This is a genomic window from Streptomyces sp. NBC_00536 (assembly GCF_036346295.1).
Classification (GTDB): Bacteria; Actinomycetota; Actinomycetes; order Streptomycetales; family Streptomycetaceae; genus Streptomyces.
This window is the reverse complement of sequence record NZ_CP107819.1, coordinates 2,403,302-3,326,047: the sequence shown is the minus strand read 5'-3', so window position 1 is coordinate 3,326,047 and position 922,746 is coordinate 2,403,302. Positions and strand designations below refer to the sequence as shown.

Here is a 922,746-nt window from a genome sequence, read left to right as displayed (position 1 = left end):
ATCAACGTGATGCGCGCGTACGGCGCCGAGGTCGTGGTCTGCCCGACCGCCGTCGACCCCGAGCACCCGGACTCGTACTACAACGTGTCCGACCGCCTCGCGCGCGAGCCCGGCGCGTGGAAGCCCGACCAGTACAGCAACCCGAACAACCCGCGCTCGCACTACGAGACCACCGGTCCCGAGCTGTGGGAGCAGACGGACGGGAAGATCACCCACTTCGTGGCCGGCGTCGGCACGGGCGGCACGATCTCCGGCACCGGCGGGTACCTGAAGGAGGTGTCCGGCGGCAAGGTCAAGGTCATCGGCGCCGACCCCGAGGGCTCGGTCTACTCCGGCGGCTCGGGCCGTCCGTACCTCGTCGAGGGCGTCGGCGAGGACTTCTGGCCGAGCGCCTACGACCGCAACGTGACGGACGAGATCATCGCGGTGTCCGACAAGGACTCCTTCCAGATGACCCGCCGCCTCGCCAAGGAAGAGGGCCTGCTGGTCGGCGGTTCCTGCGGCATGGCCGTCGTCGCCGCGCTCAAGGCCGCCGAGGGCCTCGGGCCGGACGACGTGGTCGTCGTCCTGCTGCCCGACAGCGGCCGCGGCTACCTCAGCAAGATCTTCAGCGACGAGTGGATGGCCGGGCACGGCTTCCTGGAGGAAGCGGGCCCCGCCGCCCGCATCGGCGCGGTCCTCGCCGACAAGGAGGGCGGCATCCCCTCCCTCGTCCACATGCACCCCGAGGAGACCGTCGGGGAGGCCATCGAGGTGCTGCGCGAGTACGGCGTCTCGCAGATGCCGATCGTCAAGCCGGGGGCCGGTCACCCGGACGTGATGGCCGCGGAGGTCATCGGGTCGGTGGTGGAGAAGGAACTCCTGTCGGCGCTGTTCGCGCAGCGGGCCTCGCTGAGCGACCCGCTGGAGAAGCACATGAGCGCGCCGCTGCCGCAGGTCGGCTCCGGCGAGTCCGTGGCCGAACTGATGAGGGTCCTCGGCACGGCCGACGCGGCGATCGTCCTCGTCGAGGGCAAGCCGACCGGTGTGGTGAGCCGTCAGGACCTGCTGGCGTTCCTGGCGCGCGGCGCGAAGTAGTCGCTTCGCGCAATCGGTACGGGCCCGACACGTGACGGCAGCACCGGCTTAACACGGCTCCGGCACAGTGGTGGTCGTCGGAAGGAACCGAGGCTCCGGGAACGGAACCCTCCCGGTTCCTCCGGCGCCACGAGCGGTGTCTTACGCATCCGGAGCGGCTCCCGGACCGTCTGACGCCTTGGACGCGGACGGCCCTGACCCGGACCGTGTCCTTCGCGGGGACCGCCGTCGTCCCGCCCCCCGGTCGCCCGGGGGTGCGGCGGTCCCCGCCATACGCTCCCCTGTTCCCCCCGGGCTCCGCCCGGACCCGCCGACGAACGGTCTACGCCCGCCCCCTCCCGGCCTCCGGCGGCGCCTCAATCGCCGGCGGGGCTGGGTGTGCCTCCGGCGGCGCCTCAAACGCCGGCGAGGCTGGATTTGCCCCCGGGCGGCGGCCCGAACGCCCGCGAGGCTGGGTGTGCCTCCGGCGGCGCCTCAAACGCCGGCGAGGCTGAGGGTGCCCCCCCCGGGCTGCGGCCCGAAGCTCCACGGCCGCAACCGGAAGTCCCTCCCTGGCGAGCGCAATTCCGGCCCAGGCACATTCAGCCCCGCCGGCGTTTGAGGCGCCGCCGGAGGCAGGGGCGGGCCGGATCCTGCCCGAGTTCGGATCGCTGGCGCGGGGCACATTCAGCCTCGCCGGCGTTTGAGGCGCGGGGGTGCGTCCGACTCCGCTCGGGTTCGGGGCTCCGCTCCGGGGCACGTCCAGGCGCCGCCGGAGGCACGGGCCGGGCCCGGAAGGCTATTCCGCTCGGCGCCACGGTTTGGCGTGGGCCAGGTTCACGCCCAGGATGCCCGCCCAGGAGACCAGGAGCCCGCTCAGGCCCGCGTTGGCGGCGCCGATCGCGGACAGGGGGATCGCCAGGACAAGGGTGACCATCGCGAAGCCGAAGCGTTCGCCGAAGTTGGGGAGGGACGAGGCGGGCGCGTGGCCTCGGGCCTCGTGCAGGCGCTGTTCGGCCAGGCGCCGCCGGACCTGGGTGTCCACCTTCTCGACGAACGAGTCGACGAGCGCCGCCTCGTACTCGGGCCCCAGCTCCCCGCGGGCCCGCAAGGTGGCGTCGAAGTCCTTCTTCAGCTCTTGGGTGTGGGCGTGGGTGTGGGGTTCCATGCCTTCAGGCTAGGGAGGGGGCAGGGGCGCGGCACTGGGGGTAGCCCCCGTATCCCGACCCGTTCCCGATCCGCGGAGCGGGACGGGCTTGCCGTCCTGCATAACCGCATGCAGAGTGCTGTTTGACTGAATATCCGAGGGGAACACGGGACGGAGGGGGCGGGATGAGCGACAGCCCGGCGGCACGGCTGCAGAAGCTGTTCGAGGGGCACCGGCTGACGCCGACCCAGCGGCGGATCGCCCACTGCATGGTGCGCGGGGCGGCCGAGGTGCCGTTCCTCTCCAGTGTCGAGCTGGCCGAACTGGCCGGGGTCAGCCAGCCGTCGGTGACCCGCTTCGCGGTGGCCCTCGGCTTCGACGGGTACCCGGCGCTGCGCCGGCACCTGCGCGAGGTGGCCCCCGCCAGCCGCCCCGGCGCGTCCGGCAGCGACTCGTACAACTCCTACCAGCAGGCCGTCCAGGCCGAGATCGACAACCTGCGGCACCTCTCGGCGATGCTCGCCGACCCGGGGCCCGTCGAGGAGGCGGGGCGCCTGCTGGCCGGTTCGGTGCCGCTGCCGGTGCTGGGGCTGCGGGCCGCGTCCTCGCAGGCGCGCGGGTTCGCGTACTTCGCGGGGAAGGTGCACCCGGACGTACGGCTGCTGGACGAGGGCGGTTCGATGCTGGCCGACCGGATCGACGCGGCGGCCGGATCCGGGGCCTCGGCGCTGCTGTGCTTCGCGCTGCCCCGGCACCCGCGCGAGGTGGTGGCGGCCCTGGAGTACGCCCGTACGGCGGGCCTGAAGGTGGTCACGGTCGCCGATTCGGCCTTCGCGCCGGTCGCCCGGCACTCGGACCTGCTGATCCCGGCCCCGGTCGGCACCGGGCTGGCCTTCGACACGGCGTGCGCGCCGATGCTCCTGGGGCGGGTGCTGCTGGAGTCGATGGCGGACGCGCTGCCGGACGCGCAGGCCCGGCTGGAGGCCTTCGACGCCAAGGCCGCCGCCCGGTCCTTGTTCGTGGAGTAGCCGAGTAGACGAAGTCACAGGAGGGCGTCGCGCTCCCGGCCTCCCGCTTCCGTCACGATCGCGCTGAGCGGCTGCCCCGGGCGGGCCAGCGCGAAGCGGACCCCGCCGCCGTCCTCGACCGTGAAGCCGTGCACCGCCGGGCGCGGCAGGCTGTTGTAGCCGTAGTGGGCCGTGAAGAAGTAGGCGCCCGTGTCCGGTACGGCGATCAGGTCGCCGGGAGCGAGCGGCGGGAGGCGGCGGGCCTCGGCCAGCAGGTCGCCCGCGAAGCAGGCGGGTCCCGCGATGTCCTGGGCGCGCGGTTCGCCGTCCTTCGGGAGGCCCCGGCCGTCGTAGGCGAGGACGCGCACCGGCCAGACGGCGGGCGCGTAGACCGTACGGGTGGCCAGCTGGACTCCCGCGTGGGTGAGCGCGATGGGGCGGGCCCCGGTGGTCTTCGTGTACTCGACGCGGGCGATCACCAGGCCGTGCTTCGCGGTGAGGGACCGGCCGAACTCGGTGACCAGGCCGTACGAGCCGTCGAAGAGGCCGGGGGCGGCGGCGCGCAGGGCGGCCACGTAGGCGGCGTAGGTGGGGTCCGTCTCGTCCGAGGCGAAGTTCACCGGCAGGCCGCCGCCGATGTCGACCGTGTCGATCCGCCGCCGCCCGGCCGCCGCGTTGATCTCCTCGGCGAGCGCGTGCACCGTACGCACCCCCTCCGCGATCAGCGGCAGCGGTACGCCCTGGGATCCGGAGTGGGTGTGCAGCCGGGTCAGCCAGGGGCGCTCGACGCAGGCGCGCACCAGCCACTCGCGCGCCCCCTCGTCGCGCAGCGCGAACCCGAACTTCGAGGTCGTGGTGGCGGTGGAGAGCGCGCCGATGGAGCCCGCGCCGGTCTGCGGGTTGATCCGCAGGCCCACGGGGGAGCGGACGGGTCCGGGGGCGGCCGCGATCAGGGCGTCGACGCGTGCCAGCTCCTGGCGGTTGTCGATGTTGACGGCGATGCCCAGGGCCAGTGCCTCGCGCAGTTCGGCGGTGGTCTTGGCGGGGGAGTCCAGGACGGTGCGGCCGGGGCTCACCCCGGCGGCCCGGGCCAGGGCCAGCTCCCCGGCGCTCGCCACCTCGCAGCCCAGCCCCGCGCCGTCGAGCAGCCGCAGCACCGGGACCAGCGGGCAGGCCTTGACGGCGAAGGCGTGCAGGACGGGGGTGCCGGGCGGCAGCGCGGCGGCGAAGGCGGCCGTCAGGGCGGCGGCCGAGGCCCGGATCCCGGCCGTGTCCAGCAGGCACACCAGGGGCTCGTCGGCCTCGCCCGGCCCCACCAGCCCCTGCCGTACGGCGGCCCGTACGGCCAGGTCCCGGCGCGCGGCGGGATCCGGTGCGTGCGGGCCGGTTCGGGCCCCTGCTGCGGTGTCCGCGGTCATGTACGCCAGCCAACCATCACGGCGACATGCCCGCAGCTGTTGACTGAACCTATTCAGAGGGCGAGTATGTGAATGGATTGACCAACAACGGAGGAGGCACCGCCATGTCAGGACCCCGCCCCGTACGTGCCGCGCGAGGTACCGAGCTGAGCACCCTGGGATGGCAGCAGGAGGCCGCCCTGCGGATGCTCCAGAACAACCTCGACCCCGAGGTCGCCGAGCACCCCGACAAGCTCGTCGTCTACGGCGGCACCGGCAAGGCCGCGCGCGACTGGCGCTCGTACGACGCGATGGTCCGCACGCTTCAGACGCTGAAGCAGGACGAGACCATGCTGGTCCAGTCCGGCCGTCCGGTCGGCGTCATGCAGACCCACGAATGGGCCCCGCGCGTCCTGCTCGCCAACTCCAACCTGGTCGGCGACTGGGCCAACTGGGAGGAGTTCCGGCGCCTGGAGAACCTGGGCCTGACCATGTACGGGCAGATGACCGCCGGTTCGTGGATCTACATCGGCACCCAGGGCATCCTCCAGGGGACCTACGAGACCTTCGCGGCCGTCGCCGCGAAGAAGTTCAACGGGACCCTCGCCGGCACCATCACCCTGACCGCCGGACTCGGCGGCATGGGCGGCGCCCAGCCGCTCGCCGTCACGATGAACGACGGCGTCGCCATCTGCATCGACGTCGACCCGCGCGCCATCGACCGCCGCATCGAGCACCGCTACCTCGACGTCAAGGCCGACAACCTGCGCCACGCCCTCCAGCTGGCCACCGAGGCCCGCGACGCCCGCAAGCCGCTCTCCATCGGCCTGCTCGGCAACGCCGCCGAACTGCTCCCGCAGATGCTCGCCGAAGGCGCGCCGATCGACATCGTGACGGACCAGACCTCCGCCCACGACCCGCTCGCCTACCTGCCCGTCGGCGTCGACTTCGACGACATGGCGGACTACGCGGCCAAGGACCCGGCCGGTTTCACCACCCGCGCCCGCGAGTCCATGGCCAAGCACGTCGAGGCCATGGTCGGCTTCATGGACGCGGGCTCCGAGGTCTTCGACTACGGCAACTCGATCCGCGGCGAGGCCCAGCTGGCCGGTTACGACCGCGCCTTCGCCTTCCCCGGCTTCGTCCCCGCCTACATCCGCCCCCTCTTCTGCGAGGGCAAGGGCCCCTTCCGCTGGGCGGCCCTCTCCGGCGAGGCCTCGGACATCCACAAGACCGACAAGGCGATGCTCGACCTCTTCCCGGAGAACGAGTCCCTGCACCGCTGGATCAAGATGGCGGGCGAGCGCGTCCACTTCCAGGGCCTGCCCGCGCGCATCTGCTGGCTCGGCTACGGCGAGCGCGACAAGGCCGGTGAGCGCTTCAACGAGATGGTCGCCGACGGCACGCTCGCCGCGCCGCTGGTCATCGGCCGCGACCACCTCGACTGCGGCTCGGTGGCCTCCCCGTACCGCGAGACCGAGGCCATGCTCGACGGCTCCGACGCGATCGCCGACTGGCCGCTGCTCAACGCCATGGTCAACGTCGCCTCCGGCGCGTCCTGGGTCTCCATCCACCACGGCGGCGGCGTCGGCATGGGCCGCTCCATCCACGCCGGGCAGGTCACCGTCGCCGACGGTACGAAGCTCGCGGGCGAGAAGATCCGCCGGGTGCTGACGAACGACCCGGGCATGGGCGTCATCCGCCACGTCGACGCGGGCTACGACATCGCCGAGGCCGTCGCCGACGAGCGTGACGTCCGCATCCCGATGCGCGAGGGCGATTCCGAGTGAGCAAGGGTGCGGCGCCGTTCCCGGGGGCCCTGCCCCCGGACCCCCGCGCCTCAAACGCCGGCGGGGCTGGGTTTGCCTCCGGCGGGACCCCCTCCGGGGTCCGGGGCGGAGCCCCGGGGAACGGTGGAAGGGCGGGGCGGGGAGAAACCAGCTTCCACAGCATGTGGGCCGAGCTCGCCCCCATCGGCCGCGACAGCGGTAGCCGCGGCTACCGCCGCTACGCCTGGACCGGCGCCGACGCCGACTGCCGGGCCTGGTTCCAGGCCCAGGCCGAGGCCCGCGGGCTCGCGTACGAGACTGACCGCAACGGCAACCAGTGGGCCTGGCTCGGCGACCCCCTCGCCGGGGACGCCGTCGTCACCGGGTCCCACCTGGACTCCGTCCCCGACGGCGGCGCCTTCGACGGCCCCCTCGGCGTCGTGTCCTCCTTCGCGGCCCTGGACGAACTCCGCAGGCGCGGCGCGGAGTTCGCGAGGCCGCTGGCCATCACCAACTTCGGTGACGAGGAGGGCGCCCGCTTCGGGCTCGCCTGCGTCGGCTCCCGGCTCGCCGCCGGACAGCTGACCAAGGAGAAGGCGTACGAACTCCGCGACGCGGACGGCATCCGGCTGCCCGAAGCCATGGAGGCCGCCGGATACGACCCGGAGGCCATCGGCGCCGACCCCGAACGCCTGGCCCGGATCGGGGCCTTCGTCGAACTCCACGTGGAGCAGGGCCGCGCCCTGGACCTGTCCGGGGACCGGGTCGGCCTCGCCTCCGCGATCTGGCCGCACGGCCGCTGGCGGTTCGACTTCCGCGGCGAGGCCAACCACGCGGGCACCACCCGGCTGGTCGACCGCCGCGACCCGATGCTCACCTACGCGCAGACCGTGCTCGCGGCCCGCGCAGAGGCGGCCCTCGCCGGGGCCGTCGCCACCTTCGGGAAGATCTCGGTCGAGCCCAACGGGGTCAACGCGATCCCCTCGCTGGTCCGCGGCTGGCTCGACTCCCGCGCCCCCGACCAGGCCGCCCTCGACACCGTCGTCACGGCGATCGAGAAGGCCGCCCGGGAACGCGCCGAGAGCGAGGGCATCGACCTGAGCGTGGTCCGGGAGTCCTTCACCCCGGTCATCGAGTTCGAACACGCCCTGCGCGACGAGCTGAACCGGATCCTGGGCGGGGCCGTCCCCGTCCTCGGCACGGGCGCGGGACACGACGCCGGAATCCTCTCCGGATCGATCCCGACCGCGATGCTGTTCGTGCGCAACCCCACCGGCGTCTCCCACTCCCCGGCCGAGTACGCCGCCGAGGACGACTGCGTCGCCGGAGTCCTCGCCCTCGCCGACGTACTGGAAGGTCTAGCGTGCCGCTGACCGCGCAGCACAACACGTACTGGCTGGAACACGCCTGGCTCGGCACCCACGTCGAGCCGGGCGTCGTCCTGGAGGTCAAGGACGGCCGGATCGCCGCCCTGCGCACCGGGACCGCCACCCCGCCGCCGGGCGCCGAGATCCTGCGCGGCCTCACCCTCCCCGGCCTGGCCAACGCGCACAGCCACGCCTTCCACCGGGCCCTGCGCGGCACCGTCCAGGTCGGCAGCGGCACCTTCTGGACCTGGCGCGACTTCATGTACAAGGCCGCCCAGAACCTCACCCCCGAGCGGTACTTCGCCCTCGCCCGCGCCGTGTACGCGGAGATGGCACTGGCCGGGATCACGGCGGTGGGCGAGTTCCACTACGTGCACCACGCGCCCGGCGGCACGCCCTACGCCGACCCCAACGCCATGGGCGAAGCGCTGATCGAAGCCGCCGCCGAGGCCGGGATCCGCATCACCCTCCTCGACACCGCCTACCTCTCCTCCGGCTTCGGACAGGCCCCGGAACCGCACCAGCTGCGCTTCTCCGACGGCACCGCCGAAGCCTGGGCCGAGCGGGCCGCCGCCCTCAAGCCCCGCGAGCACGCCCTGATCGGCGCGGCCGTCCACTCCGTGCGCGCCGTGCCCGCCGACCAGCTCGCCACGGTCGCCGCCTGGGCCGCCGAGCGCGGGGCCCCGCTGCACGTCCACCTCTCCGAGCAGACCGCCGAGAACGACGCCTGCCAGGCCGCGCACGGGCGCACCCCCACCCAGCTGCTCGCCGACCACGGGGTGCTGGGCCCGCGCACCACCGGCGTGCACAACACGCACCTCACCGACGGGGACATCGCCCTCCTCGGCGGCACCTCCACCGGCACCTGCATGTGCCCCACCACCGAACGCGACCTCGCCGACGGCATCGGCCCGGCCACCCGGCTGCAGCACGCGGGCAGCCCGCTGTCCCTGGGCAGCGACAGCCACGCCGTCATCGACCTCCTCGAAGAGGCCCGCGCGATGGAGCTGAACGAGCGCCTGCGCAGCCGCACCCGGGGCCACTGGACGGCGAACGCGCTGCTGTCCGCCGCCACCGCGGACGGCCACGCGGCGCTCGGCTGGGCCGACGCGGGCCGCCTGGAGGCGGGCGCGCTCGCCGACTTCACCACGGTCGCGCTGGACTCCGTACGGACGGCGGGACCGTTGCCCCGGCTGGCTGCCGAGACCGCCGTCTTCGCGGCCTCCGCCGCGGACATCCGCCACACGGTCGTCGCGGGCCGCCACATCGTCCGCGACGGCGCGCACGCCCTGGTCGGGGACGTGCCCGCAGCGCTGGCCGATGCGATCGCCGCCCTCCGCGGCTGACCCCCCTGGGGCTCCGCCCCAGACCCCGCGCCTCAAACGCCGGCGGGGCTGTAAGCGCGCTCAATCGCCGCGCGGGCTGCGGTGCGCTCAATCGCCGCGCGGGCTGGGATTGCTGCGCAACCCCACGCCGCGCGGGCAGGGTTGTGCCGCAATCCCACGCCGTGCGGGCGGGAACGTGCCGCGCAGTCCAGGCCGTGCGGGCGGGAACGTGCCGCGCAGTCCAGGCCGTGCGGGCGGGAACGTGCTGCGCAACCCAGGCCGACGGGCCGGGAATGTGCTGCGCACATCCCGCGCCACGCGGGCCGGATGTGCGCAGCACATTCCCGGCCCGTCGGCGAGGCTGGGAATGCCGCGCAGCGGCATCTTCCAGCCCGCGCGGCGTTTGAGCGCAAACTCAGCCCGCGCGGCGTTTGAGCGCACATTTCAGCCCCGCCGGCGATTGAGGCGCGGGGTCCGGGGCGGAGCCCCGGTTATCGAGAGGACAACCCCGTGACCACCACCGTCATCAGCAACATCGGCAGCCTCGTCACCAACGACCCCGCCCAGGGCAACGGCACCGCCCTCGGGCTGATCGAGAACGCCGCCGTCGTCATCGAGGACGACAAGGTCGCCTGGGTCGGCCCCACCGCACAGGCCCCGGCCGCCGACCGGTCGTTCGACGCGCACGGCCGCGCCGTGATCCCCGGCTTCGTCGACTCCCACTCGCACCTCGTCTTCGCGGGCGACCGCACCCAGGAGTTCAACGCCCGGATGTCCGGCCGCGCCTACTCCGCCGGAGGCATCCGCACCACCGTCGCCGCCACCCGCGCCGCCACCGACGCGGAGCTGGAGGCCAATCTGGTGCGCCACCTCGACGAGGCCCGCCGGCAGGGGACGACCACCTTCGAGACCAAGTCGGGCTACGGCCTGACCGTCGAGGACGAGGCCCGCGCCCTGCGCATCGCCGCCGCGCACACCGAGGAGGTCACCTACCTCGGCGCGCACATCGTCTCCCCCGACTTCGCCGCGGACCCGGCCGCGTACGTCGACCTCGTCACCGGCGAGATGCTGGCGGCCTGCGCCCCGTACGCCCGCTGGGTGGACGTCTTCTGCGAGAAGGGAGCCTTCGACGGGGACCAGGCCCGTGCCATCCTCACCGCGGGCGCGGCCGCGGGCCTGATCCCGCGGATCCACGCCAACCAGCTCTCCCACGGCCCCGGCGTGCAGCTCGCCGTGGAGCTGGAGGCGGCCTCCGCCGACCACTGCACGCACCTCACCGACGCCGATGTCGACGCGCTCGGCCAGGCCGCCGGGACCACGGTGGCCACCCTGCTGCCCGGCGCCGAGTTCTCCACCCGCGCGCAGTGGCCGGACGCCCGGCGGCTGCTGGCCGCGGGTGCGACCGTGGCGCTGTCGACCGACTGCAACCCCGGCTCTTCGTACACGAGTTCCATGCCCTTCTGCATCGCCCTCGCCGTCCGGGACATGGGCATGACCCCGGACGAGGCCCTCTGGTCCGCCACCGCGGGCGGCGCCCGGGCCCTGCGGCGCGGCGACATCGGCACGCTCACGCCCGGTGCGCGCGCGGATCTGGCCGTTCTGGAGGCCCCGAGCCACGTCCACCTGGCCTACCGCCCGGGCGTCCCGCTCGTTTCGGCCGTGTGGCAGCGAGGTGTCAGGGCCTCCTGATACCGGGGTGTCCTTGTCTCTTCCCTCCGTAGGCCCCTCGGCGTACTTTGAGCCACCAAATCTGATGTGCCGTCAGTAACTTGCCATCAGTGACACGTGGTTCCGAGGCCCGAGGGGAAGACGAAGGTGTCCAACCGGAAACGCTCCACCGCGCTCGCGCTCGCCACCGCGCTGGCCGGATCGGCGGTCCTGCTGGCCGCCCCGGCCGCGCAGGCCGATGTGGTCGACGTCAAGTACGACTGCGAGACCCCGATCGGCCCGAAGTCGGCGGTCTCGCCCATCGACATCAAGGCCGTCAAGGAGGGCGACGCCTACAAGCTCACGATGTCCTTCCAGAAGGGCGTCTCCTCCAGCCCCATCGAACTCGGCCCCGGCGCCATGTCACCCAGCGCCGTCGTCACGGTCACCGGGTCCGAGACGGCCAGTGTCCCGGTCGTGGGCCCGCCCAACGCGGCCGCCGCGCCCGCCAACGCGCCCATCAAGATCTCCGACCTCTCGGGCACCTACAAGCCGAAGAAGAGCGGCAAGGTCACCTTCACCGCGGGCGTGCTCACCATCAAGGCGATGGGCACCACGACCACCTGCAAGGCCGGCAACAGCCCCAAGCCGTCCCTGGAGATGGACGTGACGGCCGCCGCGTCCGGCGGCTCCGACACCCTCCCGCAGACCGGCCCCGCCGACTCCGCCCTCGCGCTGGGCACCCTGGGCGGCACCGTGGTGCTCTCCGGCGCCGCTGGCGTGCTCTGGCTGACCCGGCGCGGCCAGCGGGCCCGGTCCTGAACGGAGCGGACCCGGCCATGCCCGAGCTGCGCCGTCATACCCGCCGTGCGCCGCTCGGACTGTCCGGGGTGCTCGGGCTGTCCGGGGCGCTCGCGGCGGTCCTCCTCCTGGTCCTGCCGTCCGCCGCTCCGGCGTGGGCGGCGCCGGACCCCGGGTGGAGCGCCGGGCCCGCCGCCGGGCCGGCCACCCGGCCCGGCGGCGCCCGCCCGTACTTCTACCTGGAGGGAACCCCCGGCGCCGTGCTGGAGGACCGGCTGGCCCTGGCCAACCCCACCGACCGGGAACACACCGTGACCCTGCGCGGAGCCGACGCCTACAACACCGGGGCCGGGGCCCTCGCGGTGCGCCCGGCCACCGAATCCACCGCGGCCGCCGCCTGGATCAGCTTCGGCGCGACCCGCACCGTCACCATCCCGCCGCACACCCGCGCCGTGGTCCCCTTCACCGTCACCGTGCCGCCCTCGGCCGTGCCCGGCGACCACCCCGTCGCCGTCGTCGCCGCCGAATCCGGCCACGAGGCGGCCGTACGGGTCCACCTGCGCGTCAGCGGCCCGGTACTGGCCGCCCTCACCGTCGAGCACGCCTCGGTCAGCGGCAAGGGCGCGGCCGCCGTCATCCGCTACACCCTGGTCAACCGCGGGAACGTGGCGCTCGCGCCCGAACTGACCGTGCGCGCCGAGGGCCTCTTCGGCGAGGTGCCGGGCCGTACGGCGCGCACCCTGCCCGTGGAACTGCTGCCCGGCCAGCGGGTCGAGCTGAGCGAACCCTGGCCCGGGGCCCCGGTGTTCGACGACGTCGACCTCACCCTCACCGTCACCGCCCCCGGTGGCGCGCGGGCCACGGCCACCGCCTCCGCGTGGTGCGTGCCCTGGGGCCTGGTGGGGTGGACCGGCGCGGGCCTGCTCGGCCTCGCCGCCACCGCCCTGGCCGCGCACCTGCTCGCCCGCACCCGGCGGCGGACGTCCCGCGCGGCGCCCTCCGACGGGGGCGCGCCCACGTCCGTGGACGACGCCGGGGCCGATGGCGGTCCCGACGTCGAACCCCACCTGCCAGAACACGAGTTGACGGGAGCGCCCAGGTGAGCACGCGCTGCGTTGTCCCGCTCCCGCGCCGCTGGGCGGCGGCCCTGGTGGCCACCGTGACGGGCGCCCTCCTCGCGCTGGCGGCCGTACCGGCCTGGTCCGCGCCGGGGGCCGACGGCAAACCCACCGCGACGCTCTCCCTCCAGGAGGTCGCCAAGGGCACCGAGGTCACCGTCACCGGCGCCGGCTGGCGGCCCAAGACCATGGTGATGCTGCTGGTCTGCGGGCAGAACATGATCGGCGGCACCAACAGCTGCGCCAACGCGGACGGCACCGCGGTCGCCGTCGACGACGCGGGGCACTTCGCGGCCCAACTGCCCGTGGTGGGCCCGCCCAAGCCCTGTCCCTGCGTGGTCAACGTGGCCTCCGTCAACGGGGACCAGTCCACCGTCGCGGTCCCCGTCAAGATCACCGACCACCCGGTGGCGGAACTGCCCGCGGAGTCCGGGACGGCCCGCCTCGCGATCCTGACCGGGGTCCAGCTGGAGGGCGACGACGGCGTGCTGACCTGGTTCGGCGCCCCGCCGAGCCGGAAGTTCGTGGTCACCGTCGGCAACCTCGGCTCGGCCCCGGTCACCGACCCCGTCTTCCAGATCGGCACCGCCCACGGGGTGTTCGCGCCGACCTGGGAGGAACACCAGTGGAAGGGCACGATCCCGCCGGGCCAGAAGGCCCGGGTCGCGATCGACGTCCCGCTCGACGCGGGCGCGTACGGCGACTACACGCTCTCGCTCAAATACGGCGAGAAGGTCCTGGCCACCCAGCCCTGGGGGGTGGACCGGCCGTACGGCGTCCTCCTCTTCTGGCTCCTGCTCTGCCTGGTGATCCCCGCGGCGCTCTTCCGGATCGGCATGGCCGTCGTCGACAAGGTCCGCCCGCGCGCCCCCGGTTCCGGCCGCCACCGCGGCAGCGGCGCCGCCGACGGGTCCCGCGACCCGGCGACCGCCGTCACCGCCCGGCTCCCGCGGGTCCCCGGCGGGCGGCCCGCCGTACGCCGCCCGGCGGGCCGCCCCGTGGCCGAGACCCCCCAGACCACCACGGCCGTACTGCCGTGGTTCACCCCGGAGAGCACCGACGCGCCGGGAGCACCACCCGCACGGAACACCGCACCACTGACATCCGCACCGTCAGAAGACCATCCGACAACGAAGGGAACGTCGTGAAGACCCAACGGAGGATGAGCGCGGCCGGGGTCGCGCTGATGCTCGGCGGGGCGGGGATCCTGCTGGCGGCGACCCCCGCCCAGGCCGCCGAGATCACCTTCAAGACCGAGTGCATCCCGCCCGCCATCGCCAATCTCCCCCCGATCGAGGGCGAGACGACGGTGGAGATCACGGCGCCGGCGACCGCCAAGGTCGGTGACACCGTGGACATCACCTGGAAGACGGTCAAGGCGGCCTCGAAGAACCCGGACGTGCTGGACCTGAACAAGGACGTCGTCCAGCCGAGCGGCAACGTCACCGTCGGCGGGGCCCAGAGCGGCACCGTGGCGGTCCAGGGCCCGCGGCAGAACCCGCCGATCCCCAAGGGCGCCCAGATGGTGCTGCCGGACATGAAGGGCAAGCTCAAGATCGAGAAGGCGGGCGACATCACGCTCACGCCCGACAAGTACACGATCAACGTCAACCAGATCATGACCACCGAGACCAAGTGCTCGCCCAAGGAGACGGTGAAGACCGGGGCGACCATCAAGGTCGAGGGCGGCTCCAGCACGGGCGGTGCGACCACGGGCGGTGCCACGACCGGCGGTGCCACGACCGGCGGCGCCACGACCGGTGGGGCCACCACAGGAGGGGCCACCACGGGCGGCGCGACGACCACCGGAGGGGCGACCACGACCGGCGGGGCGACCACCGGCGGCGCGACCACCGGCGGCAGCGGGGGCCAGACCGACTTCCCGGGCAAGCCCGTGGAGGTCGCCTACGACTGCGGAACGGTCGTCCCCGGCGGCATCAAGACCCCGGTGACGATCAGCGCCAAGAAGAACGGCGGTGCCTACGCGCTGACCGTCAAGACCGCCAAGGGCGCCATGGCCAGCCCGATGGACCTGCCCGCGGGGGCCCTCAAGCCCTCGATGAACATCAAGCTCGGCGGCGCCGACAGCGGTACGGTCAAGGTCACCGGCCCCGCCAACGCCGAGCCGATCCCGAGCAAGGCCCCGGTCAGCCTGAGCGACATGACCGGCACCTACACGCCCGGCAAGACCGGCAAGGTGACGCTCAGCCCCGACCAGCTGACCATCGACGTCACGATGGGCGCGGGCGCCCCGCCCATCACCGTGCCCTGCAAGGCGTCCAGCACCGGCGTCTCCCTGGAGCTGGACACGGCGGCCCAGCCGGGCGGCTCCGGCACCCCGGGCACGTCCGGGACCTCCGGCGGCGGCGCCGCGGCCGCGGCGGGCGGCCTGGCCGAGACCGGCGCCTCCGGCGACGGCGGCATCAAGGCCCTGGCGCTGGTCGCCGGGACCGTGGTCCTGCTCGGCGGCGCGGTCTTCACCTTCACCCCGTGGCGCCGGCTGCGCGGCACGAGGTAACCGCCACACAGCAACGGGAAACGCGGAACGGCCCGGCACACCTTCCGGTGTGCCGGGCCGTTCCGTACGTGCTCAGTGCGCGTGAGGCAGTGCGCTGAGGGGGGCGTGCGTCAGTGCACGGAGCCCATCAGCCCCTGGACCTTCTTGCGGTACATCCAGACCGCGAAGCCCGCGACCACCGCGGCCAGGGCCTCGAAGCCGATGACCCAGGTGCCGTTCAGGTCCACGTTGCCGATGGACAGGAGGCTGGTGATGCAGTCACCGGCGGTGACCGCGAGGAACCAGACACCCATCATCTGGGAGGCGTACTTCTGCGGGGCCATCTTCGTGGTGACGGAGAGGCCGACCGGGGAGACGCACAGCTCACCGATGGTCTGGATCATGTAGATCGAGACGAGCCACATCGGGGAGACCTTGACGTCGCCGCCCGCCATGTTCATCGGGACGATGAAGACGAAGAACGAGGCGCCGATCAGGACCAGACCCATCGCGAACTTCACGATGGTGTTCGGCTCCTGGTTCTTGCGCGCCAGCCACAGCCACAGCCAGGCGAAGACCGGGGCCAGGGCCATCACGAACAGCGGGTTCAGCGACTGGTACCAGGTGGCCGAGAAGCCGAGGCCGAAGACGGTGTCGGCGGTCTTGTCGTCCGCGAACAGGGACAGCGTGGAGCCACCCTGGTCGTAGATCATCCAGAAGACGGCGGCGGCGATGAAGAAGAAGATGTAGGCGGTCATCTTCGACTGCTCGGCGCCCGACAGGTCCTTGTCGCGCTTGATGCGCGTCAGCACCGCGATCGGGATGAACAGGCCGGCCAGCGTCAGCGGGACCAGGGCCCAGTTCAGCGTGTAGGCACCGAGGGCGACCACGGCGCCGTAGAAGACGGCGATGCCCAGAACGGCGAGGGCGACCTTGGTGAGGACGGCCTTGCGCTCTTCCGGCGACAGCGGGTTCGGGACCAGGCTGCTCTTCGGGCTCAGGTGCTTGGTGCCGAGCAGGAACTGGGTCAGACCCAGGCCCATGCCGACGGCGGCGAGGGCGAAGCCCAGGTGCCAGTTGTGCTCCTTGCCGACCGTGCCGACGACGAGCGGGGCGACGAAGGCGCCGAGGTTGATGCCGATGTAGAAGAGGGTGAAGCCACCGTCACGGCGCGGGTCCTCGGGACCGTCGTACAGGTGGCCGACCATCGTGGAGATGTTGGCCTTCAGCAGACCCGAACCGGCCGCGACCAGGATCAGACCGACGAAGAACATCGCCTGGCCGGGAACGGCCAGCGACAGGTGACCAGCCATGATCACGAAACCGGCGATGGCGACCGTCTTGCGGGCGCCCCAGACACGGTCACCGAACCATCCGCCGGGCATCGCCATGAGGTAGACCATGGAGACGTACACGGAGTAGATGGCCGTGGTCGTGGCCGCGGTCATGGCCAGACCGCCGCCCTGGCTGCCCGTGGCGGCGTCGGCGCCGCCCGAGACCAAGTAGTAGACCAGCAGTGCGCGCATGCCGTAGTAGGAGAAACGCTCCCACATCTCGGTCATGAACAGAGTGGCCAGGCCACGGGGGTGGCCGAAGAAGGTCTTTTCGGTGGACGGGTCCGCCGAACCCTTCGTCAGGCTGGAAGCCATGGTCGATCCTTGCTTGATCGGGACGCTTCGCTTCGTGAGCGGTACAGCGCCCGGTGGGGGGTGGCCGGCACCGGCGGCGTGTGCCCCACCCCACGCCCGGGGGTCTCACCGTCGATACGGCGGTGAAGGGACATACGACACCGGGATCCACGCCCTGTCGCGCATCTTCGCGCGCAGGGCCCGGCCCACAGGTCATTCACTGTCATCAAGCCCGGAGAGGGCAGTCACAAGAGACTGCCTCACCGGTCAGGACAGAAGTAGAGACCTTTGGCTCGCTTTTCGGCACAAAGGTCCCGAGGTAGTGCATCAGGCGTCTCGACACCATACGACACGACACTGCGGCATATGAATGGACTTGAGACATGGATCACAGGCTCCCAGGGAACCGAATGATCACATTCAAAGGTCGCGAGGCACCGACAAGAGTAGATCGGCAGGGGTGTCCGGGTGCAGCCCTGCGGCCGCCCGCCGCGGACTACCATCACCCACATGACGCGTGTACTGCTCGCCGAGGACGACGCATCCATCTCGGAACCCCTGGCCCGCGCCCTGCGCCGGGAGGGCTACGAGGTCGAGGTCCGTGAGGACGGACCGACCGCACTGGACGCGGGACTGCAGGGCGGCGTCGATCTTGTCGTCCTGGACCTGGGCCTGCCCGGGATGGACGGCCTGGAGGTCGCCCGCCGGCTGCGTGCCGAGGGCCACGGCTTCCCGATCCTCGTGCTGACCGCACGGGCCGACGAGGTCGACACCGTGGTCGGACTGGATGCCGGGGCCGACGACTACGTGACCAAGCCCTTCCGGCTCGCCGAGCTGCTGGCCCGGGTCCGGGCCCTGCTGCGGCGCGGCGCCACCGAGCCCGCCCAGCCGCCCGCCACCCACGGGGTGCGGATCGACGTCGAGTCGCACCGCGCCTGGATGGGGGAGGAGGAGCTGCAGCTCACGGCCAAGGAATTCGACCTGCTGCGGGTCCTGGTGCGCGACGCGGGCCGGGTCGTCACCCGCGACCAGCTCATGCGCGAGGTCTGGGACACCACCTGGTGGTCCTCCACGAAGACCCTGGACATGCACATCTCCTGGCTGCGCAAGAAGCTGGGCGACGACGCCGCGAACCCCCGCTACATCGCGACCGTGCGGGGCGTCGGCTTCCGCTTCGAGAAGAGCTGACCCAAGAGCTGACCCAAGAGCCGAGCGCCCCGGTGGTGGCCGTTAGGGCATCCTCTAAGGCATGCGCCGCCGCCTGATCAACTCCACGCTCGCCGTGGTGCTCGTCGTGATCGCCGTGTTCGGGATCTCCCTGGTGATCGTGGAGACCCGGACGATCACCAGCAGTGCCCAGGACAGTGTCGAATCCGAGGCCCTGCGCCTCGTCGGCATCGTCGAGTCGAACGTGCTGGAGAAGAAGGGCATCGACGCCCGCTCCCTCGGCGAGCAGCTGGACGCCGGGCGCTACGCCCGCATCCAGGTCCCGGGCCAGCCCCCGGTCGGCATCGGCGTGCCCATCGACGGCAGCGCCCTGCGCGGCTCCGCCAAGGGCGAGAACGGCGAGAGCGTGGTGGTCGAGGAGTCCCGCTCCACGGTCACCAAGGAGGTCGGGCGCACCCTCGCGGTCGTCGGCGCCGTCGCCCTGCTGGCCGTCGTGGCGGCCGTACTGCTCGCCGTGCGCCAGGCCAACCGGCTGGCCTCCCCGCTCACCGACCTCGCCGAGACGGCCGAGCGGCTCGGCTCGGGCGACCCCCGGCCGCGCCACAAGCGGTACGGGGTTCCCGAGCTGGACCGGGTCGCGGACGTACTGGACGCCAGCGCGGAGCGGATCGGGCGGATGCTGACCGCCGAGCGGCGCCTGGCCGCCGATGCCTCGCACCAGCTGCGGACCCCGCTGACCGCGCTGTCGATGCGGCTGGAGGAGATCACGGTCACGGACGACCTGGAGACCGTACGGGAGGAGGCGAGCATCGCCCTCACCCAGGTGGAGCGGCTCACGGACGTGGTGGAACGGCTGCTGACGAACTCCCGCGACCCGCGCACGGGCTCGGCGGTCCCCTTCGACCTGGACGAGATCGTCAAGCAGCAGGTGGAGGAGTGGCGGCCGGCCTACCGCAGCGCCGGGCGGGCCATCGTGCGCTCGGGGAAGCAGGGGATGCGGGCCGTGGGCACGCCGGGCGCGGTGTCCCAGGTGCTGGCGACGCTGGTCGAGAACGCGCTCATGCACGGCGGCGGCACGGTCGCCCTGCGCACCCGCGTGACCGGGAACCAGGCGGTCATCGAGGTGACGGACGACGGGCCGGGAGTGCCCCCGGACCTCGGCAACCGGATCTTCGAACGGGCGATCAGTGGCCGGAATTCCACGGGCATCGGCCTCGCGGTGGCCCGGGACCTCGCCGAGGCGGACGGCGGGCGCCTCGAACTGCTCCAGGCACAGCCGCCGGTGTTCGCCCTGTTCCTGAGCCGGACGGCGCCGGAACGGATCGAACTGGAACAGCCGGTCCGCTAGACCGGCCGGCGGGCGGATCGCCTAGCGGGTGGCGGGCTCCGGGGAGACCGGCTCCGGCTCGGCGGCGATCACGTCGTCGGCGTCGCGCTGCGTGGCGACCACCGTGGTCGCGGTCGCGCCGGTGGTCTCGGGCAGGGCGCGGAAGACCCAGGTCCGGTAGGACCAGAAGCGGAAGACGGTCGCGATGCCCATGCCGAGGAACTTGAATATGTTGCTCTGCAGGTTGCTGTCCCAGCCGAAGCCGTAGGTGGCCGCGTAGAGCACACCGCTCTCGATGACCATGCCGATCAGGCTGAACACGACGAACAGCGTCATCTCGCGGCGGCGGCTGCCCCGGTCGCGGTCGCGGTAGGTGAAGTACCGGAACCCGATGTAATTGCTGATGATCGCCACGACGATGGCTATGACGCTCGCGCGCACGACGGCCAGGTCGGTGGTGTGCCGGAGCAGGTTGAAGACGCCGAAGTTGACCAGTACGCCCATACCGCCCACCGCACCGAACTTCAGGACCTCCCGGCCGATGCCGCGGAAGCGTTCGGACAGCGTGACGTGTTTCGGGGTACTCGGCGTGCTCATGTGATGGTTCAGTCCCTGCCGGTCGGCGGTCGGTCGATGGATTCAACCTGTCCATGTTAAGTCTCGGCCCTCTGAAACGTGTGTGCCTTCCGACACCCGCCCGGCGCAGCGGGCGGGACGCGCGTAGACCTCCCCCGGCGGACCCCGCCCGGCCCGGGCGGCGTCCGAATGGCGGAATCCGGCCGATACCCTGGAGGAGTGACGTTCCCGGTAGTCGGCATGGTCGGCGGCGGACAGCTCGCCCGCATGACCCACGAGGCGGGTATCCCCCTCGGCATCAGATTCAAGCTCCTCAGTGACAGCCCACAGGACTCGGCGGCCCAGGTCGTGAGCGACGTCGTCATCGGCGACTATCGCGATCTGGAGACGCTGCGCGCCTTCGCGCGCGGCTGCGACGTGATCACCTTCGATCACGAGCACGTACCCACCGAACACCTGCGGGCCCTGGAAGCGGACGGCATCCCCGTCCGCCCCGGGCCCGACGCGCTCGTCCACGCCCAGGACAAGGGGGTGATGCGCGCCCGGCTCGACGCGATCGGCGCGCCCAGCCCCCGCCACCGGATCGTGAGCGATCCGGCGGACGCGGTGGCCTTCGCGGCCGAGGTCGGCGGCTTCCCCGTCATCCTCAAGACCACGCGCGGGGGCTACGACGGCAAGGGCGTGTGGTTCGTCCGCTCCGAGGAGGACGCGGAAGCGCCCTTCAAGGCGGGCGTCCCGGTCCTGGCCGAGGAGAAGGTGGAGTACGTACGCGAACTCGCGGCCAACATCGTCCGCTCCCCGCACGGCCAGGCCGTGGCGTACCCCGTCGTCGAATCCGTGCAGGTGGACGGGGTCTGCGACACGGTGATCGCCCCCGCCCCGAACCTCTCCGAAGCCCTCGCGGGCGAGGCCCAGGCCCTCGCCCTGCGGATCGCCAAGGAACTCGACGTGACCGGCCACCTGGCCGTCGAGCTGTTCGAGACCGCCGACGGGCGGATCCTCGTCAACGAACTGGCCATGCGCCCGCACAACTCCGGGCACTGGACCCAGGACGGCGCGATGACCTCCCAGTTCGCCAACCACGTCCGGGCGGTCCTGGACCTCCCGCTCGGCGACCCGCGCCCGCGGGCCCGCTGGACGGTCATGGCGAACGTCCTGGGCGGCGACTACCCCGACATGTACGCGGCGTACCTGCACTGCATGGCGCACGACCCCCAGCTGAAGATCCACATGTACGGCAAGGACGTGAAACACGGCCGCAAGGTCGGCCACGTCAACACCTACGGCGACGACCTGGACGATGTGCTGGAGCGCGCACGTCACGCAGCCGGCTATCTCAGAGGGACGATCACAGAATGAGCTTCTCCGGTACCCCTTCCACGGCTTCCCCCACCTCCACGGGGCCGGTCATCGGCATCGTCATGGGCTCGGACTCCGACTGGCCCGTCATGGAGGCCGCCGCCCAGGCCCTCGACGAGTTCGAGATCCGCTACGAGGTCGACGTCGTCTCCGCGCACCGCATGCCGCGCGAGATGATCGCCTACGGCGAGCAGGCCGCCGGCCGCGGACTCAAGGCGATCATCGCGGGCGCGGGCGGCGCCGCCCACCTGCCCGGGATGCTCGCCTCGGTGACCCCGCTGCCCGTGATCGGCGTACCGGTACCGCTCAAGTACCTCGACGGCATGGACTCGCTGCTCTCGATCGTCCAGATGCCCGCCGGAGTTCCCGTCGCCACCGTCTCCGTCGGCGGCGCGCGCAACGCCGGACTCCTGGCCGCGCGGATCCTCGCCACCCAGGACCCGGAGCTGACCGCCCGGATGCGCGAGTTCCAGCAGGAACTGAACGACCAGGCCACCGAGAAGGGCAAGCGACTGCGCGCCAAGGTCGCGGGCGCCGACTCCTTCGGATTCGGCAAGTGAGCGCGGCGCAGCGCCTGGACGAGGCGCTGGAACTGCTCGCCGAGCACCCGGTGGTCGACGGCCACAACGACCTCCCCTGGGCGCTGCGCCACCAGGTGCGCTACGACCTGGACCGGCGGGACATCGCCGCCGACCAGTCCGCGCACCTGCACACCGACATCCCCCGGCTGCGCGCCGGCGGCGTCGGGGCGCAGTTCTGGTCCGTCTACGTCCGCTCCGACTTCGCGGGCGACGAGGCGGTCAGCGCCACCCTGGAACAGATGGACGCGGTCGGCCAGCTGATCGCCCGCTACCCGCACGACCTGGTGCGGGCGCTCACCGCGGACGACATGGAAGCGGCGCGCGCCGAGGGCCGGATCGCCTCGCTGATGGGCGCCGAGGGCGGCCACTCCATCAACAACTCGCTGGCCACCCTGCGCTCCCTGCACCAGCTCGGCGTGCGCTACATGACGCTCACGCACAACGACACCATCGACTGGGCGGACTCGGCGACCGACGAGCCGCGCCACGGCGGGCTCACGGACTTCGGCCGCGAGGTCGTGCGCGAGATGAACCGCATCGGCATGCTGGTGGACCTCTCGCACGTGGCCGCCACCACCATGCGCGACGCGCTCGCCGTCTCGGTGGCGCCGGTGATCTTCTCGCACTCCTCCGCGCTGGCGGTCTGCGACCACCCGCGCAACATCCCGGACGACGTGCTCGCCCTGCTCCCGGCCAACGGGGGCGTGGCCATGGCCACCTTCGTGCCCAAGTTCATCCTCCCGGCGGCGGTCGCCTGGACGGCCTCCGCCGACGAGAACCTGCGCGCGCACGGGCTGCACCACCTGGACACCGGTGCCGAGGCGATGGCCCTGCACCGCGCCTTCGAGGCGGCCAGCCCGCGCCCGGTCGCCACGGCGGCCACCGTCGCCGACCACTTGGACCACATGCGCGAGGTCGCGGGCGTGGACCACATCGGCATCGGCGGGGACTACGACGGCACGGCCTTCACCCCGTCCGGGCTGGACGACGTGTCCGGCTACCCGAACCTGATCGCCGAGCTGCTGACCCGCGGCTGGTCGCGCGCCGACCTGGCGAAGCTGACCTGGTCGAACGCGGTACGGGCGCTGCGCGACGCGGAGTCGGTGGCGGCCGGGCTGTCGGCGAGCCGGGGGCCCTCGAACGCGGTGCTGTAGCCCCCGGCGGGGGAGCGGACGACGGACGGCGCGGGGCCCCTGGGGTTCCGCGCCGTCGGCGTGTGGGGTGCGGGTGGGTCCGTACGTCGCCCGTACGCCACCCGAACGCCACATCCGCCGCGAACCCACGGGCCCCACATGTCACGGTGGCAACACTTCTCCCTCCCCGCTGCCGCCGAGACCGGAGCGAACGCCATGGCCGACCTGCAGGACGATCCCGCGCACGTGGGCTCCGCCCCCGCTGCCCCCGGCTCCGCCGGAGCCGACCCCGCGCCCGTACCCGCGCCCGCCGCGGGGCTGCCCGGAGCGCTCGACCGGGCCGCCGCACTCCTGGCCGTCCATCCCGTCGCCGACGGGTGCAACACCCTGCTGTGGACCCTGCGCCAGAGCCCGTACCACGACAACATCGACACCCCCGAGGGCGGTGTGGACACCGACATCCCCCGGCTACGGGCCGGCGCGGTCGGCGCCCAGTTCTGGTCGCTGCTCACCCCCGGGCCGGACGGCCGGGACGGGGTGGTGGCGGAGACCCTCGAACAGATCGACGCCGCGCAGAGCCTGATCCGGCGCTACCCCGACAGCCTGAGCCTCGCGCTGTGCGCGGACGACATGGCCGACGCGCGCAACCGGGGGCGGATCGCCTCGTTCCTCGGCCCGGCGCCCGGCCGCACCCTGACCGACTCCCTCGGCACCCTGCGGGCCCTGCACGCCCTGGGCGTGCGCAGCGTGGCCCCGGCCGGCGCCGCCTGGGCGGAACAGGGGCTGACGGCCTTCGGGCACGAAGTGGTGCGCGAACTGAACCGGCTCGCGGTGCTCATCGACCTGACCGGGTGCGACGACGCCGTGTCCGTCCAGATCGCGGGCGCCTCGAAGGCCCCGGTCCTCATCTCCCACACGGCCGCCGCCGCCCTCACCCCGCACCCCGGCAACGTCTCCGACGAGGTCCTGCTGGCCCTGCGCGCGGCGGGCGGCCTGTGCATGGTCACCTTCGCCTCCGCCCAGACCGGCGACTCGCTGCACGCGGTGGCGGACCACCTGGACCACGTACGCGCGGTGGCGGGCCCGCACTGCGTCGGCCTCGGCGCCGCCTTCGGCACCGACCCGCCCACCCCCCGCCCAGCGGGCCTGACCGACGCCTCCGGCTACCCCCGCCTGATCGCGGAACTCCTCGACCGAGGCTGGACGGAACCGGACCTGTCCCTCCTGACCTGGGACAACGCCCAACGCGTCCTCCGCGACGCGGAATTCACCGCCCGCGCGGCCCAACACCGGCGGGGGGCGTAGCGCAGAGGCAGGCGGGGCATTTCAGCCTCGCCGGCGTTCGAGGCGCCCCCGGAGGGAAAACGGCCCGCGCAGCGCCCTCCCCGGCTTCGCCCGGCTGCGCCGGACTCCGTCCGTCGGGGCCTGGGGGCCGCTGGTGCCCAGGGGTGCCGGGTTCCCCGCTGGGGCGGCCGGTGCGCGGGGGCGGGGGCGGCCCGGCCCTTACGGGACCTACGCCCGCGGGCGCCCCATCGCGCGGTAGGTCCAGCCCGCCGCCCGCCAGCGCGCAGCGTCCGGCGCATTGCGGCCGGACCTCTTCTCGACGCCGCGCTCGCACGGCTCGGCCCCCGGGGGGCCTCCCCGGCTTCGCCCGGCTGCGCCGGACTCCGTCCGTCGGGGCCTGGGGGCCGCTGGCGCCCAGGGGTGCCGGGTTCCCCGCTGGGGCGGCCGGTGCGCGGGGGCGGGGGCGGGGGCGGCCCGGCCCCTACGGGACCTACGCCCGCGGGCGCCCCATCGCGCGGTAGGTCCAGCCCGCCGCCCGCCAGCGCGCAGCGTCCAGCGCATTGCGGCCGTCCAGGATCAGGGGGTCCGAGACGAGGGGGGTCAGGGCCGCCGGGTCCAGGTCGCGGAACTCGGTCCATTCGGTGAGGTGCAGGACGACGTCCGCACCCGTCACCGCCGCCACCGCGGAGTCGGCGTAGGCGAGGGTCGGGAAGACGCGGCGGGCGTTGTCCATGCCCTTCGGGTCGTAGACCGTCACCTGGCCGCCCTGGAGGTGGATCTGCCCGGCGACGTTCAGCGCGGGCGAATCCCGTACGTCGTCCGAGTCCGGCTTGAAGGTGGCCCCGAGGACGGCGACCCGCTTGCCGAGGAACGAGCCGCCCACCGCGTCGCGGGCCAGCTCGACCATGTGCCCGCGGCGGCGCATGTTGATCGAGTCGACCTCCCGCAGGAAGGTCAGCGCCTGGTCGGCGCCCAGCTCGCCCGCGCGGGCCATGAAGGCCCGGATGTCCTTCGGCAGGCAGCCGCCGCCGAAGCCGATCCCGGCGCGCAGGAACTTCTTCCCGATCCGGTCGTCGTGCCCGATCGCCTCGGCCAGCTTCACCACGTCGCCGCCCGCGGCCTCGCAGACCTCGGCCATCGCGTTGATGAAGGAGATCTTCGTGGCGAGGAAGGAGTTCGCGGCGGTCTTGACCAGCTCGGCCGTCGGGAAGTCGGTCACCACGAGCGGCGAGCCCTCGCCGAGCGGGGTCGCGTACACCTCGCGCAGCACCTTCTCCGCGGTCTCGCCCTGGACGCCGATCACGATCCGGTCCGGGTGCAGGGTGTCCTGGACGGCGAAGCCCTCCCGCAGGAATTCCGGGTTCCAGGCCAGCTCCACGTCCTCGCCCGCCGGGGCCAGCTCGGTGAGCCGGGCGGCCAGCCGCGCGGCCGAGCCCACCGGCACGGTGGACTTGCCGACGACCAGGGCGGGCCTGGTCAGGTGCGGGGCCAGGGATTCGATCGCGGAGTCGACGTAGGACATGTCGCAGGCGTACTCGCCGTGCTTCTGCGGAGTGTTCACACAGACGAAGTGGACGTCGCCGAAGGCGCCGACCTCCTCCCAGGAGGTGGTGAAGCGCAGCCGCCCGCTCGCGCCCGGCAGCCCGGCGACGTGCGCGCCGAGCAGCTCCTCCAGCCCCGGTTCGTACATCGGTACCCGGCCCGCGGCCAGCATCTCGATCTTCTCCGGGACGATGTCCAGCCCGAGCACGTCGAAGCCCAGTTCGGCCATGGCGGCGGCGTGCGTGGCGCCGAGATAGCCGGTACCGATCACAGTGATCTTGGGGGCCATGCGTGCTCCAAAGGTGCGGGGCCGATTGCGGCCACCGAGCATAGTCGGGCCGTGACGTGGGGACGTTCCCCCGTATCGATCCCCGTACCGGCCCCCGTACCGGTCCCCGTATCGGTCCCCGTACCCGGCAGCGGGGCCGCGGCCGCGCACCGGCTGTCACGCAACTCACGTGCGGCTCACGTATCCGTGATCGGGCCGGGACACTAAGCTCTGGGTTACTTAACGGTAGTTAGCATCACGCATCACCTTGGGGAGTGAGAGTCTTGGCGGGTTCTGCCGACTTCGACCTGTACCGCCCGGCCGAGGAGCACGACATGCTCCGCGAGTCGGTCCGCTCGCTCGCCGAGGCCAAGATCCTCCCGTTCGCGGCGGCCGTCGACGAAGAGTCCCGCTTCCCGCAGGAGGCCCTGGACGCGCTCGTCGCCAGCGACCTGCACGCCGTCCACGTGCCCGAGAGCTACGGCGGCGCGGGCGCCGACGCCCTCGCCACCGTGATCGTGATCGAGGAAGTGGCCCGCGTCTGCGCGTCCTCCTCCCTGATCCCGGCCGTCAACAAGCTCGGCTCGCTCCCGGTGATCCTCTCCGGCTCCGAGGAGCTGAAGGCGAAGTACCTGGGCCCGCTGGCCAAGGGCGACGCGATGTTCTCGTACGCGCTCTCCGAGCCCGACGCGGGCTCGGACGCGGCCGGCATGAAGACCCGCGCGGTGCGCGACGGCGACTTCTGGGTCCTCAACGGCGTCAAGCGCTGGATCACCAACGCGGGCGTCTCCGAGTACTACACGGTGATGGCCGTCACCGACCCGGAGAAGCGCTCGAAGGGCATCAGCGCCTTCGTAGTCGAAAAGAGCGACGAAGGCGTCTCCTTCGGCGCCCCGGAGAAGAAGCTCGGCATCAAGGGCTCGCCGACCCGCGAGGTCTACCTCGACAACGTGCGCATCCCGGCCGACCGCATGATCGGCGCCGAGGGCACCGGCTTCGCCACCGCGATGAAGACCCTGGACCACACCCGCATCACCATCGCGGCCCAGGCGCTCGGCATCGCCCAGGGCGCCCTGGACTACGCCAAGGGCTACGTCCAGGAGCGCAAGCAGTTCGGCAAGCCGATCGGCGACTTCCAAGGCGTGCAGTTCATGCTCGCGGACATGGCCATGAAGCTGGAGGCCGCCCGCCAGCTGACGTACGCGGCCGCCGCCAAGTCGGAGCGCGTCGATGCCGACCTCACCTTCTTCGGCGCCGCGGCCAAGTGCTTCGCCTCCGACGTGGCCATGGAGGTCACCACGGACGCCGTCCAGCTCCTCGGCGGCTACGGCTACACCCGCGACTACCCGGTGGAGCGCATGATGCGCGACGCGAAAATCACACAAATTTACGAAGGCACGAACCAGGTCCAGCGCATCGTCATGGCGCGCAACCTCCCGTAGCAAGGTTTTCGCAGGTCAAGGAAGCCCCGGCCCACCGGCCGGGGCTTCCTTCGTCAGGTACACCCGCTGACCGTTCCTGTCCACCGACAGCCCGAAGCGGGAGCGTTCCGGCTTCCCGAGGTCGTGCCACCTCAGGAAGGCGTCGCGCACCTCGTCCCACAGCGCCCGGTGGCCGTACTGCTCCACCTCGTACGTCGCCGCGTCCGGCACGTACTCCACCGTGGCCCACGACGTGCCGTCGTCGGCGAAGAACCACAAGGTGGCCTCCCCGCTGCCGTCGTCCGCGCCGCACCACCGGAACCACGCATCGGTGACGCTCAGGCCGATGAAGAACGCCGGATCGTCCTGGATGACGTTCTGGGGCGGGACATCCGTCGTCCCCTTCTTCCCCTCCTCCCGCTCGTGGTAAAGGTCGGAGACGCGCCCGGCCCCGCCCCGATGGGTGCGGTCCCACATGAAGGCGGGCGAGCCGGAGAACGAGCCCTGCGCCTCCCCGTCCACCACGTCCAGCGTGGCGAACGAACCGCTGAAGAAGCTGCTGCCCCACGGGGTGACGATCCGCCCGTCCGGGCACTGCTCCAGCCACGCCTGCGGCACGTCCCGCATGGTGCAGGTGCAGATGATCCGCTCGTACGGCGCGCCCCGGCGGTGGCCGTCACGGCCGTCGCCGAGCACCGTCGTCGGATGGAATCCCGCCCGCCTCAGGTTCCGGTCGGCCAGGGCCAGCACCGCCTCGTCCAGCTCCACGCTTGTCACGCGGGCCTCGCCCAGGCGGTGGGAAAGCCATGCCGCGTTGTACCCGGTTCCGGTGCCGACCTCCAGCACCCGATCCCCGTCGCGCACATCCAGCAGCCCGAGCATGTCGAGCATGATCGAGGGCATGGACGACGACGAGGTGTGCAGCCGGAAGGCGTCGCTCGCCGTGGGCTTCCCGTCATTGACCTGGGTCACGACCGGACCGTCCGCGTAGACGATCCGCAACCACTCTTCCGGGTCGTCGGCGAAGTCACCGCCCACGATCACCTCGGGAATGAACAGCGCCCGATCCACCGACGCCACCGCGTCCCGCCACTCAGGCGGCACCACACCCTTCCCCAGCAGGCTGTGCAGAAGCCGCCGCTGTGTCGTCATCCGACCTCACTTCTTCTTCGGCGGGGGCTCGTACGGCCGGGTCGGACCCGGCGGCTTGTCCCGGTGGCCGTCGCTGCTGGAGGTGTCCGGCGTACCGGAGTGATCTCCACCCTTCTTGCCCATCTCGGACTCGCTTCCTGTCGATCGCGGGATACGAGGTGACGGATCAGAAGCCGTGGCGCATTTTTGCCTTCTCCCGCGCCCGCTGTTCGAGCCCGGGGAACGAGCGCTCATCGAGCGCCCGGGAGAGTTGCGCTTGCAGGACCGAAGCGTCATCCACGCTCATGAACACCTCTTCCGTGGTGAGCTGCACAGAGCCACGGAAGACCCTGGCAGCGACCGCCACGCGGTCACCCACCAGACGCGCACCACCGGTCAGTTGCAACCTTCTCGGGGCTTCGTCATCCGTCATGACAACGACGCTACGAACCAACCAAGTTTCCGGTCCAGGTTGTTGCAGATTGTTGCGCGGCAATCACTCGATGGCGTCAATTGCCTTGCTGATCAAGGACCGGGCGCGGGGTCCGTACACCGCCATCTCGGCCAGCCGGGCGAAGGCCTTCCGGTACACCTCCACCTCCGTCGGAGTCGTCACAGTGACCTTCGCGGCCAGCAACTCAACGTGGACCCGCTTGTCATCGAACACCGTGAACGTCTCCGGGCCCCACATCACGCGGGGCGCGGACCGGGGGATGATGCCGAGCGAGACGGCCGGATAGGCCATCGCGGTCAGCAGGTGCCCCAGCTGGCCGGCCATCACGGCTTCGTCGCCGATGCGGTGGGTGAGTACGTCCTCCTCGATGAGCATGACCACGCGGTGAATGCCGTCACGGATGATGTGCGACCGGTCCACGCGGGCCGCAGCGGCTTCGCCGACATCGTTCGGGAGGCTGCGGAAATCCGCGATGAGCGACAGAAGCGCGTGGGCGTACCCCTGCGTCTGGAGGAGACCGGGCATGACCCGGGAGCAGTACACGCGGAAGAGCTGGGTGCGCTCGTAGAGCGGGACATTCACCTGTTGGAGCCTGCGCAGCCCGGTCCGCTGCATCCGCCGCCACTCGACGTACATCGAGTCCGCAGATCGCGAGGAAGCGATGAGGTCAGCGGCTTGTCCGTCGGCGCCGCAGGCCGCGCACCAGGTCCGGATGTCGGCATCCGAAGGGGTCGTCCTCGCGGCCTCGATGCGTGACGTTTTCGCCTTGTTCCAGGCGCACCGATCAGCCAGCCCTTGCATCGTCAGGCCGGCGTCCAGGCGCAGTTCTTTGAGCCGCACGGCCACGGACTCGCGGGCCGCCTGGGCACTGGAGAAGGGAGACGAAGGCATGAGCTGACTGATGGGTGATGGGGACGATCAGGCCTGGTACTCCTCGTGCGGGATGCCACGCTCCCAAGCAGTTTCGAACGATGCGGCGAACAATTTCAGGAGATCTGACTCCGAGGTGAATTCGTCGGCGACCAGCGAACCGTTTCCGGCGAAGTGGTGCACCCTCGCGAGCCCCTCGTCGAAGAGCCAGTAGTCGTTGCAGGGGAGCACGAGGTCCGATGCGAGACGCCGGGGCACCCATCGGACCTGCTCGCCAGCGGCGAGGTTGGCCCGGGTCATGTAGTGCTCCCAGCGGATGTACTCGGCCACCGGCTCGCTCACGACCCTGACCCGGCGGATGGACACACCGCGGGCGACCGCTTCGGCGATCTGGTCGTGGAACCCTCGCCACCACGACGACCGGTCGTCCCAGTCGATCCGGTCGCCGCGGCGCCATGCCGCGAACCGGTCGTTGTCGCCGTAGTCGTCGCGCATCTCCAGGTGGACCGCCGAGTGGCGTGTGTCCCGGATGCACTCAGCGAAGCTCGGCTGCTGAGCGTTCTGCGGCATCGCACGCCTTCCTGATCTGAGCCACCATCCGGGCCGGAATCCGGATCACGGCTTCGGTGTCGGGGATCGGGCCGAACTCCAGACACCTCTTCTCCGTCGCGTCGTCCGCCTTCCACCCCTGAAGGACGAGGTCGGCGTTCTGATCGTCCACCCACGCGGTGGGGCAGTGGTCCTCGTCCGTGTCGGGGTCCTTGCCGAAGAACAGTAGAGACATGGCTACCTCTCCCGCGTCGAGCATCTTTCGACTTGTTGCACGACCCTGGTGCTCAGCAGCCGGGGCCGTCAAGAGGGCCTGCGCGGCCTGGGAACCGAGCAGTTGGCCAGTAGCGACCAGGGGGAGACGCGGACCCGTTTGTCATCGAACATCGTGAACGCCTCAGGGCCTCACATCACGCGGGGTGTGGACCGGGGGATGATGCCGAGGGAGACGGCCGGATAGGACATCGCGGTCAGCAGATACCCGAGCTGCCCGGCCATCACGGCATCGTCTCCGCAGAGTGGGAGGGCGGCAGCCGAAGGGCCTCGGCCACCTGCTCGATCACGTCCGCCCGGATCAGGCCCAGGTGCACGTAGGGGGTCCCGGTGTGGGTCACCTCGGGCCGCACGGCGCTCCATGCCGACTCCGGGATGCCGAGGGCGGCCAGGGCGGCCACCAAGGCTTCCCGGGCGTCATCGGCGCGTGCGTGGGAGTCTCGCCAGGTCTGCATGTCCATCACGCGACCACCGTCTCGCCGGGGCACTCGGCGCTGTTGGCGTGGCGATAGAACACGACGGGCGGCCCGGACGTTCGGTCCTCGCATCCCCGGCGGACGGGCTCAAGGGGTTCGATCGCCTTGCCGCATCCGGAACAGCGCTCACCCTTCGGCGCGTACGTCAGGTACTCCCAGACCCCTGCGTCCGTGGCTTTGTCCGTCACCGTGTCACTCATCGCGCACCCCTTCGCCGCCCTGCCGTGGTCTTGATCGTGCCGCTGGTCGCCGGGACGGAGGAACCTCGTACGTTCACCACTTTGGGACGTCCCATGGCATGTAGAACGTCCCCATGGGCAACGAGCGGTTAAGGGCCGTGATGGCGGCGGGTGGTTGGACGCATGCGGCGTTGGCGACTGTGACGGGCGTGGACCCGAAAAGCGTTGAGCGGTGGGTGAACCTCGGGCGTATCCCCCGGCGGGCTACGGCGCTCAGGGCCGCCGAGGCGCTGGGGGAGGACGTCCACGCCCTCTGGCCGGCCCTCAGGCAGGCACGCGCCGCGCGAGCGGTCAGCCCGGAACTCGTCGCGCTATACGACCAGCGCGCAGACCTACCCGTATCCGTCTTCGTGGATCTCCTCGCCACGGCGCGACAGCGCATCGACGTGTTGGTCTACGCGGCCGTCTTCCTCCACGAGGCGTACCCCCGGCTCAACGATCTCCTGCGGGAGCGGGCGGCGGATGGATGTGTGGTCCGGATCGCAGTGGGTGACGCGGACAGCGAGAACGTCCGGCAGCGCGGACAGGAGGAGAGGTTCGGGCACGGCATCGAATCCCGTTGCCGTCTCGCGCTCATGCACTACCGCCCGTTGCTGGGTGTGCCCGGGATCGAACTGCGCACGCATGGGACGACCCTCTACAACAGCTTGTACCGGGCTGATGATCAGGCGTTGGTCAATGCCCACGTCTGGGGCGTGAACGCGTACGGCGCGCCCGTGTGGCACCTTCGTCGCAACGGCGACGGGGGCATGTTCGACACCTACGCGGACAGCTTCGGTGCCGTGTGGGAGACCGCCCGACCCGTGGAGGGGTGACGCATGGCACGGACCGAGTACTACGACGATCCGCACGCGCCCGAGCCGAACAGCCTGGTCGTCGCCGCCTCGGCGGTGGTCACCGATGACAGGGGTCGCATCCTGCTGCAACGGCGTCGGGACAACGATCTGTGGGCGCTTCCCGGCGGGGGCATGGACATGGGCGACTCGTTGCCCGGTACCGCCGTCCGGGAGGTGAAGGAAGAAACCGGGCTCGACGTCGAGATCACCGGACTCGTCGGCACGTACACCGACCCGCGCCACATCATCGAGTACAGCGACGGGGAGGTGCGGCGACAGTTCAACGTCTGCTTCACGGCGCGCGTCGTCGGCGGCACGCTGACCATCTCCGACGAGAGCACGGAACTTCGGTTCGTTGAAGCGGCTGCCCTTGACTCCCTGGCCATGCACCACACACAGCGGTTGCGTCTGGGGCACTTCCTTGAGCACCGGTCCGCGCCCTACCTGGGGTAGCTCAGCAGCCGGTCATATGATCGCGCTGATCATCGATTCCAGGGGGAAACGTGGACGCACTTGTGAGTGCCAACAAGCAGACCGTGCAGGGCTTTTTCGAGGCCGTCAGTGAGCGCCGGGTGGACGACCTGCCGAGGTTCATGGCCGAGGGCGTTGTCGACCACAACAAGATCATTCATGGTGAGGCCGACGAACCGGGTGCGGCCTTTGACGGCCTGCGACAGCAGCTGGCCGCCTTCGACCCGCTGATCGTCCAGGTCGACGAACTCGTCGGCGAGGGTGACCGCATCGTGGCCCGTGTCACCCAGCGAGGCACCCACGGCGGTACTCACCCGCGCATGCCCGAGCCGACCGGCCGCGACTTCGAGGTCGAGGCGATCTGGATCTTCACGTTGAAGGAGGGAAGGATCTCCGAGATCCGCGCGGTCAGCGACAGGCTCGGCTTCTTCCTCCAGCTGGGCTGGGACTGGCCCCAAGCCGACTGACGAGGGGGCCCGACTTCGCCGGGTGCGGCTTCGCCGCAGGGGCGGTGGCTTCGGGTGTCCGGGGTCGGGGCGCGGCTGCGCCGCGTGAGCCATCGCGTTGTGCGTCCGGGGTCGGGGAGGTTCCGGGGGCTGCCCGCCAGTTCAACTGTCTCTTCGTGCCGGGTCACGCTGTCAAGGGCGCTCCCTTCGGTCGCGTCGCTTCGCGATGGCCTTCGGCCACCCTTGACAGCGTGCCCCGTCACGAAAAGCCAAGAACTGTCGGGCGGCCCCCGGGGGAAGGCATGGGGGAGCGACAGCACTTCCCGGGGGTGGTGACGGGCCAGCCATGGCCCCGGGTGCGGCCAAGCCGCGCCCTCCGGGCGGACAAGCGACAAGCCGCACACAGATCGCTACACAGTCCCGGCCACAGCGGCGTCTGCGGGCTGTTTGTGGCCCGGACCTCCGCCAGGCCGAAGTGGAGACGGGTCAGGCGGCCGTCCGCCTCAAAGTGGGGGGTTCAAAGCGTCACAAAAGGGGTGTTTTGGAGGGGTGTTGAGTGACGAGAGTCGCTTGACCCGACTCCATGCTCGTCCAGCCGAGCTTTCGGCCTCCCCGCACCGCCCACCAGCCCCAGACAGCTCGCAGACGCCGCCCCCAGAGGAGCGCGTAGCGATAGAGGTGCGCGTTTGTCGTCTGTCCGCCCGGAGGGCGCGGCTGGGCCGCACCCGGGACCGGGCCCGCCCGCTTCCACCCCTGGGCCATGGGTCAGGTCCCCCCTGCCTTCCCCCGGGGGCCGCCCGACAGTTCTTGGCTTTTCGTGGGGACGGGATCTGTCAAGGGTGGCCGAAGGCCATCGCGTAGCGACGCGACCGCAGGGAGCGCCCTTGACAGGTCACGGCACCACGAAGAGACAGTTGAACTGGCGGGCAGCCCCCGGAACCTCACCGACCCCGCCCGCACAACGCCACCGCCTCCGCGGCGCAGCCGCGCCCCACCCCCGGGCGCCCGAAGCCACCGCCCCCGCGGCGCAGCCGCGCCCCACCCCCGGGCGCCCGAAGCCACCGCCCCCGCGGCGCAGCCGCACCCCCGGTGCCGCTTCGCCGTCCGGTACCGGCTCGCTAACGATCCCGTACGAGGGAACCAAGCGGTCCGGTTGATCGTCATGCCTCGTAACCTTCCATGACCCGTGCTGGGAATCGCGCGTCCCCGGGTGGGCTAAATTTGAACCTTCGTGCGCCCGAACCTGTTGGGGAGAAGAAATGACGGAAGCGATCCTGCTGGTCGGTGGGCAGGGGACGCGACTGCGCCCCGTCACGGTGAACACCCCCAAGCCGATGGTTCCGGCTGCCGGTGTGCCGTTCCTCGCCCACCAGATAGCCAGGGCCGCCGACGCCGGTGTGACGCACATCGTGATGGCCACCTGCTACCTGGCCGAGGTCTTCGAGCCCTACTTCGGTGACGGCTCCGACTTCGGCGTCCACCTGGAGTACGTCGTCGAGGACGAGCCCCTCGGCACCGGTGGCGCCATCCGCAATGCCGCCGAACTGCTGACCGGCGGCGCCGACGAGCCCGTCCTGGTCTTCAACGGCGACATCCTGACCGGCCTGGACATCCGCGGCCTGGTCGATTCCCACCGGGCCGCCGACGCGGACGTCTCCCTGCACCTGGTGCGGGTCGAGGACCCGCGCGCCTTCGGTCTGGTCCCCACCGACGACGAGGGGCGGGTGCTGGCCTTCACCGAGAAGCCGCAGACGCCCGAGGAGATCGTCACCGACCAGATCAACGCCGGCTGCTACGTCTTCCGCCGCTCGGTGATCGATTCCATCCCGGCCGGTCGACCGGTATCCGTCGAGCGCGAGACCTTCCCCGGGCTGCTCGCGGCCGGTGCCAAGCTGCACGGCAAGACCGAGGACACCTACTGGCTGGACCTCGGCAAGCCCGAGTCCTTCGTGCAGGCCTCCGCCGACCTGGTCCGCGGAGTGGTCGATTCCCCGGCCGTTCCCGGCCCGCGCGGTGAGGTCCTGGTCCTCCCCGGCGCACAGGTCGCGGACGGAGCGAAGGTTTCGGGAGGTACCGTTGTGGGTGCCGGTGCCCGGATCGAGTCGGGCGCCGTCGTACTGGGCTCCATCGTGCTGGACGGCGCCACCATCGGTCCGGACACGCACGTGACCGCCAGTCTGATCGGTGCCGGTGCCGCCGTGGGCGCGCGCACGGTGCTGGACGGCGCGGTCATCGGGGACGGCGCGCTGGTGGGCGCCGACAACGAACTTCGCGCCGGGGTGCGGGTGTGGTGTGAGGCAGAGCTGCCTCCCGCCGCCGTGCGCTTCTCCTCGGACCGGTGAACCAGATTGGTGATCCCGGGCCGGGTGCACGCGCGTACCGACCGACTTCAGTGAGGCATAACCCTGTGATAGGCGAGCAGAAGACCCCCCGCGAGACCGCGACCGCATCCGCTTCCGGGACCGCGTCCGCGACCGCATCCACCAAGCTTCCCGACGCGTGGGCGCACACCCCGCTGACCGTCGTCATGCCCACCTACAACGAGGCGGGCAACCTGCCGGGCATGGTGGAGCTGCTGATGGGCCTGGACCTGCCCGGCCTGCGCCTCCTGATCGTCGACGACTCCTCGCCCGACGGCACCGGCCAGATCGCCGAGGACCTCGCCGAGGGCCACCTCGCCGAGGACGGCACCCCCCGCATGTCGGTCCTGCACCGCACCACGAAGGACGGCCTCGGCCGCGCCTACGCCGCGGGCATGGCCAAGGCCGTCGAGGACGGCGCCCGCTACGTCCTCCAGATGGACGCCGACGGCTCGCACCCCTCGGGCAAGATCGCCGAGATGCTGGGCGTGGCCATGTCCACCGGCGCGGGTCTCGTCGTCGGCAGCCGTTACGTTCCCGGCGGCACCCTCTCCGACGCCTGGGGCGCCCACCGCAAGCTGCTCTCGCGCTGGGCCAACGCCTACGCCAGCACCATCCTGGGCACCCGCGTCCGTGACATCACGGGCGGCTTCAACATGTGGAGCGCCGAGGCGCTGCGCGCCATCGACCTGGCGTCGGTCGGCAGTGCGGGCTACAGCTTCCAGGTGGAGATGAAGTTCAAGGCGCTGCGCCGCGACTTCCAGGTCATGGAGGTCCCGATCCACTTCGAGGACCGCACCATCGGCGAGTCCAAGATGAACCTCGCGGTCCAGCTGGAGTCCATCGCCATGCCGTGGAAGCTGCGCGCCCGCGCCGGCAAGCGCTGAGTGCTGGGACGCACCTTTATGAGGGAAGGGCCCGCCGGACGAAGTCCGGCGGGCCCTTCCCTTGTCCGGCCGCCTAGTTGGCCGTCACCGTCACCTTCTGGTCGCTCTGGATCTGCTTGACCAGCTGCTGCACCTTCGTCTTGTCCCAGATGAGGTTTCCGTTGCGCTCACCGGAGATCGGCATGTTCAGCGAGACGCCGTCACCGCTGCTGATGCCCTTCATCGCGAAGAACATCTCGCCCAGGTCCCACAGGCCCATGTCCTTGTCCACGATCAGCGTGTCCAGGCCCGCGCCCAGCGTCGGGTACAGCCGGAACGGGTTCATGATCGTGCCCGGGGTCGCCGCCTGGTGGGCGAGCGTCGACAGGAACTTCTGCTGGTTCTTGGTCCGCGCCAGGTCCGACTCGGCGAAGGCGTAGCGGGTCCGGACGAAGGCCAGCGCCTGCTGGCCGTTGAGGGTCTGCTCGCCCGCCTTGAAGTCGGCGCCGGACTTCTCGTCCTTGAAGCCCTTCTCGATGTTCATGTCCACACCGCCGAGCGCGTCCACGATGTTCGCGAAGCCCGCGAAGCCGATCTCGGCGTAGTGGTCGATGCGCAGGCCCGTGTTGAACTCGACGGTGCGCACCAGCAGCTCCGCGCCGTCGTCGGCGTAGGCGGCGTTGAGCTTCTCGCGCTTGCCCTTGCCCGGGAACTTCTTGCCGGACTGCGAGCCGATGAAGGAGGGGATCTCCACGTCCGAGTCGCGCGGCAGCGAGACCATGGTGTTCCCGCTCGAGCAGGCCGCCAGGATCATCATCGAGTCGGTCCGCTTGCCCTCGGCCGAGCCGGTGTGGAGCTTCTTCTTCTCCTCGTCGGACATGCCCTCGCGGCTGTCGGAGCCGACGATGAGGTACGTCGTGCAGTCGCCCTCCTTGGGGCGCTCGATGACCTTGGAGAGGTCGACCTCGCGGCGCACCTTGGAGTCGGCCCAGAAGTAGGTGCCGACGGTGGTCACGACCAGCGCCGAGACCAGCACGATCGAACCGATCTTGATCCGCTTGCGCCAGTCCGGGGCGGCTCCCGGGGCGCCGCCCGGCCGTCCCTGTCCGCCGGGGCCGCCGGGGCCGCCGGGGCCACCCGGGCCGCCGGGGCCCGCGGGGCCGCCCGGTCCGCCCGGGCGGCCGGGGGACCCGTAGACCTGCCCGGTGTTGTAACCGCTGTCGTAGCCGCTGTCGCGCGACTGCTGCTGGGGCGGTACGCCGTAACCGGGCGGGGCCTGCGCGGGGCGGCCCTGCGGCGGGACGGGAGGCCGCCCGGACGGCCGTACGGGCGGCTGGTCCGGGCGGGGCGGCTGCCGGCGCTGGACGTGGGGCATCCGCTGGGCGTCCTCGGGACGCGCCTGGGCGCCGCCGCGTCCGTACCGGTCGTCGCGGTTCTCGTTCCGCCGCCCATCAGGCCAGTCATTCATGGGACAAGGATGCCTGGCGCGCGGGGGTGCGGGACAGCGCGGGCGGAGCTTCGTACCGGTGCTGTTGCACAGCTGATGCATCCGCGACAATCCGTGACGGCGTTCGCGACGGCCTGCGCGGCCGCCTCCGCGACCGCCTTAAGGTGGCGGTATGACAGACACACCGGACGTGCAGGGCGTGCAGGGCGAACAGGGCGCGCAGACGCCCGGCAAGCCGGTCTCGGCCTCACGGACCACCCTCAGCCACATCATGACGGCCAATGACACCAATCTCCTCGGCACGGTGCACGGCGGTGTGATCATGAAGCTGGTGGACGACGCGGCCGGCGCCGTCGCCGGGCGCCACTGCGGCGGTCCCGCCGTCACCGCCTCCATGGACGAGATGGCCTTCCTCGCGCCGGTCCGCGTCGGCGACCTCGTGCACGTGAAGGCCCAGTGCAACTGGACCGGCCGCTCCTCCATGGAGATCGGCGTACGGGTCCTGGCCGAGCGGTGGAACGAGTCCACCCCCGCCACCCAGGTCGGCAGCGCCTACCTCGTCTTCACCGCCGTGGACGCCGACGGCAAGCCGCGCACCGTGCCGCCCGTGACCCCGGAGACCGACCAGGACCGGCGCCGCTACCAGGAGGCCGAGATCCGCCGCACCCACCGCCTCGCCCGCCGCCGGGCGATCATGGCGCTGCGCGAGGAGCGCGCGGCCCAGGGCTTCGACGACGCGTGACGTGACGCGGCCCGGCGTGTGAGGTGTCGATCACTCGGGGCCCCTGGCCGTCCCGTCCCGCCGGTGGCCGCACGTAGACTGATGAGCTGACGTTCGGCCCGCCCCGGTTCACCGGGGCGCGCCCGGGCGTCGGCCCGTGCCCGGCTCAGCTGCGGAGAAGCTCCTCTATGTCGACGGTCGTACCGCCCTCCCCGGCTCCCGGGGCCCACGTGTCCGCCGCTCCGCAGCCCCACCCGGAACCAGCCCCGGCGGCCCCCGCCCGGCGGCCCCGGCTGCGCGCGCTCGACGGGCTGCGCCTCATCGCCGCGCTCATGGTGGTCGCGTTCCACTGGACCGGCGTCAACCGCTACCCGGAGATCTGGGGCGGCACCCCGCAGAAGCTGATGCCGGACCTGCACCGCTTCACGGCGTACGGGTTCCTCGGCGTCGAGCTGTTCTTCATGATCAGCGGCTTCGTCATCTGCATGTCCTGCTGGGGCCGCACCCCGCGCCAGTACTTCACCTCCCGGGTGGTGCGCCTCTTCCCGGCCTACTGGGTCGCGATCATCCTCTCGGCCCTCGTGGTGAACTACGCGGCCACCGCCCGCCCCAGCCGCCACCACCTCAGCAAGTCCGACATCTTCACCAACTTCACGATGCTCCAGCAGCCGCTCGGGGTCTCCGAAGTGGACCCGGTCTACTGGACGCTCTGGGTGGAACTCCGCTTCTACCTGGTCTTCGCGGTCGTCGTGGCCCTCGGCCTGACCTACCGCCGGGTGCTCGCCTTCTGCGGGATCTGGATGGTCCTCGCCGTGGTCGCGGGCCAGTCGGACATGGCCCTGCTGAAGATGTTCGCGATGCCGGAGTACGCCCCGTACTTCATCGCGGGTGTGGCCATGTTCCTGATCTACCGCTTCGGCGTGAACTGGCTGCTGCTGGGCGTGGTCGGGTTCTCCTGGCTGGTGGCCCAGCACATGCTGCTGGGGACGAAGGGCAGCTACGAGTACGGCGTCATGCACAAGCTGAGCTGGAACGTCATGGCGGGCTTCTCCCTGCTGGCGTTCGGGATCGTGCTCGCCATCGCGCTGGGCGCCTTCGACCGGATCCAGTGGAAGTGGCTCACCGTCGCGGGAGCCCTCACCTACCCCGTCTACCTGCTGCACCAGGAGATCGGCTTCGCCCTGATCACCTGGGGCCGGCAGAACGGCATCGGCGTCTACCCGATGCTCGCCGCCGCGCTCGCCGCGATCCTGCTGCTGGCCTGGACCGTCCACCGCTACGCGGAGCGGCCGCTGTCGGCCCTGGTCAAGCGGATGCTGGACAGCCCGCGCCTCTCGCTGCCCAAGTCGGACCCGCCCGTACGCCGCCACACCACGGAACGGGCCCCGGCACAGGCCGTCCCGGCCGGCAGTGCCCCCGCAGAACGTGCCCACGCCCACGCGGAAGGCCCCGGCCGATGAGCCGTACGAGCAGCACCGCGCCGCCCCTGGCCCCCGCCCCCGCGTCCCGCGCCTCCGGCGCCGCCCCGCGCGCCGGGCGCCGCTCCGCCCCCGACTGGCTCTGGGCGGCCCTGCTCACCCTCGCCGTCGGGCTCGTCGGCAGCGGCACCCCGCAGATGTGGCGCGACGAGATCGCGAGCTGGACCGCCGCCACCCGCGGCACCGGCGACCTCATCGACATGCTGGGCAACGTGGACGCCGTATCCGGCGCCTACTACCTGGTCCTGCACGGCTGGACCTCGCTCTTCGGGGACTCCCTGGTCTCCCTGCGCTTCCCGTCGGCGCTCGCCATGGCCGGGGCCGCGGCCTTCGTCGTGCTCACGGCCCGCCGGCTCTTCGACCGCCGCACCGCGGTGTTCGCCGGGCTGCTCTTCGCCCTGATCCCGGTCGTCAGCCGCTACGCCCAGGAAGCCCGCTCGTACGCCTTCGTCGTCCTCGCGGTCGCCGCGGCGACCTGGCTGCTGCTGCGGGCGCTGGAGCGGCCGGGCGTGCGGCGCTGGCTGCCGTACTCCGTCGCGGTCTGCGCGGCCGGGCTGTTCCACATCGTCTCGCTGCTCATCCTGCTGCCGCACGCCGTGATCGTGCTGCTGCGCGCCCGCCGCGCGCGCCGGTGGCGGCTCGCCGCCGGGTACGCGCTGGCCGTGGTCGTGGCCCTGCTGCCCGTCGTGCCGCTGGTGCTGCTCGGGCAGCGCCAGGTCGGCCGCCAGATCAGCTGGCTGACCACCCCGCACCTGCGCACCATCGCCGAGGTGTGGGACAGCCTCTTCGGCTCCCCGCTGGTCGCGGCGGGCGTGCTGGCCGCCGCCGCGCTGCCGCTCGCCTGGAGCCGCGGGCGGCGCCCGGTCATGGAGATCGCCCTGGTCGGCGCCCTGCCCATCGCCGGCTGCTGGATCGTCTCCCAGGGCAGCACCGCCTACTTCTTCGACCGCTACCTCGCCTTCACCGTGCCCGCCTGGGTGGTGCTCGCCGCGGCCGGTCTGGCCGCGCTGAAGCCGCGGGTGGCGGGCGTGGCCGGGCTGGTGCTGATCATCGGTCTCGGGGCCACCGACCAGCTCCAGCTGCGCGCGAAGCTGTCCAAGGAGAAGGGCGTCGTCGGCGCCTCCGTCGCCGAGGTCATCACCAAGGGCTACCGGCCCGGCGACGGCTTCGTACCGGTCCGCGGCCACGACAGCGTCTACATGGTCGACTATCAGGTCGAGTACAACCTGCCCGACCGGGTCAAGCTGCGCGACGTGTTCGCCGCGAAGTCGGCCGTCGCCAACGACGACCTGTTCCCGGTGGCGTGCAAGCAGCCCGCCGCGTGCCTCGGCGACACCCGCCGGATCTGGGTGGTCACCTGGAGCGGCACCCAGGACCCGTACCACAAGCTCCCCGCGGCGGAGGCCGCCGCGCTGCGCGCGCACTACAAGGTCGTGCAGAGCACCAAGGTGCGCGGGCTCCAGGTGACGCTGGTCGAGCGCGCCCGCTGAGCCGCGCCCGTCCCCGGTCAGGTGGTGTGCGGGGCTCAGCTCCCGCACACCACCTGGTCGCCGGTGACCACGCCGAATTCGCCCTGGTAGGGGTCCTCGGCGCGGACCGGGACGACCTTCTTGTAGTCCGCGCCCGCCGTGACGATCAGGGTCCGGCCCTGGCCGGGCACCGCCCGCAGTTCGATGCCGGGCAGCGCCGTGGCCACCGTCCGCGCCGAGCGGTCCCAGCGCGGGTCGTACGTCACCAGCGTGCGCTTGATCTCCCGGCTGGCCGCGAGCCCGGGGGTGCGGGTGGTGTCGAAGCCGGTGGCCCGCAGCGCCTCGTCGACGCGGCCGCCCATGCCGTCGATCCGGGTGCCGTTCTCCACCTGGATCCGGATCTGCTGGGGTGCCACGTCCACCGGCACGGCGGGCTGCGGCGCCGCCCGCCCCGGCTTGGGCGCCGGGCGGGCCGGGGCCAGCGGCCGGTCGTCGCGCAGCGCCGCGAACACCTTGGCGGCCTTCGCCTCGTCCCACTTCACGGTGTCGCCGAGGCCCTTCACCGGGAACGAGGCGTCACCGACCGGTACGGACGCGAACTCCGAGGACGACGGGGTGAAGCCCCGCATCGCCTGCCCCAGCGCCAGCATCTGCTCGGACCCGAAGCCCCGGTCGGCCCGCACCGAGCCCAGCAGCGTCGAGCTGACCTGCTTGAACTTCACCGGGTTCAGCAGCATCCCACCGCTGGTGGACTGCTTGATCAGGGCCGCGATGAACCGCTGCTGGCGCTGCATCCGGCCCAGGTCCGAGGCCCCGTCCACATGGCGCGAGCGTACGTACTGCAGGGCCTGGCCGCCGGTGAGGCGGTGGGTGCCGGGCTGCAGGTCGAGGCCCGTGTAGGAGTCCTGCATGGGCTTGGCGGTGCAGATCTCCACCCCGCCCATCGCGTCGACCGTCTTCATGAAGCTGGTGAAGTCGACCTCCAGGTAGTGGTCGATCTTCACCCGGGTCATGTTCTCCACGGTGCGCACGGTCAGGTTCGGGCCGCCCTCCGCGTAGGCGGCGTTCAGCTTCACCGGGTGCGCGCGGTGGGTCTTGCCGGTCGCGGGGTCGGTGTGCTCGGGGATCTCGGCGTAGCTGTCGCGGGGCAGGCTGACCACGCTGGCCCGTTCCCGGTCGGCCGAGATGTGCACCAGCATGATCGTGTCGGTGCAGTGGCAGGGCGCCCCGCCGAGCCGGAAGTCGCGCTTCTGGTCCGGGGTGATCTTGTCCCGGCCGTCGGTGCCGACGAGCAGGAAGTTCACGCCGTGGCCCGCCTGGGGCCGGTTCTTCATGTCCTTGAAGGGGTCGACCCGCTCGATCCCGGTGTCCAGCCCGGTCATCACCGCGTGGCCGATCGCCCCGGAGCCCAGCACCACCACCGACACGGTCGCCGCCAGCCGTACGCCCCAGCGCGGCCGGTGCGCGCGCTTGGCCGGGCCGCCGGCCGCCGGCCGGGGCCGCTGCGGTGGCGTGGGACGGGGGGAGCGCTGCGGGTGGGGCACGGGGGACACGGGGGACACCTCCGCGGCGGTAACAGGGGCAGATTCGTCAGAACAGTAGGCCCATACGATCAGCGACTGACCGTACCGATCGTCCGGCGCGCACCCGGTTCCCCCGTACGCGGTAACGTGACACCGATACCCGACCTTGAAGGACCACATGCCCACCCAGCAGCCCGCAGTCTCGGTGATCATGCCGGTGCTCAACGAGGAGCGCCACCTGCGCGACTCCGTCCGGCACATCCTGGGGCAGGACTACGCCGGCGAGATGGAGGTGGTGATCGCGCTCGGCCCGTCCACGGACCGGACCGACGAGATCGCCGCCCAGCTCGTCAGCGAAGACCCGCGCGTCCACACCGTCCCGAACCCCACCGGCCGCACCCCGGCCGCCCTCAATGCCGCCATCAAGGCCTCACGTCACCCGATCGTGGTACGGGTCGACGGGCACGGCATGCTTTCCCCGAACTACATCGCCACCGCCGTCCGGCTCCTGGAGGAGACCGGCGCGATGAACGTCGGCGGCATCATGCACGCCGAGGGCGAGAACGCCTGGGAAGACGCCGTCGCCGCCGCGATGACCTCGAAGATCGGCGTCGGCAACGCCGCCTTCCACACCGGCGGCGAGGCGGGCCCCGCCGACACCGTCTACCTCGGTGTCTTCCGCCGCGAGGCGCTGGAGCGCGCGGGCGGCTACAACGTGGAGTTCATCCGCGCCCAGGACTGGGAGCTGAACTTCCGCATCCGCGAGGCCGGCGGGCTCATCTGGTTCTCGCCCGAGCTGAAGGTCCAGTACCGCCCGCGTCCCTCCGTACGGGCGCTGGCCAAGCAGTACAAGGACTACGGGCGCTGGCGCCACGTCGTGGCCCGCTACCACGCGGGTTCGATCAACCTGCGCTACCTCGCCCCGCCGACCGCGCTCGTCGCGATCGCGGCGGGCGCGGTGGCGGGCGTGACCCTCACCCCCTGGGCCTTCGCGGTCCCGGCGGGCTACCTGGCCGCGATCACCGCGGGCTCGGTCCCGGCGGGCAAGGGCCTGTCGCTCAAGGCCCGCGCGCAGATCCCCGTCGCCCTGGCCACGATGCACATGTCCTGGGGCTTCGGCTTCCTGACGAGCCCGCGCTCGCTGGCGAACAGGGTCATCGCGAGCCGCCGCCCGTCGATGCGCGAGGACGCCCCGGCGGCCCCGTAGGACGAACGACGCACACGGAAGGGGCCCGGCGGATGCGATCCGCCGGGCCCCTTCCGTGTGCGTGGCTACCAGGTGAAGCCGGGCTGGATGGCCATGCACTCCTTGTCGTCGTCGCCGTTGAACGGGCGCGCCGAGTCCGGGGCCTTGTTCAGGGCCGGGGGAGCGGCCGTCGGGGTGTCGCCCGTGCGCCAGTCCTTGCCCACGAACAGGGTGATCCCGTTGACGTCCGTCGAGCGCTGCACGGAGCCCGCGGGCAGCCCGAGCGCGGTGGCCACGGCCTGCGCGTCGGCGGCCTGGTCCTGGCCCGCGTAGCGGATCACCGTGGTGTCCTCGCCCGCGACCTGGTTGTCGGCCTTCGCCTGCGTGAAGCCCTTCGCCGTGAGCAGCGCGGTGACCTCGGTCGAACGGCCCTTGACCTTGTTCTCCTCGGCATCCTTGCCGCCGCTCGCGTTGCGGACCAGGACCGGAATCTTGCCGGGCGGGTCGGCCGGGGCGGCGGCGGGCTGCGAGGGAGCGGGCGCCGCGGCGGACTTGGCGGGCTCCGGCTTGCCCTTGCCGTCGAGCGGTACGTCGTCGCGGACCATCTTGAAGAGTTCCTCGGCCTCGACCGGCTTCGGCTCGACCCGGCCCTCCTCGCGGGTGCTGTACACCCACGGCATGGTGGTCATGGTGATCCGGCCCGTGGGGACCTTCTTCAGTTCCATGCTGAGGTCGAACAGCCTGTCGATCTTGTTCAGGCTGGGGTCCACGACCATGGCGTGAATGGCCGCCTGCGCCAGGCTGTTGAGCTTCACCGGGTTGGTGAGCTTGGCGTTCTTGCGGAACTCGCGGGCCATGGAGTTCATGTACATGTGCTGGGCGTGCGTACGGCCGATGTCGGTGCCGTCCTCGAAGCCGTAGCGGGTGCGCAGCCACTGCAGGGCCTGTTCGCCCTGGATGACGTTCTGGCCCTTGGGCAGCTTCAGGCCCGAGCCGTGGCCCTCACTGTTGCGCGAGTACACGTTCTGCTGGACGCAGACCGGGACGCCGCCGATGGCGTCCGCCATCTTCACGACGCCCTTGAAGTCGATCAGCATGAAGTGGTCGATCGGGATGCCGGTCAGCTCCTGCCAGGCCGCGACCGTACAGCCCGGGCCGCCGCGGCTGAGCGACTCGTTGGTCTGCACGAGCCGCGTGCTGGCCTGGTAGACCTTGCCGTCCGTGTCGGTGCACTTCGGCATCTTGATCAGGGTGTCGCGCGGCATCGAGACGACCGACATGTTGGTGCGGTCCGCGGACAGGTGCAGCAGCATCTGCACGTCGGCCAGCGGCGGGCCGTCGAAGGTTTCCTTGGCCCCGCCGAGGGCCTGGTTCTCTTTGTCGTTGCGCGCGTCGGAGCCGATGAGCAGGATGTTCAGCGGGGTCTGCCCGAAGGCGTTGGGCTTGGACTTGCCGAGTCTGCTGTCGCCGAGGTTCAGCGCGTCCGTCTTGATGCTGCCGTTCATGTAGCGGTAGTACAGATATCCGGCGCCGGCCGTCCCGAGTATGAGGAAGGCGAGCACCGAGGACACCCAGCGCAGCACGCGTCTGCGTCCCCGCCGCGGCGGACCCGACGGGCCGCCCGCCCCCGGGCCACCGCTGCCGGATATGCCGCTGGTGGCCCCGGAAGGCGCAGCCTCCCCGCGCACGTTGCTGTGCGTCACACGTACCCCCCTCAAGATCCTGATTCGTCAGGCATTGTGCCGGTCGTTCCTGTGGCGGTCCCTCACCGGGACCGGTTACTGCGCTTACTTCGCTTACTTCGCGCAGACCGACTTGTCGGCCTCGACCCGCTGGACTCCCTCGGGCGCCTGCTGCGGCGCCGTGAGCGAGATCCCCGCGCCCTTGAAGTCCGCGCCGAGCGTGAGCTTCATCGGGGTCTTCGGCGGTGCGTCCGCCGTACCGGGCTTCAGGGCCGCGGCGGACAGGCCCATCATGTCGGCGAGCGCCCGGGCCTGGTCGGCCTGGTTGGGCGCGTACTCCAGCGTGGTGTGGTCGAGCTTCGCGGGCGCGTTGCCCAGGTTGCTCGACCTCTCCACCCCCTTGGAATTCTGCAGCCACGCCAGGGTGGTGGAGGCGGAGCCCTGCGGCCCGCCGCCGTTGGTCACACTCACCCGGACGTCGGCGGCCGGTGCGCGGTTGCCCTGGAGCAGCGCGTCCTGCTTGCTCTTGGCCGCCGCGGCGGCGGCCTTCTCCTTCTGCTCCACGGCGGTCAGCGAGACGTCCCCGCGGATCATCTGGAGCAGCGGATCGGCCTGCGCGGGATTGACCACCACGGTCGCCTTGACCCGCTCGGCCGGATTGTCGAGCACCGGCAGCGTGGTGAAGGTGATGTTCTTGGGGTTGATCCCCTTCAACTCCCCGGCGAGCCCGGTGAGCTGGGAGATCGAGCCCATGCCCTTGTCGACGCTCAGTGCCTTGGTGGCCGCCTCCGCGAGCGCGAACAGCTTCTTGGGGCTGCTCAGCGTCTCCTTCGACTTCATCTCGCGGATCATCGAACTCAGGAACTGCTGCTGGGTCTTGATCCGGTCCAGGTCGCTCTCGTTGCCGAAGGAGTGCCGGGTACGGACGAAGGCGAGCGCCTGCTCCCCGTCGAGCCGGTGCTCACCGGCCGTCAGGTCCAGCTTCGAGTCACGGTCCTTGACGGCCTTGTCCAGGCAGACGGGCACCCCGCCGACGGCCGTGCTCAGCGTCTTGACGGCATTGAAGTCCGCCATCAGGAAGTGGTCGACGGGGATCCCGGTCAGCTCCTGCACCGTGCGCATGGTGCAGCCCGGGTCGCGGCCCTCCTGGCCGAGGCTCGTGTTGAAGCGGACCCCGCGCTCGGCGGGGACGTTCTTCGTCGAACCGTCGGGCTGTTTGGTGGGGCAGACCGGGATGTTGGTGATCAGGTCGCGCGGGATGGACAGCGCCGTCGCGTTCGTCCGGTCCTTGGAGACGTGGAAGAGGAAGGTGGTGTCCGCGTGACCGGGGCTGTCCGAGTCGCCGTAGCCCTGGTTGCCGTCGCCGGTCCGCTTGTCCGTGCCGATGATCAGGATGTTGATCGGCTGGTCCTTCTGGAAGCCGTTGCGGCCCGCACCGAGGGTGTCGGTGGTCTTGATGTTGCCGTTCAGGTGGTCGTAGTAGAGCCAGCCCGCCAGCGAGCCGCCCACCAGGACGAAGGCCAGCGAGCCGCCCACGATGACCAGCCCCTTGCGGCGGCCGCCACCGCCGCCGCCCGCGGTCTTGCGCCCGCCGCGGCGTCCGCCGCCCGCCCCTTCGCCGCGCCGCGGTTTCGGGACCGCCGGGGAGGGGGCCGTGGTGGGCGCGGGGACCGTGGCGGACCGGCCGGACCGGGCGGACCGGGCGGAGCGGGCGGTCCGGGAGGCGGTGCGCGGGGAGGCGAAGGGGACGCGGGCTCTGCGGGGGGAGGTCACGGACGGCTGCTGCGCAGCGGAGCGGTCCAGTCGCAGCTCGTAGTTGCCCGTACGGGGGTCGATGACCCACTGGTCTGCGGGGTCGACTTCTTCTGCTCGCCCACGGCTGTGCGCATCCACGGTTGCTGTAGTCCTCCGTCGGGTGCCTCGCGACGCGCCTCCCCCCAGGCGCCCGGTCAACGATCCGGCTGCTGGTGCGCGGTCTTGGTCTCCGGCCCGCGCACCGGATCGCTCACCTTATCCGGCCAGTTCGCTGTCAAACCATGCTGGTGACAAATTCCACTCCCCCTATAACGGGGCAAGCGCCCCATCCCGCTCGGTTCGGGCACCGGCTTTTGGGATTGCTTTACCGGCAGGTGGCGGTGCCCGCCGTGGTGCCCGTGAAGGCGGGGACCGGTGAGGCGGACGCGGTGGTTCCCGTGCCCTCCGTCGGAGATCCACTGCCCGCCCCCGTGCCCTCGGGGGTGCCCGTGCCCGCGACCTGTTCCCGCTGATCAACGGGCGCCGGGGGCACCACCGTCACGGGCTCGTCCATCCGCAATTGCCGGAAGAGCCGCTCCGCGTCCGGCTCCGCCAGTTCGTCCCGGTTCGGGTCGGCGGCGTACGGCCTGCGCGGTACGGTCAGGAAGTTGATCCGGTCGGTCGGTATGTCCCGGATTCCGCGCACCAGTTCGTACAGCCCGCGCAGCGAGGCCAGCCCCGCGTCGGTGGTCACCGAGGACGTCGCCGCGTCCAGCAGCGGGTAGAGCCGGGCCGGGTTCAGCAACACCCCGTTGCTCTGCACCTTCTTCACCAGCGAGCCCAGGAACTCCTGCTGGCGGTCCATCCGTTCCGTGTCGCTGCCGTCGCCCAGGCTGTGCCGCGCCCGGACGAAGCCGAGCGCCTGCTCGCCCTGGAGGGTCTGCCGCCCGGCGGGCAGCTTCAGCCTGGCCTCGGTGTCGTCGACCGGCGCCTTCAGGCAGACCTCGACCCCGCCGACCGCGTCGACCACCTTCTTGAACCCGCCGAAGTCCACCACCACGTAGTGATCGACCCGGATGCCGGTCAGCGTCTCGACGGTACGGACGGTGCAGCCCGCCCCGCCCCACTCGAAGGCCCAGTTGAACTGGGCGAGCTGCTCGGTGGTGCGGCTCCCGTCCGGCTTCAGACAGCTCGGTACGGTCGTCATCAGGTCCCGCGGCAACGACACCGCGGTCGCGCTCAGCCGGTCCGCGGGCAGGTGCAGCAGGATCGCCGTGTCCGAGCGCTGGGTACCGGCGTCCTGCCCGTACCCCGCGTTCTCCTTGCCGGAGCGCGAGTCCGAGCCGATCAGCAGGACGTTCTGCGCCCCGTCCACGACGTGCACCGGCCGCTCGCGGTCGTAGCGGCGCAGCTCCGCGGCCGCGGAGGTGTCCTCCTTGATGTTGCCTTCGAGCTTGCGGTAGACCCACCAGCCGGTGGCGGCCCCCGCGAGGACCAGGAGGACCAGCCCGAGGCCGATCCAGCGCAGCAGCCGGCGCCGCCGGCGCGGGGGCGGCGTACCGCCCGTGCCCGCACCGGTGTGCCCGGGTATGCCTGCGCCGTCGGTCACGTGCGTGTCCGTCCTCACCGCTGGGCGACAGGCCCCGTACGGGTGAGTACGCGGCCTGGGAGGTGTCTACGCCGATCCTGCCCCCGGGTCGCCGGAGCGGCCCGGGGGCAGGGGGCCGTACTAGGCCGTGTGGGTGACAAATCGCGCGTTCCCGCAGTTGGGCGGTGTGGGTGACACCGCGCTCAAACCACGATTACGCGGTGTGGGTGACGCGCTCGCTCTCGGTCCGCTGCGCCAGCGCGCCCTCGGACAGCTGGTCCAGATGGCGGCAGAGCACCACCGACCCGCCCGCGGCCAGCGGCGCGAACAGCCCCGCCGACAGCCCCTCCCAGGTGTCGAAGCCCTGCGCCGACAGCAGCCGGGACCCCTCGGCCAGCCCGCGCTCCGCCGCGTCCGCGCGGGCCAGGTCCACCAGCTCCGCGTACGACAGCGCGCGGCCCCCGACGCTCAGCGCGGGCCCCGCCGGATCGACGGGCACGAACGGGGCGAACCGGTCGCCCTGCCCCGGCACCTCCACGGCGTAGTCCGCGAACCCGGCCGGGGCCTGCGGGAAGCGGCCGCCCAGCGGCCGCAGCGCCAGCGCCACCCGCTCGCCGGAACAGGCCCGCGCCTCCTCCAGCGTGTCCGGCCCGCTCACCACCAGGTCCGCGTCCGCCGGATCCCCGCCCACCTCGACGCTCACGCCGACCGAGGCGCAGGCGAGCAGCCACACGGCGCTCTGCCAGTGCGCGGGCAGCAGCAGCGCGAGCCGGTCACCGGGCTCGGCGCCGAGGTCGCCCTGGAGCAGATTGGCGGTCTTGGCCACCCAATTGGCGAAGGTCGCGACGGACAATTCGACGCGCTCGCCCGTCGCGTCGTCGTAGAAGGTGACGAGGGGGCGGCCCGGGTCGGCGGCGAGCGCGGATCGCAGCAGGTCGGCAGGGGTGCGGTCAGTGGTGTTCACCCGGCTCAGGCTACGCGGGGCGCTCCCCCGTACGGCGGCCATACCCCTCCCCCGTACGGAGGAGACGGCGGGCCGATCACCCGACGATCCGTCAGTTCTCGGATGGCGGCCCACCGGAAGCACGTTCAGCATCCATTGCATGCGTGGATTCCTTGCTTCCTCGATCGGCGTCGCGACCGCGGCCGCACTGTCCCTCCCGCTCGCCCTCGCCCTCCCAGCGGCGGCCGCGGCCCAGGCCGTGACGGCTGCGGCCCCCGTGGCCCCGGCCGCCCCGGCCGGGTCCACCCAGTCGCTGCCCCTCGTCCCGCTCAAGGCCGCGGCCGACCGGGACACCGGCGTACCCGGCATGAGCGCCTCCCCCCGCCTCCCCGAGACCAAGGGCCTGCCCGCGCGTGACGTGGGGACCTTCTCCCTGGTCGGCGTCGTCTGGGACGACGCCGCCAGCCGGCTGTCCGGCCGCGTCCAGGTCCGTACCCGCTCCGCCACCACCGGCACCTGGTCCGACTGGCAGGACATCGAGACCCACAACAGCGAACACGCCGCCGACCCCGGCACCGCCGAACGCGCCGCGGGCCGGGTCCGGGGCAGCAGCGCGCCCCTCTGGGTCGGCGCGTCCGACGGGGTCGAGGTCCGCGCCGCTTCGGCGGCGGAGAAGCTCCCGTCCGGGATGCGGATCGAACTGGTCGACCCCGGTGGCGCACCGCCCCACACGCTCCCGGCGACGGACGCCAAGAACGGCACGGAGCGCGCGGAGCCGTCCGGCGACGACAAGGGGGAGGGGACGGTCGGCGCCCCGGGCCTCCCCGGCCTCCCCGACATGACCATGGAGATGGCCGAGTCCTCGGCGGCCAACGTCCCGCTCGCACCGCTCGGCGCCACCGAGATCACGGCGCTCAACAAGGCCGACTCCACCGCCGACGCGATCCTCGCGAGCGAGGGCACGCTCAGCCCGGCGGCCCGGCCCTACATCGGGCCGCGCCCCGCCATCGTCACCCGGCGCGGCTGGGGCGCCGACGAGAACCTGCGCGAACCGGGGTTCGTGTACACGAACACGGTCAAGGCGGCCTTCGTCCACCACACCGCTTCCGGCAACAACTACTCCTGCAAGGAGGCCCCGGCGGTGCTGCGCAGCCTCTACCGCTACCACGTGGTGAGCAGCGGCTGGCGCGACATCGGCTACAACTTCGCCGTCGACAAGTGCGGCACGGTGTACGAGGGCCGGGCGGGCGGGGTCGCCAAGCCGGTGATGGGCGCGCACACGATGGGCTTCAACACGGACAGCATGGGCATCGCCGTGATCGGCACCTTCACGGACGCGCAGCCGCCCGCTGCCGCGGTGAAGGCGGTGGCGCGGCTGACGGCCTGGAAGCTGGGCCTGTTCGGAGCGAACCCGCTGTCGAAGACGACGCTGACGTCGGGCGGCGGCAACCTCTACCCGAAGGGGCGCAACGTCCGGATGAACGTGATCTCCGGTCACCGGGACGGCTTCGCGACGGAATGCCCCGGCCGCCTCCTCTACGGCAAACTCCCCACCACCCGCACCACCTCAGCCCACCTCCAGGGCCGCTGACCCCCGTCCCGGAGGGCCCTCAATCGCCGGGCGGGCTGGATGTGCACCCGTCGGTCCCGAGCGCGCGGCGCCCGGTCGCCTCCGGCGGGCCCTCAAACGCCGGGTGGCTGGATGTGGCCATCTCAGCCTCGCCGGCGTTTGAGGCGCGGGTCCGGGCGGAGCCCGGTTTCGGGAAGGGGCGGGGAGGGGACGGCCCCGCAGGGCTACGCTCAAGGGCATGGCCGGCCGCTTCGATCCCCTCACCCGCACCACGATCCGCGGCGGCCGCACGGACATCCCGAACGTCGCCGCCGCACCCCCGGGCGCCCCCGGGGTCGGCCGGGAGCGGGCGTGGACCCCCGAAGCCCCCGTAGCGCTCGGCCTCACCCTCGGCCCCCTCCGCCGCGGCCCCGGCGACCCGACCTTCCGGACGACCCCCGACGGCGCGGTCTGGCTCGGGGTGCGGACCCCCGCCGGCCCCGCCACCCTCCGGGTCACCCTGGCCGACCGCACGGTCACCGGCACCGCCTGGGGACCCGGCACGGAGTGGGCCCTGGAAAACCTCCCGGCGCTGCTGGGCGCCGACGACGACCCCACCGCCTTCACCCCCCGGCACCGCCTCGTGCACGCGAGCCACCGCCGCCGCCCCGGCCTGCGGCTGACCCGGACCGGGCTGGTCCTGCAGTCGCTGATCCCCACGGTCCTGGAGCAGAAGGTCACCACCGACGAGGCGTACCGCGCCTGGCGCCGCCTGGTGCGCCAGTACGGCGAGCGGGCCCCGGGCCCACACCCGGACCTGTACGTGATGCCCGATCCCCGCACCTGGGCGATGATCCCGTCCTGGGACTGGCACAAGGCGGGCGTGGACGCGAAGCGCTCGGCGACGATCGTCCGGGCGGCCCGGGTCGCGCCCCGCATGGAGGAGGCCGCCGCGATGGACCTCCCGGCGGCCGTGGCGCGGCTGGAGGCGGTCCCCGGCATCGGCCCGTGGACCTCCGCCGAGACCCTCCAGCGCAGCAACGGCGCGGCCGACGCCGTCACCACCGGTGACCTGCACCTGCCGGGCACCATCGGTTACGCCCTCACCGGCGACCGTGACGCCGACGACGCCGTGATGCTGGACCTGCTGGCCCCGTACGCCGACCAGGGCACGGGCCAGCGCCACCGCGCGGCCCGGCTGATCCTGCTCGCGGGCCGCACCCCGCCCCGCCGCGCCCCGCGCATGCCCCGCGGCGACATCGGCAGGCTTTGAAATGAAAGTCAGCGCACCTCGATGAAGTCCGCCGCGTCCCGCCCGGCCCGCTCGCGCGGCGCCCCCGCGGCGTGACCGACCGCCACCGCCCCCATCGGGTCCCAGTCGTCGGGCAGCGCCAGCACCTTGCGCACGACGTCCCGGCAGAACATCGTCGAGGACACCCACGCCGACCCGAGCCGTTCCCCGGCCAGCGCGACCAGGAAGTTCTGGACGCCCGCGCCCATCGCGACCACGAACATCTCCCGCTCGGCCGCGTCCCGCCGCGCGTGCCCGTAGTCGTGCGCCCCGTCCGTCACCAGACAGGGCACGACCAGGTACGGGGCCGCGCGCAGCACGTCCCCGCGCCGGACCCGCTTCGCGATCGACTCCGCGGACTTCCCGTCCCGCCGCAGGTCCGCGATCCACGCGTCCCGCATCGCGTCCAGCAGCTCCAGCCGCGCCGCGGCCGATTCCAGCAGCACGAACCGCCACGGCGTCGTGTGGTGCGGCGCGGGCGCGGTGACGGCCGCCGCGACGGCCCGGCGTACGGCGCCGGGGTCGACGGGGTCGGCGGTGAACTCCCGTACCGTCCGGCGGCCGTGCACGGCTTCCCGTACCGCCTCGGAGGTGCCCAGCCGGAACATGTCGTCGGCGGGGGAGCGGACCAGTTCGCGCGCCGAGCCGCCCTCGGCGACCAGGTGGCCGAGCCCGCGCACGACGGCCACCGGCAGCCCGGCCGCCTTGCCCTTGACCAGGTCTCCGGCCGCGGCCAGTTCGTCGGCGGTGGCCACGATCGTCGCGCCGAGCGGGTTGCCGTGGGCGTCGGTGCCGCCGCGCAGGTCGTCCAGGACGCGTACCCCGGCGGCGCCGATCGCGACGTCCGTCAGCCCGGTGCGCCAGGGTCGCCCGAAGGTGTCGGTGACGATGACGCCGACGTCCACGGACAGGGCCGTCCGCAGCCCCTCGCGGATCGCGCGCGCCGAGGCGTCCGGGTCGACCGGCAGCAGCAGGACCGTGCCCGGGGCCGTGTTGGAGGCGTCGACCCCGGCGGCGGCCATGACCAGGCCCTGCCGGTTCTCGACGATGCGCAGCGGACCTCGGCGCGCGACCACCCGTACCGTCTCGGCGTCTATGGCCTCCTCGCGGGAGTCCGCGGCGAGGATCCGGCCCTCCGCCTTGGAGACGATCTTCGAGGTGACGAGCAGGACGTCCCCGTCGCGCAGGTCCGGCGCGGCGCCCGCGATCAGCCCCGCCAGGTCGTCACCGGGCCGGACCTCCGGGAGTCCGGCCACCGCCCGTACCTCGTACGAGGGGAGGTCCGCAGGGACGTACGACGGGAGGTCAGCAGGGACGTACGAGCTCACCGGGAGGCCTCGGCCAGGTCCAGCGCGGCCCGGGCCATCGCGGTGGTGGCGGCGAGGTCGGTCATCATCAGCGGCACCGCGCGGCAGGTGATCCCGGCGGCCTCGACCTCGGCGGTCGCGTCCGCGTCCGAGGTGTCGACGAGCCAGCCGTCCAGCAGTCCGGTGCCGTAGTGCAGGGCGACCGCGGCGGCCGTGGACTCGACGCCGACGGCGGCCAGCACCTTGTCCGCCATGCCGCGCACGGGAGCGCCCCCGACGATGGGGGAGAGGCCGACCACGGGCGCCCCGGCGGCGGCCACGGCCTCGCGGATCCCGGGGACGGCGAGGATGGTGCCGATGGAGACGACGGGGTTGGACGGCGGGAAGACGATCACGTCGGCGGCCGCGATGGCCTCCAGGACGCCGGGCGCGGGCTTGGCCTGTTCGGCCCCCACGGGTACGACGGCCTCCGCGTCCACCGAGGCCCGCAGCCGGACCCAGTACTCCTGGAAGTGGATGACCTTCCGCTCGCCGGTGGCCGCGTCGGTGACCGCGACGTGGGTCTCGACCCGGTCGTCGGACATCGGCAGCAGCCGCACCCCGGGCTGCCAGCGGTCGCACAGCGCCTCGGTGACGGCGCTCAGCGGGTAGCCCGCGGCGAGCATCTGGGTCCGCACGATGTGGGTCGCGAAGTCGCGGTCGCCGAGGCCGAACCAGTCCGGTCCGACCCCATAGGCCGCGAGTTCCTCCTTGACCTTGAAGGATTCGTCGGTGCGGCCCCAGCCCTGGTCCTCGTTGATGCCACCGCCGAGGGTGTACATCACCGTGTCCAAGTCGGGGCACACCTTGAGCCCGAACAGGTGAATGTCGTCACCGGTGTTGCCGATGACCGTGATGTCCGCGTCGGGCTCGGCCGACTTGAGTCCCCGGAGGAAACGGGCGCCGCCGATGCCGCCGGCCAGTACAACAATGCGCATGCAGACAGTCTGTCAGCCGCAGGCTGGCCCTTGAGGGGCGGTGGTCGGGTGACGGGTGGGACTGTCAGGCGGATACGGGGGTCTGGCGGGCCGGGGAGCAGGAAGGCGCGTCGTGCATCGGCATCTCGGTCAGGCCGGGGAAGTACACGTGCAGGCTGACCGCGCCGTCGAGGGAGTCGTTGACCACCTCGTGGGCGTAGCCGGGGGCGAAGACCCGCTGGCTGCCCGCGGCGAGGGTGCGCGGTCCGCGGGCGGTGTGCTCGGTGAGCGCGCCCTCCAGGACGGTGAGCACGCCGGAGGACGGGCCGTGGTCGTGGGTGCCGCTGCCCTGGCCGGGGACCCAGCTGAGCAGCCACACCTCGTAGCCGGGGCCGGTGCGCAGCCGGTGGTACCAGCGCGAGGTGGCGTCGTACTCGACGAGGTGCTCCCACTGCGAGCGGTCCCCGGCGATGGAGCGGGCGAGCCCGGCGAACTCGGCGACGGTGGCCGGGTGCTCGCGCGGGGGCTGGAGGAGGTGCTGGACGGAGAGGATGTCGCCCGCGATCTGGAGGTCGCTCTCGATGACCTGCGGGGCGTTCGGGGCTGCCTGGGGGTGCGTCGCGTTCATTGCGGAGGTACCTCGACGGATGTCAGTGGCGCGGTGGCGCGGTCGGTTGCTGGGGGTGCGAAGCCGGTGCTCGGGGGAGCCGGAGCTCCGTGGGCATCAACAGCTGCAACAGCAACAGCGAACCTGGGCAGCGCACAGGAACCCACGAATGGGGGTCCGGGTGGCGGCTGCGGGCGCTGACATGGCAACAAGGAGACCGGTTCGTGGGGGCGACTGTCAACCCAATGTCTGGTTTGGTCGAAAAGTTCACCTCATCCGGTTAAGTTGCATGGAGAAAGGTTTGTGCAGTCCCGGGCAGGGGATGTGGCGGTGCAACCACACCCGCGCACGTGATCTGCGCCGCTTCCGTGACCGGAATGCAACCCCGGCCGGAAGAGGCGCGTCGATCTTGGACGTAGGCCGCTGGGGGCGTCATCTGGTCACCACTGGTCACCATCCGTCCGTACGTGTGGCATGTGTCACGATTTTTGGCGATATGAACACTTTCTGCATACGCTTGGTTCCGCAGAGTGAATAAGGGGCCCAATAGCAGATCTCGGCTTGACTGCGCAGTAGCCCCTCCTTGTAATTTCACTCGTGTCGTTCCGTAGCGATCGGTGACGGCAACACCACGGGGACGCGAAGACAGAGCGAGGGGCGCACATGACCGAGCTGTTTCAGGAACTGCTGGTCGAGGAGGCGGACGAGGAGCTCGGCTGGCAGGAGCGCGCACTGTGCGCCCAGACCGACCCCGAATCCTTCTTTCCCGAGAAGGGCGGCTCCACCCGCGAGGCCAAGAAGGTCTGCCTCGCCTGTGAGGTCCGCTCCGAATGCCTTGAGTACGCCCTCGCCAACGACGAGCGATTCGGAATCTGGGGCGGACTGTCCGAGCGTGAACGCCGCCGGCTGAAAAAGGCCGCAGTCTGAAAGGCCGCAGTCTGAAAGGCCGCAGTCCGAAGGGCCGCAGTCCGATTGCGGCGATACGTCCCGGCATACCCGATCCGGCACACCGCACCGGGGTGATGCGCACCCGCACCACATCGGCGACAGAGCAAACGGTCCGCCTCCCGCACCTTCCCCGCAGGAGGCGGACCGTCGTGTTCCCAGCCGTTAGTGTGGGCCGCTGTCCAGCAGCCTCCGAGGGCACACCACCCCCGGACCCCCGGCCGGAGGGCCCGTACCGCGATGTCCCTGCACAGCCACTCGACGGCCTCCCACCAGGGCCCCGCCGTCCCCGAGTTCCCCCGGCACGTCGTCACCGCGGTCGTCGTCGCCCACGACGGTGCCCGCTGGCTGCCCCAGACCCTCTCCGGACTGCTCGGCCAGGAACGCCCCGCCCAGAACCACGTCGCCGCCGACAACGGCAGCTCCGACGACTCCGCGCGGCTGCTCGCCGAAGCCTTCGGTGACGAGCGGGTCCTGCACCTCGCCCGCCGCACCGGATTCGGCGCGGCCGTCGACGAGGCCGCCCGCTCCGCGGGCGTCCTCACCCCCGAGGACCTGCCCTACCTCAAGCGCCCCAGCGGCTGGGACCCCGTCGGCCGCACCTGGCAGGACGAGAACTACGACCTCCCCGACCTGCCGCACGGCGAACCCGTCCAGTGGCTCTGGCTGCTCCACGACGACTGCGCCCCCGCCCCCGACGCCCTCGCCGAACTCCTGCGGGTCGCCGAGGAGAACCCCGAAGCCGCCGTCATCGGCCCCAAGCTGCGCGGCTGGTACGACGCCAAGCAGCTGCTCGAAGCCGGTGTCACCATCGCCCGCAGCGGCCGCCGCTGGACCGGCCTGGACCGCCGCGAGCAGGACCAGGGCCAGCACGACCAGGTCCGCCCGGTGCTCTCCGTGTCCACCGCGGGCATGCTGGTGCGCCGCGACGTCTACGACGCCCTCGGCGGCTTCGACCGCCGACTGCCCCTGATGCGCGACGACGTCGACCTGTGCTGGCGGGTCCAGAGCGCCGGGCACACCGTCCTCGTCGCCCCCGACGCCGTACTGCGCCACGCCGAGGCCTCCGCCCGCGAACGCCGCACCGTCGACTGCGCCGGCCGCTCCAGCGTCAGCCCCCACCGCGTCGACAAGGCGGGCGCCACCTACACCGTCCTCGTCAACTCCTCCGGCCGGTCCCTGCCGTACGTCCTGCTCCGCATCCTCCTCGGCACCGCCCTGCGCACCCTCGCCTACCTGATCGGCAAGGCCCCCGGCCAGGCCGTCGACGAGGTCGCCGGACTGCTCGGCACCCTGCTGCGCCCCGGCCGGATCCTCGGCGCCCGCAGACGCCGCGGCCGCCCCGCCGTCCCGGCCAGGGAACTGCGCCCGCTCTTCCCGCCGCCCGGCGCCACCGTGCGCGCCAACGTCGAACAGCTCGCCGGGTACTTCGGCGCCGACCGCGACAGCGAACCCGGCGGCGCCAGCAGGCACGGCGGAGCCGTCGAATCCGGCCCCGGCGGCGACGACGCCGACTTCCTGGAGATCGAACAGTTCGCGCGCCTCAAGCGGATCGCCCGCAAGCCCGCGCCCGTCCTCTTCGCCCTCCTGCTCCTCGCCTCCCTCGTCGCCTGCCGCGGCCTCCTCGGCGGCGGCTCCCTGATGGGCGGCGCCCTGCTCCCCGCCCCCGACGGCGCCCTCGCCCTCTGGCACGGCTACGCCGACGACTGGCACCCCGTCGGCACCGGCTCCACCGCGGGCGCACCCCCCTACCTCGCCGTCCTCGGCGCGCTCGCCACCCTGCTGTTCGGCTCCACCCAGGCCGCGCTGACCCTGCTCCTCGTCTGCTCCGTCCCGCTCGCCGGACTCACCGCCTACTTCGCCTCCCGGCCGCTGGTCGGCTCCCGGCTGCTGCGCGCCTGGGCCGCCATCGCCTACGCCTTCCTGCCCGCCGTCACCGGCGCGCTGGCCACCGGCCGCCTCGGCACCGCCGTCCTCGCCGTGCTGCTGCCGCTCATCGCCCGCTCCGCCGTCACCGCCTCCGGGTTCGCGGGCCCGGGCGCCGCCGACGGGGGCAAGGGCAGCTGGCGCGCGGTGTGGACGTACACCCTGCTGCTGACCGTGGCGATCGCCTTCACCCCGGTGCTCTGGCCGCTCGCCGCCCTCCTCGGGCTGGCCGCGCTGGCCGTGCGCCGGGCCGCGTGGAAGACGTACGCCCCCCGGCTCGCCGCCACCCTCGCCGTCCCGCCGCTGGTCCTCGCCCCCTGGTCGCTGGGCCTGTTCACGCACCCCGCCGCCCTCCTGCGCGAGGCGGGCCTGGCCCACGGCTCCGGCGCGGCCTCCGCCCTCGACCTCCTCGGCATCAGCCCCGGCGGCCCCCGAGCCACCGCCGGACTGCTCCTCCTCGGCATCGTCGTCGCCGCGCTGGCCGCCCTGCTGCGCGAGGAGCGCCGCTCCGCCGTCGTCACCGCCTGGGCCGTCGCGCTCGCCGCGCTGCTCCTCGCGGTCCTGGTCAACCGCACCGGCTGGGCCGGTCCCGCCACCCTCGTCTACGGCCTGGCCCTGCTCGCCGCCGCCGCCGTCGGCGCCGACGGAGCCAAGGAACGCGTCGCCGCCCGCAGCTTCGGCTGGCGCCAGCCGCTCGCCGCGCTCATCGCCCTCGCCGCCGCCGCGGGCCCGCTGCTCCTCGCCGCGGGCTGGATGCTCGGCGGAGCCGACGGCCCGCTGGAACGCCGCGACCCCGTCCAGGTGCCCGCCTTCGTCGCCGAGGAGAGCGGCACCCGCGACCAGGCCCGCACCCTCGTCCTCGGCGGCGGCTCGGCCGCCCAGGTCCACTACACCCTGGTCCGCGGCTCCGGCGGCCGCCTCGGCGACGCCGAACTCGCCGCCACGGCGGGCAGCGACACCCGCCTCGACAAGGTGGTCTCCAGCCTGGTCGCGGGCTCCGGCGCCGACCAGAGCGCCCAGCTCGGCGGCTTCGCCATCCGCTACGTCCTGGTGCGCGACGGCGCCCCGCAGCAGATCCGCCGGGTCCTCGACGCCACCCCGGGCCTCAGCCGCCTCAGCCAGCTCGACGGCGACGCCCTGTGGCGGGTCGACCGCCAGGTCGCCCGTGTGGTGATCGTCCCCGGCAAGGCGGGCGAGGCCCCCATCCCGGTCGCCTCCGGTCCCGTCGAAGCCCACACCAAGATCGGGGCGGGCGAGGCGGGCCGCGTCCTGCGCATCGCCGACCGGACCGCCCCCGGCTGGCGGGCCACCCTCGACGGCAAGCCGCTGAAGAGCAAGACGGTCGACGGCTGGGCCCAGGGCTTCGAACTCCCCGCCGCGGGCGGCCGCCTGGACCTGGTCCACGCCGACTCGCTCGCCCGCACCGCCTGGCACTGGACCCAGGGCGCGCTCGCCCTCCTGCTCCTCGTGATGGCCCTGCCGGGCCGCCGCCGCAGCCTGGACGACGACCTGCCGGACGAGGAGGGCGCCGTACCGGCCCAGCCCGGACCGGCCGAAGCGGGCGAGGGCCGCCGCGCCCGCCGCCTGCGCGCGGAGGCCGCCCCCGCGGCCGGTCCCACCGCCGCCGAGGCGGCCGTCGCCGACCCGTACGCGCAGATCCCCGCCCAGCAGGAGTACCCGCACACCGAGTACGCCGCATACGCCCAGCCGGACCCGGCGTACGCAGACCAGGACCCGGTGTACGCCGACCAGGGCCACGCCCCCGGCTACGAGCAGCAGCCCGACCCGCAGTACGGCTACCCCCAGCAGCCGTCGCAGCAGCCGTACGACCCGTACGCGCAGCAATACCCCCAGCAGCAGCCGCAGCAGCCCCAGCAGCCGTACCCGTACGACCCGTACGCCCAGTACGACGCCTACGGACAGCCCATCCAGCGCCCGGACGGGAGCCCCCAGCAGTGAAGCGCGCCCCCCTGACCCTCGCGGCCGTCACCGCCGCCCTCGCCGCCGTCACCGGCGTCGCCGTCCTCACCGCGCCCGCGGCCCCGGCCGCCGCCGACGCCAAGGCCCGCCAGCAGTCCGCGGCCCGGCTCCCCGTCGAGCGCTCCACCCTGGTCTGCCCCGCGCCCAGCACCTCCGACATCGCCGAGACCACCTACACGACGATCACCCCGGGCAAGCCGGGAACGAGCAAGGGCGGCGCCCGGCTCACCGGCGCCACCAAGGACGCCAAGCCGCTCCTGGAACCCAAGACCCCCGGCACCCCGGTCGGCGCCTCCTCCACCGGCGCCGAGGCCCCCGCGCTCACCGGCACCGCCGACGGCGCCCTCGCCCCCGGCTGGACCGCCCAGCAGACCACCCAGGTCGCCGTGGGCCAGGCGCGCGGCCTCCTCGGGGTCGCCTGCACCGCCCCCGGCACCGAGTTCTGGTTCCCCGGCGCGAGTACCGCCAAGGGCCGCCAGGACTACGTCCACCTCACCAACGCGGACGACACCCCCGCCGTCGTCGACATCCAGCTCTTCGGCCCCGACGGCGCCCTGAAGACCGAAGCGGGCAGCGGCGAGAACATCAAGATCGGCCCCAAGTCCAGCGTCCCCGTGCTGCTGTCCACCATCGCGCCCGGCGCCCAGCTCGCCGACCTCACCGCCCACGTGACGACCCGCTCGGGCCGGGTCGGCGCCTCGGTCCAGGTCGCGGAGGAGGGCGTGGGTGCCGACTGGCTGCCCGCCTCGACCGACCCGGCGGGCTCCCTCGTACTGCCCGGGATCCCGGCCGACGCCACCTCCGTACGGCTGATCGCCTACGCGCCCGGCGAGGAGGACGCGGACCTCAAGCTGCGCCTCGCCGGACCCGGCGCCTCGATCACCCCCGCGGGCAACGAACAGCTGCACGTCAAGGGCGGCATGTCGGCGAGCGTCGACCTCAAGGACGTCACCCGCGGCGAAGCCGGTTCACTCGTCCTGACCCCGTCCGACGGCCGCAAGGCCACCCCCGTGGTGGCCGCGCTCCGGGTGGTCCGGGGCACCGGCACCAAGCAGGAACTCGGCTTCATCGCCGCCTCCGGCCCGGTCGGCGCCCGCGCCACCGTCGCCGACAACCGCACCGATACGGGCGCGACCACCGTGTCGCTGACCGTGCCCGCCGGCGCGGCCGACGCGAAGGTCCGGATCACCGCCTCCCCGGGCACCCAGGGCGGCGAGGCCGCCGCCAAGGAGTTCACCGTCAAGGCGGGCACCACCCTGCTGGTCCCGCAGCCCCCGGCCCCGGCGGGCGGCAAGGGTTCGTACGCGCTGACCGTCGAAACCCTCTCGGGCGGACCGGTCCACGCGGCCCGCACGCTGTCCCTGCCGCACGAGGGCATCCCGATGTTCACGGTCCAGACCTTCACGGACGACCACGGCACGGTCCCGGTGCCCAAGGCCGTCCAGGACCTCTCGATCCTGACCGACTGAGCGGGAGAACAACCCCGCCCCACCCCTGTCCGGACTACTCCTGTCCGTACCGCGGATCCACCGTCTCGGGCGTGAGCCCGAGCAACTCCGCGACCTGCTCCACCACGATCTCGTGCACGAGCATCGCCCGCTCGTCCCGCGACTTCGTCCGGATCTCCACGGGCCGCCGGTACACCACGATCCGCGCGGCCCGCCCGCCCTCCGGGGAGACCATCCCGCCCAGCGGGACCGCCTCGTCGTTCCAGCCGCCGTCCGGACCGCCGGGCGGCGCGGGCACCTCGCCCACCATGAACTCCACGTCCGCCAGCTGCGGCCAGCGCCGCTCCAGCCGCTCGACCGAGTCCCGTACGAGGTCCCCGAACAGCTCCGCGCGACTCGCGGACAGCGGCACCTGCGGGGGAGCGAGCGGTCCGCGCATCCCCCGTCCGTGCCGGTCGCGCCGTCGCGGCCGGGGTTCCCGGGGAGTTCCATCGGCAGGGGGAGCGGGCGGAGTCAGGGGGATGTCCATCACCCTGGCAGGGTAGCCCGCACCGCCGCGCCGGGGGCCCGCTCGCAACGGCCCCCCGCCCGGGTTCGGATGACGACACGGCACCCGGCCGAGGTGGAGTCGTCGCGGCCCGGTCAAGAGTGCGGTACCGTCCAACGTCGTGAGCCTTGTACGTCGCTGTTCTCGCACCGCGTGCGGCCGCCCTGCCGTCGCGACACTGACGTACGTCTACGCCGATTCGACCGCAGTCCTCGGCCCGCTCGCCACCTACGCGGAACCCCACTGCTACGACCTGTGCGCCGAGCACTCGGAGCGCCTCACCGCGCCCCGCGGCTGGGACGTCGTACGCCTGTCGGACGGCGGCCCGCCCTCCCGGCCCAGCGGGGACGACCTCGAAGCCCTCGCCAACGCCGTCCGCGAGGCGGCCCGGCCGTACGAGCGCACGGAGCGCTCCGGCGGCGCCCAGAGCGGCGGCCCCGGCAGCGGAGCGAACCCTTCCGCGGCCCCCGGGCAGGCCAACGGCCCCACCCGGCGCGGCCACCTGCGGGTCCTGCGCTCGCCCGAGTCCTGAGCCCTCCCTCCCGGCCCGCCGCTCCCCTCCCGACCACTGGCCGTAACCCGATCGTCGGAAGAGATGCCCGGCGTGCAGGGTAGGTTTGGTGCCCCGCACAGAACCCTCAGGAGGGCAGGCAGTGGCTGCTGATCTTTCGAACATCGTCAAGGCGTACGACGTCCGGGGCGTCGTCCCGGACGAGTGGGACGAGCGTTTGGCGGAGCTGTTCGGCGCGGCCTTCGTCGAGGTCACGAACGCCACGGCGATCGTCATCGGCCACGACATGCGCCCCTCCTCGCCCGGCCTGTCCGGCGCCTTCGCCCGCGGCGCCGCGGCCCGCGGGGTCGACGTCACCCTCATCGGCCTGTGCTCCACGGACCAGCTCTACTACGCCTCCGGCCTGCTCGACCTGCCCGGCGCCATGTTCACCGCCTCGCACAACCCCGCCCAGTACAACGGCATCAAGCTGTGCCGGGCGGGCGCCGCCCCCGTGGGCCAGGACACCGGCCTCGCGCAGATCCGCGAACTCGTCGAGCGGTGGTCCGAAGAAGGCGCCCCCGAGACCGCCCCCGTCGCCGCCGGCACCATCACCGAGCGCGACACCCTCACCGGATACGCCGAGCACCTCAAGGGCCTGGTCGACCTCACCTCGATCCGCCCCCTGAAGGTCGTCGTTGACGCGGGCAACGGCATGGGCGGCCACACCGTCCCGACCGTCTTCGACGGGCTGCCGCTGGACGTCGTACCGATGTACTTCGAACTGGACGGCACCTTCCCGAACCACGAGGCCAACCCCCTCGACCCGAAGAACATCGTCGACCTGCAGGCCCGCGTCCTCGCCGAGGGCGCCGACCTCGGCCTCGCCTTCGACGGCGACGCCGACCGCTGCTTCGTCGTCGACGAGCGCGGCGAGGGCGTCTCCCCGTCCGCGATCACCGCCCTCGTCGCGGCCCGCGAGCTGGCCCGCAACGGCGGCACCGGCGTCGTGATCCACAACCTGATCACCTCCTGGTCCGTCCCCGAGGTCGTCCGCGAGCACGGCGGCACCCCCGTCCGCACCCGCGTCGGCCACTCCTTCATCAAGGAGGAGATGGCCAAGTCCGGCGCCATCTTCGGCGGCGAGCACTCGGCGCACTACTACTTCAAGGACTTCTGGAACGCGGACACCGGCATGCTCGCCGCGCTCCACGTCCTCGCCGCCCTCGGCGGCCAGGACGGCCCGCTCTCCGAGCTGGTCGCCTCCTACGACCGCTACCGGGGCTCCGGCGAGATCAACTCCACCGTCGCCGACCAGGCCGGCCGGATGGCGGCCGTCAAGGCGGCGTACGCCGGCCAGGACGGCGTGGCCACCGACGAACTGGACGGGCTCACCGTCACCGGCGCCGACTGGTGGTTCAACCTGCGGCCCTCCAACACCGAGCCGCTGCTGCGCCTGAACGTGGAGGCCCGCGACACCGCGACCCTGCACAAGGTGCGCGACGAGGTGCTCGCGCTCGTCCGCGCCTGACGCCATCGCCGGCGGGGCTGAATCTTTGCCGCTGCGCGGCAGATTCAGCCCCGCTGGCGATTGAGGCGCGGGGGTCCGGAGGCAGAGCCCCCGGCAACGGCGCTGCACCGGGCACCTCCGCCCCGCACCGCATGGGACTCGGCGGTACGCTGACCAGGCCCATCCGCATCCCCGAAGGGAACCGCCCCATGCCGCTCGAAGCCGGCCTGCTGGAGATCCTCGCCTGCCCCGCCTGCCACGCACCGCTGCGTGACCAGTCGGCCGACGCGGACGCTCCCGAGCTGATCTGCACCGGCCAGGACTGCGGCCTCGCGTACCCCGTGCGCGACGGCATCCCCGTCCTCCTCGTCGACGAGGCCCGCCGCCCCGGCTAGCACCGGGCCGCGGCCCGACCGTCCGAAGTGATCGGCAATACGGGCCCCACGTTCCCTCCGGGCGCTACGTTGGCCCCGAGACGCCCCTCAGACGACCGGAGGCCGCCATGCTCGACGACTCGCTGCTCGACGCACCCGAGGAGCTGGCCCGCGCAGACCGCAGCGGCCTGCTCCGCGGTGCCGCCGACGCCGGAGCCAGGGTCCGCACCGCGGTCCGGCACGCGGCCGAGGCCGGGCTGGACGACCTGCGCCCCGACGGGCGGCCGCGGGCCGTCATGATCGCGGGCCCCGGCACCGCCGCCACCGGCGTCGCCGACCTGATCGCCGCCCTCGCGGGCGCGGTCGCCCCGGTCAGCAGGCTGCACCCCTCGGGCGTGGCCCCCGCCGCCGGAGCCATGCGCTGGACCCTGCCCGGCTGGGCCGGCCCCGTGGACCTGCTGCTCCTCACCACCACCGACGGCACCGAGCCCGGCCTCGAAGCCCTCGTCGAACAGGCCTACCGGCGCGGCTGCACCATCGTCGCCGTGGCCCCCGAGCGGTCCCCGCTCAGCGAGGCCGTCCTCGGCGCGCACGGGCTCTTCGTACCGATGGCCAAGGCCCCGTACCAGGAGTACGACGAGAGCGCCGCCGCCGGACCCGGCGCTCTGTGGGCCCTGCTGACCCCGCTGCTCGTCCTCCTCGACAAGCTCGGCCTGGTCACCGCCGCCCCCGCCACCCTCCAGCTGGTCGCCGACCGCCTCGACCGCACCGCCGAACGCTGCGGACCCGCGATCGCGACCTACGGCAACCCGGCCAAGACCCTCGCCTCCGAACTCGCCGACTCCCTCGCCCTGATCTGGAGCGAGGGCGCCGCCGCGGGCCCGGCCGGCCGCCGCTTCGCCGCCACCCTCGCCGAACTGGCGGGCCGCCCCGCGCTCGCCGCCGAACTGCCCGAGGCGCTGCCCGCCCACGGCACCCTGCTCGCGGGCGCCCTCGCCGCGGGCGCCGATCCCGACGATTTCTTCCGTGACCGGGTCGAGGAGCCACAGGCTCTGCACGCCCGGGTCGTCCTGCTGCGTGACCGGCCCACCGGCGGACTCACCGCCGCGCCCGCCGCACGCGAACTCGCCCACAGCCACGACACGGCCATCAGCGAGATCGAACCAGAGGAGGGCGGCGACCTCGAACAGCTCGCCGAACTCCTCGCCGTCACGGACTTCGCCACCGCCTACCTCGCGCTGGCCACCAGGGGACGTACCTGAGGGCACGCACCTGTGCCCGCCCTCCTCTCAGGAAGACGAAGACCGATGGACCGCCTCACCAACACGATCCGCCCCTACGCCTGGGGCTCGGCCACCGCCATTCCGGCGCTGCTCGGCGTCCCGCCCACCGGCGAGCCGCAGGCCGAGATGTGGATGGGCGCCCACCCCGGCGCCCCCTCCCGGCTCGACCGCGGGGCGGGCGGGACGACCCTGTCCGAGGTCATCGACGCCGACCCCGAGGGCGAACTCGGCGCGGCCGCCGTCGCCAGGTTCGGCCCGCGGCTGCCCTTCCTGCTCAAGCTCCTCGCGGCCGGCGCCCCGCTCTCCCTCCAGGTCCACCCCGACCTGGCGCAGGCGCAGGAGGGCTTCGCCGACGAGGAGCGCCGGGGCGTCCCGATCGACGCGGGCCACCGCAACTACAAGGACGCCAACCACAAGCCCGAGATGCTCTGCGCGCTGACCCCCTTCGACGGGCTGTGCGGGTTCCGCCCGCCGCGCGAGGCCGCCGACCTGCTCGCGGGCCTCGAAGTGGACAGCCTCAAGCCGTACGTCGACCTGCTGCGCGCCCACCCGGAGGAGGCGGCGCTGCGCGAGGTGCTCACCGCCGTCCTGACCGCGGACCGCGCCGAGATGGCCCGTACGGTGACCGAGGCCGCGGCCGCCGCCGAGCGGCTCGGGGGACCGTACGCACCGTACGCGGCGCTCGTCCACGAGTTCCCCGGCGACCCCGGCGTGATCGCGGCCATGCTGCTCAACCACTTCCGGCTGCAGCCCGGCGAGGCCGTGTTCCTCGGCGCCGGAGTCCCGCACGCCTACCTCGACGGCCTCGGCGTGGAACTCCTCGCCAACTCCGACAACGTGCTGCGCGCCGGACTCACCCCCAAGCACGTGGACGTCCCCGAACTGCTGAAGATCGTCCGCTTCGAGCCGGGCGACCCGGGCGTGCTGCGCCCCGAGGACGACGGGGACGGCGAAGAGGTCTACGCGACCCCCATCGACGAATTCCGGCTCTCCCGCTTCGTCCTCGCCCCCGGCGGCGCCCCCCGCACCCTCCCCGGCACCGCCCCGCAGATCCTGCTCTGCACCGCGGGCGCCCCGCGCGCGGGTGAACTGACCCTGGCCCCGGGCGAATCGGTCTTCGTCCCGGCGGGCGAAAAGACCACCTTGTCCGGAACCGGTACGGTCTTCCGTGCCACGGTGGTGCTCTGACGTACCGTCCGTGGCGGTGGCTGCAACAATGTGCGGCCGTAGCACGGCGCCCCGGCCAGGGCCGCCGTACCGAGGAAGGGATGTCCCCACACCATGAGTGCGTCGGGCGGTACCAAGGCGATCGTGGCGGCACTCGCCGCCAACCTCGCCATCGCTGTAGCCAAGTTCGTGGCCTGGTTCTTCAGCGGATCGTCGTCGATGCTCGCGGAAGGCGTCCACTCGCTGGCGGACTCCGGCAACCAGGGGCTGCTGCTCCTCGGCGGCAAGAAGGCCCAGCGCGAGGCGACCCCGCAACACCCCTTCGGCTACGGCCGCGAGCGGTACATCTACGCCTTCCTCGTCTCCATCGTGCTCTTCACCGTCGGTGGCATGTTCGCCATCTACGAGGGCGTCGAGAAGATCAAGGAACCGCACCCCATCGAGCAGTGGTACTGGCCGGTCGGCGTCCTGGTCTTCGCGATCATCGCCGAGTCGTTCTCCTTCCGCACCGCGATCAAGGAGTCGAACGAGATCCGCGGCTCGCTGTCGTGGAGCCAGTTCATCAAGCGGGCCAAGGCCCCCGAACTGCCCGTCGTCCTCCTGGAGGACTTCGGCGCACTGATCGGCCTCGTCCTCGCCCTAGGCGGCGTAGGCATCGCCCTGATCACCGACAACGGGATCTGGGACGGCATCGGCACCCTGTGCATCGGCGTCCTGCTCATCGCCATCGCGATCATCCTGGCCGCCGAGACCAAGTCCCTGCTCCTGGGCGAGTCCGCCGGCCCCGACGAGGTCGAGGCGATCAAGGCCGCGCTCGTCGACGGGGACACCGTCACCCGCGTCATCCACATGCGCACGCTCCACCTCGGCCCGGAGGAACTCCTGGTCGCGGCCAAGATCGCCGTCCAGCACGACGACACCGCCACGGAGGTCGCGAACGCGATCAACGCGGCCGAGGCCCGCATCCGCGAGGCGGTCCCGATCGCCCGCGTGATCTACCTGGAGCCGGACATCTACCACCCCGAAGCCGCGGCCCAAGGCACCCCCTCGGCCTGACGCACCCCGAGCCCTCCCGGGCCGGGGGCCGCACATCCACCCGCCCGGGCCGGGGCCGCACATCCACCCTCCCGGGCCGGGGCGCACACCCAGCCCGCCCGGGCCGGGCCAGCACTTCTAGTCTTTCCGGGCGGGGCCCGCACCTTCAGCCTGCCCGGCGTTTGAGGGCCCGCCGGAGGCATAGAGGCCCGCGTGGCTGCGCTCCGGCCCCTGCCCTCCGTCGTCGGGTGGCTGGTGTTGCCTCCGGCGGGCCCTCAATCGCCGGGCGGGCTGGGTTTGCCCTGCAGGGGCTGCGCTTGCGCGCGTATGGCTTCACCCGGGGCTGGGCCGGGGCCCGCACCTCCAGCCCGCCCGGCGTTTGAGGGCGAGGCGCGGCTACCGGATCTCGCGCAGGACGTTCAGGATGGCCGCCTCGTCGGGCGCCGACTGGAGCCGGTCCCGGAAGCCGGAGTCCATCAGCTTGCGCGACAGCAGCGCCAGGATCCGCAGGTGCTCGTCGCCCGCCGCAGCCTCCGGCACGGAGATCATGAAGACCAGCCGGGCCTTCGTACCGTCGAGGGCGCCCCACTCGATGCCCTCGGCGGACCGGGCGAAGCCGACGGTGGGCCGGCTCACCGCATCCGTCTTGGCGTGCGGAATGGCGATCGACTCGCCGAGCCCGGTGGTGCCCTGCGCCTCGCGGGCCAGCGCGACCCGCACCAGCTCCTCCGTGTCCCGGACATTGCCGGTGGTCGCGAGCATCGCCGCCATCTCGCGGATCGCGGCCTCCTTGCCGTCCGCGGCCAGCTCGGTCTTCACGGTCTGCTCGGTCAGGTAGCCGGAGAGCACCTCGGGCTCCGCGCCCGCCGCGACGACGGCCGACCCGGCCGCCGGGGCCGCCTGGGAGGCCCGTACAGCCGTCCCGGCACCCGCACCCGCACCCGCACCCACCAGCACCGGCACCGCCTCCGGCACGACCGCACCCCCGCCGGAACCGGCCACCACCGCCCCGCCGCCCCGCTTGCGCTCCTTCAGCTCGATCAGCGCGTTCGTGGTGAGCGCCGTGACCACCGTGCCCGCCGCGATGGCGATCAGGAACCAGGCCCAGCCACTGATCGCGCCGAGCGCGGCGACGACGGGCCCGCCGTGCGGCACGTGGTCGCCGACCCCCGCGACACCCGCGATCGCACCGGCGACCGCGCCGCCGAGCATGTTCGCGGGGATGACGACGGCCGGGCGCGCCGCCGCGAAGGGGATCGCGCCCTCCGAAATGCCGAACATGCCCATGAACAGGGCCGCCATACCGGTGTCGCGCTCCTGGTCGGAGTACAGCTTGCGGCGCAGCACCGTGGCCAGGCCCTGGCCGAGCGGCATGACCGGGATGGCCGCCGCGCACATGCCCATGACCGCGTAGTTGCCGGACGCGATGAGGCCCGTACCGAAGAGGAAGGCCGTCTTGTTGACGGGACCGCCCATGTCGAAGGCGATCATCAGGCCGAGCAGCGCGCCGAGCAGGATCGCGCTGGTGCCGGTCATCCCGGACAGCCAGCTGGTCAGGTTCTCGAACACCCAGGAGATGGGCTTGCCGATGACGTAGATGAAGAACAGGCCGAGCGCCGTCGTCGCGATGATCGGGATCACGATGATCGGCATGATCGGCTGGACGACCTTGGGAACCTTGACCTTCTTGATCCACAGGACCAGGAAACCGGCGAGGAAGCCCGTCACGATGGCGCCGATGAAGCCCGCGCCCGCCTTGGAGTCGTAGAGCGACCCGGTGTTCGCGATGAAGCCGCCGATCATGCCCGGCACCAGCGCGGGCCGGTCACCGATCGCATAGGCGATGTACCCGGACAGGATCGGGATCATCAGGGTGAAGCCGAGGACGCCGATCTGGAAGATGTGGTCCCAGAAGGTGCCCGGGGTGACCGCGTAGCCGGTCTCGGTGGCGTGACCGCCCAGGGCCAGCGCGATGGCGATCAGCAGACCGCCGACCACCACGAAGGGGATCATGTACGAGACGCCGTTCATCAGCGCCTTGTACGCGAGGCTGCGCTCCTTGCCGCCGCTCCCGCCCGAACCGGCCGCGGCCGCCGTGCCCTGCTGCACCGGCGCGCTCTGGGCGCGCTCGATCAGTTCCTCCGGCTTGTGGATGCCGTCCGCGACACCGGTGGACAGCACCCGCTTGCCCGCGAAGCGCTCGCGGTCCACTTCCTTGTCGGCGGCGATGATGATCCCGTCCGCCTCCCTGACATCGTTGTCAGTGAGCACGTTCTCGGCGCCGATGGAGCCCTGCGTCTCCACCTTCATGTCGATGCCGAGGCGCTCGGCCGCCTGCTGGAGCTTCTCCGCCGCCATGTAGGTGTGCGCGATCCCCGTGGGGCACGCGGTCACGGCGAGCAGCTTCAGGCGCTTGTTCCCGCTCGCGCCCCCGCCGTCTGAAGGGCCTGTGTCCGAAGGGCCTGCCGGACTGGTCACTGATATCTCCTCACGCCATGGACCGCGCGTATGTTCCGATCCACCGGCATCCTCCCCCAGGTAAGGGGCGCATCAAAAGTCCAAAAGGCCCCAAAACTCCCCTTCGGAAGGCCTGAACTCGGACACGACAGGATCCGCGGCCCACTGGGGCGCGCTCGGCCGATCGGTGTAGATTCGTCATCAGTGTCAGGCGTCGCCGCTGATGGCGGTCGGGCGGTCTTCGCGACCGGCCGTGGGGAGAGAGGGCCTCCGACGGACTGTGCTCGGTGCGCCGTTCCGCCGGTGCACGGCTCAGCCGTACCCACCTCTCGAAACCACGAGGAGCAGCACGCATGACTGCCGACTTGACCGACTTCAAGGTCGCCGACCTCTCCCTCGCCGCCTTCGGCCGCAAGGAGATCACCCTCGCCGAGCACGAGATGCCCGGTCTGATGTCGATCCGCGCCGAGTACGCGGCGGCCCAGCCGCTCGCGGGCGCCCGCGTCACCGGCTCCCTGCACATGACGGTCCAGACCGCCGTGCTCATCGAGACCCTCGTCGCGCTCGGCGCCGACGTCCGCTGGGCCTCCTGCAACATCTTCTCCACCCAGGACCACGCGGCCGCCGCCATCGCCGTCGGCCCGACCGGTACCCCCGAGGCCCCGGCCGGCGTCCCCGTCTTCGCCTGGAAGGGCGAGACCCTGGAGGAGTACTGGTGGTGCACGGAGCAGGCGCTGACCTGGCCGAACACCCCCACCGGCGGCCCGAACATGATCCTCGACGACGGTGGTGACGCCACCCTCCTCGTCCACAAGGGCGTCGAGTTCGAGAAGGCCGGCGCGGCCCCGGACCCGTCGACGGCGGACTCCGAGGAGTACGCCCACATCCTCACGCTGCTGAACCGCACCCTCGGCGAGGCCCCGCAGAAGTGGACGCAGCTCGCGTCCGAGATCCGCGGCGTCACCGAGGAGACCACCACCGGTGTCCACCGCCTGTACGAAATGATGCAGGAAGGCACCCTGCTCTTCCCGGCGATCAATGTGAACGACGCCGTCACCAAGTCGAAGTTCGACAACAAGTACGGCTGCCGCCACTCCCTCATCGACGGCATCAACCGCGCCACCGACGTCCTCATCGGCGGCAAGGTCGCGGTCGTCTTCGGCTACGGCGACGTCGGCAAGGGCTGCGCCGAGTCCCTCCGCGGCCAGGGCGCGCGCGTCATCGTCACCGAGATCGACCCGATCTGCGCCCTCCAGGCGGCCATGGACGGCTACCAGGTGGCCCGCCTCGAAGACGTCGTCGAGACCGCAGACATCTTCATCACCACGACCGGCAACAAGGACATCATCATGGCCGCCGACATGGCCAAGATGAAGCACCAGGCCATCGTGGGCAACATCGGCCACTTCGACAACGAGATCGACATGGCCGGTCTCGCGAAGATCGACGGCATCGTCAAGGACGAGGTCAAGCCGCAGGTCCACACCTGGAAGTTCCCCGACGGCAAGGTCCTGATCGTCCTCTCCGAGGGCCGTCTGCTGAACCTCGGCAACGCGACCGGTCACCCGTCCTTCGTCATGTCCAACTCCTTCGCGGACCAGACCCTGGCCCAGATCGAGCTGTTCACGAAGCAGTCCGAGTACCCGACCGACGTCTACGTCCTTCCGAAGCACCTGGACGAGAAGGTCGCGCGCCTGCACCTCGACGCCCTCGGCGTCCGGCTGACCACCCTGCGCCCGGAGCAGGCCTCGTACATCGGCGTCCCGGTCGAGGGCCCGTTCAAGCCGGACCACTACCGCTACTGATCCGACCGGATCAGCGGCAGCACCAGCACCGCACGTCAGCAGGCCCCCGGCAGCCATGCCGGGGGCCTGCCCCGTATCCGACGACGCCGTACTCCTCCTCCCGAAAGGCGAGCCATGCCGCGCGGCCGCTACTCGCTCCACGACACGCACGACCACACCCCGCTCGGCGAGGAGCACTTCCACTGCGCGCCGGGCCCCTCCGGCTGGCGGTACGTCGCCCAGCTCACCACCCCCGACGGCGCCCACCGGGGCTCCGTCGACCTGGCCGTCGACGAGCTGGGCCGCCCGATCCGGATGGAGCTGAACGCGTCGAGCTGGCAGGTCCGCGGCGCCGCGATCGACGGGGTCACGTGGGTCCGTACCGACCCCACCGGCAGCGAGGCCACCGAGGGCAACGTCCGCGCGTCGGGCTTCACCGGCACCTCGCCGGCCTTCCTCGTCTCCACGGCCCGCCTGCTGCGCCTCGCGCCGGGCGGCCCCGCGACCCGGATCCGCCTGGTGGCGCTCACCGACCCGGTGCTCGCGCCCCGCACCGTCGACCAGGCCTGGCAGCTCACCGAGCGCGCGGAACACGCCACCGACAGCGGCCCGCTGCTGGTGGACACCTACCGGATCAGCGCCCTCGACACGGGCGAGGTGCACACGGTCCACCTCGCGGGCGACGTGGTCCTCTCGGCCCCCGGCATCGAACTGGAACACCTGGAGACCCCGCCCTCCACCTTCCCGGACTTCCCGGACTTCCCGGACTTCCCGGACGGGAACTGACCCCCAGGGGGTGTCCGGTGCCTCGCTACCCGGGCGGCGCGAACCCGCCGCCCCGCGGCTTCTCCACAGCCACAGGAGCCACAGGAGCCACAGGAGCCACCGGAGCCGCAGGCGGCACGGCTGCCGCTGGCAGCGGGGGTACGTAACCGCCGTACTGCTGCGGCGCGGCCGCCGGAGCGGCGTACGGCGCGGGCGCGGCGTACGGCGCCGGCCCGGCCCCGAAGGCCCGCGCCGCATCGCGCGACTGCCGCTCGTGCACCACGGCCGCCAGGTACGCCGCCGCGGGCACCCCCGGCGGCGGGGGCGTCCCCGTACGCGCCACCAGATCGTCGGCCAGCCGCACCGCCATCCCCGCGCCCACCTGCGGGTCCAGCTGCCCCATCCGGGTCAGGTACTGGCGGATCGCCAGCCACAGCCCGTCCGGTACGCCCGACAGGTCCAGCCCGGTGAACCGCCCGGCCAGCCCCGGCGGCGGGGGCGGCACCGGCTGCAACCGCGCCCCCGGCACCCGCTCGCGCACCACCAGCGTCCCCGCGAAGACGTCCCCGAGCCGCCGCCCCCGCTCCGACACCAGCGAGGCGATGCACGCCACGATCCCGGAGGTGCCCAGCAGTTCCACCGCGCCCATCGCGCCGCGCACCAGCGCGTGCCGGAAGCGGATCGGACCGCCGTCGTCGCGCACCACGCGCAGACCGCACGCGAGCTTCCCGAGCGAACGCCCGTGGCTCAGCGTCTCCACCGCGATCGGCACACCGATCATGAACAGCAGGAAGGCCCCCACCAGGACCGCGGCCGTGGCCGCCGTGTCCAGGGAGGCGACGGCGAAGATCAGACCGATGTTGATCAATTGATAGCCGGTGAAGTACACGACCAGGTCGAGGACGAACGCCAGCCCCCGGCTCGGCACCCTCGCAGGTCTCAGCCCCAGGACGACCGCGTCCCCCGTCACAAGATCGCTCACCGACGCACACCCTTCACGTGACCTGCCCCGCCCCTTGTTCATCAAGTCTGCCAAGCTGACCACAGTAGGAGCAGGGAACCTGGGGCAGGGGAGCGGTAACCGGATGGATCTCGATGTGTTCGTGGCCGCGCACCGCGCGGAATGGGACCGCCTGGACGTGCTCCTGCGCCGCGGCCGCCGCCTCACCGGAGCCGAGGCCGACGAACTCGTCGCGCTCTACCAGCGCACCTCGACCCACCTCTCCCTGGTCCAGTCGAGCGCGCCCGACCCGGCGCTGATCGGCCGGCTGACCCAGCTGGTCGCCCGCGCCCGCGCGACGGTGACCGGCGCCCGCCGGGCCGGCTGGCGCGACGCCGCCCGCTTCTTCACCGCCGGATTCCCCGCCGCGGTCTACCGCAGCCGCCACTGGTGGATACCCACCGCGGTGCTGTCGACGGCCCTGGCCGCGCTCATCGGCTGGTGGATAGCCGTCCACCCCGAGGTCCAGGCCTCGATCGGGGCGCCGGAGCACCTGCGCGAGATGACCCGCCCCGGCGGGCAGTACGAGACGTACTACTCCAGCCACCCGGCGGCCTCGTTCGCCGCCCAGGTCTGGACGAACAACGCGCAGGCCGTCGCGATCTGCCTGGTCTTCGGCGCCTTCCTCGGCATCCCGGTGCTGTGGATCCTCTTCCAGAACATGCTGAACCTCGGGGTCGGCATCGGCCTGATGTCCTCGGCCGGCCGTCTCGACGTCTTCATCGGCCTGATCCTCCCGCACGGCCTGCTCGAACTGACGGCGGTGTTCGTCGCCGCCGGTACGGGCCTGCGCCTCGGCTGGACGGTCATCGACCCGGGCCCCCGCACCCGCCGCGAAGCCCTCGCCGAACAGGGCCGCGCGGCCCTCGGCATGGCGATCGGCCTGGCGGCGGTCCTGTTCGTCGCGGGCACGCTGGAAGGCTTCGTCACCCCCTCCGGCCTGCCCACCTGGGCCCGCATCGGCATCGGCGTCGTGGTGGAGGCCCTGTTCCTGACGTACGTGTACGTCCTCGGCGGCCGCGCCGCCCGCGCGGGCGAGGTCGGCGACGTCGAAGCGGCCGACCAGAGCGCGACGCTCCCGACCGCGGCCTGATGTGCGGAGGGGGCCGCCGAGCTGCTAGTCTCCTCGTCTGTCCCGCAAACACCGTTGACACGGTGGCTGTGGGGAGGTAGATTCGAACGGTTGCCTCGAACTGGACAAGTTCGGCAGCGATGGTTTAAAGTCTTTCTCGCCCCCCTCAAGGAATTCAATTCCTCATCGCGGGGCACAGCCAACTCCTTTTCAGGATGTGAACGCCGGAAAAACCGGTGGGAAACTTCTGATAGAGTCGGAATCGCCGGAAAGGGAAACGCGAAAGCGAATACCTGGAAAGTGAAACCCGCTTCGACCGGGAATCGGACACGAAAGAGTCTGATAGAGTCGGAAACGAAGAACGAAGCCCGGAGGAAAGCCCGAGAGGGTGAGTACAAAGGAAGCGTCCGTTCCTTGAGAACTCAACAGCGTGCCAAAAATCAACGCCAGAAGTTGATACCCCGTCCACTTCGGTGGATGAGGTTCCTTTGAAAAAGACCTGTGAGGCCTTCGGGTGCTTGCAGGCAACCACAACAGCGAGGACGCAGTGGACGGTCGGCCATATTCCGGCATGACTGTCCCGCTCAACGCGAGTGGGCACCCGATTACGGGTAAACATTCACGGAGAGTTTGATCCTGGCTCAGGACGAACGCTGGCGGCGTGCTTAACACATGCAAGTCGAACGATGAAGCCCTTCGGGGTGGATTAGTGGCGAACGGGTGAGTAACACGTGGGCAATCTGCCCTTCACTCTGGGACAAGCCCTGGAAACGGGGTCTAATACCGGATAACACTCCTGCCTGCATGGGCGGGGGTTAAAAGCTCCGGCGGTGAAGGATGAGCCCGCGGCCTATCAGCTTGTTGGTGGGGTAATGGCCTACCAAGGCGACGACGGGTAGCCGGCCTGAGAGGGCGACCGGCCACACTGGGACTGAGACACGGCCCAGACTCCTACGGGAGGCAGCAGTGGGGAATATTGCACAATGGGCGAAAGCCTGATGCAGCGACGCCGCGTGAGGGATGACGGCCTTCGGGTTGTAAACCTCTTTCAGCAGGGAAGAAGCGAAAGTGACGGTACCTGCAGAAGAAGCGCCGGCTAACTACGTGCCAGCAGCCGCGGTAATACGTAGGGCGCAAGCGTTGTCCGGAATTATTGGGCGTAAAGAGCTCGTAGGCGGCTTGTCGCGTCGGATGTGAAAGCCCGGGGCTTAACCCCGGGTCTGCATTCGATACGGGCAGGCTAGAGTGTGGTAGGGGAGATCGGAATTCCTGGTGTAGCGGTGAAATGCGCAGATATCAGGAGGAACACCGGTGGCGAAGGCGGATCTCTGGGCCATTACTGACGCTGAGGAGCGAAAGCGTGGGGAGCGAACAGGATTAGATACCCTGGTAGTCCACGCCGTAAACGTTGGGAACTAGGTGTTGGCGACATTCCACGTCGTCGGTGCCGCAGCTAACGCATTAAGTTCCCCGCCTGGGGAGTACGGCCGCAAGGCTAAAACTCAAAGGAATTGACGGGGGCCCGCACAAGCAGCGGAGCATGTGGCTTAATTCGACGCAACGCGAAGAACCTTACCAAGGCTTGACATATACCGGAAACGGCCAGAGATGGTCGCCCCCTTGTGGTCGGTATACAGGTGGTGCATGGCTGTCGTCAGCTCGTGTCGTGAGATGTTGGGTTAAGTCCCGCAACGAGCGCAACCCTTGTTCTGTGTTGCCAGCATGCCCTTCGGGGTGATGGGGACTCACAGGAGACTGCCGGGGTCAACTCGGAGGAAGGTGGGGACGACGTCAAGTCATCATGCCCCTTATGTCTTGGGCTGCACACGTGCTACAATGGCCGGTACAATGAGCTGCGATGCCGCGAGGCGGAGCGAATCTCAAAAAGCCGGTCTCAGTTCGGATTGGGGTCTGCAACTCGACCCCATGAAGTCGGAGTTGCTAGTAATCGCAGATCAGCATTGCTGCGGTGAATACGTTCCCGGGCCTTGTACACACCGCCCGTCACGTCACGAAAGTCGGTAACACCCGAAGCCGGTGGCCCAACCCGTAAGGGAGGGAGCTGTCGAAGGTGGGACTGGCGATTGGGACGAAGTCGTAACAAGGTAGCCGTACCGGAAGGTGCGGCTGGATCACCTCCTTTCTAAGGAGCATATAGCCGACTGCGAGCGAATGACTCGCACGGTTGCTCATGGGTGGAACGTTGATTATTTGGCACGGTTTTCAAAGCATCCTGCAAGTACTGCTTCGGCGTGGAAAGCATGGATAGCTGAGGGAATCGTGCCTGGCACGTTGTTGAGTATCTGAGGGTACGGCCGATTGGTTGTATCTTCGCGATGCCGGCCCCAGTGAACTCGCCAGCTTGTCTGGTGGGGTGATGGGTGGCTGGTCGTTGCTTGAGAACTACACAGTGGACGCGAGCATCTGTAGGCCAAGTTTTTAAGGGCGCACGGTGGATGCCTTGGCACCAGGAACCGATGAAGGACGTGAGAGGCCGCGATAGGCCCCGGGGAGCTGCCAACTGAGCTTTGATCCGGGGGTGTCCGAATGGGGAAACCCGGCAGTCGTCATGGGCTGTCACCCACTGCTGAACACATAGGCAGTGTGGAGGGAACGCGGGGAAGTGAAACATCTCAGTACCCGCAGGAAGAGAAAACAACCGTGATTCCGGGAGTAGTGGCGAGCGAAACCGGATCAGGCCAAACCGTATGCGTGTGATACCCGGCAGGGGTTGCGCATGCGGGGTTGTGGGAATTCTTTTGATCGGTCTGCCGGCCGGTCGGCGAGTCAGAAACCGTTGATGTAGTCGAAGGACATGCGAAAGGTCCGGCGTAGAGGGTAAGACCCCCGTAGACGAAACATCAGCGGCTTGCTTAAGAATCTCCCAAGTAGCACGGGGCCCGAGAAATCCCGTGTGAATCTGGCGGGACCACCCGCTAAGCCTAAATATTCCCTGGTGACCGATAGCGGATAGTACCGTGAGGGAATGGTGAAAAGTACCGCGGGAGCGGAGTGAAATAGTACCTGAAACCGTGTGCCTACAAGCCGTGGGAGCGTCGCTCATTGAGTTTACTCAATGGGTCGTGACTGCGTGCCTTTTGAAGAATGAGCCTGCGAGTTAGCGGTGTGTAGCGAGGTTAACCCGTGTGGGGAAGCCGTAGCGAAAGCGAGTCCGAATAGGGCGATTGAGTTGCACGCTCTAGACCCGAAGCGGAGTGATCTAGCCATGGGCAGGTTGAAGCGGAGGTAAGACTTCGTGGAGGACCGAACCCACCAGGGTTGAAAACCTGGGGGATGACCTGTGGTTAGGGGTGAAAGGCCAATCAAACTCCGTGATAGCTGGTTCTCCCCGAAATGCATTTAGGTGCAGCGTCACGTGTTTCTTGCCGGAGGTAGAGCACTGGATAGGCGATGGGCCCTACCGGGTTACTGACCTTAGCCAAACTCCGAATGCCGGTAAGTGAGAGCGTGGCAGTGAGACTGTGGGGGATAAGCTCCATGGTCGAGAGGGAAACAGCCCAGAGCATCGACTAAGGCCCCTAAGCGTACGCTAAGTGGGAAAGGATGTGGAGTCGCAGAGACAACCAGGAGGTTGGCTTAGAAGCAGCCACCCTTGAAAGAGTGCGTAATAGCTCACTGGTCAAGTGATTCCGCGCCGACAATGTAGCGGGGCTCAAGCGTACCGCCGAAGTCGTGTCATTGCAGCAATAGGGCCAACGCCCGCTGTGATGGGTAGGGGAGCGTCGTGTGCCGGGTGAAGCAGCAGCGGAAGCTAGTTGTGGACGGTTCACGAGTGAGAATGCAGGCATGAGTAGCGATACACACGTGAGAAACGTGTGCGCCGATTGACTAAGGGTTCCTGGGTCAAGCTGATCTGCCCAGGGTAAGTCGGGACCTAAGGCGAGGCCGACAGGCGTAGTCGATGGACAACCGGTTGATATTCCGGTACCCGCTTTGAAACGCCCAATATCGAATCCATTAATGCTAAGGCCGTGAAGCCGTTCCGGACCCTTCGGGGAAAGGAAAGTGGTGGAGCCGCTGATCCAAGGTGGTAGTAGGTAAGCGATGGGGTGACGCAGGAAGGTAGTCCAGCCCGGGCGGTGGTAGTCCCGGGGTAAGGGTGTAGGCCGTGTGATAGGCAAATCCGTCACACATTAAGGCTGAGACCTGATGCCGAGCCGATTGTGGTGAAGTGGATGATCCTATGCTGTCGAGAAAAGCCTCTAGCGAGTTTCATGGCGGCCCGTACCCTAAACCGACTCAGGTAGTCAGGTAGAGAATACCGAGGCGTTCGGGTGAACTATGGTTAAGGAACTCGGCAAAATGCCCCCGTAACTTCGGGAGAAGGGGGGCCATCACTGGTGATCGGATTTACTCCGTGAGCTGGGGGTGGCCGCAGAGACCAGCGAGAAGCGACTGTTTACTAAAAACACAGGTCCGTGCGAAGCCGTAAGGCGATGTATACGGACTGACGCCTGCCCGGTGCTGGAACGTTAAGGGGACCGGTTAGTCACATTTCGGTGTGGCGAAGCTGAGAACTTAAGCGCCAGTAAACGGCGGTGGTAACTATAACCATCCTAAGGTAGCGAAATTCCTTGTCGGGTAAGTTCCGACCTGCACGAATGGCGTAACGACTTCTCGACTGTCTCAACCATAGGCCCGGTGAAATTGCACTACGAGTAAAGATGCTCGTTTCGCGCAGCAGGACGGAAAGACCCCGGGACCTTTACTATAGTTTGATATTGGTGTTCGGTTCGGCTTGTGTAGGATAGGTGGGAGACTTTGAAGCAGCCACGCCAGTGGTTGTGGAGTCGCCGTTGAAATACCACTCTGGTCGTGCTGGATGTCTAACCTCGGTCCGTGATCCGGATCAGGGACAGTGTCTGATGGGTAGTTTAACTGGGGCGGTTGCCTCCTAAAGAGTAACGGAGGCGCCCAAAGGTTCCCTCAGCCTGGTTGGCAATCAGGTGTTGAGTGTAAGTGCACAAGGGAGCTTGACTGTGAGACCGACGGGTCGAGCAGGGACGAAAGTCGGGACTAGTGATCCGGCAGTGGCTTGTGGAAGCGCTGTCGCTCAACGGATAAAAGGTACCCCGGGGATAACAGGCTGATCTTCCCCAAGAGTCCATATCGACGGGATGGTTTGGCACCTCGATGTCGGCTCGTCGCATCCTGGGGCTGGAGTCGGTCCCAAGGGTTGGGCTGTTCGCCCATTAAAGCGGTACGCGAGCTGGGTTTAGAACGTCGTGAGACAGTTCGGTCCCTATCCGCTGTGCGCGTAGGAATATTGAGAAGGGCTGTCCCTAGTACGAGAGGACCGGGACGGACGAACCTCTGGTGTGCCAGTTGTCCTGCCAAGGGCATGGCTGGTTGGCTACGTTCGGGAGGGATAACCGCTGAAAGCATCTAAGCGGGAAGCCTGCTTCAAGATGAGTATTCCCACCTCCTTGAGAGGGTAAGGCTCCCAGTAGACGACTGGGTTGATAGGCCAGATGTGGAAGCCCGGTAACGGGTGGAGCTGACTGGTACTAATAGGCCGAGGGCTTGTCCTCAGTTGCTCGCGTCCACTGTGTAGTTCTGAAGTAACGAACCGTGCCCATATCCGGTTTGGTTAACTTCATAGTGTTTCGGTGGTCATAGCGTTAGGGAAACGCCCGGTTACATTTCGAACCCGGAAGCTAAGCCTTTCAGCGCCGATGGTACTGCAGGGGGGACCCTGTGGGAGAGTAGGACGCCGCCGAACAATTTTTCCGGGAAAGCCCCGCACCTTATGGTGCGGGGCTTTTCTGTTTTCAAGGGCCTTCGTAGATCACTTCACATCATTACCGGGAGACACCATGACCGTGAGCAAGAACATCAACAACCCCATCGGCCAGGGCGGCGGCCAGCGCAAGAGGCTGTCCCGTGCCGAACGGCAGAACAACGGTCCGCACCGCAACCTCGACCGCCAGGGTGCGGCCGACCAGAAGGCGGAGCTGGTGCGCAAGATGCGCGAGAAGGCGGCCGCCGCTGAGGGTGACGAGCAGGCGGGTGCCGGGCAGGCGGGTGCCGGGCAGGCGGGCGATGACGCCGCACAGAGCTGACCATAGCCTGGGGCGATGGTGACCCAGGTGATCGTTCTCAATGGTGGTTCCAGTTCCGGCAAGTCCGGGATCGCGCGGAGTCTGCAAGTCGTCCTGCCGGATCCGTGGCTGACCCTCGGGGTCGACACGCTGATCGAGGCGATGCCCGTGGCCATGACGGAGTCCGATGCCGGGATCGAGTTCGCCCCGGACGGCGACATCGTCGTCGGGCCGGAGTTCAGGACGTTGGAAGAGGCCTGGATCACGGGGGTCGTCGCGATGGCGCGGGCGGGGGCCCGGGTCATCGTCGACGAGGTCTTCCTCGGCGGGCCGGACTCGCAGGAGCGCTGGCGCCGGGCCCTCGGCGAGCTGCCGGTGCTGTGGGTCGGCGTGCGGTGTGACGCCGGGGTCGCCGCGGGCCGGGAGGCGGCGCGCGGCGACCGGGTCGGCGGGATGGCCGCCGCTCAGGCCGAGGCGGTCCACCGGGGCGTGGTCTACGACCTGGAGGTGGACACCTCGTCCACCGGGTCGGTGGAGTGCGCGCGGATCATCGCCGCGCGGATCTCTTGAGGGCGAAGGACGTGTGGCTCAGAGGCGGCCGGCGGCCTTGAGGGCGAGGTAGGCGTCGGCGAGGGCCGGGGCCAGGGTGTCGGGGGTGGCGTCGACGACGTGGACGCCGTGCCGGGAGAGCTGGTCGGCGGTGCGGCGGCGCTGGGCACGGGTCTGGGTGCCCGCGGCGGCCTCGTAGACCGCGTCGACCGTGCCGCGGGCCGTGGTCATCTCCGCGATGTGCGGATCGGCGACCGAGGCCAGCAGGACCGTGTGGCGCTGGGTGAGGCTGGGCAGCAGCGGGAGCAGGCCCTCCTCGATGGGGGCGGCGTCCAGGCTGGTCAGCAGGACCACCAGGGAGCGGCGCGGGGCGCCGCGCAGGATGGTGGAGACCAGGCTGCGGGAGTCCGTCTCGACGAGCTCGGGCTCCAGCGGGGCCATCGCGTTCACGAAGGCGGGCAGGACGTCGCCGGCCGGGCGGCCCTGGACCTGGGCGCGGGTGCGGCGGTCGTGGGCCAGCAGGTCCACGCGGTCGCCCGCGCGGGTGGCGAGGGCGGCCAGCAGCAGGGCCGCGTCCATCGCGGAGTCCAGGCGCGGGGCGTCGCCGACGCGGCCCGCGGAGGTGCGGCCGGTGTCCAGGCAGATCAGGATGTGCCGGTCGCGCTCCGGGCGCCAGGTGCGGACGGCGACCTTGTTCTGGCGGGCGGTGGCGCGCCAGTCGATGGAGCGGGTGTCGTCGCCGGGTACGTAGTCCCGCAGGCTGTCGAACTCGGTTCCCTCACCGCGCGTCAGCACGCTGGTGCGGCCGTCGAGTTCGCGCAGCCGGGCGAGCCGGGACGGCAGGTGCTTGCGGCTGGTGAAGGGCGGCAGGACGCGGACCGTCCAGGGGACGACGTGGCTGCCCTGGCGGGCCATCAGGCCGAGCGGGCCGTACGAGCGGATGGTGACGCGGTCGGCGTGGCGGTCGCCGCGCCGGGAGGGGCGCAGCCGGGTGGTGACCCGGCGGCGTTCGCCCGCGGGGACGGTCAGGGCGTGCCGGGACGCGGCGGCCTCGGTTCCGGGGAGCCAGCTGCTCGGGGGCCACGCGTCGCGGATCCGGGCGCGCAGGGTCCGTCCGCCGGGGTTGGTGACGCTGAGGTGGACCTCGGCGCTCTCGCCCAGGCGCACCGAGGTGTCGCCGGAGCGGGCGAGCCGCAGGGTGCGCACCGGAGCGGCGAGGGCGTAGTCGACGGCGCAGGCCAGTGCCAGGGGTCCGTTGACGGCGAGGATCCCCGTCCAGCCCGGTTCGAGCAGGCCGACGGGGAGCGCGCCGAGGGCCGCCACCAGGGCGGCGCGTCCGGTGAGGGCCATCAGCGCGGGACGGGGACGTGGGAGAGGATCGCGGTGATGACCGAGTCCGCGGTGACGCCTTCCATTTCGGCCTCGGGGCGCAGCTGGACGCGGTGGCGCAGCGTGGGCAGGGCGAGGGCCTTGACGTCGTCGGGGGTGACGTAGTCGCGGCCGGTCAGCCAGGCCCAGGCGCGGGCGGTGGAGAGCAGGGCGGTGGCGCCGCGCGGGGAGACGCCGAGGGTGAGCGAGGGCGATTCGCGGGTGGCGCGGCAGATGTCGACGACGTAGCCGGTGATCTCGGGGGAGACGGTGGTGGCGGCGACGGCGCGGCGGGCGGCTTCGAGGTCGGCGGGGCCCGCGACGGGGCGTACGCCGGCGGCCGCGAGATCGCGCGGGTCGAAGCCGGCGGCGTGCCGGGCCAGCACGTTGATCTCGTCCGCGCGGGAGGGCAGCGGGACGGTGAGCTTGAGGAGGAAGCGGTCGAGCTGGGCCTCGGGCAGCGGGTAGGTGCCCTCGTACTCGACGGGGTTCTGCGTGGCGGCGACGAGGAAGGGCTCGGGGAGCGGGCGCGGGGTGCCGTCGACGGTGACCTGGCGCTCCTCCATCGCTTCGAGCAGCGAGGCCTGGGTCTTGGGGGGCGTCCGGTTGATCTCGTCCGCGAGGAGGAGATTGGTGAAGACCGGGCCGTCCTGGAAGGAGAACTCGGCGGTGCGGGCGTCGTAGACGAGGGAGCCGGTGATGTCGCTCGGCATCAGGTCGGGGGTGAACTGGACGCGCTTGGTGCCGATGTCGAGGGAGGCGGCCAGGGCGCGTACCAGCAGGGTCTTGGCGACGCCGGGGACGCCTTCGAGGAGCACGTGGCCGCGGCACAGCAGGGCGACGACGAGGCCGGTGACGGCGGCGTCCTGGCCGACGACGGCCTTGCCGATCTCGGTGCGGAGCGCTTCGAGGGAGGCGCGTGCGCTGTCCGCGTCCGGGTGGGCGGGGGCCGCCTGGTAGGCGTCGGCGGGCGTGGCCGTCATGAGGTACGGACCTCTCTTTCGAGGGCGTCGAGGTGATCGGCGAGCGCGACGAGTGCCGCGTCGTCGGAGGGGGCGGGGCCGAAGAGCAGCCCCGGCAGGTCCCGGTCGGGGCCGGTCAGCCGGTCGGAGACCGCGGGCAGCAGGGCCGCGGGGTCCTGGGCGTGGACGGGCGGTACGCCGACCAGCGCGGCCAGGCGCTCGCGGGCCGCTTCCCGCAGCACGGTGGCGGCCCGGTCGCGGGCCCCGGCCTTGCGGTAGAGGCGGGCGCGGCCCTCGGTGGCCTCGGAGGCGCGGATGGCGACCGGGAGGCGTTCGGTGACGAGCGGGCCGAGGCGGCGGGCCCGCCACAGGGCGGCGAGGGCCGCGGCGACGGTGAGCTGGAGCAGGGCCCAGCCCCAGCCCGCCGGAATGAGGTCGAAGAAGCTCTTGTCCTGCTCGGCCCGGCCGTCGGCGCTGTCGGCGGGCGAGGGGATGAACCAGACGAGTCCGGGCCGGGAGCCGAGGAGTTGCAGGGCGAGGGCGGCGTTGCCCTCGTCGGCCAGGGAGTCGTTCTGCAGGAACAGTCCGGAGCCGAGGACGACGGTGTCCGCGCCGTGGGCGCCGGGGAGCCGGAGCAGGGTGGGGAGGCCGCCGCTGGGGTAGCAGGCGACGGCGTCCGGGAGGTCGGTGGTGTAGCGCGGGCCGTCGCCGGTGGTGGCGCGTCCGGCGGCGGTGGCCGCGGGCAGGGCGCAGCCGGGGGAGAGGACCTTGGCGTGGGCGGTGCCCTTGGTGCGGACGCCGGGGGTGAGTCCGGTGAGGGCGGGGCCGGTGGGCGCGAGCAGGACCGTACGGCCGCCGGCCAGGTCCATCGCGGTGCGCAGGGTGGAGCGGCGCTGTTCGCCGAGCAGGTCGGGGGCGGTGACCAGGAGGGTGGTGCCGGGGCCCGCGGCTTCGGCGGCCTCGGCGGTGGTGGTCACGACGCGGGTGGTGACGCCGCGGGCCTTGAGGAGTTCGGCGACGGCCCGGCTGCCGGTGGGGTCGGCGGAGCGCGGGTCGAGCTGTCCGTGCTGCTGCCCGGTGTGCAGGGCGGCCAGGGTGATGCCGGCGACGAGCAGGGCGGTGAGGGCGATGAGGAAGCCGCGGGCCCGGCGCCAGAGCCGGGCGGGGCCTATCGCGGTGGAGGTGGCGGCAGGGATGGTGGCGGGGGGCGGCGCCGGAGTGCGGGCGGTGCTCATGCGGCCGGTCCTCCTGTGGTGGTCAGGACGGGCTTGGCGCGCTCCAGGGTGACGTCGAGGTCGCGCAGGCGGGCGTACGTACCGGTGTCGGCGGTGCGGCCGCCGTAGGTGACGTCATCGAACGTCCGGGCCGCGGCGCGCAGTTCCGCGCTGTGGCCGGGGAGGGAGAGCGCGGCTTCGGCGGCGGCCTCGTCGGCGGTGCGGCCGGGGCGCGGGTCGAGCAGGGTGCGTTCCTCCAGGGAGCGCACGACGGCGCGCATGCGTTCCTGGACGGCCTCGGTCCAGCGTCCGGCGGCGGCGTGCGCCTCGGCGCTCGCGCGGTGGTCGGCGGCGCTGCGGACGCCCTCGTCGAAGAGGAGACCGGCGCCGGTGGCGGCGCGGCGGGGGGAGCCGAGCCGCCACCACAGGGCGGCGATGAGCAGGACGACCACGACGACGATCACGAGGATGCCGACGGGTCCGCCGGGTGTGGCGTCGGCGGCGGAGCCGGTGAGGTCGCCGAGCCATTCCCAGAAGCGGTCGATGGCCCGCTGGAGGGGGCTCGGGTCGTTCTGGTGGTACAGCGGCTTGGACAGCTCGCGCTGGGCGGCCTCGCGGGCCGCGTCGCGCGGTGTCGTCAGCGGTGGTGTTTCGGACCCCGGCAGCAGGGCCGCCGTGGCGCGTGTGACCAATCCCCCCGTGGTGATCAACGCATCAGCCCCCGGCGCCGGGGTGCGGGGCGGCGCCGCCGTGGGTGCCGTAGTTCTCGACGCCGGCCGCGCGGGCGAGTTCCAGGTCGAGGGCTTCGCGCCGGATGCGCTGGTCGATGTAGAGCAGGACGGTGACGCCGGACTGCATCGGCATGGTGATGGCCAGGGCGATCACCCCGCCGATCGCCATGATGATCAGGTACGACCAGCTGTCGGGGGTGCTCCCGGCGACGATCGAGTCGAATCCGCCGCCGAAGATCATGGCCGCGACCGAGAACGGCACGGCGATGATCATCGAGACGATGGCGACGATCACGGCGGTCAGGATCGAGATGCCGAAGATCCGCCACCAGGCGCCCTGGACCAGCTTCCCGGAGCGCTTGAGCGAGGTGAGGACGGTCGCCTTCTCCAGCATCAGCGCGGGCGAGGCCAGGCTGAAGCGGACCCACAGCCAGGTCAGCAGGAGCAGGCCGATGAACCCGCCGAGGATGGCCAGGGCGGGGCTGTCCATGAGGAGGCCCGGGAGCATCAGGACCAGGAGCAGCACGAGGGAGGCGACGGTCATCAGGAAGGACAGCCCGATGAGGCGGAGCAGCTGGGGGCGCGCGTCGCGCCAGGCCCCGGCGACCGTGGAGGGCTGACCGAGCACGGCCCGGCTGAAGATCATGGTGAGCAGGGCGGTGGCGAGGATCCCGCCGATGACCTGGATGAAGATGGTGACGGCCGTGACGGCGAGGTTGCCGCCCATCGAGTCGAGCACCTCGCCGGGGCCCGTGATGCTGCCCGGTTCGGTCGTGATCCGGTCCATCGCGTACCGCTGGAAGATCACGGTGGCGAGCTGCACGATCACGGCGACGACGGCGGTGACGGACAGCACGGAGCGCCAGTGGGTGCGCATGGTGGTGACCGCGCCGTCGAGGATCTCGCCGAGGCCGAGGGGGCGCAGCGGGATCACGCCGGGCTTGGCCGCCGGGGGCTTGCCCCAGCCGCCGGGGGCGCCGGGGTAGGCCCCGTAGGGGGCGCCGTACTGGCCGGGCTGGCCGGGCTGGCCGTACTGCCCCGGCTGGCCGTGCTGGCCGGGCTGGGCGCCGTACGAGCCCCAGCCCGCGCCGGGCTGCGGCTGCTGGGCGGAGCCGTCAGCGGGCGCGCCGGGGGCCGGGGTCGTGCCGGGGCTGGACCACTGGCCGGGCGGCGGCTGCTGCGCGGACCACTTCGGGTCCGCCGGGGCCTGCGCGGGCTGGGCCGGAGCGGGGTGCTGAGCGGGGTTCTGGGGGGAAGGCGGTGAGGATGGCGGCTGCGCCCCCGTACCGTTCGTACCGGGAGCGCCCTCGCGCTCACCTTCGGACGGAGAGGGTCCGGGCGTAGCCCAGCCCGGAGAGTCGTTCATCGTCGCTCCTTCACGTGTACTGCGCTGACGGGGGCGCTGGACGCTGCCATCGTGCCACGTGGGAACTCCGGACGGACCGGCTCCTCCCCCGGATATCGGGCCGGCCCGCACCTTCAATTGTCGCCCGGATCCGAGGCAGACTGGACGACTGGATCACGACGCAGGTCAGAGGGGCGATTTCCAGCCCTTTTGGCTGTGGGACAGCTCACCGCCAGGTAACGATTAGCTAATGGGATGATGTCAACCATGAAGGGACGCGTCCTTGTCGTCGACGACGACACCGCGCTGGCCGAGATGCTCGGCATTGTGCTGCGTGGAGAAGGTTTTGAGCCGTCGTTCGTAGCGGACGGCGACAAGGCACTTGCTGCTTTCAGGGAGGCAAAGCCGGACCTGGTACTGCTGGACCTCATGCTGCCCGGACGGGACGGCATAGAGGTCTGCCGGCTGATCCGCGCCGAATCGGGCGTGCCGATCGTGATGCTCACAGCGAAGAGCGACACGGTCGACGTGGTCGTCGGGCTGGAGTCCGGCGCCGACGACTACATGGTCAAGCCGTTCAAGCCGAAGGAGCTGGTGGCCCGCATCCGGGCCCGCCTGCGCCGCTCGGAGGAGCCCGCGCCCGAGCAGCTCACCATCGGTGACCTGGTCATCGACGTGGCCGGCCACTCCGTGAAGCGGGACGGCGCCTCCATCGCGCTGACCCCGCTCGAATTCGACCTGCTGGTCGCCCTCGCCCGCAAGCCCTGGCAGGTGTTCACCCGTGAGGTGCTGCTGGAGCAGGTCTGGGGCTACCGGCACGCGGCGGACACCCGCCTGGTCAACGTGCATGTTCAGCGACTGCGCTCCAAGGTCGAGAAGGACCCGGAGCGCCCGGAGATCGTGGTGACCGTACGTGGCGTCGGCTACAAGGCCGGACCGAGCTGACATGAAGCCCGGCAGGCCCCTCCTCGGTTCCCGTCGGGGGGCCTCGCGGGGCGGCCGGCAGTTCCGTCAGATGACTGACGGAGCCGCCGGCGGTCCCGTGCTGCGGCTGTTCGTACGGCTCGTACGCAGGCCGCTGCTTCCGGCTGTCCGCCTCTGGCGGCGCAACCTCCAGCTCAGGGTGGTCGCCGGCACCCTGCTCATGTCGCTCGCCGTGGTCCTCAGCCTCGGGTTCGTCGTCATCGCCCAGGTCAGCAAGGGGCTCCTCGACGCCAAGGAGGAGGCCGCGCAGAGCCAGGCGGCGGGCGGCTTCGCGGTCGCACAGGAGAAGGCCAACGCGCCCTCCACCGCCGACGGGCCGGATCCCACCGCTGTGGACACCAAGGCGGGCCGGGACGCCAGTACCTGGATGAGTTCGCTGGTCAAGCAGCTGGCCAGTGGCGGCCAGACCGCCTTCGAGGTGGTCGCGCTCGGGGCCGGAACCGGGGAGATGGGGCCCGGCGTACGCGGAGCGCGCGCCTCCGGCGACGTGGACCCGGCCGCCAGCGTCCCCATGGCGCTGCGCAAGTCCGTCAATCACGCGACCGGCACCTTCCTGACCTTCTCCAGCATCCGCTACAGCACGCCGGGCACCGAGTCCGAGGCCGCGCTGGTGATCGGCAAGCGGCTCACCGACATCAACGGAGAGCCCTACGACCTGTACTACCTCTTCCCGCTGACCCAGGAGCAGGAGTCCCTGAACCTGGTCAAGATCACCATCACCACGGCCGGGCTGTTCGTGGTCGTGCTGCTCGGCGCCATCGCCTGGTTCGTCGTGCGGCAGGTGGTGACGCCCGTGCGGATGGTCGCCGGGATCGCCGAGCGGCTCTCGGCCGGGCGGCTCCAGGAGCGGATGAAGGTCACCGGCGAGGACGACATCGCCCGATTGGGCGAAGCCTTCAACAAAATGGCCCAGAACCTCTCGCACAAGATCCAGCAGCTGGAAGAGCTGTCCCGGATGCAGCGCCGGTTCGTCTCGGACGTCTCGCACGAGCTGCGCACCCCGCTGACCACCGTCCGGATGGCCGCCGACGTCATCCACGACGCCCGCGTCGACTTCGACCCGGTCACCGCGCGCGCCGCCGAACTGCTCGCGGGCCAGCTCGACCGCTTCGAGTCGCTCCTCGCCGACCTGCTGGAGATCAGCCGGTTCGACGCGGGCGCCGCCGCGCTGGAGGCGGAACCGATCGACCTGCGCGACGTCGTCCACCGGGTCATCGACGCCGCCGAACCGCTGGCCGAGCGCAAGGGCAGCCGGGTCCGGGTGCTCGGCGCCGCCCAGCCCGTCATCGCCGAGGCCGACGCCCGGCGGGTCGAGCGGGTGCTGCGCAACCTCGTCGTCAACGCCGTCGAGCACGGGGAGGGCCGCGACGTGGTGGTCCGGCTCGCCTCGGCGGGCGGGGCGGTCGCCGTGGCCGTACGGGACTACGGCGTGGGCCTCAAGCCCGGCGAGGCCACCCGGGTCTTCAACCGCTTCTGGCGCGCCGACCCCGCGCGCGCCCGCACCACCGGCGGAACGGGCCTCGGCCTGTCCATCGCCGTCGAGGACGCCCGGCTGCACGGCGGCTGGCTCCAGGCCTGGGGCGAACCGGGCGGCGGTTCGCAGTTCCGCCTCACCCTGCCCCGCACCGCCGACGAACCGCTGCGCGGCTCCCCGATCCCGCTGGAGCCGGAGGACTCGCGCGCGAACCGGGCGCGGGCCGAGGCCGAGGGGCGGCTCGGCGCCGCGGACACGGCGCCGCCCGGTCCGCCGGTGAACCGGTCGCCGATACCGCCGCGCTCGGCGGTCGCCGGGGCGACGCCCGTACCGGCGGATCCGACGGCGCTGCCGGGATCCGGGGCGCGGGTGGTGTCCCGGACCGCGGACGCCGGGGGCAAATCCGCTGGGACCAGTGGGACCAGTGGGACCAGTGGGACCAGTGGGACCAGTGGGACCACGGGCAAGGACGGGGGAGCGGTGGATCACGCACAGGAGGACGCAACCGGTGGACGCTGAGCCCGATCCCACGACGAGTACGGATTCCACGGCGCCCGCGATGCGTACGCGGTCCGGGCGCGGTGAGCGGGGCGCGCGGCGGCTGACGGTCGTGATCGGCGTCGCGCTGTGCGGCGCGCTGCTCGCGTCGGGCTGCGCCTCCATGCCCGACCACGGCGAGATCACCGAGGTGCAGGCCTCCCAGGGCGTCGACTCCCAGGTCCGGGTGTTCGGCGTACCGCCCTCCGAGAAGGCCACCCCGCCCGAGATCGTCGACGGCTTCCTCGAAGCGATGACCAGCGACGACCCGCAGCTGGAGACCGCCCGCAAGTACCTCACCGAGGACGCGGCGAAGAACTGGAAGCCCGGCTCGGCCATCACCGTGCTCTCCGGCGGCATCACCCGCGTCTCGGTCCAGGGCGAGAAGGACCCCGAAGGGCCCCGGTTCAAGGTCACCGGCAAGCGGCTCGCGACGGTGGACGAGCGCAGCGCGTACCAGCCGGACACCGGCGGCGGGCGCTACGAGGAGTTCATCCAGCTCGTCCAGGACAAGAACAAGCAGTGGCGGATCGCCGCGCCGCCCGGCGGGCTGGTGCTCAGCGAGTCCGACTTCCAGCGCATCTTCCGGCCCGTCAACAAGTACTACTTCGCGGACGGGACGCTCGTCGCCGACCCCGTGTACGTGCGCCAGCGCACCGATCCGGACACCCGCATGGACCCGATGACCCAGACCGTACGGTCGCTGCTGGCCGGCCCCTCCAAGTGGCTCGGCCCGGTCGTCGCCTCCAACTTCCCCACCGGCACGGAACTGCGCGAGGGCACCAAGTCCCTCTCGTACGACGGCCAGAACACCCTGCGGGTGCCGCTCAACGAGAAGGCCGACAACGTCGCGCACCCGCAGTGCCAGAAGATGGCGACCCAACTCTTCTACACCGTGCGGGACATGACGACCTCCCGGCTCGACCGGGTCGAACTGCTGCGCTCCGACGGCTCGTCGCTGTGCGCGGTGACCGAGGCCACGGCGGCCACGATCGCCACCCGGGTGCCGTCGCCGCGGTTCCAGTACTACGTGGACAAGGACCACCGGCTGGTCCGGATGAGCCTCGCGGTCGAGAAGGAGGACCAGCAGGACCCGGCCGAACCGGTGCCCGGACCGCTGTCCACGCCGGGGCCCGGCAGCGCCTTCAAGGTGGGCTCGGCGGCCGTGACCTACGACGAGCACCGCGCCGCCGTCGTCTCCGAGGACGGGCACGCCCTGCACGTGGTCTCGCTGACCCAGGCCGGAGCGCTGCCCGGGCCGGTGCTGACCAGCAAGGCGAACAAGCTGACCGCGCCCAGCTGGGACGCGCGCGGCGACCTGTGGATCGCGGACCAGGACCCGCAGAACCTGTCGCTGTGGCGGGTGCCGGGCGGGACCGGGGTGGCCGAACGGGTGGACGTCGCGGGGCTCGACGGGCAGATCAGCCAGCTGCGGGTGTCCTCCGACGGGGTGCGGATCGCGTTGCTCGTCACCAAGGACGGCCGCCGGAACCTGTACATCGGGCGGATCGAACGGCCCGAGGACCGGGCGGACGCGGCGACCGTGTCCGTACGCGAGCTGCGCCCGGCCGCGCCGCAGATGGCGACCGTGACGGCGATGAGCTGGGCCCCGCGGGGGCGGCTGCTGGTCGTCGGGCGGGAGAGCGGCGGGGTGGTGCAGGCGCGGTACGTGCTGGCCGACGGGTCGATGGTCGCGGCGAGTCTGCCGGGGGCGACGGGGCTGAGCGCGGTGGCGGCGTCGGAGGACGAGAAGAAGCCGGTGGTCGGGGTCTCGGAGGAGGACGGCATTGTCTGGCTCCCGCCGGGGGCCGCGTGGCGGACCGCTGCGGCGGGGGGTCGGGCGCCGGTGTATCCGGGCTGACCCTTGATCCGGGTTACGGGCCTGGGGTGGCTCGGGGTGCCCTGGCCCTCGGCCCCGGGCCCGTTGTGGCGCGGGTGCGGGGGCGGCCTCGCCTTGTGGACCCTCCGGGGGCGCCTCAATCGCCGGCGGGGCTTGATTCGCTCCCGCCCGGGGGCGCCTCAAACGCCGGCGGGGCTTGATTTTGGCGCACCTTGATCGTCGGCGGGGCTGGTTTTCGGTGCGCCTTGGGTGTTGGCGGCGCTGGAGGTTGAGCGCCTCAATCGCTGGCGGGGCTTGATTTTGGCGCGCCTTGGCGATTTTGGGGACCCACCCAGCTCCGCTGGCGTTTGAGGCGCCCGGGGGTGGGGGCGAATCCAGCGCGTCGGCGAATTGAGGTGCCCCCGGGCGGGAGCGAATCCAGCCTCGCCGGCGTTTGAGGCGCCCCCGGAGGGGCCACGGGCCGAGGCCGGCTCCTCGCCTGGGCCGCGCACACGACCTCCGTCCGAGGGTGAATCCAGCCTCGCCGGCGTTTGAGGCGCCCCCGGAGGGGTTACGGGCCGGGGCCGATCTCCTTGGCTGCGCCGCACGCGCCGGGCTTGGGTGGGTTGTCCACAGGGGGTGTGGGGGTGGTGGGGGTGCGGGAAAGTGGGGGGATGGGGTTTTGGGGGGAGGTCGGGGGGTTGGTGTTGCCCGGGGAGTGTGCCGGGTGCGGGGTGGGGCGGGGGGTGTTGTGCGCGGGGTGCGGCGAGGGGCTGAGTGGGGTCGGGGCGGGGGTTGTGCGGCCGCGTCCGGGGCCGCCGGGGCTGCCCGTGGTGCACGCTGCCGCCGGGTACGCGGAGGGCGTACGGGCGGTGCTGCTGGCCCACAAGGAGCGCGGGGCGCTGCCGCTGGCCCGGGCACTGGGAGGGGCGCTGGCCGCGGCCGTCCTGGCGGGCGGGGACGAGGGGGACCGCGGCGGGCTGGTCCTGGTGCCGGTGCCCTCGGCCCGGCGGCAGGTGCGGGCGCGCGGGCACGATCCGGCCCGCAGGATCGCCCTGGCCGCCTCGGCCCGGCTGCGCCGCGCAGGGATCCCGGCGCGCGTGGCGCCCGTACTGCGCCAGCGGCGGTACGTGGCGGACCAGGCGGGCCTGGGCGCCCGGCAGCGGCGGGAGAACCTGGCCGGGGCCCTGGAGGTGCGGCCCGGCGGCGTACGGCTGCTGGGGGCGGGGCGGACCGTGCTCGTGGACGACCTGATCACCACCGGAGCCACCCTCGCGGAGGCGGCCCGGGCCCTGGCGGCGGCGGACGGGTGCCCGGCCGGGCTGCGCGCGGCGGTGGTCGCGGCCCCGGTGGACTCCTTCGAGCGGGGTTCCGCGACTCGAACAGAGCAAAAATCTCGTGAATAGATTTGGAACTGGAGGGGAAGACGCATCGTTGCAGGTAGTACGAGGGAATGGCCACCTCAACGGAGGTACGTTCCGGTAGCGGGTGCCGACAACCGGCCAAGAGGGATATGTTCGGTTGAAGAGGAACTCGCGCTTCGGAGCTTCTCCGCATCGGGCAGGCGTGCCCCTCGACTCCAACGTCGGTGGGGTGGTGATCTTGCCGATGGGGGAGGAGGAGGTGAAAGTCGCCAAGTCCGAGGCTCCGGTGAACGCCGGGGCCTGGTGCAAAAGGGAGACGCTTCGCCGCTGAGGCGGAGCTATCCGGGAACGGAGTTCTGCGTGGACATCGTCGTCAAGGGCCGCAAGACCGAAGTGCCCGAGCGGTTCCGCAAGCACGTGGCCGAGAAGCTGAATCCGGAGCGGATCCAGAGGCTCGACGCCAAGGTGATCAGCTTGGACGTCGAGGTGTCCAAGGAACACAACCCGCGTCAGGCCGACCGTTCCGACCGCGTGGAAATCACCCTTCGCTCGCGGGGACCCGTGATCCGTGCCGAGGCGGCCGCCGCAGACCCTTACGCGGCGCTGGACCTGGCCCAGGACAAGCTCGAGGCCCGGCTGCGCAAGCAGCACGACAAGCGCCACACGCGTCGCGGCAACGGCCGGATCCCGGCGTCCGAGGTCGCCGACACGGTGGTGGGCGCCGCGGAGCTGAACGGCAACGGCGAGCTGGTTTCCGATGAGAAGGCGGACGCGATCCCGACGACCCGGATCGGTTCGCTGGAGGTGCAGGGCGACGGCCCGCTCGTCGTCCGCGAGAAGACCCACTCGGCCGGACCCATGTCGCTCGACCAGGCTCTGTACGAAATGGAGCTGGTCGGCCACGACTTCTATCTGTTCGTCGACTCCGAAACCAAGTTGCCCAGTGTTGTCTACCGGCGCCACGCATACGACTACGGCGTCATTCACGTGAACCCCGACGGTGCCTCCAGCACGGAGGAATCGCCTGGTGGCGCGGGTGGCGCGCTCGGCGGCTGACGGTCCTTCACGATGCCCCCGGTGACGCTCCGGCGTCACCGGGGGCACCCGTATGCACCTGGGGAACCCCCGCCCGGAGGCCCGGGCATGGAATCATGGCGGACAGTCAGCCGGCGTCCGACTGCGTCGGGTTGACGTCGCAGGCCGCGGATCCGCGCGGACGGCGCTCATTCGGCGCCGATCGGCGCGGCAGCGGCACATGGATTCGGGCCACGGCCTTGCAGGGGGAGGAACGATGGCGGACAGCTTCGGACCGGCACGCGGTGACGACGGTGCGGACTGCCGGACCGGCCCGGGCGGTGAACCGATCCGTGTGCTCGTGGTCGACGACCACGCCCTCTTCCGGCGCGGACTGGAGATCGTCCTCGCGCAGGAGGAGGACATCCAGGTCGTCGGTGAGGCCGGGGACGGCGCGGAGGCGGTGGACAAGGCCGCGGACCTGCTGCCGGACATCGTGCTGATGGACGTACGGATGCCCCGGCGCGGGGGCATCGAGGCGTGCACCTCGATCAAGGAGGTGGCCCCCTCCGCGAAGATCATCATGCTGACGATCAGCGACGAGGAGGCCGACCTCTACGACGCGATCAAGGCCGGGGCGACCGGGTACCTGCTCAAGGAGATCTCCACGGACGAGGTCGCCACCGCGATCCGTGCCGTGGCCGACGGGCAGTCGCAGATCAGCCCGTCCATGGCCTCGAAGCTGCTCACCGAGTTCAAGTCGATGATCCAGCGCACCGACGAGCGGCGGCTGGTGCCCGCGCCGCGGCTGACGGACCGCGAGCTGGAGGTGCTCAAGCTGGTGGCGACCGGGATGAACAACCGGGACATCGCCAAGGAGCTGTTCATCTCCGAGAACACGGTGAAGAACCACGTCCGCAACATCCTGGAGAAGCTCCAGCTGCACTCCCGGATGGAAGCCGTGGTCTACGCGATGCGGGAGAAGATCCTCGAAATCCGCTGAGCCGACACCCGCCGACGCCCCCCCGACGCCCCTTAGAGCGCGGCCAGTTCCGCCGTGACGGCGGCGGCCTCCGCGGGGCTCTGCGCGCGCTCCACCCGGACCGCGTCGCAGCCCACCCAGGACGCCGCCTCGCGCAGGGCCTCGGCCATCGGGCGGGCCGCGGCCGGGGTGGTCAGGGAGAGCTGGCGGGCCACCAGGGTGGTGCCCTCGCGGCCCGGGTCCACGCGGCCCTGGAGCAGGCCGCCCGCCAGCAGGGGCATGGCGAAGTACCCGTGGATCCGCTTGGGCTTGGGCACGTACGCCTCCAGCCGGTGGGTGAAGCCGAAGATCCGCTCGGTCCGGGGGCGCTCCCAGACCAGCGAGTCGAAGGGCGAGAGCAGCGTCGTACGGTGGCGGCCGCGCGGGACGGTGGCCAGGGCGGCCGGGTCGGCCCAGGCGGGCCTGGACCAGCCCTCGACCTCGACCGGGACCAGCCCGGAGTCCGCGACCACCGCGTCGAACTGGTCGTTCTTCAGGCGGTGGTAGTCGGCGATGTCGCTGCGGGTGCCGACGCCGAGGGACTGCCCGGCGAGCGCGACGAGGCGGCGCACGCACTCGGTGTCGCTCAGGTCGTCGTGCAGCAGCGCTTCGGGGACGGCCCGCTCGGGCAGGTCGTAGACCCGCTTCCAGCCGCGCCGCTCGGTGCACACCACCTCACCGATGTCGAGCAGCCACTCCACCGCGATCTTGGTTTCGGACCACTCGAACCACTCGCCGCCGTTCTTCGCGCCGCCCAGCTCGCTGGAAGTGAGCGGGCCCTCCGCGCGCAGCCGGTCCAGGACCGTCTTCGTCGAGCGCTCCTTGTCCGCCAGGACGTGCCAGCGGTGTCCCTTGGCGCGGCGGGCCCGGCGGCGGAAGGCGAAGTGCGGCCACTCCTCGATGGGCAGGATGCAGGCCGCGTGGGACCAGTATTCGAAGGCGTGGTTGCCCGACCAGTACGAGGCCTCCACCGCCGGGCGGCCGACCGCGCCCAGGCGCGCGTACGGGATCAGCTCGTGCGAGCGGGCCAGCACCGAGATGGTGTCCAGCTGTACGGCGCCCAGGTGGCGCAGGACGCCCCGCACCCCGCCCTTGCGGTCGGGGGCGCCGAGGAACCCCTGCGCGCGCAGGGAGATCCGGCGGGCCTCGGCGGCGGACAGGGACACGGTGGCGGAGGTCATGCTCCGCAGCGTAGGGGGCACCACTGACAACGCCGAGAGGGTACGGGGATCACGCGTCCCGCGGGGGCGTGGGCAGGTACGGCAGGCGCGAGGGCAGGCCCAGGTCGGAGGGGAGCAGCGCGCCGATCCAGCAGTCCCGCAGGGTCTCGCGGTGTTCCATGCCCGAGCGGTGGACGCCCTCGACCACGAAGCCGCACTTCTCGGCGACGGCCCGGGAGGCGGTGTTGCCGGTGCCCGCGCGCCAGATCAGCCGGTCGCAGCCCGCCTCGGTGAAGGCCCAGCGGGCGACGGCGGTGACGGCTTCGGTCATGTAGCCGTTGCCGCGGTGCTCCGCCACCGACCAGTAGCCGATCTCGTGCGCGTACGAGCTGCGGGGGTGGACGCCGAGGGTGGCGACGAGCGGGCCGTCCGTTCCGAGCAGGACCGCGAAGTTGTAGGCGGTGTCCTCGCGCCAGCCGCCCGGCACCGTCTCGCACACGTAGGCCTCGGCGTCCGAGACCTCGTAGGGGACGGGCACCGGGATCCACTGCTGGATGGCGGGGTCCTGGCAGGCGGCGTGCACCGCCGTGATGTCGGTGGGCAGGTGCGGGCGCAGTATCAGGCGCTCGGTGGTCAGCGTGCTCGGTTCCATCCGGAGATTCTGTGTGGCCGCAGGGCCCGCGGGCGAACAGTTTTCACCCCACACCGGCACCTTCCGTGCTCCCCGTCCGTTCTTCTTCTGGGTGCCAGCCGCCCTGCGGATACGGCGGACCTCCCGGCGTGACCACGTCCTCGCTTACGATGGCCGTTGCGGTGGGGTCCACCTGCCGTGCCCGTGTACGAACAGTGCCCAGGCCCGACCGGCAAGGAGACAAACCTCGGTGTCCGTCTTCAACAAGCTCATGCGTGCAGGCGAAGGCAAGATCCTGCGCAAACTGCACCGCATCGCGGACCAGGTCAACTCCATCGAAGAGGACTTCGTCAACCTCTCCGACGCCGAGTTGCGGGCGCTCACGGATGAGTACAAGCAGCGCTTCCAGGACGGCGAGAGCCTGGACGACCTGCTGCCCGAGGCCTTCGCCACGGTGCGCGAGGCCGCCAAGCGCGTCCTCGGCCAGCGGCACTACGACGTCCAGATCATGGGCGGTGCCGCACTCCACCTCGGCTATGTGGCCGAGATGAAGACCGGTGAGGGCAAGACCCTCGTCGGCACCCTGCCCGCGTACCTGAACGCGATGTCCGGCAAGGGCGTCCACCTGATCACGGTGAACGACTACCTGGCCGAGCGCGACTCCGAGATGATGGGGCGCGTCCACAAGTTCCTCGGGCTGGACGTCGGCTGCATCCTGGCCAACATGTCGCCCGCGCAGCGCCGCGAGCAGTACAACGCGGACATCACCTACGGCACGAACAACGAGTTCGGCTTCGACTACCTGCGCGACAACATGGCGTGGTCGAAGGACGAGCTGGTGCAGCGCGGCCACAACTTCGCCGTGGTCGACGAGGTCGACTCGATCCTGGTCGACGAGGCCCGTACCCCGCTGATCATCTCCGGCCCGGCCGACCAGGCCACCAAGTGGTACGGCGACTTCGCGAAGCTGGTGACCCGCCTGAAGAAGGGCGAGCCCGGCCAGCCCCTCAAGGGCATCGAGGAGACCGGCGACTACGAGGTCGACGAGAAGAAGCGCACCGTCGCCATCCACGAGGCCGGTGTCGCCAAGGTCGAGGACTGGCTCGGCATCGACAACCTCTACGAGTCGGTGAACACCCCGCTCGTCGGGTACCTGAACAACGCCCTGAAGGCCAAGGAGCTGTTCAAGAACGACAAGGACTACGTCGTCATCGACGGCGAAGTCATGATCGTCGACGAGCACACCGGCCGCATCCTCGCGGGCCGCCGCTACAACGAGGGCATGCACCAGGCGATCGAGGCGAAGGAAGGGGTGGACATCAAGGACGAGAACCAGACCCTCGCCACGATCACCCTCCAGAACTTCTTCCGCCTGTACTCGAAGCTGTCGGGCATGACCGGTACGGCCATGACCGAGGCCGCCGAGTTCCACCAGATCTACAAGCTGGGCGTCGTCCCGATCCCGACCAACCGGGACATGGTCCGCAAGGACCAGGCCGACCTGATCTACCGCACCGAGGTCGCGAAGTTCGCCGCCGTCGTCGACGACATCGCGGAGAAGCACGAGAAGGGCCAGCCGATCCTGGTCGGCACCACCTCGGTCGAGAAGTCCGAGTACCTCTCGCAGCAGCTCTCCAAGCGCGGCATCCCGCACGAGGTGCTGAACGCGAAGCAGCACGAGCGCGAGGCCTCGATCGTCGCCCAGGCCGGCCGCCGCGGCGCCGTCACCGTCGCCACGAACATGGCCGGCCGCGGTACCGACATCAAGCTCGGCGGCAACCCGGACGACCTCGCCGAGGCCGAGCTGCGCCAGCAGGGCCTGGACCCGGAGGAGCACATCGAGGAGTGGGCGCACGCCCTGCCCTCGGCGCTCACCAAGGCCGAGGCGGCCGTCAAGGCCGAGTTCGAAGAGGTCAAGGAGCTGGGCGGGCTCTACGTGCTGGGCACCGAGCGGCACGAGTCGCGCCGCATCGACAACCAGCTGCGCGGCCGTTCCGGCCGTCAGGGCGACCCGGGCGAGTCCCGCTTCTACCTGTCGCTGGGCGACGACCTGATGCGCCTGTTCAAGGCGCAGATGGTCGAGCGCGTCATGGCGATGGCGAACGTGCCGGACGACGTGCCGATCGAGAACAAGATGGTGACCCGGGCGATCGCGTCCGCGCAGTCGCAGGTCGAGACCCAGAACTTCGAGACGCGCAAGAACGTCCTGAAGTACGACGAGGTCCTCAACAACCAGCGCGAGGTCATCTACCGCGAGCGCCGCCGGGTCCTGGAGGGCGAGGACCTCCAGGAGCAGATCCGGCACATGATGGACGACACCATCGACGCCTACATCACGGCCGAGACGGTCGAGGGCTTCGCCGAGGAGTGGGACCTGGAGCGCCTGTGGGGCGCCTTCAAGCAGCTCTACCCGGTGAAGGTCACCACCGAGGAGCTGGAAGAGGCCGCGGGCGACCGCGCCGGGATCACCGCCGAGTTCATCGCGGAGTCCGTCAAGGACGACATCCACGAGCAGTACGAGGCGCGCGAGGCGCAGCTCGGCTCCGACGTCATGCGCGAGCTGGAGCGCCGCGTGGTGCTGTCGGTGCTGGACCGCAAGTGGCGCGAGCACCTGTACGAGATGGACTACCTGCAGGAGGGCATCGGCCTGCGGGCGATGGCCCAGAAGGACCCGCTGGTCGAGTACCAGCGCGAGGGCTTCGACATGTTCAACGCCATGCAGGACGGCATCAAGGAAGAGTCCGTCGGCTACCTGTTCAACCTGGAGGTCCAGGTCGAGCAGCAGGTCGAGGAGCTTCCGGTGCAGGACGCGGGCCCGTCGCCGGCGAAGCCGGAGATCCGGGCCAAGGGTCTGGACGCGCCGCAGCGGCCGGACCGGCTGCACTTCTCCGCTCCCACGGTGGACGGGGAGGGCGGTGTGGTCGAGGGCGACTTCGACGCCGACGGGGCCGAGGCCTCGGGCGACGGGATGACCCGGGCGGAGCGCCGCAAGGCGCAGAAGGCGTCCGGCGGGCGTCGCCGCAAGAAGTGACCTGACAAGCCCCTTGGGGGCCCGGCAGGGGCCGGACGGCCGCGCTACGGCGCGCTCGTCCGGCCCCTGCCGCGTTTCCGGGGGCGCCCGGGCGGTCAGGGGTGCGGCCGGTGGTCGCGGGGCCTCCGGCGGGCCCTCAAACGCCGGGCGGGCTGGATTGCCCGGGCGGGTGGCCGGTCAGGTGCGGGGGCCCGCGACCTCCACGGCCGCGCAGCGCCAGCGCAGGTCGGGGCCCTGTTCCAGGCGGAACGCCATCGCGGTGACCCGGTCGCCCGTCGCGATGCGGGCGAAGGCCTCGATCACGCCCGGCCCGGGGTGGAAACGGCCGCAGTGGCGCAGGACCGGGCGCAGGTGATCCCGGAAGGGGCCCGCCGGGGCGGTCAGGGTGACCAGCTGCTCGTACGCGGGGCCGACGGTGTGCCCGAGCAGGGAGTGCACCGGCCGCTGGCCGCTGAGGACCGCCAGCAGCCGCTGGGCGAACCAGTGGTGCGGGCCCGGCCGCGCCCCGCGGTGCGGGCTCGGCGGGCGGCGCTGGTCGTGGCGTCCCGCAGGGCGGGTGGTGCTCCGCGTGCTGGTCATGGCGCGTCCCCGAAGTAGCCGGGCCCGGCTATACCGGGCGGTAACGTGTCGGTGACCTTCTACGGGCGTCCCGCGGGGCCGCGCTACGGGCCCGCGGGGCGGGCTCCGGCGCGGCCCGGGTTCGCCTATCAGGGGCGCCGCGGCGCCGCCGGGTCCCGTGCCGGGGCCGTGCGCCCCCGTGGCCCGTGGACGCGCCGCGGGCCGCGGGCGGCACCCCGAAAGGGGACCGGGCCCTGCGCCGGACGGAGTCCGCGGGGAGTCCGGCCGGAGTCCGCCGGGAGGGGCCGCCGGGAACGGGCCGGGCGGTCGTATCCTGAGGGCGTTCCCGACTACCGAAAGCAGCCGGCCATGCGTGTGTACGTCCCCCTGACCCTCCCCGGGCTCGCCGAGGCGCACAAGGCGGGCGAGCTGGGCCCCGCCCCGCTGCGTGCGTACGCCGTCACGCCGGGCCTGCGCGAGTGGTACGTCTCGGACGACATCGAGGAGCTGGAGTACGCCGCCCTGAACCGGGCCGCGATCGCCTCCCTGCGCCTGATCGCCGAGGACGCCGCCGCCCCCCGCAAGCGGGTCGTGGTGGCGCTCGACGTCGACGACAAGGCCGCCGCCGCGATCCCCGGCGTGGACGAGGCGACCCTCGGCCAGGTGTCCCTGGCCGCCGCCGTGCGCCTGACCGTGGCCGCCGCCGTGCACGTGGACGCGCTGGACGCGGAGGCCGACGTGAGCGCCGCCGCGGCCGCCGTGGCCGCCGCCGACGCGGGCGACGGCGACGCGCAGTTCACCGTGGACGGCGCCGAGGACCACGACCTGCTGTGGTTCGGGGTGCAGGAGATCCCGGGGCTGCTGACGTGACCGGGACGCCTGGCGCCCACATCGTGTGGGACTGGAACGGCACACTGCTCCACGACATCGACGCCGTCATGGCCGCGACGAACGCCTCGTTCGCCGAGCTGGGCTTCGAGCCGATCACGCTGGAGCGCTACCGCGAGCTGTACGTCGTCCCCGTACCGAAGTTCTACGAGCGGCTGATGGGCCGGCTGCCCACGGACGACGAGTGGCTGGTCATGGACGACACCTTCCACCGGCACTACTGGGCCGAGGCCGAGGACGCCGGGCTGGCCGAGGGTGCGCGGGAGCTGCTGGACGGCTGGCGGACGGCCGGGCTCACCCAGTCCCTGCTGTCGCTGGCGCCCCACGAGAAGCTGGTGCCCCTGGTCCGGCGGCACGGGATCCACGGCCACTTCCTGCGCGTCGACGGGCGCGTCGGGCCCTCGCACACCTCGAAGGCCGGTCACCTCGTACGCCATATGGCGGCCATGGAGGGGACGGGTGTGACGGCCACCCGTACGGTCCTCATCGGAGACGCCGTGGACGACGCCCTGGCCGCCGCCCACGTGGGCGCGCTGGCCGTGCTCTACACGGGTGGTTCGCACAGCCGCCGCAGTCTGGAATCGGCCGGTGTCCCGGTCGTGGACACCCTGGCGGAGGCGGTCCGGACAGCTCGGGAATTGGCCGGATAACGGCGTTTAAGGCGCCGAGGAGGGCCCCCGCACGTACCAGGGGCCCGCGTCGCTGTCCTTAGTGTCAAAGTTCCACCCCCGGATTTGTACACAAGCGGCTCGTGACGAGCCGGGGGTGGGGCGGGATAGCCTTGTCCCGTGATCAGCCCGATAGTCCTCGGAGGCACTGGAGCCTCCGGCACTCGCCCGGCGCACTTCCGTGCCCGGGCCATCGCTGATCCCCGCCGCCGGGGCCCGTGGCCGAGAACGGCCCGTTCCGCCCCGCCCGGCTCATACGACGGCATAGCGTCGATTTTCCGAACGGACATACCGCCTCACGGCGCTGTGTCATTCCTTCCTTCACCTACGTCACGCAATGGCGCGCGACAGGAGCAGAGGACATGCAGACCAAGCTGGACGAAGCAAAGGCCGAGCTGCTGGCACGGGCGGCCCGGGTAGCTGAGAACAGCCCGGCCGGGGGGCTACTTCCGACTGGGTCCGAGCAAGGAGGGCGTCCCGACCAGGACACGACGCTCTCTTACCTCCAGCGCTACTACCTGCACACCGCACCCGAGGACCTCACCGACCGTGACCCGGTCGACGTCTTCGGCGCCGCGCTCTCCCACTACCGGCTCGCCGAGAACCGGCCACAGGGCACGGCCAGCGTGCGCGTCCACACCCCCACGGTCGAGGAGAACGGCTGGACCTCCAGCCACTCGGTCGTCGAGGTGGTCACCGATGACATGCCCTTCCTCGTCGACAGCGTCACCAACGAGCTGTCCCGCCAGGGCCGCGGCATCCATGTCGTGATCCACCCGCAGGTCGTCGTCCGCCGTGACGTCACCGGCAAGCTGATCGAGATCCTCGGTCCCGACTGTGACGCGCACGGCCCCGCCACCGCGCGCCCCCACGACTCCCTCGTCGAGTCCTGGATCCACGTCGAGATCGACCGCGAGACCGACCGCGAAGACCTCAAGCAGATCACCGCCGATCTGCTCCGCGTCCTGTCCGACGTCCGCGAGGCCGTCGAGGACTGGGAGAAGATGCGGGACGCGGCCCGCCGCATCGCCGAGGAACTGCCCTCCGAGCACACCGCCTCCGACCTGCGCGAGCACGAGCTGGACGAGGCCCGGGAGCTGCTGCGCTGGCTCGCCGGGGACAACTTCACCTTCCTCGGCTACCGCGAGTACAACCTGGTCGACGGGGACGCGCTGGCCGCCGTACCCGGCACCGGCCTCGGCATCCTGCGCTCCGACCCGCACCACAGCGGCAAGGACGACGGCCACCCGGTCTCGCCGTCCTTCAACCGGCTGCCCGCCGACGCCCGCGCCAAGGCGCGCGAGCACAAGCTGCTCGTGCTGACCAAGGCCAACAGCCGCTCCACCGTGCACCGCCCGTCCTACCTGGACTACGTCGGCGTCAAGAAGTTCGACGCCGAGGGCAATGTCATCGGTGAGCGCCGCTTCCTCGGCCTGTTCTCCTCGGCCGCCTACACCGAGTCCGTGCGCCGCGTCCCGGTGATCCGCCGCAAGGTCGTCGAGGTCCTCGAAGGCGCCGGCTTCGCGCCGAGCAGCCACGACGGCCGCGACCTGCTCCAGATCCTGGAGACCTACCCGCGCGACGAGCTGTTCCAGACCCCGGTCGACCAGCTGCGCGCCATCGCCACCTCCGTCCTGTACCTCCAGGAACGCCGCCGGCTGCGGCTGTACCTGCGCCAGGACGAGTACGGGCGCTACTACTCGGCCCTGGTCTACCTGCCCCGCGACCGCTACACCACCGGCGTCCGGCTCCGGCTGATCGCCATCCTCCAGGAGGAGCTGGGCGGCACCAGCGTCGACTTCACCGCCTGGAACACGGAGTCGATCCTCTCCCGCATCCACTTCGTCGTCCGCGTCCCGCAGGGCACCGAGCTGCCCGCGCTCACCGACGCCGACGCCGACCGCATCGAGGCCCGCCTGGTCGAGGCCGCCCGCTCCTGGGCGGACGGCTTCGGCGAGGCACTGACCGCCGAATGCGGTGAGGAGCGCGCCGCCGAGCTGCTGCGCCGCTACGGCGGCTCCTTCCCCGAGGGCTACAAGGCCGACCACTCGCCGCGCGCCGCCGTCGCCGACCTGGTCCGCCTGGAGCGGCTGACCGCCAGCGCCAGCGACTTCGACCTGTCGCTGTACGAGCCGGTCGGCGCGGGCCCCGGCGAGCGCCGCTTCAAGATCTACCGCCAGGGCGAGCAGGTCTCCCTGTCCGCCGTGCTGCCCGTGCTGCAGCGCCTCGGCGTCGAGGTCACCGACGAGCGCCCGTACGAGCTGCGCTGCTCCGACCGCACGCACGCCTGGATCTACGACTTCGGTCTGCGGCTGCCCGGCTCCACGGGCCACGCCGACCAGATCGGCGGCGACGCCCGCGAGCGCTTCCAGGACGCCTTCGCGGCGGTCTGGCAGGGCGACGCGGAGAACGACAACTTCAACACCCTGGTGCTGAGCGCCGGGCTCACCTGGCGGCAGGCCGTCGTGCTGCGCGCGTACGCGAAGTACCTGCGCCAGGCCGGCTCCACCTTCAGCCAGGACTACATGGAGGACACCCTCCGCAACAACGTCCACACCACCCGGCTGCTCGTCTCGCTCTTCGAGGCGCGTCTGGCGCCCAGCCGCCAGGCCGCGGGCACCGAGCTGATCGACGCGATGCTGGAGGAGCTGGAAGGCGCCCTGGACCAGGTCGCCTCGCTGGACGAGGACCGCATCCTGCGGGCGTTCCTGACGCTCATCAAGGCCACGCTGCGGACCAATTTCTTCCAGACGGCGAAGAGCGGCGAGCCGCACGCCTACGTGTCGATGAAGTTCGACCCGCAGGCGATGCTGGACCTCCTCCCCGCGCCCCGCCCGGCGTACGAGATCTGGGTCTACTCGCCCCGCGTCGAGGGCGTCCACCTGCGCTTCGGCAAGGTCGCCCGAGGCGGCCTGCGCTGGTCCGACCGGCGCGAGGACTTCCGTACGGAGATCCTCGGCCTGGTCAAGGCGCAGATGGTGAAGAACACCGTCATCGTGCCGGTCGGCGCCAAGGGCGGCTTCGTCGCCAAGAACCTGCCCGACCCGTCGGTGGACCGCGACGCGTGGCTCGCCGAGGGCATCGCCTCGTACAAGATCTTCATCTCGGCGCTGCTCGACATCACCGACAACCTCGTCGCCGGCGAGGTCGTGCCCCCCAAGGACGTGGTCCGCCACGACGAGGACGACACCTACCTCGTCGTCGCCGCCGACAAGGGCACCGCGACCTTCTCCGACATCGCCAACGCGGTCGCCGAGTCCTACGGCTTCTGGCTCGGCGACGCCTTCGCCTCCGGCGGCTCCGCCGGTTACGACCACAAGGGCATGGGCATCACCGCCCGCGGCGCGTGGGAGTCCGTCAAGCGGCACTTCCGCGAGCTGGGCCACGACAGCCAGACCGAGGACTTCACCGCGGTCGGCGTCGGCGACATGTCCGGTGACGTCTTCGGCAACGGCATGCTGCTCTCCGAGCACATCCGCCTGGTCGCCGCCTTCGACCACCGGCACATCTTCATCGACCCGAACCCGGACGCGGCCGCCTCGTACGCCGAGCGCCGCCGCCTGTTCGACCTGCCGCGCTCCTCGTGGGCCGACTACGACCCCTCGCTGATCTCCGCGGGCGGCGGCATCCACCCCCGCACCGCGAAGGCGATCCCGGTCACCCCGCAGATCCGCCAGGCCCTCGGCATCGACGCCAAGACCGCCAAGATGACCCCGGCCGAGCTGATGCAGGCGATCCTCAAGGCCCCGGTCGACCTGCTGTGGAACGGCGGCATCGGTACGTACGTCAAGGCGACGGCCGAGACCCACGCCGACGTCGGCGACAAGGCGAACGACTCCATCCGCGTCGACGGCCAGGACGTACGCGCCCGGGTCATCGGCGAGGGCGGCAACCTCGGCCTGACCCAGCTGGGCCGGATCGAGTTCGCCCGCCTCGGCGCGGGCGGCGAGGGCGGCAAGGTCAACACCGACGCCATCGACAACAGTGCGGGCGTGGACACCTCCGACCACGAGGTGAACATCAAGATCCTGCTGAACGCGGTGGTCTCCGACGGGGACATGACCGTCAAGCAGCGCAACACGTTCCTCGCCGCGATGACCGACGAGGTCGGCCACCTGGTGCTGCGCAACAACTACGCGCAGAACGTGGCGCTCGCCAACGGCGCCGCCCAGGCGCCCAGCCTGCTCCACGCCCAGCAGCGCTTCATGCGCCGCCTGGAGCGCGAGGGCCTGCTCAACCGCGCGCTGGAGTTCCTGCCCACCGACCGGCAGATCCGCGAGCTGCTGAACAACGGCAAGGGCCTGACCCAGCCGGAGCTGGCCGTCCTGTTCGCCTACACCAAGATCACGGTGGCGGACGAGCTGATCGGCACCGGACTGCCGGACGACGCCTACCTCAACCGCCTGCTGCACGAGTACTTCCCGGGCGCCCTGCGCGAGAAGTTCCCCGAGCAGATCGAGGCGCACGCGCTGCGCCGCGAGATCATCACGACGATCCTGGTCAACGACACCGTCAACAGCGGTGGCTCGACCTTCCTGCACCGGCTCCGCGAGGAGACCGGGGCCTCCCTGGAGGAGATCGTCCGGGCGCAGCTCTCGGCCCGCGAGATCTTCGGCCTGGCCGAGGTGTGGGACGCGGTCGAGGCGCTGGACAACAAGGTCGCGGCCGACGTCCAGACCCGGATCCGGCTGCACTCGCGCCGCCTCGTCGAGCGCGGCACCCGCTGGCTGCTCAACAACCGGCCGCAGCCGCTCCAGATCACCGAGACCATCGCGTTCTTCGCCGAGCGGGTCACGCAGGTCTGGTCCGAGCTGCCGAAGCTGGTGCGCGGCGCCGACCTGGAGTGGTACACCTCGATCGTGGACGAGCTGACCGAGGCGGGCGTCCCGGCGGAACTGGCCGCCAAGGTGGCCGGGTTCTCCTCGGCCTTCCCGACGCTCGACATCGTCGCGATCGCGGACCGCACCGGCATCGACCCGCTGAGCGTGGCCGAGGTCTACTACGACCTCGCCGACCGCCTGGACATCACCCAGCTGATGGACCGGATCATCGAACTGCCGCGGTCCGACCGCTGGCAGTCCATGGCCCGCGCCTCCATCCGCGAGGACCTGTTCGCCGCGCACGCGGCGATGACCGCCGACGTACTGGCGGTCGGCAACGGTGCCTCCACTCCCGAGGAGCGCTTCACGGCGTGGGAGGAGAAGAACGCGGCGATCATCGGGCGGGCCCGGACGACCCTGGACGAGATCAAGGGCTCGGACGACTTCGACCTGGCGAACCTGTCGGTGGCGATGCGGACGATGCGCTCGCTGCTGCGCACGCACAGCTGAGCCAGTCTCGGGTGTAGGACGACGGGGAGGGCCCCGGGACCGGAATCCGGTCCCGGGGCCCTCCCCGTTCTTCACGTCCCGCCGTTACTTCCGGCCGAACTCCTCGTACGCGTCGCAGACCTCCTGCGTCGGCCCGTCCATCCGCAGCACGCCGTGCTCCAGCCACAGGACCCGGTCGCAGGTCTCGCGGATGGTGCCGATGCCGTGGCTGACCAGGAAGACGGTGCCCGCCGTCTTGCGCAGCTCCTCGATCCGCTTCTGGCTGCGCCGCTGGAAGGCGGCGTCACCGGTGGCGAGGGCCTCGTCGATCATCAGGACGTCGTGGTCCTTGGCGGCGGCGATGGAGAAGCGCAGGCGCGCGCCCATGCCGGAGGAGTAGGTGCGCATCGGGAGCGAGATGAAGTCGCCCTTCTCGTTGATCCCGGAGAAGTCGACGATGCCCTGGTAGCGCTCCTGGACCTGCTGCTTGGACATGCCCATGGCCAGGCCGCCGAGGATGACGTTGCGCTCGCCGGTCAGGTCGTTCATCAGAGCCGCGTTCACGCCCAGCAGCGACGGCTGGCCGTGCGAGAAGATCCGGCCGCTCTCCACCGGCTGGAGGCCCGCGATGGCCGAGAGCAGGGTGGACTTGCCGGAGCCGTTGGTGCCGATCAGGCCGATGGCCTCGCCCTTGTAGGCGATGAAGGACACCCCGCGGACGGCGTGCACCTCGCGGATGCCGGGCCTCGGCTTCTTGCGGTTGAAGATCCGGCTGAGCGCGGCGGTGGCGCTGCCGCGGCCGCCGCCGGTGCCGACGATCTTGTAGGTGATGTGGACGTTGTCCGCGATCACGGTGGGTACGCGGGTGTCGGCGGGGACGCCGGCGCGGGTCGTCGTCGTGTCAGCCACGGCCGTACTCCTCCTCGGCCTTCCAGAAGTAGATGAAGCCGCCGATGCCGACGACGAGGGACCAGCCGACGGCGATCAGCCAGACGTGCGGCGGGAGGGACGAGGTCTTGGTGGTGTCGATCAGCGCGTACCGCATCAGGTCGATGTAGACCGCGGCCGGGTTCGTCTGGAGCATCGTGGTCACCCAGTGCGGCAGGTGATCGTGCTTCAGCATGTCGCTGATGCTCCACATGACGCCCGACGAGTACATCCAGGTGCGCAGGATGAACGGCATCAGCTGGCTGACGTCCGGGTTCTTGCTGCCGAGCCGGGCCATGATCATGGCGCAGCCCGCGCAGAAGACGGCCATCAGGAACAGCGTGGGGAAGACCAGGAACCAGTTCAGGGTCGGCAGCTGACCGAAACAGACCAGCAGGACGACCAGGGCGCCCATGGTGACGAGCAGCTGCTGGAAGAGCTGGATCACGCTGGAGAGGGGCAGGCTCGCGCGGGGGAAGTGCAGGGCCCGGACCAGGCCGAGGTTGCTGTGGACCGCGCGGGTGCCGGCGTTGATGGAGCTGCCGATGAAGTCCCAGACGAAGACGCCCGTGATCAGGAACGGGAGGTAGTTCGCGACGCCGTGGCTGGCGTTCATGATGATGCCGAAGATGAAGTAGTACACGGCCGCGTTCAGCAGCGGCGTGACCAGGTGCCAGACCTGGCCGAGCTTCGCGGTGCTGTACGTCGCCGCCATGCGCGCCGTCGCGTACGACATCACGAAGTGCCGGCGGTGCCAGAGCTGCGCGATGTACGCGGGCAGGGAGGGGCGGGCGCCGCTGAGGGTCAGGCCGTGGGCGGCCGCCAGTTCCTCGATGTCCGGCGGGAGCGCCGGGGTTTTGTCCAGGGTCGTGGTCACGGGGGTCGCTTTCGACGGGGTGCAGGGCGTCGTTTGCGATGAGACGGGTCCGTATCGTCGCTACGGCGAGGGTAGGGGCCGACGCGTCGGAACGCAACCGTATCGTCGTGACGGGTGCGGGACGGCGTGCGCGGTTATGCTCCCTGTATGACCACCCTGGACCCTGCCGCTCCCGCCGCCCCTGCCGCTGCCGCTGCCTCCGCGCCCGCGGCTGCGCCTGCCGCGCCCGCCGCGGGGCGTCGCCGTGCGCCCGCCGGGGCCGCGGTCCTGCGCGAGGACGTGACCGAGGCGATCCGGGAGGCCGTGGTCGAGGAACTGGCCGCGGTCGGGTTCGCGCGGATGTCGATCGAGGGCATCGCGCGCCGGGCGGGGGTCGGCAAGACGGCCGTCTACCGGCGGTGGAAGTCCAAGCTGCACCTCGTGCTGGACCTGGTGGCCGCCTTCGCCGTGGACGGGCTGCCGGTGCCGGCCACGGGGTCGCTGTACGGGGACGTACGGGCCCTGCTGGAGGTCATGTCCCACGTGCTGCGGCACCCGGTCGCCTCGGCGGTCATCCCCGACCTGCTGGTCGAGGCCGCGCGGAACCCGGAGATCGCGGCGGCGGTGCGGGGGGCGCTGCTGGACGGGCAGCGGAGGCTTGCCGAGGGGATCGTGTCGGAGGCCGTGTCCCGGGGGGAGCTGGCGGAGGGGACCGATCCGGAGCGGGCGCTCGATCTGGCGATCGGGCCGTTGTACTGGCGGGTGGTGGTCGTGAGTGATTCCGCTCCGCGGGGGTATCTGGATGCGTTGGCGGCGTCCGTGGTGGCGGGGCTGAAGGCCTGAGGGTCCCTGCGGGTGCGTTTGCCCTCCGGGGGCGCCTCAAACGCCGGCGGGGCTGGAATTGGTTGCGGTTGGGGGCCCGCCCGGGCCGGGTGGGGCGCCTCAAACGCCGGCGGGGCTGGAATTCTGGTTCAGGAAGACGTGGCGGACGACTCGTTCTGCCGCGTGGCCGTCGTCGTACGTGCAGAAGCGGGTGCGGAACGAGGCGCGGAGCTGGGCTGAGCGGGAGCCTTGCCAGTGGCCCGTGGCGAAGATGTCCACCAGCTCGTCCTCGGTCCGGGCGATCGCGCCCGGGGGGAAGGCGCGCAGGTCGAAGTACGTGCCGCGGGAGGCCTCGTAGGCCTCCCAGTCGTCCGCGTGGATCACGATCGGCCGGTCCAGCGCCGCGTAGTCGAACATCAGGGACGAGTAGTCCGTCACCAACGCGTCCGACGCCAGGCAGAGTTCCTCCACCGAGGGGTGGGTGGAGACGTCCAGCAGGCGCGGGTGGCGCTCCCACGTCGGCGGCGCGTCCGCGTACGTCAGGTGCGTGCGGACCAGGATCGTGAACCGTGGCCCGAGGTCGCGCAGCACCCGCTCGAAGTCCAGGTGGTCCGGGCGGCTGCGCCGGTAGTCGCGGTGCGTGGGCGCGTACAGGATCACCGTCGAGCCCGCCGGGATGCCGAGGCGTTCGCGCAGCTCCAGTGCCTCGCCGGGGCCGGACCGGTGGAAGACGTCGTTGCGCGGGTAGCCGTACTCAAGGGTGGTGTAGGAGGACGGCAGGGCCTTTTCCCACACCAGGGTGGAGTGGCGGTTTCCGGACAGCAGGTAGTCCCACTGGTCGGCGCCCCGCAGCAGGCCCGCGAAATCGGTGGTCGGGGTGGCCGCCGGGCGGTCCTGGAGGTCGAGGCCGACCCGCTTGAGCGGGGTGCCGTGCTGGGTCTGGAGGAGGATCTGGCCCGGCCGCTTGACCAGCGCGCGGTCGAAGTTGACGTTCGTGGTCAGGTACGTCGCCCTTGCCAGCGCCGTCCAGTAGGCGAGCGAGCCGGGGCGCAGTGCGGCGGTCTCCTTCGGCAGGGTCGCCGCGTGCGCCGGGTCGCAGATCCACGCGGTGCGCGCGGCGGGCTCCAGCTCCCGCAGCTTCGCCTCGATCGCGGCCGGGTTGCAGGCGTAGCCGCCGTGCCAGTACGCGCTGAAGACCGCCAGCTCCGGCCGCAGCGGCAGCAGCCGCTGGATCCGGTAGTGGCAGCGCAGGGCCGCTTCGCGCAGGCCCCGCCAGCCGCCGAGCGCGCCCCGGCCGAGGCGGGTGGCGGCGGCCCGCAGCGCGGAGAGCAGCCCGTAGGTGCGCCGGACCCCGAACCGCATCAGGGTGTGCCGCACCCGGTCGGTCCGGGAGAGGGACACCGGCTGCGCGCCGGAGCGCACCGGGACCCGGTGGCGGCGCAGCAGGACGGCCGCCCGCTTGAAGAACTCCGGCCGGGCGGCGCGCGGGAGGCGGCGCGGGTCGGCGTACAGGGCGCAGAAGTGCTCGGCCATCCGCCGGTGCACGGCGGGCCGCCAGCGGTCGAGTTCGGGGCGGGTGCCGAGGTAGGCGAACACCCGGTCGTACTGGTCGAAGATGTCGAGGTGGCGTCGGCTGGAGGTGGTCAGGATCGAGCCGGTGCGGCGCTGGCGGTAGTGCACGCAGACCCGGTCCAGGACGGCGACGGACTCGGCGGCCAGCAGCGCCGGATAGGTCCAGGGGGTGTCCTCGTAGAACCCGGGCGGGAAGGAGAGGCCCTCGCGCTCCACGAACTCGCGGCGGTACGTCTTGTTCCACACCACCATCAGCATGCCGAGCAGCGCCGGGCGGTCGGCGAGCCGGAAGCTGGCCGGGCCCTCCTCGGAGAGGCGGTGCGCGAGCCGGTTGCGGGTGGTCTCGCCGGTCCAGAAGGTGCGCGCGTAGTCGTAGACCAGGACGTCGGGGGAGCCGGTGGCCTTCAGCCGGTCCGCGATGGCCTGCAGGGCGCCCGGGGCGAGGGTGTCGTCGCCGTCGAGGAAGACCAGGTAGTCGCCGGTGGCCCGGGCCACGCCCGCGTTGCGGGCCGGGCCCAGGCCCCCGTTGCGCGCCAGGTGCACGGGGGTGACCCGGGGGTCCCGGGCCGCGTACTCGTCGATGAGCTGGCCGCAGGCGTCCGGCGAGGCGTCGTCCACCGCGATCAGTTCCAGATCCGGGTACGACTGGGAGAGGACCGAGTCCAGCCCCTCCTGGAGGTACGCCTGGACCTTGTACGCGGGCACGATGACGCTGAACCGGGGCACGGCACATCCATGGGTCGGCGCGGGCATATTGCCCAGCAACCCCTGGGGTGGTGATCGGGTTACGCGACCCGTGGCATTCGGGTTACCCAGCGTCAACGCGGCACGTCAACGCGGCGATTCGTGAGAGGGGCCGCTGTGTCGCGCTACTTGATCGCGCCCGCCATCACCCCCGACACGAACTGCCGCTGGAACGCGAAGAACACGGCCAGCGGGATCACCATCGACAGGAACGCGCCCGGCGCCAGTACGTCGATGTTGTTGCCGAACTGCCGTACCTGCTGCTGGAGCGCCACCGTGATCGGCGGGTGCGCCGAGTCGGCGAAGACCAGCGCCACCAGCATGTCGTTCCACACCCACAGGAACTGGAAGATGCCCAGCGAGGCGATCGCCGGACCGCCCAGCGGCAGCACCACCCGGGCGAACAGCCGAAGTTCGCCCGCCCCGTCCAGGCGCGCCGCCTCCAGCAGCTCGCGCGGGATCTCCGCGAAGAAGTTGCGCAGCAGGAACACCGCGAACGGCAGCCCGAAAGCGGTGTGGAACAGCACGACCCCGGCCGTGGTCTCGAACAGGCCGATGGAGCCGAAGAGTTCGGAGACCGGGATCAGCGCCACCTGTACGGGTACCACCAGCAGCGCGACCACCAGCAGGAACAGTGCGTCGCGGCCCGGGAACTCCAGCCAGGCGAAGGCGTATCCGGCGAACGCGCCCAGCACCAGGACCAGCAGGGTGGCCGGCACGGTGATCGCGACCGTGCTCAGCAGCGAGCCGGTGATGGTGTCGTTGGACAGCAGCCGTTCGTAGTTGCCGGTGGTCAGCCGGGACGGCGCGGTCAGCACCTGCCACCAGCCGTGCTTGTTCAGGTCGGCCGGGGCGAGCAGCGAGGAGACCAGCAGCCCCAGCGTCGGCAGCAGCCAGAACATGGCCGCCAGCACCAGGAACACGCGCACGGCGCCGCCCGCGGCGCGCGCCGCCAGCCTGCCCGTGAGGCTCGGCGTACTCGGCGTCGTCATGCGCGGGCCTCCCTTCGCATCCGGTGGATGTTGTAGAGCATGACCGGGAGGACCAGCACCAGCAGCAGCACCGCGATGGCACTGCCGAGGCCCGGGTTCGCGTCCGTACCGAAGGAGGTGCGGTAGAGCTGGAGGGCGAGGACGTTCGCGTCGTCCTGCACCGAACCGGGCGCGATCACGAAGACCAGGTCGAAGATCTTCATCACGTTGATGACGAGGGTCACCAGCACCACGCCCAGCACCGGTGCCAGCAGCGGCACCGTGATCCGGCGGAACACCTGCCACTCGTTGGCCCCGTCCACCCGCGCCGCCTCCAGCAGCTCGCGCGGTACGGACGCCAGCCCGGCCCCGATCAGGACCATCGCGAACCCGGCCCACATCCACACGTACGCGCCGATCACGGCCGGGGTGACCAGCGTCGGCCCCAGCCACTGCACGCCCGCGTACGGCGCCGCGAAGTTCGAGGCGGGCAGCCGCAGCAGCGCCCCGTCGGCCTTCGCGGACAGCGAGAAGGTGCCGTCGCCCGCGGCCGTCGCCGAGTCCACCACCTTGCCGTCCTTGACGGCCTCGATCCGCATGCCCGCGTACCCCGACTCGGCCGGGTCGACCGTGTTGGTACGGCCGCCCCCGCCAGGGCGGAAGTCCTGCCAGGCCGTCCCGGTCACCCGGCCCGGCTCGGCGGGCGCCGCCTTCGCCGGACGGGCGGCCTTGGGCAGGTCGGCCGGAGCCACCCCGACCAGCGGGATCAGCACCGGCGAGCCCGCCCGTACCGGATCGCGCGTCACGAACGCGCCGCCGCCCGCGTCCACCAGCGGCGAATCCCGGCCCGGCCGGGCCTTGGGGAAGGCCGAGGACGGCGCGAAGGTGTCGTGGACCCCGACCCACACCGCGTTCGCCACCCCGCGGTCCGGGTCCGCCTCGTAGACCAGGCGGAAGATGATGCCCGCCGCCAGCATCGAGATGGCCATCGGCATGAACACCAGGAGCTTGAACGCCGTGCCCCAGCGCACCCGTTCGGTCAGCACCGCGAAGATCAGACCGAGCGCGGTCGCCGTCGTCGGCGCCAGCACCACCCACAGCGCGGTGTTGCCCAGCGCGGTGCGGATCGTGTCGTCGTGCAGGATCTCCCGGTAGTTCGCGGCGCCCACGAAGGAGCCGCCGGAGCGGTCGAAGAGGCTGCGGTAGAGGGAGTAGCCGATCGGGTGCACGACGAGCGCGCCGAGCAGCACCAGCGCGGGCAGCAGGAACGCCCCCGCCACCAGCCGGTGCCGCCGGGCCGCACGGGTGCGGGCCCCCGCCACAGCGGCGGGGGCGTGCGTCTTGGAGGCCACCGGGATCAGTTCCCGAAGGCCTTGGCCGCGTCGGCCTCCAGCTTGGCCTGGGCACCCGCGACGTCCGCCGGGTTCGCCAGGAAGTCCTGGAGGTCCTTCCACTCGCCCGCCCCCGGCGTACCGCCGAAGGACGCCGGAGCCTGGTCGGACATGTCGAAGCGGAAGTCGTCGCCCGCCGCGAGCAGGTTCTTGGCGATGTCCCGCTGGATGTCGTTGGGGTACGCGCCCGGGTTCACCCCGCGGTTCGGCGAGACGAAACCGCCCAGCTTCGCCTGGATCTCCGCCGCGTCCGCCGAGGCCAGGAACGTCAGCAGCGCCTGCGCGCCCTTCGACGGCTTCAGCGCCACCGCCACGTCACCGCCCGAGACCACCGGGGCCTTCGCGCCGACCGCCGGGAAGGGGAACACCAGGGCGTCCGTGCCGATCTTCGCCTCCGTCTGCGCGATGTTCACCGCCACGAAGTCACCCTCGAAGACCATCGCCGCACCCGGCCGGTCCCCGCCCGTGAAGGTCTGGGTGACGGACTTCGGGAACTCGGTGGCCAGCGCGCCGGTCTGGCCGCCCGCCAGGAAGTCCTTGCGCCCGAACAGCTGGCCCAGGGTGGTCAGCGCCTGCTTGACGCTGTCGTCCGTCCACTTGATCTGGTGCTTGGCCAGCTGGTCGTACTTCTGCGGACCGGCCTGCGAGAGGTAGATGTTCTCGAACCAGTCGGTGAGGGTCCAGCCGTCCGCGCCGCCCACCGAGACCGCCGGGACGCCCGACGCCGACAGGGTGTCCGCCGTCTCCAGGAACTGCGCCCAGGTCGTGGGGACCTGCGCGCCCGCCGCCTTGAACGCCTTCGCGTTGTACCAGACCAGCGACTTGTTGGCCGCCTTGTAGTACACGCCGTACTGGGTCCCGCCGACCGCGCCCAGGGCCTTCCAGCCCGCCGAGTAGTTCTGGTCCAGCTGCTTCTGCGCCTCCGGACCCACCGGCTGCGCCCACTTGTTCGTCACGGCCGAGACCAGCGCCCCGACCTGCGGCAGCAGCGCCACGTCCGGCGGCTGGCCGCCCGCGACCTTCGTACCGAGGAAGGTGACGATCGGGTCCTGCGCCGGCACGAAGGTGACGGTGGCGCCCGTCCGCTTCTCGAACTCCTTCAGGACCTTGGTGAAGTTCTCCTGCTCCGGACCCGTCCAGACCGCCGCGACCTCCAGCTTCTCCCCGGCCAGGGAAGGTAACTGGACCCGCGGGCCGCTCTGCGTGCTCCCGCCGTCCGGACTCGCGGCCGCGTCCTTCTTCCCGTCGCCCCCGCCGCCGCAGGCGGTGAGCGCGAGCGCGCCCACGGCGGCGAGCGCCGCCCAGGTGCGCGTGCGGGTGGTGCGGCCCGTTCCGTGCGTACGCATGGCTCTGCCCCCGATGTCCACTGTGTGTCCCGGACCACAAGGTCTACGCCGAGCCGTGCGCCCCCGCAATACCGCGTCGGGCACCGGTCCGGGCGCCGCGCACGGGCGGGGCGGGGGCGCGGGCGGGGCTCAGGGGGCGGGCGGGAACAGCACGGGCACGGCCGAGACCAGGTGGGAGGCCCGGTCCAGGGCACTGGCCAGCAGCGCGAGGTCGGTCGGGCCGTTGCCCAGCTCGCGCACCGGGCGGCGGGCCGGTGGATCACCCATCCGCTCCCACTCGACCGGAACCACAGTGGGTCTCTGGGTCGCGGTCCGCGGGATCCGGCCGGTCACCCGGCCCGCCTGGAACGCCGCCGTACGCCCGTCGACGTGCCGCAGCAGCCCCCGGCCGGGACCCGGCTGGTCGGGCGCGTCCAGCTCCACCCGCAGGGTCGAGAGCCGGGCCAGCTCCGTGCCGTCCGTACGGTCCGGGCGCGCGCTGGTCGCCACGAGGTGGACGCCGAGCCGGGCACCCTCCCGGGCCACCGCCTCCAGCGCCCGCACCACCGAACCGGCGGACGGGCGGCCCGTACTGCCCAGGGCGGGCGCGACGAGCGCGTCGAAATCGTCGACCAGCACCACCAGCCGGGGCAGCGGACCCGGCCCCGCGGCCTCGCCGCGCGGCGCGGCCGCCCGTAGCCGCAGGGTGCCCGAACGCTGCGGGTCCAGATCGCCGCGCAGCTCACTGGCGCTGGGGCGGCGCGGCGCGACCAGCCGGTCCGCGACCTCGCGGTGGGCGTGCCACTCGGCGAACGGCACCCCGTCCAGCAGCTCGTGGCGGCGCTTGAGCTCGGCCCCGAGGGCCTGCGCGAACTCGCGCATGCGCAGCGGATCGGAGGCCACCAGGTGCGCGGAGACGTGCGGCAGCTCGGTACAGGGCAGCAGCCCCTCCCCGCGCTCGCCGCCCGCACCGTCCAGCAGCACCAGGCCGAGCCGGTCCGGGCGGGCCGCGGCCGACAGGGACGCGGCGACGGAGCGCAGCAGCTCCGTACGTCCACTGCCCGCCGGGCCCTCGATCAGCAGGTGCGGGCCGTCGGTGACCAGCTCGGCCCCGACCGGACCGCGCCGCCCGCTGCCCAGGACCACCTCCACGTGCCCGCCGACGCCCTGCCCCTGGTCGGTGGCGGCCGCCCAACGGGCCATCAGCGAAGCCGGGGTGGCCCGGGCCAGACCCAGCTCGTCCAGCAGCCGCGCGGTCGCGGGCAGGCTCGCGGTGGTGGGCCGCTGCGGCTCGGTGACCGCGCCGTCGGCGCGCAGCGGGGCCAGGGCGCGGGCGAACCGCTCGGCCCACGCGGCGGACACGGCGTCGGCGACGGCCGTCTCCCCGGGCGGCACCGGACGGCCCCCGGACACGCGGAAGTTCCGTACGGCCGTGGCCACGTCACCGCTGAGCAGGCCGACCGCCCCGCAGTCCCGGAAGGCCGGGGCGCCCGCGCAGGCCGCCCGGTAGGTGTCCTCGACCGGGGAGGCCGGGGTCGCGGCCGGTGCGTCGGCGAGGGCCAGCACGTGGATCCCGGCGGCCGGGCCGTGCGAGGCGAGGCGGCCGGTGACATCGCGGAGCTGGCCGGGGCCCGGATCGCCGTCGACGACCACCAGGGTGAACGGACCGTCGTACGCGCGGGCCGCCTCGGCCACGCCCTGGCGGTCCGCGGCGGCCCAGCCGGTCCCGAGCGGGGAGTCGTCGAGCCGCCGGGTCAGCTCACCGGCCCGGGCGGTGGCCTGGTCGCGGTCGTAGGCCAGCAGCAGCCGGCAGTCCTGGCCGTGCGCGGGCCGGGTGTGCGGGAGCCAGCCGAGCCAGCCCCAGTCGGCGCGCCGCTCGGCCAGCGGGCGGGCCCGGTCGGCGGCGATCAGCACGATCTCCAGCGTGGTGGGGGAGTGCAGGGCGGCGAGCTGGGCGACCACGGACCGGGCCAGCCCGGTCAGCCGGGCGCGCGGCCCGGCCAGGCCCAGGGCCCCCGCGGTGCGCAGCGGTACGTGCGCACCCGCGCCGAGGCCCACGACGAGCAGCTCCGGGTGGCCGGGGCCGCGGCCCCAGAGCCGGCCTGTGGGTCCGAGCGCGGCCAGCAGCAGCGAGGCGGGGTCGTCGGGCCCCGGCTCCGCGCCGGTCACGACGGTGGCGGCGGGGACCCCGGCGGCCGCTTCGGCCTCCTCGTCCCGGCCGACCCACTTGCGCGCCCAGGCCCCTATCCCGCGCCGCCGGGCGGCCGCCGGGGCCCCGGATTCCGCGTAGGTGGCGTCGGAGGCGTCGGAGGCGTCGGAGCCGTCGCTGCCGGGGGCGCCCGTGGCGGGCCAGGCGGCGGCCGGGTACGGGTCCGGCGCACCGGAGGAGCCGGCGGAGTACGGGTACGGATCCGCGCCGCCGGGGCCGGTGGCCGGGCCGCCGCCCGCGACGGGCCAGACCGGGGCGGGGTCGTACGCGGGGGCATGGGGGCCCCGGCCGTCTGACCCGCCCGCGGCGGGCCGGGCCGGGTCAGGGGCGGCGGGGGCTTCGGGGGCCGGGGTGCCCGGGTGCGCCGGGAGGGACAGGTGGCCCTGGAGGTCCGGGGTCAGCGGGAGGGGGAGCGTCGCCGGGCCCGCGAGGCGCAGGGTGGATTCGCCGACCCGCAGCAGCGCGCCCGGCGCCAGCCGGACCGGGGTGCCCGTCACCGGGACACCGTCCAGCGCGGTGCCGTTCGTCGAGTTCAGGTCGGCGACGCTGACCCGGCCGTCCTCGGTCACCGTGACCGCGCAGTGCAATCGGGACACGTCCGGGTCGTCCAGGGGCACGTCCGCGTCCGCCGAGCGGCCGATCCGGACCGCGCCGGGGTGCAGCAGGTGCACGCCGCCCGCGTCCGGTCCCGCCACCACGTGCAGCTGGGGGGCGCCGAGGCCCTCCTCCAGTCCGGGCAGCACGTCCGGGACCGGCGTGTGCAGGGCCAGTACGGCCCCGTCGACCAGGGGTGGCTCGCCCAGCACCCGGCGCTGCGGATCGAGCCGCTCCGCACCGGCGTAGAGCACCACCGTGCCCCCCGTGTCCGGGCCCGCGACGGTCGCCGCCAGCCCCGAGGCCACCGCGGCCAGGGGGGTGCCGACGGGCGCGGTGACGAGCACGTCACACGTCGCGGGCGCGATCTGGTGGCCGCTGCGCGGCCCGAGGACGGTCAGCCGGATCTGCATCGCCGTCAGCGGTCCCTTCTGCGCGGTGCGCGCTGCGTGCGCCCGGCAGGAAAACGGCGGGACATGACTGCCCGTTCGCCCCCCACCCGGCACGGACGCGTCGTCCGGTCAGGTCATGCGGAAGGCAGGGCTCCCGACCCCGCCCACTCCGTACGGGTGCATCCTCGCACCTGTCACCGACAACACGCCCGGCACCCGGCAACAAGTGATCTTGATCGATCGCGGCTCCGTCCACACCCCGTACAGATACGGACAGCAACCCGCGGAAAATCGCCACGGGCATACCCCGCAAATGTCACTCTTCGTATATATGTACGGCAACCATCGCCGGACGCCCAGCGTCTTCCTCCGGGACACCGCCTAGAGTGGGTCGGAAAAACTCTGGGAAAAGCACAGTCGGAACACGACAGCAGGACGACAGCAGGGGAGCGCGAGACGTGCGGCCAGTAGGCAGCAAATACCTGCTTGAGGAGCCGCTCGGACGCGGCGCCACGGGCACCGTCTGGCGCGCCCGCCAGCGCGAGGCCGCGGGCGCCGAGGCGGCGGTCGCCGGCCAGCCCGGCGAGACCGTGGCCATCAAGGTCCTCAAGGAGGAGCTGGCCCACGACCCGGACGTCGTCATGCGCTTCCTGCGCGAACGCTCCGTGCTGCTGCGCCTGACCCACCCCAACATCGTCCGCACCCGGGACCTCGTCGTCGAGGGCGATCTGCTCGCCCTCGTCATGGACCTCATCGACGGCCCCGACCTGCACAAGTACCTGCGGGAGAACGGGCCGTTCACCCCGGTCGCCGCGAGCCTGCTCACCGCCCAGATCGCCGACGCGCTCGCCGCCAGCCACGCCGACGGCGTGGTCCACCGCGACCTCAAGCCCGCGAACGTCCTGGTCGACGAGCGCGACGGCCAGATGCGCCCGATGCTCACCGACTTCGGCATCGCGCGCCTGGCCGACTCCCCGGGCCTCACCCGCACCCACGAGTTCGTCGGCACGCCCGCCTACGTCGCCCCCGAATCCGCCGAGGGCCGCCCGCAGACCTCCGCCGTCGACATCTACGGCGCGGGCATCCTGATGTACGAGCTGGTCACCGGCCGTCCGCCGTTCGCGGGCGGCACCGCGCTGGAGGTGCTGCACCGCCACCTCAGCGAGGACCCGCAGCGCCCCTCGACCCTGCCCGAACCGCTCTGGACGGTCATCGAGCGCTGCCTGAGCAAGGAGCCGGACCACCGGCCCAGCGCCGTCAGCCTGGCCCGCGCCCTGCGCGTGGTCGCCGCGGGCATCGGCGTGCACTCCTCCGCCGCCGAGGTCGAGGCCGCGCTCGGCGTCGGCGCGCTGCTCGCGCCCGACCCGGCGCCCGCGCCGGTCCCGCAGACCCCCGGCGCCGCGGACCCGACCCAGGTGCTGCCGCCGGTCAACGGGCCCATGGGTGCCTACGATCCGAACGCCGCCACCAGCGTCATGCAGTCGGTGCCCCCGGCCCCCCAGCACGCCCCCGGGGCCGACCCGACCGCGGTCATGCCCCCCGTACAGCAGCCGGACCAGCCGCACCCGTGGCAGTCGCAGATGCGGGCCGCCCGGGACCGCAACGAGCAGACCCAGATGCAGTACCTCGACCCGGCCGACGACCCGCTGCGCCGCAGGCCGCAGCGCCAGGCGCCGCCCCAGCAGCCCCCGCAGCAGCAGTACGGTCAGCAGCCCCAGCAGTACCAGCAGGGTCCGCCGCAGCAGTACCAGCAGCAGCCGCAGCGTCAGCCCCAGCCCCAGCCGTACCGGCAGCAGCCCCCGCAGCAGCAGTACCAGCAGCCGCAGTACCAGCAGCGGCCGCCGCAGCCCCAGCAGCCCCAGCGTCAGCAGCCGCAGCCGCAGCCGCAGCAGTACGCCGGGCCGCCCCCGCAGCAACAGCAGCCGCGCCAGCCGCAGCAGCCCGCCCAGCGGGAGCCGCGCGAGCCGCGCCGCCGCAGCGCCAACCCGATGCGGATCCCGGGGCTCGGCTGCCTCAAGGGCTGCCTGTTCACCATCGTCCTGCTCTTCGTGGCGGGCTGGCTGGTCTGGGAGCTGACCCCGCTCCAGGAGTGGGTGGGCACCGGCAAGGGCTGGTGGGACCAGGTCTGGTCCTGGGGCACCGAGGTCAAGAACTGGATCGGCGACCTCGGTGGCAGCGGCGGGAGCGGCACCGGCTGACGGGGGGCCAGGAGGCGCCCGTAGCGGTGAGTTCGTGGATTTGTCGACTTCTGGGGCACGATTTCGCCCACAGAAGTGAAGGTCGTCGCGAATCGGGCCCCCTGCTGGCCTCCAACACCCATCCGGCCGCGTAGCTTTGGTGTGTACGCCAGCCGCTGAGGGAGCAGTCGTGGCACGGAAGATCGGCAGCCGGTACACCGCGCACCAGATCCTTGGGCGCGGCAGCGCGGGCACGGTATGGCTCGGTGAGGGGCCCGAGGGCCCCGTCGCCGTCAAGCTGCTCCGTGAGGACCTCGCGTCCGACCAGGAGCTGGTGGGACGGTTCGTCCAGGAGCGCAGCGCGCTGCTCGGCCTGGAACATCCGCACGTCGTCTCGGTCCGCGACCTCGTCGTGGACGGCAACGACCTCGCACTCGTCATGGACCTGGTCCGCGGCACGGACCTGCGGACCCGGCTCGACCGCGAACGGCGGCTCGCCCCCGAGGCGGCCGTCGCGATCGTCGCCGACGTCGCCGACGCGCTCGCCGCCGCGCACGCGGCCGGGGTGGTGCACCGCGACGTCAAGCCCGAGAACGTCCTGCTCGACATGCAGGGCCCCATCGGCCCCGGCGGCGCGCACCCGGCGCTGCTCACCGACTTCGGCGTCGCCAAGCTGATCGACTCGCCGCGCAGGGCCGGACCGCCGCCGGGCGGCAGCCGGGCCACCGCGCCGACCACCCGGATCATCGGCACGCCCGACTACCTCGCCCCCGAGATCGTCGAGGGCCTGCCGCCGCGCGCCGCCGTCGACATATACGCGCTCGCGACCGTCCTCTACGAGCTGCTCGCCGGGTTCACGCCCTTCGGGGGCGGACACCCCGGGGCGGTGCTGCGGCGGCACGTCACCGAGACGGTGGTGCCGCTGCCCGGGATCCCCGACGAGCTGTGGCAGCTCATGGTCCAGTGCCTCGCCAAGGCCCCCGCCTCGCGGCTGCGGGCCTCCGAGCTGTCCGCCCGGCTGCGGGACCTGCTGCCGCTGCTGAGCGGGATGCCGCCGCTGGACGTCGACGAACCGGACGACCTCGAAGCGGAGGCCGAGGAGGCGGAGGAGGCTCCGGCCGCCGCCGATCCCGTACGGCGGCGGGGCGTGGTCCCGCTCGTCCCCGGCTCGGCGACCGACTCGAACCGGGACACGCACACCTCGATGCGGGTGCCGGGGCCGGACGAGCTGGCCGGGGGTGCGCTGGGGACGGCCCGCGTGCCCCGTCCCGCCGGGGGGCACCGGCCCGGGGCCGCGCGGCACCGGGCGGACACGGTGCGCAAGCGGCGGCTGATGCTTTCCGCCGCGGGCGCCGTGCTGGTCGTGGCCGTCTCCGTCGGTGGCTGGCTGGCCGCCTCCGACGACCCGCCCCCCGCCCCCGACAGCAAACAGTCCGTCCCGGCCCGCCCTTAGCCGCCCGGCGGGGCTGGGTTCAACCATGCGAGGCCGTGGGGTCCGTGCGGCCCGTCTCCCCTCCGTGGGCGCCTCAAACGCCGGCGAGGCTGGTTGTGGCCGGGCCTCGTGCGCCCCTGCGGCCTGCCCTGCCCTCCGGGGGCGCCTCAAACGCCGGCGAGGCTGGTTGTGGATGGGGCTGGGTTTGGCGGGCCTTGTGGGCCCCTGAGCGAGGTGGCTGCCCCCGCGCGGGGGCAATTCCAGCCTCGCCGGCGTTTGAGGCGCCCCCGGAGGGCCGTGCGGGCCGCACCCGGTCGATGGCCTTGGGCCCGTACCCAGCCGGATGGCCGGCCCGCACCCGGGCGGACGGGCGGCCCGCGCCCGGGGCTACGGGGTCAGGAGGGTCGGGTGCCAGCGGCGGGCCACGGCCGGGTGGGCGCGGACCCAGCCCTTCAGCTCGTTGCGCCCGTACTCCGCGTGCAGCGGGTTCGCAGCGTCCTCGGACAGGCCCGGGGCCGAGCGGAGGTAGTCGCCGGGAACCGTCCCGACGACGGAGTCCAGCCGCGGGTTGTAGAAGAACGGCACCGAGTACCGCTCCACCGCCCCCGGCGGGCTGACCACCCGGTGGTCGGTGGCCCGCAGGTACCCCTGGGTCGCGATCTCCAGCAGCTCGCCGAGGTTGACCACGAAGGCCCCCGGCAGCGGCGGGACGTCCAGGAAGCCGTCCCCGCGGCGGACCTGGAGGCCGCCCACCGAGTCCTGCAGGAGCAGCGTGAGGAAGCCGTAGTCCTTGTGCGCCCCCACACCCTGGTCCGTGCCGGAGGGGGCCGACCCCGGGTAGCGGATCAGCTTCGTGTGCAGGTGGGGGCGGTCCGCGAAGGCCGCGTCGAAGAAGTCGGCCGGGGCGCCGATCGAGGCGAGGAGTTCCTGGAGGAGGCGGTGGGCGACCGCCGCCAGCCGGGACTGCCAGTCCAGGACCACGGTCCGCAGCTCGGGCAGGGCCGCGGGCCACTGGTTGGGCCCCTCCAGCCACAGGTACGCCGGGTCCCCGGGCCCCACCGGCAGCGCGTCGCGTTCCGCGCCCACGTCCAGCTGGTCGCGCCAGTCGGAGGCGCCACCGGTCAGCTCGTGCCCGATCCGGGTGTATCCGCGGAAGTGCGGGGAGTTCAGGTTGCTGACGGCCAGCCGGTCGGCCTCGGGGAGCGCGAAGAAGGCGCGGGTCACGTCCAGAACGCGGGCGGTTTCGGCGGCGGTGATCCCGTGCCCGGTCAGGTGCAGGAATCCGGTGTCCCGGGCGGCGGCGTGCAGCTCGTCGCGGAAGGCGTCCCGCTCGGCCGGGTCGTCGGCCCGGGAGAGGTCCAGGACGGGGAGGGAGGTGAGGGAAGCGTGCAGGGAAGGGTGCGCGGACGGCATGACGGCTCCGTTTCGGATGTCACGGGGTCCTGTTCCCCAGAGGTGGCGGGGACAGCGGGTGGGGAGGGACCGCCGGCAGGGATGGCGCCGGGGCCGCGTGAGCCGCGTACAGGACCGGGGGCGAATCGAGCAGCTGGGGAATTCAGGCTGTGGTTCGGTCCGGCGGCGGACAGCTCGTCGTCGTGACACGCATGTAGTCCACATGGCGACGGGTGACGAGGAAGACGGTCATACGGGGAGCGTACGCCCGTTCGGGCGCCCGTTCGTAGAGGGCTATTCGGCCTGGCCGGACGGGGCCGTCCGGGGACCGGCTACGCTGGACCCGTGGCAGTCGTCGATGTTTCCGAAGAGCTGAAGTCCCTCTCCTCGACCATGGGGTCGATCGAGGCCGTCCTGGACCTCGACAAGTTGAGGGCCGACATTGCCGTGCTTGAAGAGCAGGCCGCGGCGCCGTCCCTGTGGGACGACCCGGAGGCCGCCCAGAAGATCACGAGCAAGCTTTCCCACCTCCAGGCCGAGGTCCGCAAGACCGAGAACCTGCGCGGCCGGATCGACGACCTCGAAGTCCTCTTCGATCTCGCGCAGGAGATGGACGACGCGGACACCCTCGCGGAGGCCGAGACCGAGCTGGTCTCCGTCCGCAAGGCGCTGGCCGAGATGGAAGTCCGTACCCTCCTGTCCGGCGAGTACGCCGAGCGCGAGGCCCTGGTCAACATCCGGGCCGAGGCCGGCGGCGTGGACGCCTCCGACTTCGCCGAGCGCCTCCAGCGGATGTACCTGCGCTGGGCCGAGAGGCACGGCTACCCGACCGAGGTCTACGAAACCTCGTACGCCGAAGAGGCCGGCATCAAGTCGACCACCTTCGTCGTCAAGGCCCCGTACGCCTACGGCACCCTCTCGGTCGAGCAGGGCACGCACCGCCTCGTCCGGATCTCGCCCTTCGACAACCAGGGCCGCCGCCAGACCTCCTTCGCGGGCGTCGAGGTGCTGCCGGTCGTCGAGACCAGCGACCACGTCGAGATCGACGAGGCCGAGCTGCGCGTGGACGTCTACCGCGCCTCGGGCCCCGGCGGCCAGGGCGTCAACACGACCGACTCGGCCGTGCGCATCACGCACCTCCCGACCGGCATCGTCGTCTCCTGCCAGAACGAGCGCTCGCAGATCCAGAACAAGGCCAGCGCGATGAACGTGCTCCAGGCCAAGCTGCTGGAGCGCCGCCGCCAGGAGGAGAAGGACAAGATGGACGCCCTCAAGGACGGCGGAAGCTCCTGGGGCAACCAGATGCGCTCCTACGTCCTGCACCCGTACCAGATGGTCAAGGACCTGCGGACGGAGTTCGAGGTCGGCAACCCGCAGGCGGTCCTCGACGGCGAGATCGACGGCTTCCTGGAGGCCGGGATCCGCTGGCGCAAGCAGCAGGAGCAGGCTTCCTAAAGCCGAGCCGAGCCGATAGCGACAGTCGAGAAGCCCGGACCCCTGGCAAGGGGTCCGGGCTTCTTCGATCGGTACGTACGGCGCCCTGCGGGCCTACGCGGCCTGGTGCGCCACCAGCGCGAGCGCTGCCACGAGCACCACCATGAGCGCGATCAGCGTCATGGGGTTGAGGTTGGCGAAGGGGCGGTCCTCCTGCTGGAGGCGCTCCCTGTTCGCCCGGCACACCGGGCAGCGGCCCTGACTGACGGGCGCGGCGCAGTTCGCGCACACGAGCCGGTCATATGTCATGCGCTCTCCTCCTCTCGTCCCCATGTACAACGGCGGTGGGAACCGGTCCGTTCCCCCTACCACTGTGCCAGCTCGCGCGACATTCGGCGCGGCCCCTCCGGTCACACGTGGTCCCGCCTCTTTCGCAGCGGGGGATATAACGGACAACTCCGGATGCCGGGTCCCTAGCCTGCGCCCATTCGCGTATGGTCACGCTCACCTACTCCCGGCGACCGTGGTGCACCCGTGATCCGATTCGACAGTGTGTCCAAGTACTACCCGAAGCAGAGCCAGCCCGCACTCAGAGACGTGTCCCTGGAGATCGTCAAGGGCGAGTTCGTCTTCCTGGTCGGCTCCTCCGGCTCCGGCAAGTCCACCTTCCTGCGGTTGATACTGCGCGAGGAGCGGGCGAGCCAGGGTCAGGTGCACGTGCTGGGCAAGGACCTCGCCAGACTCTCCAACTGGAAGGTCCCGCACATGCGGCGCCAGCTGGGGACCGTCTTCCAGGACTTCCGGCTGCTCCCCAACAAGACGGTCGCGGAGAACGTGGCCTTCGCCCAGGAAGTCATCGGCAAACCGCGCGGCGAGATCCGCAAGGCCGTCCCCCAGGTCCTGGAGCTGGTCGGACTGGGCGGCAAGGAGAGCCGGATGCCCGGCGAGCTGTCCGGTGGTGAGCAGCAGCGCGTGGCCATCGCCCGGGCCTTCGTCAACCGCCCGGCGCTGCTGATCGCGGACGAGCCGACCGGCAACCTCGACCCGTCGACCTCGGTCGGCATCATGAAGCTGCTGGACCGGATCAACCGGACCGGCACCACCGTGATCATGGCGACGCACGACCAGCAGATCGTCGACCAGATGCGCAAGCGCGTCATCGAACTAGAGCAGGGCCGTCTCGTCCGCGACCAGTCGCGCGGCGTCTACGGCTACCAGCACTGAAAGGCCCCTGAGACGCGATGCGCGCCCAGTTCGTCATGTCGGAGATCGGGGTCGGTCTCCGCCGCAATCTGACCATGACCTTCGCGGTCATCATTTCCGTGGCCCTGTCACTGGCCCTCTTCGGCGGCTCCCTGCTCATGCGCGACCAGGTGAGCCAGATGAAGGGGTACTGGTACGACAAGGTCAACGTCTCGATCTACCTCTGCAACAAGAACGACGCCGAGGCCAGCCAGGGCGCCTCCTGCGCCAAGGGCGCGGTGACGGCCGAGCAGAAGAAGCAGATCGAGACCGACCTCAAGAAGATGGACCTCGTCGAGACGGTCTCGTACGAGTCCTCCGACGAGGCCTACAAGCACTACAAGGAGCAGTTCGGGCACACCGCCCTGGCCGCCTCCATCACCCCGGACCAGATGCCCGAGTCCTTCCGCGTGAAGCTGAAGAACCCGGAGAAGTACAAGGTCATCACCACCGCCTTCGCCGGGCGGGACGGGGTCCAGTCGGTGGAGGACCAGCGGACCGTGCTGGACAACCTCTTCCGGCTGCTCGGCTACCTCAACGTGGCCGCGCTCGGCATCATGCTGATCATGCTGGTGGTGGCGCTGCTGCTGATCGTCAACACGGTGCGCGTCTCGGCGTTCAGCCGTCGGCGGGAGACCGGGATCATGCGGCTGGTGGGCGCCTCCAGCTTCTACATCCAGGTGCCGTTCATCATGGAGGCCGCCTTCGCCGGCCTGATCGGCGCGGTCCTCGCCTGCGGCATGCTCGCCTCCGGCCAGTACTTCGTGATCGACCACGGCGCGGGGCTGCGCCAGAAGATGGAACTGATCAACTTCATCGGCTGGGACGCGGTCCTCACCAAGCTCCCGCTGGTCCTGGTCATCGGTCTGCTGATGCCCTCGCTCGCGGCCTTCGTGGCGCTGCGCAAGTACCTGAAGGTGTGACGAGCGCCCCGTAGCCGGTCCGGCCAACCCGCCGTACCGGCGCGGGCCTTGTCCTAGACTCGGCGCCATGCCGGGCCGCCCCGTCCCTTCCTGTCTCCGGCCCCGCGACCTGCGTCGCGGGGCCGCCGTGACGTTGGCGCTGCTCAGCGCCCTGGGCGGGCTCGGAGCCGCCGTGAGCGCCGGGTGCCGGACCGACCCGCGCGAGGGGGGACATACCGCCGCCCTCGCCCGTACGAAGACCCCCGCTCCCCCCGCGCCCTCCGGCGCCGGGAAGCCCGCGACCGCCGACCGGGACGCCGTCGCCCGGGCCGCCGCCGAGGCCGTCGCCGAGGGCAAGTCCGGCAAGAACGCCGCCCAGGACGTGGTCAGCCGCAGCGGGGACCGCTGGGGCGTGGTCTACGACCAGGGCGAATACGCCTCCTTCGAGGACGACCTCGACGGCCGCTACACCGGGGTCGGGCTCTGGGCCGAGCGCGGCCAGGACGGCCGGATCGCCGTGACCCGGGTCCAGTCCGACGGGCCCGCCGCCCGCGCCGGGGTCCGCGCCGGGGACCGGCTGACCCGCGTGGACGGGGCGCCGGTCACCGGATCCACCGTCGCCCAGGTGGTGGCCCTGCTGCGCGGGGACGCCGGGACCGACGTGACCCTGGAGGTCGAGCGCGACGGCGCGGACCTGACCGAGACGGTGCGCCGCGCCCGGGTGAGCACCGAGGCCGTGACGGTACGGGAGCTGGGCAAGGGCGTGGTGGTCATCAAGGTGACCTCCTTCACCCGGGGTTCGGGGGAGCGGGTCCGGGAGGCCGTGCGTGCGGCCCCGGCGGGCGCCGGGGTGCTGCTGGACCTGCGCGGGAACCCGGGCGGCCTGGTGACCGAGGCGGTGACGGCGGCCTCCGCCTTCCTGGACGGCGGGCTGGTGGCGACCTACGACGTACGGGGCGCCCAGCGCGCCCTGTACGCGGACCGGGGCGGGGACACCGGCCGGCCGCTGGTCGCGCTGGTCGACGGCGGCACGATGAGCGCGGCCGAGCTGGTCACGGGCGCGCTGCAGGACCGGGGGCGGGCCGTGACGGTCGGCAGCCACACCTTCGGCAAGGGTTCGGTGCAGATGCCGACCGAGCTGGCGGACGGTTCGGTGGCCGAGCTGACGGTGGGCACCTACCGTACTCCGGCGGGCCGCAGCCTGGACGGACGGGGCATCAGCCCGGACCTGACGGCCGACGAGGGCGTCGAGGAGCGGGCCCGCACGGTATTGGGTGGCCTCGGGGTGGGTCCGTAGTGCGAAAATGGCCGCACTATGGCTAAGGAAAAAGGGCGCAAGCTGATCGCCCAGAACAAGAAGGCGCGGCACGACTACACGATCATCGACACCTACGAGTGCGGTCTCGTGCTCACGGGTACCGAGGTCAAGTCCCTGCGCCAGGGCCGCGCCTCGCTGGTGGACGGCTTCGTGTCGGTGGAGAGCGGCGAGGCCTGGCTCTACAACGTGCACGTGCCGGAGTACAGCCAGGGCACCTGGACCAACCACAGCGCCCGCCGCAAGCGCAAGCTCCTCATGCACCGCGAGGAGATCGACAAGCTGGACTCGAAGACCGGCGAGACGGGCAACACGATCGTGCCGCTCTCGCTGTACTTCAAGGACGGCCGGGCGAAGGTCGAGATCGCGCTCGCGAAGGGCAAGAAGGAGTACGACAAGCGCCAGTCCCTGCGGGAGCAGCAGGACACGCGCGAGACGAACCGGGTGATTTCGGCCGTGAAGCGCAAGGAGCGCGGTCAGCTGTAATCTCCTGGCATCCCGTGGTCCACTTCGCGTACCATGGGGCCAGCACCTCCCCAGTGGGGTCGTGCGCCTTGAGCGGTACCCAACTGAATAGCGTGAAACATGGGGATGATCGGTTTCGACAGCGGATGTCGATGCAGGGGAAGCGAGCCGAGGAAGCGGCAATGATCTCGTAAACCACCTGTCGCAAAAAATAATCGCCAATTCCAACAGCGATAACTCCCGCTTCTCCCTCGCTGCCTAATAACAGCGAACTGAAGCCTTCGTGAGGAGCGTCAGCCCGGGGGTGGTCCCGACCCGGATCCTGGCGTCAACTAGGGATCTAAACCTCTAACCCCGGTCACGGGGGATAGAGGGAAACCAAACAGTGACTGAGCCCGTCGGAGACTTGTCCGTGTGATCTCCGGGGCCGAGAAAAGCGCAGCGGAATGCGCTCGGAGAAGCCCTGCTTCTGCACCGCTGGACGCGGGTTCGATTCCCGCCATCTCCACCACCCCATGTGGGCAAAGGCCCCGCGGCCTCTCGGCTGCGGGGCCTCTGTCATGCCGTGTCAGTAGTGATAGCGGGCCTTGAGGATCTTCACTTCCTTCTCGTCCGCGCGGTAGACGAGCCGGTGTTCGTCATCGATCCGGCGGGACCAGTAGCCCGAGAGTTCACCCTTGAGGGGCTCTGGCTTGCCGATCCCGCCGAACGGGTCGCGCTGGATCTCGCCGATCAGGCGGGTGATCCGGCGGGCCATCTTTCGGTCCGAGGCGAGCCAGAAGAGGAAGTCGTCCCAGGCCGCAGGGTCGAAGTGGACGCTCCTCACTCCTCGCCCCCGGCCATCTCCCTCAAGTCGTCCAGTGTCCTGGCGACCGTGGTCGCACCCGCGCGGTCGCGGGCGACCGCTTCCATCAGACGCTTCGCGTTCTCCGGGGAGCGGAGCAGGTAGACGGTTTCCTGCCAGGAGTCGTAGTCGTCGGCGGCCATGAGGACGGCGTCGCCGCTCTTGGAGGTGATGCGCACCGGTGTGTGGTCGGTGTTGACGCGCTCGATGAGTGGGAACAGGGTCGCTCTGGCTTCACTGGCGCTTATGGACATGGCGGCACTCCAGTCTCGACGGTACCGGTCTAGCGTACCGAACTTGTACCGGAAAGTCGTACCGACCTCGCGGTGGCGAGGAGGAGGGCCAGGAGGGCCAGGAGGGCCGCCGCGGCCGGGAGGGCGTAGGTCGGGGTGGGGCCCAGGTGGTCGATGGTGGTGCCCGCGGTGGCCGAGCCGGCGGCTATGCCCGTCAGGATGGCGGTGACGGCCAGGGTCATGCCCTCGTTGAGGCGGGCCGCCGGGGTGGCGTGCTGGACCAGGGACATCGCGGTGACCATCGTCGGGGCCGTGGCCATGCCCGCCAGCAGCAGGGCCGCCGCCAGGGCGGGCACCGAGCCGGTGGCCGCCGCGGCCCACGGCAGGGTCATCAGGGCGGCCAGGGCGGCCACGCAGCCCCTCAGGGCGCGCGGGCGCAGCGTGCCGTAGAGCAGGCCTGCCGCGCAGGATCCCGCCGCCTGGAGGGCCAGTACCGGACCGGCGGCAGCGGTGAGGCCGTGGCCGGTGAGCCAGGCGATCGAGGTGACCTCCATCGAGCCGAAGACCGCCCCCAGGGCCAGGAACAGGGCCAGCAGCCCCGGCAGGCCCGGCGAGCGCAGCGGCGAACGGTGCCGGGTGCGCCCGGCGGGCGGCGGTTCGGTGGCCCGCCGGGAGGTGAAGAGGACCATCCCGGCGAGCAGCAGGGCCGCGCCGGTGAGGGTGCCCGCCTCCGGGAAGGCGAGCGAGCACAGGGTGGCCGCGAGGACCGGGCCCAGCAGGTAGCACAGCTCGTCGGCCGCCTGCTCGAAGGACATCGCGGTGTGCCGGGCGGCGGGGGAGTCGCGCAGCAGGTGGGTCCAGCGGGCGCGGGAGAGGCCGCCGATGTTGGGGGTGGTCGCGGTGGCGGCGTAGGAGGCGAAGAGGGTCCACGCGGGGGCGTGCGTACGGACGCACCACACCAGGCAGAGCGAGCCGAGGACCGCGATCACGGTGGCGGGCAGGGCGATCCGGGCCTGGCCGTGGCGGTCGGTGAGGCGGGCCGTGAAGGGCGCGACGACCGCGGTGGCGGCGAGGCCGGTCGCGGTGACCGCGCCCGCGAGGGCGTACGAACCGCGCTGGCCCGCGATCATCAGGACCGCGCTGACCCCGAACATGCCCATGGGGAGCCGGGCGAGGAGGTTCCCCGCGGTGAAGGCCCGGGCGCCGGGGACGGCGAACAGCCGCCGGTACGGGCCCGGCGGGCGGCGGCGCGTGGCCGGGCGCGCGGGCGCGGCGGCGAGGACGAGGGTGGCGCCGGTGACGGTCATGAGGGGAAGGGGGGTGGCGGGCGCGGTGGTGGGCATGGGGCAAGCTTCGGGGCGGGCCCCGGGGGCGGTCCAACACCTGTTCCGGGGGGATTCACGCATCCCTGTTGTCAATCGGGGCGCGCGGGTTACGCTGCCGCGATGACCGCACGAGACGTGGACCCCCGGCTGCTGCGAGCCTTCGTCACCGCCGCCGAGGAACTGCACTTCACCCGGGCCGCCGCCCGGCTCTACGTCGCCCAGCAGGCCCTCAGCCGGGACGTCCGCCGCCTCGAACAGATCCTGGACGCGCGCCTCTTCGTACGGACCACCCGGCAGGTCGAGCTGACGGCCGACGGGGAACGGCTGCTGCCGCACGCCCGCCGGGTGCTGCGCGCCCACGAGGAACTCGCCGCCGCCTTCGGCGCCGCCGCGCGGCCGCTGCTCGTCGACCTCAACTCCGAAGGCCCCGGCACCGCCCGCCAGGTCCTGGACCGGGCCCGCGAACTCGCCCCGGACCAGGAGCTGATGGCCCGTTTCGAGAGCGGACTCACGCACAGCGCGGGCGAGATCGCCGCCGGACGCCTGGACGTGTCCTTCGGCCGCTTCGGCGGACTCCCCCCGGCCCTGCGCTCCCGCCTCGACCACCAGCCCGTGCGCTACGAGCCGCTGGCCGTCGTCCTGCCCGAGGACCACCCGCTGGCCGCCCGGGCCACGGTGCCCGTCGCCGCGCTGGCCGGGGAGACCGTCTACGCGGGGGCGGGCAACCCGCGCACCCTGGAGTGGACCGACCTGGCCCGGCGCCTCTTCGAAGGCCGCGGCACGGCCCTCGCCCCGCCCGCGCCGGTCGCCGTCGGCAAGGAGGAGTTCCGGCGGGTGATGGCCAAGACGGGCCACCCGGTCCTGGCCACCGTCGATTTCCCCGACATGCCGGGCTGCGTGCGCCGGCCGCTGACCGACCCCGTGCCGCTGTCCCCGCTGTCCATGGTGTGGCGCGGCGGTTTCGGCCACCCCGGGCTGACCGCGCTGCGCACCGCCGCGGCCGCGCTGGGCGCCGTACGCGGCTGGCTCGACCTGCCGGACGGCGGCTGGCTCCCCGACGGCGACGCGGAGCTGATGCGCTCACACTGAGCCGCCGCGCCGGGTGAGTGCACGGTATCCCCGCGGTCATCCGGCGGGGACCGGGGCTGAAACGAGCCGTCCCTACGGTCGTCATCACGGACACGACAGCAGTGCACGACAGCTGTGCAACAGCAGTGGAGGCGTGATGACCGCACCGCGCACGGGCGGCCGCTGGATCGAGCGGTGGGACCCCGAGGACGACACCTTCTGGAAGGAGACGGGACGCCGGACCGCCCGGCGCAACCTGCTCTACTCCGTGCTCTCCGAGCACGTCGGCTTCTCGATCTGGTCGCTGTGGTCGGTGATGGTCCTGTTCATGGGGCCGGGCTACGGCATCGACCCGGCCGGGAAGTTCACCCTGATCGCCACCGCGACCTTCGTCGGCGCGCTGGTGCGGGTCCCGTACACCTTCGCGGTCGCCCGCTTCGGCGGCCGGAACTGGACCGTCTTCAGCGCGCTGATGCTGCTCGCGCCGACCGTGGCCGCGCTGGTGGTGATGGAGCCGGGGACCTCGTACGGCACCTTCCTGCTCGTCGCCGCCCTGACCGGGGTCGGCGGCGGGAACTTCGCCTCCTCGATGACCAACATCAACGCCTTCTTCCCGCTGCGCGAGAAGGGCTGGGCGCTCGGCCTGAACGCGGGCGGCGGCAACATGGGCGTCCCCGTCGTCCAGCTCGCCGGACTGCTCGTCATCGGGACGGCCGGGGCCGGGCACCCGCGGCTCCTGCTCGCCGCCTACCTCCCGCTCATCGTGATCGCGGCCGCCTCGGCGGCGGCGCGGATGGACAACCTGGCGCCCGTGCGCAACGACACCGGGGCGGTCCGCGAGGCCGTGCGCGACGCGCACACCTGGATCATGTCGTTCCTGTACGTCGGCACCTTCGGGTCTTTCATCGGCTACAGCTTCGCCTTCGGGCTGGTCCTGCAGACCCAGTTCGGCCGGACCCCCCTCCAGGCCGCCTCGCTGACCTTCATCGGGCCGCTGCTGGGCTCCCTGATCCGGCCCGTGGGCGGGCGGCTCGCCGACCGGTACGGCGGCGCGCGGATCACCCTCGGTACGTTCGTCGCGATGGCGGCGGCCACCGGCCTGGTGGTCCTGGCCTCGGTCCGGTCCTCGCTGCCGGTGTTCCTCACCGGGTTCGTGGCCCTCTTCGTGCTCAGCGGCCTCGGCAACGGATCGACGTACAAGATGATCCCCGGCATCTTCCAGGCCAAGGCGCTCGCCCGCGGCATGGACGGCGAGGCTGCGGCCGCCTACGGACGACGGCTCTCCGGAGCCGCCATGGGCCTCATCGGCGCCGTCGGCGCACTCGGCGGACTCGGCATCAACCTCGTCTTCCGGGAGGCCTTCCTCAGCTCCGGGACGGGCACCACCGCCTTCGTCACCTTCCTCGGCTTCTACGCCGTCTGCTGCGCGGTGACCTGGGCGGTATACCTTCGCCGGCCCGCCGCCCAGGCCGGACCCGCCCCGGACGCGGCAGCGAAGCCGCAGCTCACGACGGTGTAACGGCGGCTAAACGGCGGTTAACGACGCCGAAATACGGGTGAACCGAGCCTGACACGACGCCTTGACAGGCTCGGGCCACCCTCACCCCCCTTGCGCAAGGCAGGTCACCATGGACGACACACAGGCCGGGCCGCCGCCGCTGCCCGCCGCCGGGCCGCTCTCCGGTTTCACGGTGGGGGTCACCGCCGCGCGCCGCGCCGACGAGCTGATCGCCCTGCTCAAGCGGCGCGGCGCGGTGGTCCTGCACGCGCCCGCCCTGCGGATCGTGCCGCTCGCCGACGACAGCGAACTCCTGGCCGCCACCAAGGAACTCATCGGCTGCGCGCCCGACGCGGTCGTCGCCACCACCGCGATCGGCTTCCGCGGCTGGATCGAGGCCGCCGACGGCTGGGGGATCGGCGAGGAACTCCTGGCCCGGCTGCGGGCCACCGAACTGCTGGCCCGCGGACCGAAGGTCAAGGGCGCGATCCGGGCCGCCGGGCTGGTCGAAACCTGGTCGCCGAAGTCGGAGTCGCTGGCGGAGGTACTGGACCGGCTGCTCGCGGGCGGGGTCGCCGGGCGGCGGATCGCGCTCCAGCTGCACGGGGAGCCGCTGCCCGGGTTCGTGGAGGCGCTGCGGGCGGGCGGGGCCGAGGTGATCGTCGTACCGGTGTACCGGTGGATGCCGCCGGAGGACATCGGGCCGCTGGACCGGCTGCTCGACGCGGTCGCCGCCGGGGCCGTGGACGCCGTCAGCTTCACCTCCGCGCCCGCCGCGGCCTCGCTCTTGGCCCGGGCCGCCGAGCGGGGCATCACCGAGCCCGTGCTGGACGGGCTGCGTACGGGCGTACTCGCGGCCTGCGTCGGGCCGGTGACCGCGCTGCCGCTGGAGGTGCACGGGGTGGCGACCGTCCAGCCCGAACGGTTCCGGCTCGGCCCGCTCGTGCAAGTCCTGTGCCAGGAGCTGCCGGGGCGGGCCCGGGTGCTGCCGGTGGGCGGCCACCGGCTGGAGATCCGCGGGCACGCGGTCCTGCTGGACGAGCACCTGCGGCCGGTGCCGCCGGCCGGGATGTCCCTGCTGCGGGTGCTGGCGCGGCGGCCGGGGTGGGTCGTCGGGCGCGCCGAACTCCTGCGGGCGCTGCCGGGTGCCGGGCGCGACGAACACGCCGTCGAGACGGCGATGGCCCGGCTGCGGGTGGCGCTCGGGGTGCCGAAGCTGATCCAGACGGTGGTCAAGCGGGGGTACCGGCTGGCGCTGGACGCGGGTGACTGCTCCGGTCCCGGAAATCCAGCCTCGCCGGCGTTTGAGGCGCCCCCGGAGGGCCGTCCCAGCCGCGCCGGCGATTGAGGCGCTGCCGGACGGAGGGTGGGTGCGACGCCGCCGCCGGGGCTCCGCCCCGGGCCCCGCGCCTCAAACGCCGGCGGGGCTGGAGGTGGCGCCTCAAACGCCGGCGGGGCTGGGATGGCCGGTGGCTCCGCCCCGGGCCCCGCGCCTCAAACGCCGGCGGGGCTGGAGGTCGCGGGGCTGGGTTTAGGGCGGTCGGTACCTTGGGGTGATGATCGCTGACGGAGTGGACATGCGGGAGATCGTGCTCGGGGATGCTGCCGGGATGGCGGAGGTGATGGTGCGGAACCGGGGGTACATGGCGGTTTCCGAGCCTCCGCGGGCCGAGGGGTTCTATACCGAGCACGGGCAGCGGGAGCGGATCGAGGGGCTGCTCGCGGAGCGGGACGGGGGGCGCGTCGTGCCGTACGTACTCGTTGAGACGGGCGGTAGCGGTGCGATTCTCGGGAACATCACGCTCAACAACGTCGTGCGCGGTCCGCTGTGCAGCGCCAGCGTGGGGTACTGGATCGACCAGGCGAGGACGGGGCGGGGGCTGGCCTCCGCGGCGCTCGCCGCGGTGATCCGGGTGGCCCGGGACGAGATCGGGCTGCACCGGCTCGCCGCCGGGACGCTGCTGGACAACCTCGCTTCGCAACGCGTCCTCGCCAAGGCCGGGTTCGAGGAGTACGGCCTCGCGCGCCGCTATCTCTACGTCAACGGCGCCTGGCGCGACCACCGGCTCTTCCAGCTGCTGCTGCACGACGATCCGCCCGCTGCTGCATGAGGCTTCCGCCCAGGCCCGCACCGGGGGCACTCTGGTGGGGCGTCGACCGAGGCGGGTGACGGGCATGTGGTTCGAATCGGGACGGGTCTGTCTGGACCTGGTGGCGACCCTCGGGCCGCCCGAGGGGATCGCGGACAGCGCAGGGCTGAGCCGGTGGCTCACCGGGGCCGGGCTGGTGCCCGGACGGACCCCGCCCGCCCGCGTGGACACGGACTGGCTGGCGCCGTTCCATTCGCTGCGCGCGGACGTGGCCGCCCTGGTGGCGGCGGAGCTGGGCGGCCGGGTCCCCGGCGGGGAACCGCTCGCCCGGGTCAACGCGCGGGCCGCGGGTCCACCCCCGGGACTGTGTGCCGTACACGATCCCGGCGGGCACCTGGTGCGCGAACTGTGCGGCGGGGCCGCCGGAGTGGGCTGCGCGGCGCTGCTGGCGGCCGTCGCGCGCGACGCGGTGGAGCTGCTCACGGACCCCGGCGACCGCGACCGCCTGCGGGCCTGCGAAGGTGAGGGCTGTACCCGGGTCTACCTGGACACCTCGCGCGGCCACCGGCGGCGGTGGTGTTCCAGTGAACTGTGCGGAAACCGGGAGCGGGTCGCCCGGCACCGCGCGCGGGTGCTCGCCGCGCGTCCCGCGTAGCGCATACATGCTCATAACGGCCTCATGGCGCTTTTCGCGCCCGCGTTCCGCGCGCCCGCGCGCGGAACGGGCGTGCGGACACCCGCTCTGTTCGCGTACGGTTGACGGTCGCCCAATGCACGTCAGAAGGGGGCCTTGGTGGCCGCGCAGGATGCCGCTGTCGACAGCACGGCGGATTCCGTCCGCGATCGCGAGATCGCGGTCGAGCAGACTCATCTGGACCAGGTGTACCGCCGCCTTGAGGAGAAGATCCACGAGGCCGAGTTCCTGATGAACGACGCGGCCAAGCGGGGTCAGGTCGGTACCCCCGGCGCCCTCGCGGAACGCGACGCCCAGGTCTTCCGCGCCGGGATTCATCTCAACCGGCTCAACAACGAATTCGAGGACTTCCTCTTCGGGCGGATCGACCTCGTCCTCGGCAAGGACGGGGAACGCGGCGCGGACGGCGCCTTCACCTCCGTCGAACCCGCCGAGGACGCGATCCGCCCCGACCTCACCGCCGACATCGCCGAAACCCTCCACATCGGCCGGATCGGGGTGCTCGACAACGACTACTCGCCGCTGGTCATCGACTGGCGCGCGCCCGCCGCCGCGCCGTTCTACCGCTCCACGCCCAAGGAGCCCGGCCGGGTGGTGCGCCGCCGGGTCATCCGCTCCAAGGGCCGCAAGGTGCTCGGCGTCGAGGACGACCTGATGCGCCCCGAGGTGACCGCCTACCTCGACGGCCGGGAGCTGCCCGCGCTCGGCGACGGCGCGCTGATGGCCGCCCTCGGCCGGGCCCGTACGCACTCCATGCGCGACATCGTCTCCTCCATCCAGGCGGAGCAGGACATGGTCATCCGGGCCCCCGCCGCCTCCGTCGCGGAGGTCTCGGGCGGCCCCGGCACCGGCAAGACCGCCGTCGCCCTGCACCGCGCCGCCTACCTGCTCTACCAGGACCGGCGGCGCTACTCCGGCGGCATCCTCATCGTCTCGCCGACCCCGCTGCTCGTCGCCTACACCGAGGGCGTGCTGCCCTCGCTCGGCGAGGAGGGCCAGGTCGCGATCCGGGCGCTCGGCTCGCTGGTCGACGGCGCCGAGGCGAGCACCTACGACGAGCCGGCGGTCGCCCGGGTCAAGGGCTCCTCCCGGATGCTGCCGATCCTGCGCAAGGCCGTACGGGGCGCCCTGGAGCTGGGCGGCGCCCCCGAGCGGCTGCGCGTGGTCGCCTTCGGCCGCCGTCAGGAGCTGGAGTCCGACGAACTGAACCGGATCCGCCAGGTCGTCCTCGGCGGCACCGCGCCCGTCAACCTGCTGCGCCCGCGCGCCCGCAAGCTGCTGCTGGACGCCCTGTGGGCCAAGTCCGGCGGCGCCGGGCGGCACACCGACCGGGAACTCGCCGCCGAGCTGCGCTCCGGGTTCGACGAGGACATCTCCACCGAGGACGTCTTCATCGAGTTCCTGAACGCCTGGTGGCCCGAGCTGACCCCGCGCGGGGTCCTCGCCACGATGGCCGACGAGCGGCGCCTGGGCCGCTGGGCCCGCCGGGTGCTGAACCCGCGCGAGACCCGGCTGCTGGCCCGCTCGCTGCGCCGCGTCGGCGCGGACGGCGCGGGTCCCCTCTCGGTGCACGACGTGGCGCTGCTGGACGAACTCCAGCTGCTGCTCGGCGCCCCCGCGCGCCCCAAGCGCAAGCGCGACCTGGACCCGCTGGCGCACCTCACGGGCCTGGAGGAGCTGATGCCGGGCCGCGAGGAGACCCAGTGGGAGCGGGCCGAGCGGCTGGCGGCGGAACGCACCGAGTACGCGCACGTGATCGTGGACGAGGCCCAGGACCTGACGCCGATGCAGTGGCGGATGGTGGGCCGCCGCGGCCGCACCGGCACCTGGACGGTGGTGGGCGACGCGGCCCAGTCCTCCTGGAGCGACCCCGACGAGGCGGCCGCGGCCCGGGACGAGGCGCTGGGGCGCCGTCCGCGCCGCAAGTTCACCCTGACCGTCAACTACCGCAACCCCGCCGAGATCGCGGAACTGGCGGCCCGGGTGCTGCGCCTGGCCATGCCGGGGATGGAACCGCCCACCGCGGTCCGCTCCACCGGCCTGGAGCCGCGCTTCACCGCGGCGGGCGCCGACCTGGGCGCCTCGGTGCGGGAGGAGACCGCGCGGCTGCTGGCCCAGGTCGACGGCACGGTCGGCGTGGTGGTGGCGATGGACCGGCGCGCGGAGGCGGCCGGCTGGCTCGCGGAGCTGGGGGAGCGCGCGGTGGCGCTCGGCAGCCTGGAGGCCAAGGGCCTGGAGTACGACGCCACGGTGGTCGTCTCCCCGGCGGAGATCGCGGAGGAGTCCCCGGCGGGCCTGCGGGTGCTCTACGTCGCCCTGACGCGCGCCACGCAGCAGCTCACGGTGGTGTCGGGGGAGCGGGACCGGCCCGACGGGGCCGGGGTGCCGGAGCTGCTGCGGGACTGAGGACGTAAGGACCTGAAGCGGGCGCGTGGGCCCGTACGGCCATCCGGTCGGCGGCCACACGCGTGGCCGGTCAGGTCAACTCCCTGGAGGGGGGTCGCTTCCGGCGAACCTTTGTTAGCCTGGGGTACGACACCGGCTCGATCCAAGCCCCCGGGCCCAACCTTCGTCGCCTAGAGCGACCACTTGCCGCGAGGCGAGCATGGCGGGTCGGTGTCGTATACGTAGAGAAGAAGCAGGTCCGCGTCCTCCGCTCCGGCGGCGGGCGCGGACCTGTTTTGCGTTCCCGGCATGGGCACGTGTGTGCGGCCGGGACTTCCCCGCTACCCGGAAATCTCGTATGGTGGAAGTGTCTTTCCGAAATTTGTAGCTGGTTACCTTGTACCGGCCGGTAGGTGGGACGATCGGACAACAGGTCCTGCCACGCCTGCCGTGTGCGGGGCCCGTGTACAGCAAACCTTGGACAGCAGAGGAACACGGACATGGCAACGGCGCCCAGCGTCTCGTACTCGATGACGGTCCGACTGGAAGTGCCCGCGAGCGGTACCGCGGTCTCCCAGCTCACCACCGTCGTGGAGTCCTCCGGAGGGTCGGTCACCGGCCTCGACGTGACGGCCTCCGGCCACGAGAAGCTCCGGATCGACGTCACGATCGCCGCGACGTCCACGGCGCACGCCGACGAGATCGTCGAGAAGCTGCGCGGGATCGAGGGCGTGAGCCTCGGCAAGGTCTCCGACCGTACGTTCCTGATGCACCTCGGCGGCAAGATCGAGATGCAGTCGAAGCACCCCATCCGCAACCGTGACGACCTCTCCATGATCTACACCCCGGGCGTCGCCCGCGTGTGCATGGCGATCGCCGAGAACCCCGAGGACGCGCGCCGCCTGACCATCAAGCGCAATTCCGTCGCAGTCGTGACGGACGGGTCGGCCGTGCTCGGTCTGGGCAACATCGGCCCGATGGCCGCGCTGCCCGTCATGGAGGGCAAGGCGGCCCTCTTCAAGCGGTTCGCGGGCATCGACGCGTGGCCGATCTGCCTCGACACGCAGGACAGCGACGAGATCGTCGCCATCGTCAAGGCGATCGCCCCCGGCTTCGCCGGCATCAACCTGGAGGACATCTCCGCGCCGCGCTGCTTCGAGATCGAAGCCCGGCTGCGCGAGGCCCTCGACATCCCCGTCTTCCACGACGACCAGCACGGCACCGCCATCGTCGTCCTCGCCGCCCTCACCAACGCACTGCGCGTGGTGAACAAGGCCGTTGGCGATGTGAAGGTCGTCATGTCCGGCGCGGGCGCGGCCGGTACGGCCATCCTCAAGCTGCTCCTCGCGGCGGGCGTCAAGAACGTCGTCAGCGCCGACATCCACGGCGTCGTGCACGCCGGCCGCGCCGACCTGGTCGACGCCCACAGCGAGTCGCCGCTGCGCTGGATCGCCGACAACACCAACCCCGAGGGCTACACCGGCACGCTCAAGGAGGCCGTCGTCGGCGCCGACGTCTTCATCGGCGTCTCGGCCCCGAACGTCCTCAACGGTGACGACGTCGCCGCCATGGCGGATGGCGCCATCGTGTTCGCGCTCGCGAACCCGGACCCCGAGGTGGACCCGGCCGTCGCCCGCCAGACGGCCGCCGTCGTGGCCACCGGCCGCTCGGACTTCCCCAACCAGATCAACAACGTGCTGGTCTTCCCGGGCGTCTTCCGGGGCCTCCTGGACGCCCAGTCCCGCACGGTGAACACCGGCATGATGCTGGCCGCCGCGAGCGCCCTGGCCGACGTCGTCACCGAGGACGAGCTGAACGCGAACTACATCATCCCGTCGGTCTTCAACGACAAGGTCGCGGGCGCCGTCGCCGGCGCGGTCCGCAAGGCCGCCTCCGCCGCCGCCCCCGCCGCTGTGACGGGACCCACGTCCGCCTGACCCACCGGGGCCCCTTCCCCGGCGCGTCGCGGGATGCGGGCCCGCCGGGGCGCCTCTAGGGTTGCGGGGATGCCCGCGTGGTACGCGGTCCGCGTCCCACCGGTGCGGACAGAGCGTCACGGCGGCGTGACTGTGGCGCTTTTCGTGTGACCCTGGCGGGTGCCGGATTGGCTTTCCCGCCGCTGGTGGGGGCAGGATGCGTAACCGGGCGAGAGGGTCTGACGTTCAGACCCGGGTCCGGGGACTGTCCTAGGGCCCTGGCAGCATCGGCTTCGATCTCACGCCTCATAGGCAAGTTGAACACGGGAGTACAACATGAACCGCAGTGAGCTGGTGGCCGCTCTGTCCGAGCGCGCCGAGGTGACCCGCAAGGACGCCGACGCCGTTCTGGCCGCGCTCGCCGAGACCGTCGGCGAGATCGTCGCCAAGGGCGACGAGAAGGTCACCATCCCCGGCTTCCTGACCTTCGAGCGCACCCACCGTGCCGCTCGCACCGCGCGCAACCCGCAGACCGGCGACCCCATCCAGATCCCGGCCGGCTACAGCGTGAAGGTCTCCGCGGGCTCCAAGCTCAAGGAAGCCGCCAAGGGTAAGTAAGTCCCCCTTGCAGGCCTCTGGGCCAGTAGTGAACGCGTAGGGCCGCGTCCAGCGCGGCACCGACGCAGGAAGGGCGGCCACCCCCGTGGGGTGGCCGCCCTTCCGCATGCCCGCCCGGGTGCGCGACCCGGGACCGGTCCTAGACCAGGTCGCCGTTCGGCAGTTCGACCTTCGCACCCAGTTCCACGAGCTTCTCCATGAAGTTCTCGTAGCCGCGGTTGATCAGATCGATGCCGTGCACTCGCGAAGTGCCCTCGGCCGCCAGGGCCGCGATCAGGTACGAGAACCCGCCCCGGAGGTCCGGGATGACCAGGTCGGCGCCCTGCAGCTTGGTGGGGCCGGAGACGACCGCCGAGTGCAGGAAGTTGCGCTGGCCGAAACGGCACGCCGAGCCGCCCAGGCACTCCCGGTACAGCTGGATGTGCGCGCCCATCTGGTTCAGCGCGGAGGTGAAGCCCAGGCGGGACTCGTAGACCGTCTCGTGGACGATGGAGAGCCCGGTCGCCTGCGTCAGCGCCACCACCAGGGGCTGCTGCCAGTCGGTCTGGAAACCGGGGTGGACGTCCGTCTCCAGGTGGATCGCCTTGAGCGGGCCGCCCGGGTGCCAGAAGCGGATGCCCTCGTCGTCGATCTCGAAGGCGCCGCCGACCCGGCGGAAGGTGTTCAGGAACGTCATCATCGAGCGCTGCTGCGCTCCGCGGACGTAGATGTTGCCGCCGGTCGCCAGGGCCGCGGAAGCCCAGGAGGCGGCCTCCAGGCGGTCCGGGATCGCCTTGTGGTTGTAGCCGCCCAGCTCGTCCACACCGGTGATGCGGATGGTCCGGTCGGTGTCGACGGAGATGATCGCGCCCATCTTCTGCAGGACGCAGATGAGGTCTTCGATCTCCGGCTCGACGGCCGCGTTGCTCAGCTCGGTGACGCCCTCGGCCAGGACGGCCGTCAGCAGCACCTGTTCGGTCGAACCGACCGACGGGTAGGGCAGGCGGATCTTGCAGCCGCGCAGCCGCTGCGGGGCCTCCAGGTACTGACCGCCCTCGCGCTTCTCGATGGTCGCGCCGAACTGGCGGAGCACGTCGAAGTGGAAGTCGATCGGCCGGCCGCCGATGTCGCAGCCGCCGAGGCCCGGGATGAAGGCGTGGCCGAGGCGGTGCAGCAGGGGGCCGCAGAAGAGGATCGGGATGCGCGACGAACCCGCGTGCGCGTCGATGTCCGCCACGTTGGCGCTCTCGACGTAGGTGGGGTCGAGCACCAGCTCGCCCGGCTCCTCGCCGGGGCGGACGGTGACGCCGTGCAGCTGGAGGAGGCCGCGCACGACCCGCACGTCACGGATGTCCGGAACGTTGCGGAGCCGGCTGGGTGCGCTGCCGAGCAGAGCGGCCACCATGGCCTTCGGCACGAGGTTCTTCGCACCGCGGACACGGATCTCGCCCTCGAGCGGGGTACCGCCGTGGACAAGCAGTACATCGTCACTGACTGTGCCGGTCATGAATCTCGCGTTCCGGAGAGGTGTGGGCAGGGGGCCAGGGAAAAGGGTAAGCGGCAAGACCCCCTGGTATGTAAGGCCGACGGGGCCATATGACTGTCATGAATTCGCCACAGCACCCTGTACGGCACCCTGTGTGTCCGCCATATAGCGGAGTGTCGACTTCCGGTCCCTCCCGGGGCCCGCCGCGACGGCCCTCCGCACCGCGCGCTCCCGGCTGCCGCCGTGCGCCCTGAGCTGCGCACGATCACTTCGCGCCGTCCGCTCCCCCCGGAGGGCGAATGTGCGAGACCATGGCCGCATGACCGAGGTGTCCTCCCTCACAGGGCGGTTGCTCGTGGCCACCCCCGCCCTCGCGGACCCGAATTTCGACCGCGCGGTGGTGCTGCTGCTCGACCACGACGAGCAGGGCTCCCTCGGCGTGGTCCTCAACCGGCCCACCCCGGTGGGCGTGGGAGACGTCCTGCTGCCCTGGGCCGCGCTGGCCGGCGCCCCCGGAGTGGTCTTCCAGGGCGGCCCGGTCGGCCTCGACTCCGCGCTCGGCGTCGCGGTCATCCCCGGCGAGGAGGGCCCGCTGGGCTGGCGCCGGGTGCACGGCGCGATCGGCCTGGTCGACCTGGAGGCCCCGCCGGAGCTGCTGGCCAGTGCCCTCGGCTCGCTGCGGATCTTCGCCGGATACTCCGGTTGGGGCCCCGGCCAGCTGGAGGACGAACTGGGCGAGGGGGCCTGGTACGTCGTCGAATCCGAGCCGGGGGACGTGGCCTACCCCGTCCCCGAACGGCTCTGGCGGGCCGTCCTGCGCCGCCAGCGCAGCGACCTCGCGATGGTCGCCACCTATCCGGACGACCCGTCGCTCAACTGACCCCGGCGGGGGTCGGTACTCTGGCTTGTATGAGCACTCTTGAGCCCGAGCGCGGGTCTGGCACGGGAACCCTCGTCGAGCCGACGCCGAAGCTTTCCCACGGTGACGGCGACCACGAGCGCTTCGCCCACTACGTCCAGAAGGACAAGATCATGGCGAGCGCCCTCGACGGGACTCCCGTCGTCGCGCTCTGCGGCAAGGTCTGGGTACCGGGCCGCGACCCGAAGAAGTACCCCGTGTGCCCCATGTGCAAGGAGATCTACGAATCCATGGGATCCGGCGGGGACAAAGACAAGGGCAAGGACAAGTAGTCACGTCCTGATGGGTCACGTCCGGCCGGTCACGTCCTGACCTCCACCTGAGTTCCGTCGCAGGTCCGGAAGGGCCCCCGAGTGCGCCGAGGCGCGCCCGGGGGCCCTTCTGCGTTCGGGCCGGGCACCGGTAGGGTCGGCCCCAACGAGCGCCCTGCGGAACGGCTGTTGCGCAGAGTGCAACGCACCGCGCCGTCGCGCCCGCCGCGGCGGCCGTCGTGGAGGGCCGACCCATGGACCACGATCTGATCCCCGCACCCCGCGAAGCCACCTTTCAGGCGGGCGCGGTCCGCTACGCGTTCGGGCCCGAGCCCGACCTCGCCGCCGGACCCGGTACGCAGGCCACCGCGCGCTGGCTGCGGGGGGTGCTGGGGGCCGCCGCCGGGTGGAGCCTGCCGCCCGCCGAGCCCGCCGACCCCGATGGACGTGCCGACGTACGGCTCCTCGTCGACGAGGGCGTCGGGCGCGAGCTGGGCCCCGAGGGGTACGAGCTGACGGTGAGCGCCGATGGCGCCCTGATCCGCGGCGGCGGGCCCGCGGGGGTGTTCTGGGGCGCGCAGACGCTGCGTCAGCTGCTCGGGCCGCACGCCTTCCGGCGGGCACCGCTGCCCGGGGCGCGCTGGAGCCTGCCGTACGGGACGGTCCGTGACGCGCCCCGGTTCGGCTGGCGCGGGCTGCTGCTCGACGTCTGCCGCCACTTCCTGCCCAAGGACGGCGTCCTGCGCTACATCGACCTGCTGGCCGCCCACAAGCTCAACGTGCTGCACCTGCACCTGACGGACGACCAGGGCTGGCGGATCGAGATCAAGCGCCACCCCCGGCTCACCGGGGTCGGCGCCTGGCGCCCGCGCTCGCGCTGGGGCCACCGGGACTCCCCGCTGTGGAACGACACCCCGCACGGCGGCTTCTACACCCAGGACGACATCCGCGAGATCGTCGCCTACGCGGCCGCCCGGCACGTGCGGGTGGTGCCCGAGATCGACCTGCCGGGGCACGCGCAGGCCGCCATCGCCGCCTACCCGGAGCTGGGCAACACCGACGTCGTCGACACGGCGGCGCTCGGGGTGTGGGACGACTGGGGCATCAACGAGAACGTGCTCGCGCCCACCGAGGCCGTGCTGCGCTTCTACGAAGGCGTCTTCGAGGAGGTGCTGGAGCTCTTCCCGGCGGAGGTCTCGCCCTTCGTGCACGTGGGCGGGGACGAATGCCCCAAGACGCAGTGGGCGGCCTCCCGGGCCGCCCAGGAGCGGATCCGGGAGCTGGGGGTCAAGGACGAGGACGGCCTGCAGTCCTGGTTCATCCGGCACTTCGACGGCTGGCTCGCCGAGCGCGGGCGGCGGCTGATCGGGTGGGACGAGATCCTGGAGGGCGGCCTGGCCGACGGGGCCGCCGTCTCCTCCTGGCGCGGCTACGCGGGCGGGATCGCGGCCGCCGAGGCCGGGCACGACGTGGTGATGTGCCCCGAGCAGCAGGTGTACCTGGACCACCGTCAGGCGCCGGGCCCGGACGAGCCGATGCCGATCGGGTACGTGCGCACGCTGGAGGACGTCTACCGCTTTGAACCGGTGCCGCCGCAGTTGTCCGCACGGGCCGCGGAACGCGTGCTGGGCGCGCAGGCCAACGTGTGGACCGAGGTGATGGAGCACCAGGGGCGGGTGGACTACCAGGTGTTCCCGCGGCTGGCCGCCTTCGCCGAGGTGGTGTGGTCGCGGCTGCCCGAACCGGGCGCGCGGGACTACGCGGACTTCGAGGGGCGGATGGGCGGGCTGGAGGGCGGTCGGCCGGGTGTTCCTGCGGGTGTTCCGGCGGGCGGGCACTACGCGCGTCTCGACGCCCTCGGGGTCGACTACCGGCCGCCGGGCGGCCCGTTGCCCTGGCAGCGCAGGCCCGGGGTGCTCGGGCGGCCCAAGGACGGGGTCCCGCCGACCGTGTGAGGCGGGGTCCCGCCGACTGTGTGAAGCAGCAGTGTGCGGCTGGTGAAGCGGTGGGGGAGATTAAGGGAACTCTTCCTCGAATACGGGTGATAGGTGGGTAAACGGGCGTTCCGGGCGGAGGTCGGTGCGGGCCGGGCGGGGCCGGGCGACGGCGCGGGTCCGGCGGGGGCGCCCGGCCGACCCTCGCGCCGGGCGTCCCCGAAGATGTGCCAGAGTTGCCACGTCCCGGTCGTGAGCACGTACCGTACGGCGGAACAGGCGTGAGCGCCGGGACATCGGGAAGGGGCAGCTGGGTTGACCACGCACGCACCGCACGCACTGCACGCACCGGATTCACCTCAGGGGCCGCAGCCGACGCAGTCCGTGACGCTGCCGGCCTCGCTCGACGAGGCCGTGGCGGCGCTGGCCGCCATGCCCGCCGCCGTGCCCGTGGCCGGCGGCACCGACCTCATGGCCGCCGTCAACGCCGGGCTGCTGCGCCCGGCCGCACTGGTGGGCCTCGGCCGGATCAACGAGATCCGCGGCTGGCAGTACCAGGACGGCCACGCCCTGCTCGGCGCCGGACTCACCCACGCGCGGATGGGCCGCCCCGACTTCGCGGCACTGATCCCGGCCCTGGCCGCGGCCGCCCGCGCCGCCGGGCCGCCGCAGATCCGCAACGCGGGCACGCTCGGCGGCAACATCGCCACGGCCGCCCCGACCGGCGACGCGCTGCCGGTGCTGGCGGCGCTGGAGGCGGTCCTCGTCATCGTGGGCCCGGGCGGCTCGCGCCGGGAGATCCCGGTCTCGCACCTGCTGGCCGGGCGGGAAATGTTGCGACCCGGTGAACTCATCGGCTTCGTCCGGGTACCCCTGCTGCACGCCCCGCAGGTGTTCCTGAAGGCCACGGGCCGGACCGGCCCGGGGCGCGCGGTGGCGTCCGTGGGGCTCGTACTCGACCCCGCGCGCCGGGGCGTGCGCATCGCGGTGGGCGCGGTCGCGCCGATGCCGCTGCGCCCCCTGGAAGCCGAGCAGTGGGTGGCCTCGCTGATCGACTGGGACGGGGAGCGCACGCTGGCCCCGGACGCGCTGGAGGCCTTCGGCGAATACGTCGCGGCCGCCTGCGTACCGGACCAGGGCGAAGCGGTGGCCCCCGCGGTGCTGCACTTGCGGCGCACGGTGGCGGTACTGGCACGGAGGGCCCTGGGGAGGGCGCTGACCTCATGAGCGAGAACGAGAACGCGAGCGACGGCGTGAGCGACGGTACGGGCAATGGCGGCGCGGGCACCACATGGGGCTGGGAGCCGGTGCCGCACGGCGGGGAGTACGACTCGGACGCGACGGCGTTCGTGCAGCTGCCCCCCGACATGCTGGGCGAGGCGGGCATCGGGGAGCCGCTGGCGGCCCCCGGGCACGGGTTCGTGCCGCCGCCGATGATCGTGCCGCTCGGCTCGGCCGGTACGGACCCGGCCGCGACCGGGACCTGGACGCTCCCGGTGCGCTGGCCGGAGGCGGGCGGTTCGGCCCCGGCGGAACCCGTCGCCCGCGTGCAGGCCGCGCCCGCGCCGGTGCTGGGCCCGATCCCGGCGGTCATCCCGATGCCCGCGTCCGCGATGGCCGGGCTGCACGGCGACGCGGACCAGGGCCCGGAGGGGGGCCCCGACGCGGGTGCCGGATCTGGTGCCGGTGTGGCTCCCGGGTACGAGCACGCGTACGAGTACGGGTACGCGCACGGGCAGGACCACGGGCACGACTCCGGGCACGATGCGGGGCTCGATTCCGGGCACGACTCTGGGCTCGATTCCGGGACCACGACCGCCGAGTGGCGCTTCCCGGAGGCCGGCGATACCGGCCAGTTCGACCTGGGGGCGCATACGGGGCAGGCCGGGCAGACCGGACAGTGGGCGATCCCCGTCGTCGACGGGGAACTGCCCGAGGAGTCCGGCGAGTTCCGCCACGGCGGCCTGGAGGCCGACTGGAGCCAGGCCCCGGCCACCCTGCCGGGCGGCGCCGCGGCTCCCTGGGCCACCCAGCCCGACCTCGGGTTCTCCGGTGCGGAGACGTTCGCGGAGACGTACGCGGAGACCTTCGCGGACCCGGTGGGCGAGCCGGTGGCCGAGCGTGCGGTGGAACCGTTCGCGGAGCCCGACGCGCTCGCGCAGGCCGTGCCCGGCCCCGGCGCCGACCCGCGGGACTCCCTCGGCGGCGGCTTCGACGCCTTCGGCGCCCTCGACCCCGAGCAGACCATGAACACGGGCGCGCTGCCCGCCTCCGCCCCTGCCCCCGCTCCCCCCTCCGCCTCCGGCTTCGGCGCGGGGCGCCGGGTGATGGGCGGACCCGGCGTGGGCACGGCGACGCCGCTGCCGCGCGGGCCGCGGGTGCTCGGCGGCCCCGGCGTGGGCACGCCGCTCCCGGACCACCTCCAGCACGTCCAGCACGTCCAGCACGTGGAGGACTTCGACCACCTGGCGCACGGGGAGGGGCCGGTGCACCCGGCCGCCCCCGACATCGACGCCGCGCACGGCGCCGCCGCGGCCCCGGTGACCGCGGAGCGCCCGCACCCGGCCGCCGAGGTCCACGGCGCGGAGCAGGTCCACGGCCCGGAGCAGGGGCACGCCTCCGAGCACGGGCAGGGCCCTGAGCACGGGCACGGGCCTGTCTCCGGCTTCGCCGGAGCCGGCGGTGCGCCGGGCGGGGCCGAGGGGGAGCGCCGGGAAACCGGTACGGCCCCCGGGGGCGGGGATCCCGCGGAGGTCCCGGACGCGCAGGCGACGTACGAGGAAGAGGCCGCGGGACCGGCGGAGGCACCGGTCGCCGACCAGGCCCCGGACCCGGTAGCCGTGGAGGCCGCGGCGCAGCTTCCGGACCAGGTCCTGGCAGAGGTCCCGGCCCAGGTACCGGTAGAGGTCTCGGACCAGGTCCCGGCCCAGGTACCGGCGCACGAGGAGCATCCCCTCGCCTCCTACGTGCTGCGCGTCAACGGCGCCGACCGGCCCGTCACCGGCGCCTGGATCGGCGAGTCGCTGCTCTACGTGCTGCGCGAGCGGCTCGGCCTGGCCGGCGCCAAGGACGGGTGCTCGCAGGGCGAGTGCGGCGCCTGCGCCGTGCAGGTCGACGGCCGGCTGGTCGCCTCCTGCCTGGTGCCCGCCGCGACCGCCGCGAGCAGTGAGGTCCGTACGGTCGAGGGCCTGGCCACCGACGGTGAACTCTCCGACGTGCAGCAGGCGCTGTGCCGGTCGGGAGCCGTCCAGTGCGGGTTCTGCGTGCCCGGCATGGCCATGACCATCCACGACCTGCTGGAGGGCAACCACGCCCCCAGCGAGCTGGAAACCCGCCAGGCCCTCTGCGGCAACCTCTGCCGGTGCTCCGGCTACCGGGGCGTCATCGAGGCCGTCGGCGAGGTCGTCGCCGAGCGCGAGGCGGCCGCCGAGGCGGCGGCGGGCGGCTCTCCGGGCGCTCCGATCGGCTCTCCGGGGGGCGCGGAACCGCGCATCCCGCACCAGGCGGCGCCCGGCGAGGGCGGCATCCACCCGGACCACCAGCACGGAGGCATGGCGTGAGCGGGCACGACGCGGCGACGGCGACGGGACCGGCCGCGGGGGCCGGACCGGGGGCCGGGCCTGGGGCCGTGGGACCGGGCGCCGTGGGAACGGGGACCTTGGGAGCGGGAACCCTGGGAGCAGGAACCCTGGGAACGGGGACCTTGGGAGCGGGGACCCTGGGAACGGGGCCCGCCACCGGATCGTTCTCCGTCACGGCGATGGCCGAGGCCGCCGAGCCCGAGGTGCTGCGCGGAATCGGCGCGTCCGTCCCCGCCGCGGACTCGCGCGCCAAGTCCGAGGGCACCTTCCCCTACGCCGCCGACCTGTGGGCCGAAGGCCTGCTCTGGGCCGCCGTACTGCGCTCCCCGCACGCCCACGCCCGGATCCGCTCCATCGACACCTCGGCCGCCGCGGAGATGCCGGGCGTCCGGGCCGTGGTCACCCACGCCGACGTCCCCGGCGCCACCACCCACGGCCGCCGCATCGCCGACCGCCCGGTCTTCGCCCACGACCTCGTCCGCCACCACGGCGAAGCCATCGCCGCCGTGGCCGCCGACCACCCGGACACGGCCCGGCTGGCCGCCGCCGCGATCGCGGTCGAGTACGAGCTGCTGGACGCGGTCACCGACCCCGAACACTCCTTCGGCGCGCCGCCGCTGCACCCCGACGGCAACCTGATCCGGCACATCCCGCTCCGCTACGGCGACCCGGAGGCCGTCGGCGACGTCGTCGTCGAAGGCCTGTACCGGATCGGCCGCCAGGACCCCGCCCCCATCGGCGCCGAGGCCGGGCTCGCCGTGCCGCGCCCCGACGGCGGCGTCGAGATCTACACCGCCTCCACCGACCCGCACACCGACCGCGACCTCGCGGCCGCCTGCTTCGGCCTCGAACCCGACCGGGTCAAGGTCGTCGTCACCGGCGTCCCGGGCGCGACCGCCGACCGAGAGGACCCCGCCTTCCAGCTGCCGCTGGGCCTGCTCGCGCTGCGCACCGGCTGCCCCGTCAAACTGGCCGCCACCCGCGAGGAGTCCTTCCTCGGGCACGCCCACCGCCACCCGACCCTGCTGCGCTACCGCCACCACGCGGACGCGGAGGGCCGGCTGGTCAAGGTGGAGGCCCAGATCCTGATGGACGCGGGGGCCTACGCCGACTCCTCGGCGGAGTCGCTGGCCGCGGCCGTCGCCTTCGCGTGCGGTCCGTACGTCGTCCCGCACGCCTTCGTCGAGGGCTGGGCCGTGCGCACCAACAACCCGCCGTCGGGCCACGTCCGCGGCGAGGGCGCCATGCAGGTGTGCGCGGCGTACGAGGGCCAGATGGACAAGCTGGCGGCGGCCCTGGGCATCGACGGCGCCGAGCTGCGCATGCGCAACGTCCTGGCGACCGGCGACCTGCTCCCCACCGGACAGACCGTCACCTGCCCGGCGCCGGTGGCCGAACTGCTGCGCGCGGTGCGCGACTTCGAACTCCCCTCGCTGCCCAAGGACACGCCGGAGGAGGAGTGGCTGCTGCCCGGCGGCCCCGAGGGCGCGGGCGAACCGGGCGCGGTGCGGCGCGGCGTCGGGTACGGCGTGGGCATGGTGCACATGCTCGGCGCGGAGGGCACCGACGAGGTGTCCACGGCCACCGTGAAGGTGCAGGACGGCGTCGCGACGGTGATCTGCGCGGCCGTCGACACCGGACAGGGCTTCGCCACGCTCGCCCGGCAGATCGTCCAGGAAGTGCTGGGCGTGGACGAGGTGGTGACGGCCCCGGTCGACACGGACCAGCCGCCCGCGGGCGCGTCGGCGCACGGCCGCCACACGTGGGTGTCGGGCGGGGCGGTGGAGCGGGCGGCCAAGATGGTCCGTACGCAGCTGCTCCAGCCGATGGCCCACAAGCTCGGCATGTCCACCGAGCTGCTCCAGATCACGGATGGCCGGATCACGTCGTACGACGGCGCGTTCTCCACCACCGTCGCGGAGGCCATGGCGGGCAAGGAACTCTGGGCGACGGCCCAGTGCCGACCCCACCCGACCGAACCGCTGGACGCGGACGGGCAGGGCGACGCCTTCGTGGGGCTCGCGTTCTGCGCGATCCGCGCGGTGGTCGACGTGGACATCGAACTCGGCTCGGTGCGCGTGGTCGAGCTGGCCGTGGCCCAGGACGTCGGCCGGATCCTCAACCCCCGCCAGCTGGAAGCCCGTATCGAAGCGGGCGTCACCCAGGGCGTCGGCGCGGCCCTGACGGAGAACCTCCGCTCGGCGGCGGGCCTCATCCGCCACCCCGACCTGACGGGCTACGCGCTGCCGACGGCGCTGGACGCGCCGACCGTGCGGATCGTGAAACTGGTCGAGGAACGGGACGTCGTGGCGCCCTTCGGCGCGAAGGCTGCGAGTGCGGTCCCGGTGGTGACGGCCCCGGCGGCGGTGGCCTCGGCGGTGCGCGCGGCGACGGGCCGCCCGGTCAACAGGCTCCCGATCCGGCCATCGGCGGCGGTCGCGGCGCCCAACTCGTGACCGTGTGACCCACATTGCACCTGCAACATCGGACTTGGGGCTTGTCGGTGGCGGTCGCTAGAGTGATCTGTACGTCTGCGTACGCGCGCGAAGTTCGGGGACGGGGTGCGGTGGAAACGCCGTACTGACGGGGAATCACGGGGACAACGGGGATACGGGGAGTCGGGGAGGCCATCGTGGCAGAGGACGTGGACAAGAGTGTGATCGCGGCGATCCCGTTCCTGGGACCGGCGGCGGTCGTGGCGAACCAGGTGATGATCGCCGCCCAGATGCCGGCGCTGTTCGTCGAACACGAGCCGATGACCAAGTACAAGCAGCGGGTGGACGCGCTCCTTGAGCAGCTGAAGGGCTCCCAGGCAGACCACGGCAAGATCGCGGACGGCACCCTGGGCAAGACCGACCTCGGCCACGGCTTCCCCGAGGCGGACGGCCTCTACACGGCGTACGACAAGGTCCGTACCGAGCTGGAGAAGCTTTCCAAGGCGCTGGGAGTACAGATCGAGGCACTCGGCATCGCGGTACAGGCCTCGAGCGTCAGCTACCAGAACATGGACGAAGAGATCAAGCAGCGCATGCGGAGGCTGAACACCGAAGCCCAGGGCTGGTACGACCCGAAGCTGGACACGCAGAAGGCGGCGGCCGACCAGGCCGCGGCGGCGGCGAAGAGCCACCCGGGCAACGGGGGTGAAATGTAATGGCGACCAATTTCGAGGGCCACTCGCACCAGGAACTCCTGGCGATGCTCGCACCGGTCAACGCGGACACGGTGAAGTCGCGCGGCCAGCTGCTGCAGGAGGCCGCGACCACGATCACGAAGATCGGCAACGACCTCAAGAACTACCGCGTGGAGGGCTGGGAGGGCCAAGCCGCCCGAGACTTCGAGGAGTGGGTCAACACCGCGGGCAACGCGACGCTGAAGCTGGGGGAGTACAGCACGGTCGGCGGCAAGTGGATGATCGAGGCGGCCACGACGATCGTCCAGGTCAAGGCGAGCATGCCGAAGTACGACACGGCGGCGGCGGACAACCTCCAGGCGGCGAGGGAGTTCCACAACGACCCGGACTCGCGGGAGGTCGGCCAGAAGGCCTTCTCCAAGCTCAACGGGGACCACCACGAGGCGGTCCAGCAGATGACGAGGCTGGCGCAGTCGTACGAGATGTCGACGACGCAGATGAACGCGGCGGTGCCGCCTACGTTTCCGCCGCCGCCGGGGAGGTTCGTGCCGAAGAGTGACGTCGGGCAGCGTTCTGGGATCGAACGCCCTGGTGCTGATGGTGGTGCGCGTCAGAGTGTGGGCGATAAGACCGCTGGCCCGGCATCGCGTGACGCCAGCTCCTCCGACACTGTGTCCCACACCCCGTCACAGCAGACGTCACACGACACCGGGCAGCCCACGACGACAGGGCCTGCTCCGGGGCAGACGCACGTACCGAGCGTCCCTGACCGCAACGTGAACGTGGACCTGAACACGGTCGGGACCCTGCCGGACAAGCCGGTCACCCAGCTTCCGGGGACGCCCACCGGCGTCGGGCCGGGCGGACCCAATGGTGTTGGTCCGACCGGTTCCATCCCGCCCCTTCCGCTTCCGCCGATCGGCGGGATGAAGACGCCCGGTGGCGGCATCGGCGGTCGTTCGCCCATCGGCGGCGTTCCTGGCGGCTTCCCGAACACCTCTGCTCCCGGCGGCAAGGTCGGCGGTGTCGCGGGACTGCCTCCGCGCGACACCGGCATCACGGGTGGCCGTCCGGTCTCCGCCAACGGCCCCAAGTCCTCGATCCCGCGCGGCACGGTCATCGGCAATGAGGGTGGCCAGGCCGGACGCGGTATGGCCGGTGGCATGGGCGGTGCCGGTGGGATGGGCGGCGCGGGCGGCCAGGGTGGCTCGGCCACCGGGCGCCGGCTGGCCAGTGAGCCGGGTGGTGTGGTCGGTGGCCGCCAGCCTGGTGCGGGTGGCCGTTCGACCACGGGCGGAAAGCCGTTCACGCAGGGCGGTTCGGGGCTCGTGCGCAACCAGGGCGGTGGCGCCGCCGGCGGTGCCATGGGCCACGGTGGCGCGGGTGCTCGTACGGGTGGAAAGAAGCGCGGCGACCAGTCGGGCGAGCGCCCGGATTACCTGGCCGAGGACGAAGAGACCTGGCAGGGCAACCGTCGTGTTGTCCCGCCGGTGATCGACTGAGCGAACGGGACACTGCACGAGATGCGCATGCGAAAAGCTACGTCGGTCCTGATGGGCCTCCTGTTGGCCGGAGTCGCCGCGACTCCGGCCCACGCGGAGACCATCAGGTCCATGCAATGGCATCTCGATTCCATGAAGGCCGACGAGATGTGGAAGAGCAGCACGGGTAAGGGCATCACCGTTGCCGTGATCGACAGTGGTGTCGGTGATGTTCCTGAGTTGGCTGGGCAGGTGCTGCCCGGAGTCAACTACGCCCGTCTCTCCAAGGGCGATGAACGTGATGACTACAACGGTCATGGCACCACGATGGCTGCCATGATCGCTGGCACGGGAAAGGGCCCCGGTGGTGATGGGTCCTACGGCCTCGCACCCGGCGCCAAGATTCTCCCGATTCGTATCTCGGAGGGCGGTGGCGGGGAAGCTCAGGACGAAGGCTTCGTCAAGGGCATTCGATTCGCCGCGGATTCGGAAGCCAAGATCGTGAACATTTCCATGGTTGGCGTCGGCGGGTCACCCGAACTGACCGAGGCAGTCAAGTATGCCTTGGGCAGAGGAAAGCTGATCTTCGCCGGTGTCGGAAACGAAGGCGACCAGGCCAATGAGGTTCTGTACCCAGCGGCAACACCTGGAGTCGTGGGTGTGGCTGCAATCGACAGGAATGCTGAAGCCACGAAGGAATCGCAGCACGGTCAACAGGTCGACTTGTCGGCTCCCGGCGTAGACATCGTCTCGGCGTGCACCGACAAGACCGGTCTCTGCAAGTCCCACGGCACCAGTGACGCCACAGCCCTGACCTCCGCCTCCGCCGCCCTCATCTGGTCCGCTCACCCCGACTGGACCAACAACCAGGTCCTCAGGGTCATGCTCAACACCTCCGGCAAGCCCCGCGACGGCGCCGAGCGCAACGACTTCATCGGCTACGGCGTGGTCCGCCCGCGGATCGCCCTCGCCACGCCCGGTGACCCCGGTGCGGCCAACGTGTACCCGTTGCCCGACCTGGCCGCCGCCGAGGCGAAGGGCAAGGGCGGCTCGGCCTCCGCCGCCCCCTCGGCTTCCGCGGACGGCAAGACGCCCGGCGGGAAGGCCACCCCGGCCCCCCAGGCCAAGGAAGCGGACAGCGGTTTCGGGGCGGTGACGTGGATCGCCATCGGGCTGGGTGCGTGCCTGCTGATAGGTGGCGCCGTCACCGCAGTCGTCGTACGCCGCACCAACCGACCGTAGGAGCACCCGACCGGATGTCCTTCGAACAAGAATGGTCCTCCGCACGCGCCTCCGTGCGCCTCAACCACGTCCCCGCCGCCGGGGCGGACCTGAGCATCGCCAATGACGATCTCGGCGCGGTCGGCAGTGACGCGTACGTCCTGCACGAACGGCTCTCGCGCGACGGCGACCACGCCCGCGCGGCGACCTTCGAGGCGTCCATCGCGCTCACCAACCGGAACTTCACCAGCGGCGCGGCCCTGCTCAAGGTGCACGACCGCTGGAGTTGCCAGCTGAAGGTGCTCGTCGCGGCCTGCGCGAACATCTCCAACCACCTCGACCACACCGTGGCCTCCCATGCCAACGAGGAGGCGGACCTCGTGGCCACGCTCTCCGCCTCGAAGGTCAGCGAATACCTCAAGTAGGGCCCGTAGACCCGTAGACCCGTAGGAAGGCGACGTGGGCACGTGCTGACGTTCGAGAACGTGATGAACGCCCCGCTGGAGCAGCTCCAGACCGCGGTCCAGGACTGGGGTGCGATGGCCAAGAAGCTGACGGAGCTGGCCGAGTCGGCCCGTACCGGGATGCGGGCCAAGGCGGACAAGGCCGACTGGAAGGGCGTCAACGCGGACGTGACGAAACCCTTCGTGGCCAAGACCGCGAAGGAGTTCGACGACGCGGCCAAGGAGGCCGAAGGCGTCCACCTCGCCTTATCCGACGGCCACGCCACCTTCACGGCGGCCCGGGACCAGCTCAAGAAGATCGTCGACGTGGAGGCCCCGGCGGCCGGGTTCCAGGTCGACGCCACGGGGCGCGTGACGCCCGTACCGATCGCGGACGCCAAGGAGCGGTACGCCGCCCAGCACGACCCGGATTACCAGCAGCTGGTGCGTGAGCACCACGACGCGTGGCAGGCGCGCGTCGACCGCGCGGTCGAGGACTGCGCGGACGCCGACGACTCGCTGGCCCGGGTGCTCCAGGCCAACATCACGGACGACCACAACTTCACGACACCGAAGTACACGACCCTGGACGCCGAACAGGTGGACCGGGCAGCCGAGTTGATGAAGAAGGTGACCGGCGAGGGCGGTACCGCCCGCAACGTCGCCGCGCTGCGCGAGCTGGAGGACCTGCTCGACGACAACCGCGACGACCCCGAGTTCGCCACGGGCTTCTACCGCAAGGTGGGCCCCGAGGCCACGCTCCAGATGTACGCGGAGATGTCCCTGGACTCCAGCAGGCTCGGCCCGGCGGGCGCGGACCGCACCGCCATGGTCGGCAACATCCAGAGCGACCTGGGCGCGATGCTCGGCCTGGCCACGCACAAGGACGTACCGAACCACCTCGACGCGGCGTGGACGACCCAGCTGATGAAGGCGGGCCGCAAGCAGCTGGACGTGGGGCTGTTGCAGAAGGTGTACGGGTACCAGGCGCTCGGCTCGCTGCTGCGCGAGGGCACGTACGACAAGGACTTCCTCACCTCGGTCGGCCGCGACATGGTCGCGATGGACAACCAGAACCCGAAGATCTGGGAGCACACCTCCCTGATGGACCCGAACGTCATCCTCAACCACGGAGCCGACGGCAGCCGGGGCTTCTACCCGCTGACGGGCCTGATGGAGGCCCTCGGCAACAACCCGGACGCGGCGACGGCCTTCTTCAATGAACCGGTCCGCCAGGACACCAACGGCGACGGCATCGTGACGACGGCCGACAAGGTGGTCAGTGGGCAGCACGGCAAGGCGCAGGGCATGGTCGACTACATGCTCGACAAGCAGCCGTATGTGGATGACTTCGACACGACGCGGATCGGCGAGCTCCACCCAGCGCAGGAGGCCGTGGGCGGCGCCCTGGAAGCGGCCGTCTCCGGCCGGGTGGCCGGTGACGAGGACGCGAAGCCGGTCCCGCACACCAAGGGCATGGCCGACATCATGGAGCGGGTCGTCGAGAAGATCGGCGACAAGCCGCAGCTGGTCTACGAGGACGGCCCCCTGAACGGCCTGTCGGGTCACTTCGGCCAGATGACCGCCGAGTACATGCCGGACATCCAGGCGGCGGCGGAGAACGGTGGCAAGCAGATCAAGGTCACCGGCGTGATGGCCGATTTCAACAAATCGGATGTGGCGCGTTTCCTGGGAGCGGTGGCGCAGGACCCGGAAGCGTACGGTGCGATCACCAACGCCAATCAGGCCTTCACCGGGGTCCTCGTCAACGACGTCATCGTCCATCGAGCCGACTACGGCCAAAACCTCGACGGGGCCATCGAGAATGCCGTCCACCCGGGTGGCCAGATCGCGGGCATGATGACCGAGGCCCGAGCCGAGAACCTGCATGCGACGACCGCCCACAGCAACGAGGAGTACGCCAAGGGCGTCGAGGACCAGGCCAAATGGATCAACCGGGGCATCAGCGCGGCCGGAGGAAAATACCTGGAACTCGTACCGCTCGCTGGTGATGTCGTCGGATGGGTCCAGGAGGACGTCACCGAGCACTACACCGAGGCGGCGGAGAAGACTGGCGAGGACAAGACCGCCGCGACCCAGCACAAGGTGTCCCAGCTCTACGCGGACGCCGAGCGGCGGACCAGCGATGCCGTGGCGGGTGCGGTGACCCACGCGGCGCAGGGCTCCGGTCTATCGGAGGCATACATCGGGGTGCTGGCCGGATCGGCCTCGAAGGAGAGCAAGGTTGCCCACTCGGTCGGAAGGGACCTGGTGGCGACGGCCGCCGGTTCGTCCTAGACGTCCTGCCGGGTGACGGCGGCCTCGCCGCCGCAGCAGGGAAAGAGGGCAGAGGGATGGTGCGGGGACGAACGCGTGCAGGGAGCGTCGCGGGGCTCGCGGTGGTGGCGGGGTTGACCGCGGGATGCGGGGCGGCGGATCCTGCGCCGGACGAGTCCGCTTCACCGCGGGCTTCCGCCTCCGCGAAGTATCCGACCGTGGCGGTGGGGGAAGCCTGTCCCGGCCTGCTCGACGCAGCGGGCGGCGAGGCGCTCGAACGTGTGGTGCAGTCGTCGAACCTGATCCGGGACGCCCAGCAGGCCGTCGGTGTCGCGGCCATGGGCAAGGCCCTGGAAGGTGCCTACCGAGCGGGCCCCAAGGTCCGGGAGACGCCCGTGGCACCGTGCACAGTGACGGGGAGGGTGGGCACGAACAGGTCGGCGGAGATCTGGCTGTCCGCCGACAGCCGCCACGCGGACCAGCCGGGCGGCATGCAGACGGGCGTCCGAGAGTCTCGTGGCGAGAAGGAACGGGGAGTGGCCTTCGACTGCGTCAGCTCGCGCGTCGGCTCCACCCGCGATGTTCCCTTGCGGATCACCGCCGTTTTCAAGGACCAGTGGAGCGGCAGCGCCGGGGACGCCGCGCTCGCGAAGGACTACCTCGCCGTCGCGTACTCCGCCGCGCGCGCCGTGGCGAAGGAGTTGGGCTGTGAGGGCGGCGGCAGCCTGCCCGGCTGACGTGGCAGGGCCAGGCCGGTTCCGAACGGGACTGGTTCGGACGGGGTGAGGGCGGCGCCCCCACCCGGGGCGCCGCCCTTCCGTCGTCCTGCACCTGCTCAGAAGCCGTGACCGGAATCGAACCGGCGTAACTCGCTTTGCAGGCGAGTCCCTCAACCACTCGGGCACACGGCTGTGGTGGTGAGACGACCGTACGAGGGCGGGCGGAGCGGGGGGAAGGGGATCGGGGCGGGTGCAATGCGACTGCCATGCCCCGTTCACAACCGGGCCGCGGGACGGGCGGCCTAGGGCTTGGGGCGGAGGCGAATATCGGTCGTAATGACAGGGACGAAGGCCGGATATGCCCCTTACTCTGGGGCGATGAGCGCCCTCGAACCCCGTGCCCCCGAGATACCCGAGATACCCGAGATGCCTGAGACTGCTGCCGCCGACGCGGCTGCCGCCGGTCGGGCGCAGGCCTCCGGCGGCGGGATCATGGGCGCGGCGCACCGGACGCTCAGCATCGGGATCATCTCGGTCATCTTCATCATCGCCTTCGAGGCCACCGCCGTCGGTACGGCCATGCCCGTCGCCGCCCGTGAACTCGACGGGATCGCGCTCTACGCCTTCGCCTTCTCCTCCTACTTCACCACCAGCCTCTTCGGCATGGTCCTGGCCGGCCAGTGGTCCGACCGCAGCGGCCCGCTCGGCGCGCTCACCAGCGGGATCGGGGCGTTCGCGGCCGGGCTGGTGTTCTCGGGGACGGCCGCCTCGATGTGGCTGTTCGTCCTCGGCCGGGCGGTGCAGGGATTCGGCGGCGGGCTGGTGATCGTCGCGCTCTACGTGGTGGTCGGCCGGGCCTACGACGAACGGCTGCGCCCCGCGATCATGGCGGCCTTCGCCGCCGGCTGGGTCGTGCCCTCCATCGTCGGGCCGCTGATCTCCGGAACGGTCACCGAGCACCTCGGCTGGCGCTGGGTCTTCCTCGGGATCCCGGCCATGGTGGTCGTCCCGCTGCTCGTCGCGCTGCCGGAGATCCGGCGGACCGCGGGCGGCCCCGTCGACAAGGGGGACGAGGGGGACGAGGGCGCCGCCCCGCGGCCCTTCGACCGGCGCCGGATCCGGTTCGCCTTCGGGATCTCGCTGGGCGCCGGGCTGCTCCAGTACGCCGCGCAGGACCTGCGGTGGTTGTCGGTCGTGCCCGCGCTGGCGGGCGCCCTGCTGCTCGTGCCGGCCGTGCGGGGGCTGATGCCGCGCGGGACGTACCTGGCCCGGCGCGGGCTGCCCGCCGTGGTGCTGCTGCGCGGGCTGGCGGGCGGCGCGTTCATCGGTGCGGAAAGCTTCCTGCCGCTGATGCTGGTGACCCAGCGCGGGCTGAGCCCGACGCTGGCCGGGTTCTCGCTGGCCCTCGGCGGGGCCACCTGGGCGCTGGGTTCCTGGGTGCAGTCCAAGGCGCGGGTCGTGCCGTACCGGGAGCGGCTGATGGTGGCCGGGATGCTGATGGTGGCGTTCTCCATCGCGGCCGCGCCCGCCGTGCTGATCGACTGGGTGCCCGTCTGGACGCTGGCCCTCGTCTGGGGCCTGGGCTGCCTCGGCATGGGCCTGGTGATCGGTCCGACCAGTGTGCTGCTGCTCCGGCTGTCGCCGCCGGAGGAGGCGGGCGCCAACTCGGCCGCGCTGCAGATCTCCGACGCCCTCGCCAACGTGGTGCTCCTCGCCCTCGGCGGGGCCGCCTTCGCCGCGCTGGGCGGGGGAGCGGTGGGGGCCGCGCACGCGGTGACCGGGGCCGCCGGGTCCGGTGCCTCCCACCCGGGGGCCTTCGTGGCCGTCTTCCTGCCGATGGCCTGCGTCGCGCTGGTGGGCGCCTGGGTCTCCACCCGCCTCGACCCGCCCCCGTCAGCCCCGTCGGCCGCGGCCGCGAAAACCGGCTGAGGCCCGGCGGCGATCCCCGCTACGCTCCGCGCATGAACGAGCTGATCATCGGCCTCTCCGACGCGGAGCGCGGCGAGCTGGCCGACCTGGCCGACGCGTGCGGCCGTACGCCCGAGGAGTGCGCGCTGGAGGCGGTACGGGACCACCTGCGCCGGGAGCGAGACCGGGTGGGCGAAGCCGCCGGGCGCCTGGCCGCGCGCCACGCCCCGCTGTTGAAGCGGCTCGGCGCATGAGTGCGAACCCCATGAGGACGACCGTCCGCCACCTCACGCTCGCCGAGGTCACCGACCTGGCCCGGCACGCCTGCCTGGCCCGGGACCAGCCCGTGGAACTGCGCGCCCCCGGGCTGCTGGAGTCCGCCGTGCACCGGCCGCGGGCCCCGGGGGCACCTCCCAGCGGTAGCTGGGGGCGTTCGGGATTCCGGCCTACGGGGACCCGTACGAGCAGGCCGCCGCGCTGCTCCACGGGATCGCCGCGAACCACCCCCTGGTCGACGGGAACAAGCGGACCGCCTGGCTCGCCGCGGCCACCTTCCTCGCCGTGAACGGGGTCGATCTCGCCGACGCCGACCAGGAGAGCGCGTACCGCCTGGTCATCGACGTGGCGTCCGGCGCGGAGGGGGACATCGGGCGGATCGCGGGCCGGCTCCGCTCGCTCGCCGAGCCGGTGTGACGCTCGCCGCACCCGCCGAGGTCACGGGCCTGTCCCTCCCGCGGGCTCCGGCGGGGGCCGGTAAGGTGGCACGGTTGTCCTACGTACGACCGCCTGCCGACCGTACCGCTGCCCGTAGTGGATACGCCGCCGAGAGCCCGAACCGGAGACCGTGACTACTACCGCCTCCCACCACCTCTCACCCGCCTTCCCCGGCCGCGCGCCGTGGGGCACCGCCAGCAAGCTGCGTGCCTGGCAGGAGGGTGCGCTCACCCGATACCTCGAAACCCAGCCGCGCGACTTCATGGCCGTCGCGACCCCCGGCGCGGGAAAGACCACCTTCGCGCTGACCCTGGCCTCCTGGCTGCTCCACCACCACGTGGTGCAGCAGGTGACCGTCGTCGCGCCCACCGAGCACCTGAAGAAGCAGTGGGCGGAGGCCGCGGCCCGGATAGGGATCCGGCTCGACCCCGACTACTCGGCGGGCCCGCTCAGCAAGGACTACCACGGGGTCGCCGTCACCTACGCGGGTGTCGGCGTACGGCCGATGCTGCACCGCAACCGGTGCGAGCAGCGCAAGACCCTCGTGATCCTCGACGAGATCCACCACGCCGGTGACTCGAAGTCCTGGGGCGAGGCGTGCCTGGAGGCCTTCGACCCGGCGACCCGGCGGCTCGCGCTGACCGGTACGCCGTTCCGCTCCGACACGAACCCGATCCCCTTCGTGACGTACGAGGAGGGGAACGACGGGATCCGGCGTTCCTCCGCCGACTACACCTACGGCTACGGCAACGCGCTCGCCGACGGCGTCGTCCGGCCCGTGATCTTCATGTCCTACAGCGGCAACATGCGCTGGCGCACCAAGGCGGGCGACGAGATCGCCGCCCGGCTCGGCGAGCCGATGACCAAGGACGCCATCTCGCAGGCCTGGCGCACCGCGCTGGACCCGCGCGGCGACTGGATGCCGAACGTGCTGCGGGCCGCCGACCAGCGGCTCACCGAGGTCAGGAAGGGCATCCCGGACGCGGGCGGGCTGGTGATCGCCGCCGACCAGGACTCGGCGCGGGCGTACGCGAAGCTGATCCGGGAGATCACCGGGACCAAGGCGACCGTGGTCCTCTCCGACGACACGGGCGCCTCGAAGCGGATCGACACCTTCAGCGAGGACAACAGCCGCTGGATGGTCGCGGTCCGGATGGTGTCCGAGGGCGTCGACGTACCGCGGCTCGCGGTCGGCGTGTACGCGACGACGATCTCCACACCGCTGTTCTTCGCACAGGCCGTCGGACGTTTCGTGCGTTCGCGCAGGCGCGGCGAGACCGCCTCCGTGTTCCTTCCCACGATTCCCTATCTCCTCGGCTTCGCCAACGAGATGGAGGTCGAGCGCGACCACGTCCTCGACAAGCCGAAGAAGCAGGGGGAGGAAGACCCCTACGCCGAGTCCGAGAAGGAGATGGACGAGGCGAACCGGCAGGAGGACGAGGACACCGGCGACGAGGAGCAGATGTCCTTCGAGGCGCTGGAGTCCGACGCCGTCTTCGACCGGGTGCTCTTCGACGGCGCCGAGTTCGGGATGCAGGCGCACCCGGGCAGCGAGGAGGAGCAGGACTACCTGGGCATTCCGGGGCTGCTGGAGCCGGACCAGGTCCAACTGCTGCTGCACAAGCGCCAGGCCCGGCAGATCGCGCACAGCCGGCGCAAGCCGGACGCCGAGGCGGACCTGCTGGAGCTGCCGGCCGACCGGCGGCCCGTCGTTTCGCACAAGGAGCTGCTGGAGCTGCGCAAGTCGCTCAACACGATGGTGGGCGCGTACGTCCACCAGAGCGGCAAGCCGCACGGGGTCATCCACACCGAGCTGCGGCGGGTGTGCGGGGGGCCGCCGAGCGCGGAGGCGACGGCGGGGCAGCTGCGCGAGCGGATCAAGAAGGTGCAGGAGTGGGCCACCCGGATGCGGTGATCCGGCGCCCGAGCCCGCAGGGGCTGTGAGCCCTTCAGGGGCCACGGAGAAGGGGTCCGTGCGCGTGACGCGCACGGACCCCTTCCTGTTGCCCTGGGGCGAGGTGTTACGCGGTGGGGCGACGGCGGCGGCCGGTGCCCGCGACCAGGGCGGCGCCCATGGCGAGGGCCACGCCCGCGCCACCGACGGCCCAGGAGGTGGCGGCGTCGGCGCCGGTCTCGGCGAGCTGGCCACCGGCGTTGGTGCTGCCGGTGTTCCCAGTGCCCGTGTTGCCAGTGCCCGTGTTGCCGGTGTTGTGGTCGACGACCGGGGTGGTGGTGCCACCGTCGGGCTTCGGGTTGTTGGTGTTGCCACCGGTGTTCCCGTTGCCGTTGCCGTGGTCGCCGCCGGTGTTGCCACCGCCGGAGGTGCCGCGGGTGATCTTCGAGTACTCGATGACCGTGTCCGACCACATGTCGGGCTCGGTGTTGCTGCCACCGGAGGCGGCGAACAGGATCTCGCCGACCGGGGCGTTCGCGCCGAAGCGGACGCGGACGGGCAGGTTCGTGGCGCCCTTCGGGAGGCTGATGTCGTCCGTCAGCAGGGCGACGGGGGTGCCCTCCTCGGAGACGATCTCGGCGTTCACCCAGTGGCCGTTGGCCAGGACCTGCACCTGGACGTCCTTGGCCGTCAGCTTGCTGTGCTCGTCGGCGACGGCCAGGACGAGGACGTAGCTCTTCTGGGCCTTGCCGTCGTTGTTGACGGCGACGTGGAAGCCGGTCCACGGGTCGCCCGCCTTGAAGGAGGACGGGACGCCCACCAGGCCCAGCTTCGGGCCGGGGGCGGCCACCTCGTCCTCGTCACCCGGGGCCGGGGCCGGGGCGGGCTTGGCGACCGGCGGAACGACCGGGGCCGACGGGGTGACCGGGACGACCGGGGCCGGCGGGGTGACCGGGACGACCGGGGCCGGGGCGGGCTTGGCGTCGGCGGCCGGCGCCGGGGCCGCCGCGTCGTCCTTCGTGATGTCGGTGTCCGGGGTCGTGACCGCGGTGTTCTTGACCTCGTCGGCCATCGCCGGCGTGGCCATGAGGACCGTCGGACCGACCACGGCAGCGGCGGCCACGACGGCCATGCGCTTCAGGTTCATTGGTGTGTTTTCCCTCCCGTGTGGCTCCGGGCGTCTGGCCCGGCCCCACCCCCAACATGTTTTGAACGCGCTCAGACTAATAGCTGCTTAAACCACTTTTACGCCGGGGTAGGTCACGAATTGGCCTAGGGGCCTGGATCGAATCGGCATATACGGGTAGCAGGCGCCCGGATTCTGGACGAGCCCTTCCGCTGAGCGGACCCGGTCGCTACTGTCCCCGCAATGAACGCCCCGTGGCAGTGCCGCCGCGGGAGCGCAGCCGGTGCCATGGCCTGTACCGGCGGCCTCTCCGTGCGTCGCCGAAGGGATACGGCAGCGCTCCACCCCGCGAGAGTCACCGCCGCTCACCGAAAGAGGGAGAGGCGTCGTGACCGCGGAAACCTCCCAGACTCTCGACAGAGGGCTCAGAGTCCTCAAACTGCTCGCCGACACCGACCACGGTCTGACCGTCACCGAGCTGTCCAACCGCCTCGGTGTCAACCGCACCGTGGTCTACCGCCTCCTCGCCACGCTGGAGCAGCACGCCCTGGTCCGCCGTGACCTCGGCGGCCGCGCCCGCGTCGGCCTCGGCGTACTGCGGCTGGGACGTCAGGTCCACCCGCTCGTGCGCGAGGCGGCCCTGCCCGCCCTGCGTTCCCTCGCCGAGGACATCGGGGCCACCGCGCACCTGACCCTCGTCGACGGGACCGAGGCGCTCGCCGTCGCCGTCGTGGAGCCCACCTGGACCGACTACCACGTGGCCTACCGGGCGGGCTTCCGCCACCCGCTGGACCGCGGGGCCGCCGGCCGGGCGATCCTGGCCGCCCGTCAGGGCTCCTTGATCGAGCCCGGGTACACCCTCACCCACGGGGAGCTGGAAGCGGGCGCCAGCGGCGCCGCAGCGCCCCTGGTGGGCATCACGGGCCTGGAGGGCAGCGTCGGCGTCGTGATGCTCGCCGACGCCGTGCCCGAACGGGTCGGCCCGCGGGTCGTGGACGCGGCCCGGGAGGTCGCCGACGCGCTGCGCTGATCCGGAGCGGGCGCCCGGCGGCTAGTGCCGCGTCAGGCAATGTTCGCCCGTCGCGGCGCCCGGCACGCGTTGCCTGCCGTGGCACTAGATTGGCCGGGTGCTCTCTCGCCTCACACGCATGTCGCGTCCCGCCGCCCTGGCCGTCTGCGCCGCGCCCGTCCTCGGGCTGTTCGCCGTGGCCGCGCTCGCGCCCCTGCCGTACATCCTCGCGAGCCCGGGACTCACCACCGACGTGCTCGGGGCGAAGGACGGCAAGCCCGTCATCACCGTCACCGGCGCGCCGACCCGGGAGACGAGCGGCCACCTGCGGATGACCACGATCCTCGCCACCGGCCCCTCCAGCACCGTCAGCCTGCCCGAACTGGTCGACAACTGGTTCCGGACGGACCGCGCGGTCATGCCCAAGGAGGCGGTCTACCCGACCGGCGGGAGCGACAAGGAGATCACCGCGCACAACATGGAGGAAATGACCAAGTCGCAGTCGGCCGCCGCCCAGGCCGCGCTCGGCTTCCTCCACAAGAGCCCCGACACCGTGAAGGTCGAACTCAGCCTCGCGGACGTCGGCGGCCCGAGCGCCGGACTGCTCTTCTCCCTCGGCATCGTCGACAAGCTCGACGGTGACGGGAAGGGCGGCGACCTCACCGGCGGCCGGAACATCGCCGGTACGGGCACCATCACCGCGGACGGCGAGGTCGGCGCGGTCGGTGGCGTGGCACTGAAGACCCAGGCCGCCGCGCGGGACGGCGCGACCGTCTTCCTGGTCCCCAAGGCGGAGTGCTCGGACGCGAAGTCCGAACTCCCCGAGGGGCTCCGGCTGATCCCGGTCACGACCCTGACGGAAGCGGTGAACGGTCTTCGGTCGCTGAACCGAGGGGAACCGGTTCCGTCCTGCTGAGCGGCGGCTTCTCCATCGCCCGCCAGGCGGGGAAGACCAGCGGGGCGAGGGTCGTCAGCAGATAGGCGCCGCCGAACAGCAGCAGCGTGGTCCCCACGCCCCAGCCCTCCACCAGCAGACCGGCGGCAAGACCGCCCAGCGGCATGGTCAGTTCGCAGCCCGCCGTGGTCACGCCCGCCACCCGGCTGCGCAGCTCCTCCGGCACGTGCTCGTAGATCACCGTGGTGAGGACCGGATTGAGCACGCCCGCCCCGAGCCCGGACAGCGCCATCGTCACGGCCAGCGGCAGGGTGGTGTCGGTGAGGCCCGCCATCACATAGCGCGGAGCCCCGCAGAGTATGAAGGCGACCGCGAACACCAGCCGCCGGGGCAGCCGGTCGCCCCAGGCGCCGTAGAGCAGCGCGCCCAGCAGCGCGGAGCCGCCGAAGAGGGAGATCAGCAAGCCGATCGAGGTGGCCCCGCCGAGCGCCTCGCGGCCGTGCACCGGCAGCAGTACGGCGCCCCACGCCTGGTCCATGCCGTTCGTCAGCATCACCATGAAGGTGATCCCCAGCAGCAGCCGGGACTTGAGGAGGAACGCCCACCCCTCGCCCAGCTCGGCGCGGTACCCCGCCAGGGACACCGTCGCGGCCCGGCCCTGCGGTTCGGCCGCCGGTATCCCGCGCAGGAACGCGCCGACCAGCAGCGCGGAGACCCCGAAGGTGGCCGCGTCCAGCAGCAGGACCGACTCGGCCCCGAAGAACGCGATGAGCACGCCCGCCAGCGCGGCCCCGATCATCCGCGCCCCGCGCGACACCGCGTCGTACAGCCCGGCGGCCCGCGTGACGGTGGTGCCCGCGTGCTCGGCGAGATTGGGCAGCAGCACGCCACGGGCGGTCAGCCCCGGGGTGTGCACCAGACCGCCGACGGCCATCAGCGCGCACAGCATCCAGAACTCCAGCACCCCCGCGTAGTGCAGCAGCGGGATGGCGCCGACGGAGAGGGCGCAGATCAGGTCGGAGGCGACCGAGACCCGGCGGCGGCCGATCCGGTCGATGACCGGCCCTCCGGCGAGGGCGGCCACGATGACGGGCAGGGTGGCGCAGAAGGCCACCACCCCGGCCCGGCCGGCGCTGCCCGTGGTCTGGAGCACGAACCACGGGACACCGATGAGGGTGAGCGAACTACCGGCTATCGAGATGGTGTTGGCGGCCAGGACGGCCGCGAACGGGCGCCGGCTCATGCGGCGTGCGGGTGCGCGGGGCCGCGGCCGTAGCCGTGACCGTGACGGTGACCGTGGTCGAGCAGCCGGGTCCCGGCGGCGACGAGCGCCTTGCCGAGCAGCGTGCGCACGGCCGGGGCGGGTGCGGCGTCGTACTCCGGGGCGGCCGCGGCTGCCGCGGCTGCCGCGGTCAGTTCGCCGGTGCGGGCGGCGTGCAGGACGGCGTGGGTCTCGGCGGGCGTGAAAGCGTACATGGCAGGACTCTTTCCGGTAGGAGGATGCAGATCAACCGGTTTCCGGGGGTGGTGCGTTGAGGTCGTGGTGCGGTGGTGCGGGGTCGTGCGGGGAGCCGGGATCAGCCGGAGGCGCGGGGGAAGACATGGGTGTGGAAGCGGACCGTCTCGGTCCCTTCCTCGGGCCCCAGGTCCCGGTAACTGTTGATCAGGTCGTGCATCTTGTGGATCAGCTCGTGCGCCTGACCGGAGGTCAGTTGCAGCGTGAAGTCGCTGAGGTCGGCGCCCTGGCGCCACTCCGTCGACCAGGTGTGGGAGCTGCCGAGATAGGTGTTCATCTCCTGCGCGTGGATGGTCGCGATCTCGTGCAGGAACACCTCCGCCGCGCTGCGGGTGGCCGGGTCGGCGTCGCGCGTCAGGGTCTCGTCGAAGGCCGTGCCCTCATGGGCGGCCTGCCACCAGCGCTCGCGCCCCTTGCCGTGCTCGGGCGCGTCCTCGACGAACCCGTGGGCGGCGAGCTGGCGCAGGTGGTAGCTGGTGGCGCCGCTGGACTCGCCGAGCCGCTCGGCCAGTTGGGAGGCGGTGGCCGGGCCGTTGTGGCGCAGGGCGGCCAGCAGTCGCATGCGCAGCGGGTGGGCCAGTCCGCGCAGGGTGTGGGCGTCGAGGTGGCGGACCTTGGGCTGTGAGGGTCCGTCGGGTCGTGTGGGTCCGGTGGGCTGCTGGGGCTCGGCGTTCTCGGGCATGCCCCAACTGTAGAGTTGCAAAGAACCCTTTGCAAGGACTTCTTTGCATAGACTTCTTTGGAACTCTGGCCACGACGGCTTGGCAGCCTCAGCCCTTCTTGATGAACCCCTGCCCGATCAGCCAGTCCTTCGCCACGTCGTGCGGGTCCTGCCCCTCCACGTCCACCTTCGCGTTCAGGTCCCGCGCCACCTCGGTGGTGAGCCGGCGCGTCAGCGGGTCCAGCAGCTCCGCGATCACCGGGTACTTGGCCAGCGTCTTCGCATGGATCTCCGGAGCCGCGTTGTAGTTGGGGAAGAACTTCCGGTCGTCCGCCAGCGTGTCCAGGTCCATCGCCTTGATCCGGCCGTCCGTCGTGAACGCCTCGCCCAGCAGGCAGGAGTCCGACTTCGAGACCTGCGTGTAGATGATCCCGGCGTCCATCTTCCGCACGTTGCCCGCCGGGATCTTCATGCCGTAGGCCCGCTCCATCCCGTTCAGGCCGTCCTCCCGCGAGGCGAACTCGTTCTCCACGCACACCGTCACCGCGCCCGGATCCTCCCGGGTCAGCTTCGCCATGTCCGACATCGTCTTCAGGTGGTACTTCGCGTTGTTCTTCTTGCTGATCGCCAGCGTGTAGGTGTTGTCGAGGGCCGACTGCGGCAGCCAGGCCACGCCGTTGCGCACGTCCGCCTTCCGCACCGCCTCCCACTGCGCGTGCGGGTCGTCGATCGGCTTCGCGTTGCCCAGGTAGGTGATCCAGGCCGTGCCCGTGTACTCGTACATCGCGTCCGCGTCGCCCTTGACGATCGCCTCGCGCGAGCTGATCGAGCCGGGCAGGTTGGTCCGGTCGAGGACCTCCGCCCCGGCCGCCTTGAAGATCAGCCCGATCATCTGGCCGAGCACGATGTTCTCGCTGAAGTTCTTCGAGGTGACCGTCAGGGAGGCGCCCTTGAGGGGGAGTCCCTGCCCGACCGAGCCGGGGACCACGTCGTCCACCAGCGGCGATCCGCTCTTGAGCCCGCACCCCGACACCGACACGGCCGCCACCAGCAGCACCGCCCCGAGCCCCGCCCGTACCCCGTGTCCCGTACGCATCTACGCCTCCAGCCCGCGCGGCGTGATGACCGTCTCGGCCAGCGAGGCCAGCCAGTCCACGAACAGGGCCAGCGCCACGGTCAGCACCGACCCCAGCACCAGCACCGGCATCCGCTGCGTCTGGATCCCCGAGGTGATCAGGTCGCCGAGGCCGCCGCCCCCGCCGAAGGTGGCCAGGGCCGCCGTGCCGACATTGAGCACCAGGGCCGTCCGTACGCCCGCCAGGATCAGCGGGACGGCGAGCGGCAGTTCCACCTTGCCCAGCGTCCCCAGCGAGGACATCCCGATCCCGCGCGCCGCCTCCACCAGCTGGGGGTCGATCGCGCGCAGCCCCGCCACCGTGTTGGACAGCACCGGCAGCACGGCGTAGGCGACCATCCCGATGATCGCGGTCGAGGGGCCGATGCCCAGCCAGATCACCAGCAGCGCCAGCAGGCCGATGGCGGGGGTGGCCTGGCCGATGTTGGCGATCGCGGTGACCAGCGGGGCGGCCCTGCGCAGCCCGCCCCGGGTGAGCGCGATGCCCAGCGGGATCGCGATGACCAGCACCCAGAAGGTGGAGATCGCGGTCAGTTCGACGTGCTGGCGGAGCCTGAGCTGGACGTTCCCGCCGCTGAGCGAGTTCTCGGCGATCGTGTCCAGGTGGATGCTGGTGATCCACAGGTACGTCGCCAGCAGCACCAGCGCCAGTACGGCGGGCAGCACGACCAGCTGCGGCCAGGTGATCCGCCGCCGGGGTCCGGCCGCGACGGCGGACGGACCCGCTGCCTCGCCCTCCGGGTCATCGGTCAGCTCGTCACCGGTGTTCATGACGGACCCGCACCGCCCTCCAGCTCTTGTTCGGTGCGGTGGTGGCGCAGTTCCTCCAGGTCGTGCTGGTGCTCGGCGGCCGTGAGCCGGTCCGCCTCCAGCATCTCGTGCACCGAGTTCATCAGGGTCTCCATGTCGACGACCCCGATGTACTCGCCGCGCCGCCCGGTCACAGCCACCCGGCCGCCGCTGTCGGTCAGCACCGCCTCCAGCGCGTCGTGCAGCGTGGCGTCCCGGGTCACCGTGTCGTGCACCAGCTGGCCCGCCCGGGCGAGGGAGCCCTTGGCGCGCATCAGGTCGCCGCGCCGCAGCCACTTGTAGGGGCGGCCGCGCCGGTCCAGCATCAGCAGCTCGTTGTGCGGGCCGGTGCGCAGCTTGTTGAAGATCTGCTGGAGCGGGTCGTCGACGGTCACGGTCGGGAAGTCGGCGATCTCGACCTCCCGCACGCGGGTGAGGTTGAGCCGCTTGAGGGCCGCGCCCGCCCCGACGAACCCGGAGACGAAGTCGTCGGCCGGGTTGGTGAGGATCGCCTCGGGGGTGTCGAACTGGGCGATGTGCGAGCGTTCGCGCAGTACCGCGATCCGGTCGCCCAGCTTGATGGCCTCGTCGAAGTCGTGGGTGACGAAGACGATCGTCTTGTGCAGCTCGTGCTGGAGCCGGATCAGCTCGTCCTGGAGGTGGTCGCGGGTGATCGGGTCCACCGCGCCGAACGGCTCGTCCATCAGCAGGACCGGCGGATCGGCGGCCAGCGCCCGGGCCACGCCCACGCGCTGCTGCTGGCCGCCCGAGAGACTGCGCGGGTAGCGGCCGTGGAACTCCCGCGGGTCCAGGCCCACCAGGTCGAGCATCTCCTCGACCCGGTCCTTCACCCGGGACTTGGACCAGCCGGCCATTTTGGGGACCAGGGCGATGTTCTCGGCGACCGTCATGTGCGGGAAGAGCCCGGACGACTGGATCGCGTACCCGATCTTGCGCCGCAGCTTGACCGGGTCCATGTCGGTGACGTCCTCGTCGCCGATGCGGATCCGGCCCGAGGTGGGTTCGATCAGCCGGTTGATCATTTTGAGGGTGGTGGACTTCCCGCAGCCCGAGGGGCCGACGAAGACGACGGTCTCGCCCGCCTTGATGTCCATGGAGACGCCGTCGACCGACGGGGTGGGGTTGCCGGGATAGCGCTTGGTGAGGTTCTCCAGCCGGATGGCCGCGCCCGAGGTGGAGGAGGACGCTCCGGCGGCCGCGGACGACGGCGCGGCGCTGGTCTCGGTCGGCTCAGACACGGATTCCCCTCGGGATGGTGAGACGGCCGAGCAGGACGTACGCGGCGTCGAAGAGCAGGGCGAGGATGACGATGCCGAGCGTCCCGGCCAGCACCTGGTTGATGGCGTTGGCGCTGCCGAGCGAGGCGATCCCGCGGAAGATCTCGTTGCCGAGCCCCGGGCCCGAGGCGTACGCGGCGATCGCGGCGATGCCCATGAGCATCTGCGTGGAGACCCGGATGCCGGTCAGGATCGGCGGCCAGGCGAGCGGCAGCTCGACCTTCAGGAGGCGGGCGGTGCGCGACATCCCGATGCCGGTGGCGGCGTCCGTCAGGGCGGGGTCCACGCCCCGCAGGCCCACGATCGAGTTCCGGACGATCGGCAGCAGCCCGTACAGGGTCAGCGCGATCACGGTCGGTGCGACGCCGAGCCCGACGAGCGGGATCAGCAGGCCGAGCAGGGCGAGGGAGGGGACGGTCAGCACCGTCGAGGTGGAGGCGATGGCGAGGTTGCCCGCCCAGCCGCTGCGGTAGGTGAGGACGCCGATCGCGATGCCGAGGACGGTCGCGATCACCATGCACTGGAAGACGGCGCTGGCGTGCTGGAAGGCGTCGGTGAGCAACTGCTGGTGGCGGTGCGCCAGATACGCCCAGAAGCTCACGCCGCGTCACCCTGCCCTTCGTGTCTTCAGCCTTCGTGTCGGGCCCACCGCGCCGGCTCAGCCGCCCTCAGTCGTCCTCGGCCGCCTGTTCGACCAGGGGGATGATCCGCAAGGGCACGGGATTCTCCATGACGATTGCCGTCGAAGCCCGCACGATGCCATCAAACCCGACAACCCGGTCGATCACCCGCTGGAGATCCGCGTTGGAGCGGGCCACCAGCCGGCACAGCATGTCCCCGTGACCCGTGGTGGTGTGCAGCTCCAGCACCTCCGGCACCCCGGCCAAGTGGGCCCGTACGTCCACGCCTTGCCCCTGCTTGATCTCCAGCGTCGCGAAGGCCGTGACCGGGTAGCCGAGCGCCGTCGGGTCCACCTGCGGACCGAAGCCGCGAATGACGCCATTCGACTGAAGCCGGTCCAAACGGGCCTGTACCGTGCCGCGCGCGACACCGAGCCGGCGCGAGGCCTCCAGCACCCCGATCCGGGGTTCCCGGGCGAGCAGCACGATGAGTCTGCCGTCCAGGTGATCGATTCCCATGGGTGTCCCTCCACCTGTCGTTCGCTGGTCATCCTGTACGGATGCTGCACCCATCCTGCGGTCTGACTGGGCAATCTGTGCAGTGAAAATACGAACTATTGCGCAGCTTGTGGTTCGGCGGGACTCTGCGCTCATGACTGAGACCCTCGATCACGCCACGGACGCCGCCCGCACGGCAGACCCCTTCCCCGTCAAGGGAATGGACGCGGTGGTCTTCGCCGTCGGCAATGCCAAGCAGGCCGCGCACTTCTACTCCACGGCCTTCGGCATGAAGCTGGTCGCCTACTCCGGACCGGAGAACGGCACCCGCGAGACCGCGAGCTACGTCCTGACCAACGGCTCCGCGCGCTTCGTCCTGACCTCGGTCATCAAGCCGTCCACCGACCGCGGCCGGTTCATCGCCGAGCACGTCGCCGAGCACGGCGACGGCGTGATCGACCTCGCCATCGAGGTCCCCGACGCCCGCGCCGCCTACGCCTTCGCCGTCGAGCAGGGCGCGCGCGGTCTGGACGAGCCTTACGAGCTCAAGGACGAGCACGGCACCGTCGTCCTGGCCGCGATCGCCACCTACGGCCAGACCCGCCACACCCTGGTCGACCGCTCGAACTACACCGGCCCGTACCTGCCCGGCTTCGTCGCCGCCGAGCCGATGGTGACCCCGCCCGCGAAGCGGACCTTCCAGGCGATCGACCACTGCGTCGGCAACGTCGAGCTCGGCCGCATGAACGAGTGGGTCGCCTTCTACAACAAGGTCATGGGCTTCACGAACATGAAGGAGTTCGTGGGCGACGACATCGCGACCGAGTACTCGGCGCTAATGTCGAAGGTCGTCGCGGACGGCACCCTGAAGGTGAAGTTCCCGATCAACGAACCGGCGATCGCGAAGAAGAAGTCGCAGATCGACGAGTACCTGGAGTTCTACGGCGGCGCGGGCGTCCAGCACATCGCGCTCGCCACCAACGACATCGTGGCGACGGTCCGCACGATGCGCGCGGCCGGCGTGGCCTTCCTCGACACCCCGGACTCCTACTACGACACCCTCGGCGAGTGGGCCGGCGAGACCCGGGTGCCGGTGGAGACCCTGCGCGAGCTGAAGATCCTCGTCGACCGCGACGAGGACGGGTACCTGCTGCAGATCTTCACCAAGCCGGTCCAGGACAAGCCGACCGTCTTCTTCGAGATGATCGAGCGCCACGGCTCCATGGGCTTCGGCAAGGGCAACTTCAAGGCCCTCTTCGAGGCGATCGAGCGCGAGCAGGAGAAGCGCGGCAACCTGTAGTCCGTACGTACCCGGCGGGGCCGGAGCCGCTTCGAGCGGCTCCGGCCCCGCCGGGCTGTCACCGGGCTGTCAGCCGGCTCAGTGGGCCGAAGGCGACGGCGAGGGGGACGCCTTCGCCGACGGCTTCGGCATCACCGGCGCCACCCACGGCTCCTTCGGCTGCATGTTCTCCGGCCCGCCCGCCCCGGGCTGGCCCACCGCCGCCAGGGCCTCCTTCGCCTGCTGCGACCGCACCGGCGAGAACCGCGGATTCGTCCGCAGCGCGTCCTGGAAGTGGCGGCGGGCCGCCGCCACATCGCCCAGGCCCCGCTCGATCTGCCCCCGGTGATAGGCGAACTCCGCGCTCCGCAAACCCAGCTCGGTCGCCTTCTTCGCGTACTCCAGCGCCGCCGCGTCGTCCCCGGTCCGGTGCAGCGCCCACCCCAGGGCGTCCGCCACCTGCAGGTTCTTGTGCCGGCCCCACTCCGCCGTGAGCCGGCGCACCGCCGCCGCCGGATCCCCGTGGTCCGCCTCGTACAGGCCGAGGGTCACCTCGTCGGCGACCCCGTTCGCCACGCCCTTCGCGGCCAGCGTGCCCAACAGCTCGTACGGCACGCGCGCCTCCTCCGTCCGGCCCAGCGACTCCAGCAGCTCGCCCAGCTCCAGCGCCAGGCCCGGCACCGGCGCCCGGCCCAGCGCCATCCGGTAGTCCCGGACCGCCTCCCCCGAACGGCCCAGCGAGGCCAGCGCCCGCGCCCGCCCGCCCAGGGCCTCCGCCTGCCCCGGATCGGTGCGCAGCGCGCCCTCGAACGAGCGCAGCGCCTCCCCGGAGTCGCCGCGCTCCCAGGACAGCTCGCCCATCCGGTACAGCACGTACGCCTTCTCCACCGGGGCCTTCGCCGCGCCCGACGCGTTCGCCATCGCGGCCACCGCGTCCTCGCGCCAGCCGTGGTCCCGGTAGACCTGCGCGGCCCGGGTGAAGGCCGCCAGGCCCGGCCGCAGCTCCAGTAGCTCGTTCATCGCCTTCTCGGCGGCCTTGTAGTCGCCCAGCCCGCTGTAGGCGTCCACCAGTACCGGGTACGCCGTCCACCGCTTCGGTGACTGCGCCCGGACCAGCTCGCCCCACTTCTTGCCGGTGCCGTAGTCCCGCCGGGCGACGGCGAGGGCGCCCATGCCCGTCATCGCGTCGAAGTTGCCCTTCTCCGCGGGCCGCAGCTCCAGCGAGCGCTTCAGCGCCTTCTCCGCCTTCGGGCACCAGAGCGAGTCACCGGTGCGGCGCGCCTGTTCCAGGTACGCCGCCCCCAGCACCGCCCACGAGCCGTGGTCGTCGGCGTGCGCGGCCACCCATTTCTCCCGGTCGGCGATCAGCGCGCTCAGGTCCACGGCCGCCGCGGGCGCGCCCATGCCGACCGCCGAGGCGGCCCGCTCCTTGGGCCCGGGCGGGCGGGCGTCGTCAGCGTTCTCGACCGGCCGGATCACCAGGGCCCCGACGATCAGGACCACGGCGACGACGGCCGGCACGAGCGTCTTGCGGCCGGTGAAGGTCACGTGTGGTGCGGGTCGCGATTCCTCGTCCATGGGGTCACTGTGCGTCAATATGAAGAGCGCGCGGAGGTGTCCGAAGAGGGTCGCGCCCGGGTTCACACCGATGGCGGCGGGTGCCAGGCTGGCCCCATGGACGATCTCTTGGCACGCCTCCACGAAGGGCTGCCGGCCGCGGCCGTGATCACCGACCCCCAGGTGACCCCCACGTACGCGGCCGACATGGCCGGCTTCTGCGCGGCCGGGACCCCGGCCGTCGTGGTCCTGCCCCGCACGGTCGAACAGGTCCAGCACGTCATGCGCACCGCCACGGCGCTACGGGTCCCCGTCGTCCCGCAGGGCGCCCGCACGGGCCTGTCGGGCGCGGCCAACGCCTCCGACGGCTGCATCGTGCTCTCCCTGACCGCCATGGACCGGATCCTGGAGATCAGCACGGTCGACCGGCTCGCGGTCGTCGAACCGGGCGTGGTCAACGCCGTGCTGTCGCGGGCCGTCGCCGAACGCGGCCTGTACTACCCGCCGGACCCCTCCAGCTGGGAACAGTGCACGATCGGCGGCAACATCGGCACCGCCTCCGGCGGCCTGTGCTGCGTCAAATACGGGGTCACCGCCGAGTACGTCCTCGGGCTGGACGTGGTCCTGGCCGACGGCCGGCTGCTGCGCACGGGACGGCGTACCGCCAAGGGCGTCGCCGGATACGACCTCACCCGGCTCTTCGTCGGCTCCGAGGGCACCCTGGGCGTCGTCGTCCAGGCCGTCCTCGCGCTGCGCCCCGCCCCGCCGCGCCAGCTCGCGCTCGCCGCCGAGTTCCCCTCGGCCGCCGCGGCCTGCGCCGCCGTCTGCGCCGTCATGGAAGCCGGACTGACGCCCTCGCTGCTGGAACTGATGGACCGTACGACGGTCCGCGCCGTCAACGCGCTCGGCAAGATGGGGCTGCCCGAGAGCACCGAGGCCCTGCTCCTCGCCGCCTTCGACACCCCCGACGCGCCCGCCGACCTCGCGGCCGTCGGCGCGCTGTGCACGGCCGCCGGGGCGAGCGCCGTCGTGCCCGCCGACGACGAGGCCGAATCCGAACTGCTCCTCCAGGCCCGCAGGATGGCCCTGACCGCGCTCGACACCCTGCGCCCGGCCACGATGATCGACGACGTGTGCGTGCCGAGGTCGCGGCTCGCCGAAATGCTGGACGGGACGAGCGCGATCGCCCGCGCCTACGACCTCACCATCGGGGTCTGCGCGCACGCGGGCGACGGCAACACCCACCCGGTGGTCTGCTTCGACCCCGCGGACGCCGACGAGACGGCCCGCGCCCGGGAGTCCTTCGACGAGATCATGGCGCTCGGCCTGAAGCTGGGCGGCACCATCACGGGCGAACACGGGGTCGGCGTACTGAAGAAGGAGTGGCTCGCCCGCGAACTGGGGCCGGTCGGCATGGAGGCGCAGCGCGCGGTCAAGCACGCCTTCGACCCGCTGGGCCTGCTCAACCCCGGCAAGCTCTTCTGAGCCGGAGGCCGCCGCGTTCACAGCTCGCCGTCCGAGGACTCGTCGGAGGGCCACGGGTCGCGCAGCCACAGGTCATCGGCCGGGGTCGGGGCGAGCAGCGCCGCCAGCGCGTCGTCCAGGCCCAGGCGTTCGGCCTCGGTACCGGGCGGGACCATGCGCAGGGTGCGCTCCAGCCAGGCCGACACCGACCCGGCCGGGGCCTCCAGCAGGGCGTCGCCGTCGGGGGAGCTGAGCGCCATGCACAGCACGCTGCGGCCTTCGATCTTGGTGGGCCAGATCCGGACGTCGCCGTGGCCGCACGGGCGGAAGACGCCCTCCACGAGCAGTTCGCGGGCGAAGGTCCAGTTGACCGGGGCACTGGTGCCGGTGTGGAAGGTGATGTGGACGGCGTACGGGTCGCCCGCGCGGTAGGACAGCTTGGCGGGGACGCAGATGCTGCGCTCGGGGGACAGGACCAGTCGCAGTTCCAGCTCGCGTTCGATGACGGGGTGGTGCATGGGGTGCCTCGCTTCGGTTCTCTTCGCCTCGCGCGGGCCGGTGGCTGGCCCCGCACCCGGAGAGAGCGCGCCCGCACGCGGCTATGACGCGAGTTTCCCGAACGGACCGCAGGATGGCCGAAAATCGACCTCTGACCGAAAACGGGCGCATGGGGCGAGGTTCGCCCGAAGGGCTGCACCTTCCCGTTACCGGACCTGTGGGACACCGGTTCTTGGCTATGGTCCTCCCCTGCACAAGCCTCACGCCACGAACGGAGTTGGGGACATTGACGGCCTCCCCTGGAGTCGGCGGGCACGCGGCCCGCGAGGGGTACTACCCCGACCCGTCCATCCCCGGGTACGTCCGGTACTGGAACGGCGCGTCCTGGGTTCCCGGTACGAGCCGCCCCGCGCCCGCGGAGGAGACCGGCCCGGTCTTCCTCGACGAGACCTCCCTGACCGCCGCCTGCCGCGAACCGGAACCCCGACCGGAGCCATCGGCGGTACGGGCGCCCGAGCCGGAGCCGGTGGTGTGGCAGGCCGACCCGCTGCACCAGGCGGGCTTCGGCGGCTCCCGCGACCAGCTCGTCTCCTGGGGCCAGCACGAGCCCGAGCGCGGTCAGCCCGAGCACGGGCACGGGCACGCGGTGGCCCGCCCGGCCGGCGTCTCCCTCGGGCGGAGCCGCCCGGAACCGCTCCCCGAGGTGGAAGCGGAATGGCATCCGGAATCCCGCCCCGAGCCCCGGTGGGAGCCAGTACGCGAACCGGTACGGGAACCCGCGGCCGTCCGCGGGTCCGCCTCCGGGGTCCGGATCGGCCGCACGCCCGCGCAGGCCGCCGCGCCCGCTCCGGCCCCCGCCCCGCCCGCCCCCGCGCCCGCCGCTCCGGTCGGCATCCTCTCGGCCAGGTCCCCGGTGGCGCCCGCCGCCCCGGCCCCCGCCTGGCCGGAACCCGAGGGGAGCCGCGGCGCCCCCGAACGGCCCGCCCCGGCGGCGCAGGCCCCGGCCGCCCGTGTTCCCGCCCCGGCCCGCACCGCTCCGGCCCGGCCCGCTCCGGCGGCGGCCGTCGCTCCGGTCACCACCGCGGCCGAAGCCCCGGCGCAGACCCCGGCGGAGTCCCCGGCCGAGGCCAGGTCCGAAACCCCGAGCCGGGAGGCGAACCGCACCGACCACGCCGTCTTCGAGCGGATGGCCGAGCGGGCCGTGCGGCCCGCCGGTCCGGTCCGCCGCCTGCTCGCGCGCGCCGTGGACTCGGTGGTGCTGGGCGCGGTCGCGGTGGCCGTGGCGCAACCCCTCGTACCGGCCGTCACCGCGCACGTGGAGGCCAAGGTGGAGGCGGCCCGGGGGAGCGGGCGCACCGTCACGGTGTGGCTGCTCGACGGGACCACCACCGGCTACCTGGGCGTCGTACTCGGTGCCGTCCTGCTCTTCGGGGTGTTCTGCGAGGTGCTGCCGACCGCGCGCTGGGGCCGCACGCTGGGCAAGAAGCTGCTCGGGATCCGGGTGCTCGCGGTCGCGACCCGGCGGCCGCCGTCCTTCGGCGCGGCGCTGCGGCGCTGGCTCGTCTGCGCGCTGCTGGGCCTGCCCGGCTCCCTCCCCTGCCTGACCGGCCGTCCGCGCCGGCGGACCTGGCACGACAAGGCGGCCGGGACGTACGTGTCCCGCTGACGGTCCGTCCGGTCCGTCCGGTCCGTCCGGTCCGTCCGGGCCATCGGTCCATCGGGCCGTCCGTCCGGCCGTTCCCGCCGGGCGGCTCCCCCGAACGGACGCCGTCCCGTTGCGGGGGGCGCGCAGCCGGGTTCGACTCGGGCCATGAGTACCGACCAGCCGCCGCCGGGCCCGTCGCCCGAGGACGACCCGTTCCTCAAGAAGCCCCAGCAACCGACGCCCCCGTCGGGCGGTTCGCCGTACGGCTCACCGCCGCCCGGCGGACCCACCCCGCCTCCGGGCGGCGGGCCCGGCGGCGGAGTGCCGCCCGGGGGCGGCGGATATCCGCCGCCACCGCCGCCCTATGGCGGCGGGGACCCGTACGGCGGGGGAGGCGGAGGCGGGTACGGCATGCCCGATCCGCTCGCCGGAATGCCCCCGCTCGCCGACTTCGGCAAGCGGCTCGCGGCCCGCATCATCGACCTGCTGATCATCAGCGTCCCGCTGTACGTGCTGCAGTGGGTCTTCAGCAGCAAGCGGTACGTCGTCGACACCAGCAAGGGCGACGACATCAGCGACGTGGTCGTCCGCTCCTACAGCGGCAGCGGTCTGATCTGGACGCTGATCGGGATCCTCGCCTACGTCGGCTACGACTGGTTCATGACCAAGAAGAACGGTCAGACCATCGGCAAGAAGGCGATGAACGTGCGCGTCGCGATGCTCAACGACGGCAGCGTGCCGACGTCGAACGCCTCGCTGACCCGCGCCGCCGTGCTGTGGCTGCCGACCCTGCTCTGCTGCTTCTGCCTGTGGCCGATCGCGCTCGTCATCTCGATGCTCATCGACAAGCCGTACAAGCAGGCGTGGCACGACAAGGCGGCCAAGACCGTGGTGGTCAGCGCGACGCCGTAGACATGACCCAGTGGTGCACCCAGTGGTGCGCCTAGTGGTGCACGGAGTGTTCGGCGGCGGCCGTCCGGGGTGCGGGAACCCGGGCGGCCGTCGGCATGGCCACGTCCGCCGCGGCGGTGTCGGGACCCCGGCGCCGCCGCTTCGGCATGGGCACGGTGAGGGCGACGAGGAGGCCGAGGGCGAGGGCCGCCGCCGAGATGACCGCGACGCCGAGGCCCGTACTGGTCTGCGAGAGCAGCAGCATGGCGATCGTGGACACGACGACGGTGACGGAACCGGAGGTGAGCTGAACGGCGGTCGGTCGCGGCATGGCGGTATCCGTCCTCAAGCAGGGAGGGAACTCTACGACGGGGGATGCCCGAGCCTGACCAACGGTAAGCGTGTCCTAACCCGTTGGCACCGGTCTCCCGGAGCACGGGGGGCGCACGGAGTCATGCGTTGGCCCAGGATGAGGGGGCGCGGGCGCGGGCGGGAAGCGCCGTTCGCCCCGAATGACTGGAGAACGTCCGAATAGCGGAACTCCTTGACCGCATAGTGCAGTTGTAAGGAACAAGTCAAGGTCTGTCTTTTCTTCCGTTACTCCGATCAAATGTCGTCACTTGAGACGCGCGCCGCGCGGAACCCCCGCTCCGATGGAGACGTTCCGACCGTCCTGGCGGCCGCGGGAGGGGAACGACATCAAGTGACCAGCAACTCAGACTTCACCGGAAGGCGAGCGCTGCGCGCCACGGCAGTCGCCGTGACCATCGCCGCGTGCGCCGCCACCGGTGCGGCCTTCACCACCGCGACCGCATCGGGCCCCGCGGCCCCCGCGCCCGTGGCGGCCGCGGTCCAGCAGGACCCGACGGCCCCGGCCAACCAGGTCCAGCACAACCTCGACGGCCCGTTCACCAAGAAGCAGGAGGCGGGCCGCAAGGCCGCCCTGGAGAAGGTGCTTTCGGGCAAGGCCACCGTCGAGCAGAAGGGCGCCTCCAAGGTCGTCAAGCTCGACGACAAGAAGTACGTCGAGCTGGGCCGTGAGAAGACCGACAAGATCTTCACGATCCTCGTCGACTTCGGTGACACGGTGGACAGCACCACCATGTTCGACCCGGACGGCCCCGACGGCCCGAAGCCCCCGGTCCAGAAGTACGGCGGCAACCCCGGCCCGGCGCACAACCAGATCGAACAGCCGGACCGCACCAAGAACAACAGCACCGCCTGGCGCAAGGACTTCAGCCGCGACTACTTCCAGGACCTGTACTTCGGTACCGGCCAGGGCAAGAACTCGCTGAAGACCTACTACGAGAAGACCTCCTCGGGTCGTTACTCGGTCGAGGGCCAGGTCCAGGACTGGGTCAAGATCCCGTACAACGAGGCCCGTTACGGCTCGAACTACTGTGGTCAGACCAACTGCAACAACGTGTGGGACACCGTCAAGGACGGCGTCAACGCGTGGGTCGACGCCCAGAAGAAGGCCGGCAAGTCCGACGCCGACATCAAGGCGACGCTGTCCCAGTACGACCAGTGGGACCGCAACGACTACAACGGCAACGGCAACTTCAACGAGCCCGACGGCTACATCGACCACTTCCAGATCGTCCACGCGGGCGAGGACGAGTCGGCCGGCGGCGGCAAGCAGGGCACCAACGCCCTGTGGGCGCACCGCTGGTACGCCTACGGCACGGACGCGGGCAAGACCGGCCCGGCGAACAACAAGGCCGGCGGCACCCAGATCGGTGACACCGGCATCTGGGTCGGCGACTACACCATGCAGCCCGAGAACGGCGGCCTCGGCGTCTTCGCGCACGAGTACGGCCACGACCTCGGCCTCCCGGACCTGTACGACACCACCGGTGGTGGCGAGAACAGCGTCGGCTTCTGGTCCCTGATGTCGGCCGGCTCCTGGCTCGGCCAGGGCAAGGACTCCATAGGCGACCTCCCGGGCGACATGACGGCCTGGGACAAGTACCAGCTCGGCTGGCTGAACTACGACCGGGCCAAGGCGGCGACTCCCTCCACCCACAAGCTGGGCGTGTCGGAGTACAACACCAAGGACAAGCAGGCCCTGATCGTCGACCTGCCCGCGAAGCAGTTCAGGACGGAGATCGTCGCTCCCGCCGAAGGCGCAAGCCAGTGGTGGAGCAACATGGGTGACGACCTCAAGAACACCCTCACGCGTCCGGTCGACCTGACCGGCAAGTCCGCCGCGGCCCTGTCCCTCAAGGGCTGGTGGGACATCGAGAAGGACTTCGACTTCCTCTACGCGGAGGTCTCCACCGACGGCGGCGCCAACTGGACCGCCCTCGCCGGCACCGCCAACGGCAAGGCCATCCCGGCCGACGCCGCCGGCAACCCGGCCCTGACGGACGTCTCCGGCGCCTACCAGGACCTGAAGTACCCGCTCGACGCCTACGCGGGCAAGAAGTTCGACCTCCGCTTCCGCTACCAGACGGACGGCGGCGCGGGCGGCAAGGGCTTCACCGCCGACGCCATCACGCTGACCGCGGACGGCCAGCCCCTCTTCACCGACGGCGCCGAGAACGGCGACAACGGCTGGACGGGCAAGGGCTTCTCCCGCGTCGGCTCCGGCTTCACCAAGGACTACCCGCAGTACTACCTGGCCGAGAACCGCCGCTACGTCTCGTACGACTCCACCCTCAAGGTGGGCCCGTACAACTTCGGCTTCACCAACTCCGACCGTCCGCAGTGGGTCGAGCACTACGCCTACCAGGACGGCCTGTTGATCTGGCTCTGGGACACCTCCCAGAAGGACAACAACACCAGCGTGCACCCGGGTGCGGGTCTGATCCTGCCGATCGACTCGAAGGCCAAGCCGCTGAAGTGGGCGGACGGCACCCTGATGCGCAACAAGATCCAGCCGTTCGACGCCCCGTTCAGCTGGTACTCCACGGACGACATCACCCTCCACAACAAGGGTGTCGCGACGCGGATCAAGCCGTCGGCCGGTAACGGCGTCTTCGACGACCACAAGGGCAAGTACTACTACGACGAGAACCCGACCGGCAGCGTGAAGGTCACTGACACCAACACCAAGATCAAGATCGCCAAGGAGTCCTACGACGGTCTCCAGATGACGGTCGAGGTCGGCCCCGCCGTTAAGTAACACGCATCACCGCAGGTCAGAGCATGATCGGCCGTCGCCCCCTAGCGGGCGGCGGCCGTTCGCGTTTAGATGCCCGTGCGAGTTTCTTATTGACGGGGGAGATGACAAGCATGCCCGGTGGAGGTTTCGTCAGGTTGCCAGGCGGCAGCGTGGTGGTCGCGCTCACCCTGCCCAGGCCGTCCGGTGAGGGCGGAAATGTCCGCGTGCTCGTGCACGCCGTGAACCGGGCCCGCGCCCTGACCAGGCTGCGGAACCTCGGGATGCGGGCCGTGTACCTGCGGGGCAACGCGCAGCCGCCGACACCCGACGAGGTGACGGCGGTCCTGCACCACCCGGACGGCCTGCTGTGGCGCTGCGCCCCCGACCGGGCCGCCGAGCTGTGGCACCCGATCCGGGCCCTGCTGCCGGGCGCCTGAGCGGCGGGCTGCGCGCGGGCCGTGCTCGCGCTCTACGCGCCGGCCACGTGGGGGGCGCCGGAGAGCTTCACTCCGGCCGTCCTGAGCTGCTCCAGGGCCCGCTCCGTGCTCTGGGGGGCCACCCCCGCCGTGAGGTCGAGCAGCACCCGGGTGTCGAAGCCCGCGCGAACGGCGTCCAGGGCGGTCGCCCGTACGCAGTGGTCCGTGGCGATGCCGACGACGTCCACCTCGGTCACCTCGCGGCCCCGCAGCCAGTCGGCGAGCGTGACGCCGTTCTCGTCGGCGCCCTCGAAACCGCTGTACGCCGCGTCGTAGGCGCCCTTGTCGAAGACGGCCGCGACGGCGCCCGAGGCGACGGCGGGCGCGAAGTTCGGGTGGAAGCCGACGCCCTCGGTCCCGGCCACGCAGTGCACGGGCCAGGAGGTCTCGAAGTCCGGCTCCGCCGGGGGCCGGGCGAAGTGGGCACCCGGGTCGACGTGGTGATCGCGGGTGGCGACCACGTGCCGGTACCCGGGCGTGGCCTGGCCGATCAGCTCGGTGATGGCGGCGGCGACGTCGGCGCCACCGGCGACCGCGAGGCTGCCGCCTTCGCAGAAGTCGTTCTGTACGTCGACGACGATCAGTGCGCGGTGCATGTTCGCGTGCCCTTCGGTCGGTGTGACGGCGCGTGCGCCGCCGGTGTCTCCGGCGTCCTCGGACCCTTCGGTGGCCCTTTCCCCGCCCCCTCGCCCCCGAACCCGCCATTGCCGGGCCCCGGTCCCCCGCCTGCGGCCGCCCTCGCCCTCCGGGGGCGCCTCAAATGCCGGCGAGGCTGGTTGTGCTGGCCCTGGTTCTCCGCCTGCGGCCGCCCTCGCCCTCCGGGGGCGCCTCAATCGCCGGCGGGGCTGTTTTGGCGGGCCTGGTCCGCGCCTGCGGCTGAAACCGCCGAGCACTCCAACCCTGGGCAACCTCGTCCATCCCGGCCCCGCTGGCGGGGAGCCAGCCCCGGCCATCCCAGCCTCGCCGGCGTTTGAGGCGCCCCCGGAGGGCGGGAGGCCCGCAGGCGGGGAACCGGGGCCCGGGCAAACCCAGCCCCGCCGGCGTTTGAGGCGCCCCCGGAGGGGACGGGGACCGGGAGCCGGAGTCCGGCGTCATCCGGGGCCGGGGCCGGGGCCGGGGCCCCGGGGCCCCGGGGTCAGGCGTATTCGGTGGGGATCACGGCTTCGCCGCGCGAGAGCTGGGTCGCCGACAACGGCAGGGCCGCCAGCGCCGAGCGATGCCGGTCCCGCGCCGCCTCCAACGGCTCCCGCGCGACCACCTCCCCGCCCTTCACCAGCTGCACCAGCAGCTGATCCCCGGCCAGCGCGGACGGCACCGCCCCCGTGCCCACGACCTCCGCCTCGGCCACCCCGTCACCGTCGCGGCGCCTCGCGGCCCACTTGCGGCCGCCCACCGAGGTCTTTCCGCCGGAGGACTTCTTCGCCACCGGGTGCAGGGCCGCCTTGGGGTCGGCGGAGGTGGCGCGGGCGACCAGCTTGTAGACCATCGAGCAGGTCGGGTGCCCGCTGCCGGTGACCAGCTGGGTGCCCACCCCGTACGAGTCCACCGGCGCCGCCGCCAGCGAGGCGATCGCGTATTCGTCGAGGTCGGAGGTGACCACGATCCGCGTACCGGTGGCGCCCAGCTCGTCGAGCTGCTGCCGCACCCGGTGCGCGACGAGCAGCAGGTCCCCGGAGTCGATGCGCACCGCGCCGAGCCCGGTGCCCGCCACCTCGACGGCGGTCCGTACCGCCTCGGCGACGTCGTACGTGTCCACGAGCAGCGTGGTCGAGCCGCCCAGGGAGGCCACCTGGGCCTCGAAGGCGTCGCGCTCGCTGTCGTGCACCAGGGTGAAGGCGTGCGCGCTGGTGCCCACGGTGGGGATCCCGTACCGGAAACCGGCCGCCAGGTCCGAGGTGGAGGCGAAACCGCCGACGTAAGCGGCCCGCGCCGCGGCCACCGCGGCCAGTTCGTGGGTCCGGCGCGCGCCCATCTCGACCAGCGGCCGGTCACCGGCGGCCGTGGCCATCCGGGACGCGGCGGCGGCGATCGCCGAGTCGTGGTTGAGGATCGAGAGGATCACGGTCTCCAGCAGCACGCACTCGGCGAAGCTGCCCTCGACGCGCAGCACCGGGGAGCCGGGGAAGTAGACCTCGCCTTCCGGGTAGCCCCAGATGTCGCCCGAGAAGCGGTACGAGGCCAGCCAGTCCAGGGTCCGCATGTCGACGACGGCCCGGTCGCGCAGGAACTCCAGCACGGCCGCGTCGAAGCGGAAGTTCTCCACCGCGTCCAGTACCCGGCCCGTGCCGGCCACCACTCCGTAGCGCCGCCCCTCGGGCAGCCGCCGGGTGAAGACCTCGAAGACCGAACGCCGTTCGGCGGTGCCGTTGGCCAGGGCGGCCTGCAGCATCGTCAGCTCGTAATGGTCCGTGAAGAGCGCTGTCGACGGCACGTCCACCGGCAGGCCCAGGTCCGCAGGGTTCATGACACGGATGCTAGCGCACATCTCGTCAAAGTGACGAGATGTAGGGCCCGTTTGTGCGACGGGCCCGTCACAGTGGCAGCATGGGACAAGTGAGTGTCGCCCCCATTGAGATCGAACGCACCGAATCCGCCGAGGAGACCTTCGCGGTCCCCGAGCCCGACGTCCCCTGGGTGACGCTGGTGCACAACGACCCCGTCAATCTCATGAGCTACGTGGCGTACGTGTTCCAGGCGTACTTCGGCTACTCCAAGGACAAGGCGAACAAACTGATGCTCGACGTCCACCACAAGGGGCGGGCGGTCGTCTCCAGCGGCAGCCGCGAGGAGATGGAACGCGACGTGCAGGCCATGCACGGCTACGGCCTGTGGGCGACCCTCTCCCAGGACCGCAACTGATGGAGCGCGAGACGGGCACCTTCGTGCCGCTCGAAGGCGGCGGCGCGGCCATCGCCCTCGACGAGATCGAGATCCAGATCCTGCGCTCGCTGGTCGTCCAGCTGCTGGAGCTGATCGGCCCCGGCGCGGCCGAACCGGCCGAGGATGCCGACCCGCTGGCCGTGCTGTTCGCCGCCGACGGCCCCACCGAGCCGCCCTCCGACCCGGCGCTGGCCCGGCTCTTCCCGGACGCCTACGGCGGTCCCGGCGGCGACGGCAAGGCCGACCCGGAGGAGCTGCGGGCCCACTCGGCCGAATTCCGCCGGTTCACCGAGAACGACCTGCGCACCCGCAAGCGCGAGGACGCGCTGGCCGTCGTACGCAGCCTCGACGCGCTGGTCCTTGACGAGGACGGCGACAACGGCGACAACGGCGACAACGGCGAGGGCGGCGATGACGACCGCGGCGCGCTGCTGGAGCTGACCGGGGAGCTGCCGCTGCGCTGGCTCGGCTCGCTCAACGACCTGCGGCTCACCATCGCGGCGCGTCTGGAGATCACCGAGGACGACGAGAGCGCGACCCTCTTCAAGCTGCCGGACGACGATCCGCGCAAGCCGATGGTGATGGCGTACCTGTGGCTCGGCGGTCTCCAGGAGACGCTGATCGAGACCCTCTGAGCCGAGTCCCGGGCGGGCGCGCTCCGTTCGCTCAGCGGACGCTCAAATCCGGATAACGATCAGATCACCGCCATGCGGTGGTCTGATCTTGTTTGTGGGCTTCGTCCGTATTTCTTTGTGTCATGGGCCACTTTTTCGCGCCTCAATCACCCGTAAGGCCGTGATAAATCTTCACGACTGCCGACGGGACGCCACCCCTGTTCCCCGGCTTGCTCGAACCGGCTGACCGCCGGGTGCAACTCCATCCGTATCCGGGGGGATCGAGGATCCGGCCCGCAGCCCTCACAGGCGCGGACCGGCGTGGAGAAAGGCGCACCAAGACATGACCTCTGTGCAGGTCGAGCACGACGACACCAAGCCGGCCGGCGGCGAAGCCGAGGCGGGCGAGGGTTACCACCGCACGCTCGGCGCGCGGCAGATCCAGATGATCGCCATCGGCGGAGCCATCGGCACCGGCCTCTTCCTGGGCGCCGGCAAGGCGATCTCCAAGGCGGGCCCCAGCCTCATCCTGGCCTACGCCATCGCCGGCCTGGTCATCTTCTTCATCATGCGGGCCCTGGGCGAGCTGCTCATGTACCGCCCCGTCTCGGGCTCCTTCTCGGACTACGCCCGGGAGTTCCTGGGCCCCTTCTGGGGGTACGTGACGGGCTGGACGTACTGGCTCTTCTGGGTGGTCACCGGCATCGTCGAGGTCACCGCCGCCGCGAAGTACATGTCCTTCTGGACCGACGGCAGCTTCCCCCAGTGGGGCTTCGCGCTGATCTTCACGCTCATCCTCTACGCCGCCAACCTGATCTCCGTGAAGCTCTTCGGCGAGCTGGAGTTCTGGTTCTCGATGGTCAAGGTCACCGCCATCGTCGGCATGATCCTGATCTGCGCTGGCATTCTGACCATCGGTTTCTCCGACGCCGCCGACACCGCGAGCGTCTCGAACCTGTGGAACGACCGGGGCTTCTTCCCCAACGGCATCGGCGAGACGCTGATGACCCTGCAGATCGTGATGTTCGCCTTCCTCGCGGTCGAACTCGTCGGCGTCACCGCCGGTGAGTCCAAGGACCCCGAGAAGACCCTCCCCAAGGCCATCAACACCGTGCCGTGGCGGATCGCCGTCTTCTACGTCGGCGCCCTGATCATGATCCTTTCGGTCATCCCGTGGAACCAGTTCAAGGCGGGCGAGAGCCCCTTCGTGCTGGCCTTCGAGAAGATGGGCCTCGGCATCGGCGCGGCCATCGTCAACTTCGTGGTGCTGACCGCCGCCCTGTCCTCCTGCAACTCGGGCATGTACTCCACCGGCCGCATGCTGCGCGACCTCGCGCTCAACGGCCAGGGCCCGAAGGTCTTCACCAAGCTGACCAAGAGCGGCACCCCGCTCGTGGGCACCACCTTCTCCGCCGCGCTGATGCTGGTGGGCGTCTGGATCAACTACGTCGCCCCGGGCAAGGCCTTCGACTACGTCGTCTCCTTCGCCACCATCTCCGGCATGTGGGCCTGGATCATGATCCTGGTCTGCCAGATCCGCTACCGGGCCAAGTCCGACCGCGGCGAGCTGCCCGCGTCCCCCTTCCGGGCGCCCGGAGCCCCGTACACGAGCTGGTTCGCGCTGGCCTTCATCGCCATGGTCATCGTGATGATGGGCATCGACAAGGACGCCCGCGTCTCGCTGTACTGCGCCCCCCTGTGGGGCCTGATCCTCGGCGTGTCCTGGCTGGTCATGAAGAACCGCAACCCGAGCGGGGTCGCGTTCACCAAGGCCTCGTAGGGGCCTGCCCCACAGCCGCCTGGCAGGGGCACCCTGTCCAGCATCCGGGCCCTTCCGTACCACTCCTCGGTACGGAAGGGCCCGTCTGTTTATCCTTTCGCTCATGCTGACCCTCACCCAGGACCTGTACGACCGGATCGTCGAGCACGCCCGCCAGGACCACCCGGACGAGGCCTGCGGGATCGTCGCCGGTCCGGCGGGCACCGGCCGCCCCGAGCGGTTCGTCCCCATGCTGAACGCCGCGCGGTCGCCCACGTTCTACGAGTTCGACTCCAAGGACCTGCTGAAGCTCTACCGCGAGCTGGACGACCGGGACGAGGAGCCCGTGATCGTCTACCACTCGCACACCGCGACCGAGGCCTACCCCTCGCGCACCGACGTGACCTACGCGAACGAGCCCGGCGCGCACTACGTCCTGGTCTCCACGGCGGACAAGGACGGCCTGGGGGAGTTCCAGTTCCGGTCGTACCGGATCGTCGACGGCGTGATCACGGAGGAAGAAGTGCAGGTCGTGGCCGGTTACTGAGGGGCTACTGCCCAGTATGTGAGCCATTGGCGTCCACGATGCGGAATCACACTCCAAACGCGGGACCGGGAATCGTTAACATGACCGCATGGTTCCCCACGACGTGAGCATCGAGACGCCCGGCAGGCTGCTGCTCGTGGCGCGGCTGCACGTCGACCTGTGCCGCCTCGCCAGTGCCATCTGTCCTGCCGCTGCCTGAACAGAGGCAGCCCCCGCAGCACCGCCGCGCCGCACCGCCCCGCACGCTTGCCTTTCCCTCCTCCTTCCTCTTCTTCGTCTTCACGTCTGGAGCCAGCCATGGCCATCGAGGTCCGCATCCCGACCATCCTCCGCACCTACACCGACGGCGAGAAGGCCGTCTCCGGTGAAGGCGCCACCCTCGCCGACCTCTTCGCCGACCTGGAGACCCGCCACAAGGGCATCCAGGAGCGCATCATCGACGAGGCCAAGGGCGGCGAACTGCGCCGCTTCGTGAACGTGTACCTCAACGACGAGGACGTCCGCTTCCTCGCCGGCATCACCACCGAGCTGAAGGACGGCGACAGCGTCACCATCCTCCCGGCCGTGGCCGGCGGATCGAAGTAATGCGCTACGACTCCCCGCTGGCGGCGGTCGGCAACACCCCGCTGGTCCGGCTGCCCCGGCTGTCCCCGTCCGAGGACGTCCGGATCTGGGCCAAGCTGGAGGACCGCAACCCGACCGGCTCGATCAAGGACCGCCCCGCGCTCCACATGGTCGAGCAGGCCGAGAAGTCCGGCCGCCTCTACCCCGGCTGCACCATCCTGGAGCCCACCTCCGGCAACACGGGCATCTCGCTCGCCATGGCGGCGAAGCTCAAGGGCTACCGGATCGTGTGCGTCATGCCGGAGAACACCAGCCAGGAGCGCCGTGACCTCCTGGCCATGTGGGGAGCCGAGATCATCCCGTCGCCCGCCGCGGGCGGCTCGAACACGGCGGTGCGCGTCGCGAAGGAACTCGCGGCGGAGCACCCGGACTGGGTGATGCTCTACCAGTACGGGAACCCGGACAACGCGGGCGCCCACTACGCCACGACCGGCCCGGAGATCCTCGCCGACCTCCCGTCCATCACCCACTTCGTGGCGGGCCTCGGTACGACCGGCACCCTCATGGGCGTCGGCCGCTACCTGCGCGAACACGTGCCGGGCGTCAAGATCGTGGCCGCGGAACCCCGCTACGACGACCTCGTCTACGGCCTCCGCAACCTCGACGAGGGCTTCGTCCCCGAGCTGTACGACGCCTCGGTCCTGACGACCCGCTTCTCGGTGGGCTCCGCGGACGCGGTGACCCGCACCCGGGAACTCCTCCAGCAGGAGGGCATCTTCGCGGGCGTCTCCACGGGGGCGGCCCTGCACGCGGCGATCGGCGTGGGCCGCAAGGCGGTCGCCGCGGGCGAGTCCGCGGACATCGTCTTCGTCGTGGCCGACGGCGGCTGGAAGTACCTGTCGACGGGCGTCTACACGGCGGCCACGACGGAAGAGGCCATCGAGGTCCTCCAGGGCCAACTCTGGGCGTAGCCCTTCCCCGAGGGCGGCCCGGGGTTGCCCTGGGCAGGGCCTGACGGGGTGCCGCCAGCCCCGGGTGGGGCGGGGCCCTGACGGGGGTGCCGCCGCTCGGGCGGTGCCTGACGGGGTGCCGTCCCGGGCCGGATGAAGCCTCTGCCGGCGGGTGCGGCCTCCGGCGGCGCCTCAAACGCCGGCGAGGCTGAATCGGGCCCGCCCCAGCCCCGCCGGCGTTCAGCCGCGAGCCCGTTGGGCGGATGCCCACGCCCCCGGCCACCTCCAGCCCCGCCCGCGTTCGAGGCGCGAGTCCGGGGGGACGGATGGCCACGATCCCAGCCACCCCTAGCCCCGCCGGCGTTCGAGGCGCGATGTCGGGGGCGGGTGCCCACGAGGGCGGCCATCTCCAGCCTCGCCGGAGGCGCGAGTCGGGGGGGGGATGGCTACGACTCCGGCCAAATCCAGCCCCGCCGGCGTTTGAGGCGCGAGGCTCGGGGACGGGTGGCCATGACCCTGGCCAAATCCAGCCTCGCCGGCGTTTGAGGCGCCGCCGGAGGCTCAGGCGGCGGCCGCCGGAGGCTCAGGCGGCGGCCGCCGGAGGCTCAGGCGGCGGCCGCCGGAGGCTCAGGCGGCGGGGGCCGGTCGGGCCGGGGCCGGGGCGGAGCCATGGGTCAGGGGGACAGCAGGGCCGCCAGGATCGCCGCATGGCTGGACGCCGGGTCCTTGACCGCGGTCAGCAGCGTCACCGGCCCGGCCCCCACGAGGCCCCGCAACCGCTCCAGCCCGGCCACCGCATCCGGCCCCGCCAACTCCGCCTCGTACCGCTCCCGGAACTCCTCGAACCCCCCACCCCCACCGTGGAACCACTTCCGCAGCTCCGCCGACGGAGTCACCTCCTTCGGCCACAGATCCACCGCCGCCACCGCCTTCGCCAGCCCCCGCGGCCACAGCCGGTCCACCAGCACCCGGACGCCGTCCGCCGCCGGGTCCGGGGGATCGTAGACCCGCCGCACCCGCACCACCCCGGCCCCCGCCCGCTCCGGCTTCGTCACCGGCCCTCACCTCCCAGCCCTCCCAGCCCGAGCCCCTTCACCTGGTCCCACACCGCGGGATCCACCGCCCCGACCCGCCGCCGCAGCTCCCACACCGAGACCTCCCGCGGCCGGTCCGCCTCCAGGAACGCCGCCCGGCCGTGCGCCGCCCCGAGCACCCCCGGCGGCAGGGCGATCACCCCGGGCCGGGCGTCCCGGTACTTCCCGGTGACCGGCGCGACCCGCGCCCGTGGGCCCCGTACCGCCAGGATCAGGCAGGCACTGCCGTCGGCCAGGCACCACAGCTCGCGCACCACCGGCCGCGGCGGCGGCCCCGGGCCGTGCCCGGCGGAACCCGGACCCGCGGAGCGCCACGGCCGCACCGCCGCCGTCCCGCGCCCCACCACCAGCAGTACGACGGCCACGGCCACCACCGCCGCCACCCCCGGCCACCAGGACGTGTCCATGCATCGACCGTAACCGCGCCCCCACCCGCCCGCACGGCCCGCCCGCACGGCAACCCCCGTACGGCCCGTCGCTCCACCGGGTGACACCGCAGGTGAGTTGCCCCACAACGGCCCGCCGCGGAGGAGCGACGGGACGATTCGCGCTTTACGCTCGACTCCACGCACGCCCCCGTCGCCCTCCCCGTATCCGTGTAACGTCCACGGACCGTCCACGGAGGTTCCCGCTCCATGAAGCTCACCGTCGTCGGTTGCTCCGGCTCGTTCCCCTCCGCGGAATCGGCCTGCTCGAGCTACCTCGTCGAGGCCGACGGCTTCCGGCTGCTCCTCGACATGGGCAACGGCTCCCTCGGTGAGCTGCAACGGCACATCGGCCTGTACGACCTCGACGCCGTCTTCCTCAGCCACCTGCACGCGGACCACTGCATCGACATGTGCGGCTACTTCGTCGCCCGCTACTACCGCCACGAAGGCGGCCGCTGCGGAACCATCCCCGTCTACGGCCCCGAAGGCACCGAGAAGCGCCTGACCACGGCCTACGAGGACGTCCCCGACGAGCGTTCGATGAGCGAGGTCTTCGACTTCCGCACCCTCAAGTCCGGCACCTTCGAGATCGGCCCCTTCCAGGTGCGCACCGAGCGGGTCTCCCACCCCATCGAGTCCTACGCCATCCGCCTCGAACACGGCGGCCGGTCCCTCACGTACTCCGGCGACACCGGGGTCTGCGCCGAACTGGGCCTGCTCGCCGAGGGCGCCGACCTGTTCCTCTGCGAGGCCTCCTTCACGCACGGCAAGGAGGACATCCCCGACCTCCACCTCAACGGCCGCGAGGCGGGGGAGTTCGCCCGCGCGGGCCGGGTCGGGCGGCTCGTACTGACCCACATCCCGCCGTGGACCGACGCCGAGCGCAACCTCGCCGACGCCCGCGCGGTGTACGAGGGCCGGGTGGACCTCGCCCACGCGGGCGCCGTCTACGAGGTCTGAGCCCCCCGGCCCCGGACCCGGCCCCGTACCCGTACCTGGACCTACCCCCGCGCCCGCCGGCCGGAGAGCGCCATCCGGTTCCAGGTGTGACGGCGGCCGCGGATGGCCACCGAGTACGCGTACATGACCTCCGGATCGCACATCCCCGGCAGGTAGGAGTCCCCGAAGTGGTGGGCGTCGAAGCCCGCCTCCTTCGCGTTCAGGGCGAGCTGCGGCACCACGTTCGCGTGACTGCCCTCCTGGCTCGTCCCGATCGCCCCCATCACGATCGCGCCCGCGTCCTGCACCGCCGCCACCGCCTCGGCCGCCAGCTCCCGCGTCACCCCGGGCAGGGTCCCCGGCAGCGGCATGACCACCCCGTCCGCGCCCGCGTCCACCAGCGCCGTCAGCCGCGCCGTGGTCACCCGCTCCGGGTGCCCGGCGTGGTGCATCTTCCCCGACCACAGGGCCGCGTCGTCGCCCAGCCCCCGGCGCAGCTCCCCGGTGACCCGGGCCATCGCGTCGTACGAGCCGCCCGTACCCGGATTCGCGGTGATGCACAGCATCGCCGCACCCATGTCCACCAGCCGCTTGGCGTACTCGGGCTTCGCCCGCCGGATCTCCGGTACGTCACCGGGCTCCAGGTTCACCCCGACCGGCCGGCCGATCACCTGGGCCAGCTCCGTGAACGTGGCGAACTCGCCCAGCCCCGGCAGCCGCAGCCGCTCCCCGTCCCAGGCCCGCTCGATGAGGTTCAGTACGACGATGTCCGCGCCGAAGGCGGCGACCAACTCGGCGTTGTGCACCCCGCGGCCGTCCGGGTGCGGGGACAGCGCGGCGCGCTCGGCGAACACCTCCGCCACCATCGTCCGCCCCTCGGCGGCCGCCACGGCCCGGGTCAGATCCCGCCCCCGCAGGGCGGCGAGCTGTTCACGGTCAAGGTCGAGAATGCGCTGTTCTGTCATGGTTACCAGGCTATTCACCGCACAACGGCCGAAGCCCCTGTCTTCCGGAGGGAAAGACAGGGGCTTCGGACCTTGATGTGCGAGCCGGACGCCCTGGGGGCGGCGGGGCCGAGGCTTACTTCGCCTCGGCCTTCTCCATCTCGGCGATCTCCTCGTCGGACTCGCGGCCCGGCGTCGGAAGGTTGAACTTGGTGATCGCGAAGCGGAAGACCACGTAGTAGACCGCGCCGAAGCACAGGCCGATCGGGATGATCATCCACGGGTTGGTGGCGAGCTTCCAGTTCAGCAGGTAGTCGATCAGACCGGCCGAGAAGCCGAATCCGTCGTGCACACCCAGCCCCCAGGTGACGGCCATGGAGATACCGGTCAGCACCGCGTGGACGGCGTACAGGGCCGGGGCGAGGAAGAGGAAGGTGAACTCGATCGGCTCGGTGACACCCGTGATGAAGGAGGTCAGCGCGAGGGAGATCATCATGCCCATGACGGCCTTGCGGCGGGTGGGCTTGGCGCAGTGGGCGATGGCGAGCGCGGCGGCCGGGAGGCCGAACATCATGATCGGGAAGAAGCCCGACATGAACTGACCGGCGGTCGGGTCACCCGCGAAGAAGCGCGGGATCTCGCCGGTGACGATCGAACCGTCGGGCTTGGTGAAGGAACCGACCTGCTGCTGGAAGAACGTGTTCAGGAACTGGTGCATGCCGACCGGGATCAGACCGCGGTTGAACACACCGTAGATACCGGCACCGACCGAACCGAGACCGATCAGCCAGTCACCGAAGCTGGCCAGCGCGTCGCCGACCGGGCCCCAGGCGAGACCGAAGAAGACACCGAAGAGGGTGCCGATGAAGGCCATGAGGATCGGGACGAGACGGCGGCCGTTGAAGAAGCCGAGCCAGTCCACCAGCTTGGTGCGGTGGAACTTCTGCCAGATGATCGCGCTCACGAGGCCGACGATGATGCCGCCGAGCACACCCGGGTCCTGCGGCTTGCCCTCCGGAGCGAGCGCGGTGATGGAGCCGTCGACCGGGAACGCGCTCAGCACGTTCTTGTAGACCAGGAAGCCGACGAGCGCCGCGAGGGCAGTCGAGCCGTCCGCCTTCTTCGCGTAACCGATGGCGACACCGACACAGAAGAGCAGGGCGAGGTTGTGGAAGACACCGTCACCGGCCTTGGCGAAGACCGTGGCGACCTTGCCCCACTGGAGGCCGTCCTTGCCGAAGACGTCGTCCTGGCCGAGGCGCAGCAGGATCGCGGCGGCGGGCAGAACGGCGACGGGCAGCTGGAGGCTGCGACCGACCTTCTGCATGCCCTGCATCAGGCCGGAGCCCCACTTCTTGGTGGGAGCGGCGGTTGCCGTACTCATCAACTTCCTCCATTGGGCAAGGCGCCGCCCGGGGACATGGAAGGGGGAGGCGGCGTCTCAGAAAGGTGGACCGGGGGCCCGATGGGCCCGCGTGGTCTACACCACTAAGTGGTGTAGACCAGTTGTAGCACGGTGAGGTCCGCGTAAGGAACCCCTCGTTCCGTGGCGGCGGACACACCCGGACATGAACGACAAAGGCCCCCGGACCCGGAGGGTCCGAAGGCCTTGATGCCCGGGACGGAAGGCTACTCGTCCCGTTTGTGCGCTATGCGCCGCCGCCGCTCCACCGGCGGGCTACTGCTTCATGTTCTCCCGCTCCATCTCGGCGATCTCCTCGTCCGACTCCCGCCCCGGCGTCGCCAGGTTGAACTTGGTGATCGCGAAGCGGAAGACCGCGTAGTAGACCACCGCGAAACACAGCCCGATCGGGATGATCATCCACGGCTTCGTCGCCAGGCTCCAGTTGATGACGTAGTCGATCAGACCCGCCGAGAAGCTGAACCCGTCGTGCACCCCCAGCGCCCAGGTCACCGCCATCGACACACCCGTCAGCACCGCGTGGATCACGTACAGCGCCGGCGCGATGAACAGGAACGAGTACTCCAGCGGCTCCGTGATGCCCGTGACGAAGGACGTCAGGCCCACCGACAGCATCAGACCGCCCACCTGCTTGCGCCGCGACGGCTTCGCGCAGTGCGTGATCGCCAGCGCCGCCGCGGGCAGCGCGAACATCATGATGGGGAAGAAGCCGGACAGGAACTGCCCCGCCTTCGGGTCGCCCGCCAGGAACATCGCGATGTCACCGTGCACCACCGAACCGTCCGGCTTGGTGAAGCTGCCGAACTGGAACCACACGGGCACGTTCAGGAACTGGTGCAGGCCGATCACCAGCAGCGCGCGGTTCGCGACACCGAAGATCCCGGCGCCCCACGCACCCAGCCCCACCAGCCAGTCGGAGAAGCTCTGCAGCGCGTCACCGATCGCCGGCCAGATCCCCAGGCAGATCACGGCGAAGACGATCGCGACGAAGGCCATGATGATCGGGACGAGCCTGCGGCCGTTGAAGAAGCCGAGCCAGTCGACCAGCTTCACCCGGTGGTAGCGCTGCCAGAACCAGGCGGCCAGCAGCCCCATGATGATGCCGCCGAACACCCCCGGGTTCTGGAAGGTGTACTCCGCGAACGCGTCGCCCTGCCCCAGGCAGCCGCCCTTGATGTCCTTCGTCCCCTCCGGGCACGACTTGGGGAAGGCGTGCAGGACGTTGCGGTAGACGAGGAAGCCGACGACCGCCGCGAGAGCGGTCGATCCGTCGGCCTTCTTCGCCATGCCGATGGCGACGCCGATGCAGAAGAGGAGGGGCAGGCCCAGGTCGGCGTTGAGCAGCGCGCCGCCCGCGTTGCCCATCACCTTGGCGACGTTCGTCCAGCCCAGGCCGTCCTTGCCGAAGACGTCGTCCTGGCCGAGCCGGTTGAGGATGCCGGCCGCGGGGAGGACGGCGATCGGCAGTTGGAGGCTCCGGCCCATCTTCTGGAGCCCCTGGAAAATGCCGTTCCACCACTTCGGCTGTGGCACTGCTGCGGCGCTGCTCGCGCTCATCGGCGTCCTCCCTGGGGGGCCGTCGGGCGGCCGTCGGGGCGGCCCGTTTTTGGCAGTTGCGACACTTGCGGCACACTGGTGTAGACCACTTCTGGTGCGGTCGCGCTGATCGTTATGATTCGGCAGATCCCGGACATGTGCCCGTGTAGATGGGCCAACCGTGGGTTACCGTGACAGAGCGGACGCTCACGCGGAGTATGCGCCGCCGAGACTCGTTCTTCGTACTTCGTAGAACTCAGGGAGAAACAGATGGCCACCAAGGCTGAGAAGATCGTCGCCGGGCTCGGCGGTATCGAGAACATCGAAGAGGTCGAAGGCTGCATCACGCGCCTGCGCACCGAGGTCATCGACCCGAGCAAGGTCGACGAAGCCGCCCTCAAGGCCGCCGGCGCCCACGGCGTCGTCAAGATGGGCACCGCCATCCAGGTCGTCATCGGCACCGACGCCGACCCCATCGCCGCCGACATCGAAGACATGATGTGAGCTGAGCCCACCCGGCTCGCCCACCCCCGGCCGCCCACCCGGCCGCACGAGAAGACCCCGTCCAGGGCCGCACCCGGACGGGGTCTTCCCGCAGGGACATGGAGTCGGGCCGCCACCGGCTAGGCTCGGAGCCATGTCTCGCATCGACGGCCGCACGCCCGAACAGCTCCGCCCGGTCACCATCGAACGCGGATGGAGCAAGCACGCCGAGGGCTCCGTCCTCATCTCCTACGGCGACACCAAGGTCTTCTGCACCGCCTCCTTCAGCGAAGGCGTCCCGCGCTGGCGCAAGGGCAGCGGCGAAGGCTGGGTCACCTCCGAGTACTCGATGCTGCCCCGCTCCACCAACACCCGCGGCGACCGCGAATCCGTACGCGGCAAGATCGGCGGCCGCACCCACGAGATCTCCCGCCTCATCGGCCGCTCGCTGCGCGCCGTCATCGACTACAAGGCCCTCGGCGAGAACACCATCGTCCTGGACTGCGACGTCCTCCAGGCCGACGGCGGCACCCGCACCGCCGCCATCACCGGCGCCTACGTCGCCCTCGCCGACGCCATCACCTGGGGCCAGCAGAAGAAGCTGATCAAGGCCGGCCGCAAGCCGCTCACCGGCACCGTCGCCGCCGTCAGCGTCGGCATCGTCGACGGCGAACCCCTCCTCGACCTCTGCTACGAGGAAGACGTCCGCGCCGAAACCGACATGAACGTCGTCTGCACCGGCGACGGCCGCTTCGTCGAGGTCCAGGGCACCGCCGAAGGCCAGCCCTTCGACCGCAAGGAACTCAACGCCCTCCTCGACCTCGCCGCCGGCGGCTGCGCCGACCTCGAAGCCATCCAGCGCGGAGCCCTGGAGCTCTAGAGGATCACCGCACGGCAACCGCGGGGCGAGATCCCGCGTCTTGACGAGTACGGGCGCACAGGGTCGAAACTGTGCGCCCGTCCACGTAACCGGCCACCGGGGGAGCCCACATGTCCCAGCAGCAGGACCAGCGCCAGGACCAGCGCCAGGACCAGCGCCAGCGCGCGCACCGCCGCTACCGCCTGCCCGCCGTGCTCCTCGCGGCCGCCCTCACCGTGCCCGCCCTGACCTCCTGCGACGCGATCTCCACCGCGATGGACTGCGCGAACACGGCCGTCGCCATCACGAACGGCGTCAGCGACCTCCAACAGGCCGTCTCCCAGGCGGGCAACAGCCCCCAGGACGCCCAGAACGCGCTCAACCAGATCGAGCAGAACCTCAAGAAGGTCGGCGACAAGACCGGCAACGCCGACCTCGGCAAGGCGGTGGACTCCATGACCACGGCCGTCAAGAACGTCCGCACCTCGATCGAGAGCGGCAACAAGACCCCCGACATCACCCCGGTCGCCGACGCGGCCAAGGAGATCTCCAAGGTCTGCACCCCGGGCTGACCCCGGGCCGTGGCGATGGTGGCCGACGGGATAATAAGGACATGACCTCGACGCCCTCCACTCTCCCCACTCCCTCCACGCCCCCGGCGCGCCCCCGTCTGATCCTTGCCACCCGCAACGCGGGCAAGGTCACCGAACTCCGCGCGATCCTGTCCGACGCCGGCCTGCCGCACGAGCTGGTCGGCGCGGACGCGTACCCGGAGATCCCCGACGTCAAGGAAACCGGCGTCACCTTCGCCGAGAACGCCCTGCTCAAGGCCCACGCCCTGGCCCAGGCCACCGGCCTCCCGGCCGTGGCCGACGACTCGGGGCTCTGCGTGGACGTACTGAACGGCGCCCCCGGCATCTTCTCGGCCCGCTGGGCCGGCGCCCACGGCGACGACCAGGCCAACCTGGACCTCCTGCTCGCCCAGCTCGGCGACATCGACGACGAACACCGCGCGGCCCACTTCGCCTGCGCCGCCGCCCTCGCCCTCCCGGACGGCACCGAACGCGTCGTCGAGGGCCGCCTCCTGGGCACCCTCCGCCACACCCCGTCCGGCACCGGCGGCTTCGGCTACGACCCGATCCTCCAGCCCCTGGGCGAAACCCGCACCTGCGCGGAACTCACAGCCGCGGAAAAGAACGCCATCTCCCACCGCGGCCAAGCCTTCCGCGCCCTGGCCCCGGTGGTCCGCGAACTCCTGGGCTGAGCCGGGTACACCGAAGGCCCGGCTCTGAGAGCCGGGCCTTCGGGCCTGTGCGGCCGGGGGGATTCGAACCCCCACGGGATTTCTCCCACGGCGTTCTAAGCGCCGATCGGCTACCTGATTACGACACGGCCGCTTGGTGCTGCCATCGTAGCGGCCGAGCGCGAGCAGTGGGTGGGAGCCTCACGTCCGACTTCGGCGGGCCCCTCCCCGGCACCAGGTGTCGGTGACCGCGTGGCAGTTGGGGCACAGCAGCCGCAGGTTCTCGCGGCGGTCGTCGCTCCAGTCGCCGTCGATGTGGTCAACCTCCAGGGTCATCGGCCGCCCGCGCCACTCCGGAGGCGTGCCGCACCCATCGCACACGTCGGGTACGCCGACCTCACGCAGCGCGCGGCGTAGGAGTCTGCTCGTAGTGCGCCGCGTCCCATCGTGGCGTACGAGGATCTCTGAGGCGGGCCGAGCGGCAACCGGCCCTGGCTTCCCGCGCTGGTGCGCCTGTCCCAGGAAGTGCGAAGTGTCGAGTCCAGATGCGCGGACCCATGTTTGGAGAGTCGCCGTCCGACGACCATGGAGGGGAAGGCCGAGATGCCGAAGGGTCCCCGACCATGACTCGGACGAGGCGACCGCGTCCCGCAGCGAAGCCTCATCCGGTTTCCCGTGTCGCTGGTACGCGCGCCGCTTGAAGTGGGAGACGTCGATCCCGTACGCGTCGAACCGGCGTATGAGGTACTGCTTGAGCCGCTGGGGGTGTGGCTCGATGCCGTAGCGGGCTATCACCTCGTCGATGTCCTGGCACTGCCTCGCAGCTTCTGCCAGGAGTTCCCGGGTGTATCCGGTGCCAGAAGTCATCGGCGCCCCTTGGCGCGGCCGCGGTACGTGTCCGTGGTCGAGTGACAGTTGGGGCAGAGCAGCCGTAGGTTCTCGCGGCGATTGTCGCTCCAGTCGCCGTTGATGTGGTCGACCTCCAGCGGTAGCGGCTCACCCTGCCACGTGCCGTCGATCCCGCACTCCTGACACTGGTTGGGTATGCCCAGCGCCGCGAGTGCGCTCTTGAGTTGTTCGCTCTGGGCTCGGCGCGGGTGGGGCCTGTCCTGCTTCACCAGGGTCGATTCCGGAGTCCGCCGGACCTTGGGCCGACCCGCTGGCGATGGCAGTTGGAAGTGCGAGGTGTCTATGCCGAAGGCCTTCACCCTGCGGCTGATGTGGGTGTGGTGGCCGCCGACCACTTCGAGGCCGAGGCGTCGCAGCACGTCACACATCGTGGTCGATGCGGCAACGGCCTCGGACAGGATGTCCCGGGTCCACTTCACCCCCTCCCGCTCGAAGTGGGTCACCTCCACGCCCAGCTTCCGCATCCGGTCGAGCAGGTAGCGCCTCGACGCACCCTTCGGGTCCACCCCCGGTTTCTCCAGCGCCTCCGTCAGCGTGCGCGATGCGCTCGCCGCCTCCGCCAGGCGTTCCTTCGTGTACGGGCTGATCGGCATCCCTGTGTCCCTCCGGTTCCGGCCGCGCGTGCGGGCCTCGTACGGAGTAACGGACCGATAGTCGGACGGTTACGGGGGATTTCGTCCGATGAGCACAGTGGCCCGCGCCCCGGGCGGGGTGCGGGCCACTGTGGTGGGGCGAGGGGGCCGGGGTCAGATGCCCAGGTCCTTGATGATCTTGGCTACGTGGCCGGTGGCCTTGACGTTGTAGAAGGCGCGCTCGATCTTGCCCTCCTCGTCCACGACCACCGTGGAGCGGATGACGCCGGTGACCGTCTTGCCGTACAGCTTCTTCTCGCCGTAGGCGCCGTACGCCGTCAGGACCTCCTTCTCGGGGTCGCCGACCAGGGTGACCTTGAGGTCTTCCTTCTCGCGGAACTTCGCCAGCTTCTCCGGCTTGTCGGGGGAGACGCCGATGACGTCGTAGCCCGCCGTGGCCAGGAGGGAGAGGTTGTCGGTGAAGTCGCAGGCCTGCTTCGTGCAGCCCGGGGTCAGGGCCGCGGGGTAGAAGTAGACGATGACCTTGCGGCCCTTGTGGTCGGCGAGCGAGACCTCGTTGCCGTCCGCGTCGGGCAGGGTGAAGGCGGGGGCGGTGTCGCCCGGCTGCAGTCGCTCGCTCATGTCTCAGCAGTCTCCTCGGGAGGGGATCGGTACGGGACGAGACTAAGCTGACAGACTGTTCACGGCGGACTACGCCCCTTACGACCCGTACGACCAGGACCACGACGACGGAGGCAGCGCGGTGCCGGAAGCCAGGACCCCCGAACAGATCGAGGCGGACATCGTCCGCAGGCGCGAGCAGCTCGCCGAGACGCTCGACGAGATCGGCGTGCGCATGCACCCGAAGACGATTGTCGGGGACGCCAAGGCCAAGGTCGCCGGGGCCGTGGATCACACCGCGGGCCGTGCCTTCGTCGCGGTCAACCGGCTCGTCACCGATGTGAAGGGCGGGCTGCGCGGTGAGGACGGCGCGCCGCGCATCGAGCGGATCGTGCCGGTCGCGCTGGTCGCCGTGGCGCTCGTGGGGCTGCTGGCCCTGGGCGCCCGCCGCAAGCGCGCGTGACGCGGGCGGGTAGGTTCGGGGCGTGAGCGAGAACAGCACCCACGACGACAAGCTGCCCATCCGCATGCTGCACGACCGCGTGCTCGTACGGTCCGACTCGCCCGAGGGCGAGCGCCGCTCGGGCGGCGGGATCCTGATCCCGGCGACGGCCGCGGTGGGCAAGCGCCTCGCCTGGGCCGCGGTGGTCGCGGTCGGGCAGAACGTGCGGAGCGTGGAGCCCGGTGACCGGGTGCTGTACGACCCCGAGGACCGGGCCGAGGTCGAGGTGCGCGGGGCGACGTACATCCTGATGCGCGAGCGGGACCTGCACGCCGTGGCCGCGGAGCGGCTTGAGGGGGCCGAGGACTCCACCGGTCTCTATCTCTGAGATCCGAGAGTGCTGACAAGGGCCGGTGACCGAGGTCACCGGTCCTTTCGGCTGTCCGGGTGGGGTTTTTGCTACGGTGGTGGGGATTCCCGACGAGACGCGCCGTACCGGGTCCGACAAGACGACGCACCTGCTGTCCGCTCTCGTCCGGAGGTGCCTGTCATGGCCTGGATCCTGTTGCTGCTCGCCGGTCTGCTCGAAGTCGGCTGGTCGATCGGTATGAAGTTCACCGAGGGTTTCACCCGGCTGTGGCCCAGTGTGTTCACCGGTGCGGGGATCGTCGCGAGCATGGTGTTGCTGTCCTATGCCGCGAAGACCCTGCCGATCGGTACGGCGTACGGCGTGTGGGTCGGTATCGGTGCGGCGGGGGCGGCGGTGCTGGGGATGGCCGTTCTGGGTGAGCCCGTGACCGCCGCCCGGATCTTCTTCATCTGTTTGTTGTTGGTCGCCGTGGTGGGGCTCAAGGCGACCTCCGGTCACTGACCGGAGGTCATCGCCCGAATACGTCAGGTCCCAGTGTGGTCGTGCCGCCCCGGGTGCCCTGGGCGGCGCCCTGGGTCGTGGTGCCGCCCTGGTTGCCCGCCGTGGTGGTGCCCTGGTCGCCCGCGGTCGTGCCGCCCTGGTTTCCGGCGGTGGTTCCTCCGTTGCTCGGGGTTCCGGTGGTGCCCCCGTTGGTCGGGGTGCCCGTGGTGCCGCCGTTGCTGGGGGTACTCGTGGTGCCGCCGTTGGTGGGCCTGCCCGTGGTGTCGCCGCCGCCGGTGGCCGGGGTTCCGGTGGTGCCGCCGTTGTCGGCGGCCGGGGGGCGGCTGAACGGGGGTTCCTGGGAGGCGGGCGGCGGTGCGGGCGGCAGGGCCGCGCCGGGCTGGAGGTCCAGTTCGAAGTCCTGCGGGTCGCTGCCCTGGAGCGCGGCCTTCGTGTACGCCGCCCAGACCCGGGCCGGGTAGCCGCCACCGCCGATGCGCGGCTCGCCGAGTGCGCCGTAGAGGGATTCGGGGGTGCCCTTGTCGGGGTCCTGGCCCATCATCGAGACGACCGTGACCAGGTCCGGGGTGTACGCCGCGAACCAGGCGGCGCGGTCGAGTTCGGCGGTGCCGGTCTTGCCGGCCGCCGGGTGTCCGGCGGCGAGTGCGGCCGTACCGGTTCCGTTGTCGACGACGCTGACCAGCATCGAGGTGGTGGTGTCGGCGGCTTCGCGGGTGACGGCCTGGCGTCCGGCGCGGTCGGGGAGGGGGACGGTCTCGTCGCCCTTGCTGATCTTCTCGACGAAGGTGTACGGGGTGTAGCGGCCGTGGTCGGCGAGGGTCGCGTAGGCCTGGGTCATGTCGAGGACGCTGGCCTGGACCGTGCCGAGCGCGATGGCCGGGCCCGCGTTGAAGTTGGCGGTGTTCTCGGGGATCCCGAGGGCGATCGCGGTCTGCTTGACCTTGTCGCCGCCGACGTCGACCGCCATCTGCGCGTAGACCGCGTTGACGGAGAGGTCGGTGGCGGTGCGGACGGTGATGTTGCCGTACGAGGCGTCGTCCTCGTTGGAGGGGAAGAAGGGGATCCGGCTGCCGACCACGGGGCGTTTGTTGGCGCCGTTGTAGATCGTGTTCGGGGTGATGGTGCGGCCGTCCTGGGTGCGCGAGCCGTTCTCGACGGCGGAGGTGAACACGAACGGTTTGAAGGTGGAGGCCACTTGGTAGTCGTGCCGGGTGGCGTTGTTGACGTACTGCTTGGTGTAGTCGATGCCGCCGTACAGCGCGACGACCTTGCCGGTGACGGGGTCGATGGAGGCGCCGCCCGCGCGTACGACGCGGTCCACCGGGCGGGCGTTCGGGTCGAGTTTGGCGAGCACCTGCTTCTGGACGGAGTCGACGAAGGCGTTCTGGCGGCGCTTGTCGATGGTGGTGGTGATGCGGTAGCCGCCTTCGGAGAAGGTCTTGTCGTCGAGGATCTTGCGGTCGACGATGTACTCCTTGATCGCCTCGACCAGGTAGCCGCGCTGCCCGGAGAGGCCGGCGGCCGGGCGGACCTTGCCGGGTTCGGGGAACTTCGTGCCGGCCCGTTCGGCCGCGGGCATCCAGTCCTTCTTCACCATGCCGTCGAGTACGTAGTTCCAGCGGGCGAGGGCGCGGGGGCGGCCCTGGGGGTGGGCGACGACGTCGAAGGCGCTGGGGGAGTTGAGCAGGGTGGCGAGGTAGGCGCCTTCGGCGGTGGTGAGTTTGCCGACGTCCTTGCCGTAGTAGGCCTGGGAGGCGGCCTGGATGCCGTAGGCGTTGCGGCCGAAGTAACTGGTGTTCAGGTAGCCCTCAAGGATGTAGTCCTTGGACTTCTCGCGACCGAGTTTGATCGCGATGAAGAACTCCTTGGCCTTCCGGTTCAGCGTCTGTTCCTGGCCCAGGTAGTAGTTCTTGACGTACTGCTGGGTGATGGTGGAGCCGGACTGGGTGCCCTTGCCGGTCGCCGTGTTCCAGGCGGCGCGCAGCATCGCCTTGGGGTCGACCGCCCGTTCGGAGTAGAAGTCCCGGTCCTCGGCGGCCAGTACGGTCTCCTGGACGGTCCGGGGGATCTCGGAGAGGGAGACGTTGACGCGGTTGACCTCGCCGTCGCGGGCGAGCGGGGAGCCGTCGGCGTACAGGTAGACGTTGGACTGCGCGGTGGCGGCGGCGTTGGCGGGCGGGATCTTCACCAGGAGGTAGCCCGCGATCAGGGCGCCGCAGATCAGGAGCGCGAACAGCAGGAACGCTCCGAGCAGCATGCGCCAGGTGGGGACGGCGCGGCGCCAGCCGGTGCGCTTGGGCTTCGGGGGCTTGGGGGCTTTGGGGGGCTTGGCTGCCTTGGGGGTTTCCCCGGGCTTGGTGGCCTTGGCGGCCTCGGGGGTCTCCGGGGCTTGGGGGGTCTCGGCGGGCTTGGGCGGCTCCGGTTCCTTGGCGGCCGGTGGGGCCGGTGGTGTCGGAGGGGTCGGTTCGGCGGGGGTGTCCGGGTCCCGAGGGGTCCAGCCCGGTGGTGGTGACTGGTCGCTCATGTCTCCAGGGCTCCTCGGCGCCGAATGAAACGGATGAAATATCCGTGTCTGTACCCAATGGTGTCTACCCGATGGCCGGTGATTCCGCTGATTGCGCGCCGGACGGGGGTAATTCCCTCGCGTGGACCGCCCCACCGCACTAAGCTCGCGCGCTTTGGCCGTCGTAGGAACAACGTGCAAACGGAGGAATCGGTGCACAGGACCGCGCACCTCTATGCGGCGATCGCGGCGGGCGGCTTCCGCCGCTACGCCACCTACGGAACGGCGACCGCCGCGGGCGTGTTCACGAACACCGTCTTCGGCTTCATCGTGGCGTACACCTACATCGCGCTGTGGGACCAGCGGCCGGGGCTCGGCGGCTACGACCAGGCGCAGGCGCTGACCTTCGTGTGGGCCAGCCAGTCGCTGCTCGCCGCGGGGGCGCTCATCGGCGGCGGGTTCCAGGAGGAGATGCAGGAGCGCATCCGAACGGGTGACATCGCCGTCGACCTCTACCGGCCGGCCGACCTCCAGATGTGGTGGCTGGCCGCGGATCTGGGCCGGGCGGCCTTCCAGTTGCTGGGGCGCGGGGTGGTGCCGCTCGTCGCGGGGGCGCTCGCCTTCCGGCTCGCGCTGCCGAGTGCGCCGGGGCGCTGGCTGCTCTTCCTGCTGTCCGTGCTGCTCGGGCTGGTGGTGAGCTTCGCGCTGCGCTTTCTGCTCGGGCTGTGCGCGTTCTGGCTGCTGGACGGGTCCGGGATCAACATGGTGGCCACCCTCGTCTCGATCCTCTTCTCCGGGATGCTGCTGCCGCTGACCGTCTTCCCGGGCGGGTTCGGCGAGGTGGTCCGGATGCTGCCCTGGTCGGCGATGCTCCAGGTGCCGCTGGACGTGCTGATGGGCAAGCACGCGGGGGCCGGGGGCACGGCGCGGGCGCTGGCGTTCCAGGCCGGGTGGGCGGGCGTGCTGCTGGGCGTGGGGCGGCTGCTGCAGTCGGCGGCGACGCGGAGGGTGGTGGTCCAGGGTGGTTGACACCTCGGAGGAGTCGGCCTGGACGGTCGCGCGCGAGGTGACTCCGGTCGCGTCCGGACCCGGACCCGGACCCGGACCCGAACCCGTGCCCGTGCTGGGCGGGGGCGGGCGGTTCGGGCTCTGGCGGCAGGCGCGTGCCGGGCTGCGCGGCTACGGCCTGATCGTGGCGATGTGGATCCGGGCGACCATGACCTACCGGACCTCCTTCCTCATCTCCCTCTTCGGGAACGGGGCGGGCAGCCTGCTGGACTTCGTCGCGATCTACATCATGTTCCGGCACGTGAACGTCCTCGGCGGGTTCACGCTGCCCGAGATCGCCCTGCTGTACGGGTCCTGCTCGGCGTCCCTCGGCCTCGCGGACCTGCTGCTCGGCAACACGGACCGGATCGGCGTCCGGATCCGGGACGGGTCCCTCGACACGATGCTGGTCCGCCCGGTGCCGGTGCTGGCGCAGGTCGCTGCCGACCGGTTCGCGCTGCGGCGCCTGGGCCGGGTGGTGCAGGGGCTGGGCGTGCTGGTCTGGGCGGTGTCGGTGCTGGACGTGCAGTGGACGGTGGGCCGGGTGCTGCTGATGCCGGTGATGGTGGTGGCGGGGGCCGCGATCTTCGGGGCGGTGATGGTGGCGGGGGCGGCGTTCCAGTTCGTCGCCGGGGACGCCGCCGAGGTGCAGAACTCCTTCACGTACGGCGGCAACACGATGCTCCAGTACCCGCCGACGGTCTTCGGCAAGGAGCTGCTGCGCGGGGTGACCTTCGTGGTGCCGCTGGCCTTCGTGAACTGGCTGCCCGCGCTGCACGTGCTGGGGCGGCCCGATCCGCTGGGGCTGCCGGGCTGGCTGGCGTACGTGAGCCCGCTGGTGGCGGCGCTGGTTCTGGTCCCGGCGTCGTGGGCGTGGCGGGCGGGGCTGCGCTCGTACCGGAGCACCGGGAGCTGAGCGGACATGGACCTGGACTTGGACATGGGCATGGGCATGGGCATGGGCATTGAGAGGGAGACGGGGAGCCGATGGAACCGCTGATCGAGCTGGACGACGTACGGAAGGTCTTCGACGTACGGCGCCGGACCGGGCTGCTGCGCCGGGAGAAACGGCAGGTCAAGGCCGTGGACGGGATCAGTTTCGGGGTCGCGCGGGGTGAGATGGTCGGCTACATCGGGCCCAACGGCGCGGGGAAGTCGACCACGATCAAGATGCTGACGGGGATCCTGACGCCCACCGGTGGGCGTCTGCGGGTCGCGGGCATCGACCCGGCGCGCGAGCGGACCCGGCTGGCGCACCGGATCGGGGTGGTGTTCGGGCAGCGCACCACCTTGTGGTGGGACCTGCCGCTGAAGGACTCGTACGGGCTGATGCGGCGGATGTACCGGATCCCGCCCGACCGCTTCCGCCGCAATCTGGAGCGGTGCGTGGAGCAGCTGGACCTGGGCGAGCTGCTCGACGTACCGGTGCGTCAGCTGTCGCTGGGGCAGCGGATGCGCGGGGACATCGCGGCGGCGCTGCTGCACGATCCGGACGTGCTGTACCTGGACGAGCCGACGATCGGGCTCGATGTGGTGAGCAAGGCCAAGGTGCGCGGGTTCCTGCGGGAGCTGAACGGGCAGCTGGGCACGACGGTGCTGCTGACCACGCACGACCTCCAGGACATCGAGCAGTTGTGCGAGCGGGTGATGGTGATCGACCACGGGCGGCTGATGTACGACGGCGCGCTCGCGGGACTGCACACGGCGGGGCCGTCGGGGCAGAGCGAGCGGACGCTGGTGGTGGACCTGGAGCGGGACCTTCCGCCGATCACGGTGGCGGGCGCGCGGGTGGTGAAGGTGGAGGGGCCGCGGCAGTGGCTGGCGTTCCCGGCGGAGGCCTCGGCGGCGCCGCTGGTGGCGGCGGTGGCGGCGGAGTACCCGCTGTTGGACCTGTCGGTGCGGGAGCCGGACATCGAGGACGTGATCGCGCGGATGTACGCGGGGCGGGAGTAGCGGGAGTAGTGGGGGGAGGCGAGTTCGGGGTCAACGCGCCTTGTGACCCCTACGGTTCGGGCGGCCGGCTGCATAGGCTGTGCCACATGAGTGACGAGCGGCCGCAGAAGCCGTTGCCGGAACTGAGGGCCTCCGACGCCGACCGCGAGCGGGTGGTGGAGCGGCTGCGCGACGCGGTCGCCGAGGGGCGGCTCGACATGGACGAGTTCGAGGAGCGGCTGGAGGCGGCCTACCGGTCGCGTACGTACGCCGAGCTGGAGCCGCTGACCGCCGACCTTCCGGCGGCGGGGCAGGTTCCGGGTGTTCCGGGCGGCCCGGTGTCGTTCAGCAAGGCGCCCGCTCCGGTGGCGGACGCCCCGGGCACGGGCGAGTCGTGGCCCGCGCGGATCGGCGGGCGGGGCACCTCGTCCTGGGGCGTGGCGATCATGTCCGGGTTCCAGCGCAAGGGGGCGTGGACGGTTCCCGCGAGCTTCACCGCGGTGACGTTCTGGGGCGGCGGTGAGATCGACCTGCGCGAGGCCCGTTTCGAGGAGCGCGAGGTGGTGATCAACTGCTTCGCCATCATGGGCGGGATCGAGATCATCGTGCCGCCGGGCGTGGACGTCGACGTACGGGGCATCGGGGTGATGGGCGCGTTCGATCACCGGGAGATGGAGGTCCCCGCGGAACCCGGTGCTCCGCGGGTGATCGTGAACGGCCTGGCCTTCTGGGGCGGGGTGGAAGTGAAGCAGAAGCCGCGCAAGAACCGGGGCCGGGGCGGCCGCTCGTCGCGCAAGGAGCTGTAGCGGCAGCCTGTAACGGCAGGTGGTGGCGGGGACACGCCGGGTGGCGGCGGGAACTCCGCGGCCGCCCCGGGAGTCGGATGCTATGCAGACGAACCGGCGCCCCGGGGGAAGGCAGGAACCCGTGAACGACACAGGGACGAGCACAAGACAGCCACCACCTCCTTCGGGGACACCTCCCGCGGGGGCACCTCCGGCAGGGTCCGCCGGGCCGACCGGAGCGGCCGGCCAGTTCGTGTTCAACGCCGCGGACGAGGAGCGGCAGCGCGGTGTGCGCCGGATGAAGAGGACGGCGACCGGGCTGCTGATCCTGGTCGCGCTGGTCTACGTACTGGCCAAGTGGGCGCAGCACGCGGGCGCCGGGGGCGGGGACGGCGGCTGGGCGGGCTATGTGGCCGCCGCGGCCGAGGCGGGCATGGTCGGCGCGCTCGCGGACTGGTTCGCGGTCACCGCGCTCTTCCGGCGCCCGCTCGGCCTGCCGATTCCGCACACCGCGATCATCCCGACCAAGAAGGACCAGCTCGGCGTCTCCCTCGGGGAGTTCGTCGGCGAGAACTTCCTGTCCTCGGACGTCGTGCGCACGCGGCTGCACGCGCTCGGCATCGGCGGCCGCCTCGGCGCGTGGCTGGCCGAGCCCGCGCACGCCGACCGGGTCACCGAGGAGCTGGCGACCGCGCTGCGCGGCGCGCTGACCGTGCTGCGCGACTCCGATGTGCAGGCGGTCGTCGGGGAGGCCATCACGCGGCGCGCGGAGAACGCCGAGATCGCGCCGGGCGTCGGCAAGACCCTGGAGCGGATCGTCGCGGACGGCGGGCACCGGCGGGCCGTGGACCTGGTGTGCGTGAAGGCGCACGACTGGCTGGTCACGCACGGGGAATCGGTGATGGACGCGGTCCAGGGCGGGGCGCCCGGCTGGACTCCGCGGTTCGTGGACCGGAAGATCGGCGACCGCGTGTACAAGGAGCTGCTGCGGTTCGTCACCGAGATGCGCGACATGCCGGAGCACCCGGCGCGCGGGGCGGTGGACCGGTTCCTGAGCGACTTCGCGGCGGACCTGCAGTCGGATACGGAGACCCGCGCCCGGGTCGAGCGGCTCAAGTCCGAGATCCTGGCGCGCGGGGAGGTCCAGGACATCATCGCGTCGGCGTGGTCGGCCATCCGTACGATGATCCTCTCGGCGGCGGAGGACGAGCAGAGCGAACTGCGCCTGCGCGTACGGGCGTCCCTGATCTCGCTCGGCTCCCGGCTGGCCACGGACGGCCGCCTGCAGGGGAAGGTGGAGGGCTGGATCGAGGGCGCGGTGGTGTACGTCGTGACCACCTACCGGACCGAGATCACCTCGCTGATCACGGACACGGTGGCGGGCTGGGACGCGGAGCACACCTCGCGCAAGATCGAGGCCCACATCGGGCGTGACCTGCAGTTCATCCGGATCAACGGCACGGTGGTGGGGGCGTTGGCGGGGCTGCTGATCTATACGGTCAGCCGGGCGCTGGGGGCGTAGGCGCGTAGGCGCGTGGGCGCGTGGGCAAGGGCCCCGGCCCCTTGCGGGCGGGCCGGGGTTTTGGTTGGCGGTGGGGCTTCGTGGGCGGTGAGGTGGCTCAGCCGCGGTCGGCCACGGCCCAGGAGGCGGCGGCCACGACCCCGGCCACGCCGAGGACGGCGGGCCAGGCGCCGACCTTCTTCGCCAGGGGGTGCGATCCGGCGAAGCCGGCGACGTACAGCGCGCCGAGTCCGGCCGCCGCGGGGGTGCCCGCCCGGCGCTGCCATTCGCGCCCGGCCACGAGTCCGGCCGTACCGAGGACGACGCCGCCCAGCGGCCGCTTGCGCGTCCACCGCGCGACGGCGTAGCCGCCGACCAGTCCTGCCGCGGCGACCACCGAGCTGGGTACCCGTGCCATGTCCATTCCCTCCGCCGTACGGACGTCCTACGCTGCTGCTCTCGTACGAGGCTAACGCGGGCGCCGTGCGATCCGGCGGGCGGCCACCGCGCCGAGCAGCATGACGGCCCCGCCCACGACGGTGTGCGGGACGCCGGGCGGCAGCATGGCGACCACGCCCAGCACCAGGAAGAACGCCACGGCGCACGCGCCGAGCCCACGCAGGAATCCGTCCACGAACGTACAACGCCTCAACCCCCCGCCCTGACACGGCGGATCAGCGCACCTCGTGGCGGATCTGCCGGGATCCGCCGGGAACCTCCCGATCGAGGGATGCGCCACACCAGGCAACCGCGGGGGCGTAGATTCGCTCTCCGCAGGAGAGAACCCACCCAACCCACCCCAGGAGCGGACAACCGTGATCTGCTACGGACCGGCCGTCCTCGACCTGACGGACGAACTGGTCGACACCTACGCCGACGTCTTCTCGGGCCCGCCGTGGAACGAAGGCGAAGAAACCATTCGTCAGTTCGCTGCCCGACTGCAGTCCGACACCCGCCGCCGTGGCTTCCGTACCGCCTTCGCCCAGACCGCGAACGGCATCGACGGCTTCGCCACCGCCTGGCTGACCCGCGCCCCCTTCCCCGCGGACCGCGGCTACGCCCAGGTCACCGCCCAGCTCGGACGCGCCCGCGTACGGCGGCTCCTGGTCGACGCCCTCGAAGTGGACGAACTGGCCGTACGCCGCCACGCCCGCGGCCAGGGCACCGGCCGGGCCCTCCTCGCCGAGATCACCGCGGACGCCCCGGAACACCGCGCCTGGCTGCTCACCGCCCGCGCCGCCACCGACACGGTCGCCACCTACCGCCGCCTCGGCTGGCACGAGGTGACCCCCCTCCCCGGCACCGAGAACGCGGTGATCGTCTTCCTCTCCCCCGACCACCCGGAAGCCGCAACGGCCTCGGCGGCGGCCTGAGGCCGTGAGGCCGGGGCCGGGGCCCCGTGCCCCGTGCCCCGTGCCCCGTGCCAGGGGGTCCGGCTTGAGCCCCGGCCCGGGGCCTGAGCCCAGGCCGCGGCGTGAGCCTTGCCGGCAGCCTGGGGCCCTGCCCCCCGGCCGGGGTCCGGGTGACGGACAAGGCCGGACGCTTGGCCACGGGGCCGTCGGGCATACCGGGGGCATGATCACGAACCCCGCCACGGCGACCCCGGCCCAGCAGGCCACCCAAGCGCAGACGGAGCGCACCCCCACGGAGCGCACCCCCACGGAGCGCACCCACACCGCCACCCCGACGGAGTCGCTCGCATCGCTCGCACGCCGTCAGCTGAACCTGGCGACCTACCACCAGCTCAAGGCCGCCCGGGTGCCGCCGGCCACGATCACCGGACGCACCCGCCCCGGCGGGCCCTGGCAGCGGCTGCTGCCCCGCGTCTACCTCCTCCAGACCGGGCCGCCGGACAGCCGCCAACGCGCCCTCTCCGCCGTCCTGTACGCCGCCCGGCCCGCCGGGGACGACCCCCTCGGCGGCGCCACGGCGGCCGTCACGGGCGGAGCCGCCCTCGCCCTGATCGGCGTACGGGACGCCCCGTCGGCCCCTCTCGACGTCCTGGTCCGGGCCCCGCGTACGGTCACCCCCGCCCCCGGGGTCCGGCCCCTCACCACCGCGCGCTGGCCGGCCACGATCACCGTCTCCGGCATCCCGAGCACCCGCCCGCTGCGCGCGGCCGCCGACTTCGCGGCCCGGGCCGAGGACCCCGACCTGGTCCGCGCGGTCCTGGCGAACGTGGTCCAGGCCGGCTGGTGCCACCCGCACGACCTGCACGGCGAACTCCGCGCGTCCCGCACCCTGGGCCGCCCCGCCGTCCGCGGCGCGGCCGCCGAGCTGGTGGCCGGGGTCCGCTCGATCGCCGAGGCCCGGGCCCGCGACACCCTGACGGCCACGGACCTGCCGCCCCCGCTGTGGAACGCCCGCCTGTACACCCCGGACGGCACCTTCCTGGCGAGCCCGGACGCGTACTGGCCGGACGAGGGTGTGGCCCTGGAGATCGACTCGGCGGAGTACCACTACACGCGGGACTCCTGGCACGCCACCCTCCGCCGCCGCCTGCGCCTGGAGGCCCACGGCGTCCTGGTGGTCAGCGCGACCCCGTCGATGATCCGCGACACCCCGGCCGAAGTCACCGAGGCCCTGCGCACCCTCCTCACCCTCACCACCCCCCGCCCCACCCCACCCAAAGCCACGGCCCGCGGCCACCGGCAGCTGCTTCTGCCGTTCGGTTGATCCGAGTGGGTGGGCGCGGGGCCCAGACTGTGCGTGTGAGGAAGCTGAAGACGACCCCGGATGTGAGCAGGCGGATGAGCGGTCAGCCGAGCCGCGACACGGGGGTGGAAAAGGCGCTGCGCAGCGCCTTGTTCGCCGCGGGCTTGCGTTATCGGGTGCACCGCAGACCTTTGAAGGGAGTGCGCCGGGAAGCGGACATCGTATTCGGTCCGGCGCGCGTCGCCGTATTCGTGGACGGCTGTTTTTGGCACGGCTGTCCCGAGCACGTGACCTGGCCGAAGAACAACGCGGAATTCTGGCGTACGAAGATCGAGGGAAACCGTGCCAGGGATCTGGACACCGACGCGCGGTTGGCCGAGGCGGGCTGGCTGTCCGTGCGGGTCTGGGAGCACGAGCGGGCGGACGAGGCCGCGGTCCGGGTCGCCGCGGTGGTGCGCGAGCGACGGGCGCGGTGAGGCCTCGACCGATCAGATGGTCACATGTGCGGTGACAGGAACCCGTGGATGGCCTTGGCCAGGGTCGTGGCGAGGCCGACCGGGACCGCGTTGCCGATCTGGCGGGCGATTTCGATCTTCGTGCCGTACCACTTGAAGTCGTCCGGGAAACCCTGGATGAGCGCGGCCTCGTAGTGGGTGATGGGGCGATCCTTCTCCGGGTGGAGGTAACGTCCCTTCTCGGGCTTGTAGAACTCGGTGCGGATGGTGACGGAGGGCTTGTTCTCCCGCAGGCGCCCCATTACGTCACCGCTGCCGGAATTGTGGTTGTCCCAGCTCTCGGTGGAGAGGTAGACCCGCTGTCCCCGGAGGCGCTTGTATTCCGCGTCCGTGGAGATGAAGACATTTCCGGTCCGGTCCGTGCGGTAGTACTTTCCGCGCAGGTCGTTCCGGTTCCCACCCTTGTCGATTGCCTTGTACCGAGCGCGGGACAGGGGTTCGGGGTGGCGGCCGAAGTGCAGATCCGAGGTGCGGTAGTAGCCGGGTACGCCTGCGACGAGCGGCGCTTCGCCGTCCTCGCGTGGGTCGGGCATGTATTCCTGCACGGGGAGGCGTGTGGACACGTCGAACACCGTGGATACCGGGATCCAGCGGGGCTTGGGCTTGCCCGGATCGTCGGGTTGGTCGTCGAACAGGGATTCCTGGGCGTCGGGCTCGTCCGCGCCGTCGGTCTCGTACCCGTTCTTGTCGTGCGTGGGAGCGGGGTGGGTGAGGGGCGCGGCGAAGTCCTTGTGCGTGCAGATGACGATGACGCGGCGCCTGGCCTGCGGAACCCCGTAGTCGGCGGCGTTCATCACCAGGGTTTTCACGGTGTAGTTGTGGAGCGGATGCCCCTTCGTCCTGGCCGCCGACAGGAGGTCGGCGTATTGCGCCGACTTCAGGAAGCGGTCGACGTTCTCGATGACGAACAGTTTCGGGTTGACCTCGGCCACCACACGGACGTACTCCTGCCAGAGTTCGTTGCGCGGATCGGTCGGGTCTTCCTTGCCCAGTCCGGAAAACCCCTGGCAGGGCGGTCCGCCCATGATCACGTCGACGTCGCCCTTGAAGGGGATCGCGTCGAAATCGGCGATGTCCCCGGGGTGGACATGGGCGCCGCCGAAGTTCGCCGCGTAGGTCGAGGCGGCGGCCCGGTCGAACTCCACGGCGGCGACGGAGACGAACGGGTTGGCGCCGCTACCCGGTACGTATCGGGCGAAACCGGAGGAGAAGCCGCCGGCCCCGGCGAACAGGTCCAAAACACGGATCTGTCCAGGTTGGGACGTCTGGGGCGGCGTTCTGGTCATGAGGGCCAAGTGTAATCACCGGCGAGGGCGACGATCGCCGGTCCTCGGGCCCGGTTCATGATCGGAGGGCGGTCGCGATCGCCGCTCCCAGCACGCGGCCGACGGGCGGGGGACAGGCGTGTCCCACCTGGCGGTAACGAGCCGTTTTCAGGCCCGCCAAGTGCCAGTCGGGCGGAAACCCCTGCAAGGTCGCGGCCTGCTCGACGGTCAGCGGGATCAGGCCGGGTCGGCCGAGCGTCGGGTCCCAGTGGAAGTTCGCGTCCGGCACGTGATCGGCGACCGTGCCACCGTCGACCCCCATGCGAGCCCAAGCGGCTTTCGACCCGCGCGGACCGAGATCGGCGCCTCCCCGTTCCCATGAGCCACCGACGAGGGTCGGCGCGGGTTCGTCGGCTTGTCGGGCCCACCGCAGGGCGTCGGGCCAGTCGCGTGCGCCCATGGACTCCCGGAGCGTCTCACCGACGGTTCGATGTCGGTGGACGGTCGGTGGCGGCACCTCGAAGTGGTCGAGGGCGTCCCCCTTGAAGGCGACCAGAATGCCGTGGCGGCGGTTCTGCGGTACGCCGTGGTCGAGCGCGTTCATCACGAACCACCGGTGGCGGTATCCGAGATGCGCGAGCTCCTTGGCGACGTACGCGCGGATCTCCTCGTAGCCGGGCTTCGTCACGAGGTCCGGCACGTTCTCCACGAGCAGTGCCCGGGGCTGCACCCCGTACATGAGCTGCATGGTCGCGCGCAGCAGTGCGATCTCCGCCCCGCTGTCGTGGCGCGTGACGGTCGCGGTCGCCTTGACCCGGGGCAGGCCCGCCGACAGCAGGTCCACGTCGTAGGCGTGCTGGTGCTCGTACGGATCGAAGTCCATCAGGTCGGTCTCGTGGACCTCCCAGTCGGGACGGTTGGCGCGCAGCGTCTTGCAGGCCTGGTCCCGGTTGTCCAGGACGAGCACAGGGTCGAAGCCGGCCTGTTCCAGCCCCAGTGCCAGGCCGCCGGCCCCCGAGCAGACGTCCAGGGACGTCAGGCGTTCACCGGTTGGTGCGTGCATGTTCCGCCCCCAATGCCGCGAGGGCAGGTCGGCCGTTGTCGATCTCCGTGCTGTCGATGATCGCATTCGGTCGCACGCGAAACCATCGAGAGCCGGACAATGTGCCGGCTCGCTCGCGGTCGTCCGGGGGCGGGACGCGCTCAGGCGAGCGGGGCGCCGTGGCAGGTGGCGTAGGGCTTGGTTGAGGTGCACCAGCAGGGGGTGGTGGGGGAGGGGGGCCAGGGGGTGGCTTTGCCGCGGGCGGCGAGGGTGGTGGCGTATTCGGCCAGGAGGCTCGGGGAGGCCGGGGAGGTTTTCTCGGAGGCGGCGAAGGCCTCGTACGAGGGAACGCTCGCGGTGACGATGCCGAGGTTCGTGGTGCCCGAGGCGGCCAGGGTGCGCAGGGAGGTCTCGATGTCCGTCAGGTGCGTGGCGTGGGAGGGGTACTCCGAGGCCAGGGTCGGGTAGGACGCGAGGAGTTCGGTCAGTTCCTGGAGGGGCCAGTGCAGGAGGGCCACCGGGAAGGGGCGGGAGAGCGCGGCGCGGCGGTCGCCGAGTTCGGCGCGCAGGCGGGCGATCTCGGCGCGGAGTTCGGCCGGGTCGTCGGAGCCCAGGGCCCAGATGCGCTTGGGGTCGTGGAGTTCGTCGAGCGGGATCGGGCCGGTGTGGCGGGTGTCGGCGACCATGTCCCAGTCGTCGTGGGCGAGTCCCAGGAGCCGGCGGACCCGGTGGCGGCCGGTGAGGAGGGCCGTGGTGGAGGTGGTGAGGGGTTCCTCGTCGGTGATGAGGAGCTGGGCGGCCTGGGTGAAGCAGTCGTGGGAGGCGTCGAGTTCGTCGTGGGCTTCGAGGGTCTCCGCGATGACCTCCCAGGGCGCCGGGTCGTCGGGGGCGGCCGCGCGGATGCCGGAGATCAGGGCGCGGGCCTCGGCTTCGTGCCCGTACTCCCACAGGTTCGCGGCCTGGAGGGCCTTGATCAGGTGGGTGTTGGCCGGTGTGCCGGCGAGGAGTTGGTCGTAGAGCGCGCTCGCCCGTTCGCGTACGTCGGCCAGTTCGAGGTGGGCCGCGGCTTGCAGGAGCAGCGGCTCCTGGTCCTCGGGGTAGCGGTTCGCCGTGCGGATGAGGCGCTCGGCTTCGGCGATGTGCTCGGCAGGCGTGTCGGGGCGCATGGTTCACACCGTACTGCCGCTGGTCAGTTGGCGGGGCAGGACTTAGGGTGCGGCCCGTGCGGGATCACATACCTGTAGTGGTGCAGGGGAGCGGTCGGCGGGCGCGGCGCGTGGGGATCGCGCGGGTGCTGTGGACCTGTGCCGAACTGACCGTCACGGTGGGTGTGGTGGTGTTGTTGCTGGTGGTGCACCAGGTGTGGTGGACGAACCGGGAGGCCGTGGCGGCCGCGCGGGATCAGGTGCGTGCGTTGGAGTCGGCCTGGGATGCTGCCAAGCCGTCCGGTCCCGGTCCCGGTCCTGATCCCGGTGTGGGTGAGGGGGAACAGGCTGGTGCCGGTGGGGATCCGGTCGTCGGGGCGGAGTCCGTGGCTCCGGGGACGGGTACGGGTACGGGTACGGCACCGTCCCGCTCCGTCCCGGGAGCCGTCCGCGCGGCTCCGCCTCCGCCCGCGTCCCAGGCGTATGCCGTGCTGCGGATCCCGGCGCTGGGGCTGGTCGTGCCCGTCGCGCAGGGGGTGTCCAAGGCGGCGGTCCTCGACAAGGGGTACGCCGGGCACTACCCCGGGACCGCGCAGCCCGGGGCGCAGGGGAACTTCGCGCTCGCGGGCCACCGCAACACGCACGGGGAACCTTTCCGCTACGTCAACCGGTTGCGGGCCGGGGACGAGATCCAGGTCGAGACGCAGGGCAGGCGGTACACGTACGTCGTGGACAAGGTGCTCGCGGAGACGACCGAACGGGACGCCGGGGTGATCGCGCCGGTGCCGCGGAGCGTGGTGAAGCCCGAATACGGGTACGACGAACCCGGGGCGTACATCACCCTGACGACCTGCACGCCCGAGTACACCTCCAAGTACCGGCTCGTGGTGTGGGGGAAGTTGAAGGGGTGAGTGTGTCTACCGTGGGGCGATGCGTTCGAAACGGGTGAAACGTCCTCAGCTGGTGTGGCTCGCCGCGCCCTTCGTCCTCTTCCTCGGGGTGCTGCCCCTGGTCAACCGGGTGGAGCCGCTCGTCTTCGGTCGGGTGCCGTTCCTGCTCGTGTGGTGCGTGGGGGCGACCCTGCTCACTCCGCTCGCCGTCTGGCTGGCCTGGCGCGGTGATCACCGGTGAGCGCGGCGGCCGTGGCCACCTCCGTCTTCGCCGTGTTCATGGTGGCGACCGTCGCGCTGGGCCTGTTCGCGGTGCGCGGGCGCGGCGGCGGGGGCGGCGGGCTCGCGGAGTGGTCGGTGGGCGGGCGTTCGCTGGGGACCGTCTTCATCTGGGTGCTGATGGCGGGCGAGGGCTATACGAGTTTCAGCTACCTGGGCGCGGCGGGCTGGGGCTACAACTACGGGGCGCCCGTGATGTACGTCGTCGCCTACATGTCCTGCGGGTACGCGGTCGGGTACGTCGTCGGGCCCCTGCTCTGGGACTACGCGCGCCGGCACGCCCTGGTCGGGATCTCGGACATGGTCGCGCACCGGTACGGGCGGCCCTGGCTGGGCGCGGCGGTCGCGGTGCTGGCGACGGTGTTCCTGCTGCCCTACATCCAGCTCCAGATCACCGGGATGGGGGTGGTGGTCTCCACGGTGACCTACGGCGCGGTGCCGCTGGAATGGGCCTACTTCGTGGCGTTCGCCGTCACCACCGGGTTCGTGGTGGTCAGCGGGCTGCGCGGGAGCGCGTGGGTGTCCGTGCTCAAGGACGTGCTGGTGATCGGGACGCTGGGGTTCCTCGCGGTGTACGTGCCGCTGCACTACTTCGGCGGGTACGGGGAGCTGTTCTCCCGGCTGACCGCGGAGCGGCCCGAGTGGCTGACCCTGCCCGGGCACGGGGGCGCGGAGAGCGGGCTCGGGACGGGGTGGTTCGTGTCCACCTCCGTGCTCAACGCGCTGACCGTGGTCATCTTCCCCACGACGGTGGCCGGCTATCTCGGGGCGCGCGACGCCGACGCGCTGCGGCGCAACGCGATCCTGCTGCCCGCCTACAACGTGCTGCTCTTCGTCCCCATGCTGCTGGGGATGGCCGCGCTGTTCGTGGTGCCGGGGCTGGCGGGCGCGGACTCCAACCTGGCGCTCTTCAAGCTGATCGTCGACTCGCTGCCCGCGTGGGCGGTCGGGCTGATCGGGGTCGCGGCGGCGCTGTCGTCGATCGTGCCGATGGCGGTGTTCATGCTGGTGATCGGGACGATGTGGGGGCGCAGCGTGCTGTCGCTGGTGCCGCGGTGGAGTGCGGGGGAGCGGCAGAAGCCCGCCTCGCAGGTGGTCGTGGTGGCGGCCGGGGCGCTGGCGCTGGTGATGACGTACACGGCGCCGAACACGCTGGTGCGGCTCTCGCTCATCTCCTACGAGGGGATGGCGCAGTTGGTGCCGATGCTGCTGCTGGGGCTGGTGTGGCGGCGGCTGACCCTGGCCGCGGCGGTGAGCGGGCTGGTGACCGGGGTCGTGGCCGTCTGCGCGCTCGTTTTCACGGGCCACGATCCGGTGTGGGGGGTGAACGCGGGGATGGTAGCGCTCGCCCTGAACCTGGTGGTCACGCTGGCGGTGGCGTGGGGCGGGCCGCGGGAGACGGACGGGCGGCCGGACGCGGAGGTGCTGGCCGCCGACCCCGCGGTCAGTGGATGAGGTGTCAGTGGACGAGGTGCCAGCGGACGAGGTGTCAGTGGGTGAGGTTAGGCTGGTCGGGTAGCAAGCAGGTCATCGGGGCGAGGTGAAGGGGGTGGGTCGAATGGCGCGGGTCCGTGGGCTGTTGAGCGTCGTCCTGCTCGCCGGGCTCTTCACGCTGCTCCTGGGATCCTCCCTCGGGGAGAGCGGGCTGAGCGCCGCCGTGGCCTTCGCCGCCACGGCCGCCGTCGGCGCCGCGGTGCTGGGCTGTGCGGCGCTGCTCGCGCGGGCCGCCTCGCCCGTACCCCCCACCCGAATACGCACCGCGATCCGCGATCGCGAGCAGCGCACGGCCTTCCTGCCGCAGCGCGATCCCGACGCCTCCGGCCGCTCGCGGCCCAGGGCGCCCGGGCGGTCCGTCCTGACGGCCGCGTAGGGGCGCACCCCGGGGCATCGAGACCTTCCGCCGAGACTTCGCGTTCTTCTCGTTCTTCTCGTGCGGAGAGCCTTGCTCCCGCATTGCCACGCATTCCCGCGTTCTCCACGTCCACGCGCCCCCGCGCGGCTCGTCACGCCGACATGCACCTCACGCATCTCTCGACGTCCGACGAGACCTCCCGGAGGGACCCCGTGTCCGTTCTCACCCCGCTCACCCATGCGCTCACCGAGGGCGTGGCGCAGCCCGTCGCCGCGCTCGCCCACCTGCTGGAGCCGGTGGCGGCCCAGACCGCGACCGCTGCCGCGATCGTGCTGTTCACCGTGCTCGTGCGGCTCGCCCTGCACCCGCTGAGCCGGGCGGCCTTCCGGGGGACGACCCCGTCGGCCGGGTGCCTGCCCGTACTGGTGCAGCTGCCGGTGTTCTTCTTCATGTACCGGGCGTTCACGTCCGTGGACAGCGGGCTGCTGGGCGAGCGGCTCTTCGCGGCGCCGCTGGGGGCCCACTGGACCGACGCGCTGGGGGACGGCGGCCCGTTCGGGGCGCCGGGCCTGGTGTTCCTGGGACTGTTCGCCGCCATCGCGGCCATCGCCGCGTGGAGTGCCGTACGGGGGCGGCGGGCCGCGCGCTCGGCCGGTGGCCCCGAGTTGCCCGCCTCGGTGCCCGCCGAGCAGCGGGAAGCGATGCGCAAGCTGTCCGGCGTGCTGCCCCTGCTCTCCTTCGGCACGCTGGTCACCGCCGCCGTGGTGCCGCTGGCCGCGGGTCTGTACCTGGTGGCGACGACCGGGTGGACGGTGGCGGAGCGGGCTTGGCTCCAGCACCGCAAGGACCGCGCCGGACGGGGCGCGCTCGGAGGCGAGCGTTCCAGTCTGTGAACAGGGTCTTGCGGATTGGGTGGACATCTTGGAGGATCGACCAATCCTCCGATGGCCGCAACCCATCGTCCGGCCCGGGGCATGCCCGCGGGCCGACCACCCACGACCACGGGAGAATGCCCATGAAGCTGCTGCGTGTCGGACCGGTGGGTGCTGAGCGCCCCGCGCTGCTCGACCAGGACGGGACCCTGCGGGACCTGTCCGGCCTGATCACGGATGTGGACGGCGCACTGCTCGCCGACGACTCCGAGCTGTCCCGGGTACGGGACGCGGCGGTATCCGGCGGGCTTCCGGTCCTGGGCGCCGAAGGCCTGCGGATCGGTGCGCCGGTCGGCAGGATCGGCAAGATCGTGGGCATCGGCCTGAACTACCACGGCCACGCGGCGGAGGTCGGCGCCGAGACCCCCGCGGAGCCGATCGTGTTCCTCAAGGCCCCGGACACGGTCGTCGGCCCCGACGACACCGTGCTGATCCCGCGCGGCAGCGTGAAGACCGACTGGGAAGCGGAGCTGGGCGTCGTCATCGGCAGCACGGCCCGCTACCTGGGCTCGGCGGAGGAGGGCCTCGCGCACGTCGGCGGCTACCTGCTCGTGAACGACGTGTCGGAGCGCGAGTTCCAGATCGAGCGCGGCGGCACCTGGGACAAGGGCAAGAACTGCGAGACCTTCACCCCGCTCGGCCCCTGGCTGGTCACGGCCGACGAGATCCCGGACCCGCAGGTCCTCGACGTGAAGCTGTGGGTCAACGGCGAACTCAAGCAGGACGGCGAGACCTCCGACCAGATCTTCCCGGTCGGCGAGGTCGTGCGGTACCTCAGCCAGTTCATGACCCTGTACCCGGGCGACGTCATCGTCACCGGCACCCCGGCCGGTGTGGCCATGGGGCAGCCGGAGCCGAAGCCGTTCCTGCGGGCCGGTGACGTCGTGGAGCTGGAGATCGAGAAGCTCGGCCGCCAGCGCCAGGAGTTCAAGAGCGCCTAGGCGCGGCGTGCGTACGGAGAGGGGGGTGGGGCCGCCGTGGTCGGCGGGCCCACCCCCCTCTCGCTGCTCGTGCCCGGAGCGTCAGCCGCGGGCCGAGGCGCCGCGGCGGCGCGCCGTCAGCACCAGGCCCGCGCCCGCCGCCAGGGCGAGGGCGCCGCCGCCGACGATCCACGGGGTCTCAGAGCCGCTGCCGGTGGAGGCGAGCGGGCCCTTGCCGCCGGCCGGGGCCGCGGTGTTGCCGCCGGAGCCGTTGTTCACCGGGGTGACGGTGCCCTTGCCGGCCTCGTCCTTCGGCTTGTCCTTGCCGCTGCCGTCGCCCTTGTCCGTGGCCGGGTCCTTCGGCTTGTCCTTGCCGTCGGCCGGCTTGCCGGTCTCGGCCTGCTTGTCCTTCTCGCGGGCCGTGAACTGCCCGGTCTTCAGGAACTCGGCGCGGTCCTGCGGGCTGCCCTTGAGGGCGGCCTGCGCGGCCTTCTTCAGCTCGGGACCGGGGTTCTTGTTCAGCATCTGCGAGATCAGGACCGCGTTGTCGTCGTCGCGCAGCGTGTGCTGCGTGGTCTTCACGAACTCGCGGATCTGCGCCGGGGTGCCGTTCGAGAGGATCTTCTGGATGCCCTCGGTCAGGCCCGGACCGGCGCCCTTGAGCATCGTGAGCAGCTCGACGCGGTCGTCTTCGAGGCGCGCGGTGTGCTGGCCGGTCTCCAGGAACGCGGTCAGCGCCGCCTGGGTGCCGGCGTCGATGGCCTTGCCGCCCTCGCGCTTGACGGCCTTGCCGCCCGCGTTGATGAGCTGGGAAACGCGCACCCGGTCGTCGTCGAGCTGCTGCTTCGCCAGTTCGACCGTCAGGAAGTGCCGCATGTCCGCGGCCGTCCCCTTGAGGGCCTTCTCGGCGGCCTCGCGCACGCCGCGGCCGCTCTTCGGGTCGGCAAGGATCTTCTCGATCGCGGCGCGGTCGGCCGCGGCCTGGTCCGTACCGTCGGCGGGCTTGGTGTCGGCGGGCTTCGTGTCGGCCGGCGTCGACACGGTGGACGCGGTCCCCGCCGCCGTCCCGCCGTCGGCGGCGAAGGCCGGTGCGGAGAACAGGACGGCCGGGGCGATGGCGGCCGCGGTGACGGCCGATGCGATCCGGGACAACTTCACTGTGGGTACCCACTCTTCGCAAGTGTGATGATCATAGGTTTCTCACAGCTTATGGCGAATGGATCACCGGCCCGATCGATTTTCAGACGGATCCGTCGGCGGACGGTGAGATGTTGACCGCACACCCCTCCCGCGACGAGCGCCGGGCCGCCTCCAGGACCGCCAGGCAGTCCGCCGCCTCGTGCGCGGTCACCGGAGCCGGGCCGCCGCCGCGCAGGGCGGCCGCCACCGCCGCGTAGTAGGCCGGGTAGTCGCCCGGCTCCGTCGGAACGGGCCGCCCGCCACCCGTCAGCGGGGACTCGCCGGAGCCGATCCGGCCCCGGCAGTGCTCGGGCTCCTCACCCCACGGCAGGTCCACGCCGGGCCGCTTGCCCTCGCGCAGGGCGGCCTCCTGCGGGTCCAGGCCGTACTTCACATAGCCCGCGGAGGAGCCGAGCACGCGCATGCGCGGGCCCAGCTGGGCCGTGGTCGCGCTGACGTAGAGGTGGGAACGTACGCCGCCCGCGTGGGTGATCGCGATGAAGGTGTCGTCGTCCGCCCGGGCGCCGGGCCTGCGTACGTCCGTCTCCGCGTAGACCCGGACGGCCGGGCCGAACAGCACCAGGGCCTGGTCCACCACGTGGCTGCCCAGGTCGTAGAGCAGCCCGCCGATCTCCTCCGGGGCGCCGGATTCGCGCCAGCCGCCCTTGAGCTGCGGGCGCCAGCGCTCGAAGCGGGACTCGTAGCGCTGGATCTCGCCCAGCTCGCCGTCCTCGATCAGGCGGCGCACGGTGAGGAAGTCGTTGTCCCAGCGGCGGTTCTGGAAGACGGACAGGAAGGTTCCGGTCCGGTCGGCCAGCGCGGCGAGTTCACGGGCCTCCGCGGCGGTGGCGGCGAGGGGCTTGTCGACGACCACGGCGAGGCCCCTGGTCAGGGCGGTGGTGGCGAGCGGGACGTGGGTCTTGTTGGGGGAGGCGATGACCACCAGGTCCAGTTCCGCGGACCGCTCCCACAGCTCGTCCGGGGTCGGTACGACGTGTGCGTCCGGGAACTCGGCGTGCACCTGGGCCTGGCGGGCGGGGTCGGAGGTGACGACCGTGTCGAGGACGAGCCCGTCGGTCGCGGCCACGAGCGGGGCGTGGAAGACGGAACCGGCGAGTCCGTAGCCGATCAGTCCGACGCGGAGGGGGCGGGTGGGGCTGGTGGGGGTGCTGGGAGAGGCGGGGGTGCTGGGGGAGGTGGTAGCCATGAGTCTACTTTGGCAACACTGTTGCCGAAGTGCAAGGAGGGTGGACAATGGGCGGGTGATCAGGGGTAGCGGTGGCGGTGGCGGCGAGGGTGTCGGCGGCGGGGACGACGCGGGTGGTGCGGGCGGCGGAGCGAATCTGGCCGGACTGCGCGGGCACAACGCCGCGCTCGTACTGAGCCTGCTGCGCGCGGCGGGCCTGCGCGGCGAGGCCGGGCCGGGCCGTGGCGAACTGGCGGCGCGTACGGGACTGACTCCCCAGGCCGTCAGCAAGATCACGGCCCGGCTGGCGGCGGAGGGCCTGGTCGCGGAGGCGGGCCGCGGTGCGTCCACCGGGGGCAAGCCGCGCACCCTGCTGCGGCTGGTCCCCGAGGCCCGGTACGCCGTCGGTGCGCACCTGGACCGGGATGAGCTGCGCGTGGTGCGGGTGGATCTGCTGGGGCGGGTGGTGGCCGAGTGGCGCCGGCCGCTGGACTTCGGTGCCGAGCCCGATGTGGTCGTGGGGGTCGTGGCCGAGGCGGTGGTTCGGGCCTGTGGGGGTGGCCCGGGCGGGGGTGGTCTGGGTGGAGTGGGTGGCCTGGCTGGCCTGGCTGGCGTGGGTGCTGTGGGTGCTGTGGGTGGTGCGGGGGGATCCGGTGGGGTGGTCGGGGTGCCGCTGGGTGTGGGGGTTGCCGCGCCCGGGCCGCTGGACCACCGGACCGGGGTGCTGGGCCGGGTGACCGGGTTCCCCGGGTGGGAGGGCTACCCGCTGCGGGCGGCGCTGGCCGGGCGGCTCGGGCTGCCGGTGGTGGTGGACAAGGACACCAACGCGGGCGCGGCCGGAGCCGGTCCGGGGCCCGGCGGCTCCGTGTACCTGCACGTGGGCACCGGGCTGGGCGCGGGGCTGCGCCTCGGGGGCGAGGTGTACCGGGGGAGCAGGTCGGGTGCGGGGGAGTTCGGGCACCAGGTGCTGCTGCTGGACGGGCCTCCGTGCCGGTGCGGGGCGCGCGGGTGTGCGGAGGTGCTGTGCCTGGAGGCGGTGGCGCGGGGTGACCTCGCGCGGGCCGCGCGGGTGCTGGGGGAGGCCGCGGCGAACCTGGTCGCGCTGCTGGACGTGGAACGGGTGCTGCTGGGTGGGCGCGTGGTGGCGGGCGCGCCGGAGGTGTTCGTCGAGGGGGTCCGTACGGTGCTGGCGGCGCGGGCGCTCGGTGGCGAACCGGCGCGGGTGGAGCGGGCTCCCGGTGGGGTGGCCGAGGGGGCGGCGGAGCTGGTCCTGGCTCCCCTCTTCGGCTCCGGCCGAGTCTGAACCGGGGGACGGTTCTGGCCCTGGCCCGGTGGTGTGCCCGGTCTTGGCGTGCGTCGGCCCTCAATCGCCGGGCGGGCTGGATGTGGCTGGGCTGTGTGGGCGGGCTGCGGGTCGCGGGGCCTCCGGCGGGCCCTCAAACGCCGGGCGGGCTGGATTGGGCCGGTTTTGCAGGGGCGGGCTGGGTTTGCCGGGGCGGGCTGGGTTTGGCGTGGGCTGGTTTTGGGTGGGCTGTGTGGGCGGCTATGGGTTGTGGGGCCTCCGGCGGGCCCTCAAACGCCGGGCGGGCTGGATTGGGCCGGTGTTGCCGGGGCGGGCTGGTTTGGCGGGCGGCTGGGTTGGGCTTGGTGGGTTGGTTTGGCGAGCGGGCGGGCTGGGTTGGGCTGGGTTGGTGGGTGGGCTGGGTTGGGGGGCGTGCGCCGATTGGGGGGAAAGGTGGGTGGGTGGGGCGTGGTGGGTGGGGAGGGTGGTGAGGGCGTGGGAGGGTGCGGGCACGGCGGGGTGATTGTCGCTTCGTCAGATCATCGTCCGGCGAGCCAGCGAAGGCCTCCTATGCGACTGCGCAAAGCCCTTGCCCTCTCCGCGGTCCTGATCGCCGTGGCAGGACCGGCCGTCGTCCCCGCGGCCGCCGCGCCCGCGCCCCCCGGCGGTGGCGGCGCCCGCCCCGCGCCCGCGCTGCCCTCGCGCGCCAAGGCCAGCTGTGGCGACGGCAAGAACACGGCCTTCCCCATCGGGGCCCGGATCCGCGGGGGCCCGTCCGTCTACCGCATCGGAGCCGGACCGCAGACCTGGTACCTGGACCTGACCAACACCACCGGCTCCGCCTGCACCGCCATCCACCCCGTGGTCGTCTTCACGGACAAGGCGCGCACCCTGCGACCCGCCCACCTGCGGATGGAGTTCGAGGCGCAGGGCACCACCTTCCCCGTCAGCCTGGAGAGCACCGACCGGGACGAGGTCATCGCCGTGTTCGACGGCGGGGAGGCCTTTCCCGGCTTCTCCGTCGGGCCCGGCGGGTCGGCCACCGTCAAGGTGCAGCTCGCCTTCGCGGCGACTGCGCCCGAGGGGGAGGTGGTCGCGGATGCGGCGCTGGTCCAGCGCAACGGGGATGACGGGGACTGGGTCGGGGAGAGCGGGGGGTACCGGTTCTCTGTCGAGGGGCCGCGGGATCCTGCGGAGGAGGCGGGGCCCGAGGCGGAGGACGGGGCCGGGGCGGAGGACGACGCCCTTGCCGAGACCGGTGCGGGTGGGGGGCGGGAGTGGGCGTGTGGGTTCGGGGCGCTTGGGGCGGTGGCCGTGGGGGGTGGGTTGCTGTTTGGCGCCCGGCGCCTGCGGAGGGTGGCGGGCGGTACGTCGTCGTAGGCCGCGGGCCCGTCTTGCCCTCCGGGGGCGCCTCAAACGCCGGCGGGGCTGGATTTGGCCGGGGTCCGGCTGCCCGTGCCGGGTGGGGCTGGATGTGGCTACCCGGGCTGGGTTCGGCTCGGGTCCGGCTGCCCTCCGGGGGCGCCTCAAACGCCGGCGGGGCTGGATATGGCGCGGGCCCGTCTTGCCCACCGGGGGCGCCTCAGCCGTCGGCCGGGCTGGATGCGTACAGTCCCAGCGTGGAACCGACCAAGCACCGACCCGGCTCGCCGGTCCGATCCGGCATTCCTGAGCACGGGCGCATCCCCAAGTACTACGCCGTCAAGGCCCGCATCTCCGAGCTCGTCGAGGAGCTCGGCGAGGGCGGCTCGCTGCCGACCGAGCGTGATCTCGCCGAGCGCTACGAGGTGTCCCGCGAGACCGTTCGTCAGGCCCTGCGCGAGCTGCTCCTCGAAGGCCGGCTGCGCCGGGCCGGGCGCGGCACCGTCGTCGCCGGGCCGAAGCTGGAGCAGCCGCTCTCGCTCGCCAGTTACACCGAGGGGGTCCGCCGTCAGGGGCGCCGCCCCGGCCGCAACCTGATCGGGCTGGAGCAGTTCCCCTGCCCGCCCGACCTCGCGCACGGCATCGGTGCCGAGGCCGGCGAGCCCGTCTGGCACCTGGAGCGGGTGCTGCTGGCCGACGACGAGCGGGTGGGGCTGGAGAGCACGTACATCCGGGTGGCCCGTGCCCCCCGCCTGGACGGCGAATTCCAGCCGGATTCCTCTTTCTACGGATATCTCCGCGAGCGGCTCGGCATCGGCTTCGGCGACGCCGACGAGAAGCTGGAGACGGTCCTGGCCACCCCGCGCGAGGCGCTGCTCATCGGTACTCCGCCCGCGCTCCCGATGCTGCTGATCCACCGGTTCTCGCGGGATCAGGACGGGCGCCCGCTGGAGCGGGTGCGTTCGCTCTACCGTGGCGACCGGTTCAGCTTCACGACGCACCTGCGCCCCGAGTAGCCGTACGAGCCGACCTCCAAATACCCGGTAAGCGGACTAATGGGGCGCGCTTTCGTCACGGAACGATAACGGGTCTGGTCCAAAGGTCGAGGGCTGTTCACCGTGGTGTTGCCTGATGGCTCCTCCCGGGCCATGGGCCGCGACCACCGTGGGCCGGGTGAGAGTCATAGTCATCGGAGGCGGCGTGGTCGGCACCATGCACGCCTGGCAAGCAGTCGAACGCGGCCACGAGGTCGTCCAGATCGAGCGCGAAGCCGAGGCACGCGGCGCCTCGCTGCGCAATTTCGGCCAGATCTGGGTCAGCGGACGGGCCGGCGGTGCGGAGCTGGACACGGCGCTGCGGGCCCGAGAGCTCTGGGAGCGGATCGGGGAACGGGTCCCCGGCCTGGGCTTCCGCGCCATCGGATCGCTCACCCCCGTCCGCAACGCCCGCGAGTACGCGGTCGCCGAGGCGGCCGTCGCCCGCCCCGACGCCGCCGCCCGCGGCTACAAACTGGTCACCGCCGCCGAAGCGCGCGAGATCAACCCGGCCCTGCGCGGCGCCTTCGAGGCGGCCCTGTGGTGCGAGCGGGACGCGGCCGTCGAACCCCGCACCGCGCAGCTCCACCTGCGCGAGGCGCTCCGCGCCTCCGGCCGCTACACCTTCCTCCCCGGACGCGAGGTCCGCGAGGTCACCGGCCCCGGCGCCGTCCGCGACGACCACGGTGACGTGCACCGCGGCGACGTCGTCGTGCTGGCCACCGGTGCCTGGCTCTCCGGCCTGGTCCGCGAGCTGGCCCCCGAACTGCCCGTGCGCCGCGTCCGGCTGCAGATGATGCAGACCGAGCCGCTCGGCGAGCCGCTGACCACCTCGGTCGCCGACGCCGACAGCTTCCGCTACTACCCGGCGTACCAGTCGGCGGCCCTCGACGCGCTCAACGCCGAGCAGGCGCAGGCCCCGGTCGCCGCCGCGCACAAGATGCAGCTGCTGATGGTCCAGCGCCGCGACGGCGGCCTGACCATCGGCGACACCCACGAGTACGAGCACCCCTTCGCGTTCGACACCCTCGAAGAGCCCTACGACCACCTCACCGAGGTCGTCGAGTCCTTCCTGGGCCGCCCGCTGCCGAAGATCCGGCACCGCTGGGCGGGCGTGTACGCGCAGTGCACCGACACCACCCGGGTCGTCCACCGCGAGCAGGTGCGGGACGGCGTGTGGCTGGTGACGGGACCCGGCGGCCGGGGCATGACCTGCTCGCCCGCCATAGCCGAAACCACCGCGAACGAACTGGGCTGGTAACAGACATGGCCACCATCACCACCGCCAACGGCAATACCCTCCACCGCAAGCTCGTCGTCCTCGACATGGCCGGCACCACCGTCGCCGACGGCGGCCTCGTCGAGCGGGCCTTCGAGCGCGCCGCCGAGCGCCTCGGCGTCGAGCCCGGCTCGGCCGACCACGCGGCCAAGCTCCAGTACGTCCGCGACACCATGGGCGAGTCGAAGATCTCCGTCTTCCGGCACCTCTTCGGCACGGAGGACCTCGCCCGGCGCGCCAACACCGCCTTCGAGCAGGCCTACGGCGAACTGGTCGACGGCGGTCTCGTCGCCCCGCTCCCCGGCGCCCGCGAGACCATCGAGTCGCTCCGCGCCGAGGGCCGCACCGTCGTCCTGACCACCGGCTTCGCCCGCGTCACCCAGGACGCCATCCTCGACGCCCTCGGCTGGCGGGACCTCGCCGACCTGACGCTGTGCCCCGCCGACGCGGGCGGCCGCGGGCGCCCGTACCCGGACATGGTGCTGGCCGCGTTCCTGCGCACCGGCGCGGTGGACGACGTACGCGCGGCGGTCGTCGTCGGCGACACCGCCTACGACATGCTCAGCGGGCAGCGCGCGGGCGCCGGGACCGTGGCCGGGGTGCTGACCGGGGCGCACGACCGGGCGGCCCTCACCGCCCACGGGGCGACCCACGTCCTCGGCTCGATCGCCGAACTCCCGGCGCTCCTGGGCCCGATGGCCCAGCTGGTCCCGCCGGCCGCAGAGTCCGCGGAGTCCGCGGCGTGAGCGGGATCCGTTTCGACGCGGTCTCGGTCGCCTACGGCGCCGCGACCGTCCTGGACTCCCTCGACCTGACCGTGGAGCCGGGCGAGGTCATGGCCCTGCTCGGCCCCTCCGGTTCGGGCAAGACCACGGCGCTGCGGGCGGTCGCCGGATTCGTACGTCCCTCCTCGGGCCGGGTGTTCATCGGTGACCGGGACGTCACGGCGCTCCCGCCGCACAAGCGCGGCATCGGCATGGTCGTCCAGCAGTACGCGCTCTTCCCCCACATGCGGGTCGAGGACAACGTCGCCTTCGGCCTCAAGGCGCAGAAGGCACCCAAGGCCGGGATCCCCGGGCGGGTCGCCGAGGCCCTGGAGATGACGGGCATGGCGGCCTACGCCAAGCGCTACCCGCGCGAACTGTCCGGCGGCCAGCAGCAGCGCGTGGCCATCGCCCGCGCGCTCGCGATCCGCCCCGGGGTGCTGCTGCTCGACGAGCCGCTCTCCGCGCTCGACGCGCAGCTGCGCTCCGGGATGCTCGCCGAACTGGCCCGGCTGCACCGCGAACTGCCCGACGTGTCGATCCTGTACGTCACCCACGACCAGGTCGAGGCGCTCACGCTCGCCGACCGGATCGCGGTCATGGACAAGGCGCGGCTGCAGGACTGCGGCACCCCGCAGGAGCTGTACCGCACCCCGCGCACCGAGTTCACCGCCTCGTTCGTCGGCAACGCCAACCTCCTCCCGGTCACCGTCGCCGAGGGAGGCGCGCTGTTCGCCGGGCGGACCCTGGACCTCGATCCGGGCCGCGCGGCCCCCGGCGCGAGCGCCACCCTGTGCGTGCGCCCGCACCTGCTCGCCCTGGGGGAGGGCCCGAACGCCCTGAGCGGCAAGATCACCGAGGTGCAGTGGCGCGGCTCCACGCACCGGCTGTACGTCGATGTGGACGGCCACCGGATCAAGGCGGACCTGCCGGAGCTGCGCGAGACCCCGGCGCTCGGCGACCACGTCACCCTGCACTTCGAACCCCGGGACGCGGTCCTGCTGTCGGCGGGAGTCTCCGATGGCTGACGCCACCGGGTCCGCGTCCGCGCCGGACCGGGTGCGGGCGGCCGGGACCGCCGAGGCCGCCGGGACCGCCGGGGCCGCCGGGACCGTTCCGCACCAGAGCGTACGGGCGCCGGGCGGCGCGGAGCCGGACGGCGCCGCTGCGGACCCCGGCCGCGCAGGCCCCGTACAGCCCGCCCCCGTACAGCCCGCCCCCGTACAGCCCGCCCCCGTACCGCCCGCCGCCGTACCGCCCGCCCCCGTACCGCCCGCCGCCGAGGCGTCCCGCACCCTGCCCCGTTGGCTGTGGTCGCTGCCGCCGGTGATCGTGCTCGCCCTGGTCTTCCTATACCCCCTCGCGCTGGTCGTCCAGCAGTCCTTCACCCCCGACAACGGCGGCGGCGCCCTCGACGCCTACGGCAAGGTCTTCGCCTCCACCGTCTTCCGCGAGGCCCTCGGCACCACCGTCTGGCTGGCCGTCGGCGCCACCGTCGGATGCCTGCTCCTCGGGTTCGCGCTGGCGCTGGTCATCGCCTTCGTCCCCTTCCCCGGATCGAAGGCCGTCGCCCGCTTCATCGACGTCTTCCTCTCCTTCCCCTCCTTCCTCATCACCCTCGCGCTGCTCTTCGTCTACGGCACCGTCGGCATGGCCAACGGGGTGTGGACGGACGTCACCGGCGCGGCGGAGGGCCCCTTCCACTTCCTCACCACCCCCTGGGGCGTGCTCCTCGCGGAGATCACCTACTTCACGCCCTTCGTGATGCGCCCGCTGCTCGCCGCCTTCTCCCAACTGGACACCGCACAGCTGGAGGTGGCCTCCTCGCTCGGCGCGAAGCCGGGCCGGATCATCCGGCGGGTGATCCTCCCGGAGGCGCTGCCGGCGCTCGGCGCGGGCGGCAGCCTGGTCCTGGTCATGTGCCTCAACGAGTTCGGGATCGTCCTGTTCACCGGGGCCAAGGACGTCACCACCCTGCCGATGCTCATCTACGGCAAGGCCATCCTCGAATCCGACTACCCGGCCGCCTGCGTGGTCGCCGTCGTCAACATCGCGATCTCCGTCGGCCTCTTCGGCCTCTACCGGGTGGTGAGCAAGCGTGCTGGTGCATAGCAAGTCCGGCCGCTGGGCCGCCTGGGCCGGCTTCGGCCTCCTCTTCCTGCCGCTGTTCGCGCTGCCCCTGCTCGTGGTGGTGGCGGCCTCCTTCGCCACGCACTGGTCCGGCGCCTTCCCCTCCGGCCCGACCACCCAGAACTACGCCGCCGCGGTCCGGGGCGAATCCCTCCAGGCCCTCACCACCAGCCTGGTCACCGCGCTGGCCGCCAGCCTGCTCGCGCTGACCGTCGGCACCTGGGCGGCGCTGGCCGCCGCCGGGCTGAAGAAGCGCGGGAAGCGGTCCCTGGACGCCCTGTTCGTGCTGCCGGTCGCCGTGCCGTCGGTGGTCGTGGGCCTCGCCGTACTCGTGGCCTTCAGCCGTCCGCCGGTGCTGCTCAACGGCACGAGCGGCATCGTCATCCTGGCGCACGCGATTCTTGTCACGGCGTTCGCCTACCAGTCGGTTTCGGCCGCGATGGTACGTCTGGATCCGGCCTACGAGCAGGCGGCGGCCAGCCTCGGCGCCCGCCCCTCGTACGTGCTGTGGCGGGTCAGGCTGCCCCTGCTGCTGCCCTCCCTCACCGCGGCCGCCGGGCTCTGCTTCGCCCTGTCCATGGGCGAGCTGAGCGCCACGATGATGCTCTACCCGCCGGACTGGATGCCCCTGCCCGTCCGGATCTTCACCGCCACCGACCGCGGTTCGCTCTTCAGCGGCTCCGCCGTCGCCGTGGTCCTGATGGCCGCCACCCTGCTGGTGCTCCTGGCCGTCGGCCGCATCCGCACCAGGGCCTCGTACCGCTGAGCGGCACTTCCACCGCACACCGAAGACCACATCGCGCACCACATCGCGCACACCACACACCGAATCCCGAAGGAAACCCCATGTCCCGCGTGTCCCGCATGCCCCACAGCCTGCTGCGCCCGCTCGTCGCCGTCACCGGCTGCCTCGCGGTCGGCGCCACCCTCACCGCCTGCGGCGGTTCCTCCTCCGCCGCCGACTCCCAGGGCGGCGGCGAGAAGGTCGTCACCGTCTACAGCGCCGACGGCCTCAAGGGCGAGAAGGGCGACGGCTGGTACGACAAGGTCTTCGCCGACTTCACCAAGAAGACCGGCATCACCGTGAAGTACGTCGAGGGCGGCTCCGGCGAGATGGTGCAGCGCGCCGTCCGCGAGCAGTCCAACACGCAGGCCGACGTCCTGGTCACCCTGCCGCCGTTCATCCAGCAGGCCGACGGCAAGGGGCTGCTCCAGTCGTACAAGCCGCAGGGCTCCGAGCAGGTCAACGGCGCGAACAAGGCCGCCGACGGCAAGTGGACCTCGGTCGTCAACAACTACTTCGGCTTCGTCTACAACAAGAAGGAGCTGACCGAGGCCCCCAAGACCTGGGAGCAGCTGCTGGATGGCAAGTTCAAGGGCAAGCTCCAGTACTCCACCCCGGGCGTCGCGGGCGACGGCACCGCCGTGCTCATCAAGGCGATGCACGACTTCGGCGGCAAGGAGCCGGCGATGGAGTACCTGAAGAAGCTCCAGGCCAACAACGTCGGCCCGTCCTCCTCCACCAGCAAGCTCGCGCCGAAGACCGACAAGGGCGAGATCCTCGTCGCCAACGGCGACGTCCAGATGAACTTCGCCCAGTCCAAGTCCATGCCGAACCTGGGCATCTGGTTCCCGGCCAAGGACGGCGGCAAGCCCACCACCTTCGCGCTGCCCTACGCGGCCGGGCTGATGGCCAAGGGCCCGCACAGCGAGAACGGCAAGAAGCTCCTCGACTACCTCCTCACCGAGGACGCCCAGAAGCTGGTCAGCGAGGTCGGCGGCGGCTTCCCGGCCCGCGCCGACGTCAAGCCGACCGATGCCAACGCGGTCGAACTGACCAAGGTCATGACCGGTGTCGAGGTCTTCGAGCCGGACTGGGCCGACATCGACAAGAACCTGTCCGCGTACGTGGACGCGTGGAAGTCGGCCACTGGCAGCTGACCGGAAGCCGGTCGGTCATGTCCCCGTCACCCTCCCCCGGAAGAGTGACGTTTGCATAACGGGTCTGGTCCATAACTCTGGATCAGACCCGCAGAGGAACACGCGCCAACCCCCGTTCCCTCCCCTTCGCTTACTCCCTGGAGGAGTACGTGTCCCCTGTCCTGCCCGGACGCGCCCTCGCCGTGGCGGCCACCGCCGCGGCCCTGCTCGCCGCCGCCGCCCAGACCGCACCGGCGGCCCCGGCTGCCGCCGCAGCCCCGGCGGCCACCGTCAACAAGGTCCTGGTCATCGGGATCGACGGCACCGTCCTCGACCGCGTCAAGGTCGCCGACGCCCCCAACCTCAACGGCCTGATGGCCCAGGGTCTGACCGCACGCAGCACCCTGTACGCGAACCCGATGGCCGCCACCTCCTCCGGCCCCGGCTGGTCCACCATCGCCACCGGCGTCTGGCCCGACAAGCACGGCGTGAAGGACAACTCCTTCACCGGCAAGAACTACACGGCCTACCCGGACTTCCTCACCCGCGCCGAGAACGCCAACCCGGCGCTCAACACCTACGCGGCCGCCGACTGGGAGCCCATCACCTCCACCGACCAGAACGGCCCGATCTTCTCGGCCAAGGTGGACAAGCGCCTCTCCCTCAAGGGCGACCGCGACGGCTACGGCAGCGAGGACCCGAAGATCGCCGCCGCGGCCTCCGCCGAACTGCGCGACCAGAACCCGGACGCCGCCTTCGTCTACTTCGGCGAGATCGACCACGCGGGCCACGCCGCCGGCGCCGCCAGCCAGGAGTACCTGGACACCATCGGCCGCGTCGACAAGCTCATCGGCCAGCTCCTCACCGCCGTCCAGGCCCGCCCGACGTACGGCCAGGAGAACTGGAAGATCCTGGTCACCACCGACCACGGGCACACCGACGCGGGCGGCCACGGCGGCTCCACCATCCAGGAGCGCGGCACCTTCGTCATCGCCAAGGGCGCGGGCATTCCCGCCGGTTCGGTCCGCAGCGACGTACGCCTCGTCGACGTCGCGGCCACCGCGCTCCAGCAGGTCGGCGTCTCCACCGCCGGACTGGACGGCGTACCGCTGAACGCCCCCGACAGCGACCCCTTCGACACCCTGCGCCCCGCCCTGCAGGCCCGCGTGGACGAGACGGGCATCCCGGCCGGAGTGAAGGGCTTCACGCACACCCCGCCCGCGGGCTGGTCCGTGGACAACTCCAAGATGGGCACGGGCGGTGTCACCGAATGGGCCGGATGGGCCTTCACCACCGACGAGTTCTGGAGCCAGTCCCAGCGCGACCAGTGGCGCGAGCTGAACGTCCGCTCGCGTGACGTCTTCGCCGTCGCCGACTCCGACGAGTGGGACGACAAGAGCCACACCGGCACCTTCGACTCCACCCTCATCACCCCCAAGTGGGCGGTGACCGGCGGCACCACGAAGACCCTCGCCTTCCAGACGCACTACCGCCACGAGGCCGGGCAGAGCGCCCAAGTCCTCGTCTCCTACAACGGCGGCGCCCCGGCCGTGGTCAAGAACTACACCGCGGACGCCGTCGCCAAGAGCGAGGCCATCTCCCTCCAGGTCCCGGCGGGCGCCACCGACGTCCAGGTCCGCTTCCGCTACAGCGGCACCAACAACTGGTACTGGACCGTCGACAACGTGACCCTCGGCTGAGCCCTCGGCTGAGCCATCGGTTGGCCTCTGGCCGGGTCGTGGACGCCTCACGCGTCCGCGGCCCGGCCCGCGTAGGGTGGTAGAGACCAGAGGTCAGAGGTCAGCGGCCCGGCGCGAGCGGGGGCCGGCGAGAGCGGAGAACAGTCCAGTGGCAGAGCGCAAGCCGATCGAATCCTGGCTCACCGACATGGACGGGGTCCTCATCCACGAGGGCATTCCGATCCCCGGCGCCGATGCCTTCATCAAGCGGCTGCGCGAGTCGGGCAAGCCCTTCCTGGTCCTGACCAACAACTCCATCTACACCCCGCGCGACCTCCAGGCCCGCCTCCAGCGAATGGGCCTCGACGTCCCCGTCGAGAACATCTGGACCTCGGCCCTGGCCACCGCGAAGTTCCTCGACGACCAGCGCCCCGGCGGCACGGCGTACGTCATCGGCGAGGCCGGGCTCACCACCGCCCTGCACGACATCGGTTACATCCTGACCGACCACGAGCCGGACTACGTGGTGCTGGGCGAGACCCGGACGTACAGCTTCGAGGCCATGACCAAGGCCGTCCGCCTGATCAACGCGGGCGCCCGCTTCATCTGCACCAACCCGGACGAGACCGGCCCCTCCGCCGAGGGCCCGCTGCCCGCCACCGGCGCCGTCGCCGCGCTGATCACCAAGGCCACGGGCAAGAAGCCGTACTTCGCGGGCAAGCCGAACCCGCTGATGATGCGCACCGGCCTGAACGCCATCGGCGCGCACTCCGAGACCAGCGCGATGATCGGCGACCGGATGGACACCGACGTACTGGCGGGGCTGGAGGCGGGGATGCAGACGTTCCTCGTGCTGACCGGCCTGACCTCCGAGGCGGACACCGAGAAGTTCCCGTACCGCCCCACCAAGACGGTCCCCTCGATCGCGGACCTGGTCGACCTCGTCTGAGTCCGCTGGTCCACTGGTCCGCAGGGCTGTCGGACGTAGGTCTGACACGTACGGGCCAAGAGCGCGCCGCTCCGGATGCGGAGCGGCGCGCCGCGCGTGAACCTCCTTGATGAGGAGGTTCACCATGCGCAGTGATCTGATCGCTCTCCGTGTCGCCGGGGTGGCCGTCGCCCTGACGGCACTCTCCGCCGTGACCACCGTGACCGCCCCCGTCGCCCTCGCCAACGGGGACGACCGCGGCGGCGTCTCGGCCGATCCCGACCCCGCCCACCCGGGAGCGCAGGTCAAACTGCGCGTCCGCGGCTGCGACGGCGACCGGGCGTCCGCCACGTCCTCGGCCTTCGTCTCCGAGATCCGGCTCGGCCGGGGTCACGGCGGCGGCAGCCGCGAACTCTGGGGCGATGCCCACATCCGCTCGGACGCCTGGTCCGGCCGCCACGAGATCCGCGTCCGCTGCGACGACCGGGACGACCGGGAGGTGCGCGGCTCCCTCGAAGTCGAGCACCACCCCTCGCACCACGCCACCCCGATCTGGCCGGTCCACGCGGGCGGCGGCGCGATGGCGGCCGAACTGGCCGCCGCGCCCCCCGCGAACGCCACCACCGCCAAGAAGGACCACGACACGGGTGGCCCCGGCCTGCCGCACACCGTGATCGGCGCGGTGCTGGCCGCCGCGGCGACCCTCGCGGTCGCGGGCCGCGCGCTGGCCCTGCGCCGCCGCCGCAGCGGCGAGTGAGGGCGCCGCGGTGACGGCGGAGCCGAAGGCCTCCGGCGGCGGGCGGCTGCTGACCGCCGCCGCCTGGACGGTCCTGGTGCTGGGCCTGTGGCTGTGGGGCCGCGAGATCACCGGGGTCCCCGGGGGTCCGTACGCCCAGCCGGGACTGATGGCCGCCCCCGGCCTGCCCGCCGCGCACGCCCCGCTCCCGGCGCCCGCCACGCCCGGTCCGCCGCAGCGCGTCGACGTGCCCTCCATAGGCATCCAGGCCCCGGTGATCACCCGGAGCCTGGACGCCGAGGGGGCGATCACACCGCCGCCCTACGACCAGCCGGGCACGGTGGGCTGGTGGTCGGGCGGCGTCCAGCCGGGCGCCGCGGGCGCCGCGCTGCTGGTCGGCCACGTGGACACCGAGTCCAAGCCGGCCGTGTTCTACGGGCTCAGCTCGGCCCAGCCGGGCGGCAAGGTGCGGGTGCTGCGCGCGGACGGGATGGCCGCCGAGTTCACCATCGACGACATCCAGGTCCACGAGCGGGCCTCCTTCGACCCGCACAAGGCCTACGGGCCGAAGGTGCCGGGCCGGGCGGAACTGCGGCTGGTGACCTGCGGGGGTTCGTACGACAAGGCGGCGAAGCGGTACTCGGCGAACGTGGTGGTGTCGGCGTACCTGACGGCCATCGTGAAACCGGAGCCGGCCGGCGCGACCTCGCCGTCACCGTCGTCGCATCCGTCCACCACGGCGAGCGGATGACACGGGCAGGACACAGCGAAGAAGCCCCCCGCGTGAGCGAGGGGCTTCTTCGTGTCTGTGCGCCGCCAGGGACTCGAACCCCGGACCCGCTGATTAAGAGTCAGCTGCTCTAACCAACTGAGCTAGCGGCGCTTGTTTCGACAAAGAGAACTTTACCCCACACGTGACGGTGCTCGTGACAACACACGCCCGCCTTGTCCGATTAGCCCATGTTTGGGGTGTTTATCGTGCACGATGTGTTCTGGCCGCGCCGTACCTGATGCCCCGCCAGATACGTCCCCGGCCGCCCAGTGGACGAACAGGGGAGTGGACGGAACCGCATGACGACGCAGTCTCCGACGCAGATGCCGACGCAACCGCCGACGCCGATGACGATGCCGCTCTTCGAGGAGTACGACCCCGGGTACGACTGCGCGTGCCCGGGCTGCGCCCAGCACCGCCGCGCCCTGGCCCGCGCCCGGGCCATACCGCTGCGGGACGGCGGACACCCGGCCGCGCGCGGAGCCCGGCGCGCGCTGGTACTGGCCACCGCCGCGGGCGTGGTGCTCGGCGGGGGCGGTGGCACCGCGGTGGCGGTCGCCAACCCCGAGCCCGTACCGGGGCCGCTCACGCCCGGCAGCCCCCAGGGCGGCCGGGCCCCGCTGCACGGCCCCTCGCGCACGCCCCCGGCCGGGCCGCCGGCCGTACGGCGCCAGATCGACCGCGCGACGATCATCAACCGGGCCAAGCTGTGGCTGGACGCGAAGGTCCCGTACAGCATGGAGCTGTACTGGACCGACGGCTACCGCCAGGACTGCTCCGGCTACGTCTCCATGGTCTGGAACCTGGGGACGAACGAATGGACCGGGAGCCTCGACAAGTTCGCCACCCTGATCACCAAGGACGAACTGCTGCCGGGGGACATGCTGCTCTTCCACAACCCGGCCGACCCGAACCAGGGCTCGCACGTCACCCTCTTCGGCGGCTGGGTGGACGAGACCCGCACGCACTACATCGCCTACGAGCAGACGCGCCCGTACACGCGCAAGCAGGCCACGCCCTACGGCTACTGGAACAACGCGACGAAGTACCTGCCGTACCGCTTCAACGGGCTCCCCGGAGGAACCCTCCCCGCCGTCCCTCCGGCGACACCGGTGACCGTGCCCGCCCCCGAGCCGGACGCCGACGTGGTCTACCCGGGGGCGGCGAAGTTCGGTCCGGGCGCGAACAACGAGTACGTCGCCCGGCTCGGCCGGATGCTCAGCGCGCGCGGCGGCGCGCGGTTCTACCCCCAGGGGACCGGCTCCCTGTGGACGGACTCCGACCGGCTGGCCACCGAGGCCTTCCAGCGGGCCCAGGGGTGGACCGGCGAGGACGCGGACGGCCTGCCGGGGCCCGCCACCTGGCAGCTCCTGGTCCAGAAGCAGGGCAAGGACATCCCGCCGGCCCCGACCGGCGCGGCGGGGCCGCCGTCGGCGGGGGCGTCGGGGTACCCGGGGCTCGCGGCGTTCCGCCCCGGCGCGTCCGGCCCGGCGGTCACGGCCCTCGGGCGGCAGCTGACGAAGAAGGGCTTCGGCAAGTACTACACGACCGGCCCGGGCCCCCGGTGGGGCGAGGCCGACCGCCGCGCCGTCGAGGCGTTCCAGCGCGCGCAGGGCTGGCGCGGAGCCTCGGCCGACGGCTATCCGGGCCCGGAAACCTGGCGCCGGCTGTTCGCATGACGTTGACGGAGGAAACGATGTACCCCACGCGTACGACGTCCACGACGGGCACGATGCGGATCCCCCCGACCCCGCCCCCCGCCCCGCCCCGCGCCGAGGGCCGCTGGACGATGCCCCCCGCAGCCCCCCACGCCGCACACCCCCCGGCGGAGCCGTCCCCCCAGGCCGACCCGCTCGCGCCGGATCCCCGGTCCCCGGCGGCGTACGCGGTCGGTTCGGTGACGCCCGCGCCGGAGGCCCCCCGCCCGGTACGGGTCCCGGAGCCGTCCACCCCGGAGGCGGACGGGATCGCCGACCGTCCGGCGTGGGCGGAGGCGGCCGTTCGTTCCGCCGCCGCCGCCGCGCCGCAGGCGGATGCCCACCGTCCGGCGTGGGCCGCGAAGCCGTACCGGCACGACTTCGCGAGCGAGCCCGAGGTCCTCACCGGAGCCTCCGCGCCGGAGGCGCACGGGCACGCCCACGCGGCCATGGCCGACCCCGGGCGCGCCCGCCCCGCGACGACCACCGCCCCCTGGCCGCACCCGGAACCCGGCGACCCGACCAGAGGCGAAGTCCCCGCCGCCCGCGGCGTAACCGACATCGAGACGGAGCCAACCCCCGAAGCCGAAGCCGACCCGGGCACCGACCCAGGTCCGATCCCATCCCCGCCCAATCCAGCCCCGCCGGCGTTTGAGGCGCCGCCGGAGGCCGTGCCCGCAGGGCTCGGTCCGGCACCCACGGGCGGGTATCCGCGCCCCGCGATGGCCGTTCTCGGTGGCCCGGTATCCGGGCTCGGTCCCGGCACCGGCCCAGGGCCCGATCCAGCCCCGCCGGCGTTTGAGGCGCCGCCGGAGGCCGGACCGGGGTCAGGGTTCGATCCGGTCCCCGTGGGCGGCAGCCCGCGCCCCGTGCCGGCCGCTTTCGGTGGCTCCGGTGCAGGGGCGAATTCAGCCCCGCCGGCGTTTGAGGCGCCGCCGGAGGCCGGACCCGGGCCAGGGCTCGACCCGGCCCCCGCGACGCCCGCCCCCGCCCCCGGCGTATGGCCGCCCGCCCCCGGGAGCCGCCGCGAGGCGCCCCGCCCCGGGGTCGCGCTCGTGGTCGCGCAGGCCGTCGCCCGGGGCATGGAGGAAGACACCCAGGACCTGCCCCGGGTGAACCTCCCCGCCCCGGGAGCGGGGGAGTCGGCCACCGCGGTGCCGACGGGCCTGCCCTTCCAGGGCGAGGGGATGGGCGAGGGGCCCGGGGTCACGCGCCCCGCACCCCGCCCGCGCCCCAAGACGGCGCCCCCCACCCCCGGCCGCCGCGTCCCCCGCGGGGACGACCGGCTGCGCGAGCGCCACGGCCCCGTCCTGCCCGGCTCGGTCGGCCTGCTCGTCGGCGGCCTCGCCCTCGCGGGGTGCGCCGCGGTGCTCTGGCGGGCCGGGGCGCTGCCCGCCGCGCTGGTGGAGGGTTTCGGCGTCACGCCCCGCGCGTACCAGGGGCTGCGCGCCTACCAGTGGCCCCCGCTCGCCTTCCTCGGCATCGTCGCCTTGTTCGCCCTCGGCGGCCTCGGCCGGGGCCGTACCGGGCACGCCTGGGTGCTGACCCTCTTCGGCCGCTACCGCGGCACGGTCCGCCGGACCGGTCTGCTGTGGGTCAGCCCACTGCTGCTGCGCCGCCGTGTCGACGTACGCCTGCGGCACTGGCGCAGTGAACCGCTGCCCGCCGTGGACTCGGGCGGTCTGGCCCTCCAGGTCGTCGTGCAGGTGGTCTGGCAGATCAAGGACACGGCCCGCGCCGCGCTGGCCGTCGAGGACCACATCGACTACCTCGCCGAGCAGGTGGAGTCCGCCATGGCGCGGGTGCTCTCGCAGCTCCCGGCCGACGCGTTCCACGAGGACGCCCCGACCCTGCGCGACGCGGAGGCGGTCGGGGACGCGCTGACCCGGATGCTGGCGGCCGAGACCGAGGCGGTGGGCATCGAGGTGTACTCGGCGCAGCCGACCCGGATCGAGTACGCCCCGGAGGTCGCGGCGGCGATGCGCCGCCGCCGGGTCGCGGCGATCGACGCGAAGCACCGGGACAGCGTGCTGACCTCTGTGGTGGACGCGGTGGACGACACCGTCAACCGGCTGACCTCCCGCGGACTGGTCGAGCTGGACGACTACGAGCGCAAGGCGCTGGTGAAGGACCTGACGGTGGCCTTCTACACGGGCCGCCCGGAGTAACGCCTCCTCCTCACCCACGAAAGGGCGGCCGGTGGATCCGGCCGCCCTTTCCTGTGCCCGCCTCCTGTGCCCGCCTCCTGTGCCCGCCTCCTGTGCCCGCCCACAGTGCGGGACGCCCGTTCGCCGATTGGTCTGGACATGGCCAACTCCCGTCAATAATCTGGAACTTGGTCTAGACCTGAATTACCCGAATCACCGGTACCGCAGTCCGCGGTCCCCGCGTGCGCACGCTCACCGAACTCCCCGAACTCCCCCCACGTTCAAGGAGCATCATGCGTAAGACCCGCATGCCCATCCGCATGCCCAGACGGGCCGGCGCCGCCGCGCTCGGTCTCGGCATGATCGTCGGCATCTCCGTGCTCAGCGCCCCCACCGCGAGCAGCCACGGGTACACCGACACCCCCATCAGCCGCCAGAAGCTCTGCGCCAACAAGACCGTCGCCGACTGCGGCCCCATCCAGTGGGAGCCGCAGAGCGTCGAGGGCCTCAAGGGCTTCCCGGCGGCCGGTCCCGCCGACGGCCGGATATGTTCCGGCAACCACACCGAGTTCGCGCAGCTCGACGACCCGCGCGGCGGTACCTGGCCGACGACCAAGGTCACCAGTGGCGCGCCCTACGACTTCCGGTGGCAGTTCACGGCGAACCACTCGACCACGGACTTCCGCTACTACGTCACGAAGACCGGGTGGGACCCGGCCAAGCCGCTGACCCGGGCCTCGCTCGACCCGCAGCCCTTCCTCACGGTCGCCTACAACGGCGCCCGGCCCGACATGACCACCGTCCACCACGGCACGCTGCCGAGCGGCAAGTCGGGCCGGCACATGATCCTGGCGGTGTGGACCGTCAACGACACCGCCAACGCCTTCTACTCGTGCTCTGACGTTCAGTTCTGACGGAACGTCAGTTATTCTCCGGCGGCATGCGGACGACGACGACACCGGCGACGACGCCGACAGCGACACCCGGCACCGTCGCGGAACTCGTGGCGCGCCCCTGGGGCGACCACCGGCCCGGGCTGAGGTACGGCGACACCGTCCTCAGCCACCACCGGACGGTCCAGGAGAGCGCCGCGCGCGCCGCGCTGCTCGTCGACCTGCTGCCCCCGGGCGCGCCGCCGCACGTGGGGGTGCTGCTCGACAACACGCCCGAGTTCCCGTTCTGGCTCGGCGCGGCGGCCCTGGCCGGGGCCGCCGTCGCCGGGATCAACCCCACCCGGCGCGGCCCCGAGCTGGCCCGCGACATCCTGCACACCGACTGCCGGATCCTGGTCACCGAGCGCGCCCACCTGCCGCTCCTCGCCGGGCTGGACCTGCCCGGCGTACGGATCCTGGTGACCGACGACGACGGCGCGTACGCCGCCCTGCTCGCCCCCTACGCGGGCGCGAAGCCGGGTGACGCCACGCTGCGCCCCGCCGGTCCCGGCCCCGGCGACCGGCTGCTCCTCTACTTCACCTCCGGCTCCACCGGCGCCCCCAAGGCCGCGATCTGCACCCAGGGACGGCTCGCCGCCGCCGGGGCGGCCCTGGTGCGCCAGTTCTCGGTCACCCCGGAGGACGTCCACTACATCTGCATGCCGATGTTCCACGGCAACGCCGTCATCGCCGACTGGCTCCCGGCCCTGGCGGGCGGCGCCTCGGTGGCGCTGAGCCGCCGCTTCTCGGCCTCCGCGTTCCTGGACGACGTACGGGCGTACGGGGCGACGTACTTCACCTATGTCGGGAGGGCCGTCCAGTACCTCCTGGCCACCGAGCCGCGCCCCGACGACCGGGACCATCCGCTGCGGCTCGGCTTCGGCACCGAGGCCGGGGCGGTGGACGCGGCCCGCTTCGCCGAGCGGTTCGGGGTCCGCCTCGTCGAGGGCTACGGCGCCACCGAGGGCGGCGCCTCCGTGCAGCGCACCCCGGACACCCCGGCGGGCGCCCTGGGCCGGGCCGGTTCCGGGGACGACCTGGCCGTCATCGACCCGGAGACGGGCACCGAGTGCCCGCCCGCGGTCTTCGGCGCCGGCGGGCGGCTGACGAACGGCGCCGAGGCCATCGGGGAACTGGTCAACCGGGGGCGCAGCCTCTTCGAGGGGTACTGGCGCAACCCGGACGCGGAAGCCGCCCGTACCCGGGACGGCTGGTACTGGACGGGGGACCTCTTCTTCCGCGACGCGGCGGGCTTCCTCTACTTCGCGGGGCGCACGGACGACCGGCTGCGGGTCGACAGCGAGAACCTGGCCGCCGCGATGATCGAGAACATCCTGGCCCGGTGGGAGGCCGCGGCGGCGGTCGCGGTCTACGCGGTGCCGGACGAGGTGGCCGGGGACCAGGTGATGGCGGCCCTCGCGCTGCGGCCGGGGGCGGTCTTCGATCCGGCGGCGTTCGCGGCGTTCCTCGCCGCGCAGCCGGACCTGGGCACGAAGATGGCGCCGCGCTACATACGGGTGGTTTCGGCCATGCCCGTGACGGCGACGAACAAGGTGCATCGGGTGGGCCTGCGACGGGCGGGATTCCTCACCCCGGACCCGGTCTGGTGGCGCCCGGCTACCGCCGCGGGCTACCGCCCGCTGACTCCGGCGGACGTGTCCGCCCTCCTGGAGTCGTATACGGCCCAGTCCCGGGCGGACCTGCTGGACCGCTGAGGGAGGGTGGACGGAGGGCGGACGGCGGTCAGGAAGAAGGTGGTCGCGAGCACCCCCGGGGACCGGGTAATATTTTCTCTCGTGAGGCGCCGCTAGCTCAGTTGGTTAGAGCAGCTGACTCTTAATCAGCGGGTCCGGGGTTCGAGTCCCTGGCGGCGCACCTCTGCTTCGGGCGGTTTCCGGTTCACCGGGAACCGCCCGAAGTGCTTTCCGACTTTCCTGCGCACATCCCCCTCGCTACAGCGTGAGCGACAGCAGCAGCGGCGCGGCCTTGCGGTTCAGGGCGTCCGCCGCGGCCCGCAGCCGGTGCGCGTGTTCCACCGGCATCGACAGGGCCAGGCAGCCCACGGCCGATCCCGCGGTGATCGGAACCGCCGCGCACACCGTGCCCACCGCGTATTCCTGCAAGTCCAGCACCGGCACCGTGGCCGGCTGGCTGTCCAGCTTGGAGAACAGGATCTGCTCGTTCGTGATCGTCTTCGACGTCAGCCGGGCGATCTTGTGGCGCGACAGGTGGTCGCGGCGGCCGTTCTGGTCCAGCTGCGTCAGCAGGCACTTGCCGACCGCGCTGGCGTGGGCGGCGGAGCGGAAGTCGACCCACTCGTGCACCTTGGGGGTGCGGGGACTGTCCGCGAACTGCGTGATCCTGACTTCCCCGTCCACGTACCGGCTGATGTAGACCGCCGCCCCCACCGAGTCGCGCAGGCGGTCCAGGGTCTCCTGGAGCTTGTCCTGCAACGCCTGCTGCCGGTCGACGCCGGAGCCCAGGAGGACGAGCGAGTCACCTATCGCGTAGGCGCCGTCGGACACCTGCAGGACATACCCCTCTCGCCGCAGCATGAGGAGCATGGGAGTGAGGTGGGCCGCGGGCAGCCCCGTCTCACGGGCGATCTGGACGTCCGTCACACCACCGGTGTGCCGTGCGATCGTTTCGAGTACGCGCAGGGCGTACTGCACCGAGTGGAACGGCGCGGTCGGCTCGGGCTTCAGCGCCACGGTTTCCCCCTAGCAGGTTGTTACCGCTTGCTCTCACACGATAGCCACCAAGAGGCCCACGCGGAGCGCCTGTTGAAGAGATTGATGGCTCAATCATGCCCTTCGGCCAGTGGCTACTCCGTTGGCATATGCCAAGGTCATGCACCGTGTCCGCGCCGTGCCCCGGTGTGCCGGGAATGCCCTGGGCGCGGGCGCTGTTCGATCCCTTCGTACGTCCACATCACAGGTGGATCACGACGGACGACAGAGGAGCGAAGATGGCAGACACGGGGGACGTGGTGGACGCGGCGGACGCGATCCACGGAACCGTCCGCGGCTCGGCGCCGGTACCGCTGTCCGTACTGGACCTGGTCACCGTCGGCGCGGGCAGTACGGCCCACGCCTCCCTGCGGACCAGCGTGGACATCGCGAGACTCGCCGAAGCGCGCGGCTACCACCGCCACTGGGTGGCCGAACACCACTCCATGCCCGGGGTCGCCAGCTCCTCCCCGGCCGTGATCCTGGCGCACCTGGCCGCCCACACCTCCCGGATCCGGCTCGGCTCCGGCGGGGTCATGCTCCCCAACCACGCGCCGCTCGCGATCGCCGAGCAGTTCGGCACCCTGGAGGCGCTCGCGCCGGGGCGGATCGACCTGGGCCTCGGCCGCGCGCCCGGCACCGACGGGCGCACCGCCACGGCACTGCGCGGCGGCGGCCGGCTCGACGAAGGCGCCGAGGACTTCCCGCGCCAGCTCGCGGAGCTGACCCGCTTCCTCGACGACGACTTCCCCGACGGGCACCCCTACGCCCGGGTGCACGCCGTACCCGGTCCGGTGCAGGGCCCGGCCGCGCGGCCGCCGCTGTGGCTGCTGGGCTCCTCCGGTTTCAGCGCGGCCCTCGCCGGACAGCTCGGTCTGCCCTTCGCCTACGCCCACCACTTCTCGGCGGCGGGCACGATCCCCGCGCTGGAGCTGTACCGGCAGAGCTTCCGTCCCTCGGCGGTGCTCGCCGAGCCGTACGCGCTGATCGGGGTGTCGGCGCTCGCCGCCGACACCGAGGAGGCCGCCCGGGCGCAGGTGCTCACCGGGGCGCTGTCGATGCTGCGGCTGCGCAGCGGCCGGCCGGGGCTGGTGCCGACGCCGCAGGAGGCGGCGGCGTACTCCTTCAGCTCCCTGGAGCGGGAGTTCGTCGACAGCTGGCTCGCGAACGTCGTGTACGGGACCCCCGGCGCGGTGCGCGACGGGCTGGACGCCCTGGTGAAGCGGACGGGCGCGGACGAGCTGATGCTGACCGCGACCGGGCACAGCGGCGCCGCCCGGCTGCGCTCGTACGGGCTCGTCGCAGATGCGTACGGGATGCCCGTGGAGGGCGCCGGACCTGCCTGAGTGGGCAGAAACGGGGTTCGGCTGGTTTGTTGCCAAAACCTTGCACAGAGATGGCTCAAGGGGGCCTTAAACCGCTCGTCACCGGGGTGACGGGCGGTTTCTGTTGTGCGGTCAGGTCTCTGACGAGGGTGTTTGTCGTCCGAGTGGTCTAGTCCTTGTTTGGTCCAAACCATTGACTCGGAGTCGAGGTGATCGCTATCACTTCTCTCACCCGCAGCGTTCTGCCCTCCCCCCGCCTCCGGAGGCCCCCCATGCACATCCGTAAACCCCTCGTAGCGGCGGCCACCACGGCCGCCCTCGCCGCCGGGGTGCTCGCCACCTTCGCGGGCCTCGCCGCCGCGCAGGCCGCGGACTCCACGACCACCGCCGCGACGGCCGGTGGCGGTGTCAAGATCGCCTACTACGACCAGTGGAGCGTGTACGGGAACGCCTTCTACCCGAAGCAGCTGGACACCCGGGGGATCGCGAGCAAGCTGGACGTCCTCAATTACTCGTTCGGCAACATCCACCCCACGAACCTCACCTGTTTCGAGGCCAACAAGGCGGCGGGCGACGACAACAACGCCGGCGCCGGTGACGGCGCGGGGGACTCCTACGCCGACTACCAGAAGTCCTTCAGCGCCGCCGACAGCGTCAGCGGCGTCGCGGACAAGTGGGACCAGCCCATCGTGGGCGTGATGAACCAGTTCAAGCAGCTGAAGGCGAAGTACCCGCACCTCAAGATCAACATATCGATCGGCGGCTGGACCTACTCCAAGTACTTCCACGACGCGGCGCTCACCGACGCCAGCCGGAAGAAGTTCGTCTCCTCCTGCATCGACCAGTACATCAAGGGCAACCTGCCGGTCGACGGCGGCTTCGGCGGCGCGGGCAGCGCGGCCGGGATCTTCGACGGCATCGACATCGACTGGGAGTACCCCGGCTCCACCGGCGGCCACCTGGGCAACCACACGGGCCCCGAGGACAAGGCCAACTACACGCTGCTGCTCAAGGAGTTCCGCGAGCAGCTCGACGCCTACGGCGCGGCCAACGGCGGCAAGAAGTACCTGCTGACCTCGGCCCTCCCGGCGGGCCAGGACAAGATCAAGTACATCGAGACGGACAAGATCGGCGCGTACCTCGACTACGCGAACATCATGACCTACGACATGCACGGCGCCTGGGACGGCGACGGGCCCACCTACCACCAGTCCCCGCTGCTGAACTCGGCCGCCGACCCGACCGACCCGATCGCGCCCGGCACCCAGAAGTACGGCATCAAGAACGCCATCGACTCCTGGCTCGACGGCAACGCGGCCTACGGCATCGCGGGCGGCTTCCCCGCCAACAAGCTGACCCTGGGCTACGAGTTCTACTACCGCGGCTGGAAGGGCGTTCCGGCCGGCACCACCAACGGCCTCGCCCAGACCGCGACCGGCCCCTCGGCCGCCCGGCCCACCAGCCAGCAGGCGGGCATCGCCAACTACAAGGAACTCGGCGGGATCGTCGACAACCCCGCCACCACCTTCTGGGACGACCAGGCCAAGGCCTCGTACTTCTACAAGGACGGCGAGTTCTTCACCGGCCTGAACCAGAAGTCCATCCAGGCCCGGGTCGACTACGGCAAGCAGCGCGGCCTGGCCGGCGCGATGATGTACTCCCTGCTCGGCCTGGACGACAAGACCACGCTGCTGAACCAGATCTCGGACGCCCTCGGCGGCACCACCCAGCCGCCGACCACCCCGCCGACGACGCCTCCCACGACCCCGCCGACCACGCCCCCGACCACCCCGCCGACCACGCCTCCCACCACCCCGCCCGCGGGCTGCGGCGGCGTCGCGGCCTACGTCGCGGGCAGCATCTACACCGGCGGCAGCCAGGTCTCCTACGGCGGCCACAAGTGGCAGGCCCAGTGGTGGACGCAGAACGAGGTGCCCGGCACCACCGGCGAGTGGGGTGTCTGGAAGGACCTCGGCGCCTGCTGATCCCCCCACCCCGCGCCGAGCGAGCGCCGCCCCCGCCCTCTCCAGGGGCGGGGGCGGCGGTGGTTCCGCGACGCACGCTACCGGGCCAGGTTCTCCGGGCGGGCGCTGATCATTTCGGCGATCCGCTCCGGGGCCACCGCACGCGAGTACAGCCAGCCCTGGCCGGTGTCACAGCCCACCCGGCGCAGCCGGGCCGCCTGGCCCGCGGTCTCCACGCACTCGGCGGTCACCGTCAGGCCCAGCCGGTGCGCGAGCTGCACCAGCGCCTCCACGATGGTCTCGTCGGCCGGGTTCGGGTGGGAGCCCTCCTCGTAGCGGAAGCCGCGCACGAAGGAGCCGTCCAGCTTCAGCACCGAGACGGGCAGCCGGGACAGGTAGGCCAGGTTCGAATAGCCGGTGCCGAAGTCGTCGATGGCGATCCGCACCCCCATGTCACTGAGCGCCTGGAGGGCCTGGAGCGGCCGTCCCGCCGAGCCCATCACGGCCGACTCCGTCAGCTCCAGCTGGAGCAGCTGCGGCGCGAGCCCGGTCTCCGCCAGGATCTCCGCCACGTCGCCCACCAGGTCCGAGTCCCACACCTGGCGCACCGCGACGTTCACGGAGACGAAGACCGGTGCGTCACTGGGGTGTTCGATCTGCCAGCGGCGCGCCTGGCGGCAGGCGGTCCGCAGCACCCACTGCCCCAACTGGACGATGGAGCCGTCCTCTTCGGCGATCCCGATGAACCGATTCGGCGTGAGCGTCCCGAACTGCGGGTGGTTCCACCGCACCAGGGCCTCCACGCCCCGCACCACCCCGCTCTCCAGGTCCACCAACGGCTGGTACTCCAGCACGAACTCGTCCCGCTCCACGGCCGGCCGCAGCGTCGAGGACAGCGCCTGGCGGGTCATCCGGTGGGCGTTGCGCTCCGGGTCGAAGAGGGTCCAGCGGGCCTTGCCGTCCTCCTTCGCCCAGTACAGCGTGGTGTCGGCGGCCTGCATGAGCGCCGTCGCCGAGGTCCCGGCCGTCACGCGCTCCACCACGCCGATGGACGCCGACACCGACAGCCGCTGCCCGGCCAGGTCGAAGGGCTCCTGTACGGCGGCCAGCGCGGACCGGGCCAGATCCGCGAGCTGCTCGGTGCCGGTGGAGTCCTCCACGAGCAGGGCGAACTCGTCGCCGCCGAGCCGCGCGACCAGGTGGCCGCCCGTACGCCCGTACCCGGACTGGTCCGCGCACTGGGTGAGCCGGGCCGCGACGGCGGTCAGCAGCCGGTCGCCCACCCGGTGGCCCAGGGTGTCGTTGACCGCCTTGAACCCGTCGAGGTCGAGGTAGCACAGGCCGATCCGGCCGGTCCCGCCCCGCTCGTAGGACGGGGTCTCCAGGGCGGCCGACAACCGCTCGAAGAACAGTGCCCGGTTGGGCAGCCGGGTGACCGGGTCGTGCATCTGCAGGTGCCGCAGCCGGGCCTGCAGATCGCGCCGGTCGCTGATGTCCGCGACCGACAGCAGGACGTCACCGGTTCCGGGCACCGGCCCCAGCGTGATCTCCGTCCACAGCGAGTGCCCGTCGGGGTGCTTGAGCCGCCGGGTGCAGCGCAGCCTGGCCTGGCGCCCGCGCAGCACCTCGCGGTAGGCCTGCCAGGTGCGGGCCTCGGCGGCCAGGTCCACCAGATCGGCCGCGCTCTGCCCGTCGAGGGCGTGCGGCTCGGCGCCCAGCAGCCCGGCGAGGGCCGCGTTGGCGGCGACGACGAAGCCGTCCCGGTCGACGACGGCCATGGCGAGGTGGGCCGCGTTGAACGCGGCCCGGTAGTCGCGCAGTTCGGACAGCCCGGACAGTTCGGACCCGTCCCGGCCGGACGGGGGCCGGACCGTCGCCGTCCGGACCGCCGTGGACCGGCCGGAGCCGCCCGAGGGCGCGGCCGACGCGGCCGGAACGGCCGGGTGACGTTCCGTAGTGGCCGGGTGGATGCTGTCGGCCGCCGAACCGGTTCCTTCTGAGGTTCCGCTCACCGTTCGCTCCCGCAGTGCTCGTGGTGTCCGTGCAGGAAAGTGTGCCGATCATAGAGGCTGCCGGGAGGCCCTATCCAGCGGCGGCGCCGTGCGGAGGCCGCCGGTTCGCTGTGCTGACGGTTCGTCGGCCCCGCTCCGCCCGATCGTTTCTGCGCGGCTGTGAGCATGCGGAGTCCGCCCCTGACCTCGGCTGATCGGTCGTGACGTTCTGTAGGCGCAGGTGGATATGCGCGTAAAGCAGTGGAGTCACCGGGATGCCGGATCGCTCACTCGTGTGGGGCACCGGAACAGGACATTAGTAAGACAATCGCCGCAAGGTGGGTGGGATGTTACGAAATCCACCACCGGAGGTCGATGTGCCGCGACAGCAGACACCCGGGGGAGTGGAGCGCTACCGCGTGCGCAGTGCCGCGGCCGCCCTCACCTCCCTCGCGGCCATCGCCGCGATCTCGCTGGTCGCGGGTCCGGCGGTGGCCGATTCCGGGGCCGGGCCGTGCGCGCTGACCCGGACGCAGGCGCACCACTCGCTGGGCCTGGACACCTGGAACGGCGCCTACCCCAAGCCGGAACGTTCCCTCAACGCCCTGATGGTCTTCCTGTCCTTCCCGGACTCCCAGCCCCAGACCACCCCCGAGCAGCTGACCGGGGATTACTTCCCGGCCACCAGCGACTTCTTCGAGCGGGCCTCGTACGGCCGCTTCCGGCTGGTCCCGCACCCCCAGCGGCAGTGGATGCGGATGCCCAAGCCGTCCACGGCCTACGGGATACAGCGCGACTGGGCCCCCGAGGCGCGGGCGGCTTACCTGCGCGACGCGGTCGCCACCGCCGATCCCGCGGTCGACTTCAGCAAGTACGACATCGTGTACTTCGTCGCCGACCCGGACGCACCCGGGGTGGACTCCGACGCCACCAAGGTCGTCAACTTCGACCGGCCCATCCGCGCCGACGGCACCGATCTGCGGCGGATCGTCACCGTCTTCGAGAAGCACCCCCCGGACCGCAACGTGCTGGCGCACGAGACCGGGCACGTCTTCGACCTGCCCGACCTCTACCACCGGCCCACCGACGGCAAGGGGGACTGGGACACCTACGTCGGCGACTGGGACGTGATGGGCAGCCAGTTCGGGATGTCCCCGGACCTGTTCGCCTGGCACAAGTGGAAGCTCGGCTGGCTCGGCCCCGGCCAGGTGGACTGCGTGCGCGGCGGCACCTCGCTGCACACCCTCCAGCCGCTGGGCCAGGCCCCGGAGCGCGGCGGATCGGTCGGGACCCGGCTCGCGGTCGTCCGTACGGGCCCCGGCACCGCGATCGCCATCGAGGCCCGGGGCTCGGCGGGCAACGACCGGGACACCTGCACCGAGGGCGTGCTCGTCTACCGGGTGCGCAACGAGCCCGCGTCCGGCGGTGGTCCGATCGAGGTGCTGGACGGGCACCCCGACACCGACGCCTGCTGGGGGCGCTCGGTCTACCCGCCGCTCGCGGACGCGCCGCTGGAGGTCGGGGAGACCTTCACCGTGCCGGGGGAGCGGATCACCATCGAGGTGGCCGACCGCACCCAGTCCGGCGCGTACACGGTGAAGATCACCAGCTAGGGGCCGCGCCGTACCGGGAACGCACGAAAAAGGCCCCCCACTCGCGTGAGGGGCCTTTCTCCGTCTGTGCGCCGCCAGGGACTCGAACCCCGGACCCGCTGATTAAGAGTCAGCTGCTCTAACCAACTGAGCTAGCGGCGCTTGCTGACGTCGTAGACATTAGCATCCGGATCGGCCGAAGGAAAAATCGATATCCGCAGGTCCGGTGCGCCGGCGCGGACGGCGGGGCCGGCGCCGCCGCGGGCGGCCCGGACGCAGGCCCACAGCAGGGCCTCCGGCCCCGGCAGCCACGGCAGCCGGGAGTCCGGGGCCACCAGCCAGCGCGAATGGCCCGGCGCGTCCCCGGGGGCGGGGGTCAGCGCCGGTACGGTCACGGCGTCGCCGCGGCCGTGGCACAGCGGGGCGGGCAGCGGCCCCGCGGTCGCGCCCTGGGACTCTGTGGCCGCGCCGTGGGGCTCCGCGCCGTGGGCCTCCCCCCACTCCTCCCAGTCGAGCAGGGCGGGCAGCCGCTGGGCGGTGCCGGGGGCCGCGAACAGCAGCATCCGGCCGCGGTGGACGGCCACCGGGCCGCAGCCCGGCCCCTCGGCCCACAGCAGGTCCAGCATCCGGCGCCCGAAGACCACGGGGACGTTGACGACGTCGAAGGCGGTACCGCACGGCAGCACCGCGGGGGCGGTGGGCCGGTCCCGCCACAGCGTGAGGGTGCTCTGCGGGTAGGGCGAGGCGGAGGCGAGCCACGCGGCGCCCTGCGGGGTGACGTGGGTGGCGGGTCCGTGGAGGGCGGGGCAGCCGGTAGCCGTCGTCATCGTGGTCATGGGGAAGGTCTACCGGCCGTAGCGCGCCGGTTCCCCGGAGTTACGGGAAACCCGGACAGCGTGGGGCGTGCTGGGGTATCTTGCGCTGCGCATATGCCAGAACGGGTGTGCGGGTGGCCGTGTCAGTGGTCCTCCGCGCCGCCCCTGAGCAGGCCCTCGCCGAAGTCGATCATCTTCTCGGCGTAGTCCTCGGACCACTGCGCGGACTCGCCGATGGACGCCGCCGACAGCCGGTCGAAGCGGCGCGGGTCCGCCAGCTGGGCGGCCGCCATGGCCTGGTACTCGACCGCCCGGTCCTGCGCGGCCCGGAAGGCGAGCGCCAGTTCGGTGGCGCGGGCCAGCAGCTCGCGCGGGTCCTCGATGGATTCGAGATCGAAGAAGTGCTCCGGATCCGTGGCCGCTTCCGAGGGCTCGAAGAGCAGCGGCGCGGGCCGCAGCCTCCGCTCGGTGCGCTCGGGCTCTGCCATGCGTGTCCTCCTGCTTCGCGGACGAAATCCTTCCGGGCCACCGTCCATTGTCCAGCGCCGCGCAAGCCCGCCCCAAGGGGCCCCGCACGGGCTGGCACGCGCGTACGAACCCCCGCGCGCGGGGGCCCGTAGGCGAAGGGCTACGGCTTCCAGGGCACCCGGTGTTCCGCGAGGTGGGCCAGGACCGAGTGGTTCGCCTCCCACCCGTCGGGGAACTTCATCGTCACGCCCAGCTGGACCGGTTCCGTCGAGGGATGGTCGTCCAGGAGGCGCGCTATGCCCGCGCGGGCCACCACCACGCAGGCGTGGCGGTGGCGGGAGGCCAGGACGCACAGGCGGCCCGTCTCCAGGTGGAAGGCGGTCGCGTCGGGGCGGCCGGACAGGGGGTGCAGGACCACCGTGAGGTCGTACTCGCGGCCCTGGAGCCGGTTCGCGGTGTCGACGGTCACCCCCGTGACCCCCAGCCCCGCCAGGGCGGCGCGGACCGCCGCGGCCTGGTCGCGGTGGGCGGTGCCGACCGCGATCCGGTCCGCGGTCAGCGGCGCCGGGCCCGGGCCGCGCTCGTCGGAGGTCACCGCGCCCCGGTCCAGCGCCCGCCGGACCACCAGGGCCACCGCTCCCACCGCCTCCGGGTCAGTGCGCGGGGTGTGCCGGGCGGGCAGCTCCAGCAGGCCCCACCCGGATTCGGCGGCCTCGTCGAGGACGCGGTCCGGCCCCGAACCGTCGGAGGGCACGCCGTACGCGAGCCGCCGGTCGCCGTGGTCCGTACCGCTGCGGAACCGGGCGTACGGATAGAACGCGCGCGAGACCAGCGGCGCGGCCGACGCCGGGAGCCGCCAGGACACCGGCAGCCGGTGCTGCGGCAGCTGCGGATTGTGCGCCAGCAGGGTGGAGACCGCCGAGGCGGACGGGTCGTAGGACAGCCCCGCCCACTGCTCGGCGCCGACCACGCTGAACGGGTCCAGCTGGCCCGGATCGCCCACGAACAGCGCCCGTTCGAACAGCCCGGCCACGGCCAGCAGCGCGTCGGAGCGCATCTGGTACGCCTCGTCCACGATCGCGTGCTCCCACACCTCCACACCCTGGGTGTGCGCCCACTTCGCCGCCGTCGAGATGACGACCGGCAGCTCGGCGAGGTCGCCCGCCTTCGCGGAGAGGGTCACCGACTCCAGCTCCAGCAGCGCCTTGTCGTAGGCGTCGCCGTCACTGCTGTGCAGCCGCCCCACCCGCAGCCCGGGGTCCTTCTCGGCGAGCCGCAGCACCAGGTCGTCGACCTGCGCGTTCGTCTGCGCCACGATCATCATCCGGCGGCCCGCGGCGGCCAGCTCCCGGGCCGCCCGCACCACCAGCGTGGACTTCCCGGCGCCGGGCGGGGAGTCGACGACCACGCCCCGCTCGGTGCCGTGCAGCGTGTCGTGCAGGATCGCCTCGGTGGCCCGCGCGGCGGCGGCGCCCGGGTCGGAACCGGATTCGGGCGCGGACGGGGTCGTGGTCACAGGAGGTCCTCGTCGGTCACGGCGTCGGGCTGGATCACCAGGGCGGCCGCGGCTCCGGGGGTGCCGGAGCCGGGCGGGCCGCCGTGCGTCCACGGCGTGTTCTCCGGGTCGGGCAGCTTCGGCCCGCCCCGCGCGTCGTGCTCGAAGAGCGTCCAGCACACCCGGTCGCCCTTGCCGGGCACCGAACCCGCGTCGGGCTCCTTGCCGCGGCCCATCTTGTCCAGCAGCCGCAGCACCAGCAGCCCGTCCTCCTTGGGTCCGGCGTACCCGACGAACTCGGCGGACTGCGGCCGTCCGTCCAGCGCGCGGTACACCTTCGCCCGGCCGCCGTCCTCGGGCAGCTGCGGCCGGTCCTCCGTCGCCACCGTCACCAGGGGGCGGGGGGAGGGCCGCTTGGACTCCGTCCACTCCATGACCACCTCGGTGACCTCGCCCGCGAAGGCCTCGCCCGCGAGCCGCCGCCCCGCCATCACCAGCGGGTCGTCCAGGGCCTCCTGGGCGTCCACCCGGACCTGCTCGGTCTCGCGGGTGGCCAGCTTCTGCGCCGCCGTCACCGCGTCGTCACGGCGCGGCTGCGGCGGTTCACCCGCCCGGACCCGGTCCCGGTGACCGGTGTACGACCAGCGGTCGCGGGTCCAGCGCTGCTGGGCATACGCCCCCTCGGGCAGCGCGCGCAGCAGGTCCAGGGCCTGCCACACCGCGTCCCAGGTCGGCCGCAGCTGCGCCTCGACCAGCCGGCGCACCTCGTCCGCCGCCCGCGCCAGCGCCTCCTCGTTCCGGGGGTCGGCGCCGCGAGCCGCGTCGAAGCGGGCCATCGCCGGGGCCAGCAGCCGGTTGTCGAAGGCCGGGTCGGTCGCGGGCCCCGCCGGGGGCACGAACAGCTGCCCGTCCCGGTCCCGGCCCAGCTCCGCACGCAGCGCCGCCTCCGCGCCCGACCGGCCCTGCGGCGGATCGATCCAGGCCAGGAGCGCGCCCAGGTGCTGGTCCTCCAGATTGCTCTGGCCGCTCGCCCAGTGCCGGGCCAGCAGCTCCGTCGCGGACAGCAGCATCGAGGAACCGGGCACCCGGGAGCGCTCCGCGAGGTGCGTGAACCAGCGGCCCAGCAACGGCACCCGCGGCGGCGCGGGATGCGGGGCGTCCGGATCCTCCTCGGCCGTCCGCCGGAACCGCATCGACCGCCCGAGCAGCCGGACGTACTCGACGCCCGCCCGGCTCGGCACGACCAGCTGCGGCGCGTCCGCGCACAGCTCGGTGGCCACCTTGACCTTCTTGCCGCTCTCCGGATCCGTCTCGGTCCGCTCGGCGGCCTCCACCACGTCCGCGTACGCGTCGATGTACGGCAGCACCTCGTCCGCCAGCGCCGCCAGGAACGCCCAGCGCAGGTCCCGGTCGCGCGGCTGCGTGACGACGAACAGCCGCGGCTCCGCCCGGTCGGTGCCCACCAGCGCGCCGAGCGGGGCGCCCGCCTCACCGGCCGTGGTCAGCGGGACGAACACCAGCGGACGCGCGGCCAGGTGCCGGTGCCGGACGGTGGCCACCGGCTGCGCCCGCCCCGCGCGGACGGCCTGCAGCCGGGCCAGAGTGCTCAGCAGGGGCATGCGAGGGCCTCCGGAAGCGGGTCCGTGCGGACGGCGGCGCAATCCAGGGCCGCGGATTCCAGGGCCGCGGATTCCAGGGCCTCGGCGCGCAGCCGGGCCGCCCGGTGCAGGGCCGCGGCGGTCGGGTCGTCCGCGGGGCCCGCCCCGGCGGCGGCCGCCAGCGCCTCGCCGACCGTGGTCAGCGCGCCCAGTTCGCCCCGGACGGAGCGGCCGAGCGTGGTCACCGCGTCGGCCGCGCGGGAGCGCTCCCGGCAGTGGAAGGCCAGCTCGCAGGAGGCCAGGCATTCGGGGGCGTAGGCGGCGTCGACCGCTTCGACCGCCGCGGTCAGTTCCCCGGCGGGCCGCGACGGGTCGAAGCTCAGCCCCTCGGGCAGCGCCGCGGCCAGCTCCTCGACCCGGGTGAGCCGGGCCAGCTGGCGCGCCGTCACCGCGCGCTGCTTGCGGATGTCGAGGACGGCCGCGGTGGGCAGGTTGGAGAAGTCCTTGGGGCAGACCAGCAGGGCCGATTCCCCGACGCTCGCGCCCGCGAGGACGGCGGCGATCCGCTCCAGGGCCAGGACGTAGACGGCGGACTGGCGGGCGGCGGCGCCCGCCTTCGCCGCGTCCGCGGTCCCGTCGATCATCGGGAAGGACTTGATCTCGACGACGGTCCAGCGGCCGTCGGGATGCACCACGACGGCGTCGGGTTCCAAGTAGGCGGGGGACCCGGCGACCTCCAGCGCGAGCATCGGATGGTCGAGCAGGGTCCAGGCGGCGGCCGCCGTCGCCTCGCGCAGGGCGAGCGCGGTCCGGGCGGCGCGGCCCTCGGGACCGGCGGCGGTCAGGTCGGGGACGCGGGCGCCCCGGGCCGGGGGCTCGGCTCCGGCGCCGAGGTGCTCGTACACCAGGCGCAGCAGCTCGGCGCCGCCGTCGCCCTTGACCTTGGCCTCGAAGGAGTTGCCGCGGATCATCGCGAACTGCGACTGCCCGAAGGCGGCCGGGGAGCCGAGCGCCGAGGCCAGGGCGGTCTTGTCCACCCCGGCGCCGTCCAGCAGGGCCCGTCTGCCGCAGCCCGGGTTGGCGGCGAGGGCCGCCAGCGCCCGGGCGTCGAGCGGGCGGGGCGGCACGGCGGGGCCGCGCAGATCAGCGAGCCGCTGCCGGAGCGTCGTCGTCTGCGGAGGGCCGCTGGGCGGGAAGGAGCTCACCCGCGGAAGTGTCCCATCCGCCACTGACAATCGTGGACTTACGGCGGAAACCGGCAGGAGCGGAGGAAGCGGGAGCCGCGGCGTACCGGCGGGCGGCGAGCCGTTCCAGGCCCAGCGCGATCAGGAGACCCACGCCCATGACGCCCGCACCGGCGACGGCGTCGAGGAAGTAGTGGTTGGCGGTGCCCATCACGACGAGGGTGGTGACGAGGGGGTACGCCGCGCCCAGCGCCCGCAGCAGCGGGTGGCGCCCGTAGCGCCACAGCAGCACGCCGCACCACAGCGCCCAGCCGACGTGCAGGCTCGGCATCGCCGCGTACTGGTTGGTGAAGGAACCGAGTCCGCGCGGCGCGCTGGCCTCGGCGCCCCACCAGCCGTACGAGCTGTACTGGGCCATGGTGTCGGTGAACCCGTGCGCCAGGTGGAGCAGCCGCGGCGGGCAGGTGGGCATCAGGGCGAAGCCGACGAGTCCGAGCAGGGTGGAGGAGACCAGCCAGGTCCGGGCGGTGCGGTAGTGCGCGGGGCGCCGGTGGTAGAGCCAGACCAGCACGGCGGGGGTGATCAGGTAGTGCAGCGAGGCGTAGACGAAGTCGGCGGGTATGCCGATCCAGGCGTGCGAGGTGAAGAGCCGGTTGAGCGGGCTCTCGAAGTCGATGGCCAGGCCCCGCTCGAAGCGGAGGATCGCGAGGCCGTGGTCGACGGCGAGCTGCACGTCGCCCCGGGCCAGGAGTCGGCCGCCCGAATAGGCGCCGTAGACGAGGCCCAGGAGCAGCAGTTCGGCCCACCATCGGGTGGGCCGTCGCCAATTAGTCATACGGTGTAAGACGCGGATGAGCGCCTGGAGGTTGCCTGGTGTTCGTGTGATGGATGATGGCCTGACGACAGAACCATATGATCCGCACCACAAGCGTCACGAGCACCACAAGCGGCACGAGCACCACAAGCATCACAAGAAGCGCAATGCTGGTGAACCCTTACGGACCGGGAGAAAAAGACATGGCCCCCCGCATCCTGCTGGCCCGTCACGGACAGACCGCGTGGTCGCTGTCCGGCAAGCACACGGGACGTACGGACGTCCCGCTGCTGGAAGAGGGGAAGCGGGGCGCGAAGCTGCTCGGCGAGCGCCTGGTCCGCGACCCCTGGGCGGGGCTGCCGGGTGTCGAGGTCCGCACCAGCCCGCTGATCCGCGCGAGCGAGAGCTGTGACATCGCGGGCTTCGGTCTCCAGGCGACGCCCTGGGACACCCTCATGGAGTGGGACTACGGCGACTACGAGGGCATGACCCCCGCCGAGATCCACGCGGTCCAGCCCGGCTGGCTCATCTGGCGCGACGGGGCGCGCGGCGGCGAATCGATCGCCGACGTCTCCGCGCGGGCGGACGAGGTGGTCACCTGGGCCCGCTCGTCCGAACGCGACGTACTGATCTTCGCCCACGGCCACATCCTGCGCTCCGTCGCCGCCCGCTGGCTCGGCCTGGACCTCTCCTTCGGCGCCCGGATCAAACTCGACCCGACCTCGCTGTCGGTCCTCGGCTGGGCGTACGGGGCGCCGGCGGTGGAGCGCTGGAACGACACCGGTCACCTCGACGGGTAGGGACAGCCGCCCCTGACCGTGCCCGCGTCCCGCCCGTCAGGCGGACGCGTGCCGGGTCAGGAACGCGCCGACGCGCGGCGAGCGCTGGTGCGGGACCAGGGCGCGGGCCGTGCCCGACAGGATCGACTGGACCCGGGTCGACTGCACCTCGGTCAGCAGGTCCAGCACCCGGTGGCCCGCCCAGGCCGCCTCGTCCGGTGCGCCCGCGCGGGCCAGGTCGTCGGCCAGCTCCGAGGTGTAGAGGGCGACGTTCCGGGCGAAGTGCGGGTCCTGGAGGTCGGCGGCCCGCCGGGCGTGCCGGGCGGCGCGGGAGTACTCGCCCAGCGCCGCCCAGCAGCGGGCCTCCAGGAACTCCAGCTCCGCCTCGCCGAAGAACGACATCCACTCGGGGTCGGCCGGGGCCGGGCCGCGGGAGAAGTGGGTGTGGGCGCGGGTCAAAGCGTCCTCGCAGGACTTGCGGTCCGCCATCCCGGCCCAGCCGCCCGCCTCGCGCAGGGCGAGCAGGGACAGCAGCCGGGCGGAGCCGAGGCCGCGGGCCGCCCGGGCGCCGGCCTGGGCGGCCCGGACGGACTCGCGGGGCCGCCCGCGGTCCCCGGCGAGGAAGGCCGCATTGCTGAAGGCGTGCGCCTCCAGGGCGGCGTCCCCCGAGACCCGGGCGGTGGCGAGGGCTTCCGCGTAGTGCGAGCGGGCGTCCTCGAACCGGCCCGAGTCGTGGGCCAGCCAGCCGACCGAGATGGCCAGTTCGCCCGCGCCCGCGTGCAGCCGGTCCTCGGTGGACTGCCGGGTGGCCCCGGCGTCCAGCAGCGCGTAGGCGGTGCGCAGCGGTTCGGCGGCCTTGCGGTAGAGGGCGTCCGCGCCGTGCCGGTCGTCCAGCAGGCGGATCTGGCGTACGGCGTCCTCGACGGCCTCGGCCTCGGACTCGCCGGCCCGGGCGGGGATCCGGCGGTTGTCGCCGAGCAGGGTGAGGTTCAGCGTTGCGGCCGCCGCCACGGTCGCGGAGCCGCCCGCCATGAATGCGCGACGCAGCACGTCGCTCTCCTTGGAGAAATGCGTGAAGCCTGAGAACAGGGACAGGGGTGGGGAGGGGATCCGGGGGGAGGGGATCCGGTGCGCGGACCGGCCGCGTACCGCCTCGCGGGGGGAGAAGCCGAGATCGGTGAGGGTGTGCCCGGGGAACATGTGCAGGAACACGCGCTCGTAGGCATAGTTGGGACAGCGGATCTCCCCCGACTCGACCCGGCCGATGTAGCGGGCGTCGCAGGAAACCGTTTCTCCGATCTCTTTCGCCGCCCGGCGCACCATGCCCGCGAACTCGGCGGGGGAACGCTGCCCGCGGAGCCGTCGGAACGATGAGTTGGGTGAGTGGGGGGACGCCGCCATGGACGTGGCCTCTCTGGCGAGGAACGCTGCCGGTGATCTGGGGCCCGGCGCGCATGAACGTACCGCCAGGGCGGGTGGTCCCACACGGTGTTTGCCTACAAAACGGATATCTCACCCGCGATCCGCCATGAACTGCCATCCTTTGCGGCGTCCTGCCGCCGCACCCGTTGACGACCCGGCGCGTTGAACCATGCGGACCGGGAGGCGACTCCCTCGGCCACGCGCATCGAGGAGGGGTTCCCTTGTTGGAGGGCGGCATGGAGAGCAGTGGAACGAACACCGCACCCGAGCCGGGCGCGGCCCCGGCCGGCCCCCCGGCGGGAGTCGCGGTCGGAGTCTCGGCCCCGGACCTGGTGACCGTGCCCACGCGGCAGGGACTGGAGGCGGTGGACATCATCCGCCGCGCCGCCGCCCGGGACAGCGGAGTGGGCCCGGTGCTGCACGACGGGTCCGGCGACACCCTCGGATTCCTGGTGCCGCCCGGCACCGCCGACGCCTGGGACATGCCGGGCAGCGCCTGTACGCAGACCAACGGGCGCGGGATCCGGCTGTTCGGCGATTCCCCCACGGCGGGCGGCACCGGCTGGCTGCTGCCCCCGGACTCCACGGGTCCGGTCACCGACCCGGAGGTGCTGCGCGCCGCCCTCGGCGAGGCGGCCCGGCTGATCGAGGCCGCCGACAACTGCCGCTGAGCTGGGACGACGTCATGGACGACGGCATACTGAGGGCATGGCAAAGGGCAGGCAGCGCGGCGAACGGGGCGGCAGCGGAAGTGGCGGCGGGGGCGGCCGGGCGGCGGCCACCGGCCCCGTCACCGGACAGGTAGACGGCGGCACGGCGGAGCTGGCGCCGGACCGCGAGCGCGGCAACGCCTGGACCCTGCTGATCGACGGCGCCCCGCAGTCCCATGTGGACCTGGACGATCCGCAGTACCTGGACTTCTCCTACCAGCGCCGGATCGGCCACCTCATCGATCTGGCCGCGCCCGCCCGCCAGCCCCTCAACGTGCTGCACCTGGGCGGCGGGGCCTTCACCCTGGCCCGCTACACCGCGGCCACCCGCCCCCGCTCCACCCAGCAGGTCGTGGAGATCGACGCGGGCCTGGTCGCCTTCGTACGGGCCCACCTCCCGCTGGATCCGCAGGCGCGGGTCCGGGTCCGGGCCACCGACGCGCGGGCCGGGCTCGGCAAGATCCCGGACGGCTGGGCGGACCTCGTGATCGCCGACGTGTTCAGCGGTGCGCGCACCCCCGCGCACCTGACCAGCGCCGAGTTCCTGGACGACGTACGCCGTGTGCTGAACCCCGCCGGGTGGTACGTCGCCAACCTCGCGGACGGTCCGCCGCTCGCGCACCTGCGCGGGCAGATCGCCACCGCCGCCTCCCGGTTCGGGCAGCTGGCGATGGCCGCGGACCCGGTGGTGTGGCGGGGGAAACGGTTCGGCAACGCGGTGCTCGTGGCCGCCGACCGGGAGCTCCCGCTGGCCGAGTTCACCCGGCGGGTCGCGAGCGACCCGCACCCGGGGCGGGTCGAGCACGGCCGCGAACTGGCCGCCTTCGCGGGCGGCGCGCCGCCGGTGGCCGACGCCTCGGCAGTGGCCTCGCCCGCCCCGCCGCCCTCCGTGTTCCGCTGAGCGGCCCTCACGTGTTCGGCTGAGCGGTCCTCACCCATCGGAGGGAAGGCCGGTCATACCGGTGGGCGATGTCCGGGAGGGGCGGGCGGATCAGGATCGGGGGCGACACCACTTCCTGACTTCCCGAGGGGGAGCACCACCATGATCAAGCCGACGTTGCGGATGGCCGCCCTGCTCGTCCTCGCCGCCGTGATGGCGACCGGGGCCCCCGTGCCGGCGAGCGCCGCGCCGGGGCCGGCCGACGGCCGTCCCGCGGCGGCGACGGCTCCCGGCGTGGCCGGTATCGCGGGGTGGTCCCGCATGGACTACGCCGACCCGCGGGACGAGATCCGGATCTTCGTCGACGCCCACGGCCTCTTCACCCCGCAGGGCGGCCCGGCCGGGCCGGCGCGCTCCTGGGGCACCTTCCGCATCCAGCACTTCATGGGCGCGAAGGACGGCGAGCCGGCGTCTTTCAACTGGGGCGACTTCGCGGTCGACTGCGTACGCGTCGACGGCCCCGACGTGGCCGTGACCGGCAGGATCGTCGACGCCGGTCCGGGCTGGCAGATCTTCCTGAACCGCGAGCGGCCCGCCCGCATGGGGCTGAGCTTCCACGTCCCCGCGCCGGGCGCCGGTGCGACCCGCATCGGGATCACCCCGCCGACCCCGGCCGGGCAGCCCGATCTGCCGAAGTGCTCGACCCGCGCCCCCGACGCGGACGCGCTCGGGGGCGCCTACACGGTCACGGACACGCGCCGCCGCTGACCCGGATCGGGGGCGGGGGCGGTGGCGGATCGGCCACACGACTCAGCCGTCGACGACCTCGACCAGGGGCGGATGGCCGTTCCAGGTGCAGAAGACGGACACCGTGCGGTTGCCGCGGGTGAAGTTCACCCGGATCCACTCCGTCTGCTTCCACACCTGCATCCGCCAGTCCGCGTCCGGGGTCGCGGAGACCAGCTGGCCCGCGGAGCCGCCGAGGTCGAAGACGACCCGGCCGCCCGTGACCGGGTAGCTCTTGACATTCCCGGTGTCCTCGTCGGCGGCCGTCCGGCGGGAGCGCTCCGATGGGGACGGTGAGGTCGCCGGGGACGAGGCCGGGGCCGAAGGGGCCGCGGACGTGCCGGGCGACGGGGTGGGGGAGGGCGTCGGGGACGGCGCGGGGGCGGCCGGAGCGGCGTCCCCGGTCGAGGAGGACCGCGGCAGCGCGGTCAGCGGCACGGCGCGCGGAGGATCGTAGACCGTACCGGACATGACGGTGTGCACGCCCCACCAGGAGAGCGTCACCGCGGCCCCGGTCGCCAGCGTCCAGGCCAGTGCGTGGACAAGTCCTCGTTGCATCGGGGACATACTGCACCACCCGATCGAGTGGCGGACCGAGGGCTCCCGGGGTCCCCCGAATGGGCTACGGTGCCGCTCATGGCAAGTGTGCTCGTGGTCGAGGACGACCAGTTCGTACGTTCCGCCCTCATCCGGCACCTGACCGAGGCGTCCCACACCGTGCGGAGCGTCGGCACCGCCCTGGAGGCCCTGCGCGAGGTCGCGCACCACCCCTTCGACGTGGTCATCCTGGACCTCGGGCTGCCCGACCTGGACGGGTCGGAGGCGCTCAAGATGCTGCGCGGGATCACCGACGTACCGGTCATCATCGCGACCGCGCGCGACGACGAGGCGGAGATCGTCCGGCTGCTCAACGACGGGGCCGACGACTACCTCATCAAGCCGTTCTCCGTGGAGCACCTGTCCGCCCGGATGGCCGCCGTCCTGCGCCGCTCGCGCGCCGCCACCGGGGGCGAACCGCCCTCGCGCGTGCTGCGAGTGGGCGGGCTGGCCATCGACCCGCTGCGGCGCCAGGCCGCACTGGACGGGGCCGCACTGGACCTGACCCGGCGCGAGTTCGACCTGCTGACCTTCCTGGCCGGGCGGCCCGGGGTGGTCGTGGCGCGTCGGGAGCTGCTCGCCGAGGTGTGGCAGCAGTCGTACGGCGACGACCAGACGATCGACGTCCACCTGTCCTGGCTGCGCCGCAAGCTCGGCGAGACGGCCGCCAGCCCGCGCTACCTGCACACGCTGCGGGGTGTGGGCGTCAAGCTGGAGCCGCCCCTGTGAGCGGCGCGCGCACCGGTGGTCGGCGATGAGGTGGGCGCTCGTCAAGGTGTGCCTCGCGGTCACCACCATGGTCGTCGCCGCCTTCGCGATCCCGCTCGGGCTGGTCGTCCGGGAGATGGCCAGCGACCGGGCGTTCTCCAACGCGGAACGGCAGGCCGCCACCATCGGCCCCACCCTCTCCATCACCACCGATCCGCTCCAGCTGCGCAAGGCCGTCGAGTCCACGCAGATGGGCGCGGCCCGCCGGATGGCCGTGCACGTCCCGGCCGTCGGCGGCGCCGCGGCCGTGGACATCGGCGGGCCGGGGGAGAGCGGTGCGGGCTGGGCCGGGGCGCGGGCGGTCGCCGAGACCCGCGGCTACGGGCGCGCGATGACGACCTCGGTGGCGGGCGGCGGATCGGCGCTGCTCCAGCCCACCGCCCTCGGCTCCGGCGACATCGCGGTGATCGAGATCCTCGTGCCCGAGAGCGAGGTCAGCAACGGCGTCACCACTGCCTGGCTGGTCCTCGCGGGCGTCGGCCTCGCGCTGATCGTGGGCTCGGTGGCGGTCGCGGACCGGCTCGGCGCGCGCCTGGTGCGCCCGGCCGAACGGCTCGCCGAGGCCGCCCACCGCCTCGGCGAGGGGAAGCTGGGCGCGCGGGTGCCCGAGGACGGGCCGAAGGAACTCCGCTCGGCCGCCGTCGCGTTCAACTCGATGGCGGACCAGGTCGTCGAACTCCTCGCCAGTGAGCGGGAGCTGGCCGCCGACCTCTCGCACCGGCTGCGGACGCCGCTGACGGTGCTGCGGCTCAACGCGGCCTCGCTCGGGGACGGTCCGGCGGCCGAGCAGACCCGGGCCGCCGTCGAGCAGCTGGAGCGCGAGGTGGACACCATCATCCGGACCGCGCGCGAGCAGCGGCCGGCCGCCGCGCAGGGGTTCTCGGGCGGCGGGTGCGACGCCTCGGAGGTGATCCGGGAGCGGATGGACTTCTGGTCGGCCCTCGCGGAGGACGAGGGCCGCGAGGTGCGGCTGGCGGGCGTGGACCGGGTCGTACGGATCCCCGTGGCCCGGCCGGAACTGGCGGCCGCGCTGGACGCGATGCTCGGCAACGTCTTCCGGCACACCCCCGAGGGCACCCCCTTCGCGGTGGACGTGCACGACGCGGGGGACGCGGTGATCGTGCTGGTCTCGGACGCGGGCGGGGGGATCGCCGACCCGGACGCGGCGCTGCGGCGCGGGAACGACGGGGGCCGGGACGGGTCCACGGGACTCGGCCTGGACATCGTGCGCCGGGTCGCCGAATCGACCGGCGGGGACGTACGGCTGGGGCGCTCGGTGCTCGGGGGGACCGAGGTGCGGGTGTGGATCGCCCTGGACGGGCGGACCCGGGGCGCGTCGGACGGGGCGCGCGGGCGCCGGGGGCGGCGCAAGCGGGGCAGGTGACGCCGGAAGCGTCCGGCCAGGGGCCCCGCGGGCGGGGCAACCGACGTAACCGCAGGCGGGCGGGGGCGCGCCTCGTGAAGTGCGCGCCGCGCGGTCGGTACGGTCCGGCGCATGGACACCCTTATCTTCGGCGGGCTCCTCGCCACCATGATCGCGATGTACCGGGACGCGTCCCGGACGATCGTGCTCGCGGCCTGGTGGGTCATGCTGCTCGCCGTGATCCTGCTGATGGCGCACCACATCACCAGCGGCCTCGCCCTGACCCTGAGCTACTGACCATGGCCGCGATGCGCAGCTTCATGCCCGAGGTCCCGCTGGCCGGCGGCCTGCTGGGACGGCTTCAGTACTGGTTCGCCTGCGTCTTCGCCATCGGCTGGACGGGGGTCGTCTGCGGGGGCCTGTTCTTCCAGTTCGTGCTCTGGGAGTACCCGTGCCCGCTCTGCATCGTGCAGCGGATGTTCATGCTGCTGGCCGCGATCGGGGCGGGCTACATCATCCGTACGGGGCTCACCACGGGCGCGGTGACGGGGCGCGACTACATGACGGGCTGGGGGCTGGCCCTGGTCGCGCTGATCGCCGGGTCCTTCGCCTCCTGGCGGCAGACCATGCTGCACATCCTGCCGGGGGACAAGGGGTTCGGGAGCGAGGTCTTCGGCCTGCACCTCTACGTGTGGGCGTGGGTGCTCTTCCAGGCCTCGGTCGTCGCGATCGGGATCGTCCTGGCCTTCGCGCACAACACGGCGGACCGGGCGGTGCCGGAGGACGGGCCGTACCGCGCGGTGGGGATGTTCGCGCTGTGGTTCCTCGGCGTGGTGATCGCGGTGAACGTGGTGGCCGTCTTCTTCGAGGAGGGGTTCCACTGGTTCCTCCCGGACGACCCGACGAAGTATCGGCTGCTGTACGACATCGGCATCCTCGGCTGACGGACGGGGGCCATCCTCGCCGGGTACCACTGCGCCGTTCACGCGTTCATGAAGCTGTATGAAGGGAATTCCGCCATGCGCTACGCAGTCCTCGGCACCGGCATCGTCGGCCGCACGCTCGCGGGGAAGCTCGTCTCGCTCGGCCACGACGTGCTGATCGGCACCAGGGACCCGGGCGCCACGCTCGCCGTCCGCGGGCCGAACGAGTACGGGATCCCGGCCTACGCCGACTGGCAGGCGGGCCACCCCGAGGTGCGGCTGGCCGCCTTCGCGGACGCCGCCGAGGGGGCCGACGTACTCGTCAACGCCACCGGCGGCCGGGTCAGCCTCCAGGCGCTGGCCTCGGTGGACCGCGCCCACGTGGACGGGAAGGTGCTGATCGACGTCGCCAACCCGCTCGACTTCTCCCGGGGGTTCCCGCCCGGCCTCGACCCGGTCGACAGCGACAGCCTCGGGGAGCAGCTCCAGCGCGCCCATCCGGCGCTGCGCGTGGTCAAGACCCTCAACACCATGCAGTGCGCGGTGATGGTCGACCCGGGCCGGGTCGCCGGTGAGCACCACGTCTTCCTCTCCGGGGACGACGGGGACGCGAAGAAGGAGGTGCGGGAGCTGCTGCACTCCTTCGGGTGGCCGGAGGCGAGCGTGCTCGACCTCGGCGGGATCGAGACCGCGCGCGGTACCGAGATGCTGCTGCCGATCTGGCTGCGGCTGATGGGCTCGCTCGGGCACACCGACTTCAACTTCCACATCCAGGGTGCGGGCGGCGGTCGGGTGACCCCCTGACGGGTGCGGATGTGTTGCCGGGGGTGGTGGGCGCGCCGAGTGTGGGCGTGACGGAAGGAGTCACGCATGAGAGTCATGCTCCGCGCCCACTACAACATCGCCGCCGCCAACGAAGGCATCAAGAGCGGCGCTCTGCTCAAGGCGATCGACACGCTGCTGGAGACCGTGCAGCCGGAGGCCTCCTACTTCGGCCTGGCCGAAGGGGTGCGGTCCGTGTGGATCGTCTTCGACCTGCAGGAAAGCTCGCAGGTGCCGGCGCTGGTGGAAGACCTGATCATGCAGTTCGAAGCGGAGGTCGAGATCGCTCCCGTGATGAACCGCGAGGACCTGGCCAAGGGGACGGCGGCGCTGAAGGCGATGAAGGGCTGAACGGACGGCGCGCCGGGCGGGCCGGGCGCGCCGAACCGGCCATGCGGACGGCGGTCAGCCGACGGGTTCGTCGGCCGCGCCCGAGGCCAGTCGCTGGGCCTGGGCGCGGCCGACTTCGGCTGCGCGGTGCAGGTAGTCGGCGATGACGGTGAGTTCCGCGTCCGAATAGCCGGCCAGTACCTCGCCGAAGGCGCGGCCCGGGGCATCCCAGGCCGCGCCGATGCGTGCGCGGGCCTCGGGGGCGAGGGCGACGAGGGAGCGGCGGCGGTCATGGGGGTCGGCGTGCCGCTCGACGATGCCCGCCTTGACCATCCGGTCCACGAGGCGGGTGGCCGAGCCCGAGGTCAGGCCGGTGAGCCGGGCGATGTCGCCGGTGCTGACGGGGGCGGGCTCGATGTCGAGGAGCGCGATGCACTGCAGGTCGGTGGGGTGCAGGCCGACGTGGTCGGCCATGGCCTGGCTGAAGAGGGAGTAGTCGGCGTAGTGCCGCTGGCTCTCGGTGACGACGCGCGCGAGCAGTTCGGCGCGGCTCCAGGGCTGGGCGCCGTCGGCCGGGGCGCTGGCGGGCTGGGAATCACCCGAAGGAAGTGAATCGGTTGACATCGGCTTCTCCATGCTCCAAATTTAACTGTGTGACGCAGAGAATGTGTCGCACAGAATCTGCGCCACGTATTCATCTTAACCGGGCGCACCATCGATTACGAAGGGACCCACCGCCATGACGATCCTCGTCACCGGAGGCCGCGGAGCCGTCGCCCGAGGCCTCGCCGCGCTCCTCGCCGAGCGCGGCATCCCGTTCCGGCTCGCCTCCCGCGAGCCCGCGGCCCCGGGCGCGGCTCCGGGCGCGGCTCCGGGTGAGGCCGCGGAGACCGTGCACTGCGATCTGACCGCCCCCGAGACCTTCCCGGCCGCCCTCGAAGGCGTTCGCTCGGTGTTCCTGTACGCCGCCGCCGAAGGCATCGACGCCTTCGTCGAGGAAGCCGTCAGGGCCGGGGTGGAGCACATCGTGCTCCTGTCCTCCGCCAGCGTGCTGGAGCCCGGCGCCCGCGAGAGCGCCCTGGCCGCGTCCCATCTCGCGGTGGAGGAGGCCCTGCTGGCCGCCCCGCTGCGGACCACGCTGCTGCGCCCCGGATCCTTCGCGAGCAATGCCCGCAGCTGGGCCTGGCCCATCCGCTCCGGCGCGCCGGTGCGGCTGCCCTACCCCGGTTCGCACAGCGACCCCGTCCATGAGGCGGACCTCGCCGAGGCGGCCTTCGCCGTCCTCACCGACCCGGGGCTCGGTGGCCGCGCCTACACCCTGACCGGGCCGCGCTCGCTGACCTTCGCGGAGCAACTGGACATCCTCTCCGCGGTGCTGGAGCGGCCCGTCGCGCACGAGACGGTCACCCCGCAGGCGTGGAAGGACTCCGTCGCGGAGTATGTGCCCGGGCCCTACGCCGACGCCCTGCTGGCCTACTGGTCCGCGGGGGTCGGGGTTCCCGCCGAGATATCCGGCTCCGTCGAACTGCTCACCGGACACCCGGCCCGCTCCTTCGCGGACTGGGCCGCCGACCACGCGGCCGACTTCTCCGCCTAGCGCCGTGACCCGGGAAACGCGAAGGGCCCCGGTCCGCTCGCGCGAACCGGGGCCCTTCAACAGGGTGAGTGACGGGACTTGAACCCGCGGCCACCTGGACCACAACCAGGTGCTCTACCAACTGAGCTACACCCACCATGTCCGGCGGGGAAACCCGACCGGCCGATTAAAAGGGTACAGGGTCCGAGAGGGTGCTCGCTCCCACCTTTTCCCCGGCCCGCCGGCCCCCGGCCGGCAGGCGGCTATTCGGCGGGGATGACGTGCTTCGCGGCGATGGTCCGGGCGGTGTCCGAGTCCGGCCCGGGCTGCGGGACGAAGACCGCTTCCCGGTAGTACCGCAGCTCGGCGATGGACTCCTTGATGTCCGCCAGCGCCCGGTGGTTCCCGCTCTTGGGGGGACTGTTGAAGTAGGCCCGCGGGTACCAGCGGCGCGCCAGCTCCTTGACCGAGGACACGTCCACGATCCGGTAGTGCATGTAGGCCTCAAGCGTGGCCATGTCACGCAGCAGGAATCCGCGGTCGGTGCCGACCGAGTTCCCGCACAGCGGGGCCTTGCCCGGTTCCTTGACGTGTTCCCGTACGTAGGCCAGGACCTGGGCCTCGGCATCCGCGAGGGTGGTCCCGCCGGCCAGCTCGTCGAGCAGGCCGGACGAGGTGTGCATCTCGCGCACCACGTCGGGCATGGTCTCCAGGGCGGCGTCCGGCGGGCGGATCACGATGTCCACGCCTTCGCCGAGCACGTTGAGCTCCGAGTCGGTGACCAGTGCGGCCACCTCGATAAGTGCGTCGTCCGCCAACGAGAGCCCGGTCATCTCGCAGTCGATCCACACCATGCGATCGTTCATGCGTCCCACCTTATGCGGAGCTTCCGTTTCTACGGACCTCCCCTGCGGGCCCGGGTGTGCGGCTCGCGGGCACGCGTCCCGGACATGCAGGTGCCCCCGGCCCTGATGAAGGGTCGGGGGCACCTGCCGTTCTGTGGTGTCCGCCGGTGCGGGGACTACGCGTGTTCGCGCAGGACCCGGCCGGGGGAGTACAGCTCGGTCACCGACGGTCCGGTGGCCGCCAGTGCGGCCGCGGCCCGGTTGGGCTGCGGCGTGCGCTGGTGCGGAACCGGCCCGTCCGAGAGCTGTGCCACCTGCGGTACGTCGGCCTGCGGCCGGCGCGCCCGGTAGGCGGAGCGGTAGGCGGCGGGGGAGGACCCCAGCTGCCGCCGGAAGTGCCCGCGCAGGGCGACCGGCGAGCGGAACCCGCAGCGCCCGGCGACCTCGTCGACCGAGTAGTCGGAGGTCTCCAGCAGCCGCTGTGCCTGGAGCACCCGCTGGGTGATCAGCCACTGCAGCGGCGCGCTGCCGGTCAGCGAGCGGAACCGCCGGTCGAACGTGCGCCTGCTCATGTAGGCGCGCGCCGCCAGCGTCTCCACGTCGAACTGCTCGTGGAGGTGTTCCAGCGCCCAGGCGACGACCTCGGCGAGCGGGTCGGCGCCGATCTCCTCCGGCAGCGACCGGTCGAGATAGCGCTCCTGGCCCCCGGTGCGGCGCGGCGGCACGACGAGCCGACGGGCCAGGGCCCCGGCCGCCTCGCTGCCGTGGTCCGTGCGCACGATGTGGAGGCACAGGTCGATTCCGGCCGCGGTGCCCGCGGACGTCAGCACGTCGCCGTCGTCCACGAAGAGTTCGCGCGGATCGACATGGACGGACGGGTACCGCTTGGCCAGCGTCGGCGCGTACATCCAGTGCGTCGTCGCGGGCCGGCCGTCCAGCAGGCCTGCGGCGGCGAGCACGAAGGCTCCCGTGCACAGCCCGACGATCCGCGCCCCCTCCTCGTGCGCCTGACGCAGTGCGTCGAGCGCCTCCGGTGGCGGCGGCGAAGTGATGGAGCGCCAGGCGGGCACGACGACCGTGCCTGCCCGGGCGATCGCCTCCAACCCGTATGGCGCGGTCAGTTCGAGTCCGCCGGTGGTCCGCAGCGGACCGTCCTCCCCGGCGCACACGAGCAGTCGATAGCGTGGAACTCCCGCGTCCTGCCGGTCAATGCCGAACACGGAGAGTGGAATGGAACTCTCGAAGATCGGACCGCCGCTGAAGAGCAGCACCGCAACAATTTCCCTGCGGCGGCGCCCTGCGAGCTTCCGGCCGGCGTCTGCGACGACGGCGGTGGAATCCTGGCTCATGGCGCTAAGCCCCCCTTGGGTGTCGCGACTCCTTGGTCTGGTCGCACCTGCACGTTTCCCCTCGGCCTTGCACGTGGATCCCCCGCCGTAAATACATGATCGAATCTACTGCGTCCCGTGGTGTCGGCGTGACAAGTTCAGCACGCAGCGCTATGTCGACTTGGCAACTTGGCGAAAAGCATTCGATCAGGAACCCTTCCACTCCGCCAGGCGGGTGGGAAGTGCGCCGCCCGCTGCTGGCCAGTACACGTAGGGTCAGAGCCATCCTGCAGCTCTGTCGTCCCTGGTGGTAGGGGGGTTGGGCGAGCGTTCCGGCAAGGGTGGAGTCCGGAAGTGAAGTTGGCTGAAAACATGCGGGCGCGCGTGTGCGAATCAGTCATTCGTGGGGGGAGATCCCGCCGGAGCCGTGGCAGCCGCGGTGTGTTCCGGCCCCGGGACGGGAGTGCCGGCCACGGGGCACGGCCCCCGGAGGGAGCGCCACCGGAACCCGGGCCGCGGCCCGCTGGGTCTTCTCCGAGTGGCGCAGCATCACCCGGCACACGGCCGTGACCGTCACCAGGCCCAGGGTCGCGACCGCGGCCCCGTCGAAGGAGGTCCCGTAGACGACGAGGACCACGGGGACGAGCAGGCAGCTGAAGGCGGCCCAGCGCACCACGTCACCCGCGGGATCGTCGCCCGGCTGCCGGGCCGGGTGCACGGACGAGTGAATGGCCGGGTGGCGGGAAGGCGGGAGGGATGAAGCGGACTGTGTCGGCGGAGCTGGCTGGACGGGGTGGACCGGATGACCGGGCACGGCGTACTCCCTGCGGGCTCTTCCTGGACGGTCGGACCCTTGTCCAACGCCGCGCGGCGGGCCTCGGTCACTGCGCGCAGGGGTGGCTCGTCACTGCCTGTAGGGGACAGCGGCCATTGCCAAGGAGCCCGCGGCTCCGGCATGCTCCCTTCGGCGCTCTCCAAGGGCGGCAAGGGGCGTCAAGCCCTGTGCATGGCAGGAGTGTCGCCGTACCCTGGGGGTAAGGGCTTGGGAAGATGGTTTCCCGGACAGACCCCCGTCACCCTGAGTCGCCGATTTCGCGCGACCCTGATCCCGAGGACCTTTCGCCGAGACGCCCATGGCCGGTCACGAATTCTCCGAACCCGCGGACCGCAAGCGCAAACCCCTCGCCGACTCCGTGTCGGCCGACCTGCGCGCGGTGGAACAGACACGTCTTGCCTGCGACCCGGCCTTCCGGCACGGGGTCGTGGTGGGATTCGACGGCTCGACGTCCAGCGAGCGCGCGCTCGCCTACGCGATCGGGATGGCCCGGCGCTCCGGCTCCGGTCTGATCATCGTCCATGTGGCCAACCGGCTGCCCACCACCGTGTGGGCGGGCTGTGAGCCCCCGGTCTTCGTGGACGTCCCGGACCACCGCACCGAGGTGCTCGGGCTGGAACTCGCCTGCGCCGATTATCTGACCGAGGTCCCCTGGATCCTGGTCGAGCGGGGCGGGGACATCTGCCACGAGCTGGAGGAGGTCGGCCGCGAGTATTCGGCCGACGCGATCGTGGTCGGCTCCACCCAGGGCTTCGTCGGGCGGATCTTCGGCTCGGTGGCCGGCCGTCTCGCGAAGCGGGCCCAGCGGCCCGTCGTCGTCATCCCCTGACCGGACGGTCTCCGTGACCGGACGGCCAACTCGTGACCAGATCCGCGTGACCGGATGTAGTCGGCCCGTTACCCGTCCCGTGACCCAGCCGTGACCCGCGGATTGGTGGATTGAGCGGTTGTGAAGGGTACATAAAAGTCGCTGGGACACAGCATAAAACTGCAGATCGAAGGGAGCCCGCCGTGGACAATGACGTCTCTGCGGGAAGCACGGCCACGACTTCGACCCTGGGGCACCTGGCTCTGGGGCTGACCCTTCTCGCGTTCGGAATCGGCCACACCGGCGTCATCAGCGGAGTGTCGGCCGCCGATTCCGTCTCGCTCGCCACCTACATCGGCGGCATCGCCCTGTTCCTCCTCGGGATCCTGGAGTTCCGCGGCGGCAACGGCTTCAACGGCACGGCGTTCGCCGGACTCGGCGCCTTCTGGTTCACCTGGGCCAGCGGGGCGGGTGACAAGGTCACCGCACACGCAGGCGGAACGTTTCTGGTGCTCTTCGCCCTGCTCGCGCTGACCCTCACCGTCGGCGCCGCGAGCGGGCTGTTCAGCCAGGGCATGTACGGCCTGCTGTTCCTCTCGCTGGTGCTGCTCGCGATATCGGCCTTCGCGGACAGCGGCTCGCTCGCCAAGGCGGCGGGCTGGGTCGCGGCGGTCGCCGGACTGCTCGGCTGGTACGGAGCCACGGCGGCGCTCGCCAAGTGGCCGATGGCGGTCGGCGGGCGCTCCCGCGGGGCCGTCGCCGCGGGCTGAGCCGCACGGAAGAACGCGACCGCCCCCCGTGCGCCGTGCGCACGGGGGGCGGTTCGCTGCCTGCTTCCGTCGGTGGCCGGGCCGATTACTCGACGGTGACCGACTTGGCCAGGTTGCGCGGCTTGTCGATGTCCCGGCCCAGCGACAGGGCCGTGTGGTAGGCGAGCAGCTGGAGCGGGATCCCCATCAGGATCGGGTCCAGCTCGTCCTCGTTCTTCGGCACCACAATGGTGTGGTCGGCCTTTTCCTGCTCCCGGTGGGCCACCGCGAGGATCCGGCCGCTGCGGGCCTTGATCTCCTCCAGCGCCGCGCGGTTCTTCTCCAGCAGGTCGTCGTCCGGCACGATCGCGACCGTGGGCATCGCGGGCTCGATCAGGGCGAGCGGGCCGTGCTTCAGCTCGGAGGCCGGGTAGGCCTCGGCGTGGATGTAGGAGATCTCCTTGAGCTTGAGCGAGGCCTCCAGCGCGACCGGGTAACCGCGCACCCGGCCGATGAACATCATCGACTTGGCCTCGGCGTACTCGGCGGCCAGCTTCTTGATGTCCTCCTCGCCTTCGAGGATCTCCTGGATCTGCGCGGGCAGCTTGCGCAGGCCCTCGATGATCCGCTTGCCGTCGGTGACGGACAGGTCGCGGATGCGGCCGAGGTGGACGGCGAGCAGCGCGAAGGCGACCACCGTGTTGGTGAAGCACTTGGTGGACACGACGCAGACCTCGGGGCCCGCGTGCACGTACACGCCGCCGTCGGCCTCGCGGGCGATGGCCGAGCCGACCACGTTGACCACGCCGAGGACACGGGCGCCCTTGCGCTTGAGCTCCTGCACCGCCGCGAGCACGTCGTAGGTCTCACCGGACTGCGACACCGCGATGTAGAGGGTGTCGGGGTCCACCACCGGGTTGCGGTAACGGAATTCGGACGCCGGCTCGGCGTCGGCCGGGATCCGGGCCAGGCTCTCGATGAGGCCCGCGCCGATCAGACCGGCGTGGTACGAGGTGCCGCAGCCCAGGATCTTGACCCGGCGGATGCCGCGCGCCTCGCGCGGGTCCAGGTTCAGGCCGCCCAGGTGCACGGTGGAGAAGCGGTCGTCGATCCGGCCGCGCAGCGCGCGGTCGACCGCGTCGGGCTGCTCGGAGATCTCCTTGTGCATGTAGGTGTCGTGGCCGCCCATGTCGTAGGAGGCGGCCTCCCACTCCACGGTCTCGGGCGTGGCGGTGGTCGTCGTACCGCTGGTGGTGTAGGTGCGGAAGTCGTCGGCCTTGAGGGTGGCCATCTCGCCGTCGTTGAGGGTCACGACCTGGCGGGTGTGGGCGATCAGCGCGGCGACGTCGGAGGCGACGAGCATCTCCTTCTCGCCGATGCCCAGGATGACGGGGGAGCCGTTGCGGGCGACGACGATGCGGTCGGCGAAGTCGGAGTGCATCACGGCGATGCCGTAGGTGCCCTCGATGACCTTGAGCGCCTCGCGGACCTTCTCCTCCAGGGTGTTCGCCTGGGCGCGGGCGATCAGGTGGACGATCACCTCGGTGTCGGTCTCGGAAGCGAAGACGACCCCGTCGGCCTCCAGCTTGGCGCGCAGCTCGGAGGCGTTGTCGACGATGCCGTTGTGGACGACGGCGACCTTGTTCTCCGGGTCCAGGTGCGGGTGGGAGTTGTGGTCGCTCGGGGCGCCGTGGGTGGCCCAGCGGGTGTGGGCGATGCCGGTGGTGCCGGTGAAGCGCTTCGGGACCTTCGCTTCGAGGTCGCGGACGCGGCCCTTGGCCTTGACCATCTTCAGCGCGGGGGACTTCGGGGTGTTGACGACCATGCCGGCCGAGTCGTAACCGCGGTACTCCAGTCGCGCCAGCCCCTCCAGCAGCAGCGGTGCCACGTCACGCTTGCCGATGTAACCCACAATTCCGCACATACGGTTCTTGCCCCTCCTGAAGTTCGGTGTTCGTGCCCGGCGGCGGCCCGGTGGCCGCCCGGCCGGTTCAGCCGTAGACGATGCGGCGCAGCTGCCGCAGCGACAGCTCCGGCGGCGCCACGGCGCGGTGCGGCAGTTCGGCCGCGATGCGTTCGAAGATCTCCGCGTTCACCGCGCCGCCGGACTGCAGCTCGCGGTGGCGGCGCCGGACGAATTCCTCGGTCGTCTCGTCGAAGTACGCGAGGACGTCGAGCACCACCCGGGCGGCTTCGCCGCGCTGGAGCGCGGTGCTGCGCACCAGGTGGTCGACGAGGTCGTCATGCGACGGGCGGCGATCGGACACCCGTAGATACTGGCGGGTGATCTCCGGGAATGCAAAGATCCTGCCCGAAATCGGGCAGGATCGCACTGGTACGGACCAACGGAAGCGAATAATCCGGTCCGGGTCGGTCAGAAACGACGCAAAACGGCCTGCTTCGCCGCCGTGAACTCCTCCGCCGTGAGCACCCCCGCCCCGTGCAGCTCGGCCAGCTCGCGCAGCCGCCGCAACAGCACGTCGTGATCCTCGGCCGCGGCCACCCCCGCGCCCGGGCCCGCCCCGAGTTCCTTCTCGCCCCATCCGGCGGGCACGGCGTCCCGCGGCGCCGCCGGATGCGGCATCCGCACCAGCACGGCCGCCGCGACCAGCGCCATCAGGGGGTCCTTCTTGAAGCCGAACAGCTCCACCGCGTACGGGTCGTACTTCGGCTCGGGAGCCGGCGGCGCCCCCGCCAGGCGGAAGCGGAGCCAGCCGTTGTCCAGCCCCTTCGCCGGAGCCCACTCCACCGACCGCAGCGCGCCCACCCGGAACTCGTGCGGCCCGGAGGACGCCTTGCCCTCCTCCGTCTTCCAGTTCCACTCCAGCGACACCCGGTCCCCGTCGAAGGACACCGTCCCGTCCCCGGCGCCGACCGTGACCGGCACCGCGGGCCCCGGCAGCAGGTACGCGTCCACCGGGCCCGGATCCACCTGTTCCAGCAGCAGGGCGGTCCGCACCTCCTCCACGAAGTACTCCGCGACCCCGGCCCGGTCCGCCCCCACCGTCAGCACGTACGGATCGGAAGCCTCCGGCAGCCGCCCGCCGGTCACCTGGAGCAGCGGGTCGGCCCCGTCGCGCAGGCGCAGCCGCAACCGGCCCGCCTTGCGCCCCGGTTCGTGGGATATCCCCGCCAGCGCGCGCAGCGGCACGGTCACCTCACCGAGGGTCTGCCGGAGCAGCCCCACCCCCTTGTCGCGGCCCGGCACGATGCGCACCACGTCCCCGTCGAAGGTCCAATTGCCGTCCTTCTGGATGATTTCCGCCATCCGTGGATTCTCGCACCGCCCACCGCGCCTATACCTGGGCTCATGAGAGTCCCGCGTACCTTCGCCGCCCTGCTGGTCCTCATGGCGGCGGTCTCGTGCACCGCCGCCCACGGGGACGACGGAAAACCGGGGGCCACGGCGCCCGCGCTCCCCGCCTTCCAACGGCTGCTCCCGGCGCCCGCGCAGGCCAGGGCCACGGCCCCGGGCACCGGTTATGTCCTCGGACCGGGCACGGTGATCCGCGCCGACCCGTCCTCCCCGGACACCCGGGAGAGCGCCGACCGGCTCGCCGAGCAGCTGCGCGCCACCAGCGGGCTGTCGCTGATGGTGGTGGACGGCGACCAGCGCGACGGGATCCTGCTGCGGATCGACGAGCAGGCCACGGCGCTGGGGGCGGAGGGGTACGAGCTGACCTCCGACGCAAACGCCGTGACCCTGACCGCGCACACCCCGGCCGGGCTCTTCTACGCGGTACAGACCCTGCGCCAGCTGGTCCCCGCGGCGGGCGGCGGCCTCGTCCAGGGCGGCACGATCACCGACCGGCCGCGCTTCGCCTACCGGGGCGCGATGCTGGACGTCGCCCGCCACTTCTTCCCGGTCGGCCAGGCGAAGCGGTACGTCGACCAGCTCGCCCAGTACAAGGTCAACACGCTGCACGTGCACCTGAGCGACGACCAGGGCTGGCGCCTCGCCATCGACTCCTGGCCGCGGCTGGCGGAGTACGGGGGCGGCACCGAGGTCGGCACCGGGCCCGGCGGGTCCTGGAGCAAGGAGGAGTACCGCTCGCTGGTGGAGTTCGCGAAGGAGCGGCACGTCGAGGTGGTGCCCGAGATCGACATGCCGGGGCACACGAACGCGGCGCTGGCCTCCTACGCGGAACTGAACTGCGACGGCAAGGCCCCCGCCCGCTACCGCGGGATCAAGGTCGGCTTCAGCTCGCTGTGCGTGCGCAAGGAAGTGACGTACACGTTCATCGACGAGGTGCTCGGCGAGCTGGCGGAGCTGACCCCGGGCCGCTACCTGCACATCGGCGGGGACGAGGCGCACAGCACCAGCGCCGAGGACTACGCGGCGTTCATGGACCGGGCGCAGGAGGCGGTGGCGCGGCACGGGAAGACGGCCGTGGCCTGGCACCAGCTGGCGGGAGCCCGCCCGGCGGACGGGACGGTGCTCCAGTACTGGGGGACCGCGACCACCGCGCCCGGGGAGAAGGGGAAGGTGGCGGACGCCGCCGCGCACGGGCACCCGCTGATCCTGTCGCCCGCGGACCGGCTCTACCTCGACATGAAGTACGACCTGACGACGAAGCCGGGGCTGACCTGGGCCGGTTTCGTACCGGTGAAGCAGGCGTACGACTGGGACCCGGGGACGTACCTGAGCGGGTCCGGAGTGCCGGAGTCCGCGGTACTGGGGGTGGAGGCCCCGCTGTGGACCGAGACCATCGCCACCCGCGCCGACCTGGAGTTCATGGCCTTCCCGCGGGTACTGGGCCTCGCCGAACTGGGCTGGGCGCCGAAGACCGCGCACAACTGGACGGCGTACGCGAAGCGGCTGGCGGCCCAGGGGCCGCGCCTCGACGAGCAGGGCGTGACCTTCTACCGGGCCCCGGACGTCCCCTGGTCCTGACCCGTGGGACCGGGCGCGCTGTGCGAGGGACCGTATCGACGGCGCGCCCGGCCCGCGGTCACCGCCGCGCGAAGGGCGCGACGGGGTTCTTGAGGGTGCCGACCAGCTGCAGCGCGGCGGCCGGGTCGGCGAGGTCGACCATCTGCTTGTTGTTGCGCAGCTGGAGCCGGTTCAGGCAGGACAGCTGGAACTCCTCGGCGAAGAGGTCGTAGCGCTCGAAACGCTCCGCGAGCTGCGGCACCGACTCCTGGTAGGTGTGGGCGCAGTCGGCGACCGCCCGCCAGAAGGTGTCCTCCTCACAGATGCCCTCCGCGTCCAGGATCGGGCCCAGGAAGCGGAAGAAGCAGTCGAAGACGTCGGTGAAGACCGACAGGAGCTTCATGTCCTCCGGGATGTCCGCCCGGACCCGCTCGACCGCGGGCGGCAGCACCGCGTCCGGGTCCATGACGACGATCTCCTCGGCGATGTCCTTGAAGATCGCCCGCTTCACCACCCCGCCCTCGATGACGAGGATCGTGTTCTCGCCGTGCGGCATGTACGCGAGGTCGTACTGGTAGAAGCAGTGCAGCAGCGGCACCAGGTAGGCGCGCAGGTACGAGCGCAGCCACTCGGCGGGAGCCAGTCCCGACTCCTCGATGAGCGCGCCCACGAAGGACCTGCCCTCGGCGTCGACGTGCAGCAGCGAGGCCATCGTGGCCAGGCGCTCGCCGTCGCGCAGGGACTCCACCGGGGATTCGCGCCACAGCGCGGCCAGCATCTTGCGGTACGGGGAGTACCGGTCGGTGGCCCGCTCGTACTGGCGGTGGTGGTAGCCGATGGCCGCCCGCTCGCGGATGATCGAGAAGTCGACCGAGCGCAGCGTCTCGTCGCCCTGGATCAGCTGGTGCAGCCAGTCGTTGATGGCCGGGGTGGCCTCCATGTAGGCGGCGGAGAGGCCGCGCATGAAGCCCATGTTGAGGACGGAGATCGCCGTCTTGACGTAGTGCTTGTGCGGCGCACTCTGATTGAAGAAGGTGCGGATCGACTGCTGCGCGAGGTAGGCGTCTTCGCCCTCGCCCAGCAGCACCAGCCGCTGGTTCGCGATCTCGGCCGCGAAGGTCACCGAGGTCTTGTTCCACCACTGCCAGGGGTGCACCGGCAGCAGGTGGTAGTCCGCGAGTTCGAGCCCCAGCTCGCGCAGCCGGGCGGCGAAGCCCTCGACGGCCTTCTCGCCCAGCTCGGCGCGGACGAAGGAGTCGTGGTCCAGGCCCGCGCCCGCCGTGAAGGTGGAGACGTCCTTGCGCGCCGCGACCCACACGAGGTGGACGGGGCTCGCGGCCTCGGGGGCGTACGAGAGGAACTCGTGGACGCCGAAGCCGAGGCGGCCGTTGTTCGCCACGAAGCAGGGGTGGCCCTCGGTCATGCCGGTCTCGATGTCCTGGAAGGAGGACGTGGCGAGGACCGCGGCGGGGGTCTGCTCCTTCGTGTACTTGAAGGCGGAGCCGGCGAGGGTGGAGGAGATCTCCTCCAGGTACACGGGCAGCACCTCGGGGCTCAGCCCGAGCGCCCCGCGCAGCTCGATGTGGAAGTCGAGCGCGTCGAGGGGGAGTTCCCGGCCGTCCTGGTGGCGGCTGACCGAGGACTCCTCGACCGCCCAGTGGTCCAGGGCGTGGCGCCGGGCGGTGAAGCGGTACTCCACGCTCCCGTCGTCGCTGCGGACGGCGTAGCGGTCCCCGCCGAGCGGCTCGGGGGTCAGCAGGCGCTCGTGCGAGAACTCGGCGAGGCCCTTGCGGACGAGGGCGCGGTTGGCGCGCTCCCAAAGCTCGGGGGAGAGGTGGGAGACGGCGTCGGCGAGGGTCATATCGAGGCTCCCTGCGCGGCCGTGGCCGCCTGGAACTGGGCGCGGGTGCAGAAGCTCAGCAGGGCTTCCTTCTCGGGCTTGGTGACGGGGCGCTCGGGCACGAAGCCGACCGCCGCGTTGAGGGCGTGCACGGCGGTGTTGCGGACGTCCGGCTCGACGACGACGCGCGCGGTCGCCGGGTCCGCGAACAGGGCCGCCATGACGGTGGTGATGACGGCGCGGGTGAACCCGTGCACCGGCCGGTCGCTGGGGGCGACCAGGAAGTGCATGCCGACGTCCCCGGGCAGGGCGTCGTACAGGCCGACCAGCTCCAGCTCGCTCGGGTCGTAGCGCTCCATCAGGAAGGCGGGCCGCCCGTCGTGCAGTCCGATGAACGCGTCGTGGTGTTCGGCCGCGGCGATCCTCATGTACTCGCGCTCGACGTCCGGCAGCGAGGCGTCCTGCATCATCCAGAACGCGGCCTTCGGGTGGGTGACCCAGCCGTGCAGCAGCTCCGCGTCGGCGAAGGGGTCCAGCGGCCGGACGGCGAAGGTGCCGAGGTCCGGGTCGGTGCGGGTGAAGAGGACGTCGGTGGTGCTCATGCGAGGGTGCCTTCCGGGGCGGCGAACTGCTGGAACGCGATGGACTTCTCGACCTTGTAGTACTCGCGGCCGAGCAGTTCCCCGACGATGTAGGCGTTGCGGTACGCGGCCATGCCCAGGTCGGGCGAGGTGATCGAGTGGTTGTGGACGGTCCCGTTCTGCAGGAACACGCCACGGCCGGTGGTGTCGATGCTGTAGTTGCGGGCCGCGTCGGGCCGCCCGTGGCCGTCGAAGTTGAGGCGCTCGCGGACCGGGGCGAGGAACTCCGGGAGGCGGTACCGGTAGCCCGTGGCCAGCACCAGGCCCTCGGTGGCGAGGGTGAAGTCGCGCTCCTGCTCCTCCTGGCGCAGCCCCAGGGTGTAGGTGCCCGTGGTGGTGTCGTACGCCGCCGAGTTCAGCGCGGTGTTGGTCAGCAGGGTGGTCGGGACCGGGCCCGGCGAGGAGACCTTCTTCTGGTAGAGCAGGTCGAAGATGGCGTTGATCAGCTCGCCGTCGATGCCCTTGAAGAGGTTCTTCTGCGTGCTCTCCAGGCGGTAGCGGGTCTCCTCGGGGAGCGCGTGGAAGTAGTCCACGTATTCGGGGGAGGTCATCTCCAGCGTCAGCTTGGTGTACTCCAGCGGGAAGAACCGCGGGGAGCGGGTGACCCAGTTGAGCCGGTAGCCGTGGACGTCGATCTCCGACAGGAGGTCGTAATAGATCTCGGCGGCGCTCTGGCCCGAGCCGACCAGGGTGATCGACTTCTTCCGCTGCAGCTCCGCCTTGTTCTGCATGTAGGCGGAGTTGTGGGTGACGTCGCCGCCCAGGCCCTCGCAGGCCGGGGGGACGAAGGGCGGGGTGCCGGTGCCGAGGACCAGGCGGCGGGCGCGGTGCACGGAACCCCGGTCGGTGTGGACCTCGTACAGCCCGGTCCGCTCGTCGTGGGTGACCTCGGTGACGGAGGTGGAGTACAAGACGTTGTCGAGGCGGTCGGCGGCCCAGCGGCAGTAGTCGTTGTACTCGGCCCGCAGCGGGTAGAAGTTCTCCCGGATGTAGAAGGAGTACAGCCGGTCCTTGTCCTTCAGGTAGTTCAGGAAGGAGAAGGGCGAGGTCGGATCGGCCAGCGTGACCAGGTCCGACATGAACGGCGTCTGCAGGTGCGCGCCGTCCAGGAACATCCCGGCGTGCCACTCGAAGTGCGGCTTCGATTCGATGAACAGGCCGTCGAGCTCGTCGATGGGCGCCGTCAGGCAGGCGAGTCCCAGGTTGAAGGGACCGAGCCCGATGCCGATGAAGTCGTGGGGCTCAGTGGTGGACGGCAAGGGATTCTCCCAGGAACTGCTCGGCGTGTGCGGCGAGAAGGTCGAGGACGGCCGCGATGTCGGCCGTCGTGGTCTGCGGGTTGAGGAGGGTGAACTTGAGGTACTGGTCGCCGTCCACCTTGGTGCCGGCGACGACCGCCTCGCCCGAGGCGAACAGGGCCTTGCGGGCGTGCAGCTGGGCCTCGTCGAGGAGGTCCTCGCGGTACTCGCCCCCGGCGGGGAGGTAGCGGAAGACCAGCGTGGAGAGCTGCGGCTCGACGACGACCTCGAAGCGGGGGTCGGCGTCGATCAGCTTCCAGCCCTCGGCGGCCAGGTCGATGACCTCGTCGAAGAGCGAGCCGATGCCGTCCGCGCCCATCACGCGCAGGGTCATCCAGAGCTTGAGGGCGTCGAAGCGGCGCGTCGTCTGGATCGACTTGTCGACCTGGTTGGGGATCCGCTCCTCCGCCATCCGGCGCGGGTTGAGGTAGTCCGCGTGGTACGTGGCGTGCTTGAGGGTGTCGCGGTCGCGGACCAGGACGGCGCTGGAGGAGACGGGCTGGAAGAACGACTTGTGGTAGTCGACCGTGACCGAATCGGCCCGCTCGATGCCGTCGAGGAGGTGCCGGCGGGTGGGGGAGGCCAGCAGGCCGCAGCCGTAGGCGGCGTCCACGTGCATCCACGCGGAGTGCTCGGCGGCCAGGTCGGCGATCTCCTGGAGCGGGTCGATGGACCCGAAGTCGGTGGTGCCCGCGGTGGCGACGACGGCCATCGGGAAGAGGCCTTCGCGGGCGCAGTTCTCCAGCTCCAGGGCGAGGACCGAGGTGTCCATCCGGCGCTTGGCGTCGCAGGGGACGGAGATGACCGCTTCGTAGCCGAGGCCGAGCATGGCGGCCGACTTCTGGACGCTGAAGTGGCTGCACTCGGAGGTGAAGATGCGGAGCTTCGGCAGCACCTGCGACTTGGTCAGGTCGAGGCTGCTCTGCATGACGGTCCGGCAGGCCTCGTCCCGGGCGAGGAGCAGCGCGTGGAAGTTCGACTGGCTGCCGCCGGAGGTGAAGACGCCGTCCGCGCCGGGGCCGAAGCCGATGCGCCCGGAGGTCCAGTCGATGAGGCGGCGCTCGATGAGCGTGCCGCCGATCGACTGGTCCCAGGTGTCGAGCGAGGAGTTGACGGCCGAGAGGACCGCCTCGCCGAGCACGGCGGGGATGACGACCGGGCAGTTGAGGTGACCGAGGTAGCGCGGGTGGTGGAAGTACACCGCGTCGCGCAGGTAGACCTCTTCCAGCTCGTCCAGGACGAGGGCCGGGTCCTCCAGCGGCTTGTCCAGGTCGATCCCGTTGATGACCGGGGCGAGTTCGTCGACGGATATGCCGGTGTGGGGGCGTTCCGTGGTGGCGATTTTGGCGGCCACGCGTGCGACGCCCTCGGTGACGGAACGCCGGTAGAGGTCCGCGGTCGTCTCGTTGAGCAGATGCTGACGCATCAACTGGTTCCTCCGGGCAGGGAAGAGAGGGTGGGGTGCGTTGATTAGGTTAGCCTAACCTAAGTTCTGCACCAAATGGGGAAGGGCCCCGGCGGGAAGCCGGGGCCCTTCACGTTGTCTGTCAGAGCGCGGAGTCGGGGTCCTCGCTGGGAGCCTCGCCCGCGTACGCCTCGGCGAGCAGCTGCTCCTCGCTCCTGCCGAGCCGCCAGTAACCGGTGAAACGCACCGCGCGCCGGTCGATGGAACGTTCCTGCACGACATGGCGGCGGACCGCACGCACCGTGCCGGCCTCGCCCGCGATCCATGCGTACGGAGCCCGCGCGTCCGGGACTTCGGCCGCCCGCAGCGCCTCCAGCACCCGCTCGGTGCGCCCGGGCCCCTGGTCCGCGCGGACGATCCAGGTGATGTCCGCGCCCGCCGGGGCCGCCGGCGCGAGCCGGTCGTCCTCGTGCGGCACCTCGAACCAGGCCCGCACGCGGGCGTCGTCCGGGAGCCGCTCCAGGATCGCCGCGGCCGCGGGCAGCGCGGTCTCGTCGGCGTACATCAGGACCAGGTCCGTGTCCGCGGGCGGCTGGAACCGTACGGACTTGTTCTCCGCGACGGCCGGGCCGATCGCCAGGATCCGGCGGCCGGACACCGCCCGGCCCGCCCAGGAGGAGGCGGGGCTGCCCTCGCCGTGCAGGACGAAGTCGATGTCGACCTCGTCCACGCCCGCCTCCGTACGCCGCTGCTCGCGCACGGTGTACGAACGCATCACCGGACGCTCCTCCTCCGGCATCCCGCGCCAGGCGCCGAACCAGGTCTCCTCGTCCGTGGACGGGAGCGTGGTGTGCTCCTGGTGGGGCGGCGGGAGGAAGAGCGAGAGGCTCTGGTCGTACCCGCCGGAACGGAAGTCCGCGAGGGACTCGCCGCCGAAGGTGACGCGCAGGAACGAGTGCCCGAGGCGCCGGGTGCGCAGCACTTCGAGTGCGAAGAACCGGAAGTGGGCGACGGCGGCCGGGGCCGGTTCGGTGACGGTGGCCGGTTCGGTGACGGTCATGCGGAGAGTCCCCCCTGGGAATCGGTGTGGTCGCGGGCGCGGTGGGCCGGGGTCAGCCGAGCTTCTTGGCCTTCTCGATGGAGACGGCGAGGTCCTCGACGAGCTGGGCGGCCTTGTCGTAGGAGTAGATCGGCTCGGTGACGCGCGGGATGACCTGGCCGGCCTTGACGGCGGGCAGTTCGTTCCAGGTCGGCTTGGCCTTGAGGGCCTCCGGCTGGAGGGTGGCGCTGCGGTTGTCCAGCATGATCACGTCGGCCTTGTACTTGCCGGCGTTCTCCCAGCTGAGGCTCTCGAAGAAGCCGCCCGCGTCCAGCTTCTCGGGGGTGACGAACTCGACGCCCAGCTCCTCGAAGTACTTGAGGTCGGCCGAGGTCTTCGCGGTGGAGACGTAGAACATCTGGTCGGCGCCCGAGCCGACGAGCACCTTGACGCCCGGGTTGGCCTTGGTGGCCGCGCGCAGCTTGGCGGAGGCCGCCTCGAAGCGGGCCTTGGCGTCGACGACGTTCTTGGCGTTCATGTCGGCGCCCAGGGACTTCGCCAGCTCCGCCATCCGCTCCAGCGGCTTGGTCAGGGTGACGTCGCCGCCCACGGCGATGGCGGCGGGCGGGGCCAGCTTCGTGATCTTGTCCTTGGAGGCCTCCGGCACGTACCAGAGCGCGCCGTCCCAGGTGTTGGTGATGAGGAGGTCGGGCTGCAGCGCCGCGTACTTCTCCACATTGAACTGGTCGTAGGCGTTGCCGAGGATCTCGACCTTCTTGACGTCCATCGAACCGGCCTGCACGTCCGGCTTGCCGTCCGGCAGGGTCGTCGGGCCGAACACGCCCTTGACCGGGATGCCGTAGTCGTACAGCGCGGCGGCCGTGCCGGTGAAGGCGACGATGTTCTTCGGCTTGGCCTTGAGGGAGATCTCCTTGCCGAGGTCGTCCTTGAAGGTCCAAGCGCCCTGGGCGGCCCCCGCCTTGTCCGTCCCGCCCTTCTCCGACTTCGCGTCGGAACCGCCGCACGCGGTGAGCGCGGCGACGAGCCCGAGGGCGCCGGTCGCGGCGATCAGGCCGCGACGGGTGAGGAGGGAGGATCGGGACTTGGGCATGTGGGTGTCCGCTTTCGTGCGTTGCAGGGGCCGGTCCAGGCCGGTCTCGACCGGTCTCGGGCGTTCGCAACGAAGGTTAGCCTAACCTCATGCCTGATTGGTAAGGGGGGCCTAACTTTTCACGTTCCCTGATCCCTTGCCGGAACGCGCGACGGCGCCCGCCGCGGTGTGCGACGGGCGCCGGGTGCGCAAGGGTGGGTGGAGGTCAGCCGGAGAAGCCCAGCTCGCGCGCGATGAGCATGCGCTGCACCTCGCTGGTGCCCTCGCCGATCTCCAGGATCTTGGAATCCCGCCACATGCGGGCCACGGGGTACTCGTTCATGAACCCGTACCCGCCGTGGATCTGGGTGGCCTCGCGGGCGTTGTCCACGGCGACCGTCGAGGAGTACAGCTTCGCGAGCGCCGCCTCCTTCTTGAACGGCTCCCCGTGCACCAGCCGCGACGCCGCGTCCCGCCAGCCGAGCCGCGCCATGTGCGCGCGCATCTCCATGTCCGCCAGCTTGAACTGGATGGCCTGGTTGTCGCCGATCGGGCGGCCGAAGGCGTGGCGCTCCTTGGCGTACTTCACCGACTCGTCCACACAGCCCTGGGCCAGGCCCGTCGCGAGCGCGGAGATGGCGATCCGGCCCTCGTCGAGGATCCGCAGGAACTGGGCGTAGCCGCGGCCCTCCGCGCCCACCAGGTTCGCCAGCGGCACCCGGACGTCGGAGAAGGCCAGTTCACGGGTGTCGGAGGAGTTCCAGCCGACCTTGGAGTACGGCGCCGCCACCGTGAACCCGGGGGTGCCCGCGGGGACGATGATCGAGGAGATCTCGGGGCGGCCGTCGGCCTTGCGGCCGGTGACGGCGGTGACCGTCACCAGACCGGTGATGTCGGTGCCGGAGTTGGTGATGAAGCACTTCGACCCGTTGATCACCCACTCGTCGCCGTCGCGGACGGCCGTGGTGCGGGTGCCGCCCGCGTCCGAACCGCCGTCGGGCTCGGTCAGGCCGAAGGCGCCGAGGATCTCGCCGGAGCACATCCGCGGCAGCCACTCCCGCTTCTGCTCCTCGGTGCCGAACAGGTGGATCGGCATGGCGCCCAGCGAGACGCCCGCCTCCAGGGTGATGGCGACGGACGAGTCGACGCGGGCCAGCTCCTCCAGGGCGATGCCGAGGGCGAGGTAGTCGCCGCCCATGCCGCCGTACTCCTCCGGGAAGGGCAGCCCGAACAGGCCCATCCGGCCCATCTCGCGGACGATCTCGTACGGGAACTCGTGGCGCTCGTAGAGGTCGCCGATCTTCGGGGCGACCACGTCGTGCGCGAACGCCTCGACGGTGCGGCGGAGTTCCTCGTGCTCGGGGGTGAGCCGGTGGTCGAGGGCCATGGTTCTACTGCTCCTTGTGGGAGAGGGCTTTGACGGTGCGGGAAGGGCTGGGACGGCCCAGCTGTTCGGCCATCCACACGCTCGTGGCGGTGAGGGCGGCCAGATCGACCCCGGTCTCGATGCCGAGGCCGTCGAGCATCCACACGAGGTCCTCGGTGGCGAGGTTTCCGGTGGCGCTCTTCGCGTACGGGCAGCCGCCGAGGCCGCCCGCGGAGGCGTCGACGGTGCTGACGCCGTGCTGGAGCGCGGCGAGGGTGTTGGACAGGGCCTGTCCGTAGGTGTCGTGGAAGTGGACCCCGATCAGGTCCGTCCCCACGCCCTCCTCGTTCAGTTCGGACAGGAGGGTCTGGACGTGGCCGGGGGTCGCGACGCCGATGGTGTCGCCCAGGCTCAGTTCGTCGCAGCCGAGGTCGACCAGCGCCTTGGCCACCCTGACGACCTGGTGGACCGGGACCGGGCCCTCCCACGGGTCGCCGAAGCACATCGACAGGTAGCCGCGGACGTGCGCCTTGGCCGCCTTCGCCCGGGCCACGACCGGCTCGAACATGGCGAGGGACTCGTCGACCGTCCGGTTGAGGTTGCGGGCGGCGAAGGTCTCGGTCGCGGAGCCGAAGACGGCGATCCGGGTCGCGCCGAGGGCCAGGGCCCGGTCCAGACCGCGCTCGTTGGGCACGAGGACGGGCAGGGCGGCGGGGACGTCGGACAGCAGCGGGAAGAGTTCCTCCGCGTCGGCCAGCTGGGGCACCCACTTGGGGTGCACGAAGCTGGTCGCCTCGACGGTGGTGAGACCGGCCGCGGCGAGGCGGTGGATGAACTCCGCCTTCACCGCGGTGGGCACGGCGGTCTTCTCGTTCTGCAGGCCGTCGCGGGCGCCCACCTCGTGGATGCGGACCCTGGCCGGGAGGTCGGGGGTGGGGAAGGCCATGGGGAGCCCGTTCGGCGCGTTCACTTGGTCTCTTCCTCGGCGGCGGGGGTGACCACGGCCAGGATCTGGTCCATGGCGACGGTGGTGCCGGGGGTGACGTCGAGTTCGGTGACGGTCCCGGCGTGCGGCGCGGAGATGACGTGCTCCATCTTCATCGCCTCGACGACCAGCAGGCTCTGGCCCGCGGCCACCTCGTCCCCGACGGCCACCTTCACGACGGTGACGGTGCCGGGCATGGGGGCGGCGAGGGTGTCGGCGCCGGAGCGGCCGCGGCCGGTGAGGGAGGCGGTGACGGGGTCGTGGTCCTGCACGTGCCAGGTGTCGCTGTCGCGGCCGATCCACCGGCCCTCGGGGGAGGTCGCGTGGGTGAAGCGGTGGGTGATGCCGTCGAGTTCGACCGTGACGGTGTTCTGGGTACGGGTGATGATCCGGCCGCGGGCCGGTGCGCTGGGGCTCCGCCCCAGACCCCGCGCCTCAAACGCCGGCGGGGCTGGATTTGCCCCGGGGTCGGCAGCCGTCGGCGAGGCTGGGTTTGCCCCGGGAGTGGCCTTTGGCGGGGCTGGATTGGGCTCGGCGTTGGCGAGGAGCAGTTCCGTGGTCGCGCCCGTGCCCGTGCCCGTGCCGGTGCCCGAGGGGCGGGTGCGGACCTCTACGGGGTCCGCGCCCGGGAGGCGGAAGTGGTGGACCGTCCAGGCCGGAGTCCCGCCCAGGCGCCACCCGTTCGGGACGCCGAACGGATCGACCCACACCCCCAGCCCCTCCGGCGTTTGAGGAGCGGGGTCCGGGGCGGAGCCCCGGTTTCGGGAAGGGGCGGGGTGGGGGAGAGCCAGCAGCGCAGCTGCCGCGTACACCTCGTCCGGGACTCCCTCCGGGAGGAGGGACGGGAGGTCGCGTTCGACCAGGCCCGTGTCCAGGTCGCCGGAGACCACGTCGGGGTGGGCCAGCAGCCTCCGCAGGAACCCGGCATTCGTCTGGACGCCCAGGATCACCGTGTCCGCCAGGGCACCCCGCAGGATCCGCAGGGCACTGGCCCGGTCGGGCCCGTAGGCGATGACCTTCGAGAGCATCGGGTCGTAGGTGCTGCCGACCGGCACGCCCTCGGTCAGTCCGGAGTCCGTACGCACGGCGCCGCCGTCGGGCTCGGAGAGGGCGAGCACGGTGCCGCCGGAGGGCAGGAACCCGCGCGCCGGGTCCTCGGCGCAGACGCGGGCCTCGATCGCGTGGCCGGTGAGGGTGATGTCGTCCTGACCGAAGGCCAGGGCCTCGCCGGAGGCGACCCGCAGCTGCCACTCCACCAGGTCCAGGCCCGTCACCAGCTCGGTGACCGGGTGCTCGACCTGGAGGCGGGTGTTCATCTCCATGAAGTAGTACGAGGAGGGGTCCCCGCCCGGCACGATGAACTCGACGGTGCCCGCGCCGACGTACCCGCAGGAGCGGGCCGCGGAGGTGGCGGCGGCGCCCATCGCCTCGCGCAGTTCGGGGGTCAGCAGGACGCTCGGGGCCTCCTCGATGACCTTCTGGTGGCGCCGCTGGAGCGAGCATTCGCGCTCGCCGAGGTGGACGACGTTCCCGTGGGCGTCGGCCAGGACCTGGATCTCGATGTGCCGCGGGCGGTCGACCCAGCGCTCCACGAGCAGGGTGTCGTCGCCGAAGGAGGACCGGGCCTCGCGCCGCGCGGCCGCGATCTCCTCGCCCAGCAGGGCCTCGTCGCGCACCAGCCGCATGCCCTTGCCGCCGCCGCCCGCGGAGGGCTTGAGCAGGACGGGCATGCCGATCTCGCGGGACGCGGCGGTCAGTTCGGCGTCGGTGAGCCCGCTGCCGGAGGAGCCGGGGACGACCGGGACGCCCGCCGCCCGTACCGTCTCCTTCGCGCGGATCTTGTCGCCCATCAGCGCGATGGCGGTGGCGGGCGGCCCGATGAAGGCGAGGCCCGCTTCGGCGCAGGCGGCGGCGAAGGCGGCGTTCTCGGCGAGGAAGCCGTAGCCGGGGTGGACGGCCTCGGCGCCGGTGCGGCGGGCGGCGTCGAGCAGCCGCTCCACCGACAGGTAGCTCTCGGCGGCGGCCGCCGGGCCGATCCGGACGGCCGTGTCGGCCTCCCGTACGTGCCGCGCGTCGGCGTCCGCGTCGCTGAACACGGCGACCGAGCGCACGCCCAGCTGCCGGAGCGTACGGATGACCCGGACCGCGATCTCGCCCCGGTTGGCCACCAGAACAGTGCTGAACATCGAAGAGGTCCTCACGTCACACATCACATCCGGAAGATGCCGAAAGCAGAGTCGGCGAGGGGCGCGTTGGCGCAGGCGGTCAGGGCCAGTCCCAGCACCTGCCGGGTCTCCATCGGGTCGATGACCCCGTCGTCCCACAGCCGCGCGGTGGCGTAGTAGGCGTTGCCCTGTTCCTCGTACTGCGCGCGGATCGGGGCCTTGAAGGCGTCCTCGTCGTCGGCGGGCCACTCCTGGCCCGCGCCCTCGATCTGGTCGCGCTTGACCGTGGCGAGCACCGAGGCGGCCTGTTCGCCGCCCATGACCGAGATCTTGGCGTTGGGCCACATCCACAGGAAGCGGGGGCTGTAGGCCCGGCCGCACATGGAGTAGTTGCCCGCGCCGTACGAGCCGCCGACGACCACGGTCAGCTTGGGGACCCGGGTGCAGGCCACGGCCGTGACCATCTTCGCGCCGTGCTTGGCGATGCCGCCCGCCTCGTAGTCCCGGCCGACCATGAAGCCCGAGATGTTCTGGAGGAAGAGCAGGGGGATGCCGCGCTGGTCGCACAGCTCGATGAAGTGGGCGCCCTTCTGGGCGGATTCGGAGAACAGGATGCCGTTGTTGGCGACGATGCCGACCGGGTGGCCGTGGATCCGGGCGAAGCCGGTGACCAGGGTCTGCCCGAACTCGGCCTTGAACTCCTGGAAGCGGGAGCCGTCCGCGATGCGCGCGATGATCTCGCGGGCGTCGTACGGGGTGCGGGAGTCGACGGGCACCGCGCCGTAGAGGCCGAACGGATCCGCCTTCGGCTCCTCGGGAGCCTCCACCGACCACGGCGGCGCGCTCTTCTGCGGGAGCGTGGCCACGATGTTGCGGACGATCCGCAGCGCGTGCGCGTCGTCCTCGGCCAGGTGGTCGGTGACCCCGGAGATACGGGAGTGGACCTCGCCGCCGCCCAGCTCCTCGGCCGTGACCACCTCACCGGTGGCCGCCTTCACCAGCGGCGGGCCGCCGAGGAAGATGGTGCCCTGGCCGCGCACGATGACGGCCTCGTCGCTCATCGCCGGTACGTAGGCCCCGCCCGCGGTGCAGGAACCGAGCACGGCGGCGATCTGCGGGATGCCCGCGCCCGACATGCGGGCCTGGTTGTAGAAGATCCGGCCGAAGTGCTCGCGGTCGGGGAAGACCTCGTCCTGCATGGGCAGGAAGGCGCCGCCGGAGTCGACCAGGTACAGGCAGGGGAGCCGGTTCTCCAGCGCGACCTCCTGGGCGCGCAGGTGCTTCTTGACGGTCATCGGGTAGTACGTGCCGCCCTTGACGGTGGCGTCGTTCGCCACGATCACGCATTCGCGGCCGCTGACCCGGCCGATGCCCGCGATCACCCCGGCGGCGGGGGCGGCGCCCCCGTACATGCCCTCGGCGGCCAGCGGGGCCAGCTCCAGGAACGGCGAACCGGGGTCCAGGAGGGCGTCCACGCGGTCGCGCGGCAGGAGCTTCCCGCGGGCGGTGTGGCGGGCGCGGGCCTTCTCGCCGCCGCCGAGCCGGGCGGCGTCGAGCCGGGCCCGCAGCCCCTCGGTCAGCTCGCGGTGGGCGGCCTCGTTGGTCCGCCAGGCCTCGGACGCCGGATCGGCGGCGGTCGTCAGCACTGGTGCCTGCTGCATCCGTCGAGCTCCCTTGCTCGGTTAATGAGCGTTAACGCCTTACGCGCCATAGGTTAACGACCGCTAACGGCCCTGTCTAGAATGGATTCCCATGAGCACCAGAGCGGCCGCCCCCACCCGTCGCGAGCAGATCCTCAACGAGGCCGCTCGTCTCTTCGCCGAACGTGGATTCCACGGGGTCGGCGTGGACGAGATAGGGGCCGCGGTGGGCATCAGCGGCCCCGGCCTGTACCGCCATTTCGCGGGCAAGGACGCGATGCTCGCCGAGCTGCTCGTCGGGATCAGCGAACGGCTGCTGACCGGCGGCCGCCACCGGGTGGCGGAGGCCGCCGGGGACCCAGGATCGGTCCTCGCCTCGCTGATCGACGGCCACATCGACTTCGCCCTCGACGACCGGGCGCTGATCACCGTCCACGACCGCGAGCTGGACCGGCTGCGGGACGCCGACCGCAAGCTCGTGCGCCAGCTCCAGCGGCAGTACGTGGAGCTGTGGGTGGAGGTCGTCCGCGAACTGCACCCCGACGTGCCGCAGGCGGAGGTACGGATCTGCGTGCACGCCGTCTTCGGCCTGCTGAACTCCACCCCGCACCTGGGACCGCTGGGCCGCGAGGCCACCGAGTCGCTGCTGCGCCGGGTGGCGCACGGGGCGTTCGGGGCGCTGTCGGGGTGAGCGGGTGGGCCGCCGTCTTCCGGTGGGCGGGACGGAACGGACGCGTCCGGCCCTCCGGCGGCAGAATGGGGCCCATGCCGATAGAGACGCCCGTACCCAGCCGCGCCGAACTCATCGATCACCTGGTCCGCACCCGGATCGCCGGACAGGTCGCCACACCGCGCGAGAACAACCTCTCCCACTACCGCAAGCTCGCCAACGGCGACCGCCATTTCTGGCTGGGCCTGGAGCTGGGCGACCGCTGGACCGACGAACAGGACGTCCTCGCGGTCATGGCCGAGCGCTGCGGGGTCGTCGACGACCCGGCGCAGCTGCACGGCCAGGACACCATCGACCCCGAGCTGACCCTCGACGGCCTCGACCGGATGGCGGCGCGGCTGCACAAGGCCGCCCTGGACCAGCAGCGGGTGCTGTTCGCGACCGGACACCCGGGCGGGCTGCTCGACGTCCACCGCGCCACGGCGGCGGCCCTGCGGGCGGCTGGCTGCGAGATCGTGGTCATCCCGGCCGGGCTCGTGGCCGACGAGGGCTCGGTGTGGCAGTTCGCGGACGTGGCGGTGCTGGAGCGCGGGGCGACCCTGTGGCACACGCACTCGCCGAACCCGATGGCCGCGATCCTGGACGGGCTGGCGGCCGAGGGGCGGCCCCTGCCGGACTTGGTCGTCGCCGACCACGGGTGGGCCGGGTGCGCGGCCCAGCGGGGCCTGGACGCGGTGGGCTACGCCGACTGCAACGACCCGGCGCTCTTCCTCGGCGAGGCCGAGGGGACCCTCCAGGTCGCGGTCCCGCTGGACGACCACGTGCGCGACCCGCGGCACTACGACCCGATGGTGGCGTACCTGCTGAACGCGGCGGGGCTGCTGACGTAACCGGGGGTGACCCCGGTCAGCGCAGCCAGCCGCCCGTCACGGCCTGGACGGCCGAGCCGTCGAGGTCGGCCAGCTTCGGGGCGACGAAGTCCCGGGCCCAGTCCGAGGTCTGGACCCGGAACGGGGGGTGCTCGGCGGTCAGCGCCAGGGTGATCGGGGCGGCGGCCTCCGCGGGGGTCTGGGCGGCGGCGAAGGACTGCGTGGTGCGCTCGACGTAGGCCTTCAGCGCCGGGGCGTACGGGCCGGCCTCGGCGAGCATGGCCGGGATGTCGAGCTCCAGGCTGGCGACGAACTCGCTGGCCACGGCCCCCGGCTCGACGACGGTGACGTGGACGCCGACGCTCGCGGCGACCGGTGCGAGCGACTCCATGAACCCCTCGACGGCGAACTTGGCCGCGCAGTAGGCCTCGTTGAAGGGCTGGCCGACCACTCCGCCGACGCTGGTGACCGTGATGACCCGGCCGCCGGTGGCGCGCAGGTGGGGGAGGGCCGCGCGGGTGAGTTCGACGACGCCGAAGTAGTTGACCTCCATGGCGGAGCGGACCTGCTCCATGCCGTTCTGCTCGATGGTGCCCACCGAGCCCGCGCCGGCGTTGTTCACCACCGCGTCGAGCCGGCCGTGCTCCGCGATGACCTCGGCCACGCAGGCGGCGACGGAGTCGGCGTCGGTGACGTCGAGGCGCTTGACCTGTACGAGGCCGGACACGCCGGCCTCCTCGGCGGCCTTGAGCAGGGCGTCGGCGCGGCCGGTGTCGCGCATGGTGGCGACGGTGTGCCAGCCGGCCCCGGCGGCCGCGACGGCGGCGGCGAGGCCGATGCCGGTGGAGGTGCCGGTGATGAGGACGGTCTTGCGGGTCATGGGGGTCTCCTGAGCACAGGGGGGCGGGGGTCCATGCGAAGGGACAATATTCGCGTGTACACACACAGATTATCGTTGTGTGTGCGTGCACGCAAGCGGGTACCCTGGCCGGATGGCGCACAACGACTTCACCCTGGGCGAGCTCACCCCCCGCGACCACGCCTTCTACGGCCTCGTCTGGGCGGGCACCACCCTCACCGCCCGGGTGGACCAGGCCCTCAGCCGCCGCCACGACCTGCCGCTGTCCTGGTTCGAGGTCATGCTGTGGCTGCGGGCCCAGCGCGAGCCGGTCGCCCCCTCCGAGCTGGGGGCCAGGACCCTGCTCAGCCGCAGTCAGGTCTCGCGCGTCACCGACGCGCTCCAGGCCCGGGGCCTCGTCGAGCGCATACCCTCCCCGACGGACGCACGCTCGGTCCGCGTCGCCCTCACCGACGCCGGGCACCGCGCCTTCGAGGAGGCCGACGCCACCCGGCGCGAGGCGCTGGCCGAGGTGTTCGACGACCGGCTCGACGACGCGGACATCGCCGCGCTGGAAGCGGTCTGGGCCAAACTCAAGGCCAACCCGAAGCGCTAAGCCGAGCGGCGGGGCGTCGGGTCCAGGTAGACGCGGCGGATCGCGGGGTAGCGCTCGCGCAGCTGCGCCTCGGCCTCCTCGCAGGCCCGCTCCACCTGCCACGCCGCCGCCAGGTCGTGGAAGTCGATCTTCGCGGCGATCAGCACCTCGTCCGGCCCCTGCACCAGCGTGGTGAGTTCGAGGACCGCCTCGATGTGCGGCACGGACAGCAGCTCCTCGCGGACCCCGGCCCGCATCCGCTCCGGCAGCGGGCGGCCGATCAGGTACTGGGCGTTCGAGCGGCCCAGCTCCCACGCCACCCCCACCAGCAGCAGCCCGATCAGCAGCGACGCGATCCCGTCGTACGCCCCGGAGCCGGTCAGCTGCGCGCCCAGCAGGCCGCCCGCGGCCAGGGCGAGCCCGATCAGCGCGGCCACGTTCTCCAGCAGGACCGCCTTCACCGCCGTGTCGGGGGTGTGCTTCACGTACAGGCCGAGCGGGGCCCGCATCCGGGCCGCCTCGCCCTTCACCTGGCGCCAGGCGACCAGCAGCGAGTAGCCCTCCAGCAGGAACGCGACGCCGAGGATCAGGTACGAGAGCGTCGGGCTGCCCGGGTCCTCGCCGTGGACCAGCGTGTGGATCCCGTCGTACACGGCGAACACCGCGCCGCCGACGAAGGTGGCGATCGAGGCCAGCAGCGCCCAGATGTAGCGCTCCGGGCCGTAGCCCAGCGGATGCGCCTCGTCCGCGGGCTTCGCGCTGCGCTTGAGCGAGGCCAGCAGCAGCACCTCGGTCACGGTGTCGGCCACCGAATGGGCCGCCTCGGACAGCATCGCGCTGGATCCGCTGACGATCCCGCCGACCGCCTTCGCCGCCGCGATCCCCAGATTGGTGACCACCGCGACGAGGACCGTGCCGACGCTCTCGTCACCGACGCTCTCGGCGCCGGTACCGCGCGCGCCGTTTTCACCGCCCGGGCTGCCTTCGGTGCTGGACATGAGGCGACGGTACGTCGGCCGCCCCGGCTACGCGCGCGGGACGCGCACCACGCCCTCCTGGATGACGGTGACGGCGAGCCGCCCGTCCTGGGTCCAGATCCTGGCCTGCCCCAGCCCCCGCCCGGCGGCCGCCGAAGGGGACTCCTGGTCGTACAGCAGCCACTCGTCCGCGCGGAACGGCCGGTGGAACCACATCGCGTGGTCCAGCGAGGCGCCCACGACATCGCCGACCGCCCAGCCGCCCCGCCCGTGGGCGAGCAGCACCGAGTCGAGCAGGGTCATGTCCGAGACGTAGGTGGCCAGGCAGGTGTGCAGCAGGGGGTCGTCGTTCTCCAGCTTGCCCGCGGTACGGAACCACACCTGCGAGCGCGGCTCGACCGGCTCGCCGACGCTGCCCCACGGCGGGGTCGTCGCATAGCGCAGGTCCACCGCGCCCCGCGCCTCGATCAGCCGCTCCACCGTGCCCGGGTCGCGGAAGATCTCCCGGTACGCGGGCAGCGACTCGGCCGCGGTGGGCAGGGTCTCCGGATCGGGCGCGTCCGGCATCGCGACCTGGTGGTCGAGGCCGTCCTCGTACGTCTGGAACGACGCCGAGAGGTGGAAGATCGGCTGGCCGTGCTGGACGGCGACGACGCGGCGCGTGGTGAAGGAGCGCCCGTCACGGATCCGGTCCACCGAATACACGATGGGCGCGCCCGTGTCGCCGGTGCGCAGGAAGTACGAGTGCAGCGAATGTGCGGTGCGGTCCGCGGGGACGGTCCGCCCGGCCGCGACCAGGGCCTGCGCCGCGACCTGACCGCCGAAGACGCGCGGTACCAGCGAAGGGCGGCTGGTACCGCGGAAGATGTTCTCCTCGATCTGCTCCAGGTCGAGCAGATCGAGGAGCGACGTCAGTGCCTCGTTCATGGGGGAAGGGTAAGTGCCCGGATTCCCTACAGGCCCATGGACTTGGCGATGATGGACTTCATGACCTCGCTGGTGCCGCCGTAGATGCGGTTCACGCGGTTGTCGGCGTACAGGCGGGCGATCGGGTACTCGTTCATGTAGCCGTAACCGCCGTGCAGCTGGAGGCACTTGTCGATCACGCGGTGCGCGACCTCGGTGCAGAACAGCTTCGCGGACGCGGCCTCGGCGGCGGTCAGCTCACCGGCGTCCAGGGCCTCCAGCGCGCGGTCGGCGACGGCCTCGGCGGCGTCCACCTCGGCCTGGCAGGCGGCCAGTTCGAACTTGGTGTTCTGGAAGTGGGCGACCGGCTTGCCGAAGACGGTGCGGTCCGTCACGTACTGCTGGGCGAACCGGACGGCGGCCTTGGCCTGCGCGTAGGCGCCGAAGGCGATGCCCCAGCGCTCGGACGGCAGGTTGGCGCCGAGGTAGTAGAAGCCCTTGTTCTCCTCGCCCATCAGGTCCTCGACGGGCACCTTCACGTCGACGAACGCCAGCTCGGCGGTGTCGGAGGTGCGCAGGCCCAGCTTGTCGAGCTTGCGGCCGATCGAGTAGCCCTCGGACTTGGTGTCCACGGCGAAGAGGGAGATGCCGAAGCGGCGGTCGTCCTCGCGCGGGGCGGAGGTGCGGGCGCAGACGATCACGCGGTCGGCGTGGACGCCACCGGTGATGAAGGTCTTGGAGCCGTTGAGGACGTAGTGCGTGCCGTCCTCGGAGAGCTTGGCGGTGGTCTTCATGCCCGCGACGTCGGAGCCGGTGCCCGGCTCGGTCATCGCGAGGGCCCACATCTCCTCGCCGGTGACGAACTTCGGCAGGTAGCGCTTCTTCTGCTCGTCCGTGGAGAGCATCTTGATGTAGGGGAGCGCGAGCAGCACGTGCACGCCGGAGCCGCCGAAGTTCACGCCCGCGCGGGAGGTCTCTTCGTAGAGGACGGCCTCGAACTTGTGCGTGTCCAGGCCGGCGCCGCCGAACTCCTCGGGCACGTTGATGCCGAAGACGCCCAGGTCGCCGAGCTTGTAGTAGAAGTCGCGCGGAGCCTGGCCGGCCTGGAACCACTCGTCGTAGACGGGGACGACCTCGGCCTCGATGAAGGCGCGGATGGTCTCGCGGAACGCCTCGTGGTCCTCGTTGAATACAGTACGGCGCACGGCCGGCTCCCTTCGGTCGCGGCGGTCCGCCGCCATGGCTAAGCGCTTGCTCAGATTAAGTTACCGGTGAGTTGTCCGCGCTGTCCAGAGTGACGCCGGGCACGCCCCGGACCGGAGACGGCCTAGAAGCCGTTGCAGACCGCCGAGGCGAAGGGGCCCATCGCGCTCGCCGTGATCGGCGGGGCGTCGTCCACCGTCACCGAACAGGTGGCCGCGCCGCCGTCCGCGCCCAGCGTGACGATGAGCGAGCCGCCCTTGACGAAGCCCTTCGTGGTGATCACCTTCGTCCACGGCAGGTTCTGGCCGCCGACCTGGCTCGTGGACACGTTCCCGTCGCGCCAGCTGGAGTAGGAGATGGTCACGCCCGTGGCCTTGCCGGTCGCCGCGTACGTGATCTTCGCGGGCCGCCCGGCCTCCTCGGACACCTGGTGCGCGAAGACCGCGAAGAGGGCGGTGCAGCCGCCGAGCAGCAGGATCAGGAGCCCGAGCAGCACCCAGGGCCAGCGACGGCGCCCGCGCGACGGCGTGCCCGGGGGCGGGGGCGGGGGCGTGGGGTACTGCGGGCGCGGGGCCCAGCCCCGGGGTTCCGGGGAGCTGTCATCGGGTCGGCTCATGTCATCAGCGTCGCCCCGAACGCGGTCAGCCGCCCGGTGTGCCGCCGCGGAGCGCGAACCACAGCTCCATCCGGGTGTCCGGGTCGTCCAGGTCGAGCGCCAGCAGGGCCGCGCAGCGGGCGATGCGCTGGCGGACGGTGTTGCGGTGGACGCCGAGGGCGGCCGCGCTGCGGTCCCAGCTGCCGTGATGGGCCAGCCAGGCGCGCAGCGTGTCCGCCTGCGCCGGGTTCAGAGGCGCGAGCAGGGTCTCGGCGTATGCGCGGGCCTCCGCCGGGTCCAGCAGGGCGGCGATGCCGCCGGGAGTGTGCCGGGCCAGCGGGACCCGGGCCGCCTCGGCGCGCTCCAGGGCCCGCCGCGCCTGGGCCCCGGCGGTCCGCAGCGCCGCGGGACCGGCGGGCGCCCCGACCCCGAGCCGCCAGCCGGGCTGCGGGGCCGGGTCCCGGTCGGTGAGCAGGCGTACTCCGTCCTCGCGCGGGTCCAGCAGTACGGTCCCCAGCGCGGCCGCCAGGGCCGCCGGGTCGCCGCCGCCGCGCGCGTGGACGGCGTACCAGGGCCCCGGCCCCAGCGCCCCGGCCGGATCCCCGTCGAGCAGCAGCCGGGTCAGGGCGGCGGCCTCGTCCCCGCCGGGCCGGTGCGCGGTGAGCAGCGTCAGCAGGACGGCGGCGACCGAGGCCACGGTGTGGTCCCCGGGGGCGCGGACCGGGGTGGCGGTCCCGAGCGCCCGCGCGGGCCCGTGCCCGCCGGGGCGCGCGGGCCCGCCGTCCGGCGGGGGGGACGGCGCGGGGGGCGGTGCTTGCGGGGGCTCGGCGGGCGCCGGGGCGGGGCCCGGGTCCGGGGGGCGGTTCAGGGCGTGGGCCGTGAGGTGCCAGCCCGCGGCTTCGGCGGTGGCCGTGGCCGGGCCCCCGGCGCGGCCGACCCGGGCCAGCAGCGCGGCCAGTGCCTCGGCGGCGGGTGCGGGCGGGGCCGCGCCCGCCGAGCGGCCGTCGGGCGCCAGCTCGACCCGGCCGCCCAGGCTCGCCGCGAGGCGCCGCAGCACCGCCGTGACCGGGTCGGGGCGGGCCGCCGCGGCGGCCAGCGACTGCTGGGCCTCGGTGACCCGGCGCAGCTCCCGGGTACGGGCCTCCGCCATCAGCCGCCAGACCGCCCGGGCGACCGCGCTGAAGGGGGTGCCGGGCGGCACCTCCAGCAGCGGGAGGCCGGCCCGGTCGCAGGCTCCGGCCAGCCCCGGCGGGACCCGCTCGTGCACCGGGGCCACGCCGAAGCCGAGCGCGGCGACACCGGCGCGGGCGAGCCGGGCGACGTAGGCATCGGGGTCGTCCAGTGCGGCGCCGGCGGTCAGCAGCAGCTCGCCGCCCAGCAGGTACGGCGACGGGTCGGCCATCTCGGAGGCGTGCACGCCGTGCACGTCCGCCCCGTCGGGCCCCGCCAGGTGCCGCAGCCCCAGCTCCCGGTCACGCAGCAGTGCGGAGAGTGCGACCGGGGGAGTGGGGGGCGGGGCCGCCTCCATGGATGCTCCGTACACATCGGGGACGCTTGATGGAGGAAACGTACACTGCGCGCGCCCGGGGTGTCCGTTTACGCTCGAAGCACCGCACCCGCACCGCACCGCAGGACCTTCAGGAAGGGCACCCCCCATGAGCACGCAGCCCCGCGGCCCCGTCGACTCCTCCCGCATCCCGCGCTACGCGGGCCCCGCGACCTTCGCCCGGCTGCCCCGCCTCGACGAGGTCGGCGGCAAGGCGGACGTGGCCGTCGTCGGCGTGCCCTTCGACTCCGGTGTCTCCTACCGCCCCGGCGCCCGCTTCGGCGGCAACGCCATCCGCGAGGCCTCCCGCCTGCTGCGCCCGTACAACCCGGCGCAGGACGCCTCCCCCTTCGCCCTCGCGCAGGTCGCCGACGCCGGTGACATCGCGGCGAACCCCTTCAACATCAACGAGGCCGTCGACACGATCGAGGCCGCGGCCGACGAGCTGATCGGCAACGGCTCCCGCCTGATGACCCTCGGCGGCGACCACACCATCGCGCTGCCGCTGCTGCGCTCGGTGGCGAAGAAGCACGGCCCGGTGGCGCTGCTGCACTTCGACGCGCACCTCGACACCTGGGACACGTACTTCGGCGCCGAGTACACGCACGGCACGCCGTTCCGCCGGGCGGTCGAGGAGGGCATCCTCGACACCGAGGCGCTCTCGCACGTCGGCACCCGCGGCCCGCTCTACGGCAAGCAGGACCTGGACGACGACGCCAAGATGGGCTTCGGCATCGTCACCTCGGCGGACGTCTACCGGCGCGGCGCCGACGAGGTCGCCGACCAGCTGCGCCAGCGCATCGGCGACCGCCCGCTGTACATCTCGATCGACATCGACGTGCTGGACCCGGCGCACGCCCCCGGCACCGGCACGCCCGAGGCGGGCGGCATGACCTCCCGCGAGCTGCTGGAGATCATCCGCGGCCTGTCGTCCTGCAACCTGGTTTCCGCAGACGTGGTCGAGGTCGCCCCGGCGTACGATCACGCGGAGATCACTTCGGTCGCGGCCTCGCACACCGCGTACGAGCTGACCACGATCATGAGCCGTCAGATCGCTGCCGCCAGGCAGGGTCGATAAGCACAGCGCCGCGGCGAAGGCGAACCCGAAGGGCAAGTAAGACACGTGACGCACGACCACGACCTGGTACTCCGTCCCACCCCCGCCCAGACGGCGGCCGCCCTGGCCCCGCCGCCGGGCCGGACGGGCGGGGACCTGGTCGTGGAAACGCTGCGTTCGCTCGGCGCCAACACCGTCTTCGGCCTGCCCGGCCAGCACGCCCTCGCCCTCTTCGACGCGCTGGGCCGCTGCGACCTGCGGCTGATCAGCATGCGGGTGGAGAACAACGCCGGGTTCGCCGCCGACGCGTACGGCCGCCTCACGGGCGAGGCCGTCCCGCTGCTGCTCTCCACCGGGCCGGGCGCGCTGACGGCGCTGCCCGCCCTGGCGGAGGCGGCCGCCGCCTCCGCCCCGGTCGTCGCCATCTCCTCGCAGGTGCCGACCGCGGGCCTGGGCGGCGGGCGGCGCGGCCACCTGCACGAACTGCGGGACCAGGCGGCCTCGTTCCGGGACGTGGTGAAGTCCGTCCACATCGCGCGGACGCCGTCCCAGATCCCCTCGGTCGTGGCCGAGGCGTGGGAGTCGGCGCTGACCGCCCCGCACGGCCCGGTCTGGGTCGAGATCCCGGAAGACGTCCTGCGCGCGGAAACCTTCATCCCGCAGGTCACGGGCGTGGACGCGACCCCGCACGACCTCGCCCCGCGGCCCGAGCTGACGGCGCTGGCCGCGCACTGGCTGGAGCGGGCCGCCCGGCCGGTGATCATCGCGGGCGGCGGGGTCATCCGCTCGGACGCGGCGGGCAAGCTGAAGCAGCTGGCCGAACGCCTGAACGCCCCGGTCGTCACCACTTTCGGCGGCAAGGGCGCCTTCCCCTGGACACACCCGCTGTCCCTCCAGTCCTGGCTGGAGGACCGCCACATGACGGACTTCCTGGAGGACGCCGACGTACTTCTCGTCGTCGGGTCGGGCCTGGGGGAACTCTCCTCGAACTATCACACGTTCTTCCCGGAGGGCCGGGTCGTCCAGATCGAGGCCGACCTCGGGAAGCTGGAGTCCAACCACGCCGGGCTCGGCATCCACGCCGACGCGCGGCTCGCCCTCCAGGCGCTGCTGGAGACGGTCGCCGAGCGCCCGGACCCCGGCGCGCCCGAGCGCGTCCGCGCGGTGTTGGCCGCGATCGCCGAGCGCCTGTCCACCCAGGACGTGACCCTGGAGCAGTCCCTCCTGACCTCCATCAGGGCCGCCCTGCCCCCGCGCTCGCCGTCCTTCTGGGACATGACGATGCTGTCGTACTGGGCCTGGTCCGCCTTCGACCCGAAGCACCCCAACACCATGCACTCGGCCCAGGGCGCGGGCGGCCTCGGCTACGCCTTCCCGGCCGCCCTCGGCGCCTGCGCCGCCGAACCGGGCACCCCGGTCCTGGCCGTCTCCGGCGACGGCGGCGCCATGTACTCCCTGGCGGAACTGGCCACCGCGCGCCAGTACGACCTGGACGTGGCCTGGCTGATCGTGGACGACGGCGGCTACGGCATCCTGCGCGAGTACATGGCCGAGTCCTTCGACGGCCGCACCACGGGCACGGAACTCACCCGCCCCGACTTCGTCGCCCTGGCCGAGTCCTTCGGCATCCCCGCGGCCACCACCACCCCGGAATCCCTGCGCGCGGACCTGAAGAAGTCCCTCGCCACCCCGGGCCCCTCGGTCCTGGTCCTCCCGGCCACCCTGAAGATGTTCACCCCGACCCACGTCTGAGCAGTGCTCAGGCCGCTTCGTGGTCGTGGGCGGTGAAGACCACGTGCGAGGTCTCCCCGACGAGCCGGAGATTCAGCTCGGACTCCATGGCCCGCGCCAGCCGTGCCAGCAGCGGCACGGTCGGCACGGTGCCGCCGAGCTCCAGCTTGGACACCTGCGGCTGCGACATCCCGGCCCGCCGCGCCAGCTCGCTCTGCGAGATCCCGAGCGCGGTCCGCCGGTCGTAAACGGCCTGCCCGAGATCCCAGGCCAGCCGGATCTCCTCCCGGTGCTTGGTCACCTCGGGGCTCTCGGAGAACCCTTGTGCGACCTGCTTGTCCCGGGCCAACTTCCAATGTGCGTGGCTCACCATCAGGAGCTCCTTCCTACGGCTCACGGCTGAACACGTCGTGGGCGGGTTCGTGCTGCGCTTCACAGACCGCCTTCGCCAGCTTGGCGCGCGCGACTTCCGCGTCGTCGCGCTGCCTCGTTTTACGGAAGACCGTCAGTAGAACCACTCGGCGCCCCGGGGCCAGCCAGTACGAGATTCTGACAGCGTCTCGACTGGGGCCGATGTCGAATCGCAATTCCCGGACGCCGTTACCCAGGTAGCGCGAGTGGGGTTCGCCGAGCGTGGTCGCGTCGGTGGAAAGCCGGACAGCCGCGTGCTCGGCCGCCCTGTAGTCCGCGTCGGAGAGGTTCATCAGCCAAAGACGGACCTCCGGCTCGATCTCGATGTCGAAGTCATCCATACGCCGGAACGTATAGACGCTTCAGTGTATGGCGGACCGTAACGGGACGGAATCCCTCGTGTGGGTGACCGCCCGGCAGGCGCGCGGGGTGCTCCAAGCCGAAGGCCTGGAGGAGGTATGCAAGGGCGCCGGGGTGCCCGTGGTGCTGGTGTGCCGAACGGCCGCGCCGTAATGCTGCGCTCCTCCTGGCTCCGGCGATATGCTTCATATGCACTCAGCCTAGGAGGTATATGTGATGTCCAACCTCTACGTGGAAGTCGATGACGACGCGTTGGCCGACGCCGCCGCGATACTGGGCACGAAGTCGAAGAAGGACACGGTCAACGCCGCCCTGCATGAGGTCGCGCGCCGCCGCCGGAGGCTGGAGGCGCTCGAAGAGCTCATGGAGATGGGCCAGCGCGGTGACTTCGACATCCTCCTGGACAAGGCCAACTACCGCCGATGAGTTCGCTGACCCATTTGATCGACACCTCTGCCGTGGCCCGCATCATGACGAACGTGGACGTCGGCAAGGTGTGGGCCGACCATCTGGCCGAGGGTGTCATCGGCTTCTGCGAGGTGACGGAGCTGGAGATCCTCTTCTCCGCCCGCTCCCTCGCTGACCGGCTGAGGAAGGAAGAGCTCATGGAGCGGCTCTTCAACTGGACCCCCATGCCGGACAGCGTGTACAGCCGGGCCCGCGCCGTGCAGCGGCTGCTCACCGACCGGGGCGAGCACCGCAGCGCCGGACCCGTCGATCTCCTTGTCGCGGCGACCGCCGAGCTGTCGGGGCTGACCCTGCTCCACTACGACGCCGACTTCGAGACCGTCGCCCGCGTGACCGGCCAGCCGACGAAGTGGGTGGTACCGCCAGGGACCGCATAACCCTGTTCGATTGTTGCCGCGGGATGAAATCCGCCGGTCGGAGCGTTGGGGCTTCCGGCAGGACAGGTGGCAGGACGGACGGGGAGGCTTCACGTGGCGGCGGCGGAGAAACAGGGCTGGGGCAGGCGGCTGACCGGGTACACCTGGCGCTACAAGGCCAATGTGCTGCTGGCGCTCGGGTCCTCGCTCGGCGGGATGGCCGTGATGGCGCTGGTGCCGCTGGTCACCAAGGTGATCATCGACGACGTCATCGGGGACAAGAGCAAGCCGATGGCCCCCTGGGCCGGGATGCTCATAGGCGCCGCGCTCCTCGTGTACGTGCTGACCTACATACGCAGGTACTACGGCGGGCGGCTCGCCCTCGACGTGCAGCACGACCTGCGCACCGACATGTTCGCCACCATCGGCCGCCTCGACGGCCGGCGCCAGGACGAGCTGTCCACCGGCCAGGTCGTCGGCCGGGCCACCAGTGACCTGCAGCTGATTCAAGGGCTGCTGTTCATGCTTCCCATGACCATCGGGAACTTCCTGCTCTTCGGGATATCCCTCGCGATCATGCTGTGGCTGTCGCCGTTGCTGACCCTGGTCGCCGTGCTGATGGCCCCGGCCCTCTGGTTCATCGCCAAGCTCAGCCGCAAGAAGCTCTTCCCCGCCACCTGGTACGCCCAGGGCCAGGCCGCCGCCGTCGCGACCGTGGTCGACGGGGCCGTGACCGGCGTACGCGTCGTGAAGGGCTTCGGCCAGGAGGAGCAGGAGACCGGCAAGCTCCGCGAGGCCGGGCGGCGGCTGTTCGCCGGGCGGATGCGCACCATCCGGCTGAACTCCCGCTACACCCCCGCCCTGCAGGCCGTACCCGCCCTCGGGCAGGTCGCGATCCTGGCCCTCGGCGGCTGGATGGCCACCAAGGGCGAGGTCACCCTCGGCACCTTCGTGGCCTTCTCCACCTACCTCGCCCAGCTCGTCGGCCCCGTCCGGATGCTCGCCATGGTGCTGACCGTCGGCCAGCAGGCCCGGGCCGGCGTCGAGCGCGTGCTGGAGCTGATCGACACCGAGCCGGTCATCCGGGAGGGCGCCCACGCGCTGCCCGCCGACGCGCCCGCGACCGTGGAGTTCGACGCGGTGGGCTTCGGGTACGACCCGGAGCGGCCCGTCCTCGACGGGTTCTCCCTCTCCATCGAGGCGGGGGAGACCGTCGCCGTCGTCGGTGCCTCGGGCAGCGGCAAGTCCACCGTCTCGCTGCTCCTGCCCCGCTTCTACGACGCCGACCGCGGCGCCGTCCGCGTCGGCGGGCACGACGTGCGCGAGCTGACCTACGCCTCGCTGCGCGCCGCGATCGGGCTCGTGCCGGAAGATTCGTTCCTCTTCTCCGACACCATCCGCTCCAACATCGCCTACGGGCACCCCGGCGCCACCGACGAACAGGTCGAGGCCGCCGCCCGCGCCGCCCAGGCCGACGGGTTCATCGCGGACCTGCCCGCCGGGTACGACACCAAGGTCGGCGAGCAGGGCCTCACCCTCTCCGGCGGCCAGCGCCAGCGCATCGCGCTCGCCCGCGCCATCCTCACTGACCCCCGGCTGCTGCTCCTCGACGACGCGACCTCGGCGGTCGACGCCCGCGTCGAGCACGAGATCCACGAGGCGCTGCGCTCCGTCATGGCGGGCCGCACCACCCTGCTGATCGCCCACCGCCGCTCCACGCTCGCCCTGGCCGACCGGATCGCCGTACTCGACCGGGGACGGCTCTCGGACGTCGGCACGCACGAGGAGCTGGAGCGCCGCTCCGCGCTCTACCGGCGGCTGCTGACCGACCCCGACGCGCTCGGCGCCGGATCGCCCCGCACCGAGGAGCCCGCCGCCGTCATCGCGGGCCTCGAACGGGACCTGGAACGCGATCTCGAACGGGACCTGGAACTCGAAGCGGAGATCGACTCCGAGCAGGTCGGCGCCAAGCGCCGGGTCGCCGACGGGGTCACCCCCGAACTGTGGCGCCGCCAAGAAGAGACGGACGGGGTCACGGCCCCCACCGCGAGCGGCGCCCCCGCCCACTCCCTGGCCGCGAGCGTCGGAGGGATGCCCGCCACCCCCGAACTCCTCGCCCAGGTGGCCGCGCTGCCGCCCGCCGACGACACCCCCGAGGTGGACGAGGCCCGCGCCGCGGGCGCCGAGAGCAGCTACGGCGTCCGCCACCTGCTGCGCGGCTTCTGGGCGCCGCTCGCCATCAGCCTCGCCCTGGTCGCCCTGGACGCGGGCGCCGGTCTGCTGCTGCCGATCCTGATCCGGCACGGCATCGACCAGGGTGTCGAGCGGCTCGCGCTCGGCGCGGTCTGGGTGGCCGCGGGCCTGGCGCTGGCCGTGGTCCTCACCCAGTGGGCCGCGCAGTTCGCCGAGACCCGGATGACCGGGCGGACCGGCGAGCGCGTGCTGTACGCCCTGCGCGTCAAGATCTTCGCGCAGCTCCAGCGGCTCGGCCTCGACTACTACGAGCGCGAGCTGACCGGCAAGATCATGACCCGGATGACCACGGACGTGGACGCCCTGTCCAGCTTCCTGCAGACCGGTCTGGTCACCGCCGTCGTCTCCGTCTTCACCTTCCTCGGCATCCTCGTCGCGCTGCTCGTCCTCGACGCCGAGCTGGCCCTCATCGTGTTCGCGACCCTGCCCCTGCTGGTCATCGCCACCGTGGTCTTCCGCCGCAAGTCGGTGGCGGCGTACGAGCTGGCCCGCGACCGGGTCGGCCTGGTCAACGCCGACCTCCAGGAGTCGGTGTCGGGCCTGCGCATCGTCCAGGCCTTCCGCCGCGAGGGCGCCGGCGCCATGAGGTTCGCCGAGCGCAGCCACTCCTACCGCGAGGCCCGGGTCCGCGGCCAGTGGCTGATATCGGTCTACTTCCCCTTCGTCCAGCTCCTGTCCTCGGTCGCCGCGGCCGCCGTGCTGATCGTCGGCGCGGGCCGGGTCGAGGCGGGCACGCTGACCACCGGCGCGCTGGTCGCGTACCTGCTCTACATCGACCTGTTCTTCGCTCCCGTGCAGCAGCTCTCCCAGGTCTTCGACGGCTACCAGCAGGCCACCGTCTCGCTCGGCCGGATCCAGGGGCTGCTGCGCGAGCCCACCACCACCCCGCTGTCCGCCGAGCCGCGCGAGGTGCCCGTGCTGCGCGGCGAGATCGCCTTCGAGGACGTCCGGTTCCAGTACGGGACCGCCGAGGAGCGCGGTGCCAAGGGCGACGCCCTGGGCGGCATCAGCCTGCGGATACCCGCGGGGCAGACCGTCGCGTTCGTCGGCGAGACCGGAGCGGGCAAGTCCACCCTGGTCAAGCTGGTCGCCCGGTTCTACGACCCCACCTCGGGCCGGGTCACCGCCGACGGCGCGGACCTGCGCGACCTGGACCTCACGGCGTACCGCCACCGGCTCGGCGTTGTCCCCCAGGAGTCGTACCTCTTCGCGGGGACCGTGCGCGACGCCATCGCCTACGGGCGGCCCGGCGCGAGCGACGCCGAGGTGGAGGGGGCCGCGCGCGCCGTCGGGGCGCACGAGATGATCGCGACCCTGGACGGCGGCTACCTGCACACCGTCGCCGAGCGCGGCCGCAACCTCTCCGCCGGCCAGCGCCAGCTGATCGCGCTGGCCCGCGCGGAACTCGTCGACCCGGACATCCTGCTCCTCGACGAGGCCACCGCCGCCCTCGACCTGGCCACCGAGGGCCTGGTCAACCAGGCCACCGACCGGCTCGCGGGCAAGCGCACCACCCTGGTGGTGGCCCACCGGCTGACCACCGCCGCCCGCGCCGACCGGGTCGTGGTGATGGACCGCGGCCGGGTCGTGGAGGACGGCACCCACGTCGAACTGCTGGCCCGCGGCGGCCGGTACGCCGACCTGTGGCGGACCTTCGTCGGCGAGGACGAGCGCGCCGCCGCCTGACCCCAGCGCCTGACCCCGCCCGTCGAAACCGGACCCCCCGGATGCGGTTGCTCCCTGCAACCTTCCGGGGGGTCCGTGCGTCGTACGGGTGCGTACGTTGTACGTACGACCGACGGGGGTAGACGTGTTCGGGTGGTGGGGCGGGGCGGGGCGGGCGGCCAGGGCCCTGGGGGTGTTTCCGGCGGGGCTGCTCCTCGCGTGCGGCGCGCTGCTCGCGGCGCCGCCCGCCGGGGCGGCGACCGGGGGCTGTCCGGGTCAGCTGGCCGCGGCCGTGCCCTTCCCGACGGGCGAGGTCCGCGTGTACAAGTCCCGCGCGCGGGTGTGCGCGGTGACCGTGCCGACGCGTCCGGGGGTGCGGCAGCGGATGTCGGTGAGCGTGCAGCCGCGCGGCGGGGTGCCGGTCCGGGATGCGGGCGATTTCACCCGGTTCGCCGGGCCCGTCACCGTGCCCACCGTGAGCCGCTGCGTGTATGTAAGGGGGCAGGTGGAGTCGGGATCGGCCGGCTCCGGCTGGATCCTGTGCTGACAGGGAGGCCCAACGCCCCCTGTTCCATTGTGCGTTGATCCCGCTAGGTTCACCGGTACCGCAGTGAACTCAAGGGGAGGGTGAGAATGCACAAGGCGCTCAGATGGCTGTTGTCGTTCGTGGTGCTCATCGGCACCATGGGCGCGGCGGGCGTGACGGCTCAAGCGGCCACCGCCGCCGGGCCGACCGCCGCCACGGACATCACGGATATCAAGGACCGGATCCTGGCGATACCGGGGATGACCCTCATCGAGGAGAAGCCGTACCCCGGCTACCGGTTCTTCGTATTGAACTACGAGCAGCCGGTCGACCACCGGCAGCCGTGGAAGGGCACCTTCAAGCAGCGGCTGACCCTGCTGCACAAGGACACCTCCCGGCCCACGGTCTTCTACACCTCCGGGTACAACGTCAACACCAGCCCGCGCCGCAGCGAGCCGACGACCATCGTCGACGGCAACCAGGTGTCGCTGGAGTACCGCTTCTTCACCCCGTCCCGCCCCGACCCGGCCAACTGGTCGAACCTGGACATCTGGCAGGCCGCCAGTGACCAGCACCGCGTCTTCACCGCCCTCAAGCAGATCTACACCAAGAACTGGCTGGCCACGGGCGGCAGCAAGGGCGGCATGACGGCCACGTACTACGAGCGCTTCTACTCCCGGGACATGGACGGCGTCGTCGCCTACGTCGCCCCGAACGACGTGAACAACAAGGAGGACTCGGCCTACGACCGGTTCTTCACCAAGGTCGGCACCAAGGAGTGCCGCGACAAGCTGAACGCGGTGCAGCGCGAGGCCCTGGTGCGCCGCGTGCCGCTGGAGACCAAGTACGCGGCCGCCGCCGCCGCGAACGGCTGGACCTTCCACACGGTCGGCGACCTCGACAAGGCCTACGAGGCCGTCGTCCTCGACTACGTCTGGTCCTTCTGGCAGTACAGCCTGCTCTCCGACTGCGCGGGCATCCCGGCCGCTGCGACCGCCTCCGACCAGGAGATCTGGGACACGGTGGACACGATCTCCGGCTTCTCCGCCTACGCGGACCAGGGCCTGGAGACGTACACCCCGTACTACTACCAGGCGGGCACCCAGCTCGGATCGCCCACCATCAAGCAGCCGCACCTGGGCAACCTGAGCCGCTACGGCTACCAGCCGCCGCGCAACTTCGTGCCCCGCGACATCCCCATGACCTTCCAGCCCGGAGTCATGACCGACATCGACAACTGGGTGCGCGACAACGCCCACCAGATGCTGTTCGTGTACGGCCAGAACGACCCGTGGGGCGCCGAGCCCTTCCACCTCGGGTACGGGGTCACCGACAGCTACGTGATGATCGCCCCCGGCGCCAACCACGGCGCCAACGTGGCCAAGCTCCAGGAGGGCGAGAAGAACCTCGCCACCGCGAAGATCCTCCAGTGGGCCGGGGTCGCCCCCGCCGCCGTGCAGGCCGACCCGAACAAGGCGGCCCCGCTCGCCCGGGCCGACGCCCAGCTCGACAAGCGCGACCTGGAGCGCGAGCCGCAGCTGCGGCCGTGACCCGCTGAAGCAGTGAGCTGCCGGGCCGCGGGTGGACGTGCGTCAGTACGTCAGCCCGTGGCCCAGCGGCCAGCGCCCCGGCACCGGCACCGGGAGCCGCCCCGTGGGCCGGTGCGCGCCCGCGATGACCCGGGCGGCGGCCCGCAGTTCCCCGTCCGTCCAGGAGTACGCCGCCAGCGCGGCCGCGACCGGCGGCAGCCGGGCCGGGTCGTACGGATTGCGCAGCGCCAGGGTCACCACCCGGGCCCCCGCCGCCACCAGGTCCCGGACCAGGTTGTAAGCGGTGCTCGCACCCTCCGGGACGTTGTAGGTGCACACCAGCACCACGTCGTGGTCCGGGGCCGCGGCCACCGCCCGGCCGCCCGGCAGCGCGGTCGCCGTGAAGCCCAGCGCCCCCAGCTCGCCCGCCAGCACCGTCGTCGGCGGTCCGCTGGTCCCGGTGGGCGAGGCCGGATCGGCGCCGGTCACCAGCAGCTTCGGGAAGCGCACCGGATCCAGCGGCAGCAGGCCCTGGGTGTTGGCCAGCAGCGTGGTCGTCCCGGCCGCGACGGCATCGGCCGCGGCCAGGTGCTCCGGGGTGCCGACGCTCTCCGCCAGCCGCGCGGGCACGACGTAGGGGTCCTCGAACAGGCCGCGGCGGGCCTTGAGTTCCAGGATCCGCAGGACCGATTCCTCGATCCGTGCCTCGGTCAGCTCGCCCGCACGCACCGCCGCCAGCACGCTGCGGTACGCGAGCCCCACGTCCGGCGGGTCGAGCAGCTGGTCGCAGCCCGCCTTCAGGGCGAGGACCGGCACCCGGTCGTCACCGTACTTCTGCCGCACCCCGGCCATCCGCAGCGAATCGGTCACCACCACCCCCGTGAAGCCGAGGCGTTCGCGCAGGATGCCCGTGACGATGGGGTGCGAGAGGGTCGCCGGGTCCCCGGCGGGATCGAGCGCCGCGAAGACGATGTGCGCGGTCATCACCGCGTCCACGCCCGCCTCCACGGCCGCCCGGAACGGCGGTTCGTCCAGCTCCTCCCACTCGGCGCGGGTGTGCCGCATCACCGGCAGCCCGATGTGGCTGTCGGTGTCGGTGTCCCCGTGCCCGGGGAAGTGCTTGACCGTGGCCGCCACCCCCGCGCCCTGGTAGCCCCGCACCTGGGCCGCGACCAGCGCCGCCACCGCCCGCGGATCCGCGCCGAAGGACCGTACGCCGATCACCGGATTGGCCGGGTTCACGTTCACGTCGGCGACCGGGGCGTAGTCCTGGCGCACGCCCATCGCGGCCAGTTCGGTGCCCGCGATCAGCGCGGCCCGCCGGGCACCGTCGGCCGCGGCTTCCGTGCCCGCGCCCGTGGCCGCGCCCAGGGCCATCGCCCCCGGCAGCAGGGTCGCGGGCTTCCCGATCCGGTTGACGGCCCCGTGCTCCTGGTCGGTGGTGAGCAGCAGCGGCACCCCGGCGCCGTCCGCCCGGGCGGCGCGCTGGAGCCCGTTCGACAGCTCGGCGACCTGGAGCGGGGAGCGGATGTTGTCCGCCCAGCCGAAGTAGATGATCCCGCCCAGGTGGTAACGGGCGATCAGCTCGGCGGCGCTGCGGACGCCCAGCTCGGCCTCGAAGGTGTCCGCGTCGGCCGGATCGGGCGCGGTCGCCGTGTGCCCGTACATCCGGCTGACGAGCAGCTGGCCGACCTTCTCCTCCAGGCTCATCCGGGCCATCACCTGCCGCGGCGTCTCCCGGGGCACGGGCAGCGGACCGGCGCGGCGCCCACCGGGCCTCACCGTGCGGGGGAGCGCGGCGGCGGAGGCGCCGGTGGCGGCGACGGCGGCCACGGCGGCGGCGGACAGCAGGGAGCGGCGAGACGCGTGGTTCGGCACCCGGGCACGCTAGCGCCGCGCGCCCCCGCGGCCCTCAAGGACACTCGCCGGGTCCCCCGGACGAGGCGGCCCAGTGGTCCTGGAGGGTCCGGACGGCCGCCGTGATCGCGGGCCGCCGGGCCGCCCCGGCCCGCCACACGGCGTGCACCCGGCGCATGGGAGCGGGCCGCAGCGGGACGGCCACCGCCCCCGGCGGCAGTGCCCCGGTGCCCAGCCGGGGCACCACGGCGATGCCCAGGCCCGCCGCGACCAGGGCCACCAGGGTGTGGTTCTCCTCGGCGACGTGCGCGATGACCGGCTCGCTGCCCACCGCGCGCAGGGTGCGCACCAGCCAGTCGTGGCAGACCCGGCCGGGCGGCTGGCAGACCCAGCGCTCCCCGACCAGGTCCGTGCGGCGCAACGAGGTCCGGGCGGTGAAGGGATGGCCCTCGGGCACCAGCAGATCGCAGGGGTCGTCGCCGATCACCGCCTGCTCGACCCCGTCGGGCACGGGCAGCGGGGCGATGTCCCAGTCGTGGGCCACCGCCAGGTCGGTGACCCCGCGGGTCACCAGGTCCACCGAGAGGTGCGGGTCGACCTCGGTCAGCCGGACCTCCAGGGCCGGGTGGCGGTGGGCGAGTTCGGCCAGCACCCCGGGCAGCAGGCCGCGCGCCGCGGAGGCGAAGGCCGCCACCCGCAGCAGCCCGCTGGGCTGGCCGCGGCGCTCCTCCAGGGTGGTCTCGGCGCGCTCCACGATCCCCAGCAACTCCTGGGCGGTGGAGGCCAGATGGCGGGCGTCCTCGGTGAGCGCGACACCGCGGCCGCGGCGCTCCAGGAGGGTGGTGCGGGTCTCCCGTTCGAGCTTGGCGATCTGCTGGGAGACGGCGGAGGGGGTGTAGCCGAGGGCGGCGGCCGCGCCCGCGACGGACCCGTGGACGGAGACGGCGTGCAGGGCGCGGAGCCGGGACAGGTCGAGCATGCGCGAATCGTAAGCGCGAATCGTAAGTGCTGCTTCATCCAATGGGGAAGAGATCATCGCTGGTGCTACATGGTCGTGGCGCGGATGCTCTTCTCATGCGTCCCGTACACACCGCACTCGCCGTCCTCGTCGCCGCCGTCTGGGGTGTCAACTTCGTCGTCATCGAGATCGGGCTCGGCCACTTCCCGCCACTGCTCCTGTCCGCCCTGCGCTTCCTCGTCGCGGCCCTGCCCGCGGTGTTCTTCGTCGGGCGGCCCAAGGTCGCCTGGAAGTGGATCATCGGGGTCGGAGTGGCCCTGGGCATCGCGAAGTTCGGCCTCCTGTTCACCGGCATGGCCGCCGGGATGCCGGCCGGGCTGTCCTCCCTGGTGCTCCAGGTGCAGGCCGTCTTCACCGCCGTCTTCGCCGCCGTCGTACTGCGCGAGCGGCCCGGGCGGGTCCGGCTGGCCGGGATGGCGGTCGCGCTCGCGGGGATCGCCGTCGCGGCCGTGGACCGGGGGACCTCGGCGCCCGTCACCGGCTTCGTGCTGGTGGTCGCGGCCGCCGCCTGCTGGGGCGTGTCCAACGTGCTGACCCGCAGGGCCGCCCCGCCCGACGCGCTGAACTTCATGGTGTGGGTGTGCGTGGTGCCGGTGCTGCCGCTGTTCGGGCTCTCGCTGCTGTTCGAGGGGCCCGGGCGGGACCTCGCCGCGCTGCGCTCCCTGGACTGGTCCGGGGCCGCCGTCATCGGCTACGTCGCCTGGGTGTCCACCGTCTTCGGCTTCGGGGCCTGGGGCTACCTGCTGCGCCGCTACCCGGCCTCGTCGGTGGCGCCGTTCTCGCTGCTCGTGCCGGTCTTCGGGATGTCCTCGGCGGCGCTGGTGCTCGGCGAGCAGATCTCGCCGCTGCGCTGGCTGGCCGCGGCGCTGCTGGTCGGCGGGGTCGCGGCCACCTCACTGACCCCGGCGCGCGGGACCCGTACGCCGCTCGCGCCGCCGGTACCGGCTATCGCGGTGAGTGCTCCTGGAGCGGCAGCCGCCAGTCCTGTCCGGTCAGGGTGACCCCGTACGAACGGTGCTCCCGCTCGGCGACCAGGGTGAACCCGGCGCGCTGGTAGAGGGAGCGGGCGGAGGTCAGTACGTCGTTGGTCCACAGCACCAGCTCGCGGTAGCCGACCGACCGGGCGAAGGCGACCACCGTGTCCACCAGCAGGGCGCCGGTCCCGTGACCGCGGCCCGCCGGGTCCACCAGCAGCAGCCGCAGCCGGGCGGTACCGGGGGCGGGATCGCGCACGCACATCACGGATCCCACCGGGCGGCCGTCCAGCTCGGCGATCCAGACGCGTTCGAGGTAGGGGTCGTGGTCCTGGGCGAAGTCCGCGACGATCCGCGCGACCAGTCCCTCGAACTCGCTGTTCCAGCCGTACTCGGCGGCGTAGAGGGCGCCGTGCCGCTGCACGATCCAGCCCAGATCGCCGGGTTCGGGGGAGCGGAGTACTGCCTGCGTACCGGACGTGTCCATGGCGTCCGAGGATACGGCGCGGGATTCCAGCCTGCCCGGCGTTTGAGGGCCCGCCGGAGGCAACCGGTCCGGCCGGAGGCCCTCCGGGGGCGCCTCAAACTCCCCCAGCTACCGCTGGGAGGTGCCCCCGGGCGGGGCTGGAATGGCTGCGCCCCGCACTGCGTCGTACGGGTGAGGGCGCGGCCCTTACTTCTTTCCGCCGCCGAGGATCTGGCCCAGCAGATCGCCGAGGCCACCGCCACCCGAAGCCTGCGGGGCACCCGCGCCCGCACCCGCGCCCTTGCCCGCCGCGCGCTTGGCGAAGACGGCCAGCAGCACCGGGATCAGCAGCTCGATGACCCGGGCGATCGTGGGGGCGGGGATGCCGGTCTTCTTGGAGACGGCCTCGGAGACGGGGCGGCTCACCTTGGCCAGCACCCCGGCCATCATGCCGCCGCTCAGCAGGCCGCCGCCCAGGGTCGCCACGCCCTGCAGGGGCGGTTCGGCCACCTCGGCGAAGGCCTGGCGGACCTCGACGCCGTCGTCGTCGTCCGCATCGGCCTTCTCTTGGAGGCCACCGGTCATCGCGCCGACGGTGGCGGCGACCGTGTCGCGCGCGCCCGTGGCGTCGGTGCCGAGCAGACCCGCGATCTCGGTCAGCCTGTCGTCGCCCAGCTCGCTCAGCACATCGTCCTGGAAGGAAGGTTCGCTCATGTCTGAAACGCTACGTCTGTCGTGTTTTGCTGGCACCTCGGGTAACGGAACGATAAAGCCTCGGATCTCTGTGCAACCGTCCGCCGGGGTGGCGGGTCGTACGGTGCGTCGGAAACTTCCGGGAGGGGATCTGGGGGGATCGGGAAGTCCGACGAGGGAGGGGTAACCGTGAGGGGGTCCGGCCGTGAGGCCGGACCCCCTTCCGTTTCCACCACCACTTTCCGGGGCCGGTTGTCCACAGGGTGAACGGGCTGTCGGCGCCGGGCGCTAGCGTTGCGCCATGGGGACGGACAGCGCGGTGAACACGGCAGTGCTCGAAGGGGTCCTGGAGCGCATCACCTATGCCAATGAGGAGAGCGGCTACACGGTCGCCCGCGTCGACACCGGGCGCGGTGGCGGCGACCTCCTCACGGTGGTCGGTTCGCTGCTGGGCGCGCAGCCGGGTGAATCCCTGCGCATGGAGGGCCGTTGGGGTTCGCACCCGCAGTACGGGAAGCAGTTCACCGTCGAGAACTACTCCACGGTGCTCCCCGCGACCATCCAGGGCATCCGCCGCTACCTCGGCTCCGGCCTGATCAAGGGCATCGGCCCGAAGATCGCCGACCGGATCGTCGAGCACTTCGGCGTCGGCACCCTGGAGGTGATCGAGGGCGAGCCGAAGCGGCTGATCGAGGTGCCCGGGCTCGGGCCCAAGCGGACGAAGATGATCGGCGCCGCCTGGGAGGAGCAGAAGGCCATCAAGGAGGTCATGATCTTCCTCCAGGGGGTCGGGGTCTCCACCTCCATCGCGGTCCGCATCTACAAGAAGTACGCCGACGCCTCCATCTCGGTGGTGAAGAACCAGCCCTACCGGCTCGCCGCCGACGTCTGGGGCATCGGCTTCCTCACCGCCGACAAGATCGCCCAGTCCGTCGGCATCCCGCACGACAGCCCCGAGCGGGTCAAGGCCGGACTCCAGTACGCCCTCTCCCAGTCCACCGACCAGGGCCACTGCTTCCTGCCCGAGGAGCGGCTGATCGCCGACGGGGTCAAACTGCTGCAGGTGGACACCGGACTGGTCATCGAGTGCCTGGCGGAACTCGCCGCGGATCCTGAGGGCGTCGTGCGCGAGCAGGTGCCCGATCCGCAGGGCGGCCCGCCGATCACCGCGGTCTATCTGGTCCCCTTCCACCGGGCCGAACTCTCCCTCGTCGGGCAGGTGCGGCGGCTGCTGCGGGCCGAGGAGGACCGGATGCCGGGCTTCGCGGACGTCGACTGGGAGAAGGCCCTGGGCTGGCTGGCAGGGAAGACCGGGGCCACCCTCGCGCCCGAACAGCGGGACGCGGTCAAGCTCGCCCTCACCCGCCGGGTCGCGGTCCTCACCGGCGGACCCGGCTGCGGCAAGTCCTTCACCGTCCGCTCGATCGTGGAGCTGGCCCGGGCCCGGAAGGCCAAGGTGGTGCTGGCCGCGCCCACCGGCCGCGCGGCCAAGCGGCTCTCGGAGCTGACCGGCGCCGAGGCCTCCACCGTGCACCGGCTGCTGGAGCTGAAACCGGGCGGGGACGCGGCGTACGACCGGGACCGGCCGCTGGACGCGGACCTGGTGGTGGTCGACGAGGCCTCGATGCTCGACCTCCTGCTCGCCAACAAACTGGTCAAGGCGGTGGCGCCCGGGGCGCACCTGCTGCTGGTGGGGGACGTGGACCAGCTGCCGTCGGTCGGGGCCGGCGAGGTGCTGCGGGACCTGCTGGCCGAGGGCGGGCCGGTGCCCGCGGTCCGGCTGACCCGGATCTTCCGGCAGGCCCAGCAGTCGGGTGTGGTCACCAACGCGCACCGCATCAACACCGGGGTCCCGCCCATCACCGACGGCCTCCCGGACTTCTTCCTCTTCGCCGAGGAGGACACCGAGGCGGCCGGGGTGCTCGCCGTGGACGTGGCGGCCCGTCGCATTCCGGCCAGATTCGGTCTCGACCCGCGCCGTGACATCCAGGTCCTCGCGCCCATGCACCGGGGTCCGGCGGGCGCCGGGAACCTCAACGGCCTGCTCCAGCAGGCGATCACCCCGGCCCGGCCCGGCCTGCCCGAGAAGCGGTTCGGCGGCCGGGTCTTCCGGGTGGGAGACAAGGTGACCCAGATCCGGAACAACTACGAGAAGGGGGCCAACGGTGTCTTCAACGGCACCGTCGGCGTGGTGACCGCACTCGACCTGGACGAACAGCGCCTGACCGTCCGGACCGAGGAGGACGAGGAGGTCGGATACGAGTTCTCCGAACTCGACGAGCTGGCCCACGCCTATGCCGTCACCATCCACCGTTCCCAGGGGAGTGAATATCCGGCGGTCGTGATCCCGGTCACCACCGGGGCTTGGATGATGCTCCAGCGAAATCTGCTCTACACGGCGGTGACGCGGGCGAAGAAACTGGTCGTCCTGGTCGGGTCCCGCAAAGCGCTCGGTCAGGCGGTGCGTACGGTTTCCGCTGGCAGACGGTTCACAGCCGTCGCCCCGCGGCTGTCCGGCCTCATACCGGTGGGAAACATCACCTAGATGATCGATCATTTGGGCTACCCCCACCGGTTCGGAGGGGGCAGGATGGGCAGCTTGAAGGCACTCAGTGCCGTCGAAAACACCAAACCCCGACCCCGAGTGCACTCACCTGTGCCAAATGGGGGAAGGTAGAGGCAGTCAGGGCACCTCGAAGAAGAGGCACTACGTCGGTGAGGGATGACGTGAGCGACAACTCTGTAGTACTGCGGTACGCGGACGGCGAATACACCTACCCGGTGGTCGAAAGCACCGTTGGCGACCAGGGCTTCGACATCTCGAAGCTCCGGTCCCAGACCGGTCTGGTCACCCTGGACAGCGGCTACGGGAACACCGCCGCCTATAAGTCCGCCATTACTTACCTCGATGGCGAGCAGGGCATCCTGCGCTACCGCGGCTACCCGATCGAGCAGCTGGCCGAGCGCTCGACCTTCATCGAGGTCGCGTACCTGCTGATCAACGGTGAGCTGCCGACCGTCGACGAGCTCGCGTCGTTCCGCAACGAGATCACCCAGCACACGCTGCTGCACGAGGACGTGAAGCGCTTCTACGACGGCTTCCCGCGCGACGCGCACCCGATGGCGATGCTGTCCTCCGTGGTCAGCGCGCTGTCGACGTTCTACCAGGACAGCCACAACCCGTTCGACGAGAAGCAGCGAAACCTCTCGACGATCCGGCTGCTCGCCAAGCTTCCGACGATCGCGGCCTACGCGTACAAGAAGTCGGTCGGCCACCCGGTGGTCTACCCGCGCAACGACCTCGGCTACGTCGAGAACTTCCTGCGCATGACCTTCTCCGTGCCGGCCCAGGAGTACGACCTGGACCCGGTCGTGGTCGCGGCGCTCGACAAGCTGCTCATCCTGCACGCGGACCACGAGCAGAACTGCTCGACCTCCACCGTGCGCCTGGTCGGCTCCTCGCAGGCGAACATGTTCGCCTCGATCTCGGCCGGCATCAGCGCCCTGTGGGGCCCGCTGCACGGCGGCGCCAACCAGTCGGTGCTGGAGATGCTGGAAGGCATCAAGAACGACGGCGGCGACGTCGACGCCTTCATCCGCAAGGTGAAGAACAAGGAAGACGGCGTCCGCCTGATGGGCTTCGGGCACCGCGTCTACAAGAGCTTCGACCCGCGGGCGAAGATCATCAAGGCGGCGGCGCACGACGTCCTCTCCTCGCTCGGCAAGAGCGACGAGCTGCTCGACATCGCGCTCAAGCTGGAAGAGCACGCGCTGGCCGACGAGTACTTCGTCTCGCGCAACCTCTACCCGAACGTGGACTTCTACACCGGTCTGATCTACCGGGCCATGGGCTTCCCGACCGAGATGTTCACCGTGCTCTTCGCGCTCGGCCGCCTTCCGGGCTGGATCGCCCAGTGGCACGAGATGATCAAGGAGCCGGGATCCCGCATCGGCCGCCCGCGCCAGATCTACACCGGCGAGGTCCTGCGCGACTTCGTCCCGGTCGAGGCCCGCTGACCCGAGGTCTCACCAGCACGCGCATACGAAAAGCGCCCCGCCGTCGATCCCCCCACGGGTCGACGGTCGGGGCGCTTTCCTTTCCCCGGTACGGATTCCCCCCACGGGACCCGGACCAGGGCGTCGGCGAGGAGCGCGCCCGGCGCTCCAACAGGGGTGTCTGCCGGGACCCGTTCGGATCGGGAAGGCCGCGTCGTACGGCTCCCGCGGGTACGTGTCCCGGCCGGCGGTGCCTGCGGACGTCCCCCAAGACCTCCGTGAACGTCCCCCAAGACATTCCTGGCACCGCACCATTAGACCCGCGTAGGCACCTGATGGTTACGTTCGAATCACTGTGATCTGCGTCTCCCGTGAAGGAAGTGTGTGCGCGGTGAGGAGGCGGTCCTTTAGCGGAACGTGCGCAACCGCAGGCTGTTGCTCACCACGAAGACCGAGGAGAAGGCCATCGCGGCCCCCGCGATCATCGGGTTGAGCAGTCCGGCCGCCGCGAGCGGCAGGGCCGCCACGTTGTAGCCGAAGGCCCAGAACAGGTTGCCCTTGATGGTGGCCAGGGTGCGCCGGGAGAGCCGGATCGCGTCCGCCGCGACCCGCAAGTCCCCCCGGACCAGGGTCAGATCGCCCGCCTCGATGGCCGCGTCCGTGCCCGTGCCCATGGCCAGCCCGAGGTCCGCCTGGGCCAGCGCCGCCGCGTCGTTGACCCCGTCGCCGACCATGGCGACCGTACGGCCCTCGGCCTGCAGGCGGCGTACGACGTCGACCTTGTCCTGCGGCAGCACCTCGGCGATCACCTCGTCGATGCCCACCGCGCGGGCCACCGTCTCGGCCACCGCCCGGTTGTCACCCGTCAGCAGCACCGGGGTCAGGCCCAGTTCCCGCAGCCGGGACACCGCCTCGGCGCTGGTCTCCTTGATGGCGTCGGCGACGGTCAGCACCCCGCGCGCCGCCCCGTCCCAGGCCACCAGCACGGCCGTGCTGCCCTCGGCCTCGGCATCCGCCTTGGCCCGCGCCAGCTCCCCCGGCAGGGTGATCTCCCAGTCGGCCAGCAGCTGTTCGCGGCCCACCAGCACGGCGTGGCCGTCCACCACGCCCTGCACACCGAGCCCGGCCAGCGCCCGGAAGTCCTCCGGGACCGGCAGCGAACCCGCGCGCTCCGCGGCTCCGGCGGCGATGGCCCGGGCGATCGGGTGCTCCGAGGCGTGCTCCAGCGAGCCCGCCAGGCGCAGGAGTTCGCGCTCGTCGGTGCCCTCGGCGGGGTGCACCCCGGCCAGGGTCATCCGGCCGGTGGTGACCGTACCGGTCTTGTCCAGGACGACGGTGTCCACGCGCCGGGTGGACTCCAGCACCTCGGGGCCCTTGATCAGGATGCCGAGCTGCGCGCCGCGGCCGGTGCCGACCAGCAGGGCGGTCGGGGTCGCCAGCCCGAGGGCGCAGGGGCAGGCGATGATCAGGACGGCCACGGCGGCGGTGAACGCGGCGGTCGGGTCGTCGGTGATCAGCAGCCAGGTCACCCAGGTGCCGAGCGCGAGCAGCAGCACGACGGGCACGAAGACGGCGGCGATCCGGTCGGCCAGCCGCTGGACCTGCGCCTTTCCGTTCTGGGCCTGTTCGACGAGCGTGGCCATCCGGGCGAGCTGGGTGTCCGCGCCGACCCGGGTGGCCCGGACGACCAGGCGTCCGGAGGTGTTGACGGTGGCGCCGGTGACCGGGTCGCCGACGGTGACCTCGACCGGGACGGACTCGCCGGTCAGCATCGAGGCGTCCACGGCGGAGCTGCCCTCGACGACCGTGCCGTCGGTGGCGATCTTCTCGCCGGGGCGTACGACGAACCGGTCGCCGACGGTCAGGGCGCTCACGGGGATCCGTACCTCGGCGCCGTCGCGCAGCACCGCGACGTCCTTGGCACCCAGGTGCAGCAGGGCCTTCAGGGCGGCTCCGGCCTTCCGCTTGGAGCGGGCCTCCAGATAGCGGCCGAGCAGGATGAAGGCGACGACACCGGCCGCGACTTCGAGGTAGATGGCCGAGGCGCCGTCCGTGCGCTGGACCGTGCCCGTCTGGACTGTGAAGAGCGTGAAGCCGTGCCGCATCCCGGGCATGCCCGCGTGACCGAAGAACAGGGCCCACAGCGACCAGGCGAAGGCGGCCCCGGTGCCGACCGAGACCAGCGTGTCCATGGTGGCGGCGCCGTGCCGGGCGTTGGTCCAGGCGGCCCGGTGGAAGGGCAGCGCGCCCCAGACGACGACGGGCGCGGCGAGGGTGAGCGAGAGCCACTGCCAGTTGTCGAACTGGAGGGCCGGGACCATCGCGAGCAGGACGACGGGCAGGGCGAGGACGGCGGAGACCAGCAGGCGCTGGCGCAGCGCGGCGAGTTCCGGATCGGGCGCCGCCGCGTCACCGGCCTCCGTGGCCGCGGTTCCGGTTTCCGCCTGGGGCTCGGGGGCCGGCGGCGGGGGCTCCTCGGCGGTGTACCCGGTCTTGACGACGGTGGCGATCAGGTCGGCGACGGCGACCTCGGGCGGATAGGAGACCCGGGCCTTCTCGGTGGCGTAGTTCACCGTGGCGCTGACGCCGTCCATCCGGTTCAGCTTCTTCTCGATGCGGGCCGCGCAGGAAGCGCAGGTCATCCCGCCGATCGTCAGCTCGACCTCGGTCACTATCGGTCCGTCGTGCACGGTGCTGGTCTCTGTGCTGGTCATGTCCGGCTCCAGGGGGAGGGCCGGGTCCGTACGGAACCAGTATGAGCTGGACGGTACGGCCCGGCGGGGTACTGCGTGGAGGAGAAGGGGAGTGGTGGTGGCCCCGGAGGGTCAGGCCCGGCCCGCGTACACGTATCCGGCCTCGTCGACGGCCGCGCGCACCTCGTCCTCGGAGAGCGGGGCGGCGGAGACCACGGTGACCTCGCCGGCCGCGGCGACGGCCTTGACCGAGCTGACGCCGGGCAGGGCGGTCAGTTCCGCGGTCACGGCGCCTTCGCAGTGGCCGCAGGTCATGCCCGTCACCCGGTAGACGGTGGTGGTCTGGGTGTCCGTCTCGGCGCTCATGTCGTTCTCCTCTTCGGGGGCGTGTCCGGTCACCGGAAGGCGGGGGATCGCTCCACCCTCCTGCCGATGGCTCCAGACTATACCCCTAGGGGGTATAGATGCGAGCTTCCGCGCCCACGGTGACCGGTGGACAGGGCCTGCTCACCGTATGTAAATGGCAGGTATGTCCGCTTCGGGAAGTCTCACGCTGATCCTGATCATGTCGATCGCGGTGCTGGCGCCCCTGCTCGCCCACGGCGTGTCCCGGTGGCTGTCGGTGCCCCTGGTGATCTTCGAGATCCTGCTCGGCGTGCTGGTCGGGCCCGATGTGCTGGGCTGGGCCGTGCCGGGCCAGGTGATCGACGTACTCGGCCAGCTCGGCCTCGCGATGCTGATGTTCCTGGCCGGGTACGAGATCCGGTTCGACCGGATCGGCGGCGACACCCTGCGGCGCTCGGCCGGGGCCTGGCTGATCGCCCTGGCCCTGGGGCTGACGGCCGGGACCCTGCTCGCCCACGGCGGTGGGTTCGGCAAGGGGGTCTACGTCGGCACGGCGCTGACCAGCACCGCGCTCGGCACGGTACTGCCGGTGCTGCGCGACGCGGGCGACCTGCGGGGCCGCTTCGGGTCCGTGGTGATGGCGATGGGGTCGGTCGGCGAGTTCGGGCCGGTCATCGCCATGGCCCTGCTGCTCAGCGGCCGCGCCCCGGGCCGCTCGGCGGCCCTGCTGGCGGCCTTCGCGGTGCTCACGGCCGCCGCCGTGTTCTGGGCGCTGCGGCCGAAGGCGACCTGGCTCTCGCACGTCATCGCCAGGACTCTGGACAGCAGCGGGCAGTTCGCGGTGCGGCTGGTGATGCTGCTGATGGTGGCGATGCTGGGGCTGGCGCAGGCGCTCGGACTGGACGTGCTGCTCGGGGCCTTCGCCGCGGGCGTGATCACCCGGCTGGTCCTGCACGGGGCCGCGCCCGAGAGCAGCGGGGTGGTGCTCTCCAAGGTCGAGGCGATGGGCTTCGGCTTCCTGGTGCCGCTGTTCTTCGTGCTCACCGGGATCCAGTTCGACCTGAAGGCCCTGCTCGGCGGGGGTCGGGTGCTGCTCCTGCTGCCCGTGTTCCTGCTGCTGTTCCTGGTGGTGCGCGGGCTGCCGATCTGGTGGCTGGCGCCGCGCGACCTCGGGCGTCGGGACCGGGTGGCGCTGGTGCTGCTCGGGTCGACGGCGCTGCCGCTGGTGGTCGCGATCACCACGCTGGGCGTCCAGGACGGGATGGTGCAGCCGGGGGAGGCGGCGGCGCTGGTGGGGGCCGGGATGGTCTCCGTACTGGTCTTCCCGCTGCTGGCGCTGCGGCTGAGATCGGGGGGAGGGGAGGGCCGGGAGGGTCGGGCTTCCCGGGCGCGGATCAGCGAAGGGGAGTCGTGGTGACCACCGGGCCGGGGTGGTGTCACCCCGGCCCGGTACAGGAGGTCAGTCCTCGCGGCGGCCCCGGTTGCCGGGGCGTCGGGCGACCCAGGCGCGGATCGTGTCGGCGTACCAGTAGGGCTTGCCGACCTCGACGTGGTCGGGCGGGGGGAGCAGCCCGTGCTTGCGGTAGGAGCGCACGGTGTCCGGCTGGACCTGGATGTGGGCGGCGATCTCTTTGTACGACCACAGCTTCCGGTCGGTCATCTGGGGCACCTCCTCGTCCACACCGCGGGGGCGGCCGGGAGGCCGTCGGGGGAGCCTGAGCGTGGACAGTGACGATCACTCAAGGTTGTGCCCGGAGAACGACGTCGGGTGAAGGCAGGGGAGGGGCTGTCGACTGTCTGTGACGCAAGACCCGCGTAATGCGGACATGTGTGACCAGACCCCGACCCCCGTGACAGAAGTGGCACAGGGGTCGGAAGGGTTCGGACTGCGCAGAGGTGTGTCGCGGCGCGCCCCGGCGCCGGTCAGCGGTAAAGAGGGGGGCGCTCGGCCAGTTCGACGAGGGTCCGCGCCCCGGTGCGGGAGGCGGCGAGGCCCGCTTCCGAGACCGCCGCCGCCGCGTAGCCGTCCCACGCGCCGGGACCCTCGGCCCCGCCCCGCGCGGCCGCGGCCACCCACCGGCGCAGCTGGCGGTCGTAGGCGTCGGCGAAGCGCACGGTGAAGTCCTGGTCGATCGCACCGCCCCAGCGGCCCGCGGACTGCACCACCATCGCGTGGCCGTCGCCGATCCGGGCGCTGCCCGCCTCGCCCACCGCCTCGCACTGCACCTGGTAGCCGACACCGCAGTTGACGAAGATCTCCACGTCCACGATCGCGCCGCCCGAGGTCTCCAGCAGGACGAGACGGGGGTCGCGCAGCCCCTCGGGGGCCGCGGCCGAGGGCGCCGGGGAGAGCACGGTGACGGCCGTGACCTCCTGCCGCAGCAGCCAGCGGGCCGCGTCCACCTCGTGCACCACCGAGTCGGTGATCAGCATGTCGCTGGTGAAGAAGGACGGCGAGGAGGCGTTGCGGTGACGGCAGTGCAGGAACAGCGGCCGTCCGATGCCCCCGGCGTCCAGCAGCTCCTTGAGGCGCTCGTACTCGGCGTCGTAGCGGCGCATGAAACCGACCTGCACCAGCCGCCGCCCCAGCCGCTGTTCGGCCTCGACGATGCGCAGCGCCCCCGCCGCGTCCGGGGTCAGCGGCTTCTCGCACAGCACCGGCAGGCCCCGGGCCAGGGCCGCCAGGACGGCCTCCTCATGGGCGGGGCCGGGCGAGGCGATGAGCACCGCGTCCACCCCCGGCGCGGCTATCGCGGCCGCCGGGTCGGTGTGCGCGCTCGCGCCCTCCAGCGCGCCCGCGACCTCCTTGACCCGGTCGCCGTCGGGGTCGGCCACGGCCACCACCCGGGCCCCGCCCACGGTCCGCCCGATCCGGCGGACGTGGTCGCTGCCCATCTTCCCGGTGCCGATGACGGCGATGCCGAGCGTGCTCATGCGTACCTCTTCCGAACTCGGGGGTGGGTCAACGGGCGCCGCAGGAGCGCAGGAAGGCGCGGGTGCGGCGGGCGATCGGCAGCGGTCGTTCCGGCGGGCAGGGGTACATGTCCTGCTCCACGATGGCGAAGAGGTCCACCCCGAGCCGCTGGGCCGCCGCCAGTACGGGCTCCAGCGCGGGCACCCCGGCGGGCGGCTCGCACATCACCCCGCGGGCCACCGCCGGACCGAAGGGCAGCCGCTCCGCGACGACTTCGGCGAGGATCCGGGGATCCACCTGCTTGAGGTGGAGGTAGCCGATGCGCTCGCCGAAGGTCTCGATCGCCTCGACGCTGTCGCCGCCGCAGTACGCGTAGTGCCCCGTGTCCAGGCAGAGCGAGACCGCTTCCGGATCGGTCGCGTCCAGGAAGCGGGCCACGTTCTCCGGAGTGTCGATGTGCGTGTCGGCATGCGGATGGACCACGATCCGCAGCCCGTACCGCTCGCGCACCTCACGGCCCAGCCGCTCGGTCTGCCCGGCGAGTTCGCGCCATTGCCCGGCGCTGAGGTTGCGGTCCTCCAGGACCGCCCCCGTCTTGTCGTCCCGCCAGAAGGAGGGGATGACGACCAGGTGCTCCGCGCCCATCGCCTGAGTGAGGGCGGCGATCCGCGACACGTGCTCCCAGGTCTGCTCCCACACGGCGGGCCCGTGATGGAGTCCGGTGAAGACCGTGCCGGCCGAGACCTTCAGCCCGCGCTTGCCCGTCTCCTCGGCGAGCCGCGCGGGATCGGTGGGCAGATATCCGTAGGGGCCCAGTTCGATCCACTCGTAACCGGCGTCCGCGACCTCGTCGAGGAAGCGTGACCAGCCGGTCTGCCGGGGATCCTCGGGGAACCACACGCCCCAGGAGTCCGGAGCCGAACCGATGCGGATACGGGTCAACGCGGGCGGGGAGGACGTCATGACGACACCTTAGGGTGCGAGGCTCAACGGGACAGGCAAGAGCGCCTGGATGAGACAGGCCGGAACAGGGAGGACGACCGCTTGTGACCACCGACCCGTTCGACGTGACCACCGAGCCGTTCGATGTGATCACGATGGGCCGGATCGGGGTGGATCTCTACCCCCTGAGAACCGGTGTACCGCTGGCCGAGGCCGACACCTTCGGCAAGTTCCTCGGCGGCTCGCCGACCAATGTCGCGGTCGCCGCCGCCCGGCTCGGGCGGCGCACCGCCGTGATCACCCGGACCGGGGCGGATCCCTTCGGCGCGTACCTGCGGCGCGAGCTGCGCGGATTCGGCGTGGACGACCGCTGGGTCACCGAGGTCGCCGCCTACCCGACCCCCGTGACCTTCTGCGAGATCTTCCCGCCCGACCACTTCCCCCTCTACTTCTACCGGCAGCCCAAGGCACCCGACCTGGAGATCCACCCGGAGGAACTCGACCTCGAAGCGGTGCGCGCCGCCCGGGTGTTCTGGATGACCGGCACCGGCCTGAGCGAGGAACCGAGCCGGACCGCGACCCTGGCCGCGCTGGAGGCCCGGGCGAAGTCCGGGATCACCGTCTTCGACCTGGACTGGCGGCCGATGCTGTGGTCCGCGAAGCCGGAGGAGCGGGACGAGCCGCGGGACTGGTACGCGCGGGCCCTCGCCCACGCGACCGTCGCCGTCGGCAACGCCGAGGAGTGCGCGATCGCCACCGGCGAGAGCGAGCCGTGGGCGGCGGCCCGGGCGCTGCTGGCCGCCGGAGTGGAACTGGCGGTGGTCAAACGGGGCCCCGAGGGGGTACTGGCCGTCCACCGCGACGGCCGCGCGGTGCAGGCGCCACCGGTGAAGGTGGAGGTGGTCAACGGGCTGGGCGCCGGGGACGCGTTCGGGGGAGCGCTGTGCCACGGGCTGCTCGGCGGCTGGGAGCTGGAGCGGGTGGTGCGGTTCGCGAACGCGGCGGGGGCCATCGTGGCGTCCCGGCTGGCGTGTTCCACGGCGATGCCGGAGGCCGACGAGGTGGAGGAGGTGCTGGCGTCGTGGCGGTGACCGGGACGTGGGGGATGGCGCGTACGGAGCTGCGCGTGCTGGAGCTCGCGCCGGGGGAGACCCACCGGCTGGAGTGCGGGGAGTACGAGTGGATCGTGCTGCCGCTGGCGGGGGCGTGCGCGGTGCACAGCCGGGGCGCCGCCCCGGAGGCCCAGGACGACCGGGTAGCCCCGGAGGCCCCGGACGACCGGGAAGCCCCGGAGGCCCCGGACGACCGGGAAGCCCCGGACGAGCCGGGAGCTTTGGCCGACCCGCCGCAGGTCTTCGAACTGCGCGGCCGCGCCGATGTGTTCGCGGCCGTCACCGACTTCGCCTACCTGCCGCGCGGCGGCGGCGCCGCGATCACCTCGCCCGGCGGCGGCCGCTTCGCGCTCGCGGGGGCCCGTACCGCTCCCGGCCGTCGGCTGACCGCGCGCTACGGCCCCGCCGAGCGGGTGCCCGTCGAGCTGCGCGGCGCGGGCAGCTGCTCCCGGCAGGTCAACAACTTCGCCGCCGCCGGGGTCTTCGACTGCGACCGGCTGATCGCCGTCGAGGTGCTCACCCCCGGCGGGAACTGGTCCTCCTACCCGCCGCACAAGCACGACGAGCACCACCCCGGCGCGGAGTCCGAGCTGGAGGAGATCTACTACTACGAGATCGCCCCGCACGGGGACACCCCCGGCCTCGGCTACCAGCGTGTCAGCCCGTCCCCGGCCGGGAAGACCGACATCCTCACCGAGGTGCGGACCGGTGACGCGGTGCTGATCCCGGACGGCTGGCACGGGCCGTCCATCGCCGCGCCCGGCCATGACATGTACTACCTCAATGTGATGGCGGGACCGGGGGAGACCCGGGAATGGCTCATCCGGGACCACCCCGACCACGGGTGGATCCGGGACACCTGGCCCGGCCAGGCCGTCGACCCCCGGCTGCCCTTCACCACGGACTCACCGCACCGATCGGACTCACCACACCGGACGGACTCACCGCACCGATCGGAGGACGCCCGGTGAGCGACACCCCTCACCTCACCACCCGTCACCTCACCGTCGCGCAGGCCCTCGTGGCCTTCCTCGCCCGCCAGTACACCGAGCGCGACGGCCGCCGAGCCCGCCTGATCGCCGCGACCTGGGGGATCTTCGGGCACGGCAATGTCGCCGGGATCGGGCAGGCGCTGCTGGAGAGCGGACCGGAGGCGATGCCCTTCCTCCAGGGCCGCAACGAACAGGCGATGGTGCACGCCGCCGTCGGCTACGCCCGGCGCAGCGGCCGGCTCTCCGCGCACGCCGTCACCACCTCGATCGGCCCCGGCGCGACCAACCTCGTCACCGGGGCGGCCCTCGCCACCATCAACCGGATCCCGGTCCTCCTGCTCCCCGGCGACACGTTCGCCACCCGGCCCGCCGATCCGGTGCTCCAGCAGCTCGAAGTGCCCTGGGCGGGGGACGTGTCCGTCAACGACACCCTGCGTCCCGTGTCCCGCTACTTCGACCGGATCACCCGCCCCGAGGCACTGGTCCCGGCCGCGCTCCAGGCGATGCGGGTGCTCACCGACCCGGTGGCCACCGGCGCCGTCACCCTCGCGCTGCCGCAGGACGTGCAGGCGCAGGCGTGGGACTGGCCCGAGGAGTTCTTCGCCGAGCGCGTGTGGTCCGTACGCCGTCCACGGCCCGGCCGGGCCGAGCTGGCCGCGGCCGCCGAAGCGGTACGGTCTTCCGCGCGCCCCCTGCTCATCGCGGGCGGCGGCATCCGCCACAGCGGCGCCGAAACCGCCCTGGCCGCCTTCGCGGAAGCCACCGGCATCCCGGTCGCCGCCACCCAGGCGGGCAAGGGCGCCCTCCCCCACGGCCACCCCGCCGAGGTCGGCGGGATCGGGCACACCGGCACCGACACCGCCGCCGCGCTGGCCCGGGAGGCCGATCTGGTGATCGCGGCCGGGACCCGGCTGACCGACTTCACCACCGCTTCGGCGACCCTCTTCCGGCATCCCGCCGTGCGTTTCGTCGGGCTCAACCTCGACCCGTACGACGCGCACAAGCTCGCCGCCCTCCCCCTGGTCGGCGATGCCCGCGAGAGCCTGGACGAGCTGCGCGAGGCGCTCGCGGGCCACCGGGTCGCGCCGGAGCACGCGGCGCGCTACACCCGCGCGAAGGCGGACTGGGAGGCGCGTGTGGACCGTGCGTACGCCGCCCCCGACGCGAGCGCCGTACCCACCCAGGCGCAGGTGCTCGGCGTCCTCGACACCCTGCTCACCGGGGACGACGTCATCGTCAACGCGGCCGGATCGCTCCCCGGTGACCTGCACAAGCTGTGGCGGGCCCGCTCCCCGCACCAGTACCACGTGGAGTACGGCTACTCCTGCATGGGATACGAGATCCCCGCCGCGCTCGGGGTGGCCCTCGCCGCGCCCGGGGACCGGGTGTGGGCGCTGGTCGGCGACGGGACGTACCTGATGAACCCGACCGAGATCGTCACCGCCGTTCAGGAGCGCGTCCCGCTGCGCCTGGTCATCCTCGACAACCACGGCTACGCCTCCATCGGCGGGCTCTCGGCGGCCGTCGGCGGCGAGGGGTTCGCCACCGCCTACCGCTTCCGGGAGCCGGACGGCGGGTACGGCGGCGCGCCGCTCCCGGTGGACCTCGCGGCCAACGCGGCCTCCCTCGGGATGGCCGTGTTCCGCGCCCGCACCATCGGTGACCTGCGGGAAGCCCTGACTGCGGCCCGGGATGCGGACCGTCCCACATGTGTCTACGTGGAGACCCGAACGCCCGACACTGTGTCGGGCCCACCCCCGGCGGCCGCGTGGTGGGATGTTCCTGTGGCCGAGACCGCGACCCGTGCGTCGGCGGCCCAGGCCCGTGAAGCGTACGACCGGCAAGCCGCGCAGCGACGTCGCCATCTGTGAAGGAGCAACGCATGAAGACCGTCAACCACTGGATCGGTGGCAAGACCGTCGAGGGCGCGTCGGGCAACTACGGCCCGGTCACCGACCCCGCCACCGGCGAAGTCACCACGCAGGTCGCCCTCGCCTCGGCCGAAGAGGTCGACGCGGCGGTACAGGTCGCCAAGGAGGCGTTCCTGTCCTGGGGCCAGTCCTCGCTGGCCGCCCGCACCAAGGTGCTGTTCGCCTACCGCGCCCTCCTCGACGCCAACCGCGACGCGATCGCCGAGCTGATCACCGCCGAGCACGGCAAGGTGCACTCGGACGCGCTGGGCGAGGTCGCCCGCGGCCTGGAGATCGTCGAGCTGGCCTGCGGGATCACCGTGCAGCTCAAGGGCGAGCTGTCCACGTCCGTCTCCAGCCGCGTGGACGTCGCCTCGATCCGCCAGCCGATCGGCGTCGTCGCGGGCATCACCCCCTTCAACTTCCCGGCGATGGTGCCGATGTGGATGTTCCCGCTGGCCGTGGCCTGCGGCAACACCTTCATCCTCAAGCCGAGCGAGAAGGACCCCTCGGCCGCCAACAAGCTGGCCGAGCTGGCCACCGAGGCGGGTCTCCCGGCGGGCGTGCTGAACGTCGTCCACGGTGACAAGGTGGCGGTGGACGCCCTCCTGGCCCACCCCGACATCGCCGCGGTCTCCTTCGTCGGCTCCACCCCGATCGCCCGCCACATCCACACCACCGCCTCCGCCAACGGCAAGCGCGTCCAGGCCCTCGGCGGCGCCAAGAACCACATGCTCGTCCTCCCGGACGCCGACCTCGACGCGGCCGCCGACGCGGCGGTCTCGGCGGCGTACGGCTCGGCCGGCGAGCGCTGCATGGCGATCTCCGCGGTCGTCGCGGTCGGCGCCATCGCCGACGAACTGGTCGAGAAGATCCGCGAGCGCGCCGAGAAGATCAAGATCGGCCCCGGCAACGACCCCACCTCCGAGATGGGCCCGCTGATCACCGCGGCCCACCGCGACAAGGTCGCCTCGTACGTCACCGGCGCGGCCGCCCAGGGCGCGGACGTGATCCTCGACGGCACCGGTTACACGGTCGAGGGCAACGAGAACGGCCACTGGATCGGCCTGTCCCTCCTGGACAACGTCAAGACCGACTCCGACGCCTACCGCGACGAGATCTTCGGGCCGGTCCTGTGCGTGCTGCGCACGGAGACCTACGAGGAGGGCGTCGCCCTCATCAACGACTCGCCCTTCGGCAACGGCACCGCGATCTTCACCCGCGACGGCGGCGCCGCCCGCCGCTTCCAGCTGGAGGTCCAGGCCGGCATGGTCGGCGTCAACGTGCCGATCCCGGTCCCGGTCGGCTACCACTCCTTCGGTGGCTGGAAGGACTCGCTCTTCGGCGACCACCACATCTACGGCAACGACGGCATCCACTTCTACACCCGCGGCAAGGTCGTCACCACCCGCTGGCCGGACCCCTCCGAAGCCCCCTCGGGCGTAGACCTGGGCTTCCCCCGCAACCACTGACCCACCCCGGGCCCCCGGGCCCGCCCCGGACCCGCAGCCCAACCCCCGGCCAACCCTCACCGGCCGGGGGTTCCTGCTGCCCGGGGCGGTTTCCAGAAACGGAAACTCGAACCCCTTGTTCCTCCTGGGTGGAGCCCGGGAACATCAGACACGACACCCGACGACGAGGGGGACCAGTGGCTACGGAACTGACGCGGTAGGTGGGCTCGTGCGACCAGTGCGAGTGCCCGACACGCTGGGGGATTGGCTCAAAGGCTTCAGCCGCGAAGCCTTCCGGCTGGAGACCCTGGACGACTACAGCAAGGCGGGTGGTGTCGACGCCTATCGAGCTTTCCTTGCCGGTGAGCCGCAGCCCGAGAAATTCCAGACGGCTGAATGGATGACGACGGTCGGGAACGCCGTCCAGTCAGGAAAGCGAATCTACCGTGTCCACGTCCTCGCCCGTCCGCTCACCGATTACCTTCGGTTTGAACTCTCCTGGGGGTATCGCCGGAACATAGAGGCGGGGGAAGAGTTCTTCATCCTGGACATCACGAGCCAGGAGAACCCGATTCCGGATGCCCTGGACTTCTGGCTCTTCGATGAGCAGACCGTCGGAGCCATGAATTACGACGGGGAAGGTAAATACCTGGGTTTGGATTTCCCCGGGGAGGAGCAGCTGTCCCGGTTCTTGACGTACAGGGATGTGGCAATGGCTCATGCCGTGCCGTTCTCTGAATGGTGGGCGAAGTACGGCGAGTGAATAAATCGAGCCTTGGGTCGGCGCTGCGGAAACTGCGGGAGACCTCCGGACTGGAGGCCAAAGCGGTTGCCCGTGGCGCTGCCATGTCTCGATCCAAGCTGTCCAAGATTGAAACCGGCAACACAGCGGCAAGCGTGATGGACGTCGACTGCATCCTCACAGCCATAGGTGTATCGGACGAGGTCAAGGCCGAGTTCATGGCTGTCGCCAGAGAGGCGGCCACAGGAGTAACTGCCTGGCGGCTGATCCGACGACTTGGGTACAGTCGCAAACAGCAGCAGGTTCAGTCCCTGGAATCGCAGACAACGCTGCTGCGCCTGTTTCAGCCCTCGCTCATTCCCGGACTACTCCAGACTCCCGAATATGTTAGGGCTGTTTTCGCGCGAAGAAACCTGACGGAGGCGCAGCTGGAGCGCACCATCGGTGCAAGGTTGGCGCGGCAAAGCGTCCTGTACTCGGAAGGGAAGGATTTCCGCTTCATCATCACGGAACCCGTCCTCCGGTGGCGCATCGTTCCACCCCTGGTAATGGTGGGACAGTTGGACCGGCTGATTTCCGTCTCGCGCTTGCCCGGCGTCGATATCCTTGTCGTTGCGCTGTCCGCCGCACAGGCGGATTTTCCAGGACACTCATTCTCGATCAAGGACGAGCGTACGGTAACCGTTGAAACGGTGCATGCGGAAACTGTGGTGACAGACCCCAGGGACGTTGCCCTGTACGTATCCAAGTTCGAAGGATTCAGCCGGACTGCGGTTTCCGGTGACGATATGCGGGCCCTGATCGAAGCCATCCGAGACGGGTTTTTGCGCGAACAGGAAACCGGCTAGAACCTCGTCTCCCGCCCCGACACCATTGGCCGTCGATGCACCGAAACGATGGCGAAGGGGTGTGGCATGGCGAGGGTGAAGGAAGTGGAAGTCCCGGAGGGCGATTGGGGTGCGTGGGAGTACGTGACCTATGCGCCCGGGCGTGAGTGTTCCGCCTGCCGCCGGGTCATTGGGGACCTGGAGGCCGTTCGCCGGGGCGTTGTCGATCGGACGTCGGGTGCGCCCTTCGTCGTGTACCGGCATGCCGAGCGGTGTCCTGGTGGGCGGGGGGTGGGCGCGTGAGGGATTTGCGGGCCTGGCGGGAGGGGCATGTGCGGGCCGACGGCGCCGTGGCGGCTCTGCGGGACGCCTTGGGGGTGCTCGGGGTTCCCGAGGGGGCGTGGAGCGGGGTGCGGTCCATGGTCGACTCCGAGGGCCTCGCGTACGTGGAGGTGGGGGTGCTCCCGGCCGAGGTGGTGGAGCGGCTGGCCGAGGTCGTGAGGGGCGCCGACCGCCGTCCCGCCCGAGAGGAACGGCAGCGATGACGACGATGCTCGACATCCCGGCCGTCCCGAGGCATGGGCGGGACCTCGTCAGTCCCGAGCTGTTCGAGAAGGTGGCCGAGTTCTGCGCGGAGGAGTACGGACATGAACTGTCCACTGCGCGCCGGATCGTGGACCAGGCCCTTGCCTTCCTCAAGGTCATGGGAGATGCCCGCGCGTTCGACATGACCCCGTCCGACGCCGTCGACCCCGGCTGGCACTCGTTCGTGCTGCACACGCAGGCGTACGCCACGTGGTGCCAGGAGCAGTTCGGGTTCTTCCTCGGGCACGAGCCCAAGGCCACCGTCCGAACCCGCCCACTGATCGGCTCGGTGGTGGACCGCGTCAGGGCCGCGGGGTTCCACGTGGACGACAGGTTGTGGGGCGCGGCGAAGAACTGCAATCCGCCCGCCTGCTGCGGAGACGGCGACGGCTGCTGATCCAGCTCGCGGAATGAGCCCCGGAGGCGGCCAATGCGTCCGGGACTCACCCCTAGCAGAGGTATGGCGCATGCCAGTTGATGAGAGTCAGTCCGGGCGCGGCAGGGTCACGGTCTTCCGTATGTTCGGTGCGGTCTTCGGTTACGCCACACACTCCCTTGATGAGCGGAACCTGGGGGAAGTCGCCGTGGTCGGGCCGCTGACTCCTGGTGTCGAGTGGGGACGGTTGTGGGAGATGGCCAGGGCGATGTGCCGGGCCTCGGAAGGCGAGAGCGAACACGCCCGATGGATCATGGCGCAGGCGAACCGCTCGTTCACCTGCGGTGGCGACGTGGTGGTGAAGTTCCCCCGGGGTGACTGGAAGCTCGCGCGGGGCAAGCGGGCCGACCTCGGCGGGTACTGCCACCGTGACCACCTCTGGACGGGCGCCATGACCGTTGAGGAGGCGACCCCGGAGCAGGTGGCCGCGTACGCCTCGACCTACCAGGCCGTCACCAGCCCAACCAGGCTGTCCGACAAGGGGGTTTCACCATGACGTGCCCCCACGCACACCTTTCCCCGACCGGCTCGTCGAGATCCCCGAGGCAGTGCTGCGGGAGGCGTTCCGTGCTCTTGGATGGTGAGGCCTGGCGGTCCAGGTTCCAGCGCTTCACGGTCGAAGCGTGGCGGCTGGAGACGCTGTCCCAGTACCTCATGCCGCAGGAGGAAGAGGAGTTCCGGGCGTTCAAGGCCGGGGTGCGCATCGACCCACAGACGGTCTCGAACGCCTACACGGAGCGGCTCCGGCTCCAGGCTGGGGAGGGCCGGCCGCAGGGCCGGGTGCACGTCCTCACCCGGCCGCTGTCCGACTACTTGCGGTTCGAGTTCTCCCAGTACTACGCGCCGCACGTGCTGGCCGGTGAGCAGATCCGCATCCTCGACGTGACCGACCGGCCGAACCCACTTGAGGGAGTCCAGGACTTCTGGATGTTCGACCGTTCCGAGGTGGTGCTGATGAACTACCAGCCGGACGGGCGTCAGATCAACCGAGAGGTCTACGAAGGCGACCCCGCTCCGTTCCTCGCATACCAACGCATCGCCATCGCCGAGTCGGTGTCCTTCGAGGAGTACGTGAAGTGACGTGGTTACAGGAGGGGCACGAGGGCGTTTGCCGCGGATTCGCTCCAGGTGATGTCCGCGTGGCCGTGGTTCGGGAGGATGCGGTAGGTGACTCGGGGGTTGCCGGAGGCGCGGATGAGGGTTGCGCCTTCGGGGTGGTCGCCGCGGCCGTGTTCGGTGTTGAGCCAGAGGACTTCGGCGCGGATGTGGTGCCAGGGGATGGAGTAGGTCGCGTCGCCGGCTGCCCAGATCGCGCTCAGGTCGCGCATCAGGGCCAGGGGGATCAGGCCGCTGCCCAGGGCCGCCGTGGCTTCGTGCCATACGGAGAGCGGGGTGTGGGTCAGGGTGTACCGGTCCTCGGCCGGGGTGGGGCCGAAGGTGTAGGTGCCCGCGGCGTGGCCGCGGGCGTAGATCCAGTTCGCCGGGCCGGGGAGTGCGGCGGTGTGGATCAGGGCGTAGTGGGCCAGGCCCGCGTGGGTGAAGCGGAGCGCCGGGTCCGGGGGCCAGGGGACGGGGGAGGCGCCGTCCGGGTCCGTCACGGCCCGGGAGACGAGCCCCGTGAGCCCGGGGTCGGCCGCGTGGGTGCCCGCCGCGAGCTGGGCGGCGTACGCGTCCCGGGTGGCGGCGGCCCGGGCGGTGTCCTCGCCGGTCAGCGGCCCGGTCGTGTCCAGGACCAGGACGCGCCGCAGCCGCGGCGAGGGGTCGTGGGCGGCGGCGTCCAGGGCGAGGGCGGCTCCGGCCGAGTGCCCGGCGTACTGGTACGGCAGGCCCAGTACGGAGTCCAGCGCGGCCACCACCCGGGCCAGGTCCCGGCGGTGCGCGGCGAGCCCCCACTCGGCGCTGACCTCGTCCGGCCGGGCCGCGTCCTCGCGCGGGGTGACCCCGACGACCACGTGGCCCTGGCGGCGCAGCCGGTGGGCGAGGCCCTGATCGTCCGGGGTGAGGAAGGAGGCGGCGAAGTTCAGCCCGCCGCCCGGGAGCAGGTACACGATCCCGCGCGGGGGGAGAGAGGGATCGGCGATCACGTCCACGGTGATGGGGATGCTGTCCCCGTCACCCGGGCCGCCGTCGAAGAGCGGGAGGGTGAGGCGGAGGAAGCCGGGGCCGGGGAGGTGGGCGGCCGTGCCCGTGCTCAGGGTGCGTTCGATCAGGGTCAGCAGGGCCGGGCCGGAGAGGGCCGGAGGAGCGAGGGCCGGAGGAGCGAGGGCCGGGGGAGCGTCGTCGGGCTGCTGTCGGTCCATGGAAAATGCCTCCCCGTAGCGGTGGCGGGCGAGCGCCGCCACCTGGGGACACCCTTCATGATCAGCGCGTTTCAGCCAAGTCCCCGGCTCGTTCCGGAACTTCTGAGTCCGGGCGGCGCCCGCGGCGGCGCAGTACCCAGGCCGCGATCCCGGCCCCCAGCAGGACGAACAGCGTGCCCGCGGCGGGCCACGGCACGGCGATGAACTCCGCCCCGCCGGTGGGATTCAGGTCCGGGTACGCCGTCGCCACGGCCTTGACCTGGACGGTGACCCAGTCCAACTGCGGGGAATCCGCCCACTGTTCGGTCATCGTGACGCGCTGGCCCGGCAGCAGGGTCAGCTTCTGGTCACGCGCCGGGCGGCTGAGCACGTCCCGCCCGAAGAGGCCCTCGGCGCTCACCGCGACCTTCGGCTCGATCACCACGTTCCCCCGGTTGACCAGCGTGTACGTGATCGTGGCGGGGGCCTGGTGCACCCACGGCAGCAGCGGGGCGTCCCGGTGGACGCGTACGTCCTCGACGCTGAGACCGGGCGTGAGCGGCCCCGGCACCCGGAAGTAGAGCCGGGCGCCGACCGAACGCTTCACCCCGACCTGGACCTTGCCCTCCTGCTGGATGCCCTCCACCTCGGTGTTGAGCGCGACGATCCCGCCGACGTGGTCGCCCGGCGTCGCGTCCTCGGGGACCTTCACGGTGAAGGGGATGTCCTTGCGGCCCTTGGCGGGGACGGTGACGGTGGCCGTGTCCGGGGGGAGTTTCAGCCAGGTGCCGACGTCCTTGGGCTTTGTCTCTGCGGGCAGCAGCGCGAAGGCGCCGCCGGACGGGGTGTTCATGGCGTCGGTGGCGAAGACCTGGAAGGTGAGGTCCTTGGCGGAGGAGTTGAGGATCGTCACGCTGTCGCTGACGCTGGACCCGGCCGCGCCCTGGTGGAAGAAGTACGCCCGGTCGGTCATCGCCGCGCCCGCCGGGGGCGTCGGGAAGACGCCCCAGGTGCCGTTCTCGGCGGCGTACGCCGTCCCGGCCGGAGTGAACAGCCCAGCGAGTGGCAGGAGGAGACCGACGAGCAGGCCGTACAAGGAGGTGCGGGTGCGGCGCATGGGCTGGTCTCCAGACAGGACGGAAACGGGGGACGGAAACGGGGAAGGGTGGTGCGGCGCCGGAGCGCCGCACCACCCGGTGCCGGGCTGGGTCAGGCGATCGAGAAGGTCACGACCGACTGGTAGGTGTCGGCGAACATGAACGGCGGGAGCTGGATCATCCCGGCGCCGCCGACGGCGAACTCACCACCGGTCAGCGCGTCCCCGCCGGCCGCCTGGGAGGCCACCTTCATCGGGGTGTCCGTGATCGCGCCGGGGGTTCCGGCGGAGCACGTGCTCGGGCTGTCCGCGTTGGTCACGGTGCAGGTCGGCTGGATGCCGATCTGGGCCTTGGCCATCGAGTGGCCGGTGGTCTGGTTCAGGAACGGCGTACGGGTCGCCGTCACGTCCCAGCCGAGGGTGCCGCCGCGGAAGTCCTGGACGGTCGCGGCGTTGAACATGCCGACCACCGACTGGGCCTTGCCGTTGATGGTGACGGAGCCGAAGCTGACGGCGGGCTGGCCGTCCTTCGGACCCAGGGCCAGCGGGCCGGGGAGCACCTCGACGTCGACCGGGTTCTTCACGCCCGGCTGGTCCTCCAGGTACACGAAGGACTTGTACGGGGCGACCGAACCGTCGATCTTGATCGCGTCGGCCTTCTTGGTGACCGTGATGTTGCAGCTGGCGACGCCCGACGCGTCGGCCGTGCCGGTACCCGTGTCACCGGTCGCCGCGCCGCCGAGGAGGGCGGAGCAGGTCACCGCGCCCGCGGGGAAGTTGGCGCCGGTGGCGACGACGGCGGTGCCCGCCTTGCCGCTGTTGGGCGTCACCTTCGTGGTGACGGGGTCCTTGGGCAGGGCTTCCACGGCGACCGAGCCGACCGATCCGCTGGGGCGCGGGGCGGGCGTACAGGTCGTGGTGTAGACCGTGCCGCTGAGGTCGGCGTCCGTGATCACCTGGTCGATGGCGATCTGGACGGTGGTCCCCTCGGTGCCGTCCGGGATGGTGATGTTCCCGCTGAACGCCGGCGGGTCGGCCTTCTTGTTGGCCTCCTGGTGGCTGGGTACGGCCGGGCTGGTGACGGTCTGGGCGACCCCGCCCACGAACAGCTTGGCCTTGATGGTGTTGACCGTGTCGATCGTGAACATCGGGATCACCGGGGTCGCGCCCGGGTCGATGGTGATCGGCACGGACTGCCCGGCCTTGGCGCCGTCCGGGAGCGTGATCGTGAAGTCCTGGTTGCCGTTGGCGCCGGGCTGCGGCGCGGGGGCGACGCAGTTCATGGCGACCGGGGTGGTCTTGGCCGCTGCCTGAGCCGTACCCGCCAGGCCCACCACGCCACCCGCCAGGGCCAGGGAAAGGGCGCCCGCCCCGGCCAGAACTCTTCGTCGGAACGTTGTCGTACTCACTGGGTCGCGACTCCTTCGTCAAACGAACCCTCCCCCCACCCGCTGTGGGGGAGAGGCCGAGCCGGTGCGGTGGCCGATATTGACGCGTCGCGGTGATGAGAAGTCAATGGCTTGCTTTCGCCCGAAGCACTCAGACATTGATGTCCCATCAGGGCAGGGCGGAGAGCGGGTGGTTCGGGGTGGGGCGGGTGGGGTGGAGGGGTGCGCCGTACGGTCCTACGGGGCAGGCTGGACGGGCTGGACGGGCGGGGTCACCGGCGCCGCCACGGGCGGGGTCACCGGCGGGACCACCGGCGCGACCACCGGCGGGGTCACCGGCGCGGCGGGCGCGGCCGGGGTCTGGAGGAGGAGGTTCGGGGTTCCCGCGGGCAGGTTCGTGATCTTGTTGACGGCGGCGCCCGCGAGGAGCACCCGCGCCACCTCGGCCGGGGTCTTCGCCGTCCCGGCGGCCAGGACGAGGGCCGCCGCCCCGGCGACGTGCGGGGCGGACATGGAGGTGCCCGAGAGGGTCCGGACGGCGTCCGGGGAACCCTTCCAGGCCGAGGTGACGCCCAGTCCGGGGGCGAAGAGGTCCACGCAGCGGCCGTAATTGGAGAAGAAGGCCCGCCGGTCATTGGCGTCGGTCGCGCCGACCGTCAGGGCGGTGGGGGTGCTGCCGGGGGAGGAGCGGCAGGCGCTGGTGTCGTCGTTGCCCGCCGCGGCGGTGAAGGTGATGCCGGACGCGACGGCCCGGGCGACGGCCCGGTTCATGCCGAAGCTGTAGCCGCCGCCCATGCTCATGTTGGCGACGGCGGGCGGCCCGCCCGCCTTCCGGGCCTTGAGGGCGTGGCCGACCATCCAGTCGATGCCCGCGATGATGTCGGAGACGCTCCCGTTGCCCTGCCGGTCGGCCACCTTGACCGCGATCAGGCCGACCCCCTTGGCGACCCCGTAGGTGGCGCCGCCCAGGCTCGCCGCCACGTGACTGCCGTGACCGTTGAGGTCCTGGGCGGCCTCGGTGGTCTCGTTGACCCCGAAGACGGCGCGGCCGCCGAACTCCGTGTGGGCGGTGTTGATCCCGGTGTCGAGGACGTACGCCGTCACGCCCGCGCCGGTCCCTGGGTACGCGTACACCCCGTCGAGGGGGAGCGCGCGCTGGTCGAGGCGGTCCAGCTGCCAGGGGGCCGGGGTCTGCGTGCCGGGTGCTCCGGGCGTGCCGGGCGTGCCGGGCGTGCCGTTCTCGCCGGGCCCGGCGGTGGTGTGCACGAGGGCGTCGGGCTCGACGGACACCACCCGTGGATCGGCGGCGAGTTCGGCGGCGCGGGCCGCGGTGGTGCGTACGGCGAAACCGCTCAGGGCGGTGTCGTACACCCGGCCCACGGTGTCGCCCGCCCGCGCGGCCTCGGCGGCCAGGGCCCGGGCGGGGGCGCGCGCGGAGGTGTCCTTGAGGATGACGACGTAGGGGGCGGTGGCGGTGTCGTGGCCGCTGCTCGCGCCGGTGTGCAGGGGCAGGGCGGTCGCCGTCAGGAGGGCGGCGGCGGGGAGCAGCGCGGTGATTGCGGTCATGCGGCGATGCTCGGTGAGGCGGGGCGGGTGCGCGCGGAGGGTGCGCCGAGTGGGCGCACGACACGCCGCCGAAGGGGGGTGCGGACGGGTGGTGCGTGAACGGGGCGCCTGTACGGGGCCGGGCCGGGCCGTCCGGGGACGGGCCGTCCGGGGACGGGGTCCCGCCGCGGGCCCGCCGCCTGGGCCGGGCGGGGCCGTCGAAGAGGCGCTCGGCGGGGCCGGGTTCGGCGTCATCGCGGCCGCGGCGGCTGCCCGGGCTGGTGTGCCTCCGGCGGCGCCTCAAACGCCGGCGGGGCTGGTTCAGCCCGCCGGGCCTTCCCGTACCGTCGGCGAGGCTGGTTTCGGCCCGCGGCACCAGTCCGGGCTGGTGTGCCTCCGGCGGCGCCTCAAACGCCGGCGAGGCTGGTTCAGCCTGCCGGGCTCTCCCGTACCGTCGGCGAGGCTGGTTTCAGCCCGTGGCACCAGCGTGGGCTGGTGTGCCTCCGGCGGCGCCTCAATCGTCGGCGAGGCTGGTTTCGGCCTGCCGGGTCCTCCCGTACCGCCGGTGAGGCTGGTTTCAGGCCTCCTGTACCGCCAGTGCGGCCGCGTAGCCGCGGGGGGCCGGGAGGTCGGTCAGGGTCCAGCCCGGGACCGGGGCGGGGCCGGGCAAGGTGCCGACGTACGGTTCGGCCAGGCCGAGGGCCAGGCCCGTGCCGGTGGCCTTCAGGAAGGCCTCCTTGCGGCACCACACCCGGGACAGCGCCAGGGGCCGTCCCGTCACGGGCAGGGCGTTCAGCTCGGCGGTCTCGTCGGGGTGCAGGGTGTTCAGCACGTCGACCACCGCCTCGGGGCTCGGTATCGCCTCCACGTCGACCCCGACCGGAACCCGGGCGACGGCGAAGTACGCCAGGTCGCCGCTGTGCGAGAGCGAGAAGTGGAGCGGGCCTCCGGCGACGGCGGGACGGCCGTGCGGGCCGCCGCAGCAGGGGCAGGTCTCACGGACCAGCGAGACCCGTTCGGGGGCCAGGCCCAGGTAGCCGCCGAGCAGCACCCGCAGCCCGACGTGCGACGCCAGATAGCGGTGCCGGTCGGCCTGCTGGCGGCGGCGGCCCGCCTGGTCGCGCTCGGCCGCGTCCAGCAGCGACAGCGCCTCGGCGACGCGGTGGCCGCCGACCACGTCCAGCGTGGTGTCCAGGGCCCACAGGGACACGGCGTTGCCCTGGGGCAGCGCGCCGATCCGCGGGGCGGCTCCGCCGAGTTGGTTCACGTACTCGATCACCTGACCGAGGGTAGTCGAGTCCGGGGACGGTCAGACAGGCGGCCGGGGTTCCGGGCAGGGGGTCCCCGGGCCCGGTCGGAGCGTCAGCGCGTCGGGGTCGCGTCCGCCATCGTCGTGCCGGCCGGGACCGCGGTGGGAGCGACCGCGCCGTTGGTCCAGGCGTAGACCTTCTCCCCGCGCACCACGACCTGGTACCCGCCCCGGCACTCCGGGCGCACTCCGTGCTCCGTGCCCTTCGGCCACCACTTCGCGCCCAGCTTCGGGGTACCGGGCTGCGCCGGGGCGCCCGCGCACTGGGGTCCGGCCAGCGGGGTCCGGCCGAGGGTGAAGCGGATCAGCTTCGCGTCGCCCGTCGTGTGGGCCTTGACCTTGACCTTCTTGGCGTCCTGCGGGATCCAGTCGGGCAGGACGAAGGCGGGGTCGCCCTGCTTCGGCGCGTCCGCCGCGGTGGCGAACGTCTTCTCCTCGTTGTTGAAGAGCCGGGCGTTGACGGTGTCGGTCAGCGGGTTCGGAGGCAGGTTCGGCAGGGCGACGGCGGCGGTGGCGATGACTCCCACGGTGGCGAGGGCGATGACGAAGGGACGCTTCATGTCTCCAGTGTTACCGCCGGAACCCCCGTACGGGTCCGCCCTGCGGACGAACCCGTATTCTCCGCAAGTCTGATGCCGGAACCGGCCCAGGACCCTGCTCCCCCTTTGGACAGAGGGCCCGCTCCCCCGTGAGGTGTACGCGGCGGACCCCCGCGGCCTCGGATAATCGGGGATATGTCTTTTATGGGGCGCACCATGGCCCGCGCCGCGGCCGAGGCGGTGGGCGGCGGGATCCTCATTCTTGCGGCGTACGCGGCCCTCGTCCGGATCGGCGGCTCGCTCCCGCTGAACGCGAAGGTCCTGCTGACCCTGGCCGCGCTCGCGGTCTTCGTCGTGCGCCGCCGCTTCCCCGAGGCCGCCCTCGTCCTCATGGGCGCCCTGCTCGGCACGATGTCCGCCTTCGCGCCGCTGGCGGCGGTGACCGCGTACACGGTGACACGGCAGTTGGCGGGGAGCGGACGGCGGGCCGCCGCGCTGCGGGAGCGGACCGCCGCCGCCGAGGAGGCCCGGCGGCTCGCGGACAGCGAGGCGCGCACCCACGAACGGTCCCGGATCGCCGCCGAGATGCACGACCTGGTCGGACACCGGCTCAGCCTGATCTCCCTGCACACCGGCGGGCTGGAGATGGCGCTGCGCGGCCAGCCGCAGGACCTGCGGGACAGCGCCGCGCAGATCCGGCAGACCACCCGGGACGCCATGCGGGAACTGCGCGAGGTGCTCGGGGTGCTCGGGCCGCTGGCCCGGGACACCGGCACGGACGCGCTGACCGATGCCACCGGCACCCGGGCCGACATCGAGGCACTGGTCGCCGAGTCGCGGGCGGGCGGGGTCGCCGTGGAGGTGGCCGTCGCGCACACCGCGGACGTGGTCGAGGTGAGCGTGGTCAACGGCGCCGGAGCCGTGGCCCCCACCCCCCTGGTACGGGTGCCCGCGCCAGGGGCCGACGCGCCGGAGGCCGGGGCAGCGCGGCCCGCGCGGACCGGCCCGGGCGCGGGGGCCCGTACCGGGGCCCCGGGCATGGGCAGGGACGGGGCGGGAGCGCGTACGGGAGGGACGCCGGGAGCGGGCGCCGCCGCCGACGGCTTCGCCGCGCGGATCGCGGGCGTCGCTGCCGACCGGGCCACCCTCAGCCTCGCCGGCGTTTGAGGCGCGGGTCCGGGCAGAGCCCGGTTGCGCCTCCGGCGGGCCCTCAAACGCCGGGCAGGCTGAACTTGCTGCGCCACCTCGGCCCCGGCGGGGGCTAGGGCGTGTTTTAAAAGTAGCGCCGGGCGCCCGGAGGGCGCGGCCCGCGGCGTCTGGTGCCGTGCATCGCAAGGCGGAGGATCGCCCGCCTACTGGACGTAATCGGGCGTTCCGACAACGCAGCGAGGCGCGGTGCCAGGCGTCGCGGGCCAGGCGGGACTTTTAAAACACGCCCTAGGCGCGGCACGCGGGGGGCATCGAGGTGGTCGCCGAGGCCGCCGACGGCGCCGCGGCCGTCGAACTCGCCGCCCTGCACCACCCGGACGTGGTCCTCATCGACATCCGGATGCCCGTCCTGGACGGGCTCGCCGCGATCGCCCCGCTGACCGCCCTGGAACCCCGGCCGCAGGTGGTCGTGCTCACCGCCTTCGGCGACGACGACAACGTGCTGCGCGCGCCGGCCGAGGGAGCCACCGGTTTCCTGCTCAAGGACGAGGGCCCCGACGAACTGATCAGCGCCGTACGGTCGGCCGCGGCCGGTGACGCCGTGCTCTCGCCCGGGGTCACCGGCACGGTCATCCGGCGGATGCTGGAGGGCGGTGGCGCGCGGCCCGCCCGCCGTCCCCTGCCCGCCGCCCCCGACGCCCGGATCGCCGCGCTGACCGAGCGCGAGCGCGAGGTGCTGACCCTGCTCGGGGCGGGCCTGGCCAACCTGGCCGTCGCGCGGCGGCTCGGGATCGGCATCGGCACGGTCAAGACGCACGTCGGCTCGATCCTGGAGAAGACCGGCAGCACGAGCCGGGTCCAAGCGGCCCTGCCGGCGCATCAGCTGGGCCTGGTGCCGTGACCTGGCAGACCCGGGTCCGGCAACTCCGACAACAAGGTCCGCTGCCACGCGAGGCGGTCGGTGAGTTCCCGCAGCAGCGCCTGGTAGCCGAGGGCCAGGGCGTCGAGCAGGCCCTCCGGGAACAGCGCGTCGATCCCGTCGAGCTGGACGACGAGCGCGCCGTGCTGCTCCATCGCGAAGGCGGTCAGCCAGGTCTGCGGGCTCTGGCTGACCGTGTGGACCTCCGGTCCGAAGAGTTCCAGGGCCGAACCGTCCGCGCCGCCGTCCTGTTCGACCGCGCTGCAGAAGGCGTACGGCATCAGGGCCGCCGGGGCTCCGGCCCGGCGGGCCAGTTCCCGCAGGACCAGGACGCCGGAGTGGTCCCGGTGCGCCAGGTCCTCGCGCAGCCGCGCGTGCAGCAGCCGGGCCCGTTCGGCGAAGGTCAGGCTCCGGTCCACCTCGGCCTCGACCAGGAGCAGGTCCGAGTACTGGCCGATGGCATGGCGGATCCGGGGGTGGACCGGCGGCCGGTGGGGGACGGTGGCGCCCAGCGTGAACCGGGCCCCGGCGCCCCACCGGGCCAGGGTCTGCGCGTACGCCGCGAGCAGCACCACGGTCACGGTCAGCCCCGCGTCGGCGGCCCGTTCCTTCAGCGCGGCCCACGCCTCCCGGTCGAGGCGGGCCCGGCGCTGCGAGAACCGCGGCGGACCGGCCGGCAGCGGACCGGCGCGCAGCGGCAGCCGGGGGGCGGGGGCGAGCCCGTCGATCCTGGCCAGCCAGTACTCCCGGGCCCGGCGCGCCGGAGCCCGCTCGCACGCCTCCTCCAGGGCGGCCACGTACTCCTCGTACAGCAGTTCCTCGGGCGGGGCGGTCCGGGTGCGCCCGTGCTGCGCGTACTCCTGCCACCAGGCCCGGAAGAACAGGAACATGCTGGCCCCGTCCATCACCAGGCCGTCGTGGCTGACGTGCAGCACCATCCGGTCGTCGGCGAGGACGGTCACCTCGACGGCGAGCAGCGGCGCCCGGTCCACGGGCAGCGTGCGGTGCACCCGCTCCTCGCGCAGCTCGCCCCGGATCCTGGTCTGTTCCCGGGTGCCGTGCGCGCGCAGGTCGAGGCGGGAGATCCGCGTCCGGCAGCCGCGGATCTCGGTGATCTGGCGGCCGGTGGCGGAGAACCGCGACCGCAGGCCGCTGTGCGCGTCGACGACGGCGGCCAGCGCTTCCTGGAGCCGGTCGACGTCCCAGCAGCCCTCGATCTCGTGGTAGACGTGTCCGCCCGCGGCGCCGGGGTCACCGGTGCGCAGCCGGGCGTGCTGGAGGGGGGTCAGCGGGAAACCCGGACCGTGCAGTTCCACTTGTCGCAGATGGTGGATCAGGTCGGGTTTGGCGGCCCTGAGCCGCGCCACGAACTCCGGGTCCATGCACGTCCGGTCGCCCTGTACCCACAGGTCCGGTCCGAACAGCTCCACCGACAGGCCGCGGTGCTCGATCTCGCGCAGGACCTCCCGGTAACTCATCGCGGCCCGGGGCCGGCCGCGGCCTCCTGGGCGCTGCGGGGGGCCGCGTCGGGAAGGACGTCGGTGAAGGTGCTGCGCAGCCCGTTGAAGTCCAGGAAGGTCAGCCAGCGCGCGGCCTCCTCGACGGTCTCCGCCGCCCGGTTGACCCCGGGGAGCAGCGATCCGGTCAGCAGCCGGGTGACCCCGTAGGCGATCGGCAGGGACACCGCCCGCGCCATCGCGCTCTCGGTCTCCTCGCCGGTCAGGTCCATCCGGTAGGAGCCGTACCAGCGCCTGCCGTCCGCGGTCCGCGCGTCCAGCGTGACCGAGAGCAGCACGCGGTCGCGGTCGGCCTCGGTCGCGGGGTGGCGCACCGCCAGTTCCCGGGCCAGCTCCAGCATCTGGCGCTTGTCGCCCGTGCGCACCACGCGGAAGACCGGCTCCCACGCCTCGCGCCAGCCCGCGCGGCGCAGGGTGCCGCGGATGAAGGTGCGCATCCGCCAGTCGGCGGGGACGCCGTAGCGCGCCACGAAGGGCACGCTGTCGTGGTTGGGGTAGACCTCGAAGTCCTCACCGGCCAGCCGGTGCGGGCGGGTGACCTCCCACGGGCGCATGGCGGTGAACTCGCCTCCCTCGCTGATGTGCCGGGTGGGGGAGCCGAGGGCCGCGAGCACGTCGTACGGGGCCCAGCTGAAGCGGTGCCGGAAGGCGTTCGGGACGGCCGGGATGCCACCGCAGTACGAGGTGAAGTCGACGGACTCGGCGCTGTCCCCGACGGCCAGGCGCGCCCGCGCCACCAGCAGACGGGCCATCATGTGGTCGATGCCGGGCTCCAGCCCCGCCTCCGTCAGCACCACGAGGCCCGCCGCGGCGGCCCGCCCGAGCAGGGTGTCCAGCTGCGCCGATGCGCCCACCAGCGGGGTCGGGCAGGCGAAGTGGGCCCCGCTCTCCAGGGCCAGGCGCAGCAGCCAGGGGTGCTCGGCGGGCGGGAGCATCGAGACGACGATGTCCCCGCGGCCGACCTCGGCCTCCAGAGCGCCGTCCGTCAGGGCCCTGACCTCGATCTCGTCGTACGAGTCCAGGCCGAGGGCGGCCAGCCGGTCCTCGCCGCGCAGCGCCGTACGGTCCCACACCACGACGCGTTCCGCGTGCGCGCACAGCAGCTCCAGGCCGCTGCGGCCGGTGGACAGACCCGTGCCGATCCAGTGGACGGTGCCGCTGGTCGGCGCGGCCACCGGGGCGCGCCGGGGCCGGGGCAGCGTGAGCGAGGGTGGGACGGGCGCGTGCGTGCGGGTATGGGCGTGGGTGTGGGTGCGGGCGGCGGGTGCCGTCATCAGGTCAATGGACACGGGCGTACTCCCTGTTCTGGCGAGCCGGTGGAGGTGGATGGGGATGCGGGGCGGCGCGGGCGGGTCAGCGGCAGCGCGAGATCAGGCCCGCCGCCTGACCGGTGTCCGGTTCCGGGGCGGGGCCGGGGGCGGAGCGCAGGTGCGGGAACCGCTCGACGTTGGCGAGGCGGCGCGCCCACACCAACGCCGCCGCGTCACCCGTTGAGTTCGGGTGGAAGGCGAGCGTGGCCGGGCCGCCGGCCACGACGGACTCGCCCCACCGGGCGAAGAGCGCCGCCTCGTCCTCGTCGAGGAGCCCGAACAGCGGCCCGCCGAAGTCCGTCACGGCCTCGGGAGCGGGCCGGGTGCTCAGGGAGCGGCGGAACGCCTCGGTGAAGTCGGCCAGTTCGCGGTTCTCGTCGTCGAGCCACTCGGGCAGCCGCGTCACGTCCAGCCGGCCGGGGCGCGGGGTGCGTTCCGGACCCGCGGGACCCGGTTCCGTCGGGTACGGCGTGTGCCGGAGCAGGATCCGGGCGACCCGGGCGTCCGGATCCAGGGCCTCGTGCCAGTCGGCCAGTTCGCCGAGCAGCTCGGCGTGCTCCCGCTCCAGCCGCAGCACCAGCGCGACGGCCGCGCCCAGCCGCTGCCGGTCCCGCGCGCCGGTCGGCGCGTGCTCGGTGAGCGCGAGGTAGTCGGCCAGGACCGTACGGGCCCGAGCCTCGGCCCCGGGGTCGTCCGCGCCCAGCAGCAGCGCGTCGGCGCCGAGGGCGGTCATCGCGTAGTGCGCGCCCACCACCTCGGGCAGGAACGGCCCGGGCAGCCGGGTGAGCGCGAGGCGGAAGGCGGCGTGCAGCAGGGTCAGCGGGCGTGCCTGGGAGCGCCGGGCGAACTCCGGTGCGCCGGGCACGGGCAGGTGCACGCCGTGCCCGATGAGGGCCCGGTGGCGCCGTCGCGCGCCGCCGGGCAGCAGAAGGGGGGACCGCTGGCGCAGGACGAGGCGCCGGGTCCCGGGGCTCCGCTCGCACAGGGCGGCGAGGAGCGGTGCCAGGGCGCCGCGGGCGGCCCGGACGCGGTCGGCGATCGCCCCGGGGTCGGCGGCGGGGCCGGACGGGGCGTCGTCGGCGGAGCCCGCGCCCGAGCCGTGTCCCGCGTCCCGGCCCGCGTCGTACGCCTCGGTGGGCGCGGACAGGAAGGCGTCCAGGACCCGGCGCGCCACGAGCGCCGTCGTCGCGCGCCGCGTCCCGTGCGGGCCGGCGGGGCCGGCGTCGTCGCGGGTCTCCGCGGCGCCGAGGTCCTCGTCGTCGAGCAGCCGCCGGAACACGGCGGCGGGTCCGGCGGCGAGGACCGCCGAGGCCCCGTCCCCGGCGGCCGTGTGCGTGTCCATCAGTCCTCGGTCCTCCCGGCGGCCGGTGCGGCCGCCGCCATCAGTGCGTTGACTTCGGGATAGGGCAGCGCCTCGGCGCCGAAGCCGAAGGTGCCGTGCGTACGGATCTCCTCGGCGGCCCGGACCACCGCGCCGAGCGCGGCCCGCGACAGCGCGGAGCCGACGCTGATCCGGCGGACGCCGAGGTCCCCGAGGTCCGCCACGGACAGCGCCAGGGCGGGCGATCCCATCAGGACGTTCACCGGGCGGTCCACGGCGGCGCACACCGCGCGCACGGACTCGGCGTCCGGGAGCCCGGGCGCGTACAGCACGTCGGCGCCGGCGGCCTCGTACGCCCGCAGGCGCCGGATGGTGTCCGCGAGGTCGGGCCGGCCCTGGAAGAAGTTCTCGGCGCGGGCGGTCACGGTGAAGGGGAAGCCGAGCGCGCGGGCGGCGGCGACGGCCGCGGCCACCCGCTCCACCGCCTCGTCCAGCGGGCGCACGGGATCCTCGGCGCGGCCCGTCGAGTCCTCGATCGAGCCGCCGACCAGGCCTGCCGCGGCGGCGAGCCGGATGGTCTCGGCGACCTCGCCGGGCGTCTCGCCGAAGCCGCTCTCCAGGTCGGCGGAGACCGGCAGGTGCGTCGCGGAGACGATCACCGCGGCGTTCGCCAGGACGTCCTGCCGGGCGACCCGGTTGGTGCCGTCGGGCAGCCCGAGGCCGTAGGCCAGTCCCGCGCCGGTGGTGGCGAGCGCGGCGAAGCCGAGTCCGCTCAGCAGGCGGGCGGTGCCCGCGTCCCACGGGTTGGGGACGACGAAGGGGCGCGGCTCCTCGTGGAGCCGGCGGAAGGCGAGGGCGCGGGCGAGCTGGTCGGCGGGGGCGAGCTGGTTCACGGCGGGTGTCCTTCAGGGCGCGGAGGTCTGCGGGGCGGGGACGGTCCCGTGGCCGACGCTCAGAGAGCTGACGGAGTTGACTGAGTTGACTGAGGGGTCATCGAATTCCAGCCAACGTCGGCCAGGATGTGCGGGTCGTCCGTGGAGCGCGGCGCGGCCGTCGCGCTCGCCGAGCACACGGCGAGGAGACCGGCGGCCAGGGTGGACGCTATCGCCAAAGAGACGGCGCCGGCCGTGCGGGACAGGCGAAACGCCGTGTGGGAGCGGGCCTGGCGGGAAACAAGAGCCGACATCGGGATGAGCCTTTCGAAAGGACGGGGCGTGCTTATGCGGGGATGCCCCCGGCGGTTTAGTGAGGGGAAAGCGGAGAAGCGCCATCTCCCTCCATCACTGTGCGGGGCCGCCGCCCCTAGACTGAAGTCGCAAGACGGCTCAGACTTTCGCAGCGCTAAAACATGAGGGACCGCAAACCCTGCGGACGGGTAAATATCGGACATCTTGAACGATCGGGGGATCGCTGATGGAACGGAAGACTCCGGACGGGCCGGAGCGTGCTCAGCAGCTCATGGCCGAGCACCTGCAAGCACTGTCCAGACTCATCGCCGACAGCCCGGCCGGGGTCGTCCCGGCCCCGGTCGCGCAGGCTCCCGCCGACCCGAGGATCAGCTACCACCACGGGCTGGAGGCCATCGGGGAGGCGATCCGGGCGTCGCTCGCCGAGGCGCGCACCGAGATCCTGACCGCCCAGCCGGACGGTCCCAGGCCGGGGCCCGTACTGGACGAAGCGCTCGAATCCGTACGCCGTCAGATCGAGGGGGGCGTCGCGATGCGTACGCTCTATCAGCACACGACCCGCTTCGACGAGGCCACGAAGAACTATGTGCGGGCGGTTTCGGACCTGGGGGTCCAGGTCCGTACGCTGGCGGAATTCCACGACCGGCTGATCATCGTCGACGAGACCGTCGCGTTCATTTCCGCGAACGACAGCAGGACCGATGCCATCGGTATCCGGGAGCCCGCGATCGTACGCTTCCTCAGGGACGTATTCGACCGTTCCTGGGACCGGGCCAAGCCGTTCCCGTTCATTTCCACGCATGCCGCCAAAGCGGCCGACGAGGTCATTCCCTCACTTCGTCAGTCGATCGGAAAACTGCTCGTCGCGGGCTATCCCGACAAGCAGATAGCGCGACGGCTCGGCATCAGCGACCGGTCGCTCCAGGGGCACATCGCGTCGATGAAGCAGGAACTGGGCGCGCTCACCCGCATCCAGTTCGGCTACGCGCTCGCCAGGAACGAGACGACGCTCATCGTGTGAGGCGCACCGGCCCCGCGGCGGCGCGGGGCGCGGCGCCGGGCCCGGTGGTCGGCCCGGCGCGTTCGGACGTGGACGAGGCGGTCATGCCCGCAATCTAGGGACTCCGCGGATCCGTGAACAAGGCCGGCACCCGCGGCATGTCACAACGGCCGCGGACCGGTGCCCGCGCGGGCCGCTTTCAGCTCTCGATCAGGCGCCGGAAGGCGGCCGTGTCGAAGATGTCCTCCATCCGGGTGGCCCTGCCGTCCCGCAGGGTCCAGGAGTGGATGAAGCCCAGCCGCTCGGTGCGGCCGCGGGCGGAGGTGACGTACCGGACGCCGAACACGACGACCCGGTCGCCCGACTCCACGAACTCCTGCGGCTCCAGCCGCATCCCGCTCACGACGGTGGGCGCCTGCGCCAGGAACGCCAGGACGCCCGCGTGCCCGTGCTTGGTGCCGCCCAGGTCGTAGTCGGCCATGCTGTCGGGGTGGACCCATTCCACGTCCGGCGCGAGGGCGTCGAGGAGCGCCCCCACGTCATGGGTGCGGAACGCCTCGTAGGCGGAGTGGATCACCGCGAGATTCGCCGAGCGCGCGGGGGCGGTGGTGCGGGCTCGGGCCAGGGTGGGGGCGCTCATGCTGCTCTGACTCCTGCGAGGTCGGTGGTCCGGCCGAGGAGCCGGGGGTGGAGGGCTTCGAGGGTGCCGCGGATGCCGTCGCGCCAGGAGACCGCGCAGGGGCCGGTCAGCTCGCGGCGCCGCGTGGGGTCGAACTGGTAGGTCTCGCGGGTGACCTCACTGGGTACCAGGCGCGCTTCGATCCCGGTGAGTTCCTCCATGTACCGGACGCAGTCGGTGATCCCGACCGCTTCGTCACCGCCCCAGTTGACCAGCGTCGCGGGGGCCGAGGCCGCCCGCCACAGGTGCGGGACCTGACGCACGAGGTCGTCGGTGTGCAGCAGCGAACACCAGTTCTGGCCGCTGAGGGGTACGGGGATGGGCTCGTCGGCGAGCATGCGCTTGAAGTACAGCATCGGGACCCCGCCGTAACCCCCGGGCCCGTAGGCGATGTTGAGCCGCGCGATGGTGGTGGGCAGCCCCAGTACCTGGGCGAAGGCCCGCACCGCGCCTTCGGTCGCGAGCTTGCCGACGGGGTAGGCGGGCAGCCAGTCGGCGACCCCGTCGACCGGGTCGTCCTCGGTGTACCGGTGGTCCAGGGTCCGCCGTGCGTACACGGCGCCCGTCGAGACGTAGAGGAACGCCTCCGCCGTGCGGCAGTGCGTCATCAGGCGGCCCGCGGCCACCGCGTTGACCTCGGCCGCCGCGTTGAAGTCGCCGTCCTCGCCGCGCCGGACCGCGGAGTGGATGACGTGGGTGAAGTCCTCGGGGAGGCCGCCCAGGGAGTCGCCACGGGGGTCGTCCATGTCCCAGCGCCAGGTGGTGACGGACTTCTCGTTCAGCGCGCGCTCGACGCCCGGGGTGCCGAACCGGCCCAGGCACCAGACCTCGTTGTGCTCGGCCAGGGCCTCGGCCACCGGCCGGGCGACCTGGCCGGTGCCGCCGGTGACGAGGATCTTCTTGCCCTTCATCGTGCCCGTCATCATGGCGTTCATCGGTTCTCTCCCTGCGGGTTCGGGGCGTACGGGGCGTCCTGGGCGTACGGGGCGGCGGCGCGGGCGGTGGCGATCCGGTCGGCGTCGCCGAGGGCCAGATCCAGCTCGCGGCGCAGGATGCTCTGGAAGGTGGACACGTGCCGGGGGCTCATGAGCGTGTAGTGCTCGCCGGGGACCTCGACGTAGCGGTTCGGTCCGGTGGTGTGCTCGTCCCAGCGCCGCAGTTCGTGGTCGAGCCAGTCCTGCTTGGTGCCGCGCAGCGGGGTCGCGTAGAAGACGTGCATCGAGGGGACCGTGCCGCTCGGTTCGAAGGTGCGGCCCAGCTCGGTGAGCCGGGCGGCGACCTCCGCCCAGGCGGCGAACCTGTCGGCGTCCAGGTCGAGTTCCGCGATCCGCTCGGGGGCGGCCAGCTCCAGCAGGCGGCCGACCTGCTCCTCGCAGGGCAGGCCGCGCAGCACGCCCGGCAGCTCCCGCGCCTCCTTCTTGCCGACCAGGTCGAGGAACAGGGCGAGGTTGGCGGCCGTCTCCGCGAAGTCCAGTTCGTCCATGCGGTACTTGATGTGGGGCGGCAGGTTGAAGCTGCCGACGAAGTCGACGCGCTCGCCCTCGGCGCGCAGCGCCTTGGCGATCTCGAAGGCGACGGCGGCGCCGTAGGAGTAGCCGGCGACGGCATAGGGGCCCTGCGGCTGGCGGGCCCTGATGGCGGACACGTAGCAGTCCACCATCTGCTCGAAGGTCGCGAACGGCTTCTCGCCCTCGTTGAAACCGCGGGCGCGCAGGGCGTGGAAGGGCCGGTCACCCGCGAAGTACTTGGCGAGGTTGACGAAGACCAGGACCTCGCCGACGCCCGGGTGGACGCAGAAGAGCGGGGTCTTGGTGCCCGCGCTCTGCATCGGTACGACGGGGTCGTACTCCCGCGGGGCGGCCGGTGCGCCCGCCGTGGTGAGGCGGGCGGCGAGGGCCCGGACGGTGGGGGCCGTCAGGACGGTGATGACCGACAGGCCGACGGCGCCGAGCCGCCGGGCCACCTTGCTGCGCAGGCGCAGGATGTCCAGGGACGTGCCGCCCAGGTCGAAGAAGTTGGCGGTGGCGCTGACCGAGGCGGGGTCGACGCCGAACATCTCCGCGTAGATCTCCGCGAGGACCCGCTCCGTCGCGCCCTCGGGGGCGGTGTACCCGCCGAGCATGCGCAGGGTGAGGTCCGCGAGCCGGTCGCGGACGGCGTCGTAGGCGCCGGTCTCCAGGCGCCGCCGCATCAGCGCGCGCTGGATCTTGCCGAGGCTGGTCTTGGGGAACGCCTCGCGCGGGAGGGCCAGGACGAGGGAGGGGCGGAAGCCCCACTGCATCACCACGCTGTTGCGGACCGCGGTGATCACCCGGTGCAGCCCGGCCTCGTCCCGCCCGTCCGCCTCGCAGTGGAAGGCGACGACCAGTTCCTCGGTGTCGCTCCCGGCCCCGCGGGTGGGGAAGGCGGCGACGTAGGACCCGGCGACGCCGTCGAGCTGCTCCAGGGAGGTCTCCAGCTCGTGGCTGAAGTAGTTGACCCCGTTGACGATGACGCTGTCCTTGCTGCGGCCGACGAGGGTCAGCCGGCTGTCGTCGAGGCGGCCCAGGTCGCCGCTGCGGAACCAGCCGTCGGCGGTGAAGGCCTCACGGGTGGCCTCCTCGTTGTTGTGGTAGCCGCTGGTGATCATCGGGCCGCTGAGCTGCAGCTCGCCCACCTCGCCCGGCGGCAGCGGCCGGTCGTCGGGGCCGGCGATCCGCAGCCGCAGGCCCTGTACGGGCGTACCCAGGGAGGCGAACTCCGCGCCGGGGTCGGCCGCCGGGAACTCCCGGGAGTAGACGGACCCGGCGCAGGTCTCGGTCATGCCGAAGGCCGGCCACAGCGCGCCGGGGGCCAGCCCGTACGGCGCGAACCGCTCCAGGAACGTTTCACCGGTGGTGCGGACCACGGCCTCGCCGCCGCTGATGATCTGCCGGAGGGCGGAGAGGTCCAGCCGCTCTCCAGTGGTCCTCAAGCGGTCCGTGCTTGAATTGAGCTGTCCCAGGAGGAAGTTGGGCGTGAAGGTCATCGTCACGCCGTGCCGGGAGGCGAGCCGGAGGAATTCCAGGGGTTCGCCGAGGACGACCGGGGCCTCGACGTGGACCTGGCGGCAGCCCACGGAGAGCGGCAGGAGATGGCACTCCAGCAGGGCGGCCACGTGGTCGAAGGAGACCCAGTTCATCGTGGTGTCGGCCGCGGTCAGCCGGTGGTGGCCGTTCTTGGCGGCCATCGAGGCCAGCAGGTTGGCGTGGGTGAGCATCACCGCCTTGGAGTTGCCCGTCGAACCCGAGGTGAGGACGAGGACGGCGGTGTCGTCGGCGGAGCCGCCGGTGTACGGCTCGGCCGGACCGGTGCCGTACGGACCGGCGCCGTGCTGCCCGTCGTCGTACAGCCCGTCGTCGTACAGCCCGTCCAGTACGGCGACCTCCAGCCCGGCGACCGGCGGCAGCTCTGCGGCCAGTGACCCGTTCGAGACGACCAGGGGGCCGTCCAGCAGGGTGTTCACGTGGGCGAGCTGGGCGGCCCACCGGTCCTGGTCGCCGCGCAGCGGCGCCATGGGGCACGGGACGAAGCCGCCCAGGACGGCGGCCCAGAACGCGGTGATGAACTCCTGCGGGCGCTCCAGGATCAGGACGACCTTGTCGCGCGGCCGCAGACCCCGGGCGCGCAGACCGGTCAGGACGCGCAGGGCCTCGTGCAGCAGTTCCGCGTGGCTCTGGTCCCGGGACCCGGTGTCGGCCGGGCCGGGGCAGTAGCGCATCCCGGCGTCGGGGTGGAGCCGTGCGGCGCGCAGGAGCAGGTCGGCGGTGCGCTGGGAAGGTGCGGTGTTCACAGGTACTCCGTTGCCTGATGGCGCGGCGGGGCGGCGTGGCCCGCGCGGCGTCGAAGGTGGGGAAGTCGGGTCGGACGCGGAGCGCGTCAGAGGGGCCGTACGACGACGTTGTGGGGGACGTCCGACGGCAGCGCCACCGCTGCCGTCCAGCCCGCGGGGACCTCGGCGTCGGCCACCCACCAGGTGGCGGGCGCGCCGTGGACGTGCGTGGTCACTTCGGCCGGTCCCGGTGTGCCGGCGTGGGTCTCCAGCCGGGTCAGCTCGTCGGTGATGCCGACCCCGGCGGCCTTCAGCACCGCTTCCTTGCGGGTCCAGCAGCGCAGGAAGGCGAGGCTGCGCGCGGGTCCGGCCGGCTCGGCCAGTACGGCGCCCCGCTCGCGCGGGGTCAGGGCGACGCCGGCCATGTCCGTGACCGGGACCTCGCGGACGGGCTCGGCGTCGATTCCGACGGGGTGCGGGGAGACGGCCAGCATTCCCAGCCCGGCCGTGTGGGAAAGGCTGAGCCGCAGGGAATTGCCGGGCCGCACAATGGCGGGCGGGCCGTGTTCCGTATCGCCGCAGCCTCCACAGGGGGCGCGGCCGATGGAAAGGTCGTGGGCGGGAACCTGGAGAATTCCGGACATGATCCGGCGAATTGCGGCGCGAGAACTGATGAACTCGGCGGCCCGTGCGGGCGATTTGAACGCGTGTGCGCGGGCCGTTTCCGAGGTGTCCAGAAGAGACAGATCGGCCGGACTGTAATGGCCGTCCGGTATAAGCCACCACCACACCAGGGCATCGGCAGAATCGAGACTGAAACTTGTGCTAATGGCTGTCCGGACATTGTCTGCGTGGCGTGTGGTCACGGTGGAACCGTAGGCAGCAACCCCTCTGGCCCGGCGCCCTGTTGACAAATTGCGGACAGTGGTGAAACACGCTGTGAGGGTTACGCTGCCAAGCGTGGCCGAAACAGCAATGGGAGGTACCGCTTCCGGGGTCCGGGTGCAGCTTCCTGACACGGGTCCGGGGGAGTGTCGACGGCCTGTGGCCGGCGGGATATCCGCGCTGGCCAGGCCGCCGCGTCTCATCACAGCGACGTTTGCCGGGACGGGTCTCGGCATCCGGACCGGAGCGGGGCGGGATCCGGCCACTCCTGACAGTCTTTCAAATAACGCGCCTCGTGCACCTTTCAACCAGGTGATCGCGCGCGGCTGAATTTTTGGCCGGACACGCGCGGTTCGATGGTTAGAATGTGGGCGACCAGCGGATGCCTTGTGTGTGAGGGCGACGCTAAACATACGGGGGCGAAATGATGGGAATTGGAATTGAACCACCAGCGGCAGCGGGAGTCGGGGGGGCGGAGGAGCTCCGGACGGATCACGCCGCGCATTTGGAGGAGGCGTTACTCCAGGCCCACGCGCTGATCGAGTCGACCGTCTCCCTGCACCGGACGCGGCCGGTGGCACCGTCCGCGGTGGCGCGCACCGACGCCGCGCTGCTCGGGGACACCCTGGAACAGCTGGTCAAGCGCGCGCGGCACTCGGTCTGCGTCGCCCTGACCGGGACCGGCGAGTTCGCGGACGCCGTCCTGGCGCTGCTGGCGACGATCCCGGCCCGCGCGGTCGTGCGCGTGCTGTGCACCGCCGAGGCCGCCGATTCGCCGGCCGTCACCGTCACGGACATCCCGGACCGGCGCGTGGAGGTCAGGGTCTCCGAGAGCGACCTGCGGGAGATCCTCGTCGTCGACGGTTCGGTGGCCCTCGTACGGGCGGCCGGCAGCGCCGGTGACCAGGTGGCCGTCGTGAACGACGCCGCCGCGGTGCGCGCCCTGGAACTCCTCTTCGCGGGAGCCTGGTCACGCGGCCGCAAGCTCGCCGACCACCTCCAGCTGAGTCCCCGCCTGCGCACCGAACTCGCCCGGAACATCCTGGAACGGCTGCGGGCCGGCAACACCGACGAGATCGCCGCGCGGGAGCTGAACGTCTCCCTGCGGACCTACCGGCGGCACGTCGCGGACATCATGCGGGAACTCGATGCCAACTCCCGTTTCCAAGCCGGCGTCCGGGCCGTGGAGTTCGGCCTCCTGACGGAATAGGGGAATACACGTGTCTCAGAGGGCAGAGGACGTGATGGAGCGTGCCCTGCTCCAAGTTCGGGAACTGCTGGAGTCGACCGTCGCGATCCACCGCGACCGCAGCCTCCAGGAACAGCTCATCCGGGTCGTCGACAACGACTACGAGGTCGTCCTCGACACCGCTCACCGGCTGATCGAGAGCGCGACCGAGAGCATCGACATCGTCCACGCCAGGCTGCTGGGTTCGGACGAGAACCCGGTACGGACGGAGCGCGGGCTGATCTACGCCGCGGCCGAGGGAGTGTCCGTACGCCTGCTCGCCTCGCCCGCCCTGCTCGACGAGGAGTTCGCGCGCGAACAGCTGGGCAGGGAACGCCCGGTGGCGGTCCGGGTGGCCAAGGTGCCCCCGCTGCAGGCGCTGATCGTCGACGGCCGGGCCGCCCTGGTGGTGGCGGAATCGGCCGTCGGGCGACGGGCCTCGGTGATCCGGGTGCCGGAGGTCCTGCACACCCTGCACACCCTGTTCGAGAGTGTGTGGGCCAACGCCGTGCCCGCCGGTGAGCGCATCGTCTTCGGCGACCGCGACCGGGCCGCGCTCGCGCGGCGGATCCTGGGCGCGCTGCAGGACGGTGCCACCGACGACGTCGCCGCCAGGGAACTGGCCGTCTCGGTGCGCACCTACCGCCGGTACGTGGCGGAGATCATGGCGCTGCTGGGCGCCAACTCCCGTTTCCAGGCGGGTGTCCGGGCCGCGGAACTGGGGCTCCTGCCCCCGCCGGTCGAAGGCGGCGGGCGCGGCGGCGCGCTGGCAACTTCCTGAAAGGGACGTTGCCCGCCACCCGGCGGTCCCGTTGTATGAGCCGCCAGGAAGGGAATTCCGCCGCCGCGCGGAATTCCCTTTCCCTGGCGGCCGGTTGACCACCCTCCGAGCGCCGTCGCCTTGCGGGTGCCCTTTCCGGTCGTTCGGACCGGCCTCCCGCGCCCCCAGGTGAATGCCCTACGGAAGGCAGGTCCATGAAAGTCATGACCCAGCAGCCGCGGATCAGTGGCGTCGGTGTGCTGGACAAGGCCTCCGTCCTGCTGAGCATCGTGGAGAGCGGCCCGGCGACCCTGGCGGAACTGGTCGCCGTCAGCGGCCTCACCCGGCCGACGGCCCACCGCATCGCCCAGGCGCTGGAGCGGCTCGACCTGCTCACCCGGGACGACCGGGGGCGGTTCGTCCTCGGCGTCCGGCTCGGCAACATCGCCGTGGAGGCCCAGCGGGACCGGCTCGTCCGGGCGGCCGTACCGGTGCTCGCGGACCTCACCTCCCTCACCGGGCTCGACGCGAGGATCCTGCGGCGCCGGGGCGAGAAGCAGATCTGCATCGCCACCTCGGTGGACCCGGACAGCCTCACGGACTGGCTGCCCATCGGCACGGCCCGCCCGGCCAAGGCGGGCGCCGCCTCCCAGGTGCTGCTCGCCTGGGAGGAGCCCGAGGAACTGTACGACGGCCTGCGCGGGGCCCGGTTCACCGCCGCGCAGCTCGCCCTGGTCCGCCGCAGGGGCTGGGCGCACGGCCCCGACGGGGCGGTGCCCGACGCCTACTCGATCGCCGTGCCGGTACGGGCCGGCGGAGACCGGGTCGTGTGCGCCCTCGTGGTGACCGGCCGGACCCCCCGCATGCCCGCCACGGAACCCGGCCGGGCCCTGCTGGGAGCCGTGATCGACGGCGCCTCCCGCCTCTGCGACGCCTCGGCGCGCGCCGGATCCGCGGGGCCGCGGCCGGTCAGGTAGGCGGGCGCCCGCGGCCGGTGGCAGCAAGCTGCCGCGGCCGCCCGGGCACCCTCCGTTCCACCCCCCCAGTCAAGCCGTGCCGTCCGCCGCGAAAGCGGCCGGCCATTCTCCGAAGGAGTCACGAGGCGTGGTCACCGCAGTGCGCAGCGAGCCGGTCAGCCGCCCCATCGTGGGCATGGGCGCCGTGGCAGCTGTCGGATCCGGCGTCGACGAGCTCTTCGAGAGCGTGTGCGCGGGCCGCAGCGGCCGGGCCCGGCTGCGCGGCTTCGACCGGAGCAGGTTCAGGGCGCAGCACGCCTACGAGGTCGACGACCGGCCGGTCGGCGGCGGGGACGTGCCGGGGCGGGCCACCCGGCTGCTGCTGGACGCGGTCGGCCAGGCCGCCGAGGACGCGGGCCTCGGCGACGACCTGCGCGGCGTCCCGGTGCTCGTGGGGACCGGGATGCGGGAGATGCGCTCGCTGGAACTGTGGTGGCGGGACGGCTCCCCCTTCGCCGACTCGGGGATGAACTTCGGGGCGGCGCTGCGCGAGCGCTTCAACGCGGACGTCACGCACACCTTCTCCAACGGCTGCTCCGCCTCGCTGTACGCCCTGGCCCTCGCCTCCGACCTGCTGGGACAGGCGGGCGACGACGCCCCGGAGAGCGTGATCGTCGCCGGGGTCGACGTCCTGACCGAGTCCATGTACGGGCTGGTGGAGCGGGTGCGTCCGGACGAGGGCGACGGCCGGAACGTCTCCCTGGGCGACGGAGCCGCCGCGATCGTGCTGCGCCGGACGAGCGCGGGCGCGGCCCGGGTGCACGGGCGGCTGCGCGGCGTGTCCCTCAGCTGCGACGCGCACCACGTCACCGCCCCCTCCCGGGACGGCATCGCCCGGGCCATGCGGTCCGCGTACCGGCTGGCCGGAGTCCGGCCCGGCGACGTCGACCTGGTGATGCTCCACGGCGGCGGCACCCTGAGCGGGGACGACGCGGAAGCCGCGGCCCTCGCCGAGGTGTTCGGCGCCGATGCGGCCGGGCCACTGATGACGGCGGTGAAGTCCATGACCGGGCAGACCCTGGGCGCGGCCGGGCTGATCGACTTGATCGTGGGCATCCGCGCCCTCGGCGAAGGGCGGGTGCCCCCGGTCGTCGGGCCGCGCGAACCGGCCGCCGACGCGCCGTTCCGCTTCGTGACCGGCGCCGCGGCCGAGGGGCAGCGGCTGAACGTGGCGCAGCTCAACGCCTTCGGACTCGGCGGCATCAACGCCGTCGCCATTGTGGAAGGAGGTCCATGAGCATGAACACCGCCGCCGGACCGGACACCGGACCGGCCTCCAGGGGGGACGGGGAGGACTGGGCGGACCGCGCCGCGGGCGCGCCGCGGTTGCTGTTCGTGGAGAACAGCGCAGAGGAGGGCGGCGAGGGCCGGGCCGACGGTTTCCGCAGTGAGGCCGTCACACAGGTGCTCATGGGCAACTCCGTCATGCTCTTCCTGGTCCAGGGGGGAGTGGTGCTCGCGGTGCCCGGGCGGGACACCGACATCGACCGGTTCCAGCGGGAGGGCGGGCTGCTGGCCGCCGACCGGTTCTCGCTGGCGGAGCGCGGCCTCGACGCGGAGGCGCTCCGCGGGGGGACGCGGATCACCGGCATGGACGAGGTGGCCGGCTGGATCCTCGACCCCTCCGTGCGCGTGATGTGGCACTGACGCGTCCGGGGTGGCGCCGGCCGGTGCTCCGGCGGGCGCCACCCCGGTCCGCGGACGGCTCACGCGCAGCCGCGCTGCCAGTTCCAGCCGATGAAGGTGCTCTTCAGCTCCACGTCGAAGGTGCAGGTGGAGGTTCCGTCGCCGTTCAGCTTCACGTACGTGTGGTGGGAGTTCGCGTACCGGTCGCCGGAGAGGTCGAAGATGCCCTTGTACGTGAAGTCCGCGTGGGCCGCGTAGTTCGCGTCGCCCGTGGCGCTCGACGACTTCAGCGACCAGCCCGCGTTCCACGGCTCGCGGTTCCACTCCTGGCGGGCCGTGCTCGCGGCGTTGGTGACCTGGCCGCCCACCGTGTCCCAGGTGGAGTTCGTGTACAGGCCGGTCATCCGGATGTTGCAGCAGTCGTACATCTCGTTCCAGCTGCGGACCGTCCGGCTGCCGGCGGCCTCGGCGGTGGCGGCGGGCGCGGCGGCCACCGCGTTCTTCGCGCTCTGCCCGGTGGCGGGCACGTAGCGGACCTCGCCCAGCACGGGCTTGCAGTCCTCGCCGATCGTGACCTGCTGCTGTACGGCCATGCCCGCGGGCGGCAGGGGCAGCGACCCGGACAGCTTGACGCCCTCGCACTTCCGGTCGGCCGGGGCCGGGGCCGAGGTGTCGGCCGGGGCCGCGACGGCGGTGCCACCCATGAGGGCCAGCAGGCCGGCCGAGGCGGTGACGACGGTTGCGATGCGCATTTTTCAATTCCCCTTGATATTGCCTTAGTTCCTCGATCCGAGAGCTTAACCACGGTTATCGGGAGCCGAGTCGGCCGCGACGATGTTGGCAGGAAGATGGCACTGAGCTGGCCCGTCTCCGGATCCGGCGCCCGTGGCACCTTCATGCCAATTCCCTTGGGCCGTGCTCGGAGGCGGTGGCAGAGTTCCGCGGAGTCGCCGTTCGGACGGCGAATGGCGTTCCGTCGTGAGGTGGGGGATTCCTCGTGGGTCGTATTCCTGTGCAATCGGCCGTCATGGCCGAGCGGGCGGCGGCGGACAGCGGTGTGCTCGGCCGACTCCGCCTGGACGACCCGGAGTTCGAGAGCCGGCTGGGCGAGGCGCTGGCCGGTGCGGAGAAGCTGCTCCAGGACAGCGCCCGTGGCGCCGACGACCCCCGGATAGCCGACCTCACCGGGCACCTCGCCGCCGCCGGGGGCAAGCGGATGCGTCCGGTACTGGTCCTGCTCGGCGCCGAGTTCGGCGACCCGTGGCGCCACGGAGTGCTCCAGGCGGCCGTCATCGCCGAACTGGTCCACCTCTCCTCGCTCTACCACGACGACGTCATGGACGAGGCCGCGACCCGGCACGGCGTCCCCAGCGCCAACGTGCGCTGGGGACACCGCACGGCGGTGTTCGGCGGCGACTGGCTGCTCGCCAGGTCCGCCCAGCTCGCCGCCGACCTCGGACCGCACGCCCTGCGGCTGAACGCGGAGACCGCCGGGCGGCTCGTGGCCGGACAGCTGCGCGAGCTGACCGGACCCGCCCCCGACGAGGACCCGGTCAGCCACTACTTCCAGGTGACCGCGGGCAAGACGGCCGCCCTGCTGTCGATGTCGCTGGGCATCGGCGCGCTCCAGGCCGAGGCGCCCGAACCGTACGTCCGCGCCCTGACGGAGTACGGGGAGCACCTCGGCGCCGCCTTCCAGATCGCCGACGACCTCCTCGACCTGGCCGCACCGGCCGAGGCCACCGGCAAGGAGCGGGGCAAGGACCTGCTGGCAGGCGTGCCGAGCCTGCCGGTCCTGCTCGCCCTGGCCGACCGGGATCCCGGCAACGCGGAGCTGCGGGCCCTGCTCGCCGACGGCCCGGTGACCGACCCGGCCGCGCACCGCCGGGCCCTGGAGCTGTTCACCGACGCACCCGCCACGGCCCGCGCCGAGGCGATCATGCACCAGCGGCTGGCGGTCGCCCGGGACGCGCTCGGGCTCCTTCCGCGCTGCACGGCACGCCGGGCGCTGGACGCCCTCTGCGACTTCGTCGCGTTCAGAACCAGCTGACACACCAGCCCAGATCGCACCACAGCTGACACAGGAGAGGAGTTGGCCATGACGATGCAGGAAAGGGTCGGCGAGCTCACGCTGATCCGCGAAGAGGTCCTGACGGGAGGGGAGCAGGGCACCGAGGCGCAGCACCGCCGGGGCAAGCTCACCGCCCGCGAGCGCCTCGCCCTCCTCTTCGACGAGGGGTCCTTCACCGAGGTCGAACAGCTGCGCAGGCACCGGGCCACCGGGTTCGGCCTGGAGGCGAAGAAGCCCTACACGGACGGTGTGATCACGGGCTGGGGCACGGTGGAGGGCCGTACGGTCTTCGCCTTCGCCCACGACTTCCGGATCTTCGGCGGGGCGCTGGGCGAGGCCCACGCCGCCAAGATCCACAAGGTCATGGACCTCGCCCTCGCCGCCGGTGCTCCCCTGGTGTCGCTGAACGACGGCGCGGGGGCCCGTATCCAGGAGGGCGTCAGCGCCCTGGCCGGGTACGGCGGCATCTTCCAGCGCAACACCCGGGCCTCGGGGGTCATCCCGCAGATCAGCGTGATGCTCGGACCGTGCGCGGGCGGCGCCGCCTACAGCCCCGCCCTGACCGACTTCGTCTTCATGGTGCGCGACACCTCGCAGATGTTCATCACCGGACCCGACGTGGTGAAGGCGGTCACGGGGGAGGAGATCACCCAGAACGGCCTCGGCGGCGCCGACGTGCACGCGGAGGTCTCGGGCGTCGCGCACTTCGCCTACGACGACGAGGAGAGCTGCATCGCGGAGGTGCGCTACCTGCTCTCGATGCTGCCGGCCAACAACAAGGAGCTGCCGCCCGGCGCGCCCGCCGACGACCCCGCCGACCGCCGCTGCGAGCGGCTGCTCGACCTGGTCCCGGTCGACGGCAGCCGCCCGTACGACATGCGGGGCGTGATCGGTGAACTCGTCGACCACGGCGAGTACATGGAGGTCCACGAACGCTGGGCCACCAGCGTCCTCACGGTGCTCGCGCGGCTCGGCGGCCAGGTCGTCGGCATCGTCGCCAACCAGCCGCAGTCCTTCGCCGGGGTGCTCGACATCCGGGCGTCGGAGAAGGCCGCGCGCTTCGTCCAGATGTGCGACTCCTTCAACATCCCGCTGGTCACCCTCGTCGACGTACCGGGGTTCCTGCCCGGTGTCGACCAGGAGCACGGCGGGATCATCCGGCACGGCGCCAAACTGCTGTACGCCTACTGCAACGCCACGGTGCCCCGGGTCCAGGTGATCCTGCGCAAGGCCTACGGCGGCGCCTACATCGTGATGGACTCCCGCTCCATCGGCACGGACCTGTCCCTCGCCTGGCCCTCCAACGAGATCGCCGTCATGGGCGCCGAAGGCGCGGCCAACGTGGTCTTCCGGCGGCAGATCCAGGCCGCCGACGACCCCGATGCGATGCGCGCCCAGCTGGTCAAGGAGTACCAGGCCGAGCTGATGCACCCCTACTACGCGGCCGAACGCGGCCTCGTCGACGACGTCATCGACCCCGCCGACACCCGCTCCGCACTCATCGGCGCGCTGGCCATGCTCCGCGCCAAACACGCCCCCCTGCCCTCCCGCAAGCACGGCAACCCCCCGATGTGAGGAGACGCACCATGCCGGTACCGGCACTCGACGGGCCGCTCGGCCCCACCCTGATCGAGATCATCCGAGGCGCCCCCACCGCCGAGGAGATCGCCGCCGTCACGGCGCTGCTCACCCGCCTGGCGGCCCCCGCCGCCCCGGAACCCGAAGCCGGTCCCACCGCCGCGGGCTGGGACCGGGCCGAACCGTTCCCGCCCGTCTCCTGGCGGGCCAGGCCGTGACCAGGCGCCGAGTGCGCCACTGGCAGCTTGCTGCCACCCGCGTTGCCGCCCCCCACGCGCACTGCTAATCAAGACAAAAGCGGCATGAACCGGGCCGCGTGACACCGGCCGCGGCCGCAGGACGGGGAGGCAGCTCGTGCATCAGGTGGTGTTCCGGATCCTGGGTCCCCTGGACATCAGTGCCGACGGGATACCGGTGAACCTCACGGGTGCCCGTCAGCGCACCATCATGTCCATGCTGCTCCTCGCCCCCAACCGGATCGTGTCCGTCGACACCCTCGCGGACGCCGTCTGGTACGGGAACCCGCCCGCGACCGCGCGCAACCAGATCGCCATCTGCGTCTCCGCCCTGCGCAAGACCCTCAAGGCGGCCGTCGGCGCAGGGGACCTCCTCGTCACCAGCCACCCCGGCTACATGCTGTTCGCCGGAGAACACCGCATCGACGCGGTCGAGTTCGAGGAACTCGCCGAGCTGGGACGGGAGGCCGCCCGCGGCGGCCGCCCCGAGGAGGCCTGCGCCCACTTCGGTGACGCCCTCGCCATGTGGCGCGGCCCCGCGCTGGAGGGCATCACCACGGAACGCGTCGAGGCCGAGGCCGCCCGGCTCACGGAACTGCGCCTCGACGTGTACGAGGAGCACATGGGGCTGCGCCTGGAGCTGGGCCACCACCGCGAGGTCACCGGCGAACTCACCGCCTTCGTACGCGAACACCCGCTCCGCGAGCAGGCCAAGGGCCACCTGATGCTCGCCCACTACCGGTCCGGGCGGCGGGCCGAGGCCCTGGAGACCTACCGCGAGGGCCGGCGGCTGCTCAACGAAGAACTCGGCATCGAGCCCGGCCCCGCCCTCCAGGAACTCCACGAGCGGATCCTCGCGGACGCGCCCGAGCTGAACCCGCCGCCCGCCCCCGCGCCGCCCGCCACCGCCGCCCCGCGCAGCGTGCCCGCCCAACTGCCCTCCAACGTCGCCTCCTACACCGGACGCGGACCAGAACTCGCCGTCCTGGACCGGCTGCTGGACCACCTCGACGGCGCCGCCCTGCCCGTCGGGTCCGTCACCGGCATCGGCGGCGTCGGCAAGACCGCCCTCGCCGTGCACTGGGCCCACCAGGTCGGCGGCCGGTTCCCCGACGGCCAGCTCTACGCCGACCTGCGCGGCTACGACGAGGAGGCGCCGCTGCGCCCGGGCGCCGTACTCGACCGGTTCCTGCGCGCGCTCGGCGTGCCCGGACCGGAGATCCCCGCCGACCAGAACGAGCGCTCCGCGCTCTTCCGCAGCGTCCTGGACGGCCGCCGGGTGCTGATCCTCCTCGACAACGCCCGCTCCTTCCAGCAGATCCGCCCCCTGCTGCCCGGCACGGGACGCTGCTGCGTCCTGGTCACCAGCCGGGACCCCATGGGCGGCGCGCTCGCCGGTGACTACGCCTTCGTACCGCTGCACCTCGGCGCCCTGGCCCAGGACGAGGCGATCGCCCTGCTCTCCCGCGTGGCCGGTGACGACCGCCTCGCCGCCGACCCGGCCGGGGCGGCCCGGCTCAGCGCGCTCTGCGACCGGCTGCCGCTGGCCCTGCGGATCGCGGCGGCCCGGCTCGCCGCCAAACCCCACTGGCCGGTGCGGACCCTGGTCTCCCGGCTGGAGGACCAGCACCGCAGGCTCGACGAACTCAGCCCCGACGAACGGGGGGTCCGCGCCGGACTGCGGCTCAGCTACCGCGACCTGCCGTCCGCCACCGCCCGGATGTTCCGGCTGCTCGGCGCGGCCAACGTGCCCGACTTCTCCGCCTGGGCCGGCGCCGCCCTGCTGGACATCGACCTGCTGGACGCCGAGGACCTCATCGAGGAACTCGTCGACGCGCAGCTGCTCGTACCGCAGAGCGCCACCACCGGCCACGTCCGCTACCGCTTCCAGGCCCTGCCCCGGCTCTTCGCCCGCGAAGTGGCCCTGGAGGAGGAAGCCGCGCAGGAACTGCGCGCCGCGACCCGGCGGGTGGCCGGGGCATGGCTGGGGCTCGCCGCGGAGGCCCACCGCAGGATCTACGGCGGGGACTACACCGTCATCCACGGCCCGGCGCAACTCCACCCGCTGCCCGCCGACCTCGTGGACAGCCTGCTGGAAGACCCGATGGACTGGTTCGAGACCGAACGCGTCGCCATCACCGGCCTGGTCGACCAGACCTCCCGGGACGACGAGGCCGCGTACGCCTGGGACCTGACGATGACCACCGTCACCCTCTTCCAGAACCGCAACTACCTCGACGACTGGCGCTACTGCGCCGAGCGGTCCCTGGAGGTCGCCCGCCGCACCGGCGACCGGCTCGGCGAGGCCGTGATGCTGCACTCCCTCGGCACGCTGGGGATCCTCTCCTGGGAGCACGAGGGCGCCGTCGGGCACCTCAAGCTCGCGCTGCGCCTGTTCGAGGAGGAGGGCCAGGACCAGGGCCGCGCCCTGGTCCTGCGCAACCTCGCGCTGTGCGGGCGCTACCGGGGGGACCTGGACCGGGCCCGGGAGATGGGCCACCAGTCGCTGGAACTCTTCCGGGCGGGCGGCGACCAGTACGCGGAAGCCCATGTGCTGGGCCTGCTGGCGCAGATCGAGCTGGAACTGGGGAACGCGCAGGCCAGCCTGGTGCTGTCCTCGGAAGCGGTGGTCAGGAGCCGGGGCCTGGGCACCGTACGGGGCGAGGCGCAGAGCGTCGTCCGGCTCGCCGAGGCCCTGATCAGCCAGCGCGACGGGGAACGCGCGGAAGAGGCGTGCCGGCGGGCGTTGGGACTGGTGCGCACGAGCGGGGACCGCCGGGGCGAGGCGCACACGCTGCGCGTGCTGGGCGAGGCCCTGTGGTGCCTGGAGCGGATGGACGAGGCCGAAGCGGTCCTCGACGACGCGCTGGCGACGGCGGCCAAGGTTCCGGACCGCTATCTGGAGGGGCGGGCCGGTGTCGCACTCGGCGGGGTCCGTGCGGTGCGCGGTGACCGGTCCGGCGCGGCGGGCTGCTTCAAGGCCGCGTCCGACCTCTTCGCCGAGGTCGGTGCGCCGTCCTGGCAGGGCCGGGCCCGGCGGCTGCTGGAACTGCTCGGGGAAGGCGGCGGCGGGCTGGATCCGGCGGAGTTCTTCACGCTCGTCCAGCCCTGAGGGCGGCGGGCGTTCAGCTCCACGGGTCGTCCTTCATCGTGACCGGGGCGGCGGACCACGGGTCGTCCTTCGTGGTGACCGGGGCGCTGGACCACGGGTCGTCCTTCAGGGCGACGGGGGCGCTGGACCACGGGTCGTCCTTCAGGGCGGCGGCGGAGGTGGACCACGGGTCGTCCGCCACCGTCACCGCGCCGGCCGTGACGAGCGTGAGGGCGAGCAGCGCCTGGGCGGCCAGCTTTCCCAGGGGGGCGGTCACGAGGGCGGCGGCGCCGGACTTGGTGGAACGGACGAGCTTCTTCACGGGACGCTCCTGAAGGTTCGGGGGTGGTCCGGGACCGCGGTGGCCGTCGTCCCGGTTCATGTCCCGAACGCTACGGAGCCCCCTTTTTGGAGCGCTTTCGCTTCGATTTCGTGGCCGGCGAAATCGAGGCGATGCCGTGGGACAACCGCTGCTCACTAGCTTTCGCGGCACGAGGCCGGCCGACCGGGGCGGGCCCGCGCAACGCGGAGGCGTCATGGACTTCACGATCCTCGGACCCGTGTCGGCCGCGCACGACGGCCGCGCGGTGGCACTGGACGGCAGCAAGCAGCGCACCGTGCTCGCCGCCCTGCTGCTGGCCCGTGGCAAGGTCATGACGGACGAGCGGCTCACCACGCTGCTGTGGGGCTGGGAACCGCCGGCCAGCAGCACCAACCAGCTCTACACCTACGTGTCCCGGCTGCGGACCCGGCTCGGGGACCGCCACGGACTGGAGCGCGTCGGCTCCGGGTACCGGATGGACATCGGGGACGCCGGGTTCGACTGGGACGCCTTCCGGCGGCTCGCCGACGCGGGGAGCGCCGACCTGACGGCGGGCCGGTACGAGGACGCCGAACGCCGCCTGGCCGCCGCCCTCGCGCTGTGGCGCGGACCGGCCCTGACGGACGTCACCGCGCGGCTCGCGGAGGCCGAGGGCCCCCGGATGGAGGAGGCCCGGCTCTCCGCGCTGGAACACCACACCGAGGCCGCCCTCGCGCTGGGCCGGCACGCGGACACCGTCCCCGGTCTGACCCGGCAGGTGACCCTGCACCCCGTACGGGAGCGGCTGCGCGGCCAGTTGATGACCGCGCTCTTCCGCTGCGGCCGCCAGGCCGACGCGCTCGCCGTGTACGAGGAGGGGCGGCGCGTCCTCGCCGAGGACCTCGGCATCGACCCGGGCCCCGAACTGCGCGCCCTGCACCAGAGCGTCCTCACGGGCACGCTCCCCGGACCGCAGGCCCCGGAGCGCCGGTCCGCGGCCCCCGCCCGCCCCGCCGGGGAGGCGGCCCCCGGCCCGGCCGCGTCCGTAGTGCTCCCGCCCGCCGTCCCGTCCGCCGTCCCGTCCGCCCTCGCGTCCGCCCTCCCGTCGTCCCTCCCGCTTCCGCTCCCGCTCCCGTCCGTACACCCCGCCGCCCCGGTCTCCGGGTACGGCGGCTGGCCGGGCCTGGTCCCCGCGCTGCTGCCCGCCGCCCCCGGCGATTTCACCGGCCGCGAGGAGGAGACCGCCGAGATCCTCACCGCCCTGCGGGCCGGTCAGGACGCCGTGGTCACCGGGGCACCCGGCACCGGCAAGTCGGCGCTGGCGCTGCGGGCGGCGCAGCTCTGCCGCGGCGCGTTCCCGGACGGCCAGCTCTACGCCGACCTGCGCACCCCGGAGGGCGGCGCCCGCACGCCGGGCGAGGTGCTCGGCTGGTTCCTGCGCGCGCTGGGCACCGAACCGGCCCGGCTGCCCGACGGCCTCGACGAGCGCGTCCAGCTCTACCGGACGCTGCTGGCCGGGCGCCGCATGCTCGTCGTCCTCGACAACGCGGACGACGACGCCCAGGTGCGCCCGCTGCTGCCGGGCGGTGACAGCCGCACGGTCGTCACCGGCACCCGCTCCCCGCTGGCCTCCCTCGAAGGCACCCGGCTGGTGCGGACCGGCCCGATGACACCCCGGGAATCGCTCCAGCTGATGATGACGGTCGCGGGCCCCGGACGGATCACCGACGACCCCGAATCGGCCGCGCGCATCGCCGAGTTCTGCGACCGGCTGCCGCTGGCCCTGCGGATCGCGGGCGCCCGGCTCGCCGCCCGCCCCCAGTGGTCGGCCGCCCGGCTCGCGGACCGCCTCGCGCCCGAGGAGCGCAGGCTGGGCGAACTGCGCCTCGGCGGTCTCGACGTACGGGCGGCGCTGGCCAGGGCCGCCGACGGGCTGCCGTCCGAGGTCCGGAGCGCCTTCCGGGCCCTCGCCGGGGCGGGCCCGGCCGATCTGACCGCGGCCGACGCGGCGGCGCTCCTCGGCACGGGGGTCGACGACGCCGAGGAGACGCTGGAGCAGCTGACCGACGCGCGCCTGCTGGACGCGTGGGGCGCCGACGGCGAGGCCCGGCTGCGCTACCGCTTCCCGCGGCTGGTCCGGCTGTTCGCCCAGGAGCGGAGCGCAGCCGTCCTCCTCGCCGCGTGACGCGCACCCTTCGCCTTTCCCTGTCCCTGTCCCGTCCCCGTCCCCGTCCCCGTCACCTTCACCTTCACCTTCTCCGGCCTTCGCGGACCGGCCGCCGTCCCTGGCGCCCGGTCCGCGAAGGCCTTTTCCGGTTCGGGCCTCAGCCGCAGCCACCCGCGTGGCCTTCGTCGAGGCTGTAGATCACGGCCGGGGCGTGGAATTCGTGGCTCTGCGCCACCAGGGAGGTGAGCGCGTCCACGTATTCCGCGAGCAGGGCGGCCCACGGTGCGGAACTGTCACGCAGTTCGAATTCCTGCGCACGCGCTCCCTGCTGCTCGATCTCCGCCAGGATCTCCAGCACGTCCTGCGCCTCGCCCGGGGTGTTCTCGTTCATGTTCATCGCTGCTCCTGTGAAAGCTGTGGGACCCCGTTCAGGTCCTGCATTCACAGATTCGGAGAAGGCGATATACGGAATCCCGCGCCGGTCTGCACCGCCCGGCAGAGGTTCTTGCAAGGCCGCGTACAGGTTCCGTACAGACCTCCGGCGCAGGGTTCCGGACATGGACAGCAGCATCAGGAGAGTCGTCGTCGTGGGAGGGTCCGCGGCCGGTTGGACGGTCGCGGCCCGGCTCGCGCGGGCAGGGCGCGGGACGGTCGCCGTCACCGTGCTCCAGACACCGTCAGCTGTCCCGGACCTCGCGGAAACGGGGCAGGTCACAGCCGTTCCGCCGCAGTTCCAGCCGGCGTTCACCGAGCCGCTGGGGGTGTCCGTGGACGAGTGGACGCGGGCGTGCGGGGCCTCCCGCAGGACGGCCGTGAGGTATGTGAACTGGCGCACCGAAGGGGCGGTCACCGCCACCGCCAGGACCCTCACGGGCGGCGGTGCGGACCACTTCTACCGCCCCTGCGCGACCGCATTTCCGGAGGGATTCCCGGAAGGAATTCCCGCCGGAATTCCGTACGGATGGCACGTCGACACCAAGCTCTTCCGCGCATTCCTGCGGGACATCGCCGTACGCCGGCTCGGAGTGCGCGCCGTCCACGATTGCGTACGGTCCGCCGAGCGGGACGGAAACGGGATGGTGACCGCGCTGCACACGGAGAAAGGGGACAGGGTCGAAGGGGATCTCTTCATCGACTGCACGGGCCAGGAAGGTCTGTTGCTCACGAAAGTCCTGGGGGAGCCGTTCATCGGCGCACACGGCCGGCTGCTCTGCGACAGCGCCGCCACCGTCACGGCCCCCTGCGACGACGGAGCCCGGGGAACCGAGCCGTTCGCCACCGCCACCGCCCTGCCCGCGGGCTGGTCCTGGAAGCTGCCGCTGCCCGGCCGGTTCGGCGCGGGCCTGGTCCACGCGCGGGCGAGGACCGGCCCGGCCGAGGCGGCGGAGCGGCTGTGCGAGCTGTACGGGCTGGACCCGGAGCGCGCCGACGTGCGCCACGTCCGCTACCGCTTCGGACACAGCCGCCGCGCCTGGGTGAAGAACTGCGTCGCGCTGGGCACGGCCGCCTGGCAGGTGGAACCCCTCGCGGGCGAACCGCTCGCCGAAGTCCTGGGCGCGGTCGGCCGGCTGATCCGGGACTTCCCCTCCCTGGACGCGCGCGAGGCCCCGGCCGCCCGCTTCAACCGGGCCTCCCGGGACCGCTACGAGCGCGCCGCGGGCGCCGTACAACTGCACTACGCGGCGGCGGCGCGCGCCGATTCGGGGTTCTGGCGGGCCCAGCGCGCACGGCCGCTGCGCGCCCGGCGCACGGCGCCGTGACGGGCGGACCGGCCGGGTCGCGGAGCCGGTTGCATGAAGCTGCCAGATCCCTCCGGCTCCCGGACGGATCGGCCTAGGGTGGCCCGCGACCTACCCAGGGAGCAGCTTCATGACCGATCCGGCCGGCGGCGCGTTCGACGACACGTCCCTCACGCTCGTCATCGTCCTGATGGCCGCGGGGGCCCTCGGAGTCATCGTCTTCGGGGTCTCGACGGCCTCCCGCAGGCTGCTCGGCATCCGCGTCGGTCCGCTGCGCGCGCTGTCCGCCGGGCTGATGGGACTGGGCGCCCTCCTCGTCTTCAACGAAGTGGTGCGCGACGAGCAGGACCGGGGGGCGCTGTCGACGATCCAGATCCCCCTGGCCCTGTTCGCGGCGATGGCCACCCTGGTGCTCGTCGAGGTGTTCCTCCCCTACGGCAGCTGGACGCGGCCGCTCCAGGTCCTGCGCGGGCTGGGCGACCGGATGCGACGGGCCCGCCGCTACTCCCAGATCAGCCGGATCTTCATGCGGCACGGCCTGAGCCGGATGCTGCGGGGCCGGTCGGGATGGGAAAGGGCCCTGAAGCCGGGCGAGTTCGGCGAGCGCTCGGCCCGGTCGGCGCGGCTGGCGCTGGAGGAGTGCGGCGGGGCGCTGATCAAGTTCGGCCAGGTGATGTCCACGCGGCGCGACCTGCTGCCGCCCCACTTCATCGAGGAACTGAGCCGGCTCCAGAGCGACGTGCCCCCGGCACCGTGGCCCGAGGTCGAGGCCGTCCTCCACAAGGAGCTGGGCAAGCCGGTCTCCGAGGTCTTCGAGTGGATCGAACACGTGCCGCTGGCCGCGGCCTCCATCGCCCAGGTGCACCGCGCCCGGCTGCGCGGCGGCCCGACGGTCGTGGTGAAGGTCCAGCGGCCGGGGATCCGCGAAGCCGTCGAGCGGGACCTCGACATCGTGCTCACCATCAGCCGGAGCCTGCAGACCCGGGTCCGCTCCGCGCAGGCCCTCGGCCTGCGCGAGCTGGGCGACGGATTCTCCGAATCGGTGCGCGAGGAACTGGACTTCCGCATCGAGGGCCGCAACGCGGTCGCGGTCGCGCGGGCCACCGGGGCGCACGAAGAGGACGCGCCCGTCCGCATCCCGCGGGTGTACTTCGAGTACACCTCGGCGCGGGTCCTGGTGCAGGAATGGATGGAGGGGGTCACCCTCGACCGGGCCGGACCGGTCGCCGACGCGGCGGGCCTGGACCGCAAGGCGCTGGCCAGCACCGCCTTCGCCGCCGTCCTCCAGCAGATCCTGCGGGTGGGCGTCTTCCACGCGGATCCCCACCCGGGCAACATGCTGCTGCTCGACGACGGCCGGATCGGGCTGATCGACTTCGGCTCCGTGGGGCGCACCGACCCCTCGGTCCGGCTGGCCATCCAGGAACTGCTCGTGGCCGTGGACCGGGGGGATCCGGCGGGGCTGCACGACGCGCTGCTCACCCTGCTCGGCACCCGCGCCACCACCAACGAGGAGCTGATGCCCGACACCGCGCTGCTGGAGCGGGAACTGGGCCGGTTCATGGCCCGGCACCTGGGGGCGGGAGCCCAGCCGGACACCGAGATGTTCACCGCGCTGTTCCGGATGCTCTCCCGGTTCGGGCTGGCCGTCCCGCCGGAGGTGGCCGCCGTCTTCCGGGCCCTGGCCACCATCGAGGGGACCCTCACGCACCTCGCCCCGGGCTTCAACCTGCTGGACGAGGCACGGGCGTTCGCCATCGGGATGCTCACGGAGCGCTTCACCCTGGGCGCGGCGAAGCCCCGTACCGGCGGCGCGGACGGGGACGGGTCACGCGGTTTCGCGCCGCCCGGGCTCTCCTCGCTGGCGCACGGCGCGGCCCAGGAACTGCTCTCCGTGCTGCCGATGCTGCGCCGACTGCCGCGCAGGGCCGAGCGCATCAGCGCCTCGCTGGAGGAGGGCCGGCTCGGCGTACGGGTACGGGTGCTCGCGGACGAGCGGGAGCGGCGCTTCGTCTCCGGACTGATCCACCAGGTGACGGTGACCCTGCTGGCCGCGTGCACGGGGCTGATGGGGGTCATGCTGGTGGTCTTCGGCACCGGCAAGGGACCGCGGGTGACCCGGCAGCTGGAACTGTTCCCGCTGATCGGCTACCACGTGCTCGTCGTCAGCGCGATCCTCATGCTCAGGGCCCTGTACGCCGCGATGCGCCGGCCCGCCTAGTGCTGTGGCCGGGAAGGTGTGCCGGGTCGCGGTGTCCGGTGCGGTGCATCGCAAGGCGGAGGGCCGCGACTCGTACTGGACGTACCGTCGTGGTCCGACAACGCGGCGAGGTGCCGTGCCGGGCGCCGTGACCCGGTGGACCTTTCCGGTCACAGCACTAGGACGGGGGGCGGGCCGGCGGCGGTTCAGAGCCGGACGGGCAGGGCCTCCAGCGGGCGGACGACCACGTTCTGCTGGTAGCGCAGTTCGGCGGGGTCCACGGCGAGGCGGACCTGCGGGAACCGCTCGAAGAGGCGCCGGGCCGCGATCTCCGTGATCACCTTCGCGAGGTGGGCGCCCGAGCAGTAGTGGATGCCGAAGCCGAAGCTGAGGTGGGCGGGCTTGGGGCGGTCCAGGTCCAGCACGTCCGGGTGGTCGGGGAACTGGTGCGGGTCCCGGTTCGTCGACATCACGCTGATGACGACGACCTCGCCGGCCGGGATGGTCACCCCGCCCAGCTCCACCGGCTCGGTGGTGACGCGCTGGAGGGCGTTGCCGATCGGGCTGACGTAGCGGATCAGTTCGTCCATCGACCGGCCCCAGCGGCCCGGCTCGGCCAGCAGCGCGGTCCGCTCCGCCGGATGGGTCAGCAGCGCGGCGATGACCCCGCCCACCAGGCTGGCGGTCGTGTCGTTGCCGCCGGTCATCAGCGCGAAACCGGTCGAGAGGATCTCGGTGCTGGTCAGCCGGCGTTCCGGGTCGGCGTGGATCAGCGCGGAGAGCAGGTCCTCGCCCGGCTCGCGCTCCTTCTCGGCGATGAGCCCGGACATGTAGCGGGACAGCTCCTGGATGTTGCGGTCCAGCGCCCCGGAGCCCTCGGTGGGGGAGTGCGTGCGCAGCGCCGTCGACCAGCGCAGGAAGTCCGGCCAGGCCTCGGCGGGTACGCCCATCAGCTCGGCGATGACGATGACGGGCAGCGGGTCGGCGTACCCGGCGATCAGATCGGGGCCGGGCGCGCCCGCCAGCCGGTCGAGCAGCTCGTCGGCGATCTGCTCCACCTTCGGCCGCAGGGCCTCGGCCCGGCGCGGGGTGAACGCGAAACTGATCGCCCGCCGCAGCGGTGTGTGGCGCGGCGGCTCCAGGTTGGCCAGGTGGTTGGCCTCCTCCGGCGGCGGCGTCATCGTACGGCCGGTCCGCTGCGACATCAGCTGGTAGTGGACGTGGATGTCCCGGCTCAGCCGGGGGTCGGCGAGCGCCGCCTTGGCGTCCTCGTACCGGGTCACCACCCAGGCGCGGCCGCCGTCGGGGAAGGACAGCTCGCGCACGGGGCTCTCGCGCCGCACGTACTCCAGGACCGGATAGGGGTTCTGGGTGAAGTCGTTGGTGAGCATCCAGTACTTGGAGAGTGCCCGCGTGCCTGTCATGTCCGTCCTCCGTGCCGTCACCGGGAGCTGCCCATGTCCGTCGGCACGGTAGGCGGGCCCGGCCCGCGGACGCAGGTCTGGTCTCAAGAGTTCTATCTGCGCTCGGAATTGGGGCGTCCGGACAGCAGGATCTATGCCGATCGGTAGATGTGGCGGGTCACGGCCCGCTCCTAGGCTCGATTGCGCCCGCCGGACACCGAGGAAAGTGCTCCGGTCATGGACCGTCCGAAGAATCAACCCGTATGGGGAGTGTGAGTCGTGTGACCGCGACCATTTCGACTTCGACCAAGCGGCAGACCGCCGCCCGAGCTGTTGGCGTGACGAAACTGTACGGCGAGGGCGAGGCCCAGGTCGCGGCCCTGCGCGGGGTCAGCGTGGAATTCACGGCCGGGGAATTCACCGCGATCATGGGTCCGTCCGGTTCCGGGAAGTCGACCCTCATGCACGCCCTGGCCGGCCTGGACAGCATCACCGACGGCGAGGTGTACATCGGCGACGCCGAGGTGAGCGGGATGTCCGACAAGAAGCTCACCGAGCTGCGCCGGACCAAGATCGGTTTCATCTTCCAGCAGTTCAACCTGCTGCCGATGCTCACGGCCGAGGAGAACATCCTGCTGCCCCTGGCCATCGCCGGGCGCAAGCCGTCGAAGGACTGGTTCGACCGGGTCGTCGACACCGTGGGACTGGGCCAGCGCCTCGGCCACCGGCCGACGGAACTGTCCGGCGGACAGCAGCAGCGCGTGGCCTGCGCCCGCGCCCTGGTCTCGCAGCCGGAGGTCATCTTCGCCGACGAGCCGACCGGGAACCTGGACTCCACCTCGGGCACCGAGGTGCTCAAGTTCCTCCAGCACTCGGTCCGCACGCTGGGCCAGACGATCGTCATGGTCACGCACGACCCGCACGCCGCCTCGTACGCGGACCGGGTGATCTTCCTGGCCGACGGCCGGATCGTGGACGAGCTGCGCGAGCCGACCGCGGACGCCGTGCTCGACACGATGCGCTCGCTCGACGGCAAGGTGCGGGTGGCCTGATGCTGAACGCCACGCTCAAGAGCCTGCTGTCACGCAAGCTCCGGCTGGTCCTCTCCGGCCTGGCCGTGGTCCTCGCGGTGATGTTCGTGTCCGGCTCGATGGTCATCAAGGACACGCTGAACCGGTCCATCGACGCCCAGTTCAACGGTGCCTACGACGACATAGCGCTGCACGTCGCGCTCAAGCCCAAGGTCGCGGCCGACACGGGCGAGACGGCGGTCGTGTCCCCGCTCGACGCGGCGGCCGTCGCCCGCGTGGCCAAGACGGCCAACGTGGCCGCGGCCAAGGGCCTGGTCCTCGCCGAGGGCGCCCGCGTCCTCGGCAAGGACGGCAAGCTGGTCAAGGACACCGGCGGCCCCCGCTACGGCGAGAGCTGGCGCGGCGAGAGCAAGCTGATCACGCTGCGCTCCGGCCACGAGCCGCGCACCGACACCGAGGTCGCCCTCAACGCGGCCCTGGCCGAGAAGGCGGGCCTCGCGGTCGGCGACCCGGTCAGCGTGCTCACCACGGAGCCGAAGCGGACCTTCACCGTCGCCGGGATCTTCGGCTACTCCGGTGACCGCGGCTCCGTCGGCGGCGAGCAGACGGTGGCCTTCAGCGAGCCGGTCGCCCAGCGGCTGATGCTCGGCCGGGCCGACGCCTACTCCGGGATCAAGGTCGACGTCGCCCCCGGGGCGTCCGTCGCCGCCGTACAGTCCGCGCTGTCCGCGGACCTCGGCGACGGCTTCGAGGTCCTGACCGGCGAGCAGCTCGCCAAGAAGGCCTCGGACAAGTCCCGCGGCATCCTCGACATGATGAACCAGCTGCTGCTCGGGTTCGCGGCGGTCGCCGTGCTCGTCGGCGTCTTCCTGATCGTCAACACCTTCTCGATCATCATCGCCCAGCGGATGCGCGAACTCGCCCTGCTGCGCGCCCTCGGCGCCGGCCGCGGCCAGATGATCACCTCCGTACTGGTCGAGTCCTTCGTGGTCGGCCTGGTCTCCTCCGCCCTCGGCCTCGCCGCCGGCATCGGCATCGGCGCCCTCGGCGCCGACCTGCTGGCCGGTGCGACGGACGGCCTCAAGGTCGGATCCCTCGCCGTGCCCGCGAGCGCGGTCGTCACCTCCTTCGCCGTCGGCATCCTCGTGACGATGCTGGCCGCGCTCTTCCCCGCCGTACGGGCCTCCAAGGTCCCGCCCATCGCGGTGATCCGGGCCGCGGGCACCGCGGAGGGCAAGCACCGCAAGCAGACCTGGACCGGGGCCGTCCTGCTCGGTCTCGGCGTCGTCCTGCTGGCGCTCGGCCTCTTCGGTTCCAGCGGGGTCGCGACGATCCTCTCCGGCGTCCTGCTCGCCTTCGTCGGGGTCGCGCTGCTGACCCCGCTGTTCAGCGGGCCGTCGGTGCGGGTGCTCGGCGCGCTGTTCTCCCGTTCGCTGCCCGGCCGGCTGGGGCGCAGCAACTCCGCCCGCAATCCCCGCCGTACCGCCATCACCGCCTCGGCGATGATGATCGGCGTCGCGCTCGTCACCGCGATCAGCACGGTGGCCGCCTCCTCCGAGGACAGCGTCACCAAGGACATCCGGCGGGACCTGAAGGCCGACTACGTGGCCATGGGCGAGGCGGGCTCGGCGGGCTCGGCGACCATCGACCCGGCCGCGCTGACCCGGATCGCCGCGGTGCCGGGGGTCAAGGCCGTCGCGGCCGCGATGCTCGACACGGCCACCGTCGGCAAGGAGACCCAGCCGGTCAGCTCGTGGCAGGACTGGGCCAAGGCCCGCGAGGTCCTCGGACTCCAGGAGTCGAAGGGATCCATCGAACCCCCCGCGGCCGGCACCGTCGTCATGAACGAGGCCACCGCGAAGACCCGTGGAGTGGGCGTCGGCGACAGCCTCACCCTCCAGCTCCAGCGCGGCGACGCGCACACCTACAAGGTCGCCGGCATCTTCAAGGACTCCTCCCTGACGAACAGCGTGGTCGTGCCCTGGGCCGACGCCGGGACCGGATTCCGCGGCACCCAGCCCTCGCAGGCCTACTTCCAGCTGGACGACGGCGCCGAGGCGGGCTCCGTACGGCCGCAGATCGAGAAGCTGCTCGCGGACAGCCCCGAGGTCACGGTCAAGACCAAGGCCGAGATCATCGCGATGTTCAGCGGCGGCATGGCCATGATCCTCACCGTGGTCCAGGGGCTGCTCGGCGTCGCGATGCTCATCGCGGTGCTCGGCATCATCAACACCCTCGCCCTGTCGATCCTCGAACGGACCAAGGAGATGGGCACGCTGCGGGCGATCGGTCTCAGCCGCGGCCAGACCGTCCGCATGGTGATGACCGAGTCGGTGGTGATCTCCCTCTTCGGCGCGGTCCTCGGCATCGTGGTCGGCGCGGTCCTCGGACTCGCCGTGGCCCACGCGATGAAGGACCAGGGTGTCAGCGAACTGTCACTGCCCTGGGGCCAGATGCTCGCCTACCTCATCGGTGCGGCCGTCGTCGGTGTCATCGCCTCCATCGCCCCGGCCCGCCGCGGCGCCCGGCTGAACGTACTCACCGCCATCAGCCACGGCTGACCGGGCGGCTCCGGCCGGCGGGCCGGAGCCGCAGGCGCCCCCGGGGGATGTCCCCCGGGGGCGCCGCGGTGTGCCCGCGCCCCCGCGGGGAGCGGCGCATCGGCAGCTTCCTGCACGTTCCATTGCCGCTCCGGCGCCGGTCGGCTGACATGGTCGATGTGGTCCGCAGAGAGACAGGGGGCGAGATGCACGAGCGTGAGTTCCGCGCGTTTGTGTCCGTAGCGGAAATCGGACGTATGGATCAGGCCGCGAAAGCACTGGGATATTCGCAGCCGGCCATCAGCTATCAGATCAAGTGCCTGGAACAAATGCTGGGTACGAAGCTTTTCACGCGGGATTCGACGGGCGCGAGGCTGACCAGGGAGGGCCGGATGATCCTTCCCTCGGCCCGGGCCGTGCTGGCCCTCATCGACAGCATGAAGGGCGTCTGCGCCGTGTGACCCGGCGCCGCGTGAACCGGCGCCGCCGGGCCCGGCGGCGCCGGCCCGGAGCCGGGTCGCCGACGGGCCCCGTGGGTCCCGCGGCTGCCGGGGCCTCAGGCCGCCAGGCCGCTGTCCCACACCCAGGCCGCGATCCCGACCCGGTTGCGCACATCGAGCTTGCGCTGGATGTGGGCGACGTGGGTCTTGGCGGTGCCCGCCGAGATGAACAGCTCGGTGCCGATCTCCGCGTTCGTCAGCCCCTTGGCCACCAGGCGCGCTATCTCCGTCTCGCGGTCCGTCAACGACTCGATCAGAGCGGCCGACTTGGGCTTCACCGGGCTCTGCAGGTGCTTCAGCAGGCGGACCGTGACGGAAGGGCTGATCATGGTGTCGCCCGCCACGGCGGCGCGTACCGCCTCCACCAGCAGCGCGGGTCCCGACCGTTTCAGCAGGAAGCCGCACGCCCCGTTGTGGAGCGCGGTGTGGACGTACTCGTCGAGGTCGAAGGTGGTCACCACGACCACCCGCACCGGGTCGGCGACCTCGGGGCCGGCGAGTCTGCGGGTGACCTCCAGACCGTCCAGGCGCGGCATGCGGATGTCGGCGAGCACCACGTCCGGCCGCAGGATTCCGGCGAGTTCGACGGCCTGCAGGCCGTCCACGGCTTCGCCGACGACTTCCATGTCCGGCTGGGAATCCAGGATCAGGCGGAATCCCATGCGAACGGATTCCTGGTCGTCGGCGAGAAGTATGCGGATGGTCACGGTCGGTACCGTATCCGGTGATCACTTCGGGCAGCCACCGGAATCGTATTCAAAGATTCTCTGCGGCCTTCGGACGGGAACCGGCCCCTGCCAGCATCTGGGTTGATGGACGTCGAGCGCCGAGCGCGGTGCGTTTCCCCGTTTTGGAGTGGTGACTGGGCATGGCTCACGCCGGAAAACTCAGAGTGCTGGCCGCCACCGCGGTGTCGGCGGCGCTGTCGTTGACACTGCTCGGTGGTGAGGCACCCGCAGTGAGCGGGGACGGCCTGCGGGCCGACCCCACGCGGGTGGCCCTGCCGGCCGCCGAGGCCGGGGACCCCGGCCGGCCGTCCTGGCCGGACGGCACCTTCGGCGAGGCACCCGCGCAGGGTGCGGCCGCCGGGCCGGGCGCCGAGCCCGGCGCGCGGCCCGCCGGTCCCGCGGACGGGGCCGCCCTGGCGGACGCCCGTCCCGAACTGTCCGCCACCGGCGGCGCGGACACCGCCGCCTACGAGTTCCTGATCGCGACCGGCGCCGACCCGCGCACCGGTCAGGTGACCTCGTCCGGCTGGCAGGCGTCCCCGCGCTGGAAGGTTCCCGCGGGCCTGCTGAAGGACGGCGGCCGGTACACCTGGACGGTCCGGGCGAAGAGCCGCACCGGCCGGGTCGCGGCGGACGCCCCCGCCCGCTCCTTCGCCGTCAACCAGCGCCTCGGCGCACCGGCCGCGGGCGCCGCGGTGCCGGCCGACTCGCTCGGCCCGGTCACCGTCAGCCTGGCCACCGGCAACGTCACGGCCTCGGTCGCCACCCCGCAGGTCGGCACCGGCTTCGGCCCCCTGGGCGCCACCTTCACCTACAACTCCCAGGCCGTGCAGACCTCCGCGGGACTGACCGGATCGTACTTCGCCGGGGATTCCGGCTCCGGCATCGCCGCCGGTGAGAAGCCCGCGGCCGTACGCACCGACGCCCGGGTCGACTTCGCCTGGGGAGCCGGGGCGCCGTACCCGGACGCCGACCCCGCCGCGGTCTTCCGCGCCCGGTGGACCGGCACGATCAAGGTGCCCGAGGACGGGCGCTACCGGCTCGGCGGCACCTACGACGGCGGCCTGCGCGTCCTGGTCGACGGCGCGGTGGTCCTCGACGACTGGAACCGCGCCGCCGCCACCGGTGACCGCGCGGTCTACGGCCGCGAGATCGCCCTCAAGGCCGGCCAGAGCCACCGGATCACCGTCGAGTACCGCCGCCGGGCGGCGGGCGGCGGAGCCGCGCTCTGGGTGAGCGGCGCCGGACGCACCGCCCCGGTGCCCGCCTCCTGGCTGCGCCCGGCGGGCGAGGTCCTGCCGCCCGGCTGGACGGTGACCCCGGCCGCCGCACCCGCACCCGCACCCGCCCCCGCCGCCGGGGCCGCGGCGAACGGCACGCCGAACGGGGCGGCGAACACCGCGCCGAACACCGCGCCGAACGGCGCGGCCCGGCAGCCGGACCCGCTCACGGCCGCCGCCGGATCCCTGACGGCCGCCACCACCGGCCGGCCCGACCTGGCCCCCGTCGCCCCCCGCACCCCCGCAGGCGACCGGGCGCACCCCGGCGCCACCCACCGCAAGACCGCCGTGCGCGCGGCGGCGGGCGCCGCGGCGGCCGACGCGCAGCGGCCCCGTACCGAGGGCACGGCGGCCGCCATCGCGGCCGCCGAGGAGGACGGCCTCGCCTTCCTCTACGCGGGCAGCCAGGAGTGCGAGGGCAGCGGCGCCCCCACGGGGTACGTGTGCGCCGTCCGGGTCCCCGGCGCCGGTGTGACCCGGCTCGTCTACCGCTCCGGCAAGCTGACCCGCTTCGTCAACCCCGGCGGCGAGACCACCGACCTCGGCTTCACCGCCGACCACCTGCTCACCACGGTGCGCCCGCCGCTCGTCACCGACTGGGTCGCCGTCGACCCCGCGCGCCGGGACCAGGAGGCGTCCCGCTACCGGATCGACTACCGGCCCGGCACCGCCGAGGCCCAGCGCCTGACCGGCCCGGATCCCGCGGGCACCCCCGGCCGCCCCGACGCGCGCCCGCAGCGCACGTACGCCTTCACGCCCGGCACCACCCGTCTCCAGATCGCCGGGGTGAGCACCCCGCAGGGCTGGACGCGCGAGGTCACCCTCGACCCCGCGGGCCGGGTCCTCTCCGACACGGACGGGACCGGGCGCACCCGGCGCTTCACCTGGACCTCCGCCGACCAGCAGGCCTCGGTGACCGACCCCGCCGGACGGCTGACGACCACCGTCAGCGACGAGTACGGCAGGCCGGCCGGCAGCTACGGACCGGGCCCGCAGCAGTGCTTCGGCCCGGACCTGCGCCCGGTGAGCCCCGCCCCCACGGGCTGCGCGGGCGTCCCGGCGCAGACCACCTCCTACGGTCCGGCGGACATCACCACGGAACGCCAGGACTCGCAAGGGGTGCCGAACCAGACGGTGCAGACCCAGCTGAACGAGTTCGGGCTGCCCGTCGCCACCGTCGCGGATCCCGCGGGCCTGGCCCTGAAGACCGGCTTCCGGTTCGACGAGTTCTTCCGCCCCGTGGCCAAGGTCCAGCCCAACGGCGTCACCCAGGGGTTCGGCTACTACGGAGCGACGGAGAGCGCCGACAACCCCTGCACCCAGGAGAACGACCCGGCCCCGCAGCGCGGCCTGCCGAAGTCGGTCGAACTGCCGAAGTCGGCGACCGGTACGGCGCGGACCGAGAAGTACGTCTACAACTCCCGCGGTCTGCCCGCCGCCGTGACCTTCGGCGGACCCGACTGGACCTGCATCCAGTACGACGACCGCGGCCGGATCACCCGGATGTCCATGCCGGGGAACTCCAGCCTCGACGCCTGGACGGTCGACTACCACAGCGCCTACGGCGGTGACCCGCTCACCCTCAAGGCCGTCCAGCACGACCACTTCCTGCTCAACACCGTCGACCTGCTCGGTCGCGCGGTGCACTTCACCGATGCCCAGGGCGTGGGCACCGACACGGTCTACGACCGCGCGGGCCGCGCCGAGCAGGAGCGGGTCACCCCGCCCTCGAAGGCCGACGCCGTGCAGGTCAAGCGCACCGCCCACGACGCCGCGGGCCGCATCCTGTCGGTCGCCCTGGACGGGCGGCAGCTGGCCGCCGCCGAGTACGACACGGCCGGCCAGGTGCAGCGGGTCCGGTACGCCAACGGCACCCGGCTGTCCGTGGACCGCGACGAGGCGGGCCGGATCACGGCCAAGAACTGGACCCTGGCGGACGGCACGTCCGTCCCCACCGCGGTGACGCGCTCGCGGTCGGGCACGGTCGTCGACGAGTCCGTCGACGGCCGGGACGGCCTGCCCGGAGCGCCCGACTTCCGCTACGACGCCACGGGCCGGCTGGTCACGGCCTTCATCGGCGGCCACGAGTACGGCCGCGACTTCACCGCCAAGGCCCCGGCCGACTGCCCGGCGGGCAGCAGCCCGGACGCCGGCCGCAACGGGAACGTGACCGGGACCACCGACCGCACGGCCGCGGCCACCAAGGTCACCGGCTACTGCTACGACGAAGCCGACCGGCTGCTCGCCACCACCGGCCAGGACACCTTCCGGGACGGGACCTACGCCCTGAACGGCCACCTCACCGGATACACCGGGGATGGCAGGAAGATGACACAGCGGCAGGACGCGGTGGAGCGCTACCTCGGCTCCGCCGTGACCGGCCCCGGCGCGGCGGACGTCACCTACACCAAGGACATCGCCGACCACCTGATGGCCCGCAGGGCGACCTCCGCGAGCGGCGCCCAGCAGTACCTCTACGGGCACACCGACATGGCGAACCCCGACGCCGACCTGGTGCTGGGCACCGACAAGCGGGTGCAGGCACGGGTGATCGGCCTGCCCGGCGGAGTGATCCTGTCCGCCAAGGGCGCGGCGAACCCCACGGGCCGCACCACCTGGAGCCTCCCCACCGTCCGCGGCGACATCTTCCTCGTCGCCTCCGACGAGGGCCGCCAGGCCGGGAGCCGCTACCAGTACGGCCTCACGGGCGAGCCGCTGGCTCCCGACGGCACCGTCGACCCGCAGCGGGTGCCCGACAACCTGCCCGGCGACTACGACTACGGCTGGCTGGGCCGGTACCAGGTGGCCACCGAACACCAGGGCGCGCTGTACAGCGTCGTCCTGGACACCCGGGTGTTCAACCCCGCCATCGGCCGGTTCTCCGCCCCCGTCGCGGCCGGTCCCTTCCTCAACCCCTACGAGTACGCGGCCGGAGACCCGGTCAACCACACGAGCACAGACGGCTACAGCCTGGACGTGGAGAAGGAATGATGACGACGCCCTTTACCGACGCCGACACCGAGATCCTGGAGACCAACGGCTCGCGCCTGGTCCGGGTGCGCCCCTGGGCGGGCAGCGACCACCGGTCCTGGTTCACGGCCAACGCGCGGGCCCTGCGCTCCGCCATGTACGAGCACGCCGCCGTCATGGTGAAGGAGAGCGGCCTCGTCCAGCAGTCGGAACTCGCCGAGATCGCCGAGGAGATCGGCGGCCGGACGCTCGACTACAACGAGCGCTCCACGCCGCGCAGCCGGGTCACCGGCAAGGTGTACACCTCCACGGAGTACCCGGCCGACCAGAGCATCCCGCAGCACAACGAGAGCGCCTACTCGGAGAACTGGCCGCACAACCTCTTCTTCTTCTGCGCGCTCGCCGCGCGGAGCGGGGGCGAGACGCCCGTCGCCGACAGCGCCGCAGTCCTCGGCAAGCTCCCGGCGGACCTGGTGCGCCGCTTCGAGGAGAAGGGCGTCCTCTACACCCGCACCTACCGCAAGGGCATGGGCTTGTCGTGGCAGGAGGGCTTCCAGAGCGACGACAAGGGGTACGTCGAGAGCTACTGCGCCGACCACGACATCCAGACGGACTGGGACGGCGACCTGCTGCGCACCCGCCAGCGGCGCGCGGCGGTCATGGTGCACCCCGTCACCGGGGCGAAGGTCTGGTTCAACCAGGCCCACCTGTTCCACGTGAACGCCCTGCCGGAGCCCGTCCGCGAGGGCCTGCTGGAGATCTGCGGCGAGGACGGTCTGCCGCGCAACGCCTACTACGGCGACGGCACCCGGATCACCGCGGACGAGATCGACACCATCCTCGGGGTCTACGGCGAGACGGTGCTGGCCGAGACCTGGGGGACCGGCGACCTCCTGATGATCGACAACATCCTCACCTCGCACGGCCGCCGCCCCTTCACCGGGGACCGCAAGGTGCTGGTGGCCATGACCCAGCGCGAGGCGGCGTAGGCATGGCGACGGCCACCGAGCCGGAGGCGCTGACCGGCATCGACCTCACGGATCCGCGGACCTTCCTCGACCGGAAGGACGAACTGGTGCCGATGTGGCGCCGGTTCCGCTCCGAGAGCCCCGTCCACTGGCACCCCGTGGAGGACCGCCAGGTCCCCGGCTTCTGGGTGCTCTCCCGGTACCACGACGTCATGGACGTCTACCGCGACAACAAGCGGTTCACCTCCGAGCGGGGCAACGTCCTGGCCACCCTCCTCGAAGGCGGGGACTCGGCGGCGGGCCGGATGCTGGCCGTCACCGACGGCCGGCGCCACCGCGAGCTGCGCAACCTGCTGCTCAAGGCGTTCGCGCCGCGCACGCTGGAACCCGTCGTCGACGGAGTGCGGCGGCGGGCCGACCGGCTGGTGCGGGAGGCGGTGGCGCGGGGCGACTGCGACTTCGCGCAGGACGTCGCCGAGCACATCCCGATGGCGACCATCGCGGACCTGCTCGGCGTCCCCGCCGAGGACCGGGACTACCTGCTGTCGCTGACCAAGCAGGCCCTGAGCGCCGAGGACGCGGAGCAGTCGGACGAGGACGCGCTCGTCGCGCGCAACGAACTGCTCCTGTACTTCTCCGAGCTGGCCGAGGACCGGCGCGACGACCCCCGCGACGACGTGGTGAGCGTCCTGGCCACCGCCACCATCGACGGTGAACCGCTGACCGAGCAGGAGATCGTCTTCAACTGCTACAGCGTCATCATCGGCGGCGACGAGACCAGCCGGCTCTCGATGATCTGCGCGATGCGGGAGCTGATCGAGCACCCGGAGCAGTGGCGGCGCCTCACCTCGGGCGAGGTCGCCGTCGAGACCGCGGTCGAGGAGGTGCTGCGCTGGGTGACCCCCGCCATGCACTTCGGCCGCCGCGCCCTGACGGACGTGGAGATCGGCGGGAGGACGATCCGGTCCGGGGACGTCGTGACCCTCTGGAACAGCTCGGCCAACTACGACGAGGAGGTCTTCCACGACCCCGGGGTGTTCGACCTCGGCAGGACCCCGAACAAGCACGTGTCGTTCGGCTACGGCCCTCACTTCTGCCTCGGCGCCTACCTGGGCCGGGCCGAGATCGCCGCCCTGCTGACCGCCCTGCGCACCCATGTCGCCGAGGCGGTGCCCACCGGCCCCGCCCGGCCGATCCACTCCAATTTCCTGCACGGGTACAGCAGTCTGCCCGTTTCCCTGCGTCCGGCCCGGTAAACCCCCGACCGGCCGTGCGAGCCGAGTGCCCCGCTCCCCGCGAGCGGGGCACTCGTCGTCTCTCCGAGGGGTGTGCGCGCCGCCGCTGTACAGCGCGATGAGCATTCTTCGATATGCGGCTCACGGCGGATCGAAGTTTTTCATGAGCCGGAGGCGGGCCCGCGGTTGATTCGTAGTGTGAGCCGCATCGCCCCGCCGATACGGCCGGCGAGCGGTTCTCTACGGGTATCGAAGCGTCTACTCAATCGGAGTGAATGGCAATGGCCGACCGGAATGGACTCCAATTGCCGCTGACGGCCGCGCAGTACGGAATGTGGCTGGCCCAGCAGGTGAATCCGGACAACCCGATGTACAGCATCGCCGAATGCGTCGAGATATCGGGCGAGGTCGATTCCATCGTCTTCGAAGCCGCGTTGCGCCGCGTGGTGGCGGAGGCCGAAACCCTGCGCGTCCGCTTCGTACCCGGTCCCGAGGGCCCGGTGCAGACCGTCGACGCGGAACCGGACTGGCAGGTGCACCACCTGGACGTGTCCGGTGCCCCGGACCCGGAGGCCGCCGCCGAGGAGTGGATGCTCGCCCGGGTGAAGGCCCCGGTGGACCTCGACGCCGGACCGCTGTTCACCTTCGGTCTCATCCGGCGCGCCGAGGACCGGTACACCTGGTTCAGCCGGGTGCACCACACCGTCGTCGACGGATACAGCTGGTCGCTGATCGTCTCCCGGGTCGCCGCGCTGTACTCGGCGCTGGCCGTCGGCGCCGAGCCGGCGCCGACCGCCTTCGCGCCCCTGGGCGAGCTCGTCGCACTGGACTGCGCCTACCGGGAGTCCGAACAGTTCGCCGAGGACCGCGCGTTCTGGACCCAGCGGCTCTCCGGAACCACCGAGCCGGTCAGCCTCGCGCCCCGCCCCACCCGGGTTCCCGCCGACCACGTCCGCCAGGCCGGCCGGGTCCCCGCGGGCAGCGCCGACGCGCTGCGCGACCTCGCGCGGGAGCTGCGGGTCAGCTGGCCCGCCGTCGTCGTCGCGGGCATCGCCGGGTACCTGCACCGGCTCACCGGCGCCGAGGACATCGTCCTGGGTCTCGCCGCCGCCGCCCGGCCCGCCGCGGCCGCCAAACGCACCCCGGGCATGGTCTCCAACGCGCTGCCCATCCGGGTGAGCGCCCGGCCGGAGACGACCGTGGCGGACTTCCTCCGCTCGGTGAGCGGCGAACTGCACCAGGCCCTGCGCCACCAGCGCTACCGCTACGAGGACATCCACCGCGACCTCGGCCTGGTCGGTGACCGCAAGCGGCTGTGGGGCCCCGAGATCAACCTGATCATGTACGGCGAGCGCCTCGACTTCGCCGGTCACGGCGCGACCGTCCGCGGCTTCTCGATCGGCCCCGAGGAAGACCTCTCGCTGGTCATCGACAACCGCACCCCGGACGACGGCTTCCTGATCGACTTCCACGCCAACGCCGACCTCTACACCGACGAGGCGGTCCGCGGCCACCGCGAGGCGCTCACCGGCTTCCTCACCGCCCTCGCCGCCGCCGACCCCGCCGATCTGCTGGAGGCCGTGGACCTCTCGGTCCCCGCGGGCTGGACGCCGCCGGTGCCCACCGGGCCGCAGACCGGCGCGGCCCCGGCCGCCGCCTACCGCGCGCCCGGCAGCCCGCGCGAGGAGACGCTCTGCGCGCTGGTGGCGGACGTGCTCAAGGCCGACCGGGTCGGCGTCGACGACAACTTCTTCGAGTGCGGCGGGCATTCGCTCTCCGCGATCCGGCTGCTCGGCCGGATCCGTGAGACCTTCGGCGCCGAACTCTCCATCCGCACCGTCTTCGAGACGCCGACGGTCGCCGGACTCGCCGCGCACCTCGACGGGGCCGCGGGCCGCCGCCGGCCGCTGGAGCCCGTCGCCCGCCCCGCCGAACTCCCGCTGTCCCTCACCCAGCAGCGGCTCTGGCTGGTCAACCAGCTCCAGGGCCCGAGCGGCGCCTACAACATGGGCCTCGCGCTCAAGCTCGGCGGCCGGCTGGACCGGGCCGCGCTGGCCCAGGCGTTCCAGGACGTGCTGGCCCGGCACGAGAGCCTGCGCACCACCTTCCCCGAGACCGACGGCAGGCCGCGCCAGGAGATCCTCCCCCCGGCCGACGCCGCCGCGCGGGTGGAACTCACCGAGCTGGCCGCCGACGCCGCGACGCTCGACGCCACGGTCGCCGCGGTGGTGGCCGAGGGCTTCGACCTGACCGCGGGCCTCGCCGTCCGGCCCCGGCTGCTGGTGCTGGGCCCGGAGGAACACGTCCTGCTGGTCGTCCTCCACCACATCGTCGGCGACGGCCTGTCGCTGGAGCCGCTCGCCCGCGACCTGGGCCTCGCCTACGCGGCCCGCGCCGCCGGTGAACGGCCCGCCTTCGCGCCGATGCCGGTCCAGTACGCCGACTACACGCTGTGGCAGCAGTCCGTCCTGGGCAGCGAGAGCGACCCGGACAGCCCGCTGGCCGGACAGCTGGAGTACTGGAAGGGGGCCCTGGCCGGGCTGCCCGAGCAGCTCCACCTGCCGACGGACCGGCCGCGGCCCGGCGAGCTGTCCCAGCGGGGGGACATCGTCCGCTTCGACATCGCCCCCGCGCTGCACCAGCGTCTGACCGACCTCGGCCGCACCCACAAGGCCAGCCTCTTCATGGTGCTCCAGAGCGCCGTCGCGGTCCTGCTGGGCAAGCTCGGCGCGGGCCAGGACATCCCGCTGGGCAGCGCGGTCGCCGGACGCGGCGACTCCCGGCTGGACGACCTCGTCGGCTGCTTCGTGAACACCGTCGTGTTCCGCAACGACGTCTCCGGCAACCCGACCGTCGGACAGCTCCTCGACCGGTCCCGCGAGATGTCCCTGTCCGCCCACGCCCATCAGGACGTGCCCTTCGAGCGGCTGGTCGAGGCGCTCAACCCGGAGCGCTCGCTCGCCCGGAACCCGCTGTTCCAGGTGATGATGGACGTCCAGACGCCCGCCGGGTCCACCCTGGAACTGCCGGGCCTGACCACCACCCCGCAGCAGGTGGACCCGGGCGTCACCAAGATCGACCTGCTGTTCGGCCTGGACGAGCGCTCGGCCGGCCACGAGGCCGCGACCGGGATCTCCGGACGGCTGGAGTACAGCACCGACCTGTTCGACCGCGCGACCATCGAGGCGATGGCCGGGCGCCTGGTCCGGGTGCTGGAGGCCTTCACCGCCGACCCCGGGCAGCGGATCGGGCGGATCGACGTCCTGACCGCGGCCGAACGCCGCCAGGTGCTCGGCGAGTTCGCGCAGGCGCCGGTGGTGGAGCCCGTACTGCTCCTGCCCGCCCTCTTCGAGCGGCAGGCCGCCCGCACCCCGTCGGCGCCCGCCCTGACCGAGGGGGAGCGGACCTGGTCGTACGCCGAACTCAACGCCCGGGCCAACCGGCTGGCGCACACCCTGATCGCCGCCGGAGCCGGTCCCGAGCAGCGGGTCGCCGTCCTCCTGCCGCGCTCCGCCGAGCTGGTCACGGCCCTGCTCGCGACCCTCAAGTCCGGTGCGGCGTACGTCCCCGTCGACCCCGAGTACCCCGCCGAACGGATCGCGTACATGCTCCGGGACGCGGATGCGGCCCTCGTCCTGGCCCGCCCGGACACCCTGCACGCGGTACCGGACGGGGTGCCCGTGCTCGACGTCACCGAGGAGCGGCACGCCTCCTCCCTCGACCCGCGGGACGACGAGCGCACCGCGCCCCTGGACCCGGCGCACCCCGCCTACGTCATCTACACCTCGGGTTCCACCGGCCGCCCCAAGGGCGTCGTCGTAGGCCACCGGTCCGTCGCCGTCTACCTGGAGTACGCCCGCGAGCGCTACCCGGCGGTCCGCGACAGCACCCTGCTGCACTCGCCGGTCTCCTTCGACCTGACCGTCACCTCGCTGTACGCCCCGCTGATCTCCGGCGGCAGCGTCCGCGTCACGGACCTGGAGGGCCCCGGCACGGGCGCCCCGCGCCCCGCCTTCCTCAAGGCGACCCCCGCGCACCTCGCCCTCCTGGGCGTCCTGCCCGAGGAGTTCTCCCCGACCCGGGAACTGGTCGTCGGCGGCGAGATGCTGATCGGCGAGGTCGTCGACGAACTGCGCCGGCAGCGGCCCGGCATCACCGTCATCAACGAGTACGGGCCCACCGAGGCGACCGTCGGCTGCGCCGAGTTCCGGATCGGCCCCGACGAGAGCGCCCCGAGCGGCCCCGTGCCGATCGGCCGGCCGATGTGGAACTCCGTCATCCATGTGCTCGACCCGGAGCTGAACCCCGTACCGCCCGGCGTCGCCGGTGAGATCCACATCGGTGGCGGCCAGCTGGCCCGCGGCTACCTGGGCCGTCCCGCGCTGACCGCGGAGCGCTTCGTCGCCGATCCGCACGGCCCGGCGGGCGCCCGGATGTACCGCACCGGAGACGTGGGCCGCTGGCGCGCCGACGGCGAGCTGGAGTACCTCGGCCGCGCCGACGACCAGGTGAAGCTGAACGGGTTCCGCATCGAACTCGGCGAGGTCGAGGCGGCCCTGGCCCGGCACCCCCGGGTGTCCGCGGCCGCCGCCACCGTCCGCGAGGACGGCCCCGGCCGCAAGCAGCTCGTCGGGTACGTCGTCCCGCGCGCGGGGGAGGAGGAGGCGCCGGTCGATCCGGACGAGGTGCTCTCGTCCACGCGCGGACCGCTGCCCGCCTACATGGTGCCCGCCGCGGTCGTCGTCCTGGACGAGCTGCCGCTGACCCCGAACGGCAAGCTCGACCGCAAGGCGCTGCCCGCTCCCGCGCTCACCGGTGCGGCCGCGGACGACGACGCCCCGCGCACCGACGTGGAGCGCACCCTCGCCGGGCTCTTCGCCGACGTGCTCGGCCGCGAGAGCGTCGGACTGCACGACAGCTTCTTCGCGCTGGGCGGCGACAGCATCGTCTCCATCCAGCTGGTGGCCCGGGCCCGCAGGCTGGGCCTGGGGCTCTCCCCGAAGGCCGTCTTCGAACTGAAGACCGTGGCGGCGCTCGCCGCCCAGGTCACCGAGGAGGGCGCGGCCCCCGCGGCCGACGAGAACGCCGGGACTGGCCCGTTCCCCGCGACCCCGATCATGCGCTGGCTGGAGGAGCGCGGCGGCCCCGTCGACGCCTTCCACCAGAGCGCCCTGGTCCAGGTCCCGCCCGGCCTCGGCGAAGCCGAACTGGCCGAGGCCCTCCAGGCCCTGCTCGACCGGCACGACGCCCTGCGCACCCGGCTGGAGCGCGGCGGCCCCGGCGGCCGGTGGACGTACGAGATCACCGGGCGCGGCAGTGTGCGCGCGGCCGGACTGGTCCGCCGCGTCGACACCGCCGGGCTCACCGGCCCGCAGCTGCGCGACGCCATCGCGCGCGGCGCCCGCGCCGCATGGGACCGGCTGGCCCCCGAGGCCGGGACGATGGCCCAGCTCGTCTGGTTCGACTCCGGCCCCGGCACCTCCGGCAGGCTGCTCTTCGCGGCCCACCACCTGGTCGTCGACGGGGTCTCCTGGACCGTCCTGCTGCCCGACCTGCGGGCCGCCTGGGAGGCCGTCAGGGACGGCAAGCGGCCGGAACCGGCCCCGGTGGGCACACCGCTGCGGCGCTGGGCCGAACTGCTGGGGGAGCACACCCCCGGCCGCTCCGGTGAGCTGGAGCTGTGGACACGGGCCCTGCGACGGCCCGCCCCCGACCTCACCGACCGGCCGCTCGACCCCGCCGCCGACACCGCGGCGAGCGCCCGCCGGCTCAGCCAGTCGCTGCCCGCCGAGGTCACCGAAGCCCTGCTGGACCGGGCGCCCGGCGCGCTGAACGCGGGCGTGCACGAGGTGCTGATCACCGCCCTGGCCCTGGCCGTCGACCACTGGCGCGCCCGGCGCGGGCTCCCCGGCGATGCGGGCGTGCTCCTGGACCTGGAGGGCCACGGCCGCCAGGAGATCGCCGACGGAGTGGACCTCTCCCGCACGGTCGGCTGGTTCACCACCATCCGCCCCGCCCGCCTCGACCCCGGGGTCGAGGACTGGGCCGGACTGTGGGCGGGCGGAGCCGAGGCGGGCCGGGCGGTGCGCACGGTCAAGGAGCAGCTGCGGGCCGTACCCGACGAAGGCATCGGATACGGGCTGCTGCGCCACCTCGACCCGGTGGCCGGGCCCCGGCTGGCCGCACTCGCCACCGCGCCCCTGCTCTTCAACTACCTGGGGCGGGCACAGGGGCCGGCCGACGGACCCGGCGGCGACTGGACCCCGGCCGCCGAGACCGACGTGGTCCTGGCCGAGGGCGCCGACCTGCCGCTCTCCCACCTGCTGGAGATCAACTGCGTGGCCCGGGCACACCCGGACGGCCCGCGCCTGGAAGCCGCCTGGACCTGGCCGGGGCGGCTGCTCTCCGAGGCCGACGTCCGTGAACTCGCGGACACCTGGTTCCGCGCCCTGCGCGCACTGACCGAACACGCCGAGCGCCCTGACGCTGGCGGCTACAGCCCATCGGACCTGGCGCTGGTGGAGCTTTCCCAAGACGAGATCGACGGGCTTGAAGCCGAGTGGAGGACGCTGTAAATGTCGAAGTCGGGTCCTGAGGACATCCTTCCGCTGTCACCGCTCCAGGAGGGGCTGCTCTTCCACGCGCTGTACGACGAGAGCGGCGACGACGTCTACACCGTGCAGGTCGTGCTCGACCTCGGCGGCGAGCTCGACGCCGCCACGCTGCGCACCACCGCCCAGGCGCTCCTGGACCGGCACGCCGTGCTGCGCGTCGGCTTCCTGCACCCCAAGCAGAGCAAGCCCGTACAGGTCGTCGCCCGGCAGGTGGAACTGCCGTGGGCCGAGAGCGACCTGAGCGGGCTCGGCGAGGAGGCGCGCGGCGAGGAACTCGCCCGCCTGCAAGCCGCCGAGACGGCCCTGCCGTTCGACCTGACCCGCCCGCCCCTGATCCGCTACCGGCTGGTGCGGCTCACGGACGACGCGTACCGCCTCCTCATCACCTTCCACCACCTGCTGCTCGACGGCTGGTCGACCTCGGTGCTGCTCGGCGAGCTGTTCCAGGTGTACGCCAACGGGGGCGACGCCTCCGTACTGGCGCCCGTCACCCCCTTCCGCAGCCACCTCGCCCACCTGGCCCGCCAGGACCACGCGGCGTCCGAGGACGCCTGGCGCCGGGCGCTGGCCGGCCTCGACGCGCCCACCCGGCTGGTGCCCTCCGACCCGGCCCGCGAGGTGGTCCACCCCGAGCAGCTCGTCATGGAGCTGTCCATCGAGGCCACCGAGGCGCTCTCCGCCCGGCTGCGGTCCAACGACCTCACCTTCTCCAGCGCCGTGCACGGCGCCTGGGCGCTGCTGCTGTCGGTGCTGACCGGCCGCGACGACGTGGTCTTCGGCACCGTCGTGTCCGGCCGCGCCCCGGAGGTCCCCGGCATCGAGCGCATGGTCGGCATGCTCATCAACACGCTGCCCGTCCGCGTCCGGACGGGCAGCGCCGACTCCCTGCGGACCGTGCTGGCCGGGCTCCAGCGCGAGCACCTGGAGATGGCCCCCCACCAGAACACCGGGATGCGCGACATCCTGCGGCTGTCGGGACACCCCGAACTCTTCGACACCTACGTGGCGTTCGAGAACTTCCCCTTCGACCTCCAGGGCCTGCGCGACCTCGCCGGGAACCTGACCATCGACGGCTTCGACGTCCTGGACGCCAACCACTACCCGCTCTGCCTCATCGCGCACGTCCACGAGGGCAGGCTCCGGCTGCTGCTCAACTACCGCCCCGACCTCTTCGGGACCGAGGAGGTCGAGGTCATCGGCGGCCGCCTGGTGCGGATCCTGGAGACGCTGACCGAGGACCTGGACAGCACCGTCGCCGGGCTCGACCTGATCTCGGACGGCGAGCGCGCACAGCTGGCCGCGGCCCCCGCCGCCGCGGCGGTGGCGCCCGCCACCTTCCCCGAACTGTTCGCCGCCCAGGCCGCCCGCACCCCGGGCGCCGTCGCGGTCGAGTCCGCGGGCCTGTCCCTCACCTACGCCGAACTCGACGCGCGCACCGACGAGCTGGCGGCGCGGCTGACCGCCCGTGGCGTCGGCCACGAGCAGGTCGTGGCGCTGGTCCTCGGCCGCTCCGTGGAGTCCGTCGTCGGCTCGCTCGCCGTGATGAAGGCGGGCGCCGCCTACCTGCCGGTCGACCCCGACTACCCGGCCGAGCGCATCGCGTTCATGTTCGACGACGCCCGTCCCGTCGCGGTGCTCACCGCGTCCGCGTACGCGTCCGTGCTGCCCCCGGCGCGGGACCTCCAGGTCGTGCTGCTGGACGGTGCGCCGGAGCGGGCCGCCGCGCCCGCCCGCGCCGCCGGCCCGGTGTCGCCCGCCTCGCCCGCCTACCTGATCTACACCTCCGGTTCGACCGGTGTCCCCAAGGGCGTCCTGGTCACGCACGCGGGTCTGGCGGCCTTCGCCGCGACCGAGCGCGACCGGTTCGCGGTCGACGGGACCAGCCGGGTCCTGCAGTTCTCCTCGCCGAGCTTCGACGCCTCCGTGCTGGAACTGTGCATGGCCCTCACTTCGGGCGCCGCGCTCGTGGTGCCCGAGCCCGGACCGCTCGCGGGCGAGCCGCTCGCCGAGCTGATCGCGGCGCGCGGGGTGACGCACGCCCTCATCCCGCCGGCCGCGCTGGCCAGCGTCCCCGCCGTGGACCTGCCCGGCTTCACCTGCCTGATCGTGGGCGGCGACGCCACCTCGGCCGACCTCGTCGCGCGCTGGGCCCCCGGCCGCCGGATGGTCAACGCGTACGGCCCCACCGAGTCGACCGTCGCCGTCTCCATGAGCACCCCGCTGGAGCCCGGCGCCACCGCGCCGCCGATCGGCGCCCCGGTGCTCGACACCCGCGCCTACGTCCTCGACCGGGCCCTGAGGCTGGTCCCGCAGGGCGCCGCGGGCGAGCTGTACGTGGCCGGGCCCGGCCTGGCCCGCGGCTACCTCCGGCGCGCCGCGCTGACCTCGGAGCGGTTCGTCGCCAACCCGTACGGCGTCCCCGGCGAGCGGATGTACCGCACCGGTGACCTCGTACGACTGCGCGAGGACGGCCAGTTCGAGTTCGTCGGCCGCGCCGACGACCAGGTCAAGGTCCGCGGATTCCGCATCGAACTGGGCGAGATCGAGGCCGCGCTGGTCCGCCACGACAGCGTGGACCGGGCCGCCGTGATCGTGCACGAGGCACAGCCCGGCGTGAAGCAGCTCGTCGCCTACGCCGTCCCCGCCGCCGGCGGGAGCGTCGACGCCGGGGTCCTGCGCGCCCATGTCGCCGAACTGCTCCCCGAGTACATGGTCCCGGCCGTCGTCATCGCGCTGGACGCGCTGCCGCTGATGGTCAACGGCAAGCTGGACCGCAAGGCCCTGCCCGCCCCCGAACCCACCGTGTCCGCGGGGCGCGCCCCCGCGGGCGCCCGTGAGGAGCTGCTGTGCACGCTCTTCGCCGAGGTCCTGGGCGTCCCGGAGGTCGGCGCCGACCAGAGCTTCTTCGAGCTCGGCGGTGACAGCATCGCCTCCATCCAGCTGATCAGCCGCGCCCGCAAGGCCGGGCTGCGGTTCACCCCGCGCGACGTGTTCACCCACAAGACCGTCGAGGCGGTCGCCGCCGTCGCGACCGAGTCCACCGGGCCCGCGCGCCGCCGCGCCGCACCCTCGGACGGGGTCGGCGGAGTCCCGCTCACCCCGATCATCCACTGGTTCAGCGAACACAGCGGCCCCGTCGACCCGTTCAACCAGGCCATGCCGCTGCCCGTGCCCGCGGACCTCGACACCGCCCGGATCGCGGCCGTGCTCCAGACCTTCATCGACCACCACGACGCGCTGCGGCTGCGGCTCGCCCGCATCGAGGACATCGGCGAGTGGACGCTGGAGATCACCCCGGTCGGCACCGTCGTGGCCGCCGAATCCCTCCACCGGGTCGACGTCGCCGGCCTGGACGCGGACGCCCTGCGGGCCGTCACCGAGCGGGAGTTCGCCGCCGCCCAGGCCCGGCTCGCGCCCGAGCGGGGCCGGATGGTGCAGGCCGTCTGGTTCGACGCGGGCGCCGACCTGCCCGGCCGGCTGCTGCTCGTCATCCACCACCTGTGCGTCGACGGAGTGTCCTGGCGCATCCTGCTGCCCGAGGTCTCGGCCGCGCTGGAAGCCGCCGCCCGGGGCGCCGCCTTCACCCCCGAGCCGGTCGGCACCTCCTTCCGCCGCTGGGCCCAGCACCTGACGGCCGCCGCCGGAGAGCCGGACCGCATCCGCGAACTCCCGCTGTGGCGCGGCCTGCTCTCCGGACCCGACCCGCTGCTCACCGACCGCCCGCTGGACGCCTCCGACACCCTGGCCACCGCCGGGCACCTGACCCTGAGGCTGCCCGCCGAGGTGACCGAGCCGCTGCTCGGCCGGGTCCCGGCCGCCTTCAACGCGCAGATCAACGACGTCCTGCTCACCGCGCTCGCCGTCGCCGTCGCCGACTGGCGCCGCGGCCGGGGCCGGGGCGAGACCTCCTCGGTCCTCGTCGGACTCGAAGGCCACGGCCGCGAGGACATCGTGGCGGACACCGACCTCTCCCGTACGGTCGGCTGGTTCACCAGCCTGTACCCGGTGCGGCTCGACCCGGGCCGGGTCCCCGCCGCCGAACTCCCCGCGGGCGGCCCCGCCCTCGTCACCGCCCTCAAGGCGGTCAAGGAACAGCTGCGCGCCATCCCCGACAACGGCATCGGCTTCGGCCTGCTGCGCTACCTCAACCCGCGCACCGCCGTCGCCCTGGCGAAGTTCCCCGAGCCGCAGATCGGCTTCAACTACCTCGGCCGCATCGGCGGATCCGGGGACGACGAGCAGGACGGGGGCCTCGGCGGCGGCGCCGACGACGCCACCCCCCTGCCCTACACCCTCACCGCCAACGCCGTCACCGAGACCCACGCCGACGGCCCGCGCCTCACCGCCACCTGGACCTGGCCGGGCGCCCTGCTGACCGAGGACGAGGTGCGCCGCCTCGCCGACGCCTGGTTCGACGCCCTGCGCGCCCTGGTGGCCTGCGCGGAGCGCCCCGAGGGCGTCGGCGGGCTCGTCCCCTCCGACGTACCGCTCGTCCCCCTGACCCAGGCGGAGATCGACGGGCTGGAGCGGGCGCGGCCGCACCTGAGCGACATCCTGCCGCTGTCCCCGCTCCAGGAAGGGCTGCTCTTCCACACCGAGTACGACCAGCGGGCCGAGGACGTCTACATCACCCGGCTGGCCCTGGACGTGCGCGGCGCACTGGACACCGGGGCGCTGCGCGCCGCCGTCGCCGGACTGCTGTCCCGCCACGCCAGCCTGCGCGCCTGCTTCCACCGCACCGCCGAGGGCGTCCCCGTCCAGCTCGTCCCGGCCGAGGTGGCCCTCCCCTGGAACGAGAACGACCTGAGCCACCTCGGGGACGAGGAGCAGCGCGCCGAGCTGGACCGGCTGCTGGTCCAGGAGCGCTCCCGCCGCTTCGACCCCGAGCACCCGCCGCTGCTCCGCTTCACCCTGATCACGCTCGGCCCCGACCGCCACCGGCTGCTCTTCGCCGCCCACCACCTGCTGCTCGACGGCTGGTCCGCCCCCGTGCTGGCCGGTGAGCTGTTCGAGCTGTACGGGAGCCACGGCGACGCCTCGGCACTGCCGGAGGTCGTCCCGTACAAGGACTACCTGACCTGGCTGGCCGGCCAGGACCGCACCGCGGCCGAGGACGCCTGGCGCGGCGCGCTGGCCGGTGTGCAGGAGCCGACGCTGGTCGCCCCCGGAGCCGCCGGGCACGCCGCGGCCCTGCCCGGCCGGATCGTGGACGAACTGCCGGACGGGCTGACCGCGGCCCTCACCGCGACGGCCCGCGCCCACGGCCTCACCCTGAACGCCGTGGTGCAGGGCGCCTGGGGCATCGTGCTCGGCGCCCTCACCGGCCGCGACGACGTGCTGTTCGGCGAGACGGTCTCCGGCCGCCCGCCGGAGCTGCCCGGCGTCGAGTCGATGGTCGGGCTCTTCAGCAACACCGTGCCCGTGCGGGTCCGCCTGGACCCCGCGGCCTCGCTGGCCGAGACCCTGTCCCGGGTCCAGGCGCAGCGGGTCGAGCTGCTCGCCTACCACCACCTCGGCCTCGCCGACCTGCAGAAGCTCGCGGGCCTCGGCACCCTCTTCGACACCGCCGTGGTCTTCGAGAACTTCCCGGCGGAGCCCGGCGCGATGGAGACCGTGCACGGCCTGGCCCTGTCCGAGGTCGACACCAAGGGCGACAACCACTACCCCCTGGGCATGGTGGTGATGCAGGACGAGCAGCGCCTCGTCCTCAACTGGTACCACCGCCCCGACCTGCTCGACGAGCAGGTCGTGAGCTGCGCCACCCGGCAGCTGCGCCGCGTCCTGGAGGCCGTGGCCGACGCCCCGGACACCCCGCTGGGCCGGCTGGCCCTGCTGGACGGCGCCGAGACCCGCGCGCTGACCTCCGGCTCCGCCGGACCGGCCGTGCCCGCCTCCGACGCCCTGGTCCACGAGCTGATCGCGGACCAGGCGGCCCGCACCCCGCACGCCGTCGCGCTCGTCGACGGCGCCCTGGAGGTCGGCTACGCCGAGCTCGACGAGCGGGCCAACCGGCTCGCGCACACCCTGATCGCCCGGGGCGCCGGTCCCGAGACGCTGGTCGCGGTCGCCATGGAGCGCTCCGCCGAACTGGTCGTGACCCTGCTCGCGGTCCTCAAGTCCGGCGCCGCGTACGTCCCGGTCGACCCGGCGTACCCGCGGGAGCGCATCGCGTACCTGCTCCAGGACGCCGCGCCCCGGCTGCTGGTGACCACCCGGGCCGCCGCCGCCGCGCTGCCGGACGCGGACGCCGAGCGGATCGTCGTCGACGACGCGCGGACCGCCGCGGACATCGCGGCCGCCCCGGCCACCGCCCCGGCCGGTCCCGGCCGCCCGGGCGCCGGGCACCCCGCCTACGTCATCTACACCTCCGGCTCCACCGGCCGCCCCAAGGGCGTCGTCGTCGAGCACCGTTCGGTGGTCGACTACCTCCGCTGGGCGGGCGCCGCCTACCCCGGCGCGGCCGGGCGCGCGCTGCTGCACTCACCGGTCTCCTTCGACCTCACCGTCACCGCTCTGTTCACCCCGCTCACCGTCGGCGGCAGCGTGCTCATCACGGCGCTGGAGGAGAGCCCCGGCCTCGCGGCGCGGCTCGCCGGCACCCCGGTGACCTTCATGAAGGCCACCCCGAGCCACCTGCCGCTGCTCGGCGCGCTGCCCGCCGCCTACTCGCCCGTCACCGAACTCCTCCTCGGCGGCGAGGCCCTGCTCGGCGAGGCCCTCGCCGGATGGCGCGAGCGGCACCCGGACGCCACCGTCTGGAACGTGTACGGCCCCACCGAAGCCACCGTCAACGCCACCGAGTTCCGCATCGCGCCCGGCGCCGCGCTCGCCCCGGGACCGGTCCCGATGGGCCGCCCCCAGGGCAACGTACGGGCGTACGTCCTCGACGCGGCGCTGCGCCCGGTCCCGGCCGGGGTCGCGGGCGAGCTGTACCTCGCCGGTCCCTGCCTGGCCCGCGGCTACCTCGGCCGCCCCGCGCTGACCGCCGAGCGGTTCACCGCCGACCCGTACGGCCCGGCCGGAGAGCGGATGTACCGCACCGGCGACGTGGCCCGCCGCCTCGCCGACGGCGACCTGGTGTTCGTCGGCCGCGCCGACGACCAGGTCAAGATCCGCGGTCACCGCATCGAACTCGGCGAGGTCTCCGCCGCGGTCGCCGCGCTGCCCGGCATCGACGCCCAGGCCGTCATCGTCCGCGACGGCGGCGAGAACGGCGCCCGCCTCATCGCCTACGCCGTCCCCGCGGCCGGGAACACCCCGGCGGGCGCCGAACTGCGCGAGCGGCTCGCCGCCACCCTGCCCGAGTACCTGGTCCCCGAGGCCGTCGTGGTCCTGGACGCGCTGCCCCTGACCGTCAACGGGAAGCTGGACCGCGCCGCCCTGCCCGAGCCCGAGTTCGCGGCGGCCACCACCCGCCTCCCGCGCTCCCCGCAGGAGGAGATCCTCTGCGCGCTCTTCGCCCAGGTCCTGGACCTGCCGGCGGTGGGCGTGGACGACGACTTCTTCCAGCTCGGCGGCAACTCGCTGAGCGCGGTGCGGCTCCTCAGCCGGGTCCGGTCCGCCTTCGGGTCCGAGGTCGACGTCAGGGCGGTCTTCGAGGCGCCCACCCCGGCCCTCTTCGCCACCCGGATCGTCCACGGCGACGCGGTCCGGCCCGCGCCCACCGCCCGGCCCCGGCCGCAGGAGGTCCCGCTGTCGTCCGCGCAGCGCCGCCTGTGGTTCCTCGGCAGGCTGGAAGGCCCCTCCGGCTCGTACAACATCCCCCTCGCGATCCGGCTCACCGGCGCCCTCGACCCCGGAGCGCTGGGCGCGGCCGTCACGGACGTGGTCACGCGGCACGAGAGCCTGCGGACCGTCTTCCCCGACACCGGTGGCAGGCCCCGCCAGGAGGTCCGCAGCGGCGCCGACGCCCGGATCCCGCTGGAGAGCGTCCGGCCCGCGCCCGGCGAACTCGACGCGGAACTGCGCCGCGCCGCCGCCCGCGGCTTCGACCTCGCCACGGAACTCCCGCTGCGGGCCACCCTGTTCACCGTCTCCGACACCGAACACGTACTGCTGCTCACCGTGCACCACATCGCCTCCGACGGATGGTCCAACGCCCCCCTGGCCCGCGACCTGTCCGTCGCCTACGCCGCCCGGCACGCCGGACGGGAGCCCGCCTTCGCGCCCCTGCCGGTGCAGTACGCCGACTACACGCTCTGGCAGCGGGACCTGCTGGGCGAGGCCGACGACCCGGACAGCCTCGCCGCACGGCAGCTCGCCTTCTGGACGCAGACGCTGGCCGGCGCGCCCGTGGAACTGGACCTGCCCACCGACCGGCCCCGCCCGGCGGACATGGCCACCGACGGTGCCACGGTGGACTTCACCCTCGGCGCCGCACTCCACGAGCGGCTCGCCGCCCTGGCCCGCACCCACCAGGTCAGCCTGTTCATGGTGGCCCAGGCGGCCCTCGCGGCGCTGCTCACCCGGCTCGGCTCCGGCACCGACATCCCCCTCGGCACCGCCGTCGCCGGACGTCCGGACGAGGCCCTCGAAGACCTCGTCGGGTTCTTCGTCAACACCCTGGTCCTGCGCACCGACACCTCGGGGGACCCGACCTTCACGGAACTCCTGCGCCGGGTCAGGGCCACGGACCTCGCGGCCTACGCCCACCAGGACCTGCCCTTCGAGCGGCTGGTCGACACCCTGGGCCCCGACGTGCGCTCTCTGGCGCACACCCCGCTGTTCCAGGTGTTCCTCGCCTTCCAGAACAACACGGCGCCCAGCCTCGACCTGCCCGGCCTGACGGCCACCCCGGCGGACATCGAACTGACCTCGGCCAAGACCGACCTCGGCTTCGAGCTGACCGAGGCCTTCGACGCCGGCGGCGGGCACGCCGGCCTGCGCGGCATGATCAGCTACCGCACCGACCTGTTCGACCGCTCCACGGTCGAGTCGGTCGCGGCCCGCTACGCCGCCCTGCTCGACGCGGTCGCCACCGACCCGGAACTCCGCGTCAGCCGGACCGACCTGCTCGGCGGCCCGGAGCTGCACGAGGTGCTCACCACCCGCAACGACACGGCCCGCGCCGTGCGCGCGGCGACGTTCCCCGAGCTGTTCGAGGAGCGCGCCGCCGCCACCCCCGACGCGGTCGCCCTCGTCGCGGGCGCCACCGAGCTGACCTACGGGGAGCTCAACGCCCGGGCCAACCAGTGGGCGCACTGGTTCACCGGCCTCGGCGTCGGCCCCGAGCAGCGCGTGGCCGTCGCCCTGCCGCGCTCGGCGGACTGGCTGGCGGTCACCCTCGGCGTGCTCAAGGCGGGCGCCGCCCACCTGCCCGTCGACCCGGGCTACCCGGCCGAGCGCATCGCGTACATCGTCGAGGACGCGCGGCCCGCCCTGGTCCTCACCACCGGGGACGCGGCCGTACGCCTGGCCCTGCCCGGCGGCGCCCCCGTGACCGCCATCGACGCGCCGGAGGTCCGGGCGGCGGTCGACGCCGCCCCGGTGACCGACCCGGGGGCGGCGGACCGTACCCGTCCGCTCGGTCTCGACCACCCCGCCTACGTCATCTACACCTCGGGTTCCACGGGCCGCCCCAAGGGCGTGGTCGTCACCCACCGGGGCATCGCGGGGATGGCCGGATCGCACGCCGAGAACTTCGGCATCGGCCCGGACAGCCGGATCCTGCAGGCCGTCTCGCCCAGCTTCGACGTCTCCATGGCGGACCTGGCGATGACCCTCCTGTCCGGCGCCGCGCTGGTGATCCCGCAGGGCAACGCCTCGCCCGCCGGCGCGGAACTCGCCGCGCTGATCGACGACCACCGCGTGAGCCACCTCCAGATCACCGCCGGGGTGCTGGCCACCCTGCCGCGCACCGAACTGCCCACCCTCGCCACCCTCGCGGTCGGCGGCGAGCCCTGCGCGCCCGACCAGGTCGCGCACTGGTCCCGGGGCCGCAGGCTGCTCAATGTGTACGGGCCCAGCGAGGCGACCGTCTGCTCCACCATGAGCCGCCCGCAGAGCGGCGCGGTCCACCCGCCCATCGGCACCCCGCTGTGGAACACCCGGGTGTACGTGCTCGACGGCTTCCTGCGCCCGGTACCGGACGGGGCGACCGGCGAACTGCACATCGCCGGTGACGGGCTGGCCCGGGGCTACCTGGGCCGGGCCGCGCTGACCTCGGAGCGGTTCGTCGCCAACCCCTTCGGGGCGCCCGGCGAGCGGTTCTACCGCACCGGCGACCTGGTGCGCTGGAACGCGGAGGGCCAGCTGGAGTTCGCGGGCCGCGCCGACGACCAGGTCAAGGTCCGCGGCTTCCGCATCGAGCTGGGCGAGATCGAGGCGGCCCTCGCCCTGCACCCGGACGTCGACCGCGCGGCGGTCTCCGTCCACCAGGACGCGGCGGGCCGCAAGCAGCTGGCGGCCTACGTGGTCCCCGCGGCCGGCGCCGACGCCACGGCGCGGGCCCTGCGCGGCCACCTGACGGAGCTGCTCCCCGAGTACATGGTGCCCGCCTCCTACACCACGCTCACGGCCCTGCCGCTGAGCTCCAACGGAAAGGTCGACCGCACCGCCCTGCCGGAGCCGGACTTCGGCTCCCGCGAGGAGGGCCGGGCGCCCGGCGACGCGAAGGAGACCCTGCTCTGCGAGCTGATCCGCGACCTCCTCGGGGTCGAACGGGTCGGCGTGGAGGACGGGTTCTTCGAACTGGGCGGCGACAGCATCGTCTCCATCCAGCTGGTGAGCCGGGCCCTGGAAGCGGGCCTGGAGTTCACCGCGGCGGACGTACTGCGCCACCGCACCGTCGCCGAACTGGCCGCCGCCGCCACCCTGACCGGCGCGGCCGACGCCGACGGCGGGGAGACGGCCGCCGGTGACGACTCCGGCACCGGAGAGATCCCGCTGAGCCCGGCCGCGCACGCACTGCGCGAACGGGGCGGCCCGGTCGGCCACAGCGCCGCCACGCTCACCCTCACGCTCCCCGCCGACACCGACGAGCCGCGGCTGGTCCGGGCGCTCCAGGCGCTCCTCGACCACCACGACGCGCTGCGGCTGCGGCTGACCCGGCGCGCCGGAAACCTGGTCTGGAACCTGGAGGCCCGCCCGCGCGCCGAGGCCGACGCCGCCGCGCTGCTCACCCGGGTCGACGTCCGGGGCGCCGACGCCGACGCGCTGGCCGCCCTTCTCACCGCGCACACGGAATCGGTCCGCTCCACCGTCGCACCCGAGGACGGCGCCGTGTTCCGGGCCGTCTGGTTCGACGGCGGCCCCGGTGGCGCACACCGGCTGCTGCTCGCGGCGCACACCCTGGCCGCCGACCCGGCCTCCTGGCGGGTCCTCACCGACGACCTGCGCACGGCGTGGGCCGCGGTGACGGCCGGCGGCTCCCCGCAGCTGCCGCCCGTGGGCACCACGTACAAGGCGTGGGCCGAGGAGACGGCCGCCGCGGCGGCCGCCCCGGAGCTGATCGACGAACTCCCCGTCTGGCACGAGATCCTCGGCGCGGGCACGGCTCCGCTCACCCCGCACACCCCCGACGCCCGCCGTGACACCGAGGGCACCGTCCGCCGACTGGAGGTCTCCTTCTCGGCGCTGGAGTCCCGGGCCCTGCTCGCCGCGGTTCCCGAGGCCTTCGCCACCGGAATCACGGAGGTCCTGCTCGGCGCGTTCACGGCCGCCGTCGAGGAATGGCGGGCCTGCCGCGGCCGCGAAGGCGGCAACGGGGTACTGGTCGGCCTGGAGGACGACGGCCGCGGACACGGGCCCGCCGCCGCCCTCGCCCGCACCGTGGGCCGCCTCACCTCCTCCCGGCCCGTACGGCTGGGCGGAAGCGAGCACGGAGCCGACGTGGGCGCCCTGGTCAAGCAGGTCAAGGAGCAGCTCGCCGCCCTGCCCGGCGGCGGAGCGGGCCACGGCCTGCTGCGCCACCTCAACCCGCAGACGGTGCCCCTGCTCGCGGCCCTCGCCGCGCCGCAGGTCCGCTTCGCCTACCACGGCCGCTTCGACGCACCCCTCGCGGACGGCACCGCGCCGTTCGGCGCGGCGGGTGCCGTCCTGGCGGCGGCGGGCGAGGACCCGGACATGCCGGTGACGCACCCGCTCGACGTGGACGTCTGGGTGTACGAGGACGGGGACGAGCCCCGGCTCACGGCCCGCTGGGCCTGGCCCGACGCCCTGTTCGACGCGGTGGACGTGCCCGAACTGGCCGCGGCCTGGCAGCGCGCGCTGCGCGTGCTCCTCGCCGACGCCGGCCGCTCCGGGGGCCGCTCGCCCTCCGACTTCCCGCTGGTCCGCCTGGAGCAGCGCGACATCGACCTCCTGGAGCGGGACGGCCGTTCGCTGGCCGACGTGCTCCCCCTGGCACCGCTCCAGGAAGGGCTCCTCTTCCACTCGCTGTACGACCAGCGCGACCCGGACGTCTACACGGTCCAGTTCGGGCTGGACCTGGAGGGCGACCCCCGCACCGACGTGCTGCGCACGGCCGTCCGGGCGCTGCTGGCCCGCCACGCCAACCTCCGCGCGGGATTCGCGTACGAGGGCCTCTCCCAGCCCGTCCAGTTCATCCCGGCCGGGGTGGAGGTCCCCTGGACCGAGCGCGACCTCGGCGGCCTGGCCGACGGGGAGCGGACCGCCGAGATCGCCCGTGTGATGCGGGAGGCGCGGTCGGAGCGCTTCGACGCCACCCGGCCCCCGCTGCTGCGCTGCACCCTGCTCCGCCTCGGCGGCGGCCGGGCCCGCCTCGTGCTGACGTTCCACCACATCCTGCTGGACGGCTGGTCCACGCCGGTCCTGCTGGACGAGCTGATGCGGCTGTACGCCTCCGGGGGCGACCCGGCGGGGCTGCCCGAGGCCCGTCCGTACGCGGGCTACCTGGGCTGGGTCGGCCGGCAGGACCGGGCGGCCTCCGAGCGGGCCTGGCGGACGGTCCTCGACGAGTCGGTCGAGCCCACGCTGCTGGTGCACGCGGACCCGGACCGGGCCGCGGTCGCCACCGAGAAGCTCTCCGTCACCTTCGGCGGCGAGCTGGTGGCCGGGCTCACCGCACTTGCGGGCCGCCACGGGACCACCATGAACACGGTCGTCCAGGCCGCCTGGGGGCTGCTGCTCTCCCGGCTCACCGGCCACGACGACGTGGTGTTCGGCGCCACCGTCTCCGGCAGGCCGCCGGAGGTCCCCGGCATCGAGCGGATGGTGGGCCTGTTCATCAACACCGTCCCCGTACGCGTCGCCCACCGGCCCGGCGAGCGGGCCGACGTCCTGCTCTCCCGCCTGTGGAACCAGCAGGTCGACCTGACGGCGCACCAGCACATCCGGCTCGTCGACCTCCAGCGGATCGTGGGCAAGGGCGAACTCTTCGACACCCTGCTCGTGTTCCAGAACATCCCGGCCGACGGGGCCGGGTTCGGCGGCGCCTGCGACCAGGTCCGCGCCGTCGACCTGGAGATGAACGACGCGACCCACTACCCGCTCACCCTGGACGCGGGACTCTCCGGCGACCAGCTGCACTGCGGACTGGGCTACCGCCCCGACCTGATCACCAAGGCCGAGGCCGAGACCGTCGCACAGGGTCTGCGTGAGGTGCTGGAAGCCCTCGCGGGCGGCCTGCGCGCACCGGCCCCGGCGGACGGGGATCCGCTGACCGCGTGGTGGGCGGGGATCCGCGCCCGCCTGGCGCCGACGGCGGGCGGGGACGCTCCCGCGGCCCCGGCCGGAGAACCGGCCGCCGACGGCGGGGCGGCGGACACCGCCTCCCGCGAGGCCGTGCTGGCCGGGCTCTTCGCCGAACTCCTCGGCGCTCCCGGGGTCGGTCCCGACGACGACTTCTTCGAACTGGGCGGCGACAGCATCGTCTCCATCCAGCTCGCGGGCCGGGCCCGCAAGGCGGGGCTGCTGATCAGCCTGCGGGACGTCTTCAAGCACAAGACGGTCCGGGCACTCGCCCGGATCGCCAGGACGGACGAGCAGCGGACCGCCGAGGCCCCCGAGGACGCCATCGGCGAACTCGCCCTCACCCCGGTCATGCTCGACCTGTACGAGCGGGGCGGCCCGACGGACGCCGTCCACCAGGCGGCCCTCCTCCAACTGCCCGCGGACTGCACGCGGGAGCGGCTCGCGGCCACCCTCCAGGCCGTCGTCGACCACCACGACACCCTGCGCTCGCGGATCGTCTCCGGCCCCGACGGCCGGCGCCTGGTCGTCGCCCCCCGGGGCGCCGTCGACGCGGCCGCGCTGCTGAGCCGCAGCGACATCGCGGACGTGGCGCAGCGGGACCTGATCGGTGTGGTCGCCGGGACGCAGACCCGCGTGCAGGACGAACTCTCGCCCGCCGACGGCGCCATGATCCGCGCGGTCTGGTTCGACGCGGGCCCCGACCGGCCGGGGCGGCTGCTCGTACTGGTCCACCACCTCGCCGTGGACGGCGTGTCCTGGCGCGTGCTCCAGGAAGACCTGAAGCACGCGTGGGAGGCGCTGGCGGAGGGCCGAGAACCCCGGCTCGAACCCGTCGGGACCTCCTTCCGGCGCTGGTCCTCCGTCCTGGCGGAGCAGGCGCTCACCCCGGCGCGGACCGGGGAGCTGGAGCTGTGGAGGACGGTCCTCGCCACCGGGGACCCGCTCCTGTCGCACCGGCCCCTCGACCCCGCCCGCGACGTCGTCGCCACGGCCCGCCAGCTGACCGTGACCCTGCCCGACGCGGTGGCCGGACCCCTCCTCGGACGGGTGCCCGCGGTGTTCAACGCGGCCGTCGACGAGGTGCTGCTGACCGGGCTGGCCCTGGCGGTCGCCCGCTGGCGCACGGACCGCGCCGCCGCAGACGCAGGCTCCGCGGTGCTGGTGGGCCTGGAGGGCCACGGCCGGGAGGAGATAGCCGACGGGGTGGACCTGTCCCGCACGGTGGGCTGGTTCACCAGCATCTACCCGGTGGCCGTCGACCCGGGCACGGCAACCACTGCGGCGTCCCCCGATTTGGGCACCGCGCTGAAGCGGGTCAAGGAGCAGCTGCGCGCCGTCCCGGACAAGGGGATCGGCTACGGCCTGCTGCGCCACCTCAACGCGGAGACCGGCCGGGAACTCGCCGGGTACGCCGAGCCGCAGATCGGCTTCAACTACCTCGGCCGGTTCGGTGCCGTGGACGAGGCCGCCACCCGCTCCGCGGACTGGGCGGCGCCGCCCGAGGCGACCGAGACCCTCGGCAGCGGCGGCGGCGACGCCCGGCCGCTGGCCCACGCCGTCGGCCTCAGCGCCGTGGCGCAGGACCGGCCCGACGGCGTACGGCTGGTGGCCATCTGGTCCTGGCCCGGCGAACTCTTCGACGAGCCGGAGATCCGCGGGCTCGCCGACCTGTGGTTCCGGGCGCTGGCGGACCTGACCGAGTTCGCGGAACGCCCCGAGGCCGGTGGCCTCACCCCGTCCGACCTGTCCCTGCTCGACCTGTCGCAGGACGAGATCGATGAATTCGAAAGTGATCTGAGCTGATGAAAGGAAACAGCAAAGTGACGAAGGCTGGATTCGTCGACATCTGGCCGCTGTCCCCCCTCCAGAAGGGCATGCTCTTCCATGCCCTCTACGAGGACCGGGGCGCGGACGTGTACGTCATCCAGATGGCGCTCGACCTGCGGCGCGATCTCGACGTGAGCGCGCTGCGGGGCGCCGTGACGGGCGTACTGCGCCGGCACGAGAACCTCCGGGCCTCGTTCCGCAACCGCGCCTCGGGCGAGCCGGTCCAGGTCATCCTCCGTGACGCGGAGCCCGACTGGTCCGAGACCGACATCAGCGCCCTGGAACCGGGCGAGCGCGCGGGCGAACTCCAGCGGCTGCTCGACGCCGACCGGACCCGCGCCTTCGACCTGTCCCGCCCGCCGCTGCGGTTCACGCTGGTCAAGGTCGGTGCGCAGGAGTACCGCTTCGTCTTCACCGCCCACCACATCCTGCTCGACGGCTGGTCCATGCCGCTGGTCCTCGGCGAGCTGATGGCGCTCTACAACAACGGCGGCGACACCGCGCAGCTGCCCCCGGTCATCCCGTACAAGGACTACCTCGGCTGGCTGGGCCGGCAGGACCGCGCCGAGGCCGAGCTGGCCTGGAAGCGGGCCCTGGCGGACACGGAGCCGACCCTCGTGGCCGGCGGCGGCGCCACGGCCGGGCTGCCCGAGACGCTGATCGAAGAGGTCCCCGCGCAGCTGTCGGCCGCGCTGATCGAGCGGGCCCGGTCCCTCGGACTGACCCTCAACAGCGTGGTCCAGACGGCCTGGGGCATCGTGCTCGGCGCGCTGACCGGCCGCGACGACGTGGTCTTCGGCGAGACGGTCTCCGGCCGTCCCCCGGAGCTGTCCGGCGTCGAGAAGATGGTCGGCCTCTTCATCAACACCCTGCCCGTGCGGCTGCGGATCGACGCCGCGCTGACGCTCGGCGACCAGGTCCGGGGCCTCCAGGACCAGCAGGCCGACCTGCTCGCCCACAAGCACCTCGGGCTCGCCGAGATCCAGCAGCTGATCGGCAGCGGACCGCTGTTCGACGCCATCACGATCTTCGCGAACTACCCGATCGACACGGACACCCTCCAGGACTCCGCCGAAGGGATCGGCGCCGTCGCGGCCTCCACCGTGGACGCCACGCATTACGCCCTCAACCTGGAAGGCACCGTGCGCGGCGAGCGGATGACGGTCCGCCTCGACCACCGCACCGACCTCTTCGCCGCGGGCGCCGGGCGCGAGATCCTCGACCGGCTCCTGGGCGTCCTCGCGGCCTTCGCGGCCGATCCCGGGCAGCGCGTCGGCTCCGTCACGCTCTTCACCGCCGCCGACCGCCGCCGCCTGGTCCTGTCCGGGCCCGCCGCACCCGCCCCGGCGGCCGCGGACGCGTCGCCCGCCCCGGACGCCGCCGGATCCGGCGCGCCCGAGGGCGAGCGCGAGGCCCTGCTGGTCCGGCTGTTCGCCGAGGTGCTCGGCGTCAGTGACGTCTCCGTCCACGACAGCTTCTTCGAGCGCGGCGGCGACTCCATCAGCTCCATCCAGCTCGCGCACCGCGCCCGCAAGGCGGGCATCGCGCTGAGCCTGCGGGAGATCTTCGAGCACAAGACCGTGGCCCGGCTCGCCGCGCTCGCCGACGCCGGACGCCCGGCGCCCGCCGTCGCCGACGACGGCACCGGACCGGTGCCACTCACCCCGATCATGCACTGGCAGCAGGCCCAGGGCGGTCCCGTCGACCGCTTCAACCAGACCATGACCGTCCCCGTACCGGCCGGCCTCGACGAGGACCGGGTCCGCGCCGCCGTACAGGCCCTCCTCGACCGGCACGACGCGCTGCGGCTGCGGCTGACCGACGGCCCCCGGGGCTGGGAGCTGGACATCGCCGCCCCCGGCGCGGTCCTGGCGCAGGACTGCGTCCGGCGCGCCGAACCCGGCGACGACGACGCGTCGGCCGCGCAGGTCCGGGCGGCCATGGAGCGGCTCGCACCCGCCGAGGGCCGGATGCTCCAGGCCGTCTGGTCCGACGCCGGAGCGGACACCGAGGGCCGCCTCGCCCTGGTCGTCCACCACCTGGCCGTCGACGGCGTCTCCTGGCGCATCCTGCTGCCCGACCTGGAAGCCGCCTTCGCCGCGCTCCTGGCCGGTGAGGAGATACGGCTCGACCCGGTCGGCACCTCCTTCCGCCGCTGGTCGCGGCAGCTGGCCGAGGAGGCCCGCTCCGAGACCCGCGCCGGTGAACTGGAGCTGTGGCGTGCGGTGCTGGCCACCGACGACCCGCTGCTCGCCGACCGCCGCACCGACCCCGCCCGTGACGTGGTGGGCGTGGGACGGCAGCTGTCCGTGACCCTGCCCGCCCCGGCGACCGCGGCACTGCTGGGCCGGGTCCCGGCCCTGTTCAAGGCCGGTCCCGACGAGGCGATGCTGACGGCGCTCGCCCTGGCGGTGGCCCGGTGGCGGCGCGCGCGCGGACGCGGCGAGGGCTCCGCGGTCCTCGTCGGCCTGGAAGGCCACGGCCGCGAGGAGATCGCCGAGGGACTCGACCTGTCCCGCACCGTCGGCTGGTTCACCAGCCTGTACCCCGTCGCGGTCGACCCCGGCACGGCGCCGCAGGACGAACTGTGGTCCGGCGGCCCGGCCCTCGGCGCCGCGTTCAAGGCGGTCAAGGAGCAGCTGCGGGCCGTCCCCGACAAGGGCATCGGCTACGGCCTGCTGCGCCACCTCAACCCGCAGACCGGCCCGGAACTGGCCCGGTACGCCGAACCGCAGATCGGCTTCAACTACCTGGGCCGGCTGGGCCGGGCCGACGCCGAGGACGCCGCCCGCGCCGACACCGTACGGGTCCGCGACCTGACGGGCGCCGCCGACGGGGCGATGCCGCTGGCGTACACCCTGGAACTGAACGCGGCGGCCGTGGAGCACCCCGAGGGGCAGCGCCTCGTCGCCTCCTGGACCTGGTCCGGCGAACTCCTCGCCGAGGACGAGGTCCGGGAGATCGCCGCCCTGTGGTTCACCGCCCTGGAGGCCCTGGCGGCGCACGCCGAGCGGCCCGGCGCCGGTGGCCTCACCCCCTCGGACCTGCCCCTGGTGGAGGTCTCCCAGGAGGAGATCCTCCGCCTGGAGCGGCACCCGGCGGGCGCGGCGGACGTCCTGTCGCTCTCCCCGCTCCAGCAGGGCCTGCACTTCCACGGCCTGTACGACGAGGGCGTCGCGGACGTCTACACCATCCAGTCGGCCCTCGCCCTGGACGGCCCCCTGGACCCGGAGGTCCTGCACCGCTCGGCGCGCACCCTGCTGCGCCGCCACGACAACCTGCGCGCCTACTTCGTCACGGGCGCCGCGGGCCCGCCCCTCCAGGTCGTGCCCCGGGACGCCGAACTGCCCTGGACCGAAACCGACCTCGGCCACCTGGCCGGGGACGCCCAGGACGAGGCGCTCGCCCGGCTGCTCGCCGAGGACCGGAGCACCCGCTTCGACCTGGAGTCGCCCCCGCTGGTGCGCTGCACCCTGGTGCGGCTCGCGGAGCGGCGCCACCGGTTCGTCCTCACCGTGCACCACATCGCGCTGGACGGCTGGTCCATGCCGCTGCTGGCCGGTGAACTCTTCGAGCTGTACGGCAAGGGCGGCGACGACGCGTCCCTGCCCCCGGTCGTCCCGTACAAGGACTACCTGGTGTGGCTGGCCGCCCAGGACCGCGAGGCGTCGCTGGAGGCCTGGCGGTCCGCGCTCGCCGGGGTCGACGAGCCGACGCTGATCGCCCCCGCGGGCCAGGGCCGCGACCCGCTCGCCCCGGAGAAGCTCTCCGTGGAACTGCCCGAGGCGCTGACCGGGACGCTCGTCTCCCGGGCCCGGGAGCACGGGCTCACCGTCAACACCGTGGTGCAGTCCGCGTGGGGCGTGGTGCTCGGCGCCCTGACCGCGCGCGAGGACGCCGTCTTCGGCGCGACGGTCTCCGGCCGCCCGCCGGAGCTGCCGGGCGTCGAGAAGATGCTGGGCCTGTTCATCAACACCCTCCCGGTCCGCGTCCGCACCCTGCGCGACGACTCCCTGCTGTCCCTGATGACCCGGGTACAGACCCAGCAGGCGGGCCTCCTCGCCCACCAGCACCTGGGACTGGCCGACGTACAGCGCCTCACCGGGACGGGCGAACTCTTCGACACGGTCCTCGTGTTCGAGAACTACCCCGTCGACATCGAGAGCCTGGAGGACTCCGCGCAGGAACTGGGCGTGGTCGACGCCCAGGTGCACGACTCCATGCACTATCCGCTGGCCCTGGGCGTGATGCAGCGCGGCAGCGAGATGGCCCTGCACTGGCAGTACCGCCCCGACCTGTTCGGGCGGGCGGACGTGGCGGCCATCGCCGACCGCGTGCTGCGCCTGCTCGAAGACTTCGCCGAGGACCCCGCACGGCCCCTCGCCGGCGCCGCGCTGGTCTCCGTCGCGGAACGCGCGCTGATGGTCGCGAGCGGCTCCGCCCCCGGCGGCCCGGCCGTGCCCGCCACCTTCCCCGACCTCCTCGCGGCGCGGGTCGCGGCGCACCCCGGGGCGCCGGCCGTGGACGCCGGCCCCCATGGCACGCTCGACTACGCCGGGCTCGACGCGCGGGCGAACCGGCTGGCCCACCTGCTGATCGGCCAGGGGGCCGGACCGGAGCGGACCGTGGCCCTCGTCCTGGGCCGGTCCGTGGACTCCGTGTGCGCGCAGCTCGCCGTGCTCAAGACGGGCGCCGCCTACCTGCCCGTCGACCCCGAGTACCCGGCGGACCGGATCGCCTTCATGCTGGCGGACGCCGCGCCGAGCGCGGTCCTCACGACGGCCGCCCACCGCGGCGCGGTGCCGCGGGGGCTGGACGCCCCGGTGACCGTCCTCGACGACGAGGCGGTCACGGCGCGCCTCGCCGGGCTGGCGGACACCGCGCCCACCGACGCGGACCGCACCTCCCCGCTGTCCGTCGACAGCCCCGCCTACGTCATCTACACCTCCGGATCCACCGGTGTGCCCAAGGGCGTCGTGGTCACGCACCGCGGCCTCGCCGCCTTCGCCGCGGCGGAGCGCGAGCGCTTCGACGTGACGCCGGACAGCCGGGTGCTCCAGTACGCGTCCCCGAGCTTCGACGCGTCGGTGATGGAGCTGTGCATGACGCTCCTGGCGGGCGCCACCCTCGTGGTGCCCGAGCCGGGCCCGCTGGCCGGCGACCCGCTGGCCGAGGTGCTCGCCGGACGCGCCGTGACGCACCTGCAGATCCAGCCCGCCGCGCTGGCCACTGTGTCCCCCGACGCGGTGCCCGGAGTGCGCAGCCTGGTCGTCGGCGGCGACGCGGTCTCCGCCGCGCTCGTCGAGCGCTGGAGCCCGGGCCGCCGGATGGTCGTCGCCTACGGCCCCACCGAGGCCACGGTCGCCACCACGCTGAGCGCGCCGCTCTCGGCCGCCGACGGACTCCCGCCCATCGGCGCGCCGATCCAGGGGACCCGGGCGTACGTGCTCGACGCCTCCCTGCGGCTCGTCCCGCCGGGCGTCTCCGGCGAGCTGTACCTGGCGGGCGTCTCCCTGGCCCGCGGGTACCTGGGCCGCGCCCCGCTCACCTCGGAGCGTTTCGTCGCCGACCCCTTCGGGGCCCCCGGCGAGCGGATGTACCGCACCGGGGACGTCGTGCGCAGGCGGGCCGACGGCGTGCTCGACTTCGTCGGACGCGACGACCAGCAGGTCAAGATCCGCGGCGTGCGCATCGAACTCGGCGAGATCCAGACGGCCCTGACCCGCCACCCCGACGTCGACCGGGCCGTGGTGGTGGCGCACGAGGCGCAGGGGACCAAGCGCCTGGTGGCCTACGTGGTCCCGGTGTCCGGCGCCGCGCCGGACGCGGAATCGCTCACCGCCCATGTCGCGCGGACCCTCCCGCAGCACATGGTCCCGGCGCTGTTCGTCCCGCTGGAATCGCTGCCCCTGACCGTCAACGGCAAACTGGACCGCAAGGCGCTGCCCGAGCCGGAGTTCACCGGCGGCGGCGAGCCGTCCAGGGAGCCCCGCGACGCCACCGAGGCGACGCTCTGCGCGCTGTTCGCGGAGGTCCTCGGACTGGAGCGGGCCGATGTCGGTACGGGCTTCTTCGCCGCGGGCGGCGACAGCATCAGCTCCATCCAGCTCGTCGGCAAGGCGCGCGCGGCGGGGCTGCGGTTCACCCCGCGCGACGTGTTCCTCCACCGCACCCCGGAGGCCCTCGCGGCCGCCGTCGGCGCGGCGGCCGAGGCCCCCGCCGACCTCCCCGCCCCCGTGGCGGGCGACGGGGTCGGCGACGTCCCGCTGACGCCGATCATCCACTGGATCCGCGAACGCGGCGGAGCCGTCGACCAGTTCAACCAGACCATGTCCCTCCCGGTCCCCGCGGGCGCCGACAGCGCCCTGGTGCACGCGGCGCTCCAGGCGGTCCTCGACCACCACGACGCCCTGCGGATGACCCTGTCCCGGATCGGGGACGACTTCGGCTGGTCGCTGGAGACCGCCCCGGCCGGCACGGTGCGCGCCGCGGACCACGTGCACCGCGTGGACGCGGCCGCCCTGATCGCCTCCGGGCTGACGGAGGCGGAACTCGACGCCCGCGCGGCCCGGGAGATCACCGACGCCCAGGGCCGGCTGGATCCCGCGGCCGGGGCGATGGTCGAGTGCGTCTGGTTCGACGCGGGCGGCGACGCCCCGGGCCGGCTCACCGTCGTGGCGCACCACCTGGTCGTCGACGGAGTGTCCTGGCGGATCCTGCTGCCCGACCTGGAAGCCGCCTTCGAGGCACTGACGGCGGGCCGCCCGGTGCTGCTGGAACCGGTCGGCACCTCCTTCCGCCGCTGGTCGCAGCAGCTGACCGAGCTGGCCGGCGCACCGGAACGGATGCGGGAACTCGCCCTGTGGCGGGGGATCCTCGACGGCCCGGACCCGCTGCTGACCAACCTGCCGCTGGACCCCACCCGGGACACCTTCGGCTCGGCCGCCTCGCTCAGCCTGAACCTGCCCGCCCACCTGACCCAGCCCCTGCTGGGCCGGATCCCCGCACTGTTCAACGCCGGGATCAACGACGTCCTGCTCACCGCGCTCGCCCTGGCCGTCATCGACTGGCGGGAGCGGACCGGACGCGGCGAGGGCACCGACGTCCTGATCGACCTGGAGGGACACGGCCGCGAGGAGATCGCCGACGGCGTGGACCTCTCCCGTACCGTCGGCTGGTTCACCAGCCTCTACCCGCTGCGGCTGACCCCCGGCGAAACCCCCTCCGACGAGCTGTGGGCGGGCGGCGCGGGCGTCGGCCGGGCGGTCAAGCGGATCAAGGAGCAGCTGCGGGTCCTGCCCGACAACGGCATCGGCTTCGGCCTGCTGCGCCACCTCAACCCGCAGACCGCGCAGGTCCTGGGGCGCTACCCGCAGCCCCAGATCGGCTTCAACTACCTGGGCCGGCTCGGCACCGCCGAAGGGGCCGCCCCCACCGGGCGGCCGGAGGTCAACCACGACCTCTCGGGCGTGGCCGAGGCGGCGATGGCGCTGCCGCACGCGATGGACCTCACCGCGACGGCCGTCACCCACCCCGACGGTCCGCACCTCGTCGCGAACTGGATCTGGGCCCAGGAACTGTTCTCCGACGAGGACGTCCGCGCACTCGCCGAGACCTGGTTCCGGGCCCTGGAGGCGATCGTCCTGCACGCCGAGGGCACGCGGTCGGCAGGCGGGCTCAGCCCCTCCGACCTCACCCTCGTCACGCTCGGACAGGACGAGATCGACCGGCTGGAATCCGGGCAGAGCGGGATCTCCGACGTGCTGCCGCTCTCCCCGCTCCAGGAGGGCCTGCTCTTCCACGCCCTCTACGACGAGCGCGGCGCCGACATCTACACCACGCTCCTCGCCTTCGACCTGCGCGGAGAGCTGGACGCCGGGACGCTGCGCGAGGCGGCCGCGGCCCTGCTCCGCCGCCACGACAACCTGCGGGCCGCCTTCCGGCCCGGTGCCTCCGGCCAGTCGCTCCAGGTGATCCCCCGCGAGGTGGAACTGCCCTGGCACGAGGTGGACGCGAGCGCGCTGGACGGGGCCGAACTCGACCGGGAGCTGGACCGGCTGACGGCCGCGGCCCTGGCCGAGCGCTTCGACCCGCGCCGGGCGCCGCTGCTGCGCTTCACGCTGGTCAAGACGGGCGAGGCGGCACACCGCCTGATGCTGGCCAACCACCACATCCTGTTCGACGGCTGGTCGGGACCCGTCCTGTCGGCGGAGCTCTTCGAGCTCTACCGCACCGGCGGCGACGACTCCGGCCTGCCGCGCGTCACCCCGTACAAGGAGTACCTGGCCTGGCTCGCGGGCCAGGACCGCGCCGCCGCCGAGGAGGCCTGGCGCACGGTGCTCGACGGGGTCGACGAGCCCACCCTCGTCGCTCCGGCCGACCCGGCCCGCGCACCGATGCGCCCCCGGGTACTGGAGGTGGAGGTGCCCGCCGCGACGACGGCCGCCCTCACCGCGCAGGCGCGCCGCCACGGACTCACCAAGAACACCGTGATCCAGGGCGCCTGGGGGCTGCTGCTCTGCGGGCTCACCGGGCGCGACGACGTGCTCTTCGGGGAGACGGTGAACGGCCGCCCGGCCGAACTCCCCGGCGTGGAGTCCATGGTGGGCCTCTTCATCAACACGCTGCCCGTGCGGGTGCGCGTCGAGCGCGGGGACTCGCTGCTGGCGCTCTTCACCCGGCTCCAGGAGCAGCAGTACGACCTGCTGCCCCACAAGTACCTCGGCCTGACCGACATCCAGCGGATCGCGGGCACCGGGGCGCTCTTCGACACGTCCACCGAATTCAGCAACTACCCCGTCGACGCGGAGAACCTGGAGGACACCGCGCAGGGCCTCGGCATCGTCGACGCCCAGATCCAGGACGGCACCCACTACCCGCTGGCGCTCGGCGCCACGGACAACGGACGGCTGATCACCCTCAAGATCGACTACCGCGCCGACCTGTTCGACGACGAGACGGCCGCGGCCCTGGCCGAGCGGCTGCGCACGGTCCTGGAACGGTTCGCCGCCGACCCCGGGCAGCTCGTCGACTCCCTCGACCCGCTGTCCGCCGCCGAGCGCCACACCCTGCTCGTCGAGTGGAACGACACGGCCCGCGCCGTGCCGTCGGCGGGCATCCCCGAGCTGTTCCGGGCCCAGGCCGCCCGGACGCCCGACGCCCCGGCCGTCGTCTCCGGCGGCGAACGCGTCGACTACCGCGGCCTCGACGAGCGCTCCGACCGCCTCGCCGGCCGGCTCGCCGCGCTCGGAGTGGGCGCGGAGACCCCCGTCGCCGTGCTGATGGAACGCTCCGCCGACGTCCCCGTCGCGCTGCTGGCCGTCCTCAAGGCGGGCGGCGCGTACGTGCCGCTGCGCGACACCGACCCGGTGACCCGGCTGCGGCACGTCATGGACGACACGGGCGCGCCCGTCGTCGTCACCGACCGGGCCCTGGCCGCGCGCGCCGCGGAACTCGGCGTCCACGTCCTGCACGCGGACGAGGACGCCCCGGCCGAGGAGGCTCCGGCCGCCGCGCCGCGGGCGGCCGTCCACCCGGACCAGCTCGCCTACATCATGTACACGTCCGGCTCCACCGGACTGCCCAAGGGCGTGGAGATCACCCAGCGGGACGTGGCCGAGCTGGCCTTCGACCGCCGCTGGGAGGGCGAGGCCCACCAACGGGTCCTCATGCACTCCCCGATGGCCTTCGACGCCTCCACCTACGAGGTGTGGGTCCCGCTGCTCACCGGCGGATGCGTGGTCGTCGCCCCGCCCCGCGAACTCGACGTCGCGGGCCTGGAGCGGGTGCTCGCCGAGCACGAGGTGACCGGCCTGTGGCTCACCGCCGGACTGTTCCGGCTGGTCGCCGACGAGGCGCCGGGCAGCCTGGCCGGCGTCCGCGAGGTGTGGACCGGCGGTGACGTGGTGCCCGCCGCCGCGGTCCGCCGGATCCGCGAGGCCTGCCCCGCCACCGTCGTGGCCGACGGCTACGGGCCGACCGAGACCACCACCTTCGCCCTCGGCCACGTCATCGCCGCCGACGAGCCCGTACCGGCCCACATCCCCGTCGGACGGCCGCTCGACAACATGCGGGTGTACGTCCTGGACGGCGCGCTGCGCCCCGCCCCGGTCTCGGTCGCGGGCGAGCTGTACATCGGCGGCGCCGGACTCGCCCGCGGCTACACGGGCCGCCCCGCGCTCACCGCCGAACGGTTCGTGGCCGACCCGTTCGGCCCCGCGGGAGCCCGGATGTACCGCACCGGTGACCTGGCCCGCTGGACCGCCGAGGGCGTCGTGGAGTTCGTCGGAAGGGCCGACGAACAGATCAAGCTGCGCGGCTTCCGCATCGAACCGGGCGAGATCGAGGAACGCCTCGCGCGCCACCCGGAGGTCGCCCAGGCCGCGGTGGTCGTGCGCGAGGACCGGCCCGGCGACAAGCGCCTCGTCGGATACGTGGTCGGCACCGGAACCGGAGCCGACGGTGTGGACACCGGCGCGCTCAAGGAGTACCTGAGCGGCGAACTGCCGGACTACATGGTGCCCTCGGCCCTGGTCGCCGTCGACAGCCTGCCGCTCACCGCCAACGGGAAGACCGACCGCAAGGCCCTGCCCGCCCCCGAGTACGGGAGCACCGCGGCACGGCGCGCCCCGCGCGACGAACGGGAGACCGCGCTGTGCGCCCTGTACGCCGATGTCCTCGGCGTGGCCGAGATCGGCATCGACGACAGCTTCTTCGACCTCGGCGGCCACTCGCTGCTCGCGACCCGGCTCGTCAACCGGATCCGCAGTGCCTTCGGGGCCGAAGTGCCCGTGCGCGCCGTCTTCGAGGCGCCCTCGGTGGCGGCCCTCGCGGCCCGGCTCACCGGCGCCGACGCGGCCCGCCTGCGCCTGGCACCGGTCGAACGGCCGGAGGTGATCCCGCTGTCCCACGCCCAGCGCAGGCTGTGGTTCATCGACTCGGTGGAGGACACCACCGGTTCGTACAACATCCAGCTCGCCGTGCGGCTGCTCGGTGAACTGGACGCGGAGGCGATGCGGGAGGCCCTCGCCGACGTCGTGGCCCGCCACGAGAGCCTGCGCACGGTCTTCCCCGCCGAGGCGGGCGTGCCGCGCCAGCGGATCCTCGCCACCGACGCCAGCGCCTTCACCCTCGACATCCAAGAGGTGACGGAGGCCGCACTGGACGGCGAGCTGCGCGCGCTGGCGGCGACGGACTTCGACCTGACGGCGGACCTCCCGCTGCGCGCCCGCCTGCTGCGGCTGGCGCCCCGCGAGCACGTGCTGGCGCTCGTCCTGCACCACATCGCCGGTGACGGCTCCTCGCTGGCCCCGCTGGCCCGCGACCTGGGGGCCGCCTACGCCGCCCGCAGGGCGGGCCGGGCACCCGAGTTCACCCCGCTGCCGGTCCAGTACGCCGACTACGCGCTGTGGCAGCAGCGCAGCCTCGGCGACGAGCACGACCCGGACAGCCCCTTCGGGCGCCAGCTCGGCCACTGGCGCACGGCCCTCGCCGGGCTCCCGGAGGAGCTGGAGCTGCCGTTCGACCGGCCGCGCGCCGCGGAGGCGGGCACCGCGGGCGGACACGTGCCGCTCACGGTCCCGGCGGAGCTCGCGCGGGGGGTGCACCGGCTGGCCGCCGAGAGCGGCGCCAGCCTGTTCATGGTGCTGCACGCCGCCGTCGCGGCCCTGCTGCACCGCCTCGGCGCCGGCACCGACATCCCGCTCGGCACCGTGGTCGCGGGCCGCGGCGACGAAGCCCTCGAAGAACTCGTCGGCTTCTTCGTCAACACGCTGGTCCTGCGCACCGACCTGTCCGGCGACCCGGCCTTCCGGGAGCTGGTGGAACGCGTCAAGGCGGCCGACCTGGCGGCCTTCTCCCACCAGGACGTGCCCTTCGAACGGCTGGTGGAGGAGCTGAACCCGGTACGGACCCTGTCCCGCAACCCGCTCTTCCAGGTCGCGATCAGCCTGGAGAACAACGAGGAGGCGGACCTGGAACTGCCGGGCCTCACCCTGGCGCCGCAGCCGACGGAGGCGGAGGTCGCCAAATTCGACCTCTCCTTCGCCTTCGGCGAGGACCAACTGCCCGACGGGACGCCCGTCCTGGGCGGCCGGCTGGAGTACAGCACCGCCCTGTTCGACCGCGCCACCGCCGAGGCCTTCGCCGACCGGCTGGTGCGGCTGCTGGCAGGGGCGGTCGCCGAACCCGGCACCCCCATCGGCGCGATCGGCCTGCTCGGCCCGCGGGAGGAAGCCTTCCTGCGCGAGGTCAACGACACCGCGCGGGACCTCCCGCAGCACACCGTCCCCGCCCTGCTCGCGGCCCGCGCCGCCCGCACCCCGCACGCCGTCGCCCTCACCGGCGGCGGAGAACGGCTCGACCACGCCGAACTCGACGCCCGCGCCAACGCGCTGGCCCGTCGGCTGATCGAGGCGGGCGTCACCCCGGGCGACCGGGTGGCGGTCCTCCAGGAGCGCTCCGTCGCCCTGGTGGTCTCCACCCTCGCGGTCCTGAAGGCGGGAGCGGCGTACGTACCGCTCGACGCCCGCCACCCGGTGCCGCGCCTGGAGGGCATCGTGGAAGAGACCCGCTGCGGCGTGCTCCTCGTCGACCGGGCGCACGCCGGGGTGGAGTTCCGCCACGACGCCGAGGTGCTGACCGTCGACCCCGCCGACGGATCCGGCCCGGCGGACGGGTACGACACCACCGCGCCCGACGTGCGGGCGCACCCCGACCAGCTGGCGTACATCATGTACACCTCCGGGTCGACCGGTAAGCCCAAGGGCATCGGCATCACCCACCGCAACATCGTCGCCCTCGCGGCCGACGAGCGCTTCGCCGCCGGTCACGAGCGGGTCCTGCTGCACTCGCCGTACGCCTTCGACGCCTCGACGTACGAGATGTGGACGCCCCTGCTGGGCGGCGGACGGCTCGTGGTGGCGCCCCCCGGCCAGCTCGACGCGGACGGGCTCCGCACCCTGATCGCGGACGACGGCCTCACCACCGTGTTCATGACCACGGCCCTGTTCAACCTGCTGGCCGAGGAGGACCCGGGCGTCTTCGGCGGGCTCGCCGAGGTCTGGACCGGCGGCGAACAGGTCTCCCCGGCCGCCTTCCAGCGGGTGCTGGACGCCTGCCCGGACACCGCCGTGGTGCACGTCTACGGGCCCACCGAGACCACCGTCTACGCCACCTGCCACCCGCTGCGCGCCCCGTACCGGACCGGCCGGAACGTGCCGATCGGGCGCCCGATGGACAACCAGCGCGCCTACGTGCTGGACGACCTGCTGCGCCCCGTACCGTCCGGCGTGCCCGGCGAGCTGTACCTCGCCGGCGCCGGCACGGCCCGCGGCTACGTCGAACTGCCGGGCATGACCGCCGAGCGCTTCGTGCCCGACCCGTTCGGGACGGCGGGCGACCGCATGTACCGGACCGGCGACGTCGTGCGCTGGAACGCGGCGGGCGAGATCGAGTTCGTCGGCCGGGCCGACCACCAGGTCAAGATCCGCGGCCTGCGCATCGAACTCGGCGAGATCGAGTCCGTCCTGGAGGACCTGCCGGAGGTCTCCCGGGTCCTGCTGACCGTGTGGGAGGAACAGCCCGGCAACAAGAAGCTGGTGGCGTACGTCGTCCCGGTCGCCGGGGAACGGACCATCGGGGAGCGGACCTCCGCGCTGCGGGACGCGGTCGCACGGCGCCTGCCGGACTACATGGTCCCGTCGGCGTTCGTGCTCCTCGACGGCCTCCCCGTGACCGCGAACGGGAAGATCGACCGCAAGGCCCTGCCCGCCCCGGACTTCGGCCCCGCGACCGGCGGCCGGGGACCGCGCACCCCGCGCGAGGAGCTGCTCTGCCGGCTCTGGGCCGAACTGCTCAAGCTGGACCGGGTGGGCATCGACGACAACTTCTTCGAACTCGGCGGCGACAGCATCGTCTCCATCCAGCTGACCAGCCGGATCCGCTCGGTGTTCGGCGTCGAACTGTCCAACCGGGCCGTCTTCCAGGCCCCCACCGTGGCCACCCTCATGGAGGTGATGGACGCGGGCTCACAGCAGGAGGACTCCTTCGACGTGGTGCTGGCACTGCGCACCGGGGGAACGGAGCCCCCGCTGTTCTGCCTGCACCCGGTGGGCGGCGTCAGCTGGATGTACTCCGGTCTGATGCGGCACATCGACGGGGACCGCCCGATCTACGGCATCCAGGCCCGCGGCCTGGCCCGCAAGGAGGAACTGCCCACGTCCGTACCGCAGATGGCCGAGCACTACGTGGAACGGATCCGCGAGGTCCAGCCCGAGGGCCCCTACCACCTGCTCGGCTGGTCGATGGGCGCCCTGCTCGCCCACGAGGTGGCCGTCCAGCTCCAGCGGCAGGGCCAGCGGGTCGCCCTGCTGGCCAACCTCGACCAGGTGCCCGTCAGCTCGGCGGAACTGGGCGGCGAGTACGTCGCCGCCGACGAACAGAAGGTCCTCCTGGCCCTGCTGGACTTCGTCGGGCGCGACCCGGGGATGTTCGGGGAGGGACCGCTGGAACACGACGAGGTGATGGCGGTCCTGCGCGACGAGGGCAGCGCGCTCGCGACCTTCGACGACGAGCACATCCTGCGCATCGGCGAGGTCAACAACAACAACTGGGGCCTGACCGTCGACTACCGGCCCGACGTCTTCGAGGGCGACGTGCTGCTCTTCGTCTCCACACAGGACGACGAGCACCCCGACGACAAGGCGGAGCACTCCCTGGCCCGGCTCCGCCCGTACGTCAGCGGCGCCGTCGAGGTCGTGGAAGTCGACTGCGAACACCGCCAGCTGCTCCAGACCGGACCGGTCGCCGAGATCGGCCGCGCCCTCCAGGACAGGCTCCGCGGCGCGCGCGGCTGATCCGTACGCCGCCACGGAACGACCGGGCCCGGCGCCCTCCGCCACCGCGCGGACGGGCGCCGGGCCCTCCCGCTGCCGCCTCCCGGGCGGCGCCCCGGATCTGCGCCCCGGATCTGCCGTTCGGCAGATGTGCGCCGGACCCCCGCAAGGAATGCTGGACATCAGAACACCAAGGAGGCAGCACCATGACACAGGTGACCGACAGCGCGGCGTTACCGCGACAGGCCCGCACCCCGGGCGCCGTGCGCCGCCGGCTGGCAGGCTGGCCGCGATGGATCGGGTACGCGGCCTTCCTGGTGCTGCTCGCCTACGGACTGGCCCAGACGTACTGGGCCCTGGGCGGATCCGGCTTCCCCTTCGGAGCCGATGACGCCAACCCCGAGTACTCGGCCTTCGAACACGTGGGCCGGGCCCGGCTCGCCCCCTGGCTCGCCGCCGGGTTCCTGCTCAGCGCGGGCGTGGCCCTGCTGCTGGCGCTCCCCGGGCGCCGCCGGATCCCCACCCCGGTCCTGCTCGGCGCCACCGCCCTCTCCGGGGCCGCCGTCTTCTTCACGCTGGCCGACTTCCGCATCCTCGGGAACCTCGCCTACGTCTTCATGCTGAAGTTCAGCGCCATCAACTGGACCGTCATCAACCAGCTGTTCGCCGTGACCTCGGTGGCGCTGATGGCCGTGTCCGCGATCGCCTACCAGCGCCGGACCACCGACGCCTGCGGCAACTGCGGCCGCACCGCGGCCGGCGCCGAATGGACCTCACCGGCCGCCGCCGCGCGCTGGGGCCGCAAGGCCGCGTACACCGCGGTCGTCGTGCCGCTGCTGTACGCCTCCACCCGCTGGGCCTGGGCCCTGGGCTACCCGCTCGGGATCTCCGACAAGCTGTGGCAGGAGGGCAAGGCGGACCACCTCTGGATCTTCGGCGCGGCCCTCGCCACCATGGGCGCCCTCGGCTCCCTGCTGACCCTGGGCCTGGTGCAGCGCTGGGGCGAGGTCTTCCCGCGCTGGATGGTGGGCCTGCGGGGCAAGCGGGTGCCGATCAGCCTGGCGGTCGTGCCGGCCTGGCTGATCTCCCTCATGGTGACGATCGCCGGAGTCATGTACATCCGCCTGCACTTCCAGGGGGCCTTCGACAACCAGAAGGACGACTGGGGCGCCACGGTCCCCGAGACGGTCTGGCCCGTCTGGGGCATCGCGCTGGCGGCCGCGGCCCTCGCCTACTACTTCCGGCGCCGCGGCACCTGCGGGCACTGCGGACGCGGCTGAACGCCGGTCCGGCGGCTTCGAAGTTTCTGATCCAGCGTTGAGCGGTGCCTCCGCCTCGGTGAGAGTGAAAGCGAGGCAATTGCCCCTAAACAGATGGGATGAGAGCGTGCGTAAATTCGCTTCAGGCATCGCGGCGGCGGCCCTGGCCGGTACGGCCCTCCTCGGCGTCGGCCAGGCCCACGCGGCCACCGCGCCGGCCGCCCCCGCGGCGGTGGCCACCACCACCGCGCCGAGCTGTGTCACGGCACAGAGCGCGGTCATCTTCTTCCGGTTCGTGACCGTGTGGATGACCAACAACTGCACGACCACGCAGCGGGTCACGCCGACCTGGACCAGCGTCATGACCCCGGCCCCCGAGTGTTACGAGATCCAGCCGGGCCAGGAGGCGAAGTTCCAGCGGGACTTCCCGATCATGGGCACCAGCTGGAAGTTCAAGGAACTCGTCACCTGCTGACCCCTTTCCCTTTCCCTTTCCGTTCCTGACGACCACCCCCCAGTGCCGGCGGTTCCCGGTCCGCGCCCCCGCGGACCGGGAGCCGCCTTCCCGTTTGCGCCCGCCCGGGCGGCCGCGCCGTATCTGCCGATCGGCAGATGTGCCGCGGCGCCCCGCACGGCAGCCTTGTTCCCACGACGAAAACAGATTCCGCTCCGAGCGGTGAATTCAGAGGAAGTCCGTCATGCCGCATACAGCCACCGGCACAGCCACCGAAACGCGTACCGGGGAAACCTCCCCGGATTCCGTGCCCCGCCGCCGCTGGTGGTCCAGGTGGCCGGACTGGGCCGGGTACCTGGCGGTCGTGTGGTCGGCGCTCTACGGGGCGGCGGCGCTGTACTGGTCCCTCGGCGGGGACGCGTACCCCTTCGAGAAGGTCCGCAACGACCGCTCGTCGGGATCGCTCCTGGAGCCGAGCCGGGCCGCGGTGGTCGCCCCCGCGCTGGCCGTGTTCTGCGCCCTCGGCGTGGCCGCCGGAATCCTGATGCTGAAGAACCGCGGGACCGGCCGGTTCCGTACGGCCCTGCTCGCCTACGGGTGGACGGCCGGCATCGCCCTGACCTTCCTGATCCCCGACTACTCGCTGCTCGGCCTGCTGGTGTTCTCGCCGGTCCTGCTCGTCTTCGCCTTCACCGGGGTGCCGGGCCCGCAGGACATGGGCGACATCCTGTACTGGCACCGCGGCAACCTGATGATCGTCTTCCTCGGCGGGCTGCTGTGGATCGCCGCGACGCTCGCCCACCAGCGGCGCACCAACGGGAGCTGCGCGCACTGCGGCCGGGCCCCGCACGGCGGCGGCGCCGGGAACGACCCGGCCCGGCTGCGCACCTGGGGAACCCGGGCGGTGTACCTGGCCGTCCTCTCGACCCTCCCGTACGACATCACCCGCATCGCCTGGTACTTCGGCTGGCCGCTCGGCATCACCGACGCCTTCCTCAAGGAGATGCAGGACACGCCCAACATGCTGGAGATGGGCCTCGGGCTGGGCGTGCTGTCGACCCTGGGCAGCCTGCTGATGCACGGGCTGGTCGCCCGGTGGGGCGAGGTCTGGCCGCGCTGGGTGTGGTTCAAGAAGGGCCGCACGATCCACCCGGCGACCGCCGTCATCCCGGCCACGGTCATCGCGGTCGTGCTCGTCCCCGCCGGCGTGATGGCCGTACGCGCCTTCGAGGCCGCCTCGTGGGGGATCACCGGCCCCGCGATCCTCTGGGTGGTCTGGGGCGCCGCCCTCGGCGCCGCCACCTACCTGTACCACCTGCGCCGCCGCGGCCAGTGCCGCAGCTGCGCCCGGCAGTGACGTCCCGTGAGCGTCCGCCGTTCAGCGCGCAGCGCCGGTCGCTCACGAGACCTTGCGGAAGCTGCGGATCGCCAGGGGCGCGGTGAGGGCCACGACCACCAGGCAGATGCCCAGCGGAGCCAGGACGGTGCTGAGGTGCGGCTCGCCGAAGGCCAGGTCGCGCGCCGCGGTGATGGCGTGGGACATGGGGTTGACCTCGGCGAAGCCCTTGAGCCAGCCCGGCAGCCCGTCGGCGGGCACGAAGGCGTTCGAGGCGAAGAGCAGCACCATGTTGATGATGCCGCCGATGGGCTGGAGCGCCTCCGGCCGGCGCAGCCACGCGGACAGGGCCATGAACACCCAGCCCAGCGACCAGCCGAGCACCACGGCGACCAGGACCGCGCCCAGCGCGCCGGGGATGCCGCCCGCCGGGTCGAACCCGAAGACCAGCGCCGCGGCCACCAGCATGACCAGCATGTTGACCGTGTTGAGCACGGTGTCGGCGATGCTCCGGCCGATCAGGATGGACGCGGTGTGGACGGGCATCGCCTTGAAGCGGGCGATGATGCGGTTGTTCAGCTCCGTGGTCAGGGCCACGCCCGACTTGAGCCCCGCGCTGATCGAGCCCGTGACGAGGAAGGCGGGCAGCAGGTAGTCGATGTAGCTGACCCCGGCGGGGAACGCGGTGGTCTGGGAGACGCTCTTGAACACCTGGCTGAACACCGTCAGCATCAGGATGGGTTCCAGGGCGCCCGGCAGGACCAGCGCGGGCTCGCGCAGGGCGCGCAGCGACCGGCCCGACAGGACGTAGATCTGTTTGAGCACGCCGGTCCCGCCGAAGCGCGGGGGCGGTGCGGCGGCGGCCGCGCGGGCCGCCCGGCCGGCCGGCCGGCTGGTGGTGATGGTCATCGGGGTATCCCTGCCTAGCGTCCGGTGGAATGGTTCAGGGCCATGTACACGTCGTCGAGGGACGGTTCGGCGAAGGCCAGTCCGGCGAGGTCCACACCCGCCTCGTCCGTCGCCCGGACGACGCGGGCCAGATCGGTGGAGTCCATGACGGGCATCGTCAGGACGAGCCCGTCGTCCTCGTGGGCGGGGGAGAAACCGGCCCCCGTCAGGGCCTCGGCGGCCCGCGGGCGGTCCGTCTCGCCGCGCACCGTGACGGAGACGCTGCGCCGTCCGATCCGGGCCTTCAGCTCGTCGGCGGTGCCGGACGCGATGACCCGGCCCGCCGCCAGCACGGTGATCGAATCCGCCAGGTAATCGGCCTCGTCGAGGTACTGCGTGGTCAGCAGGACCGTGGTGCCGTCCTTGACGAGGACCTTGACGATCTCCCAGAGGGCGCGCCGCGCCGCGGGGTCGAGGCCGGTGGTGGGCTCGTCCAGGAAGATGACGTCGGGGTGCCCGACCAGGCCGGCCGCGAGGTCCAGGCGGCGGCGCATGCCACCCGAATAGGTCTTCGCCTTGCGGCTCGCGGCGCCCGTGAGGTCGAAGACCTCCAGCAGTTCGTCGGCGCGGACCGCGGCCTGGGCGCGGGACGCGCCGAGCAGCCGTGCGATGAGGATGAGGTTGTCGCGCCCCGAGAGGGTCTCGTCCACCGCCGCGTACTGGCCGGTGAGCCCGATGCGCCGGCGGACCTCCTCCGCGTCCCGGGTGACGTCGAGTCCGGCGACCAGGGCCCGGCCCGCGGTCGGGAGCGCCAGCGTGCTCAGGATGTTGACGAGCGTGGTCTTCCCGGCGCCGTTGTGGCCCAGGAGGCCCAGCACCGTCCCCCGCTCGGCGCCGAGGCTGACGCCGTCGAGCGCCCTGGTCGCGCCGAATGCCTTCGATACGTCCTGGACTTCGATCATCATGTCGTCCATGAATTCTTTTCCTCGCTCGATACCGGGAGCCCACCAACGGTCGTCGGGCGTAATTCAGGAATGACCGAAATGGCTACCATGGGCCGTTACCTATAAGGGGTACGGTAGTGGCGGCATGCGGAAATCCGGAGCGAGGATCAGAAGTCTCGAAGTGATATTGCGGGGCGGCCGGGGAAAGTGCTATTCCGGGATGGGCAGCGCGGCGGACGTACGCCACCCGCCGTCGGGCCGTACGCCGAAGTCGAGGGTGCCGCCGAGCGCCGCGGCGCGTTCGGCGAGGCCCGCGAGGCCCGAACCGCCGCCGCGGCGGACCCGCTCTCCCTGCCCCCCGTCCTGGAGCGACGGGGGACCGTTGGTCACGGACACGGCCAGTACGGGGACGGGTCCGGAGAGGTCGGGCAGCACCCGGACGCGGACCAGCGGAGTGGTCGGCGCGTGCCGGCGGATGTTGGTCAGCGCCTCCACGACCGCCCGGTGGGCGGTGCTCGCCGCCTCCCGGGGGACCCGGGCGACATGAGCGGGCGACAGGTCGATGTCGAGGTCGACCTCGGCCCGCCCCGCGGCCCGGAAGCGGTCGATGACGTCCACGATGTCCGCCAGCCCGTACGCCTGCGGCTGGCCTTCACCGGCGCGGCCGCCCGCCGATCCGGCGTCGGCGCCGTCGAGCATGTGCACCGTACGGTCCATGGAACCCAGCGCCTGGAGCCCCGCGGCCTCGATCTGCGCCAGCAGCGGCAGGATCCGCTCCGGCTGGGTGGCGCCCACCACCTGCGCGGCCTGGGCGAGCACCACGATGCCCGAGACGTCGTGGGCCACGAAGTCGTGCAGGTCCCGGGCCAGTTGCAGGCGCTGGGTGCGGCGGGCGTCGCGCACCGCGCGCAGCCTGCGGGACTCCAGCGTGCGCAGGTAGCCGCCCACCGCGGCGGCCCCGATGGCGCCGAGCCCGAAGAAGGCGCTCTGCGCGGCGGCTTCCAGGAAGGTCGGCGGCAGTTGGAGGCGCAGGACGACCGTCGACTCCAGCAGCCCGGTCACCGAGCCGAGCACGACGGCCTGCCGGGCGGGAGCGCGCCGCGCCAGGAGGAGGACGAGCACCAGCAGGGCGGCCGCCTCGACCAGGGCGAGGAGGCCCGCCGGACCGGGCTGCGTCCCGGCGGGCGGCGGGACCTGCGCGGCCGTCCCCAGCGCCGAGGTCACGGCCACGGCCGTGGCCGTCGCCGCGAGCGGGACCCGGGCGGGGAAACAGGTCAGGGCGAGCGCCGCGACGACCGCCACGGCCATGGGCAGGACGGCCCGCCAGCCCGCCGCGGGGGCGGCGAGGAGGGCGGCCGTCAGGGCGCCCGCTCCCAGGACCGCGCAGAGGACGCTGGGACCGAGGCCGCGTAACCGGTGTCGTGTGTCGGAGGACATAGGCCGAGTCTATGAGGTCCCCGCGAGGGCCCACCCGTTGGCGTCCAGGACCGCGCGCACGTGCCCGGCCGAGGACTGTTCCACCAGCAGCTCGACCAGACCGCTGGGCCGGTCGACGGAGTGGTCGATGCGGACGTCCTCGATGTTGACCCCGGCGTCGCTGACCGTGGAGAACAGCCGGGCCAGCGCCCCGGGCTGATCGGGGATCGCCACCGGCACCGCGATGTGGACGGCGGGCCCGCCGCCCTGCTTGTGCGGGACCCGGGAGCGCCCCTCGTTGCCGCACCGCAGGACCTCCGCCAACGCGGCCGCCCCCGCGGCGCGTTCGGGGGCTCCCGCGCCGCGCAGGGCGCGCAGCGCGGTGATGGTCCGGCCCAGATCGGCGGCGTAGGCCTCCAGGACCTCCGCCACCTCCTCGGCGTTCGCCTCCAGGATGTCGCCCCACAGCCCGGGTTCGCCCGCCGCGATGCGGGTGACGTCCCGCAGCCCCTGACCGGAGACCCGGACGTGCTCGCCCTCCGCGTCCCGCAGCCGTGCGGCCAGCAGCGCCGAGATCAGGTGCGGGGCGTGCGAGGTCAGCGCGACGGCGCGGTCGTGCGAGGCGGTGTCCATGAGGACCGGCACCCCGCCGCACAGCGAGACCAGCTCCAGGCCCCGGTTGAGCGCCGAGCGGTCGGTGAGGGACGAGGGGGTCAGGACCCAGAGCCGGCCCTCGAAGAGGTCGGCCCGTGCGGCCAGCGGCCCGGAGCGCTCGCCGCCCGCCAGAGGATGCCCGCCGATGTAGGCGGCCGGATCGCCCCCCGCGGCCCGCAGGTCCGCGTGCGGCCGGACCTTGACGCTCGCGGCGTCGGTGTAGCTGTGGGCCAGGCCCTCGCGCTGGCAGCGGGCGAGCACGGCGCCGATGCGGGCGGGCGGCACCGCGATGACGGCCAGGTCCACCGGCGCGCGGGGCGCCTCCAGGGAACCGGCCCCCAGCGCCTCCGCCGCCCGGGCCGCCGTCGTGTCCGCGTCGTCGAGGTGGACGGCCACGCCGCGCCGGGTCAGCGCGAGGGCGATGGAGGTGCCGATCAGCCCCGTCCCGATGACGGCGGCGGTCCTCATGCCCCACGCTCCGGCGGCGCCGGGACGGCCGTGGCGGGGGCGGTCCCGGCCCGGGCGGTCCCGGTCCGTTCGGTCTCCGCCCGCAGGAAGCCGGCCAGCCGGGCCACGCCCTCCTCGATCTCCGCGTGGCTCAGGTAGCTGAAGGACAGCCGCAGGGCCCGCTCGCCCCCCGGCCCGGGGTGGAAGTAGGACATGGGGGTCCAGATGACGCCGTGCTCCCGGGCCGAGCGCAGCAGCGCGTCGCCGTCCGCGGCGAACGGCACCCGGACGGTGAGGAAGAAGCCGCCGGACGGCTCGCTCCAGCTCACTCCCAGCTCCCGGCGCAGTGCCTCGGGGAGCTGCCGGGCGAGCTGTTCGAGCGTCACCCGCAGGGCGTCGCCGTAGTGCTTGGCGGGTACGGCGTTGTGCTCCTTGAGCCGGCCGCCGGAGGCCAGCAGCGCGCCCGCGACGAGGGCCTGGGCCAGCGGCGGGGTGTTCACCGTGACCATGCTCTTGATCTTGGACAGTTCATCCGCGAGCAGGCCGGTCGCCCCCGAGGCGTCGCGCACCCGCTGGTCCGCCACGGCGAAGCCGATCCGGGCGCCGGGGAAGACCGACTTGGAGTACGACCCGATGTGCACGACCCTGCGGTCGCGGTCCAGCGACTTCAGGGTCGGCCGCTGCTCCCCGTCGCTGACCAGCCGGTACGGGCTGTCCTCGATGATCAGCAGGTCGTACCGGGCCGCGAGGTCCAGCAGCTCCTCGCGCGCCCGCAGGGAGAGGGTGCTGCCCGTCGGATTGGAGTGGTCGGGCACCAGGTAGAAGGCGCGCGGACGGCGCCCCCGGGCGAGTTCGGCGCGTACGGCGGCCTCGACGTCGGCGCAGTGGATCCCGTCCTCGCGCTCCTCGACGGGGACGACGGGTACGTCCAGCAGCCGGGCGGCGCCGGTGATGCCGACGTAGCAGGGGCTGGCGACCAGCAGCACCTCCTCGGGGCGGGCGAACAGGGCGCGCAGGGTGAGCAGCATCGCCTCCTGGGCGCCGACGGTCACCACGACCGACTCGGCCGGGACCTCGATGCCCTCGTCGGCGCGCAGCGACGCGGTGATCAGCTCGCGGATCAGGCCCGCCGTCGGGCCGTACTGGTAGAGGGAGGTCCGGATGCCGTCGGCGTCGGTTCCGTCCGCGCTCAGGTGGGCGAGGTAGCGGCGGATGTGCTGGAACAGCTCCTCGGTGTCGTAGAAGCCCTCGTAGGGACGGCCCGGCGCGAAGGAGACGGCCTCGGGGAAGCGGCCCGTGATCTCGTTGAGGAAGTTCATCGTGTCCAGCAGCGGGTCGGACACGCTGGCGTGCAGATCGCCCCGGAACAGCACGGCCTCGCGCGTCGGCGCGGCCTGCGGGGGGTCGGGGGCGGGGCTCCGCAGGGATACGGGCGCGGAGACGGGCTCGGCGACGGGCGCGGCGATCAGGCCGGGGCCGGCCTCGGCCACCGAGGCCGTGCCGGTCAGCACCATGGCCTCCGCCAGCTCGTCGGTGATCAGGTCGAGGACGGCGGCCACCCCCTCCTGCCCGCCCACCGCCAGGCCGTGCAGCACCGGACGGCCGAGCAGGACCGCGTCCGCGCCCAGGGCGAGGGCGGCCAGCACGTCGGCGCCGCGCCGGACGCCGCCGTCGAGGAGCAGCGCGGTGCGCCCCCGCACGGCGGCCGAGATCCCGGCGAGCACGTCGAGGGTGGCGGGGACGCCGTCCAGCTGGCGCCCGCCGTGGTTGGAGACGACGATGCCGTCCACGCCCCGGGCCACGGCGCGTTCGGCGTCGTCCGGGGTCATGATCCCCTTCACCAGGACGGGAAGGCGGCTGACGGAGCGCAGCCAGTCCACCACCGACCAGTCGAGGGAGGGGTCGAGCTCCGTCAGGCCGTGCTGCGAGGGCGAGGAGTAATCGGCCGCCCCCGGAGGGAGGTTGGCGGGGGAGACGTGCGGCGGCAGCCGGAAGTCTCCCCGCAGGTCGCGCAGTCGGCGGCCGAGGCGCGGAGTGTCGACCGTCAGGACGATGGCCTCGAAGCCCGCCCGCTCCGCGCGGGCGACGAGCCGCCGCGTCGTCTCGCGGTCGCGGAAGCAGTACACCTGGAGCCACAGCGGAGCGCCGGCGGCCGCGGCCAGGTCCTCGAAGGTCCGGCCCGCGAAGGTCGACACGACGACCGGCAGACCGGCGGCTCCGGCGGCGCGCACTGTGGCCGCCTCGCCCTCCGGGTCGACCAGCGTGTGGTAGGCGAGGGGGGCCACGCCGACGGGCGCGGCCCAGCGGCGGCCGAGGACGGTGGCGGCGAGGGCGGGTTCGGCCACGCCCGTCAGCACCCGGGTGTTCAGCCGGACCCGGTCGAAGGCCGCCGTGTTGGCGGCGAGGGTGCGCTCGGCTCCGGCGCCGCCCGCGATGAAGTCCCAGATGCCCCGGCCGGTCACCGCGCGGGCCTCGGCGGCGAAGTCCTCCATGGTCAGCAGCCGTGGGCGCGCGGCGGTGCGGGTGGCGCCGGTCATGCCGTGACCGTCCGGGTGCGCTCCACGGCCTCGTACAGGGCCCGGATGTTGGAGCTGCCGAAGCCCTGCGCGCCGTGCCGCTGGATCAGTTCGAAGAAGAGGGTGCGCTGGGCGAAGGGGGAGCGGGTGAACAGCTGGAGCAGATGGCCCCATTCGTCCTGGTCGGCGAGCACGTTCGCCTTGCGCAGGTCGGCGATCGCCGTGTCGAGGTGGGGGATCCGGTCGGCGAGGGCGTCGTAGTAGGTGCCGGGCGTCTGGAGGAAGGTGACGCCGCGGGCCTCGAACTCCAGGACGGCGGGGACGATCTCGTCCACCAGGAAGGCCAGGTGCTGGACGCCGCCGCCGCCGTTGCGGGTCAGGAACTCGTCGATCTGGCCCGGCTGCTTCGAGATGTCGGGCTCGATCATGGTGAAGGTGATCCCGGCCGAGGGGCTGCGCACCACGATGGAGTCCATGGCCTGCTCGCCCACGGCGACGTACTCGCTGTAGTACCGCTCGAAGCCGAAACCGTCCGTGTAGTAGCGGACGGCGTCGTGCAGGGTGCCCGCCGGGAGGCAGACGGCGATGTGGTCGAGCAGGTTCAGCGCGGGCGCCCCGTGCGAGGGGCCGGCGCAGTCCCGGGACGGCACCCAGGTCCGGCCCGGGGGGAGGGCGGCGGGGCCGCCGGCGGCGGCGCGGGGGAGGAGCGTGTGGCGCACCGCGCCGAAGCCCCCCGAGACCGCGGGGGTGGCGGGATCGCCGGCCGTGACCTCGCGGCCGCCCGCGGCCAGCGCGTCGGCCCGGGCCGCGGCGACGTCGTCGCAGGCGAAGGCGATGTCGACGACGCCGTCGCCGTGCACGGCCAGGAAGGCGTCGGCGGCCGGTCCGGAGCCGATGACGAGCCGGATGCCGCCCTGCCGCAGCAGCGCCGAATCCAGGCCGCCGCCGCGGCTGCGCGCCTGCTCGCGGAACCCGAAGGCGGAGACGAAGTAGTCGGTGGTTCTCTCCAGGTCGCCCGTGTGGATCTCGATGTATGCGACGTCGTGTGCGGTCACGGCTTTCCCCATTCGGTGAAATGGCAGCAAACTGCCATCCGGTACGGCGTGGGTGAGGTGTGCTGGCGTTCGTCTCTAGGATGTGCAGCGAATTGATCCACAAAGGCATGAAGGAGATCGAAATGACCGGTGAAGACCAGTCGGAACTGGACCGCCTGGTGCCGGAATGGCATTTCAGGGAAATCCATCGGATCCCCGTTTCCGGCACGGTGGACGAGGTGATGCGCGCTGTTTACGCGACCACCTGGGCCGAGGCACCGCTGGCGCGGGCCCTCGTCGCGATCACCCGCGCCGATGTGTCGGCGGAGCGTCGCATCGTCTCCGACTACCTCCGGGAAAGCGGAGAAGTGATTCCGAGCGGCAGCGAAGAGTTCCTCTTCGCCGGTGTGCAGTCGACGGAGGACATACCCCGGCCGCCGGGCACGATTTCCGAGATCGTCCGCGAGTGCGCCGAACCGGGAATCCTGAAGATCGGGATGAACGTCCGCTACGCCGCCGGGATCCTCTCCACGGAGACCCGGATCTTCGCGACGGACGACCGGACCCGGCGCCGGTTCGCTCCTTACTGGCTGTTCATCAGGTGCGGCAGCGGAGCGACGCGCAAGTCCATGCTGCGCGCGATCCGGGGCCGGGTGGTGAGGGAGGCCGCGGGGGCCTGAACGCCAACGGCCCGGGGGTCGCCCGTCGGCCGTAGGGGGGATGGCACGGTGGACCGTACTCGCTGGGGCCGGACGGCGCCGATCGCGCCAAGAATTCTTCGATGGCCGGAACCAGCCCCGGCCCGCGGCGCGCACGGCGAACGGGGCCGGCGCCGACAGGAAGCGGCCGCCGGGGCGCGGTAATCGCACCTTTTGGTCCCCGGCGCGGCCGCCCCGGAGGCGCGCGGCACGCCTGCGCAACACATTATTCAATTCTTCTCATTGCAATCTCTCACATGCGGCGGGGCCCGCCGGACGGGCAGCCCTTGTCGAGATGATTCGCGGGTGCTTATGGTCGAGCCGAATTGGGCGACAGCGCCAGGAAGGGAAGAGTCGATGGCCAATCCATTCGAGGACGACAGCGCCGAGTACTACGTGCTCGTGAACGAAGAGGGGCAGCATTCCCTCTGGCCCGGCTTCGCCGAGATCCCGGCGGGCTGGAACGCGGTGCACGGCAAGGCGGCCCGGCAGGAATGCCTGGACTACGTGAACGAGCACTGGACCGACATGCGTCCGCTCAGCCTCGCGGCGGCCATGTCCGCCGATGCTTCCTGATCAGCCGAATCAATACCTAGGAGAAACCGATATGTCGACCCTCACCGTCGAGCGCCGCACCGCCATCAAGGAAATCGTCTGCGACATCCTCGAACTCGAAGAGGGCGAGGTCACCGAGACCAGCCTCTTCATCGACGACCACGGCGCCGACTCGCTGCGTGCCATCGAGATCCTCGCCTCCCTGGAGAAGGAATTCGGTATCACCATCGACCAGTCCGAGCTCGCCCAGATGGTCAACCTGGAGCGCGTGTACCAGGTCGTCTCGGCGGCTCCCGCCCGCTGATCCCGCCCGCAGCAGCGCCGCACCGCAGGTCCGTAGGTCTGAAGGGGGAACAGCATGTCCTCAGTACGCCCCGGCGATGGAACCGGGAAACGCCGGGTGGTCCTCACCGGCTTCGGAGTCATCTCCAGCATCGGTATCGGGGCCGAGGAGTTCACCGCCAGTTTGCGGGCCGGCCGTAGCGGCGTCAGCCCCATCTCGGTGTTCGACGTCGAAGGCTTCGCCCACGTCAACGGCTGCGAGGTCAAGGGGTTCGAGCCCGAGCAGTGGATCTCCCGCACACCCGTGCGGGAGTTGGGGCGCGCCAGCCGCTTCGCGGTCGCGGCGGCGCGCATGGCCGTACAGGACGCCGGTCTCGATCCCGCGGAACTCGCCGGCCGACGGGGGCTCATCTCCGTCGGCACCACGGACGGCGAGTCCTACGAACTGGATCAGCTGGTGGCCGCCGAACTCGCCGACGGGCCCGAGCACATGGACCCGGAGGTGGTGCGCCGCGTGTCACCGGCCCGGCTGTCCACGGCCATCGCACAGGAACTCGAACTCACCGACATCGAAGCCCCCACCATCGCCACCGCCTGCTCCGCGGGCAACTACGCGATCGGCTACGGCTTCGATGCGGTGAGCTCGGGCGAAGTCGAATTCGCCCTGTGCGGGGGAGCGGACGCCATGTGCCGCAAGACCTTCACCGGGTTCTACCGGCTGGGCACCATCGCACCGGAGTTCTGCCAGCCCTTCGACGCCGACCGCAAGGGCATCCTCACCGGCGAGGGCGCCGGCGTGCTCGTCCTGGAGAGCCTGGACTCGGCCCTGGCCCGCGGCGCCACCATCTACGCCGAGGTCCTGGGCTACGGCCTCAACTGCGACGCGTACCACCAGGTCGCACCCAACGGCGACAGCGTCGCCGAGGTCATGCGGATCGCCCTGGAGAACGCCGGGGTCAAGCCCGACGAGGTCGACCTGATCTCGGCCCACGGCACCGGCACCAAGGCCAACGACATCACCGAGGCCGACGCCATCAACAAGGTCTTCGGCGAGGGCCCGCCGCGGACCATCTCCCTGAAGTCGATGCTCGGCCACACCATGGGCGCGGCCAGCGCGCTGGGAGCCATCGCCTGCGGACTGGCGATCACCCACGGCTTCATCCCGCCGACCATCAACCACCACACCACCGACCCGGAGTGCCGGATCGACTGCGTCCCCAACCACGCCGTCGAGGCCGACCTGCGGATCGTGCAGAACAACGGGCTCGCCTTCGGCGGCAACAACGCCATCGTGATCCTCGGCAAGTACGAGGGAGCCGGCACATACGAGGGAGCCGGGCAGCACGAGGGGGCCGGGCAGTGACCTACCCCATCATCGGGACCGGCGCCGTCGCCAGCATCGGCCGGGACCCCGACGAGATCTTCACCAGTCTGTGCACGGGACGCAGCGGGCTCGCCCCCCTGCGGGCCTTCGACCCCTCCCGCTTCAACGCCCAGCTGCTCTTCGAGATCGACGACCGCGCGGTCGAAGGCGTCGACGAGCCGGGCCGGGCCACCCGCCTGCTGATCGAGGCGGTCCGCCAGGCCGCCGAGGACGCCGGGCTGCCCGAGGACCTCAGCGGCATCCCCGTCCTGGTCGGCACCGGACTGCGCGAACTGCGCTCCCTGGAGCTCTGGTGGCGCGACGGAGTCCCCTTCGACGCCGACGGACTGCACTTCGAGGACGCGCTGCGCCGCCGGTTCGGCGCCGTCGACACCCACACCTTCGCCGGGGCCTGCTCCGCCTCGCTCTACGCCCTCGCCCTCGCCTGGGACCTGCTGGAACTCGGCGAGGCGGAGACCGTCATCGTGGCGGGCTGCGACGTGGTCACCGAGAGCATGTTCGGCCAGGCGGACCGGGTCCAGTTCGATCCGCCGCGCTCCGTACGCCCCTTCGACAAGGAGCGTCAGGGCACCATCCTGGGCGAGGGCGCCGCCGCCGTCGTCCTGACCCGCGCCGCCGCCCCCGACCGCCCGGTGCACGCCTGGCTGCGGTCGGTGGCCGTCAACTGCGACGCCCACCACCAGACCGCGCCGGACGCGGCGGGCGTGGAAGCCGCCGTCCGCGAGGCCCAGGAACTGGCGCGCGTCACCCCCGGCGAGATCGACCTCGTCGTCCTGCACGCCACCGGCACCCCGCTCAACGACCTTACGGAAGCCACCGTGACCGCCCAGGTATTCGACGGCGCCAGGCCCGCCCTCACCGGCATCAAATCGCTCACCGGACACACCTCGGGCTCGGCCGGGCTGCTCAGCCTGATCGTCGCCCTGCGCTCCCTCGACACCGGCCTGGTCCCGCCCATCGCGGGCCTCGCCGAACCCCTCCCCGAGGGCGCGGGACTGCACCTGGTGACCGGCAGCCCGCTCGCGGCGCCCCTGCGCACCGCCCAGATCAACAGCTTCGGCTTCGGCGGCGTCAACGCCGTCGCCATCGTGGGAGGCGCGGCATGAGCGCCGTCACCATCGCCGTCTCCGGAGCCGCCGCGGCCCTGCCCGGCGTGAGCGACCCGCGCGACCTGCTCCACCCGGCCGTCCCCGGCGCCGACCCGGTGGACCCCGCGGCCCTCATCGGCAAGAAGGGCCTGCGCTTCAACGACCGGGCCACCCGGCTCGGACTGCACCTGGCGTACGTGGCGCTCACCGACGCCGGACTCCTCGCGGAGCGGGAACTCACCGTCCCCGGCGACCGGATCGGCACCGTCGTCAGCTCCAACCTCGGCAACGCGGACACCGTCTGCCGGGCCGTGGGGACCATCGCCAAGGAGTCCACGAGCGCGCTGAGCCCGATGGACACCCCCAACGCCTCCAGCAACATCATCGCCTCCGAGACCGCGATCCGGTTCGGCCTGCGCGGCCCCAACCTCACCGTGTGCAACGGCCGGACCTCGGGCATCGACGCGATCCGCTGGGCCGCCCTGATGCTCCGGGCCGGCCGCGCCGACCACATGGTGGTCACCGGGGTCGAACCGGACAACGAGGTGACCCGCCGCCTCATCGACGGGCCGGTGGCCGACGGCGGCGCCGCCCTGGTGCTCAGCCGCACCGCCACGGCATCCGCCAAGGCCCTGCTCGGCCCCGTCGTCCACACCCGCGGCGGCGCACGCACGGCCGATGCCCTGACCGAGCGGGCGCCCGGAGCGCGGCTCTGGCTCGCGCCCGACGAGGTGCCCGTCCCCGACGGCGCCCGGCGCCTCGCGCTCGGCGGCTGGGGCGAACTGTCCGGCGCCCTGGGCGTCGTCCAGTGCGCGGCCGCCGCCGGCTGGTTCGCCGAGGGCGGCGCCGGCCCGGTGTACGCCGTCGTCGGCGGCGCCGGGGCCGCCCTCTTCCCCGCCGGGGGCGCGGCATGAGCAACGTGGTGCTGCTCCACGGGCTCGGCAACAACGAGGCCATCTGGGAGCCGCTGGCGGCCCACTGGGACCCGGGAGTACGGATCCACGCGCCCCGGCTGCCCTGGCACAGCGGCGGGATCGCCGGATGGCGCCACCACAGCGATTCGGCCGCACTGCTCCAGGACGTCCTGGACGCGGTCCCCGGCGGCGCCGACGTCGTGGTGGCCCACTCCTTCAGCGCCGTACTGCTCCTCGAACTGCTCTGCCGCCGGGCGGCCGCCGCCGATCCGCTCGACGTCGGGGCGGTCGTCCTCGCCAATCCCTTCTACCGGGCCGACGCGGACGACTTCCACTGGAACCTGCTCGGGACGAGCATGGCCGACTTCCCGCGCACCATGGCCGAGTCCATCCGGCTGCGCACCCTGGACCGGCCCATCGAGGAGGACCTGCGGGCCGACATGGCGCGCAGGATGACGGAATGGGTCGGCCCCTACGGCTGGCTCCGCTTCTTCGACGCCTATCTGCGCACCCCCCTGCTGCGCGTGGACCTGGTCACCACCCCGGTGCTCTGCATCGGCGGCGAGGTCGACCTCTCGGCGCCCGCGGACGAGGCCCGCCGGCTCGCCGCCCGGCTGCCCGCGGGCAGCTCGGTGACGGTGCCCGGCTGCGGCCACTTCCCGATGCTGGAGCGGCCCGACTGGTTCGCCCGCACCGTGCGGTCGGTCCTCGACGAGGTCCCCGGCCGGGCGGCCCTGACCTCCGGCGCGTGAGCCCGTAACGCCCGATCCCCCACGCCGGATGCCCCACGCCGGATCCCCCACGCCGGATCCCCCACGCCGGATCCCCACCCCCCCCACATTCCTGTTCCCCCCGTTCCGCCCCAGACGAAGGAGTCCGTGATGGGCCCGACGCCCCATCCCGCTGTGTCGGCGCTGCTGGAGACCCCTTGGACAGGACGGCTGCGCCCCCTGTTCGAAGGCAACAACATCAGCTTCGCCATCGGCTTCAAGCACATCAACTACGTTGCCGAGGCAGCGGTCCTGAGCCACTTCAGGGCGGTCGGCCTCGCCGCCGGCGACCTCTACCGGCGCTTCGGGCTCGGCTTCGACATCGTGGACATCCACTCCCGCCTCGCCGCGCTGCTCGCCGTCGACGACGAGGTGGAGGCGGTCGTCACCCCGGCCACCAAGCCCGGCGACGAGCGGCTCCGCTTCAAGGTCGAGCTGTACGTCGAGCGCGACGGCAAGCGGATCAAGTGCGCGGGCTCCACGGTGCGCGTCGTGCTGCGCGTCGACGACCACATCAAGGCCGAGGAGGCCTGGCCCGAGGGCATCGAGCGGTTCACCGCCGCCCGCCTCGGCACCGGCGAACGCCGCGACATCGCGGCGGCCCCGGCGCCGTACGGGGAGTTCACCGCCGGGCGCGGCACCAACGCCGACCCGGTCCTCACCGAACTCGTCGGCGACACCAACGCGTTCGGCTGGCGCTGGCGGATGCCGTACTTCTACTGCCACTTCAACGAGCGCGTCCAGATGTCCGGGTTCCTGCGCGTGATGGAGGAGATCGAAGACCTCTTCCTCGCCGACCGGGGCCTCGCCATCAAGGAGGTCCTCGACACCCGCGGCTGGATCCCCGTCGTCACCCAGTCCCGGATCGAGATCCTCGACGAGACCCTCATGGAAGAGGAGCTCTACACCGTCTACACGGTCGAGGACGTCTTCAAGACCCTCCTCTACTCGACCCGCATGGACTGCTACGTCCTGCGCGACGGGCAGCTCGTGAAGACCGCCACCGGCACCATCACCCACGGCTACCTCCACGAGTCGGCGCCCAACGAGTGGGCGATGGCGGAGTTCGACGCCGCCACCGTCGCCGCCCTCTCCACCCCCCGCGCGGTGGCGTCATGACCACCGCCGTGGCTCCCCGGGCGGTCATCACCGGCTGGTCGGCCGTCTCCCCGTACGGCATCGGCGCCGAGGCGCTGGCCGAGGGGCTGCGCACCAGCCGCTCCACGGTCGCCCCCGTCGACACCGCGCGCTGGAAGGTGCCCGGTTCCCGGGCGCACCTGGTGCCCTTCGAGACCCGCGAGGTGCTCGGCAAGAAGGGCACCCGCTCCATGGACCGGGTCACCGGCCTCGCCGTGGCCGCCGTCGGCTCCCTGCTGGAGCGGCCCGGCGCCGTCCGGGAGGCGGAGACCGGTGAGCGGGCCGCGCTGGTGCTGGCCACCACCACCGGCAGCGCCGCCAGCATGATGGACTTCACCCGCAGCTCGCTGGTCGGCGACCGGCCCTACGACGTCGACCCGGCCGTGATGCCCAACGCCGTCATGAACTGCGCGGCCGGACAGTGCGCCATCTGGTACGGCATCAAGGGCCCCAACACCACCCTGGCCGGCGGCCGCGCCGCGAGCCTGCTGTCCCTCAACTACGCGACGCGGCTGCTCGGTTCGGGGCGCGCCGACTCGGTGCTCCTGGCCGCGGCCGAGGAGTATTCGGCCGCCCGCTACTGGCTGGAACGGCACAGCCGGGGCGCCGAGGCGCCCGGCGTCGCGCTCGGCGAGGGCGCGGCCGTCCTGCTGGTCCAGCCCGCCGACGGGGTCGCCCCGGAGCACCCGGTGCTCGCCGAGATCCTGGCCGTGCGGACCCGCGTGGCCACGGGCGCCCAGGTGCGCCCGGCCCTGGAGGCCTGCGTGCGCTCCGCCCTCGAAGCCGCCGGGGTCCGGCCGCGGGAGGTGTGGGCGGCGGGCGCGGGTGACGCGCCGGGCCGCCTCGGCCACCTGGAGCGCGAGGTCCTCACCGAGGTGTGTGGCCCGGAGGCCCTGGACCGGGTGCCCGCCGTCAGCCGGATCGGGGACGTCTCCGCGGCCTCCGGCGCCTTCCAGATCGCGATGCTGCTGGCCACCGCCGAGGCCGACGCCGAGTCGGCCGGACAGGTCGCGGTCGTCACCTCCGCCGACCGCGACGGTTCGCTGGCCTGCGCGGTGCTGCGGCTGGGGGGTTCCTCGTGACCACGGCCCCGCCCGCCCGGGTGAGTCCCGTCGCCGCCGAGGTCCGGGTGGAATCCCGCACCGAGGACGGTCTGGCGGCCACCGCCCGGGTCGAGATCAGCGAGAACGAGCCGGTGTTCGCCGGCCACTACCCGGACTTCCCGATCTTCCCCGGGGTGTGCGTGCTGGAGTGCGTGCAGCGCGCGGCCACCGACGGCGACACCGCTCCGGACCCCACCGAACTCGCCGCCGTGGAATCGGCGCGGTTCGCCGGAGCCGTCTACCCCGGGGACACCCTCACCATCAGCCTCAAGTGGCGCCGTACAGAGGCCGGGCTGCGCTGCGACGCGGTCGCGGCGACCGAGCGCGGCAAGGCCGCGTCCGTACGGCTCAGCTACGAGAGCGCCGGAGGTGCCCGATGACCACCGCGCCCGAACGGGCCCTGCCCGCCGCGCCGCCCGCCGCCCTGCCCCGGGTCACGGACCTGCTCCCGCACCGCTACCCGATGCTCCTGGTGGACCGCGTCCTGGAACTCGTACCCGGTGAATACATCCGCGCCGTCAAGGCCGTCACCCACAACGAGCCCTGGTACCGCGGGATTTCCCCCGGGTCGAGCCTGGACTACCCGCCGGCCCTGCTCATCGAGTCCTGGGGCCAGAGCGCCGGTCTGCTGGCCTCGGCGATCGCCGAGGCGCCCGAGGGGCAGGTCATGCTCTTCGGCTCGGTGGCCGACGCCCGGTTCCACCTGCCGGTCCGGCCCGGCGAGCTGATCGAACACCGGGTCCGCGTCAGCAGGGCCCTCACCGACTCGGTGATCTTCGAGGGCTCCAGCCACCGCGGCGACGAGACGGTGATGACCGTGACCCGCATGGTCATGGCGTTCCGCCGCGCCGACCTGCTCCGTCCCACCGAACCGTCCACCGGACCTTCCGCCGGACCCGATCGAGAGGCCATCCGATGACCGTCAACAGGCCCGTGGCGCTGATCAGCGGGGGCTCCCGGGGCATCGGCCGGGCCGCGGTGCTCCGGCTCGCCGCCGACGGCCACGACGTCAGCTTCTGCTACCACTCCCAGGAGGAGGCGGCGCAGACCCTGGCCAAGGAGGCCGACCTGCTCGGCGCCCGCGTGCTCTACCGGCGCGTCGACGTCAGCGACCCGGCCGCGGTGCGCGCGTGGGTGGCCGCCACCGAGGACGAGCTGGGCCCGGTGGCGGTCGCGGTCACCTCGGCCGGCATCACCCGGGACAAGGGCCTGGTGATGATGTCCGACGACGACTGGAGGTCGGTCGTCTCCACCAACCTCGACGGCGTCTTCCACGTGTGCCGCGCGGTGGCCTTCCCCATGATGAAGCGCCGCGGGGGCAGCATCGTCAACATCTCCTCGGTGGCCGGGATCTACGGCAACGCCGGGCAGACCAACTACGCCGCCTCCAAGGCCGGGATCATCGGCTTCTCCCGGTCCCTGGCCAAGGAGGCCGGACGCTACGGCATCCGCGTCAATGTGGTCGCCCCCGGGTTCGTCGACACCGACATGACCTCGGCCGTCTCCGCGAGCGCCGTCGACGGAGTCCTCGCGAACGTGGCCCTGGGCCGGATGGGCACGCCCGAGGAAGTCGCCGAACTCGTCGCCTTCCTGGCGGACGACCGCGCGAGCTACATCACCGGTTCCGTGTTCCAGATCGACGGGGGGATATCCCTGTGAGCACCCGCAGGAAAAAGAACCCCAGGTGGTACTTCTCGCTGCGCAGCCCGTACTCGTGGTTCGCCTACCGCGACCTCACCGAGAAGTACCCCGACGTGCTCGACCAGATCGAGTGGATCCCCTACTGGGAGCCGGACGAGGAGTCCACGCGGCTGCTCTCCGACGCCGGGGTCACCCTGCCGGTGATGCCGATGCACCGCTCCAAGAACTTCTACATCCTGCGCGACGCCCGCCGCTGGGCCCACGCCCGCGGCTGGCACGTGACCTGGCCGGTCGACCGCGCCCCGCACTGGGAGGTCTCCCACCTCGCCTACCTCGCCGCCGAGGAGCGGGGCCTGGGACGGGAGTTCGTCGATCTCGCCTACCGCGCCCGCTGGAACGAGGGCCGGGACCTGGCCGAGCGGGAGACCATCGCGGCGATCGCCGGTGAACTCGGCCTCGACCCGGCGCTCGCCGACGCGGTCGACGATCCGGATCTGCGCATCAAGGGCGTGGAATGCCTGATCGCCGCCTACCACGACGACGCCTTCGGGGTTCCGTTCTTCATGCACGGCCGCGAGGCGTTCTGGGGCGCCGAGCGGGTGGGGGCCTTCGTCGCCGCCGTACGGGGCTACGACTGGGACGGCATCAGCGACGCGCCCTTCACCGCCCCGCCGTTCATCGCGACCCCGTCGGCCGTGACCCGGTCCGCCGCGACCCCGTCCGCCGTCGCCCCGCACGGCAGCCCGCAGGCCTGACAGGAGAGCAGGAGAGAGCGATGACGACCACCGGAACCCCCCAGCGGCTGATCCCCCGCTGGGTGCCACCGATACGCGTCCCGGACGGGGCGCCCGCGGCGACCGCATGGGCGCAGCTGTCCGCCCCGGTCCCCGTCCGGCTCGCCGCCCGCGTCCGGCTGCTGGCCCGGCGCGCGCACACCGGCTGGGACGCCGCGCTGCTCGCCGCGCACACCGCCGTGCTGAGCGCGCTCAGCGGCGAACGCACCGTCGTGAGCGGCTACGTACCCCCGGCCGCCGGGGGCTCCGCGGCGGGCGCCCCGCGGGCGCTGACCCTCGCCCTGGGCGACGGGACCTGGCGCGAGCTGGTCACCGCCGCCGCGGCGGCGGCAGCCGGACCCGCCGGGGGCGCGTTCGAGACCGTACTGGACCTCGGGCACCCCGAAGGGGAACCGGCAGGGGAATCGGCAGGGGAAACGGCCGCGCCGGACCGGCACACCGTGCTGATCGCCGCCCTGCGGTACGGCCCGCAGGGCCCCTCCCTGCTGCTGCGCTTCCGTACGGACGTCCTGGACGCCGAGGCGGCGCAGCGGATCGCCGGGTACCACGTCACCGCGCTGGAACGGCTGGTGAGCGAGCCCGACGCGGCCGCCCGCGCCGCCGTACTGCTCTCCCCGGCCGAGTACCACCAGCAGATCCACGGCCTCTCCGGCCGGGAACGCGAGCTGCCCGGGCGCCGGTTCCACGAGCTGTTCGAGGAGCAGGCCGCCGCCCGGCCCACCGACATCGCCGCCGTGCACGCGGGCCGGAGCTGGACCTACGCGGAACTCAACGCGCGGGCCAACCGGATCGCCCACGCGGTGCTCGCCCGGCAGCCGGAGCCCGAAGCGGTGGTGGCCGTGGTCACCGAACGCAACCTGGACTGGCTCGCCGCGGTGATCGGCATCTTCAAGGCCGGGGCCGCCTACCTGCCCATCGAGCCGCACGCCCCGGCCGACCGCATGGCCAGGACCCTGGCGCGCAGCGGCTGCGCCCTCGTCCTCACCGAGGCCGGCGGGCCCGGGCACCTGGAGCAGGCCGCGCCCGCGGGGCCGGAACTCCTGGAGATCGCCGCCGCGTACGCCGAGGACCGGCCCGAGCACGACCCGGGCGTCCCCGTCGCGCCGGACCAGCTCGCCTACCTGTACTTCACCTCGGGGTCCACCGGCGAGCCCAAGGGCGCGATGTGCGAGCACGCCGGGTTCGTCAACCACCTGTACGCGAAGATCGACGACCAGGGGATCGGCGCCGGGCAGGTGGTGGCCCAGACCGCGCCGCAGTCCTTCGACATCTCCCTGTGGCAGCTGGTCGCGGCCCTCGTCGTGGGCGGCCGGACGCTGATCGTCGAGCAGGACGCGATCCTCGACGTCGACCGCTACCTCGACACCCTCGAACAGGGGGAGGTCGCCGTGCTCCAGGCCGTGCCCTCCTACCTGGAGGTGGTGCTGACCCGGCTGGAGGAGAGCCCCCGGCGGCTGCCCGCCCTGCGCTGCGTCTCCGTCACCGGGGAGGCGCTGAAGAAGGAACTCGTCGTCCGCTGGTTCGCCCGGTTCCCGGACACCGCCCTGATGAACGCCTACGGGCTGACCGAGACCTCGGACGACACCAACCACGAGGTGATGACCTCGGTCCCGGTGTGGGACTCCGTACCGCTGGGCCGTCCCGTCGGCAACGTCACCGTGTACGTCGTCGACGAGGAGCTGCGGCCCGTGCCCCTCGGCGCACCCGGCGAGATCGTCTTCTCCGGTGTCTGCGTCGGCCGCGGCTACGTCAACGACCCCGACCGCACGGCCCAGGCCTTCGGCGCGGACCCGCACCGGCCCGGCCACCGCCTGTACCGCTCGGGCGACTTCGGGCGCTGGCTGCCCGGCGGCACGCTGGAGTTCCTCGGCCGGCGCGACGCCCAGATCAAGATCCGCGGGTTCCGCATCGAGATCGGCGAGATCGAGAACCAGCTGCTGCGGCTGCCGGGGGTGCGCGACGGCGCCGTCGTGGTCGTCGAGACCCCCGACGAGGGCCGCCACCTGGTCGGCTTCCAGACCGGCTCGGACGAGCCCGCGGACGCGCTGCGCGAGCGGCTGAAGCGGGTCCTGCCCCTCTACATGGTGCCCGGACGGCTGGAACGGCTGGACGCGCTGCCGCTCACGCCCAACGGCAAGACCGACAAGCGGGCCCTGACCGTGCTCGCCGCCGAACGCGCGGCCGAAGAGGGCGGCCGGGCCCACGAGGCGCCCCGCACCGACACCGAACGGCGGCTCGCCGAGGCCTGGTCGGCGGTGCTGAAGGTCCCCGTCGGACAGATCGGCCGCGGCGACAGCTTCTTCGACCGGGGCGGCACCTCCCTCTCGGCCGTGCAGCTGATCGTCCGGATGGAACGCGCCTTCGCCCTGCGCGACGTGCTCGGCCACCCGACGCTGGCGGCGCTCGCGGACCTCATGGACGCGAGCGTGGCGGGCGCCGTGGCCACCGCCCCGGTGACGGCCGCCCCCTTGGTGACCAGGGCCCCGGAAGCCACCCGGTCCCCGGCCGCGGCACCCGCCACTGACACGGCGGCCGTCCCCTTCGAGGTGACCCGGACCGACGGCCGCCCCGCCGTACTGGTCCTCGACGGCCCGGTCGGGGATCCGGCCGCCTGGGCCGCCGGACACCGCGCCCGGCTGCGCGCCACGGTCGCCGAGCACGGCGCCGTGCTGGTCCGCGGACTCGGGCTGCGCGACGCGGAGACCGTGGGCCGGGTGAGCCGCGAGGTGCTGCACCAGGTGATCACCGAGCGCGAGGGCTTCGCCGTCCGGCGGCGGCTCGCGGACGGGGTCTCCTCCTCCTCGGAGTGGCCCGCCGACCAGCCCATGTGCATGCACCACGAGCTGAGTTACGCGCGGGAGGTCCCCGGCACGCTGCTCTTCGCCTGCCTCACGGCACCCGCCTCCGGCGGCGTCACCGGCGTCGCGGACTCCGCCGACGTACTGGAAGCACTGCCGGACGCGCTGGTCAGCCGCTTCGAGGCGCACGGCTGGCGGCTCGACCGCAACTACACCGAGACCGTCGGCGTGGGCCTCGCGGACTCCTTCGGCACCGCCGACCGGGCGGGCGTCGAGGCGTACTGCGCGGACCGCGGCATCGAAGCCTCCTGGCAGCCGGGGGGCGATCTGCGCACCAGTCAGCGGGCCGCCGCCGTGCTGACCCATCCGCTCACCGGGCGCCGCGGCTGGTTCAACCAGATCGCGTTCCTCAACGAGTGGACGCTGGACCCGATGATCAGGGAGTACCTGACCTTCGAGTTCGGCGCCGACGGACTGCCCTTCAACAGCAAGTACGGCACCGGCGAACACCTCGGCGAGGACACCGTGCTCGCCATCAACGCCGTGTACGAGAAGCACACGCTGCGGGAGCCGTGGCGCGCGGGCGACCTGCTGATCGTGGACAACCTCCGGATGGCGCACAGCCGGGAGCCCTACGAGGGGGACCGGGAGATCGCGGTCGTCCTCGGTGACCCGGTCACCGTCCCGGGTCACCCGTAGGCCCGTAGGCCCCGCGTCGCCCGTAGGCCCCGCGGCCACCTGTCACTTGCCACTTGTCACCTGCCACCTGCCACCTGCCACCCATGGATGGAGCACCCATGTCCCGCCAGCCGATCGTGCCGCCCTTCGCCGTCATCCCCGGCGCCCAGGTGGCCGAGGTCCTCACCGGAAACGAGAAGCAGGTGGTGGACATCGTCGAGGAGGTCTACCGTCTGCACGGCCGCGGCGAGTCGGTCAACCCGCCCTCGTACTTCCTGCGCTTCCCCGACCGCCCCAGCTCCCGGATCATCGCGCTGCCCGCGTCGGTCGGCGGTGAGCGGCCGACCGACGGCCTCAAGTGGATCTCCAGCTTCCCGGAGAACGTCGCGGCCGGGATCCCGCGTGCCTCCGCCGTCCTGATCCTCAACGACCACGCCACCGGCTACCCGTTCGCCTGCCTGGAGAGCTCCATCATCAGCGCCTCCAGGACCGCCGCCTCGGCGGCCCTCGCCGCGGACCGGCTCAGCCGGGGCGAACGCCCCCGCCGGATCGGCTTCATCGGCACCGGTCTGATCGCCCGCTACGTCCACCACTACCTGGAGGCCACCGGCTGGACCTTCGACGAGCTGGGCGTCCACGACCTCTCCGACCAGCACGCCGAAGCCTTCGCCGGATACCTCGGCAAGACCGCCGGGGACGCCCCCGTGGTCGTGCACAGCGGCGCCGAGGAACTCATCAAGGAGAGCGACCTGGTGGTCTTCGCCACCGTCGCCGGCAGCCCGCACGTCCACGACCCGGCCTGGTTCGCGCACAACCCGCTGGTGCTCAACGTGTCCCTGCGGGACCTGGCCCCGGAGATCCTGCTGGCGGCCACGAACATCGTCGACGACGTCGAGCACTGCCTGAAGGCGGACACCTCCCCGCACCTGACCGAACAGCTCACCGGCAGCCGCGAGTTCCTCGACGGCACCCTCTTCGACGTCCTGGAGGGCCGGGTCGACCTGCCGGCCGACCGCCCGGTCGTCTTCTCCCCCTTCGGCCTCGGCGTGCTCGACATCGCCCTCGGCCGCCACGTGCACGACCAGTTGCGCGACGCGGGCCGGCTCGGCGTCGTCGACGGCTTCTTCCACGAGCTCGACCGCTACGGCCGCGATGAGGCGCCGTCGCCCGAAAAGGAACCCGGTGATCTGTCGTGACCGTCATCACAGCCCCGTACGAGATCAACACGGACGATGTCTTCGTGGACCTGAAGTCCGTCTTCGACGTCCCGCTCTTCCTCAAGTACGAGGGCCTCAACCTGGCCGGTTCGGTCAAGCTGAAGGCGGCCCTGGAGATGGTGCTCGCCGCCGAGCGCGACGGCACCCTGACCCCGGGGGACGTGCTCGTCGAATCCTCGTCCGGCAACCTCGGCGTCGCCCTGAGCATGATCGCCGCCAACCGGGGATACGGCTTCGTCTGCGTCACCGATTCCCGCTGCAACCCGGCGAGCCGACGGCTGATGGAGGCCTTCGGCGCCCGCGTCCTGGTGATCTCCCGCCCCGACAAGGAGCGCGGTCTGCTGGGCGCCCGGATCGACTACGTGCAGCGGCTCGTCGACTTCGACCCCAACTACGTCTGGCTCAACCAGTACGTGAACCCGCACAACTGGCTCGCGCACTACCGGTCCACCGCCCCCGCCGTCGCCGCCCAGTTCCCCCGGCTCGACGTGCTGTTCGTCGGAGCGGGCACCACCGGCACGCTGATGGGCTGCGCCCGCTACTTCCGCGAGCGGCAGCACCCCGTACGGATCGTGGCCGTCGACAGCGTCGGCTCGGTGACCTTCGGCGGGCCCGCGCTCACCCGGCACATCCCCGGCCTCGGGGCGGGCGTACGGCCCGCGCTGCTCGACGACGGGCTCGTCGACGAGGTCGTCATGGTGCCCGAGCGGGACACGCTGGAGAGCTGCCACGCCATGGCCCGGCAGGGCTTCCTGTTCGGCGGCTCCACCGGGACCGTCGTGAGCGGCGCGCTGCGCTGGCTCGCCGGACGGCCCCGCGGTGAGCGGCTCACCGCGGTCGCGCTCTCCCCGGACCAGGGCGACCGCTACCTCGACTCGCTGTACGACCCCGCGTGGGTGGAGCAGCACTTCGGCGCCCCCCACACCTGGGACGCGGCCCTGCCGACGGCGGCCGGGGCCGCGGCCGGAGCCGGGGCCGGAACCGGAACCGGGGCCGCCGAGCGGCCGCAGCTGGTCACCAGCGCCGGCTGAATCCGGCATCCGAAGCACGCCCCCCGCGAGACAAGGAATCGCGTCATGGATAGGCCAGTCGTACTGATCGCCGAGGAACTCTCTCCCGCCACCGTCGACGCCCTGGGCCCGGACTTCGAGATCCGGCACTGCGCGGGCGCCGACCGGGCGGCGCTGCTGGCGGCGCTGCCCGAGGCCGACGCGGTACTCGTACGCAGTGCCACCCGCATGGACGCGGAGGCCATCGCGGCGGGCACCCGGCTCAAGGTGATCGGCCGGGCCGGAGTCGGCCTGGACAACGTGGACGTGAGCGCCGCCTCCCGGGCCGGCGTCATGGTGGTCAACGCCCCCACCTCCAATGTGGTCAGCGCCGCCGAGCTGACCGTCGGCCTGCTGCTCGCCGTCGCCCGGAACATCCCGCAGGCCGACGCGGCGCTCAAGGAAGGCCACTGGAAGCGCAGCCGGTTCACCGGTGTCGAGCTCTCCGGCAAGACCCTCGGCATCGTCGGCCTCGGCCGGATCGGCACGCTGGTGGCCCGCCGGATGGCCGCCTTCGACATGCGGCTGCTCGCGTACGACCCGTACGTACAGCCCGGGCACGCCGAGCGGACCGGTGTGCGCGTGGTCGGACTCGACGAACTCCTCGCGGAGAGCGACTTCCTGACCGTCCACCTGCCCAAGACGCCCGAGACGGCCGGGCTCATCGGATTCGACGCGCTGCACCGGGTCAAGCCGGGTGTCCGGATCGTCAACGCGGCCCGCGGCGGGATCGTCGACGAGGCCGAGCTGTACGCGGCGCTCAAGGAGGGCCGTGTCGCGGGCGCCGCCGTCGACGTCTTCTCGACCGAGCCCTGCACCGACTCCCCGCTGTTCGAACTGGACAACGTGGTCGTCACCCCGCACCTCGGCGCCGGCACCGCCGAAGCCCAGGAACGCGCGGGCGTCTGTGTCGCCGAGTCCGTACGCCAAGCCCTGTCGGGGCGCTTCGTGCCCGAGGCGGTCAACGTGCGGATGGGCACGGTCGACGACGACCTCGACCCGTGGCTCACCCTCACCGAACGGCTCAGCCGCCTGTTCACGGCGACCGCGGGCGGACTGCCCCGGACGCTCCAGGTGACGGTCTCCGGCGAGATCTGCCGCCACGACACCGGTGTGCTGGAACTCGCCGCGCTCAAGGGCGCGCTCGGCGCGGTGGTCGAAGGAGGCGTCTCCTACGTCAACGCCCCGCTGATCGCGGAGGAGCGGGGCCTCGGCGCCGGGCTGAGCACCGGCCCCGACCACCCCGTGCACCGGAGCCTGGTCACCGTCGCCGGAACGCTGCCCTCCGGTGAACGGGTCTCCGTGTCGGGCACCCTGACCGGGCTGCGCGGCGGCGAACGGCTCGTGGAGGTCCGCGGGTTCGAGGTCGACCTCGCGCTCACCGGAGACCTCGCGTTCTTCCGCGCCCCCGACCGGCCCGGAGTGATCGCCGCGGTCGGCGAGGTGCTCGGCCGCGCCGGGATCCCGGTGGAGACCCTCCAGATCGCCCGCCACCCCTCCGGCGGCGCGGAGGTCCTGGTGGCGGTGGGCCAGGGCCCCCTCGCCCCGGGCGGTACCGGACCCGGCGCGGCGGGCCTGGGCGGCCCGGCCGCGCGCCCCTTCCTCGACGACGCGGCAGCCGCGGTCGACGCCACCCTCAACTGGGCGATGGAGTATCCGAGATGACCACGCACGACTGGCTCATGGGGCAGCTGGAGCGGAGCCAGGCGCGCTTCCGGGTCATCGACCACGCCCCGGAAGGCCGCACCGAACCCGCCAGCCTGCTCCGCCGCCACGCCCTGGCACAGGCCGCCAAATGCCTGGTGGTCCGGGTCGCGCTGACCCGGCGCACCCGCCGGTACGTCCTGGCCGTCGTGCCCGGGGACCGCAAGGTCGACCTGGACGGGCTCCGCGACATGTACCGCGGCACGGAGGCGTCGTTCGCGACCCGCGAGGTGGCCGAGCGGCTGGCGGGCAGCGTCAGCGGCTCCGTCGTGCCCTTCGCCCGCGATCCCGAGCTGGACCTCGTGGTCGATCCCGAACTGCTCGTGCACGACGAGATCTTCTTCAACGCGGCCCGGCTCGACCGGTCGGTGGCCCTGGCCACGGCCGATTACGTCGCGCTGGCCCGACCCCGGGTAGAGGCGATCGCCCAACACCCCATGGCCCAGAGGATGACAGGATGACCCTCCGCACCGACACCCTTGTCGAGGCCGACAGCGACCGGTGGTTCCGGCGGTACGCCGTGAGCGCCGCCCCCCGCCGACGGCTGCTGGTCCTGCCCCACGCGGGCGGCTCGGCGGGCTACTTCCACAGCTGGGGCACCGCCTTCGACCGCGACACGGAGGTCCTCGTCGCCCGCTACCCGGGCCGCCACGAGCGGCTCACCGACCCGTGCATCGAGAGCATGGAGGAACTCGCCGACCACGTCACCGCCGCGCTGCTGCCCTTCCTGGACGTACCGGTGTCGGTCTTCGGCCACAGCATGGGCGCCTCCGTGGCCTACGAGGTGGCGCTGCGCCTGGAGAGCAGGCACGCGGTGCGCCCCGCGGCGCTCCACGTGTCGAGCCGCAAGGCCCCGCACCGGCTGACCCCGCGCACCCTGCACACGGAGAGCGACGACGCGCTGATCGCCGAGGTCCGACGCCTCGGCGGCACCAACGACGCCCTGCTGGACGACCCGGACCTGCGGGAGATCGTGCTGCCGGCGATCCGGGCGGACTTCACGGTCGTCGGCACCTACGGCCCGCGCCCCGAAACCCCGGTCGGCTGCCCCGTCCACGCCTACATCGGCGACCGGGACCCGTCCACCACCCCCGAGGACATGGCCGCATGGGCCGACGTGGCCCCCGAGGGCTTCGACCTGACCGTCCTGCCCGGCGGCCACTTCTACCTGACGGAGCAGCACGCCCCCCTGCTGGGCACCATCGCCCGACAACTGGCCACCACCGGCTGAACCGACCACCCGAACCGCCCACCCGAACCGGCCACCCGCACGAAAGCCCTCCCGTGGGGGAGGGCTTCGGGTGGTGGCGGAAGAGTGCCCCCGGCAGGACTCGAACCTGCGGCCAAGTGCTTAGAAGGCACCTGCTCTATCCACTGAGCTACGGGGGCCGGAAGGTGGCCTTGTGGGGCCTGGAGCCCCGGGGTGGGGGTGGGGCTGCGGTCCGTGCCGGGTCAAGGATAGGGCTCCGGCCGCCTTGTCCCGGTTGCTTCCCCCGCGTGCCACGATGTGGAGGTTCGGTGAAGCGGTCCCGATAATCGCAGGCAGGTGCGATTCTCGCATCGGTTTTGCGCCGCGGCGCCCCGGGTGTTGTGCACTCGTTATGCCCCTGCCCCACTCGTCCCGTCTGTCCGGGATCTCCCGGCGGCCACCCGCCGGGAGTCGCCGGCCGTGCCCGCTGGGTGGCCCACTGGAGTCGCGTTCGCCGCGCTGGAGACGTATAAGCTTCAAAAAAGGTCACAAATTGGGCATTCTTCACATGTGGTGACCTTGGATGTTCGGCCTCAGCTGCTCGATGCCCTCTCCGCCGTGCGCGACCGGGTAGCCTCCGTGCGTCTGCCGCTGCCCCTGCCCGGCGCCCCGCGCGCCCGTCAGACCAGATCGGAGCTGCTCGCACAGCTCGACGACTACCTCGTGCCCCGGCTCAAAGCCCCCGAAGCCCCGTTGCTCGCCGTCGTCGGCGGATCCACCGGGGCCGGCAAGTCCACCCTCGTCAACTCCCTCGTGGGACGCCAGGTGAGTGAAGCCGGAGTGCTCCGGCCCACGACCCGGACGCCCGTCCTCGTCTGCCACCCGGATGACCACCACTGGTTCGCCGGGATGCGGGTGCTCCCCGATCTGATGCGCGTCTGGCTCCCGCAGGGGGAGGAAGAAGCCGTTCCGGCCACCCGCAAGGGGCTCGGCCGCCGCCCGGCCGCCACCCGCGGCGGGCAGCCGCGCGAACTGCGCATCGAGACCGTCAGCACCCTGCCGCGCGGCCTCGCCGTCCTCGACGCCCCCGACATCGACTCCCTCGTCGTCGACAACCGGACCCTGGCCGCCGAACTGATCTGCGCCGCCGACGTCTGGGTCATGGTGACCACCGCCTCCCGCTACGCCGACGCCGTCCCCTGGCACCTGCTGCGCACCGCCAAGGAGTACAAGGCGACCCTGGTCACCGTCCTGGACCGGGTGCCGCACCAGGTCCTGGGCGAGGTCTCGCGGCAGTACGCCGCGCTGCTCACGCGGGCCGGGCTGGGCGACGTACCGCGGTTCACCGTTCCGGAGCTGCCCGAGTCGGCCGGGGACGGCGGGCTGCTGCCCGCCAGTGCGGTGGCCCCGCTGTTCGCCTGGCTCAGCCACCACGCGCAGGACCCCGCCGCGCGGCAGCAGGCCGTCGGCCGGACCGCGCTCGGGGTGCTGGACTCGCTCTCCCGCCGGATGCCCGAACTGGCCTCCGCCGTCGCGGCCCAGCACGCCGCCGCCGTACGGCTGACCTCCGCCGTCGAAGACGCGTACAAGCGGGAGGGCAAGCGGGTCCGCACCCGGCTCGACAACGGCGCCGTGCTTGCCGGGGACGCCCTCACCCGCTGGCGCGGCTACCCCCTCGACACCACCGCCGACGAACTCCTCGACTCGCTCGCCGAGTCGCTCGCCGCCCTGCTGCAATGCGCCGTGGCCGCCGCCGACGAGCGGATCGCGCAGGCCTGGCGCCGCGAACCGGCCGCCGCCGCCGTCCCGCCGGCCGCGCCCGACCGGGAGGCGGGCGAGCGCATCGGGATGGCCGTACGGCGCTGGCGGCGCGTCCTGGAGGAGCTGGCCGAGGAGGAAGTGAGCCGGCTGGAGAAGCAGCCCGGGCCCGACCCGGACGTCGTGGCCGCCCTGCTCGTCGCCGTGCTGCTCGGCGGCAAGCGGGCCCGGGCGGCGGGCGAGAAGCTGGCCGAGCGGGTCGGCGTACAGGTGGCCCTGCGGCTGCGCGACCGAGGCGGCGAACTCGTCGCCACCCACCTCGACCAGGTGCTGCGGGCCGAACGCGACCGCCGCCTCGCCCCCCTCGAAGCGCTCGAAGTGACCCCGGAACCCCAGGCAGAACTGATCGCCGCGCTGTCCGTACTGCAGAAGGAGAGGTGACGCGGTGACCGCCCTGACCGACCGAACCGACGACCGCGACCATGATCACGATCACGATCACGACGGTGATCGTGCGCACGAGCAGGACGGCGAGGGCCGGCCGCGCTGGGACGACGGGTTCATCGCACGGTCGCGCCGCACCGGTACGGGCCCGGGCGACGGCCCCGACGACGACCCGGACGGCAACGGCGGCGCCGACGAGGCGCTCGTACGGGCCGTCTCCGGAGCCGGGAACGACGGCGGCAAGGCTCCCTCCGCACCGCCGCTCAGCCCCGAGGGCCAGGCGCTGCGGACCCGGCTCGAAGCCCTGCGCCAGCTGGTCGGACTGTCCCGCACCCGGCTCGACGGCAAAACGCTGGCCGAGGCGGGGCGGGTGCTCGACGAATACGCCGCCCGGCGCGGGCTGTCGGCGCAGCACACGGTCGTCGCGATCGCCGGAGCCACCGGAAGCGGCAAGTCCACGCTCTTCAATTCACTCGCCGGGGTACAGATTTCGGAAACCGGTCTGCGCCGCCCGACCACCGCCGCGCCCATCGCGTGCAGCTGGTCCGACGGCGCCGCCGGACTCCTGGACCGGCTGGAGATCCCCGGCCGGCTGCGGCGGCGCCCGCGCGAGACCTCCGAGGCGGGGGCGCTGCGCGGGATGGTCCTGGTGGACCTCCCCGACCTGGACTCGGCGGTCGGCGCGCACCGCGACCACGTGGACCGGGTGCTGGCGCTCGTGGACGCGGTGGTGTGGGTGGTCGACCCCGAGAAGTACGCCGACGCCGTGCTGCACGAGCGCTACCTGCGGCCGCTCGCCGGGCACGCCGAGGTGACCTTCGTCGTGCTCAACCAGCTGGACCGGCTGCCCGGCGAGGCCGCCGACCTGGTCCTCGACGACCTGCGCCGGCTCCTCGACGAGGACGGGATCGCGCTCGGCGAGCACGGCGAACCCGGCGCGACCGTGCTCGGGCTCTCCGCGCTCACCGGCGAAGGGCTGGGTGAACTGCGCGAACTGCTCGCCCAGTTCACCCAGGAGCGGGGCGCCGCGACCCGGCGGATCGCCGCCGACGTCGACCGGGCGGCGGTGCGGCTGCGCCCGCTGTACATCGCCGACGGGCACTCCGGACCGGAGATCGGCGAGGCCGCCCGGGCCGGGTTCGAGGACCGGCTCGCCGAGGCGGTCGGGGCGTACGCCGCCGGGCTGGCCGCCGAGCGCGCCTGGCGGCGCAACGCCGGAAAGGCGTGCGGGACGCCGTGGCTGCGGCTGTGGCGGTGGTACGAGGGCCGCCGCGCCCCGCGCACGCTGGCCGGGCTGGCCGCCCTGGCCGTGATCGGCGGCCGCGGTCCCGGGTCCGGGACCGCGCAGGCCCCGGCCGAGGCGGAGGTGACCGCGCGCCAGCGGGTGGAACAGGCCGTGCGCACCGTCTCCGACGAGGCGGTGAACGGGCTGCCCGACCCCTGGGCCCAGGCCGTACGGGAGACCGCGGTCCGGGGCGGCGAGGGGCTGCCGGAGGCGCTGGACGAGCTGACGGCGACGGTGGGCGTGCCCAGCGGGAAGCCGCCGCGCCCCGCGTGGTGGCCCGCCGCGGTCCTGACCCAGGCGGCCATGACGCTGCTCCAGATCTTCGGAGGGCTGTGGCTGGCGGGCCAGATCGTCGGGGTGCTGGACCCGCTGCTGCTGCCGCCGGTGCTGCTCATGGTGGCGGGCATCGTGGGCGGTCCGCTGGTGGAGTGGGCCTGCTCGATCGCGGCCCGCGGCCCCGCCCGGCGGTACGGGCAGGACGCCGAACAGCGGCTGCGGCAGGCGGCGGCCGGATGCGGGCGGGCGCGGGTGCTGGAGCCGGTCGCGGCGGAGCTGCTGCGCTACCGGGAGGTGCGCGAGCAGTACGCGACGGTGGCGAGGTTGTCCACAACCCGTCAGTAGTCCACAGGCCGGGGCGGGGAGCCGTCGGCCGGGCCAGCATGGGGGGACGTACTGAGCGAGTCGACTCACGTCGAGGGGGAGGGGGCGGCCGGGATGAACGACACCCTGGTGACGCTGGTGGGGAATGTGGCGACGGGGATGGACTACCGGGAATCGCCGAACGGGGCGGTGGTCAGATTCCGGTTCGCCGTGACCCCGCGGTACTGGGACCGGCAGCGGGAGAACTGGAAGGACGGTTCGACCAGCTTCTACACCGTGTGGGCGCGCCGGGCGCTCGCCGTCAACCTCGCGGGGTCGGTCGCCTCGGGCGAACCCCTGGTGGTGCACGGGCGGCTGCGGGTGCGCGACGAGGAGAACGACGGCAAACGGTGGGTCTCGGCGGAGATCGACGCGGTGGCCATCGGGCACGACCTCAACCGCGGGACCGCGGCCTTCCGCCGCATCGTCCGCGTGGACGCTCCGCTGACGGAAGCTCAGAAGGCGGCGGTGGGCTGAATGTTCGGGGCCGCTAGGATTCCACGGAACTCACGGGCACCTGGGTCTTTGGCCCGGAGGGGAAGACTGTGTCGATCGCCGCCGCATCCGCCGGATCCGCCGCATCCAATGAACCCGCCGCGTCCGCCGCGCCGGGGGGCGGGCTGCGGGCCGCCGCGCGGCGGCCGCTCGCCATGGCGCTGCTGGCCGCCGCCCTCGCCACCGCGCCCGGAACCGCGGCGGCCGCCGCCGAGGCCGACGGAGTGGGCTCCCGGCCGCCGGAGGGCGCGAGCGCCGTGCTCGACGGACTGAAGACCTACGGGCAGGCGGTCCTGCGCACCCAGGACGGCGCGGTGCAGCAGATCCCGGCCGGGCTGTACGAGATGCGGGTCGACGGTGGCGGCATGCTCCAGACGTACGGGGTCGGCCTGGCCGGCTTCGCGCAGCCCGAGGCGCACTACACGGAGACCGCGTGGAGCCGCAGCCCCCTCGGGGGTCACGGAGACGCGGGCCGGATCCGCTGGGTACTGGAGCACTCCTACCCGCAGTTGAACGACCTGGCGGGACTGGCCAAGGCCGCCGGGGCCGGGCCGCTCACCGCCGAGAGCGCGGCGGCCGGGACCCAGGTGGCGATCTGGCGGCTGGCCGACGGCGCGCAGGTGGAGGCGGCCGACCCGGAGGCGGAGAAGCTGGCCGACTACCTCCAGCGGGTCGCCGGGCAGCTGCCCGAGCCCCCGGCCTCGCTGGGGCTGGACCCCGGCGAGGTGTCCGGTCCGGTGGGCAGCAGGATCGGGCCGGTCACCGTCCGGACGGGGGCGCAGAGCGTGACGGTCACCCCGGACACGGCGGCCCTGGCGATGGGCGTGCGCGTGGTCGACGCGGACGGGCAGCCGGTCACCACCGCGGGGAACGGCAGCAAGCTGTTCTTCGAGGTCCCGGCGGGCACGCCCGACGGGGTGGCCTCGGTGATGGTGCAGGGTGCGATGAGGGTTCCGGTGGGCCGGGTCTTCACCAGCGGAGAACAGGCCCGGGCCCTGATCGTCGCCGGGTCCAGCGAGTCCTCGGCCTCCGCGGTGGCCACGGCGGTGTGGCCGACCCGGGTGGTCCGGGCCCAGGGCTCGCCCGGGACGACCGTCGGCCCGCCGACCGGCGCCACCCGGTCCACCACGGGTACGACGAGCCTCACCGACGAGCAACGCCTGGCCGCCAGCGGCAGCTCCGCCGCCACCCCGGTCATCGCCGGCCTGGCCGTGGGCCTGGTGGTCCTGGGCGGCATGGTCGTCCTCCTCCTCCGCAAGCGCCCCCTGGAGGAAGACGCACCCCCCTCCACCCCGTCCGACGACTGACCCCCGACCCCGGCGCCCCCAGCGGGCCCTCAATCGCCGGGCGGGCTGAATTCCGGCCCCGCCCCCGGGGCACCTCCCCGCCCCGCCTGGGCATCCCCAGCCCCGCCGGCGTTTGAGGCGCGGGTCCCGGCGCCTCCGGCGGGCCCTCAATCGCCGGGCGGGCTGAGAGGCCCTCCCTGCCCGGGTATCTCCAGCCTCGCCGGCGTTTGAGGCGCGGGTCCGGGCGGAGCCCGGTTTCGGGAAGGGGCGGGTAGGGGACAGGCTCCGCGCAGCGGTCCGACGGCCGACCCCGCCAGCCCGAGCCGCCGGGCCGGGCCGGTTCGGACGGGCCCCGCCGGGTAGGGGCGGGAAATGGCTGATCAGGAACTGACCTGGCACGGCAGGCTCGCCCAGAGCGACCGCGCACTGTTCGACGCGGTCGCCCGCAGGCACTGGCCCGGCGCGGACCGCACCCTGCCCGCACTGGGCCGAGCCGCCAACCACGGCCTGCTGTGGGCGGGCGCCGCCTCCGCCCTGGCGGCCTTCGGCTCGCCCGGCGCCCGCCGCGGAGCGATGCGCGCGATGGCCTCGCTGGCCCTCGCCTCCGCCTCCATCAACACCGTCGGCAAGTGGTCGGTCCGCAGGCCCCGCCCGCTGCTGGAGGGCGTGCCCGTCACCCGACAGCCCACCCATCCGCCCCGGACCACCTCCTTCCCGTCCGGCCACTCGGCCTCCGCCTTCGCCTTCGCCGCCGGGCTGGCTCTGGAGTCCCCGGGCTGGGGCGCCCTCGCGCTCCCGGTGGCGGCCTCCGTGGCCTTCTCCCGGGTGTACACGGGCGTGCACTACCCGACCGACGTCCTGGCGGGGGCCGCGCTCGGCGTGGCCGCGGGCTGCACCGTCCGGTGGCTGGCCCGGGACGCCGAGCGCCGCCGGGTCTCCCCGGGCAACGAGCGCCCGGCCGCCGACGCCCCCGCGCTCCCGGACGGGGACGGGCTCACGGTGATCGTCAACAAGGGGTCCGGGACCGCCGCCGAGGCCGGGCTCGACCTGCTGCGGGCCGCCCTGCCGCGGGCCGAGCTGATCGCATGCGAGGGGCCGGACCTGCCCGCCGAGCTGGCCGCGGCGGCCGCGCGCAGCGTCGTGCTCGGGGTGTGCGGGGGCGACGGCACGGTGAACGCGGCCGCCACCGCCGCGCTGGTGGCCGGGGTGCCCCTCGCCGTGTTCCCGGGCGGGACCCTGAACCACTTCGCGCTCGACCTCGGGCTCGCGGGCGCCGAGGACACCTGCCGGGCGGTGGCCGCGGGCCACGCCGTGAAGGTGGGCGTGGGCCGCTTCGCCCCGGGCCCCGCCCGCGCCGAACCGGCCCTCGACGCGAGCGCCGTCCCGGTCCCGGAGCCCGGGCCGGGGGGCCGGGAGGAGTTCGGGTACTTCCTGAACAACTTCAGCATTGGCGCGTACCCGGAGCTGCTCGGGCACCGGCTGCGCTGGGGGCCCCGGATCGGCGGCGGGCCCGCCGCGCTGCTGGCGTCCTGGAAGGTGCTGCGCGCCGAGCGCCCCGTACGCCTGCGGCTGGCCGGGCGGAGCCGGGCCGTCTGGCTGCTCTTCGCGGGCAACGGGACCTACCGGGGCAGCGGCCCGACCCCCCGGCACCGGATGAGCCTGGGCGAAGGGCTGCTCGACGTACGGCTCGTCTACGGCGGCGGGCGCCCGGGCCCGCGGCTGCTGGCCGCCGCCCTCGCGGGCCCGCTCACGCGCTCGCCCGTCCACACGGCGACCCGGCTGCGCAGCCTGCGCGTCACGCGGGTCCCGGCGGGCACCCCGCTGGCCTACGACGGGGAGTACGCGCTGGCCCCCGGGGCCTTCGTACTGGACGACCTGCCCGACGCCCTCACGGTCTACCGCCCCCGCCCCGCCCCCACCCCCGGACCTGACACCCACAGGATCACTCGGACAGACGACGGCTGATCGTTTCCTCTTGCGACGTCCGTGTCCGGCCGGCGAGCCGGCCGTCAGCGGCGGCGTCTTCTCGGGCGGCGGCCCCGGCACGTTCACGATGACCGCCAGCACGCCGTGGTGGGACCACGGCCCCAAGGGGTGGCTCGCCGGCGGGCGGAACAACGGCGCGGAGCCGATCAACCTGTACGTGTACGGCTTCTGCACGGCCGCCACCATGCCGGACGCGCTCGCCGCGGACCAGGGCGGCCCCCTGCCCTCCATCCCCGCCGGTCCTGAGGCCCCGGTGACGCCCGGCGACCAGGCCCAGGTCAGGGCCCCGGGGGCCATACGGGTTTCCCCCGGGGGATGGACGTCAGGCAAGATGGGGTGTATCTGCCCACCCATCGATCTGCCGGACGGTTTCTCTTGGCTGAGTTCATCTACACCATGCGCAAGACGCGCAAGGCGCACGGCGACAAGGTGATTCTTGATGACGTCACCCTGAACTTCCTGCCCGGCGCGAAGATCGGTGTGGTCGGCCCGAACGGCGCCGGTAAGTCCACCGTCCTGAAGATCATGGCGGGCCTGGAGCAGCCGTCCAACGGTGAGGCGTACCTGTCTCCCGGCTTCAGCGTCGGCATCCTCATGCAGGAGCCGAAGCTCGACGAGTCCAAGACGGTCCTGGAGAACGTGCAGGACGGCGCCGCCGAGATCATGGGCAAGCTGAAGCGCTTCAACGAGGTCGCCGAGGAAATGGCGACCGACTACACCGAAGCGCTCATGGACGAGATGGGCAAGCTCCAGGAGATCCTGGACCACGCCAACGCGTGGGACCTCGACGCCCAGCTGGAGCAGGCCATGGACGCCCTGGGCTGCCCGCCCGGCGACTGGCCCGTCACCAACCTCTCCGGTGGCGAGAAGCGCCGCGTCGCGCTCTGCAAGCTGCTGATCGAGGCCCCGGACCTGCTCCTCCTCGACGAGCCCACCAACCACCTCGACGCCGAGTCGGTGAACTGGCTGGAGCAGCACCTCTCGCAGTACAAGGGCGCCGTCGTGGCCGTCACCCACGACCGGTACTTCCTGAACAACGTCGCCGAGTGGATCCTCGAACTCGACCGCGGCCGCGCGCTGCCCTACGAGGGCAACTACTCCACGTACCTGGAGAAGAAGGCCACCCGCCTCAAGGTCGAGGGCCGCAAGGACGAGAAGCGCCAGAAGCGCCTCAAGGAAGAGCTGGAGTGGGTCCGCTCCAACGCCAAGGGCCGCCAGACCAAGTCCAAGGCCCGCCTCGCCCGCTACGAGGAGATGGCGGCCGAAGCGGACAAGATGCGGAAGCTGGACTTCGAGGAGATCCAGATCCCGCCGGGCCCGCGTCTGGGCTCGATCGTGGTCGAGGTCAACAACCTCAACAAGGCGTTCGGTGACAAGGTCCTGGTCGACGACCTGTCCTTCACGCTGCCGCGCAACGGCATCGTGGGCATCATCGGCCCGAACGGCGCCGGCAAGACCACGCTCTTCAAGATGCTCCTGGGCCTGGAGGAGCCGGACTCCGGCTCCGTCAAGGTCGGCGAGACCGTCAAGATCTCGTACGTCGACCAGAGCCGCGCCAACATCGACCCCAAGAAGTCCCTCTGGGCCGTCGTGTCGGACGAGCTGGACTACATCAATGTCGGCCAGGTCGAGATGCCGTCGCGCGCGTACGTCAGCGCCTTCGGCTTCAAGGGTCCGGACCAGCAGAAGGCCGCCGGCATCCTCTCCGGTGGTGAGCGCAACCGCCTCAACCTGGCGCTGACGCTCAAGGAGGGCGGCAACCTGCTGCTCCTCGACGAGCCCACCAACGACCTCGACGTGGAGACCCTGTCCTCGCTCGAGAACGCGCTCCTGGAGTTCCCGGGTGCGGCCGTGGTCATCTCCCACGACCGCTGGTTCCTGGACCGGGTCGCGACGCACATCCTCGCCTACGAGGGCGAGTCCAAGTGGTACTGGTTCGAGGGCAACTTCGAGTCGTACGAGAAGAACAAGGTCGAGCGGCTCGGCGCGGACGCGACCCGTCCGCACCGCGCCACGTACAAGAAGCTCACCCGCGGCTGAGACTGAGGCTGAGAACAGCATGGCCAGACACCTCTACCGGTGCCCCTTGCGCTGGTCGGACATGGACTCCTTCGGGCACGTGAACAACGTGGTCTTCCTCCGCTACCTGGAGGAAGCCCGGATCGACTTCATGTTCCGGCTGGCGCCGGGGGAGGGCAGCGAGTCGTTCACGGGCGGGTCCGTCGTGGCCCGTCACGAGATCGACTACAAGCTGCCCCTCGTGCACCGTCACGAGCCGGTCCTCATCGAGTCCTGGGTGACCCGCATAGGCGCCGCGTCCCTGACCATCGGTTACGAGGTCAAGGACGTGGCGGAGGGCGACCAGCCCGAGAAGGTCTACGTACGGGCCTCGACGGTGGTCGTGCCGTACAACCTCGCCGAGGGGCGGCCCCGCCGCATCACGGCCGAGGAGAAGCACTTCCTGCAGAAGTACCTCGACGAGCCCACGGGCCCGGAAGGGGCCGTCGCGGCATGAGCGAACGGCTGTGCCTCGCCGATTCCGGGGAGGCGGCGGACCTCGCCGCCTTCCTGGGCCGGCTCGTGCACTACGACCGGGCCGCCGCGGTCCGCCTCCAGGCGGGCGGGAGCGCGCTGGCCGTGTTCGGCCGCCCGCCGTCCTTCGACGTACTGGCGATCCGCACGGCCCGGCTGGCGGAGCCGCTGGCCCTGCCGCTCGACCTGACCGTCTCCGCCGGGGAACTCCTGGAGGGGATCGACGAGGCCTCGGGCACCGCGGCCGTGCCCGCCGCCGTCACCGGGCCGCCCTGGGCGGGCGTACTGCCGCCCCGCGGCGGCTGGCAGCAGGTGCCGGGGCTGCCCGGCGCCGACGCGATGCGCGCGGCGGTGGCCCTGGCCGTCGCCGAATTCCGTGCCCGTGACGAAGCGCTGCCCGCGGCCCACCGGACGCGCGCCGAGCGCGACCGGATCGGCCGCGAGATCTGGTCCCGGACGCTGGGCGAGACCGCCCTCCCGCTGCGCGCCGTGCACGCCGCGCAGTCCCTGGGCTTCCTGCGGCCGGTACGGTCCACCGTGCCGCCGCAGACCGCCGCGCCGGACGCCCCCGTCCCCGAGCCCGTGGCGCTGCTGGCCTCCGGGAGCTGGCTGCGGCTGCGCACCCCGTACGGCTCCGTCGTCACCCGCCGCCCGGGCGGCGGCCTGGGCGCGCTCCAGGTCCGCCCGGTCTAGCCCCCGTACGTACCGCCGCTCAGCCTTCGGTGTTGATCATCGAGGCGGCGGCGTATGTCACATAGCGCCACAGCTGGGCCTCGTGCTCCGGCGCCAGGCCCAGCTCGTCGACCGCGTCCCGCATGTGCCGCAGCCAGGCGTCGTGCGCCGCCTTGTCCACCTGGAACGGGGCGTGCCGCATCCGCAGCCGCGGGTGGCCGCGGTTGTCGCTGTAGGTGGTCGGACCGCCCCAATACTGCATGAGGAACAGCGCGAAGCGCTCCTCGGCCGGGCCCAGGTCGGCCTCCGGGTACATCGGACGCAGCACCGGGTCCTCGGCGACCCCCTGGTAGAAGCGCCGGACCAGGCGCCGGAAGGTCTCCTCGCCGCCGACCTGCTCGTAGAAGGTCTGCTCCTGGACCGTGCCCCGCGGAATCTCGTTCACCCGACCATCGTCTCAGACGCCCGGACGGAGGACCGGGGTCCTAGGACCTCCGCCCGCCCGCCCGCCCGGCCGACGGGCGGCGCCGCTGCGTCGGCAGCACAGTGGAAGCATGGGCGGTACGGAGACCAGTGCGACGCGGGATCTGCGGGAGACGGCCCACTCGGCCCAGGTGCGGGAGCTGACCGCCGCCGGGGCGCTGACCGACCCCGCCTGGCGGGCGGCCTTCGCCGCCGTGCCCCGGCACGTCTTCGTCCCCTTCTTCTGGACCGGCCGCGGCGCGGGCCACGAGCGGCTGTGGGCCGAGGACCCCGACCCCGAGCGGCGGGCCCGCTGGCTGCGCGGGGTCTACGCCGACGCCCCGCTCGCGACCCGGCTGCGCGACGGCGAGCTGGTCTCCTCCAGCAGCCAGCCCTCCCTGATGGCGCGGATGCTGGAGGCGCTGGAGGTCCGGGACGGGGACAACGTGCTGGAGATCGGCGCGGGCACCGGCTACAACGCCGCCCTGCTGTGCCACCGGCTCGGCGAGGACCTGGTCACCACGGTGGACCTGGACGAGGAGATCACCGAATCCGCCCGGGCCCACCTGGCCCAGCTCGGCTACCACCCGGCCGTGGTCACCGGGGACGGGGCGCGCGGATGCCCCTCCCGCGGGCCCTTCGACCGGATCATCGTCACCTGCACCCTGCCGCTGATCCCGCCCGCCTGGCTGCCCCAGTGCCGCCCGGGCGCGCGCGTGCTGGCGCCGCTGTCGACCGGGCTGATCGCGCTGCGGGTGCGGGACGCCGCGTTCGCGGAGGGGCGCTTCCTGCACACCTCGGCGTACTTCGTCCCGCTGCGCGGAGCCGGGGCCGCGCCCGCGTGGGTGGCGGGCGGGCTCCCGTACGAGCTGCTGGAGAACGAGCGCTTCCAGTTCATGCTGATCCTCACGGCGGGCGCGCTGCACCCGCGCGAGGCCCTGGACCTGTGGCGCCGCGAGGACCGGCCGCCGCGCGAACGCTTCGGCGTGACGGTCACCGAGGAGGGCCAGTGGTCCTGGCTGGACGACCCCCAGGGACCGTACGTCTGGCCCCTGGGAGAAGGTCCCCGTGCCGCCTAGGGCAAAACGCCCTGGCGCCCTAGCCGCGGCGGACGGTGACCGTCGTCCAGGCGCCCACGTGGACGCGGTCGCCGTCGCGCAGCGGGACCGGCACGTAGGGCTGGATCGGGTCCTCGCCCATGTTGATGTAGGTGCCGTTGGTGGAGTTCTGGTCCACCACGGCCCAGCTGCCGTCGGGCTGCTGGACCAGGACGGCGTGCGCGTGCGAGACGCCCGGGTCCTCCGGGGGCACCGACAGGTCGACGTCCGGGGACTCGCCCGTGGAGGCGCGGCGGCGGCCGATGGTGATCTGGCCGCCGGACAGCGGAAGGTGCTGCTCCGGTGAGTAGGCGGGCAGGTTGAGGCCCGCCGCCTCGGGGCCGCTGCGTTGCATCATCGCCATGAAGTACGACCGGTCGGGGCCGATCGTCGCGGTCCAGGGACCGCCCTGGGGCGGGACCGTGTGCTGCTCGGGCGGCCGCTGCAGCTGGTACTGCGGCGGTTCCTGCTCCTGCACCGGCGGCGGCAGCAGCCAGTCGTCCTCGCTCCGCAGGGCCTCGGCGGGCCGGTTGACCTGCGAGGGCCGCGAGACGTGGTGGTCATACGGGTCCTGCGCGTACGAGGCCTCGGCGGTCGGCAGCGGCTGCGCGCCCGTGGTCGCGAGCGGGGGCGGGGGCGGACCCGGGAGGGTCCCCGGGTTCGGGGCGACCGGCGTGTACGAGGTCGCCGTCCGGGTCAGGAAGTTGAAGCGGCACTCCTCGCAGTACGGGGCCATCGCCTCGCGCGGGGTCCGGCACTGCGGGCACAGCTCCGCCTGCGCGGTGGGCTCGCCACCGGCCATCGGGAAGCCCGGGTCGTAGGGCGCGGCCGCGGGGGCCATGCGGTGACCGCATACTTCGCACCAGTCGTCGGAGACCGATTGGTGCCCGTTCGGGCAGGTCGGCATGTCGGCCGTTCCCCCTTCTCCCTGCGTCGGGACGTCAGTGTCGCTTCACGCGGACGGTCTGCGTCGACCGCGTTTCGAGGGTCATCTCGTCGGCGTCGGCGACCTTCGCTTTCAGCCGCACAGTACCCGCAGCGACATCCACGACATCCACCACCTTTGCCAGCAGTTTCGCAGTGTCCTCGTTCCCGGACGCACTGGCCAGCTGCACGGCACGGCCGAGTTTGGCGGTGGCGCCGTCTATATCTCCCAGTTTGCGTGCTTCCAGGCCCTGCTGGATGACCTCGGCCAGCTCGGCCTGGCCGGTGTAGTGGGCCACCTGGGCATTGATCGCGGTGGACGCGGACAGGTCGTCCGTCCACACCGCGCGGACCAGGCCCTGGGACTCGGAGAGCATCGTGGCGGCCTCGCCCTCCCGGCCCGGCAGGACCAGGGAGACCCGGGAGGCGAGCATTTCCTGGCCCACGGAGGCGCCGGGCACCCGGACGCAGACGTGGTACTCGCGGGACTCGTCGCCCCACGACCCGGTCGGATAGTCACCGGCGCGCGGACCGGCCCCGGTGCGGCGGTCGGTCAGGTCCTGCACGGCGGGCGCGACCTGCTTGACGTACTGGATCTCCGCGCCGACCGGGCTCCACAGCCGCAGCGCGACGTCCGCGACCTCCTTGCCCATGACGTTCTCCATCATGAGCGTGAAGTCCTCGGCCAGGTGGGCCGGATCGGCCACGATGTCGGCGGTGCCGAGCAGCGCGCTCGCGATGCCGGTCACCTCCTTGACCTCCCAGTCGGTGCCCACCCCGCGGGCGTCACAGGTGAACCGGCCGGCGCAGGCGTCGAGGGTGGTGCGGAGCACCTCCGGGCTCTCGTGCTCGTTGCGGCCGTCGGTCAGCAGGATGCCGTGCCGGATGGTGGCGGGGGACTGGCGCAGCAGGCCGTCGGCCAGCCGGAGCCAGGTGCCGATGGCGGTGCCGCCGCCGGGGGTCAGGGCGCCCAGCGCGGTCTTGGCCTGGGCGCGGGTGACCGGGTCCGCGACCGCGAGGCGGCCCTGGCCGGGATAGACCTCCCGGGCCACGTGCGTACCGGCGATCACGGCGAACGAGGTCCCGTCGTGCAGGGTGTCGATCGCGGCGGCCGTGGCCTCCTGGGCCCCGGTCATCTTGGCCGGCGGGTACGCCATGGACCCCGAACAGTCGACCATGATCACGACGGCGGCCCCGCTGCCCGGGGTCGCGGCGCGGGTCGCCGCCGCGCCCCCGGTGGACGTGACCGTCACGATGGCGTGCACGTCCTGCCCGCCCACCGGGAGGAACTCGTTCTGGTACACCTCCACGGTGAAGCGCGGGGCGCTCGGCTTGGCGAAGTTCGCCATCAGGACGGTCTCCTCGGGGTGTGTGCGGGGCGGGCGGGGGCGGGGTGCGGGGGGTGTGACGGGCGGTCAGGCGGCGGGTACGGCGGCCGCCTCGGGCACGGCGAACGGCACGACGGCCACGGTCACGTTGTCGTGGCCACCGCCGTCCAGGGCGTGCCCGACGAGGACCTGCGCGCTGTGCAGCGGCCGCACGGCGGCGTCGGCGGGCAGCACCCGGGCCATGTCCTGCGCGGACTCCGCGTAGTTCCACAGTCCGTCGGTGCAGACGACCACGACGCCGGGCCGGTCGGGCTTGAAGGCGACGGTGTGCGGCTCCAGTTCGTACGCGTCGGCGCCGAGCCAGCCGGTGATGGCGTGCGCGCGGACGTCGGCGTACGCCTCGGCCTCGTTCATCAGGCCCGCCGCGACCATCTGGGCGGCCCAGGAGTCGTCCTCGGTGAGGCGGGCGGGCGGGGCGTTGCGGTCGTCGGGCACCCAGTACGCGCGGCTGTCGCCGACCCAGCCGATGATCAGCAGACCACCCGCCGTGACCGCGCCGACGAGGGTGCAGGCGGGGGCGTTCTGCGCGCCGGGGATCTCCGGGGCCAGGGCGTTGACGGCCGTGGCGGCGGCCAGGATGGCCTCGTGCATGGCCTGCTGGGGCAGGGCGCCGCGGGGCAGCGCGTCCAGCAGCGCCTCGTTGGCGGCGACGGCCGCGGCGGCGGAGGCCTCGTCGGGGCGGCTGGCCGAGGACACGCCGTCGCAGACGATGGCGACGGTGGCGGCGCTGCCGTCGGGCAGCGCGGTGGCCGCGACGGCGAAGGAGTCCTCGTTGCGGTGGTGGCGCAGGCCGCGGTCGCTGACGGCGGCGACGCTGCCGAGCTCCTCTTCGAGGTGGTCGCGCTCGCGGGGCTGGGCGTGGCCGCAGTGCTCGCAGTAGCCGTCGGTGTCGACCCGGCCGGCCCGGCAGGCGACACAGGTCTTCCCGCCGGTCGCCTCGCCGGTCGGCTCGCCGCCGGTGCCGGTCCCCGCGTCCGCTCCGGTGCCGGTGCCGCTGCCCGGGCTCGTGCCCAGGTGGCCGGAGGTCGCCCCGTCGGGGGCGGCGAGGTCCCAGCCGTCGGGCCCGTCGACGAGCGTGGCGCCCGGGCCCGGCACGGTGCCCGTCGCCACGGCGGGCTGGTCCGGGCCGGTCGGGCCGGTCGGACCGGACCAGGCCGATGCGCCGGTGGGGCCGTCGGCGGTGCCGTCCAGGTCCGCGCCGGACCAGGGCGCCGCGCCGGAGGCCCCGGCGGGAGCCGTGCCGTATCCGCCGGTCGCTCCGACGGGTTCGCCACCGGAACCGGAACCGGAACCGGAACCGGAACGGGCACCGCCCGCCGGGCCGGGCCAGCCCGCCGGGCCGGAGGCCCCGGCGCCGGGCGCGGACTCGGCGGCGTACCCCTCGGCGGCATGCCCCGCGGGTACGGGGGACGGGCCCGGGGTCAGGGCGACCGTCGGGTGGTCGTCCGGGGGCGGGGGATCCGCGGAGAGGGCGTATCCGCAGACTCCGCAGAAACGGTCACCCTCTTCCAGGGGTTCCGCACAGCTGGGGCAGCCCGACGGCCGATGCATCGACATCACTCACACCCACGTCCGTGGACGGAAACGGTTTGCCCGTTCCACCAGTTCGATCCTCTCCTCGCCCCGCTGCGCCAGGCGGGCCAGGACCCGGTAAGAGCGTTCCAGGCCGAAGCGCAGCCCCCGCTCGTCCAGTTGGCTGCCGAGCAGCGAGGTCCGGCCGGGGTCCGCGCCCCGGCTACCCGACAGTACCCAGTCGAGCGCCGAGCCCAGAACCTCCGCCGTCAGCACCTCGTACCGCACGGCGTCCAGGCCGAACCGCCGTAGCGCCTCCACCTGCCCCGAGGCCGCCCGCAGATCCTCCAGGAGCGGCTCGTCGGGGGAGCGGTCGCGCAAGCGTGCCCGTACGGCCGCCACCCGCGCGGCCGTGTAGTGGATGGACGCCTCCGGTACGGATTCCAGCGTCCGCACCGCCGCCGTCCGGTCCCCGGCGGCCAGCTGGACCCGGGCCAGCCCGAAGGCCGCGCTCACGAAGCCCGGGTCGGTGACCCAGACCAGGCTGTAGTACTCGGCCGCGTTGTCCAGCTGGCCGAGGACCTCCGCGCACAGGCCCAGCGCCAGCTTCGGCGCGGGCTCGCCCGGGAAGGCGTCGTAGATCGCGTCGAAGGACAGCGCCGCGACCTCGTCGTCCCCGGCGGCCAGGGAGGCGATCCCGCGCGCCCAGACCACGCGCCAGTCGTCGGAGTGGTCGTCCTCCAGCTCGGTCAGGGTCCGGGCCGCCACCGTGAGTTCGCCCAGTTCCAGCCGGGCCCGCAGGGCGCGCAGCCGCAGCTCGGCGGAGTCGGCGGGCGCCGCCCCGAGCGCGCCCAGCAGATCGGCGGGCGCCGAGGCCAGCAGCGCGGCCAGGAATCCGGCGTTGGGGTCGGCCGGGTCCACCAGCGGCACCGGCAGGGCCAGCGCGGTGCCCCGCGCGTCCAGCCCGGCCAGCGCGGCCGATCCGGGGACCCCGCCGGGGTACGCCCGTAGGGCGGGCGGTGCCTCGGCCGGTGCCTGTCGCGGCGCCGGCAGGGACACCCCGGCCGGGGCCGGTCTCGCGGCGCTCGCGAGGGCGCCCGGGCCACCCGCCAGGTGCGTCGCCGTCGTCGCCAGCGCGCCCACGCCGGACACCGGGGCAGCCGCGCCCACGACGGACACCGCGGCGGCCGGGGCCCCCGGGGCGACCGCCGTCACCGCGGAGACCGAGCCCCCGCCACCACCGGCGAGCGCGGCCGGGGCGGGCGCCACGCGGCGGCGGCCCAGCAGCTTGCCGCGCCGCGCCGTCACGTCCCGCGCGCCGAGCCGGGACACCTCGGCCCCCGTCTCCTCGGCGAACAGCAGGGTGTCGGTGACCCGCAGCTCGGGACCGAACAGCGTGGACAGCTGCGGCCGCGGCCGCCCGGTCTGCAGCGCCACCACCTCGCGCAGCACGCCCGTCAGCTGGTCGGCCATCTCCTGCGCGGAGGCGAACCGCCGCCCCGGGTCCGGATCGGTGGCCCGCACCAGCAGCCGGTAGAAGGACTCGTAGCGCCGGAAGACCTCGATGTGGTCGGGGTCCGGCAGGCTGTCCACGAAGACGTTCGTGTAGCCCTGGAAGTCGAAGGTCAGCACGGCCAGCGTGCGCGCGACGGTGTAGAGGTCGGAGGCCACCGAGGGCCCCAGCTCGGCGACTTCGGGCGCCTGGTAGCCGACCGTGCCGTAGATCGCGGATTCGTCGTCGTCCATCCGCCGGACCGCGCCCATGTCGATCAGCTTGAGCTGGTCGGCCTGCTGGATGGCGTTGTCGACCTTGAAGTCGCAGTAGAGGAGATTGCGGCTGTGCAGGTGGCCGAGGGCCTCCAGGGCCTCGATGCCGTACGCGCAGGCCTGCTCCACCGGCAGCGGATCGCGCCGCCCGTCGGCCTGGCGCCGCTCGTTGGCGATCTCCTTGAGCGATTTGCCGCCGACGTACTCCATCACGATGTACCCGTCCAGCGAACCGGTCCGCTGGTCCAGGTGCTCCACGAAGTTGTAGATCCGCACGATGTTGGAGTGCTCGATCTCCGCGAGGAAGCGCCGCTCCGAGATGGCCGCGGCCATCGCGTCCTGGTCCCCGGTGTCCAGCAGGCCCTTGAGGACCACCCAGCGGTCCGAGACCGCCCGGTCCACGGCCAGGTACACCCAGCCGAGGCCGCCGTGCGCCAGGCAGCCCGCCACCTCGTACTGCCCGTGCACCACATCGCCCGAGGCGAGCTTGGGCACGAAGGAGTAGGGGTGCCCGCACTTGGTGCAGAAGCCCTCGGTGCGGCCCGGCCGGTCCCCGCGCGAACGCCCCACCGGGGCCCCGCAGTCCGCCTTCGAGCAGAACCGCTTGCGCTCCGGGACCTCGGGGTTCTCCAGCACCGATGCCGAAGGATCCGGACGCGGAACCTCCGGTACGTTCACCAGCCCGGCCCCCAGCCGGCTGCGGCCCGAGTGCCCGGCCGCCGCGCCCGAACTGCGCACCGACACCGAACGGCTGGACCCGGCGCTCCCCGACAGGGCCCGCGAGAGCCTTCCTGAGACCGAACGCCGCGAGGAGGACGACCGCGAGGACCGCGCGGAGCGCGCCGAACCGGAACTGCGACCCGAAGGCTGCGACCCCTGGGAGCCGCGCGCCGCGCCGCCCCGGGCCGCGCTGGTCATCCCGGTGGGCGGCGACACCAGCTCGGCGGCCCCCGTCACCGGCGCGGGCGCCGCGCCCGCCAGCGGCGCCAGGCCGCAGGTGTCGCAGTACGGCTCCGCGCCGCCCATGTCCTCGTACGTGCCCGGGCAGCCGGGCCGGCCGCACGGAGTCCCGATCAGGCTCATGCGTCTTCCTTCCCCGGCCCGAGGGGCCGGTCCTGCTGCGGCACCAGTGACTCGGCGGCGGCCTGCTGGTAGCGCAGGACGGCCTGTTCGGCGGCCCGCAGATCACAGGGCGCGCTCCACAGCATCCGCCGGGCCGTGTCGTACCGCTCAACGAGCAAGGGGTCTCCCGCCGTTCCGTGCCGGGTCATCTTCGCCCGGTAAGCATCCAGCCTGCCCCGCAGTTCGGCCCGCACCGCCAGCGGCGCGGTCACCGCGGTCAACGACTCGCGGGCCCGGAGCAGTTCGTCCTCGGCCCGCTCCTCCAGGGATTCCAGCAGCGGGGACAGCCGGTGCCACTGGGACTGGCGCCGGTAGTCGGCGGCCGCCGCCAGCTGCTCCTGGAGCACGGTCGGCGGCCCGCTCACCGCGGGCACCTCGGAGGCCGCGATCTTCGCCAGCACCTCGCCGCGCGCGGTCCGCGCCTCCGCCAGGGTCCGGTCGGCCCGCGACAGCACGTCGCGCAGGCTGATCAGCCGCTGCTCGGCGTCCTGGCGCACCGCCAGGACCGCCTCCACCTCACGGCGTACGTCCTCCAGCGCGCGCGCCGCCCGGTCGTACCGCACGGTGTCCGGCCGCCCGCCACCCGGCGCCGAACTCCCCGGCGCCGGGGTCCAGAAGGCCAGCGGGTCCTCGATGACCCGGGCGCGCAGGTCCGCCAGCTCGGCGGTGATCGCCTCCAGGTCGTCGCCCGAGGGGTGCTCACCGGGGCGCACGCCCACGGAGTGCGCCAGCGCGCGGGTGCGGTGCAGTTCGGCGGCGAGCAGGTCTATCCGGGCGGGCAGCGCCGACCACACCGCGTCGGCGGCCACCACCATGTCCAGCGAGGCGGCGTACAGCTCGTTCATCCGCGCGACCAGCTCGGCCAGCGAGAACCGCTCGGCCAGCTGGGCGCCCTCCACCGCGCCGCCCGCGATCATCACCCCGGCGCCGCGCAGCCGTTCGGTCAGCTCGGCCAGGTCCTCGCGGCTGGGCCAGCGGCGCCGCTCGCGCAGCTCCCGGGCGGCGGCGAGCGCCCCGCTGTAGGCGTCGAAGTACGTCCACAGGCGGTTGATGGCGGCGTCGGCCGCGGCCCACCGCTCGCGGGTGACCCCGGCCAGCGCGGCGCCCTCCAGCAGCCGGCGCCCGGCATGGTCCTGGAGTGCGAGCAGCGAGGTCTCGACGGCCTCGTGCTCCGCGTCCAGCCGGGTCAGCGCGCGGTCGACGTCGTCCCGGTCCATCACCGCGGGTCCGGCCTCCTCTGTTCCCGCCACGGCGCTCAGCCGTCCCGGTACTTGGGTGCCGGGGGGCCCGGGATGCCGGGCAGCACGGACTCCAGGTGGGTGCGGTAGGCCTTCTCCCACTGGCTGCCGTCGCCGCCCGCGCGGTAGTTCTCCAGCACCTTGTTGATCCGGCGCACCAGATCGGTCGCGTCCTTGTTCATCGCCACCCCGTAGAACTCGCGGGTGAAGGGCGAGCCGACGAGGCGCACCGTCGGGTCCTGCGCCGCCTGGCCGGCGGCGAGCGCGTTGTCCGTGATGATCCCGTCGACCTCGCCGAGCTGGAGCCGGACCAGACAGTCCAGCTGGTTGGGAACGGTGACCGACACCGAGCCGAAACCGTTCTCCTTGAGCTTGCTCTCGGCGATGGAACCGGCCGCCGTGCAGATCTTGCGGCCCTTGAGCGAGGCGTCGTAGCCGGTGATGGGCGAGCCCTTGGGGGCCAGCACCTGCTGGCCCGCCTCGAAGTACGCGGTGGAGAAGGCGACGTCCTTGAGCCGGGCGCAGTTGATGGTCATGGTCCGCACGACGATGTCGACCCGGCCCTCCACCAGCGCGGGTATGCGCTGGCTGGTGGGGATCGCCCGGTATATCACCGCGTTCTCGTCGCCCAGGATGTCCTTCGCTATGGCCTTCACCAGGGCGATGTCGAAGCCGTCGAGCTTGCCGTCGACCGGATTGCGGTAACCCCAGCGGAAGCTGTTCTGGTCGACGCCCGCGACGAGCTTGCCCGCCGCCTTGATCCGGGCGATGGACGCCCCGTCCACCCCCGGCGGGCGCAGGCTGGCCTCCGGGTCCTGGCAGGTCTCGTCCACGGACGGGGCGGCCGGGGACAGCGCGGGCGCGGCGGCGCCCTCGTGGACGGTGCCGGTGCGACCCGGCTCCGGGGCGGCCTGGGCGAGCGGCAGCAGGACGGCGGCGGCCGTCACCGCGCAGGCCGCGGCCATCGCGCTCACCCCGCCCCAGCCGCGCAGCCGCCGCGGGACCGGTCCCGGTCCCGCGCCCTCGTTCCGCTCCACCCGGCGCCCTCGCATCCGCATCACCTGTACTCCGAAAGCCTGCGCCCGATACCGAGCAGCGCGGCCGCGGCCCCGAGGACCGCCAGGGCCGCCCCGCCCGTGACCAGACCGCCCAGTGCGCCGAGCCCGGACCGGGCCGCGCTCGTGAACTGCCGCTGTTCGTGCGCGATCGCCTGTTCCAGGGAGGCGTCCACGGTGTCGAAGGACGCCCCGCTGCTGTCCTTGCCCCCGATGACCTGGGGCAGCGCGAGGTCGTAGTCGCCCTTGTTGTCGGTCTCCCGGGCGGCCGCGTGCCGCTGCTTCCACTGCTTGACGCCGTCCACGGCGTGCGCGACGGGGGTCCGGCCGCTCTCGTCGTCGGCGAGCCGCGCGGCCTGGGCGAGGCCCGCGTCGAGGTCCTTCATGTCCTTGGCGAAGTCGACGTCGTACTTGTCGGACTTCTTGTCGTCGGCGAGGACGGCGCCCCGCGCGATCAGGGTCAGGTTCTCATTGGCCCGCGCCTGCAGCGAGGAGATCCGGGCGTCGTTGAGCACCTTCAGCGACTCCTGCCCGCCCGAGCGGGCCGTGCTCAGCTCGGTGCGCGCCACGGTGTGCCCCACGGCCAGCCACAGCAGCACCACCGTGGAGGCGGCCGTCGCGGCGAGCAGCCCGTGGTTGAAGACCCGGTGCGTGCGGCGGTAGTTGCGCCGCTGGGCCCACACCAGGAACCCGATGGCCAGCAGGCCCGTGGCGATCGAGCCCACGGGGAAGGCGCGGGCGTCGTCGTAGTCCTGGTAGAGCCGGGCGGTCTCCGCCTGGTAGAGCCGCTGCGCGGCGGGCAGCAGCTGGGTGCTCATCTGCTCGTTGGCGTACCGCAGATAGGCCCCGCCGAGCGGCAGCCCCTGCCGGTTGGTGGACCGGGCCTGCTCTATCAGGCCGGTGTAGCGCGGCAACTGCTCGCCGAGCAGGGTGATCTCCTTGCGGGACTCCTCGTCACCGCCGGTGTTGGCGGCCGCGTTGACCAGCAGCCGGGAGGCGTTGGCGATGTCCTTCTCGTACCGCTCGCGGACCTCGCGCGGCTCCTGGCCGCCCGCGAGGAACCCGCTGGAGCTGGCCGTGTCCGCATCCGCCAGCGAGCGGTAGATGCTCGCCGCGTCCGCGCTGAGCGGCTGGCTGCGGCCGACGACGTCGTCCGCAGCGCCGGACCGGTCCGAGATCTCCCAGACGGTCACCACCCCGAACAGCAGCACCAGGGCGGCCAGGGCCGCCCCGATGATCCGCAGCCGCCCGGGCTCGGTGGTCGCCGCCTCCCGCAGCCGCTCCACGCCCTCCGCCCACGCACTGCGCCGCCCCGGCAGCGCCGGGCCGCCGCCCCCGGGCCCCGCGGCGCCGGGCGTGGCTGCGGGCGCGGACGCGGGTGCGCGCGATGTGATGGCCACCGTGACCTCCCCCTCGGTCGTGGACTGCTCGGGAGCAGTATGGCCGCAACGACGGCCCAGCACAGCACCAGGTGCTGGATCTTGACGGCGCGCTCCCCTCACCCCGCCACCGGCACCCCTTCACCCTCAATACGTTCCTACGGGCGCCACGGTTCCAGAGTTGCCCCGGCCCGGGGCGGGTTCACCCGAAATGGGCACGGAGTTTTCCGTACGCGTCGGGCGCCGCGCCGATCGCGTCCAGGCCCAGCAGCGCCGCGCCGAGCACCGGGGGCTCCGTGACCACCGAGACCCGGGCCAGTGGGGCGCGTACGGCGAGGCCCTCCTCGACGCGGTCGCCGAGGCGGGTGTGACCGGACGCCAGGACGCTGCCGCCCAGCAGTACGGGGGCCTCCCGGTCCAGCAGGTCGAGGCGGGCCAGTGCCACCGCGGCCAGCGCCACCACCTCGTCCGCCTGCCGGTCCACCAGCGCGCGGGCGACCGGGTCGCCCGCCGCGGCCACCGCGAAGAGCACCGGGACCAGTTCGTGGGTGCGCTCCGGGGCGATCGCGCCCAGGTGCACCGCTTCGATCAGCTCGGTCATCGAACCCAGCCCGAAGTGGCCCGGCAGGGCCTCCTCCAGCCCGGTCGGACCGCCGCGCCCGTCCTCGGCCCGCGCCGCCCACCACAGTGCCTCGGCGGCGAGGCCGCCCCCGCCGCCCCAGTCGCCGGAGAGCTGCCCGAGCGCCGGGAACCGGGCGGTGCGCCCGTCGGGCAGCATCCCCACGCAGTTGATCCCGGCGCCGCACACCACCGCGACGCCCAGCGGCGGTTCGCTGCCCACCAGGCCGGCCCGCAGGATGGCGAAGGTGTCGTTGCGGACCTCGACGGTCCGCCCCCAGCCCCGCGCCCGCAGGCCCTCGGTCAGCGCCCGCTCCTCGACCGGGAGGTCCGCGCCCGCCAGACAGGCCGACACGTGGGCCACCGGGCCGGCCGAGCCCACCGGCAGACCGAGCTGCCGGGCCTTCGCCCGGGCCTCGTCGAGGGCCGGGGCGATCGCGTCGAAGGCCGCTTCGACGCCGACCGCCTGCGGCCGGAAACCGGGACCGCGCGCGGTGACGAGCACCGAGCCGCTCCCGTCGACGAAGGCGAGGTCCGTCTTGCTGTTGCCCGCGTCGACGGCCAGCAGCACGGTGTCCCTCGGCACGGTGTCCCTCACGCCCATGCCAGGTGCTCCTTGTTGTGCGCGAGGAGCCGGTCGGTCAGCCCCTCGGCGAGGTCGAACTGCCCGACGAGCGGGTGCGCGAGCAGCGCCTTGGCGACGCGGTCGCGGCCGCCGCGCAGGGCGGCGTCCAGCGCGAGGTCCTCGTACGCCGTGACGTGCGCGGTCAGTCCGGCGTACAGCGGGTCCAGCCGGGGTACGGCCAGCGGCACCGGACCGGAGCGGTCCACCCGGGCCTGCACCTCGATGACCGCGTCGTCCGGGAGGAACGGCAGGGTCCCGTTGTTCCGCGTGTTGACCACCTGTACGGGGCTGCCGCCGTGGCCCAGCAATGCGGCCGCCAGGTCCACCGCGGCCTCCGAGTAGAAGGCCCCGCCCCGCTTGGCCAGCAGCTCGGGCTTCTCGTCGAGCGCGGGATCGCCGTACAGCGCCAGCAGTTCCCGTTCCATCGCGGCGACCTCGGCGGCCCGCGAGGGCTTCTCGCCCAGCTCCCGCACCACCTCGTCGTGGGTGTAGAAGTACTTCAGATAGTACGAGGGGACGACGCCGAGCCGGTCCAGGACCGCGCGCGGCAGCCGCAGGTCGGCGGCGACCGCGTCGCCGTGCTCGGCGAGCAACCGGGGCATCAGGTCCTCCCCGCCGGGGCCGCCGCGACGCACCCCCAGCTCCCAGGTGAGGTGGTTCAGACCGACGTGGTCCAGGTGCAGCTCACCGGGAGCCACGTCGAGCAGCGAGGCGAACTGCCGCTGGAGGGTGATCGCGACGTTGCACAGCCCGACGGCCTTGTGCCCGGCCTGGAGCAGGGCGCGGGTGACGATCCCGACCGGGTTGGTGAAGTCGATGATCCAGGCGTCCGGGTTGGCGCGCCGGACCCGCTCGGCGATGTCGAGGACGACCGGGACCGTGCGCAGGGCCTTGGCGAGGCCGCCCGCGCCGGTGGTCTCCTGGCCGACGCAGCCGCACTCCAGCGGCCAGGTCTCGTCCTGCTGCCGGGCCGCCTGCCCGCCCACCCGCAGCTGGAGCAGGACGGCGTCCGCGTCCGCGACGCCCGCGTCCAGGTCGGAGGTGGTGGTGATGGTGCCGGGGTGGCCCTGCCGGGCGAAGATCCGCCGGGCGAGCCCGCCGACCAGCTCCAGCCGGTCGGCGGCGGGGTCGATCAGCACCAGCTCACCGATCGGGAGGGTGTCGCGCAGCCGCGCGAAGCCGTCGATCAGTTCGGGGGTGTAAGTGGAACCGCCGCCCACCACTGCGAGTTTCATTTCTAGCCTTTCACTCCGGTCAGGGTGACGCCCTCGACGAACGCCTTCTGGGCGAAGAAGAAGAGGACGATCACAGGGGCCATGACCAGCACGGTCGCGGCCATGGTCAGGTTCCAGTTGGTGTGGTGCGCGCCCTTGAAGGACTCCAGGCCGTAACTGAGGGTCCAGGCGGCCGGGTTGTCGGAGGCGTAGATCTGCGGGCCGAAGTAGTCGTTCCAGGCACAGAAGAACTGGAACAGCGCGACCGCGGCGATCCCCGGCTTGGCCATGGGCAGCACGACCCGCAGCAGCGTACGGACCTCCCCGCAGCCGTCGACGCGCGCCGCGTCGAGGTACTCGTCCGGGATGGTCAGCAGGAACTGCCGGAGCAGGAAGATGGAGAAGGCGTCCCCGAAGGCCATCGGGATGATCAGCGGCCACAGGGTGCCGGACAGGTCGAGCTGCTTGGCCCAGAAGAGGTACATGGGGATGACCACCACCTGCGGCGGCAGCATCATCATCGAGATCACCAGCAGCAGCGAGAGCCGCCGGCCGCGGAAGCGGAATTTGGCGAGGGCGTAGGCGACGGGCACGGAGGACACCACGGTCAGCAGTGTCCCGAGCCCCGCGTACAGCAGGGTGTTGCGCCACCACAGGAGGAACCCGGGGGTGTGCCACACCTTCGCGTAGTTGCCCCATTCCCAGGTGCGCGGCCACAGGTCACGGGTGAGCGCCTGCTGGTCGCTCATCAGCGAGGTGAGGAAGAGGAAGACGAAGGGGAGGACGAAGAAGAGCGCGGCGGCCACCCCGAGGGAGTGCACGGCGACCCAGTGCAGCGCTTCCTTGCGGCGGTGGCGGGCCGCCGCCGGTCCGGACGCCCGGGGGGCCGGGGCGGCCTTCGCGCGCGGCGCGGTCGTGTCGGTGGTCACGGCCATCTCAGTCACCGGTTCCGATCAGTCCGCCACGGCGCCGCAGCAGGAGCGCGGTGAAGGCCATGGAGAGGGCGAAGAGGACGAGCGCGAGCACACAGGCGGTGCCGTAGTCGCCCCGCTGGAAGCCGAGGTTGTAGACGAGCTGGGGCAGGGTCAGCGTGGACTTGTCCGGGTAGCCCGGCTCGACCTGCTGGCCCGAGCCGCCGATCTGCCCGGCCGCGACCTTCCCCGCCACCAGCGGCTGCGTGTAGTACTGCATGGCCTGGATGACCCCGGTGACCACCGCGAACAGGATGATCGGCGAGATGTTCGGCAGGGTGATGTGCCGGAACCGCGCCCAGGACCCGGCCCCGTCCAGCTCCGCGGCCTCGTACTGCTCCTTCGGTACGTCGAGCAGCGCGGCCATGAAGATCACCATCAGGTCGCCCACCCCCCACAGCGCCAGCGCGGTCAGCGCGGGCTTGGACCAGTCGGGGTCGGTGAACCAGCCGGGCGCGGGCAGCCCGAGCGCCTCCAGCCCGGTGTTGACCGGCCCGGTGCCGGGGTTGAGCAGGAAGACGAAGCCGAGGGTCGCGGCGACCGGCGGAGCCAGGTAGGGCAGGTAGAACAGGGTGCGGAAGATCCCGGCACCGGTCTTGATCTTCGTGATGAGCAGGCCGATGCCGAGGCCGAAGACCACCCGGCAGCTCACCATGACCACGACCAGCCACAGCGTGTTGCGCATCGCGGGCCAGAACATCGGGGAGTCGGTGAAGACGTACGACCAGTTGTCCAGGCCGTTGAGGACCGGCGGACGGAAGCCGTCGTACTTCGTGAAGGAGAAGTACACCGTGGACATCAGCGGGTAGGCGAAGAAGACCGCGAACCCGATCAGCCACGGGGACATGAAGGCCGCGGTCCGCAGCGCGGACCGGCGCCGCTTGGCGCGCAGGGGTGAGGACGGGGAGGTCATCGTGGGCTACTTCGCCTTCGCGATGTCCGTGTCGATCTGCTGGTCGGTCTTGGCGAGCCCGGCCTGGAGGTCGGGCACGGCCCCCTTCTCGACGCCGTACGCGAAGTCCGCGAAGGTCAGCTGGTAGGTGCCGCCGTCGGGCTGGGCCGGGGTGGTGTTCGACTTCGGGTGCCTGGCGATGTCGAGGAAGGTCTTGAACTCCGGGGTGACCTGGAGCTTCGGCGAGTCCAGCGCGGCCAGCGTGGAGGGGACGTTGTGGATGTCGTTGGCGAAGGCGACCACCGCGTCGGTGTCGGTGGTCATGTACTTCACCAGCTCCCAGGCCGCGTTCTGCTTGGCGCTGCCGGAGGCGATGCCCATGATGGTGCCGGACAGGTAGCCCTTGCCGTAGTCGCCCCGCTGGTCGTCCGGTACGGGCATCGGCGCGGTGCCGATCTCGAAGGTGGCCCCGGCGGCCTTGGCCATGGCGGCCCGCCATTCGCCGTCGATCTGCATGGCGACCAGCCCCTTGTGGAAGGGGTGTTCGGGGCTCCACTCGTCACCGAAGGTGGAGCGGAACTTCTCCAGCTTGTCGTAGCCGCCCAGCTTGCCCACCAGGTCCTGCTGCGCGGTCAGCATCTTGGTGAAGGCGGGGTCCTTGGCCAGGTTCGACTTCCCGTCGGCGCCGAAGTACGCCGGGCTCCATTGCGCGGCGAGGCGCATCGGGGTGGTCTCGTACCCGTGGAAGGTGGGCATCACGCCGAGCTGCTGGTAGGTGTCCCCGCTCTGCTTGGTGAGCGTCTGCGCGTCCGCGACGAACTCGCTCCAGGTCACAGGCGGCGTCGTGATCCCGGCGGCCGCGAAGGCGGTCTTGTTGTAGACGAGGCCGTAGGCGTCGTTCAGCAGCGGCAGGGTGCACTGGTTCCCGTTGAACTGGGTGTACTCCAGCAGGGTCTTGGGGATGACCTTGGTCTTGTCGATGCCCGACTTGGCGAGGAAGGGGTTCAGGTCGGCGAAGGCGCCCGAGGCGCAGAACTTGCCGACGCTGTCGGTGCTGAAGGAGGACACCACGTCCGGGGCCTTGGCGCCGCCCGCCCGCAGCGCCTGGTTGATCTTCTCGTCGGTCATGTTGCCGGTGACCTTGACCTTGATGTTCGGGTGCGCCTTCTCGAACCGCGCGATGTTGTCCTGGATGGCCTTGACCTCGCGGGGCTCGTTCCAGCCGTGCCAGAAGTTGAGCGTGACCTCCTTGCCGGGGTCGTCGGAGGCGGCGGCGCCGCTCTGGCCCGTACAGCCGGTGGCCAGGGCGGATATCGCGGCGAGTGCGGCCGCCAGGGTGGTCAGGCGGCGGGAGCGTCCGGGCATGGCGGTGTCTCTCTCTGCGCGGGGAACGACCGGTCGGGGTTCAGCGGGGAGGGCGGGGAACGGCAGGGAACGGCAGGGAAGGGCAGGGAAGGGCAGGGAACGGCAGGGAACGGCAGGGACGAACGGCAGGGCAGAGCGGGGCGGTGGTTCAGCGGGAGGTGTCGAACACTTCGTCGCGGGTGGCGGCGAGCGCGCTCTCCAGCGCGCCCCGCAGGACGGGCCGCTCGCGCACCTCGCCGGTCACCAGCCGCGGCCGGGAGGGGGCGAGATCGGCGAGTTCGGCCTCGATCAGCTCGCGCAGCCGGTCCCCGCCCGCGGCGGTCACGGCCCCGGAGAGCACCACGATCTCCGGGTCCAGTACGGCGACCAGCGAGGCCAGACCGGTGGCGAGCGCGGTGGCGTACGCCTCCAGCAGCCGCAGGTGCGGTCCCACGGGCTCGGCGGCGGCCCGCTCCAGCAGCGCCACCGCGCTGGCCACCTCGGCGGCGTGCCCCGGGGTGCCCGGCGGGAGCGGCTGCGTCCGCGGCATCTCCAGGCCCAGCCCGGCGGCCAGGCCGGGCAGCACCTCCACACCGGCCAGTTCCTGGTAGCCGCCGGAGTTCTCCCGGGTCACGTGGCGCAGCAGCGGCCGCCCGGGCACCGGCAGGTAGCCGACCTCGCCCGCGCCGCCGGTCCAGCCGCGGTGCAGCCGCCCGCCGATGACGAGGGCGGCGCCGAGGCCCTCCTCGTTCCACAGCAGGACGAAGTCCTCGTGACCGCGGGCCGCGCCCAGGCGCTGCTCGGCGATCGCGGCGAGGTTCACGTCGTTCTCGTACTCGACGGGCATCGGCAGCGCCGCCGCCAGCTCCTCCAGGAGGGTGGGGGAGTGCCAGCCGGGGAGGTGGTCGGCGTAGCGCAGGACCCCGGTGCGCGGGTCGAAGGAGCCGGGGGTGGCGATCACCAGGCGGTGCACGTCGGAGCGCTGGAGCCCGGCCTCCTTGACGGCTTCGCCGAGCGCCTGGGTGACCTGGTCCACGACGGGGGTGCCGGGGCCGGGGTTGGGCAGCTCGCAGCTGCCCACGACCGCGCCGGCGAGATCGGCGACGGAGGCGATGATGCGGCCCGGGGTGACGTCGAGCCCGGCGGCGTGGGCGGCCCGCGCGTTGAGCGCGTACAACTGGGCGTTGGGGCCGGGGCGCCCGGTGGCGGTGCCGGTGGCCACGACCAGCCCACGGGCTTCGAGCCGGGCCAGCAGCTGGGAGGCGGTGGGCTTGGAGAGCCCGGTGAGACGGCCGATGCGGGTCCGGGACAGGGGGCCGTGGGCCAGCAGCAGATCCAGTGCGGCGCGGTCGTTCATCGCGCGGAGCAGGCTGGGGGTTCCGGGGATGATGCCGGCCATGGGGTGTTCTCTCCCTGACGCAGGTGTGAACTGTTAGGTAAGTTTCCTATCAGCCTTCCGCCCATGTCAATGGCGTTGCCCCCGCGGAAAACGGCCCGCGGGGGCAAGGTGGTCGCGCTCCTCGGCGGCTTGCGCCGCTGCGTTCTTCGCGGCCTGCGCCGCTGCGTCTTTCGCGGCTTGCGCCTACTTGGTGATGCGGGGCATCCCCGGACCGGTGGCGGGCGGCGGTATCGGGGTGGTCGCCATCGACTGCGGCGAGGCCGGGTTCGCCAGCGCGGACGGCGCGGCGACCGCGGCCGACGGGTCCGCGGCGGCCGTCTCCTCCTCCGCGGCGGGCACCCCGCCGATGATCCGGATGTCCGCGTCGTCGAAGGCCTCCTTGATCCGCCAGCGCAGCTCGCGCTCCACCGAGAACTGCTGGCCGGGCATCGTCTTCGCGGAGACCTTCACGGTCATCGACGCGAGGAGCACCTCGTCCAGCCCGAGCACCTCCACCGGGCCCCAGAGCCGCTCGTCCCACGGCGTCTCCTTCGCCATGGTCTCCGAGACGCCCTTGATCACCTCGCGGATCCGGTCCAGGCTCTCGGACGGCTTGACCTGGACGTCCACGCCCGCCGTCGACCAGCCCTGGCTGAGGTTGCCGATCCGCTTGATCTCGCCGTTGCGGACGTACCAGATCTCGCCGTTGTCCCCGCGGAGCTTGGTGACCCGCAGGCCCACCTCGACGACCTCGCCGGAGGCCACCCCCGCGTCGATCTTGTCGCCGACGCCGTACTGGTCCTCAAGGATCATGAACACGCCGGACAGGAAGTCCGTCACCAGGTTCCGGGCACCGAAACCGATCGCCACACCGGCCACACCGGCACTCGCCAGCAGCGGGCCGAGGTTGATGTCGAGGGCGCCGAGCACCATCAGCCCGGCCGTGCCCAGGATCAGGAAGGACGCCACCGAGCGCAGCACCGAACCGATCGCCTCGGAGCGCTGGCGCCGCCGCTCGGCATTGACCAGCAGCCCGCCCAGGGCCGTGCCCTCGACGGCCTCCGCGCCGCGGTTCATCCGGCCGATCAGCTTGGTCAGCGACTTGCGGACCACCGAGCGCAGGGCCAGCGCGATCACGATGATCAGCAGGATCTTCAGACCGAGGAACAGCCAGTCGGCCCAGTTCTCCTGGATGAAACCGGCGGCGTTGTTCACGCTCTGGGTGGCTTCCTCGGCGTTGCGGGGGACGGCGGGGACGTCGTCGGCCAGCGGGTACGGGGTGGCGGGCCAAGGCACGGCAGGAACCTCCAGGCATAGCGGTCTGCCCGCCGGGGGGATGGGATGCGCGGGCAGACCAACCACACTAACGGGGCAATCCCGCGACCCCGTTGCCGTGTTCCGGCGGAGAGACCGGACTCACCCCGGACCCGCTCCCGGGGCGGCCCCGATGTGGTCGAAAACACCTCCGACCCGTTACGGGCGCGTGGTGGCGCTTCGACCAGCGGTAAGGAGAGACTGGAAAGCAGATCGTCCCGGCGCGAGCCACGCGCCGCCGGCGTACAAGGAGGCAGTCCGTGCCGCACGTCCTGGTCCTCAACGCGTCGTACGAGCCCCTCGGCGTCGTACCGCTCCGCCGCGCGCTCGTCCTCGTCCTGGAGAACAAAGCGGTCTCCCTGGAGGAATCCGGCGCCTTCCTGCACAGCTCGACGAGAGTCGTCCCCGCGCCCAGCGTGGTCAGGCTCAAGCGATTTGTGCGGGTCCCCTACCGGGGGCCCGTTCCTCTCACCCGGCGCGCCCTGTTCGCCCGCGACGGTGGCCGCTGCATGTACTGCGGGGCCGTCGCCACCAGCGTCGACCACGTCATCCCGCGCAGCCGGGGCGGGCAGCACGCCTGGGACAACGTCGTCGCCGCGTGCCGCCGCTGCAACCACGTCAAGGCCGACCGGCACCTGCTGGAACTGGGCTGGCGGCTGCGGCACCAGCCCGCGCCGCCGTCCGGGCTGGCCTGGCGGATCATCGGCACCGGGCACCGGGACCCGTGCTGGATGCCGTACCTCCAGCCGTACGGGGCCGAGGACGCGCTCGATCGCATCGGCGTGGCGGTGTCCTGACTTCGGTGACGTGCGCCCTCAATCGCCGGGCGGGCTCGATGTGCCGCCCCCCGGCGACCGAGGTGCGCCTCGTGGCGCCTCCGGCGGGCCCTCAAACGCCGGGCGGGCTGGAGATGGCCGCGCCATCTCGCCCCCGGGGCGCCACTCTCAGCCTCGCCGGCGTTTGAGGCGCGGGTCCGGGCGGAGCCCGGGGGTGCGCGTCGGCGCCGCCGGTGACCGGGGCGCGGCTCGTGGGGCCTCCGGCGGGCCCTCAATCGCCGGGCGGGCTGGGTTTGGCTGCGCCATCTGTCAGCCCGCCGGCGATTGAGGCACGGCTTCGCGGAGGGCCGTCAGGACGCGGGCCACCGCGGGGGCGGCTTCGGCGCCGCGGCGCAGCGCCGCGATGACGTGCCGGGCGGGGCGGTCGGCCGCCAGGACCCGCACCGCGACGTCGTAGGCCCGGCGGGTGACCGCCATCCGCGGGACCAGGGCCACGCCCATGCCCGCCTCGACCATGGCCAGGATCGCCGTCCACCCGGCGGCCGAGTGGGCCTGTTCGGGGACGAAGCCCGCCGCCTCGCACGCGGTACGGGTGATCTCGGACCAGGGCCCGCTGCCGCCGAAGATCCACCGCTCGCCGGAGAGGTCCGCGAGCCGCAGCCCGGGCGCGTCGGCCAGCGGGTGGTCGGCCGGGAGCGCCACGTCCAGGGGGTCCGCGAAGAGCGGGATCCGGGTGAACCGGGGGTCGCGGGCGGTCGGGGCGTGGGCCGCGAGGGACAGGGCCAGGTCCACCGACCCGGCGGAGAGCAGCTCGTACGCCTCGGCGGCCTCCGCCTCCCGGACCCGGACCTCGATCCCGGGATGGCTGGTGCGCAGCGCGGCGACGGCGGGGACCACGAGCGCGGGGACGGCGGTGGAGAAGGCGCCCACCCGGACCTCGCCCGCTTCCCCGGCGAGGTATCCGGCGAGTTCGGCGTCGGCCCGTTCCAGCTGGGCGAAGACGGCTTCGGTGTGCCGCAGGACCAGGTGCGCGGCGTCGGTGAGCCGGACCCGGCGCCCTTGCGCTTCCAGCAGGGTCACGCCGAGCTGCTTGGCGAGGTTGGTCAGCTGCTGCGAAACGGCCGAGGGCGTCATGGTCAGCGCCTCGGCCGTCGCGGTCACGGTCCCCCGTTCGGCGAGGGTCCGCAGGATCCGCAGCTTCTTGATGTCCCAGTCGTGCATGGGACCGAACCTACCGGCGGGCACCCAGCGTCACACCGCCCAGGATCAGGCCCATGCACAGCAGCTTGGTCAGGCTGGTCTGTTCGCCGATGAGGAGGAAGCCGAGGATCGCGACGCAGACCGGCTGGAGGTAGTAGACGACGCCCGCGCGGGCCGCGCCGATCATCGAGACGGCCTTGTTCCAGGCGAAGAAGGCGACGGCGGAGGAGAAGATCCCGACGTAGAGCAGCGGGCCGACGGTGCCGGCGCGGACGTCGAAGCCGCCCTGGACGGAGAGGGACACGGCGTAGACCGGGGCGAGCATCAGGGCGCCGAGGACGAAGGTGGTCAGCAGGAAGGCGGGGCCGCTGATCTCGGCGGGCTTGCGGCGCAGCAGGGCGCTGTACGAGGCGAAGGACAGGGCGGCGGCGAACATCCACAGGTCGCCGGGGGCGAAGTCGAAGCCGAGCGAGCCGTCGCCGACGAGGAGCAGCACGCCGAAGGCGGCGAGCAGCATGCCGCCGGTGCGGCGCGGGCCCAGCTTCTCGCCGCCGATGCGGGAGTAGACGGCCATGATGACCGGCGAGGCCGCCATGATCATGCCCATGGTGCCGGCGGGGGTGGTCAGTCCGGCCTGGTGGACCAGGGTGTTGTACATCGCTATGCCGAGCAGCGAGGCGAGCGCGAGGAAGCCGAAGTGGCGGCGGATCAGGGCCCGCTGCCGCCAGGCCTGGCGGGCGGCGAAGGGGGCGACGGCGAGGATCGCGATGATCCAGCGCCAGAAGACGGCCTGGACGGGCGGGACGGATCCCGCCATGTCCCGGGTGGCGACGAAGCTGCCGGACCAGACGACCGTGGCGGTCAGGGCGAGGAGCACGCCGAGCCCGGCGGCGCCCTTCTTGCCGCCGCCCTGCTGTGCCTCCGTACGAGCGGTACGAGCAGTGCGAGCGGTACGGACGCGGTCCATGACGGCCACTGTGTGTCTCCCCCTGGGGTGTAGGTGTCGTGGGGTTACCGTCGCACCTGCCCATTGCCCAGGTCCATCGAAATGTTTCGATCATTCTGTTCACTAATACTGAACGGTTCCTGGGGCTTGCGCGGAGTGCGGCCCGGCAGCTGGCCCACGATCGTCGCGGCGAAGGCGATCGTCATCCCGGTCACCTGGACCGGCGAGAGCGACTGTCCCAGGGCGGCCCAGCCGATGACGGCGGCGGTGAGCGGCGACAGCGGGCCGAGCAGGGTCACGGAGGTGGCGGTGAGGCGGCCGATCCCGCGGAACCAGAGCCAGTACGCGATCCCCGTGTTGATCAGCATCATGTAGCCGTAGCCGAGGAAGGCCTTGCCGTCGAGGGCCGGCGGGGCGCCTTCGACCAGGGCGGCGACGGGCAGGAGCAGCAGCCCGCCCGCGGTCAGCTGCCAGCCCGTCAGGGCCAGCGGGCCGACGCCTTCCGGGCGCCCCCAGCGCTTGGTCATGACCGTTCCGGCCGCCATCGAGACGGAGGAGGCGATGCCGGCGAGTACGCCGACCAGGTCGAGCGCGGCTCCGGCCTTGAGCACCACCATGCTGACCCCGAAGGCGCCCACGATCGCAGCGAGCAGTGCCTTCGTACTGGCCTTCTCCCCCAGCAGTAGGGCGGCGAGGCCGATGACGACGAGCGGGCCGAGCGAGCCGAGGACGGCGGCGACCCCGCCGGGCAGCCGGTAGGCGGCGAGGAACAGCAGCGGGAAGAAGGCGCCGATGTTCAGTGCGCCCAGGACGGCGGACTTCCACCACCAGGCGCCCTTGGGCAGGATCCGGGCGACGGCTATGAGCATCAGCCCGGCGGGCAGGGCCCGCATCACCCCGGTGAACAGGGGCCGGTCGGGGGGCAGCAGTTCGGTGGCGACGGCGTAGGTGGAGCCCCAGGAGATCGGGGCGAGGGCGGTCAGGGCGACGGTGGCGAGGCGCTTCATGGCGGACTCCTCGGGTGAGGTACGGGCGTACGGGCGAGGTGCGGGCGTACGGGCGACGGGCGGGCGGAGTGCGGGGTTCAGGCGGCGACGGCCGCCGGGGCCGCGGCGGTGGCCGGGACCGGGGGCTCGGCGTGGACGGCCTCGGCGGGCAGGTGCCGCTCCAGGCGGACCAGGGCCGCGGCGGCGCCGAGCGCGGCGACGGCGAGCACGGCCCAGGGCAGCCGGCCGTCGACGTCCAGCAGGGCGGTGAAGAGGGAGGGCGCCAGCGCGCCGGCGAGCGAGTAGGAGAGCTGGTAGGTGGCGAGGTAGCGGCCGCGCACCGCTTCGGGGGCGGCGGAGACCGAGAGCGCGCCGCCGGAGGGGCTGTGGACCAGCTCGCCCACGGTGTAGACGACCACGATCGCCATGAGGGCGATCAGCAGACCGGTCGAGCCGGGGCGGACGGTGCCGAGGGCGATCTGGCCGGTGAAGGCGGCGGCGAAGAGCAGGGCCCCGAGGGCGGCCGAGCGGGTCCGGCGGGCGCCGGAGCGGCGGACCCGGCTCGCGATCAGGACGCCCGCTCCGGCGCACAGCACGGTGTTGAGGGTGAAGGCGGCGCCGGTGAGCGAGTCGGGGCCGCGCAGCCAGGTGGCGATGTACAGCGGGAAGAGGACCGAGAGGGCCGAGTAGCCGAGGGCGGTCAGGAAGTTGGCGGCGGTCAGGCCGAGGAAGGGGCGGTCGCGCAGCACCATCCGGTACCCGGCGGCCGGGCGCCCCGCGGCCCGCTCGGGCGCCGCGGCGAGGCCGCGGACCGGGCGGACCCGGCTGACGAGCAGTCCGGCCGCCGCGAAGGCGAGGGCGTTGGCCCAGGCGGTCCAGGAGAAGCCGTCCGCGCCCCACAGGGCCAGTACGCCGGAGACGATCATCGCCCCGGCGCCCATCCCGGCGTTCTGCAGGGCGCGCAGGGAGGCCTGGAGCCGGTCCCGGGCCCCGCCGCGCGCCACTTCGCCTATCAGCGACTGCTGGACGAGGGAGAAGGAGCGGTCGGCGAGGGCGGTGAACAGGGTGACGGCGGCGAAGGCGGGCAGCGAGGTCGCGAGGGGGTAGAGCAGGAAGCCGAGCGTCCGGATCGCGTAGAGGACGAGGACGACCGGCTTGGCGCCGAACCGGTCGACGGCCACGCCCGCCAGCGGCATCAGGGCCAGCCCGGCGAGGCCGGTGACGGTGAGCACCATGCCGACGGAGGCGAAGGAGAGGCCGGTGACGTGGTGGAAGAAGACCAGCGTGAACGGTATGAACATGCCGATCCCGACCGCGTTGATCCCCGCCGCCACGAGCAGTTCGCGCTCGCCCGCGACCCGCTCCACCGCCACCCGCCGCCGCTTCGCCGACATCTCTGCTCCCCCAAGTAGGTTGTTAGGAAGTAGCTTACCTCTAAGCTACTTTTCGTCAAGCAAGTTTCTTGCGATCAATCGAGGGGACTCGGGATACTTCACACATGAGCGAAAAGGACGCGGTCGACGCGATAGCCGACCAGTGGAACGCGGTCCGCCCGGACCTGGACGTGACCCCCATGGCCGTCTTCGGCCGGATCTACCGGATCAGCAGGGCCATGGGCGATGCCATGGACCGGACGTACGCCCGCTACGGAATCTCCCGCGGGGAGTTCGACGTCGTCGCCACCCTGCGCCGCTCGGGCGAGCCCTACACCCTCTCGCCGCGCCAGCTCTCGGCCACGCTCATGCTCACCACGGGCGGCATGACCGGGCGGCTGGACAAGCTGGAGAAGGCCGGGCTGCTCGTCCGCAGCCCCGATCCGCACGACCGGCGGGGGCTCCAGGTGACGATCACCGAGCGCGGCCTCGCCCTCATCGACGAGGCGGTCACCGCCGGGCTGGAGGTCCAGCGCGCGGGCCTGAACGGCCTGGACGAGGAGGAGGTCGCCGTCCTCACCGCGCTGCTCCGCAAGCTGCTCGGCGGCCTCTGAGGGAACGCCGAAAGGGCGCCGGAGGTCCACAGTTCACCGGTACGTCACGCATCACGCATCGCGCGTCATGCGTCACGTACCGGGCTACTGCGGACCTCCGGCGCCCCGGAAGCCTTGAGGGGTCCGACCCCGCGGGGTCAGCCCTGCTGGTCCTGCGGCTTGCGCGACTTGTCGCCGACCATCACGAGACCCGCGATGACCAGGAACAGCACGATCGGCGCGGCCACGAACAGGCCGAGCGTCTCGGCAATGCTCAGGCCCTTGCCCGGGTCGTCACCGTCGTCGCGGGCCGCCGCGAGCGCGGGAGACGTCATCAGCAGCATCATCAGCGTCGTTCCGGCCGTGACGGCGCCGGCGCGCAGAGCGTTCTTCTTGTCCACGGTGCAAACGTAGCGAACACCTAAACGGCGCGCGCGCCCGGGGGTGCCGTACGGGGGTGCGCGCCCTCCCGCACCGCGCTCAGCAGGGCGTTCGCGCGCGGCGAGGCGGTCAGCCGCTCCAGCGTCAGTGGCCGTCCGGCCGCGTCGGCCACCGGGAGCCGCCAATTGGGGTACTGGTCCCAGGTCCCCGGCAGGTTCTGCGGCCGCCGGTCGCCCACCGCGTCCGGCAGCCACACCCCGACCAGCCGGGCCGGGGTGCGCAGCAGGAACCCGTAGAGGGCCCGTACGGCGGCCTCCTCGCCCTTGGTGTCCAGGCCGAGCCGGTCCAGTACGGCCAGCCACTCCTCCGTGTCGGCCGCGTCCTCGGCCCGCTCCCGCTCCGCCGCTTGGGTCAGCAGGCCCAGCCGGTCGCGCAGTTCGACGTGACCGCCCGCCAGTTTGGCGGCGGTGGGCGGCAGATCGTGGGTGGTGGCGGTGGCCAGGCAGTCCGCGCGCCACCGCGCCGGAGCCAGCGGCGCGCCGTCGCCCGCCCAGTCCCGCTCGAACCACAGCACCGAGGTGCCGAGCACCCCGCGCCGGGCGAGCGCCTCGCGGACCCCCGGCTCCACCGTCCCGAGGTCCTCGCCGATGACCAGCGCCCCGGCCCGGTGGGCCTCCAGCACCAGGACCGCGAGCATGGCCTCGCCGTCGTACGAGACGTACGTGCCCTCCGCGGGCGGGGTGTCCCGGGGGATCCACCAGAGCCGGAACAGACCCATGACGTGGTCGATCCGCAGCGCCCCCGCATAGCGGAACACCCCGCGCAGCAGATCGCGCAGGGGCGCGTAGCCGCAGGCGGCGAGCCGGTCCGGGCGCCACGGCGGCAGGCCCCAGTCCTGGCCGCGCGCGTTGAACGCGTCGGGCGGGGCGCCGACGCAGGCGCCGGTGGCGTACGCGGCGGGCTCGGCCCAGACGTCGGCGCCCTCGGGGTGCGCCCCCACCGCGAGGTCGTGGACGATGCCCACCGTCATGCCCGCCTCCCGGGCGCCGCGCTGGGCGTCGGCGAGCTGGGCGTCCGTCAGCCAGGCGAGCCAGCGGTGGAAGGCCTGGGCTTCCTGGACCCCGGGCTCCGCTACGGCGTCCTCGGGCCAGCCGGCGGGATCGGCCCCGTACCGCTCCGCCAGCGCGCACCAGGCCGTGTGCCGGGCCAGCGCGGAACCGCCCTCGGCGCGGAACGCCTCCAGGGCGGCTTCGCGGTCCCGGTCGCGCGGAACGGCGTACAGCAGCTCCAGGGCGGCCCGTTTGACGGCCCACACCGCGTCCCGGTCGATCAGCGCGTCCTTCTCCAGCACCTGGCGGCGCAGCTCCGCGCCCCGTGCGGACAGCGCGTCCAGCGCCTCGCGGTCGGGGCAGGCGGCGTACTCGGGGAGGTCCTCGATCCGCAGGTGGACCGGGTCCGGGAAGCGGCGCGAGGAAGGCCGGTAGGGCGAGGGGTCGGTCGGGGTGCCGGGGACGGCCGCGTGCAGCGGGTTGACCTGGATGAACCCGGCGCCGTGGGTGCGCCCGGCCCAGCGCGCGAGATGCCCGAGGTCGCCGAGGTCGCCCATGCCCCAGGAGTCCTCGGACAGCAGCGAATAGAGCTGCACCAGCAGGCCGTGGGCGCGCTCCGGCGCGGCCGGGGCCCGGTCCGGGGCCACGATCAAGGTGGCCTCGCCGGTCCGGCCGTCGGGCCGGGTGACCGTGATCCGGTGCACCCCGAGCGGCAGCCCGGCCGCCGGGAGCGGGCCCCGCGGCCCGGTCTCCCACGCGGATGTCGCGCCGTCCTCCGCAACCAGCCGGACCGCGGTGCCCGACGGCAGTGCGGCCAGCGCCGGGGGCGGCGGCGCGCCCGTCCAGTGGACCAGGGTGACCGGCAGCAGCCGCCGCGCCGCCTCCGCTTCGGCGCGGGCGAGCTGTGCGCGTACGTCCTCGGGGGCGCGGGCGTCGACACCGAGCAGGCCGAGCACGGCCACGACGGTCCGCTCCGGCACCTGGACGGTCACGCCCTCGGAGGGGTGGTAGGAGGTGGCGACTCCGTGGTGGGCGGCGAGCCGGGCGAGGGCCTGGTCCATGCGTATCCCTTCGCTGGGTGCTCCTCGCATGCTGACGACGCGCGGGCTCGGCTCGTTACGGGGAACACCGCAGCCCTACCCATCCGGCCGTGCCGCATTCCTGGCCGCCACCGCCCAGAACCGGGCTCCGCCCGGACCCGCGCCTCAAACTCTGGGAGGTGCCCCCGGGCGGGGCTGAATTCAGCCCCGCCGGCGTTTGAGGGCCCGCCGGAGGCCCCACGAGCCGCGCCTCGGTCACCCGCGCCTCAAACTCCCCCAGCCAACGCTGGGAGGTGCCCCCGGGCGGGGCTGACAACCCGTTGGTCAGTGAGCGATGCCGTCGATCAGCTCCCGGGCACCTTGGCGCAGGAGGGCGACGGCTACGGAGGTGCCGAGGGTGGCGGGGTCGAGCGGGCCGGCCCACTCGTGGGCGCGCAACACGGTCTTGCCGTCCGGCGTGAACACCTTCGCGTACAGGGCGAGTTCACCTGTGCGTTCGGTGGTCGCGTATCCGGCGATCGGGGAGTTGCAGTGCCCTTGGAGGACATGGAGGAGCATGCGCTCGGCGGTGACCTCGCGGTGTGTGGCGGGGTCGCCGAGGGCGCTCACGGTTTCGATCAGGGCGGTGTCGTCTTCGCGGCACTGGAGGGCGAGGATGCCGGCGCCGATCGGCGGGCACATCGTCTCGACGGACAGGATCTCGGTGATTGCGTCCCGGCGGCCGATCCGCTCCAGCCCGGACACGGCGAGGAGGAGGGCGTCCGCATCGCCGACGGCGAGCTTGTCGAGCCGCCGGTTCGCGTTGCCCCGGATGGGCACACATTCCAAGTGGGGGTGTGAGGCGGCGAGCTGTGCGATCCGGCGGACCGATGATGTTCCGATCCGAGTACCGGCGGGCAATTCGTCCAGGGTGAGCCCTGCGGGGTGGATGAGGGCGTCGCGGATGTCGTCGCGCGCCAGGAACGCGGCGAAGGTGGTGCCGGCCGGGAGGGGCCTGTCCGCGGGGATGTCCTTCACGCAGTGCACGGCCAGGTCCGCGGTTCCGTCCAGGAGCGCGGCGTCGACCTCCTTCGTGAACGCCCCCTTCCCCTCGACGGCTGCCAGGTCACCCATCCACTTGTCCCCGGTCGTCTTCACGGGGATCACTTCGGTGGCGGTGCCGGGGTAGAGCGCGGCCAGTGCCTGGCGCACGCGCTCTACCTGAGCGAGGGCCATGGGGGAGTCCCGGGAGACGATGCGCACGAGTTCAGGGGTGGACATGCCTCCCACGATAGACCGTCAGATACGGGCGCCGACCACAAGCCATGAGGCCCATCTCGTGGGTATGGCATGGAAGTTGGGAGCGTCGGGCAGGCGTTCGAGGAAGTCGAGATCGAGGGGCGGCCCGCCGCCCGCCGGAGGCGGAACCGGGCTCCGGCCGGACCCGCGCCTCAAACGCCGGCGGGGCTGCATCCAGCCCGCCCGGCGATTGAGGGCCCGCCGGAGGCGCAAGGGGGCCCGCCCGGGGCCCGGCCGCACCGCAGGGCGGTGGGGGCCGGGCCGGGCGGGCCCGCCGGGTTACGCGGAGGCCGCGTCGGCGGCCTGGGCGCGCAGGGCGCGCTCGACGCCGGAGCGGGACTCCGACACCAGGCGGCGCAGCGCCGCGTTCGGCTCGGCCGTCGTCAGCCACGCGTCCGTCGCGTCCAGCGTCTGCTGCGAGACGAGGAGCGCCGGGTACAGACCCACCGCGATCTGCTGCGCGATCTCGTGGCTGCGCGAGTCCCACACGCCCTTGACCGCCGCGAAGTACTTCTCGGCGTACGGCGCCAGCAGCTCGCGCTGGTCGGTCTGCACGAAGCCGCCGATCACGGCCTCCTGCACGGCGTTCGGCAGGTCACCGGACTCGACGACCGAGGCCCAGGCCTCGGCCTTCGCCTCGGCGGTCGGCCGCGCCGCACGCGCGGTCGCCGCGTGGCGCTCGCCCGCCGCGGTCTTGTCCCGCTCCAGCTCGGCCACGATGGCCGCCTCGCCGAGCACGCCGGTCGCGACGAGCCGCTCCAGGAACGCCCAGCGCAGCTCGGTGTCGACGGCCAGGCCCTCGATCTCCGCGTTGCCGTCCAGCAGCGCCGACAGGAACGTCAGCTGGCCCTCGGTGCGGGCCGTCGCCGCGAAGGCGCGGGCCCAGGCGAGCTGGTGGTCGCTGCCGGGGGCAGCCGCGCGCAGGTGCTCCAGGGTGGCCTCGGTCCAGACCGCGAGGCCCTCCTCGCGCCAGGCCGGGTCGGCGTACAGGTCGATGGCCAGCTTCACCTGGCGGTGCAGGGACTGCACCACACCGATGTCCGACTCCTTGCCGATGCCCGACAGGACGAGGGCGAGGTAGTCGCGGGTGGCCAGCTCGCCGTCACGCGTCATGTCCCAGGCCGAGGCCCAGCACAGCGCGCGCGGCAGCGAGGCCTCGAAGTCGCCCAGGTGCGCGGTGACCGTGGCCAGGGACTGCTCGTCGAGGCGGACCTTGGCGTAGGACAGGTCGTCGTCGTTGAGGAGGACGACGTCGGGGCGCTTGTGCCCGACCAGCTCCGGTACGTCCGTCAGCTCGGCGGCGGCCACGTCCATCTCGACGCGCCGCTCGCGCAGCAGCCGGCCGCTGGCCTCGTCGATCGAGTAGAAGCCGACCGCGATCCGGTGCGGCCGCAGGACCGGCTCGCCCTTGGCGCCCGCGGGCAGCGCGGGGGCTTCCTGGCGGACCGCGAAGGAGGTGATGACACCGTCCGCGTCGGTCTCGATGGCCGGGCGCAGGATGTTGATGCCCGCGGTCTCCAGCCATGCCTTCGACCAGGTGGTCAGGTCGCGGCCGGAGGTCTCCTCCAGGGCGCCCAGCAGGTCGGACAGGCGCGTGTTGCCGAAGGCGTGCGCCTTGAAATAAGCCTGCACGCCCTTGAAGAACTCGTCCGTGCCGACGTAGGCGACGAGCTGCTTGAGGACCGAGGCGCCCTTGGCGTAGGTGATCCCGTCGAAGTTGACGAGTACGTCGTCCAGGTCACGGATGTCGGCCATGATCGGGTGCGTCGAGGGCAGCTGGTCCTGCCGGTACGCCCAGGTCTTCATGGAGTTGGCGAAGGTGGTCCAGGCGTGCGGCCACTTCGAGCCCTCCGCGTAGGCCTGGCAGGCGATGGAGGTGTAGGTGGCGAACGACTCGTTCAGCCACAGGTCGTTCCACCACTCCATGGTGACGAGGTCGCCGAACCACATGTGCGCCAGCTCGTGGAGGATCGTCTCCGCGCGGACCTCGTACGCCGCGTCCGTCACCTTCGAGCGGAAGACGTACTGGTCGCGGATGGTGACCGCGCCCGCGTTCTCCATCGCGCCCGCGTTGAACTCCGGCACGAAGAGCTGGTCGTACTTCGCGAAGGGGTAGTCGTAGGCGAACTTCTCCTGGAACCAGGTGAAGCCCTGCCGGGTCACGTCGAAGATCGCGTCCGCGTCGAGGAACTCGGCGAGCGAGGGGCGGCAGTAGATGCCGAGCGGGACGGACTGGCCGTCGGCGCCCTCGTAGGAGCTGTGGACGGCGTGGTACGGGCCGACGATCAGCGCGGTGATGTAGGTCGAGATCCGCGGGGTCGGCTCGAAGCGCCAGACGTTGTCCTTGACGTCGGCGGCCTCGGGCGTCGGCGAGTTCGAGATCACGGTCCAGCCCTCGGGGGCCGTCACGGTGAACCGGAAGGTCGCCTTCAGGTCGGGCTGCTCGAAGCTCGCGAAGACGCGGCGGGCGTCCGGCACCTCGAACTGGGTGTACAGGTACGCCTGCTCGTCGACCGGGTCGACGAAGCGGTGCAGGCCCTCACCGGTGTTGGTGTAGGCGCAGTCGGCGACGACGCGCAGCTCGTTCTGCCCGGCCAGCAGGCCCGGCAGCGCGATCCTGGAATCCTCGAACACGGAGGCGGCGTCGAGCGCGGTGCCGTTCAGCACGACCTCGCGGACGGACGGTGCGACCAGGTCGATGAAGGTCTCCGCGCCGGCCTCGGCCGCCTCGAAGCGCACGGTGGTCGCGGACCGGAAGGTGCCGCCCTCCTGCGCGCCGCTCAGATCGAGATCGATCTCGTACGAGTCGACGGTCAGCAGCTTCGCGCGCTGCTGGGCTTCTTCACGGGTCAGATTCGTGCCAGGCACGCGGCATCTCCTTCGATGGTGACGTTGCCCGGCCATCTTTCCATGTGGACACCTTCACCGCGTCGGAGTAATCCACGGGCGAAATCGGCGGTGCCTGGAGATACGCCCGAGGGGCGGCGCCCGGCGGCGCCGCCCCTCGGTGTGCGGTGGGGTCAGCCGCGGAGTTCCTCGGCGACCAGTTCCGCGATCTGGACCGCGTTCAGCGCGGCGCCCTTGCGGAGGTTGTCGTTCGAGAGGAACAGCGCGAGGCCGTTGTCGACGGTCTCGTCGGCCCGGATGCGGCCGACGTACGAGGCGTCCTTGCCCGCCGCCTGGAGCGGGGTCGGGATCTCGGACAGCTCGACGCCCGGGGCGTCCTTCAGCAGCTCGTAGGCGCGCTCGACGCTGATCGGACGCTCGAAGCGGACGTTGACCTGGAGGGAGTGGCCCGAGAAGACCGGGACGCGCACGCAGGTGCCGGAGACCTTGAGGCCGGGGATCTCCAGGATCTTGCGGGACTCGTGGCGGAGCTTCTGCTCCTCGTCGGTCTCGAAGGAGCCGTCGTCGACGATCGAGCCCGCGAGCGGGACCACGTTGAAGGCGATCGGGCGCTGGTAGACCGCCGGGGCGGGGAACTCGACCGCGTCACCGTCGAAGGCGAGCTGGTCGGCGGTCTCGGCGACCGCGCACGCCTGGGTGCGCAGCTCGGCGACACCGGCCAGGCCGGAACCGGACACGGCCTGGTAGGTGGTGGCGATCAGCGCGGTCAGACCGGCCTCGTCGTGCAGCGGGCGCAGCACCGGCATGGCGGCCATCGTGGTGCAGTTCGGGTTCGCGATGATGCCCTTGGGGCGGTTCTTGATCGCGTGCGGGTTGACCTCGGACACCACGAGCGGGACGTCGGGGTCACGGCGCCAGGCGGAGGAGTTGTCGATCACTACGGCGCCCTGTGCGGCGACCTTCTCGGCCAGCGCCCTGGAGGTCGAGCCGCCCGCAGAGAACAGCACGATGTCCAGGCCGGAGTAGTCGGCCGTGGAGGCGTCCTCGATGGTGATCTCCCGGCCCTCCCACTCCAGGACGGTGCCCGCGGAGCGGGCCGAGGCGAACAGCCGCAGCTCGTCCACCGGGAACTTCCGCTCGGCGAGGATGCCGCGCATGACTCCGCCGACCTGTCCGGTGGCTCCGACGATTCCGACCCTCACGGTGACTCCTCTTGTACGTACGACGCGGGCGCGCGTGAGGCCATCATGCGTTCGACCCCACGAGCCTTGTCCAATCCATTGTCCGAGGAACGGACGGTGTCCGGAATGTGTACCCCCGTGACGAGTGTGTGGCGGCCGTGTTGCACGGGTGCCCCACGTCCGTTTTGCCGGTTCCCGGGTGGCTACGGTCCGGTCTGTCGTGACCGATATGCGGACACGTCCGTCCGTACCGCGAACCATCACCCCACCTCAGGGAGGAACCCCCGTGCGCGCCCACCGCCACCGCCGCCGGTCCATACCGGCGCTCGCCGCCCTCGCGGCCGCCGCCGTCGCCGCTCCGCTGCTGCTCGCCGCCACCCCGGCCACCGCGGCCCCCGCGCGCGACGGGAAGCTCGCCAGGGAACTGGTCGAGGAGGTCACCGCCCGCGGTGCCTACCGCCACCTGGCGAAGTTCCAGCAGATCGCCGACGCCAACGGCGGCAACCGGGCCGCGGGCTCCCCGGGCCACGCGGCCTCCGCCGCCTACGTCCACGACACCCTGAAGAAGGCCGGGTACCAGGTCTCCTACCAGGACTTCGACATCTTCGAGGCGCACACCAAGACCGAGAAGACCACCGTCCTCGGCCCGGACACCCGGGAGCTGGCCACCGCCGCCTTCACCTTCACCAAGTCCACCCCGGCGGGCGGCCTGGTCGCCCCGCTGGCCCTCGCCCGGGTCGACGAGACCCCCGGCTGCGACGCGGCCGACTACCCCGCCGGGGCCTTCACCGGGAAGATCGCCCTGGTCAAGCGGGGCAGCTGCACCTTCGTCGAGAAGCAGAAGGCGGCCGCCGCGGCCGGTGCGATCGGCGTCATCGTCTACAACCACAGCGGGACCACCCCGGTCCGCGGCGGGTTCTCCTCGCCCGCCGAAGGCATCATCCCGAGCGCGGGCATCACCCTCGCCGACGGCGAGGCGCTGACCGCGGCCGCCGCCAAGGGCGAGGTCTCCGTGCGCCTGGACCTCGACCAGGAGCACCTGAAGAAGACCACCCGCAACGTCATCGCCGAGACCCGCGGCGGCCGCGCCGACCGGGTGGTCACGGTCGGCTCCCACCTGGACTCGGTCCCCGAGGGCCCGGGCATCAACGACAACGGCTCCGGCTCGGCCGGTCTGCTGGAGGTCGCGCTCAAGCTGGCGGACGAGGGCGCCAACAAGAAGGGCAAGGGGACCGCGAACAAGGTCCGCTTCGCCTGGTGGTCGGCGGAGGAGCTGGGCCTGCTGGGCTCCGAGCACTACGTCGCGCAGCTGTCCGAGCGGCAGAAGAAGGACATCGCGCTCTACCTGAACTTCGACATGATCGCCTCGCCGAACCCGGTCCAGTTCGTCTACGACGGCGACGACTCGGACAAGACCGGCGAGGGCGCGGGACCGGCCGGATCCGCGCAGATCGAAGCCCTCATCAACGGCTTCCTCGACAAGAAGAAGAAGCCGCACGAGGGCAGTGACTTCGACGGCCGCTCCGACTACGGCCCCTTCATCGCGAACGGCATCCCGGCGGGCGGCACCTTCACCGGCGCCGAGGGCATCAAGACGCCCGAGCAGGCCAAGCGGTACGGCGGCACGGCGGGGGCTCCGTACGACCCCAACTACCACGGGGCCGGCGACACCCTGAAGAACCTGGACCTGAAGGCCTTCGACACCAACCTGGACGTCATCGCGCACGCGGTGGGCACCTACGCCCAGGACCTCAGCTCGATCGGCAAGTAATCACACACCAAAAAAATACGGGGGAACGGGGGAGGGGCGGTGCTCGATGAGCACCGCCCCTCCGTCATGCCGTGATCGGGTCGACCGTTACGGGAGGACCTTCTCGATCTGCACGCTGCCGGTGCCCGCGGCGGTGCCGCGCGCGTTCAGCAGCTGGACCTGGCCGAAGAACTGACGGCCCTCGGGGGCCGCACCGGAGACCAGGACGTTCGCCGTGACGTTCGCCGAGGCGCCGGTGGCGAGGTTCACCTTGGCGGCCTCGTCGACCTGGACCGAGCCCAGGGCGGACGAGAAGTACACGTCGCGGTAGTCGTACGTGGTGGTGCCCGTCGGAACGGCGTAGCCGGTGACGATGATCGTGTAGGTGCCGGCGGCCGGGTTGGCCAGGCTCACCGACTCCTCGGAGTCACCGTCGGCGGAAGAGCCGACCTTGACACCGTTGAGCTGGACTTCGAGGTCCAGGTCGGCGGCCGCGTCGGAGACGTTGCCGATGGCGATGTCCAGACGCGAGACGCCCTCACCGATGGTGACGGTCGAGGTCTGGGTCTCGCCGGCCTTGATGGTCGGCTTGTCGACCTTCGCGGAACCGAGCGGGCCGCCCTTGAGGTTGCCGCCGGTGATGGCCGCGGCCTCGTTCTTGATGGTCCACTGGACCGGCGCCGGGGTGCCCTGCTTGACCTCGGGGAGCACCTTGACCGCCGGGTCGAAGCCCGCGCCCAGGACGCTGACGTCCAGCTTGTACGGGTTGTCGAGCAGCGGCGACGTACGGCGCGCCTCGACCTCGATCTCCCAGATGCCGGGCGTCGGGGCAGCGTACGAACGCACGTCGGGACGGCACTTGTTGGCCGGGTTGTCGTAGTTCGGGTAGCACTGGGTGGTCGCGCTGTCCTCGACGCCCACACCGTACGGGTGGATCGAGATGAAGCGCGTCTGGCTGCCCGCCGCGAGACCGCCGAGGGCGACCTCAAGGGTCTTGGCGCCCTGCGGCACGGTGACGAAGTACGACTTGGTGCTGTTGCGCTGCACCGAAGAGGTGTCCGAGAGACCGAAGGACGGCTTCGCCAGCGGGGTCGCCGCGACGACGGTCGTCATGATCTGCTTGTCGATGCCCTCGGTGGTCTCGTCGTCCAGCTGCAGGATGCCGCTGTGCGCGCCGGCCGTCTTCGCGTTGGCCTCGACCTTGATGGTGACGGGCTTGTTCAGCGGCAGGGTGACGTAGTCGTAGCCGCCGACCACCTTGAAGGTGCCGTCGTTGTTGCGCCAGCTCAGGTTGTGGCGGGTGCCGTACTTGACGCCGGTGGTGCGGGTGACGACGACGTCGTAGACCTTCTTCTGGCCGACCTTGAGGCCGCCTTCGCGGTCGTAGAGGCCGGTGCCGAAGCCCGGGGTCTTCAGGAGCTGGTCGATCGCGGTGTCGACCGGGGCCTTGACAGTGAAGTCGTTGGCCTTCGGGCCGCGCTGGAGGGACTCCCACGCGCCGCCGATGTTGATCAGACCGGCACCCTGGTCGATCGCGGAGGCTCCGTCGATCTTCTTGGCGGTGCTGGTGAGCGCGATGCGCAGGCTCGCCGGGGTCAGCGCGACGTGCTGCTGCTTGGCGGCCGAGATCAGCAGGGCGGTGGCGCCCGTCGCCTGCGGCGAGGACATCGAGGTGCCCTGGAGCATCGAGTAACCGGCCGGCAGGTTGTAGCCGGCCTCCTTGACCGGGGAGCCGGGCAGCCAGGTCTGGGTGGTGTTGATCGCGGCGCCGGGGGCGGTGATGGTCGGCGTCAGGCCGCCGTCCTCACGCGGACCGCGCGAGGAGAACGGGAAGAGCTGGTACTTCTTGGTCACGCCGGAGCCGTAGTTGGCGGCCCAGGTCTCCTTGGAGACCGCGGCGCCCACGCTGACGACCTTGTCGGCGAGGCCGGGGTCACCGATGGTGTTGACGCCCGGGCCCTCGTTGCCCGCCGAGATGACGAGCTGGACGCCGTAGGTGTCGATCAGGCGGCCGTACAGCTCGGAGCGCGCGTTGTTGCCGTCGTTCAGCGCGGGCAGGCCGCCGATGGACATGTTGACGATGTCCACGTGGCGGTTGACGACGAGGTCGATCATGCCCTCGGTCAGCGCGATGTTGGTGCAGCCGCCGGACCAGGAGCAGGCGCGCGAGGAGACGAGCTTCGCGCCGGGGGCCTCACCGTTCATCTTGCCGCCGAACAGGCTGTTCGCCGCGGTGATGCCCGCGACGTGGGTGCCGTGCTCGGACTCGATGATGCCGATGTTGACGAAGTCGGCCTTCTTGCCGACCCAGTCCCCGCCGTACGGGTCCATCGGGACGTCCTTGCGGATCTCGATGGTGAACGGGATCCGCTCGGCGACGTCGGTCGCCGGGTTGTCGGTGCCGAAGTAGCCGACCTGGTAGCCGTCCTTGTACGGCTTCATCGGCTCGTTGTTGGTGAAGTCGCCGTCCTGGTCGGTGTCGACGCGGACGGTGCCGGCCACCGGGTCGTACAGCATGCCGAACTTGTCGGTGGTGTCGCCGTCGCGGTTGACGTCACCCTTCATGTCACCGGTAGCGGTGATCGACTCGCTGAAACGGCTCCACTGGTACGAGCCCTCGGGGGCCTTCCAGCTCTGGCCGCCCGCGGTGAAGGAGCCGCCGGTGGCGGTCACCGGGGTGATCTGCGGACGCCAGGTCGCGTCGTTGTCCGCGATCGGGTCGGTCGCCGTCACCCAGTCGACGATCTTGCGCTCGCCGGTGGTGGTCTTCTGGAGCGCCGGGTGGCCGAGGTCGACGCCGGAGTCCAGGATGCCGATGGTCACGCCGCGGCCGTCGGCCTGCGGGTGCTGCTTCACGAAGTCGACCGCGCCCGTCTCGAAGGACGGGTTGTACGGGTTCTTCGCGGGGGTGTTCTTGTCGGGCCCCGGGTAGGTCTCGGCGGCCGTCTTCTTGGCGGCCGCGTTCTCCTGCTTGGCGTCGGGACGCGGGTCCGGCAGCTCGATCTCGTGCCGCAGGTCGATGCCGTGCACGGCCGACAGCTTGGCGGCGGCCTTGAGGGCCGCGTCCGCCTTGTCGGTCGGCAGGGTGGCGCGCACGTAGCCGAGCTTGTCGTACGTCTGGCCCACCGAGGCGCCCTGTACGCCGTTCAGCTGCTGGGCCACCTGCTTGGTCTCGCCGGGGGCGGTCGCCACCATCACGGTGACGTTCTTCTCGCCCTTGGCCTGGGCCTGCTGCAGCAGTTCGGCGTCGGCGGAACCGAGCTTCTGGTCAGCGGACTTGACCGCGGCGGTAGCGGCCGGGTCGACGGTGCCACCCGCAGCGAACACGGGCACTGCACCGGTGGCCGCGAGGGCGGCCACCAGGCCCGCAGCGGCAGCGACGCGTGCGACGCGTCGCGTGCCGGATATGGAGCCGGGGGATTCGAGGGTCATCAGCATCCCTGGATAAGTGAAAGAAACGGTCCGGATTTCGGTGCCGGATGACCGGTCAGCTTGGCGCAAGTGACAGCTGTTTGGGGAGGGTTGTCATTGACCGTGACCTGTCATGGCGGAAACTCGCCACCGTGGGGTATGCGCCATCGGGCTCATAGGCGGGCAGACCCGTACCAACCGAGGGTGCTGAAGAGGAGATTTGTAGACTCGCTGACCGGATGTCAGCGCACGGCCCGGCTTCGGCCGGGGTGCGGGTGTGACAGATTCCGGGCCTTTAGCGCTCGCGCGTGCGCGCGTAATGACGGGAAGCCTTCGCCCGGTTTCCGCAGACGGTCATCGAGCACCAGCGCCGGGTGCCGTTGCGCGAGACGTCGAAGAACCGCAGTACGCAGGTCTCCGAGGCGCACGCGCGGATCCGGTCGGGCGTGGAGAGCAGGTCGAGGTAGCCGCGGGCGGCCGTCCAGGCCGGACCCCAGGCCGGGTCGTCGAATTCGGCCCGCTCGCCGGGTCCGTCGGCGGTCAGCGTGGCACGGATCCGGCCATGTTCGAGCACGGCGTCGACCAGCGCGCGGGCTCCCTCGTCGGCCGGGTCCGCGATCGCGCGGGTGAGGGCCTCGCGCGCGGTCAGCAGATGGATCAGGGTCGGCGGATCCGCCCGGAAGCGGTCGTCGAGCCCGGTGGAGCGCAGCCAGAGGGCGACCCCCTCCAGTCGGGTCAGCCCGGCGGCTCCGGCCCCGGCGAAGAGGTCGGTGAGCACCCCGTCCTGCATCCAGCGGGTGTTCAGCAGGTCCAGGGCGATCGGTTCCCCGGTCAGCGGCCGCGGGTCCGTCGTCGTCATGCCTGCTCCACTCGCCTCTCGGGTGCCGTACTAACCCCTCAAGAGTACGTGACCGGTTGACGTCCCGGCTCCTAACCTTTAACTTGGAGATAGAAGGTTAGTCAGCGGGACGATCCAGGGGAGAGACCAGTCATGACGACTGCCATCAGCACACTGCGCACCGGCCACATCGGCCTGAACGTCACCGATCTCGACCGCTCGCTCGGGTTCTACCGGGACGCGCTCGGCTTCGCACAGCTCGGCGAGGGCAAGGAGGCGGACCGCCGGTTCGCCTTCCTCGGCCAGGACGGCGTCCTCGTCCTCACGCTCTGGGAGCAGGCCACCGGTCCCTTCGCCCCGGCCGCCGCCGGACTGCACCACCTGGCCCTGCAGGCGGAGACGGTCGAGGAGGTGCGGGCGTACGAGGAGCGGCTGCGCGCCCTGGGCGTCGAGTTCGCCTACGAGGGGCTCGTCGCCCACGGGGAGGGTGCGGCCTCCGGCGGGATCTTCTTCCACGACCCCGACGGCACCCGGCTGGAGATCTCCGTCCCGGCCGGTGCCGAGGACGCTCCGGCGCCCGTCACGGGCGCTCCGACCTGCGGTTTCTTCTAACCCGCAGTTTCCACTGGTCTCAGGGAGAGGTGTCGTCGTGACGTACCGCAGGGGTTCACTGGCCGTGCAGCGGCAGGTCGGCGTCCGGGAGGCCGCCGAACACGTCGGGCGCTCCGTCGGCAGCGGGATCCGCGAGGTCGCGGCCGCCTTCCTCGCGCAGCAGCCCTTCCTGGTGGTCGGCGCGGCGGACGAGGGGGGCCGGCTGTGGGCCTCGCAGCTCACCGGCCCGCCCGGCTTCGTACGGGCCACCGGCTCCCACCGGATCACGGTGACCGGGGCGCCGGGCGAGGGGGATCCGCTCGCCGGGGTGCTCGCGACCCCGGGGACCGCCGTGGGCACCATCGCCCTCGACCCGCGCACCCGGCGCCGGATGCGGCTCAACGGCGTCGTGGACAGGGGGGCCGAGGGGGCGGCCGGATTCAGCATCGAGGCGGAACAGGTGTTCTCCAACTGCCCCAAGTACCTCCAGAAGAGGCATCCGCTGGCTCTGGAGCCCGAGGGGGGCGGGGTCGAGCGGCGCGGGGGTGTGCTCGACCCCGACCAGGAGGGGTTCGTCCGGTCCGCCGACACCTTCTTCGTCGCGACCACCGCCGAGGGCGGCGTCGAGGCCAGCCACCGGGGCGGCTTCCCGGGTTTCGTCGAGGTGCACTCGCCGTACGAACTGTCCTGGCCCGACTATCCCGGCAACGCCATGTTCCTGACCCTGGGCAACCTCGTCAGCGATCCGCGCGCCGGGCTGCTCTTCCCGCACTGGGAGAGCGGCGCGCTCCTCCAGCTCAGCGGCCGGGCCCGGACCGAGTACGGGGCCGACGGCGGGCGGACCGTCCGGTTCACCGTCGACGCGGTGGTCGAGAGCCGCCACCCGGGCCGGCTGCGCTGGAGCGGGCCGGAGTACTCCCCGGCCAATCCGCCGCTCGCCCCCGCGCCGGGCGGGGATCACCGGGGGAGCACGACGAGGTAGGCGGCGGGCTCGCGGTCGCCGGACGCCGTCAGGGCGGTCCGGACGACCGCCGCCTGCTGCTCGGCGTGGTCGCGCAGCTTGCGCGGGGTGATGTGCAGGACGGTCACCCCGAGCCGCTCCAGGGCGTCCCGCTTGCGCGCGCACTCCGACCACTGCTCGTCCTCGCCCTGGCGCGGGGCCCGGGTGTCCAGCTCGACCGCGACCGCCTGGTCGGGCCAGTAGGCGTCCACCCCGCCCAGGTGCGGGCCGCCGGGGAGGCGCAGGTCGACGTTCCAGACCGGCTCGGGCAGGCCGAACAGGCGCACCAGGTCGTACAGCCGGTCCTCGGCGATGGCCCGGCCCTCCGCCAGCAGCGACTCGACGGCGTCCACCACGTGGGGCTGGTTCAGCAGCCGGGCCACCGTCAGCTCCCGCACCAGCGCGGCCGGTTCGCAGTGCCCGCCGCGGACCGCCTCGCTCAGCAGGCGCCGTACGGTCTGCGCGTCCGTGAGCTGCGCGACGGCGTCGGCCACCGCGCGGGCCACCGGGGCCACCGGGAGCCCGGTGACCTCCTCGGGGCGGGGCGGGACGTGCGAACGGACCACCCGGACGCAGCCGGTGGACCGCAGCCGCCGGGTGCCGGGGACCAGGACGTCGATCTGCGGCAGGGCGAGCAGGGTGGGCGCCGAGGTGAAGCGGTACAGCGCGAGCGCGGCCAGGCCCGTGATCATCACCTCGCCGCCGCGGCGGCCCGCGTACAGCAGCGCCGCGTGCAGCCGCTCCTCACTGGTCGCGGCCCCCGAGTGGAGCAGGAACACCCCCGGCAGGATCTGCTGCCAGGGCCGCCCGGCGGCGTCCGAGGCGGTGACACCGTGCTCGCGGAGCTGGGCGAGGGTCAGGACGCGGGGGCGGGTGCCGGTGAGGTGCCGGAGGGGGAGGGGCGTGTTGTGGTTCATGAGCCGGGGATTCCGCATCCGGCCGCCCAGCTAACCGCTGTTACACGCTCGTCGACAAACCGGGACAAGCCCGGGCTAAAGTACGGGCGTTCGACTGTCGATAGGGCGCCGGTGCAAACTCCAGCCCGCCCGGCGTTTGAGGGCATCTTTGAGCCGGCCCGGGGCCGGGCATTGCCTCCGGCGGCGCCTCAAACGCCGGCGAGGCTGGAATTGCCGCTACGCGGCAACCCAGCCCCGCCAGCAGGCACATTCAGCCCGCCCGGCGTTTGAGGGCATCTTTCAGCCCCGCCGGCGTTTGAGGCGCGGGGTCCGGGGCGGAGCCCCGGCTACGGATCAGACGGCCGCCGAGGCCCCCGCATCGCACCGCTGCCCGCGCAACGCCCGCGCCAGGTCGTCCCGCGCCTCCAGCACCAGCCGCCGCAGCGCCGGCGCCCCGTCCCCGTGCGAGCCCACCCACGCATCGGCCGCCGCCAGCGTCGCGTCCGGATCCTGGAGCGAGGGGAACAGCCCGCGCACCACGTCCATGCCGATCTGGATCGACCGCTCGCTCCACACCCGCTCGATCGCGTCGAAGTATCGCTGCGCGTACGGCGCCAGCAGCTCCCGCTGCGAGGACTGCTGCATCCCCGAGATCGTCGCCTCGACCAGCGCGTTCGACAGCGCGTCCGACTCGACGACCACGGCCCACGCCTGCGCCTTGACGGCCTCCGACGGCCGCGCCGCCAGGCACCGCACCTGGTGCCGCTTGCCCGACGCCGTGTCGTCCCGGGTCAGTTCGGCGGCGAGGACGCCCTCGTCCACCGCGCCGTGCGCGCTCAGCGGCAGCAGGAAGTCCCAGCGCAGCTCCTGGTCCACCTCCAGGCCGTCGATCCGGGCGCTGCCGTCCAGCAGGCCCAGCAGCAGCTGGAAGTCGCCCTCGGTCGCGGCGCCCGCGGCGAAGAAGCGGGCCCAGGTGAGCTGGTGCTCCGAGCCCGGCTCGGCGAGGCGCAGTTCCGACAGCGCGCCCGCGGCCAGCTCCCGGCCGCCCTGCTCGCGCCACTCGGGCGCCCCGTAGTGGGTGACCGCGCTCTGCGCCTGCGCGTGCAGCATCTGGAGCACGCCGACGTCGCTCTCCCGGCCCGCGTGGGCCAGGACCAGCGCGAGGAAGTCCCGCGCGGGCATGAGCGCGTCCCGCGTCAGGTTCCACAGCGCCGACCAGCACAGCGCCCGCGCCAGCGGGTCGGTCAGGTCGCCCAGGTGCGCGCGCAGCGTGGCCAGCGAGCCCTCGTCGAAGCGGATCTTGCAGTAGGTGAGGTCGTCGTCGTTGACCAGGATCAGGTCGGGCCGCTCGGCGCCCGCCAGTTCGGCGACCACGGTGCGCGCGCCCGCGACATCGGCCTCGGTGCGCGCGTAGCGGACCAGCGCGCCGTCCTGGAGCCGGTAGAGGCCGACGGCCACCCGGTGCGGGCGCAGCTCGTCGCCCTCCTGGAGCACGGCGAGTTCGGTGATCCGCCCGGCCGCGTCGTAGGTCACCAGCGGGGTCAGCGCGTTCACGCCGGCCGTCTGGAGCCAGGCCCGCGACCATGCGGCCATGTCCCGGCCGGAGACCTCGGCCAGGACCGACAGCAGGTCGTCGAGGGTGGTGTTCCCGTACGCGTTGGCCTTGAAGTAGCGGCGCGCGCCTTCGAGGAAGGCGTCCCGGCCGACGTAGGCGACGAGCTGCTTGAGCACCGCCGCGCCCTTGGCGTAGGTGATGCCGTCGAAGTTGAGCTTCGCGTCCTCCAGGTCACGGATGTCGGCCGTGATGGGGTGCGTGGAGGGCAGCTGGTCGGCCCGGTAGGCCCAGGCCTTGCGGTTGTTGGCGAAGGTGACCCAGCCGTTGTCGAAGCGGGTCGCCTCGACCATCGAGAAGGTGCCCATGAAGTCCGCGAAGGACTCCTTCAGCCACAGGTCGTCCCACCACTTCATGGTGACCAGGTCGCCGAACCACATGTGCGCCATCTCGTGCAGGATGACGTTCGCGCGCCGCTCGTAGGAGGCCTGGGTGACCTTGCCGCGGAAGATGTACTCCTCGCGGAAGGTCACCATCCCCGGGTTCTCCATGGCGCCCAGGTTGTACTCCGGCACGAAGGCCTGGTCGTACTTGCCGAAGGGGTACGGGTAGTCGAAGTGCTCGTGGAAGAAGTCGAACCCCTGCTTGGTGACGAGGAAGACGTCGTCCGCGTCGAAGTGCTTGGCCAGCGTCTTGCGGCACATCGCGCCGAGCGGGATCGTCAGGTCGCCGCGCGTGTAGGTGTCCGTGACGTAGTGGTAGGGGCCCGCGACCACGCAGGTGATGTACGTCGAGATGGGCGCGGTCTCGGCGAAGCGGCGGGTGTCTCCCTCGCGGGACTCCTCCACGCCGTTGCTCCACACCTGCCAGCCCTCGGGCGCCGTCACCTCGAAGCGGTACGGGGCCTTCAGGTCGGGCTGTTCGAAGTTCGCGTACACCCGCCGGGCGTCGGCCGGCTCGTACTGGGTGTAGAGGTAGACCTCGCCGTCCTCCGGGTCGACGAAGCGGTGCATGCCCTCGCCGGTCCGGCTGTACGCGCAGTTCGCGTCCACGACCAGGACGTTCTCGGCCGCCAGGTCCGCCAGCGCGATCCGCGAGCCGTCGAACACGGCGGCCACGTCGAGGGCGGCGCCGTTGAGGGTGACCGCGTTCACCGAAGGGGCGATCAGGTCCGCGAAGGTGGCGGCGCCGGGCACCGCGGAGCGGAAGCGGAGCGTCGTCACCGAACGGAAGGTCCGTGGCCCCTCGGCCGGTTCGCTCTCGTCCACGGCGGACCGGAGGTCGAGGACCACCTCGTACCCCTGGACGGACAGCAGCTCGGCCCGCTCACGGGCCTCGTCGCGGGACAGGTTTTCACCGGACACGGGCACTCCTTCGTGCGTGTTCACGTGTTCACGTTTTCGGTTCGAATCCTCCCACGGGGAATGCGCCGGACTCGCGGGCGGTTGGCGACGGGGAGCGCGCCCCCTCGGTGCGCCCCCCATGCGCCCCCGAATCCCGTCGCCACGAGGAGAGTCATGCCCGACACCCAGGTGCCCGAGAAGACCCCGGTCGATTTCTGGTTCGACCCGCTCTGCCCCTGGGCCTGGATGACCTCCCGCTGGATGCTGGAGGTCGAGAAGGTCCGTGACATCGAGGTGCGCTGGCACGTCATGAGCCTCGCCGTGCTGAACGAGAACAAGCTCGACGAACTGCCCGAGCGCTACCGCGACCTGCTCGGCCCCAAGGGCCTGGAGCCGGTCCGCGTGGTCGTGGCCGCCCAGCAGAAGCACGGCAGCGAGATCACCGGCAAGCTCTACACGGCGCTCGGCACCCGCTTCCACAACGAGGACCAGGGCGCGGGCCGCGACACCATAGCCGCCGCCCTCGCCGACGTCGGTCTCCCGGCCGAGCTGATCGAGTACGCCGACTCGGACGAGTACGACGAGATCCTGCGCGCCTCGCACAACAACGGCATAGACCGGGTCGGCCAGGAGGTCGGCACCCCGGTGATCTCGGTGCCCGGCGCCGACGGCGCGGACGTGGCCTTCTTCGGCCCGGTCGTCACCCCGGCCCCGCGCGGCGAGGCCGCGGCCCGGCTGTGGGACGGCACCCTGCTGGTGGCGTCCACGCCCGGCTTCTTCGAGATCAAGCGGACCCGTACGGTCGGCCCGAACTTCGCGTAGCGGCGGGCAGTCGAGTAGCAGCCGCCCGGATCCTCCCTTACCGTCCCGTTATGGGGACGGATCCGGGTACGGACGCGGGCGCGGGCGCGGTGCCGCTCGGGCGTGAGGGCGGCCGGTCCACGCCGGGGCAGCCGGGTGACAACGCGCCCCACGGCAGCCTCCCCGCCCGCCCCCGCGACCGCGTGCTGCGCGCCGCCGCGCTCGCCGTGCCCCCGCTGTGGACCGCGCTCGGGGTCCGGCACGCCGCGGGCACCCTGCGCCACTACCTGCGGGGCGCGGGGCGCCCGTACCGGGTCGACGCGCGGGCGCTGCTGGCGGTGCCCGCCGTACGGGCCGAGGTCGACCGGCGGCTCGCGCAGTGGCGGGAGGGCGCACGGGCGCTGGGCGAGCCGGGGGCGTACGCGGCGGACAGCGGCTGGCGCGGGGTGCTGATCACCCGGCGGGGCAGCGCGGACTGGTGGCTGGCGCTGCGCGGGGCCCAGTACCGGATCAGCGGCACGGTCCGGGTGCACGCGGACGGATCGGTGGTGACCGACTACCGCTTCCAGGTCCACAAGAGCTGGAACTTCGACCACGGCGAGTCGGAGTTCGGCATCCCCTTCACGCCCTTCGCGCGGCTGCACGAGACGGGTCTGGCGCAGGAGTTCACGGCGGTCGGCGAGGTCGACGGCCTGGTGGACGCGGCGGGTCCGGTGAGCCCGGGGGACGCGGAAGGCCCCCGCGAGTCATGTCCTCGCGAGGGCCCTCCGGTGGAAACGCCCGTACGTGAAGGGTGAGAAGACGATCACGAGGCGGGCGGCTCAGGAGCTGATCAGCCCTGGGCGGGGATCAGCAGCGGGGTGTTCGCCTTGGCGTCGGCGTAGCGCTTGGCCACGTCCTGCCAGTTGACGACCTTCCACATCGCCTCGATGAAGTCCACCTTCTGGTTCTTGTACTGCAGGTAGAAGGCGTGCTCCCAGGCGTCGAAGACCAGGACCGGCACCGAGGCCTGGCCCACATTGCCCTGGTGGTCGTAGATCTGCTCGACGATCAGACGGCCGCTGACCGGCTCGTACGCGAGCACGCCCCAGCCGGAGCCCTGCGTCGCGGAGGCCGCGAAGGTGAGCTGCTTGCGGAACTTCTCGAACGATCCGAAGGACGCGGTGATGGCGTCCGCGAGGTCGCCGAGACCGTCCTTCTCGTCCGGGACGCCGCCGCCCTCGTCCGTCTTCGGGTTCGCCATGTTGTGCCAGTAGATGCTGTGCAGGATGTGGCCGGAGAGGTGGAACGCGAGGTTCTTCTCCAGGCCGTTCAGCGCGCCCCAGTTCTCCTTGTCGCGCGCCTCCTCCAGCTGCTCCAGCGTGGTGTTGGCACCCGCGACGTAGGCGGCGTGGTGCTTGTCGTGGTGCAGCTCGATGATCTGCGGGTTGATCACCGGCTCCAGCGCCGCGTAGTCGTACGGCAGCTCAGGAAGCGTGTAGATGGCCATGCGGATATCCGGTCCCCTCAGTGTTCTTATTGCAACACTTGCGCAACTGCACGCTAGCAGCATCTATTTCCGGCGTGCGGTCGAGGGTGAGGGAGTGTCACGGGTGGGGGAGCGTCACGCCGCCGCGCGCGCCGCCGCCGCGCGCTGGCGGACGTACCCGGTCACCGCGAGGGCGACCGCGAGCCCGCCGGTGAACAGGACCTGGACCCGGGTGTCCTCGCCCACCGCCATCAGGACCAGGACGCCGACGACCCCCGCCAGGGCCACCCAGGTCAGGTACGGGAAGCCCCACATCCGGACGACCAGCTTGCGCGGGTCCTCGCGCTCCAGCCGGCGCCGCAGCACGAACTGGGAGACGGCGATGAAGCCCCAGACCACCAGGATCACGCCGCCGACCATGTTCAGCAGCCAGGCGAACAGGGTCTCGGGATACCAGTAGGACAGCAGCACGGTGACGAAGCCGAAGCCGGAGGAGGCGAGGACCGCGCGGCGCGGCACCCGGTTGCTGAGCTTGCCCAGCGCCTTGGGGCCCTGGCCGCGGGAGACCAGCGAGTAGGCCATGCGCGAGGAGCCGTAGATGTTGGCGTTCATCGCCGACAGCAGCGCGATCAGGATGACCACGTTCATGACCTGGCCCGCGGCGGGGATGCCCAGGTGGTTCAGCGTGGCGGCGTACGGGCCCTGGTCGGTGACCGCCGGGTCGTTCCACGGCAGCAGCGTCACGATCACCAGCATCGAGCCGACGTAAACGATCGCGATCCGCCACATGGTGGTCTTCACGGCCTTGGCGACGCCCCGCACCGGGTCCTCGGACTCGGCGGCGGCGATGGTCACCGTCTCCAGGCCGCCGTAGGCGACGACCGAGGCCAGCAGGCCGACGAGCAGCCCGTCCATGCCATTGGGCAGGAAGCCGCCGTCGTGCAGCAGGTTCGCCGAGCCGGGGGAGGAGGTGCCGGGCAGCACGCCGAGGACGGCGAGCACGCCCAGGCCCAGGAAGAGCGCGATGGCGCCGATCTTGAGCGCGGAGAACCAGAACTCGAACTCGCCGAAGTTCGCGACGGCGCCCAGGTTGGAGCCGCAGAACACGGCCATGAAGATCAGCACCCACATCCACGAGGGGGTGCCCGGCAGCCAGCCCGTCACGATGTGCGCCGCGCCGATGGCCTCGATGGCCACGCCGACGCACAGCAGGATCCAGAACATCCAGCCCGCCGTGAAACCGGCCCACGGGCCGATCGCGCGCTCGGCATGCACCGAGAAGGAGCCGGAGGCGGGGTTCGCGGCGGACATCTCGCCGAGCATCCGCATCACGAACATCACGAGCAGCCCGGACACCGCGTAGGCGAGCACGATCGAGGGCCCGGCGGCGGCGATGCCCGCGCCGGAGCCCACGAAGAGACCGGCCCCGATGACTCCGCCGAGGGCGATCATCGAGAGGTGGCGCTGCTTGAGGCCGTTGCCGAGGGGGGATCCGGTGTCGCCCCCCGGCGTCTGGTCCTGTTGCTGGTCCTGCGTCTGCTCTTGCTGCTCTGTGGATGGGGCGGTGCGCTGGCTCATGGAGAGGTGCCTGTCCGGTGTGCGGGGGGACGGGGTGAGGTGCACCAGTTTGCCTACCGTCCGTTTATCGGACGTTCCCTGTCCAGCATCCGGACGGCCCGTTCACATCAAGTGATCATGCGCCCGCGGTGACGGCATCAGGAACGGGCGACGGCATCAGGAGCGGCCGGCCCGGATCTCCCGCGCCCACGCCACCAGCAGCACCACCACCGCCGCGCCGCCCGACCACAGGAGCTGCGGCCTGGCCGAGTCGTCGAACAGCATCAGCACCAGCACCGCCGCCATGCCGGCCAGCGCCACCCAGGTCAGGTACGGGAAGCACCACATCCGCAGGGTCAGCCGCTCCGGCATCTCCCGCTCGATCCGGCGCCGCAGCTTCAGCTGCGAGACCGCGATCAGCGCCCACACGAACAGCAGCACCGCGCCGACCGCGTTGAGCATGTAGAGGAAGACCGTGTCGGGCCACAGCAGGTTCAGCACCACCGACACGAACCCGAAGGCCACCGACGCGAACACCGCGCGCCGCGGCACCCCGCCCGGCGACACCGTCAGCAGCGCCCGGGGCGCCTCGCCGCGCTCGGCCAGCGAGAACACCATCCGCGAGGACCCGTAGAGATTGGCGTTCAGCGCCGACAGCAGTGCCACGAACACCACGATGTTCATGATCTGCCCGGCGCCCGGGATGCCGATCGAGTCCAGGACGGCGACGTACGGGCTCGCTCCCGCCTTCATCGCATCCCACGGCAGCAGGGTCACGATGACCAGCATCGACCCGATGTAGAAGAAGAGGATGCGCCACACCGCGCTGCGCACCGCGCGGGCCACCGAGCGGGCCGGGTCGTCGGACTCGGCCGCCGCGATGGTGACGACCTCCAGGCCGCCGAAGGCGAAGACGACGGCGAGCATGCCCGCGATCACCCCGCTGAACCCGTTGGGCGCGAAACCGCCGTGACCGGTCAGGTTGGTCATGCCGACCGGATCGGTGTCCGGCAGCAGGCCGAAGACCGCCAGCGTGGAGAGCACCAGGAACAGCACGATCGCGCCGACCTTCAGGGTCGCGAACCAGAACTCGAACTCGCCGAAATTGCGCACGGCGGCCAGGTTGCTCGCGGTGAAGACCACCATGAAGATCAGCACCCAGGCCCACTGGGCGATCCCCGGCACCCAGCCGTTCGCGATCTTCGCGGCGCCAGTCGCCTCCACGGCCAGCACCACGACGAGCAGGAACCAGTACAGCCAGCCCGCCGAGAACCCGGCCCAGCGGCCCAGCGCCCGCTCCGCGTGCACGGAGAAGGAGCCCGACGCGGGCAGGGCGGCCGACATCTCGCCGAGCATCCGCATCACCAGCATCGCGAGGACGCCCGCGAGCAGATACGAGACGACGATCGCGGGACCGGCGATGGTGATGCCCGCGCCCGAGCCGACGAAGAGCCCGGCGCCGATCACACCGCCCAGGCCGAGCATGGTCAGGTGGCGCTGCTTGAGCCCGTGGCCGAGGGGTTCCGGCTCCTGGGCGAGTTCCGGCAGGGGTGCTTGTGACATTTCCACAGTGTCCCCGAGCGGGGTGTGGCGACGCAAAACGGCTGACTTATGGCCAAAGTCGTTGGTGACCCAGGTCACTTCACCCCTTAGGGGGTTCCTGGGAGGCCCTCTCTTTGTGGAATCTCCACCAAGCGGGGGATCACCGCTTTGTCTCCGCGCGACGCCGGGCGGGCCGGGGGCGCGGGACTAACGTCACGTTGACCGGCCCGTTCGGCCGGTCCGCCCAGCCCTGTCACATCCCGTCCCGCCCCGTCCTGTCCCGTTCCGCAGTACCCGACCTCCGGAGTCCCGATGAGCACCGCTTCCGTTCCGACGACCGCCGCCTTCCGGCCCGGTGCCGTCCTCGCCGACCTGCTCCCCGCGAGCCGGGTCCGTGACATCGCGCTCGTCGTCGGCGGAGCCGCGCTGACCGGCCTCGCCGCGCAGATCGCCGTACCGGTCCCCGGCTCGCCGGTCCCGGTCACCGGGCAGACCTTCGCGGCCCTGCTCGTCGGCACCGCCTTCGGCGCCCGCCGCGGCTTCCTCTCGCTCGCGCTCTACGCCCTGGTCGGCATGGCCGGGATGCCCTGGTTCGCCAACGGCACCTCGGGCGCGGGCGGCGCCTCCTTCGGCTACGTGCTGGGCATGCTGCTCGCCGCGACCGTCGTCGGCGCCCTCGCGCGCCGCGGCGCCGACCGCTCGGTGCTCCGCACCGCCCTGACCATGGCGGCGGGCTCCGCGGTCATCTACGCGGTGGGCGTCCCGTACCTGGCCCTGTCCACCGGGATGTCCTTCGGCGCGGCCGTCGCCGCGGGCCTGACCCCGTTCCTGATCGGCGACGCGCTCAAGGCCGTCCTCGCCATGGGGCTGCTCCCGGCCTCCTGGAAGCTGGCCGGCCGCGGCTGACCCGGCCGCGGTTGACCCGTACGTGGCGTACGAACACGGCGGCCCCGGACCACTCAGTGGTCCGGGGCCGCCGTGTTCATCCGTACGGTCAGACGCTCGCGGCGTCCTGGAGCTCGTCCTGCTTCGCGTCCTTGCGGCGCTTGAAGTCGAGCGCCGTGCCGATGGCCAGGACCACGGCGGCGACCAGCAGCGAGAGCAGGACCACCTCGCGGTTGTCGTCGTCGAAGAGCATGTAGACGAGGACGAAGCTGATCATCGCGGCGGTCAGCCAGGTCAGGTACGGGAAGAACCACATCTTCACCGTCAGCTTCTCCGGCGCCTCGCGGAGCAGGATCGCGCGCATCCGCAGCTGGGTGAAGCAGATCGCCAGCCAGACGAAGAGCGCGATGGCGCCGGAGGAGTTGAGGAGGAAGTTGAAGACGGTGTCCTTGAAGGCGTAGTTGAAGTAGACGGCGATGAAGCCGAAGACCACCGAGCCCAGGATCGCGGCGACCGGGACGCCGTTCTTGGAGACCTTCGCGAAGATCTTGGGGGCGTCACCGCGCTCGCCCAGCGAGAACGCCATGCGGGACGCGGTGTAGAGGCCCGAGTTCAGGCAGGACAGCACGGCCGTCAGGACGATCACGTTCATGATCTGGCCCGCGTGCGCGATGCCGATCGAGTCGAGGGCGGCGACGTACGAGCCCTTCTCGGTGATCGACTTGTCGTTCCACGGCAGCAGGGTCAGCACGATGAAGATCGAGCCGAGGTAGAAGATGCCGATCCGCCAGATCACCGAGTTGGTGGCCTTGGTGACCGCGCGGCGCGGGTCCTCGGACTCACCGGCGGCGAGGGTGACGATCTCGCTGCCCATGAAGGAGAAGACGACCATCAGGACACCGGTCAGGACCGATCCGATGCCGTTGGGCATGAACCCGCCGGTGTCGGTCAGGTGCGCGAAGCCCGCGCCCGGGTTGTCCGAGCCCGGCAGCACGCCGAAGACGGCCAGCATGCCGACGATCACGAAGCCGCCGATGGCGACAACCTTGATGCCCGCGAACCAGAACTCGAACTCGCCGTACGAGGCGACCGAGCCGAGGTTGGTGACGGTCAGGACGACCATCACGATCAGCGCCCAGGCCCACTGCGGGACGGCCGGGACCCAGCTCTCCAGGATGCTCGCGCCGGCCGTGGCCTCCACGGCCAGGACGACGACCCAGAAGAACCAGTACAGCCAGCCGATGGAGAAACCGGCCCAGCGGCCGAGCGCCCGGTCGGCGTACGCGGAGAAGGAGCCGGAGTTCGGGCTGGCCGCGGCCATCTCACCGAGCATCCGCATCACGAAGACGACCATCGCGCCGACCAGCGCGTAGGAGATCAGGATGGCGGGACCGGCCTTGGCGATGCCGCCGCCGGAGCCGACGAAGAGGCCGGCGCCGATGACGCCGCCAATGGCGATCATGGACAGGTGGCGGTTCTTGAGACCGGCCTTCAGACCGTCGGAGGGCTGGGTGTCACCGGGTTCACCGGTGGAGCCGCCTGACTTCTGAAGGGTCGTCGTGGAGCTCATGGACGAATCCTTAGGTTCTCGGGTTACGAGCCCCGGCATTCAAACCCGGGATGAACGCAGGACGGAAGACCTGAATCCGGATCGTGTCCGTAGGACGAACGTCCGGGACCAAAGACCCGGACCCCTTCACCCCGCCCCAACTGCGTCCTTTGGGTTTACTTGAGCTTTAGAAGTGACTTACGCGACATCGCCCCGGCACCCCTTGCGTGCCGTCCCGGGCCCTCGTGTCACACTCGTGCCCATGCGCGTCTACCTCGGCTCCGACCATGCCGGCTACGAACTGAAGAACCACCTCGTCGAGTGGCTCAAGGCCCAGGGCCACGAGGCCGTCGACTGCGGTCCCCACATCTACGACGCCCTGGACGACTACCCGCCGTTCTGCCTGCGCGCCGCGGAGCAGACCGCCGCGGACCCGGACAGCCTCGGCATCGTCATCGGCGGCTCCGGCAACGGCGAGGCCATCGCCGCGAACAAGGTCAAGGGCGTCCGCGCCGCGCTGGCCTGGAGCGAGCAGACCGCCGCCCTCGGCCGCGAGCACAACAACGCCAACGTCATCTCCATCGGCGGGCGCATGCACACCGCCGAGGAGTCGACGAAGTTCGTCGAGATCTTCCTGGCGACCCCGTACTCCGACGAGGAGCGCCACACCCGCCGGATCGAGATGCTCTCCGCCTACGAGACCACCGGCGAGCTGCCCCCGATCCCGGCCCACCACCCGCAGGGCTGATTCCGCCCCGCACGCCCGTAACGCCGTACGGCCGTGGCGTCGTACGCCCGTAACGCCGTACGCCCGTAACGCAGCAAGAAGACGGTGCCGCCGGGATCCCCGGCGGCACCGTCGCGTCCGCCGCACGCACACAGGAGCAGCGCCGTGCCCGAGGGGCATACGATCCACCGCCTCGCCCAGGACCACGCCGAGCGCTTCGCGGGCCGGGCGCTGCGCGTCAGCAGCCCCCAGGGCCGCTTCGCCGAGAGCGCGGCCCTGCTCGACGGCCGGGAACTCGACACCGCCGAGGCGCACGGCAAGCACCTCTTCCTCGGCTTCGACGGCCCCGCCGGGGACTGGGTCCACATCCACCTCGGCCTCTTCGGCAAGTACGGCTTCGGACCCGTCCCCGCCCCGCCCGCCACGGACACCGTGCGGCTGCGCCTCGTCGGCCGCGAGCAGTACGCCGACCTGCGCGGCCCCACCACCTGCGCGCTGATCACCGGCGCCGAGAAGCAGGCGATACACGAGCGCCTCGGCCCGGACCCGCTGCGCCCCGCCGACGACCCCGACCGGGCCTGGGCGCGGATCTCCCGCTCCCGCACCACCATCGCCGCGCTCCTCATGGACCAGAAGATCGTGGCGGGCGTCGGCAACGTCTACCGCGCCGAGGTCCTCTTCCGGCACGGCATCGACCCCTACCGGCCCGGCCGGGACATCACGCGCGCCGAATGGGACGCGATGTGGCGCGACCTCGCCGCGCTGATGCGCGAGGGCGTCCGGCTGAACCGCATCGACACCGTCCGCCCGGAGCACACCCCCGAGGCCATGGGCCGCCCGCCGCGCGTGGACGACCACGGCGGCGAGGTCTACGTCTACCGCCGCGCGCACCTGCCCTGCCTGCTGTGCGGCGGCGAGATCCGCACCGCCGACCTCGCCGCCCGCAACCTCTTCTGGTGCCCGGGCTGCCAGCCCAGGTAGCCCGGGTGCTAGAACCCGTGCGGGAGCCAGGGCGCCAGGTCGCTCACGAAGGCCCGGGAGGCCTCCGCCAGCGCGCCCGGCCGCAGCTCGGTGACCAGACCCGCGCCCGCCAGTGACGTCAGGGTGACCCCGCCCAGATAGGCCGCGCCCAGCTCCGCCACCGACAGGGCCAGCTCCGCCGGATCCCCGGTCCGCGCGCAGGACGCCCCCTTGGCATCGCCGGTCAGCCGCCAGCGCCCCGCGTTCCACGGGCAGAAGGCGTCCGCCACCTCGAAGACCACGTCCACCGGAGCCCCGTACGTCCGGGCCTCCAGCGCCGCCCCGAGGTCCACCAGACGCACGTGCATCGAGTCCCGGGTGCGCGGCCGCGCCCGGCGCACGTCACTGACCAGGTGCAGCAGCGGATCGTCCACCGGCCGCTTGTGCGCCCGTACCGTCCAGGTCAGGTCGATCCCGAAGACGTACGACCACAGCGCCCCGTACGCCGCCGGGTCCAGCGCGTCGAGGTCCTGGACGTCCACCACCCCGGCCGAACCGGCCGGGTCCCAGTCCGGCCGCACCCGGTAGCGGGCGTAACCCACCACCCGCCCGTCCGTCTCCCGCTCCGCCAGCACGCACTTCAGCGGGGAGCGCCCCGCGCGGTTCGACTCAGGATCGAGCAGCGCCTGCCGCTCCCAGCCCGGCTGCCGCGCCGTCATCCCGGGCCGCCGCGGCACCAGCTCCGCGTACACCTCCTCGCACGCGGCCAGGCCCTTCTCCGGATCCACCAGGCGCAGCCGCACGCCGTCCGTCCCCGGCGGCAGCCGGAGCCCGACCCGGGTCGTGTCGATGTCGACGGCCAGCGCGTACGTCGCCGTGCCGTAGCCGAACCGTCCGTAGATCGCCGGATCCGACGCCGTCAGCACGGCGAGCGGCTCGCCACCCGCACGGATGTCGTCCAGTTGCCGGCGCATCAGCGCGCCGAGCAGCCCCCGCCGCCGGTGCGTCGGCGTCACGCCGACCATGGTCACGCCCGCCGCCGGGACCAGCGCCCCGCCGGGCACCGAGACCCGGAAGGTGAAGGCACCCGCCGAGGCCACGCAGGTCTCCCCGTCCCAGACCCCCAGCGAACGCCCGGTCTCCGTCAGTGACCTGTACAGTTCACGCTCTTCCGCCGCCTCCGGCACACCGCCGAAGGCCAGCTCCAGATGGTCGTACCAGACATCCCATTCTTCGGGCCGCAATACCCGCGTCTCATGAGCCATGGGGCCATGCCTACCAGGGCGATCCATCCCGGTCGACCCGTTTTGGTCCTGAAATCACCGGGCGGTCGGGGGGTACCCCTGCGCGCTCACAGTCAGGATGGATAGGGTCCCGAACAATGGGCGGAGCACGGATGGAGACCCTCACGGCACGGCTGCGGAAGACCTCGCACCGGGTCCGCACAGCCCTGCGCAAATCCGCCGTCGACTACTTCCGCGGTGACGCCTCCGACTGGCTCGCCTTCGGCGGCCTGATCCTCACCGTCCCCGCGATCACCTGGGGCACGCTCCTGCTGCCCGTCTGGTTCTCGCCGTCCGCGCTCGTCCTGCCCATCGTCGCGGGCGGCCTGCTGCTGCGCCCCGCCAGCCTGCTCGCCCTCTACGCCGCCTCCGCGAGCGCGCTGATCGTCGAGGCCCTGGTCCTCGGCCCGTACACCGAAGGGCCCGCCCGGGTCACCCCCGGCACCATCCTGGTCGTCGCCGCCTGCGGCTTCTTCGGGCTGGTCATCGCCCAGTTCCGCAGCCGCGTCGGCGTGCCCTGGAGACGCGGCGGCACCATGCTCTTCGACCTGCGCGAACGCATCCGGGTCCAGAGCAAACTGCCCGACCTGCCGCGCGGCTGGCACCGCGAGATGGCCCTGCGCCCGGCGGGCGGCCAGTCGTTCTCCGGCGACTTCGTGGTCGCCGCCCGGACCAACGCCGGCCGCACCCTCGAAGTCGTCCTCACCGACGTCTCCGGCAAGGGCATGGACGCGGGCTCCCGCGCCCTGCTCCTCTCCGGCGCCTTCGGCGGCCTGCTCGGCTCGCTGCCCCCGCGGGACTTCCTGCCCGCCGCCAACGGCTACCTGCTGCGCCAGGACTGGGACGAGGGCTTCGCCACCTCCATCCACCTCGTCCTCGACCTGGAGACCGGCGACTACGACCTGCTCTCGGCCGGCCACCTGCCCGCCCTCCAGCTCTCCGCGGGCACCGGCCGCTGGCAGGAAAAGAGCGGCGAGGGCCCGCTCCTCGGCGTCTACGACGGGGCCACCTTCGAGGCCGCGCACGGCAACCTCCGCCGCGGCGACGTCCTGATGCTCTTCACCGACGGGCTCGTCGAAACCGCCGACCGCGACATCAGCGAGGGCATCGACCGGCTCACCGGCGAAGCCGACCGCTACGTCGCCTCCGGCTGGGAGGGCGCGACCTGGCACCTGATCGAGAAGGTCGCCAAGGACGTCAACGACGACCGCGCGCTGCTGCTGATCCGCCGCTCGATCTGAGTCCTCGCCCTGAGTCCTCGCTCTGAGTTCTCTGAACTCGTCGGGTGGGGTTTCCCCCACCCCTGACCGGCCCGTTTCCACCATGGCCCGGCCCCCGCCCGCTGCGTAGCGTCAAGGTCACGAGCGGGAACGGCAGACGCGGAAGGCGGCACACCATGGGGTTCGGGCGCGGCAGCGATGGCGAGTGGGACGTGACGGGGGCCGGACACGTCCCGGGGGTCGCCCCCGCCGTGGAACTGAGCGACGTACGCCGCTCCTACGGGCGGGGCGCGGGCACCGTCCACGCCCTGCGCGGCATCGACCTCAGCCTGCCGAGCGGCAGCTTCACCGCCGTGATGGGCCCCTCCGGCTCCGGCAAGTCCACCTTCCTGCAGTGCGCCGCCGGACTGGACCACCCCACCTCCGGCTCCGTCCGCCTCGGCGGCACCGAGATCACCGGCATGAACGAGAACCAGCTCACCGCCCTGCGCCGCAGCCGCCTCGGCTTCATCTTCCAGGCCTTCAACCTGCTGCCCTCGCTCACCGTCGAGCAGAACGTCCTGCTCCCGCTGCGCCTCGCGGGCGGCCGGGCCACGGCGGGCGGCCCCGCCCGCGCCGCCGCCCTGCTCGCCCAGGTCGGCCTCGAAGGCAAGGGACACCGCCGCCCCGGCGAACTCTCTGGCGGCCAGCAGCAGCGCGTGGCCATCGCCCGGGCCCTGGTCACCCGCCCCGACGTCGTCTTCGCGGACGAGCCCACCGGAGCCCTGGACACCACCACCGCGGCCGAGGTCCTCGCCCTGCTCCGGGGCGCGGTGGACAGCCTCGGCGCGACCGTGGTCATGGTCACCCACGACCCGGCCGCCGCCGCCCACGCCGACCAGGTCCTCTTCCTCGCCGACGGCCTGATCGCGGACCGCCTGCCGCGCAGCCCCGCCCACGCGGTCGCGTCCCGCATGACCACCCTCACCCACCCGGCCGCCGCCGCCTGATGTTGCGTACGCCGACCAGCGCACGCCGCAGCCGTCCGCGCAGCGGGCCGTCCGTGTCCGGGTTCAGCGACAGGCCCGCGCTTGCGGCGACCCGGTCCGCGCCCCCGGACACGGACAGCCGGTCCGTCCACAGGTGCTCCGCGAACTCCGGTGCGCGCAGGGCGGCTGGGTCCTGTCGTCACATTCCCGTCTGCCCCGCGGCGTCTGGCACGCACTCTCGCCGCCAGACGCCGCGGGGCCGCCCTTCGGGCGACGACGGCAATGTGACGACAGGACCCAGGGCCCCGTCGAGGCGCGCGACGGCGAAGCTCTCGCGCTTGAGGCCGCGGCCCAGACCGCGCTCGCGGACCCGCCGCAGTACGGTCGCACGCTCGGCCAGCAGGGCGAAGTGCCGTACGTCGTGGCTCCGTTCGCGCAGCCGCCCGACCGTCTCGGCGAAGTAGCGCGGCTCGGTGACAGTCATCGGGACCAGCACCACCCCCGGGCCCGGGTGTCGCGCGGCGGCCAGGTCCAGCACCTCGAACACGCCCTGGCGCCAGGCCGGGAGGTCCTGGAAGTCCCCGCGCAGCGCGGGCGGCCGCGCGCGGTGCAGCCCGAAGCCGATGTGCTCGGGATCGCACACCACACTGCCGGGCAGCCGCCGCAGCAGCTCGTGCGCGGTCTGCGTCTTGCCGCCGCCGAAGGGGCCGTTGAGCCAGACGATCACGGTGCCGTCCTCGCGGGCTGCCACGGGCCGATGCCGAGCTTCCCGGTCGTCCCGAGGTCAAGGGAGTGGACGAGCTCCAACCGCACCGCCGCGTCCCCCGGGCGCGGCACCACCTCGACGTAACGGCCGTCGACCGCGGCCCCGTCCGTGACCGTGTTCCGCCACAGCAGCGGGAAACTCGCGCTCTCACCCGGCATCAGGACCACCGGCTCCGGGGGTCGGTCCATGCCGGGCACGCCCGTGCTGATCCCGCCCGAGCCGTGCACCACCGCCACCCGCGCCACCGGCCGCGCATCCGCGTCGAGCACCCGTACCTCGGGGTAGCCGTCCAGCCGGTAGGCCTGCGTCCCGCAGTTGACCAGCCGCAGCCCCCCGGCCCGCAGCCCCATCGCCGCGTCCTCCTGCTCCTCACTGAGCCGCACCCCACCCCCGGAACACACCTCACCCGACGCACCCCGCCCACCGGGCCAACCCCCCTCAGGCGCAGCCCGTCCACTGGGCCCGCCCGCACCCGCCCGCCCACTCGGCCCGCCCCCCTCCGCGGCGGCCCGACCACCCGGCCCACCCTCCGCCTCCCGGCTCGGCCGACCATCCGGCCCGCCCACCGCCTCCCGGCTCGGCCGAACGGTCGCCCCGCCCACCGGCTCCGGCGCCGGCGGCGTGTCACACCCCACCAACACCGCCGCCAACACCCCCACCCCGACCACGCCCGTGCACATCCCCCACGCCCGCTTCCCCGTCATACACCGACCCTACGACGCCCCCACTCCACCCCCAGCCGCACCACAACCCCCACTCCCCACCGGGCCCCGACCCCGACCCCGACCCCGGGTCCCCGCTCCTGGCCCGGCCCGGCCCGGCCCAGCCCCGGCCCCGGCCCGCGCCGGTACGGCGCTCCGCTCCCCGATGCCGGGCCCCTGGCCCGACCCCCCGGCCCCTGGCCCGCCACCGGCACGGCACACGGCACCCCGGCCCCCGACGCCCCACCCCGCCCGCTCCGGCGGCCCTCGCGGCCCCGCCCCACCCGGCCACTTCGCGGTGATTGGACCGGGTCCCGCGCACGTGACCGGCCTAGCGTGCCCCCATGGATCCCACGCTCGCCGCCGATCTCGCCGACCTCCCCGCACTGCTCGACGCCACCCGCCGCGCAGCCGCCGACACGCTGGCCACCCTGGCCGAGCGTCCCGTCGTACCACCGCCCGCCCCAAGGCCGGACGTTCACCCCAGCCCACCGCCAGGTGCACGACCCGGCCCACCGCAAGCCGCGAACCCCGGCCCACCGCAAGCCGCGAACCCCGGCCCACCGCCAGGTGCACGGCTCCCGGACAAGGGCACCGGCCTCGCCGACACCCTCGCCGCCTTCCAGGAACGCTGGGCCCCCCGCTTCTCCGCCTCCGCCGGCCCCCGCTACCTCGGCTTCGTCACCGGCGGCGTCACCCCCGCCGCCCTCGCCGGGGACTGGCTGACCGCCGCCCACGACCAGAACTCCAACTCCGCCCTCGATCCGGCCGGCCAGGACCTGGAGCGCGAGACCACCCACTGGCTGCGCGAACTCTTCGGGCTCGGCGACGCCCACACCGGCACCTTCGTCAGCGGCGCCACCATGTCCAACACCACCGGCCTCGCCGTCGCCCGCGAGTGGCTGGGGGAGCGCGCCGGGGTCTCCCCGGCCGAGGACGGCGCGGCCGCCCTCGGCCCGGTCCGGGTGCTGTCCGGCGCCCCGCACTCCTCCATCGCCAAGGCCCTCGCCGTCCTCGGCCTCGGCCGCGCGGCCCTGGTCCCCGTGCCGACCCTGCCCGGCCGCGAGGCCGTCGACCCGGCCGCCCTGGACCGGGCCCTCGCCGACGCCCCCGGCCCCTGCGTGGTCGTCGCCAACGCGGGCACCGTCAACACCGTCGACTTCGACGACCTCCGCGCCGTGGCCGCGCTCCGCGAACGCCACGGCTTCTGGCTCCACACCGACGCCGCCTTCGGCGCCTTCGCGGCCCTCTCGCCCGAGCACGCCCACCTCACCGACGGCCTCGGTGCGGCCGATTCCGTCACCGTCGACCTCCACAAGTGGCTCAACGTCCCTTACGACAGCGCCGTCCTGTTCACCCGCCGCCGCGACCTCCAGGCCCGCGTGTTCCAGAACTCCGCCGCCTACCTCGGCCCGCTCGGCGACCACCCCGACCTGGTCCACCTCACCCCCGAGAACTCCCACCGGCTGCGCGCTCTGGCGGCCTGGTTCACGCTGCGGGCGTACGGGCGCCAGGGCCACCGGGAGATCGTCGAACGGGACATCTCCTGCGCCCGGGCCCTCGGCGCGGAACTGGCCGGCGACCCGGCCTTCACGCTGCTCGCACCGGTCCGGCTGAACGTCGTCTGCTTCACCCTCGCCACCGACCCCACCCCGGCCCGCCTGACCGCCCTGCGCGAGGCGGCGAACGGCGAGGTCTTCGTCACCCCCACCGTCTTCGCGGGAACCCCGGCCCTGCGCGCCGCGTTCTCCAACTGGCGCACCACGCCCGCCGATGTGCACCGGGCCGCCCGGGCCCTGCGCGCCGCCGCCGAGGGGATCGCATGACCGACAGCACACCACTTCCACCGCCCCCGCCCGCGCCCCCGCTCACCCTCACCGAGGTCGAGGCCCTGGCCCGCGCGGCGCACGCGGGCCAGACCGACAAGGCCGGGCGTCCGTACGCCGAGCACCTCGCCGCCGTCGCCGAGGGCGTCCGTATCCGCGGCGGCAGCACCGGGCAGCAGGCGGCGGCCTGGCTGCACGACGCGGTCGAGGACGACGCCCTGAGCCGGGAGTGGCTGGAAACCGCCGCCCTCCCGCGGTCCGTGAAGGACATGGTCCTGGCGGTCACCAAGCGCCCGGGCGAACCGGTCGAGGAGTACACCGCGCGCATCCTGGCCACCCCGGGAGCCCTGCTGGTCAAGGAGGCCGACCTCGCCCACAACGCGGACCCGGCCCGGCTGTCCGTCCTGGACGAGCCGACCCGGCTGCGCTTGACCCGCAAATATGCCCGCGTGCGGTCCCTGCTCGGCCTCTGAATCCGGCCCAGTTGGCAGAAAGGGTCGTCACCGGGCGGATAGCCGGGGCCCGTTGGTGGCACGATGTTCCTGGGGGACGCGCGTGGCCGCGCGCCCTCGGGCCGACCAGGGGACGACCGAAGGTGTGATCAGTAGTGGCCATTTCGCTGTCAGTGGTGGTTCTGTTGGCGGTCATCCTGGTGGTGCTGATCCGCGGCAACCACATCAAGACGGGCCCCGCGCTCGTCGCCGCCCTCTTCGGGTTCTTCCTGGCCTCCAGCTCCATCGCGCCGGACGTGAACCGCTTCCTCAACTCCCTCGCGGACACGATCGCAGGCATCAAGCTCTAGCCCGACTCCCTATTCCGCTTGATCGAATTCACCCGCGGTCAACACCGCGGGTCAACAGATAACCAAGAGGCCGGGAGCGCGCCCCGGGGCCCCCGCACATCCGCTACGCTCGCCACTCGCACGGGATATGCCCCGTCACCGCACGGGAGTGGTCGGTCTGGTGTGCGTGGGACGGGGTGTGCGCGATGGCTGACCTGATATCCAGGGGAACGGCCGCCCGCAGGTTCGCCGCCCGTTATGCCTTCGGCCTGGGAATCGTCGTATGCCTCGCCAGCGGCGCGTATCTGACCATGACCAACACCGCGGACACCGTGCCGCAGAAATTGTCCGACCTGGGTGTCAGTCTGGTCGGCTCGGCCGTATTCGCGGTGGTCTTCGCCCTGCTCAGCGACCGGGAGAACAGGTCCCTCATCCGGTCGGAGATCTCCTTGAACTTCCTGGAGCATTCGCGGTCCATGCTCCGCGAATGGCAGAGCGACAACGGCCTCTACCTCCCCGACGCGACCTATCCGGCGACCGACGGATTCGACCGCGCGTTCAACACCGCGCTGATGGAGGCCTTCGAGCGGAGCTCCTCCTTCTACTTCCGCGGTACGAGCGCCAAGTACCTGCCCGCGCGGATCAAGGCGTCCCGCCGGTGCCCGAGTTCGGTGAAGGTCTTCATCCCGGGCCCCACGGCCGCCGCGGCGGTGCGGACCCGGGTCGCGGACCGGCTCAAGAACCCGAAGTACGCGGCGAGCAACGCGGGTGAGCTGTTCGACGCCCTGCTGGAGGAGATGATCTCCTCCTTCGTCGGCCTCTACGACTGCCGGGCGTACTGCTCGGTCGACGTCGCCTTCAGCCCCGACACGTCGGTCACCCGCGTCGAACTCACGGACAGCCGTGTCTTCGTGAGCTGGTTCCACGCCCCCGACGCCGACCGGCGTCCCTTTCCCCTGACGGTGGCCTTCCGCCCGGGCTCCTTCGCCTACCAGGTGCACCGGCTGGACCTGGTCCGCAGGCACGACATCGCGGACGACGTCATCCACATCAGGAGGGACCTGACCGAGCGGGAGATGTGCGATCTCCTCTCGTCCCGCTTCGCACGGCCGTTTTCCCCGGCCGACCTGGCCCGGTACAGCGAGGCGTACTGGAGGGGCATGGAGGGATTCCTCGATTTCCTCAGAACCACCAACGCATGACACGGACAACCCACACGAACGAACAAACCCAGGGAGCTCCAGAAGTGAAGTTCATCGTTCTCGTCGGCGCCATCCCGGTCATCGACGGCCATGTCCTCGTGCTGCAGCGCAGCATGTCGGAGAAGTTCATGCCGGGCGCGTGGGGGCTGCCCTGCGGAAAGATCGAATTCGGCGAAGACCTCGAAACAGCCGTCCTGCGCGAACTGCGCGAGGAATCCGGAATCACCGGCACGGTCCGGCGGATCGTGGGCTATTCCACCTTCATGAGCCAGAAGGACGGCGAGGAAGTCCACAACGTCCAGGTCAACTTCGAGGTCGAGGCCCCGGACAAGGAAGTCGTACTGGACCGCTCCAACCAGGACTTCCGCTGGGTACGGCTCGATGAACTGAGCGAATCCAAGCTCGACGACTTCACGGTCAACACCATCAAGCAGGTCTTTCGGACGGAGATTCCGCATGGGGCGTTCAGCCACGATGGGAGCACTGTTTAGCTCCTGGGAGGCCGCGGCCTCACGGTTCGGCGAAGAAGACCTGCTCAAAAGCGTGCGGGCCGACATCTGCGACACGGACGACGTGCTGAACGCCGTACGCGAGGAGATGTCGGCCCTCTCACCGGCAGGCCGCGACCTGCTCATGGTCCGCTCGGTCGAGACGCCCACCCACTTCAAGTGGTGCCTGGCCGGCGGCGAACACCGCGGCCTGCGCGTCTGGCTGCACACCTACAAACCCTGGATCCCCGGCGAGGACCGCCACGCCGCCTCGATCCACGACCACCGCTACTCCTTCGTGAGCGCGGTCCTGGCCGGAGAACTGCGCGAACGCCGCTGGCGCATCCACGAGGGCCGCATCACGGCGGCCGGCGACCACCGCCGCCCGAGCGGCGAGACGTACGCGATCGCCCACTCCGAGATCCACTCCCTCGGCGCGGTCGCCCCGGGCACGGCCACCCTCCTGGTCCAGGCCCCGGCCGCGAAGCCGTTCAGCACGGTCTACGACCCCGCTTCCCGCCAGGAGAAGGCGAAGCACTTCGACCTGGCCCACACCTTCACCCACCTCCCCCTCCTCACCCCCTGACCTCCCCGTCCCCGCCCGCCTGCCGACCTTCCCCGAGTCTCCCCCCCCCAAGAGGCCCTCCCCTCCGGGCACGCGGGGGAGACACGGCCCGCAGCGCTCTGGGAGACAGCGGTGATGAGGGGTATAGGTGGTTGCGGCACGTCGCTGCCGCATCGCAGGATGCCCACAGGGGGCGGCGATGGAACGGCATCAGTTGGAACGGCTACTGGCCGGCGATGATGCGGCATCCGTTGCTGCCCTGGCCGCCCTCCGGTCCGGCGGTGCCCACGATGTACCGGATCGGGCTTCTTCCTCGAAGCGGCACGCAGGCGTCTTCGGAGGACGGCAGCGCGCTGGTGGCGTGTGCGGGTGTACGCCGGGCCGTCGGGTGCCCACCGCGGTAAGGAACTCGACCGGCGCGCTCAGGCGTCGCCCTGAGATGACTCAAGGCCTTGCATGACCTCATCATGGAAGGCGAGTTCGGCGGCTCGGCAAGACGCAGTGAGGAACATCCTCTGCGCCTCGCCAAGGTCGCACCCGGCGACCCGCATGGTCACCATGACCGCGTCCACGCCGGCACAGCCGGCCTTCTTCAGGAACTCCTGTAGGGCGTCGCCGTCATGGTTCCCCGCCCAGACAGGCCGCGCCGTCGAGGCCAGGTCGGCGATGCGGGCCTTGCGCTCCGCGTCCACAGTGGTGCCCCTTCTTATCGCGAGGAGCGATGCCTCCTCGGCGCTCGCTGGCATGTCCGCCCGGAACGGCGACCCGCTCGGCTGCTCGCGTGCCGAGGAACCGCACCTTGATGGAGCAGGGAAACTCTTGCCGCGCTACGGTCCTGTGGCGGCAAGAGTGGTCCTGTCGGCCTCAATGCGTGCGAGCAGCTCGGGCAGTGAGCACTCGGTGCGGGCATTGGTGATCGGGTCGAAGTCCGTTACCTCGGAAGCTGTGGCCAGGTAGTCGGAGGGTGCGATTCCCACGCTTCCCGCAGGCTCCACCCGGCCTGGACTTCGGCACTCTGCCCGTCTGCGGACGACACTCGCAGCCATGCTCTGCACTGATCGGAGAAGTCGTACGGAAGGTAGGCCGTGCCGCCCCCATCCGTGAGCCGGGCTACTTGGGTGATCCACTGGTCCAGCAGGCGCGCGAGCCTTGGGCCCAGGCCGCCGGGGGCCTGGGGGGAGTCATCGATCGCGAAGTAGTACGAATCGCATTTCTGCCGGTGAGGGCCGATGCGCAGTCGGAGATCGTTGTGAGCCCCTCGCGTACGGACACGCTCGAAATGCAGGGCGACGTCTGCGTCTGTCATGGGCGTCTCTTCAGCGCGGGCACTCGACGCCGGGATCGGCGGTCGGCGGCGGGACCTCTCGCCAGTCGGTGACGGGCTTGGTGCGGAACATGCCGCGGTAGACCTCGCGGGTCAGGACGACGGCTCCCTCGCCGTACTCGTGTAGTTCCCCGAAGGCTTCCGCCGCGGACTCGTAGACGAACTTCCGCCCCTTGGCGTTGCGGATGATCCATTCCCTGGTGTGGCTGACGGCGAGTGCCATACCTGCGCTCATGCGAACCACCTGGACGACGTGCGGTGATCGTACGGGGGAGGTACCTCGTCGTCACCGCATCGGGCACGTGGGGAGCACGGTACTGCGATGTGTCCACCACGGTAACTCTCGCCACCGCAAGCCTCTGGGAAGAGCACGCGGTATACCGGCGGGCCCACTTGGCTGTCTCCCGGTGGTCAAGCTCCGTTCCGTGCTGGATGGTCGGTAGTGACGACGGAGAACGGGAGAGGGACATGCCTCGGTCTGTCCGGCGAACGTGGCGGATTGCAACGCCTTCGTCTGGTACGGAACGGATGTCTGCATGGGCGGCAGTAGCCGGTGCCACCGTTGCGGTGATAGCTACTACGATATCTCTCTTCTCGACGCTTGTCGCCGTCCATACATCCCAGGGAATCGCCGATGCGCAGCAGCAGAATGCGGCGCGCACCGAGATATCTGACTATGTAGTGCAGATGAGCGAGATGGACCGAACGGGTGGATCCGGCCGTAGAAATGAGATCGTCACACTCGCCAGGCAGGTGGACGCCCTGGTCTCTCAGTACGGGCAGAAAAGGCTGAACATCAGCGCATCGACATACAGAGTCATCGGACTTTTCCTGGCACTTTCGACCACGGACCTTGAACTCGCGGCTCGCATGGCTGGCCGGGCAGTGGAACTCGCTGCCCACACGACGCCTGACGGTGCCGGGGTTCCACGGATGGACGATCCGCTCGAAGCGCTCCAAGCCCATCGCGTGCTCGGCGACATCGCCGCCCAAAATCTCAATTTTGACGCGATGATGAAAGAGTACAAGGTGGCGCTGGAAATATCCGAGCAAGAGGGGAAGCGTAACCGGTACATAGCCGTCGAAGCCCGCCAGTACACCCGGGCATACTGGGCCCTGAGCGCGATGATGCTGGTAGATGACCTGCCAAATCCCACAGATGTGCAATGTTTTGAGGTGCGGCATCGCGTGGATATGGCGCATGCGGACTTTGCTGCGCTAAATAAAAACCCTGAGATCGTACGCCGGGCAAAACGGATAGAAGAAAACGTATGCGTTGCGAGGGTTGACCTTTTCGAGCTCAAGAAGGATTGACCTACAAGGACCTCGTACGCGATCTCGCACAGGGCGCCGTCTGCGCAGGCACCTTCACCTCGGTCCGGCTCTCCCGGTGGAACGGACCACCCCGACCTGATCATGGCCCCGGGAACGACTCAGGGCCAGGTTGAGGAAACATCCTCTGACCTGGCCCTGAGCCATACAAGAGCGGGCGACGGGAATCGAACCCGCGTAGCTAGTTTGGAAGATTGCGTACGCACTATCCCCCTCACCGGCCAAGGCCCTGACCTGCACGTCCCCGCCCGCCTCCCCGGCTTTCCCCGAGGCTCCCCGCCGAAGCCCTCCCGTTCGGGCACGCGGGGGACACGGCCCGCTGAGCCCCAGGGGGCAGCGGTGGCGACCGGTATACGCGGTTGCGGCACGTCGCTGCCGCATCGCAGGATGCCAGTCAGGGAGGGGCCATGGAACGACATGAGTTGATGCGGCTGCTGGTCGGTGACGACGCAGCATCCAAAGCTGCTCTGGCGGCCCTCGCCGACGGTGCCGATTACGTCGTCTGGGAGGCCGGGACGAGGCTCTCGGACGGCCATGCAGGAATCTTTGCGATGCGACTTCGGCGCATGCGGCGGAAGGGGGCCGAGAACCTGGGATGGGAACGAGCGGTGGAACTCCTCCGTGAGCGCCCTCAGCCCATCCGCATCGGGCAGATCACCGCCTCCGACAGGTCATGGATCTACACGATCTTCCTCACGGAGGACGGTGGCGCACTGGTGGCCTGCGCCGGCGTACGGCATCAGGTCGAGCAGCCACCACCTTCGGGGGCCGTGTGAGCACGTGAGTGCGCGCCTAGAGCGAGTCGTCACGCTCCAGAACGAGGCCGGACGAGCCGTCCTCAAGGTCAACGCCCGCATCAAGGTGAAGGTGGTACCCGTTCCGCAGGTCAGGGTTGGCAAGTTCCAACAGTCGCTCCGCGAGGAGGCGAAGTCCCTCCGCGTTGGCCGTTATGAGGGCCTCGCCAACTGAGCTCTGCACCTTGATCACCGGTTCATCCATACGGCCAAGCTAACCTGCGGTCGACCAAGCGGCCGCCTCGGTCTCTCGCGTTAGCGACCGACAGGGATCTCGTAGACGATCTCGCACAGTGCGGCGGGGATGACGATGTCCGCCGTCTCCACGGGCCGCCCCTGGTCGCTGTAGTACGTCCGCCGGATGTGCGTGACGAGAGCCGCCTTCTGGATCCCCAGGAGCGAGGCATCCTCGGCGCTCGCCTGCCGCGGCTCCGGCTGTTCCACGGCATGGGTGACCGTGATTCCGATCGCGGCCATCCGGTTCACGACGCCAACACCGGCGTGCGGCCCACCCTCCGGCAGGACGACGAGCGTGCCCGAGGTCAGCTCGTACGGCTCCCAACTCGTCGACAGCTGCACCGGCCGCCCATCGGCGAGGAACTCATAAACCGTACGCACGCACAGGTCGCCCTCGGCGATCCCGAGCCGAGCCGCGATCTCGGCCGGGGCTGGCACCTTCGCTTCGGTCCGGCTTTCCCAGTCGCCCTGCTTGCCCAAGGCCTGCATGTCCGCCCGGAACGGCGAACCGCCCAGCTGCTCGCGCGCCGAGGAGCGGACCACCCGCACGCGTCGCCGAGCCTCGGCGACGTACGTCCCCGAGCCTGCGCGCCCCTCCAGCAGCCCTTGGGAGATCAGCAGCTCCTGCGCCCGCCGAACCACGTTCTCGCCGACGCCGCACTCCTCGGCGAGCTGGGCGCGGGAGGGGAGCCGATCTCCGGCCGTCCACACATGCTCCGCGATCCGCTGCCGCAGGACGTCGGCGACGCGGAGATAAGGCGGCTGCTCAGGCATGTAGAAAATCTAGTCCACTAGCTCTAATCTAGTTAACTAGCTTCACTCAACGTGATCACCCGGCGACGGAGGCCTCCCTGTGCCCGCATCGGAAACACGGGCCGAGGGCATCGCCGCCCGGCTGTCCGCCTTGGGGCTGGTCACGCGTGTGGAGGAGCACGCCCGATACACGTCGATCGAAGCGGAGGTACCGGAAGCGCTCCCCGCCGAAGCATGGCAGGAGGTCTTGGAAGTGGTGGCGGAAGCCGACCGATTCGGGCTCCTCGCCAGCAGTTTGACCGGCCGCACCCTCTGGGCCGCCGTACAGAGAACGGTCCCCGCGACGGGCGACGTCCGGGGACCTGGCCATCAGCGATAGGAGCTGATCAGCGTGCACAACCGTATGGGCCCCACCACCGCTCGCACCAGTGGGCTGCAACTCCCTGCACTCTCCTATGCCACGCACGCGAGGGTCATCGCGTACCGGTCGACCTCGTGCGCGATCGGCACACACTACGACTGCACCCAGTCGTCCCCTGCCACAGCGCCGGTAGGTGTGCCCGTGATCTACGAGGCGTGCGACTGCTCGTGCCACACAACGGCCGACCGGCCGGACCCGGATCGGGTGACCCCGTGAGCGGATGGAAGCCGAGCGGCCCCATCGCGACGAGAGTAGAGATCACGTCGACCAGCGTGCAGCGCGGCGACGTCATCCAGGTCGGCGGCCAGCCGTGCCGGGTCATTGACCTAATTCAACTTCCCGCCAGCGCAAAGAAACTGTGCTTCGAGACGGGCGAGCAACTGACCATGCACTCCCGAACGCGCCTCGTCGCTCTCCGGATGCGGAGCCAGTGGTGACCCACCCCGCCCCTTCTCGCCGGCACGCCATTGCCGAAGACCTCCGCAACCAGATCTCGACGGGGCGCCTGAGAGTTGGCGAACGCCTCCCCTCCGAGGCTCAACTGGCGGCCCGCTACAAGGTCAGCACGCCGACACTGCGGAACGCCCTCGCGCTCCTCCAGGGCGAAGGCCTCATCGAGAAGATCCACGGCAGCGGCAACTTCATCCGCCACCCCCTCCACAAAATCACGTACCTCGGCGGTGGACACACCCGAGCCGTACAGCTCGCACCCGACGGGGTCCTAAGCGTCAGCGTCAGCACCACCAATCTTCGAGCTCAAGGCCCCCTGGCAACCCTGCTCAAGGTCGCACCCCGCAGCCCCCTGACGGAATTCCTCCACCTCTGCCACGACGGAACGACGCCGCATAGCCTGACCCGCGTCTACGTTCCTCGCGACCTGGCGCCGGCCGTCATCCCCGACCCGCCATCATGCTCCGTGGTAACGGCGACGCTGGCCTCGTTGCGCCCACCCCTGGCTGAGGTGCAGGAGAGGATCAACGCCCGCCTCCCGACCCCGGAAGAAGCAGCGGTCCTTCGGATTAGCCAATCCTTGGCAATCCTCGTGATCACACGCGTGGCAACCGACGTCATCGGCCGCGTGGTCGAAGCAGCCATCCTGGTCCTCCCAGGAGACCGATCCGACGCCCTCTTCGCTACCCGCCACGCGCCAGAAGAGGGGAACTCGAACAAATGACGTCTCGCGACGAACTGAGACTCCTCCCATGGTCGGGCCCCGACGACAAACCCTGCTTCCTGAGCGCTGGCGCCAACGACAGCTATCTGTCCCGCCTGGCTGACAACACCGAAGCATTACAACTGGACCGAGGGCTCGACCTCCTGGACCAGGCGCTCGATCTACTCGCAGACGAGAAGGCGGACCCGGACGAACTGCGCTTCCTGGCAACAGACCTGACCGAAGCCTTGCGAGATGCGGTCCGAGTGGCAGCCAGCCGCGGCCACCGCCTACCAACGCAAGCCCACTCGCCGCACGAGGGGCGCGGCGACTCCAATAGCCCGTCGCCATCTGTCTAGGACACCGCGCCCCACTCATCAGCGACGGCGAAGCCCCAGATTCGTCTGGGGCTTCGCCTTGCCGCCACTACCAGGACTGGCACACGGCTCCGGAGGCCCCGTGCGTCTCACGCGTTTCAGCAGGTCAAGGCCCTATGGATGCCCTCTGTCGTTCCGCCGGTCCACGAATAGACCGCAGCTGCCGCAGCACTGTGCGCCGGCGCACAGTCCAGCCTTCCAGCACATGCGTGCATCGCAACAGAGGCCAGGCTCCGCGCCCATCCGTGCCCCGGCGGTCACTGCCGAGTGCCCCGGCCCAACCCTGTCCGTGGAGGGCGCATATGGGTGGGTCCCTGCTCGGGCGATCAATCGTGCAGAACTGGGTTCGAGGGCCGTCACCTGACGCGAGGTGAAGCGTTGCACTGTCTGAGGCTGTGTATGCGACTGATTGGGCGTCAGTTCGCTGACCCGGAAGTCCTGTTCAAGCAATTTACGGCGGATCAGCTTGCTGCTGAGCCGACCTCCATTAGTAAGGTGGCTAGTGAAGTGGCGACGCGACATTTCTCCGCCAATGCATTGATTCCCCACGGGCATCATCAGGACTGGGAACTAATTGAAGAGATTATTCGCGAGGCGGAACGGCTGACTGATCAGTGGCCTGGCGTAGAGACCGAAATCGCGGTTAAGGGTGCACGTAATCTTCGCGGAAGTTACGGCTCGCTTATTGATGCCCAAATTGACCTCGGTGATGATCGTCGCGATGTGACTGAGGTGGACATTTCGCGGATTGAACGTGGCAGTGGTGAGTCGGAAATGATTGTGTCGATCATCCTGTCTAAGAATCAAAAAGACACATCGTGGGTATTCGCTTCCGGCCCCGTTAAGCGTGTCTGTGAAGAACTCGTGCGTAATCTTCAGGCGTTCATTCTTCAGGTCGTTAAGTATCCAGAGGCGGCCAAAGTGAATTCTGTGACCGTTGGCAATGCCGTCGAGTCACGCGTGCAACACCTACACTCCGCTGTCCGGTCCAGGGCGCTGGCCAGGCTTACGAGTGGTCATGGTGACGAGGCGGTTGAAGAAGCGTGCAAGAGTGTCGGGGCAAGGCTTCGTCATCTAAGCGGACTAGACGACGACGGCACGTCCCTGGTGACTAACACCCTGGGAAGTCGTCGACTGATCGCTATTAATGACGGCGCCACAAAGTCGGAGATAAGCGAGCAGGATGGTTACATGCATTTGGGTATGGCGTTGTTTCGAGCAGCGCGGAATCCTCGTGCGCACAGACCTTCTGACCCAAACTTCAATGCCGACGAAGTAGTCGAATGGCTGTCGGTCGCAAGTGCCCTGCATAGGGCCCTCGATCGGGCGAGGGTCGAGTCTAAGGCGCCTTAGATAGTGTGATCCAAGCCGATTTGGGTTTAACGAAGCGCCGCTCGTGCTTGTGATCGCGCGCAACGCGGCATCGCTCGTTGAGCCTCCCCGGCCGTAGTCGCGGGAGCTGAGTCTTTGATCCTTGGCCGAGACGCTCGACTTCCTCGCCGCAGTCCGGACCGACCTGCTCTACGCGGCCTTCGTGCTCGCCGTCACCATGGGGCTCCGGCGCGGCGAGCTGGTCGGCTTCCGCTGGGCGGACCTCGACCTCGATAAGCGCGTGCACTACGTCCGCCGGCAGACCCAGCGCCGCCACGGTGTCCTCTACGAAGATGACCCCAAGCGGTCACGATCCCCGCGATGTGCATCGCATCGCTGCGCTGGCACCGGATGCAGCAGAGCAGCCAGCGAGCCCGCGCGGGGGAGAAGCGGACGGACAGCGGCCATGTCCTCACCACCCGCACTGGCCGTCCGGTCGAGCCGCGCAACGTCTACCGCTCCTTCATCCGCGTTGCCCAGACCGCTGGCCTCCGAATGATCCGGCTGCACGACCGGACTCCTGGACTATGCCCTTGGGGTCCTCCAGGACGAGGCGGCGGACGGTGACGAACTCCGCCTCCTGGCAACGGACCTGGCTGGAGCCCTGAGGGACGCAGTCCGCGTAGCAACCAGCCGAGGCCGCCGCCTAGCGATATCAGCTCCCTACGCCCGCGAAGAAGAACCCTCTGACTAGTCACACGAGACCCGGCGACTGTGAAGCCCCCAGCCCAGCCCAGGGGCTTCACTGTTCGTGTGTGTGTCACTGGCAAACGGTTCCGGAGGTCACTCGGCTTGGTGTGAGGTCCGGCTTGCCTTCCAAAGCGAGCTGTTGGCACGAGGGCTGGTGCAAAAGACTCTCGCTCGCATTTTTTAATTCGCTGGCTAACCCTTCCACACCCGCACCCCGAGAGATGCCGCCGCTCGTTCCACATTGGAGTGTGTATCCAGCCTCTTGAGTAGTTCAAGGCTCATGGCAGCACGTGACGAGCGCTCTACGATGTCGGCTCCGACGTTGCTGGATGCTCCCCAATGGCTCTTGAGGAGGTAGGCAAACGCCTTTGCCAGATCGTGCCCCGAACAGTAGCGCCTCGGGTGTCGAACTTTTTCAACCTCGGCAAAGTAGATCTGCAGAATTTCATCTTCGGTGAGTGGACACGAGCCATCCGATTTACTCAAGGCGATCTTTATTATCTTCGATACGTCGATCTTTAGAGTGGCTCGATCGATGGCCGCCGAGATCGGAAAATCGCGCAAAGCGAGCGCGAGTGAATCCCTTGCCGAAATAAACCTCAAGAGCCCGATGGGAAATGCGAGAGACTGGCACCTGTCGTGGATATCCACCTCCCGGCAGCCGTTCTTGCCGACTTCATAAACCGAAAGATCAGCGAACGCGCTCGCTACACCTTCGCAGACGGATTCAGAATAAAATACGCAAGCGTCAAGGTCGTAGTCATCTGTGTACGAGATGCGGTCGAGGGCTTCTTCGAGTGGGAGGAGGCCGAGCCAATCTCGGTCAAGGATTGCCAGCGCCCCAGGGAAAGAATTGTCGTTTGCTGCCTTAATAGCATTCAATGCGCGACTTTTCCCATGAGCGGTAAGGATGAGGCATCGACTTTTGTCGACAAATCGATCGAAAACCGCCAGATCTGCTGGCCCTTCAACGACGAGGAAGGATCGATCGTCATTGGTTCTGCGCATGACCATTTCGGCATAGAGCTCATCGCCTGTCAGCAGGTCGAACAATTTTCTGTTCCTACCCTTCCCTCTCCGGGGTGAGGGCTACGGCGCGCCCGATCCAATTCCCCACGATTTGCGGTGAGTGAGTGGCGACGATGAACCTAAATCCGACCACCTCTGCGATTCTTTGAATATCTTCAAGGAAGCGCTGCTGCCATGTGACATGTAGAGAGATTTCTGGTTCGTCGATTAGGACGAGGCCACCTGCTGGTGCGGAGAAAAGCAGGTCATAGAGCAGGACGAGCTCGTGCTGCTCACCAGATGAGAGGCGGGATGGATCGAGCTCCCTTCCGTCGTCAGTGACTACCTGGATCCCCTTATTTCTGTCAATCTTGAGATTCTTCGACAGGAACCTGGCATTGATGATCTCTAGTAGTAGACTGAGTCGGTCAAGAAGCTCTTTGAACGTGGACAGCTTCTTCTCGCTGTCTTCGAGATATAGCCATAGGACTTTCTTCTCCCAGTCGGCCAAGGTCTTAGGAAGAAGGATGCTTCCAGCCTTTTCGTCGAGCAGTGAGACGTCAGCCAATCGGCGACGTAGATCGTTCTGCTCGCGATAGCGGCTCCTGATCTCATCCTCTGGCGGAAGTTCTGTGTTTGCCTGAATGAGTCTGCTTGGGTACGTCCTGTCGAGCTCTTGTGAGGTGCGGGAATTCTCCGCCAAGGCTTCTGCCAGTCTCCGACGCAGGTCGTTGGAGAAATCGGTTACCTTATCGCTTTTTCCTAGGCTTTCTCTTGGGGTTCGGGCTGGGCGCCGTGGTTCGAATGTGAGAAGTCTCTGAGTTTCAATGAGGTGAATATTTAGCTGGTCCACGAATTCGGCAAGCTCGGTCGGCATGGACTTTTTTCGGAGCGATACTGATTGAGGAAGGAGGTCGCCGTATCGATCCAAAACCTCGAACCAGCTAATAGACTCATCTGCTGAATGATCGTGCCAGAGGTCGGGCCCGAGGCGCTCCACGGGTAGGTAGCGTGAGAGCTGTCGAGCCTCCCTCTCGATTCCTCCGGCCAGCCCTGCACTCCACTCCACCCAGGTATTTCGCTCGGGTGTCTGCAGCCTGAAGCGAATGTTGATGCTCTGATCTTCTGGCTCGGGTTCGAACAGGGCGGGTGTCGCGGGATCATTCTTTATTACTTCGAGGACGCAGCCGTCCGAGTAAGTGAAAGTGACGGAATCGAACGGAAGGGTGGCAATCCTTCCGACTCTCAGCGGTGACCCTGTCGCCCTGATCAGTTCAAGTAGCATGGTCTTCCCGACGCCGTTCGGGCCGTGAAGAATGATGAAATCGTCTTCGCTCGGGAAGTTGATTTCATGGTCATATCGACCTAGAAGTCGTGCCACGGAGATTCGAGTGAGAACGCGCAATGTTCAAGGCCTACTCTCTAGTGGCGCATGCGTTAGGTGATCGGATGATAGCGCTTAGTGGTGTCTGTGTAGTAGGCCTTGACTGGTCTGAGGCGGGGGATGCGCTGCGGGCCGACACCCGGGGCCGCCTACACCGCCGTGCCGAGCATCATCAGTGAGATAGGACGGACCAGCAGCGGAGTCAGGGACTGCCGCCACGGTATCCAGGCCTGCGAGTTCTGACTCCTTGACCGCATTACCCTCACTGGCAACGACCCCCCAGGGCGACGCAGCCAGGCTCGCGGTCGAAATGGCCCAGCGCCTGATGTTGATGTGGGCCGTGCCCGGGATCCTCGCGGAGGGTGGCAGTCAGCTTCGCCTGCAACCCACCAGCTGTCATCCCGTCTGCCGTCGACCCACACGGAGTGATAGCAGACCAGGCTTCTGGGGCCCAGGTGGAGCGCCCTGCTGGACGAACGACCTGGGCCCCAGAAGCCTGGTCTGCTATGGCTTGCCTGGGTCGACGGCAGACGGGATGACAGCCCCACCCCGAACCACAACGGAGCCGCGGGCGCACGACTGGCCCCCGCATCCCAGAGTCAGAGCGCCCCCGCCGGAGGCATCGTCTTGACGGGCGGCTCACCGATCAGGCGGGGCTCATTCAGCCCATCAAGTCCTGAGCCGTTGGCGCGCGGTCGGCGTCCCGGGCTGGAGCGGGGCGTAGACAGGAGCGCAGGCCCGGGGCGACGGGCGCGCGACGCCGCCTTGGCGGCGGAAGCGCCCTTGATGAAGTAGGGAAACTCTTACCGCGCTGCCCGGTTCAGAGTGCGAAGGGCTCGTATGCCAGGGCTCGGCTCACGACGTTTTCGGCGTTCAGGTCGGGGTCGAAGTCCCAGAAGATGTAGTTGCTGATGTGAGGACAGCCGAGTCCAAAGTGGCGGTCACTTCGGCTTCGTCGGTGATGCTGCCGTCCAGGATGCGTTGAACGAGCTGCACCGCTTCGTCCCGTGTCACGCCGTGAGCAGCTGGCGGCCGTCGTGGGTGCGGACGTGGGGGCCTGCGTGGTCCAGGGCGTCCAGGAGGCGGATTGCGTAGACCTCGGACATTTGGGCGGCCACCTCCTCCGGGGTGAGCCAGGCGACCGCGGTCGATTCCGCCGAGGTGCGCTCCGTGCCGCCTGACGGCTTGCAGCGGAAGACCAGGGCGACGATGCCTCGGGTGGTGTTCTTGTAGACCCCGGTCAGCTCGTCCACCTCGACGTGGATGCCCGTCTCCTCCAGGACCTCGCGGCGGACGCCGGTCTCCGGGGACTCGGTGAGTTCGAGGACTCCGCCCGGGAGCTCCCAAGTGCCGTTGTCCGCTCGGCGGATCGCCAGGAGTCGGCCGTCCTCGCGCAGCACTGCCCCGGCTACGGACACGGAGTGCAGTGGCGTTGACTTGTGCTGCGGGGAACCCGTACTCATGTACAGGAGCATAGGAGGAAGAGAAGGACTATGGGAACCGCAGTGGGAGGTGGCCGAGGGGCTGTGCCGCGCTACGTGCAGATCGCCGACGACATCGTGCAGCAGATCCGGGCCGGGGTGCTGAAGGCCGGCGACATGGTGCCGAGTGAGTCCGAGCTGGTGGATCGGTATGGGGTCGCTGGCGGGACGATTCGGAAGGCCATGGTGGAGGTGCGGGCCAGCGGGCTCGTGGAGACCCGGCATGGCAAGGGTTCGCTCGTGAAGGCCCGGCCGCCCGTACGGCACCGGTCCTCGGACCGTTTCCGGCGTACGCACCGCCAGGAGGGCAAGGCGGCGTACCTGGCTGAGTCCGCGCAGTCCGGGGCTGAGGCGTCGGTCAGCATGCTCTTCCGCGGGCCTATGGAGGCCCCGGAGGAGATCGCGGAGCGGCTCGGCGTCGCTGTGGGGACTCAGGTGCTTGCTCGTCGGCGGCTGTACTTCCGGGACGGGACGCCGGTCGAGACGGCTACCTCGTACTTGCCGTGGGACGTCGCGAAGGACATCCCGGAGCTGTTCGCGGACAACCCAGGCCCGGGTGGCATCTATGCCCGGCTGGAGGATCATGGCCACGTCTTCGCCGAGTTCGTGGAGACGCTCCAGGCCCGGCCGGCCGCCAAGGCTGAGGCGACCGAGCTGTCGTTGAGTCCCGGTGCTCCGGTGGTGCACCTCCTGCGTAACGCCGTCACCGAAGAGGGCCGCGTGGTGGAGGTCTGCGACACGCTCATGGCCGCTGACCAGTTCGTCTTCGAGTACCGGATTCCCGCGCGCGACTGACGGCCGCTCAACTCCGCACAGCCCGTTGCGAGTTTCTCTTCGCGACGGGTTGACTCATGTATAGGAGTCGGGCACTCTTCTTCATGTAACTCATGTACATGAGTGCAGGAGTTGAACCTCTATAGGGGAGTGATCTGCTGTGCGTCAGATTCCTGTCGACACCACCGGCGCGACCGTGATGGTCGCCCAGCCCCCGCAGCTCAAGCTGCGCGACAAGAAGACCGGACAGGTCGCCGTCGACAACGAGACTGGCAACAACCTCATGACCGTGGACGTGCTGTTCGTGATGAACGGAAGCGCCGAGGTCGTATCCATCACCGTGGCGGAGCCCGGCGTCTCGGGAGAGCTGACCCTGGGTACCCCGATCGCGCTGACCGGCCTGGTCGCCCGGCCGTGGGAGAACGAGTTCAACGGCCAGAAGCGCAACGGGATCAGCTTCCGCGCCGTCGCCGTCACCTCGCTGGCCAAGGCTGGCTGAGCATGAACGCTTTATGGATCACGTTGCTGGTGGTCCTGGCCGCCGTGCTCGTCCTGCGCTGGCTGCGGCCCACCTGGTACTGGATGACCTTCGGGGTCACCTTCGCGACGATCCGCGTCCTGATCCGCTACCGCTCGGTGATGGACGCCTGCGGGCTCACCGTCCCGCCCGCCCGCTGGCGACTGGCGCTCGCCCGGGTCAGCAACCGTCCCCCGCCCGAAGCGCGCTCGCCGCGCATCCTGCGGCTTCGCCCCACCTCGACCGGCTTGGTGCTGCGGCTCAAACTCCGGCCCGGGCAGGACGCGTTCGACTTCACCGCCTCCTCCGATCGGCTACGACACTCCTTCGCCCTCCACAACGTCGTCTCCCGCGAGATCCGCTCCGGCGTGGTCGAGCTACGGATGACCGGATACGACGTGCTCAAGCGGGTGCGCATGCCCGCGGCCGCCGTGCCCGGTGGGGAACTCCGAGTGCCGGTTGCCCTGCGGGAAGACGGGGCGGTGCACTACCGGGACTACCGGCAGGTCCCGCACGCTCTGAACGTCGGCGCGACGCAGTCGGGGAAATCCGTCTACCAGCGCACCCTCGTCGCGGGGCTCGCGCCGCAGAACGTCGCCCTCGTCGGCATCGACTGCAAGAACGGGGTGGAACTCGCTCCGCTGGCCGCGCGGTTGACTGCCTTGGCGGACAACCCGGATGCAGCGGTCGAGCTTCTGGCCGCGCTCGTCGAGTACATGGGCCGCGTCTACCAACTCGTCCGGAGCGAGCAGCGCATCAGTGTCGGTCTCCCGGATGCGGAGATCACCGCCGATATTTGGGATCTGCCCGCGCACCTGCGCCCCGTACCCGTCGTGCTTTTCGTGGATGAGGTTGCGGAGCTGGCCCTCGCCGCGAGCAGGGCGGATGAGGATCGGCGGGATCAGATCGTCACCCACCTGGTCCGTCTCTCCCAGCTGGGCAGGGCCGCCGGTATCTACCTGGAGATCTGCGGTCAGCGCTTCGGCTCCGAGCTCGGCAAGGGCATCACCATGCTCCGCGCCCAGCTCACCGGCCGTACCGCTCACCGCGTGAACGACGAGACCTCGGCGAACATGGCCTTCGGGGACATCTCCCCGGACGCCGTCCTCGCCGCCGTCCAGATCGACAAGGACCGCCCCGGCACTGCTGTGGCCGGCGACTCCTCTGGCGGCTGGTACCGCATCCGGGCCCCGCACACCACGCTCCGCCAGGCCGTGGACACCTGCAACGCCCACGCGCACCGCACCCCGGCCATCCCGGAGCTGGAGCCCTTCCGGCCCGCGCTCCCGGTACGTGTCCTCGTCGGCAAGGTCCAGCCCAGGGCCGCCGCAGCGGGTGCCTTCTAAGCACTTGGCCCACCCGGTCGGCGCGGCCTCATCGCGCCAGGTCCCTACCCCATCCATGCCTGAAAGGAGGTGAACACCGTGACCCACATGGTCCGTCCGGACGCCGTCCTCGTCCAGGCCGTCATTGCCGGAGCGCTCTCCTTCGCCCACCTCCACGATCTGGCCGAAGCCGCCGGACAGCGCGGTTGGAAGGCCTGGGCCTATCCGGTCAGCGTGGACCTGCTCCTCGTCGCAGCCTGGCACCGCCTGCGCACCCTGCGGGACGCGGGGGAGCCCTCGCGTTCGGCCTGGGCCTGGTTCGCCGTCGCCCTGGTGGCCTCGCTCGGCGCGAACGTCGCCACCGCCGGCCTTCTCGACCTCGGCGACGTCCCGGACTGGCTCCGGATCCTCGTCGCAGGATGGCCCGCGCTCGCCTTCCTCGGCGGGACGCTCCTGGTCCACCGGCCTACGTCGCCCAGCGACCCGGAAGCCGATCCCGCTCCGGCGGCCGTGCCCGCGCCCGTGGTCGAGCGGGAGACAGAACCCGGCGTACAGGTCGTGTCGGCCCCGGCCCCTACCCCCGTCGCGCCGGGCTCCGTACCCGCACCTGCGGTGACCGCTCCGCCCGCCCTCGTCGCCCACGCCCAGAAGATCGCTGCCGACCACCGCGCCCGAACCGGCTCGGTCATCGACACCGAGACCCTGCGCGCCCGGCTCGGTGTCCCGCACACCCTCGCCGAAGCCATCGCCGCACAGCTCGCCTGACGACAGGAGACCGCCATGCCCGCCCGGATCAACTTCCGCTCGCTCATGAAGATCGGGCCCGTCCAGATCGGCAACTACCGCGACCGCCACGGCCGCACGAAGGACGCCGCCGTCTGCACCGCCGACTCCTGCGGCTGGTCCTCGGATTACAGCTCCTCGACCGCCGCACAGCTCGCCGCCCGCTCCCACCGCTGCCGCATCAGCTGACCCGAAAGGCCAAAGCCATGGACGTTCCGCTCTGGTTCGCCCTCCTCGCCGTCGGCGTCCTCGGCGTGAAGCTCATCCGCCCGCCCTGGTGGCTCGTCGCCGTGATCCTCCTCGGCGGCTTCCTCCTCGCGGACAGCTTCCTCGCCCCGGCCATCGACACCGCGATCAACAAGTAACCACCCCGGAAGGAGAACCTCATGATCCGGCCCAAGATCCCGGTCAACCCGCTCCCGACCGGCCTCGTCATCCCGCTCGACCAGCCGACCACCGCCGTTGAGCCCCACGAGCCCCACACGAGTGCTGCTCCCGCCTGCGGCTGCCACCACGCCCCGGTTCAGCCGACGTCCCGTGTGCAGCTGCCCGCCGTCCGTCTCACTCCGGTTGGCCTCGTCGCCGCCGTCGCCGGTGGCGCGGGCCTGGTCCTCGTCGTCGGCGCGGTCCTGGTCTCGATGTTCCTGGCCGTCGCCATCACCGGCGCCTCGGTCGCCGTCTGCGCCGTCGTCCTGCGCTCGCTCCTCAACGGCCAGAACCACCGCTGACCGGCACCGGGACGGCCTCAACCGCCAAGTCTCCGCCGTCCCGGTGCCGTGCTCCTGCCCGAACCAAAAGACCCGGAAGGAAGCACCATCATGTCCCGGCACCACCCCGCCCCGGGCCTCCTCGGCGAAATGCTGAAGGTGGCCGCGGCCCCCGACTACGCCCGTTGGGAGGACCAGATCCGCCGCACGGGCGGCTGCTCCGACCCGATCCACATCACCGGCTGGACCGTGGCCAAGGAGAAGGCCTCGGGGGAGGTCCTGCACCGCTACTCCACCGGCGACGAACCTGGCGCCCGTCTCCGGATCGCCTGCGGCAACCGCCGCGCCTCCCGCTGCCCCGCCTGTGCCTGGACCTACTCCGGTGACACGTACCACCTCATCCGCGCAGGGCTGGCCGGGGATGAGCACCGGGCAATCCCCGCCACCGTCCGCGAACACCCCCGCGTCTTCGCCACCCTCACGGCCCCGTCCTTCGGGGCGGTCCACAACCGCCCCACCGGCCGTGCCTGCCGCTGCGGTCAGCACCACCAGGAGGGCACCTCCGAACTGGGCACCGCCCTTGATCCGGCCACGTACGACTACGCCGCGGCCGTCCTCTTCAACAACCACGCCGGACAGCTCTGGCAACGCTTCACGACCCGGCTGCGCCGCGAGATCGCCGCCTCCGCCGGACTGACACAGCGCGAGCTGAAGGAGTCTGCCCGCATCTCGTACGGCAAGGTCGCTGAGTTCCAGAAGCGCGGCGCCATCCACTTCCACGCCGTGATCCGCATCGACGGACCGAAGGGGCCGGGCACTCCGCCGCCCCACTGGGCCAGCACCGAACTCCTCGACCGCTCCATACGGGCCGCCGCTGCCCACGCGTACACCTCGGTGTCAGTCCCGGCCGTCGCCAACCAGCCCGCCCACACCTTCCGGTGGGGCACGCAGCTTGACGTACGCCCCATCAAGGCCTTCGGGGACGGTTCCGACATCACGGAGCAGGCCGTCGCCTCGTACGTCGCCAAGTACGCGACCAAGGCGGCCGAGAACACCGGCACCCTCGATCGCCGGATCGGCAACCGCGAAGCCCTCGTCCTCCTCGACGTTCCTGACCACACCGCCCGCCTCATCGAGGCTTGCCTCGACCTGGACCCGCTATACCCGGACCGTCGCCTCGCCGCCTGGTCGCACATGCTCGGCTTCCGCGGCCACTTCTCCACCAAGTCCCGCCGTTACTCCACCACCCTCGGGGCCCTGCGCCAGACCCGCGCCGACTACCGCGCCGCCCAGGAGCGCGAGGCCCGCGGGCTTGCCGAAGCCGAGCCGGGCACCGTGCTTGTCCTCTCCTCCTGGCAGTACGCCGGGCACGGGCACAGCCCGGGGGAGTCGGTCCTCGCCGCGACCATCGCCCAAGGGATCCAGCTCAACCGCCAGACCGCCCGCGAAGCCCTGCAAGGAGAGCAGCATGAATGAGCGTTTCCTCAACGTCGTCCAGGTCGCCGAACTGCTCGGCACCACCGTGCGGTTCCCCCGTCGCCTCGTGGAAGAGCGGCGGATCACCTACGTGAAGGTCGGCCGTCACGTCCGCATCCCGGAAAGCGCGGTGCGCGAGTACCTCGCCGCGAACACCGTCGAGCCGCGTCGCCGCCGGATGGGGGTGGCTGCCTGATGGCCGGGAAGCGTCGACCGTTCGGCCGGGTTCGCAAGCTGCCCTCCGGCCGGTACCAGGCCCGGTACCTCGGCCCGGACGGACAGCTCCGTCCCGCGCCCGAGACGTTCCGTACGAAGAGGGACGCCGACGACTGGCTCGCCGACAAGCAGACCGAGATGCGCCGGGGCGACTGGCAGGATCCGGACGCCGGGAAGGTCGCCTTCGGGCCGTACGCCGTCGCCTGGATCAAGGAGCGCGAGCTGACCAGCACCACGCGGCAGCTCTACGGCTCGCTCCTCAAGCACCACCTGGAGCCGGTCCTCGGCGCCGTCCACCTGGCGGAGATCTCGCCGCCCCTGGTACGCAGCTGGCGTGCCGACAAGCTGGCCGGCGGGACCGGGACCATCACTGTGGCCAAGGCCTACGCCCTGCTCCGGGCCATCCTGGGGACGGCCGTGTCCGACGAGCTGATCCGGCGCAATCCCTGCCAGGTCAAGGGAGCCAGCAGCGTCCACACGCCGGAGCGGCCGACCGCCACGGTCAAGGAGGTCTACGCGCTGGCCGACGCGATACAGCCGCGCTATCGAGCCCTCGTGCTCATGGCCGGGTTTCTCGGACTGCGCTGGGGCGAGCTGATCGGCCTGCACCGACGGGATGTCGACACGGAGCACGGGGCCGTGCGCGTCCGGCGGGCCGTCGCCGAGCTGAGCAACGGGCAGCGGGAGATCAAGGCGCCGAAGAGCGCCGCGGGTAAGAGGACGGTCTCCATCCCTGGGGTGATCCTTCCGGACCTCGACGAACATCTGAAGAGGTACGCCGAGGCAGGCGCCGACGGGCGTGTCTTCGTGGGGGCCAAGGGGGCGACCCCGCGCCGGAACCACTTCAACCGGCTGTGGCAGAAGGCGTGCCGTGAGGCGGGGGTCAAGGGACTGCACTTCCATGACCTTCGGCACACGGGCAACACGCTCGCCGCGTCGACGGGGGCCAGCACGCGGGAGTTGATGACGCGGATGGGCCACAGCACCGCCCGCGCCGCGCTGATCTACCAGCACGCGAGCGCCGACCGGGACCGGCTGATCGCCGACGCGCTGAGCGGCCTCGTGAAGAAGGGCCGCAAGAGAGCCAAGGGCACGAAGGAAGATCCACAGCGGAAGGGGCACGCAGGGGGCACGCGGAGCTGATCGCCGCCCCGGGAACGACGAAGGGCCAGGCGGAGGAAACATCCTCTGACCTGGCCCTTAGTGCTTCAGAGCGGGCGACGGGAATCGAACCCGCGTAGCTAGTTTGGAAGACTAGGGCTCTACCATTGAGCTACGCCCGCACAGCGCGTGCCGGAGGTCGGGGACCGTGGCACACGCAGCATCCTAGCGGGTTCCGGCGGGCGGGTGCACACCGCATTCCGGGTCGTGTGTCCCAGCCGTGTGTGTCGGCCATGTATCTCCCGTTCCCCACGCGCGCGCGTCGGAACGTCTCCGGGCATGTACCCTACGTGTCGCACCGACGGGGTGTGGCGCAGCTTGGTAGCGCGTCCGCTTTGGGAGCGGAAGGTCGTCGGTTCGAATCCGGCCACCCCGACCAGCATCATCTCCAGCGCCGTCTTCAGCGGCGCCTCCGGCGTGGTCATGACGAAGATCGCGTTGTGGGCTGCTTACCGCTTGCGGTTACTATGCAAGCTGCGTGCCCGTGTGTCTGATGTACCGGGCCCGATCCGCTGAACCGCTGAATCGCAGCGACAGCAGACCCCAGCAGTCAGCCACAAGGAGACCTAACCGTGAAGAGCGCCGTGGAGACCCTGAACCCGACTCGGGTTCGGTTCACTGTTGAGGTGCCCTTCGAGGAGCTCAAGGACAGCCTCGACGCGGCGTACAAGAAGATCAACCAGCAGGTCACGGTGAAGGGCTTCCGTAAGGGCAAGATCCCGGCCCGAGTCATCGACCAGCGCTTCGGCCGCGGTGCTGTGCTGGAGGAGGCCGTCAACGACGCCCTCCCGAAGTTCTACACCGAGGCGGTCAACGAAGCCGAGGTCAACCCGCTGGGCCAGCCCGAGGTCGACATCACGGAGCTGAAGGACGGCGAACTGCTGGCCTTCACCGCCGAGGTCGACATCCGCCCGACCGTCGAGATCCCGGACTACTCCGGCATCGAGGTCGAGGTCGACGCGGTCGAGGTCACCGACGAGGACGTCGAGAAGTCGATCGAGCAGCTGCGCGGCCGCTTCGCGACCACCAGCGTCGTCGAGCGCGCGGCCGTCGAGGGCGACGTCGTCACCATCGACCTGGAAGCCAAGGTCGACGGCGAGGTGCTCGAGGACGGTGTCGCTTCCGACGTCTCGTACACCATCGGCTCGGGCGAGCTGCTCGAAGGCATCGACGAGGCCGTGACCGGCCTGGAGGCCGGTGGCGAGGCCACCTTCACCTCCCAGCTCAAGGGCGGCTCCGCCGAGGGCAAGGACGCCGAGGTCACCGTGAAGGTCACCAAGGTTTCCGCCCGTGAGCTGCCGGAGCTGGACGACGAGTTCGCCCAGACCGCGAGCGAGTTCGACACGCTGGCGGACATGAAGGCCGACAGCCGCAAGCGCCTCGAGAACATGAAGCAGTACGACCAGGCCACCCAGGCCCAGGAGCGCGTGCTGGAGAAGTTCCTGGAGCTGGCCGAGGTCCCGATCCCCGAGAAGCTCCTCGAGGACGAGGTCAACACCCGCAAGCACAGCCTGGAACACCACCAGCTGGGCCAGATGGGCCTGACCCTCGAGAAGTACCTGGAGATCCAGGGCAAGACGGTCGAGGAGTTCGACGCCGAGACCCGTGAGCAGGCCGTCAAGGGCATCAAGACCCAGTTCCTCCTCGACGAGCTGGTCAACAAGGAGAAGCTGAACGTGAACCAGGAGGAGCTCACCGAGCACCTCATGCGTCGCGCGCAGTCCTCCGGCATGTCCCCGGACCAGTTCGCCCAGGCCGTCGTCGAGGGCAACCAGGTCCCGATGCTGGTCGGCGAGGTCGCCCGCGGCAAGGCCCTCGCGGTCGTCGTGGAGGCCGCCAAGGTCGTCGACACCAACGGTGTCGAGGTCGACCTGTCGGACGAGGACGAGGAGCAGGCCGCCGAGACGGTCGAAGCTGTCGTCGACGCCGGCGCCGACGAGACCGACGCCGATGAGGCGAAGGCCGAAGAGGCCAAGTAAGCCCGGACAGGGGGTCGGTCACGGCCCCCTCGCAAGGCTTCTGAGCAGCACCTGAGCAGGACCCGAGCAGTGCCCGAAGGGCCCGGACGCGTGTGCGTCCGGGCCCTTCGGCATGGCCCCGCGGGGGGCTTCGTACCTTGCGCTCCGAGCGAACAGTTCGGGAAGCGGGATGGCGTTGTCCGACCTGCGCGTTAGGGTCCATGAATACGAGGGTTGCGGGAGTACCCGGACACGGCGGACAGGTCCTCGCCGGCCGAGCCGCGGCCCCTGAAAGAGACGCTGAGACGGCACGTTAGCCGTCGGAGACGAGCAGGTGGATACGTGACGAATCTGAAGCCTTACGCCGCGGGTGAGCCGTCCATCGGTGGCGGCCTCGGCGACCATGTCTACAACCGGCTGCTCGGCGAGCGCATCATCTTCCTCGGTCAGCAGGTCGACGACGACATCGCGAACAAGATCACGGCGCAGCTCCTCCTCCTGGCCGCCGAGCCGGAGAAGGACATCTTCCTGTACATCAACAGCCCCGGTGGCTCGGTGACGGCCGGCATGGCCGTCTACGACACCATGCAGTACATCCCCAACGACGTCGTCACCATCGGCATGGGCATGGCGGCCTCGATGGGCCAGTTCCTGCTCACCGGTGGCGCCAAGGGCAAGCGTTTCGCCCTGCCGAACACCGACATCCTGATGCACCAGGGTTCCGCGGGCATCGGCGGCACCGCCTCCGACATCAAGATCCAGGCCCAGTACCTGCTGCGCACCAAGCAGCGCATGGCCGAGATCACCGCGTTCCACTCGGGCCAGACCGTCGAGGCGATCATCCGCGACGGTGACCGCGACCGCTGGTTCACCTCCGAGGAGGCCAAGGAGTACGGCCTCATCGACGAGATCATCTCGGCCGCGTCCAACGTGCCGGGCGGCGGTGGCACCGGGGCCTGATCCCCGGCGGCACCGGGGGACCCGCTCCGGGACCCCCGGGCACGCACCGCACGTACCAGCCCAGCCGACAGCCCGCAGAACGCCACCAGGATGGTGAAAACCCCGATGTACATGAACAACCTCTCTCCCGCGAGCGGCCTCCACACCGGTCCGCAGGTGGACAACCGCTACGTCATCCCGCGCTTCGTCGAGCGCACCTCGCAGGGCGTGCGCGAGTACGACCCGTACGCGAAGCTCTTCGAGGAGCGCGTGATCTTCCTCGGCGTGCAGATCGACGACGCGTCCGCCAACGACGTCATGGCGCAGCTGCTGTGCCTGGAGTCGATGGACCCGGACCGCGACATCTCCATCTACATCAACAGCCCCGGTGGCTCCTTCACCGCGCTGACGGCGATCTACGACACGATGCAGTTCGTGAAGCCGGACATCCAGACGGTCTGCATGGGCCAGGCGGCCTCCGCCGCCGCCGTCCTGCTGGCCGCCGGTACTCCGGGCAAGCGCATGGCGCTGCCGAACGCCCGCGTGCTGATCCACCAGCCGTCCGGCGGCACCGGCCGCGAGCAGCTCTCCGACCTGGAGATCGCGGCCAACGAGATCCTGCGCATGCGCGACCAGCTGGAGACCATGCTGGCCAAGCACTCGACGACGCCGCTGGAGAAGATCCGCGACGACATCGAGCGCGACAAGATCCTGACGGCCGAGGACGCGCTCGCGTACGGCCTGATCGACCAGATCGTCTCCACCCGCAAGAGCAACGCGGTCTGATCCTTGCCACCCCTTGGCGTGGCCGCACATCGCAGAAGGCGATGTGAACCACGTCAAGGGGGCCCCGCGGGGGGCACTTGGCAAGGTACCGTCGGATAGAGGCACCAGGAGCGCTGAACCAGGCGTCTCCCAGGCGAAGGGGAAGCACCTCGTGGCACGCATCGGTGATGGTGGCGACCTGCTCAAGTGCTCGTTCTGCGGAAAGAGCCAGAAGCAGGTGAAGAAGCTCATCGCAGGTCCCGGTGTGTACATCTGCGACGAGTGCATCGACCTCTGCAACGAGATCATCGAAGAGGAGCTCGCCGAGACCTCCGAGGTCAGGTGGGAGGAACTCCCCAAGCCTCGTGAGATCTACGAGTTCCTGGAGGGCTACGTCGTCGGCCAGGAGCCGGCGAAGAAGGCGCTCTCCGTCGCGGTGTACAACCACTACAAGCGCGTCCAGGCCGGCGAGAACGGCGGCGCGCAGGGCCGGGACGACGCGATCGAACTCGCGAAGTCCAACATCCTCCTGCTGGGACCCACGGGTTCCGGCAAGACGCTGCTGGCCCAGACGCTCGCGCGCATGCTCAACGTCCCGTTCGCCATCGCCGACGCGACGGCGCTGACCGAAGCCGGGTATGTCGGCGAGGACGTCGAGAACATCCTGCTCAAGCTGATCCAGGCCGCGGACTACGACGTCAAGAAGGCCGAGACCGGGATCATCTACATCGACGAGATCGACAAGGTGGCCCGCAAGAGCGAGAACCCGTCGATCACGCGCGATGTGTCGGGCGAGGGCGTCCAGCAGGCCCTGCTGAAGATCCTGGAAGGCACGACCGCCTCCGTCCCGCCGCAGGGCGGCCGGAAGCACCCGCACCAGGAATTCATCCAGATCGACACGACGAACGTGCTCTTCATCGTGGGCGGAGCCTTCTCCGGCCTGGAGAAGATCATCGAGTCGCGCGCCGGGGCCAAGGGCATCGGCTTCGGGGCGACGATCCGCTCGAAGCGCGAGATCGAGGCCAGCGACCAGTTCCACGAGGTCATGCCGGAGGACCTGGTGAAGTTCGGGATGATCCCCGAGTTCATCGGCCGCCTCCCCGTCATCACCTCGGTGCACAACCTCGACCGCGAGGCCCTGCTGCAGATCCTGATCGAGCCGCGCAACGCCCTGGTGAAGCAGTACCAAAGGCTGTTCGAACTCGACGGGGTCGAGCTGGACTTCGAGCGCGAGGCCCTCGAAGCCATCGCGGACCAGGCGATCCTCCGCCAGACGGGCGCGCGTGGTCTGCGCGCCATCATGGAAGAGGTCCTGATGTCGGTGATGTACGAGGTCCCGTCCCGCAAGGACGTGGCCCGCGTCGTCGTCACCTCGGAGGTCGTCCGCTCCAACGTGAACCCCACGCTGGTCCCGCGGATCGTCCCGAAGGACCAGGGCCCGCAGGAGAAGTCGGCGTAACGGCCGCAGGTACGGACGTACGAGGAGGGGCGCCCCGGATGACCGGGGCGCCCCTCCTCGTGTGTTCAGGACTTCAGTCCCTGAGAATCGGCCATATGTTCTATGTGACCTGTCGCCGGGAAGGGCTTCTTGATCAACTGGCTCTCGCCAACCATTCCCTGAAGGGGCGAGAGTATGAAGAAGAAGCGTACGTTCGGCGTTTTGGCGGCCACGTTTGCCGCGGCTGTGGTGCCCATGGTGGCGGCGTCCCCGGCATCGGCCGATACGTATGACTGCCGTCAATTCCTGAGCAACGTTGGCTACAACGTGGGTCCGCTTGTGAAGGCGGCATGTGATGCCGGCGAGGGAGTATTGATCACGGACTGGGACAGCTGCTATTTCGGCCTGAAGAACATCGGAGTGAAGGACAGCGACGTTTACACGGCTTGCGCTGAAGCCCAGCGATAAGAACGCGGGACTGGTCGGCGCCGGGGCGTCGCCCCGCGCCGACCGTCGTTGCGATCAGGCCTTGACGCGGGCCGTGTTGTACAGCTTCGCCGCGAGGTCGGCGGTCTGCTCCAGGGTGAAGCCCGGCTTGCCGGCCAGCAGGGAGGCGACGTCCGAGGCGCTGACCACGCTCAGGGTGCTGTAGTCACCCCAGATGCAGATCGGGAGCGTGCCTCCCTTGGGCCCCTTGGAGGCGGCCGCGTCCTTCGAGGTGAACTTGGCCTCCTGGCACTTCAGTACGGCGCCCTTGAAGCCGGCCGGACTCATCGTCTTGGGGCTTCCGACGAGCTCGACCTCACTGCTCTTCGGGTCTTTGGTGGTGTTCATCTTGACCATGGCGAAGTAACCGTCCACCGTCTTCTCGGGGTCGGCGATGTCGCCGTAGACGCCCTTGAAGCTGAGCCCCTTGGTCAGCAGCGGGTTCTTCGGATCGCCGGACTGATAGGCCATGCCCACCTGGGTGGCGTTCTTGATGCCCGCCGCCTCGGCCTCCTGCTTGTCCTTGTCGCTGAAGGGCTTCTCCGTGTAAGTCGGGTCCTTCTTGAAGTCGTTGACCGTCTCCGGCGGCACCAGCTTGTAGCCCTTGGTGTCGGCCGAGATGGAGCCGCCCGAGCCGCCGCCCTGGGTGAAGTAGTAGCCCGCGCCGCCGATGACCGCGATCGCTACGACCACCGAGAGGATGATCACACCCGTCTTGGACTTCTTCGGGGGCTGCGTGTACCCGGGCTGGGGGTAGCCCGGCTGCTGGTAACCCGGCTGCTGCTGGGGGTAGCCCTGCGGGGGGACGCCCGGCTGCTGGGGGTAGCCGTAGCCCGGGGCCTGCGGGGGCGGGGGCTGCTGGGGGTAGCCCGGCTGCTGGTAGCCGGGCTGCTGCTGCGGGTAGCCGTACCCGGGCTGCTGCGGCGGGGGCTGCTGTCCGTACGGCCCCGGCTGGGCCCCGTACGGTCCCGGCTGCTGCGGCTGCTGGCCGCCGTACGGACCTGGCTGGTTGTAACTCATACCCGCGTCCCCCTTAGGAACTACTTATGTTGCTCACATCCTGACGGACGGGCAGGTGACACCGTGCCCCGGGGCCCCGGCAGTTACCGAACTACTACGACCCGACTACGAGCCGACTACGACGCGGGGACCTCCATCGCCTCGCGCAGGGCCTTCGCCCGCGCCGCGAGCGCGTCGAGTGTCACCGGCTTGTTTTCGATGGGGACGGTGACCGTCACGAGCGAGCTGTGGTCGGCCCACATGCACATCGGGAGCGTGCCGCCCTGGATCGGGAGGGTGCCGCAGCGCAGCGCGCCGCCCGCGGGAGTGCCGGCCTCGTGCGTCGTGACCACTCCGTCCTTGATGCCCATGGCCCGCATGCCCGCGGTCACCGCCGCGCCCGGGTCGTCGTCGGTGAAGCGGCCCGCGGTCCCGCTGACGACGAGCTGCGCGGTGCCCGCCTGGTCGGCGTACACGACGGCGACGGGCGTCGTGCCGGGCTTCGGGGCTCCCTGGCCCTCCTTGATGGCGTCGACCCGCGGGCCGGAGTCCTGGAGGGTCAGGCCCTCGAAGGAGGCGGGCGGTACCAGCTTGTAGCGTCCCGCGTCCACCGGGCCGTCTTCGGCCAGGAGCGCGTTCATGGCCAGTCGACCGCCCACCAGGCCCGCCGCGGTCGCGAGGACGCCCACGACCACCCACAGGGCGCGCTTCGTCTTCGACGGCGGAGGGGGCGGCGAAGACACGTAGGCCGCGTAGGGGTTCGGAGGTGCCGGTACGGAAGGCTGCGCCACCTGCTGATCGTTCTCGTTCATCCGCTCAGTGACGCCGACCTGCCATGCGCAGGTCAACGGATGCCGGGATGCGGTATCGATTCGTAACGGGGCCCAGGCCGCCCGTATCCTGTGCCCGTGACCGAGAACACGCAGACACCCAGCAGCCCCGACTCCGAACTGCCGACCGCGTACGTGCCGGCCGACGTAGAGGGGAAGCTCTACGAGCGCTGGGTAGAGCGTGGGTACTTCGAGGCGGACGAGAAGAGCGAGAAGCCTCCGTACGCCATCGTCATCCCCCCGCCGAACGTCACCGGAAGCCTCCACCTGGGGCACGCCTTCGAGCACACGCTGATCGACGCCCTCACCCGCCGCAAGCGCATGCAGGGCTACGAGACCCTGTGGCAGCCCGGCATGGACCACGCGGGCATCGCGACCCAGAACGTCGTCGAGCGCGAGCTGGCCAAGGAGGGCAAGTCCCGCCACGACCTGGGCCGTGAGGCGTTCGTCGAGCGCGTCTGGCAGTGGAAGGGCGAGTCCGGCGGTCAGATCTCCGGTCAGATGCGCCGGCTGGGTGATGGTGTGGACTGGTCGCGCGAGCGGTTCACGATGGACGAGGGCCTGTCCGAGGCCGTCCAGACCATCTTCAAGAAGCTCTACGACGACGAACTGATCTACCGCGCCGAGCGCATCATCAACTGGTGCCCGCGCTGCCTCACCGCGATCTCCGACATCGAGGTCGAGTACCAGGACGACGACGGCGAACTCGTCTCCATCCGGTACGGGGAAGGTGACGCCTCCATCGTCGTCGCCACGACCCGCGCCGAGACGATGCTGGGTGACACGGCCGTCGCCGTCCACCCGGAGGACGAGCGCTACAAGCACCTCGTCGGCACCGAGATCGAGCTGCCGCTCACCGGCCGCCGCATCCCGGTCGTCGCGGACGAGCACGTCGACCCCGAGTTCGGCACCGGCGCCGTCAAGGTGACCCCGGCGCACGACCCGAACGACTTCGAGATCGGGCAGCGCCACGGCCTGCCCAACCTCGCCGTCATGGACGAGCACGCCGTCATCACCGTCCACGGCCCCTTCCAGGGCCTGGACCGGCTGGAGGCCCGTTCCGCCATCGTCGGCGCCCTGCGCGCCGAGGGCCGGATCGTCGCGGAGAAGCGCCCGTACACCCACTCGGTCGGCCACTGCTCGCGCTGCAAGACCACCATCGAGCCCCGTCTGTCGCTCCAGTGGTGGGTCAAGGTCGCCCCGCTCGCCAAGGCCGCCGGTGACGCGGTCCGCGACGGCAAGGTCAAGATCCACCCGCAGGAGATGGAGAAGCGCTACTTCGACTGGGTCGACAACCTGCACGACTGGTGCATCTCGCGCCAGCTGTGGTGGGGCCACCGCATCCCGGTCTGGTACGGCCCGAACGGCGAGATCGTCTGCGTCGGCCCCGACGAGCAGCCGCCGTCCGGCGAGGGCTGGACCCAGGACACGGACGTCCTGGACACCTGGTTCTCCTCCGGCCTGTGGCCGTTCTCCACGCTCGGCTGGCCGCAGCAGACCGAAAGCCTGGCGAAGTTCTACCCGAACGCCGTGCTGGTCACCGGCTACGACATCCTCTTCTTCTGGGTCGCCCGGATGATGATGTTCGGCCTGTACGCGATGGACGGCACCCCGCCGTTCGGCACCATCGCCCTGCACGGCATGGTCCGCGACGAGCGCGGCAAGAAGATGTCGAAGTCCTTCGGCAACGCGGTCAACCCGCTGGACTGGATGGACAAGTACGGTTCCGACGCCGTCCGCTTCACGCTGGCGCGCGGTGCCAACCCCGGTGTCGACGTCCCGATCGGCGAGGACTGGGTCCAGGCCTCCAGCAAGTTCGCCAACAAGATCTGGAACGCCACCCGCTTCGCGATGATGAACGGCGCCACGATCGAGGGCGATCTGCCGCCGGTCGAGGAACTGTCCGCCACCGACCGCTGGGTGCTGTCCCGGCTGAACGAGACGGTCGCGCAGGCCGACGCCTACTACGAGGACTACCAGTTCTCGAAGCTGTCGGACGCCCTCTACCACTTCGCGTGGGACGAGGTCTTCGACTGGTACGTGGAGCTGTCGAAGACGACCTTCTTCGCGGGTGGCGAGCCGGCGAAGGCCTCCGCCCGGGTCCTGGGCGAGGTCCTCGACGTCATGCTGCGGCTGCTGCACCCGGTGGTCCCGTTCGTCACCGAGACCCTGTGGACCACGCTGACCGGCGGCGAGTCCCTCGTGATCGCCGACTGGCCGAAGGACAGTGGCTTCCGCGACGCGGCCGCCACGGCCGAGATCGAGGGCGTCCAGAGCCTGGTCCGTGAGGTCCGCCGGTTCCGCAAGGAGCAGGGCCTCGACGACAAGCAGAAGGTTCCGGCCCGCCTGGACCTGTCCGCCACGGCGCTGGCCGCCCACGAGGCCGCCATCCGCCAGGTGCTGCGCCTCCAGCCGGAGGGCGACGAGTTCAGCGCCACCGCGACCCTCCCGGTCGCCGGTGCCACGGTCGCGCTCGACCTGTCGGGCACCATCGACATCCCGGCGGAGCGCAAGCGGCTGTCCAAGGACCTGGCCGCCGCCGAGAAGGAGAAGCAGCAGGCCGAGGCGAAGCTGGGGAACGAGGCGTTCATCGCCAAGGCCCCCGACAACGTCGTGGACAAGATCAAGGGCCGCCTGGCCAAGGCCGAGGCGGACATCGCCCGGCTCCAGGCCCAGCTGGACTCCCTTCCGGCGGCCTAGCAGCCCCAAGGACACGGCGAAGGCCCCGCACCGTCATCGGTGTGGGGCCTTTCCCGTGTTCACGTCCGGTCCGGCCCGGTCAGCGCCTGCGCAGCCGCAGCCGGGTGAAGACGCCGACGCCTACGAGCGCCAGCGCGCCCGCGCCGGTGCCGGCGAGCCCGGCCGTCAGGCCCGGCGGCCGGTACGCGCACGCGATCCGCGAGGCGCCGTCCTTCCCCAGCGGTACGCCGAGCAGCCCCTGGTAGGAGACCGGCGGCCGGGCGGGGCCGCCGTCGACCGAGCAGGTCCAGCCCGGGGGAGCGGTGGTGGCGACCACGGCGGTGCCGGTGGAGCCGTGGGGGAGGCGGGCGGTCAGCGTGTGGCCGCCGGTCGTCACCGTGGCGCCGCCGGTCTCCCGCAGGGTCCGCACGGCCTGCTCGAAGGCGGGGACGTCCAGGCAGCCGAGGGCGTCGGCCGGGAGCGACTGGCCGTCCTCGCCGGTGTGGACGGTGAAGGTGAAGCGGCCGTCGGCGGGGACCGTGCCCAGTTCCTTGAGCGGGGCCAGGCGTTGCGGCGGATCGCCGTAGAAGCCTTCGGAGGGGCTGCCGGGGGCCGCGACGTCGGCGCGCAGCGCGGGCGCGTAGAGGAAGGCGCGCGCCCCGGGCGTGCACCGGGCGGTGAAGGTGTTGCCCGGCGTCCCCGCGGCGCCCGCGTCCGCCGGGTCCGGGCTCAGCCGCAGGCCGCGCCGCGGGTCCTGGGCGCCGAGGACGGGGACCTCGTACACCCGGGCGCCCAGCGCCGCCTGGCGCCGGGCCCACACCGAGTCCGCGGGGGCCCCGTACGCCCGGTCGCTGCCCGGCGGCCGTACGGCGACGAGCGGCACGGCGGGCGTCTCGCGCACCCGGACCCCGTCGGTGCCGATGACGTCGAGGGTGGTGCCGATGCCGAGCAGGGCCTGCAGGACGGGGTCCCGTACGGGCCACAGGTGGCGGCCGCCCATGGCCTCGCCGAGGCCGAGCCCGGCGAGCGCTCCGGCGGTCTCCCGGGTGATGTAGCTGCTGTAGTACGAGCCGCCCTGGGTGCCGAGCAGCATCGCGTCGTTGTTGGTGACGAAGACCCCCGGCCCGGGGTCGGTGCGCGCGTCGGGCCACCGGTCGCGCGGGCCCAGGGCCTGGCGGGTGTTGAGGCCGAGCTGGGTCATGGTCTGGGCGCGGGCGGGGCCCCGCTTGGCCGGGTCGAGGAGGTCGGTGAGTCCGTAGACGCAGTACGTGGCCCCCGCGAGGACGGTGACGGCGAGCAGCCCGGCCACGGCGGCGCGGGCCGGGCGGCGCAGCCCGCGCGCGTAGAGCAGCAGGAGCGCGGTGACGGCGGCCCCGCCCGCGAGGCTGCCGGTCAGCGCGTGGCCGCCGACGGGCTGGGCGTCGTACGTGAACGCGAGGAGCAGGGCGAGCAGCGCGGCTCCGCCGAGCAGGGCCCGGGGGCGGGGCATCCGGGCCAGGCAGAGCCAGGCGGCCATGGCCAGGAATCCGCTGAGGACGAAGGATTCGCGGAAGGGGGCGCCGTGCGGGAGGGCGAGGCCCTGCCAGAGCTTGGCGGTGGGGGTGAACACGAAGGAGAGCGCGGTGAGGGTGATCAGCACGCTCCAGGCGACCCGCTCGCGGACCGGGACGCGGGACTGGAAGGGCAGCGCGAGGACCAGCAGGAGGACGAGGGAGCCGGTGAACACGTTGGGCGCCGAGGGGCTCGCGATGCTGCCGGGCAGGAACATCGCCAGGTAGGTGCGGGCGGGGGTGGCCACGCTGACGACGTATTTGTCGGTGGGCTGGGCCTGGGCGTTGGCGAGGGCGCACACCAGGATGGCGGGGGCGGCGAGCAGCATGCCGGTGGCGGTCATGGTGGCGGCCCGGCCCAGCACCCGCAGCCGGGTGCGCCCGTCGGCGGTGGAGGTCAGCAGCCGCAGCAGCAGGACGAGCGCGGCCGCCAGGGTGGCCATGGCGGCGGTGTAGAAGTTCGCGTACCAGCAGAGTGCGACGAGGAGGCTGCCGAGGAGCGGGCGGCGGCCGGTCAGGGCCCAGTCGGCGGCTATGCAGAGCAGCGGGAGGGCGACCAGGCCCCACATCCACATGGGGACGATGGCGCCCTCGGCCGTGGTCCAGCCGCAGAGGGCGTAGCCGACGGACATCAGGGCGCGCAGCCACGGCGAGCCGGGGCGGAGCCTGCCGAGGAAGACGGTCATGACGGCGGCGGCCAGGCCGATGCTGAACAGGCTGACCAGGAAGACGGGGAATTCGCTCTGGTCGCGGGGGAAGAGGCCGACGAGCCAGGAGAACGGGTTGGCGAGGTAGGTGAAGAAGTCGCCGAGGAAGCCGACGCCGTAGCCGCTCTGCCAGTTGTAGAGGAGGTCGCCGGGCACGGCGGCGTGCTGGAGGTCCCACAGGTGGGTGTGGAAGGGCACGTACTGGTGGCGCAGGTCGTTGTCGGCGCGCGGCGACGGGCCGAAGGGGTAGCTGCCGAAGGCGGCGAGGCCCGCGCCGTAGGCGGTCATGGCGATGAGGGCCGAGACGAGGGCGGCGAGGGCGCCGAGGAGCGGGCGGCGGCCCGGAGGTGCTTCGCCGCGGCCGGATCCGCCGCGTCGGTCCGCGGGCCGGGGCAGGACGGCGGCAGGGGTGGTCGGGGCGTGACTCATCGGAATGCGGGGCCTCGGGTGGTCGGGCTCGCTGCCTGGCCGGAGGGCCGCAGAGACCCGATCCTAAGTAACCCGTCAGTAAATCGTCAGAGGATTCGAATACCGAATACGGAAGAGCCGAATACGGAAGGCCCGAATACGGAAAAGATGAGCGCCACGACGAGGAGGTAGAGGAACGCGGGGACCAGCCAGTGGGGCACGGCCCGCAGCGCGGACCCCGGCCGGGACAGGTGCCGTGTGACGTACCAGAAGAGCGGGATCATGACCGCCCACACGACCATGCACCACGGACACAGCGCGCCGATCACGAACAGGCACTGGCCGATCAGCCACACCGTGAAGGCGAAGCCCGCCGCGACCCCGGCCCACACACCGCGCCACAGCCAGCGCGGGAAGACCGCCCCGGCGACCAGCGCCAGGCCCAGGCCCGCCAGCGCCGCGAAGCCCGCGACGCCCAGGAGCATGTTGGGGAAGCCCAGCAGATTGCCCTGCCAGGTGGTCATCACGTCGCCGCAGCTCAGGACCGTGTTGATGTTGCAGCCGGGACTGAAGAGCGGGTCCTCCAGGCCGCGGATGCGGTCGTAGGTCAGCACGCACGAGGAGAGCGTGCCGAGCACGCCGCCGATCAGCAGCAGGAGGGGCAGGCCGCGGAGCCGGGCGCCGGCGGGGGAGTACTCGGTGGTCATCTTTTCGAGGTTACGAAGACCGGGGCGGGCCGGGGCAGGGCCGTCCGGCCCGTCTCCGGTTCCCTTCAGGCCCGTTCCGGACCATGACGGAGTGCCGCATATCACCTTTTCCGGGCGTCCGGCTGATCCGATCGCCTCCGCCGACCACGGATGATGGAGGGCATGCACGTCAAGCCCGTCGCCCCGGCGCTCCACCGGGTCCAGGCCGCCGGCCGCCGGCTCTCCGAGAGCTGGGCCGGGTCGCGGCGCGCGCTCGACGTCCTCACCGCGCTGGGCTGCCTCGGGCTGATGGCGCTGGACCTGCCGGGACTGGCCTCCGAGGACAACTCGCTGAACGCCCCGCAGGCCGCCGTGGTCCTCACCGTCGGCGCCGCCACCCTGCTGCTGCGGCGCCGGGCGCCGTGGCTCTCGTACGTCACCGCGCTGCTCTTCATCGGCTGGCTGCACGAACTCACCCTCATCCAGTTCGCGCTGTACTCCGTCGGCCGCTACCGCGGGCGGCGGGCCGGGATCCTCGCCACGACCGGGTACGTCCTCTTCGCCTTCGCCCTCTTCAACCTGCCGGGCTGGCCCGAGGAACGGGCCGACACCCTGAGCGGCTTCCTCAGCCTGGTCATCCCCATCGGGGTGCTGGCCGCCGCCGTCGGCATCGCCGCCTACCGGCACGACCTGGTGCGCGAGCTGGCCGTGCGGCGCGGCGAATCGGCCGTCTACGAGGCCGTGGAGCAGGAGCGCCGCTCGGTCGCGCGGGACGTGCACGACTTCGTCGGGCGGGAGCTGACCCTGCTGACGGTGCGCTCCGAGGTGCTCTCGATGAGGGCGCGCGACACGGCCCACGCGAAGGACTTCGAGGAACTGGCCGACACCGCGCGCCGGGCCCACCTCGTGCTCAACGAGATCATCGTGCAGCGCGGCGAGCGGGCCGCCACCCCGGGCGTGGACGGGCTGCCCGCGCTCGCCGACGAGAGCGGCCGGGCGGGCTCGCCCGTTCGGCTCGTCATGGACCCGGACGTGCGCGCGCTCTCGCCGCTGCGCCAGGCCGCCGTGTACCGGGTGGTCCAGGAGTGCCTGACGAACGCCGCCAAGCACGCGCGCGGCGAGACCATCGAGGTGTCCATCGCGGCCGACGGCCCGCAGCTGCGGATCGCGGTCAGCAACGGCCTGCCCGTGCGCGGCCCGGTGCGCGCCCCCGTCTCGGCGGGCTCGGGCACGGCGAGCATGGCCGAGCGCGTCCGCAGCCTGGGCGGCACCCTGACCGCGACGCGCACGCACGACACCTACACGGTCGTCGCCACCCTCCCGCGCGGCTGAGCGAGCACCGGGGGCCTCCCGAGGCCCACCGCCGGGTCGCTCACTTCGCCGCCGGGGCCAGCAGCGAGTTCAGCGTGTCCATGTCCTCGACGCACTTGCCCGAGCCCAGGGCCACGCAGTCCAGCGGGTTGTCCGCGACGAACACCGGGATGCCGGTCGCCGAGGCGACGCGCAGGTCCAGCCCCGGCAGCAGCGCGCCGCCGCCGGTCAGCACGATCCCGTACTCCATCACGTCACCGGACAGTTCCGGCGGGCACTCCTCCAGGGTGGTGCGGACCGCCGCGATGATCGCCTCGACCGGCTCGTCGAGGGCCGAGCGCACGTCCTGGGAGGTCAGTTGCAGGGTCTTGGGCATCCCCGCCACCTTCTCGCGGCCGCGCACGGTGAAGGTGCGCTCCTCCAGCTCCGGCTGCCCGGGGTCCGGCCAGGCCGAGCCGATCGCGCACTTGATGTCCTCGGCGGTGCGCTCGCCGATGAGCAGCGAGTGCTCCTTGCGGACGTAGTCGATGATCGCCGCGTCGAGCCGGTCCCCGCCGACCCGCAGCGACTGCGAGGTGACGATCCCGCCCAGCGAGATCACGGCGACCTCGGTGGTGCCGCCGCCGATGTCCACCACCATCGAGCCGCGCGGTTCCGCGACCGGCAGCCCGGCGCCGATCGCCGCCGCCATCGGCTCCTCGATCAGGTGCACGGCCTTGGCCCCCGCCCGGGTCGAGGCGTGGATGATGGCCCGCCGCTCGACCGGGGTGACCCCGGACGGTACGCAGACCACCATGCGGGTGCGCGGCCTGCGGCCCGGCACGGCCTTGCGCACGAAGTGCCGGATCATCTCCTCCGCGGCCTCGTAGTCGCAGATCACCCCGCCCTTGAGCGGGCGGATCGCGGTGATGGAGCCGGGGGTGCGGCCGATGGTCTCCTTGGCGTCGGTGCCCACGGCGACGGCCGTCGTGGTGCCCGCCCGGACCGCCACCACGGACGGCTCATTGAGCACGATGCCGTGGCCCCGTGCGTAGACGAGGGTGTTCGCGGTCCCCAGATCTATCCCTATGTCGCGGCTGGACCCCGTCTTATTGCTGCTGGCCTGCGGCATTTGTTCCCCAATCTCCTGCCGCAAGACTCGCATAACGATCTGGACGCTTTTTGCGCCCAAGGTCCCGAAACGCCCGGGCCGAAAGTCCTCGTGCTCCCCGTCCGTAGACTGGGGCCCGTGAGTGAGCAGCAGCCTGAGAGGCCTGAGAGCGACGACCGGTCCGACGAGTTCGACGAGATCGTGGCCGAAGAGACCGACCGCGACCCCGACCTGGCGGTGATCGAGGCCGGCAGCCGCACCCTGCGCGCCCATGGCGGGGCGCCCCAGGGCGACCAGGCCCCCTCCCGCCCCGAAGACCCGGAGGTGGAGCGGGCCCTGCGCGAGGTGGAGCAGGAGCTGGCCGGCCGCTGGGGCGAGACCAAGCTGGAGCCGTCCGTCACGCGCATCGCCGCGCTGATGGACGTCCTCGGCGCACCGCAGCGCGCGTACCCCTCCATCCATGTCACCGGCACCAACGGCAAGACCAGCACCGCCCGCATGATCGAGGCCCTGCTGGTCGCCTTCGAGCTGCGCACCGGGCGCTACACCAGCCCGCACGTGCAGTCGATCACCGAGCGGATCAGCCTCGACGGGCTGCCGATCAGCCACGAGCGGTTCGTGGAGACCTACCACGACATCAAGCCGTACGTGGAGATGGTCGACGCGGCCGAGGAGTACCGGCTGTCCTTCTTCGAGGTGCTCACCGGGATGGCCTACGCGGCCTTCGCGGACGCCCCGGTCGACGCGGCCGTGGTCGAGGTCGGCATGGGCGGCAGCTGGGACGCCACCAACGTGATCGACGGCTCGGTCGCGGTGATCACCCCGATCAGCCTGGACCACACGGACCGGCTCGGCTCCACCCCCGGCGAGATCGCGCAGGAGAAGGGCGGGGTCATCAAGCAGGGCGCCGCCGTGATCCTGGCGCAGCAGCCGGTGGACGCGGCGCAGGTGCTGCTGAAGAAGGCCGTCGAGGTGGACGCGACCGTGGCCCGCGAGGGCATGGAGTTCGGCGTCGTCTCCCGCGAGGTGGCGGTCGGCGGCCAGCACCTGACCCTGCGCGGTCTGGGCGGCGAGTACGAGGACATCTTCCTGCCCCTGTACGGCGCCCACATGGCCCACAACGCGGCCGTCGCCCTGGCGGCCGTCGAGGCCTTCTTCGGGATCGGCGCCGAGCACGCGCGCCCGCTGGACGTGGACACCGTCCGCAAGGCCTTCGCGTCCGTGTCCTCCCCGGGCCGGATGGAGGTCGTCCGGCGCAGCCCCACGGTGGTGCTGGACGCCGCGCACAACCCGGCGGGCGCCCTGGCCACCGCCGAGGCGGTCACCGAGTCCTTCGGCTTCAGCAGGCTGATCGGCGTGGTCGCCGCGAGCGAGGGCAAGGACGTCAAGGGCGTCATGGAGGCCTTCGAGCCGATCTTCGCCGAGGTCGTGGTGACCGAGAACACCAGCCACCGGGCGATGGGCGCGGACGAGCTGGCCGCGATCGCGGTGGAGGTCTTCGGCGCCGAGCGGGTGCAGGTCGAGCCCCGGCTGGACGACGCGCTGGAGGCGGCCATCACCCTGGCGGAGGAAGAGGCCGAATTCGGAGGGGCCGGGGTCCTGGTGACCGGTTCCGTGATCACGGTGGGCGAGGCCCGCCTGCTGCTCAAGAGGGGCTGAGGAGATGCGCACGCTCTGTGCCAGCACGCTGATCGGCGAGTTCTTCGTGATCGGCTTCGCCGGTCTGGTCGCGATGAAGAACCCGGACCTGACCCAGGCCACGGTCTGGACGGTCTGCGGGGTCACCATGCTGCTGTCGGTGCTGCTGTGCGGGATGCTCTCGCGCCCCGGCGCCGTCCAGATCGGCTGGGCGCTGCAGATCGGGCTGATCCTGAGCGGGTTCGTCGTTCCGACGATGTTCATCCTGGGTGCGGTGTTCGCCGGGCTGTGGTGGTGTTCGGTGCATTACGGGCGCAAGATCGACGTCATCAAGGCCCGCTGGGCCGCGCAGGCGGAGGCCTCCGCACCTGACGCTGCGTGACGGGGGCCCGTACGGCCCCTGTAGCCTCGACGCACCGCACCCGTTTGCCGCAAGGAGTTGGAACATGACCCAGCGCACTCTCGTCCTGCTCAAGCCCGACGCCGTCCGTCGTGGCCTGATCGGCGAGGTCATCGGCCGGATCGAGCGGAAGGCCGGCTGGACCATCCCGGCGCTGGAGCTGCGCACGCTGGACCAGGAGACCCTGGAGGCGCACTACGGCGAGCACAAGGGCAAGCCGTTCTACGAGCCCCTCATGGGCTTCATGTCCTCCGGCCCCGTCGTCGCCCTGGTGGTCGAAGGGGAACGCGTGATCGAGGGTGTCCGCCAGCTGGCCGGACCCACTGACCCGATCGCCGCGGCGCCCGGGTCCATCCGGGGTGACTTCGGCACCATCACCCGGGAGAACCTGATCCACGCGTCGGATTCCGAGGAGTCCGCCGAGCGGGAGCTGAAGCTGTTCTTCCCCGCGCTCTGATGACTCTTTCCTGACGCAACATCAGCCAAATAGCGCTCATGACCTGGGGCGACCGAATTAATTTCGGTCGCCCTTCGGTATGACGGGGCGATCCCGGGAACGTATGCGCAGGACGTGACGTCACCACTAGGGGGCGGGTTTCCGTTCCGGCGGGATTGCCGGAGTCCCGTCGCGCGGTGTCCGTACTCACGGCACTACGATGGGGCCTCCACCCACACACCCACCTCGCCGACCCTGACAGCAGCCGCTATCAACTGGAAGGCCAGACGCTCCTCATGGGGAACAAGGGGAACAACATGTCGTTCATCGGCCGTGACATGGCGATCGACCTCGGGACCGCCAACACGCTGGTGTACGTGAGGGGCCGGGGAATCGTCCTGAACGAGCCGTCCGTGGTCGCCATCAACACGAACACCGGTGGCATCCTGGCGGTCGGCTCCGAAGCGAAGAAGATGATCGGGCGCACGCCCGGCAACATCGTCGCCGTACGACCCCTCAAGGACGGCGTGATCGCCGACTTCGAGATCACCGAGCGCATGCTCCGGTACTTCATCCTCAAGATCCACAAGCGCCGTTACCTGGCCCGTCCGCGCGTCGTGGTCTGCGTACCCTCCGGCATCACGGGAGTGGAGCGGCGCGCCGTCATCGAGGCGTCCACGCAGGCCGGCGCCCGCCAGGTGCACATCATCGAAGAGCCCATGGCCGCCGCCATCGGCTCGGGCCTGCCCGTCCACGAGGCCACCGGCAACATGGTCGTGGACATCGGCGGCGGCACCACCGAGGTGGCCGTCATCTCCCTCGGCGGAATCGTCACGGCACAGTCCATCCGGGTCGCCGGTGACGAGCTGGACAACGCGATCATCCAGCACATCAAGAAGGAGTACTCGCTCCTCCTCGGCGAGCGCACCGCCGAGCAGATCAAGATCACCATCGGGTCGGCCTACGACCTCGACAAGGACGAGCACACCGAGATCCGCGGCCGCGACCTCGTCTCGGGCCTGCCCAAGACCGTGGTCATCTCCGCCGCCGAGGTGCGCAAGGCCATCGAGGAGCCCGTCAACGCCATCGTCGACGCGGTCAAGACCACCCTCGACAAGTGCCCGCCGGAGCTGTCCGGCGACATCATGGACCGCGGCATCGTCCTCACCGGCGGCGGCGCCCTGCTGCGCGGCCTCGACGAGCGGCTGCGCCGCGAGACCGGGATGCCGATCCACATCGCCGAGGACCCCCTCGACTCGGTCGCCCTCGGCTCCGGCAAGTGCGTCGAGGAGTTCGAGGCGCTCCAGCAGGTCCTGGACGCGCAGCCCCGGCGCTGACCGGCCCCCCGCCCCCGCCCCCCTGCCAGGGGCACCGGGGCGGGTGACCTTGCGGAACACAAGGATCCGCCGTACGGGTGCTGTCGCTCCCGTACGGCGGATCGTTGATATACAGGCAGGGAATTATTCCGACGAGGAAGGCACGGCCGCCGCACGTGAGGGACACACGAGAGAGCCGGCTGCTCCTGGTGCTTCTGATCGCCATCGCGTTCGCATTGATCACGGTGGACATCAGGGCGGGCGAGGAGTCGCCGGTCGACGGTGCCCGGCAGGCCGCCGCAGCGGTCTTCGGCCCGGTCGAGAAGGGCGTGGCGACCGCGGTCGACCCGGTCGCCCACGCCATAGGGGCGGTGCGCGACTCCGGGGAGCGCCACAACCGCATCACCGCGCTCGAAGGCGAGAACGCCGCGCTCAAGGCCAAACTGGGCAGCGACGACCGCAACAAGAGCCGCATCCACGAACTGGACGAGATGCTCAAGCGGGCCGGCTCCGGCCAGTACGGCATCAAGGGCGCCGAGGTCATCGCCATAGGAGCGGCCCAGGGCTTCTCCTGGACCGTGACCATCGACGCCGGCAGCAAGGACGGCATCGAACGCGACATGACCGTCCTCAACGGCGACGGACTCGTCGGCCGGGTCACCACCGTCGGCCCCGACACCGCCACCGTCGTCCTCGCCAACGACCCCGACTTCACGGTGGGCACCCGCCTGGAGAAGACCGGCGAACTCGGCTTCGCCACCGGCCAGGGCGACCGCGCCCTGTCCGTCCAGATGCTCAACGGCAAGGCCAAGGTCAGCCCCGGCGACCGCCTCGTCACCTTCGGCTCGCGCGGCAACAAGCCCTTCGTGCCGGGCGTCCCGATCGGTGAGGTCGTCAAGGTCGACCCCTCCCGCGGCGACCTCACCCGCACCCTCTGGGTCCGGCCGTACGTCGGCTTCTCCCGCCTCGACATCGTCGGCGTCGTCGTCATGCCGCCGCGCGCCGACCCGCGCGACGCCGTCCTGCCGCCCAAGCCCGAAGGGCCCAAGCCGACCCCGACCGTCACGGTCACCGTCGCGCCGTCCCCCAGCGGGTCCGCCAAACCGGCCGCCGAGTAGGAGCTGACCGTCATGCGCTTCAACCGGATCCTGCTCTCCGCCACCCTGGTCGTGGTCGCCCTCGTCGTCCAGGTCACCGTGCTCGGGCGGCTCCAGCTGCCCGGCGCCGTCCCCGACCTGGTGCTGCTCACCGTCGTCGCCCTCGCCCTGGTCTACGGGCCGGTCAGCGGCGCCCTGATCGGCTTCACCGCCGGACTGCTGACCGACCTGGCCCCGCCCGCCGACCACGCCGCCGGACGCTACGCCCTGGTGCTCTGCCTCATCGGCTACGCGTGCGGGCTGATGCGGCCCGACACCGGGCGCTTCCGTTCCGCCTGGGGGCCGATGCTCACCGTCGTGGCCGCCGCGGTCTGCTCCACCCTGCTCTACGCGGGCGTGGGCGCCCTCGTCGGCGACACCGCCGCCCGCCACGTCGGGCTGACCGGGCTGCTGTTCACCGCGGTCCTCTACGACCTGCTGCTCGCCCCGTTCACCGTGCCGTTCCTGATGGCGCTGGCCCGGCGCGCCGAGAACGACCCGATGGCCGTCGAGGCCAACGGTGGCCCGGCACAGGGCGCCGACGTGGCCTCCGGCTGGCTCTCGGGCGGTACGGGCCTGCGCATCGGCAGCCAGCGCGGCGGGCTGCGGATGAAGAGCGCGCGGAGCCGCGCGAACAAAGCCGTGCGCATAAAGGGCGTCAAGGGGGTCAAGGGCGTGAAGAGCGTCAAGGGCGTCAAGAAGCTGTGACGGGGGAGCACGCGTGACCAACATTCCCGAGACCGGCCGCACCCCACGGGTGCAGATCCGGCTCGTCATCCTGCAGGTGCTCGTCTTCTCGCTGCTGCTCACGCTCGGCGGCCGGCTGTGGTACCTGCAGATCCGCAACGGCGCGGAGTACGCGGACAAGGCCAAGAACAACCACGTCCAGCAGGTCGTCCAGCCCGCCGTGCGCGGCTCGGTCCTCGACGCCCGCGGGGTGCCCCTGGCCGACAATGAGACCCGCCTGGTCGTCTCCGCCAGCCGCACCGACCTGATGAAAATAAAGGACAAGGGCAAGGACGTCCTCACCCGGCTGGCCGGGATCCTGGACATGAAGCCGCAGGAGGTCATGGACAAGGTCCGGCTCTGCGACGCCAAGACCCCCCAGCCCTGCTGGAACGGTTCCCCGTACCAGCCGATCCCGGTCACCCTGCAGGCCACCACCCAGCAGGCCCTGCAGATCCGCGAGCGCCCCGAGGACTTCCCCGGCATCACCGCCGAACCCACCGCCGTACGCCGCTACCCGGCCCCCGGCGGCGCCAACACCGGCCAGGTCCTCGGCTACCTCTCGCCCGTCACCGACAACGAGATCCAGGCCGCCAAGACCACCAACTCGCCGTTCCTGCGCTCCGACCAGGTCGGCCGCTTCGGCCTGGAGCGCACCTACGACAAGGAACTGCGCGGCAAGTCCGGCGTCACCCGCTACGAGGTCGACAACCTCGGCCGCGTCATCGGCGAGGCCAAGAACGACCCCGCGGTCCCCGGCGCCAACGTGGTCACCAGCATCGACTCCCGGGTCCAGGCGGTCGCCGAGTACGAGCTGAACGCGGCCATGGTCGAGGCCCGCAAGCAGAACGACCGCAACACCGGCGTCAACTACAAGGCCGACGCGGGCGCCGTCGTCGTCCTGGAGTCCAAGACCGGCCGCGTCGTGGCCATGGCCTCCAACCCGACCTACGACCCGAACGTCTGGGTCGGCGGGATCTCCGGCAAGGACTACGCCAAGCTCACCGCCAAGGAGTCCAACGTCCCGCTGATGAACCGGGCGATCCAGGGCCAGGCCGCCCCCGGCTCCATCTTCAAGGTGATCCCGACCGCCGCCGCGGTGAACGCCGGGTACGCCTTCGACGGCAGCTACCCCTGCCCCAGCTCGTACTCCATCGGCGGGCAGGTCTTCAAGAACTTCGAGTCCCAGGGCCACGGATCCATCACCCTCGGCCAAGCCCTGGAGGTGTCCTGCGACACCGTCTTCTACGCCCTCGGCCACCAGCAGTGGCTGAAGGACGGTGGTCTCAAGCCGGGGAAGAACCCGGCGCAGATCTTCTACAAGACCGCCCACCAGTTCGGCCTCGGCGCGGAGACCGGCGTCGACCTGCCGGGCGAGGAGAAGGGCCGGGTCCCCGACCGCGAGTGGAAGCAGCGGTTCTGGGAGGCCAACAAGGACCAGTGGTGCAAGGTCGGCAAGAAGGGCGGCACCTACGTCGAGCTGCTGTCCTACGAGAACTGCCTCGAAGGCAACCTCATGCGCGCCGGTGACGCCGTCAACTACTCCATCGGGCAGGGCGACACCCTCGTCACCCCGATCCAGATGGCCACCATCTACGCGGCCATCGCCAACGGCGGCACCCTGTACAACCCGACCATCGGCAAGGCCGTCATCAGCGCCGACGGCAAGCAGACGCAGGAGATCCAGCCGAAGGCGCACGGCAAACTGCCCATGACCGAGGAGACCCGGGACAAGATAAACGGTGCGCTGGAGGGTGTCGCCACGCGCGGCACCGCCGCCTGGCGCTTCGGCGGCTGGCCGCAGAAGCAGATCCCAATGCACGCCAAGACCGGCACCGCCGAGGTCTACGGCAAGCAGACGACGTCCTGGTTCGCCACGTACACCGAGGACTACACGGTCGTGATGACGATCTCCCAGGGTGGTACCGGTTCCGGCGCCTCCGGTCCCGCCGTGCGCAACATCTACAACGCCATCTACGGCCTCGACATGGCGGGCAAGCAGGACCTGAGCAAGGCCCTGCTGCCGCACCCCGAGTCGGCCCTGCCCAAGATCCAGCCCGACGGCTCGATCGACGCGCCCGAGGTCAAGCCGTACGTGCCCCCCTCCCCGGAGGACGCACCGCCGCCCGCCCTCGCCGGGCCGCCGCCCGCCCCGGGAACCGGGAGGCAGGACTGATGCCCGGACCGAACACCTTCTCCGTCTCCCGCTACGCCCCCGACCGCGGCGCGCTCGGCAAGCTCACCGCGCGCGACTCGGTGCTGCGCCGGCTGGACTGGCCGATACTGCTCAGCGCGCTGGCGCTGTCCTTCATCGGCTCGCTGCTGGTGTGGTCGGCCACCCGCAACCGCACCACGCTGAACCAGGGCGACCCGTACTACTTCCTCCTCCGGCACGCCATGAACACCGGCATCGGCCTGGTGCTGATGATCGGCACGGTCTGGCTCGGCCACCGCACCCTGCGCGGCGCGGTGCCGGTCCTCTACGGGCTCTCGCTGGTCCTGGTCCTCGCCGTGCTCACCCCGCTCGGCGCGACCATCAACGGCGCGCACGCCTGGATCGTGATCGGCGGCGGCTTCTCGCTCCAGCCCTCCGAGTTCTGCAAGATCACCATCATCCTGATCATGGCGATGCTGCTCTCGCACCGGGTGGACGCGGGGGACCTCGACCACCCCGACCACCGCACCGTGGCCAAGGCGCTCTGCCTGGCCGCCGCGCCCATGGGCATCGTCATGCTGATGCCCGACCTCGGGTCCGTCATGGTCATGCTGGTCATCGTGCTCGGGGTGCTGCTGGCCTCCGGGGCCTCCAACCGGTGGGTGCTCGGGCTGCTCGGATCCGGCGCGATGGGCGCCGTACTCATCTGGCAGCTCGGCATCCTCGACGAGTACCAGATCAACCGCTTCGCGGCCTTCGCGAACCCGGCCCTGGACCCGGCGGGCGTCGGCTACAACACCAACCAGGCCCGGATCGCGATCGGCTCCGGCGGGCTGTTCGGCGAGGGGCTCTTCCACGGCTCCCAGACCACCGGCCAGTTCGTGCCGGAACAGCAGACCGACTTCGTCTTCACCGTGGCGGGGGAGGAGCTGGGCTTCGTCGGGGCCGGGCTGATCCTCGTCCTGCTCGGGGTGGTGCTCTGGCGGGCCTGCATGATCGCCCGTGAGACCACCGAGCTGTACGGGACGATCGTGGCCGCCGGGATCATCGCCTGGTTCGCCTTCCAGGCCTTCGAGAACATCGGCATGACGCTCGGCATCATGCCGGTGGCCGGGCTGCCGCTGCCCTTCGTCTCCTACGGAGGATCGTCGATGTTCGCCGTGTGGGTGGCCATCGGGCTGTTGCAGTCGATCCGGGTGCAACGGCCGATGTCGGCCTGAGGGGCGGGCGCGCCGGGCCTGGCGTGCGCGCGGGGACGTCAGGGACCGATGTCGGCCTGATCCGTGGCCGATCCCTGACGGGACCCGGTGTTCGCCTTCACTTCGCCTTCCGTTCAGGACTACGTTCGGGTCATGGCGGAGACCAAGCGCGAAATCGAGCGGAAATTCGAGTTCACGAGCGTCAAAGCGGGGCGGCGCGGGGTACCGGACCTCACGGGCACGGCCGGTATCGCCGCCGTCCTCGACCAGGGCACCGTCGACCTCGACGCCGTCTACTACGACACCCCCGACCAGCGGCTCGCCGCCGACGGGCTGACCCTGCGGCGCAGAACCGGCGGCGAGGACGCGGGCTGGCACCTCAAACTGCCCGTCTCGCCCGGGGTGCGCGACGAGGTCCGGGCCGGCCTGACCGACACCGTGCCGCGCGCGCTGACCGCCCTGCTGCGCTCCCGGGTGCGCGGCGGCGCGCTGGAACCGCAGATGCGGCTGCTGTCCTCGCGCAAGGTGCTCCACCTCGTGGACGGGACCGGAGCACTGCTCGCGGAACTGAGCACCGACGCCGTGCGCGCCGAGGGCCACGACACCACCGCCGCCTGGACCGAGGTCGAGGTCGAACTCGCCGACGGCGCCGACCCCGCCCTGCTCGACGCCGTCGAGAAGCGCTTCCGCAAAGCCGGGCTCGCGGTGTCCGGCGCCCCCTCCAAACTCGTCCGCGCCCTCGCCGAAACCGGATCCGCGCCCGCCCCCCGGCCCGGCGCCGCCCCGGCCGACGACACCGCGGGCGCCCACGTCCTCGCGTACCTGCGCGAACAGCGCGACGCCCTCGTCGCCCAGGACCCCGCCGTCCGGCGCGGCCTGCCCGACTCCGTGCACCAGATGCGCGTCGCCACCCGCCGCCTGCGCAGCGCGCTGCGCACCTACCGCCGGGTCCTCGACCGCGACCGCACCGAACCCCTCGGCGAGGAACTGCGCTGGCTCGCCGCCGAACTCGGCGTCGACCGCGACCAGGAAGTCCTCCTGGACCGGCTCCGCACCCGGCTCGGCGAACTCCCGCAGAGCCTGGTCCTCGGCCCCGTCCGCGCCCGCCTGCGGATCTGGAACACCTCCCGCCGCTCCGGCTCGCGGCGCCGCGCCCTCGCCGCCCTCGACGGCAAGCGGTACCTCGCCCTGCTCGACGCCCTGGACGCGCTGCTCCAGGACCCGCCGCTGCTCCCGGCCGCCGCCAAGCCCGCCCTGCGGATCCTGCCGAAGGCGGTCCTCGCCGACTACGAGCGCCTCTCCGGCCGGATCGGCACCGCGCTCGCCCTCACCCCGGGCGAGGACCGCGACCTGGCCCTGCACGACGCCCGCAAGGCCGCCAAACGCGCCCGCTACGCGGCGGAAGCCGTCGTACCGGCCCTCGGCGGCCCGGCGAAACGGCTGGCCAAGGCCATGAAATCGGTCCAGACCCTGCTCGGCGACCACCAGGACAGCGTCGTCGCCCGCGAAGCCCTGCGCGGCCTCGCCGTCCAGGCGAACGGCGCCGGGGAGCCCTCCTTCACCTGGGGCCTGCTCCACGGCCGCGAGGAAGCCCTGGCCGAGCGCCGCGAACGCGAACTCCCGGCCGTCTGGACCGAGGCCTCGGACCCCGTGCTGCGGGCCACCCTGGGCGGATAGCGGGCGACCGACGCGGCAGGGGGCGGCCGTGCCCCGGGGTACGCTTGTGAGTCGCCCCCTGCCCGCTTCACGAAAGTCGCGTGATGACCGAGTCGGTCTTCCCTCAGCTAGAGGCCCTGCTTCCGCACGTTCAGAAGCCGATCCAGTACGTCGGCGGGGAGCTGAACTCCACCGTCAAGAACTGGGACGAATGTGACGTCCGCTGGGCGCTCATGTACCCGGATGCCTACGAGGTCGGACTGCCCAACCAGGGCGTCATGATCCTGTACGAGGTGCTCAACGAGCGCGAGGGCGTCCTGGCCGAGCGCACCTACAGCGTGTGGCCGGACCTCGAAGAGCTGATGCGCGAGCACAAGGTGCCGCAGTTCACCGTCGACTCCCACCGTCCCGTGGGCGCCTTCGACGTGTTCGGCCTGTCCTTCTCCACGGAGCTGGGCTACACCAACATGCTCACGGCCCTGGACCTGGCGGGCATCCCGCTGGAGTCCAAGGACCGTACGGTCGACCACCCCATCGTCCTCGCGGGCGGCCACGCGGCCTTCAACCCCGAGCCGATCGCGGCCTTCATCGACTGCGCGGTCATCGGCGACGGCGAGCAGGCCGTCCTCGACATGACGGAGATCATCCGCACCTGGAAGGCCGAAGGCCGTCCGGGCGGACGCGAGGGCGTCCTGCTGCGCCTCGCGAAGCACGGCGGTTTCTACGTCCCGGGCTTCTACGACGTCGACTACCTCCCGGACGGCCGCATCGCGCGTGTCTTCCCGAACCGTTCCGGCGTTCCCAACCGGGTGTTCAAGCACACGGTCATGGACCTCGACGAATGGCCCTACCCGAAGCAGCCCCTGGTCCCGCTCGCCGAAACCGTCCACGAGCGCATGTCCGTGGAGATCTTCCGCGGCTGCACCCGCGGCTGCCGTTTCTGCCAGGCCGGCATGATCACGCGCCCCGTGCGGGAGCGAAGCATCACCGGCATCGGCGAAATGGTCGAGCGGGGCCTGAAGGCGACCGGCTTCGAGGAGGTCGGCCTCCTCTCGCTGTCCTCCGCGGACCACACCGAGATCGCCGACATCGCCAAGGGCCTCGCGGACCGCTACGCGGACGAGAAGGTGGGCCTGTCCCTCCCCTCCACCCGCGTCGACGCCTTCAACGTCGACCTGGCCAACGAGCTGACCCGCAACGGCCGCCGGTCGGGCCTCACCTTCGCCCCCGAGGGCGGCTCCGAGCGCATGCGCAAGGTCATCAACAAGATGGTCTCGGAAGAGGACCTGATCCGTACGGTCGCCACCGCGTACGGCAACGGCTGGCGCCAGGTGAAGCTGTACTTCATGGTCGGCCTGCCGACCGAGACCGACGCGGACGTGCTCCAGATCGGCGACATGGCGGTCAACGTCATCGCCAAGGGCCGCGAGGTCTCGGGCCAGAACGACATCCGCTGCACGGTGTCCATCGGCGGGTTCGTGCCGAAGCCGCACACCCCCTTCCAGTGGGCCCCGCAGCTGTCGGCCGAGGACACGGACGCGCGGCTGACGAAGCTGCGGGACAAGCTCCGCGGCGACAAGAAGTACGGGCGCTCCATCGGCTTCCGCTACCACGACGGCAAGCCTGGCATCGTCGAGGGCCTGCTGTCCCGCGGCGACCGCCGCATCGGCGACGTCATCCGCGCGGTGTACGAATCGGGCGGCCGCTTCGACGGCTGGCGCGAGCACTTCTCGTACGACCGCTGGATGCAGGCGGCCGAGAAGGCGCTGCCGGCCTACGGCGTGGACGTGGCCTGGTACACGACCCGCGAGCGCACCTACGAGGAAGTCCTGCCCTGGGACCACCTGGACTCCGGTCTCGACAAGGACTGGCTCTGGGAGGACTGGCAGGACGCCCTCGACGAGACCGAGGTCGACGACTGCCGCTGGACGCCGTGCTTCGACTGCGGCGTCTGCCCGCAGATGGGCACGGAGATCCAGATCGGCCCCACGGGGCAGAAGCTGCTGCCGCTGTCGGTCGTGAAGTAGCGGTCACCGTCGTTCCACGTATGCCCCCGCCGGGATCCGGCGGGGGCATATTTATTCGAGTGGCGCTTTAAGGTTTCCGCACGCCCCGCTCGTGGTCTGCACTACGACCGGGACTTCGAGACCCTCGCGAAGCACATCGGGCTCAGCACCCGCTGGCTCGCGGAGCCCGGTTCCATCGACTGAGGCGGCTCCTCCCGTGCAACCGGGGAGGTCACAGGCGCGTACTGTGGGTGGTACGACAGCTGTCGGCAACGCGCCCGCACCCGAGATCTCCCTGCACGAGCAGGGGTGAGCCGGAGCAGCGGGCACGGCCGGACGGCTCCACAGACCTCCGGGCGGCGCGCGAGAGCGCCCGCCCCGCACAAGGAGAAGAACCACTGGGCAAGCGACAGCCCGAAGGCCCCCCTCCCGCACCGGTGGTACAGCGCATCCGACTGCGCTACACCAAGCGCGGCCGCCTCCGGTTCACCAGCCACCGAGACTTCCAGCGAGCCTTCGAGCGGGCCCTGCGCCGCGCCGAGGTCCCCATGGCGTACTCGGCGGGCTTCACCCCGCACCCCCGGGTCTCGTACGCGAACGCCGCACCCACCGGGACCGGCAGCGAGGCCGAGTACCTGGAGATCGGCCTCGCCGAGGCCCGCGACCCGGAGAAGCTCCGGGAACTGCTCGACGAGTCGATGCCGGTCGGCCTCGACATCATCGACGCCGTCGAGGCCCGCACCTCGGGCCTGGCGGACCGGCTGACCGCCTCGGTCTGGGAACTGCGCCTGGACGGCACGGACCCCGCCGAGGCCGAGCGGGCCGTGGCGGCCTTCCTCGCCGCCGAGACCGTCGAGGTCCAGCGCCGGACGAAGAACGGCATGCGCACCTTCGACACGCGCGGCGCCGTCGTCAGTCTCGAACTGGCCCCGGCTTCGGCCGTTCCGGCTGATAGGCCGCTCGACGGTGCCTGTGCGATACTGCGGCTGGTTGTTCGGCATCTGACACCTGCCGTGCGACCCGACGACGTCCTGTCCGGTCTCCGAGCTGTGGCCGACCTGGCGCCGCCGGTCCCCGCAGCGGTGACCAGGCTGGCGCAGGGGCTCTTCGACGAGGAGTCCGGCACGGTGACCGACCCGCTCGCGCCCGACCGCGAGGCCGTCACGGCCGCCACACCCACGGCTGCCGTAGTGGCCGACGCGAAGGCGCCGGAAGGTCCCGCCGCGTAGGGACCGTCGTTGCCGTGCCGCCCTGGCACCCGGGATCCACCTGGGTCGGGCAGCGCAAAGACCTGAAGACTTCCGCCAGGCCGTACGGACAAACACGTACGGAACCGGCGGCCATGGACTACAGCTCCCGTGTGGCGCACGCGCCCCGGAGGCCGGTTCCGCGTTCATCGCGCGGGGCCGTGCCGGACCGGATGTCAGCCGCGGCGCCCGGGAGCGCGACGGGAGAACCCCGCACATGCTCAACATCGAGAACAACACCAACGACAACACCGCCGAGGGCAGCAGCCCCAGCGACAACCTGCCGCCGCGCAGGCGGCGCCGCGCCGCATCGCGGCCGGCCGGTCCCCCCGGCGCCGTGGTGGCCGCCGAGACGGTGGAAGCCGCCGCACCCGCCGCCGAGCCGGTCGCGGCCCCCGTCGAGGACGCCGCCCCCGCGCCGCGTGCCCGTCGTCGTGCCACCCGCGCCGTGGCCGCTCCGGTCGCCGAGGCCGCCGCTGCCGTGGTCGTCGAGGCTCCGGCCGCCGAGCCGGTCGCCGCTCCTGCCGAGGACGCGGCCCCCGCGCCCCGTGCCCGTCGTCGCGCCACCCGCTCCGTCGCCGCCCCGGTCGCCGAGGCCGTGGAAGCCGCCGCGGCCCCCGCCGCCGAGCCGGTCGCGGCCCCCGTCGAGGACGCCGCTCCGGCGCCGCGTGCCCGTCGTCGTGCCACCCGCGCCGTCGCGGCTCCGGCCGCTGAGGCCGCCGCTGCCGTGGTCGTGGAGGCTCCGGTCGCCGAGCCGGTCGCCGCTCCGGTCGAGGACGCCGCTCCGGCGCCGCGTGCCCGTCGTCGTGCCACCCGCGCTGTCGCGGCTCCGGTCGCCGAGGCCGCTGCTGCCGTGGTCGTGGAGGCCCCGGCCTCCGAGCCGGTCGCCGAGCCGGTTGCCGCTCCGGTCGAGGACGCGGCCCCCGCGCCGCGTGCCCGTCGTCGTGCCACCCGCTCCGTCGCCGCCCCGGCCGCCGAGGCCGCCGCCCCGCAGGCCGAGGAGCCCAAGGAGCCCGCGACGAAGGCCGCCGTGACGGTCGCCGACGCCGTGGACTCCCCGAAGGGCCGCGCCACGCGCCGCCGCGCCACCCGCGCCGCCGCTCCGGCCGCCGCCCCGCAGCCCACGGCCGCCCCGGCCGCCGAGCCGCGCGGAGGACGCCGTGCCGCCCGCCCGGCCGTCGCCATGTTCCAGGCGCCGGTCTTCGCCGAGCCGATGTTCCAGACCCCCGAGACCGCCGCCATGGCCGCCGCCGCCGCGCGCGTCGTCGCCGAGGAGGTCGAAGAGGACGAGGAAGAGCTCGACTTCGAGACCGAGGTGGCCGCCCCGGCGCCCGCCCCCGTCGCCCCCGCCGCGGGCCGTCGCCGTCGCCGCCGTGGTGGCGCCGCGCCCGAGCAGGCCGCCGAGCCCGTCTCCGCGCCCGCCGCCCAGGCCACCGGGCCGATCTCCGTCGAGTCCGTCCTGGACGAGGAGCCGGAGGCCGAGGCCGCCGAGCTGGAGGACGAAGAGAACGACGAGTCGGGCGACCGCCCGTCGCGCCGCCGCCGCCGGGGTGGCCGTCGCCGCCGCCGTGGCGAGGCCGCCGACCTCGACGAGTCCGCCGAGGAGGAGTCCGAGGAGAGCGACGAGGCCGCCGCCGAGCAGGAGTCCGACGAGGACGACGAGTCCGCCGAGGACGACGAGAACGGCCCGGCCGGTTCCAGCTCCAGCCGTCGCCGCCGTCGCCGTCGCCGCCGCAGCGGTGACTCCGGCGTGGACGGCGACGCGGGCGACGAGGACGGCGTACGCACCGTCGTCAAGGTCCGCGAGCCGCGCCCGGCCCGTGAGCGCAGCGAGTCCCTCTCCACCTCCTCCGACGAGGTCCAGTCCATCAAGGGCTCGACCCGCCTGGAGGCCAAGAAGCAGCGCCGCCGCGAAGGCCGCGAGCAGGGCCGCCGCCGCGTCCCGATCATCACCGAGGCCGAGTTCCTGGCCCGCCGCGAGGCGGTCGAGCGCGTGATGGTCGTCCGCCAGAGCGGCGAGCGCACGCAGATCGGCGTCCTTGAGGACAACGTGCTCGTCGAGCACTACGTCAACAAGGAAGAAGCCACCTCGTACGTCGGCAACGTCTACCTGGGCAAGGTCCAGAACGTGCTGCCGTCGATGGAGGCCGCCTTCATCGACATCGGCAAGGGCCGCAACGCGGTCCTGTACGCCGGTGAGGTCAACTTCGAGGCCCTCGGCATGGCCAACGGCCCGCGCCGCATCGAGGCCGCCCTCAAGTCCGGCCAGTCGGTCCTGGTGCAGGTCACCAAGGACCCGATCGGTCACAAGGGCGCCCGCCTGACCAGCCAGGTGTCCCTGCCCGGCCGCTACCTCGTCTACGTGCCCGAGGGCTCGATGACCGGGATCAGCCGCAAGCTGCCCGACACCGAGCGCGCGCGCCTGAAGACCATCCTCAAGAAGATCGTCCCCGAGGACGCGGGCGTCATCGTGCGCACCGCCGCCGAGGGCGCGAGCGAGGACGAGCTGCGCCGTGACGTGGAGCGCCTGCAGGCCCAGTGGGAGGACATCCAGAAGAAGTCGAAGATGATCTCGACCTCTTCGCCGAGCCTCCTCTACGGCGAGCCGGACATGACCGTCCGCGTGGTCCGCGACATCTTCAACGAGGACTTCTCGAAGGTCATCGTCAGCGGTGACAGCGCCTGGGAGACCATCCACGGTTACGTGAACCACGTGGCCCCCGACCTGGCGGGCCGGCTCTCGCGCTGGACCTCCGAGGTCGACGTCTTCGCGACGTACCGGATCGACGAGCAGCTCGCCAAGGCGCTCGACCGCAAGGTGTGGCTGCCCTCGGGCGGTTCCCTGGTGATCGACAAGACCGAAGCGATGATCGTCATCGACGTCAACACCGGCAAGTTCACCGGTCAGGGCGGCAACCTCGAAGAGACCGTCACCAGGAACAACCTGGAGGCGGCCGAGGAGATCGTGCGCCAGCTGCGGCTGCGCGACCTGGGCGGCATCGTCGTCATCGACTTCATCGACATGGTCCTGGAGTCCAACCGCGACCTGGTCCTGCGGCGCATGCTGGAGTGCCTGGGCCGCGACCGTACGAAGCACCAGGTCGCCGAGGTCACCTCGCTCGGCCTGGTGCAGATGACCCGCAAGCGGGTGGGCCAGGGTCTGCTGGAGTCCTTCTCCGAGACCTGCGTCCACTGCAACGGGCGCGGTGTGATCGTGCACATGGAGCAGCCGACGGCCATCGGTGGCGGCGGCAACGGCAAGCGCGCCAAGAAGCGCGCGGGCCGCACCTCGGAGCACGACCACGAGCACGACCAGTACACCGAGGCCGAGGCCGAGGGCGAGGCCGACCTGGAGCTGGTGGAGACCGAGGCGGAGGTGGCGGCCGAGGCCGCCGCGCCGCGCGCCCTGCCGGAGCCGCCCTTCGTCCCGGACGAGGAGCTGTACAGCAGCCCGGGCGAGGCCGAGGCCGCGGCGGGCATCAGCGGCCGCCGCAACCGCCGCCGCGCCACCCGCAAGGCGACCGCTCCGGCGGGCGCCCCGCGCGGCGCAGACCGGTCCGACCGGGCTCCGGTCCAGGCCGCCCCGGTCCAGGCCGCTCCGGCACCGGCCCCGGCCCCCGTGGCCGAGGTCGTCGCCGAGCCGGTCGTCGAGCCGGTCATGGTCGAGCCCGTCGCCGTCGAGGCGGAGCCGGTGATCGAGGCCGCTCCGGCCGCCCCGGTCGCCGAGGCCGTCGCCGAGCCGGTCGAAGAGGCCGCTCCGCAGGGCCGTACCCGCCGTCGCGCCACCCGCAAGGCCACCGCCCCGGCGGGTGCCCCCAAGACGGCCGAGGCCGTCGTGGAGGCCCCCGCGCCGGAGCCGGTCGTCGAAGCCGCCCCGGAGCCGGTCGTCGAGGCCGCCCCGGAGCCCGCGGCCGAGCCGGTCGTCGAGGCCGCCCCCGTCGAGGAGGCGGCGGACGCCGCCCCGGCCCGTCCGCGCCGCCGCGCGACCCGCAAGGCCACCGCGCCCGCCGGTTCCCCGGCCGGTTCGGCGGACGCCGCGATCGTCGTGGTCGCCACCGCGACCGAGGAGGCCCCGGCCGCCCCCGCCGCGGAGGCGGAGGCCGAGGCCGAGACCGAGGCGCCCGCGCCGGCCAAGAAGGCGGTCCGCAAGACGGCCGCCAAGAAGGCCCCGGCCAAGAAGGCGACCGCCGCCAAGAAGACGACGGCGACGGCTGCCAAGAAGACGGTCGCGAAGAAGGCGACCGCGAAGAAGACCGTGAAGAAGGCGGCGACGAAGAAGACCGCGGCGGCGGAGCAGCAGACGCTCCCGTCCGTCTCGGCTCCGGCGACCGAAGCCTGATCCACACCGGTCCGTGGGCCCCGCTTTCCGGCGGGGCCCACGGCCGTGCGGGGCCCGGTTTGACCCCCGAACGGGGGCCCCGTAACCTAGACCGTCGGCGTGTCTCAGGACACGCCGCGCTCCTGAGCACCTTCCTCCCGCCGCGTACGCGTATGCGTCGCCTGGGAGAGGCCGCTCGTCCAATCCGGATCCGTACGGGCTTTGGCCCGTCTGAACGGCTGGCTTCAGGAGCATCCGCCCCGAGTGAGAGAGAGATCCGCGTGTACGCCATCGTGCGCAGCGGTGGTCGCCAGCACAAGGTTGCTGTCGGCGACATCGTTGAAGTTGACAAGATTCCCACTGCCAAGGTTGGCGACACGGTCGAGCTCTCGACCCTGCTCGTCGTCGACGGCGAAGCCGTGACCAGCGACCCGTGGGTCCTGGCCGGCATCAAGGTCACGGCCGAGATTGTGGATCACCACAAGGGCGCCAAGATCGACATCCTGCGGTACAAGAACAAGACCGGCTACCGCCGTCGCCAGGGTCACCGCCAGCAGTACACGGCGATCAAGGTCACCGGTATCCCCGCGGCTGCGAAGTAAGAGGGACTGAGACATGGCACACAAGAAGGGCGCATCTTCCACCCGGAACGGGCGCGACTCCAATGCCCAGCGGCTCGGCGTGAAGCGCTTCGGCGGTCAGGTCGTTTCCGCTGGTGAGATCCTCGTCCGCCAGCGCGGCACCCACTTCCACCCGGGTTCGGGTGTGGGCCGTGGCGGCGACGACACGCTGTTCGCGCTGCAGGCCGGTGCCGTCGAGTTCGGCACCCACCGCGGCCGCAAGGTCGTCAACATCGTTCCGGCCGCCTGATCCAGCTCCTGCTGAATCCGAAGCGTTCGTAACACCCCGAGGGCGGATCTCAGCTCTTCCCGGCGCGAGCCGGGAAGAGAGGTCCGCCCTCGGCGCGTTGTCACATAGACACGTTTAATGGGCAGCAAGGCCTGCCCGGGACATTCCCGTATGTATCTGGAGGAACACCCATGACCACCTTCGTGGACCGCGTCGAGCTGCATGTCGCCGCGGGTAACGGGGGCCACGGCTGCGCCTCCGTTCACCGGGAGAAGTTCAAGCCGCTCGGCGGCCCCGACGGCGGAAACGGCGGCCGTGGCGGCGACGTGATCCTGGTGGTCGAGCAGGCGGTCACCACCCTGCTGGACTACCACCACAGCCCCCACCGCAAGGCCACCAACGGCCAGCCCGGCGCGGGCGACAACCGCTCCGGCAAGGACGGTACGGACCTGATCCTGCCCGTCCCGGACGGCACCGTCGTCCTCGACAAGGAGGGCAACGTCCTCGCCGACCTCGTCGGCCAGGGCACCACCTACGTCGCGGCCGAAGGCGGCCGTGGCGGCCTCGGCAACGCCGCGCTGTCCTCCGCCCGGCGCAAGGCCCCCGGCTTCGCGCTGCTCGGCGTGCCCGGCACCGGCGGCGACGTCATCCTGGAGCTGAAGACCGTCGCCGACGTGGCGCTCGTCGGCTTCCCGAGCGCGGGCAAGTCCTCGCTCATCTCGGTGCTCTCCGCGGCCAAGCCGAAGATCGCCGACTACCCCTTCACCACCCTGGTCCCCAACCTCGGCGTGGTCACCGCGGGCTCGACGGTCTACACGATCGCCGACGTCCCGGGCCTCATCCCGGGCGCCAGCCAGGGCCGCGGCCTCGGCCTGGAGTTCCTGCGCCACGTCGAGCGCTGCTCGATCCTCGTGCACGTGCTGGACACCGCCACCCTGGAGTCCGACCGCGACCCGCTCGCCGACCTCGACGCCATCGAGAACGAGCTCAAGCTCTACGGCGGCGGCCTGGAGAAGCGTCCGCGCCTCGTCGTCCTGAACAAGGTCGACATCCCGGACGGCCAGGACCTCGCCGAGATGGTCCGCCCGGACCTGGAGGCCCGCGGCTACAAGGTCTTCGAGGTCTCCGCGGTCGCCCGCACGGGCCTGAAGGAGCTGTCCTACTTCCTCGCCGAGGTCATCGCGAAGGCCCGCGCCCGCAAGCCGAAGGAGGAGGCGACCCGTGTCGTCATCCGCCCGAAGGCCGTGGACGACTCCGGCTTCACCATCACCTACGACGAGGTCGAGGACGTCTACAAGGTCCGCGGCGAGAAGCCCGAGCGCTGGGTCCGCCAGACCGACTTCAACAACGACGAGGCCGTCGGCTACCTCGCCGACCGCCTCAACCGCCTCGGCGTCGAGGACGGGCTGCGCAAGGCCGGTGCCCGCGCCGGTGACGGCGTGGCGATCGGCTCCGACGAGAACGCGGTCGTCTTCGACTGGGAGCCGACCATGATGGCCGGCGCCGAGATGCTGGGCCGCCGCGGCGAGGACCACCGTCTGGAGGCCCCGCGTCCGGCGGCGACCCGCCGCCGCGACAAGGAAGCCGAGCGCGGCGACACGGCGCAGCAGGAGTACGACGAGTTCCGCCAGAACCAGACCGGCGCCTGACCGCAGGCAGCAGGCAGCAGGCCCGCGTGCAGTGAGAGCCCCCGCAGGGGTCCCGTCAGGGACCTTTGCGGGGGCTTTCGCCTGGAGTGGGACGGTACCGGTCACCCCTCCCCGGACGTCCCATAGGATCCTGGGGTGAGCAGCAGCAACACTCCCCGCGTCTCCGTCGTGGTCATCGCGTACAACGACGCCGCGCTCGTGGGCGAAGCCGTCGCCTCGGCGCTCGCCCAGGGCCCCGTGGTGGGCGAGGTCATCGCGGTCGACGACGCGTCCGCCGACGGCACCGGCAAGGTGCTGGACGAGCTGGCCGCCGTACACCCGCGCCTGAAGGTCGTGCACCGCACCGGGAACAGCGGGGGCTGCGGCACGCCGCGCAACGACGGGATCGCGGCCGCCACCCTGCCCTACGTGCTCTTCCTCGACAGCGACGACGTGCTGCCCCCGGGGGCGGCCGCGGCCCTGGTCCGGGGCGCCGAGGAGCACCGCGCGCCCGTGACCGTCGGCGCGTGCGTACGGCGCGAGCTGCCGCAGGGCCACGACGTGCCGTGGATGCCCGGACTGCACACCCCCGGCGAGGTCATCGAGCGCCCCGCGGACCGGCCCGGTCTGGTCCGCGACACCCTGTGCGTCAACAAGCTGTACGAGCGGTCCTTCCTGGACGAGCACGCGATCCGATTCCCCGACGGCCGCTTCGTCTACGAGGACTTCGTCTTCACCGCCCGCGTCCTGGCCGCCGCCCCCCGCATCGCGGTCGTCCCCGAGCTGGTCTACGTCTGGCACGTGCGCCGCGCCGCCGCCCGGGTGTCCATCTCCCTGGACCGCAAGGACGTCGGGAACTGGGCGTCCCGGGTCGAGGCCCACCGCGCCGCCGCCGCGGTCCTCGCCGCCGCCGACCCCGCCCTCGGCCTCGCCTGCCAGGTGAAGTTCCTGGAGTACGACCTGCGCATGTACCTGCGGGAGCTGGGCACCGACCCCGGCTACCAGGCCGCCTGGTGGACCCTGACCCGGGACTACGTCGCCGGGTTCGACGAGGCCGCCACCCGGGCGGCCGGGGCCCGGGCCCGCTGGATCGTCCGCGTCCTCGCCGCCACCCCGGCGCCGCCCGCCGACGTCCGGCGCCTGACCCGCTTCGCCGCCGAACCGCCGCGGCTGCTGCCCCCGTACGCCCGTGACGCCGACGGCGCCCCGGTGTGGAGCGAGGAGACCCCCGCGGTCCTCGACGGGCTGGCCGAGCTGCCCGTCGCCGAGCTGCCCGTGACCGTCGACGCGGAACCGGCCGGCGGCGGCGCACGTCTTTCCCTGCGTGTCCACGACCTGTACGGGCGCCTCGCCGAGGCCGCGCCCCGCACCGCGCAGCTGCGGTTCGTGCCGCGCGCGGGCGGCGAACCGGTCGTGGTCCCGGCGGTCGACCTGCGCCCCGACGGCGCGGACGGCTGGAGCGCCGAACTGCCCTTCCGGCTCGCCGCGCTGGCCGCGACGGGCCGCCGCAGGGGCCTGCGCGGGATCCAGGCCTGGGACGTCAGGGTGAGCGTGGAGTGCGCCGACGGCAGCTCCCTGCTCACCTCCCTGCGCCCCCTCGGCGACCTGCTGCGGCGCCGCGCGCTGCTCAGCGGCCGGTACGGTGTTCTGCTGACGCAGCCCTACCGCACGGCCGCCGGATCGCTCGCGCTGCGGCTCGCGCCCGGCGCGGAGGGCGCCGCCACCTTCGTACGCAACCGCCTCGACCGCGCCCGTCCGGGGCGCCGGTCACGCTAGAGCTCGGGAGATACGCATGACGTTTCTGATCACCGGAGGCGCCGGTTACATCGGCGCACACGTCGTCCGCGCGATGCTGCGCGCCGGTGAGGAGGTCGTCGTCCTGGACGACCTGTCCACGGGCGACGCCGACCGCGTCCCGGAGGGCGTTCCACTGGTGATCGGTTCCGTTCTGGACCGCCTCGTCCTCGACGAGACCTTCCAGCAGTACGACATCACCGGCGTGGTGCACCTGGCGGGCAAGAAGCAGGTCGGCGAGTCCGTCGAGAAGCCGATGCACTACTACCACGAGAACGTCCAGGGCCTCACGGTCCTCCTGGAGGCGGTCGCCGCCGCCGGGGTCCGCAGCTTCCTCTTCTCCTCCTCCGCCTCCGTCTACGGCATGCCCGACGTGGACCTGGTCACCGAGGAGACCCCCTGCGCCCCGCTGAGCCCCTACGGCGAGACCAAGCTGGCCGGGGAGTGGCTGGTCCGCGCCGCGGGCCGGGCGCACGGCATCTCCACCGCCTGCCTGCGCTACTTCAACGTGGCGGGCGCGGCCACCCCCGAACTCGCCGACACCGGCGTCTACAACCTGGTCCCGATGGTCTTCGAGCGCTACGACGCCGGTCAGGGCGCCCGGATCTTCGGCGACGACTACCCGACCCCGGACGGCACCTGCATCCGCGACTACATCCACGTCGAGGACCTGGCCGACGCCCACCTCGCGGCCGCGCGCAAGCTCGCCGAGTGGGCGGCCCGGGGCGAGTACCGGGACCTCACCGTCAACATCGGGCGCGGCGAGGGCGTCTCCGTACGGGAGATGGTCGAGCTGCTGAACGAGAACACCGGGCACGACATCGCGCCCGTCGTCACCCCGCGCCGCCCCGGCGACCCGGCGAAGGTCGTGGCCTCGGCCGACCGGATCGCGGCGGAGCTGGGCTGGAAGGCCCGCCACGACGTCCGCGAGATGATCACCTCGGCGTGGGCGGGCTGGGAAGCGCACCGCAAGAGCTGAGCGGCAGGCTACGTACGAAGCCGCCCGCCCCGGTGTTCCTGTCCCGGGGCGGGCGGCTTCGTACGTACGGCGGGCGGGCCGGTCAGCGCTCCAGGAACGCGAACAGCTTCTCCCACCGGTCGGTGATCTCGGCGCTGGAGTAGCGGCGCACGCTCTGGAAGGCGGCGTCGCCCATCCGGTCGCGCAGCTCCTTGTCCGCCATCAGCAGGCGCAGGTGCCCGGCCAGTTCCATGGTGTTGCCGAGGCGCGCGAGCAGCCCGTCCTCGCCGTGCGTGACGATCGCCCGTACGCCCGGCGCGCAGTCGAAGGCGGCGCAGGGCACGCCCGCCGCCATCGCCTCCAGCAGGGTGATCGGGAACCCCTCGGCCCGCGAGGCCTGGGCGAAGACCGAGGCCCCGCGCAGGGCGCCCAGCACGTCGTTCGTGCTGCCCATCCACTCGACCGAGTCGTCCAGCCCGAGCGAGGTGCAGCGCTCGCGCAGCATCTGCGCGTCCACGCCCGCGCCGTAGATCCGCAGGGTCCAGTCGGGGTGCTGCGGGACGGCGTCCGCCCAGGCGTCGAGGAGCAGGTCGACGCCCTTCTCGTCGGCGAGGCGGCCCACGCAGGCGACGACCTTCTCGGTGCGCGGGGCCGGGGTGTCCGGCATGAAGGGCAGCGGGTTGGGCATGCTGCCCACGTTCTGCATCCCGGACCGGATCCAGAGGTCCGCGTCCTCGGGGGTCAGCACCAGCATCCGGTCCACATCGCGGTAGTGGCGCCGGACCCGGGCCGCGCGGGTGGACTTGTGGCTGGCCTCGAAGGACTCGTGGCTCATCCCGATGAGGGTGAGCCCCTTGGTGTCGCTGAGCCCCACCCACTCCATCGCCCACACCTGGGTGACGATCACGACCGCGCCCGGCCGGGCGGCCCGGAACAGGGCGCTGAGCTGCTCGGCCTTCGCCCGCATCCCGGCCCGGCGGGCGGCCTGGCGCCGCCGCTCGGGTGCGTTGAGGCGGCCCTTGATGCCGTGCAGCCGGCGGGCCGCGGGCGGGTGGCTCTCGTACAGCGTGGTCGTGGCGTACGGCAGGTCCGCCGGGAGCTGCTGGCGGATCTCCTCGGCGACCGGGGCGATGCCGACGACGTGCACCCGGTGGCCGCGGCCGGTGAGGAGCCCGGCCATCTGGTGCGACCAGGTGGTCACCCCGCCCAGCTCGTCCACGCTGTTGGAGACGATGAAGACGTCCCGTCCGCCGTCCGTCACCGGCCCGGCCCCGACGCTCTGCTGGCTCACTTGCCACCCCTGGTGAAGAACTTCTCGACGATCTGGCGGGCCGCGTCCCCGCGGTCGTACTCACCGAACTCGGTGAGGAACCGGGCGCGGGCCTCCGCGTACTTGGCGTCCGCCTCCTCGAAGGCGCCCAGCGCCTGCAGGAGTTCGTCCGCGGTGGCCACGACCGGGCCCGGTGCCTTCTCCTTCAGGTCGAAGTACGTGCCGCGGATGTCCGTCGCGTACTTCTCGTAGTCGTAGGCGAAGAACAGCATCGGCCGGTCGAGGACGGCGTAGTCGAACATCACGGACGAGTAGTCGGTGATCAGGGCGTCGGCCAGCTCCAGCAGCGGGGTGATGTCGTGCCTGCGGGACACGTCGATCACCCGGCCCGCCACCGACGGGGGCAGCGAGACGCTGTTGAGGTAGTGCGTGCGCACCAGCAGCGTGAAGCGGTCGCCGAGCCGGTCCGCGAACTCCTCCACGTCGAAGGGGAACGCGAAGCCCTCCACCGCGCCGTCCGCGTTCGCCCGGAAGGTCGGCGCGTACAGGAGCACCTTCTTGTCCGGGTCGATGCCCAGCTCCGCGGCGATCGGACCGCGCACCCGCTCCCCGCTGCCGGCCTCGGCGCGGTGCGCCGCGACCAGGGCGTCGTTGCGCGGATATCCGGTGCGCAGCAGGACCTCGTCGCGCAGCCGGAAGCCCTTGGCGAGGGTGCGGGTGTCGTGCTCCGAGCGGATCAGGAAGTGGTCGAAACGGTCCACCGCCTTCTGGAACTTGGCCTGCCCGGCGCGCCCCTGCGCCTTGGTGCGCGGTTCGTGGAAGCCCATCCGCTTGAGCGCGGAGCCGTGCCAGGTCTGGATGTACGTCGTCCCCGGCCGCTTGGTGAGCGCGAGCGGGAAGCCCTGGTTGTCGATCCAGTACTCAGCCTGGGCCAGCGCCCGCAGGTAGGGCCAGCTCCAGCGCTTGACCAGGGTGGCCTCCTTGGGGAAGCCGGTGGGGCGGGCGCCCGCGTAGGACCACACCGCCTCGAAGGCGACGCCCTGGCGGACCATCTCCTCGTAGATCGCCTTGGGGCTGTCGCTGTACTGCTTGCCCATGTGGCTCTCGAAGACGACCGTGCCCTTCTTGATGGGCAGCTTCGAGAAGACCTCGTGGTAGATCTTCACCTTCTGCTCGCCGGAACCGATGTTCCGGCGGGCCCGCAGTGCCTTGCGCAGTCCCCGCTTGACCACGCCGGCGGCCTTGCCGTGTATGGCGTTGTTGATCAGGTTCTGGGTGCGGACGGCGGCGGCGCCCTCCGCGGTCAGGACGTAGGAGAGGTTGCCCTTCTTGGTGATCTCCGGCTCGAAGCGGTCGGAGACCAGCCGGGTCAGCCGGGGGCGCACGCGCAGGGCGGTCGCCGACTCCAGGTCGACGTCGCCGACCGAGACCCGGGTGGAGATGCGGTCCCCGCCGGCCTTCATCTTGAGCCGGACGTCCCAGACGGCGTCGATGATGCCGAGCGGGCGCACGGTCGAGCCGATGTCGGCCGTCGCGGTCCACTCGATCGTGTCACCGGCGTGGCGCACGGTTGCCACCGGGAAGCGGAAGGACCGCACCCCGATCTGCCGCCGGGCCCGGAACTCCAGCTCGGCGCTCAGCTCCGCGTCGGCCGGGATCCGGCCGAGCGGGTTCACGACGGCGCCGGACACGGTGACCGTGCCGCGGCCGTCGTCCTCGTACGAGGTGAGCCGGTTGCCCAGGGTGAGGGAGGTCAGGGGAGTGGTGTGGAAGCCCTGGTCGGTGACGTCCAGTATCCGGCGGCCCTCGGCGTCGTCGAGGTGCTCGGCGCACCAGTAGACCCGCCCGTCGCGCTCCGCCAGCGGGGAGGACAGCCGCCCCTTGTTCGTCATGGCGTCCGCGGCCGAGAGCAGGTTGTCCCAGTCCTCCTGGCCCAGCAGGTACGCGCAGATCGCCTGGAGGGCGGTGACGTGCTCGTAGGCGACCGGGTCGATGCCCGCGAGGTAGCCGTTGGCCAGCCGGGCGAACTCCTGGCGGTAGTCGTCGTCGAGCAGCCGCAGGTCGCGCAGGTGCAGCACCAGGTCGTGCTTGAGGAACTTGGCGTCCTTGGCGGACTTGATCTGGTCGTGGCCCTTGCTCGCGAGCAGTTCGTCGACCCGGCGGTGGATCTCCATCCGGTGGACGAAGTTCGCGATCTCGTGGCGCCGGTTGCTGATCGACTTGGCGGCGGCCTTCTCGACCACGTTCCAGAAGTAGACCTGGTTGGGGATCAGCGTGATCCGGCGGGCCGCGACGTACGCCTGCGCCGAGAACAGCAGGTCCTCGTAGTGGATCCCGACCGGGAACTCCAGCCCCTGCTCCAGCAGGAACGCGCGGCGGTAGCACTTGTTCGTCGAGAGGGTGTCGTAGACCAGCAGGTCCGGGTACTCGGTGATCGACTCCAGGGTGCGGGTGCGGGAGTAGATCCAGGGGTACCACTCGGTCGTCTTGCCGAACCGGTTGTCCAGGTGGACCCGGACGCACATGCCGGAGACCAGGTCGGAACCGGTCCGCTCGGCGGCGTCGAGCATGTTGCGGCAGGCGTTGCGCTCCAGGACGTCGTCGCTGTCCAGGAACATGACGTAGGTACCGGTCGCCTGCTGGATGCCGTGATTGCGCGGGGCTCCGCAGCCACCGCTGTTCTCGGGCAGCCGGAACGCCCGGACCCGGCCCGGATGGGCCGCTTCCAGTTCCTGGGCGATCGCGAAGGACCGGTCCTTGCTGCAGTCGTCCACGATCACGACTTCGACTCCGGCCAGAGTCTGGTCCAGAACCGACCGCACCGCTGTCGGCAGACGCTCTGCGTCGTTGTAGACGATGACGACCACGGAGACGTCAGGCACGTGCACCTCGATCTTGTTGTTCCATTCCGCCCCCGGACTCCGTCCGGAGGGACCCCCACCAGTTCAAAGCTACCGTGTACCGCACTCACCTCAGGCAGGCCTCCCGGCGGCGTGCATACTTCTAAGGAAGAGGTGGGCGTCGGGTCCGGGAGCCGACAATCACCCGTTCGGACCCAGCAGGAAGTGTTCATGACGAAGCTGTCCGTAGTGGTTCCCTGCTACAACGAAGAAGCGGTCATCGACAGCTTCGACACCGAGATCCGCAGGGTCCTGGATGCCCTCCCCGTCGAGTACGAGGTCTGCTACGTCGACGACGGCAGCCGTGACGGCACGCTGGAGAAGCTCCGCAAGATCGCCGCCGCGCACGGTGAACAGACCCGGTACGTCTCCTTCAGCCGCAACTTCGGCAAGGAGGCCGGCATGCTCGCCGGCCTGCGCGAGACCACCGGCGACGCCGTCGTGATCATGGACGCGGACCTCCAGCACCCGCCGGACCTCATCGCGACCATGCTCGACTACTACCGGCAGGGCCACGACCAGATCATCGCCCGGCGCACCCGCGAGGGCGACAAGAAGCTGCGCAGCGCCCTGAGCCGGATCTACTACCGCGGCATCAACCGCTGGGTCGACGTGGAGCTGGCCGACGGGGTCGGCGACTTCCGGCTGCTGTCCCGCCCCGCCGTGGACGCCCTGCTCTCGCTGCCCGAGTACAACCGCTTCTCCAAGGGCCTCTTCTCCTGGATCGGCTTCGACACCGTCCACTTCGACTACCGCAACGCGCAGCGCGAGGCGGGCGAGACGAAGTGGAAGCTCGGGTCCCTGCTGAACTACGGCATGGACGGCCTGATCTCCTTCAACAACCGGCCGCTGCGGATCGGGATCTGGGCGGGCGTGTCACTGGTCGCGCTGACCGCCCTCTACGCCCTGTGGATCACCGTCATGGCGATCACGAACGGCATCGACTCACCCGGTTACGTCACGCTCGTCGCCATCATCGTCGGCATCGGCGGCGTCCAGATGATCATGCTGGGCCTGATCGGCGAGTACATCGGGCGCATCTACTACGAGACCAAGCGCCGCCCGCACTTCCTCGTCAAGGAATCGCACGGCGTCGCCGTCGAACCGCCCCGCACGCCCGCCACGCCCCGTACGCCCCTGGAGCAGGACGCCCGATGAAGAGCCAGCTCGGCCAGATACTCCGCTTCGGCCTCGTCGGCGGGGTGAACACCGGCACCTTCTTCGTGCTGTACCTGCTGCTGCACCCGCACATGCCGTACTTCGCCGCCTACTCGCTGGCCTTCGTGCTGGCGATGGTCGGCTCGTTCTTCATGAACACCTACTTCACCTACCGCACCAAGCCCACCTGGAAGAAGTTCCTGCTCTTCCCGCTCACGAACATCACCAACTACGTGATCCAGTCCGTGGGCCTGCTCCTCCTGGTGGACTGGGCCGGCATGAACGAGAAGATCGCGCCGCTGGTCGCCGCCGTCATCGCGATCCCCTTCACCTACGTGATCTCGCGGCGCATCCTGATCCCCGGCGCGGACCCCGCTCCCGCCGCGGACCCCTCGGCCGGGAACCCCTCGGCCGGGGCGGAGAGGCCCGCCGCCTCGCCCGCGTCCACGCTCTGAAACCCGCGGGCACGGCCGGGAGGCCACCCCGTAGATTGAGGCCCGTACATCGGGCAAGGGGCAAGGGGACAGACGTGTCAGCGGCAAGGCAGGGCGTGGCCGACGCCCGCAGGATCGTGGTCAAGGTCGGCTCCTCCTCGCTCACCACCGCGGCGGGCGGGCTGGACGCCGACCGGGTGGACGCCCTGGTCGACGTACTCGCCAAGGCCCGCAGCGGCGGCGAGAAGGAGATCGTGCTGGTCTCCAGCGGTGCGATCGCCGCCGGCCTCTCCCCGCTCGGACTGCGCCGCCGCCCCAAGGACCTGGCCCGCCAGCAGGCCGCCGCCAGCGTCGGCCAGGGCCTGCTCGTCGCCCGCTACACCGCCTCCTTCGCGCGCTACGGCGTCCGCGTCGGCCAGGTGCTGCTGACCACCGACGACACCAGCAGGCGCGCCCACTACCGCAACGCCTACCGCACCCTGGACCAGCTCCTCGCGATGGGCGCCCTGCCCGTCGTCAACGAGAACGACACTGTCGCCACCGACGAGATCCGCTTCGGCGACAACGACCGGCTGGCGGCCCTCGTCGCCCACCTGGTCCGCGCCGACCTCCTGGTCCTCCTCTCCGACGTCGACGGGCTCTACGACGGCGACCCCGCCCTCCCCGGCACCACCCGCATCGACGAGGTGCGCGGCCCCGAGGACATCGCGCACGTCACCATCGGCAGCGCGGGCAAGGCGGGCGTCGGCACCGGCGGCATGGTCACCAAGGTCGAAGCCGCGCGGATCGCCGCGGCCGCGGGCATCCCCGTGGTCCTGACCTCCGCCAGCCAGGCCGCCGACGCCCTCGCGGGCGGCGGGACCGGCACCCACTTCCACGCCACGGGCCGCCGCTCCACCGACCGCCTCCTGTGGCTCCAGCACGCCTCCGCCCCCCAGGGCCACCTGGTCCTGGACGACGGCGCGGTCCGCGCGGTCCGCGAACGCGGCAGCTCCCTGCTGCCCGCGGGCATCGCCTCGGTCGAGGGCGACTTCATCGCGGGGGATCCGGTCGAACTCAGGGACGCGCGCGGCCGCGCCGTCGCCCGGGGACTCGTCAACTTCGACGCGAAGGAACTGCCCCTGCTGCTGGGCCGCTCCACCAAGGAACTGGCGCGCGAGCTGGGGCCGGAGTACGAGCGCGAGGTCGTCCACCGGGACGATCTGGTGCTGCTCCAGGACTGAGCCCGCGGGACCGATGTTGGGCAAAACCACCGCGCGGCCGGTCGGGGACTGGTCAACTGTGAGGGGCGGACACGCGGAGCGCGCAGACAGGAGGCGGCTGGTGAGACGAGCGCTGACCAGCGTCGGCTCGGGCGACCGCGACGGAGCGGAGTCCGGGTACGGCGACGAGCGGGACGACTCCCGGCTGTGGCACATCACCCTCAGCGTCTCCGGCAAGCCGGTCCCGCTGTCCGAGGTCCGGCGCGGCCTGGAACAGCTGGCCCACGACCACCCCTTCCTGCTGACCAGCCGGTACGCCGACGACCACGCGGAGATCCGGTACTGGGAGGAAGCCCGCGACCTCCACGACGCGGCCGCCGTCGCCCTGCGGCTGTGGGGCGAACACCGCTCCTCGGCGAAGCTCCCCGCCTGGGAGATCGTCGGCCTGGAGGTCATCGACCGCGCCACCTACCACCAACGCGTCGCAGAAGGCTACGGCCCACCCCCGGCCCACCCGGTCGGCGTCCACCCGTACTGACGCCCGCACCCCGCCCGGGGCGCCTCCGGCGGGCCCTCAAACGCCGGGCGGGCTGAAGGGCAGCGGACCCGTCTCGCGGGATGGAACCCCGGCCGTCAGCCGCCCCCCGGGGGCTACCCTGCACGCATGACCTCGCTCAACGACGCCACGACCGGCCCCGCCGAAGGCACAGGCACTGTCACCGCCACCGCCACCCGCGCCAAGACGGCCGCCGCCACCCTCGCCCCCCTCCCGCGGTCCGCCAAGGACACCGCGCTGCTGGCGATCGCGGACGCGCTGGAGGCCCGTACGGCCGAGATCATCGAGGCCAACGCCGTCGACACCGCCAAGGCCGCCGCCTCCGGCACCAGCGAGACCGTCATCGACCGCCTCACCCTCACCGAGGACCGCATCCGCGCGATCGCCGCCGACGTCCGGGACGTCGCCGCGCTGCCCGACCCGGTCGGCGAGGTCGTCCGCGGTTCGACCCTCCCCAACGGCATCGACCTGCGCCAGGTCCGCGTCCCGCTCGGCGTCGTCGGCATCATCTACGAGGCCCGCCCCAACGTCACCGTCGACGCCGCCGCCCTCTGCCTGAAGTCCGGCAACGCGGTCCTGCTCCGCGGCAGCTCCTCCGCCTACGCATCGAACACCGCCCTCGTCGCGATCCTGCGGGACGCGGTCGAGAGCGCGGGCCTGCCCGCCGACGCGGTCCAGCTGGTCCCCGGCGAGAGCCGCGACTCCGTCCGCGAGCTGATGCGCGCCCGCGGTCTCGTCGACGTCCTCATCCCGCGCGGCGGTGCCTCCCTCATCAAGACGGTCGTCGAGGAGTCCATCGTCCCGGTCATCGAGACCGGCACCGGCAACTGCCACGTCTACGTCGACGCGCAGGCCGACCTGGCCATGGCGGTGAACATCCTCGTCAACTCCAAGGCGCAGCGCCCCTCCGTCTGCAACTCCGCCGAGACGCTGCTGGTCCACCGCGACATCGCGCACGCCTTCCTCCCGCTGGCGCTGGACGCCCTCGCGGACGCCGGGGTGACCGTGCACGGCGACGGCGAGGTGCTCTCGTACGCCGAGGAGTCCAAGGTGACCGCGGTGCCCGCCACCGACGAGGACTGGGCCGCCGAGTACCTGTCCTACGACATCGCCGCGGGCGTCGTGGACTCCCTGGACGACGCCGTGGCCCACATCCGCCGCTGGACCTCCGGTCACACCGAGGCCATCGTCACCACCTCGCAGGCCGCCGCGCGCCGCTTCACCCAGCTGGTCGACTCGACCACGGTCGCCGTGAACGCGTCCACCCGGTTCACCGACGGTGGTCAGTTCGGGTTCGGTGCGGAGATCGGGATCTCCACCCAGAAGCTGCACGCCCGGGGCCCGATGGGGCTTCCGGAGCTGACCTCGACCAAGTACATCGTCACCGGTGACGGTCACGTACGGTAGTCGCCCCCCGCACCCCGCGTGGCCGGATTTCGGCGCAGGACCTGCCCAAAGCGGCCCCCCAGGTCTAGGCTGGCCCTGTGCCGGACGACGTGGGGGGCAAACCTTTCCCGGACGACGGGGAGCCCGACGACGACCGCGGAGGCGCGGATCAGGACTTCGCCTCCGTGGTGTTCGACGAGGACTTCGTCCGGAACGCCGAGATCCATGAACCGAGCGCCCTGGAGCGCCAGCGGGCGGCCGACCGGGCGCGCGCCGAGGCGGAGGCCCGCGCGGCCGCCGTCGCGGGCGGCTGGGCCACCGACGACGACGCCTTCGAGGGCCACGAGGGTTACCCGTACGGGTACGGGCCCGACGGCTACGGCCTCGACGAATCCGGGCGCGACTACGGCTACAGCTTTGGATACGGCCCGTACGGAGCCTACGGAGGCTCCCTGCGCCCGTACCGCGGCCGCTCCCGGTGGCTGCGTCCCGTCGCGTGGGTGCTCGCCGTCGTGATGGGCGTCGGCATGGTCACGCTCGCCTTCAGCGCCGTCTACCGCGGCGCCGCGGGCGACCCCGACCCGGCCCCGCACCCCGCTCCGGCGCCCGCCAGCACCCCACTGACGGAAGTCACCGGGTCCGGCGAGTTTACGCACCCCGTCGTTCGCCAACCCTGAAGGTACGACCCCTCTCACGCGCGTCCGGAATCCGGCGCGCATCCGGGTAGGGGGCTTCTCTGAAGCGGGGACAGCGGGGAGAAGCAATGGCCGTGCCAGGAGATCCACCCGACGGCACCCCCGAGGGCATCGGCGGGGGCGAGGACGAATTCCGGCCGGACGAGTACCGGTCGGTGGTGTTCGACGAGGACTTCGTCCGGGCTGCCCGGCTCCAGGAGTTCTCCGCCGAGGAACGCATGGGCGAGCACGCCCGGGCCGTGCGCAGCCGCTCCATGTGGTCCTCGGGCGCGCCCCGGGCAGTGGGCGGCGCCCCGGGCCGGGCCGCCCGCCAGGGGATGCTGCTCGTGCTGCTGATCGCCACGGCCTTCGGCGTCGCCGTCTACCTGGGCCTGAGCAATCCGTACGTGCCCCCGCCCCCGGGACGCGCCCAGCCGCTCACCGCCACGGTCGTCCCGCTGGCCCCCACCGCCACCGTGACCGGCGGCAAGCCCGCCGACCTGTACGCGAAGAGCCCGGCCGCCGACTACCGGGTGGGCGCGGCCGGGATCACCCTGCCCGCGGTGCGCCGCACCGAGCACTTCAGCGAGACGCAGGTGCTGACCGCCCTCGCCACCGCCAAGGACTACCTGGTGCAGTCCTCGCTCGACCCGGACGTGCTGAGCGGCACCGCCTCCCGGCCCGTGCGGGTGCTGCTGGACCCCGATCTGCTGGCCCAGTTCGACCGCAGCATGACCAACCCCACGGGGGACGGGCAGCACGCGGCCACCGGCTGGCTGGTCCGCTTCGACCCGGCCACCGCGGTGCTGGCCGACTCCCGGGTGCGGGTGAGCGGCACGCTGGGCTTCGAGGAGGTGGCGCCGGACGTGCTGGAGGTCACCACCGACCACACCTTCGTCTACACCGTCCGCGCGGCCGTCGCCGGGCCCGGGCTCGACAGCGCCTCGCTCTTCACGGTCCGGCGCGAGCTGCGCATGCGCTTCGACCGCGAGGACCTGCTGGCCCACCGGGCGGAGCTGCTGTCGGCCTATGTGATGGCCGGGCCGCAGGACTGCTCGGCGGACCCGGCCACCGGCTTCCGGCCGCTGCTCGCGGGGGCGGCCGCGACGACGGTGGGCCCGGCCGCGAGCGACCCGTACGCCAGCGGCAGGCCGCGCCGGACCTCCGGCCTGTGCGGGGTGCTGGCCCCGCCGACGGCGGCCCCGGCCGATCCGGCGTCCGATCCGGCGTCCGATCCGGCGTTCGCCCCGGCCGACCCGCCGCCTTCCGCGGCCGCGGTCAGCCCTGGTCCGTAGCCCCGCCCTTGCCGGTGTCGCGGCCCTCGCCGCCCGCGCCGCTCTCGCCGCCGTCGGCGTCCGGAGCATCCGTGGCGCCCGTGGTGTCCGCCGGGCCCTTGGCGCCCGGGGCCGCCGAGCCGCCGGTGAACTTGTCGCGCAGCATGCCGCCGAGGTCGCCCGCACCGCCCGCGATGTCGCCGACCAGCTTCATCAGCGGGTCCTTGCTGGTGCGCACCGCATCGGCGTAGTGCGCGGCGGACTGGCGGAAGGAGTCGGTCACCGAGGTGTCCTTGTCCTCCTCGCGGCGCGGGTAGTGACCGGCCATGATCCGCTGGAAGTCGCGGGTCTCGGACCACTTCTTCAGCTCCGCGGCCCGCACGGTGGTGAAGGGGTGCGTCCGCGGCAGCACATTGAGGATCTTCAGGACCGAGTCGCGCAGGTCACCGCTCGCGTCGTACTCCTCGGCCTGGGCGAGGAACGCGTCCACATTCATCTCGTGCAGGTGATTGCCGCCCGCGATCTTCATCAGGCCGCGCATCGAGGCCCGGACGTCCTGCCCGACCAGCAGCCCGGCCCGGTCCGCCGACAGCTCGGACTTGCGGAACCACTCCCGCAGCGCCGTGACGATCGCCATGATCGCCACATTGCCCAGCGGGATCCACGCCACCTTCAGCGCCAGGTTCGTCAGGAACAGCAGGATCGTGCGGTACACGGAGTGTCCCGACAGCGCGTGGCCCACCTCGTGGCCCACGACCGCCCGCATCTCCTCCTCGTCCAGCAGCTCCACGAGCCCCGTGGTGACCACGATGATCGGCTCGTCCAGCCCGATGCACATGGCATTGGGCTTGGGGTCCATCTGGACGTACATCTGCGGGACCTTCTCCAGGTCCAGGATGTAACAGGCGTCCAGCAGCATCGCGTGCAGGTGCGGGAACTGGGTCTCGCCCACCCGCACCGAGTCCGACAGGAACAGCAGCCGCAGGCTCCGCTCCGGAAGCAGCCCGCTGAGGGCCTTGAAGACGGTGTCGAACCCGCTCAGCTTGCGCAGGGCCACCAGGGCCGAGCGGTCCGCCGGATGCTCGTACGCCCGCGACGAGATACCGGGGAACCTCCTGCGGTCCCGGGCCGGTGCCTTCTCGAATGACGTGCCCTCTGTCATCGCGCTTCCCCCTCGATCCGCCTGCCGTGCGTGCCTCTATCCTCTCCAACGCCTGAGTCGGCGTGAGCGTGCCCCGGGCCCCCGCATACGATGTGAGCGAAGTCTCCGCCCGCTCCCCGACTCGATAGGTAACCAGCCTGATGAGCCTCCACTCCACCGCCCACAACCTGGTCCTCCTCGCCTCGGAGGGTGCCGGTGAGCACGCAAGCAACCACGACAGCCTCAACCCGTACCTGACGGGCGGCGGCGCCTTCTGCCTGCTGCTGCTCATGCTCTGGGTGACCACCCGCCTCAACCGCGACCGCTGAGCCGCACGCCCGGCCCGTCGCGCAGGTGCTCGAACCCGAGTCCTGGCCGCGCCACCGGGCCAGTAGGCTCTGCGCTCATGGGAGAGCAGGAAATGCCTACCGGCCCGGTCAAGCGCCGGCTCGGTGTGATGGGCGGGACATTCGACCCGATCCACCACGGACACCTGGTGGCCGCCAGCGAAGTGGCCGCCCTTTTCCACCTCGACGAGGTGATCTTCGTACCGACGGGCGAACCGTGGCAGAAGTCTCACGGGGCCGTCTCGGCCGCCGAGGACCGCTACCTGATGACGGTCATCGCCACGGCGTCGAACCCGCAGTTCTCGGTGAGCCGCATCGACATCGACCGCGGCGGACCGACGTACACCATCGACACCCTGAGGGACCTGCGCTCGCGCAATGACGACGCGGACCTGTTCTTCATCACGGGTGCCGACGCCCTCGCGCAGATCCTCACCTGGCGCGACGCCGAGGAGCTGTTCGCCCTCGCGCACTTCATCGGAGTGACCCGTCCGGGTCACGTGCTCACCGACGACGGCCTGCCCAAGGGCGGGGTCTCGCTGGTAGAGGTGCCCGCGCTGGCGATCTCGTCCACGGACTGCCGTGCGAGGGTGGTCCAGGGCGACCCCGTCTGGTACTTGGTGCCGGACGGTGTGGTGCGCTATATCGACAAGCGTGAGCTGTACCGGGGAGCCTGAGCTTCCGCTTCCGCAGAGAGGGGCCCCGCGGTGAACGACCGACAGGATCCGTACGACCGGGCCGATGCGTACGCAGCCCAGGAGCAGCAGCTCCTCGGCTACGACGCGTACGGGCAGCCGGTGTACGGCCCGGTGCCCGCTCAGCAGCCCGCGTACGACCAGCAGGCGCAGTACCAGCAGCCGGTCCAGCCGTACGGCCACCAGGGCTACGACCAGCAGCAACAGCAGCAGTACTACTACCCGCAGCAGCAAGAGCAACAACAGCAGCCGCAGCAGGTCCAGCAGACCCAGCAGACCCAGCAGACCCAGCAGTGGATCCCGCAGCAGAGCGCCCCCGAGCAGGCGCCGGCGCCCGAGCAGGCCCCCGAGCCCGCTCCGGGGCCGGTGTCCGCGCAGGTCCCCGAGCCGCGGCGGGCCGACGCGGACGGCTACCAGACCTCGCAGTTCGCCTTCATCGACCAGCCGGACGAGGACTCCGAGGACGTCATCGACTGGCTCAAGTTCACCGAGAGCCGGACCGAACGCCGCGAGGAGGCCCGCCGCCGGGGCAAGAACCGGGTGGTCGCGCTGATCGTCGTCCTCGCGCTCTTCGTCGTCGGGGGGCTCGGATACCTCTGGTACGCGGGCAAGCTGCCCTTCCTCGACGGGCCGGCGAAGGCGAAGGGCGCCGCGGCCGCCGCCGGGCCGCAGAAGCGCGACATGATCGTCGTCCACCTGCACAACACCAAGCGGGGCGGCACCTCCACCGCGCTGCTCGTCGACAACGTCACCACCCAGCGGGGCGCCACCGTCCTGCTCCCCAACACCCTCACCGTGCCCAAGGACGACGGCACCTCCACCCCCCTCGCCAAGTCGGTGGAAGAGGACGGTCTCGGCGGCACCCGCGAGGCCCTCGACACCATGCTCGGCACCCGCATCGGCGGCACCTGGCGCCTCGACACCCCCTTCCTGGAGCGGCTCGTCGAGCTGGAGAGCGGGATCGAGGTGGACACGGACGCAGCCGTCCCCGCCGACGACAAGGCCAAGACCCCCGCCGTCGCCCAGGGCCAGAAGCAGACCCTGAGCGGCCCCATGGCCGTCGCCTACGCCACCTACCGGGCGCAGGGCGAACCGGAGGCCAAGCAGCTGGAGCGCTTCGGCAAGGTCCTCTACGCCGTGCTGCGCAAGATGCCCAGCGACCCGGCGTCGGCCACGGTCACCGTGGAGACGCTCGCCCAGATCCTGGACCCCTCGCTGAACGAGAAGGCCCTCGGCAGCTCCCTGGCCAAGCTGGCCGAGCACGCCAAGACCGGCGCCTACCGCACCGACGTGCTCCCGGTGAAGGCCGACGGCGCCCTGACCGAGGAGGCGAACAAGACGGTGATCAAGGAGGTCCTGGGCGGCACCCTGACCGCCCCGAAGCCCGGCACGGCCCTGCGGGTCGGCCTGCGGGACGCCACCGGCAGCGAGAAGACCCAGCTCGCGGCCAAGGCGGCCCTGCTCAACGGCGGCTACGGCTACGTGGACGGCGGCAAGACCGCGGCGCCCCAGAGCACCTCGCAGATCACCTACCAGGACGACGCGCAGCGGGCGAAGGCGGTCGATGTGGCCAAGACGCTGGGGCTGCCCGAAACGGTGGTCAAGAAGGCCGAGAACGCGGTGAACGCGGACGTCGTGGTCACCCTGGGCAGGGACTACAAGGCCCCCTGAGCCCCCTCGATCACCCTTCATCACCCCGGGGGCACCGCCCCTGACCTGCGTTTCCGCCCGCGCCACGGCTTTGGCGCGGGCGGTGTCGGCGGTACATGAGACCCTTGTAAGGATCTGCCCGCCGACCCGAAAGCATGGCCAGTGACCGCCACGGACCGCTCCATCGAGCTCATCACCGCCGCCGCCCAGGCCGCGGCCGACCGGCTCGCGCACGACATCATCGCGTACGACGTCAGCGATGTGCTGTCGATCACCGACGCCTTCCTCCTCGCTTCGGCGCCCAACGACCGCCAGGTCAAGTCGATCGTCGACGAGATCGAGGAGAAGCTCCAGAAGGAGCTGGGCGCCAAGCCGGTGCGCCGCGAGGGCGACCGCGACGCCCGCTGGATCCTGCTCGACTACATCGACATCGTCGTCCACGTCCAGCACAGCGAGGAGCGGGTCTTCTACGCGCTGGAGCGCCTGTGGAAGGACTGCCCCGAGATCGACCTGCCCGAGGACGCCAAGCTCACCAAGGGCAAGGCCGAGGAGTACGCCGCGCTGCGTGCCGCGCAGGGCGACGACGAACTGGACGGTGATCTGTTCTGAGCACGATCGACACCGGCACGGGCGCCGGCACCGGTGGCGGTGGCAACGGCGGGAAGAACGCGGGCCGCAAGGTCGTCCTGTGGCGCCACGGCCAGACCGCCTGGAACCTGGAGCGCCGCTTCCAGGGCTCCACGGACATCGACCTGACCGAGGACGGTGTGGCGCAGGCGCGCCGCGCCGCCCGGCTGCTCGCCTCGCTGAAGCCGGAGGCCATCGTCGCCTCCGACCTCAATCGGGCCGCGGCGACGGCCGCGGAGCTGGCCGCCGTCACGGGCCTGTCCGTCGAGCACGACGCGGCGCTGCGCGAGACGTATGCGGGCGCCTGGCAGGGCCTGACGCACGAGGAGATCCTCGGGAAGTACGGCGAGCAGTACGCGGCGTGGAAGCGCGGCGAGCCCGTACGGCGCGGTGGCGGCGAACTGGAGACGGAGGTCGCCGACCGGGCGGCCCCGGTGGTCCTCAAGCACGTGGACCGGCTCTCCGACGGCGGCACCCTGGTCGTCGTCAGCCACGGCGGCACCATCCGCACCACCATCGGCCGTCTGCTCGGCCTGGAGCCGTACCACTGGGAGGGCCTCGGCGGGCTCTCCAACTGCTGCTGGTCCGTGCTCGGTGAGGGCGCGCGGGGCTGGCGGCTGCTGGAGCACAACGCCGGCACGCTCCCGGAACCGGTGCTCGGCGACGACGTCTGAGTCCTCGGCGACGACGTCTGAGGGTGCCCCCGAGGGCGTCACTGAAGGCGTCCCGGCGGCCCACCGGCCCGGATTTCACTTTCCGGCGGATCGCAGGCTAGAGTTCTTCTTGTTCGCAGCGCAGAACACCGGAGACGGGGGGAGCGCAGCGGAGAGCGGGGCTATAGCTCAGTTGGTAGAGCGCCTGCATGGCATGCAGGAGGTCTGGAGTTCAATTCTCCATAGCTCCACAATCAGGATCCCGTCCCCAACAGGGGGCGGGATCCTTGCTTTTGTCCCTGCTGCCCCGCCGCCACCGGCATGGCAGAATCGGACGGCCGGAGGGGAGAGGGCGGCCCCTGGCGGGAGGGAGTCGCTGACGGATGGGTGCACACCGGCGCCGGTGCGACTGGTGCAACAACGGCACGCCGATCGTGCGGGACATGGACCCGGTCAACCCCGACTACCAGTACTGGTGCGAGGAATGCGCGCGGGCGCTGATCATAAAAGGCGACCCGATCGAGACGTACCGGGAACTCGAAGGCGAGCCGATCTACGGCCGGCTCCTCGACGAACACTGCACGCTCAAGCGCTTCTACCAGTTCGCGAGGGCGTGACCCCGGGGCGCGAAGCGCGGCCCTGGGGCGGGTGGACCGGGCGGCTCCGGGACCCGGCCGGAACCGATTTTTGGACCAGGGCCATCACCGTGTAATGTTTGGGACGTCGCCAAGGGGAACCGCGAGGAACACCGAGGCGGCGGGCAGTACAGAAGCAGTGCAGAGCAGTACAGAAGCAGTACCGCAAGGGGCTATAGCTCAGTTGGTAGAGCGCCTGCATGGCATGCAGGAGGTCTGGAGTTCAATTCTCCATAGCTCCACAGTGAAGAGAAGCGGGTCACCCGGATCGGGTGGCCCGCTTCTCGTTGTGCCCACCCCGCGGCACGGCCGAGCGGGCGTCGGGGCCCCTGCGGTACCCTGACGCCATGCGTGCCGTACGCCTTCTGCTTACCGAGCCGCGCTGAACAGGGCCGACCTTCGAAACGGTCGGCATCGGCGCGGCGCCCCCTCCTGTGCGAGGGGTTTTTTCGTTTGGGCAGGCAGAGACGGCAGAGACGATCGATGGAGCTTCAGAAAACATGAGCGAGACGAACACCACGGCCCCCGAGGCGGCCGAGGCGCACCGCTACACGGCTGCCATGGCCGCCGACATCGAGGCACGCTGGCAGGACGTATGGGACGCGGAGGGGACCTACGAGGCCCCCAACCCGACCGGTGACCTGGCCGGGGACGCGGCCGTGGTCGCGCGCCCCAAGAAGTTCATCATGGACATGTTCCCGTACCCCTCCGGCGCGGGCCTGCACGTCGGCCACCCGCTGGGGTACATCGCCACCGACGTCTACGCCCGGCACCAGCGGATGACCGGCCACAACGTCCTGCACACCCTGGGCTTCGACGCCTTCGGCCTGCCGGCCGAGCAGTACGCCGTGCAGACCGGAACGCACCCGCGCGTGTCGACCGAGGCGAACATCGAGAACATGAAGGTCCAGCTGCGCCGCCTGGGCCTGGGCCACGACAAGCGCCGGTCCTTCGAGACGATCGACCCGGACTACTACAAGTGGACCCAGTGGATCTTCCTGCAGATCTACAACTCCTGGTACGACGCCGAGGCGAAGACGGCCCGCCCGATCGCCGAGCTGGTCGCCGCCTTCGAGGACGGCTCCCGTGAGGTTCCCGGAGGCCGCCCCTGGGCCGCGCTGACCGCCGGCGAGCGTGCCGACGTACTGAACGAGTACCGGCTGGCGTACGCCTCGGACGCGCCGGTGAACTGGTGCCCCGGGCTGGGCACCGTACTGGCCAACGAGGAGGTCACCGCCGACGGCCGGTCCGAGCGCGGCAACTTCCCCGTCTTCAAGGCCAAGCTGAGCCAGTGGAACATGCGGATCACCGCCTACGCGGACCGCCTGCTGGACGACCTGGACGCGCTGGACTGGCCCGAGGCCATCAAGCTGCAGCAGCGCAACTGGATCGGCCGCAGCGAGGGCGCGCGCGTCGACTTCGCGGTCGGCGACGGCGAGGCCATCACCGTCTTCACCACCCGCCCCGACACGCTGTTCGGCGCCACCTACATGGTGCTGGCGCCCGAGCACGAGCTGGTCGGGAAGATCGTCCCGGCCGAGTGGCCCGAGGGCACCCACCAGCTGTGGACCGGCGGCAACGCGACCCCCGGCGAGGCCGTGGACGCGTACCGCAGGCAGGCCGCCTCGAAGTCGGACGTCGAACGGCAGGCGGAGGCCAAGGACAAGACCGGTGTCTTCACCGGCGCGTACGCGACCAACCCGGTCAGCGGCGACCAGGTCCCCGTCTTCATCGCGGACTACGTGCTGATGGGCTACGGCACCGGCGCGATCATGGCCGTCCCGGCGCACGACAGCCGCGACTTCGCCTTCGCGCGCGCCTTCGAGCTGCCGATGCGCTGCGTCGTCGCGCCCACGGACGACCGCGACGCGGACCCGCTGGAGTGGGAGGACGCCTTCTCCTCGTACGACGGCACCATCGTCAACTCGACCGGCGAGGGCGTCTCCCTGGACGGCCTGGGCGTGGTCGAGGCGAAGGCCGCGATCACCGACTGGCTGGCCGGACGCGGCATCGGCGAGGGGACCATCAACTTCCGGCTGCGCGACTGGCTGTTCAGCCGCCAGCGCTACTGGGGCGAGCCCTTCCCGATCGTCTACGACGAGGACGGCGTCGCGCACCCGCTGCCCGAGTCGATGCTGCCGCTGGAACTGCCCGAGGTCGAGGACTACTCGCCGCGGACCTTCGAGGCCGACGACGCGACCTCCAAGCCGGAGACCCCGCTGTCGCGCAACGAAGCGTGGGTCAACGTGGAGCTGGACCTGGGCGACGGGCGCGGAGTGCGCTCGTACCGCCGCGAGACCAACACCATGCCGAACTGGGCCGGTTCCTGCTGGTACGAGCTGCGCTACCTGGACCCGAACAACTCCGAGGCGCTGGTCGACCCGGCGATCGAGCAGTACTGGATGGGCCCGCGCGAGGGCGCGCCGCACGGCGGCGTCGACCTGTACGTCGGCGGCGCCGAGCACGCGGTGCTGCACCTGCTGTACGCGCGCTTCTGGTCGAAGGTGCTGTTCGACCTGGGGCACGTCTCCTCGGCGGAGCCGTTCCACAAGCTGTTCAACCAGGGCATGATCCAGGCGTACGCCTACACCGACTCGCGCGGTGTGTACGTACCGGCGGCCGAGGTCGAGGAGCGCGACGGCGGCTACTTCTACCAGGGCGAGCGCGTCAAGCGCGAGCACGGCAAGATGGGCAAGTCCCTGAAGAACGCCGTCACCCCGGACGAGATCTGCGAGGAGTACGGCGCGGACACGCTGCGCCTGTACGAGATGGCGATGGGTCCGCTGGACGTCTCGCGTCCGTGGGACACGCGGGCCGTGGTCGGCCAGTACCGGCTGCTGCAGCGTCTGTGGCGCAACATCGTCGACGAGGAGACGGGCACGGTCACCGTGGTCGACGCCGAGCCGGCCGAGGACACCCTGCGTCCGCTGCACAAGGCGATCGACGGGGTGGGCGGCGACCTGGCCGGACTGCGGTTCAACACGGCCATCGCGAAGATCACCGAGCTGAACAACGCCCTGACCAAGGCCGGCCGCCCGCTGGAGCGCACGGTCGCCGAGCAGCTGGTGCTGCTGGTGGCGCCGCTGGCTCCGCACGTCGCGGAGGAGCTGTGGCACCGGCTGGGCCACGCGGAGTCGGTCGTCCACCAGGACTTCCCGGTCGCCGACCCGGCGTACGTCGTGGACGAGAGCGTGACCTGCGTCGTGCAGGTCAAGGGCAAGGTCAAGGCCCGCCTGGAGGTGCCGCCGACGATCTCGGACGCGGACCTGGAGCAGCTGGCGGTGACCGACGCGGGCGTGGTCGAGGCGCTGGGCGGGGCCGAGATCCGCAAGGTGATCGTGCGTGCGCCGAAGCTGGTGAACATCGTCATCTGAGGCCGCGGGAGCGCGTTCTGAGAGTGTTCTGAGCGCGGTCTAGGGGTCATCCCGTACGGGCAGGTTGGGGGTTCGATTGGAACCCCTGGCCTGCCCGTGGCGTTTACGGTGGGAGGACGAAGACGTCGTGGTCGAAGTCGCCTTCGTGGTCGTAGTCGTAGTCGTAGTCGTAGTCGTAGGGGAAAGGGAACCTCATGGAGGCCGCGTTGATCATCATGGCCCTGATGGTGCTGTTCACCTTCCTGGGGTTGGGTGCGTGGGTCACCGTGAAGGTGGTCGGGGCGGCCAAGCGCGGCGTCGACCGGACGATCACGCAGGCCCGCCGGACCGTCGAGGACACCAGCCTGAAGGCGCGCAGCTTCGGCCAGGTCGGGGTGGCCGGTGCGCTCGCCCAGATGCGGCTGGACCTGCGGATGTCGATGAGGTCCACGCAGCAGGCCCTCTACCAGGGCGTGCAGACGGACGCCTCGCTCAAGGAGTCGATCGGCCTGTTCGAGCGGCTCAGCGCCCACGGGCACGAGCTGGACGACGAACTCAAGCTGCTGGAGCAGGAACCGGACAAGAAGCGGATCGCGGAGCGGCTGCCGGAGCTGCGGGAGCGCGCCGAGCGGGTCACGCAGGCGGCGGACTCCCTGCGCTGGGCCGCGCGCGACCGGGCCCGCCGGTTCGCGCAGGACGACCTGAGCGTGCTGTCGGCGCAGATCGAGGTCGAGTCGGGGGCGCTGCGGGACTGGTCCCGCGAGTCGGTGGACGACCTGGTGGGGGACCCGTCGGGGGACCGGTCCGGGGACCTGCCCGGGTGGGCGGCCGCGCCGCCCGCAGCCGCCCCTGCTCCCGCCCCGGGCCCGGCGGCTGCGCTGCCGAAGGCCGCGGCGCGGACCGCGTACCCGTGGAACAAGGCCGCGCGGCCGGAGACGACCACCTGAGCGGAGCTTGAGCCCCGCTCGGCCCCGGCTCGGGGTGGGGGCGTGTCCTGGGCGGGCTCGGCTTCCGTGTCCCGGGCGGTGCCGATCCGTTCCGGGCGGTGCCGGTCCGGGGTCTCGCTCGGTGGTTCCCTTACGCCCGTGTTTCGGCCCGGGGAGGGCTGGGCAGGCCCCGCGAGGTGCCGGCCGGCGGACCCTCGGTCGGCCGCCGGGCGACATGGCAGGACGAGCCGGTGGTGGACCGGGCTGCCGGACTCCGCCCGCTGCCGGTACCCTCCGGCTCATGTCCCGCCATGTCGCGATCATCACCGATTCCACGGCCTACCTGCCCCAACAGGCGATGGCGCGGCACGGAATCACCGCCGTGCCGCTGACCGTGGTCCTCGGCGACGAGGCCCTCGAAGAGGGCACGGAAATCTCGGCCCGCAGCCTCGCCCTGGCCCTGCAGAAGCGCCGCTCGGTCACCACCTCCCGGCCCAGCCCGGAGGAGTTCGTCCGGGCCTACCAGGCCGCCGCGGACGCCGGTGCGCGCGCGATCGTGAGCCTGCACCTCTCCGCCGAGTTCTCCGGGACCTACGACGCCGCCGTGGTGGCGGCCCGGACGGCCCCCGTGCCGGTCCGGGTGGTCGACACCGGGATGGTGGCCATGGCCCTCGGTTTCTGCGCCCTCGCCGCCGCCGAGGTCGCCGACGCGGAGGGCTCCCTCGACGAGGCGGTGGCCGCCGCCGAGAAGCGGGCGGCGGGCATGTCGGCGTACTTCTACGTCGACACCCTCGACTATCTGCGCCGCGGCGGCCGCATCGGCGCGGCCCAGGCCCTGCTGGGCTCGGCGCTCGCCGTCAAACCGCTGCTCACGCTGGAGGGCGGGCGCATCGAGATGCTGGAGAAGGTGCGTACGGCGTCCAAGGCCATCGCCCGCCTGGAAGAGCTGGCGGTGGAGCGTGCCGGATCGGGCGCCGTGGACGTGGCCGTGCACCACCTCGCGGCCCCGGAGCGCGCCCAGAAGCTGGCGGACCGGCTCCGCGAGCGGATTCCGGGCCTGGTGGAGCTGCACGTCAGCGAGGTCGGTGCGGTGATCGGCGCACACACCGGGCCGGGGCTGCTGGCGGCGGTCATTTCGCCGCGCTGACTCCTCGCGGGCCCTCGTAGGGGTGACGGAGTTTTCCACAACGGAGGGTCTGTCCACCGGAATCGAGGGCTCCGAACGGGGCGGGGAATTCGTCCCTACCGTCGCTGGCATGACTCTTCGTACGCGTACCTCACCGTCCTCCGGAGCCACCAGTGGCCCGGGCCGTTCCCGCGCCTCCGACGGCCGAACCCGCCACCGGACCGGCCGCCGCACGCCCGCCCCGACCTCCCCGGCCTTGCGCCGCCGCGCGGAGGCCCTGCTGAACGCCGACGGGGTCAGGGAGGCCCCGCCGGACCCACCGGGGGTGGCGGAGGCGCTGGAGGTGTCCGTGGCCGCGCCTGGGCCTGCGCCCGGCCCTGCGCCCGGCCCTGCGCCCGGTGGGGGCGTCGGCGGGCCCGGGGAGGGGGAGTCGCGGGCGTCCCGCGGCGGGTGGGCGCTCGTGGTGCGGGAGCGGATGCCGGTGTGGGTGCAGACGCGGTGCGGGCTGGAGCCGCGGACGCTGGGGGCCGTCGCGGTGGTGCTGGTCGCGGCCGTGGGGTTCGCCGGACAGCAGTACTGGTCGGCGGGGCCGGAGGCGGTGACCGCGCCCGCCGCCATGGCTCCGCCGCTGGCCCCGGCGGGGGCGGTGGCGACCCCGTTACCCACCGGGGCGGCTGCTCCATCGGCTGCTCCGGCCGCGGCGCCGTCCAGTGGTGCGCCGATCGTCGTCGATGTCGGCGGCAAGGTCCGGGAGCCGGGGATCCGGCGGCTGCCCGCCGGGGCCCGGGTCGAGGACGCGCTGGCGGCCGCCGGGGGCGTCCGGCCGGGCACGGACACCTCCGGGCTGAACCGGGCGCGGATCCTGGTGGACGGCGAGCAGGTGCTGGTCGGCGTCCCCGCGCAGCCCGCCGCGGGCGGGAGCGGTGCGGGCGGGGCCGGTCCGGGGCCGGGCGGGGTTTCCGCCGCGGCCCCCGGCCCGGTGAGCCTCGCCACCGCCACGGTCGAGCAACTGGACGGCCTGCCCGGCGTCGGCCCGGTGCTGGCCCGGCACATCGTCGACTACCGCACCGCGCGCGGCGGTTTCCGCTCCGTGGAGGAGCTCCGCCAGGTCAGCGGCATCGGTGAGCGGCGGTTCGCCGACCTGCGCGCCCTGGTCCGGCCGTGAACCGGCCGCCGGGGCCGCCTGGGACGCCTGTTCAGGGGCCGGTGGACCTGCGGCTCGCGGTGCCCGCGCTCGCCGCCTGGGCGGCGGCCGCGCTCGCCCTCGACGCGCCGGCCGGTCGGACCGCCGCCGGGGTGGTGCTCGCGACGGCGGGGGCGGGGGTGCTCGTCCTGGTGGCGTGCCGCCGCCGTGAACCCCGGTGGGCGGTCGGGACCGCCGTGGCGGCCGTCCTGCTCTGCGCGGCCGCCGGAGCCGCGGTGGCCGGGCTGGACCGGGCCGCGGCCCGCGCCGGTCCGGTGGCCGGGCTCGCCCGGCAGCACGCCCTGGTCACCGCGGAGCTGACGGTCGGCTCGGATCCACGGCCGGCCAGGGCCGGAGCCGGGCCGCCCGTGCTGCTCCTGGACGCCGAGGTGACCGGGGTGACGGGCCCGGACGGGACCCGGACCCGGGTGGCCACGCCCGTGCTGGTGATGGCGGGGCGCCCCGGGTGGGACGGGCTGCTGCCCTCGACCCGGCTGCGGGTCGCGGCCCGGCTGGCTCCGGCGCGCGATGGGGAGCGGGCGGTGGCCCTGCTGCGGCCCGTGGGGAACGCCCCGCCCGCGGTGACCGGCGGCCCGGACCTCGCCCAGCGCTTCGCGGGACGGCTGCGGGCCGGGCTGCGCACGGCCACCGACGGGCTCGCGCCCGACGCGCGGGCCCTGCTGCCGGGGCTGGTGGTCGGGGACACCTCCCGGGTGCCGTCCGATCTGCACGACGCCTTCCGCGCCACCGACCTGCTGCACCTGCTGGCGGTGTCCGGGTCCAACCTCACCGTCGTCCTGTTCCTGCTGATCGGCCCCGCGAGCACCGCGCAGCACGCCGAGCGGCGCGGGCTGGCACCCCGGCTCGGACTCTCGCTGCGGGGGACGGCCCTGGGCGGGGCGGTCCTGACCCTGGCCTTCGTGGTGGTCTGCCGGCCCGAGCCGAGCGTGCTGCGGGCCGCCGCCTGCGGTGCGGTCACCCTGCTCGCCCTCGCCACCGGGCGGCGCAGGTCCCTGATCCCGGCCCTGGCCGCGGCCGTGGTGCTGCTCGTGCTCCTCGACCCGTGGCTGGCGCGGAGCTACGGCTTCCTGCTCTCCGTCCTGGCCACCGGGGCCCTGCTGACCCTGGCCCCGCGGTGGAGCGGGGCCCTGCGGCGGCGCGGGGTGCCGGATCGGCTCGCCGGGGCGCTGGGCGCCGCCGCGGCCGCGCAGGCGGTGTGCTCACCGGTGGTGGCGGTGCTCGCGGCCCGGGTGAGTCTGGTGGCGGTGCCCTGCAATCTGCTGGCCGAGCTGGCGGCCGGTCCGGCGACCGTGCTGGGGTTCGCCGCGCTCGCCGTTGCCCCGGTGTGGATGGCCGCGGCGCGGGCGCTGGCCTGGTGCGCGGGGGTGCCCGCCGGGTGGATCGCCGCCGTGGCCCGGGCGGGTGCGCAACTGCCCGGGGCGGAGCTGTCCTGGCCGGGCGGGATCGGCGGGGGCCTGCTGCTGGCGGCGGTGACCCTGGGCGTCGTGGGACTGGCGGCGCGGCTGGGCCGGTACCGCTGGGCCTGCGCGGCGACGGCCCTGCTCCTGCTCCTCGCCCTGCTGCGGCCCCCGCAGCTCATCCGGACCCTCACCGGCTGGCCGCCGCCCGGGTGGCGCTACGTGCAGTGCGCGGTGGGCCAGGGGGACGCGGGCGTGCTGTCCGCGGGGCCGGGGACGGCGGTGGTCGTGGACACCGGCCCGGATCCCGGACCGGTGGACGCGTGTCTGCGGGCCCTGGGGGTGCGGCGGGTGCCGCTGTTGCTTCTGACACATTTTCACGCCGACCACGTGGGCGGGCTGGCCGGCGTGCTGCGCGGACGGACCGTCGGGGTGATCCAGACCACCACGCTGGCCGAACCACCGGGCCAGGCCGCGTTCGTGCGGCGGACCGCGGCCGCCGCGGGCATCGCGGTGGAGGTGGCCCGGACGGGGGAGCGGCGCCGGATCGGCCCGCTGTCCTGGGAGGTGCTCTGGCCGCCGCCCGCCGGGCCGGGGGCGGGGCCGCCGCCCGACAGCCCCAACGACGCGAGCGTGGCCCTGCTGGTCGACAGCGCCGGGCTGCGGCTGCTCCTGCTCGGTGACCTCGAACCGGCCGCTCAGCGGCAGCTGCTGAGGGACCGTCCGCGCTGGGGGCCCGTGGACGTCCTGAAGGTCGCCCACCACGGTTCCGCGCACCAGGACCCCGCCCTGCAAGCGGTGATCGGCCCCCGTGTCGCGATCGTTCCGGTCGGGGCCCGCAACCGCTACGGTCACCCGGCGGCGCAGACGCTCGCGCGGTTGCGGGCGGCGGGGGCGGCCGTACTGCGCACCGATACCGACGGTTCGGTGGCGGTCACCGGAGCGGGTCCGGGGCTACGGGTGTTTCCAGCCGGTCGGCGGCGGAGGCGACGCGGCCATACCGGGTGCGAGTGTTCTGTTTGCCCCCAACCCACCGGCATGATCGAATGCGTTTTCGCCAGACCGATTCAAGACTCAAGTCCACACAGCGCACGGGGGTGCATCAACCATGTTCAGTCGCCGACGGGGTATGGAGACGGGCGCGGGCTCCAGCCCACCCGGATCCGCGACGCTGACGCTGCCGCCGATGGCGGGCCTGCTCAGCTGCCGGGTGCTCGACACGGTTCACCAGCCGGTCCGTCAGGCCCGGTTCGAGGTAACGGATCCGATCGGCCGACGGATCGTCAGCGGGGAGACCGACCCCTACGGCGGATTCATCGCCGCGGTTCCGGAGGGGGAGTACCGGATCGCGGTCTCGGCCGAGGGGTACGCGCCGTACCACGGGGCGACGATCGTCGGGGACCGCGCGCAGCCGGGCCTGGGGGAGATCGTGCTCGACGCGATCGAGCCGCCGCTGCTGCCGAAGCCCGGGCACTGGGAGCTCGACCCCGCCCACTCCTCCATCGGCTTCACGGCCCGGCACATCGGCCTGGCCCGGATCCACGGCCGGTTCAACACCTTCGCCGGGGCGGTGCGGATAGCCGACCGCATGGAGGACTCCTCCATGCACGTGATCATGGACGCGGCGAGCATCGACACCGGGGTCCGGCTGCGCGACGACCACCTGCGCTCGGCCGACTTCCTGGACGCGCAGCGCCACCCGACGGTGGAGTTCTACAGCGAGCGGTTCATCCACCGCAGCGGCACGCGCTGGGCCGTGGCGGGAGCCCTGACCCTGCACGGCGTCAGCCGCTCGGTCACCCTGGACGCCCAGTACCTGGGGGTGGGCACGGGCCTGGAGGGCGAGACCCGGGCGGCCTGCCGGGCCACGGTCGAACTGCACCGCGAGGACTTCACCCTGAACTGGCAGTCGATGCTGGCGCACGGCATCGCGGCGATCGGGATGAGCGTGCAGGTCAAGCTCGACGTCCAGATCGTCCACAAGGCGTAGCGGGCCGGACGGGCCGGACAGGCCGGACGGGCCGCCGGAGCCGGGGGCGAGTGGTCCTACGGGGCTTCGAGCCAGCCGTCGTGGTCCGCGGCGAGGTCGTCCAGGGCCGTGGGATCGAGGAGTTCCTTCGGGTCCTCCACGACCACGAGCCACTGGGCGTCCTCGGCGTCGTCCTCGCCGGCCAGGGCGTCGCGGAACAGCTGTGGTTCCTCGGGCAGGCCGAAGCGGTCGACCAGCTCCCGGGCCACCTCGTCGGCGGCGTCGCGGTCGGGCAGGACCAGTACATGGCGCACGTTCACCGGATCATTCTCCGGTATCCGGGGCGGGGCGCTGTCGGTGCGGCGTGGGATGCTGGAGGCGATGGCCACCAGGAAGAACTCAACCGACGATCCGCTCGCCCCGCTCACCCTCGCGGTGGGCCAGGAGGACCTGCTCCTCGACCGCGTGGTGCGGGAGGTGGTGGCGGCCGCCCGGGCCGCCGACGCCGACACCGACGTGCGCGACCTCGCGTCCGAGCAGCTCCAGCCCGGCACGCTGGCCGAGCTGACGAGCCCCTCGCTCTTCTCCGAGCGCAAGGTCCTGGTCGTGCGCAACGCGCAGGACCTGTCTGCGGACACGATCAAGGAAGTCAAGGCGTACCTCGACGCGCCCTACGAGGAGATCGTCCTCGTCCTCCTCCACGCGGGCGGTGCCAAGGGCAAGGGCCTGCTGGACGCGGCCCGCAAGGCGGGGGCCCGGGAGATCGCCTGCCCGAAGATGACGAAGGCGGCGGACCGGCTCTCGTTCGTACGGGGCGAGTTCCGGACCCTCGGCCGGTCGGCGACGCCCGAGGCGTGCCAGACCCTGGTCGATGCCATCGGCAGCGACCTGCGGGAGCTGGCGAGCGCGGCGGCCCAGCTGTGCGCGGACGTCGAGGGCACCATCGACGAGGCCGTGGTCGGCCGCTACTACACCGGCCGGGCGGAGGCCTCCAGCTTCACGGTCGCGGACCGCGCGGTCGAGGGCCGTGCGGCCGAGGCGCTCGAAGCCCTCCGCTGGTCCCTGTCCACCGGGGTCGCGCCGGTGCTGATCACCAGCGCGCTGGCCCAGGCGGTGCGGGCCATCGGCAAACTGGCCTCGGCCCCCCGGGGCGCCCGCCCCGGCGACCTCGCCCGCGACCTCGGCATGCCGCCGTGGAAGATCGACCGGGTCCGGCAGCAGATGCGGGGCTGGTCGGCGGACGGCGTCTCCGAGGCCCTGCGCGCCGTCGCGCAGGCCGACGCGGGCGTCAAGGGCGGCGGCGACGACGCGGCGTACGCCCTGGAGAAGGCGGTCGTCGCGGTGGCCCGCGCCGCCCGCCCCCGCCAGCCCGCCCGCTGAGCCCCCACCGGCCGACCCTCACCCGCCGAGGGCTCGGGAGGCACATGAAGGCCGCAGACACACGAAGGCCCCGGCCGCTCCCCTGGGGAAGGGGGGCGGCCGGGGCCTTCGGCTACTGCTGGTACCGCTCGTACTGCTTGGTGTGCGCCGCACCCGCGTGGCGAACGCAGGCCGTGTGCGCTGGATGTCCCTTGATCGCCTGCCTAAATGACTGAACGGGGCCCTGACCTGCAGGTTTTGCCTCTGCTGCTATCCCGTTCTATCCCCGAGTGTCCTGCCCTCATGTGTACTGGATGTGTACGGGAGAGGGGTCGGCCCTCCCTGGGCAAGTGTTGACTTTACCTATAGGCGTGTGCAAACTAAACACGTCGCCTCGGAAACGAGGACGGCCCCGGTAGGCGCGTCAACGCCTGTCCGGGGCCTGTGATCCGAACCCCTCACTACAGGGAGTCGAACCATGTCCAACACCGTAGCGTCCGTCGTCAAGGCCGTAGCGCCGACGCGGATGCAGATGGTCGCCGAGCGGGTCCCCGCCGGCCACAAGACCTTCGACTACATCTTCGACACCGACCTCGCGGCCCTGCTTGCCGAGTACGAGGTCCGGATCCTGACCTCCGAAATCACCGACCCGGCGTTCTTCGGCGCGGTCGTGGTCCGTGGTGGTCGCATCACGCTCCTGCTCTCGCCGAACCTGGGCGCCTTCGAGGCGGACTTCTTCCCGCGGTACCTGATCTGCCAGGCCCTCGGCATGGACCTGGACCCGCTGCCCACTCCGTTCGAGGTCGAGATCAACCCGCTTCTCCCGGGGGTGCCCGCGTGAGCACCTTCACCTTCTCCCGCTGGGACTTCCTGACGGAGCCCCTCCCAGCCGTCCTGGCCGATTGCGGCGCCACCATCGAGCACGTGGCGGACGACGGGGACTTCATGGGCGGGATCCTCGCCGACGACGAGACGCTGACCGTGCGCGTCGTCGAGGGCCTGGGTCAGCTGGAACACGACCTGGTGGTCCGGGGCCTCCTGGCAGCCTGGCACTACGTGGACATCAGCGACTGGCCCGTGGCGATGCGCGTGAAGGGCGGCCAGTCATGAGTGCTTCCCGCACGGTCACGGTCGAGACCCTCGACCACGGGCCGGTCACCCTGGATGAGCCGTCGTGGTGCGTCGTCGGGCACCCGGCGGGCAACCACCGGTCCGGGATCCGCCACGACGGAATGCGGCACGTCGCTGCCGTGGACATCCCCGGGCACGGCCGGGTCGAGTTCCTGGCCGCGAACCTGACGCAGTTCCCGTTCGCCGAGTCGGGGAGCCGGGACGTGAAGGTCGTGGTGGAGATCGACGGGGAGCACCCGGAGTTCGATCCGGCCAGCCTCGGCGACCTGGCCGCCGCGATCACCGCGCACGCCCTGTACGGGCTGCTGCCGCTGCGGGCTCGCTTGCAGGCGCTCCAGGACGGTGCCGAGTGATGGGGACCGCGGTCGTTCGCAGGCCCACGGAGGCCGCTGCGCTGGGCCGCATGGAGCCCCGCCACTACGTGCCGCGGGTGCTGTGGAAGACGTGGCGGCAGCGGAACCTGGTGCTCGCCTGCGGGCCGTGCAACGTGGCGAAGGGGGCTGTCCTTCCGTGGACGGTCGTGGCGCTGCTGCTGCGGAACGTGCGGCAGAACCAGCTGTGGCGGGACGCGTGCGCGGCGGCGAGTTCGCCCAGCGTGTGACCCAAGTCCTCCCCCTCTCCTCAAGGGGAGAACCGCAGGTCGTTACCGATCTATCCAGCCCTTCCCGGAGGCGGGAACGGTGCAGCGTGCGATCCAAATGAAGGCGCCCGCGGAAGGGTCGCGCGACCCGCTTCCCGGCTAGGGGGTAAAGGGCTCCGGCCCAATCCTCCGTAGGGCTCCGCGCCCAATACTCACAAGGCCTCGGAGCCCTTTACGCCCAAGCCTCCCAAGGCCTTGAGCCCAATATTCACTGGGCCTCTGAGCCCTTGGGGGCACCCGCAACGTGATCTTCGCGGTACCGCGCAAGTGATCACCGCAAGACGAGAACGGCCGGCCCGGGGTGCCTCCCGGGCCGGCCCACGGTCCAACGCCACAGGAGGCGGAACCATGACCATTCTCTACACCCGGCCCGACGGAACGCAGGCTCCGCGCCCGACGTACCCGCAGCCGACCAAGCCTTCCGACGTGTACGGCGCCACGGAGCCGGGAGACGAAGCCCGCGCCGTCGTAGGCCTGCACCTGGCGGTCACCCGCGACATGCTGGCTGTGGCCCTCGATGACTCCTGCACCACCGCGTCCGACGAGAACCCCGACAGCTGGTCGGTGGAGTACATCCGGGAGTCCGTCGAGCTGTACCTGAGCATGTACGGCGCCTTCCGCCTCAGGGAGAACCAGAACCTGCTGATCGACTTCCTGGAGTACGAGCCGGCGGGGCCGTGCCGTGACCGGGTGCAGGCCGAGTACCGGGCCATCGACCGCGCGTACCCGCAGATGCGGCTCGACCGTCTCCAGCGCCTCAACGAGCAGCAGGAGCGGTTCACGAACGACCCGGCGTTCCGGAACGCTCTGGTCAAGCACGTCAGGGCGACGTGCACCGGCTCGTGCTTCGACGACACGATCGGACGGTAAGCGGCATGCCGACCCTTGCACCGCAGGTGGCATCGCAAATGCCCCTGCCGCCCGCCCTGGTCCGCACGACCGCCCCGGGCCGCCCCCTCCAGTGGATCGACCCGACGCCGAAGGCGGCCGACAAGAACGGCCACGCGTGGATGTTCAGCGTGGACGAGCCGCTGACCGGACCCGCCTACTGCGTCCTCTGCTGCGAGGACCACGGCAGCATCGACAGCTTCGCCCCCTGCTACGAAGCCGCCCGCCTCGCCGCCTACAACGCGGAGCGGACCGCCTGGATCGCCGCCAACCGCGTGAACCCGGAGGACATCCGATGAAGACGTACACCGGCCCGACCCTCGGCGGCGCCACCGCCACGATCACTTGCCCCGACTGGTGCACGGTCGATCACGCCTACTGGGACGACCGGGCCGACGACTGCTTCCACAAGAGCAGCCTCCTTGAGGTGATGCCGCCTCGTGACCGCGCCGGCCACCCGACGCCTGTCTTCCATCCGCAGTTGGGTGCCGAGCTGCAGCTGCACTCGACCGCCACCGCCCCGTCCGCCGCGGCTGTGTGGCTGCAGCTGTCGGAGTTCAAGGAGGACGGGGTCGAGCTGGACCTGGCCGGGCTGGACAGCCACCTGGCGGAGGTCGACCGGTACCGCGACGGCCTGGCCCGGTACCGTCGGCTCCTGGCTGCCATCGACGCCGAGCGTCGCCACCGGTACTGAGTACCGGCACTGGTACCGGTACTGACGGCGCCCTGCCGTCCGCCCCTGATGCAACCGGGGGCGGACGGCAGGGCGCTTCGGCGTGTCCCGGGGCGATGTCGTCATTTGGGATTCGACCTGCGGTTCTGACGGTGGCGGTGACGTCAGCTGACGCGCCAAGTACCGCCACTTCGCACCCGGTCATAACCGGGTGTCTGCCGGGTACTTGCCGGGCGGGTCAAGCTGTTCACTCCGGGCCCTTGACGCCGACGAGGGTTCTCGCGCACGCGCACGTGCGCGCATAGGAGCCAGCAGGAGTTCACGCGGCCCGGCGGGTGAACGAGTGAATGAACGAGTGAACGGCCCCGCGGAATACCGTCGCGATCTCCGACGGTAAGCGGCGCCGCCAGCCTGGGTGGGCCAGGACCCCCACGCAGCTCTAGGCCAGGGTGTCGCTACTGTCGACGCCCCTGACTCGACGTGAGCAGCACTCGCTTCGCTGTCAGCCTTCCGGCCGTGAGGATTCCGTCCGGCCGGCGGATGGATTTCCTGCGATCCCAGGATGAGGTGAGGAGTACTCACCCCGTGACCACCCTCCGCAGTGCGGAGAATGGTCGGGACGCGTCCACCGCAGACCCCGGCAACGACCGGGCGCCCGCGGTCCATAGCCAGGTTCTTGCCGGGCAGCTGCCGAGCCCTGACCTGCGTGTCCCTGGCCGCCCCGGGCGTGACCAAGCGGCGGCGTACCGCCCTGGCCTGCGTGACCACCGTGACCACGACCACAACCGCACATTTAGGGTGGAACCGGGCTGGACACTCCCCGGACAGCACCCGATACATCCCGATATGCACCCCGGACGGAAGGCGGACAATCCCTGGACGCTGTCCAGGCTGGGCGCCCTGTGTCCGGGTGCTGTCCGGGGGGATGTCCGGGACATATTGGGGCAGTGTCCGGGGTGATTCCGGCCCTTTTGTTCCCTGCTCGGACTCTGCTCGGCTTGCTCCGTCGCAGGTCGGATCCTGCTCGGCGTCGGCTCGGGGCTGCTCGCTGAAGATCCACGAGCAGGCGCGAGCAGCCCGCGAGCAGACGCTGACCTGCAGTCGAGCAGGCCGAGCAGGACCCGAGCAAGGTCCGCTTACATCCACTGACACCCGCTATGCCCGATTGACACCTCAAAGGGTGTCAGCGGGGGTGTCAGCCAGGTGTCAGCTCGCGCGCGCACGCGCATTGGCCTAAGGAAACGGGCCGCCAGCAGGCCCTGACACCCCCGCTGACACCCGGATTGAGTGTCAGCCGGTGTCAGTGCAGGTCGCGCCGATGTCAGGGATTTGAGCCCCGCTGGGCGGCGACGGCGCCCGTGTAGGTCTCCCGGGTCAGGTCCCCGTCGGCGAGGCCCAGCTCGCCGAGTACGGCCCGGACGTCGTTGAGAGCCGCGGCCAGGTCATCCTCGTCGGCGAGCGTCTCCAGCTCAAGGAACGTGCCGTCGATCTCCGGGACCCGGACCAGCGTGGCCAGCATCCGCCGGCCGCGCTCCTCCAGGTCGTAGTTCCGGCACCGCTTCTCGAACGCGATGAACGGCGTGTACCCGAGTCCGCGCAGCATCGCGTGGACCGCCTCGGCGTCCTCGACGCGGGTCTCGTGCTCCGGCTTCGACCCGGACTCCTCATCGACCGCGGTGCCCTTGTAAGTGAGCACCGTGCGCGTCTCCTCCGCGCCGTGGACCGTCCGCACCCGCAGTTCCTGGCCCGCCTTCTCAAGGCTGCCGCCCGGCCGGTCGTAGTACGTGTCCTGGTAGACCTCGGTCCGGGCGGTGGCCCGGTCGTCGAGCGCCCGCATGACCGTCTCCGGCGAGTGGACGCGCGCCTTCAGTTCCGCCTCGATCACGTGACGTTCTCCCTTCCGTCAGACCGTTCGCTCAGCCTCATCGATGACCGCCTCGAACATGCGCCGGAACCCCCGGTACAGGGGCCCGTGCGGGGTCTCCATCACCTTGTACGTGGCGCTCTCATGCCCTTCCCAGCCCGCATCAAAGGCTCCGACGAACATCGTGCTGTCCGTGCGGATGATGCGCCACGTCGGCAGCATGCCGTACCGGTACGCCTCGACGTCGCACACATCGGCCAACTCCCGCAGGCGGGCCTCGGAAAGCCGCACGCCGCCAGCCAGGGACTCGGCCGACTCCCCGATCTCCGCGGCGCGCTGGGCCAGGGCAGGCCCCTCGGGGTCGAGCAGCAGAACCCGGACCCGCAGGCGCCCGTCAGGGCGGCCGAGGTGGGCGCGCAGCATGGAGTCGTTGAGACCGATCAGACCGAGCCCTCGGACGGCAAGGATGTCCAGCTCTTTCGCGGCCCGGGTCTGCTGCTGGATCTCGGCGCGGGCCGCGGCCTGGGCGGAGTACACGCGGACCACCTCGGGGAACGCGGCCAGGTCGAACGCCGCGCCGCCGGAACGCTTCTCGCGGCTGGCGGCCAGGCCGAGAAGGTGCCGGGCGTCGTCCGGCATGTTCAGGCCGTCGGCGATCCGCTCGTACACGTCCAGTCGGGACACTTCACGGCGCCGGTTGATGATCTCGTTGACGCGGGCCTGCGTCATGCCGACCGCGGCCGCGATGCGCGCCTGGCTGGCGCCGCTGTACTGCTGGACGTGACGAAACACAGCTCCGATGTCACGGGCGCGGAGCGCTTCGCGGACGTCGGCCCGCTCCCAGGCCCAGTCGGGCAGCGACGTCGGTACAAGCGGTGTGGTCACGGCCGGCCCCCGGGGTTCCGCAGCTGGGACGGGAAGCTATCCCACAGTGAGATTACCGTCCGGGTATCGAGCGCGTACCCCGCGTCACAAGATCCTGACTGCATGATGGAGCAGCAGGCGAACCCGGTGGAGTTCCCCGTCCTCCCCGGCGGCTGGTGCAACTGGCACGACGGGCCTTCCGAGACGGCGCTGGCGGTCCAGTGGGGCGAGTCGACCTCCGGCCCTCCCAAGCCCCTGTACGCGTGCGCGCCATGCCGGGAGCAGCGCAACCTGCCCGCTGCGGCTGTCCACTGCCAGGACGCACCCGTGCCGCAGGTGGACGCCCTGACCTGGGAGCAGATCCAGGGGCGGAACTGCGTCGCCTGCGGTGCGCCGCTGACCGACGCTCGCGTATGGCGGGACACCGTGATCGTCCATCAGGACGGGTACGGCTTGCCGTTCGAGGTCTACGCCTGCCCGGTGCGGTCCTGATGCGGATCTGCTCCCGCTGCGACCGGGCGATCCGTGGCACGGACTACGAGACGATTCCCGTCGACTCGGCCTCGGCTGTCCGCCCCGACCAGCACGCCCACAGGCACAGCGACCCCAAGTGTCGTCCCATCACCGCCAACGACCCGGCCGACCTCCACTAGCTCCCGGCCATGTCCGTGATCGCGGCGGAGTACGGGCGGGCCGAGTCTCAAGTCACGATTGGGGCGCCTGCAAGCAGCGGGTGGCTACAGCAGCCCCGGGTGGGGTTCCTGCGGGCGCCGGCGGCCCGGCTTGGGGGCGGCAGCGCGGGCCGCGGCGGCCTCGGCGGATGTCTTCACCCGGTGGCACGGCGCACAGACGCCCTGAAGCGCTTCCAGCCGGTGATCATCGGTCATCGCCTCAATGTGGTCCGCGATCGTGCTCGGCCGTACAGCACAGATGCGGCAGATCCGATCTCGGTCGAGCACCTGGGCCCGGATCTTCTGCCAGTTCCCCGGCAGTCGGCTGGACCTCTTGGACGTGCCCCAGTTGTGGGCCATGGCAGCCCTCCTTCCATCCGGTCGGTCAGCGCAGGACGATGACGCGCCCCTTGCCGGGTAGGCCCATTCCCGCCTTCTCCTTGCCGAGGCCCTTGGCCAGGGCGTCGACCCGGCACTGCCAGGCGAGAACCGCGGCCACGGCAGCGTCGATCTTCCGGGGCGAGTCGGGATGTTCCTTGGCGATCTGCGCACCGACGCGGGACTGCCGGCGGCGCGAGTTCAGCACATGCCGCGTGAGCACGCTGGACCCGTCGTGAGTCAGCTCGTCCTCGACGACCGACGAGCGGAACTTCTCCAGCGCCCGCACGATCAGGTGCGCGCGGCCACCCGTCATCCACCACTCGATGGGATGCTGCAGGGTCGACTTCACCTTCAGCCGGCGCCCGTGCTTCGCCTCCCAGGTCGCCACGTGCGACTCCCACTTCGCGGGGTCGGCGTACATGCCCACCACCCGGTAGCGCTTGAAGGCGTCCTCGACGGCCGCAAGCACCTCGACGACTGGGACCTGCCAGTTCTCGCCTTCAGGACCGTCAGGCTGTTCCCAGCAGCCCAGCAAGAACAGATGCCCATCGGCGACTCGGCAGCCCACCAGGGCCGTCGCGTCCGTGACGCCCCGGGAACGCCGACGGGAACCGTCGAAGCCCAGCACGACCGCCTCCCGCTCGCCGACCACCTTCTCGACGTCAGCCACCCCGGCCCATTCCGGCTGCGTGATCCAACTGTCGGACGCGTGGGTGACCTGGCCGAGGTAGAAGCGACGGGCGTCCTGCGGGTCCGTGTCCGGGTCCCACACCTCGGCGGCGATCCGGTCCAGGTTCACCCAGCCGCCGGCCTGCGCCGCGGAATCGCCGTAGGCGTGGAGCAGACCGGCCATCAGCGAGTCCCTGTCAGCCATGTCAGTTTCCGGGGGCGCTTCCCGGTGGTCGTACAGCAGGCCCTCGTCCCGGGCGCGGCCCTCACGGATCCGCTTGAAGTACTCGGCCGAGGACTCCGCGACGCTCCCGCCGCCCGGGATGTAGGCATTGGGGGACTCCACCGACGTGCCGGCCGTCTTGCCCAGGTTCCGGCGCAACGTCGCCGCCAACTTCACCCCGCCGTTCGATGCGCGCCACTCCTCCGTCTGGTCCAGGACACACCACACCGGCCGGTTGCCCTCCCGAGACGTGGCCGCGCTCGTCACGAACTCGATGCGGCCCTGCGGCAGGTTCACGAAGGTGTCCAGCGGCTCGATGCCCGGGTACTCGTCCAGTGCCGGGCCCTCCCGCAGCATCTCCAGCAGCGGCGCCCACGCGTTCTTCGTCTGGTCCTCGGACACGGCAGCCAGCTGCAGCCACGGCGTGCGCAGGGAGGCCCACGGGCGGCCCACCGGCTCACCGTTGGCGTCCCAACCGTCAGGGACGACGTCCGCCAGGGCCTCGGCACACGTGAGGGCGGCCAGCAGCGGCGACTTGCCCCAGCCCTTAGGCCGCGACAGGACCGCCCTGCGGTACCGGCGCTCGCCCGTCCGCGGGTCGACCGCGTACAGGTTCAGCACGAACTGTGCCTGCTCCCGCGTCAGTCGGAACGGCACGTAGTCGGAACGGTCAGGGGCCGCCAGGTAGGTGTGCAACCAGTTGATGACCTGGTAGCCCAGCGTCGGAAGCTCCCCCTCGTACCTAGGCCCCCGCCACGGCATCCGCCCCACCCCCCGGCAGAACCTTCAGGTCGGCGAACTGCTCCTCGGCGGAGGAGCCGGGCGGGCGCTTCGAGTCGGCCTCGTCGGCCTGGGCGAACTGCATCCGCAGCCGGGCCCGGTCTTCCGGAGTGGCGCCGAACTTGGCGACCCTCAGGCGCAGCTCGGCGCCGGCCGTCGACTCTCCGTTCCAGTGCCGGGCGTGCACCAGGGCCGTGTCCCGCAGGAACGACCAGTCGGTCGAGGTGAAGTGCTCGGCCTGCGGGGACGCCTTCCACATCTCCCACCACTCCAGGGTCGCCGCGGGCCACGGCACCTCGACCATCTCGTCGCCCTGGCGAGCCCGCAGCGGCGGCAGTTCGGGCGCCTCGGCCAGCTCGAAGCGGAGCACCGTCTGTTGGTGGCCGTCCTTGCGGTGGCCGGCGCGGCGCCGGGGGTCCTTCGGGGCAGGTCCACGACCAGCCATGGCGTTCCTCCTAGCTCAAGATCCAAAAGCCCCAGACGTGGGGCCACAGACGGCATGTACACGGCTCCGATCCGGGAAGATCGCCCAGGGGGATATCCCCCCACCCCTCCGGCCGTCGGCTCCGGTCGGTCGCGTGGTCGGCGGTGCCGCCTCCCGGCGCAGCCTGTTGATCTTTAGGTTCTTCCGGCTTCGTTGATCGATTTCGTTTCGCTCTTCGAACGGTTTTCGATGTTGTTTCGTCTTGCTTGCTCGAACCGAAGTCGCTGTGTGACCTCGGTCCGCCTCTCCCCCTGCCCGGTGGCCCTGGGTGGGTGCGGGGGTGCCCCGACCGGGCCCGCTGGGGTGTCGGTCGGGGCGTCGGCGCTGGTGCGGCTTGCAGTAGTCGGTTCCGCACCATCGGTTCGACTGCTCGTTCATCGATCGTCTGATGATCGAAGTCGATGACGTTGACGCCGAAGTTCGGGGCTCACGCAGCTGTCGGTGCGTCGCCGTCGAGGGGCAGCGCGGCAAGCCCCTCGGGCAGCTGCTCGCCCAGTTCGGAGGGCTTGGGAGCGCTGTACTCGATGGCCTTGGTGATCTGCCACACGCCGTCGTCGGTGTCGGGCAGGTCCTGCATGGCCTGCAGGATGGCCGCTTCGTCGGGCTTGTCGGCCACGTACTGGTGCACGACCTGTGCCCATACCGGGTCGCCGGAGTAGTCGGCTGCCTTGGCGGCGATGGCCTTGGCCATGATGTGGTCGCCTTCACGCTCGGCTCGTCGCAGGGCGTGCGCGGCTTCGGCCGGCGTCTCGAGCTTGGCAGCGCGGTCGTTGGCGTCGCGGCGGGCGATGACAGCGTTCGGGTCGGGGCTGAACCCGTTGGTGCCGAACAGCTTCCGGTCGAGCCTGGTGCGCTCGCGGCCGATCTGCTCGATCTCCTGCTCCCGCAGCTGGCTGAGCGCCTCGCGGGCCTCGATGTAGGCGCGGGCGATCATCGTCTGCTTGGCGCGGGCGCCGGGATTCTTCAGCGCGTTGATGCGCCGGACGTTGCTGTCGAGGCGGGAGCGGATCTCTTCAGGGGTCATGGCGGGGTCTCCTTCGGTGGCTTGTGGGTGGGGCTGGTGGTTGGGGCAGACGGGGGCGTGGGCGTCGCTGCAGGGCCCGGTGGCGAGCGTGTGGAGCCGGGCCCCGCAGCCGTTGGGGCACTGTCGGTACCGGCCGCGGCGGGCGGATGTACCGCACGCGTCGCAGAGCTGCGTCATCTTCCGCCGCGACCGGGTCATGCGGCACCGTCGAGGGAGTCGTATCGCTGGCCGGGGATCCGGCCCTCAGGCCAGGGGGCGTTGCCGACGTCGCGCCGGTAGTGCCGTCGGCCGATGTCGTGGCGGGCCGCGTGCATCTCCTCGTTGCGGGTGTCGCAGGGGGCGAGGCCGAGTTCGCACCGCAGGCCGTTCCTCCTTGCTGCTGCCGCCTGCTTCCTGGGTGCCGTACAGGGAGTGCCGATGGGTGCCCGGCAGGCGGGGCATCGGTGGGCCAGCGCGTACTCATACAGAGATGGCCAGGGGGTGGCCGCCCGCTCTTCAGGGCGCTTGAGCTTGGCGGCGTGCCGGGCCTGCAGGCCGCGCTCCCGCGCCGCTGCGAGTTCGGCACGCCGCCACCGATCGGCTGCCATTCTTCGGCGTGCCTGCTCTATCCGCTCGGCCACGATGTCGTCAACGTTCACGGGGCCTCCTTGGCCGTCGCGATGTAGGGGTGTACGTCGAATCGAGGGGAGGGCTTGCGCCCGCGCCGTGCGGTATCGGGTGGGGGAATCAGCGCCAGCCAGCCGTACTCCTCCAACTGCAGAAGGACGTCGTTCATGACGTCCATCTCCGTGGCCCACTCCCGGCCTTTAAGGGCCTGCCAGGCATCGCGGGCGGAGAAGGAGTCCCCGGGGTTGCTGCGGCTCCGGAGCCAGCCGACGACGTCTCGGAGGGGTTTGACGGCTCCTTCGCGGTTCTTGCCCATGAGGTCGAACACGGCGCGGGCGTGGGCGATGAAGTACGGGGTCATCGCCAGGACGTCCGTGATGCGCTGATGGCTGATCTCGCGGGCGCCGGGGTCCTCGTAAAGGCTGAGGCAGGCCGCTACGCGGATGAGCTGGCCGCGCAGCTTGCCCGCCCAGTCAGCGAGGTCGTGCAGGTCCCCGCCGGGCTTCCGCCGCTTGGCGAACGCGTTGTAGAACTCCCCGAACGCCTTCCGGGCCGGTTCCGACAGCTCGATCGTCAGGACGTCGGGGCTGGCCCACACCTGCTTGATGAGGTCCCGGATCCGGTGGTCGTAGGCGTTGGCGATCTGGACGGGGATAGGCGGGGAGTCGAAGGTGTCCGTCTCCGTGGGTGCCGGCTTCGCGTACAGGAAGCGGCCCAGGAGACCGGACTGCCTGAACTCGGGGTTCTGCTTCTCCAGCCCGGAGATGATGCCGGGCTGCACGATCAAGCCGAGGGCCAGGAACGTGTGTGACATCCGAGAAGACGCCCGGCCGGTGCGGTCGATGGTGTACGGACCTCCCGTGTACGCCTCAAGCAGCAGATCGGTATTGGCCTTGCCGTTGTTGCCGTACAGGCCCGCCGCGACCTTGAACAGGCCGCCCTCGGAAGCCAGGGAACCGATCCGGCCTCCCTGCTCGTACATGCGCTTGGCGAGCGCTTCGAGGGTGATGTCGCGGACCAGGAGCCGGGGCAGCTCCGGGGCGTCGCCCAGCTCAAGGAGCTTCACGCGGGCCGCTTCGGCATCCGCCTCAGCCGACAGCCGCTTGTCACTGTCGGAGTTGGCGGCGTTCTGCTCGGCCTTCGTCATACGGGCCGTGGTGATGCGGATTTCCTGGGCGGTCGCCTCGACGTCGGGGCGAGCCGCCTCCATCAGCTCCTCCTCGACCTCCCGGAGCGGGTTCGCGGCGGCGTTCAGGGCGGGCGTCTTCTTCTCGGAGGAATCCGCCAGGGCCGCGAGGTACAGGGCCGTCGACTCCTGCCAATCGGACTTCACCTGCACCCGCCGCCGGCCGCCCGTCGCCGTGGAGATGGTCGCCAGAGCGGCGAACGCGACCAGGTCGACGGGCACCTGCAGGGACTCGGCCGCCGCGGTGACGAACTCGCCGAGGCTCCCCAGGGAGGCGACGGGGAACGGCGGGACCGGGGCCGCTGCCAGAGAGATCGGCTCGTCCCACCCGCCATCAAGGATCTGCGTCCCAGAAATCCCAGAACTCGGGTCCGGTCCCGCTCCCTGGGACGGCACCGGCATTTTGGGATTTGTGGGATGCGAATCCGGGGTGAGCAGATCCGGGTAGCCGAGCCCCGCCGCAAGGTGGTCTGAGACGTCCTTACCGCGCGCCGGCTCCAGCACCCGGACCGGGATCCCGGCCGCCTGGACCGACGCCACGACAGCCGCGGCGTGCTTGGCGCCCGGTTCGTCGCGGTCACGGATGACGATGACCTCGGAGGCGCCGACCAGGGAGCGGGTGTAGTCGTCGCTCCACTTCCCCGCCCCTCCCACGTTGCACGTGGCAGTGGCACCGGTGGCCCGCAGGTTGTCGACGTCCTTCTCGCCCTCGACAACGAACACGGGGCCGCCGGCCTTCACCGCCTTGAGGACTTCGGGGAGCCGGTAGAGCACTCGGCGGATGCCGGACACCCCCGGCTGCCCATCGGGCCGGTACTGCCGGAACGTCTTGCGCTCCCCGTCGTAGCCCGGTTCGATGCGCCGCACGAGGAGAAGGACCTGGCCGTGCTCGTCGACGTAGGGGTACTCGGCGACGACCTGGGGACGTTCCCGCTTCTGCAGGGGCTCGTCGAACAGGTCCGCCATGGTCAGGCCGAGGGCGCTGACGACGTCCTCGGTCGCGCATCCGGCGTGGCAGTTGATGACCACGCCCTTGGCGCCGTTGGTGACCGACAGGGACGGCGAACGGTCCTCGTGGGCGACGCACTGCCAGGCGTTGCCGCGGCCCTTGCTGCCGTGCGCGTCGAGAGCATCGGTGACGCGAGCGAATGCGCTCACCCGGTCACCGCCTCGACGCGCAGCTGCACGACGTAAGTGAGCCCGCACGGGCCGGTCTTGAGGACGGAGCGAACGAGCGGGAGAGGTGCGCGGTGCAGATGCGGGTGTCCGCATCCGGGGCACCGCTCGACCTTGACCTGCCGGTGCCACTTCCGGGACCGGGACCTGTACGTGTCGAGCCGACCCGCTACACGCGGGGCCTGCTCCTGTGAGAGGCTGGACGTAGTCGAACCGCCAGCCGCGGAGACTTCCGGACCCCTGGCAGTTAGGCCCTGCCGGGGGTCCTTCGCGTTCCGGTTCATGCTGCGGCGCCTCCGCTCACGGTGCGCTCGTCGAGCCACCGTTCGATCGCGGAGCGCTTGTATCGGATCCGTCCGCCGCGGCCGGGACTGGTCTTGATGTAGTCCGGCCCTTGCTCCGTCCACCGCCAGTTGGCGAGGGTCTGCACGCTGAACCCGTACTCCGATTCGACCTGCCGCGGGCTGAGTAGCTCGTCGCGGATGGCCTTCTTGATCGCTGCGGCCACCGTTTTGGTGGTCATGAATACCTCCTCACTGGTGTTCACTCTCGACACTGAAATGTGTAGAGTCGACACGTGACAGAGATGAAGGTAACACCTCACAGCGTGAAATGGACACCCCCGCCGCCTAGTCTGTGGACCATGAGCGAGACGCGCCGGCCCCGGGCCGCCACCCAGTACGGATCTACTGCCGCGAACGTCGCCGCGAACGTTCGCCGCGTGCGCGAGCTGAGAGGTCTATCCATCTACAGCCTGTCCGCCGCTCTGGAGAAGGTTGGCAGGCCTATCGCTCCGTCGGCTGTGGCGAAGATCGAGCGCCAAGAGCGGCAGGTGACCGTTGATGATCTGTCCGCGTTGGCTGTCGTCTTCGGCGTTTCTCCCTCGGCGCTGCTGCTGCCGCTGACGCCTTCTCCCAAGGACACAGTGGAGGTCACCGGAGGGGGCTCGATGCCTGCCTCGGATGCCTGGGCCTGGGCTCAGGGGCGTAGGCCCCTCTTGCTCAAGGAGGGATTTGAGCAGACGCAGCAGATGGAGCACCAGCTGTACGGACTGCCCCAGTGGCTGAGGGAACCGAACTACCTCATCCTGCGTGGTGAGCGGACGCCGGACCAGCTGGCACAGGTGCGGCAGAAGTACGAATTCCTGGCCTCCATCGGCGGCGCCAGCCTGGACCGCTTGAAGCAGCTGGATCCCGAAGCCTTCGAGGAGGGCTGATGGCGCGAGTCTGGATCGAGGACCGCGAGACCCATGCGGACTACCAGCTGGCCATGGAGAACTGGCAGGCCGCGAAACGCAAGGGCAGCAAGCGCCAGCCCCCCGGCCGGTGGCGGGTCCGCTGGTATGGGCCGGACAACAAGGGGAAGGCGCTCACCTTCCAGAAGCTCCCTCAGGCGGAGGCCGAGGTGGGCGCGCTGACGGCCAGGCTCGCTAAGGGCTCGTACCGGGATCCGAAGCAGGGGAAGACGCTGTTCTCGGAGGTGGCCGAGGAGTGGCATGGCGCGTTGCGGAAGCCGGTGGAGCGGACCCGGAACGACTACCGGGAGCTGCTCGACCTGTACGTGATCCCGAAGTGGGGTACGTGGCAGGTCGCCGCCATTCGCTGGGAAGACGTGTCGGCCTGGCTGACCGAGCTGGGCAAGCAGCCGGGTAAGCGCGGCAAGGTGCTCAGCGCGGCCCGGGTGGAGAAGGTGCACCTGGTCGCCAGCATGGTGATGAAGAGGGCCTTGCAGGCTGGCAGGGTGCACGCGAATCCGTTCGCCGGTCACGAGCTGGCCAAGTCCGAGGACGATGACGAGCACGTCTATCTCACCCACGAGCAGCTGGCGGCCTTGGCGGACGCGGCGGGAGAGTACCGGACGCTGATCCTCGTGCTGGGCTATTGCGGCATCCGCTGGAGCGAGGCCACCGCCCTCAAGGTCGGACGCCTGCAGCTTGAGCAGCGTCGGCTTCGGATCGTGCAGGCCCACACCCGCGTCACGGGCGGGATGAAGCTCGGGCCGGTGAAGAACCACGAGAAGCGGTCCGTTCCCCTGCTGCGGTCGCTGGTTGAGCTGGTGAAGCCGCTTGTGGAGGGCCGGGCTGCGAGCGCTCTCGTCTTCGCGGGGGCAGATGGCACGCACCTGAGGTACGGGACGTGGCGGCCGGAGTTCGATGCCGCGGTGGAGGAGGCGGGCCTGTCCGGCCTGGGGATCACGCCGCACAAGCTGAGGCACACTGCGGCGTCACTGGCCATCGCGGCCGGGGCCGACGTGAAGGTGGTCCAGCTGATGCTCGGCCACAAGTCGGCAGCCATGACGCTCGACGTCTACGGGCATCTGTTCCCGGACCGTCTGGACGAGGTTGCCGACGCTCTGGAGGTCGGCCGCCGGTCCGCAGTGCTCGCCCGTACTGCGGAGGTCTGATCCAATCCACGTGTACAAAATGCGTACTGCCCGCACCGGGGGGATCCGGGCGGGCAGTACGTTTTAGGCCTATGACCTGGTGTTTCTTTGTGCGCCGCACCCGCGTGGCGAACGCAGGCCGTGTGCGGCGCGGGGTGCCGGTCAGGAGCGGGAGAGAGGGCCCGCTGGGTCCGTCCCGGCGTTCACATCAGAAAGCTCAGCCCTGCAGGGTGGCGACCTTGAGCGCCAGCGCCGACTTCTTGTTGGCGGCGGCGTTCTTGTGGATGACACCCTTCGAGACAGCCTTGTCGAGCGCACGCGAAGCGGCGCGAGAAGCCACGGTGGCCTTCTCGACGTCACCGGCGGCGGCGGCCTCGCGGGCCTTGCGGATCGCGGTCTTGAGCGACGACTTGACGGCCTTGTTACGCAGGCGCGCCTTCTCGTTGGTCTTGTTCCGCTTGATCTGGGACTTGATGTTCGCCACGAAAGAGCCTTTTCAGGTTCAGAGTTTGATCTTCGGATTGCGCGCCGTCCGCTGAGAGGGCAGACGACACACAGCTGCCCAGGGTACCAGCCGCGCTCCGACCGGCCCAAACCGGCCGCACTGCCCCGGCCATGGGACCATGGGAGTCTGCGTATAGATCCGACTTCGCTCCGACGAGATCCGACTTTCGCTCTGACCTTCGTTTCGACTGCGACCCGAGAATCAGGACACTGCGTGCCCGCGATCCCTAGCCACGTGCCCGAGCCGAGCCGTACCGACCCGGCGCTGATCCGCAATTTCTGCATCATCGCGCACATCGACCATGGCAAGTCGACCCTCGCCGACCGGATGCTGCAGCTGACCGGCGTCGTCGACTCTCGGCAGATGCGTGCCCAGTACCTCGACCGCATGGACATCGAGCGTGAGCGCGGCATCACGATCAAATCGCAGGCGGTCCGCCTGCCCTGGGCGCCCACCACGGGTGACAGCCAGGGCAGCACGCACATCCTGAACATGATCGACACCCCCGGGCACGTCGACTTCACCTACGAGGTGTCCCGCTCCCTCGCCGCGTGCGAGGGCACGGTCCTGCTCGTGGACGCCGCCCAGGGCATCGAGGCGCAGACCCTCGCCAACCTGTACCTGGCGATGGAGAAGGACCTGGCGATCGTGCCGGTCCTGAACAAGATCGACCTGCCGGCCGCCCAGCCGGAGAAGTTCGCCGAGGAACTCGCGAACCTGGTCGGCTGCCAGCCCGAGGACGTCCTGCGCGTCTCGGCGAAGACCGGTCTCGGCGTGGACGTGCTGCTCGACAAGATCGTCGCCACGGTCCCGGCCCCGGTCGGCCCCAAGGATGCCCCCGCCCGCGCGATGATCTTCGACTCCGTCTACGACTCGTACCGCGGTGTCGTCACCTACGTCCGTGTCGTCGACGGCCAGCTCAACAAGCGCGAGCGCATCCGGATGATGTCGACCGGCGCCACGCACGAGCTGCTGGAGATCGGCGTCTCCTCCCCGGAGATGACCCCGGCCGACGGCATCGGCGTCGGCGAGGTGGGCTACATCATCACCGGCGTGAAGGACGTCCGTCAGTCCAAGGTCGGTGACACCATCACCAGCCTGCACGACGGCGCGACCGAGGCCCTCGGCGGCTACAAGGACCCGCGCCCGATGGTCTTCTCCGGTCTGTACCCGCTCGACGGCTCGGACTACCCGGACCTGCGCGAGGCGCTGGACAAGCTCCAGCTCAACGACGCCGCGCTGGTCTACGAGCCGGAGACCTCCGCCGCGCTCGGCTTCGGCTTCCGCGTCGGCTTCCTCGGCCTGCTCCACCTGGACGTGGTGCGCGAGCGCCTGGAGCGCGAGTTCGGCCTCGACCTGATCGCCACCGCGCCGAACGTGGTCTACCGCGTCGTCCTGGAGGACGGCAAGGAGGTCACCGTCACCAACCCGAGCGAGTTCCCCGAAGGCAAGATCAAGGACGTCTTCGAGCCGGTCGTCCGGGCCACCCTGCTCGCGCCCTCCGAGTTCATCGGCGCGATCATGGAGCTGTGCCAGCAGCGCCGCGGCACCCTCCTCGGGATGGACTACCTCTCCGAGGACCGGGTCGAGATCCGCTACACGCTCCCGCTCGCGGAGATCGTCTTCGACTTCTTCGACCAGCTGAAGTCCAAGACGCGCGGTTACGCCTCCCTCGACTACGAACCCACGGGCGAGCAGGCCTCCGGGCTGGTCAAGGTCGACATCCTGCTGCACGGCGACAAGGTCGACGCCTTCTCGGCCGTCACCCACAAGGACGCCGCCTACGCCTACGGCGTGCGCCTCGTCGCCAAGCTGCGCGAGCTGATCCCGCGGCAGGCCTTCGAGATCCCGATCCAGGCCGCCATCGGATCCAGGGTCATCGCCCGCGAGACCATCCGCGCCATCCGCAAGGACGTCCTCGCCAAGTGCTACGGCGGTGACATCTCCCGTAAGCGGAAGCTGCTGGAGAAGCAGAAGGAAGGCAAGAAGCGGATGAAGATGGTCGGCTCCGTGGAGGTCCCCCAGGAGGCCTTCATCGCGGTGCTGTCCAGCGACGACTCCGGCGGCAAGAAGAAGTAGAAGCGGCTCCGCCCCACGCTTCGCCCCATGGCACCGGAACGGGCCCCCGCGCACACGCGCGGGGGCCCGTTTCGTTATGAACCGGCCGCCCGTCGGCCCTTACGCACAGGTGGGGCGGCCATCTACTCTGATCACTGCTCGTTGGTTACTCGCCAGTCACAAGAAACCCGCCAGTCCCCACGTCTTCACGCCCTGCCGCGTGGACCGGTCCGGAGGATGTCGTGAGCGACACACAGACCATGATCGAGAACCGCCCGCCCACCGTGGCGGCCCTCTTCCTTGAGCGCGTCGCCGCGACTCCGAACGGCGAGGCCTACCGCTATCCGGTCATCGCGGCCCCAGGCCAGGGACCGGACGAGTGGAAGTCGCTCAGCTGGGGCCAGGCGGCCGAACGGGTCTTCGCCATCGCCGCGGGCCTGATCGCCCTCGGGGTGCGGTCCGAGGAGCGCGTCGCCCTCGCCTCCAGCACCCGCGTCGAGTGGATCCTCGCCGACCTCGGCGTGATGTGCGCCGGAGCCGCGACCACCACCATCTACCCGAGCACCAACGGCGAGGAGTCGGCGTTCATCCTCGCCGACTCCGACAGCCGGGTGCTGATCGCCGAGAACGCCGCCCAGCTCGCCAAGGCCCGCGCGCACCGCGCCGACCTCCCGGGCCTGGCGCACGTCATCGTGCTGGAGACGGCCGACGCGCTCGCGGCCGACGGGGACCCCGACGGCTGGGTGCTCTCCCTCGCCGACCTCGAAGCGCGCGGCGCCGAACACCTCGCCAAGCACCCCGAGGCGGTCCGGGAGGCGGTCGCGGCGATCACCGCCGACCAGCTCGCCACCCTCATCTACACCTCGGGCACCACGGGCCGCCCCAAGGGCGTGCGGCTGCCGCACGACAACTGGTCGTACATGGCCAAGGCCACCGTGGCCACCGGCATGATCTCCGCCTCCGACGTCCAGTACCTGTGGCTGCCGCTCGCGCACGTCTTCGGCAAGGTGCTGACCTCCGGCCAGATCGAGGTCGGCCACGTCACCGCCGTCGACGGCCGGATCGACAAGATCATCGAGAACCTGCCGATCGTCCAGCCGACCTACATGGCGGCCGTCCCGCGCATCTTCGAGAAGGTCTACAACGGAGTCGCGGCCAAGGCCCGGGCCGGCGGCGGCGCCAAGTACAAGATCTTCAAGTGGTCGGTCGCCGTCGCCCGCGAATACGCCCAGGTCACCCAGGACAACTTCCGCCGCACCGGCCAGGCCAAGGCCCCCCTCGCCCTCGCCGCCAAGCACCGCGTGGCCGACGCGCTCGTCTACTCCAAGCTCCGCGACGCCTTCGGCGGCCACCTGCGCGCCGCCGTCTCCGGCTCCGCCGCCCTCGCCCCCGAGATCGGCTACTTCTTCTCCGGCGCGGGCATCAACATCCTGGAGGGCTACGGCCTGACGGAGTCCAGCGCGGCCAGCTTCGTCAACCCCGGCGAGGCCTACCGCACCGGCACCGTCGGCAAGCCGCTCCCCGGCACCGAGGTCCGCATCGCCGACGACGGCGAGATCCTGCTGCGCGGCCCCGGGATCATGGAGGGCTACCACAACCAGCCCGACAAGACCGCCGAGGTGCTCGAAGCGGACGGCTGGCTGCACACCGGCGACATCGGCGAACTGTCCCCCGACGGCTACCTGCGCATCACCGACCGCAAGAAGGACCTGATCAAGACCTCGGGCGGGAAGTACGTCGCCCCCGCCGAGGTCGAAGGCCGCTTCAAGGCGATCTGCCCCTACGTCTCCAACATCGTCGTCCACGGCGCCGACCGGAACTTCTGCTCCGCGCTCATCGCCCTCGACGGCCCCGCCATCCTCGGCTGGGCCGCCGAGAACGGGCTGGAGGGCAAGACGTACGCCGAGGTCGTGGCCGCGCCCGAGACCAACCGCCTGGTCGAGACGTACGTACAGACCCTGAACGAGGGCCTCCAGCGCTGGCAGACGGTCAAGACCTTCCGCCTGCTGCCCCGCGACCTCGACGTCGAGCACGGCGACCTCACGCCCAGCCTCAAGCTGAAGCGGCCCGTCGTCGAGCGCGAGTTCAAGGCGCTCATCGACGAGATGTACGCGGGCTCGAACGAGGCCTGACCCCCGCGGCGGCCGTGCTCCCGCACGCCGAACCCGGACGGGGTCGGCGTGCGGGACAATGGGGTCATGCCTTCCGCCCTCCCCGACGGGGAACCCATGCCCGAAGACGGCTCGCTGCCGTCGCACGCCCTGGCGGGTGCGGCGGACCGGCCGCTCGGGTTCTACCTGCACGTCCCCTACTGCGCCACGCGCTGCGGCTACTGCGACTTCAACACCTACACCGCCACCGAGCTGCGCGGCACCGGCGGAGTGCTGGCCTCCCGCGAGAACTACGCCGACACCCTCATCGACGAGGTCCGCCTCGCCCGCAAGGTGCTCGGCGACGACCCGCGGGCCGTCCGCACGGTCTTCGTCGGCGGCGGTACGCCCACGCTCCTGCCCGCCGCGGACCTGGTCCGGATGCTCGCGGCGATCCGGGACGAATTCGGCCTCGCCGAGGACGCCGAGATCACCACCGAGGCCAACCCGGACTCCGTCGACCCGGCGTACCTGGCCGAACTGCGGGCCGGCGGCTTCAACCGCGTCTCCTTCGGCATGCAGAGCGCCAAACAGCACGTCCTGAAGGTCCTGGACCGCACCCACACCCCCGGCCGCCCCGAAGCGTGCGTCGCGGAAGCCCGGGCGGCCGGCTTCGAACACGTCAACCTCGACCTCATCTACGGCACCCCCGGGGAATCCGACGACGACTGGCGGGCCACGCTCGCCGCCGCGCTCGGCGCCGGACCGGACCACATCAGCGCCTACGCCCTGATCGTCGAGGAAGGCACCCAGCTGGCGCGCCGGATCCGCCGGGGCGAGGTCCCGATGACGGACGACGACGTGCACGCCGACCGCTACCTGATCGCGGACTCGGTCATGGCGGAGGCCGGGTACCACTGGTACGAGGTGTCCAACTGGGCCACCACCAAGGCCGGGCGCTGCCTGCACAACGAGCTGTACTGGCGCGGGGCGGACTGGTGGGGCGCCGGGCCCGGCGCGCACTCGCACGTCGGCGGGGTGCGGTGGTGGAACGTGAAGCACCCCGGGGCCTATGCCGCCGCGCTGGCCGAGGGGCGTTCACCGGGCGCGGGGCGCGAGCTGCTCTCGGACGAGGACCGGAGGGTCGAGCGGATCCTGCTGGAGCTGCGGCTGGTGGACGGCGTGCCGTTGGCGCTGCTCGCGGCGGCTGGGCTGGCGGCGTCCCGTCGAGCCCTGGCGGACGGGCTGCTGGAAGCGGGCCCCTACGCGGCCGGCCGGGCCGTCCTGACCCTCCGCGGCCGCCTCCTGGCCGACGCGGTGGTCCGCGACCTGGTCGACTGACCCGACCCGGCGCTGCCGACGCTGGGTGCCGCAAATCCAGCCTCGCCGGCGTTTGAGGCGCCCCCGGAGGGCCGGCCGAGCGGCACCAGCCCGCCGACCCCAGGCCCCCCGGTTACCGCTGAGGTCCGACGTCAGGTGCGGCCGCACCTGCCCTCCGGGGGCGCCTCAAACGCCGGCGGGGCTGGCAATGTGGGCGCGTCCCGGGCGTCGGCGGGCCTGGGTGGGGGCGCCTCAAACGCCGGCGAGGCTGGAGGTGGCGCGCCAGGGACGTCGGCACGCCGGGGTGGGGGTGCCCCGGCGTCGGCAGGGCTGGATTGGGCGGGATCAGGGGGCTGTGACGAAGTCGATCAGTTCTTCCACGCGGCCCAGGAGGGCGGGTTCCAGGTCCTGGTAGGTGTGGACGCGGGAGAGGATGTGCTGCCAGGCGGCGCCCGTGTTGTCCGGCCAGCCGAGGGCTCGGCAGATGCCCGTCTTCCAGTCCTGGCCCCGGGGGATCACCGGCCAGGCCGGGATGGCGAGGGCGGACGGTTTCACGGCCTGCCAGACGTCGATGTACGGGTGGCCCGCGATCAGGACGTCCGGTGAGGTCACCGCGGCCGCGATGCGGGATTCCTTCGAGCCGGGGACCAGGTGGTCGACCAGGACGCCCAGGCGGGCGTCGGGGCCCGGGGCGAAGTCCGCCACGATCGCCGGGAGGTCGTCGATGCCCTCCAGGTACTCCACCACCACGCCCTCGATGCGCAGGTCGTCGCCCCAGACCCGCTCGACGAGTTCGGCGTCGTGGCGCCCCTCGACGTAGATCCGGCCCGCCCGCGCCACGCGGGCCCGCGCGCCCGGGACCGCGATCGAGCCCGAGGCCGTGCGCGCGGGGCCCGCGGGGGCCCGGGAAGGCCGCACCAGGGTCACCACGGCCCCGTCCAGCAGGAAGCCGCGCGGTTCCATCGGGAAGACCCGCCGCTTGCCGAAGCGGTCCTCCAGGGTCACCGTGCCCGCCTCGCAGCCGACGACGGCCCCGCAGAAGCCCGTACCGGCCTCCTCGACCACCAGGTCCGGGTCCGCGGGGACCTCGGGGACGGGGCGGGGGCGCTTCCACGCGGGGGTCAGGTCGGGCGAGTACTCACGCATCCGGCCGACGCTAGGAGGCCCCGCGGCCGCGCGCACGCGACACGCCGTACCGCTGGGCCAGTGTGTCGCGTTGCGCACGCACGAAGGCCGCGTCGACCACCGCTCCGTGACCGGGCACGTACAGCGCGTCGTCCCCGCCCAGGGACAGCAGCCGGTCCACGGCCTCGGGCCACCGCTCGGGCATCGCGTCCGGGCCCGCCTGCGGCTCCCCGGACTCCTCGACCAGGTCCCCGCAGAAGACCACCTCCCGCTCGCCCGGCACGCACACCGCCAGGTCGTGCCCGCTGTGCCCGGGGCCGACGTTGGCCAGCAGCACCTGGACCCCGCCCAGTTCCAGGGTCCACTCGCCCGACACCAGGTGCCGCGGGACCACCATCCGCTCCGCCGCCTCGGCCGCCTCGGCCCGCGCCAGCCCCTGCCGCACGGCGTCCTCGCGCAGCTCGTCGCGGTCCGCGGTCAGCAGTGCGTCCAGGCCCACGGCGCCGTACACCTCGGCCTCCGGGAAGGCCGAGGAGCCCAGGACGTGATCGAAATGGCCGTGCGTGAATGCGAGATGCGTCACCCGCCGGCCCGTCATGTGCTCCGCCGCCACCCGCAGCCGGGACCCCTCCGGCAGGGACGAACCCGGGTCGATCAGGAGGACCGCGTCATCACCCACCACCAGCCCCGCGGTGCAGTCCCACACCGGCAGCCGCAGCCGTCCGGTCCGCCCGGTCAGCCGTTCCCAGCCCGCGTCTTCCCAACTCACGTCCATGAGGCGACGCTAGTCGAGCGGCCGCTCGCCGCGCGGTACCTTGACGGGCCGCGACGGGCCGCCCTTGCTAACGCCGTACGTACCCGCCGTACACTGACCGGGGGATCTCTGGCACTCACCGACCGCGAGTGCCAGCGGCACTCGCCACGACGGCCAGGCAGCACCAGGAACAGGCATCACAGATGGAGGTGTGCGCGATGCTCAGCGAACGCAGACTCGAAGTGCTCCGCGCCATCGTCCAGGACTACGTCGGGACGGAGGAGCCGGTCGGCTCCAAGGCGCTCACCGAGCGGCACCGGCTCGGCGTCTCGCCCGCCACCGTGCGCAACGACATGGCCGTGCTGGAGGAAGAGGGCTACATCGCCCAGCCCCACACCAGCGCGGGGCGCATCCCCACGGACAAGGGCTACCGCCTCTTCGTCGACAAGCTCGCGGGGGTCAAACCGCTGTCGTCGCCCGAGCGGCGGGCCATCCAGAACTTCCTCGACGGCGCCGTCGACCTCGACGACGTGGTCGGCCGTACGGTGCGGCTGCTCGCGCAGCTCACCCGGCAGGTCGCCGTCGTCCAGTACCCGAGCCTGACCCGTTCCACCGTCCGCCACGTCGAGCTGCTGTCGCTGGCCCCGGCCCGCCTGATGCTCGTACTGATCACGGACACCGGACGGGTCGAGCAGCGGCTCATCGACTGCCAGACGCCCTTCGGGGAGACCTCGCTGGCCGACCTGCGGGCACGGCTCAACAGCCGGGTCGTCGGCCGCCGGTTCACCGATGTGCCGCCGCTGGTGCAGGACCTCCCCGAGTCCTTCGAGACCGATGACCGGGCGACGGTCTCCACCGTCCTCGCGACCCTCCTCGAAACCCTCGTGGAGGACGCCGAAGAACGGCTGATGATCGGCGGAACCGCCAATCTCACCCGCTTCGGACACGATTTCCCCCTGACGATCAGGCCGGTGCTCGAAGCGCTGGAGGAGCAGGTCGTGCTCCTCAAGCTGCTGGGCGAGGCGAACGAGTCGGGAATGGCCGTACGGATCGGGCACGAGAACGCCTACGAGGGACTGAACTCCACGTCGGTCGTCTCGGTCGGTTACGGTTCGGGCGGCGAAGCAGTCGCCAAACTCGGCGTGGTCGGACCGACCCGCATGGACTACCCCGGAACGATGGGAGCGGTACGCGCAGTGGCACGTTACGTCGGACAGATCCTGGCGGAGTCGTAAGTGGCCACGGACTACTACGCCGTACTCGGCGTGCGCCGCGACGCATCCCAGGACGAGATCAAGAAGGCCTTCCGGCGCCTCGCGCGTGAACTCCACCCGGATGTGAATCCGGACCCGAAGACGCAAGAGCGCTTCAAGGAGATCAACGCGGCCTACGAGGTGCTCTCGGACCCGCAGAAGAAGCAGGTCTACGACCTCGGCGGCGACCCGCTGTCCTCCTCGGGCGGCGGTGGCGCGGGCGGGTTCGGAGCCGGTGGCTTCGGCAACTTCTCGGACATCATGGACGCCTTCTTCGGGCAGGCCTCGCAGCGCGGACCGCGCTCGCGGACCCGCCGGGGCCAGGACGCCATGATCCGCCTCGACCTGGAACTCGACGAGGCGGCCTTCGGGACGACCAAGGACCTCCAGGTCGACACGGCCATCGTCTGCACCACCTGCTCCGGCGAGGGTGCCGCCCCCGGCACCTCGGCGCAGACGTGTGACATGTGCCGCGGCCGCGGCGAGGTCTCGCAGGTCACCCGGTCCTTCCTGGGCCAGGTCATGACCTCGCGCCCCTGCCCGCAGTGCCAGGGCTTCGGCACCGTGGTCCCCACCCCGTGCCCCGAGTGCGCGGGCGACGGCCGGGTCCGCTCCCGCCGCACCCTCACGGTCAAGATCCCGGCGGGTGTCGAGAACGGCACCCGCATCCAGCTCGCGGGCGAAGGCGAGGTCGGCCCCGGCGGCGGCCCCGCCGGCGACCTGTACGTCGAGATCCACGAGCTGCCGCACTCGACCTTCCAGCGGCGCGGCGACGACCTGCACTGCACGGTCACCATCCCGATGACGGCGGCCTCCCTCGGCACGAAGTGCCCGCTGGAGACCCTCGACGGCATGGAAGAGGTGGACATCCGCCCCGGCACCCAGTCGGGCCAGTCCATCCCGCTGCACGGCCGCGGCGTCACGCACCTGCGCGGCGGCGGCCGGGGCGACCTGATCGTCCACGTCGAGGTCATGACCCCGAACAAGCTGGACGCGCAGCAGGAGGACCTGCTGCGCCAGCTGGCGAAACTGCGTGGCGAGGAGCGGCCCACCGGCCAGTTCCAGCCCGGGCAGCAGGGCCTGTTCAGCCGGCTGAAGGACGCCTTCAACGGGCGCTGACGGCCCCGCCGGAAGACGCCCCCAGCGGGCGTCGGGCGTACCGGGGAACCGGACTATGCCAGGCGAATTGCACGATTCGGTCTGGTGCGGGGGACATGGCACGATGCTGGGCATGTCCTCCGCACCGAACGGTCTTCACCAGTACCCGATCGTGCAGGCCCCCATGGCGGGCGGCGGATCCTGTCCGCCCCTGGCCGCCGCCGTGTGCGAGGCGGGCGGACTGGGCTTCCTGGCCGGCGGATACAAAACCGCCGACGGCATGTACCAGGAGATCAAACGGCTGCGCGGGCTGACCCGCCGCCCCTTCGGCGTCAACCTCTTCGTACCGCAGACCACTTCGGCCGACCCCGCCGCCGTCGAGGCCTACCGGGGACAGCTCGCGGGCGAGGCGAGCTGGTACGCGGTCTCGATCGCCCCCGAGGACACCGTCGGCACCTGCGACGACGGCTACGACGCCAAACTCGCCATCCTCCTCGAAGACCCGGTCCCCGTGGTCTCCTTCACCTTCGGCTGCCCCCCGGCCGAGGTGCTCACCGCCCTGCGCCGGGGCGGCACCCGCACCGTCGTCACCGTGACCTCCGTCGAGGAGGCCCGTACCGCGCAGAGCGCCGGCGCCGACTCCGTCTGCGTCCAGGGCATCGAAGCGGGCGGCCACCAGGGCACCCACCGCGACGACCCGCACACCGACGGCACGGCGGGCGTCGGCCTGCTGGCACTGGTCGCGCAGGTACGGGAAGCGGTCGCGCTCCCGATCGTCGCGGCGGGCGGCCTCATGCGGGGCTCGCAGATCGCCGCCGTGCTCGCGGCGGGCGCCGAGGCCGCGCAGCTCGGCACGGCCTTCCTGGCCTGCCCCGAGTCCGGCGCCGACCCGCTGCACAAGAAGGCCCTGACCGACCCGCTGTTCGCGCACACGGAACTCACCCGGGCCTTCTCCGGGCGCCCGGCCCGCGGGCTGGTCAACCGGTTCATGCGGGAGCACGGGCCGTACGCGCCCGCCGCCTACCCCCAGGTCCACCACATCACCTCCGGCCTGCGCAAGGCCGCGGCGGCCGCCGGGGACCCGCAGGGCATGGCCCTGTGGGCCGGACAGGGCCACCGGCTGGCCCGGCCGCTGCCCGCCGCGCAGCTGGTGGAAGTACTGGCGGCCGAACTGGCCGAAGCGCAGAGCGCGTTGCAGATGCTGAAAATGAGGAGTGCGTCATGACCGCCCCCGTGTTCGTGGTCGAAGAGGTCCCCGCGGGGCCGGAGTTCGTCCTGGACGGCCCCGAGGGCCGCCACGCCGTGTCCGTGAAGCGACTGGGCCCCGGCGAGGCGTTGGTCCTCGCGGACGGCCGCGGGCGCTGGGCCGAAGCCGTGGTCAAGGCGGCAGAGGGCAAGGACCGGCTGGTGGTCGCGGTCGACTCGGTGCACGAGGAGCCGCCCGCGGACGTACGGATCACCGTGGTCCAGGCGCTGCCGAAGGGGGACCGGGGCGAGCTGGCCGTCGAGACGATGACCGAGACCGGGGTCGACGCGGTCGTGCCGTGGCAGGCCTCGCGGTGCATCACGCAGTGGCGCGGGGAGCGGGGGGCGAAGGCGCTCGGGAAATGGCGGACGACCGCGCGCGAGGCCGGGAAGCAGTCCCGCCGGGTCCGGTTCCCGGAGGTCGCCGAGGCCATGTCCACCAAGCAGGTCGCCGCGCTGCTCGCGGGGGCGGACCTGGGGGTGGTCCTGCACGAGGACCGCGACACGGCGTCGCTGGCGCTGGCGAGCGCCGAACTGCCCTCGACGGGGTCGATCGTGGTCGTGGTCGGGCCCGAGGGCGGGGTCTCACCTGACGAACTCGCCGTGTTCGCGGAGGCGGGGGCCCGGCCGTACCGCCTGGGGCGGTCCGTCCTGCGCACCTCCACCGCAGGCACCGCCGCCGTGGCCGTCCTCCTCTCCCGCACCGGCCGCTGGTCCTGACCCCACGCCCTTGCCGCCGGGCGGGCCGGGTTTGGCCTTGGCTGCGCCGACTCCGGGCCGGGGCGCATCCAGCCTCGCCGGCGTTTGAGGCGCCGCCGGAGGCATGGCCGGGCACCGGCGGCTCAGGTTTCGTTCGGCGGTCCCTGGGTTCGGCCTCCGGCGGGCCCTCAATCGCCGGGCAGGCTGGGATTGGCTGCGGTGCCTCCGGCAGGCCCTCAAACGCCGGGCAGGCTGGATTTGGCTGCGCCGAGTTCGCCCCCCAGGGAGGGTTTGGCTGCGCCGAGTTCGCCGCGGGCAGGGTTTGACTGCGCAGGCTTCGCCCTCCCGGGCTGGGGTCGGCTGCGCCGGCTTCGCCCCCCCGGGCTGGGGTTGGCTGCGCCGGTCTCCGGGGCCGGGGCCGTTACGATGCGGGGAGTCGATCACTGCTATGGAGGCGCCGCAATGGCCGGGGAATCTCAGGCTGACTGCCTGTTCTGCAAGATCGTCAAGGGTGAGATCCCCTCGACCGTCGTCCACGAGACCGAGACGACCCTCGCCTTCCGGGACATAAGCCCCAAGGCGCCGACGCACGTCCTCGTCGTCCCCAAGGTCCACTACCCGGACGCCGCCTCCCTCGCCGCCGCCGAGCCGGCCATCGCCGGTGATGTGCTGCGCGCCGCCGGAGAGGTCGCCGCGCAGGAGAAGGTCGACGGTTCCGGCTACCGGGTCGTGTTCAACACGGGCGCGGGGGCCGGCCAGACCGTCTTCCACGCGCACGCCCACGTCCTCGGCGGCCGCGGCCTCGAATGGCCCCCGGGATAGCCGTGTCCGTACGGGAGTTCGTGGTGCTGGGCACCGCCAGTCAGGTGCCCACCCGCCACCGCAATCACAACGGCTACCTGCTGCGCTGGGACGGCGAGGGCATCCTCTTCGACCCGGGCGAGGGCACACAGCGCCAGATGCTCCGGGCCGGGGTCGCCGCGCACGACATCAACCGGATCTGCGTCACGCACTTCCACGGTGACCACAGCCTCGGCCTCGCCGGGGTGATCCAGCGGATCAACCTCGACCAGGTCCCGCACCCCGTCACCGCGCACTACCCCGCCTCCGGGCAGAAGTTCTTCGACCGGCTGCGCCACGCCACCGCGTACCGCGAGACGGTCCCCCTGGCCGAGGCCCCGGTGGCCGCGGACGGGGTGCTGGCGCACGGGGCGACGTACACGCTGGAGGCCCGGCTGCTCTCGCACCCGGTGGAGTCCTTCGGGTACCGGATCACCGAGCCCGACGGGCGCCGCATGGTGCCCGCGCTCCTGGCCCGCCGCGGGATCAAGGGGCCCGACGTCGGGCGGCTCATGCGCGAAGGCGAGCTGAACGGCGTCACCCTCGACGAGGTCAGCGAGCACAAGCCGGGCCAGCGCTTCGCCTTCGTCATGGACACCCGGCTCTGCCCCGGCGTCGACGCCCTCGCCGAGGGCTGCGACATGCTGGTCATCGAGTCCACGTTCCTGGACGCCGACGAACGCCTCGCCACCGACCACGGACACCTGACGGCCGCCCAGGCCGCCCGGGTCGCCCGCGCGGCCGGGGTCCGCCACCTCGTGCTGACCCACTTCTCGCAGCGCTACACGGACCCGGCCGACTTCGAGCGCGAGGCCCGCGCCGCCGGGTTCGAGGGCGAGCTGACCATCGCGGCCGACCTGATCCGGGTCCCGCTGCCCAAGCGCGGATAGCGGGCCGCCGGGGACCGCGGCAACCGCCCCGGCGCCGCGGGATGAGCGGGGGCCGATATCCATCAAGCGAGCGGAGTTGAGGAACGGGGCGTTCTGGTCGTGATCTGGGACACACTGGGGTTTGCGCCGGCCCGCCCAGGGCAGGGCTGGCAGCTTTCCGGACCCTCCACGCCGCGTACGAAACGGGGAACACGCCGTGACCAGTCGCACCAGCCGTCAGATCGGGAACAGAGCCAGCGGCGAGCAGGTGGACCCGCTCGGTCCGCTCCGCTCCCCCCGTGACCCGGACTGCGACGTCTTCCTGACCGGCACGGTCTTCCTCGACATCATCTTCACCGGCCTCGACTCGGCCCCCGTGCGCGGCACCGAATCCTGGGCCCGCGGCATGGGCTCCAGCCCCGGCGGAGTCGCCAACATGGCGACCGCGCTGGCCCGGCTCGGGCTGCACACCTCGCTCGCCGCCGCCTTCGGCGACGACCACTACGGCGAGTACTGCTGGGACGCGCTGGAGCAGGGCGAGGGCATCGACTTGGCGATGTCGCGCCGGATTCCCGGCTGGCATTCGCCCGTCACCGTCTCGATGGCCTACGAGGGCGAGCGCACGATGGTCTCCCACGGCCACGAGGCACCCCCCGGGGCCGGTTCCGACCCCATCCCGGACTGCCCGCCCCGGGCCAGGGCCGCGGTCGCCTCACTGGCCCCCGGACGCCGCGAGGAGTGGATCGCGGCGGCCGCCCGCCGCGGGGCCCGGGTCTTCGCGGACGTCGGCTGGGACGAGAGCGGGCGCTGGGACCTGGCCGCCCTGCGCGACCTGGACCACTGCGAGGCCTTCCTCCCCAACGCCGCCGAGGCGATGCGGTACACGGGCACGGACTGCCCCCGGGTGGCGGCCCGGGCGCTGGCCGAGCGGGTGCCGATCGCGGTGGTCACCATGGGCGCGCAGGGCTCGTACGCGGTGGACGGCCGGACCGGGGAGAGCGCCGAGGTCCCGGCGATCGAGGTGGAGGCCCTGGACCCCACGGGCGCGGGCGACGTGTACGTGGCGGGCTTCGTCACCGGCACCCTCGCGGGCTGGCCGCTCGCGGACCGGCTCGCCTTCGCGGGGCTGACCGCGGCCCTGTCGGTGCAGGAGTTCGGCGGCTCGCTGTCCGCCCCCGGCTGGCCGGAGGTGGCCCACTGGTGGCACGCCCTGCGGGCGCGGCCCGGCGGGGTCCCCGAGGGGCTGCGGCACTACGGGTTCCTGGACGGGCTGCTCCCCGAGGACGCCGCCGAGGCCGCCGAGGAGGCGCGCAGGGCCGGGGCCAGGCGCCGTGCGGTGCCCACGATCGGGTTCCGCCACTCCGCGTAGCGGGGGCGCCCGGAAATCCCTTCGGGCAACCGGGGGCGGAGTCGTACGCTTGGTAATCCAGAGGGTCGTCGATCGGCGAGACCCCTCGACGGGAGGTATGTGCAGGCCTCAGAGCCGGCCCATGACCCAGACACCGACAGCCCGCACCCCCGCCTTGCCGGGGCAGGCACGAGCCCACTTCACCGTTCCGGCCAAGCACCCGATGGTGACGGTGCTCGGATCGGGTGACGCCCTGCTGCGCGTGATCGAGCGGGCGTTCCCCGCCACCGACATCCACGTGCGGGGCAACCAGGTACGCGCGGTCGGGGAAGCGGCGGAAGTCGCCCTCGTCCAGCGCCTGTTCGACGAGATGATGCTGGTGCTCCGCACCGGACAGCCGATGACGGAGGACGCAGTGGAACGGTCGATCGCGATGCTCCGCGCCAACGGCGCGGGCCCCGAGGGCCAGGGCGGCGACGAGACCCCGGCCGAGGTGCTCACCCAGAACATCCTCTCCAGCCGCGGCCGCACCATCCGTCCCAAGACCCTCAACCAGAAGCGGTACGTCGACGCGATCGACAAGAACACGATCGTCTTCGGCATCGGCCCGGCCGGTACCGGCAAGACCTACCTGGCGATGGCCAAGGCCGTCCAGGCCCTCCAGTCCAAGCAGGTCAGCCGGATCATCCTGACCCGCCCCGCCGTCGAGGCGGGCGAACGCCTCGGCTTCCTGCCCGGCACCCTCTTCGACAAGATCGACCCCTACCTGCGCCCGCTCTACGACGCGCTGCACGACATGATCGACCCCGACTCGATCCCGCGGCTCATGGCGGCGGGCACGATCGAGGTCGCGCCCCTGGCCTATATGCGAGGTCGCACCCTCAATGAGGCATTTGTCGTGCTCGACGAGGCGCAGAACACCACCCCCGAGCAGATGAAGATGTTCCTGACCCGGCTCGGGTTCGACTCGAAGATCGTCGTCACCGGTGACGTGACCCAGGTCGACCTCCCCGGCGGGACCAAGAGCGGTCTGCGGCAGGTCCAGGAGATCCTGGAGGGGGTGCCGGACATCCATTTCGCGCGGCTCACCTCCGAGGATGTCGTCCGGCACAGGCTCGTCGGCCGTATCGTCGACGCGTACGAGCAGTACGACAGCCACAACGGGAAGTAGTCCAGAAGCACCATGTCGATCGACGTCAACAACGAGTCCGGAACCGATGTCGACGAGCAGGCGATCCTCGACATCGCCCGCTACGCGCTCACCCGGATGAGGATCCACCCGCTGGCCGAGCTGTCCGTCATCGTCGTCGACGAGGCGGCGATGGAGCAGCTGCACATCCAGTGGATGGACCTGCCCGGACCCACCGACGTCATGTCCTTCCCGATGGACGAACTGCGTCCGCCGTCGAAGGACGACGAGGAGCCCCCGCAGGGGCTCCTCGGCGACATCGTGCTCTGCCCCGAGGTCGCCAAGAAGCAGGGCGAGGACGCCCCGACGCAGCACTCCATGGACGAGGAGCTCCAGCTCCTCACCGTCCACGGGGTGCTGCACCTGCTCGGCTACGACCACGAGGAGCCCGACGAGAAGGCCGAGATGTTCGGCCTGCAGGCGGCCATCGTGGACGGCTGGCGGGGTGAGCGCGGCATGACCGGCGCCTCTCCCGCCCCCACCGTCTCGTGACCGCCCCCCAGCTGATCACCGGGGCGGTCCTGCTGGTCGTGGTGGCCTGGTTCGCGGCGTGCGCCGAGTCCGGGATCGCCCGCATGTCCAGCTTCCGCGCCGAACAGGCCGTGCGCGAGGGGCGGCGCGGCAGCGCCAAGCTCGCGCAGGTCGCCGCCGACCCGACCCGCTACCTCAATGTGGCCCTGCTGGTGCGGGTCACCTGCGAGATGGCGGCGGGCGTCCTCGTCACCTACGTGTGCCTCGACGCCCTCGGCGACAGCTGGCGGGCGCTGCTCACCGCGATCGCCGTGATGGTGCTGGTCTCCTTCGTCGCGGTGGGCGTCTCGCCCCGGACGATCGGCCGCCAGCACCCGCTGAACACCGCGACCGCGGCGGCGTACGTCCTGGTGCCGCTCGCCCGGGTGATGGGCCCGGTCCCGCAGCTCCTGATCCTCCTCGGCAACGCGCTGACCCCCGGGAAGGGCTTCCGCAAGGGGCCGTTCGCCTCCGAGGCCGAGCTGCGCGCGATGGTGGACCTGGCGGAGAAGGAATCGCTGATCGAGGACGAGGAGCGCCGCATGGTGCACCAGGTCTTCGAACTCGGCGACACCCTGGTGCGCGAGGTGATGGTGCCGCGCACCGACCTGATCTGCATCGAGCGGTACAAGACGATCCGTCAGGCGACCACGCTCGCGCTGCGGTCCGGCTTCTCGCGCATCCCGGTCACCGGGGAGAACGAGGACGACATCGTCGGGGTCGTCTACCTCAAGGACCTGGTCCGCAAGACCCACATCAGCCGCGAGGCCGAGTCCGAGCTGGTCACCACCGCCATGCGCCCGGCGGTCTTCGTGCCCGACACGAAGAACGCGGGCGACCTGCTGCGCGAGATGCAGCAGGTCCGCAACCACGTCGCCGTCGTCATCGACGAGTACGGCGGCACGGCCGGGATCGTCACCATCGAGGACATCCTGGAGGAGATCGTCGGCGAGATCACCGACGAGTACGACCGCGAGCTGCCGCCCGTCGAGGAACTCGGCGACGACCGCTACCGGGTGACGGCCCGTCTGGACATCACCGACCTCGGCGAGCTGTTCGGGGTCGAGGACTTCGACGACGAGGACGTGGAGACGGTCGGCGGACTGCTGGCCAAGGCGCTCGGCCGGGTGCCGATCGCGGGGGCGTCCGCGCTCCAGGAACTGCCCGACGGGCGCTCGTTGCGGCTGACCGCCGAGTCCCCGGCGGGCCGCCGGAACAAGATCGTCACCGTGCTGGTCGAGCCGGTCCGGCCGGAGCCGGCCGCCGGGGAGGAGACCGTATGACCCCCGCCGAGCTGCGTGCCTTCTGCCTCGGATTCAACGCCGCGACCGAGGAGTTCCCCTTCAACCCGGAGACCTCGGTCTTCAAGGTGCTGGGCAAGGTGTTCGCGCTCGCGGCGCTCGACGGGAGCCCGCTCACGGTGAATCTCAAGTGCGAACCGGAGGCCGCGGTGCGGCTGCGCGCCGAGCACGAGGCGATCGTGCCGGGCTGGCACATGAACAAGCGGCACTGGAACACGGTGACCGTGGGCGGCCTTCCGGACGCGATGGTCAGGGAGCTGATCGAGGACTCGTACGACCTGGTGGTGGCGGGGCTGCCGCGGGCGGAGCGGCTGCGGCTCGACCGGCCCTGAGGGCGAGGTCCGGGCCCGCGGGGGCGGGGGCGGACCGGTGGGCGGGACGGCCTGGGAGCAAGGTCACATTTTTTCAGGACCTTCGGATCACCGGAAGTGCTTAATTTACGCTTAGGTTTGCTTCCGCCAAGCAAGATCCGTTCCTGGAGTCCCCGTGCACCGCCGTACCCGATTCGCCGTGGCCGCCGTCGCGGCCGCCTCCTCCCTGCTGTTCACCGCCGCGTGCCAGAACGGGGAGAAGGGTGCGTCGGCCGGATCGTCCACCACGCCCAAGAAGGGCCCCGCGACGCTGACGGCAGACCAGGCCGAGAGCGTGCTGCTGAAGGCGGCGGACCTGTCCGCCGGGTGGAAGGCCGACGAGAACACCGTCATCGACAGCGGTGACCCCAAGACCTACGAGTTCGGCGCCGCCAAGCCGCAGAGCTGCAAGGCGGTCATCGACCTGGTCAACACCGGGCGGCTGCTCACCGACTACAAGATGTCCCGGCAGGTCGTGTTCAGCGATGCCACCGGTCAGAGCCTGATGCTCCAGGACGTCAGCGGCTACGAGCGCGCGGCCGACGCCGAGCGCGCCGTGACCGCGCTGGCCGCGACGGTCAAGGACTGCGGCTCCTTCGAGACCACCTACGAGGGCAAGTCCGCGCTCGCCAAGGCCGAGGTCTTCGAGATCCCGGCCCTCGGCGACCAGTCCACGGGCCTGCGCGTGCAGTTCAAGAACGACGACCACGTCGTGGACCAGGACATCGCGGTGATCCGGGTCGGCGCCGTGATCAGCACCGTCCACAACAACTGGGGCGAGGGAGCGCGCGGGGAGAAGGACTTCGACCGCGCCATCCACAAGGTGGAGACCTCGCTGAAGGCCACCAAGCCGACTGCATAGTCGGCAGCCCCGTGCCGGGGGCCGGGGAGTGGGTATGGAGGGGAGAGCGCCTCGGCGGGGCCGTTGTACGGCCGCGCCGAGGCGCTCCTATGCTTTCCGGCATGACGGACAGCGATCACGACAACGGCGGCGCCGCGCTCGGCCCCGAGGACAGCAAGATCATCACGCTGGCGCGCAGCGCCCGGGCCCGCAACGCGGTGCCCGAGGGGGCGGCGGTGCGGGACGAGACGGGCCGTACGTACGTCGCCGGGACCGTCGAGCTGGAGTCGCTCAAGCTCAGCGCGCTGCGGACCGCCGTCGCGATGGCCGTGGCCAGCGGCGCCCAGTCGCTGGAGGCCGCGGCCGTGGTCAGCGCGGCCGACGGCGTGAGCGAGGCCGACCGGGCGGCCGTCCGCGACCTGGGCGGCGCGGCCACCCCGGTGCTCCTCGCCGCCCCGGACGGCACCCTGAAGTCCACCGTCACGGCGGGCTGAACGGGCTGAACTGGCTGCGCAGAGGCTGAACCCGCGCGGTCCCGGCCCGGCCCCCGGCGGCCCCGTCAGGCCGCGGCCGGGACCGCCGCCGGGCCGGCCGGGTCGCGGCGGCGCCGGATCACCATCGCCATCAGCGCGGCCACCGCGCACAGCGCCCCCGAGGCGTACCAGACCAGGTCGTACGAGCCGAAGACGTCCCGCGCCAGACCGCCGAGGAACGCCACCAGCGCCGCGCCCACCTGGTGCGAGGCCAGTACCCAGCCGAAGACGATCGCGCTGTCCTCGCCGTACTGCTCCCGGCACAGCGCGATCGTGGGCGGCACGGTCGCGACCCAGTCCAGGCCGTAGAAGACGATGAAGAACACCATCGGCGGGTGCACCGAAGGCGCCAGCAGCATGGGCAGGAAGAGCAGCGAGATCCCGCGCAGCGCGTAGTACACCGCCAGCAGGCGGCGCGGCTCGAAGCGGTCGGTGAACCAGCCGGAGGCCACCGTGCCGATCACGTCGAACACGCCGATCACCGCGAGCAGCCCGGCCGCGGCCGTCACCGGCATCCCGTGATCGTGCGCCGCGGGCACGAAGTGCGTCTTGACCAGGCCGTTGGTGGAGGCGCCGCAGATCGCGAAGGTCCCGGAGAGCAGCCAGAAGGGCCCGGTGCGGGCCGCCTTGACGAGCACGGTGAGGGCCCGCCGGGCGGCGCCCGGCACGGGGGCGGGTTTGGGCGCGTACTCCCCGCCGTAAGGGGCGAGCCCCACGTCCGCCGGGTGGTCCCGCAGCAGCAGCCAGACGAACGGTACGACGGCCAGCGCGGCGAGGGCGACGGTGACCGCCGCCGGGCGCCAGCCGTGGTGTTCCACCAGCCAGGCCAGCAGCGGCAGGAAGATCAGCTGGCCGGAGGCGCCCGCCGCGGTCAGGATGCCGGTGACCAGGCCGCGCCGGGCGGTGAACCAGCGGTTGGTCACGGTCGCGGCGAAGGCCAGCGCCATCGAGCCGCTGCCCAGGCCCACCAGGACGCCCCAGAACAGCACCAGTTGCCAGGACGCCGTCATCCACACGGTGGCCGCGGTGCCGCCGGATATCACCGTCAGCGCGACCACCACGACCCGGCGGATGCCGTAGCGGTCCATGAGCGCGGCGGCGAAGGGCGCGGTCAGCCCGTACAGGGCGAGGTTGACCGAGACGGCGAAGCCGATCGTGCCGCGCGACCAGTCGAACTCCTTGTGCAGCGGGTCGAGGAGCAGACCGGGCAGGGAGGCGAAGGCCGCGGCGCCGATGATCGTCACGAAGGTGACGGCGGCGACGGACCAGGCGCGGTGGATCCGCCCGGCGGGGCGCGGGGCCGGTGCGTCGGCGCTGGAGGCGGGGAGGGGTGCTGTCTGGGTCACAGGGACAGCTTCCGGTCCCCGGGGACCGCGATCCAGTGGCCTGAACGACATGCTTCGCTACGATCGGGCCATGAATGATCGGGCCATGACCTCCTCTGCCGCTCTCCCGCCGCAGGACCGGCCCCACCGGGTGGTCGTCCTCGCGCTCACCGGGCTGCTGCCCTTCGAGCTGGGCATCCCGCACCGGATCTTCGGCCGCGCCCACGATCCGGCGGGCCGGCCGCTGTACGAGATCCTCACCTGCGGGCTCGCGCCCGGCCCGGTCCCCACCGACGCCGACTTCGCGATCGACGTCGCGCACGGGCCGCAGCTGCTGGCCACCGCCGACACGGTGGTCGTGCCCGCCTCCTACGAGCTGGGCCCGGTCTACGACGAGGGGCGGCTCACCCCCGAACTCGCCGCCGCCCTCGCGCACGTCCGCCCCGGCACCCGGCTGGTCTCCATCTGCACCGGCGGGTACGTCCTGGCCGCGGCCGGGTACCTCGACGGCCGCCGCGCCACCACCCACTGGGCCTCGGCCGGGCACTTCCAGCGGCTCTTCCCGGCCGTGCTGGTCGATCCGGACGTGCTGTACACGGACGACGGGGACGTGCTGACCTCGGCCGGGGTGGCCGCCGGGATCGACCTCTGCCTGCACATCGTGCGCCGCGACCACGGCGCCGCCGTGGCCAACGACGTGGCCCGGCGCACGGTCGTCCCGCCCCACCGGGAGGGCGGCCAGGCCCAGTTCATCGAGCGGCCGGTGCCGCGGCCGCAGGTCGCCAGCACCACGGCGGCCCGCGCCTGGGTGCTGGACCGGCTGCACGAACCGGTGCGGCTGACCGACCTGGCCCGCCAGGAGGCCATGTCGGTACGGACGTTCACCCGCCGCTTCCGGGAGGAATCCGGGGTCAGCCCCGGCCAGTGGATCGTCATGCAGCGGGTGGAGCGGGCCCGGCAGCTGCTGGAGCGCACGGAGCTGCCGATGGAACAGGTGGCGCGGGAGACGGGGTTCGGCAACGCGCAGTCGCTGCGCAAGCACGTGCGGGCCGCGCTGGGGGTGAGCCCGACGGCGTACCGGCGGACCTTCCGGTCCGGCGGGGCGGGCGGGGCGGGCGGAGCGAAGGGGCGGGAGACTGCCGCTATCTGATGGCCCATCAGTTGCCGTCGGATCGCTCCCTTGACATCTGCCGCCGCCCGCTCGTGAATGGCCCCCTGCCGAGGTGGACAGCGGGGGTGCCGTGGTGCGCAGAGGGACGCGGAGCAGGGGCTGGTCGGCGGCCTTCGGCATGGCCGCCCTCGCCGCCGCGGCGGGCGGCGCGCTCAGCCCGCCGGCCGCCGCCGAGGGCGCGGAACCGGCCCCGGCGGGCCAGGTCGACTTCCCCACGCACTGCGTCCCGCCGCAGCAGGCCGGGCTGCCGCCTGCCGACGGCCCCACCACCGCGGTGCTCACCGTGGACAACCCCGCGCCCCGGGTCGGTGACACCGTCACCGTCACCTACCGGGTGGCCGCCACCCCGGCCGTGAACCCGCTGCCCGCCGACCTGCCCGCCGACGTACTGACCCCCACCGCCGTGATCGTGCTGGCCGGGGCGCAGCAGGGCGAGGTGACCGTGGTCGGCGCCAAACGCAGCGATCCCGTCCCCTCGGGCGCGCTCCTGCCCGCCGTCACCATGACCGGCACCTTCACCGTCACCGCCCCCGGCGAGACCACCTTCGCCCCCGGCGCCTACACCCTGCACACCAGCCACCTGCTCGACCTCGACACCACCTGTACCCCCGCCGAGGGGGGCCGGTCGCCGGTCGCCGGTCGGCTCACGGCGAGCCCGCTCCCGGTGGCCAACCTGCGCGCCGTGGTCCTCGGCGCCGCGTCCGGCGGACCCGGCGCGACGGTCAAGGTCACCGGCACCGGTTTCACCCCGGGCGCGGCCGTCACCGTCAGCGGCCGCGCGGGCGCGGCCCCCACCGCCGACCGGGTCACCGCCACCGCCGACGCGCTGGGCGTGGTCCTGGCCGGCCTGCCGGTCACGGACCGGACGACCACGGCCGTCGTGGCGTACGAGGGCCCGGCCTGGACGGCGGAACGCGGCTCGGGCCCGGGCGCGTACACGGTCATCGCCGACGCCCGGCCGCCCCGGACCGGATCACAGCAGGTGACGGCGACCGTGGAGCCGGGGGCGCTGACGATGACCCAGGCGGGGGAGTCCGTCGTGCTCGGCGCGATCGCCTACGGGGGCGGGGGCGCGGCCCCCGGCCGGATCGGGACGGTCACCGTCAAGGACGCCCGGGGCGGCCCCGCGGGCTGGTCCCTGACCGGCAAGGTCACGGACTTCACGGGCCCGGGCGGGGTCCGGATCCCCGGCGGGAAGCTGCGCTGGACCCCCGTGTGCGTGACGGCGGCCGGAAGCCCGAGCCACTGCGCGGCGGGCAGCGCCGGGGTGGTGGGACCGGAGGGCGCGGTGCTCGCTTCGGCTCCGGACGCCCCGGTGGTGGGCGGGACCTTCACCGTGGACGCGACCGTCACGCTGGAGGTGCCGCCGTACACCCCGCCGGGGGCCTACACGGCCGTCCTGACGCTCACCCTGTCGTGACCGGGGCCCCGCTGCCCCGGGCCCCGGTGCTCTCGCTCCTCGCGGCGGTGCTGGCCGCGATCACCGTCGCGTTCGGGTCCGCCGGGGCGGCCCGGGCCGCCGACGACGGGCAGTGGTCCGTCCTGCCCGTCGCCAACGCGATCGCCCAGCGCCCGTACTTCTACCTCGCCGCCGCGCCCGGCACCACCGTCTCCGACGCCGTCACCGTCACCAACCGCACCCCCGGCCCCCTCACCTTCCGGCTCTACGCCGCCGACGCCCACAACACCGCCCGCGACGGCGGCTTCGCCCCGCGCGGCCCCGAGGAACCCCGGGAGGGCACCGGCGCCTGGACCCGGCTCGCGCAGGACCGCGTCACCGTCCCGGCCGGGGGCGCGGTCAGCGTGCCGTTCACCCTGACCGTCCCCGAACGGGCCGAACCCGGCGATCACCCCGGGGCCGTCGTCGCCCTGGAGGAGCGCCCCGGCGCCGTCGCCCCGGCCGGGGGCATCGGCGTCCAGCGGGCCGTCGCCGCCCGGGTCTACCTCCGGGTCGCCGGGCCGACCGCGCCCGCCCTGGCCGTGGAGGGGCTCGCCGTCACCCGCCAGGGCTCCGGCGCGCAGGTCTCGTACACGCTCCGCAACCTCGGCAACGTCACCCTGCACCCCCGCACCACCCTCACCGCGACCGGAGCCCTCGGCCGCGCCCTGCTCCACCAGGAGGCGAGCGCCCCCGGCGAGCTGCTGCCGGGCCAGCGGGTCCGGCTCACCGCGCACTGGGCGGACCCGCCCGCCCTCGACCGGACCACCGTGACCGTCCGCGCCACGGCCTCCGGGGCCGCCGCCCGGGCCACCGCCTACTACGCCGCGCACCCCTGGCTGGGGACCCCGCTGGCGGGTGCGCTCGCCCTCCTCGCCGTGGCCTGGTCGGCGCTGGGAGCCGCATCGGGGAGAATGGCCCGTATGAGCGATCGTTCCCCCGAGCCCACCGCCCCGCACCGCGCGGGCTTCGCATGCTTCGTCGGCCGCCCCAACGCGGGCAAGTCGACCCTGACCAACGCACTCGTGGGTACCAAGGTCGCGATCACCTCCAACCGGCCGCAGACCACCCGGCACACGGTCCGGGGCATCGTGCACCGCCCCGACGCGCAGCTCGTCCTGGTCGACACCCCCGGCCTGCACAAGCCCCGCACCCTGCTGGGCGAGCGGCTGAACGACGTCGTACGGGCCACCTGGTCCGAGGTCGACGTCATCGGCTTCTGCCTGCCGGCCGACCAGAAGCTCGGCCCCGGCGACAAGTTCATCGCCAAGGAACTCGCGGGGATCAAGAAGACCCCCAAGATCGCCATCGTGACGAAGACCGACCTGGTCGAGTCCAAGGCGCTGGCCGAGCAGCTGCTCGCCATCCACCAGCTCGGCGCCGAGCTGGGCTTCGAGTGGGCCGAGATCGTCCCCGTCTCCGCGGTCGGCGACAGCCAGGTCCAGCTGCTGGCGGACCTGATCGCCCCGCTGCTCCCGGAGAGCCCGCCGCTCTACCCGGAGGGCGACCTCACCGACGAGCCCGAGATGGTGATGGTGGCCGAGCTGATCCGCGAGGCCGCGCTGGAGGGCGTGCGCGACGAGCTGCCGCACTCCATCGCCGTGGTCGTCGAGGAGATGATCCCGCGCGAGAACCGCCCGGCCGACCGCCCGCTGCTGGACATCCACGCGAACGTCTACATCGAGCGGCCGAGCCAGAAGGGCATCATCATCGGCCCGAAGGGCTCGCGCCTGAAGGAGGTCGGGATGAAGTCGCGCAAGCACATCGAGGCGCTGCTCGGCACCCCGGTCTTCCTCGACCTGCACGTGAAGGTCGCGAAGGACTGGCAGCGCGACCCGAAGCAGCTGCGCAAGCTCGGTTTCTGACCCCTCCTGGACGGACTCCGTCCGGCGGGGCCGCCCGCGCCTGCCGCCGGGGCCTACCGCAGCCGCCGTACCTTCACCGCATTGTCCGTCCGGGTCCCGGGCCGGCCGTCAGGCTGGTCCTGGGCCCGTTCGTGTTCCTCGGCCAGGAGCACCTCCCAGGCGCCGTCGGGCAGCTCCAGTTCCGCCACGACCTGCTCCGGCGTCGGGAAGCGGACCTCGGGGCGGTCCTGCTGCCAGTCGGCCCAGCCCGCGTGGCCCACGATCAGCAGGATGCCGCCGGGGGCGACCGAGCCGGCCGCGGTGCGCAGGATCCGCTCGCGCGGGAAGTCGCCGTAGGAGTGCAGGAAGCTCGCCGTGACCAGGTCGAACTCCCCGGCCGGGAACGACTCGGCCAGGTCGTGGCGCTGCCACTCGATCCGGTCGGCCACTCCCGCCTCGGCGGCGTGCGCGGCGCCCCGCTCCAGGGCGACGGCGGAGATGTCCGTGGCGGTGACCCGCCAGCCGTGGTGGGCCAGCCAGACCGCGTCGCCGCCCTCGCCGCTGCCGAGGTCCAGGGCGCGGCCCGGGGTGACGCCCTCGGTCTCGCGGACCAGGATCGCGTTCGCCTTCCCCGACCAGATCCGCTCGCTCTCCTGGTAGCGGGCGTCCCAGTACTCCGCTCCCGTGGCCGTGGCCGTGGCCGTCTCGGGCCGGTGGTCGTGCGTCTGCTCGGGCATGGGGGCCTCTTCCTGCGGTACGGGCGCCGGGCGCCGGGGTGGCTGCCTGCACTCCCGATGCTGCGCCCGCCCCCGCACCGGGGACAAAGTTTGTTGCCGTTCCGGCAAACGCCCCGATGTGTCCCCGGGAGCCGGTGGCTACGCGGTCCCCTCCTCCGGCGGTTCCGCGATCAGGGCCGTGCCCACCCGGCGGAATCCGATCCGCCCGTACATCCGGGCCACGTCCTCGTCGCCCGCCGAGAGGAACACCGTGCGCGCGCCGGCGGCCAGGGCGTCCGCGACCAGGGCCGCCGTCACGCCCTCGGCCAGCCCCTGGCGGCGGGCCGCCGGGAGGGTGCCGACGCCCGCGACCTCGACGGTGGTGCCCACCGGGTTGTACTGGCCCGAGCACAGGACGACGCCGTCGCGCACCGCCGCCGCGAGCCCGGTCTGACCGGAGCCGATCCGCCGCGCCACGTGCGCCCGCCGGGTCCCGCTCGCCGGATCGGCGGCCGCGGCCGCCAGTTCCGCCGGGCCCGCCGCGCCCCGGGCGGTGCCGGGGGCGGCGAAGGCCAGCATCGGGACGGTCACCGCCGCCCGCAGCAGGGGGTCGTCGGCGCCGAGCATCCGGACCTCCGGATGCGGGGGAGTCCGTACCGCGTCCGGGTCCAGAACCATCAGCGGGTGCGCATGGACATGCAGTCCGGCGCCTTCCGCGGCGGCCCGCAGCGAGGGGGTGTTTTCGGCCACCCATTCGAAGGCCTCGGGGACGCCCAGCTCGCGCTGGCGGGCGCGGACCCGTATGACGTCGGCGACGCTGACCTCGGGCGCCGGACCCGGCGCGGTCCCGTCGCCGAGGGCGGGGCGCGCGTAGTAGGGCCAGCCGGTGCCCTCCTGCACGAACAGGGTGAGCGGGCCGAAGCCCTCGGCCCGCGCACCCCCGGTCCGCGGCACGGTGTCGTAGTAACGCTCAAGGTCATCGAGAAGGGTCATCCGGGCATCCAAACAGAAGAGGCCTGGTCAGGCACCCTCTTTGAGGACCCGGATGATCAGTTGGCGCTGGGCGTCGGTGAGGTTCGGGTCCTGGCACAGCACCGTCCGCCCGTCGACCGTGATCCGGTACGAGAACCCGTCCCGGATCCGGTCGGTCGGATGCGGCGGACCCGGACGCAGCGCGAGCTGCGCCAGGGCCTGCCATTCCGCCTCGTCGGGCAGGCCCGAGGTATCGATCTCGACCCGGCGTTCGATGCCCGCGAAGCCGCCCGTCCGCACCACAAGAATCAGCATGGGACCTGTCTACCGGCTCTACGCGGTCGGCACACCCACCTGGGACCAGGCCTTCAGTAGTGCCTCGTGTTCGGCGCCGCCGGACCCGAAGCGGGTGGCCGCGGCGGCCACCGAGAGCCGCGCGAAGGCGGCGAAGTCGGCGTCCTGGGCCAGTTGCCCGCCGGTCAGGGCGTCGTACCAGATCTGCCCGGCCCGCTCCCAAGCCTTGCCGCCGAGTTCGGTGGCGGCCAGGTAGAAGGCGTGGTTGGGGATGCCGGAGTTGATGTGCACCCCGCCGTTGTCCCCGCTGGTCTTGACGTAGCCGTCCATCGTCGCGGGCTGCGGGTCCTTGCCCAGCTCGTCGTCGTCGTACGCCGTGCCGGGCGCCTTCATGGAGCGCAGCGCGACCCCGCTGACGTTCGGCCCGAGCAGCCCGGCGCCGATCAGCCAGTCCGCGTCCTGAGCCGTCTGGTCCAGGGAGTACTGCTTGATGAGCGAGCCGAAGACGTCCGACATCGACTCGTTGAGGGCGCCGGACTGGCCGTAGTACTCCAGGTTGGCCGTGTACTGGGTGACCCCGTGGGTCAGCTCGTGCCCGATCACGTCCACCGAGACGGTGAAGTCGAGGAACAGGTCGCCGTCGCCGTCGCCGAAGACCATCTGGGTGCCGTCCCAGAAGGCGTTGTTGTACTGCTCGCCGTAATGGACGCTGGCGTTCAGGGGCAGGCCCGAACCGTCGATCGAGTGGCGTCCGTACGCCTTCAGGTACAGCTCGAAGGTGGAGCCGAGCCCGGCGTAGGCGCGGTTGACGGAGGCGTCCTTGTGTAGCGGCCCGCCTTCGGCGCGGACCTTCTTCCCGGGCAGCCGGGTGTGGTGCTGGGCGTCGTAGATGGTCCGGTCCGGGGTCTCGGACGCCGGGGTGCCGAGGGCGGCGGTGATGCCGCGGACGGTGTTGAGACGGCGCCGGGTGCGCTGGAGGGCGTCGTGTTCCAGGGTGCGCTGCGCGATGTCGGCGCGGCGGGTGTCCTCGGAGCGGGCGATCCGGTCGAGGACGTGCGGCGGCACGATCGTGCAGAAGACGGGGTGGTGTGTGGAGTGGTGTGCGGGGTGGTGAGGCGTGGCATCCATGGCGGCAATGTGGCACTGGGTCATGCCAGTGTCACTAGCTGCAACCATGATTCATTCGACTGTCTGAAACCTGCCGACCCGGGTTGACGGATCACCCGGACCCCGCGGGGAGGAGGGAGTCATAGCTCACAAGTGGCACAAAACGGACTGCATGGTCTTGCATACTGAACAGGTCCCCGCACAGCCGCACGGCTGGGCTAGGGTTTGGCCATCATGCGTTTTGGGCTGCTTCTCCTTAGCTGCCGCGGCGAGGGCCTGTAGTCGTAGGCCGACCCCCTCCCCGCGGAGTCCGGTGTTGCAGTTTTACTGCCTGTCGGCCGTCCCAGCGAACATCACGTGGACACGCGAGGAGCCCTACGCCATGACTCAGCACACCTTTGCGGGACGACCCACCCCCATCACCAACGCCACGCACACGCAGCGCCCCTCCGGCATGCCGATCCACAAGTACGCCGGCTACGAGCAGGTGGACATCGCCGACCGCACGTGGCCGGACGCCCGCATCACCAAGGCGCCCCGCTGGCTGTCCACGGACCTGCGCGACGGCAACCAGGCCCTGATCGACCCGATGAGCCCCGCCCGCAAGCGTGAGATGTTCGACCTGCTGGTGCGCATGGGCTTCAAGGAGATCGAGGTCGGCTTCCCCTCCTCCGGCGAGACCGACTTCAACTTCGTGCGCTCCATCATCGAAGAGGGCGCCATCCCGGACGACGTCACCATCTCCGTACTGACCCAGGCCCGCGAGGACCTGATCGAGCGGACCGTCGAATCGCTGGTCGGCGCCAAGCGCGCCACCGTGCACCTGTACAACGCCACCGCGCCGACCTTCCGCCGGGTCGTCTTCCGCGGCTCCAAGGAACAGATCAAGCAGATCGCCGTCGACGGCACCCGCCTGGTCATGGACTACGCCGACAAGATCCTGGGCGACGAGACCGTCTTCGGCTACCAGTACAGCCCGGAGATCTTCACCGACACCGAGCTGGACTTCGCCCTGGAGGTCTGCGAGGCCGTCTGTGACGTCTGGCAGCCGGGCGAGGGCCGCGAGATCATCCTGAACCTGCCCGCGACGATCGAGCGCTCCACGCCCTCGACCCACGCGGACCGCTTCGAGTGGATGGCCCGCAACCTGACCCGCCGCCCCTTCGTCTGCATCTCCGTCCATCCCCACAACGACCGCGGCACCGCCGTCGCCGCCGCCGAACTGGCCGTGATGGCCGGCGCCGACCGCGTCGAGGGCTGCCTGTTCGGGCAGGGCGAGCGCACCGGCAACGTCGACCTGGTCACGCTGGGCATGAACCTGTTCTCCCAGGGCGTGGACCCCGAACTGGACTTCTCCCAGATCGACGAGATCCGCCGCACCTCCGAGTACTGCAACCAGATGGAGGTCCACCCGCGCCACCCCTACGCGGGCGACCTGGTCTACACGTCCTTCTCCGGCTCCCACCAGGACGCCATCAAGAAGGGCTTCGACGCCATGGAGGCCGACGCGGCCGCCCAGGGCAAGACCGTCGACGAGATCGAGTGGGCGGTGCCCTACCTGCCGATCGACCCGAAGGACGTCGGCCGCTCCTACGAGGCGGTCATCCGGGTCAACTCGCAGTCCGGCAAGGGCGGGATCGCGTACGTCCTGAAGAACGAGCACAAGCTGGACCTGCCGCGCCGCATGCAGATCGAGTTCTCGCGGATCATCCAGGCCAAGACCGACGCCGAGGGCGGCGAGGTCACGCCGAAGGCGATCTGGTCCATCTTCGAGGACGAGTACCTGCCCAACCATGCGGACGCCGAGGCCCGTTGGGGCCGCATCCAGCTGCGCTCCGGCCAGACGACCACCGACAAGGACGGCACCGACACGCTGACCGTCGAAGCGGTCGTCGACGGCGCCGAGACCGTACTGGAAGGCACCGGCAACGGTCCGATCTCGGCCTTCTTCGCCGCACTGGCCGCCATCGGCATCGACGCCCGCCTGCTGGACTACACCGAGCACACGATGAGCGAGGGCGCCTCCGCGCAGGCCGCCTCGTACATCGAGTGCGCCATCGACGGCCGCGTCCTGTGGGGCATCGGCATCGACGCGAACACCACCCGCGCTTCTCTGAAGGCCGTCATCTCGGCGGTCAACCGCGCGGGACGCTGAAGCTGAGCCACGGCCCCGCCCCTCGCATGCGAGGGGCGGGGCCGTGGTGTATCCGGGGGTGTGTGGGCGGGGTCCCTCGAACGAGGGAGATTCGGGCGGAAATCGAGGGGTATTCCCGGGGTACCGCCGGGGGCGCACTTCGGCCAACTCGCGGACTCGACCGATGTTGTCTTGTCACACGACTGACGCATGCTCACCGATGTGGCTAACATCACGCCAACCCGGCGATGTTGCCGGACCGTTACGGAGGTGCGAACGTGCTGCCAGTTCGGGGCGGGACCGGCCGGAAGCTGTCGGCGTGGGGCATCCGTACCACCTGGAACACCGTGGGCGACGGGGACTTCTTCTGCCCCGGATGCGGCGGTGACCGCAACTACAAGCGGCGGACGGGCCGTCGACGGCTCACCGTCCTCGGCGTGCCGCTGCTGCCGCGCGGCACCGTCGGCCCCGTGGTCGAATGCGCGGCCTGCCGCGACCGCTACGACACCGACGTGCTCGACCACCCGACCACCACCCGGTTCTCCGCGATGCTGCGGGACGCCGTCCACACGGTCACCCTCGCCGTCCTGGCGGCGGGCGGTACGTCCTCGCGCAGCGCCCTGGAGGCCGCTGTGGGCGCCGTACGGGCGGCGGGGTTCCAGGACTGCACGGAGGAGCAGCTGGAGTCCCTGGTCGAGGCGCTGGCCACCGACGAGGGACGGCTGGGCCTCTACGACGGCCCGGAGTGCTGCGGGGCGGCCCTCTCCATCGAGCTCCACGAGGCACTGGAACCCCTGGCCCCGCACCTGGCCGGCCCGGGCCGCGAGTCGCTGCTCCTCCAGGCGGCGCGCATCGCCCTCGCGGACGGCCCGTACATCCCGGCCGAGCGAGAGGTCCTGACCACGGTCGGCGCCGCGCTCCGCCTGGACACGGACGAGGTCGCGAGGCTACTGGCGGGGGTCAGGGCGACGGGGTCCTGGTAGGAAGGGCCCGGCTGGCGCCGGGTGCGGCTTCGCCGCAGAGGGTGCGTTGTGCGCGTCCGGGGTCGGTGGGGTTCCGGGGGCTGCCCGTCAGTTCAACTGTCTCTTCGTGCCGGGTCACGCTGTCAAGGGCGCTCCTTCGTCGCGTCGCTTCGCGATGGCCTTCGGCCACCCTTGACAGCGCGCCCCGTCACGAAAAGCCAAGAACTGTCGGGCGGCCCCCGGGGGAAGGCATGGGGACAGGGGCCCACTTACCGGGGTTCCGGGCGGGTGGGCCAGCGGCCGGGTGCGGCCCAGCCGCGCCCTCCGGGCGAACAGGCAACAGACGACAAGCGCGCGGGCAGATCGCTACACAGTTGCGCTCGGGGAGGCGTCTGCGGGCTGTTTGGGGCTGGGACTTCCGTCAGGCCGAAGTGGAGACAGGTCAGGCGGCCGTCCGCCCCAAAGTGAGGGGTTCAAAGCGCAACAAAAGGGGTGTTTTGGAGGGGTGTTAAGTGTCGGGGGTGGCTTGACCCTGCTCCATGCTCATCTGGCCGAGCTTTCGGCCTTCCCGCACCGCCCACCAGCCTAAAGCGGGCTGCAGACGCCGCTCCCAGAGGAGCGCGTAGCGATATAGGTGCGGCTTGTCGCTTGTCCGCCCGGAGGGCGCGGCTTGGCCGCACCCCGGACCGGGCCCGCCCGTCACCACCCCCGGGTCACGGGTCAGGTCCCCCATGCCTTCCCCCGGGGGCCGCCCGACAGTTCTTGGCTTTTCGTGGGGACGGGATCTGTCAAGGGTGGCCGCAGGCCATCGCGTAGCGACGCGACCGCAGGGAGCGCCCTTGACAGGTCACGGCACCACGAAGAGACAGTTGAACTGGCGGGCAGCCCCCGGAACCTCCCCGACCCCGGACACCCGAAGCCACCGCCCCCCGCGGCGCAGCCGCGCCCCCCTGGGGTAGGTAACAATCCGGCCTCGCGGGTGGCTGAGAGGTGTCGTCAGATGGGTGGAAGTGAACGTTCAGGGGTTGGCGTATCCACCAAGTGGACAGGTGTGCGATCAGGTCTCGATTTGCCGCGCGGAAGCGACGTAGGACGTTTCCGCGCAGGTCGTTGGCCCCCCAGTCGGGTCGCTTAGCTGTCGCGCACCGCAAACCGGCCCCCTGGGCGATCTCCCCGCATACCCTGCCCCGCGCGTGCCCGCCACTGTGGAAACCTCTACAGATGAGTTCTCGAAACCTCAACAATTTGTAGAAGTTGACGATATCTGTGAAGCCCCCCACAGGCGTTCAATTCCGGTCACACGGCGAGGCGCTGCCCGTAACACGGCAAGGCTTCGATTCACGTGAACGCACTGACAACCCTGGCGGATCAACGGGCTCACGACCCACTCCGACCAGGGATAACCAGATCTCCTCTCGCTTACCTACCTCTTGAAGGGCAAGGCAGAGATGGCACGTGTCGCCGCCCGGCTTTCCGCCAACGGAGAGCAGAACACGCACCCGGTCGACGAGGTGCTCCCCCTCCCCAAGCTCGCGCTGTACGGCTTCCAGCACGTACTCGCGTTCTACGCCGGTGCGGTGATCGTTCCGATCATCGTCGGTGGCGCCCTCGGGCTCACCACCGAGCAGCTGGTCTACCTGATCAACGCCGACCTCTTCACCTGCGGCATCGCCTCGATCATCCAGGCGTGGGGCATCGGCCGGATCGGCGCGCGACTGCCGCTGATCCAGGGCGTCACCTTCACCGCGGTGTCCCCGATGATCGCCATCGGTCTCGGGGCGGGCGGCAAGGAGGCGGGCCTGCTCGTCATCTACGGCGCGGTCATCACCGCCGGCCTTGCCACCTTCGCCTTCGCCTGGCTGCCGCCCAAGGCCTTCGGCATGGTCATGCGGCTCTTCCCGCCGGTCGTCACCGGTACGGTCATCACCGTCCTCGGCATCGTGCTGATACCCGTCGGCCTGAACGACGCCGCAGGCGGCCTCGGCAGCCCCGACTTCGGTGACCCGAAGAACTTCGCCTACGCCGGCGGCACGATGCTCTTCATCCTCGTCCTGATGAAGCTCGGCAAGCCGTTCCTCTCCAGCATCGCCATCCTGCTCGGCCTGGTCGGCGGCACCGCGGTCGCGTTCCTGCTCGGTGACGCCAAGTTCGGCGACGTGGGCAAGTCGGACTGGATCGGCATCAGCACCCCGTTCCACTACGGCGCCCCGAAGTTCGAGTGGTTCCCGATCGTCCTGATGCTCATCGTCATGCTGATCACCATGGTCGAGACCACCGGTGACACCTACGCCGTCGGCGACATCGTCGGCAAGAAGGTCGACAGCGAGACGGTGGCCCGCGCCCTGCGTGCCGACGGCGCCGCGACCGCCCTCGGCGGCATCCTCAACTCCTTCCCGTACGTGGCCTTCGCCGAGAACGTCGGCCTGGTCCGGATGACCAAGGTCAAGAGCCGGTTCGTCGTGGTCTCCGCGGGCGTCATCATGATCGTCCTCGGTCTGCTCCCGAAGGCCGCCGCGATCGTCGCCGCCGTCCCGCACGGAGTCCTCGGCGGCGCCGCGACCGTGATGTTCGCGATGGTGGCCCTGGCCGGTATCCAGACCCTGGCCAAGGTGGACCTCAAGGAGGAGAAGAACGCGCTGGTCGTGGGCGTCTCCCTGGCCTTCGCGCTGCTCCCGGCCACGGTTCCGGTGTTCTTCAAGGACCACATGAACTCGGACCTCTCCTCGCTGCTCAACAGCGGTGTGACGCTCGGTGCCACCGCCGCGATCGTCCTGAACCTGATCTTCAATGGTCTGGGCAAGGACGACCCGCACAACGTCTCGGAGGACGACGTTTCGGAGGATGACGCTCCGGCGGCGGACGACGAGGCCACCACGACAGCCATCCCGGCACAGTCGGCCGAGGGCGAGCCCGCCCCGGCGCCGACCGCCTGATCCTCCCAAGGGGTGTCCCCGCCGGGCCTCGTGCCCGGCGGGGGCGCTGCCGTTCCCGCTCCCGTGGCCGTCCTGTCAGTGGGGTACGGGACAATGGAAACCATGAGTCTGTTCCGCGACGACGGCATCGTGCTGCGCACCCAGAAGCTGGGTGAGGCGGACCGCATCATCACGCTCCTGACCCGTGGCCACGGGCGGGTCCGGGCCGTGGCCCGTGGTGTGCGGCGGACCAAGTCGAAGTTCGGCGCCGGGCTGGAACCTTTCTCCCACGCCGACGTGCAGTTCTTCGCCCGCGGCAGCGATCTCGTCAGCCGCAGCCTGCCGCTGTGCACCCAGACCGAGATCATCGCCCCCTACGGCAACGGCATCGTCGTGGACTACGCCCGCTACACCGCGGGCACCGCGATGCTGGAGACCGCCGAGCGGTTCACCGACCAGGAGGGCGAGCCCGCCGTACAGCAGTACCTGCTGCTCGTCGGCGCCCTGCGCACCCTCTCGCGCGGCGAGCACGCGCCGAACCTGATCCTCGACGCCTTCCTGCTGCGCTCGCTGGCCGTCAACGGCTACGCCCCCAGCTTCACGGACTGCGCGAAGTGCGGCATCCACGGCCCCAACCGGCACTTCTCCGTCGCCGCGGGCGGGGTCGTCTGCGGCGACTGCCGGGTGCCCGGCAGCGTCGTACCCTCGTCGGAGGCCATCGGGCTGCTCAGCGCGCTGCTCACCGGTGACTGGGTGCACGCGGACGCCTGCGAGGCGCGCCACGTCCGGGAGGGGAGCGGGCTGGTTTCCGCCTACTTGCACTGGCATCTGGAGCGCGGGCTACGCTCCCTGCGATACGTCGAGAAATAGGAGCTGGACACATGGCACGACGCGGGATCCTGGGACGCAGCCGTCGGGACTACAAGCTTCCGGAGCCGCACCCGTCCGGTGCGCGCCCGCCGAAGATCCCCGGTGAACTGGTCCCGAACCACGTCGCGGTCGTCATGGACGGCAACGGCCGCTGGGCCAAGGAGCGCGGGCTGCCGCGCACCGAGGGCCACAAGGTCGGCGAGGGCGTGGTGCTCGACGTGCTCAAGGGCTGCCTGGAGATGGGCGTCAAGAACCTTTCCCTCTACGCCTTCTCGACGGAGAACTGGAAGCGCTCGCCCGACGAGGTGCGCTTCCTGATGAACTTCAACCGGGACGTCATCCGCCGCCGCCGCGACGAGATGAACGAGCTGGGGATCCGGATCCGCTGGGTCGGCCGCATGCCGAAGATGTGGAAGTCGGTCGTCCAGGAGCTCCAGGTCGCGCAGGAGCAGACCGTCGACAACGACGCGATGACGCTGTACTTCTGCGTGAACTACGGCGGCCGCGCGGAGATCGCGGACGCGGCGCAGGCGATCGCCCGCGACGTGGCGGCGGGCCGCCTCGACCCGTCGAAGGTCAACGAGAAGACCTTCGCGAAGTACATGTACTACCCGGACATGCCGGACGTGGATCTGTTCCTGCGGCCCAGCGGCGAGCAGCGCACGTCCAACTACCTGCTCTGGCAGAGCGCTTACGCCGAGATGGTCTTCCAGGACGTGCTGTGGCCGGACTTCGACCGGCGCAACCTCTGGGCGGCCTGCCTGGAGTACGCACAGCGCGACCGCCGCTTCGGCGGGGCGCTCCCGAACCAGGCGGAGATCCCGGGACAGCCGGGCTGACGGCCGACGGCCGACGCGGCGCCCGCGCGGGCGCCGGGCCGCGGCGGGTCAGCCCGCCGCGGCGCAGTCCGCGCAGGTGCCGAAGATCTCCACGGTGTGGGCGACGTTGACGTAGCCGTGCTCGGCCGCGATCGCATCGGCCCACTTCTCCACCGCCGGGCCCTCCACCTCGACGGCCTTGCCGCACTTGCGGCAGACCAGGTGGTGGTGGTGCTCGCCGGTGGAGCAGCGCCGGTAGACGGATTCGCCGTCGCTGGTGCGCAGGACGTCGACCTCGCCCGCGTCGGCGAGGGACTGCAGGGTGCGGTAGACGGTGGTCAGGCCCACGGAGTCGCCGCGGTGCTTGAGCATGTCGTGCAGTTCCTGGGCGCTGCGGAACTCGTCCACCTCGTCCAGCGCCGCCGCGACGGCTGCGCGCTGCCGGGTCGAGCGCCCTCGTACTGGCGCGGTATTCATCTCGCCAGGGGCAGTCGCCACCGGGTCCTCCTCATATCGGGCCGTCCCGCCATTGTGCCAGCCCGGACGTCCCCGGTGCCCCGTCCGGGGCCTTGGTGGGTGTCCTACTGGACCTTCACGTCGTCCTGGGTGCAGACCTGTTCGGGGATGCGCGCGGCCCGGGCCCGCCGTTTGGCGAGCGGGGTGGCGACCAGCGACAGCACCAGGAAGAGGGCGATGGCGAGGAGCACGATCATCGCGCCCGAGGGGACGTCGATGTAGTACGTCGCCGCCGTGCCGGACAGCGAGATGGTGAGGCTGAAGGCCATGGCCAGGCCCAGGGTGGCGGCGAAGCCGCGGGTGATCCGCTGGGCGGCCGCGACCGGGATCACCATCATGGCGCTGACCAGCAGCAGGCCGACGATGCGCATGGCGACGGTGACGGTGACCGCGGCGGTGACCGCGATCGTCAGGTTCAGGAGGCGCACCGGCAGGCCGGAGACCCGCGCGAACTCCTCGTCCTGGCAGACGGCGAAGAGCTGGCGGCGCAGGCCGATGGTGACGGCGAGGACGAGGACGGACAGGATCGCCATGGCGGTGACGTCCTCGGGCGCGATCGCGGCGATCGAGCCGAACATCGGGGCCAGCAGCTTGGCGGTGGAGCCGCCCGGCGCCATGTTGATGATCATCACACCGCCGGCCAGGCCGCCGTAGAAGAGCATCGCGAGCGCGACGTCGCCGCTGGTCCTGCCGCGCGAGCGGATCAGCTCCATCACGACGGCGCCGACGACGGCGACCAGCGTGGCCATCCAGACGGGGCTGGTCTGGAGCAGGAAGCCGAGCGCGACACCGGTCATGGCGACGTGCCCGAGGCCGTCTCCCATGACCGCCTGGCGGCGCTGGACGAGGTAGGTGCCGATGGCGGGGGCGGTGATGCCGACGAGCGCGGCCGCGATCAGCGCCCGCTGCATGAAGGCGTAGTCGAGGATGTCCATCAGCTCAGCAGTCCCGTCCGGATCGGTTCGGCGTCGTGGGCCGCGTGGGGGTGTACGTGGTCGTGGCCGGGCAGGGCGTGCTGGCCCAGGGCCTCGGGGGGCGGTCCGTCGTGCGTGACGCATCCGTCGCGCAGGACGACCGCCCGGTCTATGAGGGGCTCCAGCGGGCCCAGCTCGTGCAGGACGAGCAGCACGGTGGTGCCGGCCTCCACCTGGAGGCGCAGCGCGTTGGCGAGGACTTCCTGGTTGGCGAGGTCGACGCCCGCCATCGGCTCGTCCATGATCAGCAGCTCGGGTTCCCCGGCGAGCGCGCGGGCTATGAGTACGCGCTGGTGCTGGCCGCCGGAGAGGGCGTTCACCGAGGCGTCGGCGTAGCCGTCCATGTCGACGAGGGCGAGGGCGCGCGTCACGGCCGCCTTGTCGGCCGCGCGCAGCAGCCCGAAGCGGGTGCGGGCCAGGCGTCCGGCGGAGACGACCTCGCGGACGGTGGCGGGGACGCCGCTGGCGGCGGTGGTGCGCTGGGGGACGTAGCCGATGCGCGCCCACTCCCGGAAGCGCTTGAAGTCCGTACCGAAGAGGGAGAGGGCGCCGGAGGTCAGCGGGACCTGGCCGACGACGGCGCGGACGGCCGTGGACTTGCCGGAGCCGTTGGCGCCGAGCAGGGCGACGACCTCACCGCGCCGGACGGTGAGGTCGATCCCGCGCAGCACGGGGCGCGAGCCGAGCGTGGCCGTGGCCCCGCGCAGGGATATGACGGGCTGCTCCACCGCTGTCGCGGCTGCCGTGGACTCCATGGCTCGCGCCTCCGTTGCTGCTACTGCTGCCATTACTTGTTGCCGAGCGCCTTCTGCAGGTTCTTGAGGTTGGACCGCATGATCGCGAAGTAGTCAGCGCCCTGGGACGTGTCGGTGATTCCCTCGAGCGGGTCGAGGACGTCGGTCTTCAGTCCCGTGTCGCGGGCGAGGGTCTTGGCCGTCTTGTCGCTGGCCAGGGCTTCGAAGAACACGGTCGTCACATTGTCCTTCTTCGCGAGGGCCTGGAGTTCCTTCATCCGGGCGGGGGTCGGCTCGGACTCGGGGTCGACGCCGGCGATGCCCTCCTGGTCGAGGCCGTAGCGCTCGGAGAGGTAGCCGAAGGCGGAGTGGGTGGTGATGAAGGTCTTGGAGGCCGTGTTCTTCAGGCCGTCCTTGAACTCGGTGTCCAGCGCGCCCAGCTTGGCCACGAGGTCGTCGGTGTTCTTCTTGTAGTCCGCCGCGTGGCCGGGGTCGGCCTTCTCCAGGGCGGCGCCGACTCCCTTGGCGATCTCGGCGTACTTGACCGGGTCGAGCCAGACGTGCGGGTCCAGGCCGGACTCGTCGTGGCTGTGGTCGTGGCCCGCGTCGCCCTCGGCGTGGTCGTGGCCGGAACTGCCGTGGACCTCCAGCTTGGTGAGCGTGGCGGCGTCGACGACGTTCTTGGCGGGCGTCTGGGCGACGGCCTTGTCGACGGCGGGCTGCAGGCTCTTGAGGTAGAGGACCAGGTCGGATTCGCCCAGCTTGGCGGTCTGCTGGGGGGTTATCTCCAGGTCGTGGGGTTCGACGCCCGGCTTGGTCAGCGAGGTGACCTTCACGTGGTCCTGGCCGATCTGCTCGGCGAGGAACTGCATCGGGTAGAACGACGCCGTCACGTCGAGCTTGCCGTCCTTGCCGCCGCCCGCCGCGGAGGCGCCGGAGCAGGCGGTCAGGGCCGTGGCGGCGAGGGCGACGGCGGCGGCGAGGGCGGCGGTGGGTATGAGGCGTCGTACGTTCATGACATCCATTTTCATCAAAGATGGAAACGATTGTCAAAAAGCCAGGTGGGAGGCGCCTCCGTGGCTGCTCAAGGGGGATCCGATTTGAAGGAGGGGGTACGGGCGCCGGTAACCTGAGGCATTCGCCGTTCGTCCTCGTAATGAAGAGAGCACCGTGGCCGCCGACAAGATCGAAACCATCGTCAGCCTGAGCAAGCGCCGTGGCTTCGTTTACCCGTGCAGTGAGATCTACGGCGGCTCCAGGGCTGCCTGGGACTACGGCCCGCTCGGTGTCGAGCTGAAGGAGAACATCAAGCGTCAGTGGTGGCGCGCGATGGTCACCGGCCGTGAGGACATCGTCGGCCTCGACTCCTCCGTGATCCTGGCCCGTGAGGTCTGGGAGGCCTCGGGCCACGTGGCGACCTTCTCGGACCCGCTGACCGAGTGCACGTCCTGCCACAAGCGTTACCGCGCCGACCACCTGGAAGAGGCGTACGAGGCCAAGCACAACCGCCTCCCCGCCAACGGCCTGGCCGACATCAACTGCCCGAACTGCGGCAACAAGGGCCAGTTCACCGAGCCCAAGCAGTTCTCGGGCATGCTCCAGACGCACCTCGGCCCGACCCAGGACGCCGGTTCCGTCGCGTACCTGCGCCCGGAGACCGCCCAGGGCATCTTCACCAACTTCGCCCAGGTGCAGACGACTTCCCGCAAGAAGCCCCCGTTCGGCATCGCCCAGATGGGCAAGTCCTTCCGCAACGAGATCACGCCGGGCAACTTCATCTTCCGCACGCGCGAGTTCGAGCAGATGGAGATGGAGTTCTTCGTCAAGCCGGGCGAGGACGAGCAGTGGCAGGAGTACTGGATGCAGGAGCGGTGGAACTGGTACCGCGACCTGGGTCTCCGCGAGGAGAACATCCGCTGGTACGACCACCCGAAGGACAAGCTGTCCCACTACTCGAAGCGCACCGCCGACATCGAGTACCGCTTCAACTTCGGTGGCAACGAGTTCTCCGAGCTGGAGGGTGTGGCCAACCGCACCGACTTCGACCTCAAGGCGCACTCCGCGGCCTCCGGTCAGGACCTCACCTACTTCGACCAGGAGTCCGGTGAGCGCTACACCCCGTACGTGATCGAGCCGGCGGCCGGTGTCAACCGCGCCATGCTCGCCTTCATGCTCGACGCGTACAACGAGGACGAGGCCCCGAACGCCAAGGGCGTCATGGAGAAGCGCACCGTGATGCGCCTCGACCCGCGCCTGGCCCCGGTCAAGGTCGCCGTCCTGCCGCTGTCCCGCAACGCGCAGCTGTCGCCGAAGGCCAAGGGCCTCGCCGCCGACCTGCGCAAGAACTGGAACATCGAGTTCGACGACGCGGGCGCCATCGGCCGCCGCTACCGCCGCCAGGACGAGATCGGTACGCCGTTCTGCGTGACCGTCGACTTCGACACCCTGGACGACAACGCGGTGACCGTGCGCGAGCGCGACACCATGAAGCAGGAGCGCGTCTCCCTGGACCAGATCCAGAGCTACCTCGGCAGCCGTCTGCTCGGCTGCTAGGTCCGAGTCGGTCCGACTCGGTCCGACAATGGGGGTGGCCCGGTGCGCAGTGCGCACCGGGCCACCCCTTTCTGTCATCCGGGCCGCGGTCAGGCGGTGACCGGACCGGTTCCCGCTCCGGCCGCCGCCTCGGCCGCCGCGGCCGCCCGCGCCGCGGCCTTGGCCTGGCCCTCGGCCTGGCTCCGCTTCGAGTAGCGGATGGTCCAGAAGATCAGCGACACGAGGAAGGCGTAGATCAGGACCGGACTGAGGACCACCATGGTGCCGGTGCTCAGCGCGTACGCCAGCACCAGCCGCAGCACGGCCTCGACCAGGTACGCGATGCCCCAGACGGCCGTCATCCGCCTCATCGCCTTGCGGAAGTCGGGGAACTGCCAGAGGCCGTTGAAGTACGCCACGCCCTCGGGGGTGCCGTCGGTGCCGAACTTGCGGCCGAAGTAGAACATCAGCGGCCGCGGCGCCAGCAGCGTGGCGATGCACAGCGCGCCGAACAGCCCGGTGACGCCCGAGTCCTTGATGAGCAGGGCGCGGGCGGAGTGGGTGCCGACCAGGGTGACCAGGGCGGTGATCGCCAGGAACACCAGGGTGACGACGGCGAACTCGTCGATGTGGCGGCGCCAGGCGAGCGAGACGAGGGACTCGGCCACCGGCCAGACGCCACTGAGCAGCAGCGCGGAGAACTCGGTCCAGCCCCGCCCGGTGAGGACGTTGTAGGTGACGATCGGTAGGACCAGGTTGAAGACGATGGTCACGATCCAGCCGATCGCGGCCGCCCGGCCCGAGCGGGCGGGTGGTGCGGCCGGTACTGCCGGTGCTGTCGGTGTTTCCTGAACGGACAACGTTCCCCCTGAGGCGTGCCTGATGAAGTGCGGTAGGGGGAACGTAAGGAGAATGCCGCGCCGGTACAAGGCGTAGCACCTGAAATGATCACCTAGCTGTCCGGACCACCGAGTTTCCGGCCAGGGTGGGCGGCCGGAGGCCTACGCGCGCAGCCCCCGGACGATGAGCGCGGTGACGGCTTCGAACTCCGTGGTGATGGTCGGCGAGAGCCACTCCGCCGCGTACTGCGGGTCGTGGAAGCGGCCGGTGGCGTCGAAGACGGCGCGGGCGGCCGCCGGCGCGTCCGGCGCGACCAGCGATCCGGCGGCCACGCCCTCCGCGATGATCCGGGTCAGCTGGGCGATCAGCTGGGTCAGATGGTGGTCCACCACCCCGCTGTTCTCGGCGAGCAGCACCGTGTAGGTCGCGAACAGCTCCGGGTCGTCCCCCGCCTTGCGCCGCTTGGTCGCGAAGAGCGCATCGAGCCATGCCTCCAGCTTGGAGGGCCCGGTCCCGGTGGGCGCCGAGGCGATCTCCTCCAGCATCACCACGTTCCGCGCGAGCCAGCGGTCGGTGACCGCCTCGCGCAGCGCGGACTTCGACGGGAAGTGCCGGTAGACACTGCCGTGGCTGACGCCCAGGGCGCGTGCCACGTCCACCACGGTCGCTTTCGTGGGGCCGAAGCGGCGCAGCACCTCCTCGGTGGCTTCGAGGATGCGCTCGGGGGTCAGGGGTTCAGCAGCTGCGGGGGGCATGTCTACGACCGTACCGGCAGCTCAGTGTTCACTGTCGAGGTGGGCCATCTGCGCCGCCGGATAGCGCTCGCCCGCCGCCGCTCCGGCGGGGACGGCCGCCTCGATGGCGGCCAGGTCGGCCGGGGTGAGGACGGTGTCCAGCGCGCCCAGGGCCTCCACCAGCCGGTCCCGGCGGCGCGCGCCCACCAGCGGGACGATGTCCTCGCCGCGCGAGAGCACCCAGGCGATGGCGGTCTGCGCCACGCTCACGCCCTTGTCGTCGGCCACCTTGCGCAGCGCGTCGACCAGGTCGAGATTGCGGTCCAGGTTGTCCCCCTGGAAGCGGGGGCTCATCCCGCGGAAGTCACCGGGGGCGAGCGCCCGGTCGCGGGTGAAGTGGCCGCTGATCAGACCTCGGGAGAGCACCCCGTACGCCGTGATGCCGATGCCCAGCTCGCGGGCGGTGGGCAGGATCTCCTCCTCGATGCCGCGCGAGATCAGGGAGTACTCGATCTGGAGGTCGGAGATCGGCGCGACCGCGGCGGCCCGGCGCAGGGTGTCCGCGCCGACCTCGGAGAGCCCGATGTGCCGGACGTGCCCGGCCTGGACGGCTTCGGCTATGGCCCCGACGGTCTCCTCGATCGGGACGTCGGGGTCCACGCGGGCGATGCGGTAGATGTCGATGTGGTCCCGGCCCAGCCGCTGGAGGGAGTAGGCCAGGAAGTTCTTCACGGCCGCCGGACGCCCGTCGTAACCGGTGAAGCCGCCCTCGACCGTGCGCAGGGCGCCGAACTTGACGCTGGTGAGGGCCTGCTCGCGGGCGGCGGCCGGGGCGGTCCGCAGGGCTTCGTTGATCAGGAGTTCGTTGTGCCCCATGCCGTAGAAGTCGCCGGTGTCCAGCAGGGTGACGCCCGCGTCGAGGGCGGCGTGGATCGTGGCGATGGACTCGGCCCGGTCGGCCTCGCCGTACAGGGCGGACATCCCCATGCAGCCGAGACCCAGCGGGTGCACGGACGGGCCGGTGGTGCCGAGGGTGCGCCGGCGAATGGGGTGGGTGGAGTGGGAGGGGTGTGTGTTCTCGTTCGTCGTCATGACAGAAGAATGGCATGACGAGTAACAGATTTCAATATCTGTCATCCGTCATCACCCGTTCGGGTTCACGCCGACGCGATGCGCAGCAACAGCGAGGCGACCGAGAGCATCAGGAGCACGGCGGCCGGGGCGAACGCGTAGTGCTTGACCCGCACGTGGGTGGCGACGGCGCCGACGAAGTAGAGGGCCAGGCCGACTGCGGCTGCCATGCCCAGGGGTGCGATCCAGAATCCGATGACGAGGCCGGCCGCGCCGGCGGCCTTCGCCGCGGCGAGCCCGGGCAGCCAGGAATCGGGGACCGCGACGGCCCGCATGTTCGAGATCACCGGTTCGGCGCGGCGGGCGGTGAACACCGCGGAGAAGGTGAGGGCGAGGGTGAGGAGGGTGGCGATGGCGAGGTACGCGATGAACATGAAGTGCTCCAACGATTGGGGATTGGAGACCATTGAACAGCATCAACGATCTACCCGAGCCAATCATTCCGCAACTGTTACGGTAAGGAGATGACCGCACAGGACGCACAGCCGGGCCGGGACGTCCAGAACGGCCGCGACCCGGCGCAGCGCCTGGGGATGCTGCTCGCCTGGCACGGTTCGGCCACGGAGGCCCGCATGCGGCGCGCGCTCAGTGCCGCCGGACTCACCCCGCGGCACGCCATGACCCTCATGCACCTGGAAGCGGGCCCCGTCAGCCAGCGGGCCCTCGCCGAGCGGCTGGAGGTGGACCCGAGCGTCCTGGTCGGCCTCCTCAACGACCTGGAGGGCGGGGCCCTGGTGGAGCGCCGCCGGGACCCGGCCGACCGGCGCCGCCACAACGTGGCCATCACACCGGCCGGTTCCGCCGCGCTCCGCACCACGGACGCCGCGCTCGACGCCGTGGAGCAGGTGCTCTTCGCGGGGCTCTCGGAGCCGGAGCGCGACGTCCTGCGCGACCTGCTCGGCCGGATCGACACGAACGCCGAAGACTTCACCTGCGGCGAGTAGCCCGGCGCGGCGACAAGGGGCCCGGGCTCAGGAGGCGGGGACCTTCTCCAGCGTGCGCGAGGTCCGTACGGCCGTGGCGCGGGCCCAGCGGCCGCTCGTCATCAGGCCCACCACCAGGACCGCCAGCCCGCAGGCCGTGATGATCCACCAGGCGGGCCGGGCCGCGTCCGCGAAGGCCTTCGCCGTGTACGCGTGCCCGCCCAGCCCGGCCGCGAGGACCGCGCCGATGACCGCGACGCCCAGGGTGCCGCCCGTCTGCCTGCTGGTGGAGGCGACCGCGGCCGCCACCCCGGCCTGGGCGCGGGGCATCCCGGAGACGGCGGTGTTGGTGATGGGCGCGTTGACCATGCCGAAGCCGAGCCCGAAGAGGACGTAGCCGGTGAACAGCAGCGCCGTCGAGGAGGCGGCGTCGAAGGCGGCGAACAGCAGCCCGCTCGCGGCCATGGTGACCCCCGCGACCAGCAGCGGCAGCCGGGGCCCGCGCGCGCCCACCAGCCGTCCCGACAGCGGGGCGAAGAGGAAGGTCAGCGCGGCCATGGGGAGCATGTAGAGCCCGGCGTGCAGGGCGCTCAGCCCGCGCACCTCCTGGAGGTAGAGGGTGTTGAGGAAGAGGAACCCGGACAGTGCGGCGAAGGCGCTGACCGCGATCACGGTGGCTCCGCTGAAGGGCGCGCTCCGGAAGAACCGGGGGTCGATCAGCGGTTCGGGCCGCCGGGGCTCGTAGACGAGCAGCCCGGCCAGCGCGGCGGCGGCCAGCACCGCGCAGCCGAGGATCAGCGGGGAGGTCCAGCCCGCATCGGGGGCCTCGATGATCCCGTAAGTGAGGGAGCCGAGCAGGGCCATGACGAGCAGCTGGCCGACCGGGTCCGGGCGGCGGGGCCGGTCGGCGCGCGACTCGGGGACGTAGCGCAGGGTCAGTACCAGGGCGAGGAGTCCGACCGGGAGGTTGACCCAGAAGATCGACCGCCAGCCGACGGAGTCGACGAGCAGTCCGCCGATCAGTGGGCCCGCGGCCATGGAGATGCCGACGACGGCGCCCCAGACGCCGATGGCGCGGGCGCGTTCCTTCGGGTCGGTGAAGGTGTTGGTGATGATCGACATCGCGACCGGGTTGAGCATCGAGCCGCCGACGGCCTGGATCATGCGGAAGACGATCAGCCACTGGAGGCTGGGGGCCAGTGAGCACAGCAGCGAACCGGCGGTGAAGAGGACGAGCCCGGCCGTGAAGACCTTGCGGCGGCCGATCCGGTCGCCGGTGGAGCCCGCGAGCATCAGCAGCGAGGCCAGGACCAGCGTGTACGCGTCGATCGTCCACTGCATCCCGGCGACCGTGGCGTCCAGCTCGCGGCGCATGGCGGGCAGGGCGACGTTCAGGACGGTGTTGTCGAGGCTCACGATCAGCAGGCTCATGCAGCAGATGGCCAGGATCAGGAGGCGGCGCCTGGGGCTCACGTCGTGCATGGTGCCGATGGTACGCCTCACTAGTACGCCTAACTAAACAAATGCGGGGTGCGGCGCGGCTGCGCGACAATGGGGGGATGACCACGCTCCCCCCGCCCCTCGCGATCGGCCCGCACACCGTGCAGCCCCCGGTGGTGCTCGCGCCGATGGCCGGCATCACCAACGCCCCGTTCCGCACCCTCTGCCGCGAGTTCTCGGGCGGCAAGGGGCTCTTCGTGAGCGAGATGATCACGACGCGCGCGCTGGTCGAGCGCAACGAGAAGACCATGCAGCTGATCCACTTCGACGAGAGCGAGAAGCCCCGCTCGATACAGCTGTACGGAGTCGACCCCGGCACGGTCGGCAAGGCGGTCCGCATGATCGTCGAGGAGGACCGCGCCGACCACATCGACCTGAACTTCGGCTGCCCGGTCCCCAAGGTGACCCGCAAGGGCGGCGGCTCGGCCCTCCCGTACAAGCGGAACCTGCTGCGCGCGATCCTGCGCGAGGCGGTCGCGGGCGCCGGTGACCTGCCGGTGACGATGAAGATGCGCAAGGGCATCAACGACGACCACCTCACCTACCTCGACGCCGGCCGGATCGCCGTCGAGGAGGGCATCACCGCGATCGCGCTGCACGGACGCACCACCGCCCAGCACTACGGCGGCACCGCCGACTGGGAGGCCATCGCGCGCCTCAAGGAGCACGTGCCGGAGATCCCCGTGCTGGGCAACGGCGACATCTGGTGCGCCGAGGACGCGCTGCGCATGGTCCGCGAGACGGGCTGCGACGGCGTGGTCGTCGGGCGCGGCTGCCTGGGGCGGCCGTGGCTGTTCAACGACCTGGTGGCGGCCTTCGAGGGACGTCCCGAGGACTTCCACAAGCCGACGCTGCGCGAGGTCGCGGCCACCATGCACCGGCACGCGCAGCTGCTGGGGGAGTGGATCGGCGACGAGGCGCGCGGGGTGATCGACTTCCGTAAGCACGTGGCCTGGTACACCAAGGGCTTCTCGGTGGGTTCGGAGATGCGGCAGAAGCTGGCCGTGACCTCCTCCCTGGCCGAGCTGGATGCTCATCTGAGCGAGCTGGACCTGGACCAGCCGTGGCCGGAGAGCGCGGACGGCCCGCGCGGCCGGACGTCCGGAAACAACCGGGTTGTCCTCCCTGAAGGCTGGCTCAAGGATCCCTACGACTGCGCAGGGGTGAGCGAGGAAGCCGAGCTGGACACCTCCGGCGGCTGAGAAACCGGCTTCCGGGGCCCCTCGGGCGGCGTGAGATACGCCACGCATGGGTGGGGTTGCGCTCAGATGAGCGGCAATATCACGGCTAAGATTCTCAAAGGGTGGCACTGGGTGCCACCCTTTGTGCGTTCAAGACTTGAACGCAAATGTATCGATGATCGCTCATCCGAGCGGGGACAGGCCTCAATGAGCCCTTCTCGCTTCGGGATGTGAAGGCTCTTCGTATGTTCCAGCTACCCGCGAGTTACTTTCGATGTCCTGGCGCATGGGTGGTTACAGCCATGTGACCGCCAAGTGGACGTACCCATAAGCCTTCGATCTGGGTATGTTCCTGGCCGTCAGGGCAGCCACCGAGTCCTCGAGGAGTCGAGACCCGTGTCGGAAAACAAAGATCAGAAGTTCGTTTACGACTTCACCGAGGGCAACCGGGACCTCAAGGACCTTCTCGGCGGCAAGGGGGCCAACCTCGCCGAGATGACGAACCTGGGCCTCCCCGTCCCGCCCGGCTTCACCATCACCACCGAGGCCTGCAAGGTCTACCTGGAGAGCGGCGACGCCCCCGTCGCGCTGCGCGACGAGGTGAGCGCCCACCTCGCGGCCCTCGAAGCCGCGATGGGCAAGAAGCTCGGTCAGTCGGACGACCCGCTGCTGGTCTCCGTCCGCTCCGGCGCGAAGTTCTCCATGCCCGGCATGATGGACACGGTCCTCAACATCGGCCTGTCCGACGCGTCGGTCCAGGGCCTCGCCGCGCAGGCGGGCAACGACCGCTTCGCCTGGGACTCGTACCGCCGTCTCATCCAGATGTTCGGCAAGACCGTCCTCGGCGTCGAGGGCGAGCTGTTCGAGGACGCGTTGGACGAGGCCAAGGCCGCCAAGAAGGTCACCGTCGACACCGACCTCGACGCCGCCGACCTGCAGAAGCTGGTCGCCCGCTTCAAGGAGATCGTCGCCACGGAGGCGGGCCGGGAGTTCCCGCAGGACGCCCGCGAGCAGATGGACCTCGCCGTCGAGGCCGTCTTCAACTCCTGGAACACCGACCGCGCCAAGCTCTACCGCCGCCAGGAGCGCATCCCGAGCGACCTGGGCACCGCGGTCAACATCTGCTCCATGGTCTTCGGCAACCTCGGCCCTGACTCGGGCACCGGCGTCGCCTTCACCCGCGACCCCGCCAGCGGCCACGCGGGCGTCTACGGCGACTACCTCCAGAACGCCCAGGGCGAGGACGTGGTCGCGGGCATCCGCAACACCGTGCCGCTCGCGGACCTGGAGGCCATCGACAAGGCCTCGTACGACCAGCTCATGACGATCATGACCACGCTGGAGACCCACTACAAGGATCTCTGCGACATCGAGTTCACGATCGAGCGCGGCCAGCTGTGGATGCTGCAGACCCGCGTCGGCAAGCGCACCGCGGGCGCGGCCTTCCGCATCGCCACCCAGCTCGTCGACCAGGGCTTGATCGACGAGGCCGAGGCCCTCCAGCGTGTCAACGGCGCCCAGCTCGCGCAGCTGATGTTCCCGCGCTTCGACGAGGACGCCAAGACCACGCTGCTCGGCCGCGGCATCGCCGCCTCCCCGGGCGCGGCCGTCGGCAAGGCCGTCTTCGACTCGTACACGGCCGTCAAGTGGTCCCGCTCCGGCGAGAAGGTCATCCTGATCCGCCGCGAGACCAACCCGGACGACCTGGACGGCATGATCGCCTCCGAGGGCATCCTGACCTCGCGCGGCGGCAAGACCTCGCACGCCGCCGTCGTCGCCCGCGGCATGGGCAAGACCTGCGTCTGCGGCGCTGAGGACCTTGAGGTCGACACCAAGCGCCGCCGGATGACGGTCGGCGGGACGGTCGTCGAAGAGGGCGACGTCGTCTCCATCGACGGCTCCACCGGCAAGGTGTACCTGGGCGAGGTGCCCGTCGTACCGTCCCCGGTCGTCGAGTACTTCGAGGGCCGGATGCACGCGGGCGCCGACGACGCCGACGAGCTGGTCGCCGCCGTGCACCGGATCATGGCCTACGCGGACCGGGTCCGTCGGCTGCGGGTGCGTGCGAACGCCGACAACGCGGAGGACGCGCTGCGCGCCCGCCGCTTCGGCGCCCAGGGCATCGGCCTGTGCCGCACGGAGCACATGTTCCTCGGTGAGCGCCGGGAACTGGTCGAGCACCTGATCCTCGCGGACACCGACAAGGAGCGCGAGGAGGCACTGAGTGCCCTCCTGCCGCTCCAGAAGAAGGACTTCGTCGAACTCTTCGAGGCGATGGACGGGCTCCCCGTGACCGTCCGCCTGCTCGACCCGCCGCTGCACGAGTTCCTGCCCGACATCACCGAGCTGTCGGTGCGCGTCGCCCTCGCCGAGTCCCGCAAGGACTCCAACGAGAACGACCTGCGCCTGCTCCAGGCCGTGCACAAGCTGCACGAGCAGAACCCGATGCTGGGTCTGCGCGGTGTCCGGCTCGGCCTGGTCATCCCCGGTCTGTTCGCCATGCAGGTCCGGGCGATCGCCGAGGCCGCGGCCGAGCGCAAGAACGCCAAGGGCGACCCGCGCGCGGAGATCATGGTCCCGCTGGTGGGCACGGTCCAGGAGCTGGAGATCGTCCGCGAGGAGGCCGACCAGGTCATCGCCGAGGTCGAGGCCGCCACCGGCACCAGCCTCAAGCTGACCATCGGCACGATGATCGAGCTGCCGCGCGCCGCGCTGACCGCCGGTCAGATCGCCGAGGCCGCCCAGTTCTTCTCCTTCGGCACGAACGACCTGACCCAGACGGTGTGGGGCTTCTCCCGCGACGACGTCGAGGCCAGCTTCTTCACCGCGTACCTGGAGAAGGGCATCTTCGGGGTCTCCCCGTTCGAGACCATCGACAAGGAGGGCGTCGGCGCCCTGGTCCGCAGCGCGGTCCAGGCGGGCCGGGAGACCCGCCCCGACCTCAAGCTCGGCGTCTGCGGCGAGCACGGCGGCGACCCCGAGTCGGTGCACTTCTTCCACGAGGTCGGCCTCGACTACGTCTCCTGCTCGCCCTTCCGGATCCCGGTGGCGCGCCTGGAGGCGGGCCGTGCCGCCGCCGACTCGAAGGGCAGCGACAGCCGCTGACCCCCCTGCGGCGCGGCCGCCGTACCGCGCGCGCTCCGTGCGTGCGGTACGCGCCGCCCGCCCCCCCTCAGACCGCGCCTGCCCCGGGTTCCCTGACGCCCTGGGGTGGGCGCGCTGTTGTGTGGAGAACCGCGGTGCGGGAAGCGCGGTGCGAGAAGCGCGGTGTGAAGAAGCACATTGTTCAACCACTCTTTACGTCAGCAGGCGGTGGACGGATCCCCACCCGTCCACCGCCTGCTGACAATCTGCCGGGCACGTCGGCGCTTCCCGGTGCGACCGACCGCCAGGCCCCGCAAAGCCCCCCACGGCCTTCGCGGAGCGTTTCGGTCGCGCCGGAGTGTGCCCGGCGGAGTACAGGATTTCGGTTGTCACACCCCCGCCGAAAGGGGTTTCAACTGTGGCCGAAAGGGCGTGGTGACGTCGTGTGACGGCATGCATACTCGTGGGGCGGGGGGATTGCGGTTGCACAGGTGGGGGTTCGGTGCTTCGTATCCATTTCACTGGAGTGGACCTGGCACGCGTACGGATGGCAGGGCGTCCCGATGCGTTGTGGGAAACGATTCTCAGTTTTCACCGTTTAAGGGACCGGCGTGATGTCCGGTTGTTCGGTGAATGGCGTACAACAACGCGGAGCAGGTTGAATAGTGAAACACGTTTGCTCGGTGCGCTCATACCGAGTCGCGGCTATTTCCCGGATTTCCTGACCCCGGTCGAGGGTCAGTACGGATGGGACATGGGGCTCGACGCGCTGCGCGGGATCAGGCCCGAGCGGATGCGCCGGGAGCTCGTCGTGCTGGGGCAGGGGGCACAGCCCTCGCCGCGGCTGCGGGACTTCGCCGACGACGGCCCGCGGCACCTGCCGCGGCTCATGGACGAGCTGCGCGGGTACCACCGGGCGGCCGTGGAGCCGTACTGGACGCACATCCAGGCGCAGATCGAGGCCGAGCGGGCCGCCAGGGGCCGCGCGTTGCTCGACGGCGGGGCGGACGAACTGCTCGCCTCGCTGCCGCCGATGCTGCGGTGGCGGGCACCGGTGCTGGAGTGCGACTACCCGGTGGACCGGGACGTCCGGCTGCGCGGGCGCGGCCTGCTGCTCCAGCCGTCCTTCTTCTGCCGGCGCACGGCGGTGACCCTGCACGACCCGGAACTGCCGCCGGTCCTGGTCTACCCGGCCGCGGCGCAGCTCGCCTCGGCCCAGACCGGCGGCGAGGCGGCCCGGCCCGTGGAGGAGCAGCGCCAGCGGACCCTGGGCAAACTCGTCGGGCACACCCGCTCGGTGGTCCTGCGGGCCATCGGGGACGGGGCGACGACCAGTGAACTGGCCCGCCGGGCCGGGGTCTCGCTGGCCTCGGCCAGCCAGCACGCCTGCGTGATGCGGGAGGCGGGCCTGGTCACGACCCTGCGCCGGGGCAGCGCGGTGCTGCACACGGTGACCCCGCTGGGCGCGGCCCTGCTGAAGGGCGGCGCGGTGGCCTCGTAACGGCCCTCCGGGGCCCTGTGAGCGTCCCCGGGGCCCCTTCGCGGGGCCCCGGGGGCTTCATTTCTCCGGCCGCGGCGGTAACCGCGTGCCGGAACGAAAAGTTTTTCCGTGGAGCGATGAGTTTCCGGCGGGGCCGCGGTCTACCCCTCGCAAGCACCGGACACCGCTCCACGGGGGGCGGTGCGTGCGGGCTCTAGAGGAGCGATCCCGAGATGTCAACGATGATTTTCGTCAATCTGTCGGTCAAGGACCTGGACGCCAGCAAGGCGTTCTGGGCGAAGCTCGGCTACACCTTCAACGCCCAGTTCAGCGACGAGAACGCCGCCTCCATGGTCATCAGCGACACCATCGTCGCGATGCTCATGACCGAGGCCCGCTTCAAGGACTTCACCCACAAGGCCATCACCGACACGTCCACCTCCACCGAGGTGCTGCTGTGTCTGAGCGCCGAGAGCCGCACCGCCGTCGACGAACTGGTCGACGGGGCGGTCGGGGCGGGCGCCACCGAGCCCCGCGCCCCCCAGGACCACGGCTTCATGTACGGCCGCGCCTTCGAGGACCTCGACGGCCACACCTGGGAGATCATGTGGATGGACCCGGCGGCCGTCCAGGGCTAAGCCGTCCAAGCCGTCCAAGCCGTCCAAGCCGGCACCGAGGAGGTCGCGGCGGTCCGTACGGGGTACGTCCGGACCGCCACCGCCTCGTCGTCCAGGCACCGCCCCGTCGCCAGGTCGAAGCGCTGCTTGAGCAGCGGCGATGCCACGAACGGCCGCCCCTCCACGCATCCCACCAGCCCGCGCGAGAGCACCTGCGCCCCGGTGAAGGGGTCCTGGTTGCCGATGGCGTACGTGCGCCCCGCGCGGTCGACGAACACCGCGGCCTGGGTCCCGTCCGGCAGCAGGGCCGCCACCCCGCGCCCCGGGGTGAGCGCGGTGTACTCGCACACCGTCAGCCAGCCTTCCGCGCAACGCAGTTCCACGGTCATCGGGTCCCTCCCAGGGGCTCAAGGGTCAAGAAGGTCAGGTCGGGCTTGACCTGGTCGCGTTCCGCGACGAACTGCACGGTCGGGTCGGGGGCGCCGGGCGCGTTGACGAAGGACACGAACCGCCGCAGCCGCTCGGGGTCCTCCAGGGTCTCGGCCCACTCGTCCCGGTAGTGCGCCACGTGGTCGGCCATCAGGGACTCCAGCTCCCCGCACAGCCCGAGAGAGTCGTGGACGACCACGTCCCGCAGGTGCTCCAGACCGCCCTCCAGCCGCTCCAGCCAGGCGGAGGTGCGCTCCAGCCGGTCGGCGGTGCGGATGTAGAACATGAGGAACCGGTCGATCAGCCGGACCAGTTCGGCGTCCGAGAGGTCCTGGGCCAGCAGGTCCGCGTGGCGCGGGGTGGCCCCGCCGTTGCCGCCGACGTACAGGTTCCATCCGCTCGCGGTGGCGATCACCCCGAAGTCCTTGCTCTGCGCCTCCGCGCACTCGCGGGCGCAGCCGGACACCGCCGACTTCAGCTTGTGCGGGGCGCGCAGGCCCCGGTAGCGCAGCTCCAGGTCGATGGCCATGCGGACGCTGTCCTGGACGCCGTAGCGGCACCAGGTCTGCCCCACGCAGGACTTCACGGTGCGCAGCGCCTTGCCGTAGGCGTGCCCCGACTCGAACCCGGCCTCGACGAGGCGGGCCCAGATGCGCGGGAGCTGGTCGACGCGGGCGCCGAAGAGGTCGATGCGCTGGCCGCCGGTGATCTTCGTGTAGAGGCCGAAGTCCCGGGCCACCTCACCGATCACGATCAGCTTGTCGGGGGTGATCTCGCCGCCGGGGATCCGGGGGACGACCGAGTACGAACCGTTGCGCTGGAGGTTCGCGAGGAAGTGGTCGTTGGTGTCCTGGAGCGCGGCCTGTTCCCCGGCCAGTACGTAGCCGGGCGCGCCGACGGTCGGGGCGAGCGAGGCGATGATCGATCCGACGGTCGGCTTGCAGACCTCGCAGCCGTCACCGCCGCGCGCCGCCTCCCGGCCGTGGCTGTCGAGGAGGCCGGCGTACGAGGTCACGCGCAGGGTGCGGACGATCTCGTACAGCTCGGCCCGGGTGTAGGGGAAGCAGGCGCAGAGCCCCTTCTCAGCGGGGGCCGGGAGCAGCTGGCCGATCACCTTGACGCAACTTCCGCAGCCGGTGCCCGCCTTGGTGCACTTCTTGACCTCGGGCAGGGTGGCGCAGGCGGTGATGGCCTTCTTCGTGACGTTGTGGCAGGAGCAGATGACCGCGTGGTCGGGCAGCGAGGCGGGCCCGAGCTGGACGGCGGAACCGATTCCGGCGGGCAGTACGAGCTGCTCGGGCGCGGCGGGCGGCACGCTGCCGGTGAGCGGCCGCAGCAGCCCGTAGGAGTCGGCGTCACCGACCAGGACCCCGCCGAGCAGGACGCCGTCGGGGGAGACGACGAGCTTCTTGTAGATGCCGGAGCGGGAGTCGGAGTACACGACGTCGAGGCAGCCGGGGGTGGCGCCGTGGGCGTCACCGAAGGAGGCCACGTCCACGCCGAGCAGCTTGAGCTTGGTGGAGAGGTCGGCGCCGGTGAACCGCTTGTCGCGGCCCAGCAGGTCCTCCGCGGCCGTCTCCGCCATCTCGTAGCCGGGCGCGACCAGGCCGTAGACCCGGCCGTCGGTGGCCAGGGCGCATTCGCCGATCGCGTAGACCCGCGGGTCCGAGGTGCGGCAGTGGGCGTCGACCCCGATCCCGCCGCGCTCGCCCACCTCCAGCCCGGCGGCGCGGGCGAGCTGGTCGCGGGGGCGGACCCCGGCGGAGAAGACGACGAGTTCCGTCTCGACCGAGGACCCGTCGGAGAGCGCCATCCCGCTGACGGAGCCGTCCGCTCCGGTGAGCACCTCCTGGGTGCCGACACCGGTGTGCACGGTCAGGCCCATCGACTCGATGGTGCGCAGCAGGGCCGCGCCGCCGCCGTCGTCGATCTGCGCGGGCATCAGCCGGGGCGCGAACTCCACGACCCGGGTGGCCAGTCCGAGCCCCTGGAGCGCGCCGGCCGCCTCCAGGCCCAGCAGGCCGCCGCCGATGACCGCGCCGCTGGTGCGGCCCTTCGCGTACGCCTCGATGGCGAGGAGGTCCTCGATGGTGCGGTAGACGAAGCAGCCGGGTGCGTCCTTGCCCGGTACGGGCGGCACGAAGGGGTAGCTGCCGGTCGCCAGGACCAGCACGTCGTACGGGAAGACCCGGCCCGAGCGGGAGGTGACCGTGCGGGCCTCCCGGTCGATGTGCTCGGCGGGGTCGTCGAGGTGCAGCTCGATCCCGTTCGAGGCCATGAACCCCTCGGGGGTCAGCGACAGGTCCTCGGCGGAGCTGCCGGAGAAGTACGAGGTGAGGTGGACGCGGTCGTAGGCCGGGCGCGGCTCCTCGCAGAGCACGGTGATCCGGTGGGTGGCGGTCGCGCCGCGCTCGGCGAGCGCCTCCAGGTAGCGCTGGCCGACCATCCCGTGCCCGATGAGCACGATCGCGGGGGTGGGCGTCGTGGATGCGGCCATGTTCAGGAGCCTCCGTCGTCGGTGAGCAGGTGGGAGAGGTCGTCGTGCGCGCGCAGGGGCTCGTCGCCCTCCCAGCTGCGGGCGAGGGCGCCCACGGTGGAGAGTTCGCCGAGCAGGACCCCGCCGACCAGGCGGTCGCCGCGGACCACGACCTTGCGGTAGGTGCGCCGGGTGGCGTCGGAGAGCCGCAGTACGTCGTCCCCGGGCAGCGGGGTGGTCTCGCCGAAGGCGGCGAGGTCCAGGGGGCGCGGTCCGGCGGACAGGGTGAGCCGGGTGAGGGCGCGGGTGCCGGTGTAGTCCGGCCGCCCGGATCCGCCGTGGGCGCCGCCGGTGAGGAGGGACGCGAGGGCGTCGGCCTGCTCCAGTGCGGGCCCGGCGAGGCCGTACACGCGGCCCGCGTGTTCGGCGCAGTCGCCGATGGCATGGATCCGCGGGTCGCTGGTCCGCAGCCCGTCGTCGACCACGACGCCGTTGCGTACGTCGAGGCCCGCGGCCCGGGCCAGCCCGGTGCGCGGGCGCACCCCGCAGGCCAGGACGACGAGATCGGCGTCGAGGCGCAGGCCCACGGCGAGGTCGACGCCCGTGACCCGGCGCCCGGCGCCGTCCGCCCGGGTGGCCAGGCCGCGCACCCGGCACTCGGTGTGGATCTCGACGCCGAGTTCGCCGAGGTGGGCGTGGAGCAGGGCCGAGGCGTCCTCGTCGAGCTGGCGCTCCATCAGCCGGGTGCCCTGCTGGGCCAGTACGACCCGTACGCCGCGTTCGGCGAGGGCGCGGGCGGCGGACACGCCGAGCAGCCCGCCTCCGATGACCGCCGCGTTCAGCCCGGGGCGGGCGGTGACGGCGCGGTCCAGGGCGAGGCAGTCGTCCATGGTGCGGAAGGCGTGCACCCCGTCCGGCAGGTCCCGGCCGTCGGGCTCGAACAGGCCGCGCAGGGGCGGCAGCACCGGGTTGGAGCCGGTGGCCAGGACCAGGGCGTCGTAGCGGTGCGCGCCGCCGTCGTCACAGTGGACCGTCCGGTCGGCCCGGTCGATGCGGACCGCCCGCACGCCCCGGCGCAGCGCCGGGCCGGGGGCGGGCAGGGCGGTCACCTCGGGGGCGTACCGGCCCGCGAGGACCTCGGCCAGCAGCACCCGGTTGTAGGGGACGTGCGGTTCCTCGCCGAGGACGGTCACCGCCGCGTCCCCGCCGAGCCGGGCCGCGAGCCGCAGGCCCGCGAGGCCGCCGCCGATCACCACCACACGCTGTTGCGAGGTCATGGCGTCAGCCTGCGCGCCCGCTGTTTCCCTGCCGCATCGCCGCTGTTTCCCGGACGGAACACGCATCTCAGCGCCCGGGGCGCGGGGCCGTGAGGCCTGGGGGGAGGGGGCGGAGGCCCGGGGCAAGGGGCCGTGAGGCGTTGCGGGGCGGCGGCGGGGGCCCGGATTAAGGGGCTGTGAGGCGTTCCTCAAGGCCGCCTTAAGGATCATCCGGAGGGGGGTGCGGGCACCTAGCGTGGCCCGCATGCGAGATGCGGTGGGGCAGGGCGTGGGGCAGGGCACGGCGGTGGACCCGCGGGTGCGCGGCGCCCTGGGGGCGGCCCCGGGCGCGGACGGGACGGCGGCGGGCAGGGTGACGGGGCGGGTGACGGGCCCGGCGGGGCGGGTCCGGGGTGCGGTGGGTGCCGACGGGACGGTGGCGGGGCGGGTGCGGGGTGTGGCGGGTGTGGACGGGACGGTGGTGGGGCGGGTCCGGGGTGCGGTGGGGGCCGGGGCCGCGCTGGTGGTCCTCCTGTGGGCCGTGCAGGTGCACCCCTCCGCCCGCCCCGACGCCCTCTTCGCGACCGCCGCGCACCTCACCGGCCTGCTCGCCGGGTACGGGGTCCTCGTCATGCTCTTCCTGATGGCCCGGGTGCCCGCCGTCGAACACGGGGTGGGCGCCGACCGGCTGGCCCGCTGGCACGCCTCCGGCGGCCGGCACGTCCTGCTGCTCTGCTTCGGCCACGCCCTCTTCGCCCTGCTCGGGTACGCCGTCCACGGCGGGCTCGACGTGCTGTCCGCGGCCCGGGACCTCATGGGCTACCCGGCGCTCGCCGCTGCGGCCGCCGGGACCGGGCTGCTGGTCTGCGTCGGGGTGACCTCTGCCCGGGCGGTACGCCGCCGGGTCTCCCACGAAACCTGGCGCGGGGTGCACCTGCTGGCCCACCTCGCCGCCGCGCTCGCCTTCGTGCACCAGCTCGCGGGCCCCGACCTGCGCCCCGTCGGCTGGTTCTGGGCCCTCGCGCACACCGTGGTCGCGGTCCTGCTGCTCTGGTACCGGGGCGTGGTGCCCGTGCGCCAGGCCCTGCGGCACGCGCTGCGGGTCCTGGAGGTGCGCGACGAAGGGCCCGGAGTGGTGTCCGTGGTCATCCACGGCGCCCACCTCGCCGAACTGCACGCCGAGCCGGGCCAGTTCCTGCGCTGGCGGTTCCTCCGGCGGCGGCTGTGGCACACCGCCCTGCCGTTCTCCCTGTCCGCCCCCGTCCGGGGCGACACGCTCCGGATCACCGTGAAGGCGCTGGGCGGCCACACCCGCCGGATCCGCAGGCTGCGCCCCGGCACCCGGGTGCTCGCCACCGGCCCCTTCGGCGCGCTCACCGCGGCCCGCCGGACCCGGCCGCGGGTGCTGCTCATCGCGGGCGGGGTCGGGATCACCCCGATGCGGGCGCTGTTCGAGACCCTGCCCGGGGGCCCCGGGGAGATCACCCTGCTCTACCGGGCGCGGGCCGAGGAACACCTCGTCCTGCGGTCCGAACTGGAGGCCATCGCCGCCGGGCGCGGGGCCCGGCTGCACTACCTGCTCGGGCCCTCGGACGCTCCGTACGATCCGCTGGCGGCGCGGGCGCTGGCCGACCTGGTGCCCGGGCTGGCCGAGCACGACGTCTACCTGTGCGGGCCGCCGGGGATGACCCGGACGACGAGGGCCGCGCTGCTGCGGGCCGGGGTGCCCGGCGGACGTATCCATTCCGAATGCTTCAGTTCCTGATGTCCGAGGAGTTTCCGATGTCCCGGACCCCGAGAGGCCTCCGCGTCATGCGTCACCCGCTGCACATCGCCCTGCCCGTCGCCGGGCCCGTCACCGGTCCCGTCGCCGGGCCGGAGGCAGGCGCTCCGACCGCCCGGGCGGCCCGGGCGGCCCGTGCCCGGCACCGCAAGCCACCGGCGCACCTGGCGCTGTGGGCCGCGCTGAGCGCCGTACCGCCCGCGCGCCGGGTCGCCGCCGGGCTCGGCCTGGCCAGCGTCCTCGCCGCGACGGTGCTGACGGCCGCGGTGGAGCCGTCCGCTCCGGTCGCGCCTGACCGGAATCCCGCTGCTCCAAGCTCAAACCTTGCGCAAGTTTCCAGGGATTGATGGCCCTTGCACCCACCGGATCCATAAGGTCAGGCCGTGCCTGACATATCAACAACCATGATCATCGTGCTGTGCGCGGCCGCGGCCGCCGCGGGCTGGATCGACGCGGTGGTCGGTGGCGGCGGACTGCTGCTCCTGCCCGCCCTGATGCTCGGCCTCCCGGCGAACGTACCGCTGACGCACGCCCTCGGCACCAACAAGGCGGTGGCCATCGTCGGCACCACGGGTGCGGCGGTGACGTACGCCCGCAAGGCCCCGGTCGACGTGGGCATCGCGGCCCGGATCGGCCTGGCCGCGATGGCCGGGGCCGCGGGCGGGGCACTGCTCGCGGGCGCGTTCAGCAAGGACACCATGCGCCCGGTGATCATGGTGGTCCTGCTGCTGGTCGCCGCGTTCGTGATCTTCCGCCCCGGCTTCGGATCCGCCCCGGCCACCGGCCCCGTCAGCCGACGGCGCGTCGTCGCCGCGATCGGGCTGGCCGGTCTGGGCATCGGCTTCTACGACGGCCTGATCGGGCCCGGCACCGGCACCTTCCTCGTCCTCGCGCTCACCGCACTGCTCCACCTCGACCTGGTCACCGCCTCCGCCACCGCCAAGATCGTGAACGTCGGCACCAACGCCGGGGCGCTCGCCGTCTTCGCCTCCAAGGGCCAGGTGATGTGGCAGCTGGCCGCCCTGATGGCCGCGTTCAACCTGATCGGCGGGATGGCGGGCGCCCGGATGGCACTGAAGAAGGGCAGCGGCTTCGTGCGGGTCGTGCTGCTGACGGTGGTCTCCGCGCTGGTCGTCAAGCTCGGTCTGGAGCAGTGGGGCTGAGGGCTTCCCGGCGGGTGCCGGTGAGGTGGGCGAAGACCACCACGTTGCCCTGGTAGCCGGTGCGCGGCGAGAAGCCGCCGCCGCAGGTGATCACGCGCAGTTCGGCGCGCGGCGCGGGCCCGTAGACCAGCCGGTCCGGGAAGGCCCTGGCGTCGTACACCTCCACCGCGTGCACGGTGAACACGGCCGTACGTCCGTCCGCGCGGGTCACCTCGATCACGGCCCCGCGGCGCAGCGCGCCCAGCCGGTAGAAGACCGCCGGGCCCTTGGCCGTGTCCACGTGCCCGGCGAGGACCGCGGTGCCGACGGCGCCCGGGGTGGTGCCGTCGCGGTACCAGCCGGCCAGGTCGCGGCGGGCGGGCGGCGGTGCCGCCAGGCTGCCGTCCGGCTCCAGGCCGAGCCCGGTCAGCGCGGCGTCCACCCGGATGGCGGGAATCCGGATCCGCCGGGGCGGGGAACCGGGGAGCGGGTCGAAGTCCCGCGGGGTGAGGGGCCTCGCGGTGAGGGCGTCCGCGGCGGACGGCCGGGGCGGATGGACCGGCTCGGCGGAGCCGCTGGTGACCAGCCAGATGCCGACGCAGGCGGCGAGTACTACTAGCCCGCCGCGACCGGTACGGGACCCGGTGCGGGGGGCCGCGAGGCGGCGGTGGTGCGGGTCGGGGTTGGGGTCCCGGTCCGGGTCGGGGCCCGGGTGGCGGTGGTGGCGGCGGTGGCCGGAGGTGCGCATGCGTGCCCCCTTGGTGCCTGTGGTGCGGGTGCTTCAGGCCTTGCGGGTCTTTCCTGTGGAAGGTGGCCGTCGCCCGGTCCCGCGAACGGGGGGGACCTCGCGGGAGCGGGCGACGGCGGGGCGGTACCGGTCGGACCGCGGCGGGCAGCCGCGGTGGGCGTCCGTCAGCTCCGCGTGCCGCTCGCCCGGCGACGCGTGAGCCAGGTACCGCCGACGGCGGCCACGGCCAGCACTGCCGCTCCCGCCGCGATCTTGGTGGGGTCGGCGGTGGTCGTCGTACCGCCGCCCACCCCCGTCCGGACGTGACCCTGCGGGCCGCGTTCGGTGACGACCAGGTCGCCGGTGGCGAACTTGCCGTCCGCGCAGGTCGCGCCGATCCCGTAGCTGCCGGGCCGGGTGTCGCGGGAGACCTGGAACTGCCCCACGACCACCTCCTCGTGGGTGCCCGGGGTCAGCTTGAACCGGCCGCCGCCCACCGTGGTCGCGTCGCCCTCGGCGTGGCTGCCGGGCCCGCAGGCGGAGGTGTTCACGGTGACGGTGGTGCCGGGGACGGCCGACTTGGGCCAGATCTCCAGCGGCGCGAAGTCCCCGGGGGCGAAGCTCCCCACGCCGAAGTCCGCGGCGGCCACCGCTCCCGCGACCGGACCGGCGAAGGCGACGGCGGTCAGTGCGGTGGCGGTGAGCACGTGGGCGGTGCGTCGGCGCATGGGGGCTCCTGGGAAACGGGGTCGTGTTCCGAGGTAAGCCCGGGTGTGCGCGCGGCGCCTCCTGATGAAATGTCAGATTCTGCTCCGGTTCGGGCGTGTCCCCGCATCACGGCACGTCAGACGCGCTCCACGGCCATCCGGGTACCCCCGCCCCGTCCGGGTGACGGCGCTCAGCCCGGCGCCGGACCCGGCGGGAGCGTGACCAGGGCGTGCGCGCCCCCGTCGGCCGGATTGGACAGTTCCACCCGGGCCCCGATGACCTGGGCCTGCCCCAGGGCGATGGTCAGGCCGAGGCCCGTGCCCTGTCCGCGCTCGACCGTGCCGGTCAGGAACCGCTGGGGCCCCTCGTGCAGCAGCTGCGCCGGGTAGCCCGCCCCGTGGTCCCGCACCGCGACCGTGGTCCCGCGGACGGTGACCTCGACCGCGCCGCCGCCGTGCTTGCGGGCGTTGACGAGGAGGTTGCCGAGGATGCGCTCCAGCCGCCGCACGTCCGTCCGTACGTACGCCCCCGCACCGTCCGCGAACGTGATCCCGGCGGCCACCCCCGACCGCTCCGTGATCGAGGTGACCAGCGGACCCAGCCGGTGCACGTCCAGCGCCGCCTCCTCCCGGTTCGAGTCCAGCCGCGCGACCTCCAGCAGGTCCTCGGTGAGGCTGCGCAGCGCGGCCACCCGGTTCCGTACCAGCTCCGTCGGCCGGCCCTCGGGCAGCAGCTCCGCCGCCGTGTGCAGCCCGGTCAGCGGGGTGCGCAGCTCGTGCGCGACGTCCGCGGTGAACCGCTGCTCCGCCTCCAGCCGGCCCTGGAGGCTGGCCGCCATCGTGTCCACGGCCGAGGACAGTTCGGCCACCTCGTCGCGGCCCCCCGGCACGCCCGACGGCCCGATCCGCGCGTCGAGGTCGCCCTCGCTGATCCGGCGGGCCGTCTCGGCCGCCGTCCGCAGCTCCCTGCTGAGCCGGCTGGCCAGCAGCGACCCGCCGACGGCCGCGAGCGTGACGACCACGATGCCGTAGGCCACGAGCTGCCGGTCCAGATCGGCCAGTTCCTCCTGCTCCGCCTCCAGCGACTGGCAGACGGACAGCACGTGCCGGCCGCCGACCGGGCGGGCGGCCCAGACCGAGGGGTGGTCGCCGCTCAGGTCGAGGTAGGTGCTGCGCCGCCCGGCGAGCGCCGTGTCGCGCAGCGGGCCCGGGAGCCGCTCCGAGTCGATCTCGGCATAGGTCTCGCCCGTCTTGTCGGGGTCGAGCCGGCCCGTCAGCTCGTACACCTGGCGGACCCGGATCAGCTGGTTCGTCGCGCTCGACCGGGCGGCGTCGGCCACCTGGTGGGTGCGGGCCCGGTGGATGAAGACGCCGATGGTGACCGCGACCAGCGAGCACCCGACGGCGAGCAGGACGGCGATCTTCCAGCGCAGGCCGAGCGCCTGGAGGCGGCGTCGGCAGTGCGTCACCCAGCGCCTCACTTGCGGGTTTCCCAGCCGGAGCCGAGGGCGGGCGCCGAAGTGCTGTACCGCTTCTCCTCGCTGACGACCGTCATCCGGGCGCCGTCCCAGCGGAACCGGGCCGCCTGTTCGATGCCCTCGTCGGTGTTCGTCCGTACGAGCAGGTCCGTGCCCATCGCTTCGACCTCCATGCGCAGGCCGGTCGTGAACATGATGGGCACGACCCGGTCCTTGACCACCGTGTAGACGGTGAGGACCGAGCGGCCGCTCTCGGTGTCGGCGGCGGCGATCAGCTCCTGGCGGCCGTCCCCGGTCAGGTCCTGGTAGACGGGCGGGCGGATGCCGGCCCGGCCCGGGGCGCTGATCGGGCCGCGGTAGGCGTACGCGCGCATCAGCGGGTCGGCGCGCAGGATCTCCAGGTGGTTCATTGCCTTGAGCCCGCCCTCCTCCGGTACCTCGGGGCCGTTCTCGAGCGGCTGGGGCGGGGGCACCTTGGTGCTGACCTCCACGCCCGGGGCCCGGTCCGAGTGCTCGGTCCAGGCGGGCCAGAGCGGCTCGGGCCGGGGCTGCGGCGAGACGGGCGGCGCCGGTTCACCGGAGGCCAGTCCGCCGGGCGTGGCGCAGCCGCCGACGGCGAGCGCGCAGGCGCACAGCAGGGCGGCGGACAAACGGCGGGGCGGTCGGGTCATGGGGGAGGGGAGCCGTCGGGTGAAGGGGCGTGAGTACGGTGGTTCCGTTCTATTCGAAGGGGGTCACCCATGGCATCGGCCGATCGGCCAGAGCAACCGCAACCGCAACCGCAACCGCGACCGGACACGGAACCGGAGGAGCTGCCCTTCTTCGTCTACGGCACCCTGCGCCCCGGCGAGGTCAACCACGACGCCTTCCTGCGCGGCCGCACCCGAGCCGAGGAGCCCGCGCGGCTCCCGGACGCGCTGCTCTACGACGGCCCGGGGTATCCGTACGCCGTCCAGTGCCCGGGGGCCCAGACGGCCGGGGAACTGATCTCGGCGGCGCCGGGGCAGTACGCGCGGCTGCTGGCGGAGCTGGACCGGCTGGAGGAGTACCACGGGCCCGCCAGCCCGCTGAACCTCTACGAGCGGGTCCGCCGCACCGCCCTGCGCCCCGACGGGACCGGGGCCGCGGCGTGGGTCTATTTGGCGGCCCCGGCGCTGGCGGCGGCCCTGGCCGCGTCCGGCACACCGATCCCGGACGGAGACTGGCTCGCCCGGTCACGGCATTAGGTCATCGGGAGCGGGTCACAGGCCCTCGGCGCCGCGGTTGCGCAGCCGCTGCCCGTACTGCTGGAGCACCCACAGCTCTTCCTGGACGGCCGCGAGCTGCTCGGCCGGGGCGTTCGGGCCCAGCCGGGACAGAGTGCCCTGGATGTCGTGGACCCGGCGGTCGACCGCGCGCAGCCGGACCTGGACCAGCTGGACCCCGGCGTAGATCTCGTCCACCGTCTTGGCGTGGATGGCCTCCACCGCCAGCTCGGTGACCAGGGAGCGGACGGTGTCGTTGGGGGCCGCGTCACGGACCCGGGCGAGGTAGTCGTCGGTGCCCAGGGAGGCGCCGCCCGCGTCCTGGATGGCCTGGCGGACCGTCGCGTAGGGCGGGGCGGTGAACTCGTCGGGCCCGTAGGCGTCGAAGGCGGGGGAGACCAGGGCCGGGCGCTGGAGGGCGAGCTTGAGCAGCTCGCGCTCGGTGCGGTGGGCCGGGCTGCGCAGGTTCAGCGCGGGGCCCGGGGTGTGCGCGGCCGGTTCCGGGGCGCCCTGGGCGTGGGCGGGCCGGTTCCGGCCGCCCTGCTGGTGTCCCGGTCCCTGCTGGTGTCCCTGACCCTGGCCCTGACCCGGTCCCTGTCCGGGGCGGCCGCCGCGCTCGCGGGCCCAGCGGGCGACCTGGGCGACCCGCTTGACCACGAACTGCTCGTCGCGGATGCCCAGCATGCCGGCGAGCTGGACCGCCGACTCGTGCTGGATCGCGATGTTCTTGATCGCCGCGACCACCGGGGCCGCCTCGTCGAGCGCGGCCGCGCGGCCCGCCGGGTTCTCCAGGTTGTGCCGGGCCACCATCTGCCGCAGCGCGAATTCGAACAGGGGGGTGCGCGAGGACACCAGCGCGGCCACGGCGGCATCGCCCTCGGCGAGCCGCAGGTCGCAGGGGTCCATACCGCCGGGCGTGATAGCGATGGAGGTCTCGGCGGCGAACTTCTGGTCGTCCTCGAAGGCCCGCAGCGCCGCCTTCTGCCCGGCCGCGTCACCGTCGAAGGTGAAGATCACCTCGGCCGTGGCGTTGTCCATCAGCAGACGCCGGAGGATCTTGATGTGGTCCCCGCCGAAGGCCGTGCCGCAGGTCGCGAGGGCTGTGGTGACCCCGGCCAGGTGGCAGGCCATCACATCGGTGTAGCCCTCGACGACGACCGCGCTGGAGGTCTTCGCGATCTCCTTCTTGGCCAGGTCGATGCCGTAGAGGACCTGGGACTTCTTGTAGATGGGGGTCTCGGGTGTGTTGAGGTACTTGGGCCCGTTGTCGTCGTCGCGCAGCTTGCGCGCGCCGAAGCCGACGACCTCGCCGGTGATGTCGCGGATGGGCCACATGAGGCGGCCGCGGAAGCGGTCGATGGGCTTGCCGCTGCGGCTGTCCTGGGACAGGCCGGAGAGGATCAGTTCCTTGTCGGTGAATCCCTTGCCGCGCAGGAACCGGGTGAGGTGGTCCCAGCCGGCCGGGCTGTAGCCGACGCCGAAGTGCGCGGCCGCGGCCTGGTCGAAGCCGCGCTCGGCCAGGAACTTCCGGCCGATCTCGGCTTCGGGGCCGTCCAGCTGGTCGACGTAGAACACGGCGGCCGCCTTGTTCGCCTCGACCAGCCGGATGCGCTCGCCGCGCCCGCTCTGGCCGGGGGTGTAGCCGCCCTCTTCGTACCGCAGGGTGATGCCGGCGGTGCCCGCCAGCCGCTCGACCGCCTCCGAGAAGGAGAGGTGGTCGATCTTCATGATGAAGTCGAGGGTGTCCCCGCCCGCCTGGCAGCCGAAGCAGTGGTAGAGCCCCTTGCTCGGGCTGACCTGGAAGGAGGGGGACTTCTCGTCGTGGAAGGGGCAGAGGCCCTTGAGGTTGCCGCCGCCCGCATTGCGGAGCTGGAGGTACTCGGAGACGACGGCGTCGATCGGGACCGCGTCCCGGACCGCCTTCACATCGTCGTCGTTGATCCTGCCTGCCACGCGTGAAGTCTACGGCCGGGCTCGGACAATCCCGCCCGCCGCCCTCCCCTTCCTCCCGGCCCTGCCTCTCGGGGGCCTCGGCGGCCTACCCGGCCCGCTCCGCGGACGTGACCAGCGAGGACAGCGGAACGGTCGGGTCCGCCAGCGCGTCACGGTCCACTTCCACCCCGGCGCGGATCAGCGCCTGGATGGGCTCGGTGACATCCCACACGTTCACGTTCATGCCGGCCAGCACCCGGCCCTCGGACAGCCAGAAGGCGATGAACTCGCGCTTGGCCACGTCCCCCCGGATCACCACCTGGTCGTAGGCGCCGGGCGGGGCGTACCCCGAGAACTCCAGACCCACGTCGTACTGGTCGGAGAAGAAGTACGGAACCCGGTCGTACGAGACCTCCTGGCCCAGCATGGACCGCGCCGCGGCCGGTCCGCCGTTGAGCGCGTTCGCCCAGTGCTCCACCCGCAGCCGGGTCCCCAGCAGCGGATGGTGGGCGGCGGCCACGTCACCGGCGGCGAAGATGTCCGGGTCGGAGGTGCGCAGCGAGGCGTCCACCGCGATGCCGCCCCCGTGCTCCCGGTCGACCAGGGCCAGCCCGGAGGTCTCGGCGAGCGCGGTGCGCGGCGCGGCGCCGATCGCGGCGAGCACCGCGTGGGCCGGGTGCTCCTCGCCGTCGTCGGTGTGGGCGGCCAGGACCATGCCGTCCCGCCCGCTGATCTCGGTGAGGCGGCCGCCGAAGTGGAAGCGGACGCCGTGGTCGGCGTGCAGGTCGGCGAAGACCCGGCCCAGCTCCGGGCCGACCACCGCGTGCAGCGGGGTCGCCTCCGGTTCCACGATGGTGACCTCGGCGCCGTACCCGCGGGCGGCGGCCGCGACCTCCAGGCCGATCCAGCCCGCTCCGGCGATCAGCAGGTGGCCGTTCTCCCGGCCCAGGGTGGCGAGCACCCCGCGCAGCCGCTCCGCGTGGGCGAGGCGGCGCAGGTGGTAGACCCCGGCCAGATCGGTGCCCGGGATGTCGAGGCGGCGCGGCTCGGAGCCGGTGGCCAGCAGCAGCCGGTCGTAGTGCACGACGGTGCCGTCGCCGAGGACCACTTTCTTGGCGTCCCGGTCCAGCTGGACCGCGGGCTGACCGAGGTGGAGTTCGATGTCCGCACGGGCGTACCAGGTCGGTTCGTGCACGAAGACGCTCTCGCGCTCCTCCTTGCCCGCGAGGTACCCCTTCGAGAGGGGCGGCCGTTCATAGGGGTGGTCGCGCTCGTCGCCGATCAGGATGACCCGGCCGGTGAACCCCTCCGACCTCAGTGTTTCGGCCGCTTTCGCTCCGGCCAGCCCTCCGCCGACGATGACAAACGTCCGGTGTGCGTCGACCACCTGATGCCTCCTCATAACCTCTCCGCCACATGCGACCACATGCGAGCGTCCCGCACTGAGCCTGCCGCGTGAAGGGGGAATGGCCCGATCGGCTCACCTCCCGGCGCGTCGCGGGCGCAGCGCGACACGGGAGTGCAGGGAGCGGGCGGCGGCGTCCGTGAGGCAGGCGATCTGGTCGATGACCGCGCGTTTACGGGCCTTGTCGTCCGGTGCGGCGTCGAAGATCGCGCGGAACTGGGGGTCCAGGCCCTCCGGGGCGCGGGCGCTGAGGCCCTCGGCGAGTTCGGCCAGGACGATGCGCTGGTCGGCTCGCAGGCGTTCCTGTTCGTCGCGCTGCATGACGTACAGGTCGGCGACGGCCTTGAGGACGGCGCACTCGTTGCGCGCCTCGCGGGGGACCACCAGCTCGGCGGCGTACCGGGTGAGGCGGCCGGTGCCGTACGCCGCGCGGGTGGCGCCTTCCGCGGCCAGGCAGAAGCGGCCGATCAGCTGGCTCGTGGCGTCCTTGAGGCGGGCCTGGGCGACCGCGGAGCCGTCATAGCCGTGCGGCCACCACTCCTGTTCCATCAAACGGTCGAGGGCCGCGCTCAGTTCCCCGGGATCGGTGTCCGACGGTACGTAGCGCCCGATGGCGACCCGCCAGATCTCGTCCCGCTCGGGCTCGGCGAAGAGCATGTTGGGGTCGAGGTGCCCCGCGTGCAGTCCGTCCTCGAAGTCGTGGACGGAATACGCCACGTCATCGGCCCAGTCCATCACCTGGGCCTCGAAGCACTTGCGGTCGGCGGGCGCGCCGCGCCGCAGCCACTCGAAGACCGGCAGGTCGTCCTCGTAGGCGCCGAACTTCACCGAGCCGGGATCGGTGGGGTGCCCGCCGCGGGCCCACGGGTATTTGGTGGCCGCGTCCAGGCAGGCCCGCGTGAGGTTCAGGCCCACGCTGACCAGCTCGCCGGTGTCCGGGTGCGGGGCGAACCGCTTGGGCTCCAGCCGGGTCAGCAGGCGCAGCGACTGGGCGTTGCCCTCGAAGCCGCCGCAGTCCTTGGCGAACTCGTTGAGCGCTTCCTCGCCGTTGTGCCCGAAGGGCGGGTGGCCCATGTCGTGCGAGAGGCAGGCGGCCTCGACGAGGTCCGGGTCGCAGCCCAGCGCCCAGCCCAGCTCCCGGCCGACCTGCGCGCATTCCAGGGAGTGCGTGAGCCGGGTACGGGGGCTGGCGTCCCAGTCGTAGGAACGGGTGCCGGGGGTGACCACCTGGGTCTTCCCGGCGAGGCGGCGCAGCGCGGCGGAGTGCAGCACGCGGGCGCGGTCGCGCTGGAAGGCGGTCCGGCCAGGACGTTTGTCGGGCTCGGTGGCCCAGCGCTCGGTCGCGGCCGGATCGTACGCGGTGGGTGACGGGACGGGTGTGGTGCCTTCCATGCCTTCCATGCTCAGACGTTAACCGGAGACACCGACAATCGGAGCAATCCGAATGAACTCCGGCCAAGCGCCGGACGGGCGTCTCCCGGGCGTCAGCCGGGCGCCGGACGGGCGCCGCCCTACGCCGGGGCCAGTTCCCGCTGGTCCGGGGCGGGGTGGGGGAGGCCCGCGGGCCATCCGGCGAGGGCCGCGTCGTAACGCCGCAGGACGAGCCGGGCGAGCGCCGGGTGGGCGCCGAGCGGGGCGGCGGCCGGGCCGCGGGCGGCCGACGCGCACTGCGCGGAGAAGCGGCCCGGAGCGGTGAAGTACGAGGCCACGGCGGCCCGGTGGTGGCCGCGGGCGGTGAGCGCGCGCAGCGCCTCGGGCACTCCCGGCGCGGCGGCCGAGGCGTGGGCGGCGACGACCGGGACCCCGCCGAGGCGCTCGGAGAGCAGGGCGGCGGTGCGGCGGGTGTCGGCGGCCGCGTCCGGGTCGCGGGATCCGGCGGCGGCCAGGACGACGGCCGTGCCCGGTGTCCAGCCGGCTTCGAGCAGCCGGTCGCGCAGCACCTCGACCAGCAGGGGGTGCGGGCCGAGCGGGGCGGCGACGCGCACGCGCAGGTGGGGCGCGCGGGCGGCGGCCGCGGGCAGGTCGTGCTTGACGTGGTGGCCGCGGCCGAGGAGCAGCGGTACGAGCACGGCCGCGCCGGGGTCGAGGGCGCCGAGGGCGGTGTCCAGCAGGGGTTCGTTCAGCTCGATGTGGCCGAGCCGGACCCGGAGGCGGGGGCGGAGGTCACGGACGCGGTCGAGCAGGGCCGTGACGGTGTGCAGGGCGCGGGGGTCGCGGCTGCCGTGGGCCACGGCGACGAGGGTGGGCTGCTGCATGCGTGGGCTCCGTGGGGCCGGGCCCCCGGCGGTCGCAGGCCGCGGAGCTGGGTGCCGAGCTGGGCCGTGATCCGGGTCAGCAGGTCCGCGGTGGTGGCGGGGGGAAGCGGGAGGGGGAAGGGCAAGGAGGAGCGGAGGGGAAACGATTCGGGAGGGTGCGCGGGCTCCGTCATGGACCGATCCTGGCGGGTGCAGGTTGCCGGGTCGTTGCGCGGGCGTGACGGGTCTTTACCAGCTACTCACCCGCTCATTCGTACGGGTGAAAGGCGGGGTGGGTGGAACTGGGGGGCGGCTCCGGTTCGTCAGTCTGTGCGAATGGCGTGGAGGGTACGGAGAGGGCACGGGGGGATCGGTCATGGGGTTCAAGCTCAAGGTGCGGTGGGGCAAGGCGCGGTGGGGCACGGTGCGGACGCGGCGCCGGGTGGTCCAGGGGGTGATGCTCGGGTGCGTGCTCGCGCTGCTGCCCTCGGCGTGGACGCACGCGGCGGCCGCGGACCGGCTGCGCACGGTGGCGGACGCACCGGCCGCCGAGGTGGCCGTGGTCTTCGGGGCGGGCCTGTGGGACGGGCAGCCGACCCCGTATCTGGCGAACCGGCTGGACGCGGCCGCCGCCCTGTACCGGGCGGGCCGGGTCAAGGTCGTGCTGGTGACGGGGGACAACAGCCGCGCGGAGTATGACGAGCCGGACGCGATGCGTGGGTATCTGACGCGGCACGGGGTGCCGGACGCGCGGATCGTCAGCGATTTCGCCGGCTTCGACACGTGGGACTCCTGCGTGCGGGCCCGGGAGATCTTCGGGGTGCACCGGGCGGTGCTGATCAGCCAGGGCTTCCACATACGCAGGGCGGTGGCGCTGTGCGAGTCGGCGGGTGTCGAGTCGTATGGGGTGGGGGTCGACCAGGCGCACGACGCGACCTGGTACTACGGCGGCATCCGCGAGGTGTTCGCCTCGGGCAAGGCCGTGGTGGACGCGGTGTTCGAGCCGCGGCCGCACTTCCTGGGACCCAAGGAGCAGGGGGTGTCGCGGGCCCTGGCCGCTCTGGCAGACTGACGCCGCTTGGCGTGTATATGCCGATTAGTCATATCCCTGTCTGTAAGAGGTGTGGAACCGTGGCTGTGGTTGATCTGAGCGGCAAGGTCGTCGTCATCACCGGTGGGGCCCGAGGACTGGGCGCCGCGGCCGCGCGGGCCGTGGTGGACGGCGGGGGCAAGGTGGTGATCACCGACGTGCTGGAGGCCGAGGGCGCCGCCACCGCCGAGAAGCTCGGCGCCGCCGCGCGCTTCATCCGGCACGACGTGACCAGCGAGAGCGACTGGCAGGCCGCCCTCGACCACGCGCTCACCGAGTTCGGCCGGATCGACGGGCTCGTCAACAACGCGGGCATATCCACCGGCCAGTTCCTGGAACACGAGAGCGTCGAGCACTTCCGCCAGGTCGTCGAGATCAATCTGGTCGGTGTCTTCATCGGCATCAAGACGGCGATACCGGTGCTCCGGGCGCAGGGCGGCGGCTCCATCGTCAACATCTCCTCGGCCGCGGGCCTCACCGGCCTCGCGCTCACCGCCGGGTACGGCGCCTCCAAGTGGGGGGTGCGCGGCCTGTCGAAGATCGGAGCGGTCGAGCTGGCCGAGGCGAAGATCCGGGTCAATTCCGTCCACCCGGGCATGACGCTCACCCCGATGACGGCGCCCGTCGGCATCGAGGCCGGAGAGGGCAAGTACCCCGGCACCCCGATGGGCCGGGTCGGCGCCCCCGAGGAGATAGCCGCGGCCATCGCCTTCCTGCTCTCCGACGCCGCGGGCTACATGACCGGTGCCGAGCTGGCCGTGGACGGCGGCTGGACGGCCGGGCTCACCGTCCGCCACCTCACCGGGCAGTGAACCGGGCGCTGAGGCCGCCGAACCGGAGGCGTAACGGGGCGCGGCGGCCCGCGTAACAGCCCGGCCGCAGGGTGGCCGTATGCACCCTCGGGACGTCGACCCCTCCGGCACCGCCGACAGCACTGGCAGCACCTCGCGGCTGCGCCCTGCCGGGGCTCCGGCCGCGGGCGGAGCCGTCGCCACGCACTGCCCGTACTGCGCCCTGCAGTGCGGTATGAACCTCCGACCCGAGCCGGGCCCGGAGGGCGTGGGCGCGAGCGTGGTGGTGGAGGAGCGCACGGACTTCCCCGTCAACCGGGGCGCGCTGTGCGGCAAGGGGCGCGCCGCCCCCGCCGTGCTCTCCTCCCGGGTGCGCCTGACCCAGCCGCTGATGCGCACCCACGCCGGGCAGCTGGCACCGGCCACCTGGGAGGAGGCCCTCGACGCCGTCGCCGAGGGCCTGGCCCGCACGGCCCGCACCCACGGGCCGGACGCCGTCGGGGTGTTCGGCGGCGGCGGGCTCACCAACGAAAAGGCCTACGCGCTCGGCAAGTTCGCCCGGGTCGCCCTGCGGACCTCGCAGATCGACTACAACGGCCGCTTCTGCATGTCCTCGGCCGCCGCCGCCCACCAGCGCGCCTTCGGCCTCGACCGGGGTCTGCCCTTCCCCCTGGAGGACATACCGCGCACCGGCTGCGTGATCCTGGTCGGCTCCAACCTTGCCGAGACCATGCCACCCGCCCTGCGCTACCTCACCGAGCTGAAGGAGAACGGCGGCACGCTGATCGTCATCGACCCGCGCCGCACCCGCACCGCCGACCAGGCCGACCTGCACCTCGCCCCGCGTCCCGGCACCGACCTCGCGCTCGCGCTCGGCCTGCTGCACCTCGTGGTCGCCGAGGGGCACACCGACGAGGAGTTCATCGCCTCCCGCACCACCGGCTGGCCCGAAGCCCGGGCCGCCGCCATGGCCCACTGGCCGGAACTGGTGGAACGCCTCACGGGCGTTCCGGTGCCCCGGCTCCGCGAGGCGGTCCGGATGTTCTGCGCCCCGGACACCGCCATGGTGCTCACCGCCCGCGGGCCCGAGCAGCAGTCCAAGGGCACCGACACCGTCGGCGCGTGGATCAACCTGTGCCTGGCGACGGGCCGCGCGGGCCGCCCGTACTCCGGCTACGGCTGTCTCACCGGCCAGGGCAACGGCCAGGGCGGCCGCGAACACGGCCAGAAGGCCGACCAGCTCCCCGGCTACCGCAAGCTGACCGACCCGGCCGCCCGCGCACACGTCGCCGGGGTGTGGGGGGTGGACCCGGACAGCCTGCCCGGACCCGGGCGCAGCGCGTACGAACTCCTCGACGCGCTCGGCACCGACGTCCGGGCCCTGCTCCTCATGGGCTCGAACCCGGTGGTGTCCGCCCCGCGCGCCGCCCACATCGAGGACCGGATCCGCTCGCTGGACTTCCTGGCCGTCGCCGACGTGGTGCTGTCGGAGACGGCGGCCCTGGCGGACGTGGTCCTGCCCGTCACCCAGTGGGCCGAGGAGAGCGGCACCACCACGAACCTGGAGGGCCGCGTGCTGCTGCGCCGCCGGGCCCTCACCCCGCCGCCGGGGGTCCGCAGCGATCTGGACGTCCTGCACGGGCTGGCGGGCCGCCTCGGGGTCGAGAAGGGGTTCCCCACCGACCCCGAGGAGGTCTTCGAGGAACTCCGCCGCGCCTCGTCCGGCGGCCCCGCCGACTACGCGGGCATCTCCTACGCCCGCATCGAGGCCGAACAGGGCGTCTTCTGGCCCTGCCCGGCGGCCCCAGAGGCGCCGGCCACCCCCGACGCCCCGGCCACCCCCGACGCCCCGGCGGGTTCCCCCGGCCCGGAGCATCCCGGGACGCCGCGCCTCTTCCTCGACCGGTTCGCCACCGAGGACGGGCGGGCCCGGTTCGTGGCGGTCACGCACCGGGACGCCGCCGAGATGCCGGACGCGCAGTACCCGGTGCTGCTCACCACCGGGCGGGTGGTGGCCCAGTACCAGTCCGGGGCCCAGACCCGGCGGGTGGACGAGCTGAACGCGGCCGCCCCCGGCCCCTTCGTCGAACTCCACCCCCGGCTCGCGGCCCGCGTCGGCGCGCAGGAGGGCCGCCCCCTGGCCGTGGTCTCCCGCCGCGGCCGGGTGGTCGTCCCGGCCCGCATCACGGACACCATCCGCGCGGACACGGTCTTCATGCCCTTCCACTGGCCGGGCGAGGGCCGCGCCAACACCCTCACCAATGCGGCCCTGGACCCGGTCTCCCGGATGCCGGAATTCAAGGTCTGCGCGGTCCGCCTGGAGGCCCCGTCACCGCAGCCATCGCCGTCATCGCCCGGCCTCCTCGAAGACCGGCCCCAGCCGGGCCAGTAGCCGCCGCGCGCACCCCTCCGCGGTGTCGTCGGGTCCGGCCGGGCCGAGCCCGGGGTACTCCTTCCGGAACTCGTCCCAGTCGGCGTTCGCGAATCCCGCGAACGCCTCCGGGGTGATCGGCAGCAGGCCGCCCTCGGCCTCCCACTCCCCGGACCGCCGGAACACGTCCTCCAGCAACGCGTAGGGCAGGGCGCAGTGTTCGGCCAGCAGCGCCGCGTCGTAGAGGTCCTTGCCCTGCGGGTACATGTCGCAGGCCAGCCACATCAGCTTCCAGGCCAGCGAGAGTTCCTTCGTGGCGCCGAGCAGCCGGACCCCGGCGACCCGGACCGGTTCGGGCACGACGGGGAGCGGCTCGTTGAAGACGAAGTCCAGCTGGACCTGACCCCCGGGCATCCCCGGCGCCGACCAGGGGAGCACGAGGCGGCGGCCCGGGACGCGTTCGTACGTCCAGATGTACTCCGAGACGGCCGCCGCCGCCGGCATGACCGGCCCCGCGCCCTGCCCCGCGTCCCCCTCGCCGCCGTGCGGCCCTCCCGCCAGCTCCTCGGCCGCCGCCGCGATCTCGGCCAGCATCCGGCCCGTCCGCTCCTCCTCGATCCGCCAGTCGGCGGGGACGACGACGAAGTCCAGGTCGTGCGGCTCCCGCGCCGCCGGGCCGAACCACCGCTTCATCAGCATGCTGCCGCGCAGCACGAGCGAGTCCGCCCAGCCCGAGGCGGCGACGGCCCGCAGCGCGATCTCCATGGCGGTGCGCCGGGTCCGGAGCCAGGCCTCGCGCTCCGCGGGGTCGGAGATCGCCGGGTCCAGCGGGCGGTAGGCACCGGCGAAGTGCTTGAGGGCCGGGTCGAACCCCACGCCGCCCCGGTCCCTGTCCCTGCCCCCGGGGCCCCCGTCACCCGTCACCAGGGTCCGGGGGTATTCGTCCGCCCGCCGCCGCTGTTCCGACTCCGGCTCCGCCGGGTCGTCCGGCCCGCCGGGGATCGACGGCTTCCATTCCGTACCGCTCATCGCGCGCCCTCCCGTGTCCATTCGTCCTCGATCCACCCGTCGTCCACCGACGGGTCGCTGTCGTACAGCACGAACTCCCGCTCCTCCGAGCTGACTTCGTAGCCCGCCTCCCGTAGCTCCGCGACCAGCGCCGCGCAGGCCGACGCGGCCGCCCCCCGCGTTCCGCGGCACCGCTGGGTCACGAACCGCTCGTGGTGGTCCCCGTCGCCCAGGACCCGGCGGGCGTTCCACGACAGGTGGGCCCCGTGCGGGGTGACCAGGTCCTCCAGGGCCGTCCGGTCGAAGGCGGCCGGCAGGCGCAGCCTGAGGTGGTGCTCGAAGTAGCCGCCTCCCGGGCCCGGGAGGTGCGTCGTCCAGGGCACCGTCTCCACCTTGACCCGCACCGGATCGAATCCGGCCATCCGCAGCTCGGGGAGCAGGGCCCGGTACCCCGTGCGGTCCGGCAGGGTCAGCATGGGCTGCGAGACCATCCGGCCCCGGGTCAGGACGATGTGCGTCAGCTTCAACCGCCGCTCGCCGGACCAGCTTTCGAGGCGCGCCAGGGCCGCCGGATCCGGGCAGCGCACGGTCACGTGGGTTTCGTACGAGGACATGGTGCCGATCATCTCGGACATGCGTCCGACCCGCATCGGGGTTCTCGTCGGGGGGTAACCATCCGGTCACGCACCGGACTCAGAAAGTGTCCGCACGCCCCTCGTGGCAGAGATGTGTCGTACCCCACACTGAGTTGCGGTGCCTGAGTCCTCGGAGCCCTGGAGGTCGCCCCCGTGCAGACCCAGACCCTGTCCGTGACCGAACCCGCAGTGGCGCCGGATGCCGCAGACGCCGCGGAAGAGCCCGAGCCCGAGGTCGAGGCCGTGGACGAAGAGCCCGAGGCGCCGGAGTCGATCGAGCTGGTGCCGACGCAGCGCAGGCGCAGCGACAGCAGTGCCGGAGGCGGGCCCTCCGCCGATCTGTTCCGGCAGTACCTGCGCGAGATAGGCAGGATCCAGCTGCTCACGGCGGAGGAAGAGGTCGAACTCGCGCGGGCCGTCGAGGCGGGGCTGTTCGCCGAGGAGAAGCTGGGCACCGGGAGCGGCCTCGACACCCGTCTCGTCCTGGACCTCGACAAGCTGGTCGTCATGGGCCGGATGGCCAAGCGCCGCCTGATCGAGGCGAACCTGCGGCTCGTCGTCTCGGTCGCGAAGCGGTACGTCGGCCGCGGGCTCACCATGCTCGACCTCGTGCAGGAGGGGAACCTCGGGCTCATCCGGGCCGTTGAGAAGTTCGACTACGCCCGCGGGTACAAGTTCTCCACCTACGCCACCTGGTGGATCCGGCAGGCCATGTCCCGCGCACTGGCCGACCAGGCCCGCACCATCCGCGTGCCCGTCCACGTGGTGGAGCTGATCAACCGGGTCGTCCGCGTGCAGCGCCGCATGCTGCAGGAGCGCGGGTACGAGCCCACGGCCGAAGAGGTCGCCGCCCACCTGGAGCTGACGCCCGAGCGGGTCCTGGAGGTGCTGCGGCTCGCCCAGGAGCCGGTCTCGCTGCACGCCCCCGTGGGCGAGGAGGACGACGTCGCCCTCGGCGACCTGATCGAGGACGGGGACGCCGCCTCGCCCGTGGAGTCCGCCGCGTTCTTCCTGCTGCGCGAACACCTGGAGGCCGTGCTCTCCACCCTCGGCGAACGCGAGCGCAAGGTGGTCCAGCTGCGCTACGGGCTCGCCGACGGCCGCCCCCGGACCCTGGAGGAGATCGGCCGGATCTTCGGCGTGACCCGCGAGCGGATCCGCCAGATCGAGTCCAAGACCCTCAACAAGCTGCGCGACCACGCCTTCGCCGACCAGCTCCGCGGCTACCTGGACTGAGAGGGGACGAACGGGCGAAGGGGGCGCCCCGAAGGACGCCCCCTGACCCGCGACACCGCGACCCGACCCGCCGGGCCGGCCGACCCGACCCGCCGGGTCAGTCGACCTCGGCCACCGCCTGCGCGAACTGCGCCGCGTACAGGCGCGCGTACGCGCCCTCCGCCGTCAGCAGCGCCTCGTGCGTGCCCTGTTCCACGATCGAGCCGTCCTCCATCACCAGGATGACGTCCGCGTCGCGGATCGTGGACAGCCGGTGCGCGATCACGAAGGACGTACGGCCGGCCGCCAGCCGGGCCATCGCCTTCTGGATCAGCACCTCCGTACGCGTGTCGACCGAGCTGGTCGCCTCGTCCAGCACCAGGATCACCGGATCGGACAGGAACGCCCGGGCGATCGTGATCAACTGCTTCTCGCCCGCGCTGACGCCCGCGCCCTCGTCGTCCAGCACGGTGTCGTACCCGTCCGGCAGGGTGCGGATGAAGCGGTCCGCGTGCGCGGCGCGCGCGGCCTCCTCGATCTCGGCGCGCGTCACCTCGCGCGCGGAGGAGGCGCCGTAGGCGATGTTCTCCGCGATGGTGCCGCCGAACAGCCAGGTGTCCTGGAGCACCATGCCGATGCCGGAGCGCAGCTGCTCGCGGCTCATCTTCGCGATGTCCACCCCGTCGATGGCGATCCGGCCGCCCGTGACCTCGTAGAACCGCATCAGCAGGTTGACCAGCGTGGTCTTGCCCGCACCCGTCGGACCGACGATCGCGACCGTCTGGCCGGGCTCGACGGACAGCGACAGGTTTTCGATCAGCGGCTTGTCCGGCTCGTAGCGGAACGACACCTTCTCCAGCGAGACCGCGCCGCGGACCTCCTCCGGGAAGTCCTGGACCGCCGCGTCCGGTTCCTGCTCCTCGGCGTCGAGCAGCTCGTAGACCCGCTCCGCCGAGGCCACGCCCGACTGCACCAGGTTCGCCATCGACGCGAGCTGCGTCAGCGGCATCGAGAACTGGCGCGAGTACTGGATGAAGGCCTGCACGTCACCGATCGACAGGGTGCCCGAGGCGACCCGGAGCCCGCCGACGACCGCGACCAGCACGTAGTTGATGTTCGAGACGAAGAACATCACCGGCTGCATGATCCCGCTGACGAACTGCGCCTTGAAGGAGGCCCGGTACAGCGCCTCGTTCTGCTCGGCGAAGACCGCCGCGGACTCCTGCTGGCGTCCGAAGACCTTCACCAGCGTGTGCCCCGAGTACATCTCCTCGATGTGCGCGTTGAGCGTGCCGGTGACCTTCCACTGCGCCACGAACTGCGGCTGCGACTTCTTGCCGATCTTCGCGGCGATGAAGACCGCCATCGGCACCGTCACCAGCGCGACCAGCGCCAGCAGCGGCGAGATCCAGAACATCATCGCCAGCACACCGACGATCGTCAGCAGCGAGTTCAGCAGCTGCCCCATCGTCTGCTGGAGCGTCTGCCCGATGTTGTCGATGTCGTTCGTGGCCCGGCTGAGCACCTCGCCGCGCTTCTGCCGGTCGAAGTACGACAGCGGCAGCCGCGAGAGCTTGTCCTGCAGCTCCTCGCGCATCCGGTACAGGGTGCCGTTCATCACACGGTTCGCCAGCCGGGTCGCCACCAGCATCAGCAGACCGGCCGACACGAAGGCGGCCAGCGCCCAGAGCGCGACCACGCCGATGGCGCCGAAGTCGATGCCCTGACCCGGCGTGAAGTCCGTCCCGGACAGCATGTCGGCCATGCCGCCCTCACCCTTGGCGCGCAGGCCCTCCAGGGCCTGCTCCTTGGTGATGCCGCGCGGCATGTTCCGGCCCACGATCCCCGCGAAGACCAGGTCGGTCGCCCGGCCGAGGATCTTCGGACCGACCACCGAGCAGGCGACGCTGCCGACGACCGCGACGATCATGCCCCAGAGCGGGGCACGGTCCTTCGTCAGCTGCGCCAGCAGCCGCTTGCCGGAATTCTTGAAGTCCAGGGACCGCGTCGTCGGCGGTCCCATCATCATCCGTCCACCGGGCCCGCTCATGCGGCCTCCGCCTCCGTCAGCTGGGAGAGCACGATCTCCCGGTAGGTCTCATTGCCGGCCATCAGTTCGTGGTGGCGTCCCTCGCCCACCACCCGCCCCTCGTCCAGCACGATGATCCGGTCCGCGTCGCGGATCGTGGACACCCGCTGGGCGACGATGACCACGGTCGCGTCCTCGGTCTCGCGGGCGAGCGCCGCGCGCAGCGCTGCGTCCGTCGCGTAGTCCAGGGCCGAGAACGAGTCGTCGAAGAGGTAGATCTCGGGGCGCTGCACCAGCGTGCGGGCGATCGCGAGGCGCTGGCGCTGGCCGCCGGAGACGTTCGTTCCGCCCTGGGCGATGGGGGCCTCCAGGCCGCCCTCCAGCTCGGACACGAACTCCTTGGCCTGGGCCACTTCCAGGGCCTGCCACAGTTCCTCGTCGGTCGCGTCGGGGCGTCCGTAGCGCAGGTTGGAGGCGACGGTTCCGGAGAACAGGTACGGCTTCTGCGGCACCATGCCGACCGTCTTGGCCAGCAGCGCCGGATCGAGGCGCCGTACGTCCTCGCCGTCGACCAGCACCTCGCCGCCCGTCGCGTCGAACAGTCGCGGTACGAGCCCCAGCAGCGTGGACTTGCCGCTGCCCGTCGACCCGATCACGGCGGTCGTCTCGCCCGGCCGCGCCACCAGGTCCACCCCGCGCAGCACGGACGCCTCGGCGCCCGGGTAGCGGAAGTCGGCCCCGCGCAGCTCCAGCTGCCCGTGCCGGGCCAGCTCGCGCACCGGATCGGTGGGCGGCGTCACGCTGGTCTCGGTGTCCAGGACCTCCTGGACGCGCTCCGCGCACACCTCGGCGCGCGGCACCATCATGAACATGAAGGTGGCCATCATCACGGACATGACGATCTGCATCAGGTAGGCGAGGAAGGCGGTCAGCTGGCCGATCTCCATCCCGTTGCCGTCGATGCGCATCGCGCCGAACCAGATCACGGCGACGCTGGAGATGTTCACGACGAGGATGACCGTCGGGAACATCAGCGCCAGCAGCTTGCCGGAGGCGAGGGAGACCGCGGTCAGGTCGGCGTTGGCCTGCCGGAAGCGGTCCTTCTCGTAGTCGTCGCGGACGAAGGCGCGGATCACGCGGTTGCCGGTGATCTGCTCGCGCAGCACCCGGTTCACGGTGTCCAGGCGCGTCTGCATCAGGCGGAACAGCGGACGCGTCTTCCAGACGATCGCCCCGACCGCGACGCCGAGCACCGGCACCACCGCCGCCAGCACGCCCGACAGCTTCACGTCGAGGGACAGGGCCATCGCGATGCCGCCGACGCACATGATCGGCGCCGAGACCATCAGGGTGAAGGACATCAGGACCAGCATCTGGATCTGCTGGACGTCATTGGTCGTACGGGTGATCAGCGAGGGCGCGCCGAAGTGGCCCAGCTCCCGGGCGGAGAAGCTCTGGACCCGGTCGAACACCGCGCCGCGGATGTCACGGCCGACCGCGGCCGCCGTCCGGGCGCCGAAGTAGACGGCGCCGACGTTGCACACCAGCTGCACGAGGGACACGCCGAGCATCAGGGCGCCGAAGGACAGGATGTAGCCGGTGTCGCCGTTGACGACACCGTTGTCGATGATGTCCGCGTTGAGCGTGGGCAGGTACAGGCTCGCGCTGGTCTGCAGCAGCTGCAGCAGCACCAACAGGGCGATGGGTTTCCGGTACGGACCCAGATGGGTCCGCAGAAGTCGTATGAGCACGCGCAGGCTCCGGTCGGCAAGATCGAGGGGGTTCACCCCATCTTCGGCCAATCGGAGGCGTGATCCCCACTGCTTTTCGCAAAGCCAGGTCAAAAGGAGTAGACCCGGCCCACAAGTCCTAGGCCGGGTCCCTGGTGTCCCGCTCGCGCCCTGCTCGCGTCCCGCCCGCGTCCCGGCCCGGGGATCAGCCCTGGAACGCGCCCGGGTGGATCTGCTCGCGCGTGGTCACGTACTGCTGGCGCACCGCCTGCCACACCGCGAGGTCCTCGCCCGGTTCGAAGACCTGCCCCGCGGGGGCCGGCCACACCGGCGGGGTGTGCGGGGTCAGTGTGCCCTGCGCCACACCCAGCGCCCACGCCGCCTGACGCGCCGCGCCCAGCGCCGCGTAGTCCGCGGGCTGCGGTACGACGATCTGCGTACCGAACAGTCCCGGCGCGGCCGCCTGCACCGCGGGCAGCCCGGCCGCCGCGCCCAGCAGGAAGACCCGGCGGATCTCCACGCCCCGCGTGCGCAGCACGTCCAGCGCGTCCACCAGCCCGCAGAGCATGCCCTCGAAGGCCGCCCGCGCCAGGTGTTCCGGCTTCATCGAGTCGCGCCGCAGCCCCGACAGGGTTCCGGCGGCGTGCGGCAGGTTCGGGGTCCGCTCACCCTCCAGGTACGGCAGCAGGACGAGCCCGTGCGCGCCCGGCGTCGACTTCAGGGCCAGGTCGGACAACCCCTCCAGGTCGGTGCCCAGCATGTCGGCGGTGCCGCGCAGGGCCCGTACCGCGTTGGAGGTGTTCACCACCGGCAGGTGCATCCCGGCGGCGTCGGCCAGCGAGGTGATCAGGCCGTTCGCCTCGGACAGCGCCTCGTGGTGCACGGCCATCACGGAACCGGAGGCGCCCAGGGAGACCACCGCGTCGCCGGGGCCGAGCCCGAGGCCCAGGGCCGCGGCCATCGTCTCGCCGGTCCCGGCGGAGATCAGCAGGCCCTCCGGGGTGGTGCCCGCGGCATCGGCCGGACCGAGCACCTCGGGCAGCATCGCCCGGTGGCCGAGCGCCAGCTCGACGAGGTCGGGGCGGTAGGACGCCGTGGCCGCCGACCACCAGCCGGTGCCGGAGGCGCCGCCGCGGTCGGTGGTGCGCCGGGCCGGGCGGCCCAGCAACTGCCAGACGAGCCAGTCGTGCGGGGACATCAGCACCGCCACGCGCCGCGCCGCCTCGGGCTCGGTGCGCGCCAGCCAGGCCAGCTTGGCGACCGGCTGGGCGGACTGCGGGACGGACCCGACGGCTTCCGCCCAGGCCCCGCGCCCGCCGTGGCCGTCGGTGGCGAGCGCCTCGATGAGGTCGGCGGCGGCGACCTGGCCGCGCTTGTCGTTGCCGATCAGGGCCGGCCGTACGAGCGCCCCCTGGTTGTCCAGCGCGAGCAGCCCGTGCTGCTGCGCGGAGACCCCGATGGCCTGCACCCCTTCGAGCAGCCCGCCGCCCGCGGCTTCACCGAGGGAGAGCAGCCAGGCCTGCGGGTCGGTCTCGTGGGGGTTCGCGCCGTCGGGTTCGCCGGCTCCCTGCTGTGGATGGGGTGCGTACCCCTGGCGCAGCACGGCGCCCGTGTCGGTGTCGCATACGACGATGCGAGTGAAGGTGGAAGAGCTGTCCAGCCCGGCGACTATCCCCATGGGGTGAATTCTGCCGCACCGCCGGGCCGTCGCGTCCGGCGCGGTCCCGTCGGCCCTGCCCGTCCCGCCCGCCCCACCGGCATCAGGTGTTGCTGGTGCCCCACTCGTCGTCGGCGCCGGAGCCCCGGCCCCGCAGCCCCCGCACCCGGTCGGCCAGCGCGCCCGGGACCACGCCCCCGACCCTGTCGCCCACCGCGGCGAACGCCTTGCCCGCGAACTGCCGTCCGCTCTGCCCGGCGGTCTCGGCCGCGTTGCGCACGGCGGGGTTCTGGGCGAGCTCCCGCGCCGACTTCTTGAGCTGTTCGTAGCGCTCGCGCCCGGCGCGGGTGCCGAGCACGTAACCGAGGGCCAGCCCCACCACGAACGTGACCTTGTACCGCATGCCTGCCGCCCTTCGAAGTGTCGGTGCCCGGCCCACCCGGCCCGCCCGGCCAACTGCTGCCGATACCGATTGGCGGAGCACCCCCCTGCTTGCGCTAATCTATGTCTCGCAACGAACGAGCGCCCCTCGGCACCACCGATGGTCGACTGTTTGGCGCACGCAGCAATCCCCTGTAGCTCAATTGGCAGAGCAGCCGACTGTTAATCGGCAGGTTACTGGTTCGAGTCCAGTCGGGGGAGCGCGATCCCCTGTAGCTCAATTGGCAGAGCAGCCGACTGTTAATCGGCAGGTTACTGGTTCGAGTCCAGTCGGGGGAGCGATGAAGAAGAGGACCCGGTGGGTCCTCTTCTTTTTTGTCCCGCTCGGGAACCGGGCAGCCCGCCGCGCGGTCTCTCTGAGCAGGCCAAGCCGATCATGCGAGGCATCCGAGGCAGGAGATCGTATGAGCGGCTATGCTGCGGCAGACGGCGCGTACAAATGTGCGCGACGCGCCGTGAGGGGCGGTAGCTCAGCCGGTTAGAGCAGCGGACTCATAATCCGTCGGCCGTGGGTTCGAGTCCCACCCGCCCCACTCCTTCGCAGGCATGCAGGAACGTTCTGACCTGCATGCTTGTGGTCCTGGACCGTCCTGAATCTGGACCTCCCGTCTCACGCGTACCTCCTCTGGTGCTCCAGGGGACGAGCCAGGGGACGGGATTCTGTCCGATGTGGGGGGGGTTCACCCGTATTGCGAAGTCGGGTCCAGTGAGTCCGCCCAGGCCGTTACAGCCCGAACAGGAAACGGCCCGTAACTGACCGGTCTCCCACGACGTGGGCGCCCCGGTCGCCTCTCACGGAGCTGAGGAACGAAGGCGCTTGTGGCCGACGTCACGGTGGCGCCGGGTGCCGGGTCGCCGCTGTACGGACCAAGGCCTCGCTGGCTAGGGCGGTAGGGCGCGGGCTTAGTCGAAAGGGGGTCGGCTCCTGGTGTGAAGCTTCCTGGCGTCAGATCGCCGCCGACCTCCCGATCGCCAGCGTCGAGCTGATCTGGGTGATCCAGCGTCCCCTGCGATACCTCACCGACGGCGTCGACGGCCGGGCGCTCTTCGTCCACGTGACCCTCACCGACGCGCCCTTTACGGAGGCGGAAGCGACACCGGAGGCGTCGTAGCCTCCCTCGGCGATGTCGTAGCCGTTCCGCCCGTACGCGCCGCCCGCGACGCCGGACTCCTCACCCCCAGGCCGATGTTCACCTGCCCCACGGTGAATGGGATCGATTGGGCGGACGCGGTCAGCTGTGCACCGACTTCCTCCTCGCCCTCGCCCCCTTTGCGGCACTGCGACTGCGCGGCGCCCGCGGCCGTATCGCAACTGTCGGCACCCGTGCGGTGGGCGAGCCGTGTCTGTAGTTGTTCGGCTACGGCTACGGCGACTGGACCGGGCCAACCTCCCCCGCGCCGATCGGCGTCGGCCGCTCCGCCCGCGAAGCAGCCCGCTAGATCACCGATCCAATCCGCTGACGAACTGAGGGAATATTAGGATAGGTTGGCTGAATTTCACGTCTAATGTCCAGTGTGACGAGACCTCCTTCATCCGGCCTGTGGCTTCCCGTCCAAGACGATGGAGCGAGCGCCACGACGGGATCCCCGACCATCGGACTCGCCGGCGCCAGGCTCCCGATCGACCGGAACACGGGCCAGCCCCTGCCTGTGAAGGTCCGGGCGGGCACGGTGTGGCAGCTCAACGACGGCGGTCGCATGGATGTCCTCGACACCTCCGCCCAGCTCGCCGAACTCCGCTCCAGGGTCGATCACCTCCTCGACCGCATCGCCGCCAACAGCCGCATCACCGCCGCGGGCCTTGGCACGCTCGACCCCACCGCCCTGTCTTCCGGGTACGCACTCGCCCTCGCTCTCGGGCCGCTTGACTCCCTCGTCGGCGGCATGCGCCTGGCCCGGGCCCACAAGTACGCGATCATGCTGCGCATGGTGCAGCGCCTCCACCAAGCCGGTCAGGCACAGGGCTGGCCCGCAGGGGAGTCGGCGCCAGCCCAACTGGCCTGGGGTCCCCACACCCCGACCGACCGAGCCGCCATCTTCGAGGAAGTTGTCAACGGCGTGGGCGCCGGTGTGATCTCCGCCGAGACCGGCGTGCGCATGCTCCAAGACGCTGGATACCCGATCGACGACGCCCACGAGATCGAACGCATCCAGGCCCGGGCCTTCGACGCCGCAGCCCGCCTCGCCGACGCAACCGGCGACAACGCGGCAGTGCGCGCTTACCTCGGAATGCCCGAGGCTGACTCTGAGACCCCGCAGGTGCCGCTCCCCGAGACGGCGTGATTCGGAGATGGACGGTCAGGAGGCCCCGTCGACGGTCACCGAGATCACAAGAGGCACGTTCCACATGTCGCCTCCCGTGCGCGCGGTTACCAGCACACGCACAGGCGCACCTTGGAAATCCTGCTGCCAGCGATCCGCCCCTGTCGTGACCCACGTGGGTCGCAGCGTAGGGGTGAGGGCGTACTGGGTCCACTCGCCAATGTGCAGGTTCTGCGGGGCGACCGCCCGGCCCCGGGGGTCGCAGCCATCCGCGCTGAAGCGCCAAGGCCCCCACACCGTGGCTCGGACATCCTCCTGTGAAGGGCCCCCGGCGAGCTGAGGACCAGTGCCCCTCCACGGGTTGTCGTTACGGATCGAGACGGTCACCTCGATGGGTCCTCGCGGTTCCAGGCCCGGAGGCCCGTCGAGGTGGAGGCGGAGCATTCCGTCCGAGCGGCCTTCGTTGCCACTACCTGGTATCGGAAGACGGGTGTGAGGTCGGAGTGCAGCCGTTCCTCCTCGATGCGGGACAAGATCACTGCCGCCTGGTGGGCGTGGTGTGCAGCCCGCCAGGCGCCGATGGTTCCGACCGCTGCGACGACCGACACCGCGAGCGCGAGGCTAGCGATCACGTCCGTTGTGCTCATGGTCGGCACGCTATCCGTACTAGCTTTACGACGTGGGAGTTTGGGAAGTTTCCGGTGCGGCCCCGTGAGGTAAGTCGCTGCCGATCCTGTCGAAGGACTTCGGGAGCGGCTCCAGCTCATAGGCGGGCCCGCATGACCGGCAAAGGCGGATACCCGGCCGGTAGGCCTGCCCTTCGCGTGGGGGGCGCATTGATCAACAGCATGTACCAAGAGATGTGCGGCCGAGCGCCCGGCCGGGGATGCGCGGCCGGGCGCTCTCATCGGGCGTGGTGCGTGCGTGCGGTTATCCGATGGCGGGGAAGGTGTTCCAGCCGTCTTCGCCGACGTTGCCGCCGGTGCCTACGGCGGCGCCGCCGATGGCGGTGGTGCCTCCCTTGAAGAGGTAGAGCATGCCGTTGGTGTTGGTGAGGTAGAGGTCGGGGATGCCGTCGCCGGTGAGGTCGGGGACTCCGCGGAGGAGGGGCCAGGTGGCGCGGTTCCAGCCGGTGGTGCCGTAGGTGATGTCCTTGGCGCCGTTGGAGGCGGCTTCCGAGGCGAGGGAGGCGAGGTCGACGCCGCCGGTGGCGCTGGGCTTGCCCTTGCGCAGGGCGAGGCCGCGGTTGGCCATGGATTCGTCGCGGAAGATCAGGTCGGGGACGCCGTCGCCGGAGACGTCGCGTACGCCGACGATGTCGCGCTGCTTCCAGCCGGCGCCGCCGATCTGCTTGACGGTGGAGAAGCTGGCGCCCGTATAGCCGGTGAAGGCCCAGAAGGTGTCGCCGTTGTCGCCGAGGGCGAAGAAGTCGGGCATGCCGTCACCGGTGACGTCCTCGCCCGCGATGAGCTGGGTGAGGGTGTTGATGTCCGGGGATCCGGCGGGGAGCAGGATCTCCATGCGGCGGCTGATGTCGACGTGGCCGAGGCCGTCGCCGGGGTAGACGTAGAGCTTGCCGTCGGGCATCCGGGCGATGAGGTCGGTGAGGCCGTCGCCGGGGAACCAGTCGGTGGAGTGGGTGATGAGGGCGCTCTTGCCGGTGGCCGGGTCCTTCCAGTACCCGTTGGGGACGGGTTTTCCGGCGTCGGTGGCGCCGGGCAGCCAGCCGTCGATGTCGCCCGTCTTGTCGCCCGCGTACGTGCGCAGGTTGCCGGCGGGGTCGATGGCGAAGGTGTCGGTGTAGCCGTCGCCGGTGACGTCCCCGGGCTTGTCCTGGCCGGCGCCCGGGCGGACGTAGAAGAGGTAGAGGGTGGTGGTGGAGATGTTTCCGGCCTTGTTGACGGTGCGGACGTAGAGGGTGTTCGGTCCGGTGTTGTCAGGGGTGATGTCGAGGGTGACCGTGTCCTGGCCTGCGGCGGGGACCGTCTTCATGTTGTAGGTGGAGCGGTTCAGGCTCCACTGGTACTCGCGGATGTCGGCCGCGGGCGTGCCTGCGCCGGTGACGGTGATCTTGCCGGGGCCGAGGGGGTTCTTGCTCCATTCGGCGCCGTCGGGGCCGGGGGCGGGGAAGTCGTCGGAGCTGACGGCCGGGGGGTTGGGTGCGGTGTGGTCGACGGTGAAGGTGCACCATCCGCCGCCGCCGGAGTCGTTGGGGCCGCTGCCGGACCACCAGCCGTCGGCGTCGATGGCCTGGGCGAGCCAGTAGTAGGTCTTGCCGGGGGTGAACTTGTCCCAGGCGAGCTCGACGGTCGCGACGCCGTCGCTGTTGGTGTTCCTGGTTTCGCCGGGGATGGACTGGGTGCCGTCGGCGGACCAGAACCGGAACTGGATCTGCTTGAGGTTGCCGTCGCCGTCGGTGGCCTTGGTCTGGAAGGTCACGTTGGTCTTGCCGACCTTGGGGATCGGCTCACGAGTGGCACAAGGACCGCCGGGGAAGGTGCTCATGTTCGACTGCACCGGGGTGTCCGGGGGCTTGTTGTACTCGACCTCGATGTACGGGGCGCTCTCACCGTTGGCCTGGAACTTCTTCCAGAGGTAGGAATCCGACTCGTTCGGCGCCCGCAGGCCCAGGGATACGGCCTGCCATTTGTTGGCGGCAGCCTCGGTGATGGTGTTCTTGATGTCGACGCCGACCCAGTTGTCCGGGCAGGAGCTATTGTATCCGTATCCGGCGCTGCCACCGCCGACACGCTTGGCCCAGAAGGCAGTTGTGTTGGTGTTGTCCCAGGTGCTGGAACTGTTGATGAAGGGCGTGCTGTAGACATCGAATGGCTTAGATTCGCATGACCATGAATATGTTTGCAGGGCGCGCAGGTGTGCGGAATTGATCACCGCCCCGAACAGGGTGCTGTCGAAATAGAAATTGAATACGGAGCGGGACGTGCCGCCGGAAGTCGATTCGTATCCGATGCGGGCCTCGGATGTACCGGCCGCGTTATAGTTCTGCCCATTGTAGAAGCTGGAGGAGCCCTCGGTTTTGTATAGGAGAGTCCAGCTGTGCTTGTGGCCCTTAAAGGAAGGGTCGACGAAGACGGGGTAGATGGTGTCGGCGTCGTTCAGCAGGCCGGTGTCGGGCTTGATGCTGAGCGTGTTGGTGTTGTCGGCCGTGGTGAGGGAGGTCTTGGCCACGGCGGCGTGTCCGCCTTCGGCGCCGCGAATGCCGGGCAGGCCGAGCGAGGGATGGTCCTTCGCGACCGGACCGGGGGCGAGCTGGGCCTCGCCCTGGGTGGTGGCGATCTTTCCTGCGGAGTCCCACATGTAGGGGGTGGGGGCGCCGGCGATCTCCTCGTTCTTGGCGTCACGCGCGCTGACCGCGCCGGACGGAGCGTCGAGGAGGAAGCTCAGGTCGGGGGAGGAGAGGCGGTAGTTCAGCTCGCCGAGCAGCGGGTCGGCGGCGGCCTGCTTGTCCTTGACGATGACCAGGTGGGAGTAGCCGCCGTCCTGGGCCGTCATCAGCAGGTCTATGCCGGGGCGGATGTTCTCGTACAGCGCGCGCGGCCCGTCGATGACGGGCTCGGGCAGGGCTCCGGGCCAGCTCACGACCATGTTGTGGCCGTCGACGGTGAGATGGACCAAGTCGGTCCAGGTCGTGCCGGGGGCAGCTGGTGTGTCGGTCTTCAGGCCCGTTCTCAGGTTGGCCCGTGACACGGAACGCGAGGCCCGCTGGCCATCGGTGCCGGTACCCGTCGGCGTGGCGGGCCTGCTGCCCGCGCTGAACACCACCCGCTCATTGACCGCCTTTGGCGTGTAACCGCCTTCCACCCGCTGCAGGTTCGTATCGATCGGCTTCCAGTCGTTGCCGACCTTGGCTCGGATCGGGCTGTTGTACACCCGCGCCTTGAACTGCCCGCTCGGCTGCGCCCAGCTCGTGGTGTTCGCGGTCCGGTCGGCGGTGACCTCGACCTCCTTGCCAGACTCCTTCGCTCGCTGCCGGGCCTGCGCCGCGGTGACCGGCTTGCCCGTATCTACTTGCGGCTCCGCACCGGCCTCCGGCGCGCTCTTCGTCAGCTGGAAACCGACGGGCACCGCCACGGCCACGGCCAACAGTGTGGCCAGGACGCCGGTGGCCCTGCGGCGCTTACACGATCCGGAAGCAGTCGGTCCAACTCTTCCTTGGAATGGTGGAGTTGGCGGATTTTCGCTTGATTTATTTCTGGCAATCATGATGCTCTTCTCCCCCTCGGGCGCATGGATCGGCGGCCCTCGGCGCTGGCGGTAATGAAGTCGTGGCGACTGAATGCGAAAGGGATGCTCCCCGCCGGCCCTCGCGCATAAATGTGCGAGGTGAGCATGAACCATCACGCCCCGTTCCGTCACCCCTGCCAGCGATAGAAGAGAGCCAGGGATGGCGCGGTATGCGATATTTGTGCGTATATTTGTGGAGAATAAGGTGACCATGCCCACATCCCGCATGCGGCTATGGATTTATTGCTATCCGTGCACGCAGAATCAACTTCAAATTTGTCGGTTTCCTGCCACCCGTCTGCCATAGGCGCGGCTGGCAGAGCGTGGGGGGTCCACATGTCGCCGTTCTCGGCGAACAACTTCCGCCTGCCCAGAAATGGGCAGGCGCGTGCCGTGCGCAGTCGCATGGCAAGACGCACCGGGGTCACGCTCTCGGTGCTCCTCGTCGCCGGGCTCTTGCCCAGCGCCGCTTGGGCGGCACCACCGGGGGACCGCGGCGGGATCGAACTGCCTGGTCTCCAGAAGGAGATGAAGGCTAAGCTCGACAAGGTCGCCGCCGCCAAGCTGGAGGGCTGGGACGGCGCGCCGGTGCAGCCGCCTGCGGGCTACGAGCCGTCCAAGGTGGCTCCGCCTGCTGCCGGATCGGTTGATGTAGCTCTGAACCCGGGCAGTGGAACTCAGTTGGTGCAGGCCGGCTCGCTGCCGGTGAGCATCGGGAAGGCTTCGCCGACCGAGTCGAACCCCACCCCAGCAGACCCATCGGGTACTTGGGGTGTCTCGGTCGAGGCTCGCACGGCCACCGAGGCCGCTGCCGTTGACGGCGCGATCATCAAGGTCACGCCCCCGACGACCGGCTCGACGCCCGTCGACGTCCAGCTGGACTACAAGAAGTTCGAAGACCTCTTCGGTACAGAGTGGTCCACTCGCCTGGAGCTGAAGCAGCTCCCGGAGTGCTTCCTGACCACGCCGGACTCTCCGGAGTGCACCACGGCGAAGGACGTTCCCAGCACAAACGACCCGAGCACCGGCACCGTCCGCGCTACCGTCGACCCGGCCACCGCGCCGGGCCAGGGCCTGCGCACCATGGCGGTCGGCGGTGGCGGCCCGATGGTCCTTGCAGCATCCGACTCGGCCTCCGGCGCGGGCGGCACGTACAAGGCCACCTCACTGGCCGCGTCCGGCAGCTGGACCGCAGGCGGCAGCGGCGGAGGGTTCTCCTGGAGCTACCCCCTGGCCGTGCCCGCACCCCCGGCGGGCCCGGCCCCGAAGGTCAGCTTCTCGTACTCGTCTCAGGCGGTCGACGGCAAGACCTCCGTCGCCAACAGCCAAGCTTCCTGGATCGGTGACGGCTGGGACTACGAGCCCGGGTTCATCGAGCGGCGCTACCGTTCCTGCAGCGATGATCTGAAGGCGGCCCCGGGCAAGCCGAACAACGACAACGCCACGGACAAGAAGAAGGGCGACCTGTGCTGGTCCGGCGACAGTGTGGTGATGTCTTTCGGCGGCAGCACCACTGAGCTAGTCCATGACGCCAGCACCGGCCAGTGGATCCCGGCCTCCGACGACGGCTCGAAAATCGAGCGCAAGACGGACGCATCGGTTCCCAACGGTGCAAAGGACGGTGAGTACTGGGTCATGACCACGCGGGATGGGACCCGCTACTTCTTCGGCCGCCACGACGTGGACGGCGCGGGCAGCCGACCGGTCACGAACTCCGTCCTGACCACCCCTGTCTTCGGCAACCACGCGGGTGAGCCTTGCTACCAGGCGGCTTTTGCCGACTCTGCCTGCACTCAGGCCTGGAGGTGGAACCTCGACTACGTTGAGGACGTCCATGGCAACGCGATGATCATCGACTGGGCCAAGGAGACCAACAGCTACGCAAAGAATGGGAAGACAAAGACCAAGGTCTCCTACGACCGTGCCGGCTACCCCACCCAGATCACCTACGGTCTTCGTTCCGACAACCTCTCGGGCGCCCCTGCGGGCAAGGTGGAGTTCACGGTTGCAGAGCGATGCATCAAGGAAGGCAAGACGACCTGCTCGGACACCGAGTTCGAGTCGAAGAACTACGGAGACAAGCAGCCCTGGTGGGACACGCCTTCCACGCTCTCCTGCAAGGCAGACGACAAGGACTGCTACACGGGCTCGCCAACCTTCTGGACCCGTAAGCGCCTGACCGCGGTCACCACCTACGCCCAGCGCACCGAAGGCTCCACCGCCCTCTCGCTCGTCGACCGGTGGAACCTCACCCAGTCCTTCCCCAAGCAGCGCACGGACACCCACCCCCCACTGTGGCTGGAGTCCATCACCCACACGGGATACGGCACCACGAAGGATGACAACGGCAACCAGCAGAGCACCACGCTGCCGCCGGTGTCCTTCCTCGCCAACGTCAAGGACATGCCCAACCGGGTCGCGACCAGCGCGAGTGACGCCACCCCTGACTTCGACCGCCTGCGTGTGGAGACCATCCGTACGGAGACCGGCGGAGAAATCTACGCCGACTACTCCGACCCCTGCCCGGTCGGTGGCACGCACCCGAAGCCCGAGGAGAACACCACCCGCTGCTACCCGGTCCACTGGTCACCCGACCCGGACCTGGAGACGCCGCCACTGCAGTGGTTCAACAAGTACGTCGTCGACCGCGTGGTAGAGAAGGACCGGGTGGCCCGCCAGGACGAGGTGGTCACCAGTTACACCTACGAAGGTGACGCGGCCTGGGCCAAGGAAACCGACGAGTTCACCAAGCCCGAACTTCGTACCTACAGCCAGTGGCGCGGATACGCGAGCGTCGTGGTCAAGCAAGGTGCAACCGCCAACACCGGCAGCTCGGACGCCACAGAGGAGTCACAGACCCGCACCCGCTACTTCCGCGGAATCTCCGCTGACGCGGGGCGCCCGAAGGTCACAGTCAAGGACTCCACCGGTACGGAGGACCTGGGTGAGGACCTCCTCGCATTTCAGGGACAGACTGCCGAAGAGATCACCTACAGCAAGGCGGGCGGAAGCGTCGCCGCACGGTCGCTGAGCTGGAAGTCCAGCCAGAAGACCGCTTCCCGCCCACGCGATGGCACCACGCCACTCGAAGCCTTCCGGGTTACCACACCGCGCACGGACAGCATCAAGACGATCAGCGGTGGGTCAACACGCGTCATCCGCACTAAGAGCACCTTCGATACCACCTACGGGCTGCTGCTAACGGCACAGACCGAGGCGCTCACGCCCAACGGCACCGGCGGCTGGGCCACCACCGCCCAGAAGTGCGAGACAACCACGTATGTGCACAACACGGCCAAGTACCTGATCGGACTGGTTCAGCGGGCCCGGACAACAGAGGGTGACTGCTCTCAGTCCGCGACTGGCACGGTGCTTTCTGATGCGCGCACGTCATACGACGCGGTCAACGCCTTTGGCACTGCCCCGGTCAAGGGTCTGGCCTACCAGGTCGACACCCTCGACGCCGTCGGCACTGGTTGGGTGACGACCGCGCGAATGGAATACGACGCTCTCGGCCGTACTGTCAAGGTGTACGACGCGTCAGGCAAGGCTGCCACCACGGCTTTCAACCCTGCATCGGGACCGGCGTTCAGCACGACGGCCACGAACGTCGCAGGCCACGTGAGCTTGACCAAGGTCGATCCGGGCCGCGGCAGTGTCCTCGAAACCACCGATGCCAACGGCCGTAAGGTCACCTCGTCCTACGACAGTCTCGGCCGCAGCACCGCGGTCTGGACGCCGTCTCAGAAGCCGGGGACGGACAGGGCTGCGTATACCTTCGCCTACCAGATCGCCGAGCACGAGCCGCCCGTCGTCACCAGTAGCACGCTGCAGGACAACGGCACCTACACCAGCTCGGTCGTGATCTACGACGGCCTGCTGCGCCCGCGCCAGTCCCAGGCCGAAGCCCTCGGCGGCGGCCGCCTGATCACGGACACCTTCTACAGCGCCGACGGCACCGTCCGCCAGACCAACAACGGGTACTACGCGGAAGGCGACCCGGACAGGCACATCTTCGTCCCGGAGTCCGTCTTCCAGGTTCCCAATTCAACCAAGACCGCCTACGACGGCCTCGGCCGCGCGGTCCGTACGACGACCCTCTTCGCCGACGTCCCCCAGTACTCCAGCACCACCCGCTACGAGGGCGACTGGACCCTCGCCCGCACGGCCATGTCCCCTGACGGCCTGACCCCGCTCAGCGGCAGCCGCGCCACCAAGACCACGACCGACGCGCTCGGCCGTACCGCGCTTGTCCAGTACGCCACGTCCACGGACCTGACCACCTGGAACACCACCAGCTACGCCTACGACGTCCGCAACAAGCTCTCCAAGGTCACCGACCCGGCGGGTAACAACTGGACGTACGCCTACGACGCCCGCGGCCGCATGACCTCGTCCAACGACCCGGACATGGGCCAGGCCGAGTTCGGCTACAACAACCTGGACCAGCAGATCTGGACCAAGGACTCCACCGGCCGCGCCCAGTACACGACGTACGACGTCCTCGGCCGCAAGACCGAGACCCGCGACGACGCCGCCAACGGACCCCTCGTCGCATCCTGGACCTTCGACTCCCTCCCCGGTGCCAAGGGCCAGCCCGTCGCCTCGACCCGCTACTACGACGGCCAGCCATTCACCAGCGAGGTCACCGGCTACGACACCGAATACCGCCCCACCGGATCCAAGATCACGATCCCGGACGTCCCGGCCGCCAAGGGCCTGGCAGGCAGCTACGCCTACAGCACGACCTACACACCCACCGGCAAGATCCAGTCCACCACCCTCCCGGCCACCCCCGGCGGCCTTGCAGCAGAAAAACTCGTCACCCGCTACAACGGCGACGGCCAGCCCATCACCATGTCCGGCCTGTCCTGGTACACCGCTGACACCGTCTACAGCCCCTTCGGCGAAGTCCTGCGCACCGCCACCGGCGCAGCCCCGCAGCGTGTGTGGACCACCAACAACTACAACCCGAACACCGGGCGCATCACCAACTCCATCACCGACCGGGAGACCGCCAACCCCAACCGCATCAGCGACGTCTCCTACCAGTACGACCCCGCCGGCAACATCACTTCCATCACCGACAGCCAGCCCGGCAGCCGCACCGACCGCCAGTGCTACGCCTACGACCCCATGGGCCAGCTCACCCAGGCCTGGACCGGCAAAACCGAGAACTGCACCGGCCCCTCCCTGAACGACGTCACGCCGGGTCCGGACGGTGACGGCTACTGGCAGTCGTACTCCTTCGATGCCATCGGCAACCGCACAAAGCTCGTCGACCACGACCTGACCAACACGGCCCTGGACGACGAGTACACATACTCCTACGGCGTCACGGTCACCGGCAACGGCACCCAGCCGACCACCACGACCCACCCTCACGCCCTCTCCAAGGTCGACGCGGTCACCCGCAAGCCCGGCTCGACGATCAACTCCCAGTCGACCTACGGCTACGACCCCTCCGGCAACACCACTCGCCGCACCATCGGCGGAGACATCCAGATCGTGGACTGGGACCGCCGCAACAAGGTCACCTCGGCCACCAGTCCGGGCATTGGAGCTGTCGCCGTCGTCGGCCTGTCGGGCAAGTGCCTCGACGTCGACAACGCCAACGCCGCCGACAACACCCCCATCCAGATCTGGTACTGCAACGAGACCAAGGCCCAGCAGTGGCGCCTGTCCGGCGACACCGTCCGGGCGCTCGGCAAGTGCCTGACCAGCAACGCGGGCACCCTGGTCCTGTCTACCTGTGACGGCAGCGACAAGCAGAAGTTCGTCTACCGCACCGCGGACAAGAGCCTGCAGAACCCAGCGACGGGCCAGTGCGTCGACGTACCCGGTGCCAACGAAACCGCGGGCACCGACCTCAAACTGTGGGCGTGCAACGGCGGCGCCAACCAGCAGTGGAGCTTCAACAACACCACCACCTACCTCTACGACGCCTCCGGAAACCGCCTGATCGAGGACAACGGCAGCAGCCGCACCCTCTACCTCGGCGAATCCGAGATCACCGTCAACAAGAACGGCGACGCCGTCGACGCCGTCCGCTACTACGCCGGCCCCGGCGCCACCACCATCCGCCGCACCAAGGGCCAGGCCACCGGCCACGTCCTAACCGCGCAGCTCGCCGACCACCACGGCACCGCCACCACCTCCGTCGACCAGTCCACAGGCCAGACGGTCACCCGCCGCAAGTCCGACCCCTACGGAAACCCGCGCGGCACCCAGCCCGGCGGCTGGCCCGGCAGCCGCACCTTCCTCGGCACCGGCAACGACGACAACACCACCGGTCTCACCCACATCGGCGCGCGCGAATACGACCCGACCACCGGCCGCTTCATCTCTATCGACCCGGTCATCGACATCGCCGACCCGCTCCAGATGAACGGATACACGTACTCCAACGGAAACCCGATCGGAAACTCCGATCCTTCCGGCCTCCACCTCATCGAAGGCATGAACGACGGAGGCGGCTGGTTCGACAGCGGCGGCAACAACGGCAACGGCGGCCAAAAGACGCTGCAAAACCGCGACGACGCCCGAAAGAGGAACGGCGGAGGGCTCAGAACCGAAGACGAAATATGGGCAGCCCAAGGAAACTCGAAAAAGGCATTGCAGCGCCCTGTCAGCGGGCGATCCAGTAATGGAGTGTGCGTCTACGGATCCGGAGTCAGCTGCGATCACGACACCCCGAGCCATTATGTAGCTCAGACGACGGTGACGAACGCACCGCCGGTGAGCCGTGGCTGCCAGAGTAGATTCAGCTGCGCTGTCGTATACGGTGCGGCATTCGTAGCCCTCGGTGTGGCTGCCGCTCCGGTTGTCGTCGCTGGGGCAGTCGATCTGTCCGCCACCTGTCTCGCCAATGTAATCAGCTGCACAGATGCCGTGTTCGACATTCTGGATGGAGGAGCCTCGGGCGGTAGCGCCGTTGTCGGTGGCGGTGCTGGGGCTGGTGTCCTGCTTTCCAAAGAAGAGCGAGTGGGAAGCAAATTCGTAAATTGCAGTTTCTCCCCTGACACTCTAGTTCTAATGGGGGACGGCGAGCTGAAGCCCATAGGTGAAATCAAAGTCGGCGACAGGGTAGAGGCGGCCGATCCCGCGACGGGAGAGCGTCAAGGTCCGCGTGATGTGGATGCCAAGCTGATCAACTACGACGACGATCTAGTCGACCTGAGGATCCAGAGTGGCGAGGAGGGGACTCAAACTCTACACACCACCTCTAGGCATCCATTCTGGGATGACACCATCCGCACTTGGGTGCCGGCGGGACAGCTCACTCCGGGGCATACGCTCGTCACTGACACTGGTCGCGACGTAAACATCGTGGCAGTAGTCGCAATTGCCGGCGCTGCTGATATGTACAACCTGACCGTCAACGACCTGCACACGTATTATGTGCTGGCGGGCGAGACGCCGGTTCTGGTTCATAATTCCAGTACATGTCCTTCCGGATCTGCTGCTGGCGATGCGCTTGCGCGTCAGTTGATGGGCGAGCAAACATATTCGCAAGTATTCACCGAGTCGGGCGAATTGAAGGCGAGTGTCGTTCAGGGATCTAAGCGGGCGATCGATGGAGATAAGCTTAGTAATCCGAAGGTGCTGGCAGAGCTAGCGTCGGACGGCGGCAACATCTCCGACTGGGGTAAGTATTCCTCCAAGACATTCGACAGCCCATCTGGCCCGTTCCAGATGCATTATTACTATAACCCGGTATTGGGAAGGGTTAACTACAACATTGACTACAAGGCGGTCTTCAACGCGCGAGGGAGAAAACAGTGAAAGTTCGATGCGTAAAGATCATCAATGATGTGGCAGGCGAGGTGGAGGGCTCGAGTTCGTGGATCCAGCTCCAAAAAGAGTATGTGGTTCTAGAGATCTCGACGTGGCCCGGGCGCGGGATCTCGGTCAGGATTTCGAGCGAAGATAACGGAACTCCAGTCCTTTTTGACTCAAGGATGTTCGAAACTACCTCGGAAGCTATTCCCCCACACTGGATTTCCAGAATTGGAAAGGAGGGGTCGCTCGAAATCGGGCCTCCATCATGGCTAGTTCCGGGATTTTGGGAGAGGTTCTTCGATCAAGTCTCTGAGGCGGTCGAAGATTACGAAGGTGAGATGGCCAAGACGATCGGCTTTGAAGCGTAAAGTCGGCGCGGGTTAGACCCCTGCCAAGGTGCGGCTCGCCAGAATTTCCGATGTGGATCTGGATGGGGGCCCGCTCGATCGGCCTGTAAGTGCCCCGCATTTCATCTTCGAGCTGAGCGGATTCGACGCTGTGGACTTTGTGAACAAAGTCGAGAACCTCGACCTGGCTTTGGTAGAGGACGGGTAATTCATCACGGTCACCTGGAACTCGGAGGTCTGGTTCGCCTAAGCGCCCTGAGGTGTACCGGGTATCGTCCAGCAGCCCCGCCAGATCATTCCTGGTGGGGCTGCTGTGGTGTTTGACGGCAGCAGTGGCGGCGGTATCAGTAGATGGCGGACGGGGCAGGTGAGCTATCGGGGCCGTCACCAACCGGGGGAGGTCGTTAAGGGCGGAGCCTCCTTGCGGTGGAATGGGAATCCGCTGCGCACAGGTCTGAACGGGCTGTGTGCTCGACCTCGGCCGCCCAAGCCTCGACCAGTAGTACGCCGCCGGACTGCGAGTCCCCCCGCGGCCATTGCCCTCGACTCGGGTGCGGGTGCGGCCCGCTACTCCTGCGCACCTGGAAAGTACCTCCGGCCGGTGTGGGAACGGGGCCTAGGCAATCCTCAATCTCGCTGGTCAGAGGTCCTAACTGTCCTTCTGCCCATCGGTCGGAAAGCTGGCCTCATGAAAGCCAGAGATTAAGGCCCACGCGCCCACCACTGAGAGACCGGCCGATCAGAACTCGCGGTCGAGCCAGATCAGTGCCACTGCCGAGATGACCCGGCTGAGGCTGGAGATCGCCAACCTCGCGAGCAGCGCCATCGCGACGCTGGTCCGGTTCGCAGCCGAGCTGCCGTGCCGACGAGAGAACCGCATCGAAATCCCCCAAGGTGATGAGCGGGACCACCCTCCTGGCGGTCCAGCGCCTGGTGAGAGGATTCCGCCTCCACTAGCCCGCCATGCAGGCGTTCCAGTTGTGCCACACGGCGTATCGGCGAGTTGGCTTCCAGGGGACCGCCGTTCCACTGCGCTAGTGCGACGCGTTGCAATTCTGGAACGCCGATGGTGGCCGTGGGCACCTTCCCCGTACCGTCGCAGTATGAGTGAGCGTCAGAAGACCCAGCAGAAAGCGCGCTTCATCGACGAGGCGTGGTGCCGGGCGCTGCGCAGGGCGGCCGAGCCGATCACCCGCAAGGAGTTGGCCACCCGAGTGGGTTTCAGCGTTGCCAAACTCCAGGAGTACCTGGCAGGGCACCGGAAGCCCAGCATGGACGACCTGGTCCGACTCGCGGACGCGCTCAACTACCCCAAGCTCAGGCTCCTGACCATGGCCGGCTACCTCGAAGGAATCGCCAACCTCCTCTCCTACATGGACCAACTGGAGGACCAGGCCGAGCGCATGGAGTACGCCGCGAAGCGGATGCCGGGTGAGCCGCTGTACGGGGCCGCCCGAATCGCCAACTCCGCCCTGAGCGAGGCCGACTTCGAGGTCGGGATCCGACCGGTCTGGTTGGGGACGGGTGCCCGGCGGAGGCACTACAGCGACCGCGTCGTCCTGAGGTCGCTGAATGGTGCGGCCGTCAGTCTTCTCGACCGGCAGCGGGTCGAGGCGGCACTTCACGACGAGCTCGCTTGGTTCGGCGCCGGATTCGTCGAGGGATGGGCTCCCGGACAACGGGAGTTTGTGATCAACGTTCCGAGGTTTGTGGCGGCGCGAAAGGGCAGCGGCGCGCCGATGGCGGGTGTACCCAGGTCGATCGCCGTCATCGGCGGACACTGGGCCGGATCGGCGGATGTCGCCAGCTTCCTGGGGCATGCCTTCGACTACGACTACAGCCATGTCGGCCTGGTGGCGTCGCGTGCGTTCTCCCGGCTGACGCACCGCTGGGGTGACGCCGACCAGGAGCGCGACCGGCTGGAGGTCGTGCGGACGTACGTGGAAGGCAGCGATCTGGGACGGACGCGGGTCTGGGCGGCGGACGTCGGTGACTCCGAGGCCGCCGCGAAGGTCATCGCGGCGTCCCGCTCGGCCAGGACGCCGCTCGTCATCCACCTCAGGCCCACAGACGACCTACTCGACTGGACCGCGCACACCAGGAGCGAGCGGCGGCATACCACGGCTACCCCGGCCGAGGAGATGCGGCGGCTACGTGCCGTCCGACAGAGGGTGGATACCACCCTCGGTGGTATCGCGCACAGGACGCTCGTCCTTCCGGCGCCCCTGCCATCCTCGGTTCGTGCGGGGGGCTCCGACGGCGACCGCTCGTCCGACGGCTTCTTCGACATGTGGGCCGGCCTTGCGGAAGCGTCTGTCGGAGCCATGCACCAGCTCTTCCCGCTGGCGTTCGCCCGCGATGAAGCCCTGACCCGACTCAAGGCGGTGAAGTGACGTGTCCCATTTCCCCCAGCTGGAACAGCTGATCCTCTACGTGGCTCTACTCGGCATATTCATGATCGTCTCCTGGCTCTGCGGCTTCTTCCGCAGAACCAAAGTGGTGGTGCCGAAGCGCCACAGGGACACCTGGGTGAGCGCCGGCCCGCTGATCGGGATCTGCGGCGTGGGCGTGGTGGCCGTGTCCATCGCGCTCCTCGCGATCTTCTACTGACCGCAGGCGACTGCCGACACTCCAGGCCAGGGCGCGGCTGGCAGCTCCGGAGCCCCGCACCGGCAACAGGCAGCCGCCCGTTGCCGGTGCGGGGGCCTCCTTGAGGGTGGCGAGCTCGACGATCCCCTGGCCAGTGATGTCATCTCCGAGTGACTGCGGGTTCGAGTGGACGACGAGCGATTATCGCCGGGCTTCAAGCGGTGGTACGCGCTGGAGGAGGAGATCAAGAGCCAGTGCGACGAGTTCGAGACCACTGTTGGCCGACGCCGAAGCTGTCGGGCTACCCTGGCGGCGCTCGACTCCAGGCACCTCGCCACCGTCGACAAGGTCCGTGAGGAGTGGATCTCGGACGGCGTCGCGGTCCCTGGCGCCCTGATCGAACCGCCTGCGGCTACACCACTCTGCGGACGCGACCTGCGAGAGCTTCACGTCGATGATGCCTCTCGTCATGGCGGGGTCATCGGACCATCCAACTCACCGTCCGTTGCAGCCTCGGCATGGCCAGAGTGCGCCCAGTCGAGGTGAACCATCATGGTTGTGAGACTCTGCCCCGATTGAGGGCTGAGCCTTCTTGCGGTGGAATGGGAATCCGCTGCGCACAGGTCCGAACGTGCTGTTGGCATACACCTCTCCCGCCTGCGGACGAACTGGCGCCCGCTGGAGCGGACCGTCAGGGGACGCCCAGGGGACACAAGGACAGGTAAGGACGCACACAAGAGGGCAGGTCTCGACACAAGTAATGCGCTCTGAACTGGGAAAACGTCACAGATCCGCGTCAAAGGGCAAAGGCCGCCAAGATCCCAAGAGGACTCATAATCCGTCGGCCGTGGGTTCGAGTCCCACCCGCCCCACTGCGAGCCGCAGGTGAAGAAACGATCTCACCTGCGGCTTTGGCGTTTCCGGGGGCTTCGGGCCGGGGTGTTGGGCCGGGTGTCAGGCCGGGGTGGCCGGGCCCTCCATCGTCCAGGCGGAGCCGTGGGGCGTGAACCCGATGTGCGGGTAGTAGTCCACGGCCGCCGGGGCCGCCAGCAGGATCAGGGAGGCCTCCGGGGCGGCCTGGCGGGTGGCCTCGATCAGGCCCCGGCCCACGCCCTTGCCCTGGTACGCCGCGTCGACGGCGAGGTCGCTGAGGTAGGTGGCGTACGCGCCGTCGGTGAGCGAGCGGGAGATGCCGATGAGGCGGCCGTCCGCGTCGCGGGCGACGATGACGAGGTTGGCGCCCGCCAGCATCCGGGTGAAGCGCTGGACGTCCTCCACCGGACGGCGTTCGGCGAGGGTGGACGTCCGGTAGAGGGCGGCCACTTCCGCGACGTCCAGTGCGCTGCCGGTGACCTGTTCACACGTCCACATGCTGTTGCGGCTCCTTGCGGGTGGTTCTTCGGGGCTGTTGCCCTTCTGCTGGAGGAAGCCTCTCAGAGCTGCTCCGCCGCGCCGTGCCATGTGCCCGGTTCCGCCGCCGAGATGGAGGACAGCGGCGATCCCGGATCGCGCTCGACCTCCAGGTCGCCCAGGGCGACGATGCCGACGAGTTCGCCGTCCCCGGTCCGCACGGGCAGGCGCCGCAGCGCGTGGCGGCGCATCAGGTCGAGGGCCCGGTCCACGCCGTCGTCGGGCCCGACGGTGACCGGGCCGGTCGTGCACACCGCCCGCACGTCCGTGGCCGCGGGGTCCCTGCCGTCCGCGAGCACCCGGACGACGATGTCGCGGTCCGTCAGGATCCCGAGCAGCCGTCCGTCCGCGACCACCAGTACGTCCCCGATGCCCGCGTCGCGCATCACGCGCGCGGCCTCCGCCACGGAGGTCCGCTGCTCGACGGTCACCGGGTTCCCGGTCATCACCTCGTGCACTCGCCGGATCATCGGTCCTCCCGGTGGCCGCAAGCCGCCTCTGCACGCGGCGCCTACCCGCTCCCGGGCAGGTTAAGCGGCCGGGTCGGGTGAAGCGGCGGGCCGGGCGGGCGGGCGGGCGGTCGGTCGGTCGGGCGGTCGGGCGGTCGGGCGGGCGCTCAGAAATCCTCCGTCTCGTCGGCGAGGTGACGGAGTACGTCGTCCAGATTCCCGCGCCGGGCGAAGGCCGCGCGCTGGCGCTGGGCGCCCGAGCCGTCCCGCAGGAGCCCGGCCAGGGCCTTGGCCGCGTGGTCGAGGTCGCCCGCGGCCGCCAGTTCCGGGGCGATCAGGTCGAGCATCGCCTCCGCCAGGTCCGCCGCCGGCACCTCGGCCCCGGTGTAGGGGTCCAGGCCGAAACCCTCCAGCCCGTCGTGGGCCGCCCGCCAGCGCGCGAGGCGCAGTACGTCCTCCCGTACGACCGGGTCGGGACGGTGCTCGGCCAGCTCGCGCAGGGCGGTGGCGACCAGGGCGCGGGCCAGTTCGGCCTGGAGCACGGCGCCGTCGACGTCCGGGGACATGTCGGGGGCCCGGACCTCGAGCGTCGGCCAGTTCCCGGACGGGCGGAGGTCCCAGTAGACCATCTTGGTGTCGAGGGCCGCCCCGGAGCCGAGCAGGGCCTGGACCGAGCGCCGGTAGTGCGCGGTGGAGCCGAAGGGCGGAGGCAGCCCGGCCGATGGCCAGGTCGACCAGGCCATCGCCCGCCAGCTGGCGTGCCCGGTGTCACGGCCGTCCCAGAACGGCGAGTTGGCGGCCAGCGCGATCAGCGTGGGCAGCCAGGGCCGGACCCGGTTGGCCACCGCCACCGCCGTGTCCACGTCCAGGGTGCCGACGTGGATGTGGCGGCCGCAGCTCACCAGGGTCTGTGTGAGCGAGCCGTAGCGGCGGGCCATCTCGCGTTGGCGCGGCTCGTCGTCGCTCAGGTGCAGCGGCCCCGGCGCGGCCACCACGGGCGAGGGGCTGGCCAGCAGCCGGCAGCCGTGCGCGCGGGCCGCCTTGGCGAGGCTGCGCCGCAGGGCGGTGAGGTCCTCGCGCAGCGTGGCGGCCGAGTCGGCGACCGGCGTGGAGATCTCCACCTGGTAGCGGGTGCCCTCGGCGTGGAGCTGGGTCGGGTCACCGGCGGCCGTCGCGAGGACCAGAGGGGCGGCCGGGACGAGCCGGAAGGTGCGGGCGTCGACGAGGAGGAACTCCTCCTCGACCCCGACCGTGAGGGCCTTCGCGGTGGTCGCGTTCGCGGTGCTCATTGCGTGCTTGGTGCTCTTGCCAGGTTCGATCACTGTGCCTCCCTGGACATTCGAGTCGTTTCATCATGAGCTGAACGGCAGGGGGTGAGCGCACGTCGATTCGGTCAAATGTCCGGTGATAGTGGCGAGTTAGCGGCCGGGAAGGCCGCGCCGCGGGGGCCCGGAGCCGGGTGGTGGCGGTGGGGCGGGCGAGGCGCGCGGCGCCGCCCCGCGGCAGCCGACCGCCCCGCGGGCATGAATTCGATCGAGTGTGGCAGCGGCTGACGGTTAGCATCCGATGTGACCCGTACGAGCAGACGGACCCAGTCCGAAGACGCGGCCCCCGACAGCCCGGACGGCGCCGAGGGCCTGACCGGTGCCCCGGCCGACTCCCCGTCCGGGGCCCCGACCAGCGCCCCGAAACGGCGGATATTCGCCGATCTCACCCCTTTGCGGACCTCCGCTGACTATCGCCGCCTGTGGGTCGGCAGCACCATCTCCTGGATGGGTCAGGCGATGACCGCCCTGGCGATCTCGCTCCAGGTCTACGACATCACCCGCTCCAGCTTCCACGTCGGGCTCGTCGGGCTCTTCTCCCTGGTCCCGCTCGTCGTCTTCGGCCTGTACGGCGGCGCCATCGCGGACACCGTCGACCGCCGCAAGCTGGGCCTGTACAGCTCCTCGGGCGCCGCCGTCCTGTCGGCCGCCCTGGCCGCCGCCGCGCTGCTCGGCTACCACCGGGTCTGGTTCCTCTACCTCGTGGTCGCGCTCCAGGCGGTCTGCGGGGCGCTCAGCTCGCCCGCCCGCTCCGCGATGATCCCCAGGCTGCTGCCCCCGGAGCAGCTGCCCGCCGCCAACGCGCTGACCTCGCTGACCACCACCTTCGGGTTCACCGCGGGCCCGATGCTCGGCGGCCTGATCGTCGGCTGGTGGGGCTACCAGTCGGCGTACCTGATCGACGCCGTCGCCTTCTCCGCCGCGCTCTACGCGATGTGGCGGCTGCCCGCCATGCGCCCCGAGCGGACGGACGACGGCGGCGGGCGGGCCTCCGTGCTCGACGGGCTGCGCTTCCTCGGCACCCGCCCCAACATCCGGATGACCTTCTTCTCCGACCTGGCCGCGATGGTCCTCGCCCAGCCCAAGGCGCTCTTCCCGGCCATCGCCCTGCTCTGGTACGGAGGCGACGCCAAGACCGTCGGCCTGCTGGTCGCCGCGCCCGCCATCGGCTCGCTGCTCGGCGGGCTCTTCTCCGGCTGGCAGGGCCGGATCCGGCGGCACGGACTGGCCATCTTGATCTCGGTGGCCGCCTGGGGCCTGGCCATCGCCGTCTTCGGGCTGACCCGGAACCTCTGGCTGGGCCTGCTCTTCCTCGGCCTCGCGGGCTGGGCCGACACCATCTCGATGGTGTTCCGTACGACGATGCTCCAGGCCGCCACCCCCGACGACATGCGGGGCCGCCTCCAGGGCGTCTTCATCGTGGTCGTCGCGGGCGGCCCCCGGCTCGGCGACTTCCTGGCCGGCTCCGTCGCCCAGCTCACCTCACCGGGGGTCGCGATCACGGGCGGCGGGCTCGCGTGCGTGCTCGTACTCGTCCTGCTCGGCCTGCGCTGGCGCGGCTTCGCCCGCTACGACGCCCGCTCGCCGCAGGCCTGAGACCCGAAGGAGTCACCCCCTAGGCCTCCAGCGGCCGGCGGGTGCGGTCGCCGCCCGTGCTGCCCGTGTTGACCGTGACGGTGGGCTCGAAGAGCACGGCCGAGACCTCCTCCTCGGCCACCGGGCAGTGCTCCACCCCGCGCGGTACGACGTACAGCTCGCCGGGACCGAGCACCACCGCGCTCTCCCCGGTGCCCGCCCCCGCCACGTCCCGCAGGCGGATCGTCAGGGTGCCGCTCACCACGAGGAACAGCTCGTCCGTGTCCTCGTGGCTGTGCCACACGAACGAGCCGAGCAGCTTGACGGCCCGGATGTCGTAGTCGTTGACGCGGGCGATCCGCCGGGGCGCCCAGTGGTCGTCGAACGCGGCGAGCTTTGCCGCGATGTCGACCTTCGCCGCGATGTCGGCCTTCCGTGCCGTGCCGTTCTCCGTTGACTTCGCTGAACTGTCACTGCCCTGTGTCGTCATGGGGGAAGACTGCCCGGGCGGCGGGGGAGCGGTCTTGTACGTTCCTGACGTGAGCGTCCACGCCTGGCATCCGCCGGTCCCCGGCATTTCCGAGGTCTTCCACGCCCGGTTCACGGCGCACGCCTACCCCGCCCACGTCCACGACACCTGGACGCTGATGGTCCTCGACGGCGGCCGCGTCGACTTCGCCCTGGAACGCGAGCGGCACGGGGTCGGGGTGTCGCGGACCGGCGTGCCGGACACGGTGATCCTGCTGCCGCCCGGGGTCGCGCACGACGGGCGGACCGTCACCGAGGCGGGCTTCCGCAAACGCGTGCTCTACCTCGGCACCAGCGTCCTGCCCACCGCCCTGACCGGAGCCGCCGTCGGGGCCCCGCTGCTGCGCGACGGGGTGCTGCGGGAGCGGGTGCACGGGCTGCACCTGGTGCTGGGGGAGGTGGCGGCGGCGCGCGAGGGGCCCACGGCCGAGCGGCTGGAGGCGGAATCCCGGCTCGCCTTCATCGCCGAGCGGCTGCGGGAGCGGCTGACCGGGCGGGAGCGGGCGGCGTACGTGCCCCCGGGCGCGGGGGTCGCCGTACGGCTGCGCGAACTCCTCGACGCGCGGCTCGTGGAGGGGATCACCCTGGCGGAGGCGACCGCGGCGCTGGGGCACGTACACCCCACGCACCTGATCCGCGTCTTCCGGCAGGCGTACGGGCTGCCCCCGCACGCCTATCTGACCGGGCGCCGGATCGAGGCGGCGCGGCGGCTGCTGCTCGCGGGGACGCCTCCGGCGGAGGTGGCGCGGGCGGCCGGGTTCTACGACCAGGCGCACCTGACCCGGCACTTCGGGCGCCATGTGGGAACCACCCCGGCCCGCTTCGCCCGCTCCGGCCGGGCGTGACGGACCGACGGGGGCCACCCTCCCGCGTTACGCGAGCCAGAGCGCGGCGCGGCGGTGGCGGGCCGGGCGGACGTCCGGGTCGAGCCCGCCGTCGCCGGTCCCGGCCGTGCGGACCGCGGCGCGCACGGCCGTACGCAGCCGGGCGCGGGCGCGCCGTTCCTCCTGGGCGGCCCAGCGGGCCACCGAGGGGTCGCCCAGCACCCGCGGCAGGCGCCGGACCACGGCCCGGCGGCGGACGGCCTGTGGCCGGACGCGGCGGCCCGCCCGGTCGGCCTCGGCGCGCAGCCGGGCGCTGAAGCGCAGGTCGTGGATGGTGAGGGTGAGCGGAGGGGAGTTCCGGCGGGCCGTGCTGCGGCGGCGGGTGTGGTGGGCGGTGCGTGACATGGGGGCTCCCGGTGCAGCGCCGCCAGGCGGGTCCTGGCGGTACCTACCGGAAGTCGTGCGGGCCGCGGGTGCGGGTGCGGGTCATGGGGTCGGGGGTTTCGCGGGGACGATGCCGCGGGCCACGCCCAGGTCGACCAGGTCCTGGGGGCGCAGGCGCAGTTGGTCCGCGGTGGCCGCGGCCTGGTCGGCGGGCCGCTTGAGGATGGCCGCGGCCAGCTCCGGCGCGATCACCGAGAAGTAGCTGTCCGGGGTGACCCAGGTGTTGCCGGGCGCGGCCAGCGCCAGGGCGCCTCCCGAACCGCCCTCGCCGATCAGCAGGGTGGTCACCGGGACCGTGGCCGAGGCCAGCGCGGCGAACGTGTCCGCGATGGCCGCGCCCGCCCCCGCGTGCTCGGCCGCCGCGTCGTTCGCGGCGCCCGGGGTGTCGATCAGGGTCAGCACCGGCACCCCGAGCCGGTCCGCGAGGCGGATGACGCGGGCGGCTGTACGGTACCCGGCCGGGCGGGTGGCGGTGCCGCACTGGGCGGCGTACGCGACGGCCCGGCCCGCGCGCAGCCCGAAGCCGCACAGCATCCCCGGATCCGTGCCGCCCGCCCGGTCCCCGGAGAGGGGCAGGCGCAGGTCGAAGTACGCGTCCAGGTACGCGAGGGCGCGCGGCCGCTCCGGGTGACGGGCCTGGCGCACCGCCTCCCACCCGGTCGCCGGAGGCGGTACGTCCGCCAGCGCGGCCGGGGCATCGGCGGGCCCGGCGTGCGGCGAACCCAGCAGGCGCAGCCAGTCGCCGACGGTCCGGGCGAGATCCCCGGCGGGGACGACGGCGTCCACGTGCCCGGCGGCGTACTGGCCCTCGGCGGTGTAGGCCGCCGGATCCGCGTCCGCCGGACGCACCCGGGACCCCGCGAAACCGACCTGCGCGCCGGGCAGCGCCAGTACGATGTCCGCGCCCGCGCCGAGCGTGGCCCAGCCGCCCCCGGTGGTCGGGTCGCGCAGCACGGCGATCTGCGGGAGCCCGGCGGCCCGGGTGAGCGCGGACTGGCGGGCCACGCGCTGGAGTTGGGTCAGGGCCGGCATGCCCTCCTGCATCCGGGAACCGCCGGTGGCGATCAGGGAGAGGAGGGGGAGGCGGTGGGCCCGGGCGTGGGCGTAGGCGGCTTCGAGGCGGTCGCCGGTGCGTTCGCCCAGGGAGCCGCCGAGGAAGCCGAACTCGAAGGAGATCAGGGCGGTTTCGCGGCCGCCGACGCGGGCCGTGCCGGTGACGACGGACTCCCGCTCGCCGGTCCGGGCGGCCGCGCGGGCGCGGGAGTCGTCGTAACCGTCCCAGCCGAGCGGGCCGTCAGGGCGGGACTCCCGCTCGGGGGCGGCGAGTTCGGCGAAACTGCCGGGGTCGGCGACGGAGGCGATGGCGGCGCGGGCCGAGAGGCGGGTCGTCACGGCGCCAGCGTACTTCAGGGGTGCCTCAGGGGAGGGGCAGGGCGATCTTGACGGCGTAGACCGCGATCAGGCCGTAGCCGAGGCGGAAGGTCCAGGCGCGGGCGGAATCGGAGATCCGGCTCCCGGCGAAGGAGCCGACGGCGGCGAGCAGTTGCTGCCAGAGGAGGCTGGCGAGGAGCACGCCTCCGGCGAAGGCGACTCCTGCGGGGCCGGTGCCGAGGTGGGTGCTGCCCTGGGCGGTGGTGAGGGCGGCGAAGTAGAGGGCGGTGGTGGGGTTCACGGCGGTGAGCCCGATGAAGCGGACGAAGGCCGTTCGGGCCGTCCGGTGGGCCATGGCGGCGTCGCCGTTCCCGGTCCCGTTCCCGTTCCCGTTCCCGTTCCCGTTCCCGTTCCCGGTCCCGTTCCCGGTCCCGTTCCCGGTCCCGTTCCCGGTCCCGTTCCCGGTCCCGTTCCCGGTCCCGTTCCCGGTCCCGGTCCCGGTCCCGGTCCCTGCGGGGCCTTCCCCACCCCGCCCCTTCCCGAACCCGGGCGCTGCGCCCCGGGACCCCGCCCACCCGGCTCCGCCGGGCCCGGGGGCGGCCGGGGACGAGCCCAATGCCGCCCCGGCCCCGGCGGCTTCGCCGCGCGCACCAGCCTCGGCTGCGCCGGAACCGGGGGCCGGGGGCGGGCCCGGGGCTGGCCTCGGGGATGCGCCCCGGCCCGGGGGATGGGCGTGGTGCCACAGGCCGTGGGCGGCGAGGGTGAGGAGGATCGTGGCGGACAGGAGGCGGACCCAGGCTTCGATGGGGGAGAGGGACGAGGCGATCCAGGGGGCGATCGCCGTGGCCAGGGCGGCGTAGGCGAAGTCGACCGCGGCGATGCCCGCGGCCCCCGCGACGGCCGCGCGGCGCGAGCGCATCGCTTCCTGGAGCAGCAGCACGCTCATCGCGCCCATCGGCATCGCGACGCCCAGGCCGGCCGCCGCGCCGGAGAGGGCGGGGGGCAGTACGTCGGAGAGGAGGGGTGGTAGGGGCATGGGGGGAGGATCTGGGGGTGGGGGGCGGGGGTGGCGGTGGATACCGGGGCCGGCTGCGAGAATCGCGGGATGGACCGCCTCGACAGGGAGATCCTCGCCGTCCTGCAGCAGGATGCGCGGATCTCGTACCGCGACCTCGGCGTCCGCGTCGGGCTCAGTGCCAACGCCACCGCCGACCGGGTGCGCCGGATGCGCCGCGACGGGGTGATCCTCGGGTTCACCACCGTCGTGGACCCGGCCGCCGACACCCGTGGCGGGCTCGTCGTCTTCATCGACGTCACGCTGCGCCCCGACACCACCAATGAGGAGTTCGAGCGGCAGGTCACCCGGCTGCCCGGGATCACCGAGGTGGTGCACGTGACCGGCGCGCACGACTACATCGTCCGGGCGCGGGCGGCCGATCCGGCCGCTCTGGACGCCTTGCTGCGCAGGCTCAAGGGGGAAGCGGGGGTCGCTCAGTCCAGTACGCGGATCGCACTCCGGGCCGCCACCCGGCCGAACTAGTGCTGTGACCGGGGAGGTTCACCGTGTCACGGCGCCCGGCACGGCACCTCGCCGCGTTGTCGGACCACGACGGTACGTCCAGTACGAGTCGCGGCCCTCCGCCTTGCGATGTACCGCACCGGACACCGCGACCCGGCAAACCTTTCCGGCCACAGCACTAGACCACAGGCCGAGCTACAGCGCCGACTGCCAGTCCACCTTCGTGCCCCGGGTGCCCGACTCCGCGAGGCCGTCGTCCGTCACCGTCAGGCGCACCCGCCCCGGCGGGGGCTCGGCCTCCGCTGTGATCTCGACCTCGATCGACGTGACCTCGCTGCGCCGGTGCGCCGCCGCCAGCGCTCCGCGCAGGGCGGCCAGCAGGGCGCCCGCCACCGGCTCCGAGAGCAGCGCGTCCACCGCCCCCGTGAAGTGCACCGACGGCTGGAAGCCGAGGAGGACCGCCGCGCCGCCTGTCTCGCGCAGCACCCGGCCCCGGAAGGTGGTCGGCGCGTCGGTGGGCGGCTGCTGGAGGGCGAAGATGGCGGTCCGCACCTCCTGGATGGTGGAGTCCAGCTCGTCCACGGCCCGGCTCAGTTCCTCGCCGACGGTGTCCCCGGCCGGTGCGGTGGAGGAGCGGCGCCGGGTGCTCTCCAGCATCATCTCGGTCGCGAACAGCCGCTGGACCACCAGGTCGTGCAGGTCCCGGGCGATCCGGTCGCGGTCCTCGTAGACGGCCAGCTGCTCGCGGTCGTACTGCGCGTCCGCGAGGACGAGCGCCAGCGCGGCCTGTGACGCGAACTGGGAGGCCAGCAGCCGGTCCACGGCGTCGTACGGCTTCCCGCCCCGGTCCCGGGGCAGCGCCAGCGTGCCGATCAGCTGCCCGCCGCTCTGCAACGGGAGCATCATGCTCGGCCCGAACCGGACCCGGACGTGCGTGGTCATCCGGGGGTCGGTCGCCGAATCGTCTATGAAGACGGGCTCGCCGCCCAGCAGCTGTTCCAGGACGGCCGAGCCGGGCGCGATCGCCGTGCCGACCAGGTCCCCGGGATCTCCCTCGGTGGAGGCGGCCACGATCTCCATGCCGCCCTCGGGGGTGGGCTGGAGCACCACTCCGGCCGCCGCGTCCGCGAGGATCCGCGCCCGTTCGGCCACGCACATGAGCGCGTCGGCGGCCGGGCGCCCGGCCAGCAGGGTGGTGGTGACGGCGGCGGCGCCCTCGATCCAGCGCTCCCGGCGGCGGGCGGTCTCGTACAGCCGGGCGTTGCCGATCGCTATGCCCGCCTGCGCGGCCAGGACCCGTACGAGCGCGAGGTCCTCCTCGGTGAAGGGGCCGCCGCCGTGCTTCTCGGTGAGGTAGAGGTTGCCGAACACCTCGGTGTGCACCCGGATGGGGACGCCGAGGAAGGTGTGCATCGGCGGGTGCCCGGGCGGGAAACCGGCGGCGCGCGGGTCCTTGGTCAACTCGGTGACCAGCAGCGGGCGCGGATCGCTGATGAGCGTGCCGAGCAGGCCGGAGCGCCCGTCCGGCAGGCGGGGGATGGCGCTCCGCTCCGCCTCGGTCATCCCGGCGGTGAACAGCTCGGTGAGCCGGACGTGCTCGGGGTCGATGACCCCGAGCGCTCCGTAGCGCGCCGCGCACAGTTCGGCCGCCGAGTCGACGATGTGCTGGAGGGTGGCGTGCAGCTCCAGGTCGGAGCCGACGCTGAGCACCGCCTCCAGCAGCACCGGGAGGCCCGCTTCCGGTTCCGGCCCGCCCGCCCGGGCCGGTTGGCCCGTCGGGTTCGCCAGCCCGCCCGTCGGGTTCGTACGCCGGCTCGTCGGGTTCATTCGGCCAAGGGGTTCAGAACCATGGGGGCGATCTTCCCTTCGAGCATCGCGCCGAGGCCGAGCACGGCGCACACGTCCGGCCGTTCCGCGATCTGCACGGGCATTCCGGTGGCGTCGCGCAGCATCTGGTCCAGGCCGGGCAGCAGGGCGCTGCCACCCACCATCATGATCCCCCGGTCCGTCAGGTCGGCGACCAGGTCGGGCGGGCAGTCGCGCAGCACCTTGCCGATCCCGTCCATGACGGCGGTCAGCGGGGTGTGGATGGCATCGCGCACCGCCGCCGTGTCCACCTGCACGGAGCGCGCCAGGCCGGTCGCGACGTCACGGCCGTGGATCAGGGTGGAGGCCGGGCCGTCCGGGGTGATGCCGTTGCCGTGCAGGGCCAGCTGGAGCGGCCGGACGGCCTGGCTCGGCAGCATCAGCTCGTGCGCGTGGCGCAGGTGCTGGACCACGGCGTGGTCGATGGCGTCGCCGCCCACCGGGATGCGCTGGGCGGTGACGATCGAGCCGAGCGAGAGCACCGCGACCTGCGTCGCCGCGGCCCCGCACACCATGATCATCGTCGCGGTCGGCTGCTCCACGGGCAGGCCGCAGCCGACGGCCGCCGCGATCAGGGTGTCCACCAGCTCGACCCGCCGGGCGCCGAGCCCGACCAGGGTCTCCACGGTCGCCCGCTGGGCCAGCGGGTCCGCGTCGTGCGGGGTGCAGGCGGCGGCGCGCAGCCGGGGCTTGCGGCGCAGGGCGCGCCGCAGCTTTTCGCCGAGGAGGTGGCGCAGCATCCGCTGGGCCATCTCGATGTCGACGACGGTGCCGCCGGAGACGGGCCGGACCACCCGGATGTAGTCCGGGGTGCGGCCGGTCATCCGTTCGGCGAAGGTGCCGACGGCGATGAGGGCTCCGGTCCGCGTGTTCACCGCTGCGACGCTGGGCTCGTCGACGACCAGGCCGGCGCCCTTGACGTAGACGCGGGTCCTGGCGGCCCCGAGGTCGACGGCGACGTGGCAGCGGCGCAACTGCTCAAGACTGACGGTCACGGCAGGTCCTCCCGAGAGCGCTGATGCAAGGAGACCGGCGGATTACCGGTCGCAATCAGTATCTTCTGGGGTAATTCGGACATATCGCTTGTTGTGCTGCTCCGGTCGGGGTGCGGCCGAGGGGGGTCAGGGGTGCTGCACGGGGGTGGTTTTCTGTACCGACAGGCGACACGATGCCCCCACATTCCGCGCTACCCGTGCGTAACAAGGTAAGGGGGACCCGATGCTGACGGCCCGCCAGAGATTCCTGACCCTTCTGACGCTCTGCCTGACCTGCTGCCTCGCGCTCTGGGCGCCGCTCCCGGCCCAGGCCGCGCATCAGGCCGTGGGTCGGAGCGCCGGCCAGGCGCAGCAGCACGATCCGGTGGTCTTCGTCCACGGGTACAACGCGGATCCCGGGGTGTGGGGCGCCCTGCGCGAGGACCTGCGCGCCGCCGGGTACGCCGACTCGGAGCTGTTCTCGTGGGGTTACGACACCCACCAGTCGGTCAACGAGGTCCTCTCGGACCGTTTCGCCGCCTACGTCGACCAGGTCCGCCGCCAGACCGGCGCCGCCCGGGTCGACGTGGTCGCGCACTCCTTCGGCTCGCTCGTCACCCGCTGGTACGTGAAGTACGGCGGCGGCGCCGCGGCCGTGGACCACTGGGTCTCGCTCGCCGGGCCCAACCACGGCACCTACATCAGCTGGGGCTGCGTCATCTGGGACCAGGCCTGCCGCGACATGAGCCCCGGCTCCTACGTGCAGAAGAAGCTGGCGGAGGGCGACGAGACGCCCGGCGCGGTGAAGTACGCCACCTTCTGGTCCTCCTGCGACGAGGTCATCAACCCCGACAGCAGCGTGGCCCTGAACGGCGCCCTCAACACCTACGCCGGGTGCCTCAAGCACAACGACTTCCTCGGCGACGACGGGGTCTCGGCCGGGGTCCGCGCCTTCCTCACCACGTGACCCGCCGCGCCTTCCTCACCACGTGACCTCCTGGAGCAGCCCGTAGGTGAACTCCGCCACGCAGGGCCGCGCCGCCCCGCCCGCGTCCCGCCCGGTGAAGGCGAGGCGCCACCGGGTGGGCGCGGTCCCCTCCATCGGGCGGGCGGGCGCGAAGGCCCGCGCCACCTCGTCCACCGTCGCCGACCAGGGCCGCAGGTCCTCCAGGGTCGCCAGTACGGGCCCCCGCGCGCCCGGCGCCCGCACCAGCCACTCGTTCCACACCGCCCCGTCCGGCGCGGCCAGCACCTCGAACCGCAGATCGGGCCAGAGCGGTACGGGCCACAGCAGCGCCTCGCACTCCAGGTCCCCGATGGTGCGCCGGGCCACCGACTCGGCCGGGCCCAGCACCGAGCGGTAGCGGGCCAGCGCGCCGCGCGCCCGGGGCGAGCGGACCATCGCCTGCCACCGCTTGTTCGCCTCGCGCTGCTCGGCGAGCGAGGCCCCGAGCCGGATCCGGGCCTGGTCGGCGAGGTCGGGCTGAAAGTCGGACATCCTGCGCAGCAGCACCAACTGGAAGGCCTCCGGGCCGAAGCGGGAGGTCGGGCGGGAGGCGGGGGCGGCGGCCATGCGCCTCAGAATTGCACACAGGATCCTTACACCCCCGCGATACGGATGTTGCGGGAGACCACGTAGCCTGCGGGCGCTATGGACTACTGCCACGCCTGCCGGAGGCATGTCAACGGCGCACTGGCGTGCGCCGGGTGCGGAACCCCGGCCGAGTACCTGACCAGTGCGCCCCCGCCCGGCGCCGTGCCCGGGGTGCCCGGCGTGCCCGGGGTGCCCGCCGCGCCGGTGAACGGAGCCGCGCCCGCGTACCCAGCCGGGACCGCGTACCCCGAGGGGGCCGCGTACCCCGAGGGGACCGCCTACACCTATGCCGAGGCTCCCGCCGAGCCGTCCGACGCGCCGGACGACGGATCGCAGGGGAGCCGCCGCTCCGGGGCCCGCCGCCGGGTGCACCGGCGGCGCCGCCGCACCGCGCTGACCATGGGCATCGGCCTGGTGCTCGCGGTCGGGGTGACCTTCGCGCTGGCCCGGATCACGACCGAGGGGCAGGGCTCGTCGAACGTGATGCTCAAGGACGGCGCGGGCGCGCAGCAGCCGCTCTCGACCCGGGATCCGTCCGCCGTGGACACGCTCGCGCCGTCCGGGAGCGCCTCGGCGAAGCCCAGCGCCTCCGCCTCGGCGAGCCCGTCGGCCAGTGCCTCCCGGTCCGCGAGCCCGTCCGCCTCGGCGAGCGCCTCGGCTTCGGCCCGGCCGTCCGCCAGCGCCTCCGCGCCGGGGCACTCGGTGCCGACGGACTCGGAGGAGCCCCCGCAGAGCCAGCCGGCCTCGTCGAAGCCGTCCAAGAAGCCGAAGCCCTCGCCGAGCCCGTCGCCGACGCCGTCGGACGACTGCTGGCCCTGGTGGTGGTGCTGAGCCGTGTTGTAAAAAGCAGCGCTGGGGCCGGTCCGGCCCCGGCGGCCGGGGCCGTCAGCCCAGTCAGCCCAGCATTCGCTTGAGCAGGTCCCGCAGGACCGCCCGCTCGGCCGTGGAGAGTCCGGCCAGCGGTTCCCGCGCGAAGTCCAGCGACTCGCGCAGCCGGTCGGCGGTCTGCAGGCCGTCCTCGGTGGCGGCGGCCAGCTTGACCCGCCGGTCGGCCGGGTCGGGGCGGCGCTCGACCAGGCCCCGGCTCTCCAGCCGGTCGATGATGCCGGTCACGTTCGAGGGCTCGCACTTGAGCTTCTGGGCTATCCGGCGCATCGGCAGGGGCTCCAGGGAGAGCAGTCCCAGGACGCGCGCCTGGGCGCCGGTGAGCTGGTGGCTGGCGGCCGCGTGCTCGTACTCCTCGTGGTAGCGGGCCACGACGGTGCCGATGAGCTCGACGACTTCTAGGGTCAGTGGGTCCGTGCGACGACTGGGCATGGAACCAGCGTACCCATTTACTTGACAACATGAAATATCCAGGAGCATGGTTGTTTCAGGTCGTTAAGTAATTTCTCCCCGGGAGCGCTTCATGTCTGAGATTCCTGCCGTCAGCCGCGAGTGGCACCTGGTCGCCCGTCCGCAGGGCTGGCCCGTCGCCACCGACTTCGCCCTGCGCGAGGTGCCGCTCTCGGCGGAGCCCGCGCCCGGCCGGATCCTGGTCCGCAACCTCCACATGTCGGTGGACCCGTACATGCGCGGCCGGATGAACGACGTGAAGTCGTACATCCCGCCGTTCCAGCTGGACGCCCCGATGGACGGCGGCGCGGTCGGCGAGGTCGTCGCCTCCGCCGCCGAGGGCTTCGAGGTCGGGGACCACGTCCTGCACGGGCTGGGCTGGCGCGAGTACGCGGAGTTCGACGCGAAGCACGCCGTCAAGGTGGACGCCTCGCTCGCCCCGCTCTCCGCCTACCTGGGCGTGCTCGGCATGCCGGGCATGACCGCCTACGCGGGCCTCTTCGAGGTCGCCTCCTTCAAGGAGGGCGACTCGGTCTTCGTCTCCGGCGCGGCGGGCGCGGTCGGCAGCCTCGTCGGCCAGTTCGCGAAGATCAAGGGTGCGTCCCGGGTGATCGGCTCGGCCGGCTCGGACGAGAAGGTGACCACGCTCACCGAGAAGTACGGCTTCGACGCCGCCTTCAACTACAAGAACGGCCCCGTCGCCGAGCAGCTGAAGGAGGCGGCCCCCGAGGGCATCGACGTCTACTTCGACAATGTCGGCGGTGACCACCTGGAAGCGGCCATCAGCTCGCTCAAGGTGCACGGCCGGGCCACCCTGTGCGGCGCGATCGCGCAGTACAACGCCACCGAGCCGACCCCCGGCCCGCGCAACCTCGCGCTGGTCATCGGCAAGCGGCTGCGCCTGCAGGGCATCCTCGTCGGCGACCACGCCGGCCTCCAGCAGCAGTTCGTCCAGGACGTGGCCGGATGGCTGCGTTCCGGTGAGCTGACGTACGACGAAACCGTCGTCGAGGGCGTGGAGAACGCGGCGGAGGCCTTCCTCGGTCTGCTGCGCGGTGACAACACCGGAAAGATGATCGTTTCTTTCACCGGTTAGGCTCACCCCAGACCGTCGCGATCGTGGGCGCGAGTCGCGGCGACTTACCAGGAGGATTTCCTTACATGTCGATCCAGCAGTCCGACGTCGTCTACACCGCTGTCGCCACCGCGGAGAACGGCCGTGACGGCCGCGTCTCCACCAGCGACGGTCAGCTCGACGTCGTCGTGAACCCGCCGAAGGCGATGGGCGGCAGCGGCGCCGGCACCAACCCCGAGGCGCTCTTCGCCGCCGGTTACAGCGCCTGCTTCCAGGGTGCGCTCGGCGTCGTCGCCCGCAACGAGAACGCCGACATCTCCGGCTCCACCGTGACCGCCGAGGTCGGCATCGGCAAGAACGACGAGGGCTTCGGCATCATCGTCAAGATCTCGGCCTCCATCCCGAACGTGGACGCCGCCACCGCCAAGGACCTCATCGAGAAGGCCCACCAGGTCTGCCCGTACTCCAAGGCGACCCGCGGCAACATCACCGTCGAGCTGGCGGTCTGATCTCCGCACGCGTAAAGCGCAGGCCGCACCCCCGACGAGGGGGTGCGGCCTGCGCCGTAAGCTGGCCCGATGAGTGATCTTGCGGGGGGATTCCGCTATCTGCTGGCAGGACAGCGCTGGGTGACGGCGAACAGACGCCGGTTCGGCATGGGCCTGCTTCCGGGACTGGTGTCGCTGGTCCTGTTCACCGCCGCGCTGATCGGGCTCGGCTTCGGCGCCGACGACCTCGTCGCCTGGCTGACCCCCTTCGCCGACGACTGGTCCTCGCCCTTGCTCGCGGTCTTCCGCGGCTTCCTGACCGCTCTGCTCTTCGGCCTCGGCCTGTTCCTCGCGGTGATCACCTTCACTGCCGTGACCCTGCTGATCGGTCAGCCGTTCTACGAGTCCCTCTCCGAGCAGGTCGACCGCAGCGAGGGCGGCGAGGTGCCCGAATCCGGCCTCGGCCTCTGGCAGGAGCTGTGGATCTCGGCCCGCGACAGCGTGCGGCTGCTCGGCCGGGTGCTGCTGTACGGGGTCCTGCTCTTCGCCCTCGGATTCATCCCGGTGATCGGCCAGACCGTCGTCCCCGCCATCGGGTTCTGCGTCTCCGGCTACTTCCTCACCCAGGAGCTGACCAGCGTCGCCCTGATGCGCCGCCGGGTGGAGCTCCCCGGGCAGCTGGCCCTGCTGCGCTCGCGGCGGATGCTGGCCCTCGGCTTCGGCGTTCCGCTGGTGCTGGCCTTCCTCGTGCCGTTCGTGGCGGTGTTCCTGATGCCCGGCGCGGTCGCGGGCGCGACCCTGATGGTCCGCGACCTCACGGCCGAGCCCGAGCTCGAGCCCGAGCACGCCCCTGCCCACGACCACGCCCCCGGAGCGCCGCAGCAGCCGCCCGCGGGCGGCTTCGGCCCCCCGCCCCCCGGCTACCCCGCCTAAGCGGGGTCCTGGCCCGGGCCCCGCAGGAGGGTCAGGAAGGAGCGGAAGGCGGCGGGCATGTCCACCGCTTCCGGGGCCAGCAGCCACTGGTACTGGAGGCCGTCCATCACCGCGGTGAGCAGCGGGGCCGCCTCCTCGGGGGTGAGCCCCGACGGCAGGCGTGCGCCGAATTCGGCGCGCAGCGCCGCCGCCATCTCGGTCCGCACCTGCGCGTAGCGCTCGGTGAAGAACTCCCGGGCCGGGTGCCCGTCCGTGACGCTCTCGCCCAGCAGCGCCGAGAAGGTCTGCACGATCCCGGGGCGCATCGCGTTGTACTCCACCAGCGAGGCCAGCAGGTCCAGGCGCCAGTGCTCGGCCGAGGCGCGCGAGCCGCCGCCCGTGTCCCAGCGGTCGCGCTCCTCCAGGACCGCGACCAGCAGCGACTCCTTGGTGGGGAAGTAGTGCAGCAGGCCCTGCTGGGTCAGTCCCACGCGCTCGGCGACGGATCCCAGGGACGCGCCCCGGTAGCCGCGTTCCGCGATGACCTCGACCGCGGCGCGCAGGATGTCCCCGCGCCGCTCCTCGCTCCTGGCCCTGACCATCCGGCCGCCTTCCTCCGTGTCCGTTCCCGCAGGACCGTACGCCATTCCAGCCGTCGCCATCCCATAAAAATAACGAAGACATCACGAACCCTACCGTTCTACAGGGAACGGGTCCACGATGGGGGCACCCGCACCCAGCAGCACCCGACGAGGAGGCAGGCCGTGGCAGGCGACGCCCTCAACCCCCGCAACCCCCAGGACGACCGGACCCGCGACGACGTGGTGGAAGCCGCGCTCGGCAAGCTCGGTCTCGACACCAAGACCCGGCTGCTGGCCGGGCAGGACATGTGGACGCTGCCCGCCCTCCCCGAGATCGGGCTGGGCTCCCTGGTCATGTCCGACGGGCCGGTCGGCGTCCGCGGGGTCCGCTGGACCGCCGACGACCCGTCCATCGCCCTGCCCTCGCCGACCGCGCTCGCCGCCTCCTGGGACCCGGCCCTCGCCCGCCGGGCCGGCCGGCTGCTCGCCCAGGAGGCCCGCCGCAAGGGCGTGCACGTCCTGCTCGCGCCCACCGTCAACCTGCACCGCTCCCCGCTGGGCGGCCGCCACTTCGAGTGCTACTCGGAGGACCCGCACCTCACCGGAGCCATCGGCACCGGATACGTCCAGGGCGTCCAGGACGGCGGGGTCGGCACCACCGTCAAGCACTTCGTCGGCAACGACGCCGAGACGGAGCGCTTCACCGTCGACAGCGTCATCGCCCCGCGCCCGCTGCGCGAGCTGTACCTGGCGCCCTTCGAGGCCATCGTCACCAACGCCCACCCGTGGGGCATCATGACGGCGTACAACCAGGTCAACGGCACGACGATGACCGAGCACCGCTACCTCGTCAATGAGGTGCTGCGCGGCGAGTGGGGCTTCGACGGCTACAACGTCTCCGACTGGATGGCCGCCCGCTCCACCACCGGCGACATCCTCGGCGGCCTCGACGTGGCCATGCCCGGACCGCAGACCGTCTACGGGCCCGCGCTCGCCGAAGCCGTACGGGCCGGCGAGGTCCCCGAATCCGCCGTCGACGACGCCGTGCGCAACGTGCTGCGCCTCGCCGCCCGGGTCGGGCTGCTCGAAGGCGCCCCGCCGGCCGTCACCGAACTCCCGGCCGCCACCGACGGCCAGGCACTGGCCCGCGAACTGGCCGCCCGCGGCTTCGTCCTCGTCCGCAACGAGAACGCCGCGCTGCCGCTGCGGACCGGACCGGGCACCACGCTCGCCCTCTCCGGCGCGGCCGCCCGCGACGCCCGGGTCCTCGGCGGCGGCAGCGCCACCGTCTTCCCCGAGCGGATCGTCTCCCCGCTCGACGGCCTCACCGCCGCCCTCCCGCAGGGCGCGCTGAGCTTCTGCGTCGGCGCGGACCCCAGCGAGGAACTCGCTCCCGCCGACACCGGCTTCACGCTGCGCGCCGTCTGCCGGGACGCCTCCGGCACGGTCCTCGGCGAGGGCAGCCTGCCGACCGGCCAGGTCCAGTGGATCGGCGACGACCTGCCCGCCGGGGCGACGTACGAGACGATGGCCTCCATCGAGGTCACCGGCACCTTCGTCCCCCGTGAGAGCGGCGAACACGCCTTCGGCACCCGGGGCCTGGGCGCCTTCGCGCTCGCGATGGGCGGCGAGCCGGTCTGGGGCGGCGTCCAGCTGATGGGCAATGAGGCCGACCCGTTCGAGGCCTTCTTCGGCGCCCCCAACGAGCGGGCCCGGACCGTCCTCGCGGCGGGCGAGCCGGTCGAGGTCTCGCTGACCTACCAGGTCCCGGACATGACCGCGCTGCCGCTCAAGGCGGTCATGTTCTCGCTGCTCCACCTCGGGCCGCGGCGCCCGGCCGACGAGCTGATCGCCGAGGCCGTGGCCGCGGCGCGGGACGCGGACACCGCCGTCGTGGTCGTCGCGACCACCGAGCGCGTCGAGTCCGAGGGCTTCGACCGCAAGGACCTGGAACTGCCCGGGCGGCAGAACGACCTCGTCCGCGCCGTCGCCGCCGTCAACCCGAACACCGTGGTCGTCGTCAACGCCGGGTCACCGGTCGAACTGCCCTGGCGCGACGAGGTGGCGGCGGTCCTGCTGACCTGGTTCCCCGGGCAGGAGGGCGGGGCCGCGCTGGCGGACGTACTCCTCGGCGCGCGCGAGCCGGGCGGGCGGCTGCCCACCACCTGGCCCGCCGCCTTCGCCGACGCGCCGGTCACCGACGTGACCCCGCGGGACGGGCGGCTGGAGTACCGCGAGGGGCTCCACATCGGCTACCGGGCCTACGAGAAGGCCGCCGTGACCCCGGCGTTCTGCTTCGGGCACGGCCTCGGCTACACCGACTGGACCTACGAATCCCTGGAGGTCACCGCCGACGTGGCCCGCGTCCGGATCCGCAACACCGGCGGGCGCTCCGGCCGCGAGGTCGTCCAGGTCTACCTGGCCCCCGTGGCGGACCCGGTGGAACGCCCCGCGAGCTGGCTCGCGGGCTTCGCGAGCCTGGAGGCGGGTCCCGGCGAGAGCGTGGAGGCCGAGATCGCGCTGCCCGCGCGGGCCTTCGAGATCTGGGACGAGGAGGCCGGCGGCTGGCGGCGCGTGGGCGGGGCCTACGAGGTCCGCGCGAGCCACTCGCACGCCGACACCCGGCTGACCGCGACGCTGGAGATCCGCTGAGGTCCGCTGAGAGCCATTGGACCGGCGCTTGAGATCCGCTAGTCGCCGACTGGCCGGAAATCATCCATGAACCGGACCGGGGGCGGGCCCTGACACCCGCCCCCGGTCCGTCTGTACGACCATCAGCTCGCGCACGATCAGACCGGCGGCCGGGGCGAGGTCACCTGGCGGTGCGCCAGCTCCGCCAGCCGGGCCTGCCCGTCCTTGCCCGGATGGAACCAGTCCCAGTGGCTCAACTGCTCCGTCGTGAAGGGGTACTGGAACACGGCGCCGCCGTCGTAGCGGCACAGCTCGTCCTTCGCGCAGACCTGCCGCAGCGCCTCGTTGTACTCCACCACGCGCGCCCGCACCTTCTCGCGCCGCGCCGTCGCCCCGGCCGTGACCGACTCGGCGTCCGCCAGCATCGACTGGCAGATCCCGAGCTTCCAGATCTGCCGCCCCATGGCACTGCCCTTGCCCTGCTCCCACAGCCGCTGCAGGTCCGGCACGCTCGACACGTACACCTGGGTCTTGGGCGCCGCCGCGCGCAGCCCCGCCAGGGCCTTCTCGAAGTCCGCCCGGAAATCGGCGACCGAGGTCATCGACGAAGCCGTGGGGCGGCAGGCGTCGTTCGACCCCACCATCACCGTGACCAGGTCAGGGTGCTGCGCCGCGGCCTCCGTCAGCTGCCCGCCCAGATCCGCCATCCGGGCCCCGGTCACCGCGTAGTTCCAGCTGCGCTCGGGGGTCAGGGCCTCGCCGAGCAGCCGGGTCGCCAGCGAGTGCACCTCGGGATCGTTCCCGGTGGCCCAGGAGACCTCGGGGCAGTCCGCCAGGACCGAACAGGCGTCGAAGCCACGGGTGATGGAGTCCCCGACGGCCGCGATCGAGGCCGGAGCGGTGTTCCAGCGCGGCGCCGCCTGCGCACCGCGCTCGCCGCCCGACGCGTCGTCGTCGCCCTGACAGCCCGTGGCGGCCAGGGCCAGCACGGCCGCCGCCGCGCCCGCGCGCAGAGCGGACTTCCGCCTGCGGCGGCGCGCGGGGGTGGTGGTCCGCATGGGTGAGGTCCCTCCCTCGTCGTCCGTGGTCCCCAGGGGGCGTCCTGCTGAGTGAAAGCTGTGTGTTTACGGGGCTTGGAGCGACCGTACGTCACACCATGACCCCCGGCGCACGGTAGCTTTTTCCCGTGGCGTTTCGGCCGCACGTCCCTTGCCGCAATGTCAGATCATTTCCGGTAAATTACATCACGTCACATACTGTCCGTTTTCAGGAGTTTATTCCCGACCTCGTCCCACACTGGAGGTCCCGGTGACGACACGTGGAGTTCTGTACGTGCATTCCGCACCGCGCGCGCTCTGCCCGCACGTGGAATGGGCGGTCGCGGGCGTACTCGGGGTGCGGGTGAACCTCGACTGGATCAGGCAGCCCGCCTCCCCGGGCACCTGGAGAGCCGAGTTCTCCTGGCAGGCCGAACCGGGCACCGCCTCGAAACTCGCGTCCGCGCTGCGCGGCTGGCACCTGCTGCGCTTCGAGGTGACGGCCGAACCCTGTCCCACCGCCGAAGGGGAGCGCTACAGCTCCACCCCCGAACTCGGCATCTTCCACGCCGTCACCGGCATGCACGGCGACATCCTCGTCCCGGAGGACCGGCTGCGGGCCGCCCTCGCCCGGTCCGTCCTCGGCGAGACCGACCTGGAGGCGGAGATCGCCAAGCTGCTCGGAAAGCCCTGGGACGACGAACTGGAACCTTTCCGCTACGCGGGAGAAGGCGCCCCGGTGCGCTGGCTCCACCAAGTGGTCTGAGCGCGGCCCACGCAGAAGGCCCACCCGGAATCCGGGTGGGCCTTCTGAGGTGTTCAGGCGTATTAGACGGAACGGAACGCCAGCGAGACGTTGTGGCCGCCGAAGCCGAACGAGTTGTTGATCGCGGAGATCGGGCCGTCGACGGGCAGCTTGCGCGGCTCGCCGCGGACGATGTCCGCCGTGATGTCGTCGTCCAGCTCGTCGATGTTGATCGTCGGCGGGGCGATGCGGTGGTACAGCGCCAGGACCGTCGCGACGGTCTCGATACCGCCCGCGCCGCCCAGCAGGTGACCCGTCATCGACTTGGTCGCCGAGATCGCGATGTGGTCGAGGTCGTCGCCCAGCACCTTGCGCAGGGCCTTCAGCTCGGCCGTGTCACCCTGCGGGGTGGACGTGGCGTGCGCGTTCAGGTGGACCAGCTCGGCCGGGTCCAGGCCGGTGTTGTCCAGCAGGTTGCGCAGCGCGGCCGCGACACCGCGGCCGGTGGGCTCGGGCTGCGCGATGTGGTGGCTGTCCGCGGACAGACCCTGGCCCAGCACCTCGCAGTAGACCCGGGCGCCGCGCGCCGCGGCGTGCTCGGCGGACTCCAGGACCACCACGCCCGCGCCCTCGCCGAGGACGAAGCCGTCGCGGGCCTTGTCGTACGGGCGGGAGGCCGTCGTGGGGTTCTCGTTGTTCTTGGACATCGCCATCATGTTGGCGAACGCGGCGATCGGCAGCGGGTGGATCGCCGCCTCGGTGCCGCCCGCGATGACGACGTCGGCGCGGCCGGTGCGGATCATCTCGACCGCGTAGCCGATGGCCTCGGCGCCGGAGGCGCACGCGCTGACCGGGGTGTGCACACCGGCCTGGGCGTTGACCTCAAGACCGACGTTGGCCGCCGGGCCGTTCGGCATGAGCATGGGGACGGTGTGCGGCGAAACCCGGCGCACACCCTTTTCCTTCAGTACGTCGTACTGGTCGAGCAGGGTGGTGACACCGCCGATACCGGAGGCGATCACCGTGCCGAGGCGCTCGGGAGCGACCGCGGGGTCCTCGCCGGCGGGGCCGGTGTAGCCCGCGTCGGCCCAGGCCTCACGGCCCGCGATCAGCGCGAACTGCGCCGAGCGGTCCAGCTTGCGGGCGAGCGGGCGGGGCAGGACCTCGCTCGGGTCCACGGCGGCCGTGGCGGCGATGCGGACCGGGAGTTCGGCGAAGCGCTCGCCTTCGAGGGGCTTGACCCCGGAACGACCGGCAAGCAGACCTTCCCAGGTCGAAGCGCTGTCGCCACCCAGCGGAGTGGTTGCGCCGATACCGGTGACGACCACGGTGCGATTGGTCGGGCTCACAGGAATTCTTTCTCCACGTGTAAGAGGGTGCTGAATTGTCACGGCGCCACCGCCGGGTGGCGACAAACGCTCGTCAGGCTCAGGCCTGGTGCTTCAGGATGTAGTCGGCGGCGTCGCCGACCGTCTTGAGGTTCTTGACGTCCTCGTCCGGGATCTTGACCTCGAAGCGCTCTTCGGCGGCGACGACGACCTCGACCATGGACAGGGAGTCGACGTCCAGGTCGTCGGTGAAGGACTTGTCGAGCTGGACGTCCTCCTGCGGGATCCCGGCGATCTCGTTGACGATCTCCGCGAGACCTTCGAGGATCTGCTCCTGCGTGGCGGCCATGTGGCGCTCCTTCTTGATAGCTAACTCTGGTGGTGCGGGCCGGGAAAGGATCCCGGACCCTAGGGGAGGGTAACGACCGTGGCTGCGTAGACGAGTCCCGCCCCGAAGCCGATGACGAGTGCGGTGTCGCCGCTCTTCGCCGCCCCGGTCGCCAGGAGCCGCTCCATCGCGAGCGGGATCGAGGCGGCCGAGGTGTTGCCGGTGGTCTCGACGTCACGGGCGACCGTGACGTGCTCCGGCAGCTTCAGAGTCTTCACCATCGAGTCGATGATCCGCATGTTGGCCTGGTGCGGAATGAAGACGTCCAGGTCGTCCACGGTGATCCCGGCCGCGTCGAGCGCCTGCTGGGCCACCTTGGCCATCTCGAAGACGGCCCAGCGGAAGACCGCCTGACCCTCCTGCGTGATGGCCGGAAACTTCTCTCCGCCGTCCTTGCCGAGCCACTCGTCCCACGGCACGGTCTGCTTGATGGTGTCGGACTTGTCGCCCTCCGAACCCCACACGGTGGGGCCGATGGCCGGTTCGTCCGAGGGGCCGATGACCACGGCGCCCGCTCCGTCACCGAACAGGAAGGCCGTCGCGCGGTCCTCCAGGTCGGTCAGATCGGAGAGCCGCTCGACACCGATGACCAGGACGTACTCCGCCGAGCCCTCGACGACCAGGCTCTTGGCCAGGGTCAGGCCGTAGCCGAAACCGGCGCAGCCCGCGGAGATGTCGAACGCGGCGGGCTTGCCCGCACCGATCCGGTGGGCGATCTCGGTCGCGACGGCCGGGGTCTGCTTGAAGTGCGAGACCGTGGAGACGATCACGGCGCCGATCTGCTCCGGCGAGACCCCGGCGTCGGCCAGCGCCTTGCCGGAGGCCTCGACCGACATCGCGGCGACGGTCTCCTGCGGCGAGGCCCAGTGCCGGGTCGCGATGCCGGAACGGGAACGGATCCACTCGTCGGACGAGTCGATCGTCTCCAGGATGACCTCGTTGGGGACGACCCGCGTCGGGCGGTAGCCGCCGACACCGAGGATGCGCGCGTACGGGGAACCCTTTGCAGGCTTGATCTTCGACATGCTGTGTGGGCTCCTTCTCTCAGGCCGCGTGCTCAGCGATGAGCGCGGCGGCCTTCTCGAGATCGTCGGGCGTCTTCAGTGCCACGGTCGGTACGCCCTTGAGGGCGCGCTTGGCCAGCCCCGTCAGGGTGCCGCCCGGGCACAGCTCGATGATCCCGGTGACGCCGAGGTCGGCGAACGTCTCCATGCACAGGTCCCAGCGGACCGGGTTGGCCACCTGGCCGACCAGGCGGGCGACGACGTCGGCGCCCGAGGTGACGATCTGACCGTCCTTGTTGGACACGTACTTCAGCACCGGGTCGGCCGGGGCGAGGGCCTGGGCGGCCTTCTCCAGGGTGACGACCGCGGGAGCCATGTGGTGCGTGTGGAAGGCGCCCGCGACCTTGAGGGCGACGACCTTCATGGTGCCTTCGGGCTTGTCGGCCACCAGAGCGTCGATCTGCTCCATGGTGCCCGCGGCCACGATCTGGCCGGCGCCGTTGATGTTCGCCGGGGTCAGGCCCAGCGCGGTCAGGTGGGCGACGACCACGTCCGGGTCGCCGCCGAGCACGGCGGCCATGCCGGTCTCGGTGACCGCGGCGGCCTCCGCCATGCCCAGCCCGCGGGTGCGGACGAAGGACAGCGCGTCCGCCTCGCCCAGCACACCGGCGAACGCGGCGGCGGTGATCTCACCGACGCTGTGACCGGCGACCGCGCCGAACGCGGCGGGGGAGCCCAGCGCGGTGGCGGACAGCAGACCCGCCGCCACCAGCAGCGGCTGGGCCACGGCGGTGTCGCGGATCTCGTCCGCGTCGGCCTTGGTGCCGTAGTGGGCAAGGTCGAGCTCGATGGCGTCCGACCATGCGGCGACGCGGTCAGCGGCACCGGGGAGGTCGAGCCAGGAAGTCAGGAAGCCGGGCGTCTGAGCGCCTTGGCCGGGAGCGACGAGTACGAGCACCCTCACACTCTCTCTTGAGTTCGGCCCGTGCCGCCCGTGGGGACAGGGACGAAGAACCGTCGGGGTAATTGTTGATGTCCGACAAAAGTCTAGGACGGCGCTTCGCCGTCGGCCAGGCGCCCCAGGATCAGGGCGATCCGCAGGGTGAACGCAGAACGGACATCGGAGGGCGACCAGCCGGTGACGTCGGTCACACGTCGGAGGCGGTACCGCACCGTATTCGGGTGCACGAACAGCATCCGGGCCGCCCCTTCGAGGCTGCTCGCCTGCTCCAGGTACACGCTCAGCGTCTCCAGCAGAGCGGACCCGGCCTCTTCGAGCGGTCTGTAGATCTCCTCCACCAACTGCTCGCGGGCGGAAGGGTCGGAAGCGATCGCGCGCTCCGGAAGAAGATCATCGGCGAGGACCGGCCGGGGGGCGTCCTGCCACGCCGTGCACGCCTTCAGCCCGGCCGCCGCGGCCTGCGCCGACTTCGTCGCGTTCAACAGGTCCGAGACCACCGGACCGGCCACGACCGGGCCCGCCGCGAACGGCCCGATCAGGGATTTCGCGACCTGCATCGGGTTGTCGCTGCCGCCCGCGATCACGACGAGCCGGTCGCCGAGCACCCCGGTCAGCACCTGCAGCTTGTGGTGCCGGGCGGCCCGCCGGATCGCCTCCACCGTCAGCTCGCTGTCCCCCTCAGGGGCGGTCCCCAGCACCACGCACACGTGATCGGGGGAACTCCAGCCGAGCGCCGCGGCCCGGGACAGCGCGCCCTCGTCCGCCTCGCCGGACAGCACCGCGTTGACCACGAGGGACTCCAGCCGGGCGTCCCACGCGCCGCGCGCCTCGGCGGCCTGCGCGTACACCTGGGCGGTCGCGAACGCGATCTCCCGCGCGTAGACGAGCAGCGCCTCGCGCAGGATCTGTTCGTCTCCCGGAGCGGCCACCTCTTCGATGGCGGACTCCATCACCTCGATCGTCGTACGGACCATCTCGACGGTCTGGCGCAGGGTGATCGCCCGGGTCAGCTCGCGCGGAGCCGTCCCGAAGACGTCCGTGGAGATCGCCTGCGGGGTCTCCGGGTGCCGGAACCACTCGGTGAACGCGGCGATGCCCGCCTGAGCGACCAGGCCGATCCAGGAGCGGTTCTCCGGTGGCATCGCGCGGTACCACGACAGCGTCTCGTCCATGCGGGCGATCGCGTTCGCGGCGAGCCGGCCCGAGGACTTCTCCAGCCGGCGGAGCGTCGCGGTGTGCGGATGGGCCGGTAGAACCTGGTGGGCGGGATGCGTGGGATGCGCGGGGGGCTGCTCACGTTCGGGTTGGGGCACGTGACAAGACTGCCCTATCCGGACCCCGCCGCGGAGTCCCGGGTCGGCGGCCCGGCCCCGGGGCGGCGCTCCGCCGTGCGGCTACGGTGGCCCCCATGATGGAAGTACGTCGTGCCGCGGACCGCTACCCGGGCGGGGACGAAGCGGCCGGGATCATGACCCGGCACGCCTTCTCCTTCGGCAGTGCCTACGATCCGGACAACCTCGGATTCGGCCCGGTCCGGGCCTGCAACGAGGAATCCCTGGCCCCGGGAGCGGGCTTCGAGGAGCACGCGCACCGGCACACCGAGATCGTCACCTGGGTCATCGAGGGCGAGCTGACCCACCGGGACAGCACCGGGCACGCCACCGTCGTGCGCGCCGGTGACGTCCAGCGGCTCAGCGCGGGCCACGGGGTGCGTCACGTCGAGCGCAACGACGCGCCCGTGCCGCTCCGCTTCGTCCAGATGTGGCTGGCCCCGCTGGGCGGACCCGAGGGGACGGACCCGCCGGGGGAGCCCTCGTACGAGATCGTGCGCGGGGTCGCGGACGGCGCGCCCTACGAGGTCACCGCGGCCGGTGCGGTGCTGCGGGTGCGCAGGCCCGGCGCGGGCGAGCGGGTCCCCGTACCGGCCGCGCCCCGGGTCTACCTGCACGTCGTGCGCGGGGACCTGCGGCTCGACGGCGTGGAGCTGGGCCCCGGGGACTCGGTGCGGATCAGCGACGCCGCGGACGGCCTGGAGATCGTCGCCGGGTCCCCGGCGGAGCTGCTCCTGTGGGAGCTGCCGTAGGGCGTGCCGTGGGGCGCCGCGGTTCAGCCGTGGTGGCCGGTGAGGGAGCCGACCAGTCCGTCGAGCGAGCCGCCCAGCGGATCGCCGGCCGGGTCGGCGGCCCGGTCGCGGATCGCGGGGAGCCTGCGGTAGAGGGCGGTGCCCGGGCACTCGGTGGAGAACGCGTCGCGGTGGCCGGAGATCCGCTCGAAGCGCGCCTGCTGCCCGGTGCGGAACTTGCCGTTGTCGAGGCCGGAGGTCAGCGTGACGCTGCCCCGCGGGTCGTACCCGTACCGGCCCAGCTTCCAGGCGGCGAGCCGGGCCACGGCGGTCATCGCGGCGTCGGAGGGCTCCTGGGAGGAGTACTCGCCGATGACCGCGACGCCCATGGTGTCGGTGTTGAAGCCGAGGGTGTGGGCCCCGGTCACCGGCCGGTCGACCCCGCCGCGGCGGCCCTCGAAGACCGTGCCGCACTTGTCGACGACGAAGTTGTAGCCGAGGTCCTTCCACCCGTTCGTGCGCACGTGCAGCGTCTGCAGGCCGCGCATCAGGGCCGCCGAATCGGTGCAGTCGTAGGCGTTGGTCTGCGCGGTGTGGTGCACGAAGACGGCCTTGACCTCCTTGCCGTACACCGGCTCGTTGCCCGGCTGCTCCTGCGCGCCCCACGCGGAGCGGGAGACCACGTCGGGCCGCTCGGACGGGGACGCGGCGTAGGCGGCCGGAACGGAGTCCCCCGCGCCCGGCTCCGGCCCCACCGGGTCGGCCCCGGGGTCGACCAGATCCAGCCGCAGCCCGGCGGGCAGCGGCCCGCCGTGCCCGGCGACCTTGACCTCAACCCCGTCGGACGGACCCGCCCACAGCGGCTCGGAGACCCCGCGCACGCCTTCGCCCCGCTCCGTGCCCAGCACGGTCCAGGGCGACCAGGCGCCGGTCTCCGCGGATTTCGTCCGGACCCGGATCTCCCCGTCGAGGGCCCGGTCCGGCTCGTCCCAGGAGACGGCCAGCATGCTGAACCCGGCGGTGTCCGCGTCCTCGAACGAGGCGCCGGACCCGTTCGCCCGCAGGGGTTCGGTGCGCAGCGCGGCGCCCGGCACCCCTCGTACGGCGAGCAGTCCGACGATGCCGGTGGTGAGGGCGGCGGTGGCGGCCGACACCACGATGCTGCGGGTGCGCACCCGGTTCTCCCCGATGATCAACGGTGGCTGGGAACCGGAATCTATCGATGCGAGGGGGCCGGAACCGGGACGTGCGCCACGGCAATCGGGTCGGATGGGTGCATAGCCCCGGCGGTGTCACCCGTACGGCACCGCCGTCGAACGTGTCAGCGGCCTCCGGCCGCGCCGAGTGCCGCGAGGACCCCGTCGGTGAACGGCGGCCACGCCTGCACCGCCCACGGTCCGAAGGGCCGGTCGGTCAGCGCCACGCAGGCCGCGCGGGCGTCCGGGTCCACCCACAGGAAGGTGCCGGCCTGCCCGAAGTGCCCGAAGGTGCGCGGGGAGGAGCCGGCGCCCGTCCAGTGCGGGGACTTCCCGTCGCGGATCTCCAGGCCGAGGCCCCAGTCGTTGGGGGACTGGTGACCGTAACCGGGCAGGACGCCCTTGAGGCCCGGGTGCACCACCGAGGTGGCCTCGGCGACCGTACGCACGTCCAGCAGCCGGGGGGCCATCAGCTCGGCGGCGAAGCGGGCCAGGTCGGAGACGGTGGAGACGCCGTCCTTGGCGGGGGACCCGTCCAGGGTGGTCGCGTCCATGCCGAGCGGCTCCAGCACCGCCTGGTGCAGGTACTCGGCGAAGGGGATGCCGGTGGCCTTGGTGATGTGGTCGCCGAGCACCTCGAAACCGGCGTTGGAGTACAGCCGCCGTTCCCCGGCGGGGGCCATCGCGCGGTGCTCGTCGAAGGCGAGGCCGCTGGTGTGCGCGAGCAGGTGGCGCACCGTGGAACCCTCGGGTCCGGCGGGCTCGTCCAGCTCGATCGCCCCCTCCTCGTACGCGACGAGCGCGGCGTAGGCGGCCAGCGGCTTGGTGACGGAGGCCAGCGGGAAGCGGTGGCCGACCGGGCCGTGGGCGCCCGCGAGGCTCCCGTCGGCGCGTACGACGGCCGCCGCGGCGGTCGGTACCGGCCAGGTGTCGATGATCCGCAGGCTGTCCGTGATCTCCGTGCTCTCCATGCGGCCGAGCCTACTTGCTTGGAGTGCACTCAAGGGTTTTAGCGTGGAGGTCATGAGCCTGACGCAGACGCGGTACACGATCAGCGAGGTCGAGGCCCGGACCGGTCTGACCCAGCACACCTTGCGCTGGTACGAACGGATCGGCCTGATGCCGCACGTGGACCGCTCGCACTCGGGTCAGCGCCGGTTCAGCGACAAGGACCTCGACTGGCTCGCCTTCGTCGGCAAGCTGCGCGCCACCGGGATGTCGGTGGCGGACATGGTCCGCTACGCGGAACTGGTGCGCGAGGGCCAGCACACCTTCGACGAGCGGCGGGAGCTGCTGGAACGGACGCGGCGCGATGTGCGGGCGCGCATCGACGAGCTGACGGACGCGCTCGCGGTACTGGACTTCAAGATCGGCTTTTACGCGGAACCGTCTGACATCACGCACACGGACACGGACACGGACATGAAGCAGGGGAAGGCGCAGTCATGACGAACACCTCGAACACCTCGAACACCTCGAACGCCTCGGCGGACAAGATCGCACAGGTCGAACTGGGCAAGGGCGGCCCGCTGGTCGGCATACAGGGTCTCGGCTGCATGGGCATCAGCGAGTTCTACGGCGACACGGACGAGGCGGCGGCCCGCGACACCCTGGACGCGGCCCTGGAGGCCGGGGTCACCCTCTTCGACACGGCCGACGTGTACGGGCGCGGGCGGAACGAGGAGTTCCTCGCGCCCTTCGTCGCCGCGCACCGGGACGAGATCACCCTGGCCACGAAGTTCGCCATCGAGCGCTCCGACGACCCGCAGTTCCGGGCCGTGCGCAACGACGCGGCGTACGTCCGCGAGTCCGTCGAGGGCAGCCTGCGGCGGCTCGGCGTGGACGTCATCGACCTGTACTACATGCACCGGCGCGACCCGCAGGTGCCGTTCGCGGAGTCCGTGGGCGCGATGGCGGAGCTGGTGGCCGAGGGCAAGGTCCGCCACCTGGGCCTGAGCGAGGTCACCGGCGCCGAGCTGCGCGAGGCGCACGCGGTGCATCCGATCGCCGCGCTCCAGTCGGAGTGGTCCCTCTTCAGCCGGGACGTGGAGCGCAGCGCGGTCGGCGCGGCGGCGGAGCTGGGCGTCGCCTTCGTGCCCTACTCGCCGCTCGGGCGCGGCTTCCTGACCGGGGCGTTCGCGGACGCGGGCGCGGAGCTGGCGGAGGGCGACTTCCGGCGCTACCAGCCGCGGTTCACCGGGGACAACGCCAAGGCCAACGCCGCGCTGCTGGAGCCGGTCCGCCGGATCGCGGCGGCGCACGGGGCCACCCCGGCGCAGATCGCGCTGGCCTGGGTGCAGCAGCGGGCGGCGGTCCACGGGCTGACGGTCGTCCCGATCCCGGGCACCCGCAAGCGGAGCCGCCTCGCGGAGAACACGGCGGCGACCCGCATCACCCTGACGGACGCCGACCTCGCCCTGCTGGAGCCGATCGCCGCCCAGGTCGAGGGCGACCGCTACCCCGACATGAGCTCCACCTCAACGGCCCGCGAATCCTGACCAATTCAAGCCGCGGGCCCGGGGGCCAACCCAAGCCCGTCCGGCGTTTGAGGACACCACCCACCGGGGGAGCACTCGCCCCCGGGCCGGGGGCCCAACTCAAGCCCGTCCGGCGATTGAGGACGCCCGCGCCGCAGGCGCAAGGGCCCCGCGCAGCGGCCCGGCACCGGCCCGGCCCCCCGGCCAGGGGTCACGCCCCCGGCGCGAACCGGTCCCGCAGCGCCGCGTACTCGGCATCGGTCAGCAGCCCCGCCCCGTGCAGCTCGCCGAGGTGCCGCATCCGGTCCGGCTCCCGCGGGGACGGGGCCGCCAGCGGCCCGGCCGCCACCGGCGTCCGCCCCCGTACCGCCGCCAGCACCGCCGCCGCGAAGGGCAGGGATTCGTGCACCCCGCCGTACCCGAGGGCGAACAGCACCACCGCCGGGTCGTGCTCCGGAGCCGGGGCCTCGTCGCCGTCCTCGCGGGAGCGCAGCCGCAGGTACCCGCCGGGCTGCTCCGGCGAGCGCCATTCGACGCCGGTCAGCGAGGCCAGCGGGTAATGCCGGTCGCCCGCCTTCCACTTGGTGCTGGAGGCGCCGGTCCGCGACCAGCGGAAATTGACCCCGCTCTCGTCGAGCGTCGCCCGGGCGTCGTACGCCTTGAGGTGGAGCGGCGGCTTCGGCGCCTCGACGAGGAAGCGCGGGGCCGGTTCGGCGGGGTCCGGCCCGAGCCGGGCCCGCAGTCCGTCGGCCAGCGCGGCGGCCAGCGGCGCCCGGTCGGCGGGCAGCACCAGCCGGTACGGGTCGCAGATGTCCTTCAGCTGTCCCGCGGCGGCCTCCATCAGCGGATCCGCTCCGGGCCGCGGGACGGCACGCAGGACCACCGTGTCCCGCTTTCCCGCGGTCACGGTCACATTCACCTCGGACAACGCCTCGTGGGGGATGCGTCGTTGCCCCAGCGCATGCCAGAGCCGCGGCATCCGCAGTGCGGACATCCCCCGTTCGAAGCGGATGAGCACCGAGTCCGAGTCGAACTCCCAGACGGCATGGTTTCCGGCCAGTACGTCACCCATGCGGCTCATCGTAAAGGGCGGCAGGCCTGCGCGTCCCCTGACTGCGAGGGTCGTTTTCCGGCCCTCTACGCGCGTCAGGGAGCTTCTGTACCGGAAATTCCGCGTCGGCAGGAGTCGTCCCCGGTCGCACATACCGCGGAACCGTACGAACCGGTTCCGATTCGCGCGAAGTTCGCCAACGAGCCGGTTCCTGGCTCGAAATAGCCGGTGTGGCTCTTCGCCCCGGCGGCCGAGAGCCGCCGCGCGCCGAAGGCGGGCGACACCGGATCCGCCCCGTGCCCGACCCCGCCGAGTTCCAGGTGCGGTACGTCCGCGATCCAGTCCCCGGAGTCCCGCATCGCCCAGACCCGGGCCGAGGTGTCCAGCTCGGCGGCGTTCTGCACGCGCATGCCGGGGCTGCCCGAGACCACCACGTCCGTCACCCGGCGCGGCAGGTCGCGGGCGGCGACCCCGCACACCACCGATCCGTAGCTGTGGCAGAACAGCGCCACCGACGCGTCCCCGGGCAGGGCCGCCGCCAGCGATTCCAGCCGTACGGCGCCCTGCGCGGCCAGCCGGCCGGTCGCCGCGTCCACACCGAGCCCGGTGGGGCTGACGTACCCGGCCCAGGCGATGACCGCGGTCCGGGTGCCCGGAGCCGCCGCGCGCTCGGCCTCGTAGAGGGATTCGGCCATGCCGACCGGAGCGCTGTAACGGCGCTGCGAACGTTCGAAGGTGAGCAGGTCGGTGTCGACGCCGGGCACGATCACCGAGACGCGCTGCGCCCGGTCCAGGTCGCCGAAGACCTCGGCGACCAGGCCGTCGCCGGTCGGGTCGAAGACGAGGACCTGCCGCGCGGGGTCGGCCAGGGATTCCAGGCGGTGCTCCCGCCGGCTCGCCTCGTCCCGGTCGGCCGGGGTCAGCGACACGTCCTGGGCGCGCTTCTCCTCGGTCCGGCTCGCCTGGGCGAGGGAGCGCCGGTTGGCCCGGAAGCGGGTCTGCGCGGGTACCCCGTCGAGGTTGCCGACGACCAGCGGGTAGGTGTCGGCGAGCCGGTCCCGCTCGGGCCCGTCGAGTTCGGAGAAGAACCGCGCGACGGTGCGTATGGGGGCGTCGGCGGACGGTACGGGGCGGCCGCCGATCCGGGCCCCGGACCAGGAGGCGAGGGCCACTCTGCGGGCCGAGACGTTCTCCTCGGGCCGGTGCACGGCCGTCCAGCCGGTCGTCGCCAGCATGACGAAGACCACCGCGAGCGCGAGCCACGCGTGGAGCGCGCCGGGGCTGGAGGAGGTGGCGGGGGAGGCAGGGCCGTGCAGGCCGGACAGGTTCACTGGAGGACAGCCTAGGAGACCTTTTCCGGCTGCGGCACGCCGGGTGACAGGGGTCACGGGCCTCCGGGCGGCGCCGTCACTGACGGGCGCGGGACCGTTCCGTTCAGGTACGAATCGGGCACCGGAGGGCACCCGGCAGGTACCCGCGGGCCCCCGGCGGCCCCCCGGCGGGCGCCCCGGCGGCCTTCCGTGCCCGCCCCGGGGCTCAGCGCCAGTCGGCGGCCAGGGCCGGGCCGATCTGGTCGAGGTAGTCCTCGGTCATCCGGCGGATCGCGGCCACGCTTGTGTCCTCGCCCTTCCCCCACAGCCGCCCGGTCACCCGCATCACCCCGGAGAACGCGGCCACCGCCACCCGGGGCCGTGGATCGGTGTCCACGTCGAGCCCCTCGCGCACCGCGATGAGCCGGGCGATCCGCTCCTCCAGCTCGGTGGAGCGGCGCAGGTGGATGGCGAGCAGCGCGGGCGTGCACTCGATGAGCTGGTAGGCCCGCATGTGCAGGTCGACCGGGACCACCTCGCCGATGGCCTCCTCGATGGTGTCCCAGGCGGTGAGCACCGCGTTCCGCATGGCCGCCAGCGGGCCCTCGTCGGCCGGGCGCGCGCCGAGCGCGGCCACGAAGTGGGACTCCACCAGGTCCTGGACGGCGAAGGCGACCTCTTCCTTGTTGGCGAAGTAGCGGAAGAAGGTGCGCTGGGAGACCTCGACGGCGTCGGTGATCTCGTCGACGGTCGTCTCCTCGTAGCCCTGCGTGGTGAAGAGGACGAGGGAGGAGCGCAGCAGGGCGTCCCGGGTGCGGCGCTTCTTGCGTTCGCGCAGGCCGGGGGGCGCGATCGGCGCGGGTACGGGGAGCGCCGCCGGTGCGCCGGGCCGCTGGTCGGTCATCACCGCGGGGTCCTCTTTCGGGCTGCGGGGCGGGGTGGGCGGTCAGGGTATCTGTGACCGACCTGACAGTTGCTGTCTTGTTGAGCCGTTTGTGAAGTGTCAGTCGGTGTCTGCGTCGCTGTCTCTGGCGCTGTCTCTGTCACTGTCACCGGCCTCGCGAAGGCGCTCGCCCCGGTCGCCCATGACACCTTCGTGTCAGGCGGGAACACCGCCTTCGTCGGCGCGGGCGCTCCGGAGGGGTCAACTCCGTGGCGCCGACAGCCCCGCCGGACCCGTCCGGCGGGGCTGTCGCCTATCCGGGTGGACCGGCCCGGAGGGTCTTCCGCCCGACCGTCTTCGCAGGTCAGCGTGGTGTCAGCGGCACTCGCGACGGACCGCCGGCCCACCGGGCCACCCGTCCGAGTGCCTTGTGACCACAAGGAGTTGACCCGTCATGCGTACGAGTTCCACCGTGCTCGCCGCCGTGTTCCTGGCCGCCACCACCCTGCTCCCCGGCGCGGCCTCGGCCGCCCACGCCGCCGGGCCGCCGCCGCTCGGGGCATGCGCCACCGGACAGCTGTGCTTCTGGGCGAACCCGGACTTCAAGGGCGCGAAGCAGATCTTCGAACTGACCGAGATCACCACCAACGACTGCGTCTCGCTGCCGCCGGGCAAGAACGCGCAGGGCCTCGCCAACCGCACCGGACGGCAGGTGACCACCTACCAGTCGGCCGAGTGCGCCGAGACCGGGGAGTTCCAGACCTACTCCGGTGACGGCACCTGGCTGCCCCAGTCCCCCTACCAGGTGAGGGCGTTCAAGGTGTGGGAGCGATAGCCGAAGCGGCGGCCGGAGCCGCCGCCCCGGGCTCCGGGTGCGGAGCCGGTACGTCGGTCCCCGCGCCCGGGGCCACCCGGCCGAGCCGGGCGACCTCGGCGCGCAGGGCCCGTACCTCCTCGGCCAGTTCGGTGAGCGCGGCCGCCTGCAGCCGCTCCGCGTGGTCGTCGCGCTCGAACCGGGAGATGAACCAGGCCGCGATGTTCGCGGTCACCACACCGAGCAGCGCGATCCCGGACAGCATCAGACCCACCGCGAGCACCCGGCCCAGGCCCGTGGTGGGGGAGTGGTCGCCGTAGCCGACGGTGGTCATCGTGGTGAAGGACCACCACACCGCGTCCCCGAGGTTCTTGATGTTCCCGTTCGGCGCGTCGCGCTCCACGCTCAGCACGGCCAGCGAGCCGAACATCAGCAGCCCCACCACCGCCCCCGCGACGTACGTCGTCAGCCGGACCTGCGGGGCCATCCGGGCCCGCCGCCCCACCAGCAGCAGTGTGGACACCAGCCGCAGCAGCCGCAGCGGCTGGATCATCGGCAGCAGCACCGCCGCCAGGTCCAGCCAGTGCGTCCGCACGAACAGCCGCCGGTCCGCGGCCAGTCCCAGCCGCACCGCGTAGTCCCCCGCGAACACGCTCCACACCACCCACTCCGTCAGCAGGCACGCCTCGTGCACCGACGGGTCCGCGTCCGGGACGATGATCGGAACGGCGTACGCGACGCCGAAGGCCACCGCGCACACGAGCAGGGGGAGCTGGGTGTGACGCTCCCAGCGGAGCTGCGCGGGCTGATCCTTCATGCGGGGCATCGTAAGGAACGACGCGGGGGCGCCGGGGACCGAGTCCCCGGCGCCCCCGTCGAAAACGGTGGCGTGACGGCTACGCGTCGCCGCCCGCCGCGCCCGGATCGGCCGCGGTGACGTCGAGCAGCTGGTAGCGGTCGATGGCCTGCTTGAGCACCGAGCGGTCGACCTGCCCGGCCTTCGCCAGCTCGGTCAGCGTCGCCAGCACCACCGACTGGGCGTCGATGTGGAAGAAGCGCCGCGCCGCGCCGCGCGTGTCCGCGAAGCCGAAGCCGTCCGCGCCCAGCGAGGTGTACGCGCCGGGCACCCAGCGCGCGATCTGGTCCGGGACCGCCCGCATCCAGTCCGAGACGGCCACGAACGGCCCCTCGGCGCCGGACAGCTTGCGCGTCACGTACGGGACGCGCTGGTCCTCCTCGGGGTGGAGCAGGTTGTGCGTCTCCACCTCGACGGCGTCGCGCCGCAGCTCGTTCCAGGAGGTCGCCGACCAGACGTCCGCCCGGACGTTCCACTCGGCGGCCAGGATCCGCTGCGCCTCCAGCGCCCACGGCACCGCCACGCCCGAGGCCATGAGCTGCGCCGGGACGGTGCCCGCGGTGCCCCGCGAGATCCGGTGGATGCCCTTGAGGATGCCGTCCACATCGACGTCGGAGGGCTCGGCCGGGTGCTGGATCGGCTCGTTGTAGACGGTCATGTAGTAGAAGACGTCCTCGGCGGCCGGGCCGTACATCCGGCGCAGACCGTCCTTGACGATGTGCGCGATCTCGTACCCGTAGGCCGGGTCGTAGGCGACACAGCCCGGGTTGGTCGAGGCCAGCAGCTGGGAGTGACCGTCGGCGTGCTGGAGGCCCTCACCCGTGAGGGTGGTCCGGCCCGCGGTCGCGCCGAGCACGAAACCGCGCGCGAGCTGGTCGGCCATCTGCCAGAACTGGTCACCGGTGCGCTGGAAACCGAACATCGAGTAGAAGACGTAGACCGGGATCAGCGGCTCGCCGTGCGTCGCGTACGCCGAACCCGCGGCGATCAGCGAGGCCGTGCAGCCCGCCTCCGAGATGCCGTCGTGCAGCATCTGGCCGGTCGGGGACTCCTTGTACGCGAGCAGCAGGTCACGGTCGACCGCCTCGTACTGCTGGCCCAGCGGGTTGTAGATCTTGGCGCTCGGGAAGAACGCGTCCATGCCGAAGGTGCGGTACTCGTCGGGCGCGATCAGCACGAACCGGCGGCCGATCTCCTTGTCCCGCATCAGGTCCTTCAGGATGCGGACGAAGGCCATGGTGGTGGCGATCGACTGCTGTCCCGAACCCTTCTTGGCGGCCGCGTACGTCGCGTCGCCCGGCAGCTGGAGCGGCTTGGCGCGCACCACACGGGTCGGCACGTAGCCGCCCAGGGCGCTGCGCCGGTCGTGCATGTACTGGATCTCGGGCGAATTGCGGCCCGGGTGGTAGTACGGCGGGGCGCCGCCTTCGAGCTGCTGGTCCGTGATCGGGATGTGCAGCCGGTCGCGGAAGCGCTTGAGGTCGTCGACCGTCAGCTTCTTCATCTGGTGGGTCGCGTTGCGGCCCTCGAAGTTCGGGCCCAGCGTCCAGCCCTTGACCGTCTGGGCCAGGATCACGGTCGGCTGGCCCTTGTGGGCCTTGGCCGCCGCGTAGGCCGCGTAGACCTTCTTGTGGTCGTGCCCGCCGCGGCCCAGGTGCTGGATCTGCTGGTCGGACATGTTCTCGACCATCGCGCGCAGCCGGTGGTCGCCGCCGAAGAAGTGCTCCCGGATGTACGCGCCGGACTCGGTGGCGTACGTCTGGAACTGCCCGTCGGGGGTGGTGTTCATCTTGTTGACCAGGATGCCGTCGCGGTCCTGGGCCAGCAGCGGGTCCCAGGAGCGGTCCCAGATCAGCTTGATGACGTTCCAGCCGGCGCCGCGGAACTGCGACTCCAGCTCCTGCATGATCTTGCCGTTGCCGCGCACCGGGCCGTCGAGGCGCTGCAGGTTGCAGTTGACGACGAAGGTCAGGTTGTCGAGGTTCTCGCGGGCGGCGATGGAGAGCTGGCCGAGCGACTCCGGCTCGTCCATCTCGCCGTCACCGAGGTACGCCCAGACGTGTGACTTGGAGGTGTCCGCGATCCCGCGCGCCTCCATGTACCGGTTCATCCGCGCCTGGTAGATCGCGCCGAGCGGGCCGAGGCCCATCGAGACGGTCGGGAACTCCCAGAAGTCCGGCATCAGCCGCGGGTGCGGGTAGCTGGAGAGGCCGTAGGGGGCCTTCGACTTCTCCTGGCGGAACGCGTCGAGCTGCTGCTCGGAGAGCCGGTCCAGGAGGTAGGCGCGGGCGTAGATGCCGGGGGAGGCGTGGCCCTGGAAGAAGATCTGGTCGCCGCCGTCACCCTCGTCCTTGCCCCGGAAGAAGTGGTTGAAGCCCACGTCGTAGAGCGAGGCGGAGGAGGCGAAGGTGGCGATGTGGCCGCCGACCCCGATGCCGGGGCGCTGGGCGCGCGAGACCATGACGGCCGCGTTCCAGCGGGTGGCGTTGAGGACCTTGCGCTCGATCTCCTCGTTGCCGGGGAAGAAGGGCTCGTCCTTGGTGGCGATGGTGTTGACGTAGTCCGTGCTGCGCATCTCGGGCACGGCCACGCGCTTCTCACGGGCCCGCTCGATCAGCCGCAGCATCAGGTAGCGGGCACGCTCGCGGCCCCGCTCGTCGACGGCTGAGTCGAGGGAGTCGAGCCACTCCTGAGTCTCCTCCGGATCGAAGTCCGGGACCTGACTCGGCAGGCCGCCAATGATGATCGGGTTGCGATCGGATGCGGAAGCCACGCTGTTCCTTCGCTGTCGGGGGAGTCGTGCCTGGGTTCGCCGGCTCCCATCGTCTACCGCTCGGCCGAAATCGTCATCTGTACCGCTGGGTAACCGCTGGAATATCAGGCCACACTCAAGGGGCGGGAAGCGGGTCCGGCCAAATCGCAACCTTACGCCCAAGTCGATCAGCGGCTTCGTAAGGCCGTTCGTCCCTCAAACAAGTGCCAAAGTCCCCATCAGGTGCCGAAAGCGGCGCAATGGTGTGGGATGAATCACGAGGGGTTCGCGCGGGCAGGCTTAAAGTTGCGGCGAGACGGCCGTAATCGTCACCGTTTCGACGGTCTCGGCCGCCGGGTACTTGCGCGATCCGCCGCGTCCGTGTGGACTACGCCCAATGCTGCGCGTACGCGCGCCGCCGAAGACATTCACCGATACATGAGCAGGAGGCACCCCGTGAGCGCGACCGCGGACCACGCGGAGACCAGTCTGGTTTCCAGGCTGGGTTTCGAGTCCGAACAGGTGGTCCAGGAGATCGGCTACGACGATGACGTCGATCAGGAATTCCGTGAGGCCATCGAGGATCACATCGGCAGCGACCTCGTCGACGAGGAGTACGACGACGTCGCCGATGCGGTGCTGCTCTGGTTCCGGGACGAAGACGGCGATCTGACGGACACGCTGGTCGACTCCATCAACTTGGTGGAGGACGGCGCACTGATCCTGCTGCTGACCCCCAAGACCGGTCGTCCCGGTTACGTCGAGGCCAGCGACATCAGCGAGGCCGCCCAGACGGCGGGCCTGGCGCAGACCAAGAGCGTCAGCGTCGGCAAGGAGTGGGCCGCCAGCAAGCTGGTGACCCCCAAGGCCGCCAAGTCCAAGCGCTAGCCACGCGCCCAGAGCAAGCGCAGGAACCCCGTCGGCCCCGGTCGGCGGGGTTTCTGCTGTTCCTACCCCCGGGCGCATACGGTCCTGCCAAGGCCTCGCCTAGGCTGGGCCTCACCCGAACGGCTCAATGAAGGGATACGAGAGATGGCGATCGAGGTCGGCACCAAGGCCCCGGACTTCGTACTGAAGGACAATCACGGCGCCACCGTGCGGCTCGCCGATTTCCGCGGCGAGAAGGCCGTGGTCCTGCTCTTCTACCCCTTCGCCTTCACCGGCGTCTGCACGGGCGAGCTGTGCGAGCTGCGCGACCAGCTGCCGCGGTTCCAGAACGACGACGTACAGCTGCTGGCGGTCTCCAACGACTCCGTGCCGACCCTGCGCGTCTTCGGCGAGCAGGAGGGGCTGGAGTACCCGCTGCTGTCGGACTTCTGGCCGCACGGCGAGACCTCCCGCGCCTACGGCGTCTTCGACGAGGAGAAGGGCTGCGCGGTCCGCGGCACCTTCATCATCGACAAGGACGGCATCGTGCGCTGGACCGTCGTCAACGGGCTGCCCGACGCGCGTGACCTGAACGAGTACATCAAGGCGCTCGACAGCATCTGAGTCGCTATCGCACGTTTCCGTACGAAAACCCCGTCCGGGCGGGAACCCGTCACTAGGATCGAAGCGTTGATCCGGTAGCAACCGCACGACGGGGCCCCGCCCCACACGAAACCAATGGAGGACCCGTGGGAGTCAGCCTCAGCAAGGGCGGCAACGTCTCGCTGACCAAGGCCGCGCCGAACCTGACGGCGGTCATCGTCGGACTGGGCTGGGACGCTCGGACCACCACCGGTGTCGACTTCGACCTCGACGCCAGCGCGATCCTGACCAACGACCAGGGCAAGGTCGCCAGCGACGCCAACTTCGTGTTCTTCAACAACCTGAAGAGCCCCGACGGCTCGGTCGAGCACACCGGTGACAACACCACCGGTGAGGGCGAGGGCGACGACGAGGCCATCAAGGTCAACCTCGCCGGTGTCCCGGCCGACGTCAACAAGATCGTCTTCCCGGTCTCGATCTACGAGGCCGAAGCCCGTCAGCAGAGCTTCGGCCAGGTCCGCAACGCGTACATCCGCGTCGTGAACCAGGCCGACAACACCGAGCTGGCCCGCTACGACCTCTCCGAGGACGCCTCGACCGAGACCGCCATGGTCTTCGGCGAGCTGTACCGCAACGGCGCGGAGTGGAAGTTCCGTGCCATCGGCCAGGGCTACGCCTCGGGTCTGCGCGGCATCGCGCAGGACTTCGGCGTCAACGTCTGACCGAGGGACCAGCAGTTCACCGTCCGGCGCCGTGCACAGTCGTGTACGGCGCCGGATGTTCTTCATCGGCGTACCGTCGCCGGCACATCTCCGGGGAGGACCACAACAATGGGCGTCACACTCGCCAAAGGGGGCAATGTCTCCCTCTCCAAGGCCGCACCGAACCTGACCCGGCTGCTGGTCGGCCTCGGCTGGGACGCGCGCTCGACCACGGGTGCGGACTTCGACCTCGACGCCAGCGCACTGCTGTGCGCGGGCGGCCGGGTGCTCGGAGACGAGTACTTCGTCTTCTACAACAACCTGAAGAGCCCCGAGGGGTCCGTCGAACACACGGGGGACAACCTCACCGGTGAGGGTGAAGGCGACGACGAGTCGGTCCTGATCGACCTGACGAAGGTCCCGGCGGCCTGCGACAAGATCGTCTTCCCGGTCTCCATCCACGACGCCGATGCCCGCGGGCAGTCCTTCGGCCAGGTCAGCAATGCCTACATTCGCGTGGTGAACCAGGCGGACGGCGTGGAGTTGGCGCGTTACGACCTCTCCGAGGACGCCTCCAGCGAGACCGCGATGATCTTCGGCGAGGTCTACCGGTACGGCGCCGAATGGAAGTTCAGGGCCGTGGGGCAGGGGTACGCGTCGGGCCTGCGGGGCATCGCTCTAGACTTCGGGGTCAACGTTTCGTAAAGCCGTACAAGACGATGGGGTGCCCGTGGTTCTGAAAACCTTCGGCTGGTCGTTCGCGATTACCGCGCTCGGCCTGGCCGCGGCGGTTCTCTACGGGGGGTGGACCGCGTTCGGGATCGTCGCGATCCTGTCCGTCCTGGAGATCTCGCTGTCCTTCGACAACGCGGTGGTCAACGCCGGAATCCTGAAGAAGATGAATGCCTTCTGGCAGAAGATCTTCCTCACCGTGGGCGTCCTCATCGCCGTGTTCGGCATGCGCCTGGTCTTCCCCGTCGTGATCGTGGCGGTCACCGCCAAGATCGGGCCCATCGAGGCCGTCGATCTCGCGATGACCAACAAGAACCACTATCAGGAACTGGTCACCGACGCCCACCCGGCCATCGCGGCCTTCGGTGGCATGTTCCTGCTGATGATCTTCCTCGACTTCATCTTCGAGGACCGGGACATCAAGTGGCTCGCCTGGCTTGAGCGTCCCCTCGCCAAGCTCGGCAAGATCGACATGCTGTCCGCCTGCATCGCGCTGATCGCCCTGCTGATCACCTCGTTCACCTTCGCCGCCCACGCCCACCAGCACGGCGGCCTGGAAGTGGACAAGGCGCAGACCGTGCTGATCTCCGGCATCGCCGGTCTGATCACCTACATGATCGTCGGCGGTCTCTCCGGCTACTTCGAGAACAAGCTCGAAGAGGAGGAAGAGGCCGAGCACGAGGCGGAGGAAGCCGCGAAGAAGAGCGGCAACCCCGTCTCCGCGGTCGTCATGGCGGGCAAGGCCGCGTTCTTCATGTTCCTCTACCTGGAGGTCCTGGACGCGTCCTTCTCCTTCGACGGGGTCATCGGCGCCTTCGCGATCACCAACGACATCGTGCTGATGGCCCTCGGCCTCGGCATCGGTGCCATGTACGTCCGGTCGCTGACGGTCTACCTGGTCCGCCAGGGCACCCTCGACGACTACGTCTACCTGGAGCACGGCGCGCACTACGCGATCGGCGCGCTCGCCGTCATCCTGCTCGTCACCATCCAGTACGAGATCCACGAGGTCATCACCGGCCTCGTCGGCGTGCTGCTGATCGCCTGGTCCTTCTGGTCCTCGGTCCGCCGCAACAAGCGCCTGGCTCTTGAGGATTCCGCACCGCAGGAGGTCGCCGCCGAGGCATGATCACGGCGGTAATGCGGAACGCTCAACTGCGGGGCGGCGCGGGGTACTCCCGGGCCGCCCCGTCCCGCGTGTGCGAACCCAGGGGGGATGACATGGGCTTCATCGACTTCTTCGACGGCCTCAGGGGCGCCCGCGCCTCGCAGTTCCAGTCGGGAAGCGCGTCGTCGAACGCGATCGAACTGACGAAACGGCATCCCACGGTGTCGCTCACCAAACAGGGGGCGGTCCACGGCAATCTGCGCGTCAACCTGTCCTGGCGGATGCGGACCTCCGACTTCGGCGGCCCCACCGGCGCGAGCGGACAGCTCTTCCGCCATCCGTTCAAGCTGTTCAAGCCGGACATGGTGCAGGCGCACACGCAGGGCGTGGTCAATGTCGACCTCGACCTCGGCTGCCTGTACGAGCTGACCGACGGCACGCGCGGGGTCGTACAGCCCCTGGGCAAGCTGCTCGGGGACATCAACGACCCGCCGTACGTCAAGCTCAGCGGCGACGACCGGTTCGGTTCGGCGTCCGGTGAGACCCTCTACGTCAACCTCGACCACGCCGACGAGATCAAGCGGCTGCTGGTCTTCGTCTACATCTACGACCAGACCCCGGCCTTCGACCGTACGCACGCCATGGTGACCCTCTTCCCGGTCACCGGCCCGCGGATAGAGATCCCCCTGGAGGAACGCCACCCGCAGGCGCGTTCCTGCGCGGTGGTCTCGCTGGAGAAGGTCAAGGGCGAACTCGTCGTGCGGCGCGAGGTCAAATTCGTCTACGGGTTCCAGGCCGAGCTGGACCGGCTGTACGGCTGGGGGCTCCAGTGGGGGCGGGGTTACAAGACCAAGGCCTGAGCCGTCCGCGGCCCCGGGCGTGCTCGTGAAGCCCCGCCCGCCCCGCCCGGCCCGCCCGGCCCGCCCGGCCCGCCCGGCCCGCCCGGCTCAGCGGCGCAGGAACTGCGGGCCCTGCACCGGCAGCCGGAAGGACGGGTCGCCGACCGGCACCGGGGACACGTGCTGCGGGTACCCGTAGGCGGGCTGCGCGGCCGGCGGGGCCTGGGTGGGCGCCACCGCGGGCACCGGCGGCGCGGTGGCCGGTGCCGGGGTCGGATCCGGGGTCGGCGGGCGCATCGCGGCCGTCCGGTCCGCCTGCCCCGTGGCCCCCGCCGCCGCGGCGTCCGGTTCCTCCGCGCCGTCGTCCACCGAGATCCCGTGGTCCGTGGCCAGCCCGACGAGCCCGTTGGAGTAGCCCTCGCCCAGCGCGCGGAACTTCCACCCCTCGCCCCGGCGGTAGACCTCCCCGCACATCAGGGCCGTCTCCGCGCCCGTCTCGGGCCGTACGTCGAAGTAGGCGAGGGGTTCGGCGCCCCCGCTGACCGTGGCGTCGTAGAGCAGGATCCGCAGGTCCCCGACCCGCTCGAAGGGCACGTCCTCGGCCGAGACGACCACGAGCACCCGGTCCACCCAGCCGGGCACCGAGACCAGGTCCATCTGGACGGCGTCGGTGATCCCGTCGCCGACCCGCTTCTTGCCCAGGCGCCAGACCGCCCCGGAGGGGTGCCGGGGCTGGTTGTAGAAGACGAAGTCCTCATCGGAACGCACACGCCCGTCCGCCCCCACGAGCAGCGCCGAGGCGTCCACGTCCGGCACCTCGGGGCCGCCGGTCCAGCGCAGCACCGCCCGGACCGCGGCGGCGGTCACCGGGATGTTGGAGCCCTTCTGCATCGCGTGCGTCATGCCGGTCATCCTGCCCTCCCGGGGCGGGCCGGGACAATGCGGGCCCCCTGGAGTGTCGCCCGCGGGCCGTCCGCAACCCTTGTCGGACGTCCTGGGGCTGTGCATGGTGCAAGAGGGTTACCCGAACTTCATGTGCTTGAGGAACTCTTGGAACTCATTCGTACGTACTATTACCGGCCATGCCAATGGGGCCGCCGAGGCAGTACGGGGGAAGCACATGCGTCACTTCGGGCACATATCGCCCACCGTCCGCGAGGACCTCTTCCACCAGGAGCCGGTCGAGTTCACCGCCGCTTCGCCCGCCCGTACGCTCGCCGCCGCGCTCGGCGCCACCCTCTACAGCCCCGCCACCCGCCCCCACCTGGCGGCCGACGTGGCCAAGCAGGCGCGCCGCGGAGTCGTCTCCATGGTCCTCTGCCTGGAGGATTCCATCAGCGACGCCGAGGTCGCGGGCGCCGAGGAGAACCTCGTCCGGCAATTCGCCGAGATCGACGCGGCCGGGACCGAGGCCCCGCTGCTCTTCATTCGGGTCCGCGAACCCGAACAGATAGTCGATCTCGCACGCCGCCTGGGCGGCGCGGCACACAGATTGGCCGGATTCGTACTGCCGAAATTCACGGAGAGTCGCGGAACCGCCTTCCTCGACGCCGTCGGCCAGGCCGCGGAGCAGGCCGGACAGCACTTCTACGCGATGCCCGTCCTGGAAACCCCCGAACTGCTCCACCTCGAAACCCGCGTGGAGGCCCTCGCGGGCATCTCGCGCACGGTCAACGCCTACCGCGACCGCGTCCTGGCGCTGCGCCTGGGCGTGACCGACTTCTGCTCGGCCTACGGACTGCGCCGCACGCCCGACATGACGGCGTACGACGTCCAGATCGTCGCCGGCGTGATCGCGGACGTGGTCAACGTCCTGAGCCGGGCCGACGGCACCGGATTCACCGTCACCGGCCCGGTCTGGGAGTACTTCCGCAGCCAGCAGCGCCTCTTCAAGCCCCAGCTGCGCCGCAGCCCCTTCCTGGAGGAAGGCGTCGAGGAACTGCGCACCGCGCTCATCGAGCACGACCTGGACGGGCTGCTCCGCGAGATCGAACTCGACCGGGCCAACGGTCTGCTCGGCAAGACCTGCATCCACCCGGCGCACGTCACCCCCGTGCACGCGCTGTCGGTGGTCTCCCACGAGGAGTTCAGCGACGCCCAGGACATCCTGCGCCCGGAGCGCGGCGGTGGTGGAGTGATGCGGTCGGCCTATACGAACAAAATGAACGAGGTGAAGCCCCACCGGGCCTGGGCCGAGCGCACCATGCTGCGCGCGGAGGTCTTCGGTGTGGCCAAGGAGGAGGTCGGCTTCGTCGATCTCCTCACCGCCGGACTCCAGGTCTGAAGCCGGGATCCGGACCGGATGCCGACGACGAGGAAGGGCAAGAAGATCGAAGCGGTGTGGTCAGGAACGTGGGTCGCCGACCGGCTGGGCGTTGCCTTGGAAGAGGCGCAGGCCCCGGAAGAGGCGCAGGCCCCGGGTTCGGACACGGAGTCCGGGGGACCCCGGCTCAGCGGGCTGCTCGGGCTGGCGCTGCGCCGCAACCCCAAGCGGGCGCACCTGCTGGTGTCCCAGGTGCTCGGCAAGCACGTCCCGCAGTCCCCGGCCGTGGTCCACGGCGCCGGGTACGGGCTGGGCCTGCGGGTGCGCGAGCTGCTCGGTGACGCGGCCGCCTCCGCCGTGGTGCTCGGGTACGCCGAGACCGCGACCGGGCTCGGGCACAGCGTCGCCGACGGCCTCGGGGTGGCCCCGTACCTGCACTCCACCCGCCGCCCGGTGCCAGGCGTCCGGCCCGCCGGGGGCTTCGAGGAGGCCCACTCGCACGCCACCTCGCACCTGCTGCTGCCGGAGGACCCCGCGCTGCTGGCGGGGACCGGTCCGCTGGTGCTGGTCGACGACGAGTTCTCCACCGGCAACACCGTCCTGAACACCATCCGTGACCTGCACGAACGCCATCCGCGCGGGCACTATGTCGTGGTCGCCCTGGTGGACATGCGCTCGGCGGCCGACCGCGACCGGCTGACCGCCTTCGCGGACGGCCTCGGCGCCCGGGTGGACCTGATCGCCCTGGCGAGCGGCACCGTACGCCTGCCGGAAGGGGTCCTGGAACGGGGCACGCGCCTGGTCGAGGAGTACGAGGCCGCGCAGGAGGCACCCCTCGCCGGGACCCCCGCCCCCGCCGCCCGGATCCGCCTCGACTGGCCCGCCGGGGTCCCCGACGGGGGACGGCACGGGTTCACGCCCGCCCACCGCACCCGGCTGGAGGCGGCCCTGCCCGCGCTCGGGGCGCAGCTCGCCCGCGCCCTCGGCGAGCGCCCCGGACGGGTCCTCGTCCTCGGCAACGAAGAGCTGATGTACGCCCCGCTGCGGCTCGCCCTGGCGCTGGAGGAGACCGGCGCCGCCGACGCGGTGCGCTTCTCCACCACCACCCGCTCGCCCGTCCTGGCCGTCGACGACCCCGGCTACGCGATCCGCACCCGGCTGGTCTTCCCCGCCCACGACGACCCCGCCGACGGACCCGGCGAGCGCTACGCCTACAACGTCGCGGCCGCCCGCGACGTCCCCGGCGGCGAGGGCGCCGCCTTCGACACCGTGGTCGTGGTCGTGGACTCGGCCGGGGACACCCCGGCCCTGCACGCCCCGGACGGCCTCCTCGCCCGGCTCGCCCCGCACACCGGCCGGGTCGCGCTGGCGGTCGTACCGTCCCACGTGCCCGCGACCGCGCCGGTGACCGGGCCCGCGCCCGCCCCGTCCTCCGTACCCGACGACCGGCGGGAGCCGATCATGCCCGAGCCGATCACGCACGGGCCGACGCACGAGCGGGCCCTGCCCGAGCCCCTGCGCGGACCCGCCTTCTCCTCCTACCCGGCCGAGGACGTCGGCTGGCTCCTCCAGGACCTCTCCGACCTGGAGCTGGAGGCCCCCACCGAGGAGCGCGAGGAGGCCATCCAGGCGGGCGGCGCGCACTACGCCGAGTCCCTGCCCGTCGAATACCAGCCCAGCGCGCACTACCAGGAGCTGTACCGCGGCGCCCTGACCACCTCCGCCGCCCGCATCGCGCGCGCCGTCGGCACGGTCACCGAAACCGTCCTCGCCGAGCGGTCCCCGCGCCCCGTGCTGGTCTCGCTCGCCCGCGCGGGCACCCCCGTCGGGGTCCTGATGCGCCGCTGGGCGCAGCTGCGGCACGGTCTGGACCTGCCGCACTACGCCGTCTCCATCGTCCGGGGCCGGGGCATCGACGCCAACGCGCTGCGCTGGCTCGCCGCCCACCACGACCCGGCCGACGTCGTCTTCGTCGACGGCTGGACCGGCAAGGGCGCCATCACCCGCGAACTCAAGGCGGCCCTCGACGCCCACCGGGAGGAAACGGGCGGCCCGGGCTTCGACCCGGAGATCGTGGTCCTCGCCGACCCCGGTGGCTGCGTGTCGACGTACGGCACCCGCGAGGACTTCCTGATCCCCTCCGCCTGCCTCAACTCGACCGTCTCCGGGCTCATATCGCGGACCGTGCTGCGCTCCGACCTGGTGGGCCCGGACGACTTCCACGGCGCCAAGTTCTACCGCGAGCTGGCCGGCGCCGACGTGTCCGTCGACTTCGTCGACACCGTCGCCGCCCACTTCGACGAGGTGGCCGACGCGGTCGACGCCGAGGTCAAGGAGCTGCTGGCGGCCGACCGTTCGCCGACCTGGGAGGGCTGGGCGGCGGTGGAGCGGATCAGCGAGGAGTACGGCATCCACGACGTCAACCTGGTCAAGCCGGGCGTCGGCGAGACCACCCGGGTGCTGCTGCGCCGCGTGCCGTGGAAGATCCTGGCCCGGCGCGGCGCCGGGGCCGACCTGGACCACGTACGCCTGCTGGCCGAGCAGCGCGGGGTGCCGGTCGAAGAGGCCGACGGGCTGCCGTACACCTGCGTAGGACTCATCCATCCCCGCTTCACACGCGGCGCCACGGGCGCCGACGGAAAGGCTGTGGCCTCCAAGTGACCGTCCTGGTAGCCAGTGATCTCGACCGAACGCTCATCTACTCGGCGGCGGCCCTCGGGCTGACCATGCCGGACCCGGTGGCCCCCCGGCTGCTGTGCGTCGAGGTGCACGAGAGCCGCCCGCTCTCCTTCATGACGGAGACGGCGGCCGCGCTGCTCGCGGAACTCACCGCCGACTCCCGCGTGGTCTTCGTCCCGACCACCACGCGCACCCGCAAGCAGTACCAGCGGATCCGCTTCCCCGGGCGGCCCGCCCCGTACGCGATCTGCGCCAACGGCGGGCAGTTGCTGGTCGACGGCGCGCCCGACCGGGACTGGCGGCGCCAGGTGGCCAAGCGGCTCGCGCAGGAGTGCGCGCCGCTGGAGGAGGTGCACGGGCACCTGCTGGACTCCGCCGATCCGCTGTGGCTGCGCAAGGCGCGGGTCGCGGAGGACCTCTTCGCCTACCTGGTGGTGGAGCGGGACCTGGTGCCGGACGAATGGCTGAAGTCGCTGGAGGAATGGGCCGGGTCGCGCGGCTGGACCGTCTCGCTCCAGGGCCGCAAGATCTACGCCGTCCCGCGCCCGCTGACCAAGAGCGCGGCCATGCGCGAGGTGGCCCGGCGCACCGGCGCCGAGCACACGCTGGCCGCCGGGGACTCGCTGCTGGACGCGGACCTGCTGGAGGCGGCGGACGAGGGGTGGCGGCCGGGGCACGGCGAGCTGGCCGATGCCGAATGGCACGCCCCGAACGTGCGTGCGCTGACCACCAGGGGAGTCGTGGCGGGTGAGGAAATCGTCCGCCAGTTCAGCCGTGCGGTGGGCAGACTGAGCGCATGAGCAAAGGCAACAGCACGAAGATCACGGACGAGTTGTACGCGTACATGCTCGCCCACAACCCGCCGCTCGACGAGGTCCAGCGGGGACTGGTCGAGACGACCGAAGAGAAGTTCCCGGACGACGCCGGAATGCAGTCGGCCGAGGAGCAGGGGCCGCTGCTGGCCTTCCTCGTCCGGCTGACCGGCGCCCGGCACGTGGTGGAGGTCGGCACCTTCACCGGCTTCTCGTCGCTGTCGATGGCCCAGGCGCTGCCCGCCGACGGGCGGCTGATCGCCTGCGACATCTCCGAGGAGTGGACGGCGTACGGGCGCGAGGCGTGGGCCGCCGCCGGGGTCGCGGACCGCGTCGAACTGCGGATCGGGGCCGCCCTGGACACGCTGCGGGCGATGCCGTCCGAGGAGCACATCGACCTGGTGTACCTCGACGCGGACAAGCAGAGCCAGATCGCCTACTGGGAGGAGCTGGTCCCGCGGCTGCGCCCGGGCGGCCTGATCGTCACGGACAACACCCTCTTCCACGGCACGGTGCTCGACCCGTCGGCGACCGGCTCGGCGGCCGGGGTCCACGCCTTCAACGAGCACGTGGTGGCGGACAAGCGGATGGAGTCCGTGATGCTCGCGATCTCGGACGGCCTGACGCTGTCGCGCAAGCGGTAGCGGTAGCGGTAGCGGAAGCGGTGGCGGAAGCGGCTAGCCGCAGCCGCCGCCTCCGCAGCACCCGCCTCCGCCGCCGCCTCCACCGGAGCGGGCGGGGGCGGGGCCCGCGCTGGTCCCGCCGACGGCGACGGCCGACAGCAGCTTGACGGTGTCGCCGTGCCCGGCGGGGCAGCTCGCGGGCGCGGCGGACTCGGCCATGGGCCGGCTGACCTCGAAGACGTCCTCGCAGGTCCGGCAGCGGTACTCGTAACGGGGCATGCGCACAGGCTACCGGCCCAGGTCTACAAGCCCAGGTCTACAAGCCCAGGTCTACCGGCCCAGGTCTACCGGCCGGTGGACACCAGGCGCCGTTGTTCCCTGGCCGCCTCCTCCGGGTGCCTGGCGCGCCAGTACGGATTGTCGTGCGGCAGGGCACTGCCCACCCGCCCGTACATCCCGAACCACATCAGCATCACGCCGACCACGAAGCTGAACAGGACGTTCTGGATCCGGAAGGCCAGGAAGTTCAGGCCGGTGTCCAGCAGGGCGAGATTGACGAAGCCGCTCGCGATGAACAGCAGGCCCAAGGTGATGTTGAGGGTCGAGGCGAAGGTCCCGCCGATCACCATCCCGAGGAACAGCAGCGCCCCGATACAGATCGACAGGACGCTCAGGGTGCCGTTGGTGTTCAGGGCGAGCACGGTGGCTCCGCCGGTGTCGAAGAACCCGATCCGGTCGATGAGCCCCAGGATCCCGAAGGCCACCAGCAGCAGACCGGTCAGGCCCGCGCCGACCCGGTAGACCGTGTTGAGCTTGTGGTCGGCGGGCAGGTGCTCGTCGAGCTGGGCGTTGACGGGATGCAGCAGGCGGCTCAGCACGCCCGCGGATGCCGGTGGCTCATGGGACGACGGGTACGGCTCGTGGGCCATGTACGGCGCGTAGTGCTCATGGGCCTCGTGGCACCCGTAGAGCGCATGGGCCGCGTACGGCTCGTGCGCCTCATGCGGTTCGTGCTCATGCGGCGCGGGGGACGCCTGGGGCCTGTGGAAAGTGTGGGCAGCCATGGCGCCCTCCTCTGTTCCGGTGCGGCTCCTCCAGCATCCATCGATGCCCACCCCCCGACAACCCAGCCCGCAGCGATTCCGGGCTCACCCGGTGCCGCGCCGCCCCCGCATGTCATTGACGACCCCGGCCACGGACGCCCGTACGCCCTCCATCTCCTGGAGGAAGTGCCAGTAATCGGGGTGCCGCCCCTCCAGCCCGGCCAGCGCCCGCTCCACCCGCGCCACCGCCTCGTCCAGCGGCCGCGCGTGCCGCGGATCGGGGACGCTGCGCCCGTCCATCGCGAGGCGCTGCGCGTCCCGGATCGCGAACCGGGTCCGCTGGACCTCGGCCTGCGGATCCTTGGCCACCGCCTCCAGCCGGGTCAGCCGGTCCTGGGCGGTCGACACGGCCTCGTCCACCGTGTCGAACAGCTCGCGGACGGTGGCGATCAGCTCGGAAGCGTCCCCCCAGCGCTGCTCGTGGCGCGCCTGCCCCGCCTCCTTCAGCCGCTCCTCCGCCTGCCGTACGGACGCCAGCGCCTGCTCGGGTACGTGCTGGAGGTCCTGCCAGCAGTCGGCGCTGAACCGCCGCCGCAGCTCGCTCAGCACCGGATCCACCCGGTCGGCGCGGTTGCGCAGCGCCTGCGCCCGGGTCCGCAGGCTCGCCAGCCGCCGGTCCATCTCGGCCGCCAGCTCCGGCAGCCGGGCCGCCTCCACCCGGACCGCCTCCGCGTCCCGCAGGATCCGGTCGGCCCGCTGCACCGTCGCGGGCACCCCGTGCTGCGCGGCGCCCTGGTTGAGCATGGTCAGCTCCGGGCCGAGCGCCGCGAGCCGCGCGGCCAGATCGTCGGCGCGCATGCCGGAGGCCCGTACGGCGTCCAGCGCGTTGGCCGCCGCGAGCAGCGAGGCCTTGGCCCGCTCCCGGGCGGGCGCGACCCGCGCCAGCTGCGACTCGGCGTTGTCGAGCAGCGGCCGCAGCCCCTGGTCGAACCGCTCCAGCTCACCCTTGACCCGCACCAGCTCGTCCCGGGCCCGCTCCAGCTCCCGCTTGGCCCGCGCGGCCACCGCACCGTCGAGATCGTCCCGGTCGAGGTCGTGCGCGTCGACGGCCTCGATGTAGACCTGGCTGACTTCGTCGATCCGCCGCCCCAGCTCCGCGAACCCCTCGACCGCCCGCCGCCCGGCGGGAGACCCGTCGGCCGCCGTGATCGTCTCTATCGAGATCCGCAGATCCCGCTGCGCGGTGTCGAGCGCGTAGAACGCGGCGGCGGCCGCATCCTTCGCGGCCTGCGCCTCCGCCCGCCGGCTCTCGTCCCGCCCACCGAACCACCGCCGGGAAGCCGTTGTCACAATCCCTCTCCCGTACCGCGTCCAACCGCGTCCACCATGCCCGCCCCCATTCTCCCCCACACGATCGTGTTTTCGTCCGGGGTCCGCCCTGCATGTAGGCTGTCCACTCATTCACGGGTGCGTAGCTCAGGGGTAGAGCGCTGCTCTTACAAAGCAGATGTCGGCGGTTCGAAACCGTCCGCGCCCACAGTGAAGAGAAGACCCCCCGCCGATCACGGCGGGGGGTCTTCTGCGTTCCCGTGCTTGCCAGTCCTTGCTTGGGCTATCGAGATTCGATAGATTTCCATCGTTGCTCGATGGGAGGAGGGGTTGTGGGAAAGCTGACTGTGGGTGCGCTGCGCGCCGTGCTCGTGGTGGTGTTCGCCGGGACCGTGTTCGTACAGGCGTTGATGGTGTGGGCGTTGGTCAGCGGGGGCGATCCGGAGGACGGGGCGCTGCCGCTGACGCCGCTGCGCGTGATCACGATCCTGGGCATGGTGTCCGTCCAGGTCGCCCTGGTCTGCGTGGGGCGGCTGGTGACGATGGTGCGGCGCGGAACCGTGTTCTCCCCTGCGGCCTTCCGGTACGTGGACGGCGTCATCGGCTCGATCGTGGCGGCCTCCCTCGTGTGGTTCGCGGTCACGGCCGTCAATGCGCCGGGGCAGCGGGAGGACCCGGGCGTCACCGTCATCATGGCCGGGGTCGGCGTCGCGATCCTGGGGGTCGCGCTCATCGTGCTCGTGCTGCGGATGCTGCTCGCGCAGGCCGTCGCGCGCGACGTCGAAGCGACCCACATGCAGGCCGAGTTGGACGAGGTCATCTGATGCCGATCGCCGTCGACATCGACGTGATGCTGGCCAAGCGGAAGATGTCCGTGGGCGAGCTCGCGGACCGTGTCGGGATCACGCCCGCCAACCTGGCGGTCCTCAAGAACGGCCGGGCCAAGGCGGTGCGCTTCGCGACGCTCGCCGCGCTCTGCGAGGTGCTCGGGTGCCAGCCGGGCGACCTGCTGCGCTGGGAGGCCGAGGATGGGGATGAGGGATCCGTGAGTGGATGACGTGCCTCAGAGCGCGTCCCGGATCCGTAAGGAGGATCGTGGAAGGTGACCCTGTACGCACCTGCCCCCGCCCTCCCGCCCGGGCGCCGCTCGGACGGCGACGTCGGCAGTCGCACCACCAACCGGGAGGCACACCATGCGCAAGGTCATCGACTGCAGGGACTACCCAAGCGAAGCCAAGTGCAGCCTGGCCATCTCCGGCGAGGAAGAGGAAGTGATCGTCGCGGCCGCCCAGCACGGCGCGTCCGTGCACAGCGAGGCCGACACCCCGGAATTCCGTGCCACGCTGCGGAGCCTGCTGAAGGACGAGGTGCCTCAGCACGCCTGACGTCCCCGCCCCGTACAAAGGCCCCCCGCTGCCATGATCGGCGGGGGGTTTTGCGTGCGGCGGGGCCATTTCGTGCGGGGCGTGGGCGTGGGATGGTCGGGGGATGGTGGGGAGCCTTGAGTGGGTCGGCGGCGTGGGGGTGGGTGCCGTCGCGCTGGCGGTGGGGACGGTCGGGGCCGTGCTCTCGTGGCGCGACGACGCGCGGTTCGAGCGGAAGCGGGACGAGGAGCGGGAGCGGCTGCTCGCGCAGGTCGGCCCGGGGAGTGACGTGCCGGACGGGCGCCCGCCGGGGGAGGTGGTGGGGGAGGGCGCGGATCCCAAGTACGTGGATGTCGGCGGGAGTCGGCCCGTGCCGCCGGTGGTGGCGCGGCTCGGGGACCGGCGGGACGACTTCACTCCGCTGCTCGTCGAGTACTACGCGTACGGGCTCACCCAGGCGCGCAGCAGCTTCGCCACCAGCCAGCGGTTCGCCGGGTTCGGGGCGACGATCCTGCTGCTCGGGGTGGGGCTCGCGGTGTGGAAGGCCGAGAGCACCGGGGACCTGTACCTCGGGATCGTGACCAGTTCGGTCGGGGTGGTGGTCACGCTGATCGGGCAGCTCTTCCACCGGCGGGCCGACCTCGCGCTGCGGCACATGTCCGAGCAGACCGCCTCGCTGCGGGACGACCGGCGGGCCGCCGAGACCACGCAGCAGGCCATCGGGCTGTTGGCGCAGGTGACGGATCCGGCACTGAAGGCGCGCCTGCAAGCCGGTCTGATCATGAAGCTGTCCGGCGCCGAGCTGCCGCCCGCAGAGGGATAGCGGCGGGGGATAGTGGGGGTATGTGCCGGAGTATCAAGACGTTGCGACCGCCAGCCATCCCCGAGAAGGCCACCGAGGAGGAGATCCGGGCCGCCGCGCTGCAGTACGTGCGCAAGGTGTCCGGGTTCCGGGCGCCCGCCGCGCACAACCGGGAGGTCTTCGACGCGGCCGTCGCCGCCATCGCCGAGGCGACCCGGGTGCTGCTCGACGGGGTGCACGTACGCGGGCAGCCGCAGCCGCAGCCGCAGCCGGAGGCGGCTCCGGTCACCGCGTGACTCACGCGGCTCCGGTCACGGCGTGACTCACGCGGTGACCGGCACCGCGTTCTCCTCCAGCGGGACCACCGCCGCCGGGCAGGCCGTGTGCAGCAGCACCGCGTTGGTCACCGAACCCAGGTGCGGTGAGAACGGCCGCTTGCGGTGGCGGCCGATGACGATCAGGTCGGCCGCCTGCGAGGCCGCGACCAGGTGACCCGCGGCGTCGCCCGGCGCAGCGACCACCTCCACGTCCACGCCGGGGAACCGCTCCCGGTGCGGACGCAGGTGCGCCGACGCCAGCGCGGTGACCTGGTACCCGGCTGCCGCCTCGTCGTGCGCGGCGGTGGTGAGGGTGCCCGCTGGCGTGAACATCGGGCCCGGCCACGCGTGGGCCGCCACCACCTGCAGGCGGGCCCCGCGCCGGGACGCCTCGCGGAAGGCGAAGTGGCTGGTGCCGTCGTCGGGGGCGGCGCTGTTCAGGCCGAGGACGACCTGGCCGTACGGGTCGTGCGACGGCGGTTCGGCGCGCGGCACCACCACGACCGGGCAGGCGGCGCGGCTCGCGCACGCCAGACCGTTCGAGCCGAGCAGCAGGCTGGCGAAGCCGCCGCGCCCGCGGGAACCCAGCACCATCATCCGGGCGCCGCCGCCGAGTTCCGGCAGCACGTTGTCAGGGGTGCCGGGGTGGGACGCGTACTCGATCACCGGCAGCCCGGTGCGGCCCGCGAGGGCGGCGCGGACCCGGATCAGCACCGGGTCGTCGTCCTGTCCCGGCTGCTCGAAGGCGCTCGCCATGACGGAGCCGATCGAGGACGCGTAGAGCCGGGCGTGCACGATCCGCAGGGGCGCCCCGGCCATCAGGGCCTGCGACATCGCCCATTCCAGTGCCCGGTTGGCGTTCTCCGAACCGTCTACGGCGGCGATCACTGGGCGCTGGTCCATGGCGGGCTCCTTGCAGAAGTGCGTGGCCTCAGCCTTGCGGAGCACGCCGCGGAGCGGGAGGGGGGAAGGTCCCGGGTCGACGGGACCATCGGCCACCCGCCCCACCCCGATCGGCCCCGCCCCGACCCGCCCGCTTCCCCTCAGGCGGCCGCTTCGGCGCGGCGCCGCATCACCCAGACCCCCGCGCCGAGCGCGCTCGCGACCAGGGCGCCGCCAACCGCGATCTGGCCGGTGCTCGTCGATCCGACGCTGCCGCCGGTGCCGCCGCGCGCTCCGCCCGCGATGACGGTCAGCGGGACGGTGACGCGGGTGCCGCCGGGGCCCCCGCACTCGAAGGTCACCGGGTGGGAGCCGACGGCCGCGGTACGCAGTACGTCGGCGCCGCCGAAGAGGTTGGCTGCCTCCAGGTTCCCCGGGGTGAGCTGTACCTCCCCGAAGGCCCGGGACGAGGCCCGGCCGGTCTTGGTGCCGCAGCCGGTGACGTTGAGCGCGATCCGCTGGCCCGGCGCGACGGAGACGGGGGACACGGTGGCGGAGGGATTGGCGTGCGCGAGGGTCGGCGTGACGGCGGACAGGGCGAGCGCGCAGAGTGCGGCGCCGGGGAGGACGGTCGCGAGGGGCGGCAGACGGCGGTGCGTGGCGGGCATGGACGGAACTCCTCGGCTCCTGGAACGGCGCAGCCGGTCGCGCACCGTGCTGTGGACGCTAGGAGCCGGGCCCCGGGGCGGCGATCGGAGCCGGGTGAACGGGTGAGGCCACTGCTCCGCCCGAGGGAGCCCCCTGGGGAGGCCTGTACGGATCCCCGGGGGAGGCCTGTACGGATCCCCGGGGGAGTGGACCTCCGCGGCGGTCAGGAGGCCGGGACGGGAACCGGGGCCGGGCGGCGGACCATGTAGGCGGCCAGGCCGCCCGCGCCGAAGAGGGCGATCACCGACACCGCGGTGCCGAGCCAGGTCGCGCCGAGCCACTGCGTGCCGTAGTAGCCGAGCGAGACGCTGTACCCCGCCCACGCCATGCCGGCCAGCAGGGACCAGGGCAGGAACTCCCGCACCTCACGGTGGCGCTTGCCCGCGCCCAGCGAGACCACCGAGCGGCCGGCCGGGGCGAAGCGGGCGATCACCACGAGGGCGCCACCACCCCGGGCCAGCGCCACACCGAGGCGCTCCTGGGCGCGGCTGAGCCGACGCGAACGGCCGATGGCCCGGTCGAGCCAGTCCCCGCCACGGCGGCCCGCCCGGTACGCGGCCAGGTCGCCCAGTACGGACGCGCTGGTGGCCACGGCCAGCAGCGGCAGGATGTCGGGCACCTGACCCGGCATCGCCACGGGTGAGCCGCCTCCGGTGGCCGCGGCGGCGGCCGCGGCGATCACCAGGACACCGCTCGGCAGTACGGGCAGGAAGACGTCGAGCAGCACGGACAGTGCCACCACGGCGTAGATCCACGGGCTCGTGGTCAGCGACCCCACAGTCTCAAACAAAACGGACTCCCCAGTCCAAGTGACGTGCTTCAGCGTTGAAGCGCCGCGACGTCGCGGGGGAGCGGCAGGGGCGGCTGACAGCCATACAGCGTACGCCGCACACTGGCACCGCGTGCCCCCGGGGCACCTCCTGTGTCAGGTTGCTGTCACACCCCGGTCACACCCCGGTCAGCTCGCGGTCCATGACGGTCACCAGTCGGGCCCCGCCGCGCCGCGGCCAGCGCCCCTTGTGGGCCTGGTCCAGCCGCAGCCGCGCCGTACGTCCCGCCAGGGCCAGGGTCATCAGCTGGTTGCCGAACCAGGGCCCGCCCGTACGCCGCCAGCTCAGCGGCGGCCGGCCCGTACGCCCGTGCCGCGACAGCCCGCGGCCCAGCCACCGCCCGGTCCGCGACCAGCCGAGCCGGAACCCCAGCTTCACCGCGGTGTGGATCGAGTTGTGCACGGGGGAGCACGTCAGCTGGTAGACGCGGGACGTGCTGGGTATGCGGGGCTCGGCCACATACGCGTGATGAACGTCTCCCGACAGGACGCAGACCGTCGCGGGAGCCCGCGGTCCCGTCCCCACCTGCTCGATCAGGTCGCTCAGCGCCTCGAAGGAGGCCGGGAAGGCCGCCCAGTGCTCCAGGTCGGCGCGCCGGCGCAGATCCTCCGCGATCCGCGCCCAGCGCGGCCCGCGCTCGCCGCGGCACAGCGCCGCGTTCCACACCTCGGCGTCGTGGATCAGCGGAGGCATCAACCAGGGCAGCGAGGAGCCGATCAGCAGGTGGTCATAGCTTCCGTGCCCCTCCAGCGCATTGTCCCGGACCCACTGCTGCTCCGCCGGGTCGAGCATCGCCCGCCCGTCCTCCGCCAGCACCCGCGCGGCCCGGGTGTCCACCATCAGCAGCCGGGTCCGGCCGAAGTCCCGGCGGTAGCTCCAGCGGACGGTGGCGGGGTCGGCATCCGCGGCGGCGGCGAAGGCGCGCAGGGTCTCCGTCCCGTCGGGGGTCTCCCGGACCGCCGCATAGAGCGCGTCGGCCGCCAGCTCGGCGGGGGAGAGGTTCCCCAGGTGCTGGTGGACCCAGTACGACATCAGCGCGCTGAGGATCCGCTCCCGCCACCAGGGCGTGGCCCGCATCCCCGCCAGCCAGGCGGCGCTGGTGTTCCAGTCGTCGCACACGTCGTGATCGTCGAATATCTGCAGGCTGGGCACGGTCGACAGGAGCCAGCGGATCTCCGGGTCCAGCCAGGATTCGTAGTAGAGCCGGGTGTACTCCTCGTAGTCGGCGACCTGGGCGCCGGGTGCCTCGCGCAGGTCCCGGCGGGCGGCGAGCCACTGCCCGGTCTCCCGGGACAGCTGGTCGGCATAGACCTGGTCGCCGAGCAGGAGCAGCAGGTCGGGCCGCTCCGCCCCGGGGTCGGCGGCGAGCCGGGCGGCGAGGGTGTCGAGCGCGTCCGCGCCGTGCGGACCGCGCCGGCCGGCGGGCGGGGCGGCCTGGCGGCAGGACCCGAAGGTGACCTTGAGCCCGGGTCCCGGGCCCGGCCGCTCACGACCCGGAGCGGCGGGGGTGCTGATGGTGCTCGGAGGAAAGTCGCTGTCGGGCAGCGGCCACACCTGGACGCCGTCGAGCAGCACGTCATACGCCGTGGTGCTGCCCGGGGTCAGGCCGGTCACCGGCACCAGCGCGTAGTGGTGACCGGCTATCTGGAACGTGCGCGCGCTACCGCCGGCGCCGTCGGCGCAGCGGACCTCGGCGGTGGCCGGGCGGTCGGACTCGACCCATATGGTCGCCGAGGCGCCCGTATCCCAGTCGACGTACCGCAGCAGTGGTCCCAGCAGCAGTCCGGTCATCCAACTCCCCCTCCTCCACGTCTCCTTGTCCCCTTGAATCACAAGGTACGACGTGGAGGGGGGTGAGTGGCTCCCCCTGGCGGGGGAGATCGATTCCCCGCGCGGGGGAGACCGGCGGGGGGTCAGCAGCCGGGGTCGGCGGCCGGGGTCAGCAGCCGTTGAGGACGTTCGTCAGGGCGGTCTTCTCGGCGGAGTCGATGGTCAGGCCCCAGTACTGCTTCACGTTCACCCACATGCGGACGTAGGTGCAGCGGTAGGCGGTGCGCGGCGGCAGCCACGCGGCCGGGTCCTTGTCGCCCTTGGCCTGGTTGACGTTGTCGGTCACGGCTATGAGCTGGGGGCGGGTCAGGTCGTTGGCGAACTGCTGGCGCTTGGCGGTGGTCCAGGAACTGGCCCCGGAACGCCAGGCTTCGGCGAGCGGCACCATGTGGTCGATGTCCAGGTCGGAAGCGGCGGTCCAGGTGGCGCCGTCGTACTCGGAGTACCAACTTCCGCTGACGGCGGCACAGGAGGAGTCCTGGGTCACGTTCACGCCGTCGCGCTTGAGGACGACCTCGCGGGTGTTGCACGTGCCGGACTGGGTGATCCAGTGGGGGAAGAGGGAGCGGCTGTAGCCGCTGGAGGAACCTTCCGGCTGGGGGGTCACCGTGGCCAGGTACGCACGGGCGTCGGCGGCGCTGATCGGCGCGGGCGGGGCGGCCTGGGCGGCCGGTGCGTTGACCAGCGCGGCGACGGCGGCGAGGGCTACTGCTGAGGCGAACATGCCAATGCGACGCGCGTAGACGGCGGGCATGAAGGGCTCCCTTGAGGTGGGGGGACGGGCCGTGCGGCCCCGGCGGGGCCCGGCCATGGTTGCGGCGCCGGGTTTCGCGGGGATGGGCGCCAGGTGACAGCCTGGCGACATGAGCACGTCACATCAAGGTGTGCAACTGCCTTGGTGGAAATGGAAGTTGAGGTTCCGGGTGGTGTTCGGGCAGTCGCGTCGCGGTCGCGGGCCCGGGGCGGCGGTGCGCGCGGGGCCGGGGCGCGGGTCCGGATTGGGGGACCAAAGGCCTATTTGGGGCGGTGCCGGGGGTCGCGTACGCTGTATCGAGCAGAAGGGGAGTAGCTCTTCGCCGGACCGTCGACATACTGCTGGGTCACTCCAGCCGGCGCCCGGAGGCAGGCCGCGTCAGCGGTCGGCCAGCGAGACCTTCGGCCGCAGTGTCCTGTTTGCACACAGGGCGCCGCCGTGCCGAAGCGACCCCTGAAACACCCTGGTCTCTCGGTCCCGATGGCGTCCTGCCCGACCGATTGAGGTTTCACCCCGTGATCAGCTTCAGCATCCTGGCGATCGCGTTCGGCGTCGTCTTCCTCGCCGAACTCCCCGACAAGACGGCCCTCGCCGGGCTGATGCTCGGCACCCGTTACCGCGCGTCCTACGTCTTCGTGGGCGTGGCCGCGGCCTTCGCGGTGCACGTGGCGCTGGCCATCGCCGCCGCCAGCGTCCTGACCCTGCTGCCGCACCGCCTCGTGCAGGCGGTCGTCGGCCTCCTGTTCCTGGCGGGCGCGGCGATGCTGCTCCTGAAGAAGAACGAGGAGGACGAGGAGGTCAAGGAACCGGCCGACCAGTCCTTCTGGAAGGTCTCCGGGGCGGGCTTCATGCTGATCCTGGTCGCCGAGTTCGGTGACCTGACGCAGATCATGACCGCCAACCTCGCGGCCCGCTACGACGACCCCCTTTCGGTCGGCATCGGAGCGGTCCTGGCCCTGTGGGCGGTCGCGGGGATCGGCATCCTGGGCGGGCGCACGCTGATGAAGTACATCCCGCTGCGGCTGATCACGAAGGTCGCGGCGTGCGTGATGGCGGCGCTGGCCGTGTTCTCGCTGTACGAGGCGATCGCGGGCTGAACCGGCTGGACCGGCTGATCCGGCTGGTTCCGGCGGCGGGCGGGCGGGGTGCGGCTGGGGCCGCGCCCCGGCCCGGTGCCGCCGGGCGGTCAGCGGGTCGGGGAGAGGGTGAGGTGGAGGGTGCCCGTGGGGGTGGTGGTGATGTCGAGGGCGGTGAGGTCCGGGACATGGGCCGTGGGGGCGTGGGCGGCGGCGCGGGGGCCCACGCCGATGACGCGCATGCCCGCCGCGAGGCCCGCCGCGATGCCTGCCGCGGAGTCCTCGAAGACGATGCAGTCGGCCGGGTCCACGCCCAGTGCGGCGGCGCCCTTGAGGAAGCCCTCCGGGTCGGGCTTGCTGGCCGACACCGACTCGGCCGTCACCCGGACCCGCGGCATCGGGAGGCCGGCCGCGGTCATCCGGGCCGTGGCCAGTGCCAGGTCCGCGGAGGTGACCAGGGCGTGCGGGAGGGCCGCGATGGCGGCCATGAAGGCCTCGGCGCCACCGACCGGGACCACACCGTCGGTGTCGGCGGTCTCCCGGGCCAGCATCACGGCGTTCTCGGCGTGGTTCTCCGCCATCGGACGCTCCGGGAGCAGGATCGCCATCGTGGCGTAGCCCTGGCGGCCGTGGACCACCTTGATGACCTCGTGCGGATCCAGCCCGTGCGTCACCGCCCACTCGCGCCAGCAGCGCTCGACCACCGCGTCGGAATTGACGATGGTGCCGTCCATGTCCAGGAGCAGCGCCTTGGCGCTGAGGACGACGGGGGTGGCGGCGGCTGCGGTGGCGGCGGTGGTGCTGGCCGGCATCAGGGGTCTCCAGACAAGGGCGCGGCGGGGGGAAATGAAACAAGTGGCTCCGCCCACCGGTCAGGGTATGCAGGCGGAGCCACTTTGTTTCGCCAGGATACAAAATGTTTCGGGGGTTGGGCCAGTTCAGTGACCAAGGTCTCCCGACAGGCCGTAACGGGACACACCGCTCAGGATGGAGATGTCCTACCGCCCGGTCCCCGAGGAGGAGCCGATGGCCCAGGAAGTGACCGCATCGGCTGTGGATCCCGCGCGCGGCCCGGGCGACGAACACGCCTCCCGCGAAGTCCTCGTCTCCATCGGCGCGCTGCTGCTCGGCCTGCTGATCGCCTCGCTCGACCAGACCATCGTCTCCACCGCCCTGCCGACGATCGTCAGCGACCTCGGCGGGATGGAGCACCTGTCCTGGGTCGTCACCGCCTACATGCTCGCCTCCACCGCCGCCACGCCCCTGTGGGGCAAGCTCGGCGACCAGTACGGGCGCAAGAAGCTCTTCCAGGCGGCCATCGTCCTGTTCCTGATCGGATCCGCGCTCTGCGGGCTGGCCCAGAACATGCCGCAGCTCATCGGCTTCCGCGCACTCCAGGGACTCGGCGGCGGCGGCCTGATGGTGCTGTCGATGGCGATCGTCGGCGACATCGTCCCGCCCCGCGAACGCGGCAAGTACCAGGGACTCTTCGGGGCCGTCTTCGGCGCGACCAGCGTGCTCGGCCCGCTGCTGGGCGGACTGTTCGTGGACCACCTGTCCTGGCGGTGGGTCTTCTACATCAACCTCCCCATCGGCCTCGTCGCCCTGGCCGTGATCGCGGCGGTCCTGCACATCCCCAAGCGCTCCTCCCGGCACACGATCGACTACCTCGGCACCTTCCTGATCGCCTCCGTCGCCACCTGCCTGGTGCTGGTCGCCTCCTTCGGCGGCACCTGGGGCTGGAGCTCGGCGCGGATCATCGGCCTCGCCGTGGTCGGCGTGGTGCTGCTCGCCGCGTTCCTGCTCGTCGAGCGCCGCGCCGCCGAACCCGTGCTGCCGCTGGGGCTCTTCCGGATCCGGACCTTCACGCTCTGCTCGCTGATCAGCTTCATCGTCGGCTTCGCGATGTTCGGCGCGATGGTCTACCTGCCGACCTTCCTCCAGGTCGTCCAGGGCGTCTCGCCCACCATGTCCGGCGTCCACATGCTGCCCATGGTGCTCGGCCTGCTGATCTCCTCCACCGTCTCGGGCCAGATCGTCAGCCGGACCGGACGGTGGAAGGTCTTCCCCATCGCCGGCACCGCGATCACCGCCATCGGCCTGCTCCTCCTGCACCAGCTGCACCGCACCAGCTCCACCTGGGAGATGAGCGCGTACTTCTTCGTCTTCGGCGTCGGGCTCGGCCTGGTCATGCAGGTACTGGTGCTGGCAGTGCAGAACTCGGTCAGTTACGCCGACCTCGGCGTCGCCACCTCCGGCGCGACCTTCTTCCGCTCCATCGGAGCCTCCTTCGGCGTGGCCATCTTCGGCACGGTCTTCACCAACCGGCTCGACGAGAAGCTCGTCTCCGCCCTCACCGGCGTCCGGCTGCCGCCCGGGACGGCGGCCGCGCTCAAGGCCGACCCCCGGGCGATCGGGGCCCTGCCCCCGGCACTGCGCCCCCGGGTCCTGGACGCCTACGCGACCTCCATCACCGACGTCTTCCTCTACGCCGTCCCCGTAGTCCTGCTGGCCTTCCTCGTCGCCTGGTTCCTGAAGGAGGACAAGCTGCGCGGCTCGGTGACCGCCCCCGATGTGACGGAGACCCTCGCCTCCAACCCGGTCGAGCGCTCCTCACACGACGAGGTCGCCCGGGCGCTGTCGGTCCTCGGCACCCGGGAGGGCCGCCGGCACGTCTACGAGAACATCACCGAGAAGGCGGGCTTCGACCTGCTCCCCGCCGCCAGCTGGCTGCTGCTGCGGATGAAGAAGTACGGCTCGGTCGAACCCGCGATGCTCGCGGAACGCACCAGCGTGCCGATCAAGGCGATCACCGAAGCCGCCCGCCAGGTCGAAGAGCGCGGACTCGCCGTCCGGGACGGGATCCCGCTGGTCCTGACCGAGCCGGGGCGCGCGGCGGCCGTAAAGCTGGCGGACGCGCGGCAGGAATCGCTCGCCGAACTGCTCGGTGACTGGTGGGGCCCCGACCGGCCCACCGACCTGATCAAACTCGTCGGCGAGATCAACGCCGAGCTGTGCGGATCCGACGCGGAGGAGCCCTACGACACCCTCCCGCGCCGCGACCACGAGGCCCGCTGACCCGCCGAGCCCGCCTGACCGCGAGCCCCCCGCCCCGCCCTTTCCCGCCGCCCCTTGCCCCCACCGCGCCGCTTCGTCAGGGGCGGCGCTTGGCGAACCAGTGCTCGGCGTACTCGCTGTCGTTGTACGCGGGTATCTCGTCGTACCCGTGCTTCGCATACAGCGCTCGGGCCTCCACCAGGTCGGAGCGGGTGTCCAGGAGCACCCGTCGCGCGCCCAGGGACCAGGCCACCGCCTCCAGCGCCGCGAGGACCGCCGCGCCGCCGCCCGTGCCGCGGGTGCGGGGGTCGACGTACACCCGGGTCAGCTCGGCGGTCTCCGGGTCCAGCAGGCGTATGCCGCCGCAGGCCAGCGGCTCGCCGTCCAGTCGGCCGACCAGGAACTCTCCCGTGGGCAGGACGAGGTCGTCGTCCGGGAAGTCCGCGATCAGGGCCTCGTCGATCTCGGCTTCCGTCATCGTGCGGTGGTAGTACCGCCCGGCGAGTTCCGCGTAGTACGCGCGGCGCAGGACGACCGAGTCGGGGTCCGTGTACCGCTCCGGACCCACCGACCAACCGTCCACGCCCGCGCTCTTCGTGCCGTTCATGGCGCCATTCTGGAGGCTGGGCCCGCCCCTTCGCCTGGAATATCCACAGCCTCGGGCCGATGATATGAAAAAGGGCATTTCCCCCTCCTCTCCCACCAACGAAGGGTGTGAACGCCATGTCGGAGCACCCCGACGTCGCCGTGATCCGCCGCGGCTACCAGGCCTTCAGCGCGGGTGACCTGGAGACGATGGCCACCTTGATGACGGCCGACGTCATCCACCACGTCCCCGGCAAGAGCCCGCTGTCCGGACACCACAAGGGCCGGGAAGCCGTCCTCGACTACTACCGGACCCTCGGCACCGAGACGAAGGGCACCCTGCGGGTGGACCTGGAGACGGTGCTCGCCGACGGCCGGGGGCACGTGATTTCGGTCCACCAGGTGCGCGCCGACCGCGGCGACCGCGGGATCGAGATGCACGGAGGGCTCTTCTTCACCCTCATCGGCAACAAGATCACCGACATCGACGAGTGCGTGGCGGACATCGACGAGTCCGACGCCTTCTGGAGCTGAGCGCCCCACCGAGTAAGCGTCAGCCCTGCTTCGGCGCCGCCTGCTGCACGACCTCGAAGGACCACACCTGGGACGCCGTAGCCGCCGGCTTCGGCCGCTCCCCGCCGCCCTCGCCGCCGCCCCCAGCGCCCTGCCCGCCGCCCTGGGGGCCTTGGTGTGCCGCCTTCATGGGCCCGTCCATCCACGCCTGGAAATCGGCCTCCGAACGCCACCTGGTGTACACCAAGTACTGATCGGTCCCCTCGACGGGACGCAGCAGTTCGAACCACTCGAACCCGTCCGAGTTCTCCACGGAGCCCGCCCGCGAGGCGAACCGCCGCTCCAAGACCTCCCGCTGCTCAGCGGGCACGGACAGTGCGTTGATCTTCACGATGCTCATGCCCGCCATCCTAGGTATCCCATGCGGGATATCGTCGTCCCGGGTAATTCATCGCGGCAGCCAGGCGAAGTCACGGTTGCAGTCAACAAAGGCGGGAGGCCGGCGAGGCGTGGCCAACGCGGCGGAGCACAGCGGTGTCAACGGACATGCCGGAGTCATAGGCGGTGGTGGCAGCGGCAGCAGGCTTGGCGCCGCACGCCTCCTCCTGTGGGCTCTGGCGGGCCTCCTGGCCATCAGACAGGCGTCCGCCGTGCTGCGCGTGCCGCCCGGCGAGTGGCTCACCGGCCTCTACCTGCCCGGACTGCCCGGCTCGCTCTACGACGCCGGCCAGTTCACCGGGACCCCCTTCGCGGGCCTCGTCCTCAAGCCGCTGGTCGGGCTCGCCGACCAGTCGCTGGAGGTCGCCTGGACCTGCGTGACCCTGCTGTTCGTCGCCGCCATCGGACTGGTGGCCGCGCGGGGCCTGCCGGATCCGGTGCCCCGGCGCACCGCGCTGCTGGCCGCGCCCGTGCTGGTCGCCCTGATGATGGTCTCGCTGCCCGTCCGCGAGGCCGCCTCCCCGGGGCAGACCGCCGTGCTGCCGGTGCTGCTGGTGCTGCTGGCCTTCTTCCGGGTGCCCGGCGAGCGCCCGGCGGGCTTCCTGATGGGCCTCGCCGCCGCGCTCCAGCCCGCCCTGCTGCTCTTCGCGCCGCTGCTGTGGCTCACCGGCCGCCGCCCCACCGCGCGCACCGCCGTGACCACCTTCGCCGCCTGCACGGTGCTGACCTGGGCCGCGCTGCCGCACGACTCCTGGACGTACTGGATCCACCACCTGGCCGGTACGGGCCTCGGCGGCAGCCCCAGCGGCCTCGCCAACCAGTCCGTCCACGGCGCGCTGCTGCGCCTCGGCCTCTCGGGCCCCGCCGAGGTCCTGCTGTACATCGCCCTCGCGGCCGGGATCGCCTGGCTCGGCATGCGCCGCGCCGCCCGCTACGCCCGCGACGGCCAGCTGCTGCTCGCGGTCGCCATCACCGGGTGCGTGGCCGTCGCCGTGTCGCCGACCGGCTGGCGCCACCAGCTGCTGTGGGTGCTGCTCGCGGTGGCGGGCAAGGTCGGCAAGCGGGCCGCGGACCGGCCGGTGTGGCCGGTCGCTGTGATCCTCGCCATGACCCTGCCCAGCACGATGCTGCTGCCGAACATGGCCGTACTGGCGCCCGTACGGGACAACGTGCTGCTGCTGGCGGCCCTCGCCGCCGCCTGCGCGGTGCCGTTCCTGCCGCGCACCTCGCCGTACTGGCGCGAGCCCGTCCCGACCGCCTACGCCCGCCCGGCCGCCGCCCGCTGGTCGCGGATCCCGCTGCTGCCGTTCTGGCGGCGCGTACTGGCCCGCCCCAACCTGCTGCTGGAACTCCTGCTGATACGGGTCGGCTATTCGCTGTACTCGTACATCCGCGCCGCCGCGCCCACCAGCCGCTCGCTCGCCGAGGGCAACGGCGCGCAGATCCTCTCCATCGAGCGGGCCCTGGGCATCGACATCGAGCACGCGGTGAACCACGGCGTGGTCGGCGTCCCCTGGCTGGAGGCGTTCTTCAACTTCTACTACACCTCCTTCCACTTCGTGGTCCCGCTGACCATCCTGGCCGTCCTGTACTGGCGCCGTCCCGCCGACTACCGCTGGGCCCGCGCCTCGCTGGGCCTGGCGACCGTCCTCGCGCTCGCCGGATTCTGGCTCTACCCGCTGGCGCCGCCGCGGCTCATGCCCGACCTCGGGTTCATCGACACCGTGCACGGCGTACAGGACCTGGCGCACCCGCAGTACGGCGCCATGACCGCGATCTCCAACCAGTACGCGGCGATGCCCTCGCTGCACTTCGGCTGGTCGCTGTGGTGCGGCATCGTGATCGTCGTCCTGGCGCCCAAGGGGTGGCAGAAGCTGCTCGGGGCGCTGCACCCGGTGATCACGGTGTGCGCGATCGTCTCGACGGCCAACCACTGGGTGCTCGACGCGGTGGGGGGTGCGGTCGTCGTCAGTGCCGGGTTCGGGCTCGTGTACGCGCTCTCCGGGCCGCGTGGCGGGGCCGCCCTGCCCGTTTCCGGGCTGGCGGTTCCCCGGCCGCGGATTCCGGAGCGGGCCGGTGGGCGCAAGGCCGACGAGCGCAGCCGGGCCTGACCATTCCGCTGCGCTTCGCGTGGCGTGGCGAGGGGGTGCCGGGGCGGGGGCTTCACCCGCTCCGGCACCCCCTTCTTGGATCGCCGCGTCCTGTCAGGATCCGCCCGGTGGGCCCGTGCCGCCACCTGGGCGCCTTCGGTGGGCGGCCCTCAATCGCCGGGCGGGCTGGATTTGGGCCCCCGGGGCCGGTGGGGGCGGGCAGCGGGAGCAGGCCGTCGTTCGTCGGTCGGCCGTTTGTGCCTCCGGCGGGCCCTCAAACGCCGGGCGGGCTGGATTTGGCGTGCCTGGGCTCGCCGGGCGGGCTGGGTTTGGCGTGCTGCCCGTGGCGCGGGCGCGACGCCGGGCGGGCTGGGTTTGGCGCGGCCCCCGGCGTGGGCGCGCGAGTGCAGACGTGCGTACGCCGACCCGGGCGCGCGGGGTGGCGTACGCGCGGCGTGGGCAGGGCAGTGGCGGCAGGGGCCCGGGGCGTGGGTGGTGGGGCCCCTGCCGGCCGGCCGGGTCAGCCGTGGCTCACCCGGAGTTCCTTGATGCCGTTGAGCCAGGCGGCGCGCAGGCGGCGGGGCTGCGGGCCGGTCAGGCGGAGGTCCGGCAGGGCGTCGGCGAGCGCGTTGAAGATCAGGTCGATCTCCATGACGGCCAGGGACTTGCCGAGGCAGAAGTGCGGTCCGCCGCCGCCGAAGCCGAGGTGCGGGTTCGGGTCGCGGGTGATGTCGAAGCGGTCGGGGTCGGTGAAGACCTCGGGGTCGTGGTTGGCGGAGGAGTAGAACATGCCGACGCGGTCGCCGGCCTTGATCTTCTGCCCGCCCAGTTCGGTGTCCTGGGTGGCGGTGCGCTGGAAGGACACCACGGGGGTGGCCCAGCGCACGATCTCCTCGGCCGTCGTCGAGGGCCGGGTCGCCTTGTACAGCTCCCACTGCTCGGGGTGGGTGAGGAAGGCGTGCATGCCGTGGCTGATCGCGTTGCGCGTGGTCTCGTTGCCCGCCACCGCGAGCAGCAGCACGAAGAAGCCGAACTCGTCCGAGCCCAGGTTGCCCTGGCCCTCGGCGGCGACGAGCTGGGTGACGATGTCCTTGGCCGGGCACTCCTTGCGCTCGGCGGAGAGGTTCATGGCGTAGCCGATGAGTTCCATGGCCGCCGTGGAGCCGACCTCTTCGGTGATCGCGTACTCCGGGTCGTCGTAGGCGATCATCTTGTTCGACCAGTCGAAGATCCGCGCGCGGTCCTCCTGCGGTACGCCGATCAGCTCGGCGATGGCCTGGAGCGGCAGTTCGCAGGCGACCTGGGTGACGAAGTCGAAGCTCCCGTCCGCCGAGGCCCCGGCCGCCGCGGCCGCCTCCTCTGCGATCTTCGAGGCGCGGGCGCGCAGGGCGGCCTCCAGGCCGCGGATCGCGCGGGGGGTGAAGCCGCGCTGGACGATCTGGCGGACGCGGGTGTGTTCCGGCGGGTCCATGTTCAGCATGATCAGGCGCTGGGCATCGATCTGTTCGCGCTGGATGTGCTCGTTGAAGCGGATGATCGCGGTGTTGGTGGTGGACGAGAAGAGCTCCGGGTGCGTGGACACGTACTTGACGTCCGCGTGCCGGGTGACGACCCAATAGCCCTCGTCGTCGAAGCCGGTGATGCCCCGGGTCTGCGGGCACCACCACACCGGTGCGGTCTGCCGAAGCTGCGCGAACTCCGGGAAGGGGACGCGGACTTGGAGCAGATCGGGGTCGGTGGCGTCGAAGCCGTCGGGCAGCGCGGGGCAGGACATTCGGCAACTCCAAAGTCTGACGGCCCATCAGAAGTTTGGCTTGAAGGTAGTAACGAGTTCTAGAAGTGACAAGGGTGGGCGCGGCAACTGTTGCGTGAGGAATCCGTGCAAGCCGTGTGCAAGACCCTTGCGTGCGGGGCCCGCAGGTCATAAAACTGCCAGAGAACTAGAACGCGTACTAGTTCAGGCGCGCCGCCGGGACGGCCCGCCGCTGTGAAGGAGAGGACGAGCTCATGGCCGCGGAACCCGTCATCGTCGAAGCCGTACGCACGCCCATCGGCAAGCGGGGTGGCGCGCTCGCCAACCTCCATCCCGCCTACCTGCTCGGTGAGACCTACCGCGAGCTGCTCGCCCGTACGGGAATCCAGCCCGACTGCGTCGAACAGATCGTCGGCGGCACCGTCACCCACGCCGGCGAACAGTCCATGAACCCCGCCCGCAACGCCTGGCTCGCGATGGGCCTGCCGTACGAGACCGCCGCCACCACCGTGGACTGCCAGTGCGGCAGCTCCCAGCAGGCCAACCACATGGTCGCCAACATGATCTCCGGCGGGGTCATGGACATCGGCATCGCCTGCGGGGTCGAGGCCATGAGCCGGGTGCCGCTCGGCTCCGGCTCCAAGCACGGACCGGGCAAGCCCTTCCCGGACGAGTGGAACGTCGACCTCCCCAACCAGTTCGAGGCCGCCGAGCGGATCGCCCGCCACCGCGGACTCACCCGCGAGGACGTCGACCGGCTCGGCGTCCTCTCCCAGGAGCGGGCCGCCACCGCGTGGGCCGAGGAACGCTTCAAGCGGGAGACCTTCGCCGTCCAGGTGCCCACCACCGAGGCCGAACAGGCCGCCGGACAGGGCATGTGGCGGCTCGTGGACCGGGACGAGGGCCTGCGCGACACCAGCATGGAGGCCCTGGCCCGGCTCAAGCCCGTCATGCCGACCGCCGTGCACACCGCCGGGAACTCCTCGCAGATATCCGACGGCGCCTGCGCGGTGATGTGGGCCTCGCGCAAGATGGCCCGCGCGCTCAAGCTCAAGCCGCGCGCCCGGATCGTCGCCCAGACCCTGGTCGGCGCCGACCCGCACTACCACCTGGACGGACCGATCGACGCGACCCGCGCGGTCCTCGGCAAGGCCGGGATGTCCCTCAAGGACATCGACCTCGTCGAGATCAACGAGGCCTTCGCCTCCGTGGTCCTCAGCTGGGGGCGGGTCTTCGGGCAGGACATGGAGAAGGTCAATGTCAACGGCGGGGCGATCGCGCTCGGCCACCCCGTCGGGGCCACCGGCGCCCGCCTGATCACCACCGCGCTGCACGAGCTGGAGCGCCGCGACAAGGAATTCGCGCTGATCACGATGTGTGCGGGCGGCGCGCTCGCCACCGGCACGATCATCCAGCGCCTCTGAGCCCCGTGGGCCTCCGTGCCCCGTGGGATGGGAAACAGAAGGCCCCGGCGGCCGGACCTGGGGAGGTCGGCCGTCGGGGCCTTCGCACGCGGTCGCTCCGCGCGGCGTCTGGTGCCGGTGTCGGCTTAGTACCAGTGGTGGGCGGACCAGAAGTTCCACGCGCCGACCGGGCTGCCGTAGCGGGAGTTCATGTAGTCCAGGCCCCACTTGATCTGGGTGGCCGGGTTGGTCTTCCAGTCCGAGCCCGCCGAGGCCATCTTCGAGGCCGGCAGGGCCTGGACCAGGCCGTACGCACCGGAAGAAGCGTTCGTCGCCGTGTGGTCCCAGCCGCTCTCGCGGGAGACGATCTTGGCGAACGCCGCGTACTGGGCCGGGTCCTTGATCATCTGCTGCGCGATGGACTTCGCGTCCATCGGGGCCGCCTGAGCGGGAACCGCGGCGAGCATGGAACCGGCCACACCCAGGGCGAGCACGGTACCGGCGAAGGTCTTCTTGGAAGCGGCGATGCGGCGGATGACAGCGTTGGACACGGAAAACCTTCCGTAGGGAACAGGGACGGTCGCTCGCATGCCGAAGCATGCGTGAGCCACTCACGCGGAGGTGGGGGGTTCGTCGGCGGGGGGTGAAGCACCCCTGCCGCCTTGGCGACAACACCAGTTAGCCAGGCCGCCGAGGGCCTGGCAATGACCCCCTCTTACTAGTGGAGGTCGCAGCCGGGGCTGAACGGCCCCCCTCCGGGGCGGAGGGGATCGGCGCAGGTGGGGGCCGGTTTGAGCGGGTGGATATGGAACGTTTAAGGACTACTATTCCGGGCCGTATGTGACCAAGGTCCTGTGGGGCGGGTCACCGCTCAGAGGCCCGGATCTCACGCTCCGTGGGCGCCCGTATCCCTTTGGGGGGTGTGCCCGGGGCCACTTTCAGCCCCGGAATCGAAGGAAACAGGGGCGTCGAAGGCAGCTTTCCTCGTCGCCCGGCGCAGCGCCTTCAGCAGCGTGGCGCCCAGCGTCATCGTCAGTACGACGGTCAGCACGGCCCGGCCCAGGTCCCAGCCCAGCGAGGTCGCCAGGCAGTACGCCAGGAACCGCGCGAGGTTCGCCCCCACCGGATCCCCCGGATGGAACGAGATCCCCTGGCCCATGCCCTGCAGGATCACCCAGCCCTGCAGGTTCATGACCGTGCCGTACGCGAAGGACCCGGCGAAGCCGTACGCCGACAGCATCACCAGCTCCGCCCGCCCCCGGATCCGCTCCGGGCCCGGCAGCAGCCCGGCGCCCAGCGAGAACCAGCCCAGCGCCAGCATCTGGAACGGCATCCACGGCCCCACACCCCCCGTGAGCAGCGCCGACGCGAACATCGTCACCGACCCCAGGACGAAACCGAAGCCCGGCCCGAGCACCCGGCCGCTCAGCACCATCAGGAAGAACATCGGCTCCAGGCCCGCCGTACCCGCCCCCAGCGGCCGCAGCGCGGCCCCCACCGCCGCCAGCACGCCGAGCATCGCCACCGCCTTCGCGTCCATGCCGTCGTCGGCGATCGTCGCGACCACGACGGCGACGAGCAGCGGCAGCAGGGCGGCGAACAGCCACGGGGCGTCCTGGGAGTGCGCCAGGCCCGACTGGCGGTCCGCGAGCAGCGGCCAGCCGAAGGCGGCGATCCCGACGAGGGTGACCAGGACCAGGGCGACGGCGGCGCGCGGGCCGATCCGGACGGGGCGGCCGCTCACGCTCCCTCCCCCTCTGGTGCCTGCCCGGCCAGGGCCGCGGCCACCTGGGAGACCGTGAGCCAGTGGCCCGGGGCCAGCACCTTCGCGACCTGCGGGGCGAAGGCGGGGGAGGAGACGACCACCTCGGCCGTCGGCCCGTCCGCGACGATCTCGCCGCCCGCCAGGATCACCACCCGGTGCGCCAGCTCGGCCGCCAGCTCCACGTCGTGCGTGGCCAGGAGGATCGCGTGGCCGCGGGCGGCGAGGTCCCGCAGGATGCCGATCAGGCGGGCCTTCGCGGCGTAGTCCAGGCCGCGGGTCGGCTCGTCCAGGAGCAGCAGTGCGGGGCCGCCGGTGAGGACGAGCGACAGGGCGAGGGCCAGGCGCTGGCCCTCCGAGAGGTCACGGGGGTGCGTGTCGTCGGGGACGTCCGGCAGCAGGGCCGACACCAGCGCCCGGCAGGTGCCCGGCGCGGCCCCGGCGTCCGCGTCCGCCGCCGCGCACTCGGCGCCCACCGTGTCGGCGTACAGCAGGTCCCGGGGCTCCTGCGGTACGAGGCCCACGCGGCGGACCATCTCCGCGGGCGGGGTGCGGTGCGGGGCCTTGCCGCCGACGCGGAGGTGGCCGGAGGCGGGCTCGACCGTGCCGACGAGGGTGGACAGGAGGGTGGACTTGCCGGCGCCGTTGCGGCCCATGAGGGCGACGGTTTCGCCGGGGGCGAGGGTGAGGGTGATGTCGTGGAGGACCTCGGTCCGGGCGCGCCGGACGGCGAGGTGGGCGGCGGTCACGGGGGCCTCGGCGGCCCGCGTCCCGACGCCGGTCCCGGTCCCGGTGGCTTCCTCGGCCCCCGCGGCCCGCCGGAACACCCGCCGCAGCCGCTGGCCCCGGGCGCGGTCCTTCGCCTCAATCGCCGGCGGGGCAAATCCAGCCTGCCCGGCGTTTGAGGGCCCGCCGGAGGCCGTACCAGCCGCGGACGGCGAATCCGGCAGCGTGGCCGCTGTTGCCTCCGGCAGCGCCTCAAACGCCGGCGGGGCTGGGTTTGGCTGCGCTGAGTGGGTCGGAGAGGCGGGATTTGGCTGCGCTGAGTGGGTCGGCGGGGCGGGATGTGGCTGCGCCAGGGGGGCAAATTCAGCCTGCCCGGCGTTTGAGGGCCCGCCGGAGGCCGTACCAGCCGCGGACGGCGAATCCGGCAGCGTGGCCGCTGTTGCCTCCGGCGGCGCCTCAAACGCCGGCGGGGCTGGGTTTGGCTGCGCTGAGTGGGCGGACAGTCGGGTGCGCAGCGGGGCGGACTGGCGGCGGGCGTCGCGGATGGAGAGGGGGAGGGGGGACCAGTTCGCCAGGCGGCCCAGGGCGACGACCGGGGGGTGGACCGGGGAGATGGTCATCATGGCGGATGGGGGGCCCAGGAGGGCGGGCGCGCCGGGGGCGGGGAGGAGCAGGACCTGGTCGGCGTACTGGATCACGCGTTCCAGGCGGTGCTCCGCCATCAGCACGGTGGTGCCGAGGTCGTGGACCAGGCGTTGCAGGACGGCCAGGACCTCCTCGGCCGCCGCCGGGTCGAGCGCGGACGTCGGCTCGTCGAGGACGAGGACCTTCGGGTGCGTGGTCAGGACCGAGCCGATGGCGACCCGCTGCTGCTGGCCGCCGGACAGGGTGGTGATGGGGCGGTCGCGGAGTTCGTTCAGGCCCAGCAGGTCCAGGGTCTCCTCCACCCGGCGCCGCATCACCGCAGGTGCCAGGCCCAGGGACTCCATGCCGTAGGCCAGCTCGTCCTCGACCACGTCCGTGACGAAGTGTGCGAGCGGGTCCTGGCCGACCGTGCCGACGACATCGGCCAGCTCGCGCGGCTTGTGGGTACGGGTGTCGCGTCCCGCGACCGTGACCCGGCCGCGCAGGGTGCCGCCGGTGAAGTGCGGGACCAGCCCGGACACCGCGCCGAGGAGAGTGGATTTTCCTACGCCCGACGGGCCGACGAGGAGCGTCAGCTCGCCCTCGGGGACGGTGAAGTCCGCGTTCCGGAGCGACGGCTCACGCCGGCCGTCGTAGGTGACGGACACCTGTTCGAAACGGATCACGTGTCTAGCCCTCCTTCGGGGGGACGGGGGCCACGAAGGCGGGGAGCAGGCCGATCAGGACCGCCGCCGCGGGCCACAGCGGCAGACCGGGCGCGACCAGCGGCACCACACCGGGCCGCAGCCCCTCCGGGTCGAGCGACCCGGCGTGGATCATCAGCGCGGCGACGGCCGCACCGGACCCGGACACCAGCCAGGCCCGCGCCCCCCACCGGTCGGGGCGGTAGCGGGTACGGACGCTGCGCCGGCCGCCGAGCCGCAGGCCGCCGAGGGCGAGCGCGAGGCCGATGAGGAGGACGGGCAGGCCGTACCCGGCGCCTTCGGCCGCGAGGAGTCCGTACGTACCGGCGCAGACGCCGAGGAGCCCGCCGAGGGTGAGGACGTTGGTGGTGTGCCGGACGGCGGGCGGGACCTGGGCGGTACGGCCGTACCCGCGCGCGTCCATCGACGCGGCCACGGCCACGGAACGCTCCAGGGCGCCTTCGAGGACCGGCAGCCCGATCTGGAGGATCGCCTTCACCCCGCCCGTGGGGCGTCCGCGCAGACGGCGGGCGGTCCGCAGCCGGACCACATCGGCCACCATGTTCGGCGCGAAGGTCATGGCGACGACGACGGCGACGCCCGCCTCGTACAGGGCGGCGGGCAGCGACTTCAGCAGCCGGGCCGGATTGGCGAGGGCGTTCGCCGCGCCGACACAGATGAGGAGGGCGGCGAGCTTGGCGCCGTCGTAGAAGGCGAAGACCAGCTGCTCGGCGGTGACCTTGCCGCCGAACCGGATGCCCTGCGCCCAGGCGGGCAGCGGGATCTCGGGGAGGGTGAAGAGGGTGTGCGAACCGGGGATGGCGGAGCCCAGCAGCATCGAGAAGACCAGCCGCAGGCCGATCACGACCAGGCCGAGCTTGACGAAGGCGCCGTACGAACGGGCCCAGGGGGCGGTGGTGCGGCGGGCCGCGACCACGTAACCGGCGACGCCGACGATCAGGCCGAGGAGGAGGGGGTTGGTGGTCCGGGATGCGGCTGTGGCGAGGCCGAGTGCCCAGAGCCACCATGCCCCGGCGTGCAGCGCGTTCCGCCGCGCGGCGGCCGGAGCCTCCCAGCGCTTCCGCCGAGGGGGCCGCGCGTACGTCGCCCCGCTCGCCTCCGGCGGGCCCTCAAACGCCGGGCGGGCTGGGTTTTCCGCCCCTGGGCGGCCCAGGTCAGCCGGGCGGTCCCTATCAGCCTGGTCGGCTGGATGTGCCGCGCCCGGGGCGCCGGATTCAGCCGGGTGGGCTGGATGTGCCTGGTCCGGGCCGCCAAAACCAGCCTCGCCGATGCACTCAGCGCTGCCAAAACCAGCCTCGCCGGCGTTTGAGGCGCCGCCGGAGGCAACGGTGGCCGTGCTGCCGGATTCGGCTTCCGCGGCTGGTGTGGCCTCCGGCGGGCCCTCAAACGCCGGGCGGGCTGGATTTGCTGCCCCCGGGCCGTCCGGGTGGGTCACTGGGTTCGGCGGCGGCGGGATTGCCAGGTGGCGGCCGCGGCCAGGGTGATGACGGCCGCGATGCCTGCCAGCAGGCCCACGGAGGGGCCGCTTCCGGTGTCGGACGACGCGGAAGCGGAGGCGGAGGCCGATGGGTGCGGTTCGGCCGCGCCGACCTGGTCACCGCAGCCCTGCTTCGGATAGCCGGAGATCGCGCACAGCAGCGCGGAGCTGTTGTACCGCAGCGGCTTCGCCACCTCCGCCAGCGCATCGGCGGCCGTCGCGTCCGGGGCCACCACCGCGCAGGCCGTGCGCGGCGCGTCCTGCGGCGGGGTCTCGCCGGACGGGGCGTCCGCCGGGACGCCGAAGTCGACGACCAGGGCGACCCGCTTGCGGCCCTCGACCGCGGCCGTGCCGGAGCAGATCGCCCCGAAGTCGGCGGCGGCGCGCGGCTTCGCCGACTGGTCGGCCGCGTCCTGGCTGACCGCGAAGCGGAACCCCTGGACCGAGCCGTCCTTGGGCCGGACCAGGGAGGCGCCCTGGGTGGCATACGTCCACGTGCCGCCCGTACCGTCCCAGAAGGACCAGTACCGGTAACCGGCCGCCAGCGCGGGCGCGGCGCTCAGCAGGGTCAGCACCATGCCCAGCGCGATGGCGAAGGCCACCGGAAGCGACAGGGCGGACGGTACGGTGCGGCCGCGGATCACAGCTGCTGCTTCTTCTTGCGGCCGCTCAGCAGGATGCCGATGCCCACACCGGCCGCGGCACCCGCGCCGATGATCCACCAGACGTTCCCGTTCGAGGATGAGGAAGAACCCGCGTCGGATGCCTTCGGCTTCGGGGTTGCCGTGGCCGTGTCCGCCGGGCCGGTCGCGTTCAGCGCGGACACCAGGTCGGCGCCGCCGAAGGCCTTCGGGTCGTTGCCCGTGGCGTGCGCGGTCAGGATCAGCGTGGCGAGGGCGGCCGGGTTGCCCTTGGACCACTCGGCGGTGTTGCCCTTGAGCCACTCCAGCGCGCCCGCGGCGGACTGCTTGTGCCCGGCGGCGGCCAGCGCGATCACGGCGTCGGCGGTGTTGCCGACGTCCGGGGTGACCGCGTCGGAGCCCGGGGTCTTCACGGTCAGGTGACCGTCCTTCTTGAGGGCCTCGGCCAGATATCCGGCCGCGCCCTGGGCGGCGGCCGCCGGGTCCTTCGCCCCGGCCGGGCACTCCAGCGCCGCGGCGGGGGTGTCCGCGGCGGCCGGGGCCACGACCGGGCCCTTGCCGAGCGCGGCGAGCACCGCGGCGGCCGAGGCGTCGGCGTTCGCGTCGAGCTTGCCGTCCTGCGGCAGGTAGCCGAAGGCGCCGCGGTCGGCGGCGGGCTCGGCCGAGCAGCCCAGCTGGAAGGAGAGGAGCGCCTCGGAGGCCGACTTGCCCGCCTTCGACTTCACCTCGGCCGGGTTCTCCCCGGCCGCGACCAGCGCGCTGATCACGACGGGCGTGGAGCTGCCCTCGCTCGGGCTGCCCGGGTTGTAGGCCCAGCCGCCGTCCTCGTTCTGTACGGACTTCAGCCAGCCGGCGCCCTTCTTGACGGCCTCGTCATGGCCGCCCAGCGCCTTCAGGGCCTGCACCGCGACGGCGGTGGCGTTCGTGTCGCGCAGCGTCTTCGCGTCGCAGGCCGCACCCGCATCCGCGCGGAACGCGGCGAAGGCACCGTCCGCGCACTGCTGGCCGGTCAGCCACTCGACGGCCTGCGGCGCGGGCCGCACGCCGACCGTCTGCTGCGCGAGCAGGGCGAAGGACTGGCGCCAGACGCCGTCGTAGGTCGGGTCGTTCTTGCCGAACAGCCCGGAGGGGATCACGGGAGCCGGTGACGGCGAGGGGGCGGCGAGGGCGGCGGGAGCGGCGCCCACGCAGAGCACGGCGGAGGCGGCGAGCGTGGCGGCGCTACGGCGGACGTTCATGGTGGGGCGGGTGCCTCTCCTGCAGGGGAACGGGAGGCAGGCACGGGGAGTACCGGGCTCCGGCTCCGTTTACCTCGACGGTGCCGGCCACCGGAGGACCCGGCGGCGCGAGCCGCGCACCTCCGCCACGGGGCAATCCGGCTCCCCGCCCGGCGGTGCCGGGGCGGGACACGGTTGCGGGTCAGCGCCGGATTCGCACCGGCTTCCCCCCGTACGGAAGTGTTGACGACCCGGTCACTCTACCGGCCCGCGGCCCGCGCACCGGGTGGCGGCGGGCTGGTGCGCCCCTTACCGGCCACCTTGCCGACCGCCTCCGCTTCCTCGCGTCGCGCGCCTCCCGCTCCCGTTCGCAGCGCGCGTCACAGCACGCGTCACAGGGCCCGGTACGTCACCGGGTCGCTGCCCGGAACGGCCTCGGCGCGCCCCTGCTTCACCAGCCGCCGCAGGTGCGCCTCGGCCTCCGACACGGCGATGTTGCGGGAGCCGTACGGGATCTGCGCCCAGGGGCGGTTCCACTCCATCCGCTCGGCCAGCTCCCACGGGGTCAACGGCCGCGCGAGCAGCTCCCACAGGCCCACCAGGCGCTCCTCGTGGTGCGCCAGCAGCTCGCGGACCCGGGCCGGAGCGTCGGTGAAGGCGTGCTGGTGGGCCGGGAGCACCTCGGCCGGTTCGAGGCGGCCGATGCGTTCGAGGGAGTCGAGGTAGTCGCCGAGGGGGTCGGTGGCCATCAGGTCCTCGGGGGCCTCGTACAGCCCGATGTGCGGGGAGATGCCGGGCAGCAGGTGGTCACCGGAGAAGAGGCGGCCGTTGCCGGGGAGGTGCGCGGGGTGCTCCTCCTCCAGGTGCAGGCAGACGTGCCCGGGGGTGTGGCCCGGGGTCCAGATCGCGCGCAGCCTGCGCCCGGCCAGCGGGAGCAGCTCGCCGGGGACGATCTCGCGGTCCGGGACCGCCGCGTGCATGCCGGGCAGGGTGCGCATGCGGCCGCTCTCGCGGGCGGCGCGCAGCGGGGCGATGTGCTCGTCGGGGGCGCCCGCGGCGAGCAGTTTCCCGCTCATGTAGTCGAGCCAGACGCCCGGGTCGGAGCCGCGGGTGCGCACGACGACCTCGGTGTCGGCGGCGTGCATCGCGATCCAGGCCCCGGAGGCCTCCCGCACCCGGCCGGACAGGCCGTGGTGGTCGGGGTGGTGGTGGGTGATGACCACGCCGTGGACGTCGGCGATCGGGATGCCGAGTGCGCCGAGCCCGGCGACGAGGGTGTCCCAGGAGTCGGGGTCGTCCCATCCGGTGTCGACGAGGACGGGACCACGGCCGGTCTCGACGACGTGGACGAGGGTGTGGCCGAGCGGATTGTCGGGGATGGGGACCTTAATGCCCCAGACGCCACCGCCGTGATCGGTGACATCGGGGGGCTGCGTCGCTCCCGCTGTTCCCCCTGCTCCCGCTGTTCCCCCGGCTCCCCCTGCTCCCGCTGTTCCTGCCGTTTCTGCCGGCATGTGCTGGCCCCCAGACTCCCTCAGACTCACTGACAAGAACTTGTTCCAGTAGTAGCCCAAGTCGACCATCTTCGCGGCTTCCTGACCAGTCGTCGGATCCGTTGCCGATCTCTCCCCGCCCTCCGGGCGGTGTTCTGTCCGCGCCGTGGACTCCTGGAACTAGAACTGGTATCAGTTCTGGCATCCGGTTCTGAACCGCAGGAGGCATCAGCCATGACCGAGCTCGTGGAACACGGAAAGCTGTTCATCGGCGGCGAATGGACCGACCCGCTGGGCAGCGACACCATCGACATCGTCTCGCCCCACACCGAGCAGGTCATCGGCCGCGTACCGCACGCCTCCCGGGCGGACGTCGACCGCGCCGTCGCCGTCGCCCGCAAGGCCTTCGACGAAGGCCCCTGGCCCCGCATGTCCCTGGACGAGCGGATCGAGGTCGTCGCCCGGATCAAGGACGCGATCGCCGTCCGGCACGAGGAGATCGCCCGCTCGATCAGCTCCCAGAACGGATCGCCGTACTCCTGGAGCGTGCTCGCCCAGGCGCTCGGCCCGATGATGGTCTACGACGCCGCCATCACGGTCGCCCGCGCCTTCCCGTACGAGGAGCACCGCCAGGGAGCGCTCAGTCCGATCCTGGTCCGGCGCGAGCCGGTGGGCGTGGTCGCGGCCGTCATCCCCTGGAACGTCCCGCAGTTCGTGGCCGCGGCGAAACTGGCGCCCGCGCTGCTGAGCGGCTGCACCGTCATCCTCAAGCCGTCACCGGAAGCGCCGCTCGACTCGTACATCCTCGCCGACATCGCCCGCGAGGCCGGGCTGCCGGAGGGCGTGCTGTCGATCCTGCCCGCCGACCGCGAGGTCAGCGAGTACCTGGTCGGGCACCCGGGGATCGACAAGGTCGCCTTCACCGGCTCCGTCGCGGCGGGCAAGCGCGTCATGGAGGTCGCCGCCCGCAACCTCACCCGGGTCACCCTGGAACTCGGCGGCAAGTCCGCCGCCGTGATCCTCCCGGACGCCGACCTGGAGAGCACCATCGCCGGGATCGTCCCGGCCGCCTGGATGAACAACGGACAGGCGTGCGTGGCCCAGACCCGCGTACTGGCCCCCCGCAGCCGCTACGACGAGATCGCCGAGGCCCTCGCCGCGGCAGCCGGGGCCCTGGTCGTCGGCGACCCGCTGGACCCGGCGACCCAGCTCGGCCCGCTGGTGGCCAAGCGGCAGCAGCAGCGCTCCTTCGACTACATCAAGATCGGCCAGGAGGAGGGCGCCAAGATCCTCACCGGCGGCGGGCGCCCGGCGGGCATGGACCAGGGCTGGTACGTCGAGCCGACGCTCTTCGGGGACGTCGACAACTCCATGAGGATCGCCCGCGAGGAGATCTTCGGACCGGTCGTCTGCCTGATCCCGTACGGCGACGAGGCCGATGCCGTACGGATCGCCAACGACTCGGAGTTCGGCCTGAGCGGCAGCGTCTGGACCGGCGACGTCGAGCACGGCATCGACTTCGGCCGCCGGATCCGCACGGGCGTCTTCAACGTGAACACCTTCAGCCTGGACATGCTCGGCCCGTTCGGCGGCTACAAGAACAGTGGTCTGGGCCGTGAGTTCGGCCCGGAGGGCCTGAGCGAGTACCTGGAAGCGAAGATGATCTGCCTGCCGGGCGGGTACCAGGCGCCGGTCACCGAAGGTGGGGAGTGATGGGGGACCGCTGGCACGTAGAGGTGGACAGAGGTGTCTGCATCGGATCGGGCATGTGCGTGAACCATGCCCCCACGGGCTTCACCCTGGACTCGGCCCGCCAGTCCCACCCGAGCACGCCGGATACGGACGCCAGCGAACCGGTCCTCACAGCGGCCGAGGGCTGCCCGGTCGAGGCCATCACGATCACCTTGGCGGGGAGCGGGGAGCTGGTGTTCCCACCGGAGGAGTAACCCGGCTGGCGCCGGGGCGCGGCTGCGCCGCGGGGGGTTCGTTCCGAGCGTCCGGGGTCGGGGAGGTTCCGGGGGCTGCCCGCCAGTTCAACTGTCTCTTCGTGCCGGTGCGGCCTGTCAAGGGCGCTCCTTCGTCGCGTCGCTTCGCGATGGCCTTCGGCCACCCTTGACAGACCACCCCGTCACGAAAAGCCAAGAACTGTCGGGCGGCCCCCGGGGGAAGGCATGGGGGACCTGATCCACGATCCAGGGGTGGGAGCGGGCGGGCCCGGTCCCGGGTGCGGCCAAGCCGCGCCCTCCGGGCGGACAAGCGACAAGCCGCACCTATATCGCTACGCGCTCCTCTGGGGGCGGCGTCTGCGGCCCGTTTTGGGCTGGTGGACGGTGCGGGAAGGCCGAAAGCTCGGCTGGACGAGCATGGAGTCGGGTCAAGCTGCCCCCGACACTCAACACCCCTCCAAGATGCCCCTTTTGTGGCGCTTTGGAGCCCCTATCTTGGGGCGGACGACCGCTTGACCCGTCTCCACTTCGGCCTGAGCGAAGTTCCAGGCGCAAACAGCCCGCAGACGCCTCCCCGAGCGCAACTGTGTAGCGATCTGCCCGCGTGCTTGTTGCTTGTCGTCTGTTGCCTGTTCGCCCGGAGGGCGCGGCTTGGGCTCACCCAGACCCTGGGCCGGTGATCAAGATGTGGCCGATGGGACCAGGTCCCCCATGCCTTCCCCCGGGGGCCGCCCGACAGTTCTTGGCTTTTCGTGGGGACGTGCCCTGTCAAGGGTGGCCGTAGGCCATCGCGTAGCGACGCGACCGCAGGGAGCGCCCTTGACAGGGCGCGGCACCGCGAAGAGACAGTTGAACTGGCGGGCAGCCCCCGGAACCTCCCTGACCCCGGACGCCCGAAGCCACCGCCTCTGCGGCGAAGCCGCACCCGGCGCAGCCGGGCCCCTCCTACCGCCCGGTTTCAGCCGAACCTGTGGGCCCCGACCCCGCCCGCGGGGCCGGGACCGTCAGGTCGATCAGGCGGCAGACCGTTTCGATGTCGATCTTCACCTGGGCGATCGACGCGCGGCCCGAGAGCCAGGTGATCAGGGCCGAGTGCCAGGTGTGCTCGATGACGCGGACCGCCGAGAGCTGTTCGGCCGTGGGCGGGGCGTCCAGGCCCATCGCGTCCAGGATGATCGCCGTGGTCAGCCGGGAGACGGTGTCCACCTCGGGGCTCACGCTGCGGTCCGCGAAGGTCAGGGCGCGCACCATGGCGTCGGCCAGGTGCGGTTCGCGCTGGAGGGCGCGGAAGGCGCGCATGAGCGTTTCCGCGACGGCTTCGGCCGGGCTGTCGGCGACCGGGGGGCGTTTGCGCAGGGTGGTGTGCATGTGCTGGAGCTGGTCCTGCATGGTCGCGACCAGCAGGTGCACCTTGGAGGGGAAGTACCGGTACAGCGTGCCCAGCGCGACGCTGGACGACTCCGCGACCTCCCGCATCTGGACCGCGTCGAACCCGCCCCGGCTGGCCAGCTGTGCGCTGGCGTGCAGGATCCTGCGGCGGCGGGCTTCCTGCCGCTCCGTCAGGGGCGGGGACGCCGGCGTGGCGAGGGCCTTGGCTTCCGCTGTCATGTGTCCCGTTCCGTGGCGTTCCGAGGTATCCATTCGCACCGCTCCGAGGCTGTTCCGTGGTCAGCATGGCAGGCGGGTCAGCCGTGGCGCGAATCACCTGCTCCGGCTCTTACGGTGTGGTTTCCGGCCGGTAGATTCAATGGTCTTCAACGGATCAAGTCTGAAACTTGTTCTACATTATCCGAGCGGTTACGCTCCGGCGAAAGTGCAGTGAGAAGGGGGCCGGGAGTGACCGCTGAGGCCATGGTGACGAGCCCTTTCGTGGGTTCCGCCACTGACGGCGACCGCCCGTTGCGCATCGCACTCCTCACCTACAAGGGGAACCCGTTCTGCGGTGGCCAGGGCGTCTACGTCCGCCACCTCGCGCGGGAGCTGGTCCGCCTGGGGCACTCCGTCGAAGTCATCGGCGCGCAGCCCTATCCGGTGCTCGACACGGGCGCCACGCTCACCGAGCTGCCCAGCCTGGACCTCTACCGCAGCCCCGACCCCTTCCGCACCCCCAAGCGCGATGAGTACCGGGACTGGATCGACGCCCTGGAGGTCGCCACCATGTGGACCGGTGGCTTCCCCGAACCCCTGACCTTCTCGCTGCGGGCCCGCCGCCACCTGGCGGCCCGGCGCGGCGAGTTCGACGTCATCCACGACAACCAGACCCTGGGCTACGGCCTGTTGGCCGACCTGGGCGCACCCCTGGTCACCACCGTCCACCACCCGATCACGGTGGACCGGAAGCTCGACCTTGCCGCCGCGAAGGACCGCAAGAAGCGCCTCTCGGTGCGCCGTTGGTACGGCTTCACCCGCATGCAGGGCCGGGTGGCCCGCCGGCTGCCCACGGTCCTGACCGTCTCCGGTTCCTCACAGCAGGAGATCGCCGACCACCTCGGCGTCCGGGACGACCGCATCCACGTCGTGCACATCGGCGCCGACACCGACCTGTGGTCGCCGGACCCGTCCGTCGCCGAGATCCCGGGCCGGATCGTCACCACCTCCAGTGCGGACGTACCGCTCAAGGGCCTGGTCCACCTCGTGGAGGCGCTCGCCAAGCTGCGCACCGAGCAGCCCGGCGCGCACCTCGTCGTCGTCGGCAAGCGCGCCGAGCGCGGGCCGGTCGCCCGGGCCATCGAGAAGTACGGGCTCGAAGACGCGGTCCAGTTCGTCAAGGGCATCACCGACACCGAACTCGTCGACCTCGTGCGCAGCGCGCAGGTCGCCTGCGTGCCCTCCCTCTACGAAGGCTTCTCGCTCCCGGCGGCCGAGGCGATGGCCACCGGCACCCCGCTGGTGGCCACCACCGGCGGGGCGATCCCCGAGGTGACGGGCGCCGACGGCGAGACCTGCCTCGCCGTGCCGCCCGGTGACGCGGGGGCGCTGGCCGCCGCGCTGGGCCGGCTGCTCGGCGATCCGCAGCTGCGGGCCCGCCTCGGCAGCGCCGGGCGCGCGCGGGTGCTGGACCGGTTCACCTGGGCCAGAGCCGCCCAGGGCACCGTGGTGCACTACCGGGCCGCCATCGAACGGGCCGCCCGCGCCGGTCGATGACCTCCGTCACCTCCTCCCACCCCCACCCACCTTGACCGCGAAGGCAGGACCGCGTGCTGACCGTCGATTTCTCCAGGTTCCCGCTGGCCGCGGGCGATCGCGTGCTCGATCTGGGCTGCGGCGCAGGCCGGCACGCCTTCGAGTGCTACCGGCGCGGCGCCCACGTGGTCGCCGTGGACCGCAACGGCGAGGAGATCCGCGAGGTCGCCAAGTGGTTCGCGGCCATGAAGGAGGCCGGTGAGGCCCCGGCCGGGGCCACCGCCACCGCGATGGAGGGCGACGCGCTCGCGCTGCCCTTCCCCGACGACTCCTTCGACGTCGTGATCATCTCCGAGGTCATGGAGCACATCCCCGACGACAAGGGCGTGCTCGCCGAGATGGTCCGGGTGCTCAAGCCGGGCGGCCGCATCGCCATCACCGTCCCGCGCTACGGCCCCGAGAAGATCTGCTGGGCGCTCAGCGACGCCTACCACGAGGTCGAGGGCGGCCACATCCGCATCTACAAGGCCGACGAGCTGCTCGGGAAGATGGAGCAGGCCGGTCTCAAGCCGTACGGCACGCACCACGCGCACGGCCTGCACTCGCCGTACTGGTGGCTGAAGTGCGCCTTCGGCGTGGACAACGACAAGGCGCTGCCCGTGAAGGCGTACCACAAGCTCCTGGTCTGGGACATCATGAAGAAGCCCCTCGCGACCCGGCTCGCCGAGCAGGCCCTCAACCCGGTCATCGGCAAGAGCTTCGTGGCCTACGCGACCAAGCCCCACCTGCCCGTCGGCGCCGCCAAGTGACCTCGCCCGGGCGCACCGAGCACCTCGTCCTGGACGGCGTACTGACGGCCGAGCAGGCCGCCGTGACCGTCGCCGGGATCCTCGCCGCGCAGCGCGCGGACGGGGCCATCCCGTGGTTCCGCGGTCACCACCTCGACCCGTGGGACCACACCGAGGCCGCGATGGCCCTGGACGTGGCGGGCGAGCACGAGGCCGCCGCGCGGGCGTACGCGTGGCTGGCGGCCCACCAGAACGAGGACGGCTCCTGGTACGCCGCCTACGCCGACCGCCCCGAAGGCGTGGACACCGAGGCCCCGCAGGACGCGGGCAAGGAGTCCAACTTCACCGCCTACATAGCGGTCGGGGTCTGGCACCACTACCTGGCCACCGGCGACGACCCGTTCCTCGACCGGATGTGGCCCGTCGTCTTCGCCGCCGTCGAATTCGTCCTCGGGCTCCAGCAGCCCGGCGGCCAGATCGGCTGGAAGCGCGAGGCGGACGGGACGGTGGTCGCCGACGGGCTGCTGACCGGTTCCTCCTCCATCCACCAGGCGCTGCGCTGCGCGCTCGCGATCGCCGAGTGCCGCGAGGAGCCGCAGCCCGACTGGGAGGTGGCGGCGGGCGCGCTCGCGCACGCCGTGCGCCGGCACCCCGAGCGGTTCCTCGACAAGAACCACTACTCGATGGACTGGTACTACCCGGTCCTGGGCGGGGCGCTGACCGGAGCCGAGGCGAAGGCCCGGATCGAGCAGCGCTGGGACGAGTTCGTCGTACCGGACCTGGGCGTGCGCTGCGTGCTGCCCAATCCGTGGGTGACGGGCGGCGAGAGCTGTGAACTCGCGCTCGCGCTCTGGGCGATGGGGGAGTCCGACCGGGCGCTGGAGATCCTGCGCTCGATCACGCACCTGCGGGCCGAGAACGGCATGTACTGGACCGGGTACGTCTTCGAGGACGGGAAGGTCTGGCCCGTGGAGCAGACGACCTGGACGGCGGCGTCCCTGCTGCTGGCCGTGGCCGCGCTGGGCGGGGACGAGCCGACCACGGCCGTCTTCGGCGGCTTGGCCCTGCCGGACGGACTGGACCCCGACTGCTGCTAGTACGGGGACCGGCCCGCGCCTGAGGGGACCCGAACGGGTCCCTCAAGTAGCGCAGTCGGTGGGGCGGGGTGAGGCTGCCTGGGACACCTCATTCCCGGAGGAAACCGTGTCCATACCCAGAACCGCCCGATTCCGCCGTGGCCTCACGGCGCTGGCCCTGTCCACCGCGCTCCTCGCCGGGGGCGCCACCGCCTGCGGCGGCGGCGGTGACCGGAGCGACCGGAGTACGGACGTCAGCGCGGACGTCCCGGTCCGCGGGGCCCCGGCCGCCCTGGAGGCCGACGCGGCCGAGGAGGCCCTGGCCATCGCCGACGCGGCGCCTTCGCCCAGCCCGTCCACGCAGGCGGAGAAGCAGAAGTTCGCCAAGACGCGCTTCGTCGCCAACGCGGGGCTCGCGGCCGGTGCCACCTACCAGTGGATCATCAAGCCGTACCGCGCGGGCAAGTTCAAGAAGGGCGCGAGCGGCCGCAAGTTCGCGCTGGTCAAGGCGGGCCTGGCGGGAGCCTTCGCCTACAACCGGCTGAAGGCCGCGGCCGACAACGCCAAGGGCGATCCGCTGCTGTCGAAGGCGGTGGGTCCGCTCACCGCGGGCATCGACTCCCTCAAGGGCCTCGGCAGCAAGCTCCGCAAGGGCGACGCGAGCGACGCGGACATCGGCTCCTTCGAGAAGATGATCAATGGGGTCAAGGACGCGGGCAAGAGCGCGGGCGCCCCGGTCACGGACAAGGTTCCGAGCCTCTCCCAGCTGGGCGGCTGAGCCCCGGGACGCCGGACGCGCGACATGGTGAGGACCCGCCGGGCGACCGGCGGGTCCTCACCACGTGGTGCGTACGGGAGCATCAGCGCGTCGTGTCCCGGTTGAAGACGGACCGGGCCCACAGGTACCCGACCAGGGCCAGCCCCGCGCACCAGCCGGCGGCCAGGATCCCGTTGTGCCCGATCGGGGTGCCCATCAGCAGTCCGCGCAGGGTCTCGATGAGCGGGGTGAAGGGCTGGTACTCGGCGAACCAGCGCAGCCCCGTCGGCATCGAGTCGGTCGGTACGATCGCGCTGCCGAGCAGCGGCAGGAACGTCAGCGGCATCGGCATGTTGCTCGCGGTCTCGGGGGTCTTGGCGACCAGCCCCATCGCGGCGGCCAGCCAGGTGAGGGCGAGGACGAGCCCGGTCAGCAGACCGCCCACGGCCAGCCACTCGACGGCGCCGGCGGACGGCCGGAAGCCCATGAGCAGCGATATGCCGGTCACCAGCGCGACGCTGATCAGGGTCTGGATCACGCCGCCCACGACGTGCCCGGTCAGGAACGACGCCCGGGATATCGGCATCGTACGGAACCGGTTGACGATGCCTTCGGTCATGTCGACGCAGACCCCGACGGCCGTGGCCACCGCGCCGGCGGTCGCGGACATCAGGATGATGCCGGGGGCGATGTAGTCGATGTAGTGCTCCGAGCCGGTTCCGGTGCCGAGGGCGCCGCCGAACACGTAGTTGAACAGGAGCAGCATCATCACCGGCATGACGGCCACGGAGATGGTCATCGACGGATAGCGCAGGGCGTGCCTGAGATTGCGCCGCAGCATCGTCGCCGAGTCGCTGACGGAATGGGCCAGGGTGGTCATCGCGCGTTCTCCCGCTTCGGGCCGGTGAGGGTGAGGAAGACGTCGTCGAGGTCGGGGGTGTGGATCGAGAGGTCCTCGGCCCGGACGGAGGCGTGCTCCAGGATGTCCAGGACGGCCCGCAGGGTGTCCGGGCTGCCGTCGCCGGGGAGGTCCAGGGTGAGCGCCTCGCGGTCGAGGGCGAGGGGGGCGAAGAGCGCGGAGGCCGCGTCGAGTTCGGCCGGTGTGGCGAACCGCAGGCGGATGTGGCTGCCGGGTATGCGGCGCTTCAGCTCCTCGGCGGTGCCCTCGGCGACCAGCTTCCCGTGGTCGAGGACGGCGATCCGGTCGGCGAGTTCATCGGCCTCGTCCAGATACTGGGTGGTGAGGAGGATCGTGACGCCCTGCTCGGTCACCAGATTCCGGATGATCTCCCACATGGTGCGGCGGCTGCGCGGGTCGAGCCCGGTCGTCGGCTCGTCGAGGAAGATGACGCGCGGGTCGCCGACCAGGGTCATCGCCAGGTCGAGCTTGCGCCGCATGCCGCCGGAGAAGGTGGAGACGGGCTTGCGGGCGGCCTCGGTCAGGTCGAAGCGGGAGAGCAGATCGGCGGCGCGCCGCCTGCCCTCCCGGCGGCCGAGGTGCAGCAGGTCGGCCATCAGGATCAGGTTCTCCTCGGCGGTGAGGAGGTTGTCCACCGCCGAGAACTGGCCGGTCACGCCGATGACGCTGCGGATGGCGGCGGCCTCGCGGGCCAGGTCGTGGCCGCCGACGTGGACCTCGCCGGAGTCCGCCGGGATGAGGGTGGTGAGGATCTGCACGGTGGTGGTCTTGCCCGCGCCGTTCGGCCCGAGCAGGGCGAAGACCGTGCCGGGGGCGACGTGCAGATCTATGCCGTCCAGCACCTTCTTGTCGCCGTAGGACTTGGTCAGGCCCGTGACGCTGATCGCGGGCGATGTGAGGGCGGTGGACCCGGTCGCGGTCGCGACGGCTGTGGTCATGGCGGTCTCTGCTCCTTTGCCGGTGGGTGAGTGGGTGGTGGGTGGGTGGTGGGTGGGGGAGTGCGTGGGGGTGGGGCGTGGGTCAGGCGCGGTGGATGTCGATGTTGCCTACGCCGCTGCGGGCGCGGACCTCGACGGTCTCGTCCGTGGCGGTGGGGCCGTCGGCGGCGCTGAGGCCGTTGCGCACGCTGCCGACTCGGGTGTTCACATCGAGCCAGGCGGCGGTGGACCGGGCGATGCCGACCGAGATGTTCCCGGCGGCGGTCTGGAGCGTGACCTGGCCGCGCGCCACCTCGCCGATCCGGATGTGGCCGTTCGCCGACTTGGCCTCGACCCCGGCGTGCGCGGCGCCGACCGAGACGGAGCCGTTGGACGTGGTGGCCTTCAGCTCGCCGTGGACCTCACCGAGGGCGATATCGCCGTTGGAGTTCTTGACGGTCGCGGCGCCGCCGATGGTGTCGGCGCTGATCCGGCCCGATCCGGACAGCTCGGCATTCCCGGTGACGGTCTCGACGTGCGTGTTGCCGTGGCCGGTGGCGAGGTTCACGGCGGCCGCCTCCTCGATGCGGAGGTCGCCGAGCGAGGTCTTGATCCGGGCCTGCCCGAGCGGGCCGGAGCAGAGGAAGTCCGCCATCGGGCAGTCGCCGCGCAGGTTGGAACCGGCGGGCAGGGCGAGGACGATGTCGAGGGAGCCGCTCTTGCCGAAGAGGGAGCGTTTGCGGGGTCCCTTCACGAGCAGTTGCCCGGCCGAATAGCTGATCTTGGTCTGCTGGGCCGCGCGTACGTCGGCATCCTCGCCCGGGTTGCTCGGGCGGACCTCGACCACGGTGTCCGTGCGCTTGGAGGCCGTGACGCGGATGCTGCCGATGTCGAACTCGACGGTGGCGGAGATCGGCTCGGGGGTCTCGAAGGTCTCGGAGTGGTGGGTGATCTGGAATTCGGACATGGCTGTGCCGTCCTCTTGGCTCGGGGTGTGTGGAGAGGGGGGTGGGTGCGTGTGCGGGTGCGTGTCGCGGTGGCGTTAGCGGACCCAGCCTGTGAAGCCCTGCTGGCCGCGGGAGCGGGCTGGGGAGGTCGTGAAGCCCTGGGCGGCCGGGGCGGGGCCGGTGGGGGCGGCCGGTTCGAGGGCGGCGGCCACGGCTCTGACCAGCCAGGCGTTGACCGAGAGGACCTCCTGGCCGGCGGCGTCTTCGACGCGGTTCTTGAGGTGCGCGGGGAGGCGGAAGTTGATGCGGGCTGTGCCGCCTTCGTCGGGGCCGTCGCCGCCGCTTGGGGTTGCGGTGGGTGCCGTTGCCGTTGCCGGGGCCGTGTGCTGGGGCGCGGTGGCTTCGTAGGCGAATGGCTCGGCGGCCGGGGGGGCGGTCACTACGAACTCGGGGTCGAGGCCGCGCAGCCGTACGTCGACCGAGCCGGGGGCGAGGTCCTGGGTTACCTCGCCCATGGCGGCGGACAGGGCGTTCAGCAGGGTCAGCCGGGCGGCCGACTCCAGCGGAGCGGTGAGCCGTTCGGCGAGGGCGCGGGCTTCTGTGCCGCCGGCTTCGGCGGCTACGGCGAGTTCGTTCCGGAGGTGGTCGACGTAGGGCGTGAGGTCCATGGATGAAGCATGGCACATGGGTGGCGCCATGGCTAGCTTTTGTGGTGCCAAGTTGGCGCCGGGTGGCGCCATGGGGTGTTGCGGGGGTGTGGGGGTTGCGGTTGAGGGGGCGCTGGCGCTGGGTGAGCCCTCCGGGGGCGCCTCAAACGCCGGCGGGGCTGGGAGCGGGCGCCTCAAGCGGAGGCAGGGCTGGAGTGGGCGCCTCGGGCGTCAGTGAAGCTGGATGGTGGGCTGGGGTGGAGGGGGCGCTGGCCCTTAGTGGGCCCTCCGGGGGCGCCTCAAACGCCGGCGGGGCTGGAATGGCGGGGTCGGAGCGGTGCCTCAAGCGGCGGCGAGGCTGGGGGGTGGGGCTGGATTGGGTGCCTCGGGTGTCGGCGAGCTGGAATGGCGGGGTCGGAGCGGAGCCTCAAGCGGCGGCGAGGCTGGGGGGTGGGGCTGGATTGGGTGCCTCGGGTGTCGGCGAGCTGGAATGGCGGGTCGGGGTGGCGCCACGTTGGTGCCATGGGTGGTGTCAGGTGTTCAGGTCTGCCAGGACTCGGAGGGTGTGGGGGTCCGGGGCGGTGAGGAGGAGGTCGGTTACTGGGCCCTTGCGCCAGAGGTCGAGGCGTTCCGCGATGCGTTCGCGGGGGCCGATCAGGGAGATCTCGTCCGCGAAGGCGTCCGGGACGGCTTGTATGGCTTCGTGTTTGTGGCCTGCCAGGAAGAGGGTCTGGATGCGGTGGGCTTCCTCCTCGTAGCCCATGCGGGACATCAGGTCGGCGTGGAAGTTGCGGGCCGCGTGGCCCATGCCGCCTATGTAGAAGCCGAGCATGGCCTTGACCGGGAGGAGTCCCTCGGCGACGTCGTCGCAGACGTGGGCGCGGGCCATCGGCGCGATCATGAAGTTCTCGGGGAGGGTGGCCAGGGAGGCCTGATAGACGTCGGTGCGGGTGGGGGACCAGTACAGGGGGAGCCAGCCGTCCGCGATCCGGGTGGTCTGGGCGATGTTCTTCGGGCCCTCGGCGCCCAGGAGGAGGGGGAGGTCCGCGCGGAGGGGGTGGGTGATGGGGCGGAGGGGCTTGCCGATGCCCGTGCCGTCGGGGCCGCGGTAGGGGTGGGTGTGGAAGCGGCCGTCCAGGGTTACCGGGGCCTCGCGGCGCAGCACTTGGCGGATGACGTCGACGTACTCGCGGGTGGCGGTCAGCGGACTGGCGGGGAAGGGGCGGCCGTACCAGCCCTCGACGACCTGCGGGCCGGAGAGGCCGAGGCCGAGCATCATCCGGCCACCCGAGAGGTGGTCCAGGGTGAGCGCGTGCATGGCGGTGGCGGTGGGGGTGCGGGCGGCCATCTGTGCGATGGCGGTGCCGAGCCGGATCCGGGTGGTGTGCGCGGCGATCCAGGTCAGGGGGGTGAAGGCGTCCGATCCCCAGGCTTCGGCGGTCCAGACGGAGTGGTAGCCGAGGTTCTCGGCCTCTGTGGCGAGGTCGAGGTGGGCCGGGTTGGGGCCGCGACCCCAGTAGCCGAGTGCGAGTCCTAGGCGCATGTGGTGTGCCGTCCCTCCGCGAAGCCGTATCCCGTATCTGACGAAGTGTCAGGTGACTGTAAGGCAACGACCCCCCGCCCGGAAGGGCGGGGGGTCGTTGGCCGTACGGGGGCGCGGGGCGGGTCAGCCGCGCTGGATGCCCGTCGTGTCGTTCAGCACGCCGCGGCGGCCGTCCTGGGTCTGGGCCACCAGGGCGGCCGGACCGCGCTGGTCCACCGCCAGGTACCAGGTACCCGGGGCCAGTTCGGCGATCGGGGTGGGCGAGCCGTCCTCACCGAAGAGGGGACGGGCCACCGGCACCGCGAACCAGAACGGGGTGAAATCGGCGGAGGGAGCCGGGGCGGGAGCGGCCGCGGCCGGAGGCTGCGCGTCCTGCGGGGCCGCCGGGGCGCCGTGGCCGGAGTACGGCGGCGCGGGCTGCGGGGTGGTTCCGTACGGCGTGGGCTGCTGGCCCTGGACGCCCGGGTACCCGTACCCGGCGCCCGGCTGCGGCTGGCCACCGTACGGCGGGACGGCCGCCGGCTTCGGCTCGGGCACGAGCCCGACCGCGAGCGCGGGGATCTTCGGACCGCCGACGGCGACGACGGCGAGCGCGAGCGCCGCCAGGAACGCGATCACGGCACCGGCGCCCAGCCCGGCGTTGGGCGGGGTGACGATCAGCGCCCACAGCGCGGACCAGGCGGTGGCGACGGCGAGACCGGTGCCCCAGACGTCCAGGCCGTGCCCGGCGACCTTGCGGCCCGCGGGCAGCAGCCGGGTGGTGATGATCAGGGCCGCGGCGGCGATGCCCGTCAGGAAGACCGAGGGGAGGACGATGCCCAGCCGGTCCGTGTCCCACGCGTTCGGGATGCGGGACTCGCAGGCCGCGATCCCGGCACAGTCGACGGAGTAGAAGTTGAGGAACGAGGCGATGAACAGCAGCACCGCTGCTCCGATCACCACGCCGTCGCCTCTAGTGAGGGAGCGGATGTTCACTTGGATGTGTGTCCTTCTCGGTCTCGGTCGTCTCGTCGTCTCGACGGTGCCGCGGTCCGTGTGCGGGAGCGGGGCGGGCGGGCACCATCGTACGGACGTTTCGCGCGCCCGAGGGGTCAGGGGCCGTACCCGGCCCCTTCTCCTACCCGCCGAGGAAGCCGACGATTCCGTTCGCGATGCCCTGGGCCGCCTTCTCGCGCCACTCCGGACTGTTCAGCAGCGCCGCGTCCTTGGCGTCACGCATGTTGCCGCATTCGATGAACACCTTGGGGCGCGTGGACAGGTTGAGGCCGCCGAGGTCGTCGCGGACGACCAGACCGGTGCCGCCGCCCACGTAGTTGGAGGGGGCCGAGCCGGTGGTCCGGGTGAAGTTCCCGGCGATCCGTTCGCCCAGTTCGCGCGACGGGCCGACGATGTTCGCGGTGTCCGCGGCCCCGCCCTTGACCTTCGCCGGGAGGATCACGTGGAAGCCGCGGTTGCCCTCGGCGACGCCGTCGGCGTGGACCGAGACCACCGCGTCCGCGTTCGCGGCGTTGCCGATCCGGGCCCGCTCGTCGATGCACGGGCCGAACGGCCGGTCGGGGGCCTGGTGCGTGAACACCACCTTGATGCCCTTGGCTTCGAGGATCGCGCCCAGCCGCTTGGAGACGTCGAGGGTGAAGTCGGCTTCCAGATAACCGGCGTTGGTGGTCGTCCCGGTGGTGTCGCACTCCTTGCGGCCCGTGCCGATGTCGACCTGCTTGTCGATCTCGCTCGTGTGCTTGAAGTTGCCCGCGTTGTGTCCCGGGTCGATGACCACGGTACGTCCGGCCAGCGGGCCCTTGGCGGGAGCCGCCGCCGTGGACTGGCCCGGGGAGGCGGAAGCGGAAGCGGAGGCCGAGGGGGAAGCGCTCGCGGAGGCAGAGGCGCTGCCCTGCGGGCGCGGCTGCGAGGAGGGCGGGGCGGCCGGCGGCTGCGCGGCGGCCGGGGGCCGGCCGTCGTCGGCGCCGGCCCCGGTCGTCACCTCCACCAGCACCCACCCGGCGAGGCAGAGCGGCGCGATCGCGGCGATGGCCACGGCCAGCGTGGACCGGCGCGTGAACCACGGCCGGTCAGGGCTGACCGAAGAGGCGGACTCGGGCTGCGGGGCACTGTCGTCGTACGGCACGTCGGCGATGCTAGACCGTGGGCCAGGCCCGCGTCCGGACCCTGACCCATCCGAGGGCCGGGCGCACGCCCGGATGGAGTCCCGTCATGCCTGGTCAGCCCCGGGTCAGGCCCTGGTCAGATACCGGTTCCGGTGCGGCGCAGGACGCGCAGGGAATCCGTCACGGAAACCTCCTCGAAGGCCCCCGACGCCAGCGCGCGCAGGTAGATCCGGTACGGCGCCTGCCCGCCGTCCGCCGGGTCCGGGAAGACGTCGTGGATGACCAGCGTCCCGCCGGGCGCGACGTGCGGGGCCCAGCCCTCGTAGTCCCCGGTGGCGTGCTCGTCGGTGTGCCCGCCGTCGATGAAGACCAGGCCGAGCGGGCCTCCCCAGGCCGCCGCGACCCGCGGGGACCGGCCGACGATCGCGATCACGTGCTCCTCCAGACCCGCCTTGTGCAGGGTCCGGCGGAAGGTGGGGAGCGTGTCCATGAGCCCGACCTCCGGGTCCACGACCGTCGGGTCGTGGTACTCCCAGCCCGGCTGCTGCTCCTCGCTGCCCCGGTGGTGGTCCACGGTGATCGCGCTCACACCGGCCTCGCGGGCCGCGTCGGCGAGCAGGATCGTGGAGCGCCCGCAGTACGTGCCCACCTCCAGCAGTGGCAGCCCCAGCCCGGCGGCTTCGGCGGCCGCCGCGTACAGCGCGAGGCCCTCCCGTACGGGCATGAACCCCTTGGCCGCCTCGAAGGCGGCGAGGGTCTCCGGCTTGGGGCTGGCCATGGTGTTCCTCCAGGTGGTGGTGCGGTACTGGCCCTACGGGGCGGGTGGCGGCCCATGCTGCCCTACTGCCCGGTAGGACGCCATGGCCGGGTCCCGCGCGGTGACCTGCGGCGGGCCGGGTGGTCGCACTCGAACCACACCGTCTTGCCGGTGGCGGTCGCGTACGTGCCCCAGCGGTCGGTGACGGCCTCGACCAGCAGCAGCCCCCGCCCGCCGTCGGCCAGCGGCGCCGGGTCGGCCGCCGGGCGCGGGGGAGAGGCGGAGCCGTCGCTCACCTCCACCCGCAGCCCCTTCGGCCGCAGCAGGATCACCACCGCGCAGCCGGCGGAATGCTCACCGACGGTGAAGCCCATCCGGTAGATTCCGTCAACTTCGGTCTCAGAGTGGTCAGTTGCTGGGAATTTGGACGAGAGGTGCGACTCTTTCGGCAGGTTTCGAAGCTGACGTAGACGATCGCGGGATCAAGCGTCGTACGATCTCGGTCGTGCAGCTCCGCTACTCCTATCGGGCTTACCCCAATGCCACCCAGCGCACCGCGCTGGCCCAGGCGTTCGGGTGTGCACGCGTGGTGTGGAACGACTGCCTGCGAGCGCGGAAGGAAGCGCAGGCGGCAGGGCTCCCCTACGTGAAGTCAGCCGAGCTTTCCAAGGTCCACATCACCCAGGCCAAGCGCACCGAAGAACGGGCGTGGCTGGGGCAGGTGTCATCGGTCGTCCTCCAGCAGTCCCTCCGCGATCTCGATACCGCGTACAAGAACTTCTTTGATTCGGTCGAGGGCGCGCGTCGGGGACGCAAGGTTGGGCCGCCCCGGTTCAAGTCGAAGAAGGACGCCCGCCAGTCGGTCCGGCTCAACACCAATGCCTTTTCCCTCCAGGGTGACGGCACGGTGTACGTGGCCAAGGTCGGCAAGCTTAAGGTGAAGTGGTCACGACGTCTGCCGACGCCCCCGACGTCCATGACTGTGGTCAAGGACTCTTCGGGCCGATACTTCCTGAGCTTCGTCGTGGACACTGAACCTGTGATCCTCCCCGAGCTGGAGACCGAGGTGGGGCTGGATCTTGGCCTCTCGCACTTCGCGGTCCTCTCAGATGGGCTGAAGGTCCGCTCTCCCCGGTTCTTGCGCCGGGCGGAGAAGAAACTGAGGCGGGCGCAGAAGAATCTGAGCCGCAAGGAGAAGGGCAGTAACAACCGGGCGAAGGCCCGCGTAGAGGTCGCACGTTGGCACGCGAAGGTCGCCGACCGGCGCCGGGACTGGCACCACAAGCTTTCCACGAAGATCATCCGCGAGAACCAAGCGGTGTACGTGGAAGATCTCGCGGTGTCGGCCATGGGCCGGACGCGCCTGGCCAAGTCAGTCCACGACGCCGGATGGTCCAGTTTCGTCAACATGCTCAAGTACAAGGCCGCCAAGTACGGCCGACACTTCGGCAAGATTGGCCGCTTCGAACCGACCTCCCAGATCTGCTCGGTCTGCGGAGCCAAAGACGGCCCCAAACCTCTGTCGGTCCGGGAGTGGACCTGTCAGGAGTGCGGGGCCGTCCACGACCGGGACATCAATGCAGCATGCAACATCCTGGCCGCCGGACGGGCGGACAGGCTAAACGCCTCGCAGAGCGTCGGTAAGACCAGGGCGAAGGCCCCGGCTCAGCGCGTTGAAGCAGGAAGCCGCCAGAAGGGTCCAACGACCCAGGCTGGAAGCCTCGCCCTTTAGGGCGGGGAGCGAGTCAAGTGATTCACGTCACCAGAGTGTGGAGCGATCCGACTGGACTCGGCAGCATCATCCTCTATACGGGCTCCCTCATCGGCAGATTGGCTGCCCGCCTTCACCGTGAGCCCGGCCGCCTTCGCGGAGTTCGTGCGCGGGCTCTGACGGACAGGCCCAGGCCCTAGCCGCGGCGAGCGGCTGGGGCCTCGGATGGCATCGTCAGGTGGGCGGTCAGGGCTGCGACGAGCAGGCAGGCGACCGCCCACCAGGGCATCGACGGAAGGCTGTTGGCCAATGCCGTGCCGATCCCCGCACCCACGAGCTGCGCCGCGATGACGGCGGCCGAGGCTGCGCCTGTGTGCTGGGGGAAGGCGGAGGCCGTCGCGGTGGCAAAGACCGGCATGAACGCCAGGCCCATGCCGAGGCCCGCGAGGATCATGAAGGGGAGCAGGGTCGGGTATGCGTTGCCAGACGTGACCTGGAAGATAGCCATCGTCAGGCCGAGCATTGTGATCGCCAGACCCGTCACGACGAGGACGCGGGGTGTCACACCGCGCCGCAGCAGGCGGGGGGAGACCTGCGTGGAGCCGATGACGAGCCCGGCGACCACGGCCAGCATGGTGAATTTGGTCTCGTGCGCGAAGGGGTTGAAGACCGCCATCGGTAGCTTGGCCAGGGCCGGTACGCCGGTCCCGGCGAGAAGCAGGGCGAGGAAGCCGCCGAGCCAGGTGCGGTTCTTGAGGACGTACGCCGGGAGGAGCGGCGCCGATGCGCTGCTCTGCCACCACAGGAAGGCCAGGAACAGGACGACGCCCCCGGAGAGCGGCGCCACCACCAGGGGGTCGCCCCAGTTCTCCGCCGGTGAGGCGCTCCAGTTCCCCGACACCCTGAGGGAGCCGTAGACGAGGCCGCCGGTCCCGAGGGCGCCGAGTAGGACGCCAGGCAGGTCGAAGCGGGTGTCGGGGCGGTCCGGGCGGTCATACGGGAGGACGCGTGTTCCGGCAAGGGCGATCAGAGCGAGGGGCGTGACGATCACCAGGAGCGACCCCCAGTTCATCCACTGGGCCATCAGTAGTCCCAGCACCGGCCCGGCGAGGCTGACCGTGGCGTAGATCCCGAAGGCCCTGATCCGTTCCTTCGGTTCGGGGAAGCCGGTGCTCACCAGGGCCAGCGCCGCCGCGGTGACCAGGGCGCCGGAAGCGCCTTGCAGGAGGCGGGCCAGGAGCAGCGGCAGCTCGGAGGCGAGGGCGCCGGTCGTGCCGCTGAGCGTGGCGGCCATCGCGAGTCCCGCCAGGCCCGTGACCAGCGTCCGTTTTCCTCCCACGCGGTCGACGATGTGGCCGCCGAGGAGTAGCAGCGCCCCGAAGGGGACCGCGAAGCAGGTGATGAATTCCGGGGTGACCCGGCCGACGAGGAAGGACCTTGTGTCCCCCGCACCGAGCAGCACCGCCAGTTGTGCCAGGGCGATCACGGCGAGGTTCCACCGGCGGTAGGGCGACGGGGCGGGGGTGCCGCGGTCTCGGGCGGTCGGGATGTAGGCGGGCGCCGCGGCGGCCCGTACCTCGGCCGGTGCCTCGGGCCGCGCCGCCGGAACGTAGTCCAGCAGTTGGGCGGCGTGCCGACCCAGTTGGGCCAGGACCTCGCCCGGGAGCCAGACTCCTCCCCCGTCCCCGGCGGTGTGTTCGGCGATCTGGGCCGGGGTGGGCCGCTGGGCCGGGTCCTTGGCCAGGCAGGCGCGTACGAGTGGGAGGAGGGAGTCCGGTACGCCGGTGAGGTCGGGGTCTTCCTCGGCGATGCGGAAGAGGTGGGCGTTGAGGCCGGTGTCGGTGGCGCCGAAGAGGAGGCGTCCGGTGGCGGCGTAGACGAGGACGGCGCCGAGGCAGAAGACGTCGCTGGCGGGGGTGAGGGGGAGGCCGCGGACCTGTTCCGGTGACATGAAGCCGGGTGAGCCGATCAGCATGCCGGTGCGGGTGTGCAGGCTGTCGCCGCTGAGGCTGTCCATCGCCCGGGCGATGCCGAAGTCGATGACGCGGGGTCCGTCCACGGTGACCAGGACGTTGGACGGTTTGAGGTCGCGGTGGATCAGGCCCGCCGCGTGCACGGCTTGCAGGGCGAGGGCCAGGCGGTTGGCGAGGACGCGGACCGAGTGCTCGGGCAGCGGGCCGAAGTCCCGGGCGACGACCGTGGTCAGGTCGGGGCCCGCGATGTACTGCGTGGCCACCCACGGCACCGCCACCCCGGCGTCGGTGTCCGCATCAAGGACGTCCGCCGTCCAACTGCCGCCCACCCGCCGGGCCGCCGCCACCTCACGGGCGAAGCGTTTGCGGAACTCGGGATGGGCGGCGTACTCGGCCTGCACGACCTTGACGGCGACCGTACGGCCGACCTCGTCGCGGCCGAGATAGACCAGGCCCATGCCGCCCGCGCCCAGCCGGGCTATGAGGCGGTAAGGGCCTATGTACGTCGGATCTTCGACGGTGAGCGAGTCCACGGCAGGAATCTAGCGGAGGCCGTCGGCGGGGGGCGGCCCTTGCCTTCATCCTGCGGGACTCCGAGAACCCGGGCTGCCCGCTTGCACCGTGAGCCCGGCAGCACTCCTTTGAGTTGCTGACGACCTGTACCCGCTGCTTGTTGATCACGGGCTCGTTTGCCGAGGCGGAAGAGTAACGCTGCCGATGCAAGGGAGACACAGTGCTCAGGAAAGTAGCCATCGCCGCCCTGGGGGCCGCCAGCCTTGTCGGGCTGTTTGCGGGTCCTGCTCAGGCTGACGCCGAAGTGGACTCCTGGTTCTCGGCGGAAGCACCCGTCGAGGAGTCCAGCGGATGTGTCGAAGGGGAGGTTCACAAGGAAACTGACCACGGCGAGAGCGAGTTCGTCGACTGCTACAGCCACCCCCGCGACTACCCCTCCTCGTTGTCGGCGAAGTACGACGTGCACTGAGTCAAGGATCAAGCTGACGGCAGGTCTGCTCGTGGTCCCGATACCGGCGCACGTGCGGCCGGGGCCATTTCCGGCCTCGGCCGGAACCCTTCTGTGCCGTCCCGGCTAGCTTCAACCTGAACGTAACTGCCTTTACCCTGATGCGGGTTCGACCGGCGGCCAGGCCGGTCCGGGCCACCACAGGGGATCACCGGGGGACGGGCAGCATGGGCATTGCGCTGAGTGAGGACGACAACGTCGACGGGGGCATAAAGCCGCTCGCGGCCGGGGACCCGAGCAGGATCGGGCCGTACCTGCTGCTCGGGCGGCTCGGGGCCGGGGGCATGGGGCGGGTGTTCCTGGCCCGGTCCGAGAGCGGACGTACGGTCGCGGTCAAGGTGGTGCACGAGGAGCACGTCTCGAACGCGCAGTTCCGGGCCCGCTTCCGGCGCGAGATCGACGCCGCCCGGAAGGTCGGCGAGGAGTACACCGCGCCCGTGCTCGATTCGGACCCCGACGCCGACCGGCCGTGGGTGGCCACGGGGTACGTTCCCGGGCTCTCGCTGGAGCAGATCGTGCGGCGGCACGGCCCCTTGCCGGTGGATTCCGTGCACGCGCTCGCCGACGGGCTGTTGCGCGCGCTGAAGGACATCCACTCGGTGGGGATCGTGCACCGCGACCTCAAGCCGTCGAACGTGATGCTGACGGTCGAGGGCGTCCGCGTCATCGACTTCGGGATCTCGCGCGCGCTGGAGACCTCCGTCGAGTCGCTGCTGACCAGCACCGGCATGGTCGTGGGCTCGCCCGGTTTCATGTCGCCCGAGCAGGTGCGCGGGCAGCGCGCGGGGGCGAAGAGCGATGTGTTCACCCTGGGGTGTGTGCTGGTGTACGCGGCCACGGGCAAGCTGCCGTTCGGGCACGGAGCCAGCAACCAGCACGCCGTGATGTTCCAGATCGTGGAGGGCGAGCCCGCGCTGGAGGCGGTCGAGGACGAGGCCCTGCGCGCGTTCATCGGCCGCTGCCTGACCAAGGGCGTGGACGAGCGGCCCGGTGTGGCGGAGCTGCTGGAGGATCCGGAGCGGGTGCGTCCGGCGACGTCCGGTGGGGCGTGGCTGCCGCCCAAGGTGGTGGCGCGCCTGGCCCAGCAGGCGGCGCGGCTGCTCGACGCGGAGGCGGCGCCGCCCGTGCGGGAGGAGGCCGGGCCGGCCACCGACCGGGCGACGGTCGATCTGCGGAAGAAGGACGGGGCCGGTGGGTTGGTGGTAGCTCCTGTGGCCGATTCGGCCGCCGGTCCGCTGGTCGGGCCCGTGGGCGGGAGCACCGCTTCCGGGGGTGAGCGGCGCTCTCGGCGGCGCTGGACCATCGCCGTGCCGGCGGTCCTCGTGTTCACGGTCGGCGGCGGCACGGTGGCGCTGGTCCAGCCCTTCGGCAGCGGCGGAGGGGGAGGCCAGCACGCCTCGCCCCCGGCGGCGAGCGCTCCCGTGGTGCCCGGTGGGGTGGGCGGATCGCCTTCCGGGGCCGGTGGCGGTACGCCGACCCCCGGTGCGCCCGGTTCCCCGAGCCCGTCCGTCCCCGGCCAGCAGCCGGGGCAGCCGCCGGGGCAGGTCGGCGGGGCAGCGCAGGGCGGCGCGGCTCAGGGTGGGGCCCAGGGCGGTGCCGTTCAAGGTGGCGCGGCGGCGGGGGGCGCGCCCGGGGGTGGCTCGGGCAACCCGGGCGGCGGAGCCGGGGGTACGGGCACCGACCCGACCAAGGGCTCCGGCGCGGCGGCCGGTGGAGGCGCTGCCGCCGGGGGATCCCCGGCCGGGGGCTCGGGCGCGACGCCCGGCGGCTCCGGCTCCGGTTCGCCGAGCGGCGGGGGCTCCTCCGACACGGGCGCGGTCCCCTCGTACTTCGTGGGCTCCTGGAGCTACGCGGGCCAGTTCAACTTCGGCCAGCCCGACACGGTGACCATCTCCCGGTCCGGGGGAGTCCGGCTGATCGCCGACACCCAGGTGGGCCACTGCGAGTTCACGGCCAGGGTGGTGTCGGTGACCAACGGAGGCACCCGCATCAACGTGAGCGCGGCGGCCGTGGATCCGGGCGGGACCACCAGTCAGATCTGCGGCGGCGGCCTGGACCCGTCGTTCTTCACCCGGAGCGATCCGAACGGGATCCAGCACAACGTGGGACCCGCGCACGGAGACGGGTACCCCTACCAGCGCTGAACACGTGGTGAGAGTGCGAAGGCGGCGGGGCGGTGCCATACCCTCTCGCGCATGAATTCGATGGAGGATGTGTGGGTGCGGCTCGCGCCTCGGGTGCCGGAAGGGCTTGCGCCCGGCGCGGCCGAGGGCGAGATCCGAGCGGCGGAGGAGCGGATGGGAGTGCGGTTCTCAGAGGATCTGCGTGCCTCGTACCTGCTGCACAACGGCGGCCCCATGCCGCGCGTCGCCGGGCAGGAATGGTACGTAGGCGAACTGCTGACGTTGGAAGAAATCGGCGGCCTGTACGAGGGGTTGATGGGAAGCATCGACACCTCGTGCGAGCACGATGGCCCCGAGGACTGCGGCTGTGAGTGGCACAAGCGCAACGGCCACCCCGTGCGTCAGGGCAATTCCTGGTACCGGGGATGGATCCCGCTCATCGACAACGGCGACAGCGAGTACTGGGCCGTGGACATGTCGCCGCTGGTCGGCGGGACGGTGGGGCAGGTGATCGACGTGGACTGCGCAGGGCCGCCTCCGGAGGTGGCCGCGCCATCCTGGCGGGCCTACCTGCAGGGCATCGTGGACGGACTGGACGCGCTCGGGGCGTAACCGGCGTGCTGAGCACGGCGGAAGGCGCCCGGGGTGTGGCCGGTCACGCGGGTGAAGAACTTGCCGAAGTTGGTGGCCTCGGTGAAGCCCAGCGCTTGGCCGATCGCGGCCATGGGCAGGTCGGTGTGGGCGAGCAGCCTCTGCGCTTGCAGGGTGACGCGGGCGTTGGCGAGCTGCTTGGCGCTGCGGCCGGTGGCCGCCAGGCACGCGCGCGTCAGAGTTCGGGGGGCGTAACCCAGCCGCGCGGCGTAGTCCTCGATGGAGCGCGTGGTGGCGAAGGAGCGTTCCAGCTCCCGTCGGAAGGCGAGGTAGACCTCGGCGCCGGGCGTAGCGGGGACGGGGCGTCCGGCCGGGTCCGGGAGGCGCGCCGTGCGGATGAGCAGCGCACCGAGGAGTTGGCGAAGCAACGCTCCGGTGAGTTCGACGTGTGTATCGGCGGGCGCTGTCGTGCCGGGGGGCCGCTCCTCTCGCAGCGTCCTGTATTCCGCGTCCATCTCCGTCACGGCGTGGTCGAAGGCGTCGAACTCGTCGGGCTGTAGGCGCCATGCGACGGGGCCGAATCCGTCGATCACCTCGCGTGTCGCGGGCACAGACGGCTGGAAGTCGGCAGTGAACAGCAGCAGAACGGCGTCGAGGTCCGCGGGGTGGCCGTCCGCGCCGGAAGGCAGGCGCTGCACCTGTCCGGGCCGCAGGTGCAGCAGCGTGCCACGGACACAGGGGTGTGCGGCGAAATCGACCATCGCAGTGCCCTCGCCGCCGCGTACGAGCATGATCTGGTGAAAGTCGAGACGGCTCGGCCGACGGACGACTGAACGCTTCAAGCGCGCCTTCAGCGCATCGAAAGTCAGCACCTCGACACCGGTGTGCAACCGGTCAGGATTGTCGTAGGCGATGTCGATGACATCACGCTGTCCACTTTCGACCATCACGGGTCCGCACCTTACCTCGCCCTTGGGACCGTCGCGGAGGCACTGTGGTGTCACGGCCGAACGGCGGGCGCCACACCCGGCGCTGCACCGAAAGCCGTCACCACCACCCCTTCGTGAAGTTAAGGACCTTTCATCATGTCCCCTGTCATCACCGACCCCGCGAACCTGCCGATCCTCTTCCAGGACGCGCTGAACGCCGGCGATGTCGACGGCGTGCTGGCCCTGTTCGCCCCGGGCGCGGGCATGCGCACGGTGGCCGGCGAGCACATCACCGGCGCCGAGGCGCTGCGTGCGGAGATCGGCGGAACCGTCGCAGCCCGCGGCAGGCTGACAAACGTCAAGCGGCACACGCTCATCGGCGCAGGAACCGCCCTCCTGGTCACCGACTGGACCCTGGAGATCGACGGCCCCGGCGGCGAACGGATCGCTCCGACCGGCACCACCGCGAACATCGCCCGCCAAGACACCGACGGCGGCTGGCGCTTCACCGTCCTCAACCCGCTCGGCACCGCCTGAACCCGGGCCGGTTGAACGACAAGGTGAGAACACGTTTCATTTCTGACCTTCCGTCAGAATGGAACGTGTTCTACTCTGCCGCGCATGGGCATCGGAATCACACAGGAACAGCGGGAGTTGGCCGACGCGATGCGCGGCTGGGTGGCGCGCGCCGTGCCGCCCGAGGAAGTGCGCAAGCTGCTCGACACCGCACCGCAGACCGGAGCGCGCCCCGCCCACTGGGACGCGCTCGTCGCATCCGGGCTGCTGGAGCCGCACCTGGAGGGCGGCACCCTCCTCGACCTCGCCGTCGTGGTCGAGGAGGCCGCCCGGGGGGCGCTGCCCGGGCCGTTCCTGCCGAGCGCGCTGGCGTCCGTACTCCTCCAGCGGGCCGGGGCCGAGCCGCTGGACGGGCGGGTCGGGGCCGTCGCGCTGGGGCCCGGGACCCTGACCGCCGTGGCCGTCGAGGGCGGCGGGCACCTGCTCGACGGGACCGCGCCCCCGGTGCTCGGCGCGGGTGAGGCCGATCTGGTCGTGCTGGCCGCCGAGGCCGCGCACGGCACCCTGTGGTTCGCGGTGGACGCCGCCGCCCTCGACATCCGCACCCACGAGAGCGCCGACCCGACCCGGCCGACCGCCGAGGTGCGGGCGCGCGGGGTCTCCGTACCGCCCGGGCGGCTGCTGCCGCTGGAGGCGGCCCTCGTGCGGGACGCGGCCTGCGCGCTCTTCGCCGCCGACGCCTGCGGCACCGCCGCCTGGGCGCTGCACACCGCCGCCGAATACGCCAAGGTGCGCGAGCAGTTCGGGCGGCCCATCGGGCAGTTCCAGGGGATCAAGCACCTGTGCGCCGACATGCTGGTGCGGCTGGAGCAGGCCCGCGCGCTGGCCTGGGACGCGGCCCAGGCGATGGACGAGGACCCCGACGTACGGTCCCTCGCCGCGGCCCTCGCCGCCGGGACGGCCCTGGACGCCGCCTACAGCTGCGCCAAGGACTGCATCCAGGTGCTCGGCGGGATCGGCTTCACCTGGGAGCACGACGCCCACATCTACCTGCGCCGCGCCCTGGTCGCGCGCCAGCTCCTCGGCTCCGGCGACGGCCACCGGGTGCGGGCCGTGCGGCTCGCGGCCGACGGCGCCCGGCGCGAACTGCGCCTGGAACTCCCGGCCGCGGCCGAGCGGCACCGCGCGCGGGCCCGTACCGCCCTCGCGGACGCGCGCGGCCTCGACCCCGCCGCCGCCCGCCGGGTCCTGGCCCCCACCGGCTACGCCGCCCCCTACCTGCCCCCGCCCTACGGCCTCGGCGCGGGCCCCGTCGAGCAGCTCGTCGTCCAGCAGGAGCTGAAGGAGGCCGGGATCAAGCTCGCCGACCTCGGCATCGCCACCTGGGTCGTGCCCTCGCTGCTCGCCTACGGGACCCCCGAGCAGCGGGAGCGGTATCTGCTGCCCACCCTGCGCGGGGACATGACCTGGTGCCAGCTCTTCTCGGAGCCGGGCGCGGGCTCCGACCTCGCCTCGCTGCGGACCCGGGCGGAGCGGGGCGAGGACGGCACCTGGAGGGTCAACGGACAGAAGGTGTGGACGAGTTCCGCGCACAGCGCCGACTTCGGGATCCTGCTCGCCCGCACCGACCCGGACGCGCCCAAGCACAAGGGGCTCGGCTACTTCATCGTCGACATGAAGCAGGCGCGCGGGATCGACGTACGCCCCCTCAAGGAGATCACCGGCGAGGCCCTCTTCAACGAGGTGTACTTCGACGACGTCGAACTCCCCGCCGACGCGCTGGTCGGCGCGGCCGACGGCGGCTGGAAGGTCGCCCGCAACACCCTCGGCAACGAACGCGTCCACATGGCCGACCAGATGACCTTCGACACCGGCCTCGAAGCGCTCATCGCCCGCTCCGTCGACCTCGACGGCGCGGGCAGGGCGCGGATCGGCGCGCTCGCCGCCGAGGCGCACGCCCTGGCCTGCATCGGGCTGCGCACCACCCTCCAGCAGGTGTCCGGGCTGGAGCCGGGCGCGGGTGCCTCCGTACGCAAACTCGTCCAGACCCCGCACCAGCAGCGGACCGCCGAGCTGACGCTCGAACTGCTCGGCCCGGCGGGCGCGGTGCGCGAGGGGGTGGGGGCGCGGGCGGTGCACGGGATGCTCATGTCGCGCTGCCTGACCATCGCCGGGGGCACCACGCAGGTGCAGCTCAATGTCGTCGCCGAGCGGATTCTCGGCCTTCCCAGGGACTGACCAGGACTGACCACCGATTCAAGGGACTAGGAGTCAGCGAATGAAGTCGTACATCGTGGGCGTCGGCATGACGAAGTTCGAGAAGCCGGAGTCGCGGGACTGGCAGTACTGGGACATGGTCAAGGAAGCCGGGAGCGCGGCGCTCGCCGACGCGGGCGTGGACTACGGGCTGGTCGAGCAGGTCCCGGTGGGGTACTGCTTCCAGGCCTCCACCGCCGGCCAGCGGGCCGCGTACGAACTGGGCCTGAGCGGGGTCCCCGTCTACAACGTGAACAACAACTGCGCGACCGGCTCGACCGCGCTGATGATGGCCCGGCAGTTCGTCGAGGGCGGCCTCAACGACTGCGTGCTCGCGCTCGGCTTCGAGAAGATGAAGCGGGGGGCGCTGGGGGGCGGGGCGGACGGTGGCGACTTCAGCACCTCGCCGGTGGCCCGGCACTACGGGGTCATGGCCGCCGGGCACGGCTTCGAGATGACCCCGCCGACCGCGCAGATCTTCGGGAACGCGGCGCGCGAGCACATGGAGCGGTACGGGACCACCGAGGCGCAGCTCGCGGCGGTGGGCGCGAAGAATCACCGGCACTCGGCGAACAACCCGAACGCGCAGTTCCAGGACGTCTACACGGTGGAGGAGATCCTCGCCGCGAAGACCATCCACCGGCCGCTGACCAAGCTCCAGTGCTCGCCCACCTCGGACGGGGCGGCGGCCGCGCTGGTCGTCTCCGAGCGGTTCGTGGAGGCGCACGGGCTGGGGGAGAAGGCCGTCGAGATCGTGGCGCAGTCGATGACCACGGACACGGGGGAGTCCTTCGCGTCGGGGTCGTGCATCGACGTGGTCGGCAAGCCGATGACGGCGGCCGCGGCGCGGCAGGTGTACGAGCGCTCCGGGCTCGGCATCGAGGACGTGGACGTCATCGAGCTGCACGACTGCTTCTCGGTGAATGAGCTGCTGACGTATGAGGCGCTCGGGATGTGCGAGGACGGGGCTTCGGGGAAGCTGGTGGAGAGCGGGGCTACGACCTATGGGGGGCGGTGGGTGGTCAACCCGTCCGGGGGGCTGATCTCGAAGGGGCATCCGCTGGGGGCGACTGGGCTGGCGCAAGCGGCGGAGTTGGTGTGGCAGTTGAGGGGGGAGGCCGGGGCTCGGCAGGTGCCGGGGGCGAGCGTCGGGCTGGCGCACAACATTGGGCTGGGTGGGGCCGCTGTGGTGACGCTGCTGCGCAGGTAGTGGGCCCTCCGGGGGCGCCTCAAACGCCGGCGGGGCTTAAACAAGGGATGGGTCGATGACCGTTTCGCCCATGGAGGCTCGGCGGATGGAGTCGGCCAGGTCTTCGATCGGGACGTCGCGGAGGATCAGGCCTGCCGCGCCCGCGGCGAGGGTGGTGTCCAGGAGGCCGGGGTGGGCCGAGCCCGTCACGACCAGGACCGCGCACTCCGGGTCGTCCTCGTGGACGGCGGCCACCGCGTCCGGGGTCTGGACCAGGGCCACCGCCGGGCGGGCCGTGGCCCCGGCCACCACCTCGATGTCCGGCTGGAGGCCGAGCCGCAGGGCCAGGGCCGGGTCCGGCGGGACCAGCAGGACCCGCAGGGACTTGGCGGTCCGGTGCTCCCGGGGCATTTCGTTCACCGGGTCAGAGTAGGGCCGCCGGATGCGCGTGGCGGCGTAGAACACACCCGGACAGCATGGAAACTGACGCTTGGTCAGGAGCCTTCCCAAGTGCTCGGGCGTGCGTTATACATTCCTTCATCGGTTCCTAGAACGCGTTCTAGAACGGGTTCTGGGTCGACCCGCATACGACCTCGGTGTGGCCGACGGTGCGGACGGTCGCACCGAGGTCTTCCACTTCGTGGACTACGAACAAGGAGCAGCATCCTCAATGCCGATCGATGCCGCCAAGGCCCTCGCCGCCGACCCCCGCGTGGGGGAGATCGGCTGGGACCACAAGGACATCCAGCTCTACCACCTCGGCCTCGGCGCCGGCCTCCCGGCCACCGACCCCGACGAGCTGCGCTACACCCTGGAATCCAAGCTGCACGTCCTGCCCAGCTTCGCCACCGTCGCGGGCGCGGGCATGGCCATGCTCGGAGGCCTTGCCGCGCCCGGGATCCAGGTCGACCTGGCCGCCGTACTGCACGGCGGCCACTCCATCGAGCTGCACCGGCCGATCCCCGTGAAGGGGCGGGCCACCTCCACCTCCAAGGTCGCCGCCGTCTACGACAAGGGGAAGGCGGCCGTCATCGTGCTGCGCTCCGAGGTCGCCGACGCCGACGGCCCGCTGTGGACCAGCGACGCCCAGCTCTTCGTCCGCGGCGAGGGCGGCTTCGGCGGCGAGCGAGGGCCCTCCGTCCGCGGCGAGGCGCCCGAGCGCGCGCCCGACCGGGTCGAGGAGCGGCGGATCCGCGAGGAGCAGGCGCTGCTGTACCGCCTCTCCGGCGACTGGAACCCGCTGCACGCCGACCCCGAGTTCGCCAAGCTGGCCGGCTTCGACCGGCCGATCCTGCACGGGCTGTGCTCGTACGGAATGACCCTCAAGGCCGTGGTCGACACGGTCCTGGGCGGGGACGTGACCCGGGTGCGCGCCTACCGCACGCGCTTCGCCGGGATCGTCTTCCCGGGCGAGACGCTGCGCATCCGGATGTGGCAGGAGCCGGGGCGGGTCCTGGTGTCCGTGACCGCCGCCGAACGGGACGACGCGCCGGTCCTCGCCGACACCGTCGTCGAGCACGCGTAACGAAGTACGAGCGACAGAACCAGCAGAACGAGCAGAGGAGCCGCACCGTGCGCGCAGCACTCCAGAGCCAGATAGGCCAGGACAAGCTCGAAGTCGTCGAGGACATGGAGGCCGTGGGCTTCGGCCCCGGCAAGGTGAAGATCCGCATCAAGGCCACCGGCCTGTGCCACTCCGACCTCTCCGCGATGAGCGGGGTGCTGCCGCAGCCCGCCCCCTTCATCCCCGGTCACGAGGGTTCGGGCGAGGTCGTGGACGTCGGTGACGGGGTCACCAGCCACAAGATCGGCGACCGGGTGCTGGTCTGCTGGCTGCCGCCCTGCGGCCACTGCCCGTCCTGCAAGCGCGGCCAGGGCCATCTCTGTCTGGAGGCGTTCGGGAACGTCGCCACCCCCAACTTCCGGCGCGGCGACAGCGACATCTTCGGCTTCGCCGGCACCGGCACCTTCGCCGAGGAGATGGTGGTCCCGGCGGGCTGCGCGGTACCGATCCCCGACGACGTCCCCTTCGACATCGCCGCCCTGATCGGCTGCGGCGTGACCACCGGACTCGGCGCGGCCATCAACACGGCCAAGGTGGAGGCCGGTTCCTCGGTCGCCGTCATCGGCTGCGGCGGCGTCGGCATCTCCGTCATCCAGGGCGCCAAGGTGCAGGGCGCGGCGCAGATCATCGCCGTGGACCCGGTCGCGTCCCGGCGCGAGGCGGCCCTGCGGTTCGGTGCGACCGAGGCGGTCGCGCCGGAGGCCTTCGGCGACGCCAAGAACCGGATCACCGCCGGTGAGGGCTTCGACTACGTCTTCGAGGTGGTCGGCAAGTCCCAGACCACGCAGACGGCCTACGAGATGACCCGGCGCGGCGGCTCGGTCGTGGTCGTCGGTGCGGGCGCGCTCGACGACAACTACTCGATCAACATGTTCTCGCTGTTCTTCGACGAGAAGAAGATCCTGCCCTCGATGTACGGCGGCGGGGACGTCCTGCGCTCCTACGAGCGGACCATCAACCTCTGGCGGGCCGGCCGGGTGGACCTGGCGGGCCTGATCACCCACCGGGTGCGGCTGGCGGAGGTCAACGACGCGCTCGACCAGATGCGGACGGGTGTCGCCCTGCGCACCTGCATCGAACTCTGACCGGCTCCATTCGGATTCCGAGAGGAACTCGCACCATGTCGCTCCCCCTAGAGGGACTTTCCGCGATCGTCACCGGCGCCGGGCGTGGGCTCGGGCGCGCCGAAGCGCTCGAACTCGCCCGCCTCGGCGCGAGCGTGGTCGTCAACGACTTCGGCCAGCCGGGCCGCGACGGCTCCGGCGAGGCCTCGGCCGCCCCGGCCGAGGAGGTCGCGGCCGAGATCCGCGCGGCGGGCGGGCAGGCGGTGGCGCACCTCGGTGACGTGGCCGACTTCGAGCAGGCCGGGGAGCTGGTCGAGCTGGCGATCAGCAGCTTCGGCAAGCTCGACGTCCTGGTCAACAACGCGGGGATCCTGCGCGACCGGATGGTCTTCTCGATGTCGGAGGCCGAATGGGACTCGGTGATCCGGGTCCACCTCAAGGGCCACTTCAACACCACCCACTTCGCGTCCGTGCACTGGCGGGAGCGTTCGAAGGCGGCGGGCGGCCCGGTCTACGGCCGGATCATCAACACCTCCTCCGAGGCCTTCCTCGGCGGCTCCGCGGGCCAGCCGAACTACGCGGCGGCCAAGGGCGGCATCGTCGGGCTCACCACCTCGACCGCGCTGGCGCTGGGCAAGTACGGGGTCACGGCCAACGCCATCTGCCCGCGGGCCCGTACCCGGATGACGGAGGACGTCTTCGCGGGCTTCCAGGTCCCGGAGGAGGGCAAGCTCGACGCGCTGGCGCCCGAGCACGTATCCCCGCTGGTGGGCTACCTGGCCTCGCCCGCCTCGGCGAAGGCGAACGGGCAGCTGTTCGTGGTGCACGGCGGGATCGTGGTCGTGATGGAACGGCCCAAGGTGGCCGCGAAGTTCGACACCACGAAGGAGGCCTTCTCCTACGAGGAACTGGACGAGGTCCTCACCCCGCACTACGACGCCCGGCCCGCGAACGAGACCTTCGCGGCGTCCGAGGTGCTCGGCCTCAAGCACGATTAGTACGGCCCGGTGGCGCCTAGAGTGTCCGATGTGGCGGAAACAGGCGGGGAATTGATCGGCGGCCGGTACCGGCGCGTGGAGCTGATCGGGCAGGGTGGCATGGGCCGCGTGTGGCGGGGCCGGGACGAAACGCTCGGGCGGGATGTCGCCGTGAAGGAGGTGGTGTTCCCGCAGGGAATCACCGCCGATCAGCGCGAGGTCCTGCTCCAGCGCGTCCTGCGCGAGGCGCGCGCGGCCGCGCGGTTGAACCATCCCGGGATCATCACCGTGCACGACGTGGTCGAGCACGCGGGCGCACCCGTGATCGTCATGGAGTACGTAGCCGGAATGTCCCTGGCCACGGCGATCGAGCAGAGCGGTGGGCTGCCGGCGCGAAGGGTCGCGGAGATCGGTGCGGCGATCCTGCGCGCGCTCGGCCGCGCCCACGCGGCCGGGATCATCCACCGTGACCTCAAGCCGGACAACGTCCTGCTGATGGACGACCGGGTGATCATCACTGACTTCGGCATCGCGCACTTGGTGGATTCCACGACGGCGCTCACGCACACCGGCACGCTCATCGGCACGCCGGCCTACATGGCCCCCGAGCAGCTCTCCGGCCAGCCCCCCGCGCCCGCGACGGACTTGTGGTCGCTCGGGGCGACGCTGTACTGCGCGGTGGAGGGGGTACCCCCGTTCAGCGCCGAGACGTTCACCGCGCTGTGCATCGCCGTGGTCACCGGGATGCCGCGCCCCGCACTGCGCGCGGAGGGGCTGGGGGCGGTCCTCGCGGCGCTGCTGACGAAGGATCCGGCACAGCGCGCAGGGGCGGCGCAGGCGCTGGCGGCGCTGGAAGGGGTGGCGCGGACTGGTGCGGCCGCCTACACACCGACGCGCGTCGACACCCCGCCGGGGCCGGTGCCGGAGCCGCCGACGCCCAGGCCGAGCGCACATGCCACCGCGGCGGTGACCGCCGGCATCCTCGCGCTGCTCACCGCCTGCCCGCTCGTCTGGTTCGCGCTCTACAACGTCGTCCACGCCAGCGGGCAGAATGGTCGCTGGTCCGGCCTGGTGTGGGAAAACGTGCTCGGCGGCGTCATCGGCGCCGGGTTGCTGCTGGTCCCGGCGCGGTTCACGTTCGGCCGCAGGATTTCCGGCGCGTGGAGCCTGTGCGCGCTGTGCCTGCTGTACGTCGTGTCGATCTTCCTGTTGGGGCCGCTGCAGGGCACCGTCACCTTCGGTGCTCAGGCCGAGTTCGTCCTCGGCTTCGAGAAGAGCAACGGCGTCGCCGTGGGGCTGACGGTCATCTTCGGCACGCTGACGGCGATCACCGCGGGGATCGCCGCCAGCTTGAAGTCGTACGGACCGTTCCGTTCAGGCCTTCAGGATTAGCCGATGTGGTACGAGTCCCCGTAGACCTTCCAGTCCAGCGGGGTGTTCAGGGCGAGGTTGCCCTTCTTGAGCCAGACGCGCTGCGCGGTGTCCACGCGGCTGGTGTCGCTGTGCGCCTCCTCCTGCTTCATCGCCCACACGCGGGCGTCGAGGAAGGCGTTGAGCCAGGTGGTCTCGTTGCCGCCCTGGGCCGGGGGCTTGGCCTTGCCCAGGGCGCGCTTGCGGATGTTGCGGAAGCTGGTGGAGTCGCTGCCGTCGCCGTGCATGACGATGGCGTCGTAGTAGGCGAACTGGCCGAGCGCGCCCACCCCGTCCGACTTGCCCTGGCTGACGGCCGGGTTGAAGTACACCCGGTCCCGCTCGTGGTCCTGGGCCTGCCTGAAGGTGGCGTCGGTGGCCGCCTTCGCCCAGTCCCTGGTGAAGTTCGAGCCGAGGCCGCTGTGCGACTCGCTGCCGTTGACCTTGCGCAGGGCGGGCAGGTACTTGGCGAGGACGTTGTCCGGCTTGACGCTCGTGTAGTACTCGACGAGGTCGAGCATGTCGCCGGTGCCGGAACAGAAGCCGATGATCCCGGCCGTGTAGCCGCGCCCGTCGCCTATGTCCTCGATGTACTTGTACTGCGCCTTCCAGTCCAGCGAGGAGTTCTCCGCGCTGGAGACGATCTGCATCGCGACGTCCTTCTTCGCCGGGTCGTCGAGGCCGGTCGCCCTGGCGCCGAAGGCGGCCGCCGTGTGGGGGGCGACGGCTGCCGGGGCGGTGGCGGGTGCGGCGTGCGCCGCGACCGGTACGGCGAGGACCGCCGCACCGAGCAGGGCGCCGACGGCCAGCCTCGTACGACGCGAACCAGTGCTGCGGCTGCGGAAATTGGGGGTGAACACGACGCCTCCAGGGGGGAGTTGGTGCGCTCCGCTTATGTTAGGAAACTTACCTATCATATAAACGGGCGCACGGAACACCCCTCCGGCGCGATATGACGGACGGTCAGCGACGGTTACTGGAAGGGTCGCTGGAAGGGGCTGCTACCGCAGCGGCGCCTGCTGGAGCGGTACGGGCCGCTGCGCGGCGGCGGGCACCGGCTCCGGTTCCAGCCGCACCCGCGGCGGCGGGCTCTGCGGCAGCCCCAGGCTCACCACACCGCACGGGACGGACGGGGTCGCGTACGGCAGCCGCAGCCGCCCCTCGCGCGACCACAGCCCGGTACCGACCCAGCCCGTGGGCGCCCCGAGCCGGAACACGTGCCGGTCCGCCGGGCGCCACAGCGCGATCCCGGCCGCACCCGCGGCGGCGCCCACGCCCGGCTCGCCGATCCGCAGCGCCACCGCGCAGCTCTCCGGCATCAGCATCTGCCCCGGCTGCACCGCGAACGGCACCGCCGAAGCCCCCTCGGCCCGCAGGCACTCCGGGAAGCGCACCGGACGCGAACTCCCCAGCACCCCCCAGCCGAGGCGGGCCCCCTCGCCCGGCGACGGCGCGTCCGAGCGGATCAGCAGCAGCCCGCTGTCCGGATCGGCCAGCAGCAGGTGGTCGTCACTGGCCTCGGCGATCTGGAGCAGCGGCGAGACCTCGCCGCCGCGGCCCAGGTCCACCACGACGGCCTTGGTGCGCCCGTCCCGTTCCCGGTCCAGGGCCAGCAGCCGCCCCTCCCGGTCCAGCCACACGCCCCCCGAGCAGCGCCCGGGCACCTCGGCGACCCGCTCGGGACCGAAGGCGCCCCCGGCCACCTGCCACACCGTGGTCGACTCCGCGCCGACGGCCAGGGCGTACGCGCCGCGCCCGTCCGGCGCCGGGGGCAGCAGCGTCAGCGGCCCGCACTCCAGGGCGCCGAGCGGAAGCTGCCCGGTGCGGGGGCCGTGCGTGCCGTGCGCGGTGCCGTACGTCCCGCCGTGCGTGCCGGTCGGGTAGAGCAGGGAGAACGCGTGGTGCCCGGCGACCCGGCGGTGGATCAGCACCCGCCCGTCGGCCAGCGGGAGGACCTCGGTGTCGGCCTCCTCGGGCTGCTCCAGCGGGAGCGGAACGGCGTACGGCTCGGGGCCGTCCAGGGTCCAGCGCTCGGGGTAGCGGGCCTGGCCCTCCCCGGCGAGCCGGGCGGCGTACGAGCCGTCCGCGGCGATGACGAACCCGGGCCCCGCCACCCCCGCTGGCGCGGCCTCCGCATCCCCGCCCGCCGGGGCGTCCGGCTCGGGTCCGGCCTCCGCTCCGCCCTCGGTGGTCGCTTCCGCCACCGGCTCCTCAACAGCACAGGCAGTCATCCCTGCGTCACCTCCGGTCAGGAAGCTAGTTTTCGCGCTTCCTGCCGAACGGCATGACCGCCCGCACTTCACACGTACGGGTGGCCGCCCGGCGGTTCGGCTGTGAAGCGGGAGGCGATTGTGCTGTGCGATATCGGGGCGTTTAGGGTGGCGTGGTGTGGTTAGGTTTACCTAACTGCATCACGCCACCTTGTTCCGTCCCCCATTCCAGGAGTTGTGACATGCCCTTCCGACGTCGCGGCACGGCCGCCGTCGCCCTCGCCGCCGCAGCCGCGCTCGTCCTCACCGCCTGCGGCGGCCAGGACGGCAAGGCGGGCAAGGAGGCCCCGGCCGGGAGTGGCGGGGACAAGAAGGCCGTGGCCCAGGGAGGCAAGGACTTCTCCGACGCCGCGAAGAAGACGGCGGCCTTCGGGACCACCGCAGCGGCCGGGCAGTTCCCGCGCACCGTCGACCACGCGATGGGCGCCACCGAGATCAAGGCCGCCCCGAAGCGGGTCGTCGTCCTGGACGTCGGCGAACTCGACAACGTCGTCTCGCTCGGCCTCCAGCCCGTCGGCTACGCCCCCACCGAGGGTGACGAGGGCATCCCGGACTACCTCAAGAACGGCGCGGGCGCCCCCAAGTCCGTCGGCACGGTCAACAGCCTCAACCTGGAAGCGATCAACGCCCTCAAGCCCGACCTGATCCTCGGCAGCCAGCTGCGCTCCGCGGACAAGTACGCCGCGCTCTCGAAGATCGCCCCCACCGTGTTCTCCATCCGCCCGGGCTTCCCGTGGAAGGAGAACTACCTCCTGAACGCGGCCGCGCTGGACAGGACCGCCGAGGCCAAGGCCAAGCTCGACGCCTACCAGGCGAAGGCGAAGAAGCTCGGCGACGACCTCGGCGCGCACAAGCCGACCGTCACGATGCTGCGCTACATGCCGGGCAAGACCCGCCTGTACGCCGGAGCCTCCTTCATCGGCACCATCCTCAAGGACACCGGCATCCCGCGCCCGCAGAACCAGCAGGCCGAGGAACTGGCCGTGGAGATCAGCCCCGAGCGCATGGACGAGGCCGCCGCCGACTGGATCTTCACCGGCGTCTACGGCACCAAGGACAAGACCAAGCGGGACTCCGCCGAGGCCAACCCGCTCTGGAAGGGCCTGGACGCGGTCAAGAAGGGCCAGGCCAAGGACGTACCGGACGAGACCTGGTACCTCGGCCTCGGCGTGACCGCCGCCGACAAGGTCCTCGACGACCTGCGGACCTCCCTGGTCAAGTAGCAGCCCCGTCAAGTGGCACCCTCCGCCCCGGGCGCACCCCCGCTGGTCGGCGGGGGGTGCGCCACGGACGGTAGCCTTGGCCTGTGCCCCGTCTCTCTGAAGTCATCACCGCGCTGGACGCGCTCTGGCCCCCCTCGCGGGCCGAGCAGTGGGACGCCGTCGGAACCGTCTGCGGCGACCCCGATGCCGAGGTCGCCCGGGTCCTGTTCGCGGTGGATCCCGTACAGGAGATCGCCGACGAGGCGGTGAAGCTGGGCGCCGACCTGATCGTCACCCACCACCCCCTCTACCTGCGCGGCACCACCACCGTCGAGGCGGGCACCTTCAAGGGCCGCGTCGTGCACACGCTGATCAAGAACGACATCGCGCTGCACGTCGCCCACACCAACGCCGACAGCGCCGACCCCGGGGTCTCCGACGCCCTCGCGGGCGCCCTGGACCTGCGGATCACCGGGCCGCTCGTGCCCGACCCCACCGACCCCGAGGGCCGCCGGGGCCTGGGCCGGGTGTGCGTCCTGGACCACCCCGAGACGCTGCGCGAGTTCGCCGCGCGCGCCGCCGCCCGGCTGCCGCACACCGCGCAGGGCATCCGCGCCGCGGGCGACCCGGACGCGCTGATCCGCACCGTCGCCGTCAGCGGCGGCTCCGGCGACAGCCTCTTCGACCACGTGCGGGCCGCCGGCGTGGACGCCTTCCTCACCGCCGACCTGCGCCACCACCCGGTGTCCGAGGCGCGCGAGCAGTCCCCGCTCGCCCTCGTCGACGCCGCCCACTGGGCCACCGAGTGGCCCTGGTGCGAACAGGCCGCGGCGCAGCTCGACGCGATCTCCGAGCGCCACGGCTGGGGTCTGCGGACCCACGTCTCGCGCACGGTCACCGACCCCTGGACGGCGCACGCGCCGTCCGTTTCCGCCCCTTCTCTCCCTGGAGCCCCCAACTGAACGCCGAGCCCGCCGACCAGATCCGACTTCTCGACGTCCAGGCCCTGGACGTGCGGCTGTCCCAGCTCGACCACAAGCGCAACTCGCTGCCCGAGCACCTTGAGCTGGAGTCCCTGACCAGCGACCTGACACAGCAGCGCGACCTTCTCGTCGCCGCGCAGACCCAGGAGAGCGACGCCGCCCGCGAGCAGGTCAAGGCCGAGCAGGACGTGGACCAGGTCCGCACCCGCACGGTCCGCGACCAGGCCCGCCTCGACTCCGGCGTGGGCGTCTCCGCCCGCGACCTGGCGAACCTGCAGAGCGAGCTGGTCTCCCTCGCCAAGCGCCAGGGCGACCTGGAGGACGTCGTCCTCGACGTCATGGAGCGCCGCGAGTCCGCCGCCGAGCGCGTCGCCGAGCTGAGCGCGCGCGTCACCGCCCTCCAGGGCAAGGCCGACGACGCCACCGTGCGCCGCGACGCCGCCCTCGCCGCCTTCGACACGGACGCCGCGAAGGTCGCCAAGGACCGCGAGCTGATCGTCGCCTCGATCCCGGCGCCGCTGATCGCCCTGTACGAGAAGATCCGCGCCAAGCAGAACGGCGTCGGCGCGGCCAAGCTCTACCAGCGCCGCTGCGAGGGCTGCCGCCTGGAGCTGGACATGGCCGAGGTCAACGAGATCAAGAGCGCGGCCCGCAACGAGGTCGTCCGGCACGAGAACTGCGGCCGCATCCTGGTCCGTACGGCGGACTCGGGCATCTGATGCCGCGCGTGGTCGTCGAGGCGGACGGCGGGTCCCGGGGCAACCCGGGCCCCGCGGGCTACGGCGCGGTGGTCCTCGACCCGGTCACGGGGGAGACCCTCGCCGAGCGGGCCGAGTACATCGGCGTCGCCACCAACAACGTCGCCGAGTACAAGGGCCTGGTCGCGGGCCTCACCGCCGTCCGCGAGCTGTTCCCCGACGCCACGGTGCTGGTGCGGATGGACTCCAAGCTCGTCGTCGAGCAGATGTCCGGCCGCTGGAAGATCAAGCACCCGGACATGAAGCCGCTCGCCGCCGAGGCCGCGCGGATCCTGCCGCGCGCCCAGGTGACGTACGAGTGGATCCCGCGCGAGCGCAACAAGCACGCCGACCGGCTCGCCAACGAGGCGATGGACGCGGGCAAGCGGGGCAGGCAGTGGGAGCCCTCCGCTTCCTCCGCCGCCCTCGACCACGGGGCGGCCCGGGCGCTGGCCACCCCGCCGCCGTCCGGCCCGCCCGGGGACGCGACGGCCGGCGCCGCCGCGGCCCGCGCCGCGCTCGCGGGGGCCCGTAGTCCTTCTTCGGCGTCCCCGGCCGCGGGGGCGGACACGCTGTTCGCGGACTCGGACGAGCCTGCCGAGGCTCCGGCGGCGAGCGCGCCCGGCTGGGGGGCGCCCGACCTCGGGACGCCCGCCACCTTCGTGCTGCTCCGGCACGGCGAGACCGCCCTCACCCCGCAGAAGCGCTTCTCCGGCAGCGGCGGCAGCGACCCCGAACTCTCCCCGGCCGGGCGCCGCCAGGCCGAGGCCGTCGCCGCCGCGCTCGCCGCCCGCGGCACCGTCCAGGCGATCGTCAGCTCCCCGCTGCGCCGCTGCCGCGAGACCGCGCAGGCCGTCGCCGACCGGCTCGGACTGCCCGTCACGGTCGAAGAAGGGCTGCGCGAGACCGACTTCGGCGCCTGGGAGGGCCTCACCTTCGGCGAGGTCCGGACACGCTTCCCGGCCGACCTCGACGCCTGGCTGAAGTCCGCGAAGGCGGCCCCCACCGGCGGCGGCGAGAGCTTCGCCTCCGTCACCCGCCGGGTCGCGGCCGCCCGCGACCGGCTGCTCGCCGCGCACGCGGGCCGTACGGCGCTGCTGGTCACGCACGTGACCCCGGTCAAGACCCTGGTGCGGCTCGCCCTCGGCGCCCCACCGGAATCCCTGTTCCGGATGGAACTGGCCGCGGCCTCGCTCTCTGCCGTGGCCTACTACGCCGACGGCAACGCCTCGCTGCGGCTGCTCAACGACACCTCGCACCTCAGGTAGGACCCGAGGTGGAAACGGCTCCGGCCCGCACCCAAGGGGTGCGGGCCGGAGCCGTTGTGACGCAATGACGAAGGCGCGCAGACCGACACAAGCTGTACGCCGGGTTCTGTCGCCCGGTGATCTCGCGATCGCCGGGGAGACGGCCATCCATCTAGGACCGGCGTTGCCGCCGGCCTCGTGCGGTCTACCCGCGGACTCGGGCGGGCAGCCCTCGAACGTCCGCGCAGAGCCGTCCGGAGACGACTCCTCTTGACCTTGCTCCGGGTGGGGTTTACCTAGCCGCCTGAGTCACCTCAGGCGCTGGTGGTCTCTTACACCACCGTTTCACCCTTACCCGGGACCGAGGTCCCGGGCGGTCTGTTTTCTGTGGCACTGTCCCGCGGGTCACCCCGGGTGGCCGTTAGCCACCACCCTGCCCTGTGGAGCCCGGACGTTCCTCGGCGGGATCCGGAGATCCCGACGCGGCCGCCCGCTTGTGTCGTTCTGCGCTGCGACCATGCTACCCGCCGTCACGAGGGAGCGGATCCCGGCTACGCCACGGTGAACAGCACGCCCGCCGCCGTCGCCGGGTCCGCGGAGGTCAGCGTGACCCGGATGCGGGAGCCCAGGGGGAGCGGGGCCGCGGGCGATTCCACGCGGCCCACCACCGCCGGGTCCTCCAGATGGACCGTGCCCACCGTCGGCTCGTGGTCCTTGACGTCGATCACCGTGGCCTCGAAGGTCTCGCCCACGCGGTCCTTGAGGAGCGCCGCCTCCACCAGGTCCACACAGCCCCGCTCCACCGCGTTGGCCAGCCGGGTCCCGTCCGCCATCTCCTTCGGCAGGGTCGCCAGCGCCGCCACCGCCCACTCCGGCGCGGCCGTGCCCGCCACCGCGGCCAGGCACAGCTCGCCGGAATACCGGTCGACGAGCCGGCGCAGCGGGGCCGTGCAGTGCGCGTACGGCGCCGCGACCGCCGCGTGCAGCGCCGGGGACGGGACCTCACCGTTCGTGAAGGCCGTGTACCCGGCCCCGCGCAGCAGCGCCGTGCACTCCTGGAGGAACGCCGCGTGCGCCGGGAGGTGCGGGTCCAGGGAGCGCACCAGCTGCGCGTACGGCACGTGGTGCGGCCAGTCGATGCGCAGCGCCTGCGCGGCCCGCCGCAGCCGGCCCACCGCGCCGTCGGGGGCCGAGGGCAGGGTGCGCAGGATGCCGGTGCCCGACGCGATCATCAGGTCCGCGGCCGCCATGCCCGTCATCAGCGAGATCTGCGCGTTCCAGCCGTCCGCGGGCAGCGGGGCCCGGTAGACCAGCGTGTACGTGCCGTCCTGCTCCACGACCTCCTGCTCGGGCACGTTCAGCGAGATCCCGCCGCGCTCGGTCTCCAGCGCCTCGCGCAGCGCCCCGATGTCCTTCAGCAGGGCGAGCGGCTCCTCCGCGGTGCCGCCGTCGATCATCTTCTGGACGCCCTCGTAATCCAGCTTCGCGCGGCTCCGTACGAGCGCCCGCCGGACCTCGGTGGACACCACCCGGCCGTCCGCGTCCAGGTCGAGCCGCCACAGCAGCGCCGGGCAGGTCTGGCCGGGCAGCAGGCTCGCCGCGCCCTCGGACAGGACCGGGGGATGCAGCGGGACCCTCCCGTCGGGGAAGTACAGGGTCGTCACCCGGCGGTGCGCCTCCGCGTCCAGGGCGCCGCCCGGGGTGACGAAGGCCGCCACGTCCGCGATCGCGTAGTGCACCCGGAACCCGCCGCCCGGCCGCCGGGCCAGGTGCATGGCCTGGTCCAGATCGGTGGAGGTCGGCGGATCGATGGTGAACAGGGCGAGGTCGGTGGCGTCCAGGACGTCCGGGGCGTTCGGGGCGGGTGGCCGGGGTGCCTTCGCGGCCCGCTCGGCCTCCGCCCGTACCTCCGGAGGGAAGTCCTGCGGCACGCCCAGCCGCGTCCGCAGGTCGCGCAGCGCGGCCGACAGAGCAGCCCCGTCCGCGCCGGTCATGTGCAGGTGACGGCGTGGCATGGACCGAGCCTATGGCCGGGGCGGCGGAGCGGCGCGGCGAGCCGTCTACTCTGGCCGGGGGGCCGCACCCCCCGCCGCGCGCCGTTTCGGCCGTACCGAAGGAGAACCACCGTGCTCGTGCTGCTGCCGCCGTCCGAAGGAAAGGCCGCCGGCGGCTCCGGCGCACCCCTCAAGGCCGAGGGGCTGTCCCTGCCGGGGCTGGCCCCCGCCCGCGCGGCGGTGCTGGACGAACTCGTCGAGCTGTGCGCGGCCGACGAGGACAAGGCCCGCGAGGTGCTCGGGCTCAGCGAAGGGCTGCGCGGCGAGGTCGCCAAGAACGCGGGCCTGCGGAGCGCTGCCGCGCGGCCGGCCGGGGAGATCTACACCGGGGTGCTGTACGACGCCCTCGGCCTCGCCGACCTCACCCCGGCGGCCCGGGCGCTCGCCGATTCCTCCCTGCTGGTCTTCTCCGGGCTGTGGGGGGCCGTGCGGATGACGGACCGGATCCCCTCCTACCGCTGCTCGATGGGCGTCAAGCTGCCGGGGCTGGGGGCGCTGGGGGCGTACTGGCGCGGCCCGATGGCGGAGGTCATGCCCGAGGCGGCGGGCGACGGGCTGGTCCTGGACCTGCGGTCCGCGGCCTATGGCTCCGCCTGGAAGCCGAAGGGGGAGGTGGCGGGGCGGACGGCGACCGTGCGGGTGCTGCACTCGCAGGTCGTGGACGGGGTGGAGAAGCGGTCGGTGGTCAGCCACTTCAACAAGGCCACCAAGGGGCGGCTCGTCCGTGACCTGCTCCTGGCCGGGGCGGTCCCCGCTGCCCCTGCCGACCTGGTCACGGCCCTGCGGGACCTCGGCTTCACCGTGGAGACCACGCCCCCCGCGAAGCCGGGCCGGGCCTGGGCCCTCGACGTGATCGTCACCCAGATCCACTGACCCGGGCTCTGCCCGGACCCGCGCCTCAATCGCCGGCGAGGCTGGAAATGCCCGCCGGCGGTGGCTCTGATGCTGGGCAAGTTCAGCCCGTCCGGCGTTTGAGGACCGGGTCTGGGCGGAGCCCGGGACGCTCAGCGGCGGGCGACGTTCGTGCTCAGCCGCGGGGCGTCTGCCCTCCGGGGGCGCCTCAAACGCCGGCGGGGCTGGAGATGCCCGCCAGCGGCGGCCCTAGTGCCGGCGGGGCTGGAGGTGCCCGCCAGCGGTGGTCGAGGGCCGGCGGGGCTGGAGGTGCCCGCCAGCGGCGGGGCTGGAAGGGCCGGGGTCAGCGGCCCAGGGGCCAGGCTACGGCTTGGGGGGTGTGGGGGGTGGTGCCCGCGTAGTGGGCGCAGGCGTCGGTGAGGGTTTCGAGGAGGGTCAGGGGGTCCGGGAGCTGGTGCTCCATGCCGCGGAGCCAGGTGACCGCCAGGTCACCGGGGAGACGGGCCGGGGGGACCAGGACGTAGCTGCCCCGGCAGTGCCACCGCAGCCCGGGGTGTTCGTCCATGGTCTCGGGATGGCAGTCCAGCTCGCACGGCCACCACTCGTCCTCGTCCTCCGGCGTCCCCCGCGTCGCGGTGAAGAAGAGCATCCGGGCGTGGTCGCCCGTACCGCCGGATTCGGCGACGGGCCCTACGTCGATGCCGGCGGCCAGCAGCCGTTCCAGCGCGCTGTGCCCGGCTTCCAGCGGGACGTCCAGGACGTCGTGGACCATGCCGGTCGCGGTGATGAAGTTGGCCTCGGGCTGGTTGCGGGCCCAGCGTTCGACCTGCGCGCGGTCGGTGGTCGACTGCGTCTGCCAGGCGAAGGAGATCGGGTGCCGCGCGGGGGTGGGACAGCCGATGCGGTCGCACGAACACCGGTAGCCGGCGGGATGCGCGGCGGGGGAGAGCGGCAGGCCCGCGGCGGCGACGGCCAGGAGCAGCGCTTCACGCTCGCGTCCGGGGTCTTCGGCGGCCGGTTTGGACCGGCGGCGCAGCCATTGGGAAATCCTGCTCTGCGGACCGCGCGTGACGCGGTCGGACTCTGACCCCATCTATCCCCTCACCTCACCGTTACCCCGGCAGACCCCACCATGGTCCCACCATCCTGCGCCCCGGGTGACCGCACTCCCCGACCGGGGGTCCGCGGACGAGGGCTCCCGTTCCGGCAACAACCCCTATAGAACTGCCCATTTCAGCCATCGGTTCCCGGCCCTTCGCGCACAAGTGCGCCCCGGTGACTTTCGACACGGCGAAGGGTTGCCAGGAAACCACCCGATCAGTTCACTGCGCTGTCCCCCCTTGAGGAGAGACGATTCTCTTCACAGTCGGTCCACGTCCGCCGTGAGGAGCTTTCTTTGCGCAGAGACGCCACACCCCGGCGTTACCTGATGTGCCCACCCGCGCACTTCAAGGTCACGTACTCGATCAATCCGTGGATGGATCCCACGAAACCGGTCGACCTGCCCCTCGCACTCGCCCAATGGGAAGACCTGAGGGACCGTTACCGCTCCCTCGGCCACACCGTCGAAACGCTCCGGCCGCAACCCGGCCTGCCCGACATGGTCTTCGCGGCGAACGGCGCCACCGTCATCGACGGCCGCGTCTTGGGCGCCCGCTTCGCGTATCCGGAACGCGCCGCCGAGGCCGAGGCGCACCTGGACTGGTTCCGGGGGCACGGCTTCACGGAGGTGCACGAGCCGTCCCACATCAACGAGGGCGAGGGGGACTTCGCGGTCACCCGGTCCTACGTCCTCGCGGGCCGGGGCTTCCGCTCCAGCCCGCTCTCCCACGACGAGGCCCAGGAGTTCTTCGGCCGCCCGGTGATCGGCCTCGACCTGGTCGACCCGCGCTACTACCACCTGGACACCGCCCTGAGCGTCCTGGACGGCGACGAGGTCATGTACTACCCGGAGGCCTTCTCACCGGGCAGCCGGTCGGTGCTGCGGCGCCTCTTCCCGGACGCCCTGCTCGCCTCCGGGCAGGACGCGGCGGCCCTCGGGCTCAACGCGGTCTCCGACGGCCGTCACGTCCTGCTCCCGCAGGCGGCGGCGGGCCTGATGGGCCCGCTGCGCGCGCGGGGCTTCGAACCGGTCCCGATGGACCTGACCGAGCTGCTCAAGGGCGGCGGCAGCGTGAAGTGCTGCACCCAGGAGCTGCGCCAGGCAGAGGGGGAGGTGCCGGGCTAGCGGGTGTCCGGGACCGGCGGCCATTCCTGGCCCCAGTCGGCGTCCCGCGCCGCCTTGTACAGGTCACCGTGGCGCTTGGTCACGGTGATCCGGGACAGGCCCGGGGCCGGGGCGTTGGCGGCCGGGGCGTTGGCGGCCGCCGGTTCCGCGGACGCTTCCGGTTCCGCGGACGCCGCCGGTCCGCACAGGTCCAGCAGGACGAGGCCCTTGCGGATCTGCGGCTTGCGGGTGATCCGCGCGGTGGCCGGGGTCACCGGGACCCGGGTGGCGGCGACGTAGCTGAACTTCTCGTCCTCGTAGGCCAGCGAACCGCCCTTGACCTGCCGGTGCAGCGAGGAGCGGCTGACCCGGGCCGAGAAGTGGCACCAGTCCTCGCCGACCACGACCGGGCAGGTCCCGTCGTGCGGGCAGGGGGCCGCGATCCGCAGCCCGGCGGCGATCAGCTGGTCGCGGGCCTCGCGCACGCGCAGGTACCCGTCGGGCGTCCCCGGCTCGATGATCACCACGGTCCGCGCGGCGCGGGCCGCCTCGGCGACCACGGCGCCGCGCGCCTCGGGGGTCAGCTCGCCCAGGACGTACGACACCGTCACCAGGTCCGCCTCGGGCAGCTCCAGCCCCGCGCCGATCACCGCGCGCCGCCACACGGCGCCGCGCAGCACCTCGGAGGACGAGGATCCGGCCAGTTCGCGGCCCAGGGTCAGCGCGGGTTCGGCCCAGTCGAGCACGGTGGTCTCACGGGGGCCGTCCCAGGTGGCGTCGACCGCCCAGGTCGCGGCTCCCGTGCCGCCGCCGACGTCCACGTGCGAGGCGGGCGCCCAGTCCGGGGCCGCGATCGCGAGGGCGTCGAGTGCCGCCCGTACCGCCTCGAACGTCGCGGGCATCCGGTACGCCGCGTACGCCGCGACGTCGGAGCGGTCGCGCAGGACCGGGGCGTCCGTCGGGGTCTGGCCGCGGTAGCTGGCGATGAGCCGCTCCACGGCGGCCGTGGCCTGCTTCGGCGGGAGCCCGTCGAGCAGCCCGCCGAGCGCGGAGCGGAGGGTGTCGGCGGAGGTGGGTACAGAGCGGTTCACCCGCTGAGTTTACGGCGCCGCAACGACCAGGGATTCCCGCGACTGCCAGGGGCGGCACAGGCCCAGGAAGCAGGCGGCCGACAGCAGCGAGCACACCAGCTGGACGACGGCCATGGGCACCGCCGTGTGCTCTCCCGCGATCCCGACGAGCGGCGAGGCGACCGCGCCGACCAGGAACGAGGAGGTGCCCAGCAGGGCGGAGGCGGAGCCCGCCGCGTGCGGGGTCCGCATCAGGGCCTGCGCGTTGGTGTTGGGCAGCAGCAGGCCCATCGCGGACATCAGGACGAAGAGCGCGGCGGCGACCGGGAACAGCCCGGCCTCGCCGAAGATCCCGCTCGACATCACCAGCAGCGCCACAGAGGCGGCCGTGATGACCGCGAGGCCCACGGCGAGCGCCTTGTCCAGGCTGACCCGGCCCACGAGCAGCTTGCCGTTGATCTGGCCGACGATGATCAGGCCGACGGAGTTGATGCCGAAGAGCAGGCTGAACTCCTGCGCGGAGGCGCCGTAGATCTCCTGGATCACGAAGGGCGAGGCGGAGATGTAGGAGAACAGGGCGGCGAAGGCGAAACCGCCCGCCAGGGTGTAGCCCGCGAAGACCCGGTCGGCGAGCAGCCCGCGCATGGTGTGCAGGGCCGCGCCGACCCCGCCGGTCTGGCGGCGCTCCGGCGGCAGGGTCTCGCCGAGCCCGCGCCAGGTCAGGACGGTGAGGAGCGTGCCGACGCCGGTCAGGACGAGGAACACCCCGCGCCAGTCGGCGAACCGCAGCACCTGGCCGCCGACGAGCGGGGCGACGATGGGGGCGGCGCCGGATATGAGCATGAGGGTGGAGAAGAACCGGGCCATCTCGACCCCGTCGTACAGGTCGCGCACGGCGGCCCGCGCGATCACGATCGCGGCGGCCCCGGCGAGGCCCTGGACCAGCCGGAAGCCGATGAGGAGCTCGATGGTGGGGGCGAAGGCGCAGACGGCGGTGGCCAGGACGTAGACGACCATGCCGGTCAGCAGCGGGGTGCGCCGCCCCCACTTGTCGCTCATCGGTCCGATGACCAGCTGGCCGAGGGCCATGCCGATGAGGCAGGCGGTCAGGGTGAGCTGGACGGTGGCGGCGGGGCTGCTCAGGGAGCTGGTGACGGCGGGCAGGGCCGGCAGGTACATGTCCATGGACAGCGGCGGGAGGGCGGTGAGCCCGCCGAGTATGAAGGTGACGAGCAGCCCGGTCCGGCGGGCGGCCGTGACGGCGGCCGTTGTGGGTTCCGTGGTGCCGTCTGTGGGGGTGGGGGCCGTCGCGGGACCTCTCTCCGGCATGCGGAACTCCGTCTTCTCGTCGATCGTCTTATCGTTTCTTCGCACCCCTGGCCGATTCATGTTCTCAGCTATCGGAACGTCCGGGGGACGAAGTGCGCCCTCACGTACATTGCGGCCTCATGAACGCAAGCACGAAGAAGACCGCCGTCGTGACCGGAGCGGGCTCCGGCATCGGGCGTACGGTCGCCCTCGCCCTGGCCGGCGCGGGCTGGAGCCTGGCCCTCGCGGGGCGCCGGGCCGGGGCCCTGGAGGAGACGGCCGCGGCGGCGCGTGCCGGTGCGGGTGCCGGGGTGGACGTCCTGTGCGTGCCCACCGACGTGAGCGACCCGGCGGACGTCGACGCGCTGTACGCGGCCGTCGCGGACCGGTACGGGCGCCTCGACCTGCTCTTCAACAACGCGGGCACCTTCGGGCCGGGCGGGGTCGCGCTGGAGGACATCACCTACGAGGCCTGGAAGCAGGCCGTCGACGTCAACCTCACCGGGTCCTTCCTGTGCGCACAGGGCGCCTTCCGGATGATGAAGGCCCAGGACCCGCAGGGCGGCCGGATCATCAACAACGGATCCATCTCCGCGCACGTCCCGCGGCCGAACTCCATCGCCTACACGGCGACCAAGCACGCGATGACGGGCCTGACGAAGTCGCTGTCGCTGGACGGGCGGCCGTACCGGATCGCCTGCGGGCAGATCGACATCGGCAACGCGGCCACGGAGATGACGGAGCGGATGCAGACCGGGATCCTGCAGGCGGACGGGCGGCTGGCGGTGGAGCCGGTGATGGACGCGGGGGATGTCGCGCGGACCGTCGTCCACATGGCGGAGCTGCCGCTCGGGGCGAACGTCCAGTTCGCGACGGTCATGGCGACGACCATGCCGTACATCGGCCGAGGCTGACCGGTCCCCCGACCGGGCGCGCCTTCCGGGCTCCGCCCGGACCCGGGCAAATCCAGCCTGCCCGGCGTTTGAGGGCCCGCCGGAGGCAAGCGCGGCCACATTCGGCCTGCGGCTGGTCGTCCCGGGCTCCGCCCGGACCCGCGCCTCAAACGCCGACGGGGCTGGATTTGGCTGGCGTGGGTGGGTTTGCCTGGCGGGGTGGAGTTGGCTGGCGTGGGTGCGGGGTTGCCTGGCGGAGCCGAGGGGGGCAAATCCAGCCTGCCCGGCGTTTGAGGGCCCGCCGGAGGCGTGAATGGCCGGACTCGGCCCGCACTGGATGTGCCCGGCCCGGGAATGGGCGGGACGACTCGGAGGTTGAGGCGGGCATGGCGACTGAGATCTTGAGGTACACGGCCTTTTCCGCTGATCCCGCAGGGGGGAATCCCGCCGGGGTCGTGCTCGATGCGCGCGGGCTCGGCGAGGCGCGGATGCTGGAGATCGCCGCGGAGCTGGGGTACAGCGAGACCGCGTTCCTGACCGCCCCGCCCGAGGGACTCGGCGAGGAGGGGCGGGCGTTCACCGTGCGGTACTTCAGCCCCAAGGCCGAGGTCCCCTTCTGCGGCCACGCCACCGTCGCCACCGCCATCGCCCTGGCCGAGCGCCAGCGGACCGGCCCCGGCGAGCTGGTCTTCGCGACCCGCGCCGGTACCGTCCCCGTCTCGGTGACCGCCGACGAAGACGGGGGCCTGCGCGCCACCCTCACCAGTGTGGAACCGCACCTGGAGGAGATCGGCGCAGCCGACCTGGCCGAGGCGCTGGCCGCGCTGGACTGGCCGGCCGCCGACCTCGACCCGGCGTTCCCGCCGAAGGTCGCCTACGCCGGGGCCCGGCACCTGGTGCTCGGCGCCGCCACCCGTGAGCGGCTCGCGGACCTCTCGTACGACTTCGCCCGCCTGGAGGCGCTGATGCGGCGCCTGGACCTCACCACCGTCCAGCTCGTGCACCGCGCCGCGCCCGACGTCTTCCACGTCCGCGACCCCTTCCCGGTCGGCGGGGTGGTCGAGGACCCGGCCACCGGCGCCGCCGCGGCCGCCTTCGGGGCGTACGCGCGCGAGCTGGGCCTGGTCCCCGACGAGGCCGTCCTGACCCTGCACCAGGGCGCGGACATGGGCCGCCCGGGCGTGCTGAGCGTCGAGCTGCGCGCGGGCGATTCCCGGGTCCGGGTCGGCGGAGCCGGAGCCCGCATCCTGTGAGGATCGTGACCTACGCCGAGGCGGACCTGCCCGACGCACTCGCCGCGCAGACCGCCGCCCTGGAGGCACAGGCCTGGCCCGGCAGCACGCCCGGCCACGACCCCGCCCTCGCGCCCCGCGTGATGCTGCTCCTGGACGAGGCGGGGGCGGTGGCCGCGGCCCTGACCCTGCTGCACAAGGAGATCCGGCACGCGGGACGCACGTACCGGGCCGCCGGGCTGAGCGCGGTGGTGACCCGCGCCGACGCGCGCGGGCGCGGCCACGGCGGCCGTCTGGTCGCGGCGGCGCGGGCCGCGCTGGCGGCCCGGCCGGGGCCGGACCTGGCGCTGTTCAGCTGTGACCGGGAGCTGGCGGCCTTCTACGAGGCGGCCGGGTTCCGGCGGCTGCCCGGGGCGGTGCTGGTCGGCGGCACGCCCGAGGACCCGCTGGCCACGGACGCGCCGGGCTTCGACAAGGTCGTCATGGCCGAGTTCTTCGGTGAGGCGGAAACGGATCAGGCCGACCCGGCCGCCGCTTTCGCGGGGGCCCGGATCGGCCTGTACTCGGGGACCATCGACCGGCTCTGGTAACCGTTCACTGGTCACTGGTCACCGGTCATACGTCACTTCCCGGCGCCCACCGGGGTCTGCCGCGGCGCGGGCGCCTTCGCCGTATAGAGGAACAGCGCCAGCACGGGCACCAGGTACAGCGCCCACACGGAGATCTGCAGCACGGTCGGGTCCGCCTGGAAGTTGAAGGTCCCCTTCAGCAGGGTCCCGTACCAGCTGTCCGGCGGGATCGCCCCGGTGACGTCGAAGGCCTTGCTGTTCAGCCCCGGCAGGAAGTCCGCCTCCTGGAGGTCGTGGACGCCGTACGCGAGCACGCCCGCGGCGACGACGACGAGCATGCCGCCGGTCCACTTGAAGAACTTCGCCAGGTTGATCTTCAGCGCGCCCCGGTAGAACAGCCAGCCCAGCACGATCGCGGTGCCGATGCCGAGGAGCACCCCGATCAGCGGACCCGCGCCGTCACCGGCCGCGTGCACCGAACGCCACACGAACAGCGAGGTCTCCAGACCCTCCCGGCCGACCGCCAGGAACGCGGTCGTCACCAGCGCGCCGGTGCCCATCGCGAGCGCCGCGTCGAGCTTGCCCTGGAGTTCGCTCTTCAGGTGCCGCGCGGTGCGCTTCATCCAGAAGACCATCCAGGTCACCAGGCCCACCGAAATGATCGACAGGCTGCCGCCGATCGCCTCCTGCGCCTGGAACGTCAGCTCCGAGGTGCCGAACTCCAGTCCCGCGCCGAACGCCAGGGACAGCGCGGCGGCCAGGCCCACGCCGAGCCACAGCGGCCCCAGTTTGTCCTTGTTCCCGGTCTTCACCAGGTACGCGATGAGGATGCAGACGACGAGGCTGGCTTCCAGCCCCTCGCGCAGTCCGATCAGGTAGTTGCTGAACATGTCGGTTCCTCCCCGCCGTTATGCGAACAGCGTCCGGCCCCACCAGTCGTCCTTGTCACGGACGCCCGGCGGGACGGCGAAGACGGCCGAACCCACGTGCTGGATGTATTCGTTGAGCGCGTCGTTCTTCGACAGGCTCCGCTGCACCGGCACGAAACCCTTGCGGATGTCGCGCATGTAGGCCAGGAAGAACAGGCCCGCGTCGAGGCGGCCCAGGCCGTCCGTGCCGTCGGTGAAGGAGTAGCCGCGGCGCAGGATCGTCGCGCCGTTGTTGCTGTCCGGGTGCGCGAGGCGCACGTGGGCGGTCGGCTTCATCGCCTTGAGGAACGGCTCGTCGCGCTCCTTGGCCTTGCCGACCGGCGCGCCCTCGCCCTTGTCGCGGCCGAAGACGTCCTCCTGCTCCTCCAGGGAGGTGCGGTCCCAGGTCTCGATGTGCATCCGGATGCGGCGGGCCACCAGGTACGAGCCCCCGGTCATCCAGTCGCTGCCGTCGCCGGTGGCCGCCCACACGTGCTGGGCGAGGCCCTTGTCGTCGGTGCCCGAGACGTTCCGGGTGCCGTCCTTGAAGCCCATCATGTTGCGCGGGGTCTGCGCGTCGGGCGTCGTGGACGAGGTCTTGCCGAAGCCGAGCTGCGACCAGCGCACCGCGATCTTGCCGAAGCCGATGCGGGCCAGGTTGCGGATGGCGTGCACCGCGACCTGCGGGTCGTCGGCGCAGGCCTGGACGCACAGGTCGCCGCCGGAGCGGGCCGGGTCCAGGTTGTCGCCGGGGAAGGCCTCCAGGTCCACCAGGGCGTCCGGGCGCTTGCCCTCCAGCCCGAAGCGGTCCTTGGCGAACAGGCCGGGGCCGAAGCCGATGGTGAGGGTCAGCCGGGACGGCTTGAGGCCGACGGCCTCGCCCGTGTCGTCCGGCGGGGCCTGCGCGAGGCCGCCGAAGGCGCCCTCGCCGACCGCCTGGCCGGAGGTCATCAGCCGGGCCGCCTCGGTCCAGTCCTTGAGCAGCTTGATCAGCTCGGCGCGGTCCTTCGTCGTCACGTCGAACGCGGCGAAGTGCAGCCGGTCCTGGACGGCGGAGGCGATACCGGCCTGGTGCTCGCCGTGGAAGGGCACGGCCGCGCCCGCGGAGGCCGCGGGGACGGCGTCGGACCCGCCGCCGAGCGCGGCGACCGTACCGCCCGCCGCGGCGGCGCCGAGCGCGAGCCCGGCCCCGCCCCAGCCGAGGACGGAACGGCGCGAGGGCGTGGAGCCCTTGCCGGTGGTGCTGCCGGTGCTGCCGGTGGTGCTGTCGGCGGCGGTCTCAGAGGTGCTCTGCGGCGCGCGGTCGGAGCCGGCTGCCGGATCGGGCGTCATGTCGGACATCAGTGCCTCCCCTTACTTCGCGACGGCGGCGGCGAGCTTGGAGAGCGGTTCGGCCAGCGCGTTGACGCCGTCCGAAAGCTCCTTGCGCTCGGGGGCGCCGACCTTGTCGTACGAGGTGAACTCGTAGCTGCTCTTGTCCGCGCGGTACTTGTCCAGCAGCGTGTTCAGCGCCGCGAACTGGGTGTCCAGCTGCTTGGTGAGCGCCGGGTCGTTCTTCGTGGCGGTCGCCTTCAGCAGCTCGTAGGCCTTCTCGGCGCCTTCGACGTTGCCCTTGAAGTCGACGAGGTCGGTGTGGCTGTAGGTCTCTTCCTCGCCCGTCACCTTGCCGGTGGCGACCTCGTCGAGGAGCTCCTTGGCGCCGTTCGCCATCGAGGTGGGGGTGATCTCCGCCGTGCCGATGCGCTTCTGCCAGTCGGTGACGTCGGTCATCAGCTGGTCGGCGAGCTTCTTCTCCTCGTCACCGATCTTGTTGTCGGCCCACAGGGACTTCTCCAGGCGGTGCCAGCCGGTCCACGTCTGCCCGGCCTCCAGGCCCTTCTCGCGGGTGTCGGTCTTCGGGTCGATGTCACCGAAGGACTCCGCGACCGGCTCGGTGCGCTCCCAGCCGATGCGGGAGGGCGCGTACGCCTTCTTCGCGGCCTCGACGTCGCCGGCCTTGACCGCGTCCACGAAGGCCTGGGTCTTGGGGAGGGTCTCGTCGGCCTGCGCCTGGACGTACTTGCGGTACTCGGCGACGGCCGCGTCCAGCTCGGGGCTGCGCTTCTCGCCGCCCTCGCCGGTGACCTTGAGCTTCTGGCGGATGCCGTCGCCCTTCATGCCGGGCTTGCAGGCGACCTCGTACTCGCCGGGCTTGATCTCGGCGGTGATGGTGGCCTTGGTGCCCGGGCCGATGTTCTCCTTCTCGGTCACGATCCGGCCGTCCGGGAAGAACACGTACAGCTCGGTGACCTTGGAGCCCTTGTTCTCGACCTCGAACTGGACCTTGCCCGACGGGGTCTCCTTCTTGGAGACGTCGCAGGCGGTGTCCGAGGCGGCGACCGTGATCGCCCCGTCGCCCGCGTCCTTCTTCTGGGCGCAGCCCGTGACGGCGGTGAGCGCGGCCACGGCGGCAGCCGCGGTGAAGACGGTCAAGCGGGCGGCGGATCGCATGAGGGGCTCCTGGCGAGGCGGATGGCTGGGCACAGCTGCGTGAGGCTCAGTGAGGCTCGGTGAGGCGGACCTAACTTAACCGAGGCTTACCTGACCGATACCCACTCGTCCAGTGATTCACCTCTCACCTTCCAGCGGTGGACACGGGGTCGTCACGGCCCCGTCACGGGCGCGCCAAGGGAGGGTCAAGTACTGGTCAAGTCGTGGCCTGAACGGACCGGAACCACCAGGGGCGCCCCCGTGCGCGGATGCGCCAGGACCTCGACCGGCTGCCGGTAGACACGGCTCAGCAGGGCGTCCTCGAACACCTCGGCCGGAGGCCCGTCGACCGCGATCCGCCCTTCGTGGAGCACCGCCACCCGATCGGCGTAAGCGGCCGCGAGCCCGAGGTCGTGCAGGACGACGACCACCGCGTCCCCCGCCGCCGCCCGCTCCCGGCAGATCCGCAGCACCAGTTCCTGGTGGCGCAGGTCCAGCGCGGCGGTCGGCTCGTCGAGCAGCAGCAGCGGCGCGGCCTGGGCCAGTACGCGGGCCAGCGCGACCCGGGCCCGCTCGCCGCCGGACAGGGCGGCGAACGGCCGCGCCGCGAAGCCGGTCACCTCGGTGGCGGCCATCGCCGCGGCCACCACCTGGTCGTCGGAGCGGGCGAGCGGGGTGCCGGCCCAGGGCGCGCGGCCCATCCGTACGACCTCCTCCACCGGGAAGGGGAAGGCCAGCGCGGCCGCCTGGGGCAGCACGGACCGGCGCAGCGCCAGGTCGGGGGCCGGCCAGTCGCCGACCGCGCGGCCGTCGATCCGTACCGTCCCGGAGGCGGCGGGCAGATCGGCGGCGAGCGCTGCCAACAGGGTCGACTTCCCCGCGCCGTTGGGGCCGACCAGGGCCAGCACCTCCCCGGCCCGCACCGTCAGGTCGATGCCCCGGAGCACCTCGCGCGCCCCGTGGCGTACGGAGAGCCCCGCGGCCTGCGCGAAGACCGCCCCGGCGGCGGGCCGCTCGGGGACGGCGCGCCCGCGCCGCCCGAACAGGCCGCCGAACCGCTTGCCGGTTGCCGTGGTGGTTGCCGTGGTGGTCACGCCCAGCCTCCTTGTTTGCGGCGGGTGCGACGCAGCAGCCAGAAGAAGAACGGGCTGCCGATCAGGGCGGTCAGCACACCGAGCGGCAGCTCGGCGGGCTGGGCGACGGTCCGGGCGGCCAGGTCGCCCGCGACCAGGACCACGGCCCCGGCGAGCGCGCTGCCGGGCACCAGGAAGCGGTGGCCGGGGCCGTTGGCCATGCGGAGCAGGTGCGGGACGAGCAGGCCCACGAAGGTGATCACCCCGGCGACGGCGACGGCCGCGGCGGTGAGCAGCGCGACCACCAGGACCAGGGCGAGGCGCAGCCGTTCGACGTCCACCCCGAGGTGCCGGGCGGGGCGTTCGCCGAGGGAGAGCAGGTCGAGCTTGCGGGCGTAGACGGGCGCGAGCAGCAGTCCGGCCAGGGCGCAGGGCAGGACGGCGAGTACCTTGGGCCAGGTGGCCTGGGCGAGCGAGCCGAGCTGCCAGAAGGTGATCTGGTTGACCTGGCCGCTGTCCGCGAAGAAGACGAACATGCCGATCAGGGCGCCCGCGAAGGCGTTGACGGCGATGCCGGTCAGGATGAGGGTGACGACTTCCGTCTTCCCGCCGTTGCGGGAGAGCAGGTAGACGGCGGAGACGGTGAACAGGCCCGCGGCGAACGCGCAGACGGTAACCGTCCAGTTGCCGAGGAAGGTCAGCCCGAGGCCGATCGCGGCGACCGCGCCGACGGCGGCGCCCGCCGAGATCCCGATGACCCCCGGCTCGGCGAGCGGGTTGCCGAAGACGCCCTGCATCAGGGCGCCCGCGCAGCCCAGGCTGGCCCCGACGAGCAGGGCGAGCACGACGCGGGGGAGGCGTACGTTCCACAGCACGCTCTCGCCGACCCGGTCCAGGGGGGTCCCGCCGAGCCCGAGGTGGTGCCGGACCGAGCCGAGCACCTCGCCGACCGGGATGCGGTAGGCCCCGGTCCCGGCGGAGACGAGCGCGAGCACGACCAGCGCGGCGACCAGGGCGGCGGTCAGCAGGGCCGCCCTGCCGCGGGGCTTGGCCTTGGCGGGTTCGGGGTCCGCGGCGGGGGCCGTGGGCTCGGAGGTCGCGGGGGAGGTGGCGTCGGAGGGTGCGTCGTAGGACAGGGGCACGTCAGGCGGCCTTGCCGTAGAGCTGGGCGATCAGCGAGGTCAGGACCTGGTCGGTGCGCGGGCCGTAGTTGAGCAGTACGCCGTCGTCCACGGTGACCACGCGGCGGTCCATGCCCGCCGGGGTCTGGGCCACGCCCGGGATCCTGACCAGGCCGTCGATGCCGCCGACCGATTCCAGGCCCTTGGTCATGACGAGGATCGCGTCGGGCGCGGCGGCGGCCAGCGCTTCGCTGGTGATCGGGGTGAAGTCCTTGGCCAGGCCCGACTCCTTGCCCGCGTCCACCGCGCCCGCGGCCTCCAGCAGCGAGCCCGCGCCGGAGTCGGCGCCGCCCAGCAGGTACACCGAGGCGGTGCCGCGCAGGTAGAGGAAGGCGACCCTCGGCTTCTTACCCGGGGCGCCCGGAGCGCCCGATGCGCCCGGGGCGCCCGCCGTGGCCGGAATCGTCTTGCGGGCGGCGGCGATCCGCTCGGCGGTGCGCTGGTCGAGCCGCGTACCGGCGTCCTTGACGCCCAGCGCCGCGGCCACCGCCTCGATCCGCTTCGGTACGTCGGCCAGCGTCTTGGCCGGTGCGATCACGAGCAGGGGGATGCCCGCGTCACGGATCTGCCGGACGGCCTCGGCCGGGCCGGTCGTGGTCTCCGCGATCACCAGGGTCGGCCGCAGCGAGAGCACGCTCTCCGCCGAGACGTCGTGCGCGCGGGTCACCACCGGGAGTTTCGCGGCCTGTTCGAAGGTGGCGGTGATGTCCCGGGCGACGACCCGGTCGCCGAGGCCGAGGGTGTGGACGATCTCGTTGAGGCTGCCGGTGAGCGGCACGATCCGGTCGGCCGAGGCCACCGTGACGCTCGTGCCGTCGGCCGAGGGCACGGTCACCGGCAGGGCGGGGGTCGGCGCGGGCGAGAGCGGCTCCACCCGGTCCGGAGCCGCGGGGGCGTGGGCGGTTGCCCCTGGACTGCCTGGGTGTGGCCCGCAGCCCGCCACGGTCAGTCCGAGGGCCAGTACGGCGGCCAGGGCGACGGCGAGGAGGGGGAAGCGGGGGAAGCGGGGTGACGCGGCGGGCGTAGGCACGAAGGCACCGTCCTGTCGTCCGACGGGAGTCCGGGGGATCCGACTGGAGTCCGGGGGATTGTGGCCGACCGAGGGGTTCCACACCCGACCGGAGGTAGCTTAGGTTAGCCTAACCTGACTCGCCAGACCCTGGAGGGACATTCATGCCCACCCGACCCGCCCGTCCGCTCGCCGCCGCCCTGCTGGCGACGCTCCTGGCGGCCCTGCTGGGGGCGCTGCTCCCCGCGACCGCGCAGGCCGCGAGCCGCACGGTCCAGGGAGGGCGGCTGGACTGGGGCGTCAAATCGTCATTCCAGAGTTATGTCACGGGCCCGGTCGCGAAAGGCAGTTTCCGGCTGAAGAACGGAGCGGCCACCGTCGGCGGCAGCCTCTTCCGCTTCCACTCCGCGACCGGCTCCTACGACCCGGACAGCGGCGAGTTCAACGCCGCCTTCTCCGGCGGCGTCACCTTCCAGGGCCACCAGAAGCCCGACGGCGGCTACGAACTCGACCTGAGCGTCAGCCGCCCCACCGTGAAGATCTCCGGCGGCTCCGGCACCCTGTACCTCGACGTCACCAGCAAGGCCAAGGACACCGGCGCGGTCAGCACCCGGTCCCAGGTCCCCTTCGCCACCCTCGGCCTCGGCGGGATCAACATGAAGGGCGGCGGCAGCCCGCTCGCCCTCACCAACATCCCCGCCACGCTGACCAGCCAGGGCGCGCAGTCCTTCGCCGGCTACTACGCGGCGGGCGCCGCACTCGACCCCGTCTCGCTCTCCGCCGACGTGCTCGCCGCCGCGGGCGGTACCGCCCCGACGCCGGGCGCGCCGCAGCCCGCCACCACGGCCCCCGGCGCCGAAACCCCGCAGGGCGCCATCGCCGACGCCGCCGTGGACTGGGGCGTCCGGCGCACCTTCCGCGAGTACGTCACCGGCTCCATCGGCCAGGGCAAGTGGACCCTCGCCGAGGGCGCGCAGGACGGCGGCGCGCTGTTCCGCTTCCCGCAGGGCAAGGGCGCCTACGACGGCGCGAAAGGCACCCTCGACGCGGCCTTCGCGGGAAGCGTCCGCTTTACCGGAGCCCATCTCGACCTCACGCTCGGCAAGATGAGCGTCAAGGTGGAGAACGGCAAGGGAGTCCTGAGCGCCGACGTCACCACCGCGGGCAAGACCGAGAACGCCGTCGCCCTCGCCGAGTTCGACGCCAAGGGACTCACGACGGAGGGGAAGCTCGCCACCCTCACCGAGGCCCCCACCACCCTCACCGAGGGCGGCTCCAAGGCCTTCGGCTCCCTGTACAAGGCGGGCACCGAGATGGACCCCGTCTCGCTCGCCGTCGCGCTCGACACCACGGCGCAGCTCCCGGCCCTGCCCAACCTGGGCTCGACCGCCCCGCCCGCACCGGCCGCCGCCACCCCGCAAGCCACCCCCGGCCCGGCCGGAGCCACCGCCGCCGCCTCCTCCTCCTCCCACACGGGGCTGTACGCCGCCTTCGGCGCGGCCGTCCTGGTCCTGGTCGGCGGCGCCGCCTTCCTGGTGGTCCGCAAGCGCCGTACGGCCGAGGCCGCCCCCACCGCCGACTGACGCACGTACCCACACCCCTCTTCCTCCTCTGGAGTCCTGAGCCATGTCGTCCCACCTGCGCCCGATGGCCGCCGCGGCCGTCCTCGTCACCGCCGCCGCGCTCGGCACCACCGCCTTCGTCCTGCCCGCGACGGCGGGGGGCGGCGCCCGGGCCGCCACCGAGAAGGCCGCGCCCACCCCGATCACCAACGGCACGCTGACCTGGGGCGTGCTGGAGCGCTACCGCGCCTACGTCCTCGGCATGGCGAAGGGCGAGATCACCGTCGCGGACGGGGCCACGAAGAACACCGACGACACCTTCACCTTCGGCTCGGCCACCGGCCAGTACGACGGGGGCGGCACCCACGTCGTCACCGCGGCCTTCAAGGGCAGCGTCACCTTCAAGTCCACGCTCCACGGCTTCGAGGTGACCCTGAGCAACCTGCGCTTCGACACCGGTACGGGCAAGCTCACCGCCGACATCAAGAAGAACGGCGTGTCGACCCCGGCCGTCCCGCTGGCCACCGTCGGCTTCACCGGGCCGGTGATGGACAAGCTGACGACCAAGCTCACCAAGGAGTTCGCCGACCAGCTCGGTTCCGACACCTACAAGGACATCGCGGGCGACCCGCTGTCGGCGAAGCTGGAACTCGCGCAGCCGTCCCCCTCGCCCTCTGCCCCCGCCTCGCAGTCCCCGTCACCCTCGGCGCCCGCGTCGTCCTCGCCCCCTTCCCCTTCCTCTTCCTCGCCCTCCCCGTCGGCGGACGGCCCGCAGCAGCTCCTGGGCGGCAGGCTGACCTGGGGGATGAAGGAGTCGTTCCGTACGTACGTCCTGAGGGCCAAGGGCACGGTCACCCCGGCCGACGGCGCCGCCAGGAACGGCGACACCTTCGACTTCACCGCGGGCAAGGGCACGCTCGACGCGAAGAAGGGCACCCTCGACGCGTCCTTCGCGGGCAACCTGCGCTTCCAGTACGCCGACCACCACATCGACATGACCTTCGCCAACCCGCGGATCAGCGCCCAGGGCGACAAGGGCCTGCTGATCCTGGACGTGAAGACCGCGACCGCCGACAAGAAGGACGTCCCCTTCGCCACCCTCAGCCTGCCGAAGGCCGATTACAAGACGGCGAACGGGGTGCTCGCCCTGAACGGTGTCCGCGCCGCGCTCACGGCGGAGGGCTCGGCCGCCTTCCTCAACGGGTCCGCGTCCATGTACCCGAAGGGCGAGCGGCTCGACGACATCAACCTCGCCGTCACCGTCGACAAGGACACCACCCTGCCCGGCGGCACGGGCGGCACGGGCGGCACCACCGGCGGCTCCGGCACCACGGGCGGCACGGGCGGTACGGGCTCCACCGCAGGCGGCGGCAGCGTAGGCGGCGGCACTGCCGGCGGCTCGGCGGGCGGCAACCTCGCCTCCACCGGCGCCGAAGTCCCCGCGGGCCCCCTCCTCGCCGCCTCGGGCGCGGTGATCGCAGCCGGCGCGGGCGCAGTGTTCCTCGCCCGCAGGCGCCGCACCCCGCGCGGCTGACCCGTGCTTGAATGCCCGCGTGAACGATCTCGACGTGCTCAAGGTGTTCTGCGCGGGCGACGGGCGGTACGGGAACCTGCTGGGCGTCGTGCGCGACGGCGGCAAATACCCCGATGACGCGGCCCGCCAGGCGCTGGCGGCCGAACTCGGCTACAGCGAAACGGTGTTCGTCGACGACCCCGAGCGCGGGGTCGTCGACATCCGTACGCCCGGCACCCGGATGGCCTTCGCCGGGCACCCGCTCGTCGGGGTCGCCTGGCTTCTGGACGTCGAGGAGCTGAGGCCGCCCGCGGGGGCCGTATGGGCGCGCGACGACGGCGAGTTCACCTGGATCACGGCCCGCGCCGAATGGGTCGAGGGCAAGCGCACCGAGCAGTACGCGAGCGCCGCCGAGGTCGAGGCGCTGCCCGCCCCGCCGCCCGGCGAGGGCTGGCTGTACGCGTGGGCCTGGGAGGACGAGCGGGCGGGCCGGATCCGGGCCCGCGGCTTCCCGCGCCGCCCCGACCGCGCGATCGCCGAGGACGAGGCCACGGGCTCGGCGGCGCTGCTGCTGACGGCCCAGCTGAACCGGGCGCTGAACATCACGCAGGGCGCGGGCTCCCAGATCCTCACCGCCCCGGGCCCGGACGGCACGATCGACATCGGCGGCCGGGTCCGCTTCGCGGACTGAGGCCGAGGCCGAGGCCGAGGCCGAGACTGAGTACGTGCACGGGCCGGGTTGAGTACGTACGCCCTCGCCCGGGCCGGTGCCGGTCGGGTCCCATGGGGTCATGAACCCGACCACGAGCACGCTCGTACCCGCACCCGTACCCGCGCGACGGGGCGACAGGTACCGGTGGTGGGAGTCGGCCGCATGGTCGGTCCTCGGAGTGCTGTCCGCCTGGTACAGCTGGCGCCAGCTGCCCGATGGGCTCGGGTGGTTCCTCCCGTACGCCGTTCCGCTGGGCCTGGTGGCCGCCGCCTGGTTCGTGCGGGAGCGGGGCCTGCGTACCGCTGTGGGCGTGCTCGGTGTCCTGCTCACCCTCGGCTGGCACGGTGTGGTGATCTTCGTGGTGCTCGCCGCCTGGGCGCTCAGCGCGGGTTAGGGGGTGTCTTGTGGATCACGCCAGGCGCCGCTCCCTGATCCGGCCTGATCCACAAGACACCCCCTAGTGCCCGCCGCGCGGCGGGCCGCTCAGGCGCTGAGCGGGAACTGGGCGCCCAGTTCGCGGAAGACCGCTCCGTTGAAGTCGAAGGCGCGCTTGCACTCGTCGATGATGCGCTGCTTCTCCAGGTCGTCCGCGACGATCGCGTCCAGCAGTTCGCGGTAGCCGCGCTTGAAGGCCGCCGGGTTGGATATGGCCTCGAAGACGTAGAACCGCACGCCGTCGCCCTTGCGCTCGAAGCCCCAGGTGCGCTCGGCCTTGTCGCGGATGATCTGCCCGCCGGAGAGGTCGCCGAGGTAGCGGGTGTAGTGGTGGGCGACGTACCCGCCGGGCCACTCGGCGGCGCAGGCGGCCACCCGGTCGGCGTAGGCGCGGGTCGCGGGCAGGGCCACCACGTTCTCGCGCCAGCCGGGGCCGAGCAGGTGGGCGAGGTCGCGCTCGATCTCGGCGACGCGCATCAGCTCGGGCTGTATGAACGGTCCCGCGACCGGGTCGTCCTTGAGGGATTCGGCCGCGTCCTCCAGCGCCCGGTACACGAACCAGAGCTGTTCGGTGTAGCGGGTGTAGGCGTCCACGCCGAGCCGCCCACCGAGGAGGTCGCTCATGAACGACGAGGTCTCGGCCTCCGTGTGCTGCTCGTGCGAGGCGACGCGGATGACCGTAGAGAAGGCGTCCAAGACGGACCTCCAGAGACCGGGGGCGGGAAGCGGGAAGGCGTACAAGCCGATCTTCCTACTTAGGCTTACCTAAGTCAATCGGTTACCGACGTCCTGTCGGTAAAAAATGTACGCCTTCCCCGCCGCCCTGTCAGGGGGTCGTTTGACGTAAGCGGGCCTACGGCAGCGTGAGGATCTCCGCCCCGGTGTCCGTCACCACCAGCGTGTGCTCGCACTGGGCCGTCCGCTTGCGGTCCTTCGTGACGACCGTCCAGCCGTCCTTCCACATGTCGTACTCGTGGGTGCCCAGCGTCAGCATCGGCTCGATGGTGAAGGTCATGCCGGGCTCGATGACGGTGGTGGCGTGCGGGCTGTCGTAGTGCGGGACGATCAGGCCGGAGTGGAAGGACGAATTGATGCCGTGCCCGGTGAAGTCCCGGACCACGCCGTAGCCGAAGCGCTTGGCGTACGACTCGATGACCCGGCCGATGATGTTGATCTGGCGGCCCGGCTTGACCGCCTTGATGGCGCGGTTCAGCGACTCGCGGGTGCGCTCGACCAGCAGGCGCGACTCCTCGTCGACGTCACCGCACAGGTAGGTGGCGTTGTTGTCGCCGTGCACACCACCGATGTACGCCGTGACGTCGAGGTTCACGATGTCACCGTCGCGCAGCACCGTGGAGTCCGGGATGCCGTGGCAGATGACCTCGTTGACGGAGGCACAGAGGGACTTGGGGAAACCCCGGTAGCCCAGGGTCGACGGGTAGGCGCCGTGGTCGCACATGTACGCGTGCGCGACCCGGTCCAGCGCGTCGGTGGTCACCCCGGGGGCGATCAGCTTGGCGGCCTCCTCCATCGCCTGTGCGGCGATGCGGCCGGCGATGCGCATCGCCTCGATGGTCTCGGCCGTCTGCACCTCCGGCCCGGTGTACGGAGTGGGCGCGGGCTTGCCCACGTACTCGGGCCGGCGGATGTTTCCGGGAACGGAAAGGGCGGGGGAAAGCTCGCCTGGAACGAGCAGTGACTGGCCAGACATGCGAACGAGTGTATCCAGCGGGGATCGGGCAGCATGGCGACAGAGGAAGGAGCACCGAATGGCTCTGTTCAAGAAGCGCCAGGTGGGCAAAGCGGGCGAGTGGTACTACTGCCTCGTCCACAACAAGGTCGAGGAGGGGCCGGAGTGCCCGGCGAAGGACCGCTTCGGTCCCTACGCCACGCCCGAGGAGGCGAGCCATGCGATGGAGACCGCGCAGGAGCGGAACCTGGAATGGCAGAACGACCCCAAGTGGAACGACAAGACCCGGGAAGAGGGCGAGGGGGAGGCCGCTCCCTAGAGCGGCCGGGCGCCCGTAGGCCGTCCCTTCAGACCTGGCCGTCGCCCCGCTACCAGCGGCTGGGCGGCGGCGCGGTCAGCTGCTCGGCCAGCCGCGCCAGCCGGTCGCGGAACCGGCGCGGGGTGCGCTGCGCCGGCACGCTGTTCTCCCCGGCCGCCGCGCTGACCAGGTGCTGGACCGTGTCCAGATCCAGGCAGGCGCCGTCGGACACCGACACCGACAGCGCGTCGTGCGCCAGCGTGGCCAGCTCCCGGTCCCCGCCGTCGAGGGACAGTACGGTCGCCCCCGCGCGCCGCGCGTCGTGCACCCGCTCCAGCAGCCCCGCACCGGGCCGCTCCGGGGCCACCACCAGCAGCGTGTGCCCGCGCCGGGCCGCCGCGAGGCGCCCCAGGCCCACCGACAGGTGCGGCGGCTCCCCGGCCGCCACCCGGTGGCGCACCAGCGTCGGCGCCAGCGCCGGCAGCCCGGACCAGGCGGCCTCGTCCACGAGGTGCGCGGCCAGGTGCCAGGGCTCGTACTGCTCGGTGCCCACCAGGAGCAGGTTCCCGCCCGCCGGTACGACCGAACGGCGCAGCGCTCCCGCGAACCGGCGGGCGGCCCCGGGCCACTCCGTACCCGCGAGCACCTCGCGCAGCAGGGCGACTCTGACGGCATCCATGGGCCGCATCCTGCACCACGGACGGAGCAAACGGGAACGCCCACTGCCTCCTCACCCATTCGGCCTTGCGCTACCCGGCAGTACGCTCGCCCCCATGACTTCCTCAGACAGCACCCAGAAGCCCCCGGCGAAGGACCCCCGGGACCTGCCCGACGTCTCCGGCCTGATCGTCGGCGTCCTCGGCGGCACCGGTGACCAGGGCCGCGGCCTCGCCTACCGGCTCGCCCGGGCCGGCCAGAAGGTGATCATCGGCTCGCGCGCCGCCGACCGCGCCGAGACCGCCGCCGCGGAACTGGGCCTCGGCGTGGAGGGCGCGGACAACGCCGAGTGCGCGCGGCGCAGCGACATCGTGATCATCGCGGTGCCGTGGGACGGCCACGCCAAGACGCTGGAGGCGCTCCGCGAGGAGCTGACGGGCAAGCTCGTCGTCGACTGCGTCAACCCGCTGGGCTTCGACAAGCAGGGCGCCTACGCCCTCAAGCCCGAGGAGGGCAGCGCCGCCCAGCAGGCCGCCCTGCTCCTGCCCGGCTCGCGCGTCACCGCCGCCTTCCACCACCTGTCGGCCGTCCTGCTCCAGGACGAGTCGGTGGACGAGATCGACACCGACGTGATGGTCCTCGGCGAGGTCCGCGCCGACACCGACATCGTCCAGGCCCTCGCCGCGCGCATCCCCGGCATGCGCGGGGTCTTCGCGGGCCGGCTGCGCAATGCCCACCAGGTGGAGTCGCTGGTCGCCAACCTGATCTCGGTCAACCGCCGTTACAAGGCCCACGCGGGCCTGCGCGTCACGGACGTCTGAGCGGGCGTCCGAGCGGGCGTCCGAGCGGGCGTCCGAGCGGGCGGACGGGCGAGGTCCGGGCGACGCCCGGGCCACCTCCGCCATGGGGGACACTGGAGGGGATCGGCCCCGTTCCGTGTCCCCCTCCGTGTCCCCTCAGCGCCCCCGTGGAGTTCGGCCCATGCCCCGCCTCGCCGTGTTCGCCCTTGTCGTCTGCGCCCTGTCCGTGGCCGCGGCCGTCGTCGCCTTCGTGGAAGGCAGCTTCCTCGGCATCGTCTGGGTGCTGCTGGCGGGCGTGACCTCGAACATGGCGTGGTTCTACCTGCGCAAGGACCGGCTCAGCCGCCGAGCGAGCTGACCGGGCCGAGCGAGCTGACCGAGCAGACCGGGTTGGCGTCCCGCCAGAAGGTGTACAGGTCGCGGCCGCAGTAGGTCTCGAAGTCGGACACGCCGAGCTTGGCGAGGACCGCGTTCACCACGTCGAAGAAGAACGCGTTGACCCCGGGGATCCACAGCAGGGCGAAGACCGCGAGCAGCCCGAAGGGCGCCAGCGGTTCGACCTCGCGGCGCACCTTGTACGACAGCCACGGCTCGATCACGCCGTAGCCGTCCAGGCCCGGCACGGGCAGGAAGTTCAGGATCGCCGCCGAGACCTGGAGCAGCGCCAGGAACCCGAGCGCGAAGCGGAAGGGCACCGGCACCCCGTCCAGGCCGTCCAGCCAGAACGGCGCCGTGCACACGACGGCGAACAGCACGTTGGTCAGCGGTCCCGCCGCCGAGATCAGGCTGTGCTTCCACCGGCCCTGGATCCGCCCGCGGTCGATGTACACGGCCCCGCCGGGCAGACCGAGCCCGCCCAGGATCACGAAGACCACCGGCAGCACGATGCTCAGCAGCGCGTGCGTGTACTTCAGCGGGTTGAGCGTCAGGTAGCCCTTCGCGCCGACCGAGAGGTCCCCGCCGTGCAGGGCGGTACGGGCGTGCGCGTACTCGTGCAGGCACAGCGAGACGATCCACGCGGACGTGACGAAGAGGAACACCGCGAGCCCGGTGCTCGCCGCGTAATCGGTCCACACGGCCCACCCGGTGACGCCCATGACCGCGGCGATCCCGAGAAACACCGCACTGATCCGCCGCTCGTCGCGCCCACCCTGATGACCCATGCCCGAAACCTATCCGACCCCGATCCACGGGATGCCCCCTCGGCCCGCCGCGTAATCCCGGTGGGTTCGGGGCCCGCGCCGGTGACAATGGGCCGGTGCGTTACGCGATTCTCGGCAGTGCCCAGGCAATCCGCGGCGACGGAACCCCCGTCGCCCTCGGCGGGGCACGCCTGCGCGCGCTCCTGACCGCGCTCGCCCTGCGCCCCGGGCGGGCGGTGCCGGCCGAGGTCCTGGTCGGCGAGGTCTGGGGCGAGGAACCGCCCCAGGACGCCTCCGGCGCCCTCCAGGCCCTCATCGGGCGGCTGCGCCGGGCCGCCGGGCACGGGGCCGTCGCCTCCGAGGAGGGCGGCTACCGGCTCACCGCCGAGCGCGACGACATCGACCTCTACCGCTTCGAACGCCTCGCCCGCACCGCCGCCCGGCACCTGGAGGCGGGCGAGCCGGGCCGGGCCGCCGAGCTGTACGACGAGGCGCTGGCCCTGTGGCGCGGCCCCGCCCTCGCGGACCTGCCGGATCCCGCCGCCGAGGCCGCGCGCTGGGAGACCGTACGGCTGGACGCGCGCCGGGGCCGCCTCGGCGCGGCCCTCGCCCTGGGCGAGGCGGAGCGGGCGCTGCCCGAACTGGCCGCCCTGTGCGCCGACCTGCCCCTGGACGAACCCCTCCAGGTCCTGCGGATCCGGGCGCTGCGCGACGCGGGCCGCCCCGCCGAGGCCCTGGCCGCCTACGACGGCGTACGCCGCGACCTCGCCGACCGGCTCGGCGCCGACCCGGGACCCGCCCTGCGCGCCCTGCACACGGAACTGCTGGCCCCGCCGCCCGCCGCCCAGACCCCCGCGGCGGTCACCGCCCCCGCGCCCCCCGCGCCCGTACCGGCCGCCCCCGACGGGGCCGCACCCGATGGAAATCTGCGCGCCCGGCTCACCACCTTCGTCGGCCGCGAGGACGACATCCGGGTCATCGGCGCCGACCTCGCCGGGGCCCGGCTGGTCACCCTCCTCGGCCCCGGCGGGGCGGGCAAGACCCGGCTGTCCCAGGAGGCCGCCGAGGCCCACGCCCGGGCCGGCGCCGGCCCGGCCCACTGGCCCGACGGGGTCTGGATGGTCGAACTGGCCCCGGTCGACGACCCCGAGGACGTCGCCGAAGCCGCCCTCGCCGCCCTCGGCGCCCGCGAGACCAAACTGCGCGGCGCCGCCGCCGAGGAACTGCGCGTCCTCACCGGGCAGACCGGCGACCACCCCCTGGAGCGGCTCACCGAACACTGCTCCCGGCGCCGCATGCTGCTCCTCCTCGACAACTGCGAGCACGTCATCGGCGCCGCCGCCGAGCTGGCCGAGCGGCTGCTCACGCACTGCCCGGGCGTGCAGATCCTGGCCACCAGCCGTGAACCCCTCGGCGTGCCGGGGGAGTTGCTGCGGCCCGTGGAACCGCTGCCCGACCCGATGGCGGTGCGGCTCTTCGCGGAGCGCGGGGCCGCCGCCCGCCCCGGGTTCACCGTCGCCGACGACCCGGCCGCCGCCGCCGAGATCTGCCGCCGCCTGGACGGGCTGCCGCTGGCCATCGAACTGGCCGCGGCGCGGCTGCGGCTGCTCACCCCGCGCCAGATCGCCGACCGCCTCGACAACCGCTTCCGGTTGCTGACCAGCGGGAGCCGGACCGTGCTGCCCCGCCAGCAGACGCTGCGGGCGGTGGTCGACTGGTCCTGGGACCTGCTGGACGCACCCGAACGCACCGTCCTGGCCCGGCTGTCGGTCTTCGCGGGCGGCTGCGACCTGACCGCCGCCGAAGCCGTCTGCGCGCAGGACGGCGCCGACGGAGACATCTCCGACGTGGCCGACGTACTCGGTTCACTCGTCGACAAGTCCCTGGTCGTCGCCGCCCCCGGACCCGGCGGGGACATGCGCTACCGGCTGCTGGAGACCGTCGGCGAATACGCCGCCGAACGGCTCGCCGCCACCGCCGCCGACCAGGACGCCACCGGCCGCCGCCACCTCGTCCACTACCGCGAATTCGCCCGCACCACCGACCCGCTGCTGCGCGGCCGCGGCCAGCGCGAGGGCGCCGAGCGGCTCGCCACCGAGTACGAGAACCTGCGCACCGCCCTGCGCCGCGCCGTCGCCACCCGCGACGCGGGCGAAGCGCTGTGCCTGGTCCACGCCCTCTTCTGGTACTGGCAGATGCGGGACCTGCGCAGCGAGATGCGGCACTGGACCAACGCCGTCGCGGCCCTCGGACCGGACCCCTTCGCGCAGCCCGTCACCCCCGCGCAGCCCGTGTACGAACAGGTCGTGGACACGCCCCCGCCGTACACCGGGGAGCTGCTCACCGAGGCCTGGCGCGGCATCGGGCTGCTCCAGCTCGCCGCCCGCGACCAGAGCAACGAGAGCTGGTTCGCACCGGACCTCCGCCCGCGGATCGACGGCATGGTCGCCGCCTACCGGCCCGGCCTGCCGCAGATCTGCCGCAACCCCGGGTCCCTGTGGATCTACGCTGCGATGATCGGCGGCGACCCGGGCGCGCTCCGGCGGATCGCCGACGACATGGTGGAGACCAGCCGCAGGCTCGGCTACCGCTGGGAACTGGGCTCCGCCCTCCAGCTGCGCGCCAACGTGCTGGCCAACCGGGCCGACTGGGCGGGGAACGCGGCCCGCGACGCCGACGAGAGCCTGGCCATCTTCGAGGACCTGGGCGACGACTGGGGCTGCGCCGAGGCCCTCTCGGCCCGCGCGGAATCCCGCGAGAAGCGCGGCGAGTACGCCCTGGCCGCCGAGGACTACCGGGCGGCCATCGGGCACGCCGAACGCCTCGGCGCCCGGGGCCAGGTACTGGTGCTGCGCGTCCGGATGGCCGGGGTCCTCCTGGAGGACGGCGGCGGCGAGCAGGCCGAGGAGATCCTGACCGAGGTCCTGGCGGCCGAACAGCGCTTCGGCGGCGAGGCGATGCCTCCCGCCCGGATGTTCCTGGCCACCCGGCTCGGCTCCACCGGCCGGATCCCCGAGGCCCGTGCCCAGCTCCAGGACCTGCGCGAGGAGTTCGCCTACGGCGTCTTCGCCGTCTTCGACGGGTTCCTGCAGGGCATCGTGGCGTGGCTGGACAACGAGGAGGGCAAGCACGAGGACGCCCTGGCGCAGGTCAGGCTCGCGCTGACGACCTTCGGGGACCCGCTGTCCCTGATGGTCTCGCCGCAGATGCCCGCCGTGTACCTGCTGGCCGCGGCCGAGGCGCACGCCGGACTCGGCGGCAGCGGGCACGGCTTGGCCGCGGCCCGGCTGTTCGGTGCCTACCGGGCCCTGCTGCCCCCGGCCCACGTGCCGGTCACCACGGAACGCGCGGGCGCGGCCCGGACCGAAGAATGGGCCCGGGCGGTGCTGGGCGACGCGGCGTTCGAGGCGGCGTACGCCGAAGGCGGCGGCCTCTCCCTGGAGGAGGCCACCGCCCTCGTCTGACCCGTGGCGGGCCCGGGACGCGATCCGGTCCCGCCCGGATCGGTCCGTCAGGTCTTGTTGCGGAACTTGCGGACCGCGATCGGCATCGTGACCACGGTGATGCCCACCGACCAGGCCAGGGTGATCCACACGGAGTTGCCGATCGGCGTGCCGTTGATCAGGGCGCGGGCCGCGTCGGCCAGGTTGGACAGCGGGTTGTAGTCGGTGAAGGACTGCAGCCAGCCGGGCATCGTGGTCGGCGGGGCGAAGATCGAGCTGCCGAACTGGAGCGGCATCAGGACCAGCATCGCCATGCCCTGCACGGCCTGGGCGGTCTTCATCGTGAGACCGAGCAGGATGAAGATCCACATCAGCGAGGCGCCGAAGACGGCCGCCAGACCGATGGACGCGAGCAGGTCGAAGACCGAGGTCTTGATGGACAGGCCCAGCATGAAGCCGACGGCGAGCAGGATCGCGATGGCCACCATCATGCGGCCGACCTCGACCACGATCTTGGCGATGAGCACCGAGGACCGGGCGATGGGCATGGACCGGAAGCGGTCCATCACGCCCTTCTTGAAGTCGTCGTTGACGCCGGTGCCGACGCCCATCGCGATGTTCATGCCCATCATGGCCATCAGGCCGGGGACGACGTAGTTGACGTACGCCTCCTGGTTGCCCTTGCCGGAGATCGCGCCGCCGAAGACGAACACGAACAGCAGCGTGAAGATGATCGGCATCAGCAGGACGTCGAACATCGACTCGGGGTCCTGCTTGATCTGCAGGACGTTGCGGCGGGCCAGCGCGCCGATGTGGCGCAGGTGGGCGCGCAGGCCCAGGCGGCCCTCGTCGCTCGCGGCGGCCGGTCCGGAGACCGGGGCGGAGCGGGTGGGGGTGGGCTTCGTGGTGACGGTGCTCATGCCGCTACCTCCTCGGTCTGGTGGGCGTCCACGGGGGTGGCCTTGTGGCCGGTGATGGCGAGGAAGACCTCGTCCAGGCTGGGCAGGTAGGTGCCCAGGTCGGCGATGGCGTAGCCGCGGGCGGCCAGCAGGCCCACCACCGCGGTCAGCTGCTCGTCGCTCAGGATCGGGACCAGCAGGACGCCCTCGTCCGGGACGGCCTGGCTGCCGGCGAGGCCGTCCAGGCCGGTCTCGGCCAGCGAGCGGGCCATGCCCGGCAGGTCGGCCGGGTCCGCGGGGCGGATCTTCAGGGTGCGGCCGCCGACCCGGGCCTTCAGCTCGTCGACCTTGCCGTTGGCGATGACCTTGCCGTGGTCGATGACCGTCAGCTCGCTGGCGAGCTGCTCGGCCTCCTCCATGTACTGGGTGGTGAGCAGGACCGTCGCGCCCTCGGCGACCATCCGCTGCACCTCGTCCCACACCTCGTTGCGGGTACGGGGGTCCAGACCGGTGGTCGGCTCGTCCAGGTAGAGCACCGCCGGGCTGCCGATCATGGACGCGGCGAGGTCCAGGCGCCGCCGCATGCCGCCGGAGTAGTTCATGACGGCCTTCTTGGCCGCGTCGGTCAGCGAGAACCGCTCCAGCAGCTCGTCCGCGCGGCGGCGGGCGTCCTTGCGGGACAGGTCCAGCAGCCGCCCGATCATGTAGAGGTTCTCCCAGCCGGAGAGCTTCTCGTCGACCGAGGCGTACTGGCCGGTCAGGCCTATGGTGCGGCGCAGCTGCCGCGGCTGGCGGACCACGTCGAAGCCCGCGACGACGGCGGTGCCCGCGTCCGGGGTGATCAGGGTGGAGAGGCAGCGGACCAGGGTGGTCTTCCCGGCGCCGTTGGGGCCGAGGACCCCGAGGACCGTGCCCTCACGGACATCGAGGTCCACGCCGTCCAGGGCCTTGGTCTCGCCGTAGTGCTTGACCAGTCCCCGTACCTCTACCGCGTGGGTGCCGTGTGCCCCACGGCCGGGGGTGTTGTCGTTTCGCGTCATGTCCCTCATGGGACCAGACCTCACTGACAAAGCACCGACAGCCGACCTACAGCGGGCCTACAGGACTGCTGGTGCGGTGTCGGTGCTCGTGCCGGTGCCGTGTCAGGGGCCGTGGATCAGTGGACGCTGTGCTCTTCCAGCGGGAACGTTCCGCCGACCACGTCCTCGGCGAAGGCCTTCGCCGCGTCCGTCATCGTCGCCCGCAGGTTCGCGTACTGCTTCACGAAGCGCGGCATCTTCCCGCCGGTCAGACCCATCGCGTCGGTCCACACCAGGACCTGGGCGTCGCACTCCGCGCCCGCGCCGATGCCGACCGTCGGAATGTGCAGGGAGCGGGTGACCTCGGCGGCCAGCTCGGCCGGCACCAGCTCCAGGACCACCGCGAAGGCGCCCGCGTCCTGCGCCGCCTTCGCGTCCCGCAGCAGCTGGTGCGCGGCCTCGTCGCCGCGCCCCTGCACCCGGTACCCCATGGCGTTGACGGACTGCGGGGTCAGCCCCAGGTGGGACATGACCGGGATGCCGGACTGCACGATCAGCTCGGTCTGGGCCAGCGAACGCGCGCCGCCCTCCAGCTTGACCGCGCCCACACCGGCCTCCTTGACCAGGCGGGTGGCGCTGCGCAGCGCCTGCACCGCGCCTTCCTGGTACGAGCCGAAGGGGAGGTCGCCGACGATCAGGGCCCGGCTGGTGCCCCGTACGACCGCCGCCGACAGGAGGGTCATCTCGTCCATCGTCACCGGGACGGTGGTCTCGTAGCCGAGGTGACAGTTGCCCATGGAGTCGCCGACGAGCATGACCGGGATCCCGGCCTCGTCGAAGACGGACGCGGTCATCGCGTCGTAAGCGGTGAGCATGGGCCACTTCTCGCCGCGTTCCTTGGCGAGGCCCAGGTCACGGACGGTGATGCGACGGCTGCCCTTGCCCCCGTACAGGGTGGGGCCGGAGGCTTCGCGGGCAGGCGAAACGGCATGCGTCATTGCAACTGCTCCTTGTGTCATCTCGAGGCACCCTTACGGCGTCCCCGGACTCACCCACCATGGTGGCACCACCGCGGCCCGGCGCGGTAGTGCTCCGGTGACCGGTCCGTCACACCCGCCCCGCGGCCCGGCCCGGCCCGAGCCGCCCGCGAGGCGCGCCCGAGCCAATGTGCGCGTTTCGTGACAAGCGGAACCTTCCCCGTACGGCCGTTCGTCCTCCGGGTTGTACGTGCCGGGAAGGACGGCACGGATGGCTTCGTAGATCGCCTAGGGTCAAGGGGCGGGGACGGAGCGCGAGCGCGGCAGTGAGGGCATGGCATGGCACAGGCGTACATGACGGACACGGGGAACGGCGGTCCGGAGCCTGAGCCCTCCGGATCCGGACTCCGCGGCCGACTGGCCGCCCTGCGCAAGGATCCCGGGATCTGGCGGCGCGGCATCGTGACCGCGGCGCTGGCGGTGCTGATCGCACTGGTGATGATCTTCCACGCCAGGCTGCCCAACGACGTGGGCAACCTCGGCAGTCTCACCGAGACCTTCCTGCCCTGGCTCGCGGTGCCCATCGTCCTGCTGCTGGTCATCGGCGTCGTGCGCAAGTCCGCGACCGCGCTGATCGCGCTCGCGCTGCCGTCCGTCGTCTGGGTGCACCTCTTCGGCGGCCTGATCAGCGACAAGTCCGGCTCCGGCGGCAACCTCGTGGTCGCCACCCACAACGTCGACGCCGAGAACCTCGACCCGCGCGGCACCGCCGCCTCGATCGCGAAGTCGGGGGCCGACGTCCTGGCGCTGACCGAGCTGAAGGCGAGCGCGGTCCCCGTGTACGAGGAGGTGCTCGCCGGCACGTACAAGTACCACGCGGTCGAGGGCACCGTCGGCGTGTGGAGCAAGTACCCGCTGTCCTCCAGCAAGCCCGTCGACATCAAGATGGGCTGGACCCGCGCCATGCGGACCACCGTGGACACCCCCTCCGGCCAGGTCGCCACCTACATTGCGCACCTGCCCTCGGTCCGGGTGAAGCTGAACGCGGGCTTCACCGCCACCCAGCGCGACAACAGCGCCGGGGCCCTGGGCGCCGCGCTCGCCGCGGAGCCGCTGAAGAAGGTCCTGCTGCTCGGCGACCTCAACGGCACGATGAACGACCGCGCGCTGTCCGAGGTCACCTCGCAGATGCGCTCCACGCAGGGCGCCGCGGGCGACGGCTTCGGCTTCAGCTGGCCGTCCCGGTTCCCGATGGCCCGGATCGACCAGATCATGGTCCGCGGGATCAAGCCCGAGGCCTCCTGGACCCTCCCGCGCACCGGCAGCGACCACCTGCCCATCGCGGCGCGGCTCACGGTCCGGCCGTAGCGGCGGGCCCCCTCCCCGGCGGACACCGCCGAGGAGGGGGCCGGACCGCCTCAGCCCTGCTCGCGCCAGCCGTTGGTGATCGGCAGGCGGCGGTCCTTGCCGAAGCCCTTCGCGGAGATCTTGGTGCCCGGCGGGTACTGGCGCCGCTTGTACTCCGCCGTGTCCACCATCCGCAGGGTCCTGGCGACCAGCGCGCGGTCGTAGCCGGCCGCGACGATCGCCTCCAGGCCCTGGTCCCGGTCGACGTACAGCTCCAGGATCCCGTCGAGCACCGGATAGTCGGGCAGCGAGTCCGTGTCCACCTGGCCGGGGCGCAGTTCGGCGCTCGGCGGCTTCTCGATCGAGGAGACCGGGATCGGCGGGGTCTCGCCGCGCTCGGCGGCCGCCCGGTTGCGGTACCGGGCGAGCCGGAAGACATCGCTCTTGTACACGTCCTTGATCGGGCCGTAGGCGCCGACGGAGTCCCCGTAGAGGGTCGAATAGCCGACGGCCAGCTCCGACTTGTTGCCCGGGGCCAGCACGATGTGGCCCTCCTGGTTGGACACCGCCATCAGCATGGTGCCGCGCAGCCGGGACTGGAGGTTCTCCTCGGCCAGGCCCGTGAGGCCCAGCGCGCCCATGTACGCGTCGAACATCGGCTCGATCGGGACGGTCCGCAGGTGCAGGCCCGTGCGCTCGGCCAGATCGGCCGCGTCGCCCTTGGAGTGCTCGGAGGAGTACTTCGACGGCATCGAGATGCCGTGGACGTTCTGCGCGCCGATCGCGTCGCAGGCGATCGCGGCGACGAGCGCGGAGTCGATGCCGCCGGAAAGTCCGATCAGGACCGAGCGGAAACCGTTCTTGCGGACGTACGCGCGCAGGCCGACGACCAGCGCGTCGTAGACCTCCTCGTCGTCGTCGAGCCGCTCGGCGTACCCGCCGGTGACCACCGCGTCGTACGGCTCCACCGGATCCTCGGACAGGACCACCCGGTCGATCCGCAGGCCGTCGTCCACCACGCCTTCGACCGGCGTCTTCGAGGCGGCGGGCAGCTCCAGGTCGACCAGTACGCAGCCTTCGGAGAACTGCGGGGCGCGCGCGATCACCTCGCCGTCCGCGCCGACGACGATCGAGTCGCCGTCGAAGACCAGCTCGTCCTGGCCGCCGATCATCGCCAGGTAGGCGAGAGTGCAGCCCGCCTCCCGGGCGCGCTTCTGCACCAGTTCGAGGCGCAGGTCGTCCTTGTTGCGCTCGTACGGGGAGGCGTTGACGGAGATCAGCAGGCCCGCCCCGGCGGACCGGGTGGCCGGGACGCGGCCGCCCTCCTGCCAGAGGTCCTCGCAGATGGCCAGGGCCACGTCCACGCCGCGCACCCGGATCACCGGCTGGGTGCCGCCCGGCACGAAGTACCGGAACTCGTCGAAGACCCCGTAGTTGGGCAGGTGGTGCTTGGCGAAGCGGAGGGCGACCTTCCCGCCGTACAGGACGGCGGCCGCGTTCTCCGGGGAACCGGGCGGACGGCCGAGCCGGGGCGCGGCCTCGTCCGTCCGGTCGAGGTAGCCGACGATCACCGGCAGCTCACCGAAGCCCTCGGCCGCCAGCCGCTCCGCGAGGGCGAGCAGCGCGGTGCGCGAGGCCTCGACGAAGGAACCGCGCAGCGCGAGGTCCTCGACGGGGTATCCGGTCAGCGCCATCTCGGGGAACGCCACCAGGTGGGCGCCCTGTTCGGCGGAGTGCCGGGTCCAGTGCACGACCGAGTCGGCGTTGGCGGCGATGTTGCCGACGTGCGAGTCGATCTGATTCAGAGCGAGACGAAGTTGAGGCACGCGCCCCAGTCTAGCCACTAATCGTCGTTCTGACGCGATGTCCCGGGGGGTGATGTCCTGGGAGTGGATCGCCCCGGGACATCGCGTCAGGCCGAGCCGAGCCGCGCCGGGCCGCGTCTGAGGTGGCTCAGCCGAGTGGGCCGCTCCAGATGGCGCCGTCGTACTTGCCGATGCCGGGGGCGATCTCGAACTGGATGGCCTTGGTGCCCTCGGGCAGACCGAAGGCGAAGACGCCGGTGGCCGACTGGCCCGGCAGCAGCGAACCCGAGAACGGGCTCTCCACCTTGAAGTCGTACATCCGCTTCGACTCCAGCCCCTTGTCGTCGCGCGCGGACGGCAGGGCGGCGCGCAGCTCGACCTTGTCCTTCGCGTTGTTGGTGATGGTGACCGTCACCTTCGCCGCGAACTTCGGGCGGTCCGGGTCGTACTTGTTGGGCTCCGGCGCGTACCCGGTGGCCTCCTTGACCGTGACCTCGACCCCGTCGTCGTACTTGAAGGTCTGGCCGAAGGGCAGCGCCGACGTCTTGCCGGGGACGTCGACCTTGGTGCTCGGGCTCGGGCTCGGGTACTCGTCGTCGTACTCGTCGTCGTACGGGGTGCTGTGCGACGGCGGCAGGCCCTTGTTGACCTGGTCGTCGATCTTGCTGACGATCCGGCCGGTGAAGTACGTGCCGGCGCCCGCCGCGCACAGGCCGAGCACGCCGAGCACCGTACCGGCGACGGCCATCGCCTTGCGCGGGGCGCCCTTGGATGCCTGGACCATGCCCGCGATGCCGAGGCCGATCCCGACCAGCGCCAGCAGCGCGCCGCCCCAGAAGAAGAACGGGATGAAGCCGAGCGGCACGCTGAGGATGCCGAGGACGAGGGCGGCGATGGCCATGCCGTTGTTCTGCGGGGCGGCCGCGACGCCCGGGTAGGGCATGTTGACGTACCCGCCGGCCGGCGGGCCCCACGGGTTCGGGGACTGCTGCGGCGGCTGGCCGTACGGCTGCGCGCCGGGCGCGCCCGGCGCGCCGAAGGGCGAAGGCGACGGCGGCGCGAACGCCGAGGGCGCGGGCGCGGGCGCGGCGGGCTGCGGGGGCACGGCGTCCTGCGGGGCCACGGCCGGGGTCCCGATCATGGTCGCCGCATCGTGCACCGAAGGCGCGGAGGGCGCGGAGGGCGCGGAAGGGGCGGGCGCGGGTGTGCCCTCGGGTTCCGTCGAGGGCTTGCTCAGATCCAACGAAAATCCTCATGTATGGGTGGCGGCGCGGTGATCTTCCACCCTGCCACGCGCCGCCACCCCGACCAACCGGATTGCGGGCTCCCGGTTCAGCGCCCGTTCAGCGCCCGGGAGCCGCTCCCCGGAGGGCTAGCGCTGGTACCCCAGCACCGTCATCATCCCGGCGTCCGCGTGGTAGACGTTGTGGCAATGCAGCATCCACAGCCCCGGGTTGTCGGCGTCGAAGTCGGCCGTCAGGGTGGCCCCGGGCAGGATGACCGCGGTGTCCTTGCGTGCCCCGCCCGGCCGCCCGCCGAGGGCGAAGGTGTGTCCGTGCAGGTGCAGCGGGTGCCACATCGTTGTGGAGTTGTTGAACTCCAGCCGGACCCGGTCGCCCGCCTTCACCGGGTGCCGCTGGTCCGCCGTGTACGGCTTCCCGTCGAAGGCCCAGTCGTACGCCGCCATCCCGCCGGTCAGCTTGATCCGCACGGTCCGGTCGGGCGCCCGGTCGGCGAGGGCCACGCCCCCGGCGGCCCGCAGCCGGTCCGCGGCCAGGGGCGGTCCGGCCAGCTCGGCGGGCCGGGTCGCGGCGGTCGGCGCCGCCCCGCCGCCGGTGCGCAGCAGCGCGAGCGCCGAGGCGGCCGCCCCCTTGCCCTCGGCCAGCGCGGTCAGCGGGAACACCCCGTCCCCGGCCGTGACGAGCACGTCGTACCGCTCGCCCATGCCGAGGAGCAGCGAGCCCGTCTTCGTGTGCTCGACGGGGAAGCCGTCGGTGTGCGTGACCGTCAGTTCGTGGCCGCCGAGGGCGATCCGGAAGGCCGTGTCCCCGCCCGCGTTGATGATGCGCAGCCGGATCCGGTCGCCCGGGCGGGCCGTGAAGACCGACGGGTCGTCCGGGGTGCGCCCGTTGACCAGGTAGTGCGGATAGCCGACGTCGCCCGTGTCCTTGCCGAGGACGGCGCTGCCGTCGCCGCCCATGAGCATGCGCGAGGGGCCGGTGGGGGAGGCGGGGCTGGCGGGTCCGGTGGGGGAGGCCGTCATGGCGCCCATGTCGTGGCCCGCGTGGCCGCCGTCGCTTCCCTTCCCCGTGCCGCCGCCCATGCCCTTGCGGAGTTCGGCGAGGACGGCGTCCGGGGTGGAGCCGTCGATCCCGTCCAGCCAGTCGTCCAGGACCACCACCCACTCCTTGTCGTAGGAGAGGGGCTCCTTGGGGTCCTCGACGATCAGCGGGGCGTACAGTCCGCGGTCCTGCTGGACCCCGGAGTGCGGGTGGAACCAGTACGTCCCCGGGTGCGGCACGGCGAAGCGGTACGTGAACGACGCCCCCGGCGCGATGTCCCGCTGGGTGAGCCCCGGCACCCCGTCCATGTCGTTGCGCAGGGCCAGGCCGTGCCAGTGCAGGGAGGTGGCCTGGGGCAGGTGGTTGGCCAGGGTCAGGGCGAGGGTGCCGCCCGCGGTGGCCCGTACCTCCTGGCCGGGCAGCCGGTCGCCGTAGGACCAGGAGCGGACGGTCCGGCCCGCGCCGAGGTCCAGCGTGCCCGCGGTGGCGGTCAGCTTCACCTCGGTGACCGGCCCGGTGGCCTTGCGCGCCGCCTCGGCGGCCCGGACTTCGGGGCCGGCGGGGTCGACGTAACCGCCGGGCGCGGGCGCGGGGGACGAGCCGTTGCCCGTTGAGCCGTTGCCCATCGATCCGTGGTCCATGGATCCGTGGTTCATGCCGGAGCCGCCGGAGCCGCTCGAACAGGCGGCGAGCAGTGCGGATCCGGCCACGGCGGCGGAGGCGCCGAGCACGGCCCGCCGGGTGGGGAGGGCAGGGGGAGCGGTGTGCGGAGAGCGCATGGAAGTGCACCTCGTGGGTGTGGTGACGCATGGGTGGATGGGCGCCGTCTGCCGCCACCCCGCGGGCGTGCGGGAGCGACGGCGGGGCCCGTCCTATACGCGCAGCACCGCCATGCGGGTGAGGAGTTCACGGCCCGTGGGCGGATCGGGCCCGCCCCGCGCCCGGTCGCCCCGGACCGTGCGCCGCGCGGCGGCCGGGGCCGCGGTCCGCGCGAGGGCGAGCACGCTCAGCAGGGAGATCCCGGCCAGCAGCACGGCCAGGCACACGGACATGGGGTCCATCGCCATCCGGCCGCCGGCGGGCCCGCGCACCGCGGTCTTCCCGGCGGCCGGCGGTACGGGCGTCCCGTGGGCCGGGGGCATCCCGTGGGCCCCGCCCGTCCCGTGGGCAACGGAGTGGGCGGCCGGTGCGTCCTGTCCGGCAGGGGAGTCGTCCGGGTGGCCCAGCGTGTGCATGGTGACGATGCCCAGCAGCAGCGCGGCGAGCAGCAGCACCCGGGACCACCGGGCGGCTCGCGGCGTGCTGGGGGCAGGGTCCGTCATGTGCGGCAGCTTACCCCGGGTGGGTATCCGATGATCCGATTGACCCCGGCCCTGCTTAGGATTGGTCCCACTATGTCCACAAACGGTACGCGGCGCGTCGCCGCCCTCATCGGCCTGGGCGCCGCCGCCTACACCGCCTGGGTGCTCGAAGTCGTCCTGTCCACCGGCCTGAACCCGATCGAGACCTACGTCAGCGAACTCGCCGCCCAGGACCAGCCGCTCGGCGGCGTCTTCCGGGCCACCGACTTCACCGCGGGCCTGCTCGCCTTCGCGGGCGGCCTGTTCGCCCTCCTCCGGCTCCGCGCCCACGCCGGATCCCGCCGCCCCTGGGCCGTCATCGGCTGGGCGGGCGTCACCCTCTTCGGCGCGGCCACCGCCGCCGACGCCTGGCTGCCGCTCAGCTGCGCCCCGACCGTCGATCCCGTGTGCGCCTCCCGCGAGACCGCCGGACTGGTCCCCGCCACCCACCAGGCCCACGCCATCAGCAGCAGCCTGGCCATGACCGGAGCCCTCGTCGGCATAGTCGCGCTGACCGTCGCCGCGCGCCGGTACGGCTGGTGGGCCCCGCTCGCCCGCTACGGCCCGGGGCTCGTGGCCCTCGAACTCCTCGCCACCGTCTGGACCCTGAGCGCCATCGCCCTGTTCACCGCCGGGCGCGGGACCTGGGCGCTCGGTGCGGGCCAGCGGCTCCAGGTGCTGTTCGTCGCGCTCTGGCTCGGCCTGCTCGCGTACTCCGTCCACAAGGAACGCCGGACGTGACGGGGGACCCGCCGGTGCGTCACCCGGTGCGTGCGGTGCGGCCGGTGCGTTACGAGGGCTTCGTCCGGTCCGCCGACGGGGTGCCGCTGCACGTCCTCGTCGAGGGCCGCGGCCCGGTCTGCGTGCTCGGCGCCGGGCTCGGGCTCTGCTGGTTCGACTGGGATCAGGTGGCCGCCCTGCTGGCCCCGCACCGCACCGTCGTCCGCTTCGACCGCCCCGGCCACGGGCTCAGCGCCCCCGCCGCCGCGCCGCCGACCGCCGCGGGCGAGGCCCGCCGGATCGCGGCGCTGCTCGACGCGCTCGGCCCGGCCGGGCGGGCCCCCGCCACCGTCGTCGGCCACTCCATCGCCGGGTTCCACGCCGAGGCCTTCGCCCGGCTCCACCCGGCCCGCACCGCCGCGCTGGTCCTGCTCGACAGCAGCGTCGAGGAGGCGCCCCGGCCGCCGCTGCTCCCGGCCGCCGTGCGCGACGCCGCCGCCCGGGTGCTGGGGCGGGCCGTCACCGCCGCCGGACTGCCCGCCGCGCTCGGCCCGCTGCTCCGCCGCGCCGGGGTACGGGCCTCCCGGACCGGCGGCGCCGACCCGGCCGCGCGGGAAACCGTACGCCGCTGCTACCGCACGGGCCGGGTCTGGCGCGGAACCCTGCGGGAGAACTCCCGCTACCCCGACCTAGCCGCCGAGGTGCTCGCCCTGCGCGCGGACCACCCGCTCGCCGCGCCCGTCACGGTCCTGGCCGGCTACGACGGCTCCGCGCGCCCCGGCGCACTGCGCTGGCTCGGCCGCCAGGCGGACCTCGCGGACCGCCTCGGCGCCCGCTTCGAGGTCGCCGAGCCCTCGGGGCACATGGTCATGCTGGACCGCCCGGACCAGGTGGCCCGGGCGGTCCTGGACGCACCGTCCGCTCAGCCCCGCGCGTAGACCGCCTCGGCCCAGCCCGCTATCTGCTCGTCCGACAGGTGGCGGGCCAGGTCGGCCTCGCTGATCATCCCGACCAGCTTCTTGTCCCGGATGACCGGCAGCCGCCGGATCCGGTGGCTCTGCATCTCGTCGAGCACGGCCGACACGTCCGCGCCCGCGTCGATCCAGCGCGGGGTGCCCTGCGCCATGTCCCCGGCCGTGATCTTCGACGGGTCGTGGCCCAGCGCCACGCAGCCCACGACGATGTCCCGGTCGGTCAGGATCCCGCAGAGCCGTTCGTTCACATCGCTGATCGGGAGCGCGCCGACACCCAGGCGCGCCATCAGCTGGGCCGCCCGGTCCAGGGTCTCGGTGGCGGGGATCCACTGGGCCCCGGGGTGCATGATCTCTCCGGCTGTGGTCATCGCGAAAACCTCCTGAGCACGCCGTGACGCCGGGCGCGGGTGCGCCCGTAGCGGCGGCGTGACCATGGTGGGCCGCCCGTTCGGCCCACGCGAGCGCACACGGCCGAACGGGTGAACCTGGCCCATCTCAGCCTCGCCGGCTCTAGCACCGGCCCATTTCAGCCTCGCCGGCGTTTGAGGCGCCGCCGGAGGCAGGACCGGCCCGCGGAGCGCGGTCGGGCCCCAGAGACACCCCTGGCCCCCCGGCCCCCCGCCCGGACGGACTACGGCCGCGGCGCAGCCCCCCGCTTGTGGAGCATGTCCGCCATCAGGGCCAGCTCCGACTGCTGCGCCTCGGCCATGCCCTGGGCCAGCTTCTGCTCGGCCGGGGTCCGGCAGAGCTTCGCGCAGCCCAGCGCCATCGCGACCCCGCCCTTGTGGTGGTCGGTCATCAGCTGGAGGTAGAGGACCTCCGCGTCCCGGCCCTGGAGGGTGCCCAGCTGGGCCAGCTCCTCCTTGGTGGCCATGCCGGGCATCAGCGCGCCCGGCTTGGTCACGGCGCCGCCCATGGCGTGCGTGTCCGGGGAGTGCCCGTCGGTGGAGGGCATGTCCATGCCCGCCATGCTGTCAGCGCTGTCGGTGGATCCGCCCATCCAGGACATCGGCGGATCGGCGGGCGTGACCTTCGGCAGCCCCCACAGGTCCAGCCAGCCCAGCAGCATCCCGCGCTGGTTCGCCTGCGTGTTGGCGATGTCGTAGGCCAGGCTGCGTACGGCCTCGTCCTGGGTCCGGTCGCGCACGATGAAGGACATCTCCACCGCCTGCTGGTGGTGCACCGCCATGTCCCGGGCGAACCCCGCGTCCGGGGAGGACACGCCGGGCGGCCGCCCGGCGCCGTCCGCCGCGTCCGCGGTGCCCCCGCTCACGGCCGAGATCATCGTCGCGGCCGCCGCGAAGAGCAGCGCCAGGACGACCGCGCTGCCCGCCGCCCAGTACGTACGGCTCACTTCTGGTCCAGGCCGCTCGTGCACGCCGCGCCGGGTTCCGGGGTCTGCGCGCCCTGGACGTAGGTGCTGAAGAACGTGTCCACGCGCGGGTCCTTCGCGCTGTCCACGCTGAGCTGCTTGCCCCAGGCGCTGAGCATGATCGCGCCGGACTGCTTCTTGTCCGGGCTCATCAGCGTGTACGGGGTCTTGGCCACCTTCGCCGCGAGCGCGTCGACGTCCGCCTTGGCGGCCTTGTCGTTGTACGTGACCCACACCGCGCCGTGCTCCAGCGAGTGGACGGCGTTCACCTCGGGCAGCGGGTTCTTGTAGACGTCGCCGTTGCAGTTCATCCAGCGCGGGCTGTGGTCACCGCCGACCGGCGGGTTCATCGGGTACGTCACCGGGGTGTCGACGTGCGTGCGCCCCAGCTTCTTCGCGTCCCAGCTGGCCACACCGGTCACCTTGTCCATGGTGAAGGCCAGGGGGGCGTCCTTCTTGTCCATCTGCTTCTTCAGCATGTAGCCGCCGAAGCCGACGAGGCCCGCCACGAGGACCGTGGACGCCGTGACGACCAGGATCTTGTTGCGCCGGTCGCGGGACTTCTCAGCCCGGCGCATGTCGGCTATCCGCGCCTTGCGGGAGTGGTCCTGGGTGCTGCTGGACTTGCTCGCCATGTCAGTCCTTCTGGGGGGAGGGCCGGCCGGGGAGACCCCTATGGGCGCAGATGGTAATGCTCATGACCGGTCCAAGGTCAGTGCGGGGGTGCCGTGATCTTGCGGGGGTGCGTAATCTGGCGGAAACCACCGCTCGCGATACTGGGTCCGCCCGACCGTGCCCCACGGCCGCTGAATGTGGTGCACAGGCCGTCTGAACTGCGAGGATGAAGGCATGGACAAGCAGCAGGAATTCGTCCTCCGGACGCTTGAGGAGCGCGACATCCGCTTCGTGCGCCTGTGGTTCACCGATGTGCTGGGCTTCCTGAAGTCCGTCGCGGTCGCTCCCGCGGAGCTGGAGCAGGCCTTCGACGAGGGCATCGGCTTCGACGGTTCGGCGATCGAGGGCTTCGCCCGGGTCTACGAGTCGGACATGATCGCGAAGCCGGACCCGAGCACCTTCCAGATACTGCCGTGGCGGGCGGAGGCCCCCGGTACCGCGCGGATGTTCTGCGACATCCTCATGCCCGACGGGTCCCCGTCCTACGCGGACCCCCGCTACGTCCTCAAGCGCATCCTGAACAAGACCTCCGACCTGGGCTTCACCTTCTACACCCACCCGGAGATCGAGTTCTTCCTGCTCAAGGACAAGCCGCTGGACGGGACCCGCCCGACCCCGGCGGACAACTCCGGCTACTTCGACCACACCCCGCAGAACGTCGGCATGGACTTCCGCCGTCAGGCGATCACCATGCTCGAATCCATGGGCATCTCCGTGGAGTTCAGCCACCACGAGGGCGCGCCGGGCCAGCAGGAGATCGACCTGCGCTACGCCGACGCCCTCTCCACGGCCGACAACATCATGACCTTCCGCCTGGTCATGAAGCAGGTCGCCCTCGAACAGGGCGTCCAGGCCACCTTCATGCCGAAGCCGTTCTCCGAATATCCCGGCTCGGGCATGCACACCCACCTCTCCCTCTTCGAGGGCGACCGCAACGCCTTCTACGAGTCGGGCGCCGAGTACCAGCTCTCCAAGGTCGGCCGCTCCTTCATCGCGGGCCTCCTCAGGCACGCGGCGGAGACCGCGGCGGTCACCAACCAGTGGGTGAACTCCTACAAGCGCATCTGGGGCGGCTCCTCCCGCACCGCCGGCTCCGGCGGGGAGGCCCCCTCGTACATCTGCTGGGGCCACAACAACCGCTCGGCCCTGATCCGCGTCCCGATGTACAAGCCGGGCAAGACCGGCTCCTCCCGCATCGAGGTCCGCTCGATCGACTCGGGCGCCAACCCCTACCTGACCTACGCCGTCCTCCTCGCGGCGGGCCTCAAGGGCATCGAGGAGGGCTACGAACTCCCCGCGGGCGCCGACGACGACGTCTGGGCCCTCTCCGACGCGGAACGCCGGGCGATGGGCATCGAACCCCTCCCGCAGAACCTGGGCGAGGCCATCTCCCTGATGGAACGCAGCGAACTCGTCGCCGAAACCCTGGGCGAGCACGTCTTCGACTTCTTCCTGCGCAACAAGAAGCAGGAGTGGGAGGAATACCGCAGCGAGGTCACCGCCTTCGAACTCCGCAAGATGATGCCGGTGCTGTAAGGCGCGGACGCGCGTGGAGAAGGGCCCGGTCCCCCTGGGGGGCCGGGCCCTTCCTCGTGGGTCAGGGGGTGCGGAGGGTTACCAGGCGGGATTTGGTGGCCGTGGTGACGCGGGCGCCGTCCGGGTCGTAGGCGCGGGCCGTCAGGTCGATGGTGGCCGTGCCCTTGGCGAAGGGGGCGGGGGTGTCCGCGAGGGACCAGGCCGCGGCGGTCCAGGGGGCCGGCTTGCCCGGGGTGCAGACGACTTCGACGGCGCCGACGATGCCGTTGGTGGTGGTGTGCTTCAGCTGCTGGACCGCCGTGCCGCTGATGTAGGCGGTGACGGGCTTGGAGCAGGTGAGCGTGCCGTGCACGGTGGCGCGGGCGGTCGGGGCGGTGGCCTTGCCGTCGGCCGCGATGGTCAGGCCGAGGGTGAGGGCGGCCGGGACCGGGGTCGGGGTGATCTCCAGGTGCCCGGACAGGACGTTGCGGTCGTCGCAGTCCTGGCTGTAGTCCGCGATCAGCGACTTCACCGTGCGGCCCGGGCCCCATTCCAGCTTGGTGATGGTGAAGCCGCCGGTGAGGGTGGCGCAGCCGCCGCGGTAGCCGTTGACGAACAGGCCCGGTGCGGCGGGGCGTTCGCCGGTCTCCGGGAAGCGGACGGCGTCCGGGTACGCGCCCACGGCCAGCTCCTGGCCCGCGGGCGCGGCCAGCGCGGCGGTCCACGGGTCGCCCGGGCGGTTGATGCTCACCGAGACCGAGCCGTGGTCGGCGGCGGCGGTCGCGCCGAAGACGTCGCCGCTCATCGAGTCGTACGAGCGGGCCTGGTCGTCTCCGCGGCCGTCGCCCGGGTCGCCGTTCCAGGTGAACGAGCTGTTCCCGACCGGGGCCGCGTGCGCGACGGCGGCGCCGCCGAGGACTCCGGCCGCAGCCGGAAGGACCAGGGCGACGAGCAGGGCGGCCGTGCGGGCCAATCTGTGTCCGCCGTGTTCGACGCGTCCGGGCATGCGTATGTTCATCGTGTGGTTCCCCCCGTGTGGCAAGCCGTCAGGTCGTGAGCCGTCACGTCGTGACGCGAACCCGATGATCTTGGCCTGCCGGTCCGGGATGTGGCAACAGGGGGGACCTCAGGGGCGGTTGACCGCCGGGCGCCAGATCGTGCGCGACACGCGGTTCAGGTCGGCGATGTCCGGGAGGGTCGTCGTGACGTGCAGTTCCGCGTCCAGGCCCAGGACCGCCGTGGTCGTGGCGCCGGCCGCGTCCAGGATGCTGGCCGGGGCGCCGGCGTACAGCATCTGGGACTCGGTCCAGGCGGGCGCCCCGCCGAGACCGGTGGTGCTGATGGTGCCCGTGTCGGCGCGGCCCGTCAGCAGTCGGCCCGCGACACTCACGGCGCCGTACCCGGCCCGGCCGCCCGCCTCCGCCACGTGCGAGACGACCGGCTTCGGCCCGCCCGCCGTGATCAGCACGCTGCGTACGGTGCCCGAGTCGGGGCGCCGGAAGTACAGGCGTACGCCGTCCCCCTCGGGGACGGCCGACACCGGGCCCGTGGTGGCCGGGAGGTCGGTCGCGGCGGGCCCCTGAAGGGGTCCGCCGGGGGTCTGCTGGATCCAGGCCAGGACCGACGTGGAGGTGGCGGCGTACACGTGGCGGCGGCCGGCCGCGTCGGTCACCGCCACCGGGTCGCCCTGCAGGTCCTGGCCGCCGAGCTTCTGCCACGGGCCGAAGACGCCGCCGGGGGTCTGCTGCTCGCGGACGCGCAGGGTGTGCTGCGCGTCGCGCACGTACACGGCGAGGCGGCCGTCGGCGCCGGCGATGACCGCGGGGCCGCCGAGGTCCGAGGTGCCGGCCGCGTCGGAGCCCTCCGGGGTGCCCAGCAGCTGCCACGGGCCGAACGGGCCGTCGGGGGCGCCCTGGACGGCGTACACGACGTCGCGCCGGTAGTCCTCCGGGCGGGTGCCCGGGGTGGTGCGGGTGCCGAAGACGGCGATCCGGCCGTCCGGGAGCCGGGCGGCGGTCGCGCCCGGGTCGATGCCGGAACCGGGCAGCAGCTCGGGCCCGGCCCACTGGGCCTGCGGGCCGGTGCGGGTCCAGTACGCCATGCGCCCGTCGAGGACGGAGAACGCCCAGAGGCGGCCGCCGACGCCCTCGGTCAGCCAGGAGGTCTCGTCGCCGCGCGAGTAGCGGATGCTCTGTGCCCAGTTGTGGCCGGTGGGGCGCGGGGCGACCTTGCGGTCGCCGCAGCCGTAGGGGCTGCCGCAGTAGTCGGTGCCGTCCAGCCAGGCGTAGGTCTTGAGGTAGTTGACCTTCGCCTCGACCGTCTCGGGGTCGAGGGAGTGGGGCAGGGCGCTGTTCGCGTAGCCGAGGTAGTTCTGCACCGAGAAGTGCGGCCGCGCGGTGACGTCGGCGTAGCGCTCGGTGGCCACCTGGACGAAGCGGGCGCCGTACATGTGGTCCTGGTGGTCGGTTATCTTCCCGTCCTTGGCGTACCGGCCGGGCGTCGGATCCTGCATCCGTATCGTCGTCGGCTGATACTGCTCCAGGATGCCCGTTATCGCCTGTATGACCTGGTCTTTGGTGTAAGTGAAGGTCTGCTTCACCGGGGTGCCGGAGGTCAGCAGCGAGGGCAGCGCGGCGACCTGGCCGTTCCACAGGCCGCGCAGGCTCTCGGGGCGGTCGTCGGCGATGGTGCGGGCCTCGGTCAGCTGCATCCAGACCAGGTTGATCTGCGGCTTGGCGACCAGGACGTCCTGCTCGGCCCAGCCGCCCCCGGCGGTGGGGATCACGGTGCGCTTCCAGGCGCTGGTGCGGTCGCCGGTGGCCATCTGGGCGTAGGCGGACCGGATGCCGTTCTGCCGGGCCTCGGCGTAGTGGGCGCGGTCGGCGGGCTGCGCCGGATCGTGGAAGGGTGCGCCGACGGCCTCGTTCTTGCCGTCGGCCTCGCCGGAGGTGAGGTAGGTGGTGGTGACCTTGCGCCCGGAGAGCAGGGAGCGGCTCAGATCCGGGTTCATGAAGAAGAGGTCGTCATCGGGGTGGGCGACGATCTGCAGCACCGATCCGCCGGTGGTGCTCGGCGGCGGGGCCGCGGCCTGCCGGACCTGGCCCGGCGCGCCGGAGTCGGCCCCGGAGCCGGAACCGGAGCCCGAGGTGAGGCCCTCGCCGTAAGCGACCGCGAACACGCCGGTGGCACCGGCGGTGAGCGCGGTGAGCAGGGTCGCCAGGCGTATGCGGCGGGATACGGGCATCGGTCACGCCTTGGGGTCGTTCGGGTGCGGAAAAACCGCCGTGTAGTCAGATAGAGGTCAATGCGGCGAACTTGGTTCACCGATTTCACCGATGACTCCACTGCTTCCGGCCGTGACCGTTTTTGATTGTGCACCGCGCCTGGGTGTGGGTGGTAAACGACCAGAATGCGGACGTGGCGAGTCCGCCCTCAAGCTCCCAACTCATGGTGAATTGACCGATTTAGTGGGTGTGCAGCGTCACGGGCGCGGGGCGCGCGGACCGACGGGCTGCCAGGGAGCCAGCCGCGCCCGCGCAGAGTCCGCCGCCGCGCTCAGGTACAGCCGCGCGTCCAGCCCCAGAACGGCCAGACTGGTCAGGTTCCGGCCGGTCGGAGCGCTGGAGGGTGACCCGACGAACATCAGCGCCGAACACTGCCACGGCCCGCCCGCTCCGACATCCGACCCCAGCTCACCGGTGCCCGAACGCCCCGCCACCAGCTGCCCTGCCGCCGTCACCGCGCCGAAGCCCCGCATCCCGCCCAGCTCTGTGACGTTGGACACCTTCAGGCCGCCGGGAGCCGCCCCGGCCGTCGTCGGCGCCGTGGTCACGGCCGTCCCCGCCGTGGGTACGGTCACCAGCGCCGTGCGTACGTCGCCCGAGTCCGGCTTGCGGAACCACAGCCGCACCCCGCCCTCCCGGGCCACCGCCGTCAGCGGCAGCGTGGTCGCGGGCAGGCCGGTGGGCGTGGCCGGACCCAGCGCCGCGCCCGCCTCCGGCTGGGCCCAGCCGAGCACCGTGGACGCCGTGCTCGCGAACACCATCCGGTGGCCCGCCGCGTCGGTCGCGGTGGCGGGATTGCCGTACAGGTCCTTGCCGCCGAGCCGGTCCCACGGCCCCCAGGAGCCGTCCGCGCCCTGGGTGCGCCCGCGCAGGGTGTACGCGCCGTCGCGGACGTACACCGCCAGCCGTCCGGCACGGTCGACCGCGACCGCGGGGGCGCTGATGTCGGAGGTCCAGTCCTCGTCGGCGGTTTCCGGGGTGCCCAGCGAGTGCCACGGGCCGAACTCCACCGACCCGGCGGACTTCTGGACGGCGTACACGACATCGCGCCGGTAGTCCTGCGGCCGGTCGCCGAAGGCGGTGCGGGTTCCGAAGGACGTACGGGTGCCGAAGGCGGCGATCCGGCCGTCCGGCAGGGTCGTCGTCGTCACGCCCTGGTCCATGCCGGTGCCGGGCAGCAGCCGCGGCCCGTCCCAGGTGCCGAGCAGCCCGTCGCGGTGCCAGAGCGCCAGCTGCCCGTCCAGGACGCGGAAGGCCCACAGGCCGGCGTGCGCGTCCGCGGTGAGCCAGGAGGTGCTGTCCCCGCGGGCGTAGTGGATGGACTCGGTCCAGTGGTTGCCCGCGGGGTTGGCGGCGACCTTGAGGTCACCGCAGCCCGCCGCGCTGCCGCAGTGGTTCGTGCGGTCCAGCCAGGCGTACGTGTCCAGGCTGTCCAGCTTCTCCCGGGCCGCCCGCGGATCCAGCACGGGGGGCAGGGAGCCGTTGATGTAGCCGAGGTAGTTCTGCACCGCGAAGTGCGGGCGGTCCTTCACCTCCGCCGCGTACCGGGCGAGGGCGGCCTGGACGAAGCGGGCCCCGTAGAAGTGGTCCTGGTGGTCGGTGTACCGCTTGTCGTCGGGGTAGCGCCCGGGGGTCGGGTCCTGCGCGCGCACGGTCGTCGGCTTGTACATCGCGAGGACGCCCTCGATCGTCGCGACGACCTGGTCCTTCGTGTACGTGAACCCCTGGCGCACCGGGCTGCCGGAGGCCAGCATCGACTCCAGGTGCGCGACCCTGCCGTCCCACAGGCCGTGCAGGCTGTCCGGCCGGTCGGCGTACACGTTGCCCGCCTCCCGCAGCTGGAGCCACAGCAGCTGTACGGAGGGCTCGGCGATCAGGACGTCCTGCTCGGCGTGGCCACCGGCGGCGGTGGTGACGACCGTGCGCTTCCAGGCGCTGTCGCGGTTCCCGGTGGCCATCTGGGCGTAGGCGGCGCGTATGCCGTTCTGGCGGGCCTCGGCGTAGGCGGCCTTGTCGGCGGGGGGAGGGGTGGCCTTCCCGGGCCCGGCCGGCCCGTCCGCGTCGCCGTTGATGCCGTCGGCCTCGCCCGAGGTGAGGTAGGCGGTGGTGACCGGGTGCCCGGTCGCTATCGAATGCCGCAGGTCCGGGTTCATGAAGTACAGGTCGTCGTCGGGGTGGGCGACGATCTGCAGCACGCTGCCGGGGTCCACGGGGTCGGGCAGGACGTCCGGGCTCGCCCCCGAGGCCCCGGCGGGGCCGGAGAACCGGCCGATCGCCTCGCCGCCGCGGGCGAGGGCGAAGCCGCCCGCCACGACCGCGGCGGCGACGGCCAGCGCGGCGACGGCCCTGCCGTGGCGGCTCCGCCGGGTCCGGTGGGTCGGGTGGGCCCGGTGCGTCCGCTGAGGGGCACGGCCGCCGCCGCTCCCGGGGTCGCGGCCCGGTATCGGGGGCACGGCGGCGTGCGGGTCGGGCGCGTGCATGGGGGGCCTCCGCGGGCGGACGTGCGAGGGGTGCCGCGGCGCGGGGCTCCCATAACGGTCCATCAGGTCTAAACAAGCCAAATCAGGCAATCCGTCTCATGGTACTCATCGGTGAGCCGCCGCCCCGATCCGGCTAAGGTCGACCGAGGCAGAGCCAGGGCAGACTCTGCGTCGCGGCAGGAGCGGGAGGCGGCGGGATGACGGTTCCCGGACGCAGGAGCAGCACCTTCATCCGGCTGGTCCGCAGCGGGTTCACGGACCCCTCGGCCGCAGCACGGCTCCTCGACGCCGACGCGCTGGCCGCCGTCCGTACCGACCCCGTGCTCCTCGACGCCCTCGGCGCCACCGCCGACCCCGACCTCGCCCTCCTCGGCCTCGTCCGGCTCGCCGAGGCGCAGGCCCCCGGGGACCTCCCGCTGCTCCTCGACACCCTCGTCAGCGCCAAACCGCTGCGCGACCGGCTGCTCGGCGTCCTCGGCGCCTCCGAGGCCCTCGCCGACCACCTCGCCCGCCACCCCCACGACTGGCGGGCCCTGGTCACCTACGAGTCCGCCGACCTCCACCCCGGCCTCGCCGAGTTCGAGCGGGGCCTCGCCGACGCCGCCGACCCCGTCGCGCTGCGCGTCGCCTACCGCCGCTGCCTGCTCTCCATCGCCGCCCGCGACGTCTGCGGCACCACCGACGTCGCCCAGGCCGCCGCCGAACTCGCCGACCTCGCCACCGCCACCCTCCGCGCCGCCCTGCGCATCGCGAGCGCCGCCGCCCCCGAGGACGCCGCCCAGTGCCGGCTCGCCGTCATCGCCATGGGCAAGTGCGGCGGCCACGAGCTGAACTACGTGTCCGACGTCGACGTCATCTTCGTCGGCGACACCGCCCCCGGAGCCGACGAGGGCAAGGCCGTCCAGGCCGCCACCCGCCTCGCCTCCCACCTCATGCGGATCTGCTCCGAGACCACCGTCGAAGGCACCATCTGGCCCGTCGACGCCAACCTCCGCCCCGAGGGCAGGAACGGTCCCCTCGTCCGCACCCTCGCCTCCCACCTCGCCTACTACCAGCGCTGGGCCAAGACCTGGGAGTTCCAGGCCCTCCTCAAGGCCCGCGCCGTCGCCGGGGACCCCGACCTCGGGGCGCAGTACATCGAGGCCATAACGCCGATGGTCTGGCAGGCCGCCGAACGCGACAACTTCGTCGCCGACGTCCAGAAGATGCGCCGCCGCGTCGTCGACAACATCCCCGCCGCCCAGGTCGAACGCGAACTGAAACTCGGCCCCGGCGGCCTGCGCGACGTCGAGTTCGCCGTCCAGCTCCTCCAGCTCGTGCACGGCCGCAGCGACGCCACCCTGCACTCCGGCACCACCCTCGACGCCCTCCAGGCCCTCGCCGCGGGCGGCTACGTCGGCCGCACCGACGCCGCCCAGCTCGGGGACGCGTACCGGTTCCTGCGCGCCATGGAACACCGCATCCAGCTCTACCGGCTGCGCCGCACCCACCTCGTCCCCGAGGACGAGGCCGACCTGCGCCGCCTCGGCCGCTCCATGGGCCTGCGCACCGAACCCGTCGCCGAACTCCACAAGGCCTGGCGCCGGCACGCCTCCGTGGTCCGCCGCCTGCACGAGAAGCTCTTCTACCGGCCGCTCCTCGACGCCGTCGCCCAGCTCGCCCCCGGCGAGACCCGGCTCTCGCCGCGCGCCGCCGGACAACGCCTCGAAGCCCTCGGGTACGCCGACCCGGCCGCCGCCCTGCGCCACCTGGAGGCCCTCTCCTCCGGAGTCAGCCGCAAGGCCGCCATCCAGCGCACCCTGCTCCCCGTGCTGCTGGGCTGGTTCGCCGACTCCGCCGACCCCGACGCCGGCCTGCTCGGCTTCCGCAAGGTCTCCGACGCCCTCGGCAAGACCCCCTGGTACCTGCGGCTGCTGCGCGACGAGGGCGCCGCCGCCGAGAACCTCGCCCGCGTCCTGTCCGCCGGACGCCTCGCCCCCGACCTGCTCATGCGGGCCCCCGAAGCGGTGGCCCTGCTCGGCGACTCCGGCGGCCTGGAACCCCGTACGCACGAGGCCCTCGCCCAGGAGGTGCTCGCCGCCGTCAACCGCGCCGACCACCCCGAAGCCGGGGTCGCCGCCGCCCGCGGCGTGCGCAGGCGCGAACTCTTCCGCACCACCGCGGCCGACATCATCGGCTCCTACGGTACGGAGGACAGCCCGGCCGAGGAGGACCCCGGCGCCCTCGTCGACCGCGTCGGAAACGCCGTCTCCGACCTCACCGCCGCCACCATCGCGGGCGCCCTGCGCGCCGCCGTCCGCGGCCAGTGGGGCGACACCCTGCCCACCCGGTTCGCCGTCATCGGCGTCGGCCGCTTCGGCGGCCACGAACTGGGCTACGGCTCCGACGCCGACGTCCTCTTCGTCCACGAACCCCGCGAAGGCGTCGACGAACAGGAAGCCGCCAAGGCCGCCCAGACCGTCGTCTCCGAAATGCGCAGACTCCTCCAGCTGCCGACCGCCGACCCGCCGCTGCTCATCGACGCCGACCTGCGGCCCGAAGGCCGCTCCGGGCCGCTCGTGCGGACCCTGCCGTCCTACGCCGCCTACTACCGGCGCTGGGCCCTGACCTGGGAGAGCCAGGCCCTGCTGCGCGCCGAGCCGGTCGCGGGCGACCCGGAACTGGGCGCCCGCTTCATCGACCTGATCGACCCGCTGCGCTACCCCTTCGAAGGGCTCGGGGAGGACGCCGTCCGCGAGATCCGGCGGCTCAAGGCGCGCATGGAATCGGAACGGCTGCCGCGCGGGGCCGACCCGACGCTGCACACGAAACTGGGCCGGGGCGGGCTGAGCGACGTCGAGTGGACGGTCCAGCTGATCCAGATGCGGCACGCGTGGGCCGAACCGGGCCTGCGCACCACCCGGACCCGGGAGGCGCTGGCCGCGGCGCACGCGGCGGGGCTGATCCCGACCGAGGAAGCGCAGACGCTGGACGAGGCGTGGGTCCTGGCGACCCGGGTCCGCAACGCGGTGATGCTGGTCCGGGGGCGGGCCGGGGACACGTTCCCCTCCGACGCGCGGGAGCTGGCGGCGGTGGGGCGCTACCTCGGGTACCCGCCGGGGCGGGTGGGGGAGATGCTCGACGACTACCGCCGCATCACCCGCCGCGCGCGTGCGGTCGTCGACGAACTCTTCTACGGGGCCGCCTGACCCACTCAGCCCCGCCTGGCCCACTCAGCCCCGCCGGGCCCACACCCGGCTGCGCCGGGGAATATCCAGCCTCGCCGGCGTTTGAGGCGCCCCCGGAGGGCTGTCCGGCGGACGGCCGAAGTCCGAGCCCGTCCGCGGGCCGGTCTCGCCTCCGGCGGCGCCTCAAACGCCGGCGGGGCTGAATGTGGCCGCTCACGCGGATACGGCGCCTCAAACGCCGGCGAGGCTGGGTATGCCGGCTCACGCCGGGTATGCGGCTCACGCCGGGTATGGCGGCTCACGCCGGGTATGCCGGCTCACGCCGGGTAAGCCGGCTCACGCCGGATATGGCGGCTCACGCGCCGACGCGGACCAGTGCGAGGGTGATGTTGTCGGGGCCTCCGGCCGCTATCGCGGCCTTCCAGAGTTCGAAGGCCGCCTTGCCGTCGTCGTGCACCTGAAGCACGTCATTGATGGCCTCGTCGGGCACGGGGTCGGTCAGTCCGTCGCTGCACACCAGATAGCGATCGCCCGTGGACAGCGGGAAGGCCGCCACATGGGGCGTGAGGACGTGGTGCGCGCGGCTTCCGCCCAGCGTCTGGGTGACGGCCGACGTGGTGCGGTGACCCGGTAGCGGCGGCGGGCTGTCGTCCACGCTGACCTGGCGCAGGCCGTCCGGGGCCGAGCGGAACACCTTGCTGTCGCCGACGTTGAACGACAGCAGCGAATCCTCCAGGAGCAGGGTTCCGGCGACGGTGGTCCCCATCGCGGTCAGCTCCGGACGGCCGTCGGTGGCCGAGTGCACCGCGCGATTGCACAGGTTCAGCGCGTCCTCGACGGCCTGGGCACCGTCCAGGGAAGGGCCGAGCAGGGCGAGCTGGCGCACGACCAGCTCGCTGGCGACCTCGCCCCCCGGATGCCCGCCGAGCCCGTCGGCCACCGCGACGACGAGCGGTCTGCCGAGGGGGAACAGGAGCGTCTGCGGGCTGCGGGTCGTGGTCCCGCACACCGTCCACGGCCCCACGACGAGGCTGTCCTCGTTGTGCTCGCGGACCAGCCCCACATGACTCAGGGCGGTCACGGCTACGTACGTCACCAAGACGTCCCGCCTCTCCGCGACGCCTCTGCGCAACGGCAGACGCGTCCCTCCCCACCATTGTCGCGCGGACGGGGCTCAGGCGCGGGAGCGGGCCCGGCGGACCCGGCGCAGCAGCGCGGCCGAGGCCGGGTGCGGACCGGTGTGCAGGGGGTGCCGCGGCAGCCGGTGCGGCAGCGATCCGTACCAGGTCCGGGAGACGAGGTAGCCGAAGACCAGGCAGAGCGCGCCGCCCGCGGCGTCCAGCCAGAAGTGGTTGGCGGTCGCCACGATGACGACGAGCGTCGCCGCGGGGTAGAGGAGGCCCAGGATCCGGGCCCACGGCGCCGAGGCGACGGCGAAGACCGTCAGCCCGCACCAGAGCGACCACCCTATGTGCATGGACGGCATCGCCGCGTACTGGTTCGACATGTGCTTGAGGTCGCCGGAGGCCATGGAACCCCAGGTCCGGTGCTTGAGCACGGTGTCGATGAACGTACTGCCGTTCATCAGCCGGGGCGGTGCGAGCGGGAACAGGTAGTAGCCGACCAGGGCCACCCCGGTGGTGGCGAAGAGGACCAGGCGGGCGGCGGCGTACCGCCCCGGATGGAACCGGTAGATCCACACCAGCACGCCGATCGTCACGATGAAGTGCAAGGTGGCGTAGTAGTAGTTCATGCCGACGATCAGCCACGTCACCGAGTCGACGGCGTGGTTGACGCTCCGCTCCACGGCGATGCCGAGGGTGTTCTCGATGTCCCAGATCCAGTCGGCGTTCGCGAGCGCCGCCGCCTTCTCCTCGGGCACCGAGTTGCGGATCAGCGAGTACGTCCAGTAGCTCAGCGCGATCAGCAGGACCTCGAACCAGATCCGCGGCCGGCGCGGCGCGCGCAGCCGGTCCAGGAGCCCGCGCGGGGATCTCGTGGATCCGCCGGGGGACACGGTCCCGCCTTCGGACACGGCGGGTGACGAGACGTCCGTCCTGGTATCCAGTGTCTTCACGCTCACTTCACCCATGGGAAAAGAGTCTGTCAGATCGCGCTCGTGCCCCGATCATCCCCCGGTACGGTCTTCCTCGCACGGGCTCCGCCCTACGGACGATCGCGTACGAGAAAACCACAGGTCAGGGCAGGTCAGGGCAGGTCAGGGTCAGTCAGGGCTAGCGGCGGGCCGGGCCGGAGGCCGTCGACCCGCGCACTACCAGCTCCGGCAGGAAAACGAACTCGCTGTGCGGCGCGGGAGTCCCGCCGATCTCCTCCAGCAGGGTCCGCACGGCGGCCTGCCCCATCGCCTGGACCGGCTGCCGGATGGTGGTCAGCGGCGGATCGGTGAACGCTATGAGCGGCGAGTCGTCGAAGCCGACCACCGACACGTCCTGCGGCACCCGCAGCCCCTGCTGCCGGGCGGCCCGTACGGCGCCGAGCGCCATCATGTCGCTGGCGCACACGATGGCCGTGCAGCCGCGGGCGATGAGCGCGCCGGCCGCGGCCTGCCCGCCCTCCAGCGTGTACAGCGAGTGCTGGATCAGCTCCTCGGTCGCGGCCTCGTCCAGCCCCAGCCGCTCGCGCATGCCCAGGCGGAAGCCCTCGATCTTGCGGAGCACCGGCACGAACCGCTTGGGCCCGACGGCCAGCCCGATCCGGGTGTGGCCGAGGGCCGTCAGGTGGGTCACCGCGAGCTGCATGGCGGCCCGGTCGTCGGGGGAGACGAAGGGGGCCTGCACCTTGTCGGAGAAGCCGTTGATGAGGACGTACGGGACGCCCTGGCCGCGGAGTTGGTCGTAGCGCCCCATGTCGGCGGTGGTGTCCGCGTGCAGTCCGGAGACGAAGATGATGCCCGAGACCCCGCGGTCCACGAGCATTTCGGTCAGCTCGTCCTCGGTGGATCCGCCGGGCGTCTGGGTGGCCAGCACCGGCGTGTACCCCTGCCGGGTGAGGGCCTGACCGATGACCTGCGCGAGCGCGGGGAAGATGGGGTTGTCCAGCTCGGGCGTTATCAGCCCGACGAGACCGGCGCTGCGTTGACGCAGCCGCACGGGACGCTCGTACCCGAGGACGTCGAGCGCGGCCAGCACGGATTCACGGGTGCCCGCGGCCACACCGGGCTTGCCGTTGAGGACCCGGCTGACTGTGGCTTCGCTGACCCCCGCCTGAGCTGCGATGTCGGCAAGCCGCGCGGTCATGGGAGTGGACTGTACCGGTCGCACGTCACATTGCCCACCACGTGCACGTATCGGCGGGAAGCACGACGGTGCGCCCGTCCGTCTCCACCGGCGAACTGGACAGTACGGGCCTTCCGGGCGCCGGAAGCTCGACCGGCGAAGGGCGGGTGTTGAGGGTGCAGACGAACCCGGGACGGGTGAAGAGGAGCACCCCGTCGGGCCCGGGCAGCCACCGCATCCCGGTCCGGCCGGGCTCCGCCGCACCCAGGCCCGGGATGGCCCGGCGCAGCTCGATGGCCGCCCGGTACAGCTCCAGGGTGGAGTGCGGGTCGCCGGTCTGCGCGGCCACGCTCAGCCCCGCCCACTCCACCGGCTGCGGCAGCCAGCTCCCGCCGCTCCCGAACCCGTACGGAGCCACCTCACCCGACCACGGAATCGGCACCCGGCACCCGTCCCTGAGCCCGTCCTGCCCCGCGCTGCGCGAGAACGCCGGATCCTGCCGCACCCAGTCCGGCAGGTCGACGACCTCGGGCAGACCCAGCTCCTCCCCCTGATAGACGTACGCCGACCCCGGCAACGCCAGCATCAGCAACGCCGCCGCCCGCGCACGCGCCAGCCCCCGCGCCCCGCCCCCGTACCGCGTCACATGCCGCACCACATCGTGATTCGACAGCACCCACGTCGTCGGAGCGCCGACGGAGGCGGTGGCGGCCAGGGACTCGTCGATGACCGTCCGCATCGCCACCGCGTCCCAGGGGCACTTGAGGAACCGGAAGTTGAAGGCCTGGTGCAGCTCGTCGGGCCGCACGTACAGGGCGAGGCGCTCGGAGGTCGGCGCCCACGCCTCGGCGACCCCGATCCGCTGGCCCTCGTACGTATCGAGCAGCCGGCGCCAGGAGCGGTGGATCTCGTGCACCCCGTCCTGGTCGAAGAAGGGGAGCGGCTCGGTGCCGATCAGGGTGGCCTGCGCCCCGCGCCCGAGGTCCGGCAGCCCGGCCGCCTTGACCATGCCGTGCGCGACGTCGATCCGGAAGCCGTCCACCCCCAGGTCCAGCCAGAACCGCAGGACGGAGTCGAACTCCTCCCGCACCCCGGGGTGCTCCCAGTTCAGATCGGGCTGCTCGCGGGCGAAGAGGTGCAGGTACCACTCCCCATCGGAGCCGCCGGAGCCGTCCGCGACCCGGGTCCAGGCCGGCCCGCCGAAGATCGACTCCCAGTCGTTCGGCGGCAGCTCCCCGCCCGCCCCGCGCCCCGGCCGGAAGTGGTAGCGCGCCCGCTCCGGCCCGCCGGGCGCCCCGGCGAGCGCCGCCCGGAACCAGGGGTGCCGCTCGGAGGTGTGGTTCGGCACCACGTCCACGATCACCCGCAGCCCCAGCGCGTGGGCGGCCCGGACGAGGTCGTCCGCGTCGGAGAGGTCGCCGAAGAGGGGGTCCACGGCCCGGTAGTCGGCGACGTCGTAGCCGCCGTCCGCCTGCGGGGACACGTAGAAGGGGGTGAGCCAGACGGCGTCCACCCCGAGCCGGGCCAGGTGCGGGAGCCGCTCGCGGACCCCGCGCAGGTCGCCGACGCCGTCCCCGTCGCTGTCTCCGAAGGACCGTACGTACACCTGATAGATGACGGCATCGCGCCACCAGCCGCCGCTCGCGGTGACGTTGCTGGAAGCGCTTGCAAGCCGCGAGGCGGTCAGCTCATGGGTCATATCGGGGTCAACGTCCGGACCGGGCGCCTGGTTGCGGGCCTGTTCACCCGAAGACGGTTCGAACTAACAGCAAGCTGCGGCAACCGTACGGACACGCAGATGTAACGATCACCAGGTCTTGCAGAAAATTGCCGCAAGGTCTTTCGGTCGGCTTTCAGGCTTGTTACGTTCCTGGCAACTCGGGACCGCGAGGGCGCGGCCGGGATCATCGAAGGAGTTCATATGCGGCGTGGCATAGCGGCCACCGCGCTGGTCGCGGCTCTGGCGCTCGCGGCGACGGCTTGCGGCGGCGACAAGAACGACAACGGCGGCGACAACGCCGGTGGCGAGATCTCCGGCACGGTCACCTGGTGGGACACCTCCAACGACACGGAGAAGGCCACCTTCCAGAAGATCGCCGAGGCGTTCACCGCCCAGCACCCGAAGGTGACCGTCAAGTACGTCAACGTTCCGTACGGCGACGCGCAGAACAAGGTCAAGAACGCCTTCAGCAGCGGCGCCGAGGCCCCCGACGTCATCCGCGCCGACGTGGGCTGGGTCGCCGACTTCGCCTCGCTCGGCTACCTGGACAAGGTCCCCGCCGACGCGGCCAAGAAGGTCGACGCCGAGTTCCTGCCCCAGGCCGCGGCCAGCGGCAAGTACGAGAGCCAGCTCTACGCCGTCCCGCAGGTCATCGACTCCCTCGGCCTCTTCTACAACAAGAAGATGCTGGCGGACGCGGGCGTCAAGCCCCCGACCAACCTCGAAGAGCTCAAGACCGCCGCCGCCGCGATCAAGGCGAAGACCGGCAAGACCGGCCTCTACCTGCGCGGCGACGACTCCTACTGGTCCCTCCCCTTCATCTACGGAGAGGGCGGCGACCTCGTCGACGCCAAGACCAAGACGGTCACCATCGACAACGCGGCGGGCATCAAGGCCTTCAAGGACGCCCGCGACCTGATCACCTCCGGCGCGGCGGTCACCAACGCCACCGACGGCTACGACAACATGCAGACCGCCTTCAAGTCGGGCGAGGTCGCGATGATGGTCAACGGCCCGTGGGCGGTCAAGGACACCTACTCCGGCGCCCAGTTCACCGACAAGACCAACCTCGGCATCAGCGCGGTCCCGGCCGGCTCCGTCAAGGCGGGCGCCCCGCAGGGCGGCCACGACCTGGCCGTCTACGCCGGTTCCAAGAACCGCACCGCCGCGCACGCCTTCGTCGAGTACATGACCTCCCAGGAAGTCCAGGTCCAGGCCACCAAGGAACTGAGCCTGCTCCCGACCCGCACCGCCGCCTACGAGACGCCGGAGGTCAAGGGCAACGAGATGGTCGCGTTCTTCAAGCCCGCCGTCGACAAGGCCGTCGAGCGCGCCTGGATCCCGGAGAACGGCTCCCTCTTCGAGCCCCTCAAGCTCCAGTTCACCAAGGCGGTCACCGGCACGTCGAGCCCGGAGGACGCGGCCAAGGCGACCGGCGTCGAGTTCCGCAAGATCCTCAAGGGCTGGAAGTAGTACGACGATGGCATCTCAGACCAGCCGGTCTGTGGCCGCGGCCGCGGGTGACGACATCGACGTCGCCCGCGGCCGGGGGCGCGGGACCGACCGCAAGCCCGGGGCCAGCCCCGGCCGGGTCCGGCGCGCGCTGGCCACCCACTGGTACGCCTGGACGATGGTCACCCCCGTGGTGCTCGTCCTCGGCGTGATCGTCGGGTGGCCGCTGGTCCGCGGGATCTACCTGTCGCTGACCGACGCCAACGAGCGCAACGTCGCCCGTACGATCGGCCCCAACACCATCGACGCGACGTACCAGTTCGTCGGCTTCGACAACTACACGGCCGCGCTGAGCGACCCGGTCTTCCTGGACCGGCTGGTGTGGACGGTGATCTGGACCGTCGCGTGCGTGTCCGTCACCTTCGCGCTCGGCCTCGGCCTCGCCACCATCCTCAACCGGGACTTCCGGGGCCGCGCCGTCTACCGGATGGCGCTCATCCTGCCCTGGGCCGTCCCCGGCTTCGTCTCCGTCTTCGCCTGGCGGTTCCTCTTCAACCGCGACAACGGCATCCTCAACAAGGTCCTCGAAGGCGGCGGGATCTCCGCCGTCCCGTGGCTCGACGACCCCACCTGGGCCAAGCTCGCCGTCATCACCGTCAACGTCTGGCTGGGCATCCCCTTCATGATGGTGGCCCTGCTCGGCGGCCTCCAGTCCATCCCCGGCGAGCTGTACGAGGCCGCGGAGATGGACGGCGCGAGCCCCTGGCAGCGCTTCCGGCACATCACCCTGCCGGGGCTGCGCACGGTCAGCATGACGGTGATCCTGCTCTCCACCATCTGGACCTTCAACATGTTCCCGGTGATCTTCCTGCTCACCCGGGGCGGGCCGGGCGACTCCACCGAGATCCTCGTGACCCAGGCCTTCCGCCAGGCGTTCGTGACCAGCCCGCGCGACTTCGCCGGGTCCGCGACCTGGGGCGTCCTCATCCTGGCCCTGCTCATGATCTTCGCGCTGGTCTACCGGCGTTCGCTGCGCAAGCAGGGAGAGGTGTGGTGACCGTGACCACCTCCAGTGCCGTCACATCCGGCGCCGTCAAAGAGGCCAAGGCGGTGCGGCCGCGCGGGCAGCGCGGACCGCTCGCCTCCGTCGCCCTGCACGCCACCCTCGTCGTCGCGGCCGTCGTCGCGGTCTTCCCGGTGCTGTGGATCCTGCTGACCTCGCTCAAGCCGCCGCAGCAGGCGGTCAGTACCGACTTCATCAAGGACCCCACCCTCGACAACTACCGCTACCTGGTGGACCACACGTCCTTCTTCACCTGGTTCGGCAACTCGGTGCTGGTCGCGGGCATCACCACGGTCCTCGGCGTGTTCATCGCCGCGACCACCGGGTACGCGGTCAGCCGGTTCCGCTTCCCCGGCATGAAGCCGCTGATGTGGACCCTGCTCATCACCCAGATGTTCCCGATGGCCATCCTCATCGTCCCGCTCTACAACCTGATGGGAGAGCTGGGGCTGCTCAACCAGCCGCTCGGCCTGATCATCACGTACCTCACCATCGCGGTGCCGTTCTGCGCCTGGATGATGAAGGGCTTCTTCGACACCATCCCGATCGAGATCGACGAATCGGGCCGGGTCGACGGGCTCAACCCCTTCGGGACCTTCTGGCGGCTGATCCTCCCGCTGGCCCGGCCGGGCCTCGCGGTCACCGCCTTCTACTCGTTCATCACCGCCTGGGGCGAGGTCGCGTACGCCTCCGCCTTCCTGGTCGGCGACGACAACCTCACGCTGGCCGGAGGTCTCCAGACCTTCGTCACCCAGTACACCGCCAACTGGGGTCCGATGACGGCGGCTTCCGTCCTCATCGCGATCCCCGCGGCGATCTTCTTCGTCTTCGCCCAGCGCCACCTCGTCGCCGGCATGACCGCGGGCGCGACCAAGGGCTGACCACCCTGCCCGACGCGTACACCGGCCCGATCTCTCCAAGGACGACATGACCCAGCACCTCGCCGACGCTCTTCCCACCCCGACCGGCACCCAGCCCGGCTGGTGGCGGGAAGCGGTGATCTACCAGGTCTATCCGCGCAGCTTCGCTGACAGCAACGGGGACGGGATGGGCGACCTCGAAGGCGTCCGGACCCGGCTGCCCTACCTCAAGGAACTGGGCGTCGACGCCGTCTGGCTCAGCCCGTTCTACGCCTCCCCGCAGGCCGACGCGGGCTACGACGTCGCCGACTACCGCGCCATCGACCCGATGTTCGGCAGCCTGCACGACGCCGACGCCGTGATCCGCGAAGCCCACGCACTGGGCCTGCGGATCATCGTGGACCTGGTCCCCAACCACTGCTCCGACCAGCACGAATGGTTCAAGCAGGCACTCCGGGAGGGCCCCGGCACCCCGCTGCGCGAACGCTTCCACTTCCGGCCGGGGCGCGGGGCGGACGGGGAACTGCCGCCGAACGACTGGGAGTCGATCTTCGGCGGGCCGGCCTGGACGCGGGTCGCCGATGGCTCGGACGGCTCGGGCGGCTCGGGCGGCTCGGGCGGGGAGTGGTACCTGCACCTCTTCGCTCCGGAGCAGCCCGACTTCAACTGGGAACACCCCGCCGTCCAGGACGAGTTCCGCTCGATCCTGCGGTTCTGGCTGGACCTCGGCGCCGACGGCTTCCGCATCGACGTCGCGCACGGCCTGGTCAAGGCCCCCGGCCTGCCCGACCTCGGCCGCGACGAGCAGCTCAAGCTGCTCGGCAACCAGGTGCTGCCCTTCTTCGACCAGGACGGCGTCCACGAGATCTACCGCTCCTGGCGGACCGTGCTGGAGGAGTACGCCGGTGACCGCATCGGGGTCGCCGAAGCGTGGACCCCGAGCGCGGACCGCACCGCGCTCTACCTGCGGCCCGACGAACTGCACCAGGCCTTCAACTTCCAGTACCTGAACACCGGGTGGGACGCGGAGGCGCTGCGCGCCACCATCGACGAATCGCTCGACGCGATGCGGCCCGTGGGTGCTCCGACGACGTGGGTGCTGTCGAATCACGATGTGGTGCGGCATGTGACGCGGTACGGGGGTGGGGCGCGGGGTCTGGCGCGTGCGCGGGCGGCGGCGTTGCTGATGCTGGCGTTGCCGGGGTCGGCGTATGTGTATCAGGGGGAGGAGCTGGGTCTGCCGGAGGTGGTGGACCTGCCGGACGGGGTGCGGCAGGATCCGGCGTTCTCGCGCAGTGCGGGTCAGGATGGTTTGCGGGACGGGTGCCGGGTGCCGATTCCGTGGTCGGGTGAGGTGGCTCCGTACGGGTTCGGGAGCGGGGGGAGCTGGTTGCCGCAGCCGGTGGAGTGGGCGGGGCTGAGCGTGGCCGCGCAGACCGGGGACCCGCACTCCACCCTGGAGCTGTACCGCGCCGCGCTGCGGATCCGGCGCGAGCGGGCCGACCTGGGCGCCGGGGACGCGGTGGAGTGGCTGGCCGCCCCGGCCGGGGTGCTGGCCTTCCGGCGCGGGGAGTTCGTCTGCACGGTGAACACGGGCGGCGAGGCGGTACGCGTCCCCGCGCCCGGAACCGTACTGCTGGCCAGCGGCCCGCTGGCCGACCCGGAGCTGCTCCCGGCCGACACGGCGGTGTGGTGGCAGGGGTGACCTCCCCCCTACGGCTGACGGACATCGCCGCGCAGGCCCAGGTCAGCGAGGCGACCGTCAGCCGGGTGCTCAACGGCAAGGCGGGCGTCGCGGCCGGCACCCGGCACAAGGTGCTGGCCGCGCTCGACCTGCTCGGCTACGAACGGCCCGTACGGCTGCGCCGGCGCAGCAACGGGCTCGTCGGGCTGCTCACCCCCGAGCTGACCAACCCGATCTTCCCGGCGTTCGCCCAGGTCATCGAGCAGGCGCTGGCCGGGCACGGGTACACGCCGGTGCTGTGCACGCAGACCCCCGGCGGGGCCACCGAGGACGAGCTGGTGGAGCAGCTGGAGGAGCGGGGGGTGACGGGGATCGTGTTCCTGTCGGGGCTCCACGCGGATTCCTCGGCGGACCCGGCCCGCTACCGGCGGCTCGCGGCGCGCGGGGTGCCGTTCGTGCTGATCAACGGCTTCAACGAGCAGGTGAACGCGCCGTTCATCTCGCCGGACGACCGGGCGGCGGCGGACATGGCGGTCCGGCACCTGGAGGACCTCGGGCACCGGCGGATCGGCCTGGCGATCGGGCCGACGCGCTACGTCCCCTCGGCCCGCAAGGAGCAGGGCTTCCTCGCCGCGGTGCCGACGGCCGAGGCGGAGGGCCTGATCCAGCGCACCCTGTTCACGGTGGAGGGCGGGCACGCGGCGGGGGGCGCACTGCTGGACCGCGGCTGCACGGGGATCGTGTGCGGGAGCGACCCGATGGCGCTGGGCGTCATCCGGGCGGCCCGCGAACGGGGCCTTCGCGTCCCGGAGGACGTGTCGGTGGTCGGCTTCGACGACTCCCCGCTGATCGCCTTCACCGACCCGCCGCTGACCACCATCCGCCAGCCGGTCCGCGCGATGGCGACGGCGGCGGTGGGCGCCCTGCTGGAGGCGGTGGGCGGCACCCCGGTCCAGCGCACGGAGTTCGTGTTCCAGCCGGAACTGGTCGTCCGCGGCTCAACGGCCCAGGCCCCGCCACGGGAGTGACGGGGCCGGGCCGACGACTGACGACTGACGACTCCTACGGGGTCGGTATGTAGTCGAAGCAGTCGGTGTACCACCTCGGCTGGCTGTAGGTCAGCTCCCACAGGGCGCCACCGGTCTGCCTGCCGACGACGCCGTCGATGTCCAGCCGCCCGCGCGCCCGCTGGAAGTCCTCCACCATCCCCTTGGTGTCACGCCCGTACTGGCCGTCGACCTTGATGCTGTGCCCGAGCCCGGCCCGGTTGAGCAGAATCTGTACGCACTCGACCGCGTACCCGGAGGATCCGTACCGCAGCGTGGGAGCCATGTGGTTGGCCTGCGCGGTCCCGCTGAAGCCGATCACCGCGGTCATCGAAAGAGCCAGCCCCGCGGCAACCCGCACGGCCTTCGAACCGATCTTCATGAAGTAAAGCCATCCTTGGGTCAGCACTCAGATGTGGCCATGTGATGGCGCAACAACGCCCCTCACTGGCGCAAACCTTACCGTCTGAAGATCCATTGATTCACCGTCAACTCCCGTACGCCTGCCCCCGGGAGAGCCGCAGGACCCCGCCCCCATGCCCGCCGGTCAGGCGGACGCGACATCGCGCACACGGCGGCGCAGCAGGCGATGGGGAACGTACACGTACCGCTCAGTCATCGGCCGACTCCTCAAGGGAGGAGAGGAAACGCTCCCAGCCGACGCGAGCGCGGTCGAGGACTGCCTGGCTGAGCCCCGGCCTCGCCTCCATGTTCGGTCAGGGGATGCTCCCGGTGTCCCGTTCGGTGGACACCCCCGAGAGCGTCAGCTCGTGCTGGCGGCAGTACTCGGCCAGAGCCTCGTTCAGGGCCGTCTGGCGGGCCGGGGAGGCCTGGACCAGCCGCAGGTAGCCGTAAACGACCGGACCGCTGACGCCGCGATGCTCGGTGAGGGGTTTCATGGTGGTGTCCGTCCAAAGGTCCGTCGGCTGTGTCAGCACTCAGCCTGGACCTGCCCCAAAGCTTCGGAAATGACCGCCTGTTGTACTTCCGTTGCACGTGTGTCCCCCCGCTCGTGCGGGCCGTGCTTCGATGGCGGCAGGAAGGGAGCGACGTGTGGCGACCGTGCACCACTGGACCGGCCTGGAGGCCGTGCCCTGCGTCTTGCGCTGCGGCTGAGCGTCCGATCATTCGCCGGCCACCTCGGCGTCGGCATCAGGACGATCTCCAAGTGGGAGAAGCTCCTGGCCGCGACCGAGCCCCGCCAGGACACCCAGGCGATCTTGGATACCGCTCTGGCCCGCGCGGATGCCGCCGCCCACCTCCGCTTCGAGACCTTCCTGTCCGAAGCCGGCCGGACCGCTCCCGCCGCCAGTGCTCGCCGGGTGACCAGCAGTGGGCCCCTGGCCTGGGAGTACGAGTCGTGGACCGACGATCTTGACCGGGCCATGGTCGCCCTGTCGCGGCAGGACTTCACCTTCGCCGACAGCTTGATCCGCCGCTGGCTCGGACGGTTCAAGCCGACCGCCCTCGATGACAAGGGCCTCTACCTCTTCGCCCGTTCGACTGCCCTGCTGGGCGATCTCCAGCCACAGCCATGCCTCCCGCGTCATGCTCGCCGCGACCCGGGAGTTCGAAGACCTCGCCGAGCCCGAGGACTGGTCGGTCGCCCACCAGAAGCTCGCCCTGGCCCGCCGCGGCGCCGGTGACCTGACGAACGCCCTGCACTTCATCTCCATCGCCCGCAGCACGGCCGCGACCGATGCGCCGATGCAGCGGGTCCGCCTGGAAACCGCACACGGCCACATCCTGCTCTCCGACCCGGCCACCCGCGATGATGGCCTTCACGTCCTCGGCAAAGCAGCCAAACTGGCCGGGCGGTTCGGCCTCAGGCACCAGCTGGCCAGCATCGAGGGCATCAGGGCCATGAGCGAGGGCGCCAGCGGCCTCCGATGACGGTGACCAGGGAGAAGATCGCGTGACGGACATCCAGCAGACGATCACCGAGGACCAGTGGCGCAAGGCCAAGCTGATCTGGGACTACCACCAGATGGGCCACGATCTGGCCCCGGTGGACGTCGCGATCGGACTGGGCAGCCACGACCTCGGAGTCGCCGCCGCCTCCGCCGGCCTCTATCGCACTGGTCTCTTCCCGGTCCTCGTGTTCACCGGCGGCAACAGCCCCACCACCCGGGCCCGGTTCCCCCGTGGCGAAGCGGTCCACTTCCGCGAGCACGCACGTGAACTCGGCGTCCCCGACGACGCGATCCTCGTCGAACCGAACGCCGCGAACACCGGCCAGAACATCACCCTCAGCCGCGAACTCCTGGCCGCGAACGGCATAATCCCGAAGACCGTCCTGCTGGTCTCCAAGCCGTATATGGAGCGACGGTCCTTCGCCACCGCCCGCAAGCTGTGGCCGGAGGTCGAGATCATCTGTGCCTCGGAGCCGCTTGAGCTGGACGACTACCTCAAGAGCATCGGCGACGAGAAACTCGTCCTCGACATGCTCGTCGGTGATCTCCAGCGGGTGATCGAGTATCCGAAGAACGGGTTCGCCATCGCCCAGGATGTCCCGGAGGACGTACGTGACGCGTACGAATCCCTCATCCGCGACGGCTTCACAAGCCGCCTCATCTCCTGATTTCCCGGCGCGGGGTGGGCTGTGTGCCATCCACCGGCCCAGCCTGTTTCCGAGGCGGGCCACGCTGGTCAAGCTGTTCGCGGCGGACACGTGGATCGCCCTCGACGACGTCGAGTTCACCCGCTTACCGGGCCGGTCCGCACTGGGCCCGCCTCGTCCAGGCCCCGGAGCCAGTGGGGGCCGCGTTCGGCAGCGGCCGGACCGCCGCAGTCGGCGCCGCTCATATCGGTGCGGGACCGGCCGGCGCGGAAGACCTGACGCGTGAGCAGTACACCGCTGCGGTGAAGGCCCGTCGTCGCGGCGGAGCCACTGGCCGCTGAGCCTTCCGGGACCGCGACCGTCTGCGCCGCCGTCCACCGTCAGCACGATCCACTCCGGCATGTCGTAGCCGTACTGCTGCCCGACCCGCGTGGCCAGGCGGGCCTCCGCTGCGCCCCGGGCCGACTCCTGCGTGCCCCCAGGCGCGTCCGCGCCTGACGCTCCCGCGCGGAACCCGGCAGGACCCGCCAGGACACGGCGGAGAAACAATTCTGCAATCTCTTGCGCAAGGTCTTGCAGCGGGCAGGGGCGGGGCCTACGGTCGCCAACAATCCCCACCTCTTTCGCCAGGAGGCCCCCCATGCCCCGCATCCACAGAGCCGTGGTCGCGCTCACCGTCCTCAGCGCCGCCGCCTTCACCTGGCAGGCGCCGCAGGCCGTCGCCTCGCCGCCCGCCCAACGGGACGTCACCGCCGTCCTCTTCGAGTGGAACTTCGCCTCCGTCGCCAAGGCCTGCACCGATAGCCTCGGCCCCGCCGGGTACGGGTACGTGCAGGTCTCGCCGCCCCAGGAGCACATCCAGGGGTCCCAGTGGTGGACCTCGTACCAGCCCGTGAGCTACAAGATCGCCGGGCGGCTCGGTGACCGGGCCGGGTTCAAGGCGATGGTCGACACCTGCCACACGGCGGGCGTGAAGGTCGTCGCCGACTCCGTGATCAACCACATGGCCGCCTCCGACGGCACCGGAACCGGGGGCAGTTCGTACACGAAGTACAACTACCCGGGTCTTTACTCCGGCGCCGACATGGACGACTGCCGCGCCACCATCTCCAACTACCAGGACCGCGCCAACATCCAGAACTGCGAGCTGGTGCAGCTGGCCGACCTGGACACCGGCGAGGAGTACGTGCGCGGGCGCATCGCCGGGTACCTGAACGACCTGCTCTCCCTCGGGGTCGACGGCTTCCGCATCGACGCCGCCAAGCACATGCCCGCCGCCGACCTCGCCAACATCAAGTCCCGGCTGACCAAGCCGGACGCCTACTGGAAGCAGGAGGCGATCTACGGCGCGGGCGAGGCCGTCTCGCCGAGCGAGTACCTCGGCAACGGTGACGTGCAGGAGTTCCGCTACGCCCGCGACCTCAAGCGGATCTTCCAGAACGAGAACCTCGCCTCCCTCAAGAACTTCGGCGAGGCCTGGGGGTACATGCCCAGCGGCCAGG

General features: G+C 72.0%; 776 protein-coding genes, 15 tRNA genes, 3 rRNA genes, 2 other RNA genes, 8 pseudogenes and 1 riboswitch (2 of these 805 only partly in view). Of the genes and pseudogenes, 461 read left to right on the top strand and 343 right to left on the bottom strand.

What is annotated here, in order from left to right; all coding sequences use genetic code 11:
- Nucleotides 1-1,077, top strand: the 3' portion of a protein-coding gene (locus OHS33_RS14415) for a cystathionine beta-synthase (RefSeq protein WP_330335050.1). 306 nt of this gene lie to the left of the window's left edge; only the last 1,077 of its 1,383 coding nucleotides appear in the window; its start codon lies beyond the left edge, outside the window; the stop codon is at nt 1,075-1,077.
- Between the two features lie 778 nt (nt 1,078-1,855).
- Here the strand turns inward: OHS33_RS14415 and OHS33_RS14410 are convergent.
- Nucleotides 1,856-2,224 carry a hypothetical protein gene (locus OHS33_RS14410; RefSeq protein ID WP_330330799.1) on the bottom strand — a complete coding sequence of 123 codons (369 nt, stop codon included), beginning with the start codon at nt 2,222-2,224 and terminating at the stop codon, nt 1,856-1,858.
- Between the two features lie 164 nt (nt 2,225-2,388).
- Between OHS33_RS14410 and OHS33_RS14405 the strand changes: the two genes are divergently transcribed.
- The gene (locus OHS33_RS14405) at nt 2,389-3,231 is read left to right on the top strand and encodes a MurR/RpiR family transcriptional regulator (protein ID WP_330330798.1); all 843 of its coding nucleotides are present in this window, start codon (nt 2,389-2,391) and stop codon (nt 3,229-3,231) included.
- A 14-nt stretch (nt 3,232-3,245) separates the two neighbouring features.
- On the opposite strand, the gene OHS33_RS14400 is transcribed toward OHS33_RS14405, so the two are convergent.
- On the bottom strand, nt 3,246-4,628 hold the full coding sequence (locus OHS33_RS14400; RefSeq protein ID WP_330330797.1) for a diaminopimelate decarboxylase: 1,383 nt from the start codon (nt 4,626-4,628) through the stop codon (nt 3,246-3,248).
- A gap of 104 nt (nt 4,629-4,732) precedes the next feature.
- Between OHS33_RS14400 and hutU the strand changes: the two genes are divergently transcribed.
- The 8 genes from hutU to OHS33_RS14360 all read left to right on the top strand — a co-directional run bounded on the left by hutU (nt 4,733) and on the right by OHS33_RS14360 (nt 15,152).
- The gene (gene hutU, locus OHS33_RS14395) at nt 4,733-6,397 is read left to right on the top strand and encodes a urocanate hydratase (protein WP_330330796.1); all 1,665 of its coding nucleotides are present in this window, start codon (nt 4,733-4,735) and stop codon (nt 6,395-6,397) included.
- 161 nt (nt 6,398-6,558) lie between these two features.
- Complete coding sequence (locus OHS33_RS14390; protein WP_330330795.1) at nt 6,559-7,749, top strand: allantoate amidohydrolase; 1,191 nt, start codon at nt 6,559-6,561, stop codon at nt 7,747-7,749.
- Nucleotides 7,740-9,089 (top strand): formimidoylglutamate deiminase, encoded by a 1,350-nt coding sequence (locus tag OHS33_RS14385; protein ID WP_330330794.1) that lies wholly within the window; start codon nt 7,740-7,742, stop codon nt 9,087-9,089. Before OHS33_RS14390 ends, OHS33_RS14385 begins: the two co-directional genes overlap by 10 nt.
- Nucleotides 9,090-9,578: 489 nt before the next feature.
- A complete protein-coding gene (gene hutI, locus OHS33_RS14380) occupies nt 9,579-10,757 on the top strand; it encodes an imidazolonepropionase (protein WP_330330793.1) in 1,179 nt (392 codons plus the stop codon).
- A 126-nt stretch (nt 10,758-10,883) separates the two neighbouring features.
- Complete coding sequence (locus OHS33_RS14375; RefSeq protein ID WP_330330792.1) at nt 10,884-11,537, top strand: LPXTG cell wall anchor domain-containing protein; 654 nt, start codon at nt 10,884-10,886, stop codon at nt 11,535-11,537.
- A 17-nt stretch (nt 11,538-11,554) separates the two neighbouring features.
- Nucleotides 11,555-12,619, top strand: a complete 1,065-nt coding sequence (locus OHS33_RS14370; protein WP_330330791.1) for a hypothetical protein — start codon at nt 11,555-11,557, stop codon at nt 12,617-12,619.
- Nucleotides 12,616-13,782, top strand: coding sequence for a hypothetical protein (locus OHS33_RS14365; protein ID WP_443065301.1), 1,167 nt, complete (start codon nt 12,616-12,618; stop codon nt 13,780-13,782). The genes OHS33_RS14370 and OHS33_RS14365 overlap by 4 nt, the downstream gene beginning before the upstream one ends.
- A gap of 14 nt (nt 13,783-13,796) precedes the next feature.
- Nucleotides 13,797-15,152 (top strand): hypothetical protein, encoded by a 1,356-nt coding sequence (locus tag OHS33_RS14360; protein WP_330335048.1) that lies wholly within the window; start codon nt 13,797-13,799, stop codon nt 15,150-15,152.
- Nucleotides 15,153-15,262: 110 nt separating this feature from the next.
- Here the strand turns inward: OHS33_RS14360 and OHS33_RS14355 are convergent, their stop codons facing one another.
- Entirely contained in the window at nt 15,263-16,780 is a 1,518-nt protein-coding gene (locus OHS33_RS14355; RefSeq protein ID WP_330330790.1) for a peptide MFS transporter, read from the bottom strand.
- 489 nt (nt 16,781-17,269) lie between these two features.
- On the opposite strand from OHS33_RS14355, the gene OHS33_RS14350 reads away from it, so the two are divergent.
- Together OHS33_RS14350 and OHS33_RS14345 are read left to right on the top strand one after the other, a co-directional pair.
- Entirely contained in the window at nt 17,270-17,947 is a 678-nt protein-coding gene (locus tag OHS33_RS14350) for a response regulator transcription factor (protein ID WP_226734440.1), read from the top strand.
- Nucleotides 17,948-18,008: 61 nt separating this feature from the next.
- Nucleotides 18,009-19,274, top strand: coding sequence for an ATP-binding protein (locus OHS33_RS14345; RefSeq protein WP_330330789.1), 1,266 nt, complete (start codon nt 18,009-18,011; stop codon nt 19,272-19,274).
- Nucleotides 19,275-19,295: 21 nt separating this feature from the next.
- Here OHS33_RS14345 and OHS33_RS14340 read toward each other — a convergent pair whose 3' ends face one another.
- The gene (locus tag OHS33_RS14340; protein ID WP_330330788.1) at nt 19,296-19,850 is read right to left on the bottom strand and encodes a GtrA family protein; all 555 of its coding nucleotides are present in this window, start codon (nt 19,848-19,850) and stop codon (nt 19,296-19,298) included.
- A gap of 198 nt (nt 19,851-20,048) precedes the next feature.
- On the opposite strand from OHS33_RS14340, the gene OHS33_RS14335 reads away from it, so the two are divergent.
- From OHS33_RS14335 to OHS33_RS14320, 4 genes are all read left to right on the top strand, one after another.
- A complete protein-coding gene (locus tag OHS33_RS14335; RefSeq protein WP_330330787.1) occupies nt 20,049-21,188 on the top strand; it encodes a 5-(carboxyamino)imidazole ribonucleotide synthase in 1,140 nt (379 codons plus the stop codon).
- Complete coding sequence (gene purE, locus OHS33_RS14330; protein ID WP_330330786.1) at nt 21,185-21,748, top strand: 5-(carboxyamino)imidazole ribonucleotide mutase; 564 nt, start codon at nt 21,185-21,187, stop codon at nt 21,746-21,748. The genes OHS33_RS14335 and purE overlap by 4 nt, the downstream gene beginning before the upstream one ends.
- A complete protein-coding gene (locus OHS33_RS14325) occupies nt 21,745-22,923 on the top strand; it encodes a dipeptidase (RefSeq protein ID WP_330330785.1) in 1,179 nt (392 codons plus the stop codon). The genes purE and OHS33_RS14325 overlap by 4 nt, the downstream gene beginning before the upstream one ends.
- 138 nt (nt 22,924-23,061) lie before the next feature.
- Nucleotides 23,062-24,207 (top strand): membrane dipeptidase, encoded by a 1,146-nt coding sequence (locus OHS33_RS14320; protein ID WP_330330784.1) that lies wholly within the window; start codon nt 23,062-23,064, stop codon nt 24,205-24,207.
- A 469-nt stretch (nt 24,208-24,676) separates the two neighbouring features.
- Here OHS33_RS14320 and OHS33_RS14315 read toward each other — a convergent pair whose 3' ends face one another.
- Nucleotides 24,677-26,017, bottom strand: coding sequence for a UDP-glucose dehydrogenase family protein (locus OHS33_RS14315; RefSeq protein WP_330330783.1), 1,341 nt, complete (start codon nt 26,015-26,017; stop codon nt 24,677-24,679).
- Between the two features lie 263 nt (nt 26,018-26,280).
- Here OHS33_RS14315 and OHS33_RS14310 point away from each other — a divergent pair, with 263 nt between their 5' ends.
- Nucleotides 26,281-27,438: an acyl-CoA dehydrogenase family protein gene (locus tag OHS33_RS14310; protein ID WP_330330782.1), complete on the top strand. Its 1,158-nt coding sequence runs from the start codon at nt 26,281-26,283 to the stop codon at nt 27,436-27,438.
- A gap of 15 nt (nt 27,439-27,453) precedes the next feature.
- Here the strand turns inward: OHS33_RS14310 and OHS33_RS14305 are convergent, their stop codons facing one another.
- The 7 genes from OHS33_RS14305 to OHS33_RS14270 form a co-directional block, all read right to left on the bottom strand.
- Nucleotides 27,454-28,569 (bottom strand): methyltransferase domain-containing protein, encoded by a 1,116-nt coding sequence (locus OHS33_RS14305; protein WP_330330781.1) that lies wholly within the window; start codon nt 28,567-28,569, stop codon nt 27,454-27,456.
- A 166-nt stretch (nt 28,570-28,735) separates the two neighbouring features.
- A complete protein-coding gene (locus OHS33_RS14300) occupies nt 28,736-28,981 on the bottom strand; it encodes a hypothetical protein (protein ID WP_330330780.1) in 246 nt (81 codons plus the stop codon).
- Between the two features lie 63 nt (nt 28,982-29,044).
- Nucleotides 29,045-29,893 carry a helix-turn-helix domain-containing protein gene (locus OHS33_RS14295; RefSeq protein WP_330330779.1) on the bottom strand — a complete coding sequence of 283 codons (849 nt, stop codon included), beginning with the start codon at nt 29,891-29,893 and terminating at the stop codon, nt 29,045-29,047.
- A 27-nt stretch (nt 29,894-29,920) separates the two neighbouring features.
- Nucleotides 29,921-30,442, bottom strand: coding sequence for a DUF6879 family protein (locus tag OHS33_RS14290; RefSeq protein ID WP_330330778.1), 522 nt, complete (start codon nt 30,440-30,442; stop codon nt 29,921-29,923).
- Nucleotides 30,408-30,680, bottom strand: coding sequence for a hypothetical protein (locus OHS33_RS14285; protein WP_443065300.1), 273 nt, complete (start codon nt 30,678-30,680; stop codon nt 30,408-30,410). Before OHS33_RS14285 ends, OHS33_RS14290 begins: the two co-directional genes overlap by 35 nt.
- Before the next feature lie 238 nt (nt 30,681-30,918).
- Entirely contained in the window at nt 30,919-31,149 is a 231-nt protein-coding gene (locus OHS33_RS14275; protein WP_330330777.1) for a hypothetical protein, read from the bottom strand.
- Nucleotides 31,150-31,154: 5 nt separating this feature from the next.
- Nucleotides 31,155-31,370 (bottom strand): hypothetical protein, encoded by a 216-nt coding sequence (locus OHS33_RS14270; RefSeq protein WP_330330776.1) that lies wholly within the window; start codon nt 31,368-31,370, stop codon nt 31,155-31,157.
- Between the two features lie 113 nt (nt 31,371-31,483).
- Between OHS33_RS14270 and OHS33_RS14265 the strand changes: the two genes are divergently transcribed.
- The 5 genes from OHS33_RS14265 to OHS33_RS14245 all read left to right on the top strand — a co-directional run bounded on the left by OHS33_RS14265 (nt 31,484) and on the right by OHS33_RS14245 (nt 36,409).
- On the top strand, nt 31,484-32,224 hold the full coding sequence (locus OHS33_RS14265; protein ID WP_330330775.1) for a helix-turn-helix domain-containing protein: 741 nt from the start codon (nt 31,484-31,486) through the stop codon (nt 32,222-32,224).
- A gap of 3 nt (nt 32,225-32,227) precedes the next feature.
- Nucleotides 32,228-32,698, top strand: a complete 471-nt coding sequence (locus OHS33_RS14260; protein ID WP_330330774.1) for an NUDIX domain-containing protein — start codon at nt 32,228-32,230, stop codon at nt 32,696-32,698.
- Between the two features lie 50 nt (nt 32,699-32,748).
- A complete protein-coding gene (locus OHS33_RS14255; protein ID WP_330330773.1) occupies nt 32,749-33,183 on the top strand; it encodes an ester cyclase in 435 nt (144 codons plus the stop codon).
- A 1,238-nt stretch (nt 33,184-34,421) separates the two neighbouring features.
- A complete protein-coding gene (locus OHS33_RS14250; RefSeq protein WP_330330772.1) occupies nt 34,422-35,504 on the top strand; it encodes an NDP-sugar synthase in 1,083 nt (360 codons plus the stop codon).
- Between the two features lie 65 nt (nt 35,505-35,569).
- Entirely contained in the window at nt 35,570-36,409 is an 840-nt protein-coding gene (locus OHS33_RS14245; RefSeq protein ID WP_443065299.1) for a polyprenol monophosphomannose synthase, read from the top strand.
- A gap of 73 nt (nt 36,410-36,482) precedes the next feature.
- On the opposite strand, the gene OHS33_RS14240 is transcribed toward OHS33_RS14245, so the two are convergent.
- Entirely contained in the window at nt 36,483-37,856 is a 1,374-nt protein-coding gene (locus OHS33_RS14240; RefSeq protein WP_330330771.1) for an LCP family protein, read from the bottom strand.
- A 151-nt stretch (nt 37,857-38,007) separates the two neighbouring features.
- On the opposite strand from OHS33_RS14240, the gene OHS33_RS14235 reads away from it, so the two are divergent.
- From OHS33_RS14235 to OHS33_RS14225, 3 genes are all read left to right on the top strand, one after another.
- Nucleotides 38,008-38,577, top strand: coding sequence for an acyl-CoA thioesterase (locus OHS33_RS14235; protein WP_330330770.1), 570 nt, complete (start codon nt 38,008-38,010; stop codon nt 38,575-38,577).
- Between the two features lie 167 nt (nt 38,578-38,744).
- Nucleotides 38,745-40,016 (top strand): acyltransferase family protein, encoded by a 1,272-nt coding sequence (locus OHS33_RS14230; protein ID WP_330330769.1) that lies wholly within the window; start codon nt 38,745-38,747, stop codon nt 40,014-40,016.
- Nucleotides 40,013-41,524 carry a glycosyltransferase family 39 protein gene (locus OHS33_RS14225; RefSeq protein ID WP_330330768.1) on the top strand — a complete coding sequence of 504 codons (1,512 nt, stop codon included), beginning with the start codon at nt 40,013-40,015 and terminating at the stop codon, nt 41,522-41,524. Before OHS33_RS14230 ends, OHS33_RS14225 begins: the two co-directional genes overlap by 4 nt.
- Nucleotides 41,525-41,559: 35 nt before the next feature.
- Here the strand turns inward: OHS33_RS14225 and OHS33_RS14220 are convergent, their stop codons facing one another.
- A complete protein-coding gene (locus OHS33_RS14220; RefSeq protein WP_330335045.1) occupies nt 41,560-43,047 on the bottom strand; it encodes an LCP family protein in 1,488 nt (495 codons plus the stop codon).
- A gap of 157 nt (nt 43,048-43,204) precedes the next feature.
- Here OHS33_RS14220 and OHS33_RS14215 point away from each other — a divergent pair, with 157 nt between their 5' ends.
- Nucleotides 43,205-44,233: a glycosyltransferase family 2 protein gene (locus OHS33_RS14215; protein WP_330330767.1), complete on the top strand. Its 1,029-nt coding sequence runs from the start codon at nt 43,205-43,207 to the stop codon at nt 44,231-44,233.
- 65 nt (nt 44,234-44,298) lie between these two features.
- On the opposite strand, the gene OHS33_RS14210 is transcribed toward OHS33_RS14215, so the two are convergent.
- The 4 genes from OHS33_RS14210 to OHS33_RS14195 all read right to left on the bottom strand — a co-directional run bounded on the left by OHS33_RS14210 (nt 44,299) and on the right by OHS33_RS14195 (nt 50,180).
- Entirely contained in the window at nt 44,299-45,915 is a 1,617-nt protein-coding gene (locus OHS33_RS14210) for an LCP family protein (protein ID WP_330330766.1), read from the bottom strand.
- 93 nt (nt 45,916-46,008) lie between these two features.
- Nucleotides 46,009-47,787 carry an LCP family protein gene (locus tag OHS33_RS14205; RefSeq protein WP_330330765.1) on the bottom strand — a complete coding sequence of 593 codons (1,779 nt, stop codon included), beginning with the start codon at nt 47,785-47,787 and terminating at the stop codon, nt 46,009-46,011.
- Nucleotides 47,788-48,013: 226 nt separating this feature from the next.
- Nucleotides 48,014-49,237: an LCP family protein gene (locus OHS33_RS14200; protein WP_330330764.1), complete on the bottom strand. Its 1,224-nt coding sequence runs from the start codon at nt 49,235-49,237 to the stop codon at nt 48,014-48,016.
- Nucleotides 49,238-49,430: 193 nt separating this feature from the next.
- Nucleotides 49,431-50,180 (bottom strand): TIGR03089 family protein, encoded by a 750-nt coding sequence (locus tag OHS33_RS14195; protein WP_330330763.1) that lies wholly within the window; start codon nt 50,178-50,180, stop codon nt 49,431-49,433.
- A 139-nt stretch (nt 50,181-50,319) separates the two neighbouring features.
- Here OHS33_RS14195 and OHS33_RS14190 point away from each other — a divergent pair, with 139 nt between their 5' ends.
- Together OHS33_RS14190 and OHS33_RS14185 are read left to right on the top strand one after the other, a co-directional pair.
- Nucleotides 50,320-51,750, top strand: a complete 1,431-nt coding sequence (locus OHS33_RS14190; RefSeq protein ID WP_330330762.1) for a peptidoglycan recognition protein family protein — start codon at nt 50,320-50,322, stop codon at nt 51,748-51,750.
- Nucleotides 51,751-51,967: 217 nt separating this feature from the next.
- Nucleotides 51,968-52,981, top strand: coding sequence for a DNA-3-methyladenine glycosylase family protein (locus OHS33_RS14185; RefSeq protein WP_330330761.1), 1,014 nt, complete (start codon nt 51,968-51,970; stop codon nt 52,979-52,981).
- A gap of 8 nt (nt 52,982-52,989) precedes the next feature.
- On the opposite strand, the gene OHS33_RS14180 is transcribed toward OHS33_RS14185, so the two are convergent.
- The 3 genes from OHS33_RS14180 to OHS33_RS14170 all read right to left on the bottom strand — a co-directional run bounded on the left by OHS33_RS14180 (nt 52,990) and on the right by OHS33_RS14170 (nt 55,890).
- Nucleotides 52,990-54,327, bottom strand: coding sequence for a coenzyme F420-0:L-glutamate ligase (locus OHS33_RS14180; protein ID WP_330330760.1), 1,338 nt, complete (start codon nt 54,325-54,327; stop codon nt 52,990-52,992).
- On the bottom strand, nt 54,324-55,283 hold the full coding sequence (cofD, locus tag OHS33_RS14175; RefSeq protein ID WP_330330759.1) for a 2-phospho-L-lactate transferase: 960 nt from the start codon (nt 55,281-55,283) through the stop codon (nt 54,324-54,326). The genes OHS33_RS14180 and cofD overlap by 4 nt, the downstream gene beginning before the upstream one ends.
- A 64-nt stretch (nt 55,284-55,347) precedes the next feature.
- Entirely contained in the window at nt 55,348-55,890 is a 543-nt protein-coding gene (locus OHS33_RS14170; RefSeq protein WP_330330758.1) for a cysteine dioxygenase, read from the bottom strand.
- Nucleotides 55,891-56,532: 642 nt separating this feature from the next.
- On the opposite strand from OHS33_RS14170, the gene OHS33_RS14165 reads away from it, so the two are divergent.
- The 3 genes from OHS33_RS14165 to OHS33_RS14155 all read left to right on the top strand — a co-directional run bounded on the left by OHS33_RS14165 (nt 56,533) and on the right by OHS33_RS14155 (nt 62,189).
- Nucleotides 56,533-56,796 (top strand): WhiB family transcriptional regulator, encoded by a 264-nt coding sequence (locus OHS33_RS14165; RefSeq protein WP_003983763.1) that lies wholly within the window; start codon nt 56,533-56,535, stop codon nt 56,794-56,796.
- Between the two features lie 258 nt (nt 56,797-57,054).
- A complete protein-coding gene (locus OHS33_RS14160; protein ID WP_330330757.1) occupies nt 57,055-60,699 on the top strand; it encodes a glycosyltransferase family 2 protein in 3,645 nt (1,214 codons plus the stop codon).
- Complete coding sequence (locus OHS33_RS14155; protein ID WP_330330756.1) at nt 60,696-62,189, top strand: DUF5719 family protein; 1,494 nt, start codon at nt 60,696-60,698, stop codon at nt 62,187-62,189. The genes OHS33_RS14160 and OHS33_RS14155 overlap by 4 nt, the downstream gene beginning before the upstream one ends.
- A gap of 34 nt (nt 62,190-62,223) precedes the next feature.
- Here OHS33_RS14155 and OHS33_RS14150 read toward each other — a convergent pair whose 3' ends face one another.
- Entirely contained in the window at nt 62,224-62,697 is a 474-nt protein-coding gene (locus OHS33_RS14150; protein WP_330335044.1) for a metallopeptidase family protein, read from the bottom strand.
- Nucleotides 62,698-62,836: 139 nt separating this feature from the next.
- Between OHS33_RS14150 and OHS33_RS14145 the strand changes: the two genes are divergently transcribed.
- The 6 genes from OHS33_RS14145 (at nt 62,837) to OHS33_RS14120 (ending at nt 68,595) form a co-directional block, all read left to right on the top strand.
- Entirely contained in the window at nt 62,837-63,247 is a 411-nt protein-coding gene (locus OHS33_RS14145; RefSeq protein ID WP_330330755.1) for a DUF3499 domain-containing protein, read from the top strand.
- Between the two features lie 121 nt (nt 63,248-63,368).
- Nucleotides 63,369-64,736, top strand: a complete 1,368-nt coding sequence (locus OHS33_RS14140; RefSeq protein WP_330330754.1) for a phosphomannomutase/phosphoglucomutase — start codon at nt 63,369-63,371, stop codon at nt 64,734-64,736.
- A gap of 188 nt (nt 64,737-64,924) precedes the next feature.
- On the top strand, nt 64,925-65,110 hold the full coding sequence (locus tag OHS33_RS14135) for a Trm112 family protein (RefSeq protein WP_330330753.1): 186 nt from the start codon (nt 64,925-64,927) through the stop codon (nt 65,108-65,110).
- 107 nt (nt 65,111-65,217) lie between these two features.
- Nucleotides 65,218-66,351 carry an SIS domain-containing protein gene (locus OHS33_RS14130; protein ID WP_330330752.1) on the top strand — a complete coding sequence of 378 codons (1,134 nt, stop codon included), beginning with the start codon at nt 65,218-65,220 and terminating at the stop codon, nt 66,349-66,351.
- Nucleotides 66,352-66,396: 45 nt separating this feature from the next.
- On the top strand, nt 66,397-67,560 hold the full coding sequence (gene manA / locus OHS33_RS14125) for a mannose-6-phosphate isomerase, class I (protein ID WP_330330751.1): 1,164 nt from the start codon (nt 66,397-66,399) through the stop codon (nt 67,558-67,560).
- A 93-nt stretch (nt 67,561-67,653) separates the two neighbouring features.
- On the top strand, nt 67,654-68,595 hold the full coding sequence (locus OHS33_RS14120) for a cation diffusion facilitator family transporter (RefSeq protein ID WP_330330750.1): 942 nt from the start codon (nt 67,654-67,656) through the stop codon (nt 68,593-68,595).
- Between the two features lie 375 nt (nt 68,596-68,970).
- On the opposite strand, the gene OHS33_RS14115 is transcribed toward OHS33_RS14120, so the two are convergent.
- The gene (locus OHS33_RS14115) at nt 68,971-71,052 is read right to left on the bottom strand and encodes a fructose-specific PTS transporter subunit EIIC (RefSeq protein ID WP_443065298.1); all 2,082 of its coding nucleotides are present in this window, start codon (nt 71,050-71,052) and stop codon (nt 68,971-68,973) included.
- A 332-nt stretch (nt 71,053-71,384) separates the two neighbouring features.
- Between OHS33_RS14115 and ahcY the strand changes: the two genes are divergently transcribed.
- Nucleotides 71,385-72,836: an adenosylhomocysteinase gene (ahcY, locus tag OHS33_RS14110; RefSeq protein WP_330330748.1), complete on the top strand. Its 1,452-nt coding sequence runs from the start codon at nt 71,385-71,387 to the stop codon at nt 72,834-72,836.
- Between the two features lie 114 nt (nt 72,837-72,950).
- Nucleotides 72,951-73,601: a hypothetical protein gene (locus tag OHS33_RS14105; protein ID WP_330330747.1), complete on the top strand. Its 651-nt coding sequence runs from the start codon at nt 72,951-72,953 to the stop codon at nt 73,599-73,601.
- 25 nt (nt 73,602-73,626) lie between these two features.
- On the opposite strand, the gene OHS33_RS14100 is transcribed toward OHS33_RS14105, so the two are convergent.
- Nucleotides 73,627-74,562, bottom strand: a complete 936-nt coding sequence (locus OHS33_RS14100; RefSeq protein WP_330330746.1) for an RDD family protein — start codon at nt 74,560-74,562, stop codon at nt 73,627-73,629.
- A gap of 103 nt (nt 74,563-74,665) precedes the next feature.
- Between OHS33_RS14100 and OHS33_RS14095 the strand changes: the two genes are divergently transcribed.
- The 6 genes from OHS33_RS14095 to cpt all read left to right on the top strand — a co-directional run bounded on the left by OHS33_RS14095 (nt 74,666) and on the right by cpt (nt 82,284).
- The gene (locus tag OHS33_RS14095; protein ID WP_330330745.1) at nt 74,666-75,673 is read left to right on the top strand and encodes a stage II sporulation protein M; all 1,008 of its coding nucleotides are present in this window, start codon (nt 74,666-74,668) and stop codon (nt 75,671-75,673) included.
- A gap of 597 nt (nt 75,674-76,270) precedes the next feature.
- A 16S ribosomal RNA gene (locus OHS33_RS14090) occupies nt 76,271-77,795 on the top strand.
- A 286-nt stretch (nt 77,796-78,081) separates the two neighbouring features.
- A 23S ribosomal RNA gene (locus tag OHS33_RS14085) occupies nt 78,082-81,204 on the top strand.
- A gap of 74 nt (nt 81,205-81,278) precedes the next feature.
- A 5S ribosomal RNA gene (rrf, locus tag OHS33_RS14080) occupies nt 81,279-81,395 on the top strand.
- Together the 16S, 23S and 5S rRNA genes form the textbook arrangement of a ribosomal RNA operon.
- Before the next feature lie 94 nt (nt 81,396-81,489).
- Complete coding sequence (locus tag OHS33_RS14075) at nt 81,490-81,735, top strand: DUF6243 family protein (protein ID WP_330330744.1); 246 nt, start codon at nt 81,490-81,492, stop codon at nt 81,733-81,735.
- Between the two features lie 15 nt (nt 81,736-81,750).
- On the top strand, nt 81,751-82,284 hold the full coding sequence (gene cpt / locus OHS33_RS14070) for a chloramphenicol phosphotransferase CPT (RefSeq protein ID WP_330330743.1): 534 nt from the start codon (nt 81,751-81,753) through the stop codon (nt 82,282-82,284).
- An 18-nt stretch (nt 82,285-82,302) separates the two neighbouring features.
- Here the strand turns inward: cpt and OHS33_RS14065 are convergent, their stop codons facing one another.
- Genes OHS33_RS14065 through OHS33_RS14045 form a run of 5 tightly spaced genes read right to left on the bottom strand, consistent with a single transcriptional unit; the run spans nt 82,303 to nt 87,904 of the window.
- Nucleotides 82,303-83,613: a DUF58 domain-containing protein gene (locus tag OHS33_RS14065; protein WP_330330742.1), complete on the bottom strand. Its 1,311-nt coding sequence runs from the start codon at nt 83,611-83,613 to the stop codon at nt 82,303-82,305.
- The gene (locus OHS33_RS14060) at nt 83,613-84,614 is read right to left on the bottom strand and encodes an AAA family ATPase (RefSeq protein ID WP_330330741.1); all 1,002 of its coding nucleotides are present in this window, start codon (nt 84,612-84,614) and stop codon (nt 83,613-83,615) included. Before OHS33_RS14060 ends, OHS33_RS14065 begins: the two co-directional genes overlap by 1 nt.
- Nucleotides 84,611-85,828, bottom strand: a complete 1,218-nt coding sequence (locus OHS33_RS14055) for a DUF4350 domain-containing protein (protein ID WP_330330740.1) — start codon at nt 85,826-85,828, stop codon at nt 84,611-84,613. Before OHS33_RS14055 ends, OHS33_RS14060 begins: the two co-directional genes overlap by 4 nt.
- Nucleotides 85,825-86,499, bottom strand: a complete 675-nt coding sequence (locus tag OHS33_RS14050) for a DUF4129 domain-containing protein (RefSeq protein WP_330330739.1) — start codon at nt 86,497-86,499, stop codon at nt 85,825-85,827. Before OHS33_RS14050 ends, OHS33_RS14055 begins: the two co-directional genes overlap by 4 nt.
- 22 nt (nt 86,500-86,521) lie before the next feature.
- The gene (locus OHS33_RS14045) at nt 86,522-87,904 is read right to left on the bottom strand and encodes a hypothetical protein (protein WP_330330738.1); all 1,383 of its coding nucleotides are present in this window, start codon (nt 87,902-87,904) and stop codon (nt 86,522-86,524) included.
- Between the two features lie 234 nt (nt 87,905-88,138).
- Here OHS33_RS14045 and mtrA point away from each other — a divergent pair, with 234 nt between their 5' ends.
- The 6 genes from mtrA (at nt 88,139) to OHS33_RS14015 (ending at nt 96,078) form a co-directional block, all read left to right on the top strand.
- Complete coding sequence (gene mtrA / locus OHS33_RS14040; RefSeq protein ID WP_283455169.1) at nt 88,139-88,828, top strand: two-component system response regulator MtrA; 690 nt, start codon at nt 88,139-88,141, stop codon at nt 88,826-88,828.
- 97 nt (nt 88,829-88,925) lie between these two features.
- On the top strand, nt 88,926-90,860 hold the full coding sequence (mtrB, locus tag OHS33_RS14035) for an MtrAB system histidine kinase MtrB (protein WP_443065443.1): 1,935 nt from the start codon (nt 88,926-88,928) through the stop codon (nt 90,858-90,860).
- Between the two features lie 40 nt (nt 90,861-90,900).
- Nucleotides 90,901-92,739 (top strand): LpqB family beta-propeller domain-containing protein, encoded by a 1,839-nt coding sequence (locus tag OHS33_RS14030; RefSeq protein WP_443065442.1) that lies wholly within the window; start codon nt 90,901-90,903, stop codon nt 92,737-92,739.
- Between the two features lie 632 nt (nt 92,740-93,371).
- Nucleotides 93,372-94,103: a ComF family protein gene (locus OHS33_RS14025; protein WP_330330736.1), complete on the top strand. Its 732-nt coding sequence runs from the start codon at nt 93,372-93,374 to the stop codon at nt 94,101-94,103.
- A gap of 318 nt (nt 94,104-94,421) precedes the next feature.
- Nucleotides 94,422-95,117: a ribosome hibernation-promoting factor, HPF/YfiA family gene (hpf, locus tag OHS33_RS14020; protein ID WP_443065297.1), complete on the top strand. Its 696-nt coding sequence runs from the start codon at nt 94,422-94,424 to the stop codon at nt 95,115-95,117.
- Between the two features lie 235 nt (nt 95,118-95,352).
- A complete protein-coding gene (locus OHS33_RS14015) occupies nt 95,353-96,078 on the top strand; it encodes a response regulator transcription factor (protein WP_330330734.1) in 726 nt (241 codons plus the stop codon).
- A gap of 32 nt (nt 96,079-96,110) precedes the next feature.
- Here the strand turns inward: OHS33_RS14015 and OHS33_RS14010 are convergent, their stop codons facing one another.
- Both OHS33_RS14010 and OHS33_RS14005 read right to left on the bottom strand, forming a co-directional pair.
- Complete coding sequence (locus OHS33_RS14010; RefSeq protein ID WP_330330733.1) at nt 96,111-97,277, bottom strand: winged helix-turn-helix domain-containing protein; 1,167 nt, start codon at nt 97,275-97,277, stop codon at nt 96,111-96,113.
- Between the two features lie 49 nt (nt 97,278-97,326).
- Entirely contained in the window at nt 97,327-97,908 is a 582-nt protein-coding gene (locus OHS33_RS14005) for a GNAT family N-acetyltransferase (RefSeq protein WP_330330732.1), read from the bottom strand.
- A gap of 229 nt (nt 97,909-98,137) precedes the next feature.
- On the opposite strand from OHS33_RS14005, the gene secA reads away from it, so the two are divergent.
- Nucleotides 98,138-100,918: a preprotein translocase subunit SecA gene (gene secA / locus OHS33_RS14000; protein ID WP_330330731.1), complete on the top strand. Its 2,781-nt coding sequence runs from the start codon at nt 98,138-98,140 to the stop codon at nt 100,916-100,918.
- A 177-nt stretch (nt 100,919-101,095) separates the two neighbouring features.
- Here the strand turns inward: secA and OHS33_RS13995 are convergent, their stop codons facing one another.
- Entirely contained in the window at nt 101,096-101,497 is a 402-nt protein-coding gene (locus OHS33_RS13995; RefSeq protein WP_330330730.1) for an Rv3235 family protein, read from the bottom strand.
- A 348-nt stretch (nt 101,498-101,845) separates the two neighbouring features.
- Here OHS33_RS13995 and OHS33_RS13990 point away from each other — a divergent pair, with 348 nt between their 5' ends.
- The 3 genes from OHS33_RS13990 to OHS33_RS13980 all read left to right on the top strand — a co-directional run bounded on the left by OHS33_RS13990 (nt 101,846) and on the right by OHS33_RS13980 (nt 108,362).
- Nucleotides 101,846-102,346 carry a DUF6912 family protein gene (locus OHS33_RS13990; RefSeq protein ID WP_330330729.1) on the top strand — a complete coding sequence of 167 codons (501 nt, stop codon included), beginning with the start codon at nt 101,846-101,848 and terminating at the stop codon, nt 102,344-102,346.
- Nucleotides 102,343-103,014, top strand: a complete 672-nt coding sequence (locus tag OHS33_RS13985) for an HAD family hydrolase (RefSeq protein WP_330330728.1) — start codon at nt 102,343-102,345, stop codon at nt 103,012-103,014. Before OHS33_RS13990 ends, OHS33_RS13985 begins: the two co-directional genes overlap by 4 nt.
- Before the next feature lie 380 nt (nt 103,015-103,394).
- Complete coding sequence (locus OHS33_RS13980) at nt 103,395-108,362, top strand: NAD-glutamate dehydrogenase (RefSeq protein WP_330330727.1); 4,968 nt, start codon at nt 103,395-103,397, stop codon at nt 108,360-108,362.
- Nucleotides 108,363-108,446: 84 nt separating this feature from the next.
- Here the strand turns inward: OHS33_RS13980 and OHS33_RS13975 are convergent, their stop codons facing one another.
- Both OHS33_RS13975 and OHS33_RS13970 read right to left on the bottom strand, forming a co-directional pair.
- Nucleotides 108,447-109,250 carry an ABC transporter ATP-binding protein gene (locus tag OHS33_RS13975; protein WP_330330726.1) on the bottom strand — a complete coding sequence of 268 codons (804 nt, stop codon included), beginning with the start codon at nt 109,248-109,250 and terminating at the stop codon, nt 108,447-108,449.
- Nucleotides 109,243-110,145 carry an ABC transporter permease gene (locus OHS33_RS13970; RefSeq protein ID WP_330330725.1) on the bottom strand — a complete coding sequence of 301 codons (903 nt, stop codon included), beginning with the start codon at nt 110,143-110,145 and terminating at the stop codon, nt 109,243-109,245. Before OHS33_RS13970 ends, OHS33_RS13975 begins: the two co-directional genes overlap by 8 nt.
- A 147-nt stretch (nt 110,146-110,292) precedes the next feature.
- Between OHS33_RS13970 and OHS33_RS13965 the strand changes: the two genes are divergently transcribed.
- Nucleotides 110,293-110,967, top strand: coding sequence for a TetR/AcrR family transcriptional regulator (locus tag OHS33_RS13965; RefSeq protein ID WP_330330724.1), 675 nt, complete (start codon nt 110,293-110,295; stop codon nt 110,965-110,967).
- A gap of 99 nt (nt 110,968-111,066) precedes the next feature.
- Here the strand turns inward: OHS33_RS13965 and OHS33_RS13960 are convergent, their stop codons facing one another.
- The 5 genes from OHS33_RS13960 to OHS33_RS13940 all read right to left on the bottom strand — a co-directional run bounded on the left by OHS33_RS13960 (nt 111,067) and on the right by OHS33_RS13940 (nt 120,165).
- Entirely contained in the window at nt 111,067-113,244 is a 2,178-nt protein-coding gene (locus tag OHS33_RS13960) for a bifunctional glycosyltransferase/CDP-glycerol:glycerophosphate glycerophosphotransferase (protein WP_330330723.1), read from the bottom strand.
- Nucleotides 113,245-113,387: 143 nt separating this feature from the next.
- Nucleotides 113,388-114,254 (bottom strand): carbohydrate ABC transporter permease, encoded by an 867-nt coding sequence (locus OHS33_RS13955; RefSeq protein WP_330330722.1) that lies wholly within the window; start codon nt 114,252-114,254, stop codon nt 113,388-113,390.
- Entirely contained in the window at nt 114,251-115,555 is a 1,305-nt protein-coding gene (locus OHS33_RS13950) for a carbohydrate ABC transporter permease (protein WP_330335042.1), read from the bottom strand. The genes OHS33_RS13955 and OHS33_RS13950 overlap by 4 nt, the downstream gene beginning before the upstream one ends.
- Nucleotides 115,556-115,590: 35 nt before the next feature.
- Nucleotides 115,591-116,970, bottom strand: a complete 1,380-nt coding sequence (locus tag OHS33_RS13945; RefSeq protein ID WP_330330721.1) for an ABC transporter substrate-binding protein — start codon at nt 116,968-116,970, stop codon at nt 115,591-115,593.
- A gap of 129 nt (nt 116,971-117,099) precedes the next feature.
- Complete coding sequence (locus OHS33_RS13940) at nt 117,100-120,165, bottom strand: FHA domain-containing protein (protein ID WP_330330720.1); 3,066 nt, start codon at nt 120,163-120,165, stop codon at nt 117,100-117,102.
- 437 nt (nt 120,166-120,602) lie between these two features.
- Here OHS33_RS13940 and OHS33_RS13935 point away from each other — a divergent pair, with 437 nt between their 5' ends.
- A complete protein-coding gene (locus OHS33_RS13935) occupies nt 120,603-122,342 on the top strand; it encodes a serine/threonine-protein kinase (RefSeq protein WP_330330719.1) in 1,740 nt (579 codons plus the stop codon).
- Nucleotides 122,343-122,511: 169 nt separating this feature from the next.
- Complete coding sequence (locus OHS33_RS13930; protein WP_330330718.1) at nt 122,512-123,774, top strand: serine/threonine-protein kinase; 1,263 nt, start codon at nt 122,512-122,514, stop codon at nt 123,772-123,774.
- A gap of 366 nt (nt 123,775-124,140) precedes the next feature.
- On the opposite strand, the gene OHS33_RS13925 is transcribed toward OHS33_RS13930, so the two are convergent.
- Entirely contained in the window at nt 124,141-125,166 is a 1,026-nt protein-coding gene (locus tag OHS33_RS13925; RefSeq protein ID WP_330330717.1) for an isopenicillin N synthase family dioxygenase, read from the bottom strand.
- Between the two features lie 324 nt (nt 125,167-125,490).
- On the opposite strand from OHS33_RS13925, the gene prfB reads away from it, so the two are divergent.
- Nucleotides 125,491-126,600 carry a peptide chain release factor 2 gene (gene prfB, locus OHS33_RS13920; protein WP_330330716.1) on the top strand — a complete coding sequence of 370 codons (1,110 nt, stop codon included), beginning with the start codon at nt 125,491-125,493 and terminating at the stop codon, nt 126,598-126,600.
- Between the two features lie 93 nt (nt 126,601-126,693).
- Here prfB and OHS33_RS13915 read toward each other — a convergent pair whose 3' ends face one another.
- Nucleotides 126,694-126,888, bottom strand: a complete 195-nt coding sequence (locus OHS33_RS13915) for a hypothetical protein (protein ID WP_283448847.1) — start codon at nt 126,886-126,888, stop codon at nt 126,694-126,696.
- Nucleotides 126,889-127,113: 225 nt separating this feature from the next.
- Here OHS33_RS13915 and ftsE point away from each other — a divergent pair, with 225 nt between their 5' ends.
- From ftsE to ssrA, 5 genes are all read left to right on the top strand, one after another.
- Entirely contained in the window at nt 127,114-127,803 is a 690-nt protein-coding gene (gene ftsE, locus OHS33_RS13910; protein ID WP_330330715.1) for a cell division ATP-binding protein FtsE, read from the top strand.
- A 17-nt stretch (nt 127,804-127,820) separates the two neighbouring features.
- A complete protein-coding gene (gene ftsX, locus OHS33_RS13905; RefSeq protein ID WP_330330714.1) occupies nt 127,821-128,744 on the top strand; it encodes a permease-like cell division protein FtsX in 924 nt (307 codons plus the stop codon).
- A 67-nt stretch (nt 128,745-128,811) separates the two neighbouring features.
- A complete protein-coding gene (locus OHS33_RS13900) occupies nt 128,812-130,020 on the top strand; it encodes a S41 family peptidase (RefSeq protein WP_330330713.1) in 1,209 nt (402 codons plus the stop codon).
- An 18-nt stretch (nt 130,021-130,038) separates the two neighbouring features.
- Entirely contained in the window at nt 130,039-130,524 is a 486-nt protein-coding gene (smpB, locus tag OHS33_RS13895) for an SsrA-binding protein SmpB (RefSeq protein ID WP_330330712.1), read from the top strand.
- 101 nt (nt 130,525-130,625) lie between these two features.
- Nucleotides 130,626-131,014, top strand: a transfer-messenger RNA (tmRNA) gene (ssrA, locus tag OHS33_RS13890).
- A 57-nt stretch (nt 131,015-131,071) separates the two neighbouring features.
- Here ssrA and OHS33_RS13885 read toward each other — a convergent pair.
- Genes OHS33_RS13885 through OHS33_RS13875 form a run of 3 tightly spaced genes read right to left on the bottom strand, consistent with a single transcriptional unit; the run spans nt 131,072 to nt 132,923 of the window.
- Nucleotides 131,072-131,329 (bottom strand): Txe/YoeB family addiction module toxin, encoded by a 258-nt coding sequence (locus tag OHS33_RS13885; RefSeq protein ID WP_330330711.1) that lies wholly within the window; start codon nt 131,327-131,329, stop codon nt 131,072-131,074.
- Nucleotides 131,326-131,601, bottom strand: coding sequence for a type II toxin-antitoxin system Phd/YefM family antitoxin (locus OHS33_RS13880; protein ID WP_330330710.1), 276 nt, complete (start codon nt 131,599-131,601; stop codon nt 131,326-131,328). The genes OHS33_RS13885 and OHS33_RS13880 overlap by 4 nt, the downstream gene beginning before the upstream one ends.
- A 29-nt stretch (nt 131,602-131,630) precedes the next feature.
- Nucleotides 131,631-132,923, bottom strand: coding sequence for an MFS transporter (locus tag OHS33_RS13875; RefSeq protein WP_443065296.1), 1,293 nt, complete (start codon nt 132,921-132,923; stop codon nt 131,631-131,633).
- 102 nt (nt 132,924-133,025) lie between these two features.
- Between OHS33_RS13875 and OHS33_RS13870 the strand changes: the two genes are divergently transcribed.
- From OHS33_RS13870 to OHS33_RS13835, 8 genes are all read left to right on the top strand, one after another.
- Nucleotides 133,026-133,994, top strand: coding sequence for a LysR family transcriptional regulator (locus OHS33_RS13870; RefSeq protein WP_330330709.1), 969 nt, complete (start codon nt 133,026-133,028; stop codon nt 133,992-133,994).
- 136 nt (nt 133,995-134,130) lie between these two features.
- A complete protein-coding gene (locus tag OHS33_RS13865) occupies nt 134,131-135,492 on the top strand; it encodes a nitrate/nitrite transporter (RefSeq protein WP_330330708.1) in 1,362 nt (453 codons plus the stop codon).
- A 109-nt stretch (nt 135,493-135,601) separates the two neighbouring features.
- A complete protein-coding gene (locus tag OHS33_RS13860; protein ID WP_330330707.1) occupies nt 135,602-136,819 on the top strand; it encodes a uroporphyrinogen-III synthase in 1,218 nt (405 codons plus the stop codon).
- Between the two features lie 208 nt (nt 136,820-137,027).
- Nucleotides 137,028-137,582, top strand: a complete 555-nt coding sequence (locus tag OHS33_RS13855) for a GNAT family N-acetyltransferase (protein WP_330330706.1) — start codon at nt 137,028-137,030, stop codon at nt 137,580-137,582.
- Nucleotides 137,583-137,646: 64 nt separating this feature from the next.
- Nucleotides 137,647-138,216 carry a CGNR zinc finger domain-containing protein gene (locus OHS33_RS13850; RefSeq protein ID WP_330330705.1) on the top strand — a complete coding sequence of 190 codons (570 nt, stop codon included), beginning with the start codon at nt 137,647-137,649 and terminating at the stop codon, nt 138,214-138,216.
- Between the two features lie 138 nt (nt 138,217-138,354).
- Nucleotides 138,355-140,661, top strand: a complete 2,307-nt coding sequence (locus tag OHS33_RS13845; RefSeq protein WP_330330704.1) for a HelD family protein — start codon at nt 138,355-138,357, stop codon at nt 140,659-140,661.
- Between the two features lie 479 nt (nt 140,662-141,140).
- Nucleotides 141,141-142,577: an NAD-dependent malic enzyme gene (locus OHS33_RS13840; protein ID WP_330330703.1), complete on the top strand. Its 1,437-nt coding sequence runs from the start codon at nt 141,141-141,143 to the stop codon at nt 142,575-142,577.
- Nucleotides 142,578-142,892: 315 nt separating this feature from the next.
- On the top strand, nt 142,893-143,174 hold the full coding sequence (locus tag OHS33_RS13835; protein WP_007264399.1) for an HU family DNA-binding protein: 282 nt from the start codon (nt 142,893-142,895) through the stop codon (nt 143,172-143,174).
- Nucleotides 143,175-143,313: 139 nt separating this feature from the next.
- Here OHS33_RS13835 and murA read toward each other — a convergent pair whose 3' ends face one another.
- Nucleotides 143,314-144,660, bottom strand: coding sequence for a UDP-N-acetylglucosamine 1-carboxyvinyltransferase (gene murA, locus OHS33_RS13830; protein WP_330330702.1), 1,347 nt, complete (start codon nt 144,658-144,660; stop codon nt 143,314-143,316).
- A gap of 298 nt (nt 144,661-144,958) precedes the next feature.
- Here murA and OHS33_RS13825 point away from each other — a divergent pair, with 298 nt between their 5' ends.
- The 12 genes from OHS33_RS13825 (at nt 144,959) to OHS33_RS13770 (ending at nt 160,613) form a co-directional block, all read left to right on the top strand.
- The gene (locus OHS33_RS13825; protein WP_330330701.1) at nt 144,959-145,519 is read left to right on the top strand and encodes a YqgE/AlgH family protein; all 561 of its coding nucleotides are present in this window, start codon (nt 144,959-144,961) and stop codon (nt 145,517-145,519) included.
- Between the two features lie 29 nt (nt 145,520-145,548).
- On the top strand, nt 145,549-145,830 hold the full coding sequence (locus OHS33_RS13820) for a DUF3039 domain-containing protein (protein WP_330330700.1): 282 nt from the start codon (nt 145,549-145,551) through the stop codon (nt 145,828-145,830).
- 233 nt (nt 145,831-146,063) lie between these two features.
- Nucleotides 146,064-147,764, top strand: a complete 1,701-nt coding sequence (locus OHS33_RS13815; RefSeq protein ID WP_330330699.1) for a beta-N-acetylhexosaminidase — start codon at nt 146,064-146,066, stop codon at nt 147,762-147,764.
- 294 nt (nt 147,765-148,058) lie between these two features.
- Entirely contained in the window at nt 148,059-148,970 is a 912-nt protein-coding gene (locus OHS33_RS13810; RefSeq protein ID WP_443065295.1) for an FAD binding domain-containing protein, read from the top strand.
- Entirely contained in the window at nt 148,967-151,303 is a 2,337-nt protein-coding gene (locus tag OHS33_RS13805; protein WP_330330698.1) for a (2Fe-2S)-binding protein, read from the top strand. Before OHS33_RS13810 ends, OHS33_RS13805 begins: the two co-directional genes overlap by 4 nt.
- A gap of 200 nt (nt 151,304-151,503) precedes the next feature.
- Nucleotides 151,504-153,780, top strand: coding sequence for a xanthine dehydrogenase family protein molybdopterin-binding subunit (locus OHS33_RS13800; protein WP_330335039.1), 2,277 nt, complete (start codon nt 151,504-151,506; stop codon nt 153,778-153,780).
- Between the two features lie 176 nt (nt 153,781-153,956).
- Nucleotides 153,957-154,475: a hypothetical protein gene (locus tag OHS33_RS13795; RefSeq protein ID WP_330330697.1), complete on the top strand. Its 519-nt coding sequence runs from the start codon at nt 153,957-153,959 to the stop codon at nt 154,473-154,475.
- Nucleotides 154,475-155,956 (top strand): hypothetical protein, encoded by a 1,482-nt coding sequence (locus OHS33_RS13790; RefSeq protein ID WP_330330696.1) that lies wholly within the window; start codon nt 154,475-154,477, stop codon nt 155,954-155,956. Before OHS33_RS13795 ends, OHS33_RS13790 begins: the two co-directional genes overlap by 1 nt.
- Nucleotides 155,957-156,067: 111 nt before the next feature.
- Entirely contained in the window at nt 156,068-157,177 is a 1,110-nt protein-coding gene (gene mycP / locus OHS33_RS13785; RefSeq protein WP_330330695.1) for a type VII secretion-associated serine protease mycosin, read from the top strand.
- 14 nt (nt 157,178-157,191) lie between these two features.
- A complete protein-coding gene (locus OHS33_RS13780; RefSeq protein WP_330330694.1) occupies nt 157,192-157,581 on the top strand; it encodes a hypothetical protein in 390 nt (129 codons plus the stop codon).
- A gap of 42 nt (nt 157,582-157,623) precedes the next feature.
- A complete protein-coding gene (locus OHS33_RS13775) occupies nt 157,624-159,897 on the top strand; it encodes a hypothetical protein (RefSeq protein ID WP_330330693.1) in 2,274 nt (757 codons plus the stop codon).
- A 197-nt stretch (nt 159,898-160,094) separates the two neighbouring features.
- Nucleotides 160,095-160,613 carry a hypothetical protein gene (locus OHS33_RS13770; RefSeq protein ID WP_330330692.1) on the top strand — a complete coding sequence of 173 codons (519 nt, stop codon included), beginning with the start codon at nt 160,095-160,097 and terminating at the stop codon, nt 160,611-160,613.
- 102 nt (nt 160,614-160,715) lie between these two features.
- On the opposite strand, the gene OHS33_RS13765 is transcribed toward OHS33_RS13770, so the two are convergent.
- Nucleotides 160,716-160,787 (bottom strand) — tRNA-Cys (locus OHS33_RS13765).
- 186 nt (nt 160,788-160,973) lie between these two features.
- Between OHS33_RS13765 and OHS33_RS13760 the strand changes: the two genes are divergently transcribed.
- The 4 genes and pseudogenes from OHS33_RS13760 to OHS33_RS13745 all read left to right on the top strand — a co-directional run bounded on the left by OHS33_RS13760 (nt 160,974) and on the right by OHS33_RS13745 (nt 165,132).
- A complete protein-coding gene (locus tag OHS33_RS13760) occupies nt 160,974-162,524 on the top strand; it encodes an MFS transporter (RefSeq protein ID WP_330330691.1) in 1,551 nt (516 codons plus the stop codon).
- A gap of 32 nt (nt 162,525-162,556) precedes the next feature.
- On the top strand, nt 162,557-162,757 hold the full coding sequence (locus tag OHS33_RS13755; protein WP_330330690.1) for a hypothetical protein: 201 nt from the start codon (nt 162,557-162,559) through the stop codon (nt 162,755-162,757).
- Nucleotides 162,758-162,768: 11 nt separating this feature from the next.
- Nucleotides 162,769-163,196, top strand: a pseudogene (locus tag OHS33_RS13750) (type II toxin-antitoxin system death-on-curing family toxin).
- A gap of 151 nt (nt 163,197-163,347) precedes the next feature.
- Complete coding sequence (locus OHS33_RS13745) at nt 163,348-165,132, top strand: DEAD/DEAH box helicase (protein ID WP_330330689.1); 1,785 nt, start codon at nt 163,348-163,350, stop codon at nt 165,130-165,132.
- Nucleotides 165,133-165,238: 106 nt separating this feature from the next.
- Here the strand turns inward: OHS33_RS13745 and OHS33_RS13740 are convergent, their stop codons facing one another.
- Nucleotides 165,239-166,258 carry a hypothetical protein gene (locus OHS33_RS13740; RefSeq protein WP_330330688.1) on the bottom strand — a complete coding sequence of 340 codons (1,020 nt, stop codon included), beginning with the start codon at nt 166,256-166,258 and terminating at the stop codon, nt 165,239-165,241.
- A 367-nt stretch (nt 166,259-166,625) separates the two neighbouring features.
- Between OHS33_RS13740 and OHS33_RS13735 the strand changes: the two genes are divergently transcribed.
- Both OHS33_RS13735 and OHS33_RS13730 read left to right on the top strand, forming a co-directional pair.
- Nucleotides 166,626-167,267, top strand: a complete 642-nt coding sequence (locus OHS33_RS13735) for an IclR family transcriptional regulator (RefSeq protein WP_007264382.1) — start codon at nt 166,626-166,628, stop codon at nt 167,265-167,267.
- A gap of 118 nt (nt 167,268-167,385) precedes the next feature.
- Nucleotides 167,386-168,162, top strand: coding sequence for a S16 family serine protease (locus OHS33_RS13730; RefSeq protein ID WP_330330687.1), 777 nt, complete (start codon nt 167,386-167,388; stop codon nt 168,160-168,162).
- Here the strand turns inward: OHS33_RS13730 and OHS33_RS13725 are convergent.
- The 8 genes from OHS33_RS13725 to OHS33_RS13690 all read right to left on the bottom strand — a co-directional run bounded on the left by OHS33_RS13725 (nt 168,092) and on the right by OHS33_RS13690 (nt 174,679).
- Nucleotides 168,092-169,384 carry an MFS transporter gene (locus OHS33_RS13725; protein WP_330330686.1) on the bottom strand — a complete coding sequence of 431 codons (1,293 nt, stop codon included), beginning with the start codon at nt 169,382-169,384 and terminating at the stop codon, nt 168,092-168,094. The two genes, OHS33_RS13730 and OHS33_RS13725, sit on opposite strands and share 71 nt — an antisense overlap.
- Nucleotides 169,381-169,617, bottom strand: coding sequence for a hypothetical protein (locus OHS33_RS13720; RefSeq protein WP_330330685.1), 237 nt, complete (start codon nt 169,615-169,617; stop codon nt 169,381-169,383). The genes OHS33_RS13725 and OHS33_RS13720 overlap by 4 nt, the downstream gene beginning before the upstream one ends.
- Before the next feature lie 101 nt (nt 169,618-169,718).
- Nucleotides 169,719-170,339 carry an ArsR/SmtB family transcription factor gene (locus OHS33_RS13715; protein ID WP_330330684.1) on the bottom strand — a complete coding sequence of 207 codons (621 nt, stop codon included), beginning with the start codon at nt 170,337-170,339 and terminating at the stop codon, nt 169,719-169,721.
- Nucleotides 170,340-170,427: 88 nt separating this feature from the next.
- Entirely contained in the window at nt 170,428-171,414 is a 987-nt protein-coding gene (locus OHS33_RS13710; RefSeq protein WP_330330683.1) for a glycine betaine ABC transporter substrate-binding protein, read from the bottom strand.
- Nucleotides 171,415-172,224: an ABC transporter permease gene (locus tag OHS33_RS13705; protein WP_330330682.1), complete on the bottom strand. Its 810-nt coding sequence runs from the start codon at nt 172,222-172,224 to the stop codon at nt 171,415-171,417.
- The gene (locus tag OHS33_RS13700) at nt 172,221-173,501 is read right to left on the bottom strand and encodes a betaine/proline/choline family ABC transporter ATP-binding protein (protein WP_330330681.1); all 1,281 of its coding nucleotides are present in this window, start codon (nt 173,499-173,501) and stop codon (nt 172,221-172,223) included. Before OHS33_RS13700 ends, OHS33_RS13705 begins: the two co-directional genes overlap by 4 nt.
- The gene (locus OHS33_RS13695) at nt 173,494-174,141 is read right to left on the bottom strand and encodes an ABC transporter permease (protein WP_330330680.1); all 648 of its coding nucleotides are present in this window, start codon (nt 174,139-174,141) and stop codon (nt 173,494-173,496) included. The genes OHS33_RS13700 and OHS33_RS13695 overlap by 8 nt, the downstream gene beginning before the upstream one ends.
- A 67-nt stretch (nt 174,142-174,208) precedes the next feature.
- Nucleotides 174,209-174,679: an Lrp/AsnC family transcriptional regulator gene (locus tag OHS33_RS13690; RefSeq protein ID WP_330330679.1), complete on the bottom strand. Its 471-nt coding sequence runs from the start codon at nt 174,677-174,679 to the stop codon at nt 174,209-174,211.
- 133 nt (nt 174,680-174,812) lie between these two features.
- Between OHS33_RS13690 and hppD (OHS33_RS13685) the strand changes: the two genes are divergently transcribed.
- Nucleotides 174,813-175,958: a 4-hydroxyphenylpyruvate dioxygenase gene (hppD, locus tag OHS33_RS13685; protein ID WP_330330678.1), complete on the top strand. Its 1,146-nt coding sequence runs from the start codon at nt 174,813-174,815 to the stop codon at nt 175,956-175,958.
- Nucleotides 175,959-176,036: 78 nt separating this feature from the next.
- On the opposite strand, the gene OHS33_RS13680 is transcribed toward hppD (OHS33_RS13685), so the two are convergent.
- A complete protein-coding gene (locus tag OHS33_RS13680; RefSeq protein ID WP_330330677.1) occupies nt 176,037-177,515 on the bottom strand; it encodes a tetratricopeptide repeat protein in 1,479 nt (492 codons plus the stop codon).
- Nucleotides 177,516-177,611: 96 nt separating this feature from the next.
- Between OHS33_RS13680 and OHS33_RS13675 the strand changes: the two genes are divergently transcribed.
- Nucleotides 177,612-178,979: an FAD-binding oxidoreductase gene (locus OHS33_RS13675; RefSeq protein WP_330330676.1), complete on the top strand. Its 1,368-nt coding sequence runs from the start codon at nt 177,612-177,614 to the stop codon at nt 178,977-178,979.
- A 17-nt stretch (nt 178,980-178,996) separates the two neighbouring features.
- Here OHS33_RS13675 and OHS33_RS13670 read toward each other — a convergent pair whose 3' ends face one another.
- The gene (locus tag OHS33_RS13670; protein WP_330330675.1) at nt 178,997-179,476 is read right to left on the bottom strand and encodes an SsgA family sporulation/cell division regulator; all 480 of its coding nucleotides are present in this window, start codon (nt 179,474-179,476) and stop codon (nt 178,997-178,999) included.
- A 266-nt stretch (nt 179,477-179,742) separates the two neighbouring features.
- On the opposite strand from OHS33_RS13670, the gene OHS33_RS13665 reads away from it, so the two are divergent.
- Complete coding sequence (locus tag OHS33_RS13665; protein ID WP_330330674.1) at nt 179,743-181,122, top strand: RDD family protein; 1,380 nt, start codon at nt 179,743-179,745, stop codon at nt 181,120-181,122.
- A 144-nt stretch (nt 181,123-181,266) separates the two neighbouring features.
- Nucleotides 181,267-182,013 carry an RDD family protein gene (locus OHS33_RS13660; protein ID WP_330330673.1) on the top strand — a complete coding sequence of 249 codons (747 nt, stop codon included), beginning with the start codon at nt 181,267-181,269 and terminating at the stop codon, nt 182,011-182,013.
- A 31-nt stretch (nt 182,014-182,044) separates the two neighbouring features.
- Here OHS33_RS13660 and OHS33_RS13655 read toward each other — a convergent pair whose 3' ends face one another.
- A complete protein-coding gene (locus OHS33_RS13655) occupies nt 182,045-182,323 on the bottom strand; it encodes a hypothetical protein (protein ID WP_330330672.1) in 279 nt (92 codons plus the stop codon).
- A gap of 507 nt (nt 182,324-182,830) precedes the next feature.
- Here OHS33_RS13655 and OHS33_RS13650 point away from each other — a divergent pair.
- The gene (locus OHS33_RS13650) at nt 182,831-185,119 is read left to right on the top strand and encodes an immune inhibitor A domain-containing protein (protein WP_443065441.1); all 2,289 of its coding nucleotides are present in this window, start codon (nt 182,831-182,833) and stop codon (nt 185,117-185,119) included.
- A gap of 110 nt (nt 185,120-185,229) precedes the next feature.
- Nucleotides 185,230-185,535, top strand: a complete 306-nt coding sequence (locus tag OHS33_RS13645; RefSeq protein ID WP_330330671.1) for a hypothetical protein — start codon at nt 185,230-185,232, stop codon at nt 185,533-185,535.
- A gap of 32 nt (nt 185,536-185,567) precedes the next feature.
- On the opposite strand, the gene OHS33_RS13640 is transcribed toward OHS33_RS13645, so the two are convergent.
- The gene (locus OHS33_RS13640) at nt 185,568-186,170 is read right to left on the bottom strand and encodes an isochorismatase family protein (protein WP_330330670.1); all 603 of its coding nucleotides are present in this window, start codon (nt 186,168-186,170) and stop codon (nt 185,568-185,570) included.
- Nucleotides 186,171-186,709: 539 nt separating this feature from the next.
- Complete coding sequence (locus OHS33_RS13635; protein ID WP_330330669.1) at nt 186,710-188,038, bottom strand: nicotinate phosphoribosyltransferase; 1,329 nt, start codon at nt 188,036-188,038, stop codon at nt 186,710-186,712.
- A gap of 80 nt (nt 188,039-188,118) precedes the next feature.
- On the opposite strand from OHS33_RS13635, the gene clpS reads away from it, so the two are divergent.
- The 7 genes from clpS to OHS33_RS13600 all read left to right on the top strand — a co-directional run bounded on the left by clpS (nt 188,119) and on the right by OHS33_RS13600 (nt 192,909).
- Nucleotides 188,119-188,433: an ATP-dependent Clp protease adapter ClpS gene (gene clpS, locus OHS33_RS13630; protein WP_330330668.1), complete on the top strand. Its 315-nt coding sequence runs from the start codon at nt 188,119-188,121 to the stop codon at nt 188,431-188,433.
- Nucleotides 188,433-189,089, top strand: a complete 657-nt coding sequence (locus OHS33_RS13625) for a DUF2017 domain-containing protein (protein ID WP_330330667.1) — start codon at nt 188,433-188,435, stop codon at nt 189,087-189,089. The genes clpS and OHS33_RS13625 overlap by 1 nt, the downstream gene beginning before the upstream one ends.
- Before the next feature lie 322 nt (nt 189,090-189,411).
- The gene (locus OHS33_RS13620) at nt 189,412-190,848 is read left to right on the top strand and encodes an amino acid permease (protein WP_330330666.1); all 1,437 of its coding nucleotides are present in this window, start codon (nt 189,412-189,414) and stop codon (nt 190,846-190,848) included.
- 103 nt (nt 190,849-190,951) lie between these two features.
- Nucleotides 190,952-191,374, top strand: a complete 423-nt coding sequence (locus OHS33_RS13615) for a M67 family metallopeptidase (protein WP_330330665.1) — start codon at nt 190,952-190,954, stop codon at nt 191,372-191,374.
- An 88-nt stretch (nt 191,375-191,462) separates the two neighbouring features.
- Entirely contained in the window at nt 191,463-191,573 is a 111-nt protein-coding gene (locus OHS33_RS13610; RefSeq protein ID WP_330330664.1) for a putative leader peptide, read from the top strand.
- Nucleotides 191,574-191,671: 98 nt separating this feature from the next.
- Entirely contained in the window at nt 191,672-191,959 is a 288-nt protein-coding gene (locus OHS33_RS13605) for a MoaD/ThiS family protein (RefSeq protein ID WP_330330663.1), read from the top strand.
- Nucleotides 191,959-192,909, top strand: coding sequence for a PLP-dependent cysteine synthase family protein (locus tag OHS33_RS13600; protein WP_330330662.1), 951 nt, complete (start codon nt 191,959-191,961; stop codon nt 192,907-192,909). The genes OHS33_RS13605 and OHS33_RS13600 overlap by 1 nt, the downstream gene beginning before the upstream one ends.
- A 653-nt stretch (nt 192,910-193,562) precedes the next feature.
- On the opposite strand, the gene OHS33_RS13595 is transcribed toward OHS33_RS13600, so the two are convergent.
- A complete protein-coding gene (locus tag OHS33_RS13595) occupies nt 193,563-193,943 on the bottom strand; it encodes a DUF488 domain-containing protein (protein WP_330330661.1) in 381 nt (126 codons plus the stop codon).
- Nucleotides 193,940-194,389: a hypothetical protein gene (locus tag OHS33_RS13590; RefSeq protein WP_330330660.1), complete on the bottom strand. Its 450-nt coding sequence runs from the start codon at nt 194,387-194,389 to the stop codon at nt 193,940-193,942. The genes OHS33_RS13595 and OHS33_RS13590 overlap by 4 nt, the downstream gene beginning before the upstream one ends.
- Nucleotides 194,390-194,617: 228 nt before the next feature.
- Here OHS33_RS13590 and OHS33_RS13585 point away from each other — a divergent pair, with 228 nt between their 5' ends.
- Complete coding sequence (locus tag OHS33_RS13585; RefSeq protein WP_330330659.1) at nt 194,618-195,370, top strand: MBL fold metallo-hydrolase; 753 nt, start codon at nt 194,618-194,620, stop codon at nt 195,368-195,370.
- A gap of 41 nt (nt 195,371-195,411) precedes the next feature.
- Here OHS33_RS13585 and OHS33_RS13580 read toward each other — a convergent pair whose 3' ends face one another.
- From OHS33_RS13580 to OHS33_RS13570, 3 genes are all read right to left on the bottom strand, one after another.
- On the bottom strand, nt 195,412-196,314 hold the full coding sequence (locus OHS33_RS13580; protein WP_330330658.1) for a DUF7916 family protein: 903 nt from the start codon (nt 196,312-196,314) through the stop codon (nt 195,412-195,414).
- Nucleotides 196,315-196,429: 115 nt separating this feature from the next.
- The gene (locus OHS33_RS13575) at nt 196,430-197,677 is read right to left on the bottom strand and encodes a PTS transporter subunit EIIC (RefSeq protein WP_330330657.1); all 1,248 of its coding nucleotides are present in this window, start codon (nt 197,675-197,677) and stop codon (nt 196,430-196,432) included.
- Between the two features lie 294 nt (nt 197,678-197,971).
- A complete protein-coding gene (locus tag OHS33_RS13570; RefSeq protein ID WP_330330656.1) occupies nt 197,972-199,273 on the bottom strand; it encodes a PTS transporter subunit EIIC in 1,302 nt (433 codons plus the stop codon).
- 243 nt (nt 199,274-199,516) lie between these two features.
- On the opposite strand from OHS33_RS13570, the pseudogene OHS33_RS13565 reads away from it, so the two are divergent.
- The 4 genes and pseudogenes from OHS33_RS13565 to rdgB form a co-directional block, all read left to right on the top strand.
- Nucleotides 199,517-199,756: pseudogene (locus tag OHS33_RS13565) on the top strand (glucose PTS transporter subunit EIIB); the annotation flags it as partial.
- Nucleotides 199,757-199,889: 133 nt separating this feature from the next.
- Complete coding sequence (gene rph / locus OHS33_RS13560) at nt 199,890-200,615, top strand: ribonuclease PH (protein ID WP_330330655.1); 726 nt, start codon at nt 199,890-199,892, stop codon at nt 200,613-200,615.
- A gap of 110 nt (nt 200,616-200,725) precedes the next feature.
- Nucleotides 200,726-201,166 carry a hypothetical protein gene (locus tag OHS33_RS13555; RefSeq protein ID WP_330330654.1) on the top strand — a complete coding sequence of 147 codons (441 nt, stop codon included), beginning with the start codon at nt 200,726-200,728 and terminating at the stop codon, nt 201,164-201,166.
- Nucleotides 201,167-201,207: 41 nt separating this feature from the next.
- A complete protein-coding gene (rdgB, locus tag OHS33_RS13550) occupies nt 201,208-201,858 on the top strand; it encodes an RdgB/HAM1 family non-canonical purine NTP pyrophosphatase (RefSeq protein ID WP_330330653.1) in 651 nt (216 codons plus the stop codon).
- Nucleotides 201,859-201,906: 48 nt separating this feature from the next.
- Here rdgB and OHS33_RS13545 read toward each other — a convergent pair.
- From OHS33_RS13545 to bcp, 4 genes are all read right to left on the bottom strand, one after another.
- Nucleotides 201,907-201,991 (bottom strand) — tRNA-Leu (locus OHS33_RS13545).
- A gap of 47 nt (nt 201,992-202,038) precedes the next feature.
- Nucleotides 202,039-202,704 (bottom strand): HNH endonuclease signature motif containing protein, encoded by a 666-nt coding sequence (locus tag OHS33_RS13540; protein ID WP_330330652.1) that lies wholly within the window; start codon nt 202,702-202,704, stop codon nt 202,039-202,041.
- The gene (locus tag OHS33_RS13535; protein WP_330330651.1) at nt 202,701-203,339 is read right to left on the bottom strand and encodes an HNH endonuclease signature motif containing protein; all 639 of its coding nucleotides are present in this window, start codon (nt 203,337-203,339) and stop codon (nt 202,701-202,703) included. Before OHS33_RS13535 ends, OHS33_RS13540 begins: the two co-directional genes overlap by 4 nt.
- 153 nt (nt 203,340-203,492) lie before the next feature.
- The gene (gene bcp / locus OHS33_RS13530; protein ID WP_330330650.1) at nt 203,493-203,960 is read right to left on the bottom strand and encodes a thioredoxin-dependent thiol peroxidase; all 468 of its coding nucleotides are present in this window, start codon (nt 203,958-203,960) and stop codon (nt 203,493-203,495) included.
- 121 nt (nt 203,961-204,081) lie between these two features.
- Here bcp and OHS33_RS13525 point away from each other — a divergent pair, with 121 nt between their 5' ends.
- The 3 genes from OHS33_RS13525 to OHS33_RS13515 all read left to right on the top strand — a co-directional run bounded on the left by OHS33_RS13525 (nt 204,082) and on the right by OHS33_RS13515 (nt 205,252).
- Complete coding sequence (locus OHS33_RS13525) at nt 204,082-204,402, top strand: DUF3618 domain-containing protein (protein ID WP_330330649.1); 321 nt, start codon at nt 204,082-204,084, stop codon at nt 204,400-204,402.
- A 22-nt stretch (nt 204,403-204,424) separates the two neighbouring features.
- Nucleotides 204,425-204,769, top strand: coding sequence for a GroES family chaperonin (locus tag OHS33_RS13520; protein WP_283448917.1), 345 nt, complete (start codon nt 204,425-204,427; stop codon nt 204,767-204,769).
- Between the two features lie 65 nt (nt 204,770-204,834).
- A riboswitch (guanidine-III (ykkC-III) riboswitch) is annotated at nt 204,835-204,900 on the top strand.
- A 31-nt stretch (nt 204,901-204,931) separates the two neighbouring features.
- Nucleotides 204,932-205,252 (top strand): DMT family transporter, encoded by a 321-nt coding sequence (locus OHS33_RS13515; RefSeq protein WP_328298869.1) that lies wholly within the window; start codon nt 204,932-204,934, stop codon nt 205,250-205,252.
- Between the two features lie 7 nt (nt 205,253-205,259).
- Here OHS33_RS13515 and OHS33_RS13510 read toward each other — a convergent pair whose 3' ends face one another.
- Nucleotides 205,260-207,776, bottom strand: a complete 2,517-nt coding sequence (locus OHS33_RS13510) for a transglycosylase domain-containing protein (protein WP_443065294.1) — start codon at nt 207,774-207,776, stop codon at nt 205,260-205,262.
- Nucleotides 207,777-207,968: 192 nt separating this feature from the next.
- Here OHS33_RS13510 and OHS33_RS13505 point away from each other — a divergent pair, with 192 nt between their 5' ends.
- From OHS33_RS13505 to OHS33_RS13485, 5 genes are all read left to right on the top strand, one after another.
- A complete protein-coding gene (locus tag OHS33_RS13505) occupies nt 207,969-208,784 on the top strand; it encodes an ABC transporter permease (protein ID WP_330330648.1) in 816 nt (271 codons plus the stop codon).
- Between the two features lie 169 nt (nt 208,785-208,953).
- Nucleotides 208,954-209,718, top strand: a complete 765-nt coding sequence (locus tag OHS33_RS13500; protein WP_330335036.1) for an ABC transporter permease — start codon at nt 208,954-208,956, stop codon at nt 209,716-209,718.
- 71 nt (nt 209,719-209,789) lie between these two features.
- Complete coding sequence (locus OHS33_RS13495) at nt 209,790-210,755, top strand: ABC transporter ATP-binding protein (RefSeq protein ID WP_330330647.1); 966 nt, start codon at nt 209,790-209,792, stop codon at nt 210,753-210,755.
- Nucleotides 210,756-210,841: 86 nt separating this feature from the next.
- Entirely contained in the window at nt 210,842-211,540 is a 699-nt protein-coding gene (locus tag OHS33_RS13490; protein WP_330330646.1) for a DUF1707 SHOCT-like domain-containing protein, read from the top strand.
- An 82-nt stretch (nt 211,541-211,622) separates the two neighbouring features.
- On the top strand, nt 211,623-213,041 hold the full coding sequence (locus tag OHS33_RS13485) for a DUF445 domain-containing protein (protein WP_443065293.1): 1,419 nt from the start codon (nt 211,623-211,625) through the stop codon (nt 213,039-213,041).
- Nucleotides 213,042-213,138: 97 nt separating this feature from the next.
- Here OHS33_RS13485 and OHS33_RS13480 read toward each other — a convergent pair whose 3' ends face one another.
- Together OHS33_RS13480 and OHS33_RS13475 are read right to left on the bottom strand one after the other, a co-directional pair.
- Complete coding sequence (locus tag OHS33_RS13480; protein WP_330330645.1) at nt 213,139-213,438, bottom strand: hypothetical protein; 300 nt, start codon at nt 213,436-213,438, stop codon at nt 213,139-213,141.
- 51 nt (nt 213,439-213,489) lie between these two features.
- Nucleotides 213,490-213,654 carry a hypothetical protein gene (locus tag OHS33_RS13475; RefSeq protein ID WP_330330644.1) on the bottom strand — a complete coding sequence of 55 codons (165 nt, stop codon included), beginning with the start codon at nt 213,652-213,654 and terminating at the stop codon, nt 213,490-213,492.
- Nucleotides 213,655-213,835: 181 nt separating this feature from the next.
- On the opposite strand from OHS33_RS13475, the gene OHS33_RS13470 reads away from it, so the two are divergent.
- The 3 genes from OHS33_RS13470 (at nt 213,836) to OHS33_RS13460 (ending at nt 216,151) form a co-directional block, all read left to right on the top strand.
- Entirely contained in the window at nt 213,836-214,393 is a 558-nt protein-coding gene (locus OHS33_RS13470; RefSeq protein ID WP_330330643.1) for a GNAT family N-acetyltransferase, read from the top strand.
- Between the two features lie 202 nt (nt 214,394-214,595).
- Nucleotides 214,596-215,696, top strand: a complete 1,101-nt coding sequence (locus OHS33_RS13465) for a hypothetical protein (protein WP_330330642.1) — start codon at nt 214,596-214,598, stop codon at nt 215,694-215,696.
- Between the two features lie 35 nt (nt 215,697-215,731).
- The gene (locus OHS33_RS13460) at nt 215,732-216,151 is read left to right on the top strand and encodes a very short patch repair endonuclease (RefSeq protein WP_330330641.1); all 420 of its coding nucleotides are present in this window, start codon (nt 215,732-215,734) and stop codon (nt 216,149-216,151) included.
- Nucleotides 216,152-216,171: 20 nt separating this feature from the next.
- On the opposite strand, the gene OHS33_RS13455 is transcribed toward OHS33_RS13460, so the two are convergent.
- The 3 genes from OHS33_RS13455 to OHS33_RS13445 all read right to left on the bottom strand — a co-directional run bounded on the left by OHS33_RS13455 (nt 216,172) and on the right by OHS33_RS13445 (nt 219,663).
- Nucleotides 216,172-217,476, bottom strand: a complete 1,305-nt coding sequence (locus tag OHS33_RS13455) for a DNA cytosine methyltransferase (protein WP_330330640.1) — start codon at nt 217,474-217,476, stop codon at nt 216,172-216,174.
- A gap of 55 nt (nt 217,477-217,531) precedes the next feature.
- Entirely contained in the window at nt 217,532-218,518 is a 987-nt protein-coding gene (locus OHS33_RS13450; protein WP_330330639.1) for a DNA cytosine methyltransferase, read from the bottom strand.
- 140 nt (nt 218,519-218,658) lie between these two features.
- A complete protein-coding gene (locus tag OHS33_RS13445; RefSeq protein ID WP_330330638.1) occupies nt 218,659-219,663 on the bottom strand; it encodes a tetratricopeptide repeat protein in 1,005 nt (334 codons plus the stop codon).
- 110 nt (nt 219,664-219,773) lie between these two features.
- Here OHS33_RS13445 and OHS33_RS13440 point away from each other — a divergent pair, with 110 nt between their 5' ends.
- The 6 genes from OHS33_RS13440 to OHS33_RS13415 all read left to right on the top strand — a co-directional run bounded on the left by OHS33_RS13440 (nt 219,774) and on the right by OHS33_RS13415 (nt 224,536).
- Entirely contained in the window at nt 219,774-220,553 is a 780-nt protein-coding gene (locus OHS33_RS13440; protein WP_330330637.1) for a class E sortase, read from the top strand.
- 19 nt (nt 220,554-220,572) lie between these two features.
- On the top strand, nt 220,573-220,773 hold the full coding sequence (locus tag OHS33_RS13435; protein WP_330330636.1) for a DUF3311 domain-containing protein: 201 nt from the start codon (nt 220,573-220,575) through the stop codon (nt 220,771-220,773).
- Nucleotides 220,774-220,811: 38 nt separating this feature from the next.
- Nucleotides 220,812-222,266, top strand: coding sequence for a sodium:solute symporter family protein (locus OHS33_RS13430; protein ID WP_330335035.1), 1,455 nt, complete (start codon nt 220,812-220,814; stop codon nt 222,264-222,266).
- A 103-nt stretch (nt 222,267-222,369) separates the two neighbouring features.
- The gene (locus OHS33_RS13425) at nt 222,370-222,681 is read left to right on the top strand and encodes a DUF6412 domain-containing protein (protein ID WP_330330635.1); all 312 of its coding nucleotides are present in this window, start codon (nt 222,370-222,372) and stop codon (nt 222,679-222,681) included.
- 194 nt (nt 222,682-222,875) lie between these two features.
- Complete coding sequence (locus OHS33_RS13420) at nt 222,876-223,556, top strand: YidC/Oxa1 family membrane protein insertase (RefSeq protein ID WP_330330634.1); 681 nt, start codon at nt 222,876-222,878, stop codon at nt 223,554-223,556.
- Nucleotides 223,557-223,678: 122 nt separating this feature from the next.
- On the top strand, nt 223,679-224,536 hold the full coding sequence (locus OHS33_RS13415; RefSeq protein WP_330330633.1) for a fumarylacetoacetate hydrolase family protein: 858 nt from the start codon (nt 223,679-223,681) through the stop codon (nt 224,534-224,536).
- Between the two features lie 81 nt (nt 224,537-224,617).
- Here OHS33_RS13415 and OHS33_RS13410 read toward each other — a convergent pair whose 3' ends face one another.
- Both OHS33_RS13410 and OHS33_RS13405 read right to left on the bottom strand, forming a co-directional pair.
- Nucleotides 224,618-225,667: an ALF repeat-containing protein gene (locus tag OHS33_RS13410; protein WP_330330632.1), complete on the bottom strand. Its 1,050-nt coding sequence runs from the start codon at nt 225,665-225,667 to the stop codon at nt 224,618-224,620.
- 88 nt (nt 225,668-225,755) lie between these two features.
- On the bottom strand, nt 225,756-226,901 hold the full coding sequence (locus tag OHS33_RS13405) for a Gfo/Idh/MocA family oxidoreductase (protein ID WP_330330631.1): 1,146 nt from the start codon (nt 226,899-226,901) through the stop codon (nt 225,756-225,758).
- A gap of 58 nt (nt 226,902-226,959) precedes the next feature.
- Between OHS33_RS13405 and OHS33_RS13400 the strand changes: the two genes are divergently transcribed.
- The 13 genes from OHS33_RS13400 to OHS33_RS13340 all read left to right on the top strand — a co-directional run bounded on the left by OHS33_RS13400 (nt 226,960) and on the right by OHS33_RS13340 (nt 240,745).
- Entirely contained in the window at nt 226,960-228,183 is a 1,224-nt protein-coding gene (locus OHS33_RS13400; protein WP_443065440.1) for an ROK family transcriptional regulator, read from the top strand.
- Between the two features lie 549 nt (nt 228,184-228,732).
- Complete coding sequence (locus OHS33_RS13395; protein ID WP_330330629.1) at nt 228,733-229,542, top strand: hypothetical protein; 810 nt, start codon at nt 228,733-228,735, stop codon at nt 229,540-229,542.
- Nucleotides 229,543-229,781: 239 nt separating this feature from the next.
- On the top strand, nt 229,782-230,540 hold the full coding sequence (locus tag OHS33_RS13390) for a GntR family transcriptional regulator (protein WP_330330628.1): 759 nt from the start codon (nt 229,782-229,784) through the stop codon (nt 230,538-230,540).
- Between the two features lie 157 nt (nt 230,541-230,697).
- Complete coding sequence (locus OHS33_RS13385; RefSeq protein WP_330330627.1) at nt 230,698-231,819, top strand: TIGR03364 family FAD-dependent oxidoreductase; 1,122 nt, start codon at nt 230,698-230,700, stop codon at nt 231,817-231,819.
- 5 nt (nt 231,820-231,824) lie between these two features.
- Nucleotides 231,825-232,583, top strand: coding sequence for a phosphonatase-like hydrolase (locus tag OHS33_RS13380; RefSeq protein ID WP_330330626.1), 759 nt, complete (start codon nt 231,825-231,827; stop codon nt 232,581-232,583).
- Nucleotides 232,580-233,629 carry an ABC transporter ATP-binding protein gene (locus OHS33_RS13375; RefSeq protein WP_330330625.1) on the top strand — a complete coding sequence of 350 codons (1,050 nt, stop codon included), beginning with the start codon at nt 232,580-232,582 and terminating at the stop codon, nt 233,627-233,629. Before OHS33_RS13380 ends, OHS33_RS13375 begins: the two co-directional genes overlap by 4 nt.
- A 268-nt stretch (nt 233,630-233,897) precedes the next feature.
- Nucleotides 233,898-234,713 carry a 2-aminoethylphosphonate ABC transporter permease subunit gene (locus tag OHS33_RS13370; RefSeq protein ID WP_443065439.1) on the top strand — a complete coding sequence of 272 codons (816 nt, stop codon included), beginning with the start codon at nt 233,898-233,900 and terminating at the stop codon, nt 234,711-234,713.
- Nucleotides 234,700-235,497: an ABC transporter permease gene (locus tag OHS33_RS13365; protein ID WP_330330623.1), complete on the top strand. Its 798-nt coding sequence runs from the start codon at nt 234,700-234,702 to the stop codon at nt 235,495-235,497. Before OHS33_RS13370 ends, OHS33_RS13365 begins: the two co-directional genes overlap by 14 nt.
- Before the next feature lie 98 nt (nt 235,498-235,595).
- A complete protein-coding gene (locus OHS33_RS13360; RefSeq protein WP_330335034.1) occupies nt 235,596-236,672 on the top strand; it encodes a 2-aminoethylphosphonate ABC transporter substrate-binding protein in 1,077 nt (358 codons plus the stop codon).
- A gap of 149 nt (nt 236,673-236,821) precedes the next feature.
- Nucleotides 236,822-238,351 (top strand): alkaline phosphatase family protein, encoded by a 1,530-nt coding sequence (locus tag OHS33_RS13355; RefSeq protein ID WP_330330622.1) that lies wholly within the window; start codon nt 236,822-236,824, stop codon nt 238,349-238,351.
- Nucleotides 238,352-238,499: 148 nt separating this feature from the next.
- Nucleotides 238,500-239,279 (top strand): HAD-IIA family hydrolase, encoded by a 780-nt coding sequence (locus tag OHS33_RS13350; RefSeq protein ID WP_330330621.1) that lies wholly within the window; start codon nt 238,500-238,502, stop codon nt 239,277-239,279.
- 124 nt (nt 239,280-239,403) lie between these two features.
- A complete protein-coding gene (locus tag OHS33_RS13345; RefSeq protein WP_330330620.1) occupies nt 239,404-240,015 on the top strand; it encodes a hypothetical protein in 612 nt (203 codons plus the stop codon).
- Nucleotides 240,016-240,025: 10 nt separating this feature from the next.
- Entirely contained in the window at nt 240,026-240,745 is a 720-nt protein-coding gene (locus OHS33_RS13340) for a class F sortase (RefSeq protein WP_330330619.1), read from the top strand.
- 58 nt (nt 240,746-240,803) lie between these two features.
- Here the strand turns inward: OHS33_RS13340 and OHS33_RS13335 are convergent.
- Nucleotides 240,804-240,877: transfer RNA gene (locus OHS33_RS13335), tRNA-Lys, on the bottom strand.
- Nucleotides 240,878-241,113: 236 nt separating this feature from the next.
- Here OHS33_RS13335 and OHS33_RS13330 point away from each other — a divergent pair.
- From OHS33_RS13330 to OHS33_RS13310, 5 genes are all read left to right on the top strand, one after another.
- Nucleotides 241,114-242,445: a peptidoglycan-binding protein gene (locus tag OHS33_RS13330; protein ID WP_330335033.1), complete on the top strand. Its 1,332-nt coding sequence runs from the start codon at nt 241,114-241,116 to the stop codon at nt 242,443-242,445.
- A 17-nt stretch (nt 242,446-242,462) separates the two neighbouring features.
- Entirely contained in the window at nt 242,463-244,631 is a 2,169-nt protein-coding gene (locus OHS33_RS13325; RefSeq protein ID WP_330330618.1) for an SPFH domain-containing protein, read from the top strand.
- Nucleotides 244,632-244,930: 299 nt separating this feature from the next.
- A complete protein-coding gene (locus OHS33_RS13320) occupies nt 244,931-245,524 on the top strand; it encodes a lytic polysaccharide monooxygenase auxiliary activity family 9 protein (protein WP_330335032.1) in 594 nt (197 codons plus the stop codon).
- Nucleotides 245,525-245,550: 26 nt separating this feature from the next.
- Nucleotides 245,551-247,257 (top strand): AMP-binding protein, encoded by a 1,707-nt coding sequence (locus OHS33_RS13315; protein ID WP_330330617.1) that lies wholly within the window; start codon nt 245,551-245,553, stop codon nt 247,255-247,257.
- Nucleotides 247,258-247,343: 86 nt separating this feature from the next.
- Nucleotides 247,344-247,417, top strand: a tRNA-Lys gene (locus tag OHS33_RS13310).
- A gap of 77 nt (nt 247,418-247,494) precedes the next feature.
- Here the strand turns inward: OHS33_RS13310 and OHS33_RS13305 are convergent.
- A complete protein-coding gene (locus OHS33_RS13305; protein WP_330330616.1) occupies nt 247,495-248,253 on the bottom strand; it encodes an IclR family transcriptional regulator in 759 nt (252 codons plus the stop codon).
- Between the two features lie 257 nt (nt 248,254-248,510).
- Between OHS33_RS13305 and OHS33_RS13300 the strand changes: the two genes are divergently transcribed.
- Nucleotides 248,511-249,617, top strand: coding sequence for an LLM class flavin-dependent oxidoreductase (locus OHS33_RS13300; protein ID WP_330330615.1), 1,107 nt, complete (start codon nt 248,511-248,513; stop codon nt 249,615-249,617).
- 251 nt (nt 249,618-249,868) lie between these two features.
- Nucleotides 249,869-251,581 (top strand): glycosyl hydrolase family 18 protein, encoded by a 1,713-nt coding sequence (locus OHS33_RS13295; RefSeq protein WP_330330614.1) that lies wholly within the window; start codon nt 249,869-249,871, stop codon nt 251,579-251,581.
- Nucleotides 251,582-251,658: 77 nt separating this feature from the next.
- Here the strand turns inward: OHS33_RS13295 and OHS33_RS13290 are convergent, their stop codons facing one another.
- The gene (locus tag OHS33_RS13290; protein WP_330330613.1) at nt 251,659-253,572 is read right to left on the bottom strand and encodes a putative bifunctional diguanylate cyclase/phosphodiesterase; all 1,914 of its coding nucleotides are present in this window, start codon (nt 253,570-253,572) and stop codon (nt 251,659-251,661) included.
- A gap of 326 nt (nt 253,573-253,898) precedes the next feature.
- Between OHS33_RS13290 and OHS33_RS13285 the strand changes: the two genes are divergently transcribed.
- On the top strand, nt 253,899-255,164 hold the full coding sequence (locus OHS33_RS13285; RefSeq protein WP_443065292.1) for a M6 family metalloprotease domain-containing protein: 1,266 nt from the start codon (nt 253,899-253,901) through the stop codon (nt 255,162-255,164).
- A 67-nt stretch (nt 255,165-255,231) separates the two neighbouring features.
- On the opposite strand, the gene OHS33_RS13280 is transcribed toward OHS33_RS13285, so the two are convergent.
- The 7 genes from OHS33_RS13280 to OHS33_RS13250 all read right to left on the bottom strand — a co-directional run bounded on the left by OHS33_RS13280 (nt 255,232) and on the right by OHS33_RS13250 (nt 261,538).
- Nucleotides 255,232-255,305: transfer RNA gene (locus tag OHS33_RS13280), tRNA-Lys, on the bottom strand.
- Nucleotides 255,296-255,979: a bifunctional DNA primase/polymerase gene (locus OHS33_RS13275; protein ID WP_330330611.1), complete on the bottom strand. Its 684-nt coding sequence runs from the start codon at nt 255,977-255,979 to the stop codon at nt 255,296-255,298. The genes OHS33_RS13280 and OHS33_RS13275 overlap by 10 nt, the downstream gene beginning before the upstream one ends.
- 122 nt (nt 255,980-256,101) lie before the next feature.
- On the bottom strand, nt 256,102-256,446 hold the full coding sequence (locus OHS33_RS13270; protein ID WP_330330610.1) for a hypothetical protein: 345 nt from the start codon (nt 256,444-256,446) through the stop codon (nt 256,102-256,104).
- Nucleotides 256,447-256,586: 140 nt separating this feature from the next.
- Nucleotides 256,587-257,942, bottom strand: a complete 1,356-nt coding sequence (locus tag OHS33_RS13265; RefSeq protein ID WP_330330609.1) for an AAA domain-containing protein — start codon at nt 257,940-257,942, stop codon at nt 256,587-256,589.
- Nucleotides 257,939-259,540: a hypothetical protein gene (locus tag OHS33_RS13260; protein WP_330330608.1), complete on the bottom strand. Its 1,602-nt coding sequence runs from the start codon at nt 259,538-259,540 to the stop codon at nt 257,939-257,941. The genes OHS33_RS13265 and OHS33_RS13260 overlap by 4 nt, the downstream gene beginning before the upstream one ends.
- The gene (locus OHS33_RS13255) at nt 259,528-260,724 is read right to left on the bottom strand and encodes a hypothetical protein (protein WP_330330607.1); all 1,197 of its coding nucleotides are present in this window, start codon (nt 260,722-260,724) and stop codon (nt 259,528-259,530) included. The genes OHS33_RS13260 and OHS33_RS13255 overlap by 13 nt, the downstream gene beginning before the upstream one ends.
- Complete coding sequence (locus tag OHS33_RS13250) at nt 260,663-261,538, bottom strand: phosphatase PAP2 family protein (protein ID WP_330330606.1); 876 nt, start codon at nt 261,536-261,538, stop codon at nt 260,663-260,665. Before OHS33_RS13250 ends, OHS33_RS13255 begins: the two co-directional genes overlap by 62 nt.
- A 182-nt stretch (nt 261,539-261,720) precedes the next feature.
- Here OHS33_RS13250 and OHS33_RS13245 point away from each other — a divergent pair, with 182 nt between their 5' ends.
- On the top strand, nt 261,721-262,317 hold the full coding sequence (locus tag OHS33_RS13245) for a histidine phosphatase family protein (protein ID WP_330330605.1): 597 nt from the start codon (nt 261,721-261,723) through the stop codon (nt 262,315-262,317).
- Between the two features lie 36 nt (nt 262,318-262,353).
- Here OHS33_RS13245 and OHS33_RS13240 read toward each other — a convergent pair whose 3' ends face one another.
- On the bottom strand, nt 262,354-263,697 hold the full coding sequence (locus OHS33_RS13240; RefSeq protein ID WP_330330604.1) for a tetratricopeptide repeat protein: 1,344 nt from the start codon (nt 263,695-263,697) through the stop codon (nt 262,354-262,356).
- 257 nt (nt 263,698-263,954) lie between these two features.
- Between OHS33_RS13240 and OHS33_RS13235 the strand changes: the two genes are divergently transcribed.
- The 3 genes from OHS33_RS13235 (at nt 263,955) to OHS33_RS13225 (ending at nt 266,076) form a co-directional block, all read left to right on the top strand.
- Nucleotides 263,955-264,389 (top strand): hypothetical protein, encoded by a 435-nt coding sequence (locus OHS33_RS13235; RefSeq protein WP_330330603.1) that lies wholly within the window; start codon nt 263,955-263,957, stop codon nt 264,387-264,389.
- A 37-nt stretch (nt 264,390-264,426) separates the two neighbouring features.
- A complete protein-coding gene (locus OHS33_RS13230; RefSeq protein ID WP_330330602.1) occupies nt 264,427-265,329 on the top strand; it encodes a spermidine synthase in 903 nt (300 codons plus the stop codon).
- Nucleotides 265,330-265,470: 141 nt separating this feature from the next.
- Complete coding sequence (locus OHS33_RS13225) at nt 265,471-266,076, top strand: hypothetical protein (RefSeq protein ID WP_330330601.1); 606 nt, start codon at nt 265,471-265,473, stop codon at nt 266,074-266,076.
- Nucleotides 266,077-266,118: 42 nt separating this feature from the next.
- Here OHS33_RS13225 and OHS33_RS13220 read toward each other — a convergent pair whose 3' ends face one another.
- Nucleotides 266,119-266,652, bottom strand: coding sequence for a hypothetical protein (locus tag OHS33_RS13220; RefSeq protein ID WP_330330600.1), 534 nt, complete (start codon nt 266,650-266,652; stop codon nt 266,119-266,121).
- Between the two features lie 78 nt (nt 266,653-266,730).
- On the opposite strand from OHS33_RS13220, the gene OHS33_RS13215 reads away from it, so the two are divergent.
- From OHS33_RS13215 to OHS33_RS13190, 6 genes are all read left to right on the top strand, one after another.
- Nucleotides 266,731-267,420 (top strand): response regulator transcription factor, encoded by a 690-nt coding sequence (locus tag OHS33_RS13215; protein ID WP_330330599.1) that lies wholly within the window; start codon nt 266,731-266,733, stop codon nt 267,418-267,420.
- A gap of 25 nt (nt 267,421-267,445) precedes the next feature.
- Nucleotides 267,446-268,843: a sensor histidine kinase gene (locus tag OHS33_RS13210; protein WP_330330598.1), complete on the top strand. Its 1,398-nt coding sequence runs from the start codon at nt 267,446-267,448 to the stop codon at nt 268,841-268,843.
- Between the two features lie 111 nt (nt 268,844-268,954).
- Nucleotides 268,955-269,119, top strand: coding sequence for a DUF5993 family protein (locus OHS33_RS13205; RefSeq protein WP_330330597.1), 165 nt, complete (start codon nt 268,955-268,957; stop codon nt 269,117-269,119).
- Between the two features lie 11 nt (nt 269,120-269,130).
- Nucleotides 269,131-269,766: a disulfide bond formation protein B gene (locus OHS33_RS13200; protein ID WP_330330596.1), complete on the top strand. Its 636-nt coding sequence runs from the start codon at nt 269,131-269,133 to the stop codon at nt 269,764-269,766.
- Nucleotides 269,767-269,841: 75 nt separating this feature from the next.
- Complete coding sequence (locus tag OHS33_RS13195) at nt 269,842-270,549, top strand: NADPH-dependent F420 reductase (protein ID WP_330330595.1); 708 nt, start codon at nt 269,842-269,844, stop codon at nt 270,547-270,549.
- 66 nt (nt 270,550-270,615) lie between these two features.
- Nucleotides 270,616-270,918 carry a hypothetical protein gene (locus OHS33_RS13190; protein ID WP_330330594.1) on the top strand — a complete coding sequence of 101 codons (303 nt, stop codon included), beginning with the start codon at nt 270,616-270,618 and terminating at the stop codon, nt 270,916-270,918.
- 54 nt (nt 270,919-270,972) lie between these two features.
- On the opposite strand, the gene OHS33_RS13185 is transcribed toward OHS33_RS13190, so the two are convergent.
- Nucleotides 270,973-271,521: a MarR family winged helix-turn-helix transcriptional regulator gene (locus OHS33_RS13185; RefSeq protein ID WP_330330593.1), complete on the bottom strand. Its 549-nt coding sequence runs from the start codon at nt 271,519-271,521 to the stop codon at nt 270,973-270,975.
- 115 nt (nt 271,522-271,636) lie between these two features.
- Here OHS33_RS13185 and OHS33_RS13180 point away from each other — a divergent pair, with 115 nt between their 5' ends.
- The gene (locus OHS33_RS13180; protein WP_330330592.1) at nt 271,637-272,494 is read left to right on the top strand and encodes an NAD(P)H-binding protein; all 858 of its coding nucleotides are present in this window, start codon (nt 271,637-271,639) and stop codon (nt 272,492-272,494) included.
- A 63-nt stretch (nt 272,495-272,557) separates the two neighbouring features.
- Here the strand turns inward: OHS33_RS13180 and OHS33_RS13175 are convergent.
- From OHS33_RS13175 to OHS33_RS13160, 4 genes are all read right to left on the bottom strand, one after another.
- Nucleotides 272,558-272,630 (bottom strand) — tRNA-His (locus tag OHS33_RS13175).
- Between the two features lie 106 nt (nt 272,631-272,736).
- Nucleotides 272,737-273,339, bottom strand: a complete 603-nt coding sequence (gene orn / locus OHS33_RS13170; protein WP_330330591.1) for an oligoribonuclease — start codon at nt 273,337-273,339, stop codon at nt 272,737-272,739.
- A 155-nt stretch (nt 273,340-273,494) separates the two neighbouring features.
- Nucleotides 273,495-274,667, bottom strand: coding sequence for a helix-turn-helix domain-containing protein (locus OHS33_RS13165; RefSeq protein ID WP_330330590.1), 1,173 nt, complete (start codon nt 274,665-274,667; stop codon nt 273,495-273,497).
- Nucleotides 274,668-275,043: 376 nt separating this feature from the next.
- Nucleotides 275,044-275,364 carry a hypothetical protein gene (locus tag OHS33_RS13160; RefSeq protein ID WP_330330589.1) on the bottom strand — a complete coding sequence of 107 codons (321 nt, stop codon included), beginning with the start codon at nt 275,362-275,364 and terminating at the stop codon, nt 275,044-275,046.
- A gap of 415 nt (nt 275,365-275,779) precedes the next feature.
- Here OHS33_RS13160 and OHS33_RS13155 point away from each other — a divergent pair, with 415 nt between their 5' ends.
- Both OHS33_RS13155 and OHS33_RS13150 read left to right on the top strand, forming a co-directional pair.
- A complete protein-coding gene (locus tag OHS33_RS13155) occupies nt 275,780-276,310 on the top strand; it encodes a universal stress protein (protein WP_330330588.1) in 531 nt (176 codons plus the stop codon).
- Nucleotides 276,311-276,492: 182 nt separating this feature from the next.
- Nucleotides 276,493-277,059 (top strand): GPR1/FUN34/YaaH family transporter, encoded by a 567-nt coding sequence (locus OHS33_RS13150; RefSeq protein ID WP_330330587.1) that lies wholly within the window; start codon nt 276,493-276,495, stop codon nt 277,057-277,059.
- 85 nt (nt 277,060-277,144) lie between these two features.
- Here the strand turns inward: OHS33_RS13150 and glmS are convergent, their stop codons facing one another.
- The 3 genes from glmS to OHS33_RS13135 form a co-directional block, all read right to left on the bottom strand.
- Nucleotides 277,145-278,962, bottom strand: a complete 1,818-nt coding sequence (gene glmS / locus OHS33_RS13145; RefSeq protein WP_330330586.1) for a glutamine--fructose-6-phosphate transaminase (isomerizing) — start codon at nt 278,960-278,962, stop codon at nt 277,145-277,147.
- 67 nt (nt 278,963-279,029) lie between these two features.
- The gene (locus OHS33_RS13140; RefSeq protein ID WP_330330585.1) at nt 279,030-279,305 is read right to left on the bottom strand and encodes a hypothetical protein; all 276 of its coding nucleotides are present in this window, start codon (nt 279,303-279,305) and stop codon (nt 279,030-279,032) included.
- A gap of 107 nt (nt 279,306-279,412) precedes the next feature.
- Complete coding sequence (locus OHS33_RS13135; protein ID WP_330330584.1) at nt 279,413-280,306, bottom strand: DUF4429 domain-containing protein; 894 nt, start codon at nt 280,304-280,306, stop codon at nt 279,413-279,415.
- Between the two features lie 42 nt (nt 280,307-280,348).
- Here OHS33_RS13135 and OHS33_RS13130 point away from each other — a divergent pair, with 42 nt between their 5' ends.
- Nucleotides 280,349-281,932 carry a beta-N-acetylhexosaminidase gene (locus OHS33_RS13130; RefSeq protein WP_330330583.1) on the top strand — a complete coding sequence of 528 codons (1,584 nt, stop codon included), beginning with the start codon at nt 280,349-280,351 and terminating at the stop codon, nt 281,930-281,932.
- Nucleotides 281,933-281,990: 58 nt separating this feature from the next.
- Here OHS33_RS13130 and OHS33_RS13125 read toward each other — a convergent pair whose 3' ends face one another.
- The 10 genes from OHS33_RS13125 to OHS33_RS13080 form a co-directional block, all read right to left on the bottom strand.
- Nucleotides 281,991-283,772, bottom strand: a complete 1,782-nt coding sequence (locus OHS33_RS13125; RefSeq protein ID WP_330330582.1) for an IucA/IucC family protein — start codon at nt 283,770-283,772, stop codon at nt 281,991-281,993.
- Nucleotides 283,769-284,353, bottom strand: coding sequence for a GNAT family N-acetyltransferase (locus tag OHS33_RS13120; protein ID WP_330330581.1), 585 nt, complete (start codon nt 284,351-284,353; stop codon nt 283,769-283,771). Before OHS33_RS13120 ends, OHS33_RS13125 begins: the two co-directional genes overlap by 4 nt.
- Nucleotides 284,350-285,651, bottom strand: coding sequence for a lysine N(6)-hydroxylase/L-ornithine N(5)-oxygenase family protein (locus OHS33_RS13115; protein ID WP_330330580.1), 1,302 nt, complete (start codon nt 285,649-285,651; stop codon nt 284,350-284,352). Before OHS33_RS13115 ends, OHS33_RS13120 begins: the two co-directional genes overlap by 4 nt.
- Nucleotides 285,635-287,116, bottom strand: a complete 1,482-nt coding sequence (locus OHS33_RS13110) for a pyridoxal phosphate-dependent decarboxylase family protein (RefSeq protein ID WP_330330579.1) — start codon at nt 287,114-287,116, stop codon at nt 285,635-285,637. Before OHS33_RS13110 ends, OHS33_RS13115 begins: the two co-directional genes overlap by 17 nt.
- A gap of 121 nt (nt 287,117-287,237) precedes the next feature.
- Nucleotides 287,238-288,155, bottom strand: coding sequence for a siderophore-interacting protein (locus OHS33_RS13105; protein WP_330330578.1), 918 nt, complete (start codon nt 288,153-288,155; stop codon nt 287,238-287,240).
- 52 nt (nt 288,156-288,207) lie between these two features.
- Nucleotides 288,208-289,245 carry an ABC transporter substrate-binding protein gene (locus OHS33_RS13100; RefSeq protein ID WP_330330577.1) on the bottom strand — a complete coding sequence of 346 codons (1,038 nt, stop codon included), beginning with the start codon at nt 289,243-289,245 and terminating at the stop codon, nt 288,208-288,210.
- Nucleotides 289,246-289,450: 205 nt separating this feature from the next.
- A complete protein-coding gene (locus OHS33_RS13095) occupies nt 289,451-290,611 on the bottom strand; it encodes an acyl-CoA dehydrogenase family protein (RefSeq protein ID WP_330330576.1) in 1,161 nt (386 codons plus the stop codon).
- A 4-nt stretch (nt 290,612-290,615) separates the two neighbouring features.
- Complete coding sequence (locus OHS33_RS13090; protein WP_330335031.1) at nt 290,616-291,536, bottom strand: hydroxymethylglutaryl-CoA lyase; 921 nt, start codon at nt 291,534-291,536, stop codon at nt 290,616-290,618.
- Between the two features lie 20 nt (nt 291,537-291,556).
- Nucleotides 291,557-293,761, bottom strand: a complete 2,205-nt coding sequence (locus OHS33_RS13085) for an ATP-binding protein (RefSeq protein ID WP_330330575.1) — start codon at nt 293,759-293,761, stop codon at nt 291,557-291,559.
- 23 nt (nt 293,762-293,784) lie between these two features.
- Nucleotides 293,785-295,401 (bottom strand): carboxyl transferase domain-containing protein, encoded by a 1,617-nt coding sequence (locus tag OHS33_RS13080; protein ID WP_330330574.1) that lies wholly within the window; start codon nt 295,399-295,401, stop codon nt 293,785-293,787.
- Nucleotides 295,402-295,492: 91 nt separating this feature from the next.
- On the opposite strand from OHS33_RS13080, the gene OHS33_RS13075 reads away from it, so the two are divergent.
- Entirely contained in the window at nt 295,493-296,071 is a 579-nt protein-coding gene (locus OHS33_RS13075) for an SACE_7040 family transcriptional regulator (protein WP_330330573.1), read from the top strand.
- A 65-nt stretch (nt 296,072-296,136) separates the two neighbouring features.
- The gene (locus tag OHS33_RS13070) at nt 296,137-296,940 is read left to right on the top strand and encodes a phosphatase (RefSeq protein WP_330330572.1); all 804 of its coding nucleotides are present in this window, start codon (nt 296,137-296,139) and stop codon (nt 296,938-296,940) included.
- Between the two features lie 16 nt (nt 296,941-296,956).
- On the opposite strand, the gene OHS33_RS13065 is transcribed toward OHS33_RS13070, so the two are convergent.
- Entirely contained in the window at nt 296,957-297,799 is an 843-nt protein-coding gene (locus tag OHS33_RS13065) for an SDR family NAD(P)-dependent oxidoreductase (protein ID WP_330330571.1), read from the bottom strand.
- 112 nt (nt 297,800-297,911) lie between these two features.
- On the opposite strand from OHS33_RS13065, the gene OHS33_RS13060 reads away from it, so the two are divergent.
- Nucleotides 297,912-298,373 (top strand): MarR family winged helix-turn-helix transcriptional regulator, encoded by a 462-nt coding sequence (locus tag OHS33_RS13060; RefSeq protein WP_330330570.1) that lies wholly within the window; start codon nt 297,912-297,914, stop codon nt 298,371-298,373.
- Here the strand turns inward: OHS33_RS13060 and OHS33_RS13055 are convergent.
- From OHS33_RS13055 to OHS33_RS13035, 5 genes are all read right to left on the bottom strand, one after another.
- The gene (locus OHS33_RS13055) at nt 298,370-299,350 is read right to left on the bottom strand and encodes a cation diffusion facilitator family transporter (protein WP_330330569.1); all 981 of its coding nucleotides are present in this window, start codon (nt 299,348-299,350) and stop codon (nt 298,370-298,372) included. The two genes, OHS33_RS13060 and OHS33_RS13055, sit on opposite strands and share 4 nt — an antisense overlap.
- A 27-nt stretch (nt 299,351-299,377) precedes the next feature.
- Nucleotides 299,378-300,256 carry an acyl-CoA thioesterase gene (locus OHS33_RS13050; protein WP_330330568.1) on the bottom strand — a complete coding sequence of 293 codons (879 nt, stop codon included), beginning with the start codon at nt 300,254-300,256 and terminating at the stop codon, nt 299,378-299,380.
- 26 nt (nt 300,257-300,282) lie between these two features.
- A complete protein-coding gene (locus tag OHS33_RS13045; RefSeq protein ID WP_330330567.1) occupies nt 300,283-301,440 on the bottom strand; it encodes an acyl-CoA dehydrogenase family protein in 1,158 nt (385 codons plus the stop codon).
- 122 nt (nt 301,441-301,562) lie between these two features.
- Nucleotides 301,563-302,054, bottom strand: coding sequence for a hypothetical protein (locus tag OHS33_RS13040; protein WP_330330566.1), 492 nt, complete (start codon nt 302,052-302,054; stop codon nt 301,563-301,565).
- Nucleotides 302,055-302,079: 25 nt separating this feature from the next.
- The gene (locus OHS33_RS13035; RefSeq protein WP_330330565.1) at nt 302,080-303,561 is read right to left on the bottom strand and encodes a PucR family transcriptional regulator; all 1,482 of its coding nucleotides are present in this window, start codon (nt 303,559-303,561) and stop codon (nt 302,080-302,082) included.
- A 127-nt stretch (nt 303,562-303,688) separates the two neighbouring features.
- Here OHS33_RS13035 and speB point away from each other — a divergent pair, with 127 nt between their 5' ends.
- Both speB and OHS33_RS13025 read left to right on the top strand, forming a co-directional pair.
- Complete coding sequence (gene speB / locus OHS33_RS13030) at nt 303,689-304,657, top strand: agmatinase (protein ID WP_274553215.1); 969 nt, start codon at nt 303,689-303,691, stop codon at nt 304,655-304,657.
- Between the two features lie 45 nt (nt 304,658-304,702).
- Nucleotides 304,703-306,388 (top strand): thiamine pyrophosphate-binding protein, encoded by a 1,686-nt coding sequence (locus tag OHS33_RS13025; RefSeq protein WP_330330564.1) that lies wholly within the window; start codon nt 304,703-304,705, stop codon nt 306,386-306,388.
- 7 nt (nt 306,389-306,395) lie between these two features.
- Here the strand turns inward: OHS33_RS13025 and OHS33_RS13020 are convergent, their stop codons facing one another.
- Complete coding sequence (locus tag OHS33_RS13020; RefSeq protein ID WP_330330563.1) at nt 306,396-306,740, bottom strand: helix-turn-helix domain-containing protein; 345 nt, start codon at nt 306,738-306,740, stop codon at nt 306,396-306,398.
- 13 nt (nt 306,741-306,753) lie between these two features.
- On the bottom strand, nt 306,754-307,119 hold the full coding sequence (locus OHS33_RS13015) for a type II toxin-antitoxin system RelE/ParE family toxin (RefSeq protein WP_330330562.1): 366 nt from the start codon (nt 307,117-307,119) through the stop codon (nt 306,754-306,756).
- A gap of 28 nt (nt 307,120-307,147) precedes the next feature.
- Here OHS33_RS13015 and OHS33_RS13010 point away from each other — a divergent pair, with 28 nt between their 5' ends.
- From OHS33_RS13010 to OHS33_RS12985, 6 genes are all read left to right on the top strand, one after another.
- Entirely contained in the window at nt 307,148-307,291 is a 144-nt protein-coding gene (locus OHS33_RS13010) for a hypothetical protein (RefSeq protein WP_330330561.1), read from the top strand.
- A gap of 63 nt (nt 307,292-307,354) precedes the next feature.
- Entirely contained in the window at nt 307,355-307,564 is a 210-nt protein-coding gene (locus OHS33_RS13005) for a type II toxin-antitoxin system VapB family antitoxin (protein WP_330330560.1), read from the top strand.
- Entirely contained in the window at nt 307,561-307,983 is a 423-nt protein-coding gene (locus OHS33_RS13000) for a PIN domain nuclease (protein WP_330330559.1), read from the top strand. Before OHS33_RS13005 ends, OHS33_RS13000 begins: the two co-directional genes overlap by 4 nt.
- A 93-nt stretch (nt 307,984-308,076) precedes the next feature.
- Entirely contained in the window at nt 308,077-311,901 is a 3,825-nt protein-coding gene (locus OHS33_RS12995) for an ABC transporter ATP-binding protein (protein WP_330330558.1), read from the top strand.
- 124 nt (nt 311,902-312,025) lie between these two features.
- Nucleotides 312,026-312,427, top strand: coding sequence for a hypothetical protein (locus tag OHS33_RS12990; protein WP_330330557.1), 402 nt, complete (start codon nt 312,026-312,028; stop codon nt 312,425-312,427).
- Between the two features lie 86 nt (nt 312,428-312,513).
- Nucleotides 312,514-313,956 carry an aminopeptidase gene (locus OHS33_RS12985; RefSeq protein ID WP_330330556.1) on the top strand — a complete coding sequence of 481 codons (1,443 nt, stop codon included), beginning with the start codon at nt 312,514-312,516 and terminating at the stop codon, nt 313,954-313,956.
- Nucleotides 313,957-313,998: 42 nt separating this feature from the next.
- On the opposite strand, the gene OHS33_RS12980 is transcribed toward OHS33_RS12985, so the two are convergent.
- Nucleotides 313,999-315,813 (bottom strand): glycoside hydrolase family 3 protein, encoded by a 1,815-nt coding sequence (locus OHS33_RS12980; protein WP_330330555.1) that lies wholly within the window; start codon nt 315,811-315,813, stop codon nt 313,999-314,001.
- Nucleotides 315,814-315,847: 34 nt separating this feature from the next.
- On the bottom strand, nt 315,848-316,771 hold the full coding sequence (locus tag OHS33_RS12975) for a LysR family transcriptional regulator (protein WP_330330554.1): 924 nt from the start codon (nt 316,769-316,771) through the stop codon (nt 315,848-315,850).
- Nucleotides 316,772-316,866: 95 nt separating this feature from the next.
- Here OHS33_RS12975 and OHS33_RS12970 point away from each other — a divergent pair, with 95 nt between their 5' ends.
- Entirely contained in the window at nt 316,867-317,811 is a 945-nt protein-coding gene (locus OHS33_RS12970) for an EamA family transporter (protein WP_330330553.1), read from the top strand.
- Here OHS33_RS12970 and OHS33_RS12965 read toward each other — a convergent pair.
- Together OHS33_RS12965 and OHS33_RS12960 are read right to left on the bottom strand one after the other, a co-directional pair.
- Nucleotides 317,756-318,247: pseudogene (locus tag OHS33_RS12965) on the bottom strand (GNAT family N-acetyltransferase); the annotation flags it as partial. The gene OHS33_RS12970 and the pseudogene OHS33_RS12965 sit on opposite strands and share 56 nt — an antisense overlap.
- 210 nt (nt 318,248-318,457) lie before the next feature.
- Nucleotides 318,458-318,964 carry a DUF937 domain-containing protein gene (locus tag OHS33_RS12960; protein WP_330330552.1) on the bottom strand — a complete coding sequence of 169 codons (507 nt, stop codon included), beginning with the start codon at nt 318,962-318,964 and terminating at the stop codon, nt 318,458-318,460.
- Nucleotides 318,965-319,244: 280 nt separating this feature from the next.
- Between OHS33_RS12960 and recD2 the strand changes: the two genes are divergently transcribed.
- Nucleotides 319,245-321,488, top strand: a complete 2,244-nt coding sequence (gene recD2, locus OHS33_RS12955; protein ID WP_330330551.1) for an SF1B family DNA helicase RecD2 — start codon at nt 319,245-319,247, stop codon at nt 321,486-321,488.
- 182 nt (nt 321,489-321,670) lie between these two features.
- The gene (locus OHS33_RS12950) at nt 321,671-322,960 is read left to right on the top strand and encodes a citrate synthase (protein ID WP_330330550.1); all 1,290 of its coding nucleotides are present in this window, start codon (nt 321,671-321,673) and stop codon (nt 322,958-322,960) included.
- A gap of 386 nt (nt 322,961-323,346) precedes the next feature.
- On the opposite strand, the gene OHS33_RS12945 is transcribed toward OHS33_RS12950, so the two are convergent.
- Together OHS33_RS12945 and OHS33_RS12940 are read right to left on the bottom strand one after the other, a co-directional pair.
- Nucleotides 323,347-325,653 carry a heavy metal translocating P-type ATPase gene (locus OHS33_RS12945; RefSeq protein WP_330330549.1) on the bottom strand — a complete coding sequence of 769 codons (2,307 nt, stop codon included), beginning with the start codon at nt 325,651-325,653 and terminating at the stop codon, nt 323,347-323,349.
- 111 nt (nt 325,654-325,764) lie between these two features.
- A complete protein-coding gene (locus OHS33_RS12940; RefSeq protein ID WP_330330548.1) occupies nt 325,765-325,998 on the bottom strand; it encodes a heavy-metal-associated domain-containing protein in 234 nt (77 codons plus the stop codon).
- A gap of 163 nt (nt 325,999-326,161) precedes the next feature.
- Here OHS33_RS12940 and OHS33_RS12935 point away from each other — a divergent pair, with 163 nt between their 5' ends.
- On the top strand, nt 326,162-327,394 hold the full coding sequence (locus OHS33_RS12935; RefSeq protein ID WP_330335030.1) for a cation:proton antiporter: 1,233 nt from the start codon (nt 326,162-326,164) through the stop codon (nt 327,392-327,394).
- Nucleotides 327,395-327,436: 42 nt separating this feature from the next.
- Here OHS33_RS12935 and OHS33_RS12930 read toward each other — a convergent pair whose 3' ends face one another.
- The 3 genes from OHS33_RS12930 to OHS33_RS12920 all read right to left on the bottom strand — a co-directional run bounded on the left by OHS33_RS12930 (nt 327,437) and on the right by OHS33_RS12920 (nt 329,854).
- Nucleotides 327,437-327,637 (bottom strand): helix-turn-helix transcriptional regulator, encoded by a 201-nt coding sequence (locus tag OHS33_RS12930; RefSeq protein WP_330330547.1) that lies wholly within the window; start codon nt 327,635-327,637, stop codon nt 327,437-327,439.
- Nucleotides 327,638-327,900: 263 nt separating this feature from the next.
- Nucleotides 327,901-328,911: a Gfo/Idh/MocA family protein gene (locus OHS33_RS12925; RefSeq protein WP_330330546.1), complete on the bottom strand. Its 1,011-nt coding sequence runs from the start codon at nt 328,909-328,911 to the stop codon at nt 327,901-327,903.
- A gap of 28 nt (nt 328,912-328,939) precedes the next feature.
- Entirely contained in the window at nt 328,940-329,854 is a 915-nt protein-coding gene (locus OHS33_RS12920) for a sugar phosphate isomerase/epimerase family protein (protein ID WP_330330545.1), read from the bottom strand.
- Between the two features lie 134 nt (nt 329,855-329,988).
- Here OHS33_RS12920 and iolC point away from each other — a divergent pair, with 134 nt between their 5' ends.
- The 10 genes from iolC to OHS33_RS12870 all read left to right on the top strand — a co-directional run bounded on the left by iolC (nt 329,989) and on the right by OHS33_RS12870 (nt 338,968).
- Nucleotides 329,989-330,924: a 5-dehydro-2-deoxygluconokinase gene (gene iolC, locus OHS33_RS12915; RefSeq protein WP_443065438.1), complete on the top strand. Its 936-nt coding sequence runs from the start codon at nt 329,989-329,991 to the stop codon at nt 330,922-330,924.
- A gap of 14 nt (nt 330,925-330,938) precedes the next feature.
- Entirely contained in the window at nt 330,939-331,916 is a 978-nt protein-coding gene (iolB, locus tag OHS33_RS12910) for a 5-deoxy-glucuronate isomerase (RefSeq protein ID WP_330330544.1), read from the top strand.
- Complete coding sequence (iolD, locus tag OHS33_RS12905; protein WP_330330543.1) at nt 331,913-333,808, top strand: 3D-(3,5/4)-trihydroxycyclohexane-1,2-dione acylhydrolase (decyclizing); 1,896 nt, start codon at nt 331,913-331,915, stop codon at nt 333,806-333,808. The genes iolB and iolD overlap by 4 nt, the downstream gene beginning before the upstream one ends.
- A gap of 11 nt (nt 333,809-333,819) precedes the next feature.
- Complete coding sequence (locus OHS33_RS12900) at nt 333,820-335,319, top strand: CoA-acylating methylmalonate-semialdehyde dehydrogenase (RefSeq protein WP_330330542.1); 1,500 nt, start codon at nt 333,820-333,822, stop codon at nt 335,317-335,319.
- Between the two features lie 223 nt (nt 335,320-335,542).
- Nucleotides 335,543-336,061, top strand: coding sequence for a DUF6879 family protein (locus OHS33_RS12895; protein ID WP_330330541.1), 519 nt, complete (start codon nt 335,543-335,545; stop codon nt 336,059-336,061).
- Nucleotides 336,058-336,888, top strand: a complete 831-nt coding sequence (locus tag OHS33_RS12890) for a helix-turn-helix domain-containing protein (protein ID WP_330335028.1) — start codon at nt 336,058-336,060, stop codon at nt 336,886-336,888. The genes OHS33_RS12895 and OHS33_RS12890 overlap by 4 nt, the downstream gene beginning before the upstream one ends.
- Before the next feature lie 278 nt (nt 336,889-337,166).
- Entirely contained in the window at nt 337,167-337,412 is a 246-nt protein-coding gene (locus OHS33_RS12885) for a hypothetical protein (RefSeq protein WP_330330540.1), read from the top strand.
- On the top strand, nt 337,409-337,849 hold the full coding sequence (locus OHS33_RS12880; RefSeq protein WP_330330539.1) for a hypothetical protein: 441 nt from the start codon (nt 337,409-337,411) through the stop codon (nt 337,847-337,849). The genes OHS33_RS12885 and OHS33_RS12880 overlap by 4 nt, the downstream gene beginning before the upstream one ends.
- A gap of 70 nt (nt 337,850-337,919) precedes the next feature.
- On the top strand, nt 337,920-338,384 hold the full coding sequence (locus OHS33_RS12875; protein ID WP_330330538.1) for a hypothetical protein: 465 nt from the start codon (nt 337,920-337,922) through the stop codon (nt 338,382-338,384).
- A gap of 71 nt (nt 338,385-338,455) precedes the next feature.
- A complete protein-coding gene (locus tag OHS33_RS12870; protein WP_330330537.1) occupies nt 338,456-338,968 on the top strand; it encodes a DUF6879 family protein in 513 nt (170 codons plus the stop codon).
- A gap of 5 nt (nt 338,969-338,973) precedes the next feature.
- Here OHS33_RS12870 and OHS33_RS12865 read toward each other — a convergent pair whose 3' ends face one another.
- The 6 genes from OHS33_RS12865 to OHS33_RS12840 form a co-directional block, all read right to left on the bottom strand.
- Entirely contained in the window at nt 338,974-340,188 is a 1,215-nt protein-coding gene (locus tag OHS33_RS12865; protein WP_330330536.1) for a hypothetical protein, read from the bottom strand.
- A 61-nt stretch (nt 340,189-340,249) separates the two neighbouring features.
- Nucleotides 340,250-341,284, bottom strand: coding sequence for a WxL protein peptidoglycan domain-containing protein (locus OHS33_RS12860; protein ID WP_330330535.1), 1,035 nt, complete (start codon nt 341,282-341,284; stop codon nt 340,250-340,252).
- A 92-nt stretch (nt 341,285-341,376) separates the two neighbouring features.
- The gene (locus OHS33_RS12855) at nt 341,377-342,672 is read right to left on the bottom strand and encodes a hypothetical protein (RefSeq protein WP_330330534.1); all 1,296 of its coding nucleotides are present in this window, start codon (nt 342,670-342,672) and stop codon (nt 341,377-341,379) included.
- Nucleotides 342,673-342,888: 216 nt separating this feature from the next.
- Nucleotides 342,889-344,217: a S8 family peptidase gene (locus OHS33_RS12850; RefSeq protein ID WP_330330533.1), complete on the bottom strand. Its 1,329-nt coding sequence runs from the start codon at nt 344,215-344,217 to the stop codon at nt 342,889-342,891.
- A gap of 556 nt (nt 344,218-344,773) precedes the next feature.
- Nucleotides 344,774-345,475: a 4'-phosphopantetheinyl transferase family protein gene (locus OHS33_RS12845; protein WP_330330532.1), complete on the bottom strand. Its 702-nt coding sequence runs from the start codon at nt 345,473-345,475 to the stop codon at nt 344,774-344,776.
- Nucleotides 345,476-345,558: 83 nt separating this feature from the next.
- Nucleotides 345,559-346,065, bottom strand: coding sequence for a hypothetical protein (locus OHS33_RS12840; RefSeq protein WP_330330531.1), 507 nt, complete (start codon nt 346,063-346,065; stop codon nt 345,559-345,561).
- A 183-nt stretch (nt 346,066-346,248) separates the two neighbouring features.
- Between OHS33_RS12840 and OHS33_RS12835 the strand changes: the two genes are divergently transcribed.
- Nucleotides 346,249-347,211: a sensor histidine kinase gene (locus OHS33_RS12835; RefSeq protein WP_330330530.1), complete on the top strand. Its 963-nt coding sequence runs from the start codon at nt 346,249-346,251 to the stop codon at nt 347,209-347,211.
- A 277-nt stretch (nt 347,212-347,488) separates the two neighbouring features.
- Nucleotides 347,489-348,094: pseudogene (locus OHS33_RS12830) on the top strand (response regulator); the annotation flags it as partial.
- Here OHS33_RS12830 and OHS33_RS12825 read toward each other — a convergent pair.
- From OHS33_RS12825 to OHS33_RS12810, 4 genes are all read right to left on the bottom strand, one after another.
- Nucleotides 348,073-349,590: a condensation domain-containing protein gene (locus OHS33_RS12825; protein ID WP_330330529.1), complete on the bottom strand. Its 1,518-nt coding sequence runs from the start codon at nt 349,588-349,590 to the stop codon at nt 348,073-348,075. The pseudogene OHS33_RS12830 and the gene OHS33_RS12825 overlap by 22 nt on opposite strands.
- Nucleotides 349,587-350,918 carry a saccharopine dehydrogenase C-terminal domain-containing protein gene (locus OHS33_RS12820; protein WP_330330528.1) on the bottom strand — a complete coding sequence of 444 codons (1,332 nt, stop codon included), beginning with the start codon at nt 350,916-350,918 and terminating at the stop codon, nt 349,587-349,589. The genes OHS33_RS12825 and OHS33_RS12820 overlap by 4 nt, the downstream gene beginning before the upstream one ends.
- Before the next feature lie 64 nt (nt 350,919-350,982).
- Nucleotides 350,983-352,281, bottom strand: coding sequence for a hypothetical protein (locus OHS33_RS12815; RefSeq protein WP_330330527.1), 1,299 nt, complete (start codon nt 352,279-352,281; stop codon nt 350,983-350,985).
- Nucleotides 352,281-353,153, bottom strand: a complete 873-nt coding sequence (locus tag OHS33_RS12810) for an isocitrate lyase/PEP mutase family protein (protein ID WP_330330526.1) — start codon at nt 353,151-353,153, stop codon at nt 352,281-352,283. The genes OHS33_RS12815 and OHS33_RS12810 overlap by 1 nt, the downstream gene beginning before the upstream one ends.
- A gap of 520 nt (nt 353,154-353,673) precedes the next feature.
- On the opposite strand from OHS33_RS12810, the gene OHS33_RS12805 reads away from it, so the two are divergent.
- Nucleotides 353,674-354,468: a LuxR family transcriptional regulator gene (locus OHS33_RS12805; RefSeq protein ID WP_330330525.1), complete on the top strand. Its 795-nt coding sequence runs from the start codon at nt 353,674-353,676 to the stop codon at nt 354,466-354,468.
- Between the two features lie 178 nt (nt 354,469-354,646).
- Here OHS33_RS12805 and OHS33_RS12800 read toward each other — a convergent pair whose 3' ends face one another.
- The 4 genes from OHS33_RS12800 to OHS33_RS12785 form a co-directional block, all read right to left on the bottom strand.
- The gene (locus OHS33_RS12800; RefSeq protein WP_330330524.1) at nt 354,647-355,087 is read right to left on the bottom strand and encodes a nuclear transport factor 2 family protein; all 441 of its coding nucleotides are present in this window, start codon (nt 355,085-355,087) and stop codon (nt 354,647-354,649) included.
- Entirely contained in the window at nt 355,084-356,037 is a 954-nt protein-coding gene (locus OHS33_RS12795) for an NAD-dependent epimerase/dehydratase family protein (RefSeq protein WP_330335027.1), read from the bottom strand. The genes OHS33_RS12800 and OHS33_RS12795 overlap by 4 nt, the downstream gene beginning before the upstream one ends.
- 20 nt (nt 356,038-356,057) lie before the next feature.
- Nucleotides 356,058-358,937 carry a non-ribosomal peptide synthetase gene (locus OHS33_RS12790; RefSeq protein ID WP_330330523.1) on the bottom strand — a complete coding sequence of 960 codons (2,880 nt, stop codon included), beginning with the start codon at nt 358,935-358,937 and terminating at the stop codon, nt 356,058-356,060.
- Between the two features lie 86 nt (nt 358,938-359,023).
- Entirely contained in the window at nt 359,024-359,560 is a 537-nt protein-coding gene (locus OHS33_RS12785; protein ID WP_330330522.1) for a 4'-phosphopantetheinyl transferase family protein, read from the bottom strand.
- A 746-nt stretch (nt 359,561-360,306) separates the two neighbouring features.
- Here OHS33_RS12785 and OHS33_RS12780 point away from each other — a divergent pair.
- From OHS33_RS12780 to OHS33_RS12760, 5 genes are all read left to right on the top strand, one after another.
- The gene (locus OHS33_RS12780; protein WP_330330521.1) at nt 360,307-361,011 is read left to right on the top strand and encodes a DNA-binding response regulator; all 705 of its coding nucleotides are present in this window, start codon (nt 360,307-360,309) and stop codon (nt 361,009-361,011) included.
- A gap of 10 nt (nt 361,012-361,021) precedes the next feature.
- On the top strand, nt 361,022-361,810 hold the full coding sequence (locus OHS33_RS12775; protein WP_330330520.1) for a TrmB family transcriptional regulator sugar-binding domain-containing protein: 789 nt from the start codon (nt 361,022-361,024) through the stop codon (nt 361,808-361,810).
- 194 nt (nt 361,811-362,004) lie between these two features.
- On the top strand, nt 362,005-362,766 hold the full coding sequence (locus tag OHS33_RS12770; RefSeq protein WP_330330519.1) for an IclR family transcriptional regulator: 762 nt from the start codon (nt 362,005-362,007) through the stop codon (nt 362,764-362,766).
- A 175-nt stretch (nt 362,767-362,941) separates the two neighbouring features.
- Nucleotides 362,942-364,042, top strand: coding sequence for a 3-oxoacyl-ACP synthase (locus OHS33_RS12765; RefSeq protein ID WP_330335026.1), 1,101 nt, complete (start codon nt 362,942-362,944; stop codon nt 364,040-364,042).
- On the top strand, nt 364,039-364,452 hold the full coding sequence (locus tag OHS33_RS12760) for a hypothetical protein (protein WP_330330518.1): 414 nt from the start codon (nt 364,039-364,041) through the stop codon (nt 364,450-364,452). Before OHS33_RS12765 ends, OHS33_RS12760 begins: the two co-directional genes overlap by 4 nt.
- A gap of 59 nt (nt 364,453-364,511) precedes the next feature.
- Here the strand turns inward: OHS33_RS12760 and OHS33_RS12755 are convergent, their stop codons facing one another.
- A complete protein-coding gene (locus OHS33_RS12755; protein WP_330330517.1) occupies nt 364,512-365,183 on the bottom strand; it encodes a hypothetical protein in 672 nt (223 codons plus the stop codon).
- Nucleotides 365,184-365,458: 275 nt separating this feature from the next.
- Between OHS33_RS12755 and OHS33_RS12750 the strand changes: the two genes are divergently transcribed.
- The 4 genes from OHS33_RS12750 (at nt 365,459) to OHS33_RS12735 (ending at nt 371,428) form a co-directional block, all read left to right on the top strand.
- Nucleotides 365,459-366,481 carry a polyprenyl synthetase family protein gene (locus OHS33_RS12750; RefSeq protein ID WP_330330516.1) on the top strand — a complete coding sequence of 341 codons (1,023 nt, stop codon included), beginning with the start codon at nt 365,459-365,461 and terminating at the stop codon, nt 366,479-366,481.
- A 54-nt stretch (nt 366,482-366,535) separates the two neighbouring features.
- On the top strand, nt 366,536-368,077 hold the full coding sequence (locus OHS33_RS12745; RefSeq protein ID WP_330335025.1) for an acyl-CoA carboxylase subunit beta: 1,542 nt from the start codon (nt 366,536-366,538) through the stop codon (nt 368,075-368,077).
- An 11-nt stretch (nt 368,078-368,088) separates the two neighbouring features.
- The gene (locus OHS33_RS12740; RefSeq protein ID WP_330330515.1) at nt 368,089-368,298 is read left to right on the top strand and encodes an acyl-CoA carboxylase epsilon subunit; all 210 of its coding nucleotides are present in this window, start codon (nt 368,089-368,091) and stop codon (nt 368,296-368,298) included.
- A 136-nt stretch (nt 368,299-368,434) separates the two neighbouring features.
- Nucleotides 368,435-371,428, top strand: coding sequence for an AfsR/SARP family transcriptional regulator (locus tag OHS33_RS12735; protein WP_330330514.1), 2,994 nt, complete (start codon nt 368,435-368,437; stop codon nt 371,426-371,428).
- A gap of 13 nt (nt 371,429-371,441) precedes the next feature.
- Here the strand turns inward: OHS33_RS12735 and OHS33_RS12730 are convergent, their stop codons facing one another.
- On the bottom strand, nt 371,442-371,729 hold the full coding sequence (locus tag OHS33_RS12730) for a hypothetical protein (RefSeq protein WP_330330513.1): 288 nt from the start codon (nt 371,727-371,729) through the stop codon (nt 371,442-371,444).
- Nucleotides 371,730-371,943: 214 nt separating this feature from the next.
- Between OHS33_RS12730 and OHS33_RS12725 the strand changes: the two genes are divergently transcribed.
- The gene (locus OHS33_RS12725; RefSeq protein ID WP_330330512.1) at nt 371,944-373,893 is read left to right on the top strand and encodes an AfsR/SARP family transcriptional regulator; all 1,950 of its coding nucleotides are present in this window, start codon (nt 371,944-371,946) and stop codon (nt 373,891-373,893) included.
- A gap of 139 nt (nt 373,894-374,032) precedes the next feature.
- Here OHS33_RS12725 and OHS33_RS12720 read toward each other — a convergent pair whose 3' ends face one another.
- Nucleotides 374,033-374,272, bottom strand: a complete 240-nt coding sequence (locus OHS33_RS12720) for a DUF6269 family protein (RefSeq protein WP_330330511.1) — start codon at nt 374,270-374,272, stop codon at nt 374,033-374,035.
- Between the two features lie 160 nt (nt 374,273-374,432).
- On the opposite strand from OHS33_RS12720, the gene OHS33_RS12715 reads away from it, so the two are divergent.
- Both OHS33_RS12715 and OHS33_RS12710 read left to right on the top strand, forming a co-directional pair.
- A complete protein-coding gene (locus OHS33_RS12715) occupies nt 374,433-375,635 on the top strand; it encodes a tryptophan 7-halogenase (protein WP_330330510.1) in 1,203 nt (400 codons plus the stop codon).
- A 109-nt stretch (nt 375,636-375,744) separates the two neighbouring features.
- Nucleotides 375,745-377,835 (top strand): ABC1 kinase family protein, encoded by a 2,091-nt coding sequence (locus tag OHS33_RS12710; protein ID WP_330330509.1) that lies wholly within the window; start codon nt 375,745-375,747, stop codon nt 377,833-377,835.
- Between the two features lie 185 nt (nt 377,836-378,020).
- On the opposite strand, the gene OHS33_RS12705 is transcribed toward OHS33_RS12710, so the two are convergent.
- Nucleotides 378,021-379,238, bottom strand: coding sequence for a cytochrome P450 family protein (locus tag OHS33_RS12705; protein ID WP_330330508.1), 1,218 nt, complete (start codon nt 379,236-379,238; stop codon nt 378,021-378,023).
- A gap of 242 nt (nt 379,239-379,480) precedes the next feature.
- Here OHS33_RS12705 and OHS33_RS12700 point away from each other — a divergent pair, with 242 nt between their 5' ends.
- The 3 genes from OHS33_RS12700 (at nt 379,481) to OHS33_RS12690 (ending at nt 383,249) form a co-directional block, all read left to right on the top strand.
- A complete protein-coding gene (locus OHS33_RS12700; protein WP_330330507.1) occupies nt 379,481-380,269 on the top strand; it encodes an ABC transporter ATP-binding protein in 789 nt (262 codons plus the stop codon).
- Nucleotides 380,269-382,809: an ABC transporter permease gene (locus OHS33_RS12695; RefSeq protein ID WP_330330506.1), complete on the top strand. Its 2,541-nt coding sequence runs from the start codon at nt 380,269-380,271 to the stop codon at nt 382,807-382,809. Before OHS33_RS12700 ends, OHS33_RS12695 begins: the two co-directional genes overlap by 1 nt.
- 185 nt (nt 382,810-382,994) lie before the next feature.
- Nucleotides 382,995-383,249, top strand: coding sequence for a LysR family transcriptional regulator (locus tag OHS33_RS12690; RefSeq protein WP_330330505.1), 255 nt, complete (start codon nt 382,995-382,997; stop codon nt 383,247-383,249).
- Between the two features lie 95 nt (nt 383,250-383,344).
- On the opposite strand, the gene OHS33_RS12685 is transcribed toward OHS33_RS12690, so the two are convergent.
- Nucleotides 383,345-383,995 (bottom strand): response regulator transcription factor, encoded by a 651-nt coding sequence (locus tag OHS33_RS12685; RefSeq protein ID WP_330330504.1) that lies wholly within the window; start codon nt 383,993-383,995, stop codon nt 383,345-383,347.
- Nucleotides 383,996-384,156: 161 nt separating this feature from the next.
- On the opposite strand from OHS33_RS12685, the gene OHS33_RS12680 reads away from it, so the two are divergent.
- The 9 genes from OHS33_RS12680 (at nt 384,157) to OHS33_RS12640 (ending at nt 430,467) form a co-directional block, all read left to right on the top strand.
- Nucleotides 384,157-388,287, top strand: coding sequence for a PA14 domain-containing protein (locus tag OHS33_RS12680; protein WP_330330503.1), 4,131 nt, complete (start codon nt 384,157-384,159; stop codon nt 388,285-388,287).
- The gene (locus tag OHS33_RS12675; protein ID WP_330330502.1) at nt 388,287-389,255 is read left to right on the top strand and encodes a TauD/TfdA family dioxygenase; all 969 of its coding nucleotides are present in this window, start codon (nt 388,287-388,289) and stop codon (nt 389,253-389,255) included. Before OHS33_RS12680 ends, OHS33_RS12675 begins: the two co-directional genes overlap by 1 nt.
- A gap of 2 nt (nt 389,256-389,257) precedes the next feature.
- Nucleotides 389,258-390,490: a cytochrome P450 gene (locus tag OHS33_RS12670; protein WP_330330501.1), complete on the top strand. Its 1,233-nt coding sequence runs from the start codon at nt 389,258-389,260 to the stop codon at nt 390,488-390,490.
- A 260-nt stretch (nt 390,491-390,750) separates the two neighbouring features.
- Nucleotides 390,751-397,044, top strand: coding sequence for an amino acid adenylation domain-containing protein (locus tag OHS33_RS12665; RefSeq protein ID WP_330330500.1), 6,294 nt, complete (start codon nt 390,751-390,753; stop codon nt 397,042-397,044).
- Nucleotides 397,045-412,539 carry an amino acid adenylation domain-containing protein gene (locus tag OHS33_RS12660; RefSeq protein ID WP_330330499.1) on the top strand — a complete coding sequence of 5,165 codons (15,495 nt, stop codon included), beginning with the start codon at nt 397,045-397,047 and terminating at the stop codon, nt 412,537-412,539. It abuts the gene before it with no gap.
- Nucleotides 412,539-427,418 carry an amino acid adenylation domain-containing protein gene (locus tag OHS33_RS12655; RefSeq protein ID WP_443065291.1) on the top strand — a complete coding sequence of 4,960 codons (14,880 nt, stop codon included), beginning with the start codon at nt 412,539-412,541 and terminating at the stop codon, nt 427,416-427,418. The genes OHS33_RS12660 and OHS33_RS12655 overlap by 1 nt, the downstream gene beginning before the upstream one ends.
- A gap of 185 nt (nt 427,419-427,603) precedes the next feature.
- Nucleotides 427,604-428,677: a hypothetical protein gene (locus OHS33_RS12650; protein WP_330330497.1), complete on the top strand. Its 1,074-nt coding sequence runs from the start codon at nt 427,604-427,606 to the stop codon at nt 428,675-428,677.
- Nucleotides 428,678-428,783: 106 nt separating this feature from the next.
- The gene (locus OHS33_RS12645; RefSeq protein ID WP_330330496.1) at nt 428,784-429,131 is read left to right on the top strand and encodes a hypothetical protein; all 348 of its coding nucleotides are present in this window, start codon (nt 428,784-428,786) and stop codon (nt 429,129-429,131) included.
- A gap of 223 nt (nt 429,132-429,354) precedes the next feature.
- The gene (locus tag OHS33_RS12640; RefSeq protein WP_330330495.1) at nt 429,355-430,467 is read left to right on the top strand and encodes an NYN domain-containing protein; all 1,113 of its coding nucleotides are present in this window, start codon (nt 429,355-429,357) and stop codon (nt 430,465-430,467) included.
- Nucleotides 430,468-430,509: 42 nt separating this feature from the next.
- Here OHS33_RS12640 and OHS33_RS12635 read toward each other — a convergent pair whose 3' ends face one another.
- The 6 genes from OHS33_RS12635 to hppD (OHS33_RS12610) all read right to left on the bottom strand — a co-directional run bounded on the left by OHS33_RS12635 (nt 430,510) and on the right by hppD (OHS33_RS12610) (nt 438,366).
- Nucleotides 430,510-431,355: an ABC transporter permease gene (locus OHS33_RS12635; protein ID WP_330330494.1), complete on the bottom strand. Its 846-nt coding sequence runs from the start codon at nt 431,353-431,355 to the stop codon at nt 430,510-430,512.
- 14 nt (nt 431,356-431,369) lie between these two features.
- Nucleotides 431,370-432,308 carry an ATP-binding cassette domain-containing protein gene (locus OHS33_RS12630; protein ID WP_330330493.1) on the bottom strand — a complete coding sequence of 313 codons (939 nt, stop codon included), beginning with the start codon at nt 432,306-432,308 and terminating at the stop codon, nt 431,370-431,372.
- A gap of 180 nt (nt 432,309-432,488) precedes the next feature.
- The gene (locus OHS33_RS12625) at nt 432,489-433,715 is read right to left on the bottom strand and encodes a sensor histidine kinase (RefSeq protein WP_330330492.1); all 1,227 of its coding nucleotides are present in this window, start codon (nt 433,713-433,715) and stop codon (nt 432,489-432,491) included.
- Nucleotides 433,716-433,724: 9 nt separating this feature from the next.
- A complete protein-coding gene (locus OHS33_RS12620; RefSeq protein ID WP_330330491.1) occupies nt 433,725-434,816 on the bottom strand; it encodes a prephenate dehydrogenase in 1,092 nt (363 codons plus the stop codon).
- Complete coding sequence (locus OHS33_RS12615; RefSeq protein ID WP_330330490.1) at nt 434,813-437,332, bottom strand: aminotransferase class I/II-fold pyridoxal phosphate-dependent enzyme; 2,520 nt, start codon at nt 437,330-437,332, stop codon at nt 434,813-434,815. The genes OHS33_RS12620 and OHS33_RS12615 overlap by 4 nt, the downstream gene beginning before the upstream one ends.
- Nucleotides 437,329-438,366 (bottom strand): 4-hydroxyphenylpyruvate dioxygenase, encoded by a 1,038-nt coding sequence (hppD, locus tag OHS33_RS12610; RefSeq protein WP_330330489.1) that lies wholly within the window; start codon nt 438,364-438,366, stop codon nt 437,329-437,331. The genes OHS33_RS12615 and hppD (OHS33_RS12610) overlap by 4 nt, the downstream gene beginning before the upstream one ends.
- Nucleotides 438,367-438,473: 107 nt before the next feature.
- On the opposite strand from hppD (OHS33_RS12610), the gene OHS33_RS12605 reads away from it, so the two are divergent.
- From OHS33_RS12605 to OHS33_RS12515, 19 genes are all read left to right on the top strand, one after another.
- A complete protein-coding gene (locus OHS33_RS12605) occupies nt 438,474-439,025 on the top strand; it encodes a hypothetical protein (protein ID WP_330330488.1) in 552 nt (183 codons plus the stop codon).
- A gap of 375 nt (nt 439,026-439,400) precedes the next feature.
- Nucleotides 439,401-439,619: an MbtH family protein gene (locus tag OHS33_RS12600; RefSeq protein WP_330330487.1), complete on the top strand. Its 219-nt coding sequence runs from the start codon at nt 439,401-439,403 to the stop codon at nt 439,617-439,619.
- Between the two features lie 31 nt (nt 439,620-439,650).
- The gene (locus tag OHS33_RS12595) at nt 439,651-439,902 is read left to right on the top strand and encodes an acyl carrier protein (RefSeq protein ID WP_330330486.1); all 252 of its coding nucleotides are present in this window, start codon (nt 439,651-439,653) and stop codon (nt 439,900-439,902) included.
- A gap of 54 nt (nt 439,903-439,956) precedes the next feature.
- The gene (locus OHS33_RS12590; RefSeq protein ID WP_330330485.1) at nt 439,957-441,243 is read left to right on the top strand and encodes a beta-ketoacyl-[acyl-carrier-protein] synthase family protein; all 1,287 of its coding nucleotides are present in this window, start codon (nt 439,957-439,959) and stop codon (nt 441,241-441,243) included.
- Nucleotides 441,240-442,370 (top strand): beta-ketoacyl synthase N-terminal-like domain-containing protein, encoded by a 1,131-nt coding sequence (locus OHS33_RS12585; RefSeq protein WP_330330484.1) that lies wholly within the window; start codon nt 441,240-441,242, stop codon nt 442,368-442,370. The genes OHS33_RS12590 and OHS33_RS12585 overlap by 4 nt, the downstream gene beginning before the upstream one ends.
- The gene (locus OHS33_RS12580; protein WP_330330483.1) at nt 442,367-443,266 is read left to right on the top strand and encodes a beta-ketoacyl synthase N-terminal-like domain-containing protein; all 900 of its coding nucleotides are present in this window, start codon (nt 442,367-442,369) and stop codon (nt 443,264-443,266) included. The genes OHS33_RS12585 and OHS33_RS12580 overlap by 4 nt, the downstream gene beginning before the upstream one ends.
- Nucleotides 443,263-444,018 carry an alpha/beta fold hydrolase gene (locus tag OHS33_RS12575; protein ID WP_330330482.1) on the top strand — a complete coding sequence of 252 codons (756 nt, stop codon included), beginning with the start codon at nt 443,263-443,265 and terminating at the stop codon, nt 444,016-444,018. Before OHS33_RS12580 ends, OHS33_RS12575 begins: the two co-directional genes overlap by 4 nt.
- A gap of 129 nt (nt 444,019-444,147) precedes the next feature.
- The gene (locus OHS33_RS12570) at nt 444,148-445,155 is read left to right on the top strand and encodes a hypothetical protein (protein ID WP_330330481.1); all 1,008 of its coding nucleotides are present in this window, start codon (nt 444,148-444,150) and stop codon (nt 445,153-445,155) included.
- Complete coding sequence (locus OHS33_RS12565; RefSeq protein WP_330330480.1) at nt 445,152-446,255, top strand: beta-ketoacyl synthase N-terminal-like domain-containing protein; 1,104 nt, start codon at nt 445,152-445,154, stop codon at nt 446,253-446,255. The genes OHS33_RS12570 and OHS33_RS12565 overlap by 4 nt, the downstream gene beginning before the upstream one ends.
- Nucleotides 446,252-446,656: a 3-hydroxyacyl-ACP dehydratase FabZ family protein gene (locus tag OHS33_RS12560; RefSeq protein WP_330330479.1), complete on the top strand. Its 405-nt coding sequence runs from the start codon at nt 446,252-446,254 to the stop codon at nt 446,654-446,656. The genes OHS33_RS12565 and OHS33_RS12560 overlap by 4 nt, the downstream gene beginning before the upstream one ends.
- On the top strand, nt 446,653-447,195 hold the full coding sequence (locus OHS33_RS12555; RefSeq protein ID WP_330330478.1) for a 3-hydroxyacyl-ACP dehydratase FabZ family protein: 543 nt from the start codon (nt 446,653-446,655) through the stop codon (nt 447,193-447,195). The genes OHS33_RS12560 and OHS33_RS12555 overlap by 4 nt, the downstream gene beginning before the upstream one ends.
- The gene (fabG, locus tag OHS33_RS12550) at nt 447,192-447,935 is read left to right on the top strand and encodes a 3-oxoacyl-[acyl-carrier-protein] reductase (protein WP_330330477.1); all 744 of its coding nucleotides are present in this window, start codon (nt 447,192-447,194) and stop codon (nt 447,933-447,935) included. Before OHS33_RS12555 ends, fabG begins: the two co-directional genes overlap by 4 nt.
- Nucleotides 447,932-448,672: a 2-hydroxychromene-2-carboxylate isomerase gene (locus tag OHS33_RS12545; RefSeq protein WP_330330476.1), complete on the top strand. Its 741-nt coding sequence runs from the start codon at nt 447,932-447,934 to the stop codon at nt 448,670-448,672. The genes fabG and OHS33_RS12545 overlap by 4 nt, the downstream gene beginning before the upstream one ends.
- 20 nt (nt 448,673-448,692) lie before the next feature.
- Nucleotides 448,693-452,208, top strand: a complete 3,516-nt coding sequence (locus tag OHS33_RS12540) for an amino acid adenylation domain-containing protein (protein WP_330330475.1) — start codon at nt 448,693-448,695, stop codon at nt 452,206-452,208.
- 98 nt (nt 452,209-452,306) lie between these two features.
- Entirely contained in the window at nt 452,307-453,383 is a 1,077-nt protein-coding gene (gene sbnB / locus OHS33_RS12535; protein ID WP_330330474.1) for a 2,3-diaminopropionate biosynthesis protein SbnB, read from the top strand.
- A complete protein-coding gene (gene sbnA, locus OHS33_RS12530; protein WP_330330473.1) occupies nt 453,380-454,435 on the top strand; it encodes a 2,3-diaminopropionate biosynthesis protein SbnA in 1,056 nt (351 codons plus the stop codon). Before sbnB ends, sbnA begins: the two co-directional genes overlap by 4 nt.
- Before the next feature lie 45 nt (nt 454,436-454,480).
- Nucleotides 454,481-456,118, top strand: a complete 1,638-nt coding sequence (serA, locus tag OHS33_RS12525; RefSeq protein WP_330330472.1) for a phosphoglycerate dehydrogenase — start codon at nt 454,481-454,483, stop codon at nt 456,116-456,118.
- Nucleotides 456,115-456,618 carry a YbaK/EbsC family protein gene (locus OHS33_RS12520; RefSeq protein ID WP_330330471.1) on the top strand — a complete coding sequence of 168 codons (504 nt, stop codon included), beginning with the start codon at nt 456,115-456,117 and terminating at the stop codon, nt 456,616-456,618. The genes serA and OHS33_RS12520 overlap by 4 nt, the downstream gene beginning before the upstream one ends.
- Complete coding sequence (locus tag OHS33_RS12515; RefSeq protein WP_330330470.1) at nt 456,615-457,388, top strand: thioesterase II family protein; 774 nt, start codon at nt 456,615-456,617, stop codon at nt 457,386-457,388. The genes OHS33_RS12520 and OHS33_RS12515 overlap by 4 nt, the downstream gene beginning before the upstream one ends.
- 85 nt (nt 457,389-457,473) lie before the next feature.
- Here the strand turns inward: OHS33_RS12515 and OHS33_RS12510 are convergent.
- A tRNA-Arg gene (locus OHS33_RS12510) sits at nt 457,474-457,546 on the bottom strand.
- 379 nt (nt 457,547-457,925) lie between these two features.
- Here OHS33_RS12510 and OHS33_RS12505 point away from each other — a divergent pair.
- The 8 genes from OHS33_RS12505 (at nt 457,926) to OHS33_RS12470 (ending at nt 468,464) form a co-directional block, all read left to right on the top strand.
- Nucleotides 457,926-459,545 carry a dynamin family protein gene (locus OHS33_RS12505; protein WP_330330469.1) on the top strand — a complete coding sequence of 540 codons (1,620 nt, stop codon included), beginning with the start codon at nt 457,926-457,928 and terminating at the stop codon, nt 459,543-459,545.
- Between the two features lie 4 nt (nt 459,546-459,549).
- The gene (locus tag OHS33_RS12500; RefSeq protein ID WP_330330468.1) at nt 459,550-461,454 is read left to right on the top strand and encodes a GTPase; all 1,905 of its coding nucleotides are present in this window, start codon (nt 459,550-459,552) and stop codon (nt 461,452-461,454) included.
- A gap of 93 nt (nt 461,455-461,547) precedes the next feature.
- Nucleotides 461,548-461,949: a single-stranded DNA-binding protein gene (locus OHS33_RS12495; protein WP_330330467.1), complete on the top strand. Its 402-nt coding sequence runs from the start codon at nt 461,548-461,550 to the stop codon at nt 461,947-461,949.
- A gap of 74 nt (nt 461,950-462,023) precedes the next feature.
- The gene (locus tag OHS33_RS12490; RefSeq protein ID WP_443065437.1) at nt 462,024-463,274 is read left to right on the top strand and encodes a TQXA domain-containing protein; all 1,251 of its coding nucleotides are present in this window, start codon (nt 462,024-462,026) and stop codon (nt 463,272-463,274) included.
- A gap of 351 nt (nt 463,275-463,625) precedes the next feature.
- Entirely contained in the window at nt 463,626-465,218 is a 1,593-nt protein-coding gene (locus OHS33_RS12485; RefSeq protein ID WP_330330465.1) for a bifunctional phosphatase PAP2/diacylglycerol kinase family protein, read from the top strand.
- A gap of 396 nt (nt 465,219-465,614) precedes the next feature.
- Nucleotides 465,615-467,279 (top strand): energy-dependent translational throttle protein EttA, encoded by a 1,665-nt coding sequence (gene ettA, locus OHS33_RS12480; protein WP_330330464.1) that lies wholly within the window; start codon nt 465,615-465,617, stop codon nt 467,277-467,279.
- A 19-nt stretch (nt 467,280-467,298) separates the two neighbouring features.
- Complete coding sequence (locus tag OHS33_RS12475; RefSeq protein WP_330330463.1) at nt 467,299-467,754, top strand: acyl-CoA thioesterase; 456 nt, start codon at nt 467,299-467,301, stop codon at nt 467,752-467,754.
- Nucleotides 467,751-468,464, top strand: a complete 714-nt coding sequence (locus OHS33_RS12470; protein WP_330330462.1) for a hypothetical protein — start codon at nt 467,751-467,753, stop codon at nt 468,462-468,464. The genes OHS33_RS12475 and OHS33_RS12470 overlap by 4 nt, the downstream gene beginning before the upstream one ends.
- A gap of 19 nt (nt 468,465-468,483) precedes the next feature.
- Here the strand turns inward: OHS33_RS12470 and OHS33_RS12465 are convergent, their stop codons facing one another.
- Nucleotides 468,484-468,888 (bottom strand): globin, encoded by a 405-nt coding sequence (locus OHS33_RS12465; protein ID WP_330330461.1) that lies wholly within the window; start codon nt 468,886-468,888, stop codon nt 468,484-468,486.
- A gap of 109 nt (nt 468,889-468,997) precedes the next feature.
- Here OHS33_RS12465 and OHS33_RS12460 point away from each other — a divergent pair, with 109 nt between their 5' ends.
- On the top strand, nt 468,998-469,984 hold the full coding sequence (locus OHS33_RS12460) for a methyltransferase domain-containing protein (RefSeq protein WP_330330460.1): 987 nt from the start codon (nt 468,998-469,000) through the stop codon (nt 469,982-469,984).
- 19 nt (nt 469,985-470,003) lie between these two features.
- Here OHS33_RS12460 and OHS33_RS12455 read toward each other — a convergent pair whose 3' ends face one another.
- From OHS33_RS12455 to OHS33_RS12390, 14 genes are all read right to left on the bottom strand, one after another.
- The gene (locus OHS33_RS12455; RefSeq protein ID WP_330330459.1) at nt 470,004-470,909 is read right to left on the bottom strand and encodes an FHA domain-containing protein; all 906 of its coding nucleotides are present in this window, start codon (nt 470,907-470,909) and stop codon (nt 470,004-470,006) included.
- Nucleotides 470,910-470,943: 34 nt separating this feature from the next.
- Nucleotides 470,944-472,275, bottom strand: a complete 1,332-nt coding sequence (locus OHS33_RS12450; protein WP_330330458.1) for a VWA domain-containing protein — start codon at nt 472,273-472,275, stop codon at nt 470,944-470,946.
- A gap of 66 nt (nt 472,276-472,341) precedes the next feature.
- Nucleotides 472,342-473,871: a protein phosphatase 2C domain-containing protein gene (locus tag OHS33_RS12445; RefSeq protein ID WP_330330457.1), complete on the bottom strand. Its 1,530-nt coding sequence runs from the start codon at nt 473,869-473,871 to the stop codon at nt 472,342-472,344.
- A 3-nt stretch (nt 473,872-473,874) separates the two neighbouring features.
- A complete protein-coding gene (locus tag OHS33_RS12440; RefSeq protein WP_443065436.1) occupies nt 473,875-476,667 on the bottom strand; it encodes a tetratricopeptide repeat protein in 2,793 nt (930 codons plus the stop codon).
- A 5-nt stretch (nt 476,668-476,672) separates the two neighbouring features.
- Nucleotides 476,673-477,965, bottom strand: coding sequence for a hypothetical protein (locus tag OHS33_RS12435; protein WP_330330455.1), 1,293 nt, complete (start codon nt 477,963-477,965; stop codon nt 476,673-476,675).
- 5 nt (nt 477,966-477,970) lie between these two features.
- On the bottom strand, nt 477,971-479,005 hold the full coding sequence (locus tag OHS33_RS12430; protein WP_330330454.1) for a glutamate ABC transporter substrate-binding protein: 1,035 nt from the start codon (nt 479,003-479,005) through the stop codon (nt 477,971-477,973).
- Between the two features lie 5 nt (nt 479,006-479,010).
- Nucleotides 479,011-480,408, bottom strand: coding sequence for a hypothetical protein (locus tag OHS33_RS12425; RefSeq protein ID WP_443065290.1), 1,398 nt, complete (start codon nt 480,406-480,408; stop codon nt 479,011-479,013).
- Nucleotides 480,409-480,589: 181 nt separating this feature from the next.
- Nucleotides 480,590-481,609 (bottom strand): N-acetylglucosamine kinase, encoded by a 1,020-nt coding sequence (locus OHS33_RS12420; protein ID WP_330330453.1) that lies wholly within the window; start codon nt 481,607-481,609, stop codon nt 480,590-480,592.
- A complete protein-coding gene (locus OHS33_RS12415) occupies nt 481,600-482,865 on the bottom strand; it encodes a 6-phospho-beta-glucosidase (RefSeq protein WP_330330452.1) in 1,266 nt (421 codons plus the stop codon). Before OHS33_RS12415 ends, OHS33_RS12420 begins: the two co-directional genes overlap by 10 nt.
- 2 nt (nt 482,866-482,867) lie before the next feature.
- Nucleotides 482,868-483,779: a carbohydrate ABC transporter permease gene (locus OHS33_RS12410; protein WP_443065289.1), complete on the bottom strand. Its 912-nt coding sequence runs from the start codon at nt 483,777-483,779 to the stop codon at nt 482,868-482,870.
- Nucleotide 483,780: 1 nt separating this feature from the next.
- The gene (locus OHS33_RS12405; protein WP_330330451.1) at nt 483,781-484,728 is read right to left on the bottom strand and encodes a carbohydrate ABC transporter permease; all 948 of its coding nucleotides are present in this window, start codon (nt 484,726-484,728) and stop codon (nt 483,781-483,783) included.
- A gap of 6 nt (nt 484,729-484,734) precedes the next feature.
- On the bottom strand, nt 484,735-486,072 hold the full coding sequence (locus OHS33_RS12400; RefSeq protein ID WP_330330450.1) for an extracellular solute-binding protein: 1,338 nt from the start codon (nt 486,070-486,072) through the stop codon (nt 484,735-484,737).
- 148 nt (nt 486,073-486,220) lie between these two features.
- On the bottom strand, nt 486,221-487,450 hold the full coding sequence (locus tag OHS33_RS12395; protein ID WP_330330449.1) for an ROK family transcriptional regulator: 1,230 nt from the start codon (nt 487,448-487,450) through the stop codon (nt 486,221-486,223).
- Nucleotides 487,451-487,633: 183 nt separating this feature from the next.
- Nucleotides 487,634-488,698, bottom strand: coding sequence for a mechanosensitive ion channel family protein (locus tag OHS33_RS12390; protein WP_330335022.1), 1,065 nt, complete (start codon nt 488,696-488,698; stop codon nt 487,634-487,636).
- A gap of 305 nt (nt 488,699-489,003) precedes the next feature.
- Here OHS33_RS12390 and OHS33_RS12385 point away from each other — a divergent pair, with 305 nt between their 5' ends.
- On the top strand, nt 489,004-489,540 hold the full coding sequence (locus OHS33_RS12385) for an HNH endonuclease (protein WP_330330448.1): 537 nt from the start codon (nt 489,004-489,006) through the stop codon (nt 489,538-489,540).
- Nucleotides 489,541-489,828: 288 nt separating this feature from the next.
- Here OHS33_RS12385 and OHS33_RS12380 read toward each other — a convergent pair whose 3' ends face one another.
- The 4 genes from OHS33_RS12380 to OHS33_RS12365 all read right to left on the bottom strand — a co-directional run bounded on the left by OHS33_RS12380 (nt 489,829) and on the right by OHS33_RS12365 (nt 494,045).
- The gene (locus tag OHS33_RS12380) at nt 489,829-490,740 is read right to left on the bottom strand and encodes a LysR family transcriptional regulator (protein ID WP_330330447.1); all 912 of its coding nucleotides are present in this window, start codon (nt 490,738-490,740) and stop codon (nt 489,829-489,831) included.
- A gap of 10 nt (nt 490,741-490,750) precedes the next feature.
- Nucleotides 490,751-491,695 carry a DMT family transporter gene (locus tag OHS33_RS12375; RefSeq protein WP_330330446.1) on the bottom strand — a complete coding sequence of 315 codons (945 nt, stop codon included), beginning with the start codon at nt 491,693-491,695 and terminating at the stop codon, nt 490,751-490,753.
- A 35-nt stretch (nt 491,696-491,730) separates the two neighbouring features.
- Complete coding sequence (locus OHS33_RS12370) at nt 491,731-492,672, bottom strand: EamA family transporter (RefSeq protein ID WP_330330445.1); 942 nt, start codon at nt 492,670-492,672, stop codon at nt 491,731-491,733.
- Between the two features lie 77 nt (nt 492,673-492,749).
- The gene (locus OHS33_RS12365) at nt 492,750-494,045 is read right to left on the bottom strand and encodes an MFS transporter (RefSeq protein WP_330330444.1); all 1,296 of its coding nucleotides are present in this window, start codon (nt 494,043-494,045) and stop codon (nt 492,750-492,752) included.
- A gap of 104 nt (nt 494,046-494,149) precedes the next feature.
- On the opposite strand from OHS33_RS12365, the gene OHS33_RS12360 reads away from it, so the two are divergent.
- On the top strand, nt 494,150-494,638 hold the full coding sequence (locus OHS33_RS12360; RefSeq protein ID WP_330330443.1) for a MarR family winged helix-turn-helix transcriptional regulator: 489 nt from the start codon (nt 494,150-494,152) through the stop codon (nt 494,636-494,638).
- A 137-nt stretch (nt 494,639-494,775) separates the two neighbouring features.
- Here the strand turns inward: OHS33_RS12360 and OHS33_RS12355 are convergent, their stop codons facing one another.
- From OHS33_RS12355 to OHS33_RS12335, 5 genes are all read right to left on the bottom strand, one after another.
- Complete coding sequence (locus OHS33_RS12355) at nt 494,776-495,018, bottom strand: hypothetical protein (RefSeq protein WP_330330442.1); 243 nt, start codon at nt 495,016-495,018, stop codon at nt 494,776-494,778.
- A 20-nt stretch (nt 495,019-495,038) separates the two neighbouring features.
- On the bottom strand, nt 495,039-497,138 hold the full coding sequence (malQ, locus tag OHS33_RS12350; protein WP_443065288.1) for a 4-alpha-glucanotransferase: 2,100 nt from the start codon (nt 497,136-497,138) through the stop codon (nt 495,039-495,041).
- A gap of 273 nt (nt 497,139-497,411) precedes the next feature.
- Nucleotides 497,412-498,347, bottom strand: a complete 936-nt coding sequence (gene hemC, locus OHS33_RS12345) for a hydroxymethylbilane synthase (protein WP_330330440.1) — start codon at nt 498,345-498,347, stop codon at nt 497,412-497,414.
- Nucleotides 498,348-498,644: 297 nt separating this feature from the next.
- On the bottom strand, nt 498,645-501,233 hold the full coding sequence (pepN, locus tag OHS33_RS12340; protein WP_330330439.1) for an aminopeptidase N: 2,589 nt from the start codon (nt 501,231-501,233) through the stop codon (nt 498,645-498,647).
- Between the two features lie 152 nt (nt 501,234-501,385).
- Nucleotides 501,386-502,414: an aspartate-semialdehyde dehydrogenase gene (locus OHS33_RS12335; protein ID WP_330330438.1), complete on the bottom strand. Its 1,029-nt coding sequence runs from the start codon at nt 502,412-502,414 to the stop codon at nt 501,386-501,388.
- A 265-nt stretch (nt 502,415-502,679) separates the two neighbouring features.
- On the opposite strand from OHS33_RS12335, the gene OHS33_RS12330 reads away from it, so the two are divergent.
- Nucleotides 502,680-504,164: a M28 family metallopeptidase gene (locus OHS33_RS12330; protein ID WP_330330437.1), complete on the top strand. Its 1,485-nt coding sequence runs from the start codon at nt 502,680-502,682 to the stop codon at nt 504,162-504,164.
- A gap of 87 nt (nt 504,165-504,251) precedes the next feature.
- Here the strand turns inward: OHS33_RS12330 and OHS33_RS12325 are convergent, their stop codons facing one another.
- On the bottom strand, nt 504,252-507,575 hold the full coding sequence (locus tag OHS33_RS12325) for a S8 family serine peptidase (protein WP_330330436.1): 3,324 nt from the start codon (nt 507,573-507,575) through the stop codon (nt 504,252-504,254).
- 274 nt (nt 507,576-507,849) lie between these two features.
- Entirely contained in the window at nt 507,850-508,413 is a 564-nt protein-coding gene (locus OHS33_RS12320) for a CGNR zinc finger domain-containing protein (protein ID WP_330330435.1), read from the bottom strand.
- Between the two features lie 132 nt (nt 508,414-508,545).
- Here OHS33_RS12320 and OHS33_RS12315 point away from each other — a divergent pair, with 132 nt between their 5' ends.
- Nucleotides 508,546-509,004 (top strand): VOC family protein, encoded by a 459-nt coding sequence (locus OHS33_RS12315; RefSeq protein WP_330330434.1) that lies wholly within the window; start codon nt 508,546-508,548, stop codon nt 509,002-509,004.
- Nucleotides 509,005-509,041: 37 nt separating this feature from the next.
- Nucleotides 509,042-509,965: a pyridoxamine 5'-phosphate oxidase family protein gene (locus OHS33_RS12310; protein WP_330330433.1), complete on the top strand. Its 924-nt coding sequence runs from the start codon at nt 509,042-509,044 to the stop codon at nt 509,963-509,965.
- On the opposite strand, the gene OHS33_RS12305 is transcribed toward OHS33_RS12310, so the two are convergent.
- Both OHS33_RS12305 and pepN (OHS33_RS12300) read right to left on the bottom strand, forming a co-directional pair.
- On the bottom strand, nt 509,941-510,900 hold the full coding sequence (locus OHS33_RS12305) for a hypothetical protein (protein ID WP_330330432.1): 960 nt from the start codon (nt 510,898-510,900) through the stop codon (nt 509,941-509,943). The genes OHS33_RS12310 and OHS33_RS12305 overlap by 25 nt on opposite strands.
- A 333-nt stretch (nt 510,901-511,233) precedes the next feature.
- The gene (gene pepN, locus OHS33_RS12300) at nt 511,234-513,795 is read right to left on the bottom strand and encodes an aminopeptidase N (protein WP_330330431.1); all 2,562 of its coding nucleotides are present in this window, start codon (nt 513,793-513,795) and stop codon (nt 511,234-511,236) included.
- Nucleotides 513,796-513,948: 153 nt separating this feature from the next.
- Here pepN (OHS33_RS12300) and OHS33_RS12295 point away from each other — a divergent pair, with 153 nt between their 5' ends.
- Both OHS33_RS12295 and OHS33_RS12290 read left to right on the top strand, forming a co-directional pair.
- Nucleotides 513,949-514,596, top strand: coding sequence for a mycothiol-dependent nitroreductase Rv2466c family protein (locus OHS33_RS12295; protein WP_330330430.1), 648 nt, complete (start codon nt 513,949-513,951; stop codon nt 514,594-514,596).
- 50 nt (nt 514,597-514,646) lie between these two features.
- Entirely contained in the window at nt 514,647-515,372 is a 726-nt protein-coding gene (locus OHS33_RS12290) for a hypothetical protein (RefSeq protein WP_330330429.1), read from the top strand.
- A gap of 35 nt (nt 515,373-515,407) precedes the next feature.
- Here OHS33_RS12290 and OHS33_RS12285 read toward each other — a convergent pair whose 3' ends face one another.
- The 3 genes from OHS33_RS12285 to OHS33_RS12275 form a co-directional block, all read right to left on the bottom strand.
- Nucleotides 515,408-516,064 (bottom strand): superoxide dismutase, encoded by a 657-nt coding sequence (locus OHS33_RS12285; RefSeq protein ID WP_330330428.1) that lies wholly within the window; start codon nt 516,062-516,064, stop codon nt 515,408-515,410.
- Nucleotides 516,065-516,178: 114 nt separating this feature from the next.
- Complete coding sequence (locus OHS33_RS12280) at nt 516,179-517,621, bottom strand: amino acid permease (RefSeq protein ID WP_443065287.1); 1,443 nt, start codon at nt 517,619-517,621, stop codon at nt 516,179-516,181.
- A 156-nt stretch (nt 517,622-517,777) separates the two neighbouring features.
- The gene (locus tag OHS33_RS12275; RefSeq protein WP_330330427.1) at nt 517,778-519,163 is read right to left on the bottom strand and encodes an amino acid permease; all 1,386 of its coding nucleotides are present in this window, start codon (nt 519,161-519,163) and stop codon (nt 517,778-517,780) included.
- A 291-nt stretch (nt 519,164-519,454) separates the two neighbouring features.
- Between OHS33_RS12275 and OHS33_RS12270 the strand changes: the two genes are divergently transcribed.
- Entirely contained in the window at nt 519,455-520,048 is a 594-nt protein-coding gene (locus tag OHS33_RS12270; RefSeq protein WP_330330426.1) for a biotin transporter BioY, read from the top strand.
- Nucleotides 520,049-520,136: 88 nt separating this feature from the next.
- On the opposite strand, the gene OHS33_RS12265 is transcribed toward OHS33_RS12270, so the two are convergent.
- Nucleotides 520,137-521,597 (bottom strand): amino acid permease, encoded by a 1,461-nt coding sequence (locus tag OHS33_RS12265; RefSeq protein WP_330330425.1) that lies wholly within the window; start codon nt 521,595-521,597, stop codon nt 520,137-520,139.
- Between the two features lie 241 nt (nt 521,598-521,838).
- Between OHS33_RS12265 and OHS33_RS12260 the strand changes: the two genes are divergently transcribed.
- Nucleotides 521,839-522,324, top strand: coding sequence for a ribose-5-phosphate isomerase (locus OHS33_RS12260; protein ID WP_330330424.1), 486 nt, complete (start codon nt 521,839-521,841; stop codon nt 522,322-522,324).
- A gap of 144 nt (nt 522,325-522,468) precedes the next feature.
- Nucleotides 522,469-523,284, top strand: coding sequence for an Fpg/Nei family DNA glycosylase (locus OHS33_RS12255; RefSeq protein WP_330330423.1), 816 nt, complete (start codon nt 522,469-522,471; stop codon nt 523,282-523,284).
- Between the two features lie 8 nt (nt 523,285-523,292).
- Here OHS33_RS12255 and OHS33_RS12250 read toward each other — a convergent pair whose 3' ends face one another.
- Nucleotides 523,293-524,528 carry a GNAT family N-acetyltransferase gene (locus OHS33_RS12250; RefSeq protein ID WP_330330422.1) on the bottom strand — a complete coding sequence of 412 codons (1,236 nt, stop codon included), beginning with the start codon at nt 524,526-524,528 and terminating at the stop codon, nt 523,293-523,295.
- Between the two features lie 131 nt (nt 524,529-524,659).
- Here OHS33_RS12250 and OHS33_RS12245 point away from each other — a divergent pair, with 131 nt between their 5' ends.
- Together OHS33_RS12245 and OHS33_RS12240 are read left to right on the top strand one after the other, a co-directional pair.
- Nucleotides 524,660-525,787, top strand: a complete 1,128-nt coding sequence (locus OHS33_RS12245) for a PP2C family protein-serine/threonine phosphatase (RefSeq protein WP_330330421.1) — start codon at nt 524,660-524,662, stop codon at nt 525,785-525,787.
- Nucleotides 525,788-525,942: 155 nt separating this feature from the next.
- Nucleotides 525,943-526,755: an ABC transporter ATP-binding protein gene (locus OHS33_RS12240; RefSeq protein ID WP_330330420.1), complete on the top strand. Its 813-nt coding sequence runs from the start codon at nt 525,943-525,945 to the stop codon at nt 526,753-526,755.
- Nucleotides 526,756-526,933: 178 nt separating this feature from the next.
- Here OHS33_RS12240 and OHS33_RS12235 read toward each other — a convergent pair whose 3' ends face one another.
- Nucleotides 526,934-527,461, bottom strand: coding sequence for an AAA family ATPase (locus tag OHS33_RS12235; RefSeq protein WP_330335020.1), 528 nt, complete (start codon nt 527,459-527,461; stop codon nt 526,934-526,936).
- Nucleotides 527,458-527,883 (bottom strand): DUF4232 domain-containing protein, encoded by a 426-nt coding sequence (locus OHS33_RS12230; RefSeq protein WP_330330419.1) that lies wholly within the window; start codon nt 527,881-527,883, stop codon nt 527,458-527,460. Before OHS33_RS12230 ends, OHS33_RS12235 begins: the two co-directional genes overlap by 4 nt.
- 662 nt (nt 527,884-528,545) lie before the next feature.
- Here OHS33_RS12230 and OHS33_RS12225 point away from each other — a divergent pair.
- The 6 genes from OHS33_RS12225 to OHS33_RS12200 all read left to right on the top strand — a co-directional run bounded on the left by OHS33_RS12225 (nt 528,546) and on the right by OHS33_RS12200 (nt 533,084).
- Entirely contained in the window at nt 528,546-530,027 is a 1,482-nt protein-coding gene (locus OHS33_RS12225) for a pyridoxal phosphate-dependent decarboxylase family protein (RefSeq protein WP_330330418.1), read from the top strand.
- Nucleotides 530,024-530,500 (top strand): HD domain-containing protein, encoded by a 477-nt coding sequence (locus OHS33_RS12220; RefSeq protein WP_330330417.1) that lies wholly within the window; start codon nt 530,024-530,026, stop codon nt 530,498-530,500. The genes OHS33_RS12225 and OHS33_RS12220 overlap by 4 nt, the downstream gene beginning before the upstream one ends.
- A gap of 134 nt (nt 530,501-530,634) precedes the next feature.
- Complete coding sequence (locus tag OHS33_RS12215; RefSeq protein ID WP_330330416.1) at nt 530,635-530,829, top strand: hypothetical protein; 195 nt, start codon at nt 530,635-530,637, stop codon at nt 530,827-530,829.
- 185 nt (nt 530,830-531,014) lie between these two features.
- Nucleotides 531,015-532,010, top strand: coding sequence for a hypothetical protein (locus OHS33_RS12210; protein WP_330330415.1), 996 nt, complete (start codon nt 531,015-531,017; stop codon nt 532,008-532,010).
- A 44-nt stretch (nt 532,011-532,054) separates the two neighbouring features.
- Entirely contained in the window at nt 532,055-532,501 is a 447-nt protein-coding gene (locus OHS33_RS12205; protein WP_330330414.1) for an NUDIX hydrolase, read from the top strand.
- Nucleotides 532,467-533,084, top strand: a complete 618-nt coding sequence (locus OHS33_RS12200) for a hypothetical protein (RefSeq protein WP_330330413.1) — start codon at nt 532,467-532,469, stop codon at nt 533,082-533,084. The genes OHS33_RS12205 and OHS33_RS12200 overlap by 35 nt, the downstream gene beginning before the upstream one ends.
- A 401-nt stretch (nt 533,085-533,485) precedes the next feature.
- Here the strand turns inward: OHS33_RS12200 and OHS33_RS12195 are convergent, their stop codons facing one another.
- Complete coding sequence (locus OHS33_RS12195) at nt 533,486-533,755, bottom strand: hypothetical protein (protein ID WP_330330412.1); 270 nt, start codon at nt 533,753-533,755, stop codon at nt 533,486-533,488.
- Between the two features lie 624 nt (nt 533,756-534,379).
- The gene (locus tag OHS33_RS12190) at nt 534,380-534,622 is read right to left on the bottom strand and encodes a hypothetical protein (protein WP_330330411.1); all 243 of its coding nucleotides are present in this window, start codon (nt 534,620-534,622) and stop codon (nt 534,380-534,382) included.
- Nucleotides 534,623-534,915: 293 nt separating this feature from the next.
- Between OHS33_RS12190 and OHS33_RS12185 the strand changes: the two genes are divergently transcribed.
- Both OHS33_RS12185 and OHS33_RS12180 read left to right on the top strand, forming a co-directional pair.
- A complete protein-coding gene (locus OHS33_RS12185; RefSeq protein WP_330330410.1) occupies nt 534,916-535,701 on the top strand; it encodes a hypothetical protein in 786 nt (261 codons plus the stop codon).
- Nucleotides 535,702-536,126: 425 nt separating this feature from the next.
- Nucleotides 536,127-536,495, top strand: coding sequence for a hypothetical protein (locus OHS33_RS12180; RefSeq protein WP_330330409.1), 369 nt, complete (start codon nt 536,127-536,129; stop codon nt 536,493-536,495).
- Nucleotides 536,496-536,511: 16 nt separating this feature from the next.
- On the opposite strand, the gene OHS33_RS12175 is transcribed toward OHS33_RS12180, so the two are convergent.
- Together OHS33_RS12175 and OHS33_RS12170 are read right to left on the bottom strand one after the other, a co-directional pair.
- Nucleotides 536,512-536,718, bottom strand: a complete 207-nt coding sequence (locus OHS33_RS12175; RefSeq protein ID WP_330330408.1) for an Imm32 family immunity protein — start codon at nt 536,716-536,718, stop codon at nt 536,512-536,514.
- 50 nt (nt 536,719-536,768) lie between these two features.
- Nucleotides 536,769-537,524 (bottom strand): GntR family transcriptional regulator, encoded by a 756-nt coding sequence (locus OHS33_RS12170; RefSeq protein ID WP_330330407.1) that lies wholly within the window; start codon nt 537,522-537,524, stop codon nt 536,769-536,771.
- Nucleotides 537,525-537,603: 79 nt separating this feature from the next.
- Between OHS33_RS12170 and OHS33_RS12165 the strand changes: the two genes are divergently transcribed.
- The 5 genes and pseudogenes from OHS33_RS12165 to OHS33_RS12145 all read left to right on the top strand — a co-directional run.
- Complete coding sequence (locus OHS33_RS12165; protein ID WP_330330406.1) at nt 537,604-537,882, top strand: hypothetical protein; 279 nt, start codon at nt 537,604-537,606, stop codon at nt 537,880-537,882.
- Between the two features lie 475 nt (nt 537,883-538,357).
- Nucleotides 538,358-539,098: a GntR family transcriptional regulator gene (locus OHS33_RS12160; RefSeq protein ID WP_330330405.1), complete on the top strand. Its 741-nt coding sequence runs from the start codon at nt 538,358-538,360 to the stop codon at nt 539,096-539,098.
- On the top strand, nt 539,095-539,436 hold the full coding sequence (locus OHS33_RS12155) for a hypothetical protein (protein ID WP_330330404.1): 342 nt from the start codon (nt 539,095-539,097) through the stop codon (nt 539,434-539,436). Before OHS33_RS12160 ends, OHS33_RS12155 begins: the two co-directional genes overlap by 4 nt.
- A 417-nt stretch (nt 539,437-539,853) precedes the next feature.
- Nucleotides 539,854-540,807 carry a TIGR02391 family protein gene (locus OHS33_RS12150; RefSeq protein ID WP_330330403.1) on the top strand — a complete coding sequence of 318 codons (954 nt, stop codon included), beginning with the start codon at nt 539,854-539,856 and terminating at the stop codon, nt 540,805-540,807.
- 49 nt (nt 540,808-540,856) lie between these two features.
- Nucleotides 540,857-541,350: pseudogene (locus tag OHS33_RS12145) on the top strand (tyrosine-type recombinase/integrase); the annotation flags it as partial.
- 357 nt (nt 541,351-541,707) lie between these two features.
- Here the strand turns inward: OHS33_RS12145 and OHS33_RS12140 are convergent.
- The 3 genes from OHS33_RS12140 to OHS33_RS12130 form a co-directional block, all read right to left on the bottom strand.
- Nucleotides 541,708-542,568: a hypothetical protein gene (locus OHS33_RS12140; protein WP_330330402.1), complete on the bottom strand. Its 861-nt coding sequence runs from the start codon at nt 542,566-542,568 to the stop codon at nt 541,708-541,710.
- A 10-nt stretch (nt 542,569-542,578) separates the two neighbouring features.
- A complete protein-coding gene (locus tag OHS33_RS12135) occupies nt 542,579-543,904 on the bottom strand; it encodes an AAA family ATPase (RefSeq protein WP_330330401.1) in 1,326 nt (441 codons plus the stop codon).
- A 1,013-nt stretch (nt 543,905-544,917) separates the two neighbouring features.
- Entirely contained in the window at nt 544,918-545,382 is a 465-nt protein-coding gene (locus OHS33_RS12130; RefSeq protein ID WP_330330400.1) for an NUDIX hydrolase, read from the bottom strand.
- Nucleotides 545,383-545,400: 18 nt separating this feature from the next.
- On the opposite strand from OHS33_RS12130, the gene OHS33_RS12125 reads away from it, so the two are divergent.
- The 10 genes from OHS33_RS12125 to OHS33_RS12080 all read left to right on the top strand — a co-directional run bounded on the left by OHS33_RS12125 (nt 545,401) and on the right by OHS33_RS12080 (nt 552,329).
- Complete coding sequence (locus OHS33_RS12125; protein WP_330330399.1) at nt 545,401-546,183, top strand: GntR family transcriptional regulator; 783 nt, start codon at nt 545,401-545,403, stop codon at nt 546,181-546,183.
- Nucleotides 546,184-546,322: 139 nt separating this feature from the next.
- Nucleotides 546,323-546,661: an SCO3933 family regulatory protein gene (locus OHS33_RS12120; protein WP_330330398.1), complete on the top strand. Its 339-nt coding sequence runs from the start codon at nt 546,323-546,325 to the stop codon at nt 546,659-546,661.
- A gap of 2 nt (nt 546,662-546,663) precedes the next feature.
- On the top strand, nt 546,664-548,025 hold the full coding sequence (locus OHS33_RS12115) for an FtsK/SpoIIIE domain-containing protein (protein ID WP_330330397.1): 1,362 nt from the start codon (nt 546,664-546,666) through the stop codon (nt 548,023-548,025).
- 87 nt (nt 548,026-548,112) lie between these two features.
- On the top strand, nt 548,113-548,769 hold the full coding sequence (locus OHS33_RS12110) for a DUF2637 domain-containing protein (RefSeq protein ID WP_330335019.1): 657 nt from the start codon (nt 548,113-548,115) through the stop codon (nt 548,767-548,769).
- Between the two features lie 15 nt (nt 548,770-548,784).
- The gene (locus tag OHS33_RS12105; protein WP_330330396.1) at nt 548,785-548,976 is read left to right on the top strand and encodes a mobile element transfer protein; all 192 of its coding nucleotides are present in this window, start codon (nt 548,785-548,787) and stop codon (nt 548,974-548,976) included.
- A 17-nt stretch (nt 548,977-548,993) separates the two neighbouring features.
- Nucleotides 548,994-549,152: a hypothetical protein gene (locus OHS33_RS12100; RefSeq protein WP_107084747.1), complete on the top strand. Its 159-nt coding sequence runs from the start codon at nt 548,994-548,996 to the stop codon at nt 549,150-549,152.
- A 21-nt stretch (nt 549,153-549,173) separates the two neighbouring features.
- Nucleotides 549,174-549,515 (top strand): SpdD-like protein, encoded by a 342-nt coding sequence (locus OHS33_RS12095; protein WP_330330395.1) that lies wholly within the window; start codon nt 549,174-549,176, stop codon nt 549,513-549,515.
- Nucleotides 549,516-549,605: 90 nt separating this feature from the next.
- Nucleotides 549,606-550,970 carry a replication initiator protein RepSA gene (gene repSA / locus OHS33_RS12090; RefSeq protein WP_330330394.1) on the top strand — a complete coding sequence of 455 codons (1,365 nt, stop codon included), beginning with the start codon at nt 549,606-549,608 and terminating at the stop codon, nt 550,968-550,970.
- Entirely contained in the window at nt 550,963-551,166 is a 204-nt protein-coding gene (locus tag OHS33_RS12085; RefSeq protein ID WP_330330393.1) for an excisionase family DNA-binding protein, read from the top strand. The genes repSA and OHS33_RS12085 overlap by 8 nt, the downstream gene beginning before the upstream one ends.
- Nucleotides 551,166-552,329, top strand: a complete 1,164-nt coding sequence (locus tag OHS33_RS12080) for a tyrosine-type recombinase/integrase (protein WP_330330392.1) — start codon at nt 551,166-551,168, stop codon at nt 552,327-552,329. The genes OHS33_RS12085 and OHS33_RS12080 overlap by 1 nt, the downstream gene beginning before the upstream one ends.
- A 69-nt stretch (nt 552,330-552,398) precedes the next feature.
- Here the strand turns inward: OHS33_RS12080 and OHS33_RS12075 are convergent.
- A tRNA-Gly gene (locus OHS33_RS12075) sits at nt 552,399-552,469 on the bottom strand.
- 180 nt (nt 552,470-552,649) lie between these two features.
- On the opposite strand from OHS33_RS12075, the gene OHS33_RS12070 reads away from it, so the two are divergent.
- From OHS33_RS12070 to OHS33_RS12045, 6 genes are all read left to right on the top strand, one after another.
- A tRNA-Pro gene (locus OHS33_RS12070) sits at nt 552,650-552,726 on the top strand.
- Nucleotides 552,727-552,919: 193 nt separating this feature from the next.
- Entirely contained in the window at nt 552,920-554,326 is a 1,407-nt protein-coding gene (tig, locus tag OHS33_RS12065; protein ID WP_330330391.1) for a trigger factor, read from the top strand.
- Between the two features lie 321 nt (nt 554,327-554,647).
- Entirely contained in the window at nt 554,648-555,265 is a 618-nt protein-coding gene (locus tag OHS33_RS12060; RefSeq protein WP_053674923.1) for an ATP-dependent Clp protease proteolytic subunit, read from the top strand.
- Nucleotides 555,266-555,355: 90 nt separating this feature from the next.
- Complete coding sequence (locus OHS33_RS12055) at nt 555,356-556,030, top strand: ATP-dependent Clp protease proteolytic subunit (protein ID WP_330330390.1); 675 nt, start codon at nt 555,356-555,358, stop codon at nt 556,028-556,030.
- A 151-nt stretch (nt 556,031-556,181) separates the two neighbouring features.
- On the top strand, nt 556,182-557,468 hold the full coding sequence (clpX, locus tag OHS33_RS12050; RefSeq protein WP_330330389.1) for an ATP-dependent Clp protease ATP-binding subunit ClpX: 1,287 nt from the start codon (nt 556,182-556,184) through the stop codon (nt 557,466-557,468).
- A 174-nt stretch (nt 557,469-557,642) separates the two neighbouring features.
- On the top strand, nt 557,643-557,915 hold the full coding sequence (locus tag OHS33_RS12045) for a hypothetical protein (RefSeq protein ID WP_330330388.1): 273 nt from the start codon (nt 557,643-557,645) through the stop codon (nt 557,913-557,915).
- A 54-nt stretch (nt 557,916-557,969) separates the two neighbouring features.
- On the opposite strand, the gene OHS33_RS12040 is transcribed toward OHS33_RS12045, so the two are convergent.
- Together OHS33_RS12040 and OHS33_RS12035 are read right to left on the bottom strand one after the other, a co-directional pair.
- Nucleotides 557,970-558,953: a hypothetical protein gene (locus OHS33_RS12040; RefSeq protein WP_330330387.1), complete on the bottom strand. Its 984-nt coding sequence runs from the start codon at nt 558,951-558,953 to the stop codon at nt 557,970-557,972.
- Nucleotides 558,954-559,069: 116 nt separating this feature from the next.
- Nucleotides 559,070-559,744 carry a hypothetical protein gene (locus tag OHS33_RS12035; protein WP_330330386.1) on the bottom strand — a complete coding sequence of 225 codons (675 nt, stop codon included), beginning with the start codon at nt 559,742-559,744 and terminating at the stop codon, nt 559,070-559,072.
- 96 nt (nt 559,745-559,840) lie between these two features.
- On the opposite strand from OHS33_RS12035, the gene OHS33_RS12030 reads away from it, so the two are divergent.
- Nucleotides 559,841-562,462, top strand: coding sequence for a valine--tRNA ligase (locus OHS33_RS12030; protein ID WP_330330385.1), 2,622 nt, complete (start codon nt 559,841-559,843; stop codon nt 562,460-562,462).
- Nucleotides 562,463-562,541: 79 nt separating this feature from the next.
- Here the strand turns inward: OHS33_RS12030 and OHS33_RS12025 are convergent, their stop codons facing one another.
- Complete coding sequence (locus OHS33_RS12025; RefSeq protein ID WP_330330384.1) at nt 562,542-565,127, bottom strand: YfhO family protein; 2,586 nt, start codon at nt 565,125-565,127, stop codon at nt 562,542-562,544.
- Between the two features lie 86 nt (nt 565,128-565,213).
- Entirely contained in the window at nt 565,214-565,813 is a 600-nt protein-coding gene (locus OHS33_RS12020) for a vitamin K epoxide reductase family protein (RefSeq protein ID WP_330330383.1), read from the bottom strand.
- Nucleotides 565,814-565,975: 162 nt separating this feature from the next.
- Between OHS33_RS12020 and OHS33_RS12015 the strand changes: the two genes are divergently transcribed.
- A complete protein-coding gene (locus OHS33_RS12015) occupies nt 565,976-567,124 on the top strand; it encodes a sensor histidine kinase (protein WP_330330382.1) in 1,149 nt (382 codons plus the stop codon).
- A gap of 40 nt (nt 567,125-567,164) precedes the next feature.
- On the opposite strand, the gene OHS33_RS12010 is transcribed toward OHS33_RS12015, so the two are convergent.
- The gene (locus OHS33_RS12010) at nt 567,165-568,214 is read right to left on the bottom strand and encodes a rod shape-determining protein (protein WP_330330381.1); all 1,050 of its coding nucleotides are present in this window, start codon (nt 568,212-568,214) and stop codon (nt 567,165-567,167) included.
- 117 nt (nt 568,215-568,331) lie between these two features.
- Between OHS33_RS12010 and folC the strand changes: the two genes are divergently transcribed.
- From folC to galE, 17 genes are all read left to right on the top strand, one after another.
- Nucleotides 568,332-569,852: a bifunctional tetrahydrofolate synthase/dihydrofolate synthase gene (folC, locus tag OHS33_RS12005; RefSeq protein ID WP_330330380.1), complete on the top strand. Its 1,521-nt coding sequence runs from the start codon at nt 568,332-568,334 to the stop codon at nt 569,850-569,852.
- Between the two features lie 4 nt (nt 569,853-569,856).
- Entirely contained in the window at nt 569,857-570,213 is a 357-nt protein-coding gene (locus OHS33_RS12000) for a DUF4233 domain-containing protein (RefSeq protein ID WP_330330379.1), read from the top strand.
- A 64-nt stretch (nt 570,214-570,277) separates the two neighbouring features.
- On the top strand, nt 570,278-570,688 hold the full coding sequence (ndk, locus tag OHS33_RS11995) for a nucleoside-diphosphate kinase (protein ID WP_330330378.1): 411 nt from the start codon (nt 570,278-570,280) through the stop codon (nt 570,686-570,688).
- Between the two features lie 296 nt (nt 570,689-570,984).
- Nucleotides 570,985-572,004 (top strand): rod shape-determining protein, encoded by a 1,020-nt coding sequence (locus OHS33_RS11990; RefSeq protein WP_008738981.1) that lies wholly within the window; start codon nt 570,985-570,987, stop codon nt 572,002-572,004.
- A gap of 155 nt (nt 572,005-572,159) precedes the next feature.
- Entirely contained in the window at nt 572,160-573,101 is a 942-nt protein-coding gene (mreC, locus tag OHS33_RS11985) for a rod shape-determining protein MreC (protein WP_330330377.1), read from the top strand.
- 12 nt (nt 573,102-573,113) lie between these two features.
- On the top strand, nt 573,114-573,827 hold the full coding sequence (gene mreD, locus OHS33_RS11980) for a rod shape-determining protein MreD (RefSeq protein ID WP_330330376.1): 714 nt from the start codon (nt 573,114-573,116) through the stop codon (nt 573,825-573,827).
- A gap of 13 nt (nt 573,828-573,840) precedes the next feature.
- Nucleotides 573,841-576,021: a penicillin-binding protein 2 gene (gene mrdA, locus OHS33_RS11975; RefSeq protein ID WP_330330375.1), complete on the top strand. Its 2,181-nt coding sequence runs from the start codon at nt 573,841-573,843 to the stop codon at nt 576,019-576,021.
- The gene (gene rodA / locus OHS33_RS11970) at nt 576,021-577,220 is read left to right on the top strand and encodes a rod shape-determining protein RodA (RefSeq protein ID WP_330330374.1); all 1,200 of its coding nucleotides are present in this window, start codon (nt 576,021-576,023) and stop codon (nt 577,218-577,220) included. Before mrdA ends, rodA begins: the two co-directional genes overlap by 1 nt.
- Nucleotides 577,221-577,352: 132 nt before the next feature.
- Complete coding sequence (locus OHS33_RS11965) at nt 577,353-578,876, top strand: CYTH and CHAD domain-containing protein (RefSeq protein ID WP_330330373.1); 1,524 nt, start codon at nt 577,353-577,355, stop codon at nt 578,874-578,876.
- An 80-nt stretch (nt 578,877-578,956) separates the two neighbouring features.
- Nucleotides 578,957-580,882 carry a TIGR03960 family B12-binding radical SAM protein gene (locus OHS33_RS11960; protein WP_330330372.1) on the top strand — a complete coding sequence of 642 codons (1,926 nt, stop codon included), beginning with the start codon at nt 578,957-578,959 and terminating at the stop codon, nt 580,880-580,882.
- A 416-nt stretch (nt 580,883-581,298) separates the two neighbouring features.
- Nucleotides 581,299-582,090 carry a TIGR03936 family radical SAM-associated protein gene (locus tag OHS33_RS11955; RefSeq protein ID WP_330330371.1) on the top strand — a complete coding sequence of 264 codons (792 nt, stop codon included), beginning with the start codon at nt 581,299-581,301 and terminating at the stop codon, nt 582,088-582,090.
- 235 nt (nt 582,091-582,325) lie between these two features.
- Entirely contained in the window at nt 582,326-586,447 is a 4,122-nt protein-coding gene (locus OHS33_RS11950) for an Rne/Rng family ribonuclease (protein WP_330330370.1), read from the top strand.
- A 260-nt stretch (nt 586,448-586,707) separates the two neighbouring features.
- On the top strand, nt 586,708-587,028 hold the full coding sequence (rplU, locus tag OHS33_RS11945; protein WP_330330369.1) for a 50S ribosomal protein L21: 321 nt from the start codon (nt 586,708-586,710) through the stop codon (nt 587,026-587,028).
- Between the two features lie 13 nt (nt 587,029-587,041).
- Entirely contained in the window at nt 587,042-587,296 is a 255-nt protein-coding gene (rpmA, locus tag OHS33_RS11940; protein ID WP_048480572.1) for a 50S ribosomal protein L27, read from the top strand.
- A 170-nt stretch (nt 587,297-587,466) separates the two neighbouring features.
- Nucleotides 587,467-588,924: a GTPase ObgE gene (gene obgE, locus OHS33_RS11935; protein ID WP_330330368.1), complete on the top strand. Its 1,458-nt coding sequence runs from the start codon at nt 587,467-587,469 to the stop codon at nt 588,922-588,924.
- A 135-nt stretch (nt 588,925-589,059) separates the two neighbouring features.
- Complete coding sequence (locus OHS33_RS11930) at nt 589,060-590,679, top strand: glycosyltransferase family 2 protein (protein WP_330330367.1); 1,620 nt, start codon at nt 589,060-589,062, stop codon at nt 590,677-590,679.
- A 16-nt stretch (nt 590,680-590,695) separates the two neighbouring features.
- Complete coding sequence (gene galE / locus OHS33_RS11925; RefSeq protein WP_330330366.1) at nt 590,696-591,676, top strand: UDP-glucose 4-epimerase GalE; 981 nt, start codon at nt 590,696-590,698, stop codon at nt 591,674-591,676.
- Nucleotides 591,677-591,758: 82 nt separating this feature from the next.
- Here galE and OHS33_RS11920 read toward each other — a convergent pair whose 3' ends face one another.
- Together OHS33_RS11920 and OHS33_RS11915 are read right to left on the bottom strand one after the other, a co-directional pair.
- Nucleotides 591,759-592,946: a glycosyltransferase gene (locus tag OHS33_RS11920; RefSeq protein ID WP_330330365.1), complete on the bottom strand. Its 1,188-nt coding sequence runs from the start codon at nt 592,944-592,946 to the stop codon at nt 591,759-591,761.
- Nucleotides 592,943-595,813, bottom strand: coding sequence for a bifunctional glycosyltransferase/CDP-glycerol:glycerophosphate glycerophosphotransferase (locus tag OHS33_RS11915; RefSeq protein ID WP_330330364.1), 2,871 nt, complete (start codon nt 595,811-595,813; stop codon nt 592,943-592,945). Before OHS33_RS11915 ends, OHS33_RS11920 begins: the two co-directional genes overlap by 4 nt.
- Nucleotides 595,814-595,996: 183 nt before the next feature.
- Between OHS33_RS11915 and OHS33_RS11910 the strand changes: the two genes are divergently transcribed.
- The 7 genes from OHS33_RS11910 (at nt 595,997) to OHS33_RS11880 (ending at nt 602,530) form a co-directional block, all read left to right on the top strand.
- Nucleotides 595,997-596,983 carry a glycosyltransferase family 2 protein gene (locus OHS33_RS11910; protein WP_330330363.1) on the top strand — a complete coding sequence of 329 codons (987 nt, stop codon included), beginning with the start codon at nt 595,997-595,999 and terminating at the stop codon, nt 596,981-596,983.
- Nucleotides 596,980-597,438 carry a GtrA family protein gene (locus OHS33_RS11905; RefSeq protein WP_330330362.1) on the top strand — a complete coding sequence of 153 codons (459 nt, stop codon included), beginning with the start codon at nt 596,980-596,982 and terminating at the stop codon, nt 597,436-597,438. Before OHS33_RS11910 ends, OHS33_RS11905 begins: the two co-directional genes overlap by 4 nt.
- A gap of 74 nt (nt 597,439-597,512) precedes the next feature.
- Entirely contained in the window at nt 597,513-598,640 is a 1,128-nt protein-coding gene (gene proB / locus OHS33_RS11900) for a glutamate 5-kinase (protein WP_330330361.1), read from the top strand.
- Nucleotides 598,641-598,653: 13 nt separating this feature from the next.
- Entirely contained in the window at nt 598,654-599,157 is a 504-nt protein-coding gene (locus tag OHS33_RS11895) for a hypothetical protein (protein ID WP_443065286.1), read from the top strand.
- 126 nt (nt 599,158-599,283) lie between these two features.
- Nucleotides 599,284-600,582, top strand: a complete 1,299-nt coding sequence (locus OHS33_RS11890; RefSeq protein WP_330330359.1) for a glutamate-5-semialdehyde dehydrogenase — start codon at nt 599,284-599,286, stop codon at nt 600,580-600,582.
- A 77-nt stretch (nt 600,583-600,659) separates the two neighbouring features.
- Entirely contained in the window at nt 600,660-601,238 is a 579-nt protein-coding gene (locus tag OHS33_RS11885; RefSeq protein WP_330330358.1) for an SCO2584 family spore wall biosynthesis protein, read from the top strand.
- Nucleotides 601,239-601,324: 86 nt separating this feature from the next.
- A complete protein-coding gene (locus tag OHS33_RS11880; RefSeq protein WP_330330357.1) occupies nt 601,325-602,530 on the top strand; it encodes an SCO2583 family membrane protein in 1,206 nt (401 codons plus the stop codon).
- On the opposite strand, the gene OHS33_RS11875 is transcribed toward OHS33_RS11880, so the two are convergent.
- Nucleotides 602,514-603,671: a M48 family metallopeptidase gene (locus tag OHS33_RS11875; RefSeq protein ID WP_330330356.1), complete on the bottom strand. Its 1,158-nt coding sequence runs from the start codon at nt 603,669-603,671 to the stop codon at nt 602,514-602,516. The genes OHS33_RS11880 and OHS33_RS11875 overlap by 17 nt on opposite strands.
- Before the next feature lie 140 nt (nt 603,672-603,811).
- On the opposite strand from OHS33_RS11875, the gene OHS33_RS11870 reads away from it, so the two are divergent.
- The 14 genes and pseudogenes from OHS33_RS11870 (at nt 603,812) to OHS33_RS11805 (ending at nt 618,253) form a co-directional block, all read left to right on the top strand.
- A complete protein-coding gene (locus OHS33_RS11870) occupies nt 603,812-603,979 on the top strand; it encodes a hypothetical protein (RefSeq protein ID WP_330330355.1) in 168 nt (55 codons plus the stop codon).
- A gap of 77 nt (nt 603,980-604,056) precedes the next feature.
- Nucleotides 604,057-604,674 carry a nicotinate-nucleotide adenylyltransferase gene (gene nadD / locus OHS33_RS11865; RefSeq protein ID WP_330330354.1) on the top strand — a complete coding sequence of 206 codons (618 nt, stop codon included), beginning with the start codon at nt 604,057-604,059 and terminating at the stop codon, nt 604,672-604,674.
- A gap of 30 nt (nt 604,675-604,704) precedes the next feature.
- Entirely contained in the window at nt 604,705-606,363 is a 1,659-nt protein-coding gene (locus tag OHS33_RS11860; protein WP_330330353.1) for an LCP family protein, read from the top strand.
- Between the two features lie 141 nt (nt 606,364-606,504).
- Entirely contained in the window at nt 606,505-606,951 is a 447-nt protein-coding gene (gene rsfS, locus OHS33_RS11855) for a ribosome silencing factor (RefSeq protein ID WP_330330352.1), read from the top strand.
- A 5-nt stretch (nt 606,952-606,956) separates the two neighbouring features.
- Nucleotides 606,957-607,643: a histidine phosphatase family protein gene (locus OHS33_RS11850; protein WP_330335018.1), complete on the top strand. Its 687-nt coding sequence runs from the start codon at nt 606,957-606,959 to the stop codon at nt 607,641-607,643.
- A gap of 157 nt (nt 607,644-607,800) precedes the next feature.
- Nucleotides 607,801-607,873 (top strand) — tRNA-Ala (locus OHS33_RS11845).
- 132 nt (nt 607,874-608,005) lie between these two features.
- Nucleotides 608,006-608,239 (top strand): hypothetical protein, encoded by a 234-nt coding sequence (locus tag OHS33_RS11840; RefSeq protein WP_008738908.1) that lies wholly within the window; start codon nt 608,006-608,008, stop codon nt 608,237-608,239.
- 187 nt (nt 608,240-608,426) lie between these two features.
- A tRNA-Ala gene (locus OHS33_RS11835) sits at nt 608,427-608,499 on the top strand.
- 258 nt (nt 608,500-608,757) lie between these two features.
- Nucleotides 608,758-611,631, top strand: coding sequence for a leucine--tRNA ligase (leuS, locus tag OHS33_RS11830; RefSeq protein ID WP_330330351.1), 2,874 nt, complete (start codon nt 608,758-608,760; stop codon nt 611,629-611,631).
- A 194-nt stretch (nt 611,632-611,825) separates the two neighbouring features.
- Complete coding sequence (locus OHS33_RS11825) at nt 611,826-612,557, top strand: hypothetical protein (protein ID WP_330330350.1); 732 nt, start codon at nt 611,826-611,828, stop codon at nt 612,555-612,557.
- Nucleotides 612,558-612,837: 280 nt separating this feature from the next.
- Nucleotides 612,838-613,683, top strand: coding sequence for a DegV family protein (locus OHS33_RS11820; protein WP_330330349.1), 846 nt, complete (start codon nt 612,838-612,840; stop codon nt 613,681-613,683).
- Nucleotides 613,684-613,792: 109 nt separating this feature from the next.
- The gene (locus tag OHS33_RS11815) at nt 613,793-614,827 is read left to right on the top strand and encodes a ComEA family DNA-binding protein (RefSeq protein WP_330330348.1); all 1,035 of its coding nucleotides are present in this window, start codon (nt 613,793-613,795) and stop codon (nt 614,825-614,827) included.
- Nucleotides 614,824-617,223 (top strand): annotated as a pseudogene (locus OHS33_RS11810) (ComEC/Rec2 family competence protein); the annotation flags it as partial. The gene OHS33_RS11815 and the pseudogene OHS33_RS11810, both read left to right, overlap by 4 nt.
- A 148-nt stretch (nt 617,224-617,371) precedes the next feature.
- Nucleotides 617,372-618,253 (top strand): YceI family protein, encoded by an 882-nt coding sequence (locus tag OHS33_RS11805; protein WP_443065285.1) that lies wholly within the window; start codon nt 617,372-617,374, stop codon nt 618,251-618,253.
- Nucleotides 618,254-618,309: 56 nt separating this feature from the next.
- Here the strand turns inward: OHS33_RS11805 and OHS33_RS11800 are convergent, their stop codons facing one another.
- Nucleotides 618,310-618,552, bottom strand: coding sequence for a hypothetical protein (locus OHS33_RS11800; protein WP_330330347.1), 243 nt, complete (start codon nt 618,550-618,552; stop codon nt 618,310-618,312).
- A 61-nt stretch (nt 618,553-618,613) separates the two neighbouring features.
- Here OHS33_RS11800 and holA point away from each other — a divergent pair, with 61 nt between their 5' ends.
- From holA to OHS33_RS11760, 8 genes are all read left to right on the top strand, one after another.
- Entirely contained in the window at nt 618,614-619,612 is a 999-nt protein-coding gene (gene holA / locus OHS33_RS11795) for a DNA polymerase III subunit delta (RefSeq protein WP_330330346.1), read from the top strand.
- A gap of 457 nt (nt 619,613-620,069) precedes the next feature.
- Complete coding sequence (locus tag OHS33_RS11790; RefSeq protein WP_330330345.1) at nt 620,070-620,432, top strand: hypothetical protein; 363 nt, start codon at nt 620,070-620,072, stop codon at nt 620,430-620,432.
- Nucleotides 620,429-620,701, top strand: a complete 273-nt coding sequence (locus tag OHS33_RS11785; protein WP_330330344.1) for a hypothetical protein — start codon at nt 620,429-620,431, stop codon at nt 620,699-620,701. Before OHS33_RS11790 ends, OHS33_RS11785 begins: the two co-directional genes overlap by 4 nt.
- Entirely contained in the window at nt 620,698-621,075 is a 378-nt protein-coding gene (locus OHS33_RS11780; RefSeq protein ID WP_330330343.1) for a DUF6907 domain-containing protein, read from the top strand. The genes OHS33_RS11785 and OHS33_RS11780 overlap by 4 nt, the downstream gene beginning before the upstream one ends.
- 50 nt (nt 621,076-621,125) lie before the next feature.
- A complete protein-coding gene (locus OHS33_RS11775; protein ID WP_330330342.1) occupies nt 621,126-621,323 on the top strand; it encodes a hypothetical protein in 198 nt (65 codons plus the stop codon).
- Between the two features lie 387 nt (nt 621,324-621,710).
- Nucleotides 621,711-622,232, top strand: a complete 522-nt coding sequence (locus OHS33_RS11770; RefSeq protein WP_330330341.1) for a hypothetical protein — start codon at nt 621,711-621,713, stop codon at nt 622,230-622,232.
- Between the two features lie 38 nt (nt 622,233-622,270).
- Nucleotides 622,271-622,549 carry a hypothetical protein gene (locus OHS33_RS11765; protein ID WP_330330340.1) on the top strand — a complete coding sequence of 93 codons (279 nt, stop codon included), beginning with the start codon at nt 622,271-622,273 and terminating at the stop codon, nt 622,547-622,549.
- The gene (locus OHS33_RS11760) at nt 622,546-622,944 is read left to right on the top strand and encodes a DUF6907 domain-containing protein (RefSeq protein WP_330330339.1); all 399 of its coding nucleotides are present in this window, start codon (nt 622,546-622,548) and stop codon (nt 622,942-622,944) included. The genes OHS33_RS11765 and OHS33_RS11760 overlap by 4 nt, the downstream gene beginning before the upstream one ends.
- Before the next feature lie 1,300 nt (nt 622,945-624,244).
- On the opposite strand, the gene cyaB is transcribed toward OHS33_RS11760, so the two are convergent.
- Together cyaB and OHS33_RS11750 are read right to left on the bottom strand one after the other, a co-directional pair.
- Nucleotides 624,245-624,808 (bottom strand): class IV adenylate cyclase, encoded by a 564-nt coding sequence (gene cyaB, locus OHS33_RS11755; RefSeq protein ID WP_330330338.1) that lies wholly within the window; start codon nt 624,806-624,808, stop codon nt 624,245-624,247.
- Nucleotides 624,809-624,826: 18 nt separating this feature from the next.
- On the bottom strand, nt 624,827-625,672 hold the full coding sequence (locus OHS33_RS11750; RefSeq protein WP_330330337.1) for a helix-turn-helix domain-containing protein: 846 nt from the start codon (nt 625,670-625,672) through the stop codon (nt 624,827-624,829).
- 102 nt (nt 625,673-625,774) lie between these two features.
- On the opposite strand from OHS33_RS11750, the gene OHS33_RS11745 reads away from it, so the two are divergent.
- Complete coding sequence (locus OHS33_RS11745) at nt 625,775-626,143, top strand: hypothetical protein (protein ID WP_330330336.1); 369 nt, start codon at nt 625,775-625,777, stop codon at nt 626,141-626,143.
- Between the two features lie 245 nt (nt 626,144-626,388).
- Here the strand turns inward: OHS33_RS11745 and OHS33_RS11740 are convergent, their stop codons facing one another.
- The 7 genes from OHS33_RS11740 to OHS33_RS11710 form a co-directional block, all read right to left on the bottom strand.
- Nucleotides 626,389-626,682 (bottom strand): HNH endonuclease, encoded by a 294-nt coding sequence (locus tag OHS33_RS11740; RefSeq protein ID WP_330330335.1) that lies wholly within the window; start codon nt 626,680-626,682, stop codon nt 626,389-626,391.
- A gap of 25 nt (nt 626,683-626,707) precedes the next feature.
- The gene (locus OHS33_RS11735; RefSeq protein ID WP_330330334.1) at nt 626,708-628,357 is read right to left on the bottom strand and encodes a terminase; all 1,650 of its coding nucleotides are present in this window, start codon (nt 628,355-628,357) and stop codon (nt 626,708-626,710) included.
- Nucleotides 628,338-628,820, bottom strand: a complete 483-nt coding sequence (locus OHS33_RS11730; RefSeq protein ID WP_330330333.1) for a phage terminase small subunit — start codon at nt 628,818-628,820, stop codon at nt 628,338-628,340. Before OHS33_RS11730 ends, OHS33_RS11735 begins: the two co-directional genes overlap by 20 nt.
- A 466-nt stretch (nt 628,821-629,286) precedes the next feature.
- Nucleotides 629,287-629,883 carry a hypothetical protein gene (locus OHS33_RS11725; protein WP_330330332.1) on the bottom strand — a complete coding sequence of 199 codons (597 nt, stop codon included), beginning with the start codon at nt 629,881-629,883 and terminating at the stop codon, nt 629,287-629,289.
- Between the two features lie 194 nt (nt 629,884-630,077).
- Nucleotides 630,078-630,521 carry a hypothetical protein gene (locus tag OHS33_RS11720; protein ID WP_330330331.1) on the bottom strand — a complete coding sequence of 148 codons (444 nt, stop codon included), beginning with the start codon at nt 630,519-630,521 and terminating at the stop codon, nt 630,078-630,080.
- Nucleotides 630,518-632,833, bottom strand: a complete 2,316-nt coding sequence (locus tag OHS33_RS11715; RefSeq protein ID WP_330330330.1) for a DUF3987 domain-containing protein — start codon at nt 632,831-632,833, stop codon at nt 630,518-630,520. The genes OHS33_RS11720 and OHS33_RS11715 overlap by 4 nt, the downstream gene beginning before the upstream one ends.
- Nucleotides 632,834-633,131: 298 nt before the next feature.
- Nucleotides 633,132-633,374, bottom strand: a complete 243-nt coding sequence (locus tag OHS33_RS11710; protein ID WP_330330329.1) for a helix-turn-helix domain-containing protein — start codon at nt 633,372-633,374, stop codon at nt 633,132-633,134.
- Nucleotides 633,375-633,494: 120 nt separating this feature from the next.
- On the opposite strand from OHS33_RS11710, the gene OHS33_RS11705 reads away from it, so the two are divergent.
- Both OHS33_RS11705 and OHS33_RS11700 read left to right on the top strand, forming a co-directional pair.
- Nucleotides 633,495-634,067: a helix-turn-helix domain-containing protein gene (locus OHS33_RS11705; protein WP_330330328.1), complete on the top strand. Its 573-nt coding sequence runs from the start codon at nt 633,495-633,497 to the stop codon at nt 634,065-634,067.
- Nucleotides 634,067-635,254 (top strand): tyrosine-type recombinase/integrase, encoded by a 1,188-nt coding sequence (locus OHS33_RS11700; protein ID WP_330330327.1) that lies wholly within the window; start codon nt 634,067-634,069, stop codon nt 635,252-635,254. The genes OHS33_RS11705 and OHS33_RS11700 overlap by 1 nt, the downstream gene beginning before the upstream one ends.
- Before the next feature lie 196 nt (nt 635,255-635,450).
- Here OHS33_RS11700 and rpsT read toward each other — a convergent pair whose 3' ends face one another.
- Nucleotides 635,451-635,717, bottom strand: a complete 267-nt coding sequence (gene rpsT / locus OHS33_RS11695) for a 30S ribosomal protein S20 (protein ID WP_330330326.1) — start codon at nt 635,715-635,717, stop codon at nt 635,451-635,453.
- 234 nt (nt 635,718-635,951) lie between these two features.
- On the opposite strand from rpsT, the gene lepA reads away from it, so the two are divergent.
- The 3 genes from lepA to hemW all read left to right on the top strand — a co-directional run bounded on the left by lepA (nt 635,952) and on the right by hemW (nt 641,227).
- Complete coding sequence (gene lepA, locus OHS33_RS11690) at nt 635,952-637,817, top strand: translation elongation factor 4 (RefSeq protein WP_330330325.1); 1,866 nt, start codon at nt 635,952-635,954, stop codon at nt 637,815-637,817.
- A gap of 221 nt (nt 637,818-638,038) precedes the next feature.
- Nucleotides 638,039-639,928 (top strand): AMP-dependent synthetase/ligase, encoded by a 1,890-nt coding sequence (locus OHS33_RS11685; protein ID WP_330330324.1) that lies wholly within the window; start codon nt 638,039-638,041, stop codon nt 639,926-639,928.
- A gap of 66 nt (nt 639,929-639,994) precedes the next feature.
- Nucleotides 639,995-641,227 carry a radical SAM family heme chaperone HemW gene (gene hemW / locus OHS33_RS11680; RefSeq protein WP_330330323.1) on the top strand — a complete coding sequence of 411 codons (1,233 nt, stop codon included), beginning with the start codon at nt 639,995-639,997 and terminating at the stop codon, nt 641,225-641,227.
- A gap of 324 nt (nt 641,228-641,551) precedes the next feature.
- Here hemW and OHS33_RS11675 read toward each other — a convergent pair whose 3' ends face one another.
- Together OHS33_RS11675 and OHS33_RS11670 are read right to left on the bottom strand one after the other, a co-directional pair.
- Nucleotides 641,552-642,352: a DUF3097 domain-containing protein gene (locus tag OHS33_RS11675; RefSeq protein ID WP_330330322.1), complete on the bottom strand. Its 801-nt coding sequence runs from the start codon at nt 642,350-642,352 to the stop codon at nt 641,552-641,554.
- 10 nt (nt 642,353-642,362) lie between these two features.
- Complete coding sequence (locus OHS33_RS11670) at nt 642,363-643,106, bottom strand: MBL fold metallo-hydrolase (protein WP_330330321.1); 744 nt, start codon at nt 643,104-643,106, stop codon at nt 642,363-642,365.
- Nucleotides 643,107-643,303: 197 nt separating this feature from the next.
- Between OHS33_RS11670 and hrcA the strand changes: the two genes are divergently transcribed.
- The 13 genes from hrcA (at nt 643,304) to OHS33_RS11605 (ending at nt 655,122) form a co-directional block, all read left to right on the top strand.
- On the top strand, nt 643,304-644,320 hold the full coding sequence (gene hrcA, locus OHS33_RS11665) for a heat-inducible transcriptional repressor HrcA (protein WP_330330320.1): 1,017 nt from the start codon (nt 643,304-643,306) through the stop codon (nt 644,318-644,320).
- Nucleotides 644,321-645,457, top strand: coding sequence for a molecular chaperone DnaJ (dnaJ, locus tag OHS33_RS11660; protein ID WP_330330319.1), 1,137 nt, complete (start codon nt 644,321-644,323; stop codon nt 645,455-645,457). It abuts the gene before it with no gap.
- Between the two features lie 112 nt (nt 645,458-645,569).
- Nucleotides 645,570-646,661, top strand: coding sequence for a nitronate monooxygenase (locus OHS33_RS11655; RefSeq protein WP_330330318.1), 1,092 nt, complete (start codon nt 645,570-645,572; stop codon nt 646,659-646,661).
- A complete protein-coding gene (locus OHS33_RS11650) occupies nt 646,658-647,401 on the top strand; it encodes a 16S rRNA (uracil(1498)-N(3))-methyltransferase (protein ID WP_330330317.1) in 744 nt (247 codons plus the stop codon). The genes OHS33_RS11655 and OHS33_RS11650 overlap by 4 nt, the downstream gene beginning before the upstream one ends.
- Nucleotides 647,402-647,842: 441 nt before the next feature.
- Nucleotides 647,843-648,202 (top strand): histidine triad nucleotide-binding protein, encoded by a 360-nt coding sequence (locus OHS33_RS11645; protein WP_330330316.1) that lies wholly within the window; start codon nt 647,843-647,845, stop codon nt 648,200-648,202.
- 2 nt (nt 648,203-648,204) lie between these two features.
- On the top strand, nt 648,205-649,110 hold the full coding sequence (locus OHS33_RS11640; RefSeq protein ID WP_330330315.1) for a ribonuclease Z: 906 nt from the start codon (nt 648,205-648,207) through the stop codon (nt 649,108-649,110).
- Nucleotides 649,111-649,306: 196 nt separating this feature from the next.
- Entirely contained in the window at nt 649,307-650,458 is a 1,152-nt protein-coding gene (locus OHS33_RS11635) for a carbohydrate kinase family protein (RefSeq protein ID WP_330330314.1), read from the top strand.
- A 121-nt stretch (nt 650,459-650,579) separates the two neighbouring features.
- Complete coding sequence (locus OHS33_RS11630; protein ID WP_330330313.1) at nt 650,580-651,608, top strand: PhoH family protein; 1,029 nt, start codon at nt 650,580-650,582, stop codon at nt 651,606-651,608.
- Nucleotides 651,609-651,620: 12 nt separating this feature from the next.
- Entirely contained in the window at nt 651,621-652,118 is a 498-nt protein-coding gene (gene ybeY / locus OHS33_RS11625) for an rRNA maturation RNase YbeY (protein WP_330330312.1), read from the top strand.
- Complete coding sequence (locus tag OHS33_RS11620; RefSeq protein ID WP_330330311.1) at nt 652,115-653,419, top strand: hemolysin family protein; 1,305 nt, start codon at nt 652,115-652,117, stop codon at nt 653,417-653,419. Before ybeY ends, OHS33_RS11620 begins: the two co-directional genes overlap by 4 nt.
- On the top strand, nt 653,416-653,769 hold the full coding sequence (locus tag OHS33_RS11615; RefSeq protein WP_330330310.1) for an MmcQ/YjbR family DNA-binding protein: 354 nt from the start codon (nt 653,416-653,418) through the stop codon (nt 653,767-653,769). Before OHS33_RS11620 ends, OHS33_RS11615 begins: the two co-directional genes overlap by 4 nt.
- Before the next feature lie 154 nt (nt 653,770-653,923).
- The gene (locus OHS33_RS11610) at nt 653,924-654,649 is read left to right on the top strand and encodes a hypothetical protein (RefSeq protein WP_330330309.1); all 726 of its coding nucleotides are present in this window, start codon (nt 653,924-653,926) and stop codon (nt 654,647-654,649) included.
- Nucleotides 654,650-654,750: 101 nt separating this feature from the next.
- Nucleotides 654,751-655,122: a cytidine deaminase gene (locus tag OHS33_RS11605; RefSeq protein WP_330330308.1), complete on the top strand. Its 372-nt coding sequence runs from the start codon at nt 654,751-654,753 to the stop codon at nt 655,120-655,122.
- Nucleotides 655,123-655,187: 65 nt separating this feature from the next.
- Here OHS33_RS11605 and OHS33_RS11600 read toward each other — a convergent pair whose 3' ends face one another.
- Nucleotides 655,188-656,507 (bottom strand): MFS transporter, encoded by a 1,320-nt coding sequence (locus tag OHS33_RS11600; protein WP_443065284.1) that lies wholly within the window; start codon nt 656,505-656,507, stop codon nt 655,188-655,190.
- Between the two features lie 85 nt (nt 656,508-656,592).
- Between OHS33_RS11600 and OHS33_RS11595 the strand changes: the two genes are divergently transcribed.
- From OHS33_RS11595 to era, 3 genes are all read left to right on the top strand, one after another.
- The gene (locus tag OHS33_RS11595; protein ID WP_330330307.1) at nt 656,593-657,636 is read left to right on the top strand and encodes a GlxA family transcriptional regulator; all 1,044 of its coding nucleotides are present in this window, start codon (nt 656,593-656,595) and stop codon (nt 657,634-657,636) included.
- Nucleotides 657,637-657,775: 139 nt separating this feature from the next.
- Nucleotides 657,776-659,077, top strand: coding sequence for a beta-xylosidase (locus OHS33_RS11590; protein WP_330335015.1), 1,302 nt, complete (start codon nt 657,776-657,778; stop codon nt 659,075-659,077).
- 932 nt (nt 659,078-660,009) lie between these two features.
- A complete protein-coding gene (era, locus tag OHS33_RS11585) occupies nt 660,010-660,960 on the top strand; it encodes a GTPase Era (RefSeq protein ID WP_443065435.1) in 951 nt (316 codons plus the stop codon).
- Nucleotides 660,961-661,013: 53 nt separating this feature from the next.
- Here the strand turns inward: era and OHS33_RS11580 are convergent, their stop codons facing one another.
- From OHS33_RS11580 to OHS33_RS11565, 4 genes are all read right to left on the bottom strand, one after another.
- Nucleotides 661,014-661,676, bottom strand: a complete 663-nt coding sequence (locus OHS33_RS11580; protein WP_330330306.1) for a class I SAM-dependent methyltransferase — start codon at nt 661,674-661,676, stop codon at nt 661,014-661,016.
- Between the two features lie 138 nt (nt 661,677-661,814).
- Nucleotides 661,815-662,648, bottom strand: coding sequence for a GNAT family N-acetyltransferase (locus OHS33_RS11575; RefSeq protein WP_330330305.1), 834 nt, complete (start codon nt 662,646-662,648; stop codon nt 661,815-661,817).
- A gap of 27 nt (nt 662,649-662,675) precedes the next feature.
- Nucleotides 662,676-662,942, bottom strand: a complete 267-nt coding sequence (locus OHS33_RS11570; RefSeq protein ID WP_330330304.1) for a protealysin inhibitor emfourin — start codon at nt 662,940-662,942, stop codon at nt 662,676-662,678.
- 18 nt (nt 662,943-662,960) lie between these two features.
- Nucleotides 662,961-664,049, bottom strand: coding sequence for a M4 family metallopeptidase (locus tag OHS33_RS11565; RefSeq protein ID WP_330330303.1), 1,089 nt, complete (start codon nt 664,047-664,049; stop codon nt 662,961-662,963).
- A 361-nt stretch (nt 664,050-664,410) separates the two neighbouring features.
- On the opposite strand from OHS33_RS11565, the gene leuA reads away from it, so the two are divergent.
- The 5 genes from leuA (at nt 664,411) to OHS33_RS11540 (ending at nt 671,745) form a co-directional block, all read left to right on the top strand.
- Complete coding sequence (leuA, locus tag OHS33_RS11560) at nt 664,411-666,183, top strand: 2-isopropylmalate synthase (protein WP_330330302.1); 1,773 nt, start codon at nt 664,411-664,413, stop codon at nt 666,181-666,183.
- 257 nt (nt 666,184-666,440) lie between these two features.
- Entirely contained in the window at nt 666,441-667,145 is a 705-nt protein-coding gene (locus tag OHS33_RS11555; protein ID WP_330330301.1) for a TerB family tellurite resistance protein, read from the top strand.
- Between the two features lie 1,427 nt (nt 667,146-668,572).
- Nucleotides 668,573-670,057, top strand: coding sequence for a nucleobase:cation symporter-2 family protein (locus tag OHS33_RS11550; RefSeq protein ID WP_330330300.1), 1,485 nt, complete (start codon nt 668,573-668,575; stop codon nt 670,055-670,057).
- A gap of 102 nt (nt 670,058-670,159) precedes the next feature.
- Complete coding sequence (gene recO / locus OHS33_RS11545; protein WP_330330299.1) at nt 670,160-670,906, top strand: DNA repair protein RecO; 747 nt, start codon at nt 670,160-670,162, stop codon at nt 670,904-670,906.
- Nucleotides 670,907-670,917: 11 nt separating this feature from the next.
- Nucleotides 670,918-671,745 carry an isoprenyl transferase gene (locus tag OHS33_RS11540; RefSeq protein ID WP_330330298.1) on the top strand — a complete coding sequence of 276 codons (828 nt, stop codon included), beginning with the start codon at nt 670,918-670,920 and terminating at the stop codon, nt 671,743-671,745.
- Nucleotides 671,746-671,793: 48 nt separating this feature from the next.
- Here OHS33_RS11540 and OHS33_RS11535 read toward each other — a convergent pair whose 3' ends face one another.
- From OHS33_RS11535 to OHS33_RS11520, 4 genes are all read right to left on the bottom strand, one after another.
- On the bottom strand, nt 671,794-672,201 hold the full coding sequence (locus OHS33_RS11535) for a Fur family transcriptional regulator (protein WP_330335013.1): 408 nt from the start codon (nt 672,199-672,201) through the stop codon (nt 671,794-671,796).
- A gap of 104 nt (nt 672,202-672,305) precedes the next feature.
- Nucleotides 672,306-673,175 (bottom strand): metal ABC transporter permease, encoded by an 870-nt coding sequence (locus OHS33_RS11530; RefSeq protein ID WP_330330297.1) that lies wholly within the window; start codon nt 673,173-673,175, stop codon nt 672,306-672,308.
- Entirely contained in the window at nt 673,175-673,969 is a 795-nt protein-coding gene (locus OHS33_RS11525; protein WP_330330296.1) for a metal ABC transporter ATP-binding protein, read from the bottom strand. Before OHS33_RS11525 ends, OHS33_RS11530 begins: the two co-directional genes overlap by 1 nt.
- A 32-nt stretch (nt 673,970-674,001) precedes the next feature.
- Nucleotides 674,002-674,964, bottom strand: coding sequence for a metal ABC transporter substrate-binding protein (locus OHS33_RS11520; RefSeq protein ID WP_330330295.1), 963 nt, complete (start codon nt 674,962-674,964; stop codon nt 674,002-674,004).
- A gap of 154 nt (nt 674,965-675,118) precedes the next feature.
- Here OHS33_RS11520 and OHS33_RS11515 point away from each other — a divergent pair, with 154 nt between their 5' ends.
- Nucleotides 675,119-676,501: a glycine--tRNA ligase gene (locus OHS33_RS11515; protein ID WP_330330294.1), complete on the top strand. Its 1,383-nt coding sequence runs from the start codon at nt 675,119-675,121 to the stop codon at nt 676,499-676,501.
- Between the two features lie 89 nt (nt 676,502-676,590).
- On the opposite strand, the gene OHS33_RS11510 is transcribed toward OHS33_RS11515, so the two are convergent.
- The 4 genes from OHS33_RS11510 to OHS33_RS11495 all read right to left on the bottom strand — a co-directional run bounded on the left by OHS33_RS11510 (nt 676,591) and on the right by OHS33_RS11495 (nt 679,559).
- The gene (locus OHS33_RS11510; protein ID WP_330330293.1) at nt 676,591-677,340 is read right to left on the bottom strand and encodes a VC0807 family protein; all 750 of its coding nucleotides are present in this window, start codon (nt 677,338-677,340) and stop codon (nt 676,591-676,593) included.
- 141 nt (nt 677,341-677,481) lie between these two features.
- Complete coding sequence (locus OHS33_RS11505; RefSeq protein WP_330330292.1) at nt 677,482-678,075, bottom strand: TetR/AcrR family transcriptional regulator; 594 nt, start codon at nt 678,073-678,075, stop codon at nt 677,482-677,484.
- Nucleotides 678,076-678,096: 21 nt separating this feature from the next.
- A complete protein-coding gene (locus tag OHS33_RS11500) occupies nt 678,097-679,146 on the bottom strand; it encodes an aldo/keto reductase (RefSeq protein ID WP_330330291.1) in 1,050 nt (349 codons plus the stop codon).
- Between the two features lie 65 nt (nt 679,147-679,211).
- Nucleotides 679,212-679,559 (bottom strand): DoxX family protein, encoded by a 348-nt coding sequence (locus tag OHS33_RS11495; protein ID WP_330330290.1) that lies wholly within the window; start codon nt 679,557-679,559, stop codon nt 679,212-679,214.
- Nucleotides 679,560-679,649: 90 nt separating this feature from the next.
- Between OHS33_RS11495 and OHS33_RS11490 the strand changes: the two genes are divergently transcribed.
- Entirely contained in the window at nt 679,650-680,129 is a 480-nt protein-coding gene (locus OHS33_RS11490) for a MarR family winged helix-turn-helix transcriptional regulator (protein ID WP_330330289.1), read from the top strand.
- Nucleotides 680,130-680,156: 27 nt separating this feature from the next.
- Here OHS33_RS11490 and OHS33_RS11485 read toward each other — a convergent pair whose 3' ends face one another.
- Entirely contained in the window at nt 680,157-681,590 is a 1,434-nt protein-coding gene (locus OHS33_RS11485) for an MFS transporter (protein ID WP_330330288.1), read from the bottom strand.
- A gap of 77 nt (nt 681,591-681,667) precedes the next feature.
- On the opposite strand from OHS33_RS11485, the gene dusB reads away from it, so the two are divergent.
- The 4 genes from dusB to OHS33_RS11465 all read left to right on the top strand — a co-directional run bounded on the left by dusB (nt 681,668) and on the right by OHS33_RS11465 (nt 687,991).
- Entirely contained in the window at nt 681,668-682,810 is a 1,143-nt protein-coding gene (gene dusB, locus OHS33_RS11480; protein ID WP_330330287.1) for a tRNA dihydrouridine synthase DusB, read from the top strand.
- Between the two features lie 375 nt (nt 682,811-683,185).
- Nucleotides 683,186-685,894: a pyruvate, phosphate dikinase gene (gene ppdK / locus OHS33_RS11475; protein ID WP_330330286.1), complete on the top strand. Its 2,709-nt coding sequence runs from the start codon at nt 683,186-683,188 to the stop codon at nt 685,892-685,894.
- A 481-nt stretch (nt 685,895-686,375) separates the two neighbouring features.
- The gene (locus OHS33_RS11470; protein WP_330330285.1) at nt 686,376-687,374 is read left to right on the top strand and encodes an ArsR/SmtB family transcription factor; all 999 of its coding nucleotides are present in this window, start codon (nt 686,376-686,378) and stop codon (nt 687,372-687,374) included.
- Between the two features lie 212 nt (nt 687,375-687,586).
- On the top strand, nt 687,587-687,991 hold the full coding sequence (locus OHS33_RS11465) for a VOC family protein (protein ID WP_330330284.1): 405 nt from the start codon (nt 687,587-687,589) through the stop codon (nt 687,989-687,991).
- On the opposite strand, the gene nirD is transcribed toward OHS33_RS11465, so the two are convergent.
- The 3 genes from nirD to OHS33_RS11450 are packed head-to-tail and all read right to left on the bottom strand — an operon-like array spanning nt 687,988 to nt 692,152.
- A complete protein-coding gene (nirD, locus tag OHS33_RS11460; RefSeq protein ID WP_330330283.1) occupies nt 687,988-688,359 on the bottom strand; it encodes a nitrite reductase small subunit NirD in 372 nt (123 codons plus the stop codon). The two genes, OHS33_RS11465 and nirD, sit on opposite strands and share 4 nt — an antisense overlap.
- Nucleotides 688,356-690,896 carry a nitrite reductase large subunit NirB gene (gene nirB, locus OHS33_RS11455; RefSeq protein ID WP_330330282.1) on the bottom strand — a complete coding sequence of 847 codons (2,541 nt, stop codon included), beginning with the start codon at nt 690,894-690,896 and terminating at the stop codon, nt 688,356-688,358. Before nirB ends, nirD begins: the two co-directional genes overlap by 4 nt.
- Before the next feature lie 2 nt (nt 690,897-690,898).
- Nucleotides 690,899-692,152 carry an NAD(P)/FAD-dependent oxidoreductase gene (locus tag OHS33_RS11450; RefSeq protein WP_330330281.1) on the bottom strand — a complete coding sequence of 418 codons (1,254 nt, stop codon included), beginning with the start codon at nt 692,150-692,152 and terminating at the stop codon, nt 690,899-690,901.
- 244 nt (nt 692,153-692,396) lie between these two features.
- On the opposite strand from OHS33_RS11450, the gene OHS33_RS11445 reads away from it, so the two are divergent.
- The 3 genes from OHS33_RS11445 to OHS33_RS11435 are packed head-to-tail and all read left to right on the top strand — an operon-like array spanning nt 692,397 to nt 695,077.
- The gene (locus OHS33_RS11445) at nt 692,397-693,896 is read left to right on the top strand and encodes a ferredoxin reductase family protein (RefSeq protein WP_330330280.1); all 1,500 of its coding nucleotides are present in this window, start codon (nt 692,397-692,399) and stop codon (nt 693,894-693,896) included.
- Between the two features lie 17 nt (nt 693,897-693,913).
- Complete coding sequence (locus OHS33_RS11440) at nt 693,914-694,261, top strand: hypothetical protein (RefSeq protein ID WP_330330279.1); 348 nt, start codon at nt 693,914-693,916, stop codon at nt 694,259-694,261.
- Nucleotides 694,262-694,297: 36 nt separating this feature from the next.
- Nucleotides 694,298-695,077: a sulfite exporter TauE/SafE family protein gene (locus OHS33_RS11435; protein ID WP_330330278.1), complete on the top strand. Its 780-nt coding sequence runs from the start codon at nt 694,298-694,300 to the stop codon at nt 695,075-695,077.
- Here OHS33_RS11435 and OHS33_RS11430 read toward each other — a convergent pair.
- The 4 genes from OHS33_RS11430 to OHS33_RS11415 form a co-directional block, all read right to left on the bottom strand.
- Complete coding sequence (locus OHS33_RS11430) at nt 695,049-695,648, bottom strand: class F sortase (protein ID WP_330335012.1); 600 nt, start codon at nt 695,646-695,648, stop codon at nt 695,049-695,051. The two genes, OHS33_RS11435 and OHS33_RS11430, sit on opposite strands and share 29 nt — an antisense overlap.
- Before the next feature lie 320 nt (nt 695,649-695,968).
- Nucleotides 695,969-696,511 carry a hypothetical protein gene (locus tag OHS33_RS11425; protein WP_330330277.1) on the bottom strand — a complete coding sequence of 181 codons (543 nt, stop codon included), beginning with the start codon at nt 696,509-696,511 and terminating at the stop codon, nt 695,969-695,971.
- Nucleotides 696,512-696,681: 170 nt separating this feature from the next.
- Entirely contained in the window at nt 696,682-697,959 is a 1,278-nt protein-coding gene (locus OHS33_RS11420; protein ID WP_330330276.1) for a HAMP domain-containing sensor histidine kinase, read from the bottom strand.
- Nucleotides 697,960-697,967: 8 nt separating this feature from the next.
- The gene (locus OHS33_RS11415) at nt 697,968-698,639 is read right to left on the bottom strand and encodes a hypothetical protein (protein WP_330330275.1); all 672 of its coding nucleotides are present in this window, start codon (nt 698,637-698,639) and stop codon (nt 697,968-697,970) included.
- A gap of 69 nt (nt 698,640-698,708) precedes the next feature.
- On the opposite strand from OHS33_RS11415, the gene OHS33_RS11410 reads away from it, so the two are divergent.
- Nucleotides 698,709-699,194 (top strand): gamma-glutamylcyclotransferase family protein, encoded by a 486-nt coding sequence (locus OHS33_RS11410; protein ID WP_330330274.1) that lies wholly within the window; start codon nt 698,709-698,711, stop codon nt 699,192-699,194.
- Nucleotides 699,195-699,209: 15 nt separating this feature from the next.
- Here OHS33_RS11410 and dnaG read toward each other — a convergent pair whose 3' ends face one another.
- The 4 genes from dnaG to OHS33_RS11390 form a co-directional block, all read right to left on the bottom strand.
- A complete protein-coding gene (gene dnaG, locus OHS33_RS11405; RefSeq protein ID WP_330330273.1) occupies nt 699,210-701,165 on the bottom strand; it encodes a DNA primase in 1,956 nt (651 codons plus the stop codon).
- Nucleotides 701,166-701,250: 85 nt separating this feature from the next.
- Nucleotides 701,251-702,531 (bottom strand): NAD(P)/FAD-dependent oxidoreductase, encoded by a 1,281-nt coding sequence (locus OHS33_RS11400; RefSeq protein WP_330330272.1) that lies wholly within the window; start codon nt 702,529-702,531, stop codon nt 701,251-701,253.
- Between the two features lie 93 nt (nt 702,532-702,624).
- Entirely contained in the window at nt 702,625-703,950 is a 1,326-nt protein-coding gene (locus OHS33_RS11395) for a deoxyguanosinetriphosphate triphosphohydrolase (protein WP_443065283.1), read from the bottom strand.
- A 110-nt stretch (nt 703,951-704,060) separates the two neighbouring features.
- Nucleotides 704,061-704,999 carry a sirohydrochlorin chelatase gene (locus OHS33_RS11390; RefSeq protein ID WP_443065434.1) on the bottom strand — a complete coding sequence of 313 codons (939 nt, stop codon included), beginning with the start codon at nt 704,997-704,999 and terminating at the stop codon, nt 704,061-704,063.
- A 160-nt stretch (nt 705,000-705,159) separates the two neighbouring features.
- Here OHS33_RS11390 and OHS33_RS11385 point away from each other — a divergent pair, with 160 nt between their 5' ends.
- The 3 genes from OHS33_RS11385 to OHS33_RS11375 all read left to right on the top strand — a co-directional run bounded on the left by OHS33_RS11385 (nt 705,160) and on the right by OHS33_RS11375 (nt 709,056).
- Complete coding sequence (locus tag OHS33_RS11385; protein ID WP_330330270.1) at nt 705,160-705,855, top strand: SanA/YdcF family protein; 696 nt, start codon at nt 705,160-705,162, stop codon at nt 705,853-705,855.
- Between the two features lie 65 nt (nt 705,856-705,920).
- A complete protein-coding gene (locus OHS33_RS11380) occupies nt 705,921-706,685 on the top strand; it encodes a glucose 1-dehydrogenase (RefSeq protein WP_330335010.1) in 765 nt (254 codons plus the stop codon).
- A gap of 214 nt (nt 706,686-706,899) precedes the next feature.
- Entirely contained in the window at nt 706,900-709,056 is a 2,157-nt protein-coding gene (locus OHS33_RS11375; RefSeq protein ID WP_443065433.1) for a molybdopterin oxidoreductase family protein, read from the top strand.
- Here OHS33_RS11375 and OHS33_RS11370 read toward each other — a convergent pair.
- Complete coding sequence (locus tag OHS33_RS11370; RefSeq protein ID WP_330330268.1) at nt 709,012-710,064, bottom strand: nucleotidyl transferase AbiEii/AbiGii toxin family protein; 1,053 nt, start codon at nt 710,062-710,064, stop codon at nt 709,012-709,014. The two genes, OHS33_RS11375 and OHS33_RS11370, sit on opposite strands and share 45 nt — an antisense overlap.
- Complete coding sequence (locus OHS33_RS11365) at nt 710,061-710,678, bottom strand: hypothetical protein (protein ID WP_330330267.1); 618 nt, start codon at nt 710,676-710,678, stop codon at nt 710,061-710,063. The genes OHS33_RS11370 and OHS33_RS11365 overlap by 4 nt, the downstream gene beginning before the upstream one ends.
- A gap of 138 nt (nt 710,679-710,816) precedes the next feature.
- Between OHS33_RS11365 and OHS33_RS11360 the strand changes: the two genes are divergently transcribed.
- Nucleotides 710,817-711,914, top strand: a complete 1,098-nt coding sequence (locus tag OHS33_RS11360; RefSeq protein WP_330335009.1) for an RNA polymerase sigma factor — start codon at nt 710,817-710,819, stop codon at nt 711,912-711,914.
- Nucleotides 711,915-712,011: 97 nt separating this feature from the next.
- Here the strand turns inward: OHS33_RS11360 and OHS33_RS11355 are convergent, their stop codons facing one another.
- The 4 genes from OHS33_RS11355 to OHS33_RS11340 form a co-directional block, all read right to left on the bottom strand.
- Complete coding sequence (locus tag OHS33_RS11355) at nt 712,012-713,943, bottom strand: ABC transporter ATP-binding protein (protein WP_330330266.1); 1,932 nt, start codon at nt 713,941-713,943, stop codon at nt 712,012-712,014.
- Complete coding sequence (locus OHS33_RS11350; RefSeq protein WP_330330265.1) at nt 713,940-715,673, bottom strand: ABC transporter ATP-binding protein; 1,734 nt, start codon at nt 715,671-715,673, stop codon at nt 713,940-713,942. Before OHS33_RS11350 ends, OHS33_RS11355 begins: the two co-directional genes overlap by 4 nt.
- Nucleotides 715,674-715,857: 184 nt before the next feature.
- Nucleotides 715,858-717,330, bottom strand: a complete 1,473-nt coding sequence (locus OHS33_RS11345) for an FGGY family carbohydrate kinase (protein WP_330330264.1) — start codon at nt 717,328-717,330, stop codon at nt 715,858-715,860.
- A gap of 82 nt (nt 717,331-717,412) precedes the next feature.
- Entirely contained in the window at nt 717,413-717,712 is a 300-nt protein-coding gene (locus OHS33_RS11340) for a YtxH domain-containing protein (protein WP_330330263.1), read from the bottom strand.
- A 166-nt stretch (nt 717,713-717,878) separates the two neighbouring features.
- Between OHS33_RS11340 and OHS33_RS11335 the strand changes: the two genes are divergently transcribed.
- From OHS33_RS11335 to OHS33_RS11315, 5 genes and pseudogenes are all read left to right on the top strand, one after another.
- A tRNA-Asn gene (locus OHS33_RS11335) sits at nt 717,879-717,951 on the top strand.
- 5 nt (nt 717,952-717,956) lie between these two features.
- A tRNA-Asn gene (locus OHS33_RS11330) sits at nt 717,957-718,029 on the top strand.
- Between the two features lie 180 nt (nt 718,030-718,209).
- Nucleotides 718,210-718,283: transfer RNA gene (locus OHS33_RS11325), tRNA-Ile, on the top strand.
- Nucleotides 718,284-718,688: 405 nt separating this feature from the next.
- Nucleotides 718,689-719,190: pseudogene (locus OHS33_RS11320) on the top strand (pyridine nucleotide-disulfide oxidoreductase); the annotation flags it as partial.
- Nucleotides 719,191-719,400: 210 nt separating this feature from the next.
- Nucleotides 719,401-720,033: a hypothetical protein gene (locus OHS33_RS11315; protein WP_330330262.1), complete on the top strand. Its 633-nt coding sequence runs from the start codon at nt 719,401-719,403 to the stop codon at nt 720,031-720,033.
- Nucleotides 720,034-720,395: 362 nt separating this feature from the next.
- On the opposite strand, the gene OHS33_RS11310 is transcribed toward OHS33_RS11315, so the two are convergent.
- Entirely contained in the window at nt 720,396-720,659 is a 264-nt protein-coding gene (locus OHS33_RS11310; RefSeq protein WP_330330261.1) for a hypothetical protein, read from the bottom strand.
- Nucleotides 720,660-720,942: 283 nt separating this feature from the next.
- On the bottom strand, nt 720,943-724,110 hold the full coding sequence (locus OHS33_RS11305) for a DNRLRE domain-containing protein (protein ID WP_330330260.1): 3,168 nt from the start codon (nt 724,108-724,110) through the stop codon (nt 720,943-720,945).
- 483 nt (nt 724,111-724,593) lie between these two features.
- Here OHS33_RS11305 and OHS33_RS11300 point away from each other — a divergent pair, with 483 nt between their 5' ends.
- Nucleotides 724,594-732,042, top strand: coding sequence for a ricin-type beta-trefoil lectin domain protein (locus tag OHS33_RS11300; RefSeq protein WP_330330259.1), 7,449 nt, complete (start codon nt 724,594-724,596; stop codon nt 732,040-732,042).
- Nucleotides 732,043-732,071: 29 nt separating this feature from the next.
- Nucleotides 732,072-732,407, top strand: a complete 336-nt coding sequence (locus OHS33_RS11295; RefSeq protein ID WP_330330258.1) for a hypothetical protein — start codon at nt 732,072-732,074, stop codon at nt 732,405-732,407.
- 718 nt (nt 732,408-733,125) lie between these two features.
- Here the strand turns inward: OHS33_RS11295 and OHS33_RS11290 are convergent.
- Nucleotides 733,126-733,266 (bottom strand): hypothetical protein, encoded by a 141-nt coding sequence (locus OHS33_RS11290; RefSeq protein ID WP_330330257.1) that lies wholly within the window; start codon nt 733,264-733,266, stop codon nt 733,126-733,128.
- A 223-nt stretch (nt 733,267-733,489) separates the two neighbouring features.
- Here OHS33_RS11290 and OHS33_RS11285 point away from each other — a divergent pair, with 223 nt between their 5' ends.
- Nucleotides 733,490-734,779 (top strand): helix-turn-helix transcriptional regulator, encoded by a 1,290-nt coding sequence (locus tag OHS33_RS11285; protein ID WP_330330256.1) that lies wholly within the window; start codon nt 733,490-733,492, stop codon nt 734,777-734,779.
- A gap of 1 nt (nt 734,780) precedes the next feature.
- Nucleotides 734,781-734,996 (top strand): hypothetical protein, encoded by a 216-nt coding sequence (locus OHS33_RS11280; protein WP_330330255.1) that lies wholly within the window; start codon nt 734,781-734,783, stop codon nt 734,994-734,996.
- 180 nt (nt 734,997-735,176) lie between these two features.
- Here OHS33_RS11280 and OHS33_RS11275 read toward each other — a convergent pair whose 3' ends face one another.
- From OHS33_RS11275 to OHS33_RS11260, 4 genes are all read right to left on the bottom strand, one after another.
- On the bottom strand, nt 735,177-735,446 hold the full coding sequence (locus OHS33_RS11275) for a hypothetical protein (RefSeq protein ID WP_330330254.1): 270 nt from the start codon (nt 735,444-735,446) through the stop codon (nt 735,177-735,179).
- A gap of 483 nt (nt 735,447-735,929) precedes the next feature.
- Nucleotides 735,930-736,346: a GNAT family N-acetyltransferase gene (locus OHS33_RS11270; protein ID WP_330330253.1), complete on the bottom strand. Its 417-nt coding sequence runs from the start codon at nt 736,344-736,346 to the stop codon at nt 735,930-735,932.
- A 62-nt stretch (nt 736,347-736,408) separates the two neighbouring features.
- Entirely contained in the window at nt 736,409-736,855 is a 447-nt protein-coding gene (locus OHS33_RS11265) for a CBS domain-containing protein (protein ID WP_330330252.1), read from the bottom strand.
- A gap of 146 nt (nt 736,856-737,001) precedes the next feature.
- Nucleotides 737,002-738,123: a carboxylate-amine ligase gene (locus tag OHS33_RS11260; protein ID WP_330330251.1), complete on the bottom strand. Its 1,122-nt coding sequence runs from the start codon at nt 738,121-738,123 to the stop codon at nt 737,002-737,004.
- A gap of 348 nt (nt 738,124-738,471) precedes the next feature.
- On the opposite strand from OHS33_RS11260, the gene OHS33_RS11255 reads away from it, so the two are divergent.
- Nucleotides 738,472-739,755 carry an MFS transporter gene (locus OHS33_RS11255; RefSeq protein WP_330335008.1) on the top strand — a complete coding sequence of 428 codons (1,284 nt, stop codon included), beginning with the start codon at nt 738,472-738,474 and terminating at the stop codon, nt 739,753-739,755.
- Between the two features lie 19 nt (nt 739,756-739,774).
- Here the strand turns inward: OHS33_RS11255 and OHS33_RS11250 are convergent, their stop codons facing one another.
- The gene (locus OHS33_RS11250) at nt 739,775-740,224 is read right to left on the bottom strand and encodes a cupin domain-containing protein (RefSeq protein WP_330330250.1); all 450 of its coding nucleotides are present in this window, start codon (nt 740,222-740,224) and stop codon (nt 739,775-739,777) included.
- 49 nt (nt 740,225-740,273) lie between these two features.
- Here OHS33_RS11250 and OHS33_RS11245 point away from each other — a divergent pair, with 49 nt between their 5' ends.
- Nucleotides 740,274-741,107, top strand: coding sequence for a helix-turn-helix domain-containing protein (locus OHS33_RS11245; protein ID WP_330330249.1), 834 nt, complete (start codon nt 740,274-740,276; stop codon nt 741,105-741,107).
- Between the two features lie 27 nt (nt 741,108-741,134).
- On the opposite strand, the gene OHS33_RS11240 is transcribed toward OHS33_RS11245, so the two are convergent.
- The 3 genes from OHS33_RS11240 to OHS33_RS11230 all read right to left on the bottom strand — a co-directional run bounded on the left by OHS33_RS11240 (nt 741,135) and on the right by OHS33_RS11230 (nt 743,937).
- Nucleotides 741,135-741,491, bottom strand: a complete 357-nt coding sequence (locus tag OHS33_RS11240) for a hypothetical protein (protein WP_330330248.1) — start codon at nt 741,489-741,491, stop codon at nt 741,135-741,137.
- Between the two features lie 81 nt (nt 741,492-741,572).
- A complete protein-coding gene (locus OHS33_RS11235; RefSeq protein ID WP_330330247.1) occupies nt 741,573-742,922 on the bottom strand; it encodes a carboxyl transferase domain-containing protein in 1,350 nt (449 codons plus the stop codon).
- A gap of 25 nt (nt 742,923-742,947) precedes the next feature.
- Complete coding sequence (locus OHS33_RS11230) at nt 742,948-743,937, bottom strand: hypothetical protein (RefSeq protein ID WP_330330246.1); 990 nt, start codon at nt 743,935-743,937, stop codon at nt 742,948-742,950.
- Nucleotides 743,938-744,006: 69 nt separating this feature from the next.
- Between OHS33_RS11230 and OHS33_RS11225 the strand changes: the two genes are divergently transcribed.
- The gene (locus tag OHS33_RS11225) at nt 744,007-744,441 is read left to right on the top strand and encodes an Lrp/AsnC family transcriptional regulator (RefSeq protein WP_330330245.1); all 435 of its coding nucleotides are present in this window, start codon (nt 744,007-744,009) and stop codon (nt 744,439-744,441) included.
- 174 nt (nt 744,442-744,615) lie between these two features.
- Here OHS33_RS11225 and OHS33_RS11220 read toward each other — a convergent pair whose 3' ends face one another.
- Nucleotides 744,616-746,247 carry a GAF domain-containing protein gene (locus tag OHS33_RS11220; protein ID WP_330330244.1) on the bottom strand — a complete coding sequence of 544 codons (1,632 nt, stop codon included), beginning with the start codon at nt 746,245-746,247 and terminating at the stop codon, nt 744,616-744,618.
- Complete coding sequence (locus OHS33_RS11215) at nt 746,244-747,281, bottom strand: rod shape-determining protein (protein WP_330330243.1); 1,038 nt, start codon at nt 747,279-747,281, stop codon at nt 746,244-746,246. The genes OHS33_RS11220 and OHS33_RS11215 overlap by 4 nt, the downstream gene beginning before the upstream one ends.
- Before the next feature lie 223 nt (nt 747,282-747,504).
- Here OHS33_RS11215 and OHS33_RS11210 point away from each other — a divergent pair, with 223 nt between their 5' ends.
- On the top strand, nt 747,505-748,227 hold the full coding sequence (locus OHS33_RS11210) for an esterase/lipase family protein (RefSeq protein WP_330330242.1): 723 nt from the start codon (nt 747,505-747,507) through the stop codon (nt 748,225-748,227).
- Between the two features lie 15 nt (nt 748,228-748,242).
- Here the strand turns inward: OHS33_RS11210 and OHS33_RS11205 are convergent, their stop codons facing one another.
- Nucleotides 748,243-748,833 carry a hypothetical protein gene (locus OHS33_RS11205; protein ID WP_330330241.1) on the bottom strand — a complete coding sequence of 197 codons (591 nt, stop codon included), beginning with the start codon at nt 748,831-748,833 and terminating at the stop codon, nt 748,243-748,245.
- Nucleotides 748,834-748,911: 78 nt separating this feature from the next.
- Between OHS33_RS11205 and OHS33_RS11200 the strand changes: the two genes are divergently transcribed.
- Entirely contained in the window at nt 748,912-749,685 is a 774-nt protein-coding gene (locus OHS33_RS11200) for an SCO2400 family protein (protein WP_330330240.1), read from the top strand.
- A gap of 63 nt (nt 749,686-749,748) precedes the next feature.
- Here the strand turns inward: OHS33_RS11200 and OHS33_RS11195 are convergent, their stop codons facing one another.
- A complete protein-coding gene (locus OHS33_RS11195; protein WP_330330239.1) occupies nt 749,749-750,171 on the bottom strand; it encodes a MarR family winged helix-turn-helix transcriptional regulator in 423 nt (140 codons plus the stop codon).
- A gap of 91 nt (nt 750,172-750,262) precedes the next feature.
- Between OHS33_RS11195 and OHS33_RS11190 the strand changes: the two genes are divergently transcribed.
- The 3 genes from OHS33_RS11190 (at nt 750,263) to OHS33_RS11180 (ending at nt 752,685) form a co-directional block, all read left to right on the top strand.
- Entirely contained in the window at nt 750,263-751,285 is a 1,023-nt protein-coding gene (locus tag OHS33_RS11190) for an NADP-dependent oxidoreductase (RefSeq protein WP_330330238.1), read from the top strand.
- Between the two features lie 65 nt (nt 751,286-751,350).
- The gene (locus tag OHS33_RS11185; RefSeq protein WP_330330237.1) at nt 751,351-751,773 is read left to right on the top strand and encodes an organic hydroperoxide resistance protein; all 423 of its coding nucleotides are present in this window, start codon (nt 751,351-751,353) and stop codon (nt 751,771-751,773) included.
- Between the two features lie 69 nt (nt 751,774-751,842).
- Nucleotides 751,843-752,685 (top strand): EI24 domain-containing protein, encoded by an 843-nt coding sequence (locus tag OHS33_RS11180; RefSeq protein ID WP_330330236.1) that lies wholly within the window; start codon nt 751,843-751,845, stop codon nt 752,683-752,685.
- On the opposite strand, the gene OHS33_RS11175 is transcribed toward OHS33_RS11180, so the two are convergent.
- The gene (locus tag OHS33_RS11175) at nt 752,682-753,266 is read right to left on the bottom strand and encodes a TetR/AcrR family transcriptional regulator (RefSeq protein WP_330335007.1); all 585 of its coding nucleotides are present in this window, start codon (nt 753,264-753,266) and stop codon (nt 752,682-752,684) included. The genes OHS33_RS11180 and OHS33_RS11175 overlap by 4 nt on opposite strands.
- Nucleotides 753,267-753,428: 162 nt before the next feature.
- On the opposite strand from OHS33_RS11175, the gene OHS33_RS11170 reads away from it, so the two are divergent.
- Nucleotides 753,429-755,897 carry a beta-glucosidase family protein gene (locus OHS33_RS11170; protein ID WP_330330235.1) on the top strand — a complete coding sequence of 823 codons (2,469 nt, stop codon included), beginning with the start codon at nt 753,429-753,431 and terminating at the stop codon, nt 755,895-755,897.
- 137 nt (nt 755,898-756,034) lie between these two features.
- Here OHS33_RS11170 and OHS33_RS11165 read toward each other — a convergent pair whose 3' ends face one another.
- The gene (locus OHS33_RS11165; protein ID WP_330330234.1) at nt 756,035-756,934 is read right to left on the bottom strand and encodes an SGNH/GDSL hydrolase family protein; all 900 of its coding nucleotides are present in this window, start codon (nt 756,932-756,934) and stop codon (nt 756,035-756,037) included.
- 250 nt (nt 756,935-757,184) lie between these two features.
- Here OHS33_RS11165 and OHS33_RS11160 point away from each other — a divergent pair, with 250 nt between their 5' ends.
- Entirely contained in the window at nt 757,185-757,679 is a 495-nt protein-coding gene (locus OHS33_RS11160; protein ID WP_330330233.1) for a DUF3145 domain-containing protein, read from the top strand.
- Nucleotides 757,680-757,741: 62 nt separating this feature from the next.
- Here the strand turns inward: OHS33_RS11160 and fabF are convergent, their stop codons facing one another.
- The 5 genes from fabF to OHS33_RS11135 all read right to left on the bottom strand — a co-directional run bounded on the left by fabF (nt 757,742) and on the right by OHS33_RS11135 (nt 762,652).
- Nucleotides 757,742-759,007, bottom strand: coding sequence for a beta-ketoacyl-ACP synthase II (fabF, locus tag OHS33_RS11155; RefSeq protein ID WP_330330232.1), 1,266 nt, complete (start codon nt 759,005-759,007; stop codon nt 757,742-757,744).
- A 79-nt stretch (nt 759,008-759,086) separates the two neighbouring features.
- Nucleotides 759,087-759,335 carry an acyl carrier protein gene (locus tag OHS33_RS11150; RefSeq protein WP_330330231.1) on the bottom strand — a complete coding sequence of 83 codons (249 nt, stop codon included), beginning with the start codon at nt 759,333-759,335 and terminating at the stop codon, nt 759,087-759,089.
- Nucleotides 759,336-759,394: 59 nt separating this feature from the next.
- The gene (locus OHS33_RS11145; RefSeq protein ID WP_330330230.1) at nt 759,395-760,399 is read right to left on the bottom strand and encodes a ketoacyl-ACP synthase III; all 1,005 of its coding nucleotides are present in this window, start codon (nt 760,397-760,399) and stop codon (nt 759,395-759,397) included.
- Between the two features lie 19 nt (nt 760,400-760,418).
- Complete coding sequence (locus OHS33_RS11140) at nt 760,419-761,336, bottom strand: ACP S-malonyltransferase (protein ID WP_330330229.1); 918 nt, start codon at nt 761,334-761,336, stop codon at nt 760,419-760,421.
- Between the two features lie 89 nt (nt 761,337-761,425).
- A complete protein-coding gene (locus OHS33_RS11135) occupies nt 761,426-762,652 on the bottom strand; it encodes a PucR family transcriptional regulator (protein ID WP_443065282.1) in 1,227 nt (408 codons plus the stop codon).
- Nucleotides 762,653-762,747: 95 nt separating this feature from the next.
- Between OHS33_RS11135 and OHS33_RS11130 the strand changes: the two genes are divergently transcribed.
- Entirely contained in the window at nt 762,748-763,422 is a 675-nt protein-coding gene (locus tag OHS33_RS11130; protein ID WP_330330228.1) for a pirin family protein, read from the top strand.
- Between the two features lie 23 nt (nt 763,423-763,445).
- On the opposite strand, the gene OHS33_RS11125 is transcribed toward OHS33_RS11130, so the two are convergent.
- Together OHS33_RS11125 and OHS33_RS11120 are read right to left on the bottom strand one after the other, a co-directional pair.
- A complete protein-coding gene (locus OHS33_RS11125) occupies nt 763,446-764,576 on the bottom strand; it encodes a peptidoglycan recognition protein family protein (RefSeq protein ID WP_330330227.1) in 1,131 nt (376 codons plus the stop codon).
- 146 nt (nt 764,577-764,722) lie between these two features.
- Complete coding sequence (locus OHS33_RS11120) at nt 764,723-765,568, bottom strand: serine hydrolase domain-containing protein (RefSeq protein WP_330330226.1); 846 nt, start codon at nt 765,566-765,568, stop codon at nt 764,723-764,725.
- Nucleotides 765,569-765,620: 52 nt separating this feature from the next.
- Between OHS33_RS11120 and OHS33_RS11115 the strand changes: the two genes are divergently transcribed.
- On the top strand, nt 765,621-766,046 hold the full coding sequence (locus OHS33_RS11115; RefSeq protein WP_330330225.1) for a MerR family transcriptional regulator: 426 nt from the start codon (nt 765,621-765,623) through the stop codon (nt 766,044-766,046).
- Nucleotides 766,043-767,095, top strand: coding sequence for an aldo/keto reductase (locus OHS33_RS11110; protein ID WP_330330224.1), 1,053 nt, complete (start codon nt 766,043-766,045; stop codon nt 767,093-767,095). Before OHS33_RS11115 ends, OHS33_RS11110 begins: the two co-directional genes overlap by 4 nt.
- Nucleotides 767,096-767,285: 190 nt before the next feature.
- Here the strand turns inward: OHS33_RS11110 and OHS33_RS11105 are convergent, their stop codons facing one another.
- The 3 genes from OHS33_RS11105 to OHS33_RS11095 form a co-directional block, all read right to left on the bottom strand.
- Nucleotides 767,286-768,155 (bottom strand): DUF4429 domain-containing protein, encoded by an 870-nt coding sequence (locus OHS33_RS11105; protein WP_330330223.1) that lies wholly within the window; start codon nt 768,153-768,155, stop codon nt 767,286-767,288.
- Between the two features lie 65 nt (nt 768,156-768,220).
- Nucleotides 768,221-769,360, bottom strand: a complete 1,140-nt coding sequence (locus OHS33_RS11100; RefSeq protein WP_330335005.1) for an alpha/beta hydrolase — start codon at nt 769,358-769,360, stop codon at nt 768,221-768,223.
- A gap of 301 nt (nt 769,361-769,661) precedes the next feature.
- Nucleotides 769,662-770,339, bottom strand: a complete 678-nt coding sequence (locus OHS33_RS11095) for a TetR family transcriptional regulator (RefSeq protein WP_330330222.1) — start codon at nt 770,337-770,339, stop codon at nt 769,662-769,664.
- A 433-nt stretch (nt 770,340-770,772) separates the two neighbouring features.
- On the opposite strand from OHS33_RS11095, the gene OHS33_RS11090 reads away from it, so the two are divergent.
- Complete coding sequence (locus OHS33_RS11090; protein WP_330330221.1) at nt 770,773-771,153, top strand: peptidase inhibitor family I36 protein; 381 nt, start codon at nt 770,773-770,775, stop codon at nt 771,151-771,153.
- On the opposite strand, the gene OHS33_RS11085 is transcribed toward OHS33_RS11090, so the two are convergent.
- The gene (locus OHS33_RS11085; protein WP_330330220.1) at nt 771,134-771,949 is read right to left on the bottom strand and encodes a potassium channel family protein; all 816 of its coding nucleotides are present in this window, start codon (nt 771,947-771,949) and stop codon (nt 771,134-771,136) included. The genes OHS33_RS11090 and OHS33_RS11085 overlap by 20 nt on opposite strands.
- 79 nt (nt 771,950-772,028) lie before the next feature.
- Nucleotides 772,029-774,761 carry a pyruvate dehydrogenase (acetyl-transferring), homodimeric type gene (gene aceE, locus OHS33_RS11080; protein WP_330330219.1) on the bottom strand — a complete coding sequence of 911 codons (2,733 nt, stop codon included), beginning with the start codon at nt 774,759-774,761 and terminating at the stop codon, nt 772,029-772,031.
- Between the two features lie 435 nt (nt 774,762-775,196).
- Between aceE and OHS33_RS11075 the strand changes: the two genes are divergently transcribed.
- The 6 genes from OHS33_RS11075 to OHS33_RS11050 all read left to right on the top strand — a co-directional run bounded on the left by OHS33_RS11075 (nt 775,197) and on the right by OHS33_RS11050 (nt 779,611).
- Nucleotides 775,197-775,628, top strand: coding sequence for a DUF3052 domain-containing protein (locus tag OHS33_RS11075; protein WP_283456717.1), 432 nt, complete (start codon nt 775,197-775,199; stop codon nt 775,626-775,628).
- A gap of 144 nt (nt 775,629-775,772) precedes the next feature.
- A complete protein-coding gene (locus tag OHS33_RS11070) occupies nt 775,773-776,231 on the top strand; it encodes a peroxiredoxin (protein WP_330330218.1) in 459 nt (152 codons plus the stop codon).
- 125 nt (nt 776,232-776,356) lie between these two features.
- Nucleotides 776,357-776,932, top strand: coding sequence for a TerD family protein (locus tag OHS33_RS11065; protein WP_330330217.1), 576 nt, complete (start codon nt 776,357-776,359; stop codon nt 776,930-776,932).
- A 108-nt stretch (nt 776,933-777,040) separates the two neighbouring features.
- A complete protein-coding gene (locus OHS33_RS11060) occupies nt 777,041-777,616 on the top strand; it encodes a TerD family protein (RefSeq protein ID WP_330330216.1) in 576 nt (191 codons plus the stop codon).
- Nucleotides 777,617-777,641: 25 nt separating this feature from the next.
- The gene (locus OHS33_RS11055) at nt 777,642-778,772 is read left to right on the top strand and encodes a DUF475 domain-containing protein (RefSeq protein ID WP_330330215.1); all 1,131 of its coding nucleotides are present in this window, start codon (nt 777,642-777,644) and stop codon (nt 778,770-778,772) included.
- Between the two features lie 101 nt (nt 778,773-778,873).
- A complete protein-coding gene (locus tag OHS33_RS11050; RefSeq protein WP_330335004.1) occupies nt 778,874-779,611 on the top strand; it encodes a TerD family protein in 738 nt (245 codons plus the stop codon).
- Nucleotides 779,612-779,698: 87 nt separating this feature from the next.
- Here the strand turns inward: OHS33_RS11050 and OHS33_RS11045 are convergent, their stop codons facing one another.
- Entirely contained in the window at nt 779,699-780,493 is a 795-nt protein-coding gene (locus tag OHS33_RS11045; RefSeq protein WP_330335003.1) for a TerD family protein, read from the bottom strand.
- Nucleotides 780,494-780,710: 217 nt separating this feature from the next.
- Here OHS33_RS11045 and OHS33_RS11040 point away from each other — a divergent pair, with 217 nt between their 5' ends.
- The 4 genes from OHS33_RS11040 to OHS33_RS11025 are packed head-to-tail and all read left to right on the top strand — an operon-like array spanning nt 780,711 to nt 785,988.
- Nucleotides 780,711-781,874 (top strand): HpcH/HpaI aldolase/citrate lyase family protein, encoded by a 1,164-nt coding sequence (locus OHS33_RS11040; protein WP_330330214.1) that lies wholly within the window; start codon nt 780,711-780,713, stop codon nt 781,872-781,874.
- 18 nt (nt 781,875-781,892) lie between these two features.
- Nucleotides 781,893-784,514, top strand: a complete 2,622-nt coding sequence (locus OHS33_RS11035; RefSeq protein WP_330330213.1) for a phosphoribosyltransferase — start codon at nt 781,893-781,895, stop codon at nt 784,512-784,514.
- The gene (locus OHS33_RS11030) at nt 784,511-785,332 is read left to right on the top strand and encodes an HAD family hydrolase (protein WP_330330212.1); all 822 of its coding nucleotides are present in this window, start codon (nt 784,511-784,513) and stop codon (nt 785,330-785,332) included. Before OHS33_RS11035 ends, OHS33_RS11030 begins: the two co-directional genes overlap by 4 nt.
- A complete protein-coding gene (locus tag OHS33_RS11025) occupies nt 785,329-785,988 on the top strand; it encodes an O-methyltransferase (protein WP_330330211.1) in 660 nt (219 codons plus the stop codon). The genes OHS33_RS11030 and OHS33_RS11025 overlap by 4 nt, the downstream gene beginning before the upstream one ends.
- A 33-nt stretch (nt 785,989-786,021) precedes the next feature.
- On the opposite strand, the gene OHS33_RS11020 is transcribed toward OHS33_RS11025, so the two are convergent.
- The 3 genes from OHS33_RS11020 to OHS33_RS11010 form a co-directional block, all read right to left on the bottom strand.
- On the bottom strand, nt 786,022-786,246 hold the full coding sequence (locus tag OHS33_RS11020) for an FmdB family zinc ribbon protein (protein WP_330330210.1): 225 nt from the start codon (nt 786,244-786,246) through the stop codon (nt 786,022-786,024).
- 65 nt (nt 786,247-786,311) lie between these two features.
- Nucleotides 786,312-787,031 (bottom strand): DUF4383 domain-containing protein, encoded by a 720-nt coding sequence (locus tag OHS33_RS11015; protein ID WP_330330209.1) that lies wholly within the window; start codon nt 787,029-787,031, stop codon nt 786,312-786,314.
- Between the two features lie 84 nt (nt 787,032-787,115).
- Nucleotides 787,116-788,360 carry a hypothetical protein gene (locus tag OHS33_RS11010; RefSeq protein WP_330330208.1) on the bottom strand — a complete coding sequence of 415 codons (1,245 nt, stop codon included), beginning with the start codon at nt 788,358-788,360 and terminating at the stop codon, nt 787,116-787,118.
- A 115-nt stretch (nt 788,361-788,475) separates the two neighbouring features.
- Here OHS33_RS11010 and OHS33_RS11005 point away from each other — a divergent pair.
- The 6 genes from OHS33_RS11005 to OHS33_RS10980 all read left to right on the top strand — a co-directional run bounded on the left by OHS33_RS11005 (nt 788,476) and on the right by OHS33_RS10980 (nt 790,801).
- Nucleotides 788,476-788,547 (top strand) — tRNA-Val (locus OHS33_RS11005).
- A gap of 124 nt (nt 788,548-788,671) precedes the next feature.
- Complete coding sequence (locus tag OHS33_RS11000; protein ID WP_330330207.1) at nt 788,672-789,163, top strand: DUF2975 domain-containing protein; 492 nt, start codon at nt 788,672-788,674, stop codon at nt 789,161-789,163.
- A complete protein-coding gene (locus OHS33_RS10995; RefSeq protein ID WP_330330206.1) occupies nt 789,163-789,396 on the top strand; it encodes a helix-turn-helix domain-containing protein in 234 nt (77 codons plus the stop codon). The genes OHS33_RS11000 and OHS33_RS10995 overlap by 1 nt, the downstream gene beginning before the upstream one ends.
- A 136-nt stretch (nt 789,397-789,532) precedes the next feature.
- Complete coding sequence (locus OHS33_RS10990; RefSeq protein ID WP_330330205.1) at nt 789,533-789,724, top strand: DUF1059 domain-containing protein; 192 nt, start codon at nt 789,533-789,535, stop codon at nt 789,722-789,724.
- Nucleotides 789,725-789,827: 103 nt separating this feature from the next.
- On the top strand, nt 789,828-790,526 hold the full coding sequence (locus OHS33_RS10985) for a TRADD-N-associated membrane domain-containing protein (RefSeq protein ID WP_330330204.1): 699 nt from the start codon (nt 789,828-789,830) through the stop codon (nt 790,524-790,526).
- Between the two features lie 20 nt (nt 790,527-790,546).
- The gene (locus OHS33_RS10980) at nt 790,547-790,801 is read left to right on the top strand and encodes a DUF2277 domain-containing protein (protein ID WP_330330203.1); all 255 of its coding nucleotides are present in this window, start codon (nt 790,547-790,549) and stop codon (nt 790,799-790,801) included.
- 27 nt (nt 790,802-790,828) lie between these two features.
- Here OHS33_RS10980 and OHS33_RS10975 read toward each other — a convergent pair whose 3' ends face one another.
- From OHS33_RS10975 to OHS33_RS10955, 5 genes are all read right to left on the bottom strand, one after another.
- Nucleotides 790,829-791,725, bottom strand: coding sequence for a universal stress protein (locus OHS33_RS10975; protein WP_330330202.1), 897 nt, complete (start codon nt 791,723-791,725; stop codon nt 790,829-790,831).
- 140 nt (nt 791,726-791,865) lie between these two features.
- Nucleotides 791,866-792,372 (bottom strand): hypothetical protein, encoded by a 507-nt coding sequence (locus OHS33_RS10970; RefSeq protein WP_330330201.1) that lies wholly within the window; start codon nt 792,370-792,372, stop codon nt 791,866-791,868.
- A 203-nt stretch (nt 792,373-792,575) separates the two neighbouring features.
- Nucleotides 792,576-793,202 (bottom strand): DedA family protein, encoded by a 627-nt coding sequence (locus OHS33_RS10965; RefSeq protein ID WP_330330200.1) that lies wholly within the window; start codon nt 793,200-793,202, stop codon nt 792,576-792,578.
- 157 nt (nt 793,203-793,359) lie between these two features.
- Nucleotides 793,360-795,033, bottom strand: a complete 1,674-nt coding sequence (locus OHS33_RS10960) for an alkaline phosphatase D family protein (RefSeq protein ID WP_330330199.1) — start codon at nt 795,031-795,033, stop codon at nt 793,360-793,362.
- 148 nt (nt 795,034-795,181) lie between these two features.
- Nucleotides 795,182-795,826 carry an HNH endonuclease family protein gene (locus OHS33_RS10955; RefSeq protein WP_330330198.1) on the bottom strand — a complete coding sequence of 215 codons (645 nt, stop codon included), beginning with the start codon at nt 795,824-795,826 and terminating at the stop codon, nt 795,182-795,184.
- 515 nt (nt 795,827-796,341) lie between these two features.
- Between OHS33_RS10955 and OHS33_RS10950 the strand changes: the two genes are divergently transcribed.
- Entirely contained in the window at nt 796,342-796,923 is a 582-nt protein-coding gene (locus OHS33_RS10950) for a TMEM165/GDT1 family protein (RefSeq protein ID WP_330330197.1), read from the top strand.
- Nucleotides 796,924-797,012: 89 nt separating this feature from the next.
- Here the strand turns inward: OHS33_RS10950 and OHS33_RS10945 are convergent, their stop codons facing one another.
- A complete protein-coding gene (locus tag OHS33_RS10945) occupies nt 797,013-797,714 on the bottom strand; it encodes an HAD-IA family hydrolase (protein WP_330330196.1) in 702 nt (233 codons plus the stop codon).
- Nucleotides 797,715-797,928: 214 nt separating this feature from the next.
- On the opposite strand from OHS33_RS10945, the gene OHS33_RS10940 reads away from it, so the two are divergent.
- Nucleotides 797,929-799,980, top strand: a complete 2,052-nt coding sequence (locus tag OHS33_RS10940) for an MFS transporter (protein ID WP_330335002.1) — start codon at nt 797,929-797,931, stop codon at nt 799,978-799,980.
- Between the two features lie 76 nt (nt 799,981-800,056).
- On the opposite strand, the gene OHS33_RS10935 is transcribed toward OHS33_RS10940, so the two are convergent.
- Nucleotides 800,057-800,566 carry a GNAT family N-acetyltransferase gene (locus OHS33_RS10935; protein WP_330330195.1) on the bottom strand — a complete coding sequence of 170 codons (510 nt, stop codon included), beginning with the start codon at nt 800,564-800,566 and terminating at the stop codon, nt 800,057-800,059.
- Nucleotides 800,567-800,682: 116 nt separating this feature from the next.
- On the opposite strand from OHS33_RS10935, the gene OHS33_RS10930 reads away from it, so the two are divergent.
- Nucleotides 800,683-801,078, top strand: coding sequence for a nuclear transport factor 2 family protein (locus OHS33_RS10930; RefSeq protein ID WP_330330194.1), 396 nt, complete (start codon nt 800,683-800,685; stop codon nt 801,076-801,078).
- Between the two features lie 19 nt (nt 801,079-801,097).
- On the opposite strand, the gene OHS33_RS10925 is transcribed toward OHS33_RS10930, so the two are convergent.
- A complete protein-coding gene (locus OHS33_RS10925; protein WP_330330193.1) occupies nt 801,098-801,457 on the bottom strand; it encodes an antibiotic biosynthesis monooxygenase family protein in 360 nt (119 codons plus the stop codon).
- Between the two features lie 109 nt (nt 801,458-801,566).
- Here OHS33_RS10925 and OHS33_RS10920 point away from each other — a divergent pair, with 109 nt between their 5' ends.
- On the top strand, nt 801,567-803,606 hold the full coding sequence (locus OHS33_RS10920; RefSeq protein WP_443065281.1) for a bifunctional glycosyltransferase 87/phosphatase PAP2 family protein: 2,040 nt from the start codon (nt 801,567-801,569) through the stop codon (nt 803,604-803,606).
- A 499-nt stretch (nt 803,607-804,105) separates the two neighbouring features.
- On the opposite strand, the gene OHS33_RS10915 is transcribed toward OHS33_RS10920, so the two are convergent.
- Nucleotides 804,106-805,359, bottom strand: coding sequence for a cytochrome P450 (locus tag OHS33_RS10915; RefSeq protein WP_330330192.1), 1,254 nt, complete (start codon nt 805,357-805,359; stop codon nt 804,106-804,108).
- A 233-nt stretch (nt 805,360-805,592) separates the two neighbouring features.
- Between OHS33_RS10915 and OHS33_RS10910 the strand changes: the two genes are divergently transcribed.
- Entirely contained in the window at nt 805,593-806,762 is a 1,170-nt protein-coding gene (locus OHS33_RS10910; RefSeq protein WP_330330191.1) for a steroid 3-ketoacyl-CoA thiolase, read from the top strand.
- 125 nt (nt 806,763-806,887) lie between these two features.
- Here OHS33_RS10910 and OHS33_RS10905 read toward each other — a convergent pair whose 3' ends face one another.
- From OHS33_RS10905 to OHS33_RS10875, 7 genes are all read right to left on the bottom strand, one after another.
- Entirely contained in the window at nt 806,888-807,331 is a 444-nt protein-coding gene (locus tag OHS33_RS10905) for a transglycosylase SLT domain-containing protein (protein WP_330330190.1), read from the bottom strand.
- Between the two features lie 296 nt (nt 807,332-807,627).
- Nucleotides 807,628-808,485, bottom strand: coding sequence for an ECF transporter S component (locus OHS33_RS10900; RefSeq protein WP_330330189.1), 858 nt, complete (start codon nt 808,483-808,485; stop codon nt 807,628-807,630).
- Nucleotides 808,482-810,539, bottom strand: a complete 2,058-nt coding sequence (locus tag OHS33_RS10895) for an ATP-binding cassette domain-containing protein (RefSeq protein WP_330330188.1) — start codon at nt 810,537-810,539, stop codon at nt 808,482-808,484. Before OHS33_RS10895 ends, OHS33_RS10900 begins: the two co-directional genes overlap by 4 nt.
- Before the next feature lie 4 nt (nt 810,540-810,543).
- A complete protein-coding gene (locus OHS33_RS10890; protein ID WP_443065432.1) occupies nt 810,544-811,731 on the bottom strand; it encodes an energy-coupling factor transporter transmembrane component T in 1,188 nt (395 codons plus the stop codon).
- Nucleotides 811,732-812,009: 278 nt separating this feature from the next.
- Complete coding sequence (locus OHS33_RS10885) at nt 812,010-812,633, bottom strand: SCO2322 family protein (RefSeq protein ID WP_330334999.1); 624 nt, start codon at nt 812,631-812,633, stop codon at nt 812,010-812,012.
- A 62-nt stretch (nt 812,634-812,695) separates the two neighbouring features.
- Nucleotides 812,696-813,934, bottom strand: a complete 1,239-nt coding sequence (locus OHS33_RS10880; RefSeq protein ID WP_330330187.1) for a prenyltransferase/squalene oxidase repeat-containing protein — start codon at nt 813,932-813,934, stop codon at nt 812,696-812,698.
- 371 nt (nt 813,935-814,305) lie between these two features.
- The gene (locus OHS33_RS10875; RefSeq protein ID WP_330330186.1) at nt 814,306-815,427 is read right to left on the bottom strand and encodes an MBL fold metallo-hydrolase; all 1,122 of its coding nucleotides are present in this window, start codon (nt 815,425-815,427) and stop codon (nt 814,306-814,308) included.
- A 213-nt stretch (nt 815,428-815,640) separates the two neighbouring features.
- Here OHS33_RS10875 and OHS33_RS10870 point away from each other — a divergent pair, with 213 nt between their 5' ends.
- Together OHS33_RS10870 and OHS33_RS10865 are read left to right on the top strand one after the other, a co-directional pair.
- Complete coding sequence (locus OHS33_RS10870) at nt 815,641-817,119, top strand: aldehyde dehydrogenase (protein ID WP_330330185.1); 1,479 nt, start codon at nt 815,641-815,643, stop codon at nt 817,117-817,119.
- Complete coding sequence (locus tag OHS33_RS10865; protein ID WP_330330184.1) at nt 817,119-817,352, top strand: ferredoxin; 234 nt, start codon at nt 817,119-817,121, stop codon at nt 817,350-817,352. The genes OHS33_RS10870 and OHS33_RS10865 overlap by 1 nt, the downstream gene beginning before the upstream one ends.
- 945 nt (nt 817,353-818,297) lie before the next feature.
- Here OHS33_RS10865 and OHS33_RS10860 read toward each other — a convergent pair.
- On the bottom strand, nt 818,298-818,960 hold the full coding sequence (locus OHS33_RS10860; protein ID WP_330330183.1) for a TetR family transcriptional regulator: 663 nt from the start codon (nt 818,958-818,960) through the stop codon (nt 818,298-818,300).
- Between the two features lie 228 nt (nt 818,961-819,188).
- On the opposite strand from OHS33_RS10860, the gene OHS33_RS10855 reads away from it, so the two are divergent.
- From OHS33_RS10855 to OHS33_RS10840, 4 genes are all read left to right on the top strand, one after another.
- Nucleotides 819,189-820,496 carry a glycosyltransferase family 4 protein gene (locus OHS33_RS10855; RefSeq protein ID WP_330330182.1) on the top strand — a complete coding sequence of 436 codons (1,308 nt, stop codon included), beginning with the start codon at nt 819,189-819,191 and terminating at the stop codon, nt 820,494-820,496.
- Nucleotides 820,497-820,549: 53 nt separating this feature from the next.
- Nucleotides 820,550-821,284, top strand: a complete 735-nt coding sequence (locus OHS33_RS10850; protein ID WP_330330181.1) for a class I SAM-dependent methyltransferase — start codon at nt 820,550-820,552, stop codon at nt 821,282-821,284.
- On the top strand, nt 821,281-822,360 hold the full coding sequence (locus OHS33_RS10845; protein ID WP_330330180.1) for a prenyltransferase: 1,080 nt from the start codon (nt 821,281-821,283) through the stop codon (nt 822,358-822,360). The genes OHS33_RS10850 and OHS33_RS10845 overlap by 4 nt, the downstream gene beginning before the upstream one ends.
- Before the next feature lie 112 nt (nt 822,361-822,472).
- Complete coding sequence (locus tag OHS33_RS10840; protein ID WP_330334998.1) at nt 822,473-823,117, top strand: hypothetical protein; 645 nt, start codon at nt 822,473-822,475, stop codon at nt 823,115-823,117.
- Between the two features lie 82 nt (nt 823,118-823,199).
- Here the strand turns inward: OHS33_RS10840 and OHS33_RS10835 are convergent, their stop codons facing one another.
- The 9 genes from OHS33_RS10835 to OHS33_RS10795 form a co-directional block, all read right to left on the bottom strand.
- The gene (locus OHS33_RS10835; RefSeq protein ID WP_330330179.1) at nt 823,200-823,976 is read right to left on the bottom strand and encodes an ABC transporter permease; all 777 of its coding nucleotides are present in this window, start codon (nt 823,974-823,976) and stop codon (nt 823,200-823,202) included.
- Nucleotides 823,973-824,953 (bottom strand): ATP-binding cassette domain-containing protein, encoded by a 981-nt coding sequence (locus OHS33_RS10830; protein ID WP_330330178.1) that lies wholly within the window; start codon nt 824,951-824,953, stop codon nt 823,973-823,975. Before OHS33_RS10830 ends, OHS33_RS10835 begins: the two co-directional genes overlap by 4 nt.
- 82 nt (nt 824,954-825,035) lie before the next feature.
- Nucleotides 825,036-825,899 (bottom strand): DUF4097 family beta strand repeat-containing protein, encoded by an 864-nt coding sequence (locus tag OHS33_RS10825; protein ID WP_330330177.1) that lies wholly within the window; start codon nt 825,897-825,899, stop codon nt 825,036-825,038.
- A 75-nt stretch (nt 825,900-825,974) separates the two neighbouring features.
- Nucleotides 825,975-826,547, bottom strand: a complete 573-nt coding sequence (locus tag OHS33_RS10820) for a hypothetical protein (protein WP_330330176.1) — start codon at nt 826,545-826,547, stop codon at nt 825,975-825,977.
- A gap of 511 nt (nt 826,548-827,058) precedes the next feature.
- Nucleotides 827,059-828,069: an LLM class F420-dependent oxidoreductase gene (locus tag OHS33_RS10815; RefSeq protein ID WP_330330175.1), complete on the bottom strand. Its 1,011-nt coding sequence runs from the start codon at nt 828,067-828,069 to the stop codon at nt 827,059-827,061.
- A gap of 123 nt (nt 828,070-828,192) precedes the next feature.
- Nucleotides 828,193-829,044, bottom strand: a complete 852-nt coding sequence (locus tag OHS33_RS10810) for a hypothetical protein (RefSeq protein ID WP_330330174.1) — start codon at nt 829,042-829,044, stop codon at nt 828,193-828,195.
- Between the two features lie 142 nt (nt 829,045-829,186).
- Nucleotides 829,187-830,191 (bottom strand): N-acetylmuramoyl-L-alanine amidase, encoded by a 1,005-nt coding sequence (locus tag OHS33_RS10805; protein ID WP_330330173.1) that lies wholly within the window; start codon nt 830,189-830,191, stop codon nt 829,187-829,189.
- 116 nt (nt 830,192-830,307) lie between these two features.
- The gene (locus tag OHS33_RS10800; protein WP_330330172.1) at nt 830,308-830,949 is read right to left on the bottom strand and encodes a class I SAM-dependent methyltransferase; all 642 of its coding nucleotides are present in this window, start codon (nt 830,947-830,949) and stop codon (nt 830,308-830,310) included.
- Between the two features lie 62 nt (nt 830,950-831,011).
- Nucleotides 831,012-831,302: an ATP-binding protein gene (locus tag OHS33_RS10795; RefSeq protein ID WP_330330171.1), complete on the bottom strand. Its 291-nt coding sequence runs from the start codon at nt 831,300-831,302 to the stop codon at nt 831,012-831,014.
- A gap of 131 nt (nt 831,303-831,433) precedes the next feature.
- On the opposite strand from OHS33_RS10795, the gene OHS33_RS10790 reads away from it, so the two are divergent.
- Complete coding sequence (locus OHS33_RS10790; protein ID WP_330330170.1) at nt 831,434-832,660, top strand: RNA-guided endonuclease InsQ/TnpB family protein; 1,227 nt, start codon at nt 831,434-831,436, stop codon at nt 832,658-832,660.
- Nucleotides 832,661-832,835: 175 nt separating this feature from the next.
- Here OHS33_RS10790 and OHS33_RS10785 read toward each other — a convergent pair whose 3' ends face one another.
- Complete coding sequence (locus OHS33_RS10785) at nt 832,836-835,145, bottom strand: bifunctional serine/threonine protein kinase/MFS transporter (RefSeq protein ID WP_330330169.1); 2,310 nt, start codon at nt 835,143-835,145, stop codon at nt 832,836-832,838.
- A gap of 200 nt (nt 835,146-835,345) precedes the next feature.
- On the opposite strand from OHS33_RS10785, the gene OHS33_RS10780 reads away from it, so the two are divergent.
- From OHS33_RS10780 to OHS33_RS10770, 3 genes are all read left to right on the top strand, one after another.
- Nucleotides 835,346-835,594: a hypothetical protein gene (locus tag OHS33_RS10780; protein ID WP_330330168.1), complete on the top strand. Its 249-nt coding sequence runs from the start codon at nt 835,346-835,348 to the stop codon at nt 835,592-835,594.
- A gap of 206 nt (nt 835,595-835,800) precedes the next feature.
- Nucleotides 835,801-837,777: a serine/threonine-protein kinase gene (locus OHS33_RS10775; protein ID WP_330330167.1), complete on the top strand. Its 1,977-nt coding sequence runs from the start codon at nt 835,801-835,803 to the stop codon at nt 837,775-837,777.
- Nucleotides 837,778-837,828: 51 nt separating this feature from the next.
- Nucleotides 837,829-838,368 carry an SMI1/KNR4 family protein gene (locus OHS33_RS10770; protein WP_330330166.1) on the top strand — a complete coding sequence of 180 codons (540 nt, stop codon included), beginning with the start codon at nt 837,829-837,831 and terminating at the stop codon, nt 838,366-838,368.
- Here the strand turns inward: OHS33_RS10770 and OHS33_RS10765 are convergent.
- Nucleotides 838,323-839,294 carry a helix-turn-helix domain-containing protein gene (locus OHS33_RS10765; RefSeq protein WP_330334997.1) on the bottom strand — a complete coding sequence of 324 codons (972 nt, stop codon included), beginning with the start codon at nt 839,292-839,294 and terminating at the stop codon, nt 838,323-838,325. The genes OHS33_RS10770 and OHS33_RS10765 overlap by 46 nt on opposite strands.
- 138 nt (nt 839,295-839,432) lie before the next feature.
- Here OHS33_RS10765 and OHS33_RS10760 point away from each other — a divergent pair, with 138 nt between their 5' ends.
- The 3 genes from OHS33_RS10760 to OHS33_RS10750 all read left to right on the top strand — a co-directional run bounded on the left by OHS33_RS10760 (nt 839,433) and on the right by OHS33_RS10750 (nt 843,258).
- On the top strand, nt 839,433-839,813 hold the full coding sequence (locus OHS33_RS10760) for a YybH family protein (protein WP_330330165.1): 381 nt from the start codon (nt 839,433-839,435) through the stop codon (nt 839,811-839,813).
- 84 nt (nt 839,814-839,897) lie between these two features.
- Entirely contained in the window at nt 839,898-842,030 is a 2,133-nt protein-coding gene (locus OHS33_RS10755; protein ID WP_330330164.1) for an acyl-CoA dehydrogenase, read from the top strand.
- 40 nt (nt 842,031-842,070) lie between these two features.
- Entirely contained in the window at nt 842,071-843,258 is a 1,188-nt protein-coding gene (locus OHS33_RS10750) for a lipid-transfer protein (protein WP_330330163.1), read from the top strand.
- A 36-nt stretch (nt 843,259-843,294) separates the two neighbouring features.
- Here the strand turns inward: OHS33_RS10750 and OHS33_RS10745 are convergent, their stop codons facing one another.
- A complete protein-coding gene (locus OHS33_RS10745) occupies nt 843,295-843,648 on the bottom strand; it encodes a DNA-binding response regulator (protein WP_330334996.1) in 354 nt (117 codons plus the stop codon).
- Nucleotides 843,649-843,907: 259 nt separating this feature from the next.
- Here OHS33_RS10745 and OHS33_RS10740 point away from each other — a divergent pair, with 259 nt between their 5' ends.
- From OHS33_RS10740 to OHS33_RS10725, 4 genes are read left to right on the top strand one after another with little or no spacing between them, the layout of a single operon-like run.
- Nucleotides 843,908-844,762: a MaoC/PaaZ C-terminal domain-containing protein gene (locus OHS33_RS10740; protein ID WP_330330162.1), complete on the top strand. Its 855-nt coding sequence runs from the start codon at nt 843,908-843,910 to the stop codon at nt 844,760-844,762.
- Nucleotides 844,763-844,809: 47 nt separating this feature from the next.
- A complete protein-coding gene (locus OHS33_RS10735) occupies nt 844,810-845,886 on the top strand; it encodes a Zn-dependent alcohol dehydrogenase (RefSeq protein WP_330330161.1) in 1,077 nt (358 codons plus the stop codon).
- 35 nt (nt 845,887-845,921) lie between these two features.
- Nucleotides 845,922-846,863, top strand: a complete 942-nt coding sequence (locus tag OHS33_RS10730) for a 3-oxoacyl-ACP reductase (protein ID WP_330330160.1) — start codon at nt 845,922-845,924, stop codon at nt 846,861-846,863.
- 21 nt (nt 846,864-846,884) lie between these two features.
- On the top strand, nt 846,885-848,234 hold the full coding sequence (locus OHS33_RS10725) for a serine/threonine-protein kinase (protein WP_330330159.1): 1,350 nt from the start codon (nt 846,885-846,887) through the stop codon (nt 848,232-848,234).
- Here the strand turns inward: OHS33_RS10725 and OHS33_RS10720 are convergent.
- Both OHS33_RS10720 and OHS33_RS10715 read right to left on the bottom strand, forming a co-directional pair.
- Nucleotides 848,231-849,112, bottom strand: coding sequence for a chitosanase (locus OHS33_RS10720; protein WP_330330158.1), 882 nt, complete (start codon nt 849,110-849,112; stop codon nt 848,231-848,233). The two genes, OHS33_RS10725 and OHS33_RS10720, sit on opposite strands and share 4 nt — an antisense overlap.
- A gap of 141 nt (nt 849,113-849,253) precedes the next feature.
- A complete protein-coding gene (locus tag OHS33_RS10715; RefSeq protein WP_330330157.1) occupies nt 849,254-850,483 on the bottom strand; it encodes a hypothetical protein in 1,230 nt (409 codons plus the stop codon).
- Between the two features lie 221 nt (nt 850,484-850,704).
- Here OHS33_RS10715 and OHS33_RS10710 point away from each other — a divergent pair, with 221 nt between their 5' ends.
- The 4 genes from OHS33_RS10710 to OHS33_RS10695 all read left to right on the top strand — a co-directional run bounded on the left by OHS33_RS10710 (nt 850,705) and on the right by OHS33_RS10695 (nt 854,712).
- Nucleotides 850,705-851,745, top strand: coding sequence for an ABC transporter substrate-binding protein (locus OHS33_RS10710; RefSeq protein WP_330330156.1), 1,041 nt, complete (start codon nt 850,705-850,707; stop codon nt 851,743-851,745).
- A gap of 83 nt (nt 851,746-851,828) precedes the next feature.
- On the top strand, nt 851,829-852,686 hold the full coding sequence (locus OHS33_RS10705; RefSeq protein WP_330330155.1) for a Nif3-like dinuclear metal center hexameric protein: 858 nt from the start codon (nt 851,829-851,831) through the stop codon (nt 852,684-852,686).
- Nucleotides 852,683-853,426: a zinc ribbon domain-containing protein gene (locus tag OHS33_RS10700; RefSeq protein WP_330334995.1), complete on the top strand. Its 744-nt coding sequence runs from the start codon at nt 852,683-852,685 to the stop codon at nt 853,424-853,426. The genes OHS33_RS10705 and OHS33_RS10700 overlap by 4 nt, the downstream gene beginning before the upstream one ends.
- Nucleotides 853,426-854,712, top strand: a complete 1,287-nt coding sequence (locus OHS33_RS10695; RefSeq protein WP_330330154.1) for a bifunctional RNase H/acid phosphatase — start codon at nt 853,426-853,428, stop codon at nt 854,710-854,712. The genes OHS33_RS10700 and OHS33_RS10695 overlap by 1 nt, the downstream gene beginning before the upstream one ends.
- 79 nt (nt 854,713-854,791) lie before the next feature.
- Here the strand turns inward: OHS33_RS10695 and rnpB are convergent.
- Both rnpB and OHS33_RS10685 read right to left on the bottom strand, forming a co-directional pair.
- An RNA gene (gene rnpB, locus OHS33_RS10690) (RNase P RNA component class A) lies at nt 854,792-855,193 on the bottom strand.
- 49 nt (nt 855,194-855,242) lie between these two features.
- Nucleotides 855,243-856,706: an RNB domain-containing ribonuclease gene (locus tag OHS33_RS10685; RefSeq protein WP_330330153.1), complete on the bottom strand. Its 1,464-nt coding sequence runs from the start codon at nt 856,704-856,706 to the stop codon at nt 855,243-855,245.
- A 111-nt stretch (nt 856,707-856,817) separates the two neighbouring features.
- Between OHS33_RS10685 and yaaA the strand changes: the two genes are divergently transcribed.
- Nucleotides 856,818-857,618 carry a peroxide stress protein YaaA gene (gene yaaA / locus OHS33_RS10680; protein WP_330330152.1) on the top strand — a complete coding sequence of 267 codons (801 nt, stop codon included), beginning with the start codon at nt 856,818-856,820 and terminating at the stop codon, nt 857,616-857,618.
- Between the two features lie 322 nt (nt 857,619-857,940).
- Here the strand turns inward: yaaA and OHS33_RS10675 are convergent, their stop codons facing one another.
- Complete coding sequence (locus OHS33_RS10675) at nt 857,941-858,690, bottom strand: bifunctional DNA primase/polymerase (RefSeq protein ID WP_330330151.1); 750 nt, start codon at nt 858,688-858,690, stop codon at nt 857,941-857,943.
- A gap of 237 nt (nt 858,691-858,927) precedes the next feature.
- Between OHS33_RS10675 and ddaH the strand changes: the two genes are divergently transcribed.
- A complete protein-coding gene (gene ddaH / locus OHS33_RS10670) occupies nt 858,928-859,824 on the top strand; it encodes a dimethylargininase (RefSeq protein ID WP_443065431.1) in 897 nt (298 codons plus the stop codon).
- Here the strand turns inward: ddaH and OHS33_RS10665 are convergent.
- Nucleotides 859,821-860,894 carry a small ribosomal subunit Rsm22 family protein gene (locus tag OHS33_RS10665; protein ID WP_330330149.1) on the bottom strand — a complete coding sequence of 358 codons (1,074 nt, stop codon included), beginning with the start codon at nt 860,892-860,894 and terminating at the stop codon, nt 859,821-859,823. The two genes, ddaH and OHS33_RS10665, sit on opposite strands and share 4 nt — an antisense overlap.
- 9 nt (nt 860,895-860,903) lie before the next feature.
- Complete coding sequence (locus OHS33_RS10660; protein WP_330330148.1) at nt 860,904-862,202, bottom strand: multidrug effflux MFS transporter; 1,299 nt, start codon at nt 862,200-862,202, stop codon at nt 860,904-860,906.
- A 119-nt stretch (nt 862,203-862,321) separates the two neighbouring features.
- On the opposite strand from OHS33_RS10660, the gene OHS33_RS10655 reads away from it, so the two are divergent.
- The 3 genes from OHS33_RS10655 to OHS33_RS10645 all read left to right on the top strand — a co-directional run bounded on the left by OHS33_RS10655 (nt 862,322) and on the right by OHS33_RS10645 (nt 864,896).
- Complete coding sequence (locus tag OHS33_RS10655; protein WP_330330147.1) at nt 862,322-863,095, top strand: SDR family oxidoreductase; 774 nt, start codon at nt 862,322-862,324, stop codon at nt 863,093-863,095.
- A 365-nt stretch (nt 863,096-863,460) separates the two neighbouring features.
- Nucleotides 863,461-864,327, top strand: coding sequence for a PhzF family phenazine biosynthesis protein (locus tag OHS33_RS10650; protein ID WP_330330146.1), 867 nt, complete (start codon nt 863,461-863,463; stop codon nt 864,325-864,327).
- Nucleotides 864,324-864,896: a GNAT family N-acetyltransferase gene (locus tag OHS33_RS10645; RefSeq protein WP_330330145.1), complete on the top strand. Its 573-nt coding sequence runs from the start codon at nt 864,324-864,326 to the stop codon at nt 864,894-864,896. The genes OHS33_RS10650 and OHS33_RS10645 overlap by 4 nt, the downstream gene beginning before the upstream one ends.
- A gap of 32 nt (nt 864,897-864,928) precedes the next feature.
- Here OHS33_RS10645 and efeU read toward each other — a convergent pair whose 3' ends face one another.
- From efeU to OHS33_RS10615, 6 genes are all read right to left on the bottom strand, one after another.
- Nucleotides 864,929-865,765, bottom strand: a complete 837-nt coding sequence (efeU, locus tag OHS33_RS10640) for an iron uptake transporter permease EfeU (protein WP_330330144.1) — start codon at nt 865,763-865,765, stop codon at nt 864,929-864,931.
- Between the two features lie 18 nt (nt 865,766-865,783).
- Nucleotides 865,784-867,115 carry an iron uptake transporter deferrochelatase/peroxidase subunit gene (gene efeB / locus OHS33_RS10635; RefSeq protein WP_330334994.1) on the bottom strand — a complete coding sequence of 444 codons (1,332 nt, stop codon included), beginning with the start codon at nt 867,113-867,115 and terminating at the stop codon, nt 865,784-865,786.
- Nucleotides 867,116-867,136: 21 nt separating this feature from the next.
- Entirely contained in the window at nt 867,137-868,273 is a 1,137-nt protein-coding gene (gene efeO / locus OHS33_RS10630; RefSeq protein WP_330330143.1) for an iron uptake system protein EfeO, read from the bottom strand.
- Nucleotides 868,274-868,458: 185 nt separating this feature from the next.
- The gene (locus tag OHS33_RS10625; protein ID WP_330334993.1) at nt 868,459-869,298 is read right to left on the bottom strand and encodes a heme ABC transporter ATP-binding protein; all 840 of its coding nucleotides are present in this window, start codon (nt 869,296-869,298) and stop codon (nt 868,459-868,461) included.
- Between the two features lie 44 nt (nt 869,299-869,342).
- Nucleotides 869,343-870,461 carry a FecCD family ABC transporter permease gene (locus tag OHS33_RS10620; RefSeq protein WP_443065430.1) on the bottom strand — a complete coding sequence of 373 codons (1,119 nt, stop codon included), beginning with the start codon at nt 870,459-870,461 and terminating at the stop codon, nt 869,343-869,345.
- 7 nt (nt 870,462-870,468) lie between these two features.
- Nucleotides 870,469-871,536, bottom strand: a complete 1,068-nt coding sequence (locus OHS33_RS10615; protein WP_330330142.1) for a heme/hemin ABC transporter substrate-binding protein — start codon at nt 871,534-871,536, stop codon at nt 870,469-870,471.
- 143 nt (nt 871,537-871,679) lie between these two features.
- On the opposite strand from OHS33_RS10615, the gene OHS33_RS10610 reads away from it, so the two are divergent.
- From OHS33_RS10610 to OHS33_RS10595, 4 genes are all read left to right on the top strand, one after another.
- Nucleotides 871,680-873,098 (top strand): HtaA domain-containing protein, encoded by a 1,419-nt coding sequence (locus tag OHS33_RS10610; protein ID WP_330330141.1) that lies wholly within the window; start codon nt 871,680-871,682, stop codon nt 873,096-873,098.
- 43 nt (nt 873,099-873,141) lie between these two features.
- Nucleotides 873,142-874,611 carry an HtaA domain-containing protein gene (locus tag OHS33_RS10605; RefSeq protein ID WP_330330140.1) on the top strand — a complete coding sequence of 490 codons (1,470 nt, stop codon included), beginning with the start codon at nt 873,142-873,144 and terminating at the stop codon, nt 874,609-874,611.
- 19 nt (nt 874,612-874,630) lie between these two features.
- On the top strand, nt 874,631-875,281 hold the full coding sequence (locus OHS33_RS10600; protein ID WP_330330139.1) for a PhzF family phenazine biosynthesis protein: 651 nt from the start codon (nt 874,631-874,633) through the stop codon (nt 875,279-875,281).
- Nucleotides 875,282-875,381: 100 nt separating this feature from the next.
- The gene (locus tag OHS33_RS10595) at nt 875,382-875,696 is read left to right on the top strand and encodes a hypothetical protein (RefSeq protein WP_330330138.1); all 315 of its coding nucleotides are present in this window, start codon (nt 875,382-875,384) and stop codon (nt 875,694-875,696) included.
- A gap of 89 nt (nt 875,697-875,785) precedes the next feature.
- On the opposite strand, the gene OHS33_RS10590 is transcribed toward OHS33_RS10595, so the two are convergent.
- Both OHS33_RS10590 and map read right to left on the bottom strand, forming a co-directional pair.
- Complete coding sequence (locus OHS33_RS10590; protein WP_330330137.1) at nt 875,786-876,433, bottom strand: biliverdin-producing heme oxygenase; 648 nt, start codon at nt 876,431-876,433, stop codon at nt 875,786-875,788.
- A 157-nt stretch (nt 876,434-876,590) separates the two neighbouring features.
- Entirely contained in the window at nt 876,591-877,448 is an 858-nt protein-coding gene (gene map, locus OHS33_RS10585) for a type I methionyl aminopeptidase (protein WP_330330136.1), read from the bottom strand.
- Between the two features lie 58 nt (nt 877,449-877,506).
- Between map and OHS33_RS10580 the strand changes: the two genes are divergently transcribed.
- Complete coding sequence (locus OHS33_RS10580) at nt 877,507-877,746, top strand: hypothetical protein (protein WP_330330135.1); 240 nt, start codon at nt 877,507-877,509, stop codon at nt 877,744-877,746.
- A 49-nt stretch (nt 877,747-877,795) separates the two neighbouring features.
- On the opposite strand, the gene OHS33_RS10575 is transcribed toward OHS33_RS10580, so the two are convergent.
- Nucleotides 877,796-878,404 (bottom strand): hypothetical protein, encoded by a 609-nt coding sequence (locus OHS33_RS10575; protein WP_330330134.1) that lies wholly within the window; start codon nt 878,402-878,404, stop codon nt 877,796-877,798.
- Nucleotides 878,405-878,498: 94 nt separating this feature from the next.
- Between OHS33_RS10575 and npdG the strand changes: the two genes are divergently transcribed.
- Together npdG and OHS33_RS10565 are read left to right on the top strand one after the other, a co-directional pair.
- Entirely contained in the window at nt 878,499-879,203 is a 705-nt protein-coding gene (gene npdG, locus OHS33_RS10570; protein WP_330330133.1) for an NADPH-dependent F420 reductase, read from the top strand.
- A gap of 82 nt (nt 879,204-879,285) precedes the next feature.
- The gene (locus OHS33_RS10565) at nt 879,286-879,540 is read left to right on the top strand and encodes a hypothetical protein (protein WP_443065280.1); all 255 of its coding nucleotides are present in this window, start codon (nt 879,286-879,288) and stop codon (nt 879,538-879,540) included.
- On the opposite strand, the gene OHS33_RS10560 is transcribed toward OHS33_RS10565, so the two are convergent.
- Nucleotides 879,521-880,345 (bottom strand): site-2 protease family protein, encoded by an 825-nt coding sequence (locus OHS33_RS10560; protein WP_330330131.1) that lies wholly within the window; start codon nt 880,343-880,345, stop codon nt 879,521-879,523. The two genes, OHS33_RS10565 and OHS33_RS10560, sit on opposite strands and share 20 nt — an antisense overlap.
- Before the next feature lie 95 nt (nt 880,346-880,440).
- Here OHS33_RS10560 and OHS33_RS10555 point away from each other — a divergent pair, with 95 nt between their 5' ends.
- The gene (locus tag OHS33_RS10555) at nt 880,441-883,788 is read left to right on the top strand and encodes an AfsR/SARP family transcriptional regulator (protein ID WP_330330130.1); all 3,348 of its coding nucleotides are present in this window, start codon (nt 880,441-880,443) and stop codon (nt 883,786-883,788) included.
- Between the two features lie 47 nt (nt 883,789-883,835).
- Here OHS33_RS10555 and OHS33_RS10550 read toward each other — a convergent pair whose 3' ends face one another.
- The 3 genes from OHS33_RS10550 to panB all read right to left on the bottom strand — a co-directional run bounded on the left by OHS33_RS10550 (nt 883,836) and on the right by panB (nt 886,683).
- The gene (locus tag OHS33_RS10550) at nt 883,836-884,687 is read right to left on the bottom strand and encodes an ABC transporter permease (protein ID WP_330330129.1); all 852 of its coding nucleotides are present in this window, start codon (nt 884,685-884,687) and stop codon (nt 883,836-883,838) included.
- Nucleotides 884,684-885,715, bottom strand: a complete 1,032-nt coding sequence (locus OHS33_RS10545) for an ATP-binding cassette domain-containing protein (protein WP_330330128.1) — start codon at nt 885,713-885,715, stop codon at nt 884,684-884,686. The genes OHS33_RS10550 and OHS33_RS10545 overlap by 4 nt, the downstream gene beginning before the upstream one ends.
- Before the next feature lie 107 nt (nt 885,716-885,822).
- The gene (gene panB / locus OHS33_RS10540; RefSeq protein WP_330330127.1) at nt 885,823-886,683 is read right to left on the bottom strand and encodes a 3-methyl-2-oxobutanoate hydroxymethyltransferase; all 861 of its coding nucleotides are present in this window, start codon (nt 886,681-886,683) and stop codon (nt 885,823-885,825) included.
- A 318-nt stretch (nt 886,684-887,001) separates the two neighbouring features.
- Between panB and OHS33_RS10535 the strand changes: the two genes are divergently transcribed.
- Nucleotides 887,002-888,030 (top strand): endonuclease/exonuclease/phosphatase family protein, encoded by a 1,029-nt coding sequence (locus tag OHS33_RS10535; RefSeq protein ID WP_330330126.1) that lies wholly within the window; start codon nt 887,002-887,004, stop codon nt 888,028-888,030.
- Between the two features lie 50 nt (nt 888,031-888,080).
- On the opposite strand, the gene OHS33_RS10530 is transcribed toward OHS33_RS10535, so the two are convergent.
- The 4 genes from OHS33_RS10530 to OHS33_RS10515 form a co-directional block, all read right to left on the bottom strand.
- Nucleotides 888,081-889,835, bottom strand: a complete 1,755-nt coding sequence (locus tag OHS33_RS10530; protein ID WP_330330125.1) for an NAD+ synthase — start codon at nt 889,833-889,835, stop codon at nt 888,081-888,083.
- A 127-nt stretch (nt 889,836-889,962) separates the two neighbouring features.
- Nucleotides 889,963-891,057 (bottom strand): DUF4190 domain-containing protein, encoded by a 1,095-nt coding sequence (locus tag OHS33_RS10525; protein WP_330330124.1) that lies wholly within the window; start codon nt 891,055-891,057, stop codon nt 889,963-889,965.
- Between the two features lie 129 nt (nt 891,058-891,186).
- Nucleotides 891,187-892,875, bottom strand: a complete 1,689-nt coding sequence (locus OHS33_RS10520; protein ID WP_330330123.1) for a multicopper oxidase family protein — start codon at nt 892,873-892,875, stop codon at nt 891,187-891,189.
- Between the two features lie 93 nt (nt 892,876-892,968).
- The gene (locus OHS33_RS10515) at nt 892,969-893,418 is read right to left on the bottom strand and encodes a DUF6153 family protein (RefSeq protein WP_330330122.1); all 450 of its coding nucleotides are present in this window, start codon (nt 893,416-893,418) and stop codon (nt 892,969-892,971) included.
- Nucleotides 893,419-893,490: 72 nt separating this feature from the next.
- On the opposite strand from OHS33_RS10515, the gene OHS33_RS10510 reads away from it, so the two are divergent.
- Nucleotides 893,491-894,177 (top strand): DUF998 domain-containing protein, encoded by a 687-nt coding sequence (locus tag OHS33_RS10510; RefSeq protein ID WP_330330121.1) that lies wholly within the window; start codon nt 893,491-893,493, stop codon nt 894,175-894,177.
- A gap of 44 nt (nt 894,178-894,221) precedes the next feature.
- The gene (locus OHS33_RS10505; protein ID WP_330334991.1) at nt 894,222-895,094 is read left to right on the top strand and encodes an alpha/beta fold hydrolase; all 873 of its coding nucleotides are present in this window, start codon (nt 894,222-894,224) and stop codon (nt 895,092-895,094) included.
- Here OHS33_RS10505 and OHS33_RS10500 read toward each other — a convergent pair.
- The 3 genes from OHS33_RS10500 to OHS33_RS10490 all read right to left on the bottom strand — a co-directional run bounded on the left by OHS33_RS10500 (nt 895,079) and on the right by OHS33_RS10490 (nt 897,137).
- Nucleotides 895,079-895,498, bottom strand: coding sequence for a CBS domain-containing protein (locus OHS33_RS10500; RefSeq protein ID WP_330330120.1), 420 nt, complete (start codon nt 895,496-895,498; stop codon nt 895,079-895,081). The genes OHS33_RS10505 and OHS33_RS10500 overlap by 16 nt on opposite strands.
- A gap of 263 nt (nt 895,499-895,761) precedes the next feature.
- On the bottom strand, nt 895,762-896,415 hold the full coding sequence (locus OHS33_RS10495) for a DUF305 domain-containing protein (protein WP_443065429.1): 654 nt from the start codon (nt 896,413-896,415) through the stop codon (nt 895,762-895,764).
- Nucleotides 896,416-896,480: 65 nt separating this feature from the next.
- Nucleotides 896,481-897,137, bottom strand: a complete 657-nt coding sequence (locus tag OHS33_RS10490; protein ID WP_330330118.1) for a DUF3105 domain-containing protein — start codon at nt 897,135-897,137, stop codon at nt 896,481-896,483.
- A gap of 214 nt (nt 897,138-897,351) precedes the next feature.
- Between OHS33_RS10490 and glnA the strand changes: the two genes are divergently transcribed.
- A complete protein-coding gene (gene glnA / locus OHS33_RS10485; protein ID WP_330330117.1) occupies nt 897,352-898,713 on the top strand; it encodes a type I glutamate--ammonia ligase in 1,362 nt (453 codons plus the stop codon).
- 61 nt (nt 898,714-898,774) lie between these two features.
- Here the strand turns inward: glnA and OHS33_RS10480 are convergent, their stop codons facing one another.
- The 3 genes from OHS33_RS10480 to OHS33_RS10470 form a co-directional block, all read right to left on the bottom strand.
- Entirely contained in the window at nt 898,775-899,710 is a 936-nt protein-coding gene (locus OHS33_RS10480; protein WP_330330116.1) for a hypothetical protein, read from the bottom strand.
- 108 nt (nt 899,711-899,818) lie between these two features.
- On the bottom strand, nt 899,819-901,936 hold the full coding sequence (locus tag OHS33_RS10475; RefSeq protein ID WP_330330115.1) for a PIG-L family deacetylase: 2,118 nt from the start codon (nt 901,934-901,936) through the stop codon (nt 899,819-899,821).
- A 237-nt stretch (nt 901,937-902,173) separates the two neighbouring features.
- Entirely contained in the window at nt 902,174-904,456 is a 2,283-nt protein-coding gene (locus tag OHS33_RS10470; RefSeq protein WP_330330114.1) for a PIG-L family deacetylase, read from the bottom strand.
- Between the two features lie 197 nt (nt 904,457-904,653).
- Between OHS33_RS10470 and OHS33_RS10465 the strand changes: the two genes are divergently transcribed.
- Nucleotides 904,654-907,644 (top strand): bifunctional [glutamine synthetase] adenylyltransferase/[glutamine synthetase]-adenylyl-L-tyrosine phosphorylase, encoded by a 2,991-nt coding sequence (locus tag OHS33_RS10465; RefSeq protein WP_330330113.1) that lies wholly within the window; start codon nt 904,654-904,656, stop codon nt 907,642-907,644.
- Nucleotides 907,645-907,978: 334 nt separating this feature from the next.
- Here the strand turns inward: OHS33_RS10465 and OHS33_RS10460 are convergent, their stop codons facing one another.
- The 4 genes from OHS33_RS10460 to OHS33_RS10445 all read right to left on the bottom strand — a co-directional run bounded on the left by OHS33_RS10460 (nt 907,979) and on the right by OHS33_RS10445 (nt 912,558).
- Nucleotides 907,979-908,719, bottom strand: a complete 741-nt coding sequence (locus tag OHS33_RS10460) for a PP2C family protein-serine/threonine phosphatase (RefSeq protein WP_330330112.1) — start codon at nt 908,717-908,719, stop codon at nt 907,979-907,981.
- Between the two features lie 78 nt (nt 908,720-908,797).
- Nucleotides 908,798-909,715, bottom strand: coding sequence for a phosphatase PAP2 family protein (locus tag OHS33_RS10455; protein ID WP_330330111.1), 918 nt, complete (start codon nt 909,713-909,715; stop codon nt 908,798-908,800).
- A gap of 142 nt (nt 909,716-909,857) precedes the next feature.
- Nucleotides 909,858-910,880 carry a LacI family DNA-binding transcriptional regulator gene (locus OHS33_RS10450; RefSeq protein ID WP_330330110.1) on the bottom strand — a complete coding sequence of 341 codons (1,023 nt, stop codon included), beginning with the start codon at nt 910,878-910,880 and terminating at the stop codon, nt 909,858-909,860.
- Between the two features lie 25 nt (nt 910,881-910,905).
- Nucleotides 910,906-912,558, bottom strand: a complete 1,653-nt coding sequence (locus OHS33_RS10445) for a glycoside hydrolase family 13 protein (protein ID WP_330330109.1) — start codon at nt 912,556-912,558, stop codon at nt 910,906-910,908.
- Between the two features lie 222 nt (nt 912,559-912,780).
- On the opposite strand from OHS33_RS10445, the gene OHS33_RS10440 reads away from it, so the two are divergent.
- The 5 genes from OHS33_RS10440 to OHS33_RS10420 are packed head-to-tail and all read left to right on the top strand — an operon-like array spanning nt 912,781 to nt 918,666.
- Complete coding sequence (locus tag OHS33_RS10440) at nt 912,781-914,052, top strand: extracellular solute-binding protein (protein WP_330330108.1); 1,272 nt, start codon at nt 912,781-912,783, stop codon at nt 914,050-914,052.
- A 7-nt stretch (nt 914,053-914,059) separates the two neighbouring features.
- Complete coding sequence (locus OHS33_RS10435) at nt 914,060-915,088, top strand: carbohydrate ABC transporter permease (protein WP_330330107.1); 1,029 nt, start codon at nt 914,060-914,062, stop codon at nt 915,086-915,088.
- A 2-nt stretch (nt 915,089-915,090) separates the two neighbouring features.
- Nucleotides 915,091-915,975, top strand: coding sequence for a sugar ABC transporter permease (locus tag OHS33_RS10430; protein WP_443065279.1), 885 nt, complete (start codon nt 915,091-915,093; stop codon nt 915,973-915,975).
- Between the two features lie 46 nt (nt 915,976-916,021).
- Entirely contained in the window at nt 916,022-917,659 is a 1,638-nt protein-coding gene (locus OHS33_RS10425) for a glycoside hydrolase family 13 protein (protein ID WP_330330106.1), read from the top strand.
- Complete coding sequence (locus OHS33_RS10420) at nt 917,644-918,666, top strand: LacI family DNA-binding transcriptional regulator (protein WP_443065278.1); 1,023 nt, start codon at nt 917,644-917,646, stop codon at nt 918,664-918,666. Before OHS33_RS10425 ends, OHS33_RS10420 begins: the two co-directional genes overlap by 16 nt.
- 34 nt (nt 918,667-918,700) lie before the next feature.
- Here the strand turns inward: OHS33_RS10420 and OHS33_RS10415 are convergent, their stop codons facing one another.
- A complete protein-coding gene (locus OHS33_RS10415; protein ID WP_330330104.1) occupies nt 918,701-919,066 on the bottom strand; it encodes a peptidoglycan-binding domain-containing protein in 366 nt (121 codons plus the stop codon).
- 334 nt (nt 919,067-919,400) lie between these two features.
- Nucleotides 919,401-919,583, bottom strand: coding sequence for a hypothetical protein (locus tag OHS33_RS10410; RefSeq protein ID WP_330330103.1), 183 nt, complete (start codon nt 919,581-919,583; stop codon nt 919,401-919,403).
- Nucleotides 919,584-919,737: 154 nt separating this feature from the next.
- Here OHS33_RS10410 and OHS33_RS10405 point away from each other — a divergent pair.
- The 3 genes and pseudogenes from OHS33_RS10405 to OHS33_RS10395 form a co-directional block, all read left to right on the top strand.
- Nucleotides 919,738-920,577 (top strand): annotated as a pseudogene (locus tag OHS33_RS10405) (hypothetical protein).
- A 22-nt stretch (nt 920,578-920,599) separates the two neighbouring features.
- Nucleotides 920,600-921,265 carry a YdcF family protein gene (locus OHS33_RS10400; RefSeq protein ID WP_330330102.1) on the top strand — a complete coding sequence of 222 codons (666 nt, stop codon included), beginning with the start codon at nt 920,600-920,602 and terminating at the stop codon, nt 921,263-921,265.
- Between the two features lie 619 nt (nt 921,266-921,884).
- Nucleotides 921,885-922,746: the 5' portion of a carbohydrate-binding module family 20 domain-containing protein gene (locus OHS33_RS10395; RefSeq protein WP_330330101.1), read on the top strand. The gene runs 836 nt beyond the window's last position; the window shows 862 of its 1,698 coding nt (coding positions 1-862); its start codon is at nt 921,885-921,887; its stop codon lies off the right edge, out of view.

Bases quoted from the DNA above. Each gene is read 5' to 3' on its own strand.
- OHS33_RS11650 (WP_330330317.1), top strand. From the start codon at position 646,658: ATGACCGCCCCCGTGTTCGTGGTCGAAGAGGTCCCCGCGGGGCCGGAG.
- OHS33_RS11120 (WP_330330226.1), bottom strand. From the start codon at position 765,568: ATGGAGAGCACGGAGATCACGGACAGCCTGCGGATCATCGACACCTGG.
- OHS33_RS12675 (WP_330330502.1), top strand. From the start codon at position 388,287: ATGACGACGCCCTTTACCGACGCCGACACCGAGATCCTGGAGACCAAC.
- OHS33_RS11220 (WP_330330244.1), bottom strand. From the start codon at position 746,247: ATGAACCCGACGAGCCGGCGTACGAACCCGACGGGCGGGCTGGCGAAC.
- OHS33_RS13295 (WP_330330614.1), top strand. From the start codon at position 249,869: ATGCACATCCGTAAACCCCTCGTAGCGGCGGCCACCACGGCCGCCCTC.
- OHS33_RS13315 (WP_330330617.1), top strand. From the start codon at position 245,551: ATGCGGACGACGACGACACCGGCGACGACGCCGACAGCGACACCCGGC.
- OHS33_RS12040 (WP_330330387.1), bottom strand. From the start codon at position 558,953: ATGAGTTACAACCAGCCAGGTCCGTACGGCGGCCAGCAGCCGCAGCAG.
- OHS33_RS11210 (WP_330330242.1), top strand. From the start codon at position 747,505: ATGCTGACGGCCCGCCAGAGATTCCTGACCCTTCTGACGCTCTGCCTG.
- OHS33_RS13320 (WP_330335032.1), top strand. From the start codon at position 244,931: ATGCCCAGACGGGCCGGCGCCGCCGCGCTCGGTCTCGGCATGATCGTC.
- OHS33_RS11115 (WP_330330225.1), top strand. From the start codon at position 765,621: ATGAGCCTGACGCAGACGCGGTACACGATCAGCGAGGTCGAGGCCCGG.
- OHS33_RS10825 (WP_330330177.1), bottom strand. From the start codon at position 825,899: ATGTCCGAATTCCAGATCACCCACCACTCCGAGACCTTCGAGACCCCC.
- OHS33_RS12640 (WP_330330495.1), top strand. From the start codon at position 429,355: ATGCCGCATACAGCCACCGGCACAGCCACCGAAACGCGTACCGGGGAA.
- OHS33_RS13870 (WP_330330709.1), top strand. From the start codon at position 133,026: ATGACCGCACGAGACGTGGACCCCCGGCTGCTGCGAGCCTTCGTCACC.
- OHS33_RS13080 (WP_330330574.1), bottom strand. From the start codon at position 295,401: ATGCAGCAGGCACCAGTGCTGACGACCGCCGCCGATCCGGCGTCCGAG.
- OHS33_RS11565 (WP_330330303.1), bottom strand. From the start codon at position 664,049: ATGGATGCCACGCCTCACCACCCCGCACACCACTCCACACACCACCCC.
- OHS33_RS12325 (WP_330330436.1), bottom strand. From the start codon at position 507,575: ATGACCCTCGAATCCCCCGGCTCCATATCCGGCACGCGACGCGTCGCA.
- OHS33_RS13190 (WP_330330594.1), top strand. From the start codon at position 270,616: ATGAGAGTCATGCTCCGCGCCCACTACAACATCGCCGCCGCCAACGAA.
- OHS33_RS10675 (WP_330330151.1), bottom strand. From the start codon at position 858,690: ATGGGGTCAGAGTCCGACCGCGTCACGCGCGGTCCGCAGAGCAGGATT.
- OHS33_RS13835 (WP_007264399.1), top strand. From the start codon at position 142,893: ATGAACCGCAGTGAGCTGGTGGCCGCTCTGTCCGAGCGCGCCGAGGTG.
- OHS33_RS14095 (WP_330330745.1), top strand. From the start codon at position 74,666: ATGGATCTCGATGTGTTCGTGGCCGCGCACCGCGCGGAATGGGACCGC.
- OHS33_RS14150 (WP_330335044.1), bottom strand. From the start codon at position 62,697: ATGGACATCCCCCTGACTCCGCCCGCTCCCCCTGCCGATGGAACTCCC.
- OHS33_RS12130 (WP_330330400.1), bottom strand. From the start codon at position 545,382: ATGCTCCTGTACATGAGTACGGGTTCCCCGCAGCACAAGTCAACGCCA.
- OHS33_RS12600 (WP_330330487.1), top strand. From the start codon at position 439,401: ATGGCCAATCCATTCGAGGACGACAGCGCCGAGTACTACGTGCTCGTG.
- OHS33_RS13285 (WP_443065292.1), top strand. From the start codon at position 253,899: ATGTTACGAAATCCACCACCGGAGGTCGATGTGCCGCGACAGCAGACA.
- OHS33_RS14230 (WP_330330769.1), top strand. From the start codon at position 38,745: ATGTCGACGGTCGTACCGCCCTCCCCGGCTCCCGGGGCCCACGTGTCC.
- OHS33_RS14075 (WP_330330744.1), top strand. From the start codon at position 81,490: ATGACCGTGAGCAAGAACATCAACAACCCCATCGGCCAGGGCGGCGGC.
- OHS33_RS13435 (WP_330330636.1), top strand. From the start codon at position 220,573: ATGCGTTCGAAACGGGTGAAACGTCCTCAGCTGGTGTGGCTCGCCGCG.
- OHS33_RS14060 (WP_330330741.1), bottom strand. From the start codon at position 84,614: ATGACGGCCACGCCCGCCGACGCCTACCAGGCGGCCCCCGCCCACCCG.
- OHS33_RS13430 (WP_330335035.1), top strand. From the start codon at position 220,812: ATGGTGGCGACCGTCGCGCTGGGCCTGTTCGCGGTGCGCGGGCGCGGC.
- OHS33_RS12580 (WP_330330483.1), top strand. From the start codon at position 442,367: ATGAGCGCCGTCACCATCGCCGTCTCCGGAGCCGCCGCGGCCCTGCCC.
- OHS33_RS12320 (WP_330330435.1), bottom strand. From the start codon at position 508,413: ATGACGACGACGGACCCGCGGCCGCTGACCGGGGAACCGATCGCCCTG.
- sbnB (WP_330330474.1), top strand. From the start codon at position 452,307: ATGTCCCGCCAGCCGATCGTGCCGCCCTTCGCCGTCATCCCCGGCGCC.
- OHS33_RS13600 (WP_330330662.1), top strand. From the start codon at position 191,959: ATGCGCTACGACTCCCCGCTGGCGGCGGTCGGCAACACCCCGCTGGTC.
- OHS33_RS13780 (WP_330330694.1), top strand. From the start codon at position 157,192: ATGTCCTTCGAACAAGAATGGTCCTCCGCACGCGCCTCCGTGCGCCTC.
- OHS33_RS12180 (WP_330330409.1), top strand. From the start codon at position 536,127: ATGGAACGACATGAGTTGATGCGGCTGCTGGTCGGTGACGACGCAGCA.
- OHS33_RS13270 (WP_330330610.1), bottom strand. From the start codon at position 256,446: ATGGCAGAGCCCGAGCGCACCGAGCGGAGGCTGCGGCCCGCGCCGCTG.
- OHS33_RS14370 (WP_330330791.1), top strand. From the start codon at position 11,555: ATGCCCGAGCTGCGCCGTCATACCCGCCGTGCGCCGCTCGGACTGTCC.
- OHS33_RS12935 (WP_330335030.1), top strand. From the start codon at position 326,162: ATGTCCGCTTCGGGAAGTCTCACGCTGATCCTGATCATGTCGATCGCG.
- OHS33_RS13495 (WP_330330647.1), top strand. From the start codon at position 209,790: ATGGAACCGCTGATCGAGCTGGACGACGTACGGAAGGTCTTCGACGTA.
- OHS33_RS12260 (WP_330330424.1), top strand. From the start codon at position 521,839: ATGCGCGTCTACCTCGGCTCCGACCATGCCGGCTACGAACTGAAGAAC.
- OHS33_RS11780 (WP_330330343.1), top strand. From the start codon at position 620,698: ATGAGTGCTTCCCGCACGGTCACGGTCGAGACCCTCGACCACGGGCCG.
- OHS33_RS10510 (WP_330330121.1), top strand. From the start codon at position 893,491: ATGTCCACAAACGGTACGCGGCGCGTCGCCGCCCTCATCGGCCTGGGC.
- OHS33_RS13065 (WP_330330571.1), bottom strand. From the start codon at position 297,799: ATGACCCGCAAGACCGTCCTCATCACCGGCACCTCCACCGGCATCGGC.
- OHS33_RS13405 (WP_330330631.1), bottom strand. From the start codon at position 226,901: ATGGCTACCACCTCCCCCAGCACCCCCGCCTCTCCCAGCACCCCCACC.
- OHS33_RS10695 (WP_330330154.1), top strand. From the start codon at position 853,426: ATGCCGCGCGTGGTCGTCGAGGCGGACGGCGGGTCCCGGGGCAACCCG.
- OHS33_RS11340 (WP_330330263.1), bottom strand. From the start codon at position 717,712: ATGCGGTACAAGGTCACGTTCGTGGTGGGGCTGGCCCTCGGTTACGTG.
- OHS33_RS11500 (WP_330330291.1), bottom strand. From the start codon at position 679,146: ATGACGACGAACGAGAACACACACCCCTCCCACTCCACCCACCCCATT.
- OHS33_RS11045 (WP_330335003.1), bottom strand. From the start codon at position 780,493: ATGACGCACGCGATGCAGAAGGGCTCCAACATCCCGGTGACCGCCGCC.
- OHS33_RS14265 (WP_330330775.1), top strand. From the start codon at position 31,484: ATGGGCAACGAGCGGTTAAGGGCCGTGATGGCGGCGGGTGGTTGGACG.
- OHS33_RS10475 (WP_330330115.1), bottom strand. From the start codon at position 901,936: ATGCCCGTATCCCGCCGCATACGCCTGGCGACCCTGCTCACCGCGCTC.
- OHS33_RS10575 (WP_330330134.1), bottom strand. From the start codon at position 878,404: ATGGATGCCGTCAGAGTCGCCCTGCTGCGCGAGGTGCTCGCGGGTACG.
- OHS33_RS13000 (WP_330330559.1), top strand. From the start codon at position 307,561: ATGAGTTCGCTGACCCATTTGATCGACACCTCTGCCGTGGCCCGCATC.
- OHS33_RS13725 (WP_330330686.1), bottom strand. From the start codon at position 169,384: ATGAGCCGGCGCCCGTTCGCGGCCGTCCTGGCCGCCAACACCATCTCG.
- OHS33_RS13510 (WP_443065294.1), bottom strand. From the start codon at position 207,776: ATGAGCGACCAGTCACCACCACCGGGCTGGACCCCTCGGGACCCGGAC.
- OHS33_RS14275 (WP_330330777.1), bottom strand. From the start codon at position 31,149: ATGCAGACCTGGCGAGACTCCCACGCACGCGCCGATGACGCCCGGGAA.
- OHS33_RS12740 (WP_330330515.1), top strand. From the start codon at position 368,089: ATGCCGGTACCGGCACTCGACGGGCCGCTCGGCCCCACCCTGATCGAG.
- OHS33_RS12590 (WP_330330485.1), top strand. From the start codon at position 439,957: ATGTCCTCAGTACGCCCCGGCGATGGAACCGGGAAACGCCGGGTGGTC.
- OHS33_RS11310 (WP_330330261.1), bottom strand. From the start codon at position 720,659: ATGAGCACAACGGACGTGATCGCTAGCCTCGCGCTCGCGGTGTCGGTC.
- OHS33_RS14165 (WP_003983763.1), top strand. From the start codon at position 56,533: ATGACCGAGCTGTTTCAGGAACTGCTGGTCGAGGAGGCGGACGAGGAG.
- OHS33_RS11345 (WP_330330264.1), bottom strand. From the start codon at position 717,330: ATGGGGATAGTCGCCGGGCTGGACAGCTCTTCCACCTTCACTCGCATC.
- OHS33_RS12625 (WP_330330492.1), bottom strand. From the start codon at position 433,715: ATGTCCTCCGACACACGACACCGGTTACGCGGCCTCGGTCCCAGCGTC.
- OHS33_RS10435 (WP_330330107.1), top strand. From the start codon at position 914,060: ATGGCATCTCAGACCAGCCGGTCTGTGGCCGCGGCCGCGGGTGACGAC.
- OHS33_RS10760 (WP_330330165.1), top strand. From the start codon at position 839,433: ATGTCCCCTGTCATCACCGACCCCGCGAACCTGCCGATCCTCTTCCAG.
- OHS33_RS11540 (WP_330330298.1), top strand. From the start codon at position 670,918: ATGGCACGACGCGGGATCCTGGGACGCAGCCGTCGGGACTACAAGCTT.
- rodA (WP_330330374.1), top strand. From the start codon at position 576,021: ATGCCCGGACCGAACACCTTCTCCGTCTCCCGCTACGCCCCCGACCGC.
- OHS33_RS13005 (WP_330330560.1), top strand. From the start codon at position 307,355: ATGTCCAACCTCTACGTGGAAGTCGATGACGACGCGTTGGCCGACGCC.
- ftsX (WP_330330714.1), top strand. From the start codon at position 127,821: ATGCGCGCCCAGTTCGTCATGTCGGAGATCGGGGTCGGTCTCCGCCGC.
- OHS33_RS10550 (WP_330330129.1), bottom strand. From the start codon at position 884,687: ATGAGCACCGTCACCACGAAGCCCACCCCCACCCGCTCCGCCCCGGTC.
- mycP (WP_330330695.1), top strand. From the start codon at position 156,068: ATGCAATGGCATCTCGATTCCATGAAGGCCGACGAGATGTGGAAGAGC.
- OHS33_RS12450 (WP_330330458.1), bottom strand. From the start codon at position 472,275: ATGGCGAACTTCGCCAAGCCGAGCGCCCCGCGCTTCACCGTGGAGGTG.
- OHS33_RS14355 (WP_330330790.1), bottom strand. From the start codon at position 16,780: ATGGCTTCCAGCCTGACGAAGGGTTCGGCGGACCCGTCCACCGAAAAG.
- OHS33_RS11815 (WP_330330348.1), top strand. From the start codon at position 613,793: ATGACTCTTCGTACGCGTACCTCACCGTCCTCCGGAGCCACCAGTGGC.
- OHS33_RS13415 (WP_330330633.1), top strand. From the start codon at position 223,679: ATGAAGCTGCTGCGTGTCGGACCGGTGGGTGCTGAGCGCCCCGCGCTG.
- OHS33_RS14185 (WP_330330761.1), top strand. From the start codon at position 51,968: ATGGCCGGCCGCTTCGATCCCCTCACCCGCACCACGATCCGCGGCGGC.
- ndk (WP_330330378.1), top strand. From the start codon at position 570,278: ATGACCCAGCGCACTCTCGTCCTGCTCAAGCCCGACGCCGTCCGTCGT.
- OHS33_RS14160 (WP_330330757.1), top strand. From the start codon at position 57,055: ATGTCCCTGCACAGCCACTCGACGGCCTCCCACCAGGGCCCCGCCGTC.
- OHS33_RS13380 (WP_330330626.1), top strand. From the start codon at position 231,825: ATGGCCACCATCACCACCGCCAACGGCAATACCCTCCACCGCAAGCTC.
- OHS33_RS10520 (WP_330330123.1), bottom strand. From the start codon at position 892,875: ATGCGCTCTCCGCACACCGCTCCCCCTGCCCTCCCCACCCGGCGGGCC.
- OHS33_RS12360 (WP_330330443.1), top strand. From the start codon at position 494,150: ATGAGCGAAAAGGACGCGGTCGACGCGATAGCCGACCAGTGGAACGCG.
- OHS33_RS13955 (WP_330330722.1), bottom strand. From the start codon at position 114,254: ATGACGACGCCGAGTACGCCGAGCCTCACGGGCAGGCTGGCGGCGCGC.
- OHS33_RS10490 (WP_330330118.1), bottom strand. From the start codon at position 897,137: ATGGCGAGCAAGTCCAGCAGCACCCAGGACCACTCCCGCAAGGCGCGG.
- OHS33_RS11895 (WP_443065286.1), top strand. From the start codon at position 598,654: ATGTTGGGCAAAACCACCGCGCGGCCGGTCGGGGACTGGTCAACTGTG.
- OHS33_RS10565 (WP_443065280.1), top strand. From the start codon at position 879,286: ATGGGGGACACTGGAGGGGATCGGCCCCGTTCCGTGTCCCCCTCCGTG.
- OHS33_RS13805 (WP_330330698.1), top strand. From the start codon at position 148,967: ATGAGCGAGAACGAGAACGCGAGCGACGGCGTGAGCGACGGTACGGGC.
- OHS33_RS11275 (WP_330330254.1), bottom strand. From the start codon at position 735,446: ATGACGAGAGGCATCATCGACGTGAAGCTCTCGCAGGTCGCGTCCGCA.
- OHS33_RS10470 (WP_330330114.1), bottom strand. From the start codon at position 904,456: ATGCACGCGCCCGACCCGCACGCCGCCGTGCCCCCGATACCGGGCCGC.
- OHS33_RS12900 (WP_330330542.1), top strand. From the start codon at position 333,820: ATGAAGACCGTCAACCACTGGATCGGTGGCAAGACCGTCGAGGGCGCG.
- hemW (WP_330330323.1), top strand. From the start codon at position 639,995: ATGCCTTCCGCCCTCCCCGACGGGGAACCCATGCCCGAAGACGGCTCG.
- OHS33_RS11260 (WP_330330251.1), bottom strand. From the start codon at position 738,123: ATGAGCACCGCGAACGCGACCACCGCGAAGGCCCTCACGGTCGGGGTC.
- OHS33_RS12225 (WP_330330418.1), top strand. From the start codon at position 528,546: ATGGATCCCACGCTCGCCGCCGATCTCGCCGACCTCCCCGCACTGCTC.
- OHS33_RS13090 (WP_330335031.1), bottom strand. From the start codon at position 291,536: ATGGCCTTCCCCACCCCCGACCTCCCGGCCAGGGTCCGCATCCACGAG.
- OHS33_RS11825 (WP_330330350.1), top strand. From the start codon at position 611,826: ATGGAGGCCGCGTTGATCATCATGGCCCTGATGGTGCTGTTCACCTTC.
- map (WP_330330136.1), bottom strand. From the start codon at position 877,448: ATGTCTGGCCAGTCACTGCTCGTTCCAGGCGAGCTTTCCCCCGCCCTT.
- OHS33_RS13055 (WP_330330569.1), bottom strand. From the start codon at position 299,350: ATGTCCAGCACCGAAGGCAGCCCGGGCGGTGAAAACGGCGCGCGCGGT.
- hutU (WP_330330796.1), top strand. From the start codon at position 4,733: ATGTCAGGACCCCGCCCCGTACGTGCCGCGCGAGGTACCGAGCTGAGC.
- OHS33_RS12575 (WP_330330482.1), top strand. From the start codon at position 443,263: ATGAGCAACGTGGTGCTGCTCCACGGGCTCGGCAACAACGAGGCCATC.
- OHS33_RS10545 (WP_330330128.1), bottom strand. From the start codon at position 885,715: ATGAGGGACATGACGCGAAACGACAACACCCCCGGCCGTGGGGCACAC.
- OHS33_RS12940 (WP_330330548.1), bottom strand. From the start codon at position 325,998: ATGAGCGCCGAGACGGACACCCAGACCACCACCGTCTACCGGGTGACG.
- OHS33_RS12570 (WP_330330481.1), top strand. From the start codon at position 444,148: ATGGGCCCGACGCCCCATCCCGCTGTGTCGGCGCTGCTGGAGACCCCT.
- OHS33_RS11990 (WP_008738981.1), top strand. From the start codon at position 570,985: ATGTCGTTCATCGGCCGTGACATGGCGATCGACCTCGGGACCGCCAAC.
- OHS33_RS11085 (WP_330330220.1), bottom strand. From the start codon at position 771,949: ATGAAGGATCAGCCCGCGCAGCTCCGCTGGGAGCGTCACACCCAGCTC.
- OHS33_RS10415 (WP_330330104.1), bottom strand. From the start codon at position 919,066: ATGAAGATCGGTTCGAAGGCCGTGCGGGTTGCCGCGGGGCTGGCTCTT.
- OHS33_RS14285 (WP_443065300.1), bottom strand. From the start codon at position 30,680: ATGCTCGACGCGGGAGAGGTAGCCATGTCTCTACTGTTCTTCGGCAAG.
- OHS33_RS13325 (WP_330330618.1), top strand. From the start codon at position 242,463: ATGTACCCCACGCGTACGACGTCCACGACGGGCACGATGCGGATCCCC.
- OHS33_RS11760 (WP_330330339.1), top strand. From the start codon at position 622,546: ATGAAGACGTACACCGGCCCGACCCTCGGCGGCGCCACCGCCACGATC.
- OHS33_RS10730 (WP_330330160.1), top strand. From the start codon at position 845,922: ATGTCGCTCCCCCTAGAGGGACTTTCCGCGATCGTCACCGGCGCCGGG.
- hrcA (WP_330330320.1), top strand. From the start codon at position 643,304: ATGCTCAGCGAACGCAGACTCGAAGTGCTCCGCGCCATCGTCCAGGAC.
- OHS33_RS11675 (WP_330330322.1), bottom strand. From the start codon at position 642,352: ATGCGTGAGTACTCGCCCGACCTGACCCCCGCGTGGAAGCGCCCCCGC.
- OHS33_RS11905 (WP_330330362.1), top strand. From the start codon at position 596,980: ATGAAGAGCCAGCTCGGCCAGATACTCCGCTTCGGCCTCGTCGGCGGG.
- OHS33_RS10990 (WP_330330205.1), top strand. From the start codon at position 789,533: ATGCGCAAGGTCATCGACTGCAGGGACTACCCAAGCGAAGCCAAGTGC.
- OHS33_RS13575 (WP_330330657.1), bottom strand. From the start codon at position 197,677: ATGAGTACGGCAACCGCCGCTCCCACCAAGAAGTGGGGCTCCGGCCTG.
- OHS33_RS14030 (WP_443065442.1), top strand. From the start codon at position 90,901: ATGCGTACGCGGTCCGGGCGCGGTGAGCGGGGCGCGCGGCGGCTGACG.
- OHS33_RS13690 (WP_330330679.1), bottom strand. From the start codon at position 174,679: ATGGGAATCGATCACCTGGACGGCAGACTCATCGTGCTGCTCGCCCGG.
- OHS33_RS13625 (WP_330330667.1), top strand. From the start codon at position 188,433: ATGGAGCGCGAGACGGGCACCTTCGTGCCGCTCGAAGGCGGCGGCGCG.
- OHS33_RS11875 (WP_330330356.1), bottom strand. From the start codon at position 603,671: ATGACAGAGGGCACGTCATTCGAGAAGGCACCGGCCCGGGACCGCAGG.
- OHS33_RS11265 (WP_330330252.1), bottom strand. From the start codon at position 736,855: ATGATCCGGCGAGTGCACGAGGTGATGACCGGGAACCCGGTGACCGTC.
- OHS33_RS12660 (WP_330330499.1), top strand. From the start codon at position 397,045: ATGTCGAAGTCGGGTCCTGAGGACATCCTTCCGCTGTCACCGCTCCAG.
- OHS33_RS11175 (WP_330335007.1), bottom strand. From the start codon at position 753,266: ATGGTCAGGGCCAGGAGCGAGGAGCGGCGCGGGGACATCCTGCGCGCC.
- OHS33_RS13580 (WP_330330658.1), bottom strand. From the start codon at position 196,314: ATGACAGAACAGCGCATTCTCGACCTTGACCGTGAACAGCTCGCCGCC.
- OHS33_RS10610 (WP_330330141.1), top strand. From the start codon at position 871,680: ATGCCCACCCGACCCGCCCGTCCGCTCGCCGCCGCCCTGCTGGCGACG.
- OHS33_RS10875 (WP_330330186.1), bottom strand. From the start codon at position 815,427: ATGCCGGCAGAAACGGCAGGAACAGCGGGAGCAGGGGGAGCCGGGGGA.
- rph (WP_330330655.1), top strand. From the start codon at position 199,890: ATGTCTCGCATCGACGGCCGCACGCCCGAACAGCTCCGCCCGGTCACC.
- OHS33_RS13490 (WP_330330646.1), top strand. From the start codon at position 210,842: ATGAGTGACGAGCGGCCGCAGAAGCCGTTGCCGGAACTGAGGGCCTCC.
- OHS33_RS10765 (WP_330334997.1), bottom strand. From the start codon at position 839,294: ATGGTCGAAAGTGGACAGCGTGATGTCATCGACATCGCCTACGACAAT.
- OHS33_RS12150 (WP_330330403.1), top strand. From the start codon at position 539,854: ATGCGACTGATTGGGCGTCAGTTCGCTGACCCGGAAGTCCTGTTCAAG.
- OHS33_RS12115 (WP_330330397.1), top strand. From the start codon at position 546,664: ATGAACGCTTTATGGATCACGTTGCTGGTGGTCCTGGCCGCCGTGCTC.
- OHS33_RS13720 (WP_330330685.1), bottom strand. From the start codon at position 169,617: ATGTACGCTTTCACGCCCGCCGAGACCCACGCCGTCCTGCACGCCGCC.
- OHS33_RS13450 (WP_330330639.1), bottom strand. From the start codon at position 218,518: ATGCACGCACCAACCGGTGAACGCCTGACGTCCCTGGACGTCTGCTCG.
- OHS33_RS13445 (WP_330330638.1), bottom strand. From the start codon at position 219,663: ATGCGCCCCGACACGCCTGCCGAGCACATCGCCGAAGCCGAGCGCCTC.
- OHS33_RS14290 (WP_330330778.1), bottom strand. From the start codon at position 30,442: ATGCCGCAGAACGCTCAGCAGCCGAGCTTCGCTGAGTGCATCCGGGAC.
- OHS33_RS12100 (WP_107084747.1), top strand. From the start codon at position 548,994: ATGGACGTTCCGCTCTGGTTCGCCCTCCTCGCCGTCGGCGTCCTCGGC.
- OHS33_RS10980 (WP_330330203.1), top strand. From the start codon at position 790,547: ATGTGCCGGAGTATCAAGACGTTGCGACCGCCAGCCATCCCCGAGAAG.
- OHS33_RS12945 (WP_330330549.1), bottom strand. From the start codon at position 325,653: ATGACCAGCACAGAGACCAGCACCGTGCACGACGGACCGATAGTGACC.
- obgE (WP_330330368.1), top strand. From the start codon at position 587,467: ATGACCACCTTCGTGGACCGCGTCGAGCTGCATGTCGCCGCGGGTAAC.
- OHS33_RS12175 (WP_330330408.1), bottom strand. From the start codon at position 536,718: ATGGATGAACCGGTGATCAAGGTGCAGAGCTCAGTTGGCGAGGCCCTC.
- glmS (WP_330330586.1), bottom strand. From the start codon at position 278,962: ATGTGCGGAATTGTGGGTTACATCGGCAAGCGTGACGTGGCACCGCTG.
- OHS33_RS13825 (WP_330330701.1), top strand. From the start codon at position 144,959: ATGACCGAGGTGTCCTCCCTCACAGGGCGGTTGCTCGTGGCCACCCCC.
- OHS33_RS12815 (WP_330330527.1), bottom strand. From the start codon at position 352,281: ATGGACACGCACACGGCCGCCGGGGACGGGGCCTCGGCGGTCCTCGCC.
- OHS33_RS10925 (WP_330330193.1), bottom strand. From the start codon at position 801,457: ATGAGCATCGTGAAGATCAACGCACTGTCCGTGCCCGCTGAGCAGCGG.
- purE (WP_330330786.1), top strand. From the start codon at position 21,185: ATGAGCTTCTCCGGTACCCCTTCCACGGCTTCCCCCACCTCCACGGGG.
- efeB (WP_330334994.1), bottom strand. From the start codon at position 867,115: ATGACGCCCGATCCGGCAGCCGGCTCCGACCGCGCGCCGCAGAGCACC.
- OHS33_RS10480 (WP_330330116.1), bottom strand. From the start codon at position 899,710: ATGAACATACGCATGCCCGGACGCGTCGAACACGGCGGACACAGATTG.
- OHS33_RS12555 (WP_330330478.1), top strand. From the start codon at position 446,653: ATGACCACCGCGCCCGAACGGGCCCTGCCCGCCGCGCCGCCCGCCGCC.
- recO (WP_330330299.1), top strand. From the start codon at position 670,160: ATGAGTCTGTTCCGCGACGACGGCATCGTGCTGCGCACCCAGAAGCTG.
- OHS33_RS10835 (WP_330330179.1), bottom strand. From the start codon at position 823,976: ATGACCACCCTGGCCCATTCCGTCAGCGACTCGGCGACGATGCTGCGG.
- OHS33_RS10985 (WP_330330204.1), top strand. From the start codon at position 789,828: ATGGTGGGGAGCCTTGAGTGGGTCGGCGGCGTGGGGGTGGGTGCCGTC.
- OHS33_RS10935 (WP_330330195.1), bottom strand. From the start codon at position 800,566: ATGAACGGCACGAAGAGCGCGGGCGTGGACGGTTGGTCGGTGGGTCCG.
- OHS33_RS12270 (WP_330330426.1), top strand. From the start codon at position 519,455: ATGAGCACCGCTTCCGTTCCGACGACCGCCGCCTTCCGGCCCGGTGCC.
- OHS33_RS11410 (WP_330330274.1), top strand. From the start codon at position 698,709: ATGGCATCGGCCGATCGGCCAGAGCAACCGCAACCGCAACCGCAACCG.
- OHS33_RS10880 (WP_330330187.1), bottom strand. From the start codon at position 813,934: ATGAACGTCCGCCGTAGCGCCGCCACGCTCGCCGCCTCCGCCGTGCTC.
- OHS33_RS14315 (WP_330330783.1), bottom strand. From the start codon at position 26,017: ATGGCCCCCAAGATCACTGTGATCGGTACCGGCTATCTCGGCGCCACG.
- OHS33_RS13980 (WP_330330727.1), top strand. From the start codon at position 103,395: ATGCAGACCAAGCTGGACGAAGCAAAGGCCGAGCTGCTGGCACGGGCG.
- OHS33_RS11200 (WP_330330240.1), top strand. From the start codon at position 748,912: ATGGACTACTGCCACGCCTGCCGGAGGCATGTCAACGGCGCACTGGCG.
- OHS33_RS11705 (WP_330330328.1), top strand. From the start codon at position 633,495: ATGAGCGAGACGCGCCGGCCCCGGGCCGCCACCCAGTACGGATCTACT.
- OHS33_RS11270 (WP_330330253.1), bottom strand. From the start codon at position 736,346: ATGTGGACGTGTGAACAGGTCACCGGCAGCGCACTGGACGTCGCGGAA.
- OHS33_RS10870 (WP_330330185.1), top strand. From the start codon at position 815,641: ATGACCGAGCTCGTGGAACACGGAAAGCTGTTCATCGGCGGCGAATGG.
- OHS33_RS12745 (WP_330335025.1), top strand. From the start codon at position 366,536: ATGCAGGAAAGGGTCGGCGAGCTCACGCTGATCCGCGAAGAGGTCCTG.
- OHS33_RS12635 (WP_330330494.1), bottom strand. From the start codon at position 431,355: ATGACCATCACCACCAGCCGGCCGGCCGGCCGGGCGGCCCGCGCGGCC.
- OHS33_RS11535 (WP_330335013.1), bottom strand. From the start codon at position 672,201: ATGAATACCGCGCCAGTACGAGGGCGCTCGACCCGGCAGCGCGCAGCC.
- OHS33_RS12925 (WP_330330546.1), bottom strand. From the start codon at position 328,911: ATGAGCACGCTCGGCATCGCCGTCATCGGCACCGGGAAGATGGGCAGC.
- OHS33_RS10515 (WP_330330122.1), bottom strand. From the start codon at position 893,418: ATGACGGACCCTGCCCCCAGCACGCCGCGAGCCGCCCGGTGGTCCCGG.
- OHS33_RS14215 (WP_330330767.1), top strand. From the start codon at position 43,205: ATGCCCACCCAGCAGCCCGCAGTCTCGGTGATCATGCCGGTGCTCAAC.
- bcp (WP_330330650.1), bottom strand. From the start codon at position 203,960: ATGAGCGAGCGACTGCAGCCGGGCGACACCGCCCCCGCCTTCACCCTG.
- OHS33_RS12080 (WP_330330392.1), top strand. From the start codon at position 551,166: ATGGCCGGGAAGCGTCGACCGTTCGGCCGGGTTCGCAAGCTGCCCTCC.
- OHS33_RS10945 (WP_330330196.1), bottom strand. From the start codon at position 797,714: ATGCCGGCCAGCACCACCGCCGCCACCGCAGCCGCCGCCACCCCCGTC.
- OHS33_RS12825 (WP_330330529.1), bottom strand. From the start codon at position 349,590: ATGAGTTACCGGGAGGTCCTGCGCGAGATCGAGCACCGCGGCCTGTCG.
- OHS33_RS12010 (WP_330330381.1), bottom strand. From the start codon at position 568,214: ATGCCGCAGGCCAGCAGCAATAAGACGGGGTCCAGCCGCGACATAGGG.
- OHS33_RS12420 (WP_330330453.1), bottom strand. From the start codon at position 481,609: ATGGGCGTGAGGGACACCGTGCCGAGGGACACCGTGCTGCTGGCCGTC.
- OHS33_RS12615 (WP_330330490.1), bottom strand. From the start codon at position 437,332: ATGACCGGCGCCACCCGCACCGCCGCGCGCCCACGGCTGCTGACCATG.
- OHS33_RS13660 (WP_330330673.1), top strand. From the start codon at position 181,267: ATGAGTACCGACCAGCCGCCGCCGGGCCCGTCGCCCGAGGACGACCCG.
- OHS33_RS13215 (WP_330330599.1), top strand. From the start codon at position 266,731: ATGGCAAGTGTGCTCGTGGTCGAGGACGACCAGTTCGTACGTTCCGCC.
- ahcY (WP_330330748.1), top strand. From the start codon at position 71,385: ATGACTGCCGACTTGACCGACTTCAAGGTCGCCGACCTCTCCCTCGCC.
- orn (WP_330330591.1), bottom strand. From the start codon at position 273,339: ATGAACGATCGCATGGTGTGGATCGACTGCGAGATGACCGGGCTCTCG.
- OHS33_RS11105 (WP_330330223.1), bottom strand. From the start codon at position 768,155: ATGAGCCGCATGGGTGACGTACTGGCCGGAAACCATGCCGTCTGGGAG.
- OHS33_RS10755 (WP_330330164.1), top strand. From the start codon at position 839,898: ATGGGCATCGGAATCACACAGGAACAGCGGGAGTTGGCCGACGCGATG.
- OHS33_RS11150 (WP_330330231.1), bottom strand. From the start codon at position 759,335: ATGGCCGCCACGCAGGAGCAGATCCTCGAAGGTCTCGCGGAGATCGTC.
- OHS33_RS13645 (WP_330330671.1), top strand. From the start codon at position 185,230: ATGCCCGGTGGAGGTTTCGTCAGGTTGCCAGGCGGCAGCGTGGTGGTC.
- leuS (WP_330330351.1), top strand. From the start codon at position 608,758: ATGAGCGAGACGAACACCACGGCCCCCGAGGCGGCCGAGGCGCACCGC.
- OHS33_RS12170 (WP_330330407.1), bottom strand. From the start codon at position 537,524: ATGCCTGAGCAGCCGCCTTATCTCCGCGTCGCCGACGTCCTGCGGCAG.
- OHS33_RS11440 (WP_330330279.1), top strand. From the start codon at position 693,914: ATGTCCCGGACCCCGAGAGGCCTCCGCGTCATGCGTCACCCGCTGCAC.
- OHS33_RS12835 (WP_330330530.1), top strand. From the start codon at position 346,249: ATGGGGCGCACCATGGCCCGCGCCGCGGCCGAGGCGGTGGGCGGCGGG.
- OHS33_RS12765 (WP_330335026.1), top strand. From the start codon at position 362,942: ATGGGCGCCGTGGCAGCTGTCGGATCCGGCGTCGACGAGCTCTTCGAG.
- OHS33_RS11375 (WP_443065433.1), top strand. From the start codon at position 706,900: ATGAACCTCCGACCCGAGCCGGGCCCGGAGGGCGTGGGCGCGAGCGTG.
- OHS33_RS12985 (WP_330330556.1), top strand. From the start codon at position 312,514: ATGCACAAGGCGCTCAGATGGCTGTTGTCGTTCGTGGTGCTCATCGGC.
- OHS33_RS10800 (WP_330330172.1), bottom strand. From the start codon at position 830,949: ATGGCCAGCCCCAAGCCGGAGACCCTCGCCGCCTTCGAGGCGGCCAAG.
- OHS33_RS12020 (WP_330330383.1), bottom strand. From the start codon at position 565,813: ATGACCACCGAGTACTCCCCCGCCGGCGCCCGGCTCCGCGGCCTGCCC.
- OHS33_RS11550 (WP_330330300.1), top strand. From the start codon at position 668,573: ATGGCACGTGTCGCCGCCCGGCTTTCCGCCAACGGAGAGCAGAACACG.
- OHS33_RS12920 (WP_330330545.1), bottom strand. From the start codon at position 329,854: ATGACGTCCTCCCCGCCCGCGTTGACCCGTATCCGCATCGGTTCGGCT.
- OHS33_RS12245 (WP_330330421.1), top strand. From the start codon at position 524,660: ATGGAGACCCTCACGGCACGGCTGCGGAAGACCTCGCACCGGGTCCGC.
- manA (WP_330330751.1), top strand. From the start codon at position 66,397: ATGGACCGCCTCACCAACACGATCCGCCCCTACGCCTGGGGCTCGGCC.
- OHS33_RS12515 (WP_330330470.1), top strand. From the start codon at position 456,615: ATGACCCTCCGCACCGACACCCTTGTCGAGGCCGACAGCGACCGGTGG.
- OHS33_RS13465 (WP_330330642.1), top strand. From the start codon at position 214,596: ATGATCACGAACCCCGCCACGGCGACCCCGGCCCAGCAGGCCACCCAA.
- nirD (WP_330330283.1), bottom strand. From the start codon at position 688,359: ATGACCGTGGAACTGCGTTGCGCGGAAGGCTGGCTGACGGTGTGCGAG.
- OHS33_RS11580 (WP_330330306.1), bottom strand. From the start codon at position 661,676: ATGCCCGAGCAGACGCACGACCACCGGCCCGAGACGGCCACGGCCACG.
- OHS33_RS13925 (WP_330330717.1), bottom strand. From the start codon at position 125,166: ATGCCGTCCGCGCACCCTTCCCTGCACGCTTCCCTCACCTCCCTCCCC.
- OHS33_RS11070 (WP_330330218.1), top strand. From the start codon at position 775,773: ATGGCGATCGAGGTCGGCACCAAGGCCCCGGACTTCGTACTGAAGGAC.
- OHS33_RS12380 (WP_330330447.1), bottom strand. From the start codon at position 490,740: ATGCACGACTGGGACATCAAGAAGCTGCGGATCCTGCGGACCCTCGCC.
- OHS33_RS12275 (WP_330330427.1), bottom strand. From the start codon at position 519,163: ATGTCACAAGCACCCCTGCCGGAACTCGCCCAGGAGCCGGAACCCCTC.
- malQ (WP_443065288.1), bottom strand. From the start codon at position 497,138: ATGCGAGGAGCACCCAGCGAAGGGATACGCATGGACCAGGCCCTCGCC.
- cofD (WP_330330759.1), bottom strand. From the start codon at position 55,283: ATGCGCATTGTTGTACTGGCCGGCGGCATCGGCGGCGCCCGTTTCCTC.
- OHS33_RS11060 (WP_330330216.1), top strand. From the start codon at position 777,041: ATGGGCGTCACACTCGCCAAAGGGGGCAATGTCTCCCTCTCCAAGGCC.
- OHS33_RS11575 (WP_330330305.1), bottom strand. From the start codon at position 662,648: ATGACCCTTCTCGATGACCTTGAGCGTTACTACGACACCGTGCCGCGG.
- panB (WP_330330127.1), bottom strand. From the start codon at position 886,683: ATGACGCATGCCGTTTCGCCTGCCCGCGAAGCCTCCGGCCCCACCCTG.
- OHS33_RS12265 (WP_330330425.1), bottom strand. From the start codon at position 521,597: ATGAGCTCCACGACGACCCTTCAGAAGTCAGGCGGCTCCACCGGTGAA.
- OHS33_RS12095 (WP_330330395.1), top strand. From the start codon at position 549,174: ATGATCCGGCCCAAGATCCCGGTCAACCCGCTCCCGACCGGCCTCGTC.
- OHS33_RS12460 (WP_330330460.1), top strand. From the start codon at position 468,998: ATGGGCGGTACGGAGACCAGTGCGACGCGGGATCTGCGGGAGACGGCC.
- OHS33_RS14010 (WP_330330733.1), bottom strand. From the start codon at position 97,277: ATGACCTCCGCCACCGTGTCCCTGTCCGCCGCCGAGGCCCGCCGGATC.
- OHS33_RS13110 (WP_330330579.1), bottom strand. From the start codon at position 287,116: ATGCGTCAGCATCTGCTCAACGAGACGACCGCGGACCTCTACCGGCGT.
- OHS33_RS10750 (WP_330330163.1), top strand. From the start codon at position 842,071: ATGAAGTCGTACATCGTGGGCGTCGGCATGACGAAGTTCGAGAAGCCG.
- OHS33_RS12365 (WP_330330444.1), bottom strand. From the start codon at position 494,045: ATGTCGGCGAAGCGGCGGCGGGTGGCGGTGGAGCGGGTCGCGGGCGAG.
- OHS33_RS13085 (WP_330330575.1), bottom strand. From the start codon at position 293,761: ATGTTCAGCACTGTTCTGGTGGCCAACCGGGGCGAGATCGCGGTCCGG.
- OHS33_RS12710 (WP_330330509.1), top strand. From the start codon at position 375,745: ATGACCGATCCGGCCGGCGGCGCGTTCGACGACACGTCCCTCACGCTC.
- OHS33_RS12865 (WP_330330536.1), bottom strand. From the start codon at position 340,188: ATGGACCGACAGCAGCCCGACGACGCTCCCCCGGCCCTCGCTCCTCCG.
- dusB (WP_330330287.1), top strand. From the start codon at position 681,668: ATGACCACGCTCCCCCCGCCCCTCGCGATCGGCCCGCACACCGTGCAG.
- OHS33_RS13135 (WP_330330584.1), bottom strand. From the start codon at position 280,306: ATGGCGGAAATCATCCAGAAGGACGGCAATTGGACCTTCGACGGGGAC.
- OHS33_RS10915 (WP_330330192.1), bottom strand. From the start codon at position 805,359: ATGTCCTGCCCCGCGCTGCCCGACGGCTTCGACGCCACCGACCCCGAT.
- OHS33_RS13130 (WP_330330583.1), top strand. From the start codon at position 280,349: ATGAGAGTCCCGCGTACCTTCGCCGCCCTGCTGGTCCTCATGGCGGCG.
- OHS33_RS11020 (WP_330330210.1), bottom strand. From the start codon at position 786,246: ATGCCCCGTTACGAGTACCGCTGCCGGACCTGCGAGGACGTCTTCGAG.
- OHS33_RS14240 (WP_330330771.1), bottom strand. From the start codon at position 37,856: ATGAATGACTGGCCTGATGGGCGGCGGAACGAGAACCGCGACGACCGG.
- OHS33_RS11725 (WP_330330332.1), bottom strand. From the start codon at position 629,883: ATGACCCCTGAAGAGATCCGCTCCCGCCTCGACAGCAACGTCCGGCGC.
- OHS33_RS11250 (WP_330330250.1), bottom strand. From the start codon at position 740,224: ATGACGACACAGGGCAGTGACAGTTCAGCGAAGTCAACGGAGAACGGC.
- OHS33_RS14135 (WP_330330753.1), top strand. From the start codon at position 64,925: ATGCCGCTCGAAGCCGGCCTGCTGGAGATCCTCGCCTGCCCCGCCTGC.
- OHS33_RS13015 (WP_330330562.1), bottom strand. From the start codon at position 307,119: ATGGATGACTTCGACATCGAGATCGAGCCGGAGGTCCGTCTTTGGCTG.
- OHS33_RS11370 (WP_330330268.1), bottom strand. From the start codon at position 710,064: ATGAGCGGTACGGAATGGAAGCCGTCGATCCCCGGCGGGCCGGACGAC.
- OHS33_RS12770 (WP_330330519.1), top strand. From the start codon at position 362,005: ATGAAAGTCATGACCCAGCAGCCGCGGATCAGTGGCGTCGGTGTGCTG.
- OHS33_RS10500 (WP_330330120.1), bottom strand. From the start codon at position 895,498: ATGACCACAGCCGGAGAGATCATGCACCCCGGGGCCCAGTGGATCCCC.
- OHS33_RS12485 (WP_330330465.1), top strand. From the start codon at position 463,626: ATGGCTGATCAGGAACTGACCTGGCACGGCAGGCTCGCCCAGAGCGAC.
- OHS33_RS13095 (WP_330330576.1), bottom strand. From the start codon at position 290,611: ATGGCCCTCGACCACCGGCTCACCCCCGAGCACGAGGAACTCCGCCGC.
- OHS33_RS13940 (WP_330330720.1), bottom strand. From the start codon at position 120,165: ATGCAGATCCGGCTGACCGTCCTCGGGCCGCGCAGCGGCCACCAGATC.
- OHS33_RS10605 (WP_330330140.1), top strand. From the start codon at position 873,142: ATGTCGTCCCACCTGCGCCCGATGGCCGCCGCGGCCGTCCTCGTCACC.
- OHS33_RS12630 (WP_330330493.1), bottom strand. From the start codon at position 432,308: ATGGACGACATGATGATCGAAGTCCAGGACGTATCGAAGGCATTCGGC.
- OHS33_RS12655 (WP_443065291.1), top strand. From the start codon at position 412,539: ATGAAAGGAAACAGCAAAGTGACGAAGGCTGGATTCGTCGACATCTGG.
- OHS33_RS13225 (WP_330330601.1), top strand. From the start codon at position 265,471: ATGATCAAGCCGACGTTGCGGATGGCCGCCCTGCTCGTCCTCGCCGCC.
- iolB (WP_330330544.1), top strand. From the start codon at position 330,939: ATGGCGCGTACGGAGCTGCGCGTGCTGGAGCTCGCGCCGGGGGAGACC.
- OHS33_RS13195 (WP_330330595.1), top strand. From the start codon at position 269,842: ATGCGCTACGCAGTCCTCGGCACCGGCATCGTCGGCCGCACGCTCGCG.
- speB (WP_274553215.1), top strand. From the start codon at position 303,689: ATGAGCACGCAGCCCCGCGGCCCCGTCGACTCCTCCCGCATCCCGCGC.
- OHS33_RS11775 (WP_330330342.1), top strand. From the start codon at position 621,126: ATGGAGCCCCGCCACTACGTGCCGCGGGTGCTGTGGAAGACGTGGCGG.
- OHS33_RS13050 (WP_330330568.1), bottom strand. From the start codon at position 300,256: ATGAACGAGGCACTGACGTCGCTCCTCGATCTGCTCGACCTGGAGCAG.
- OHS33_RS11520 (WP_330330295.1), bottom strand. From the start codon at position 674,964: ATGAACGTACGACGCCTCATACCCACCGCCGCCCTCGCCGCCGCCGTC.
- OHS33_RS13640 (WP_330330670.1), bottom strand. From the start codon at position 186,170: ATGCACCGCGCACTGATCGTCGTCGACGTACAGAACGACTTCTGCGAA.
- hemC (WP_330330440.1), bottom strand. From the start codon at position 498,347: ATGTCCACCCCTGAACTCGTGCGCATCGTCTCCCGGGACTCCCCCATG.
- OHS33_RS13260 (WP_330330608.1), bottom strand. From the start codon at position 259,540: ATGCCCCTGCTGAGCACTCTGGCCCGGCTGCAGGCCGTCCGCGCGGGG.
- OHS33_RS11495 (WP_330330290.1), bottom strand. From the start codon at position 679,559: ATGTTCATCGCGTACCTCGCCATCGCCACCCTCCTCACCCTCGCCCTC.
- OHS33_RS13155 (WP_330330588.1), top strand. From the start codon at position 275,780: ATGGCCGGTCACGAATTCTCCGAACCCGCGGACCGCAAGCGCAAACCC.
- OHS33_RS13540 (WP_330330652.1), bottom strand. From the start codon at position 202,704: ATGACTTCTGGCACCGGATACACCCGGGAACTCCTGGCAGAAGCTGCG.
- glnA (WP_330330117.1), top strand. From the start codon at position 897,352: ATGGACAAGCAGCAGGAATTCGTCCTCCGGACGCTTGAGGAGCGCGAC.
- OHS33_RS12445 (WP_330330457.1), bottom strand. From the start codon at position 473,871: ATGTCGATGCATCGGCCGTCGGGCTGCCCCAGCTGTGCGGAACCCCTG.
- OHS33_RS11015 (WP_330330209.1), bottom strand. From the start codon at position 787,031: ATGGCTGCCCACACTTTCCACAGGCCCCAGGCGTCCCCCGCGCCGCAT.
- OHS33_RS12975 (WP_330330554.1), bottom strand. From the start codon at position 316,771: ATGCTCGACCTGTCCCGGCTCCGCGCCCTGCACGCCGTCTCCGTCCAC.
- OHS33_RS10975 (WP_330330202.1), bottom strand. From the start codon at position 791,725: ATGGACCAGCGCCCAGTGATCGCCGCCGTAGACGGTTCGGAGAACGCC.
- OHS33_RS12045 (WP_330330388.1), top strand. From the start codon at position 557,643: ATGAAGAAGAAGCGTACGTTCGGCGTTTTGGCGGCCACGTTTGCCGCG.
- OHS33_RS11700 (WP_330330327.1), top strand. From the start codon at position 634,067: ATGGCGCGAGTCTGGATCGAGGACCGCGAGACCCATGCGGACTACCAG.
- OHS33_RS11100 (WP_330335005.1), bottom strand. From the start codon at position 769,360: ATGCTGGCGACGACCGGCTGGACGGCCGTGCACCGGCCCGAGGAGAAC.
- OHS33_RS12695 (WP_330330506.1), top strand. From the start codon at position 380,269: ATGCTGAACGCCACGCTCAAGAGCCTGCTGTCACGCAAGCTCCGGCTG.
- OHS33_RS13610 (WP_330330664.1), top strand. From the start codon at position 191,463: ATGGTTCCCCACGACGTGAGCATCGAGACGCCCGGCAGGCTGCTGCTC.
- OHS33_RS13500 (WP_330335036.1), top strand. From the start codon at position 208,954: ATGTGGATCCGGGCGACCATGACCTACCGGACCTCCTTCCTCATCTCC.
- OHS33_RS12800 (WP_330330524.1), bottom strand. From the start codon at position 355,087: ATGAGCGCCCCCACCCTGGCCCGAGCCCGCACCACCGCCCCCGCGCGC.
- OHS33_RS10685 (WP_330330153.1), bottom strand. From the start codon at position 856,706: ATGCCACGCCGTCACCTGCACATGACCGGCGCGGACGGGGCTGCTCTG.
- OHS33_RS11185 (WP_330330237.1), top strand. From the start codon at position 751,351: ATGTCGATCCAGCAGTCCGACGTCGTCTACACCGCTGTCGCCACCGCG.
- OHS33_RS11445 (WP_330330280.1), top strand. From the start codon at position 692,397: ATGCGAGATGCGGTGGGGCAGGGCGTGGGGCAGGGCACGGCGGTGGAC.
- OHS33_RS11290 (WP_330330257.1), bottom strand. From the start codon at position 733,266: ATGCGGTTCTCTCGTCGGCACGGCAGCTCGGCTGCGAACCGGACCAGC.
- OHS33_RS11570 (WP_330330304.1), bottom strand. From the start codon at position 662,942: ATGCTGATTCTTGTGGTGCGGACGGGCGGCTTCGCGGGCATCGAACGC.
- OHS33_RS14120 (WP_330330750.1), top strand. From the start codon at position 67,654: ATGAGTGCGTCGGGCGGTACCAAGGCGATCGTGGCGGCACTCGCCGCC.
- OHS33_RS12755 (WP_330330517.1), bottom strand. From the start codon at position 365,183: ATGCGCATCGCAACCGTCGTCACCGCCTCGGCCGGCCTGCTGGCCCTC.
- OHS33_RS14065 (WP_330330742.1), bottom strand. From the start codon at position 83,613: ATGGCCCTCACCGGACGCGCCGCCCTGGTGGCGGCCCTCGGCGCGCTC.
- OHS33_RS13620 (WP_330330666.1), top strand. From the start codon at position 189,412: ATGACCTCTGTGCAGGTCGAGCACGACGACACCAAGCCGGCCGGCGGC.
- OHS33_RS13880 (WP_330330710.1), bottom strand. From the start codon at position 131,601: ATGTCCATAAGCGCCAGTGAAGCCAGAGCGACCCTGTTCCCACTCATC.
- OHS33_RS14350 (WP_226734440.1), top strand. From the start codon at position 17,270: ATGACGCGTGTACTGCTCGCCGAGGACGACGCATCCATCTCGGAACCC.
- OHS33_RS10425 (WP_330330106.1), top strand. From the start codon at position 916,022: ATGACCCAGCACCTCGCCGACGCTCTTCCCACCCCGACCGGCACCCAG.
- OHS33_RS12880 (WP_330330539.1), top strand. From the start codon at position 337,409: ATGACGACGATGCTCGACATCCCGGCCGTCCCGAGGCATGGGCGGGAC.
- OHS33_RS12015 (WP_330330382.1), top strand. From the start codon at position 565,976: ATGCACGTCAAGCCCGTCGCCCCGGCGCTCCACCGGGTCCAGGCCGCC.
- OHS33_RS12725 (WP_330330512.1), top strand. From the start codon at position 371,944: ATGGACTTCACGATCCTCGGACCCGTGTCGGCCGCGCACGACGGCCGC.
- OHS33_RS11880 (WP_330330357.1), top strand. From the start codon at position 601,325: ATGGCCGTGCCAGGAGATCCACCCGACGGCACCCCCGAGGGCATCGGC.
- leuA (WP_330330302.1), top strand. From the start codon at position 664,411: ATGACTCAGCACACCTTTGCGGGACGACCCACCCCCATCACCAACGCC.
- OHS33_RS13865 (WP_330330708.1), top strand. From the start codon at position 134,131: ATGACCGCACCGCGCACGGGCGGCCGCTGGATCGAGCGGTGGGACCCC.
- OHS33_RS13075 (WP_330330573.1), top strand. From the start codon at position 295,493: ATGAGCACCAGAGCGGCCGCCCCCACCCGTCGCGAGCAGATCCTCAAC.
- OHS33_RS11195 (WP_330330239.1), bottom strand. From the start codon at position 750,171: ATGCCCAGTCGTCGCACGGACCCACTGACCCTAGAAGTCGTCGAGCTC.
- OHS33_RS13615 (WP_330330665.1), top strand. From the start codon at position 190,952: ATGCTGACCCTCACCCAGGACCTGTACGACCGGATCGTCGAGCACGCC.
- efeU (WP_330330144.1), bottom strand. From the start codon at position 865,765: ATGTTCAGCAACTACCTGATCGGACTGCGCGAGGGGCTGGAAGCCAGC.
- OHS33_RS12000 (WP_330330379.1), top strand. From the start codon at position 569,857: ATGCGCACGCTCTGTGCCAGCACGCTGATCGGCGAGTTCTTCGTGATC.
- OHS33_RS13120 (WP_330330581.1), bottom strand. From the start codon at position 284,353: ATGAGCACCACCGACGTCCTCTTCACCCGCACCGACCCGGACCTCGGC.
- OHS33_RS12595 (WP_330330486.1), top strand. From the start codon at position 439,651: ATGTCGACCCTCACCGTCGAGCGCCGCACCGCCATCAAGGAAATCGTC.
- OHS33_RS12290 (WP_330330429.1), top strand. From the start codon at position 514,647: ATGGGGACGGATCCGGGTACGGACGCGGGCGCGGGCGCGGTGCCGCTC.
- OHS33_RS13480 (WP_330330645.1), bottom strand. From the start codon at position 213,438: ATGGCACGGGTACCCAGCTCGGTGGTCGCCGCGGCAGGACTGGTCGGC.
- OHS33_RS13740 (WP_330330688.1), bottom strand. From the start codon at position 166,258: ATGAACCTGAAGCGCATGGCCGTCGTGGCCGCCGCTGCCGTGGTCGGT.
- OHS33_RS11820 (WP_330330349.1), top strand. From the start codon at position 612,838: ATGTCCCGCCATGTCGCGATCATCACCGATTCCACGGCCTACCTGCCC.
- OHS33_RS12025 (WP_330330384.1), bottom strand. From the start codon at position 565,127: ATGAGTCACGCCCCGACCACCCCTGCCGCCGTCCTGCCCCGGCCCGCG.
- OHS33_RS12930 (WP_330330547.1), bottom strand. From the start codon at position 327,637: ATGACCGACCGGAAGCTGTGGTCGTACAAAGAGATCGCCGCCCACATC.
- OHS33_RS13710 (WP_330330683.1), bottom strand. From the start codon at position 171,414: ATGCGTACGGGACACGGGGTACGGGCGGGGCTCGGGGCGGTGCTGCTG.
- OHS33_RS13180 (WP_330330592.1), top strand. From the start codon at position 271,637: ATGACGATCCTCGTCACCGGAGGCCGCGGAGCCGTCGCCCGAGGCCTC.
- OHS33_RS12540 (WP_330330475.1), top strand. From the start codon at position 448,693: ATGACGACCACCGGAACCCCCCAGCGGCTGATCCCCCGCTGGGTGCCA.
- OHS33_RS13205 (WP_330330597.1), top strand. From the start codon at position 268,955: ATGGACACCCTTATCTTCGGCGGGCTCCTCGCCACCATGATCGCGATG.
- OHS33_RS10745 (WP_330334996.1), bottom strand. From the start codon at position 843,648: ATGCCCCGGGAGCACCGGACCGCCAAGTCCCTGCGGGTCCTGCTGGTC.
- OHS33_RS12110 (WP_330335019.1), top strand. From the start codon at position 548,113: ATGGTCCGTCCGGACGCCGTCCTCGTCCAGGCCGTCATTGCCGGAGCG.
- OHS33_RS11670 (WP_330330321.1), bottom strand. From the start codon at position 643,106: ATGGACGTGAGTTGGGAAGACGCGGGCTGGGAACGGCTGACCGGGCGG.
- OHS33_RS13455 (WP_330330640.1), bottom strand. From the start codon at position 217,476: ATGACCAGAACGCCGCCCCAGACGTCCCAACCTGGACAGATCCGTGTT.
- OHS33_RS12035 (WP_330330386.1), bottom strand. From the start codon at position 559,744: ATGAACGAGAACGATCAGCAGGTGGCGCAGCCTTCCGTACCGGCACCT.
- OHS33_RS12240 (WP_330330420.1), top strand. From the start codon at position 525,943: ATGGGGTTCGGGCGCGGCAGCGATGGCGAGTGGGACGTGACGGGGGCC.
- OHS33_RS10860 (WP_330330183.1), bottom strand. From the start codon at position 818,960: ATGACAGCGGAAGCCAAGGCCCTCGCCACGCCGGCGTCCCCGCCCCTG.
- OHS33_RS13585 (WP_330330659.1), top strand. From the start codon at position 194,618: ATGAAGCTCACCGTCGTCGGTTGCTCCGGCTCGTTCCCCTCCGCGGAA.
- OHS33_RS13125 (WP_330330582.1), bottom strand. From the start codon at position 283,772: ATGACCCTCGCCGACGCCGTCTCCCACCTCTCCCCCGAGCTTTGGGAG.
- serA (WP_330330472.1), top strand. From the start codon at position 454,481: ATGGATAGGCCAGTCGTACTGATCGCCGAGGAACTCTCTCCCGCCACC.
- OHS33_RS12055 (WP_330330390.1), top strand. From the start codon at position 555,356: ATGGTGAAAACCCCGATGTACATGAACAACCTCTCTCCCGCGAGCGGC.
- OHS33_RS11285 (WP_330330256.1), top strand. From the start codon at position 733,490: ATGAGTGAGCGTCAGAAGACCCAGCAGAAAGCGCGCTTCATCGACGAG.
- OHS33_RS13820 (WP_330330700.1), top strand. From the start codon at position 145,549: ATGAGCACTCTTGAGCCCGAGCGCGGGTCTGGCACGGGAACCCTCGTC.
- nirB (WP_330330282.1), bottom strand. From the start codon at position 690,896: ATGGCCGCATCCACGACGCCCACCCCCGCGATCGTGCTCATCGGGCAC.
- OHS33_RS13555 (WP_330330654.1), top strand. From the start codon at position 200,726: ATGTCCCAGCAGCAGGACCAGCGCCAGGACCAGCGCCAGGACCAGCGC.
- OHS33_RS12405 (WP_330330451.1), bottom strand. From the start codon at position 484,728: ATGACCTCCCCGTCCTCACCCCTGCGCGCCAAGCGGCGCCGGTCCGCG.
- OHS33_RS12415 (WP_330330452.1), bottom strand. From the start codon at position 482,865: ATGAAACTCGCAGTGGTGGGCGGCGGTTCCACTTACACCCCCGAACTG.
- npdG (WP_330330133.1), top strand. From the start codon at position 878,499: ATGACTTCCTCAGACAGCACCCAGAAGCCCCCGGCGAAGGACCCCCGG.
- OHS33_RS11790 (WP_330330345.1), top strand. From the start codon at position 620,070: ATGTCCAACACCGTAGCGTCCGTCGTCAAGGCCGTAGCGCCGACGCGG.
- OHS33_RS13635 (WP_330330669.1), bottom strand. From the start codon at position 188,038: ATGAACCCTGCGGACCTGGGCCTGCCGGTGGACGTGCCGTCGACAGCG.
- OHS33_RS13855 (WP_330330706.1), top strand. From the start codon at position 137,028: ATGATCGCTGACGGAGTGGACATGCGGGAGATCGTGCTCGGGGATGCT.
- OHS33_RS11740 (WP_330330335.1), bottom strand. From the start codon at position 626,682: ATGGCCCACAACTGGGGCACGTCCAAGAGGTCCAGCCGACTGCCGGGG.
- OHS33_RS11190 (WP_330330238.1), top strand. From the start codon at position 750,263: ATGTCTGAGATTCCTGCCGTCAGCCGCGAGTGGCACCTGGTCGCCCGT.
- OHS33_RS12785 (WP_330330522.1), bottom strand. From the start codon at position 359,560: ATGTCCGGAATTCTCCAGGTTCCCGCCCACGACCTTTCCATCGGCCGC.
- OHS33_RS12285 (WP_330330428.1), bottom strand. From the start codon at position 516,064: ATGGCCATCTACACGCTTCCTGAGCTGCCGTACGACTACGCGGCGCTG.
- OHS33_RS12565 (WP_330330480.1), top strand. From the start codon at position 445,152: ATGACCACCGCCGTGGCTCCCCGGGCGGTCATCACCGGCTGGTCGGCC.
- OHS33_RS11910 (WP_330330363.1), top strand. From the start codon at position 595,997: ATGACGAAGCTGTCCGTAGTGGTTCCCTGCTACAACGAAGAAGCGGTC.
- OHS33_RS13800 (WP_330335039.1), top strand. From the start codon at position 151,504: ATGGCCGAGGCCGCCGAGCCCGAGGTGCTGCGCGGAATCGGCGCGTCC.
- OHS33_RS12750 (WP_330330516.1), top strand. From the start codon at position 365,459: ATGGCCGAGCGGGCGGCGGCGGACAGCGGTGTGCTCGGCCGACTCCGC.
- OHS33_RS11230 (WP_330330246.1), bottom strand. From the start codon at position 743,937: ATGCCCCTACCACCCCTCCTCTCCGACGTACTGCCCCCCGCCCTCTCC.
- OHS33_RS12795 (WP_330335027.1), bottom strand. From the start codon at position 356,037: ATGAAGGGCAAGAAGATCCTCGTCACCGGCGGCACCGGCCAGGTCGCC.
- OHS33_RS11645 (WP_330330316.1), top strand. From the start codon at position 647,843: ATGGCCGGGGAATCTCAGGCTGACTGCCTGTTCTGCAAGATCGTCAAG.
- OHS33_RS11145 (WP_330330230.1), bottom strand. From the start codon at position 760,399: ATGTCGAAGATCAAGCCTGCAAAGGGTTCCCCGTACGCGCGCATCCTC.
- OHS33_RS13815 (WP_330330699.1), top strand. From the start codon at position 146,064: ATGGACCACGATCTGATCCCCGCACCCCGCGAAGCCACCTTTCAGGCG.
- OHS33_RS12400 (WP_330330450.1), bottom strand. From the start codon at position 486,072: ATGCCCGGACGCTCCCGCCGCCTGACCACCCTGGCGGCCGCACTCGCC.
- OHS33_RS12715 (WP_330330510.1), top strand. From the start codon at position 374,433: ATGGACAGCAGCATCAGGAGAGTCGTCGTCGTGGGAGGGTCCGCGGCC.
- murA (WP_330330702.1), bottom strand. From the start codon at position 144,660: ATGACCGGCACAGTCAGTGACGATGTACTGCTTGTCCACGGCGGTACC.
- OHS33_RS11180 (WP_330330236.1), top strand. From the start codon at position 751,843: ATGAGTGATCTTGCGGGGGGATTCCGCTATCTGCTGGCAGGACAGCGC.
- OHS33_RS11950 (WP_330330370.1), top strand. From the start codon at position 582,326: ATGCTCAACATCGAGAACAACACCAACGACAACACCGCCGAGGGCAGC.
- OHS33_RS10770 (WP_330330166.1), top strand. From the start codon at position 837,829: ATGAATTCGATGGAGGATGTGTGGGTGCGGCTCGCGCCTCGGGTGCCG.
- OHS33_RS11890 (WP_330330359.1), top strand. From the start codon at position 599,284: ATGACCTCGCTCAACGACGCCACGACCGGCCCCGCCGAAGGCACAGGC.
- OHS33_RS13425 (WP_330330635.1), top strand. From the start codon at position 222,370: ATGGCGCGGGTCCGTGGGCTGTTGAGCGTCGTCCTGCTCGCCGGGCTC.
- OHS33_RS13485 (WP_443065293.1), top strand. From the start codon at position 211,623: ATGCAGACGAACCGGCGCCCCGGGGGAAGGCAGGAACCCGTGAACGAC.
- OHS33_RS13275 (WP_330330611.1), bottom strand. From the start codon at position 255,979: ATGACCACGATGACGACGGCTACCGGCTGCCCCGCCCTCCACGGACCC.
- OHS33_RS14360 (WP_330335048.1), top strand. From the start codon at position 13,797: ATGAGCGCGGCCGGGGTCGCGCTGATGCTCGGCGGGGCGGGGATCCTG.
- OHS33_RS11415 (WP_330330275.1), bottom strand. From the start codon at position 698,639: ATGACCCGACCGCCCCGCCGTTTGTCCGCCGCCCTGCTGTGCGCCTGC.
- OHS33_RS13535 (WP_330330651.1), bottom strand. From the start codon at position 203,339: ATGCCGATCAGCCCGTACACGAAGGAACGCCTGGCGGAGGCGGCGAGC.
- OHS33_RS14055 (WP_330330740.1), bottom strand. From the start codon at position 85,828: ATGAGCACCGCCCGCACTCCGGCGCCGCCCCCCGCCACCATCCCTGCC.
- OHS33_RS11590 (WP_330335015.1), top strand. From the start codon at position 657,776: ATGGCCGCCCTCGCCGCCGCGGCGGGCGGCGCGCTCAGCCCGCCGGCC.
- OHS33_RS14305 (WP_330330781.1), bottom strand. From the start codon at position 28,569: ATGACGACACAGCGGCGGCTTCTGCACAGCCTGCTGGGGAAGGGTGTG.
- OHS33_RS13395 (WP_330330629.1), top strand. From the start codon at position 228,733: ATGCGACTGCGCAAAGCCCTTGCCCTCTCCGCGGTCCTGATCGCCGTG.
- OHS33_RS12185 (WP_330330410.1), top strand. From the start codon at position 534,916: ATGTCTGCATGGGCGGCAGTAGCCGGTGCCACCGTTGCGGTGATAGCT.
- OHS33_RS13850 (WP_330330705.1), top strand. From the start codon at position 137,647: ATGTGGTTCGAATCGGGACGGGTCTGTCTGGACCTGGTGGCGACCCTC.
- OHS33_RS13515 (WP_328298869.1), top strand. From the start codon at position 204,932: ATGGCCTGGATCCTGTTGCTGCTCGCCGGTCTGCTCGAAGTCGGCTGG.
- OHS33_RS10960 (WP_330330199.1), bottom strand. From the start codon at position 795,033: ATGACCGGACTGCTGCTGGGACCACTGCTGCGGTACGTCGACTGGGAT.
- OHS33_RS13250 (WP_330330606.1), bottom strand. From the start codon at position 261,538: ATGACTAATTGGCGACGGCCCACCCGATGGTGGGCCGAACTGCTGCTC.
- OHS33_RS13915 (WP_283448847.1), bottom strand. From the start codon at position 126,888: ATGACATATGACCGGCTCGTGTGCGCGAACTGCGCCGCGCCCGTCAGT.
- OHS33_RS11165 (WP_330330234.1), bottom strand. From the start codon at position 756,934: ATGCGGACCACCACCCCCGCGCGCCGCCGCAGGCGGAAGTCCGCTCTG.
- OHS33_RS12470 (WP_330330462.1), top strand. From the start codon at position 467,751: ATGAGCGAACGGCTGTGCCTCGCCGATTCCGGGGAGGCGGCGGACCTC.
- OHS33_RS14235 (WP_330330770.1), top strand. From the start codon at position 38,008: ATGACAGACACACCGGACGTGCAGGGCGTGCAGGGCGAACAGGGCGCG.
- OHS33_RS13010 (WP_330330561.1), top strand. From the start codon at position 307,148: ATGGCGGACCGTAACGGGACGGAATCCCTCGTGTGGGTGACCGCCCGG.
- OHS33_RS11730 (WP_330330333.1), bottom strand. From the start codon at position 628,820: ATGGCTGGTCGTGGACCTGCCCCGAAGGACCCCCGGCGCCGCGCCGGC.
- OHS33_RS12960 (WP_330330552.1), bottom strand. From the start codon at position 318,964: ATGAGCGAACCTTCCTTCCAGGACGATGTGCTGAGCGAGCTGGGCGAC.
- rdgB (WP_330330653.1), top strand. From the start codon at position 201,208: ATGACCTCGACGCCCTCCACTCTCCCCACTCCCTCCACGCCCCCGGCG.
- mtrA (WP_283455169.1), top strand. From the start codon at position 88,139: ATGATGTCAACCATGAAGGGACGCGTCCTTGTCGTCGACGACGACACC.
- OHS33_RS10830 (WP_330330178.1), bottom strand. From the start codon at position 824,953: ATGACCACAGCCGTCGCGACCGCGACCGGGTCCACCGCCCTCACATCG.
- OHS33_RS11595 (WP_330330307.1), top strand. From the start codon at position 656,593: ATGACCTCCTCTGCCGCTCTCCCGCCGCAGGACCGGCCCCACCGGGTG.
- OHS33_RS12295 (WP_330330430.1), top strand. From the start codon at position 513,949: ATGCCCGACACCCAGGTGCCCGAGAAGACCCCGGTCGATTTCTGGTTC.
- OHS33_RS13200 (WP_330330596.1), top strand. From the start codon at position 269,131: ATGCGCAGCTTCATGCCCGAGGTCCCGCTGGCCGGCGGCCTGCTGGGA.
- OHS33_RS11205 (WP_330330241.1), bottom strand. From the start codon at position 748,833: ATGGCCGCCGCCCCCGCCTCCCGCCCGACCTCCCGCTTCGGCCCGGAG.
- OHS33_RS12305 (WP_330330432.1), bottom strand. From the start codon at position 510,900: ATGAACCACAACACGCCCCTCCCCCTCCGGCACCTCACCGGCACCCGC.
- OHS33_RS11465 (WP_330330284.1), top strand. From the start codon at position 687,587: ATGTCAACGATGATTTTCGTCAATCTGTCGGTCAAGGACCTGGACGCC.
- OHS33_RS13715 (WP_330330684.1), bottom strand. From the start codon at position 170,339: ATGCCCGAGAACGCCGAGCCCCAGCAGCCCACCGGACCCACACGACCC.
- smpB (WP_330330712.1), top strand. From the start codon at position 130,039: ATGGCTAAGGAAAAAGGGCGCAAGCTGATCGCCCAGAACAAGAAGGCG.
- OHS33_RS14025 (WP_330330736.1), top strand. From the start codon at position 93,372: ATGGGGTTTTGGGGGGAGGTCGGGGGGTTGGTGTTGCCCGGGGAGTGT.
- OHS33_RS11525 (WP_330330296.1), bottom strand. From the start codon at position 673,969: ATGGAGTCCACGGCAGCCGCGACAGCGGTGGAGCAGCCCGTCATATCC.
- OHS33_RS10885 (WP_330334999.1), bottom strand. From the start codon at position 812,633: ATGGTGCTGACCCTGCTGAGCGCCGCGCCCGCGCTGGCGGCCGGTTAC.
- OHS33_RS11965 (WP_330330373.1), top strand. From the start codon at position 577,353: ATGGCGGAGACCAAGCGCGAAATCGAGCGGAAATTCGAGTTCACGAGC.
- OHS33_RS11040 (WP_330330214.1), top strand. From the start codon at position 780,711: ATGCGTCACTTCGGGCACATATCGCCCACCGTCCGCGAGGACCTCTTC.
- OHS33_RS10940 (WP_330335002.1), top strand. From the start codon at position 797,929: ATGGCCCAGGAAGTGACCGCATCGGCTGTGGATCCCGCGCGCGGCCCG.
- OHS33_RS12370 (WP_330330445.1), bottom strand. From the start codon at position 492,672: ATGAAGCGCCTCGCCACCGTCGCCCTGACCGCCCTCGCCCCGATCTCC.
- OHS33_RS11870 (WP_330330355.1), top strand. From the start codon at position 603,812: ATGAGCCTCCACTCCACCGCCCACAACCTGGTCCTCCTCGCCTCGGAG.
- OHS33_RS12670 (WP_330330501.1), top strand. From the start codon at position 389,258: ATGGCGACGGCCACCGAGCCGGAGGCGCTGACCGGCATCGACCTCACG.
- OHS33_RS10970 (WP_330330201.1), bottom strand. From the start codon at position 792,372: ATGCCCGCCACGCACCGCCGTCTGCCGCCCCTCGCGACCGTCCTCCCC.
- clpS (WP_330330668.1), top strand. From the start codon at position 188,119: ATGGGACAAGTGAGTGTCGCCCCCATTGAGATCGAACGCACCGAATCC.
- OHS33_RS13570 (WP_330330656.1), bottom strand. From the start codon at position 199,273: ATGAGCGCGAGCAGCGCCGCAGCAGTGCCACAGCCGAAGTGGTGGAAC.
- OHS33_RS10535 (WP_330330126.1), top strand. From the start codon at position 887,002: ATGGCACAGGCGTACATGACGGACACGGGGAACGGCGGTCCGGAGCCT.
- OHS33_RS10865 (WP_330330184.1), top strand. From the start codon at position 817,119: ATGGGGGACCGCTGGCACGTAGAGGTGGACAGAGGTGTCTGCATCGGA.
- OHS33_RS10465 (WP_330330113.1), top strand. From the start codon at position 904,654: ATGACGGTTCCCGGACGCAGGAGCAGCACCTTCATCCGGCTGGTCCGC.
- OHS33_RS13245 (WP_330330605.1), top strand. From the start codon at position 261,721: ATGGCCCCCCGCATCCTGCTGGCCCGTCACGGACAGACCGCGTGGTCG.
- OHS33_RS12805 (WP_330330525.1), top strand. From the start codon at position 353,674: ATGGAACGGAAGACTCCGGACGGGCCGGAGCGTGCTCAGCAGCTCATG.
- OHS33_RS12315 (WP_330330434.1), top strand. From the start codon at position 508,546: ATGACGACTGCCATCAGCACACTGCGCACCGGCCACATCGGCCTGAAC.
- OHS33_RS11735 (WP_330330334.1), bottom strand. From the start codon at position 628,357: ATGCCGTGGCGGGGGCCTAGGTACGAGGGGGAGCTTCCGACGCTGGGC.
- OHS33_RS14260 (WP_330330774.1), top strand. From the start codon at position 32,228: ATGGCACGGACCGAGTACTACGACGATCCGCACGCGCCCGAGCCGAAC.
- OHS33_RS11655 (WP_330330318.1), top strand. From the start codon at position 645,570: ATGTCCTCCGCACCGAACGGTCTTCACCAGTACCCGATCGTGCAGGCC.
- OHS33_RS13875 (WP_443065296.1), bottom strand. From the start codon at position 132,923: ATGCCCACCACCGCGCCCGCCACCCCCCTTCCCCTCATGACCGTCACC.
- fabG (WP_330330477.1), top strand. From the start codon at position 447,192: ATGACCGTCAACAGGCCCGTGGCGCTGATCAGCGGGGGCTCCCGGGGC.
- OHS33_RS10655 (WP_330330147.1), top strand. From the start codon at position 862,322: ATGAACGCAAGCACGAAGAAGACCGCCGTCGTGACCGGAGCGGGCTCC.
- OHS33_RS14225 (WP_330330768.1), top strand. From the start codon at position 40,013: ATGAGCCGTACGAGCAGCACCGCGCCGCCCCTGGCCCCCGCCCCCGCG.
- OHS33_RS11615 (WP_330330310.1), top strand. From the start codon at position 653,416: ATGACCCCCGCCGAGCTGCGTGCCTTCTGCCTCGGATTCAACGCCGCG.
- OHS33_RS13185 (WP_330330593.1), bottom strand. From the start codon at position 271,521: ATGTCAACCGATTCACTTCCTTCGGGTGATTCCCAGCCCGCCAGCGCC.
- OHS33_RS12190 (WP_330330411.1), bottom strand. From the start codon at position 534,622: ATGAGCGCAGGTATGGCACTCGCCGTCAGCCACACCAGGGAATGGATC.
- OHS33_RS10820 (WP_330330176.1), bottom strand. From the start codon at position 826,547: ATGGACCTCACGCCCTACGTCGACCACCTCCGGAACGAACTCGCCGTA.
- OHS33_RS12125 (WP_330330399.1), top strand. From the start codon at position 545,401: ATGGGAACCGCAGTGGGAGGTGGCCGAGGGGCTGTGCCGCGCTACGTG.
- OHS33_RS10955 (WP_330330198.1), bottom strand. From the start codon at position 795,826: ATGCCCGCCGTCTACGCGCGTCGCATTGGCATGTTCGCCTCAGCAGTA.
- OHS33_RS10995 (WP_330330206.1), top strand. From the start codon at position 789,163: ATGCCGATCGCCGTCGACATCGACGTGATGCTGGCCAAGCGGAAGATG.
- OHS33_RS14320 (WP_330330784.1), top strand. From the start codon at position 23,062: ATGTCACGGTGGCAACACTTCTCCCTCCCCGCTGCCGCCGAGACCGGA.
- OHS33_RS11485 (WP_330330288.1), bottom strand. From the start codon at position 681,590: ATGCACGACGTGAGCCCCAGGCGCCGCCTCCTGATCCTGGCCATCTGC.
- OHS33_RS12680 (WP_330330503.1), top strand. From the start codon at position 384,157: ATGGCTCACGCCGGAAAACTCAGAGTGCTGGCCGCCACCGCGGTGTCG.
- OHS33_RS14400 (WP_330330797.1), bottom strand. From the start codon at position 4,628: ATGACCGCGGACACCGCAGCAGGGGCCCGAACCGGCCCGCACGCACCG.
- OHS33_RS13240 (WP_330330604.1), bottom strand. From the start codon at position 263,697: ATGGCGGCGTCCCCCCACTCACCCAACTCATCGTTCCGACGGCTCCGC.
- OHS33_RS13990 (WP_330330729.1), top strand. From the start codon at position 101,846: ATGCGTGTGTACGTCCCCCTGACCCTCCCCGGGCTCGCCGAGGCGCAC.
- OHS33_RS11365 (WP_330330267.1), bottom strand. From the start codon at position 710,678: ATGTCCGAGATGATCGGCACCATGTCCTCGTACGAAACCCACGTGACC.
- OHS33_RS10710 (WP_330330156.1), top strand. From the start codon at position 850,705: ATGCCCTTCCGACGTCGCGGCACGGCCGCCGTCGCCCTCGCCGCCGCA.
- OHS33_RS10905 (WP_330330190.1), bottom strand. From the start codon at position 807,331: ATGCGAGCGACCGTCCCTGTTCCCTACGGAAGGTTTTCCGTGTCCAAC.
- OHS33_RS13705 (WP_330330682.1), bottom strand. From the start codon at position 172,224: ATGAACACCGGTGACGAGCTGACCGATGACCCGGAGGGCGAGGCAGCG.
- OHS33_RS13210 (WP_330330598.1), top strand. From the start codon at position 267,446: ATGAGGTGGGCGCTCGTCAAGGTGTGCCTCGCGGTCACCACCATGGTC.
- OHS33_RS11505 (WP_330330292.1), bottom strand. From the start codon at position 678,075: ATGCCCCCCGCAGCTGCTGAACCCCTGACCCCCGAGCGCATCCTCGAA.
- OHS33_RS14405 (WP_330330798.1), top strand. From the start codon at position 2,389: ATGAGCGACAGCCCGGCGGCACGGCTGCAGAAGCTGTTCGAGGGGCAC.
- OHS33_RS13760 (WP_330330691.1), top strand. From the start codon at position 160,974: ATGAGCGCCCTCGAACCCCGTGCCCCCGAGATACCCGAGATACCCGAG.
- OHS33_RS13900 (WP_330330713.1), top strand. From the start codon at position 128,812: ATGCCGGGCCGCCCCGTCCCTTCCTGTCTCCGGCCCCGCGACCTGCGT.
- OHS33_RS12250 (WP_330330422.1), bottom strand. From the start codon at position 524,528: ATGGCTCATGAGACGCGGGTATTGCGGCCCGAAGAATGGGATGTCTGG.
- OHS33_RS10740 (WP_330330162.1), top strand. From the start codon at position 843,908: ATGCCGATCGATGCCGCCAAGGCCCTCGCCGCCGACCCCCGCGTGGGG.
- OHS33_RS12520 (WP_330330471.1), top strand. From the start codon at position 456,115: ATGACCACGCACGACTGGCTCATGGGGCAGCTGGAGCGGAGCCAGGCG.
- OHS33_RS11745 (WP_330330336.1), top strand. From the start codon at position 625,775: ATGATGGAGCAGCAGGCGAACCCGGTGGAGTTCCCCGTCCTCCCCGGC.
- OHS33_RS14170 (WP_330330758.1), bottom strand. From the start codon at position 55,890: ATGAACGCGACGCACCCCCAGGCAGCCCCGAACGCCCCGCAGGTCATC.
- OHS33_RS11240 (WP_330330248.1), bottom strand. From the start codon at position 741,491: ATGTCACGCACCGCCCACCACACCCGCCGCCGCAGCACGGCCCGCCGG.
- OHS33_RS13040 (WP_330330566.1), bottom strand. From the start codon at position 302,054: ATGAGCCGACCCGATGACAGCTCCCCGGAACCCCGGGGCTGGGCCCCG.
- OHS33_RS12970 (WP_330330553.1), top strand. From the start codon at position 316,867: ATGCGTCCCGTACACACCGCACTCGCCGTCCTCGTCGCCGCCGTCTGG.
- OHS33_RS11805 (WP_443065285.1), top strand. From the start codon at position 617,372: ATGTTCAGTCGCCGACGGGGTATGGAGACGGGCGCGGGCTCCAGCCCA.
- OHS33_RS14250 (WP_330330772.1), top strand. From the start codon at position 34,422: ATGACGGAAGCGATCCTGCTGGTCGGTGGGCAGGGGACGCGACTGCGC.
- nadD (WP_330330354.1), top strand. From the start codon at position 604,057: ATGGGAGAGCAGGAAATGCCTACCGGCCCGGTCAAGCGCCGGCTCGGT.
- OHS33_RS10410 (WP_330330103.1), bottom strand. From the start codon at position 919,583: ATGAAACCCCTCACCGAGCATCGCGGCGTCAGCGGTCCGGTCGTTTAC.
- OHS33_RS11395 (WP_443065283.1), bottom strand. From the start codon at position 703,950: ATGGAAGGCATGGAAGGCACCACACCCGTCCCGTCACCCACCGCGTAC.
- OHS33_RS11450 (WP_330330281.1), bottom strand. From the start codon at position 692,152: ATGACCTCGCAACAGCGTGTGGTGGTGATCGGCGGCGGCCTCGCGGGC.
- OHS33_RS12105 (WP_330330396.1), top strand. From the start codon at position 548,785: ATGCCCGCCCGGATCAACTTCCGCTCGCTCATGAAGATCGGGCCCGTC.
- OHS33_RS12875 (WP_330330538.1), top strand. From the start codon at position 337,920: ATGCCAGTTGATGAGAGTCAGTCCGGGCGCGGCAGGGTCACGGTCTTC.
- OHS33_RS12410 (WP_443065289.1), bottom strand. From the start codon at position 483,779: ATGGCCGTGACCACCGACACGACCGCGCCGCGCGCGAAGGCCGCCCCG.
- OHS33_RS11130 (WP_330330228.1), top strand. From the start codon at position 762,748: ATGATGGAAGTACGTCGTGCCGCGGACCGCTACCCGGGCGGGGACGAA.
- OHS33_RS12760 (WP_330330518.1), top strand. From the start codon at position 364,039: ATGAGCATGAACACCGCCGCCGGACCGGACACCGGACCGGCCTCCAGG.
- OHS33_RS13220 (WP_330330600.1), bottom strand. From the start codon at position 266,652: ATGCAACGAGGACTTGTCCACGCACTGGCCTGGACGCTGGCGACCGGG.
- OHS33_RS13945 (WP_330330721.1), bottom strand. From the start codon at position 116,970: ATGCGTACGCACGGAACGGGCCGCACCACCCGCACGCGCACCTGGGCG.
- OHS33_RS11300 (WP_330330259.1), top strand. From the start codon at position 724,594: ATGTCGCCGTTCTCGGCGAACAACTTCCGCCTGCCCAGAAATGGGCAG.
- OHS33_RS10715 (WP_330330157.1), bottom strand. From the start codon at position 850,483: ATGACTGCCTGTGCTGTTGAGGAGCCGGTGGCGGAAGCGACCACCGAG.
- hppD (WP_330330678.1), top strand. From the start codon at position 174,813: ATGACTGAGACCCTCGATCACGCCACGGACGCCGCCCGCACGGCAGAC.
- OHS33_RS13070 (WP_330330572.1), top strand. From the start codon at position 296,137: ATGGGGCCCATGCCGATAGAGACGCCCGTACCCAGCCGCGCCGAACTC.
- OHS33_RS14015 (WP_330330734.1), top strand. From the start codon at position 95,353: ATGGCGGACAGCTTCGGACCGGCACGCGGTGACGACGGTGCGGACTGC.
- OHS33_RS14045 (WP_330330738.1), bottom strand. From the start codon at position 87,904: ATGAACGACTCTCCGGGCTGGGCTACGCCCGGACCCTCTCCGTCCGAA.
- OHS33_RS12210 (WP_330330415.1), top strand. From the start codon at position 531,015: ATGGCTGACCTGATATCCAGGGGAACGGCCGCCCGCAGGTTCGCCGCC.
- OHS33_RS11765 (WP_330330340.1), top strand. From the start codon at position 622,271: ATGCCCCTGCCGCCCGCCCTGGTCCGCACGACCGCCCCGGGCCGCCCC.
- OHS33_RS13965 (WP_330330724.1), top strand. From the start codon at position 110,293: ATGACCACCCTGGACCCTGCCGCTCCCGCCGCCCCTGCCGCTGCCGCT.
- OHS33_RS10455 (WP_330330111.1), bottom strand. From the start codon at position 909,715: ATGGGTGAAGTGAGCGTGAAGACACTGGATACCAGGACGGACGTCTCG.
- OHS33_RS14105 (WP_330330747.1), top strand. From the start codon at position 72,951: ATGCCGCGCGGCCGCTACTCGCTCCACGACACGCACGACCACACCCCG.
- OHS33_RS13860 (WP_330330707.1), top strand. From the start codon at position 135,602: ATGGACGACACACAGGCCGGGCCGCCGCCGCTGCCCGCCGCCGGGCCG.
- OHS33_RS10440 (WP_330330108.1), top strand. From the start codon at position 912,781: ATGCGGCGTGGCATAGCGGCCACCGCGCTGGTCGCGGCTCTGGCGCTC.
- OHS33_RS13995 (WP_330330730.1), bottom strand. From the start codon at position 101,497: ATGACCAGCACGCGGAGCACCACCCGCCCTGCGGGACGCCACGACCAG.
- OHS33_RS10495 (WP_443065429.1), bottom strand. From the start codon at position 896,415: ATGATCTCGGCCGTGAGCGGGGGCACCGCGGACGCGGCGGACGGCGCC.
- OHS33_RS12085 (WP_330330393.1), top strand. From the start codon at position 550,963: ATGAATGAGCGTTTCCTCAACGTCGTCCAGGTCGCCGAACTGCTCGGC.
- OHS33_RS10445 (WP_330330109.1), bottom strand. From the start codon at position 912,558: ATGACCCATGAGCTGACCGCCTCGCGGCTTGCAAGCGCTTCCAGCAAC.
- OHS33_RS10650 (WP_330330146.1), top strand. From the start codon at position 863,461: ATGGCGACTGAGATCTTGAGGTACACGGCCTTTTCCGCTGATCCCGCA.
- OHS33_RS10910 (WP_330330191.1), top strand. From the start codon at position 805,593: ATGGCCGCGGAACCCGTCATCGTCGAAGCCGTACGCACGCCCATCGGC.
- holA (WP_330330346.1), top strand. From the start codon at position 618,614: ATGGCCACCAGGAAGAACTCAACCGACGATCCGCTCGCCCCGCTCACC.
- ybeY (WP_330330312.1), top strand. From the start codon at position 651,621: ATGTCGATCGACGTCAACAACGAGTCCGGAACCGATGTCGACGAGCAG.
- OHS33_RS14005 (WP_330330732.1), bottom strand. From the start codon at position 97,908: ATGGAACCGAGCACGCTGACCACCGAGCGCCTGATACTGCGCCCGCAC.
- cpt (WP_330330743.1), top strand. From the start codon at position 81,751: ATGGTGACCCAGGTGATCGTTCTCAATGGTGGTTCCAGTTCCGGCAAG.
- OHS33_RS13345 (WP_330330620.1), top strand. From the start codon at position 239,404: ATGCGCAGTGATCTGATCGCTCTCCGTGTCGCCGGGGTGGCCGTCGCC.
- OHS33_RS11490 (WP_330330289.1), top strand. From the start codon at position 679,650: ATGACCGCACAGGACGCACAGCCGGGCCGGGACGTCCAGAACGGCCGC.
- iolC (WP_443065438.1), top strand. From the start codon at position 329,989: ATGGGCCGGATCGGGGTGGATCTCTACCCCCTGAGAACCGGTGTACCG.
- OHS33_RS12720 (WP_330330511.1), bottom strand. From the start codon at position 374,272: ATGAACATGAACGAGAACACCCCGGGCGAGGCGCAGGACGTGCTGGAG.
- OHS33_RS10795 (WP_330330171.1), bottom strand. From the start codon at position 831,302: ATGGGCTTCACCGTCGGTGAGCATTCCGCCGGCTGCGCGGTGGTGATC.
- OHS33_RS11530 (WP_330330297.1), bottom strand. From the start codon at position 673,175: ATGGACATCCTCGACTACGCCTTCATGCAGCGGGCGCTGATCGCGGCC.
- OHS33_RS12395 (WP_330330449.1), bottom strand. From the start codon at position 487,450: ATGGCCGGCATCATCCCCGGAACCCCCAGCCTGCTCCGCGCGATGAAC.
- OHS33_RS12475 (WP_330330463.1), top strand. From the start codon at position 467,299: ATGGCCAGACACCTCTACCGGTGCCCCTTGCGCTGGTCGGACATGGAC.
- galE (WP_330330366.1), top strand. From the start codon at position 590,696: ATGACGTTTCTGATCACCGGAGGCGCCGGTTACATCGGCGCACACGTC.
- OHS33_RS11605 (WP_330330308.1), top strand. From the start codon at position 654,751: ATGACGGACAGCGATCACGACAACGGCGGCGCCGCGCTCGGCCCCGAG.
- OHS33_RS10560 (WP_330330131.1), bottom strand. From the start codon at position 880,345: ATGGGTCATCAGGGTGGGCGCGACGAGCGGCGGATCAGTGCGGTGTTT.
- OHS33_RS12705 (WP_330330508.1), bottom strand. From the start codon at position 379,238: ATGACAGGCACGCGGGCACTCTCCAAGTACTGGATGCTCACCAACGAC.
- OHS33_RS14345 (WP_330330789.1), top strand. From the start codon at position 18,009: ATGCGCCGCCGCCTGATCAACTCCACGCTCGCCGTGGTGCTCGTCGTG.
- OHS33_RS11385 (WP_330330270.1), top strand. From the start codon at position 705,160: ATGGGGTTCAAGCTCAAGGTGCGGTGGGGCAAGGCGCGGTGGGGCACG.
- OHS33_RS14390 (WP_330330795.1), top strand. From the start codon at position 6,559: ATGTGGGCCGAGCTCGCCCCCATCGGCCGCGACAGCGGTAGCCGCGGC.
- OHS33_RS11425 (WP_330330277.1), bottom strand. From the start codon at position 696,511: ATGCGCCGACGCACCGCCCACGTGCTCACCGCCACCGCACTGACCGCC.
- OHS33_RS14300 (WP_330330780.1), bottom strand. From the start codon at position 28,981: ATGACGGATGACGAAGCCCCGAGAAGGTTGCAACTGACCGGTGGTGCG.
- OHS33_RS12220 (WP_330330417.1), top strand. From the start codon at position 530,024: ATGACCGACAGCACACCACTTCCACCGCCCCCGCCCGCGCCCCCGCTC.
- OHS33_RS11630 (WP_330330313.1), top strand. From the start codon at position 650,580: ATGACCCAGACACCGACAGCCCGCACCCCCGCCTTGCCGGGGCAGGCA.
- OHS33_RS10595 (WP_330330138.1), top strand. From the start codon at position 875,382: ATGAACCCGACCACGAGCACGCTCGTACCCGCACCCGTACCCGCGCGA.
- OHS33_RS11840 (WP_008738908.1), top strand. From the start codon at position 608,006: ATGGGTGCACACCGGCGCCGGTGCGACTGGTGCAACAACGGCACGCCG.
- OHS33_RS11225 (WP_330330245.1), top strand. From the start codon at position 744,007: ATGGACCGCCTCGACAGGGAGATCCTCGCCGTCCTGCAGCAGGATGCG.
- OHS33_RS12605 (WP_330330488.1), top strand. From the start codon at position 438,474: ATGAAGGAGATCGAAATGACCGGTGAAGACCAGTCGGAACTGGACCGC.
- OHS33_RS12200 (WP_330330413.1), top strand. From the start codon at position 532,467: ATGGGGCGTTCAGCCACGATGGGAGCACTGTTTAGCTCCTGGGAGGCC.
- OHS33_RS10450 (WP_330330110.1), bottom strand. From the start codon at position 910,880: ATGACCGCGCGGCTTGCCGACATCGCAGCTCAGGCGGGGGTCAGCGAA.
- OHS33_RS12650 (WP_330330497.1), top strand. From the start codon at position 427,604: ATGACACAGGTGACCGACAGCGCGGCGTTACCGCGACAGGCCCGCACC.
- era (WP_443065435.1), top strand. From the start codon at position 660,010: ATGGCCCGTATGAGCGATCGTTCCCCCGAGCCCACCGCCCCGCACCGC.
- OHS33_RS12155 (WP_330330404.1), top strand. From the start codon at position 539,095: ATGACGTCTCGCGACGAACTGAGACTCCTCCCATGGTCGGGCCCCGAC.
- OHS33_RS13230 (WP_330330602.1), top strand. From the start codon at position 264,427: ATGGCAAAGGGCAGGCAGCGCGGCGAACGGGGCGGCAGCGGAAGTGGC.
- OHS33_RS12860 (WP_330330535.1), bottom strand. From the start codon at position 341,284: ATGCGCCGCACCCGCACCTCCTTGTACGGCCTGCTCGTCGGTCTCCTC.
- OHS33_RS13680 (WP_330330677.1), bottom strand. From the start codon at position 177,515: ATGGACGAGGAATCGCGACCCGCACCACACGTGACCTTCACCGGCCGC.
- OHS33_RS12850 (WP_330330533.1), bottom strand. From the start codon at position 344,217: ATGACCGCAATCACCGCGCTGCTCCCCGCCGCCGCCCTCCTGACGGCG.
- OHS33_RS13790 (WP_330330696.1), top strand. From the start codon at position 154,475: ATGGCGACCAATTTCGAGGGCCACTCGCACCAGGAACTCCTGGCGATG.
- mreD (WP_330330376.1), top strand. From the start codon at position 573,114: ATGCGCTTCAACCGGATCCTGCTCTCCGCCACCCTGGTCGTGGTCGCC.
- OHS33_RS14190 (WP_330330762.1), top strand. From the start codon at position 50,320: ATGCGTGGATTCCTTGCTTCCTCGATCGGCGTCGCGACCGCGGCCGCA.
- recD2 (WP_330330551.1), top strand. From the start codon at position 319,245: ATGGGGACGGACAGCGCGGTGAACACGGCAGTGCTCGAAGGGGTCCTG.
- OHS33_RS12840 (WP_330330531.1), bottom strand. From the start codon at position 346,065: ATGAAGCGTCCCTTCGTCATCGCCCTCGCCACCGTGGGAGTCATCGCC.
- rpmA (WP_048480572.1), top strand. From the start codon at position 587,042: ATGGCACACAAGAAGGGCGCATCTTCCACCCGGAACGGGCGCGACTCC.
- OHS33_RS13670 (WP_330330675.1), bottom strand. From the start codon at position 179,476: ATGCACCACCCCGTCATCGAACGCGAGCTGGAACTGCGACTGGTCCTG.
- OHS33_RS13060 (WP_330330570.1), top strand. From the start codon at position 297,912: ATGGCGCACAACGACTTCACCCTGGGCGAGCTCACCCCCCGCGACCAC.
- OHS33_RS12495 (WP_330330467.1), top strand. From the start codon at position 461,548: ATGAACGACACCCTGGTGACGCTGGTGGGGAATGTGGCGACGGGGATG.
- OHS33_RS11095 (WP_330330222.1), bottom strand. From the start codon at position 770,339: ATGACCGACCAGCGGCCCGGCGCACCGGCGGCGCTCCCCGTACCCGCG.
- OHS33_RS11770 (WP_330330341.1), top strand. From the start codon at position 621,711: ATGACCATTCTCTACACCCGGCCCGACGGAACGCAGGCTCCGCGCCCG.
- OHS33_RS11035 (WP_330330213.1), top strand. From the start codon at position 781,893: ATGCCGACGACGAGGAAGGGCAAGAAGATCGAAGCGGTGTGGTCAGGA.
- OHS33_RS13675 (WP_330330676.1), top strand. From the start codon at position 177,612: ATGGACGATCTCTTGGCACGCCTCCACGAAGGGCTGCCGGCCGCGGCC.
- OHS33_RS11710 (WP_330330329.1), bottom strand. From the start codon at position 633,374: ATGACCACCAAAACGGTGGCCGCAGCGATCAAGAAGGCCATCCGCGAC.
- OHS33_RS10660 (WP_330330148.1), bottom strand. From the start codon at position 862,202: ATGCCGGAGAGAGGTCCCGCGACGGCCCCCACCCCCACAGACGGCACC.
- efeO (WP_330330143.1), bottom strand. From the start codon at position 868,273: ATGCGATCCGCCGCCCGCTTGACCGTCTTCACCGCGGCTGCCGCCGTG.
- OHS33_RS13605 (WP_330330663.1), top strand. From the start codon at position 191,672: ATGGCCATCGAGGTCCGCATCCCGACCATCCTCCGCACCTACACCGAC.
- OHS33_RS12690 (WP_330330505.1), top strand. From the start codon at position 382,995: ATGCACGAGCGTGAGTTCCGCGCGTTTGTGTCCGTAGCGGAAATCGGA.
- OHS33_RS11355 (WP_330330266.1), bottom strand. From the start codon at position 713,943: ATGAGCGGGCCCGGTGGACGGATGATGATGGGACCGCCGACGACGCGG.
- OHS33_RS10815 (WP_330330175.1), bottom strand. From the start codon at position 828,069: ATGCGCCTAGGACTCGCACTCGGCTACTGGGGTCGCGGCCCCAACCCG.
- OHS33_RS13235 (WP_330330603.1), top strand. From the start codon at position 263,955: ATGGAGAGCAGTGGAACGAACACCGCACCCGAGCCGGGCGCGGCCCCG.
- OHS33_RS13590 (WP_330330660.1), bottom strand. From the start codon at position 194,389: ATGGACACGTCCTGGTGGCCGGGGGTGGCGGCGGTGGTGGCCGTGGCC.
- OHS33_RS14295 (WP_330330779.1), bottom strand. From the start codon at position 29,893: ATGCCTTCGTCTCCCTTCTCCAGTGCCCAGGCGGCCCGCGAGTCCGTG.
- OHS33_RS14410 (WP_330330799.1), bottom strand. From the start codon at position 2,224: ATGGAACCCCACACCCACGCCCACACCCAAGAGCTGAAGAAGGACTTC.
- repSA (WP_330330394.1), top strand. From the start codon at position 549,606: ATGTCCCGGCACCACCCCGCCCCGGGCCTCCTCGGCGAAATGCTGAAG.
- OHS33_RS13330 (WP_330335033.1), top strand. From the start codon at position 241,114: ATGACGATGCCGCTCTTCGAGGAGTACGACCCCGGGTACGACTGCGCG.
- OHS33_RS11110 (WP_330330224.1), top strand. From the start codon at position 766,043: ATGACGAACACCTCGAACACCTCGAACACCTCGAACGCCTCGGCGGAC.
- OHS33_RS11090 (WP_330330221.1), top strand. From the start codon at position 770,773: ATGCGTACGAGTTCCACCGTGCTCGCCGCCGTGTTCCTGGCCGCCACC.
- OHS33_RS13300 (WP_330330615.1), top strand. From the start codon at position 248,511: ATGGCAGACACGGGGGACGTGGTGGACGCGGCGGACGCGATCCACGGA.
- OHS33_RS13360 (WP_330335034.1), top strand. From the start codon at position 235,596: ATGCCCCACAGCCTGCTGCGCCCGCTCGTCGCCGTCACCGGCTGCCTC.
- OHS33_RS13035 (WP_330330565.1), bottom strand. From the start codon at position 303,561: ATGGAGGCGGCCCCGCCCCCCACTCCCCCGGTCGCACTCTCCGCACTG.
- OHS33_RS11025 (WP_330330211.1), top strand. From the start codon at position 785,329: ATGAGCAAAGGCAACAGCACGAAGATCACGGACGAGTTGTACGCGTAC.
- OHS33_RS13105 (WP_330330578.1), bottom strand. From the start codon at position 288,155: ATGACCGTCACCGAACCGGCCACCGTCACCGAACCGGCCCCGGCCGCC.
- OHS33_RS12620 (WP_330330491.1), bottom strand. From the start codon at position 434,816: ATGAGGACCGCCGCCGTCATCGGGACGGGGCTGATCGGCACCTCCATC.
- OHS33_RS13730 (WP_330330687.1), top strand. From the start codon at position 167,386: ATGTCGCGTCCCGCCGCCCTGGCCGTCTGCGCCGCGCCCGTCCTCGGG.
- OHS33_RS14130 (WP_330330752.1), top strand. From the start codon at position 65,218: ATGCTCGACGACTCGCTGCTCGACGCACCCGAGGAGCTGGCCCGCGCA.
- OHS33_RS10775 (WP_330330167.1), top strand. From the start codon at position 835,801: ATGGGCATTGCGCTGAGTGAGGACGACAACGTCGACGGGGGCATAAAG.
- OHS33_RS14340 (WP_330330788.1), bottom strand. From the start codon at position 19,850: ATGAGCACGCCGAGTACCCCGAAACACGTCACGCTGTCCGAACGCTTC.
- OHS33_RS13755 (WP_330330690.1), top strand. From the start codon at position 162,557: ATGAACGAGCTGATCATCGGCCTCTCCGACGCGGAGCGCGGCGAGCTG.
- OHS33_RS10930 (WP_330330194.1), top strand. From the start codon at position 800,683: ATGTCGGAGCACCCCGACGTCGCCGTGATCCGCCGCGGCTACCAGGCC.
- OHS33_RS13100 (WP_330330577.1), bottom strand. From the start codon at position 289,245: ATGCCCAAGTCCCGATCCTCCCTCCTCACCCGTCGCGGCCTGATCGCC.
- OHS33_RS12455 (WP_330330459.1), bottom strand. From the start codon at position 470,909: ATGCCGACCTGCCCGAACGGGCACCAATCGGTCTCCGACGACTGGTGC.
- OHS33_RS13020 (WP_330330563.1), bottom strand. From the start codon at position 306,740: ATGGTGAGCCACGCACATTGGAAGTTGGCCCGGGACAAGCAGGTCGCA.
- OHS33_RS13165 (WP_330330590.1), bottom strand. From the start codon at position 274,667: ATGAGCCAGGATTCCACCGCCGTCGTCGCAGACGCCGGCCGGAAGCTC.
- OHS33_RS12665 (WP_330330500.1), top strand. From the start codon at position 390,751: ATGGCCGACCGGAATGGACTCCAATTGCCGCTGACGGCCGCGCAGTAC.
- OHS33_RS14270 (WP_330330776.1), bottom strand. From the start codon at position 31,370: ATGAGTGACACGGTGACGGACAAAGCCACGGACGCAGGGGTCTGGGAG.
- OHS33_RS12280 (WP_443065287.1), bottom strand. From the start codon at position 517,621: ATGAGCCAGCGCACCGCCCCATCCACAGAGCAGCAAGAGCAGACGCAG.
- OHS33_RS13655 (WP_330330672.1), bottom strand. From the start codon at position 182,323: ATGCCGCGACCGACCGCCGTTCAGCTCACCTCCGGTTCCGTCACCGTC.
- OHS33_RS13840 (WP_330330703.1), top strand. From the start codon at position 141,141: ATGGCAACGGCGCCCAGCGTCTCGTACTCGATGACGGTCCGACTGGAA.
- OHS33_RS12700 (WP_330330507.1), top strand. From the start codon at position 379,481: ATGGGGAGTGTGAGTCGTGTGACCGCGACCATTTCGACTTCGACCAAG.
- OHS33_RS10580 (WP_330330135.1), top strand. From the start codon at position 877,507: ATGGCTCTGTTCAAGAAGCGCCAGGTGGGCAAAGCGGGCGAGTGGTAC.
- OHS33_RS12430 (WP_330330454.1), bottom strand. From the start codon at position 479,005: ATGCGAGGGCGCCGGGTGGAGCGGAACGAGGGCGCGGGACCGGGACCG.